817 protein-coding genes, 6 tRNA genes, 3 rRNA genes, 2 pseudogenes and 1 riboswitch are annotated in these 922,746 nt (G+C 34.1%); of the genes and pseudogenes, 443 read left to right on the plus strand and 385 right to left on the minus strand.

Features of this window, described 5'->3' with window-relative positions:
* Positions 1-132: 132 nt before the first annotated feature.
* From def to mazG, 3 genes are all read left to right on the plus strand, one after another.
* Positions 133-723: a peptide deformylase gene (def, locus tag ABTV69_RS13175; protein ID WP_008462650.1), complete on the plus strand. Its 591-nt coding sequence runs from the start codon at positions 133-135 to the stop codon at positions 721-723.
* Between the two features lie 60 nt (positions 724-783).
* The gene (locus ABTV69_RS13180; RefSeq protein WP_433829446.1) at positions 784-1,269 is read left to right on the plus strand and encodes a DUF5606 family protein; all 486 of its coding nucleotides are present in this window, start codon (positions 784-786) and stop codon (positions 1,267-1,269) included.
* A 99-nt stretch (positions 1,270-1,368) separates the two neighbouring features.
* A complete protein-coding gene (mazG, locus tag ABTV69_RS13185; RefSeq protein WP_125719529.1) occupies positions 1,369-2,139 on the plus strand; it encodes a nucleoside triphosphate pyrophosphohydrolase in 771 nt (256 codons plus the stop codon).
* Here the strand turns inward: mazG and ABTV69_RS13190 are convergent.
* Positions 2,136-2,819, minus strand: a complete 684-nt coding sequence (locus ABTV69_RS13190) for a Crp/Fnr family transcriptional regulator (RefSeq protein WP_306159830.1) — start codon at positions 2,817-2,819, stop codon at positions 2,136-2,138. The two genes, mazG and ABTV69_RS13190, sit on opposite strands and share 4 nt — an antisense overlap.
* A gap of 203 nt (positions 2,820-3,022) precedes the next feature.
* Here ABTV69_RS13190 and ABTV69_RS13195 point away from each other — a divergent pair, with 203 nt between their 5' ends.
* From ABTV69_RS13195 to ABTV69_RS13230, 8 genes are all read left to right on the plus strand, one after another.
* On the plus strand, positions 3,023-5,410 hold the full coding sequence (locus ABTV69_RS13195; RefSeq protein WP_433829449.1) for a heavy metal translocating P-type ATPase: 2,388 nt from the start codon (positions 3,023-3,025) through the stop codon (positions 5,408-5,410).
* Positions 5,411-5,537: 127 nt separating this feature from the next.
* On the plus strand, positions 5,538-5,729 hold the full coding sequence (gene ccoS, locus ABTV69_RS13200) for a cbb3-type cytochrome oxidase assembly protein CcoS (RefSeq protein ID WP_433829451.1): 192 nt from the start codon (positions 5,538-5,540) through the stop codon (positions 5,727-5,729).
* 2 nt (positions 5,730-5,731) lie between these two features.
* A complete protein-coding gene (ccoN, locus tag ABTV69_RS13205; RefSeq protein ID WP_433829453.1) occupies positions 5,732-7,915 on the plus strand; it encodes a cytochrome-c oxidase, cbb3-type subunit I in 2,184 nt (727 codons plus the stop codon).
* Positions 7,916-7,922: 7 nt separating this feature from the next.
* Positions 7,923-8,117: a cbb3-type cytochrome oxidase subunit 3 gene (locus tag ABTV69_RS13210; RefSeq protein ID WP_433829455.1), complete on the plus strand. Its 195-nt coding sequence runs from the start codon at positions 7,923-7,925 to the stop codon at positions 8,115-8,117.
* Positions 8,118-8,119: 2 nt separating this feature from the next.
* Positions 8,120-9,055: a cbb3-type cytochrome c oxidase N-terminal domain-containing protein gene (locus tag ABTV69_RS13215; protein ID WP_433829457.1), complete on the plus strand. Its 936-nt coding sequence runs from the start codon at positions 8,120-8,122 to the stop codon at positions 9,053-9,055.
* Between the two features lie 10 nt (positions 9,056-9,065).
* Complete coding sequence (ccoG, locus tag ABTV69_RS13220; protein WP_433829458.1) at positions 9,066-10,484, plus strand: cytochrome c oxidase accessory protein CcoG; 1,419 nt, start codon at positions 9,066-9,068, stop codon at positions 10,482-10,484.
* A 12-nt stretch (positions 10,485-10,496) separates the two neighbouring features.
* The gene (locus ABTV69_RS13225) at positions 10,497-10,946 is read left to right on the plus strand and encodes a FixH family protein (protein WP_433829460.1); all 450 of its coding nucleotides are present in this window, start codon (positions 10,497-10,499) and stop codon (positions 10,944-10,946) included.
* Between the two features lie 5 nt (positions 10,947-10,951).
* Positions 10,952-11,653 carry a sulfite exporter TauE/SafE family protein gene (locus ABTV69_RS13230; protein ID WP_433829462.1) on the plus strand — a complete coding sequence of 234 codons (702 nt, stop codon included), beginning with the start codon at positions 10,952-10,954 and terminating at the stop codon, positions 11,651-11,653.
* Between the two features lie 19 nt (positions 11,654-11,672).
* Here ABTV69_RS13230 and hemN read toward each other — a convergent pair whose 3' ends face one another.
* The 7 genes from hemN to prfB form a co-directional block, all read right to left on the minus strand.
* Positions 11,673-13,037 carry an oxygen-independent coproporphyrinogen III oxidase gene (gene hemN / locus ABTV69_RS13235; RefSeq protein ID WP_433829464.1) on the minus strand — a complete coding sequence of 455 codons (1,365 nt, stop codon included), beginning with the start codon at positions 13,035-13,037 and terminating at the stop codon, positions 11,673-11,675.
* Between the two features lie 120 nt (positions 13,038-13,157).
* Entirely contained in the window at positions 13,158-13,634 is a 477-nt protein-coding gene (locus tag ABTV69_RS13240; protein WP_433829466.1) for a hypothetical protein, read from the minus strand.
* 109 nt (positions 13,635-13,743) lie between these two features.
* A complete protein-coding gene (locus ABTV69_RS13245) occupies positions 13,744-14,094 on the minus strand; it encodes a hypothetical protein (protein WP_433829468.1) in 351 nt (116 codons plus the stop codon).
* A gap of 96 nt (positions 14,095-14,190) precedes the next feature.
* Positions 14,191-14,613: a DoxX family protein gene (locus tag ABTV69_RS13250; protein ID WP_433829470.1), complete on the minus strand. Its 423-nt coding sequence runs from the start codon at positions 14,611-14,613 to the stop codon at positions 14,191-14,193.
* A gap of 122 nt (positions 14,614-14,735) precedes the next feature.
* The gene (locus ABTV69_RS13255) at positions 14,736-16,364 is read right to left on the minus strand and encodes an acyl-CoA carboxylase subunit beta (protein ID WP_433829472.1); all 1,629 of its coding nucleotides are present in this window, start codon (positions 16,362-16,364) and stop codon (positions 14,736-14,738) included.
* Between the two features lie 158 nt (positions 16,365-16,522).
* Positions 16,523-16,969, minus strand: coding sequence for a peptide-methionine (R)-S-oxide reductase MsrB (gene msrB / locus ABTV69_RS13260; RefSeq protein WP_433829474.1), 447 nt, complete (start codon positions 16,967-16,969; stop codon positions 16,523-16,525).
* Between the two features lie 54 nt (positions 16,970-17,023).
* Positions 17,024-18,122, minus strand: a protein-coding gene (prfB, locus tag ABTV69_RS13265; protein ID WP_433829476.1) for a peptide chain release factor 2 whose coding sequence is annotated in 2 segments (ribosomal slippage) — positions 17,024-18,058 and positions 18,060-18,122 — 1,098 coding nt in all. Because the reading frame shifts where the segments join, the coding sequence is not laid out codon by codon here.
* 151 nt (positions 18,123-18,273) lie between these two features.
* Here prfB and ABTV69_RS13270 point away from each other — a divergent pair.
* Positions 18,274-19,293: a threonine aldolase family protein gene (locus ABTV69_RS13270; protein ID WP_433829478.1), complete on the plus strand. Its 1,020-nt coding sequence runs from the start codon at positions 18,274-18,276 to the stop codon at positions 19,291-19,293.
* A gap of 93 nt (positions 19,294-19,386) precedes the next feature.
* On the opposite strand, the gene ABTV69_RS13275 is transcribed toward ABTV69_RS13270, so the two are convergent.
* Positions 19,387-19,707 (minus strand): YbaB/EbfC family nucleoid-associated protein, encoded by a 321-nt coding sequence (locus ABTV69_RS13275; RefSeq protein ID WP_433829480.1) that lies wholly within the window; start codon positions 19,705-19,707, stop codon positions 19,387-19,389.
* Between the two features lie 144 nt (positions 19,708-19,851).
* Here ABTV69_RS13275 and ABTV69_RS13280 point away from each other — a divergent pair, with 144 nt between their 5' ends.
* From ABTV69_RS13280 to ABTV69_RS13290, 3 genes are all read left to right on the plus strand, one after another.
* Complete coding sequence (locus tag ABTV69_RS13280) at positions 19,852-21,912, plus strand: S9 family peptidase (RefSeq protein ID WP_433829482.1); 2,061 nt, start codon at positions 19,852-19,854, stop codon at positions 21,910-21,912.
* 71 nt (positions 21,913-21,983) lie between these two features.
* Positions 21,984-23,024 (plus strand): PLP-dependent cysteine synthase family protein, encoded by a 1,041-nt coding sequence (locus ABTV69_RS13285; RefSeq protein WP_433829484.1) that lies wholly within the window; start codon positions 21,984-21,986, stop codon positions 23,022-23,024.
* A 342-nt stretch (positions 23,025-23,366) separates the two neighbouring features.
* Positions 23,367-24,266: a LamG-like jellyroll fold domain-containing protein gene (locus ABTV69_RS13290; protein ID WP_433829486.1), complete on the plus strand. Its 900-nt coding sequence runs from the start codon at positions 23,367-23,369 to the stop codon at positions 24,264-24,266.
* Positions 24,267-24,368: 102 nt separating this feature from the next.
* Here the strand turns inward: ABTV69_RS13290 and ABTV69_RS13295 are convergent, their stop codons facing one another.
* On the minus strand, positions 24,369-25,388 hold the full coding sequence (locus ABTV69_RS13295) for a DUF481 domain-containing protein (protein WP_433829488.1): 1,020 nt from the start codon (positions 25,386-25,388) through the stop codon (positions 24,369-24,371).
* A gap of 354 nt (positions 25,389-25,742) precedes the next feature.
* Between ABTV69_RS13295 and ABTV69_RS13300 the strand changes: the two genes are divergently transcribed.
* Positions 25,743-26,633, plus strand: coding sequence for a LamG domain-containing protein (locus ABTV69_RS13300; RefSeq protein ID WP_433829490.1), 891 nt, complete (start codon positions 25,743-25,745; stop codon positions 26,631-26,633).
* Between the two features lie 24 nt (positions 26,634-26,657).
* Here the strand turns inward: ABTV69_RS13300 and ABTV69_RS13305 are convergent, their stop codons facing one another.
* The 23 genes from ABTV69_RS13305 to gcvT all read right to left on the minus strand — a co-directional run bounded on the left by ABTV69_RS13305 (position 26,658) and on the right by gcvT (position 41,510).
* Complete coding sequence (locus ABTV69_RS13305) at positions 26,658-27,323, minus strand: hypothetical protein (RefSeq protein ID WP_433829492.1); 666 nt, start codon at positions 27,321-27,323, stop codon at positions 26,658-26,660.
* A gap of 42 nt (positions 27,324-27,365) precedes the next feature.
* Complete coding sequence (locus ABTV69_RS13310; protein ID WP_433829494.1) at positions 27,366-27,677, minus strand: hypothetical protein; 312 nt, start codon at positions 27,675-27,677, stop codon at positions 27,366-27,368.
* Between the two features lie 11 nt (positions 27,678-27,688).
* Positions 27,689-28,345 carry a hypothetical protein gene (locus tag ABTV69_RS13315; protein WP_433829496.1) on the minus strand — a complete coding sequence of 219 codons (657 nt, stop codon included), beginning with the start codon at positions 28,343-28,345 and terminating at the stop codon, positions 27,689-27,691.
* 21 nt (positions 28,346-28,366) lie between these two features.
* Complete coding sequence (locus tag ABTV69_RS13320) at positions 28,367-28,726, minus strand: hypothetical protein (protein ID WP_433829497.1); 360 nt, start codon at positions 28,724-28,726, stop codon at positions 28,367-28,369.
* An 89-nt stretch (positions 28,727-28,815) separates the two neighbouring features.
* The gene (locus ABTV69_RS13325) at positions 28,816-29,196 is read right to left on the minus strand and encodes a hypothetical protein (protein WP_433829499.1); all 381 of its coding nucleotides are present in this window, start codon (positions 29,194-29,196) and stop codon (positions 28,816-28,818) included.
* An 89-nt stretch (positions 29,197-29,285) separates the two neighbouring features.
* On the minus strand, positions 29,286-29,831 hold the full coding sequence (locus ABTV69_RS13330; RefSeq protein ID WP_433829501.1) for a hypothetical protein: 546 nt from the start codon (positions 29,829-29,831) through the stop codon (positions 29,286-29,288).
* A gap of 12 nt (positions 29,832-29,843) precedes the next feature.
* The gene (locus ABTV69_RS13335) at positions 29,844-30,209 is read right to left on the minus strand and encodes a hypothetical protein (protein WP_433829503.1); all 366 of its coding nucleotides are present in this window, start codon (positions 30,207-30,209) and stop codon (positions 29,844-29,846) included.
* Positions 30,210-30,259: 50 nt separating this feature from the next.
* Positions 30,260-30,805 (minus strand): hypothetical protein, encoded by a 546-nt coding sequence (locus ABTV69_RS13340; protein WP_433829505.1) that lies wholly within the window; start codon positions 30,803-30,805, stop codon positions 30,260-30,262.
* 53 nt (positions 30,806-30,858) lie between these two features.
* A complete protein-coding gene (locus tag ABTV69_RS13345; protein ID WP_433829507.1) occupies positions 30,859-31,290 on the minus strand; it encodes an SMI1/KNR4 family protein in 432 nt (143 codons plus the stop codon).
* 119 nt (positions 31,291-31,409) lie between these two features.
* Positions 31,410-31,610, minus strand: a complete 201-nt coding sequence (locus ABTV69_RS13350) for a hypothetical protein (RefSeq protein ID WP_433829509.1) — start codon at positions 31,608-31,610, stop codon at positions 31,410-31,412.
* A gap of 99 nt (positions 31,611-31,709) precedes the next feature.
* Positions 31,710-32,444 (minus strand): hypothetical protein, encoded by a 735-nt coding sequence (locus tag ABTV69_RS13355; protein WP_433829511.1) that lies wholly within the window; start codon positions 32,442-32,444, stop codon positions 31,710-31,712.
* A 42-nt stretch (positions 32,445-32,486) separates the two neighbouring features.
* On the minus strand, positions 32,487-32,789 hold the full coding sequence (locus ABTV69_RS13360; protein ID WP_433829513.1) for a hypothetical protein: 303 nt from the start codon (positions 32,787-32,789) through the stop codon (positions 32,487-32,489).
* Between the two features lie 82 nt (positions 32,790-32,871).
* Entirely contained in the window at positions 32,872-33,369 is a 498-nt protein-coding gene (locus ABTV69_RS13365) for a hypothetical protein (RefSeq protein WP_433829514.1), read from the minus strand.
* Between the two features lie 14 nt (positions 33,370-33,383).
* Positions 33,384-33,884, minus strand: a complete 501-nt coding sequence (locus ABTV69_RS13370) for a hypothetical protein (RefSeq protein ID WP_433829516.1) — start codon at positions 33,882-33,884, stop codon at positions 33,384-33,386.
* On the minus strand, positions 33,877-34,572 hold the full coding sequence (locus tag ABTV69_RS13375; protein WP_433829517.1) for a hypothetical protein: 696 nt from the start codon (positions 34,570-34,572) through the stop codon (positions 33,877-33,879). Before ABTV69_RS13375 ends, ABTV69_RS13370 begins: the two co-directional genes overlap by 8 nt.
* Positions 34,573-34,598: 26 nt before the next feature.
* A complete protein-coding gene (locus ABTV69_RS13380) occupies positions 34,599-34,856 on the minus strand; it encodes a hypothetical protein (RefSeq protein ID WP_433829519.1) in 258 nt (85 codons plus the stop codon).
* 69 nt (positions 34,857-34,925) lie between these two features.
* Positions 34,926-35,180, minus strand: coding sequence for an SUKH-3 domain-containing protein (locus ABTV69_RS13385; protein WP_433829521.1), 255 nt, complete (start codon positions 35,178-35,180; stop codon positions 34,926-34,928).
* 2 nt (positions 35,181-35,182) lie between these two features.
* Positions 35,183-35,557, minus strand: coding sequence for a hypothetical protein (locus tag ABTV69_RS13390; RefSeq protein WP_433829522.1), 375 nt, complete (start codon positions 35,555-35,557; stop codon positions 35,183-35,185).
* 28 nt (positions 35,558-35,585) lie between these two features.
* On the minus strand, positions 35,586-36,095 hold the full coding sequence (locus tag ABTV69_RS13395; protein WP_433829524.1) for a hypothetical protein: 510 nt from the start codon (positions 36,093-36,095) through the stop codon (positions 35,586-35,588).
* Between the two features lie 299 nt (positions 36,096-36,394).
* Positions 36,395-36,790, minus strand: a complete 396-nt coding sequence (locus ABTV69_RS13400; RefSeq protein WP_433829526.1) for a hypothetical protein — start codon at positions 36,788-36,790, stop codon at positions 36,395-36,397.
* 75 nt (positions 36,791-36,865) lie between these two features.
* Positions 36,866-37,579, minus strand: a complete 714-nt coding sequence (locus tag ABTV69_RS13405) for a YebC/PmpR family DNA-binding transcriptional regulator (RefSeq protein WP_026729302.1) — start codon at positions 37,577-37,579, stop codon at positions 36,866-36,868.
* A gap of 613 nt (positions 37,580-38,192) precedes the next feature.
* The gene (locus tag ABTV69_RS13410; RefSeq protein ID WP_433829528.1) at positions 38,193-40,229 is read right to left on the minus strand and encodes a S41 family peptidase; all 2,037 of its coding nucleotides are present in this window, start codon (positions 40,227-40,229) and stop codon (positions 38,193-38,195) included.
* Between the two features lie 198 nt (positions 40,230-40,427).
* Positions 40,428-41,510, minus strand: coding sequence for a glycine cleavage system aminomethyltransferase GcvT (gcvT, locus tag ABTV69_RS13415; protein ID WP_433829530.1), 1,083 nt, complete (start codon positions 41,508-41,510; stop codon positions 40,428-40,430).
* Positions 41,511-41,821: 311 nt separating this feature from the next.
* Between gcvT and ABTV69_RS13420 the strand changes: the two genes are divergently transcribed.
* The 3 genes from ABTV69_RS13420 (at position 41,822) to ABTV69_RS13430 (ending at position 44,021) form a co-directional block, all read left to right on the plus strand.
* Positions 41,822-42,670 carry an NAD(P)H-hydrate dehydratase gene (locus ABTV69_RS13420; RefSeq protein WP_433829532.1) on the plus strand — a complete coding sequence of 283 codons (849 nt, stop codon included), beginning with the start codon at positions 41,822-41,824 and terminating at the stop codon, positions 42,668-42,670.
* A 198-nt stretch (positions 42,671-42,868) separates the two neighbouring features.
* Complete coding sequence (locus ABTV69_RS13425) at positions 42,869-43,648, plus strand: HipA family kinase (RefSeq protein ID WP_433829533.1); 780 nt, start codon at positions 42,869-42,871, stop codon at positions 43,646-43,648.
* A complete protein-coding gene (locus ABTV69_RS13430) occupies positions 43,638-44,021 on the plus strand; it encodes a DUF3037 domain-containing protein (protein ID WP_433829535.1) in 384 nt (127 codons plus the stop codon). The genes ABTV69_RS13425 and ABTV69_RS13430 overlap by 11 nt, the downstream gene beginning before the upstream one ends.
* Positions 44,022-44,265: 244 nt before the next feature.
* On the opposite strand, the gene ABTV69_RS13435 is transcribed toward ABTV69_RS13430, so the two are convergent.
* Positions 44,266-45,384 carry a pectate lyase family protein gene (locus ABTV69_RS13435; RefSeq protein ID WP_433829537.1) on the minus strand — a complete coding sequence of 373 codons (1,119 nt, stop codon included), beginning with the start codon at positions 45,382-45,384 and terminating at the stop codon, positions 44,266-44,268.
* A gap of 245 nt (positions 45,385-45,629) precedes the next feature.
* On the opposite strand from ABTV69_RS13435, the gene ABTV69_RS13440 reads away from it, so the two are divergent.
* Complete coding sequence (locus ABTV69_RS13440; RefSeq protein ID WP_433829539.1) at positions 45,630-46,208, plus strand: Crp/Fnr family transcriptional regulator; 579 nt, start codon at positions 45,630-45,632, stop codon at positions 46,206-46,208.
* Positions 46,209-46,488: 280 nt separating this feature from the next.
* Here ABTV69_RS13440 and ABTV69_RS13445 read toward each other — a convergent pair whose 3' ends face one another.
* Positions 46,489-46,995 (minus strand): GNAT family N-acetyltransferase, encoded by a 507-nt coding sequence (locus ABTV69_RS13445; protein ID WP_433829541.1) that lies wholly within the window; start codon positions 46,993-46,995, stop codon positions 46,489-46,491.
* A 244-nt stretch (positions 46,996-47,239) separates the two neighbouring features.
* Here ABTV69_RS13445 and ABTV69_RS13450 point away from each other — a divergent pair, with 244 nt between their 5' ends.
* The gene (locus ABTV69_RS13450; protein WP_433829543.1) at positions 47,240-48,010 is read left to right on the plus strand and encodes a hypothetical protein; all 771 of its coding nucleotides are present in this window, start codon (positions 47,240-47,242) and stop codon (positions 48,008-48,010) included.
* A gap of 41 nt (positions 48,011-48,051) precedes the next feature.
* Here the strand turns inward: ABTV69_RS13450 and ABTV69_RS13455 are convergent, their stop codons facing one another.
* Both ABTV69_RS13455 and ABTV69_RS13460 read right to left on the minus strand, forming a co-directional pair.
* Entirely contained in the window at positions 48,052-48,408 is a 357-nt protein-coding gene (locus ABTV69_RS13455) for a hypothetical protein (protein WP_433829545.1), read from the minus strand.
* 36 nt (positions 48,409-48,444) lie between these two features.
* Complete coding sequence (locus ABTV69_RS13460) at positions 48,445-50,022, minus strand: ankyrin repeat domain-containing protein (protein WP_433829547.1); 1,578 nt, start codon at positions 50,020-50,022, stop codon at positions 48,445-48,447.
* Positions 50,023-50,319: 297 nt separating this feature from the next.
* On the opposite strand from ABTV69_RS13460, the gene ABTV69_RS13465 reads away from it, so the two are divergent.
* Positions 50,320-50,712, plus strand: a complete 393-nt coding sequence (locus ABTV69_RS13465) for a helix-turn-helix domain-containing protein (RefSeq protein WP_433829549.1) — start codon at positions 50,320-50,322, stop codon at positions 50,710-50,712.
* Positions 50,713-50,964: 252 nt separating this feature from the next.
* Here the strand turns inward: ABTV69_RS13465 and ABTV69_RS13470 are convergent, their stop codons facing one another.
* The 5 genes from ABTV69_RS13470 to thrA form a co-directional block, all read right to left on the minus strand.
* The gene (locus ABTV69_RS13470; RefSeq protein ID WP_433829551.1) at positions 50,965-51,882 is read right to left on the minus strand and encodes a DUF6602 domain-containing protein; all 918 of its coding nucleotides are present in this window, start codon (positions 51,880-51,882) and stop codon (positions 50,965-50,967) included.
* Positions 51,883-52,156: 274 nt separating this feature from the next.
* Entirely contained in the window at positions 52,157-52,861 is a 705-nt protein-coding gene (locus ABTV69_RS13475; protein WP_433829553.1) for a hypothetical protein, read from the minus strand.
* Positions 52,862-53,116: 255 nt separating this feature from the next.
* Positions 53,117-54,406, minus strand: a complete 1,290-nt coding sequence (gene thrC / locus ABTV69_RS13480) for a threonine synthase (RefSeq protein ID WP_433829555.1) — start codon at positions 54,404-54,406, stop codon at positions 53,117-53,119.
* 487 nt (positions 54,407-54,893) lie between these two features.
* The gene (locus ABTV69_RS13485; protein WP_343533500.1) at positions 54,894-55,814 is read right to left on the minus strand and encodes a homoserine kinase; all 921 of its coding nucleotides are present in this window, start codon (positions 55,812-55,814) and stop codon (positions 54,894-54,896) included.
* Positions 55,815-55,960: 146 nt separating this feature from the next.
* Positions 55,961-58,408 carry a bifunctional aspartate kinase/homoserine dehydrogenase I gene (gene thrA, locus ABTV69_RS13490; protein WP_433829557.1) on the minus strand — a complete coding sequence of 816 codons (2,448 nt, stop codon included), beginning with the start codon at positions 58,406-58,408 and terminating at the stop codon, positions 55,961-55,963.
* Positions 58,409-59,060: 652 nt separating this feature from the next.
* Here thrA and hutH point away from each other — a divergent pair.
* From hutH to ABTV69_RS13510, 4 genes are all read left to right on the plus strand, one after another.
* Positions 59,061-60,575, plus strand: coding sequence for a histidine ammonia-lyase (gene hutH / locus ABTV69_RS13495; RefSeq protein WP_433829559.1), 1,515 nt, complete (start codon positions 59,061-59,063; stop codon positions 60,573-60,575).
* A 49-nt stretch (positions 60,576-60,624) separates the two neighbouring features.
* Positions 60,625-61,269 (plus strand): DUF47 domain-containing protein, encoded by a 645-nt coding sequence (locus ABTV69_RS13500; RefSeq protein ID WP_433829561.1) that lies wholly within the window; start codon positions 60,625-60,627, stop codon positions 61,267-61,269.
* 30 nt (positions 61,270-61,299) lie between these two features.
* Positions 61,300-62,631 (plus strand): anion permease, encoded by a 1,332-nt coding sequence (locus ABTV69_RS13505; protein ID WP_433829563.1) that lies wholly within the window; start codon positions 61,300-61,302, stop codon positions 62,629-62,631.
* 180 nt (positions 62,632-62,811) lie between these two features.
* A complete protein-coding gene (locus ABTV69_RS13510; protein WP_433829565.1) occupies positions 62,812-63,804 on the plus strand; it encodes a WG repeat-containing protein in 993 nt (330 codons plus the stop codon).
* A gap of 4 nt (positions 63,805-63,808) precedes the next feature.
* Here ABTV69_RS13510 and ABTV69_RS13515 read toward each other — a convergent pair whose 3' ends face one another.
* The 3 genes from ABTV69_RS13515 to ABTV69_RS13525 form a co-directional block, all read right to left on the minus strand.
* Positions 63,809-64,327 (minus strand): DUF421 domain-containing protein, encoded by a 519-nt coding sequence (locus ABTV69_RS13515; RefSeq protein WP_433829567.1) that lies wholly within the window; start codon positions 64,325-64,327, stop codon positions 63,809-63,811.
* A 100-nt stretch (positions 64,328-64,427) separates the two neighbouring features.
* On the minus strand, positions 64,428-65,795 hold the full coding sequence (rimK, locus tag ABTV69_RS13520; RefSeq protein WP_433829568.1) for a 30S ribosomal protein S6--L-glutamate ligase: 1,368 nt from the start codon (positions 65,793-65,795) through the stop codon (positions 64,428-64,430).
* 140 nt (positions 65,796-65,935) lie between these two features.
* Entirely contained in the window at positions 65,936-68,482 is a 2,547-nt protein-coding gene (locus ABTV69_RS13525) for an ATP-dependent Clp protease ATP-binding subunit (RefSeq protein WP_433829569.1), read from the minus strand.
* Between the two features lie 257 nt (positions 68,483-68,739).
* On the opposite strand from ABTV69_RS13525, the gene gyrA reads away from it, so the two are divergent.
* Together gyrA and ABTV69_RS13535 are read left to right on the plus strand one after the other, a co-directional pair.
* Positions 68,740-71,385, plus strand: a complete 2,646-nt coding sequence (gene gyrA / locus ABTV69_RS13530) for a DNA gyrase subunit A (RefSeq protein WP_433829571.1) — start codon at positions 68,740-68,742, stop codon at positions 71,383-71,385.
* 36 nt (positions 71,386-71,421) lie between these two features.
* Positions 71,422-72,690, plus strand: coding sequence for a tetratricopeptide repeat protein (locus ABTV69_RS13535; protein WP_433829573.1), 1,269 nt, complete (start codon positions 71,422-71,424; stop codon positions 72,688-72,690).
* 62 nt (positions 72,691-72,752) lie between these two features.
* On the opposite strand, the gene ABTV69_RS13540 is transcribed toward ABTV69_RS13535, so the two are convergent.
* The 7 genes from ABTV69_RS13540 to ABTV69_RS13570 all read right to left on the minus strand — a co-directional run bounded on the left by ABTV69_RS13540 (position 72,753) and on the right by ABTV69_RS13570 (position 81,868).
* Positions 72,753-73,172, minus strand: coding sequence for an OsmC family protein (locus tag ABTV69_RS13540; RefSeq protein WP_433829575.1), 420 nt, complete (start codon positions 73,170-73,172; stop codon positions 72,753-72,755).
* Between the two features lie 203 nt (positions 73,173-73,375).
* The gene (locus ABTV69_RS13545; protein WP_433829577.1) at positions 73,376-75,355 is read right to left on the minus strand and encodes a DUF349 domain-containing protein; all 1,980 of its coding nucleotides are present in this window, start codon (positions 75,353-75,355) and stop codon (positions 73,376-73,378) included.
* Positions 75,356-75,605: 250 nt separating this feature from the next.
* Positions 75,606-76,358, minus strand: coding sequence for a lipid A phosphoethanolamine transferase (locus ABTV69_RS13550; RefSeq protein WP_433829579.1), 753 nt, complete (start codon positions 76,356-76,358; stop codon positions 75,606-75,608).
* Positions 76,359-76,413: 55 nt separating this feature from the next.
* A complete protein-coding gene (locus ABTV69_RS13555) occupies positions 76,414-77,166 on the minus strand; it encodes a shikimate dehydrogenase family protein (RefSeq protein WP_433829581.1) in 753 nt (250 codons plus the stop codon).
* A 2-nt stretch (positions 77,167-77,168) separates the two neighbouring features.
* The gene (locus ABTV69_RS13560) at positions 77,169-78,563 is read right to left on the minus strand and encodes a tetratricopeptide repeat protein (RefSeq protein WP_433829583.1); all 1,395 of its coding nucleotides are present in this window, start codon (positions 78,561-78,563) and stop codon (positions 77,169-77,171) included.
* Positions 78,564-78,839: 276 nt separating this feature from the next.
* Entirely contained in the window at positions 78,840-80,033 is a 1,194-nt protein-coding gene (locus tag ABTV69_RS13565; RefSeq protein WP_433829585.1) for an aspartate aminotransferase family protein, read from the minus strand.
* A 128-nt stretch (positions 80,034-80,161) separates the two neighbouring features.
* Complete coding sequence (locus ABTV69_RS13570; protein WP_433829586.1) at positions 80,162-81,868, minus strand: OstA-like protein; 1,707 nt, start codon at positions 81,866-81,868, stop codon at positions 80,162-80,164.
* Between the two features lie 285 nt (positions 81,869-82,153).
* Between ABTV69_RS13570 and ABTV69_RS13575 the strand changes: the two genes are divergently transcribed.
* Positions 82,154-84,025 (plus strand): alpha-amylase family protein, encoded by a 1,872-nt coding sequence (locus tag ABTV69_RS13575; protein ID WP_433829588.1) that lies wholly within the window; start codon positions 82,154-82,156, stop codon positions 84,023-84,025.
* A gap of 60 nt (positions 84,026-84,085) precedes the next feature.
* On the opposite strand, the gene ABTV69_RS13580 is transcribed toward ABTV69_RS13575, so the two are convergent.
* The 8 genes from ABTV69_RS13580 to rsfS form a co-directional block, all read right to left on the minus strand.
* Positions 84,086-85,144 (minus strand): glycoside hydrolase family 130 protein, encoded by a 1,059-nt coding sequence (locus ABTV69_RS13580; RefSeq protein WP_433829590.1) that lies wholly within the window; start codon positions 85,142-85,144, stop codon positions 84,086-84,088.
* Positions 85,145-85,210: 66 nt separating this feature from the next.
* Positions 85,211-85,990 (minus strand): superoxide dismutase, encoded by a 780-nt coding sequence (locus tag ABTV69_RS13585; RefSeq protein WP_433829592.1) that lies wholly within the window; start codon positions 85,988-85,990, stop codon positions 85,211-85,213.
* Between the two features lie 7 nt (positions 85,991-85,997).
* On the minus strand, positions 85,998-86,267 hold the full coding sequence (locus ABTV69_RS13590) for an acyl-CoA-binding protein (RefSeq protein WP_433829594.1): 270 nt from the start codon (positions 86,265-86,267) through the stop codon (positions 85,998-86,000).
* Positions 86,268-86,921: a phosphatidylserine decarboxylase family protein gene (locus ABTV69_RS13595; protein WP_433829596.1), complete on the minus strand. Its 654-nt coding sequence runs from the start codon at positions 86,919-86,921 to the stop codon at positions 86,268-86,270.
* Positions 86,911-87,801, minus strand: coding sequence for a phosphatidate cytidylyltransferase (locus tag ABTV69_RS13600; RefSeq protein WP_433829598.1), 891 nt, complete (start codon positions 87,799-87,801; stop codon positions 86,911-86,913). The genes ABTV69_RS13595 and ABTV69_RS13600 overlap by 11 nt, the downstream gene beginning before the upstream one ends.
* Before the next feature lies 1 nt (position 87,802).
* Positions 87,803-88,408 (minus strand): lactate utilization protein B/C, encoded by a 606-nt coding sequence (locus tag ABTV69_RS13605; protein WP_433829600.1) that lies wholly within the window; start codon positions 88,406-88,408, stop codon positions 87,803-87,805.
* A 116-nt stretch (positions 88,409-88,524) separates the two neighbouring features.
* Positions 88,525-90,450, minus strand: coding sequence for an ATP-dependent zinc metalloprotease FtsH (ftsH, locus tag ABTV69_RS13610; RefSeq protein WP_433829602.1), 1,926 nt, complete (start codon positions 90,448-90,450; stop codon positions 88,525-88,527).
* Positions 90,451-90,465: 15 nt separating this feature from the next.
* Positions 90,466-90,837: a ribosome silencing factor gene (gene rsfS / locus ABTV69_RS13615; protein WP_433829604.1), complete on the minus strand. Its 372-nt coding sequence runs from the start codon at positions 90,835-90,837 to the stop codon at positions 90,466-90,468.
* 92 nt (positions 90,838-90,929) lie between these two features.
* On the opposite strand from rsfS, the gene ABTV69_RS13620 reads away from it, so the two are divergent.
* Positions 90,930-91,658 (plus strand): biotin--[acetyl-CoA-carboxylase] ligase, encoded by a 729-nt coding sequence (locus ABTV69_RS13620; RefSeq protein WP_433829606.1) that lies wholly within the window; start codon positions 90,930-90,932, stop codon positions 91,656-91,658.
* 267 nt (positions 91,659-91,925) lie between these two features.
* Here the strand turns inward: ABTV69_RS13620 and ABTV69_RS13625 are convergent, their stop codons facing one another.
* Positions 91,926-92,318 (minus strand): SRPBCC family protein, encoded by a 393-nt coding sequence (locus ABTV69_RS13625; RefSeq protein ID WP_433829608.1) that lies wholly within the window; start codon positions 92,316-92,318, stop codon positions 91,926-91,928.
* 150 nt (positions 92,319-92,468) lie between these two features.
* Positions 92,469-93,113 carry an orotate phosphoribosyltransferase gene (gene pyrE / locus ABTV69_RS13630; RefSeq protein WP_263524905.1) on the minus strand — a complete coding sequence of 215 codons (645 nt, stop codon included), beginning with the start codon at positions 93,111-93,113 and terminating at the stop codon, positions 92,469-92,471.
* Positions 93,114-93,120: 7 nt separating this feature from the next.
* On the opposite strand from pyrE, the gene ABTV69_RS13635 reads away from it, so the two are divergent.
* Positions 93,121-93,750, plus strand: coding sequence for an NUDIX hydrolase (locus tag ABTV69_RS13635; protein ID WP_433829610.1), 630 nt, complete (start codon positions 93,121-93,123; stop codon positions 93,748-93,750).
* Between the two features lie 358 nt (positions 93,751-94,108).
* On the opposite strand, the gene ABTV69_RS13640 is transcribed toward ABTV69_RS13635, so the two are convergent.
* On the minus strand, positions 94,109-94,999 hold the full coding sequence (locus ABTV69_RS13640; RefSeq protein ID WP_433829612.1) for a hypothetical protein: 891 nt from the start codon (positions 94,997-94,999) through the stop codon (positions 94,109-94,111).
* Positions 95,000-95,602: 603 nt separating this feature from the next.
* On the minus strand, positions 95,603-97,330 hold the full coding sequence (locus tag ABTV69_RS13645) for a M14 family metallopeptidase (protein WP_433829614.1): 1,728 nt from the start codon (positions 97,328-97,330) through the stop codon (positions 95,603-95,605).
* 280 nt (positions 97,331-97,610) lie between these two features.
* Here ABTV69_RS13645 and ABTV69_RS13650 point away from each other — a divergent pair, with 280 nt between their 5' ends.
* Together ABTV69_RS13650 and ABTV69_RS13655 are read left to right on the plus strand one after the other, a co-directional pair.
* Positions 97,611-98,972, plus strand: a complete 1,362-nt coding sequence (locus ABTV69_RS13650) for a DEAD/DEAH box helicase (protein ID WP_433829616.1) — start codon at positions 97,611-97,613, stop codon at positions 98,970-98,972.
* A 369-nt stretch (positions 98,973-99,341) separates the two neighbouring features.
* Positions 99,342-99,785 carry a hypothetical protein gene (locus ABTV69_RS13655; RefSeq protein ID WP_202001246.1) on the plus strand — a complete coding sequence of 148 codons (444 nt, stop codon included), beginning with the start codon at positions 99,342-99,344 and terminating at the stop codon, positions 99,783-99,785.
* Between the two features lie 344 nt (positions 99,786-100,129).
* Here the strand turns inward: ABTV69_RS13655 and ABTV69_RS13660 are convergent, their stop codons facing one another.
* The 5 genes from ABTV69_RS13660 to ABTV69_RS13680 all read right to left on the minus strand — a co-directional run bounded on the left by ABTV69_RS13660 (position 100,130) and on the right by ABTV69_RS13680 (position 103,974).
* Positions 100,130-100,708 carry a PhnA domain-containing protein gene (locus ABTV69_RS13660; protein WP_433829618.1) on the minus strand — a complete coding sequence of 193 codons (579 nt, stop codon included), beginning with the start codon at positions 100,706-100,708 and terminating at the stop codon, positions 100,130-100,132.
* A 172-nt stretch (positions 100,709-100,880) separates the two neighbouring features.
* The gene (gene coaD / locus ABTV69_RS13665) at positions 100,881-101,339 is read right to left on the minus strand and encodes a pantetheine-phosphate adenylyltransferase (RefSeq protein WP_433829620.1); all 459 of its coding nucleotides are present in this window, start codon (positions 101,337-101,339) and stop codon (positions 100,881-100,883) included.
* 51 nt (positions 101,340-101,390) lie between these two features.
* The gene (locus ABTV69_RS13670) at positions 101,391-102,044 is read right to left on the minus strand and encodes a hypothetical protein (RefSeq protein ID WP_433829622.1); all 654 of its coding nucleotides are present in this window, start codon (positions 102,042-102,044) and stop codon (positions 101,391-101,393) included.
* A gap of 99 nt (positions 102,045-102,143) precedes the next feature.
* On the minus strand, positions 102,144-102,836 hold the full coding sequence (locus ABTV69_RS13675; RefSeq protein ID WP_433829624.1) for a DUF421 domain-containing protein: 693 nt from the start codon (positions 102,834-102,836) through the stop codon (positions 102,144-102,146).
* Positions 102,837-103,002: 166 nt separating this feature from the next.
* Positions 103,003-103,974, minus strand: coding sequence for a D-alanine--D-alanine ligase (locus tag ABTV69_RS13680; protein ID WP_433829626.1), 972 nt, complete (start codon positions 103,972-103,974; stop codon positions 103,003-103,005).
* Between the two features lie 301 nt (positions 103,975-104,275).
* Here ABTV69_RS13680 and ABTV69_RS13685 point away from each other — a divergent pair, with 301 nt between their 5' ends.
* On the plus strand, positions 104,276-104,896 hold the full coding sequence (locus ABTV69_RS13685) for a PASTA domain-containing protein (protein WP_433829628.1): 621 nt from the start codon (positions 104,276-104,278) through the stop codon (positions 104,894-104,896).
* Entirely contained in the window at positions 104,886-105,929 is a 1,044-nt protein-coding gene (locus tag ABTV69_RS13690) for an RluA family pseudouridine synthase (RefSeq protein WP_433829629.1), read from the plus strand. The genes ABTV69_RS13685 and ABTV69_RS13690 overlap by 11 nt, the downstream gene beginning before the upstream one ends.
* Positions 105,930-106,114: 185 nt before the next feature.
* Here the strand turns inward: ABTV69_RS13690 and ABTV69_RS13695 are convergent, their stop codons facing one another.
* The 7 genes from ABTV69_RS13695 to ABTV69_RS13725 all read right to left on the minus strand — a co-directional run bounded on the left by ABTV69_RS13695 (position 106,115) and on the right by ABTV69_RS13725 (position 111,844).
* Entirely contained in the window at positions 106,115-106,600 is a 486-nt protein-coding gene (locus ABTV69_RS13695; RefSeq protein WP_433829631.1) for a hypothetical protein, read from the minus strand.
* Positions 106,601-106,613: 13 nt separating this feature from the next.
* The gene (locus ABTV69_RS13700; RefSeq protein WP_433829633.1) at positions 106,614-107,225 is read right to left on the minus strand and encodes a family 16 glycoside hydrolase; all 612 of its coding nucleotides are present in this window, start codon (positions 107,223-107,225) and stop codon (positions 106,614-106,616) included.
* A gap of 113 nt (positions 107,226-107,338) precedes the next feature.
* Positions 107,339-108,580, minus strand: coding sequence for an ATP-binding cassette domain-containing protein (locus tag ABTV69_RS13705; protein WP_433829635.1), 1,242 nt, complete (start codon positions 108,578-108,580; stop codon positions 107,339-107,341).
* Positions 108,581-108,683: 103 nt separating this feature from the next.
* Positions 108,684-109,526 (minus strand): sulfurtransferase, encoded by an 843-nt coding sequence (locus tag ABTV69_RS13710; RefSeq protein ID WP_433829637.1) that lies wholly within the window; start codon positions 109,524-109,526, stop codon positions 108,684-108,686.
* 3 nt (positions 109,527-109,529) lie between these two features.
* A complete protein-coding gene (locus ABTV69_RS13715) occupies positions 109,530-110,387 on the minus strand; it encodes a ThuA domain-containing protein (protein ID WP_433829639.1) in 858 nt (285 codons plus the stop codon).
* A 14-nt stretch (positions 110,388-110,401) separates the two neighbouring features.
* Positions 110,402-110,791 (minus strand): DUF1398 domain-containing protein, encoded by a 390-nt coding sequence (locus ABTV69_RS13720; protein ID WP_433829641.1) that lies wholly within the window; start codon positions 110,789-110,791, stop codon positions 110,402-110,404.
* A 63-nt stretch (positions 110,792-110,854) separates the two neighbouring features.
* Positions 110,855-111,844 carry an alpha/beta fold hydrolase gene (locus ABTV69_RS13725; protein WP_433829643.1) on the minus strand — a complete coding sequence of 330 codons (990 nt, stop codon included), beginning with the start codon at positions 111,842-111,844 and terminating at the stop codon, positions 110,855-110,857.
* 280 nt (positions 111,845-112,124) lie between these two features.
* On the opposite strand from ABTV69_RS13725, the gene ABTV69_RS13730 reads away from it, so the two are divergent.
* Positions 112,125-112,817: a hypothetical protein gene (locus tag ABTV69_RS13730; RefSeq protein ID WP_433829645.1), complete on the plus strand. Its 693-nt coding sequence runs from the start codon at positions 112,125-112,127 to the stop codon at positions 112,815-112,817.
* Positions 112,818-112,893: 76 nt separating this feature from the next.
* Here ABTV69_RS13730 and ABTV69_RS13735 read toward each other — a convergent pair whose 3' ends face one another.
* The 5 genes from ABTV69_RS13735 to ABTV69_RS13755 form a co-directional block, all read right to left on the minus strand.
* The gene (locus ABTV69_RS13735; RefSeq protein WP_433829647.1) at positions 112,894-113,331 is read right to left on the minus strand and encodes an acyl-CoA thioesterase; all 438 of its coding nucleotides are present in this window, start codon (positions 113,329-113,331) and stop codon (positions 112,894-112,896) included.
* 151 nt (positions 113,332-113,482) lie between these two features.
* Positions 113,483-113,944, minus strand: coding sequence for an SRPBCC family protein (locus tag ABTV69_RS13740; RefSeq protein WP_433829649.1), 462 nt, complete (start codon positions 113,942-113,944; stop codon positions 113,483-113,485).
* 83 nt (positions 113,945-114,027) lie between these two features.
* Positions 114,028-114,495, minus strand: a complete 468-nt coding sequence (locus ABTV69_RS13745; protein WP_433829651.1) for a hypothetical protein — start codon at positions 114,493-114,495, stop codon at positions 114,028-114,030.
* A 14-nt stretch (positions 114,496-114,509) separates the two neighbouring features.
* Positions 114,510-115,790 carry a Na+/H+ antiporter gene (locus tag ABTV69_RS13750; protein WP_433829653.1) on the minus strand — a complete coding sequence of 427 codons (1,281 nt, stop codon included), beginning with the start codon at positions 115,788-115,790 and terminating at the stop codon, positions 114,510-114,512.
* A gap of 28 nt (positions 115,791-115,818) precedes the next feature.
* Positions 115,819-116,382, minus strand: coding sequence for a hypothetical protein (locus ABTV69_RS13755; RefSeq protein ID WP_433829655.1), 564 nt, complete (start codon positions 116,380-116,382; stop codon positions 115,819-115,821).
* A gap of 360 nt (positions 116,383-116,742) precedes the next feature.
* On the opposite strand from ABTV69_RS13755, the gene dnaK reads away from it, so the two are divergent.
* From dnaK to ABTV69_RS13825, 14 genes are all read left to right on the plus strand, one after another.
* Positions 116,743-118,626: a molecular chaperone DnaK gene (dnaK, locus tag ABTV69_RS13760; RefSeq protein WP_433829657.1), complete on the plus strand. Its 1,884-nt coding sequence runs from the start codon at positions 116,743-116,745 to the stop codon at positions 118,624-118,626.
* 163 nt (positions 118,627-118,789) lie between these two features.
* The gene (corA, locus tag ABTV69_RS13765; protein WP_433829659.1) at positions 118,790-119,863 is read left to right on the plus strand and encodes a magnesium/cobalt transporter CorA; all 1,074 of its coding nucleotides are present in this window, start codon (positions 118,790-118,792) and stop codon (positions 119,861-119,863) included.
* 66 nt (positions 119,864-119,929) lie between these two features.
* Positions 119,930-122,023, plus strand: coding sequence for a phosphate acetyltransferase (gene pta, locus ABTV69_RS13770; protein ID WP_433829661.1), 2,094 nt, complete (start codon positions 119,930-119,932; stop codon positions 122,021-122,023).
* Positions 122,024-122,137: 114 nt separating this feature from the next.
* Positions 122,138-123,322, plus strand: a complete 1,185-nt coding sequence (locus ABTV69_RS13775; RefSeq protein WP_433829663.1) for an acetate/propionate family kinase — start codon at positions 122,138-122,140, stop codon at positions 123,320-123,322.
* Between the two features lie 97 nt (positions 123,323-123,419).
* On the plus strand, positions 123,420-126,164 hold the full coding sequence (locus ABTV69_RS13780) for a LuxR C-terminal-related transcriptional regulator (protein WP_433829665.1): 2,745 nt from the start codon (positions 123,420-123,422) through the stop codon (positions 126,162-126,164).
* A gap of 244 nt (positions 126,165-126,408) precedes the next feature.
* Entirely contained in the window at positions 126,409-129,447 is a 3,039-nt protein-coding gene (locus tag ABTV69_RS13785; protein WP_433829667.1) for a SusC/RagA family TonB-linked outer membrane protein, read from the plus strand.
* A gap of 4 nt (positions 129,448-129,451) precedes the next feature.
* The gene (locus ABTV69_RS13790; RefSeq protein ID WP_433829669.1) at positions 129,452-130,909 is read left to right on the plus strand and encodes a RagB/SusD family nutrient uptake outer membrane protein; all 1,458 of its coding nucleotides are present in this window, start codon (positions 129,452-129,454) and stop codon (positions 130,907-130,909) included.
* A 73-nt stretch (positions 130,910-130,982) separates the two neighbouring features.
* Positions 130,983-132,359, plus strand: a complete 1,377-nt coding sequence (locus tag ABTV69_RS13795) for a glucoamylase family protein (RefSeq protein ID WP_433829671.1) — start codon at positions 130,983-130,985, stop codon at positions 132,357-132,359.
* A gap of 6 nt (positions 132,360-132,365) precedes the next feature.
* Positions 132,366-133,079: a prolyl oligopeptidase family serine peptidase gene (locus ABTV69_RS13800; RefSeq protein ID WP_433829673.1), complete on the plus strand. Its 714-nt coding sequence runs from the start codon at positions 132,366-132,368 to the stop codon at positions 133,077-133,079.
* Between the two features lie 88 nt (positions 133,080-133,167).
* The gene (gene bglX, locus ABTV69_RS13805) at positions 133,168-135,468 is read left to right on the plus strand and encodes a beta-glucosidase BglX (protein WP_433829675.1); all 2,301 of its coding nucleotides are present in this window, start codon (positions 133,168-133,170) and stop codon (positions 135,466-135,468) included.
* A 90-nt stretch (positions 135,469-135,558) separates the two neighbouring features.
* Entirely contained in the window at positions 135,559-136,332 is a 774-nt protein-coding gene (locus tag ABTV69_RS13810; protein WP_433829677.1) for a glycerophosphodiester phosphodiesterase family protein, read from the plus strand.
* 29 nt (positions 136,333-136,361) lie between these two features.
* On the plus strand, positions 136,362-138,281 hold the full coding sequence (locus tag ABTV69_RS13815) for a discoidin domain-containing protein (RefSeq protein ID WP_433829679.1): 1,920 nt from the start codon (positions 136,362-136,364) through the stop codon (positions 138,279-138,281).
* Between the two features lie 166 nt (positions 138,282-138,447).
* Positions 138,448-139,839 (plus strand): M20/M25/M40 family metallo-hydrolase, encoded by a 1,392-nt coding sequence (locus ABTV69_RS13820; protein ID WP_433829681.1) that lies wholly within the window; start codon positions 138,448-138,450, stop codon positions 139,837-139,839.
* Between the two features lie 8 nt (positions 139,840-139,847).
* Positions 139,848-140,372 carry a PsbP-related protein gene (locus ABTV69_RS13825; protein ID WP_433829683.1) on the plus strand — a complete coding sequence of 175 codons (525 nt, stop codon included), beginning with the start codon at positions 139,848-139,850 and terminating at the stop codon, positions 140,370-140,372.
* A 76-nt stretch (positions 140,373-140,448) separates the two neighbouring features.
* Here ABTV69_RS13825 and ABTV69_RS13830 read toward each other — a convergent pair whose 3' ends face one another.
* The 17 genes from ABTV69_RS13830 to ABTV69_RS13910 all read right to left on the minus strand — a co-directional run bounded on the left by ABTV69_RS13830 (position 140,449) and on the right by ABTV69_RS13910 (position 153,456).
* Positions 140,449-140,751: a hypothetical protein gene (locus ABTV69_RS13830; RefSeq protein ID WP_433829685.1), complete on the minus strand. Its 303-nt coding sequence runs from the start codon at positions 140,749-140,751 to the stop codon at positions 140,449-140,451.
* A gap of 6 nt (positions 140,752-140,757) precedes the next feature.
* Positions 140,758-141,210: a hypothetical protein gene (locus ABTV69_RS13835; protein WP_433829687.1), complete on the minus strand. Its 453-nt coding sequence runs from the start codon at positions 141,208-141,210 to the stop codon at positions 140,758-140,760.
* A gap of 89 nt (positions 141,211-141,299) precedes the next feature.
* Complete coding sequence (locus tag ABTV69_RS13840; RefSeq protein ID WP_433829689.1) at positions 141,300-141,974, minus strand: YiiX family permuted papain-like enzyme; 675 nt, start codon at positions 141,972-141,974, stop codon at positions 141,300-141,302.
* Positions 141,975-142,073: 99 nt separating this feature from the next.
* Positions 142,074-142,979: a hypothetical protein gene (locus ABTV69_RS13845; RefSeq protein WP_433829691.1), complete on the minus strand. Its 906-nt coding sequence runs from the start codon at positions 142,977-142,979 to the stop codon at positions 142,074-142,076.
* A gap of 19 nt (positions 142,980-142,998) precedes the next feature.
* The gene (gene kdsA, locus ABTV69_RS13850) at positions 142,999-143,817 is read right to left on the minus strand and encodes a 3-deoxy-8-phosphooctulonate synthase (protein ID WP_111283693.1); all 819 of its coding nucleotides are present in this window, start codon (positions 143,815-143,817) and stop codon (positions 142,999-143,001) included.
* Positions 143,818-144,326: 509 nt separating this feature from the next.
* On the minus strand, positions 144,327-144,845 hold the full coding sequence (locus tag ABTV69_RS13855) for a hypothetical protein (RefSeq protein WP_433829693.1): 519 nt from the start codon (positions 144,843-144,845) through the stop codon (positions 144,327-144,329).
* A gap of 5 nt (positions 144,846-144,850) precedes the next feature.
* Positions 144,851-145,303, minus strand: coding sequence for a 2-dehydro-3-deoxyphosphooctonate aldolase (locus ABTV69_RS13860; protein WP_433829695.1), 453 nt, complete (start codon positions 145,301-145,303; stop codon positions 144,851-144,853).
* Between the two features lie 20 nt (positions 145,304-145,323).
* Positions 145,324-146,010: a lysoplasmalogenase gene (locus ABTV69_RS13865; RefSeq protein WP_433829697.1), complete on the minus strand. Its 687-nt coding sequence runs from the start codon at positions 146,008-146,010 to the stop codon at positions 145,324-145,326.
* 8 nt (positions 146,011-146,018) lie between these two features.
* A complete protein-coding gene (locus ABTV69_RS13870) occupies positions 146,019-147,290 on the minus strand; it encodes a sterol desaturase family protein (protein ID WP_433829699.1) in 1,272 nt (423 codons plus the stop codon).
* A gap of 217 nt (positions 147,291-147,507) precedes the next feature.
* Positions 147,508-147,783 carry an ATP-dependent Clp protease adaptor ClpS gene (locus ABTV69_RS13875; protein WP_095927736.1) on the minus strand — a complete coding sequence of 92 codons (276 nt, stop codon included), beginning with the start codon at positions 147,781-147,783 and terminating at the stop codon, positions 147,508-147,510.
* 37 nt (positions 147,784-147,820) lie between these two features.
* On the minus strand, positions 147,821-148,654 hold the full coding sequence (gene prmA / locus ABTV69_RS13880; protein WP_433829701.1) for a 50S ribosomal protein L11 methyltransferase: 834 nt from the start codon (positions 148,652-148,654) through the stop codon (positions 147,821-147,823).
* Between the two features lie 122 nt (positions 148,655-148,776).
* Positions 148,777-149,529, minus strand: coding sequence for a triose-phosphate isomerase (tpiA, locus tag ABTV69_RS13885; protein WP_290969465.1), 753 nt, complete (start codon positions 149,527-149,529; stop codon positions 148,777-148,779).
* Between the two features lie 98 nt (positions 149,530-149,627).
* Positions 149,628-150,122 (minus strand): TlpA family protein disulfide reductase, encoded by a 495-nt coding sequence (locus ABTV69_RS13890; RefSeq protein WP_433829703.1) that lies wholly within the window; start codon positions 150,120-150,122, stop codon positions 149,628-149,630.
* Between the two features lie 323 nt (positions 150,123-150,445).
* Positions 150,446-151,105 carry an alpha/beta hydrolase gene (locus tag ABTV69_RS13895; protein ID WP_433829705.1) on the minus strand — a complete coding sequence of 220 codons (660 nt, stop codon included), beginning with the start codon at positions 151,103-151,105 and terminating at the stop codon, positions 150,446-150,448.
* A gap of 13 nt (positions 151,106-151,118) precedes the next feature.
* A complete protein-coding gene (locus tag ABTV69_RS13900) occupies positions 151,119-151,583 on the minus strand; it encodes a hypothetical protein (protein ID WP_433829706.1) in 465 nt (154 codons plus the stop codon).
* Between the two features lie 146 nt (positions 151,584-151,729).
* On the minus strand, positions 151,730-152,830 hold the full coding sequence (locus ABTV69_RS13905; RefSeq protein WP_433829708.1) for a BT_3928 family protein: 1,101 nt from the start codon (positions 152,828-152,830) through the stop codon (positions 151,730-151,732).
* 86 nt (positions 152,831-152,916) lie between these two features.
* Positions 152,917-153,456, minus strand: coding sequence for a DUF1599 domain-containing protein (locus ABTV69_RS13910; RefSeq protein ID WP_433829710.1), 540 nt, complete (start codon positions 153,454-153,456; stop codon positions 152,917-152,919).
* Positions 153,457-153,661: 205 nt separating this feature from the next.
* Here ABTV69_RS13910 and folP point away from each other — a divergent pair, with 205 nt between their 5' ends.
* From folP to ABTV69_RS13930, 4 genes are all read left to right on the plus strand, one after another.
* A complete protein-coding gene (gene folP / locus ABTV69_RS13915; RefSeq protein WP_433829712.1) occupies positions 153,662-154,486 on the plus strand; it encodes a dihydropteroate synthase in 825 nt (274 codons plus the stop codon).
* A gap of 138 nt (positions 154,487-154,624) precedes the next feature.
* Positions 154,625-155,326, plus strand: a complete 702-nt coding sequence (locus ABTV69_RS13920; RefSeq protein WP_433829713.1) for a hypothetical protein — start codon at positions 154,625-154,627, stop codon at positions 155,324-155,326.
* Between the two features lie 73 nt (positions 155,327-155,399).
* Positions 155,400-156,221 (plus strand): tetratricopeptide repeat protein, encoded by an 822-nt coding sequence (locus ABTV69_RS13925; RefSeq protein WP_433829714.1) that lies wholly within the window; start codon positions 155,400-155,402, stop codon positions 156,219-156,221.
* Between the two features lie 19 nt (positions 156,222-156,240).
* Positions 156,241-156,873 (plus strand): hypothetical protein, encoded by a 633-nt coding sequence (locus ABTV69_RS13930; protein ID WP_433829719.1) that lies wholly within the window; start codon positions 156,241-156,243, stop codon positions 156,871-156,873.
* Between the two features lie 70 nt (positions 156,874-156,943).
* Here the strand turns inward: ABTV69_RS13930 and ABTV69_RS13935 are convergent, their stop codons facing one another.
* From ABTV69_RS13935 to ABTV69_RS13970, 8 genes are all read right to left on the minus strand, one after another.
* Positions 156,944-157,405, minus strand: a complete 462-nt coding sequence (locus ABTV69_RS13935) for a CHRD domain-containing protein (protein WP_433829720.1) — start codon at positions 157,403-157,405, stop codon at positions 156,944-156,946.
* 152 nt (positions 157,406-157,557) lie between these two features.
* Positions 157,558-158,031: a 23S rRNA (pseudouridine(1915)-N(3))-methyltransferase RlmH gene (gene rlmH, locus ABTV69_RS13940; RefSeq protein WP_111283719.1), complete on the minus strand. Its 474-nt coding sequence runs from the start codon at positions 158,029-158,031 to the stop codon at positions 157,558-157,560.
* Positions 158,032-158,152: 121 nt separating this feature from the next.
* A complete protein-coding gene (locus tag ABTV69_RS13945) occupies positions 158,153-158,458 on the minus strand; it encodes an antibiotic biosynthesis monooxygenase family protein (protein WP_433829722.1) in 306 nt (101 codons plus the stop codon).
* 176 nt (positions 158,459-158,634) lie between these two features.
* On the minus strand, positions 158,635-160,050 hold the full coding sequence (locus ABTV69_RS13950) for an adenosine deaminase (RefSeq protein WP_433829723.1): 1,416 nt from the start codon (positions 160,048-160,050) through the stop codon (positions 158,635-158,637).
* A gap of 425 nt (positions 160,051-160,475) precedes the next feature.
* A complete protein-coding gene (locus ABTV69_RS13955; RefSeq protein ID WP_433829725.1) occupies positions 160,476-160,757 on the minus strand; it encodes a GNAT family N-acetyltransferase in 282 nt (93 codons plus the stop codon).
* 5 nt (positions 160,758-160,762) lie between these two features.
* Positions 160,763-161,158, minus strand: a complete 396-nt coding sequence (locus ABTV69_RS13960) for an OsmC family protein (RefSeq protein WP_433829727.1) — start codon at positions 161,156-161,158, stop codon at positions 160,763-160,765.
* 2 nt (positions 161,159-161,160) lie between these two features.
* Complete coding sequence (locus ABTV69_RS13965) at positions 161,161-162,042, minus strand: pirin family protein (RefSeq protein WP_433829729.1); 882 nt, start codon at positions 162,040-162,042, stop codon at positions 161,161-161,163.
* A 301-nt stretch (positions 162,043-162,343) separates the two neighbouring features.
* Positions 162,344-163,444: a DNA alkylation repair protein gene (locus tag ABTV69_RS13970; RefSeq protein ID WP_433829731.1), complete on the minus strand. Its 1,101-nt coding sequence runs from the start codon at positions 163,442-163,444 to the stop codon at positions 162,344-162,346.
* A gap of 240 nt (positions 163,445-163,684) precedes the next feature.
* On the opposite strand from ABTV69_RS13970, the gene nadC reads away from it, so the two are divergent.
* From nadC to priA, 5 genes are all read left to right on the plus strand, one after another.
* Entirely contained in the window at positions 163,685-164,542 is an 858-nt protein-coding gene (gene nadC, locus ABTV69_RS13975) for a carboxylating nicotinate-nucleotide diphosphorylase (protein WP_433829733.1), read from the plus strand.
* 93 nt (positions 164,543-164,635) lie between these two features.
* Positions 164,636-165,559 carry a YihY/virulence factor BrkB family protein gene (locus tag ABTV69_RS13980; RefSeq protein WP_433829735.1) on the plus strand — a complete coding sequence of 308 codons (924 nt, stop codon included), beginning with the start codon at positions 164,636-164,638 and terminating at the stop codon, positions 165,557-165,559.
* Position 165,560: 1 nt separating this feature from the next.
* Complete coding sequence (locus ABTV69_RS13985; RefSeq protein ID WP_433829737.1) at positions 165,561-165,989, plus strand: DUF2147 domain-containing protein; 429 nt, start codon at positions 165,561-165,563, stop codon at positions 165,987-165,989.
* A 10-nt stretch (positions 165,990-165,999) separates the two neighbouring features.
* Positions 166,000-166,758, plus strand: a complete 759-nt coding sequence (gene bla-B1-FLAV, locus ABTV69_RS13990) for a subclass B1 metallo-beta-lactamase (protein ID WP_433829739.1) — start codon at positions 166,000-166,002, stop codon at positions 166,756-166,758.
* Between the two features lie 25 nt (positions 166,759-166,783).
* Positions 166,784-169,243, plus strand: coding sequence for a replication restart helicase PriA (gene priA / locus ABTV69_RS13995; protein WP_433829741.1), 2,460 nt, complete (start codon positions 166,784-166,786; stop codon positions 169,241-169,243).
* A gap of 7 nt (positions 169,244-169,250) precedes the next feature.
* Here the strand turns inward: priA and ABTV69_RS14000 are convergent, their stop codons facing one another.
* The gene (locus ABTV69_RS14000) at positions 169,251-169,949 is read right to left on the minus strand and encodes a LytR/AlgR family response regulator transcription factor (protein ID WP_008463025.1); all 699 of its coding nucleotides are present in this window, start codon (positions 169,947-169,949) and stop codon (positions 169,251-169,253) included.
* 177 nt (positions 169,950-170,126) lie between these two features.
* Between ABTV69_RS14000 and rpsF the strand changes: the two genes are divergently transcribed.
* From rpsF to ABTV69_RS14045, 9 genes are all read left to right on the plus strand, one after another.
* Positions 170,127-170,468: a 30S ribosomal protein S6 gene (gene rpsF / locus ABTV69_RS14005; RefSeq protein ID WP_068842999.1), complete on the plus strand. Its 342-nt coding sequence runs from the start codon at positions 170,127-170,129 to the stop codon at positions 170,466-170,468.
* A gap of 5 nt (positions 170,469-170,473) precedes the next feature.
* Positions 170,474-170,770, plus strand: coding sequence for a 30S ribosomal protein S18 (gene rpsR, locus ABTV69_RS14010; RefSeq protein ID WP_002987043.1), 297 nt, complete (start codon positions 170,474-170,476; stop codon positions 170,768-170,770).
* A gap of 67 nt (positions 170,771-170,837) precedes the next feature.
* Positions 170,838-171,278 (plus strand): 50S ribosomal protein L9, encoded by a 441-nt coding sequence (rplI, locus tag ABTV69_RS14015; protein WP_202001440.1) that lies wholly within the window; start codon positions 170,838-170,840, stop codon positions 171,276-171,278.
* A 128-nt stretch (positions 171,279-171,406) separates the two neighbouring features.
* Positions 171,407-171,880 (plus strand): DUF6495 family protein, encoded by a 474-nt coding sequence (locus tag ABTV69_RS14020; protein WP_433829743.1) that lies wholly within the window; start codon positions 171,407-171,409, stop codon positions 171,878-171,880.
* Between the two features lie 1,154 nt (positions 171,881-173,034).
* Positions 173,035-183,423: a gliding motility-associated C-terminal domain-containing protein gene (locus ABTV69_RS14025; protein WP_433829745.1), complete on the plus strand. Its 10,389-nt coding sequence runs from the start codon at positions 173,035-173,037 to the stop codon at positions 183,421-183,423.
* A gap of 44 nt (positions 183,424-183,467) precedes the next feature.
* Entirely contained in the window at positions 183,468-184,400 is a 933-nt protein-coding gene (locus tag ABTV69_RS14030) for a PorP/SprF family type IX secretion system membrane protein (RefSeq protein WP_433829747.1), read from the plus strand.
* An 11-nt stretch (positions 184,401-184,411) separates the two neighbouring features.
* A complete protein-coding gene (locus ABTV69_RS14035; protein WP_433829749.1) occupies positions 184,412-186,349 on the plus strand; it encodes an OmpA family protein in 1,938 nt (645 codons plus the stop codon).
* Positions 186,350-186,593: 244 nt separating this feature from the next.
* Complete coding sequence (gene ligA, locus ABTV69_RS14040) at positions 186,594-188,597, plus strand: NAD-dependent DNA ligase LigA (protein ID WP_433829751.1); 2,004 nt, start codon at positions 186,594-186,596, stop codon at positions 188,595-188,597.
* The gene (locus ABTV69_RS14045; protein ID WP_433829753.1) at positions 188,587-189,279 is read left to right on the plus strand and encodes a hypothetical protein; all 693 of its coding nucleotides are present in this window, start codon (positions 188,587-188,589) and stop codon (positions 189,277-189,279) included. The genes ligA and ABTV69_RS14045 overlap by 11 nt, the downstream gene beginning before the upstream one ends.
* Here ABTV69_RS14045 and ABTV69_RS14050 read toward each other — a convergent pair.
* Together ABTV69_RS14050 and ABTV69_RS14055 are read right to left on the minus strand one after the other, a co-directional pair.
* On the minus strand, positions 189,266-190,177 hold the full coding sequence (locus ABTV69_RS14050) for a bifunctional metallophosphatase/5'-nucleotidase (RefSeq protein WP_433829755.1): 912 nt from the start codon (positions 190,175-190,177) through the stop codon (positions 189,266-189,268). The two genes, ABTV69_RS14045 and ABTV69_RS14050, sit on opposite strands and share 14 nt — an antisense overlap.
* 45 nt (positions 190,178-190,222) lie before the next feature.
* The gene (locus ABTV69_RS14055; protein ID WP_433829757.1) at positions 190,223-191,002 is read right to left on the minus strand and encodes a 5'-nucleotidase C-terminal domain-containing protein; all 780 of its coding nucleotides are present in this window, start codon (positions 191,000-191,002) and stop codon (positions 190,223-190,225) included.
* A gap of 47 nt (positions 191,003-191,049) precedes the next feature.
* Between ABTV69_RS14055 and ABTV69_RS14060 the strand changes: the two genes are divergently transcribed.
* From ABTV69_RS14060 to ABTV69_RS14135, 16 genes are all read left to right on the plus strand, one after another.
* Complete coding sequence (locus tag ABTV69_RS14060; RefSeq protein ID WP_433829759.1) at positions 191,050-191,562, plus strand: DUF6913 domain-containing protein; 513 nt, start codon at positions 191,050-191,052, stop codon at positions 191,560-191,562.
* 13 nt (positions 191,563-191,575) lie between these two features.
* Positions 191,576-192,457 carry a 4-hydroxy-tetrahydrodipicolinate synthase gene (gene dapA / locus ABTV69_RS14065; RefSeq protein ID WP_433829761.1) on the plus strand — a complete coding sequence of 294 codons (882 nt, stop codon included), beginning with the start codon at positions 191,576-191,578 and terminating at the stop codon, positions 192,455-192,457.
* Between the two features lie 137 nt (positions 192,458-192,594).
* Positions 192,595-193,389 carry an outer membrane protein assembly factor BamD gene (locus ABTV69_RS14070; protein WP_433829763.1) on the plus strand — a complete coding sequence of 265 codons (795 nt, stop codon included), beginning with the start codon at positions 192,595-192,597 and terminating at the stop codon, positions 193,387-193,389.
* 9 nt (positions 193,390-193,398) lie between these two features.
* Positions 193,399-193,716 carry a DNA-directed RNA polymerase subunit omega gene (locus ABTV69_RS14075; RefSeq protein WP_008463064.1) on the plus strand — a complete coding sequence of 106 codons (318 nt, stop codon included), beginning with the start codon at positions 193,399-193,401 and terminating at the stop codon, positions 193,714-193,716.
* Positions 193,717-193,723: 7 nt separating this feature from the next.
* The gene (coaBC, locus tag ABTV69_RS14080) at positions 193,724-194,938 is read left to right on the plus strand and encodes a bifunctional phosphopantothenoylcysteine decarboxylase/phosphopantothenate--cysteine ligase CoaBC (RefSeq protein ID WP_433829765.1); all 1,215 of its coding nucleotides are present in this window, start codon (positions 193,724-193,726) and stop codon (positions 194,936-194,938) included.
* A 71-nt stretch (positions 194,939-195,009) separates the two neighbouring features.
* Positions 195,010-195,894, plus strand: coding sequence for a DUF4835 family protein (locus tag ABTV69_RS14085; RefSeq protein WP_433829767.1), 885 nt, complete (start codon positions 195,010-195,012; stop codon positions 195,892-195,894).
* A 59-nt stretch (positions 195,895-195,953) separates the two neighbouring features.
* Positions 195,954-197,606, plus strand: coding sequence for a DNA repair protein RecN (gene recN / locus ABTV69_RS14090; protein WP_433829769.1), 1,653 nt, complete (start codon positions 195,954-195,956; stop codon positions 197,604-197,606).
* Positions 197,607-197,615: 9 nt separating this feature from the next.
* Positions 197,616-198,137: a tetratricopeptide repeat protein gene (locus ABTV69_RS14095; protein WP_433829771.1), complete on the plus strand. Its 522-nt coding sequence runs from the start codon at positions 197,616-197,618 to the stop codon at positions 198,135-198,137.
* Positions 198,138-198,158: 21 nt separating this feature from the next.
* Positions 198,159-199,349 carry an enoyl-ACP reductase FabV gene (gene fabV / locus ABTV69_RS14100; protein ID WP_433829773.1) on the plus strand — a complete coding sequence of 397 codons (1,191 nt, stop codon included), beginning with the start codon at positions 198,159-198,161 and terminating at the stop codon, positions 199,347-199,349.
* A 124-nt stretch (positions 199,350-199,473) separates the two neighbouring features.
* Positions 199,474-200,472: a glycosyltransferase gene (locus ABTV69_RS14105; protein WP_433829775.1), complete on the plus strand. Its 999-nt coding sequence runs from the start codon at positions 199,474-199,476 to the stop codon at positions 200,470-200,472.
* Between the two features lie 2 nt (positions 200,473-200,474).
* Positions 200,475-201,071 carry a dephospho-CoA kinase gene (gene coaE / locus ABTV69_RS14110; RefSeq protein ID WP_433829777.1) on the plus strand — a complete coding sequence of 199 codons (597 nt, stop codon included), beginning with the start codon at positions 200,475-200,477 and terminating at the stop codon, positions 201,069-201,071.
* A gap of 59 nt (positions 201,072-201,130) precedes the next feature.
* Positions 201,131-202,717 (plus strand): sensor histidine kinase, encoded by a 1,587-nt coding sequence (locus tag ABTV69_RS14115; protein WP_433829779.1) that lies wholly within the window; start codon positions 201,131-201,133, stop codon positions 202,715-202,717.
* Between the two features lie 3 nt (positions 202,718-202,720).
* Positions 202,721-203,437 carry a response regulator transcription factor gene (locus ABTV69_RS14120; RefSeq protein ID WP_095927693.1) on the plus strand — a complete coding sequence of 239 codons (717 nt, stop codon included), beginning with the start codon at positions 202,721-202,723 and terminating at the stop codon, positions 203,435-203,437.
* A gap of 545 nt (positions 203,438-203,982) precedes the next feature.
* Complete coding sequence (locus ABTV69_RS14125) at positions 203,983-205,374, plus strand: RtcB family protein (RefSeq protein ID WP_433829781.1); 1,392 nt, start codon at positions 203,983-203,985, stop codon at positions 205,372-205,374.
* 12 nt (positions 205,375-205,386) lie between these two features.
* Positions 205,387-206,073, plus strand: a complete 687-nt coding sequence (gene prfH, locus ABTV69_RS14130) for a peptide chain release factor H (protein WP_433829783.1) — start codon at positions 205,387-205,389, stop codon at positions 206,071-206,073.
* Between the two features lie 76 nt (positions 206,074-206,149).
* Positions 206,150-206,602 (plus strand): hypothetical protein, encoded by a 453-nt coding sequence (locus ABTV69_RS14135; RefSeq protein ID WP_433829785.1) that lies wholly within the window; start codon positions 206,150-206,152, stop codon positions 206,600-206,602.
* Positions 206,603-206,836: 234 nt separating this feature from the next.
* Here ABTV69_RS14135 and ABTV69_RS14140 read toward each other — a convergent pair whose 3' ends face one another.
* The 8 genes from ABTV69_RS14140 to ABTV69_RS14175 form a co-directional block, all read right to left on the minus strand.
* Positions 206,837-207,583, minus strand: coding sequence for an acyl-[acyl-carrier-protein] thioesterase (locus ABTV69_RS14140; protein WP_433829787.1), 747 nt, complete (start codon positions 207,581-207,583; stop codon positions 206,837-206,839).
* A gap of 42 nt (positions 207,584-207,625) precedes the next feature.
* A complete protein-coding gene (gene miaA / locus ABTV69_RS14145) occupies positions 207,626-208,546 on the minus strand; it encodes a tRNA (adenosine(37)-N6)-dimethylallyltransferase MiaA (RefSeq protein WP_433829789.1) in 921 nt (306 codons plus the stop codon).
* A 152-nt stretch (positions 208,547-208,698) separates the two neighbouring features.
* Positions 208,699-209,538, minus strand: coding sequence for an ion transporter (locus tag ABTV69_RS14150; protein ID WP_433829791.1), 840 nt, complete (start codon positions 209,536-209,538; stop codon positions 208,699-208,701).
* Positions 209,539-209,568: 30 nt separating this feature from the next.
* Positions 209,569-210,930, minus strand: a complete 1,362-nt coding sequence (locus ABTV69_RS14155; protein WP_433829793.1) for an exonuclease domain-containing protein — start codon at positions 210,928-210,930, stop codon at positions 209,569-209,571.
* 65 nt (positions 210,931-210,995) lie between these two features.
* Complete coding sequence (locus ABTV69_RS14160; protein ID WP_433829795.1) at positions 210,996-211,652, minus strand: YggS family pyridoxal phosphate-dependent enzyme; 657 nt, start codon at positions 211,650-211,652, stop codon at positions 210,996-210,998.
* On the minus strand, positions 211,649-212,221 hold the full coding sequence (locus ABTV69_RS14165; protein WP_433829797.1) for a hypothetical protein: 573 nt from the start codon (positions 212,219-212,221) through the stop codon (positions 211,649-211,651). The genes ABTV69_RS14160 and ABTV69_RS14165 overlap by 4 nt, the downstream gene beginning before the upstream one ends.
* A gap of 7 nt (positions 212,222-212,228) precedes the next feature.
* Positions 212,229-213,116 carry a 3-hydroxyacyl-CoA dehydrogenase family protein gene (locus ABTV69_RS14170; protein WP_433829799.1) on the minus strand — a complete coding sequence of 296 codons (888 nt, stop codon included), beginning with the start codon at positions 213,114-213,116 and terminating at the stop codon, positions 212,229-212,231.
* Positions 213,117-213,210: 94 nt separating this feature from the next.
* Positions 213,211-214,176, minus strand: coding sequence for a Gfo/Idh/MocA family protein (locus ABTV69_RS14175; RefSeq protein ID WP_433829801.1), 966 nt, complete (start codon positions 214,174-214,176; stop codon positions 213,211-213,213).
* A gap of 299 nt (positions 214,177-214,475) precedes the next feature.
* Between ABTV69_RS14175 and ABTV69_RS14180 the strand changes: the two genes are divergently transcribed.
* Positions 214,476-215,117, plus strand: a complete 642-nt coding sequence (locus ABTV69_RS14180; RefSeq protein WP_433829803.1) for a protein-L-isoaspartate(D-aspartate) O-methyltransferase — start codon at positions 214,476-214,478, stop codon at positions 215,115-215,117.
* A 29-nt stretch (positions 215,118-215,146) separates the two neighbouring features.
* Here ABTV69_RS14180 and ABTV69_RS14185 read toward each other — a convergent pair whose 3' ends face one another.
* From ABTV69_RS14185 to smpB, 3 genes are all read right to left on the minus strand, one after another.
* Positions 215,147-216,196, minus strand: coding sequence for a Fic family protein (locus ABTV69_RS14185; RefSeq protein WP_433829805.1), 1,050 nt, complete (start codon positions 216,194-216,196; stop codon positions 215,147-215,149).
* A gap of 85 nt (positions 216,197-216,281) precedes the next feature.
* Positions 216,282-216,920: a hypothetical protein gene (locus tag ABTV69_RS14190; protein ID WP_433829807.1), complete on the minus strand. Its 639-nt coding sequence runs from the start codon at positions 216,918-216,920 to the stop codon at positions 216,282-216,284.
* Positions 216,921-217,001: 81 nt separating this feature from the next.
* The gene (smpB, locus tag ABTV69_RS14195; RefSeq protein ID WP_095927676.1) at positions 217,002-217,457 is read right to left on the minus strand and encodes an SsrA-binding protein SmpB; all 456 of its coding nucleotides are present in this window, start codon (positions 217,455-217,457) and stop codon (positions 217,002-217,004) included.
* A 140-nt stretch (positions 217,458-217,597) separates the two neighbouring features.
* Between smpB and ABTV69_RS14200 the strand changes: the two genes are divergently transcribed.
* Both ABTV69_RS14200 and ABTV69_RS14205 read left to right on the plus strand, forming a co-directional pair.
* The gene (locus ABTV69_RS14200; RefSeq protein ID WP_433829809.1) at positions 217,598-218,236 is read left to right on the plus strand and encodes a hypothetical protein; all 639 of its coding nucleotides are present in this window, start codon (positions 217,598-217,600) and stop codon (positions 218,234-218,236) included.
* Between the two features lie 106 nt (positions 218,237-218,342).
* The gene (locus ABTV69_RS14205; RefSeq protein ID WP_433836712.1) at positions 218,343-218,567 is read left to right on the plus strand and encodes a VF530 family DNA-binding protein; all 225 of its coding nucleotides are present in this window, start codon (positions 218,343-218,345) and stop codon (positions 218,565-218,567) included.
* Positions 218,568-218,571: 4 nt separating this feature from the next.
* On the opposite strand, the gene ABTV69_RS14210 is transcribed toward ABTV69_RS14205, so the two are convergent.
* The 3 genes from ABTV69_RS14210 to ABTV69_RS14220 all read right to left on the minus strand — a co-directional run bounded on the left by ABTV69_RS14210 (position 218,572) and on the right by ABTV69_RS14220 (position 220,647).
* Complete coding sequence (locus ABTV69_RS14210) at positions 218,572-219,126, minus strand: DUF3575 domain-containing protein (RefSeq protein WP_433829811.1); 555 nt, start codon at positions 219,124-219,126, stop codon at positions 218,572-218,574.
* Positions 219,127-219,238: 112 nt separating this feature from the next.
* Positions 219,239-219,787, minus strand: coding sequence for a GNAT family N-acetyltransferase (locus ABTV69_RS14215; protein ID WP_433829813.1), 549 nt, complete (start codon positions 219,785-219,787; stop codon positions 219,239-219,241).
* 8 nt (positions 219,788-219,795) lie between these two features.
* Positions 219,796-220,647 carry an aldose 1-epimerase family protein gene (locus tag ABTV69_RS14220; protein ID WP_433829815.1) on the minus strand — a complete coding sequence of 284 codons (852 nt, stop codon included), beginning with the start codon at positions 220,645-220,647 and terminating at the stop codon, positions 219,796-219,798.
* A 186-nt stretch (positions 220,648-220,833) separates the two neighbouring features.
* Between ABTV69_RS14220 and ABTV69_RS14225 the strand changes: the two genes are divergently transcribed.
* Complete coding sequence (locus ABTV69_RS14225; RefSeq protein WP_433829817.1) at positions 220,834-223,098, plus strand: M1 family metallopeptidase; 2,265 nt, start codon at positions 220,834-220,836, stop codon at positions 223,096-223,098.
* Between the two features lie 3 nt (positions 223,099-223,101).
* Here the strand turns inward: ABTV69_RS14225 and ABTV69_RS14230 are convergent, their stop codons facing one another.
* Positions 223,102-223,365 (minus strand): hypothetical protein, encoded by a 264-nt coding sequence (locus ABTV69_RS14230; protein WP_433829819.1) that lies wholly within the window; start codon positions 223,363-223,365, stop codon positions 223,102-223,104.
* Between the two features lie 201 nt (positions 223,366-223,566).
* Between ABTV69_RS14230 and ABTV69_RS14235 the strand changes: the two genes are divergently transcribed.
* From ABTV69_RS14235 to argH, 10 genes are all read left to right on the plus strand, one after another.
* The gene (locus ABTV69_RS14235; protein WP_433829821.1) at positions 223,567-224,202 is read left to right on the plus strand and encodes a GNAT family N-acetyltransferase; all 636 of its coding nucleotides are present in this window, start codon (positions 223,567-223,569) and stop codon (positions 224,200-224,202) included.
* A 64-nt stretch (positions 224,203-224,266) separates the two neighbouring features.
* Positions 224,267-225,460 (plus strand): argininosuccinate synthase, encoded by a 1,194-nt coding sequence (locus tag ABTV69_RS14240; protein WP_433829823.1) that lies wholly within the window; start codon positions 224,267-224,269, stop codon positions 225,458-225,460.
* Positions 225,453-226,430 carry an N-acetyl-gamma-glutamyl-phosphate reductase gene (gene argC, locus ABTV69_RS14245; RefSeq protein WP_433829825.1) on the plus strand — a complete coding sequence of 326 codons (978 nt, stop codon included), beginning with the start codon at positions 225,453-225,455 and terminating at the stop codon, positions 226,428-226,430. The genes ABTV69_RS14240 and argC overlap by 8 nt, the downstream gene beginning before the upstream one ends.
* Positions 226,431-226,608: 178 nt before the next feature.
* On the plus strand, positions 226,609-227,748 hold the full coding sequence (locus ABTV69_RS14250) for an aspartate aminotransferase family protein (protein ID WP_433829827.1): 1,140 nt from the start codon (positions 226,609-226,611) through the stop codon (positions 227,746-227,748).
* A gap of 86 nt (positions 227,749-227,834) precedes the next feature.
* The gene (locus ABTV69_RS14255) at positions 227,835-229,028 is read left to right on the plus strand and encodes a glutamate-5-semialdehyde dehydrogenase (protein WP_433829829.1); all 1,194 of its coding nucleotides are present in this window, start codon (positions 227,835-227,837) and stop codon (positions 229,026-229,028) included.
* An 85-nt stretch (positions 229,029-229,113) separates the two neighbouring features.
* Positions 229,114-229,875, plus strand: coding sequence for a glutamate 5-kinase (proB, locus tag ABTV69_RS14260; protein WP_433829831.1), 762 nt, complete (start codon positions 229,114-229,116; stop codon positions 229,873-229,875).
* Positions 229,876-230,015: 140 nt separating this feature from the next.
* Positions 230,016-230,969: an N-acetylornithine carbamoyltransferase gene (locus tag ABTV69_RS14265; protein WP_433829833.1), complete on the plus strand. Its 954-nt coding sequence runs from the start codon at positions 230,016-230,018 to the stop codon at positions 230,967-230,969.
* A gap of 91 nt (positions 230,970-231,060) precedes the next feature.
* Positions 231,061-231,834 (plus strand): acetylglutamate kinase, encoded by a 774-nt coding sequence (gene argB / locus ABTV69_RS14270; RefSeq protein WP_433829835.1) that lies wholly within the window; start codon positions 231,061-231,063, stop codon positions 231,832-231,834.
* Positions 231,835-232,091: 257 nt separating this feature from the next.
* The gene (locus tag ABTV69_RS14275; RefSeq protein WP_433829837.1) at positions 232,092-233,162 is read left to right on the plus strand and encodes a M20 family metallo-hydrolase; all 1,071 of its coding nucleotides are present in this window, start codon (positions 232,092-232,094) and stop codon (positions 233,160-233,162) included.
* 62 nt (positions 233,163-233,224) lie between these two features.
* On the plus strand, positions 233,225-234,505 hold the full coding sequence (argH, locus tag ABTV69_RS14280; protein ID WP_433829839.1) for an argininosuccinate lyase: 1,281 nt from the start codon (positions 233,225-233,227) through the stop codon (positions 234,503-234,505).
* An 80-nt stretch (positions 234,506-234,585) separates the two neighbouring features.
* On the opposite strand, the gene ABTV69_RS14285 is transcribed toward argH, so the two are convergent.
* Positions 234,586-235,902 carry a T9SS type A sorting domain-containing protein gene (locus ABTV69_RS14285; protein WP_433829841.1) on the minus strand — a complete coding sequence of 439 codons (1,317 nt, stop codon included), beginning with the start codon at positions 235,900-235,902 and terminating at the stop codon, positions 234,586-234,588.
* 258 nt (positions 235,903-236,160) lie between these two features.
* Between ABTV69_RS14285 and ABTV69_RS14290 the strand changes: the two genes are divergently transcribed.
* A complete protein-coding gene (locus tag ABTV69_RS14290) occupies positions 236,161-237,159 on the plus strand; it encodes a DUF2157 domain-containing protein (RefSeq protein WP_433829843.1) in 999 nt (332 codons plus the stop codon).
* The gene (locus ABTV69_RS14295; RefSeq protein ID WP_433829845.1) at positions 237,156-238,322 is read left to right on the plus strand and encodes a hypothetical protein; all 1,167 of its coding nucleotides are present in this window, start codon (positions 237,156-237,158) and stop codon (positions 238,320-238,322) included. The genes ABTV69_RS14290 and ABTV69_RS14295 overlap by 4 nt, the downstream gene beginning before the upstream one ends.
* Positions 238,323-238,413: 91 nt before the next feature.
* Here the strand turns inward: ABTV69_RS14295 and ytxJ are convergent, their stop codons facing one another.
* Positions 238,414-238,803, minus strand: a complete 390-nt coding sequence (ytxJ, locus tag ABTV69_RS14300) for a bacillithiol system redox-active protein YtxJ (RefSeq protein WP_433829847.1) — start codon at positions 238,801-238,803, stop codon at positions 238,414-238,416.
* Positions 238,804-239,006: 203 nt separating this feature from the next.
* Between ytxJ and clpB the strand changes: the two genes are divergently transcribed.
* From clpB to ABTV69_RS14320, 4 genes are all read left to right on the plus strand, one after another.
* The gene (clpB, locus tag ABTV69_RS14305; protein WP_433829849.1) at positions 239,007-241,604 is read left to right on the plus strand and encodes an ATP-dependent chaperone ClpB; all 2,598 of its coding nucleotides are present in this window, start codon (positions 239,007-239,009) and stop codon (positions 241,602-241,604) included.
* 396 nt (positions 241,605-242,000) lie between these two features.
* Positions 242,001-242,891 carry a DUF808 domain-containing protein gene (locus tag ABTV69_RS14310; protein ID WP_433829851.1) on the plus strand — a complete coding sequence of 297 codons (891 nt, stop codon included), beginning with the start codon at positions 242,001-242,003 and terminating at the stop codon, positions 242,889-242,891.
* Positions 242,892-243,238: 347 nt separating this feature from the next.
* Positions 243,239-243,649: a hypothetical protein gene (locus ABTV69_RS14315; protein WP_433829853.1), complete on the plus strand. Its 411-nt coding sequence runs from the start codon at positions 243,239-243,241 to the stop codon at positions 243,647-243,649.
* A gap of 232 nt (positions 243,650-243,881) precedes the next feature.
* On the plus strand, positions 243,882-244,772 hold the full coding sequence (locus tag ABTV69_RS14320) for a carbon-nitrogen hydrolase (protein ID WP_433829855.1): 891 nt from the start codon (positions 243,882-243,884) through the stop codon (positions 244,770-244,772).
* A gap of 347 nt (positions 244,773-245,119) precedes the next feature.
* On the opposite strand, the gene ABTV69_RS14325 is transcribed toward ABTV69_RS14320, so the two are convergent.
* Positions 245,120-246,379 carry an OmpA family protein gene (locus ABTV69_RS14325; RefSeq protein ID WP_433829857.1) on the minus strand — a complete coding sequence of 420 codons (1,260 nt, stop codon included), beginning with the start codon at positions 246,377-246,379 and terminating at the stop codon, positions 245,120-245,122.
* A gap of 203 nt (positions 246,380-246,582) precedes the next feature.
* Positions 246,583-248,100, minus strand: a complete 1,518-nt coding sequence (locus ABTV69_RS14330; RefSeq protein ID WP_433829859.1) for a choice-of-anchor I family protein — start codon at positions 248,098-248,100, stop codon at positions 246,583-246,585.
* Positions 248,101-248,284: 184 nt separating this feature from the next.
* Here ABTV69_RS14330 and ABTV69_RS14335 point away from each other — a divergent pair, with 184 nt between their 5' ends.
* Entirely contained in the window at positions 248,285-249,325 is a 1,041-nt protein-coding gene (locus ABTV69_RS14335) for an agmatine deiminase family protein (RefSeq protein WP_433829861.1), read from the plus strand.
* Positions 249,326-249,540: 215 nt separating this feature from the next.
* Positions 249,541-250,725 carry an endonuclease/exonuclease/phosphatase family protein gene (locus tag ABTV69_RS14340; protein WP_433829863.1) on the plus strand — a complete coding sequence of 395 codons (1,185 nt, stop codon included), beginning with the start codon at positions 249,541-249,543 and terminating at the stop codon, positions 250,723-250,725.
* 393 nt (positions 250,726-251,118) lie between these two features.
* On the opposite strand, the gene fahA is transcribed toward ABTV69_RS14340, so the two are convergent.
* A complete protein-coding gene (fahA, locus tag ABTV69_RS14345; protein WP_433829865.1) occupies positions 251,119-252,405 on the minus strand; it encodes a fumarylacetoacetase in 1,287 nt (428 codons plus the stop codon).
* Positions 252,406-252,515: 110 nt separating this feature from the next.
* Between fahA and glyA the strand changes: the two genes are divergently transcribed.
* From glyA to ABTV69_RS14370, 5 genes are all read left to right on the plus strand, one after another.
* Positions 252,516-253,790: a serine hydroxymethyltransferase gene (glyA, locus tag ABTV69_RS14350; protein WP_433829867.1), complete on the plus strand. Its 1,275-nt coding sequence runs from the start codon at positions 252,516-252,518 to the stop codon at positions 253,788-253,790.
* Between the two features lie 144 nt (positions 253,791-253,934).
* Positions 253,935-254,528: a tRNA-(ms[2]io[6]A)-hydroxylase gene (locus tag ABTV69_RS14355; RefSeq protein ID WP_132079980.1), complete on the plus strand. Its 594-nt coding sequence runs from the start codon at positions 253,935-253,937 to the stop codon at positions 254,526-254,528.
* A gap of 237 nt (positions 254,529-254,765) precedes the next feature.
* Complete coding sequence (locus tag ABTV69_RS14360) at positions 254,766-255,806, plus strand: GMP reductase (RefSeq protein ID WP_433829869.1); 1,041 nt, start codon at positions 254,766-254,768, stop codon at positions 255,804-255,806.
* Between the two features lies 1 nt (position 255,807).
* On the plus strand, positions 255,808-256,305 hold the full coding sequence (locus ABTV69_RS14365) for an N-acetyltransferase family protein (protein WP_433829871.1): 498 nt from the start codon (positions 255,808-255,810) through the stop codon (positions 256,303-256,305).
* A gap of 265 nt (positions 256,306-256,570) precedes the next feature.
* Positions 256,571-256,891, plus strand: a complete 321-nt coding sequence (locus ABTV69_RS14370; protein WP_433829873.1) for a hypothetical protein — start codon at positions 256,571-256,573, stop codon at positions 256,889-256,891.
* A gap of 165 nt (positions 256,892-257,056) precedes the next feature.
* On the opposite strand, the gene ABTV69_RS14375 is transcribed toward ABTV69_RS14370, so the two are convergent.
* On the minus strand, positions 257,057-257,635 hold the full coding sequence (locus ABTV69_RS14375) for a pentapeptide repeat-containing protein (protein ID WP_433836714.1): 579 nt from the start codon (positions 257,633-257,635) through the stop codon (positions 257,057-257,059).
* A 157-nt stretch (positions 257,636-257,792) separates the two neighbouring features.
* Between ABTV69_RS14375 and aspA the strand changes: the two genes are divergently transcribed.
* The 6 genes from aspA to ABTV69_RS14405 all read left to right on the plus strand — a co-directional run bounded on the left by aspA (position 257,793) and on the right by ABTV69_RS14405 (position 264,741).
* Positions 257,793-259,202 (plus strand): aspartate ammonia-lyase, encoded by a 1,410-nt coding sequence (gene aspA, locus ABTV69_RS14380; RefSeq protein WP_433829875.1) that lies wholly within the window; start codon positions 257,793-257,795, stop codon positions 259,200-259,202.
* 156 nt (positions 259,203-259,358) lie between these two features.
* Positions 259,359-260,645, plus strand: coding sequence for a BamA/TamA family outer membrane protein (locus ABTV69_RS14385; protein WP_433829877.1), 1,287 nt, complete (start codon positions 259,359-259,361; stop codon positions 260,643-260,645).
* Positions 260,646-260,803: 158 nt separating this feature from the next.
* A complete protein-coding gene (locus tag ABTV69_RS14390) occupies positions 260,804-261,478 on the plus strand; it encodes a response regulator transcription factor (RefSeq protein ID WP_433829879.1) in 675 nt (224 codons plus the stop codon).
* A 1-nt stretch (position 261,479) separates the two neighbouring features.
* Positions 261,480-262,862 (plus strand): HAMP domain-containing sensor histidine kinase, encoded by a 1,383-nt coding sequence (locus ABTV69_RS14395; RefSeq protein WP_433829881.1) that lies wholly within the window; start codon positions 261,480-261,482, stop codon positions 262,860-262,862.
* 83 nt (positions 262,863-262,945) lie between these two features.
* Positions 262,946-263,668 (plus strand): hypothetical protein, encoded by a 723-nt coding sequence (locus ABTV69_RS14400; RefSeq protein WP_433829883.1) that lies wholly within the window; start codon positions 262,946-262,948, stop codon positions 263,666-263,668.
* Positions 263,669-263,793: 125 nt separating this feature from the next.
* Positions 263,794-264,741, plus strand: coding sequence for a bestrophin family protein (locus ABTV69_RS14405; RefSeq protein ID WP_433829885.1), 948 nt, complete (start codon positions 263,794-263,796; stop codon positions 264,739-264,741).
* A 166-nt stretch (positions 264,742-264,907) separates the two neighbouring features.
* Here the strand turns inward: ABTV69_RS14405 and ABTV69_RS14410 are convergent, their stop codons facing one another.
* Entirely contained in the window at positions 264,908-266,329 is a 1,422-nt protein-coding gene (locus ABTV69_RS14410) for a PLP-dependent aminotransferase family protein (RefSeq protein WP_433829887.1), read from the minus strand.
* A 109-nt stretch (positions 266,330-266,438) separates the two neighbouring features.
* On the opposite strand from ABTV69_RS14410, the gene ABTV69_RS14415 reads away from it, so the two are divergent.
* The 6 genes from ABTV69_RS14415 to ABTV69_RS14440 all read left to right on the plus strand — a co-directional run bounded on the left by ABTV69_RS14415 (position 266,439) and on the right by ABTV69_RS14440 (position 276,279).
* On the plus strand, positions 266,439-267,353 hold the full coding sequence (locus tag ABTV69_RS14415; protein WP_433829889.1) for an EamA family transporter: 915 nt from the start codon (positions 266,439-266,441) through the stop codon (positions 267,351-267,353).
* Between the two features lie 301 nt (positions 267,354-267,654).
* Positions 267,655-269,919, plus strand: a complete 2,265-nt coding sequence (locus ABTV69_RS14420; protein WP_433829891.1) for an acyl-CoA dehydrogenase family protein — start codon at positions 267,655-267,657, stop codon at positions 269,917-269,919.
* A gap of 205 nt (positions 269,920-270,124) precedes the next feature.
* Positions 270,125-271,768 carry a DUF6377 domain-containing protein gene (locus ABTV69_RS14425; RefSeq protein ID WP_433829893.1) on the plus strand — a complete coding sequence of 548 codons (1,644 nt, stop codon included), beginning with the start codon at positions 270,125-270,127 and terminating at the stop codon, positions 271,766-271,768.
* Between the two features lie 205 nt (positions 271,769-271,973).
* A complete protein-coding gene (locus tag ABTV69_RS14430; RefSeq protein WP_433829895.1) occupies positions 271,974-274,190 on the plus strand; it encodes a glycoside hydrolase family 3 C-terminal domain-containing protein in 2,217 nt (738 codons plus the stop codon).
* Between the two features lie 201 nt (positions 274,191-274,391).
* Positions 274,392-275,039, plus strand: a complete 648-nt coding sequence (locus ABTV69_RS14435) for a DUF1349 domain-containing protein (protein WP_433829897.1) — start codon at positions 274,392-274,394, stop codon at positions 275,037-275,039.
* 112 nt (positions 275,040-275,151) lie between these two features.
* Positions 275,152-276,279 carry an acyltransferase family protein gene (locus ABTV69_RS14440; protein ID WP_433829899.1) on the plus strand — a complete coding sequence of 376 codons (1,128 nt, stop codon included), beginning with the start codon at positions 275,152-275,154 and terminating at the stop codon, positions 276,277-276,279.
* Between the two features lie 150 nt (positions 276,280-276,429).
* Here ABTV69_RS14440 and ABTV69_RS14445 read toward each other — a convergent pair whose 3' ends face one another.
* Both ABTV69_RS14445 and ABTV69_RS14450 read right to left on the minus strand, forming a co-directional pair.
* Entirely contained in the window at positions 276,430-277,536 is a 1,107-nt protein-coding gene (locus ABTV69_RS14445) for an NADH:flavin oxidoreductase (RefSeq protein ID WP_433829901.1), read from the minus strand.
* Between the two features lie 7 nt (positions 277,537-277,543).
* A complete protein-coding gene (locus tag ABTV69_RS14450; protein ID WP_091496855.1) occupies positions 277,544-277,846 on the minus strand; it encodes an ArsR/SmtB family transcription factor in 303 nt (100 codons plus the stop codon).
* 310 nt (positions 277,847-278,156) lie between these two features.
* Between ABTV69_RS14450 and ABTV69_RS14455 the strand changes: the two genes are divergently transcribed.
* The gene (locus ABTV69_RS14455) at positions 278,157-278,651 is read left to right on the plus strand and encodes a TlpA family protein disulfide reductase (protein WP_160783455.1); all 495 of its coding nucleotides are present in this window, start codon (positions 278,157-278,159) and stop codon (positions 278,649-278,651) included.
* Between the two features lie 229 nt (positions 278,652-278,880).
* On the opposite strand, the gene ABTV69_RS14460 is transcribed toward ABTV69_RS14455, so the two are convergent.
* A complete protein-coding gene (locus tag ABTV69_RS14460) occupies positions 278,881-279,261 on the minus strand; it encodes a hypothetical protein (protein ID WP_433829903.1) in 381 nt (126 codons plus the stop codon).
* Positions 279,262-279,472: 211 nt separating this feature from the next.
* Here ABTV69_RS14460 and galA point away from each other — a divergent pair, with 211 nt between their 5' ends.
* The 5 genes from galA (at position 279,473) to ABTV69_RS14485 (ending at position 286,716) form a co-directional block, all read left to right on the plus strand.
* Positions 279,473-282,295, plus strand: coding sequence for a beta-galactosidase GalA (galA, locus tag ABTV69_RS14465; protein ID WP_433829905.1), 2,823 nt, complete (start codon positions 279,473-279,475; stop codon positions 282,293-282,295).
* Positions 282,296-282,666: 371 nt separating this feature from the next.
* On the plus strand, positions 282,667-283,536 hold the full coding sequence (locus ABTV69_RS14470; RefSeq protein ID WP_433829907.1) for a helix-turn-helix domain-containing protein: 870 nt from the start codon (positions 282,667-282,669) through the stop codon (positions 283,534-283,536).
* A gap of 295 nt (positions 283,537-283,831) precedes the next feature.
* Positions 283,832-284,230 (plus strand): cupin domain-containing protein, encoded by a 399-nt coding sequence (locus ABTV69_RS14475; protein ID WP_433829909.1) that lies wholly within the window; start codon positions 283,832-283,834, stop codon positions 284,228-284,230.
* A gap of 259 nt (positions 284,231-284,489) precedes the next feature.
* Complete coding sequence (locus tag ABTV69_RS14480; protein WP_433829911.1) at positions 284,490-285,542, plus strand: NAD(P)-dependent alcohol dehydrogenase; 1,053 nt, start codon at positions 284,490-284,492, stop codon at positions 285,540-285,542.
* 193 nt (positions 285,543-285,735) lie between these two features.
* Complete coding sequence (locus tag ABTV69_RS14485; protein ID WP_433829913.1) at positions 285,736-286,716, plus strand: aldo/keto reductase; 981 nt, start codon at positions 285,736-285,738, stop codon at positions 286,714-286,716.
* A gap of 239 nt (positions 286,717-286,955) precedes the next feature.
* On the opposite strand, the gene ABTV69_RS14490 is transcribed toward ABTV69_RS14485, so the two are convergent.
* The gene (locus tag ABTV69_RS14490; protein WP_433829915.1) at positions 286,956-287,543 is read right to left on the minus strand and encodes a DUF4142 domain-containing protein; all 588 of its coding nucleotides are present in this window, start codon (positions 287,541-287,543) and stop codon (positions 286,956-286,958) included.
* Between the two features lie 130 nt (positions 287,544-287,673).
* On the opposite strand from ABTV69_RS14490, the gene ABTV69_RS14495 reads away from it, so the two are divergent.
* From ABTV69_RS14495 to ABTV69_RS14530, 8 genes are all read left to right on the plus strand, one after another.
* Positions 287,674-287,916, plus strand: a complete 243-nt coding sequence (locus tag ABTV69_RS14495) for a hypothetical protein (RefSeq protein ID WP_433829917.1) — start codon at positions 287,674-287,676, stop codon at positions 287,914-287,916.
* 28 nt (positions 287,917-287,944) lie between these two features.
* A complete protein-coding gene (locus tag ABTV69_RS14500; protein ID WP_433829919.1) occupies positions 287,945-288,817 on the plus strand; it encodes an XAC2610-related protein in 873 nt (290 codons plus the stop codon).
* 22 nt (positions 288,818-288,839) lie between these two features.
* On the plus strand, positions 288,840-289,235 hold the full coding sequence (locus tag ABTV69_RS14505) for a hypothetical protein (RefSeq protein ID WP_433829921.1): 396 nt from the start codon (positions 288,840-288,842) through the stop codon (positions 289,233-289,235).
* A gap of 9 nt (positions 289,236-289,244) precedes the next feature.
* Positions 289,245-289,835 carry a hypothetical protein gene (locus ABTV69_RS14510; RefSeq protein ID WP_433829923.1) on the plus strand — a complete coding sequence of 197 codons (591 nt, stop codon included), beginning with the start codon at positions 289,245-289,247 and terminating at the stop codon, positions 289,833-289,835.
* Positions 289,836-290,158: 323 nt separating this feature from the next.
* Complete coding sequence (locus ABTV69_RS14515; protein WP_433829925.1) at positions 290,159-290,398, plus strand: DUF7218 family protein; 240 nt, start codon at positions 290,159-290,161, stop codon at positions 290,396-290,398.
* Positions 290,399-290,439: 41 nt separating this feature from the next.
* Entirely contained in the window at positions 290,440-291,537 is a 1,098-nt protein-coding gene (locus ABTV69_RS14520) for a DNA topoisomerase IB (protein ID WP_433829927.1), read from the plus strand.
* A 77-nt stretch (positions 291,538-291,614) separates the two neighbouring features.
* Positions 291,615-291,776 carry a DUF1328 domain-containing protein gene (locus ABTV69_RS14525; RefSeq protein WP_012026284.1) on the plus strand — a complete coding sequence of 54 codons (162 nt, stop codon included), beginning with the start codon at positions 291,615-291,617 and terminating at the stop codon, positions 291,774-291,776.
* Between the two features lie 89 nt (positions 291,777-291,865).
* Positions 291,866-292,513, plus strand: coding sequence for a DUF5661 family protein (locus ABTV69_RS14530; RefSeq protein WP_433829929.1), 648 nt, complete (start codon positions 291,866-291,868; stop codon positions 292,511-292,513).
* A gap of 80 nt (positions 292,514-292,593) precedes the next feature.
* On the opposite strand, the gene ABTV69_RS14535 is transcribed toward ABTV69_RS14530, so the two are convergent.
* The gene (locus ABTV69_RS14535) at positions 292,594-293,145 is read right to left on the minus strand and encodes a hypothetical protein (RefSeq protein ID WP_433829931.1); all 552 of its coding nucleotides are present in this window, start codon (positions 293,143-293,145) and stop codon (positions 292,594-292,596) included.
* A gap of 186 nt (positions 293,146-293,331) precedes the next feature.
* Between ABTV69_RS14535 and ABTV69_RS14540 the strand changes: the two genes are divergently transcribed.
* From ABTV69_RS14540 to ABTV69_RS14550, 3 genes are all read left to right on the plus strand, one after another.
* A complete protein-coding gene (locus ABTV69_RS14540; protein ID WP_433829932.1) occupies positions 293,332-293,904 on the plus strand; it encodes a ferritin-like domain-containing protein in 573 nt (190 codons plus the stop codon).
* 69 nt (positions 293,905-293,973) lie between these two features.
* Complete coding sequence (locus ABTV69_RS14545) at positions 293,974-294,705, plus strand: endonuclease (protein ID WP_433829934.1); 732 nt, start codon at positions 293,974-293,976, stop codon at positions 294,703-294,705.
* Positions 294,702-295,415 (plus strand): DUF72 domain-containing protein, encoded by a 714-nt coding sequence (locus tag ABTV69_RS14550; RefSeq protein ID WP_433829936.1) that lies wholly within the window; start codon positions 294,702-294,704, stop codon positions 295,413-295,415. Before ABTV69_RS14545 ends, ABTV69_RS14550 begins: the two co-directional genes overlap by 4 nt.
* 579 nt (positions 295,416-295,994) lie before the next feature.
* On the opposite strand, the gene ABTV69_RS14555 is transcribed toward ABTV69_RS14550, so the two are convergent.
* Positions 295,995-296,495, minus strand: coding sequence for a pyridoxamine 5'-phosphate oxidase family protein (locus ABTV69_RS14555; protein WP_433829938.1), 501 nt, complete (start codon positions 296,493-296,495; stop codon positions 295,995-295,997).
* A 235-nt stretch (positions 296,496-296,730) separates the two neighbouring features.
* Between ABTV69_RS14555 and ABTV69_RS14560 the strand changes: the two genes are divergently transcribed.
* A complete protein-coding gene (locus ABTV69_RS14560) occupies positions 296,731-297,162 on the plus strand; it encodes a response regulator (protein ID WP_433829940.1) in 432 nt (143 codons plus the stop codon).
* On the opposite strand, the gene ABTV69_RS14565 is transcribed toward ABTV69_RS14560, so the two are convergent.
* Together ABTV69_RS14565 and ABTV69_RS14570 are read right to left on the minus strand one after the other, a co-directional pair.
* Positions 297,152-299,389 (minus strand): PAS domain-containing protein, encoded by a 2,238-nt coding sequence (locus tag ABTV69_RS14565; protein ID WP_433829942.1) that lies wholly within the window; start codon positions 299,387-299,389, stop codon positions 297,152-297,154. The genes ABTV69_RS14560 and ABTV69_RS14565 overlap by 11 nt on opposite strands.
* A gap of 104 nt (positions 299,390-299,493) precedes the next feature.
* On the minus strand, positions 299,494-299,973 hold the full coding sequence (locus ABTV69_RS14570) for a hypothetical protein (protein ID WP_433829944.1): 480 nt from the start codon (positions 299,971-299,973) through the stop codon (positions 299,494-299,496).
* A gap of 210 nt (positions 299,974-300,183) precedes the next feature.
* Between ABTV69_RS14570 and ABTV69_RS14575 the strand changes: the two genes are divergently transcribed.
* Together ABTV69_RS14575 and ABTV69_RS14580 are read left to right on the plus strand one after the other, a co-directional pair.
* Positions 300,184-300,525, plus strand: a complete 342-nt coding sequence (locus tag ABTV69_RS14575) for a hypothetical protein (RefSeq protein WP_433829946.1) — start codon at positions 300,184-300,186, stop codon at positions 300,523-300,525.
* A gap of 386 nt (positions 300,526-300,911) precedes the next feature.
* Positions 300,912-301,724 (plus strand): hypothetical protein, encoded by an 813-nt coding sequence (locus ABTV69_RS14580; RefSeq protein ID WP_433829948.1) that lies wholly within the window; start codon positions 300,912-300,914, stop codon positions 301,722-301,724.
* Between the two features lie 71 nt (positions 301,725-301,795).
* Here the strand turns inward: ABTV69_RS14580 and ABTV69_RS14585 are convergent, their stop codons facing one another.
* Together ABTV69_RS14585 and ABTV69_RS14590 are read right to left on the minus strand one after the other, a co-directional pair.
* On the minus strand, positions 301,796-302,056 hold the full coding sequence (locus tag ABTV69_RS14585; RefSeq protein WP_433829950.1) for a SemiSWEET family sugar transporter: 261 nt from the start codon (positions 302,054-302,056) through the stop codon (positions 301,796-301,798).
* A gap of 145 nt (positions 302,057-302,201) precedes the next feature.
* Positions 302,202-303,047 carry an SDR family oxidoreductase gene (locus tag ABTV69_RS14590; protein ID WP_433829952.1) on the minus strand — a complete coding sequence of 282 codons (846 nt, stop codon included), beginning with the start codon at positions 303,045-303,047 and terminating at the stop codon, positions 302,202-302,204.
* 391 nt (positions 303,048-303,438) lie between these two features.
* On the opposite strand from ABTV69_RS14590, the gene ABTV69_RS14595 reads away from it, so the two are divergent.
* The 5 genes from ABTV69_RS14595 (at position 303,439) to ABTV69_RS14615 (ending at position 310,014) form a co-directional block, all read left to right on the plus strand.
* Entirely contained in the window at positions 303,439-304,659 is a 1,221-nt protein-coding gene (locus ABTV69_RS14595; RefSeq protein ID WP_433829954.1) for a hybrid sensor histidine kinase/response regulator, read from the plus strand.
* Between the two features lie 85 nt (positions 304,660-304,744).
* Positions 304,745-308,239, plus strand: a complete 3,495-nt coding sequence (locus ABTV69_RS14600) for a response regulator (RefSeq protein WP_433829956.1) — start codon at positions 304,745-304,747, stop codon at positions 308,237-308,239.
* A 17-nt stretch (positions 308,240-308,256) separates the two neighbouring features.
* Positions 308,257-308,622, plus strand: coding sequence for a response regulator (locus ABTV69_RS14605; protein WP_433829958.1), 366 nt, complete (start codon positions 308,257-308,259; stop codon positions 308,620-308,622).
* 7 nt (positions 308,623-308,629) lie between these two features.
* On the plus strand, positions 308,630-309,442 hold the full coding sequence (locus ABTV69_RS14610) for a CheR family methyltransferase (RefSeq protein WP_433829959.1): 813 nt from the start codon (positions 308,630-308,632) through the stop codon (positions 309,440-309,442).
* Positions 309,421-310,014, plus strand: a complete 594-nt coding sequence (locus ABTV69_RS14615; RefSeq protein WP_433829961.1) for a chemotaxis protein CheB — start codon at positions 309,421-309,423, stop codon at positions 310,012-310,014. The genes ABTV69_RS14610 and ABTV69_RS14615 overlap by 22 nt, the downstream gene beginning before the upstream one ends.
* Positions 310,015-310,097: 83 nt before the next feature.
* Here ABTV69_RS14615 and ABTV69_RS14620 read toward each other — a convergent pair whose 3' ends face one another.
* Positions 310,098-310,862 carry a porin family protein gene (locus ABTV69_RS14620; protein WP_433829963.1) on the minus strand — a complete coding sequence of 255 codons (765 nt, stop codon included), beginning with the start codon at positions 310,860-310,862 and terminating at the stop codon, positions 310,098-310,100.
* Between the two features lie 12 nt (positions 310,863-310,874).
* Positions 310,875-311,996, minus strand: a complete 1,122-nt coding sequence (locus ABTV69_RS14625; protein WP_433829965.1) for a hypothetical protein — start codon at positions 311,994-311,996, stop codon at positions 310,875-310,877.
* Positions 311,997-312,297: 301 nt separating this feature from the next.
* Here ABTV69_RS14625 and ABTV69_RS14630 point away from each other — a divergent pair, with 301 nt between their 5' ends.
* The 5 genes from ABTV69_RS14630 (at position 312,298) to ABTV69_RS14650 (ending at position 321,150) form a co-directional block, all read left to right on the plus strand.
* Positions 312,298-312,621 (plus strand): DUF6660 family protein, encoded by a 324-nt coding sequence (locus tag ABTV69_RS14630; protein WP_433829967.1) that lies wholly within the window; start codon positions 312,298-312,300, stop codon positions 312,619-312,621.
* Positions 312,622-312,729: 108 nt separating this feature from the next.
* Positions 312,730-315,849 (plus strand): efflux RND transporter permease subunit, encoded by a 3,120-nt coding sequence (locus ABTV69_RS14635; RefSeq protein ID WP_433829969.1) that lies wholly within the window; start codon positions 312,730-312,732, stop codon positions 315,847-315,849.
* Between the two features lie 255 nt (positions 315,850-316,104).
* A complete protein-coding gene (locus ABTV69_RS14640) occupies positions 316,105-317,346 on the plus strand; it encodes a TolC family protein (protein ID WP_433829971.1) in 1,242 nt (413 codons plus the stop codon).
* Positions 317,347-317,348: 2 nt separating this feature from the next.
* Positions 317,349-318,611 carry an efflux RND transporter periplasmic adaptor subunit gene (locus ABTV69_RS14645; RefSeq protein WP_433829973.1) on the plus strand — a complete coding sequence of 421 codons (1,263 nt, stop codon included), beginning with the start codon at positions 317,349-317,351 and terminating at the stop codon, positions 318,609-318,611.
* A 538-nt stretch (positions 318,612-319,149) separates the two neighbouring features.
* Complete coding sequence (locus tag ABTV69_RS14650; RefSeq protein ID WP_433829975.1) at positions 319,150-321,150, plus strand: heavy metal translocating P-type ATPase; 2,001 nt, start codon at positions 319,150-319,152, stop codon at positions 321,148-321,150.
* Positions 321,151-321,567: 417 nt separating this feature from the next.
* Here the strand turns inward: ABTV69_RS14650 and ABTV69_RS14655 are convergent, their stop codons facing one another.
* From ABTV69_RS14655 to ABTV69_RS14730, 16 genes are all read right to left on the minus strand, one after another.
* A complete protein-coding gene (locus tag ABTV69_RS14655; RefSeq protein WP_433829977.1) occupies positions 321,568-322,272 on the minus strand; it encodes a hypothetical protein in 705 nt (234 codons plus the stop codon).
* 15 nt (positions 322,273-322,287) lie between these two features.
* Positions 322,288-322,785, minus strand: coding sequence for a hypothetical protein (locus tag ABTV69_RS14660; RefSeq protein WP_433829979.1), 498 nt, complete (start codon positions 322,783-322,785; stop codon positions 322,288-322,290).
* A gap of 121 nt (positions 322,786-322,906) precedes the next feature.
* Positions 322,907-324,172, minus strand: coding sequence for a DUF6624 domain-containing protein (locus tag ABTV69_RS14665; protein WP_433829981.1), 1,266 nt, complete (start codon positions 324,170-324,172; stop codon positions 322,907-322,909).
* An 82-nt stretch (positions 324,173-324,254) separates the two neighbouring features.
* Positions 324,255-324,905, minus strand: a complete 651-nt coding sequence (locus ABTV69_RS14670) for a VOC family protein (protein WP_433829983.1) — start codon at positions 324,903-324,905, stop codon at positions 324,255-324,257.
* A 311-nt stretch (positions 324,906-325,216) separates the two neighbouring features.
* A complete protein-coding gene (locus tag ABTV69_RS14675; RefSeq protein ID WP_433829985.1) occupies positions 325,217-326,407 on the minus strand; it encodes a cytochrome-c peroxidase in 1,191 nt (396 codons plus the stop codon).
* A 154-nt stretch (positions 326,408-326,561) separates the two neighbouring features.
* Positions 326,562-328,028: a hypothetical protein gene (locus ABTV69_RS14680; RefSeq protein WP_433829987.1), complete on the minus strand. Its 1,467-nt coding sequence runs from the start codon at positions 328,026-328,028 to the stop codon at positions 326,562-326,564.
* Positions 328,015-329,475, minus strand: a complete 1,461-nt coding sequence (locus ABTV69_RS14685; protein WP_433829989.1) for a RagB/SusD family nutrient uptake outer membrane protein — start codon at positions 329,473-329,475, stop codon at positions 328,015-328,017. The genes ABTV69_RS14680 and ABTV69_RS14685 overlap by 14 nt, the downstream gene beginning before the upstream one ends.
* 4 nt (positions 329,476-329,479) lie before the next feature.
* The gene (locus ABTV69_RS14690; protein WP_433829991.1) at positions 329,480-332,839 is read right to left on the minus strand and encodes a SusC/RagA family TonB-linked outer membrane protein; all 3,360 of its coding nucleotides are present in this window, start codon (positions 332,837-332,839) and stop codon (positions 329,480-329,482) included.
* 10 nt (positions 332,840-332,849) lie between these two features.
* Complete coding sequence (locus ABTV69_RS14695) at positions 332,850-333,953, minus strand: FecR family protein (RefSeq protein WP_433829993.1); 1,104 nt, start codon at positions 333,951-333,953, stop codon at positions 332,850-332,852.
* A gap of 67 nt (positions 333,954-334,020) precedes the next feature.
* Positions 334,021-334,620: an RNA polymerase sigma-70 factor gene (locus ABTV69_RS14700; protein ID WP_433829995.1), complete on the minus strand. Its 600-nt coding sequence runs from the start codon at positions 334,618-334,620 to the stop codon at positions 334,021-334,023.
* 313 nt (positions 334,621-334,933) lie between these two features.
* Positions 334,934-336,283: a DUF3526 domain-containing protein gene (locus ABTV69_RS14705; RefSeq protein WP_433829997.1), complete on the minus strand. Its 1,350-nt coding sequence runs from the start codon at positions 336,281-336,283 to the stop codon at positions 334,934-334,936.
* Position 336,284: 1 nt separating this feature from the next.
* Positions 336,285-337,736 (minus strand): ABC transporter permease, encoded by a 1,452-nt coding sequence (locus ABTV69_RS14710; protein WP_433829999.1) that lies wholly within the window; start codon positions 337,734-337,736, stop codon positions 336,285-336,287.
* Between the two features lie 5 nt (positions 337,737-337,741).
* Positions 337,742-340,195 (minus strand): TonB-dependent siderophore receptor, encoded by a 2,454-nt coding sequence (locus ABTV69_RS14715; RefSeq protein ID WP_433830001.1) that lies wholly within the window; start codon positions 340,193-340,195, stop codon positions 337,742-337,744.
* 1 nt (position 340,196) lies between these two features.
* Positions 340,197-340,892 carry an ABC transporter ATP-binding protein gene (locus ABTV69_RS14720; RefSeq protein ID WP_433830003.1) on the minus strand — a complete coding sequence of 232 codons (696 nt, stop codon included), beginning with the start codon at positions 340,890-340,892 and terminating at the stop codon, positions 340,197-340,199.
* Positions 340,893-341,115: 223 nt separating this feature from the next.
* Positions 341,116-341,463, minus strand: a complete 348-nt coding sequence (locus ABTV69_RS14725) for a hypothetical protein (protein WP_433830005.1) — start codon at positions 341,461-341,463, stop codon at positions 341,116-341,118.
* A gap of 146 nt (positions 341,464-341,609) precedes the next feature.
* Positions 341,610-342,041, minus strand: a complete 432-nt coding sequence (locus ABTV69_RS14730; protein WP_433830007.1) for a DUF1810 domain-containing protein — start codon at positions 342,039-342,041, stop codon at positions 341,610-341,612.
* A 361-nt stretch (positions 342,042-342,402) separates the two neighbouring features.
* Here ABTV69_RS14730 and ABTV69_RS14735 point away from each other — a divergent pair, with 361 nt between their 5' ends.
* The gene (locus ABTV69_RS14735; RefSeq protein ID WP_433830009.1) at positions 342,403-343,152 is read left to right on the plus strand and encodes a 4-hydroxy-tetrahydrodipicolinate reductase; all 750 of its coding nucleotides are present in this window, start codon (positions 342,403-342,405) and stop codon (positions 343,150-343,152) included.
* A 491-nt stretch (positions 343,153-343,643) separates the two neighbouring features.
* On the opposite strand, the gene ABTV69_RS14740 is transcribed toward ABTV69_RS14735, so the two are convergent.
* The 3 genes from ABTV69_RS14740 to ABTV69_RS14750 form a co-directional block, all read right to left on the minus strand.
* Positions 343,644-344,390, minus strand: coding sequence for a succinate dehydrogenase/fumarate reductase iron-sulfur subunit (locus ABTV69_RS14740; protein WP_433830011.1), 747 nt, complete (start codon positions 344,388-344,390; stop codon positions 343,644-343,646).
* 485 nt (positions 344,391-344,875) lie between these two features.
* Complete coding sequence (locus tag ABTV69_RS14745; RefSeq protein WP_433830013.1) at positions 344,876-346,783, minus strand: fumarate reductase/succinate dehydrogenase flavoprotein subunit; 1,908 nt, start codon at positions 346,781-346,783, stop codon at positions 344,876-344,878.
* A gap of 152 nt (positions 346,784-346,935) precedes the next feature.
* Positions 346,936-347,319 carry a winged helix-turn-helix transcriptional regulator gene (locus tag ABTV69_RS14750; RefSeq protein ID WP_433830015.1) on the minus strand — a complete coding sequence of 128 codons (384 nt, stop codon included), beginning with the start codon at positions 347,317-347,319 and terminating at the stop codon, positions 346,936-346,938.
* A 109-nt stretch (positions 347,320-347,428) separates the two neighbouring features.
* Here ABTV69_RS14750 and ABTV69_RS14755 point away from each other — a divergent pair, with 109 nt between their 5' ends.
* Entirely contained in the window at positions 347,429-348,040 is a 612-nt protein-coding gene (locus tag ABTV69_RS14755) for an FMN-dependent NADH-azoreductase (protein ID WP_433830017.1), read from the plus strand.
* Positions 348,041-348,104: 64 nt separating this feature from the next.
* Here ABTV69_RS14755 and ABTV69_RS14760 read toward each other — a convergent pair whose 3' ends face one another.
* Positions 348,105-349,382, minus strand: a complete 1,278-nt coding sequence (locus ABTV69_RS14760; protein WP_433830019.1) for an acetyl-CoA C-acetyltransferase — start codon at positions 349,380-349,382, stop codon at positions 348,105-348,107.
* Positions 349,383-349,618: 236 nt separating this feature from the next.
* Between ABTV69_RS14760 and ABTV69_RS14765 the strand changes: the two genes are divergently transcribed.
* A complete protein-coding gene (locus tag ABTV69_RS14765; protein WP_433830021.1) occupies positions 349,619-352,069 on the plus strand; it encodes a TonB-dependent siderophore receptor in 2,451 nt (816 codons plus the stop codon).
* 586 nt (positions 352,070-352,655) lie between these two features.
* On the opposite strand, the gene ABTV69_RS14770 is transcribed toward ABTV69_RS14765, so the two are convergent.
* The 3 genes from ABTV69_RS14770 to ABTV69_RS14780 all read right to left on the minus strand — a co-directional run bounded on the left by ABTV69_RS14770 (position 352,656) and on the right by ABTV69_RS14780 (position 355,033).
* Positions 352,656-353,678, minus strand: a complete 1,023-nt coding sequence (locus ABTV69_RS14770; protein WP_433830023.1) for an LLM class flavin-dependent oxidoreductase — start codon at positions 353,676-353,678, stop codon at positions 352,656-352,658.
* Positions 353,679-353,802: 124 nt separating this feature from the next.
* Entirely contained in the window at positions 353,803-354,210 is a 408-nt protein-coding gene (locus ABTV69_RS14775; protein WP_433830025.1) for a DUF1634 domain-containing protein, read from the minus strand.
* Positions 354,197-355,033: a sulfite exporter TauE/SafE family protein gene (locus ABTV69_RS14780; protein ID WP_433830027.1), complete on the minus strand. Its 837-nt coding sequence runs from the start codon at positions 355,031-355,033 to the stop codon at positions 354,197-354,199. The genes ABTV69_RS14775 and ABTV69_RS14780 overlap by 14 nt, the downstream gene beginning before the upstream one ends.
* Positions 355,034-355,257: 224 nt before the next feature.
* Here ABTV69_RS14780 and ABTV69_RS14785 point away from each other — a divergent pair, with 224 nt between their 5' ends.
* Positions 355,258-356,121, plus strand: a complete 864-nt coding sequence (locus tag ABTV69_RS14785; protein ID WP_433830029.1) for a helix-turn-helix domain-containing protein — start codon at positions 355,258-355,260, stop codon at positions 356,119-356,121.
* A 99-nt stretch (positions 356,122-356,220) separates the two neighbouring features.
* Entirely contained in the window at positions 356,221-356,721 is a 501-nt protein-coding gene (locus ABTV69_RS14790; protein WP_433830031.1) for a hypothetical protein, read from the plus strand.
* Positions 356,722-356,975: 254 nt separating this feature from the next.
* On the opposite strand, the gene ABTV69_RS14795 is transcribed toward ABTV69_RS14790, so the two are convergent.
* Together ABTV69_RS14795 and ABTV69_RS14800 are read right to left on the minus strand one after the other, a co-directional pair.
* Positions 356,976-357,410, minus strand: a complete 435-nt coding sequence (locus ABTV69_RS14795) for a DoxX family membrane protein (protein WP_433830033.1) — start codon at positions 357,408-357,410, stop codon at positions 356,976-356,978.
* Positions 357,411-357,417: 7 nt separating this feature from the next.
* A complete protein-coding gene (locus tag ABTV69_RS14800) occupies positions 357,418-357,975 on the minus strand; it encodes a GNAT family N-acetyltransferase (protein ID WP_433830035.1) in 558 nt (185 codons plus the stop codon).
* A gap of 474 nt (positions 357,976-358,449) precedes the next feature.
* Here ABTV69_RS14800 and ABTV69_RS14805 point away from each other — a divergent pair, with 474 nt between their 5' ends.
* From ABTV69_RS14805 to ABTV69_RS14830, 6 genes are all read left to right on the plus strand, one after another.
* Positions 358,450-359,463: a zinc-binding alcohol dehydrogenase family protein gene (locus tag ABTV69_RS14805; RefSeq protein ID WP_433830037.1), complete on the plus strand. Its 1,014-nt coding sequence runs from the start codon at positions 358,450-358,452 to the stop codon at positions 359,461-359,463.
* A gap of 144 nt (positions 359,464-359,607) precedes the next feature.
* Entirely contained in the window at positions 359,608-359,994 is a 387-nt protein-coding gene (locus ABTV69_RS14810) for a DoxX family protein (protein WP_433830039.1), read from the plus strand.
* A 402-nt stretch (positions 359,995-360,396) separates the two neighbouring features.
* Positions 360,397-360,993, plus strand: a complete 597-nt coding sequence (locus tag ABTV69_RS14815) for a GNAT family N-acetyltransferase (RefSeq protein WP_433830041.1) — start codon at positions 360,397-360,399, stop codon at positions 360,991-360,993.
* Positions 360,994-361,227: 234 nt separating this feature from the next.
* Positions 361,228-361,956, plus strand: a complete 729-nt coding sequence (locus tag ABTV69_RS14820; protein WP_433830043.1) for a CPBP family glutamic-type intramembrane protease — start codon at positions 361,228-361,230, stop codon at positions 361,954-361,956.
* Positions 361,957-362,005: 49 nt separating this feature from the next.
* Positions 362,006-363,166, plus strand: coding sequence for a sensor histidine kinase (locus ABTV69_RS14825; RefSeq protein WP_433830045.1), 1,161 nt, complete (start codon positions 362,006-362,008; stop codon positions 363,164-363,166).
* On the plus strand, positions 363,166-363,873 hold the full coding sequence (locus ABTV69_RS14830; protein WP_433830047.1) for a LytR/AlgR family response regulator transcription factor: 708 nt from the start codon (positions 363,166-363,168) through the stop codon (positions 363,871-363,873). Before ABTV69_RS14825 ends, ABTV69_RS14830 begins: the two co-directional genes overlap by 1 nt.
* 125 nt (positions 363,874-363,998) lie before the next feature.
* Here ABTV69_RS14830 and ABTV69_RS14835 read toward each other — a convergent pair whose 3' ends face one another.
* Entirely contained in the window at positions 363,999-367,928 is a 3,930-nt protein-coding gene (locus ABTV69_RS14835; protein WP_433830049.1) for a hybrid sensor histidine kinase/response regulator transcription factor, read from the minus strand.
* Positions 367,929-368,322: 394 nt separating this feature from the next.
* Between ABTV69_RS14835 and ABTV69_RS14840 the strand changes: the two genes are divergently transcribed.
* From ABTV69_RS14840 to ABTV69_RS14880, 9 genes are all read left to right on the plus strand, one after another.
* Positions 368,323-371,328, plus strand: a complete 3,006-nt coding sequence (locus tag ABTV69_RS14840; protein ID WP_433830051.1) for a SusC/RagA family TonB-linked outer membrane protein — start codon at positions 368,323-368,325, stop codon at positions 371,326-371,328.
* A 16-nt stretch (positions 371,329-371,344) separates the two neighbouring features.
* A complete protein-coding gene (locus tag ABTV69_RS14845) occupies positions 371,345-372,868 on the plus strand; it encodes a RagB/SusD family nutrient uptake outer membrane protein (protein ID WP_433830053.1) in 1,524 nt (507 codons plus the stop codon).
* 291 nt (positions 372,869-373,159) lie between these two features.
* Positions 373,160-374,335 (plus strand): cellulase family glycosylhydrolase, encoded by a 1,176-nt coding sequence (locus ABTV69_RS14850; RefSeq protein WP_433830055.1) that lies wholly within the window; start codon positions 373,160-373,162, stop codon positions 374,333-374,335.
* Between the two features lie 128 nt (positions 374,336-374,463).
* Positions 374,464-375,498 (plus strand): glycoside hydrolase family 43 protein, encoded by a 1,035-nt coding sequence (locus ABTV69_RS14855; RefSeq protein WP_433830057.1) that lies wholly within the window; start codon positions 374,464-374,466, stop codon positions 375,496-375,498.
* A 213-nt stretch (positions 375,499-375,711) separates the two neighbouring features.
* Positions 375,712-377,526 (plus strand): glycoside hydrolase family 2 protein, encoded by a 1,815-nt coding sequence (locus ABTV69_RS14860; protein ID WP_433830059.1) that lies wholly within the window; start codon positions 375,712-375,714, stop codon positions 377,524-377,526.
* A gap of 106 nt (positions 377,527-377,632) precedes the next feature.
* Positions 377,633-378,655 (plus strand): glycoside hydrolase family 43 protein, encoded by a 1,023-nt coding sequence (locus tag ABTV69_RS14865; RefSeq protein ID WP_433830060.1) that lies wholly within the window; start codon positions 377,633-377,635, stop codon positions 378,653-378,655.
* A gap of 45 nt (positions 378,656-378,700) precedes the next feature.
* Positions 378,701-379,879 carry an aldose epimerase family protein gene (locus tag ABTV69_RS14870; protein WP_433830061.1) on the plus strand — a complete coding sequence of 393 codons (1,179 nt, stop codon included), beginning with the start codon at positions 378,701-378,703 and terminating at the stop codon, positions 379,877-379,879.
* Between the two features lie 194 nt (positions 379,880-380,073).
* Positions 380,074-381,054: a glycoside hydrolase family 43 protein gene (locus tag ABTV69_RS14875; protein WP_433830063.1), complete on the plus strand. Its 981-nt coding sequence runs from the start codon at positions 380,074-380,076 to the stop codon at positions 381,052-381,054.
* A 376-nt stretch (positions 381,055-381,430) separates the two neighbouring features.
* Positions 381,431-381,844, plus strand: coding sequence for a 3-hydroxyacyl-ACP dehydratase FabZ family protein (locus tag ABTV69_RS14880; protein WP_433830065.1), 414 nt, complete (start codon positions 381,431-381,433; stop codon positions 381,842-381,844).
* Between the two features lie 219 nt (positions 381,845-382,063).
* Here ABTV69_RS14880 and ABTV69_RS14885 read toward each other — a convergent pair whose 3' ends face one another.
* The 6 genes from ABTV69_RS14885 to ABTV69_RS14910 all read right to left on the minus strand — a co-directional run bounded on the left by ABTV69_RS14885 (position 382,064) and on the right by ABTV69_RS14910 (position 399,977).
* Positions 382,064-383,992: an OmpA family protein gene (locus ABTV69_RS14885; RefSeq protein WP_433830066.1), complete on the minus strand. Its 1,929-nt coding sequence runs from the start codon at positions 383,990-383,992 to the stop codon at positions 382,064-382,066.
* A gap of 11 nt (positions 383,993-384,003) precedes the next feature.
* Positions 384,004-384,927: a PorP/SprF family type IX secretion system membrane protein gene (locus ABTV69_RS14890; RefSeq protein WP_433830068.1), complete on the minus strand. Its 924-nt coding sequence runs from the start codon at positions 384,925-384,927 to the stop codon at positions 384,004-384,006.
* Positions 384,928-384,977: 50 nt separating this feature from the next.
* Positions 384,978-396,572 carry a PKD domain-containing protein gene (locus tag ABTV69_RS14895; RefSeq protein ID WP_433830070.1) on the minus strand — a complete coding sequence of 3,865 codons (11,595 nt, stop codon included), beginning with the start codon at positions 396,570-396,572 and terminating at the stop codon, positions 384,978-384,980.
* 236 nt (positions 396,573-396,808) lie between these two features.
* Entirely contained in the window at positions 396,809-397,876 is a 1,068-nt protein-coding gene (locus ABTV69_RS14900) for a BamA/TamA family outer membrane protein (RefSeq protein ID WP_433830072.1), read from the minus strand.
* Positions 397,877-397,991: 115 nt separating this feature from the next.
* Positions 397,992-399,188, minus strand: a complete 1,197-nt coding sequence (locus ABTV69_RS14905; RefSeq protein ID WP_433830074.1) for an FAD-dependent oxidoreductase — start codon at positions 399,186-399,188, stop codon at positions 397,992-397,994.
* A 30-nt stretch (positions 399,189-399,218) separates the two neighbouring features.
* Positions 399,219-399,977: a helix-turn-helix domain-containing protein gene (locus tag ABTV69_RS14910; protein WP_433830076.1), complete on the minus strand. Its 759-nt coding sequence runs from the start codon at positions 399,975-399,977 to the stop codon at positions 399,219-399,221.
* Between the two features lie 310 nt (positions 399,978-400,287).
* Here ABTV69_RS14910 and ABTV69_RS14915 point away from each other — a divergent pair, with 310 nt between their 5' ends.
* A complete protein-coding gene (locus ABTV69_RS14915; RefSeq protein ID WP_433830078.1) occupies positions 400,288-400,806 on the plus strand; it encodes a hypothetical protein in 519 nt (172 codons plus the stop codon).
* A 391-nt stretch (positions 400,807-401,197) separates the two neighbouring features.
* Here ABTV69_RS14915 and ABTV69_RS14920 read toward each other — a convergent pair.
* Both ABTV69_RS14920 and ABTV69_RS14925 read right to left on the minus strand, forming a co-directional pair.
* Positions 401,198-401,653 (minus strand): annotated as a pseudogene (locus ABTV69_RS14920) (transposase); the annotation flags it as partial.
* 126 nt (positions 401,654-401,779) lie between these two features.
* Entirely contained in the window at positions 401,780-402,157 is a 378-nt protein-coding gene (locus ABTV69_RS14925) for a hypothetical protein (protein WP_433830080.1), read from the minus strand.
* Positions 402,158-402,189: 32 nt separating this feature from the next.
* On the opposite strand from ABTV69_RS14925, the gene ABTV69_RS14930 reads away from it, so the two are divergent.
* Positions 402,190-402,411, plus strand: a complete 222-nt coding sequence (locus tag ABTV69_RS14930) for a hypothetical protein (protein ID WP_433830081.1) — start codon at positions 402,190-402,192, stop codon at positions 402,409-402,411.
* 4 nt (positions 402,412-402,415) lie between these two features.
* Here the strand turns inward: ABTV69_RS14930 and ABTV69_RS14935 are convergent, their stop codons facing one another.
* Entirely contained in the window at positions 402,416-403,048 is a 633-nt protein-coding gene (locus ABTV69_RS14935) for a nitroreductase family protein (RefSeq protein WP_433830083.1), read from the minus strand.
* A 107-nt stretch (positions 403,049-403,155) separates the two neighbouring features.
* Here ABTV69_RS14935 and ABTV69_RS14940 point away from each other — a divergent pair, with 107 nt between their 5' ends.
* Positions 403,156-403,512: a winged helix-turn-helix transcriptional regulator gene (locus ABTV69_RS14940; protein WP_433830085.1), complete on the plus strand. Its 357-nt coding sequence runs from the start codon at positions 403,156-403,158 to the stop codon at positions 403,510-403,512.
* A gap of 3 nt (positions 403,513-403,515) precedes the next feature.
* Here ABTV69_RS14940 and ABTV69_RS14945 read toward each other — a convergent pair whose 3' ends face one another.
* From ABTV69_RS14945 to ABTV69_RS14955, 3 genes are all read right to left on the minus strand, one after another.
* Positions 403,516-404,004, minus strand: coding sequence for a MarR family winged helix-turn-helix transcriptional regulator (locus tag ABTV69_RS14945; RefSeq protein ID WP_433830087.1), 489 nt, complete (start codon positions 404,002-404,004; stop codon positions 403,516-403,518).
* A 5-nt stretch (positions 404,005-404,009) separates the two neighbouring features.
* Positions 404,010-404,492: a GNAT family N-acetyltransferase gene (locus ABTV69_RS14950; RefSeq protein ID WP_433830089.1), complete on the minus strand. Its 483-nt coding sequence runs from the start codon at positions 404,490-404,492 to the stop codon at positions 404,010-404,012.
* A gap of 124 nt (positions 404,493-404,616) precedes the next feature.
* On the minus strand, positions 404,617-405,210 hold the full coding sequence (locus ABTV69_RS14955; protein ID WP_433830091.1) for a hypothetical protein: 594 nt from the start codon (positions 405,208-405,210) through the stop codon (positions 404,617-404,619).
* Between the two features lie 279 nt (positions 405,211-405,489).
* Here ABTV69_RS14955 and ABTV69_RS14960 point away from each other — a divergent pair, with 279 nt between their 5' ends.
* The 8 genes from ABTV69_RS14960 to ABTV69_RS14995 all read left to right on the plus strand — a co-directional run bounded on the left by ABTV69_RS14960 (position 405,490) and on the right by ABTV69_RS14995 (position 415,550).
* Positions 405,490-406,365, plus strand: a complete 876-nt coding sequence (locus tag ABTV69_RS14960; protein WP_433830093.1) for a YybH family protein — start codon at positions 405,490-405,492, stop codon at positions 406,363-406,365.
* A 47-nt stretch (positions 406,366-406,412) separates the two neighbouring features.
* Positions 406,413-406,615: riboswitch (cobalamin riboswitch) on the plus strand.
* A gap of 115 nt (positions 406,616-406,730) precedes the next feature.
* Positions 406,731-408,779, plus strand: a complete 2,049-nt coding sequence (locus ABTV69_RS14965; protein ID WP_433830095.1) for a TonB-dependent receptor — start codon at positions 406,731-406,733, stop codon at positions 408,777-408,779.
* Complete coding sequence (locus ABTV69_RS14970; protein WP_433830097.1) at positions 408,776-409,921, plus strand: YncE family protein; 1,146 nt, start codon at positions 408,776-408,778, stop codon at positions 409,919-409,921. Before ABTV69_RS14965 ends, ABTV69_RS14970 begins: the two co-directional genes overlap by 4 nt.
* A gap of 4 nt (positions 409,922-409,925) precedes the next feature.
* Positions 409,926-411,212, plus strand: a complete 1,287-nt coding sequence (locus tag ABTV69_RS14975; RefSeq protein WP_433830099.1) for a PKD domain-containing protein — start codon at positions 409,926-409,928, stop codon at positions 411,210-411,212.
* Positions 411,213-411,251: 39 nt separating this feature from the next.
* Complete coding sequence (locus ABTV69_RS14980; protein ID WP_433830101.1) at positions 411,252-412,481, plus strand: hypothetical protein; 1,230 nt, start codon at positions 411,252-411,254, stop codon at positions 412,479-412,481.
* Between the two features lie 7 nt (positions 412,482-412,488).
* A complete protein-coding gene (locus tag ABTV69_RS14985; RefSeq protein ID WP_433830103.1) occupies positions 412,489-413,706 on the plus strand; it encodes a hypothetical protein in 1,218 nt (405 codons plus the stop codon).
* Between the two features lie 60 nt (positions 413,707-413,766).
* Positions 413,767-414,711: a DUF4465 domain-containing protein gene (locus ABTV69_RS14990; RefSeq protein ID WP_433830105.1), complete on the plus strand. Its 945-nt coding sequence runs from the start codon at positions 413,767-413,769 to the stop codon at positions 414,709-414,711.
* Positions 414,712-414,911: 200 nt separating this feature from the next.
* The gene (locus tag ABTV69_RS14995) at positions 414,912-415,550 is read left to right on the plus strand and encodes an NAD(P)H-binding protein (protein WP_433830107.1); all 639 of its coding nucleotides are present in this window, start codon (positions 414,912-414,914) and stop codon (positions 415,548-415,550) included.
* Positions 415,551-415,629: 79 nt separating this feature from the next.
* On the opposite strand, the gene ABTV69_RS15000 is transcribed toward ABTV69_RS14995, so the two are convergent.
* Positions 415,630-417,912, minus strand: coding sequence for a cation:proton antiporter domain-containing protein (locus tag ABTV69_RS15000; RefSeq protein WP_433830109.1), 2,283 nt, complete (start codon positions 417,910-417,912; stop codon positions 415,630-415,632).
* Positions 417,913-418,212: 300 nt separating this feature from the next.
* On the opposite strand from ABTV69_RS15000, the gene ABTV69_RS15005 reads away from it, so the two are divergent.
* The 6 genes from ABTV69_RS15005 (at position 418,213) to ABTV69_RS15030 (ending at position 424,952) form a co-directional block, all read left to right on the plus strand.
* Positions 418,213-420,195, plus strand: a complete 1,983-nt coding sequence (locus ABTV69_RS15005) for an ATP-binding protein (RefSeq protein WP_433830111.1) — start codon at positions 418,213-418,215, stop codon at positions 420,193-420,195.
* Positions 420,196-420,271: 76 nt separating this feature from the next.
* A complete protein-coding gene (locus tag ABTV69_RS15010) occupies positions 420,272-420,637 on the plus strand; it encodes a response regulator transcription factor (RefSeq protein ID WP_433830113.1) in 366 nt (121 codons plus the stop codon).
* Positions 420,637-421,851, plus strand: a complete 1,215-nt coding sequence (locus ABTV69_RS15015) for a tetratricopeptide repeat protein (protein ID WP_433830115.1) — start codon at positions 420,637-420,639, stop codon at positions 421,849-421,851. The genes ABTV69_RS15010 and ABTV69_RS15015 overlap by 1 nt, the downstream gene beginning before the upstream one ends.
* Before the next feature lies 1 nt (position 421,852).
* Positions 421,853-422,674: a hypothetical protein gene (locus tag ABTV69_RS15020; protein ID WP_433830117.1), complete on the plus strand. Its 822-nt coding sequence runs from the start codon at positions 421,853-421,855 to the stop codon at positions 422,672-422,674.
* Positions 422,675-422,685: 11 nt separating this feature from the next.
* Positions 422,686-424,116 (plus strand): glycosyltransferase family 2 protein, encoded by a 1,431-nt coding sequence (locus ABTV69_RS15025; RefSeq protein WP_433830119.1) that lies wholly within the window; start codon positions 422,686-422,688, stop codon positions 424,114-424,116.
* A gap of 206 nt (positions 424,117-424,322) precedes the next feature.
* Entirely contained in the window at positions 424,323-424,952 is a 630-nt protein-coding gene (locus ABTV69_RS15030; RefSeq protein ID WP_433830121.1) for a response regulator, read from the plus strand.
* On the opposite strand, the gene ABTV69_RS15035 is transcribed toward ABTV69_RS15030, so the two are convergent.
* The gene (locus ABTV69_RS15035) at positions 424,949-427,963 is read right to left on the minus strand and encodes a sensor histidine kinase (protein ID WP_433830123.1); all 3,015 of its coding nucleotides are present in this window, start codon (positions 427,961-427,963) and stop codon (positions 424,949-424,951) included. The two genes, ABTV69_RS15030 and ABTV69_RS15035, sit on opposite strands and share 4 nt — an antisense overlap.
* A gap of 168 nt (positions 427,964-428,131) precedes the next feature.
* Here ABTV69_RS15035 and ABTV69_RS15040 point away from each other — a divergent pair, with 168 nt between their 5' ends.
* Complete coding sequence (locus ABTV69_RS15040; RefSeq protein ID WP_433830125.1) at positions 428,132-428,686, plus strand: NAD(P)-binding domain-containing protein; 555 nt, start codon at positions 428,132-428,134, stop codon at positions 428,684-428,686.
* A gap of 120 nt (positions 428,687-428,806) precedes the next feature.
* On the opposite strand, the gene ABTV69_RS15045 is transcribed toward ABTV69_RS15040, so the two are convergent.
* The gene (locus tag ABTV69_RS15045) at positions 428,807-429,727 is read right to left on the minus strand and encodes a DMT family transporter (RefSeq protein WP_433830127.1); all 921 of its coding nucleotides are present in this window, start codon (positions 429,725-429,727) and stop codon (positions 428,807-428,809) included.
* Between the two features lie 97 nt (positions 429,728-429,824).
* Here ABTV69_RS15045 and ABTV69_RS15050 point away from each other — a divergent pair, with 97 nt between their 5' ends.
* Positions 429,825-430,283: an Lrp/AsnC family transcriptional regulator gene (locus tag ABTV69_RS15050; RefSeq protein ID WP_433830129.1), complete on the plus strand. Its 459-nt coding sequence runs from the start codon at positions 429,825-429,827 to the stop codon at positions 430,281-430,283.
* Positions 430,284-430,337: 54 nt separating this feature from the next.
* Here the strand turns inward: ABTV69_RS15050 and ilvD (ABTV69_RS15055) are convergent, their stop codons facing one another.
* Positions 430,338-432,029, minus strand: a complete 1,692-nt coding sequence (gene ilvD, locus ABTV69_RS15055) for a dihydroxy-acid dehydratase (RefSeq protein WP_433830131.1) — start codon at positions 432,027-432,029, stop codon at positions 430,338-430,340.
* A 46-nt stretch (positions 432,030-432,075) separates the two neighbouring features.
* Complete coding sequence (locus tag ABTV69_RS15060) at positions 432,076-432,642, minus strand: Crp/Fnr family transcriptional regulator (RefSeq protein WP_433830133.1); 567 nt, start codon at positions 432,640-432,642, stop codon at positions 432,076-432,078.
* A gap of 359 nt (positions 432,643-433,001) precedes the next feature.
* Between ABTV69_RS15060 and ABTV69_RS15065 the strand changes: the two genes are divergently transcribed.
* Together ABTV69_RS15065 and ABTV69_RS15070 are read left to right on the plus strand one after the other, a co-directional pair.
* Entirely contained in the window at positions 433,002-433,814 is an 813-nt protein-coding gene (locus tag ABTV69_RS15065; protein ID WP_433830135.1) for a helix-turn-helix domain-containing protein, read from the plus strand.
* A gap of 79 nt (positions 433,815-433,893) precedes the next feature.
* Positions 433,894-434,505, plus strand: coding sequence for a DUF417 family protein (locus ABTV69_RS15070; protein WP_433830137.1), 612 nt, complete (start codon positions 433,894-433,896; stop codon positions 434,503-434,505).
* 440 nt (positions 434,506-434,945) lie between these two features.
* Here ABTV69_RS15070 and ABTV69_RS15075 read toward each other — a convergent pair whose 3' ends face one another.
* Genes ABTV69_RS15075 through ABTV69_RS15095 form a run of 5 tightly spaced genes read right to left on the minus strand, consistent with a single transcriptional unit; the run spans position 434,946 to position 444,062 of the window.
* The gene (locus ABTV69_RS15075) at positions 434,946-437,369 is read right to left on the minus strand and encodes an ABC transporter permease (protein WP_433830139.1); all 2,424 of its coding nucleotides are present in this window, start codon (positions 437,367-437,369) and stop codon (positions 434,946-434,948) included.
* 1 nt (position 437,370) lies between these two features.
* The gene (locus tag ABTV69_RS15080) at positions 437,371-439,782 is read right to left on the minus strand and encodes an ABC transporter permease (RefSeq protein WP_433830141.1); all 2,412 of its coding nucleotides are present in this window, start codon (positions 439,780-439,782) and stop codon (positions 437,371-437,373) included.
* 1 nt (position 439,783) lies between these two features.
* The gene (locus ABTV69_RS15085; RefSeq protein ID WP_433830143.1) at positions 439,784-442,195 is read right to left on the minus strand and encodes an ABC transporter permease; all 2,412 of its coding nucleotides are present in this window, start codon (positions 442,193-442,195) and stop codon (positions 439,784-439,786) included.
* 3 nt (positions 442,196-442,198) lie between these two features.
* Complete coding sequence (locus ABTV69_RS15090; RefSeq protein ID WP_433830145.1) at positions 442,199-442,909, minus strand: ABC transporter ATP-binding protein; 711 nt, start codon at positions 442,907-442,909, stop codon at positions 442,199-442,201.
* Between the two features lie 31 nt (positions 442,910-442,940).
* The gene (locus ABTV69_RS15095; protein WP_433830147.1) at positions 442,941-444,062 is read right to left on the minus strand and encodes a hypothetical protein; all 1,122 of its coding nucleotides are present in this window, start codon (positions 444,060-444,062) and stop codon (positions 442,941-442,943) included.
* Positions 444,063-444,303: 241 nt separating this feature from the next.
* Between ABTV69_RS15095 and ABTV69_RS15100 the strand changes: the two genes are divergently transcribed.
* The 4 genes from ABTV69_RS15100 to ABTV69_RS15115 all read left to right on the plus strand — a co-directional run bounded on the left by ABTV69_RS15100 (position 444,304) and on the right by ABTV69_RS15115 (position 449,973).
* Positions 444,304-445,653: a sigma-54-dependent transcriptional regulator gene (locus tag ABTV69_RS15100; protein WP_433830149.1), complete on the plus strand. Its 1,350-nt coding sequence runs from the start codon at positions 444,304-444,306 to the stop codon at positions 445,651-445,653.
* 2 nt (positions 445,654-445,655) lie between these two features.
* Complete coding sequence (locus ABTV69_RS15105) at positions 445,656-446,993, plus strand: sensor histidine kinase (protein WP_433830151.1); 1,338 nt, start codon at positions 445,656-445,658, stop codon at positions 446,991-446,993.
* Between the two features lie 103 nt (positions 446,994-447,096).
* Complete coding sequence (locus ABTV69_RS15110) at positions 447,097-447,693, plus strand: biliverdin-producing heme oxygenase (RefSeq protein WP_433830153.1); 597 nt, start codon at positions 447,097-447,099, stop codon at positions 447,691-447,693.
* A gap of 3 nt (positions 447,694-447,696) precedes the next feature.
* Positions 447,697-449,973: an ATP-binding protein gene (locus tag ABTV69_RS15115; protein ID WP_433830154.1), complete on the plus strand. Its 2,277-nt coding sequence runs from the start codon at positions 447,697-447,699 to the stop codon at positions 449,971-449,973.
* Between the two features lie 128 nt (positions 449,974-450,101).
* On the opposite strand, the gene ABTV69_RS15120 is transcribed toward ABTV69_RS15115, so the two are convergent.
* On the minus strand, positions 450,102-450,992 hold the full coding sequence (locus ABTV69_RS15120) for a DMT family transporter (protein ID WP_433830156.1): 891 nt from the start codon (positions 450,990-450,992) through the stop codon (positions 450,102-450,104).
* Between the two features lies 1 nt (position 450,993).
* Positions 450,994-451,515 carry a GNAT family N-acetyltransferase gene (locus ABTV69_RS15125; RefSeq protein WP_433830158.1) on the minus strand — a complete coding sequence of 174 codons (522 nt, stop codon included), beginning with the start codon at positions 451,513-451,515 and terminating at the stop codon, positions 450,994-450,996.
* A 63-nt stretch (positions 451,516-451,578) separates the two neighbouring features.
* Between ABTV69_RS15125 and ABTV69_RS15130 the strand changes: the two genes are divergently transcribed.
* Positions 451,579-452,442: a LysR family transcriptional regulator gene (locus ABTV69_RS15130; protein ID WP_433830160.1), complete on the plus strand. Its 864-nt coding sequence runs from the start codon at positions 451,579-451,581 to the stop codon at positions 452,440-452,442.
* Positions 452,443-452,445: 3 nt separating this feature from the next.
* Here the strand turns inward: ABTV69_RS15130 and ABTV69_RS15135 are convergent, their stop codons facing one another.
* The 7 genes from ABTV69_RS15135 to ABTV69_RS15165 form a co-directional block, all read right to left on the minus strand.
* Positions 452,446-452,892, minus strand: a complete 447-nt coding sequence (locus ABTV69_RS15135; RefSeq protein WP_433830162.1) for a GNAT family N-acetyltransferase — start codon at positions 452,890-452,892, stop codon at positions 452,446-452,448.
* Between the two features lie 443 nt (positions 452,893-453,335).
* Positions 453,336-453,662, minus strand: coding sequence for a DMT family transporter (locus ABTV69_RS15140; protein WP_026728926.1), 327 nt, complete (start codon positions 453,660-453,662; stop codon positions 453,336-453,338).
* A gap of 147 nt (positions 453,663-453,809) precedes the next feature.
* The gene (locus tag ABTV69_RS15145) at positions 453,810-454,370 is read right to left on the minus strand and encodes a Crp/Fnr family transcriptional regulator (protein WP_433830164.1); all 561 of its coding nucleotides are present in this window, start codon (positions 454,368-454,370) and stop codon (positions 453,810-453,812) included.
* 336 nt (positions 454,371-454,706) lie between these two features.
* Complete coding sequence (locus ABTV69_RS15150; protein WP_433830166.1) at positions 454,707-456,197, minus strand: TolC family protein; 1,491 nt, start codon at positions 456,195-456,197, stop codon at positions 454,707-454,709.
* 218 nt (positions 456,198-456,415) lie between these two features.
* Positions 456,416-459,538 carry an efflux RND transporter permease subunit gene (locus ABTV69_RS15155; RefSeq protein WP_433830168.1) on the minus strand — a complete coding sequence of 1,041 codons (3,123 nt, stop codon included), beginning with the start codon at positions 459,536-459,538 and terminating at the stop codon, positions 456,416-456,418.
* 51 nt (positions 459,539-459,589) lie between these two features.
* Complete coding sequence (locus ABTV69_RS15160) at positions 459,590-460,684, minus strand: efflux RND transporter periplasmic adaptor subunit (protein WP_433830170.1); 1,095 nt, start codon at positions 460,682-460,684, stop codon at positions 459,590-459,592.
* A 235-nt stretch (positions 460,685-460,919) separates the two neighbouring features.
* Positions 460,920-461,279, minus strand: coding sequence for a hypothetical protein (locus ABTV69_RS15165; RefSeq protein WP_433830172.1), 360 nt, complete (start codon positions 461,277-461,279; stop codon positions 460,920-460,922).
* Positions 461,280-461,511: 232 nt separating this feature from the next.
* On the opposite strand from ABTV69_RS15165, the gene ABTV69_RS15170 reads away from it, so the two are divergent.
* From ABTV69_RS15170 to ABTV69_RS15185, 4 genes are all read left to right on the plus strand, one after another.
* The gene (locus tag ABTV69_RS15170) at positions 461,512-461,871 is read left to right on the plus strand and encodes a nuclear transport factor 2 family protein (protein ID WP_433830174.1); all 360 of its coding nucleotides are present in this window, start codon (positions 461,512-461,514) and stop codon (positions 461,869-461,871) included.
* A 294-nt stretch (positions 461,872-462,165) separates the two neighbouring features.
* The gene (locus tag ABTV69_RS15175) at positions 462,166-463,203 is read left to right on the plus strand and encodes a succinylglutamate desuccinylase/aspartoacylase family protein (RefSeq protein ID WP_433830176.1); all 1,038 of its coding nucleotides are present in this window, start codon (positions 462,166-462,168) and stop codon (positions 463,201-463,203) included.
* Between the two features lie 14 nt (positions 463,204-463,217).
* Positions 463,218-463,865 (plus strand): hypothetical protein, encoded by a 648-nt coding sequence (locus ABTV69_RS15180; protein WP_433830178.1) that lies wholly within the window; start codon positions 463,218-463,220, stop codon positions 463,863-463,865.
* A gap of 651 nt (positions 463,866-464,516) precedes the next feature.
* On the plus strand, positions 464,517-464,879 hold the full coding sequence (locus ABTV69_RS15185) for a hypothetical protein (protein ID WP_433830180.1): 363 nt from the start codon (positions 464,517-464,519) through the stop codon (positions 464,877-464,879).
* Between the two features lie 150 nt (positions 464,880-465,029).
* Here ABTV69_RS15185 and ABTV69_RS15190 read toward each other — a convergent pair whose 3' ends face one another.
* The 4 genes from ABTV69_RS15190 to gndA form a co-directional block, all read right to left on the minus strand.
* Positions 465,030-466,754 carry a hypothetical protein gene (locus ABTV69_RS15190; RefSeq protein ID WP_433830181.1) on the minus strand — a complete coding sequence of 575 codons (1,725 nt, stop codon included), beginning with the start codon at positions 466,752-466,754 and terminating at the stop codon, positions 465,030-465,032.
* A 391-nt stretch (positions 466,755-467,145) separates the two neighbouring features.
* Positions 467,146-467,862 carry a 6-phosphogluconolactonase gene (pgl, locus tag ABTV69_RS15195; RefSeq protein ID WP_433830183.1) on the minus strand — a complete coding sequence of 239 codons (717 nt, stop codon included), beginning with the start codon at positions 467,860-467,862 and terminating at the stop codon, positions 467,146-467,148.
* On the minus strand, positions 467,846-469,375 hold the full coding sequence (zwf, locus tag ABTV69_RS15200) for a glucose-6-phosphate dehydrogenase (RefSeq protein WP_433830185.1): 1,530 nt from the start codon (positions 469,373-469,375) through the stop codon (positions 467,846-467,848). The genes pgl and zwf overlap by 17 nt, the downstream gene beginning before the upstream one ends.
* A gap of 30 nt (positions 469,376-469,405) precedes the next feature.
* Entirely contained in the window at positions 469,406-470,815 is a 1,410-nt protein-coding gene (gene gndA / locus ABTV69_RS15205) for an NADP-dependent phosphogluconate dehydrogenase (RefSeq protein ID WP_433830187.1), read from the minus strand.
* Positions 470,816-471,345: 530 nt separating this feature from the next.
* On the opposite strand from gndA, the gene ABTV69_RS15210 reads away from it, so the two are divergent.
* Positions 471,346-473,109, plus strand: a complete 1,764-nt coding sequence (locus ABTV69_RS15210) for a hypothetical protein (protein WP_433830189.1) — start codon at positions 471,346-471,348, stop codon at positions 473,107-473,109.
* A 166-nt stretch (positions 473,110-473,275) separates the two neighbouring features.
* Here ABTV69_RS15210 and ABTV69_RS15215 read toward each other — a convergent pair whose 3' ends face one another.
* Positions 473,276-473,611, minus strand: coding sequence for a winged helix-turn-helix transcriptional regulator (locus tag ABTV69_RS15215; protein WP_433830191.1), 336 nt, complete (start codon positions 473,609-473,611; stop codon positions 473,276-473,278).
* Between the two features lie 99 nt (positions 473,612-473,710).
* Between ABTV69_RS15215 and ABTV69_RS15220 the strand changes: the two genes are divergently transcribed.
* Both ABTV69_RS15220 and ABTV69_RS15225 read left to right on the plus strand, forming a co-directional pair.
* The gene (locus tag ABTV69_RS15220; RefSeq protein ID WP_433830193.1) at positions 473,711-474,454 is read left to right on the plus strand and encodes an SDR family oxidoreductase; all 744 of its coding nucleotides are present in this window, start codon (positions 473,711-473,713) and stop codon (positions 474,452-474,454) included.
* A 447-nt stretch (positions 474,455-474,901) separates the two neighbouring features.
* The gene (locus tag ABTV69_RS15225; protein ID WP_433830195.1) at positions 474,902-475,870 is read left to right on the plus strand and encodes a LysR substrate-binding domain-containing protein; all 969 of its coding nucleotides are present in this window, start codon (positions 474,902-474,904) and stop codon (positions 475,868-475,870) included.
* A 359-nt stretch (positions 475,871-476,229) separates the two neighbouring features.
* Here the strand turns inward: ABTV69_RS15225 and ABTV69_RS15230 are convergent, their stop codons facing one another.
* The 7 genes from ABTV69_RS15230 to ABTV69_RS15260 all read right to left on the minus strand — a co-directional run bounded on the left by ABTV69_RS15230 (position 476,230) and on the right by ABTV69_RS15260 (position 481,718).
* Positions 476,230-477,021: an alpha/beta hydrolase gene (locus ABTV69_RS15230; protein ID WP_433830197.1), complete on the minus strand. Its 792-nt coding sequence runs from the start codon at positions 477,019-477,021 to the stop codon at positions 476,230-476,232.
* Between the two features lie 143 nt (positions 477,022-477,164).
* Positions 477,165-477,581, minus strand: coding sequence for an OsmC family protein (locus ABTV69_RS15235; protein WP_433830199.1), 417 nt, complete (start codon positions 477,579-477,581; stop codon positions 477,165-477,167).
* Positions 477,582-477,961: 380 nt separating this feature from the next.
* Complete coding sequence (locus ABTV69_RS15240; RefSeq protein ID WP_433830201.1) at positions 477,962-478,273, minus strand: hypothetical protein; 312 nt, start codon at positions 478,271-478,273, stop codon at positions 477,962-477,964.
* Between the two features lie 28 nt (positions 478,274-478,301).
* Positions 478,302-479,606, minus strand: coding sequence for an adenylate/guanylate cyclase domain-containing protein (locus tag ABTV69_RS15245; protein ID WP_433830203.1), 1,305 nt, complete (start codon positions 479,604-479,606; stop codon positions 478,302-478,304).
* A gap of 2 nt (positions 479,607-479,608) precedes the next feature.
* Positions 479,609-480,166 (minus strand): Pycsar system effector family protein, encoded by a 558-nt coding sequence (locus tag ABTV69_RS15250; protein WP_433830205.1) that lies wholly within the window; start codon positions 480,164-480,166, stop codon positions 479,609-479,611.
* Positions 480,167-480,423: 257 nt separating this feature from the next.
* On the minus strand, positions 480,424-481,359 hold the full coding sequence (locus tag ABTV69_RS15255) for a hypothetical protein (RefSeq protein ID WP_433830207.1): 936 nt from the start codon (positions 481,357-481,359) through the stop codon (positions 480,424-480,426).
* A gap of 125 nt (positions 481,360-481,484) precedes the next feature.
* Entirely contained in the window at positions 481,485-481,718 is a 234-nt protein-coding gene (locus ABTV69_RS15260; protein ID WP_433830209.1) for a hypothetical protein, read from the minus strand.
* Positions 481,719-482,300: 582 nt separating this feature from the next.
* Between ABTV69_RS15260 and ABTV69_RS15265 the strand changes: the two genes are divergently transcribed.
* The 8 genes from ABTV69_RS15265 to ABTV69_RS15300 all read left to right on the plus strand — a co-directional run bounded on the left by ABTV69_RS15265 (position 482,301) and on the right by ABTV69_RS15300 (position 491,770).
* Positions 482,301-484,835, plus strand: a complete 2,535-nt coding sequence (locus tag ABTV69_RS15265) for a hypothetical protein (RefSeq protein WP_433830211.1) — start codon at positions 482,301-482,303, stop codon at positions 484,833-484,835.
* A 226-nt stretch (positions 484,836-485,061) separates the two neighbouring features.
* Entirely contained in the window at positions 485,062-486,318 is a 1,257-nt protein-coding gene (locus ABTV69_RS15270; RefSeq protein WP_433830213.1) for a retropepsin-like aspartic protease family protein, read from the plus strand.
* 377 nt (positions 486,319-486,695) lie between these two features.
* Positions 486,696-487,109, plus strand: coding sequence for a cupin domain-containing protein (locus tag ABTV69_RS15275; protein WP_433830215.1), 414 nt, complete (start codon positions 486,696-486,698; stop codon positions 487,107-487,109).
* A gap of 181 nt (positions 487,110-487,290) precedes the next feature.
* Positions 487,291-488,310 (plus strand): alpha/beta fold hydrolase, encoded by a 1,020-nt coding sequence (locus ABTV69_RS15280; protein ID WP_433830217.1) that lies wholly within the window; start codon positions 487,291-487,293, stop codon positions 488,308-488,310.
* 134 nt (positions 488,311-488,444) lie between these two features.
* Entirely contained in the window at positions 488,445-488,855 is a 411-nt protein-coding gene (locus ABTV69_RS15285) for an organic hydroperoxide resistance protein (protein WP_433830219.1), read from the plus strand.
* 118 nt (positions 488,856-488,973) lie between these two features.
* Positions 488,974-489,708, plus strand: a complete 735-nt coding sequence (locus ABTV69_RS15290; RefSeq protein WP_433830221.1) for a DUF1223 domain-containing protein — start codon at positions 488,974-488,976, stop codon at positions 489,706-489,708.
* Positions 489,709-490,005: 297 nt separating this feature from the next.
* Positions 490,006-491,022, plus strand: a complete 1,017-nt coding sequence (locus tag ABTV69_RS15295; RefSeq protein ID WP_433830223.1) for a sensor histidine kinase — start codon at positions 490,006-490,008, stop codon at positions 491,020-491,022.
* Positions 491,003-491,770 carry a LytR/AlgR family response regulator transcription factor gene (locus ABTV69_RS15300; protein WP_433830225.1) on the plus strand — a complete coding sequence of 256 codons (768 nt, stop codon included), beginning with the start codon at positions 491,003-491,005 and terminating at the stop codon, positions 491,768-491,770. Before ABTV69_RS15295 ends, ABTV69_RS15300 begins: the two co-directional genes overlap by 20 nt.
* A 902-nt stretch (positions 491,771-492,672) precedes the next feature.
* Here ABTV69_RS15300 and ABTV69_RS15305 read toward each other — a convergent pair.
* From ABTV69_RS15305 to ABTV69_RS15335, 7 genes are all read right to left on the minus strand, one after another.
* The gene (locus ABTV69_RS15305) at positions 492,673-493,071 is read right to left on the minus strand and encodes a DoxX family protein (protein ID WP_433830227.1); all 399 of its coding nucleotides are present in this window, start codon (positions 493,069-493,071) and stop codon (positions 492,673-492,675) included.
* Between the two features lie 515 nt (positions 493,072-493,586).
* Positions 493,587-494,654 (minus strand): NAD(P)H-dependent flavin oxidoreductase, encoded by a 1,068-nt coding sequence (locus ABTV69_RS15310; RefSeq protein WP_433830229.1) that lies wholly within the window; start codon positions 494,652-494,654, stop codon positions 493,587-493,589.
* A 6-nt stretch (positions 494,655-494,660) separates the two neighbouring features.
* On the minus strand, positions 494,661-495,035 hold the full coding sequence (locus ABTV69_RS15315) for a nuclear transport factor 2 family protein (protein WP_433830231.1): 375 nt from the start codon (positions 495,033-495,035) through the stop codon (positions 494,661-494,663).
* Positions 495,036-495,055: 20 nt separating this feature from the next.
* Entirely contained in the window at positions 495,056-495,793 is a 738-nt protein-coding gene (locus ABTV69_RS15320) for an SDR family NAD(P)-dependent oxidoreductase (RefSeq protein ID WP_433830233.1), read from the minus strand.
* A 17-nt stretch (positions 495,794-495,810) separates the two neighbouring features.
* Positions 495,811-496,029: a tautomerase family protein gene (locus ABTV69_RS15325; protein WP_433830235.1), complete on the minus strand. Its 219-nt coding sequence runs from the start codon at positions 496,027-496,029 to the stop codon at positions 495,811-495,813.
* A 12-nt stretch (positions 496,030-496,041) separates the two neighbouring features.
* Complete coding sequence (locus ABTV69_RS15330) at positions 496,042-496,575, minus strand: YceI family protein (protein WP_433830237.1); 534 nt, start codon at positions 496,573-496,575, stop codon at positions 496,042-496,044.
* An 85-nt stretch (positions 496,576-496,660) separates the two neighbouring features.
* Positions 496,661-497,245, minus strand: coding sequence for a Crp/Fnr family transcriptional regulator (locus tag ABTV69_RS15335; RefSeq protein WP_433830239.1), 585 nt, complete (start codon positions 497,243-497,245; stop codon positions 496,661-496,663).
* Between the two features lie 216 nt (positions 497,246-497,461).
* Here ABTV69_RS15335 and ABTV69_RS15340 point away from each other — a divergent pair, with 216 nt between their 5' ends.
* The 8 genes from ABTV69_RS15340 to ABTV69_RS15375 all read left to right on the plus strand — a co-directional run bounded on the left by ABTV69_RS15340 (position 497,462) and on the right by ABTV69_RS15375 (position 509,143).
* Complete coding sequence (locus ABTV69_RS15340) at positions 497,462-498,295, plus strand: universal stress protein (RefSeq protein ID WP_433830241.1); 834 nt, start codon at positions 497,462-497,464, stop codon at positions 498,293-498,295.
* 588 nt (positions 498,296-498,883) lie between these two features.
* On the plus strand, positions 498,884-499,930 hold the full coding sequence (locus tag ABTV69_RS15345; protein ID WP_433830243.1) for a beta-ketoacyl-ACP synthase III: 1,047 nt from the start codon (positions 498,884-498,886) through the stop codon (positions 499,928-499,930).
* Between the two features lie 39 nt (positions 499,931-499,969).
* The gene (locus ABTV69_RS15350; protein WP_433830245.1) at positions 499,970-501,064 is read left to right on the plus strand and encodes a sensor histidine kinase; all 1,095 of its coding nucleotides are present in this window, start codon (positions 499,970-499,972) and stop codon (positions 501,062-501,064) included.
* A gap of 5 nt (positions 501,065-501,069) precedes the next feature.
* Entirely contained in the window at positions 501,070-501,825 is a 756-nt protein-coding gene (locus ABTV69_RS15355) for a LytR/AlgR family response regulator transcription factor (protein WP_433830247.1), read from the plus strand.
* Positions 501,826-502,552: 727 nt separating this feature from the next.
* Positions 502,553-503,686, plus strand: a complete 1,134-nt coding sequence (locus ABTV69_RS15360; protein ID WP_433830249.1) for an efflux RND transporter periplasmic adaptor subunit — start codon at positions 502,553-502,555, stop codon at positions 503,684-503,686.
* Positions 503,687-503,713: 27 nt separating this feature from the next.
* Positions 503,714-506,869 carry an efflux RND transporter permease subunit gene (locus tag ABTV69_RS15365; protein ID WP_433830251.1) on the plus strand — a complete coding sequence of 1,052 codons (3,156 nt, stop codon included), beginning with the start codon at positions 503,714-503,716 and terminating at the stop codon, positions 506,867-506,869.
* A 2-nt stretch (positions 506,870-506,871) separates the two neighbouring features.
* The gene (locus tag ABTV69_RS15370) at positions 506,872-508,281 is read left to right on the plus strand and encodes an efflux transporter outer membrane subunit (RefSeq protein WP_433830253.1); all 1,410 of its coding nucleotides are present in this window, start codon (positions 506,872-506,874) and stop codon (positions 508,279-508,281) included.
* A 79-nt stretch (positions 508,282-508,360) separates the two neighbouring features.
* Complete coding sequence (locus tag ABTV69_RS15375) at positions 508,361-509,143, plus strand: hypothetical protein (RefSeq protein WP_433830255.1); 783 nt, start codon at positions 508,361-508,363, stop codon at positions 509,141-509,143.
* Between the two features lie 30 nt (positions 509,144-509,173).
* On the opposite strand, the gene ABTV69_RS15380 is transcribed toward ABTV69_RS15375, so the two are convergent.
* The 8 genes from ABTV69_RS15380 to ABTV69_RS15415 all read right to left on the minus strand — a co-directional run bounded on the left by ABTV69_RS15380 (position 509,174) and on the right by ABTV69_RS15415 (position 517,176).
* Positions 509,174-511,579 (minus strand): histidine kinase dimerization/phosphoacceptor domain -containing protein, encoded by a 2,406-nt coding sequence (locus ABTV69_RS15380; protein ID WP_433830257.1) that lies wholly within the window; start codon positions 511,577-511,579, stop codon positions 509,174-509,176.
* Positions 511,580-511,815: 236 nt separating this feature from the next.
* Positions 511,816-512,274 carry an SRPBCC family protein gene (locus ABTV69_RS15385; RefSeq protein WP_433830259.1) on the minus strand — a complete coding sequence of 153 codons (459 nt, stop codon included), beginning with the start codon at positions 512,272-512,274 and terminating at the stop codon, positions 511,816-511,818.
* An 11-nt stretch (positions 512,275-512,285) separates the two neighbouring features.
* Complete coding sequence (locus ABTV69_RS15390) at positions 512,286-513,287, minus strand: type I glyceraldehyde-3-phosphate dehydrogenase (protein WP_433830261.1); 1,002 nt, start codon at positions 513,285-513,287, stop codon at positions 512,286-512,288.
* A 202-nt stretch (positions 513,288-513,489) separates the two neighbouring features.
* Entirely contained in the window at positions 513,490-514,017 is a 528-nt protein-coding gene (locus tag ABTV69_RS15395; protein WP_433830263.1) for a hypothetical protein, read from the minus strand.
* A gap of 88 nt (positions 514,018-514,105) precedes the next feature.
* Positions 514,106-514,588 (minus strand): hypothetical protein, encoded by a 483-nt coding sequence (locus ABTV69_RS15400; protein WP_433830265.1) that lies wholly within the window; start codon positions 514,586-514,588, stop codon positions 514,106-514,108.
* A 190-nt stretch (positions 514,589-514,778) separates the two neighbouring features.
* A complete protein-coding gene (locus tag ABTV69_RS15405; RefSeq protein WP_433830267.1) occupies positions 514,779-515,285 on the minus strand; it encodes a hypothetical protein in 507 nt (168 codons plus the stop codon).
* Between the two features lie 175 nt (positions 515,286-515,460).
* The gene (locus ABTV69_RS15410; protein ID WP_433830269.1) at positions 515,461-515,985 is read right to left on the minus strand and encodes a hypothetical protein; all 525 of its coding nucleotides are present in this window, start codon (positions 515,983-515,985) and stop codon (positions 515,461-515,463) included.
* Positions 515,986-516,237: 252 nt separating this feature from the next.
* Positions 516,238-517,176: a ring-cleaving dioxygenase gene (locus ABTV69_RS15415; protein WP_433830271.1), complete on the minus strand. Its 939-nt coding sequence runs from the start codon at positions 517,174-517,176 to the stop codon at positions 516,238-516,240.
* A 318-nt stretch (positions 517,177-517,494) separates the two neighbouring features.
* Here ABTV69_RS15415 and ABTV69_RS15420 point away from each other — a divergent pair, with 318 nt between their 5' ends.
* Positions 517,495-519,069: a sigma-54 interaction domain-containing protein gene (locus ABTV69_RS15420; RefSeq protein ID WP_433830273.1), complete on the plus strand. Its 1,575-nt coding sequence runs from the start codon at positions 517,495-517,497 to the stop codon at positions 519,067-519,069.
* Between the two features lie 101 nt (positions 519,070-519,170).
* Here the strand turns inward: ABTV69_RS15420 and ABTV69_RS15425 are convergent, their stop codons facing one another.
* The 13 genes from ABTV69_RS15425 to ABTV69_RS15485 form a co-directional block, all read right to left on the minus strand.
* Positions 519,171-519,524, minus strand: a complete 354-nt coding sequence (locus tag ABTV69_RS15425; RefSeq protein WP_433830275.1) for a hypothetical protein — start codon at positions 519,522-519,524, stop codon at positions 519,171-519,173.
* A complete protein-coding gene (locus ABTV69_RS15430) occupies positions 519,524-520,144 on the minus strand; it encodes an alpha/beta hydrolase (protein ID WP_433830277.1) in 621 nt (206 codons plus the stop codon). Before ABTV69_RS15430 ends, ABTV69_RS15425 begins: the two co-directional genes overlap by 1 nt.
* 229 nt (positions 520,145-520,373) lie before the next feature.
* On the minus strand, positions 520,374-520,664 hold the full coding sequence (locus tag ABTV69_RS15435) for a GNAT family N-acetyltransferase (protein ID WP_433830279.1): 291 nt from the start codon (positions 520,662-520,664) through the stop codon (positions 520,374-520,376).
* Between the two features lie 73 nt (positions 520,665-520,737).
* Complete coding sequence (locus tag ABTV69_RS15440) at positions 520,738-522,099, minus strand: sigma-54-dependent transcriptional regulator (protein WP_433830281.1); 1,362 nt, start codon at positions 522,097-522,099, stop codon at positions 520,738-520,740.
* A gap of 162 nt (positions 522,100-522,261) precedes the next feature.
* Complete coding sequence (locus ABTV69_RS15445; RefSeq protein ID WP_433830283.1) at positions 522,262-522,930, minus strand: YoaK family protein; 669 nt, start codon at positions 522,928-522,930, stop codon at positions 522,262-522,264.
* Between the two features lie 6 nt (positions 522,931-522,936).
* Positions 522,937-523,410, minus strand: coding sequence for a Dps family protein (locus ABTV69_RS15450; protein ID WP_433830285.1), 474 nt, complete (start codon positions 523,408-523,410; stop codon positions 522,937-522,939).
* Between the two features lie 225 nt (positions 523,411-523,635).
* On the minus strand, positions 523,636-524,070 hold the full coding sequence (locus ABTV69_RS15455; protein ID WP_433830287.1) for a DoxX family protein: 435 nt from the start codon (positions 524,068-524,070) through the stop codon (positions 523,636-523,638).
* 11 nt (positions 524,071-524,081) lie between these two features.
* Positions 524,082-525,968 (minus strand): amidohydrolase, encoded by a 1,887-nt coding sequence (locus ABTV69_RS15460; RefSeq protein WP_433830289.1) that lies wholly within the window; start codon positions 525,966-525,968, stop codon positions 524,082-524,084.
* Positions 525,969-525,976: 8 nt separating this feature from the next.
* Complete coding sequence (locus ABTV69_RS15465) at positions 525,977-526,711, minus strand: M17 family peptidase N-terminal domain-containing protein (RefSeq protein ID WP_433830291.1); 735 nt, start codon at positions 526,709-526,711, stop codon at positions 525,977-525,979.
* Between the two features lie 191 nt (positions 526,712-526,902).
* Entirely contained in the window at positions 526,903-528,273 is a 1,371-nt protein-coding gene (locus ABTV69_RS15470; RefSeq protein WP_433830293.1) for an alginate export family protein, read from the minus strand.
* 65 nt (positions 528,274-528,338) lie between these two features.
* Positions 528,339-528,971, minus strand: coding sequence for a hydrolase (locus ABTV69_RS15475; protein ID WP_433830295.1), 633 nt, complete (start codon positions 528,969-528,971; stop codon positions 528,339-528,341).
* Positions 528,972-529,054: 83 nt separating this feature from the next.
* On the minus strand, positions 529,055-529,372 hold the full coding sequence (locus tag ABTV69_RS15480) for a phosphoribosylpyrophosphate synthetase (RefSeq protein WP_433830297.1): 318 nt from the start codon (positions 529,370-529,372) through the stop codon (positions 529,055-529,057).
* Positions 529,373-529,428: 56 nt separating this feature from the next.
* Entirely contained in the window at positions 529,429-530,244 is an 816-nt protein-coding gene (locus ABTV69_RS15485; protein WP_433830299.1) for an alpha/beta fold hydrolase, read from the minus strand.
* Positions 530,245-530,719: 475 nt separating this feature from the next.
* Between ABTV69_RS15485 and ABTV69_RS15490 the strand changes: the two genes are divergently transcribed.
* The 7 genes from ABTV69_RS15490 to ABTV69_RS15520 all read left to right on the plus strand — a co-directional run bounded on the left by ABTV69_RS15490 (position 530,720) and on the right by ABTV69_RS15520 (position 537,257).
* A complete protein-coding gene (locus ABTV69_RS15490; protein ID WP_433830301.1) occupies positions 530,720-531,097 on the plus strand; it encodes a hypothetical protein in 378 nt (125 codons plus the stop codon).
* A gap of 324 nt (positions 531,098-531,421) precedes the next feature.
* Complete coding sequence (locus tag ABTV69_RS15495) at positions 531,422-532,345, plus strand: hypothetical protein (protein WP_433830303.1); 924 nt, start codon at positions 531,422-531,424, stop codon at positions 532,343-532,345.
* 4 nt (positions 532,346-532,349) lie between these two features.
* Positions 532,350-534,329: a TonB-dependent receptor gene (locus ABTV69_RS15500; protein ID WP_433830305.1), complete on the plus strand. Its 1,980-nt coding sequence runs from the start codon at positions 532,350-532,352 to the stop codon at positions 534,327-534,329.
* A gap of 5 nt (positions 534,330-534,334) precedes the next feature.
* On the plus strand, positions 534,335-534,703 hold the full coding sequence (locus tag ABTV69_RS15505; RefSeq protein WP_433830307.1) for a hypothetical protein: 369 nt from the start codon (positions 534,335-534,337) through the stop codon (positions 534,701-534,703).
* 48 nt (positions 534,704-534,751) lie between these two features.
* Positions 534,752-535,618 (plus strand): MbnP family protein, encoded by an 867-nt coding sequence (locus ABTV69_RS15510; RefSeq protein WP_433830309.1) that lies wholly within the window; start codon positions 534,752-534,754, stop codon positions 535,616-535,618.
* A 196-nt stretch (positions 535,619-535,814) separates the two neighbouring features.
* The gene (locus tag ABTV69_RS15515) at positions 535,815-536,834 is read left to right on the plus strand and encodes a cytochrome-c peroxidase (protein ID WP_433830311.1); all 1,020 of its coding nucleotides are present in this window, start codon (positions 535,815-535,817) and stop codon (positions 536,832-536,834) included.
* 174 nt (positions 536,835-537,008) lie between these two features.
* Positions 537,009-537,257, plus strand: coding sequence for a hypothetical protein (locus tag ABTV69_RS15520; RefSeq protein WP_433830313.1), 249 nt, complete (start codon positions 537,009-537,011; stop codon positions 537,255-537,257).
* A gap of 46 nt (positions 537,258-537,303) precedes the next feature.
* On the opposite strand, the gene ABTV69_RS15525 is transcribed toward ABTV69_RS15520, so the two are convergent.
* The 4 genes from ABTV69_RS15525 to ABTV69_RS15540 all read right to left on the minus strand — a co-directional run bounded on the left by ABTV69_RS15525 (position 537,304) and on the right by ABTV69_RS15540 (position 541,075).
* Complete coding sequence (locus tag ABTV69_RS15525; RefSeq protein ID WP_433830315.1) at positions 537,304-537,507, minus strand: hypothetical protein; 204 nt, start codon at positions 537,505-537,507, stop codon at positions 537,304-537,306.
* A gap of 519 nt (positions 537,508-538,026) precedes the next feature.
* Positions 538,027-539,442: an FAD-dependent oxidoreductase gene (locus ABTV69_RS15530; RefSeq protein WP_433836716.1), complete on the minus strand. Its 1,416-nt coding sequence runs from the start codon at positions 539,440-539,442 to the stop codon at positions 538,027-538,029.
* Positions 539,443-539,576: 134 nt separating this feature from the next.
* Positions 539,577-540,428, minus strand: a complete 852-nt coding sequence (locus ABTV69_RS15535) for an alpha/beta fold hydrolase (RefSeq protein WP_433830317.1) — start codon at positions 540,426-540,428, stop codon at positions 539,577-539,579.
* Positions 540,429-540,457: 29 nt separating this feature from the next.
* The gene (locus ABTV69_RS15540) at positions 540,458-541,075 is read right to left on the minus strand and encodes an isochorismatase family cysteine hydrolase (RefSeq protein WP_433830319.1); all 618 of its coding nucleotides are present in this window, start codon (positions 541,073-541,075) and stop codon (positions 540,458-540,460) included.
* Positions 541,076-541,318: 243 nt separating this feature from the next.
* Here ABTV69_RS15540 and ABTV69_RS15545 point away from each other — a divergent pair, with 243 nt between their 5' ends.
* From ABTV69_RS15545 to ABTV69_RS15570, 6 genes are all read left to right on the plus strand, one after another.
* Positions 541,319-541,519, plus strand: coding sequence for a hypothetical protein (locus ABTV69_RS15545; protein WP_433830321.1), 201 nt, complete (start codon positions 541,319-541,321; stop codon positions 541,517-541,519).
* Between the two features lie 180 nt (positions 541,520-541,699).
* Positions 541,700-542,335 carry a hypothetical protein gene (locus ABTV69_RS15550; protein WP_433830323.1) on the plus strand — a complete coding sequence of 212 codons (636 nt, stop codon included), beginning with the start codon at positions 541,700-541,702 and terminating at the stop codon, positions 542,333-542,335.
* 174 nt (positions 542,336-542,509) lie between these two features.
* Entirely contained in the window at positions 542,510-542,953 is a 444-nt protein-coding gene (locus tag ABTV69_RS15555; protein ID WP_008463513.1) for a hypothetical protein, read from the plus strand.
* A 925-nt stretch (positions 542,954-543,878) separates the two neighbouring features.
* On the plus strand, positions 543,879-547,070 hold the full coding sequence (locus ABTV69_RS15560; protein ID WP_433830325.1) for a SusC/RagA family TonB-linked outer membrane protein: 3,192 nt from the start codon (positions 543,879-543,881) through the stop codon (positions 547,068-547,070).
* Between the two features lie 12 nt (positions 547,071-547,082).
* A complete protein-coding gene (locus ABTV69_RS15565) occupies positions 547,083-548,507 on the plus strand; it encodes a SusD/RagB family nutrient-binding outer membrane lipoprotein (RefSeq protein ID WP_433830327.1) in 1,425 nt (474 codons plus the stop codon).
* 238 nt (positions 548,508-548,745) lie between these two features.
* Positions 548,746-549,672 carry an NAD-dependent epimerase/dehydratase family protein gene (locus ABTV69_RS15570; protein ID WP_433830329.1) on the plus strand — a complete coding sequence of 309 codons (927 nt, stop codon included), beginning with the start codon at positions 548,746-548,748 and terminating at the stop codon, positions 549,670-549,672.
* 103 nt (positions 549,673-549,775) lie between these two features.
* Here ABTV69_RS15570 and ABTV69_RS15575 read toward each other — a convergent pair whose 3' ends face one another.
* The 5 genes from ABTV69_RS15575 to ABTV69_RS15595 form a co-directional block, all read right to left on the minus strand.
* Positions 549,776-550,546, minus strand: a complete 771-nt coding sequence (locus ABTV69_RS15575) for an alpha/beta hydrolase (RefSeq protein ID WP_433830331.1) — start codon at positions 550,544-550,546, stop codon at positions 549,776-549,778.
* A 7-nt stretch (positions 550,547-550,553) separates the two neighbouring features.
* A complete protein-coding gene (locus ABTV69_RS15580; RefSeq protein WP_433830333.1) occupies positions 550,554-551,093 on the minus strand; it encodes a hydrolase in 540 nt (179 codons plus the stop codon).
* A gap of 102 nt (positions 551,094-551,195) precedes the next feature.
* Positions 551,196-552,227 (minus strand): alpha/beta hydrolase, encoded by a 1,032-nt coding sequence (locus ABTV69_RS15585; protein WP_433830335.1) that lies wholly within the window; start codon positions 552,225-552,227, stop codon positions 551,196-551,198.
* Between the two features lie 25 nt (positions 552,228-552,252).
* Positions 552,253-552,996 (minus strand): hypothetical protein, encoded by a 744-nt coding sequence (locus ABTV69_RS15590; protein WP_433830337.1) that lies wholly within the window; start codon positions 552,994-552,996, stop codon positions 552,253-552,255.
* Between the two features lie 173 nt (positions 552,997-553,169).
* Positions 553,170-555,611, minus strand: a complete 2,442-nt coding sequence (locus tag ABTV69_RS15595) for a histidine kinase dimerization/phosphoacceptor domain -containing protein (RefSeq protein WP_433830339.1) — start codon at positions 555,609-555,611, stop codon at positions 553,170-553,172.
* Between the two features lie 204 nt (positions 555,612-555,815).
* On the opposite strand from ABTV69_RS15595, the gene ABTV69_RS15600 reads away from it, so the two are divergent.
* Positions 555,816-557,789 (plus strand): sigma 54-interacting transcriptional regulator, encoded by a 1,974-nt coding sequence (locus ABTV69_RS15600; RefSeq protein ID WP_433830341.1) that lies wholly within the window; start codon positions 555,816-555,818, stop codon positions 557,787-557,789.
* Here the strand turns inward: ABTV69_RS15600 and ABTV69_RS15605 are convergent.
* Positions 557,786-558,571 (minus strand): alpha/beta hydrolase, encoded by a 786-nt coding sequence (locus ABTV69_RS15605; RefSeq protein ID WP_433830343.1) that lies wholly within the window; start codon positions 558,569-558,571, stop codon positions 557,786-557,788. The genes ABTV69_RS15600 and ABTV69_RS15605 overlap by 4 nt on opposite strands.
* Positions 558,572-558,849: 278 nt before the next feature.
* Here ABTV69_RS15605 and ABTV69_RS15610 point away from each other — a divergent pair, with 278 nt between their 5' ends.
* Complete coding sequence (locus tag ABTV69_RS15610; protein ID WP_433830345.1) at positions 558,850-559,686, plus strand: alpha/beta fold hydrolase; 837 nt, start codon at positions 558,850-558,852, stop codon at positions 559,684-559,686.
* 325 nt (positions 559,687-560,011) lie between these two features.
* On the opposite strand, the gene ABTV69_RS15615 is transcribed toward ABTV69_RS15610, so the two are convergent.
* Positions 560,012-560,692, minus strand: coding sequence for a metal-dependent hydrolase (locus ABTV69_RS15615; protein WP_433830347.1), 681 nt, complete (start codon positions 560,690-560,692; stop codon positions 560,012-560,014).
* A gap of 286 nt (positions 560,693-560,978) precedes the next feature.
* On the opposite strand from ABTV69_RS15615, the gene ABTV69_RS15620 reads away from it, so the two are divergent.
* Together ABTV69_RS15620 and ABTV69_RS15625 are read left to right on the plus strand one after the other, a co-directional pair.
* Positions 560,979-561,851, plus strand: coding sequence for a helix-turn-helix domain-containing protein (locus ABTV69_RS15620; RefSeq protein WP_433830349.1), 873 nt, complete (start codon positions 560,979-560,981; stop codon positions 561,849-561,851).
* Between the two features lie 77 nt (positions 561,852-561,928).
* Complete coding sequence (locus ABTV69_RS15625; RefSeq protein WP_433830351.1) at positions 561,929-563,083, plus strand: iron-containing alcohol dehydrogenase; 1,155 nt, start codon at positions 561,929-561,931, stop codon at positions 563,081-563,083.
* Positions 563,084-563,171: 88 nt separating this feature from the next.
* On the opposite strand, the gene ABTV69_RS15630 is transcribed toward ABTV69_RS15625, so the two are convergent.
* Both ABTV69_RS15630 and ABTV69_RS15635 read right to left on the minus strand, forming a co-directional pair.
* Positions 563,172-564,041 (minus strand): helix-turn-helix domain-containing protein, encoded by an 870-nt coding sequence (locus ABTV69_RS15630; protein ID WP_433830353.1) that lies wholly within the window; start codon positions 564,039-564,041, stop codon positions 563,172-563,174.
* A gap of 145 nt (positions 564,042-564,186) precedes the next feature.
* Entirely contained in the window at positions 564,187-564,732 is a 546-nt protein-coding gene (locus ABTV69_RS15635; RefSeq protein ID WP_433830355.1) for a cysteine hydrolase family protein, read from the minus strand.
* Positions 564,733-565,003: 271 nt separating this feature from the next.
* Here ABTV69_RS15635 and ABTV69_RS15640 point away from each other — a divergent pair, with 271 nt between their 5' ends.
* Complete coding sequence (locus tag ABTV69_RS15640; RefSeq protein WP_433830357.1) at positions 565,004-566,617, plus strand: arylsulfatase; 1,614 nt, start codon at positions 565,004-565,006, stop codon at positions 566,615-566,617.
* Positions 566,618-566,677: 60 nt separating this feature from the next.
* Here the strand turns inward: ABTV69_RS15640 and yddG are convergent, their stop codons facing one another.
* The 3 genes from yddG to ABTV69_RS15655 form a co-directional block, all read right to left on the minus strand.
* Positions 566,678-567,568, minus strand: coding sequence for an aromatic amino acid DMT transporter YddG (gene yddG, locus ABTV69_RS15645; RefSeq protein WP_433830359.1), 891 nt, complete (start codon positions 567,566-567,568; stop codon positions 566,678-566,680).
* Positions 567,569-567,577: 9 nt separating this feature from the next.
* Positions 567,578-568,255 (minus strand): type 1 glutamine amidotransferase domain-containing protein, encoded by a 678-nt coding sequence (locus ABTV69_RS15650; protein WP_433830361.1) that lies wholly within the window; start codon positions 568,253-568,255, stop codon positions 567,578-567,580.
* An 89-nt stretch (positions 568,256-568,344) separates the two neighbouring features.
* A complete protein-coding gene (locus ABTV69_RS15655; RefSeq protein ID WP_433830363.1) occupies positions 568,345-568,917 on the minus strand; it encodes a Crp/Fnr family transcriptional regulator in 573 nt (190 codons plus the stop codon).
* A 157-nt stretch (positions 568,918-569,074) separates the two neighbouring features.
* On the opposite strand from ABTV69_RS15655, the gene ABTV69_RS15660 reads away from it, so the two are divergent.
* Positions 569,075-570,097, plus strand: coding sequence for an LLM class flavin-dependent oxidoreductase (locus ABTV69_RS15660; RefSeq protein WP_433830364.1), 1,023 nt, complete (start codon positions 569,075-569,077; stop codon positions 570,095-570,097).
* A 69-nt stretch (positions 570,098-570,166) separates the two neighbouring features.
* On the opposite strand, the gene ABTV69_RS15665 is transcribed toward ABTV69_RS15660, so the two are convergent.
* From ABTV69_RS15665 to ABTV69_RS15680, 4 genes are all read right to left on the minus strand, one after another.
* Positions 570,167-570,571: a (R)-mandelonitrile lyase gene (locus tag ABTV69_RS15665; protein ID WP_433830366.1), complete on the minus strand. Its 405-nt coding sequence runs from the start codon at positions 570,569-570,571 to the stop codon at positions 570,167-570,169.
* Between the two features lie 103 nt (positions 570,572-570,674).
* The gene (locus tag ABTV69_RS15670) at positions 570,675-571,247 is read right to left on the minus strand and encodes a sugar O-acetyltransferase (protein WP_433830368.1); all 573 of its coding nucleotides are present in this window, start codon (positions 571,245-571,247) and stop codon (positions 570,675-570,677) included.
* Positions 571,248-571,257: 10 nt separating this feature from the next.
* Positions 571,258-572,310 carry an alpha/beta hydrolase gene (locus ABTV69_RS15675; protein WP_433830370.1) on the minus strand — a complete coding sequence of 351 codons (1,053 nt, stop codon included), beginning with the start codon at positions 572,308-572,310 and terminating at the stop codon, positions 571,258-571,260.
* Positions 572,311-572,398: 88 nt separating this feature from the next.
* On the minus strand, positions 572,399-573,277 hold the full coding sequence (locus ABTV69_RS15680) for a helix-turn-helix domain-containing protein (protein WP_433830372.1): 879 nt from the start codon (positions 573,275-573,277) through the stop codon (positions 572,399-572,401).
* 230 nt (positions 573,278-573,507) lie between these two features.
* Here ABTV69_RS15680 and ABTV69_RS15685 point away from each other — a divergent pair, with 230 nt between their 5' ends.
* Positions 573,508-574,482 carry a GNAT family N-acetyltransferase gene (locus ABTV69_RS15685; RefSeq protein ID WP_433830374.1) on the plus strand — a complete coding sequence of 325 codons (975 nt, stop codon included), beginning with the start codon at positions 573,508-573,510 and terminating at the stop codon, positions 574,480-574,482.
* A 100-nt stretch (positions 574,483-574,582) separates the two neighbouring features.
* On the opposite strand, the gene ABTV69_RS15690 is transcribed toward ABTV69_RS15685, so the two are convergent.
* Complete coding sequence (locus ABTV69_RS15690) at positions 574,583-575,371, minus strand: polysaccharide lyase (protein ID WP_433830376.1); 789 nt, start codon at positions 575,369-575,371, stop codon at positions 574,583-574,585.
* 313 nt (positions 575,372-575,684) lie between these two features.
* On the opposite strand from ABTV69_RS15690, the gene ABTV69_RS15695 reads away from it, so the two are divergent.
* The 3 genes from ABTV69_RS15695 to ABTV69_RS15705 all read left to right on the plus strand — a co-directional run bounded on the left by ABTV69_RS15695 (position 575,685) and on the right by ABTV69_RS15705 (position 581,349).
* Positions 575,685-576,056: a DUF5713 family protein gene (locus tag ABTV69_RS15695; RefSeq protein ID WP_433830378.1), complete on the plus strand. Its 372-nt coding sequence runs from the start codon at positions 575,685-575,687 to the stop codon at positions 576,054-576,056.
* Between the two features lie 318 nt (positions 576,057-576,374).
* A complete protein-coding gene (gene katG, locus ABTV69_RS15700; RefSeq protein ID WP_433830380.1) occupies positions 576,375-578,648 on the plus strand; it encodes a catalase/peroxidase HPI in 2,274 nt (757 codons plus the stop codon).
* 208 nt (positions 578,649-578,856) lie between these two features.
* Positions 578,857-581,349, plus strand: a complete 2,493-nt coding sequence (locus ABTV69_RS15705) for a cation-translocating P-type ATPase (RefSeq protein ID WP_433830382.1) — start codon at positions 578,857-578,859, stop codon at positions 581,347-581,349.
* Positions 581,350-581,883: 534 nt separating this feature from the next.
* Here the strand turns inward: ABTV69_RS15705 and ABTV69_RS15710 are convergent.
* From ABTV69_RS15710 to ABTV69_RS15720, 3 genes are all read right to left on the minus strand, one after another.
* On the minus strand, positions 581,884-582,759 hold the full coding sequence (locus tag ABTV69_RS15710) for a helix-turn-helix domain-containing protein (RefSeq protein ID WP_433830384.1): 876 nt from the start codon (positions 582,757-582,759) through the stop codon (positions 581,884-581,886).
* A 2-nt stretch (positions 582,760-582,761) separates the two neighbouring features.
* On the minus strand, positions 582,762-583,208 hold the full coding sequence (locus ABTV69_RS15715) for a nucleoside deaminase (protein ID WP_433830386.1): 447 nt from the start codon (positions 583,206-583,208) through the stop codon (positions 582,762-582,764).
* Positions 583,209-583,367: 159 nt separating this feature from the next.
* A complete protein-coding gene (locus ABTV69_RS15720; RefSeq protein WP_433830388.1) occupies positions 583,368-583,733 on the minus strand; it encodes a DsrE family protein in 366 nt (121 codons plus the stop codon).
* A 239-nt stretch (positions 583,734-583,972) separates the two neighbouring features.
* Between ABTV69_RS15720 and ABTV69_RS15725 the strand changes: the two genes are divergently transcribed.
* The 8 genes from ABTV69_RS15725 to ABTV69_RS15760 all read left to right on the plus strand — a co-directional run bounded on the left by ABTV69_RS15725 (position 583,973) and on the right by ABTV69_RS15760 (position 593,381).
* On the plus strand, positions 583,973-585,061 hold the full coding sequence (locus tag ABTV69_RS15725) for an NADH:flavin oxidoreductase (protein WP_433830390.1): 1,089 nt from the start codon (positions 583,973-583,975) through the stop codon (positions 585,059-585,061).
* A 335-nt stretch (positions 585,062-585,396) separates the two neighbouring features.
* On the plus strand, positions 585,397-586,764 hold the full coding sequence (gene dcuC, locus ABTV69_RS15730; RefSeq protein ID WP_433830392.1) for a C4-dicarboxylate transporter DcuC: 1,368 nt from the start codon (positions 585,397-585,399) through the stop codon (positions 586,762-586,764).
* A 13-nt stretch (positions 586,765-586,777) separates the two neighbouring features.
* Complete coding sequence (iadA, locus tag ABTV69_RS15735; RefSeq protein ID WP_433830394.1) at positions 586,778-587,929, plus strand: beta-aspartyl-peptidase; 1,152 nt, start codon at positions 586,778-586,780, stop codon at positions 587,927-587,929.
* A gap of 6 nt (positions 587,930-587,935) precedes the next feature.
* Positions 587,936-589,279 carry a hypothetical protein gene (locus ABTV69_RS15740; protein WP_433830396.1) on the plus strand — a complete coding sequence of 448 codons (1,344 nt, stop codon included), beginning with the start codon at positions 587,936-587,938 and terminating at the stop codon, positions 589,277-589,279.
* A 5-nt stretch (positions 589,280-589,284) separates the two neighbouring features.
* Positions 589,285-590,823, plus strand: a complete 1,539-nt coding sequence (locus ABTV69_RS15745) for a M14 family zinc carboxypeptidase (RefSeq protein ID WP_433830398.1) — start codon at positions 589,285-589,287, stop codon at positions 590,821-590,823.
* A gap of 7 nt (positions 590,824-590,830) precedes the next feature.
* Positions 590,831-592,114 carry a hypothetical protein gene (locus tag ABTV69_RS15750; protein ID WP_433830400.1) on the plus strand — a complete coding sequence of 428 codons (1,284 nt, stop codon included), beginning with the start codon at positions 590,831-590,833 and terminating at the stop codon, positions 592,112-592,114.
* 10 nt (positions 592,115-592,124) lie between these two features.
* Positions 592,125-592,892, plus strand: a complete 768-nt coding sequence (locus ABTV69_RS15755) for a lamin tail domain-containing protein (RefSeq protein WP_433830402.1) — start codon at positions 592,125-592,127, stop codon at positions 592,890-592,892.
* 75 nt (positions 592,893-592,967) lie between these two features.
* On the plus strand, positions 592,968-593,381 hold the full coding sequence (locus ABTV69_RS15760) for a putative quinol monooxygenase (RefSeq protein WP_433830404.1): 414 nt from the start codon (positions 592,968-592,970) through the stop codon (positions 593,379-593,381).
* 19 nt (positions 593,382-593,400) lie between these two features.
* Here ABTV69_RS15760 and eptA read toward each other — a convergent pair whose 3' ends face one another.
* The 5 genes from eptA to ABTV69_RS15785 form a co-directional block, all read right to left on the minus strand.
* A complete protein-coding gene (gene eptA, locus ABTV69_RS15765) occupies positions 593,401-594,921 on the minus strand; it encodes a phosphoethanolamine--lipid A transferase EptA (protein ID WP_433836718.1) in 1,521 nt (506 codons plus the stop codon).
* Positions 594,922-595,082: 161 nt separating this feature from the next.
* Positions 595,083-596,519 (minus strand): TolC family protein, encoded by a 1,437-nt coding sequence (locus ABTV69_RS15770; protein ID WP_433830406.1) that lies wholly within the window; start codon positions 596,517-596,519, stop codon positions 595,083-595,085.
* Positions 596,509-599,715, minus strand: a complete 3,207-nt coding sequence (locus tag ABTV69_RS15775; RefSeq protein ID WP_433830408.1) for an efflux RND transporter permease subunit — start codon at positions 599,713-599,715, stop codon at positions 596,509-596,511. Before ABTV69_RS15775 ends, ABTV69_RS15770 begins: the two co-directional genes overlap by 11 nt.
* A 21-nt stretch (positions 599,716-599,736) precedes the next feature.
* Entirely contained in the window at positions 599,737-600,819 is a 1,083-nt protein-coding gene (locus ABTV69_RS15780; protein ID WP_433830410.1) for an efflux RND transporter periplasmic adaptor subunit, read from the minus strand.
* 145 nt (positions 600,820-600,964) lie between these two features.
* Positions 600,965-601,357: a hypothetical protein gene (locus ABTV69_RS15785; protein ID WP_433830412.1), complete on the minus strand. Its 393-nt coding sequence runs from the start codon at positions 601,355-601,357 to the stop codon at positions 600,965-600,967.
* A gap of 366 nt (positions 601,358-601,723) precedes the next feature.
* On the opposite strand from ABTV69_RS15785, the gene ABTV69_RS15790 reads away from it, so the two are divergent.
* The gene (locus ABTV69_RS15790; RefSeq protein WP_433830414.1) at positions 601,724-603,082 is read left to right on the plus strand and encodes an NAD-dependent succinate-semialdehyde dehydrogenase; all 1,359 of its coding nucleotides are present in this window, start codon (positions 601,724-601,726) and stop codon (positions 603,080-603,082) included.
* Between the two features lie 73 nt (positions 603,083-603,155).
* Here the strand turns inward: ABTV69_RS15790 and ABTV69_RS15795 are convergent, their stop codons facing one another.
* Entirely contained in the window at positions 603,156-603,758 is a 603-nt protein-coding gene (locus ABTV69_RS15795; protein ID WP_433830416.1) for a hypothetical protein, read from the minus strand.
* A gap of 190 nt (positions 603,759-603,948) precedes the next feature.
* Between ABTV69_RS15795 and ABTV69_RS15800 the strand changes: the two genes are divergently transcribed.
* From ABTV69_RS15800 to ABTV69_RS15875, 16 genes are all read left to right on the plus strand, one after another.
* The gene (locus ABTV69_RS15800; protein WP_433830418.1) at positions 603,949-604,647 is read left to right on the plus strand and encodes a DUF1826 domain-containing protein; all 699 of its coding nucleotides are present in this window, start codon (positions 603,949-603,951) and stop codon (positions 604,645-604,647) included.
* Between the two features lie 250 nt (positions 604,648-604,897).
* Entirely contained in the window at positions 604,898-605,365 is a 468-nt protein-coding gene (locus ABTV69_RS15805) for a response regulator (protein ID WP_433830420.1), read from the plus strand.
* Positions 605,366-605,554: 189 nt separating this feature from the next.
* Positions 605,555-605,947 carry a hypothetical protein gene (locus ABTV69_RS15810; RefSeq protein ID WP_433830422.1) on the plus strand — a complete coding sequence of 131 codons (393 nt, stop codon included), beginning with the start codon at positions 605,555-605,557 and terminating at the stop codon, positions 605,945-605,947.
* A 344-nt stretch (positions 605,948-606,291) separates the two neighbouring features.
* Positions 606,292-606,594, plus strand: a complete 303-nt coding sequence (gene ureA, locus ABTV69_RS15815; protein ID WP_198857246.1) for an urease subunit gamma — start codon at positions 606,292-606,294, stop codon at positions 606,592-606,594.
* Positions 606,595-606,612: 18 nt separating this feature from the next.
* Complete coding sequence (ureB, locus tag ABTV69_RS15820) at positions 606,613-606,984, plus strand: urease subunit beta (RefSeq protein WP_433830424.1); 372 nt, start codon at positions 606,613-606,615, stop codon at positions 606,982-606,984.
* The gene (gene ureC / locus ABTV69_RS15825) at positions 606,981-608,702 is read left to right on the plus strand and encodes an urease subunit alpha (RefSeq protein ID WP_433830426.1); all 1,722 of its coding nucleotides are present in this window, start codon (positions 606,981-606,983) and stop codon (positions 608,700-608,702) included. The genes ureB and ureC overlap by 4 nt, the downstream gene beginning before the upstream one ends.
* Before the next feature lie 74 nt (positions 608,703-608,776).
* A complete protein-coding gene (locus ABTV69_RS15830; protein WP_433830428.1) occupies positions 608,777-609,364 on the plus strand; it encodes a hypothetical protein in 588 nt (195 codons plus the stop codon).
* Entirely contained in the window at positions 609,364-609,867 is a 504-nt protein-coding gene (ureE, locus tag ABTV69_RS15835; RefSeq protein WP_433830430.1) for an urease accessory protein UreE, read from the plus strand. The genes ABTV69_RS15830 and ureE overlap by 1 nt, the downstream gene beginning before the upstream one ends.
* A gap of 1 nt (position 609,868) precedes the next feature.
* Positions 609,869-610,558 (plus strand): urease accessory protein UreF, encoded by a 690-nt coding sequence (locus tag ABTV69_RS15840; protein WP_433836720.1) that lies wholly within the window; start codon positions 609,869-609,871, stop codon positions 610,556-610,558.
* A 90-nt stretch (positions 610,559-610,648) separates the two neighbouring features.
* Positions 610,649-611,287: an urease accessory protein UreG gene (gene ureG / locus ABTV69_RS15845; protein WP_144213159.1), complete on the plus strand. Its 639-nt coding sequence runs from the start codon at positions 610,649-610,651 to the stop codon at positions 611,285-611,287.
* A gap of 22 nt (positions 611,288-611,309) precedes the next feature.
* Positions 611,310-612,089, plus strand: a complete 780-nt coding sequence (locus ABTV69_RS15850) for an urease accessory protein UreD (protein ID WP_433830433.1) — start codon at positions 611,310-611,312, stop codon at positions 612,087-612,089.
* Between the two features lie 6 nt (positions 612,090-612,095).
* Positions 612,096-612,794, plus strand: a complete 699-nt coding sequence (locus ABTV69_RS15855) for a hypothetical protein (protein ID WP_433830435.1) — start codon at positions 612,096-612,098, stop codon at positions 612,792-612,794.
* Between the two features lie 27 nt (positions 612,795-612,821).
* Positions 612,822-613,706, plus strand: a complete 885-nt coding sequence (locus ABTV69_RS15860) for an urea transporter (protein ID WP_433830437.1) — start codon at positions 612,822-612,824, stop codon at positions 613,704-613,706.
* 5 nt (positions 613,707-613,711) lie between these two features.
* The gene (locus ABTV69_RS15865; protein ID WP_433830439.1) at positions 613,712-615,769 is read left to right on the plus strand and encodes a TonB-dependent receptor; all 2,058 of its coding nucleotides are present in this window, start codon (positions 613,712-613,714) and stop codon (positions 615,767-615,769) included.
* A gap of 12 nt (positions 615,770-615,781) precedes the next feature.
* The gene (locus ABTV69_RS15870) at positions 615,782-616,585 is read left to right on the plus strand and encodes a DUF2490 domain-containing protein (protein WP_433830441.1); all 804 of its coding nucleotides are present in this window, start codon (positions 615,782-615,784) and stop codon (positions 616,583-616,585) included.
* A gap of 54 nt (positions 616,586-616,639) precedes the next feature.
* Positions 616,640-617,866, plus strand: a complete 1,227-nt coding sequence (locus ABTV69_RS15875) for a RidA family protein (RefSeq protein WP_433830443.1) — start codon at positions 616,640-616,642, stop codon at positions 617,864-617,866.
* A gap of 214 nt (positions 617,867-618,080) precedes the next feature.
* Here ABTV69_RS15875 and ABTV69_RS15880 read toward each other — a convergent pair whose 3' ends face one another.
* The 4 genes and pseudogenes from ABTV69_RS15880 to ABTV69_RS15895 form a co-directional block, all read right to left on the minus strand.
* Positions 618,081-618,965 (minus strand): helix-turn-helix domain-containing protein, encoded by an 885-nt coding sequence (locus ABTV69_RS15880; RefSeq protein WP_433830445.1) that lies wholly within the window; start codon positions 618,963-618,965, stop codon positions 618,081-618,083.
* 213 nt (positions 618,966-619,178) lie between these two features.
* Positions 619,179-619,280: pseudogene (locus ABTV69_RS15885) on the minus strand (DUF72 domain-containing protein); the annotation flags it as partial.
* A gap of 143 nt (positions 619,281-619,423) precedes the next feature.
* Positions 619,424-620,554, minus strand: a complete 1,131-nt coding sequence (locus tag ABTV69_RS15890) for a glycosyltransferase (protein ID WP_433830447.1) — start codon at positions 620,552-620,554, stop codon at positions 619,424-619,426.
* 167 nt (positions 620,555-620,721) lie between these two features.
* Positions 620,722-620,898 (minus strand): hypothetical protein, encoded by a 177-nt coding sequence (locus tag ABTV69_RS15895; RefSeq protein WP_433830449.1) that lies wholly within the window; start codon positions 620,896-620,898, stop codon positions 620,722-620,724.
* Positions 620,899-621,339: 441 nt separating this feature from the next.
* Between ABTV69_RS15895 and ABTV69_RS15900 the strand changes: the two genes are divergently transcribed.
* The 4 genes from ABTV69_RS15900 to ABTV69_RS15915 all read left to right on the plus strand — a co-directional run bounded on the left by ABTV69_RS15900 (position 621,340) and on the right by ABTV69_RS15915 (position 624,539).
* Positions 621,340-622,764, plus strand: a complete 1,425-nt coding sequence (locus ABTV69_RS15900) for an amino acid permease (RefSeq protein ID WP_433830451.1) — start codon at positions 621,340-621,342, stop codon at positions 622,762-622,764.
* A 27-nt stretch (positions 622,765-622,791) separates the two neighbouring features.
* Entirely contained in the window at positions 622,792-623,199 is a 408-nt protein-coding gene (locus ABTV69_RS15905) for a hypothetical protein (protein ID WP_433830453.1), read from the plus strand.
* 11 nt (positions 623,200-623,210) lie between these two features.
* Positions 623,211-623,723 (plus strand): hypothetical protein, encoded by a 513-nt coding sequence (locus ABTV69_RS15910; protein WP_433830455.1) that lies wholly within the window; start codon positions 623,211-623,213, stop codon positions 623,721-623,723.
* A gap of 372 nt (positions 623,724-624,095) precedes the next feature.
* The gene (locus tag ABTV69_RS15915; protein WP_433830457.1) at positions 624,096-624,539 is read left to right on the plus strand and encodes a hypothetical protein; all 444 of its coding nucleotides are present in this window, start codon (positions 624,096-624,098) and stop codon (positions 624,537-624,539) included.
* Between the two features lie 215 nt (positions 624,540-624,754).
* Here ABTV69_RS15915 and ABTV69_RS15920 read toward each other — a convergent pair whose 3' ends face one another.
* From ABTV69_RS15920 to ABTV69_RS15930, 3 genes are all read right to left on the minus strand, one after another.
* Positions 624,755-625,150, minus strand: a complete 396-nt coding sequence (locus ABTV69_RS15920; protein ID WP_433830459.1) for a hypothetical protein — start codon at positions 625,148-625,150, stop codon at positions 624,755-624,757.
* A 221-nt stretch (positions 625,151-625,371) separates the two neighbouring features.
* Positions 625,372-625,743, minus strand: coding sequence for a hypothetical protein (locus ABTV69_RS15925; RefSeq protein ID WP_433830461.1), 372 nt, complete (start codon positions 625,741-625,743; stop codon positions 625,372-625,374).
* 534 nt (positions 625,744-626,277) lie between these two features.
* Entirely contained in the window at positions 626,278-626,796 is a 519-nt protein-coding gene (locus ABTV69_RS15930; RefSeq protein ID WP_433830463.1) for a hypothetical protein, read from the minus strand.
* Positions 626,797-627,022: 226 nt separating this feature from the next.
* On the opposite strand from ABTV69_RS15930, the gene ABTV69_RS15935 reads away from it, so the two are divergent.
* The 7 genes from ABTV69_RS15935 (at position 627,023) to ABTV69_RS15965 (ending at position 632,433) form a co-directional block, all read left to right on the plus strand.
* Positions 627,023-627,835, plus strand: a complete 813-nt coding sequence (locus ABTV69_RS15935; protein ID WP_433830465.1) for a formate/nitrite transporter family protein — start codon at positions 627,023-627,025, stop codon at positions 627,833-627,835.
* Positions 627,836-627,927: 92 nt separating this feature from the next.
* Positions 627,928-628,728, plus strand: coding sequence for a molybdate ABC transporter substrate-binding protein (modA, locus tag ABTV69_RS15940; RefSeq protein ID WP_433830467.1), 801 nt, complete (start codon positions 627,928-627,930; stop codon positions 628,726-628,728).
* On the plus strand, positions 628,725-629,129 hold the full coding sequence (locus ABTV69_RS15945) for a TOBE domain-containing protein (protein WP_433830469.1): 405 nt from the start codon (positions 628,725-628,727) through the stop codon (positions 629,127-629,129). The genes modA and ABTV69_RS15945 overlap by 4 nt, the downstream gene beginning before the upstream one ends.
* Positions 629,122-629,796, plus strand: a complete 675-nt coding sequence (gene modB / locus ABTV69_RS15950; protein WP_433830471.1) for a molybdate ABC transporter permease subunit — start codon at positions 629,122-629,124, stop codon at positions 629,794-629,796. The genes ABTV69_RS15945 and modB overlap by 8 nt, the downstream gene beginning before the upstream one ends.
* Positions 629,796-630,671, plus strand: a complete 876-nt coding sequence (locus ABTV69_RS15955; protein ID WP_433830473.1) for an ABC transporter ATP-binding protein — start codon at positions 629,796-629,798, stop codon at positions 630,669-630,671. The genes modB and ABTV69_RS15955 overlap by 1 nt, the downstream gene beginning before the upstream one ends.
* A gap of 125 nt (positions 630,672-630,796) precedes the next feature.
* Entirely contained in the window at positions 630,797-631,903 is a 1,107-nt protein-coding gene (locus ABTV69_RS15960) for a cytochrome-c peroxidase (protein WP_433830475.1), read from the plus strand.
* A gap of 17 nt (positions 631,904-631,920) precedes the next feature.
* Positions 631,921-632,433, plus strand: a complete 513-nt coding sequence (locus ABTV69_RS15965; RefSeq protein WP_433830477.1) for a molybdopterin-dependent oxidoreductase — start codon at positions 631,921-631,923, stop codon at positions 632,431-632,433.
* 52 nt (positions 632,434-632,485) lie between these two features.
* Here the strand turns inward: ABTV69_RS15965 and ABTV69_RS15970 are convergent, their stop codons facing one another.
* Both ABTV69_RS15970 and ABTV69_RS15975 read right to left on the minus strand, forming a co-directional pair.
* Positions 632,486-633,013, minus strand: coding sequence for a hypothetical protein (locus tag ABTV69_RS15970; protein ID WP_433830479.1), 528 nt, complete (start codon positions 633,011-633,013; stop codon positions 632,486-632,488).
* 313 nt (positions 633,014-633,326) lie between these two features.
* Entirely contained in the window at positions 633,327-633,659 is a 333-nt protein-coding gene (locus ABTV69_RS15975) for a winged helix-turn-helix transcriptional regulator (RefSeq protein WP_433830481.1), read from the minus strand.
* A 205-nt stretch (positions 633,660-633,864) separates the two neighbouring features.
* On the opposite strand from ABTV69_RS15975, the gene ABTV69_RS15980 reads away from it, so the two are divergent.
* The gene (locus ABTV69_RS15980) at positions 633,865-634,554 is read left to right on the plus strand and encodes a hypothetical protein (protein WP_433830483.1); all 690 of its coding nucleotides are present in this window, start codon (positions 633,865-633,867) and stop codon (positions 634,552-634,554) included.
* 63 nt (positions 634,555-634,617) lie between these two features.
* Entirely contained in the window at positions 634,618-635,646 is a 1,029-nt protein-coding gene (locus tag ABTV69_RS15985; protein WP_433830485.1) for a saccharopine dehydrogenase NADP-binding domain-containing protein, read from the plus strand.
* Between the two features lie 336 nt (positions 635,647-635,982).
* Here the strand turns inward: ABTV69_RS15985 and ABTV69_RS15990 are convergent, their stop codons facing one another.
* Complete coding sequence (locus tag ABTV69_RS15990) at positions 635,983-637,107, minus strand: NADH:flavin oxidoreductase (RefSeq protein ID WP_433830487.1); 1,125 nt, start codon at positions 637,105-637,107, stop codon at positions 635,983-635,985.
* 191 nt (positions 637,108-637,298) lie between these two features.
* On the opposite strand from ABTV69_RS15990, the gene ABTV69_RS15995 reads away from it, so the two are divergent.
* Together ABTV69_RS15995 and ABTV69_RS16000 are read left to right on the plus strand one after the other, a co-directional pair.
* Entirely contained in the window at positions 637,299-637,667 is a 369-nt protein-coding gene (locus ABTV69_RS15995) for a winged helix-turn-helix transcriptional regulator (RefSeq protein WP_433830489.1), read from the plus strand.
* Between the two features lie 144 nt (positions 637,668-637,811).
* Complete coding sequence (locus ABTV69_RS16000; protein ID WP_433830491.1) at positions 637,812-638,654, plus strand: helix-turn-helix domain-containing protein; 843 nt, start codon at positions 637,812-637,814, stop codon at positions 638,652-638,654.
* Between the two features lie 112 nt (positions 638,655-638,766).
* Here the strand turns inward: ABTV69_RS16000 and ABTV69_RS16005 are convergent, their stop codons facing one another.
* Positions 638,767-639,885, minus strand: a complete 1,119-nt coding sequence (locus tag ABTV69_RS16005) for an alkene reductase (protein WP_433830493.1) — start codon at positions 639,883-639,885, stop codon at positions 638,767-638,769.
* 439 nt (positions 639,886-640,324) lie between these two features.
* Here ABTV69_RS16005 and ABTV69_RS16010 point away from each other — a divergent pair, with 439 nt between their 5' ends.
* The 4 genes from ABTV69_RS16010 to ABTV69_RS16025 all read left to right on the plus strand — a co-directional run bounded on the left by ABTV69_RS16010 (position 640,325) and on the right by ABTV69_RS16025 (position 644,591).
* The gene (locus ABTV69_RS16010; protein WP_433830495.1) at positions 640,325-640,837 is read left to right on the plus strand and encodes an N-acetyltransferase family protein; all 513 of its coding nucleotides are present in this window, start codon (positions 640,325-640,327) and stop codon (positions 640,835-640,837) included.
* A gap of 59 nt (positions 640,838-640,896) precedes the next feature.
* A complete protein-coding gene (locus ABTV69_RS16015; RefSeq protein WP_433830497.1) occupies positions 640,897-641,019 on the plus strand; it encodes a hypothetical protein in 123 nt (40 codons plus the stop codon).
* A 519-nt stretch (positions 641,020-641,538) separates the two neighbouring features.
* Positions 641,539-643,041 carry a DUF1254 domain-containing protein gene (locus ABTV69_RS16020; RefSeq protein WP_433830499.1) on the plus strand — a complete coding sequence of 501 codons (1,503 nt, stop codon included), beginning with the start codon at positions 641,539-641,541 and terminating at the stop codon, positions 643,039-643,041.
* Positions 643,042-643,115: 74 nt separating this feature from the next.
* Positions 643,116-644,591, plus strand: coding sequence for a DUF1254 domain-containing protein (locus tag ABTV69_RS16025; protein ID WP_433830501.1), 1,476 nt, complete (start codon positions 643,116-643,118; stop codon positions 644,589-644,591).
* Between the two features lie 84 nt (positions 644,592-644,675).
* Here ABTV69_RS16025 and ABTV69_RS16030 read toward each other — a convergent pair.
* Positions 644,676-644,752, minus strand: a tRNA-Arg gene (locus ABTV69_RS16030).
* 115 nt (positions 644,753-644,867) lie between these two features.
* On the opposite strand from ABTV69_RS16030, the gene ABTV69_RS16035 reads away from it, so the two are divergent.
* Positions 644,868-645,380, plus strand: coding sequence for an adenine phosphoribosyltransferase (locus ABTV69_RS16035; protein ID WP_433830503.1), 513 nt, complete (start codon positions 644,868-644,870; stop codon positions 645,378-645,380).
* A 253-nt stretch (positions 645,381-645,633) separates the two neighbouring features.
* Here the strand turns inward: ABTV69_RS16035 and pheT are convergent, their stop codons facing one another.
* Positions 645,634-648,054 (minus strand): phenylalanine--tRNA ligase subunit beta, encoded by a 2,421-nt coding sequence (pheT, locus tag ABTV69_RS16040; RefSeq protein ID WP_433830505.1) that lies wholly within the window; start codon positions 648,052-648,054, stop codon positions 645,634-645,636.
* Between the two features lie 274 nt (positions 648,055-648,328).
* Here pheT and ABTV69_RS16045 point away from each other — a divergent pair, with 274 nt between their 5' ends.
* The 3 genes from ABTV69_RS16045 (at position 648,329) to ABTV69_RS16055 (ending at position 651,370) form a co-directional block, all read left to right on the plus strand.
* Complete coding sequence (locus ABTV69_RS16045; protein WP_433830507.1) at positions 648,329-649,834, plus strand: aldehyde dehydrogenase family protein; 1,506 nt, start codon at positions 648,329-648,331, stop codon at positions 649,832-649,834.
* Positions 649,835-649,895: 61 nt separating this feature from the next.
* On the plus strand, positions 649,896-650,930 hold the full coding sequence (gene adhP / locus ABTV69_RS16050; protein ID WP_433830509.1) for an alcohol dehydrogenase AdhP: 1,035 nt from the start codon (positions 649,896-649,898) through the stop codon (positions 650,928-650,930).
* Positions 650,931-650,998: 68 nt separating this feature from the next.
* Positions 650,999-651,370: a DUF779 domain-containing protein gene (locus tag ABTV69_RS16055; RefSeq protein ID WP_433830511.1), complete on the plus strand. Its 372-nt coding sequence runs from the start codon at positions 650,999-651,001 to the stop codon at positions 651,368-651,370.
* Positions 651,371-651,448: 78 nt separating this feature from the next.
* Here ABTV69_RS16055 and ABTV69_RS16060 read toward each other — a convergent pair whose 3' ends face one another.
* The 6 genes from ABTV69_RS16060 to ABTV69_RS16085 form a co-directional block, all read right to left on the minus strand.
* Positions 651,449-652,372, minus strand: a complete 924-nt coding sequence (locus tag ABTV69_RS16060) for an AraC family transcriptional regulator (RefSeq protein ID WP_433830513.1) — start codon at positions 652,370-652,372, stop codon at positions 651,449-651,451.
* Between the two features lie 183 nt (positions 652,373-652,555).
* Positions 652,556-653,557, minus strand: coding sequence for a hypothetical protein (locus ABTV69_RS16065; RefSeq protein WP_433830515.1), 1,002 nt, complete (start codon positions 653,555-653,557; stop codon positions 652,556-652,558).
* Positions 653,558-653,738: 181 nt separating this feature from the next.
* The gene (locus ABTV69_RS16070) at positions 653,739-654,602 is read right to left on the minus strand and encodes a bestrophin family protein (RefSeq protein WP_433830517.1); all 864 of its coding nucleotides are present in this window, start codon (positions 654,600-654,602) and stop codon (positions 653,739-653,741) included.
* A gap of 26 nt (positions 654,603-654,628) precedes the next feature.
* Complete coding sequence (locus tag ABTV69_RS16075; RefSeq protein WP_433830519.1) at positions 654,629-655,939, minus strand: TolC family protein; 1,311 nt, start codon at positions 655,937-655,939, stop codon at positions 654,629-654,631.
* Positions 655,940-655,975: 36 nt separating this feature from the next.
* Complete coding sequence (locus ABTV69_RS16080) at positions 655,976-659,074, minus strand: efflux RND transporter permease subunit (protein ID WP_433830521.1); 3,099 nt, start codon at positions 659,072-659,074, stop codon at positions 655,976-655,978.
* Positions 659,075-659,189: 115 nt separating this feature from the next.
* Complete coding sequence (locus tag ABTV69_RS16085) at positions 659,190-660,248, minus strand: efflux RND transporter periplasmic adaptor subunit (protein WP_433830523.1); 1,059 nt, start codon at positions 660,246-660,248, stop codon at positions 659,190-659,192.
* Between the two features lie 476 nt (positions 660,249-660,724).
* On the opposite strand from ABTV69_RS16085, the gene ABTV69_RS16090 reads away from it, so the two are divergent.
* The 4 genes from ABTV69_RS16090 (at position 660,725) to ABTV69_RS16105 (ending at position 663,294) form a co-directional block, all read left to right on the plus strand.
* Entirely contained in the window at positions 660,725-661,324 is a 600-nt protein-coding gene (locus ABTV69_RS16090) for a TlpA family protein disulfide reductase (RefSeq protein ID WP_433830525.1), read from the plus strand.
* A gap of 32 nt (positions 661,325-661,356) precedes the next feature.
* Complete coding sequence (locus ABTV69_RS16095; protein ID WP_433830527.1) at positions 661,357-662,211, plus strand: hypothetical protein; 855 nt, start codon at positions 661,357-661,359, stop codon at positions 662,209-662,211.
* A 141-nt stretch (positions 662,212-662,352) separates the two neighbouring features.
* Positions 662,353-662,628, plus strand: a complete 276-nt coding sequence (locus tag ABTV69_RS16100; protein ID WP_433830529.1) for a hypothetical protein — start codon at positions 662,353-662,355, stop codon at positions 662,626-662,628.
* 63 nt (positions 662,629-662,691) lie between these two features.
* Positions 662,692-663,294 (plus strand): PAS domain-containing protein, encoded by a 603-nt coding sequence (locus ABTV69_RS16105; RefSeq protein WP_433830531.1) that lies wholly within the window; start codon positions 662,692-662,694, stop codon positions 663,292-663,294.
* Between the two features lie 198 nt (positions 663,295-663,492).
* On the opposite strand, the gene recG is transcribed toward ABTV69_RS16105, so the two are convergent.
* Entirely contained in the window at positions 663,493-665,772 is a 2,280-nt protein-coding gene (recG, locus tag ABTV69_RS16110) for an ATP-dependent DNA helicase RecG (protein WP_433830533.1), read from the minus strand.
* A 67-nt stretch (positions 665,773-665,839) separates the two neighbouring features.
* Between recG and ABTV69_RS16115 the strand changes: the two genes are divergently transcribed.
* The 4 genes from ABTV69_RS16115 to ABTV69_RS16130 all read left to right on the plus strand — a co-directional run bounded on the left by ABTV69_RS16115 (position 665,840) and on the right by ABTV69_RS16130 (position 669,140).
* A complete protein-coding gene (locus tag ABTV69_RS16115; protein WP_433830535.1) occupies positions 665,840-666,262 on the plus strand; it encodes a hypothetical protein in 423 nt (140 codons plus the stop codon).
* 136 nt (positions 666,263-666,398) lie between these two features.
* The gene (locus ABTV69_RS16120; protein WP_433830537.1) at positions 666,399-668,168 is read left to right on the plus strand and encodes a hypothetical protein; all 1,770 of its coding nucleotides are present in this window, start codon (positions 666,399-666,401) and stop codon (positions 668,166-668,168) included.
* Positions 668,169-668,199: 31 nt separating this feature from the next.
* Positions 668,200-668,739 carry a DUF1697 domain-containing protein gene (locus tag ABTV69_RS16125; RefSeq protein ID WP_433830539.1) on the plus strand — a complete coding sequence of 180 codons (540 nt, stop codon included), beginning with the start codon at positions 668,200-668,202 and terminating at the stop codon, positions 668,737-668,739.
* Positions 668,739-669,140, plus strand: a complete 402-nt coding sequence (locus ABTV69_RS16130) for a DUF4348 domain-containing protein (RefSeq protein WP_433830541.1) — start codon at positions 668,739-668,741, stop codon at positions 669,138-669,140. Before ABTV69_RS16125 ends, ABTV69_RS16130 begins: the two co-directional genes overlap by 1 nt.
* Here the strand turns inward: ABTV69_RS16130 and ABTV69_RS16135 are convergent.
* Both ABTV69_RS16135 and ABTV69_RS16140 read right to left on the minus strand, forming a co-directional pair.
* Positions 669,133-669,513, minus strand: a complete 381-nt coding sequence (locus ABTV69_RS16135) for a hypothetical protein (protein WP_433830543.1) — start codon at positions 669,511-669,513, stop codon at positions 669,133-669,135. The genes ABTV69_RS16130 and ABTV69_RS16135 overlap by 8 nt on opposite strands.
* Positions 669,514-670,257 (minus strand): diphthine--ammonia ligase, encoded by a 744-nt coding sequence (locus ABTV69_RS16140; RefSeq protein WP_433830545.1) that lies wholly within the window; start codon positions 670,255-670,257, stop codon positions 669,514-669,516. It lies immediately after the preceding gene.
* A gap of 86 nt (positions 670,258-670,343) precedes the next feature.
* Here ABTV69_RS16140 and ABTV69_RS16145 point away from each other — a divergent pair, with 86 nt between their 5' ends.
* The 3 genes from ABTV69_RS16145 (at position 670,344) to ABTV69_RS16155 (ending at position 674,266) form a co-directional block, all read left to right on the plus strand.
* A complete protein-coding gene (locus ABTV69_RS16145) occupies positions 670,344-671,123 on the plus strand; it encodes a transposase (protein ID WP_433830547.1) in 780 nt (259 codons plus the stop codon).
* 8 nt (positions 671,124-671,131) lie between these two features.
* Complete coding sequence (locus tag ABTV69_RS16150; RefSeq protein WP_433830549.1) at positions 671,132-673,192, plus strand: M1 family metallopeptidase; 2,061 nt, start codon at positions 671,132-671,134, stop codon at positions 673,190-673,192.
* A 168-nt stretch (positions 673,193-673,360) separates the two neighbouring features.
* Positions 673,361-674,266 (plus strand): patatin-like phospholipase family protein, encoded by a 906-nt coding sequence (locus tag ABTV69_RS16155; protein WP_433830551.1) that lies wholly within the window; start codon positions 673,361-673,363, stop codon positions 674,264-674,266.
* A gap of 108 nt (positions 674,267-674,374) precedes the next feature.
* Here the strand turns inward: ABTV69_RS16155 and ABTV69_RS16160 are convergent, their stop codons facing one another.
* Entirely contained in the window at positions 674,375-674,899 is a 525-nt protein-coding gene (locus ABTV69_RS16160; protein ID WP_433830553.1) for a hypothetical protein, read from the minus strand.
* Between the two features lie 125 nt (positions 674,900-675,024).
* Between ABTV69_RS16160 and ABTV69_RS16165 the strand changes: the two genes are divergently transcribed.
* The 3 genes from ABTV69_RS16165 (at position 675,025) to ABTV69_RS16175 (ending at position 679,223) form a co-directional block, all read left to right on the plus strand.
* Complete coding sequence (locus ABTV69_RS16165; RefSeq protein ID WP_433830555.1) at positions 675,025-675,810, plus strand: sulfite exporter TauE/SafE family protein; 786 nt, start codon at positions 675,025-675,027, stop codon at positions 675,808-675,810.
* 382 nt (positions 675,811-676,192) lie between these two features.
* On the plus strand, positions 676,193-678,529 hold the full coding sequence (locus ABTV69_RS16170; RefSeq protein WP_433830557.1) for an ATP-dependent helicase: 2,337 nt from the start codon (positions 676,193-676,195) through the stop codon (positions 678,527-678,529).
* A gap of 73 nt (positions 678,530-678,602) precedes the next feature.
* Entirely contained in the window at positions 678,603-679,223 is a 621-nt protein-coding gene (locus ABTV69_RS16175; RefSeq protein ID WP_433830559.1) for an L-threonylcarbamoyladenylate synthase, read from the plus strand.
* 187 nt (positions 679,224-679,410) lie between these two features.
* Here ABTV69_RS16175 and ABTV69_RS16180 read toward each other — a convergent pair whose 3' ends face one another.
* Genes ABTV69_RS16180 through ABTV69_RS16190 form a run of 3 tightly spaced genes read right to left on the minus strand, consistent with a single transcriptional unit; the run spans position 679,411 to position 681,770 of the window.
* A complete protein-coding gene (locus ABTV69_RS16180; protein ID WP_433830561.1) occupies positions 679,411-680,244 on the minus strand; it encodes an OmpA/MotB family protein in 834 nt (277 codons plus the stop codon).
* Positions 680,245-680,276: 32 nt separating this feature from the next.
* On the minus strand, positions 680,277-681,296 hold the full coding sequence (locus ABTV69_RS16185) for a glycosyltransferase (protein WP_433830563.1): 1,020 nt from the start codon (positions 681,294-681,296) through the stop codon (positions 680,277-680,279).
* A 21-nt stretch (positions 681,297-681,317) separates the two neighbouring features.
* On the minus strand, positions 681,318-681,770 hold the full coding sequence (locus ABTV69_RS16190; protein ID WP_433830565.1) for a type I restriction enzyme HsdR N-terminal domain-containing protein: 453 nt from the start codon (positions 681,768-681,770) through the stop codon (positions 681,318-681,320).
* Positions 681,771-681,864: 94 nt separating this feature from the next.
* Here ABTV69_RS16190 and holA point away from each other — a divergent pair, with 94 nt between their 5' ends.
* The 3 genes from holA to ettA all read left to right on the plus strand — a co-directional run bounded on the left by holA (position 681,865) and on the right by ettA (position 684,853).
* Entirely contained in the window at positions 681,865-682,869 is a 1,005-nt protein-coding gene (gene holA / locus ABTV69_RS16195; protein ID WP_433830567.1) for a DNA polymerase III subunit delta, read from the plus strand.
* Positions 682,870-682,931: 62 nt separating this feature from the next.
* A complete protein-coding gene (locus ABTV69_RS16200; protein ID WP_008464023.1) occupies positions 682,932-683,114 on the plus strand; it encodes a CAL67264 family membrane protein in 183 nt (60 codons plus the stop codon).
* A 47-nt stretch (positions 683,115-683,161) separates the two neighbouring features.
* Positions 683,162-684,853 (plus strand): energy-dependent translational throttle protein EttA, encoded by a 1,692-nt coding sequence (ettA, locus tag ABTV69_RS16205; protein ID WP_433830569.1) that lies wholly within the window; start codon positions 683,162-683,164, stop codon positions 684,851-684,853.
* A gap of 210 nt (positions 684,854-685,063) precedes the next feature.
* On the opposite strand, the gene ABTV69_RS16210 is transcribed toward ettA, so the two are convergent.
* Together ABTV69_RS16210 and ABTV69_RS16215 are read right to left on the minus strand one after the other, a co-directional pair.
* The gene (locus ABTV69_RS16210; RefSeq protein WP_433830571.1) at positions 685,064-685,477 is read right to left on the minus strand and encodes a thiol-disulfide oxidoreductase DCC family protein; all 414 of its coding nucleotides are present in this window, start codon (positions 685,475-685,477) and stop codon (positions 685,064-685,066) included.
* 222 nt (positions 685,478-685,699) lie between these two features.
* A complete protein-coding gene (locus tag ABTV69_RS16215; protein WP_433836722.1) occupies positions 685,700-687,865 on the minus strand; it encodes an endonuclease MutS2 in 2,166 nt (721 codons plus the stop codon).
* Between the two features lie 109 nt (positions 687,866-687,974).
* Between ABTV69_RS16215 and ABTV69_RS16220 the strand changes: the two genes are divergently transcribed.
* Positions 687,975-688,646 (plus strand): uracil-DNA glycosylase, encoded by a 672-nt coding sequence (locus ABTV69_RS16220; protein WP_433830573.1) that lies wholly within the window; start codon positions 687,975-687,977, stop codon positions 688,644-688,646.
* 12 nt (positions 688,647-688,658) lie between these two features.
* Here ABTV69_RS16220 and ABTV69_RS16225 read toward each other — a convergent pair whose 3' ends face one another.
* The 5 genes from ABTV69_RS16225 to ABTV69_RS16245 form a co-directional block, all read right to left on the minus strand.
* Positions 688,659-689,045 carry a DUF4258 domain-containing protein gene (locus tag ABTV69_RS16225; protein WP_433830575.1) on the minus strand — a complete coding sequence of 129 codons (387 nt, stop codon included), beginning with the start codon at positions 689,043-689,045 and terminating at the stop codon, positions 688,659-688,661.
* Between the two features lie 36 nt (positions 689,046-689,081).
* Positions 689,082-690,281 carry an alanine dehydrogenase gene (locus ABTV69_RS16230; RefSeq protein WP_379694406.1) on the minus strand — a complete coding sequence of 400 codons (1,200 nt, stop codon included), beginning with the start codon at positions 690,279-690,281 and terminating at the stop codon, positions 689,082-689,084.
* A 156-nt stretch (positions 690,282-690,437) separates the two neighbouring features.
* The gene (locus ABTV69_RS16235; protein WP_433830577.1) at positions 690,438-691,202 is read right to left on the minus strand and encodes a DUF4262 domain-containing protein; all 765 of its coding nucleotides are present in this window, start codon (positions 691,200-691,202) and stop codon (positions 690,438-690,440) included.
* Positions 691,195-691,614, minus strand: coding sequence for a tRNA (adenosine(37)-N6)-threonylcarbamoyltransferase complex ATPase subunit type 1 TsaE (gene tsaE / locus ABTV69_RS16240; protein WP_433830579.1), 420 nt, complete (start codon positions 691,612-691,614; stop codon positions 691,195-691,197). The genes ABTV69_RS16235 and tsaE overlap by 8 nt, the downstream gene beginning before the upstream one ends.
* A gap of 105 nt (positions 691,615-691,719) precedes the next feature.
* Entirely contained in the window at positions 691,720-693,273 is a 1,554-nt protein-coding gene (locus ABTV69_RS16245; protein WP_433830581.1) for a PglZ domain-containing protein, read from the minus strand.
* A gap of 223 nt (positions 693,274-693,496) precedes the next feature.
* Between ABTV69_RS16245 and ABTV69_RS16250 the strand changes: the two genes are divergently transcribed.
* The 19 genes from ABTV69_RS16250 to ABTV69_RS16340 all read left to right on the plus strand — a co-directional run bounded on the left by ABTV69_RS16250 (position 693,497) and on the right by ABTV69_RS16340 (position 717,403).
* A complete protein-coding gene (locus tag ABTV69_RS16250; RefSeq protein WP_433830583.1) occupies positions 693,497-694,726 on the plus strand; it encodes an HD domain-containing protein in 1,230 nt (409 codons plus the stop codon).
* A 39-nt stretch (positions 694,727-694,765) separates the two neighbouring features.
* The gene (gene lpxD, locus ABTV69_RS16255) at positions 694,766-695,809 is read left to right on the plus strand and encodes a UDP-3-O-(3-hydroxymyristoyl)glucosamine N-acyltransferase (RefSeq protein ID WP_433830585.1); all 1,044 of its coding nucleotides are present in this window, start codon (positions 694,766-694,768) and stop codon (positions 695,807-695,809) included.
* Entirely contained in the window at positions 695,802-697,190 is a 1,389-nt protein-coding gene (locus ABTV69_RS16260) for a bifunctional UDP-3-O-[3-hydroxymyristoyl] N-acetylglucosamine deacetylase/3-hydroxyacyl-ACP dehydratase (RefSeq protein WP_433830587.1), read from the plus strand. Before lpxD ends, ABTV69_RS16260 begins: the two co-directional genes overlap by 8 nt.
* Before the next feature lie 75 nt (positions 697,191-697,265).
* On the plus strand, positions 697,266-698,051 hold the full coding sequence (gene lpxA, locus ABTV69_RS16265) for an acyl-ACP--UDP-N-acetylglucosamine O-acyltransferase (RefSeq protein ID WP_433830589.1): 786 nt from the start codon (positions 697,266-697,268) through the stop codon (positions 698,049-698,051).
* A 128-nt stretch (positions 698,052-698,179) separates the two neighbouring features.
* The gene (gene efp, locus ABTV69_RS16270) at positions 698,180-698,746 is read left to right on the plus strand and encodes an elongation factor P (RefSeq protein WP_095929274.1); all 567 of its coding nucleotides are present in this window, start codon (positions 698,180-698,182) and stop codon (positions 698,744-698,746) included.
* A 195-nt stretch (positions 698,747-698,941) separates the two neighbouring features.
* Positions 698,942-699,871 carry a UDP-3-O-(3-hydroxymyristoyl)glucosamine N-acyltransferase gene (locus ABTV69_RS16275; protein ID WP_198855711.1) on the plus strand — a complete coding sequence of 310 codons (930 nt, stop codon included), beginning with the start codon at positions 698,942-698,944 and terminating at the stop codon, positions 699,869-699,871.
* Position 699,872: 1 nt separating this feature from the next.
* Positions 699,873-700,235, plus strand: a complete 363-nt coding sequence (locus ABTV69_RS16280) for a nuclear transport factor 2 family protein (protein WP_433830592.1) — start codon at positions 699,873-699,875, stop codon at positions 700,233-700,235.
* Between the two features lie 86 nt (positions 700,236-700,321).
* Entirely contained in the window at positions 700,322-701,194 is an 873-nt protein-coding gene (gene sucD / locus ABTV69_RS16285) for a succinate--CoA ligase subunit alpha (RefSeq protein WP_144212837.1), read from the plus strand.
* A gap of 140 nt (positions 701,195-701,334) precedes the next feature.
* A complete protein-coding gene (locus ABTV69_RS16290; RefSeq protein WP_433830594.1) occupies positions 701,335-701,763 on the plus strand; it encodes a hypothetical protein in 429 nt (142 codons plus the stop codon).
* A 507-nt stretch (positions 701,764-702,270) separates the two neighbouring features.
* Positions 702,271-702,876 (plus strand): RNA polymerase sigma factor, encoded by a 606-nt coding sequence (locus ABTV69_RS16295; protein ID WP_433830596.1) that lies wholly within the window; start codon positions 702,271-702,273, stop codon positions 702,874-702,876.
* Positions 702,877-702,966: 90 nt separating this feature from the next.
* Positions 702,967-704,082, plus strand: coding sequence for a FecR family protein (locus ABTV69_RS16300; RefSeq protein ID WP_433830598.1), 1,116 nt, complete (start codon positions 702,967-702,969; stop codon positions 704,080-704,082).
* A gap of 229 nt (positions 704,083-704,311) precedes the next feature.
* A complete protein-coding gene (locus tag ABTV69_RS16305) occupies positions 704,312-708,037 on the plus strand; it encodes a SusC/RagA family TonB-linked outer membrane protein (RefSeq protein ID WP_433830600.1) in 3,726 nt (1,241 codons plus the stop codon).
* A gap of 11 nt (positions 708,038-708,048) precedes the next feature.
* Positions 708,049-709,524 (plus strand): RagB/SusD family nutrient uptake outer membrane protein, encoded by a 1,476-nt coding sequence (locus ABTV69_RS16310; RefSeq protein WP_433830602.1) that lies wholly within the window; start codon positions 708,049-708,051, stop codon positions 709,522-709,524.
* Between the two features lie 17 nt (positions 709,525-709,541).
* Positions 709,542-710,399, plus strand: coding sequence for a zinc-binding metallopeptidase (locus ABTV69_RS16315; RefSeq protein ID WP_433830604.1), 858 nt, complete (start codon positions 709,542-709,544; stop codon positions 710,397-710,399).
* Between the two features lie 16 nt (positions 710,400-710,415).
* Entirely contained in the window at positions 710,416-711,756 is a 1,341-nt protein-coding gene (locus ABTV69_RS16320) for a DUF4302 domain-containing protein (RefSeq protein WP_433830606.1), read from the plus strand.
* Positions 711,757-712,283: 527 nt separating this feature from the next.
* The gene (fabG, locus tag ABTV69_RS16325) at positions 712,284-713,030 is read left to right on the plus strand and encodes a 3-oxoacyl-[acyl-carrier-protein] reductase (protein WP_071637930.1); all 747 of its coding nucleotides are present in this window, start codon (positions 712,284-712,286) and stop codon (positions 713,028-713,030) included.
* 128 nt (positions 713,031-713,158) lie between these two features.
* Complete coding sequence (locus ABTV69_RS16330) at positions 713,159-715,186, plus strand: hypothetical protein (protein ID WP_433830608.1); 2,028 nt, start codon at positions 713,159-713,161, stop codon at positions 715,184-715,186.
* Positions 715,187-715,465: 279 nt separating this feature from the next.
* On the plus strand, positions 715,466-716,362 hold the full coding sequence (locus ABTV69_RS16335; RefSeq protein ID WP_433830610.1) for a LysR family transcriptional regulator: 897 nt from the start codon (positions 715,466-715,468) through the stop codon (positions 716,360-716,362).
* 75 nt (positions 716,363-716,437) lie between these two features.
* Positions 716,438-717,403, plus strand: coding sequence for a YeiH family protein (locus ABTV69_RS16340; protein ID WP_433830612.1), 966 nt, complete (start codon positions 716,438-716,440; stop codon positions 717,401-717,403).
* A 2-nt stretch (positions 717,404-717,405) separates the two neighbouring features.
* On the opposite strand, the gene ABTV69_RS16345 is transcribed toward ABTV69_RS16340, so the two are convergent.
* Positions 717,406-718,356, minus strand: coding sequence for a hypothetical protein (locus tag ABTV69_RS16345; RefSeq protein ID WP_433830614.1), 951 nt, complete (start codon positions 718,354-718,356; stop codon positions 717,406-717,408).
* 173 nt (positions 718,357-718,529) lie between these two features.
* Here ABTV69_RS16345 and ABTV69_RS16350 point away from each other — a divergent pair, with 173 nt between their 5' ends.
* Positions 718,530-719,528: a zinc dependent phospholipase C family protein gene (locus tag ABTV69_RS16350; protein WP_433830615.1), complete on the plus strand. Its 999-nt coding sequence runs from the start codon at positions 718,530-718,532 to the stop codon at positions 719,526-719,528.
* 245 nt (positions 719,529-719,773) lie between these two features.
* Here the strand turns inward: ABTV69_RS16350 and ABTV69_RS16355 are convergent, their stop codons facing one another.
* On the minus strand, positions 719,774-721,912 hold the full coding sequence (locus ABTV69_RS16355) for an LTA synthase family protein (RefSeq protein WP_433830616.1): 2,139 nt from the start codon (positions 721,910-721,912) through the stop codon (positions 719,774-719,776).
* 199 nt (positions 721,913-722,111) lie between these two features.
* On the opposite strand from ABTV69_RS16355, the gene ABTV69_RS16360 reads away from it, so the two are divergent.
* The 12 genes from ABTV69_RS16360 (at position 722,112) to hisIE (ending at position 733,211) form a co-directional block, all read left to right on the plus strand.
* A complete protein-coding gene (locus tag ABTV69_RS16360) occupies positions 722,112-722,774 on the plus strand; it encodes a response regulator transcription factor (protein WP_433830618.1) in 663 nt (220 codons plus the stop codon).
* Between the two features lie 4 nt (positions 722,775-722,778).
* A complete protein-coding gene (locus ABTV69_RS16365) occupies positions 722,779-724,179 on the plus strand; it encodes a sensor histidine kinase (protein ID WP_433830620.1) in 1,401 nt (466 codons plus the stop codon).
* A 315-nt stretch (positions 724,180-724,494) separates the two neighbouring features.
* Positions 724,495-725,352: an ATP phosphoribosyltransferase gene (gene hisG / locus ABTV69_RS16370; protein ID WP_026729805.1), complete on the plus strand. Its 858-nt coding sequence runs from the start codon at positions 724,495-724,497 to the stop codon at positions 725,350-725,352.
* 125 nt (positions 725,353-725,477) lie between these two features.
* Entirely contained in the window at positions 725,478-726,761 is a 1,284-nt protein-coding gene (hisD, locus tag ABTV69_RS16375) for a histidinol dehydrogenase (protein ID WP_433830623.1), read from the plus strand.
* Between the two features lie 115 nt (positions 726,762-726,876).
* Positions 726,877-727,923, plus strand: coding sequence for a histidinol-phosphate transaminase (hisC, locus tag ABTV69_RS16380; RefSeq protein ID WP_433830625.1), 1,047 nt, complete (start codon positions 726,877-726,879; stop codon positions 727,921-727,923).
* A 31-nt stretch (positions 727,924-727,954) separates the two neighbouring features.
* Positions 727,955-728,143 carry a hypothetical protein gene (locus ABTV69_RS16385; RefSeq protein WP_433830627.1) on the plus strand — a complete coding sequence of 63 codons (189 nt, stop codon included), beginning with the start codon at positions 727,955-727,957 and terminating at the stop codon, positions 728,141-728,143.
* On the plus strand, positions 728,118-728,720 hold the full coding sequence (locus ABTV69_RS16390; protein ID WP_433830629.1) for a hypothetical protein: 603 nt from the start codon (positions 728,118-728,120) through the stop codon (positions 728,718-728,720). Before ABTV69_RS16385 ends, ABTV69_RS16390 begins: the two co-directional genes overlap by 26 nt.
* A gap of 164 nt (positions 728,721-728,884) precedes the next feature.
* The gene (hisB, locus tag ABTV69_RS16395; RefSeq protein WP_433830631.1) at positions 728,885-730,021 is read left to right on the plus strand and encodes a bifunctional histidinol-phosphatase/imidazoleglycerol-phosphate dehydratase HisB; all 1,137 of its coding nucleotides are present in this window, start codon (positions 728,885-728,887) and stop codon (positions 730,019-730,021) included.
* Between the two features lie 103 nt (positions 730,022-730,124).
* Positions 730,125-730,706, plus strand: a complete 582-nt coding sequence (hisH, locus tag ABTV69_RS16400) for an imidazole glycerol phosphate synthase subunit HisH (RefSeq protein WP_433830633.1) — start codon at positions 730,125-730,127, stop codon at positions 730,704-730,706.
* 154 nt (positions 730,707-730,860) lie between these two features.
* Complete coding sequence (hisA, locus tag ABTV69_RS16405; RefSeq protein ID WP_433830635.1) at positions 730,861-731,586, plus strand: 1-(5-phosphoribosyl)-5-[(5-phosphoribosylamino)methylideneamino]imidazole-4-carboxamide isomerase; 726 nt, start codon at positions 730,861-730,863, stop codon at positions 731,584-731,586.
* Positions 731,587-731,754: 168 nt separating this feature from the next.
* Positions 731,755-732,510 (plus strand): imidazole glycerol phosphate synthase subunit HisF, encoded by a 756-nt coding sequence (hisF, locus tag ABTV69_RS16410; protein ID WP_433830637.1) that lies wholly within the window; start codon positions 731,755-731,757, stop codon positions 732,508-732,510.
* 104 nt (positions 732,511-732,614) lie between these two features.
* On the plus strand, positions 732,615-733,211 hold the full coding sequence (gene hisIE, locus ABTV69_RS16415; protein WP_433830639.1) for a bifunctional phosphoribosyl-AMP cyclohydrolase/phosphoribosyl-ATP diphosphatase HisIE: 597 nt from the start codon (positions 732,615-732,617) through the stop codon (positions 733,209-733,211).
* A gap of 68 nt (positions 733,212-733,279) precedes the next feature.
* Here the strand turns inward: hisIE and ABTV69_RS16420 are convergent, their stop codons facing one another.
* On the minus strand, positions 733,280-733,978 hold the full coding sequence (locus ABTV69_RS16420) for a carbohydrate-binding family 9-like protein (protein WP_433830641.1): 699 nt from the start codon (positions 733,976-733,978) through the stop codon (positions 733,280-733,282).
* Between the two features lie 134 nt (positions 733,979-734,112).
* Between ABTV69_RS16420 and ABTV69_RS16425 the strand changes: the two genes are divergently transcribed.
* Both ABTV69_RS16425 and ABTV69_RS16430 read left to right on the plus strand, forming a co-directional pair.
* A complete protein-coding gene (locus ABTV69_RS16425; protein ID WP_433830643.1) occupies positions 734,113-735,768 on the plus strand; it encodes a M1 family metallopeptidase in 1,656 nt (551 codons plus the stop codon).
* A gap of 155 nt (positions 735,769-735,923) precedes the next feature.
* Complete coding sequence (locus tag ABTV69_RS16430) at positions 735,924-737,579, plus strand: M1 family metallopeptidase (protein ID WP_433830645.1); 1,656 nt, start codon at positions 735,924-735,926, stop codon at positions 737,577-737,579.
* A 321-nt stretch (positions 737,580-737,900) separates the two neighbouring features.
* Here the strand turns inward: ABTV69_RS16430 and ABTV69_RS16435 are convergent, their stop codons facing one another.
* On the minus strand, positions 737,901-739,445 hold the full coding sequence (locus tag ABTV69_RS16435; RefSeq protein ID WP_433830647.1) for a hypothetical protein: 1,545 nt from the start codon (positions 739,443-739,445) through the stop codon (positions 737,901-737,903).
* 155 nt (positions 739,446-739,600) lie between these two features.
* Here ABTV69_RS16435 and ABTV69_RS16440 point away from each other — a divergent pair, with 155 nt between their 5' ends.
* From ABTV69_RS16440 to acs, 7 genes are all read left to right on the plus strand, one after another.
* The gene (locus ABTV69_RS16440) at positions 739,601-740,776 is read left to right on the plus strand and encodes a 2-isopropylmalate synthase (RefSeq protein WP_433830649.1); all 1,176 of its coding nucleotides are present in this window, start codon (positions 739,601-739,603) and stop codon (positions 740,774-740,776) included.
* A 57-nt stretch (positions 740,777-740,833) separates the two neighbouring features.
* Positions 740,834-741,952: a 3-isopropylmalate dehydrogenase gene (gene leuB, locus ABTV69_RS16445; RefSeq protein ID WP_433830651.1), complete on the plus strand. Its 1,119-nt coding sequence runs from the start codon at positions 740,834-740,836 to the stop codon at positions 741,950-741,952.
* A gap of 271 nt (positions 741,953-742,223) precedes the next feature.
* Positions 742,224-743,897 carry a dihydroxy-acid dehydratase gene (gene ilvD, locus ABTV69_RS16450; RefSeq protein WP_433830653.1) on the plus strand — a complete coding sequence of 558 codons (1,674 nt, stop codon included), beginning with the start codon at positions 742,224-742,226 and terminating at the stop codon, positions 743,895-743,897.
* Between the two features lie 84 nt (positions 743,898-743,981).
* Positions 743,982-745,670, plus strand: a complete 1,689-nt coding sequence (gene ilvB, locus ABTV69_RS16455; protein WP_433830655.1) for a biosynthetic-type acetolactate synthase large subunit — start codon at positions 743,982-743,984, stop codon at positions 745,668-745,670.
* A gap of 89 nt (positions 745,671-745,759) precedes the next feature.
* Positions 745,760-746,281: an acetolactate synthase small subunit gene (gene ilvN, locus ABTV69_RS16460; RefSeq protein ID WP_041516160.1), complete on the plus strand. Its 522-nt coding sequence runs from the start codon at positions 745,760-745,762 to the stop codon at positions 746,279-746,281.
* Positions 746,282-746,342: 61 nt separating this feature from the next.
* Positions 746,343-747,812: a ketol-acid reductoisomerase gene (gene ilvC, locus ABTV69_RS16465; RefSeq protein ID WP_433830657.1), complete on the plus strand. Its 1,470-nt coding sequence runs from the start codon at positions 746,343-746,345 to the stop codon at positions 747,810-747,812.
* Positions 747,813-748,310: 498 nt separating this feature from the next.
* Complete coding sequence (gene acs / locus ABTV69_RS16470; RefSeq protein ID WP_433830659.1) at positions 748,311-750,221, plus strand: acetate--CoA ligase; 1,911 nt, start codon at positions 748,311-748,313, stop codon at positions 750,219-750,221.
* A gap of 532 nt (positions 750,222-750,753) precedes the next feature.
* On the opposite strand, the gene ABTV69_RS16475 is transcribed toward acs, so the two are convergent.
* The 4 genes from ABTV69_RS16475 to ABTV69_RS16490 form a co-directional block, all read right to left on the minus strand.
* Positions 750,754-751,350, minus strand: coding sequence for a 3'-5' exonuclease (locus ABTV69_RS16475; protein WP_433830661.1), 597 nt, complete (start codon positions 751,348-751,350; stop codon positions 750,754-750,756).
* 3 nt (positions 751,351-751,353) lie between these two features.
* Positions 751,354-753,270 carry a DUF294 nucleotidyltransferase-like domain-containing protein gene (locus tag ABTV69_RS16480; RefSeq protein WP_433830663.1) on the minus strand — a complete coding sequence of 639 codons (1,917 nt, stop codon included), beginning with the start codon at positions 753,268-753,270 and terminating at the stop codon, positions 751,354-751,356.
* Between the two features lie 770 nt (positions 753,271-754,040).
* Positions 754,041-754,424 (minus strand): hypothetical protein, encoded by a 384-nt coding sequence (locus ABTV69_RS16485; RefSeq protein ID WP_433830665.1) that lies wholly within the window; start codon positions 754,422-754,424, stop codon positions 754,041-754,043.
* An 86-nt stretch (positions 754,425-754,510) separates the two neighbouring features.
* Positions 754,511-754,927 (minus strand): hypothetical protein, encoded by a 417-nt coding sequence (locus ABTV69_RS16490; protein ID WP_433830667.1) that lies wholly within the window; start codon positions 754,925-754,927, stop codon positions 754,511-754,513.
* Between the two features lie 146 nt (positions 754,928-755,073).
* Here ABTV69_RS16490 and ABTV69_RS16495 point away from each other — a divergent pair, with 146 nt between their 5' ends.
* Positions 755,074-756,303, plus strand: coding sequence for a multidrug effflux MFS transporter (locus ABTV69_RS16495; protein WP_433830669.1), 1,230 nt, complete (start codon positions 755,074-755,076; stop codon positions 756,301-756,303).
* 132 nt (positions 756,304-756,435) lie between these two features.
* Positions 756,436-756,735, plus strand: a complete 300-nt coding sequence (locus ABTV69_RS16500; RefSeq protein ID WP_433830671.1) for a DUF4242 domain-containing protein — start codon at positions 756,436-756,438, stop codon at positions 756,733-756,735.
* A gap of 130 nt (positions 756,736-756,865) precedes the next feature.
* On the opposite strand, the gene ABTV69_RS16505 is transcribed toward ABTV69_RS16500, so the two are convergent.
* The 4 genes from ABTV69_RS16505 to ABTV69_RS16520 all read right to left on the minus strand — a co-directional run bounded on the left by ABTV69_RS16505 (position 756,866) and on the right by ABTV69_RS16520 (position 761,922).
* Entirely contained in the window at positions 756,866-758,131 is a 1,266-nt protein-coding gene (locus ABTV69_RS16505) for an NAD(P)/FAD-dependent oxidoreductase (RefSeq protein WP_433830673.1), read from the minus strand.
* 80 nt (positions 758,132-758,211) lie between these two features.
* Positions 758,212-759,546, minus strand: coding sequence for a DEAD/DEAH box helicase (locus ABTV69_RS16510; RefSeq protein ID WP_433830675.1), 1,335 nt, complete (start codon positions 759,544-759,546; stop codon positions 758,212-758,214).
* Positions 759,547-759,740: 194 nt separating this feature from the next.
* On the minus strand, positions 759,741-761,279 hold the full coding sequence (locus ABTV69_RS16515; RefSeq protein ID WP_433830677.1) for a DEAD/DEAH box helicase: 1,539 nt from the start codon (positions 761,277-761,279) through the stop codon (positions 759,741-759,743).
* Between the two features lie 109 nt (positions 761,280-761,388).
* Positions 761,389-761,922, minus strand: a complete 534-nt coding sequence (locus ABTV69_RS16520) for a DUF6155 family protein (protein WP_433830679.1) — start codon at positions 761,920-761,922, stop codon at positions 761,389-761,391.
* A gap of 139 nt (positions 761,923-762,061) precedes the next feature.
* Here ABTV69_RS16520 and ABTV69_RS16525 point away from each other — a divergent pair, with 139 nt between their 5' ends.
* On the plus strand, positions 762,062-762,346 hold the full coding sequence (locus ABTV69_RS16525; protein ID WP_433830681.1) for a DUF3817 domain-containing protein: 285 nt from the start codon (positions 762,062-762,064) through the stop codon (positions 762,344-762,346).
* A complete protein-coding gene (locus ABTV69_RS16530; protein WP_433830683.1) occupies positions 762,339-763,586 on the plus strand; it encodes a mechanosensitive ion channel family protein in 1,248 nt (415 codons plus the stop codon). The genes ABTV69_RS16525 and ABTV69_RS16530 overlap by 8 nt, the downstream gene beginning before the upstream one ends.
* Before the next feature lie 286 nt (positions 763,587-763,872).
* Here ABTV69_RS16530 and ABTV69_RS16535 read toward each other — a convergent pair whose 3' ends face one another.
* Positions 763,873-764,292, minus strand: coding sequence for a hypothetical protein (locus tag ABTV69_RS16535; protein WP_433830685.1), 420 nt, complete (start codon positions 764,290-764,292; stop codon positions 763,873-763,875).
* Positions 764,293-764,372: 80 nt separating this feature from the next.
* Between ABTV69_RS16535 and ABTV69_RS16540 the strand changes: the two genes are divergently transcribed.
* The gene (locus ABTV69_RS16540; RefSeq protein ID WP_433830687.1) at positions 764,373-764,777 is read left to right on the plus strand and encodes a glyoxalase; all 405 of its coding nucleotides are present in this window, start codon (positions 764,373-764,375) and stop codon (positions 764,775-764,777) included.
* A 9-nt stretch (positions 764,778-764,786) separates the two neighbouring features.
* Positions 764,787-765,260, plus strand: coding sequence for a hypothetical protein (locus ABTV69_RS16545; RefSeq protein ID WP_433830689.1), 474 nt, complete (start codon positions 764,787-764,789; stop codon positions 765,258-765,260).
* Positions 765,261-765,328: 68 nt separating this feature from the next.
* Here ABTV69_RS16545 and ABTV69_RS16550 read toward each other — a convergent pair whose 3' ends face one another.
* Complete coding sequence (locus ABTV69_RS16550; protein WP_433830691.1) at positions 765,329-767,305, minus strand: alpha-ketoacid dehydrogenase subunit alpha/beta; 1,977 nt, start codon at positions 767,303-767,305, stop codon at positions 765,329-765,331.
* 188 nt (positions 767,306-767,493) lie between these two features.
* Here ABTV69_RS16550 and ABTV69_RS16555 point away from each other — a divergent pair, with 188 nt between their 5' ends.
* From ABTV69_RS16555 to abc-f, 10 genes are all read left to right on the plus strand, one after another.
* A complete protein-coding gene (locus ABTV69_RS16555) occupies positions 767,494-768,444 on the plus strand; it encodes an isopenicillin N synthase family dioxygenase (RefSeq protein WP_433830693.1) in 951 nt (316 codons plus the stop codon).
* 111 nt (positions 768,445-768,555) lie between these two features.
* Positions 768,556-768,888, plus strand: a complete 333-nt coding sequence (locus ABTV69_RS16560) for a translation initiation factor (protein ID WP_091497835.1) — start codon at positions 768,556-768,558, stop codon at positions 768,886-768,888.
* A gap of 113 nt (positions 768,889-769,001) precedes the next feature.
* Positions 769,002-769,874 carry a nucleoside phosphorylase gene (locus tag ABTV69_RS16565; RefSeq protein WP_433830695.1) on the plus strand — a complete coding sequence of 291 codons (873 nt, stop codon included), beginning with the start codon at positions 769,002-769,004 and terminating at the stop codon, positions 769,872-769,874.
* Between the two features lie 12 nt (positions 769,875-769,886).
* Positions 769,887-770,327, plus strand: a complete 441-nt coding sequence (locus tag ABTV69_RS16570) for a DinB family protein (RefSeq protein WP_433830697.1) — start codon at positions 769,887-769,889, stop codon at positions 770,325-770,327.
* 18 nt (positions 770,328-770,345) lie between these two features.
* Entirely contained in the window at positions 770,346-770,726 is a 381-nt protein-coding gene (locus ABTV69_RS16575) for a VOC family protein (RefSeq protein ID WP_433830699.1), read from the plus strand.
* On the plus strand, positions 770,726-771,202 hold the full coding sequence (locus tag ABTV69_RS16580) for a DUF4265 domain-containing protein (protein WP_433830701.1): 477 nt from the start codon (positions 770,726-770,728) through the stop codon (positions 771,200-771,202). The genes ABTV69_RS16575 and ABTV69_RS16580 overlap by 1 nt, the downstream gene beginning before the upstream one ends.
* Positions 771,203-771,269: 67 nt before the next feature.
* On the plus strand, positions 771,270-772,121 hold the full coding sequence (locus tag ABTV69_RS16585) for a substrate-binding domain-containing protein (RefSeq protein ID WP_433830703.1): 852 nt from the start codon (positions 771,270-771,272) through the stop codon (positions 772,119-772,121).
* Between the two features lie 19 nt (positions 772,122-772,140).
* Entirely contained in the window at positions 772,141-773,073 is a 933-nt protein-coding gene (locus ABTV69_RS16590; RefSeq protein WP_433830705.1) for a transglutaminase, read from the plus strand.
* A gap of 216 nt (positions 773,074-773,289) precedes the next feature.
* Positions 773,290-773,661 carry a hypothetical protein gene (locus ABTV69_RS16595; protein ID WP_433830706.1) on the plus strand — a complete coding sequence of 124 codons (372 nt, stop codon included), beginning with the start codon at positions 773,290-773,292 and terminating at the stop codon, positions 773,659-773,661.
* Between the two features lie 207 nt (positions 773,662-773,868).
* The gene (abc-f, locus tag ABTV69_RS16600; protein WP_433830708.1) at positions 773,869-775,455 is read left to right on the plus strand and encodes a ribosomal protection-like ABC-F family protein; all 1,587 of its coding nucleotides are present in this window, start codon (positions 773,869-773,871) and stop codon (positions 775,453-775,455) included.
* 24 nt (positions 775,456-775,479) lie between these two features.
* On the opposite strand, the gene ABTV69_RS16605 is transcribed toward abc-f, so the two are convergent.
* The gene (locus ABTV69_RS16605) at positions 775,480-776,454 is read right to left on the minus strand and encodes an alpha/beta hydrolase (RefSeq protein ID WP_433830710.1); all 975 of its coding nucleotides are present in this window, start codon (positions 776,452-776,454) and stop codon (positions 775,480-775,482) included.
* Between the two features lie 233 nt (positions 776,455-776,687).
* Here ABTV69_RS16605 and ABTV69_RS16610 point away from each other — a divergent pair, with 233 nt between their 5' ends.
* The 5 genes from ABTV69_RS16610 to ABTV69_RS16630 all read left to right on the plus strand — a co-directional run bounded on the left by ABTV69_RS16610 (position 776,688) and on the right by ABTV69_RS16630 (position 779,616).
* Positions 776,688-777,740 carry a linear amide C-N hydrolase gene (locus ABTV69_RS16610; RefSeq protein WP_433830712.1) on the plus strand — a complete coding sequence of 351 codons (1,053 nt, stop codon included), beginning with the start codon at positions 776,688-776,690 and terminating at the stop codon, positions 777,738-777,740.
* A 129-nt stretch (positions 777,741-777,869) separates the two neighbouring features.
* Complete coding sequence (locus ABTV69_RS16615; protein ID WP_433830714.1) at positions 777,870-778,187, plus strand: ArsR/SmtB family transcription factor; 318 nt, start codon at positions 777,870-777,872, stop codon at positions 778,185-778,187.
* Positions 778,188-778,190: 3 nt separating this feature from the next.
* Entirely contained in the window at positions 778,191-778,658 is a 468-nt protein-coding gene (locus tag ABTV69_RS16620) for an SRPBCC domain-containing protein (protein ID WP_433830716.1), read from the plus strand.
* 7 nt (positions 778,659-778,665) lie between these two features.
* Complete coding sequence (locus ABTV69_RS16625) at positions 778,666-779,043, plus strand: DoxX family protein (protein WP_433830718.1); 378 nt, start codon at positions 778,666-778,668, stop codon at positions 779,041-779,043.
* A 15-nt stretch (positions 779,044-779,058) separates the two neighbouring features.
* Complete coding sequence (locus tag ABTV69_RS16630) at positions 779,059-779,616, plus strand: DUF4256 domain-containing protein (protein ID WP_433830720.1); 558 nt, start codon at positions 779,059-779,061, stop codon at positions 779,614-779,616.
* 35 nt (positions 779,617-779,651) lie between these two features.
* Here the strand turns inward: ABTV69_RS16630 and ABTV69_RS16635 are convergent, their stop codons facing one another.
* Entirely contained in the window at positions 779,652-780,002 is a 351-nt protein-coding gene (locus ABTV69_RS16635) for a DUF2200 domain-containing protein (RefSeq protein ID WP_433830722.1), read from the minus strand.
* Positions 780,003-780,115: 113 nt separating this feature from the next.
* Between ABTV69_RS16635 and ABTV69_RS16640 the strand changes: the two genes are divergently transcribed.
* Together ABTV69_RS16640 and ABTV69_RS16645 are read left to right on the plus strand one after the other, a co-directional pair.
* Positions 780,116-780,514: a VOC family protein gene (locus ABTV69_RS16640; RefSeq protein WP_433830724.1), complete on the plus strand. Its 399-nt coding sequence runs from the start codon at positions 780,116-780,118 to the stop codon at positions 780,512-780,514.
* Between the two features lie 23 nt (positions 780,515-780,537).
* A complete protein-coding gene (locus tag ABTV69_RS16645) occupies positions 780,538-781,749 on the plus strand; it encodes a hypothetical protein (protein WP_433830726.1) in 1,212 nt (403 codons plus the stop codon).
* Positions 781,750-781,802: 53 nt separating this feature from the next.
* On the opposite strand, the gene ABTV69_RS16650 is transcribed toward ABTV69_RS16645, so the two are convergent.
* The gene (locus ABTV69_RS16650; RefSeq protein WP_433830728.1) at positions 781,803-782,540 is read right to left on the minus strand and encodes an SDR family NAD(P)-dependent oxidoreductase; all 738 of its coding nucleotides are present in this window, start codon (positions 782,538-782,540) and stop codon (positions 781,803-781,805) included.
* 80 nt (positions 782,541-782,620) lie between these two features.
* The gene (locus ABTV69_RS16655) at positions 782,621-783,193 is read right to left on the minus strand and encodes a Crp/Fnr family transcriptional regulator (RefSeq protein WP_433830730.1); all 573 of its coding nucleotides are present in this window, start codon (positions 783,191-783,193) and stop codon (positions 782,621-782,623) included.
* A 103-nt stretch (positions 783,194-783,296) separates the two neighbouring features.
* Here ABTV69_RS16655 and ABTV69_RS16660 point away from each other — a divergent pair, with 103 nt between their 5' ends.
* Complete coding sequence (locus ABTV69_RS16660; RefSeq protein ID WP_433830732.1) at positions 783,297-783,749, plus strand: DUF4262 domain-containing protein; 453 nt, start codon at positions 783,297-783,299, stop codon at positions 783,747-783,749.
* Between the two features lie 18 nt (positions 783,750-783,767).
* On the opposite strand, the gene ABTV69_RS16665 is transcribed toward ABTV69_RS16660, so the two are convergent.
* The 3 genes from ABTV69_RS16665 to ABTV69_RS16675 form a co-directional block, all read right to left on the minus strand.
* Positions 783,768-784,163, minus strand: coding sequence for a VOC family protein (locus tag ABTV69_RS16665; protein ID WP_433830734.1), 396 nt, complete (start codon positions 784,161-784,163; stop codon positions 783,768-783,770).
* 79 nt (positions 784,164-784,242) lie between these two features.
* The gene (locus tag ABTV69_RS16670; protein WP_433830736.1) at positions 784,243-784,740 is read right to left on the minus strand and encodes a hypothetical protein; all 498 of its coding nucleotides are present in this window, start codon (positions 784,738-784,740) and stop codon (positions 784,243-784,245) included.
* A gap of 82 nt (positions 784,741-784,822) precedes the next feature.
* Entirely contained in the window at positions 784,823-785,665 is an 843-nt protein-coding gene (locus ABTV69_RS16675) for a chromate resistance protein ChrB domain-containing protein (protein ID WP_433830738.1), read from the minus strand.
* Between the two features lie 167 nt (positions 785,666-785,832).
* Here ABTV69_RS16675 and ABTV69_RS16680 point away from each other — a divergent pair, with 167 nt between their 5' ends.
* Positions 785,833-786,333 (plus strand): endonuclease V, encoded by a 501-nt coding sequence (locus ABTV69_RS16680; RefSeq protein ID WP_433830740.1) that lies wholly within the window; start codon positions 785,833-785,835, stop codon positions 786,331-786,333.
* 34 nt (positions 786,334-786,367) lie between these two features.
* Here the strand turns inward: ABTV69_RS16680 and ABTV69_RS16685 are convergent, their stop codons facing one another.
* Positions 786,368-786,949 (minus strand): bifunctional (p)ppGpp synthetase/guanosine-3',5'-bis(diphosphate) 3'-pyrophosphohydrolase, encoded by a 582-nt coding sequence (locus ABTV69_RS16685; protein ID WP_433830742.1) that lies wholly within the window; start codon positions 786,947-786,949, stop codon positions 786,368-786,370.
* Positions 786,950-787,078: 129 nt separating this feature from the next.
* Here ABTV69_RS16685 and ABTV69_RS16690 point away from each other — a divergent pair, with 129 nt between their 5' ends.
* Genes ABTV69_RS16690 through ABTV69_RS16715 form a run of 6 tightly spaced genes read left to right on the plus strand, consistent with a single transcriptional unit; the run spans position 787,079 to position 791,620 of the window.
* The gene (locus ABTV69_RS16690) at positions 787,079-787,885 is read left to right on the plus strand and encodes a hypothetical protein (RefSeq protein ID WP_433830744.1); all 807 of its coding nucleotides are present in this window, start codon (positions 787,079-787,081) and stop codon (positions 787,883-787,885) included.
* Positions 787,876-788,454 carry a hypothetical protein gene (locus ABTV69_RS16695; protein WP_433830746.1) on the plus strand — a complete coding sequence of 193 codons (579 nt, stop codon included), beginning with the start codon at positions 787,876-787,878 and terminating at the stop codon, positions 788,452-788,454. Before ABTV69_RS16690 ends, ABTV69_RS16695 begins: the two co-directional genes overlap by 10 nt.
* Positions 788,455-788,473: 19 nt before the next feature.
* Positions 788,474-789,268: a hypothetical protein gene (locus ABTV69_RS16700; RefSeq protein WP_433830748.1), complete on the plus strand. Its 795-nt coding sequence runs from the start codon at positions 788,474-788,476 to the stop codon at positions 789,266-789,268.
* A gap of 21 nt (positions 789,269-789,289) precedes the next feature.
* Positions 789,290-789,619 carry a hypothetical protein gene (locus tag ABTV69_RS16705; RefSeq protein WP_433830750.1) on the plus strand — a complete coding sequence of 110 codons (330 nt, stop codon included), beginning with the start codon at positions 789,290-789,292 and terminating at the stop codon, positions 789,617-789,619.
* 36 nt (positions 789,620-789,655) lie between these two features.
* Positions 789,656-790,801, plus strand: a complete 1,146-nt coding sequence (locus tag ABTV69_RS16710; RefSeq protein ID WP_433830752.1) for a hypothetical protein — start codon at positions 789,656-789,658, stop codon at positions 790,799-790,801.
* Positions 790,802-790,822: 21 nt separating this feature from the next.
* Positions 790,823-791,620 carry a hypothetical protein gene (locus ABTV69_RS16715; RefSeq protein WP_433830754.1) on the plus strand — a complete coding sequence of 266 codons (798 nt, stop codon included), beginning with the start codon at positions 790,823-790,825 and terminating at the stop codon, positions 791,618-791,620.
* 1 nt (position 791,621) lies between these two features.
* On the opposite strand, the gene ABTV69_RS16720 is transcribed toward ABTV69_RS16715, so the two are convergent.
* From ABTV69_RS16720 to ABTV69_RS16735, 4 genes are all read right to left on the minus strand, one after another.
* The gene (locus ABTV69_RS16720; RefSeq protein ID WP_433830756.1) at positions 791,622-792,557 is read right to left on the minus strand and encodes a hypothetical protein; all 936 of its coding nucleotides are present in this window, start codon (positions 792,555-792,557) and stop codon (positions 791,622-791,624) included.
* A gap of 56 nt (positions 792,558-792,613) precedes the next feature.
* The gene (locus ABTV69_RS16725) at positions 792,614-793,174 is read right to left on the minus strand and encodes a hypothetical protein (protein WP_433830758.1); all 561 of its coding nucleotides are present in this window, start codon (positions 793,172-793,174) and stop codon (positions 792,614-792,616) included.
* 595 nt (positions 793,175-793,769) lie between these two features.
* On the minus strand, positions 793,770-794,207 hold the full coding sequence (locus ABTV69_RS16730) for a hypothetical protein (protein WP_433830760.1): 438 nt from the start codon (positions 794,205-794,207) through the stop codon (positions 793,770-793,772).
* 249 nt (positions 794,208-794,456) lie between these two features.
* A tRNA-Val gene (locus ABTV69_RS16735) sits at positions 794,457-794,534 on the minus strand.
* Positions 794,535-794,797: 263 nt separating this feature from the next.
* Here ABTV69_RS16735 and ABTV69_RS16740 point away from each other — a divergent pair.
* Positions 794,798-796,588 carry an ABC transporter ATP-binding protein gene (locus tag ABTV69_RS16740; RefSeq protein ID WP_433830762.1) on the plus strand — a complete coding sequence of 597 codons (1,791 nt, stop codon included), beginning with the start codon at positions 794,798-794,800 and terminating at the stop codon, positions 796,586-796,588.
* A gap of 186 nt (positions 796,589-796,774) precedes the next feature.
* On the opposite strand, the gene ABTV69_RS16745 is transcribed toward ABTV69_RS16740, so the two are convergent.
* On the minus strand, positions 796,775-797,944 hold the full coding sequence (locus tag ABTV69_RS16745; RefSeq protein ID WP_433830764.1) for a proline dehydrogenase family protein: 1,170 nt from the start codon (positions 797,942-797,944) through the stop codon (positions 796,775-796,777).
* Positions 797,945-798,191: 247 nt separating this feature from the next.
* On the opposite strand from ABTV69_RS16745, the gene aroB reads away from it, so the two are divergent.
* The 5 genes from aroB to recQ all read left to right on the plus strand — a co-directional run bounded on the left by aroB (position 798,192) and on the right by recQ (position 804,911).
* A complete protein-coding gene (gene aroB, locus ABTV69_RS16750; protein WP_433830766.1) occupies positions 798,192-799,259 on the plus strand; it encodes a 3-dehydroquinate synthase in 1,068 nt (355 codons plus the stop codon).
* 305 nt (positions 799,260-799,564) lie between these two features.
* Positions 799,565-800,968, plus strand: a complete 1,404-nt coding sequence (locus tag ABTV69_RS16755) for an arginine decarboxylase (protein ID WP_260670107.1) — start codon at positions 799,565-799,567, stop codon at positions 800,966-800,968.
* 98 nt (positions 800,969-801,066) lie between these two features.
* Entirely contained in the window at positions 801,067-802,035 is a 969-nt protein-coding gene (locus ABTV69_RS16760) for a deoxyhypusine synthase family protein (RefSeq protein WP_057117936.1), read from the plus strand.
* Positions 802,036-802,043: 8 nt separating this feature from the next.
* Positions 802,044-802,460 (plus strand): DNA primase, encoded by a 417-nt coding sequence (locus ABTV69_RS16765; RefSeq protein WP_433830768.1) that lies wholly within the window; start codon positions 802,044-802,046, stop codon positions 802,458-802,460.
* 144 nt (positions 802,461-802,604) lie between these two features.
* A complete protein-coding gene (gene recQ, locus ABTV69_RS16770; RefSeq protein ID WP_433830770.1) occupies positions 802,605-804,911 on the plus strand; it encodes a DNA helicase RecQ in 2,307 nt (768 codons plus the stop codon).
* A 75-nt stretch (positions 804,912-804,986) separates the two neighbouring features.
* Here recQ and ABTV69_RS16775 read toward each other — a convergent pair whose 3' ends face one another.
* The 4 genes from ABTV69_RS16775 to ABTV69_RS16790 all read right to left on the minus strand — a co-directional run bounded on the left by ABTV69_RS16775 (position 804,987) and on the right by ABTV69_RS16790 (position 809,904).
* Positions 804,987-805,502 carry a DinB family protein gene (locus tag ABTV69_RS16775; RefSeq protein WP_433830772.1) on the minus strand — a complete coding sequence of 172 codons (516 nt, stop codon included), beginning with the start codon at positions 805,500-805,502 and terminating at the stop codon, positions 804,987-804,989.
* Positions 805,503-805,514: 12 nt separating this feature from the next.
* Complete coding sequence (locus tag ABTV69_RS16780) at positions 805,515-808,100, minus strand: phosphoenolpyruvate carboxylase (RefSeq protein ID WP_433830774.1); 2,586 nt, start codon at positions 808,098-808,100, stop codon at positions 805,515-805,517.
* Between the two features lie 92 nt (positions 808,101-808,192).
* Positions 808,193-808,672, minus strand: coding sequence for an Lrp/AsnC family transcriptional regulator (locus tag ABTV69_RS16785; protein WP_008468989.1), 480 nt, complete (start codon positions 808,670-808,672; stop codon positions 808,193-808,195).
* 77 nt (positions 808,673-808,749) lie between these two features.
* On the minus strand, positions 808,750-809,904 hold the full coding sequence (locus ABTV69_RS16790; protein WP_433830776.1) for a M14 family metallopeptidase: 1,155 nt from the start codon (positions 809,902-809,904) through the stop codon (positions 808,750-808,752).
* 312 nt (positions 809,905-810,216) lie between these two features.
* Here ABTV69_RS16790 and ABTV69_RS16795 point away from each other — a divergent pair, with 312 nt between their 5' ends.
* On the plus strand, positions 810,217-810,672 hold the full coding sequence (locus ABTV69_RS16795; RefSeq protein ID WP_433830778.1) for a helix-turn-helix domain-containing protein: 456 nt from the start codon (positions 810,217-810,219) through the stop codon (positions 810,670-810,672).
* 84 nt (positions 810,673-810,756) lie between these two features.
* Here ABTV69_RS16795 and ABTV69_RS16800 read toward each other — a convergent pair whose 3' ends face one another.
* Positions 810,757-811,308 (minus strand): 1-acyl-sn-glycerol-3-phosphate acyltransferase, encoded by a 552-nt coding sequence (locus tag ABTV69_RS16800; RefSeq protein WP_433830780.1) that lies wholly within the window; start codon positions 811,306-811,308, stop codon positions 810,757-810,759.
* Positions 811,309-811,372: 64 nt separating this feature from the next.
* Here ABTV69_RS16800 and ABTV69_RS16805 point away from each other — a divergent pair, with 64 nt between their 5' ends.
* The 6 genes from ABTV69_RS16805 to ABTV69_RS16830 all read left to right on the plus strand — a co-directional run bounded on the left by ABTV69_RS16805 (position 811,373) and on the right by ABTV69_RS16830 (position 816,077).
* The gene (locus ABTV69_RS16805; RefSeq protein WP_433830782.1) at positions 811,373-812,038 is read left to right on the plus strand and encodes a spermidine synthase; all 666 of its coding nucleotides are present in this window, start codon (positions 811,373-811,375) and stop codon (positions 812,036-812,038) included.
* Between the two features lie 4 nt (positions 812,039-812,042).
* On the plus strand, positions 812,043-812,720 hold the full coding sequence (locus tag ABTV69_RS16810; protein ID WP_433830784.1) for a peptidoglycan DD-metalloendopeptidase family protein: 678 nt from the start codon (positions 812,043-812,045) through the stop codon (positions 812,718-812,720).
* Positions 812,721-812,726: 6 nt separating this feature from the next.
* A complete protein-coding gene (locus ABTV69_RS16815; protein WP_433830786.1) occupies positions 812,727-813,206 on the plus strand; it encodes a hypothetical protein in 480 nt (159 codons plus the stop codon).
* Between the two features lie 11 nt (positions 813,207-813,217).
* Positions 813,218-813,742: a hypothetical protein gene (locus ABTV69_RS16820; RefSeq protein ID WP_433830788.1), complete on the plus strand. Its 525-nt coding sequence runs from the start codon at positions 813,218-813,220 to the stop codon at positions 813,740-813,742.
* Positions 813,743-813,788: 46 nt separating this feature from the next.
* Positions 813,789-814,256, plus strand: coding sequence for a nuclear transport factor 2 family protein (locus ABTV69_RS16825; RefSeq protein ID WP_433830790.1), 468 nt, complete (start codon positions 813,789-813,791; stop codon positions 814,254-814,256).
* A 78-nt stretch (positions 814,257-814,334) separates the two neighbouring features.
* Positions 814,335-816,077 (plus strand): APC family permease, encoded by a 1,743-nt coding sequence (locus ABTV69_RS16830; protein ID WP_433830792.1) that lies wholly within the window; start codon positions 814,335-814,337, stop codon positions 816,075-816,077.
* A gap of 199 nt (positions 816,078-816,276) precedes the next feature.
* On the opposite strand, the gene ABTV69_RS16835 is transcribed toward ABTV69_RS16830, so the two are convergent.
* Positions 816,277-817,764: an aminotransferase class V-fold PLP-dependent enzyme gene (locus ABTV69_RS16835; RefSeq protein ID WP_433830794.1), complete on the minus strand. Its 1,488-nt coding sequence runs from the start codon at positions 817,762-817,764 to the stop codon at positions 816,277-816,279.
* Between the two features lie 182 nt (positions 817,765-817,946).
* Here ABTV69_RS16835 and msrA point away from each other — a divergent pair, with 182 nt between their 5' ends.
* Both msrA and ABTV69_RS16845 read left to right on the plus strand, forming a co-directional pair.
* Positions 817,947-818,480, plus strand: a complete 534-nt coding sequence (gene msrA / locus ABTV69_RS16840) for a peptide-methionine (S)-S-oxide reductase MsrA (RefSeq protein ID WP_433830796.1) — start codon at positions 817,947-817,949, stop codon at positions 818,478-818,480.
* A 70-nt stretch (positions 818,481-818,550) separates the two neighbouring features.
* A complete protein-coding gene (locus ABTV69_RS16845; protein WP_433830798.1) occupies positions 818,551-820,119 on the plus strand; it encodes a protein adenylyltransferase SelO in 1,569 nt (522 codons plus the stop codon).
* Positions 820,120-820,201: 82 nt separating this feature from the next.
* On the opposite strand, the gene ABTV69_RS16850 is transcribed toward ABTV69_RS16845, so the two are convergent.
* Complete coding sequence (locus tag ABTV69_RS16850) at positions 820,202-821,170, minus strand: YpdA family putative bacillithiol disulfide reductase (protein WP_433830800.1); 969 nt, start codon at positions 821,168-821,170, stop codon at positions 820,202-820,204.
* Position 821,171: 1 nt separating this feature from the next.
* Positions 821,172-821,645 (minus strand): CYTH domain-containing protein, encoded by a 474-nt coding sequence (locus ABTV69_RS16855; RefSeq protein WP_433830802.1) that lies wholly within the window; start codon positions 821,643-821,645, stop codon positions 821,172-821,174.
* A gap of 260 nt (positions 821,646-821,905) precedes the next feature.
* Between ABTV69_RS16855 and ABTV69_RS16860 the strand changes: the two genes are divergently transcribed.
* Entirely contained in the window at positions 821,906-822,430 is a 525-nt protein-coding gene (locus ABTV69_RS16860; protein WP_433830804.1) for a hypothetical protein, read from the plus strand.
* 182 nt (positions 822,431-822,612) lie between these two features.
* Here ABTV69_RS16860 and ABTV69_RS16865 read toward each other — a convergent pair whose 3' ends face one another.
* From ABTV69_RS16865 to menD, 7 genes are all read right to left on the minus strand, one after another.
* A complete protein-coding gene (locus tag ABTV69_RS16865; protein WP_433830806.1) occupies positions 822,613-823,635 on the minus strand; it encodes an o-succinylbenzoate synthase in 1,023 nt (340 codons plus the stop codon).
* An 88-nt stretch (positions 823,636-823,723) separates the two neighbouring features.
* On the minus strand, positions 823,724-824,959 hold the full coding sequence (locus ABTV69_RS16870) for a tetratricopeptide repeat protein (protein ID WP_433836724.1): 1,236 nt from the start codon (positions 824,957-824,959) through the stop codon (positions 823,724-823,726).
* 167 nt (positions 824,960-825,126) lie between these two features.
* A complete protein-coding gene (locus ABTV69_RS16875; protein ID WP_433830808.1) occupies positions 825,127-825,804 on the minus strand; it encodes a metal-dependent hydrolase in 678 nt (225 codons plus the stop codon).
* A 28-nt stretch (positions 825,805-825,832) separates the two neighbouring features.
* The gene (menA, locus tag ABTV69_RS16880) at positions 825,833-826,795 is read right to left on the minus strand and encodes a 1,4-dihydroxy-2-naphthoate octaprenyltransferase (protein WP_433830810.1); all 963 of its coding nucleotides are present in this window, start codon (positions 826,793-826,795) and stop codon (positions 825,833-825,835) included.
* 110 nt (positions 826,796-826,905) lie between these two features.
* Positions 826,906-827,739: a 1,4-dihydroxy-2-naphthoyl-CoA synthase gene (locus ABTV69_RS16885; protein WP_433830812.1), complete on the minus strand. Its 834-nt coding sequence runs from the start codon at positions 827,737-827,739 to the stop codon at positions 826,906-826,908.
* 867 nt (positions 827,740-828,606) lie between these two features.
* Positions 828,607-829,461, minus strand: coding sequence for a CvfB family protein (locus ABTV69_RS16890; protein ID WP_433830814.1), 855 nt, complete (start codon positions 829,459-829,461; stop codon positions 828,607-828,609).
* A 173-nt stretch (positions 829,462-829,634) separates the two neighbouring features.
* Positions 829,635-831,296: a 2-succinyl-5-enolpyruvyl-6-hydroxy-3-cyclohexene-1-carboxylic-acid synthase gene (menD, locus tag ABTV69_RS16895; RefSeq protein ID WP_433830816.1), complete on the minus strand. Its 1,662-nt coding sequence runs from the start codon at positions 831,294-831,296 to the stop codon at positions 829,635-829,637.
* Between the two features lie 178 nt (positions 831,297-831,474).
* Here menD and ABTV69_RS16900 point away from each other — a divergent pair, with 178 nt between their 5' ends.
* Both ABTV69_RS16900 and ABTV69_RS16905 read left to right on the plus strand, forming a co-directional pair.
* Positions 831,475-832,650 carry a thioredoxin family protein gene (locus tag ABTV69_RS16900; RefSeq protein ID WP_433830818.1) on the plus strand — a complete coding sequence of 392 codons (1,176 nt, stop codon included), beginning with the start codon at positions 831,475-831,477 and terminating at the stop codon, positions 832,648-832,650.
* 17 nt (positions 832,651-832,667) lie between these two features.
* Positions 832,668-833,165, plus strand: a complete 498-nt coding sequence (locus ABTV69_RS16905; protein ID WP_433830820.1) for an N-acetyltransferase family protein — start codon at positions 832,668-832,670, stop codon at positions 833,163-833,165.
* A 161-nt stretch (positions 833,166-833,326) separates the two neighbouring features.
* Here the strand turns inward: ABTV69_RS16905 and ABTV69_RS16910 are convergent, their stop codons facing one another.
* Complete coding sequence (locus ABTV69_RS16910; RefSeq protein ID WP_433830822.1) at positions 833,327-833,914, minus strand: glutathione peroxidase; 588 nt, start codon at positions 833,912-833,914, stop codon at positions 833,327-833,329.
* 753 nt (positions 833,915-834,667) lie between these two features.
* Here ABTV69_RS16910 and ABTV69_RS16915 point away from each other — a divergent pair.
* The 3 genes from ABTV69_RS16915 to ABTV69_RS16925 all read left to right on the plus strand — a co-directional run bounded on the left by ABTV69_RS16915 (position 834,668) and on the right by ABTV69_RS16925 (position 836,829).
* Positions 834,668-835,198 (plus strand): RNA polymerase sigma factor, encoded by a 531-nt coding sequence (locus tag ABTV69_RS16915; protein WP_433830824.1) that lies wholly within the window; start codon positions 834,668-834,670, stop codon positions 835,196-835,198.
* Positions 835,198-835,986 carry an anti-sigma factor gene (locus ABTV69_RS16920; RefSeq protein ID WP_433830826.1) on the plus strand — a complete coding sequence of 263 codons (789 nt, stop codon included), beginning with the start codon at positions 835,198-835,200 and terminating at the stop codon, positions 835,984-835,986. Before ABTV69_RS16915 ends, ABTV69_RS16920 begins: the two co-directional genes overlap by 1 nt.
* A 108-nt stretch (positions 835,987-836,094) precedes the next feature.
* Positions 836,095-836,829 carry a DUF3667 domain-containing protein gene (locus ABTV69_RS16925; protein WP_433830828.1) on the plus strand — a complete coding sequence of 245 codons (735 nt, stop codon included), beginning with the start codon at positions 836,095-836,097 and terminating at the stop codon, positions 836,827-836,829.
* A 77-nt stretch (positions 836,830-836,906) separates the two neighbouring features.
* Here the strand turns inward: ABTV69_RS16925 and ccsA are convergent, their stop codons facing one another.
* Entirely contained in the window at positions 836,907-840,134 is a 3,228-nt protein-coding gene (gene ccsA / locus ABTV69_RS16930) for a cytochrome c biogenesis protein CcsA (RefSeq protein WP_433830830.1), read from the minus strand.
* A gap of 288 nt (positions 840,135-840,422) precedes the next feature.
* Here ccsA and ABTV69_RS16935 point away from each other — a divergent pair, with 288 nt between their 5' ends.
* The 14 genes from ABTV69_RS16935 (at position 840,423) to ABTV69_RS17000 (ending at position 855,888) form a co-directional block, all read left to right on the plus strand.
* Positions 840,423-841,184 (plus strand): Rossmann-like and DUF2520 domain-containing protein, encoded by a 762-nt coding sequence (locus tag ABTV69_RS16935; RefSeq protein WP_433830832.1) that lies wholly within the window; start codon positions 840,423-840,425, stop codon positions 841,182-841,184.
* Positions 841,168-841,695 (plus strand): KdsC family phosphatase, encoded by a 528-nt coding sequence (locus ABTV69_RS16940; RefSeq protein ID WP_433830834.1) that lies wholly within the window; start codon positions 841,168-841,170, stop codon positions 841,693-841,695. Before ABTV69_RS16935 ends, ABTV69_RS16940 begins: the two co-directional genes overlap by 17 nt.
* Before the next feature lie 85 nt (positions 841,696-841,780).
* On the plus strand, positions 841,781-842,707 hold the full coding sequence (locus ABTV69_RS16945) for a geranylgeranylglycerol-phosphate geranylgeranyltransferase (protein WP_433830836.1): 927 nt from the start codon (positions 841,781-841,783) through the stop codon (positions 842,705-842,707).
* Complete coding sequence (locus tag ABTV69_RS16950; RefSeq protein ID WP_433830838.1) at positions 842,700-843,284, plus strand: Maf-like protein; 585 nt, start codon at positions 842,700-842,702, stop codon at positions 843,282-843,284. Before ABTV69_RS16945 ends, ABTV69_RS16950 begins: the two co-directional genes overlap by 8 nt.
* A gap of 11 nt (positions 843,285-843,295) precedes the next feature.
* The gene (locus ABTV69_RS16955; RefSeq protein WP_433830840.1) at positions 843,296-843,826 is read left to right on the plus strand and encodes a mechanosensitive ion channel domain-containing protein; all 531 of its coding nucleotides are present in this window, start codon (positions 843,296-843,298) and stop codon (positions 843,824-843,826) included.
* Positions 843,827-843,927: 101 nt separating this feature from the next.
* Positions 843,928-845,028, plus strand: coding sequence for an AI-2E family transporter (locus ABTV69_RS16960; protein ID WP_433830842.1), 1,101 nt, complete (start codon positions 843,928-843,930; stop codon positions 845,026-845,028).
* 78 nt (positions 845,029-845,106) lie between these two features.
* The gene (locus ABTV69_RS16965) at positions 845,107-846,939 is read left to right on the plus strand and encodes a hypothetical protein (RefSeq protein WP_433830844.1); all 1,833 of its coding nucleotides are present in this window, start codon (positions 845,107-845,109) and stop codon (positions 846,937-846,939) included.
* Positions 846,940-847,125: 186 nt separating this feature from the next.
* Entirely contained in the window at positions 847,126-847,635 is a 510-nt protein-coding gene (locus tag ABTV69_RS16970) for a hypothetical protein (protein ID WP_433830846.1), read from the plus strand.
* Between the two features lie 206 nt (positions 847,636-847,841).
* Positions 847,842-849,467 carry a hypothetical protein gene (locus ABTV69_RS16975; protein WP_433830848.1) on the plus strand — a complete coding sequence of 542 codons (1,626 nt, stop codon included), beginning with the start codon at positions 847,842-847,844 and terminating at the stop codon, positions 849,465-849,467.
* Positions 849,468-849,646: 179 nt separating this feature from the next.
* Entirely contained in the window at positions 849,647-852,178 is a 2,532-nt protein-coding gene (locus tag ABTV69_RS16980; protein ID WP_433830850.1) for a PIG-L family deacetylase, read from the plus strand.
* Between the two features lie 114 nt (positions 852,179-852,292).
* Positions 852,293-854,017, plus strand: a complete 1,725-nt coding sequence (locus ABTV69_RS16985; RefSeq protein ID WP_433830852.1) for a sodium:solute symporter — start codon at positions 852,293-852,295, stop codon at positions 854,015-854,017.
* A gap of 21 nt (positions 854,018-854,038) precedes the next feature.
* Complete coding sequence (locus tag ABTV69_RS16990; RefSeq protein ID WP_433830854.1) at positions 854,039-854,527, plus strand: hypothetical protein; 489 nt, start codon at positions 854,039-854,041, stop codon at positions 854,525-854,527.
* 104 nt (positions 854,528-854,631) lie between these two features.
* Entirely contained in the window at positions 854,632-855,234 is a 603-nt protein-coding gene (locus ABTV69_RS16995) for a hypothetical protein (RefSeq protein WP_433830856.1), read from the plus strand.
* 27 nt (positions 855,235-855,261) lie between these two features.
* Positions 855,262-855,888: an MCP four helix bundle domain-containing protein gene (locus ABTV69_RS17000; protein WP_433830858.1), complete on the plus strand. Its 627-nt coding sequence runs from the start codon at positions 855,262-855,264 to the stop codon at positions 855,886-855,888.
* A gap of 259 nt (positions 855,889-856,147) precedes the next feature.
* Here the strand turns inward: ABTV69_RS17000 and ABTV69_RS17005 are convergent, their stop codons facing one another.
* The 5 genes from ABTV69_RS17005 to ABTV69_RS17025 form a co-directional block, all read right to left on the minus strand.
* Complete coding sequence (locus ABTV69_RS17005; RefSeq protein ID WP_433830860.1) at positions 856,148-856,990, minus strand: DUF2911 domain-containing protein; 843 nt, start codon at positions 856,988-856,990, stop codon at positions 856,148-856,150.
* Positions 856,991-857,058: 68 nt separating this feature from the next.
* Positions 857,059-857,721: an HAD family hydrolase gene (locus tag ABTV69_RS17010; protein ID WP_433830862.1), complete on the minus strand. Its 663-nt coding sequence runs from the start codon at positions 857,719-857,721 to the stop codon at positions 857,059-857,061.
* 100 nt (positions 857,722-857,821) lie between these two features.
* Positions 857,822-858,535, minus strand: coding sequence for a tRNA threonylcarbamoyladenosine dehydratase (locus ABTV69_RS17015; protein ID WP_433830864.1), 714 nt, complete (start codon positions 858,533-858,535; stop codon positions 857,822-857,824).
* Between the two features lie 171 nt (positions 858,536-858,706).
* Positions 858,707-859,351: a TatD family hydrolase gene (locus ABTV69_RS17020; RefSeq protein WP_433830866.1), complete on the minus strand. Its 645-nt coding sequence runs from the start codon at positions 859,349-859,351 to the stop codon at positions 858,707-858,709.
* Positions 859,351-859,950 (minus strand): DUF1684 domain-containing protein, encoded by a 600-nt coding sequence (locus tag ABTV69_RS17025; protein ID WP_433830868.1) that lies wholly within the window; start codon positions 859,948-859,950, stop codon positions 859,351-859,353. The genes ABTV69_RS17020 and ABTV69_RS17025 overlap by 1 nt, the downstream gene beginning before the upstream one ends.
* Before the next feature lie 99 nt (positions 859,951-860,049).
* On the opposite strand from ABTV69_RS17025, the gene ABTV69_RS17030 reads away from it, so the two are divergent.
* From ABTV69_RS17030 to ABTV69_RS17065, 8 genes are all read left to right on the plus strand, one after another.
* Positions 860,050-861,264, plus strand: coding sequence for an MDR family MFS transporter (locus ABTV69_RS17030; RefSeq protein WP_433830870.1), 1,215 nt, complete (start codon positions 860,050-860,052; stop codon positions 861,262-861,264).
* A 651-nt stretch (positions 861,265-861,915) separates the two neighbouring features.
* On the plus strand, positions 861,916-862,284 hold the full coding sequence (locus ABTV69_RS17035) for a BlaI/MecI/CopY family transcriptional regulator (protein WP_095931146.1): 369 nt from the start codon (positions 861,916-861,918) through the stop codon (positions 862,282-862,284).
* Positions 862,285-862,291: 7 nt separating this feature from the next.
* Positions 862,292-863,899, plus strand: coding sequence for a M56 family metallopeptidase (locus ABTV69_RS17040; RefSeq protein WP_433830873.1), 1,608 nt, complete (start codon positions 862,292-862,294; stop codon positions 863,897-863,899).
* Positions 863,900-863,920: 21 nt separating this feature from the next.
* The gene (locus ABTV69_RS17045; protein ID WP_202003003.1) at positions 863,921-864,289 is read left to right on the plus strand and encodes a BlaI/MecI/CopY family transcriptional regulator; all 369 of its coding nucleotides are present in this window, start codon (positions 863,921-863,923) and stop codon (positions 864,287-864,289) included.
* Between the two features lie 11 nt (positions 864,290-864,300).
* A complete protein-coding gene (locus ABTV69_RS17050; RefSeq protein WP_433830875.1) occupies positions 864,301-866,160 on the plus strand; it encodes a M56 family metallopeptidase in 1,860 nt (619 codons plus the stop codon).
* Positions 866,161-866,248: 88 nt separating this feature from the next.
* Positions 866,249-867,682 carry a serine hydrolase gene (locus ABTV69_RS17055; protein ID WP_433830877.1) on the plus strand — a complete coding sequence of 478 codons (1,434 nt, stop codon included), beginning with the start codon at positions 866,249-866,251 and terminating at the stop codon, positions 867,680-867,682.
* 82 nt (positions 867,683-867,764) lie between these two features.
* Positions 867,765-867,908 carry an SsrA-binding protein gene (locus ABTV69_RS17060; protein ID WP_111368963.1) on the plus strand — a complete coding sequence of 48 codons (144 nt, stop codon included), beginning with the start codon at positions 867,765-867,767 and terminating at the stop codon, positions 867,906-867,908.
* A gap of 61 nt (positions 867,909-867,969) precedes the next feature.
* Positions 867,970-868,815 carry an EamA family transporter gene (locus tag ABTV69_RS17065; RefSeq protein ID WP_433830879.1) on the plus strand — a complete coding sequence of 282 codons (846 nt, stop codon included), beginning with the start codon at positions 867,970-867,972 and terminating at the stop codon, positions 868,813-868,815.
* Between the two features lie 83 nt (positions 868,816-868,898).
* Here the strand turns inward: ABTV69_RS17065 and ABTV69_RS17070 are convergent, their stop codons facing one another.
* Positions 868,899-869,453: a fasciclin domain-containing protein gene (locus ABTV69_RS17070; RefSeq protein WP_433830881.1), complete on the minus strand. Its 555-nt coding sequence runs from the start codon at positions 869,451-869,453 to the stop codon at positions 868,899-868,901.
* Positions 869,454-869,666: 213 nt separating this feature from the next.
* On the opposite strand from ABTV69_RS17070, the gene ABTV69_RS17075 reads away from it, so the two are divergent.
* Both ABTV69_RS17075 and ABTV69_RS17080 read left to right on the plus strand, forming a co-directional pair.
* Positions 869,667-870,191: an ExbD/TolR family protein gene (locus ABTV69_RS17075; protein ID WP_433830883.1), complete on the plus strand. Its 525-nt coding sequence runs from the start codon at positions 869,667-869,669 to the stop codon at positions 870,189-870,191.
* An 11-nt stretch (positions 870,192-870,202) separates the two neighbouring features.
* Positions 870,203-870,742: an ExbD/TolR family protein gene (locus tag ABTV69_RS17080; RefSeq protein ID WP_433830885.1), complete on the plus strand. Its 540-nt coding sequence runs from the start codon at positions 870,203-870,205 to the stop codon at positions 870,740-870,742.
* 90 nt (positions 870,743-870,832) lie between these two features.
* Here the strand turns inward: ABTV69_RS17080 and ABTV69_RS17085 are convergent, their stop codons facing one another.
* The 3 genes from ABTV69_RS17085 to ABTV69_RS17095 all read right to left on the minus strand — a co-directional run bounded on the left by ABTV69_RS17085 (position 870,833) and on the right by ABTV69_RS17095 (position 876,929).
* Positions 870,833-873,508, minus strand: a complete 2,676-nt coding sequence (locus ABTV69_RS17085; protein WP_433830887.1) for a DUF7619 domain-containing protein — start codon at positions 873,506-873,508, stop codon at positions 870,833-870,835.
* 123 nt (positions 873,509-873,631) lie between these two features.
* On the minus strand, positions 873,632-875,407 hold the full coding sequence (gene rpsA / locus ABTV69_RS17090; protein ID WP_111376332.1) for a 30S ribosomal protein S1: 1,776 nt from the start codon (positions 875,405-875,407) through the stop codon (positions 873,632-873,634).
* Positions 875,408-876,365: 958 nt separating this feature from the next.
* Positions 876,366-876,929: an NAD(P)H-dependent oxidoreductase gene (locus ABTV69_RS17095; RefSeq protein WP_433830890.1), complete on the minus strand. Its 564-nt coding sequence runs from the start codon at positions 876,927-876,929 to the stop codon at positions 876,366-876,368.
* Positions 876,930-877,029: 100 nt separating this feature from the next.
* On the opposite strand from ABTV69_RS17095, the gene ABTV69_RS17100 reads away from it, so the two are divergent.
* Positions 877,030-877,404, plus strand: coding sequence for a winged helix-turn-helix transcriptional regulator (locus tag ABTV69_RS17100; protein ID WP_433830892.1), 375 nt, complete (start codon positions 877,030-877,032; stop codon positions 877,402-877,404).
* 94 nt (positions 877,405-877,498) lie between these two features.
* Here ABTV69_RS17100 and ABTV69_RS17105 read toward each other — a convergent pair whose 3' ends face one another.
* The 6 genes from ABTV69_RS17105 to ABTV69_RS17130 form a co-directional block, all read right to left on the minus strand.
* Entirely contained in the window at positions 877,499-878,875 is a 1,377-nt protein-coding gene (locus ABTV69_RS17105) for a nucleoside permease (protein WP_433830894.1), read from the minus strand.
* 69 nt (positions 878,876-878,944) lie between these two features.
* A complete protein-coding gene (gene cmk / locus ABTV69_RS17110) occupies positions 878,945-879,637 on the minus strand; it encodes a (d)CMP kinase (RefSeq protein WP_433830896.1) in 693 nt (230 codons plus the stop codon).
* Between the two features lie 213 nt (positions 879,638-879,850).
* Positions 879,851-880,453: a murein L,D-transpeptidase catalytic domain-containing protein gene (locus ABTV69_RS17115; RefSeq protein ID WP_433830898.1), complete on the minus strand. Its 603-nt coding sequence runs from the start codon at positions 880,451-880,453 to the stop codon at positions 879,851-879,853.
* Positions 880,454-880,457: 4 nt separating this feature from the next.
* Positions 880,458-881,477 (minus strand): type IX secretion system protein PorQ, encoded by a 1,020-nt coding sequence (gene porQ, locus ABTV69_RS17120; protein ID WP_433830900.1) that lies wholly within the window; start codon positions 881,475-881,477, stop codon positions 880,458-880,460.
* A 142-nt stretch (positions 881,478-881,619) separates the two neighbouring features.
* A complete protein-coding gene (gene lon, locus ABTV69_RS17125; RefSeq protein WP_433830902.1) occupies positions 881,620-884,073 on the minus strand; it encodes an endopeptidase La in 2,454 nt (817 codons plus the stop codon).
* A gap of 259 nt (positions 884,074-884,332) precedes the next feature.
* Positions 884,333-885,019 carry a hypothetical protein gene (locus tag ABTV69_RS17130; RefSeq protein WP_433830904.1) on the minus strand — a complete coding sequence of 229 codons (687 nt, stop codon included), beginning with the start codon at positions 885,017-885,019 and terminating at the stop codon, positions 884,333-884,335.
* Positions 885,020-885,182: 163 nt separating this feature from the next.
* Here ABTV69_RS17130 and ABTV69_RS17135 point away from each other — a divergent pair, with 163 nt between their 5' ends.
* Genes ABTV69_RS17135 through ABTV69_RS17150 form a run of 4 tightly spaced genes read left to right on the plus strand, consistent with a single transcriptional unit; the run spans position 885,183 to position 888,069 of the window.
* On the plus strand, positions 885,183-885,737 hold the full coding sequence (locus ABTV69_RS17135; protein ID WP_433830906.1) for an RNA polymerase sigma factor: 555 nt from the start codon (positions 885,183-885,185) through the stop codon (positions 885,735-885,737).
* Positions 885,738-885,751: 14 nt separating this feature from the next.
* Entirely contained in the window at positions 885,752-886,285 is a 534-nt protein-coding gene (locus ABTV69_RS17140; RefSeq protein ID WP_433830908.1) for an anti-sigma factor, read from the plus strand.
* Complete coding sequence (locus tag ABTV69_RS17145) at positions 886,269-887,327, plus strand: hypothetical protein (protein WP_433830910.1); 1,059 nt, start codon at positions 886,269-886,271, stop codon at positions 887,325-887,327. The genes ABTV69_RS17140 and ABTV69_RS17145 overlap by 17 nt, the downstream gene beginning before the upstream one ends.
* A 19-nt stretch (positions 887,328-887,346) precedes the next feature.
* On the plus strand, positions 887,347-888,069 hold the full coding sequence (locus ABTV69_RS17150; protein ID WP_433830912.1) for a head GIN domain-containing protein: 723 nt from the start codon (positions 887,347-887,349) through the stop codon (positions 888,067-888,069).
* Between the two features lie 91 nt (positions 888,070-888,160).
* Here the strand turns inward: ABTV69_RS17150 and ABTV69_RS17155 are convergent, their stop codons facing one another.
* The 7 genes from ABTV69_RS17155 to ABTV69_RS17185 form a co-directional block, all read right to left on the minus strand.
* Positions 888,161-889,486, minus strand: a complete 1,326-nt coding sequence (locus ABTV69_RS17155; RefSeq protein ID WP_433830914.1) for an MFS transporter — start codon at positions 889,484-889,486, stop codon at positions 888,161-888,163.
* Positions 889,487-889,648: 162 nt separating this feature from the next.
* Positions 889,649-890,458: a M48 family metallopeptidase gene (locus ABTV69_RS17160; protein WP_433830916.1), complete on the minus strand. Its 810-nt coding sequence runs from the start codon at positions 890,456-890,458 to the stop codon at positions 889,649-889,651.
* 84 nt (positions 890,459-890,542) lie between these two features.
* On the minus strand, positions 890,543-892,942 hold the full coding sequence (locus tag ABTV69_RS17165; RefSeq protein ID WP_433830918.1) for a glycoside hydrolase family 31 protein: 2,400 nt from the start codon (positions 892,940-892,942) through the stop codon (positions 890,543-890,545).
* Positions 892,943-893,134: 192 nt separating this feature from the next.
* A complete protein-coding gene (gene glgB / locus ABTV69_RS17170) occupies positions 893,135-895,039 on the minus strand; it encodes a 1,4-alpha-glucan branching protein GlgB (RefSeq protein ID WP_433830920.1) in 1,905 nt (634 codons plus the stop codon).
* Between the two features lie 74 nt (positions 895,040-895,113).
* Positions 895,114-896,394: a glucose-1-phosphate adenylyltransferase gene (locus ABTV69_RS17175; protein WP_433830922.1), complete on the minus strand. Its 1,281-nt coding sequence runs from the start codon at positions 896,392-896,394 to the stop codon at positions 895,114-895,116.
* Positions 896,384-897,811 carry a glycogen synthase gene (locus ABTV69_RS17180; RefSeq protein ID WP_433830924.1) on the minus strand — a complete coding sequence of 476 codons (1,428 nt, stop codon included), beginning with the start codon at positions 897,809-897,811 and terminating at the stop codon, positions 896,384-896,386. Before ABTV69_RS17180 ends, ABTV69_RS17175 begins: the two co-directional genes overlap by 11 nt.
* 39 nt (positions 897,812-897,850) lie before the next feature.
* Entirely contained in the window at positions 897,851-898,102 is a 252-nt protein-coding gene (locus ABTV69_RS17185) for a hypothetical protein (protein ID WP_433830926.1), read from the minus strand.
* Here ABTV69_RS17185 and ABTV69_RS17190 point away from each other — a divergent pair.
* Positions 898,092-898,793 (plus strand): alpha/beta hydrolase, encoded by a 702-nt coding sequence (locus ABTV69_RS17190; RefSeq protein WP_433830928.1) that lies wholly within the window; start codon positions 898,092-898,094, stop codon positions 898,791-898,793. The genes ABTV69_RS17185 and ABTV69_RS17190 overlap by 11 nt on opposite strands.
* 44 nt (positions 898,794-898,837) lie before the next feature.
* Positions 898,838-899,488: an endonuclease III domain-containing protein gene (locus ABTV69_RS17195; protein ID WP_433830930.1), complete on the plus strand. Its 651-nt coding sequence runs from the start codon at positions 898,838-898,840 to the stop codon at positions 899,486-899,488.
* Here ABTV69_RS17195 and ABTV69_RS17200 read toward each other — a convergent pair whose 3' ends face one another.
* From ABTV69_RS17200 to ABTV69_RS17245, 10 genes are all read right to left on the minus strand, one after another.
* Complete coding sequence (locus ABTV69_RS17200; RefSeq protein WP_433830932.1) at positions 899,489-899,923, minus strand: nuclear transport factor 2 family protein; 435 nt, start codon at positions 899,921-899,923, stop codon at positions 899,489-899,491.
* A 13-nt stretch (positions 899,924-899,936) separates the two neighbouring features.
* Complete coding sequence (locus tag ABTV69_RS17205) at positions 899,937-900,389, minus strand: DUF1569 domain-containing protein (protein ID WP_433830934.1); 453 nt, start codon at positions 900,387-900,389, stop codon at positions 899,937-899,939.
* Positions 900,390-900,503: 114 nt separating this feature from the next.
* Positions 900,504-900,589, minus strand: a tRNA-Leu gene (locus tag ABTV69_RS17210).
* 6 nt (positions 900,590-900,595) lie between these two features.
* Positions 900,596-900,668, minus strand: a tRNA-Phe gene (locus ABTV69_RS17215).
* Positions 900,669-900,738: 70 nt separating this feature from the next.
* Positions 900,739-900,848 (minus strand): 5S ribosomal RNA (gene rrf, locus ABTV69_RS17220).
* Between the two features lie 152 nt (positions 900,849-901,000).
* Positions 901,001-903,883 (minus strand): 23S ribosomal RNA (locus ABTV69_RS17225).
* A 130-nt stretch (positions 903,884-904,013) separates the two neighbouring features.
* A tRNA-Ala gene (locus ABTV69_RS17230) sits at positions 904,014-904,087 on the minus strand.
* Between the two features lie 87 nt (positions 904,088-904,174).
* A tRNA-Ile gene (locus tag ABTV69_RS17235) sits at positions 904,175-904,248 on the minus strand.
* 126 nt (positions 904,249-904,374) lie between these two features.
* A 16S ribosomal RNA gene (locus tag ABTV69_RS17240) occupies positions 904,375-905,888 on the minus strand.
* The 16S, 23S and 5S rRNA genes sit together here with 4 tRNA genes alongside, the layout of an rRNA operon.
* Positions 905,889-906,960: 1,072 nt before the next feature.
* On the minus strand, positions 906,961-907,641 hold the full coding sequence (locus tag ABTV69_RS17245; protein ID WP_433830936.1) for a DUF4294 domain-containing protein: 681 nt from the start codon (positions 907,639-907,641) through the stop codon (positions 906,961-906,963).
* An 81-nt stretch (positions 907,642-907,722) separates the two neighbouring features.
* Between ABTV69_RS17245 and ABTV69_RS17250 the strand changes: the two genes are divergently transcribed.
* From ABTV69_RS17250 to ABTV69_RS17275, 6 genes are all read left to right on the plus strand, one after another.
* On the plus strand, positions 907,723-908,811 hold the full coding sequence (locus ABTV69_RS17250) for a M42 family metallopeptidase (protein WP_433830938.1): 1,089 nt from the start codon (positions 907,723-907,725) through the stop codon (positions 908,809-908,811).
* Positions 908,812-908,877: 66 nt separating this feature from the next.
* Positions 908,878-909,558 carry a response regulator transcription factor gene (locus ABTV69_RS17255; protein ID WP_433830940.1) on the plus strand — a complete coding sequence of 227 codons (681 nt, stop codon included), beginning with the start codon at positions 908,878-908,880 and terminating at the stop codon, positions 909,556-909,558.
* Positions 909,555-910,916: an ATP-binding protein gene (locus ABTV69_RS17260; protein WP_433830942.1), complete on the plus strand. Its 1,362-nt coding sequence runs from the start codon at positions 909,555-909,557 to the stop codon at positions 910,914-910,916. Before ABTV69_RS17255 ends, ABTV69_RS17260 begins: the two co-directional genes overlap by 4 nt.
* A gap of 84 nt (positions 910,917-911,000) precedes the next feature.
* Positions 911,001-912,248, plus strand: a complete 1,248-nt coding sequence (locus ABTV69_RS17265) for a TolC family protein (RefSeq protein WP_433830944.1) — start codon at positions 911,001-911,003, stop codon at positions 912,246-912,248.
* A gap of 12 nt (positions 912,249-912,260) precedes the next feature.
* Positions 912,261-913,346: an efflux RND transporter periplasmic adaptor subunit gene (locus tag ABTV69_RS17270; protein WP_433830946.1), complete on the plus strand. Its 1,086-nt coding sequence runs from the start codon at positions 912,261-912,263 to the stop codon at positions 913,344-913,346.
* A gap of 3 nt (positions 913,347-913,349) precedes the next feature.
* Positions 913,350-916,448: an efflux RND transporter permease subunit gene (locus tag ABTV69_RS17275; protein WP_433830948.1), complete on the plus strand. Its 3,099-nt coding sequence runs from the start codon at positions 913,350-913,352 to the stop codon at positions 916,446-916,448.
* Between the two features lie 164 nt (positions 916,449-916,612).
* On the opposite strand, the gene ABTV69_RS17280 is transcribed toward ABTV69_RS17275, so the two are convergent.
* Entirely contained in the window at positions 916,613-916,996 is a 384-nt protein-coding gene (locus ABTV69_RS17280) for an ankyrin repeat domain-containing protein (RefSeq protein ID WP_433830950.1), read from the minus strand.
* A 382-nt stretch (positions 916,997-917,378) separates the two neighbouring features.
* On the opposite strand from ABTV69_RS17280, the gene ABTV69_RS17285 reads away from it, so the two are divergent.
* Entirely contained in the window at positions 917,379-917,915 is a 537-nt protein-coding gene (locus tag ABTV69_RS17285) for an SRPBCC family protein (protein WP_433830952.1), read from the plus strand.
* A 49-nt stretch (positions 917,916-917,964) separates the two neighbouring features.
* Here ABTV69_RS17285 and ABTV69_RS17290 read toward each other — a convergent pair whose 3' ends face one another.
* The 5 genes from ABTV69_RS17290 to ABTV69_RS17310 form a co-directional block, all read right to left on the minus strand.
* Complete coding sequence (locus ABTV69_RS17290; protein WP_433830954.1) at positions 917,965-918,363, minus strand: ankyrin repeat domain-containing protein; 399 nt, start codon at positions 918,361-918,363, stop codon at positions 917,965-917,967.
* A gap of 149 nt (positions 918,364-918,512) precedes the next feature.
* Positions 918,513-919,643: a glycoside hydrolase family 26 protein gene (locus ABTV69_RS17295; protein ID WP_433830956.1), complete on the minus strand. Its 1,131-nt coding sequence runs from the start codon at positions 919,641-919,643 to the stop codon at positions 918,513-918,515.
* 31 nt (positions 919,644-919,674) lie between these two features.
* Positions 919,675-920,628 carry a phosphoribosylaminoimidazolesuccinocarboxamide synthase gene (locus ABTV69_RS17300; protein WP_433830958.1) on the minus strand — a complete coding sequence of 318 codons (954 nt, stop codon included), beginning with the start codon at positions 920,626-920,628 and terminating at the stop codon, positions 919,675-919,677.
* 94 nt (positions 920,629-920,722) lie between these two features.
* Positions 920,723-921,316, minus strand: coding sequence for a hypothetical protein (locus tag ABTV69_RS17305; protein ID WP_433830960.1), 594 nt, complete (start codon positions 921,314-921,316; stop codon positions 920,723-920,725).
* A gap of 112 nt (positions 921,317-921,428) precedes the next feature.
* Positions 921,429-922,259 (minus strand): Cof-type HAD-IIB family hydrolase, encoded by an 831-nt coding sequence (locus ABTV69_RS17310; protein WP_433830962.1) that lies wholly within the window; start codon positions 922,257-922,259, stop codon positions 921,429-921,431.
* Between the last annotated feature and the right edge of the window lie 487 nt (positions 922,260-922,746).

Here is a 922,746-nt window from a genome sequence, read left to right on the forward strand (position 1 = left end):
GATAGCTTGTAAAAAATATGATATAATATAGTATTAGAATTATTCATTGACTATTTTTTACTATTTTTGCCAGCTGAAATGTCAGAACTTTAATTCTGTTTTTGCAGCACATAAAAACATAAATAAAAACAAATGATTTTACCAATTGTAGGATACGGTGATCCTGTTTTAAGAAAAGTGGGACAGGATATTACGCCAGAATATCCAAACCTAAAAGAAACGATCGCAAATATGTACGAGACTATGTATAATGCGTACGGAGTTGGACTTGCAGCACCGCAAGTTGGGCTTCCAATTCGTTTGTTTGTTATAGATACGACGCCTTTTAGTGATGATGAAGATCTTCCTTCAGAGGAACAAAAAGATTTGAAAGGTTTCAAGAAGACTTTTATCAATGCTAAAATCGTTAAAGAAGAAGGAGAAGAGTGGGGGTTTAATGAAGGTTGTTTGAGTATTCCTGATGTGCGTGAAGACGTTTACAGAAAACCAACTGTTACAATCGAATATTGTGAAGAAGATTTCGTTATGAAAACGGAAGTATTTGACGGATTAATCGCTAGGGTTATTCAGCACGAATACGACCACATTGAAGGAATCTTGTTTACAGATAAAATCTCATCTCTAAAGAAACGCTTAATCCAAAAGAAATTAAAAAATATTACGGAAGGAAAAACGTCTCAGGAATATAGAATGAAATTTTTTGCAGCAAAAAAAGCAAGATAAGTTTTCTAGAAAATTAGAAACAAAAAATAAATCAAATTCTTAATACTAATTTTAATAAAAATGAATTTAACGAAAATTTTAGCCATTTCAGGAAAACCAGGTTTATACGAATTAAAAGTACAAACTCGTACAGGTTTTGTGGCGGAATCATTAATTGATGGGAAGAAGATTACTGTAAATCTAAAAAGCAATGTAAGTTTATTGTCTGAAATTTCGATTTATACTTATGAAGGTGAAAAACCGTTAACTGAAGTAATGCAGCAGATTGCCGTTAAAGAAAATAAAGGACAAGCCATTTCTCACAAAGAAGATAATGCTACTTTGTCTGCTTATTTCAAACAAATTCTTCCAGATTATGACGAAGAAAGAGTTTATCCATCAGATATCAAAAAAGTATTAAGCTGGTACAACACGCTTCAAGCAAAAGGTTTAGTTACAGATTTAGCTCCTGCAGCTGAAGAACCAAAAGAAGAAGCTCCAGTTGCTGAAGAAAAACCAAAAAAAGCTCCAGCAGCAAAAAAAGCAAAAGCTAAAAAAGAAGAATAGTAGTTTTTCTTTAATCATAAAATAATCCTGTTAAGATGTTTTCTTGACAGGATTTTTTAATTTTACAAAATCGAGTTTAAATCAAAAGAAAACTTCAAAATGAGCAGAGAGAACCAGTTAAAAGCATTTGAGAGATTATTGAATATCATGGATGAACTTCGTGAGCAATGTCCGTGGGATAAAAAACAAACCCTTCAGACATTAAGACATTTAACAATCGAAGAAACGTATGAGTTGGGCGATGCTATTTTGGACAACGATTTAAATGAAGTCAAAAAGGAATTGGGTGATTTACTGCTTCATATTGTCTTTTACGCTAAAATAGGCAGTGAAACTAATGATTTTGATATTGCTGATGTTTGTAATGAAATCTGCGAAAAACTAATTCACCGTCATCCGCATATTTATGGAGATGTAAAAGTTGAGAATGAAGAAGAAGTCAAACAAAACTGGGAAAAACTTAAGCTTAAAGAAGGCAAGAAATCCGTTTTAGAAGGCGTGCCGAGAAGTCTTCCTGCATTGGTTAAAGCAAGCAGAATTCAAGATAAAGTAAAAGGTGTGGGCTTTGATTGGGAAGAACCTCATCAGGTTTGGGATAAAGTACAAGAAGAACTGCAAGAATTGCAAGACGAAGTAAAAACTGGAAATCAAGATAAAATTGAAGACGAGTTTGGCGACGTTTTGTTTTCTATGATTAACTATGCAAGATTCTTAAATGTAAACCCAGAAGATGCTTTAGAAAGAACTAATAAAAAGTTCATTAAACGTTTTCAGTATTTAGAAAGTAAAGCAAACGAATTAGGAAAACCATTAATGGATATGACGCTTACAGAAATGGATGTTTTTTGGAATGAAGCTAAAAAACTTTAGTTGTCGGCTAATTTTTTTAAAGCTCGAACGTCTTTAAGCATAATTTTTTTACCAACTAATTCGATTAAACCCAATTTATTAAAATCAGATAATAAACGAATACAGCTTTCTGTTGCCGTACCAATAATACCAGCAAGTTCTTCTCTTGTCAATTGCACTCGAAGCGTTTTATCAGTGTCTTCGCCAAATTCGTCATGCAGATGCAATAATGTTTCGGCAAGTCTCTGTTTAACGGTTTTTTGAACTAAGGCAATTTTTTCGTTTTCAGATTCTTTTAAATCTTCGCATACAGATTGCATTAGATTTAAAGAAAACTGATTGTTATTATTGAAGAAATTAATGATTTCTGTTTTAGGAATAAAACAAACCTCCATGTCGGCAATCGCTTTTGCAGTTAAGTTTGCCGGCTCGTTGCTAATCATAGAGCGCTGTCCAAGAAGTTCGCCAGATTTAACCAATTTTACAATTTGGTCTTTTCCGTTCGCACTCAATTTTGAAAGTTTACCAACACCATCTTTTATACAAAAAACACCATTGGTTACTTCGCCTTCTTCAAAAATGGCTTCACCTTTTTTTATCTTATAAGAGGTTTTGCTGCTGGCTAGTTTAATAACTTCGTCTTTGTTAAGGGCTTTTAATGAGCTTAGCTGGCGTACAATGCATTGATCACATTTATTCATGACAATAATTTGTTTGCTGCAAAAATAAGGATATTTAAGGGTTTTAGCCATTATTATATCGTAAAATTATTATAAATTAGAATTGACCTTAATTCGGACTGTTTTATTTTATTAAATTAGAATTCAATTTCAATATAACATGACAATTATCATCTTAATAATTGTGCTTTAATTGGAAATTTGCGACATATAAAAACAAGTTTATGAGGGAGCAAAGTTGTTTTCATTGTGGTTTAACTATTGAACAAAATGAAGAAATTGATTTTGATGATAAAAAGTTTTGTTGCACTGGCTGTAAAACAGTTTACGAAATTTTCAGCATCAATGATCTGACATCTTATTATGATTTTGAAAAGTCTCCAGGTGCCACTCCGCAAGACATCAAAGGAAAATATGATTTTTTAGAAAATGAAACCATTCTTGCAAAGGTTTTAGAGTTTCAGGAAGGAAACACATCAATTGTTTCACTGAATATTCCACATATTCACTGCAGTTCTTGCATTTGGATTTTAGAAAATTTAAATCGTCTTCAGCCTGGAATTAGCATTTCTCAGGTTAATTTCCATGAAAAGAAAGTTAGAATTACCTTTAATTCAGATGTAGTTTCTTTAAAAGATATTGCTTATCTCTTAAGTTCAATAGGATATGAACCTTACATTAGTTTAGAAAATTACGGAACAGAAAAGGCAAAAGTTGATCGAAGTCTAACCTATAAACTAGGTGTTGCATTTTTTTGCTTCGGAAATATTATGCTGCTTTCATTTCCAGAATATTTCGAGATGAAAGAATTTTGGTTGGATAGCTACAAACCGTTTTTCAGATTATTGATTTTTCTTTTAGCGTTACCAAGTTTCTTGTATTCTGCAAGTGGTTACTATATTTCAGCTTATCATAGTATTAGAACTAGAATGTTAAATATTGATATTCCAATCGCTTTGGGAATTATCGTGATGTTTATTCGCAGTACTTATGATATGCTGATGGATCACGGTCCTGGATTTTTTGACAGTTTGGGAAGTTTAGTATTTTTTATGCTTCTTGGAAAAATGTTTCAAATCAAAACCTATAGTTTTTTAAGTTTCGAAAGAGATTTTAAATCGTATTTCCCAATTGCTGTTACTAAAATTAATAAAGATGCTTCTGAGGATAATGTCGCTATTTATGATGTTATAAAAGGTGACCGATTGCTTATTCGAAATCAAGAACTTATTCCTGTTGATGGAATTTTAATTAGCGAAAGTGCAGAAATAGATTATAGCTTCGTAACAGGTGAGGCAGTGCCGATTACGAAGAAATCTGGAGATAAAGTATTTGCAGGAGGAAAGCAGATTGGAAAAGTAATCGAAATGGAAGTATTGCATTCTGTTTCACAAAGTTATCTGACTCAGTTATGGAGTAATGAAATTTTTCAGAAAAAAGTAGATCAGAAACACAAAACCATAACAGATGCAATAAGCCGATATTTTACCCCTATTTTATTGCTAATTGCATTTGCCGGTTTTGGATATTGGATTTTTATTGACGCCAATATTGCTTTTAACGTTTTTACAGCCGTATTAATTGTAGCTTGTCCTTGTGCGTTGGCGCTTACGGCTCCGTTTACTTTTGGAAACATACTGAGAATTTTAGGCAAAAAGAAATTTTATCTAAAAAATGCCATCGTAATAGAACAACTTGCAAAAGTTGATACGATTGTTTTTGATAAAACAGGAACAATTACAACTAATAAGAAATCGAATATAATATATGAAGGAAATCCTATTTCAGATTCAGATATTGTGTTGATTAAAAATGTGTTACGAGGATCTAATCATCCATTAAGCCGAATGTTGTATGATTTTCTGCCAGAAGCCAGACGTATTACTGTAGATGATTTTCAAGAAATTACAGGAAAGGGAATTTTGGTGGCTATTGATGGAAAAGAAATTAAGATTGGTTCAGGACAATTTGTAGATAATATAGTCGCAGATGGTTCAGAAATTGAGAAGACAGCTTTGCATATTAAAATAGGAGGAATTTATTTCGGAAAGTTTACTTTCCAAAATCAATATCGAGAGGGGCTCGAAAAGCTTTTTGTCAAGCTCAGCAAAGAGTATCAGATTAAAGTGCTTTCAGGAGATAATGATGGTGAAAGAGCAAATCTAGAGGCTATTCTGCCAAACGGCACCGAATTGATATTCAATCAGAAACCAGAGCAAAAACTCGAATACATAAAGAAACTTCAGGAAAAAGGACAAAATGTAATGATGGTCGGCGACGGACTGAATGATGCTGGAGCGCTGGCACAAAGCAACGTCGGGATTTCAATTTCAGAGAATGTGAATGTCTTTTCACCTGCGTGCGATGCGATTCTTGATGCGTCTGAGTTTTCACGTCTAAACTACTTTTTAAAGCTTTCGCATAAAGCGATTTCTATCATTAAAATGAGTTTTACACTTTCATTACTTTACAACGTTGTAGGGCTTGCATTTGCAGTTACAGGAAACCTTCTTCCATTGGTTGCTGCGATCATCATGCCGTTGAGTACAATTACTATTGTAAGTTTTGTAACTTTTATGTCTAACTATTTCAGCAGTAAGAATTTAGAATAATTATAAATTGTTCAAAGCGATGGTTTTATAAGGTATTTTTTATAAATTTAACTATCTTTTTGTTCATGATAATTATCATATTTTATGCGCCTTTAACGAAGTAATTTTGTTAATATAAATCTAAGGTATGAGTGTTATTTATCTATTAATTTCAGTAAGTATTTTTGTGGCAATCTGTTTCTTTATTGCCTTTATCGCGGCTGTCAAATCTGGACAGTATGATGATGATTATACCCCTTCAGTCAGAATTCTTTTTGATGACGAAACCAAAGTTAATTCCCAAAATAATAATTCACCAATCGAAGAAAAACAAGTATAATTATGGAAATGGAACAGTTTTATTACGACAACAAAATTGTAAAAAAATTCATTTACGCCACAATACTCTTTGGGGTTGTGGGTATGTTAGTGGGACTTACCCTTGCGGTAATGTACCTTTTTCCCAACATGACAGATGGGATTTCGTGGCTTAGTTACGGCCGTTTAAGACCATTACACACCAATGCAGTTATTTTTGCCTTTGTGGGTAATGCCTTTTTTGCCGGTATGTACTACTCGCTACAAAGATTGCTAAAAGCCAGAATGTTTAGTGATTTTCTAAGTAACCTTCATTTCTGGGGATGGCAGTTAATTATTGTAGCAGCCGCAATTACACTTCCGTTAGGTTATACTTCTTCTAAAGAATATGCAGAGCTAGAGTGGCCAATTGACATCGCAATCGCTTTAATTTGGGTTGTAATGGGAATCAATATGATTGGTACCATGCTGCGTCGTAGAGAGCGTCACCTATATGTAGCGATCTGGTTTTACTTAGCAACATTTGTAACAGTAGCAGTATTGCATATCTTTAACAACATCGAAATTCCGGTTTCAGGTTTAAAAAGTTACTCTGTTTACGCTGGTGTCCAAGATGCGCTTGTACAATGGTGGTACGGACATAATGCTGTAGCATTCTTCTTGACAACTCCGTTCTTAGGATTAATGTATTATTTTGTTCCAAAAATTGCAAACAGACCAGTTTACTCATACAGATTATCTATTATTCACTTTTGGTCTTTAATCTTTATTTATATCTGGGCGGGACCACACCACTTATTGTATTCTGCATTGCCAAACTGGGCACAGAATTTAGGGGTTGCATTCTCAGTAATGTTAATTGCTCCATCTTGGGGAGGTATGATCAATGGTCTTCTTACATTAAGAGGAGCTTGGGATAAAGTTCGTGAAGAACCAGTTTTAAAATTCTTTGTAGTAGCGATTACGGGTTACGGTATGGCAACTTTTGAAGGCCCTATGTTATCTTTAAAAAATGTAAATGCTATTGCGCACTATACAGACTGGATCGTAGCACACGTACACGTAGGAGCTTTAGCTTGGAATGGTTTCATGTCATTTGCTATTATCTATTGGTTAATTCCACGAATGACAAAATCAGAGTTGTTCTCTAAGAAATTAGCAAACTTCCATTTCTGGATTGGTACTTTAGGTATTATTGTATATACAATTCCTTTATATGTGGCTGGTTTTCAACAAGCTTCTATGTGGAAACAATTTAATCCAGACGGAACTTTAACTTATGGAAACTTCCTTGAAACAGTAACGGCTATTATGCCAATGTACTGGATGAGAGCTATTGGAGGTACGTTGTACTTAATAGGTATGCTGACATTGGTTTACAATATTATTATGACTGTAAAAGCTGGTAATACAATTGAAGATGAATTGGCTCAAGCTCCAGCTTTGCAAACAATAAAAAGCAGTAGATTAAGTGGAGAGAAATTCCATTCATGGTTAGAAAGAAAACCAATTCAGTTAACTATTCTAGCAACTATTGCAATTTTAATTGGAGGTATTATTCAGATTGTGCCAACGATAATGGTGAAATCAAATATTCCAACTATTTCAAGTGTAAAACCATATACTCCGTTAGAACTTGAAGGACGTGATTTATACATTAGAGAAGGTTGTGTTGGATGTCACTCTCAGTCAGTTCGTCCATTCAGAAGTGAAGTAGAACGTTACGGAGTGCAGTCTAAAGCTGGAGAGTTTGTTTACGACCATCCATTCTTATGGGGATCAAAACGTACGGGTCCAGATTTATTAAGAGTAGGTGGTAAGTACAATGACAACTGGCACTTTAACCACATGTGGAATCCGCAAAGTACATCTGCTGGATCAATTATGCCAGGTTACAAATGGTTGTTTGATAATAAACCAATGGACATTTCATTGACTCAAAAGAAAATGCAAGCAATGATTTCATTAGGCGTGCCATATTCTCCAGAAGATGTTGCCAATGCACAAAGAACTTTAAGAGAGCAGGCAGTTAAGATAGAAAAAAGCTTAGAAAGCGATCCTGATTTCGTAAAAAGTTACGAAGACAGCCGCAAAAAAGCTGCAGCAAAAGGCGAGAAATTCATTCCGATGAACGAAAGAGAAATCGTGGCACTGATCGCTTATATTCAAAGACTTGGTACTGATATTAAAGTAAAAGAAACTAAATAACAGCATTATGTTTGAACAAATAAAACACAATATGGAAACAATATCGGGTATAGAAATTTACCCGATTATTTCCCTCTTGATTTTCTTCCTATTCTTTGTAGGATTAGGTATTTGGGTATTTTCTTATAGAAAAGAAAAAATTCAAGAAATGAGTAATATACCTTTAGATGAAGGACTTAGTGTAATCACAAAAGATAGTTAAAAATGAAAAAGTTTTTCCCAGTATATGTTAGAGTACCGTTGATTTTCTTCATCGTATTTGCTTTGATGGAGTATTTTATAGACTCAGGCGATAAGCCCGCTTTTATAAAATTCCCTATGGTTTCGCTCTTTTTATTTGTCTTTTTGTTTATTCTGATTGCAATCGAAATTACGCTTAGCGCTGTAAATCGAGTGATGTATCAATTATTATCACCAGAAGAAAAAGCACAAAGAGAACTTGAAGAAAGTTTAAGTTTTAAAGAAAGCACGTGGTTTAAAAATCTAATGCACAAATTGACTAAAACTGAGCCAATTGAAAAAGAAGCCGACTTATTGATGGATCATGATTATGACGGAATCAAAGAGCTGGATAATAATTTACCGCCTTGGTGGGTGTATTTATTCTACATCTGTATCATTTTCGGAGTAATTTATGTAGTTCGTTATGATGTTTTAGGTGCCGATGACCAAGAAATGGAGTTGAAAAAAGAAATGGCTCAAGCAAAAATTGATGTTGAAGAGTACATGAAAACTGCTCCAGATTTGATGGACGAAAAAACAGTTGTTTTATTGACTGATGAACCAAGTTTAGCAGCAGGAAAAGAAATTTTTACAACAAACTGTGCTGCATGCCACCGTGCCGATGCAGGAGGACAAATTGGACCAAACCTTACAGATGATAAATGGATTTTAGGAGGAGGAATTAAAAATCTGTTCCATACCATTACAAATGGAGGTCGAGACGGAAAAGGGATGATTGCTTGGAAGGGAACGCTGAAGCCAAAAGAAATACAAAAAGTTGCAAGTTATATTCTGTCTTTGCAAGGAAGCAATCCTAAAGATCCAAAAGAAGCAGAAGGAGAGGTTTGGGTAGACGATAGCGCTCCTAAAACTGATTCTGCAGCAACTACAAAAGATACCACTGAAGTTAAAAAATAATTAGAATACCATGTCAAATTTACCAGACGAAGCTTTTAGAAATACCATTGGAACAATAGATGAAGGTGGTAAACGGAAATTTATTTTTCCTAAAAAACCGTCTGGTAAATTTTACGATTACCGAAAAATTGTTAGCTACGTTTTATTGGCAATTTTATTCATAAATCCGTTTATCAAAATAAATGGAAACCAATTTATGATGTTCAATATTATCGAACGTCGTTTTAATATTTTTGGATTCCCTTTTTGGCCACAGGATTTTTATCTCTTCGTAATTTCAATGCTAATCGGCGTTGTGTTTATACTCTTATTTACCGTTGTTTTCGGAAGGATTTTTTGCGGATGGATTTGTCCACAGACTATTTTCTTAGAATTGGTTTTCCGTCGAATAGAATATTGGATTGATGGCGATCGCGGAGCCCAAACTCGCTTAGCAAAACAAGAATGGAATGCAGAAAAAATTAGAAAGAGACTCACCAAGTGGACTATTTTCTTTGTAATTTCTTTCCTTATTGCTAATGTTTTTCTTGCTTATTTGGTAGGAAGCGACCAATTATTTTTAATGATTGAGGAGGGGCCAATTGCGCAGGCTAGTAATTTTATAGCACTACTTATATTTACCGGAGTTTTCTATTTTGTTTTTGTATGGTTTCGTGAACAGGTTTGTATTATTGCTTGTCCGTACGGAAGATTGCAAGGTGTTCTATTAGATAATAAATCTATAAATGTTGCTTACGATTTTGTTAGAGGTGAAAAAGAAGAAGGTCGTGCAAAATTTAATAAAAAAGAGGATAGAGCATTAACAGGAAAAGGAGATTGTATCGATTGTCTTCAATGCGTACACGTTTGTCCAATGGGAATTGATATTCGAAATGGAACTCAATTAGAATGTACTAACTGTACTGCTTGTATTGACGAATGTGATCATATTATGGAATCTGTAGGATTACCAAAAGGATTAATCCGTTACGCCTCTGAAGATGAAATTGCAAAAAAAGAGCCTTTCAAATTCACCTCAAGAATGAAGGGTTATTCAGCTGTTCTTTTTATTTTGTTGAGTATTTTTGTTGGAATGTTGTTTTTAAGAACGGATGTTCAGGCAGTAGTTTTACGTTTGCCTGGTCAGTTGTTTCAGCATAATGGAGAAAAAATCAGTAACGTTTACACTTATAAAATTGTAAACAAAACCATGAAAGAGTATAATGATATTCATTTCGAATTAATTGATCAAAAAGGAGAAATTAAAAATGTGGGAAAAAGGCATTTTAAAGTTGCCAAAGAAGGAATTTCTCAAGGAACATTATTTATCGAAATTGATGAAGTTTTATTGGAAAGTGATAAAACAAAAGTAAAAATAGGAGTTTATAATGGTTCGCAACTCTTAGAAACTACAACAACAAATTTCTTAGGACCACGAAGTTTTAATTAAAAATATACTATTATGAAATTTAATTGGGGAACTGGAATCGTCATTGCGTTCGGATTGTTTATGACGTTTATTTTATATTTTGTTTTTGAAGTGCAATCAAATTCTAAATACGATAATGATTTGGTTGTTGAAGAATATTACAAACATGACACGCATTTTCAGGAAGAAATGGCAAGAATTCAAAATGCTCATGATTTACAGCATAAGCCATCAATCAAATACACAGAAAATGGTGTAGCTGTAACTTTTCCTGCAGGATTTGAAAGTGATAAAGTGAAAGGAAATATTCAATTGTATAGACCTTCAAACAAAAAATTCGATTTTAATACTCAAATTGCTTTAACGAATTCAGAAATTATTATTCCACAGAAAAAACTATTGAAAGGACGTTGGGATGTAAATATGGAATGGCAATATGAGGGAAAAAAATATCTCACTAAAGAAGTTATTTACGTAAACTAAACGCCATGTTATTTTCAGCTTTCTTTTTAGGTTTAATCAGTAGTCTGCATTGTGTTGGAATGTGCGGGCCCATTGCCATGATGCTACCTGTAGAAAGGCAAAATGAAGCCAAAAAAGTAACGCAAATCATGACGTATCATTTCGGCCGATTAACAGCTTATGCTACGATCGGTTTAATTTTTGGTTTACTTGGAAGAGGTTTTTTCTTAGCAGGGTTACAACAGAAAATGTCAATAATTATTGGTGTAATTATGATTATTGTTGTTTTGATACCAGAAAAGAAATTTGCTCAATATAATTTTTCAAAACCAGTTTATAAACTCATTTCAAAGGTTAAAGCCAATCTTGGAAGTCAGTTTAAAAATAAGAGCTACAAATCTCTTTTAACAATTGGTCTTCTAAATGGATTTTTGCCTTGCGGAATGGTTTATGTTGCCCTATTTGGAGCAATTGCCATGCAAAGTGCGGGTTACGGTATTCTTTACATGCTTTTATTTGGAATCGGAACAATACCACTTATGACAGTTGTAGTTTATGTTAATACATTGTTGAAATTGCCATTTCGAAATAAAATTCAAAAAGCAATTCCTTATGTAGCGGTTATAATTGGAGTTTTATTTATCCTGAGAGGACTAGGTTTAGGAATACCTTATATCTCGCCTTCAAATATGAGTTTATTTGTACAGCAGACTCCAAACTGCCACTAAAAAATATATTTAAAAAATTTTATACAGTCATCGAAAACAGATTTGTTTCCGGTGACTTTCTTTTTAGATGTAAATCAAAAGCCATACAAATATTACGTACAAATGGTCTTCCTTCTTCTGTAATTTTGATTTTATTACTTTCGATAACAATTAAATTATCGTTTTCGATTTCTTTTAAAGCTATTAAAACTTCTGGAAGTTCAGTGAAGTTTAGCGATTCTGCAGTCCAGGAAGTTTCCAGTTCGCATGTTAGATTAAGGATGTGCTTTCTAATGATAAGATCCTCATCGTTCAAAATATGACCTTTTACAACAGGAAGTTTATCAGATTCTAAAATTCCATAATATTCGTCAATATTTTTGGTGTTTTGCGCAAAACTGTACCAGCTGTCGCTTATAGAAGAAACGCCAAGACCAATCATAACTTGTGTTTTAGAAGCGCTATAACCCATAAAATTTCTATGCAGTTTTCCGTTATGTGCAGCTTTGTATAAACTGTCATCTGCTAAAGCAAAATGATCCATGCCAATTTCATGATAACCGTTTTGAATTAGGAGTTTTTTTCCTATTTCATACAGTTTTCTTTTTTCTGCATCTTTTGGAAGGTTCTCTTCATTAAAGCCACGTTGTCCGTTTCCTTTTATCCAAGGTACGTGCGCATAGCTGTAAAAGGCTAATCTGTCTGGTTTTAATGAATTTGTTTTTTCGACCGTATCAATTACATCTTCGATAGTTTGAAACGGAAGTCCGAAAATAATATCATGTCCAATAGAAGTATAGCCAATTTCTTTAGCCCAAAAAGTAACTTTGGCAACATTATGAAATGGCTGGATTCTATTAATCGCTTTTTGAACCGTTGCAGAGTAATCCTGAACGCCAAAGCTTACTCTGCGAAAGCCTAAATCATATAGCTTCTTAAGTTGTTCGTAAGTTGTATTGTTTGGATGTCCTTCAAAACTGAATTCGTGATTTTCTGCTTTTACAGCGTGATCAAAAATCCCATTAATAAGACTTTCTAAATTTTCTTTTGAAAAAAATGTTGGAGTTCCTCCACCTAGATGTATTTCTTTAATTACAGGTTTTTCTGGAAGTAAATCGCAGTACATTTTCCATTCTTTTAAAACCGCCTGAATGTATTTTTCTTCTACCGAATGATTTTTGGTAATACGTTTGTTGCATCCGCAAAACGTACACATGCTCTCACAGAAAGGTAGGTGAATGTATAAACTGATTCCGTTCTTTGAATTACTTTCTGTGAATGATTTTTGTAAAGTTGTGATCCATTTTTCTGCTGTAAAGTCAGCTTCATTCCAATACGGAACTGTCGGATAGCTAGTATATCTAGGACCTGGGACATTGTACTTTTGAGTCAAAGAAATTTTCATAATGACGGATTTAGTTTATATCAAAGTTAAAATTTCGGCAGAAGATGGAAAATGACAAATATCATATAAGCTGTAAAAAAAAAGAGACTCAAAATTGAGCCTCTTTTCTGAATTAAATAACTAACGTGATATAGAATCTTGGATGATTTTAAGCCATTTTTTCGCAAACTGATGATCTTGATAGACACTTATCTGTTTGATGCGGTCATCATCAAAATCATAGAATGGAATTAATATTTTTTTAGAGGTTTCTTTTTCTTGAAATTCGAAATCAATTTTGATAATTGTGTCAGAACCAGCGTCTGTTGTCGGAATTAATTTGCATGAAGCAATTGTATTTAAATCGACAAATATTGATTCTTGCTGATTTGGATTGAAGTTCATTAAAATGAACTTATTGTTTTTTTGATCGATTGTCAATGTTTTATTGTTAATTGATTCTGTCAAATCAAACTCTTCTGGATGATTTGGATTAAATCTTTTCTTGATGTTTAAAATTCTCGATTTGCTTGCTGCAGATGAACGTGCAGAGAAATATACAGGGATAGCGACAATAATTAAAATCACAATACCCATTATTGTGGTAGTAGTTTCCATAATATTTTTTAATGAGATAAATAAATGATATGCAAAACAGCTTTCGGTTTGAAAACGGTTATGTAAGTGCTTGAAGAGTAGATCTTCTAAAGAATAATCAAGTATTTATTTACCAGAAAAAATGGAAAGCATAGAGTATGACTAAAACCTTTTTACTTTGAGTGGTAAAGATTTTAGTATATGCTATCGTAGAGATAACGGTTTGATGCTGTGGGATAAGCGGTAAAAGCGTATCAAAACATTTAATAATTCCTCCTGTAGGATTTGTTTTGAGGTTTGCCGCAAATTGATAACTTCCCTGTGGCTGGATAAAAGCCGACGAATCGGGAATGTCTTTGCAGAAGTTGGTATCCGATTTTTCTGTTTCAATTATACGCGTAGAAGCCTGATCTGCCTGATTGGCAAACAATCCTACTAGCAAAAGCGTAATGAAAACAATGGTTTTACGAATCCAATTCATGTCGGCGAATTTAAGTCATAAAACGCAATTAAAGAAATTTTATAGAATTAATTAACACTCAAAAAAAAGTCCTCAGTAAAATGAGGACTTAAGAAGTTATTGTTGCATTTTAAAATAATAATCTGCTGAGTGTTTACCGCTTCCGTAGAATAAAAAGAATATGCAGACCAATAAAACGATAACTGCTAAAGCTAAACTTTCGGAATGCATTTTTCCCATGGAATTAACGAGTACTGCACCAAATAAAATTGGTAATTGAGCTGCAATTGCCCATCTCGTTAAGAGTCCAAAAATAATCATTATACCACCAATCATGTGGGCAGGAGCAATGTAATGCAGCATAAACATACCTCCGCCATACTTATCGATAGGGGAAATCAAATCATGCAGGTATTGAATATTGGTGACGAAAGAGACACCTTTCATAAATAAAAATCCACCCAAAACAATACGTACTAAATCAACTGGTAAATAAGTGTGCGAATTCGCCCATTTATTCAAAATTTTTACATTTTCCATGATGTTGTGTGATTAAAAATTATGTACTAAGTTACTAATTTTTAATTAGATATTTATTTTTAACACCTTTAAAATGAATTTTTTGCTTTTTATTTAACGTATCGTTGAGAATTCTTGAATCGCTATACTTGGATGACTCCTAAATTAAATGGTTTTTGAATAGGAGCGTGGTTTGCCGCTTCGATTCCCATCGAAATCCAATTGCGGGTTTCTAACGGATCGATAATAGCATCTGTCCATAATCTTGAAGCAGCATAGTAAGGAGAAGTCTGTTCGTCATAACGTGCTTTTATTTTATTGAATAGCTCTGTTTCCTTGGCTTCATCTACTTTTTCTCCTTTTGCTTTAAGCGAAGAAGCTTCAATTTGCGCTAATACTTTTGCGGCTTGAGTTCCGCCCATTACCGCAAGTTCGGCACTTGGCCAAGAGAAGATTAAACGAGGATCATAAGCTTTACCGCACATGGCATAATTTCCAGCTCCGTATGAATTTCCAACGATAACCGTAAATTTAGGAACTACTGAATTACTTACCGCATTTACCATTTTAGCACCATCTTTAATAATGCCGCCATGTTCCGATTTTGAACCTACCATAAAACCGGTAACGTCTTGTAAAAACACCAAAGGAATTTTTTTCTGATTGCAATTGGCAATAAAACGAGTTGCTTTATCGGCACTATCAGAATAAATTACCCCTCCAAACTGCATTTCGCCTTTTTTGGTTTTAACAACTTTTCGTTGGTTAGCAATAATTCCGACAGCCCAACCATCAATTCTGGCGTAACCAGTAATTAGAGATTGCCCGTAACCTTCTTTATAAGCTTCAAATTCTGAATTATCAACCAAACGCTTAATGATTTCCATCATATCGTATTGTTCGGTTCTAGCTTTCGGAAGAATGCCGTAAATATCATTTGGTTCTAAAGCTGGTTTTTCGGCTTTGATTCGGCTGAAGCCTGCTTTATCATAATCACCAATTTTATCAACTATATTTCTGATTTTATCTAAAGCATCTTTGTCGTCTTTAGCTTTATAATCGGTTACTCCCGAAATTTCGCAGTGTGTTGTCGCGCCACCTAAAGTTTCATTGTCGATTGTTTCGCCAATGGCAGCTTTCACCAAATAGCTTCCCGCAAGGAAAATACTTCCTGTTTTGTCGACTATCAGAGCTTCATCGCTCATAATAGGAAGATAAGCGCCACCAGCAACACAGCTTCCCATAACGGCAGCAATTTGGGTGATTCCCATGCTGCTCATTTGAGCGTTATTTCTAAAAATGCGTCCGAAATGCTCTTTGTCTGGAAAAATTTCGTCTTGCATTGGCAAATAAACTCCTGCACTGTCTACAAGGTAGATAATTGGAAGTCTGTTTTCCATTGCAATTTCTTGCGCGCGAAGGTTTTTCTTTCCTGTAATTGGGAACCAAGCTCCGGCTTTAACCGTTGCATCATTAGCCACAACTATACATTGTTTTCCTTTAATGTAGCCAATTTTTACCACAACACCTCCCGAGGGGCATCCGCCGTGTTCTGGGTACATTCCTTCGCCAGCAAAACCTCCAATTTCAATACTTTTCGAATTTTCATCCAATAAATAAGCAATTCTTTCGCGAGCAGTCATTTTGCCTTCAGCATGAAGTTTTTTGATTCTTTTTTCGCCTCCACCTAGTTTTACTTTAGCAAATTTCTGTTTTAGTTCTGAAAGAAGTAATTTATTGTGATCTTCGTTTTTATTGAAGTTTAAATCCATGATATAGTGTTGATTTTATAAAATAGTGTTGGCTAATTTACAAAATCAATTGAAATAAAACGAATCGGGATATTTTGAAATTTAGAAGATATTAAAATAAAAAATCGACTCATTTTACATAAAAATGAGCCGATTTTGTTTGATATTGAAATAGAAAACTATTCTTTTACTTTAGTCAAAGAAAGTGCATTAATGCAATAACGTAATCCGCTTGGCGGAGGGCCATCAGGGAAAATATGTCCCAAATGCGAATCGCAAACATTGCAAGTTACCTCAACGCGAATCATTCCGTGCGATCTGTCGGCATGATATCCAACCGCATTTTCTTTCACAGGTTGTGTAAAAGAAGGCCATCCTGTTCCAGACTCGAATTTTTCGCTCGCATCAAATAATAAAGTGCCACAGCATTTACATTCGTAAATTCCTGGCTCAAATAAACTGCACATTTCTGAGCTAAAAGATCTTTCAGTTCCTTTTAAACGTGTTACCTGAAATTCTTCTGGAGTTAGAATTTGTTTCCATTCTGCTTCCGTTTTTTCCACTCTTTTATCCGGAGTTGGATTTCCTTTATTTGTAAAATGAATTACATCTGCCCATTTTATCATAACGTTTTGTTTTTTTCTTTCAAGTTTCAGGTTTCAAGTTGCTGTGACTGAATACTATTCCTCTTCTTTCTGTCCCATCATCATTAGATAGGCTTTAAGGAAAGGATCGATATTTCCGTTCATTACACCATCAACATCGCTGGTTTCGTAACCTGTACGAACGTCTTTTACTAATTTATAAGGCTGCATTACGTAATTACGAATTTGCGAACCCCATTCGATTTTCATTTTTCCAGCTTCAATGTCGGCACGTTGCGCTTGCTGTTTTTTTAATTCGATTTCATACAATTGAGACCGAAGCATTTGCATAGCACGCTGTCTATTGTCTTGTTGAGAACGAGTTTCAGAACATTGAATCTGAATTCCAGTTGGTTTGTGAACTAACTGAACTTTAGTTTCAACTTTATTTACGTTTTGTCCACCCGCACCACTAGAACGAGAAGTTGTGATTTCGATATCGGCAGGATTAATGTCGATTTCGATACTGTCATCAACTAAAGGATAAACGTAAACCGATACGAAAGAAGTATGGCGTTTTGCATTACTGTCAAATGGCGAAATGCGAACCAAACGGTGAACACCATTTTCTCCTTTTAAATATCCGAACGAATAATCTCCTTCGAATTCTAAAGTTACGGTTTTAATTCCAGCAACGTCGCCTTCCTGAAAGTTAAGTTCTTTGATTTTGTAGCCATAACTTTCTCCCCACATCATGTACATACGCATCAGCATTCCTGCCCAGTCGCAACTTTCAGTTCCTCCAGCTCCAGCAGTAATTTGCACTACAGCGCTTAAACTGTCGCCTTCGTCAGAAAGCATGTTTTTGAATTCGATGTTTTCAATGTGAGCTTGTGCGGCATCATACTGTTCGTCTAATTCATCTACAGAAAGTTCACCTTCTTTATAAAAATCATGCGCCAGCTGTAATTCTTCTGTTAAGGATACAGCTTTATCATAATCTTCAATCCATTTTTTCTTGTTTCGAAGGTTTTTTACAATGTTTTCTGCTTCTTTTGGGTTGTTCCAAAAATCAGGAGCGAAAGTTTTTTCTTCTTCGTTGGCAATCTCGATTAGCTTGGCATCGACGTCAAAGATACCTCCTCAACGCACCAAGGCGCTCCACAATACCTTTTACTTGTTCGGCTGTTGTCATAAATTAATTAATAGGTTTTTATATGTTTTTTAGAATTATTACGTTAATTTGGTCTATAGAAACGAGCGAGTTAAATTTTATTAAACTTGCTAAGAATAACTATTTGTAATACGTAATTTTGCATACAAAAATAAGATATAGTTTTTAGAATATGGAAATAAATTTAATCAGCGATACCATAACAAAGCCTACTTATGAGATGCTTCAGTATATGTTTAACGCTCATGTCGGCGATGATGTATACAAACAGGACCCAACGGTGATTGAATTAGAAAACAGAACGGCAGAGTTTTTTGGAATGGAAGCTGGGCTTTTTTTTCCTTCTGGAACTATGGCAAACCAGACGGCAATTAAGCTGCACACGCAACCAGGCGAACAGTTAATTGCTGATAAATATGCTCACGTTTATCATTATGAAGGAGGAGGAGTTTCTTTTAACAGCGGTGTTTCTTGCTGCTTAATAGATGGAAACCGCGGAATGATAACGGCTGCGCAAGTAAAAGCGGCGATAAACGATCCAGAATTTTATCATAGTCCACTTACGAGTTTGGTTTGTGTAGAAAATACAACCAATAAAGGAGGTGGAGCTTGCTACGAATTAGAAGATTTAAGAGAAATAAAAAAAGTTTGTGACGCTCATAATTTAAAGTTCCATTTGGATGGCGCTAGAATTTGGAATGCGTTAGTAGCTAAGAGACAGAATCCTAGAGAGTTTGGAGCTATTTTCGATACGATTTCGGTTTGTCTGTCTAAAGGATTAGGTGCTCCAATTGGTTCGGTACTGCTTGGAAGTAAAGCTGATATTCACAGAGCGTTGAGAATCAGAAAGATATTAGGTGGAGGAATGCGCCAAGTGGGTTATTTAGCCGCAGCTGGACTGTATGCTTTAGCTCACAATATCGAAAGATTGGCAGAAGACCACCGCAGAGCAAAAGAAATTGCTAAAATTCTAAGCACAAAACCTTGGATTTCTGCTATTGAACCTGTAGAAACCAATATTTTAATTTTTTCGCTTGCGGAAGGGTATAGCGATCAATTATTAATTGAGAAATTAAAACAGAAAAATATCCTAATAAGTTCTTTAGGGCATAATAAACTTCGTATTGTAACGCATTTAGACTATAAAGAAGTGATGCATACTTATGTTTTGGAAACACTTTCGAAGTTCTAAGAAAAGGCTCAAAGGTGCAGAGGTTCAAAGGCGCAAAGTTTTAAAAGCTTTGAGAGAAAACTTTGAACCTCTGCACCTTTGAGCCTTTGTTCCTTATTTAAACAAGTTGTCCATTCCAGGAATAGAAGGCATATCCATTCTAGCTACGGCGTCTAATTCTCTTTCGTTTACGCTTGTAGCTTTTTCAATAGCTTTATTTAATGTTACAATTAAGTAGTCTTCCAGTTGTTCTTTATCTTCTAATAAAGAATCGTCTACAGAAATTGATTTTATTTTTCGGCTTGCTGTAATTGTAACTTTTAATAATCCGTCAGCGCTTTGTTCATCAATCAAAACAGTATCTAAACGCTTTTTTGTATCTTCAATTTTTTGTTGGGTCTCTTTAAGTTTACCCATCATTCCCATTAAATCCATTTTTGTTGATTTTTTAAATTATTTCAGACAAAATTAGTATATTGCTGTGTGAATTCAATAGAATAATTTAAGAAAAAATTAATCCTGTTCTGTTGGGTTTGTGTTATTTTTGCGTCTTCATATTAAAAAATTAATGCTTAATAAATGCAAAATGATATATCGGCCCCAAAGGCTAAAATAATACCTAAGACATTAAAAAAACATAAAGAATCCAGAATTGATAACTATTTCTGGCTTAACAACAGAGAAGATTCTGAGGTTATAGATTATCTAAATAAGGAGAATGCTTACTATGAAAGCATGACTTCTCATACCCAAAAATTAAAGGATAGTTTGTTTGAAGAAATGAAAGGAAGAATTAAAGAAGACGACTCTTCTGTTCCTTATTTCTATAACGGATATTTTTATATTACACGTTTCGAAACAGGTCAGGATTACCCAATTTTTGCTAGAAAAAAAGGAAGTCTTTCTGCGGAAGAAGAAATTCTTTTTAATTGTAACGAAATGGCAAAAGGACATGCTTATTTCAAATTAGGAGGTTTAAGCATTAGTCCAGACAATAAATTTGCCAGTTTCGGAGTGGATATTGTAGGAAGAAGAATCTACACCATTCAGGTTAAAAACTTAGAAACAGGAGAAATCTTGGCTGATAAAATAGAAAATGTTACAGGCGCTTCTGTTTGGGCAAATGACAACAATACGATTTTTTATGTCAGACAAGACGAAACAACTTTAAGAGCAGATAAAGTTTTTAGGCATAAATTAAATACCAGTTCAGAAAATGATGTTCTGGTTTATGATGAAGTTGATGATACTTTTAATGTATCAATAAGCAAAGAAAAATCAAAAAAATATATTGTAATTGGTTCTGGAAGTACTTTGACAACAGAATATAGAATTTTAAATTCTAATAATCCAGATGGGGAATTCGCTGTTTTTCAGCCTCGCGTTCGCGGATTGGAATATAGTATTTCTCACTACGAAGATTCTTTCTATATTTTGACCAATAAAGATAAGGCGACTAATTTCAAATTAATGAAAACGCCAGAAGATAAAACAGGAAAGAAAAACTGGGTAGATCTTATTCCGCACAGAGAAGACGTTTTGTTGGAAGATATTGAGATTTTTAAAAACTATTTAGTTGTTGAAGAACGCTCAAACGGATTAAATCATATCAGAATCATGCCTTGGGGAGACGAGCCAGATTATTATCTTCCTTTTGGCAGTGAGACGTATAATGCCTATACAACAACAAATGTTGATTTTGATACTGATATTTTGCGTTACAGCTATCAATCGTTAGCAACGCCGTCTTCTGTAATTGATTTTAATATGAAAACTAAAACCAAAGAAATCTTAAAAGAACAAGAGGTTTTAGGCGGAAAGTTTGATAAAAACAATTACGTAGAGGAAAGAGTTTGGGCAACAGCAAGAGATGGGGTAAAAGTGCCTATTTCTATGGTTTACAGAAAAGGATTGGAGAAAAATGGCAAAAATCCATTGTTACTTTACGCATACGGTTCGTACGGAATTACGATGGATACTTATTTTTCTTCGACAAGATTATCGCTCTTAGACCGCGGATTTGTTTATGCCATTGCACATATTAGAGGAGGTGAGGACTTAGGAAGACAATGGTACGAGGACGGAAAACTGTTAAAAAAGAAAAATACCTTTACAGATTTCATCGATTGCTCTAAATTTGTAATTGACCAAAAGTTTACTTCTCCCGAACATCTATATGCTGAAGGAGGATCTGCCGGCGGACTTTTAATGGGAGTGATCGTAAATGAAGCTCCTGAATTGTATAATGGCGTTATTGCTCAGGTGCCTTTTGTAGACGTAATTACCACGATGCTGGATGATAGTATTCCGCTTACAACTGGAGAGTATGATGAATGGGGTAACCCAAACAACAAAAAGTATTACGATTATATGTTGTCGTATTCGCCTTACGATAATGTAAAAGCGCAGGAATATCCTAATATGTATGTGTCTACGGGTCTACACGATTCGCAGGTACAATATTGGGAGCCAGCTAAATGGGTTGCGAAATTGCGGGATTTAAAAACAAATAATACGCTTTTGTTTCTAGATACTAATATGGATGCAGGTCATGGCGGGGCTTCGGGACGTTTTGAGGCTTTAAAAGACTTAGCAAAAGAATTTAGTTTTTTATTAGATTTAGAAAAAATTAAAAGCTAATTAGAAATTTTTTGTTAAATTTGCAACCTATCAAGGTTAATTTAAAAAGACCTTCGATTAACTATTTTTTTATGAAAGAAGAAATAACTGCTTATAATAATGTTTTAGAGTTAATAGGAAACACCCCCCTTATTAAGCTAAATAAAATTACCGAAGAGTTAGAAGGAAATTTCTACGCAAAGGTAGAAGCTTTCAACCCAGGTCATTCCTCAAAAGATAGAATAGCATTATATATTATTGAAGAAGCCGAAAGAAAAGGAATTCTATCGCCGGGAGATACCATTATCGAAACAACCTCTGGTAATACAGGTTTTAGTTTAGCAATGGTAAGCATTATTAAAGGCTACAATTGTATTTTGGCGGTAAGCTCAAAATCATCTAAAGATAAAATTGACATGTTGAGAAGTTTAGGCGCCAAAGTGTATGTGTGTCCTGCTCACGTTTCTGCAGATGATGAAAGATCTTACTATAATGTAGCAAAACGTTTGCACGAAGAGACAAAAGGTTCAGTTTACATTAATCAATATTTCAATCAGTTAAATATTGATGCTCACTACAACACTACAGGTCCAGAAATTTGGGAACAAACAAAAGGACAAATAACGCACTTAGTTGCTTGCAGCGGAACAGGAGGAACTATCTCTGGAACTGCAAAATTCTTAAAAGAGAAAAATCCAAATATTAGAATACTAGGAGTTGATGCTTTTGGATCTGTATTGAAAAAATACCACGAAACAAGAGAATTCGACAACAAAGAAATTTATCCTTACCGTATAGAAGGTCTTGGTAAAAACTTAATTCCGTCTGCTACAGATTTTGATATTATTGATAAATTCATGAAAGTAACCGACGAAGAAAGTGCTCATTCGGCAAGAGAGGTTACTAGAAAAGAAGGTTTATTTGTTGGGTATACTTCTGGAGCAGTAATGCAAGCCATTAAACAATATGCGGAAGAAGGAGAATTTACAAAAGATAGCAATATTATTGCAATTTTCCCTGATCATGGTTCTCGTTATATGAGTAAAGTATTCAGCGATGACTGGATGAACGAGCAAGGTTTCTTTGACAGTGTTAATGAGGAAGAAGCTCAAAAAATTGAATTCGTAAAGTAAATAAGTACTTTTGAAATATAGAAACTCCATTCGAAATTTCGAATGGAGTTTTTTTTGCACCTTTCTAAAAAATGTGTATTTTTATTAAAGTTAAATTTAACGTATTTATTAAAAATACCGTATTTATACGTAAGAATTTATTAGTTTTACTGATTTTAGTTTAAAATTTTTGTAGTATTATTGATTTTAGAAAAATAGTTTTTACAACGGTAAAATGCATATAAAACTTTATTTTAACGAGTATTTAGGTAATTTGTCGGAAAAATTTTAACTCCCTATCATAATAATATAGTTTAGCGGTATTAAAATAAAATAGTTGTTTAATCCCTAAAATCTACTATTATGAAAAAATTACTACTAACAGTATTGTTTGTAAGTTTTTTGAATGTGAATGCACAAACACCGATTCAGGAATTTAACTTTAATGGTACTTTAAACAATACTGCAAATACCACTTCATTTATCGGCGCTTATAATTTCGTAGCTGACAGAGCAGGTGCAATAAAAGGGGCACAGCGATTAAATAATAAAGCCTTAGAAGCTGTAATCGATAATTTACCCCAAGGAAATCACTCAAGAACAATTAGTATCTGGGTTAAATTTAATGATATTTCAAACGCAAATTATATTTGGGGTTACGGAAATCCGCTAAATGCTCAATATTGTGGTTTATTGCAGCAAGGAACGACTACTTCTAACTCTGATTTGAGTTTGGCTGCTTGGGGAACTTCTAATGATGTTATAGTGTCTACGACTCTTGAAAAAAGCGTTTGGTATAATTATATTATTACGTATGAGGGAGCCATGTCTAGAATATACCGTGATGGCAAGTTGCTGAAGTATCTTGAGGGTATGACGAGATCTACTAATGGGAACATTTTTAGATTGGGCGAAATCAATACGATGGTTGGAATTAATGCCGATATAGACGATTTAAAGATCTATGATGTCGCTTTAACTCCAGATCAAGTAAAAGCGTTGTATGAAAACGAAAAAACGGCTGGTTTATTGGTTTCAGCACCTGTAGATGCTAAAACAGTAAAAACAGCCGTGAAAGCTAAAGCAACACATGAAACCATTGTTGCATCAAGCGATATAAACAGTGCGCCCAAAACGGTTGAAGTGTATTCGCAAGGGCAAAAAATAATGGGAAGCAATGCTACTAATATAAGTGATCTTCCAGAAGGAACTTATTTATTAAAAATTACCAGTTCTCCGTCAAAGAAAATTACTTCTAAATAAAGGTTTTTTTAGTTTTTAAATGTTAGTTAGTTTTTTTATTGCGTAAGCAATTGTGTTTTTTGGAATAGTAAGGAAAGCTTTCTGAGAGTTCAGAAGGCTTTTTTAGTCTAATTTCCAGCCAAAAGTAGTTTGGAAAACATAATCGTCTTTAGACGCCTCCTCTTTTGGCTTATTGTCATAATTGTAAACAAATGATAATTTGATAAAAAAGTCCAAAGGCAAATCGTATTTAGTGTCTACAGAAAAATCGGTACGAATCCTTTTGCTTTCTGTTAAACTCGGAAAAACAGTTACTTTCGACTGTATGCTAAAATCACCAATATCATATAAGTTTAAGTCACTGCCCAAGAATAACTCCAAACTTTTATTAGTTTCGCTGGCTCCTGTAAAGCGTTCATTATTAAACGATAATCCCGAAGCAATTCCCCAATATTTTTGGTTGCTATGTATGAGATATTTTCCATAACCAGCTTTAGAAACAATACGAAGATCAATGTCTTGTTCAGTATTTTTTAATGTTACAATTGATAAGGGAACAAAATAATCTTTTGGCAATAAATGAATATAACTAAGATCGGTATCAATTCTGCGAATTGGATCGCTGTCATCCTGTATGGACTGAATTTGTTTGTAGGTGGCGGTTCCGTACCATTTTTTTGCCGTATAGCCTAAATTTACATTTACTGTTAATTGCTGTAGGCTTTGTGCTTTAGTAAGTTTAATTCCTGCATCGAAACTGGCGTCAAGGCGGCTCCAAAAACTATCGTCTACCGGTTTTATACGAACAATATCGGTTATGTCAACAATACTTTTGGTTTGAGTTTCAATATTAGTGATCTCGCATTTATTAGGAGTTTTGGTTTTGGTAATTTTTCCATTCAGCAAGCTCCCATTAGAAAGATTAATAATGTGGACTCTTTGTGAACTAAGACTTTTAACATGTTTCCATTCTACTTTAAAATCATCTTTGCTGTAATCGGTTTCTATTTGTAATACACCCTTATTCATTGTTTTTATTTCGCCTACAATGATATCATTGTTTTTCAGTACGAGAGTGTCAGAAACTTGTGCAGTGATTTTTAAGAAAAACAAAAGAAAAAATAAGAGTAAGGTTTTTGTCATGCTTTTAGTTTATTTCTTTGATTTACAGCTTATAATGTTAAAGTTAGAAATAAAAAACTAGTGACACACAGAATCATAAAAAAATCATGTTTTTGATTCTTGGTTTTACTAGTAAGTTCGTGTTAATTTGAAATATACTTAAAATATATTTTTTTTAGGTTTTAAAAGTATTTTTGTGAGAATTATATATTTGTATGTAGGAATTGTTTGGAGATGCTGAATTTTAATTATAGTTTTAACAAAATTTCTAAAAATAATAAACAAAATTTTGAAACTGTAGAATATACGGTTTGTAAATTTTGTAACTAATTGCTATTTGCCTTAAACCAAACCTATTCTGATAAAGCTACAATTATGAAAAAAATATTACTCACTTTTATGTTTGTAAATTTTTTAACTGCCAATGCGCAAAATCCGGTGCAGGAATTTAATTTCAACGGAAATTTAAACAGTGCCGATAACTCCATTTCTTTTTTAGGAACACCACTTTTTGTAAACGACAGAACGGGAAATCCTAAAAGCGCTTTACGACTTACCAATAAAGCGTATCAGGCAGTAGTAGGCGAGCTTCCTCAGGATAATAAACCAAAAACACTATCGGTTTGGGTAAAATTTAATGCGGTCAATATTCCGAATTATATTTTAGGATACGGTGCTGCGGTAAACGGACAATATTTCGGATTAGTACAGCAACCGGTAATTTCAGGCAATTCAGATTTAAGTTTGGTAGGATGGGGAGATGCCAACAATATTATTGTTTCTGTGCCGCTTGCGAAAGAAACTTGGTATTTCTATAGCATTACTTATGATGGAAATGTTTCTAAAATCTATCGCAATGGCGAATTATTAAAAGCTGCAGATGGAATTCAGCGTTCGGCAAAAGGATATATTTTAAATATTGGAAAATTAAATACCTCAACAAGTATCAATGCAGATATTGACGATTTAAGGTTGTATAGCGTTGCCATGACAGACGAACAGGTTAAGGAAGCATACAATAGTTCGAAACCAAGTGCTATAGCAACTGAAACGGCATCTGTTTCAAGCATGCCAAAAAAGACTGTTGCTTCGCCCGTAAAAACTTCAACAACTTCTGCAGCTCCAGCCGAAACCAATAAAAGCGGTAAAACCATTGAGGTTTTTTCGCAGGGAAGACAAATAATGAGTGCAAATGCTTCTAATATTAGTGATTTACCTGAAGGAACTTATTTGATTAAGGTTATTAATTCGGGTGCGAAAAAGTAATTTTTAGCAACAGTTTTTAGTATGCTAAAACCTAAACTGACTGCAATCATTTTTAAAACCATTTTCATACGCTCCATCCATATTTTCAGATTCAAAAGTTAAGGGCTCTTCTATTCCAAAATCTTCTTTTATTTTTTTTAATAGACTTGCCAAAACACTTCTATTATATTCTGCGCATTCTTTGCCCAATAAAAGTTTATTCGGCTGGTTTAATTCTTCATTGAATCCAGCCCATATCCATTCTGAAAAAATATTTATTTTCATCCATAATGATAATTCAATACTGTTTGCCGGATATTCATTCGCAGTTAATAAAAAAAATGCAGCATCTTTAATAATATGTTTTTTGCTTCCTTCAAGGCAGATGTCAAAATAATAATCTGCTAGAGTACGTTCTATACTTTCGTCAATAACTTCAAGATTGTCTAACCAGGAATCAAAGTCTTCTTGATCTGCCGTCCATGTTGCATAATCGTTTGTTTTTACGTGGTTCATATCAGACATTAATAATTTGGTAGGCCTTCCTGAGATGTTCAACATTTTTTTGAGTAAACTAACCGCATTGGTAGACGTTAAGTCTTCTTTGCCATTAATAACAATTTTGCCTGTCCAGTCACCAACAATTCTACCATAAGGATTTATTCTTTCGATGCTTTCTTCTACTTCTTTAGAAATTTTAAATGTTATCATCGTCTTATTTTTTTTGACTTTATTTAGTAGAATAAAAACACATTAAGCTTCGTTTTCATACTCTTTTAATTTGTCTCTGTATTTTTCGAGCATTTCGCAAATCTCTTCCGTTGGTATTTCAGCCACAAATTTTCCGTGATATTCTAATGTACTTATTTCTTTATGAATCAGTAATTCGGATACTTCCAAGCCCCATGACATTTCTGGATATTCTCCACTCATTACTCGTTTACAGCTTGTAATTCCGTCTTCTATCATTGAAAAAGGCATATCTAGAATTTCATTATTAAAGATCCAAAGTTTTTTATCTTCCAAATAAATTGTTGGCTTAATTTTATACTTTAAAGTTTTCATATCAAAATGAATTAAGAGTCTATTTTTATTATGTATTCCTTTAAATTAAAAGAGTAATTAGGATTTTCTCCGAATTCTTTAATGCAAACTTCTTTCGATAAAAAGAGATCGTATCCAATTTGCAAACTTCCTCTTTCATGTAACTCTTTTACCAATAAGTTTTCATTTTCCCAGCCTGTAGCATCAACAACTTTTTTTAATGCAGAAGTCAGTCTATTGTAATTTAAGTTGTAACGCTCCAAATTCCAAACAAACGAAAATTGATCTTCGTCAAAAGACATTGGCAACCAGATGTCTGATTTTGTTGATAATACAAAGCTCTGCTGAAATGTACGAAAACTTTCTATGCAAAATATACCAGAATACGTTTCTTCGCCTTGTTGGGTGTAGATAACAGTGTCTCCAGTAATGCCAAATTCAAAACAGTTTTGCAAAAAGTCGTCTCTTTGAATTTGTTCTATTAAATCGTCTACTGAGCTGTAATTTAATTTTTCACTGCGACCTTCAAGAAATTTAGGAATCAGTAGTTTCTCTTCAATAAGTATGGTTAGTAAAACCTTCAGATCTGATAGAATTTCAGGATATGGCGAAGTTTGATAATCGTACCCGTATTTGTTGCTTTCAAAATGCCAGCTTCCTCTTAGTTTCTTTGGTAAATAAACTTCCATATATAAGCACTACTAAATTAATTAGTTGTTTTGGTTTTCAATTAAATGATCTTTCCAATCTCTCATAAACTTATAGATTTCTTGCGTTGGAAGTTCAGTAATAGTTTTACAATCATCATAAATATCAATTATCGACGAAGTGTTTTTATTGCACTCAATGGAGTAAACTTCATAACCAAAATCATATTGCTGCAAATTGCCCGATAAAACTTGTTCCAGGGAATTTACAATTTCTTTCAAATAGGAAAGGCTTAAATTTTTAATTTCCGTAGAAAAATAAACTCCATATTGTTCTTCATTTTCAATTAAAATTAGTGATGTTGTTTTATTAAGACGATCTCTTTCATCCAAATAATTATATTGTTCAAATTTATATTTCATTAAAAAGGCAAGGCAAGTAAGTTAAATCTCATTTTTTTTTAATATACAGAGTAGGCACGGAATTATAAGCAGAATCAATATGTAAATAATTATGCCTTTGACATATATTGTAGGTTGCAATACGTCTGTATTGCGCAATATTGTTTTTTTGCATTTTTGCAGTACCACACTTCTAAATATTTTCCCTTTTTATCAAGTAAAGTATTTTCCATTAGATAAGTGCGAGAATAGTATATGTTTTCATTTGTTTTTTGTTTTTCTAAAACACCATAATACCAAGAATTGGATCCGCTAGAATTGGAAGAATTATTGTTCTCGATCTTGTCAATGTATAATTTATCTTTTTCAAAATACTTTGATGGATCCAAATTGTAATATATTAATTTGAGGTCTCTGAAATTGTGCATTAATTCTGAAATTAATGCGCCAAAGGCAAAAACTAATATAACGCAACATAATAGTTTTCTCATATTGTTCTGTAGGGGGTATTTATTTTTAAAGATTTTAAATTTGAGTCTTAATCGATTTCATTGTACAGTTTTTCAGTTTGAGAGAAAAATTATTTTTTACTATCAGCTTCCCACCTTCCAAGATTTTTTCTTTTTCCGATTTGATGTAATGCCAATGCTTTTATTTCTTCATCTTCTGATTGTGAAATGACTTCTAATGCTTCAAAATTATAAGGCTCGGGCTGTGCGCCAATGGCATAGATAATTTTTCTGATGAAAGGATATTTCAAACATTCATCGTGTCTGTAAAACTCAGGAAGAGAATGGAATACCTGCATTAAATATTTTATAGTATCCTTATCTTCATTATACCAGTTTTGAAAGCTTCGAACTATAGATTCATGACTATGATGTCCGTTGTCTATTAGAAAGATGTACAGCAGTTTCATAAATTCATTTTCGGACATAGAAATTGGAAATCTCCACAATATAGCATCAAATCGATTATTGAAAACAGCATCACTTTTTGACTCTAATAGTAACTGTTTCAATTCTTCGAAATTTGCTTCGTAAGGAAATATAGGAAGTAAATCTTCTCTACTAATTCTAAAATTTTTATGGAAAATTTCCCAATCTTTTTCAGATACTTTTATCATCTGTATATTTTTTTAATTTCCTAATTCTTTAAGAGGGGTATTGAAATGTGGATTATCATCGGGGGTAGGGTGTAAACACATTTCTATTGCAGTGCTTAAGTAATAAATCATTTCTTCGTAAGTGTAATGTTGTACTTCGTCACCTCTGTACAATTCTAAATCGTCATATAATCCGGGTACTATAAGCATCAGGTAGTATAAAATATCTTTTGGAACTTCTTTTTTGTTTTTCCAGTCTTCTTTTAATCTTTCCAGAATCTCGTATAATTCATCCAACAGAACAAGATCGATACCTTCTTTATTATGATACTTTATTAAAAAGCCATTGTCTTTATCGAAAATAAAATTCTTGATTTTTTCAGCTGTTATTTCGCTCATTTTAAGTGCTTTTAGATTTTGGTCTGTTGTTTTTAGTTTGGAGGAAAAAATCATTCATTGCTATTTGCTTCCCATCTGCCAAGACGTTTTCTTTTTTCGATTTGATGTAGCGCCAATGCTTTTATTTCTTCATCTTCTGATTGTGAAATAGCTTCTAACGCTTCAAAGTTATAAGGTTCTGGTTGTGCGCCAATGGCATAGATAATTTTTCTAATATAAGGATATTTCAAAGCTTCATCATACTTATAAAACTCAGGAGGTGAATGAAACGCCTGCATTAAATATTTTATAGTATCCTTGTCTTCATTAAACCAATCTTGAAATTTTCGAATTATAGATTCATGATTATGATGCCAATTTTCTACTAAAAAAATTTGCAGCAGTTTCATAAACTCACAATCAGACATAGAAATTGGAAATCGCCACAAGATGTCAGTAAATCTAGTGTCAAATATAGAATCAGTTTTAGACTCAAATAGCAATTGTTTCAATTCTTCAAAATTTGCTCTGTAAGGAAAAATGAGAAATAATTTTTCTCTACTAGTTTTATAATTCGTGTCAAAAATTCCCCAATCTTTATCTAAAACTTTTATCATTTTTTGCTTTTTTGTTCCAACAGATATTAATGCTTTTATAGATCGATACTATTTTAGATATCTTTGGCAGTTTCTTCTTGCAATCCATTTATAAATTCTTCAAAGCCATTGGCTACAAATTCAAAAGCATCCTCTTTTGTTTTCCACTCCATTTCCATTTGATATAATAAAACTTGATTCATCGATTTTTCATCAAATGAGATGCAAAATATCCAACCTCCATTATCTATAGCAAAGGGCAGTTTTTTTCCTAAGTCTTCTTCCTTAAATTCTTTGATAAAATCGTACATCATACTATAAGTTATAAATTGTGAAATCTCAAATAATTTCCCATCCTTATTTATAAACTTATTTTCCTTTACTGACAAATCAGCATATTCTGAAATAAAATCTTTAATGTTATGAGGTATTTTGATCCCAATTTCAGTTTCGATTCTAATATATTGGTGTGGCAAAAACCGATCACTTAATGTTAACTTTCTCATGTTTTAATCACTAATTTTTGGATACTATTTTTTCTTTTAAATAGATATCTGGCGAAAGCTAAGTTAAAATTATATTCCTATAAAAATAAAAAACCTTCTGAAATTCAGAAGGCTCATTTTTATCTCTTTTTCTGCTGACCTGGAGCGTAAGCTTTAGCGCTTTTATCTCCATTCATTTTTTTTGCTTGTCCTGGTGGTATTTTACCAGAATTAGGACGGCCACTATTGTGCACATGTGTACTACAGCTAATAACACTTAATAGTAAGAATAAAAGAACTAGTGCTACTACCGCAATTCGGGTGATTTTTGATGTTTGCATTTTTAGTTTTAAATTTATTTGAGGTCTTGCAAATATAATTGAATTGTTGTTTTTAAAGATATTTAGAACTTAGTTTAAAACGAGTTCAAATAGTAATTTTTATTTTTCATAAACACCATAAATAAAAATACTTTCAGGTCCATAACTACCCAGAATGCAATAAATAACAATCAGATCATCATTTTCAGAAATTTCAAATTGCCTTGTGTTGTGTGCTTCCGTACAAGCATAATAAACTCCATTTTCTTCTCTCATCTGTAAATTATATTTTGAAGATAATGACTCGAGTTCATTTTTGTTATATAATTTGAAAGTAGATAAAATCTTTACATTTTCCTTTATAATATAAATTCGTTTGCTGTTTAATTCTACATACGAATTGCTCCACACAGCATAGTCTGAGGAAGATAGCCAATCGAAATATTGATTGATTACCTGATATAATTTTGAACCATCGAAAAAAGCATAATTGAAAATTTCTAAATCATTTTTCGGACTTGATGTATCGGTTATCGTGTTAGAAGAATTGTCTAAATACTTTTTCCATTTTTTCAGTAATTCATAAATTTCTTCAGTTGAAACTTCAGCAATACATTTCCAATTATTGTAAGTGTCGATAATTTGAGAGATTTCTTTTTTAGATTCGATAGAATAGACCTCATATCCAAAATCATATTTTTCTAAATCTCCAGATTGTATATTTTCTAGATTGTCTAAAATTTCGATTAGATACTCAGAACTGCAAGATCCTAATTCATTTAGATATTTGAAATCACCTTTGATAGAAAATTGTGGTGTTCCTATTTCGTTTTTATAAAATTCGTATTCGAGCATTTTTATTGGTTTTAGAAAAAAGAATCTTACTGGTGTTTGAGTTTAGCATTTTCTGATTAGATATTTAATGGTCTTTTCAAAAGTAATCGGATCTTCATCTGATTCAAAAGTTTTTACAAGAAATTCCATTTTCTCAAATTTATTAAGATCTTCAACTCCAAATCCGTCCCAGCCGGTCGGGATGTCATATTCATGAGTAAGAGACACATCATTCATTTTAAGGCTATGGCTTGGGAGAAAATAAACCCATTCGGAATAATATTCTAGTTCTTTAGTTTCTAGCTCTTCACTCGCTTTTTTTAGCGTTAGTTTAAATTTTTCAAACTCAATATCGTTTAGCGCCATTATGATTTTGTGTTTTTAGAATGCCAATTTTTGGGTACAGTATTTCAGCCTGTAGCCAAAGTTTTCGCTCTTCCATACTTCTTTAATGTTTATTAGGATTGGTAAAACACCAATTTTTATTGAAGGGAAGTTTTTTCAGCTTCATCATATCATCCCAACTGAAAGCATGATCCCATTCGAACCAAAAATACTCGTCTGGATTTAACTTTAAATATTCGTACGCAAAACGGAAAATGATTTCTGTGTTGCCGTCTCTCACTTTTTCGATATAAGCAAGACTGCATAATCTTTTATTAGGCACTAGAAAGTCAAGATCTTTATCTAATCCGACCGCGATATCTTCTTCATTAACCCCTTGAATATTAAATACAAATTGATTTTCATTGTCTTCTGAGATTGAACCTTTGTCATCACTTATACCAACAGAAGTATGTCGTAGCTTCCCGTCAGGGAAAAACCTCTTGTCATTGCGAAAATTAAACATCGCATTGATAGTGAAACACACTTTTGCCGCATCCAAGAAAACCTTTTCAGGATCGTGTTTTTGCCAATCTTTAATTATATGCGCATATATTCCCATTACTTTATTTTTTTTTAGCCAACAATACCAAATTCAATATCTTCTATTAATGATGTCCATAATCCATTGTCGCTTTTTAAAAGATTTTCGTCTATCTTTAGCAATTCAGTTTCTAAAAATTTTGCATAGTTCTTATGGTTTTTATCTTCTCGATAGTTGCCAAACTTTTGCTGCGGAATATCAATTTTCCATAAAGAATCATAAATATATAGTTGCAAGAGCAAATTTTTAAGCGATTTCGAAATAAAAAGTTGGTCGTCTCTTCTTATTTCTCTCGACTTTAAGTTTAAGATCAGATGGTTATTAGAAATTGTCTTTCCAATTATAATTTCTGATTTTGATAATGCATAAAGATCGTTAGTAAACTCATAATCTAGAACACCATTTGGCAGTCCAATTTGCGAGAGCACTACGATTTCTTCATCAGTAAGTTTTTGACTTATTTGAGTGTTAATTTCTCTCTTAATTAGATTAGAATTGAAATGTGATATTATTTTTTCTAATTGATCAATCATTTTTAAAATAAGTGCTAATAAATTTATCCTCTTCTTTCTGAATCAGTTCCAATTGCAATTGATTAGATTGATATTCTTGTCCCCTGTAAATCCATCTAAAGATATTAGGATAAAGTGATTCGTTGACAATATTTCTTTTTTCGATAATCTTTTGCTCTTGTAAATCATATATAAAACAGCTATTGGAATAAGCCTGAATAACTTGAATTTGATTCCGATTAATCAAAAAAGCCCATTCGATACTGATATCTTCATCAAATTTTATTTTTTTGTTTTCTAAAGTTCGAAGATCGGTCAAAACCAAACTTCTTCTATTGATTACTAAATGATTTTCTGGATAAAAGAAACTTCCGACCAAACTGTCTTGAAATGTATTTCCGTTTTCTCTAAAATATACTTTTAAGCTAGTTTTAGTAAAGTCCAGAGTATTCAGCAAAAGAAAATCGCTGTTAGGAATAAATGCAAAATTTTCAGAAGGATGTTCCGTTTCCATTTTTTCATTGATAACACATTGAATTGCGTTTTCTGAAAACAATTCTTTGGTTTTATCTATTCCATCAATCAACAAAGCATAATAAGCAGTTTCTTGCCCTCTGTTAGGCTCTTTCCAACCTTTGAAAACAAATTCTACTTTTTTGCTTAGATTTTTATGAGGTTCTAAATTTTCTATTTTCTTTAGTTGAATCATGGATTTTAAATTCATTTAAATAATAATTATCCCCAAGGATTATCTTCAAACAATGGATTGATAGGTAAAGGATGAGGTAATTCTTTTCCAACGGGAGGCATCCATTTCATGGTGTGTTCATTTAAAATGTACATATCTCCAGAGCCCATTACTATTTTTACAAGAGCTTCAAAAGCATTATCTGAAACCCAAATAAATTGTGGTATAAAATCTATGATATAAAAATTACCATTTTCATCCATAAGAACTGTATTGTTTTCGGTTAATCCTGCTATTTCATACAATTGAGTGCCAATTAATGTTGAATAATAATAATCAATATCATCATTTTTGAAATCAATTTCATCTCCTATCTAATAAGTGTTTGGCACGTAATATTCTATTGCTTTAGGATTGTTAAAAAATTTGCTATGGATCTTCATCGTTTCTAGTTTGTTTTCAGCATGAAGTGTCAGACCGCCAAACTCGCAATAAAAATCTTGAACCTTTGGTGGAAGCATTTTATAAAGAGGAGTATTTTCAATTTCACTCTTTATACTTCTCCCTTCATACCATCCAGCATTGATGAGTGCAGTTCTAAATAATTCTTTTTTGTCCTTAAAATCCATAATTACTTTTCTATTTGTAAAACTGCATAAATCAAACCGCTGTAATAATCTCTATATTCAGTAATGTCAAAAATGATAAGGTAATCGTTATTACATTCTTTAGAATTATAGATTTGATATCTGTAGGTAAACGCTCTATTTGTATCTTCTAAATTTTGCAATTTATCGACATCATTTTGTGCTAAATCACTATTTGAGATTGCGCCGATTTCAATTAATGAACTTACTAAATTTGATTTTTCTAATGAAATACTTGCTTCATGTTTTATCTCTCCATTTCCGCAATAAAAATTAAAGCTAAATTCAGAATCATGATTTTCAATAGGAAATGAATGTGTTCCTAACTGTATTTTTTTTATAATAGAAATTTTAGACATAGTTGATGATGGCTATTTGTCAGATATATTATCTGTCATTTTTTATTTTCGCTACTATTTCATCTGTTAATAATGGAGACTCCCAAATACCAAGAATATACGTAACATCTTCGTCCAGCATATCTTCTCCAGCTCCTCTAGGCTGATATTCAAACTGCCAACGAAAAAATTCAATTTTTAAATACTCTTTTCCGTCTATTTCCATCAGAGTAATTTCAGCAGAGCCTTTGTATAATTTATTGATTTTTAAAACGCTATTAAAATATCCTTTATGAATAGAGTCTTCTTCAATTTCAAATCCATATGTTTTAGATAAAAAAGACAATTCATCTGCTGTAAAAGATTCATTATGGGGTATAAATGGATTGGCTATTAATCTTTTTCTATAGGTCTTTCCCTCAGAGTATTCTACATTTAAAAGTTTTATTGAAGGCCTTACCAATTCTGTTTTGATCGAACTTATTCCCTCAAAAATGGTTTTTGATCCGCCGCCAGAAATTTCAGTTTGTATGCAGTGAAAGTTTTCTATTAGTTTCATTTGGGGTTTTGATTGTCATTAGCTATAGAAACAAATATAAATTTTTATTTGAATTAAGAGAAAGTTCCCTAAAACAAAAAAGTCTCCTAATATCTGGAGACTTGTATTTTTTTAGCTAATAACACTGATCACAATAAATAAGATGACAAGTGCTATAACAGCGAATTTCATAAATTTTGACGATTGCATAAATGAAAAGATTTAAATTAATTTATTTCTGATAGAGGCAAATATAATTTTTTATTTGAAACTAAAACTAAAATAAACCAAAACAGAAAAAGTTTTAGAAACTCAAAATTTTATATTTTCCAATACCTGCAATTTTCAGGAATCAGATCTAAAAACTGACTTTGATTTTCTATAAAAACACCTTTCCAGCCTTTAATAATTCTATTTTCTAGAGCCTGATCAAAAAAGTTGCTGTAAAGTTCTCTATTGTCAAAATCAATATACAAACTCGGAAGATAATTGTTTTTCTCTAAATCGGAATTTTCCGTTTTATATGCATTATGTATGCTTTCAAATTCAATTTTTAAATGCTCTATTTCTTGTAAATAATTGTTGTTAAGAATATCATTTTCCCAATCGTCTAGAAGCCACCATGAGTTTTCTCCAAAATAAAGAGATAGCTTACCGTCTAATTGGAGGACAGTAAATATTCCATTCTGAAATTTACTAAAATAAGAATTCATCATTTTTAAGAATTTGTGTTTAGGGTAAAAAAAAAGCTCGGGAAAACCAGAGCTTTTAAAATATATTTTATAGAAAGACTATTCTTCTTTCATTGTATGATACACGTTCATTACGTCATCATCTTCTTCGATTTTTTCGATTAGTTTCTCAACGTCAGCGATTTGAGCTTCAGTTAATTCTTTAGTGATTTGCGGAATACGCTCAAAACCAGAAGATAAAATTTCAAGACCTCTGTTTTCTAATTCTTTCTGCAAAGCACCAAAACTTCCAAAAGGAGCGTAGATTAAGATTCCGTCCTCGTCTTCAAAAACTTCCTCAGCACCAAAATCAATTAATTCTAATTCTAATTCTTCAGCATCAAGACCATTATTTGCAATTCTAAAGTTGCAAGTGTGATCAAACATAAACTCAACAGAACCTTGAGTCCCCATTGTTCCGTTGCATTTGTTGAAATAACTGCGAATGTTAGCTACAGTTCTGTTATTGTTGTCAGAAGCCGTTTCAATTAAGATTGCAATTCCGTGAGGAGCGTATCCTTCAAACAAAATTTCTTTATAGTTAGCAGTGTCTTTGTTACTTGCATTTTTAATCGCGCGCTCCACATTGTCTTTAGGCATGTTGGCAGCTTTCGCGTTTTGTATAACAGCTCTTAATCTAGAATTGGCATCTGGGTTTGGTCCGCCTTCTTTAACAGCCATTACGATATCTTTACCAATTCTGGTAAATGTTTTGGCCATTGCTGACCAACGTTTCATTTTTCTTCCTTTTCTAAATTCGAACGCTCTTCCCATTTCTAATTTTTAGTTTTGTGATGCAAAAATAAGGTTTTCCAAATTTTTACAAAAACAAAACAATTGTTTTTTTAAGGATAACTTTAACCGCAAAGTTCGTAAAGGAAAATTCCAATATTATCCCGAAGCTTCGGGACCAAACCCCAAAAGAGCGAAGCGATTTTAAAAGCTAAAATCTTATCACATAATTATTTCGCAATTTATTCCGAACATAGCCCATGGTTTCAACCATGGTACGTATCGTGTTTCAATCTTTGTGTACCTAGAGGAAAATTCCAATATTATCCCGAAGCTTCGGGACCAAATTCCAAAAAGAGCGAAGCGATTTTTAGAATCTAAAATCTTTTTTCGTAATTATTTCGCAATTTATTCAGAACATAGCCCATGGTATCAACCATGGGTTCGTGTAGTGTTTCAATCTTTGTTATGTATCGTGTTCCAATATTTGTGTACCCATGGTTGAAACCATGGGCTATGTTTTAAAAATAGTTCCAGAGAAAACCTCAATATTAAAATTCCAAATTCCAAAAAGAGCGAAGCGATTTTAAAATCTAAAATCTAAAATCTAAAATCTAAAATCTAAAATCTAAAATCTAAAATCTAAAATCTAAAATCATTTCCCACCTCCATTAAATTCATTAATAATATTTACAGCTTCGTTGAGGTACGGATTTGTCTTAAGATTATCCATTTGATATTGGTTAATCGTTTTATCATTCGGATAAGCTCCTAAAAGAAACTGATTTACGCTAGAGTTGTAAACATCAAGCGGATTATTTTCGTCATTGAAAGTATTGATTTCTGTCCAAAGTGCTCCTAATGTCTTTTTCTGTTTGAAAACCGCATCCAATGTTAACGGAGTTTCCGATTTTGGAGTATTAACCAGCTGATCTATTTTAAGGTTGATCTTTTTAATATTGTTGAAAAAGTAATTGTCTGACAATCGTTCTGAACTGTTTTTAGCAATTTTATCGATCAAATTACGTTTCACATAGGTTTTGTATTTTAAAAAAGGCTCAATGCTGTCGTTTTTCATTGCCGTCGGAAAATCACTTTCTTTTTGGTAAATATCTTCGTAAAATTCTGGAAGCGCAACATCTGGTTTTACCCCAATATATTGATGGCTTTTACCCGTAATTCTATAAAACTTATTGATTGTAATTTTTAAGAAATCGGTGTTTTTTTCCTCGTCAAGCGGAAGAATAGTCTGCATGGTCGCTTTTCCCAGTGTATTGCTGCCTAACAAAAGCGCCCGATTGTAATCTTGCATAATCGAAGCAAAAAATTCACTCGCCGAAGCCGTATTGCTATTTACTAATACCACAATTGGGCCTCTGTAAATAACCCCTTTAAACGGATCGTTAATCACAGACTTCTCTTTTTTGCTGTCAATTACAATTGAAAGCGGACCGTAATCTACAAACATTCCTGCCAGTTTTATCGCTTCTTCCATAGAACCGCCTCCATTATCAATGAGATCAATCACTAGCCCTTTTATATCGTCTCTTTGCAGTTTTATAACTTCGCGTGCCACATCATCTGCACAGCCTTTTCTGCTATTGCCATCAAGATCTGCATAAAAACTCGGAATTTTTACATACCCAATTTTGCTGTCTTTGCCAATTATGAAACTGAAAACCGAATTTTCTTCATCTTTCATCATTTGTTTTTCAATATAAACATCAAAACTTTTGCCCGAATTACGTTTTAATGTCAGGGTGATATGTTTATTGCTTTCAGACAAAATCATAGAGGAAATAGATTCTAAAGAAGCACAAGAAACCTGAAGAGTTTCTTTCTGATTGGAAATCGAAATAATCTGATCGCCTTTTTTTATTTGCCCCGTTTGATAAGCTGGTCCATTTGGGTCTACTTCATCAATAATAATTTCATTTTTTTCATTCAAATTAACCGTCATTCCAAGTGACAAATGTTCTTTTGATAATGAAGCCACAAAACTTGTTTTAGAGTCATCGCTAAAATAAGCGGTGTGCGGATCAAAATACGTGCAGAAGAAATTGTATAGTTTTTCTTCTTGTTTGGTGTTGGATTCTATTAATGTGCTAAAACGGCATATTTCATTGGTGAGAATTTGCTTTTTAGAAGCCTGTTCAATCGATTTAAAATTGGTTTTTAGAGAATCTAGATTTTCGCTCATTTCAGCAATATCGTCCAAGATCTGATAGCGCAGTTTTTTTATCCAAACCTTTTCCATGTCCTCTTTTTTTAGATAAAAGGCAAAAGATTTTTTATAAAACCGTATTGTATCTTTCTTACTATAATCAATCGGGATAGTTTGGATTTTTTCTAAGATTTTTTTGGTTCGGATAAGACCGTTTACATATGTTGCTTTTATATCAGTTAGAAAACTGCAGTCGTTTTTTAAGATTAAATCGTCTAGATTATAGCGATATTTTTTAGCCATTTCCTCGTACTCGCTCTTGAAGAAAATATTGCGAGAAGGGTCTAGTTCGTTTATGAGGTTGTCAAAAACAAACACAGAAAGACTATCATCAACAGGTTTTGGTCTTAAGTGCTCTGCTTGAATAAGCGCATTTATTTTGTTTAATATTTCACAAGTTTCTGCGCTGTTCTGACCAAAGAATATAGTTGATGTCAGCAAAAAAAGTAGTAGTGAAATCTTTTTCATAAATGGAAATTCATGGTTCATGATTAAAGTTACACTAATTTTTTTACAAAAGGCGGTATTTTTTCCAAAATATCGACAACAAAAAGTATTTAGTCGTTAAACGAACAAACGGAAAAATAAAACGCCAAAAACAGGTTTGTCTAAAAACAAAAAATGCGTTACCGATGTAACGCATTTTTCAATTTATGGTAATAAAAATTATTTCTTGTAGAATGGCAATTTCACCACTTTAGCAGGAACATCATTTTTTCTAATTCGAATAAAAATATCACTGTCAACCGCACTGTTTGCAACTGTAACGTATCCCAGACCAATTCCTTTATTCATAGAAGGCGACATAGTACCAGAAGTTACAATTCCGATTACCGCTCCAGAACCATCAACGATCTCATAATCGTGTCTTGGCACTGCACGTTCTTGCATTTCAAAAGCAACCAGTTTTCTAGTAACGCCAGCCTCTTTTTGTTTTTTAAGCGCTTCAGAATTAGTGAAATCTTTAGTAAATTTCGTGATCCATCCTAAACCAGCTTCAAGCGGAGAAGTTGTATCGTTAATATCGTTTCCGTAAAGGCAGAATCCCATTTCAAGACGTAAAGTATCACGTGCTGCAAGACCAATTGGCTGAATTCCGAAAGAAGCTCCAGCTTCAAAAACTTTATTCCAAATTGCTTCAGCATCAGCATTTTTGCAGTAGATTTCAAATCCGCCAGAACCAGTATAACCAGTTGCAGAAATAATTACATCATTAAAACCAGCAAAATCACCCACTTCAAAATGGTAATAAGTAATAGCAGATAAATCAACAGAAGTCAAAGACTGCATAGCTTCAACCGCTTTTGGCCCTTGAATCGCTAATAAAGAATACTCGTCAGAAAGATTCTTCATATCCACTCCCAAATCATTGTGAGACGTAATCCAGTTCCAGTCTTTTTCAATATTCGAAGCATTTACAACAAGCAAATACTCTTCTTCTTTCATTTTATAAATAATCAAATCGTCAACAATTCCGCCTTCATTATTAGGAAGACAAGAATATTGCGCTCTTCCAATTGTCAAAGTCGAAGCATCGTTTGAAGTCACTTTTTGAATTAAAGCTAAAGCATTTGGTCCTGTCAACAAAAATTCACCCATGTGCGAAACATCAAAAACTCCCACGCCGTTACGAACTGTTTCGTGTTCAGCATTAACCCCTTCATAAGTAATAGGCATATTGTAACCCGCAAAAGGAAGCATTTTCGCTCCTAAACCTTCATGTATGTGCGTAAGCGCAGTATTTTTCATTGTGTTGTTATATAAAATTGTTTTGCAAATCTATTCAAAAAATATCAAATTTGAATGTCCCAAATTATAAATTTCGCAATAATTGGGAGCTATTCCAGCTTTTCGTTGCATCCCGATGGCTATCGGGACATAAAAAAAGCAAAGTTTCTAATGTTCTAAAAAAGAGCTTCCGTTGATCGCTTTTTTAGAACAAGAAACTTTTGCTTTTTTACTCTGGGCTTTCCACTTCAATCTGCGCTAGAGGAAACGTTTTCAAAAGAAGATTCAGGATTTCAATTTTTTATGTAATTTTAATGTATAAAATCGTTCAGATGAAATCACCGTATTTAATCAATAAAGAAGAAATTCAGAAATTATACAAACCCGTAAATCCTCAAACTCACAAAGGAACACAAGGTCATGCGGTGATTATTGCAGGAAGTTACGGCAAAATAGGAGCAGGAGTTTTGGCTTCAAAATCCTGCCTAAAATCAGGCTGCGGACTTGTAACGACTTTTATACCCAAATGCGGTTATCAAATCCTTCAAATCTCCATTCCAGAAGTAATGACTGTAACCGATGAAAACACCAATTTCATCACCAATATACATTTGCCATTAATGCCGCAAGCTGTTGGAATCGGTCCAGGAATAGGAAAGGAGCTAGGCACACAAAAAGCTTTATTCGAATTTTTAAGAGTAAACAAAGCACCTTTAGTTGTAGATGCAGATGCTTTAAATATCATTTCAGAAAATTTATCATGGCTAGAATTAGTTCCAGAAGACACCATTCTAACACCACATCCAAAAGAACTAGAACGATTAATTGGAAAATGGAATTCAGAAGCTGAAAAATTCCAAAAAACAATCGCTTTTTCAGAAAAATACAAGGTAATTGTCGTCATGAAAGGCGCTCCAACATACATTATAAACCGCACATCAGTCTACGAAAACACAAGCGGAAACGCCGCACTAGCAACCGCAGGAAGCGGCGACGTCCTAACCGGAATCCTCACCAGTCTTTTAGCTCAAGGCTACGAACCCAAATATGCTGCAAAAATGGGAGTTTATCTGCATGGCTTAACCGCAGATTTAGCTTTACCCAAAACCGGTTACGAATCTTTTACGGCTTCTACTATTATTAAGTATTTAGGAAAGGCGTTTTTGAGTTTAGAATTTTAACCGCAAGGTACGCTAAGAATTACGCAAAGTACGCTAAGAATTTTTGTTTCGGTATGGAATTATCACGCAAAGGCGCAGAGTCGCAAAGTTTTTATATTCTTTGCGACTCTGCGCCTTTGCGTGATTCAAAAAAAAATTGCGTGCTTTGCGTAATTCTTAGCGCCCTTTGAGGTTTAGAAAAATTCGTAAGTTTGTATTATGAAAAATTTCGATCTCAGAACGGTAAACGTTACCCGTTATATAACCCCACTACGCGAAGGCGGTTCCTTACCAGCCTTAGCAGAAGCCGACGACGATTTTAAATACGTTTTAAAATTTAGAGGTGCCGGACATGGTGTAAAAGCCCTAATAGCCGAATTAGTAGGCGGACAAATCGCAAAAGCCTTAAAATTACAACTGCCAGAACTAGTATTTGCGAACCTGGACGAAGCTTTCGGAAGAACCGAAGGCGACGAAGAAATACAAGATTTATTGCAAGGAAGTCAAGGATTAAACTTGGCGCTTCACTTTTTATCTGGAGCTATCACTTTTGACCCTGTTGTAACAACTGTGGATGCTAAATTAGCTTCGCAAATTGTTTGGCTAGATGCCTATATTACCAATGTTGACCGAACTTTCAGAAATACCAATATGTTGATTTGGCATAAAGAATTATGGCTAATTGATCATGGAGCATGTTTGTATTTCCATCATTCTTGGAACAATTGGGAACAACATGCCAAAAGTCCGTTTGCGTTGATCAAAGATCACGTTTTATTGCCTCAAGCTTCACTTTTGAAAGAAGTGGATGCGGAATTTAAAGCGATTTTGACACCAGAAATTTTAGAAGAAATTGTCAATACAATTCCGCTAGACTGGTTGCAATGGGAAGATGCCGACGAAACGCCAGAAGGACTGCGAAACGTGTATTTGCAGTTTTTAAAGACAAGATTAGCCAATTCAGAAATTTTTGTAAATCAGGCTCAAAATGCAAGATAATCACTTATACGAATATGCTGTGATTCGTGTTGTGCCAAGGGTAGAGCGCGAAGAATTCCTGAATATTGGAATCATTTTGTTTTGCAAAAAAGCCAAATTTATAAAGGTTCTTTTTCATTTAAATAAAGAAAGAATACAAGCCCTTTCTGCCGATTTTGATATCGAGCAGCTAGAATGCAATTTAACTTCATTAGAAAAAATAGCAAAAGGTGCCAAAGACGGCGGGCCGATCGCTGAATTTGAGATTCCAGAACGTTTCAGATGGTTAACAGCCATTAGAAGTTCAGCCATTCAAACGTCAAGACCTCATCCGGGTTTATGCGAAGATTTGGAGAAAACGATTCAGCGTTTGTTTAAAGAATTAGTTCTTTAAAAAGGTTCAAAGGGACAGAGTTACAAAGCAACAAAGGTTTTTGTAGAGACGCACTGCAGTGCGTCTTTTTGTTTTTAGTAATATTTGTCCTTTCGGCGAAATGGCAAAAACGAGGTTACTTGGTAAGCAAAAAAACTTAGGCAGAAAAAAATCTCGCAAAGTCGCGAAGACGCAAAGAATATAAAAAACTTTGCGTCTCTGCGTCTTTGCGAGATTAATAAATTTAGCGTCTTAGTGACAAAAACTAGAAAGAACCACAAACATTTCCTCCTAAAGTAGGTCCTGCATTAGCAGAAACATCAGCTTTAACCGCAGTATTAGCCAATTTTACGATAGTATAAGGAGGAGTAAAAGCAGTTCCGCTTCCAGCTTGAGTTCCTGTTACATTTGTAAAGATGTTGTTTGTAGAAGTAACAGCTGTATAACCAGTCATTAAATCGATTGGGTTTTTCACACCTTCAAAAACATTGCTTTCTACGCGAATATTTGCTTCAAAACCTGCAGCAACGCATTTATTGCTTACAGTACTATTGAAGTAACTGTTTAAAATATGCACTTGTCCAAAACGAACTCTAGGCATTCTTTCTTTACAGCCTGGAGCCCACCAGCATCTAGCAAAAGTGATTCTCAACTTACCGCGATCAGCAGTTGCACCATCGCTAGAACCAATTAAGTTAGAATATCTGTGATCGTCAGATCCACCAGATCCACCTGCTTTTGGCGGTTTTAAATAATGGAATTTAGAATACGTAACCGAAATATAATCTGATTTGTTTTTGATGTCGAAGTTTCCGTCAACACCATCTCTAAATTCGCAGTGATCTACCCAAACATTTTGGCAGTCATCTAAGATTGCATTATCCCAGCCATCAGTATCATAAGCGCCTGGCCCTTCAAAAATAAGATTTCTAATAATGATGTTTTTGCATCTTTTAATGTTAATGATTCCAGAACCGTCTTTAGTTTGATTCGTTGAAACCAATTTTGCACCACTAGCACCGTAAATAGTTTTTCCAGTTTGATCTTGGAACGACAATCTTGCAGTAATCGTGATTGTTCCGGATACTTTAACCACTTTTACAGCAGTGTTTTCGATTGCCGCTTTCAGCTGTGCGTAGGTAGTAACTGTGGTTTCGGCAGAAGAACCCCCGCCAGTTGTACCTCCGTTTTGTGAAGCCCATCCAGGAACCTCCGCGCAGTTTCCAACTTTTCCTGTTGGATTGGTTACCGCTGCTTCAGTTGCTGCTTCGTTTGTTGGTTGAATACTTGCTTCTGTGTTTGAAGCGATTTCTTCCGAATTACATGCCGTAAATCCGAAAATCAATGCTGCGGCGAACATTGAAAGTGTTGATTTTAAGTTCATAATTAAGTTTGGTTATTTAAAAAGTTTAACAACGCAAAACTCAATATTATTTGTAGGAAAAAAGTTGAACAAGTTCAAACTTTTGTAAAAAAATCTACGAAATGTGTTTTTTTAACACTTCTAAATTTACAAAAATGCAATTTATGTGTATTTTTACGTAATCGATTACATTATATAAGCCCCTAATTAATAATGAATTGGAGAAAACAAATTTATTCCTCACAAAAAACCACAAAAACCACAGAATGTACAACCTACTAAGAACCAACATTGAGCGAAAAATTCCGCTCACAGATGAAGAATGGGACATTATTGTCTCAAAGGCAGAACTCATTAAGCTGAAAAAGAATCAGTTCCTGCAAATTCAGAATTCAAACAGCAGCTACGAAGGATTTATTTTGAAGGGATCTTTTAAAACCTACATTTTAAACGAAAACGGAACCGAAACTGTTATTTTCTTTTCGTTTGAAAACGAATGGATGTGCGATCTTGAAAGTTTCTACCATCAAAAACCAACAACGTACAACATTAAGGCTATTGAAGACAGCGAAATAGTCGTTATCAGTAAAATGCAAAAAGCCTATTTGTTTGCTGTAATTCCGAAACTCATTAAGTTTCACGTTCTCATGATTGAGCGTGCTAATGTGGCCATTCAGCAACGGCTTTTGGATGTGCTCAACAAAACCTCTAAACAGCGTTATCTGGATTTTAAAGAACGTTATCCGCAAAAAGTAAGTTCGATAAACAACAAGAATCTCTCGTCGTATTTGGGCGTTTCGCACGAGTTTTTATCGAAGATTAAAAAAGAGATGCTAAGATCGTAAGATTCTAAGTTTCTGAGATTCTAAGTTTATTTCACTTAGATTAATAGGCTCTTTTTGTCATTTCGACGAAGGAGAAATCGCACTCGAGACTCCATAAAGAAATACGCCAATCTTTATCGATAAACTAGTGTGATTTCTCCTTCGTCGAAATGACATACTATATGGTTACTTTGTCAAAAAAACTTTGCGTCTTTGCTCCCGATAACTATCGGGATTGCGAGATTTAAAAAAAACTTAGCGAACCTTGCGTAATTCTTAGCGTTCTTTTGCGGTTAAACTCTCAAAGCCTTTTCTCCAAATAAATAAACTCCAAAGGCACTTCAGAAACTGTAGTATGAATATCGCTCTCAGGAAAAGCCTCGCGCTTGCCCGTATCAACATAACCATGACGTTTGTACCAAGCCACCAATTCTTCTCGAACCGAAATAACGGTCATAATAATACTTGACAAACCAAGAGATTGAGCATGATTTTCGGCGGCAGCCAAAAGCTTTTTCCCGATGCCGCTGTTCTGAAGTTCTGGCGAAACGGTCAACATTCCTAAATACAATTGATCTTCTTTTTCTACCAATAAAACCGAACCGATAATCTTGCTGTTTTCTGTAAACTTCAGAATTGTATTTTTTGGATCTAGAAAGATTTCCGTCATTTCCTGTTCGTCGGTTCTTTTTCCTTCTAGTAGATGCGCTTCGGTTGTCCAGCCTTTTTTTGACGATTCTCCTCTGTAAGCGGAGTTGATTAAAATGGTTAATGCTGGAATATCTTCGAGTAATGCTTTTGTGATCATGTTTTTATTGTGAAATGTGAAATGTAAAATGTCAGATGTAAAATGTTAGATGTAAACTGTAATGACAAAGTTATATCAGAAATTGGCTTGAGCCTAATCTTTTGTGTTTTTTGGCTAAAGCCGAATGTATGCTGTAAAAACAAAACCTCCAGCTAAAGCTGGAGGCAATTGAAATTTTAATTTATGTAAATAAATATTTGAATAAAAATATTGAAATTTGTATAAAACCGAAAATCAATAAAGTATGGCAAGAATTCATTTATTCGAATTTGAAGATCAGCAATGGCTTCCAGAGTTTATCAGAAATTACATAACTGATTTTCTTCAGTTTCTGTCGAATAAAACTGCCATGTACAAAGGCATCGTTCCTGTAATTGAAAAAGGATTGAAAGAAAGCCAAACCAATCAGATTATTGATCTCGCATCGGGTGGAGGCGGTGGACTAATTTGGCTCAACGCCGAATTGCGAAAAAACAATCCCGATTTAAAAATTCTGCTAACAGATTATTTTCCTAATATTCCCGCATTCGAACATACACAAAAAGAAGCCGATAATTTCGATTTTGTAAAAACTTCAATCGATGCGAGAAACGTTCCCGAAAACCTAAAAGGACTTCGAACTCAGTTTTTATCTTTTCATCATTTTAAACCGAAAGATGCGCAACAGATTCTGCAAAATGCAATTGACACCAATAGTTCTATTGCGATTTTTGAAGGGCAGGAGAGAAGTCTTCAGAGTATTATGGCGATGATTTTTTCGCCGATTAGTGTTTTACTAACTACACCTTTTATAAGACCGTTTCATATTGGCAGAATTATATTTACTTATCTTATTCCGATTGTACCAATTCTGATTCTCTGGGATGGCGTAGTTTCGTCTTTGCGAACGTATTCTGTTGACGAAATGAATGCTTTGGTTGCTAAATTAAACAATAAAGAAAATTTTAATTGGGAAATAAAGAAAGTAAAGTCTGGACCCACAAAGATTTTGTATTTGTTGGGGACTAAAAAGTAAAGATTTGTTTTTTTTGAATGTCACTAGAGGGACTGTTGTATCTATTTTATTTTTTCAAAATAATAATCTTGATCAAAATCGAAAACTAATTTTGGTTTGATATAAAAATTTCTTTCAATACTCATTTGATAGCCACCTTTACCAAATTCATAATCGTATTGAATTTTGATAGTGGTTCCTTTTCCTGAATTATGTAAGGTATATTTCCCTTTTCCCCAACTTTGACTTTCGTAAGTGTAATTATCTAAAAGTATTAAAGTATCGTTTTTGTTTGGTCCATCTATACTGCTTCCATTACTTACATAAGTTCCAGTAATCATAGATTTGGTAAAGAAATTGTCATAAACGTAGATAAGCCCGATAAAAAATACAATCGATAGTAATATTTTTTTATTCATATTTGTTTTGATGACCTTGTTTTACTGCTGTATTATTCAATCGTATAACGGAATTAATTTTAATTCGTTATCAGTATAGATAACTAAATTATCCTTGCTTTCGTCAATATATAATTGTCTAATCTCGCTTTGTAAGTCTAGTTTAATTTCCTGAAATATTTTTTTCTCTTGTGTATCAACAAACAATATAGATTTCCCTTTACCTAAAAGAATTAGATTTTCAGTTTTAAAAGTTAAAAAACTCAAATCATGTTGCGATTTGTATTGCGAAATATCTATTTCCCATGTTTTATTTAATACGCCATCTTTATATTCATAATATTCCAGTTCGTTTGGAAACGAAACAGCAAATTCATTGCCATTGAATTCAAATCCGCTAGAAGTATTCTCCCATGCTTTAAAGAAACAATAGATAAAATGAATGCTTAAATCTTCTCTCAGATGATATAAATTAAAATAGGTTTCTTGATCATAACTATTAAAAGCAATTAAATCCTGATTCTCATTTATTTTTGGATGGAAAGTACCATCCTTAGTTGGAGTTCTGTTTATTAATTCGAAAGCTTCTGAAAGTAAAATGATTTCCCAATTTTTTGAACTTCCAACATATAAATTTCTTAAAGGCAGATAAGTAATTTGATCTAAAATTAAATCTTCTGGTAATGTTATTGTTTTTATTAAATTAAAAGTCTCCTCTTGAATAATCAATAATTTATGATCTCCCGTTGGAACTATAATGTTTCCGATTTTATCAAATGTAAAATTTCTAATAGTTGGTATATCAATGTTTATGATTTTATCAACCGTAATTTTATTCTCCTGTTTTGCATATTTTACTAAGTTGGAATTTTTAGTGTACGCTACGAAAAAGTCTGGTTTAAAAGGATTTTGCTTAAAGAAAAATATTCTCTCGTATTGATAATTTTCAGGAGAAAGAGAAGTTACTTTATTACTAATTATTTCAGCATAATATTTTTGAAAATGATTTAAAATATTTTGACAATTGCCTTGTTTTGCCAAATAGTACGGTGTTCTGCTGCTATTGTCTTTTTTCCAATCGCATCCGTTGTTATAAACGAAATCAAATACTATTGGCAGATCAAGCCAAGCAAGCTTATGCAGTAAATTCCTGTTGTGTTCATCAGAGCCGTTTAAATCAATTTTATGCTTTAAATAAACTTTAGCACATTCAATTGATTTGCATTGTAAATATTGAGGTTCCTCATGGTCTATTTTTGCGCCTCGTGTTAATAGTAAATCAACAACATCAACTTTATCTTGGCTTGTTGCAAGAAAAAGTTCCCTGTCATTCATCGTTGCTCCATGATCAAGAAGATATTTTGCAATATCATAATTATCTGCCCAACATAGCGGAGTGGCGTAAATTCCACTTCTTTCTGCATTTACATTAGCATGATTTTTAAGAAGATATTCAACCATTTCCATATTTCCGCTAGATGAAGCAGCATGTAAAGGCGTATCGTCCATCCATCCTTTCAAATGTATTTCTTGTGGATTACGGTTTAAATGATTTTTAGCTTCATTGTTCTTATGCTCTTTAATAAGCGTAAAAATTTCAGGTGTTTGAGTATGATCAGTCTGATATATATTCATTTCAGCATTAGGGATTTCTTTAATTCGTTTAAATATTCGGGATAAAAAACGCATTTTTTATTTTGAATTAGAGCTTCTATACAATCTGCCAAACATAGGTTTTATGCTTATAAAAAGCTAATTTTATAAAAAAATAAAACCACAAAATACAATACTTTTTTTTAAGGTGTTTTTCAGTTTTGAACTGTATAAAAAAAGATACCCTAAGAAAGATTATGAAAAGCGTATCTTACAAAAAACAATTTTGTTTTTTACAGCAATCTATTTTTGTTTAAGAATTTTAAATATCTTTGAATTATGAGTACAGCAATAAAACCAAGACATATCGGCAGAAATATAAGCCGTATCAGAGAGCTTAAAGATATGAAACAGGAAGCGCTTGCGCAGGCTTTGGGATTAAGTCAGCAGGCAGTTTCGAATATTGAAAACAGCGAAACGGTAGACGAACAAAGACTAATTGAGATTGCAAAAGCTCTTGATATTTCTGTTGAAGCCATTAAAAACTTTTCGGAAGAAGCTGTTTTAAATATTATTGGAAATACTTACCACGATAATGGTATTGTGAATACGGGTCTTAATTACGGTTGTACTTTTAATCCTTTAGATAAAGTAGTTGAACTTTACGAACGTTTGGTGCAAGCTGAAAAAGATAAAGTGGAGTATTTGGAGAAGTTGTTGAATGGGAAATAAACGTTTTTTTAAGATATATTGAATTGAAAAGAGACCTTTGATGAGGTCTCTTTTTTTGTTTTTTCATTTCTTAATAGCTAATGAGAGCGTCTCGCTCGTGTACATTCCAATTTCGAATTACTTTGCGTTCACTAGTATGATGAACTATCATTAGCGGGATTTTCTCTCTCAAGAGAAAATTATCGTCGTGAACGATTGATTTTCAAAAAAGAAATCTCAAAATTGTCGTTTCTAAAAGCGGTTGGATAAAAGTTACTGCATTTCAAGTATTATTTTTCTCTTCATTTCTTCAGGAATATAATGGTTTAAAATATTCGTCTTTGATATAATTACTTTGTTTAATAAAGAATCGATTAAATGCTGAAGAAAAGCGAGCATTGTTCTCGAAGGATCAACGATGTAATAATCTTTTTCAAATTTTATTTTTGGATATTTATAACCACCTGCCTCGTAATATAAGTCGCTTGAAGTTGTTTTCATTTCTTCAATTTTTCCATTTGAATCTTGGCTGATTAGCCCAAATATTTCTATAGCTGGTTTGTTATTTTGATTTATTCCAATAATTCCTCTATTCAAAATACATAAAAAATTTGGTCTATATTCAGGAGCAATGTATTCAATTGAATCGGCATAATGCTTTAAAAGCGTATCAGCTGTTTTGAAAACGGTATCAAAAGCAAAAATTATTCCAATAGGAGGGCTAGTTTGACTTAAAACAATTGAATTTCTTTTATTATAAGCGACACTGTCTTTAATATACGCTAGCTTCTTTAACGATTCTATATTTTTAATAGAATTTTCTAGTTCTTCTTCATTTATCGAAGTCTTGACCTCAATTCCACAATATATTGTATCAATAGGATATATCGAAGGTTCTTCATCTATAAACAATTTTGGATTAAAGAACTTATCAATAATTAATATATCTGATTGTTTACTTCTGTCACATTCACTACCGGAACTATCAATTACAATTCCAGAACTATATTGATACATCTCTGGTAAAAAATCAATTAAAAATTGTCTAATCTCTTTCTCAACTCTGGCACCTTTTGATGGTTGATGTTCAATTAATTCTCTGATATCTTCAAATCGAGAGAGTATTTGGTCAACACGTCTTTTGTAATGTTTTGAAATTCTATCTGAAGCTTTGAATATTATTGGTTCCATGTTTGATTTTTTTTATAATGTAACTAAACTCATTTATCGATAAAATAAAACTTCTCATTAATGATTGTTTTATTTTCTTGCTTTTTTAGCGAGCTTTCAGTTCCTGTACTTTAAAATAGCCGACTAGTTTTTAATATTTATGTGCTTTACAAATCCAAAGTTGGACTTTTAATTTTCCTTCGCTAGCACTAGCGTCTCGCTAGAGCCCACTTCCATTGGTTTTTGTTTTTTTTGTGTTCACGAGCGGGAGCAAGGGCTGTTAGCACCAGTTTTTTTATTTACAACTTAATTTCTTTTTATTTAAAAACTCAGTTTTGTTGTTGGTAATTATTAAAGTATCTATTTCTCCGCCAACTGTTGGAACAGCTGGTTCAAATCTCATTTGGTCAATAGTTGTTCTTATTAAGTGTCTCGAAAAGTCAACACCGTCTTGTAAGTTCATTGTTTGGAATATTGGTAATCTTTGTGGGTTATTCAAAAGTCTATTTATTACATCTGTATCACCAGCTCTTACAATTCCATAGTCAATTTGGTTTTTAGGCTGAATATAATTATGTCTTTGGCTCACATTATTAAATATGTCAACTCCAAAAACGAATGGATCGTTATTATCGTATCCCGCAACAACAAAACCAGTTTTAGGTATTGGATTAAACTGTCTAAAATAATTTAACAAGTCTGTAACTAAGTCATTTGTTGTTTGTGGCGGGTTTGCGATATTATTAATTTCAAATTGTTCTATGTAGTGAGCAATCGGTAAATTGTCAATTTGTGCATCTCCAAATGTTCCAATACCGTATTTATCAAATATTTTAAAAACTTTTAGTGTTGCATCAGATAATGTGATCATTGTCTGAACATTAATTTGTTGTTGTGGATTTTGAGGATTTGGAACTGTTTGATTAAGTGTTCCTGTAGTTCTACTGTCTCCAGAAATTACTATTCCTGTTGGTGTGTAAACGGCAATAATTACTGACATAATTCAGGTTTTAAATTGGTGTTAACTCATTTATCTGCAAAACAAACCTTCGTATGCGGCACTTAAAATAGACTAGATAAGTGAAGCTTTATTTCGTTTTCTTGATTTTCAAATATATGTTTTTTTTCCTTGCCAATTTTTACGGATTTCCGTACTTGATATTTTTATATATTAATTCAAGATAATTAATGGTAATGCAATAAAAAAAGCGAGTAATTTTTTTTACTCGCTTTAATCATCTGTGTATATGTTTTTCTACCCCAAAAAAGCCTTCAACTCCTCATAACTCCCAATCTTCACACTAACTTTCTCCTCATTAATAACACTTTCAATTTGTGTTGGAATTGGAAGCGTAATTCCTAGCGCCGGTTCCACTACATCTAAGAATTTAATTGGGTGAGCGGTTTCTAAGAAAATACCAATGGCGTTCGGGTATTTTTCAAGCTCTTTTTTCAAACCTAAATAACCAACCGCGCCGTGAGGTTCTGCGATGTAACCGTCGGTGTTGTAAATTTGTTTCATGGCTTTTAGCGTTTCTTCGTCGGTGTAGCTGTACGAAGAGAAATCTTTTTCAAAAGCCTTTAAATCATTGTTATATAATTCCTGAATTCTAATAAAGTTACTTGGGTTTCCAACGTCCATTGCGTTAGAAATTGTTGCTTTAGAAGGTTTCGGGTCGTATTTTCCGTTTTCTAAGAATCTTGGCACCGTGTCGTTTACGTTTGTCGAAGCAACGAAATGCTCAATTGGCAAACCTAATTTTTTTGCCATAATTCCGGCACAGATATTTCCGAAGTTTCCGCTTGGACAAGAGAAAACCAATGGTTTGTTTTGGCTCTTCAACGCTTTGTAAGCAAAGAAGAAATAAAACATCTGTGGCAACCAACGAGCAATATTAATAGAATTCGCCGAAGTCAGGTTTTTGTGCGTCAAAGTTTCATCTAAAAACGCTTTTTTCACCATATCCTGACAATCGTCGAAAACGCCATCAACTTCAAGGGCTTTAATATTTTGTCCTAAAGTCGTCAATTGTTTTTCCTGAATATCGCTCACTTTTCCTGACGGATATAAAATGACAACATCAACACCGTCAACGCCTAAAAATCCGCTTGCAACAGCGCCTCCTGTATCTCCGGAAGTCGCTACTAAAACCGTGTTTTTAGCATCTTTTTTGTCTTTGTTGAAATAACCCAGACAACGCGACATAAATCGCGCTCCAACGTCTTTAAACGCCATTGTTGGTCCGTGGAATAACTCTAACGAATAGATTCCGTTTTCTACTTTCACAACAGGGAAATCAAAAACTAAAGTTTCAGCGATGATTTCTTTTAGTTTTTCTGCTGGTATTTCGTCGCCAACGAATTGTTTAATCGCTTCATAAGCAATGTGTTCGTGGCTTAAACTTTCGATTGTATCAAAAAATGAAGGATCAAGAGGCGTAATGCTTTCCGGGAAATATAATCCTTTGTCACTCGCTAATCCTTGTATTACAGCTTCCTGAAAAGAAACTTTTGGGGCATTATGGTTTAAACTGTAGTATTTCATTATTTTAGATTTTTGATTTTAGATTTTAGATTTTAGATTTTTTTGGGACGTGAATTCCAAATGCTAAAATTCTAAATTCTGATAGTTGTGTTTATTTAACCGCAAAGAGCGCAAGGAATTGGTTTCTTTTGAAAACGCAGGGAACGCAAAGCTTTGTGGTACTATTTTTTATTTCAATAATTTATGTTTTTAATTGTCTGTTCGTTTTGTCAGGCTGAGCGGAGTGGAAGCCCTGCACAGTATGAACGTTTAGTTTGTCATTTCGACGTAAGGAGAAATCTCCGCAAGTAACTCCGCAATGCGAATCCAATCTTTGTCGAGCTTCTCGTGGAGATTTCTCCTTACGTCGAAATGACAAACTGTACTTGCTATACTTTGTGTCTCACTTTGCGTGGCTTCGACTACGCTCAGCCTGACAAACGTCGCGTACAAATCTTAATACTTAATTCTTCGTACTTAATACATTTTACAATTAACATCTCACATTTTACAAAATGCGAACTCCATCAGGATTAATCTTCGAAACATGAATTTCATACGGTAAATTCATTTTTTCGTAAACCTCGCTCATGGCTTTTGCGATTTGATCTGCGGTTTCTTTTCCTCGGCTTAAAGCAAAAATCGACGGACCAGAACCAGAAATTCCAGAACCCAAAGCACCGTTTTCGTAAGCCGTTTGTTTGATTTGGTCGAAACCTGGAATTAAAACACTTCTTAAAGGTTCTACGATTTCGTCATGAAGTGATCTTCCAATCAATTCGTAATCTTTGGTGTAAAGACCCGCTACAAGTCCACCCACATTTCCCCATTGCATGATGGCGCTTTTTAGAGAAACGTTTTGTTTTAAAACCGAACGAGCGTCAGACGTTTTTAATTCAATTTGTGGATGAACCACCGTTGCGTACAATTCTTCCGGACTGTCAATTCTGATAATATCCAAAGGATCGTAACTTCTTACCAAAGTAAAGCCACCTAAAAGGGCAGGAGCAACGTTATCAGCGTGCGCGTTTCCGCTGGCTAATTTCTCGCCCTGCATCGCAAACTGAACCAAATCTTTACGAGAATAAGGTCTTCCTAATAATTCGTTGATTCCGAAAACAGCTCCGGCAGAACTTGCAGCACTGCTTCCGATTCCGCTTCCGGCTTTAATATGTTTGTAGATTTCAATTTCGAATCCGAAATCCAATTCGTCCAAAGTCGCTAACATAGCCAAAGCCGCCACACCCGAAACGTTTTTCTCGGTTTCAAGAGGCAAATCGGCACCCACGATTTTAGTAATTCGAACTCCTTTTTGGTCTGATTTTCGAACAATCATTTCATCACCCGCATTGTCTAAGCAAAGTCCCAAAACGTCAAATCCGCATGAGAGATTGGCGATAGTTGCTGGGCAAAATAGTTTTATTTCCATTTTTTTTTAAGTTTCTAAGTTGCTAAGACTCTGAGTTTCTAAGTTTTCTTTTGCAACTTTATATTTTTAAGTTTTTAAGTGGCTAAGTTTCTAAGTCTAGTTAAGAAAAAACTTAGAATCTTAGCAACTCAGTATCTTAGCATCTTTTACACGTTTCCAATTCTAATAACGTCGGCAAAAATTCCTGAAGCCGTAACGGCCGCTCCGGCACCAGCTCCTTTGATCAATAACGGCTGATCTACGTAACGATCGGTGTAGAAAAGCACGATATTATCTTTTCCTTCTAAGTTATAGAAAGGATGATCTTTTGGAATGAATTGTAGTCCTACGCTTGCTTTTCCGTTTTCGAATTGTGCTACGTATTTCAATCTTGAATCTTTTGCTAAAGCTTCTTTGTAAATGTTCTCAAAATGAGAAGCGTGTTTAATCAATGAAGCAAAGAAATCATCGTTGTTTGTTGTTGCCAGACATTCTGCAGGCAAGAACGATTCGTTTGCAATGGCGTCGATGTCCATTTCGTAACCGCTTTCGCGAATTAGAATCAGGATTTTACGCGCTACGTCGATTCCGCTTAAGTCGATTTTTGGATCTGGTTCTGTGAAACCTTGAACGCCAGCTTCTTTTACCACATCGTGGAAAGAATTATTCTCATCAAAATTGTTGAAAATAAAGTTCAAACTTCCCGATAAAACAGCCTGAATTTTATGCACTTTATCTCCAGATGCAATTAAGTTTTTAACGGTATCGATAATTGGCAATCCCGCACCAACATTCGTTTCAAACAAGAAAGGAGCGTTGTATTGACGAGATAGATTTTTTAATTTTTTATAATTGTCGTAAGCAGAAGAACAAGCAATTTTATTACAAGTTACAACCGCAATACTTTCTTTTAAGAATTTCTCATAAGCTTCAGAAACTGTTGCATTTGCTGTAATATCAACAAAAATGCTGTTGCGTAAATTCAGCTCTTTTGCTTTTTTGATGAATTCTTCAATGCTTGCTGGTTCACCTTCGCTTAAAGCGGCATCCCAATTTTTTAGAGAAATTCCGTCTTCATCAAAAATCATTTTTCTTGAATTTGATAAAGCAATAACGCGAACATTAATCTTTAAAACCTCTTTTAAAAATTTCTTTTGGTTGTGGATTTGTTCGATGAATTTTTCACCCACATTTCCAACTCCCATTACAAATAAATTCAGCTGTTTGGTGTTTTCTTCAAAGAAGTTTTCGTGTAATGTATTCAACGCTTTTTTAACGTCTCTTTCATTAATTACAGTCGAAATATTTCTTTCAGAAGCGCCTTGTGCAATGGCACGAATGTTTACGTTATTTTTTCCTAAAGTACTAAACATTCTTCCGCTCAAACCTTGGTGATTTTTCATGTTTTCACCCACCAAAGCAATAATGCAAAGGTCTTTTTCTACGTAACAAGGATCGATTTTGTTCTGCGAAATTTCGATTTCAAAAGCTCTATTGATGGCAGCTTCGGCATTATCAGCATCAGAATTCAATATTCCGATACAAATTGAGTGTTCAGAAGAAGCTTGAGTAATAAAAATTACGTTGATTTTTTCTTGAGACAATACTTCAAACAAACGTCTAGAAGAACCTGCAACTCCAATCATTCCCGGACCTTCAAGCGTTAAAAGCGAAATATGATCTATATGGCTAATTCCTTTTACAACAGTATCTTTTGATAAAACGGTATCAGAAATTAAAGTTCCCTCAGCTTCTGGCTCAAAAGTATTTTTGATTAGAATCGGAATGTTTTTTCTTAAAACGGGCTGAATTGTTGGCGGATACAACACTTTTGCTCCAAAGTGCGACAATTCCATTGCTTCTTGGTACGAGATATTGGCAATTGGCTGTGCTTGTTTTACAATTTTCGGGTTCGCCGTAAACATTCCGTTTACGTCAGTCCAGATTTCCAACTGTTCAGCGTCGATTGCTCCAGCGATAATGGCTGCAGTATAATCAGATCCGCCACGTCCTAAAGTCGAAGTGATTCCGTCTAGAGTTTGTGCGATAAATCCAGGCAAGATGTTGATTTTTGCTTTATTCGAAGCAAAATATTCTTTGATCAATTGATTTGAAACTTCGAAGTTAACCGCAGCTTTCCCGAAATTAGCATCGGTTTTAATTAATTCGCGGCTATCTTTATAAACTGCTCCTTTTTCAGTTTGTTGAAATGCCTGAGCGATAATAAATGAAGAAAGCAATTCTCCGAAACTTAAAATAGTATCAGCAGTTCTAGGAGATAATTCGCCTAAAAGGAAACAACCGTCTAATAAAGTTTCTAAGTGATTGATGATTCTTTTGACGTGACTTAAAAGACTGCTTTGTTCGCTTACCGGAATTAATTCTTTTAAAGTGTCAAGGTGTTTTTTCTCGATTTCAGCAACAACTTCTCTGAAGCTTTCGTCGTTTGCCGCTGCTTTTGCTGCTGCCGATTGCAATAAATCAGTTACTTTGCTTAGAGCAGAAACGACAACAACTAATTGGTCTTGTTTTGCTTTTTGGTTAACAATTTCGAGAACGAGTTTTATATTTTGAGCATTGGCTACAGAAGTTCCGCCAAATTTTAATACTTTCATTTTGTTTTTTCTTAGGTGCAGAGGTTCTGAGTAACAAAGGTCCAAAGGTTGTCAACTGTGAACTTTAACTTAAAACTGTGACTGCTGTTTTTTTTCTTTTCTTTTAATGCAATATTTTTTATGTATCCATCACCTTTCTTCTTTCAAGAAAAAAGTATAGATAACCCAGGTTTATATGTAAAAATGTATACCCCTAAGGGGTAGTAGTTGTTGTAGTAGAAATAATGGTAGCAGCAATTGCAACTCCGGTTTGAGCTGTAATAATTGAAGATTGATATTTTATGCTGTTACTTTTCATTTTTGATTTTTCAAAAGTACGGCTTTTTATAAGAGTTAAAAATTAAAAAAGCTTTTTTGCGAATATTTTAATAATTCAAATCTCAACAATTCGATATTGAGCATTTGTTAATATTGGATATGTTAAATTGATGTTTTGATATATTTCGGAATACGTTTTTTAGGGGTTTAATCGTTGTAAGAGCATGTATTTAAGCTGAAAAAGAGCTGAAAAATGGATAAAACGAGATGTTTTGCATTAAAAAGATTGTTGAGAGGAGTTAAATGGCTTTTGCTGAAATTTTAATTATTGTGATAATTTTTTGCTTTTTAATATTGATTTGTTGAATTTTGGCGTTTAAAATTTGAAATCATCATGAGAGAGATCCATTATATAAGTTCGGAAACGATCACTTTAGAAACGTTGCAAGAAATTTTAGGTCAAAATAAGATTCTGGAATTATCAGAAGAAGCTAAAGTAAATGTTCAGAAATGCCGTGATTATTTAGATAAGAAAATGGCTTCGCACACGGCGCCTATTTACGGAATCAATACTGGTTTTGGATCTTTATATAGTGTAAAAATTTCCAATGAAAACTTATCTAAACTGCAAGAGAATCTGGTAAAATCTCACGCATGCGGAACAGGAGAAGAAGTTCCTGCCGAAATCGTCAAAATGATGCTTTTGCTAAAGATCCAATCTTTAAGTTATGGACATTCTGGAATTCAATTGTTAACATTACAGCGTTTAGTTGATTTCTATAACAATGATATTCTTCCTATAATATATACGCAAGGTTCGCTTGGGGCTTCTGGAGATTTAGCACCTTTGGCACATTTATCTTTACCATTAATAGGTGAGGGAGTGGTTCTTTTTGAAGGTAAAAAAGTAGCTTCTGCCGAGGTTTTAAAACATTTTAACTGGGAACCAATTGTTTTACAGTCAAAAGAAGGTTTGGCTTTATTGAATGGAACGCAGTTTATGAGTGCTTATGGAGCGCATATTTTAATTAAAGCGTACAAATATTCGTATTTAGCCGATTTAATCGGAACTATTTCTCTAGAAGGTTTTGATGGAAGAATCGAACCTTTTAACGAATTGATACATTATATACGTCCGCACAAAGGACAAATTGTAACCGCTCAAAGAATTACTGAATTCTTAGACGGAAGCGAAATTATCGCTCAAGAAAAGAAACACGTTCAAGATCCGTATTCTTTCCGTTGTATGCCACAGGTTCATGGAGCTTCAAAAGATGCGATTGATTATGTTCGAAAAGTATTCAAAACAGAAATCAATTCGGTTACAGATAATCCAAACATCTTCATCGAAGCCGACCAGATTATCTCTGGAGGAAATTTCCACGGACAGCCTTTAGCTTTGGCTCTTGATTTTATGGCGATTGCTTTGGCAGAATTAGGAAGCATTTCTGAAAGAAGAACGTATCAGTTGATCTCAGGATTGAGAAATCTTCCTGCATTTTTAGTTGACAATCCAGGATTAAATTCAGGATTTATGATTCCGCAATATACTGCGGCAAGTATTGCAAGCCAAAACAAACAATTGGCAACTCCAGCGAGTATCGACAGTATTGTTTCTAGCAACGGTCAAGAAGATCACGTAAGTATGGGAGCTAACGGAGCGACAAAAGCCTTACGAATTTTAGACAATTTGGAGCGTATTTTAGCAATCGAATTGTTGAATGCTTCACAAGCAATTGCTTACAGAGAGCCTCTGAAATCAAGTGATTTTATCGAAATGTTTTTAAATAGCTATCGCGAAGTTGTTCCGTTGGTTAAAGAAGATAGAATCTTACATAACGACATAGAAAACACGGTTTTATTCCTTTCGAGTTTTCAAATTGAAAACGATTTGTTAACAATGGCTTAACACTGAAACGTGTTATTGAAGGTAATTTTGCGCTATCAAAAATAAACAAATGTCAATAAACAGTATTTTCCAATTTTTAGTGCCGAAAGACAAAAAATTCTTTCCACTTTTTGAAGAGGCTTCAAGCAATTTAATTGAATTAGCTTCTAACTTACACGAAGCTGTAAATTTACCATTAAAAGAAAGAGAGCTTCTTTTTCAAAAAATTGACGAATTAGAGCAAAAAGGAGAAGACATTACACGTCAAACCAATTTAGAATTGAGTAGAAATTTCATTACTCCATTCGATAGAGAAGATATTCACACCTTAATTACTTCTATTGACAACGTTGCAGATTACCTTCATGGTGCATCTAGTCGTATGAGGTTATATCAAGTTGATAAGATTACAAAATCAATCAGAAAAATGACTGAAATCAATTTGGAAGCTTGTCAAAATATCGATAGTGCTGTAAAAGAATTGAGAAATTTAAAGAATTTCAAAGTCATAAAAGATGCTTGTTCTAGAATTAATAAACTAGAAAACAAGTCTGATAACGTATATAACAAAGCAGTTTTTGAAATTTTTGAAAACGAAACAGACGCTAAAAATATTATTAAATATAAAGAAGTGTTATCTGTTTTAGAATCAGCAACAGACAAATGTAAGAGTGTTGCAAACATACTAGAATCTATTTCTGTAAAACATTCTTAATTCAATTTTTCAATCTGAAGTTATAATTTTATGACGATACTTATATTAATTATAGTATTAGCTTTAATTTTTGATTACATCAATGGTTTTCATGATGCGGCAAATGCTATAGCGACTGTTGTTGCTACAAAGGTGCTTACACCTTTTCAGGCGGTAGTCTGGGCAGCATTTTTTAACTTTCTGGCGTATTGGGTTTTCGGATTTGGTGTTGCGGATACTGTTGCTAAAACAGCGCATACCATGGAGATTAACTTAGTAGTAATCTTAGCTGGGGTTATCGCCGCAATATGCTGGAATTTATTGACTTGGTGGCTAGGAATTCCTTCAAGTTCATCACATACGCTTATTGGAGGTTTTGCAGGAGCAGCTGTAGCACATGCTATTGCAGTTCATGGTTTCTCTGGTTATATTGGAGAAGATGGTGCAACACACTATTGGTACGAAATTGTAAGTTGGTATAAGGCCGGAAAAGATGGTGCAATGCCTTCTGGAGTTTTGATTATTATTGCATTTATTGTCTTGGCGCCATTAATTGGAGCGATTGCTTCTTATTTAATTTCGATCTGGCTTTTAAACGCTTCTCGTAAAACAATTGGACCTAAGATCTTTACTGCTGCTTTAATGATTGCTACAATTGTATTTGTATATTACCAAATGGTACCTTACGATAAAATTGAAAAACCAAGATTTGATTCTCATTTCTGGAGTGTTGCTTTTGAAGCGCACAATATTAAATGGTTTTTAGTTGCTTTTATTATCTTGACAGTAAGTGGGTTCTGTTTAATATTCAGCAGTTTGAATCTTCATCAGGCGGATGCTGCTTTAAAGAAAATGCAATTATTATCTTCTGCAGCATTTAGTTTAGGTCACGGAGGAAATGATTCTCAAAAAGTTATGGGTATTATTGCTGCTGCTGTAGCGGTTTATATCAATACAAATCCTGGAGTTCATATGGACGCTTGGTTAGATGTTGTTTTGCCAAACGAAGATTTAGGTATTAAAGGTATAATGCCAAGCTGGATTCCGTTAGCTTGTTACTCTGCAATTGCTGCGGGAACTTTAAGTGGAGGTTGGAAAATTGTAAAAACAATGGGATCTAAGATCACTAAAGTAAGTTCGTTTGAAGGTGTTGCGGCAGAAACTGCGGGTGCTTTGACGCTTTACTTTACGGAGCACTTAAAAATTCCAGTAAGTACAACGCATACTATAACAGGATCTATTATCGGGGTTGGATTAACAAAACGTGTATCTGCAGTTCGCTGGGGTGTAACGGTAAGTTTAATCTGGGCTTGGATCTTAACTATTCCAATTTCAGCTTTATTGGCAGGTTTAGTTTACTTTATCCTAAGTGTATTTATTTAAATGTAAAATGAATTTTGTGAAATGTGAAATATAAAATGTAGATCATGTTTTCTCAATATACAAAACCGATTTCAATTTGAAATCGGTTTTTTTTGTTTTATAGTGAAAGAATAAAGACTTTTAATGGCTGTGAGTACAGCAGATTTTATCTATTTTTATCAGCGGATTAATATTATATATATGAAAAGAATAATACTATTGGTTTTGATGCTAGTTGTAAAAACTAGTTTCGCTCAAAATAATAAATCTTTTAAATACGGTTTTGTAGATCAGGCGGGTAAAGAAATAGTTCCATGCAAGTATGATGCGGTTGAAGCGTTTTTAAACGGTTTTGCTGTGGTAAAAGTAAAAGACAAATCTGGAGTTGTAGATAAAACGGGCAAAGAAGTTGTTCGCTGTATATATGATGAAGTTGTAAATAAACAGAATTGGATAGTAATAAGCAGTAAAAGTGCTAAAATGCACTATTTAGTGAAATCGGCTGATGCGTTGTTGACTAAAAAGTATGATGAAGTAAAAACGCTTTCTCCCGAGATAACGGCTGTTAAACTAAATAATAAATGGGGTTTTATTGATGTAGTAGGTGAAGAAATTATGCCAAAATACGACGAGATAAACGATTTTTCAGATCGATTTGCTGTTGTAAAATTAAATGGCAAATACGGTATTATTGATCAAATAGGAAAAGAGATTGTTCTGCCAACTTATGATCGCGTACAGAACTTTAAAGACGGTTTGGCAATAGTTGAATCTAATAGTAAGTATGGAGTGGTTAGTGAAGAAGGTAAAATAGTGATTCCAGTTAAATATGACATGAATTTTTATTTTGATAATAATGTTTCAATTGTAAAGTTGGATAATAAATATGGGGTTTTGAATAATGACGGAAAAGAAATTGCACCTGTAAAATATGATTTCATGATGCTAAATGATGATTTGATTCAAGTGAAATTAGATGATAAATACGGTCTGATTGATAAAGAAGGAAAAGAAATAACCGCTCCTAAATATGACGGAATTGAATCTTTTAAAGATGGAATCGCCGTTATAAAATCAAATGGGAAATATGGTTTTATTGATAAAACTGGAAAAGAAATTGTAATTCCAAAATACGAAAAAGCAGATGATTTTGTTGATGGAGTCGCGATTGTAAAAGCGAGTGCAGGAAAGTAAAATTTTAGAATTTCTGAAGATTTTTTCGATTGTGTTTGCGCTTATAATGCGTTTGTTTTAGCTTCTTGTCTTCTTCAGAAATGATGCTGATGGTTCCGTCAATTTCTAGCATGGCTAATTTTACGTTTTTGAAAAACTCGATGCCGTGTTCTCTCATGGCTTCTTTTAATTCTTCGTCAGAAATATCAAGTTTGCTTAAAGCTTTGAAATCTAATTTACCGTCGTGAATTAAGATTTGAGGTTTATCTAGTAATAAATCTTCAAAAATTTTTGAATGATGCGTCAGTTTTTTAATGATGTAATTAATTATAAACAAAACCAAAGCGGCGATTAATCCACCTGTTAAACTGGTGTCTGGACCAACCATTGCATTTTGAACCGAATTGCTAATGAGTAAAATCAAAATTACATCGGCAGTATTTAATTGAGATAATTCTTTTTTGCCGAAGATTCGTAAAGCGATCGTCATAAAGAAATAAACGGCGATGCTTCTTAAAACAATATCTAGATATGGAAAAGTCATGTTTTTTATTTTAAAGTTAAATAAAAAAGCTTTGTCAAAGTTTTAAACTTTGACAAAGCTGCTAAATTATTTATGTGTAATTAAGTTTAAATGAACTTAATTATAATTTAAAATTCTTTTCAATCGCTTTAATCATTTCACCTGCAACATCTTTATTAGTTGCGCCTTCAATTCCTTCAAGACCTGGAGAAGAGTTTACTTCAAGCAATAATGGGCCTTTAGAAGAACGAATAATATCAACACCAGCCACTTTTAAGTCCATAGCTTTTGCAGCTTTTATGGCAATCTTTTTTTCTTCGGCAGTAACTTTAATTACAGAAGCAGTTCCGCCAAGATGAATATTTGCTCTAAATTCGCCAGGCATTGCTTCACGCTGAATTGCCGCAACTACTTTTCCGTCGATTACAAAACAGCGAATGTCTTTTCCGTTGGCTTCTTTGATGAATTCTTGAACTAAAATATTAGCATTTAAACTTTTGAAAGCATTAATAACACTTTCTGCCGCTTTTTTGGTTTCGGCCAAAACAACACCTTTTCCTTGCGTTCCTTCTAATAATTTTACTATTAGAGGTGATCCGCCTACCATTTTAATTAAGTTGTCTGTATCAAGCGGAGAATTGGCAAATCCAGTGGTTGGAATATCGATTCCGCTATTTAAAAGCAATTGTAGTGAATATAATTTATCGCGAGATTGTGTAATCGCTGTCGCTGAATTTAAAACAAAAACCTTTAAAGCTTCAAACTGACGCGTTAAAGCGCATCCGTAAAACGTAATGCTCGGACGAATTCTTGGAATAATAGCGTCAAACTCATTAAGGATTTTTCCGCCTCTATAATGAATCTCGGGTTTTTTGGCATCCAATTTCATGTAACATTCCTTGATGTTAAGGAAATGCATTTCGTGTCCGCGCATTTCGCCGGCTTCCATGATTCTTTTATTGCTGTATAATTCCGGATTACTAGCTAAAAGACCAATTCGCAAACCGGTTTTTGCTTTTTCGGAGTTTTGGTATAATTCTTTTAAAGACTCTGCTGTAGGTTGTCCTAAAAGATATTTTTGTTCTGGATCGACCAAAACCCTTCCGCTCATAGCTTCGCGCCCTAAAAGCATTCTGAAGCCCATAGAATCGCGGTTAGTCAAAGTCATTTCGATTGGCCATTTTGTATCGCCAATTTTTAGGCTAGTTTGAATAACGTAACGGTGTTCTCTAAAACCGCTTGAGCTTTTGACAATTCTTTTGTCTACCAGAGGTGCTTCGCAATGAATAACAGTTTTAATATTATTCTGAATCGGGTTAATGTCAAATTTAACCCAATTAGTATCATTTTTTATAAAAGGAGCTATGTTTAAAGCGTGCATTGCCGAAGTTTTGGCACCAGAATCCACACGAGCCTTGATTGTCGGGATTCCAAGTTCTGGAAATGAGCACCATTCTTCGCTACCTAAAATGACTTTATTTTGAAGCATATTTTGTTTTTTATTATAGAATTTGAATTCAAAAATAGCTATTTGCTTTTACTAAAGATAGTGATTTTTAATAAAAAAAATACCCGTTATGTTATGAAAACGTAACGGGCATGTTATATGTGTTATAAATTTTGACTAATTTATTGATTAGTCGGTTCTTCTGCCTTGTGAATTTCAACTGATAATTCTTGTGAATCATCTTTTAAATCCATCATGATTTCATCGCCAGAATGAATTTTCGAAGTGATGATTTCTTCAGCTAGCAAATCTTCAACATATTTCTGGATTGCTCTTTTTAAAGGACGAGCTCCAAATTGTTTGTCGAAACCTTTTTCAGCAATAAATGCTTTTGCTTTGTCAGTCAAGCTTAATTTGTAACCTAACTCTGCAATACGAGAATACAGTTTTTTCAATTCGATTTCGATAATCAAATCAATATCAGCTTTTTCTAATGCGTTGAATACAATTACGTCATCAATTCTGTTTAAGAACTCAGGAGCAAAAGTTTTCTTCAAAGCGTTCTCGATAATGCTTTTTGAGTTTTCATCAGCTTGAGCTGTTCTGGCTGCAGTTCCGAATCCAACACCTTGTCCGAAATCTTTCAACTGACGAGCACCAACATTAGAAGTCATAATAATGATCGTGTTTTTAAAATCAATTTTACGACCTAAACTATCTGTTAAATATCCGTCATCTAAAACTTGAAGCATCATATTGAATACATCTGGGTGCGCTTTTTCGATCTCATCTAAAAGAACTACGCAATATGGTTTTCTGCGAACTTTTTCAGTCAATTGACCTCCTTCTTCGTATCCAACATATCCTGGAGGCGCTCCCACTAGACGAGAGATTGCAAATTTCTCCATGTATTCGCTCATATCAATACGAACTAATGCATCTTCAGAATCAAATAATTCTTTTGCTAAAACTTTAGCCAATTGCGTTTTACCAACACCAGTCTGACCTAAGAAAATAAACGAACCAATTGGTTTATTTGGATCTTTAAGTCCAGCTCTGTTGCGTTGAATAGAACGAGCGATTTTAAGTACAGCATCATTTTGTCCAATTACTTTGTTCTGAATTAATTCAGGCAATTGAGCCAATTTGTTGCTTTCTGTTTGTGCAATTCTGTTAACAGGAATTCCAGTCATCATAGAAACAACATCAGCGACATTATCTTCTGTCACTTCAATTCTGTTGTTTTTAGAATCTTCTTCCCATTGTTCTTGTGCTAAAGCAAGATCTTTTTCAATACGTTTTTCATCATCGCGAAGTTTGGCTGCTTCTTCATATTTTTGTTTTTTAACAACCATATTTTTCATTTCACGCACTTCTTCTAACTGACGTTCTAGATCCAAAATTTGTTTCGGAACATCAATGTTGGTAATGTGTACGCGTGAACCAGCCTCATCCATTGCGTCAATCGCTTTGTCTGGCAAGAAACGCTCAGACATGTATCTGTTCGTTAATTTAACACAAGCTTCAATCGCTTCTGGAGTATAGGTTACGTTGTGGTGATCTTCGTATTTGTCTTTTACATTGTTCAAAATAGCAATGGTTTCTTCAACAGAAGTTGGTTCTACAATTACTTTTTGGAAACGTCTTTCTAAAGCACCGTCTTTTTCAATATATTGTCTGTACTCATCTAGAGTTGTAGCACCAATACATTGTATTTCGCCTCTTGCTAATGCAGGTTTGAACATGTTTGAAGCATCAAGCGAACCTGTTGCTCCACCTGCACCTACAATAGTGTGGATCTCGTCAATGAAAAGAATAATATCGTCGTTTTTCTCAAGCTCGTTCATTACGGCTTTCATTCTTTCTTCAAATTGTCCTCTGTATTTTGTTCCAGCAACTAAGCTAGCCAAATCAAGAGTAACAACACGTTTGTGGAAAAGAATACGAGATACTTTCTTTTGAATAATACGTAGGGCAAGTCCTTCTGCAATAGCAGACTTACCAACTCCAGGTTCTCCAATAAGAAGCGGGTTGTTCTTTTTTCTACGGCTTAAAATTTGCGATACACGCTCAATTTCTTTTTCTCGTCCGACAACAGGATCTAATTTTCCTTCTTCAGCCATTTCTGTTAAATCTCTCCCAAAATTATCTAATACTGGAGTCTTAGATTTTTTGTTTGACTTATTGGCGGGATTATTAAAGCTGCTTTCTTTAAGACTGTCATCTTGTCCTGAATCATCATTATATGATTCGTTTCTTGGCAAGTTTTCTAAGAATTCTTCTTCGTTTGGAGTCATATTTAAATACTGTTCTTTAGCTACGTCATAATCTATTTTTAGTTTATTCAATAGCTTGGTTGTTGGATCGTTTTCGTTTCTCAAGATACATAACAGCAAATGTGCCGTGCTTATCGATGAACTTTGGAATACTTTTGCTTCAAGAAAAGTGGTCTTCAGGGCTCTTTCGGCCTGTCGGGTAAGATGAAGGTTTTTCTTTTCTGCATTTACTTCAACGCTCAGGTTAGCAGGGCTAAGTACTTCTACTTTTCTGCGTAAATGATCTAAATCGACAGCTAGGTTATTAAGTATATGAATAGCTTTTCCGTTACCATCTCTTAAAATACCTAGCATAAGATGTTCTGTACCAATAAAGTCGTGCCCTAAACGAAGAGCTTCTTCCTTACTGTACGTAATTACATCTTTTACTCTTGGTGAAAAATTATCATCCATAATATATAATTGGTATTGTAAATTTAGTGAATTACAGTTTTAAAAACAAAAACCGTACCTTCAAGAACTACTGTCAGCTAATAGACGAAAAAAAAGACAATAAATGAGTTAAAAAACGCTTAATTTATTAACTAAAAGCGAAAATAAAGTTGTTAATAAATCGTTTAAATAAGTGTAAGGAAATAGCTGAAAAAATTTTAAAAAAACGTATCTTGGCACGCTTTGAAAACTAATATAATTATTTAATATAACAACTTATGTCTGAAGGAGAAAAGTTAATTCCTATTAACATAGAGGATGAAATGAAGTCAGCTTACATCGATTATTCGATGTCAGTAATTGTATCGAGAGCACTTCCTGATGTTAGAGATGGCTTGAAACCAGTGCACCGAAGAGTTCTTTACGGAATGTATGATTTAGGTGTAACATCAAGATCTGCCCACAAAAAATCTGCGAGAATTGTAGGGGAGGTTCTGGGTAAGTACCACCCGCACGGTGATACCTCTGTTTATGATGCAATGGTACGTATGGCGCAAGAATGGAGCATGCGTTATTTATTAGTTGACGGACAAGGTAACTTTGGATCTGTCGATGGAGACAGTCCTGCAGCAATGCGTTATACTGAGGCCAGAATGCGTAAAATCTCGGAAGAGATCATGGCCGATATCGAAAAAGAAACAGTTGATTTTCAATTGAACTTTGACGATACAATTTACGAGCCTAAAGTAATGCCAACAAGAGTTCCTACTTTGTTAGTAAACGGAGCAACAGGTATTGCAGTAGGTATGGCGACAAATATGCCGCCACATAACTTAACTGAAGTTATTAATGGTACTTTGGCGTATCTTGATAATAATGATATTGAAGTAGACGAATTAATGACTCATATCAAAGCTCCTGATTTTCCAACGGGAGGTATCATTTATGGATATGAGGGTGTTCGTGAAGCTTTTAAAACAGGTAGAGGACGTATTGTAATGCGTGCTAAAGTTGGTTTTGAAGAAGTTGATGGTAGAGAATGCATCATCGTTACTGAGATTCCATACCAAGTGAACAAAGCCGAAATGATCAAGCGTACTGCTGATTTGGTTAACGAGAAAAAAATAGAAGGTATTGCCAACATCCGTGACGAGTCGGATAGAAGCGGTATGCGTATCGTTTATATCTTGAAACGTGATGCTACGCCAAACGTAGTTTTAAATACTTTATACAAATACACACAATTACAATCTTCTTTCAGTGTAAATAATATTGCATTGGTAAAAGGACGTCCTCAATTGTTGAATCTAAAAGATATGATTCATTACTTTATTGAGCACCGTCACGATGTAGTAGTAAGAAGAACACAGTTTGAATTGCGTAAAGCAGAAGAAAGAGCGCATATTTTAGAAGGATTAATTATCGCTTCTGACAATATCGACGAAGTAATTGCGTTAATTAGAGGATCTAAAAATACAGACGAAGCAAGAGAGAAATTAATCGAAAGATTTAAATTATCAGATATTCAAGCTCGTGCTATTGTTGAAATGCGTTTGCGTCAGTTAACAGGTCTGGAGCAAGATAAATTAAGAGCTGAATTTGACGAATTAATGAAGTTAATCGAGCATTTAAAAGCTTTATTAGCGGATGTTAATTTAAGAATTGACTTGATTAAAGAAGAGCTTACTGAAATTCGTGACAAATACGGTGACGAAAGACGTTCTCAAATCGAATATTCTGGAGGTGATGTAAGTATTGAAGATTTAATTGCAGACGAAAATGTAGTTATCACTATTTCACACGCAGGTTATATCAAACGTACAAACTTATCTGAATACAAGACGCAGAATAGAGGTGGGGTTGGACAGAAAAGTGCTGGAACAAGAGATCAGGATTTCTTAGAGCATATGTTCGTGGCAACAAACCACCAATATATGATGTTCTTTACCCAAAAAGGAAAATGTTTCTGGATGCGTGTTTATGAAATTCCAGAAGGAAGCAAAACAGCAAAAGGTAGAGCAATTCAGAACTTGGTGAACATTGAAAGCGATGACAAAGTAAAAGCTTTCATTTGTACGCAAGACTTAAAAGACAAAGATTATATCAATACGCATAATCTTGTAATGGTGACAAAACAAGGTCAGGTGAAGAAAACTTCTTTAGAGAAATATTCTAAACCAAGAGCGAATGGAGTTGCTGCAATTACAATTAAAGAAGGAGATGAGTTAATTGGTGCTCAGTTGACAAACGGAGAAAGCCAAATTATCTTAGCCGTTAAATCTGGTAAATTGGTTCGTTTTGAAGAAACTAAAACACGTCCGATGGGAAGAACAGCTTCTGGAGTTCGTGGTATTACTTTGAAGGACGAAACAGATGAAGTAATCGGAATGGTTACGGTTGATAAAAACGATATTTCGACGTCTCAGATCTTAGTTGTAACTGAAAACGGATACGGAAAACGTACTAAATTAGTAGACGACGACGGAGAAGATGTGTACAGAATTACAAACCGTGGAGGTAAAGGGGTTAAAACACTTAACATTACAGAGAAAACAGGTAAATTAATTTCGATTAATGCTGTTACTGATGCGGATGATTTAATGATTATTAATAAATCTGGATTAACAATCAGAATGGCTATTGAAGATTTACGTGTTATGGGACGTGCAACTCAAGGTGTTAGATTGATTAACCTTAAAGGAAAAGATTCTATCGCTGCTGTAACGACTGTAATGAAAGACGATGCGGAAGAAGTAGAATTGGATGAAGACGGAAATGTAATCGAATCTTCTATTGAAAGAGTGAAGCCAGATATGGAAGTTCTTGAAGATGATGGATCAGCAGAAGAAGAGGAGGATTCTGACGATGAAGAAGTAGAAGATGAAGACGATGCAGATGGAGAGGACGAAGAATCTGAAGAATAAGTAAAAACAAAAAATTAAATACAAACAAATACCATTATGAAAAGTAAATATGTAATACTTGCGTCAGCTTTACTGATCTCTGTAGCTACGTTTGCTCAAAAAGATCAAATTAAAGACGCTGAAAAAGCATTAAAAGGTGGTGATGCTCAAGGAGCGATTACAATACTAAAAGATGCTGAAAATTTAGTTGCAAATGCTAAAGATACTGAGCAAGCGCAATTTTATTTCGTTCAAGGAAATGCTTTTCTTGACCTTGCAAACAAAAAGGTTGAGGAAGGTAAAAACTTATTAGCGGCAGCAAACAGCTATAAAAAATTAATTGATGTAGAAAAAGCTTCTGGAAAACAAAAGTATTCTACACAAGCTGCAGCGTCAATTACTAATATAAAAGGATTGTTGATCAATTCTGCAATTGCTGATAGTCAAGCTAACAAGCATGCCGATGGTGCTAAAAAATTGTACGAAGCATACGAATTAGATAAAAAAGATACTATCAACTTATACTACGCAGCCTCTACAGCTGTAAACTCACAAGATTTTGATCTTGCTTTGCCAATGTATGAAGAGTTGAAAAAATTAAACTTTTCTGGAAAAGGAACTTTATACCTAGCAACGAACAAAGCTAATGGGAATGAGGATAATTTTGCTAATGCTAAAGAAAGAGATTTAGCTATTAAGTTAGGAACTCACGAAAAACCTAAAACAGAAGCTATTCCTTCTAAAAGAGGTGAAATTTACAAAAACTTAGCGTTAATCTTGGTTCAAAAAGGACGTACAGAAGATGCTAAACAAGCAATCGCTGATGCTAGAAAAGCAAATCCAGAGGATAGTTCTTTAATTTTGACAGAAGCTAACTTGTACTTAGAGACTAAAGACTTTGATATGTACAAAAAATTAGTTGGTGAGGCTTTGCAAAAAGATCCAAACAATGCTGATTTAGTGTTTAATTTAGGAGTAATTAGTGCTGGAGCTAAAAACAATGCTGATGCAGAGAAATATTACTTGAAAGCAATTGAAATTAATCCTAATTATACAAATGCTTACTTAAATCTTGCTGCTTTAAAATTAGAGGCTGAAAAACCAATCATTGACGAGATGAATAAATTGGGAACTTCTGCTAAAGACATGAAACGTTATGATGTTTTGAAAGCACAAAGAGAATCTGTTTTTAAAGGTGTAATTCCTTACCTTAAAAAAGCAAACGAATTAGATCCTAAAAATGAGGATGTAGCTAAAACATTAATTGGAGTTTACAGCGCTCTTGAAATGACTGCTGAAGCTAAAGCTTTAAAAGCAAAAATGTAATAAACTGCTTTTTAAATAATAAAAAAAACCATTCGTCTAGGCGAATGGTTTTTTTTATGTTCTTAACTGATTAATTCAGCAGATAAAGTAATAGTAGTGTTTAATAGTTTTGAAATCGGACAGATTTCTTTTGCCTTGGCTGCTGTAGAAGCAAACTCTTCTGCAGATATTGATGGAACCTTTCCTTTTAAATCTAAATGAATTAAAGTGATTGAGCCGTCTTCAAAAGTTACTGTTGCTTCTGTAGTTAGGTCATCTGCTGTAAAGCCAGCTTCGTTAAGTAAAAAGCTTAATTGCATCGTAAAACAGCCAGAATGAGCTGCAGCAACCAACTCTTCTGGATTTGTTCCAACACCATCAGCAAATCTCGTTTTAAAAGACAGTTGTGCATTATCTAAAGTCGTACTTTGTGTACTGATTTTTCCGGTTCCTTCCATACCAGTTCCTTGCCAGTTGGCGTGTGCTTTTCTTGTAAATTTCATCTTTTAGTTATTAAAATTAATATTTGGATTGTTATTAGGTTGAGTATCAAAAGATAGTCTACTATCAAATATACCGAAAATTTTACATTCCTGCTTTATCAATTTGTTAGCTTTGAAATGAAATTACAAAAAAATAAAATTCCAAATTCCAATTGAATGAACGCAATTGGAATTTGGAATTTGAAAAAATTGGAATTTATAACTTATTCTTGTCCTAAGTTTCGTAGCTGTTTCAGTTTGTCTTTCCAAACTTCAAGACTTTCTTTATGAATGGCAATGTTTTTACGAACTTCAGTAACGATTGAATTCTCTTTCTTAGCGTTTTTAGTATTGGTGAAGAACTGAATGTTATTTTCTAATTGGAAAATTTCATTTTGAACTTCTTCAATTTTGCGCATAATAAATATTTTTTCATTGTCTAATTTACGCGTGTCGTTGCTGTCTGTTAGAGAATCAATGCGATTTGCAAAACGCATCATTTCAGATTCCTTTTTGCTCAAACTTAACTTTTCAAAAAGCGCATCTAGGATTTTATTGAACTTTCCTTCAATGTGTCTTCTTGAAAAAGGAACTTTTCCGAATCCTTTCCACGTTTCAATATGTGCTTTTATTGCATCTAAATCTGTTTTATGATCTCCGGTAAGTTGGAAAGCTCTCAACGTATCTAGGTATGCTTTTTTGTTGTCAAAAGCAGCAACTTCTTCACTGTTTTCTTCCGATTTGTGTTCTTTTAACTTGTCAAAATAATGGTTGCAGGCATCCTTAAATTCTTTCCAGATTTTGTCTGAATATTTTTTAGGAACGTGCCCGATTTGCTTCCATTCTTCCTGGATCTGTTTCATTACAGGAGTTGTGGCAGAGAAATCTGTGCTTTCCTGTAATTCTTTTGCTTTTGCAACAAGAGCCAGTTTTTTATTTAAATTGTCGTTTTGATCTTTTTTAATATCCTTATAAAAAGAATTTTTGAAAGCGTTGAAATTTCTAACAGCAGTTTTAAATGCGGCCCATGTTTCTTCGTTTACTTCAGTAGGAACTTTTCCAGCTGCAAAAAACTCATTTCTTAAGTCTTCAACTTTCTGAATCTGTACAAGCCATTGCGAGTGAGAATTTACTTTTTCATTTCCAAGCGCTTCGATTTTAGCAATAATTTCTTTTTTAGCTTCAAGATTTTTTTGCTCGTTCGCTCTTTGGCTTTCAAATAAAAGTTCTCTTTTGTCGTGTATCTTTTTGGTGAGTTCGCTAAATTGGTTCCAAATGGCATCGCGATGCTCTTTAGAAACTGGTCCGATTTCTTCCTTCCAGATTCTATGTAAATCCTGTAATTCGCGGAAAGATTTGCTTACATCAGCATCGTTTGCCAATTCTTCTACGCGTGCTATGATTTTTTGTTTTAATTCTAAGTTGTGTTTAAAATCTAAATCTCTAGCCTCGCGATCTAAATGAAGATAATCGTAGAAGTTTTCTACATGGAAATGGTAATTGTTCCAAACATGGTTGTATTTATCTTTTGGAATCGCTCCAGCATTTTTCCATCTTTCTCTTAATTCATTAAAATGCTTAAGCGTGTCTTTGATGTTTTCCTGCGGATTAATTAATTCCTTTAATTCTTCAACAATTGCCAAACGAGCCTCTAAATTGGTTTTAAGATTGGTCTGTAAATGTTTAAAATGAGCATTTCTTTTCTCTCTAAAAACATTATAATATTCGTCGAATTTAGATTTTAAAGGCAGATGATATTCAAACTCTTCATTAGGATCCGGATTTGAAGCTAAAAATTCTTCTTTTTTCTCTTCTATAAGATGATGGTATTGCAACAAGAAAGCCTTTTTGATTTCTTCAATATGATCTTTAACAGACATTACTTTATCTGTATTAACCAATTTTTTAAGTTCGTCAACAAGTGCATCTAATGAAAACGTGTTGTAATCCTGCATAGGAATGTCATGACGTTCCTTTAGAGTTTCGTCTTCGCTTTCAGCAGCATTCGAATTGGTAATAACATCCAATGCTTCTTGATGAGCATTTTCCTGTTGTTCTAATTCATTTTCAGTTTCTGAAGTCAAATTTTCGATCTGAGTTTCAGAATCTGATATTTCAATTGCTTCATTTGTTACAGAATCATTTATTTCGATTCCAGATTTTCCGTCTGCTTCATGCAGGTTATCATTCTTTTCTTCTAACATCTTTAAAAATGTATAAGGTTTTTATTTTAAACAGTGCGAAAGATAGTAAAGGTGTTTCTAAATACAAAATAAATCCTTTGTTTATGCTGTATTATACGACGAATTTCCTATTCTTTCTGCATATTTCCTAGTAATGTTGGATCTATTTTTGATGAATTACTGCAAGATGTATAAATTCGAAATCGGTATTGTATTTATAAAAGACTCCAAATAATCTAATTTTTTAGAGCTTGTATTGCTATTCTTTAAATTAAAATAGAATCAACAGACCAACCTCCATACCAAAATTGTATGATTTTTCACCGCCAAAAGCTGCGCTGGGGTGTACATAAACTAAATTTGTTGGAGTGATCTTTCTGCCAAATTCCATGAAAGCATTGTTTTGAAAACCATCTAAAACGTAATTATATCTAAAAGCTACGTCTGTAGCAATCCAATTTTTGCCAAAAAACCAAAGCAAGTTGTTCTCTAAGAGTGTTACGCTAACATCGCTTCGGTTGCTTGATCCCGCAAAACTTTGCGAATGTTCAAGAGTTGCAATCCATAAAAATTTCTTTTGCTTGAAGTATTTTGCAAAAATACCAGCTGGAATTACGACCCATTTTCCAGAGCCAAAACTCGGATCTGAGGCAGAATTTGAGATAACGCGGGTTCTAAGGCCAATTCCGTTATTTTTTTTGAAATACGGGATAAAGCTTAGTCCAGCACCAACATCACCAAGTCCAGTTTGATTGATGGAATTAGAGTTGGTTGAAATTAAAGGCAAATCGAATCTTAGGTTCCAAGCTTTGTTTCCTATTGGTTGTAAAACGCGCAAATTTGTGGTGTTAAACGAACCGTTCTTGGTGTCTAAATATTCGTTGTATAATAAGATAGTCTGTAGAAAGTAGTGATACCGGGGTTCAGCAAACGGACTATTGCTTCTGTCTATATCTTCGTCCTGGGCCGATGCAAGAAATGTAATAAGAAAAAAAATGCTAAAGTAAAGTAAATGTTTCTTCATAACTATTTGCAAATGAGTAGACTAATTTACAAAAATTACTTTAACATTTTATTTTTTATTTGTTCCAGATCTTCCAAGCTTTTTCAGCTTGAAAAATAAGCATATCGTGCCCATTTTTAATGACAGCTCCCATTTCTTTTGCTCTTCGCAAGAAGGTAGTTTCCGCCGGATTATAGATTAAATCGTACGCAATATGTTTTTCTGTAAAAAACTCATACGGTAAATTTGGACAAGCGTCAACATTCGGGCTTGTTCCAACTGGTGTGCAATTGATTATGATTTGAAAATTGTCAAATGTTGTAGCGTTAATCAAATCATAGTCAATGATATTTTCTTTTGCCTCTCTAGAAACAAAAGTGTACGGAATATCCAATTCGTCTAAAGCAAAAGCAACGCCTTTCGATGCTCCGCCTGTTCCCAAAATAAGCGCTTTTTTATGATGCGGCTCTAGTAATGGCTTTAGCGATTTTTTAAATCCGTAATAGTCTGTATTGTATCCTTTTAGTTTACCGTTTTTGGTAAATTTAATGGTATTGACAGCGCCAATTAGAGCGGCTTTTTTTGATAGTTTATCCAAGAAAGGAATAACTTGCTCTTTGTACGGAATCGTAACATTTAATCCTTTTAAATCAGGATTGTTTTTAATTAATTCTGTGAAGTAATTAATTTCAGAAATGTCAAAATTCTCGTAGCTGTTACCAGCAAAAACTTCATTATTAAATTTCTCTGTAAAATAACCTTTTGAAAAAGAGTAGCTTATGTTGCGTCCTAATAATCCAAAACGTCTTCTTAATAAAATATCAACCATTCTTATTTACGATGTTTTTCTATGTAATTTTTAACCATTTTTTTTGCCCAAACAACAGGAAACAAATCTTCAATTAAGATGTAATTGTCAAAGTTTAGGCGTAAACCATTGCTTAAGTGAAATTTAGCTTTTGTATTGTCTTGAATCATAAAATACAATCCTGCCAAACGATATTCGATTTCATTTTCTTCTGGGAAATATTCTGAAGCTTGCAATAAAGTTTGAATAGCCGTTTCGAATTCTCCTAAAAACTGAAGGATATCAACCCAGTATAACCAAGTATCTAATGCATAATCTCCAAATTCAACCGCTTTTCTAAAACCAAATTCGGCTTCTTCAAAGAAATTCATTTGTTTGTTGATTGTCGCATATCTTTTCCAGTACAAACGATTCTGATTGTCGATCGCCAAAGCTTTATTTACAAAAAACAATGCTTTTTGATAGTTTTTCTGGCGAAGGTGAAAATCGGTAATCGCAATCCAACCTTTGTCTAAAAGCGGATCTTCGTGTACCGTTTGGTTATAATATTGAATCGCTTTCGCTAAATTTCCAAGTTTTTCATAACATTTTCCTATTCGAAGTAGGGCATACGAAGTGGCATCGTCCAATTCGATGGTTCTATTATAGCTTTCAATTGCTTCATTGTATTTTTTTAGGCGCTCATAAGCTTTTGCTTTTTCCATAAAAGCACCCAAAAATTCATCATCAATTAGCGTTGCATAATCAAATGCGCGAATTGCTTCTTCGTATTCTTTTACGCCATAATGCAAGCGTCCAAGCTGATGCCAAGCAATTTCGCTGTAAGGGTTTCTGTTGATGTAATCGTTTAAATAGACAATAGCTTCCTGATTTTGGTCCAAAAATTCAAAACAATACACCACGTTATAAAGAGCAGATTGATCTTCTAAGTCTTCTTCAAGACATTTGATAAAACTCTCCTTTGCCAGCTCGAGATTATCCATAAAAAGATATTCCATTCCGATCAAGTTGTACACATCAGCATAATCATCAGTGTATTGAAGCGCGATTTTCAGTAATTCTACTGCTTTTTCGTGCTGGTCTCTTTTTGAACAGATATTGGCTTTCTGGATATAGATTTCCTCGTTGTTAGGTTCAATTGCGTACAACTCATTCAAAAGCTTTTCAGCGATATCGAGTTTATCATCATAAACCAGCATTTCTACTTGTACTAATTTTAAGCCTGTAGATTTTGGATGTTGGTCTAAAGCAAGTTTTAAGGCCTTTTTTGCTAAATTAGCCTTACCTATGTCTAAATAATGAAGAATGATTTCTTCGAATTCTTCAGAATCAAAAAAGAGTACTTTGTTAGTTTTTAACATCGACTCAAATTTAGATAGGGATAGGTTATAATCTTCTTCTTCGTTGCTTAATTGCATACTTCGTATAATTTGAAATTAGCCTGTTATAAATTTAGGCAACCATATAATTGTTGTAAGGATAAGAAATTAATTGTTTTGAACAATTTAATTAACAATATATAGCGTTTTTTATTCTATTTTGGGAAGAAATCTCCTTTATTCTTAAGGGGTTAACTTCGGTTTTGTCATTTTTTTATTTGAATTGGAAGACTTTTTCGAAATAGAAAGGAAGTATTAATTTCTGCCTTTTTTACGTAAACAACGTTCAAAATAGTTTAAAAATAATTTTGAATTTTAGCTGTTTCTCTTCTTCATTATTTCGTCCATAACCTCTAGAATAATCGCACATCCTTCTTTAATTTCGTCTTCAGAAATGGTTAAAGGAGGAGTAATTCGTATGGCGCATCCTTCAAATAAAAGCCAGAATAAAATAAGTCCTCTGTCTTGACAGGTTAAAATGACTTCGTTTGTAATGTCTGCCGATTCTGTCATTGCAGCAAGCATTAATCCTTTTCCTCTAACTTCTGTAATCAAAGGATGTACCAAAAGCGATCTGAAGAGTTTTTCCTTTTCTAAGGTTTCTGCCATTAAATTTGTTTCAGTTAATTCTTGCAAAGTAGCTAAGCAAGCTGACGCAATGACAGGGTGACCTCCAAAAGTCGTAATATGTCCTAATTTTGGGTTTTCTGTTAAAAGATCCATTTTTTCGGCAGCAGCAGTAAAAGCGCCCACAGGCATTCCGCCGCCCATTCCTTTACCCATAACCACGATATCTGGAACAACATCATAGTTCTGGAAACCAAAAAGTTTTCCTGTTCTACCAAATCCTGGCTGAATTTCGTCAACAATCATCAAAGCGCCAACCTCATCACAACGTTTACGAACTTTTTGAAGAAAATTGTTTTCTGGCTGAATAAAACCAGCGCCGCCTTGAATAGTTTCCAAAAGAATAGCTGCTGTTCTTGTGGTTATTTTTTGGAGATCTTCTTCGTTATTGAAAGTGATAAAATCAACATCTGGGAGCAAAGGTCTAAAAGCTTGTTTGCGTTCTTCAAATCCCATTACACTCATAGAACCCATTGTGTTTCCGTGATAAGCGTTGTGGCAAGAAATAAGCTGACTGCGGCCTGTAACTCGTTTAGCCAATTTTAAAGAGCCTTCTATTGCTTCTGTACCCGAATTTACCAAATAGGTTTTGTTTAAAGATTCTGGAAGCAGAGAAGCCATTAATTTGCAGTACTGAACGGCTGGACTTTGCGAATATTCTCCGTAAACCATTACGTGCGAATATTTGTCCAACTGATCTTTTATCGCCTGATTTACTCTAGGATGCTGATGTCCTAAAGTACAAGCCGAAACTCCGGCAACAAAATCTAGATATTTTTTATCGTTTGTATCGTATATGTAAGAGCCAATGGCGTGCGAAACTTCCATTCCGAGTGGATAAGGAGAAGTTTGCGCTTGGTATTTTATAAAATCTGGATTCATTTTTTAAGGTTCAAAGTAGCAAAGGTACTGAGGTTTTAAGGTCTTTAACTTTACGGTTAAGTTAAGTTTCTTGAATTAGCAATTATCAAAGGACTGTAAACTGCGACCGCGACTGGCGACTAAAAAAACTATTTGCTTTTAGTCTTAGATTCTGTTTTCGGTTCTGTCTTTTGCTCTGTTTTTACAGCAGGTTTTGGATTTTTCTTGTCGTAATTCAGCGTTTCTTTCCTGACTTTCATCGGGATGTTTTTGCCTTTTTCTTCCTGTTCTTTTCCTTCTTTAATTAATTTTTCATTCAGTTCATTATCCTCTGCGGTAAAAATATCGTCTTTTGATTTTATCCTTTCATCACCTCGCCACTTCATCCCTCGTAGTTTACGAGCATTTTCGGGAAGTTCGTCTTCGGGATAAATATCTCCATCAACTTTATTGAAAAACGTAATCGTTTCAACAGCATTGTTTTCCAATATCATATTGATTTTACTGCTAACATTTTTATTGATTCCGATTAGTTCATTTGCATCATTTCGCATGTAATAAACTACTTCTGTATTTTTAATGACATCAACATCGTGCAGTTTTCCATCCCGGAACTTTCCGAACAAATTTATTCCCTTGACCTGATTGTAACCAGTTCCGAGCGTATCCTTGGAGAGGACAAAAGTATTGTTTAAGACTTTTAAAGAGTCGATTTTCCTTGTTTTATTGTCTCCGATTAAGTGCATTACGTCTCCCGTAATCTGATTATCGCCATTCCAAAGAATCGGATTTCCAATCAATTTAGTCAAAGCCGTTTTAGAATTCGAATGTATAGAATCACACTTACCGCTCATATCTGTTTTATAGAAACGAACATTATTAAAAGCACGCAGAATTCGTTCGCCTTCTTTTCCTGTTACCATCAATTTTTTTCCGTGAATGTAAACGGAGTCGTTTTCGACTAAATTAATTGCCACAGCTCTTTTGGTTACAAACATCGAATCTTTCAGTTTGTATAGCTCTGCATAATGCCCTTTTACAATTCCTTTATTGATCGAATCGGTAATTTTTACATTTCGTGTTGCCGAAGCAAATTCAATATTTCGATTGTAGTATAAACTGTCGCCCTCTATAAGCCGATCGTCATATCTGATGTACGACCTTCGCAGAAAGTGCGCTAAGTTTTTCTTCGTGTCATAAAAACCTTTTTCGGTATAAATGTAATTGGCTTTACTTGTAATAGTCGACGGCCCAAGAAGATAAGTGTGGCCAGAATTGCTATAATAATCCAAATGATTTGATTTGATCACATATTTCGGATTCTTAATGGTAACTTCAGTCAAAAATTGGAATTTCTTTTCTTTTACATAATATCTTCCAGATTTGCTTACTAAAGTATTGTCTTTATTGATAATAGTACCCTTTGTATTGTAAAAAGCTTCTTGGGTATTTCTGTCAAAATTAATGGTGTCCGTCTGCAAAGTGGCATCAGGAGAAGTTAAAACGGCATTTCCTGTGGCAAAAGCTTTTTTCTCATTCCCGCTATATTCCGCATATTTGCTATTCAGGAATAAAGTATCGCCCTGTACTAATTGTACATTTCCAAATGCTTTTAAATAATTTTCTTTTTGAAAAAAATACGCTTTGTTGCAAGTCAATACCACACCGTCATGATTCACTTTTACATTTCCGGTAAGTAAAAGCGCATCTGGTACGGCATTTTGATCGACTGACGACCAGTCAGCATTTTCGACCACAATGGTTTTAGGAGTTTGTGCGGTTTTTTTGGCCTGCGCAGCAATAAATTGTACGCTAAGAAACAGACAACAAAATATGAAAAAGAGTGATTTCTTCAACTGATTAAATTTTTGTCAAATTTATAAAAAAGGTTAGAACCTGTGGCCGATATTAGGATTAATTTATAATAAGTGGCTAACAGTTCGATTACCAAGTTCAACATGATTTATTTTTTCAACAAAACACACAACTCTCACGTTGTAGTTGCCGTATTTTGAATTTACACCAAGGCATTTTGGAAAGAGAATGTCTTAGGTTCTAAAAAATGAGCTACATTTAGAAATTGGTTTTAATGCTTTGGTGAGGATTAGAATTAAGAAAGTAGAAGAATAGTTTAAAAATATATGATAAGTAAAAGAATAATCGCAGCCGGAATTACATTAACTGTACTATTTTCAGCCTGTAAAACAAAAGATTTAAAAATGAGTACAGCAAAAGAGCCAACTGCGACAGAAAAGAAAGTTGTGGTTTATCAAGTTTTTACACGCCTTTTTGGAAATAAGAATACGACCAACAAACCGTGGGGAACAATTGAAGAAAATGGAGTTGGAAAGTTTAATGATTTTACAGACAAAGCGCTTCACGAAATAAAAGATTTAGGTGTTACGTATATTTGGTATACTGGTGTTCCGCATCATGCATTGGTGCGCGATTATACAGCGTACGGAATTTCAAACGATGATCCAGAAGTAGTAAAAGGCCGTGCAGGTTCTCCTTATGCAGTAAAAGATTATTATAACGTAAATCCAGATTTGGCTGTAGATCCTGCAAAACGTTTAGAAGAATTTGAAGCCTTGATAAAACGTACCCATAATGCAGGTTTGAAAGTGATTATTGATATTGTTCCAAATCATATTGCGAGAAAGTATGAAGGAAAATCAAATCCTGTCGGTGTCAAAGATTTTGGTGCAGACGATGATGTAACGGTTGAATATAAGCGAAACAATAACTTCTATTATATTCCGAGACAACATTTTGAAATTCCTGATGGTGATATTCCGTTAAATGGAGAAAAAAATCCGCTTATTGATGGTAAGTTTGATGAAAACCCTGCAAAATGGACAGGAAATGGTTCTCGAAAATTTAAACCAGACCAAAACGATTGGTACGAAACGGTAAAAGTAAATTATGGTGTGCGTCCCGACGGAACTAAAGATTTTCCTGAACTTCCTGCTGGTTTTGAGCAGAAGTCATATCAAGAGCATTTTGCTTTTTGGCAAGATAAAGATGTTCCAGATTCTTGGAAAAAGTTTAGAGATATAGCTTTGTATTGGACGGCAAAGGGAGTTGACGGATTCCGTTACGATATGGCAGAAATGGTGCCATACGAATTTTGGAGTTATATGAACTCATCAATCAAAATGAAAAATCCGAATGCCTTTTTGTTGGCTGAAGTTTATAATCCGAATGAGTATCGCAATTATATTCGTTTGGGAAAAATGGATTATTTGTATGATAAAGTAGAAACGTATGATAAGCTGAAAGATGTAATTCGCGGAAAATCTTCGCCTGACGAATTAACGAAAATCCAAAACGGAATGTCGGATATTGAGCACCATATGCTTCATTTCTTAGATAATCATGATGAGCAGCGTTTGGCGAGTCCAGAATTTGCAGGAACACCTGAAAGAGGAAAGCCTTTAATGGTGGTTTCGGCAACCATCAGTACTTCGCCAACCATGATTTATTTCGGGCAAGAAGTAGGAGAGGCAGGAAATGAAGATGCAGGATTTGGAAAACGCTCAAGAACCTCAATTTTTGATTATATCGGAGTTCCAAATCATCAGCGTTGGATGAACGACGGTAAGTTTGATGGCGGACAGCTTTCTGCTCCTGAAAAAGAACTTCGTGATTTCTACAAGCGTTTATTAAACTTTACAATTAATAGTTCTGCTTTGATGGGAAGTTTTGAAGAAATTCAATCAGCAAACAGACATAATGGAGAAGGATATGATGCTTTATTGTATTCGTATGCACGTTGGTCAGAAAGTCAGAAATTGCTTGTCATTGCTAATTTTTCTTCTGAGAAGGGAAGTGAATTTGATTTGAAAATTCCTTCGTCACTTATTTCAAAATGGAATTTAAAAGATGGAGAATATCACTTAAAAGAGCAATTGTATCATGATAAAACATTCGTATTAAAAATTCAGAATGGAGAAGGAGAGGCCAAAATTTCAATTCAGCCTTCAGAATCTTTGATTTTAGAGTTGAAATAAAAGTTTTGATTATAAAAGAGAAAAACTTGTTTAGAAATATCTAAGCAAGTTTTTTTGTTTTTAAACCCTTTTAAGCAACGAAAGAATTTCTCTAATAGAAAATTGAGCACCGCAGACAAATTCATCTGAAGCACCATAATAAACCGTGATAGTATCGCCGTCAGGTTCGATAATATGGCCGTTTGTAAATACAACATTCCCAAAGAAACCACTTAATTCATAATTCGTTTTGGGAAACATGATTGGCGTTTCGGTTCTTGAAATCACTTTTGTTGGATCTTCTAAATCTAATAAAAAAGCGCCTAAACAATATTGATGGAACTCGTTGGCTCCATGATAAATTTCGAGCCAGCCTAAATCTGTTTTTATCGGCGCCGCTCCAGCGCCAACTCTTTTGCTGTCCCAACTCTCTTTTCGGGTTTTGATGATGCATTTGTGGTTTCCCCAATGAATTCCATCCGGTGAAGAAGCAATCCAAATGTAATTTCCGCCAATATCCACGCTGCTTGGTCGGTGTAAAGCGTAAAATAACCCGTTTATTTTTTCTTCAAAAATGGCGCAATCTTTATTGTGTGGCGGAAATATCAATCCGTGTTTTTCGAAACTCTTCCAATCGGTCGTGGTTCTTAAGCCAACGCCAACACCGCTTGGGGAAACAGAAGTAAAAGTGAGATAATATTTTCCATCAATATGAGAAACGCGGCAATCTTCAATTCCAAAAGTTTCTAGTATTCCTTCGCCAACCAAATGCGGATAATCTTCAGGTTCATAAAATTGTTTGCCATCTTCGCTGCACAATAGTCGAATGTGTGATAAAGTAGTCAAATAATCAATTCCTTGATAATTGATTACACGTGCATCTGTTGCTATAAGTTCGGGATGATCTTTTAAAATTTCAATAATTTGTATGGTGCCAGCTTCAGTTAAAATTGGAAATGAAATAATGTTTTCAATTTGTTTTGGCCTTTCGGCAACACGTACCGCCAGCCAGATTTTGTTTTGAAACTGAAATACGCCAGGATTTAATAAGCAAGTAATTTCGAGACCTTCTCTGCTTGGAGGTAAATCAGTGGGAGATAATAAAGGATTTTCTGCGAAACGATTGGCAATGTCTTTCATGATCTTCATTTAAGTACTTAAAAGGTATAAAAAAAAGCTGATACTTACTTGCATCAGCTTTTTTTTCTATACTTTTTTAACCTTTTTGAGGGCTTCAACATAATATTCATTTACTTTTTCCCAGTTTATATGTTGGTAAAAAGCATCAATATAACTGCCTTTTCGGTTTTGGTAATCTAAGTAATAGGCATGCTCCCAAAGATCAATTCCCATAATTGGAGTTCCAGGAATCAAAGCGTTTTTCATCAACGGATTATCTTGATTGTCTGTTGTAGTAATTTGCAATTTACCATATCGATCTACAACTAGCCAAACCCATCCAGAACCAAACTGTTTTTCTGATTGCGCTTTAAATTGATTCGTTAAGTTATTAAAAGAACCAAATTCTTTATTAATAGAACCCGCAAGCGTATCTTTTGGTGTTTGCTCTTTTGGAGTTAAAATATTAAAGTAAAGCGTATGATTGTAATAACCACCTGCATTTTGGCGAAGCTTTGCATTGCTTAAATCTAACTTTTTCAAAATATCCTCAATTGGCATATTTTCATATTCAGTCGAAACAATTTCTTTATTAAAAGCGTTTGTGTACGATAAATAGTGTTTTGAATAATGCGTTTCTAAAGTTAGAGTTCTAATGCCGGGAGCAAGACCGTCATAATTAAATGGCAGTTTTGTCATTTCAAAAGAGCCTGGATCGGCTTTAACATCATTTGGTGAGCCAATAGTGATTTTCTCTTCTTTTGTTGGAAGAGGAACTTCAACTACTTCTGTCAGCTTGTCTTCTTTACAGGAAAACAATAGTAAAAATGAAGCTAAAGTGCTGAAAAGAACAACGTTTTTCTTCATAATGTTTTTATTTTGATGTTAATGAATTGATGATCTCAATATAATTTTCTTTGGCTTCATCGATAGACATATGGCTAATCTGCATCCAAGCATTAGTTTTAAAAGCGTCTCTTAAATCAAAATTTTCAGATTGATTGTAAACAGCCGTTCCAAAAGTAGCCTGTTTGTAAAAAGCGTAAAGTCTTAGCTGCACGTCTTGTGGCAGTGAAGCCTGAGTCATTGTCATTGCAACCTCTACAGCTTTATTAAAGCGAATATCTAAATCTTTATCAGCCATTTATGCCTTTGTAGCAATAATTGTTTTTCCACCAATTGCTTTTTGATTTAATTCTACATTGATTGGTGTACCTAAAGGTAAAAATAAATCTACTCTTGATCCAAATTTAATGAAACCAGCATCAGTTCCTTGAACAACCTGCATTCCTTCTTTAGCGTAGTTTACAATTCTACGAGCCAAAGCACCTGCAATTTGCCTGTATAAAATAGCACCAAAAGTTTCATTTTCGATTACTACTGTAGTTCTTTCGTTTTCTTCACTTGCTTTTGGATGCCAAGCAACTAGGAATTTCCCAGGGTGATATTTGCTAAATTTAATGATACCATCCATTGCGTAACGTGTTACGTGCACATTGATTGGTGACATAAAAATAGAAACCTGTAAGCGTTTATCTTTAAAATACTCTCCTTCATAAACTTCTTCAATAACCACCACTTTTCCATCAACTGGAGCTAGGATGTGATCACTGTTTTTAATTGCAATTCTCTTCGGATTTCTGAAGAATTGTAAAATGATAATTAAAATCACAACCGCTGCGAATTGAACAAGCATTCTCAGCCAGGCAATATCAATGAATTTATCAGCAATTAAAAGTACAGCTACTGTAAATACAGTACCTAATAAAATGGACGGGCCTCCTTCTTTATGAAACATAATATAAAATTTGATAAAATAAAAATATAATTGGTGCTACAAATATAACACTATCTAATCGATCTAAAATACCTCCATGTCCCGGCATTATCGAACCGCTATCTTTTACTCCAGCAATTCGTTTGAATTTGGACTCTATTAAGTCTCCAATAGTTCCGAAAATACTCACAATTAATGCAATAATGGTCCAGATTAAAATCGATTTACTGCTAAATTCAGGTTTAGGCTGGATGTAGAGTTTAGAAATCAAAAATCCAGCAAAAGCGGCAAAAACAACACCCCCAATAAATCCTTCGATTGTTTTTTTAGGAGAAACACGCTCAAATAATTTGTGTTTTCCCATTGATTTTCCAACTAAATAAGCGAAAGTATCATTGGTCCAAATTAAAACAAATAAGCCTAAAATAATCTTCGGATTATAATCGTTCGTACCAAAAGAGATTTTTACAATAAATACAAAAGGAAGTGTAATATATCCCAGTAGATATAAATACTTTGAAGAAGTGCTTATTTTTTGAACTGAATCGTAGAATAAGAAAATGATGCATTTTATAGAAACCACAATAGTAACGGCTAGAAGAACTAAGTCAAGCTGTTTGATATTAGTTTCTAAACTAATGTTTGCATTAAAGTTATCGTTAAAAAATTGGCTGGTTTGTTTGTTGTAATGACTTACCAGTATAATTGCTGCGTAAACTAAAGTTCCAAAGAGAATAGAAAATACTTTGTTCAGGTTCACGATATTAGAAAACTCATATATCGTAATAATCAGGAAAACGCCAAAAAGAGTAATGAAGCTTTCTGTAGAAAACAATATCGAAGTTAGTAATAAAGCGATATAAACAGCGCCAGAAATGGCCCTCTTCAGTGTTTCGTTCATCTTAAAGGTCTTCTAAAAGCAATAAATAAAGATTTTTTGCGACACTTCCGTATTGCGTAAAATCTTCGTCTTTGGCTTTTTCGAAATATTTTATTGTAGTGATATTAGTAGGGATGTCTCTTTCGTATTTGCGTTTTATAGCGCTCAATCCGTCGCTTTTCATTGGAAGGATTTGGCTTGTGGTTGCTATAATGACAATATTAGCAGGTAATTCGTTTGGTTTATTTTGTCTGATTTGTTTTGATGAAAACAAAATAGAGCCTTCATCGGCTATAAGGTTTTCACAGCTTGATAATAAGAATCTAGGTTTTGTTGGAGCAATATAGAATAATTTATTTTCTTCCAATAATCTAAACAAGCCTGGTTCGTAGCATAAAACTTCATTTTCGAACCAATCATTTTCCTCTAAAATGTTTTCAAACTGCTCGGCAACTTCTTCCATGTTTTCGCAGTACAAGAATTTACCTCCATTTTTTTTGAAGTTGAAAATAAATTGCTCGTCTAAAGATAAATGACTGTTCTGCGCAGAAGAACCTGCATATTCGCTTTCGTTCTCTTCGTCAGAAGCGGCTTCACTAGAGCCAAATATTTTTTTGAAAAAATTCATTTTTTATATGAAATGCTTTACATGTTAATTGAAAACGTTCAAAGATAAAAAAATCTTAATTCAAAAGGGACTTTTGAATTAAGATTTTGAAAATTTATTACGTTTTTCGTAATTATTTATGAAACTACTTCTTCTAAATTTTTGTCAAAAGTACGTTTTCCGAATATGTTTTCTAAATCATCTTTAAAGATAACTTCTTTTTCAATCAGAATATCAGCAAGTTGATTTAATTTGTCTTTGTTTTCTTCTAAAATCTGAATTGCTCTCTGGTATTGACCTTCGATTAACTCTGAAATTTCAGCATCAATAATTTTTGCTGTTTCGTCAGAATATGGTTTAGAGAAATTATATTCGCTTTGTCCAGTTGAATCGTAGTACGTAACGTTACCAATTTTATCGTTCAATCCGTAAATCGTTACCATAGCACGAGCTTGACGCGTTACTTTTTCTAAGTCGCTCAAGGCACCAGTTGAGATTCTGTCGAAAGTTACTTTTTCAGCAGCTCTACCTCCCATAGTAGCACACATTTCGTCTAACATTTGATCTGTTCTAACGATTTGTCTTTCTTCTGGCAAGTACCAAGCAGCACCTAAACTTTGTCCACGAGGAACAATTGTTACCTTAATAAGTGGAGCAGCATGTTCTAACATCCAGCTTACAGTAGCGTGACCAGCTTCGTGAATAGCGATTGCTCTTTTCTCTTCTGGAGTGATAATTTTGTTTTTCTTTTCTAGACCACCAATAATTCTATCTACAGCATCAAGGAAATCTTGTCTGTCAACTGCAGCTTTGTTGTTTCTTGCAGCAATTAATGCAGCTTCGTTACAAACGTTAGCGATATCAGCACCAGAGAAACCTGGAGTTTGTTTTGCTAAGAAATCTAAATCAAGACCTTCAACTTTTTTGATAGGAGCTAAGTGAACTTTGAAGATTTCAGCTCTTTCGCGAATATCTGGTAAGTCAACAAAAATTTGTCTGTCAAAACGTCCAGCACGCATTAAAGCTTTATCTAAAACGTCAGCTCTATTTGTTGCAGCCAAAACAATTACGTTAGAGTTTGTACCAAAACCGTCCATTTCTGTTAGTAATTGGTTCAAAGTATTTTCTCTCTCGTCGTTTCCGCCAGACATGTTGCTTTTTCCTCTTGCTCTACCAACAGCATCAATCTCGTCGATGAAAATGATAGCAGGAGATTTTTCTTTTGCTTGTTTGAATAAGTCACGTACACGAGATGCACCAACTCCTACAAACATTTCTACGAAATCAGAACCTGATAAAGAGAAGAAAGGCACTTGTGCTTCACCAGCAACAGCTTTTGCTAATAAAGTTTTACCAGTTCCCGGAGGCCCTACAAGTAAAGCTCCTTTCGGGATTTTACCTCCTAAGTTTGTATATTTTTCTGGGTTTTTAAGGAATTCAACAATTTCTTGAATTTCTTCTTTAGCACCTTCTAAACCAGCAACATCTTTAAACGTAGTTTTGATATCTGTCTTTTCGTCAAAAAGTTTCGCTTTAGATTTTCCAATATTGAAAATCTGTCCGCCGCCTCCAGCACCTCCGCCAGACATTTTACGCATAATGAAGATCCATACACCAACAATGATGATGATAGGAAGCAAGCTGATTAAAATATCGCTCCAGTTGTTTTTTTGAAGGAAGTTAAAATCTTTTAATTTGCCCTCAGTAACTGCTTTTTCTAATTTAGTCTGAAAGATTTGGTCGTTACCAATTTCCAAAGTATAGTGTGGACCTTTGTTTGGTTGTTTGAAAATATCTTCAGCTACTTTTTTATTTGCTGGGTCTTTAAGAGCGGCAGCATTTAAGTATACTTCAGCTTCTGCTTTGTTAAAAACAATTACTTTTTCAATTTGGCCTTTTTCTAAAAGCGTATTGAATTTAGAAGATGTTAATTGGGCAGGTTCGCTTAAGCTTGATCCTCCTGTGGCAAAACTTATGAATAAAAAAACTAAAAGTATTGCGGTGTATATTAACCAAGGACTTATTTTAAATTTATTCGGATTTGGATTATTATCTTTAGCCATTTAATGAAAGTTTCTTTAGTATTTGTTCTCGATTGAAGTTATTTTGGCATCGCCCCAAAGGCTTTCGATGTTGTAATATTCGCGAATGTGCTTCTGGAAAACGTGTACTACAATGTGTACGTAATCCATTAAAACCCATTCTGCATTATCGGTTCCTTCTACGTGCCAAGGTTTATCTTTTAAGTCTTTTGATACAACTTTTTGAATTGAGTTTACGATGGCGTTTACTTGGGTGTTTGAGCTACCGTTGCAAATAACAAAATAGTCGCATACAGCAGTATCTATTTCTCTTAAGTCAAGAATATCGATATCATTTCCTTTTACTTCCTCAATCCCTTTGATTATGTTCGCCAGTAGAACATCATTATTAATAGTCTTTTTCGCCATGAATTATTTTATATGAATTTGTAAAGTTACCAAATTTTGTGATTATTTTTGAACCTTAACAAAATATTAAATTAAGATATTTAAATTATTTAATGAAACTAATCAAACTCGATGCCATAGATTCTACAAACGACTTTCTAAAAGCATTGGCAAGTCAGGATGAAGTAGAGAATTTTACAACGGTAACAGCTGAAAATCAGACAAAAGGCAAGGGACAAGTAGGTGGTGTGTGGAAGACTCAAGCAGGTAAAAACTTAACAATGAGCGTTTTGGTTAAAGATTTTCTCTTTAGTAACGAAGAAGTTTTCAATTTGAGTGTTTTGGTTTCTTTATCGGTTGCAGAAGTTTTAAAATCGTTAAATATTCCTGATATATGCATAAAATGGCCAAACGACATTCTGTCATACAATAAGAAATTGGTTGGCATATTAATCGAAAATACCCTAAAAAGTGATGGCAGAATCGTGTCAGTTGTCGGAATCGGAATCAATGTCAATCAAACCGATTTTGATGAATTGCCTAATGCTTCTTCAATAGCAGTAATTTCAGGAAAACCTTTTGATAAGCAAGAGTTGGCAATTTTAATCGTCGAAAAATTAAAAGAAAAAATCCAATCGTGGAAAATCGAATCGCAGAATTTCTGGAACGATTACTTTAATTTTTTATTTAAAAAAGGCGTTCCAACAGCATTTCGAGACAACGACAACCAAGATTTCATGGGAATCATTCAAGGTGTTTCTCCATTCGGGAAATTGCAGGTTTTGTTAGAAAATGATTCTGTTGCAGAATTTGAGATTAAGGAAGTGAAAATGCTTTACTAAGATGCTAAGGTTCTGAGATGCTAAGATTCTAAGTTTTCTTTTGATGGAGGTAAATTGCCCTGTTTGTCATTTCGACGTAAGGAGAAATCTCCGCAAGTAGTTCCGTTTCTAAAAATCGCCAATCTTTGTAGAGTTTCTCGCGGAGATTTCTCCTTACGTCGAAATGACAAAAATGCGGTAAAAACTTTGCGAGAGCATAAAACATAAAAAAAGTCCAATCGATAGATTGGACTTTTTAATTTATAATTCACAATTTACAATTCACCATTATAATTTGTGCATATTGTTTGCTAAAGTTTCAATAAACTTACCAATTGGACCTTTAACCATCATTGCCATCATAGCGTTGAATTCTCCTTCGAAGAACAATTGAACAGCGCTTTCTGAATCAGAAACCGTGTCAATGTTTGACGTTAGCGTAAACGGAAGTTTATCACTTGCAGCACCCAAAACGATTTTGTTTGGCGCTACTTTTTCTTTCATCTTTAATTTGATTTCAGGCATCCCTTTCAATCCAAAAATAAAAGCGTCTTCGCCAGTCACTTCAAATTTAGCGATATTGTCTGGCATTAATTTTTCGAAATTCTTTACGTCAGTCAGTTGATCAAATAAATCCTGAGCTGATTTCTGAACTGTAACTTTTGGACTTTCTAAGTTCATATAATGTTTTGTTTATTATTTATTAAAAATAAATTCCAATTTTTTAAATCCCAAATTCCAAAAAAGAGCAAAGCGATTTTAAGAAAATCTAAAATCTAAAATCTAAAATCTAAAATCTAAAATCTAAAATCTAAAATCTAAAATCTAAAATTACTCTTGTCCCCAAGTAGATGGACTTGAGTTCCATTCCAGCAAAGTCGATTGCTGATCTTCGGTGATATATTGTTTTTGAACTGCTAAGCTTAGTAGGTTTTCGTAGTTGCTTAAAGTGAATAAATCAATGTTAGCTTCTTTGAAATTTTCTTCAGCAACACCAAAACCGTAAGTGAAGATAGCTGCCATACCTTTAATATTAGCACCTTCGCTTCTTAAAGCTTCTACAGCCATCAAACTGCTTTTTCCAGTACTAATCAAGTCTTCGACAACTACAACATTTTGCCCTTTTTGTAAAAAACCTTCCACTTGGTTTTGTCTACCGTGTTTTTTTGGCTCCGGACGCACGTATACGAAAGGAAGACCTAAACTTTCGGCAACCAAAATTCCAACTCCAATGGCTCCAGTAGCAACACCAGCAATCACATCAGGTTTTCCAAATTGTTTTTCGATGTTCTTAGCAAACTCATCACGAACATAGTTTCTGATGCTCGGAAATGAAAGAATTAACCTATTATCACAATAAATAGGAGATTTCCAACCAGAAGCCCATGTAAAAGGATTTTCGGGATTCAATTTAATTGCATTTATTTGCAAAAGCAATTCGGCTGTTTTTTCGGCAGTATCTTTATTAAAAATCATAGTACAAATGTATAAAGTTTTTGTAAACGACAAACCACTTTTTTTGACAAATGAAATCTCGAAAGAAACAGATTTCCAATTGTTCTTGTTGGAGAGTATTGATATCGAACAGCTTATTATAAAAATTTTTCAAAATAAAATTCAAAAAGCGATTCTATATCATCCCGACGAAAGTGAAATGATGAAAACCCTAAAAGCTAAAATTCCCGTGAATAAAGCGGGCGGAGGCTTTGTCTACAACAAAAAAGGCGAAGTCTTGTTTATCTTTAGAAACGGAAAATGGGATCTGCCAAAAGGCGGAATCGAGAAAGGGGAAGACATCGAGGCGACGGCAATGCGTGAGGTAGAGGAGGAGACAGGAGTAAACCAGCTTCGTATTACGAATAAACTTCAAAAAACCTATCATATCTTTAAACGCAACGGAAAATACAAACTCAAAATCACGCATTGGTTCGAAATGCAATCTGATTTTGAAGGAACACCACACGGACAAATTGAAGAAGGAATAGAAAAAGTAGCTTGGTTAAACCCAGAACAAATCAAAGAAGCACTTAAAAACTCTTACGAAAACATTAAATTGTTATTCGAAGAAGAAAAAATTCCAATGGATAAAAAATCGATGGAAAAATTCCAATAGAAAAATTCCAAATTCCAACAGTTAATCAGTATTTAATTGGAATTTGGAATTTAAAAATTGAAATTTAAATTATTTGGACGTGCCACCAATAAAAAAAAGACCCAATCAACTTTGCGTTCATTGGGTCTTTTTTTTATTGCTGTCGGGCTTTCGCCGCTACTTCGGTAGCTTAGCTCTATCCCTCACGCGGAGACATACTTTGTCGTTATGTTTTGTTTGAGGTTTAAAGTTTCAAATTTCAAGTTTTTGCTGGCGCGAGCGTCCCGCTCGTGCCTTTTTGTGTATTGATTTAGATTGTGTTCACGAACGGGACGCTCGTGCTAGCGGGAGTTAAATAGGAATATTTTTTTTTACATTTTTATGATCCATTTCCTTTATTCGGTAGTGCCGTTTGTACAAAACCAATAATCATACTAAGTAGAAATGAAAATATAAAAATATTATGAATAAAAAATAACGTATTCGCAACCTTGCTTTTTGGAACTATGTTACTCGTAATGAAAATATTCATCGAATAAGGTAATACATTTTTATATGACCAAAATTTATTTGAATATATGTCTTTGATGGCTTTGTTTTTTTTAACTTCCAAGTTTTTAAAATTAATTATTTCACTCTTAAATAAATTCCTTACATTTTTATAATCAATATCAGCATCTACTGACAGAATGAAAACTCCATTTTTTTTATAGATATTAAAAGCTCTTATAGGTTCTGGTGGATGTTTTCCACCTATGTCTCTCCTTACATATGTAGAAACTACAATATAGTTTGACAAAATAAACATTTGATTGTCACTTATTTTTTCTTCTGTTAAATTTACAAACCCATTTTCATTTGTAATTAGATCATTCAGAACTTTTTGTTTAGCAATATTGGATTCTCCATAAATTTCTGCAACCAGAAGATATTGATTTGATTTTTCAGATTCCAATATGTCTTGCTCAATTTTTAGATTATTTGAGTTTGAATTAAGCAAGCTAGTGTAGCAAAAAGGAAAAACAACAAAATGAAAGAAAGTGAAAATAGCTACAAGCAGATATAATACCTTTTTTTTAATTATGTACACATATAAGAAAGAACTTGAAAGTGCAATAAACACAGTCATGATCATTACATCAAAGATATACTCATTAACTTGTTGCTTTGTATATAAAACATAAGGCAAAGTGGTAAATAAGCTTGCTATTAATATTAAAATATTAATAGCAAAGTTTGTAGCTTTTAATTTTTCGAAAATTGAAGTCATGTATAAAGTCTTTGTGCGAAAATATCTCTTTTACTTTGATCTATGGAATGTTTTTTTGTTTTATTTTCAAATAATGAATAATTACTTAAACTCTTCATTATTTGTAAAAACAAAAACAAAAGAAGACATTCGGTCCACTAATGTCATGACCATTGCTATAACTAAGATGATTCGCTTAGAGTGTTTAATACTAGAGATAAAAATGTAATTAAAAGGCATTTAATTACTTTTAATTTTAAGTCGTTTTCGAAAGCAAATAAAACTTAGCGAACTCTGCTTTATAAAAAAGTCTACAAAACACGATAGTCCGTTAGCTTAGATTTGCAATTTGTGTGCGCAAAGTTAAGTAAACGTGAAAGTTTAGATTTCCAAATAATATAATAACATCTAAATCATATTTTAAATCTGAATAATATCTTATCCAAATATTGTTTAGGAAGTTATTTCGCGGGCACAGATTGTAAATCTGCGCTATCGTTGCGGTAACTTTGTCAAAGTTTCAAACTTTGACAAAGTTCTAAACGTACAGCTTTGCGACCTCAGCGTTTTATTAAACACAATCAAAAGCAAAAAAATCTTAGCGAACTCTGCGTTAAAAAAAAACTACAAAACACGATAAACAGGATACTGCATATGAGCCTTTTCATAATAAACAGAATGTTTGTAAATCCAGTTTAATTGAGCTTCGGCGCTTTTTGCAAATTCGCGGTCGTTTTGTTTTTTGGTTTCTAGTTCTGCTTTTAGAGTTGGATTATCTTTTAAAAGTTGAGCGGCAGTATCTTCAAAAATATATTGGGAGTAATGTTCTTTTTGCTGTAAAATTGCATCGAAGAAATTCCAATTGAAAAACGAATCAACTCCTTCTGGTTCAAAAGCTTCTAGAAGATATTTTACGCCTTTTTGGTTCGTTGGAACATAATAATCTCCTTTGGCGAAATTCATTTTAACCTTTTTAGAAGTTACTGTCGTATTTCTATGTAAATAATGTCCTTCGTAAGCAGATGGAACGGTTTTAAAATCGGCAATTCTATAGCTTTCAACCTCAACAACCGTATCATTTTTAAATTGTCTGAATGAGATATTGTTGTTTTTCAGCAGGTCAATAATATTCCAATACCCTCTTGGAACAACATAAGCTGTCGGAATCACAATTTCTTTAGCCGATTTGAATTCTTTAATATACGGAACGTCTTTTTTGTACGGTTTGCTTCTGTCATAGTACAAACGGTCTCCAGTTGTCGCTTCGCTTTTTTTGTAACCTGCTTCGTAACCTAAAAAGGTAAATTTGGTTGTTTTCGTGCTGTCCATCTCCCATTTTAAAGTATAGGATTTTTTAGGCTGATATTGCTCTAAATTCTTCACACGAAGCTCTTTGATTTTCTGATAATTGGCATCGGTAAAATCCATCGTCGTTTTCATGTATTCGTAAGTCATTTTTACACGTTCGGCATATTTTTTCAGCATGTGTGTTTCTACCACAAAACCAATCGTATTAAACAAAGAAGTATACCCCGTAGTATATCGCGGACTATCAACAAATTGCCCGAAACCTTTATCTGGCGTATCTTTAAATGAATCTACATAAGGCGTAGTTTCGATTTTCTTTTTCTGAAGATCTTTTACCAAAGCAGGCATCATTTCATCATTCATAAAATCGCCTAAAACCGTTCCCAATTTGTTGTGTTGCGTCATGATGTACGTCAGTTTGTATTGATAATCAGAACCGTTGCTTACGTGATTATCGATAAAAACATCGGCATTTATTTTCTGGAAAATCTCTACAAAACTCTTCGTGTTTCGAGTATCCGATTTCATTAAATCACGATTCAAATCGTAGTTTCTTGCATTTCCTCTAAAACCGTAAACTTCTGGTCCATCCTGATTGGCGCGAGTTGTCGAATTTCTATTTAAAGCGCCGCCAATATTATAAACCGGAATGGTAACCAAAACGGTATTTTTTGGCGCTTTCATTTTTCCGGTTGCTAAATCTCTGTAAAATTGCATTGTAGCGTCTATTCCGTCAGGTTCTCCCGCGTGGATTCCGTTATTGACAAACAAAACGGTTTTGGTTTTCTGAATTTTATCAAAATCAAATTCCTTGTCAGGATTAAAAGTAATCATGTGTAAAGGTTCGCCAGAATCGGTTAATCCCATTTCTTTCATCTGAATCGTTGGAAAATCAGCCGCCAGCATTTTAAAATAAGCAATTGTTTCTTGATAAGATGCAGATTGATTTCCGTTTCCTTTCTCAAAAAACGTATCGTATTTTTTGTTGTTTTGAGCGAAAATCGTAATGGTGAAAAGTGAAATGAGAATGGTAAAAAGTTTCATGGTTTTGGTTTTAACTAAGAATCAAATATAGTTTTTTTTGTTTCATGTTTCATGTTTCATGTTTTGATATGCTTTGCGTGTAGTTTTTTTACCGCAAAGGCGCTAAGGTTTACGCAAAGTTCACAAAGTTTTTATTCGCAAAGCTTTGCGTTCTTTGCGTTTGCTCAACTCAATCAAAAACAAAAAAAACTTTGCGCGCTTTGCGGTTAAATCACCAGCATTCAAACTTGAAACCTGAAACAAGAAAAAACTTGAAACAAATTTTCCCTACTTTTGCAGCATGAAAAAACACCATTCCAACGACATACTTTCGAATTTAGGCATTAAAAGTCTAAACGAAATGCAGGAAATGGCACACGATGCTATTTTAAACGAAAACAATACTTTATTACTTTCTCCAACGGGATCAGGGAAAACATTGGCTTTTCTGCTTCCAATATTGGAATTGTTGCAACCAGAAGTATTGTCTGTTCAGTGTTTGATTTTGGTTCCGTCTCGCGAACTTGGTCTTCAAATTGAACAGGTTTGGAAAAAAATGGGAACGCAATACAAAGTCAATATTTGTTATGGCGGACATTCAATCGATACTGAAATCAAAAATTTAAGCAATCCGCCAGCAGTTTTAATTGGAACGCCTGGAAGAATTGCGGATCATGTTGAAAGAGAAACTTTTAGAACCGATAAAATTCAGACTTTAATTTTAGATGAGTTTGATAAATCGCTGCAATTGGGTTTTCACGAACAAATGTCTTTTATCATTGGAAGATTATCGAGAGTAAACAAACGTGTTTTGGTTTCGGCAACTTCAGATATTGAGATTCCGAAGTATACACGAGTGGTAAATCCGGTTGTTTTGGATTTTATTCCAGAGGAAGAAGAGAAAACCAATCTTTCGATGAAAATGGTGGTTTCGCCAGCAAAAGATAAATTGCAGAGTTTGTTTAATTTGATTTGCTCTTTAAAATCGGAATCTGCCATTATTTTCTGTAACCATCGTGATGCCGCAGAACGCATTAGCGACACTTTAAACGAAAAAGGAATCTATTCGGTGTATTATCACGGCGGAATGGATCAGGAAGAGCGGGAGCGTGCTTTAATTCAGTTTAGAAACGGAAGTGTTACCTATTTGGTTACAACTGATTTGGCAGCGAGAGGTTTGGATATTCCAGAAATGAAACACGTTATTCACTATCATTTGCCATTAAAAGAAGACGAATTCACACATAGAAACGGGCGTACAGCACGTATGCAAGCAACGGGAACGGCTTACGTGATCATTCACGAAAGTGAAAAAGAATTGGATTACATTGATTACGAAATGGAGGTTTTAGATGTTGAAGGTAAAGTTTCGCTGCCAAAACCGCCTCAATTTCAAACTATTTATATCAGTGGAGGAAAAAAGACAAAACTGAATAAATTTGATATCGTTGGATTCTTTTCGCAAAAAGGAAAACTAGAAAAAGATGATTTAGGATTAATCGAAGTAAAAGATTTTGTTTCGTTTGCAGCAGTAAAATACAATAAAGTAAAAGACCTTTTGAAAAATATTAAGGATGAAAAAATGAAAGGCAAGAAGTTTAAAATCGAAGTGGCCCGTAATGTAATCAAGAAAGAAGAAGACGAGAAGAGAGGGAAGTATTAAGATTTTAGATTTTAGATTTTAGATTTTAGATTTTCAAAATCGCTACGCTCTTTTGAATTTTTAGATTTTCGTTAAAGAACGTACACAAAGCTTGTCCTTTTGAGCGGAGTAGAGCATGAGATCCTTCGACTTCGCTCAGGAAGACATAAAAGGAGAAATTGGAATTTGGAATTTGTGATTTAAGATTACTTCAATCTGTTGGAATTTGGAATTTGCGATTTTATGAATTTATTGTACTGTATTTCAGTGTTTTAGAATTGTGTCGTTAAGTTTTACAATTTTATGTTAAAAAAATAACGAATTGATAGGTGTTTTTTCAATATTTCTATGTTTTTTTGTGTTCGTAAAATTGTAACCCCAAATACTATTATGAAAAAGATTATTACTCTTGCCGCATTGTTTTTTACTTTTGTTTCGTTTGCACAGGTTAAAGTTTTAGAAACGGTTCCTGTAGAAAAATTAGGAAAAGTAAATAACAACTACATTCAGAAAATTGGTGACGAATACACTGTGTATTACACAATCGTTCAAAGTGATGATGACTCTACTTTGAGAAAATTTTCATTCAAAAACATCGATAATGCTTATAACTCTTTATACAACATTATCATGGGAGGATTTACAGCTTCTCCGTTGTACGACATCAAATTAGAGTTACCTAACAACTACATTTGGTTGCACTACACAGGAAACGTGGTTCCAGACAAAGCTACAGTTCAATTTATGGTTTCTGGTAAAGAAAGAGACGCTGCAACAAACAACGTTTCTGAGCCATTCGTAAAAGATCAAATCAACAAATTATTTCAAAAATAGTTTTTTTGAGGTTCAGAGGAACAAAGTAACAAAGGGACAAAGTTTTTAAGCTTAGTTCTTATATTTCATAAAAAAAAAGCTGTTCTTAATTGAGCGGCTTTTTTTTTGTTTCAAGTTTCAGGTTTGATATACTTTGTGTATAGTTTAAACGCAAAGCACGCTAAGTTTTTTATTTTGCAACCTTTTAAAAGCGCAAAGTTCGCAAGGCTTTTGGAATAAAACTTTGCGAACTTTTGCGTTCCCGATAGCTATCGGGATTGTATACTTTGCGGTTTAAATTAAACAGCATTCAAGGAACCTTTGTCCCTTTGTTACTTTGTTACTTTGTCCCTCAAAAAAAAAAACTATATTTTCTTCACGTATTGTGTAATAATCACAATTTGTTGTCCATCTACTTTTCCTTCGATGTATTCTGCGTTTTCGTGGTCTAAACGGATGTTTCTCACAGCAGTTCCTTGTTTGGCAACCATGCTTGATCCTTTTACTTTAAGATCTTTGATTAAAACTACAGAATCTCCGTGTTGTAGTACTACGCCGTTACTATCGCGGTGAACTAATTTGTTTTCGTCATCTTCGCCTTCTCCAGTTGCTTTTGCCCATTCTAGGATGTCTTCATCAAGATACATCATGTCTAGCAATTCCTGTGGCCATCCTGCAGCACGCAAACGGCTTAACATTCTCCAAGCTACAACTTGTACCGGAATATTTTCGTTCCACATACTGTCGTTAAGGCATCTCCAGTGATTTAAATCTACATTATCTGGATTTTCAATTTGATCAATACAAGTGTTACAGGCTAATACAGCTTCATCAATTCCGCCTTTTCTAGTTGGTAGGACTTGATAAACTTTTAAATTTTCTTCATTTCCGCAAAGTTCACATTTAGATCCGCTACGTTTGCTTAATTCTCTCTCGATGCTCATTATTTATTGTTTGTTTTTTAAAATGCGAAATTACTTATAATTTGCTTCGCGGGCAAGTTTATGACTTGATTGTTGTGTAGGGGCATTGCGAGGAACGAAGCAATCTCACAAGGATATACTTTGTGCAATGCAAATGTGATTGCTTCGTTCCTAGCAATGACTTTTAGGGAGTTTATTTTTTAATCCTCACCGCATCTGGAACCAACATTTCATATTCGCCACCATGACGCAATACGTCGCGTACAATGCTCGAACTGATAAAGGAAGTACTTGCAGCTGTCAGCAAGAAAACAGTTTCTATTTTTGATAATTTTCTATTGGTGTGTGCAATTGCTTTTTCGAATTCAAAATCGGCTGGATTACGCAAACCTCTTAAAATGAAATTGGCTTTTTCTTTTTTTGCCAAATCGATTGTTAATCCTTCATAAGTGATCACCGTAACTTTTGGTTCGTCTTTGAAAGTTTCTTCAATAAAGCGTTTTCTTTCTTCTAATGAAAACATATACTTTTTTTCGGCATTTACACCAATGGCAATTACAATTTCGTCAAATAAAGGAATTCCTCTTTTGATTATGTCTTCGTGTCCAAGTGTAATAGGGTCAAACGATCCTGGGAATATGGCTTTTCTCATTTTTTGAGGTTCTAAGTTGATAAGGTTCTGAGATGCGAAGGTACAAAGGTTTTACTTTGTCATGGGAATTTTATATTCTGATTTTTGTGTTTCTAAAGGATAAACTTTGTGTCTAATTTTAATGATTTCGCCATTTTTATGAAGTAATAATAGCTCTTTTTTAGAGTAAGAAATTTTACGATTAGAGTAATTTTCAGTTTTATCCAAATCATCAACGTCATAAGGCATATAAGCGTCAAAATCGTTGTGAGTGGTATAGATGCTATCAGCGCTTACTTTGTCTATTTTAAAAGTAGAATAATAACCGTTGGAGAATTTTAAATTATAAACATCACCAACAGTTGGATTCTTAATTAAAATATCTGATTCATTTTGGTTTTTGATGTAGTTGTTAATGCTGTAAATAGCGAATAAAATTAATATGATGGTTCCAGAAAACATCCATAACGAACTATCAAGTTTTTCGTTTCTTAGTTTTTCTTGCGCTTCTGGAGATAAATCTTCATAGTAAAACCAATTTCTACAGTTTGTGCATTCTATATTGAGGATTTTTCCAACGGGAAAAAGCGGGACTATAGTAACGTAAACATACTTTCTAAAAATGCTGAAATTTAAAGTGTTTTCATTTTTGCATTTCGGACATTTCTCATTTGAAATGAAGCCATTTTTTACGTTTGAGTCTTTTGTTCCGATTAGAAATAGCATGTTTTTTTAGAAGTGCTAAGGTTATAAGTTGCTAAGCTACTAAGTTTTTTCTTTTTTAACTTAAAATATGCTAAGTTTTGGAATTTGGAATTTAAAAATTTATGTAATTCTTTTAGTATTGATAGATTCAACCCATTCGTCTTTTTTGCAGACTTTACAAATTGCTGTTCCAGCTTTCTGTTCTTCTGTATTTCCGCAGAAACTACAAGAATAAAAACCGTCAGTAGGAATGAATTTGCTTTTTGCATAAAACAAAGAAGGTAGAATAGGCAAACCATATCCAACATCTTTGTCTTCATAATAAAAGACGCTTATTTCACCGCTGGTTTCTATAAAAGCGTGTTTTACCTGACCCAAATGTTCAATAGATTTAATACGCAATTCTGCGAAAAATTCGTCTTGCGCCAAACTTTCTTTTTTGAAAGTAGAAACAGAAAATTTTCCGTCATTGATTAAGCATTCGGTTTTACCTTCTATGAATTCTTCAAATTTTTTACTTTTTCCTGTCAGCCAAGTTACAGAGCGGTATAAAATGATTATCGTAGTAAAAACGATCGCTGCCGGAATAATTCCGACATCTTCGTAAAACATTGGGTCGCCGGCAGCAGAACCTAATGCAATAATAATTACGGTTTCAAAAACCGATAATTGTTTTACACCTCTTTTTCCTGCCAATTTAAGAGTCAGTAAAAGAATAATAAACATTACGGTTGAACGAAATATTACTTCAAAAATAAAGTTCTCTGGTAGATTATTAAACAGAAGTCTTTCCCACTCGAAAATTTGTTTCATTTTTTTATTACTAAAGTTAGCTATCTAAGGTACTAAGTTTTGATGTCAAAGATGTATTTAAATTTCCATGTCGTAAGCTGTACTTTTCTGTAAATTTTGATAAACCAGCAATTCTAAAAAAATAAGGTTCTGAAAATCGTAGAATTTCAGAACCTTAGTATGTTTTTTAAGCAAGAGCTAATTCAATTGCGTTAGTGAATAAATCTTCTAAAGAAATTCCAGCAGCTTTTGCTTGTTGCGGAATCAAACTTTCTGTTGTTAAACCTGGAATGGTGTTCATTTCCAACATGTGTGGTTCGCCATTTACGATAATGAATTCGCTTCTTGAGAAACCTTTCATTTTTAAAACTTCGTAAGCACGTTTTGCTATTTCTCCCACTTTTTTGGTCATTTCGTCAGAGATTCTCGCAGGCGTTATTTCTTGCGATTTCCCTTCGTATTTTGCTTCGTAATCAAAGAAATCATTGTCTGATACAATTTCTGTAATTGGCAGCACTTTAATTTCGCCTTGGTAGTTGATTACTCCAACAGAAACTTCAGTTCCGTCAAGGAAACTTTCGATGATGATTTCGTTGTCTTCTTTGTAAGCTACTTCAATTGCAATTGGAAGTTCAGCTTCTGTTTTTACTTTTGAAATTCCGAAACTTGAACCTGCTTTGTTTGGTTTTACGAAACAAGGAAGTCCAACTTTTTTAACGATTTCTTCTGTATTGATTTCGTCTCCTTTATTCAAGTAATAAGAAATTGCTGTTTTGATTCCGTATGGTTTTAAAACAGATAATAAATCTCTTTTATTGAAAGTAAGAGCCGATTGGTAATAATCGCAAGAAGATTGTGGCAATCCAATTAATTCAAAGTAAGCTTGCATTAAACCATCTTCTCCTGGAGTTCCATGAATGGCATTGAAAACGCAGTCAAAAGTTATTTTCTCGCCGTTTACAGTAACTGAAAAATCATTTTTATCGATTGGGAATTCGGCGTCGTTTTGGTCTACATAAACCCATTTTTCTTTGAAAATATGGATACGGAATCCGTTGTATTTTGTTTTGTCAAGATATTGATAAACGACATTTCCGCTAATTAAAGAAATCTTGTATTCGCTAGAATAGCCGCCCATGATAATGGCAATGTTTTTCATTGTGTATTTTAATTTTTTAATTGTTTCAAGTTTAATGTTTCAAGTTCCTGTACGAATTGTTAAAATTATTCGTTCTTATGAAACCGAGTGCCTAGCCCCGATAGAGCCGGTATCCTTTTTGACTGCTTTTTCTGCAGACAAAAAGATATAGGCGAAAGCGGGAATAGCTCCTTTAAAATAAAATTTCAATCCCGAAGCATCAGGATAGAATTCCAAATTCCAAGAGTTCTTTGTTTTAAACAAAATTATCATTTTTTTTGAAACGAAATACTTTATCTTTGTCGCTATTAAAAATAAATTTATGAGTTTACGTCAGTATTTAACAAGCCGAGTTTTTTTCTTGCAATTGCTTGCGGCCGCTGCCATTATCGCGGTTATTGGTTATTTATTTATGCATTGGTTAACTTTTACAACAGATCATGGACACGAAATTGCAGTGCCGAATTTGTCTAAATTGACCGAAGAGCAAGTAGAAGAAAAATTGGACGAGCTGGATTTAGATTACGTTCTATTGGATAGTGTTGATTACAGAAGTGAATATCCAAAATATAGTGTTGTTGAGCAAGATCCGTTGCCGGGTACTAAGGTAAAAGTGGGTAGAAAAATTTATATCAAGATTAATGCTTCTGGTTTTTCGTCTGTAAAAATTCCAGATTTAATCGAGAAAACATATCGTGAAGCTGTGCCAACGTTGAAGGCGTTAGGTCTTGAGCCAGGAACGATTACGTATATTCCGAACCTTGGAAAAGATATGGTTTTGGAAATGCGTTACAAAGGAAGAAACTTAAAAGTAGGTGATCGTGTGCTTAAAGCTTCTAAAATTGATTTGGTTTTAGGAGACGGAAAAGCAAGTTATGTAGATGAAAGTCAGGCAACAGATAGTACTGCGGTGCCTGCAGAAACCCCAGCTGATGAACAATAATATTGAAGAAAATTTAGATCTGGAAGACGAATTATTTGAGCATTACAGATTTGAAGTCCCAAAAGGTCAAGCGTTTTTGCGTATTGACAAATATTTAATGTATTTGATTCCGAATGCCACACGAAATAAAATTCAGAACGCGGCAACGAATGGAAATATTTTTGTGAATGATATTCCAGTAAAATCAAATTACAAAGTAAAACCTTTTGATGTGATAACGGTTATGTTGTCGCATCCTCCGTTTGAAAACCACATTCTTCCTGAAGATATTCCGTTGAATATTGTTTATGAAGACGATGCTCTTTTATTGATCAATAAAGAGCCTGGAATGGTTGTGCATCCTGGTCACGGAAACTATACCGGAACTTTGGTAAATGCTTTGGCGCATCATTTTGATAATTTGCCGATGAACAGCAGCGAACGTCCAGGTTTGGTTCATCGAATTGATAAAGATACGTCTGGACTTTTGGTTGTGGCTAAAACAGAAGCGGCGATGACGCATTTAGCCAAACAATTTGAAGCTAAAACAACCGAACGTGAGTATATTGCTCTTGTTTGGGGAAATGTTGTAGCTGACAGCGGTACAATTGAAGGAAATCTGGCAAGACACTTAAAGGATCGTATGCAAATGGCAGTTTTTGATGATCCAGAAATTGGCAAGCCTGCAATTACGCATTATAAAGTGTTGGAACGTTTTGGTTATGTGACTCTTATTTCTTGTAAACTAGAAACAGGAAGAACACACCAGATTCGTGCGCATATGAAACATATCGGACATCCGTTGTTTAATGATGAACGTTACGGCGGTCATTTGATTTTGAAAGGAACGACTTTTACGAAATACAAACAGTTTATAGAGAATTGTTTTAAAGCTTTACCACGTCAGGCGCTGCATGCTAAAACGCTTGGATTTGTTCATCCAACAACTGGCGAAATGATGCGTTTTGATACGGAACTTCCTCAAGATTTTAAAGATTGCATCGAGAAATGGCAGAATTATGTGAAGTCGCATAATGTTGAAGATGAGTTGTAATTAGATAATTTGTCAATTAGAAAATTAGATAATTTCTTGAATGAAATAAAACAAAAAAATGCTCCACAAGGAGCATTTTTTTGTTTTGAGATATTTTATTATGGTTCCAATATTCTGTAGAGGCGTACTGCAATGCGTCTAACATTGTGGATATTCGTTACGGAGACGCACCACATGAATCTTTTTTAGGATTCTACTTTGACATTTCGATCAAGAAATATTGAGATTTTTTCTGCTATTTCATTTGCATCTTTTTCTTTTAACTGTTTTTTTATGATGTAGTCATTAGAAGAGATAGGAAAGACATCCAAGTATATCATCCAGCCTAAGCTATATTTTCCACTTAAATAAATAACATTTACAGATTGTAATTTATATAATTTGCAGTGAAATTTATTATTGATATACAAATCTTCATCTCTAACGCTAAGCACATGAAATTTGTTTCTGTACCATTCAAAGTAATCATTGAATAGCACATATGCGAGTGCTGACATTGCAATGATAATTGAAATAAATGTTTCAGCTATTACTTCAGGTTTTAACTTAATAATAATTAATAGTAATGTTGAAAAGAAAATTAGCCAAGGAACAATCAATGCTTTTTTGTTGAAATAAAACGAAATAGTCATTTCGTTATCACCATTTTGTAATATTTCATATTTTTCCATTCGTTAGATTACTCTATAAGGTTATTATTCTTAAATCAGTTATTTTGACATCTCCGTTTGTTATGAAACCTAATTTTCCTTTTTGATTTAGACTGCTTTTTTCAAGAGAACATTCTAAAGTTATTTTATCGTTTACAGAAAAGTACAATTGATTGTTTACGACTTTGATTTTAACCGAATACCATTTGTTGTTTTCTAATTCCATTGGTTTTTTAAACAACGTTTTTCCGCCTCGTTTTCCATACGAATCGTCTTTTTTATCATAAACACCGTCGCCAATTACAATGTTTTGATCAATTTGATACAAATAGGTTCTTATGTATTTTCCTTTATCCAGATTGAGCATAATTTCAAACAAAGATTCTTTGGTCATGTTGACTTTCAAATCGATTTCATAATTTTTTGGAAGCTGTTTTTTTGAAACCAAAACACCCCAAGGCGATAGAGAGCCATTTCCTATTAGCGTGTCATTTTTTAAAATCCATTCTTTAGAATTGATTTCCCAATCTGATTTTAGTTCTTTTGAATGCTGTAAAGTGTATTCTTTTTTAGAAGTTGAAATCGTGCTTGAACACGAACTTAAAACCAATAAAAAAATAAGTGTAATGCTTATTTGCTTTATCATAAATTATTATTGTGGATATTCGTGCGGAGACGCACTGCAGTGCGCCTCTACAGATATGCTTTGCGTTCGGTTGATAAATTATCTAATTGACTCATTATCTAATTGACTCATTTTTAATTCAATTCCGAATGATATTTTATTTTTCCGATTGATCCCGTTTCTGAAGGTAAAAGTTCGAAAACAGAAGTAGGAGCGAGTCCTTGTTCAATTCGGTGTGAAACGTAAATAATGCTCACATTGGTTTCTTGTTTAATCGTGTTGATTAACTGAATCACTAAATCTACATTTTCGTCATCTAAACCTTCAACTGGTTCGTCTAAAATTAATAATGGCGGATGTTTTAAAACGGCGCGAACAATTAATGCAACGCGTTGCTGTCCGATAGAAAGATCAATAAAACGCTTCTTTCTTAAATGCTTCATTTCGATCACTTCCAGCCATTGATTTACAATTTGTTTTTGATGTGTTGTTGGTTCCGTATACAACCCGATTGAATCAAAGAAACCTGATAAAATCATTTGTTCTAATGTATGGCCTTTTTGAAACAAATCGGTCATGGAAGTCGTGAAGATTCCGATTTGTTTTTTGATTTCCCAAACACTTTCACCAGTTCCTTTTTTTCTTCCAAATAAGAATAAATTTTGTCCAAAACCTTTCGGATTGTCTCCCGTAATTAATGATAAAATAGTGCTTTTTCCGGAGCCATTAGGGCCAATTAATTGCCAGAACTCGCCTTGTTTGATTGTCCAAGAAATCTTGTTTATGATTTTTCTTTCTTCGTAGCTTACAGAAACATCATCGAGTTTTATTAGTTCGTTATTTTCAAAAGAATGTGTTTCTGTTGCTTTCGGAATTGATGCGGTATTTAATGTTTTAAAGTGATTTTCTGTTCTGATAAAAGGATGTAATTCGAAAGTATTGTCTTTTATTAAAGCTTTATTCGGGACAAATTCAAGAACATCAACTACACGGTTTAAAAGCTGGATAATCGCAATGTCTTTTGTTAAATCTTTTAAAGAATCTGCCAGAACCGCTCTTGAAGCCTGATCTAAATGATCGAACGGATTGTCGAAAATGATAAAATCTGGCTTTTGGTTGATACAGTATTTCAAAAATTCTTTTTTTCTTTCGCCAGATGAGAAAGTACGAAGCTGTCTGTGCGAATCTTTTGAAGCTTCGACACTGTCATATTGAAACTCTTTTTCTATGAATTTCTCGATCGCGATATCAGAGAAAAGAATTCCCTTTTGGTTATTAAAAGTGGCTAAATCTCCTTTTGCTTCGCCTGCAAGTAAAGCGTTTATAAAAGCTTTTTTATTTACTTGATTGGACAAAAGTATATCCCAGTGTTGCATTGTGTATTTTTAAATTTGAGTGTGTTATAAAAAGATTTTTTTGCCACAGATTAAAAGATTTGAATGATTAATCTTTTTAATCCTTTAATCTGTGGCATTTATTTTATTTTTTTGTTGCCATTTCGCGGTCATTTCTAGACCATTCGCTCCACGAACCCACATATAATTTCGGAATTGGAAGTCCGGCGTAATCCATCGCTAATAAAGTGTGACAAGCTGTAACGCCAGAACCGCAATGAACAATTATATTTTCTGATATTTTATCTCCAATTACAGCTTTGTATTTTGCCGCCAATTCATTAGCAGATTTGAATAATCCGTTTTCGTCTAAATTTTCAGTTAATGGAACATTGATAGCTCCCGGAATATGTCCTGCAACTAGATCTAGCGGTTCTGTCAAACCATCATAACGGTTTTTATCACGAACATCAATTACTATATTTTGATCGTTTTTGCGTGCTTCTTCGACTTCTTCAATATCGGCTAAAGCTAATTTCCATTCTTGCGAAGGATAGTCAGTTTTCTCAAAAGTTTCATTCCGCGAATTTTTTGGAAAACCAGCTTGAATTGCAGCTTGATAACCGCCGTTTAAAACCTGAATTTTTTCGTGTCCAATCGCACGCATCATCCACCAGAATCTGGCCGCAAAATTGGAACCGTTTTTGTCATCGTAAACCACAACATGATCTGAAGGAGAAATTCCTAAAGCAGAAAGTGTTTTTGCAAATTCTTCGGCTGAAGGCAAAGGATGCCTTCCTCCATTTACAGGGTTTTCTGGAATCGCTGCCAAATCACGATTTAAGTCAACAAAGCGCGCACCTTTTAAATGTTCTTTTTGATAATTTTCGAAAGTGTTCGCGCCAGCTCGAGCATCAATTAAAATGATTTTTGAGGCATTTAATTCAAGTAATTCTTGAGCAGTAATTAGTGGAGAAATTGTATCCATTTTTTATTTTTTCTTAGAATTTCCAAGCCAAAACAAGGCATTCGAAATTAACTGGCTTTGCGTTTTGTTTTCAAAAGTGTACGATAAGGTTTTGTTTGTTCCGCCTTCGTAATCAATATCGTTATGTCCCATATTTATGTACAGCATTTTGTACTTCTTGTTTGTCCAAACTACTGGATAATAACCGCTATGCCAGATTTCATGAGATTTTGGACCTGTTCCGAGTGGAAAACTAGATTCGTCAATAGCCAACAAAATTTCAATATCTGGATTTTTGGTTAAATCGTTCGACCATCTGTACCATTCGTTTGGGGCAGAAGTAAAGGTTTTAGGCAAATTTTTTGTTACAGGATGTTGATTTTCTACTCTTAAAACTGCCGAAGTTGGCCGCCAAGTATTGCTTCCATATTCGCCAGAACCTAAAAAAGTATTGTGATACCAGTTCCAATCTTGCGGATAAGTAGAATTGTTTAAGGCGAATGCCGAGAAATGAAATCCAATAAATCCGCCACCATTTTCCATATATTTCTGGAAAGCTTCGCGCTCTTCTTTTTTCTCAGGTCTTGTGTCTAAAAACAGAACCACTTGATATTTTGCCAAAAACGTAGCATTTAAATTGTCCCAATTGCTGGTTGAATTGTATTGAAAATGGTTCTCTTCTGCCAGCTTCGTAAAGTATTTATTCGCTTCATGCACAAAACTAATATGCGCTTGATCGTTTTTTGCGGTATAAAAAGCAATGACTTTAAACTTTGGATTTTCTTTTTTCTTTTGCGAAAAGCCAAAGAAAGGGAGAACAAAAAGTAAAAGTAAAACGCTTCTCTTAAAGATGGTTTGGTGGTTTTGGTTGAAAATAGTCATCAATTTTTAAGCGGTTAAACAGGAATTTTTTCGATTAAAATTTCATGTTCCGATTTGTCAAAATAAGTGCAAGTCATCTCGACAATATCGACTCTCCATTTTGCAATTCCAGCTTGTGCACAATGATTGCAGAAAGTCATATAATCGGTTTCGCCATGTTGATGTTTTACCAAATTTTCTATAAAAAGTTCCTTGTTCGGAAAATCAGCCACTTTAATTTCTGGATATTTTTCTTCAGCTGCTGCAGTGTAATTATTCAATCCGTAATATACCGTGCTTCCGTCATGCACGAAAGTGTCGTATCCTTTTACGCCTAAAATGATTAGATCTTGAATATAATTTGGAAAATCTGAACCTGATTTTACTTTTGAATGCGCTTCTTTTATTTGTTCTATTGTAAACATAATTTGTATAGTTTTTAAGTTAGCTTTTGCCACTAATTCGTGTAATTTGTGGCAGAAAAAAAATTATTTCAAAAATACGATTAATGATTTTATAAACGAATCAAAAGATTCGATATGTGGCAAATGTCCTGTGTTAGGAATTTCTACCAATTTTGCATTCGGAATTGCTTTCTGTGTTTTTTTACCTAATTCAGCATAATTTCCCATTGTTTTTCTCACTTCTTCAGAAACCAATGGTTTTCCTAAAGCCGTTTTATCTCTCGTTCCGATAATTAATAGAGTAGGACATTTAATGTTTTTAAATTCATACAAAACAGGTTGCGTAAAAATCATATCGTACAAAAGGGCCGAATTCCAGGCAACACGGTCATAATCAGGAGCGGTTGTCCAACCAGCGCCAAGCTCAGCCCATTTTTGATAATCGGCATTCCATTTTCCGTCATAATAGTTTGCCATTTGATATTTTTTGATGCCTTCGTAATTCTGTTTCAATTCCGATTCGTACCACCAATCGACGGGTTTGTATGGAACCACTAATTTCCAATCTTCCAAACCAATTGGGTTTTCTAGAACTAATTTTTCTGTCGTGTCTGGATACATCAAGGCAAAACGTGTTGCCAGCATTCCGCCCATAGAATGTCCTAAAACGGTTGTTTTTTGAATTCCTAAATGATCTAAGAGTTTTTTAGTGTTTTCGGCTAACTGCTGAAAAGAATATTGAAAATTGTCTGGTTTTGTCGATTTCCCAAATCCAATTTGATCAGGAACAATTACGCGATAACCTTCTTTTGTTAAAGCTTTTATAGTTGTTTCCCAATACGCGCCATTGAAGTTTTTCCCGTGCAGTAAAACAATGTTTTTTTGGTTATAATTTTCTGGAATAATATCCATATAACTCATTTTTAAATACTGGCGCTGGTTGCTCAATTCAATAAAATGAACAGGGAAAGGATATTCGTAATTGCTTAAATTAATATCTAACGCTTTTATATTTCCCTGCTGGCCAAAAGTTAAGCAAGGAATTAGGAGTAGTAATAGTTTGAATACTTTCATTTTAGAGGCTTTTTTTTTATAATTTATAAAGTTAAACCGAACCATTTTTAAAACAAAGTGTAAAATCTTAAAGTTATCAGAAAAAAAGCAATTGAAATAGTTTCTCTGTTATTACTGCTAATTATCGATGATTTGTTGCAATTTTATCGATTAAATGATTCGGTTTTTGAAAATAATGTATTTTAACGAGTAATGTGGCACTTCAAAGATCTTCTTTTATTAACAGGAAAAAGGTATGTAATTTTGTATCAGAATGTTGTAAGCCTTAAAAGATAGTATTATGAAAACAACAATACTTTTGCTCCTGCTCACAGTCCCCACATTTGCCCAAGAACTCAATACTTTTGATTTCGCCGTTATAAACTCTACTTTAATTTCTGCAAATATCGATCTCGATAAGGGTCGGAGTGTTATTGCGGCAAATCAAGACCAATATTCAGCGTATTTTCAGTACGCGCTTACAATGTGTGAAGACGATATTATTTTTGGTGCTGGAATTGACAAATCTGAAATTGATCGTACTTACGTAGGCTATATCGGTAAAATTTGCGATAAGTTTAGAGCTACAATCGGTATAGGATATGTAGATTCTAGAAGTGGTTATGAGGGAACTTTTACGGGTTTTAGCATTTCGTGGCATTTTTCTGAAAACACCTATATTGGCGGAAATCTCGAAAATCTTCATTCTTCGATTATTGATTACGAAATCGACGAAAGTTTTGATTATTATAAAAAACTGGTTCCTAAAGTTTTTGGAAGTTATGAAATTATTCCTCATGTAATTGCATTTGGACAGTTGAGTTCGAGAGTAAATGACATTGCGCTAAAGTATCAGGTTCAACGATTTTCGGCAGGGGGATTTTACTCAGGGCATTCGGTGGGAGGTATTTTTGGAACTGTCAATGTTGGACGATTTGCTATTTCGTGCAGTACAACTTTTGAGAGGGTTAATTTTGGATTGAAGTTTGAATAGCGAAAATTACTTAATTGAAAAAATCCCAAAAACAAGATTTAAAATTTTTTTTGGGATTTTTTATATAAGTGATTCGTTATAAATCAACAAAATCATCGCTTTTAGGGAAAATGCTCAAAGCTTGAATTGCTATTTCTGGCGTTGGAGAAGCAAGCTTGCGAAGTTTTGTGTCCATCCACGCGCCGTCAACTGTGATTGTTGCGCAAAGCGTATCGTCTTCTCTTCTAAATTCATGTACGATTGACCAGCGAGAAGCATCGGCTTTCATTTTGGAAGTTTTAGTATGAATGAAAATTTTGTCTGAAAGTTTTAATTCCTTTCTAAAAACACATTCTTCTCTAAATAAAACAGGGCCAAAACCCTGCGTTTGCATTACTTTTAAAGTCAGACCCAATTCTTCTAGAATTTCGATACGATGCTGCGCACCAAAATCGTAGTAAGCACTATGACGAACGTGAAAATTTGGGTCAAGATCTGACCAGCGAAAAGATATTTCTTTTGTAAATGAAGCCATTTTTTAATAGTGTATTGTATTGAAAAACCGAAATTACAAATAAATAATAAACGAAGAAGTTAAAAATGCTATGCGTGCATAATTTTTTTTTTTTTTTAAATCAATATCGTTTAGCCATAAAAAAATAGTATTGCATATTTTTGGCAATTTTTTACACTGTCATTTTTGCTAATTCAACTTCCAATTTATCAAAGTTTTCCTCGTTTTTATCGACAACGTACGGTTTTAGTTTTTGACATTCTTCTTCCGTTTCAAAAAGCATTTTAAAAACGACTTTAGTTTGGTTTTCGGCAACGGTTTCAAAAGTGGTTAAGATTTGAAAAAGTGGTTTAGAATGGCGTTTCCAAGCGATTAGATTCGGCTTGTCTATTTTGATGAATTCGCATTCGTTAGTATAATTCCCAACTTCAGGACCATGCATGATAAAACTCCATTTTCCGCCTTCGCAAAAGTTGAATTCATGAAAAGTATTGGTAAATCCTTTTGGTCCCCACCAATTTTTCAAATGTTCAGGTGTACTCCACGCTTTGAAAACAAGTTCTTGCGGGAAATTCAAAACACGTGTGGTTACGATTTCTGAATCAGGTGTAGTGGTTAGAATATCTGAAGTCATTTCTTCTGAGCTTTTTGTTGAATTTCAATAAAATAAGTAAAGTTACATTTATTTTATTAAATGATAATTCGGTGTTTTCAAGATTAAATAGTTTCTAGATTATCCCATTCGTATTCAATTTTATTTACTTTTAAATAATACGGAATAAGCAGCAAAATTTCTAATCTAAAGGAAAAATGATCTTTTCCAGCACTGAAAGGAAGTATGAACAAAGAAGCAATGCATATTGCAATACCGACAATCGCATCTATTTTAGCAATCGTAATTGCGTTAGGTTTTTCAAACCAAAGAGAATAAGCTGCAAATCCTTTTAAAAGCATAATGGCAATTATGAATAGTCCAGTTCCAGAATAAGCCGTATTTGTAGAAAATCCGTAAAGGGATAAATTAACATTTGAAACAAAAAGATTTGTAATAAGAGAAGCGATTGCGAATAAGCTCATAATCATAAAAATCCAGCAGAAGACTTTTATCCACCAAGGGAGTAGTTTACGCCTTATTACTTCGGATTTTTCAAATTCATCAAATTGGCTTTTTAATTCTTGTTCCATGTTTTTGAGGTTAGTTAGCTTATTTGTTTTAGATGTTTTTGTTCTGCTTCGTTTATTTTTTTTACAATCCAAGGTAATGTTAATCCTTGTCCAATCAAAGTTAATAATACTGCTGCGATAGAAATAAAAATAATAGCATTGCGATGTGGGAAAGGAGTTCCGTCTTCTAAATATTTTGGAAGTCCCATGGCGATTGCCAACGAAACAATACCACGCATTCCAGACCAGCTTATAATTAAACTATTGCCAAAATCGAGTAGTGCGTGCTCACTGACTTTTCTTTTGCGTTTTTTATTGCTTTGAAATGATTTTTGAAGATTCTTTTTTTGAAAAAAGACCCTAATCATTCTGGTTAATAATGCAACGATTGTAATAACTGCAGCATAGCCAATATACGGTAAAATCATACCATCGTCAATATCTTTGAGAATGTATCGGAAATTAAGTCCGATTAGAATGAAAATCAAGCCATTTAAAATAAAAATAATGACGCCCCACAGATTTCTGGCATTGTTTTTTAAATTTTCAGGAAAAACTGTATTGCTTAAACGCGCCATTGCCAATCCTAAAATCACAACAGCAATTACTCCAGAAACATGTAAATGCTCTGCTATTAAATAGGTCACAAAAGGCATTAATAGCATAAAACTAACAGTGACGTTTATATTGTCTCGGACTTTTTTCAGTATGAGGCTTAAAATTTTTCCCATTACAAAACCGACTAAAAATCCGCCGCCAAGCAAAATTATAAATTCAAACGTGGCTTTCCAGATTACAAATGCAGAACCCATTACCGCTGCCACCGCAAAACGATAAGCCACAAGGGCAGAAGCATCATTTATAAGACTTTCGCCTTCAAGTATCGTTAATGTTTTTTCTGGTATGTTAAGTCCTTTTGTGATGTTGACCGCTGCAACAGCATCTGTTGCAGAAAGAATGGCGCCAAGTACAAAAGATAAAGGCCACGTCATGCCTGGAATCATGTAATACGAAACAACTGCAATCCAAAAGGTAGTGAGGAATACTAGTGGAATAGCCAAAGTGCTGATTGTGCTTAAATTGGTTTTAAAGTGTTTTGGCGAAATATTGAAAGAAGCGTCATATAGTAACGGAGGAAGAAAAATCAGGAAAATGATTTCTGGATTGATTTCAATTTCGTTCATTGTCGGAATAAAACCAATTGCAATTCCTACTATGACTAGTAAAATAGGATAAGGCAGTTTTGATTTCTCCGCAAATGCAGAAAGGCCAATAACAATAGCTAAGATAAAAATGATGATGGTGTAATTTTCCATTATTGTTTTTTACTAAAGGATAGTATAATTAGTCAAAGTCATACCATCTTGGGAGTTCTTCGTCTTCTGGGTAATTTTCGGGGAATAGTTTACTAAGTCGGTAAATCATTTCTGCTTTGATAATAGGATCTTCTGAGTTTTTGGCTAAATCTCTTATTGCTTCTATGGCTTCTTCGGTTCCGATGCTTTGTAACGCATGTCCACATTGATTTATAAATTGTCCTGTTCCAGTGTTGTACGATTCTAAAAAAGGGAATTTCTGCTGTATTGCGATTTTAATTGCAGGTACGCTAGATGGATTTACTCTCCATTGCAGATCATGAATAATTTCATCGTGTTTAGTATGCCAAGGCTCTAGTAATATTTCATGAAGCAGATCTATACAGTCGTCCTCTTCGTCTACAACCCAAAGCAATAGAAGACAAAACTCCATATCGTCACTATTTTTAGAAGCGATAATGTCTTTTATGATTTTTCTGCCCATTTCATTTTTGGATTCAATTGGAAAAGGGAGTGCTTCTAATAATTCGTTTTTATCTAGCTTACTTCTTTTGCTGTACTCTGTAAAATCACGTTTTAGTTTTTCTATCATGGCGTAAGTATGATCTTGTTAGGTCTAAATATAATTATTTTAATAGTATTCAGAAAAAATTTCTAATGAAAATGATACCTCTAGCCCCGATAGGAGTGACATCCTTTTATCGTCTCATTTCTTTAACGAGATGATAAAAGATATAGCGGATAGCGGGAATAAGCTCCTTAAAATCTTTATAATGACATGATAGATAGAGATGTGCCATGCATGTCAGGCTTTAAAAATGTCATGTTGTCAGATGAATTTTAAGGCATTGACATTAAAACTGACAATTTACTTTGGTTTTTTATATTGGCATAAAGATTGACTTATGCCACCTGAGTTATTAAAATAAAATCAAAATTAAATATATAAAAAATGGGTAAAATAATCGGAATTGACTTAGGTACGACGAACTCTTGTGTTTCTGTAATGGAAGGTAACGAAGCAGTTGTTATCCCTAACGCAGAAGGAAAAAGAACTACACCATCTATCATCGCTTTTGTTGAAGGTGGAGAAATTAAAGTAGGTGATCCTGCAAAAAGACAAGCAGTAACTAACCCTACAAAAACGATTGCTTCTATTAAACGTTTTATGGGACACACTTTTGCTGAAACTGAAGGAGAAGCAAAAAGAGTTCCTTACAAAGTAGTAAAAGGTGACAACAATACTCCACGTGTGGATATTGACGGTCGTTTATACACTGCTCAAGAATTGTCTGCAATGACACTTCAAAAAATGAAAAAAACTGCTGAAGACTATTTAGGTCAAACAGTTACTGAGGCGGTTATTACTGTTCCTGCTTACTTTAACGATGCGCAACGTCAAGCTACAAAAGAAGCTGGAGAGATCGCTGGTCTTAAAGTTATGCGTATCATCAACGAGCCAACTGCTGCTGCACTTGCTTACGGATTAGATAAAAAAGGAAATGATCAAAAAATTGCTGTTTACGATTTAGGTGGAGGTACTTTTGATATCTCTGTTCTTGAATTAGGAGACGGTGTATTCGAAGTATTATCTACAAACGGTGATACTCACTTAGGTGGTGATGATTTTGACCAAGTTATTATTGACTGGTTAGCTGACGAATTCAAATCTGAAGAAGGAATTGATTTACGTTTAGATCCAATGTCATTACAACGTTTAAAAGAAGCTGCTGAGAAAGCTAAGATTGAATTATCATCTTCTGCTGAAACAGAAATCAACTTACCATACGTAACGGCTACTGCTTCTGGACCAAAACACTTAGTTAAAAAATTAACTAGATCTAAATTTGAGCAATTATCTGATACTTTAGTAAAACGTTCTATGGAGCCAGTTGCTAAAGCATTAAAAGATGCAGGTTTATCTACATCTGATATCGACGAAGTAATCCTTGTAGGAGGTTCTACTCGTATGCCAAGAATCGCTGACGAAGTGGAGAAATTCTTCGGTAAAAAAGCTTCTAAAGGAGTTAACCCTGATGAGGTTGTTGCTATTGGAGCTGCTATTCAAGGTGGAGTTTTATCTGGAGATGTAAAAGATGTATTGTTACTTGATGTAACGCCTCTTTCTTTAGGTATCGAAACTATGGGTGGTGTATTGACTAAATTAATCGAGTCTAACACAACTATCCCAACTAAAAAATCTCAAGTATTCTCTACTGCTGCTGATTCTCAACCATCTGTTGAAATCCACGTATTACAAGGAGAAAGAGCAATGGCTGCTGATAACAAAACTATCGGTCGTTTCCACTTAGACGGTATTCCACCAGCACCAAGAGGAGTTCCTCAAATCGAAGTAACTTTCGATATTGATGCTAATGGTATCATCAAAGTTTCTGCAACTGATAAAGGAACAGGAAAATCTCACGATATCCGTATCGAAGCTTCTTCTGGATTAACAGCTGAAGAAATCGAAAAAATGAAAAAAGATGCTGAAGCTAACGCTGATGCTGACAGAATTGCAAAAGAAAGAGCTGAGAAATTGAACGAAGCTGACAGTACTATCTTCCAAACTGAATCTCAATTGAAAGAGTTAGGAGATAAATTGACAGACGAGCAAAAAACAGCTATCGAATACGCTTTAACTGAATTGAGAATGGCGCACCAATCTCAAGATCTTGATGCAATCCAAAAAGGATTAGACAATGTAAATGCAGCTTGGAAAACAGCTACAGAAGCAATGTACGCTCAAGGTGGTGAAGGTCAACAAGCTGCTCCACAACAAGAGCAGTCTTCTGGAGATAACGTGGAAGACGTTGAATTCGAAGAAGTGAAATAATTCTTTAGTGCTAAGTAATTAGTACAAAGTATTAAGATAGAAAACCGAGTCAGAAATGACTCGGTTTTTTTATGGATTTAATTTGGATGATTTCCACAAACTGATAATTGTCATTTCCTGTTCGGATTCTTTTTCGTAATATTACTATTGTAAATTTTCATGAATGAGAAAGATCAAATACAAAAAAGGGCGAAAGCTACAACATATCACTTTAGAGTATACAGGCACGCATAAGGATCACGAAACAGAGATGCAGCTTTTTGTATACAATGATGCTGATGTTGTCGAGTACGATAAGTTTACAGTTTTGGCATTAAACTCTTGTTTTGATTATACTAAAAATAATTGGCTCAATATTCATGGGCTCAATGATATTAATCTCATTAAAACGATCGGCGCACATTTTAAATTAGATGATTTTCTTCTTGCCGATATTTTGAACACCACAAAAAGAACGAAACTAGAGGAACAGCAAGATGTTTTGTTCTTTAATATAAAATCGCTTCTTCCTTCTGAATATTCAGATAATATTAGCGTTGAGCAATTAAGTTTCATTTTGAAAAACGGAATTTTAATTTCGTTTCAAGAAAAACGAAGCGATTTCTTTACCCATATTCGAGAGCGTTTGCGTACGCATGCAGGAATAGTTAGAACAAAAAAGGTAGATTATCTCCTATACCTGCTTTTAGACGCTGTAATGGAGAATTTCTACATTACATTGGAGAATGAAGAAGATAAAATAGAAGAGTTGATCAATTTGACCAAACAAGAGGCGAAGCCCGTTATTTTAGAAAAAATTGAAAATCATCGAGATAACTTAAATTTTCTAAAACGATCAATAGTACCGCTTCGAGATTCACTTTATTATTTAAAAACAAAAAAAGATGATGATGAAGATAATGGGCTAATTCAGAAAGAAACGTTCAATTTCTTTATCAGATTGCATCAAAAAAGTTTGGAACTGTTAGATCAGATAGAATCGGATATGAGTGCTTTGGAGAGTGCTTCTAATTTCTATTTTTCGGAACAAAGCCGAAAAATGAATGAAATAATGAAAACGCTTACCATCATTTCTGCAATCTTCATTCCGCTTACATTTATTGTGGGGGTTTATGGAATGAACTTTGAGAACATGCCAGAACTCAAAACTCATGATGGCTATTTTATTGTCATGGGGGTAATGTTTTTACTGGTAATAGCTCTTATCATCTATTTTAAAAGGAGACGTTGGTTTTAACTTTCCTTTATGTTTAAAGAACTGATTTTGTAAATTTAGGTTAGTATAGAATAAAAATAAATAATTATGAGTAAAGCAATATATATAGCTACTAGTGATCATAATAGCGGTAAATCAATTATTACACTCGGCTTAATGAGTATTTTAATTGGTAAAACAGCCAAAGTGGGATATTTTAGGCCTATAATTGAAGATTTTGTCGATGGTGAGGTAGACAATCATATTGAGACGGTTTTGTCGTATTTCAATCTTGATATTACCTTTAAAGATGCTTACGCCATTACCAAAAGTCAGCTGATTAAGAAAAAGAATAAGGGGAAAATAGGAGAGGTTCTGGATCTAATTATCGAAAAATATAAAAAACTAGAGGAACGCTTCGATTTTGTTTTGGTCGAAGGAACAAGCTTTACAGGTGAAGGAACTTCAATTGAATTAGATTTGAATGTCTTAATAGCTAAAAACCTTGGAATTCCAACGATAATTGTTGGTTCAGGCGTTGGCAAGACCTTAGAAGAACTTTTAGACAGTTTGTACTTGGTGTACGATTCTTTCAAAATAAAGGAGGTTGAAGTTTTATCGGTTTTTGCAAATAAAGTGCAGCCAGAAAATATTGAGCTAGTTACGACTAGTTTGCAAAAGAGTTTGCCTTCAAATGTTTTAATCAATACAATTCCGCTTATATCGAGTTTAAATAATCCGACAATGCAGGAAATTGTAAACGAATTGAATGCTAAAGTCCTATTTGGCGAAAATTACCTGAATAACGAAATCGGACATTACAGTGTAGGAGCCATGCAATTGCATAATTATCTGGTTCATTTGCATGATAACGCTTTAGTTATTACGCCAGGAGATCGTTCAGATATTATTTTAGGCGCTTTACAAGCAAACGAATCAGCCAATTATCCGACCATTTCTGGAATTATTCTAACAGGAAATATTGTGCCAGAAGAAAGTATTTTAAAGCTTATTGAAGGACTTTCTGCTATTGTTCCAATTATTGCTGTTGACGGCGGAACGTATCATATTACAAATAAAATTGGTTCTATTAAATCAGAGATTTACGCCAACAATACTCATAAAATAGAAACCTCTATAAATACTTTCGAAAAGTACGTTGAAATCGAAGCTTTATCGCAAAGAGTGATCACTTTCCAACCAGAGGGTATGACACCAAAAATGTTTCAATACAATATGGTAAAAAGAGCTAAACAGCATAGAAAACATATTGTATTGCCAGAAGGAAATGACGACCGAATTATTACTGCAGCTTCAAGATTGTTAGATATGGATGTGGTTGATATTTCTATTATTGGAGATAAAAAACAAATTGAAAGTAAAGTTGCCGAACTTGGGCTTACATTTGATTTTTCTAAAGTAAACATCATTAATCCGATTGAATCTGAAATGTATGAGGACTATGCAAATACTTATTATGAGCTTAGAAAAGCGAAGAACGTAAGTATCACAATGGCAAGAGACTTAATGGAGGATGTTTCATATTTTGGGACAATGATGGTGTACAAAGGTCATGCAGACGGAATGGTTTCTGGGGCTGCACATACCACGCAGCATACCATTTTACCAGCTTTACAATTCATTAAAACTAAGCCAAATTCATCTGTAGTTTCTTCTGTATTTTTTATGTGTTTAGAAGACCGTGTTTCTGTTTTTGGAGATTGCGCCATTAATCCAAACCCAACGGCTGAGCAATTGGCAGAAATTGCGATTTCTTCTGCAGAATCAAGTTTAGCTTTCGGAATTGAGCCTAAAATAGCCATGCTTTCTTATTCTTCTGGGGCATCAGGAAAAGGGGATGAAGTAGACAAAGTGAGAACTGCTACTGCAATTGTAAAGGAGAAAAGACCAGATTTGAAAATCGAAGGGCCAATTCAATATGATGCAGCGGTTGATTTGAGCGTAGGAAAAAGTAAAATGCCGGATTCTGAAGTAGCAGGACAAGCAAGTGTGTTGATATTCCCTGATTTAAATACAGGAAATAATACGTACAAAGCCGTTCAAAGAGAAACTGGAGCTTTAGCAATTGGACCAATGTTGCAAGGTTTGAATAAGCCTGTAAATGATTTAAGCCGCGGCTGTACAGTTGATGATATCATTAATACAGTAGTTATTACGGCAATTCAGGCTCAAGGAATGTAATTAATTGTGAATTGTTAATGGTAAATTGTGAACTAAACTTTGCAAAAAAAAGTTTTGGGTCTTTTGAAAAACTCAGCACCTTAAAAACTTAGCATCTTAGCACCTTTAAATAAAATGAAAATACTAATAATAAACTCAGGAAGTTCTTCAATTAAATATCAATTAATGGTAATGCCAGAAAACGAAGTAATTTGTTCTGGTATGATCGACAGAATTGGATTAGAAACTTCGAATGTAACTTTTAAAACAGCAACAGCTTCAATCGAAGAAGCACTTCCGATTCCGAATCATAAAGTAGGTTTGCAGAAAGTAGCCAACATGCTTTTAGATGCTGAAAAAGGAGTTATTAAATCGACTTCAGAAATTGCTGCTGTTGGACATCGTGTTGTACATGGTGGAAGCGATTTTAGCGATACTGTAAAAATTGATGAGAAAGTAAAAGCAAAAATCAAACAGCTTTTCGAATTAGCGCCTTTACATAATCCAGCCAATTTAGAAGGAATTAATGTAGCTGAAGAGATTTTTAGCTCAGCGGAGCAAATAGCCGTTTTTGATACTGCTTTTCATCAAACAATGCCAGAAGTGGCGTATAAATATGCTATTCCAAATTATCTTTTGACGGAGAATAAAGTTCGTGTTTATGGTTTTCACGGAACGAGCCATAAATATGTTTCTGAAAAAGCGATTAATTACTTAAAAGAAAATTCCAAAATAATTACCATTCATTTAGGAAACGGCTGTAGTATGGCTGCTATTAAAGACGGAAGATGCATTGATACCACAATGGGATTTTCGCCTTCAAATGGTTTGATTATGGGAACGCGCGCTGGAGACATTGATCAGTCGGTTATTTTTTACATGATTAAAAATTTAGGATATACTCCAGATGAAGTAAACGCTGTCTTATTGAAACAAAGCGGTATGCTTGGGCTTACAGGTTATAGCGATTTGCGCGATATTGAATCTGAGGCAGAAAAAGGAAATAAAGACTGTCAATTGGCATTACAAATGAATGCTTATAGAATTAGAAAAACAATTGGAGCTTACGCTGCAGCTCTAAACGGACTTAATGCAATTATTTTTACTGCAGGAATTGGCGAAAACTCTTCTTTCATGCGAAACTTAATTTGTACAGATATGGATTATTTCGGAATTGAAATTGACACAGAAAAAAATAAAATTCGCTCTAAAGAATTGAGAGAAATCAATTCAGATAAATCGATCGTAAAAGTTTTGGTTGTTCCTACAGATGAGGAGTACGAAATTGCGAATCAGGTTTATCAATTATTGGAAAATTAAATTTAAAATACTACTCTAATAAACTCCTCAAGCTTGAGGAGTTTTTTTTTGCCCTAAAAATGAATATTGAGTATCTTTGGATTTAAAAACGAATATCTTGAAATCGATACTTTTTAAATCAGTTATCTTCTTTTTCATCGCTTTACAACTTCAAGCACAAGAATTACTTCCATTTGTCGAAAATTACAGCAAATCAGATTATCAGGGAGACAATCAGATCTGGAATGTGGCTCAAGGAAATGATAATGCGATGTATTTTGCCAATAATCACTATTTGCTTCGTTACGATGGTGTAAAATGGGAAAAATATACACTTCCGAACAAAACCATCATTCGATCTATATTGATTGAAGGCGATAAAATCTATTCTGGTTCTTATAAAGAATTTGGTTATTGGTACAGAAAAGACGGAACTATGCATTATGTTTCTATTACGAAAAATCTAAGATTATTTGATGAGAAAGACAATGAAGAAATTTGGAAAATATTCCGATTTAATGGCGCACTTTATTTTCAGTCTTTTAATGACGTTTTTATTTATAACGGAAAAACGATTAAGAAAATTAAATTTCCATTTCTTATTTCGTATTGTTTTGGCGTAGGCAAAGATTTATATGTTGCTTCTGTTAGAGACGGAATCTATAAAATGAATGGTAAGCACATTGCTAATCCAAAAGGATGGAACATCCTAAAAAATACCGTTGTTCATGCCATTGAAAAATATCAAAATCAGACCTACATCTTCACGCAGAAAAAAGGAGTTTTTATTGTAGAAAAGAATGGATTAAAAAGTTGGGATCATCCAATAAATGAAGTTTTGAAATCGGCTACAATTAATGTGGCAAAATTTGTTAAAAACGAAAAACTGATTATTGGAACTGGAAATCGTGGAATTTTCATTTTGGATTTAAAAAGCAATTCATTCAAAAATATTGAACGCGATAACGTTCTTATGAATAATTCGGTTTTAAGTATAGGATTGGACAAAGAAAACGATTTATGGGTTGGTTTGGATAATGGTATTGCGCATGTTGAGGTTAATTCTCCTATCTCTTTCTTTTACGATAATTCAGGACTTTTAGGATCGGTTTATGCCGTTGCTTCTATTAATAAGGGATATTTGATTGCTTCCAATCACGGTATTTTTGAGTACAGTGCAGGGAAATTCAACATGATGCCCAATACGCAAGGGCAGGGTTGGAATATTTCTTTGATTGACGGAAAATATATTATAGGCCACAATGACGGTACTTTTTCGTATGAAAATAATACCCTAACTAAGATAAATGGTGTCAGTGGCGGTTGGAACATGTCTAAGAGCAGTATCAATGATACTTATTTTCAATCGACTTACAGTGGTATTTTGGTTTATGATGATCCTTCAAACATGTCTCATTATAAAATTATAAAAGATCTTGCAAAACCCATAAAATATGTTGCTCAGAATAAAAAAAATGAAATCTGGGCAGCTGATAATTATCGCGGATTATATCGCGTTTCACTAGATGATAATTACAATACGCTAAAAGTTGAAAATGTCACGCAGCAAAGTAAAATACAAAACGATTTCGGAATCAAGATTTTTGAATTCAGAAAAGAAATTCTGTTTTTGATAAATAACACTTGGTTTACCTATAATGCGATCGCTGCTAAATTAGAAGAGAATGAATTATTTAATACCAGTTTTAAAAATGTGACAGATGTCGTGTCTATCGATGAAGATCACTTTATGGTTTTGCAAAATGGAATTTTGTATCATATTTATGCGCAAGGAAACAAGTTTGTCTGGAATATTATTCAGGAGAAATATTATAAAGGAAAATTGATTAATGAGAATCTTAGAATTTTTAAGAAAGACAATTATTATCTATTTAATCTCGATGACGGATTCGTTTCACTTAAACTTGAATATGAAAACAAACAAAACTCAGAAGTAAAAATTGAAGCATTTAGTAATGATGCTTTAGTTCCGAGCGAAGAGAAAGTCAAATTCAATACAGAGTTAAAAATTAATGTTATTTCTGGAATTTACGGTGCAAGCAGACCTAATCTTTTTTATAAACTGGATAAAGAGAAAGAGTTTATTCCAATTTCAGAAGGATTAATTGTTCTGAATAATTTAAGCAGTGGTTATCATACTGTAGAAATATTTAAACACGATGGAGCAACGTATGACAAAGTTTCGTCGTATAAATTTAAAGTTTCAAAACCGTGGTATTTTTCTTTTTGGATGATCCTTTTGTATCTTTTTGTTGTTGGTACTGTTTTATTTTTCTATTATAAATGGAATAAGCTTCGCTATATGCAAAAACTAAAATTGCAGGGAGAAGAATTAAAACACCAAAGAGAAATTCTAGAGATGGAATTGAAAAAAGAAAATGAACTCAATATTCAAGAATACGAAAAACACATTTTAGAATTAGAATTGCAAGCAAAATCTTCTGAAGTTGCAGGGAAATCGCTATCTATTGCGAAGCAAACCGAAATGATTGATAAGATTCAAGGAATTTTGGAAACGGAGAAGGATTTTGGCAAACTTAAAAATGAAATTAGAAAAGCAATTAAGATTAATGAGGTAAATAAACACGAATGGGAAACATTTGAAACCAATTTGAATCAAATTCATAACGAGTTTATTATTAATCTTTCTAAAAAGTACCCACAATTAACTCCAAAGGATATAAAACTGTGTATTTATCTAAAGATGAACCTTTCATCTAAAGAAATTGCTCCTATGATGAATATCTCTTTTAGAGGCGTAGAATTACATAGATATCGACTCAGAAAGAAGCTAAACCTCACACAAGACGAAAATCTATCTAAGTTTTTATTAAGTCTGTAAGATTTGGTTTTGTTTTTTACATAATTTATATTTTTCAATATCATTTTTTATATAATTACGATACATCATTACTACATCATAACGATATGTTAAAGAAAATTTGTTAACATTTATGTTGTTGATAATCATTAATATAACGTTGAATTTTAACACAATGATGTAGCTATGCTGTAGTGGTGTTTGATGTACTACAACGTTGTAATTGCTTAATTTGGCTCTACTAACTTAAACGATTACGTACTGTATGAAAAATTTTATTTTTAGCTTTTTAGCTCTCTTGTTGCTGCCTACATATATGATGGGGCAAGCGCAAGCAATTAAAGGAAAAGTAGTAGACAGTAGTGGAATGGGAGTTCCAGGTGCAATTATTAGTGCGCCAGAATCTAGAACTACTGCTGATGCTGACTTTGATGGTAATTTCACCATTAATGCTAAAGTTGGAGAAACATTAAAAATCTCTATGCTTGGTTTTGACTCGGTTTCTATTCCTGCAACTGCAGGCGAAATGAAAATCACTTTAAAAGAAGCAGGTGATACTGCCTTAAAAGAAGTGGTTGTTATTGGTTACGGAACGAGAAAGAAAATCGATAATACTTCTGCCGTTGCTTCATTAAAAGCTGAGGACGTTACTAAAACAAAAGTTTTAAATGCTTCTCAAGCTATTCAAGGTAAAGCTGCGGGTGTTCAAGTAACATCTTCAGATGCTCCAGGAAGCACGCCTTCTGTAGTTATTAGAGGTTTAGGTACTGCATTAGGAGGTAGAAATCCATTATATATTGTTGATGGTATGCCAACAGAAAACATCAATAATATTAACACAAACGATATTACTTCTTATGAGATCTTAAAAGATGCTTCTGCATTAGCGATCTATGGTACAAGAGCTGCAAACGGGGTTATCATTATTACAACTAAAAAAGGTAAAGGTGATAGAGTATCTGTAGAAGTTGAAAGTTTTGCTGGTGTTAGAACACCGCTTAAAAAAGTTAAAATGGCAAATGGAGACCAATACGCTGCTTACTCAAATGCTGCGTTAGGTACAAATACTTTTGCTGCAAGTCAGCCAGTTAATACAAATTGGTTAGATGAAATTACTAGAACAGGATCTTACACTCAAAACAATATTTCTGTTTCTGGAGCTTCAGAAAACATCAAATATTTCTTCAGTGCTGGAAATTACGAAGAGAAAGCAATCTTAAATGGACTTGATTACTCTCGTACTACATTCAGAAACAATAACGAGTTTAAAATATCTAAGAAAGTAACTTTAAATCAAAATTTAAGTTTTACTTCAGCTAATTCATCACCAAAACCTTTAGGAGCTTTTACAAATGCTTACAAACAGTCTCCTATAGTTCCAGTACGTTTCGCTGATGGTCAATATGGTGTATCTCGTGTAAATGCAAATGGTGTTGCAGGTCCAATAGGATCATCATTCAATAACGTTGGAAATCCAGTCGCTCAATTAGATTTCTACGATGAACAACAAAAAAGCATTACGTTACAAGGAGGTTTAAAATTAGATTGGGATATTATTGATGGTTTAAAATTCACTTCTCAATTTAATGGTGAATATTATACTTGGAAACAATATAACTTTGAAGACAAACAAGGTATCTGGATGGCTGCAAACCCTAATACAACAGCAGCAGACTACGTGGCTACGCACGCATCAGATCCAGTAAATTTATTGACAAGAGGTAGAGAAGATTATTTCAATTGGAATTTATCTAACTACTTTACTTACAACAAAGTTTTCGCAAACATTCACGATGTTGAGGTAACTGCGGGTATTGAGGCTTCTGTAAAAGGACCGAGAGAAACTTTGACAATTGCAAGAAAAAATGTTAGTGAAAATTCTAACTACTGGTCTTTATACAATGCTAAAGATGCAAAAGGTGTTGAATATGTTGCAGATATCACTAGTGTATATGATATTAAATATAACGAAAGTAGATTAGCTTCTTACTTCGGAAGGGTTCAGTATAAATTAATGGACAGATATTTATTTACTGGAACTATTAGACGTGACGGATCTTCAAACTTTGCTAAAGATTACCGTTGGGGTACTTTCCCATCTTTCGGTATTGGTTGGGTTATGACTAAAGAAAGTTTCTTGTCTGATATTAAAGGTGTAGATTTAATTAAATTGAGAGGTAGCTGGGGTAAATTAGGAAATCAAAACGTTCCTTTAAATACACAAGCTTATGCTTCTGGACTTAATGCTTACTTAGGAGGTTCACTTTTATATCAAGGAACAACAATTAACTCTCAAATCGATCCAAGTTTATCTTGGGAGGTTACAGAAGAAACTTCTGCAGGTGTTGATTTTGAATTTTTAGAAAGCAGATTAAAAGGATCTTTTGATGTATATGACAAAAATACAAACAACGTTATTTTAAATACAAAACCTTATATGTCATCTGGTATGACAATCTCAACTCCTGCACACGTAGGTGAGGTTTCTAATAAAGGTTTTGAGATTGCTTTACGTTGGGATGATAAAATTAACGATGACTTAAGCTACTGGGTTGGAGGAAACTTCTCTCACAATAAAAACGAACTTTCAGGTTTAAAAGATTTTGATATTTCACCTGTAATTGGAGGTAACTTAGGTAACGGTCAAGATACTAAAATGCTGAACAAAACATCAGTTGGTCAGCCATTAGGAAGTTTCTACTTATATGAGTATGCAGGTATCGATCCAGCAAATGGTAAAATGCTTTACTACAATGCAGATGGAGATAAAGTAACTCAAAATTTACTTGATGCAAATAAAGACAAAAAATATGTTGGTTCTATTTTACCTAAAAACAACTATGGTGTTACTTTAGGATTAAACTACAAAAACATTGATTTTTCTGTTGATGGTTATGGTACAGGTGGGGCTAAAGTTTACAATGGTAAAAAAGCACAACGTTTTACAGGAGAAAATGTTGAAGCTTCTTTAACTAACAACTATTGGACGCCAACTAATACTACAGGAACAAACCCAGCTCCATTTAATGAAGTGCCAGTTGCTTCAACATATTACATGGAATCAGGAGATTTCTTTAGAATTAATAACATTACTTTAGGATACAAACTTCCTTTAACAGATACAAGCTTTATCAACTATTGCAGACTTTATGTAAATGCAATTAACCCATTTATCACTCAAAAATTCTCTGGTTTCTCTCCAGAATTGACAGGAAATGGTGATCCATACGGAACTCAAGGAATTGAGCTTGATGCTTATCCTACTTTAAGATCTTTCGTTATTGGTGCTAATTTAAAATTTTAATATTATGAAAAAGATATATATATCAATGTTTGCATTATCGGCATTGTTCTTTACAGGATGTGCAGATGACTTCTTAGATGTTGATCCAACACAGTCTATACCAACATCAGATGTTGAGTTATACAATTCAGATAGCGGAGCAAAAACTTTTGTTACTTCTATCTACAGTAAATTCCTTGATTGGGATATGAGTTCATTCGGATGGATTGGTTTAGCAAGTATTACTTCTGATGATGCTGACAAAGGATCTTCTCCTGGTGATACTGGAACAGATAAAGACGTTTTAGATGCATTAACATATAATGCTTCAAACCCATCGGCAGAAAGTACTTTTGTTGCTCAGTATGATGGTATTAACAGATGTAATCAAGCTTTAAACATGATTCCTAAATTGGATAAAGCTGATCCTGCGTTAAGAGAAAGATTAATGGGAGAAGCAAAATTCTTAAGAGCTTTCATGTACTTTACACTTGTAAAATGTTATGGAGGTGTACCAATTGTTGATCGTTTGCAAAGCCCAACATCTGAAGAAGATAAAAAAATGTTGCTTACTCGTAAACCAGTTGCTGAAGTTTACGCTTTTATCGAAAAAGATTTAGAAGAAGCAATTGCAGTTTTGCCAAATAGAACTGCTTATGCAGCAGATGAAAAAGCAAGAGCATCAAAAGGAGCAGCTTATGCTTTATTAGCAAAAGTAAGTTTGTACCAAAAGAAATGGCAACAAGTTGTAGACAACTGTAATTTAATTACAGGTTACTCACTTAACCCAAGCTACGCTAAAATGTTCAGATTAGAAGGTGAAAATGATATTGAATCAATTTTTGAAATAAACGGAAACGGTGCTGTACCAACTAAAGGAATTGCAGGTTACTCTAATACACAAGGTGCTCGTGGTGCCGGTGGATGGGGATGGGGATTCAATGTTCCATCACAAAGTTTATTAAATGCTTACGAGGCTGGAGATGTTAGAAAAGACGCTACAATTATCTTTAGAAATACAACTTTATACGATGGAAGAGTTGTGCCAGAAACGGTAGAAAACCCAATGTATAATTTTAAAGCATATTCTTCTGCATATACTGATGCATGGGAAACTGATGCAAATATCAAATATTTAAGATATGGTGAAGTGCTTTTAATGAAAGCTGAAGCATTAAACGAATTAGGTCAAACTTCTGAAGCTATCGGTTTATTAAACCAAATTAGACACAGAGCAGGATTAGGAGATACTCCAGCAACTGCTCAAGCAGCAGTTAGAACTGCAATTTGGAAAGAAAGAAGAGTTGAATTAGCTTTTGAATTTGACAGATTCTTTGATCTAGTTAGAACTGGTCAAGCTGAAAGTGCTTTTGCTGCAGATGGAAAAGTATTTACAGTAGGTAAAAATGAATTATTCCCGATTCCGGCGACATTCATTTTGCAAGCAGATGGATTGTCTCAACAGAATCCAGGTTACAATTAATACCACGATCATATATCACTTCCTTCAGTTTTCTGAGGGAAGTGATTATTTATTAAAATCTTAATTTATTATAATGGTTAGAATTTCAGTTTTATTTTTAGCTTTTACTTTTTTTAGTTGTGGAAAAAATGCCGATAAGTCAAAAGAAAATGTACAGGAAAATACTTCTGGCGTTACTGCATTAACAGATGAACAGCTTTTAGATGCTGTTCAAAAACAAACATTCAAATACTTCTGGGATTATGCAGAACCAAATTCTGGATTAGCCAGAGAGCGTTATCATCCAGACGGAGTTTATCCTGAAAACGATTCAAATATTGTAACAACAGGAGGTTCAGGTTTCGGATTAATGGCGCTTGTTTCAGGAATGTCACAAGGTTATATTACAAAAGACCAAGGAGTAGAAAGACTTAACAAAATTGCCGATTTTTTAGGCAAAGCAGATCGTTTTCACGGAGCATGGTCACATTGGATTGACGGAAATACAGGAAAAGTAAAGCCTTTTGGAACCAAGGATAACGGGGGCGATTTAGTCGAAACTTCATTTTTGGTTGCAGGAATGATTACTGTTCGTGAATATCTTAAAGATGGTTCTGAAAAAGAAAAAGCAGTAGCTCAAAAATTTGATGCGCTTTGGAAAGCTGTGGACTGGCAATGGTATACAAACAATAAAAATGTTTTATACTGGCATTGGTCTCCAAATTATGCTTGGCAGATGAATTTTCCTTTACAAGGATACAATGAATGCCTTATTACCTACGTAATGGCAGCATCTTCGCCAACGCACACAATAGATGCGAAAGCATATCACGAAGGATGGGCGAGAAGCGGAGGAATTGTTTATTCAAAAACAAAATACAATATTCCGCTTATTTTAAAACATAATGGAGCTGAAGAATTTGGAGGGCCATTATTCTGGGCGCATTATTCTTATGTAGGTTTAGATCCTAACCAATTGAGCGATAAATATGCTAACTATTGGGATTTAAATGTAAATCAGACTAAAATTAACTACCAATATTGTGTTGAAAATCCGAAAAAAAATGCGGGTTACGGACCAGAATATTGGGGATTAACAGCATCCTATTCAAGAAATCCTGATGGATCTATCGGATACAATGCGCACATGCCAAGTAATGATCAAGGTGTGATTTCGCCAACAGCCGCCATTAGTTCAATCGTATATACGCCAAAAGAATCAATGACATTTATTCGCAATTTATATGAGAATCATAAAGAGGAAACTTGGGGAGATGCAGGTTTTTACGATGCTTTAAGTTTAGGAAACAAATGGGTGGCAAAACGCTATTTAGCAATTGATCAAGGTCCGGAAGTTGTAATGATCGAAAATTATAGAACAGGATTATTGTGGAAATTGTTTATGAATGCGCCAGAAGTAAAACAAGGTTTAACAAAACTTGGATTTAAATCTGGTAAATACGGAATTTAAGGTTCTATGAAGAATACATTAGCATTTCTACTTCTATTATTTTCAATAGTTGTTTTTGGGCAGAGTGAAACAACTGGGAAAATCAATACAGTTATAATGTCTAAATATGAACTGGGATATGTTTTGCATCGTCCAGCGAATGTTAAAGAAAAAAAGCCATTGATTGTTTTTATTTCGGGCGATGGAGAAAAAGGAACCGATTTGGAAAAAGTAAAAATTAATGGTCCTTTAAAATATTTAAAAACAAACCAATTAGATGCTTATGTTTTGGCTCCGCAATGCAAAGAAGACGAAAATTGGGATATAGAATCGATTTATCAGCTGATTGTGAAAATTCAGAAAGAAAATAAAATTGATTCAGAAAGAATATATGTTACTGGTTTGAGCTCAGGAGGTTGGGCTTCTTGGAATTTGGCTTTTGCACATCCGGATCTATTTGCAGCAAATGTACCTGTCGCTGGTTTTGTAGATTTAATTCAGTTAGAACACGCTTGTGAAATAGCCAATATTCCAACCAGAATTTTTCACGGATTGCAGGACAATGTGGTAAACGTGAATTATGCGATTACAATTTATAATGAATTGAAAAAATGCAATGCCAAAGATGTAAAGCTGACCATTTTTGATGATGCAAATCATGACAGCTGGACAAGAGTTTATGATAACGCGACAATCTACGACTGGATGTTTCAGCAAAGAAAAACGAATACAAATAAATAGAATAGAATGAAATCGCTTTGATTTAAATAAAAAACGAAACAAAGAAAAGCGATTCCATGTTCCGATTAAAAACAAATATTAAATACACATGAAAAACAAATTAGTCTTACTTTTTTTAGGATGTGCTGTTTTGGGTTATGCTCAAAAAAAGACGCCTAAAAATACAGTGAAAATTAAACCAAAGTCTGAATTTGTGGCGGAGTTAATGTCAAAAATGACTTTAGACGAGAAATTGGGTCAGTTAAACTTGCCTACATCTGGTGATATTACCACAGGGCAAGGAAACAGCTCAAATGTGGCAAAAAATATTGCTGAAGGAAAAGTGGGTGGTTTGTTCAACATTAAATCAGTTCAAAAAATTAAAGAAGTACAGAAAATTGCGGTTGAAAAAAGCCGTTTAAAAATTCCGTTGCTTTTTGGTATGGACGTAATTCACGGTTACGAAACAACTTTCCCAATTCCGTTAGGATTATCTTGTACTTGGGATATGGGTTTAATCGAAAGAAGTGCTCAAATTGCTGCTAAAGAAGCTAGTGCAGATGGAATCAACTGGACATTCTCTCCAATGGTTGACGTTTCTCGCGATCCAAGATGGGGAAGAGTTTCTGAAGGTTCAGGAGAAGATCCATATTTAGGAAGCCAAATTGCAAAAGCAATGGTAAATGGTTACCAACAACACGATCTTTCTAAAAATAACTCCATTTTAGCTTGTGTTAAGCACTTCGCATTATACGGAGCTCCAGAAGCTGGACGTGATTATAACACAGTAGATATGAGTCACATTAGAATGTTTAACGATTATTTTCCTCCTTACAAAGCGGCAGTTGATGCTGGTGTAGGTTCTGTAATGGCTTCTTTTAACGAAGTTGACGGAATTCCTGCAACTGGAAACAAATGGTTAATGACAGATGTTTTAAGAAAACAATGGGGTTTTAAAGGATTTGTAGTAACAGATTATACTGGAATTCCTGAAATGATTCCTCACGGAATGGGAGATCTTCAAGATGTTTCAGCTTTAGCTTTAAATGCTGGTGTTGAAATGGATATGGTGGGAGAAGGTTTCTTAACTACTTTGAAAAAATCTTTGGATGAAGGAAGAGTAAAAATCGAAACAATCGATAATGCTGTAAAATTGATTTTAGAAGCAAAATACGATTTAGGATTATTCCAAGATCCATACAAATACTGTGATGAAAAAAGAGCTAAAACGGAAATCTTTACAAACGATAGCAGAAAAGAAGCTCGCTCAATTGCTGCACAATCTTTAGTTTTACTTAAAAATCAAAACCAGCTTTTACCACTTAAAAAATCTGGAACTATTGGTTTAATCGGGCCATTGGCAGATGCTAAAGAAAACATGCCAGGAACTTGGAGTGTGGCTACAAAAATGGAAAATGCTGTTTCTTTATTGAGAGGAATTAAAGATGTTGCTGGAGCAGGAACGCAAGTTTTATATGCAAAAGGAAGCAATTTAGATTACGATGAAACTTTTGAAACTAACGCGACAATGTTTGGAAAAACATTACACCGCGATTCTCGTTCAAAAGAAGAATTATTAGCAGAAGCTTTAAAAGTAGCGGAGCAATCAGATGTAATTGTTGCAGCTTTAGGAGAATCTGCTGAAATGAGCGGTGAATCTAGCAGCCGTACAAACTTGGAAATTCCACAAGCGCAAAAAGATTTATTAAACGCTTTATTGAAAACTGGAAAACCAGTTGTTGTTGTTTTATTCGACGGACGTCCGTTAGTAATTACTGAAGAAGAAAAAACAGTTCCTGCAATCTTAAATGCTTGGTTCGCTGGTACAGAAGCCGGTTATGCTATTGCTGATGTTTTGTTTGGAGATGTAAATCCTTCTGGAAAATTAACTTCAACTTTCCCAAGAAGTGTTGGACAATTGCCAATTTATTACGCACACAAAAATACTGGAAGACCACTTTCTAATACAGAAGGAAAATTCGAAAAATTCAGATCAAATTATATTGATGAAAGAAACGAGCCTTTGTTCCCGTTCGGATTTGGTTTAAGCTACACAACGTTCGATTATTCAAATATCAAAATTTCTTCTGATAAAATGAATCCATCAGGAAAATTGAAAGTAACTGTTGATGTAACAAATACAGGAAATTTTGACGGAAAAGAAACAGTTCAATTATACATTAGAGATTTAGTTGGTTCAGTAACAAGACCAGTGAGAGAATTAAAAGGTTTCCAAAAAATAACACTAAAAAAAGGTGAAAAACAAACAGTAAGTTTTGACATTACTGTTGAAGATTTAAAATTTTACAACTCTGACTTACAATTCGTAGCAGAGCCTGGCCAGTTTGATATTTTCATTGGAGGAAATTCAAACGCCGATAAGAAAGTTAGTTTTGAGTTAACTAAATAGTTGGTTTATTTGATTAGTGAAAAGCCCTTCGTTTGGAGGGCTTTTTTTCTAAAATGAAAAATCTTTTTTAATCTTTTAACTACGTTATTTATGAATACTTTTAAAATATTTAGTGCAATTTGTCTTATTGCTTTTTCGTCTAGTTACGCGCAAAAAAATGCAATTGTAGCACATCGGGGAGCTTGGAAAAAGAACAATTTGCCAGAAAACTCAATTGCAGCGTTAAGACATGCAATTGATTTAAAATTGCCAGGATCAGAATTTGATGTTTGGAGAACAGCAGATGATTCGCTTGTAATCAATCATGATGCGCATTACAACAAACTGCTTATTGAAGAAACTAATTATGCAGATTTAATAAAATTTAAACTTTCTAACGGAGAGAAGCTTCCGACCCTTCATGAATATATTTCAGAAGGAATGAGAAATAATAAACATACGCTTTTGGTTTGTGAAATTAAGACGTCAGAAATCAGTAAAGAAAGAGGACAAGAAACGGGTGTAGCAGCAGTCGAAACCATTAAAAAATTAAAAGCCGATAAAAATACCTGCTACATCAGTTTTGATTATGATATTCTAAAGAAAATCAGATCGATAGATGCTAAAACCTCTTTGCAATATTTGGAAGGAAATAAATCGCCAAAAGAAGTGAAAGCTGATAAAATTAACGGTGTCGATTATCATTATTCTGTTTTTCAAAAACATCCAGAATGGATACAGGAAGCAAAGGATGCCAAAATTATCCTAAATGCTTGGACTGTTAATGACGAGAAAGATATGGATTGGATTATTGAACATAAATTCAACTACATCACTACAAATGAACCCGAACTTTTGAAGGAAAGAAAAGAGATTAAAAAATAGTCTCCAAGCTTAACTATAGAAATCTAACCATGAAGAATATATTTAAACAATTTAAGCCAATTGTATTGCTTTCGATGTTTGTTGGAAGCAGTCTTTCGGCACAAAATTCTGGTAAAACAGAATGGTTTGACCCCAACAGACCAGCAACAACCTATTGTAATCCCATTAATATTGGATACAATTTCACGACTCATAATCATAATGGAATTCCAGAATCACGCCGTTCAAGCGCCGATCCAGTAATTATTACTTATAAAGGCGAATATTATTTATTTGCTACCAATCAAGCAGGTTTTTTCTGGAGTAAAGACATGTCAGATTGGAATTTTGTTTACGGAAGTTTTCAAAGACAACCAGGCGATGACGATCAGTGCGCTCCTGCGGCATGGGTTGTAAATGACACTTTATTTTATGTCGGTTCAACTTGGAAAAGAGATCATCCGATTTGGAAAACGGCAGATCCGAAATCAGGAAGATGGACACGTCACGTAGACAAAGCAATGTTGCCAACTTGGGATCCAGCGATTTTTCAAGATGACGATAAGAAAGTGTATATGTATTACGGTTCAAGTGGAAAATTACCACTTGTTGGAGTAGAAGTAGATTATAATACTTGGCTTCCAAAAGGAAATCAAGCTGATTATGCGACTTTGTACAAAGCAACTGAAGTAGAAGATATCCAGAAACCTTACGGACAAATTAAAGAAGTTGCAATTCTTGATCCGTCAGCTCATGGATGGGAGCGTTTTGGACCAAACAACGATATGGAACCTGCACCTTGGGGAAATTTCATTGAAGGAGCTTGGATGACGAAACATAATGGAAAGTATTATATGCAATATGGAGCGCCAGCAACCGAATTTAAAGGTTATGCAAACGGAGTTCATGTTGGCGATAATCCGTTGGGGCCCTTTACCTACCAAAAGCACAATCCGATGTCTTATAAACCAGGCGGATTTGTAATTGGTGCTGGACATGGAAACACTTTTGCAGATAATTATGGAAATTATTGGAATACAGGTACGTGCAAAATCTCTATAAAGGACCGTTTTGAGCGTCGTATCGATATGTTTCCTGCAGGATTTGACAAAGATGATGTAATGTATTCTATTACAGCTTACGGAGATTTCCCAATCGTATTGCCAACAGCGCAGCGTGATCAGACAAAAGGAGCTTCTTCTGGATGGATGTTGCTGTCGTATAAAAAGCCTGTAAAGGTTTCTTCTTCTGAAGAATGTATGGAAGTGGAAACACACAGAATGGATAATGGCGGAAAGAAAGTCTACGAAAAATTCTGTTACGGACCTGAAAACCTAACAGACGAAAATATTCAGACGTATTGGTCTGCAAAAACAAATGCTCCTGGCGAATGGCTTCAAATGGATTTAGGAAGATCTATGGAAATTAATGCGCTTCAAATCAATTACGCAGATCATAAAGCAACGCAGTTTAACAAAGCGATGGATATTTATTATCAATATAAAATCTTTATGTCTGATGATGCTCAAAATTGGACTTTGGTTGTAGATAAATCTAAAAATGATAAAGATGCACCTCACGATTATGTAGAGCTTTCAAAATCGATTAAAGCGCGTTATATTAAAATGGAAAACATTCATAATGCATCAGGTTTATTTGCAATTTCAGATTTCAGAGTTTTTGGAAACGGATTAGCAGCAAAACCAAAAGCAGTTGGTTCTTTTAAAGTAGACAGAAACAAAGCCGATTCTAGAAACGCTATGATTTCGTGGAAAAAGCAGGCTGATGCAATTGGTTATAATATTTATTACGGAATCGAACCAGATAAATTGTATAACAGCATTATGGTTTATGGTGATAATACCTATGATTTTAGAGGTTTGGATAAAGGAACGAAATATTATTTCACAATCGAGCCTTTTAATGAAAACGGAATCGGAACAAAAAATAAGATTATTGAAGTAAAGTAATCTTTATTTATAAAATCTCTAAAAGCTCTAATTGCAAATTGAAGAATTTGTAATTGGAGCTTTTTTTTGAGAAAAGGTTAAGCAAAAGACCTTAGAACTGTCAATAATTTTGTTCCTTTGTGAATGTGCCAAAAGCACTATAAACTCCAAAATTACTATCAAAACTATGAAAAAAACAATTCTTTTAACTGCATTAGTTTTAAGCGGATTGACATCTTTTGCACAGACAAATGATGAAAAAAACATTAAATTATTCTATAAAAAAGCTCTAACCGAGTCAAAATGCTACACTTGGTTAGAATATTTGTCTAACGATATCGGAGCCCGTTTATCGGGATCTAAAGGCGCAGAATTAGCTATAGATTATACTAAAAGACAATTAGAAAGCTTAGGACTTGACAAAGTTTATTTACAAGAAGTTATGGTTCCTCACTGGGTTAGAGGCGAAAAAGAAACAGCTTACATTCTTGACGGAAAAGTAAAAACGAATGTGCCAATTTGTGCATTAGGTGGTTCTGTTGCAACAGCAAAAACAGGTCTTACTGCAGAAATTATCGAAGTTCAAGGAATTAAAGAATTAGCTGAGTTAGGAGCAGATAAGGTAAAAGGAAAAATTGTTTTCTATAACAGACCAATGAATCCTGAAAACATTGAAACTTTTACTTCTTACGGAGCATGCGTTGACCAAAGATATGCAGGAGCAAAAGAAGCGGCAAAATTAGGAGCAGTTGGAACAATTGTTCGTTCCATGAATTTGCGTTTAGACGATTTTCCTCATACAGGAGCTCAAAGTTATGGAGATTTGCCAAAAGAGCAATATATTCCAACAGCTGCAATTAGTACGAATGGTGCAGAATTGTTGAGCAAAACTTTAAAAAGAAATCCAGCTTTGAAATTCTATTTTAAACAATCTTGTGAAACTTTACCAGATGCATTATCTTATAATGTAATTGGAGAATTGACAGGAACTGTATCTCCAGACAACATTATGGTTGTTGGTGGACATTTAGATTCTTGGGATTTAGCAGACGGATCTCACGATGATGGAGCAGGAGTAGTGCAAAGTATGGAGGTGATCAGAATATTGAAAAACTTAAACTATAAGCCAAAAAATACGATTCGTGTGGTTTTGTTTATGAACGAAGAGAATGGTGGAAAAGGTGGCGCTAAATATGAGGAAGTTTCAAAACAAAAGAAAGAAAATCATATTTTTGCTTTAGAAAGTGATTCAGGAGGATTTTCTCCAAGAGGATTTTCAATTGAAGCTGACGATGCTAACTTGAAAAAGATACAAGCTTACAAAGACCTTTTTGAACCCTATTTAGTTCATAGTTTTACAATTGGTCACGCAGGTTCAGATATTAGCCATTTGACTTCTCAGGCTATAGTAAAAGCAGGTTTAAAACCAGATTCTCAACGTTATTTCGATTACCACCACGCAGCAAACGATAAATTTGATGCTATCAATAAAAGAGAATTAGAACTTGGTGCAGCTACAATGACTACATTAATGTATTTATTAGACCAAAACGGAATCGAGACTAAAAAAGCAAATTAAAATTTATTTTGAAACTGTTTTTAAAATTTGCAGCGATTTTATTTGTAACAATAGGATTTGGCCAAAATAAATCGGAAGATAGTTCGGGCAAATTGTATATAAGTGAAAAGAAGTATTCGTTGCTGTTTCCGTACAACTGGCATCTTCAAAAATCAGATTCGCTACAAAAAAAATTTATGCTTTTAAGCGAGAAAAGCTCAGATGCCGATAATTTTATTGAAAATATAAGCTTATTAATCTCTGATCTTGGATATTCGAAAGTTAAGCCAAAATTTGTAAAAAATATAATAGATAAAAAATTCGGAGTAAGCAGCGAGATTATTTCTAATCGTAAAGTTTTAAAAAATGGTATTCAAGGGCAAGAAATTGTTTATAGACAATTAATGAGTAATGGAAGTCTTGCAATTATTCTTCAATATTACTTTATTAAAGGAAGAGATTTATATATACTCAGTTTTTGCAGTAAAAGTGATGAATATTTATCTTACATGCCAATTTTTCAAAATATCTATGAAAATTTTGATATCAGGTAAAATTTAATCTTATAAAAAAGCAGTAATCAATTTGATGGTTACTGCTTTTTTTTGATTATTTAAAAGAGAAATTAGATCATGATTTCATCACAACCAAATAGTAGAAAAAGAGAATTGGAATATTAGAAAGTAAGATTAGAAGTTTCACCGCAATATCTCTTCGATGTTCTGGAAGATGAATAAAGCGATCTGTCAAATGCAGAAACATAATTGCATTCACAATTATCGCCCCTAAAGCGAATGGCCAGGCAATAATCAGGATCATGGGATTTCCGTTTGAAATAATATAAAGAATAAACAGAATGGTACTAATTATAAATGTTCCTACAGCTAATTCTGTAGATTGTTTTTCTTCTGAAGGATTATAAATTGTTTTCATGATTTTTTAAATTTTAAAAGTTTGCTGAATAGTTTGAATGGGTATAAAAAGCATTTTTGAAAAATCCAGATAATGAAAAGTATATGCTTTTTTTCCTCTTTTATATTGTTTAATGAAGTAGTTTATTCGTTTTGGGTAAAAAAACGTTCCCGTTGCTATTACCATAAACAAATACAAGCTTTTCTTTCCGTTTCCAAGTAGATAATACTGCATTCCAATTTCTTCATAAACAGAAACTCCAGTATTGGTTAGAACATGAATAATGTCATGATCTTCGAGTTTCTCCTGAATATCAAAGTGATTTCTATAAAGAAAATTTCCTAACCCCAATCCTAAACTTTCTTTTGGATAATCAAGCAAAAGGTTTTTATCGATGTTCCAAGGTTCATTCTTTTTGAAATATTTTTGATAAGGTTTTTTAGAAGATTCATACAGTTTTTCAATCAAATAATCTCTCATAAATTTGGTTTTTAAAAGTTCTTTGAAATTCAAAGTAAAATGATAAATAAAAAACTAGAAACAATAAAGGAATCTAGTTCTTTAAAATATTAGTAAGTATCTATTACCGTTTTTAAAATAGTAGAATCGGCAATATCAGAAGGGGCAACAACTTTTTCTTCTAACGGAATATCATTGCCATAACGTTCTTTTAGTATTTTCTGAACTCTTGGATCTTTCAAATTAAAATCTTTCAATTCTTTAAGTTTAGATAACTCAATTCCAGCCGCATTTTTATAAATCTTCCAGATCAATTCAGAACAATAAATTCTGTTGTCTGTCCATTCAAAATAAGCGTCGTATTCTTTGCCATCAAATTGCTGACTGTAATCTTTCATTTTTTGTAAAACTTCAGGTTTTAAAACGCTGTCATCTTTCAATCGTTTCACTACATATTTACTGTCTCTTCCATGTTTTATCCAATCTTCAAGAGGAGTTAGTTTTACAGGCTGAACGGCTTCAAAAACAAACCATTTTCCGTTGATGTCATAAATAATTCCGCAATGAGAAAACTTCGAATTAGTTGCAATACGAACTGCTTCGCACTGTTTAGATTCGGAAGTCTGAAAAATAAGATCTCCATCTTTAAACTTGCTTGCAGTTGCTTTTTCTTCTTTATTTCCTGTAAACGGATTGTTAGGAAAAACTTTTATAGCCACAAATAAAGCGCATCCAAAACTTAAGATGAAAGTAATAATGGGAAACAGATATTTTCTACTTTTCATAAGGTATGATTTAAAGTACTTTGAGTTACAAAGTAAATAATAAAAAAAATAGCTGCCAAATAAAATGACAGCTATTTTATAAATATATTTTACGAATTTTTAGATTCTAAAAATACCTCCAACAGCAATAATGCGTTGGAAATAAGTAAAGTGCTGAGAAGCTTTGTCTTCAGGGCTTGTTGTAGTTTTAATATCTTGCATGTTGATATAACCACCTTTTAATTCTCCTTGAATGTAAAAATGTTTAAAAAACGTAACGTTTAAACCAGCTTTTGCAGAAACACCATAACCTGAAACGTGAAAATCATCATGGCGTTCTTTACCTAAAAGCGTAGTGTTTGTTTTAGGATATAAAACTCCAGCACCCAAACCTTCAGTTAAATTAATCTGAACTTTATCAATATTTGGCAATCCAAACCATTTTGAAATATCATCAAATCTAGCCACCTCAGTATGAACGTAGTTCAAACCATCGGTATGCTCATACATTAAGAAAGCAGGACCACCTACCTGAACTTCACCTTTATCATAGCCACCTTCCTTAGCGCCACCTTGAGACATGTCTACTGGTCTGTTATTGTATTCGCCATTGTAAATTGAAGCTGGGTCGTCTGCAGGTAAATTAATATTTCCGTTTACGTTTGCAATTTGATTTTGAGTCATTACATATTTCATGTGGTCTACACCAATTGAAACACTGTAATGGTCGCTAAAAAAATATCCGAATCTCAAATTAGTTTGAGGAATTGTCATATTAGCAGGATTGATATAATCAACATGCCATCCTTTTGGTTTATCATGAGCCGCCATATTCTCAACTGTAAAGTTGTAATCTTTACCTCTGAAGTTTACATCAGATTTTGAGTAGCTTTCTCTATTGCCACCCCACATCACAAAGAATTTTCCTTTGTTGTGAGCAGCATATTTTTGTACAGGTATTTCTTCCTGAGCAAATGTGTTTAAAGAAACACAAGCCAGTAAGAAAAATAAAAATTTTGTTTTCAAAGAACTTGGTATTATAAATTTAAAATGCGTTAACTGTTTTTCTGATCGCAACTAGCTTGTTCATTAAACCTTCAAAATAGTCTAAGTGAAGCATATTAGCACCATCACTCTTTGCATTAGCAGGATCAAAATGCGTTTCGATAAAAATACCGTCAACACCAACTGCGATACCCGCTTTCGCTACTGTTTCAATCATGTCAGGTCTTCCTCCTGTAACACCAGCAGTTTGGTTTGGCTGTTGTAAAGAATGTGTTACATCTAGAACTGTAGAAGCATATTGCTGCATAGTAGGAATACCTCTAAAATCAACAATCATGTCTTGGTAACCAAACATAGTACCACGATCTGTAACCATAACGTTTTCATTATTACAGTCTAATACTTTTTGTACCGCGTGTTTCATGCTTTCTGGACTCATAAACTGTCCTTTTTTCAGGTTTACTGTTTTACCAGTATTAGCGGCAGCGACAACAAGATCAGTTTGACGAACTAAGAAAGCTGGAATCTGCAATACATCTACGTATTGCGCAGCCATATCAGCATCTTCATTTGTGTGAATATCTGTTACAGTTGGAACATGAAAAGTTTCAGAAACTTTTCTTAAGATTTTTAATGCTTTTTCGTCTCCAATTCCAGAAAAACTGTCAATTCTAGAACGGTTTGCTTTTTTGAAAGATCCTTTAAATACATAAGGAATCTGAAGTTTGTCAGTAATACCAACTAATTTTTCAGCAATGCGCAACGCCATTTCTTCTCCTTCGATAGCACAAGGCCCCGATAATAAAAAGAAGTTCCCGCTGTCAGTATGCTTAATTTGAGGAATATGTTGTATGTTCATAAAATTATTTTTTTGCACTGCAAAGGTAGTTATGATTTATGAGTTTCGGATGAAGAATTAAGATTATTTTAAGAACTAGAATAGCTGATTAGGAGCTAGTAGGACTGGCATATTTCTAAAATTTCTTAAAATGGATTAAATACTTTTTCTTAGGCAATATTAAAGCATAAAAGGAAATTAATAAATGACATTTATCATGTTCTAAAGTTTTGCAGTTATTTTTTAGAACTTATGTTTTTGGAGTTATTGATTACACGAAAATTGATTGTCAAATATGGAATCGGAATTATTAAGAGAAGAATGAGAAGTAGCTATTCCTGCTATCCGCTACAATCTTTTTCTCCAAATCCTTTTTTTCCTAGATCATTGCAGGAGCTTCCTTTGGTCGCTCTGCAACGATCAGAAAAAAATAGGCTTTCTCAAAAAAGGATTTCCGCTCCTATCAGGGCTAGGAGTTTAGTGGAATTACGATAATTTTTAGGTTAATTTTTATCAAGACAAAATTCGGGTCAATCCATTTTAAAGTAAGGTTCTAAAATAGTTTTTGATAAGAAATTTTCAAGTTCAGTTTTGTCAGTATATCGTTTTGGAATAATTATACCAGCTTCTTCTTCAGGAGATTGAGGATTAGCATTTATAACAAAATAATAAAGTTTTTCATTTTGTAAAACTCTTTGTACATCTCGATAATATTTCTTATTTGCTCCGAATATTATTTTTTCAGAATCAAAAGTCACTCTAACAACTTCATTTTTATAGGCATTTTGTGCAAACTCCCGATTAACGTGAATATTATTTTTAGTGAGCCAAACATTATAAATTTTTATTCCAAGCAGAATCAAGATTGTTATTAAAGTAACAAATAGCAAATAATATAAAACAAGACCAAAAAAGATTGAGCAAATTCCAAGAAATAGAATTGCAATTATTGCTTTTTTTAGAGATATACTTTTGGTTTTTGCTGTAAGATTTTTTAATGAAGTAATATCCTCCGTTAAAATCTTTATTTCGTAATTTATTTCATCCATCAAAATTAATTTTGTTTCAACCTCAATCCCACAGGAACCATCAAAATCCCTTTTTCATAAATATTTAAATACAGCTTAACAGGCTTTTTTTGTCCATCCCATTTCAATTCGTAAACATTTAAAAATCCAGCGCCCATATTGCTTCTTTTAGTAGGGAATGGGCAACAGGTTTCTAATCGATGAAACGTTATTTTTTCTCCATTTGGACCAGCTAAAGCGTTTAAAAAACGAACTTCGTTTAATGTTTCATTGTTAGTGTTTTGAAAAAATATATTAACAGGATAATCCGGATCGTAGCCGTATTTTTTGTCTTTAGCAAACTGTGTTATCGAAAAAGTATTGTCTTTTTTCAAAATTAAATCTGGCGCATTGTCGTCGACATTTTTTAAAGTTGATTTTGAGCTCACGCAAGAAGAAGCACTAATCAATATAATAAGTAAAAGAGCTATTTTTTTCATGGTTAAGGTTATTGCAAAAGTTAAACGGCTTGCTGTTCTTTTTTTGGATTTAGTTTTAAAACACCAAGTACAATCAGATATTGTGCCAGAAGATAAGTCAGCATTATAAAAAAAGAACTTTTAGGAATTGGTGCATAAAATTTATTTACAGCCAAAATACTGTCTGAAATTACAAAGAAAAGAGCGCCGATAAAAACGAACTGATTACCTGGTTTTTCCCAAACCAAAAAGCCATTGAAGGCAAATAAAAGCATAATTGAAATTACAGATGCATAAATAGAAACAGGAATTTCAAGATCGCCCAAATAAGGCATTAAAGTAGCAACCATTCCGATTAAGTAAATTGCAATTAGAATACTGCCAAATATAAAAATTGTTTTGTTTTGCCTTTTTCTGATTCTTTTCTGTTTATTAAAAAGAATGCAATAGACAATATGTGCGGTAAGGAAACACACTAATCCTAAAATAAAATAAATTTCTCCTAGATCTGTAAAAAGCAAAATGACATCTCCAAGCCATGAAAGTGCAAGTGCGGCAAGTAAAATATTTTGAGTTGGAAATTTTCTATAGAAATAAGCGCCAAACCCAATAATGGGCATTAAGATAGGTTTAAGAAATAGGTCAAAACGCTCATAGCCAGAAAGTAGTATAATGAGATAAATTATACTAAATGCTACGTAAATTTTAAAAAAAGAAGAGTTTCTCATAATAGGGGTTATGAATTGATATATTGGTTTTGGTTGGTTTTAAAATCAAAATGGACAAAATAAAGTGCCGCTAAAAATGATACGATCAGATAGGTAAAAATAATATAATTACTGATTGGTATAACATGATTTAAACCAAACCAATCGCCATAATAACCAATAATACAAATTACAATCCCTAATCGGATACCTTCCCAGACGGGAGCCAATCTATTTTTGTCCATTAACTCTGTGTAACTATATATGGTTACAAAAATAAAAAAGCCATAGATAAAAATATTTGGAAGGCCAATTTTGGCAATATTGTCAAATAGATAACTTACAAATGGTAATGTTATTAAAACTTGTGCAACAGACCAATATATTAATTTTTTAGAATTTTGTGTACCATATTTTTCAAAAGCAAAAACATTTTCGATTTTGTTTACGGGATATTTTTCTTCAAAATTCTCAGGACGCCAGCCTGTTGGCTTAAACCAAATAGTCAATTTTTCATTCCATTTTGGAGTGCGCCACGCATCTTGGATTAGCAAACTTAAATGCTGGAAATTTATTTTAATTGGATTCCAAGTGTTTGCTGGTCTTGTGATTCCGAAAATGGGTGGTACATCATCTAATTCTTCTTGAAAGGTGCCAAAAAGTTTGTCCCAGAAAATAAAAATCTGCGAATGATTTTTATCTAAATATTCAGGATTAATAGCATGATGAACACGATGATGGGAAGGAGTGACTAATATATGTTCAATAAATCCCATTTTCTTGATGTGTTTGGTATGGTACCAAAACTGTAAAAACAAATGTATAGGCAGTGTAATAGCGATTACAGAGGCAGGAACGCCCAATAATGCGGCCGGAATTAATAAAAAGGTAAAAAGGTTTATTAAACTCGCAATGGGCTGTCGAAGCGCGCAGGCAAGATTAAACTCTTCACTGCTGTGGTGTATGGCATGTTTGTTCCAAAGAAAATTAATTTGATGTGCTAAACGGTGACTCCAATAGCCATAAAAATCAATAACGAAAAAAGCGATACAGTAGGAGAGAACATTGGCTTCTAAATGCTGCAACGCAATTTTAGAAACCAGCCATTCATAAGAAAGAAAAGTTACGCTTAATCCTAGGACATCTTTTACAGAATTGGTTATTCCAGAACTTATGCTAGATACGCTGTCTATTAATGGAGCAGTGTCGTTTTTTTTATAAATGCCATAAATTTTTTCAATAATAATTAAGGCTAAAAAAACCGGCATTGCAATAATCAATATCTTTCCATATTCTTCCATAAAAACATTGTATTTCGTTCAAATATAGAATAAAATAGAATGCTTTTTAAATTATTGATAAAATAAACTGTAATAGATTGGTATTTTGATTTAAAATAAATAAATCATAGAAAGGGAGCTTCTAGTGGAAAACAAAAATAGGTGAAAAGTAAAAAACGCATTCTATTCAATTCTTAAGTTAAATAGAATAGAATGCGTTTTTAAATTATGAATTCAATTACACAATTTCGGCGCTAAGACCAGCTTCCAAAAGTTGTGTACATTGAGGTTTAAGTTTTTCTATCGGACCTGTTTTCACAGTGCATTTGCCGTTGTAATGTACAATCAAAGAACATTGCTCGGCTTGTTCGGCAGTATGGTCACAAACACGCATAAGAGTATCGATTACGTGATCAAAAGTGTTTACATCATCATTATAAACAATGATCTCGTTATTAAAAGCAATGGCTTCTTTTTCGCGAACTCTTTCTCTTACTTTTTCTTTAGTACTCATAGTTTTATGTTTTTGTACTGAATTGATTATCAGTAATCTAATTTACGTATTTTAAAGATACCCAGTTGTTTCTTTGAAGCTTTTTAACATAAGTTAAGCCTTTTTCAACGCAAGAAGCATCAATAAACGGAATGTCTTCTTCATAAAAACCGCTAAAAAGAATGATACCTTGTGGGTTTAGCGCATCAACATACGCCTGCATATCATTCAATAAAATATTTCGGTTGATATTGGCAATAATCAAATCGTATTTTTTGCCTGCCAATAAAGCGGCATCGCCTTCATAAACGCTGATGTGCTTGCAATTATTGCGTTCTGCATTTTCAATAGAATTTAGATAACACCAATTGTCAATGTCGATAGCGTCGATTGGTTCTGCGCCTTTCATTTCGGCCAAAATAGCTAAAATCGCAGTTCCGCAACCCATGTCGAGAGTTTTTAAACCTTTCACATCCATTTCGAGCAAATGCTGAATCATCATGTGAGTCGTTTCGTGATGTCCTGTTCCGAAACTCATTTTAGGTTCGATTACAATGTCAAACTCAGCATCAGTTTTTTCGTGAAAAGGAGCGCGTACGTGGCATTTTCCATCAACATCAATTGGTTCAAAGTTTTTTTCCCATTCTTCGTTCCAATTTACCTGATCGATTTCTTCAATTGTATATTCAATTTTAAATTCTTCCGATTGTAAAATATAAATATCATCCAGAATATTCTCATCCCATAAATCTTTCTTCACAAAAGCCGAAATTCCATTTTCTGTTTCTGTAAAACTTTCAAACGCTTTTTCGCCCAATTCAGCAACTAAAATTTCTGATCCAAGTTCTTTGGGCTCAATTGTAAAATGATATCCTAAATATATATTCGACATAAATAAAAATTTTTGCAAAGTTACTTCTTATAATAGAAATTCCAATTTAAAAATTCCAAATTCCAAAAACGAAAAAACCATTCGCACAGCGAATGGTTTTTTGTAAAATCTAAAATCTAAAATTAGATAGCTGTAACAATAGCTAAGAAATCATCTGCTTTTAAAGCAGCGCCTCCAATTAAACCACCGTCTACGTCTGGTTTAGAGAAAATTTCTTTAGCGTTTTCTGGTTTTACAGAACCACCGTATAAAATAGAAACTTCATCAGCGATTTCAGCTCCAAAAGCTTTGCGGATAGTTTCTCTAATAAATTCATGCATTTCTTGCGCTTGTTCTGGCGAAGCAGTTTCTCCTGTTCCAATAGCCCAAACTGGCTCATACGCTAAAACAATTTTAGACCAAGATTCTTTTGCAATGTGGAAAACGCCGTCACGCAATTGATTTTCAACAATGTTGAAGTGATTTCCAGATTGACGATCTTTTAGTTCTTCTCCGAAACAGAAAATAACTGTCATGTCATGTTTTAAAGCAGTATCCACTTTGTTTGCGATTAAAGCATCTGTTTCGTGAAAAATAGCTCTACGCTCAGAGTGACCTAAAATTACAGTGTTAACACCAATGCTTGTCAACATATCTGCAGAAATTTCTCCTGTAAAAGCTCCACCTTCAGCTTGGTGAACGTTTTGAGCAGAAACTCCGATAGTTGTATTTTTTAATTTTGTTGCTGCCGCTTGCAAGTTTACAAAAGTTGGCGCTACAATTACTTGTGCATTTGTTTTTGCTGGAATTTTAGCGATTAACTCGTTTAATAATTCTTCAGTTTGTGCTGCGTTTTTATGCATTTTCCAGTTTCCTGCAACAATCGATTTTCTCATTTTGGTAGTTTTATATTATTTTTTTGTTTTTTGTTTAAAATTAAAGCAAAGCCCCAAATTCATAATTGAATTTGGACATTGCAATTGCCATTGAAAAATTACTTCAATGTTTGTAAAGTAGCATTGATTTTTTCGAAATCAGTTTCTATTGCACGGTATAAAACGATTTTACCTGTTTTGTCTACAACAATGTATCTCGGAATCCAATCTAAGTCGATTGCTTTTCCAAAAAGACCTTTCATACCATCATTCATCATGAAGTGATCTCCTTTTAATTCGTGTTTTTCGATTCCAGTTTTCCATTTATCAGCCGTTTTATCAGCAGAAAGAAACAAGTAAGATACATCAGGATTATTAGCTTGCAATTCTTTTAATTTTGGCATTGCTTTTACGCAGTCACCACACCAGGAAGCCCAAACTTCGATAACCAAAGTTTTTCCTTTATATTTTTTTAAGATGTTTTTGAAAGTAACCTGACTTCCGTCAAGGGCTAGTAATTTCTCAGACAATGCTTCTTTCGAAAAAGCTGTTTTCTGAGCTTGCGAGCAAGAAAAAGAAATAAATGCAATTAAGACAAGGACTAATTGTTTCATATTTTATTAAAATTATTTTTTATTAAGGTACTGAATTCACAAAGTTAAACAAACAAATGGAATGCCAATTGCACATTAACAAAATTTGAAGAGTCGCTCATTTTGTAACAAATCGGCGTTTTTTGGTTGAAAAAAGCCCATTGAAATCGTAATAGTAGGGGCGAAAAATGGTGCTTTTTCTTAATGGAGCTTTTTTGCAAATAAAAAAATGAAGGAAAAATTATTTTCTGAAAAAGATTTTGATCAAAAAAACGTCAGATTATAATAAAAAAGACCTCCAATAAATTAATTTTTATTGAAGGCTTTTATGTTTTTTTGAATGCTTAATTCAAGTCATAATTTCCATTTGCCCATTTTTTGCTTGGAGCAATCCAGTTGTCTGCAGCTTTATACAAAAAGCCGTGTTTTAGACCTGTGTTAAGTTCAATTTCTTTAAAATGAATTATTTTGCATTTAGAAGTTTCCTTTCTTTTGATGGCAGAAACTCCATAAATATCTGATTTTTCATAAATGGTTAAAATGTTGCCACAGAAATTAATATCTGGAATTTCTGTAATGTCAACATCTCTGAAACAGCCAATGAAAACAAAATTTACATCAGGATTCGAGAGATAAGTCGAAACAAATTGTGCGATATAACCTCCTTGCGAAGTCCCGATTACCGTAATATGATTTGGCGGAACACCATTCTTTATTAGCTTTTTGACTTGCTTTGCCATCTTTTCGGCATACTCAGCAGAATTGGTGTTTTTCTTTCTTTTCTCGCTAAAAACAATAAAACCATCTCTTCTGTAAGATTCTAAAATTTCCTTGTATTCTGCTCTGCCGTATTCTGGATGAACTGCATTTAAATCATTTTCTTCAACAAATTTATTGTGGAAAAAGAAAATGTAGCGTTGGTCTTGATTTTTTGTTTGGCTAAAACCTAAAAGGCTAAATAAAATAGAGAACGAACAAATAAGCGTTTTAATGTGTCTTTCCATTTTAAGTATACCCTTAATTCTGTGTGTCAACTAAAATTTTATATACTTCTTTTGCCTGATCTAACTCATATACAGTATTTTTAATTTCTAAGTTACTGTATTCTGTATGAGAGCATTCAGTGTTTATTCTTTTTGCTTCGACATGAAATTGAAAAATATTTTTCTTTCCAATGCTGATAGAATAATTTATAGTTTCAGTTTGCCATCCGATGTTTTGTAGTCTTATCAAGTTAACGTTGTTTTCTGAAATGAAAACATATTTCGCTATTTTACTAGTATCGTCTAAATTTTTTATGACAATATCTTTGCTATTAAAAGTACCATTTGTAAAAAGGTTTTCTTTGGTTGTTTTGTCTACAAGTTCAAAGGAAAAATCGTTAGGTGGTGTAAAACATAGAATCGGATCAGAACCGGCACTATCGCAGCTATAATTGCTGAAAATTAAGATAGTAAATAGAAAATAGAATAGTTTTCTCATGATTTAAATAGTTTTTGGATGAATCAAATGTAGGATTATTATTCGGAATTTAAAACATTATTATCATGCAAAAATGGTAGGAAATATAAAAAGCGCTATTAAACCTGATGTTTATAGCGCTTTTTAAATCTTTTTTTTTTGAAATATTATAATTTCAAATCATCAACATCATTATAATGTACTTTTTGAGCGATTGTTCCGTCATGAACTACAACAATACTCGGATTGGCTCTTTCGACGGTTTTTAAAGCTGTTCCGTCGCAGAAATAGAAATCAATATCTAGAGCATAATTTTTCTTCGCTTTAGCAATTTCATCAACTCCAGAAGCAGTCATTCCGATTACTTTATAACCTTTTGCTTTTGCATCTGCGGTCACTTTTCCTAATTTTTTCATTCCTTCAGGATTCGACAAATTTAAATCGTAAGTAACATAGATTAACAATTTAGGCTCTTTTAATAATTCTTCTTTATAATCAGAATCATCTTTTGTCATCGTAAAATCGTGAATAGGAGGAATGTAACCTTCAGTAATTACTTTGTCTTTACGGTCAACAAATACAGCTCCTTCAGGAATATTCATTAAATCTTTTTCTGTAAATTCTTTATCAACGCCGTTTACTTTGTAGATGAAAATCATTTCTACAACCGATTTTGGAGCGCCTTCTGGAATTTCCATTCCTTTCTCAATGTTAGTTCCCACTTTATAAGGACGGAAATCTTTGATCGGATTATGATTGATAACCCAAACCGCCATAAATACACATAAAGTAATGCTAATTAAAGTAATGATATTGGTAACTAATTTTGAAAACAAAGGTTTTACCAATTTTTTATTGATGAATAAAATCAAGATAAAGAAAAGTAAAACAACATCTTTTGTGAATGATTGCCAAGGCGTTAAGTGTAAAGCATCACCAAAACATCCACAATCTTTCACTACATCAAAATATGCCGAATAGAAAGTTAGGAATGTAAAGAAAACGATTAATAACAATAAAGCCCAAATCGTTAGTTTTGATTTATAACCAACCAAAAGCATTACACCCAAAACTACTTCTAGAATCACTAAAAAGATGGCTAATCCTAAAGCCAGAGGCTCTAAAAATGGCATATTGAAAACTGGCTCGCTAAAATATTCAGCCAATTTATAAGAGAAACCAACTGGGTCATTTAATTTAATTAATCCAGAAATGATAAATAGGACACCGACAAATAATCGGGAGAATTGGGTAATGATGTTTTTCATAATGAATATTAAATTTTTAAAATCCCAAATTCCAAAAGCAGGCTAGAAAAGTGGAAAATTTGAATTTGGAATTTTAATTTTGGAATTTATTTTATTGGATTAAGGATTAAAGCAAAAACAGAATAATTAATCATATCCTGATAATTGGCGTCGATGCCTTCAGAAACCAACGTTTTTCCTTTATTATCTTCAATTTGCTTTACGCGAAGAAGCTTCTGCAGAATCAAATCGGTTAAAGAGCTAACACGCATATCACGCCAAGCCTCACCATAATCGTGATTTTTAGCTTCCATTAAATCTTTGGTAAGCTTCACTTTAGCATCGTATAACTCAGTTGCTTTTTCAACGTCAAGATCTGGCTGATCTACAACGCCAAGTTCCAACTGAATCAAAGCCATAATAGAATAATTGATGATTCCGATAAATTCTCCTTTTTCATCTTCATCGACTTTACGAACTTCGTTCTCCTGTAAACTTCTAATTCGTTGCGCTTTTATGAAAATTTGATCCGTCAGCGATGGCAATCTTAAAATTCTCCATGCACTACCGTAATCTTTCATTTTATTGATATACAATGTTCGGCAAACCGCGATAACATTATCAAACTCTTGGGAAGTATTCTTCATTTATATGCTGTATATTTGCTAAAATTTCTTCAAAAATAGGGATAAAATTAAAGAGTTTCAAGTTTCATGTTTTCTTTGTTTCAAGTTTTTTCTAAACAAAGTGTTAACGGGAACTAGAATGAAAAAAGTTTCAAGTTTTAGGTTTCAAGTTTCTAGATGCGCAATCTGCATCAACTTGAAACTTGAAACAAAAATAACAAATATCATGACAATTAACTGCAAAGGAGAACTTATCGATTTATCAATCCCCAAAGTAATGGGAATTCTGAATGTTACTCCAAATTCTTTCTTTGACGGAGGAAAATATAAAAACGAAGACGAGATTATTTCGCAAGTGGAGAAAATGCTTTCTGAAGGTGCGAGATTTATTGATATTGGTGCTTATTCTAGCAAACCAAGTGCTGAGTTTGTTACTGAACAAGAAGAAATCGATCGAATTGTTCCGGCAATCGAATTGATTTTAAAATATTTTCCGAAGACTTTATTATCAATTGATACTTTTAGAGCCGAAGTTGCAAAAGCAAGCATTGAAAGTGGTGCAGCGATTATAAATGATATTGCGGCGGGAGAATTAGATGAAAATATGTTTGAAGTGATTGCGCATTACAACGTTCCTTACATTATGATGCACATGCGCGGTAATCCGCAGACAATGCAAAGTTTAACCCAGTATGACGATATGCTAAAAGAAATGCTTTTTTATTTCTCAGAAAAAGTAAAAAAAGCAAGAAGTTTAGGAATCAACGATTTGATTTTAGATCCAGGTTTCGGTTTTGCCAAAATAACTGATCAGAATTTTGAAGTGATGCAGAAAATGGAACTTTTTAATCTTTTAGAATTACCCGTTTTGGCTGGAATTTCTAGAAAATCAATGATTTATAAAACGCTTGATATAACAGCACAAGAAGCTTTAAATGGGACTACATTTCTGAATACCATTGCTTTAACAAAAGGAGCAAAAATTCTTCGCGTTCATGATGTAAAAGAAGCGATGGAATGTGTTACTTTGTTTAACAAACTTAATCTCTAATATAAGATCTCATCTATGCACGTATTTAATACCAAATTACTATTTCTGGGTTTCTTGATTGCTTCTTTTCTTTTTTTATGTAATTTGCTGTATCTGTTTTTAAGTTTTTTATTTGGGATCAGAGTTTTAAAATTCACCATGTTTTTTAGTCCCCAATTTTCCCTTTTTAATAAAACAATAGGAAAAACGGATTTCGTTTTAGGATGGATTCCAATTGGTTCTTCGGTAGAAATATTTGGAAAAACAACTGATATTGAAGAACAGCGTGCGATTCCGGAACAAGATTTGCCTTTTGCTTTTTTTACCAAAAAATTATATCAACAAGTATTTATTGTATTTGCACCGACAATCGTTTATTCGATTGGTGTTATTTGTTCCTATATAGTATTAAAATCTCAGAATGAACTGTGGAGTTTTGATTATATTTTTACCTACCTAAAAGAGGTTGTTCTTACCATGTTTGGAAATGATAACGATGTGTTGGCACTGAAAACACTAAGCAATAAATATGTCGGTGAAAATAATATTGTAGTATTTACTTATTTTTTATTTTCATGCACTTTGCTCTTTTGTGGTTTAATTGATAATTTCATGAATTATCTAAGATTAAGCGCTTCCGATTCAAAAATAAAAAATGCTTTAACGATTGCCTTAATGTTTTTGCCTTTCATTTTTGTGGGTTGGAAAGTTCCAGCTTTGATTTTTGAATATTATACGTTCGGGGAATTCTTCAACTATTTAATTGATTTTTTATTGGGTATGCTGTTGTTTGGAAGTGTTTTATTTTTTGCAGCAATTATTGTTTTAAAATTGGTTAAACCAAAGTTTCTTCTAAGGTGAAAGAAGTACTTGAATGTGTTATTTTGTTTAATAAAATAAATTTTAGACTGTCTTTTTAAATTTTGAAATTGAAATGAAAAATAAATATTACTTGATTTTCTTTTTTTGTTTTGTTTATAATTTGAGTTTAGCTCAAGTACCGCCACCGCCGCCGCCATCTTCCAAGCAAAATGCCAAAGATTTGATTTATGGAGATTCTTATAATAACGACAAGAAGAATGATAAAGCCGCTACAGTTGGCGTGAAAAAATCGAATCAGACGTACAAAGAAACAACACCAATTAAGGTTAAAAAGTTCAATATAGCAATTACTGAATCGACGAATGTAAATTCTATTTACTATTACAAAACTGTAGAGGCTTTGTTGCAGAAATTAGATACAACAGCAGTAACTGCAGCGCAAATAATAAGTTTGACCAAATATAAAATTTATTCGAAAGCAATAAATCCAAACTATTTAGATAGTTTAGCTCGTAAAGCATACAAACTAAACGAAGAAAAAAAGTATGATGAGGCAGTTGTTTTAGCAAAGGAAATTCTTAAGCAAAGTCCAAATAATATTACTGGACATAAAGAATTAGCTTATGCATATAAACGTTTGAATAATATGAAATTGTCTGATCTTCATTTTAAGATGATGGTAAAAATTATCAATTCGGTATTTCAATATGGAGAAGGTAGCCGACAATCGCCTTTTATTTTGAATAATTTTTTTGAAGGAGTTTCGATTTATGAAGCAAAATTTGGCGTATATCCACAAAGGACTCGATTAATTTTAACAAAAGACAAAGTCCTTTTGGGAGGTTACGACAGTTATCATATTATGCGTTTTGCGAACTTCACACATTGGTTTCCGCAGTTAAAAGAAGGTGATTATAAAGTTGAATTAAATTAAAAAGATAAAATAATTAAGAATGAAATATTTTACACTACTTTTTTGTTTGCTTATTTTCTCTTGCGGGAAGAAACAAGACGTTTTACTGCCGAAATCAAATGTTTCAATTGTAAAAGATGTACAAGATCATTCGCCAGTCTACATTTTCTTTAAAAAAGAAGGAAAGGATACTATTGCCGATTTGAATAGAAAAAGCGCGATTATCTCAACCAATTGGATTGTAAATATAGATAAGCGTTTGCCACTAAAATTGGTAATTCCTCAGGTAATGAAAATGCAGGAGAAAAAACGAAGTGAAAAAATGCACCAAAACGAAGAATCTGAAAACTATTATTCGTATGCCGATTCTGTTGGAAAGAATTTAGCATTTTTGCCTTTCACGAAAGTAATTTATAAAATGGAAAAACCGACAGTTGGAAGTTTTGTGGTTTACTTTAAAAAAGGGAAAAAACAAGTTTTCATGGGAAATCAGGAAATAAAAGTTTCAGAAATATTAAAGCAATTTTACAGTATAAAATTTGAAAAAGTTCCTGACTTAGTATTTTTATTTGATAAGGATATGACTTATGAAGAATACATTCAATATAAAATTCTATTGCAAAAAGATGTGACTTTTAATCTTGATACACTTCCGATAGAATTTATTTTTTAAAGGTTATTATAATAAAACTAATAAAGCCTTTCTTTAAATAAGAAAGGCTTTTCTTGTTATGCAAATGATTTTAGTAACCACCGCCACCGCCGCCACCGCCAGAAGTGCCATTTTTTGTAAGAGTGCCGCTGATTTCACCTTCAGGGTAAGCAGTAGTATGTAAGTTAACGTAATAGTGATTAGCCATCAGTTCAGTAATTTGTGCATCAGTTATACTACCGGATACGGATATTGGAGAGGTAGATACATTGGCATCTGGAAACGGAATAACAATTGTTCCGTCTGCTGCATGTATGTGTCCATGTATTGGTGTTAGTCCTGAAAAATTTACTTTAAGATCAAACGTTTTGTTCGTCTGATTTAATTTAAGTGTAGCACTACCTGAAGCTGAAGATGTTGCGCCTGTAACTGGGGTTAAATTAGCAGTAAATGTCACAATTACCGGTGTGTAATTGTCGTCGTAACCATTAGAACATGAAGTTCCAATTAAAAGCAATAGTAGGATTGCAGAAACACGAAATAAAGATTTCATAATTATATGCTTTTTAGGTTAGAAGAAAGGTTAAAAAACTATAATCGTTAAATCTTGTAACGAGATTTAATAAATCACTATAAATTTACGCTTTTATTTTCAATTAATCAATTTTAGGTAGTTTAATTTGTTGATTTTTAATTGTTTGTGTTTTATTGGTGGTGGTAAGGTTCATTTCGCAATATGGTAAATCCTCGGTACAATTGTTCGATAAAAAATAAGCGAACCATTTGATGTGAAAACGTCATTAGCGAAAGTGAAACTTTCCCCTGTGCTTTTTTATAAACGGTTTCAGAAAAACCATAAGGTCCGCCAATAACAAAAACTAATGTTTTTACTCCAGAATTCATCTTCTTTTGCAATTCTTCGGAGAATCCAACGCTGGAAAAAGTTTTTCCGTTTTCATCCAGTAAAATCAATTGATCTGTTGCAGAAAGTTTTGAAAGAATCAGTTCGCCTTCTTTTTCTTTTTGCTGGCTTTCAGATAAGTTTTTTACGTTTTTAATGTCTGGAATAATCTCCAATTCAAATTTGATGTAAAACGACAAACGTTTTGTGTAATCGTCAATCAAAGTTTGAAGCGATTTATTGTCCGTTTTGCCTATAGCGATAAGTTTGATGTTCATATTTTTTACCACTAATTTCACGAATTAGCACGAATTTAATTTAAAATATTTTGCCACAGATTTCACGGATTAACACAGATTAAAAAATCCTTTCGAATCCTTTAAATCTGTGGCAAAAAAACTATAACTTTTTATTTTTAAAAACAGTTTCAAAATGTTCTACAATTGGAAATGGTTCGTAATAACGATGTAAAATCTTTTTCCATTCCAAATACGCTTCAGAAGTTCTAAAGCCAATGGTATGATCTTCCAAAGTATTCCAATCAACCAACAGAAGATATTTGTTTTCTACTTCAAGACATTTTTCTAAACGATGCCCTAGATAACCATCAATTGAAGAAATGTATTGACTTGCTTTCACAAAATCAGTTTCAAATTGGGAAGCTAATTCTGGTTTCACGTAAAGAAATGCGGCTTCTAGAATCATGATTTAATATATTTTATCTGCTTGATCTGCTAAATCTGCGGGAGAATAATTTTTCACTCTCGCAGATTTTACGGATTTAAGCAGATTTATTTTGTACTATTTTTGAAATAAAAATCTGCGTTCATCAGCTTAAATCTGTTGAATCTGCGTGTAATCTTCGCACAGATTAGCCAGCTTTAATTTTTAGAAAACTTTGCTTCAAAAGTTTTAAAACGAGAATCCAAATCCTTTAATAATTGTTTTTTTACCGATGCATCCTGAATAAAACTGTAATTTATGCTGTTGTAAACGTATTTTTTAATCGTTTCGTAATTTACATCAGGATATCTTTTTGCAAGTAAAACATATTGCTCCGTCATACTGCTTCTTAAAATTCCTGCGTCGTCTGTACTGATGACAATTGGCACATTAAATTCTTTGTAAAGTGTAAACGGATGTCTATTTTCTTTTACTTTCAAAATGAATTCGTTGCTAGCTAAATTGATCTCAATCGGGATATTGTTTTTAGCCATGTATTTCAATAAGTCGTATGAATTGGCTTCGTAAGCAATATCAACTCCATGGCCGATTCTATTTGCTCCAGCAATATAAATCGCGTCATTAATATGCCAAGTCAATTCTTCTGGCTGAACCAAACCTAAAGTCAATTCGCCCGCATGAAGCGTATATTTTACGTCAGGAAATTTTGAATGGCAATATTTGAACATCACCATATGAAGCCAGTAATCTTTCATTGAATTTTTTCCGTGTTCTGGAGAAACGATGTTTACACCTGCAGTCAGTTTGCTTTCGCTTGACGAAATAAAAGCAATTACTAGATTTTTGAATAAATCTACCGGTTCCATAAAACGAAGCACAAAGTTTTGGTAACGCATGGTGAATTTATCATCATCCATTTTTAAATCTTTATGCAGTTTTGCTATAAAATTGGTGTTGAAATCTTCAGCATATTTTTTAGCTTCTTTTTTCTGAAGCGATTTATACAATTCGTCCAAAAGTTTCAAGACTGTTTTTTCATCTTTTTGATCTGCTGCCTGACGTAATTTTGTATTGAAATCTGTCAAATCAGAAACATTCATATCACACGGAATTGTTGATAATTGTGTTTCAATGTAAAGTACATTTTCTGCAATGGCACGCTTTTTTAATTCGAGCATTCCTTCTGCAAAATGACCTTGAATAGTCGGTTCAAATTTCATGAAAGAATCAAAGAATTGATCATCCGAAGGAACAGAACCATTATAATCTTTAACAGACCAAGTTTGCATGATTTGCTGTTCGTAGTACTCTAATTTTCCTTTATTTGCAAGAGATGAAAAGTTTTCCCAGTTTCCTTTTTCAGGTTTGGTTTTAGAAACCGCCATAGTTTCCAGATTCAAATAAAAGTCTTCTGCAATCGCTCTTTCTAAAAGCGGTTCTGCATAAACAGATCCTGAAAAATGATGGTGTAAATCGCCTCCTTTTGGCATTTGTTGAAAAAAAGCGGTTAAGAGAGCTTCATTATTTCTGATTTTTTCCAAATAACTCTCAGCTGATTGAGAAAAGCCGATTTGCGTTATAAAAATACAGAAAAGCGTAATTATTCTTGTCATACTCTAAGATTAAATTACGCGCAAATATACGACTTTCTGCGGAAAATTGAAAACGGAATTTTGGTGTGGTGAATTTAACCGCAAAGGGCGCAAGGTTTTTTATATGCAGAACTTATATATGCAAAGTTCGCAAAGCCTTGTGTTTAAAAATATAGCCACAGATTAAAAGGATTAGAAGGATTAAAAAAAATCTGTGTTAATCATTTTAATCTGTGGCTTAAAAAAAGCTTTGCGTTCTTTGCGTTTAAAAATATAACCGCAAAGAACGCAAGCTTTTGTTTCATGCTAGACTTGGTATAAACGCAAAGTTCGCAAAGCTTTGTTTAAAAACTTTGCGAACTTTGCGTTCCCGATAGCCATCGGGATTGCGCTCTTTGCGGTTAAAAAAAGCTTAGCATCTTAATATCTCAGTACCTTAGCAACTTTTAAGAAAGTACATCTCGAATTTCTTCCACCTTGTCAAAAACGCTTTTCGCGAAAGGACAAAGCGGAATGATTTTTACATTATTAGCTCTTGCATAATCAACAGCTGCTAAAACCAGTTTTTTGCCAACACCTTTTCCGTTAAATTCTGGACTAACTTCGGTATGATCGATGATGAATTTTGAATCGCCTGCCCAAGTATAAGTCATTTTTCCAGCTTCTTTTCCATCTTCCGTTGCTTCAAAATAGCCTTTTTTTGTATCGTTTATTTGTTGAATTTCCATGGTATTTATATAAGTGTGGTTTTAATTTCTATTGAATGTGTCAATGTTTTGTGAATTGGACAACTGTTTGCAATCGTTTCTAATCTACGTCTTTGTTCGTCGTCGACGTCGCCGATTACTTCAATTCTTCGGGTAAATGAGGTGCAGTTTCGCTCTGAATCTCTTTCAAAATCAATTTTAATATTGATTTCTTCGACGTTCCATTGCTTGCGATTGATGTACATTCGTAAAGTAATCAACGTGCAAGAAGCCAATGATGAAGCCAAAAGCTCAGTTGGATTTAAACCTAAATTTTTTCCGCCCATTGATTGTGGTTCATCTGAAATTAAAACATTGCCACTTGCCGAAGTAATTTCTGTACGATACAAACGTGTATCTATTTTTGCTGAAATGGTATCCATAATTATTTGATTCTTGGTTCTGGTAATGGTACAAATTCGGTTTCGCCTGGAACTTTTGGGAAAGTTTGTGCTGTCCAATCTTGTTTGGCTTTTTCGATGAGGTTTTTATCAGAAGAAACGAAGTTCCAAAAGATAAAATGTTCTTCAGGAAATGGTTCTCCTCCAAAAATATAAACAGTTGAATTTGCAGCAATTTCGAATTCACAAAGCGAACTTTCTGTAGTAATCAAAATCTGTCTCGGATCGTAAGTGTGTTCGCCATTTTTAATACTTCCTTCTAAAATATATAAGCCGCTTTCGCCGAATAAATGTTTTCCGATATTGATTTTCTTAGCTTCTTTGCTTTTGATTTCAATAAAATATAGTGGACTATAAACAGGAACTGGTGATTTTTTGCCAAAAGCTTCTCCAGCAATCAATTTATATGAAACGCCGTCTTCTTCCCAGGCTGGAATATCATCTGCTTCAACATGCGTAAAATTGGGATCCATTTGCTCCAATTCTTTCGGAAGCGCCACCCAAATCTGCAATCCGTGAAGCATTTTGTCTGAATGTCTTAAATATTCTGGAGTTCTCTCAGAGTGAACGATTCCTTTTCCTGCTGTCATCCAATTTACAGCGCCTGGTTTTATTTCTAATTCTGTTCCTAAACTGTCGCGGTGCATAATGCTTCCTTCAAACAAAAAAGTAAGTGTAGAAAGTCCGATATGCGGGTGCGGAGGAACATCCATATTTTCGTGGTCACTTAAATGCGCAGGTCCCATGTGATCGATAAATACAAATGGTCCAACGGCTCTTTTTTCGCGGAAAGGCAATAATCTCCCCACCATAAAATTGCCAATATTGGCTGCGCGTTCTTCGATGATTAAACTGATGTTTGACATGTGATATTATTTGATTTGAAAACAAAATTACAGTTGTGATGCGTGTCTGTAACTTAATTTAGATTAAGAAAAGTTTTTTGGATTTTTTTGTGTTATAAAAATAAGGAAAATCATTTAGTAAAGTTTTAGGTCTTTATTAAATTTAAGTTTAAAAGTCCCAGCGGGACGAAATATTTATAGAAAAAACAATAGTACGCAACATAAAGCTCCATAGGGGTGAAATATTTCGCTCCGCTGGAGCTTCTTTAATGAGACTAGTTGCTTTTCTATAAATATTATACTCCGCTGGAGTATTTAAAGCTTAATTGGTCAATTCAAACTCCAAAACCTCACTCTCCGTTCCGTTAATTATAATAGACAATTGGTGAATTCCAGTATGAAAAACACGCGTCGTAATCAGTTTGAAAGACTGGTTTCTTTCAATCTTTGTTAATTGATTTGGATGATAAATTTTCTCGCTGATTTTAAAGACTTTTTTAGCCAAATGTCCTTTTGCTTTTTTGTAATGAACAGCATATTCTAAACGAACAGTTTTAGCCTCGTCGTTTTTATTATTTAAGTGAAAATGAAACTGCAGATAATCTCCAATTTTTACTTTCGGTGTTTTTATTTCGAAAGATGAAAGCTCAATATTTGTACTTTCCAAACCGTAATGACTCAAAATTTCAGGATGACCTTGCTTTAATAAAGTTCGGCAACCGTGTTTAATGATTCCGTCTGTTTCTTTGCTTTGGTCTTTCCATCTTGAAGCGATTTCAAGCACAATTTCTGGATTATCTTTTACAATATCATTCAAATTATTGGCGACACTTCTTCGAACATATTCTGATGGATCATTTTTCAGATTTTCTAAAATCGGAAGAATAGAAGTAGGGTCTTTTTTAAGAAACGGAATCGCCATTGCCCAAGGCAATCTTGGTCTTGAACCTTCGCTTGCTAAACGACGTACATGATGATTTTCGTGTAAAGACCATTTGATCATTTCGTCAATCATTTTCTCTTTATATTTTAAAATGAAAGGGCGAACGGCAAATTCGCAACTGATAAATTGTGTGATAGAAACAAACGCTTTTACAGAAGTTTCAAAATCGTCTAGACCGTACATTTCGATATAATCTGCAAAGAAAATGAACGCTAGATTGCCATCTGTAAAACTGTTTTTCTTTAAGTTTTCGATTATTTTATCAATTAAAGAAGTAGCTTCTACGAAATTTTGAGGCATAAATTGATGCAGCACAACTGTAGTATGCTTCATTCTGTCTTTCCATTCTTTTTGTGCAAAATCACTTTCGTAAATGGCTTCAATGAATTTCTTTTTATTGAATGAAGGATGGACTTCAGCGACAGCTTGACTAAATTTTTCGTAAAAAGAAATCGAGTAAATATCTTTAATTAATCCCATGAATTTTGTTTGATTGAACCTCAAAGATATTTAATGTTTTTAATTGTTGAAATAGATTTTGTCTAGAAAAATTAATAGCCACAGATTAAACGAATTGATACAGATTTTTTGGAAATCATTTTAATCCTCATAATCTGTGGCTAAATATAAATTTAAGTTAATAAGAAACTTTTCGCAGAAAGGAAACTTTTAAATCCATAAAATAAGTTCTAATTTAGCATTATTATTAAAAATAGAAAAATGATAAGCGAAGCACAATTTCAAGCAGAATTAGAACTTTTGATTAGTAATGCGATTAGAGAAGATGTTGGACCAGGCGATTATAGTTCGCTTGCATGTATTCCCGATACTGCTCACGGTCAGGCTAAATTATTGGTAAAAGATCAGGGAATAATTGCTGGTGTAGAATTGGCTAAAATGATATTTGACCATGTTGATCCAAAATTGAAAGTAAAGACTTTTATTGAAGATGGAACACATGTAGAATATGGCGAAGTTGTTTTTGAGGTTTCAGGAAGTTCACAATCTATCTTAAAAGCCGAAAGAGTGGTTTTAAATACAATGCAGAGAATGTCAGCAATTGCTACAAAAACAAACCATTTGATGGGGCTTTTGGAAGGTACAAAAACAAAGATTTTAGATACACGTAAAACGACTCCAAATTTTAGAGTAGCAGAAAAATGGGCAGTAAAAATAGGAGGAGGAGAAAATCATCGATATGCTTTATACGACATGATTATGTTGAAAGACAATCATATCGATTTTGCTGGCGGAATTACACGTGCCATTTCTAAAACAAAAGAATATTTAAAAGAAAATAATCTCGATTTAAAGATTATCGTGGAAGCTCGCGATTTAGATGAAATTAGAGAGATTTTGTTGAGTGATGGTGTGCATAGAATCTTGATTGATAACTTTAATTATGAAGATACTAAAACAGCAGTTGAATTAATCGGTACAAAATGCCAGACTGAATCTTCAGGAAATATCAGCGAAAAAACAGTTCGCGAGTATGCTTTATGCGGTGTGGATTATATTTCATCTGGCGCTTTAACGCATTCTGTTTATAATATGGATTTGAGCTTGAAGGCTTTTTAATGGAATTATGAGTTTTGAGTTATAAATTATGAGTTTGATTTGAATCTAAAATCTCTCGATAGCTATCGGGACTAAAATCTAAAATCAAAAAATATGTCGCAAGAGATAGAAGATCGGATTGAAAAACTACCTGTTGTACGCTCTTTAGTCCGACTTTTGAAGAAGATCAAATTGCCTTGGCTTGAAGGGTTTTCGCTGTATGATTTGCTTGAAATGTATACCATCGGAATTATCGATGGCGCATTTTCGTATCATGCAAGTGCGGTTTCTTTTAGCTTTTTTATGGCTTTGTTTCCTTTTGCGCTGTTTATTTTAAACTTAATTCCGTTTATTCCGATAGACAATTTTCAGGAAGATTTTTTGCAGTTTGTGCAACAGAGTGTTCCGCCAAATACTTTTGATGCAATCAGTAAAATTATTAGTGATATCTTAAATAATAGTCATTCTGGATTGTTGTCGTCGGGTTTCTTCCTTTCGATTTTTTTAATGGCTAATGGGATTAACGGAATTTTGAGTGGTTTTGAATCCTCGAAACATGTATTCGATAAGAGAGGTTTTTTGCATCAATATTTAGTTGCGCTGGCGATTTCGCTTGTAATGACGATAATTTTGTTCGTTACGGTAGCAACAATTGTAGTCTTTGAGGTTTTTATACAAAAGACAATTATTCAAGATGTGCTGAGTGATCGAATTCCACTGATTATTTTAGGACGATATTTGTTTGTTGTTTTAATGATTTTGATAACATCTTCAATATTATTGCGTTATGGTACAAAACAGTATAATAAAGTGCCTTTTATAAGCATTGGTTCTGTTTTTACGACAGTCTTAATTGTTATATCTTCATTCTTTTTTGGAATTTGGGTTATAAAATTTTCAAAATATAATGAACTTTATGGTTCTATTGGGACATTATTAATTCTAATGTTTTATATTTGGATAAACTGTATGATACTGCTTTTAGGTTTCGAACTAAATGCTTCTATCAGAAAATTAAAACAAAAAAAAACTTACTAGTATGAAAAATTGGATGTTAACAATCGGTGTTTTTTTCTTTGCGCTAACCATGCAAAGCCAAAGCGTAATTGGAAAATGGAAAACAATAGATGATGAAACAGGTGAAGCAAAATCAATCGTAGAAATTTACGAGAAATCAGGGAAAATTTATGGCAAGGTAGTAGATATACTTCGTGAAGGTCATAAAAAAGATATATGTGTAAAATGTGATGGAGCCGAGAAAAACAAACCAATTATGGGAATGGTAATTATGAATGGTCTTAAAAAAGACGGTTCTGAATATAATGGAGGCACAATTCTAGATCCTACAAGTGGTAAAAAATACAAATGCTACATAGTTTTAGAATCTCCAGATAAATTAAAACTTCGTGGATATGTTGGAGTTTCTCTGATGGGAAGAACGCAATATTGGACGAGAGTAAAAAACTAATTAAAATCTAATGCGAAAATTAGCTTCGATAATTTTATTCTTGATTATAGTTTCAAATAGCTTTGGACAATCTGAGAATTCGCCATTACAAATAAGTCATCTTACGGGTGACTTTTATGTTTATAGAACTTTTAACGACTACAAAGGAGTAAAAGTTTCTGCTAATGCCATGTATGTGGTTACTAAGGAAGGCGTTGTTCTTTTTGATGCCCCATGGGATAAAACACAGTTTCAGCCTTTGCTGGATAGTATTGAAGCAAAACATAATAAAAGTGTGGTGATGGTTTTTGCTACTCATTCGCATGAGGATCGTGCAGGTGGATTGGAATTTTATAGAAAAAAGGGAATTAAGACCTATTCTGGCAAATTTACAGATGAAATCCTTAAAGAAAATAAAGAAGCAAGGGCCGAGTTTATTGTTCCAAACGATGCGACATTTACGGTAGGGCAATATAATTTTGAAGTATATTATCCAGGTAAAGGCCATGCATCAGATAATATTGTCGTTTGGTTTGGAAAAGAGAAAATTCTTTATGGCGGATGTTTTATAAAAAGTGCTGAGGCAAAAGATTTAGGTAATTTAGGCGATGCTGATGTTAAGGAATGGGAGAAATCAATTAAGAAAGTTCAAGCTAAATTTAAAAATCCTAAATATGTTATTCCAGGACATGATGATGGAACAACAAGTGAAGCTATTAGTCATACTTTAAAATTGGTTCAAGAGTTTAATCTTTCAAATAACACTTCTCCTAAATCAGGTCAGAAATAATTTTACTGGCTTATAAAAAAATCCCATGCATTTCATTGAAGTCATTTTACCGCTTTCTTTAGCTAAGACATTTACTTACCGAATTTCTGAGGCCGAATATCATTTCATTAAAAAAGGAATGCGTGTTGCTGTGCCATTTGGTAAAAGCAAAATATATACAGCTCTTGTTCTGGATGTTCATGAAAATGCACCAACATTATATGAGGCGAAAGAAATCCATCAAATTTTAGATGAAAAGCCAATCGCAACCGAAATTCAGATTAAACACTGGCTTTGGGTGGCTAATTATTATATGTGTGGTATTGGAGATGTATATCGCGGCGCATTTCCGAGCGGATTATTGCTGGAGAGTGAAACCATTATTTCGCATAAACCTGATGTAATAGTAAATGATAGCGATCTTTCTGATGATGAATTTTTAATTTATGAAGCCTTGCATCACCAGAGTTCGTTAAAAGTTCAAGAAATTGCTTCAATTTTAAATAGAAAAAATATTCTTCCGATTCTGCAAAAATTAATTGCGAAGGATATTATTTTTTTGGATGAAGAAATAAAAGAAACGTATAAACCGAAATTGGTTCGATATGTAAAATTGCATTCTAAATATGAAACCGATAGAGGTTTGGAAGAATTGCTGACTGTGCTTAAAAACGCGAATAAACAAAGGGAAATTGTTTTAGCATATTTTCAAATCAGTGCTTCAGAGAAAAAACCAATAACAGTAAAAAAGCTCGTAGAAGTTTCTAATGCTGGATCGGCGGCAGTAAAGTCTCTGGTTGAAAAAGAAATTTTTGAAGAGTATTATTTGCAGCATGATCGTGTTACGTTTAATGGAGAAGTGACGGAAAAAGAACTGCAGCTGAGTGAAGCTCAATACAATGCTTTTTCTGGAATAAAAAATAGTTTTTTAGAGAAAGAAGTTTGCCTTCTTCATGGTGTAACTTCTAGCGGGAAAACCGAGATTTATATAAAATTAATTGAAGAATATCTGGAGACAGGAAAGCAGGTTTTGTATCTATTGCCGGAAATTGCTTTAACGACACAGCTAGTTTCGAGATTGCGCCTTCACTTTGGAGATAAAGTGGCTGTTTTTCATTCAAAATATAGTAATAATGAAAGAGTTGAGGTATGGAGGCAGACACTCGAAAATTCGCCAAAAGCACAAATTGTAATAGGAGCGAGATCGGCTTTGTTTTTGCCTTTTAATGAATTGGGATTATTGATTGTTGATGAAGAACACGAACAAACTTTTAAGCAGACAGATCCAGCGCCAAGATATCATGCCAGAGATGCGGCTATTGTTTTGGCGAACTTTCATAAAGCAAAAGTTTTGTTAGGTTCGGCAACGCCAAGTATTGAAACTTATTTTAATGCGCAAAATGATAAATACGGATTGGTGACGCTTTCTGAACGTTATAAAAATGTCCGTTTGCCAGAAGTGCTTTTAGTTGATTTAAAAGACAAACATTTCAGGAAAAAAATGACAGGGCATTTTAGCGACCTTTTAATCGAAGAAATTGCAGTGTCATTGTCTTTGGGTGAGCAGGTGATTTTGTTTCAAAATAGAAGAGGATATTCGCCTATAATAGAATGCATGACTTGTGGGCACGTTCCGCATTGCCAACAGTGTGATGTGAGTTTGACGTATCATAAGCATAAAAATCAATTGCGATGCCATTATTGCGGTTATTCAATTGCGAAACCTACCCATTGCCATAGTTGTTCGAGTATAGATCTAACTACAAAAGGATTTGGTACCGAACAGATAGAGCAGGAGCTGGCATCACTTTTTCCAAAGGCAAAAACGTCTCGAATGGATCAAGATACCACTCGTGGTAAATTTGGTTTTGAAAAGATTATAGATACCTTTAAAAATCGTGAAATTGATATTTTGGTGGGCACACAAATGTTGGCCAAAGGGCTTGATTTTGATAATGTAGGTTTGGTTGGTATTATGAATGCTGATAATATGTTGCATCATCCAGATTTTAGAGCTTTTGAGCGCAGTTTTCAAATGATGACGCAAGTTGCGGGAAGAGCAGGGAGATCAGGGAGATCAGAAAAACAAGGAAAAGTTGTTATTCAGACGTATAATCCAAATCATAATACAATTCAGCAAGTTACCAACCATAACTATATAGGTATGTATAAAGAGCAATTGTATGATAGACAGATTTATAGATATCCGCCATATTTCAGGATTATTAAGCTTACATTAAAGCATAAAGATTTTGAAAAACTGAAAGAAGGAGCGATGTGGCTGTATCAGGTTTTGAGCCAAAATCTAGGAATGCCAGTTTTGGGACCTGAAGAGCCGGCGATAAGCAGAATACGAAATGAATATATTAGAACTATTTTGATTAAGGTTCCGCATAATCTTCATTTAGGAAACACAAAAAAAACTATCCAGAAAATGCTGAATAGTTTCGAGGCTGTGGCTCAATATAGAGCTATAAAAGTTGTGATCAATGTAGATTTCTATTAAACGGCAATTAAGAAGAAGTTGAAAGTGCTTTTACTAAATCTTCTTTTTTATTGCGGCTTAACGGTATTTTGGTAATGCCAATTTCGGCAAATTTGCTGTTAAAGCGTTCTACTTTGTCTATATTGATAATATATGATTTGTGGACACGTATGAATTTGTCTTTCGATAAGTCGTTTTCGAAAGATTTCATAGTTGAAAGAACCAGATTGCTGTCGTCTTCAGTTACTACTCTTACGTAATCTCCAAAAGCTTCAATCCATTTTATTTTTGAAGTGAAGATTTTAAGTTTTTTTAGATTGCTTTTGATGAATATATGTTCACCTTCTTCTTCTTTGATGTCCTTTTTCAATAAATGCATATCGATTGCTCTTTTAACAGAAGCATTAAAACGATCTACGGCAATTGGTTTCTGAAGATAGTCGGTAGCATCGTAATCAAAAGCTTTTAGGGCATATTCAGCTTTAGAAGTAATAAATATAATCTGAGGTTTAGATTTTAATCCATCAAGGAAATCAAATCCGTTAATAACTGGCATTTCTATATCAAGGAATATTAAGTCAATATTATTTAATGAGATACAACTTTTTGCTTCAATTGCATTAGAAAAATCCCCGATTAAATGCAAGCCTGGGTGATTATTAACCAATTTGGCAATAATTGTCCTTTGTATAGAACTATCATCTACAACAACACAGTTTAGTTTCATAACATTTAAATTTAGAATAAATTCAGGATAGCAGTAGTAAATGTATTATTTTTTTGTAAAAAAAACTAAGGTTGAGGCATCTTTTTTGCATTATGACGAATAAAAGAAAAAAAATGTTGGATATATAAATTTAATCCTTACTTTTGCACCCAATTTTAACAAATAAATTTTTTATTTATGAATCATTATGAAACTGTTTTCATTTTAAATCCCGTTTTATCTGAGGTTCAGGTGAAGGAAACAGTAACGAAATTTGAAGAATTTCTTACTAGTAGAGGAGCTGAAATGGTATCGAAAGAGGATTGGGGTCTTAAAAAAATGGCTTACGAAATCCAAAACAAAAAAAGTGGTTTTTACCATTTATTCGAATTCAAAGTAGCTGGAGAAGTTCTTTTAGCTTTTGAAACTGAATTCAGACGTGATGAAAGAGTTATGCGTTTCTTAACTGTAAGTTTAGATAAACATGCTATTTCATGGGCTGAGAGAAGAAGAGCAAAATTAAAATCTACTAAAGCGTAATTATTATGTCTACAATCGAACAATCTGCAAAAGGAAAAAAAGACGGAGATATCAGATATTTAACGCCTTTAAACATTGAAACTAACAAAACTAAAAAGTATTGCCGTTTCAAAAAATCAGGAATCAAATACATCGATTATAAAGATGCTGATTTCTTATTGAAATTCGTTAATGAGCAAGGAAAAATTCTTCCTCGTCGTTTAACTGGAACTTCATTAAAATACCAAAGAAAAGTTTCTGTAGCTGTAAAAAGAGCTCGTCACTTAGCTTTAATGCCATACGTGGCCGATTTATTAAAATAGTATAAAAAACTCTAGTCGCTGGTTTCTGTTATGCAGAACCTAACTTCTAAAATTTAAGGACAACAACATGGAAATTATTTTAAAACAAGACGTACAAAACTTAGGTTTTAAAGATGATGTAGTATCTGTAAAGCCAGGTTACGGACGTAACTTTTTGATTCCTCAAGGATTCGCTACTTTAGCAACTCCTTCTGCTAAAAAAGTTTTAGCTGAAAACCTAAAACAAAGAGCACACAAAGAAGCTAAAATTGTTGCTGATGCTAAAGCATTAGCTGAAACTTTAAAAGCTCTTGAAATTAAACTTACTGCAAAAGCTGGTGGAGAGAAACTTTTTGGTTCTATCACTAACATCGATATCGCTGAAGCTTTAGAGAAATCTGGAAATGCTATCGATAGAAAATTCATCACTAGCGGTGTTGTAAAACGTTTAGGAAAATACAATGCTACAGTTCGTTTACACAGAGATGTAATCGTTGAGTTAGCTTACGAAATTGTTGCTGAAAAGTAATAGTTTTTAGATCTATATTAAAATCCCGATGCAAATCGGGATTTTTTTTTACAATAAATAAATCAGACTTTAAGTGTTTGTCCATAGTTTGCTTATGGCTTATAGCTTAAAGCTTAAAGCAGAGGGAAATGAAATACGCAAGATTAACTAAAGAGCAGTTTGACGAATTACATGCTGAATTTGCAAGTTTTTTGGCTACACAAGCAATAGATAGGAAAGAATGGGAAGAACTAAAGGTGAATAAACCTGAAGTTGCAGAACAGGAATTAGATGTTTTCTCAGATTTGATTTGGGAAGGTGTATTAGGGAGAGCAGAATATCTGGAGCATTTTTCTAAAAATCATATTTTTTTATTTCATTGTTTTGATACTTATATTAAATCAATTGTTTTGAAAACAGCTTCGCCAGAGGTTGACTTTTTAACTAAAGAAGGACTTCAGTGGCTAAGCGATAATATGTTTACAGATAATATTGAAATGAAAGTAGGAAAGAAGGTATTTACAGATGAAAGAAATTCTTCTATTTTCGAATTGATTAAACAAGGTGCTTTTTTAAGTGATGGGCAATTGTTTAATCAAATCAATACTATTATAGAATCTTAAGTTAAATTTTTTAATTTTTAGGAGAGCAGGCAATAAGTGTATAAATGCCTGCTTTTTTTTTGTTTTTTAACTTTTGTTTAATCTTTTTGGTATTTTTTGCCCCGTATTTCTACGCGAATTTTTAGAATCCTTCAACGTTTTTGTAAATTATAGTTTTGTAAAACAGTTTTGCTGTATTTGGTCTTAATTGCGGATAATTTTATCGATGTTTTTATTTTTAATGTAAGATAATTCTTTATTTAAATCGTTTTAACATATTTTGTCTAAGATTTTGTTTAAGTTTAAAATTGCAATACAATTATGTTAAAAGTAGCGATTTTACTGATGTTTTCGTGCGCTGTTAATTTTTGATTTAAAGATTTAAGATTAAATTATAAGAATTTTAGGCTTGTTTTATGTTTTTGTTTTTTTTAATTTTAGGTAACAAAAGTTAAACAAAGTTTTCTTTTGATTTTTCAAAAACATATTGGTTAAAAAATATACGCCATGTTGTTAAGATTGAAAATTGAAAAATTATACAATAACCTTTATAAGTCTGCGTATGGAATTGACAATTACTTTCTTTATCAAATTTACTTTAATTGTACATTTAGTTTTTAACCTATTTAATTTACTTCATTTCAACGATTTTAATCGTTACCCAATACTTAATTTTTTTTCTAAGGATTTACTTTTTAGTTCGCTGTCTTATGAATACCCCATTCGGAGGTTAACTTATAAGGAGTATTAATTTTATTGATATAAAATAGGTTCAAATCGGCTTTTAGGCTTGATAGTTTTAGAAAGAATAATCAACTTTCAATAAATAGAACCAACTTATATAAAAGAATCCCCAATTCTACTTTCAACTAAAGGTTTTCATTATGAAAATTAGACCTGCAACAAATCACTCCGCAGAGAAAACTGACTACAATCGGTATTTCTCAAAAAAGATGGAACTTATTTTATCTCTAGAAGATAGGATCTGTTCTCCGGTATATTTCGGTATGCCGAATTCAACGTAATTTTTTTAAATAAAACAAAGTTTAGAAGCTTATTTATAAGTTGCTATTTTTTGTTTTAACTGTTTCATTTTTAATCGATTGTTTAATTGCGTAGGTGTTTGCACTTACTGCGAGAGGTGTTTTATTGTCCATTTTCTAATCTTCCAAATTATGAAAAAAAAATTTACTTTTTGTAATCTCAATCCTCAAATGAGATTATTAGGACTTTTAACTTTATTTTTGATTTGCACTAATGCATTCTCTCAGACTATTTGTAGACCTGTGTCTCAGACAAATAGTACGGGAGGAGGGCTTTTGTGTTTAGGAGTAGATGTTAATAGTCCCGCCAATGCTTTTGATAGCGCTGGTTTATCCACTTATGCAACCTTAACCAATGGTGTTGCAGTAGCGGGGTGTTTTGCTGAAGAAACAATGACTTTAAACCAAACGGCCCGAGCCGGTGATCAAGTTGCAATATACTTTGGTACAGGTAACGGATTGCTTGATTTAACTTTGTTATCAAATGCAACAGTTCAAGCTAAAAATTCTGGAACCAATGTAGGTTCAAGCGTGGCTTTAAATAGTCCGCTTTTGAATTTGAATTTGCTAAGTGGCAATACTGTTGCTGTTGCAAAATTTCCTATTACAGGTGATACTAACCAAATTCAAATTCAAGTTGGAGGCGGTTTGGTAGCTCTTTTAGCAGCCTTAAGGGTTTACGATGTTAGACTAGAATTTGCACAACCAACTGTATCTGGCGGTTTAGCTCAGACAATTTGTGCTGGAGTTCCCACAACTCTAACTGCGACGCCAGCTGCGGGTACTACGCTCGCATGGTATAGTTCTGAATTTTCGACAACAGCTTTGGCAGTGGGAAATACATACACAACTCCTGCCTTAACTGGAAATACAACATATTATATAGGAATAACAAGAGCTGCAGGTTGCGAAGGAAATGTTCGTGTACCAGTAGTTTTAAATGTTTCTAATCCAGCAATTCCAGCCATTAGCAATGTTGGAACAACAGTTTGTTCAACAGGAGCAACTCAGCAAACAACCTTATCGGTTGTTAATGCTGTTCCAGGAACAACCTACAATTGGTATTCTGGGGCAACAGGTGGTCCTGTTTTGGCTAGTGGTACCACTTATTCTCCAACAGTACCTTTAGGAACAACTTCATTTTTTGTTGAAGCAGCTATTGGTACTTGTGTTAGTAGTCGTACACAGGTAAATATTAGTTCTACAGCAGTTCCAGCTACACCTACAGTTCTCACGCAAAGTGTAACCATACAATCCGGTCAGAATGCCACTTTGAGCGCTACAACTACTGATGTTGGAGCACAATTAAATTGGTACGAAACCGCAACAGGTGGAACAGCGGTTGCAACTAATACACCAACTTTTACAACGCCAATTTTAACTGCTACCAAAACGTACTATGTTGAAGCACAAAGTCCAAATGGAAATTGTGTTAGTGCAACAAGAGTACCAGTTACAGTTACGGTCCAGCCTGCAGCTTTAGGAGGATGTCTTGAGGCAAGCAGTCAGGTAACTACTCAAGTTGGTATCTGTTTATTATGTAGTGCGACTAATTTGAATAATTCCGTTGATGGTAATCCTGCAACTGCTGCAACTTTAAGTGTTCCAGTTGGAGTGGCCGCATCGATACAGCAAACATTGCAATTCACTAATCCAGGTAAAGCTGGTGATGTTGTTGAGGTTGATATGGAATTACCTACAGGTTTAGCAGATCTTTCTTTATTAGGAGCTGTTAGCTTGGCAACTTATAACGGTACCACGTATAATAACGACAGAGTAGCTATAACAAATCCGTTAATTAATTTGCAGTTATTATCTGGAAATCGTTTTAGAGCTACTGTTACTGCGGGAGCTAATTTCGATCGTGTAGAAATTCGATTAGGAGCCTTGGCAACAGTTTTATCTATATTAAATATTTATCAAGCTACATATCGTTATAAAGCACCAACTATTGCTGGAAATACAACTATTTGTAGTGGTACAACGACAACCTTGACTGCTGCACTTGCAGTGGGTGAAACGGTAAACTGGTATAGTGTTGCTACGGGAGGTTCTTCTTTAGCTTCTACAGCTGCATTTACAACACCAGCTTTAACTGCACCCACTACTTATTATGTAGAAGTGACAAGAAATGGTTGTGTAAATAGTGTAAGATATCCAGTTGATATTTTAATTAATAATCCTGTTTTGCCAACAACTGTTACTGCATCTCCTACCACTATTTGCAGCGGACAGGCGACTACATTATCTGTAGATGTTCCAGTTGCGGGTACTGATTATAATTGGTATGATGCAGGTGGAAATTTGGTATTTACAGGTAATTCTTTCACAACTCCTGTATTAACTGTAAATACAGCTTATTCTGTAGAGGCAGCGATCGGAAGTTGTGTTACGTCAACAAGGTTGCCAGTAAATCTGACAGTTAGTCCAATACCAGCAACACCGACTTTTACATCTTCTAATGTAATTATACAGTCAGGTCAGAATGCTACATTGACTATTGCTAATCCAGTTTCTGGAGTAAGATACAATTGGTTTGACGCAGCAACAAATGGAAACTTAGTAGCTACTAATGTTACAACCTTTATAACTCCAGCATTAGCAACTAATACAACTTATTATGTAGAAGCTTCTATTATAGCTACAGATTGTGCTAATACAGCGAGAGGCGCAGTTACAGTAACGGTAATACCAAGTGCAAGCAGCTGTTTACAGGCTAGTTCTCAAACTTTTTCAACTGGTGGTGTATGTGCCTTATGTTCGGTTACTGATGCAAATCAAGCTGCAGACGGTAGTATCACTACTTTTTCACGGCTTAGTGTGCCAGCTGGAGTGGCGGGGTATCTTGAACAACAGCTAATTTTTACAAATCCAGGCTTGGCAGGAGACATTATAGACGTTGATTTAGAAATTCCAGGGGGAGTTTTAGATATAAGTGTATTCTCTAATGTTACTCTTGAAACTTTTAACGGACTTGCTTCTAATAATGACAGAACAGCAATAAACGGCGGTTTATTAAATATTCAGTTATTGTCTGGAAATAAATTTAAAGCTAGTTTTATTGCAACAGCCCCATTTGATCGTATAGCAGTACGATTAGGAGGTGTTACTTTATTGAGTAATTTATATATTTATCAGGCAGCTTATAGATATTCAAATGCTACAATTACTGGGGCTTCGGCACCGATTTGTGAAGGGCAAACAGCTACTTTATCTGCAACTTCAGCAGGAGGAGAAACTTTCGTATGGTATGATTCTCCAACTTTAGGAAATGTTGTAAGTGTAGCTCCTACAGCTGCCTTGACGACTACAACAACATACTACTTAGAAGCAACACGTGCAGGTTGTGTTAATAGCTTGCGCCAAGCAGTTACAGTAAATGTTTTACCAATTCCAACTGCAGCAAATATCACAATAGCAAGTCCAATTGAAGCGACTTGTGCAGGAACAGCCGTTTTGGCTCCTTCTTCTGATATTCCAGGTGTTCAGTTTAGATATTATAAAGATCAAAATAAAGCTGTAGAAATTACTGATGGAAGTGTTGAGGGAACTGCATCATTTGCAATAGATGCTAATGGCGTTCTTACTATTTCTGGTTTAGCTGGTGTAGGTCCTTTTAATTATTATATATCCGCTTTAAATGGCGCTACTTGCGAAAATGTGAACGGAGATTTAAAACAAGTAACAGTTACTTTACCTTCTATCACACCTTTACCAACTATCTTGACAACATTACAAGCTTGTGGAAGTGCGAATTTAAGAAACGCGATCACAAATTTTGATTCGTCAACGACTTATACTTTCTATAATTCTTCAAATACCGTAATAACTGCTGACGAAGCGGCTAATATTACAGCAAGTGGTACTTATTATATAGAAGCACAAAGTGCAACAAGTACTTGTCCGTCAGCTAGACAATCTGTAACAGTTTCAATTGATGTATTGCCTACTTTGACAGTAACTACTCCGCAAGAATCTGTAGGAGTTGGACAAGATGTTCAGTTAGTAGCGACTTCTACAGGAACTATTACGTGGTTTAATCAGCAAGGAGTTGCAATTGCAGGACCTCCATTTACAACAGGTCCATTAAATACACCAGGGGTTTATACCTACACAGCTGTTGCAACTAATGGGGCTTGTTCTATAACTGCAACTAAGATTATCAATGTTATAGATCTTACGAGCTGCCAAAACTTAACAGAACGTGTTTATGCATCAGCGGAAAGTGAAGGTTCTATAATCTTGGGAGGAGTTTTGGATAATGCAAATGCAGTCGATGGAAATCCTCAGACATTCTCAACAATTGCTACCGTTGCAGGTATTTTAGGCGTTGGAACAACGTGGCAAAATTTAACTTGGCCTGCTAATATTGCTAAAGGTACTCCAGTGACAGTTAAATTAGGTTCTGAATATAGCGTATTGGGTGTTGGTCAGAATTTATCAGTAGTAGGTACAAAAAATGGAGTTCTTATTGGTACAGGTCAACCAGTATCAGGATCACTGTTAAATTTGCTTTCAGGTGAAAATACTTATGAATTTACTTTTGTTCCTTCAGATGCATCAGGTCCACAGGATTATGATGGTATTCGTATTGTGTCTTCTTCAATTTTAAGTGTAGCTCAAAATACAAAAGTATTTGATGCTTATTATAAAAAACCGGTAACTACAGTAAATTGTACAGCAGGAGATATTCAAGATATTTTTTATGGAGCTACAGATATAAATCTACCTGTTGGTGCAGCAACTGCTTTGATAGGGGTAAGTGATGCGTGGAATGTTGCTGATAAAGATGTGAGTACTTTTGCTACAATGTATAGTGGAGTTGGAGTTGCGGCAGCTGCAGATTTGACAGTACAATTTAAAACGCCTTCTGTTGTAAGCGATACATTAAGAATTGTGGTTTCTAAACCAGGTTCTCTTTTAACGGTTAATTTGCTTACAGGATTTTCAATTCAGCGTTATTTAGGAAATGTGGCAGTTGGTGCTCCAATCCAAAATACGAGTCAATTGTTAAGTCTAAAATTATTGCCAGGAAATTCTTTGGCAATGGTATTGGTGTCTTCTCCAACAGAAATTTACGATAGAGTTAGAATTCGTTTAGGAGGTGTTGCAGGAGTATTAGATTTCTTAAGAGTTCATACTGTAGAAAGAACCGCTAATACAACGGTAATTGGAGCCAATCCGCAGAATAAAATTACGGTCTGTCCGGGAACCGAAATAGAACTCCAAATACCTGAAGTAGCTTGTTCAACCTATTTCTGGTACGATGCCGAAACTGGAGGAAATCAAGTAGGAAGCGGAACAACTTTTACCGTTCCAGCAGACCTCACAGCAGGTACTTATAAATATTATGTACAGCCAGTACGTTATGGCTGTCAAGATTATGCAAGAGGAGAAGTGACTGTTGAAGTAAAAGCTTCTGCTCCAGTAAATGCTTTAACAGATATTACGTTAAACGGAGGGACTGCAACTTCAGTTTGTTCAGCTTCAGGAACTGTAACTTTGGCAACAACTTTAAGCGGAACACCAGTTTTAACAAATCCTGTTTATCACTGGTATCGTTTTGACGGAGCAACAAGTCAGTTAGTTGCAGGTGAAACAGCAAGTCAGTTAGTTGTAACTGGATTGGCTCCGGGAACTTATACATATTATGTTGGAGTAAGTTCTGATGAATTGTGTGAAACTGCAGCAGCAGATAGAAAACAAATCACATTCACGATTTTACCTCCTTCAGCAGTAAATGATATTTTAGTAGATGATGTTACGGTTTGCCCTGGTACACCAGCATCATTAACTCCGACCGCACCAGCATTGACAAGTCCAGTATTTACTTGGTACTTAGATGCTAATAGAACACAGCCAATTACAAACGGAGCTGTAATAGCAGGAGTAACGTATGCAATAGATGCTGCAGGTGTTTTAACCGCTACAGGTTTAACAAAAGCAGTAAGTCCGAAAACATATTATGTTGCTGTTTCGAGCACTAATACTTGCGAGAATTTAGCAGGAACATTACAAGATGCGGTAATTATTGTTAGCGATCCAAATACGCCAACCACAACAGACAGTACTCAAAATTTCTGTTTATCTGCTGCGCCAACAGTTGCTAACATTCAAGTAAACGAAAGCAATGTAATTTGGTATGATGCGGCAGTAGGAGGAAATGTAATTGCTTCAACGACTCCGTTAGTAAGTAGAATTTACTATGGAGCGGCTACAGATGCACTTACAAGCTGTGAAAGTTCAGTAAGATTGGAAGTAACAGTAAATGTAAATGATCCTGGTACTCCGACTTTGGTAACAGCAGGAACACAAAACTTCTGTAAAGAAGATCTTCCTACATTTGCAAGCATTCAGACTAATCCAGCTACTGTTGTTTGGTACGATGCAGCAACAGCAGGAAATGTAATAGCTCAGACTACAGCTTTAACAACAGGACAGTATTTTGCAGCAATTTCAGACCCAACTACAGGTTGTGAAAGCGCTACAAGATTGCCAGTTGATGTAATTGTAAGCGATCCTGGAACTCCGACTTTGGTAACAGCAGGAACACAGACTTTCTGTAAAGAAGATCTTCCAACATTTGCAAGCATTCAAACAAATCCAGCTAATGTGGTTTGGTACGATGTGGCAACGGGAGGAAATCTAATTGCATCAACAACAGCTTTAACAAGCGGACAGTATTTTGCAGCAATTTCAGACCCAACAACAGGTTGCGAAAGCGCTGACAGATTAATAGTTGATGTAATTGTAAACGATCCGGGAACTCCGACTCTGGTAACAGCAGGAACACAGACTTTCTGTAAAGAAGATCTTCCAACATTTGCAAGCATTCAGGCAAATCCAGCTAATGTGGTTTGGTACGATGCAGCAATAGGAGGAAATGTAATTGCAGCAACAGCAGCTTTAACAAGCGGACAGTATTTTGCAGCAATTTCAGACCCAACAACAGGTTGCGAAAGCGCTGACAGATTAACAGTTGATGTTATTGTAAACGATCCTGGAACTCCAACTTTGGTAACAGTAGGAACACAAACTTTCTGTAAAGATGATCTTCCAACATTTGCAAGCATTCAGACCAATGAAACCAATATTGTTTGGTATACAGCTGCGACAGGCGGAACAGTAATAGCTCCGACAACAGTTTTAACAACAGGACAGTATTTCGCAGCAATTTCAGAGCCAACTACAGGTTGCGAAAGCGCTGATAGATTAACAGTTGATGTAATTGTAAACGATCTGGGAACACCGACTTTAGTAACAGCAGGAACGCAAACTTTCTGTAAAGAAGATCTTCCAACATTTGCAAGCATTCAGACTAATCCAGCTAATGTGGTTTGGTACACAGCTGCGACAGGCGGAACAGTAATAGCTCCGACAACAGCTCTAACAAGCGGACAGTATTTTGCAGCAATTTCAGACCCAACAACAGGTTGCGAAAGCGCTGACAGATTAATAGTTGATGTAATTGTAAACGATCCGGGAACTCCGACTCTGGTAACAGCAGGAACACAAACTTTCTGTAAAGAAGATCTTCCAACATTTGCAAGCATTCAGGCAAATCCAGCTAATGTGGTTTGGTACGATGCAGCAATAGGAGGAAATGTAATTGCAGCAACAGCAGCTTTAACAAGCGGACAGTATTTTGCAGCAATTTCAGACCCAACAACAGGTTGCGAAAGCGCTGACAGATTAACAGTTGATGTTATTGTAAATGATCCTGGAACTCCAACTTTGGTAACAGCAGGAACACAAACTTTCTGTAAAGATGATCTTCCAACATTTGCAAGCATTCAGACCAATGAAACCAATATTGTTTGGTATACAGCTGCGACAGGCGGAACAGTAATAGCTCCGACAACAGTTTTAACAACAGGACAGTATTTCGCAGCAATTTCAGAGCCAACTACAGGTTGCGAAAGCGCTGATAGATTAACAGTTGATGTAATTGTAAACGATCCGGGAACACCGACTTTAGTAACAGCAGGAACGCAAACTTTCTGTAAAGAAGATCTTCCAACATTTGCAAGCATTCAGACTAATCCAGCTAATGTGGTTTGGTACACAGCTGCGACAGGCGGAACAGTAATAGCTCCGACAACAGCTCTAACAAGCGGACAGTATTTTGCAGCAATTTCAGACCCAACAACAGGTTGTGAAAGCGCTGACAGATTAACAGTTGATGTAATTGTAAACGATCCGGGAACTCCGACTCTGGTAACAGCGGGAACGCAAAATTTCTGTAAAGCAAACCTTCCAACATTTGCAAGTATTCAGACTAATCCAGCTAATTTGGTTTGGTACGATGAAGCAACAGGAGGAAATGTAATTGCTTCTGCAACAGCTTTAACAAGCGGACAGTATTTTGCAGCAATTTCAGACCCAACGACAGGTTGCGAAAGTGCTGATAGATTAACAGTTGATGTAATTGTAAACGATCCTGGAACTCCAACTTTGGTAACAGCAGGAACACAAAACTTCTGTTTGGTAAATGCGCCTACTTTTGCAAGCGTTCAGTTTAATGAAGCAAATATTGTTTGGTACACAACTATAACAGGCGGAACATTGATTGCATCAACAACAGCTTTAACTAGCGGTACATACTATGCAGCTATCAAAGACCCAGCAACAGGATGTGAAAGCGCAGATAGAGCTGAGGTAGTTATTAATGTAACAGATCCAGTAACGCCAACAACGAATGCTACAACACAGACTTTCTGTACAGGAACAAATCCAACTGTTGCTAATATTCAAGTGAATGAAAGCAATGTAGTTTGGTATACAACTCAAACAGGAGGAACTGCATTGGCTCCGACAGCTGCTTTGACAACAACAACTTACTTTGGAGCAATTAAAGATCCAGCAACAGGATGCGAAAGTAGTGTAAGATTACAAGTGGCTGTAACAGTTGGTAATACAATAAATCCAACAACAAACAATGCGGCACAAACTTTCTGCTCTGCAAGTGCGCCAACTGTTGAAAGCATTCAAGTTAACCAAAGCAATGTAACATGGTATACAGCAGCAACAGGAGGAACAGCAATAGCAGCAGGAACACCACTTGTTTCTGGAATTTATTTCGGAAATATAGTTGATCCATCTGGATGTGAAAGCTCAACTCGTTTGCAGGTAACGGTTACAGTGGTTAACCCTAGTGCAACTCCTACTACAGCTAACACAACTCAAAACTTCTGTACTTTAAATTCGCCAACAGTGGCTAATATTCAAGTAAACGAAGCAAATGTTGTTTGGTACAGTACAGCTACAGGAGGAACAGCAATTCCGCCAACAACAGCGCTTACAACAGGTACTTATTATGGTGCAGTTTCAAGTGTTATTGGCTGCGAGAATCCAAATAGATTAGCAGTTGTGGTAAATGTAAATTCACCAAGTGTAATTACAACGCCAAGAACTACACAGACATTCTGTTTATCTGCTTTGCCAACATTGGCTAATATTTTGGTAAATGAAACAAATGTTGTTTGGTATGCATCTGCAACTGGCGGAACACCATTAGCAAACAATACTCCGCTTACCGCAACAACTTACTATGCAGGGTCATTGGCCAATACGTTTAATGGTTGTGATAACGGACCAAGATTAGGTATTACAATTGCGTTCGAAAACGATGCGGCAGTTCAAATTGCATCAACAGATGATACGCCATGTGTATTCAAAGGTGTAACGTATTCAATTGCAAATGGTAAATCTAATTATGTTTGGACGATTAACGGAGGTACAATTGTTTCTGGTGGAGGTACAAACGACGGTTCAGTAACAGTTTCTTGGTCAGATATTGGTCCAGGAAAAGTAACGGTAGCTTATGTAAATAATTGTGACGAAAGAACAATTAAAACATTAGATGTTAGTGTTACAAGTTGTTCAGATTTAACGATTACACATACTGTAGACAATCCAACACCGAATTTTGGAGATCAAGTAACGTTTACCATTACCGTAAACAATGTAGGTGAAGGCGATTTCATAAATACGATTGTTAGTGATTTACTTCCAAGCGGTTTACAGTTAGTAAGTTCTTCAGCAACAGCAGGAACATACGATCCAGCAACACAGGTTTGGACAATACCAACATTAAATGCGGGTCAGAGCGTAGTATTGACAGTTGTAGCAGAAGTGTTGCCAAACGGTAACTACACAGCTGTAGCAGCGGTAGAAATTTCTACTCCTTTAGATGTTGATGCATCAAACAATTCAGCTTCAGTGACATTAGTGCCAATCTGTTTAACTGTTTACAATGAGTTTACTCCAAATAATGATGGTAAAAACGACTTGTTCAGAATAGACTGTATTGAGTCGTATCCAAACAACGAGTTGAGAGTGTTTAACAGATATGGAGCATTAGTGTATAGTAAAGCACATTATGAAAATGATTGGAACGGAACAGCAAATGTATCCGGAGTTGTTAATAGAGGAGATATGCTGCCAACAGGTACTTATTTTTATGTGATAACCATTGGAGATGGAACGGTTAAAAAAGGCTGGTTGTCTATTATGAGATAATCCACTTCTATTAATCTAATTAATTAAACTAAATAAGTATCGTTATGAAACTATATATAAAATCATTAGAAACGTATTTTATTTTAATATGTTCTTTAATCACGGTTTGTGCTTCGGCACAACAAGATCCCGAATATACGCAGTATATGTATAATACTATGGCGGTAAATCCAGCGTATGCTGGATCTACCGGAACCATAGAGGCAGCACTTTTATATCGTTCTCAATGGGTCGGCATGCCTGGCGCTCCAGAAACACAATCTTTCTCTATTCATTCTCCTCTTAGAAATGAAAAACTGGGATTAGGTTTAAGCGTTGTAAATGACAAAATCGGACCTTCAAATGAATTGTACCTTGATGGAAACTTCTCTTATTCAATAGCTCTAGGCTACGAACAAAGATTAGCTTTTGGGGTAAAAGCAGGTACAAGGATGTTAAACATTGATTGGTCTAAAGGAAGATACTACGATGATGACGATGTTTTGTTGAATCAGAATATCAATAATCAAATGAAATTAGCAGTAGGAGCAGGTATTTATTACTATACCGAAAAATTTTACGTAGGGCTATCTGTTCCGAGCTTTATTCAGAATGATTATTATGATGATGTTCGTGAATCCATAGATTATGATCGTATGCATTACTATTTAATGGGAGGTTACGTTTTCGATTTGAATCCGAATTTGAAGTTTAAACCAGCATTTTTAGTAAAGGCAGTAAGTGGTGCACCAATTACTGCTGATATATCGGCAAATTTCATGATTCAGGAAAAGTTTGTTATAGGAGGAGCATATCGAACAGATGATTCGATAAGTATATTGGCAGGTTTTCAAATTTCACCAAGTTTCTTTCTTGGATACGCATTTGATTACACTGTAAGCGAATTGAATAAATACAACGATGGTTCTCACGAATTTATCCTTCGTTATCAATTTGTGAAAAACCAAAGCAAAATTAAATCTCCTCGATTCTTCTAAAACCAAAACTTATGAGAAAGCTATATATCCTATGTTTAATTTTGAGCGTTACGTTTAGTTTCGCTCAAAAAACTAATCTAAAGAAAGCCGATGCGTTGTTTCGAAACTTTTCTTATGCAGATGCTTCAAAAGCTTACGAAGAAATTTTGCAAAACATAAAAGATCCATCAGCTCAGACTTTGAAAAATGCAGCAGATTCGTACTATTTTATTTCTGATTCTAGAAATGCACTAAAATGGTACAAAAAGCTGTATGAAGTTCAAGGAAACAACCTTACGGATATTTACTATCTGCGTTACATTCAATCCATGAAAGCCGTTATGGATTATGATGACGCAGATAAAATCACTAAAGAGTATCTAGATAAAAAAGGTGATAAGGCAGAAATTAACCGATATGTCGCCCAAAAGAAATATATGGACAGCGTTGCAAAAGCAAAGCCTCTTTACACCATTAAAAATTTAGATATCAATACCAGTAAATCAGATTTTGGAGCTACATTTTTTAAAGACAATGTGGTATTTACATCAGCTCGTGATACAACGAAGTTTAGTGAAAAATTGTATACTTGGAACAATCAGCCTTTTCTTAATCTGTACATCGCAGAAAGAAATCCAGCAGACGGCAGTTTGTTCAATGAAACCGTTTTTCTTCCTAATGTAATGACAAAATATCATGAAGCAACGGCTAGTTTTGATAGTCAAGGACAGACAATTTATTATTCGACTAATATCGTAAAAAAAAATAAATTGGTTATTGATGATGCAAAAGTTAATAACTTTCAGATTGTTAAGGGATCGATTGTCAATAACAAATTAGAAAATCCACAGAAAGTATTTTTTGATAGCGATGATTACTCTGTTGGGCATCCATCATTAAGCGAAGACGGACAATTGCTTTTCTTTGCTTCGGACATGCCAGGAGGTCAAGGTGAAACAGATTTGTACATGGTGAAAATTGCAGGAGACGGAACGATGAGTTCTCCACAAAATCTAGGACCAAATATTAATACCATTGGTAACGAAGTGTTTCCGTTTTACCAAAATGGAGTTTTATACTTTTCTTCTGATGGACATTACGGTTGGGGAGATTTAGATGTTTACGAAAGCAAACTTTTGCCAGATGGAACTTTTTCTACACCAAGAAATCTTGGAGCGCCAATCAATAGTAACAAAGACGATTTCTCTTTTATAATTGATAAGACAGATGTTTACGGCTATTTTTCTTCAAACAGAGCTGGAGGAAAAGGTGATGATGATATTTATTCTTTTGTAAAAGGAAAACCAGTCTGTAACCAAAGCATTTCTGGAATGGCAATCGATCATAAAACGAAAAAACCTTTGACCGACGTGACCATAATGGCGTATAACTCTTTTAGTGAAATTTTAGGAGAAACTAAAACAAATTTCGACGGGAAATATGCTATTGAAGTTCCTTGCAATAAAACAGTGAAGATGATTGCCGCAAAACCGAATTACAGTAGTGACGACAAAACGGTCGAAACAACGGACATAAATGGTGGCGAAATAAAAGATGTAAATTTTGAATTAAGCAATTATGATGATTTGGTAGTTAAAAAACAAGGAGTCGAGAAAGTCGATGTAAACCCGATTTATTTTGATTATGATAAGTATGATATTACACCAAAAGCTATTGAAGAATTGTCTAAAGTTGTTTTTATTATGCAGAAATTTCCAAAAATTAAAATCAAAATTGAATCGCATACAGATTCACGCGGAAAAGATTCGTACAACCTCAAACTATCAGATAATAGAGCAAAATCAACTCGAGATTATATTCTTTCTCAAGGTATAGATGCTTCTAGAATTGAGAGTGCAATTGGGTACGGAGAAACGCGATTAATTAATAGATGTAAAAATGGTGTAAAATGTTCTGAAGAAGAGCATCTGCTAAATAGACGTTCTGATTTTATCATTATTCAAAAATAATTTTATATTTGCACTGTAAAGTATTGATTTTCAGTTTAAAATATAAAACGTCGAAACCATTTGGAAGTTGGTTTTTTTAATTCTTTTTTAAGAATAATGGACAAGGAGAAAATCAGGCTGCATGACTTTGCAGTCTGATTTTTGATTTTTTAAAACTTTAATTTTTTCTGCATTGGAACAAAAATAAATTCTAATTTTGATATTCAGTTTTTCATTATTATAATCTGCAATATTTTACTATTTTATGAGCATTCAAGAGACCATTCAAGCATTACGAAATGAACTTAATCAGCACAACTATAATTATTATGTGTTAGACAATGCTACAATTTCAGATTATGATTTTGATATCAAGCTAAAAGAGCTTCAAGATCTTGAAAACAAAAATCCTGAGTTTTTTGACGAAAACTCGCCAACTCAGCGAGTAGGAGGAACCGTTACCAAAAACTTCAAAACAATTGCGCACCAATACAGAATGTATTCTTTGGATAATTCCTATTCTAAGGAAGATCTTTTAGATTGGGAAAACCGTATTCAGAAGGTTTTAGGAAATGTAAACCTGCAATATACGTGCGAATTAAAATACGATGGTGCATCAATAAGTATTACGTACGAAAACGGGAAGCTAGTCCAAGCCTTAACGCGAGGAGATGGTTTTCAAGGAGATGAGGTTACGAGCAACATAAAAACTATAAAATCGGTTCCTTTACATTTAAAAGGAGATTATCCTGATAAGTTTGATATTCGCGGCGAAATAATTCTTCCGTTTGCTGGTTTTGAAAAAATGAATCAGGAACTAATAGAAATTGGTGAAACGCCTTATTCAAACCCTAGAAATACCGCATCGGGAAGTTTAAAATTGCAAGACAGTGCTGAGGTTGCCAAACGTCCGTTGGAGTGTCTGCTATATTTTGTAACAGGAAACAATCTGCCTTTTAAAACACAATACGAAGGTTTAGAATCGGCAAGAAGCTGGGGATTCAAAGTTCCGAAAGAAGCAAAATTAGCCAATAGCATGAGTGAAGTTTTCGATTTTATTGATTATTGGGATTTACACCGTCATAACTTGCCTTATGAAACCGATGGAGTTGTTGTAAAAGTAAACAGCATTCAGCATCAGGAAGAATTAGGTTATACGGCAAAATCGCCTCGTTGGGCAATTGCATATAAGTTTAAAGCAGAACAAGTTTCAACTGTACTAAAATCAATTTCATATCAAGTTGGAAGAACGGGAGCGATAACTCCTGTTGCCAATTTAGAACCTGTACAGTTGGCAGGAACTATTGTAAAAAGAGCTTCTCTTCATAATGCTGATCAAATTGAAAAATTAGATATCAGAATAAACGATACTGTTTTTGTTGAAAAAGGAGGAGAGATTATCCCAAAGATCATCGCAGTAGATTTAGACAAGCGTCCAGAAAATTCAGAAAAAACAAATTATATTGCTTATTGTCCAGAGTGTCATACCGAATTGGTGCGAAATGTTGGAGAAGCCAATCATTACTGCCCTAATTTTTATGGATGTCCTCCGCAAATTATTGGTAGAGTACAGCATTATATTTCGAGAAAAGCAATGGATATTGAGGGGCTTGGAGGGGAAACAGTGGCGCTGCTTTTCAAAAATGATTTAGTGCATAATTATGCCGATTTGTATGAATTGAAAGTAGAAGACATTCTGCATTTAGAAAGAATGGCTCAAAAATCTGCTGAAAACTTAGTTAATGGCGTTCAGAAATCAAAAGAGATTCCGTTTGAAAGCGTATTGTTTGCATTAGGAATTCGTTTTGTTGGAGAAACCGTTGCCAAAAAATTGGCAAAACATTATAAAAATATAGATGCTTTGGCTCAAGCCTCTTTAATGGATTTGGTTTTGGTTGATGAAATTGGAGAAAGAATTGCCAAAAGTGTTATTGAATTCTTCGACAATGAAGAGAACAGAAAAATTATTGAACGTTTAAAAAGTTATGGAATTCAATTTGAAATTGAAGAGAAAATAAACCCAAATGCTACTGATAAATTTGTTGGAAAAACTTTTGTGGTTTCTGGCGTCTTTAGTCAATTTTCTAGAGACGAATTAAAGAAAGCCATTGAAGATAACGGAGGAAAAGTAGGAAGCTCAATTTCTGCAAAAACAGATTTTGTAGTAGCGGGAGATAATATGGGGCCAGCAAAACTAGAAAAAGCAACTAAGCTAAACATCACTATATTATCTGAAGAGGATTTTATAAACAAATTAAATGAAGCCTAATAAACCATCATTAATTTTGTTCTTTTTTGCCTTGTTGTGTACCATCATTTTTGATTGCACAGAACAAGATGTTTTTGCGACTTATGCAAAGGCGATTGTTCTCCCGGCTATTTTTATTTATTACTTAATTAGTAGTGAGTTCGAAATCAGAAAAACAGAAGGCTTAATTTTTTTCTTCTGTTTTGTCGGACAAGTTTATGATTTAATGGATGTTGAAAGCTCCGAAATAGGAGGAGTTTTCAGTTTCCTGATTGTCTATAGTTTAATCGTGATCATATTTATTCGGGAACATGATAGAATCAGATTAACCAGACGCGATATTCTGCCTATTTCTATTGTAGTGGTTTTTATTGTCTATTTGTTAATCTCTGTTTTGAGTCTTCAGCTAGACAGCATGAGAAAATTTATAGTGCTTTACACCGTATACGGAATAATTTTGAGTATACTAAGTTATTTCTGTTTTGTAAGCTACATCACAAAAGGAACGCATGTAGCATTGCTCATGTCACTCATGGCAATAAGCTATATTTTCTCTGATATCTTTTATATTTTTAATGAATATTTCTCGTATTCGATTGTTCTAGTTTTAATACGAGATACAACTCAAATTCTAGCTTATTTCTTTATGGTAGAATACTTTTTAGAAAAAGCTAGAATTCAAAAAAAGGTTATACAACAATAGTTGTGCTTTGGTTGGTATGTGCCTTGTCTTTATCGAAATAGAAATCGATGCGGCCTAAATTAATTCCGTAACATCCAACTTGATTTACTAGCACATCTTTACCAGCTTTGTTCTTCACCACTGTTGGTTTGTCCAAGAAAGTATGTGTATGGCCTCCAATAATTAAGTCAATATCCTGCGTTTGCTCCGCAAAAGTCAAATCACTAATTTTTGTTGGTTCATCTTTGTATTTATAACCTAAATGCGAAAGGCAAATTACTAAATCGCATTTTTCTTGTTTTTTCAAAAGCTGTGTCATGTCTTGAGCAACTTCAACCGGATTATTGTAAACCGTTTCTAAGTATAGTTTTTTATCAACTAAACCTTGCAACTCAATTCCAACTCCAAAAACACCAACTTTAATTCCGTTTTTATTAAAGATTTTGTACGGTTTCACATGACCGTCCATAACTGTGTTTTTAAAATCATAGTTAGAGTTGATAAAATCGAAAGTGGCGTGCGGAAGCTGTGCATACAATCCGTCAAGACCATTGTCGAAATCATGATTTCCAATTGTAGAAGCATCGTATTTCATCATGCTCATCAATTTGAATTCCAATTCTCCTCCATAATAATTGAAATATGGCGTTCCCTGAAAAATATCCCCTGCATCCAATAAAAGGACATTCGGGTTTTCTCTACGGATAGTTTCAATCAATGTTGCGCGACGAGAAACGCCACCTTTGTTAGGATTACGCGGATCATCAGCAGGAAAAGGATCAATGTGGCTGTGCACATCGTTAGTATGTAGAATCGTTAAATGCTTAATATCGTTACTTTCAAAACTGCTCAGAGACAATCCTAAACTTAATAGGGCAGTACTCGCAGCTGTTTTTTCGATAAACTCTCTTCTTTTCATTTTGTATATTTTTTGCAGAAATGCTTTGCTTGTTTTTTATAATTTTTATTCCTCTGTGATTCTGATATTTTTAGGAGCCACAACAGTGTCTACTTCTTTAAAATAATCAATCAGTACATCTCTAAGTTTGTAGTTTAAGTCAAACTTCTGAGTGCTTTTTGCAAAGAAAGTCATGCTGTCTCCACCATTTGCCAAGTAATCGTTTGTGGCAACATAGTACGTTTTGTTTAGATCAAGCGGTTTGCCTTGCACCATAATGTTTTTTGCTTTATTGTCTTTTGTAATTGTAAAAGTCATTCCAGACAATGGTTGAGGTTTTTTCTCCTTAATAATATAAGCAGCAATTTCTGAGATTTGCTCACCTTTTAGAGCCATAACAACCAAGCTATTTTCAAAAGGCATAATTTCAAAGGCAGATCTTGTTGTAACATTTCCTTTTGGAAGAATAGCACGAATACCGCCATGGTTTAAAAGACATAAATCAATATCTTTCTTTTCGCGAGCGTTAAAAACAATGTTTCCTCTTAGTACGCAAACATCAGCCATTAAACTTCCAATGCCGGTTTGCCATTTGCCTGTACTTTTGTCAAGAGTTTCAGGACAATAAGCCAATACATTGTCCAAATCTTTGTTAATGTGATCGCGATAAGGCTTAATAAAATTTTCAATTTCAGGAGTTTCCGCAGCTTTTTCGTTAACTGGAAGTTGTTTTCCTTCAATTTTTGTTAAATTGTAGTTGTTCTTACTACAAGAAGAGATTGAAAAAAGTGTTAAGAATATAACAAAAAGTTTTAAAAATCCGTTATACTTTTTTAGTTTTACCATTTTAAATGCAACTTAAATAATTAATTTTGTAATCTGGTAAAAGTACTATGTTTTTGAATTATATAAAGGAGTTTTTTGTAAAAAAATCATTAAATGTTAATTTAAATAATAAAAAAAGCGAAGTATTTGCTAAAAAGATTCAAACGATTGGTTTATTGATAGATGAGAGCAATTTTGAACATTCAGAAGCATTAATAAAGGAGTTAGCGCTCCACGGAATTGCTTTAGAAAACATAAAAGTTCTTGCATACAGAGAAAAATTCAAGGAAAAAGAAACCTATTCTCGTCCAACTTTTGCTAAAAAACACATCAATTGGAACGGGGAAATTACAGAAGGTTTCTTGAGTGAATTTGTAAATTCAGAATTTGATCTTTTGCTAAGTTATTATGATGTTGAAAATGTCATTTTAAAATTGATCACAAGCAAGTCAAAAGCTAAATTTAAAGTAGGATTTTCTACTGTAGATCAAAGATTGAATCGCTTTATGATTAGTACAGAATTAGGAAACTATAAACTATTCATTTCAGAATTGTTTAGGTATTTAAAAAATATAAAATAAATTAATTAATAATATGCAATCATTAATAGGAACTGGCGTTGCGCTTGTAACACCATTTAAAAAAGATTTTTCAGTTGACATCGAGGCTTTACAGCGAATTGTAAACTTCTCTATAGATGGTGGAGTGGAGTATTTGGTTGTAATGGGAACAACAGCAGAAAATGCAACCCTTACAGCAGATGAGAAAGAGTTGGTTATAAAGACTGTAATCGATGTAAATAAAGGAAGATTGCCTCTAGTGTTAGGAGTTGGAGGTAATAATACTATGCAGATTGTTGAAGAGTTAAAAACAAGAGATTTTACTGCTTTTGAAGCAATATTATCTGTTTCTCCATATTATAATAAACCTACTCAAGAAGGAATTTATCAGCATTTTAAAGCAATTGCTGAAGCTTCTCCAGTTCCTGTAATCCTATATAATGTTCCAGGAAGAACTTCAAGCAATATGCTTCCTTCAACTGTGGTGCGTTTGGCTAACGATTTTAAAAATGTTGTAGCGATTAAAGAAGCTGCTGGAGATATGGCTCAAGCTATGCAGATTATTAAAAATGCTCCAAAAGATTTCTTAGTGATCTCTGGAGACGATATGTTGGCATTGCCAATCGTTTTAGCGGGTGGAGCAGGAGTTATTTCTGTAATTGGACAAGGTTTTCCTAAAGAATTTTCGGAAATGATTCGTTTAGGATTGAATAAAAAAGCAGTTGATGCTTTTAAAACGCACTATTTTTTATCAGACAGTATTGATATGATTTTTGAGCAGGGAAATCCAGCCGGAATCAAACAAATCTTCCAAGCCCTTGGAATTGCTGAAAACACGGTTCGTCTTCCGCTAGTTTCTGTTGACGAATCGCTTGCAACAAGACTAAATGACTTTGTAAAAAACAGCATTAAATAATTGTTAAAGTGTTAGTATTTTAAGATACTAAAAAATTATTTTGCAGTAGCTAAATTAATAACTAAATTTGCCACCGAAACTTCGGTGCGATTTCACTTTGGCATAATTGTCTGAGAGATTGTAATAACAGTAAGAAAATGAAAAAAACACTATTGCTTTTAATTGTTGTAACTCTTTTTTATTCTTGTGGAGAATATCAAAAAGCGTTGAAAAATGAAGATGTTGCAGCAAAATTTGAAATGGCAACAAAAATGTATGATGCCGGTAAGTATACAAAAGCGATTCGTCTTTTTGAACAATTGGCCACTTCTTACAGAGGAAAACCTCAGGCAGAAAAGCTGTTTTACATGTTTTCGCAGTCTTACTATAAAACGAAACAATATTATTTAGCTGGTTATCAGTTTGAAGCATTTGTTTCGGGTTATCCACGAAGTGAAAAAGTACAGGAAGCTGCTTTTTTGGGAGCTTACAGTTATTCTAAATTGTCGCCAGTATATAGCTTAGATCAAGCAGATACTGTAAAGGCATTAGAAAAACTACAAACATTTATTGATAATTATCCAAACTCTGAATATATTCCTCAAGCAAATGAGGCTGTGCAGAAGTTAAATGGTAAATTAGAGAAAAAAGCATTCGAAAACGCGAAAGGATACAATACAATTTCAGATTACAAATCGGCTTTAATCGCTTTTGATAACTTTATTGCTGATTTTCCTGGTACACCTTTTAAAGAAGATGCATTGTTTTATAAATACGATTCAGCATATCAGTTGGCAATTAATAGTATTCCTTCAAAAATGGAAGAACGTTTACATGTTGCGCAAACAGCTTATGCTAATTTGTTAAAGTTTAAAAGCGATACAAAATATAAAAAACAGGCAGAAGAAATGAATGCCAGAGTTGAAACAGATTTACAAAAATTTACTAAATAAAATAAAGTCATGGATTTAAAAAAGACGAATGCTCCTGTAAACACAATAACTTACAATAAAACAGTTATTGAAGAGCCAACAGGAAATGTGTATGAGGCAATTACCATTATGGCTAAAAGAGCAAATCAAATTAATTCAGAGATTAAAAAAGAATTGACTGAAAAATTAGAAGAGTTTGCTACTTACAATGATAGTCTAGAAGAAGTTTTTGAAAATAAAGAACAAATTGAAGTTTCTAAATTTTACGAAAAATTACCAAAACCACACGCTTTAGCTGTTCAAGAATGGTTAGACGGTAAAACTTACCACAGAAGTTCAAACAAATAATAGTACAATGTCAGTTTTAAACGGGAAAAAGATTTTACTAGGAGTTTCTGGTGGAATCGCAGCGTATAAAACAGCCACTTTAGTACGACTTTTTATAAAAGCAGGTGCACATGTCCAAGTGATCATGACACCTGCTTCTAAGGATTTTGTAACTCCACTTACATTATCTACATTATCAAAGAATCCAGTACATTCAAGTTTCTTTAATCAAGACAGTGAAGATGCGGTTTGGAACAATCACGTTGAATTGGGTCTTTGGGCCGATTTAATGCTGGTTGCGCCTGCTACTGCAAATACATTGTCTAAAATGGCAACAGGAAACTGTGATAATCTTTTAATTGCTACTTATTTGTCGGCAAAATGTCCAGTTTATTTTGCACCAGCAATGGACTTGGATATGTACAAACATCCTTCAACTTTATCAAGCTTTGCTGCGCTAAAACAGTTTGGAAATACTATGATTCCTGCTGAAAGCGGAGAATTAGCAAGCGGTTTGTCTGGCGAAGGACGAATGGCTGAACCAGAGAATATCGTCACTTTTTTAGAGGCTGATTTAGAAAGCAAACTACCTTTAAAAGGTAAAAAAATACTAGTAACCGCAGGTCCAACATACGAAGCAATAGATCCTGTACGTTTTATTGGAAATCATTCTTCAGGAAAAATGGGGTTTGATATCGCTAATGAAGCGGCGAGTCTAGGTGCAGAAGTGTTTCTTATTGCTGGTCCAACCCATTTAAAAGCTAAAAACAGTCTGATAAAAGTGGTAGATGTTGTTTCAGCTCAAGAAATGTATGATGCTTGCCATTTGCATTTTAATGAAGTAGATGTGGCGATTGCTGCTGCCGCTGTTGCAGATTATAGGCCTAAATTTGTTGCTAATCAAAAGATTAAGAAGAATACAGACGAGTTTTCGATAGAATTGGAGAAGACAAAAGATATATTGTCTTCTATGGGAGCTATCAAAAAGAAGCAGTTTTTAATCGGGTTTGCATTAGAAACTGAAAATGAAATTGAAAATGCTAAGCTGAAAATTCAGAAAAAAAACTTAGATTTGATTGTTTTAAATTCCTTACAAGATAAAGGTGCAGGTTTTAAAAAAGAAACCAATAAAGTAACGTTTATTGATAAAAATTTTGAAATCGAACCAATGGAATTAAAATCAAAAGAATCTGTTGCGGCTGATATTTTGAATAAAGTTATTCTGCATTTTTTAAAATCATAAAATTTAAAATATACGCCAAAAGCATAATTGGGAAGCCCACTTGTGTTTGTAAAATTAAATATTTAGACGTTATGAATAAGATAGTTACGCTATTGGTATTTTTAAGCTTTGGTTTTGTGCAAGCGCAACAGCTAAATTGTACAGTAACTATTAATACAGAACGTCTAACAAATCCCAATAATCAGGTTTTTAAAACGCTTCAGACTTCTTTAGCTGAATTTATAAACAAAACTGATTGGACGGGATCGGTTTTAAAACAAAACGAAAGAATAAACTGTTCGATGTATATTACTTTATCGTCTAACAGTTCAGATCAATTTACGGGAACAATCCAAGTTCAGTCGTCAAGATTGATTTTTAATTCCACATATTCTTCACCTGTTTTAAATTACAACGACAAAGATTTTAATTTCCGATACACAGAGTATGAGCCATTACTTTTTAATCCGAGTACTTACGAATCAAATTTAGTTTCTGTCATCTCGTTTTATTGTTATGTGATTTTAGGAATGGATGCTGATACTTTTCAAATGGGAGCTGGGAATCCTTATCTTCAAACGGCACAGAACATTGCCAATGTTGCCCAACAAGGTGGTTTTAAAGGTTGGAATCAATCTGATGGACTTCAGAATCGTTATTATTTGATAAATGATATGATTGCGCCAACATATAGTGATTTGCGTCAAACAAGTTATGCATATCATACGGGTTTAGACGCGATGACATTGGATATTAAATCTTCGAAAGAGAAAATAAAAAATGCAATATTACTTATCGGAAAATTGAATTCAGTTAAGCCAAATGCTTTTATTACGAGAGTTTTCTTCGATGCAAAATCAGATGAAATTGTCTCTATTTTTTCAGGTGGACCAAGTATTCCCATTACCGATTTAACCGATGTTTTAAATAAAGTTTCTCCGTTAAACTCTACTAAATGGTCTCAGATTAAATATTAATCTCGTTTTCATTTTTTATCTTCGCTAACTTTTAACTTTCATATTTACAAAACTGCCCTATGATTACATCGTTGTCAATTAAAAATTATGCTCTTATCGAAAAACTAGCCATAGATTTTTCTAAAGGTTTTTCTATAATTACAGGAGAGACAGGTGCGGGTAAATCAATTATTTTAGGAGCTATTGGTCTTGTTTTGGGTAAAAGAGCAGACCTTACTTCGTTGAAAAATAAGGAAGAAAAATGCGTTATTGAAGCGCAGTTTGAAATTGGTAAATATAATTTAAAAGAGTTTTTTGAAGCAAATGACTTGGATTATGAAGATGAAACAATTATTAGAAGAGAAATCTTGCCTTCTGGGAAATCTCGCGCTTTTGTAAACGATAGTCCGGTAAATCTTCAAGAACTGCAAGATTTGAGTTTGTATTTGATTGATATTCATTCGCAACAGCAAACTCAAGAATTATCAGATGAAAATGTTCAGTTTAAAATTATTGATGCCATTGCAAATAATACAGATATAATTGCTGAATATCAAAAACTGCTGAAATCTTATAAATCAGATAAATCAAAGTTGAATGCATTGCTGAAAAAACAAAGCGATGCAGGAAAGGAACAAGAATATCATACTTTTTTATTGAATGAATTGGTTGCAGCGCAATTGAAATCTGGTGAACAAGAAGAATTAGAAGCTGATTACGAAAAATTAAATAATGTTGAGATTATCAAAGAATCTCTGGATAAATCTTTGGCTATCGCAAATGAAGAACAATTCGGTGTTTTTCATAGTTTAAACGAGATTAAAAATGCATTGCAAAAAGTAGCTCCTTTTTCTACGGAATATCAAAACTTATTTGAAAGAATTACAAGTTTAACAATTGAGTTTGATGATGTTTCTAAAGAATTGGAAAACTGCTCAGAGAAATTATTAAATGACCCTGCGCAATTAGAGCTGATCAATCAAAAATTGCAGTCGATTTATAATTTACAGAAAAAACATCAGGTGAGTTCTGTAGATGAGTTACTTCAAATTCAATCAGACTTAGGAAACTCTTTACTGGAATTGGATAATATGGATGAGGAAATTGCTTCTTTAACTAAGATTATTGAAGAAAAAGCATCGGAATTGGATAATTATGCATCGAAAATACATGAAAATAGAGTAAAAGCAATTCCGAATCTATCAGCACAGCTAGTTGCTATTTTAGAAACTTTAGGAATGCCAAACGCTCGTTTTAATATGGAATTGCAGCCTTCTGAAACGTATTTTCAAAACGGAAAAGACGAACTACAATTCTTATTTTCTGCTAATAAAGGAACGGATTTTGGACTTTTGAAAAAAGTAGCCTCTGGTGGAGAGATGTCTCGTATTATGTTGGCTGTGAAGGCAATTTTAGCAAAATATTCGAAATTGCCAACGTTAATTTTTGATGAAATTGATACTGGTGTTTCGGGAGAAATTGCTATTAGAATGGGGGAGATTATGAAAGAAATGAGCGCAACGATGCAGATATTTGCGATCACCCATTTACCACAGATTGCAGCAAAAGGAGATTCTCATTTCAAGGTCTCGAAATCTACAGTAGGAGAGGATACACTGTCTGAATTGAAACTTCTATCTCAAGAAGACCGAATTTTAGAAATTGCGCAGATGTTATCAGGAGCCAATATTTCGGACTCAGCATTAAATCATGCAAAACAATTATTGAATTAGACTATAGAAATGGAAAGTTTGAGTTTTTACGAAAATCAATTTATAAAAGCAGATTCATTAATTTCTGAAGGAAATTCTGCAGATGCAAAAGAATTGCTCGAAGAAATCCTGTCCCAATATCCGGATTTTGGAAAAGCACACAATCACTTAGGATGGATTTATTACAATAAATTAAGCGATTACGATAGAGGAATTTATCATTATAAATTGGCGATGAAATTCGATCCTAAATATCCAGCTCCTTATTTAAATTACACTTATTTGCTTATTGATATTGGACGTTATGCTGAAGCAAAAGAGCATATCAAGCTTACGGTTGCTAATTTAGAAAATGCAGATAACTCTTCTTATAACAGTGAATTAGGAAGAATGGCAGAATATGAAAATCAATATAGTATAGCGTATAGCTATTACAGAGAAGCTATGAAGAATGCATTGAACCCAAATTTTATTGACAATATGAAGGCTAATATGAAAAGGGTTAAGGATAAAATGTCTATTTTTGAAAAATTAAAACTGAAATTGAAATAATACAAAAAAAAATATTGCAAGATGATTATAGAACCTAGAATGAGAGGATTTATTTGTTTGACTGCCCACCCAACGGGAGCTGAGCAAAATGTAAAAAATCAAATCGAATACGTAAAATCTAAAGGAGAAATTGCTGGTGCTAAGAAAGTTTTAGTTATTGGTGCTTCTACAGGTTTCGGATTGGCTTCAAGAATTACTAGTGCTTTTGGTTCTGGTGCATCAACAATTGGAGTGTTTTTTGAAAAACCACCAGTTGAAGGGAAAACAGCTTCACCAGGATGGTATAATTCTGCAGCATTTGAAAAAGAAGCTCATAAAGCAGGTTTATATGCAAAAAGTATCAATGGTGATGCATTTTCAAACGAAATTAAAAGAGAAACTCTAGATTTAATTAAAGCGGATTTAGGGCAAGTAGATCTTGTAATTTACAGTTTAGCATCTCCAGTTCGTACTAATCCAAATACAGGTGTTACACACCGTTCAGTTTTAAAGCCAATTGGTCAAACTTTTACAAATAAAACAGTTGATTTCCATACAGGAAAAGTTTCAGATGTTTCGATTTCTCCAGCAAACGAAGAAGATATCGAAAACACTGTAGCGGTTATGGGAGGTGAAGACTGGGCTATGTGGATGGAAGCTTTAAAAGCTGAAAACTTATTGGCAGAAGGAGCTGTAACAGTTGCTTATTCTTATATCGGGCCAGCATTAACTGAAGCTGTTTATAGAAAAGGAACTATCGGTCGTGCAAAAGATCATTTAGAGGCTACTGCATTTACTATCGAAGATTCATTGAAATCTATCGGAGGTAAAGCTTATGTTTCTGTAAATAAAGCATTGGTAACGCAAGCGAGTTCTGCAATCCCTGTAATTCCATTATACATTTCTCTTTTGTATAAAATTATGAAGGAAGAAGGAATTCACGAAGGTTGTATTGAGCAAATTCAACGTTTATTCCAAGACAGATTGTACAATGGTTCTGAAGTTCCTGTTGATGAAAAAGGAAGAATCAGAATTGATGATTGGGAAATGCGAGAAGATGTTCAAGAAAAAGTGGCTAAATTGTGGTTGGAAGCTACAACTGAAACATTACCAGAAATTGGTGATTTAGCAGGTTATAGAAGTGATTTCTTGAATTTATTCGGATTTGAAGTTCCTGGTGTTGATTACAACGCAGATACTAATGAAGTTGTTGCTATTGATAGCATCAAGTAACAGTATTTACTATATAAAACAAAAAACCATCAGCCAAAAGTTGATGGTTTTTTTGTTAATATAACATATCTTTGTTAAAATTTTAAAACAATAAAAATACACCTTTAATAACGCATATTCTGCTATGATTTTTTCTTTAATTATACCCGTGTATAATCGTCCAGATGAAGTTGATGAGCTTTTGGAAAGTCTCACAAAATCTGATTATAATGAAGCTTTTGAAATTGTTCTTGTCGAAGACGGATCTTCTATTCCATGTCGAGATGTAGTGATGAATTATCAAGGGAAATTAAATATCTCTTATTATTTTAAAGAAAATTCGGGACCTGGAGATTCAAGAAATTTCGGAATGCAGAGAGCGAGAGGAGATTATTTTATCATTTTTGATTCAGATTGTATTATTCCATCTCAATATTTAACCGAAGTTCGTAAAGAATTGGATGAGCAATATGTGGATTGCTTTGGAGGTCCAGATAAAGCGCTAGACAGTTTTTCAGACATTCAAAAAGCAATCAATTTTGCTATGACTTCTTTTTTAACAACCGGTGGAATTAGAGGTGGTTCTGAGAAAATTAATAAGTTTCAGCCACGTAGCTTCAATATGGGAATTTCTAAAAAAGCCTTCGAAGCATCAAAAGGCTTTGGAAATATTCATCCAGGAGAAGACCCAGATTTATCAATTCGTTTATGGAATTTAGGTTTTGAAACAAGACTTTTTAAAGAAGCTTACGTGTATCACAAAAGAAGAATCGATTGGGAGAAATTCTCAATACAAGTAAATAAATTCGGTATAGCACGACCAATTTTAAATAGTTGGTATCCAGAGCATAATAAGTTAACTTTTTTCTTTCCAACTTGTTTTCTATTCGGATTATTATTAGCTTTTTTATTGTTAATTTTCAATATCGATATTTTATTACAATTATATTTCGTATATTTCGTTATAATTTTTCTTACAGCTAGTATTCAAAATAAAAGTATTAAAATTGGATCTCTATCTGTGATAGCCGTTTGGAAACAGTTTTATGGTTATGGGACAGGATTTTTAAAATCATATATTAAAGTGATTTTATTAAAGAAAAAACCGCAAGAAGCTTTTCCGCGTATGTTTTTTAAATTATAAGAATGACAAAAGTTATTGGTCTTACAGGAGGGATTGGCAGCGGAAAAACAACTGTTGCTAACTATTTTCAAGAATTGGGTGTTCCTGTCTATATTGCCGATGATGGTGCAAAAAGAGTAATGCAGTCAAAAAATATTTTGGCAGAAGTAAAATCTACATTTGGTGGCAGTATTTTTGATGATGAAGTTTTAAATCGTGCTAAACTAGCGCAAGTTGTTTTTAACGATAAAGAACAGTTGGCAAAATTGAATGCAATTGTACATCCTGCAGTAAAAGTAGATTTTGAGGAATGGGCAAAAGAATATAAAAATTACGAATATGTACTATATGAAGCTGCTATTCTGTTTGAAAGCGGCCGATATAAAGATTGTGATGTGATTATAACCGTGACAGCACCAGAAGAAATGAGAATTGAACGCGTTATAAAAAGAGATAAAACTACACGTGAACAGGTTCTAAGTAGAATGAAAATGCAGTGGAATGATGAAAAACGAATTTCTAATAGCAATTTCGTGATTAATAACAATAATCTTAAAAATGCTAAAGAAGAAGTTGTTAAAATTCTTAAAATTTTAAATATAAAACAAAAACAGTCTTAAATGTTAATATTTGGTTAATGTATTATTTAGTATATTGTTAAAATATTAATTTTGTTTCGATGAATAAATTATTTTTTAGAATACTTGTTTTATTGATGAGCCTGTCCTTGATAGGGATAATTCTAGTGCAAGTGTTTTGGTTCAATTCTTCGTTCAAAAATAATGAAGAGCAATTTAAATACCACGTTACTCAAGTAATTGGAAATGTTGCAGATAAGCTGGAACAACAAGAAGAGTACAGTTTCTACGACAAATACAACCGTATAAAAGATAGTACGGGTAAAATTCCAAAAAAAGAAGACTTACTAGAAGTACTGTACGTACAGAGAAACACAAAAACGAATAAGACAATCGTTTATTCAAACACATTGACATCTGAAGATTATGATATCAATGGTTCTGTTTTTAACAAAAAATTCAGTAGCGAACGATTTAAAAATTTTAGCTCAAAAAGAGTAACTGAAGTTTACAATAACAACGCCGGAATTGACAATAATAATTTAGGACAGAGCATTATTCCTGATCTTAGAAGTGAAAAATCAGGAAGTTTAGATATTTTAAATAAAGTTCAGCAACAAATTCAGTATAAAGATATTGCCTCTTTAACTCCAATTGAAGGGAGAATTACAAAGGATAAGCTTTTTAAATTATTGAAGAAAGAACTCGAAGAATACGGTGTAAAAACCAAATTTGAATTCGGAATCTATAGTAGCGGTGTTCCAACAAAAATAAAATCGGAAGGATTTCATTTTGATAAAGAAGCAACCTATAATATTCCAATTTATACAGATAATGAGGGAAATAGCAGATATGAATTATCAGTTACTTTCCCGCACAAAAAGAAATTCTTATTATCTGAATTATTAAGTATTACTATTTTATCAATAGTTTTTACATTAATTATAATAGTTGCCTATACAAGTGCATTAAATCAATTATTGCGTCAGAAACATATTTCTGAAATCAAAACCGATTTTATAAATAATATGACGCATGAGTTTAAAACTCCAATTGCAACTATAAACCTAGCATTAGATGCTATACGAAGTCCGAAAGTTATTGAAGATAAAGAAAAGGTTTACCGTTATCTTCAAATGATTCGCGATGAAAATAAAAGAATGCACGCTCAGGTTGAAAACGTATTACGTATTTCAAAATTAGAAAAAAGAGAGCTAGATATTACAAAAGAACCTACTGTAGTTACAGATATAATTGATGATGCTATTGAGCACGTGAATCTTATTCTGGAAGATAAAAAAGGTAGTATAGTAAAGCATTATAATGCTGCAAGAACAACTTGTTTAATAAACGAAGTTCACTTTACAAACGTGCTGGTTAATATTTTGGAAAATGCTATCAAATATTCTCCTGATGCACCAGAGATCGAGATCTTTACTGAAAACATTAAAGATATGATTTTGATTAAAGTAAGAGATCATGGGTTGGGAATGAGTAAGATAGCTCAAAAACGAGTTTTTGAGAAATTTTACAGAGAGCACACAGGAGATCTTCATAATGTAAAAGGACATGGTTTAGGGCTTGCATACGTAAAAAGGATAGTAGAGGATCACAATGGTCAAGTATATGTAGAAAGCGAAAAAGGAAAAGGTAGCACCTTTATAATAAAAATACCATTAATAAATTAAAATATGGAAAATACTAACAAAAGAATACTTTTAGTAGAAGATGACCTAAATTTTGGGGCGGTTCTTAAAGATTATCTAATGTTAAATGACTTTGAAGTTACTTTAGCTAAAAACGGTATGGAAGGTTTCGAGAAATTCAAAAAAGATGTATATGATCTATGTATCCTGGATGTAATGATGCCTTATAAAGATGGTTACACTTTGGCCAAAGAAATTAGAGAGAAGAACAGTGAAGTGCCAATTATCTTTTTAACTGCAAAATCAATGAAAGAAGATGTGTTAAAAGGTTACAAAGCTGGCGCAGACGATTATTTAAATAAACCTTTTGATTCTGAAGTTCTTTTAATGAAAATTAAAGCAATCATTCAAAGAAAATCGGCAGATACAAAAGCAGAACAAGTACAGTTTGAGTTTAACATTGGTAAATTTCACTTAAATTCAAAATTGAGATTCTTAACTTTTCAAGATGAAGAGCCAATCAAATTGTCTCCAAAAGAAAATGAATTGCTTAAAATGTTAATTCTTCATGAAAACGACTTAATGCCAAGAGAATTAGCCTTAACAAAAATCTGGAGAGACGATAACTACTTTACATCAAGAAGTATGGACGTTTACATCGCCAAATTGAGAAAATATCTAAAAGCAGATGAAGATGTTGAAATCTTAAACATTCATGGAGAAGGTTTTAGATTAGTAATAAAAAGCAAAGTTTCTGAATAATTAGTTCAGTAAAAAATATAAAAGCTCTGAGAAATCAGGGCTTTTTTTGTGCATTATGATAAAATATTTTAATTTATTTTTGTAATGTTAAATCATTTGTAATTGTTTGATTTTTAGAATTGTAGAAATGGTTTTGGAAGCTTAATAAAAAATATCGATTTTATTTTGAAGAATTTTCTTTAAAGAAATTTGGAAAAACAAAAAAGTATTATGAATATTTGCACACGAAAAAATTAATAACCTCTTAAAACGAAGAAATAGTGTTTGTACTTACATCGACATCTCAAAGCTTTACATCAAATGGATTTGGTGAAGCAATTCTTCGTGGCTTATTTCAATCTTAGAAAGATATTTTTAGATATAAGAAAAAGCCCGAAGACAATAAGTTTCGGGCTTTTTTTTATTCTAGACACTTCAAAATTTTCCCGAAAAAAGATTTAAAAATTATCCAAACGGATAAAAGTTGTTGCGCGCTAATGTTTTTCTAAAATTTTATAAAACTTAGAATTCATTGACGCGCCCAAAATAAAATAATTAAAAAATTTATGGGAAATAAATTATCTGGAAAAGACCTGATTAAGTTGGGTTTTCCAAAGAACAATTCAATAAACATAGCCTTAGGGCAGATAAACAGATATAGAAAAAGAGAAAAAAAGGAATCTATTCTAACAGAAGCTAAAGACGTATTATTAAATCCTGAAAAATACGAAGGAAATGGAACATGGGGAAAAGTTGCGGAAGGCTTGATCAAACCGGTTCAAGTAAGAATGCATCAGCTTAATAATACAAGAGCACCATTTACAATTTTTGGTGAAAATGAAATTGATCAGCAGGCAAAATTTCAATTATATGATGCTTTGAAATTGCCAATTTCAGTATCGGGAGCTTTAATGCCAGACGCACATTCGGGTTATGGACTTCCAATTGGAGGTGTATTAGCGACTGATAATGCTGTAATTCCATACGGGGTTGGTGTTGATATCGGTTGCAGAATGAGCCTTTCGATTTTTGATTTGCCAGCTGCTCATTTCAAAGGAAGGGAACATCAATTGGAAGCAATTTTGAGAGATAATACCAAATTCGGAATGAACGAAGTGCAATCTTCACGAGTGGATCATGAAGTTTTTCATAAAAGGGAGTTTCAAGATATTCTATTGTTAAAGAATCTTTTGCCAAAAACTTATAAGCAATTGGGAAGTTCGGGCGGAGGCAATCATTTCGTAGAATTCGGAATTGCAAAAATTGAAAATCCTGAGAACGAGTGGAAATTGGAAAAAGGAGAATATTTTGCTGTCTTGTCGCACAGTGGTTCTCGCGGTTTAGGCGCTAATATTGCGAAACATTACACGTATTTAGCAACAAAACAATGTCCGTTACCGAAAAATGTGCAGCATTTAGCTTGGCTGGATTTAAGTACACATGACGGTCAGGAATATTGGTTGGCAATGAATTTAGCTGGAGAATATGCAAAAGCTTGCCACGATGATATTCACAGACGAATTGCCAAGGCGATTGGAAAAAGAGTAGTGGTGACAATTGAAAACCATCACAATTTTGCATGGAAAGAGATGGTAAATGGTCAAGAATCTATTGTTCATAGAAAAGGCGCGACACCAGCAGGTGAAGGCCAGCTTGGGATTATTCCAGGTTCTATGACTGCACCAGGCTTTATTGTGAAAGGAAAAGGAAATGCAGCGAGTTTGAACTCAGCTTCTCACGGAGCAGGACGCTTGTTTTCGAGAGCGAAATGTAAAAGCAGTTTTACACAAAGTCAGATTAATAAAGAATTGAAGAAACATGAGGTGACTTTAATTGGAGGTAATATCGACGAGGCCCCAATGGCTTACAAAGACATTGAAAAAGTAATGGCGAACCAAACAGATCTTGTAGAAGTTTTGGGAACATTTACTCCGAAGATTGTTAGAATGGACCGCTAAAAGAGATTATAAATGGAAAGGATAATTCAGATAACGGCGGGTCGCGGACCAGCAGAATGCACTTGGGTGGTTGCCCAAGTGCTTAAAAAAGTACTCGAAGAAGCGCAGGAAAATCAACTGGAAACAGTTTTATTGCAAAGAGAAGCAGGAACTGAAAACGGAACTGTAGAAACAGCATCGATCGCTATAAAAGGAAAAAATACAGATGAGTTTGTGAATTCCTGGATTGGAACGATTCAATGGATTGGCCAAAGTCAGTTTCGGAAAATGCACAAACGCAAAAACTGGTTTATTGGCATTTTTGAAATTGAACAACAGAAAAATAATTTATTTTCTGAAAATGATATTCAATATCAAGCAATGCGAAGCTCTGGAGCAGGAGGACAGCATGTTAATAAAGTCAGTTCTGCGATTCGAGCAACTCATATTCCAACAGGAATTGCGGTTGTGGCTATGGACAGCCGTTCGCAACATCAAAACAAAAAACTGGCAACAGAAAGATTAATTAAAAAAATGGAAGACGAGAAACTACTTCAGCTTAAAAATCACGTGGGCAAACAATGGGAAAATCAGCTGAATGTACAGCGTGGAAATCCTGTGAGAGTTTTCACTGGAAGTGATTTTAAAAAGAACAAGGTGGAGAAAAGTTACAAAGGAACTCGTCAGAAACTTAAAAACGATTTACGAAATGAGCATTGAAAATTTGGTCGCAAAAAACAATAGTAATATGCGAATTATATGTGACCAAAAAAAACAATAAATATTGACACATAAAATGAAAACAATTGATAAATACCTTTTTCAAGCTTTGGATAATTATCCGTTTTGGCTTGAAGGAACAATAGAATCTTTAGATTACGCTTTTTCTTATGATCCGAAAAACACGATGATTTTGTGTTTGTATGGGAGAATTCAGGCAGAGCAATTAATGAATTATGAGGATGCTAAATCTTATTTTCAAGAAGCTCAAAAGTTAATTGATTTCGCTTTGACTATTAAAGGAATTAATAAATCTGATATTTATGTAAAGAAAGCGGTTCTTTTAGAAGTACAGCACAATTTTAAAGATGCTTTAAAAGAAATTAAACAAGCAAAGCTATTTACTATTCAGCATGATTATGATTCTGGAATCAGCGAAGTTGAAAAACGCATTAAAGGTAAAATGGATTTATTGAAAAAGAAGAAACCTGAAAAAAAGAAGAAAGATTCTAAAAAGAAATCAAAGTGATTTTGATTAAAATGAAAACGATGTTAATCATTTTGAATTAACATCGTTTTTTGTATTTGAATATGTATAGTCCCTACGGGACATTTTGTTTCCTGTAAATATTTTTTTTCTACCAATATTCAACTCCTAACGGAGTTTTAATCATGAAAATTATCTCGTAGAGATTATATATCGGTAGAAAATAATTCAGGAATGTGAAAATGTCCCGTAGGGACTGCATATTACATATTTGAATTATTTCCAATGCAATTCTAAAGCAAAACAATTTTTATCGCCTTTTGTAATGCTGAAAGTTGTTGCAGAATGATCTTCGTTGTCATTTTCATGAATAACGACTTGATCGTTTAGAGAAAGCTCTTTTAGGAAATTCATTTCAAAGCTTTTAACTTCTTGTTTTAGGATTCTTTTTGCATCAACATGATCAAGGCACCATTCTAAATATTTCACATTATTAGCATGATTTACAATATCTAAATCAGATAAATAGACCGTTTTTTCGAAAACAGATTCTTTGTCAGGATTAATGTTGATTCGTGAGAAACCTTCGGCTGTTGCTCTGTTCTCTGGAAACAGTTCGAAATGTTCATAGGGTAATGCTAAAGGTTCTGGACGACGTGCTTTGGTATTGAAAACAGCCCAATAGGTTTCGCTGCCAACAATCTTTTTTCCGTTTACATACATTTCAAGTGCACGAACCGAACGTGAATTTTCAAGACTGTTAATCCATGTTTTTACTGTTACAACGTCCTGCCATTTTGGTAAAGCAGTTATTTCAACACGCATTCTGCTTAAAACCCAAGCTTGATCAAATTCTTGCATATCTGTAAAGCTGATACCACCCACTTCTGAATGTGCAGCAGCGGTAAGTTGTAACAGATTGCATAAATCGGTATATTTCAAGTAGCCGTTTGGCGTACATTGTGTAAAATTAATTTCCCAGTCTTTACTTAAGACTGATGTGAAATTTGGAGATATTGGCATTTTGAATTTTATTTTTTTAGAGAAAAGAAGCAAGATGAAAGATTATTTTACTTGCTCTTCAATATAGTCTATGATTTGTTTTCTATCTAACGAATAATCGAACCATTTGGTGTTTTCATTTCTTTTAAACCACGTTAATTGTCTTTTTGAGAATCTTCGTGTGTTCTTTTTTATCTCTTCAATTGCGAATGGCAAAGTGAATTCTCCGTCAAAATAACTAAATAATTCTCTATAACCGACCGTTTGTAAAGCATTTAACTCTTTGTTGGGATAAAGAGTCTCGGCTTCTTTTAACAATCCCATGTTCATCATGATATCTACACGTTGGTTGATTCGGCTGTAAATTACTTCTCTGTCGGCATCTAAACCAATTAAGATAGGAGTGAAGTTTCGGTTGTTTTTCTTCAAATTTAAAAATGAAGAATAGGGTTTTTGCGATCCAATGCAAACTTCTACAAAACGCATCATTCTCTGTGGATTTTGTAAGGTTTGAGGATTTTCTATTGTTATTTTTTGATAATAATCAGGATCTAAATTTTGTAATTGCTCTTGAAGATATTCGATTCCGAATTTTTCGTAATTTGAATTTACTTCGGTACGAACCTCCGGATCAATTTCCGGAAACTCGTCGAAACCTTTTAAAACAGCATCAACGTATAAACCTGATCCACCAATTAAAATGACAAAATCATTATTTTGATATAATTCTTCTAGTTTCAAAAGCGCTTCTTTTTCGTAATCGCCTACAGTATAATTTTCGAAAATGGATTTACTTTGAATGAAATGGTGTTTGGCTGCGCTTAATTCTTCTTGACTTGGAACGGCGGTTCCTATCGTCATTTCTTTAAAAAATTGACGGCTGTCACAGGAAATAATTTCACATTTAAAATGTTTTGCCAATGCAATGCTCAGGGCTGTTTTCCCTATAGCTGTTGGTCCGACAATGGTTATTAGGTATTTCATATTTTTTAGCCCAGATGGAAATGGAAACCCCGGACTTATATTTGTTTATTTTTTTGGAATAAAAGAGCGACCAGCGGAAGCTCCCTTTATGACTTTAAAAAACAACAAAGATAAGGAGGAGTTGCAATGTACAGCTGGATTAGCTCCTTAAATTAATTATTTTGTAATTCTGTTCCACATTGATAACAAAATTTGGCGCTATCGAAATGAACCTGGGATTGGCATTTTTTACAAGTTCTTTTACTATTTACGGCATTGTTACTCATGCTTTTTTTTGCAAATTCGGCGGTTACAATTCCGGTCGGGACGGCTATAATTCCATAACCCAAAATCATTACGAATGCAGCAATGAATTGTCCTAAAGGAGTTTGTGGCGAAATGTCACCATAACCAACAGTTGTCAAGGTTACTATTGTCCAATAAATTCCCATTGGAATACTGGTAAATCCGGATTCTTTTCCTTCAACCAAATACATTACTGAGCCGATTATGATGGTGCTGATTAAAACAAAATAAATGAAAACCAGAATTTTTTCTTTACTCGCATCAATGGCTTCTTTTAATTGTAGAGACTGATGGTTGATCTGGGGAATATGCAAAATTTTGAATAATCGAAGGAAACGTAGTGCTCTTACAATTGATAAAATACTTGCACCAGGAAAAAATATGGACAAGTACATTGGTAAAACAGCTAGTAAATCGATGATGCCGTAAAAACTGAAAATGTATTTAACTGGTTTTTGAATGGAAATAATCCTAAGAATATATTCAATGGTAAAGAATATTGTGATGACCCATTCACAGACCCATAATTGGTAATGATATTTTGAACTGATTCCTTCAACAGTGTCAAGCATTATCAATAAAACACTTAATAATATCAAACCTAAAAGAACCAAATCGAACATTCGTCCTAAGATGGTGTTGGTGCCATAAAGAATGATTTTGACTTTTTCTCTAAAGATTTCGTACTGTGATTTTTGTTTTTTCATATCCTTAAAGATAATGAAAGTTCTGTTTAGTTAGAAATGGAGTATTTTTAATGATTTGCTTTTGCGAATATAACTCTGAATGATGTTTTTGACATCACGATTGTGTTGCATTGGGATCAGAATATTTTTAAGAATATCAATATTGGTGATTTGATAATTCAAGTCGTAATAAGCATAGCCTTGATATGTCCCATTTTCGATTAAAATAGCGCTTCTTTCGTTTACATTTCGGCCTCTGTCGATTAAGATCATGCTCTTGTTTTCAAAACTATTTTCTGAAATAAATTGCTGTACTCTTAAATTGTAAACCTCAGGCGTAACTTCGCCAATACAAGCGCCATCGCATTCTTTTATTTTATATTGAAAACACTCTTTTTTGGTTTGATATAAGCCTGTCAATTTCTGGCACAAATGATATTTTGCCGTAAATCTAAAAAGTGCATTTTTACCATCTTGCAAAGAAACAAAAGATGTAATTTCTTTTTTACGTCCGTCAGCTTTTTCAAGTTTTAAATTGATGTATCCATTGGCATCCTTTTCTGCATACAATGCGAAAGGAAAGACGGTTTTCTTTTGCGAACGATTGTATCTCGGACGATTGATTTTTACTTCTTGACTTTCTTTTAAAAGCGCAATTAGTTCGCTTCCAGTTTCATCGTAAGTAATGGTAAAAACTTCTGCTTGAATTCTTTTACTTTTGGTTGTAACTCCAGTAAAATGCTGATTGACTCTCTTTTTGATATTTTGGCTCTTACCGATATAAATCAAAGTGCCAGCTTCATTATAAATATAATAAACGCCAGTTTTGGTTGGCATTTGATTTAAGATGTCCAAGAATTTTGGAGAAATTCCTTTTTCAACTTCTAGTTTTATAAAATCTTTTACAATCGTTTTTTCGGTATCTTTTTCTAAAAGCATTTTGAATAGCTTAGTCGTAGCCATAGCATCTCCGCTGGCGCGATGTCTATCTGCCATTGGAATTCCCAGTGCGCGAACTAGCTTTCCCAAACTGTACGAAGGTTGCTCTGGAATTAGTTTTTTTGCTAATTCTACTGTACAGAGTGTTTTAGCTTCAAAATCGTATCCTAAACGACGAAATTCTGTGCGAAGGATTCTGTAATCAAAAGAAGCGTTATGTGCAACAATTACACAGTCTGAAGTGATTTCGATAATACGTTTGGCAACTTCATAGAATTTGGGCGCCGACTGTAACATAGCGTTATTAATCCCAGTCAGTTTTACTACAAATGGCTGAATTGGAATTTCGGGATTAACAAGGCTGATGAATTGGTCTACTACTTCATGCCCATCAAATTTGTAGATGGCGATTTCAGTAATTCCTTCTTCATTAAATTGTCCTCCGGTGGTTTCTATGTCTAATATCGCGTACAAATCCAGTATTCAGTGTTCAGTTTTTAGTATTCAGTAAATCTACAATCTTTATCTATCTTTTTTTTTTAGCGTCCACCAAAGATACTGCTTCCAATTCTTACCATTGTGCTTCCGCATTCAATAGCTAATTGATAATCTCCGGACATTCCCATTGAGATTGTTTTCAAATCAACAATCTGCAGTTTTTGGATGGAATCAAAAATAGATTTTAAATGGGTGAATTCTTTTTTTATTTGGTTTTGATCTTCGGTGAAAGTCGCCATTCCCATTAAACCCAAGATACGAATATTTTTCAATTCCTTGAACTCTGCAGAAGTTAAAAGTTCGTTTAATTCATTTTCGTCCAAACCAAACTTAGATTCTTCTTCTGCAATATAAATTTGAAGAAGACAATCAATAATTCTGTTATTTTTTAAAGCTTGTTTATTGATTTCCTGCAATAATTTCAAACTGTCAACACCATGAATCAAAGTGACATAAGGCGCCATAAATTTGACTTTATTCGACTGAACATGACCAATCATATGCCATTGAATGTCTTTTGGCATTTGTTCCCATTTTTCAGTCATTTCCTGGATTTTGTTTTCTCCAAAAATGCGCTGACCCGCTTCATAAGCCTGCATCAAATCTGAAACAGGTTTTGTTTTGGAAACAGCAACAAGAGTTACGTGTTCAGGAAGTTTTGATTTTATGGATGTAAGATTTTGTTTTATGCTACTCATTTTTTATTATAAATCTTAAGTATATCTTCGTTTTTCGTAAGAATCCAATGTTTGAAATCAAATAGAAAGGTTGTTTTAAAAACCTTTGTTTCGTTTAATTCTGAAATACCAATATTGAATTTTTCGGATTCTATTTCTTTTTTATTTTTACTTCTTACGGCCTTTACTTTTGCATAATTAAGTGTATCGTTCACGTAGTAAAATTCCCCGTCAATAGTTTCAGAATAAGAACTACTATAATATATTATTTCATGGTATTTGGCCTTTATCAACTCACTATTGGCGTCAAAATTGTATTTTCTTTTTTCAATATTTGATAAACCAATGTAATTTGCTTCGTTAAAATGATTCAAATAGAGACTGTATGAAAATGTACCTTTGGCAAGAGACTTTTTCGACTTGTTTTCTATTTCTTTGTTTATTTTTCCTTCTGAAGTGATACTGCTCCCGTTTTTTAAACAAATACTGTCAATCTCTTTTAGAGTAAATTGTTTTTTAGGAATACTATTGTTTTGCGAAAAACAAATAGTTATTATAAAATGACAAATCAGCAAAAACAGTTTTTTCATATTTGTTTTACAAAAACTGCTTCGAAATTTTCTCTGCTTTTTTGCTTTCGCTGTAATCGTAAAAACCTTCTCCAGATTTAACACCTAATTTTCCAGCTCTAACCATATTTACTAAAAGCGGGCAAGGAGCATATTTAGGATTTTTAAACCCGTCGTACATTACATTTAAGATGGCAAGACAAACGTCAAGTCCAATAAAGTCAGCCAATTGAAGAGGTCCCATTGGGTGTCCCATTCCTAATTTCATTACGGTGTCAATTTCGTAAACTCCGGCAACTTTATTGTATAACGTTTCGATTGCTTCGTTTAGCATTGGCATTAAAATTCTGTTTGCCACAAAGCCTGGATAATCATTAACTTCAACCGGAACTTTGCCTAATTTTTCAGATAAGCTCATGATGATTTTAGTTACTTCATCGCTAGTATTGTATCCGCGAATGATTTCAACTAATTTCATAATCGGCACCGGATTCATAAAGTGCATTCCGATAACACGTTCCGGATGTGCTACAACAGCTCCGATTTGTGTAATAGAAATTGAAGAAGTATTGGTTGCTAGAATGGTATTGTGTGAACAATATTCGTTTAATTGTTTGAAGATGTTCAGCTTTAATTCAACGTTTTCTGTTGCTGCTTCAACAACTAAATCAACGCCAACAACTCCATCTTTTAAATCTGTATAAGTAATAATATTCGTGATAGTTTTAGCAACATCTTCTTGCGTAATTGTGCCTTTAGATAGCATTCGATCTAAATTGGCTGCAATAGTTGCCATTCCCTTATCTAATGATTTTTCAGAAACGTCAATTAATTTTACAGTAAATCCGCTTTGCGCGAAAGTATGCGCAATTCCGTTACCCATTGTTCCTGCTCCAATTACAGCTATTGTTTTCATATTACTTTTAGTATATTATATTTTACGATTTAGCCACGAATTCACAGTTTTTTAGTGAATTTCGTGGCTAATTTTATTTTAAAAATTTTTAATCTTATTTATTGAAACAGTCAATAATTTGATAGGCCACTCGTAATGCATCTGTAGCTTGTTCAAGCGTTACAACAGGAGTTGTATTGTTGTTGATTGCGTCTGCAAATGAATTTAACTCGTCCAAAATTGCATTATTTTGCTCTACATCAGGATTGGTGAAATAAATTTGTTTTTTTACACCTTCAGCATTTTGAAGAATCATATCAAAATCTCCAGGAACTTCTGGTGCATCTTTCATACGTACTACTTCGCATTTCTTCTCTAAAAAGTCAACTGAGATATAAGCGTCTTTTTGAAAGAAACGTGATTTACGCATGTTTTTTAATGAAATTCTGCTCGCAGTTAAATTGGCAACGCAGCCATTTTCGAATTCGATTCTAGCGTTGGCAATGTCGGGAGTATCACTAATTACAGATACACCACTTGCATGAATGTCTTTCACTTTTGAATTTACAACGCTTAAAATGGCATCAATATCATGAATCATTAAATCTAAAACCACAGGAACGTCTGTACCGCGCGGATTAAATTCGGCCAAACGATGCGTTTCTATAAACATCGGATTTTCGATCATGTTTTTTGTAGCAATAAAAGCAGGATTAAAGCGCTCTACGTGACCAACTTGCCCTTTTACATTGTATTCTTTTGCCAAAGCAATGATTTCTTCGGCTTCTTCTACAGTGTTGGCAATTGGTTTTTCAATAAAGATATGCTTTCCAGATTTGATCGCAACTTTTGCACATTTGTAATGTGAAAGTGTTGGAGTAACAATGTCAATCACATCTACAGCGTGAATGAGTTTTGCAATTGTGCTGAAGTTTTTATAGCCAAACTCTTTTGAGATTTTTTCGGCATTTTCTTGATTTTCGTCGTAAAATCCAACTAATTCGTATTTGTCAGATTGTTGTAATAAGCGTAAATGTATTTTACCAAGATGACCAGCACCTAAAACTCCTACTTTTAACATGAGAATGTATTTTAAACAAAAATATAATTTATTTGTTTAACGTGAAAATGAATTTAGCGAATTATTGGTTGTTGGCTGTTGGTTGTTTGTTGTTGGTCGTTTTTCGTTTGCTGTTTGTTTCTTTTGCAGCTTTTACCCTGACTGAAGTTGAAGAGCTCCTCCCGAAGTCTCGGGACACTCAGCCTTACAGATTGTGAGCTTTTAACTTTCGACTTTTGACTTTACACTTTATTATTTAAAAATCAATATTTGAAATCCTGTTTTGTTTCTTATTTTTGCGAAAATAAAACCTACCCATTTTGAGAGACACTGCCAAACATCAAGGACTTCGTAATCAATTAGTAACTACTTTAGAGCAAAAAGGAATTACTGACAGAGCTGTTCTGGAAGCGATAAAAAAAATCCCGAGACACCTTTTTTTAAATTCTAGTTTTGAAGATTATGCTTATCAGGACAAAGCGTTTCCTATTGGAGCAGGGCAGACTATTTCTCAGCCTTATACGGTTGCTTTTCAGTCGCAATTGCTTGAAGTTAAGAAAGATCATAAAGTTTTAGAAATTGGTACAGGTTCTGGTTATCAAACAGCTGTTTTGTTTATGCTTGGCGCTAAAGTATTTACTGTTGAAAGACAAAGTGAATTGTTTAAAACAACTTCTAATTTGTTTCCGAAATTAAATATTCGTCCAAAGCATGTTACTTTTGGAGATGGATATAAAGGATTGCCAAATTTTGCTCCGTTTGATAGCATTATAGTTACAGCAGGAGCGCCTTTTATTCCGCAACCTTTAATGGCTCAATTAAAAATAGGAGGAAGGCTTGTTATTCCGTTGGGAGAGGATGTTCAGATTATGACTTTATTAATCAGAAAGAATGAAACTCAATTTGAAAAACATGAGTTTGGAGAATTTAGATTTGTTCCTTTGTTGGAAGATAAAAATTAGAAAGAAAGGCCCGTTTTATGCGGGCTTTTTTACTGGGTTAGAATTGTGATGTATCTTTCTAAACTTTCTTTTTCTCTTTGTGCGATGTAAAGAAAAAAATCTTCTTTATCTTTTTTGGTTTGAGCTATTTCTAAAGATTGATAATATTGCATTCGATTTTCATAATCTCCTTTAATATTTGCTATAGGATAGCCTTTTTGCATCAAAATTAAATTCATAATTAGTCTTGACGTTCTCCCATTTCCATCAATAAAAGGATGAATTGTGATTAAACGTTCATGCATTTCAGCGGCTAAAATAACTGGATGTAGTTTACTTTTATTGATTTCGTACCAAATGAAATACTCTTCCATTTCCTGTTGAATCAGTAAAGGTTGTGGAGGCATGTGTGAACTTCCTTGAATCATTACTTGAACTTTTCTGTAACGACCGGCATCTTCAGGAATTATTCCACGAAGAATTAAATTGTGAATTGATAAAAGATCACGTTCGTTTAAAGAGTTACTTTTGCTCATCAATTCTTTTATAAAACCAATAGCTTCTTGGTGGTTAATAGCTTCAAGATGTTCACGCATACTTTTTCCCGAAATTGTCAAACCTTCATTGATAACCATATCTGTTTCGCGAAGCGTCATAGTGTTTCCTTCAATTCGATTGCTTTCAAAAGTATATTCTAGTTCGAGAGATTGTTTAATTTTGAAGCTGTCAAACTGACGATATGAATCTAATTTTTCTTTTAAAGAATCAATTTCTTTTAGAATTTTTTCTAATGAAGTGGATAATTTAAGATGTGAAACTGTTTTATTGTATTTGATTTCATCTTCGGCAACTTTCAAAGCCTTCAAAGCAAATTCATCATCACCAATTTCGTGAAGAATTTTCTCTTTAAGCCAAGCTACCATCAAAGTTTCATAATCAATCTCTAAAAGCTGAGATAATCTAATGACTTGATCTTTTGTTGGTTTTCTAGCTCCAGATTCAAATTTGCTTATCAATGCTTGATCAATGCCTGCGAGCTGTGCTAACTCGCGAGTTTTTATACCTTTCTGGTCTCTAGCATTTCTTAAAAGTGATTTCATTTTATGAAAAATTTAGTCTTGACAAAATTAGTCAATTTTTTAAACAAAAGAAAAGCAGCATTGTAGAATACTGCTTTATGATATTTTATTTTGGAGGAAGTGAACCGTCTTTTTTCATTTCTTTTACCACTGCTTGCATGATAGCGTCTACAGTTTGCCCTAAATCGGTAACATACTGCGACTCTGTTGTTCCAGTCCAAATTAATTTGTTTTGTTTTAATGAAAAAATATTGGTTTCAACCATGTAAGAAGTCGTTTCTTGGTAATATCCTGGATCGTAGAAATTTGGTGAATACATTCCATACCAATTTCCAAAACCGTAACCATACATTCCAGTATACATTCCGTCAAAACCGCCGTAATACATTCCAGTATAAGTTCCTGGAACATAATTTACTTCTTTTTCTTTGCTGACTAAACGCATGGTTACAACTCCGTCAAAATTTTCGTCTTGTAAAACCTTTAGTTTTTGTTCTTGTGTTAATTGTGTGGTTGCATTTAAGTATTGATACGAAGTTTTAAATATAGGACTGCTTGCTGCAATTCTGTTTTCGGTAATTCGTCTCGAAGCTTCATCTTTGACTAAAGCTACAACCAAAACTTTTTTAAATTGTTCCTGAGTGATGGTTACATCAGGATCTCTCCAGCTGTTTACAATAGAAGTATTACTGCCACAACTTGAAAACGCTGCAATAGCGAAAAACAAAACGAAGTACTTTTTCATATTTTACAGTTAAATTATTTTGTAATAAAAATAACGATAAAATATTATAAATGGATCATTATGAGAAAATTAAATTTTCTTTTAGTTATACGCTTTTTTGATGCGGTCTAAGTCGCGTTTTGTATCTTGTTCTTTTAGAGATTCGCGTTTGTCATAATTCTTCTTTCCTTTACAAAGACCAATCTGCAGTTTGGCTAGTCCTTTTTCATTAGTAAATAGTTTTAAAGGAATAATCGTAAGTCCTTTTGCTTGGACACTTTTATGAAGTGTTTTTAATTCTTTTTTATTTAGAAGCAATTTTCTTTCGCTTCTTGATTTATGGTTGAATTGGTTTCCAAAAGAATATTCTTCAATATAAGTATTAATAGCAAAAAGTTCCATGCCACTGAATTCACAGAAGCTTTCTGTAATATTTGCTTTTCCTAGACGTATAGATTTAATTTCTGTTCCCGCCAAAACAATTCCAGCAGTATAAGTATCGATTATTTCGTAATCGAATCTAGCTCTTTTGTTAAGTATGTTGACTGATTTTATCATGATTGCAAATGTAAGACAAAATTGAAACAAAATGGGGAGTCGAAGATAATTAAAGTTTTTTTTTAATCTATGATTTAAATCAGTATTACCGAAAAATCTTACTCATAAGTTTGCCTTGTAATTTTAAAAGACAAAATAATATGAAAAAGATTTTTACATTAGTGAGCATGGTGTTAATCGGGTTAACTGTTAAAGCGCAAGATTCATCTCAAGGACTAAAAGGGGCTTGGTTTGCAACTTCTCAATTCGGTTATCAGCAGACTAAAACTGGAGATGTTAAAGGTACAAATATATCTGTATTGCCAATAGTTGGTACGTTTGTTACACCATCTGTTGCTGTTGGAGCAGGAATTGGTTATATTAATATTAAATCTGAAGTAGCTGCAGGAACTGCTGCAAAAACAGATCTAATGGTTTTTCAGCCTTTAGTTAGAAAATATTGGAATGTAGCGGGTTCTTTATACTTTTTCGGACAAGCGGCAATTCCCGTTATAACAGGAAAAGAAAAAGAAAGTGACTTAAAAATAAATCAAGTTGGTTTATCTGTGTCTGGTGGTTTTGATTATTTTGTTACTAAGAATTTCTCTGTTGAGTTTTCTTATGATTTAGCAAATTTCACTTCTACAACTCTAAAACCAGAGAATGGAGAGAAAACAACGGTTACCAATTTTGGTTTAGCTCATGTGGCAAATGTTGAGCCATTATACACTAGTGTTTTAGGTGGAAGTAATCCAAACTTGACTTCTCCAATTTCTGTTGGATTTAAATTTGTATTCTAATTTATTCTTTATTTGATTAACGTAAAATTCTATTTTAGTAATTTTACAAAAAAAAGACCGTGCTATAGAAAGTACGGTCTTTTGATATTATTTAAAAAGTATTATGATGCAAAACCAATCTAAAGATCCGTTACACGGAATTACACTTCAAAAAATTGTCGAAACGCTAGTCGATTATTATGGTTTTGATACTTTAGGGGAATTAATTCCTGTAAAATGCTTTAATTCAAATCCGAGTGTAAAATCGAGTCTTACTTTTCTAAGAAAAACAGATTGGGCTCGTAAAAAAGTAGAAGAGCTTTATATTAAAACGCTTCATAAATTAAGCTGATTTTTTATAATTTATAAGAAATCATAACACCTCCACGATACGGAAGCCATTCTCCACTTTTGTTCCAGTGAACTGCTTTTTCGTATCTGCCTGGAGTTCCATCATTATATTTTCCGTGATAAAAACCTTGGTGCCATCCGCCGCCAACGAAAAAGTCAAGTAGAAATTTATCGCTTAGTTTCAGATTGTAACCAACTGTAGCTCCAATTCTGTAACCAAAACCATCTTCGTAGTGGTTAGTGTCCCAGTAATTCCATTTTTGTAATTTATATCTATCAGCTCCTATATGTGCTCCTGCATAAAAGCCATTGTATTTTTCTTTAAAATGGTATCGAATTTCTGGAGTAACCGTAACAAACTTCATTGGACTGTTTCCGTTAAATGATTCCCAGAAAGAAGCCATTACATCTACACTAAAAGTAGTTTTTTCTCCAATGCTGGTTTCGACTCCAATATTTGGAACTAATAACAGTGCAGTAGCTCCATTAAATTTTACAAATGTTTGACTGTGTAATTGTATACAACACAAAAGAACAAATAGGGCGGGTATTTTTTTCATAAATATATTTTGAAGTTCAAAAACAGCTGTTTTTAACTGATTTCGAGCGCAAATATAACGTATAATGCTTCATAGCTATTGTCTATAAGATTTTTTTAACAAGAAGAAAATCTTACTTTTCTAATAATGAATAGATTACCTTGTCAAGAAATTTTCCTTCCCAAAAATCACATTCTTTTAAATGAGCTTCTTTAATAAATCCGCATTTTTGTAAGACTTTTTCAGAGGCATGATTTTCTGGATCAATTACAGCTTCAATAGAGTGAAGTTTTAAATCTTCGAAACCATATTTAATAAGTCGGTTTACAGCTTCTGGAATAATTCCTTTTCCATGATGATCAGGTGAAAGCATATAACCAATTTCTGCTCGGTAATTTTCGGGTTGCATTCTGTAATAGCCAATAATTCCTAGCAGTTTAGGATTGCCTTTTAATCTAATTCCCCAGTTTATTCCGGTATTGTTTTCAATTTTTTCATCAATCATTCTAATATGTTCCAAAGCATCCTCATGATTTTTCACTAAAGGTCTCGGAATAAATTTCATGGTTTCAGGATTCGAGCGTAATTCGAAAACTTCTTGTACGTCTTTGTGTGTAAGTCTGTCTAGAAGTATACGTTCTGTTTCTATAATAGGAAATGGAGTGAAATTAAAGTCTAACATTTGGTTTGTTATAATATGGTAATACTGAATTTTGCACTGAAATCTTTGTTTTCGTCTAACGTCAAAATCCCTTCTTTTTGATATAAATCGCCTGTGTTTTCATCGGTGTCAGAATAGCCAAGCCATGGCTCAATACAGATAAAAGGTGCATTTTCTTTTGTCCAAATTCCTAAACTTGGAAAATCTTGATAATCAACTTTAACATACGGTTTTGAGTTATATAGGATAGTCAAAGATTTTGATTCTAATGTTTTAAAAATTAAAGCATCATTTTTAAATAACGCATAATTTAAAGGAACCAAATTGTTTTTTGTATCTAAAATTTTTGTCTGAGATGAAATCAAATCATTTTCAAGAATATAATATTTTAAATTTTCTTCTTTTTCGAATTGAAAAGCGTAATCCTCAAAATTGTTTGGAAGTGCAATTGCAGGATGTGCGCCAATGGAAAAAGGCATTTCTTTTTTTCCGTTATTGACTACTTTGTATTCAAGTTCTAATGCACTTTCGTTAAGTGTGTAAATAAGCTGTAATTCAAAATCGAAAGGATATTTCTGCAATGTTTCTTCAGAAGATTTAAGAGAAAAAATAGCTTTATTTTCTGTTTTTTCAAGCAAAGAAAACTCCATATCGCGAGCAAAACCATGACGTGGCAGATGGTATTCTTTTCCTCTGATTGTATAAGTGTTATTTTTTAAAGTTCCTACAATCGGAAAAAGAACAGGAGAGTGTTTTCCCCAAAAATCTGGATTGCCTTCCCAAATATATTCGTTGTTTTGATTGTCCTTTATAGAAAATAATTCAGCTCCAGTATGTTTGATTGAAGCTTTTAATGTTGAATTTGAAATAGTTGTAATCACGATGTTGAATATAAAATGAATGTCTTTTATAGAAATGTAAAGATATTTTTTAAAATTAAGTTTTTTTAAGAAAATAGTTTAAAATATTTTATTAATAAAATTTTGCTAAAATTGAATTTATATTTTGAAATTTCTCTGCAAATAGCTTTTTTTTTCATTAATTTGCTACATAAACAGCTAAAAAATATGAAAAAGCAATCTGCAAAAGCCATTTTAACCGCGGCTTTATTTTTTGGGATTTCTTCAGTATGGGCGCAGCAAACTCCGTCAGCGACAGCAGCAAATCCAGTTAACAATTACAATTATCATGATGCCTTTGGTCCGCATTTTTACACAAAAAATGGTACACCAACTCGTACTGCTAGCGGTCAGCCAGGAGTGGAATATTGGCAAAACAGAGCCGACTACCAGATTACTGCAAAACTGAATGCAACTACTAATGAGATTATAGGTACAGATGAAATTACGTATACTAATAATAGCCCTGAAAAATTAGGGTTTCTTTGGCTGAATTTAGATCAGAACTTATTTAAAGATGATTCAAGAGGAAATGCGGTTGTGCCTTTAACAGGAAGCCGTAACGGAGCTCAAGGACAAGTTTTTGATGGCGGAAATAAGATTAAATCTGTAAAAGTTATTTCTGGCGGAAAAACTAAAACAGAGGTTGAAGCAAAATATATTGTTACAGATACAAGGATGCAAGTTTTCCTTCCTCAGGAATTGGCTGCTAAAGGAGGTTCTGTAAAACTTAAAATTGAATTTTCTTTTATCGCACCTTTCGAGGGGTCTGATAGAATGGGAGTTTTAGAAACTAAAAATGGAAAAATCTTTACGATTGCGCAATGGTATCCGCGTATGTGTGTGTATGATGACGTGAGAGGTTGGAATACAGCTCCTTATTTGGGGGCGTCTGAATTTTACTTAGAATATGGTGATTTCGATGTAAAATTAACTGTTCCAGGAAACCATTTTGTAGTAGCTTCTGGAGAGTTGGTTAATGGTCAAGAAGTATTTTCTGCAGATCATTTAAAAAAATATAAAGAAGCTGCAAACAGTGATAAAACAGTTACAATTCGTTCTGAGCAAGAAGCAAACACTGCTTCAAGTGCTGGTGCAGATAAAACATGGCATTATAAAATCAAAAATGCACGTGATTTCTCTTGGGCATCATCTCCAGCTTTCATTTTAGATGGAGCTAAAATCAATCTTCCAAGCGGTAAAAAATCTCTAGCATTGTCTGCTTATCCAGTTGAGAGCGCAGGACAAGGGGCTTATGGACGTTCTACAGAATATGTAAAAGCATCAATAGAACATTATTCTAAGCAATGGTTCGAATATCCTTATCCAGCTGCTACAAACGTTGCTGGTAATGAAGGTGGAATGGAATATCCTGGAATTGTTTTCTGCGGATGGAAATCTAAAGGGCAAGATCTTTGGGGAGTTACAGATCATGAGTTTGGACACATTTGGTTCCCAATGATTGTAGGTTCAAACGAAAGATTATTTGCTTGGATGGATGAAGGATTTAATACTTTCATTAATTCTCTAAGTACGGCTGCATTTAACAATGGAGAATACAAAGAAGAGCCTACAAATTTGCATGAAATGGCAGAACCGTTTACAAGACTTGACTTAGAAACAATCATGAGTTCTCCAGATAATATGAAGGAAGCTAATATTGGTATGTTATGCTACTTTAAACCTAGCGCAGGTTTGGTGATTTTAAGAGAACAAATTTTAGGGAAAGAACGTTTTGATACTGCTTTTAGAACTTATATTCAGCGTTGGGCATACAAACATCCACAACCAGACGATTTCTTTAGATCTATGGAAAATGTGGCTGGAGAAGATTTAAGCTGGTTTTGGAGAAGCTGGTACGTAAACAACTGGCGTTTTGATCAAGGTGTTAATTCAGTAAAATATGTAAAAAACGATCCTGCTAAGGGTGCAGTAATTACTGTTGAGAATTTTGATAAAATGCCAATGCCGATTGTTTTAGATGTAAAAACAAAAAGCGGAAAAGTAACAAGAGTAAATTTACCAGTAGAAATCTGGCAGAGAAATAATTCTTGGTCTTTCAAACACAATTCAACAGAAGAAATTGAAAGCATTACTTTGGATCCAGATAATGCTTTTCCAGACAATAATACGTCTAATAATGTTTGGACAGCGGGAAAAGGTAAAATTGAAAAAGATCTTATTTTAGATCCATTTGTAGGAAGTTATATTACTTCAAAATCTCCTTTGACAATCGAGTTGACAGAGAAAAATAGTACTTTAAACGCAGAACTTCCAAACTATCCAAAATTTGCATTAGAGCCTGTTGCAAACGAAAAAGATACATTTGAATCGCATAGAGCTGGTTTAAAACTTAAATTTAATGAAGCCAAAAATGGTTTCGATTTAATACTTACAGGAAATGGACAAGTAATTCCGTTTACGAAAAAGTAAATTTTAGAAATATAAAGTATTTAGAACCCGATAATTAGAAATAATTATCGGGTTTTGTTTTTGAGTATATTCACAAAACGTAAAAAAAATGTTAGAATTTTCATTTTTTGTTTTGTAAATAAAAAAATAATGTACTTTTGCACCGATGAATAAAATAAGTTTACATATAACTTCTTTGTCACGGACAAACTCACCGATTACTTCTCCCGAAGTACGGACACTATCTCTATAGTGTTCACTGAGTTTTATAGCCGTATATTTATTCATATCCATTTTTCATTTTGAAATCACATAATTTGTCCATTGGACAAACATATCCTAAAACTATTTATTTTTTTGTAAATTTTCTTAATCAATGTTTTGATTTTGAGAATGTTACTTCTTTTATGCTTAATTTTATTGGATTCAATTCTGGATTTCAAACGAATCAATATGCTTTAATTTTTAACTCTAACTTCAATAATTGAAATGAAGATCTCTATTGTTGTAACTCAAGAAGAACATTTTAAGTATGCGCAGGAAATCTGCGATACGATAGAATCATCTGCCTTATTAAGAGGCACGGGGATTGCTAAAAGAACTCCTGAGTACATTCAGAAAAAAATGGCAAATGGTGATGCGATGATTGCTTTGGCAGACGGAAAATTTGCAGGTTTTTGCTATATAGAAAGCTGGCAGCACGGAAAATTCGTTGCTCATTCTGGATTAATTGTTCATCCTGATTATAGAAGTCACGGTTTGGCGAAAAAGATCAAAGCGAAAGTTTTTGATTATTCTTTGAAGAGATTTCCAGATGCTAAAATATTTGGTATTACAACTGGTTTGGCGGTTATGAAAATTAACTCTGAATTAGGTTATAAACCAGTTCCTTTCTCAGAACTTACAACAGATCCAAGTTTTTGGGCTGGTTGTAAAACATGTACAAATTACCATATCCTTCAAAGCAAAGAAAACAAAATGTGCCTTTGTACAGGAATGTTATACGACCCAAAAGAAAAACAAAAAACACCACCAAGACATCCTTTTAACGAGGCTGTTTTAAACAGACTTAAAAAAATCAAACAGGCATTATTCTTAAATAAAATTTTGTCATTATTTGTTTAAGTCAAATTAATTAGAAAAAATCTCAAACTGCTACATACGAAAGTATTAGCCTAAATTATAAAAAATGAAAAAAGTAGTATTAGCTTATAGCGGAGGATTAGATACCTCGTATTGTTTGAAATATTTAAAAAATGAAAAAGGATACGAAGTTCACACGGTTCTTGTTGACACAGGAGGATTTTCTGCTGAAGAATTATCAGCTATTGAAAAAAGAGCTTACGAGTTAGGAAGTGCACAACACGCAAACCTAACAATCGTAGACAAATATTATGATAAAGCTATTAAATATTTGATTTTCGGAAATGTATTGAAAAATAATACCTATCCGTTATCAGTAAGTGCAGAGCGTGTTTTTCAAGCTATTGAAGCAATTAAATATGCTAAAAAAGTAGGGGCAAGCGCCATTGCACACGGAAGTACAGGTGCAGGAAATGACCAAATTCGTTTTGATTTGATTTTCCAAACTATTGCTCCGGAAATCGAAATCATTACACCAATTAGAGATTTAAAATTGTCAAGACAAGAAGAAGTTGATTACTTATCTCAAAATGGAGTTCACTATTCTTGGGAAAAAGCACAATATTCTATCAATAAAGGACTTTGGGGTACAAGTGTTGGAGGAAAAGAAACTCTAACTTCAGGACAACCATTGCCAAGTGAAGCTTACCCTTCTCAATTGCAAAAAGAAGGTGAAGAAAAAGTAACGCTTCATTTCGAGCAAGGAGAGTTAGTTGGTTTAAACGGAAAAACGGACAAACCATCAAACAATATTGTAGCGCTTGAAAAATTAGCAAACGCTTATGCAATTGGTAGAGATATTCACGTTGGAGATACGATTATCGGAATTAAAGGTAGAGTTGGTTTTGAAGCTGCTGCTCCGTTAATCATCATCAAAGCGCACCATTTATTAGAGAAACACACTCTTGGTAAATGGCAACAATATTGGAAAGAGCAATTAGGAAACTGGTACGGAATGTTATTTCACGAAGGTCAGTTTTTAGATCCTGTAATGAGAAACATCGAAACTTTTTTGCAAGACACTCAAAAAACAGTAAATGGAACAGTAACTGTTTCATTAAAACCATATCATTTCTCACTTGACGGAATCGAATCTGAAAATGATTTGATGAATACTGGTTTCGGTCAGTACGGCGAAATGAACAATGCTTGGACATCTGAAGATGCAAAAGGATTTATTAAGATTTTAGGAAATGCTCAAAATATTTTCTCATCTGTAAACAAATTAGATCATGATTAATGTCGGAATTATTGGTGGTTCTGGCTACACAGCTGGAGAACTCATCAGAATTTTAATGTATCATCCAAAAGTAAACATCGATTTTGTTTACAGTACAACTAATGCCGGGAAACCACTTTCTGTAGCGCACCATGATTTGATGGGCGATATTGAAATGAATTTCACAGCTGAAATCAATCCGAATGTGAATGTTGTTTTCTTGTGTTTAGGTCACGGAAAATCGATTTCATTTTTGAAAGAAAATCAGTTTGCAAGTCATACTAAAATCATTGATTTAGGAAACGATTTCAGATTGAATGCAGCTGCGCATTTCGAAGGAAAAGATTTCGTTTACGGATTGCCTGAAATCAATAAAGCAGAAATTAAAAAAGCAAATTATATTGCCAATCCAGGTTGTTTTGCAACGGCTATTCAGTTGGCTTTATTGCCTTTAGCAGAACACAATTTGTTGAATAACGATGTTCATATTAATGCGACAACAGGAAGTACGGGAGCAGGAGTAAGTCTTTCAGAAACTTCTCATTTCAGTTGGAGAAACAATAATATGTCGCATTATAAAGCTTTTGAACACCAGCATTTAGGTGAAATTTCAGAAAGTTTGGTGCAATTGCAAGATGATTTTGACAGCGAATTGCTTTTTATTCCGAACAGAGGAGATTTTCCAAGAGGAATTTTTGCGACGCTTTACACATTATGCGATGATAGTTTGGAGCAATTAGTTGAAAAATACGAAGAGTTTTATAAAAATGAGCCTTTTGTAACGGTAACAACTACCAACATCAACATGAAACAAGTGGTTCAAACGAACAAATGTATCATTAGTTTATTGAAAAAAGGAAACCGGGTTCTCATAACATCGATTATAGATAATTTAACCAAAGGTGCTTCAGGACAAGCGATTCAAAACATGAATTTAATGTTCGGATTAGAAGAAACCACAGGTTTACATTTGAAACCAAGCGGATTTTAATTTTTTAGTTTCAAGTTTAAAGTTTCAGGTTTCACGTTAATCTGAAATATGAAAAAGAAACATAACTAGTTTCAAGTTTAAAGTTTCAAGTTGCACGTTCTGCAGATAACTTGAAACATGACCCGAGGCTGAAAGCCGAATAGGCGAAGCAAACCTGAAACAAAATAAACAAAACAAAATGAACTTATTCAACGTTTACCCATTATACGACATTACTCCAGTAAAAGCAATTGATTGCAAAATCATCGATGACAAAGGAGTAGAATATTTAGATTTATACAGCGGACATGGTGTGATTTCTATCGGACACACGCAACCGGATTATGTAGCAAAACTTAAAAATCAAATCGATCATTTAGGTTTTTATTCGAATGCAATTCAGAATCCTTTGCAGGTTGAATTGGCACAGAAATTAGGAAAGCTTTCAGGTTTAGAAGATTATGAATTGTTTTTATGCAGTTCTGGAGCTGAAGCAAACGAAAATGCTTTGAAATTAGCTTCTTTCCACAACGGAAAATCAAGAGTTGTGGCTTTTCATAATTCTTTCCACGGAAGAACTTCTGCAGCAGTTGCCGTTACTGATAATAAAAAGATTGTTGCGCCAATAAACGCTCAGCAAGAAGTAACATTTTTACCTTTAAACCAAATCGAATTGGTTGAAGCTGAATTAGTAAAAGGTGATGTTACAGCTGTAATTATTGAAGGAATTCAAGGAGTTGGAGGTTTAGACCAAGGAACAACAGAGTTTTTCCAAGCTTTAGAAAAAGCATGTAAAAAACACGATGTTGTTTTAATCTTAGACGAGGTACAGTCAGGATACGGAAGAAGCGGGAAATTCTTCGCTTTCCAACACCACGGAATCAATGCTGATATTATTTCAGTTGCAAAAGGAATGGGGAATGGTTTTCCAGTTGGAGCAATTTTGATTTCTCCAAAATTCGAAGCAAGTTTCGGATTATTAGGAACTACTTTCGGCGGAAGCCACTTGTCTTGTGCAGCAGGAATTGCAGTTTTAGATGTAATTGAAAAGCTTGATTTACAAAAGAATGTAAATGAAGTTTACGAATATTTTTTAGAAAAAATCAAAGAAGTGGAAGGAATCAAACAAGTAAAAGGAAAAGGCTTGATGCTTGGAGTAGAGTTTGATTTTGATGTAGCGGCTTTAAGAAAGAAATTAATTATTGAAAAACACATTTTTACAGGAAGCGCGAACAATAAAAATCTATTAAGAATTTTACCGCCTTTAACTGTGAAAAAAGCGGATATCGATACGTTTGTAAAAGCGTTGAAAGAAAGTTTAGAAGAACTTAAAAACTAAGTTTGCCTATAACTGTTAATTCGTTTAATCGTTTAACTGGTTAATCGATTAAACGAATTAACGATTAACCAATTAAACCCAAAAGAATGAAACCATTATCAATTGAAAAACGCAATGCGGTTTTGCGGACTATGGCAAAGCTGGTCGAACAAGAGCGGAATCAGATCATTTTGACCAATCAGGAAGATCTTAGCGATTACGACGGTTCGGATTTAGCGATGGAAGAACGCCTGAAAGTAGATGATAAAAAAGTCGATGAAATGATTTTGTCATTGAATCAGTTAGCTTCACAGGAAGACCCCATCGGCATTGAGCGTTTTCATTTTACTCATGATAATGGAATTAAAGTGGTGAATAAAACCGCAGCTTTCGGAACCATTTTGATTATTTACGAATCTCGTCCAGATGTTACAATCGAAGCTGGCGGAATCGCTTTCAAATCAGGAAGTAAGATTTTATTAAAAGGCGGAAAAGAATCTCTAAAATCAAACTTAAAGATTGTAAGCCTTTGGCATAAAGCCTTAGAAGAGAATGGAGTTTCAAAAGATTGGGTCGAATATCTGAATTATAACAGAACCGAAACTCAGGCATTTTTAGAAAAACCAACTCAAAAAGTAGATTTAATTGTTCCGAGAGGAGGAGAAAAATTAATTGAGTTTGTAAAAGCACACGCGACTTGTCCGGTAATCGTAAGTGGACGCGGCAATAATTTTGTTTACGTTCATGAAGATGCTGACACTGATTTGGCTTTAAAAGTAATTTTAAATGCTAAAACGGCTAAAATTTCGGCTTGTAATGCTTTAGATAAAGTTTTGATCAGTTCGAAACTTCCAAATTTTGAAGGGTTTACCGCGATGTTAATTGAAGCTTTAATCGAATCTAAAGTGGAAGTAATTGTTGATAAATCGTTAGAGAATTTCGAAAATACGAAAACAATTCAAAACGAAGATATTTGGTACGAAGAGTTCCTAGATTATAAAATCGTAATCGGAACCATCGATTCTCAGGATCACGCCATTGATATGATTAATAAATACTGCGGAGGACATTCTGCAGCGATTATTACAAGAGATAATGAAGTTGCACAACAGTTTATGGAATCCATAGACGCAGCAGCGGTTTACCAAAATGCATCAACTAGATTCACAGATGGCGGACAATTCGGACTTGGTGGAGAATTAGCAATTAGTACTGATAAACTGCATCAAAGAGGACCAATTGGTTTACAGCATTTGGTAACCAATAAATGGTATGTTTACGGAGAGGGACAAATTAGATAATGTGTCAATTAGATAATTAGAAAATTTTCATTTTGAGAAAAAAGACTTAGAATCTTAGTATCTCAGAATCTTAGCATCTTAGAAAATGACTAAAAAACGGATTTTATTAAAAATAGGAAGTAATACTTTAACCAAAGAAACCAATCATATTTCGCGGGGAAAGATTGAGGATCTTGGGATTCAGATTGCAGCTTTAAACGACAAATACGAATTTATCATTGTCAGTTCAGGAGCAATTGCAGCTGCAAAGCAATTTGTAAAACTGGATAATCAAGATAAAGACGTTTTTGTAAAACAGGCTTTAGCTTCTATCGGACAGCCTCATTTAATGCGGATTTACAATGAGAATTTTAAGGATTTAGGATTAAATACTTCGCAGTGTTTGCTTTCTTATTCTGATTTTGAAAAAGAGCAGACCAAAAAGAACATTGTAAATACGATTAATGTATTGGTTAAAAACAATTACATTCCGATTATCAATGAAAATGATACCGTGGCGACAGATGAGATTCGGTTTGGAGATAATGACAAATTAGCAGCTTTAACGGCAGTGTTGCTAAATGTTGATATTCTGATAATTGCAACCAATACAAACGGAATTTATACGAAAGAGACCTTTCAAAATGAAGTTCCGGAAACGATAAAATTGGTAAATGATTTAAAATCGCTCGAAAAAGAAATCGGAGATTCAAAATCATCACATGGAACAGGAGGAATGCAATCCAAAATCGAAGCGGCTGGAATTGCAAAAGCAGCGAAAATTGAAACCTGGATCGTGAACGGATTAAATGATAATTTTATTCTGCGGGCGCTGAAAGACGAAATTCCATTTACCAAGATTGTTTAATTGTTTATTTGTTTAATCGTTTAATCGATTAAGACAGAGAACAATTCAGAACTATTTTTAATAAAAGCATAAAAGTTTGATTTGTTTGGCAATCCGATTAAACAAATTAACGATTAACCGATTAAACAAAAAAGAAAGACATGAACTATATCTCAATAAAAGAAATCAACTCATTATCAAAATGGGTAAACCAAGCGATAAAAATAAAAAAGAATCCGCTTAAAAATCAAAGTTTAGGGAAAAACAAAACTTTAGGAATGCTATTCTTCAACCCAAGTTTAAGAACGCGTTTGAGTACTCAAAAAGCAGCTATGAACTTAGGAATGAACGTTATGGTAATGAATTTTACCAACGAAGGGTGGACATTGGAATTTGAAGACGGAGCAGTAATGAATTCTGGAGCTTCAGAACATATTAAAGAAGCAGCAGAAGTAGTTTCTCAATATTGTGATATCATTGCAATCCGTGCTTTCGCAGGTTTGGTGGATAAAGAAAAAGATTATGCTGAGACAGTAATTTCAGGATTTTTGAAATATGCTACCGTGCCAATTGTAAACATGGAAAGTGCTATACGTCACCCATTGCAGTCACTAGCAGATGCGATTACGATGGAAGAATTCAAACCAAGACACAAAAACAAACAAAAAGTAGTGCTTTCTTGGGCGCCGCATCCAAAAGCTTTACCACAAGCAGTTGCTAATTCATTTGTAGAAATGATGCAAATGCAAAAAGATATGGATTTTGTAATCACACACCCAGAAGGTTATGAACTTAGTCCAGAAATTACAAAAGACTGTAAAATCGAGTATGATCAAGATAAAGCTTTCGAAAATGCTGATTTTGTTTACGTTAAAAACTGGAGTAATTTCAATGATTACGGAAAAGTAACCAACAGTGATCCAAATTGGACCGTTACTGCTGAAAAAATGGCTTTAACCAACAACGGAAAATTCATGCACTGTCTACCAGTTCGTCGTAACGTAATTGTAACGGATGAAGTTTTGGACGGAGAAAATTCAATCGTAATCGAGCAAGCAAACAATAGAACGTATTCTGCACAATTAGTGTTGCAGAAGATTTTGAAGAAATTATAAAAAAGCTTCTAAGATTCTGAGTTGCTAAGCTGCTAAGTATTTCAGAATCTAAAAAACTTAGCAGCTTAGAATCTTAGCAACTTAGCACCTTATGAAGGTTACTGTTATAAAAATTGGTGGAAACATCATTGACAATCCAGCAGAATTAGAACAATTTTTAACTGATTTTTCTAAAATTGAGGGATATAAAGTTTTAGTTCACGGCGGTGGAAAATCGGCTACGAAAATGGCGCAGAGTATTGGATTAGTTCCGCAAATGATTGACGGACGTCGAATTACAGATGCTCCAATGTTGGATGTTGTGGTAATGATTTACGCTGGGCAGATCAACAAACATATTGTGGCGCAATTGCAGGCAAAAGACAATAATGCAGTTGGTTTTTCTGGTGCTGACGGGAATTTAATTCAATCCACAAAAAGAAATCACCCAACGATCGATTACGGATTTGTAGGTGATGTAAAGCAAGTAAACACTAAATTATTAGCAACTTTATTAGAAGCTGGGATCGTTCCTGTTTTCTGTGCGATTACGCACGATAAAAACGGACAATTATTAAACACAAATGCCGATACTATTGCAAGCGAATTGTCAATTGCATTGTCTGAAGTTTTTGATGTTACGCTGACTTATTGTTTTGAAAAGCAAGGTGTTTTGATGGATTCAGAAGATGATTCATCTGTAATTACAGAAATTAACGAAGTGTTGTACAATAAACTAAAAGAAGAAAAAGTAATCCATTCTGGAATGATTCCAAAATTGGATAACTGTTTCAATAGTTTATCAAGAGGTGTGCAGAAAATCAAAATTGGGCATCACAGAATGCTTCAAAATGCAGATGTTCCGCATACAACGATTACATTATAAAAGTTGCTGTCACGAATTACAAAAAATTGACGCTAATTTTTTCTGTTAAGAGAGAAAATAATTCTTAGCTGTACATTAAAAAGTTATTTTGATTTTATATCTGAGACAAAAAAACAATTTACAAAAAGTCGTGTAATTAGTGACAAAAAAATAGAGCGCACAAGGTATTTTAAATAAATTTGCGCAAGTAAAAATGGTCATAGGAAAGCTCAAAAACTTTGTTGCTTTGTCCCTTTGAGCCTTTGAACCTTATTAAAATGAAAAATATAGATACGCTTACCCAGGAAGCAATTAGTTTATTAAAAAGCCTGATCGAGACCCCTTCATTTTCAAGCGAAGAAGATCAAACAGCTCTTTTAATAGAAAATTGGTTCAATCAGAATGAAATTCCATTCAAGAGAGAAAATAACAATGTGTGGGCTTTCAATAAATATTTCGACGAAAAGAAACCAACACTTTTATTAAACTCACATCACGATACTGTAAGACCTAATCAGGCTTATACCAATGATCCGTTTAAAGCAATTGAAAAAGATGGCAAATTATTTGGTTTAGGAAGTAATGATGCTGGAGGATGTTTGGTTTCTTTATTAGCGACATTTGTTCACTTTTACGAAAACCAAAACTTATCACATAATATTGTGATCGTTGCTTCGGCAGAAGAAGAAAGCAGCGGAAAAAATGGTTTGAACAGCGTTTTAAAACACTTGCCAGAATTAGATTGTGCGATTGTGGGTGAACCGACTTTAATGCAATTAGCGATTGCGGAAAAAGGTCTTTTAGTTTTAGATGTAAAAGTAAAAGGAACAGCAAGCCACGCTGCACACCAAAACGATGATAATGCTTTATACAAATCAATTCCGGTAATGGAATGGTTTAAAAACTATAAATTCGATAAAATTTCAGATGTTTTAGGTCCTGTAAAAATGACCGTAACGCAAATCAATGCTGGAAAACAACATAATGTGGTTCCGTCAGAATGTGATTTAGTTGTTGATATTCGTGTAACAGATTGTTATACAAATGCTGAAATTTTAGAAGTAGTAAAAGCGAATGTAAATGCTGAAGTTACACCAAGATCAATGCATTTAAATGCTTCGTCTATTCCAGTTGAACATGGTTTGGTGCAAGCAGGAATTGCTTTAGGAAGAACAACGTATGGGTCTCCAACACTTTCAGATCAATCAGTTTTAAGCTGTCAGTCTTTAAAATTGGGGCCAGGAGAAACATTGCGTTCACATTCAGCAGACGAATTTATTTTTGTAAACGAAATTGTAGAAGGAGTCGATTTGTATATTAAAATACTAACAGGCTTTTTCAAATTATAATTAAACGAAATTAAACCCGACAGGTTTTTAAAACCTGTCGGGTTTGTTAAAAATATTACCATATGAAACTTTGGGAAAAAGGAATACCAACAGATAAACAAATCGAGCAATTTACAGTTGGAAACGATCGCGAGTTGGATTTAGTTTTAGCAAAATATGATGCTTTAGGTTCAATTGCGCACGCCAAAATGCTGGGTCAGATTGGTTTGTTGACTGAGGAAGAAACCACTTCTTTAGTTGATGCTTTAAACGAAATCATTGCGGATATCGTAGTAGGAAATTTCGAAATAGAAGACAGTTTTGAGGATGTTCACTCTAAAATCGAATATTTGCTGACAGAGAAACTTGGCGATGCAGGAAAGAAAATCCATACCGCACGTTCTCGTAACGATCAGGTTTTAGTAGACGTTCATTTGTATTTAAAAGATGAATTAAAAGCGATAAAAGAGCAGGTAAAAACACTTTTTGATTTGTTGATGGAATCAGCAGAAAAACATCAAAATGTATTATTGCCAGGTTATACGCATTTGCAAATTGCAATGCCATCTTCTTTCGGAATGTGGTTTTCGGCTTATGCTGAAAGTCTGATTGATGATATTACAATGTTGAACGCTGCTTCAAAAATTGTAGACCAGAATCCGTTAGGGTCTGCTGCGGGTTACGGAAGTTCATTCCCAATCAACAGAACTTTTACCACTCAGGAATTAGGTTTCGAAACTTTGAAATACAATGCCGTTGCAGCGCAAATGAGCCGTGGAAAAGCAGAAAAAACAGTTGCTTTTGCTATGACAAGCGTTGCAGGAACATTATCAAAATTTGCAATGGACGTTTGTTTGTATATGAGCCAGAACTTCGATTTTATCGGACTTCCAGCGCATCTTACAACAGGTTCAAGCATTATGCCTCATAAGAAAAATCCAGATGTTTTCGAATTAATTAGAGGAAAATGCAATAAGATTCAGGCACTTCCTTACGAAATCACTTTAATCACCAATAATCTTCCAAGCGGTTATCATAGAGATTTACAGCTTTTAAAAGAAGGATTGTTTCCAGCAATCCAAAATCTGAAAGCTTGTTTGGATATTGCAATTTTCTCAATTAAAGACATCACAGTAAAAGATCATATTTTAGAAGATAAAAAATACGATTATTTGTTTACAGTAGATACTTTAAATGAAATGGTGGTTGCAGGAATGCCTTTTAGAGATGCTTATAAAGCTGTTGCAGAACAATTGGAAGCAGGAACATATAAATCTCCAAAAGAAACAAAACACACGCACGAAGGAAGTATCAATAATTTATGCATTGATGCGATAAAAGATAAAATGAAAGTAGCTTTTTAGTTTTTTTGTAAAATGTAAAAAGTAAGCTGTAAAAAGTAAAAGGTCATTGATTTCAATGACCTTTTTTTATGAAGTAAAATTTAGTTTTTAACCAATTTAAATGTCTTGCTTTTATTTTCTATCTGAACTTTACAGATATAAATGCCTTTTGAAAGATTTCCGATATTCAATTGTAATTTTTCATCAGGAGCAATGTTTTTGGTATGTGAATATACTTTTGCTCCATTTGAAGAATATAAATCAACTTCTGCTAAACCATTGTCTGAACTTGAAAAATCGATATTCAAAAGACGATTGATTACTGATGGATAATATTTCAATTCGAGATTATTCACATTATCATTTAAACCTAAATTGTTACAGCTTGTTGAGACAACACCTTGAGCAGTTACCTGAAGTGTTGCTCCAGCACCGCAAGTTGCATTCGACACGAAGCCTGCAACATTGCCAATTGGCAGCACACTATAGGTATAAGATGGTTTTGTTACTGAGGTTCCTGAATCTGCTGGTGCATTTAAACAATCGCTAAAAGCAATTCCAATAGTTCCGCCATCGGTGCTTACATAATTTTTAAAAGGAGTTCCAATTTTAGCAAAATCAGTTCCTTCAACATAACAAGTTGTATTGTTGCTTCCACCACCTAAACCAATGGCTAGCGAACCCGAAACAGAAGTATTATAATAGCAATTTAAAATATGCAATTCTGCATTTCTTGCTCTTGGCATTCTTTCTCGACAGCCTTCAGCCCAATAGCAATTTTTGAAAGTAATACTGTAATGACCATCAGAAGGAGCATCAGTTTTAGAAGAACCAACCAAATCAGAAAAGCGGTGATCGTCAGCACCACCAGACCCTCCAGCTTTTGGAGCTTTTAGATATATAAATTTACACCAAGAAACCGTCACGTTGTCTGCGGCGCCTTTATTGTCAAAATTTCCGTCCATTCCATCTTGAAACTCACAGTGATCTACCCAAAGGTTTGTTGCTTCAGAAGTTAGATTGTCGCGTCCATCAACATCGTATGCTCCAGGACCTTCAAAAATTAAATTTCTTATAATGATGTTGTTTGATGCTGGCTTTAAACTTAAAATTCCCGAACCTGCTGCGGTTTGATCTAGATTAACTAATCGCGCTCCAGGAAGTCCAATAATGGTTTTGTCGTTTACCTGTAAACTTGTATAGGTGCAATTTATAGTTCCAGAAACTAAGATAACTTGCGGAGTAGTCAATTTTAATTTAGCAGTCAATTCGGCTAGGGTAGTAACGGTTACGGGAGTTGCGTTTCCGCCTCCAGTTGCTGCAGCTCCAAATCCTTCTGGTGCACTCATATAATAATTTTGTGCAAACAAAAACGAGCAAGGCAAAAGGAATGCTAATAGAATAAGTTTTGTTTTCATTTTAAAGTGTGGTTCTTGTGGTTTTAAATAGTAAATGTAATCGATTGCACAAATGTAAAAGAATAAAAATAATTTCAAATTATTTTGGCAGTTTTTTAATTGTAAAGTTTTGATTTAAAGAGTTATAAGTGTTGTTTTTACACTAATTTTTTAAAAGAATGATTTAGATGCTTTTGAAGAGGTTTAGAAGGTTTTAATTATAAAAAGGAGAAAATTCATGCTAAATACATATATTTGATTTACCAGTTTATAAGAAAAATGAAAAAATTTAACGAACAATCTAGTCTCAGTTTGTTTGAGAAAGGATTAATTACTGAAAATCAGTTGGATGAAGTTAAAGCGTATCGAAGTTTAAATGTATTTTCGCTAAACGCAGAATTAAAGCTTTTTCTGTATCTCTCAGTATTATTATTTACTTCTGGAATAGGAATTTTAATTTATGAAAATATAGATTCAATTGGGCATATTGCAATATTGTCATTGCTGTTGGTTGTCATTGCAGTTTGCTTTTTCTATTGCTTTAAGTACTCTAAAGGCTTTCAAAAAGAAGAAACTACTTTTGAGCATCCTGTTTTAGAATATTTGGTTTTAGCAGGAAATATTCTGACTTGCATTTTTATTGGATATTTGCAATTTCAATACAAGCCATTTGGAGAACACTACGGATTAGCGACTTTGGTGCCAACAATTGTGAGTTTCTTTTGTGCCTATTATTTTGACAACAGAAGTGTTTTGACAATTGCAATTACTGGTTTGGCAGCTTATATCGGACTTTCTGTAACACCTCAAGATTTGTTGAGAAATAATGATTTTTATGCGAGTCAGAATCTGAGTTATTCGGCCGTTGTTCTTAGTGCATTGTTGGTTTTATGGGTAATATATAGTCGTAGGATTTCTCTAAAAATACATTTCGGATTGATTTTTCTAACGTTTGGATTGCATATTGCAAGTATTGCTTCTATAGCAAATATGGTGAGCCATGACACAATTACTTGGATATTGTTTGCTTTGATTCTAGCAGGTTCAACTTACTATTTTTATAAAGCAAGCTATGATTATAAAGCTATGTCGCTGTATGTGTTTATGATTGTTTACGGTTATATCGGAGCCAATATACTTTTGTTTAGAATTTTTGAACACGTTGATTTCTCTGATATTTGGGAATTGTTTTTCTTCCTATTGCCAGCTTATTTTATTGGCTCAATTGTGATTTTTATTAAACTAATTAAAAAATTCCATAAAGTAATTTCAGAATGATAGCGTACGATAAAAAAATGTTAGACAATGAAATGTTGATTGACGAAGCTGCTACTTTGTATAAAGGAGGTTTTATTAGTAAAGATCAAAGAAAGTTTATTGAAAAAGAATTACCAATTTTAAAAAGCCAAAAAAATATTTTGGTTAGAATTGGATTCTTTTTACTTGGCTCTATGTTATTTGGCTCTATTTGTGGTGCAATTTCAATTTTCGGATTGCAGTCAGAACATACTTATTTTCAAATCTGCTGCTATCTTTTTGCAATTATTGGTTTTATAGGGGCAGAATTATTAGCCACCCAAAATTACCATAACCATGGACTAGATGATGCTTTTATTTTAGGAGCGCTTTTAAATGTTGGATTTGCGATCGGAATTACAACAGAAGGCTATGAAATGCTTATTGCACTTTTTGTTTCAATTGCTTCAATATTCCTGTTTTTAAGATATTTGCATGTATTATCAATGCTAGTTTTCTGTCTGGCGATAACTGCTTTTTTGTTTTATGGAATGTTTGAATTTGGCGATATCGGAAAAGCTATCTTGCCTTTTGTAGCAATGATTTTTGCTGGAGTTCTGTATTTCTTAACGAAAAGGCTAATCAATAATTTAAAAGAAAATTACTATTATAATGGACTGCTTTTAGCAAATAGCTTTTGTTTGATTCTATTTTACCTTTCTTGTAATTATTTGGTAGTGAGAGAGCTTTCTGTAGCGCTTTTAGAAGTAGAAGTGAAACCAAAAACAGATATTCCATTTGCTTTTTTCTTTTACGCCTTCACTTTTATAATTCCAGTTGTTTATTTGGTTCAGGCTATAAAAACAAAAGATAGAGTAATGCTTTGGATCGGCTTTTGGGCTATTGCATTTTCAATTTATACCATCCGATTTTATCATTCCGTTTTGCCAATAGAAGTAGCGCTAACACTTGGTGGAGTAGTTTTATTTGGAATTACTTTCTTTTCAATTAAAAAGTTAAAAGAAAAAGAGGGCGGTTTAACTTTTAAGCCAGATCGAATCAATCATTCAGAAACACTTTTGAATGCAGAGGCGTTGGTTGTGGCTTCGGCTTTCGGAATGAAGCCAGAAGTAAAACCGCAAGCTTCTCCAATGGAATTTGGCGGTGGAGGTTTTAGCGGAGGAGGTTCTGAAGGAAATTTTTAATATTTGTAAAATATAAAATATAAAATATAAAATGTGAGAAGTAAGATGTTTAAGTACAGATTACTTCTCACATTTTACATTTTACAAAGAACTATACTTTGCTCTTTAGTGCTTCAGCATCAATATCACTGTGTGAAACATTATAAACTGCTTTTCCGTTTTTGATTAAAATCAATTGAGGCGACTCGTGATACACTCCAAATTTGCTTGCAATTTCGTTTGAAATGTCCCTGTGTGCAATTAAGTCTAAAAAATAAGCATCAACAACTTCTGCAAGATCATATTCTCTTTCAAATTGTTTTAAAGCCATTCGGCTAATGCTGCATCTTGTGCTGTGTTTAAATATTACAACTGGTTTTTCGTTAGAAATCGCTTCGATTTCCATTAATTGAAGCATATCTGTTAATTCTGTCCAGTTAACTTTACTTTTTTGTGCTTCTGAGTTCTCTGAACTTCCGAAGATTGAATTAAAAAAACTCATATTTGGCGATATTTATGACTTTTTGTCGTTTAAAAATAGCAAAAAACTAATTTTTAAAGACATTTTGTCTGTTTTTGTACTATGGAATATAATTTGTCTATTTCAATGCAAAGTTAAATTATTTTGAGTTAAAAATTTACCTCAATAAATCGTAACTTTAATCTTATAAATTCAAACATTAAATCAATCAAATCGAAAAAAATATGAATATAAACAAGTTTACCATTAAATCGCAGGAAGCCATTCAGCTGTCGCAACAAATAGCGCAACGAAATGGGCAACAGCAAATCGAAAATGAACACATTTTCAAAGCTATTTTTGAAGTTGATGAAAACGTGGCGCCATTTATTTTGAAAAAATTAAACGTAAATGTGCCCTTGTTTTTACAAATTTTAGACAGTACAATTCAGAGTTTTCCAAAAGTTTCCGGAGGTGAAATCATGCTTTCGAGAGATGCTAATAAAGCTTTGAATGAAGCTGAAATTATTGCTCAAAAAATGAACGATGAATACGTTTCGATCGAGCATTTAATTTTAGCCATTTTTGATTCGAAAAGCCGAGTTTCTCAGATTTTAAAAGATCAGGGAGTAACTGGAAAAGGGTTGAAAGCGGCGATAGAAGAATTACGTAAAGGTGAAAGAGTGACTTCGGCTTCAGCTGAAGAAACGTATAATTCGTTGAATAAATATGCTAAAAACTTAAACGAATTAGCGCGTACAGGAAAACTGGATCCAGTTATCGGTCGTGATGAAGAAATTCGCCGCGTATTGCAAATCTTAACTCGTAGAACCAAAAACAACCCAATGCTTATTGGAGAACCTGGAGTAGGTAAAACGGCAATTGCAGAAGGTTTAGCGCATAGAATTGTGGACGGAGACGTTCCAGAAAATTTAAAAGAAAAGATCGTTTTCTCATTAGACATGGGAGCTTTGATCGCTGGAGCGAAATACAAAGGAGAATTCGAAGAGCGTTTAAAATCGGTTGTAAAGGAAGTTACAGCTGCTGAAGGTGATATCGTTTTGTTTATTGATGAAATTCATACGCTGGTAGGAGCTGGTGGAGGTGAAGGAGCAATGGACGCTGCGAACATCTTAAAACCAGCCTTAGCACGTGGAGAGTTGAGAGCAATTGGTGCTACGACTTTAGATGAATATCAAAAATATTTTGAAAAAGACAAAGCGCTAGAAAGACGTTTCCAAAAAGTGCTAATTGACGAGCCAGATACAGAAAGTGCGATTTCAATTCTTCGTGGAATCAAAGAAAAATACGAAACGCACCATAAAGTTCAGATTAAAGACGAAGCGATTATTGCGGCGGTTGAACTTTCGCAAAGATACATTACCAATCGTTTTTTACCAGATAAAGCGATTGACTTGATGGATGAAGCTGCTTCTAAATTACGTATGGAAATCAATTCAAAACCTGAGGAATTAGACGTTTTGGATCGTAAAATAATGCAGTTGGAAATTGAGATTGAAGCCATTAAACGTGAGAAAGAAGAAAGTAAGCTTAAAATTTTAGGTATGGAACTGGCCAATCTGAAAGAAGAGCGAAACGAAATCTTCGCGAAATGGAAATCTGAAAAAGATATTGTGGACGGAATTCAAGCCGTAAAACATGAAATTGAAGACTTTAAATACGAAGCAGAACGTGCAGAACGTGAAGGCGATTACGGAAAAGTAGCCGAAATTCGTTACGGAAAAATAAAAGAAGCTCAAGAACGTCAAGAATCTTTACAAAAACAATTGCAAGAGTTTCAATCTGGAAATTCTTTAATTAAAGAAGAAGTTACCAGAGAAGATATTGCAGAGGTGGTAGCGAAATGGACTGGAATTCCAGTTACCAAAATGCTTCAAACAGAAAGAGAAAAATTATTGCATTTAGAAGACGAATTGCACAAACGTGTAGTAGGTCAAGAAGAAGCGATAGAAGCGGTGAGTGATGCGGTTCGTAGAAGCCGTGCTGGTTTACAGGATATGAAAAAACCTGTTGGATCGTTCTTATTTTTAGGAACAACTGGAGTTGGTAAAACTGAGTTAGCAAAAGCGTTGGCAGAATATCTTTTTGATGATGAAAATGCCATGACGCGTATCGACATGAGTGAGTACCAAGAACGCCACAGCGTGAGCCGTTTAGTGGGTGCGCCTCCAGGATACGTAGGGTACGATGAAGGTGGTCAGTTGACAGAAGCCGTTCGTAGAAAACCCTATTCTGTTGTGCTTTTAGATGAGATCGAAAAAGCGCATCCAGATACGTTCAATATTTTATTGCAGGTTCTTGATGAAGGACGTTTAACAGACAACAAGGGGCGTCTAGCTGATTTCAGAAATACGATCATCATCATGACTTCTAATATGGGAAGCCAGATTATTCAGGAAAAATTTGAAAATCTAAAAGGCGGAGTTGAAGCGGCAACAGAAGCGGCTAAAAATGAAGTCTTAGGATTATTGAAACAAACAGTACGTCCAGAGTTCATTAACCGTATCGATGAAATTGTAATGTTTACACCGCTTACAGTAGATAATATATCAAGAATTGTAAGCTTACAATTAAAAGGCGTTACAAAAATGCTGGCACAACAAGGTATTACAATGGATGCAACTCCAGAAGCAATTGCTTACTTGTCAGAAAAAGGGTATGATCCTCAGTTTGGAGCAAGACCAGTAAAACGTGTCGTGCAGAGAGAAGTTTTAAATCAATTGTCAAAAGAAATTTTGGCAGGAAATATCACAACAGACAGCATCATTTTATTAGATGCTTTCGATGGCAAGTTGGTTTTTAGAAACCAGACAGCTAATTAATTTTTTTTCATTTTGTTAATCTTAAAAAGCATCAGTTTGACTGGTGCTTTTTTTGTTTAAAATTCTGAAACTTTTTGTGTAATTCATATAACAAGATATTTTTAAAAAAGAATCAATTTTAAATTAATAAAAATCAGCAAATTATTAATTTAAAAATTACAAATCATGAATAATATATTTAGAGGATTATTGGCAGGATATGGCGCCAAAAAATTAGGAGGAGGATGCTTCGGAACAATTATCGTTTTCATCATTTTGTGGGTTCTGTTAGGACAATGCAATTAGACGCGGCATTACAGAAAATTACGAATAAAAAACACAAATTTTGATAGGATTTTATTGGGCAGATTAAGTCAAATTGTCTAGATTCGCATCACTAAAAATAAATTTAAAAAAATGGGTTCAGGTTTTTTCGCACTATTAGATGATATCGCAGCAATTATGGATGATGTTGCAGTAATGAGTAAAGTTGCTGCAAAAAAAACAGCCGGAATCTTGGGCGACGATTTAGCAGTAAATGCCGAAAAAGCTTCGGGATTTGCGTCATCTAGAGAGTTGCCAGTTTTGTGGGCAATCAGTAAAGGTTCGTTATTGAACAAAATCATTATTCTTCCAATCGCATTTTTGTTAAGTGCATTTTTGCCAGTTGCAATCATTGTAATTTTAGTTTTGGGCGGATTGTTCCTTGCTTATGAAGGTGCCGAAAAAATTTATGAATATTTTTTTCCTCATAAACACGAAGAATCTGAAGGAATAACAAATGAAGTTTTTACTGAAGAACAGATTTTGGAAATGGAAAAAGGAAAAATAAAATCTGCGATCATTACTGATTTTATTTTATCTGTCGAAATTGTCATCATAGCACTAGGAACAGTTATGGAAGAGCCGCTAACACAGCAGATCATTGTTACTTCAATAATTGCAGTAGTTGCAACAATTGGAGTATACGGAATCGTGGCACTTATCGTAAGAATGGATGAGGCAGGGTATAAGCTTATCAAACATAGTAAAAGCGAAAATAGCCCAGCAAACCTTATTGGAAATTTATTAGTTAAAGCGCTTCCTTTGGTTATCAAAGGTTTAACCGTAATTGGAACTATTGCATTGTTATTGGTTGCTGGTGGAATATTCGTTCACTATATTCCATTTTTCCATCATTATGTGCCTCAAATTCATCTTCCTTCCATTATTAAAGAATTTGTAATTGGATTAGTTTTAGGATTTATAGTTTTAGTGCTCATTAGTCTTTTCAAAAAAATATTCAAGAAGAAAGAAGCTAAAATGTAACAATTGCTTTTAAATAACAATAGAAACACCAGTCGAAAGGCTGGTGTTTTTTTTTGCAGCAGAAATAATGTTTTCAGCTCAAGTCCAGTCCCGCTATCCACTTTATCTTTTAGGGCGCCCGATAGCTATCGGGACTGCCCTAAAAGGATACCGTTTCTATCGGGGCTAAGCTAGAAAGTTTTGTTTTTTATATGAAATATCAATAAAAATGAACTTTTTTTTTAAACGAATAAAATGTTGATTTATAGTTGTTTATTGTTTTAATAAAATTTTTAACATTTTTCTTTAAGCAACCATTGCAACCTTACCGCATCTTCATAGTAATTAACAATTAATTATTATTTTATATGAAAAGTTTTAGATTAAAATCAGCTTTAGTAGTATTATTTTTATCAATTGCATTTGTTTCATGCAGTAACGATGACGACAACAAAACACCAGCTCCTACAACAAAAGCAGCTTTAGCAACAGAAATTAAAGGGCCAGCAACAGGAAAAGTAAATGAAGAATTAAGTTATGATGTGACTTATGTAGTAGATAATGCTTGTGCTGAATTTGATAAAATATCAGAAGTGACAATTGGGTCTGTAAAAGGGTTGCAAGTAATTGCAAAATATCCGTCAGAAGTTTGCACACAACAAGTTCCAGAACCAAAAAAGACGGTTTACAAATTTAAGTCTGCGGAAAAAGGAACTTTCGAAATCAAATTCAAAAAATCAGAAACAGAATTTCTTATTCAAAAAGTAGTAATTGAATAACACCAAGCTTAGTTGAATTTTTTTAGGTTGAAAGCCATTTTACAGAGGTTTAATTTTAAGCTGATGTAAGATGGTTTTTCTATAAAACAGATTTGGTAATTTATTGTTTAATCTTAAGTATTTTTTCTTTTATGAACTTTGCGGTTAAGTAAAGATGAATTATTGGAGAGGCTATTTATTAACTTTGCCATTCCTCTAAAATTTACTACTTTTGCACTCTAAATTTTATGTCATGGCGAAAAGAAAGTATAAAATATCGGTTATTCAGTTAAACCTGAATGATGTTGCCGAAAATAATCTTAAAAAATGTATCAGTTGGGTAAGAGATGCTGCAAGTCAAGGTGCAGAAGTAATCTTACTTCCTGAATTATATAGCAGTCATTATTTTTGTCAGAGTGAAGATGTAGATAATTTTGCATTAGCAGAACCACTTTACAGCACTTCATTTATTGCATTCAGCGAATTGGCAAAAGAATTAGGAGTAGTAATTATTGTTCCTTTCTTCGAGAAAAGAATGGCTGGAATTTACCATAATAGTGCTTATATTATTGATACTGATGGAACTGAGGCTGGTTTATACCGTAAAATGCATATTCCAGACGATCCACATTTCTATGAGAAATTCTACTTTACACCAGGTGATTTAGGTTTCCAAGCAATCGAAACTAAAAAAGGAACTGTTGGAACTTTAATTTGTTGGGATCAATGGTATCCAGAAGCAGCTCGTATCACGGCTCTTAAAGGTGCTGAGGTTTTATTTTATCCAACAGCAATTGGATGGCATCCTAAAGAAAAAGAACAATATGGAGAAAATCAATATGGCGCTTGGATGAACGTTATGAAAGGTCATGCAGTAGCAAATGGTGTTTTCGTAGCAGCGGCTAACCGAATTGGTTTAGAGAAATATATCGATGGAACAGAAGGAATTCAGTTCTGGGGAGCTTCTTTCATCGCTGGACCACAAGGAGAAATTTTAGCTCAAGCTTCTCATGATAAAGAAGAAATCTTAATTGCTGAGGTTGATTTGGATTTACAAGAAAATGTTCGTCAAAATTGGCCATTCTTCAGAGATAGAAGAATTGATGCTTTTGGAGATATAACAAAAAGAGCAATTGATAAATAATTAGAATTATTTATAAATAAATATTGAAAGAGCTGTTTGTAAAAGACAGCTCTTTTTTTAGCGCTCCAGCGGAGCGAAATATTTATAGATAATATATCCACATGTATAATAGAAAGCTCCAGCGGAGCGACATATTCACCATTTATATGTCGCTCCGCTGGAGCTTTTTTATTTGTATTATTGAAATTCTATAAATATTTTGCTCCGCTGGAGCTACTGCATATGTGATTTTTTTTTTTGTAAATATCTTGCTTCTCAGAAGCTCTTTTGTACTTTATATTAAAATAAAAAAGGAACTGTTTCGTATTGAAACAATTCCTTCTTTTGTTTTTAGCTTTATATCTAGATTACTTCACTTGGAAAGTAACTCTTCTCACGATCTGACGTGCCTCTTTAGAATTTTTGTTAACAGAAGTATCTTCTCCATTAGCAATTACATTCAATCTTGATGCATCAATTCCTGCATTTACAGCCACTTTTTTAACAGCCTCAGCTCTTTTTCTAGACAGCTCAACATTGTAGTTTGTGTTTCCAATTTCGTCTGCATATCCAATAATATCAGCTGATTTTCCAGGATTGTTTTTCAAATATTTCACTAAGAAATCCACACCTGATAAAGAAGCGTTTGTTGGTTTAGACGAATTGAAATCGAAATAAACGTTTACATAACCGCCATTGATTAATTCTTCAACAGTATTGTTTGTAGCAGTTCCTGCACCTTTCTTTTCGTATGTTTTATCTAAATAGCTTTCTAGCTCGTCTGGAACACCATTTTGGTTAGTATCAATAGATTGACCTTTTGTGTTAACGGCAACTCCTGCAATAGAATTTGGTTCTAAATCGTATAAATCAGCAACTCCATCTTTGTCTGTGTCCAAAAGACCAGTTTCGATTAAGTCCACTCTTTGTTCCAATTCGCTAATTCTATCTTCTTCACCAACCCAGTCAGCATGTTTCTGATTTTTTCCTAGGTAAAAAGTTAAACCAACAGAAGCATTTAATAAAACGCCATCAAAAGAGCCAGTTGTTGTGTTGCCCATTCCGTCAAAGTTCCAGTTTTGTCTTCCGTTTACAATTCCAGTAAGGTCTCCCGTTAAAGCTACTCGGTCACTTAATCTGATTTGTCCAGTCAAACCGGCAATTCCGTGTGCCATGTAATCTTGTCCTCCAAATCCTGTTTCAGTGCTAATTTGTGAAACTCCAAAACCACCATGTGCCAAAAGACCAATTGTGTTTGTCCAAGTTTCAAAATTTAAAGCACGCCCAACGTTTATAACTCCTTGTAAACTTGCTCTAACATAGCGGCTTTCAAAATCTGGTGTGTCTTTTTTTTCTTTAAATTGGTCGTAACCAACATCTAATTTCACCCCAAACTTTGGACTAAACATATATCGTACACCTAAATCTCCGTGAAAAAAGTTAACAGATTCTGTAGTGTAGCCTGGAGTCATTGTTCTGGTTGGTTTGTTAACACCGCCATTAAGTTCGATCGACCATTTGTTGTATTCTTGATCCACGCTAGGTTTGGTAGATGTGGTAGCCATATTTTGAGCGCCTGCAGCAAATGATAGTAATAAAAGTGATACTGATACTAATTTCTTTTTCATGATATCAAAAATTAAATTGTTTTTATTTTAAACTCATGAACAAAATTAGAGGTCGAATTCTAGAATGTGTTGTATATGCTCTTACATAATTCCCATCTTTTGGCTTTTAATTATGTAAATCCGTTAAAATAAGTATAATAGGGAGTATAAAAAAAAGGACAAAATTCACATTTTGTCCTTTTGCTATCCTTAAAAAAGTATAATTATTTCAAATCTGGCTGATAAATTTTAACAGATCCATCTCCTTCGCTGCTTACTACCAACAAGCTTCTTTTTGTTGGGCTTTTTGAAGCTGGAATAAACAAAATTCCTTCTGGAGCATCTCCTGTTTTTACAGTCTGTAGATATTGAGGAGCAGTCGGATTTGTAGCATCATAAATCATAAAAGCATCAGATCTTTCTAAACCAACAAATAAAATATTTTGGGTTCCCATTTTAGCAGCAACTACCGCTTCTGGTTCAGAACCTTTATCGTCACTTCTTTTATCGTCATAAGTTCCTAGTTCGTTAGTCTTTTTATCAACATCATTTTTGCTGTCAAAAACGATTTTTCCAGTATTTCCGTTCCAAATCGAGAATGATCTTCCGCCAAAACTTACCATTTCGTCCAAATCTCCATCTCCATCAGTATCTCCCATATCAGCAACAAGATTCAGTCTTCCTAAATTAGCATCTAGTTTTAATGTAGCTGCATCAGGAAAAACCGTTGCGTCGAGCGTCATGCTTTTCATGCGTTTCACATCAGTATAGGCTGTATATTCTCTTGCGTCACCCTCGTTAGCAGTAACAAAATATGGCGTATTGTTTACTGTAAAATGACTAATAGCATCTGGCATATAAAGACCTTTTACCTTCCAAGGGTTAAAAGCAACTTTATTGTCGCTATCGCTTACATCAATTGCGTTTTCAGCAGTATTGTAATCTTTTAATCCTAAAGGATAAATGGCAGTAATAGATTTAGATGTCAAATCAACTTTTGCAACACCATTATTTTCTTGTAAAGTAACCCAAGCCGTTTTAGAATCGTCAGATATAGTAATGTATTCTGGTTCGATATCTTGAGCGAAACTTTTCGCAAATTTTGAAACTCTGAATCCGTTTTTTTTCAAGGCTTCGGCCTGACCAGCAAATGAAGCGAAATCTAAAGTTGTTACATTATAAGAACTAGTTTCGATGATAGAAATAGTTCCATTTGGATCTTGCGAATAATCTGTATTTGGTTCACCTTCATTAGCAGTCATGATATATTTTCCGTCTGGAGAAAATGTAATCATATCAGGCAAAGCTCCAACAGCAACTTGTTTGATTAAGCTGTAGTCTGAAGTATTAAAGACAACCACTTTACCATTTGCTTGTTTGTTTGCCGTAGATTCTAAAGCAACAGCCAATTTTCCGTCAAAAACAGATACACTGTTTGCCGCACCTTCATATGTGGTTAAGTTGATTTGTCCTATTTTAAGCGGTTTTGTTGGGTCTGCAATATCAATAACATCAATTTGGTTTACACCACTGTTGTTTACGGTAAAAAGTCTTTTTGTTTTTTCGCAGTAAGCAGAAATTTCGGCTGCAGCTTCTCCACCAATTGTAATAGAACCAATTTCTTTAAAAGTTCCAGGGTTTTCATTTACAACAACTTCAGGAGTGCCGTTAGAATTTTCATCATTGTTACAGCTTGCCAATATAGAAAGAGCAGCTAATAATGAGATAGATAATTTTTTCATGTGTTAGTTTTTAGTTTTCGCAAAAGTAGTTCTGAGTCCTCTGTTAAATATTAAGGATGTATTATTTAATCTTTAACTTAATTTTTGCAAGATATTTTTTGTGAAATTGTATAGGATTTTTACTCATTTGTTTTAAAATCCTAACGAATGCTTATCTTTGCACTTTCTAAATTAGAACGTATTTATGTCAACAAATAATAGAAGATTTCCAGCAGAATGGGAAAAACAACAAGGAATTGTATTGTGTTTTCCGCATAATGGTAACGATTGGCCAGGAAAATATGAAGCTGTTCAATGGGCTTTTGTAGAGTTTATTAAAAAAGTAGCGACTTTTGAAACTGTTTTTTTGGTAGTTGCTGATGAAAAGCTAAAAGAAAAAGTAGCGGATATGCTCGAAAGAGCTCGAGTAAATCTTAAAAACGTTTCTTATATTATTCATAAAACCAACAGAAGCTGGATGCGTGACTCAGGGCCAATTATTGTAAAAAATGGTTCTAAAAGAGAAGCTTTGAATTTCAACTTCAACGGTTGGGCAAAATATAAAAACTATCAATTAGATAAGTTTGTTCCTGGTAAAGTAGCCGATTTTATTGATGTTCCTTTAACTCAAGTAATGTATAAAGGAAAACCAGTAATTGTAGAAGGGGGAGCAATTGATGTAAACGGAAAAGGAACTTTATTGACTTCTGAAGAATGTTTAATGCATCCAACAATTCAAGTTAGAAACCCTGGTTTTACTAAGGAAGATTACGAAGCAGTTTTTAAAGAATATCTTGGCGTTACCAATGTAATTTGGTTAGGAGACGGAATAGAAGGTGATGATACTCACGGACACATCGACGATTTATGCCGATTTGTAAATGAAGATACCATCGTAACGATTGTCGAGACAGATAAAAACGATTCGAATTACAAGCCTTTGCAAGACAATTTGAAACGTTTGCAAAACGCAAAATTAGAAAACGGAAAATCTCCAGTGATTGTAGCGTTACCAATGCCAAAACGTGTAGATTTTGAAGAGTTGCGTTTGCCAGCAAGTTATGCAAACTTCTTGATTTTGAATAATTGCGTTTTAGTGCCAACATTCAATGATAGCAACGATCGTGTAGCTTTAAATATCTTAGCAGAATGTTTCCCAGATCGTGAAGTAATCGGAATTAGTTGTATTGATTTTATCTGGGGATTCGGAACTTTACATTGTTTAAGTCAGCAGATTCCTGCATAAAAATAATAGTCACTGAATTAAATAAAAATCATTTTGATTTTTTATTATGTCGTATAATTAGCAGATATGTAGATGCTTAATTGTATTTTTTGAGCTGCCGCTATTATGCGGCAGCTTTTTTTTGTTGTATATTTAACAGACAGACTTGTCGTGTGTCACGATCAGCTTCTTATATTCGTATGTTCAACAATGCAGCAATGCAGATTTTATTTTATATGAAGAAAATATTTTTTATCCTTTCCGTGCTTTCTTCCGGAGTACTTTTTTCACAGTCTGATTCGCAAGAAAAAAATGAACTTACATTTGCGACCTACAATGTAAGTATGGAGTCTGATAATTATTCTCCAAAAGGAGCAATGGGGAAATCAGAACAGATGTTAATTAATCAGCTTAATTCAGGAAACAATGCTCAAATCAAAAATATAGCCCATATTATTCAAACTGTTAGGCCAGATATTATTCTGCTAAACGAATTTGATTACATTAAAGATCCTGAACTTGGTGTAAAGGCATTTGTTAAAAATTATTTGAATATAAGCCAAGGTGGAGCGACAGCTATAGATTATCCTTACTATTATTATTCAACAGTGAACACAGGCCAGCCAAGTTCCTATGATTTGAATAATGACGGAAAGTTGGATGGTTTTGGAAATGATGCATGGGCATTTGGTGTGTATCCTGGGCAATATGGAATGATGCTTTTGTCTAAATATCCGATTGATGCTAATGCCATTCGTACTTTTCAGCATTTTAAATGGAAAGATATGCCAGGAGCATTGATTACTAAAAAAGCAGATGGATCAGATTGGTATAACAAGAAAGCGTGGAAGGAATTTCCTTTATCTTCAAAATCACATTGGGATGTTCCAGTGCAAATTGGGAATAAAATAGTTCATGTCTTAGTCAGTCATCCAACTCCTCCAACTTTTGATGGTGCTGAAGATCGCAATGGGAAAAGAAATCATGACGAGATTCGATTCTGGAAAGATTATATTTCAGAGAATTCAGCTTCGTATATTTATGATGATAAAGGCGGGAAAGGTGGTTTAGTTCCGAATTCTCAATTTGTTATAATGGGAGATCAAAATGCTTCGCCAGTTGAAGGAGATGCTATAAGAGAAGGCATAAAGTCTTTAATAGAAAGTCCGAAAATTAATAGCGATTTTATACCTGCTAGTAAAGGTGGTGCTGAATTTAGTCCGCAGAATCCTTTTGGAATCAATCATACTGCTTTTTGGAGAATGCGTGCTGATTACGTGTTGCCATCCAGACTTGGTTTTAAGGTTGTGGGCAGCGGTGTTTTTTGGCCTGCAAAAGGAGAGCCAATGTCAGAATTAGTTGAAAAGCGAGAATCAAGCTCAGATCATCGATTGGTTTGGGTAAAAGTGATTTTGGAATAAATAATTTTTGGTGAAGAGGAAATTTCCACAACTAATTTCGTTACGATAATACAATTCTTGCAATCTTCGAGTGAAAATTTCTTAAGATCAGTAAAAAGAAAAAAGCTTTGCTCTCTAGCTACTCTTTGCGGTAAATTTTTACTGGGTATGATTTTTTGTTTCTCGCAGATTTGGCAGATTTAATAGATTTTTTATTTCTATCGTAAAAATCTGCGCAAATCTTTCATTGTATTCAAAATCTGCATTATCGGCTAAATCTGCGAGAGAAATAAAATTTAGATTTATTAGCAAATCAACACACAATCTTTGCGAGATTCAAAATATAAGCATAAAAAAACCTTGGTCATCACCAAGGTTTTTTATTTTCTATATCTCTTCAGACTTGTCTGCTCTTCATTGTTTAATAAAAGGAGGTAACAACTGGCTAGAAACTTCTCCAAAACCAATTCTTACTTCAGTATTTTCGCAGAATCCACGAATGATTACGGTATCATTATCTTCAATAAATTTACGTTCGCTTCCATCTTTTAGCGTAAGCGGATTTTTTCCTCCCCAAGTTAGTTCTAACATAGAACCAAAACTATCTGGAGTTGGGCCAGAAATTGTTCCAGACCCCATCATGTCGCCAGAGTTTACGCGACATCCATTAGAGGTATGGTGTGCTAATTGTTGGCTCATTGACCAATATAAATATTTGAAGTTAGATCTTGAAATAACAGTTTCTTCTTCTTGATCTTCAGGTTTTAATGAAACTTCCAAATGAATATCAAAAGCTTTTTTTCCTTTTGTCTGTAAATACGGAAGTGGAGTAGGATCTTGTTTTGGCCCTTTAGTTCTAAAAGGCTCTAGAGCGTCCATAGTCACAATCCACGGTGAAATTGAAGTAGCAAAGTTTTTAGCTAAAAATGGTCCAAGAGGCACGTATTCCCATTTCTGAATATCACGAGCACTCCAGTCATTTAGTAAAACCATTCCGAAAATATAATCTTCTGCTTCGTAAGTTGAAATATTTTCGCCCATTACATTTACGTCTGTTGTAATGAAAGCAGTTTCCAATTCAAAATCTACTAAACGAGAAGCGCCAAAAACAGGCGTATCATGTCCGGCAGGTAGAGTTTGCCCCATTGGTCTGTGAACTGGAATTCCAGAAGGTACAATTGTCGAGCTTCTTCCGTGGTATCCCACTGGTATGTGAAGCCAGTTTGGCAATAAAGCATTATCTGGATCACGGAACATTTTACCTACGTTTGTAGCATGTTCTCTACTGGAATAAAAGTCGGTATAATCGCCAATTAAAACAGGAAGTTGCATCTCTACATCTTCAATTTTAAATATAACAATATCTCTATGTTTTGTTGAATCTCTTAATTGCGGATTAGTTTCGTCGAATATATCTGCGATACGATTTCGAACCAAACGCCATGTTTTTTTTCCGTCAGAAATAAAATCATTTAGCGTATCCTGCATAAACATATCATCGGTTAATTCTATTCCTTCAAAATAGTTTAATTGCTGTAAAGCCCCTAAATCTATGGCGTAATCGCCAATTCTAGTTCCTACAGTAACGACATTTTCTTTCGTAAGAAATACACCAAAAGGAATATTCTGAATAGGGAAGTCGCTATTTTCTGGCACTTCTAACCATGATTTTCTACTGGTATCGTTGGCGGTTATCGGCATGTTTTAATGTTAATTATTTGTTGAAAAATTACATGTCAAATATATCATAATCTAGCAGTTTGACAAACGTTTTTTTGTATTTTTGCGTGAAATTAACGAAAAACAAAAAAATGCAACGCGACGAACAAATTTTTGATCTTATCCAAGAGGAGAAAGAAAGACAAATTCACGGATTAGAGCTTATTGCTTCAGAGAATTTTGTAAGTGATGAAGTAATGGCAGCAGCAGGGTCTGTTTTAACTAATAAATATGCAGAGGGTTATCCTGGTAAAAGATACTACGGCGGTTGCGAAGTAGTTGACGTTATTGAGCAAATTGCTATTGATAGAGCTAAAGAATTATTTGGAGCTGAGTATGCAAACGTACAGCCTCACTCAGGTTCTCAAGCAAATACAGCTGTTTACCACGCTTGTTTGAATCCTGGTGATACTATTTTAGGTTTTGACTTATCTCACGGTGGTCACTTAACTCACGGTTCTCCAGTAAACTTCTCAGGACGTTTATATCGTCCAGTTTTCTACGGTGTAGATGCTGAAACTGGTCGTTTAGATTATGATAAAATTCAAGAAATTGCAACTAAAGAACAGCCAAAATTAATTATCGCTGGAGCTTCGGCTTATTCTCGCGATATGGATTTTGCTCGTTTCAGACAAATTGCAGACAGCGTGGGAGCAATCTTATTTGCTGATATTTCTCACCCAGCAGGTCTTATTGCAAAAGGATTATTAAGCGATCCAATTCCTCATTGTCATATTGTTTCTACAACAACGCATAAAACATTAAGAGGACCACGTGGAGGTCTTATTTTAATGGGGAAAGATTTTCCAAATCCACAAGGATTAACAACTCCAAAAGGAGAAATCAGAATGATGTCTTCATTATTAGATCTAGCTGTTTTCCCTGGAAATCAAGGTGGACCTTTAATGCACATTATTGCTGCTAAAGCAGTTGCTTTTGGTGAAGCGCTTAAAGATGAGTTCTTTACTTACGCAATGCAATTACAAAAAAATGCAAATGCAATGGCTGACGCTTTCGTAAAAAGAGGTTACAACATCATCTCTGGCGGAACTGACAACCACATGATGCTTATTGACTTAAGAAATAAAAATATTTCTGGTAAAGAAGCTGAAAACGCATTAGTAAAAGCTGAAATTACAGTAAACAAAAACATGGTTCCTTTTGACGATAAATCTCCATTTATCACTTCTGGAATTCGTGTTGGAACAGCTGCAATCACAACTCGTGGTTTAGTTGAAAAAGATATGGAAACTATCGTAGCTTTAATCGATAAAGTTCTTGCAGATCATACAAATGAAGATCTTATCGAAGAAGTTGCTGAAGAAGTAAACGAATTAATGAGCGAAAGACCAATTTTTGCATATTAAAAATTAGTCAAAAGTCATAAAGTCGAAGGTCGAAAGTCTAAAATGAAATGCGAATTTCTATTTTAGTTTTTGATCTTCGATTTTCTTTTTAAGTTTTAACTGACTTTATGACTTTCGACTTTCAAACTTTAAGACTTAAAAAAAATGGGCGTATTAAGATTACAATTGCCAACTGACCCAAGATGGGTAAATATTGTTGAGAAAAATATCGAAGAAATCTTAACAGATCACGCTTGGTGTGAGCAAAAAGCAGCGACAAATGCGATTACAATTATCACGAATAACTCTGAGCATCAAGATTTAGTAAAAGATTTATTGGCTTTAGCCAAAGAAGAAATCGATCATTTTGAGCAAGTTCATAATATTATTATCAAAAGAGGATTAAAACTAGGACGCGAGCGTAAAGACGATTACGTAAACGAACTATACCAATACATGAAGAAAAGCGGAGACGGAAGTCGTGTTTCTGGTTTGGTTGAAAGATTATTATTTTCAGCAATGATCGAAGCAAGAAGTTGCGAACGTTTTAAAGTACTTTCTGAAAACATTAAAGACGAAGAATTAGCTCTTTTTTATAGAGAATTAATGGAAAGCGAAGCAGGACATTACACTACATTCATTACATACGCACGTAAATACGGAACAGGAATCGACGTTGAAAAACGCTGGAGAGAATGGCTGGCTTTTGAAGAATCTATCATTACTAATTACGGTAAAGGAGAAACGATTCACGGGTAAGTTTTTTTGTTTGTTTTGTTTCAAGTTTCAAGTTTGTCACGTTGGGTTAGCTTTGTGAATCTCCGTAAGATCTTGCTACTCTCTGTCGAATTTCAATTGACGTTTGTCAGGCTGAGCGAAGTCAAAGCCCACGCAAAGTAAAAACCAATTGTTCAAAAGTTCAGGTTTTTGTTAATCTAATATCTAAAATTTAAAATCAGAAATTCTTAAATTTGAGAGTAACCAAAATCTCGAACTATGAGAATAGAAATGGATTTAAAATTAGGGTTTAAAGACGTAATGTTTAGACCTAAAAGATCAACGCTTAAAAGCAGATCTGAAGTTTCCTTAGAACAAAATTTCAAATTCTTGCATAGCACTGCAAGTTGGACCGGGGTTCCGATTATGGCGGCCAACATGGATACTGTTGGAACTTTTGAAATGGCAAAGGTTTTGGCAAAAGAAAAACTTTTTACAGCCATTCATAAACATTACACTATAGAAGAGTGGAATTCATTTCTAAAAAATGCAACACCAAATTTTTACGATTACATTGCTGTAAGCACTGGAACAGGAAAAGAAGATTTCGAGAAAATTGAAAAAATAATTACCGCAAATCCGTTACTGAAATTCATTTGTATTGATGTTGCTAACGGTTATTCAGAACATTTTGTTCAGTTTTTAAAGAAAACCCGAAAACAATATCCCGATAAAATTATTATTGCAGGAAATGTCGTTACAGGTGAAATGACCGAAGAACTTCTTTTAGCTGGTGCTGATATTGTAAAAGTCGGAATTGGGCCAGGTTCTGTTTGTACAACTCGTGTTAAAACAGGAGTTGGTTATCCGCAACTTTCAGCTATTATTGAATGTGCCGATGCAGCTCACGGGCTTGGCGGACACATTATAAGCGACGGCGGTTGTACAACGCCAGGTGATGTAGCCAAAGCTTTTGGCGCCGCGGCCGATTTTGTAATGCTTGGCGGAATGCTAGCAGGTCATACTGAAAGCGGAGGGGAGCTAATTGAAGTAAATGGAGAAAAATTCAAGCAGTTTTACGGAATGAGTTCGAAAACGGCAATGGACAAACATGCTGGTGGTGTTGCAGAATACAGAGCAAGCGAAGGAAAAACAGTTCAAGTTCCGTTTAAAGGAGATGTTATTGATACTGTTTTGGATATTTTAGGCGGAATAAGAAGCACTTGCACGTATGTAGGAGCTTCAAGATTAAAAGAACTTACAAAAAGAACCACTTTCATCCGCGTAAGCGAACAAGAAAATCAAGTTTTTAAAAAATAATATGATTCAAATTACCGAAGCATCGATTGGAGATATTGCCAAAATTCAAGAGATTGCACATATAACTTGGCCAATTACGTATGGCGAAATTCTAACTGCAGCACAATTAGAATATATGTTGGATATGATATATTCTGATGAAGCACTCTCAAAACAAATTCAGAATAAAGAGCAGTTGTTTTACATGATTTCAGATGCTGATTCTGTTATTGGTTTTATCGGAATTGAACACAATTACAAAAACGAAGCAATAACAAAAATCCATAAAATTTATCTTTTGCCAGAAACGCAAGGAAAAGGTTTTGGTAAAATTGTTTTTGAAGAAATTGGAAAAATGGCTTTAGAAAACAATTCAAAAAAACTGCTATTAAACGTAAACCGTTTTAATACCGCTTTGAATTTCTATAAAAAACTTGGTTTCGAGATTAAAGAAACTGTAGATATAGAAATAGGGAATGGTTATTTAATGGAAGATTATGTGATGGGGAAAAATATTTAATTGTAGTTTTTTGCTTGTTAATATTATTTGTAGATTTGCTTTTTAAGCGTTTGCATTTATGACATGGGAGAAATAATTTTAGGAGTTATAATAAGTATTATAACGGGTTTAATATCATCGTATTTATTTTTAATGCATTTTTTAAATCGGAAAAGAGTCAAAATAGAAATTTCCTCTTTTATAAGTAAGGTTGTTTTCGAAGGAGAAACAAATTACTTTTTCAAGTTTGTAAATATGACAGATTCAGAGATATTCGATATAAGAATTGAGCCTACTTTTTACAAACAAGTTGGGCGGTGTAGGAGGAATGAATATTCAGGGAAAAGATATTGAGTTAAAGGATGACTTTATTTCCTATATTCCGCCTAAAAATAAAAATGACAATAATAGTTTGCATGCAATGAGAGTTCGAACGACAGAGGATCTAGAAATGAATTGGGGTGACGCTTCATCATATATTAGACTAACAGTTATTGCTAAACATTCATTATCTGGTTTTACAAATATTTTTGTAAAAGATTTTTACTCGAAAGATGTAATTACCACTAGAAAATTTAAATCAGGGGATGATTTAGATGTTGCATAATTTTTAACAGTAGTAAATTGCAATTTGTTTTATTAACCCGTAATATTGTATATATAAATTAACTTAAATTTAGTTATTATGAAAAGAGATGTAATAGTAGGATAGTTTCCAAAAGAAAATAATATATAATATAATAGCCAGTTTAATACTGGCTTTTTTTTGCTTTTAACTTACCACAATATCATGCTTAAACAGCAATCCTTTTACTTCACTCAAAGAAAAAATAGCTTTCTTTAATTTAGTTTTAGATGGATCGATAGTGTAATTGTAGCTCGTTTTAAAATCGGCTTTATTAGCGATGGCTTTGTTAAATTCTGAACGATATAAATCACAATTATAGAAAACGACACTCGTAAGATCTGCAGCCATAAAATCAACGGCAATCAAACTGCAGTTGGTAAAAAATGTTCCTTTTAATTTTAGCGTATAAAACTTTGAGAAGTCTAAAATACAGTCGTTAAATTCGATTTCAAAAATTAGTTTATCGCACATTGCAAAGTTGACATCTTTAATCTCACATCGATTGAAAGTTGCAGTTCTAAAAGCGACGTAATTAATTTTGGCTTCGGTAAAAATGCAATCATTAAAAACGCAGTCGATAAAAGTGACGGCAAGAAAAGTGCAGGCAGAGAAGTTACAATTATTAAAAACGCAGCATTCGAAGTCTTTAAAATTAAGATCGTCTTTGGCGTAAATAATCGTATTGTATTCTTTATCAAGAAAATATTCGCTTTCCTTTTTCAATTCTTTTTTGATAATTGTTTGAGGCTGAAAAGGTACTAATTTGCTGTAGAATTTTCCACGAAAATTGTAAATCATTTTGAAATAATTAACGGCTTTAGAATAAAAATACTGTAGCTTTACGCTTATTTTTTACGCTAAAATTTATCAATTTCACAATATGGAATCAACAAGAAAAGAACATGATTTTCTAGGAGAATTAGAAATTCCAAATCATTTATATTACGGAATCCAAACTTTCAGAGCAGTTGAAAACTTCAATATTACGGGTATTCCAATTTCAAAAGAGCCTTTATTTATTAAGGCTTTAGGATATGTGAAAAAAGCGGCGGCCATGGCTAATAAAGATTGTGGTGCAATTGATCCTAAAATTGCAGAAGCGATTTGCTACGGAAGCGATCAGGTTATTGCTGGTAAATTTGATAACGAATTTGTAAGCGATTTGATTCAGGGTGGAGCAGGAACTTCTGTAAATATGAATGCCAACGAAGTTATTGCTAATATTGGACTAGAATATTTAGGTCACAAAAAAGGAGAATACCAGTTTCTTCATCCCAATAATCATGTAAACTGTTCGCAGTCTACAAACGATGCTTACCCATCAGCTTTTAGAATTGCTTTGTATTTAAAAATGGAGAGCTTTATTAAAACGTTCGCAGGTCTTGAAGTCGCTTTCGCTAAAAAAGGAGAAGAATTTAAAGAGGTCTTGAAAATGGGAAGAACGCAATTGCAAGATGCTGTTCCGATGACTTTAGGGCAAGAATTTAAAGCCTATGCAACCACAATTGGCGAAGACATTCAACGTTTAAGAAATGCGCAAGAATTATTGTTGGAAATCAATATGGGGGCAACCGCTATTGGAACAAAAGTAAATGCGCCAGAAGGTTATCCAGAAATCTGTGTGAAATATTTGGCAGATGAGGTTGGAATTCCGTTAACGCTTTCGCCAGATTTAATTGAGGCTACGGTAGACACAGGAGCTTACGTTCAAATTATGGGAACTTTAAAACGTTCTGCGGTTAAAATTTCTAAGATTTGTAACGATCTAAGATTGTTGAGTTCTGGGCCAAGAACAGGTTTGAACGAAATCAATTTGCCTCCGCGTCAGCCAGGATCTTCTATTATGCCAGGAAAGGTAAATCCGGTAATTCCAGAAGTGGTAAACCAAACTTGTTTTTATGTTATTGGACAAGATTTGACCGTTACAATGGCAGCAGAAGCAGGACAATTGCAGTTGAATGTAATGGAACCCGTTATTGCTTTTGCCATGTTTACTTCGTTAGATTATCTTTCTAATGCTATTCAGACTTTAATCGATAAATGTATTAATGGAATCACTGCAAACGTAGATCATTGTTACAATATGGTCATGAATAGTATTGGAATTGTAACACAGCTGAATCCGATAATCGGTTACGAGGAAAGTGCAAGTATCGCGGGAGAAGCATTAAAAACAAACAAAAGCGTGCATCAGATTGCTGTTTTGGAGAGAAAATTAATCACACAAGAAAAGTGGGATGAAATTTATTCTTTAGAAAACTTAATTCATCCAAAGTTCATCACAAAATAAATTTAAATGATATAGTTGAAAGCCGTCAAATATTTTTTGACGGCTTTTTTTGTTAAAATATATTGGAATTATTTAAGGTTAGTGCTTAAGATGTTGAAAATAAGACTTATATTTACAATAAGATTTGATTCTTATTTCTAAAACAAAACTTTGTAAATGGTGCTTTTTTTTCAAAATAATGCCGTTCTGTACAAGTCTAAAATCCTAGGATTATTATTTCTTATTTCCTTTAATTTATGTGCTCAAGAGGAAATAAAAAATTCTGAAATCGAAACCCCAAAAATCTGTCCTCCTAAAACCGTATTTGATCTTTTTAAAAAAGAAGACGACGCTCTAGTTGTTAAGCCAACAAAAAACAATTTCTTTTTAGTAATTCCGGCGATAGGATCGCAACCAGCAACGGGCTTCTTTTTTGGTGCGGTGGCGCAATATACCTTTAAAGGAAAAGAAGAAAAAGATAAATATTCAATTGCCAACATTGGAATTACGTATACGTTAAAAAATCAATGGCTTGTGAATGTTAAGAATAACATCTTGCTCAAGAATAATAAAATCTTTTTGAGTGGCGATTATAGGCTGTACTTGTTTTCGCAACCTAATTATGGTTTAGGAACCGATATCATTCCTTCAAGACGGGATCGTCCCTCTGGTTTTAATGTAGATTCGCTTGCGCAGGCAATGGATTACAATTATTTAAAATTCCATCAAACCGTTTCTTTTGAAGTAAAAGAGAATTATTATATCGGAGGTGGTATTAATATTGACTGGTATTCTAGTATAGACGATAAAGAGTTGGATGTTGCAAATGGAAAGTATACTTACCATTATAATTATAGCCAAAAATATGGGTTTGATAATTACGAATATTTCTTGAACGGAGTAAGTTTAAATTTGGTTCATGATTCTCGTGATAATCAAGTGAATGCTTCAAAAGGATGGTTTGCGAATATTAATTACAGATTTAATCCAGTACTTTTTAATAATCAAGATTATAGTAATGTTTTGTTTGCAGAATACCGTCATTTTATTCCTGTTTCGCATAAAAATCCTCATTATATTTTAGCCATTTGGACTTATGGACAATTTGTGACCAAAGGAAAAGTGCCCTATTTAAATCTTCCTGCAATTGGTTGGGATCAACGCAGTAGGAGTGGAGAGGGATATACGCAGGGATTATTCAGAGGAAATGGGTTGGTTTATTTATCAACAGAATTTCGTTTTCCTATTACATGCAACCAATTATTGAGTGGCACAGTCTTTACCAATTTTGTCACGGCAAGTAATTCTGATAATGACTTAAAACTATTCAAATCAGTACAGCCAGCCGCTGGTTTTGGTTTAAGGCTTTTGATTGACAAAGCATCTAAAACCAATCTAATTTTTGATTATTCGTGGGGTAACAACTCAAAAGGATTCTATCTGAATGCAGGTGAGACTTTTTAAAAGTTAATGATAAGGAGCTTTAAGCGTAAAATAATATCAAAAAGCAGGCTATTCGGCCTGCTTTTTAGATTCTTCATAATTTAATCATAATTTGCAATAATGTACCAGATTATGTTAAATTGTATTCCTATTTTTGTTGTATATACAAACTTCTTAAGATGAAATTACTTATAGTTGAAGACGAACCAAATCTATTATCGATATTAAGAAAAGGATTTGCAGAGAATAATAATGAAGTAAGCGTTGCAATGGACGGTAAAACGGCTATGGAGATGATTCATAATTATACCTTTGATGTTGTAATTTTAGATGTAATGCTTCCTGATGTTAACGGAATTGAAATTTGCAGAAGACTACGCGCGGCAAAAAACTTTGTACCTATCTTACTTTTAACGGCTTTAGGAACCTCAGAAAACATTGTCACTGGACTTAATGCTGGTGCCGACGACTATTTGGTTAAGCCTTTTAAGTTTGGCGAATTAGATGCTAGAATAAATGCGCTGTACAGAAGATCACAACAGGAAACAGAAAAAATAGATACCATTACAATTGCTGATTTAGAAATTAACGGACGTGCTAAAACGGTTAAAAGAGATGGAGAAAACATCATTTTAACAGCTAAGGAATTCAAGCTATTATATTATTTGGCTAAAAATACAGGCAGAATTGTTTCGCGAGATCAGATTTTGGATAACGTTTGGGATATTAATTTTGACATGAATACCAACGTTGTAGATGTATATATTACGTATTTAAGAAGAAAGATAGACAAGCCTTATTCTACCAAACTTATTCACACTATGAAAGGATTGGGGTATGTTATAAAACCATAATATGGATATTAGAAAAAAAATTACTTTTAATTACGTTGCACTATCTACCTTCAGTACATCGCTATTATGTATCATTGTGTTTTTCTTGTTTAGGGAAAACAATCGATACCACTTTTTAAAGCGTTTGGACGATAGAGCTAAAATTGTTTCTTCTATTCATTTTCAAAAAGATCCAGAAAAAATCAAATATTACAAGAATCTTAAAAAGAATGGTCTTGAAGAATTGATTGAGGAAGAAGAATACGTATTAAAAATCAACAGTCACAATAGTTTTGATTATAATACTAATTTAAATCTTCCAAATTCTTTTTACACCAATATTTTAAGAACAGGAAAAGATTCTTTTGAAAGAGATAATAAATATTATTTAGGACAAATTTTTCAAGAGAACAATCAGCGATATATTGTAATTGTTGGGGCAAGAGATCGTAAAGGAAAAGATACGACCGTTTATATTGTCAAAATCATGCTTTTTGGCGGTATCGGTTTTGTGATTTTGGCTTTTCTATTAGGACGATTTTTAGCCAAACGTGTTATCGATCCTGTAGCAAGAATTACAAAAGAAGTAAAAAGAATTAGCGCTTCTAATCTTCATAATCGACTTCCTGAAGTCAAAAACTCAGATGAAATTTCAGATTTGACGAATACTTTTAATAATATGCTGGATCGTTTGGAAACTTCTTTTGAGATTCAGGCGAACTTTATTAATAATGCATCTCATGAATTAAAAACGCCAATAACAACTATTATTGCTGAATCTGAAATTATGCTGCTTAAAGAAAGGCAACAGCATGAATATATAGAATCGCTGCAAAATATTTACAGTCAAGCTTCTAGATTAGGAAACTTAACTGAAAGTTTGCTGAAACTGACTCAAACGGGTTACGACGGACAAAAACAAGTGTCTGATATTGCTAGAATGGACGAATTGTTATTGGATGTAAAATCAGATTTAGATAAAATTTATCCAGACAACCGAGTAAGCATAAAGCTTAATTTTGCTCCTGAAGATTCAAATTTATTATTGTTGCCATGCAATAAACCGCTTTTAGAATTGGCTATCAATAATATCATCACCAACGGAGTAAAATATTCTGATAATAACGAAGTGTTTGTGAATCTTTCTGCTAATAAAGAAATGATTAAAATCACGATTAACGATATTGGAATCGGGATTCCTCCAGAAGATATTCCGCATTTGTATGAGCCTTTCTTTAGAGGTAAAATTGCTGCCAAGTACATTGGGTACGGTTTGGGACTTCCTTTAGCTTCTAAAATCATTCGAATGCATGACGGTGAACTTCAAGTGCAGTCTGAGCAAAACAAAGGAACAATCGTTACCATTATCTTCAAGAAACTCAACATTAAAAAATCTAATGTTTAATTTTAGAAAATTCTAATTTTAGATTAATATCGCTCTAAGTTGTTGATAGTTAATTTGTAAGTATAAACTAAATGGATATGCTTATGAAAAATTTTCTTATACCTACGACTTTAAAAGATGATACAATTTCGGCTGTTAAATCTGCGGTGAATCAGTCTAAAAATACTGAATCAGAAATTATTTTAGTATTAGTTTCAGAAGCCCCTGATACATTTTCATCTTCTGGTTTTTTAAGAGAAATGAAATCAGGACTTACCAGAAGTCAGGAAGAAGTTCTAGAAACCTGCCGTTATATCGTTGAGCACACTTCAAACATAAAATTAAAAGTTCATAACCAATATGGACTTTCAGCACCAATTTTTAAAAGGCTAATTGAAGTCTTTTCAGTAAAATTGGTAATTCTTACGCATTCTTATAAACAAGAAACCAAAAGAATTCATCAATATTTGGTGCAATTGGCAGGAAATCAGAAATGTCCGATTCTGCATTTAAGCACAGAAATTAATAAAGAAGTTTTCTATAAAGCACTTTACGTAGAAAATTCTAGCATGAACATTCCTGTAAAAGATATTCAGGATTTCTTGAGCGCCAATTTCTCTTTCGAAATTGTAAGCCAAACGGCTAGTTTTGAAGACGATTACGAAAAAGTTGCTCCATTTTTATCAGAAGCCATTTCTAAACACAACATCGATATGTTGGTTGAAACCAGAAAAGGCGAAAAAATCAAATTTAAAAAATCGAAAAAAGAAAATGTCAATGAAAAACTAGGACTTCCTGTTCTTTCATTGTATGAAGAGATGGTTTAGTACTAAGCTTCTGAGTTTCTAAGCTACTAAGCCTCTAAGTTTTTTAATTCTTAGCGCTTAAAGGCTTAGCACCTTAGCATCTTAGAAGCTTAGTAGCTTAAAAAAAATAATTTAAATCCGAAAATATGTTATTAAAGAAAAGAATACCAATGAAGTACGTTCTCGGGAAAATTAAAGTAGAAATTGCTTTAGTATTGGCTTATACCATACTATTTGAAATTTTTCATCATTATTTTATCAATCTTCCCGTAGATATTCCGATTGCGATTCCGACCATGATTGGAACGATTATTTCCTTATTGTTAGCTTTTAAGTCTAATCAAGCTTACGACAGATGGTGGGAAGCGCGAATTGTTTGGGGGGCTGTTGTAAATGATTCTAGAACTTTGATTCGTCAGGTTTTAACGTTTTATGAAGATCCAGATTATTCGGTTGAAGCGAGTGAATTCAAAGAGAATTTTGCAAAAAGACAAATCGCGTGGTGTTATAGTTTAGGCGAATCGCTTAGAAAAAGAGATGCTATAAAACCGCTTGAAGGACTATTAAACGAAGAAGAAATTAAATACATCAAGAACCATCAAAATGTTCCTAATGCAATTTTAATGCTTCATGCAAGAGATTTGCGAACTGCGAAAAACGAAAAAAGATTGAATGTTTATCAACAAGTTGAAATCGATAATACATTGTCAAGATTGTGCGATGAAATGGGAAAATGTGAGCGTATTAAAAATACGATTTTTCCAACTACCTACAGCATGTACATTCGATTAACGTTGTGTTTGTTTATTTTGTTATTGCCTTTTGGATTAACAAGTGTTTTAAGCTGGTTTGCGATTCCGCTGATTACCGCAATAGGGGCTGCTTTCTTTTTGATTGAAAGAATGGCGATTCATTTGCAAGATCCGTTCGAAAACAGGCCTACAGATACACCAGTTACAGCGATTGCAAACACTATTGAAAAAAATATCAAGCAAATGCTAAACGAATACCAAAGCGAATTTGATATTCTGAATGAATTTGACTTAAAAGACGATCCTAAGAAAGTCGAAAAGGACGCTTACTTTGTCTTATAACTATTTAATTTTGGTCTTCTTTTAATTGTTGGTTGGACAGCGAGTAGTTGCGCTGTCCAACATTTTTTTGTCATTGCGAGAAACGAAGCAATCACGCTAACCATAATGAACAAAGTTTGATTTGGCAAGTGTGATTGCTTCGTTCCTCGCAATGAAAGAAAAGCGATTACAATTGATGAGCCAATCTCCCCAATGTCTGAATCGCAGTTCGCAGTTCATTAGACCAAGGCAATCCAAAACTCAAACGCATACAGTTTGAAAATTGATTTTGAAACGAAAAAATCCTTCCTGGCGCAATACTAATATTATGTTTAAGCGCTAAATGATAAAAAGCTGCCGTATCTATTTTTTTATCCAGTTCTACCCAAAGAAAAAATCCACCTTGTGGCTGACTTACTTTGGTTCCTGCAGGGAAAGATTCTAAAACAGTATTAATGTAATTGGTGCAGTTTCGATTCAAAATCTGACGAATTTTTCGCAGATGATTTTCATAACGGCCATTTTTCAAGAAATCGCCAACCACTTCGTGCGTAATTGTGGAATTGGAAATAGTATGATACAATTTCGTTCTTAAAACCTCTTTTTTAAATTTCCCTGGAGAAACCCAACCCACGCGATAGCCAGGTGCCAAAGTCTTAGAAACCGAACTGCAGCACAAAACAATACCGCTTTCATCATAGGTTTTACAATTGGTTGGTCGGCTTGCGCCAAAGTACAAATCGCCATGAATATCGTCTTCAATTAACGGAACATTGTAGAAATCCATCAAACGCACAATTTCTTTTTTATGTTCATTAGGCAGCATACTTCCAGACGGATTACTGAAATTACTCATCAAAACACATGCTTTTACTTTGTTGCTAGACAATGTTTTTTTGACTGCTTCCAATTCAATTCCCGTTGTCATATTGGTTGGAAGTTCCATTACATACAATCCTAAAGATCGGGCCAATTGCAGAATTCCAAAATAAACCGGACTTTCTGTAATAATCGTGTCTCCCGGTTTAGTCAGCGTCAATAAACAATCTGAAATGGACGAAATACAGCCCGGAGTTGTAATAATATCTTCTTCAGTCAAAGTACCGCCCCAAGTAAAAGACCAGCGGGCAATTTCTTTTCTTAAATTACTATTTCCTTGAATTTCCTCATAGCTCGTTCCGCTATTGGGCAATTGACGCATTGCTTGAACCATTCCTTTATTCAGTTTAGCAATAGGAAGCAACTCATTAGAAGGAAAACCGAGAGAAAGCATTGTGACGTCTTTGGTGCGCATATCGCCATAAACCAAGTCAATTAGATCTTCACGTTCAATATTTTCAAGACTTAAGCGAGGTTTGCTTGCCGAAGGTTCTGCAATTACGCGAGCAGAAATATTGCTTACATAGTACCCTGATTGCGGTCTTGACTCAATTAGCGAGCGGCTTTCAATTTCGTAATACGCTTTACTCACCGTGCTCATGCTATAACCCGTTTCGGCGCAGACTTCACGTATAGATGGCAATTTGTCACCCACATTTAAAACGCCAGATTTGATTTGTTTTTCGATGCGATCAGCAAATTGGAGGTATAAGTAATTCGAATTTTTCATAAGAAAATAAAAACTGTTATGCTGCAATTTACAAAAACTGTATCTGTATTGCTGTTTTATTTTTCAGAAATTTGCTTCATCAAAAGAAAACATTTCAAAAGCAATTTTTGTGAAAACAACAAAGTACTATATCGCGGCAATTTCAGCCTTTATTACATGGGGACTTTTCAGTTTGGTTTTAAAACCAATACATGAATATCCGTCATTAGATATTTTATTTTTTCGTGTTTTCAGTTGTGCAGGATTAATGCTTTTAATTTCTTTTTTATTCAAAAGAAAACAGGTAAGAGAAACCATTCAGATTTTTAAAGCATTATCAAAATCAGAAAAAAGAAAATCGATTCTGCTGAATATTGGCGGAAGCGTTTTTTTGATGGCAAACTGGTTTACTTTTATTTATGTTGTCAATCATGTGAGCGTAAAAGCGGCTTCTCTAGCGTATTTGGTTTGTCCAATTTTAACGACTTTATTAGCTTATTTTATACTGAAAGAAAAACTGCTAAAAACACAATGGCTTTCGGTAGGATTAAGTATTTCAGGATGCCTATTGCTTTCCTATAGCGATATAATGGATATGTTTTTCAGTATCATTATTGGATTAACGTATGCTGCTTATCTAGTAAGCCAACGCGCTAATAAAGGGTTCGACAAGTTTATTGTTCTGACGTTTCATATTACTTTGTCGGCCTTAGTATTATTACCTTTTTATCCGGTTTTTGGGGGACCGGTACCAACGGAATTTAAGTTTTATTTGTGCATTGAGACCATTGCAATTATGTTTACGATAATTCCGTTGTTTTTAAATTTGTATGCACTTTCTGGAATCAATTCTTCAACAGTCGGAATGTTGCTAAACATCAATCCGATGATTGCGTTTGGATTGGCGGCTTTCTTTTTCAAAGAAAATATTACACCTCTTCAAATTACAGCATACGGCATCATTTTTACCGCAGTGTTAGTTTTTAATTCGCATCATATTTTTGCCATAAAGCAAAAAGTGACCTCAATATCCAAGGGTTCTTAACTCTTAGTTTTCATATTTTTTATTGGTTTAAAATCGAAAATTATAAGAACCTTAACAGGATGTTTAAACAGGAATGAGTATTTTCCATTCCTGTTTTTTTATGCAATATTGCGAAAAAAATATTTAGCCACAGATTGCACGGATTAAATGGATTTTTTTCGCCACGAATTCACGAATTAGTTTAGCTCATTTTTTAAATAATTCGTGAATTAGTGGGTTAATCTATACGCAAAGAAGGCAATCCTTTTAATCTGTGTAATCTGTGGCAAAAAAAACTAAATCCAAACCGAATACTATTGATATGAAAAATACCAAGCTTCAAGCCTTTACTCCGTTATTTTATTTAGTGTGGTCAGATGATTTATTGACACAGAAGGAATTTGCAACTTTAAAAGAGTTCATCAATTCGCTTAATGTTTTATCTGAAGAGGAAAAAGAATATTTGCTTTCTAAGGCAGATATTTCGAATCCGCCTTCGCGAAATGAACTCACACAGTGGAAATTGGATATTGAAAAAAGTATTCAAGATAAATCTTCGATCAAGTCGATTTTTGATATAGCAAAAGCACTTTCAGGAAACGATTTGGATTTAACGCCAATCGAATCCGATTTCAAAAAATTAGAAAATGATTTAGGGATTTTAGGCGAAGAAGCACTTCAAAACTTCAAAACTAAGGCAGGTTCTTTTACTGCCGATTCTCATACCAATGCTAGTTTTGACATTCAGAAAATTACTCAAATTTTAGACGGAAAAGAAGCAGCGATAATTGAAAGAGTAAAATCGATTATTTCTAGACCTGAATTTGCTTACGAAACTTCAACTGACATTACTATTTTTAGGCAAACTGTTTACAAATGGTGCAAGATCCTAGCCGATGAAAATTTAGGAAGCATGGCTTATCCGAAAGAATACGGCGGAGGAGGAAATATCGAAGATTATTTTGCTATTATGGAAACGCTAAGTTACCACGATTTGAGTTTGGTAATTAAATTCGGAGTACAGTTCGGACTTTGGGGAATGAGCGTTCAGTCTTTAGGAACCGAAAAACATTATGCTAAATATTTAAAAGATATTGGTTGGCTAAAACTTCCAGGTTGTTTTGCCATGACAGAAACGCATCACGGATCCAATGTAAAAGGGTTGGAAACTACGGCAACTTACAATCATAACGATCAGACTTTTACCATTCACACACCCAACAAAAACGCTCAAAAAGAGTATATCGGAAACGCAGCGGTTCACGGACAAATGGCAACTGTTTTTGCGAAATTAATTATTGACGATCATGATTATGGCGTAAACGCTTTTGTGGTTCCGCTTAGAGATGCGAATGGAAATGTGGTAAATGGCGTTACAATTGGTGATTGCGGTCATAAAATGGGATTAAATGGCGTTGATAACGGAACTATTCGTTTTGATAATGTGGTAATTCCGAAAGAAAATATGCTGGATCGTTTTGCTTCTGTGAATTATAAAGGCGAATTCGAAAGCCCGATTCCGAGTGATAACAGACGATTTTTTACGATGTTAGGAACTTTGGTTGGGGGAAGAATCGGGATTCCGCGTTCGGCTTTAGCGGCAGCAAAATCGGGATTGACAATTGCCATTCGCTACAGCGACCAAAGAAGGCAATTTGGACCAGAAGGTGGCTCTGAAGTTTCTATTTTAAATTACAGAATGCACCAACGCAGATTGTTGCCCCCTTTGGCTAAAACCTATGCTGTTCATTTTGCACTTCAATATTTAACCAAAAGATTTTTAAATAGAACCGAAGCCGAAATGCAGGAAATTGAAGCATTGGCAGCCGGAATGAAATCGTATTCTACTTGGAGTACAAGAGATATTTTGCAGGAATGCAGAGAAGCGTGTGGAGGAAAAGGTTATTTGTCTGAAAATAGAATTGATGCGTTGAAAAATGACACCGAAATCTATACGACTTTTGAAGGCGATAATACCGTTTTAATGCAATTGGTGGCTAAAAATCGTTTGGCAGAATTTAGAAAGTCATTCGGAGAAATGGGATCGTTGGGAATCATTAACTATGTGTACGAAAATGCTAAAACTGCGATTGCAGAAAAGAACCCAATTGCAACCAGAAGGACAGATGACGAACATTTATTAGATGGAGAGTTTCATCTTCAGGCATTTGTTCACAGAGAAAAAACAATTTTGGCTTCTGCAGCGCGACGTATTAAGAAATTGATAGACGGCGGACTAGAACCTTATGATGCGTTCAATGTTGTGCAGCACCAAATGATTGATGTGGCTGAAGCTTACTTAGAAAGAATTGTTTTAGAGCAATTCCAAATTGCCATAAAAGAAGTAGAAGACGAATCAGCAAAAGCTATTTTGACAAAATTGAATCAATTGTATGCACTTTCGCAGATTGAAAAAAACAAAGCTTGGTATCTTGAAGATGGATATATGGAAGCAGTAAAAACCAAAGCCGTTCGTAAAATGGTAAATCAGCTTTGTTGGGATATTCGTCCAGATGCTGTCGCTTTGGTAAATGCTTTTAGCATTCCAGAAAGCTGTTTGTCTGCTCCTATTGCAGCTCATGTATAAGAAAAAGAGTTTTTTAATAAATGATTTCGGTTTGGTTTATTTCATATCGAAATCATTTTGCTTATAGCAAATCCTGTTTTGTGATTTTTTTATTTATGCCAATAGTCTAAATTATACCCGTTTTTAGTACATTTTAACCACTGTCAAATAATTCATTTTTTATATTTTCGCTTTGCTATATTTGTAAATCCTTTATTAAATCGCTTTGAAAAAATATTTCTTATTTCTGTTTCTTATACTAAACTTTCCTCTTTTTGCATCGGAGAGTACAGATGTTATTTTAAAAGAATTAAACGAAGCGATCAAAAATAAACAACATTACGTAAAGATTAAGGAAGAACGAATTCTGAATTTCAAAAAGATAAAGTCCGATAACCTTACGAAAGAGCAGGAGTACAATTACAATAAGACGCTGTATTTTGAATATCAAAAACTTAATTCAGATTCGGCTATTCAATACGTAAAAAAGAACCTGAAAATTGCAGAAGAACTTCAGAACAAAACGCTTTTTAATTTAGCGCAATTGCAATTGGTGACCCTTTATTCTTCTTCAGGAAAATATCGCGAGTCTGAAGCGATTTTGAAAAGCATTAATAAAAACAATCTAAATCCTTCGCTACTTCCCAATTATTATATTTCATATCGTGAGTTTTTTGAGCATTATGCAGCGAACAGTTACAGTGCAGAATACAGCAAACAAATTGGTAAATATCGAGATTCTTTATTAAATATTCTAAACCCGAATACGTTAGATTATAAGATTAATAGAATTCAACAAGATGTTTTTATTGATAAAAAATACAAAGACCCGAAGCAGCAATTATTGGCTTTATTAAATAAAACAAAAGAAGAAAGTCCGCAATATGCGATGATTACTTATTTGCTAGGAAAAATTGCAGAAGCTACACACGATTTAGAAGCCAGAAAAAAATACTATGCACTTTCTGCAACCTCAGATATAAAAAATGCTAATAAAGACAATGCTTCTTTGCAAGAATTAGCTTTGGTTTTCTATGAAATTGGCGATGTAGACATGGCGTACAAACTTACGCAATCCGCAATTGAAGACGCCTTGTATTGTAATGTTCAGTTTCGAACTTTATTAATGTCGGAGGTTTATTCGATCATTAATACGGTTTATCAGGAACGAGAAGCACAAAGAAAAAGTGATTTACAAATTTATCTGCTTTGCATCAGTCTGCTTTCTCTGTTTTTGTTGGTTGCCATTATTTATGTGTATAAACAGATGAAAAAGGTTTCTAGAATAAGAACCGAACTTTATGAAACAAGTCAGAAATTGGCAGAATTGAACAAGGATATTACCGAAACCAACAGCCGATTACAGGAAAGCAATCTGCAATTGTCTGAATCTAATTTGGTTAAAGAAGAATATATCGCTCATTTTTTTAGCCTTTGTTCTACCTACATCAATAAATTGGAGAATTATCGCATTAGTCTAAATAAAAAAGCGACAGCTAAACAATTCGACGAAATTTATAAAATATTAAAATCAACTACTTTGGTTGATAACGAGCTCGAAGAATTGTACAAAAACTTCGATATTATCTTTTTAAACTTATATCCAACATTTGTAAAAGATTTCAATGCCTTATTAATCCCTGAAGAACAGATTACGCTCAAGCAAAATGAACTGTTAAATACTGAGCTTCGAATTTTCGCTTTAATCAGACTTGGAATTACGGACAGTGTTAAAATAGCGGCATTTTTACGTTATTCTTTAAGTACAATTTACAACTATCGTACGAGAGCTCGAAATAAGGCTGCCGTTTCGCGAAATGATTTCGAAGAAATGGTCGTGAAAATTGGTTCTATGTCTTTGAAAGCATAAATATTTATTTTAAAACTACTACTTTTTTTGAGTTGTAATTTTGTTTAAATATCTGTAAGTTAATGTTTTAAATTTTTAAACCACTACTTTTTTCTATCTAAAAATGTAACTTGAACGATAACGTTTTAGTTTTACAATATGATAGAAAAAGTTTTTATATGTAGACTTTATACTATTATCTAACTAATGCTTAATTATTACTGTTATGTTAAAAAACGTTAAAACAATTGTTGTTTTACTTTTGCTAGGTTCTGTGGGATTGAATGCTCAGAACAAAGTTCCAGTTTATCTTGACGATAAAAAACCGATTGAAGAGCGTGTCGAAGATGCGCTTAAACGAATGACAACCGATGAGAAAATTGCGATGATTCATGCGCAATCTAAATTTAGTTCTCCAGGGGTAAAACGTCTTGGAATTCCAGAAAACTGGATGACCGATGGGCCACACGGAATTCGTACAGAGGTAAAATGGGACGAATGGGATCAAGCAGGATGGACAAACGATTCTTGTATTGCTTTCCCAGCTCTTACAGCACTTTCATCTACTTGGAACAAAGAATTGGCTTCTTTATATGGTAAATCTATTGGAGAAGAAGCACGTTACCGTAACAAAAACGTATTATTAGGACCTGGTGTAAACATTTACAGAAGTCCATTAAACGGCCGTAACTTCGAATACATGGGAGAAGATCCGTTTTTAGCTTCAAAAATGGTTGTTCCTTATATTAAAGGTGTTCAAGCAAATGGAGTTGCTGCCTGTGTAAAACACTTCGCTTTAAACAATCAAGAAACAAATCGTAACTCGGTTAACGTAATCGTTGACGACCGTGCATTGTACGAAATTTATCTTCCTGCTTTTAAAGCTGCAGTTCAAGAAGGTGAAGTTTGGTCTATCATGGGATCTTACAACAAATATAAAGGACAGCAATGCTGCCACAACGAATTCTTATTAAATGATATTCTTCGCGGAGAATGGGGCTTTAAAGGAGTTGTAGTTTCAGATTGGGGTGGAGTTAACGATACTAAACAAGCTATCCACAATGGTTTGGACATGGAATTTGGTTCTTGGACAAATGGTCTTTCTTGGGGAACAAGTAATGCTTATGATAACTATTATTTAGCAAAACCTTACTCAGAAATGATTAAAAAAGGTGAAGTTGGAACAAAAGAATTAGACGAAAAAGTGCGTCGTATTCTACGTTTATCTTTCTTGACTACAATGGACAGAAATCGTCCTTTTGGTTCTTTTGGAACTGAAGAACACGCTATTGCTGGACGTAAAATTGCTGAAGAAGGAATTGTTTTATTGCAAAACAACAATAATATTCTGCCAATCAATCTTTCTAAAACTAAAAAGATTGCGGTTATTGGAGAAAATGCTATAAAAATGATGACAGTTGGAGGAGGAAGTTCTTCATTAAAAGCAAGATACGAAATCACGCCGCTTGAAGGTTTAAAGAAAAGAATCGGAAACCAAGCTGAAATTGTTTATGCAAGAGGTTATGTTGGAGATCCAACAAGCAATTATAACGGAGTTGTAGCTAAAGTAAGTTTAGAAGAAAAACGTCCGCAAGCAGAATTGACTGCAGAAGCTTTAAAAGTTGCTAAAGATGCAGATATCGTTCTTTTTATTGGAGGTTTGAACAAAAGTGAAAATCAAGACGACGAAGGGCACGATCGTAAACATTTAGAGTTGCCTTATGGTCAAGATAAATTAATTAGCGAATTAGCGAAAGTAAACAAGAACATTGTTTTCGTAAATATTTCTGGAAATGCTGTGGCAATGCCATGGATTAAAGAAGTTCCAGGAGTTGTTCAAGGATGGTTTTTAGGAACTGAAGCTGGAAATGCTTTAGCAAATGTTTTGGTTGGAGATGTAAACCCTTCTGGAAAATTATCTTTCACTTTCCCAGTAAAATTAGCAGATAACGGAGCTCATGCTTTAGGAGAATTCCCAGGTGGAAATGACGTAAAATACAACGAAGGAATTTTTGTCGGATACCGTTGGGTAGACAAAAACAAAATCAAACCATTGTTCTCTTTTGGACACGGTTTAAGCTATACGACTTTTGCGTACGGAAAAGTAACAGCTGACAAAAAACAAATTAACGCAGGAGATAAAATTACATTCTCAGTTAATGTAAAAAATACAGGAAGCAGAGAAGGGTCTGAAGTAGTGCAATTGTATATTACAGACGTAAAATCTTCTTTAGTTCGTCCGATAAAAGAATTAAAAGGTTTTGAGAAAGTAGCTCTTAAAGCAGGAGAAGAAAAAACAGTTACGTTTACAATTGATAAAGCGGCTTTAAGTTTCTTCGACGATAAAAAACATGACTGGGTTGCAGAACCTGGTGATTTCGAAGCTATTATTGGTGCTTCATCTACAGATATAAAATCTAAAGTGAATTTCTCACTTAAATAAGTTTTTATTTCTAAAAATTGGTTGGTTTGTAAAGCTGCAAGTGTAAAAATTTGCAGCTTTGCTTTTAGTTAAAATTTAACCATTAAGACATTAAGAAACATAAAGAGAAGTTTTATTTCCTTAATATTTAAGCGCTAAGATTAGATCCATTAAGTCAAACTTAATTTTCTTAATATCTTAATGGTAAAAAAATAAAAGAACATGAAAAGAATTACACTTGCGATTTTGACTTTATTTTTCGCGAAGAATATGTCGGCGCAAAGCCTAGACAAAATGCAATGGTTTAATGAACCTGAAAAATGGGAAATTAAGAACAATGCATTAATTATGAATGTTACGGCAAACAGCGATTATTGGAGAATTTCGCACTACGGATTCACAGTAGACGATGCACCATTTTATTATGCCAATTATGGCGGCGAGTTTGAAGCCAAAGTAAAATTGACAGGAAATTACATTGCACGTTTTGACCAAATGGGATTAATGATTCGTATCGATGAGAAAAATTATATTAAAACAGGAGTAGAGTTTGTTGACGGAAAATTTAATGTAAGTACCGTTGTAACGCACGATAAAAGTGATTGGAGCGTAACAACTCTAGAAAAAGTGCCTCCTTTTATTTGGATTAAAGCCGTACGACGATTAGATGCCGTTGAAATATTCTATTCTTTTGATGACAAAAACTATATCATGACGAGAAACGCGCCTTTGCAAGACAACACGCCAGTAATGGTGGGTTTAATGGCAGCTTCTCCAGATGGAAAAGGCTTTGAAGCAAAATTCGAGAACTTTTCTGTAAAACATTTACCAGACCAGAGAAGAGCAGAATGGCTGAAAAATCACCAGTAATAAGTAATAATTATGAATTATGAATGAATTAGAAGTTTTACTGACCTCATTTAATTCCTAGTTCTAACTCCAACTGACACTATCAACCATCAATAATAAACTATCAACCAAAATGAATATTAAACCAAAAAAACATTACGAAATTCTAGACGGACTGCGTGGCGTTGCGGCTATTCTAGTAGTTGCATTTCATATTTTCGAAGCTTTTGCTGGCGGAAATCGTTTTATACAAATTATAAACCACGGCTATCTTGCTGTTGATTTCTTTTTCCTTTTATCCGGATTTGTTGTCGCTTATGCATATGACGATCGCTGGGGAAAAATGAGTCAATGGGAATTTTACAAACGCCGATTAATTCGTTTACAGCCAATGGTGATTTTAGGAATGATCATTGGTGCTCTATTTTACTACTTTCAGGCATCAGACATTTTATTTCCTCAGATTGCAGGAATGGAAGTCTGGAAAGTTATTTTAACGATGGTAATAGGTTTTACTTTATTGCCAATTCCGCCATCATTAGAAATTAGAGGTTGGGGAGAAATGCATCCTTTAAATGGTCCGGCATGGTCACTTTTTTTCGAATATATTGCAAACATCTTGTACGCCTTAATCTTCCGTAAATTTTCGAATAAAGTTATGTCAGTTTTTGTACTGGTATTTGCCGGGCTGTTAATTAATTATACTGTTTTCGGGCCAAAAGGTGACGTAATCGGCGGATGGTCTTTAAATTGGGAACAAATGAATGTTGGTTTTACAAGATTATTGTATCCGTTTTTTGCTGGAGTTTTATTGTGCCGTTTAGGAAAATTAATCCATGTAAAAAATGCTTTTTGGATTTGCAGCATTCTGATTACGATTGTTTTGGCATTGCCAAGATTTGGAGACGAAAACAGCCTTTGGATGAATGGTATTTACGAATCGATCTGTATTATTTTAATTTTTCCAATTATTGTAGCAATTGGAGCAGGAGGAGAGATTAAAAATGAGTTTTCATTAAAAATCTGTAAGCTTCTAGGAGATATTTCATACCCAATTTATATTACGCATTATCCGTTAATTTATTGGTTTACCGCTTGGGTTGTAGACAATAAAGTAACCATGGAAAATGGATATTTAGAAGGAATCGGAGTTTTAATTGTAAGTATAATTTTGGCTTTTGTATGTTTGAAATTATACGATGAACCAGTTAGAAACTGGCTGGTGAAGAAATTTCAAAATAAAAAGCCAACAACAGCATAAAGTTTTTTTTTAGAGTTTGTAATTTTTGTTAGTTACAAATACAGAAAGGGATAAATAATTAAGTTTATCCCTTTCTTATTTTAAAAATTTTCGATGCAAAGAAAAGAAACTTAGAATCTCAGTATCTTAGCGTCTTAGCATCTCAAAAAATTATTCTAAAACCAACTGCGCTAAAGCTTCTTTAGTAAAACCTTTCAATTCATCTGTTTTTCCAGCTTTGATTTTAGCAACCCAATTTGGATCAGATAAAAGAGGTCTTCCAACGGCAACCAAATCAAAATCACCTCTGTCAAAACGTCTATTTAATTCCTCTAAAGAAGTTGGCTCAGAACTTTCTCCAGCAAATGCGCCAAAGAAATCGCCAGAAAGTCCAACAGAACCAACCGTAATAGTCGGCGCTCCCGTTACTTTTTTAGCCCATCCTGCAAAGTTTAAATCAGAATCTTCAAATTCTGGTTCCCAGAAACGACGTTGCGAAGCATGAATAATATCAACTCCAGCATCAACAAGAGGAGTAAGCCAAGCTTCTAATTCTTGCGGATTTTTAGCTAATTTATAGTTGTAATCTGATGGTTTAAATTGAGAAAATCTCATGATAACTGCAAAGTCATTTCCAACTTGCTTTCTCACTTCTTTTATAACTTCAATTGCAAAACGATTACGTTCTGGAAGCGTTTTTCCTCCATAAATATCTTCGCGTAAATTCGTTTCAGCTCTGAAAAATTGATCAATTAAATAACCGTGTGCACCGTGAATTTCAACAGTGTCAAAACCTAATCTTTTAGCATCAGCGGCAGCTTTACCAAAAGCAAGAATAGTTTCTTCAATATCTTTTTCAGTCATGGCAACACCATTTCTAAAATCAGGACGGTTTAATCCAGACGGACCTTCAAATGGAACTGGCGGAACCCATCCAGAGTGGTGGTTATCCATAATTCCCATATGCCAGATTTGCGGAGCCATTTTTCCGCCCGCAGCGTGAACTTCATCAATTACTTTTTTCCATCCGTTTAAAGCTAAATCACCATAAAAGTGAGGAACATTAGCATCATTAGAAGAAGATTTTCTGTCAATAACAGTCCCTTCAGATAAAATTAAACCAACTTCGCCTTCAGCTCTTTTTTGGTAGTAAGCTGCGACTTCATCAGTTGGAACTCCGTTAGGAGAAAAAGAGCGCGTCATTGGCGCCATTACGATTCGGTTTTTCAGATTTAACGACTTTAAGTTAAATTCAGAAAATAGGTTGTTTGTACTCATAGTAATTTTACAAATTAGATTGAATTAATTTACTAAGTGCTTCAAAGGCACCTTCGTTACGTTTATAATAAGTCCATTGTCCAACACGTTTGGCTTCAATAAAACCAGCGCGCTGTAAAATAGACAGGTATTCGGATACTGTAGATTGTGTCAAACCAGCTTTAGCTTGAATCTGCCCAACGCAAACTCCATGCTCAAAACCGGCATGTTCAAGCTGTCCCGGAAAGTTAATTTCGGGTTCTTTTAGCCATTCCAGCATTTGTAATCTGGATTTATTGGATAATGCTTTAAAAATTTCGATCGTTTCCATGGTACAAATATATCGACTTTTCCCGATATATCAATTAAGAGAAAAATATTTAGGATAATTTTATGATTGGAAGCGAGGAAAGCTAGCTGTTTTATGAAAGAACATTTATATTTGCTTTTGAATAATCTTGTAAAAGCGTAAAGGTTGGTTCTCATTTTTGTCATTTCGACGAAGGAGAAATCTCCGCAAGTAGCTCCGCATAGGATATCACCAATCTTTGTCGAGTTTCTCGCGGAGATTTCTCCTTCGTCGAAATGACAAATAGTACACTTATTATAAGATTGAAACCCCCAAATAAATAAACATTATCATGAAAAAAACTTTACTTATTGCAGCGTTCTTATGCTGTGTAATAACCAGTTCTAAAGCGCAAGTTGTTGGTGTAGATGTTGGAGACATTGCTCCAGAAATTGATCTTCCAGATACAAAAGGAGAGAAGGTTGCACTTTCTTCTTTAAGAGGAACGCTAGTTTTAGTTGACTTTTGGGCGTCTTGGTGCGGACCGTGCATTAAAGAGCAGCCACTTTTAATAAAATTGCACAATGCTTATCCAGACAAATTATCGATTTATGGTGTTTCTATGGATACCAAAAAGCCATTATGGACAGGAGCAATCGCAAAAGCAAAATTACCTTGGACAAACGTTAGCGACTTAAAATACTGGCAATCTCCGGTTGTTGGAGATTATATGCTGCAATCTGTTCCGTTGAACTTTTTGATTGATAAAAACGGAATCATACTAGCAAAAAATATTCACGGACAGGCTTTAGAAGCTAAAATTAAAGAGCTTTTAGAAGTGCAATAGTTTTTCTTAACCGCAAAGAGTGCAAAGATTTACGCTAAGCACGCTATAATCTTTTTAAAGAATCTCGCAAAGTCGCAGAGTCGCAAAGTTTATGATTCTTTGCGACTCTGCGACTTTGCCAGCATATTTCTTTTAAATAAAAAACTTTGCGAACCTTGCGTAATTCTTAGCGCTCTTTGCGGTTAAACAAAAAAAAGTCCAATCAACTAAGATCGGACTTTTAATTTTTCTAAGACTCTTTAATAACTTTTTTTACACCTCCAAAACTTGTTTTCAGCATTTCTCTAATCTGAAACTGCGTCTTGTTTCCCGATGCGTTTTTCCAATCTTTGAGATCAAAAATATGAATTTGATCTGCGTAAGGATTTGTTAAAAATGAAATTCGTGAAATCGTATATTTATAGTATTTCAGTTCGTGCGAAACATGTCGATTTGGAACCACAATTAGTATATTTTCCCAATTCAAAAAGTCTTTCGGAACATCTTTTCTTTCTAATAATCCTAAAGATTCAAAAAAAGCAGTAATCTTCTGATCATTAAGTTTACTAATCTTATGATCAAGGCTTTTAAAAGTGCTGTGGAGTCTATTTTCGTTGATAATAGTACTCATAGTATAATTGCTTTTTATGATTTTAATATAAAATTACGTCAAAAGAAAATCATTTTTGAATCTGAAGCCATTAGATTCATTCTAAATTTTAAAACCCTCTTTAGAATCATTTATTATGAATGAGTTATCATGTTTTGATAAAATACTATTAATCTTTTTTCTCTAAAAGCCTTATTTTTATCGCTATTTGATTTTACTAACAACCAAACCTATGAGAACCACTTTTTTCTTGAGAACAATTCTTTGTTTTTTAATTCTATCTTCAATTTCTGTTTTTGCACAAAATAAAGCAGGAAGAGAATCAATATTAATTGATAAAGATTGGCGATTTTCATTAGGTCATTTATACGACACTAAGAAAGATTTTGGCCATGCAGAAGGTTATTTTTCCTATTTAACCAAAACTGGATTTGCCGACGGACCTGCTGCAAAAGATTTTGACGATCGCGCTTGGAGAAAATTAGACTTGCCGCACGATTGGGCAGTAGAACAGCCTTTTAGCGAAAGCGCCAGTTTCAGCCACGGTTTTAAAGCTGCGGGTAAAAATTATCCTGAAAAAAGCATTGGCTGGTATAGAAAGAAAATAACGATTCCGAATGATGATTTAGGAAAAATTATTTCTCTAAAATTTGATGGCGTTTTTAGAAATTCAAAAGTCTTTTTTAACGGATTTTATTTAGGAACAGAAGAAAGTGGCTATAATGGTTTTGAATATGATGTAACAGCTTACGTAAATTATGGCGGAGAAAATACCATCGTAGTTCGCGTTGATGCATCAATGGAAGAAGGCTGGTTTTACGAAGGCGCTGGAATTTATAGACATGTTTATTTGCAGAAGACAAATCCGTTGCATGTGGTGCAAAATGGAACTTATGTGACTTCTGAAATTAAAAATAGCAATGCTGAGGTTACTATAAATGTTGCAATTGAAAATAAAGGAAAGTTTGACGGTTTTCTAGAAATTGTTCAGATGATTTTTAATGCTGAAAATAAACAAGTTGGCTTCTTTTTAGAAGATGTAGATGCACCCGAATTTTATAAAACTGCAAATTTTATTTCAAAAATAACTATGAATAATCCGCTTTTGTGGGATATTGAAAGTCCTAATTTATATCGTTTGGTTACTCAAATTAGAAAAGACGGAAAGTTAATAGATAATTATGAAACGTCTTTTGGCATCAGGACAATAAAATTTGATCCAGAAAATGGTTTTTTCCTTAACGGAAAACATGTAAAATTAAAAGGAACCAATAATCATCAAGATCACGCAGGAATAGGAACAGCGCTTCCAGATGAAATTCAGTATTACAGAATCGCAAAACTGAAAAAAATGGGTTCTAACGCTTATCGTTGTTCTCATCATCCGCCAACTCCCGAATTACTAGAAGCTTGCGATAAATTAGGAATGTTGGTTATTGATGAAACCCGTTTAATGGGAATCAACGATTATCATTTGAATGATTTACAGCGAATGATCGAGCGAGATCGTAATCATCCAAGTATTTTTTGTTGGTCGGTTGGAAATGAAGAATGGCAAATTGAAGGAGGAATTACGGGCGAAAGAATCACTAATATCATGCAAGATTTTAGTAAAAGTATCGACCCAACTAGACCTGTAACAGTTGGAATTAGCAGCGGATTTAAAAGCGGAATTTCGAATGTTGTTGAAATTATGGGTTATAATTATTTAGGAAACGGAGATATTGACGCACATAGAAATCAGTTTAAACAACAGCCAGGAATGGGAACGGAAGAAGGTTCAACGTTTGCAACAAGAGGTATTTATTTTACAGATGATGCCAAACATTATCAAAGCGCCTACGATAAAAAACCTCGACCGACTTTTTACAGTATTGAAGAAGGCTGGAAATTTTACGCAGAAAGACCATATTTAGCCGGAATGTTTATCTGGACAGGTTTCGATTACCGAGGAGAACCAACCCCTTATGGTTGGCCATCTGTAACTTCTTATTTCGGAATGATGGATGTTTGCGGTTTCCCGAAAGACAATGTTTTCTATCTAAAATCTTGGTGGGGGAAAGAGCCGGTTTTGCATTTATTGCCGCATTGGAATTGGAGCGGAATGGAAGGCAAAGAAATTGATGTTTGGGCCTATTCCAATTGTGATGAAGTAGAGCTTTTCCTCAATAAAAAAAGTTTAGGAAAAAAGAAAATGGAGCAAAATGGACATTTAGAATGGAAAGTAAATTATGCTTCAGGAACTTTGGAAGCTGTGGGATATAAAAACGGTAAAAAAGTACTTTCGGATATTCAAAAAACAACTGGAAAGTCAGAAAATATCAAATTGTCATTCGATAAAGAAAATGTTTTAAAAGGAAGTGTTTCTGTTGTAACGGTTGAAACTACAGATAAAAATGGCTTGCATGTTCCGACAGCAAATGATGAAATTATGTTCTCAATAAAAGGAGGAAGAATTTTAGGAGTTGGAAATGGAGATCCAACTTCGTTAGAAAGCGATCAGTTTATTGATGACATCGCTTTAGTTGCTATAAATAATTTTAAAGAACAAAAAGGAACAAGTGCTACTCTGCCTCAGAATTTGTCAAATTATCCTGAAAGTGAATGGACAGAAGCTTTTAAAGATCGAGATTATAAAAAACAAGCGCCATCGTATATTTATAAAGGCGAATTTGATTTGAAAAATAATTCGACTTCCAATGTGGTGAGTTTTTTTTACAAGAAAATAGGAGTAGAAACGGTAGTTTTTGTAAACGGAAATAAAGTAGAACCAAACCAAGAAGATGCTCAAAAATATATTCTGAATGCATCTGTTTTAAAAGAAGGAAAAAATACAATTCATATTGCGGCGACGCCTTTACAAAAAGTAAAAGATTGGGATGTCATGAATACCGATCCGGGAATTATTCAAGTCGTAACACCAGCAGAATCTTGGAAAAGAAAACTTTTTAATGGTTACGCACAAATCATTGTTCAAAAAGATGAAAATGCAAAAGAAGTGGTTTTATCTGCTTCAGCGAAGGGATTAAAGAATGGTGTGATTGTGGTGAAGTAGTTTTTAACCGCAAAGAGCGCTAAGAATTACGCAAAGTTCGCAAGTTTTTAAAAAAAATATAAATGAATTGCATCCGGCTTTAGCTGGATGTACAAATGCGAAATTATTCAGGGCTTTAGCCAAACAGTTGTTAGTTTGGCTAAAGCCTTTTCTTTGTTTCAAGTCTGATACCTCCAGTTAAAACTGGAGGCAACTCAAAAAAAAAATTTGCGCCTTAGCGTCTTAGCGAGCATTTTCTCTTAAAAAAAAGACTTAGCGAACTTTGCGAAAAAACTTGGCACTCTTTGCGGTTAAACAAGCAATCGTTAAACTTCAAACCTGAAACAAAAAAATAACAAAAGAATAATGTTTGATTTTCATAACTTTGCAGAATGAATAATCAAACAGAAACTCAGAATTGCGATTTCACTTCAGATTTGAAGATGAAAGGTTTTAAAGTGTATCCTATAAATGGAGATTACAGTAAAGTTCCCGTGTACAGTAGGAGAGACTTTTATAAAATCTGCATCAATACCAGCAAAAGTATTATACAATATGCTGACCGTGGAATAGAAACTGACGGAACGATTCTGTTTTTTGGTAATCCGATTATTCCGTATTCTTGGGAAACGGTTTCTGAAAAGTTTGAAGGCTATGCCTGTGTGTTTACTGAAGAGTTTTTTAAAACCAAAGACCGATCTGAAACACTTCAAGAATCGCCTTTGTTTAAAATAGGAGGAACGCCAATATTTACTTTAAGTGCTGATCAAAAGGTGTTTATCGATTCATTATTTCAAAAAATGATTCAAGAATATGAAACTGATTATGCTTTCAAAGACGATTTAATGCGCAGTTACGTAAATTTGATTATTCACGAATCAATGAAAATGCAGCCTTCAGAAAGCTTCTTTAAACATAAAAATGCTTCTTCGAGAATAACTTCTTTGTTTTTAGAATTACTGGAAAGACAATTTCCGATAGAGACTAAAAACCAGCCTTTAGCGCTAAAAACACCACAGGATTACGCGCAAAGCCTTTCTGTACACGTAAATCACTTAAATCGCTCCGTAAAGGAAATTACGGGAAGACCAACAACGGCACATATTACTGAGAGAGTAATCAACGAAGCAAAAGCGTTATTGCAGCATACAGATTGGAGTATTTCAGACATAGGCTACGCGCTTGGATTTGAATACCCAAGTTATTTTAATAATTACTTCAAAAGACTTACGGGAACAGTTCCGAAATCACTTCGAATGTAAATTGTTTCAATTTCTTAATTTTTTGTTTGAATATTGTTATTTCAGCATTGTGGTATTGCGCTACATTTGCCCTGAAATAAACAACGAATCTTTGTATCAGGTTTTAAACGACTAAATCACACTTCACAAAAGCGATGTTCAGCTTTACATTTAGTTTTAAATTTTTGATAATAGAAAAATAAACATTTTTAAAGCATTACTAAAAATCAAGATCTCCTTCTAGCAAGAGATTCGATGTGCTGATTATTTCGCTTAACAACTTTAAAATTAATATTAACCTAAAAACAACGAAATTATGTCGACACATTTCACTGCTGTAATCGAAGAAGGTAAAATCCCAAACACTTATATGACAGGCGAAGTGTCATATAAAAAGCAGACAAGCGAAATTCATCCTCAAAACACTGTAATCAAAGATATTTCTTTTGAACCCGGAGCAAGAAGTAACTGGCACAGTAACGCGAGTCTGCAACTTATCATTGTAACCGATGGAGTTGGGTATTACCAAGAACGAGGCGGACAAATTAATCTTATCGAAAAAGGAAAAGTAATCACCGTTTTACCAGGTGTAGAGCATTGGTACGGAGCAACTCCTAAAACAAGATATTCTCATATTACCATTGTTACAGAAGTAGACAAAGGTTCAGGAACATGGTTGGACAGTGTTACTGATGAGGAATATTATTCTTTTTAAGACGCTAAGGTTCTGAGATTCTAAGATACTAAGATTTTATCCCAAAAGTTATTGGATTGAATTTTTTACGCAGATTTTACTGATTTATAACAGATTATATTTTTTGATTAGATTAAAATAATCGAAATTTATATAAATAATTGTGAATCAGTGCAAATCAGCTAGATTTCTATTGCGTTTTCGCAACGGTTTAAAAACCTGAAACTTTAAACTTTAAACTTTAAACTTGAAACAAAAAAACTAATAACAATAAAAAATTATGGAAACAAAAAGCATTAAAGCCTTTGGTACAGAAGCGGCCGAAGCACCTTTACAAACCTTAGATATTAAAAGAAGAGCGGTGCAGGCACACGACGTAGAAATTGAAATTTTGTATTGCGGAATCTGCCACTCCGATTTGCATTCTGCTAGAAACGAATGGCATGGCACTATTTATCCAATTGTTCCGGGACATGAGATTGTAGGCCGTGTGACAAAAGTTGGAGATCATGTAAAAGGTTTCAAAGTTGGCGATTTGGCTGGTGTAGGCTGTTTGGTTGATTCTTGTAGAGAATGCGAACATTGTAAAAATGATTTAGAGCAATTCTGTGATGAAGGAAATATTCAGACGTTTAATTCGCCAGACAAACACTTAGGAGGACAAACTTATGGTGGATATTCTCAAAGTATTGTTGTAGACGAAGGCTTCGTATTGCACATTTCAGACAAATTAGAACTTTCAGCTGTTGCTCCGTTATTATGCGCTGGAATTACAACGTATTCACCATTAAAACATTGGAAAGTTGGTCCTGGTCAAAAAGTTGGAATTGTAGGTATTGGCGGTCTTGGGCACATGGGAATTAAGATAGCAAAAGCTATGGGAGCTCATGTAGTAGTTTTTACAACGTCTTTATCTAAAACTGAAGATGCAAAACGTCTTGGAGCAGATGAGGTTGTATTGTCTACAGACGAAGCGCAAATGGCCGCGCACGCTAGAAGTTTAAACTTTATTTTAGATTGTGTTTCTGCTGAACACAGTATAGATTCGTACTTAAATTTATTAAAAGTAGACGGAACTTTAACTTTGGTTGGAGCGCCAATGGATCCGCTTCCTGTAACTTCTTTCAGCTTGATTTTAGGAAGAAGAAGCTTCTCAGGATCTCTTATCGGAGGTATTGCAGAAACTCAAGAAATGCTCGATTTCTGTGCAGAACATAATATCACATCAGACGTCGAAGTAATCGGTGTCAATGATGTAAATGATGCCTACGAAAGATTGTTAAAAGGAGACGTTAAATATCGTTTTGTAATTGATATGGCTTCGCTTAAATAAGATACTAAGTTGCTAAGGTCCTAAGATGCTAAGTTTTTTCTTGCGCTTAGAATCTTAGCATATTTATTAAATCATAAACAAGAGATTGAGATTTAAAGATGATAAAAAAGTTTAGAATCTTAGTTGCTTAGCGACTCAGAAACTAAAAAAACTTAGAATCTTAGCATCTCAGAACCTTAGAAACTTAAAAAAAATGACACGTAAACTAGGAAATAGCGGCTTAGAAGTCTCAGCTTTAGGACTTGGCTGCATGGGAATGAGTTTTGGTTACGGACCTGCTCATGACAAAAACGAAATGATCAAATTGTTGCGTTCGGCTTACGAAAAAGGAATTACCTTTTTTGATACTGCTGAATGTTATGGACCATTTTTGAACGAAGAACTTTTAGGAGAAGCCTTAGCGCCTTTTCGTGATAAAGTTGTAATTGCGACAAAATTCGGATTTTTGGAAGGTGACTCTAAAAAAGGATTAGACAGCCGTCCAGAATGGATTAGAAAAAGTATTGAAGGTTCTTTGAAAAGATTAAATACCGATGTTATCGATTTGTATTATCAGCATCGTGTGGATCCAAATGTGCCTATGGAAGATGTTGCCGGAACTATCAAAGATTTAATTCAGGAAGGAAAAGTAAAACATTTTGGACTTTCAGAAGCGGGTGTAGAGAGCATTCGCCGCGCGCATGCCATTCAGCCTGTTACAGCACTTCAGAGCGAATATTCACTTTGGTGGCGAACTCCAGAAGAAGAAATTTTTCCACTATTAGAAGAATTAGGAATTGGTTTCGTGCCTTTTAGTCCGCTAGGAAGAGGTTTTTTAACTGCTAAAATTGACGAAAACACACAATTTGACAGTACCGATTTTAGAAATACCTTACCTCGTTTTACACCAGAGGCGAGAAAAGTAAACCAAGCTTTAGTCGAACTGCTTTCGAAAATTGCGGCAGACAAAGGTGTAACAAATGCACAAGTAGCACTTGCTTGGATCTTAGCTCAAAAACCATGGATTGCACCGATTCCAGGAACAACAAAACTACATCGTTTAGAAGAAAATCTTGGTGCAGCAGGTTTGGTGCTTTCAGCACAAGATCTACAAGAAATCCACGATGCAGCTTCAAAAATGACCATTGAAGGCTCAAGATATCCAGAACATTTGCAGAAACAAGCTGGAAAATAATTTTTTTAAGGTGCAGAGGTTCAAAGGGACAAAGGCTCAGAGGTTTTGCCTTTGCCCCTTTGAACCTTTGTCCCTTTGTCCCTTAAAAAAAGAAACCCCTCAAGCAATTCAACTCTTGAGGGGTTTATAGCAAAGATTTGAGGTTCTTAGATTCTTAATTGCTTAAAATCTTAGAAGCTCAATCCCAAAGTATCGGGATAGCATCTTAGAAAATAAATTAATGATCAATTAAATTTATTTTACTTTTTGTCTAGGTTTTGTTTCAGCATTTTAGCGTGTTCCAAATGCGCTGTTAAACCTGCAATATTGTTAGAAGCCCAAGTTCGCACTTCTTGATCGTTAGCGTCCTTTGCGGCTTTTTCTAGTTTCTTAATTGCTTTTTCGTGACCGTCAATCATCATGTCAGCAAATTTTTTATCGAAATCAACTCCCGTTTTTTCATTCAGTTTATTGTATTCGTCTTGACCTTCTTCAGTTAAAGAAGTTGGCAATGTAAAGTTTTTCGCTTTTGCTAATGCACTTACTTCAGAAGCCGATTTAGTGTGCTCATCAACAAGCATTTTACCAAATTTTTTCACTTCGGCGTTGGTACTTTTAGTTTGAGCCAGTTTGCCAATTTCGATTTCAGCTAAATTAATTTCCGCTTGATCCACTAAAAATTCTGAGTCATCTTCTTTGCTGTCAATCGAGTCAAATTTTGCTTCGTTTGCATCTTCTGCAACTTCTTTTGGATCTTCTTGTTTAGTTTCGTTTTTACAAGATTGAAGGAATAATATCAGTAGTCCTGCTCCTAAAATGGTTTTTCCGGCTAATAATAACTTTTTCATGATTTTAATAGTTTAAATGTTATAATGTAAAATTATTGAGAACCTGTAAGAAAAAATTACACGATTTTAAAGGATTGTTATAGGATTTGGATGCTGTTAATTCTATATTAGCTGTCTAAAATCTACGTCTATGGAAAATGATTTCAATTTTGGAATGAAAGTTTCTTTAAATAATGAATTTGGAGTTGTAATAAAAGTTGAATTGGATAAGCTTAATTTTTGTGGAGTCATTCGATGGGATACATCTAAGGAAAATGATATTGAAGATTGGCGAGGTCAGTTTGGAGCATTTGTCAATATAGGAGGTAAGATTTTAAATGATAATTATTCGTTTCGATTTATCAATGATGATGGATCATTAAAACAATCATAATTTAATATTAAGTTATTTAAAGATTATCATGAAACAAAAAATTACATTCCTATTTCTTCTCATAACAGCTTTTGTATCAGCCCAAATCAGTTATAAAGGTTTCATTGATAAATATCCAATCGAGTTTGTGAGCGATATTTATTCTGACGGACAAGGAACAGCTATTTATGCTTATTCTAATTTTGATATTCCAATTGTTTTAAATGCCAATCTTAATGGCAAAACTTTAATATTCACCGAAAAAGATAAAAGTGGCAAAGAAACCGCAAAACTGAGCTTCGAAAATTACAGTGTTGAAAATGATCAGTTAAACGGAGTTTGGAAAGACTTAAACTCAGGAAAAGAGCTTAGAGTCAGTTTGACAAAAGAATTTGATCTTAGTTCTAATACAGGTGAAGAATGGACAGAACGTGAAATTTTACAGCCCGTTTCTTTAAAAGACAAATATTTTAAATTGATTATTTCGAAAGAAAAAGAAAGTTCTTATTTTGGAGTTTCTGGAGTAAAAATCATTGAAAAAAAGACCGATAAATTAATCCAAAAAGTAGATTTGCAATGTCAGCTTTGGGGATTGTATAATTTAAATATCGGAGATTATAATTTTGACGGATTTGAAGAATTCTCCGTTTTTGAATCTAGTTATGCAGGACCAAATACTTCTAGAATCTATTTTCTTTTTAATCCAAAAACAGGCAAATACTTCGAAAGCAGTTTCAGTGGCACTTCTTTAGAATTCGACAGTAAAACCAAAAGAATCTATGAGCATAATCAATGCTGCGCAGGAAGAAGCGTTGAAAGAACCGAATATAAAGTCGTTAATAATAAAATGGTTGTAATAAAAAAGACTTGTATGGAGTACGACGAAAAAACACAGGATTATAAGAATATAAAATGTGATTAATTGTTTTTAATATTATTATCAAATGAAGATTGCAAAGATATTTTCGATATTGGTTTTATTAGGAGTGTTTTTTCTATATATAATTTATTTTTCTCCTTTTGTGATGCCGTGGCAAAGAGAAGATGCTATTAAATGTGCTTTAAGTTGGGGACAGCTTGAAAAACTTCCAGATAATGCAGAAATAATTAGTATGGAAAAAAGAGGCTCTATTTTTACGAGACAATTTATAATTGAATTTGAAAATTCTGAATCTGAAATAAAGCAATGGATGCTTCAAAGCAAAGGCTTTCAAAATAATATTCCAAAAATTAGAAAAAACACTAAGGTTTACGAAATTCACCCGAAAAGTTTACAATCTTATGGCGGAAGAGTCGAAATTACAGGAAATAAAGTTTTAATCAATATGAGCTGGAGTTAAGGCATCAAAATGAAACAAGTATTTATAACAATTTTAGTATCAATTTTAATAATTTCCTGTAAACGTAAATCAGAGTTTAAAACCATTGATTTTGGAGATTTTGAAATCACAGTTCCACGACAATGGAATGAATTAGAATTTAAAGGGACTGACAGTTATGTTGGTGGAATAATTACACCAGAAAAAGATTCTTTGATTTTTGATATTGGTCTATATTCTGGAGATGAGTCAAATGATTTTCCATTAGTTTTTGATAAAAACTCTTATGCAGCGTTAACTAAAAAAGAAAAAGAACTTTTGAAAAAAACGAAACATTTAGTCGTTGATTCTTTATCTGGAGATATCGATCTTGAAAAAAATGAAAAGTATAAAGCTGTTTTTTATTCCATAAATTGTTTTAAAGTGAAAATGATAATGCCTACTAATGTAGGATTTGGTGCTGCAGGTATTTATATTGACAGTTTAAAAGGAAATTCTAAAGATTATAGCAAGATTAAAATGTCATTTTATGGTTATAATCTAAAAGCGGAAACACAAAATCAATTTTTAAAAGCTTTAAAGACAATTAAGTTCAAAGAATATTGTCATTCAGATAAATAAGATTAGAAGAAACCATTCCAATCCCAACTCCCAAAAGAGTTGGGATTTTTTTTGAATCACGAACAATCAACCATTAAAAATTAACCATTAACCATTAACCATTAACCATTAACCATTAACAATCAACCATTAACAATCAACCATTAACCATCAACCATCAACCATCAACCATTAACCATTAACAATTAACAATTAACAATTTACACAATTCCCATCCCACAAACTTGAAAATTCAGACCAAAATTCTATAACAAAATCGCCTTACTTTTTGAGGAACTTTGAAATATCAGATTTTTAGAATTTAACCCTTAAAAATTAAAGTCATGCCAAATCCAAGAATTAAGAATGAAGAGCAATATGAAGCATTGGTAAAAAAAGGATACAGCAAAGAAAAATCGGCTCGTATTGCCAATACGCCAGATGCAGGAAAGAAAGGCGGAAAAGCAAAACCTTACGATGAATGGACGAAAGATGAACTTCTTAAACAAGCCAGTAAAGTGGGTATAAAAGGAAGATCTTACATGAACAAAAAGGACTTAATCGAGTCTTTAAGAAATAATTAAAATTAAAATAAAATTATTCCTGTGATAAAAAATTAAATACCATGAATGCGGCGAGAAAGGAAAATTTAATGGATCAGCTGATTAAAGCACCACATCTAGTAATCGAAAAGCTAGATTTAGAATACATTAATGACAATCAATTAACTATTGTACGCTGCCGCGAAGGGGAGAATTTCGTTTATAAAAAGAATGGAAAAAATGTAAAAAGTAAGAACGAAATTAAACGAATTAATAGTTTGGTTCTTCCGCCTGCATGGGAAAATGTTCGCATTGCCGCTATTACAAATGGCCATTTACAAGCCGTTGGAACTGATGTAAAGAACAGAAAACAATATCGTTATCATCCGAGATGGAATTTGATTCGAAATCAGACGAAGTTTTATAAAATCGCTGAATTTGGCGCTAAACTTCCAGCCATAAGAAAACAAGTCGATTTGGATTTGGAAAAAAAAGAATGGTCGAAAGAAAAAGTAACCGCTTTGGTAATTCGACTAATGGAAGAAACACATATAAGAATCGGAAACGAGAAATATGCCAAAGACAATAAATCGTACGGGCTTTCGACTTTAAGAAAACGTCATATCAATATTAATAAAAATTCGCTTCGATTTGAATTTGTCGGCAAGAAAGGAAAACTTCATACCATAACGACCCGAAACAAAAAGCTGGTAAAATTGGTAAGCCGATGCGAAGAAATTCCAGGTTACGAAGTTTTTAAATATTACGATAAAAACGGCGAAAGAAAAGTTTTGGACAGTCACGCAGTAAACGAATATTTGCACCATATTTCTGGCGAATATTTCAGCGCGAAAGATTTCAGAACGTGGGCAGCGTCGATTATTTTCTTTGAAAGTTTAATGGAAATGGGAGTTACATCTGATGAAAAGGAAATCAAGCAGAATATTATTACTGCTTTTGACTTAACAGCGGAAGCACTTGGAAACACAAGAAAAGTCTGTAAAGATTATTACGTTCATCCACTTTTGATTTCCACTTATGAAGACGGTTCCATTCAAAAATATTTCGATTTGGCAAAGAAAAGCCGAAGCACAAGAAAATATTTTACAAAATCGGAAATAGCATTTTCAGAGTTGATTCAGAATTATGAAATCAATTTAGAATCAACCCCTTGTTCATAAAGGAGTTCGAGCATCTCTCCAAAAGCTTTACAAATTTGAATACAAACAAAATCAGTATTAACTAAAAAACTATTATTATGTTACGTTGGACAGTCACTTTTATTATTCTAGCCATTGTGGCAGGAATATTTGGTTTCGGTGGAATCGCTGCTGGAGCCGCAAGTATCGCTAAAATTTTATTCTTTATATTTTTAGTTCTATTCGTTATTTCGTTAATCAGCGGAAGATCGAGAGTTTAAGAAGAATAGAAATAGAACAATTTAAAACGGCACATTCCTTTTGAAAATGTGTCGTTTTGTGGTTTTAATAAATAAAAAAAGAGCAAGTCATGGGAAAACAAAGCGGAGCTTATCAGGATGTTTACATTAAAAGAGAAAATACAATGGTAAGCTTGAAAAATGATGTAACAGATTTTTGTGAAAAATACATAAAGCCTGTTCATCCTGAAAATTGGGATTGGTCGGTCCGCGATTTTGAAAATCCAGAAAATGATCCAACCAGTGCAGAAGCTAGAGCTATTGCAAATGTGGTTTTTAAAGATTTACAGGACAAAAAACATACAGATGTCGATCTTTCGACGATGAATAATGTTCATGCCATTAAAGCTTATTTGGATCCAAAGAGTAAACATGAAGCTTTTAATATGGAAGAATTTGCTTTTGCCTTAAAGGTAGAATTGGAGCACGGAAGAGTAAAAGATGTAAATGTAACCAACAATCATCCTTTTTTGACCGCGATGATTGCACTTGCTCATATGACGGAGAGTTTGACTTATTATAAAAGACTGAAAGTAATGGAAGCAGAAGGCGAAATTTATGAAATTGTTCGAAAATTAGAAAGATCGCCAGTTGGAAAAGAAAAATGGTATGAAGAATTAGGCAAAGCCGAACAAGAACTTAATGAAGCCAGAGCGGGTTTGGCAGAACGACTGGCGCGTATGGACGATATTCCAGTATTGAAAATTATTGGAGATTAAGTAGTTAAATTTTTTTAAACTCAAAAAACCGTCGCGTTAAAAACGTGACGGTTTTTTCTTTTTCTTCTGAGAGTAAAATATTAGAATCGGCGAGGATCATTTTCTTGATATTCTTCGTCGTCATTATCTTCTTGAACATCATCTTCAACGTAATCATTCTCGTCGTCGTCAATATCTTCTTCTACATAATCGTCTTCATCCTCAAAGTCGTCATCATCTTCATCATCATCTTCATCATCAATGTCTTCGAGAACATCTTCCGTTTCATTAAAGTCATATTCATCTTCTTTAAGATCTGAAGGATTATCAAATTCGTCATTTTCTTCAACATAATTATCATCCTCCAATTCAACTTCATAAATTTCGTCGTTATTATCTTCTAAATCTCGATCGGTATGAAAATCATCATTAAGATCGTCTAAATCATCATCGCTGACAAAATCTTCCTGATCAGGATTGGGTCTATTCGGATTATAGCCGTTTCGCACTGTATAACCTCTTTCTGCAATTTCACGATTATCATTATCAGGCTTTTTGATATCGGCTTCCAAATCTTTGCTTAGGTTTCTGTCACTAGAGATATGCTCGTTCAAATCTCTATTAGTTCTGTTTGTATTATTGATCGTATTCATGACATTTTATTTAAGAATTAATACTTACAAAGCTAGTAGGAAGAGAAGGGAATCTCTTATAAAATACTGAAGTGTAATTGTATAATTAACAGGTGTTTAGAATGGAATTTTAATTTAAAATCATATAACCTCTCTCGAAACGCAGGCAGTAATTTTATAATCCTATTAATCATAAAAATTATTACTATGAAAACTACAGATAGTAAAACTACAGCTACTGCAAAAGAAAAGACTCCAAGAGGAGTAACGAAGCCAAAATCAAACGCTGCTTCAGGATTAACCGAATTATTCGAAGAAGGATTAAAAGACATTTATTGGGCAGAAAAAGCTTTGACAAAAGCTTTGCCTTCAATGGTTAAAAATGCGTCTTCTGTTGAATTAAAAGATGCCATCGACAACCATTTGACAGAAACCGAAGAACAAATAACCCGTTTGGAAGAAGTGTTTAAAATTATTGGCAAAAAAGCAACAGCCAAAAAATGCGACGCTATGGAAGGTTTGATCGAAGAAGCTAAAGGAATGCTGGAAGAGACTGAAATTGGAGTAGTGCGAGATGCAGGAATTATCGCTGCTAGTCAGAAAATTGAGCATTATGAAATTGCCACCTATGGTACTTTGAGACAATTTGCTGAAACATTAGGGTTGCCAGAAGCGGCAACTTTATTGGAGCAAACGCTCGATGAAGAAAAAGGTGCAGATAAAACACTTACAGAAGTGGCCGTAAATGCAGTAAATCTCGAAGCTGCCGAGATTGAATAATGCATAAGAGAATGAAATTAGAGTGCAGTTTTCGGACTGCACTTTTTAATTAAAAACAAAATAAAGTATATGCCCGAAGGTCCGTCTATAGTAATCCTAAAAGAAGAAGTACAACAATTTACGGGGCAGAAAGTAATTTCTGCATCTGGAAATTCTCATATTGACTTATCTCGTCTACAAGACAAAAATATTCTTGCTTTTAAAACCTGGGGAAAACACTTTTTGATTTGTTTTGATTCTTTTACGGTAAAAATTCACATGCTTATGTTTGGAACTTACCGTATAAATGAGCGTAAAGTGGCTAAACCTAGATTAAGTTTAGTGTTTGAAAACGGAGAACTTAATTTTTACACCTGTTCGGTTAAAATTCTAGAAGGCGATGTTAATTCTTATTACGATTGGAGTGTCGATGTAATGAATGATGATTGGAATCCAAAGAAGGCGCAGGCAAGCATGGAGAAAATGGCTGAAAAAATGATTTGCGACGTGATTTTGGATCAAGATATTTTTTCTGGAGTGGGGAACATCATAAAAAACGAAGTTTTATACCGTTGTTATGTTCATCCGGAATCGATAGTAGAAAAAATTCCGCCTCATGTAAAAAGTCAGCTTATTGCCGAATGTTCCACCTACAGCTTTGAATTCTTGTATTGGAAGAAGAAATTGGAACTCAAAAAACATTGGGAAGCCTATACAAAAAATACTTGTTTACGTTGCAATTTGCCATTTCAACGCAAACAAACCGGAGAACGAAAACGCAGAACCTTCTTCTGCACTAACTGCCAACAATTATACAAATGAAAAATCAACTAAAAATAGGTTGTTCCAGCTTTTACAACAGTTTTTGGAAGACAGTTTTTTATCCGCAAAACTTGCCGTCCAAGAAATGGTTTGAGTTCTATTGCCAGCATTTTGACACGTATGAATTTAATGGCAGTTTTTATAAATTTCCAACTGTTCGCGTTTTTCAAAATTGGTACAGTAAAACGCCAGAATCTTTTCTTTTTTCGATCAAAGTGCCGAAAGAAATTACGCATCTTAAAAAAATGATTGATTGCGAAAGCCGATTAAATGACTTTTATATGATTTGTAAAGAAGGAATGAAAGAGAAGCTTGGAGCTATTTTATTTCAGTTTCCGCCTAGCTATGCTTTTAGTGAGGAAAAACTAGAAATGCTAATAGGAATTTTAAATTACGATTTTAAAAACGTTGTCGAATTTCGTCACGAAAGTTGGTGGAATGATGAGGTTTGGACTTTATTTAAAGAAAATAATATTACATTTTGCAGTGTGAGCCATCCGAACTTACCTACAACTATTTTTAAAGATTTCCCTATATTTTACATGCGGTTTCATGGAATTCCGAGATTGTTTCATTCCAGTTATTCTACAGAAGAATTGCAGCATGTAAACCGACAGATTCGTTCTAAGAAAGGATTTGTCTACTTCAATAATACAGCGAGCGAAGCTGGTATTCTGAATGCTTTAGAATTGAAAAGAATGGCTTTTTAGTTCTTTTACTGCATATATTTTTAACCGCAAAGAGGCAAGGGTTGCGCAAAGTTCGCTAAGTTTTTTTGCCACAGATTAAAAGATTAAAAGGATTAACAAAATCTGCCTAAATCTGCGAGATCTGCGTGAAATAAATTATACCTCATATTTAGAAAATGAAATTGCAAAGCAGTGTGAAGAATTTTTCATGCAGATTTAGGAGATAATGCAGATTTTTATAATATTCAAAGATTTACGCAGATAAAAAAAATCTGTTTAAATCTGCCAGATCTGCGAGAGAAAAAATTATGCGTAATATTTAGAAAATGAAATAGCAATGCAATGCGAAGAATTTTTCACGCAGATTTAGCAGATAATGCAAATTTTTATAGCGTTCAAAGATTTACGCAGATAAAAAAAATCTGTTTAAATCTGCCAGATTTGCGAGAGAAAAAATTAGAGGCAACAGAAAAAAATAACCGCAAAGAGTAAGAATTTAACGCAAAGCAGGAAAGATAAATCTTAGCGAACTTTGCGCAACCCTTGTGTCTTTGCGGTTAAAAAAACTCTTTGCGGTTAAAAATATATGCGGTAAAAAAACTATAATTTCAAGCTTCCTTCAATTCCGTCATCCATTGTTTTTCCTGTTATCAGAGCCGCTGTCATTTTAGCAATGGCAACCATTTTTCCGTTTTTATTATTCCAATAATAACCATCTTCGGGAACCACTTTAATCACACTCAAATTGGGATCGTCTACGCCGCCCGGCATCCAGATTTTTACGGCAGGATTCCATAATTTTTCAATAGTTTCTCGATCATATGAAATACTCGCAGTTCCATGAAGCGTTAAAAATTTATCGTGAGGTTCAGCAAAGAAAATTTCAACCATTGGATTCAAAGTAATTTCAGCATTCTGTCCGCTGTTTCTATCAGATAAAAACCAAAGTTGCCCTAAATCATCAATTTTTTGAACCGACATTGGTCGAGATTGGATTCTGTATTCGTTATACGTACAAAACATGCACGTTTTTATGTCTGCAGCTAAATCTTTTATTTTGTCTACTGCAAATTCGTCTGTAAGGTCTTTGTGATCGCCCATAATAGTATATTTTACGTTAGATTTTATAATTAATTGCTTGACAAATACTATTTTACTTTGTCTTTAAAAGCGTAAAGTAAAGTTGGCTCTTTTTGTTGTTTTTCTGATTATATAATTAAACTTAGAAATTATGAGATTTCAATTTGCTTTGTTTTGTGAGAAAATGCTTCAAAATCTGCTTGTTACATAAAATTGCACTATCTTTGAGAGATTATAATTCTAAGCCCAAAATGCCATGACAGATTTTACAATATTTTATACCGATGACGATGATGATGATTTATGTATTTTTGCGGATGCTGTAGAATCTATACCTCAAAATATCAAACTTCAAACATATTCTGGAGGACAGAACTTTTTAAATGCAATATATAATCCGCCAACGACGCCTTACATTGTTTTCTTAGATTTAAACATGCCAGGAAAAAACGGATTTGACGTATTAGAAGAACTTCGAAATTCAGATTATCAAAAAGACATCCCAGTTGTAATTTACTCTACTTCCAGCGAACCTAGCATTATTGAAAAATGCCGCAGCTTAGGGGCTAATTGTTTTATTACAAAACCCGTTTTAATGAAGGATATTGTAAAATCAATAGAACATGCCATGAAGATTGACTGGAAAAAATTCATTCCTACACAATCCAATTTTGTATTTAAATATTGATTTCAGATAAATCTGGAATGTAAATATTAAAAGTAGAACCTTTGTCTTTTTCGCTGGAAACCGTGATAAAGCCTTTGTGGTTTTCGACGATTTTTTTCACGATTGCAAGACCAATTCCAGTTCCTTTGTATTCACTTTCGGTGTTTAAACGTTGAAAAACCTCAAAGATTTTTTCTTTATAAATCAGTTCAAAACCTATTCCATTATCCGTTACTTGAAGATGATAGTACATTTTGTCTTTAAATTCGGCATTTGGAAGTGATTTTCCATATACTTGCGTAACTGAAATTTTTACTATTGGCGAAATACCCGGACGAGAAAATTTCAAAGCATTTTCTACTAAATTATGCAATAACTGTCTAAACTGGAACTGAATAAGTGTAGCTTCTCCTAAATCATGATATTCAACCACGGCATTTTTTTCTTCAATTCGATCCGAAAAATCGCTTATAACTTCTTCTGCAATTTCGTCTATTTTGACTTTTGTAAAAACGCGATCGGCAGAATTGGCACGAGAATACGTTAATAAATCCTGAATTAGATTTTGCATTTTCTTTGCCGAAAACTCAATTCGGTTTAAATAAGCTTTTGCATTTGCAGAAATATTTTGTTCATCCAAATCAGCCAATCTGCTGGCAAAAGTTTGAATTTTTCGTAATGGTTCCTGCAAATCATGGCTTGATATATAAGCAAACGATTGCAATTCTATATTCATATTAACTAGATCCCTATTTTTGAGTTCCAATTGTGTGGTACGTTCAATAATTTGATCTTCCAGCTGGCTGGTAAAGTTTTTTTGCTCTTCTATATCAGTGCTTGTTCCCACCCACATTTGAACCTTTCCAGATTCATCTAATTGCGCAATTGCTCGACTAAGCTGCCATCTGTATTCGCCGTCATAACGTTTAAAACGGTGAATAAAAAGAAAATCTTTTCCTGTTTTTACAGATTCCATCCAGAGTTTTACGTTTTCTTCACGATCGTCAGGGTGTACGATTTGTAGCCAGCCGTTTTTTTCAATTTCTTCTTTAGTCAATCCAGAATAGTTGTAAACAGTTTCATTAAAATAATTAAGATTCCCCAAAGTATCGCTTGTCCAGATAAGCTGTGGCATAGAATCCGCAAGGAGTCTGAATTTCTTTTCGCTTTTCATTAATACCTGCTGACTTTCTTTTTCGGTTGTAAAATCCATTAAAGTTCCCACCATTTTGGAAGGTTCTTTATTTTCGTCAAAAAAGATTTTTCCGTGCACTTTAATCCAGGCAATAGAATTGTCTACTTTTAAAATTCGTGCTTCATATTTGTAAATTCCATTTTTTAGCGCTTTCGCGAAAGCGTCTGCTACAATACGTTCATCTTCTGGAAGAATTCGGGTTCTAATATCTTGATGAACAAGTTTTTTATCTTTCTCAAATCCGAAAATACTAAGAAGGGTATTGCTGTAAATAAGTTTTTTTGTTTTAAGATTCAAATCCCATATCGCAATTTCGCCAATTTCAGTAGTCAAACGCGCTCTTGCTTCGGCAGCTTCCAATTTTTTGCGGGCTTTAACTTTAGAAGTAACATCATTTACAGTACACATAATGCCCGAAATCTGTCCGTTCTTTTCGTAGAGCGGTGTGTATTCGTAGTCGAGGTAGAATTTTTTCAATTTGTTTTTAATGTCAACATATGCAATCGCTTCATTTTCGCGAATTGTTGTTCCGCTCGTTAAAATATCATGCAATAATTCGGGATATTTTTGATTTTCCAACTCTGGAAAAACTTTTAATAAAGGTATGCCAATGCAATCTTTTTCTTCTTTCTGCCAAATCGTACGCATCATCGTTTTATTGGCCATTTCGATTATTAAATCGTGACCTCTAAAAATCGCCATTGCAATTGGCGAGTCCATAACAATGTCGCGGAAAGCTTTTTCTCTTTCTTCCAACAAATATCTCGCTTTGACTTCTTCCGTTACTTCGTAAGCCACAACGATTACTCCAGTATTCTCATTTTCTTCTTTCAAAGGATAAAAAACCAGATTAAAATAAGCTAATTCTTGTTTGTTATAGCGATTTAGGGTTACAGCAAATTCGTCGGCCGAATAAGAATCTCCCGTTTCTAAAACATTTTTTAAAAGAGGATAAGCTGTTTCTTTTGTTTCGGGAACAGCATCAAAAATAGGTTTATTTAAGACAGTGCTTTCTTCTTTATCAATGATATGCAGATAGGTCGTATTGGCCATTTCGACAATTAAATCGGGACCCTTCAAAATGCAAATTCCTAGCGGTAATTGTTTGACTGTATTTCTAAAACGTCTTTCGCTTTCTTCTAAATTTTTGCGAATATTTACTTGCTTCGTTGTTTCATTGCAAATAACAAGAGCCCAACTGTTTTTCCGTTTTCATCGTTTACGGGACTATAACTAAAAGTCCAATAAACATCTTCCATTTTTCCGTTTCTATAGATCGGAAGAAATTGATCTTCGTACCATGACGCTTCTCCTTTTTGCAGCACCTGATCAATTAATGGTTTAATAAATTCCCAGATTTCTGGCCAAAAGTCAGCGCCTTTTTCTCCCAGAATAGCAGGATGTTTGCCATTATTGCCCAAACTAGGGCGATAGGCGTCATTGTAAAAACAAATATGATCTTCTCCCCAAAATAAAAACATTGGGAATTTAGAGTTTAAAAGGATTCCAAGTGTCGTACGAAGACTTTGAGGCCAAAATTCTACTGGTCCAACTGCTGCTTTACTCCAATCTTTGGCTCGGGTAAGTGTACCCATTTCTCCTCCATTTGCCAAAAAATCATAATTGTTGTTATTCATTAAAAAATAGTTTTATAGTCTTTCTAATGAATTCATTTTCATTAGTCAAAAAAGTAGTATTTGATAGCCTGATCTTAAGCTTCACTAAAATTAATAAAAATAAATATTCGCAGAAAATCGATTTTTGAATGAGGCAAGATTAAAATCATTAGAGTTAATTTTATCTGTTTTCAATACGGAAATTTGAATAACAGTTAAAAATAAAAAGCAATGAAAAGGGAAGATTCAAAACACGAGACCGATAATATAAAGAGATATCAGGAGGAAGGCTACACGGTAAATTATTTATTTGAAAACGATCATTTGATAGATTCAGAAAGTAAAGCTGCCTATAAACCTGAAGATGTTTTTATTGTAGCACATCATCGTTATGAAGGCATGAGTGATCCAGATGATATGTCGATTTTATATATAATTGAAACCAAAGACGGCGGGAAAGGAACCCATTTATTAGGATATGGCCCAATGGCAGATTTGGAAGAAGCCGAATTTTTTAAAGACATTCCGAAAGCCAATTATTCCAAAAATTCAGACATAAACGAATTAACATAAAAGAATAAAAATAGATTGGTATTTTTATTTTGCTGATGAGCAGTTGTTTCAAATTTATTTGAGGCAGCTGCTTTTTTTTTTATAAAGTAGCATTCAAAGTGGCAAAGGTTCAAAGCAACAAAGGTTCAAAGCAACAAAGGTTCAAAGCAACAAAGATTCAAAGTAACAAAATGATAAAGGAAAAAGAAAAAAGACTTATGCTAAAGGGCTTTGTCACTTTGTTGCTTTGAACCTTTGTCACTTTTAAATAAAAATTATGAAATATCTCTGCAAAATTGTATAAAGAATTGACTGACAATATAAACGAAATTTGGATTATAGAAATTTAACAACCAAGGTTCGTTTTTATACAAACTAAAATACTGACCGCTTCGATAAACCAAACTATGAAAAAACTTTACTTAAATACTGGAAGCTTTGATGCTGTTTTTAATAATCTAAAAGAAAGCTTTGGCGGAGACTTGTTGGTTTCTGGGAATGAATACAAATTGAATTTTAAATCAAAATGGGCGACAGGGAGTATTTCGGGTGTTCGTTTTGAAAAAGAAATGTCTTACCTCAGTTTTGATTTAATATTCAAACAAGAAATAAGTTTAAGTATCGAATGCAATCCGTTTTCGCCTGTGTTTTTCGCATATTGCGAGAAAGGAAATGTATTGCATAGTTTTGGTGCCAATGGTGCTACAAATTGCCTTAAAAAACAGCAATCAGGTATTATGAGTAATTCTTCTGCCATTAATAGCGTATTGTATTTTCAAAGCCATCAGCAGATTCAATTTTCCATAATCGGAATGCCTACAACAATCGAAAATAAAGAAACTGATTTTGTTTCTCAAGTAAAAAAAATATTTACAAGCAATTCTGGAAATTACATTTATATAGGAGATGAGAATCATAAAATAGGAGAAAAATTCCAAGAATTGAAAAGAATTCCAAGTCAAGGGGCAATTCGTTATTTAGTGATGAAAAGTATCCTTCGTGAAGTTTTAGAATTAGAGATAGCGCAGCATAGTTATAATTATTTTACTCCGTTTGAACCTATCTTAAACTTTGCAGTAAAACAATTAAGCGAGATTAAAAAACTATCTCATATGAAATTGACGGCAATTGCAGCTCCAGTGCAGTTTTTGAAGCGAAACTTGCAGCCTCGAAAATACCAATTGGAATTAAAAACATACAACCAAAAATTAGCTAGCTAGTAAGCATCCCATATTCTTCACTTTCAAAAAAACAGCTTCGATCGAGCTGTTTTTTTTTTTTTTTTTTACAATTACTCTTTTTCAAAATAGATGATAAAATAAACCATGATCAGATTTAAAACTAAAGAAATGCTGTTGGTTATAATAATCGGAAAGTCTTTTTTTAGAATTCCGTAAACAATCCACAACGCGATCCCGAATGTTAAAATGCTGAACATTCGAAGCGAAATTTCTTTTACTTTCTTGGTTTTCCAAACCTTTATAATCTGCGGAACCGTTGATAGGGTAATACATGCTCCCGCAAAAAGCCCTAAAACATCTATAACATTCATTTTTTTTTTACGTTTAAATGGGGTTTTAATTTTACAAAGACGCAGAGTCGCAAAGTTTTTATCTAAGGTTGCCTAAAAAGCTTAGCGCCTTCGTGCCTTTGCGAGCAAAAAATATAGGCAAAATAAAATTTAGCATTTCAGTATCTTATCCAACCAATTCTCCACCATTGACATGAATAAATTGTCCGGTAATATAACTGCTATCTTCAGAAGCAAGAAAAACATAAGCAGGAGCGACCTCAGAGGGCTGTCCTGCTCGTTCCATCGGATTGTCTTTTCCAAATTCTGATAGATCGTCAAAACTCGCGACAATCAAAGGTGTCCAAATAGGACCAGGAGCAACGCCATTTACCCGAATTTTCTTTTTGGCCAGCATACTGGAAAGCGAACGGGTAAAGCTCACAATCGCGCCTTTTGTACTCGCATAGTCTGCTAGATGCTCACTTCCGCGAAAGGCAGTTACAGAAGTCGTATTGATGATCGAATCACCTTCTTTTAAAAATTGAAGTGCGGCTTTGGTAATGTAAAAAAACGGATAGATATTGGTTTCAAAAGTCTTATGAAGTTGCGCATTGGTTATCTTTTCGAAGTCATTTTGAGGAAAATGCACTGCTGCATTGTTCACCAGAATATCAATCGTTTTAAAAGTGGTGTGGCATTTTTTTATCGCGCTGCGGCAGAATTTTTCATCTTTTAAATCACCGCTTATCAAGAGGCATTGCTGACCTTCTTTTTCGACCATAGCTTTGGTTTCCTGAGCGTCTTTGTCTTCCTTTAAATAGACAATTGCTATATTGGCGCCTTCTCTCGCAAAATGCACTGCAACACTTCGGCCAATACCGCTATCGCCTCCTGTAATAAAAGCTGTTTTTCCAAGTAATTTGCCACTTCCAACATAATTCTCTCGTATAATTTCAGGTTCCGGTTTCATCATATATTCATTACCGGGAAGATTCTGTTTTTGTTCGGGAAATGTCTGTTTCTTTTTCATGATTTCTCTCTTTTTAAGCTTTTAGTGCTACCTAAAATTAGCTCTTATTTGAGATCTTGCTTGTCTTAAAAGAAGTTTTATTTGCCTCAATCAAAATAAAATGACGATTTATGTACGAAAATACATTTTTTTTTTGAGAAATGTTAAAATGACAAGAAATTTGTAATAAGTTAAGAATCACATAGAAAATGTAAAATAACTAGAAAAGATGGGAATTTTGTAACTATTTACGTTTTAAATAAAAAACCTGCCCGTTATTTTTTTTATACATTTGAGAATTTCAGCAGCAATTTTTAGTGACCCAATTTGCGATTCATTAAAAAAATAAGAAAAATTTTATATTTATTTTAAATTCAATTATTTTGATTTACAACCGATTTAGCTTTCCAACATGGTATTAATTGTAGACGATATACGGGCTAATATTATTGCCTTGAAGAAAACATTGGAGCTGCATAATATCGATGTCGATAGTGCCGAATCTGGTGAAGAAGCACTTAAAAAAATTCTCAAAACAGATTATTGCTTAATAATCATGGACGTTCAAATGCCGGGACTTGATGGCTTTGAGGTAGTAAAAATCCTTTCTGGAAATCAACGTACAAAAGACATTCCCGTCATTTTCCTTTCGGCGCTTAATACCGAAAAAAAATACATTTTTAAAGGATATGAAACCGGTGCCGTGGAGTATATTACCAAACCGGTAGATAGCGATTTATTGATACTGAAGGTAAAGACGTTTCTTAAAATTTACGAACAGCAAAATGAGTTGAAAGCAATAAAAGACCTGCTTTCAAAAGAGATAAAAATTCGTAAAGAAGCACAGGATAACCTCGAGATCAAAATTGCGGAGAGAACAAAAGAACTGGTTCAGAAAAACGAAGAACTGGAACTTAGAAATCACGAATTACAGCAGTTTTCTTGGGTGGTATCGCACGATTTAAATGAGCCTATTAGAAAAATTCAAATCTTCATCAAAATTATAAAGGACCTTTACTTAAAAGCAGATGACAAAGCTGTCGATTACGTCGATAGAACCATAAAATCTGCAGAAAGAATGCAGACTTTAATTACCGATCTTTTAGCATATTCTAGACTTTCGGCTCAAGTAAAACCTGAAAAAACCGATTTAAATGTGGTTTTACAGGAAGTATTGGGCGATTTTGATTATCTGATTGAACGCAAAAACGCTATAATTAAAACAAACGAACTTCCAACCGTTGACAGCATTCCGAGTCAGATGCGTCAAGTTTTTCAAAATCTGATTGGGAATGCTTTAAAATTCTCAGGAAACGAAGAGAAGCCCGTAATCGAAATTACTTCTGAGATCATTTTAGAGAAATCAATCGATAGTCCGACCTCACCGGAAGGTAAGTTTTGCAGAATCGTAGTGAAAGATAACGGAATTGGTTTTGATGAAATTTATCTGGACCGCATTTTTATTATTTTCCAAAGTTTAAATGACCGTCAGACTTACGAAGGAACCGGAATTGGACTTGCGATCGCTAAGAAAATTATAGAAAAACACAACGGATTAATTACAGCTAAAAGTAAAACAGGCGAGGGAGCAAGTTTTATTATTGTGCTGCCTTTAAAATACGAATTAAAATAATTTAGAAATATATATGAACGGTAATTTTAAAAGAAATCTATTAATTAGTTCGCTAGTTTCACTTCTTGTACTTACAATTAGCTCAGTGGCATCTTTTATAAGTATTAAAAGTCTTTTAAATAGTAATTTTTGGGTCAATCATACTCAAGATGTAATTTACAACTTAAACGAAGGTTCGTCTATTATTACTGAGGCTCAAACCAGTATGAGAGGGTATTTGCTTACTGGAGACGAACAGTTTGTAGAGCGTTTTAATGATGCAGAAAACAAATCCAATGCCTATTTTGTAAAATTGGATGAGCTCACTTCTGATAATCCTTCGCAGACAAAATTATTAGAAGAATTACGCACTAAACGTTCTGGTTTTTTTAAATATTTAAACAATCAGATTGTAAAAAAACGACTAAGCAAACAAACATTAATTTTCGATTTGAACGAGGGTCGAAGAATGATGAATGAAATGCGCGCGATTGTCAAGAAAATTGAAACTGGAGAACAAACGCTTTTAAAAGAACGTATTTCAAATTCAGAACGTTATGGTAATTATAGTTTGGCTTTAATTGCTGTGGCTTTCTTTATTGCCTTTTTAATATCTATTGTTTTCTTGATGAGAATTTTAAAAGATTACAACGAAAGAACTTTATTGCAACAAGAATTAATAAAAAAGGACAAAGAAACTGCTGATAGACTTCAAGTAATTGGAGGTATTGCAACTCAAATTTCTAAAGGGAACTATGATGTTCAGATTGATGATAGAAAAGCCGATACACTGGGCGCGCTTGGAGCTTCGATCCATGAAATGAAAGATTCTCTAAAAAGTTCTTTCGAATTATTATCTCAAAAAGAATGGCTTCAATCTGGTGTGGCAACTTTGAATGATAAAATGCTGGGCGAAAAAACCATGCAGAAATTATCTAAAGATGTTATTGAATTTTTGTGCCAATACACCAATAGTAGTGCTGGTGTTTTGTATGTTGTAGATGGAGAAGAAATGACAATTTCTGGCGGTTATAGCTATATTCCAAGTAAAAGCAGGGAAAGAATTAGAAAAGGCGAAGGTTTAATTGGACAAGCCATTGTTTCTGGTAAAATGCTGGAATTAAAAACACTTTCGCCAGACGATATCCAAATAAATTACGCTTTAGGCGAAATAAAACCAACGCATATTGTGGCGCTTCCGCTAATGGATTTTAAAGTGGAAGGTGCTGTAGAATTGGCAAGTATTTACGGTTTTTCTGTATTGCAATTGGAGTTTTTAAATTTAGTTGCCAATAATATCGGAATTGCTTTAAAAGCAACTCAAAATCGTAAGCGTGTTTTAGAACTTTTAGAAGAAACCAAATCGCAATCAGAAGAATTGCAGATTCAGCATAGCGAATTGGAAGCGATAAACGCTGAATTAGAAGCGCAGACTGAGAAACTTCAAGCATCTGAAGAAGAACTTCGCGTGCAGCAAGAAGAATTGGAGCAAACCAACGAAGAGCTGTCGGAAAGAAGTGTTTTATTAGAAGAAAAAAATACGGAAATCCAGAAAAAATCGGAAGCTTTAGAATTGACAACTCGTTATAAGTCGGAGTTTTTAGCCAACATGTCGCATGAGTTGAGAACACCATTGAACTCAATTTTATTATTAAGCCGTCTGCTTTCTGAAAACAACAACCAAACGATGAACAATGAGGAAATTGAATTTGCAAAAGTAATTCAGAGTTCTGGAAACAGTTTGTTAGGGTTAATAGATGAAATTCTAGATTTATCTAAAATTGAAGCAGGAAAAATGGATCTGGAATTCTTAGATGTTTCGACAAAAGAAATAACAGATACACTTTACAATTTATTTTATCTGGTAGCAAAAGAGAAAAATATCAATTTTGAAATCATTGCTACAGAAGCGCCAATCGTTATCAAAACAGATAAAATGCGCTTGGAACAAATCTTGAAAAACCTAATTTCAAACGCAATTAAATTTACAGAAAAAGGAACAGTAAGCCTTGAAATTAAAATTGATGACGACAATGATAAAGTAATCTGTTTTATCGTAAAGGATACAGGAATCGGAATTCCGTTAGAAAAACAACCGTTAATTTTTGAAGCGTTCCAACAAGCAGATGGCTCAACGAAACGCAAATATGGAGGAACCGGTTTAGGATTATCAATTAGCCGCGAATTGGCAAAACTGCTTCGAGGAGAAATTGTACTGCATAGCAAAGTAAATGAAGGAAGTTCGTTTACGCTATGTTTACCCGTTTTAGGAATGGCTTTGAATAAAGTTTCTGTAAGCAAAAAAGAGGAAGAAGGCGTTTTTGAGGAAGAAACAGAAGCAGCAGACAGCAAACCAAAATACATTAGCGAGGTTGTGCCAGCAGAAATTGAAGACGACAGAGATTCGATTGAAGAGGGGGATAAGGTAATCTTAATTGTAGAAGATGATATAAGTTTTGCGAAATCATTATTGGCATTTACAAAGAAAAAAGGTTATAAAGGCGTTGTTGCTGTAAGAGGAGATTATGCTTTGAATTTTGCTTTAATCTACAAACCAATCGGAATTTTATTGGATATCGAATTGCCAATTAAGAGCGGCTGGCAGGTTTTGGAAGAATTAAAAAATCATTCGCAAACCAAGCATATTTCAGTACATATAATGTCTTCGCACAAACTAAAACAAGAAAGTTTATTGAAGGGAGCTGTAGATTTCTTAGATAAACCTGTAGCTTTTGACAAGATTCCAGAAGTTTTTATGCGTATTGAGCATATCATCAACAAAGAATCTCAAAAGGTTTTAATTATCGAGGACAATCCTAAACATGCAAAAGCATTAGCTTATTTCCTAGAAACGTATGATATTAATTCAGAAATTAAGAGTGAAGTTTCGGCTGGTCTGTCGGCTTTAGGAAAACAGGAAGTAGACTGCGTAATTCTAGATATGGGAATTCCAGACAAACAAGCTTATGAAATTTTAGACGGTGTTAAGAAAAGTCCAGGACTAGAAAATCTGCCTGTAATTGTCTTTACAGGAAAAAGTCTGTCTATCAAAGAAGAACTAAAAATTAGAAAATATGCCGATTCTATTATTGTTAAAACGGCACATTCGTACCAAAGAATGCTAGACGAGGTATCGCTTTTCCTTCATTTGGTAGAAGAAAAGAAAGAGGGGAATAGTACCAAAGAAAACCACAAAAAACTGAATTCGCTAAATAATATTTTGTTTGAGAAAAAAGTATTGATAGTAGACGATGACGTGCGAAATATATATTCGCTTTCAAAAGCGCTAGAAGCTTTTAAAATGAATGTTATTACCGCTTTTGATGGAAAAGAGGCGATTAAAATTTTAGATGAAAATCCCGATACAGACGTTGTATTGTTAGACATGATGATGCCTAATATGGATGGTTATGAAACTGCCGAAAAGATAAGGAGCAATCCTAAATTTCTTAATTTAGCTGTAATAGCGGTAACTGCCAAAGCTATGACAGGAGACAGGGAAAAATGTATTAAAGCAGGTGCCTCAGATTATATTACAAAACCTGTCGATGTAGACCAGTTGTTATCGCTGCTGCGAGTATGGCTTTATGATAAAATCTAATCTTTTAAAATCCGCAAATGGGAAATAAACGTATATTGATAGTAGATGACGATTCTAGAAATATTTTTGCTTTGGTAAATACCCTAAAAGCAAAATCGTATGATTGTGTCTCTTGTTTAAGTGCCGAAGAAGCATTAAAAATATTAAAAGAAGATTCGTCTATAAATGCTGTTTTAATGGATATGATGATGCCAGAAATGGATGGTTATGAGGCTATTCCGCTTATTAAAGCCATTCCGTCGCAAGAATCGACATTGGTTGTTGCCGTAACAGCACAGGCCATGGCAGGAGATAGAGAGAAATGTATAGAAGCTGGAGCAGATGCCTACATCTCAAAACCAGTAGATGTAGATAAATTGCTTCAGATTTTGGGAGAAATTTAAATGAATTATGATTGAAGATATTGAATTAGAAACTCTTATAAATGATGTTTACGAATATTATGGTTTTGATTTTGGAAGCTATTCTAGAGCTTCGCTTAAACGACGAGTAAGCCGGGTTTTTTATTTAGATGGATTTAAGCATTTTCATGAATTTTTATCTAAAGTCCGTACCGATCCAGAATATTGCAAAAGAATGATTGATGAAATCACGGTGAATGTAACCGAGATGTTTCGCGATCCATCCTTTTATTTTACGTTAAGAAAAGAAATACTTCCGTTATTAGGAACCAAACCCTTTATCCGTATTTGGCACGCAGGATGTTCTACAGGAGAAGAAGTCTATTCGATGGCAATTATGCTAAAAGAAGAAGGTTTGCTTCATAAATCGATATTGTATGCAACCGACATAAATGCACAGGTTTTGGAGACAGCCAAAAGCGGTATTTTTCCGTTGCGAATGATAAAAGATTATGCAGATAATTACCGTGATGCAGGCGGACAGCAGGACTTTTCGGATTATTACATTGCCAATTACGGCTTTGCGAAGTTTAATGAAAATCTATCAGAAAAAATGGTTTTCTCACAACACAATTTGGTTTCAGATACTTCTTTTAACGAGTTTGATCTCATTTTGTGCCGTAATGTTTTAATTTATTTTGATAATAATCTGCAAAAAAGAGTGGTAAAGCTATTTGATGACAGCTTAGCTGTTCTAGGTTTTTTGGCACTCGGAACAAAAGAAACAATAAAATATTCTATATCTCCAGCCAAATACAAACAGTTTGAAAGAGAAAAAATATGGAGGAAAATAAAAGAGTAATAAAAGACTGTAAAGCAGTCATAATTGGAGGTTCAGCTGGAAGTTTGCAGGCATTACTGCAAATTTTGCCTTTTATAGAAAAACCTATTTCGTTTGCGATTGTAATTGTGGTTCACAGAAAACAGTCTGACGAACAAACTTTGGAAGCTTTACTGGCTTTAAAATCACAATTAAAAGTAAAGGAAGTAGAAGATAAAGTAAAACTGGAATCAGGATTCATCTATATTGCGCCGTCTAATTATCATCTATTATTTGAAAAAAACGAAACGCTGTCTTTAGACACTTCAGAAAAAATAAACTACAGCAGACCCAGTATAGATGTTTCTTTTGAGTCTGCTGCAGAAATATATGGCAATCATTTGATCGGAATTTTACTTTCGGGTTCCAATTCAGATGGAACAATCGGACTGCGAGCAATTCAAGCAGCTGGCGGTATAAGTGTGGTGCAAAATCCGCTTTCTGCAGATATGCCTTTTATGCCTAATAATGCCATTTTGCATACCACTCCAGATTTTGTTTTAAGTACAGATGAAATTCTTGAATTTATAAAAGAAATCAATCAGGCTTTATAGTTTTCAATCTTTCACGCTTTAAGCTTGTTTTTCATTAATCTTAAACTTGAAAAAGTGTATGCTTGAATGTTTTAGAATGAAATTTATTTCTTTTCATCTTCTGGTAATATCACTTTATTCATTTCAGCTTTTTCTTCTGCCCTTCTTTTTGCTGCTTTTCCTTTTCCAATAGGAATTCCAGCAGTGATGTACCAAGATCTGTTGTATTGGTTATTTGGACCGTCGCCTTTCATTACGGTAACTAATCCGTAATAGTATTGAACGGTAAAGTTTAAGCCATTTCCAACATTTAGATGGTAACCAGTCCCTAAAGCAAGTCCAGCATCGATAACGTGAATCTGATCTCTAATATTTTTTTTATAAACAACGTCGTTATTATCAATCTCATTTTTGAATTCATCAAAAGCTTTCGCTAATAATCCAAACTGAGGTCCTGCTTTTACATAAATATGATTTTTGAACTGATATTTAATTAAAATAGGAACATTAAAATAACGAATTTCACGATTTACGGTTCCACCCACAAACGTATTGTCAAGGTTTTCATTATTTAAAGAATACACCGGAATTTCTTGTGCTCCCATAGGCGATTTCACAATCACTCCTGTATTGATCATCCAAGCTGGATTTTTTCTGGATCTCAAATCAAAGTAAAAACCAAGATTAAAACCTGGATTGGTAGCAGAAGAACCCATGTTTGAAATCGTTGAAAAATTAACACCGCCTTCCAAACCAAATTCTAAAAACTCCGAGTTGAGTTTATCTCCAAAAATTAAGGAAATCAAAACTTGAGATTGCGCAGTAGTAATACAAAAAAAAGTGACAAAGATTAGAAAACCTTTTTTCATACAATTACAGGATTAAAGTCCAAAACGGTATTGTAAACTTGCTAGCACTTGTGTACGTGAGCCTAAGAAACCACATTCTGCTCTAAACATAATATGTTTGTTGTATTGATATTGGGAACCAACAATAAAGTTCCACATGTCTTTTGGTCGTTTTTGAAGCGAATATTGTACAGATGAACTTCCTGCAGTACTCAATGCGCCATCTAATGTACCTAGAATATTGCCGGCACTTTCTAATGCTCTATTCGCTGTATTATGTTTCGCAACGTTCGCAGGATTTTTTTGTTCGGCAGGTGTTAAGCCATCCCACCAATTATCTACTTTAGTTTGGTTTTCTGCCACTTTTGCTAAACCATCATCTACTTTTTGCTGCGCATTTGACAAATCAATAAAATCAGATAAAGGCAAATCCCCGTTGGTGTCACCAGAAATATGTACTCTAAATCCGCCCACCCAAACTGCAATGTTTTGTTCGGGTTTGTTAAATTTAAATGTTTTACCTAATCTTGGGCCAAATACATAAGAGAAAGCAGGTTTGTCTAATGAACTAATATCGGTCCACGCCATATTCATATCAAGAGCTAGCCAGCCACCGCCAATACCAATTGTTGGCGTCATACCCAGACCAAATGTTGTAGCGTTAAAATTTGCTCTTGTGCTGAAAGTTGTAATTTCCGACCAATTATTATCTGCGTCAGGAATCCAGATGCCGGCATTAATTTTAGTAGATGTATTTGCTTTTCCAAATATCCCGTAAATGTTTAAGAAGGGAAGAAGCCATATATCTGGTCTAATAGTTAATGCACTAGCCTCGACAGATGATTTGTCAAATCGAACAATTTCGTCGAGATTGTACTGTGGGCCATGATTAAAACCTATTTCTAACTTGTTGATTACAATTTCAGATTCTTGCCAAAACCAGTTTACCGATAAACCGGCTGAATACGGAAGCTTATATCCTTTTTGAGCGACCTTCTCACCCCATATAGGAAGAGCATATGGGTATTCTTCAATTTTAAGACTGTCTTTTAAGGTTTGATTTTTTTCTCCTACAATTTTATCGGTATAAACTTGCCCGAAAATCTGCATGCTGAAAAATAATAAAGAGGCTGATATTAGTGTTTTACATTTCATTTATTGTGGTATTTAATGTTAATGAATTAAACTGCAAAAAATAAATTATACTAATGTGCTTAAAGAAATCTCTGTTATTTTTTTGGCGTATAGAAAAGTGTCTTTTAAGGTTAAAATCTGAGGCTTAAAGAATTGTTAATTATTGTTAAAGTTAACGAAATTTTCTTACCGCCGACAAAAAAGTTATAGAAAATGAAAAAACTAATAAAATAATTTTCAGATCATTACTATGTGTGTTGTTTTTAATATTTTCAGTATCAGTGCAATAGGAAAATTAAAAATAAAGTGTACTTTTACAGTTGTGAAATGGATAACAATTATATTATCAATTTACCTGATGGCGCTTTCCAATATGCCTTGCGCAGATATGGAAGTGAATAGTGCTATGCACAAAACAGCGCAATTTGCTTCAGAAGACAATCATTCGCATGATAAAGCCAATGATTTATGTTCCCCATTTTGTGCTTGCAACTGTTGCGGAGCACAAGTTTTAAGTTATCATTCTACAGTAAGTTTTGAATTTCCTAAAACCTACAATCAAATTTCAATTTCTTTACCGAGTTATCATTCTGTTTTTATTTCCAATTTCTACGGAAGTATTTGGCAGCCCCCTCAAATAGTATAATGATTGTGCCTGTTCGATGAAAATCGAAAACGGGCGAGAGAGTTGTGGACTTTCCACATGTTTACAGGCGATTTGATTGCCTAATTTCTCACGTCATTATTTATTCAAATGTTAGATAAAATCATTCAGTTTAGTATACGAAACAAATTCGTTATACTACTATTTACCCTTGTGCTCATTGCCTGGGGGAGCTATTCGCTTAAAAATTTACCGTTGGATGCATTACCAGATGTAACCAATAATCAGGTTCAGATCATTACGACGGCACCTACTTTGGCAAGCCAGGAAGTAGAGCAATTAATTACGTATCCCTTAGAAAGAGCGGTAAAAACAGTTCCAAAAGTCATAGAACTCCGCAGTATTTCGCGTTTTGGATTATCGGTTGTAACCGTAGTTTTTGATGAAGATGTTGATATTTACTGGGCTCGTGAACAGATCTTTCAACGCTTAAAAGAAGCGGAAGAAAACATTCCAGATTATGTAAATTCTCCTGAGTTAGCGCCCATTTCTACAGGATTGGGCGAAATTTATCAATATGATGTTTACGCCAAAAAAGGCTACGAAAACAAATACACAGCAGTCGAACTGCGAACTATTCAGGATTGGATTATTATTCCGCAATTGCAGGGCGTTCGTGGTGTTGCCGAAGTAAGTGCTTGGGGGGGAAAACTAAAACAATTCGAAATCGCCGTAAATCCCAATATGCTTAATAGTTTGGGCGTAACGATTACCGAAATTTTTGATGCTTTAGCAAAAAACAATCAAAATACCGGTGGCGCTTATATTGAAAAAGATCAATATACGTATTTTATTCGCGGTGTCGGAATGGCAAAAGGGGTTAAAGACCTTGAAAATGTTGTGGTGAAAAACCGAAACGGTTCGCCAGTTTTGGTTCGTAATGTAGCGCAAGTTCGCGAAGGCGTTGCACTGCGTTACGGAGCATCAACAAAAGATGGAAAAGGTGAAATCGTTTCGGGAATGGTTTTGATGCTGAAAGGCGAGAACTCGAGCGCCGTCGTAGATCGTGTTCACGAAAAAATGGAGCAAATCAATAAAAGCCTTCCTGAAGGTGTTGTTGCCGAAGCTTTTATTGATAGAGGAAAACTCGTTGATAATTCTATTAAAACCGTTGCTAAGAATTTACTGGAAGGTGCTTTAATCGTGATTTTCGTTTTGATATTATTCTTAGGAAATCTTCGCGCCGGATTAATCGTCGCTTCGGTTATTCCATTAGCGATGCTTTTTGCTGTGATTCTGATGAATGCCTTTGGCGTAAGCGGCAATTTAATGAGTCTTGGCGCCATAGATTTCGGAATTATAGTCGACGGCGCCGTGATAATTGTCGAAGCCACGATGCATCATTTGCAGCAATTCAAAAACAAAAAAGAACTGACGCAGGAGGAAATGGACGAAGAAGTCTATAATTCGGCTTCAAAAATTAGAAATAGTGCGGCTTTTGGCGAAATTATCATTCTTATCGTTTACTTGCCAATTCTGGCTTTGATTGGAACAGAAGGAAAAATGTTCAAACCAATGGCAATGACAGTTGGTTTTGCGATTATCGGAGCCTTTATTCTTTCACTGACATATATTCCGATGATGAGCGCTTTGTTTCTTTCGAAAAAAACAGAACACAAAGAAAATTTCAGTGATCGTATGATTGCTTGGCTGGAAAGCCGTTATACGCCATTATTAAAGAAAGCTTTAGAGTTTAAAAAAGTCGTGCTTTCTATTGCCGTTGGCTTATTCGCGTTAGCATTTATCATTTTCCAAAATATGGGAGGCGAATTTATTCCAACAATTGAAGAAGGCGATTTGGCAATCAATGCGACAATTATGACGGGAAGTTCGCTTACGCAGATGGTGAAAACGACGACCCAATACGAACAGATTCTGAAAGCCAAATTTCCAGAAATTAAAACCATCGTAACCAAAATAGGAAGTGGTGAAATTCCAACCGACCCAATGCCAATTGAAAGCGGGGATTTGATTATTGTTTTAAAAGACAAAAAAGAATGGAAAGGCAAATATCGAAACTGGGAAGAATTGGCGAATGCGATGAAAAAGGAAATGGAAATTATTCCGGGTGCGAATATCGAAATTTCTCAACCCATCCAAATGCGTTTTAACGAATTAATGACGGGAAGCCGATCTGATATTGCGATTAAGATCTTTGGTGATGATTTGGAAATTTTAGATGCCAAAGCAACCGAATTGATTTCGAAAATAAAAGGAGTTGAAGGAATCGGAGATTTAAAAGCCGATAAAGTAACGGGATTACCGCAAATCACGATTAAATATGATTATGATAAAATTGCCCTTTACGGATTGAATATTTCAGATGTCAATCAAATCATTCGTTCCTCGTTTGCAGGAGAAGTTGCCGGAAAGATTTATGACGAAAGCAAACGATTTGATGTTGTCGTGAGAATGGACGAAAACAATCGTGGCGATATCACGGATGTAAGCAATTTGTTTATTCCGCTTCCAAACGGCCAGCAAGTACCGCTTTCTCAGGTTGCTTCTGTTGAATACGAACAAGGTCCTGTGCAGGTTATCCGCGAAGACGGAAAACGAAGAATTACAGTTGGATTAAACGTTCGCGGAAGAGATATTAAAAGTGTTGTTGAAGAAATTCAGGCAAAACTAGATAAAAATTTCAAGCTTCCTGCGGGTTATTATGTCACGTATGGCGGACAATTTGAAAACCTGATTGAAGCTTCGAAAAGACTTTCAGTTGCCTTGCCAATCGCTTTAGGGCTAATTTTAGTCTTATTGTATTTTACTTTTAAAAGTGTTAAACAAGCGTTATTGATTTTCACAGCGATTCCGTTATCGGCTATAGGAGGTGTTTTTGCACTTTCGCTAAGAGGAATGCCGTTTAGTATTTCTGCCGGAATTGGTTTTATTGCTTTATTCGGAATTGCAGTTTTAAACGGAATTGTACTGATTTCGTATTTCAACCAATTAAAATCAGAAGGAATTTCAGATGCATTCCAGCGAGTGATTATTGGAACCAAAACACGTTTGCGTCCTGTTTTAATGACCGCAGCTGTAGCTTCTTTAGGATTTCTGCCAATGGCATTGTCGACAAGCGGTGGTGCAGAAGTGCAGAAACCACTTGCAACGGTAGTAATCGGGGGATTAATCTCGGCTACTTTATTGACGTTAATCGTTTTGCCGATTTTGTATTTATTGTTGGAGCGATTTAACCGCAAGGATAATTAGTAAATGAGAAAATTTGATAATTAGATAATTTATTACAGTGCGTATAATAATTTCTCTCGCAGATTTAGCAGATCTGGCAGATTAATTTAAAAAGAAAAAATCTGCTTAATCTGCAAAATCTGCGGGAGACAAAAAAGATTTTTCACGCGGATCTAACAGATTAAAGCAGGTTTAATTTTGATTTTAATGAATAAAAAAATCTGCGTTTATCAGCTTAAATCTTTTTTGAATCTGCGTGAAACAAAAAGTATAAAAATGAAAAATTCAAAATATAAAAATCAATCGAAAAAGCTTTGCTCCCGATGGCTATCGGGATTGCGTTTAAGTACGTTCCTATTGTTAAGCACTGCTATTTCAGCACAGCAATCTATCAGTCTCGAAAAAGCAATAGAACTTGCCAAATCAAACAACATCGACTTAAAAATAGCCGATAAAGAAATCGAAAAACAAACCGTTCTCATAAAAGCTGCTTTTCAGCCCGATCCGCTTCAGGTGCAATATCAAGGCGGTCAGTTCAATAGTGCCGATTACGATCATAATGTTTCGGTGCAGCAGTTTTTTCCGTTAGGAAATATCACAAAAGCGAATCGACAATTGCAGGAAGAGTTGGCAAAACTAGCCGAAAAACGAAAAGCCTTGTCTGCGTATGAGATCGAAAAAGCGGTGACATTGGCGTATTATCAATATTTGTATGGCGTTTCGATCCAGAAACTCAATTCAGAATTGAATGAAATTTATACGAAATTCTTAAAGAATGCGGAACTACGTTTTAAAACAGGTGAAAGCGGGAATATTGAAGTGATCAGTGCCAAAGCCAAAGTCAAAGAAATCGAAACGCAGAAAGTGCAGTTAGTATATGATTTGGCTATTTATCAAAAACAATTGCAGTTTTTCATTCAGACCAATGAAAATATAATTCCGGATCAAAACACCGATTTGCAATATGATATTGTTGAAAATCAGAATACTACTAAAGCAGAAGCTTTAATGACCGATTTATATCAACAACAAATTTCGGTTTATCAAAAAGAAGCAGGGACTTTTAAAGCTTTGCGTACGCCAAAGGTGGGATTAGGATATTTTGCTCAAACCATTAACACCGAATCGTTGTTTCAAGGTTTCACGGCAGGATTGCAGATTCCGTTATTTGGAGGAGTTAATACGACAAAAGCAAAAGCAGCGGAAATCGGTATATCGCAGTCACAATTGGCTTTAGACAAAAACAAAATGATTTTGAATCTGCAAAGAGAAGAGTTGAAAAATAACTTCGAGAAGCAACAGAAGAATTTAGCGTATTTTCAGAATGAAGGATTACAATATGCTAATCAAATTATCGAAACGGCCCAAAAAAGTTATGCTAACGGCGATATGAGCTATTGGTCGTATATCAGCTTTTTAAATCAAGCGATTGATATTAAAAAACAATTTGCAGAAGCCACGCACAGCTACAATCAAAGTGCCATCGAACTTCAATTCCCAACCATCAAAAACAATTAAAAATGAAAAATATATCTAATTATTTAACCGCAAAGGACGCAAGGGAACTACGCAAAGAACGCAAGGAAATTAAACTTGGCGTGCTTTGCGTAATCTTAGCGCTCTTTGCGGTTACCTTAACAAGCTGTAGTGAAAAGAAAGCTGAAGAACCGCAGGAAGAAGAAAAATCATCGACAGAAGTTGCTTTAACGGCTTCTCAATATAAAACAGTCGGAATTGAAACAGGCGTCGTCGAAGACCGAAATCTAAATAAAATCATTAAAGCAAACGGATATACAACTGTTCCTCCACAAAATTCTGCTGAGGTTTCGACTTTGATTGGCGGGACGGTAAAAGACATTTTTGTTTTGGAAGGAACGTATGTCAACAAAGGAAAAGTTTTGGCAACGATCCAAAATTTAGAAGTAATCGGAATGCAGGAAGATTATCAATCTGCTGTGGCGAATGTGGAGTATCTGCAATTGGAATACAATCGCCAGAAAACGTTGAGTGATGAAAATGTGAATCCGAGAAAGACTTTTCAGGAAGTGAAAGCTAAATTAGCGGCTGAACGAGCTCGAGCACAAGCTGCAAAAAACAAATTGGACGCTTTGCATGTTAATACTAAAGGAACGACTTCAGTTGTGCCAATTGTTTCTCCTATAAATGGTTATGTAGGGAAAATTAACATTGCGAAAGGCGCTTTTGCTAATACAGGAGTTTCTCTTTTTGAAGTGGTTGATAACAGTCAAATGCATTTGGATTTGAATGTGTACGAGAAAGATTTAGGTTCGATTTCAATTGGTCAGGTAATTGACTTCGTATTAACGAATCAGTCGAATAAATCGATTAAGGGAAAGATTTTCGGAATCAATAAATCTTTTTCGAATGAAAGCAAAACTGTTGCTGTTCATGCTAAAATTGATCCTGCTGATGCAAAAGGATTGATTCCCGGAATGTACGTTTCGGCAAATATTAATATTGTAAATGCAACAGTTCCAGCCTTGCCAAAAGATGCAGTTGTGAAAAATGCTGATAAATATTTCGTTTTCATTCAGGAAGAAAATCACGCAGAAGAAAAACACGAACACGCAGCAGGTGAAAAAGAAGAAGCTCACGAAGAAGAAATTCATTTTAAAGCGATTGAAGTAATTCCAGGAACAACCGATTTAGGTTTTACAGAGGTTAAGTTCGTGACTGAAGCTCCTGCCAATGCTAAAATTGTAACTAAAGGTGCTTTTTATTTGCTTTCTGCAATGAAGGGTGGAGGAGAGCATACGCATTAATTTTTTTGAGGTGCTAAGGTTCTGAGATGCTAAGGTGCTGAGTTTTTTATGCTGGGGGCAAATAGGCTCACAATCCCGATAGTTATCGGGAGCAGAGATGCAAAGTTTTTGAATTGCCTCCAGCTTCAGCTGGAGGTGTTCAAAAGAAGAATATAAGGGCTTTAGCCAAACTTACGATTTTAGGCTAAAGCCAATCAGACTGGATTCATTTAACCTCCAGCTAAAGCTGGAGGCAATTGAGATTTCTCTTATTTTTTGTCATTTCGACCGGAGGGAGAAATCACACTCAGGAATCGACAAAGATTGGTGTTATGCTTTATGGAAATTCTAGTGTGATTTACTTCGCCTATTCGCTATCGCTCGGGTCTCCTTCGTCGAAAAGATAAATAGGACGGGTTTATGCTCATCAAATAAAAAAAACTTAGAGTCTTCGCGTCTTTGTGGCAAATAAACGATACAAAATACTTAAATTTAGGACATTATTTAAACAAGGTTTCAGGAACTTTAAAACCTGAAACTTAAAACTTGAAACTCTACAATGATACATCAAGATAAAGAAGTAAAAAACACAAAAAATAAAGCCAAACCTTCCTGCTGCTGTTCTCATGACGAGCCTGTTCATTCTGAAAATGGCGGACACGATCACGAAGGCCACGATCACGACCACAATGTAGAAGGAGGTCTTTTTAAATTGTTCCTGCCATCCATTATATCCTTTGTGTTATTGATAATCGGAATTGGTTTTGATAACTATTTTCCGCAAGATTGGTTTACAGGATATGTTAGAATGGTATGGTATGCGATTGCGTATCTTCCAGTAGGAATCCCAGTGCTGCGAGAAGCGTATCAAAGCATTATGAAAGGTGATGTTTTCTCTGAGTTTTTCCTGATGTGTATCGCGACAATTGGCGCTTTTGCCATTGGCGAATATCCTGAAGGTGTTGCGGTAATGCTGTTTTATACCATTGGAGAAACCTTTCAAGGAATGGCGGTTAACAGAGCCAAAACAAGCATTAAAAAACTGTTAGATCAGCGACCAGATGAGGTGCATATTTTAGAAAACAATGTTGCAGTAAAAGTTAAAGCTAAAGACGTTCAAATTGGCGCTATTATTCAGTTAAAAGCGGGAGAAAAACTAGGTTTAGATGGCGAATTGTTATCTGATTCTGCATTTGTCAATACAGCTGCTTTAACAGGCGAGAGCAAACCTGCGACTAAAAAGAAAGGCGACCCTGTTTTAGCAGGAATGATAAACGGAAATACTATTATCGAAGTAAAAGTTACTACAGCTTACAGCGATAGTAAATTGTCTAAAATTCTAGAATTGGTACAAAATGCCACGGCAAAAAAAGCGCCAGCTGAGTTGTTTATTAGAAAGTTTGCCAAAATCTATACGCCAATTGTGGTGTATTTGGCAATTGCTATTTGTTTGATTCCTATGCTTTTTGTGGACAATTATGTTTTTACAGATTGGCTTTATCGAGCTTTGGTTTTCTTAGTAATTTCATGTCCTTGTGCTTTGGTGATCAGTATTCCGTTGGGGTATTTTGGCGGAATTGGCGCTGCAAGCAGAAACGGAATCTTGTTTAAAGGAAGTAATTTCTTAGACAGCATTTCGACTATTCACAATGTCGTGGTAGACAAAACAGGAACGATGACTGAAGGTGTTTTTAAAGTTCAAGAAGTCATTATAAAACCTGAATTTGATAAAGACGAAATTTTAAAACTGATCAATGTTATAGAAAATAAAAGTTCGCATCCTGTGGCAACGGCAATTCACAATCATGTTGGACCAATTGATTCTTCGGTCGTATTAAAAGATATTGAAGAAATCTCGGGACATGGATTAAAGGCTGTTTACAACGAAAAAGAGCTTCACGTTGGTAATTTTAAATTATTGGATAAATATTCCATTCCGTATGATATTGATCCTTCTGCAATAGTATATACTACAATTGCCATTGCTTTTGACCGAAAGTTTGCTGGTTATTTGACAATTGCCGACGAAATTAAAGAAGATGCCAAAGAAACAGTTTCAAAACTAAAATCTTTAGGTGTAAAACTGACGATGTTAAGCGGTGATAAAATGAATGTCGTTCAGTTTGTGGCTGATAAATTGGGGATTAAGAATGCTTTTGGCGATTTGCTTCCAGAAGATAAAGTCAATAAGATCAACGAAATTAAAGCCAAAAACGAAACAGTTGCTTTTGTTGGCGATGGTGTAAACGATGCGCCCGTAATTGCCTTAAGTACAGTCGGAATTGCAATGGGAGGTTTAGGAAGCGATGCCACAATCGAAACTGCCGATGTTGTCATTCAGGATGATAGACCAAGCAAAATCGCCATGGCAATCAACATTGGAAAACAAACCAAAAAAATCGTTTGGCAGAATATAACTTTAGCCTTTGTCGTAAAAGCTTTTGTGCTGATTCTCGGCGCAGGCGGACTTGCAACTATGTGGGAAGCTGTTTTTGCTGATGTCGGTGTGGCGTTATTAGCGATATTGAACGCTGTACGGATTCAGAAGATGAAATTTTAAAATATTATTTTAAGGATTGGAAGAAGATTTATTCTTCTTCCCATTCTTGATCTGCGAATAAAAGCAACTTATTTGCTCGAATATAATCGTATTGCTCTTTGGTGAGATAGATAACTTGTGCATCTTGTCCACCGGTATATAATTCGTAAAACTGACCTTTTAGTTTGTGTTCGGTTACAACAGATTTTATAAAATCAAAAAAATTAGGATCAATCCAATCATTATCGATTTTAAAAACTTTAGTATACGATTTATTTTCTAGCTTAAATTTTAATGTCGTTTTCTTCCCTTTTTCAATGTCAAATGAATTTGAAATATGAGTTGGATTAAATTCATTGTGAGAGATTATGGCAAATTCCTTAATTAGTTCTGCGTATGGATCTTCAAGATTCCCTAGCTCTGTATCAAACCAATAAATCAGGTTTGGGAAGCAGAAAGTATTTGGTTGTAATTGCTGTTTTCTTGTTGGGAAACCTTTTCTTTTCCAAGATTAATTTGTTCCGGTGTTAAATTTGAGAACAAGCCAAGTTTTGTATACGCTTCGATAGCTTTTTCAATTTGCAAAGTGGTAGGTTTGTTTTTGAAATCTTCCGAACTTGGAACCAAATAAGATTCCGAATTTTGAAACGCCTTTTCCTGCTCCTTCGTTAAAGCCATTATTCCAAAAGTCTTTTCCTCATTTGTATCTTCGTTATAAGCTGTAATTTGATGAAGTCTATATGGCGAATGTTGGTCAGTAAGTATTTTATTGAAAATTTTGTAATATTCCTGAGAATCTATAAAACCCAAAGAATATTTATTTTTAGAAGGAGTGTACATACGGTAAAAGCTTTTTTGCTTGTACTTTCTGCCATTTGATTGTATTGAAACAATGAAGTCGTAGAATTTATCATCTTCATCAGACATTATGCTGTCAAGTGCAATTTGAAATTCAAAATTAGTAAAAGCAAGTTCAGGCAATATTGTTGCTGTTTTTTGATGAACAAGTTCTAAATACTTTTCAGGTTCGTTTGCATAATTTTTTGGATTGATTATTATGGCTTTGGAACAATAAGAAAGCATGTCAATCGGGTTTTTGATTTTTTGATTTTCTATAGCAGCAATAAGATTTTGGTCTTGCATTTCGACAATTCCATTTTATTTTAATTTATTGGCAAATTCCTTTAGTTTATCAGGAGCCATATAATCTGATTTGAAAGCTTTAAAGGTAATCTCCTTGATAAATTGAAGTTTGTATGTATATAGATTATTGTTTATTTCCTGTTGAAAATAGTTTGCCTGCTCTTCGGTAAGCAAATCACATTTTTTAAGTTTAAAAAGATAATCGGTAAGTTCTTGATTTTCCTTTTTCTGCTGTTCTTCATTCAGTTTTTCGGAATCAAAAATATCATGCGAGCCTATCTCAGAAAAGAAATTTCCGGTTATGCTTTTATATTCGCATTGAAATAATCCATATAAATACGAAGTGGTATTTTTTGTTTTTAATCGAGCTTGACTTTTTTCAAAATCTTTTATTTGTTTTTGTTCTATAAGATTATTGTCGATCAGTTTTTGCAAAATTGGATCTTTTGATTGTGCGTTTGCAATGTGAGTTATTAAAACTGTAAAGAACAGAATTTGCTTAAGATTTATCATTTAATTTAATTTCTCAGTCGTATAAAATTTAAATTTCTTTTTTGTCAAATATTGGGATTTTCGATTGAAAATTAGTAAAAATAAAAAGTCTATTTACACTAAGAAAACTTCTTTGCTAAATTTAATCTAAAAGCTCTTTCCATCTAGCTTCAGAATAAAAAGACACAAAATCTTTATTAGCTAAAAGTGCTTTTAAGTTCAAATCTCCTCTCAGTTTATTTAAACTTAAAAAATCAATTGAAATACTTCTGTATTGTTCCTCATGATTTTGATTGTAGATTTTTGCAAAAAGCTCGGATGCTTCTAAATTTTGATCACTCGACATTCCACCCAAAATCATCGAAGCGTTATTATAATTATCATATACTTTTTGGAACTCTTTTGTTTTGAATTTTTCTTTGGCTTCATTAATCAGAGCTAAAGTGCTTTCCCTATCTTTTTGATCTTTTTTAGAAGCTGCTTCGGCGGTTGGTAGACTATATTTGAAACCATAATGCAGCGCATAAATTCGCAACGGAAGAAGTCCGAAAGCAGCTCTTCGTTTATCGACTTCGTTCTCTTTTATAATTCCTCTAAAACTTGAAGCTTCGCCGTTGTGCGTCCAGTTAACTTGTGTTCCGTAAAGTTGTTTGTAATTGAGATTGCATTGCACGCGGTCATAAAGAAAAGCATAGTTTTCCATGTCCAATTCTTTTGTTCCTTTTAATTTATCCATTTCGTGCAAAGCTGCTCTCTGAAACAAAATATCTTGATCAGAGTGTTGTACAATTAGCCAGAAATTATGAGCACCATCTTTTCCAATTTCTGATATTTTTGGCCAACCGTAGTTCCTGAGAATCTCTTTTGCCGTAGAAAGATTTTTAAAATCTAAATCGTTAATTTTCTGATGTAATTCCTTTAGTTGCGCAGGATCTGAAGTTTGTATTTTCGAATATCGGAGTTTCTGATCTGCAATTCCCATTGCATTAATTTGTTTCCGCAATTCTGGAAGTTTTAATTTCTTCTCATATTGTTGCTCTTTTAATTGTGCTTTTTGTTCAATAGCTTTCCACGATTCTGAATAATTTGCACGTAAAAAATCAAAATACGGATCGATGGAAAGTTGCTCTGCTTCAGTCCATCCTTTGTTCAGAGTCCTATTTAAATATTTAAAAGCTTCGGTTTTATTTTCAGCTAAAGCATACATTCCTGCAGCTTTATAAGAATTTAATGCATCAGGTTCTTCAAGCGAGAACGCTTTTTCTAGTTTTGAAATAGCATTTTTATAGTCTTTTTTAAGATGAAGTAAAGAAGCTTCCGCGATTAATTCTTCGTATGCGAGATTGGTTTGTGAATTGCAAACACAAAAGCTCCAAAATAATACTATCAGGAAGAAGTATCTTTTCATACAGATTAAAACGATATTATAAATATTTTTTTTCTGTGATGAAAATACAAATTATATTTTTATCTGTTTGATATAAAGTTATTTATAAATATAGTTCAATCAAATTTTCATTGTTTTCTAGTGATACTTTCACCGGATTACTTTCAGAAGGAATCTGCGTGGGATACCAATTTCTAGTGGGCTGTACCAAAATTAGCAAACCTTCATGATCGCCAATTGCCGCAAATTTGTCTGTATTTGTGTTTTGCGAGAAGAAATGAAGTCCGTGTTCTTCAATTAATTGATTTCCTAATTCCAATGGACTTTCCGTAACAATTCCGATTTCGCTGATGCTTAAAATAGATGCGGAGTTGAATTCACCAACTTGTTCATTATTGAGGTCATGTCTTGCAATGAACTCCAATAAATTTCCGTTGTAATCGAAGAAATAAATAGAATGCGCATTCCAATTTTCGAAATTTGTAACCACACTATTATCTTCTAAAACAATTAATTCGACTTTGTTTTTACACCATTGAATGGCTTCTTCCAGTTGATTTTCTGGAATATTAAAAGCAAAATGATAAATGGAATTAAAGTGAGGATCTTCGACAAATTTTAAAATGGAAGTCCCTGCTTGAAACGTTATCGATTTTTCGTCATTTTCCAGAATAAAAAGCCCAAAAAGCCCCTGATAAAATGCTTTCGTTTTTTGAATATCGTTTGTTTTGATTTCGATTTGATCTATCTTCATAAGAGTAATTTTTATAAATGAAAAGTTTGCTTCGAGTTATAGTCAAATTTAAGAAACGCCGATAAAATCAGGACTAAAGCGGTATTTTATGTGTCAATAAAAGGATAGTAAATAATTATTGATTGTTTTAGAATGGCATCTTTAAATAATCGATAAAGCTACAAAAAGACAGATAGTCCTTGTTGCAAGATTATTGAAAAATCTTTCAATTTTAATGGCCGCGTTGTAAAATAAAAAAGCCCATTTCATAAAGAAACAGGCTTAGTAGATTTGTCATTTTTTTGGGGCAAAATACAAATCAATAACTAAATTTATTTTGGCATTTCTGGAGTTATAATTCTTCTTGTCGGTGTACTTAAAGTTTCGATAAAAGCCAGTAAATCGCTGATTTCTTCTTTCGTTAAATTTAATTTTCGCAACATCGGATCTACTTTTGGAATTAGAGAATCTCTTGGCGTTCCCAAATATTTTTTCTGAATAGGAGATGGGTTTCCTAAATTGTACAATTCGACCACATCCAATAAACTTGGAAAATGTCCGTGGTGCATCCAAGGTTTTGTGTTAGCTACTTCGCGAAGTGTTGGTGTTCTGAATTTGCCAATATCTTTGACATCTTTAGTCACATTATAACGTCCAAAATCTTCATTTTTTGTTCCGAATAATGTCTGACCATCATTATGAAATTGATTGTCGCTGAAATAAGGCGTATTGTGGCAATTGATGCATTGCGCTTTGGTTCTAAACAAATGCATTCCTTTTACCTGCTGATCGGTATAAATTTCTGATTTTCCGCTTACAAACTGATCGAATTTGCTTTTCGGGCTATTAATTGATCTTTCGAAAGTGGCAATAGCGTATTGAATGCGTTCTAAAGTCACTTTTTTATCTCCAAAAGCTGCTGTAAACAACGAATTGTAGCCTTTAATTTTAGCAATTTTATCAACAGCAATCGTCAGTTTTTCATTCATTTCCAATGGATCTGCAACAGGAAATTGCGCTTGATCTTCTAAACTCTTAGCTCTTCCATCCCAAAATAAAGAAGTGGCATAGGCTGAGTTTAAAATCGTCATCGAATTGCGTTTTCCCGTTTGGCGATCGTGACCGAAAGAACGTGTCAAATTATCCGTCCAGCCCAATTCTGGATTATGGCAAGAAGCGCAGGCAATTTGGCCGCTACGAGATAACCTCGGATCAAAAAACAAAATCTTACCCAAACTTTCTTTTTCCTTCGAATAAGGATTATAAGCAGGATAAGGAACTGCAGGAAGCACGCCAATATCTTGGAATTTCGATTTATCGATATTTTCATGTAGTTCCGCAGCAGGCCATTTTGAGGCATCTCTGCTGGAATAGAGTTTTCTTAATTCCTGAATATCGATGTAATCAGGACCTTCCATGCTTTTGTAAGCCGTTAAGCTCAGCAGGAATAAGAATGGGATGATTAGTTTTTTCAATTCTTTTTGTTTTTTGTTTTTTTCTTGATTTTGTTCTTGAAGTTTCATGTTTCAGGTTTCAAGTTGTGCGAAACGTGAAACTTGGAACTTGAAACATGAAACTTTTTTACCCTCCAAAAGCTTTGTCAAAGTTTTAAACTTTGACAAAGCTCAATTATGGACAATGATCAATCATTAATAATTAACCATTTACAATTTACCATTATAAAGTAACTTCCTTCGGACAGTCAATGCTTAAAGCAGCAGGTTTTGGATATGTTCTGTTATTGTACATTCGGTATTGTGTCGAAACTGTTCCTCCAAACAGTTTGTCATTTGTTAGTTTTAATTCAAATGTAATTTCAAATAAACCTGCACTAATTTCTTTATACGTTCCTTCGCCAGAAATGGCAATAGTGTGTGTATTTGATGCACTAGAACCAATTGTAAGATCTTGTGGAATTACTAAGACCGTTCCCTCGGTTTTACTGTTTCCATTTGCCGGGAAAAATTCTAAAGCAGAAGTAATATTAAATCCGGGAGAAATAGCAGCGGCATTACTTTCATTAGAGAACCATCTTTTAAGACCAAAAGAATTCACGGTATTGGTTCCGCTTGCTACATTAAATCCAATTTTGAAAGCATCGTGATAAATGTCGTCATTCGGATTTGTAGTTCCTCGATCACTGTAAAGTATTGCATTTGGATCGTCTTTTGTAACAATTACAGGAAAAGTTAAGGCATTAAATGTCTGCCACGCACAATTACCAGCAGTATTACTAAACCAATGTTCGCCATAAGTTAAGTAAAAAGCATTTGTTGGATCTGTAAATTTAGATGCTGGATACGCCTGAACATCTCTCGGCGTTTTGATTGGTTTTGCAATAGTTAAGGTGATATTTCCAGTAGCAGTATAATTAGGAATATTGACTAACGTTATTTTAGACTCAAATTGAGCATCATCGTTTTGAAGATCTTCTAATAGAGTTAAATGATAGTTTACAGAAGTTCTGTTATCACCATAATCGTCATGCGTTAAAGAATATTCGAATCCGTTTTGAAATTTAAAAATAGAAGCATTTTCGATTTCTTCAGGGAAAAAACCATTCGGATAATATACTTTAAAATCAATTGTTTCGCCTATTTCGCCTTTTACATTGTATCTCGTTACCGGAAAAGTATAATTGGTTGAAATGGTTCCTAAATCAATCTTAAATGTATCGTTTGGATAGGCAGTATTGAGGTTTCCAATATGGATTTCAGGATCAGAAACGGTTTCTAATTTTAGCGTAATATTTTGGCTTTTAGTCCATCTTTTATCAAAAGAAACAAAAATTGTATCTGTTAATTTATTGCCTTGAAATGAAAGCTGATTAGTAGGTTTTACGCTAAAACTGTCACTTTCGCCATTTGTTTCAGCGCTAAAATTGGCCGTCACAGTTCCTTTTAAATCGCGCGCTGTTAAGGTTACAGGAACTTTTAATGTTCTTACCGCTTTGTTCTCATAAGTAGACTGCGGAATCAAATTTCCATTTATTGCTGGATATTCTAAAGGTGCATTGTCTGCCTTTACTAAAAAATTAAATCGCAAATGCGGCTCTATTTCAGAACCTAATTTATAATCATCTTTAGAACAGGAAATATATAATAATACTATAAATAATATGCTGAATATCTTAATACGAGTCATTTTGCTGCAATTTTGGGTTAAGATTAATGTTGCTTTTTGGTATTGGCAGAACGTATTTTAATGAAGGATAAGTAAGACTGCAAACCGTAGCGATACAGCCATCGTTTCTGGAAACATCTTTGTGGTTTCTGGCAATATCAAAGAGTAAGAAGCCTTCAAAACATAGTTCTTTTCTTCTTTCTAAAAAGATATTTTCTTTAAGATTGGTTGTATTGGTTAATAAAGAAGCGTTGGCACGAGCGCGAATGATATTAATATCTGCCATTGCCAAATCTGCTCTGTTGGTTTCTAAGGCTGCTTCGGCACGAATTAAATACATTTCGCTTAATCTGAAAGCAACATAACCAGCATTGTCCTGAAATTTTTTGGTAAAGTTGTAATTAAGAAACGTCTGTACGCCGCCTACTAATGTGAAAAGCGATTTGGTTAAGAACAATTGTTTTCTCAAATCAGTGCTTTCATATAGATCAACTAAATCATTTGAAGCGACATATTTTTGAAAGTTAGTGTCTGTAAGGTAACCAAAAGTCTGTGCCATAGAGGTCGAAACATTTCCTTCAGTGTCTTTTGGATTAGCAAATTCAAGTAAAATTTCTGAAACAGGAACATCTGCTTTTTCCCATTCTGAAACTAAGCTTTCTTTGCTGGTTAACGTAACTCCAGAAGTGGCAATAACCTCATTTGCGGTTTCGTAGGCATTTGCCCAATCTCCTTTTTGGAGATAGACTCTTGCCAGCAACGCTTGGGCACTTTTTTTGCTAAAGTAAGTATAAGCCGCTCCAGGAAGCAATGAAGTACCTGAATAACTATCTATAGCGTTTTTTAAATCGGCAATAATTAAAGAATACGTTTCGGCAGCAGTTTTTCTGATTGGATATTTCACACCAGATTTTATAGATTCTGTGCTGTAAACAATACCTAAATGTGATGCATCTGGAGTGTAACTATAATTCTGACTGTAAATAAGAGACAACAGAAAATGAGTGTAAGCTCTTATAGATAATGCTTCTGCTTTTATTTGGTTTTTCTCGGCATCAGTAGCGTCGGTTAGGGCAGGAGTATATTCTAGAATTAGATTTGCCTGATTTATGATGTCGTAACTGGTGTCATAAAACATATTGAAATCACTATCTGCAGCTGAATCATCAAAAGAATAAACCAGCGAAAGATTTGATGATGGCGAAATCTGCCCTTTAAGACCTCCTGTTGCAGTAGGACCATATTTTAAATTACCACCTTGCAAATCAGCATAAACGGCATAGTATTCTGGTCTTACATTAGCTTCTACTTCTGTATAAAGTCCGGTAAGCGCTTGTAAAACGCCTTTTTTGTTTTGCAAAAGTTCGTCTATAGATGTCTTTGTTCCTGGTTCTTGTTCTAAAAAGTCACTACAGCTCTGTAATGAAAATAGCAGAAAAAATATAAATAGGTAATTTGAATATTTCATGTTCTTAAAATTTAGCATTAACTCCTAGCGAAATTGTTCTTGCCTGTGGATAGATATAACTATACTCTCGTATTCCGTTCATTCCTTTCGGACTTTTCTCCTTGTACCAATATGCCACGTTTGTAGCATCTGCAAATACAGCAAGTGAGTCTAAGAAAGTGTTTTTCAATGGTACGTTGTAACTTAAATTAATATTGCTGATTCTGATATAAGTAGCATCATAAATATATTTGCTTAAGTTGGGCAAAATTGGAGAAAGTGTTGCGGCAGATTGTGTAACATTATCTCCTGGTTTTCTCCAATAATCGTATGCATTTACAGATAAATTTCGGTTTGAAGTATTGTTGTATTGGTCAATAAGAAGATTTGACGCCAAGAATTCGCCTCCAATTTGATAATCTCCTCTAATCGATAAAGTAAGATTATTATAAAAAGTAAAGGTGTTATAAAAACCTCCGTAAGCATCAGCTTGTTTGTCTCCAATGGGTTCCCAGTCCGCAATAGTGAATAAATCGTTGTACATTTTAACGTCATAAACCTGACCATTTTTCTGAATAAGATCTCTTCCTGTTGCAGGATCTACACCAACCCATTTTATTCCCCATAAAGTTGAAGTGCTGTAACCAATTTTTTGTGCCAATGCAAGATTTGCCTGAGAATACTCGCTTCCTAAACCTTTTAATTCGGTTACTTTATTTTGTATTGTCGCGATGTTAAATGCCGTAGTCCACTTAAAAGCATTGCTTTTTACCCATTTAATTCTTGTAGTAAGTTCAAAACCTTTGTTGTACATACTTGCAGCGTTTAATTCTACAGTGCCATAACCATTTTCTGTAGGAATGTCTCTGGTCGTAATTAAATTGCTTTTATCATCATAGTAATATTCTAATGTTAACTCGACTCTTTTAAAGACATTAAAATCAAATCCAGCATTGAATTTTGTATTTTTTTCCCAGCTTAATCTACCATTAGGTGTTGCGCCAGTCGTTGCACCAATAGAACCATTGTAGCCGTTTTGGCTGATATTGTAAATACCTTTCGATCTGTACGAACCAATTTTAGAGTTTCCTGTAGAACCGTAACTTGCTTTTAACTTCAAGAAGTCGATCCAAGAATTAGAGCTTAAAAAGTTTTCATTGCTAAGAATCCATCCAGCACCTAAACCTCCATTGTGAGCCACATCGGTATCATCTCCAAAAACAGAACTTTGATCCCGACGATAATTTACCAATAAAAAGTAACGTTTTTTGTAGTTGTAATTGATTTGTGAGAATAGCGAAACTCTCGAATTGTAACTAATTTCGTTTCTGTAGCTCTGTCCGTTTTTTGATTCGTCAACAACCGTATCAGGGTTATCATCTCTTATGGCATCAGTAATATTATTAATATGCTCAGGCTCTAAGAAACCCACACCAGATTTGAAATTAAAATCAGTTTTATCCTCAGCCAATTCAAAACCAACTACACCATCAATTTCGTTGCTTTCATTAAGTTTTTTATTGAATAAAGCTTGACCTTGCCAATTCCATTTTGTAGAATTACGCTGATTGATAACACGGCGCCCCCATGCTGGATAGGTTATTTTATCATAAATAAAAGTTCCATTATATTGACCGCTTTCATTAGCAGCAGAAAAGTATCTATCTTGCTCTTTATCGGTATAATCCATACCAAAAAGAGTAGAAAATTTAATATTATCATTTAGTTTATAAGATAAATTTAAACTTCCTAAAAGTCCAAAAGTCTGTGCTTCGTTTTTGTTCTGCTCAATGGCTGCCAAAGGATTTCCTCTGGTTGTACCCGTTACCCCCAAATCGGCATACGAACCGTCTGCATTGTAAACGGCAAGTGTTGGAACATAAGCGAAATTATAAAAAATATTAGGAGCATCTTTTTGGACAAAACTTGGGTTAAGCATTAAGTTAATGTCTAATTTTCCAGAGCTGTAGCCTAAATTAATTCCAGCGTTTAATTGCTTAGTTTCATTACCAAGCTGTGGCTCGTCAATTTTGGTATAACTAACATTGGTGCGGTAAGAGAATTTAGAAGTAGAACCTGAAACATTAAAATTGTATTTATTGTAAATACCTGCTCTGTTCAAAATATCAAACCAGTCGGTGTTTATTCCGTTATAAGAAACAGGAACATAACCTACCGTGGTATTTTTCATGAATTCATTTCGCAGTTCGGTATATTGTTCTCCATTCAAATATTTAATTTGATTAATGGCAGAAGAAACCCCTAACTGATTAGAAAAACCAAATTGAGTTTTTCCTTTTTTTCCTTTTTTAGTAGTAATCAAAATTACTCCATTTGCTCCGTCAGCACCGTAAATACCAACGGCTGCAGCATCTTTTAAAACAGAAATGGTTTCAATATTTTCAGGTGCAATTTTCATTAACGGATTAGCTAAATTTTCAGCATAAACTCCAGATCCGTCAAAATCACCGCCATCTATAGCAAATTCCTCACTCATTACCACACCGTCAACAATGATAAGAGGTTGTGATGAAGTTCCAGTAATGGCATTACTCAAAGAAGACAAAGTACCTTGTCCGCGAATGTTGATTTTTACGGGACCACCAACACCAGAAGTATTTTCTACCATAACTCCGGCAATTTGTCCTGTGATCATTTTATCAAAACTTTCAGAAGCCTGTTCTACGGCAATATCTTTAGCCTGTAAAGTCGAAATACTTCCAACAATTTCTTCTTTTAGTTTTGTAGTTCCGTAAGAAGATGTGATTACAACAGGATTTAATTCGTCTGTAACTTCTTGAAGATAAAAGACAAACTCTTTCTTGTAACCCGCTACTTGCGATTGCGATTCCATTCCTAAGTACGCCACTTCAAGAATTTGGTATTTAATATTATCGCCTTTTAATTCGTAAGCAAATTTTCCGTTTGCATCGGTTATCGCGCCCATTCCAGTTCCGTTTACACGAATAGTCGCGCCAGGAAGAGGCTGTTTGTCTTTTGCACTATAAACTGTACCTTTTATAATGCGTTCTGTTTCTTGAACTGCAGTATTAGATTTATCAACAGGAGTAGCATCGGTCAATAAAACTTGCTTTTTTTGAATGTAATACGAAATATTGGTGCCCTTTAATAACTTCTTTAAAGCCGTTTCTAAAGTGGCATTAGTAACATCTAAATCGGCTAATTGGTCGGTGTCTATTTTTTTTGCATTATAAATGATTCTAAAATCACTTTGCTCTTCAATAGTTTTGATTATTAGGTTTATAGGTTTGTTTTTGGCATGTATTGTAATCAATTTATTTTGAGAAAATCCTTTAAATCCAGATATGAGAAGGACTAAGAAAAACAGAATTTTTCTTAAAATGGGTTGTATCGTAAATGTCATGTTTATTTAGTTATCGCGGATTGGTGATTGTAATGGTTTTTTGTTGAATAGAATAATTAAAAGGCGTGTCACGTTTTAGTAGGTCTAAAATGTTCTCGACACTAGATTCGCTGATTTTAATCGTACCGGTAAAATTCTGTCTGGCCAAATCAGAATTTTCGTTGATAATTTCAACATCATAAGTACGCTGAATAATTTTAGCGATTGTAGAAAATGGGGTGTCTTTAAAAGCAAGTTCGCCTTTTGTCCAGGCAGCATAAAAGGTTGGATCGACTTCTTTTAAGACCAATTTTTTTGAATTATTCCGCCATGTCGCCATTTGGTTTGGCTCTAGCAAAATAGTGTTAGAAGGATTAACAGCTTCAGACATTTTAATGCTTCCTTCAATTAAGGTACTATTAACTGTAGGATTCTCAGGATAAGCGCTCACATTAAATGTAGTCCCGAGAACTTCAATATCTGCCTGATTAGCATGCACAATAAACGGATGCAGTTTGTCTTTGGCAACTTCAAAAAATGCCTCACCGGTTAAATAGACATTTCTGTTTCCGTTTACGCCAAATTGCTCCGGATAACGTAAAGTGGTTCCAGAGTTTAAACTCACAACAGTACCGTCTGAAAGTTGAAGTTTGAAACGTTTTCCGTACGGAATAGAAAGCGTATTGTATATCACTTTATGGTCCTGAACTTTACCAAAGTAAATAATCTCAGTCGGAAATTTTTTGGCTACCAAATCGCCTTTGTCATTTAACAGCGTAGTCTGAGTTTTTTCTGAAATATATTCCAAATGGCCGTCGCCTAATTCTAGAACAATTTCTTTTGTAGTTTCAGACTTGCTATTCAATAAATAAATAGTAGTTCCTAAACCTAAAAACACTAAAAATACAGCAGCGTATCGTAAATACGGTCTGAATTTGTTTCTCGGTTTCATCTGAATTAGCGGAACAGTTTCAATAGATAAAGTAGAAGAAAGAGTAGTCAATGCCCAAATCTTCTTAGCCTTTATAAATTGCTGTTTGTTTTCTTCCGATGCTTCGATCCAATCAAAAAGTGCCTGAACTTCTTGTTCTGAAGCTTCATTAGAAAGGTATTTATTTATTATTTCCGATGTCATATATGCTTTTTAAAACTTCACGCCAATATAAGTACACCTCAGAATTAAAATACCCTACCTTTTATTCTTAATTATTATAAATAAGGATAAAAATTAAGAACAAATAATCGGATAATTTAGTCTTTAAAATCTTCAAAGCCTTTGTCATATGGGCTTCAACAGCTTTTAAAGTAACTCCCATTTCTTCGGCGATTTCTGCGTTTTTTTTATTTTCGAAACGTTTTTTTATAAAAACTTCTCGAGTTTTTGGAGGCAATTCGCTGATAGATTCCTGAATTATACGTTCTAATTCGGTTAATTCTAAAGTGTCAAACTGAATCGAATTTAAAACTTCGATATCCAATTCTCTTTCTTTGTGGTTTAAAAGGTCATTTTTGAATTTATCCTTCACTTTATTATGACGGATTAAATTCAAGCATTTTGATTTGGCGTAAGTAAACAAGAAAGCCTGAATCCCATTGATAGATTCTATTTCTTCTCGACTTTGCCACAGGTGTAGTAAGGCTTCTTGAGCAAGATTTTCAGCTTCGTCTTGATCGTAAATAAATTGAATGCTGAAAGATTGGATTCGTCTAAAATATTTGTCGTAAAAAAACTTGAATGCAGTTTCGTCTCCTTCCTTGAAGGAATGGAAAAGATCTAATTCGAAACGGGCATTATTATTCATTAAACGTAATTTATTTTGGCGAAAGCAATATTAAAGTAAATTTTAAAAACTACTCCATTTTGCTCAGAAAGCGGCAAATATAAAAGTTTATTTATATTAATTCTAAATAAAATGAAAATAAAGACATTTCCATGAAATTTTATTCAGAATAGGTTTAACATAGGCTGTTTTTTAACGGCAAAGCACGCAATTTTTTTTGATGTGCTAAACCTTTATAAAAACGCAAAGTCCGCAAAGCTTTGTCTAAAAAAACTTTGCGAACTTTGCGTTCCCGATAGCTATCGGGATCGCGTCTTTGCGCTAAAATAGAGACTTAAATAATAACTTTTTGATTAAAATTTCGCCATCCAAAACCAATCAATAAAAGATTGAAAAGCAATAAAGGCAAAACCGCTTTCATAAAACTAGTTTCAGAGTTATCTTCAAAAGTCTCTACTTTAAAATCTTCCCAATTTTGCTGATTGACAGCCGCATTGTCGAATATTTTCGGATAAAAATGCAGTCGCAGTTTTTCATGGAATTTAGTCGTTTCTTTCAGAAAAAGAAGCTGGTTTCGCAAATCAGACTTTGCAATTTCGTTTAACTGGATCTGCGTATGAAGCGTTGGAATAAACTGCGCGATCAATTCGCTTGCACGATTTCGCTGCTCTAATTTAGTCTCTAATTCTTTCGACTGAACTGCCGATTCATCGTCCCCCATTTGCTGCATCGCATAATACCAAAGCCAGCTGAATTCTTTATCGGGAAGTGCATAATTTTTAAACTGCGGATAATGCTTGTAGAATTTATCTACCGTTTCCTGTTTACCCATGTCCCATTTTTCGTGGTAAGCATTTCGTTGCGTAAGCGTTAATTCTAAAGCTTCTGGAACCTTATATTTATTGATAATATACGTATTGATTCCAGCAGGAAGAATGATGATTAAAAACAGCCAGATTGTCAATAGAATAACGGCATTGAAGTTTGAATTTTTCTGTAATGAAACAATGAAAAAACAAACCGCAAACCAAAACAAAATATACAAAACAGACAATCCGTAAAAGACAAAAAACAATTTATCAAGTGGGATTTGTAAAAACAAGACAGCAACCAAAAGAATCAAAGTCAAAAGCGCTACTAAGCTTAAAATTCTGACATAGAACAATTTCAAGATATATAAAAAAGTATTCGGACTTTGTACTGCCACAATTTTCCAAGTTCCAGATTCTTTTTCTTCAGAAATAACATTATAGGAAAAAGCAATAATCAAAAGCGGAAACAAATACAAAAGGACAAAACTAAAGTCTATATTTCCAGACAGCAAATTACTCGGATTATTGAGTTCCGAATCGTATTTCTGGCCTTCCAAACCGCGAATGGTAACATTTTGAATAGACGGATTCACATCGCGCTGTCCGATTGCTAAACTATTAATAGGCAACGTATTGTTGACCAATGAAAATTTGATGTAGTAGAGTAGGAGCCCAATTTCATCTTTATGAAAAGCGGCATTTCTCGCAATATGTTCTTTTTGGTAAACAGCAGCTTCAGCGATATTATTTTGTTGTTTTTCTTGAAACTGATGTCCAATTAAAAGGCTTATAAAACCAATGATTAATAAAAAAAGTAATCCAATTTTGGTACCTTTTGAACGTATAAAATTTTTAAATAAGAGTACTAACATATTAGATGGCTTTTAGATTTTTAGCAGCAATTCTGATCAAAACAAACAGCAGAATCACCCATAAAAGAATAGAGATAACAGAACTGATTTCGGTTTTTAAAACTTCACTGATGCCTTTTGGTTCATAATGAAATTCTTCAAGATCTGCCCAATGTTCTTTGCCAATTGTTAATGGTTTATCATTTGGACCAGGTTTTTTATTACTGATGTATTTAACTTGCAAAGCATTCATTTTCTGTGCCATCGTGTAACGGTAAACTTCGGCTTGTTTCTGAAAATCGATGTACGAATCATAATCGGTATTCGATAATCCCATCGATAAATTTTTCATGGCGATATACGGATTCAGAAAAGAAACGGCTTTCGAGAAGCTATTTTGTTTGGCATAAACCTTCAATAAATCTTCTAAATGTCTGTTGTAGATATTTGAACTGATTCTTTCGCCTTCAGTCATGATAAATCCTGAATAATTAAAAGGAAGTTTTTGTACCGAATCGACTTTGTAAACTCTTAATAAAGAATCTTTTATCGCTTTATAATGTAAATCGTTTGGATTGTGGCTGTCGCCTTGTTTTAAAATATCATTTTCAATATTACTCGTAAATTGAATTTTTGACGGCGCTTCGTACAAATAGGCTCCAATTGCCTGTGTTGTTCTCGGCAGAATAATGGTAAAAATCAGCCAAATTCCAATTAAAGAAACCAACGCTTTTTTTGATGTTTTGCTAGACGCCGAAACCAAAACAGCAACCACACAAAAGAACATCAGATAAATAAAATGAAACACTATAAATAAAAGCATTTTGATCATTTCATCTGCTGTAATTGAAAAGTTTTGAAGTGTTAACCAGATTAAAACCAATACAATGATAGTTGGGACAAATAGAAGCATAACAACGCTCGCAACGCCCAGAATTTTGCCCCATAAAAGTTGTTTCCAATTAATTCCTTGACTTAAAAGGATTTTTAGAGTTCCGTTTTCTCTTTCGTAAGCAACAGAATTAAATCCGATAAAAAAGATTAATAAAGGCAGTAAAATCTGCAAAACCATAGCAATGCTGATTTCGCCAAAACGAAGCATGCTGTTTGAAAAGCCAGCTTCAGAAAAATTGGCTGTGTTTTGTTTGTGCGCTTCTAGAAAAATTGCATTTCCAAAAAACGGCTCCATTCCAAATTCAAAAACGCTCAACGACGTACTTTTTCTAAAAGCAAAATTGCCGTAATGCGCCATTCTATGCGGATTCTTATCTGGATTTTTCAACCAGTCTTCGCGAGATTCGTGCTGATATTTTTCGCTAGTTTCGTTTTGGCTTTTGTAATTGTCCCAACCTGAAAAAGCAGCAAACAATAGTAATATGCCAATAAAAAAGGTAATAATATAAAGTGCCGGATTTTTAAAAACAGAATTTTTAAAATGTCTGGCTATAAGCAGTTCTGTATGTAATAATTTCATAGAAATTAAAATTTATAAGTTACGGTAAGACTTGCATTTCTAGGACTTCCAGGAAATAAACGCAGATAATTCTGTGCGCCAAGCCAATAGGTTTTGTTTAATAAATTGCCTGCATTTAGAGCAATTTGCACGTTGCTTTTATTAGGTTTGTAAAACAAAGCGGCATCAAAAATGGTAAAATCAGGAAGTGTAAAATCTCTTGTAAACCAAGGCACTTTACTGCTTTGATATTGAACTCCAAATCCGATTCCGAGATCTTTTAAAGCAGAATCGGCTGCAAAATTGTAACGCGTCCATAAATTGGCGCTGTTTTTTGGTGTGTTTTGCTTTCTTGCGCCAATCAGGTCAGGATTGCTGTCTTTTGTAATTTCGGCATCGATATAACTGTATGAAGCGTTAATTTGCCAATCTGGCGTTATATAACCTGCTAAATCACATTCAAAACCACGGCTTCTTTCAGCACCTCTCGTTACTAATAAATCTGGATTTGCAGGATCATTCGCATTCATTAAAATATTACGCTGATTGATTTCGTAAACGGCAGCATTAAAAGTCATGGTGTTGTTTAAAAAAGTGGTCTTTATCCCGACTTCTTTCAAATCGCTTTCTAAAGGATCAAACAGACTTCCACCTGGCAAAGAACCCGTTTGAGGCATTAATGTTACTGTATTAGATTGCGGCTGATAGCCTTGTAAATAAGTTGTATAAACATTTATCGCACTATTTACAGCATAAGTAATTCCGATTCTTGGCAGTAAAGCCGATTTTTTAACGGTCAGTTCGTTGCTGGTTTGATAGTTTGTAATGTCCTCAAACCATTCGTTTCGCAAACCCAATAAAAAAGTAAACTTTTCCCATTGAATCTGATCTTGAATGTAAACTGCATTTGTAGTCGTTAATGCTGATGGTAATGCCGTTCTTACATTCAAAGTATAATCTTCTGGACTTGTAATTTTGTAAACAGGATTATTTAAATTAAAATAATCGACATTTGGTTTGGGCATCACAACGCCGTCAACCGTAACAGTCTGATAATTTGATGCATTTGCCAAAACGAAAGTGCTGGCAACCGTTCCATCGTTCAATAGATAACCTCTTGCCGCATTTTGTCCTCCGCCTTTATTTTTATTCCAACTGCTTAAATCATAGCCTGTCAATAATTTATGATTTAGTTTTCCTGTTTTAAAATCAAAATTGAAATAAGTGCTTAAGTTGTCAATATCCCAATTTTGCTGACGTTGTACAAACTGCATCATAGCAAGATTGGTAACAGGCTGATTGTTCATGTCTACAGCAAAGGCATTTGTAGTTCTGTGTTCCTGAAGATCTTCTGTCCAAGTTTGCTTCATGTAAGATGCATTAAAACCAATTTTAGAATTGAATTTATGTGCAAAATTGGTCATCAAAATCATTTCTTTCGACTTAAAAAAATCACCTGGCGCGCCAAGATTTAAACTTATTGGAGTTTTATTCAGACTTGTTTTTCCTGCAACGGCACCAAAAATAGGCTGTCCGCGATCTAAGACTCCTGTCATGTTGCTCAAAATCAATTCAGTATTAATTGCCGTTTTTTCATTAGGTATATAACTGAAAGAAGGCGAGATCAAAAATGATTTATTATTGACTAAGTCACGAAACGATTTTGCTTGTTGATACGCGCCATTTACACGATACAAAAGCGTTTTAGATTCATTTAAAGGACCTGTAAAATCAAGAGTTCCACGCAAAGTGCTGAAACTGCCCACGCTCATGCTGACTTCTTTTCTGTCAATTGCCAAAGGTTTTTTGGTTACCATATTAATGCTTCCACCTGGATCAACAGAAGAAAATGTAGCGCTCGATGGACCTTTTATGACTTCAATTCGTTCAATATTACTGGTTAAAGGCTGAAGAAAATAATACTGACGCGTTCGCATTCCGTTAATTATCTGTCCTTCTTCATTTTGACTAATGCCACGAATGGTGTATTGATTGTAATAACTTGCCGGAATTACACCGCTAGACATTTTCACAGCATCTGCAAGATAAAAAGCGCCTTTGTCTGCAATTAATTCTTTGGTTATTGTTGAAATGGATTGGGGAATATCTTTGTTTAAAGCCGCAGTTTTAGTTGCGGCAAAAGAATAATCGCTGTTGTATTTTTTGGTAGAACGTCCGACAATCTCAACAGTTTGCAATTCATTTCGGTCAATTTCAAGCTGGATGGTCATAAAATCTGCACTTGATTTCAACTGAATGGTTCTATATCCAACAGCCGAAATTTCAATAGTTCCCTGACCTTCTAAATTAAAATTCCCGTTAGTATCTGTACTGGTTTCTTTATTAGAATTTAATAATTGCACAGATGCACCAATAATGGTTTCTTTTGAATTGCTATCGACAACTTTTCCTTTTACTTCCTGCGATTGCACTTGATTAGACAGTCCGATAAAAAATAGTATTGAAAATATATTTTTCATCTTAAACAGTCTGTAAATACAAATCTTCCAGTTCGTTAGCTGAAATCTTATCAGCTTCAATAACTGTAACTAAATTTCCTTGTTTCATTATCCCGATATGCGAAGCGACTTCTCTGGCTCTGAAAATATCATGAGTTGCCATTAAAATTGCTGTTCCGTCTGCTGAAAGTTCTTTTAAAATTTGAGAAAATTCATTTGAAGCTTTTGGATCTAAACCGCTTGTAGGCTCGTCTAACAAAAGGACTTTGGCTTTTTTTGCAATCGCGATCGCAATTCCGACTTTTTGGCGCATTCCTTTAGAATAACCACCTAAATTTTGATTATGCGCTTTGGCTTGCAGTCCTGCTTTGTCCAGAAAATAAGTTAGTTCGCCATCAGAATATTTGAAGCCTGCTAATGATGAAAAGAATTTAAGATTCTCTAAACCAGTAAGATTTGGATACAACATTACAGTTTCAGGAATATAAGCGATATGTTTTTTGGTTTCCTGATTGTTTTCGGTAACCGATAGGTTGTTGATTTTTAGTTCTCCCGAAGTTGGTTCAATAAAACCTAAAAATAAATTTATCGTGGTTGTTTTTCCAGCGCCATTTTGTCCTAAAAGAGCAAAAATTTCGCCTTCTTTTATAGTTAAATTTAAGGCATTCAGAGCCGTATGATCGCCATATTTTTTTGTTAGGTTTATTGCTGTAAGCATAAGTTTTGTTTGTTGAAAAAATTGATTTTTGAAATGGATATAATGAATCTAGGCTTTTAATGAATTTTAAAAGCTTGATTGTTAATTTCTTGTTTGAAGAATTACTGAACAGAATAAATACGTTTTTTTAATTTGAAAGGATCAAAATCAAAAAACTGGATTGTAAATTTGCTTATGCCTAATTAGAATAAATAGAGCAAAAGGTTTTTAAAAAGTACAGTAATTAAAATATAGGAGGTGCGCGCAGTGCAAAAAGGCTGCCTTTGAAAAATGTTGAAATTCCCTCAAAATATAAGAATCTATAAGAGGTTCCAACAACTGTTTTGTAAAATGCAAAAGTCTCGAATTCATTCGGAATAAACGTACTGAAAGCAAAATGACAAATATGGCAATTTGCATCGACCGAATGGCTATGTGTTATTTCTTTTTGACCAGGAGTATATTTATGATCACAATGTTTTTCTGCCGATTGTCTTAAAATATGCTCATAGGAATGAATCGTCTGAAACAGCATGGCAAACAATACTGTAAAAGACATCAGGAAATTTACTGCTGTAATCTTCTTTTTCATTCCGTGGTATTTCTGCTGAATATTTAAAAAGTTTACTACCAGATAAAATGCAACAGGGTTGCAAATATAAATATCTTATTTAGAAATGCAGTTAAATCGGCTTTATTTTTGGAACAACCTGCAGATTTGCAAAGTGATTCTTACTTCTATAAATTACTGTACAATAATTGTAAGGTATGAAAATCGGATGAACCGTCAAAATACTTGTGGAGGACTTTCTGAAAAACGGGTTCAGTATTTTGAACACTGGCAAACAAAGTCATGCACGATTGAAGTTTTTCTACATCAAGATTTTCAAAAATATCAGAAACACTTTCTTCTTTTTTTACCAGTTCAGAAGTAATTTCCACAAGATGTTTTCCTAAAATGGGATGCTCCAGAAAAGCAATTGCCTCGTCTGCATTTTTTATTTCGTAAAATTTAGAATTATCACTCGAACCCATTCCCTTAATCTGAGGAAAAATGAACCACATCCAAGGAGATTCTTTTTTGCCATTTTTGATTTCTTCCAATGCTGTTAAATACAATTTGTTTTGCGCATCTAGAAAACGAAGTAATCCATTGTTATTGTAAGCCATTATTTACGATATTAATTTGGGGATATCAGGTCATAAAACTAGTCAAAATATGTTTACTTGTATGTCATGAAATCTTTTTTTTAAAGTCAATTTTTAACATTTTAAAAAGAATAATTGAAAGGAAGATTAGCACTAAAACTTGATGCTTGTATTTTATATTAACAGATAAAATCGTACTAACAACTCGTTTTATTGTTATAAAATGAAGTTTTTGTTGGTTATTCTGTTATGATTTTTATATTTTTATGAACAGACGGTTCTAAAACGGTTTAAAAAAAATAAAATTAGGATTGATATTAACCACTTTACAATATCAATATTTTCAACCGGGCACGCTTCGCCCATAAAAAAATAAATGCTTATGAAAATAGGATTAATCGGATTCGGAAAAACTGGAAAATCAGTAGCTTCAATACTATTAGAAAATAAAAAATTCAGCCTTGAATGGGTTTTAAGACAAAGCAATGTTTTGGAACACAGATCGGTTCCTGAGTTTTTTGGAATCCAGTCAGATGAACCCGGATTAATCTATTCTAGTTCGCATACCTCCGTAGAAGAATTATTAGAAAAACATCCAGTAGATGCTATTATTGATTTTTCGTCTAATGAAGGAATTTATACTTATGGTGAAACAGCAGCTAAGTACAAAGTAAAAATCATTTCAGCAATTTCGCATTACAAAGAAAAAGAGCTGAATTTATTGAAAAAACTAGCTAATAAAACCACAGTATTTTGGTCGCCAAATATCACATTGGGAGTGAACTACTTATTGTTTGCTGCAAAGTTTTTGAAGAAAATTGCTCCTTGGGTTGATATCGAAGTGAATGAAGAACATTTTAAAGCCAAAGAAGGTACGTCTGGAACAGCAATAAAAATTGCAGAAACGCTAGATGTTGATCGAGAAAATATTAATGTTGTTAGAGCAGGGGGAATTGTCGGAAAACACGAAGTTATTTTTGGATTTCCTTTTCAAACTGTACGTTTAATACACGAATCGATTTCGAGAGAAGCCTTCGGAAATGGAGTTATTTTTGTGGCCGAAAATTTAAAAGAAAAAGAAAAAGGGCTTTATAATTTTGAGGATATTCTGACTCCTTATTTTACGGTTTGATTCTAAGATTCTAAGCGGCTAAGTTTCTGAGCTTCTAAGTTTTTTAGTTTGTTTTCCTGAGCGAAGTCGAAGGATATGAGTAAAGTAAATAAGCTCGCAAAGACGCTAAGGCGCAAAGTTTTTTTGTTTCACGCAGATTTTAAAAGATTAAAAAGTAGATGTAAAAATAAAATCTGCTAAATCTGGAAAATCTGCGAGAAAAAGAATAATACTTATTACTAAACTCGACAGGTTTTGAAAACCTATCGAGTTTTATTTTTTGCGAATAGAACAAGCTCCAGAGGAGCTAAATATTTATAGAAAATTTTCATCTCTATGATAAGAGTCTCAATGGGGCGAAATATTAGGTTAATGGATATATGTCGCTTCTCTGGAGCTCTATATTTTGGTTGGTTTATTTTCCTACACATATTTCGCTCCTCTGAAGCTTGCTTTAAAATTAAAAATTAAACCTGCTCCCGATAGCTATCGGGACTGCGAGAAACAAAAAATCATTTTCTAAGCAAAACAGCCTTACTATACTCATAATTCATTTTGGCAATTGAAAGCACAGAAATGCCTTGCGGACATTCAATTTCGCAAGCGCGTGTATCTGAGCAATTTCCAAAACCTTCTTGATCCATTTGTTTTACCATCGAGATGGCGCGTTTAGAAGCTTCAACTTTTCCTTGTGGCAACAAAGCCAAATGCGTTATTTTAGCACCAACAAACAAAGCAGCACTAGCGTTTTTGCACGAAGCGACACAAGCTCCACAGCCAATGCAAGCCGCAGCGTCAAAAGCAGCTTCGGCAGTTTCATACGAAATCGGAATACTATTCGCTTCTGGCGCTTGACCCGTAGAAGCTCCAATAAATCCACCTGAAGCGATGATAGAATCAAATGCTTTTCGGTCAATTTTTAAATCTCTTAAAACAGGAAAAGCCTTTGCGCGAAAAGGCTCAATATAAATAGTTTCGCCATCTTTAAAACTTCTCATATGAAGCTGGCAAGTTGTAGTATTTTTAAGAGGTCCGTGAGCACGTCCGTTTATCATCAGACCACATTGCCCGCAAATTCCCTCTCGGCAGTCATGATCAAATTCAATCACCCGCTCGCCTTGCTGTATAAGCGATTCATTCAAAAGATCTAACATTTCCAAAAACGACATATGTTCTGAAACTCCATCAATTTCATAATCTGTCATTTCTCCTTCTGCAGCAGAATTAAACTGTCGCCATATTTTAAGATAAAGTTTCATGGGTTTATGTTTTTTGTTTCAGGTTTTTTATGGTTTCAAGTTTCAAGTTTCAAGTTTCAAGTTTCAAGTTTCAAGTTTCAAGTTTCAAGTTTCAAGTTTCAAGTTTCAAGTTTCAAGTTTCAAGTTTCAAGTTTCAGGTTTCAAGTTTCAGGTTTCAAGTTTCAAGTTCCAAGTTTCAAGTTCCAAGTTTCAAGTTCCAAGTTTCAAGTTCCAAGTTTCAAGTTCCAAGTTTCAAGTTCCAAGTTTCAAGTTCCAAGTTTCAAGTTCCAAGTTCCAAGTTCCAAGTTCCAAGTTTCAGGTTCCAAGTTTCAGGTTCCAAGTTTCAAGTTCCAAGTTTCAAGTTCCAAGTTTCAAGTTCCAAGTTTCAAGTTCCAAGTTTCAAGTTTCAAGTTCCAAGTTTCAAGTTTAATCTTGCCTCTTGCTTCTTTCATCTTTTCACAAATCACAACTCACAACTCACAACTCACAACTCACAATTCATAATTCTATTTGTAACTCCTCACAGCAAGCTCAACCGCCTCAAAAGTCAAAGGCTCTTTATGAAGTTCTGGTTTGTTATTTAAACCTTTCCATTCCCAAGCTGAGACATAACAGAACTCTTTGTCGTTGCGAACCGCTTCGCCATCAGCAGTTTGATATTCTTCTCTAAAATGCGCACCGCAAGATTCTTCACGCTGTAGCGCATCGTAGCACATTAATTCTGCCAATTCGATATAATCGGCAATTCGCCCCGCTTTTTCAAGTTCGCTATTTAAAGTATTATCGCCTGTTATTCTAAGATCTTTTTCGAAAGAAGTTTTGAGTTCTCTAATTTCTACTAAGGCTTCTTCTAGTTTTTCTCTGCTTCGGGAAAGACCGCATTTTTCGTAAAGAAGTCGTCCGATTTTTTTATGGAAATAATCGGCAGAAAGCGTTCCGTTAGTATGCAGAAAACGATCCAACTGCCTTCTAACAGCTTTTTCAGCTTCTTCAAAAGCTGGATTCGAAACATCGGGTTTGGATAAATTTAATTCGCCAGCCAAATAATTTGGAATCGTGTAAGGCGCAATAAAATAGCCATCAACACAAGCTTGAAGCAGTGAGTTGGCGCCAAGTCGATTTGCGCCATGATCGGCAAAATTAGCTTCGCCTAAAGCAAATAAGCCTGGAATTGTAGTCATCAATTCATAATCGACCCAAAGTCCGCCCATGGTGAAGTGCGCAGAAGGCGAAATTAGCATAGGTTCTTTATACGCATTTATGCCTGTAATCTTTTCATACATAGCAAAAAGATTACTGTATTTGGCTTCGATTTTATCTTTTCCCTGCGTTTTTATAGCATCAGAAAAATCTAAATAAATGGCATTTTTCATCGGCCCGACGCCGTGACCAGCATCAATTCTTTCTTTTGCTGCTCGAGAAGAAATATCTCTCGGTGCCAAATTTCCAAAAGAAGGATATCGGCGTTCCAAATAATAATCGCGTTCTTCTTCGGGAATAGCATTTGCATTCCGATCGTCTGTTGCTTTTTTAGGAACCCAAATTCGTCCATCATTTCGAAGGGACTCCGACATTAAAGTCAGTTTTGATTGATTTTCGCCATGTTGCGGAAGAGAAGTAGGATGAAACTGAATCCAGCTTACGCCAGCCATATAAGCACCTTTTTTATGCGCTCTCCAAAGTGCAGAACTATTACAGCCCATTGCTAAAGTAGACAAATAATATACTTTTCCGTAGCCGCCAGAAGCCAAAACTACGGCATCGGCAGCGTGACGTTCTAAAATTCCTGTTTCGAGATTCCGTGCAATTATTCCTTTGGCTTTGCCATCAATGACCACAAGTTCGAGCATTTCGTGACGTGTATACAAATCTACTTTTCCTAAAGATGCTTGACGTTCTAAGGCTTGATAAGCGCCCAATAAAAGTTGTTGTCCTGTTTGGCCTCTAGCATAGAAAGTTCTAGAAACCTGAACGCCCCCAAAAGATCTATTGTTTAAGTAACCCGCATATTCTCTAGCAAAAGGAACACCTTGCGCCACCGCATGATCGATAAGATGGGCTGAACATTCGGCTAGACGATAAACATTAGCTTCTCGAGATCTAAAATCGCCTCCTTTTATTGTGTCGTAAAACATTCTGAAAGTGCTGTCGCCATCATTTTTGTAGTTTTTGGCAGCATTAACTCCGCCTTGAGCAGCAACGGAATGTGCACGTCGTGGAGAATCCTGAAAACAGAAAGACTTTATGTTATAGCCTTGCTCAGCGAGAGATGCTGCGCACGAAGCGCCTGCAAGACCTGTTCCGACCACTATAATATTCAGCTTTTTTCGGTTAGCAGGATTTACAAGCTTTGCTTTTGCTTTGTAGTTGTTCCATTTTTCAGCAAGAGGACCTTCGGGTATTTTTGACTCCATAATTTTAGTGGTTTAAAATAAAGTGCAACAAGATTTTAAAAAGAAACTAAAGGGTAAGGAAGTCCTAATTTACTATAAATAATTGATTTATAGTTTAAGAAAGTAAGTATTTTATATTGTTTTTTGCGCCGTAAATAGCGATCCGATTATTATTATCGATCTCCAATAATCTCTTTTCTGTGCAAAGTTCCCCAGTCTTTTAAGGCTATGATAACATTTTTAAGCGATTTGCTGTGTTCTGTTCTCGAATATTCTACAGTTGGTGGAAAAGTGTCGTAAACTGTTCTCGTAACCAATTTGTTGATTTCTAAATCTTTTAATTCTTTAGAAAGCATTTTATCAGTGATTCCATCAATAATTTTAGAAATTTCTTTGAACCGTTTAGGACTTTCATCTAATGCAATTAAAATCGGAAGTTTCCATCTACCGCTTAAGATTTCTAGCGCATCTCTTACAGGAAGCAACGCTGCCATGCACTCTGTTGGTTTACAATTTTTTTCTGCAATTTTGCTGATGATGTCTTTTGTTGTTTCCATATTTTTTGCTTTACTATCTTCGAGGATAGCGCTATCCTCAAGGATAGTACTATAAAAGAGATAGTAAATGTAAATAAGTTTGTATTGTAAAACAAATAACATCAAAATAATGAGTCAAAAAATTCTACAAATACAAACAAGTACTAATGGAGAAAATTCATTTAGTAACCAATTATCTAATGCTGTTATCGAAAAACTGAAAGCGGCAAATCCTAGCAGTACAGTACAAACACTAGATCTTTCTAAAACACCTTTGCCATATTTAACTGGTTCTCATATTAGTGCTGTTTATGCGCCTGCAGAAACACATTCTGAAGAACAAAAGTCAGCGCTTAAATATTCAGATGAAGCAATTGAAAGTTTATTGCAAGCAGATGTTATTGTAATTGGAGTTCCTTTGTACAATTTCGGAATTCCAGCGGTTTTAAAAGGATGGATCGATCAGGTTGCGAGAGCAGGGAAGACTTTCAGTTATGCTGACGGATCGCCAAAAGGACTAGTAAACGATAAAAAAGTGTATTTATCAATTGCCTCTGGAGCAATATTTTCTGAAGGTCCTTATAAAAGTTATGATTTCTCAGAATCGTATTTGCGCACCGTTTTCGCCTTTTTAGGAATGACAGACGTTACTACATTTAGAGTAGAAGGAACAGCAATTCCTGATTTTGCTGAAAATGCTTTGCCAAAAGCTTTGTCTTCTGTTGAAGAGTTTGCTTTTTAATTAAAAAAATCTGCCAAATCTGCGAGAGTAATTTTTTTACGCAGATTTGGCAGATTTTAAAATATTATTTTTCGATTATCATAGTTACTCCTTGTCCGCCCGCGGCACAAATCGAAATTAATCCTTTTCCTGAGCCTTTTTCGTTCAATAATTTAGCCATTACACCAATAAGTCTTCCGCCAGTTGCAGCAAACGGGTGAGCGGCTGCTAAACTGCTTCCTTTTACGTTCAGTTTATTTCTATCTATTGCTCCCAAAGGTTTCTTTAAACCAATTTCAGCGCTTAATTCAGGGCTTTCCCAGATTTTTAAAGTAGCTAAAGTTTGTGCCGCAAAAGCTTCATGAATTTCGTAATAATCGAAATCTTGCAAGTTTAATTCTACTTTTTCTAACATTCTCGAAGCTGCAAATAAAGGAGCCAATAAAAGATTCTGCTGATTTTTAACGTATTCAATCGCTGCTATTTCTGCGGAAGTAATGTAAGCCAAAATAGGAAGTCCTTGCTCTTTTGCCCATTCTTCGCTAGCTAAAAGAACACAAGATGCACCGTCAGTTAACGGAGTTGAATTTCCTGCCGTCAATGTTCCGTTTACTTTATCAAAAGCGGGTTTTAATTTGGCTAATTTCTCAATTGTACTGTCTCTTCTTAGATTATTATCTTTTTCTAATCCGTTGAAAGGTGTAATCATATCATCAAAGAAACCTTCGTCATACGCTTTTGCCATATTCAAATGACTTCTTAAAGCAAATTCATCTTGTTCTTCGCGAGATATTTTATAATATTTTGCTGTGATTTCGGTATGTCCGCCCATAGAAAGTCCTGTTTGCGATTCTTCATTTCTAGGAACAAGAGGAGACAAATCACTTGGACGAAGCTTTAGAAAAGTTTTGATTTTTGAACCCAATGATTTGGCTTGTCTTGCTTCTAAAAGAATTTTTCTCAGTTTTTCACTAACGGCAATCGGCATATCGCTGATAGAATCTACACCTCCGGCAATTCCAGAATCGATTTGCCCGAGTGCAATTTTATTCGCTATATAAATAGCACTTTCAATTCCCGTATCACACGCTTGCTGTAAATCACATGCAGGAGTGGCAGGATCAAGGCTGGTTTGCATCACGCATTCGCGAATTAAATTGTTGTCATAAGTATGTTTAATAACAGCACCTCCCGCAACTTCACCCAATAATTTTCCTTTCAGATTGTATTTATCAATAAGACCGCTGAGTGCTGCAACCATCATTTGTTTGTTTCCGACATTAGAATAGGCGGTATTGGCTCTCGCAAAAGGAATTCTGTTATAGCCTACTATGGCAACTTTTCTTATTGTATTTGATTTCATATCAGGAAGTTATTTGTTTTTGAATAGTGAAACTTAGAAGTATAAAGATAGAAATAGATTTTGGTTCTAAACTTAATGCACATTAATATTATCAGGAAATAGCTTAAGATAGCAGTTGTTAGATTTATTTCTACTGATCTGCTATAATTTGTTGTATTTATTTAGAATGGATAAAAATAATTTGGAAAAGTTAAGATTAGCACATACTTTTGTCGCTCAATTTAAAATCAAAACCAATGAAAATAATTATTAATGCCAAAGTTTATCTTTTCGCGCTGTTTTTGTGCTCCTTAAATATGATGGCGCAACAGCTAGGAACTGTAAACGGAAAAGTTTCTTTGAGTGGCAATAAACCAGCAGAAAATATTGCTGTAGCTTTAAAAGGAACAAAATATTCAGATATTACAACTGTTTCAGGACATTATGAAATTAAAAATGTGAAACCAGGAACGTACACTATCGTATTAAATGGAGTAGGAATTCAGCCTGTTGAGGATAAAATTGTGGTGAATTCAAAACAAGTAACAACTAAGAATTTTACTCTTTCTGAAAGTCAAGAAGATCTTGATGAAGTGGTTATTACAAAAAATAAATACAAGCAAGACAAGCCTTCATTGTCATTACGTCTTCAAACACCAGTTTTAGAAATTCCTCAGAATATTCAAATCGTAAGCGGACAAACTTTAAAAGATCAACAGATTACGAGTATGAGCGACGGAGTAATTCGTAACGTGAGTGGTGCTGTCCGTTTGGAGCACTGGGGAGATTTATATACGAATATTACAATGAGAGGTTCTCAAATTCAGGCTTTTAGAAATGGTTTTAACGTAGTTTCTTCTTTTTGGGGACCATTGACAGAAGATATGAGTTTTGTAGATCATATCGAGTTTGTAAAAGGGCCAGCAGGATTTATGCTTTCTAGCGGTGATCCAAGCGGATTGTATAATGTGGTGACTAAAAAGCCAACAGGAGTTACAAAAGGTGAGGTGAGTGTTCTTGGCGGAAGCTACGATTTTTACAGAGTAAGCGTTGACCTTGATGGGAAATTAGATAAAAAAGGAAAATTGCTTTATAGATTTAACGGAGCTGCACAAAACAAAGGATCGCACCGTCCGTTTGAGCATAATAACCGTTATGTAATTGCTCCTGTACTTTCGTATCAAATTGATGATAGAACAAAAATTACTGCTGAGTATAATTTCCAATATGCAAATATGACTGAAGTAGGTTCATATTATGTTTTTGGCCCTCAAGCGGGTGGTTATGCAACTTTACCTGTCGGTTTTACAATGACACAGCCAGGTTTGCCTGATACTAATATTCAGGATCATAGCGGATATCTTCAGTTCGAACACAAGTTTGACGAAAACTGGAAACTTACTGCACAAACTTCTTATTTTAAATACATTCAGCAAGGATATAGTTCTTGGCCAGGAGTTGTTGGTCCAGGACCCGCTGATAGAGATTTTGATGGTGTTCCTGAAGGTAATCTTGCTAATGGTGACATTATTAGAAATGTTGGTATTTGGGATGCCGAAAGCAATATGTATTTAGGTCAAATATTTGTAAATGGAAAATTCAACACAGGAAATGTTTCACACAAAATATTAGGAGGAGTAGATTTAGGAAGTAAAGATTATATGGCAGACTGGGGACAATCACATGATTTAGATACAGTTGATAATCCGTTTAATGTTTACAATCCAAATTATGGAGCGCCTTCAAATGGTTTCCCGCAATTTGATCATACAACGCCTTTGAGCCAAAGAGCAGCCGCTGCAGGAGGTTTAATGAGTACTGAATACGCTGCAGGATATGTTCAGGATGAAATTGGTTTCTTCGAAAATAAAGTAAGATTAACGCTTGCAGGAAGATATACATGGATTAGCCAAGCAAGCTGGGGCGGAGCGCCGATTTCTGACAGCCATATTACACCTCGCGCAGGTTTAAGCGTTTCTATTGACGAAAATACTTCTGTTTACGGATTATACGATCAAGCATTTATTCCGCAATCTGGTATCATTAAAAACGGAGATAAAGTAAAGCCACTTACAGGAAACAATACTGAAATTGGTATTAAAAGAGATTGGTTTGATGGTTCTTGGAGCACAACCTTATCTGCTTATAGTATCTTAAAAAAGAACGAATTAACATCTGATCCTGCAAATACTCCTGGACAACAATTTAGTGTAGTACTTGGAGAAAAAAGAGCGCAAGGTTTTGAATTTGACCTTAGAGGAAAAATCTTCGATGGTCTTAATTTAATTGCCAATTATGCTTTTACAGAATCTATTGTAAATGAAGTTGATCCTGCGGTTTCTGCAGCAACAGGAATTAAAGTAGGAGACATTGTTCCAGGTTATGCAAAACACACAGCAAATGCTTGGTTAAATTACACGCTTCAACATGGAAAATTAAAAGGTTTTGGCGCTTCTATCGGTGGAACTTTCCTTGATGGACGCCAAACAGATACTTGGAGTGCAGGTTTAGAAAGATTACCTTCTTACTTTAAATTAGATGGAGGTCTATCTTATGAAACAGGTAAAATTAAAGTTACAGCCAACGTATTCAATATCCTAGATAAATATCTATATAGCGGTTCATACTACAGCTGGTTAAATGCTTATTACTGGCAAACTGAAGCGCCAAGAAATTTTAGAGTTGGTGTTACTTATAAATTTCTCTAAGGGACAAAGGTTCAAAGATGCAGAGCCACAAAGGCTTTATGAATTGCCTCCAGTTTTAACTGGAGGTTTTTCAATTAAGATTTAAAAAAGGCTTTAGCCAAACTCATCGATAAGTTTGGCTAAAGCCTTTTATTTTCTATTATATTTTCATCCAGCTAAAGCTGGACGCAATTCAATTATTTTTGAGGTTCTAAGAGGCTGAGATTCTATGGGGCTAAGGTTTTTACTAACAAAGTTTTATGAATTGCCTCCAGTTTTAACTGGAGGTTTTTCAATTAAGATTTAAAAAAAGGCTTTAGCCAAACTCATCGATAAGTTTGGCTAAAGCCTTTTATTTTCTATTACATTTTCATCTAGCTAAAGCTGGACGCAATTCAATTATTTTTGAGGTTCTAAGAGGCTAATATTCTAAGGGCTAAGGTTTTTAGTGACAAAGTAACAAAGTTTTATGAATTGCCTCCATTTTTAAATGGAGGTTATTCAATTAAGATTTAAAAAAGGCTTTAGCCAAACTTATCAGTAGTTTTGCTAGAGCCTTTTATGAGTAAAAAAAATCCTTTTTAATCCTTTCAATCTGTGGCAAAAATTATCCTTTCTTAATCAACGGAATTAATTTTGTACCAATCAATTCTATTGCATTCATTAATTGTTTGTGTGTCAATCCAGCGTTATCCATTTGGAAAGTAAATCGATCGACTCCGCCCAGTGCTTCGCTGTGACGAAGGATTTTCTCTGCCGCTCTTTCTGGACTTCCGACAATTAAAACACCTAAATCATCAATTAAACCGTCAAATTTGCCTTTGGTTACTGGAGGCCAACCTCTTTCATAACCTAATTTAGTCCATAATTCGGCATAACCAGGATAATAATCTGCAACGGCACTTTCTGTTGTTTCGCCAACATATCCAGGTGAATGCAAACCGACTTTTAGCTCTTCTGGTTTGTAACCTGCTGCTTTTCCAGCTTCACGATATAAATCGACTAAAGGTTTAAAACGATGTGTTTGCCCGCCAATAACGGCAACCATTAACGGAAGGCCAAGCGAACCTGCCCTTATAAAAGATTCTGGTGTTCCGCCAACGCCAAGCCAGATCGGCATTTTTTCTTGTAAAGCTCTCGGATAAACAGGCTGATTGTTTAATGCAGGACGAAATTTTCCTTCCCAAGTTATGAATTCGTTGTCGCGAATCTGCAAAAGCAAATCTAGTTTTTCAGCAAAAAGCTTATCATAATCATTCAAATTAAATCCGAAAAGGGGATAAGCTTCAATAGCAGAACCGCGACCAGCGACGATTTCTGCTCTTCCTTTTGAAATCAAATCTAAAGTCGCAAAACTCTGGTACACACGCACAGGATCTGCCGCACTCAAAACCGAAACGGCACTTGCTAAACGTATATTTTTGGTTCTCGCCGCGGCCGCACTTAAAATAACAGCCGTAGCAGAATCTAAAAATTCTTTCTTGTGATGTTCTCCAATTCCGAACACATCAAGACCAACTTGATCTGCAAATTCAATTCTCTGCAAAAGTTGCTCCATAGCATCAACACTACTTAAAGTGTTGTTATCGCCATACATTGCCGAAGCAAAACTGTCTATTCCTATTTCCATAAAATGTCAAATTTCAATAACAATAACAATAACAATCCCAAATTCCAAATTCCAAATCCCAAAATCTAAAATCTACAATCTAAAATCTACAATCTAAAATCTACAATCTAAAATCTACAATTATCTAGTGTGAGAATCCAAACGAAATACTGATAATGATAATCATGATTACAATTAAAGTAATGCCGACGTACAAATAATCTTTCTCTAATAAAAATGAGAATAGCGAAAGCAAAACACGTAAAACTGGGGTTAGAAACAATAATATAATACCTGTAAATATTAATGATTCTCCGTTTCCTTGGATTGCTCCGTTGTAAATTGCAGCAATTACTTCAAATATATTTCGATCGTTTTCTTTAAAAACAGAATAATCTTCAATCTGATTACCGTTATGAATCAAATATACGATTCCGCCAATAAAAGCAACTGATAACGAAATCCAAACGCCATAACGAAGTAAGTTTCCGATGATAGTTTGAAAATCTTTTTCTCCAAATTTTTCTTCTTGTACCATATTAGATTTTTCCATTTAGTCCGTTATAAATCATGTTTATTGCCAAAACAAAGATCAAGCAGGCAAAAAATATTCTCAATTTCTTCGGATTTGTTCGTACTAAGATTTTAGCTCCAGCCATTGCCCCAAACAAAACGCCAATTACAACTGGCATACAAATTCCAGGTTCGATGTATCCTTTTTGAATATAGATTACAGAACTTGCCATTGCCGTAACTCCCATCATGAAATTACTTGTTGTTGTAGATACTTTAAACGGAACACGCATAATGTTGTCCATTGCAATAACTTTAAAAGCGCCAGAACCAATTCCGAGAAGACCAGACATCATTCCCGCAACGCCCATCATGCTGAAACCTCCAATGACGTTTTTGGTTCCGTATTTCACGACTTCGCCATCATGTGTTGGATAAGTTCCGTCTAATTTCAGTTTTTTCGCCAACGGACTAGATTCTAAAACGATATGTTCTTCTTTCTTTCGAAGCGAATTAATAGCAGAGAAAATCAAGGTTAAACCGAATAAAACCGCGATAAAAGAAGTAGGAGCGATAGTAGAAAGTAAAGCACCGCAAACTGCTCCTATAGTGGTAGCAATTTCGAGAAAAATCCCCATTCGCATATTCGTAATTCCTTCTTTTACATAAGCAGCGGCAGATCCAGAAGAGGTGGCGATTACAGAGACTAAAGCAGCTCCTATAGCGTAATGAATATCGACACCGAGAAGAATAGTAAGAAGCGGAATAATAATGATGCCGCCTCCTAAGCCTGATAATGAACCAATAAAGCCTGCTAAAAAGGCACCGAGAATCATGATCAGCGTAAAGGTAAGTATTGTCATTTAAGATATGTTTTTGTAATTGCTAATTTACGAATACAAATTTGTTCGCGGAAAAATTAGGGGCTTAATAATACCTTAAAAATTTTTGCAGCGGTCTGTATTTAGATTTTTAGTGTTCAAAATTTTGACAAAGTCTCTTGATTTCAAGTACCGAGAGCGATACTTAGCTTGAGCACTTAACACTAAAAAAAACTATATTTGAAAATACAATTAACAAAATAATATTGAAGAATAAAATCCTCACATATTCCTTAACATATCACAAGAGTTTGTTTTCTCACGCAGATCTGAAAGAGTATTTTTATATTCAGACTAGTGAGCATCCTTACATAAGTGAGCCGTATCGCGCAGAAAGTTATGCCATTGAGTTTCTTAGAAAAGGAAGTATTATAATGCATACGGGACTCGAGTCAAAAGTGGTTCATGCGCCAGCTCTTATTACTTTAGGACCTTCGGTAATAAGAAGTTTTTCTAAAAATGAAGACGAAATTTTAATCGATATTATATTCTTTAAACCGCAATTTTTCTTAGAAAACCAAGCCAATGTATTTTTTCTAAAGCAATATGATTTTTTTGAAAATAGCGAAAGCAATTGCTCTCCACTCACAAAAACAGAGGAAAGTAAGTTTGAACGTATTTTTAGTTTAATAAAAGAAGTTTCCGAAGATCAATCGAAGCATCAAGCTTCTATTTTGAGAAGTTACCTTTATATTTTAATCTACGAAATTGATACGATTCAAAAAGAAAAAGGTGCTTCAGAAACGCAAAACCCCTTGTTTGAAAAGTTTAAAGAATTGCTTTTTAAAGATTTTTTGAATTTTAGAACTGTACAGCATTATGCTGATAAATTAAATGTAAGCCGAAAATACTTGTCGGAAGTTATTAAAAAGAACAGCGGAAAAACAGCGAGCGATTGGATTAGCGAAATGGTCATTTTAGAAGCCAAAGTATTATTGCAGAATAAAGAGATGTCGATCAATCAGATAAGCGATTTACTTCATTTTTCTGATCAATCTGTTTTTGGACGCTTTTTTAAAAACTATGAAGGAATTTCGCCTTTAGAATATCGAAAAAAACAAATCGATTAAAATGATTCAACCGACTTTTTGCACAAAATAGAAGCCGTATAGCTCTTTTTTTAGACTAACATTCGACGCAATTTTGCTTTTTATTTTTAAAGAAAAGAAATGAGTAAAGTTGCAAAATTTGTGGTCATCATTAACGATAATGTCTTTTGGATGGAAGACAAAGCCGTTCAGTTTTATACCAATTTATTTAAGGAAAAAGAGATAGGAGAAAAATATGCCGAAGAACATCTTTCTCAAAAAGAGCTGTTCCGAATTCAAAATGATTTTTCGATCGAAATCTTGATGGCTTATCTTGGAGAAAGTCCGCAATCGTATTTAAAATTAGATTCGTCGAGAATTCTAAATGAAAATTTAGGAGCGTCAAAAGCAATTAATCTGAGTGAGATTATTTATTTTGATGAAGAAGATTTGAAAGCGCTTATTAAACGTGCTGAAGTAATTGCTTCTCAACGTAAACATGATCTGATTTGGGTGAAAGCTTTTGCTTTAGATACTGCTTTAATCGCTATTTTGCGATCATTAAATTATGAAGAATTTGATTGGCAACAAAGCAAAGAAGATCAATTTCCAAAGCGAATTTATTTTAGAAAAACAATCTAAACTAACTTTGTCAAAGTTTCAAACTTTGACAAAGTTGCAAATGCTACATCCAGCTATGTGTAGAAACTAGTTTTTTTTGTATTCTTTTAATTTTTAGAAATCTATGTTTCTATGTGTTTAAAATTTTCTCCCGCAGATTTAGCAGATTTTAACAGATTTATTTATAAATCTGCTTGATCTGCTAAATCTGCGAGAAACAAAAAAATCACGTGAAATAACTTTGACAAAGTTTACGATAATCGTTAACCAAAAAACTAGATGCGATTGTCTACAGCATAAGAGGTTTTTCCGATATTGGCAAGCAGTAAAGCCGCAGCACAACTTGTCCAAACCGAATAGTCAAGAGGTGCTTTTACAGAAATCGAAACTGACATGGCAAAGGCAAAAAAGAACATTAAAAATGCAGTTCCTAAAGCGGCAAGTCGGGTTTTGAAACCAAATAACAATAGCAGACTCAGTACAACTTCAAAGAAAGTGGCAATTCCGGCAAGAACTTCTGCTGTAGCTCTGTTAGCAAATGAATTTAAAGATTGGGTGTAGATTACGAAGTTTTCCCAATTTCCCCAAGCAACTGCATGAGATCCCGGTGCTCCCCAAACTCCAAATCGGTCTGCTACGGCCGAAAGCATTGTGATTCCTAAAACTATTCTTAAAATTAAACCTGCTTCTAGTATTGTGATGTTTTTCATTCTATAATTAATTTTTTATTTGGAGGTGTTCTAGGTTTTTTTTAACCAAAGTTTTGTTTCCAACTACTTTAAAACCAAGCTTTAAATATAGATTTTTTGCACTCGGATTGTCTTCTTCGACCAGCAAACCTAAAACTTCTTTATTTTTATGAACGTATTTATCTATCAAAAATTGCAATAATCTGGAACCAATTCCTTTTCCTTGATATTTAGGATTCACGCCCAAAGAATCGATATAATATTCGCCTTCACGAGTTTCAAATTCAGGGTCAAACTCGGGATTATGGTGTTTTCTAACGTATTCCACAATCGGATTTCGTAGTTTCTCAATATCTGCACCGTTGTAAATGTTTACTGCACCAATGATTTCATCATTTTCTTCGGCTACAAAACAGTTTTGATAGGAATACTGATTATTTTCTTTTTCAATGAAGTATTGCAGAAAATTTTTCGCGGAAGCGTAATCTTCCTTAGCAATAAATTTGTAGATGATATCTTCCATTGCCAATAATAATATAGGAGAGATAGTTGTTGCGTCTGCTTTTTCTGCTTTTCTGATATTCATTTTGAAATGTTTTTTAGCAAATTTAAGGCTTTACTTTCAATTTTGTTTTTGTGCGTAAGTCGCTCTGCATAGTTTTTTAACGCAAAGAGCGCAAGGTTTTTTTACTACGCGTAAAGTTTGCTTTGAAATAAGAACGCAAAGTTTCCTATTGGGGTCTAAAAAAAGTTTTTTTTAATCTTTGTCGTCAAAGTTGGTACTTTGAGATAAGTCTAAGTGTTTAAAATTTTCTCCCGCAGATTTAGCAGATTGGAACAGATTTTTTTAATAAATCTGCTTGATTCGCTAAATCTGCGGGAGATAAAAAAATCATATGAAATAACTTTGTCAAAGTTTCAAACTTTGACAAAGTTGCTTGAGTATATATTTAAATCAATCTGCCGAATATCTACCAATATACGTTCAATATATACCAATTACGACATTCGAACTAGCCGTATATTTGTACTATAGTTTTAATTTAAACATTAAAAAGAAATGAAAGCAATAGGATTTAAAACATCATTACCCATAGAAAATCCAGAGAGTTTTATTGAGTTTGAAGCCGTAAAACCAATTCCTGGACCACACGATTTATTAGTTAAAATTGATGCGATTTCAGTAAATCCAGTCGATTTTAAGATTCGCCAAAATAGTGCACAAAATACCGTTTTAGAAACACCAAAAATTATTGGTTGGGATGCCGTTGGTATTGTACAGGCTGTGGGGCAAGATGTGACTTTGTTTGAAGTTGGAGATCCCGTTTATTACGCTGGAGATATTACCAAACAAGGAAGCAATGCCGAATATCAAATTATTGACGAAAGAATTGTCGGCAGAAAACCAAAATCCTTAAGTATTGAAGAATCGGCTGTGATTCCGTTGACGGCTTTAACGGCTTGGGAAATTCTGTTTGATAGAATCAGAATTAGCGCCGATAAAGACAAAGGAAAATCAATTTTAATTATTGGAGGAGCAGGAGGAGTAGGTTCGATTGCCATTCAGCTAGCTAAGAAAATTGCAGGTTTAACCGTTATTGCAACGGCATCGCGCCCTGAAACCATTGATTGGTGCAAACAGCAAGGAGCTGATTTTGTAGTAGATCATAAAGATTTGATTTCTTCGGTTCGAGAAGCTGGTTTTGAGCATGTTGACTTTATTTTAGATTTTGTAGACACCAATGCCTATTGGGATATTATGGTCGAATTGATTAAACCTCAAGGACATATCGCCTCAATTACAGGAAGCAGCGATCCTGTTGCATTAACCAAACTGAAAAGCAAAAGCGTTTCTTTTTCTTGGGAATTGATGTACACGCGTTCGATGTACCAGACAGAAGACATGATCGAACAGCATAATATTCTCAATATTGTAGCCGATTTGCTAGATGATGGTATTTTGAAAACAACTTTAAACACAACCCTAAACGGATTGACAGCCGAAAATTTAAAAAAAGCGCACCAGCTTTTAGAATCTGGAAAGACAATTGGAAAAATTGCGATTAAGTTTTAAAGTCTGAAATCGCCTTTCTGATAGTCTAAAAATGGTTATTTGGAACTGTTTTAAATAATGTTGTTTTTAAATAAGAAATTTTTGTATTTTCGCTTGCTTTCAAGCCCAATTTGTATTTAAATTTTAACCTAAACAAAATTATTTATGATTTCAAAAAACACAGACCTTGGATTATTGCTATTGCGTATTAGTACAGGTGGTTTAATGCTTTTTCATGGTGTTTCAAAATTGATTCACGGAATTTCATTCTTAGTAGAAAACATGGGCGCATTTGGATATGCGGTTTACATTGGTGAAGTTTTAGCTCCAATTGCTATTTTATTAGGATTTAGAACTAGAATTGCTGCGGTTCTTTTGGCGATCACTTGTGTAGTAGCGGTTGCAACAGCGCATTCTAATGAAATTTTCTCTATTAGCGAGCACGGAGGTTATGCTTTAGAATTATTAGGATTGTACTTTTTTGGCGCTCTTGCCTTGTTTTTTACTGGAGCTGGTAAATTTGCCGTTTCTAAAAACAATCAATGGGACTAATTTTCAAGTCAATACATATTACAGAAAGCTCTAAATTTCGATTTAGGGCTTTTTTGTTTTAATTCTTCTCATTTTGAAAATCATCTTATCATTTTGATACGCTTTTCTCAATTGATTAGAATTCAATTTTTGTTATTTGTTTAATAAATAAGTGTTTAAGACAATACAAGTGGCAGTGGCATGTCTTTTGTTTGTTAATGAGAGAGGTTATTTTATCGAAGCCAATTTTAATAAAAACATTCAAAGACATGAAAACAAATAAAAGCAGAAGCAGACAAATTACAAAAAACTATTCTTCAAGTAAATCAAGACGAAACAAAGATCGATTCGTGAACCTAATGGTATTTACAGTAGTTCTTTTTATTACTATAATGATGATTGCTAAAATAGCTTAAGCAGATCATGAAAACCTTAGCGTATAAATATGATGCAGCTGCTTTTTCTTTAAATAAACAAGCTGTTGAATCTTTTGATTTCATTATCGAAGAAACAAAAGAGGAACATATTCTTTATCTCAATCAAATCTGCGAAGAAACCTTATTATCTGCCAAAGCCCGCGGAACAGGAATCTCGGGCAGACCTCCAGAATTGCTAGCAAAAAAGATAAAAGAGGGCGAAGCCGTTATCGCATTTGCACCTGATGGAAAATGGGCGGGTTTTGCGTTTATATCTTCGTGGGAAAGCAGAAAATACGTTTCGAATTCTGGATTAATTGTCGCACCTGAGTTTAGACACACAGGACTGGCCAAAAAAATTAAAAAAAAGATTTTCGAACTTGGCCGTAAAAAATATCCAAAAGCACTCGTTTTTAGTCTTACGACAGGTCTTGCCGTTATGAAAATGAATCACGAACTCGGTTTTGAGCCTGTTACGTATTCTGAATTGCCAAAAGACGAAGAGTTTTGGGAAAACTGCAAAAGCTGTATCAATTGCCCTATTTTATTAAGCAAAGAACGTAAAAACTGTTTGTGTACCGCAATGCTATACGATCCGAATTAATTAGATAATGTGTCAATTAGATAATTAGTCAATTGCCCTCATTATCTAATTGACACATTATCTAATTGGCACATTATCTAATTGGCACATTATCTAATTGGCACATTGCCGAATTATCTTATCGGATAAAATCACGTTTTCACGGAGGAAAGTTTGCATTCTGCCGACTTGGCTTGAAAATTTTAAGTGATGCCTATACTTTTGATTCAAATTAAAACCTTAAAAATCAAAATTATGTCACTATTTACGCCACTTCTTTGGATCTTATTAATTTCTCCGCTAATTGTTATTGCTCATTTCAAATCAGAAAAATCTAATCTGAAGTATTTAGGATTTTTCATTTTATATTTTCTTGCCGATGTATTTTTGCAGGCTTCAGGAAAACAATGGATCGATTTAGATCTAAAATTCAATTGGGCGGGAAAAATCTTGAGTTTAATTTTAGGATTGATTATCATATTTTCTGTTTCAAAAGAAGAAAGAATTAAAATCGGATTTACTTCTAAAACCAATTCCAAAAGCAATCTAAAATTCGGATTATTGGTTTTCTTCGGATTTACTTTCTTCGATATTATCTTCAAATTGATTTTATTTCCAAAAGGAGGAAACTTCGATTTAGAAACCTTTCTCTTTCAAGCCACAATGCCTGGATTAACAGAAGAAATCCTCTTTAGAGGAATCTCTTTATGGCTTTTAGAAAAAGCTTTTACACCAACATGGAACTATCGTGGAGTCAAATTTGGTTGGGCATTTGTGATTGTAACAGTTCTTTTTGGAGTTTCTCACGGCGCGGTTTTAGATCAAGATTTGCATCTCAAATTTGATATTATGACAATGGTGTATCTTACGGTAATCTCTTCATTTAGTGTTGGTCTTTTGAGAAAATTTTCTGGAAATTTAATTTATTCTATTTTGGGGCACAACACGATTAATTTGATCAATGCGGTTATTAGAATTTTATAAAACCTGCCAAATTAAAGTTATATTTGAAACTGCTTTACAATTCAGTTATATGCCAAATACCGCATCAACTTCGGGATATTTTTTAGATAAAATTGCTTCGCTAAATTTTGATCAATTCTTTACCAAAAGAAATCGAGTTTTATTGCACATTTTCATGTGGTTAAGTTTCTCTCTTTTACTGTTTGCAAGTTATGTAATTGGTTATAAATTAGTTTATTTTGATGCCGTTTTGTTGACGATAAGAATGTCTTTAGTCAATATAATTGTGTTTTATATGCTGTTTTATCTTTTTTTGCCAAAGATATTTTCAGGAAGTAAAACTAGAATTATAATATTGTTATTATTGCTTTTTCCAATTTCCATTTTCGTTTGGATGGCTGCAACGTATTTTATTTCATTGATTTATTACAATTTAGGTCTTGAAGTTACTTTTGGAGAATTAAAAGGTGTCATTAAAATGAGTGCAGAACAAACGTTTTTAGAAGCCGTTTCTCCAAAACGAATGCTTTCGCAGACCATTATCATTATTTCTTTGCTTTCGCCTTTTTGTTTTGCTAAAATCTTGGTAGAAATTACGAAATTGTACAACAAGAAATTCCAGATTGAAAGAGAAAAAACAGCTTTAGAAATTCAGAATATTCAAATTGAAAAAGACTTTTTGAAAGCGCAGTTGAATCCGCATTTTTTGTTTAATACTTTGAATAATCTTTACGGATTGACGGTTCGAAAAGACAATCTCGCTCCAGAATTAATCCTGAATCTTTCGGATATTATGAGTTATACTTTGTACGAATCGAATACTGAAATTGTTCGTTTGGAGAAAGAATTGGATTTCATCAAAAATTATATCGCTTTAGAGAAAATGCGTTATGCTGATGAAACCAACATTCAAGTTACGATTGAAGGACAAACCGCTGGACTTTTTGTTGCACCGCTTTTGACTTTTACTTTCATAGAAAATGCTTTCAAATATGGTTTAAAAAGCAAAAATGCCTTTATAAAACTAGATATTAAAAGTGAAAATAATACTTTTTGGTTTAGTTTAGAAAACGATTATGAAGAAGCAATAAACGATTCTAGTTTTAGCGGAATAGGAGTAGAAAACGCCCGCAAACGCTTAGAATTGCTGTATCCTGATCAATATGAATTAGAAATTAAAAGACTGGAGAATTCGTTTAAAGTCGATTTAAAAATAGTTTTAAGAAAATAATGGAAAAGCTAAAATGCATAGTCGTTGACGACGAACCAATTGCAAGAGATATTATAGAATCTTTTATTGCCGAAATTCCGTTTTTGGATTTGCAAGCTTCGTTTGGAGAAGCGTCTAAAGCCTTGTTATTTCTGCAAGAAAATGAAGTTGACATTGTTTTCAGCGACATTGAAATGCCCAAATTCAATGGCTTAGAATTGGCGCAATCGCTTACCAACGCTCCAGTTATTATTTTCATTACAGCACATCGCAATTTTGCTTTGGAAGGTTTTGACACTGGCGCAGCAGATTATCTTTTAAAACCCGTCCGTTTTGATCGTTTCCTTAAAGCGGTAAATCGCGCGAAAGAATATCTTTCGTTAAAGAAAACAACTTCGGTTCATCAAATCAATTCCGATCGAATTTTTATAAAATCGGAAGGAAAATTGATTAAGATTCTGCTGAATGAAATTCTATATGTTGAAGCGCAAGGCGATTATTTGAAATTTGTAATCAATGGTGCTTCGTACACCACTCTCGGAACTTTAAAATCCATGGAAGAAGTGCTGAAACTTCCAATGTTCTTTCGCGTTCAGCGTTCTTTTATTCTGAATCTAGAAGCAGTCAGAAGCTTAAACGGAAATGTAGTTGAATTGATTGATGGAAAAACTATTTCTGCGGCTTTAAATAAAAAAGACGAACTCTATCAATTGCTGGGAATTCGATAATGTGCCAATGAGTCAATTAGAAAATGTGCCAATTAGATAATTAGATAATGAAAGGAATTGACTAATTATCTAATTGGCACATTTTCTAATTGATTTATTATCTAATTGACACATTGACTAATTAATTAGCGGTTTGTGTTGATGTAATCTGTCGGCGACATATTAAAATGTTTTTGGAAATTTCTCCCAAAACTTGTTTGCGATTTATAACCTACCATTTCTGCGATTTCGTACATTTTATAGTTTTCATTCAATAACAATTCGGCTGCTCTTTTGAGGCGTACGATATTTATTAACTCGTTTGGGCTCAAATTCGTAATGTCTTTAATTTTTCTGTATAAAGTCGAACGGCTCATATTCATGATTTCGGCAAGAGACTCTACGCTTAAATCCTGATCTGTAATGTTTTTAAGGATTTCGTCATCTAGTTTTTTCAAGAACTTTTCGTCTGTTTTATTGTGTGCAATGCTTTTAATGTGCGAAAGCGGAGAACTCGCATAATAATTCATGATTTGTCTTCGGTTTTCGATCAAATTATTGGCTTGAACTTTTAAATAATCCATAGAAAAAGGTTTTGCAACATAAGCATCTGCACCCACTTCAAGTCCGTCGATTTGTGATTTTAAAGAGCTTTTAGCGGTCAATAAAATAACCGGAATATGACTCGTTTCGAGATTTGTTTTAATCTTTTTGCACATTGTAATTCCGTCCATAATTGGCATTGTTACATCAGAAATTACGAGTTGAATATTTTCATTATGAATAATTTTTAATGCTTCTTCGCCATTTTCTGCTTTTAAAATAGCGTAAGTTGAAGCCAATTCTGTTGTGATAAAACTCAAAAGATCTTCATTATCTTCTACAACCAAAATCTGTGCTTTTTCGTTTTTAATTTCAATTGGTTCTTTTGGCGTTTCTTTTTCTGTCTGTTCTTTTTCAGAATCAGCGTAAAGCATAAATTCTTCTTCCTGATGCAACGGAAAAACCAATTCGAAAATGTTGTAATTTGGATCTTCAACTAAATCTAAACTTCCGTTATGCAATTGCGCCAATGAATGCGCCAGCGAAAGTCCAATTCCTGTTCCAGAAGCCGTGCTGCTGTCATCAACTCTAAAAAACGGTTCAAAAATCTTGTCTTTTAAATGAATAGGAATCACATTTCCGTCATTTTTTACAATCAAAGTCAGTTTCTTTTCATCTCTAAAAAGAGAAATAGAGACTTTTTTGTTTGAATATTTAATCGCATTATTAATCAAATTGCTCAGAATCTTCTTGAAAGCTTCTTTATCGACAAAAGCATGAATGTCTTTTTCACCCAATTCCAAGTCAAATTCAAGTTCACGTTCTTCAATCAATTGGCTGAATCTCAAATGGAAATTTCGAACCATCGAAGAAATATTCGCTTCGACGAAAGTCAGTTTTAATCCGCCAATTTCCGATTTTCTGAAATCAAGCAATTCGTTTACTAGTTTCAATAAACGGGAAGTATTTTTCTTCATAATCGAAAGATGCTGAGGCACTTCTTCCGATTCGTATTTCATTCCTAAAAGTTTTTCCAGCGGACCTTTAATCAAAGTCAAAGGCGTTCTAATTTCATGCGCTACATTGGTAAAGAAGTCAATTTTAGCCTGATAGATTTCTTTCTCTTTTTCGTCATTTAAATGCTTGATTTTGCGGTTATTCTTAATCTGAGTCAAATTTTGAGAATAACGAATTACGTAGTAAAACCCAGCGCAAATCAATGCGAAATACAGCAAATAAGCATAAATGCTTGCATACCACGGCGGAAGAATTCTAATTTTCAGTTTTACTTCTTTGCTCCAAACCCCAAAACTATTTAAGGATTTTACTTTAAAAACATAATCACCAGGAGCCAGTTCGGTAAAGAAAACTTTGTTGTTTCTTCCCAAATAAACCCAATCGTTGTTTACATTTTCCAACTGAAACCAATATTCAGTCAATTCTGGCGCGGTGTAATTTAAAGACGCAAATTCGAGATTGAAAGAAGATTGATTATTGTTCAATTCCAATTCGTCTAAAAAAGAAATAGATTGCGTAATAGGCGAGTCGGGGCTATTTACCTCGATATCTTTATTGTTAATCTGAAGATTGGTAATGTAAATAAAAGGCGTGTATTTGTTTTTGCTAAAATGCTTCGGATTAAAACTGATCATTCCGTTCAAATTTCCAAAATACATATCGCCGTTTGCATCTTTAAAAGCCGAATTGTAATTGAATTGATCGCTTAGCAATCCGTTTGCTGTGGTGAAAATCTTAATGGTCTTATGATCTGGGCCAAATTTCACCAAACCTTTAGAAGTCGTTAGCCACAGATTTTTAGCATCATCTTCTAAAATTGAATAGAAAACATTGCTCGGCATTCCGTTTTTGGTTGTGAATTTGGTAAAAGTGTGATTTTGTCTGTTGACCAGATTTAAACCGTTTTCTGTTGCAACCCATAAGTTTTTAGAAGAATCTTCAAAAATGGTGTTTATGGTATTATTCGTAATGCCTTTCGGATTTTTATAATCATAGGTAAAAACCTCTTTTTTCTTCGTTTTCGGATTATAAAACAGCAATCCGTCGCGGTAACTTCCTGCCCAGAGATTCCCGTCTGAGTCTTCTTTCACATTCGTATAATGATAGGTTTCAGGAAAGAATTTCAGGATTTCAAAATTATCTGCTTGTTCATTATAGCGATAAAGCCCTGATGTTGTAACGACAATCAAGTCGCCATTTTTCATTTCGTAAAAAGAAAAAATAAAGTTGCTGTGCAGTCCGCTTCTGCCGTCATTGGCGCTATAATGTTTGAGAACTCTGCCCGAATTTCGATCCAAAACATCCAAACCATGCTCAAAAGTTCCAACCCATATTTTATCTTTTCTAGGCATCAAAGCATGAATATTGTAATACGAAACATTGTAAGAAGTAAATTGTTGCGTTTTTGGATTAAAACGATTTACGCCCGCATCTTCTGTTCCAATCCATAAATCGCCTTGATCGTCTTTGTGAATTTCTCTAACTGCACTTCCGCTAATAGAGTTTTGATTGTTCTGTGGAAAATACTTTTTAAACTGTGTATATTGCTTCTGATGGTAATTGATACCGCCAAAATAAGTTCCAATCCAAATTCCGTTTTCTTTGTCAATCGTAATCGAGTAGGCCGCATTGTCTGAAATTGCATACGGATCGTTGTAATTCTTTTTAAGGTTTACGGCCGTTTTAGTTCTCAAATTATAAACATAAACACCAGATTCGCTCGCAATCCAAAGTTCGTCGTTTCCTTTTTTTCTGAACTGGCGGACAAAAACAGGCTCTTTAATGCCAAATTTCAGTTCACTTGTCGTTTTATCTTTTCTATTATATAGGAGTACGCCGTTGTCTTGTGTACCAATTACAATATTCTGCTGATCTACGGCGTAAATCACCGTGATTCTAAAATTAGCTTTATTGGCTGGTGGATTTAACGGAATATTTTCAAAAGAAAGGTTTTCTTCAGAATAATGATAGATTTTGTTTAAAGAAGAAGCCCAGATTTCGCCTTTATAATCTTTCGTAATTGAAGTTGTAATGAAATATTTGTTCGGATTAAAAGTGGTTGTTTGCTGCTTTTTTGGTGCATACTTATACAAAATGTTGCCCGAAACAAACCAAATGTTGTCTTTTTGGTCGTGATTGATGTCGTTGATACGATCGTTTATAGCTTCGTTCAAAATGGTAAAACGATCCAGTTTTTTATCATAATGATACAAACCTTTATCGGTTCCGACCCAAATGGTGCCATTATGTTCATGAAGTGACTGAATATAATTGCTTCCTAAACTATGAATTGGATCTCCATTACTTCTATACGTTTTAAAACGATAGCCATCAAAACGGTTTAAGCCATCTTTGGTTCCAAACCACATAAAGCCGTCATTATCTTGTATTGAGGTTAAAACGGTATTGTTTGAAAGTCCTTCTTCAACCTGAAAATGTTTAAAATAATAGTCTTGCGCATTCGAAAAATGTATCGAAAAAATGCTGCAACATAAAAAAAGAAAGAATTTACGCATGGTCCTGTTTTTTAAGCTAAAATCTAATTTTCTGCAAATCGTCTCAATATTCTACAAAATGTTGCAGCTGAATGAAAACGGGCTGTTTTTAGTACAATTTGAATCATTTGAGAGAGATATTGACACAAATGAAGCATTTTATTTTGAATAAAAAGCGCCTACTTTGAAAAATCAAATAAATGATATTGATAAAATTTTAAGGTTTAAAATATACTATCAATAAAATAAAGTTTGAAAAAATCAACCATTACTAATTTTGAAACAAAATGAACACTTTATTAAGAGAAAGGAATATTAGTTCTTTTTTTGTCCGTATTCCGGATGATTAAATAATTCAATATTTCATTAAACCAAACCACAAAAAGAAATAAAACTATCTAAAATGCAAAAATCAATGAAAACAAAGTTTACTCACTTTTTAACGAAGAGATATTACCTCTTGGTTTTCTTTAGTTTATTACTGCAGTCCGCTTTTGCCCAACAGATCACTGTGACGGGAAAGGTGACTACCGCAGACGGACAAGCCATTCCTTTTGCGAATGTTTTGATAAAAGGAACCCAAAATGGTGCCGTTACCGATTTTGACGGGAGCTATAAAATTGCAGCCGGAGGAAACCAAACCTTAGTTTTTAGTTCGCAAGGCTATAAAACAGTAGAAATGGCAATCAATAACAAAACTTCTCTAAATGTTATCATGGCAGAAGATGCTATGAAACTAGACGAGATAGTGGTTGTAGGTTATGGATCGCAACAGAAAAAAGACCTTACAGGTGCCGTTGCTTTAGTTAAACCTGATGAAATTCAGAAAAGACAAGTAACCACAGTAGCAGACGGACTTCAAGGTTTAGTTACCGGAGTTAAAGTTCGCGGTGGCGGGCGCCCTGGACAAGAAGCGAATGTGGAGATTCGTGGTCTTAAAAATCTTCAAAATACAAACCCTTTATACGTAATCGACGGTTTAGTGACTTCTGCAAACAGAGATTTTAATCCGAATGATATCGAATCGATTCAGGTTTTAAAAGACGCTTCTGCGGCAGCAATCTACGGTTCTAGAGCTGCAAATGGTGTAATCATTATTACAACAAAAAAAGGTAAAAAAGGGCCGCTTCAAGTTGAAGTTTCAGCAAAAAGCAGTTTCACCGTTATGCCTCGCTACGATTTGATGGGAACGGAAGAGTTCGCCAAATATAATAATATGGCGTATGACAATGCTGGGTTTCAGAGACAAAACCTGAATATGGCAGTTGATACCGATTGGCAAGATGCGGTTTTTAGAACAGGAATGATTCAGGATTATAATGCTAGTTTTTCTGGAGGAAATGAAAATTCGTCATTTTTTATGTCTGGAAATTATTTTGGAAATGAAGGAACGGTTGTTGGAACCGATTTTGACAGAATTTCATTCCGTGTGAATTCTAGCGGTACAAAAGGAATTTTTAGTATTGGAGAAAACTTAGCGATCAGTAATTCTAAAACAGATGAAATGTCTGGAAATCCAATTATTGATGTATACAGAATGACGCCAACCATTCCGCTTTACGACGCTTCTAATCCAGGAGGATACGGTTACGGAAAACAAGGAGTTGCCGATACTTTTGGTACAAATCCTTTGGCTTTGGCTGATTTTTCTAACGTAACCAATCAAAACTTTAGAATTAGAGGAAATATTTGGTCAGAATTGAAATTTGTTCCTTGGTTGAAATACCGTTTCAATTTCGGGTATGAAACAAGTTTCGATTCATATAAATACATGAGAAAAAAAGGAAGCTGGACATTAAACCAACCGCAAGATCCTTCTCAAACTGACCAAAATAAAGGAAGATCAGAAACTTTATTGTTTGAAAACACGCTGACTTTTAAAAAAGAATTTGGAAAACATGACATCACGCTTTTAGTCGGACAAACCTACCAAAAAGACAATTACGACCAAATTTACGGTACAAAGAGAAATCTTCCGATGAATTCTGGAACAGGAGAATATTATGAGGTTTTAAATCAAGGAGATTCACCAGTTGTGGGAGGTTTCATAAACGAAGCAGCTTTAACATCGTATTTAGGAAGGTTAGAGTACAATTATGATAACCGTTATTTATTTAATGCTGTTTTAAGACGTGACGGATCTTCAAAATTTAGTGATGCAAACAAATGGGGCAATTTCCCTTCTGTTTCTGTAGGATGGAGAATTAACAACGAATCTTTCTTTAAATCAGAATTCATTAAAGACTTAAAATTAAGAGCAAGTTACGGAGAATTAGGTTCTGGAAACATCGGAAATTATGAATACAAAAGTTTCGTAAACAATTTTGGGCAGATTGTTTTAGGAAAAGACCAAACGTTATATCCTTCTGCTGCTCAAGTAAAATTATCAAACGCAGAATTGCGTTGGGAAAAATTAAAACAAACGAATATAGGATTGGATTTAGGGGTTTTAAACAACGATTTACGCTTAACGGCTGATTATTTCATTGCTCGTACAGAAGATGTATTGTTTGGTTTCCCAATTTTATTAACTACAGGAAACGACGGAGGAAACCCAATTTCAAATGCTGCAACGGTAGAAAATAAAGGTTTTGAGTTAGAATTGGCGTACAGTAAAAAAATCAACGATTTCTCATTTAATGCTTCTGTCAACTTTACCAAAATCAATAACAAACTGGTTTCTTTAGGTAACGGACAAAATGAAAATTACTCTGGAAATACAGTTACGAGAGCGGGTATGCCAGTAGGCATGTGGTATGTTTTGGAGACAGATGGCTTATTCCAAAATCAGCAGGAAATAGACAACTATAAAAACGCTAACGGAAAAGTGATTATGCCAAATGCGGTTCCGGGAGATATTCGTTTTAAAGACAATAACGGAGACGGACAAATTACAAACGAAGATAAAGCTGTTGTAGGAAGTCCGTGGCCAGAATTTGAAATGGGTTTCAACGCTGGAGCTGATTACAAAGGTTTTGATTTTTCTATGAACTGGATCGCTTCAAACGGAGCAATGGTATATGACGGATTTAGAAGTGTTGTAGATCGTTTTGATGACAACAGTAACTACAGAAGAGGCATACAGCCTTGGACACCAGAAAATCCAAATACTGATTTTCCTAGAGTTACAAAAGGTTCAACTTTAAATTCAAGAGGAGACACAGACCGTTTCTTAGAAAGCGGCAATTTCATCAGATTGAAATACATCGGATTCGGATATAGTTTTCCTCAAAATGTGTTGCAAGGTTCTGGCATTTCGAGAGCAAGATTAACCTTATCTGCACAGAACATTATTACTATTACTAAATACCAAGGGTTGGATCCAGAGTTTACAAACAGTAATATTTTTGAAAGAGGTGTAGATAATGGTGCATTCCCAAATCTTAAGACTTATTCTTTGGGTGTAGAATTTAGCTTTTAATTAAAAAAACAGCGTAATGAAAAAAATAATAATTATAACAGCAGCTTTTCTAGGTCTTGTTTTTATAGCTTGTGAGAACGAATTGGACTTGAACAGCCCCAATGATATAACAGTAGACCAATACTGGAAAACGGAGAGTGATGCGCAAGCGGGTGTAAACTCGATTTATGCCATGTTTTATAAAGACGGATTGTGGGCAAGATGGATGTATTTTCGTTTAGACCTGACTTCGGATGAAGGTTATAGCGTGAGTCCGTGGACAGAATTGGCCGATTGGACAAGATTTAATTACATCAACTATAATTTTTGGGAAGGAAATGCCGTAACCTGGAGAGACACTTACAAAGCGATTTTCAGATGTAATCAGGTTTTGGCTAATGTTCCAGATATTACTTTTCAGAATGAAGATGATAAAAAGAAAATCATTGCTCAAGCTAAATTCTTCAGAGCATTACATTACTATTATGCGGCTGTAATTTGGGAAGATGTTCCGTTGGTTTTAGATCCGTCTACACCAGCAGATTTGCCACAGCAGAAAAAGGTAGATGAAATCTGGACTCAAGTTGAAAAAGATTTGAACGAAGCTTTTGAAGATTTGCCAAGAGATTGGGCAGCTGATCAATTAGGAAGACCAGATAAAGGTGCTGCAAAAGCTTTTCTTGCGAAAGTGTATATGCAACAGCACAAATGGACAGAAGCAAAAACGGCTTTAGAATTTTTAATTTCTGGAGCAGGAGCGAAGTATAGTTTGGTTGCCAATTATAGAGATAATTTTACAGATGTGAATGAAAACAATGCAGAATCTGTTTTTGAAATTCAGTTTGGAGATCAAAGAAAAGGAGGAACAGATGAAGCGCAGAATGCAGCAGTTTCTAGCAACCGCTCTCAATTTTTTGCACCAAGAGGAATTGGATGGTCAGACGGACAAGCACGTATTTGGTTAGTTGATGCTTTTAAACAAGAAAACAATAAAAACGGAAAACTAGACGAAAGGTTGAGATGGACTTTATTCTACCCTCAATTATTAGCTGATTTTGGAGACAAAACCTATGGTAGAGACTGGGAATGGAACAATAATGAAGCTTGGTTTAGAAAAGGAAGCCGTGATTATTACAGAAATAATGAAGATTACTACAGCCAAGTAAACTACAGATTGGTTCGTTATGCGGATATTTTATTACGCTACGCAGAAGTTTTAAACGAATTAGGAAATACAGCTGAAGCGTATCAGTATGTAGATATGGTAAGAACTCGTGCCAACATGAATGCATTGGCAACAGTACATCCTGAAATTGGAAACGATCACGACAAGTTTTTAGAACGTTTGAAAATGGAAAGAGTTTTAGAATTATGTGGAGAAAGTGTTCGTTGGGAAGATTTGAAACGTTGGGGAGACTTAAATTCTCAAGCTTCTGTCGACAAGATTGCGCTTCGTGATTCTGATTTTAAAAACTTCACAGTTGGTAAAAATCATAGAATGCCAATTCCGCAAAGTGATGTAGATAATAATCCAAATCTAGAGCAGAACTCTGGATATTAAAATGATCATGGGGTGAAATTGAGTAAAATTTAATTTTTAACACATAGTCCCGACACTTCGGGATAGTTTTTTACTGTTTCTGCTTAAGATTATAGAAAAAGCAAGCTTTAACACATAGCTCTATGTTTATTATTCTAAGTGAAACGCCTTTAAGCGCAAAGAGAAGCTATGTTTCTATGTGTTAAAAATAATTTCATCCAATGAGCTAAAACTGATTTTTTTGAGGGAATCAGACTCATAAGTTTGGTTCCCTTATCATAAAGAACGATTGTTCAAAAAATAAAAATTGAAATGAAGAAAGTAAAATTGTGTCTGACATTTATGTTAGCAGGACTCGTATTGCTTAGCTGCAACAATAAAAAAAGTAATCCTGAAGAAAAGAAAAGCGAAACCGCCTCTGTAGAAAAAAGAGAAATCTGGACAAAAGATCAGGCTAATAAATGGTACGCAGAACAGCCTTGGTTAGTTGGGGCGAATTATTCTCCTAGCACAGCTATAAATCAGTTAGAGATGTGGCAGTCAGCTACTTTTGATCCAAAAAGAATTGATCAGGAATTGGGTTGGGCGGAAGGTTTAGGCATGAATGTAATGCGCGTTTATCTGCACGATTTGTTGCACCAGCAAGATGCTGAAGGTCTTTACAAAAGAATGGACACTTTTTTAGGAATTGCAGACAAACACCACATCAAAACGCTTTTTGTTTTGTTTGATTCTTGCTGGGATCCGTTTCCTGCTTTAGGAAAACAACGTGCTCCAAAACCGCATACACATAATTCTGGATGGGTTCAAGCACCAGGACAAAAAGCACTTCAGGATAAAACACAATATCCTCGTTTGGAAAAATACGTAAAAGAAACCGTAGCGAAATTTAAAGATGACAAGCGTATTTTGGGTTGGGATCTCTGGAATGAGCCAGATAACATGACGGGACCATCTTATGAAAAAGTAGAAATTAAAAACAAAGCCGATTTAGTTCTGCCTCTTTTAAAAGACATTTTTGTTTGGGCAAGAGAAAGCAATCCGTCACAGCCATTGACTTCTGGGGTTTGGGTAGGAGATTGGAGCGACGAGGCTAAAATGAAACCTATGCACAAAATGCAAATCGAACAATCTGATATAGTTTCTTTCCACAATTACAATACACCACAGGATTTCGAGAAAGTAATCAAACAATTACAACGCTACGGAAAACCATTGTTATGTACAGAATATATGGCAAGACCAAACGGAAGCACTTTTGAAGGATTTCTTCCAATTGCCAGAAAGTACAATGTTGGTATGATCAACTGGGGATTTGTGGACGGAAAAACACAAACCAAATACGCTTGGGATAGCTGGACTAAAACCTACACAGCAGAGCCAAAAGTGTGGTTTCACGAAGTATTGCATACAGATGGAACGCCATACATCAAAGCTGAAACGGATTTAATCAAAAAGATGACAGCTGAGGCGAATAAGAAGAATTAGATAATGTGTCAATTTGATAATTAGATAATGAGAAAATGGGACAATTTAGAAAATTAGTCAATTAAAGCATTTTTAAAAATTATCTAATTATCAAATTGACTAATTGGCACATTTAAAAAAAAGAGCTTATGAAAACATTAAAGAACTTATTTTTTCTAGCAACAATTTTAGTAGGTTTTTCTGCGAATGCACAGCAGCCCAATCCTCCTGGACAGGTAAAGGGAAACGAAAAACCTAAAAACGAAGCCTATCTTTTTGCGCACATGACGCACAACGATTACGGAAGATTGTATTATTCGGTTAGTTTGGACGGACTTCATTGGGAAAATCTAAACAACGGAAAACGAGTTTTTGAAGAGTATAAAGGACATCCTGATATCTGCAAAGGACCAGACGGAAAATATTACATCGCAGGAAATACTGGAGATGATGCTAAAAGCATTAATATCTGGGTTTCGGATGATTTGATTACTTGGAAAAAACATTCCGATTATACGCCAGATTTGAAAAGTACGCCAGATTATTCAAACGCTTTACAGCGAATTGGCGCTCCAAAATTGTATTATGATGAACCTTCTCAAAAGTTCATCATGACTTGGCATACACCACATTTGGAAGGAACAAAAGAAGATGGCGAACGCTATTGGGCAAGCCAAAGAACGTTGTATGTTTTGTCTAAAGATTTGAAAAATTTCGAAGGAACGCCAAAACGTTTATTCGATTGGGATATGGGAACCATTGATGTTTTTATTCGTAAAGTCGGCGATTCCTACTACGCCGTAATTAAAGACGAAACCTACCCAACTTTGTATTGGACAACAGGAAAAACCATCCGAATTGCCAAATCAAAATCCCTTTTAGGACCTTATTCTTTGCCCCAGCAATCTATCAGTCCAAACTTTAGAGAAGCCCCAATGCTAATTCCTTCTCCAGACGACAAAATATGGTACATGTATTACGAACAATATCCAGGAGTTTCGTACGGATTATCAATCGCAGATAACCTAAACGGACCTTGGTTTCAAGCCTCAGGTTACACTTTCTTCTCCGATTGGGACAAATACAGTCTCCCAGAAAAAGTACGCCACGGCTGTATGATTACAATCTCTAAAAAAGAATACGACAGTTTGGTTAAGAAATTTGGACTTACGAAGAAGTTATAAGTTATGAATTATGAGTTATGAGTGTTTTTTGCAGTAAAAAATAACATACAGCAATTAACTTATAATTTATAACTCATAATTCATAATTCAAAAAAATGGTTAGTTAAGTTAGTTTAGTTCAGTAATTATCGGGCTTATGTGGAGATGAGCCCGGTAATTCATTTTTGATTTAGAAAAACATCATGGCATTCATTATGTCTAAAAATATACAGCATGAAAAGAAAAAGCATCCTTTTTTTAGCCCTGTTTTCTGTCTTTGCAGCAAACGGGCAATGGAAACCGCAAGGCGATAAAATCAAAACCAAATGGGCAGAGCAAGTCGATCCGAAGAAGCCTTTGCCAGAATATCCGCGTCCGATTATGGAGCGCGGACAATGGAAAAATCTAAATGGTTTATGGAGTTATAGTATTCAGGAATTCGGAAAAACTGCGCCTGCAAAATACGATGGGCAAATTTTAGTTCCGTTTGCGGCAGAATCTAGTTTGTCTGGCGTAATGAAAGAAGTAGGTGCTAAAAATGAACTTTGGTACGAAACCAATTTTTCTATAGAATCGGGTTGGAATGGCAAAAACATTCTGTTGCATTTTGGCGCTGTCGATTGGAAAACAGAAGTTTTTATTAACGATGTAAAAGTCGGTTCGCATACGGGCGGATATACGCCATTTTCGTTTGATATTACACCATTTATCAAAAAAGGAGGAAATCAGAAATTGGTTGTAAAAGTTTGGGATCCGTCAAATGACGGGCCACAGCCAAGAGGAAAACAAGTCAAAAATCCAGAAGGAATTTGGTATACTCCCGTTACAGGAATCTGGCAAACCGTTTGGATCGAACCTGTAAATGCTAAAAATATTATGTCATTGCATACAACGCCAAATGTCGATCATAGCACTATTAGCATGCAAGCAGACGTAAAAGGAGCGGAAATTGGAGATGTAATAGAAATTTCAGTTTTAGATAACGGAAAAGAAATTGCGAAACAAAAGGCAGTTGTAGGCGAAAGCAATAATATTGTTTTGAATGCGCCAAAATTATGGTCGCCAGAAAATCCGTTTTTGTATCAGACGAAAATTCGCTTAATCAGCAAAAATAAAGTCGTTGATGAGGTGAAAAGTTATTTCGCTATGCGTAAAATTTCATCCAAAAGAGATGAAAACGGCATTATGAGAATGCAGCTGAATAACAAAGATTATTTCCAATTTGGACCTTTAGATCAAGGCTGGTGGCCAGACGGATTGTACACCGCACCAACCGATGAAGCTTTGAAATACGATATCGTTAAAACGAAAGAATTAGGTTTCAATATGATTCGTAAGCATGTAAAAGTCGAGCCAGAGCGTTGGTACACGTATTGTGATCAAATGGGAATTTTGGTTTGGCAAGATATGCCAAGCGGAGACGATCAGCCGATTTGGCAAAATAGAAAATACTTTGAAGGAACGGAATTACAGCGTTCGCCAAAATCAGAAGAAATCTACAGAAAAGAATGGAGAGAGATCATGGATCATTTGTATTCCTATCCAAGTATTGTCGTTTGGGTTCCGTTTAATGAAGCTTGGGGACAATTCAAAACCGTAGAAATCACAGAATGGACAAAAAGCCACGATCCGAGCCGTTTGACAAACTCTGCAAGCGGTGGAAATCACTTCCAAACAGGAGATATTTTAGACTTGCATAATTACCCAGGGCCAGAAATGTATTTGTACGACGCGAGACGAGTTACGGTTTTAGGAGAATATGGGGGAATTGGTTTGCCACTCGAAGGCCATTTGTGGAGAGCAAATGACAACTGGGGTTACATCAAATTTAAAAACGAGGCAGAAGTTACCGCCGAATACAAAAAGTACGCGGAAATGCTTCGAAAATACGTTAAAACGGGATTCTCGGCTGCGGTCTATACTCAGACAACAGATGTTGAAGGCGAAGTAAACGGTTTTATGACGTACGACAGAAAAGTAGATAAAATGGATTTTAAAGCGGTACACAAGATAAATACTGAGGTTATTAATGCCTTGAATCAGAAATAAGTTTTTTTTTCTCTCGCAGATTTAGCAAATCATGCAGATTTTTTTATCAGCTAAATCTGCCAAATCTGCGAGAGGAAATTTAAAAACTTGCCCAAAAAACAATAAAATGAAAAAACACCTAATCCTTCTGCTGTTTACAACTCTAAGTTTTGCACAGCAGAAAACCTTCACCAATCCAATCCTGCCATCGGGAGCAGATCCTTACAGTACGTATTACAAAGGCTATTATTACTACACCAATACGTTGGGCAATAAATTGACTTTATGGAAAACAAAAGATCTTTCTGATATTAAAAATGCAGAAAGCAAAGTCATTTGGACTCCACCAAAGAATACTAACTATTCAGCTGAAATCTGGGCGCCTGAGTTTCATATCATCAACGGAAAATGGTACTGTTATTTTGCGGCAGACAATGGGGATAACAACAATCACCGCATGTATGTTTTAGAAAATAAATCTTCAGATCCGTTTAAGGGAAATTTTGAGTTTAAAGGCAAAATTGCTGCTAAAACAGACAAATGGGCGATTGACGGAAATGTTTTTGAATACAAGAAGCAATTGTACATGATTTGGGCCGGTTGGGAAGGTGATACCAACGGACAGCAGAACATTTACATTGCCAAAATGAAAAATCCGCTAGAAATTGACGGAGATCGTGTGATGATTTCTGCACCAACACACGCTTGGGAAACGCATGGAGCATTGCATGATGAGGTAAATCCGCCGCAAGTCAATGTGAATGAGGGGCCTCAGTTTTTGGAAAGAAATGGTAAAATCTTCATTGTTTTTTCTGCCAGCGGCTGTTGGACTGATTTCTATGCTTTAGGATTATTGAAGTTTAAAGGCGGAGATAATCTGCTAGATGCTTCGGCTTGGGAGAAAACTCCACAACCGATTTTCAAGCAATCAGAGAAAAATAAAGTGTACGCTCCAGGGCATAATTCTTTTTTTAAATCGCCTGATGGAAAAGAAGATTGGATTTTATACCATGCCAATTCAAATCCAGGAGAGGGTTGTGGCAATAAAAGATCTCCGAGAATGCAGAAAATCAATTGGGATGCTAACGGATTTCCAGTTTTGGGAGAGCCGGTAAGCGAGGGAACTCAATTGGCAATTCCTTCAAATTAATTAATCAGAGGATAGATTGCTTCGTTCCTCGTAATGACATAAAAAATGAAAAATCTTCAAATTACTGCAGTTTTGTTGCTTGTACTTTTTCAATTCAATTGTAAAGACAGCAAAAAAGACAATGCAGTTTCAAAAGAAAGTGCTGAAATTCTATCAGATTCCCTGAAAACGAATTTAGAGGCTAAAAATTTCAATACAATAATCGATGGCAAAAAAGTCAGTTTGTATTGGATTGAAAATAAAGGCATAAAAGCTGCTTTTACCAATTATGGCGGGCGATTAGTAGGTTTATGGGTAGCCGATAAAAACGGAAAACAGACCGATGTTGTGGTCGGAATGAACAGTGTAAAAGGCTTTAAAAATTCGACAGAACCTTACTTTGGAGCGACAATCGGAAGAGTTGGCAACAGAGTTGCGTTAGGCAGGTTTACGCTTGAAGGACAGCAATATACGATTCCGTTGAACAATGGGAAGAATGCTTTGCATGGCGGTGTAAAAGGTTTTCAAGACGTAGTTTGGAATGTTGAAAAACCAGACTCTAAGACTTTGGTTTTTACTTATACTTCTCCAGATGGCGAACAAGGTTTTCCCGGAAAGCTCAATGTAAAAGTCACTTATACGCTTGCCGAAGATCAAACAGTGAAAATGGAATACGAAGCGACAACTGATAAAACGACAATTGTAAATCTAACGAATCATGCTTTTTTCAATTTGAATGGAGAAGGAAGCGGAACGATTTTGAACCATGAATTACAGATTTACGGAGACAAATTTACACCAGTTGATGAAGGTTTAATTCCGACTGGAGAATTAAAATCGGTTAAAAATACACCATTCGATTTCACTTCAAAACACACCATTGGAGAAAGAATCGAAACGAAAGACGAACAGTTGAAATTTGGGAAAGGTTACGACCATAATTATGTGCTGAATACCGATAAAAAAGACAGTTTTGTTCATGCAGCAACTATAAAAGGAGATGTTTCAGGTATTGCTTTAGATATTTATACCGAAGAACCTGGACTACAGTTTTATAGTGGAAATTTTATGCAAAGCAAAAACACCTTTAAATCAGGTGTTAAGGATGATTTTAGAACAGCTTTCGCATTAGAAACACAACACTTTCCAGATGCTCCAAATCAGCCAAAATTTCCACAAATAACCTTAAAAGCGGGAGAGAAGTATCATACGGTTTCATTGTATAAGTTTTCGGTTTCAAAATGATTTAAAACGAGATGGAATTTAACGATAGAAAAGTGTTTTAAAATTGAAATCGAAAAGCATTTTTTGATAGCTAAAATTTAGATGTTTTTACTTAAAAAAATCTAAATTTTAGCTATAGAGTTTGTCTATACTGTATTTTTAACTATTTGATTTTTAGTGATAAAATAATATTTGATTAAATAAAAAGTTTAATAATGAAAATTAAGAAATATTGTAGCCTTCTAAGTTTGTTTTTAATAGCAATTTGCTGTGCTCAGCCTCAAAAAGAAGCTCAAAAAACGGCTTCAGAAGGCAAACCAATTATGCTTGCCGATCCAACGATTTTTTCGGAAAACGGAGTTTATTATTTGTACGGCACAACAACCGGAAATTTTACTAACGGAGAAGGCTTTCAAGTCTACACTTCGACTGATTTAAAAAAATGGAAAGGTCCAGTTGGAGCACAAAATGGTTTGGCTTTAAAAAAAGGAGATGCTTTTGGAACGAAAGGTTTTTGGGCGCCTCAGATTTTTAAGTTTAATGGTAAATACCAAATCATTTACACTGCCGATGAGAATATCGCCATTGCAACAAGTGATAGTCCGTTAGGGCCATTTAAAAACGATTCTAAGACTCCAATGTTTAATTTGGGTAAACAGATCGATCCGTTTGTTTTTGTTGATCAGAATGGCAAAAAATACCTTTATTACGTGCGTTTGACTGAAGGGAACAGAATTTTTGTTGCGGAGCTGAAAGATGATCTTTCTGGCATTAAAGAGGAAACATTGAAAGAATGCATTTCTGGCGTTCTTCCTTGGGAAAATACGCAAAATGTGCCTTGGCCTGTTACAGAAGGGCCAACGGTTTTAAAACACGACGGTTTATATTACATGATTTATTCGGCAAACGATTTTAGAAATCCGGATTATGCGGTAGGTTATGCAACAGCTAAAAGTCCGCTTGGACCTTGGGAAAAAGCTGCTGAGAGTCCTATAATAAGCCGTAAGGATGTTGGAATCAATGGAGTAGGACATGGCGATGTTTTTTATGATAAAAAAGGAAAAATGAAATATGTACTACACACGCATTATGACAATAACAATGTTTCGCCGCGAAAAGCTGGAATTATTGATATTGATTTTGAAGGAAATAAAATCAAAGCAGATGCTAAGAGTTTTATCTTGCTGCAAGACTAAAACGTATTGATTTTAGAGTTGAAAGTGGAAAAAGAGATGCTTTGGTACTCTCTGTGCTAATAAAAATGAATTGCCTTCAGCTTTAGCTGAAGGAAAAACAAATAAGTCTAAAAAAGGCTTTAGCCAAATGCATAAGTTTTGGCTAAAGCCTTTTTCTGCATCTACGGTACCTCCAGCTAAAGCTGGAGGCAATTAAAAATCAAACTTTGACTATAAATTAAGAATATACATTTGGGAATTTATTAAAGAAGATATTCAGGAAGCTGTTGAAAAAGAATTTTTTAAATAAGAAAGTTTGACAACTATTAACAGAGATATAATTTAAAACGTTGGTTATTTCGCATCAGATTCGTACATTGGTGCAAATTACAGAATTATGACTAAAAAAATAGAAGACTTAATTCCGCATCGCGCACCCTTTCTTTTTGTCGATGAAATTATCTCTTATACCACAGATACAATCATTGGTTTAAAGACATTTACAGATAAAGATGCTTGGCTTCAAGGAAGTTTTCCAGATTTTAATTTTGTTCCAGGAACTATTTTGATCGAAGCGATGGCACAATGTGGAGGTGCAGGAATAAAGCTTTTAGGTATTGCAGATGGCGTTTTTGGCTTGGTAAGTTTGGATAATGTCGAGTTTTTTGGAGGTGTAGAATTTAATAAACTGGTTAAATTTGTCGTAAAAAACATTCGTACAAGCGAGAAAATAATCAAACAATCTGGGGAAGCTTTTGATGAAGATAGATTGATTATGAAAGGGGAATGGCTTTGTGTGAAGCTTCAGTGATAAATTAGGAGAAAGAAGAAAGAAGCGAGAAAAAAGAAGCGAGAAAAAAGAAGCAAGAAGAAAGAAGCAAGAAGAAAGAAGCAAGAAGAAAGAAGCAAGAAGAAAGATGAAAGACTTTTTGCGTAATGTAAGATGAAAGAAGCAAGATTTTGTGCAAGACTTACTGAGATTATAGATAAAAAGAAAAGCGTCCTAGATTGTTCTGGACGCTTTTTTATTTTACATTTTGGTGATGATGAATTCGCTTCGGCGATTGATTTGATGTTGGGCTTCTGTGCAGGGAACTCCGTTGGAGCAATTGTTTATTAATTGCGTTTCTCCATAACCAATCGCGCTTTCGATTCGTTCTGGAGCGACGCCTTGAGAAATGAGATAATCTCTGGTTGCTTTGGCTCTTCGGTCAGAGAGTTCTAAGTTGTATTGGTCGTCTGCTCTAGAGTCGGTATGTGATTCGATTTTAATTACAACGGTGTTGTACTGGTGCATTAAGAGAACGACTTTATTTAATTCTATTGCAGCATCATAGCGAATGTCGGATTTGTCCAAATCAAAGAAAATAATTCCAATTTTGATTTTTAAAACGCCATTTTCGCGGGCAATCAAAGCTGGATCCAGCCCCACAGGAACTTCTGTTCTTCCGGAGCTATTAGGCGTTATAATTGATTTGCTGTTAGTGTTGTAATTGTCTTTAGTAACTTCGACTTTATAAGAAGTATTGCAGTTTAAAGTTTTAGCAAATTCATATTTTCCATCAACTTGCGAGACAGTTTCTGCTATTTTTTCGCCATTTTGATTTTTAAGAGCTACTACAGCGCCTGCAATTTTATTATTAGAAATAGCATCAAAAACATAACCGTTTATCGATTGGTTACAGGTACGTTCAAAAGAATAAATATCATCGTCGCCTTTTCCTGTTTTTCTATTCGAGCTTACAAAACCTCTGTTGGTTTTTTCGTTTACGATAAAGGCAAAATCATCCATATTGCTGTTTAATGGAGCGCCGAGGTTGGCGGGTTCGCCAAAAGCACCATCACTTATTCTGCTTTCAAAAACATCTAATCCGCCAAGACCTAAGAATCCGTCAGAAGCAAAATAAAGTGCTTGATCAGTTATAAAGGGAAACATTTCGCGTCCCGTAGTATTGATCTTTTCGCCCAAATTTTTAGGGTTCGAATATTGGTTTTCGCCTAGAATATCAACCACAAAAATATCATTGGAACCAATAGTTCCTGGCATATCCGAAACGAAATAAAGCTTTTTGCCGTCTTTGCTCACTGAAGGGTGCCCAACGGAATAATTATCGCTGTTAAATGGCACTTCTTTAACATCTTTCCATTGTACAGTTCCATTTCCGTTTTCTACAGCTGTTGCAGTATATATTTTTAAATTATTAATGCCTTTGCTATCTCTTTTGAGTTTGCCATTGTAATTGTTTCGGGTAAAATAAATGGTTTTCTCGTCGGGCGAAAAGGCAATACAGGCTTCATGAAAGCTGGTTGAGATTTCTTTCGCAAATCGTTGCTTAGAAGAAACATTAGATCCTGTTTCGTTAATTTTTCCTAGTTGCATGCTCAAATAAGGCTGATCATTCCAACCGTATTTGTCGGTTTTGAAATATGAAGAATCAGAAGTGGTGGAATAAACCAGATCGCCTTTGTAAAACATTGGACCAAAATCAGAATACGCGGTGTTAATTTCTAGATTTTCCAGCTCAAAAGATGGTTTTATGTTTTCAATGTCTTCTAGCGTTATGTTTTTAAGTGAAAAATTCTGAGCTCTTAGGTCGGTTGCTTTTTGTTTTGAAGCAAAGCTTTTCATCCATTTTTTAGCTAATTCATAATTCTGAATTCCCTGTAAAGACTGCGCATATCGAAACAAATATTCTGATGGGACTTCATTAGGATAATCGGCTACTAGTTTTCCATACCATTTGCTAGCATCTTCCATTTGGGTATTGAAATAATAAGAATCGCCGAGACGCTGCAGCATTTCTCTAGAAGGGTCGCCATTTTTTATTGAAAGTTCATACATTTTTGCCGCCTCGACATAATACATTTTGTCGAAAAGAGCATCGGCTGTTTTGTTTTTGGTTTGCGAGTAAATCGTCTGAATAACCAATAATACGAGTATAGTAATTGTTCTTTTCATAGACTATTGTATTAAAAGAATCTTGGTGATTTAAGTCCTTTTTTGCGGGAAACCAGCTCAAAACGAAGCATAATTTCATGCGTTCCGCTATTGTAGTTCTGCAGTTCTGTAGTGGTGTAATCATATGCGTAACCTACCATTAGCATTGGCGAAATTTGTATTCCTGCCAATGCGCTGACAGAATCTGAAGTACGATACGAAACTCCAAGAGTTAAAGCATTATTGAACATGAAATTGGCTGAAATATCTCCAATTAAAGGAGCGCCAGCAACGTATTTGACTAAAACTGCGGGTTTAAATTTGGTATGAGCCGAAAGGTCAAAAACAATTCCACCAATAAGGTACAAGTGAATCCTTTGATTGACAAGATTCTCGCTGATATCATCGTAAGTATAACGTTCTTTTGTCATGAAATTAGGGATCGAAATCCCGATGTAATCTCTTTCTCCATGCCAATAAAGTCCAGCTCCCACAACAGGCAGAAATTTATTGTTGATGTTTTCGCGAAATTGCACATCAGGATCTTTAAAACTTCCTTTAGACCAATCGATATTGATAACGCGTCCACCGCCTTTTATTCCAAAAGAGAGTTTGTGCGTTTGACCCGATTGAATGGTATAGGAGAAATTGGCATCTAAATATTGTTCTTCAGAAGGTCCGATTTCGTCGTTAATTATAGAGATTCCTAAACCTAGATTTTTAGCGATTGGTGTATCTAATGAAAAACTCTGTGTATCTGGTGCACCTTCTAGGCCAACCCACTGCGTGCGGTATATTCCCGTTATGGCCAAGTGTCCAAGGGAACCTGCATAAGCTGAATTGACGGTAAGTGTATTATACATATATTGAGTATACTGCGGATCTTGTTGTGCAGTGGCGGCATATACAGAAAGTATGCTTATTATCGTGAAAACCTTTTTTATATTTTTAATCATAGCCAATTTATTTTGGTTAATCTTATTCTTTTCGAAACTCGCTTACGGTACTATTTGAGATAAAGCCAGCCCGAGGTTTTTTTAGATCCATCTCCCAAATCAAGAATATAGAAATAGGTGCCTTCTGGAAGCGTTTTTGAAGAGTTTTCTTCTTTACCGTCCCAAGTATTGTTGTAGCCTTTCTTATAGTAGACCAAATTACCCCAACGATTGAATATTTCTAGCTGGTTATCAGGATATTGATCGATGCAATCTATGTAGAAATAATCGTTTTGCCCGTCATCATTAGGAGAAAATTCATTGTAAATTTTCAAACAATTTGGAGAAACCGTCGCACTAGCCTGATTGTTGTTCGAGTTCGAATCGATTTGATCTAATTTTGCTAAATGTGCCGTATTTAAATAATCTTTAAAATCAACTACTTTAACCGTAATCTCCAGTGTTTGCGCAGTGCCTTTTGCAATAGATTGAACTGCCCAGATTCCTGTGCCGGCATTGTAGGTTCCAGAAGAAGTTTTTGCGCTTACAAATGAATATCCTTTCGGAAGTAAATCTTGAATTTCAACGTTGGTAGCCGCAAGATTGCCAACATTTTCAGCTGTAATAGTAAATATTACTTGAGAATACATTGGCACTTCCGTTTTATCGACCTCTTTACGAATGGCGATATCGGTGGTAGGAATAGCAACAGATTCAGAATCTTCGTCGTCTTCACTTTGATCTCCATTATCATTATTTGGCGTACTGTCAGGATCAAATTGATCGCTTGCAGTTACTTGTGCAATATTAATATAATCGACCTGTTCAAGTCCAAGCGGATTGGCTATGGTAGCATTATAAGTCAGTGTAAGACCTCCGACAGGAACTTTCAGATCAATCCATTTGATGGCATTCAGACTAAAAATTCCGCCATTGGTAATGTTGGAGATATTTTTATATCCTAACGGAATAATATCTTCTATGGCAACGCCTGTAGCTTCAGCTGGACCTTCATTTCCTATTTGAAGGATAAAGGTTACTACTTCATTTACATTTGGATTCTTATTGCTTACCGTTTTCTCAAGACTTAAATCGGCAATATTTATATTGATGGTAATACTGTCCTGATCATCCTCAGTTGGATTGTTATTATTTGGTGTTGAATCAGGATCAGGAAGATTACTGGCAATAATTTCAGCTGTATTCGTATATTCTCCCGACTGTCCAGATGGTTTTTTGACCACTGCATATATTTGAAGCGTTTGAGTAGCTCCATTGTTTACAGCGCCTACAGTCCAAATTCCGGTAAGGTTATTATAGATTCCGTTGGTTGCAGTATAAGTAGAATAAGCAAATCCGGCAGGAAGAACATCTCTTACGACTACTCCTGAAGTGTTAGCTGGGCCATCATTGGTAACCGTAATTTCAAATATCACAGTACTGCCAATGTTATGGTTAAGATTGCCTGTAAGCGTTTCTTTCTTTAGAGATAAATCGGCTTGCGATACTATTGGTGTTACTTCAATGCTGTCATAATCATCCTCTGTAGTAACAGAATTTCCAGGCGTACTATCAGGATCTGACTGATCTGCAGTCATGACTTCGGCACTATTTATATATTCGTTTGCCACCCCTGTAGGTGCTTTTACCAATGCATTTACCAATAATGTATGGCTGTTTCCTGGAAGAATGATTCCTGGGAGCCATTCTCCTGTAGTAGGATTATAAGTTCCAGATGAAGCATTATAGAAAATATAAGTAAAACCAGATGGCAGAAGATCTTTTACCATGACACCACTGGCAATATTTGGCCCTGCGTTGCGCACCGTTATGGCAAATGTTATTTCAGAGCCAATAGCTGGTGTTAAATTGTCGTTGACTACTCTTTTTTCTAAAGATAAATCGGCAACGGTATTGATAGGAGTGACATTGACAGAACTCATATCATCTTCGCCAACGACACCATTATTTGGTGTTGAATCTGGATCAAATTCATTTGAATGATACACTTCTGCGACATTGTTGTAAACGCCATTATTTTTAACCGTAGCGCCAATAAGCAATGACTCTGAATCTCCACTTGGAATAATTCCTACTTTCCAAATTCCAGTTAGCTCATCATAAACTCCAGCAGTCGAACTATAAACGGTAAAATTGTAACCGCTCGGAAGCAAATCTTTTACTTCGACTCCTGTTGCGGTTTGTGGGCCAGCATTATCAACTTTGATTAAGAATGTTATGGTTGCGCCAAATACCGGACTTAAATTACTGCCAACAACGGTTTTAGATAAAGATAAATCTGCAACGGCAGAAACTGGAGTAGTTGCGGCAGTAGCATAATCGTCTTCGGCTGCAACTCCATTATTTGGAGTGGAATCTGGATCTGGTAAACTGCTTGCTGTAACTTCAGCAATATTTGCATAATTTCCAGTAGCATTTACAATTGCTGTAAGTTGCAAGGTCTGAGAATCTCCATTTGCAAGTGAACCAATTGTCCATTTTCCGGTCGTATTATTATAAGTTCCTTTTGTTGCAGTAAAGCTACTGTAGGTGTAACCTGATGGAAGCAAATCTGTAACTTCTACACCACTAGTATTCTGTGGGCCACTATTGGTTATAATAATTTCAAAAGTTACGGGAGTGCCAATTAAGGTATTGGTTCTATTTACCGTTTTGGTTAATGATAAATCTGCTGCTAATCCTGTTGGGAATGTCGTTACAGTTGCGTAATCATTTTCTGTAGCGATTCCGTTTCCAGGAGTCGAGTTAGGATCAGGAACAGCACTTGCGGTAACTTCGGCACTATTTTGATAGTTACCTGAAGGATTTACAACTGCGGTTATTTGCAATATGTGTATATCTCCGTTTAAAACAGAGCCAATATTCCATCTTCCGCTTGTACTGTTGTAAGTGCCTTTGGTTGATGTGTAGCTGCTAAAAGTGTATCCATTCGGCAATAAATCTGTTACTTGTACTCCAGTTGTATTCTGCGGGCCATTATTGGTTACAATAAGCTCAAAGATAACTTGTGAGCCAACAAGAGGAGTTGCATTATTTACGGTTTTGGTTAATGATAAATCAGCAGACAATGGATTCGGAACTGTTGTTGCTGATCCATAATCGTTCTCGGTCGGTACTCCATTGTTTGGAGTAGAATTTGGATCGGGAAGGGCAGCAGCTGTCACTTCGGCAATATTAGTGTAATTTCCAGTAGCATTTACAATTGCAGAAATCTGTAAAGTTTCTGAATTTGCACTCAATAAATTACCTATTGTCCAAATACCCGTTGCAGCATCATAAGTTCCTTTTGATGTGGTAAACGAGCTGAAAGTATATCCTGAAGGAAGCAGATCGGTTATTGCAATTCCAGTATTGTCATTTGGACCATTATTGGTAAGCACGATTGTGAAATTTACTACAGAACCTACCAAAGGCGTCGCATTATCTACGGTTTTGGTTAACGAAAGATCTGATGATAACGCGATTGGAGCTGTAGAAACAGAGGCATAGTCGTTTTCTGTTGGTACTGCATTGCTTGGAGTAGAATTTGGATCAGGCAGATCCGCAGCTGTTACTTCTGCTACATTCAAATAATTTCCAGTAGCATTTACGATAGCAGAAATCTGTAAAGTTTCTGAATTTGCACTTAATAAATTGCCTATTGTCCAAATACCTGTTGCAGCATCAAAAGTTCCTTTTGAAGTGGTAAACGAGCTGAAAGTATATCCTGAAGGAAGCAGATCGGTTACTGTAATTCCAGTATTGTCATTTGGACCATTATTGGTAAGTACAATTGTAAAATTCACTGCAGCTCCTACCAAAGGTGTCGCATTATCTACCGTTTTGGTTAACGAAAGATCTGATGATAACGCAATTGGAGCTGTAGAAACAGAAGCGTAATCGTCTTCCGTTGCATCACCATTATTTGGTGTTGAATCTGGATCAGGAACCGCAGCAGCTGTAACTTCTACAACATTTGTATAATCACCTGTTGCGTTTACGGTTGCTGCAATTTGTAATGTTTCTGAGTTTGAATTTGATAAATCGCCTATTGTCCATAGTCCTGTAGTAGGGTCATAAGTTCCTTTTGATGTAGTAAACGACGCAAAAGTATATCCAGAAGGTAATAAGTCTGTTATCTGGATTCCAGTATTGTCATTAGGACCATTATTTGTAACGATAATTTCAAAATTAACTACAGCTCCCACCAAAGGCACAGCATTATTTACCGTTTTGGTTAAAGAAAGATCAGAAGATTGCGGTATTGGAGTAGTAGTGACCGCTGCATAATCATTTTCTGTCGGTACTCCATTATTAGGAGTCGAATTAGGGTCAAAAACATCACTTGCGCTTACTTCGGCAACATTTGTATAGTCTCCAGTACCATTTACAGTAGCAAAAATTTGAAGGGTTTCTGAATTTGCCGTTAATAAATTCCCAATAGTCCATATTCCTGTTGCTGGATTAAAAGTTCCTTTGGAAGTGGTAAAGGAAACAAAAGAATATCCAGAAGGCAATACATCTGTAATTTCAATACCCGTATTATCATTCGGCCCATTATTGGTAACGACAACTTTAAAATTGATAAGAGAACCCACCAAAGGTGTCGTATTGTTTACTGTTTTGGTTAATGAAAGGTCAGAAGATTGCTGTATTGGTGTTGTATTGGCTGTTGCGTAATCATTTTCTGTTGGCACTCCATTATTTGGCGTAGAGTTTGGGTCAGGAAGGTCGGCTGCCGTTACTTCTGCCACATTTAGGTAATCTCCTGTAGCGTTGACGGTTGCTAAAATTTCAAGAGTTTCTAGGTTGCCGCTTATTAAATTACCAACAGTCCATAAACCGGTGGCAGGATCGTAACTTCCTTTTGAGGTAGTAACCCCTGTGAAAGTATATCCTGACGGTAGTACGTCTGTAATTTGAATTCCTGTATTATCATTAGGGCCATTATTGGTTAATGTAACTTCAAAAACAACCTGAGAACCTACAATTGGCGTTGGGTTATTTACGGATTTGGTTAATGATAAATCAGAAGTTTGCGGAATTGGGGTGGTGCTAACTGAAGCATAATCATTTTCAGTTGGAACTCCGTTGTTAGGCGTAGAGTTCGGATCAGGAAGATCGGCCGATATCACTTCGGTAATATTAGTATAATCTCCAGAAGCATTTACTGTGGCAACAATCTGTAAAGTTTCGGAGTTACCATTTAATAAACTCCCTATTACCCATTCTCCTGTTGTTGGATCGTAAGTTCCTGTTGTAACCGTAAATCCGTTATGTGTATAACCAGAAGGCAGGATATCTTTGACTTTGATTCCAGTATTATCTTGAGGACCATTATTGGTAATAATAATTTCAAAAGTAACAATAGTTCCCACCACAGGAGCTGCATTGTTTACAGTTTTGGTTATTGATAAATCTGACGATCGCTGTATAGGAGTTGTAGTTGCAGTTCCGTAATCATCCTCTGCTGGATCACCATTGTTTGGAGTCGAATCTGGATCAGGAAGACTACTATTTACTACTTCGGCAATATTCGTATAATCACCAGAAGCGTTTACAGAAGCATTTATCTGTAATGTTTCAGATTCGCTATTTTCTAAAATATCCAATGACCAAATACCTGTTATAGGGTCATAAGTTCCACTTGTAGAATTAAAATTTAAGTAGGTGTAACCTGAAGGCAATAGATCTTTTACTTCTACTTGCGATGCATTTTGAGGCCCGCTGTTGGTGGTTATAATCTGAAAGGTCACTAAAGAACCTACCAAAGGCGTAGTATTGCTGACTGTTTTGGTTAACGATAGGTCTGCGACGGGCTGAATTGGCGTTAGGATAACGCTATCTTCATCGTCTTCGCTTTGATCTCCATCATCATTGTTAGGCGTACTGTCAGGATCTGGAAGACTGCTGGCAATAACTTCAGCAATGTTTTTATAATCTCCAGTTGGGAGCACATTTGCATCTATGATAAGTGTTTCCGTAGCTCCAGAATCTATAGAGGCAATATCCCAAATCCCTGTTGTGGCATCATAAATTCCATCTGTGGTACTATAATTTACAAACTCATATCCAGAAGGCAAAAGATCTTTAATTAAAACTCCTGAAGGATTATTTGGTCCTTTGTTTGTAATAATCAGTCTGAATGAAACTTGACTGCCTATTACAGGGCTTGTATTACCTGTTACGACTTCTTTGGTTAATTCAAGGTCAGCTGTTGGACCTATAAAAGTTATAGTGGCATTATCTTCGTCATCTTCACTTTGGTTACCATCGTCATTGTTTGGTGTACTGTCTGGATCAAGAAGGTCGCTGGCGGTAACTTGAGCAGTATTTAGATAGGGGCCTACTGGATTTACAGTTGCTCTAAATGTTAAATCTAATGTGCCGCTAATTGGTAAGGTCAAATTTGACCAAGTTAGGTGTCCATTTGCAACATTATAAAATCCAGCATTGGATACCGATCCTGGAACAATTGTATATCCTTCAGGAATAGCATCTTGAACGGCAACGCCCGTCGCATTTCCTGGTCCATTATTAAGAAGATGCACTGTAAATAGCACTTGGTCTCCTGCAGCGGCAGTTGTAGGAGAAACCGTTTTTGTCAATTCTAAATCGGCTTGTTTTAAAGTAACTGTTGCACTGCTCATGTCGTCTTCTTGCAGTCCGTTTCCTGGTGTACTATCAGGGTCAAATTGTTTGGCAGTTTGTATTTCAGCTACATTTAGATAATTGGCTGGCGCTGCCACATTTACTTTTGCTGTTATTTGGAGTGTAATGGTATTTCCATTATTTAGGTTTCCAACATTCCATATTCCAGTGGTTTTGTCGTATTTTCCTCCACCATTGTCACTCACATAAGTATAGCCTGATGGTAAATGTTCAGAAACGGTAATTCCTGTTGCGTTATTTGGGCCGCTGTTGGTAACAGAAATGGTAAAGATAACATTGTCGTTTATGCTTACCGTAGTCGGTGAAACCGTTTTTCTAAGAGACAAGTCGGCAACATCAAGAACAACTGTAGCGGTATCTTGATCGTCTTCCGCAGGATTTTGATTGTTTGGCGTGCTATCAGGATCATATTGATCTGAATGGGTAATTTCGGCGATATTCACATACGATCCGGTGGCTAAAATTGTCGCTTGGTAGGTTAAAGTAAGAATAGATCCATTTGGAATAGAAGGAATGGTCCATATAATGGTATTATCACCAACATTATATTGTCCTCCTGAAACTACAGAACCTGGCACTATGGCAAATCCAGTCGGAATATAATCTTTAACCTGTACATTTGTAGCAGCTACAGATCCTCCTTGCGCGTTATTGTTAAATACACTGATATTAAAAGTAACAATATCGCCAGCACTTCCTGTTGTAGGTGTCACTGTTTTGGATAATTCTAAATCCGCAACAGCAAGTATGGTTAGTCTCATTGTATCCGATGAAACAGGGCAAGTTCCATTTGCCACATTCCATTGAAGTACATAAACGCCAGAAACAGTTCCGGTTACTGCTGTAGTTGGACTTGAAGGATTGGTAAAGCCTATTGTGCTAGGTCCAGAAACTTGTGTCCAGCTTCCTGTTCCAATTGTTGGAGCTACCGCATTCATATTAATAGCAGAAAATTGAGGTACGGTTTGATCGGGTCCTGCATCGGCCGTTGAAGGTTGAGCATATACAGTGACAAGGACAGTATCTTCAGAAATACAGCTAGTTGAAGCAGCGGTAGTAACAGTCCATTTAAATTCGTAAACACCTGGTATTAGGTCAAGCATTAAGGAGTTGGGAAGATTTGGTGATCCAATACGAGCTGTATTTGGACCAGAAACCTGTGTCCATGTACCTACACCAGATGTAACGGTTACAGCATTCATGGTGGCGGTTTGTAAGTTACACAGTTCTTGATCTGGTCCTGCATTGGCAACAGAAGGAGGTACATCATTAAAAGTAATTGCCACATCATCTGACGTAGGTGCGCATAATGAAGGACTGGCAAATGAGCCATTAGTAACTGTCCATCTTAAAACATAAGTACCTAATTCATTGATGTTGGATAAAGTAGTAACAGGACTATTTGGATTGTCAATTACGGCATTACCTCCAGGAGGTTGCGTAACGAACGTCCATGTTCCTATTCCAACAGCAGGAGGAACGGCTGCAGTTTTATAGGTCGTCTGACAGGCTATAGCATCGTCAGGTCCTGCATTTGCTGGACTGGGAGGGGCATTCATCTCTATTCTTATTATATCAGATAAAGATCGGCAATTGTTGCTTTGATATACCCATTCAAGAATATAGAGGCCAGGAACGGTTAAATTCGAAACAGATGTTAACGGATCTGTGGGGTTATCAATAACAGCTACGCTTCCCGATGGCTGATAAACAAATCGCCATTCAGACGATGTTACATCACTAGGAGGAGCACTACCGGACATTGTAGTTCTTGCATTCACATCATCAATACATAAAGTCTGATCTGGACCAGCATCTGGCTGCTGGCTAGCGCCATTATAAATAGTAACATTTACAGAATCTGAATTTCCTGGACAGCTGCCCCCGTTGGGAAATGTATTTGTACTAGTAGTAAAGGTGAAAACATAACTATTTCCAGGAACAACGGTTGCATTTGCAATATAATTGTTTGACGGAGACTGCGTAATTATGACATCAGCTGGGTCTCCAGTTGTACTCTCAAGCGTCCAAGTTCCAACTGAGTTTTCGCCTGCTGTAAGCAGTACACTAGTAACGTCACAATGGGTTTGATCAGGTCCTGCATCTGCACGCGGATCGACAACAACAACAACATCATCAAAACTTCCAGGACATAAGAAAATACTTTTGGCCGTTATAGTCCATCTGAAAGTATAAGTTCCAGCAATAAGACCAGTAATCGCTGTATTCGGATCGGATGGATTAACTATTAAGGGCTGGTTAGGAGAGCCAGTGAGAACAGACCATTGTCCTAATTCAAAGAAACTGTCATATGTATTTCCAGACATAGTCACACTGTTACTGTTACAGACGTTTTGATCTGGACCTGCGGCTGCCTGATTGGGAGGAATCCCTATCGTAAGATTGATATCATCAAAAGCCTGACCGCAAATATTAGCGTCAACAGTCCATCTGAAAATGTAGTAACCGCTGTAAGTAAAAGTGAAAACGGCGTTAGGATCGTGAATGTCGCTTATAAAATAATTTCCAGCCCCCGAAATTCGAGTCCACGTTCCAATAGCACCTCCGCTTTGGGTTGCTGCCATTATTAGTGTATTGCCACAAACTTCTTGATCGGGACCTGCATTAGCGGCAGGCGGAGTTTCTGCGACAGTAACAGATACGCTGCTCTGGCTAGGAAGACAGGCTCTTAATCGTGAAGTAATCGACCATGTAAAAACATAAGTTCCATTTCCAGGAACTGTTACCATTGTATTTGGATCACTATCATTGGCGAAAACGACTCCAGTTGAGGGTGTTACGGTCCAGATACCGTACTCTAGTGGTGACGGGCTATTTCCGCTAAGATTAAAAGTTGTTGTTCCAGAGGTATAACATGCATTTGGACCTGCATCTGATGTGGTAGGAGCTTCGCTATTGTTTGTATTAATGATTACGGTATCAGAAACAGACCCGCCACAGGAGGGGCCTGGATGAGAATAAGAGACTGTCCATTGCAATTCATAAGTTGAAACCTGCGAGATAAAACCGCTTGCAATGGCATTAGGATCGTTTACATTAGAAAAAGTAATAGGGTCGGGGCCTGAAATCTGGCTCCATGTTCCTATTTCGCCAGCTTCAGGTTGTACGGCAGTAAGGGGAACTTGCGAGCCCGCGCATACCACTTGATCGGTACCCGCATCAACATCGGTTATCGAGCTGTCTGAGACATAAACATTGACCGTTGCAACTGAAAATCCACAAGTAGCACCACCGCCTTTCGTAATATATTGAAAAACATATGTGCCTGAAATAAGATTACTCACGGGAGTGTCAATCGCAAAATTGTCTGCTATTACAGCCGTGTTCGGACCGCTAAGCTGACTCCAAAAATGCAATCCATCATCGGTGGTTACGCCGGACAAAACCGTAGTAGTATCACCACAAGGCAGGCTGACATCTGTGCCAGCATTTGATGGGGTGGGATCTCCCGAAACCAAAATATTTATGGTGTCAAAACCATAATCGCATTCTACGGTTAAGGCTCCAGTTTGTTTTCGAATAAATTCGACTGTATAATCTCCAGGCGCCGTCAGAGTTAAAGTCAGCGAATTTCCAACATTCTGTAAAGCGGTAGGGAAAGGGCCTAAAGGAGAGAGGACAGGACCGCTGACAATTCGGTATTGGTTGGAACCTGTTCCTGTAACCGCGAGTGGGATTGTAAATACAGTTGCATTACAGCTTCCCACAATATCATTTCCGTTGTTTGCTACAATAGTTCTAGTGGGACCGTTATACTGTACAATATAGTCTTTAGTAAAAACACAACCTGTGTTGTTATTGGTAAGTGTGTAACGAAATCTATAAGGAGCGCCCGCAGACGAAATATTAGTAACTAAAGTTGTTGGGTTTGTTGGCGAAACAATAACAGCACCTGCGCCACCAGAAACTTGAGACCAGGCTACTGTTTCTCCTGCATATAAAGGTGTTTGCGCTACAAGAGTTACTTGATTGATAGTGTTGTCACAAAAGAATATATTTTCGTCTCCGCCTGGCAATTGTGTAACGTCCTGAGTTGCCGCTGGAACATTAATAACAACCGTATCGTTGCCCGATGCGCAAGGCCCCGTTACCGTCCATCTAAAAGTATAAGTTCCCTGAACTAAATTGGATACGCTTGTAGTATTGGAATTGGCACTGCCAATTGTTGGTGTATTAGGTCCCGAAACAAATGTCCATTGTCCATTTTGCCCGTTAAGTCCGCAACCACCATAGCTACCGCTTAGATTAGTCGATTGAGTAGTTGTATAACAATTGCTTAAAGTTTGATCTGGACCAGCAGAAACAGGTTTTGCACCTCCATAATTGGTTACTGTAATTTGTGAAGTCGTTCGGCAGCGCTGTCCTGGCGCAAATTCCGGCCCTTCAATAACCCATTGGAGTGTAGTGACACCACAGCTTGTTTCTGGGAGTGTGATTGTTGAGGTAGCCAATGTTGGAAAATTAATTACAACGCCGGCATTGTTAGCACCGACAATTTCCCAGTAGCCTGTTTCGCCAGTATTTTGTGGTGTATTCCCAATTATAGCCAATGTTCCGTTATTATTAGGACAGCTTGCAATATTTGCACCTGCATTGGCTCTCGTTATGGGTTTTACATTGACTACTTTGTCTTGATAGGATACGATTCCGTCGCTACAAGTTGCGCTATATCTAAAAATATAGGTATTTCCTCCAGTATAACCTGAAACCGTTGTGCTTGGACTTGTTGGGGAAGTAATAGTCACTGCCGGACCAGAAATTTGAGTCCAATGTACAGTGCCACTAATGGGTGTCGGACTGTTTCCCTCTAAAACTAAAGCGTCAGTTGCACAAATAGTTATATTCAATACTCCGGCATTTACACTACAGTTCTGCGCATTGGTTTGAAAAGTGGCAAGTAAGATTAAAAGTGTGGAAAAAACCAGTTTTTTAGTTAAAGTGTAAATTCTACTAGAAAAGTAAGATTGTGCCATAAGCAATTGGGATAAAAAGGTAGCACAAGGAATAATAACCACCTTACATTAATAAATTGTTTTAAGCATTAATTCGGAATTGGTAGGTTAAAAAATCTGGGATATTCAAATTTAAAGAAAGATGGTAAAGGAATTTTTTTTTCGATGTTGCATATTATAATATGAAACAAGAAAACCTATGTTGCAACAATAAAAAAAGCTCTAAATCTATTTGATTTAGAGCTTTTTAAAATTTTCTAAAATGCTTCGCCAATTCTAAAATAGACGCCCCAATCGCCTTTACCGACTGCACCGTCTAGGCCGACGTTGAATTTTGATTTTTTGAAAGGATTGTATCGATATCCCACGCCGCCTCCAGGATACATTTTCCAATCAAAACTTGGAGTGTCAGAACCGTAAATGGTTGCAACACCAAAAAATCCTACTAAACCCATTTTTTTGGCAAAGTTGTAGCGGTATTCTCCTTGAATGTCCATTAAGCCGGAACCTCTATATCTTCCTTCAGAATAACCTCGAATGTCTGTTCCGCCAATCGTGCTTTGCTGTTCAAAAGCAACATTTCCGAGACCGAATTTGCCATAAAAACGTGCAGCAATAACATCTTTGCCTTCTCGATTTGGGATATATTTGTTGGCTTGAAAAGAAATTCGGTTAGAGGCTAAATCATTATCCATAAATTTAGGATACGTAGACCAATCCAATCTAATTTTATATCCTTTGGTTGGATAATAAACAGCATCTCTAGTATCATACAATAAATTCACAACGATTGCATTACTGTGAGAAACCGAAGAAGGAGAAATGTTGTCTTCGTATGTAGTGTCATAATGAGCAAAAGTATAAGAAAGACCTCCGTAAAACTTTCCGACAATTTTACGTTGTCCGCCCACGCTTAATACAGTAGTTTTGGTTCCGTAATCATAAAAATCGGGCTGGTCGATATCGTCAACATAAAATTGCGAATTTTGATTTCCCGTAAAAAAGAAAAGTTTCAAACGCCATTTGTCTTTATTTAAATACCATTTATTAAAAAGAGCTACAAAATAAGATTTGTTAGTGGTGTAAATGGCCGACATTCCAGACAAGGATTTTGGTGAAATGGTATCGGCTTCGTTTAATTTATACATCATCATGGGGATGGCGCCAAACATAAAATCGAGATTTCGATTATAGCTTAAATAAGGCATTACTCTCAGTTCAATTTTTTTGTCTTTTGTTTTTTTCGGAACAGAATCTGCTATTTTTTGTCCGAAAGAAGAATAAGTGAAAGCAGCAAAAAAGAGTAGGAGTAGAAAATGCCTCATGGTATAAATTTGTTTAGTGAAACTTATAGTAGGTGTATAAATACTTAGACAACGCTTTTTAGGTATTTGTAAATTTAAATAAAAAATGTAAGTAATTGAAATAAAACAATTAAGATTAAACAGACTTGCTAAATAGGGAAAGCAGTTTTTCTAAAGCATTTGAAGCATGCAGTTGTTCGCCGTTTTTTAAAGTGTTTTCTAAAGCTGCTGCAGCTCTGGCAAGCATTTGTTTCTCAAAAAAAGAAATAGCAGTTTTTAAATCGGAAGACTGATTATTGGTTAGAAAATCGGCTAATTCAACAGCATCAAGCATTGCCAGATTAGCACCTTTTCCAGCAAAAGGAGGCATTCTATGTGCAGCATCTCCAATAATAGTTAGGTTATCTTGCGTTTCCCAAGATTGATTCTGAGGGAAATAAAATTGCGGACGCGGTATAAAATGCAATTCTTTGCTCAAAAAAAGTTCGTGCCATTCAGGACTCCAGTTAGGATAGAATGCGATAAACCAATCAAAAATCTTCTGATTGTCTTTAAAATCTAAATCATTTTCTGTAATCCAGTTTTCAGGAATTTTACTGCTTAGAAGAAACATTAATGAGCCATCTCCTTTTGTGCCGTACATAATATTTTGTTCGTTTCCTATAGCAAGCACTTTTCCTCCATTTGAAAACTCAAAAAGCTTAGGAGCATTTTCTTTGGCGTTATAAATTGTACCTTCAATCATGGTAATGCCAGAATAAAGAGGTTTTTGATCGCTTAAATAAGAACGGATTTTAGAAGATGCTCCATCTGCGCCAATTACCAAATCGGCATAAGCGCTTGTCTCATTTTTAAAAAACAATCGCCAGCCTTCCTTTTCCTTTTCCATAGAAAGAAATTGGCTGTTCCAAACGATGGTTTCTGCTAAAAGGGAATTTAATAAAATGGCTCTAAGCTCAGAACGATCTATTTCTGGACGAGGTTTTGAAATATCTTGCAGTGAATCCTGATTTGCGTTTGCAATTTTTTTAGAAGCAGTTTTCTGAATAGTATGCTCATCAAATTTCAATTCAAAATTCTGATTCACAATTCGAGCCTTACTGGCATTCGGGCGAATGTTTTTGTAGAATTCGTTCAATAAATTTGCTTTTTCCATAGCAATTAAACCGGAATCTTCATGTAAATCTAAGGGAGAGCCCTGCACGCGAACTTTTGAGTTGAGGTCTCTTTCGTAAACTTTTACCTTTATATTTTGAAGCTGCAAAAGACGAGCAAGTATTAAACCGCCCATTCCGCCGCCAATAATGGCAACCTGTTTATTTTCTAGTAACATAGCTTTGTGTTTAAAATCTATGTTGCAAAATTATTGAGACGAAAGAGCTGATAATAGTATAAATCGGTCGTTTTTATTTTGAAAAAGTGTTTTGGGCAGTGAACCCGATATTTTCTTGATGTCTTTAATGAAATGCGTTTGGTCTGAAAAATTCTCCTCTGGAAAAAGCTTTCCTTTTGCAATATGTTCTAATGAAGCGCGAAAGCGAAGAATGGAACAATAGGTTTTTAACGAAAGGCCAAAGCGCTGATTAAAATAACGGTTTATTTGGCGGCTGCTCCAATTGGATTGTTCCGATAACTCTTTTACAGTCTTGTCACCGTTGCTTTCATATATAAGTCTGAATAGTTTTTGTTTCCGAGTATCGATTTTCTTTACTGCTAAAGATTCTATTTTTGAAGAAGCTTTTTGGCAAAACAATTCAAAATCTTGTAAATCATTTTCGTTAAAATCCCAAAAATCATTTGGAAGCAGTTCTCCTGAGTTTAGAATTGATGCAATGCTATCGCGAAAAACATACTCGACAGCAGGAAGTTTAAAACTAATTACAAAAGTTAGACTATTGGCGGGAATTTTTCCTTTTTCATATTGCTGCGTTCCTAAGCCTAGAAGTCTAATTTGAAATGGAGTTTCAGTAGTTTTTATTAATGAAAGATCAATTCGTCCGTCAGGAAGGCCAATTGTTTCTAATGTTTCACGGGATTTATTCTCCATGCACCAAAAACTATCCACAAAATCAGAAAGAATTTGGCCGGCTTTAATGGATTTGTATTCTAAATCGTTAATCATTTTATCAAATTTAAAGCGAAATTATACAATTTGTTAATCCTTTTTTTAAAATCAGAACAGCTTTATAAAGCTTGTAAGGAGGTTTTGAATTGTGTAAAAAAGGCAATAAAAAACTTAACATTGGGTAAGTTGTTGGTTTTTAAGTAGATAATGATGATTTTTTTTAACAATGAAAAACTTAACATTGGCGAATACCTTTTTCAATTTATCTTTGTTTATTATTTTTTGATGTTAATTTAATGATTTAATAACATTAAAAATTAGTTTAATCCAAAATAAATTTAATCAATTTCTTAAAATTAACAGAATAATGACAAAAGAAGTGCTTACTAATGAAATCGATCAGGAGGTAGAAGCTGCTCCAGTTATCTCAAGCGAAGAAAACGGACAGCAAGAAGCTTCAGTTTCAGAAACAGAATCGGCTGTAGATACTCCAGAATCTAAGCCAAAAACAAAAAGAGCTCCTAAAAAAGTAATAGAAAAAGAGGTATCAATTGTAGAAGAAACTGCAGCGACATCTCAAGAAAGTGAATTAGGAGAAGAAGCGGTATCTGAAACTACAGAAGAAACATCTGATGAAAACCAAGAAAAATCGAAATCAAAAAAGAATAAAAAGATGAAAGAAAAAGAGAAGAAAGAGAAGAAAAAAGTAGCTAAGAAAAAAGAAAAAGCGAAAGACAAGAAGAAAGCTAAAGCGAAAAAAGCAAAACTAAAAGCGCAAGCAAAAAAGAAAGCCAAAGCTAAAAAAGCAAAGGATAAAGCAAAAGCAAAAAAAATCGCTAAAAACAAAGCGAAAAGAGCTAAAGCTAAGAAAAACAAGAAGAAATAAGTTTATGATTGTGAGTTGTTAATGGTAAATGGTAAATTATACGATGACATCTAGCATTAATAATTCAGATTTGTCTAGTTGAGCGTCACGAGGTTTTTGGGGAAGCCTCGTGCAAAGTTCCTCTGTATCAATATTGTTAAAGCCACAGATTACAGGATTATTACAGATTTTAAATCATTTTAATTCCAATAATCTGTGGCTTTTTTATTTGTAAAGTTCACATCTCAAATCTCAAGATTTAGATCTTTCTTCTCGCTTCTTAAGTCTTTCCTCTTGCTTCTTTCTTCTTTCTTCTTTCTTCTTGCTTCTTTCTTCTTGCTTCTTTTGTCTTTCTTCTCGCTTCTTAAGTCTTTCCTCTTGCTTCTTTTGTCTTAATCATCTCTCAAATCTCCTCATTTTTTACTTTCTTCTGCACTGCAAGTTTGTCAATTTTCTGAAGAAACTCAGGATCAAATTCAGAATACGCTCTCAATCGGTATTTTTCGTCTCTAATTTTCATAACCAAACGGATTTTCTGCACCATCAACCAGATCGGTTCATATCTTTTATGTCCCAGCAGATATTGAATTTTAAGTATGGATATTCTTCTGTGGGAAAGCGTCATCAATTCGATGCAAATCATCCAATAACGAATCGGGAGGTTGGAGTTTTCCATTACAGTTCCAGATCTCAAACTGATCCTGCTGCCACATTTACGGCATTGAAATTTTAAATCATTCTGACGAAAAGAATGGACATTATGCCCGCATTTTCTGCATAAAAGCCCATTTTCCAAACGTTTGTTTTTAAGCTCTTCAATACAGGTTGCTTCATCAGAATATTTTTCAAAATAAGCGCGTAGTTCCATGTATGCAATTCTTTATTTGTTTTTGGAAATATAAAATATTTTAAAGAAATGAGGAACAAATTAGAAATAAAAAAAAGGAATACTCCTAGTCTGGAATATTCCTTTTTACAATGGGGCAAAATTGTGTTATAGTTTAGCTACAATTTCTTTTTTGTACTTATTAAGGATAGATTTTGTCATACCCAAATTAGCTTTTGTCGAGTCTACAGCCAGATAAATAAAGTAATCTTGATTATCAGAAACGTCGATAATGTGAATTTGAGAACTTAATGTAATCATGATATTGTCAATAACCTGACCGCCTAAGTTTAAAGCTTTAATAGCGTTCATTTTTGCTTTAACTACTTCAAGGTTATAGGCAGATGCCAATTCTGGATCAAAATCTGCAACTGCAGACTGTGAATAATATGACATGCCGCTTGCGATTTCAGCAACAGAAACGGCAATAAAACCAGGTACGTTCTTTTTTAGGTCTTCCCCAAATTGCGTTAAAAAATCAGACATACGTTTTTAGAATTTAATTAGAATGAATTGTTTTGGATAAAGCAAAATTAGGTATACAATATTATTTAATTATCCGTATTCCGTACCTATTTTTTGCAAATAATAAAAAAATAACAGAGCTCAAAAAAAATAATTTTTCTGTTTTTTTAAATCGAACTTGGTTTGGATTTGAAAATGAAATGGTTAAACGAAAAATGCTTCTGAAAAAGCGACTTTACGCAATTTCAAAAGCATTTTTCAAAAGCAAAAAATAATATTTTACTTGATTTCTGTTATAAAATCTTCTTGCGGAGTTCTTACTTTTTTCATGTTTACCAACCAGTCATTTTCATGATCTCTATATCCTAGAGGTAAAACCAAAACGCTTTTTAGTCCAAGTTCGTTCAAACCTAAAAGTTTATCTACTTCAGAAGGAATAAAACCTTCCATTGGAGTCGCATCTACTTCTTGTTCTGCAGCTGCAGCGATGGCAACACCAAACGAGATGTAAGCTTGTTTTGCTGCGTGGTGAGCGTGCCATTCTTGTCCAAGAGGCTCGTACATTCCCCAAAGTCTTTGTTTGTACTCATCCATTGCGTCAGCAGGAATTCCTCTTTCGGCAATTGTTCTGTCAAATACAGCAGAAATTCTCTCTAAGTTGTAACCGTCCCAAGCAGCCCAGACCAAAACGTGAGAAGCATCTGTAACTTGACTTTGGTCAAAACTTACTGCTTTAAGTTTTTCTTTTAAATCTTTGTTTGTAACAACAAAAATCTTGTAAGGCTGTAGTCCAGAAGATGATGGAGCTAACTTTGCTGCTTCAAGAATATAATCTACTTTTTCTTGCGGAACTGCTTGTCCGTTCATTTTTTTTGTAGCATAACGCCACTTTAGTGCATCTATTAAGGCCATATTATTTTATAAATTAAAATTGTATTCAAATGTAAACACTTTAAGTGTATTTTTGTCATCCAATTACCAAAAGTAACTGTAACATCGAGGTAACTTAACAATAAAACATGCTAAAAGAAGTAGAACACGATCCTAAAAAATGCACACAACATATTATGGCGGTACATGATGCCATGTATATTTTAAACGGAAGATGGAAAATCTCTATCATAGCCTCTCTTTGTTTTAATACCTTGCGATTTACCGATTTATTGCGTGAAGTCGAAGGGATTTCAGGAAAAATGCTGAGCAGAGAATTAAAAAACCTTGAAGAAAATCAATTAGTTACCAGAACGGTCTTAAATACACAACCCATAACTGTTGAGTATCAATTAACTGAATACGGACATTCATTAAAAGAAGTAATCGATTCTTTGGCAAAATGGGGACACAATCACAGAAAAAAGATTACAGGTAAGGAATAGGGGTTAATTTTCAGTCTCAGTTTTTAATTCTGAAGCTCTTTGGAGAAAACCTTTACGAATTAAATTTTGTTCCGTTTCTTCAATCGCTTTCAAGAGATTGTTTTGGTTATCTGTGATTTCATTTAGCGCCTTTTTCATCACCTTCCAAACCGGTTTCATTTTCACCACAAGTTCTTTTCCTTTTGCGGTTAGTACAATCAATCTTTTACGTTCGTCCAATTTATCTTTTTTAGAACTGATGAGTTTCTGTTTTTCTAATTCTTTCAATAAACTAATAGTTGACGGATGGCTATAGCCAATTTCGTTTGCAATTTCGACCACGCTCAACATTTCTTTGATGTGTAGCGTATAAATTACAGGAAACCATTTCGGTTCAAAATCTATATCAAACGACTTGTAAATTAAAGCGCCTTCTTTGCGTAATTGCTCGCTCAGGCGCTGCAATCGCGTTGATATGGCTAATATCCCAATTTCGTCAATTATATTGTTCATTTTTATTAATTTAGTTTTAAATGGCAAAAAACATTGTCAGGTCGCATTAACGGAAAATCTATTGGAAGCGTTTCTTTTGGAATCGTGACAAAATGATTTTTTTCGTAAAAACGTAAAGCCGCTTGCAAAAGCGTAACTGTTCCTAAATATAAGTCTTTAATTCCTTTTTCTTTGCTATAAGCAATTAGTTGTTCTAATAATTGCTGTGCGATTTGAAATTCTTTGCCTCTAAATTCTTTTCTCACGAACATTTTTCTAATGGCTCCAGCTTCAGAATTGAATTTTACTAAAGCAATAGTTCCAACCAATTTATCATCAATAAATGCCCCAAGAAAAATGCCGCCGGGTTTATAATAAAAGTTCTCAATGTCTAATAAATCGGGCTGATCTTCTAGTGTAACAGGAACATTAAATTCTTTTTGCTGAATGTTTAAAATCAAATCTACGATTTCATTTTCGTACTTATTTTGTATAGGCTGAATGTGCATTTTGCTATGAATTAAATATAGGTACAAAACTACGTAGTTAACTACATATATACAACAAAAAACTGCCGAGACCAGCAGTTTTAAGTGTTTTTTATGATTTTAAATGATTTCTGTTGGCAATCTTTTATTCTTTAACCAATACAATTACAGCTTTATAGCCAGTACCAACATTCCATTCGCTTGACGAAATCACCTGACCTTTATCGTCATAAACTTTAAACTCGGCAGTGTTTGGAGAAGCAAAACCTTCGTTTAAGGCTTCAATATCAATTTTGTTGATTCCTTTTTCCAAGTTTATTTTCACGCTTTTAAAATCACCATTCAAGAAAACTTCAGGTTCAATTACTTTATCATTTAAATATACTCTTACTTTATCTCCATCAACAAAAGCAGCATCACGATACATAATCGTAGAAGTAGCAGAAGTGGTGTTGATATTTCCTAAAAACTGATTTCTTCTATAAAAAATACCTTCAACATTGGCTTCTGGCTTATAAAGGTTGGTGTTTTTAAATAACTCGTCTGGATTAACCTGTAGTGGTGCAGGTTTCTCGATTGGTGCAGGCGGATTTTCTTTAGGCGCTTCTTCTTTTGGCGGAACAACTTCTTTTTTTGCAGCATTTTTTGCCGGAATAGGTTTGAATTTTTTATCAATTTCCTGAGCAAAACCGTGCAGTGAAAAAGAAACAAAGGCAATTATCACAAATATTTTTTTCATTTTTTTATAAATATTAATCTTGAAGGTTTTATGTAAAGATTAGATGCATCATAATCTTTTATATATAAACATTTTATCAAACTAATTATTGTCTTAAATGGCGTTATTTTTCTAAAAATTAACTTTCTATTTTGATCTTCTTTAACAAAAAGAAGCTTTCATTAAAGTTATTTTTGATTGCATTTTATCTTTTTTAAAACTCTGAATATCAATGTTGTATATTTGTTTTGTAATTCAAATAAATGTGGTATGATCAAGTTGGGTTTAATCTTTCTTTTTTTGACAATTAGTGTTTTTTCGCAAGAAAATAAAACAGATGCAAGCATTCGTAAACAGATTGAGAATTACAATGCTGCTTTTGCAGTTGCTTTGGTTGAAAATAATAAGAATGCAGTCTCGAAATCTTATACAGACCAATCTGTGCTTATGCCCGAACACAGCAGACAAAGAGTAGGAAAGAAGGCAATTGCAGGGTTTTATGAGCAATGGCTAACTCAGGCAAAAGTCAATTCTTATGAAAAGACCATTTTTGAGCTACAGGATTTTGGAGATTATGTTTTAGAAATCGGGAATTTTACTGAAAATCTGCACTTAAAAGACTTAAAACCGTATGTCTATTCTGGAAAATATATGGTTGTGTGGAAGAAAGCTGTTAAAAACAAAATGACAATCGCAGCAGAAATTTGGGGAGCAAATAGTTATTTTGATGATCGATTTATTCCCGAAATTGATGATTCTCACGTTGTTCCAACAAAAGGGTTTACTTCTTCAGACAAATTAATTTCAGAAGTAATAGAAAAGAATGCTTCTATCAAGAATTTGGTTCAAAATAGAATGGGAGCAGAACACGCCAAAATGTTTATGCCTGATGCCATGTATTTAACTTATTACATGCCAATTCTTTCTGGTGAAAAAGACATTACAGCTTATTTTACAGAACATGAAAAACCAGGAACGTTGAAGATTGAACAAATTTCGATTCAAACTTCTGGTGTTATTGTGGCAAAAAAAGCGATTATAGAATTTGGTTTTTATAATGTCGGTTGGCGCGATGGAACGAATCACGGAAATGTAAAAGGAAAAAGCATAAACGTTTGGAAAAGAAACGATAAAGGAGAATTAATGCTTTTTCGACAAATGGTAAATCATGATTAAAAATTAAAAAATCGACTTCTAATTTGCAGACACCATGCCTGCGTTATATATTTGCGCCTGATTTTGGTCTGTTTTTTCAATTCAGAAAAAGCAGTTAAAAGGGAATCAGGTGCAAATCCTGAACAGACCCGCTACTGTAAGTTCTATATAAGTCTTTAAACAGTACTAATGCCATTGTTCGTTGTTTCGGATGAGAAGGCCGTTTAAAGATGGAATAAGTCAGGAGACCTGCCACGATCACATAGTTTAAAACTTTCGTGGTATGAAGTTGATGACAAGATATTGACCTGCTATTTAGGATAGCGGGCCTGTTTCTATGTTTTTGCAATTAAAGCATTACGAAAAGTTTATTTAATACAATCGTGATGTGTAATTTGAAGAAAACTTTATTTTCTGTTTTTTTAGTACTAGTTCCTTTTTTGCTTCATTCTCAAGCAGTGACTGATAGTTCGCGGGTTTTAAAAGAAGTAATTTTAAAAGGAAAACCCTATCAGGAAGTGATTCCTGTGCAAAGTCTTTCGGGCGTTCTGCTCGAAAATCTGGCTGCTCATAATGTTGCCGATGCGCTTCGTTATTTTGCTGGAACTCAAATTAAAGATTATGGTGGAGTCGGCGGACTCAAAACGGTTGATGTGCGTAATATGGGAACGCATCATGTCGGTGTTTTCTACGACGGGATTCAGCTTGGAAATGCTCAAAACGGCGTAACCGATTTAGGAAAGTATTCACTTGATGACATGGAATCATTGACGATGTACAATGGTCAAAAAAGTGAAATTTTTCAATCGGCTAAAGATTTTGCTGCTGCTTCTACCATTTACTTACGAACCAAGCGCCCTGCTTTTTCAGGCAATAAGAAAACAAATCTTCTGGTTCGTTACAAAACGATGTCTATCAATTATCATGATCCTTCTTTTAGATGGGAACAAAAACTCGGCGACAAAGTAAGCATGAGTGTAAGTTCGGAATACATTAAATCTAACGGAGAGTATAAATTTCGCTATAAAAGAAAAAATCAAGACGGAAGTATTGCTTATGATACCACGGCAACGCGGTGGAACAGCGATATTGAAGCTTTTCGATTTGAGTCGGGTCTTTTTGGTAAAGTAAATAAAGGAACGTGGGATGCTAAAGTGTATTATTTTGATTCTGAAAGAGGCGCTCCAGGAGCAATTGTAGAAAACAAGTTTCGAGATGGCTACCGTCAATTCGACAAGAATTTTTTTACTCAGGCTTCATTAATAAAAGATGTTTCTGAAAAGTATAAATTTCAAGTTAAAGGAAAATTTGCTTACGATTACACGCATTATATTGCGAGAGACACTACCAACGTTTTAGGCGAAACGGTTACAGAAGGTGCACAATCTGACGACAGTTATTTTCAGCAAGAAGCGTATTTCTCCGCTGTTAATATGTACAGCATTTCACCAGCTTGGGATGTTTCGCTGTCAACCGATTTTCAATACAATAAATTAAACGCGACAAGAAGAGGAATTCAAACGCAATTTTCTTTTCCTCAGCGTTATACCGCATTGGTTTCTCTCGCCACTTCTTACCGATATGAAGGTTTTAAAGTTTTAGGAAATGTACTCGCAACCCGCGTGATCGAAGAGGTAAAGTACAATGCCAAAGCGCCCAATAAAACCGAATTTACTCCTGCTATATTTTTAGGTTATACACCATTTAAGCAATACGATTTCAATTTAAGAGCTTTTGCTAAGCGAATTTTCAGAATGCCAACTTTCAACGATTTGTATTATACAATGGTTGGTTCGAGTACGTTGAGGCCAGAATACATGAATCAGTACGATATTGGTTTTACTTATAATTTCCCCGTAAGGGAAAGCTTTTTTGATCGACTTTCTTTTCAGGCAGATGTATATTATACCAATACAAAAGATAAAATTGTTGCCGCTCCAACAGGAAATTTATTTCGCTGGATGATGACGAATATTGGGCAAGTAAAAGGAAAAGGAATCGAAACGGTTCTGAATATGGCAACGCATATTGAGAAAGTAAACCTTACCGCAAATTTGACTTATACGTATTCTCAAAGTCAGGATTTTACCAAATTTTCAGGTTTAGAAATGTCGTCTTACGGAGACCAGATTCCGTACACACCTTGGCATAGCGGATCTGGAATTTTGAATGCGGGTTATCAGTCTTGGAACTTTAATTACAGCTTCATTTATGTCGGAAAACGCTACAACGGAAATGTCAATAATAGTAAAGTGAATGAAGTGCAGCCTTGGTACACACACGATTTGGCAGTTCAAAAATCTTTCGCTTTCAAAAATTACAAATTGAATGGAGCAATTGAAATGAATAATGCATTCAATCAGCAATATGAAGTGATTTACAACTATCCGATGCCGGGAAGAACATTCAAATTTATAATCAGTTTTGAGTTATGAAAAAGAGCATTTTACAAATACTATTCGGTTTAAGCATTGCGCTTTCGTTGGTTTCCTGCCGAGAAGACGAAACGATTTTTATTTCTTCAGATGTGAATGTTGCAGCGCCGAGAACCGATGGAAAGATAGAAGGTTTTTATCTTCTGAACGAAGGTAATATGGGAATGAATCGAGCGAGTTTGGATGTCTTCAATTACAGAACAGGAAATTACACGACCGATGTTTACTCGGAACGAAATCCTTCAGTAGTAAAAGAATTGGGAGATGTTGGAAACGATATTAAAATCTATGGAAATAAAGTGTATGCCGTAATTAATGTTTCTAACAAAGTGGAAGTTTTAGAAAAATGGACCGCAAAACGAATCAAAAAAATAGACATTCCCAACTGCCGTTATGTGACTTTCTATAAAGACAAAGCTTATGTGAGTTCGTATTCTGGTCCTGTTGCTATAAATCCCAATGCGGAGATTGGTTTTGTTGCTGAGATTGATACAACTTCATTAGAAATAAAAAGAAAAGTAACTGTTGGTTATCAGCCAGAACAAATGGTGGTGCATAACGGAAAATTATATGTAGCGAATTCTGGCGGTTATAGAGTTCCTAATTACGACAGAACCGTTTCTGTAATTGATTTGGAAACGTTCACAGAAATCAAAAAAATCGATGTCGGAATCAATTTGTATAGTATGGAAATTGACAGCCGCGGTGATATTTATGTGAGTTCACGAGGGGATTATTACAACACGCCATCCAATCTTTTTGTAATTGATAGTAAAACAGACGAGAAAAAAACACAATTGGATATTCCAGTTTTAGGAATGTGTCTGGTAGATGATCTTCTTTACTATTACAGTGTTTCATGGAGTTATCTCACCAACAGCAACCAGATTACGTACGGAATTCTCGATACGAAAACTAAAAAGATTATTAGCGATAAAATTATTACCGACGGAACAGATAAACAAATCATGATTCCGTATGGACTTCAAGTAAATCCAGAAACTAAAGAAATCTACATCACTGATGCACAGAATTATGTGGTAACGGGCTATATCTATTGTTTTACGCCTGAAGGAAAATTAAAATGGAAAACTACTGCGGGAAATATTCCCGCGCACATTGCTTTTATAACCAAAAACTAAAGATATGAATCAAAGATTTTTCAAGTATTATCGAAGTATAGTATTGGCTTTTTTTGCCATAATGCTGGTCAATTGCTCTGGCGAAGATTCTGATAACCCAGAATCGGGTGGAGGAGAACCAATAGCAAATGAGTTTAAAACAACCCGTTTTGCAATTATTGCTTTAAGTCCGAAAACTACGGCAAGTGAAACGGCAACGTATAATTGGACGATCGAAAGTGTTTCTTCAGAAAATTATTCGCTAGCCAATACAACTTCAAAAGAAGCATTATTTGCCGCTACTGCTGAAGGAACGTATCAATTTAACGTGGCCATTACCGATAAAGGAACAACTCAGACGCAAAAAGTTACAGTTGCAGTAACCTTAGAAAATACAGAATTAAAAAGCTACATCTCAAAAGTGTTTGAGTTTAAGCCTGCTCCGGGACAATTTGTTAATGATCTTCCGGTTGCGAATGACGGAGATTCTGCCGATCGAATATTGACAAGAGCCAATTCTTATTTGGCCAAAAAAAACGGAGATCTTATTTCGCTTGGCGCATTTGGAGGACATATTGTTTTTGGTTTTGATCACAGTATCGTCAATATTAAAGGCAAACGTGATTTTAGAGTTTTAGGAAATGCTTTTTGGGCAGAAGCGAATCCGAATCCGAATGCGGAATTAAGAGGCGGCAGCAGTGAAGCGGGTGTGATTATGGTTTCTTACGATAAAAACAAAAACGGACTTCCAGATGATGACTGGTATGAAATTGAAGGCGGAGGACATAAAATGGAAAAAACGATTCGTAATTACGAGATCACTTATTATAGGCCAGATCCAAACAAAACTCCTGTTCCAGGCGGCGGAACAGGAACGGTTCTCTTTACCGATATGGAATACATCTATTGGAAAGACAATCAGGGAAAAGACGGCTATTTAGCGCAAAATAATGCTTATAACCACTCTCTAGAATATTGGCCGAAATGGCAAAAAGATCAGGCAACGTTGACTTTTAAAGGAACAAGATTGCCTGATAATGCCGTGGATGAAAGCGGTAACGGAAGCTATTTTGTTCAATATGCTTTTTTATACGGCTATGCTGATAATGCGCCAAACAGCGACAATGATTCTGGAATTGACATTGATTGGGCAATTGATAGCCAAGGGAATAAAGTAAAACTTCCAGCGATCGATTTTGTAAAAATCTACAACGGCTTAAACCAGCAAGCGGGTTGGTTAGGAGAAACTTCAACAGAGGTTATGGGCGCAACCGACTTGCATCTTTTGGGTGAAAATATACCAACGAGATAAAACTTAACTAGTATCAAATCAATTTATTATAATCAATTTATGAAAAAAAATGTTACCCAATTTTTATTGCTGGCATTTGCATTCGTCTTTATCGGATGTAGCAGCGATGACAAAGAAGAAAATGTATTGAACGTTACGCTTCAGGACAAGTATGAAATTCCAACTTTCACCGTTTTAGAAATACAAGCTTCAGATGCTGGCGCAACCGCAAAATACGAATGGATTATGACTAAAAATCCATTAAACCAAGTAACCGATTCTGTAGTTGGTTGGACTAAAGACTTAACGTTCGCGGCTATTTATGCAGGTTCTTACGAATTTACATTGAAGGTGACGGCAGAAAACAAAAAAGGAGCTACAAGTACAGTGGTTAATGTAACAAATGAGCCAAATAGCTTCAATCCGTATATCACGCGCATTTTTGATTTTGATCCAGCACCAGGAATGTTGGCCAACGATATTTACAAAGACGGCAATTCAAAAGAAGATGTTACAAAAACCGCTTTAGGAAGAATCAACGAAACCAGCGTTGGCTATCCATTAGACTTAGGAGGTTTTGGAGGTTCTATCGTAATTGGATTTGATCATACTGTGGTAAATGTTCCAGGCACTAGTGATTTTAGAGTTTTTGGAGGAGATGTTACAAATCCTACGGGGGCAAAAGGTAATCCGCCCGCGCCAGGATTGATTTTTGTCGCTTATGATAAAAACAAAAACGGAAAACCAGATGCAGATGAATGGTATGAAATCGCAGGAAGCCAGCATTCTAAATCAACAACTATTAAGAATTTTAAAATTACGTATAAGAAAAAAGCTGTGGGAGAACCTCTGGTAACTTCAAGCGCTCTTTGGACAGATTATGAGCATGTTTATTGCGAAAATAGTAAAGGAGAAACCTATTATTTGCCAAGGCCAAGAGGCAAAAAAGAATTTTATCCTTTATGGGCAACACAGACTACAGTAAGTTACGAAGGTTTGAAATTGGATGTAGATTTTAAAACGGCACGTGCAGGTCAAACCACATTATGGTATTCAACTCCTCCAGAATGGGGATATGTAAATGCGATAAATCCAGATATCGATATTGATTGGGCTGTTGATGCAAAAGGAAATAAAGCCAACCTTCCTGGAATCGATTTTATAAAGGTAGTGAATTGTGTTAGTGAACCAATGGGCCTTTGCCAACAGCAATCTTCAATGGCAACTGTATTTGCAGGAGCAGGAGATCTTCATATAATAAAAAAATATAATCTAAAAAAAGCTAACTAGTAAGACCATGAAAAAGTATTTAAAATATAGTTTACCTCTAATTACTCTTGTTGCTTTTTATGCGTGCAGTAATGACGATTCTAAACCAGAAGAAACTGTAGAACCTGTAAAAGAGGCAAAAATTGGGATCAAATTGGCTTCAGAATTTACAGTGCAGAATTATGATGTTGTTGCAATTGCTCCAGAAGTGACGATCGAAAATGCAAATGGAAAAACAGAGTCTTACCAATGGTCTACTAAAATTACAGGCAAAGATGGTATTGCTAAAGATTCAATTATTGGTGACAATAAAACCTTACTTTTTATTACGCCAAAAGCAGCAGAATATGTAGTTGATTTAAAAGTTAAAATTGATAAAATCGAAAAGGAAGCTTCTACAAAAGTGACGGTTTCTGAAAGCGGAAAAACATATACTGCGAAAGCAGTAACGTTGATCGATTTTTTACCTGCACCAGCATATAATATTGACAATTACAGCACAAAAGAGGAAGCCTTTGAAGCCGCTAAGCAAAGTCTGCAAGATGGCGGATCAGTTGCTTTGGGAGCATTTGGAGGATATATTGTAACGGCTTTTGACCATACTGTGATTAATGTTCATGGAAAACGCGATTTTACGGTACAGATGGGAGCAGGAAATAATACTATAAAATTTTCTCCTGTAAGTATCGCGGTTGCCTATGACGCGAATAAAAACGGAAAAGCAGATGAAAATGAATGGTATGAAATTGCAGGAAGCGAATACAATAAATCGACTACAGTTAAAAATTACGAATTAACCTATCGCAAACCTAATCCAACTGCGACTCCTGTAGCTGGAGCCTTATCTTGGCAATATGATACCGAATATCTATCATGGACAGACAACAAAAACGGTACAGGGAAAATTACTAAAACACTTAATCGCAGAAGAGTAAATTATTATCCAGAATGGCAGGGAGATTCTTATACTTTGAAAGGAACGAAAATAGCGATTCCGGTAAAAGATGTGAGTGATGGTGCTGGAACTCTTTTTAATGTTGGAACATTTGCTTGGGGTTACGGTGGCATTGCAGATCCGTCAATTGATATCAGTTGGGCAGTAGATAAAGACGGAAAAAAAGTGCATTTGCCAGGAGTTGATTTTGTAAAAGTATATGTGCCAACATTTGCTGCTGTGGGAGCCAATGATATGTTGACAGCTCTTTTTGAAGAAGTTTCAGACCTCCATTTTAAAGCTGCAAAATAAGTTGCTGCAGTTCAATTTTAAGAATAATAACTACGAATATTAATCCCTAAATTTTATGATATGAAAAAAGCAGTTTATTTTTTAACGCTTGGCTTGCTATTAGGATTTTCATCTTGTAGCAGTGATGATGATGTTTTAAGCAATGAGGCTTCGGTTTCTGCACTTAGCAGCACAGGCAAAACAGCAAAAGTAGCCGTAACAGATCCTTCTGTCGGAACTACCACAACTCTTAATTTAACCAGTTCTTTGTTAAGCAACGGTACAGCAACAATAGGCGGAAAATATTGGGAGAATACCTATGTTTCAAATACCAACTTAACCGTTGATATTTTTAAATTTTCTCATACAGGAACATCAGCCGGTTACAACTATTGGGATGGATTTATTGTTTCAAATGTAAATGATATTACCAATTACGGAGCACCAGGAACAGGCGGATCAAACAGTTGGATAACCAATCAGTGGGGGACAATGGCAGGAAGTGGTTTCGGAACTTCGACTACAATTGCACCTGGAACTCCTGGAACATCTGGAGATCCTTACATTGTAGCCTATTGGTCTAGTTATTTAGATCCTAAAACACCAGAAGGAACTACTTTTAACGAGGCTAATTTTTCTAATTGGATAAAAATTGGAGATACAGGATTGTATGAAGTTAAAGGTTTAAAAATCAATATTCATCCTTGGCCTTATTATGGCTGTTTGTACGGAGATGGATTTGCGAGAGCTTTTACATCTGGAGATCACTTCGAATTGTTGATTTATGGAGTTGATGCCTCTGGTGTAATTTCAAGCCCAATCACACATTCGCTGGCCAATTATTCAGGCTCATCTTTGGTTATGCCAACTGGCTGGATCAACGTAAATACTTCTAATCTTACGAGTTTAGGAGAGGTGCAATATTTGATTTTCCAATTGGCTTCAACAGATTCTGATCCAACGTACGGAATCAATACAGCGACTTATTTCTGTTTAGATAAGCTTTCTGTAAAAAGAGTAGAATAAATGTTTCAGAAAACCTCTTTACTTAGTTAGTAAAGAGGTTTTTTGTTTTTTCTTCTTCGAGATCTATTGGCAAAAAGAAATAACTTGCTAAATCTTCGAGATCTGCGGGTGAAATTACTTTAGATGCGAATAACTATCATGCGTCTCTATTAGAAATTATTTCCAACAAAGAGTTATATTTACTTTAAAATCTTTTTATTATGAAAGCATTGGTAATTGGAGCGACAGGCGCAACAGGAAAAGATCTCGTTAATTTGCTTTTAGAAAGTGTAGATTATTCAGAAGTTGCCATCTTTGTCCGACGTTCAACAGGAAAATCCCATTCAAAATTAACGGAACATGTTGTTGATTTTTCAGATGTGCACTCTTTTCAGGAATTAATTACAGGAGATGTTCTTTTCTCTTGTATCGGAACAACTTTGAAAGATGCAGGTTCCAAAGAAAAACAATGGAAAATTGATTATGATATCCCTGCCAATTTTGCTGCCGCTGCGAAACAAAACAATGTAAATTCTTTAATTCTAGTTTCTTCTTATGGCACTTCCGCGAAAAGCAATGTGTTTTATTCAATGATGAAAGGAAAGCTGGAAGATCATCTTCAAGAACTGAATTTTACGCAATATATTATTTTCAGACCAGGCCCGCTTATTCGCGAAAATACAGACCGTTTTGGAGAAAAAATTTCAGTAAAAGTCATCAAATTCTTCAACGCCATCGGACTTTTTAAAAATCTAAAGCCAATCACGACAGCATTTTTAGCTGAAAAATTAGTAAAAGCTCCAAAAGTGCTTCCATTAGGAAATACAACATTGGAGCTAAATAGAATTCTTGAATTATGAGTTATAAGTTATGAGTCATGAATTATAAGTTGCGAATGTAACTCATAACTTATAATTCATAACTCATAATTTAAAAAAGCTATTTTTTATCTTCAGAAAGAATTAAAGTAGAAGGAATATTAGCCAGCCAAGGACTTTTATTCTCTACTAAATGTTTCCATCCATCAATAGAAATTAGCATAAGATCTTGTTGTTCCAGAAAATCTTTTTCAACAGCTTGTTCTTTTCTTAGCGTCAGCTGGTTTGGAGCTGCTTGTTCCATTAACCTTATTTTTTCTTTTGTATCCAAATCGGACATAATTTTACCTTCAACATCTAAAATCTCAATTCTTGCATGGATGTTTTGAATGAATTTCTGAACATAATTTTGAATAAAATCCCAATCTTTTAAGCTGAAAAGCGGAATAAAAATTGTATTGATATCGTTAAGATCTTTATCAATTAAAACACCAACCGGAATATGCGATTTTGCAATAATTTGTCTTGTTCCATCATCAAAAGGAGCCGATTCCAGTATGTTTTCTTTTCCGGTTACGGTATTCAAAATCTTTTCAGGATTGATAATTCGAGTTGTAAATCCAAGCACTCTTCCTAGTAAACTTCCTTGGTAGATAGACTGTCCAATTCCGACCAATAAAAGGTCGTGTTTGCTTTTGTTCGCCACATTTACAATTTCGTTATCAATATCGGCAGATGCTTTAAACATTGTAGTGATGTTGCGATTTAGAGCAACCGATTCTTCAACTACATCTTTAAATTTTTCATTTTCGTAAACGTCTGTATTGTAATGATGTAATTCTTCAGAAGGAAGAAAGTGCATGGCTGTAATCTCAGAACTTTCAGCTCTTTTATTCGTTAGTCCGTCAGCTACTTTAAGCAGTGCCCTTCCAGATTCTGGTCGGTCAAAAGACAATAAAATTCGATATTTGTTTTTTAATGCAACATCTTCTTCATTTTCGTCTTTACTAGATCTAAAAAGCCAGTTGATAAAGTCTAACGTTGGCCCCGTCATAAACGTTGTAGCAAGTGCCATAATCACAAACATAGAAAATAATTCTGGACTCAAAACGCCAAGATCGTAACCAATATTCAAGGCAACCAATTCAGTTAAACCTCTAGTATTCATCAAGGCTCCGATAGATAAACTGTCTTTCCAGTTTTGACCCACAAATTTCGCGGCAAGTGCACTGCTGACAAATTTACCTATAACAGCTACAGCAAAAATTAATCCTGCAATTTTCCATAAATAGGGCTCGTTCAATAAACCAATTTGCGTTCTTAAACCTGTAAAAACAAAGAATAATGGCAATAAAAGTACTAGCGCAACGTCTTCTACTTTTTCAATAAACAGATTTCTAAATCTAATGTTTTCAGGCATAATCGCTCCTGCAATAAAAGCACCAAACAAAGCGTGAATTCCGATAACTTCTGTTAAATAAGAAGAAACTACAAGAGTCAAAAAGAAAATGGCAACGATTGGTTTGCTTAATTTTTCGCTTGTCGCATACAAATCTCCGATTCTTTTCAAGAACGGACGAACTACTTTTATCATTAAAAAAACATAACCTAAAGCTAGAACTACCGTGTACAAAGCGCTCCCAAAAGAACCTGCTTTTACAATTGCAATTACAACCGCTAGAATGCACCATGCCGTAATATCATCGGCAGCGGCACAAGTAATTACGATAGTTCCTAATTTTGTCTTATGAATTCCTCGTTCCTGTACAATTCTGGCAAGCACCGGAAATGCAGTAATACTCATCGCAATTCCGGCAAACAAACCAAAAGATGTAAATTGTACATCTGCAGGGGCAAACTCGTCATATATAAAATACGCTAGACCCATTCCTAAAACAAACGGAATGATAATACTGGCGTGACTAATAACTACAGCGTCGTGGGCTTTGTTTCTCAAAATCTTCATGTCGATTTCCATTCCCACGATATACATGAAAAGGATCAAACCAATTTGGCTTAAGAACTGAAGATTTCCAAGTGATTCTGCGGGAAATAATGCGGCAGAAAACTCAGGAAAATACATTCCGATTAAAGAAGGCCCCATTACAATTCCAGCGATCATTTCTCCAATAACGGCTGGCTGTTTTATTTTAATGCAAATCCATCCAAAAATGCGGGCAACAAAGATAATCGTAACAATTTGTGCCAATAAAAGGGCCAGAGGATGATGGAGGTTTTTGATAAGCGAATCCAAAAATTCGGCCCATTGTGTTTTATCTGAAGTTGGAATTTTAAGATTTCGGCCTGTTTCTAGTTTTACTCCCAATAAAATGATCCAATACATTAAAACGGAAAATCCTCCGATAACGCCAACGTAAAAAATACTGTTTCTTAAATTTTTCATTTATTTTAATTTTTTACTCTTCAAACCGCTTTTTTTCTTGTAGAAAAGTTTTAAAATTGCCTTTTTTGAAGAGATTAGTTCATAAAATCGAGGCAATTTTATAACAAAATGAGCATCCGCCCAATAGTGGCACTTCAATTTTGTAATGACATAGAAAAAATTTGTAATGAAATATATAAAGGAAGATTTTGCAGATAAAAATGGAAGGGTTCTGAACATTTTTTTCAAGAAATTCGAGACAAGGCAAGGGTTTTAGATTAAAAAAATTTATCTTTATACCTTTACCACGATCCAAAAAAAATGAAAGATTATCCAATTCCAGATAACGAATTGCAACGTTTAGCAGCCCTAAAGCGTTACAATATACTTGATACACTTCCAGATGATGCTTTTGACGATGCTACAAAGCTTGTGGCTTATATCTGCGGCGTGCCAATTGCCCATATTTCTTTTATTGATGAAAATAGGCAATGGTTTAAGTCTGAGATCGGAATAGGAGTTTCTGAGGTTCCTCGCGAAATTGCTTTTTGCAATTACACTATTTTAGATAAAAAAATTCTAGAAATCAACGATACACATGTCAATGAAACATTTAAAGATGATGCAAATGTAACAGGCGGCTTTAAGATACGATTTTATGCAGGAGTACCGCTAACAACGCCAGATGGCTATAATATAGGAACTTTGTGCGCTATTGATCATGAGGTTAAAGTGTTAAATGAAAACCAGCGAAATGCACTTTCTATTGTAGCCAAACATGTAATTACTTCATTGGAATTAAGTACAAAAAACAATCAGTTATACGCACAGCGAAAAATTGCAGAGCGTGCTGTATTGGCAAGGGATACTTTTTTGGCCAATATGAGCCACGAAATAAGAACGCCTCTCAATGCAATTATTGGTTTTACAGATTTGCTTGCTCAGACAGAACTTGATGAGACGCAACGCGATTATATTGGAAGTGTTCAAATTGCGGGTGAAAATTTACTTCTGATTGTAAACGATATTCTAGATCTTTCTAAAATCGAATCTGGAAGTTTGCCAATAGAAACAGAACCTTTTAATTTAAAGAAAACACTTAAACACGTTTATAATTTATTGAAAGTGAAAGTGCAGAAAGATGTTGAATTTGACCTTTTTCTCGATGCCGAAATGCCAGACATGGTGATTGGCGATCAGGGAAGGCTTAATCAAATCTTGGTCAACTTGATTGGGAATTCGCTTAAATTTACAAATGAAGGAGAAGTAACAGTTTCGGTAAAAAAAATAGACGAGACAGAAGACGATTATACGCTTAAATTTTCTGTAAAAGATACCGGAATCGGAATTCCAAAAGATAAACTCGAGACCATTTTTGAGCGATTTACGCAGGGAGAAGAAAGTACCACACGAACTTTTGGAGGTACGGGTCTTGGGCTTAATATTGTCAAACAATTAGTCGAATTGCAAAAAGGAGAAGTCCACGTAAAAAGCACCTTAAATAGAGGTTCTGAGTTTTACTTTATTCTTTCTTATAAAAAGACAAATTCTGAAGAAGTCGCAGTCAAAACAGTTTCTAAAAATGATTTAGGAAATCTTAAAATTTTACTTTGTGAAGACAATGTTTTAAACCAAAAGCTTGCAAAAAGCGTAATTAATAATTTTGGGTTTGATTTGGATATTGCACACAATGGAGAAGAAGGGATCGAACTTTTATCTCAAAATGAATATGATTTGGTCTTAATGGATTTGCAGATGCCTGTAAAAGACGGTTATCAAACGACAGAATATATTCGTAATGAGATGAAATCTGATATTCCGATCATTGCTATGACCGCACATTCATTGGTAGGAGAACAGGAACTTTGCTACAAAGTAGGAATGAATGCTTATGTACCAAAACCGTTTAAACAAGCTGTGCTTTTAAAAGCCATAAAAACAGTAATGACTCCAGGTAATGATACGCAGCACAGAAGGATTATAGATATGTCTTTTTTGGATGAAATGGCTGGCGGCGATCCCGAATTTAGAAAAGATATGATTGATCTTTTTGTTGAAAAAATTCCAAATCAAGCGAGAGAATTAGAAGAGGCATTTCAGCATACCGAATATGAAAATGTGAAAAAACTAGCACATAATATGAAGTCAAGTATGGATATTTTTATGCTTCAAGATTTGAGTAATTGCCTTTCGATAATTGAGGAAGAAGCTTCAAAAGGCGCATTTACGGCAGAAACTTTAGATAAAGTAAATATTTTCACTTGCGGAATCGAAGAAGTCGTTAAAATTTTAAAAGAGCTATGATATAAGGGAAATATGCAATAGCTTTACAATATATGACGTTATAAATTAAGTTATCCCCAGATAAAAAAAATAAAAAATGAGAATTATTGTAGCCGAAGATAATGATATCCTACGCAAATCGTTATCTTTTTTCTTAGAGTCGAAAGGATTTAGTGTTGACCAGTTTTCTGATGGAAAAGATGCCTTAGAGGCAATTGAAAGAGAAAATTATGATTTAGTATTAACTGACATAAATATGCCAGGTGTGAGCGGAATGGAAATTACGCAGCATATACGAGAGAACCTTAAATCTGATATTCCTGTCATCATATTAACTTCTTCAAGTGTTGAGCAGACCGAGCTTGACTCTTTTGACATTGGAGCAAACGAATTTATTGCTAAGCCTGTAAGTCCGGCTGTGCTTTTAGTGAGGATTAATAAATTACTAAAAACTCGAATCTAATGAAGTTACTGTATTATTCTATTTTCCTGCTATTTATTTCTTCTGTCGCGATTGGACAGGAAATTAACATAGATGAAACTTTGGCAAACGTTAAGCGCGAGGTCGAAAAAGAAAATTACGATAAAGCTTTATCGCTGATTGGACCTTTGCGTGCCAAATATCCAGAAAATGAGGATATACAAACGTATGCTGGACGTATTTACAGCTGGAAAAAAGACTATAAAACAGCGGTGAAAATTTTGTCTCCAATGGCAGACAGAAATAACCCAAATCCAGAAGCTTTGCAAGCACTTGTAAACATTTATTTCTGGCAAGAAGAGTATGAAAAATGTATCTCATATTGCGATAAATATCTCGCCGTCGATCCAAAATCGGTTGATGTATTGAGGATTAAAGCAACCTGTCTAGAAAAATTAAATAGAGATCAAGAAGCATTAGATTTGATTAATAAATCGGCGTATATAGACAATAGTACGCAGGCTTTCAGAGGAATTCGTACGCTCATAGGGCGCAAAGCTAAAAATGCAGTTTCGGCTTCTTATTTAAATATTTCAACTTCAGACCCAGGACAATCTCCATTTCATTATGGCTATGTTGAGTATTCGCATAAATTCAGTAAATCGGCTATTGTGGGAAGAGCCAATATCGGAAACATAAGCGGTGACACTCAAATGTTATTTGAAACCGATTTTTACCAAACCTTTTCAAATAAAAGCTATTTGTATGCCAATGCAGGAGTTTCAACAGGAGAAACGATATTTCCTGTGGCTAAAGGAGGTTTAGAATACTATTTTGCTCCTCAAAAAAAGTTTGATTTTTCGCTTGGAGCAAGATTTATGCATTTTGATACAGACGATATTACCTTGCTTACTGGACAAGTTGCTTACAATGCAGGAATTTACAGTTTTGCTTACCGACCTTATTATGATATTTCGAACGAATTGTTTTCTCATGTTTTGAGCGTGCAACGCGTAAACGAAGAAAAGGAGCGTCTAGTAAGACTGGAGTTGCAATACGGAAACGTTCCCTATTTGTATCTTTACAATAATTTTACTCAGCCTCTTAAAGCGTATCGAGTTGGAATTCAATACCAGCACCGTTTTGGCGACTCGTTTTTTGTACGCCCTATTTTTCTTTACGAATACGAAGAATATACACCAGGAGAATATAGAAATAAGTTTAATGTGCAGTTCATTGTAACGAAACGTTTTTAAGATGACAGAAATCTGGGATTTATATAAAAATGGACGTTGGGAAGTACCTTTTCTCACTTTTTCTATATACTTTTTTGTGGCTGCATCATTAATTTTATATTTGGTTATCGTAGCTAGCAGAAATAGTAAAATAAAAAAAGAGCGCCTTACAAAAGAATACAGTGTAACGATAGATAAAATACTGTCGGCTGTTATTTTTGAAAATGTTCCTTTTTCAAAAATTAAAGAAGATAAAAACTTTCTAGTGCTTTTTGACACGTCGTTTTTTAGAGCAGTTTTGACAAATTCGCTTATCAATCTGCATAAAAATTATGAAGGCGTTTATGCCGAAAAGCTAGAGCAGTTTTACAAAGATTCTGGATTGATAAAAGATTCTTTCAAAAAATTAAAAAGCTTGCGATGGGAAGTAAAATGTAAAGGAATTACAGAATTGGCGGAGTTTAATATAAAAGAAGCTTTTGATCTTATAGTTGCCTTTTCTAAAGCCAGAAAGAAAACTTTAAAAATTGTAGCTATAAATGCCTGTATAAAATTGGAAGGAACGCAGAGCATTCATTATTTGGTAGAACATCCAGATCCTATAGACGATTGGATGCAGCTGAACATTATTGGAGCTTTTAAAAAACATGATATTGGCGATACAATAGGAATAGAACATTTGCTTGAATCCCAGAATACTACGGTAATCACGCTGGGCTTAAAGCTTATAAAAGAACTTAAATTATCGCAGAAAGTACCTCATGTGGCACAATTGGCCGCTCAGACTACAAATACAGTTATAAAATACGAAGCACAGAGCATTTTGCAGACATTAACAGCATAATCTTATAAGAAATGACTTTTTTTAATCCTGAAATAACGTGGTTTTTGGATGTGTATATACTCCTGATATTGGGTTACGCGATACTAATCATGTCTTCTTATTTAGCGTTAGCCTATATTTCTACAAAAGAATTGAGAAAATACCTCAAACGAAACAGTTTTGTTGATTATGAAGTGCTCTTAACGAGTGAATTTGCACCAAAACTTTCGCTTATCGCGCCTGCTTATAACGAAGGTTTAACGATCGAAGAAAATGTAAAATCGTTGCTTTCGCTAAACTACAACAACTATCAGGTTATTGTGGTAAATGATGGAAGTAAAGACAATTCGATGGAAATCTTGACCAAAACCTACGACTTGGTTTTATCCGATTTGGATTTTCATTCACAAATTGAAACTAAAAAGATTAAAGGAGTTTACACTTCAAAAAATGCAGCCTTCAAAAAACTAATTGTTGTTGACAAAGAAAATGGAGGCAAAGCCGATGCATTAAACGTCGGACTTAATATTGCACAAAACCCGTATGTGGTTTGTATAGATGTCGATTGTATTTTGGACAAAGATTCGCTTTTAAAATTAGCAAAACCATTTTTAGAAGCCTACGGGAAACGCATTATTGCAACTGGTGGAGTGGTTCGTATTGCCAATCAATGTGTGATAAAAAACGGACGTTTGGTCGAAGTGCATGTTCCAGATGTAATGCTGCCGCGAATTCAGGTTTTAGAATATCTAAGGGCTTTTCTTTTAGGAAGAATGGCTTGGGGAAGACTAGACGGATTATTGCTTATTAGTGGTGCTTTTGGTGCTTTTGATAAAGAAATTGCCATACTTTCTGGCGGGTATAACACCAAAACAGTGGGAGAAGATATGGAGCTGATTGTAAGAATGCGCCGCTATATGTTAGATAATAAATTGCCATATTCGGTAAGTTATATTCCAGATCCGTTATGTTGGACTGAAGCGCCAGAAGAATTCAAAATATTCAAAAAGCAACGCTCTCGCTGGATGAGAGGAACAATAGAAACGTTAAGCATTCACAAAAAAATGTTCTTGAATCCGAAATACAGATTGTTAGGAATGCTGAGTGTCCCTTACTGGACATTATTTGAATTTTTAGCACCTGCAATCGAATTTATCGGTTTAGTAATAACCGTTGTATTTATCGCACTAGGATTATTAAATTGGCATTTTTTCTTTTTATTGTTACTTTTTGTGTATACGTTTGCGGTTTTATTTTCGGTTATTGCTTTATATAGCGAAGAAAAAACCTATCACAAATATCCAAAACAAGCCGATTTTTTCAAGCTTTTAATGGCCGCTTTTATCGAACCATTTTATTTTCATCCGCTTACCGTTTATGCGGCATTAGTTGGGTATAAAGAAAAAGTGATGGGAACAAAAGGCTGGGGCGAAATGACTAGAAAAGGATTTACTAAGAAATAGCTTATTGGTGAAGTAAAATAAGTACTCAATAAATAAAATCTAATTTGATCTGCTCAAATCGTTTTAAAAATCTGCGTGAAAAAAATTACGAATAAATATTTCACCGCAGATTTTAAAAGATAAAAGCAGATTTACGCAAATTTAAAATCTAAGTTGATGTGTAAATTGAAAAAATAATTTGACTTAACGGAGTTAGAATAGGAAATATGACAAAGAAAATTTTAATAGTCGACGACCATTTGGTAGTTCGAAACGGAGTAGCAATGATTCTTGAAAGACAGTTTGAAGATGTTGCGATTTCAAATGCAGAAAATTTCTTTGAAGCCATTACACTTTTAAAAAATCTTCCTTTTGACTTGGTTATTTTGGATATTAATATTCCTGGCGGAAAAAGCACGGATATGATAACGGATATTAGAGCCATTCAGCCCGATGCTAAAATATTAGTTTTCTCGGCACACGAGGAAGAGCAATACGCTTTAAAATATCTTTCTTGTGGCGCCAACGGCTACGTAGATAAACTTTGCAGCGAAGAAAAAATAATATATGCCATTACGTCAATCTTTGAAACAGGAACGTATGTTTCGCCAGAATTGGTTAGTAAATTAGTGGATATTCAGTCCAATAAAAGAAAACTGAATCCGTTTGAAGGATTGTCGAAAAGAGAAGTTCAAATTACTGATTTACTCGTTCAAGGAAATGGAAATTTGGAAATTTCAAACATCCTCAATATTCATATGTCAACTGTAAGTACCTATAAAGCTAGAGTTTTTGAAAAGCTAAAAGTCAATAATTTAGTAGAACTCATTAATTTGTATAAAACGTTTCAGACTTAGGTGTATTCTACCATTATTTCTATTGTAGTTCCTTTATCAATACCGCTTTTAATGTTGATGTTACCTTCAATAAGAATAAGAAGTTCAATAATCATGTGAAGTCCCAAATGATAGTTTTTTGAAATTGGGTTTTTATAAAAATTGTGGTAATAATCAATAAGCTCTTTGCTCATTCCTTTACCGTTATCAATTATTTTTAAATTCAGAATGTTATTCTGAGTAGTGCACAATAGCGCAATTCTTCCATTTTTGGTGTTTTTGATAGCATTGTCAATTAGATTGTGAATGATGATTGAAAGCGCTTTTTTGTTAGTTTTTACAAATAAGCCTTTAGGAACATTATTGGCAATAATATTGTTTTCTGCTTCGGCAATTTTTTCAAAAATTTGAATGCTTTCTTCGATTAGTTCATGCAAAGAATAGCATTCATCTTCCAATTTTTTTCCTTCAATAAAAATAGAAGAGTATTTAATAAGATTTTCAACAAATTCATACAATTGAGAAGTTGACGTTTGCAATGTTCCCAACTGCTGTTTCAGCTTTGGATCTTCTTGTATCGTGCTATTTTCAAATAGATGCTTTATGGAAGAGGACAAGAATTTTAACGGACTTTTGATATCGTGGCTCATGCTTTTAACAAGCATTTCATGCTGCTTAATTTCTTGTTTTAAATTGTTTTCTGTTATTTCAAGTTTTTTTACGGTAGCCGCTAGTTTTTTAGTCTTTTTTGCAATTACTTCTTCGAGTTTTAAACTTTTGATTTTTAAATAATATAATCTGATAAACCATAAACAAATTACAAAAGCAATTGCAAGAATCCAGCAAAGAATAGTAAACCAGATTGTCTGATGAAATTTTGCAGGAACAACAAGAACCACTTTTTTATAAGCATAATTGGTCTCAAAACCAGACAAGCTTCTAAAAGTAAGAGTGTATGTTCCAGGAGGCAGCGTTGTAAAAGATATCGATTTGTCTGCTTTCAGTCGTTCCCAATGATCACTTCCAATTCTATCCATTTTGGCCTCGATAGTTAAATTTTTTGGATTGCCATGATACGGATACGAAACCAAAAAGTCAACTCTCTGAAAATTGTTTTGTAGTATGAGAGTATCTTTTGGAAAAAGTATTTTCTGATCCAAAACAACTTTATCTATAAAAAGTTCTTTACCGGGAAGTAAAGGAGAAACTTTATCAGGATTAAAAAACACGAGACCATTCATGGATGGAAAAACGATATCGTTATTTTTAAGCAAATTGCCGCATGGCTGACAGCCACCGTTAAATTCGTTAATTAAAAAGCCATCTGATTTATTGTATTGATGATAGTAAATAACGGTATTTTTATTCTTAGAGTATTTTACCAACGCTTGTCTTGATACTTGGAAAAGTCCTTTGTTTGTAGAAATCCAAAAAAAACCTTTTTTGTCTTCAATTATGCAATGTGCGGAGTTAAGATAATTTTCTTCATCTGTCGGAAACGAATGTAAAATATGATCAGAATAAAGAAAAAATCCTTTTTCGTAAGTAGTAAGCCATATTTTTTGTTTGCTGTCAATAAAAATGCTTCTAATGCTTATTTTTTCTGAACCTTTGATAAAACTTATTTTCTTTGTAGTTAAATCGTATTCAAACAATCCGCTGTTGGTGGCCAGGTATAGAATATGGTTTAATTTAGCAATATAGTTGATGTTGTTTTTAAAAACACCTTCAAGCTTTACTATTCCTTTTTTTATAGAATACAGTTTTGGTTGATGTAAAATATCTTTATTTAAACTAACCCATATCGTTTTATTATTGTCGATGAATAAAGTTTTTGCATTTTGACCAAATGGATAGGAGAGATGTTTTTTATATCCCGATTTTTTTAGCAAACAAAGAACTTTCATGTCTCTGCCAATCCAGATGTTTTTTTCATCATCAAGCGCAATGCTAATTTTTTCGTCTAAGAAAGCGCTTTTTGGAAAGTGAATGCTATCAATGATCTTTTTATTATTAAAAATAAATCCTTCAGAGGTTATAACAGTACTATCGCTAAAAGGTTGTGCAGCGTAATAAACCTCAGATTTTTCAGTGTTTTTTGTAATGGTTTTAAAAGAGGGGAAAGAAATGACGCATAATCCGTTTGTACCACTTCCCAAATACAGTTTTTTATTATTTTGGTCGTAATAAATGGCAATAATATTACTGGTCTTTAGGTCTTTGTAATCAACAATGAATTCGGCTTTTAATTTGCCATTTAGAAATTTTAAGCTGTATATTTTATTTTTGACACTGAGAAAAACCTGTCTTGTTGTGATATTCCAATACAGCTTATGATGTCCATTTAAAGGTATGTTAAGCTTTTGAGAAGATATGCCGTTTTTCGTAAAACAATGTAATTCACCATTATCAGCTAGATAGTAAAGAGAATTATCTATGATAAAAAAATTAAAAACATTATTACTTTTAAAAGTCGTTTTAGAAATGGTTTTCATTTTAGAATCACACAATTCTACTTTTTCAGTATCCAGAAAATAGAGATTGCCAGAAGGTAATCTGATATAAAAAGGGTCGTGTTTGTTTACAGTATAATTTGAAGGAAGACCATCATGAAGAAAGAAATGTTTGCCGTTTCGGGGTATATTATAGGTAGGACCATCTTTTTTTATGATTTGTACTTTCGCATTTTTGATAAAAACATATTGATCTCTGCTTTCATTAAAACTAGTAAGGCTGTCTTTCTCAATACTTCCAAAAATATCCTTAAAGCGATTATGTTCTAAAGTTGTATTGGAGGAATTAAAAACCAAAAAATTATTTCCGTCATATCGAACAATGCCATTTTCAGTAGTCATCCAGATAAAATGATGCTTATCTTGTATTATTGCACTTATACTATTTTGATACAGTTCGTTATTATCAGCAGTATACCATCTCACCGTGTAGTTTTCTTGGCAGATTAGTTTTGTTGTAGCAAGCAGCAGCAAAAAACAACAATAGCGAAAAGAAACAAAAGCTGTTATTTTGGACATTCTGGCTAATTTTATACACCACAAACTTAACAAACATAAATAAGAAATCACGTTTTGTAGTTTTAAATCTACAACGTTGTAGGTTTATTGGGACAGTAATAATAAGCTTCGTAATAGTCTGTACGACTATATTTGTCATATTAGGTTAAAAGCAAAGTTCAAAAACGTATGAAGATAGGAGTAATTGGTTTATGTAGTTTTACAATGGATTTTGCAAATAAGGCAGCCAAAGTCGGACATCAAGTATTGTTGAGTTCTACTAGAGAAAATCGCCAGTTTAAAGATTTGGCAGCAACAATGGGAGAGCATGTAAAATTGGTAAGTAAAAATGAAGCGGTGGAGGCTGATATAGTGCTATTGTTTATTCCTCGTGAAGATGTGGGGCTTTTTATGAAGGATTTGCCAGATATGAGCGATAAAATATTGCTACAAGCTAGCAATCCAATTTTTAGTTTAGAATGCCTAAGACCAAATTCTAAATCATCGAGCGAAATGATAGCATCACTTTTACCAGAAGCACATGTAGTAAAAGTTCTTACTATTACTAATCCAAACGTACTTTCGTTGTTGAGCCAAAGACCAAAAGGAAACGAAATATTTTTTACAGGTACTGATAGAGAAGCAAAAAATAAAGTAAAGACATTTTTTAAAAGCCTAAACCTTGCTGGAGTAGATTTCGAAGATTTCTGTTTGCCCCCAAGAACGGCATATTCGATGAATTAACTCGAGTATTTTTATTATGAAACCAGCTTTGAATAAAATCCATTATTCAACCCCGAAATGTTCCCAGAAAAGCTAACTTTCTGGGACATTTTATTTAGGGTAATTTTGTAGAAGTAAAGTTTAATCTAAATCTGTTTTCAAAACGGCTTTTTTTTCAGAGCTTTTGCTTAATAAAAAGACTGTAGAGATTATTAATAAACTGCCAATCCAATCAATAATAGAAAAAGGTGTTTTAAGCCAATAAACAGCTAAAACAGTAGCCGCAAGTGGTTCTGCAGATGCCAATAAACTAGCTTTTTGGCCTCCAATTATTTTTACTGAATTCAGATAGAATGTAAATGCAATTAAAGTTCCAAAAACAATTATTAAAGCAGTGTAGAGGAAGGTGAGCAAATCCCATTGGCCTTCTATTTGCCAAGGGGCTTTAACAAAACTAAAAGCAAAACCGCCACAAAACATTCCCCATCCAATTACTACTGAGGGTTTGTATTTATGGAGCAGTTTAGCAGGTTGTAAAGTATAGACAGCTAAAGCAATTGCCGAACTAAGTCCGAAGAATAAAGCAGTTCCAGAAATAGCCAATTTATTAAAATTTCCATGTGTTACTAATAAAATTGTTCCGGTTACGGCAAGGATAATGGCTAATGTTTCTTTTGCTTTTGGCAGTTTTTTGAATTTTAAAGCCAAGAAAATCGCAATTATAATAGGTCCGCAGAATTGCAAAATGGTAGCAGTTGCAGCATTAGAATGTTTTATAGCAGCAAAATAGGTGTATTGTACAGAAAGCATTCCAGCGATACTAAATAGTAATAATTGAAACGCATCTTTTTTAGATTTCCAGATTTCGAATATTTCTGTTTTTTCATGTAGTTTCGAATATATTAAAAGTATAATTCCTGAAACTAACATTCTAACCGTAATTAGCCATTCTACATTTAGCCCTCTTTCTTGAAATAAAAACTGTCCAAAAGTTCCCGAAATTCCCCAAAATATGGCTGCTACAATCGCCAAAAGAAACCCTTTAAATATTGACTTACTCATTTTGTACTTTTTAATAATTTGTAAAATGCAAAATTGCATCATTATTGAAGGTTATTTTAATTAAATTTGAGGGGTAATTTGCAATTTTGTTTCATTTATGGATAGTTTTGATAAAGAAATACTCGAAATTCTTCAAAAGGATAATTTAACTCCACAAAGAGATATTGGAGAAACAATCGGATTATCTCCTGCCGCAGTAAAACGCAGAATTAAAAGAATGCGTGAAGAAGGTATTATAAAGCATGATATTTCAATTTTAGATAGGGAAGCTTTAGGCAATCCTGTAACTTTAATGGTTGAAATATTTTTAGAAAGCGAACAAATCGATCTTATAGATGAAACAAAGAAATCATTGGTTTCCTGTTCGGCAGTGCAGCAATGTTATTATGTAACGGGAGAGTCTGATTTTGTTTTGATAATAGTTGTAAAATCTATGATGGATTATGAAAAACTAACAAGAGAATTGTTTTTTGCTAATAAAAACATCAAGAGATTTAGAACTGTTGTTGCAATGGGAGTAGAAAAGCTTGGTTTAAATATTCCAATTACATTGTAATTAAAAAAACAGCTTCTCCAAGTATGAAGAAGCTGATTCTAATATATTGAAGATTTAATCTAAATCTGTTTTCAAAACGGCTCCTGTACTTGCATTGGTAACTAATGCTCTATATTGAGAAAGCCATCTTGAGTTTAAAGGTTTTTTCAATGGTTTGAAGTTGGCTCTTCTTGCCGCAATTTCTTCATCGCTTAAATTAACTGATAAAATATATTGATCTACATCGATATGAATTTCGTCGCCATCTTGAACTAAACCGATCATGCCCCCTTCAGCGGCTTCTGGAGAAACGTGCCCGATAGAAGCTCCTCTGGTTGCGCCGCTAAATCTTCCGTCAGTAATTAAAGCTACAGAACTTCCAAGTCCCATTCCCATAATTAAACTTGTTGGAGAAAGCATTTCTTGCATTCCAGGTCCGCCTTTTGGTCCTTCGTAGCGAATCACCACTACATTTCCAGCTTTTACTTTCCCCATCATAATTCCGGCAATTGCTTCGGCTTGACCGTCAAAACAAACGGCACTACCTGTAAAAACGCGATCTCCAGTTAAACCAGCCGTTTTAATAACCGCGCCTTGTTCAGCCAGATTTCCGTATAAAATTGCCAATCCGCCAACTCTGCTATACGGATTATCAATGGTATGAATAATCGTTGTGTCTTTAATTTCAGCATTTGCAATTTTCTCCAATAAGGTTTCGCCGCTAATCGTAAGATTATCAATTAAAACGCCCGAACCTCTTTTGTTTATTTCTTTCATCACCGCATTTACACCTCCAGCTCTGTTGATGTCTTCCATGTGAACCGTGCTTAAACTTGGCGAAATTTTAGCAATATGCGCTACATTTCCAGAAATGGTATTAATGTCTTTTAGCTTAAAATCAACATTAGCCTCATTCGCAATTGCAAGCATATGAAGAACCGTATTCGTGCTTCCGCCCATTGCCATATCGACAGCAAAAGCATTGCGAACAGCATTTTCGTTCAAAATATTTTTCAATTTGAATTTTTCAATAGCCTGCTGATCTTTAGCAATAGTACAAATTCTTTTTGCCGCTTCACGATACAATTGCTCACGTTCTGGAGTTTGTGCCAAAATGGTTCCGTTTCCTGGCAAAGCAATTCCCATCGCTTCCATTAAAGTATTCATCGAGTTAGCCGTAAACATTCCAGAACAGCTTCCGCCAGTAGGACAAGCGTTACATTCAATATCGTACAATTCTTCGTCTGAAATTTTTCCTGCTTCGTGTTTTCCAACGGCTTCAAATGCTGTTGCTAAATCAATTGCGGTTCCGTTTTTGGTATACCCTTTAGACATTGGCCCGCCGCTTACAAAAATAGTCGGAACATCAACGCGTAAAGCTCCCATAATCATTCCTGGAACAATCTTGTCACAATTTGGAATTGCAATCATAGCATCCAATTTATGTGCGTTCATGACACTTTCTATCGAGTTTGCGATAATTTCGCGGCTTGGAAGCGAGTACAGCATTCCGTCGTGTCCCATTGCGATTCCGTCATCGATTCCGATAGTGTTGAATTCAAATGGAACACAGCCATTTGCACGAATTTCTTCTTTGATGATTTCAGATACTTTGTTTAAGAAAAAATGCCCCGGAATAATTTCAATAAAGGAGTTGGCAACTCCTATAAATGGTTTTCCGAAATCTTCGTTTTTCAAGCCCGTAGCTCGCAATAAGGATCTGTGAGGAGTTCTCTGAACCCCTTTTTTTACTTCATCACTTCTCATGATAGAAAATGTTTTTTAATATTGTTTTTTGATGTTTTACAGCGTGTTAGATCTGTGATTTTATTCTGCTTAATGTTTCTGGCGAAATATTGAGATAGGAGGCAAGATTGGCATTGGACAATCTCTGAATGAGTTCTGGATTGTTTTTAAGAAGATTGCGGTATCTTTCAGCAGCGTTTTGTGTCAATAAGGTACTCAGCTTAGAAGTAATAACTGTTAAACCGTATTCTAGAATATAAATGTACATTTTGTCCCATTGCGGAATTGTATTGCGAAGTCGGAAAAAATCGTCATAAGAAATTGCTAGAAGCTCTGAATTTTCAACCGCTTCAATATATTCAGTGCTTGGCTCTCTCGAAATTAAACTTACGATAGAAGTTAGAAATGTACCTTCAAAAGCCATAAAACGAGTGGTAATATGATCTTCTGTACTGTAGTACAAACGTAAACAGCCTTTTTTAATAAAATAAATTTTGTCTGCAACCGTTCCGCTTTGGAGTAATTGCTCATTCTTCTTTACTTGTACTAATTTAAAGCAAGAGAGAATGGTGTTTAACTCATCATTTTCTAGTTGTAATTTGCTTTGAATTAAAGCTTCAAGTTCACTCATCATTTCTCAAAAATTAATCATTTTCAAAAGTAAAGCTAATCAAAGAAAAAAACATTGACGAATGTCAAAATCGGTTTAAGAATCAGTATAAATAAAGTTTAAGAGTCAAATAAAAAACTTTGCGACTCTGCGTCTTTGCGAGCAATTTCTCAAAGCAAGGATTTTAAAAGCTTAAAAAAAAATCTCGCAAAGACGCAAAGTCGCAAAGTGGTTTTTGTTTTAAGATATGCAGTAAAGCCTTTGCGACCTTATTACTGCATTCAGCTTAAAAAAAATCTTTGCGCACTTTGCGGTAAAAAAAAAACACAACGACAAGCAAGAAAGCCTGCAGAAAACCAAAAACAAATCTGTAATTTAGTAACATGAAAATTCAACTGAAACAATCTTCTTTTCTTGAAAAGGAAATCAACGAGCCTTATTACAACATTTTGATGTTTGATGGAGAAGCCGTTTTTTCTGTTGATTTAACCGATTACGAATGCAAAGGAAAATGTCTTTTGTTTCTAACGCCATATCAATTGTTGCAATGGAAAAGTTCTACAGCGCCTTTCATCAACACTTTAAGCTTTCACGGAGATTTTTATTGCATTGAATATCATAAAAAAGAAGTCGCTTGCAACGGAATCTTGTTCAACGATATTTACAGCGAACCTTTCGTAATCGTTTCCGATTTTATTTATGAAGAAATTGCAAGCATTATTGAAAGAATGAAAAGAGTAGAAGACTCTGAACTTGATTATGATAATTCGATTCTGAAATCGTATCTGCAAGTTGTTTTGGCATTAAGCAGTAAAGAAAAACGGCTCAAAATGTCGCCGAAGATTCAGGAATCTATTGGAAATGCTGATATTTTGAAGTTTCAGCATTTGCTTGATTCTCATTTTCTAGAAGCAAAAGAAGTCGCTTTTTATGCTTCTAAGTACCATTTGAGTGTGAATACTTTCAGTAAAAGAATCAAAAAACATTTCGGAAAATCACCTTCGCAATTGATTCAAGATCGTATTGTTTTAGAAGCGAAAAAACAACTGCATTTAACGACAAAGACTATAAAAGAAATTGCAGATGATCTGAATTTTGAAGACGAATTTTATTTCAGCCGCTATTTTAAGAAAAACGTTGGCATTTCCCCTAAAGAATTCAGAAAAGAAGTCGGTATTTCTATCGTGGCAAAATAGTCCATGAAAACTCCTTTATGTCCATTTTTATCCAGATAGCTCTAAAGTAATTTTGGTGTGTATTAAAAATAGAATCAAAATGGAAAAATTAATAAGATTTGTAGCTGGTGGACAAAACAACTTTATTCACTTTTTAAGAATTGCGATATTCGTTGTAATGGCTTGGATTGGTGGATTAAAAGCCTTTAAATATGAAGCAGACGGAATTGTTCCGCTTGTCGCGAATAGTCCGTTTATGAGTTTCTTTTATAAAGATGCTAATAAACAAGTCGTGAATGACGAGGGAAAAATGGTAAAAGCCTACACACTTCATAAAAACCTTGAAGGTAAAACGGTTGCCAAAAACATCAAATGGCACGAAGAAAATAGAACGTATGTTTTCTCGTACGGATTAGGAACTGTTATTGTGACAATTGGTTTGCTGGTTCTTTTAGGAATTTGGTTTCCTAAATTGGGCTTTGTTGGCGGACTTCTAACATTCGGGATGGCATTTGTAACTTTATCGTTTTTAATCACAACACCGGAAGTTTACGTTCCGAATTTGGGTGGAGATTTTCCAACACCAGAATTTGGTTTTCCATATCTTTCTGTCGGAGGTCGTTTGGTTCTCAAAGACATCATTATGATGAGCGGCGGATTGATCGTAGCTTCGGACAATGCAAAAGAAATTCTAAAAAGATTTTACTCTTAATCAAAATACAAAACCCGGCAGGTTTTTAAAACCTGTTGGGTTTACTATTTCTTAAAGTAAGAATTTTAAAAGTTTAAAAAATTAATCTCGCAAAGTCGCAAGGTCGCAGAGTTTTTTAAGTTTTAAACCGATAGTTTCATTTCGAGGAAGGAGAAATCTTCGTAAGGAGCTCCGTATAGTATATCGCCAATCTTTACGCACTTTGCGCTAAAAACTATGTGGAGTTGCTTGCGGAGATCTCTCCTTCGTCGAGATGACAAGAATGGCACACATACCTGACGACACAAAGAATAGCCTTTGCGATCTTATTACTAAGTTCAGTTTAAAAAAAATCTTTGCGAACTTTGCGGTAAAAAAAAACGCAACGAGAAGTAAAGAAATAAAAAAAGCTGTGCAAGGGCTCAGACTTACACAGCTTTTCACAAAAACTCAAAACTAAATTATTCGTATTTTAAATATTTTAAAACATCAGATTTTGTCGCTTGATACGCTTTCGCGAGAACAATTATTAAAGTAAGTGTCAATAAAAAAACAAAAGAAATCAAGAAAGGCAAAACAGGAATTTCTATTCTAAAAGCAAAGTTATTCAGCCATTTCTGCAGTAAAGTATAAGCAGGAACAACCGCGAGTAGAAAACCAATTATGCAATACAAAACATATTGTTTGGACAATTCTTTTAAGAGCACATTGGTATCTGCACCTAATGTTTTTCGAATGGCAATTTCTTTCATTCTACGCTGAATCGAATACGAAGCCAAAGCAAACAATCCGAACAAAGCGATAAGGATTACGACGATGTTTAGCAGTGAAAATAGATTCTTTTGCTTGACATAAGATTCATAAGTTCTCGCATATTCTTTATCGGCAAAATCATACTGAAACGGATATTCGGTATCGACTTTTGCTTTCCAGAATTTTTCGATTGCAGCAATAGAATTTTGAATTTGATCTGCTTTTAATTTTACATAAATACGATTCATTTCGCTGGCCATATCCAGAGATTTTATATGATAAAAAGTAACTGGCGGAACATCAACTTCTGGGCTCAAAAGATTAAAATCTTTAACTACGCCAATAATTTTCATTTTCTGATTTCCAATTTTAATTTCTTTCCCAATCGGATCTTTAATCTGCATTAAACTCAACGATTTTTCATTAACCAAAACCGAATTGATAGTATCAGAAGCCATATTCGGACTTAGGTTTCTGCCTTTTATTATTTTTACATTAAGCAGATTCAGCATGTCATAATCAAGTCCGATTGCTTTTTGTTTGAAAAGCACATCTTGATACCAGATTGGCCATTGCGAATCGTCAGCTCCATCAAAAGAAAGAAGACCAGTTGAAACTTTTTCAACGCCTTTAATTTTTGAAAGTTCCTGTTTTATTGTATTGTATCGTTCAAAAATATTCTTACCAGCATTTTCTCCTTGATAATACGAAGACGGCAGATTTAACGAAATCGCCATAACCTGATCGCCTTTAAAACCAAGATCTTTATTGTTTAAATATTTAATTTGCTGATAAACAATTACAGAACCAATGATAAAAAATGAAGCAATGGCAAATTGAACAATCAGCATTCCGTTTCTAAACCAGATACCGCTTTTGCTTCGGTCATAATTGCCTCTTAAGACTTTTAAAGTCTCAAAATTAGCTACATATAAAGCAGGAAATATTCCAGCAAATACAATGGTTATGATAAAAACCAGTATTAATTGAAGATAAAATTGGCTTTCGGCTATTCTTAAATTTTTCTCTAAAAAAGAATTGTAATACGGAAGTGCAATTTCTACAATCATTAAGGCTAATAAAACCGAAAATGCAGTCATTAACACAGTTTCAAAAATAAATTGCCAAACAATCTGCTTTTTAGAAGCACCCAAAACTTTACGAACGCCAACTTCTTTGGCTCTTTTAATCGAATTTGCCGTTGCCAAATTGATGTAATTGACAATAGATAGAATTAGAATTAAAACCGATAAACACGCCATAATAACTAGAAACTGATAATTTCCTCTACCTTCAGGATAACCGTCGGTTACAGAATGCAATCTAGCAGTTGAAAGCGGTTCCATGATAACTTTGAAGGTTCCTATTTTTTTGACCATTTCTGCTGGTGTAAATCCAGCTTCTTTAGCACTTTGCAGAATAATTTCATCGTAAAACACTTTTTCAAGTCTTTTTCGCGTCAAATCTACTTTTGAGGGATCTTTTAGTTTTATTAATAATTTTAAAACAAAAAGACCTTGATTTTTGGCAGGATCAGCCAAATCTTTCATTCTGTTTACCACAACAGTTGGAGCAATGGAAGATTTGCTCGGAATACGGTATACGGCGCCGATGGTAAACATCGAATCGAAACATTGAATTTGTTTTCCTACAGGATTTGAGTTTCCAAAAAAGCGTTGCGCCACTTTTTCTGAAATGGCAATGCTATTCTCGTTTTCTATTGCCGAGGCTGCATTTCCGTAAAGTATTTCAAAAGGAAAAAGAGTAAAGAAATCGCGTTCGGCATTTACAATTTTGTCGACCAATTCTTTTTTTCCGTTGTATACTATTTTGTCTTTTTGATACCATTGATCGGCGTAGACAATGTTTGCAACATTTGGATCATTTTCCAAATGCGGTTTTAATCGTGTCGGGTTATCAGGAGATATGGGCATATCGCTCAATTTCACTAAAACCTGATAAACATGGTCTTTCTCTGGATTCCAAGCATTGTAGCTATGTTCATCGTTCCAATACAATAATGCGAAAATTAAACCTGAAATTCCAATGGACAATCCGAGAATATTGAGAGCAGTAAAAAGCTTACTGTGTTTTATTTGATAGATAAATGTATTGATCCAGTTTTTGAGCATCTTATTCGTATTTTAAATATTTTAAAACATCTACTTTGGTCACTTGATAGGCTTTTGCTAAAACAATCGTCAGCGTTAAAAATAACAACGAAACAAAAGCAACTAAGAAAGGCAGAAACGGAATATCGATTCGAGAAGCAAAGTTTTCGAGCCAGTTTTGCATCAATAAATAAGCAGGAATAATTCCGATCAAGAAACCAATTACGCAGAAAATCACATACTGTTTTGACAGTTCTTTCAGTAAAGTATTGGTTTCTGCTCCAAGCGTTTTTCTGATGGCAATTTCGCGCAATCTTCTTTCCATAGAAAAAGAAGCCAAAGCAAATAATCCGAAAACGGCAATTAAGATTACGACAACATTCAGTAGCGCAAACAAGTTTCTTTGATCTTCATATTTTTTATAGGTTCGTGCAAAGTTTTTATTGACAAAACCATACTCAAATGGATATTCCTGATCGACTTTAGATTTCCAGAATTTCTCAATTTTGGCGATAGTTTCTGGCATTCCCTCAGGCGATATTTTAACCGAAATAAATCGTAAATAATCTTCCATCCATGTTACAGATTTAATGTGAAAGAAAATCATAGGCGCCACATTATATTCCATTCCGATGTAATGAAAATCTTTGACAATACCGACAACTTTATATTTTTGACCGCCAAAAGTAATTTCTTTATTTATGGGGTCTTTTACCATAAGCGTTTTTGCAGCAGTTTCATTCAGTAAAGCACTTGTAATGCTATCTGTTGCCAATTTGCTGTTTAAATCTCTTCCTTTCACTATTTTGATTCCGAGTAAATCTAATTGCCCAAAATCAAGTCCCAATTGTTGTGTAATGACTTCTTTATTTGATTTATAATGAAGTCCTTGCCAAGAATTTTCATTGCTTCCAATAGAAAAAGCTCCAGTAGAGACCGCTTCAACACCTTTCATTTTTAAAAGTTCTTGTTTGATAGTTTTATATCGATCGTACTGAATTTTACCTTTTACAGGTCTAAAAACAATATCCATAACTTGCGCGCCATCAAAACCTAAATCTTTAGAAATCATGTAATTTACCTGCTTGTGTACAATAAAAGATCCGATGATAAAAAGTGTAGCAATCGAGAACTGTAAAACGAGCATTCCGTTTCTAAGCCAAACACCGCTTTTACTTCTTGAAAAGTTTCCTTTCAGTACTTTAAGCGTTTCAAAATTTGAAATGTATACCGCTGGAAAAACTCCCGAAACGATAATGACAAAGAAAAAAATCAAAACAAGCTGCAAGTAAAACTGAGTTCCAATAAGCACTAAATCCTTTCCTAAAAACGAATTGTAAAACGGCAACGAAAGTTCAACAATTACCATTGCCAGCAAAACAGAAAATAAAGTTATAAGCGTGGTTTCAAAAACAAATTGCGCAATAATTTGATTTTTCGATGCGCCAATAATTTTACGCACGCCAACTTCCCTAGCTCGTTTCACCGCATTTGCCGTTGCCATATTGATATAATTGACAATTGATAATAATAAAATTAGAATTGATAATCCCATTACTATTTTCAAAAACTGCAAATTGGTGTTTTCTTCTGGAAAAGCATAATTTCCCTGACGAAGCCTTGATTTAGAAAGCGGAAACAGTCTTGCTTTTATCGGGTCTCCGTATTGTTTAATGAATTCATCGAGTGAAAGACCAACTTCTTTTGCCTGTTGCTTATAGTTTTTTTCAAGGAAAATTTGATCTAAGTTTTTAATTACAGCAGTTGTATCGCTTTGCTTTTTAAGCTTTAACATTAATCCGTAACTAAAACCCCAATTGTCTTTGTTGCTTTCTAGCTCATCTTCCACAATCGGAGTGATGACAGCAGGCATTATAGACGATTTTTTAGGCATTTTGTATACACCGCGAATAACAAATATCTTATCTGCATATTTTACTTGTTTGCCCATCGGATTTTCATTCTTGAAAATCTTTTCGGCTGTTTCTTCCGAAATAGCCATACTGTTGCGGTCATGAAGAGCTGTTTTGATGTTTCCTTGAACAAATTCAAATGGAAAAAAAGAAAAAAAGCTTCTCTCAGCAGAAAAAATCTTGTCTACCAATTCGATTTTTCCTTTGTACTGAATTGTTTCAGTAGTATAATTTATTCTATAATAGCAGTATTTGTCTAAGTAAGAAGTCGTTGCACTTAACGTTCGGGCTGTAATAGGAGAGTTTGTTGTCCAGATATTTCCGCCTCCAAAATCGTTCATTACACTGAAAATTTTATCTTTCTCAGGGTTCCATTGATCATAAGAATGTTCGTCGTTCCAGTACAGAATCGCAAAAATTAAACCTGCAATTCCGATACTTAAACCTAAAATGTTTAGTACCGTAAAGAATTTGTTATTCTTTACATGATATATAAATATGTTTGTCCAATTTTTAAGCATCTTATTCGTATTTTAAATATTTTAAAACATCGACTTTTGTAGCTTGATACGCTTTTAATAAAACGATTGTCAGCGTTAGAAAAAGCAAAGACACAAAAGCAATAAAAAAGGGTAGAAGCGTAATATCTATTCGGAAAGGAAAATTTTCGAGCCATTTTTGCAATAACAAATAAGCAGGTACAATTCCGATTAAGAAACCAATGATACAGAAAACTACATATTGTTTAGACAGTTCTTTCAGTAACATATTGGTTTCAGCGCCAAGCGTTTTTCTAATCGCAATTTCTTTTAATCTTCTTTCCATAGAAAAAGAAGCTAAGGCAAATAAGCCGAAAACTGCAATTAGAATCACGACAACATTCAAGAGAGCAAATAAGTTTCTTTGGTCTTCGTATTTTTTAAAAGTTCTAGCAAAGTTTTTATCGACGAAATTGTATTCAAAAGGATATTCTGAATCTACGTTTTTAATCCAGAAACTTTTAAGAGAAGCAATAGTCTGTTGCATATCTTTGGACGAAACTTTAACCGTAATAGATTCAATATTGCCTTGTGTCCATTTTTGAGTGTTGATATGAAAGAAAATCATCGGACCGATTTCTTTATCAAGACCAAAATAATGGAAGTCTTTTATAATCCCGACAACCTTATAATCTTGTCCGTTCCATCCAATAGTTTTATCCAAAGGATTTTTTTCATGCATAGTTTTGGCAGCAGTTTCGTTTAGTAAAACATTAGAAATGGTGTCAGAAGCCAATTTTTCAGAAAGAAATCTGCCTTTTGCTAACTTAATATCCAACATCTCCAACATTCCAAAATCAGAACCTAGTTGATTAACAATAACGACTTCATTATTTTTATAATGTATCCCTCCTCTTGAACACCAGTCATCGCCGATAGAAAAAGCTCCAGCAGAAATCCCTTCAACACCTTGAATCTTTGAAATTTCTTGTTTAATGCTTTCGTAACGTTCAAATTGCTCTTTGTCTTTTTGTTCTCTAAAAGAAATATTCATTAATTGAGAGCCACTAAAACCCAAATCTTTTTCTGTCATGAATTGAACTTGCTGATAGATTATAAGCGAACCAATGATAAAAAAAACAGCAATTGCAAATTGTATCACCAACATACTGTTTCTTAGCCATAAACCATTTTTGGTATGCGAAAAGTTTCCTTTTAAAACACTTAAAACTTCAAAATTTGAAATATAAACGGCAGGAAAAACACCGCTCACAATAACTACAAGAATAAAAATTACAATAAGCTGTACAAAAAACTGAGATCCCGAAAGAACCAATTCTTTACTTAATAATTGATTGTAAAAAGGCAAAGAAACTTCAACAATTACAAGTGCGAGCAATAAAGCAAATAACATAGTTAGAGTGGTTTCAAACACGAACTGAAGCACAATTTGTCTTTTTGTAGCGCCAATAATTTTTCTCACGCCAACTTCTTTGGCTCGTTTTATGGCATTAGCTGTAGCTAAATTGATATAATTTACAATTGAAAGCAATAAAATTAGAATCGACAATCCCATCAAGATTCGTAAAAACTGAAGATTTCCTGTTCCTTCTGGAAATGGATAAGCACCTTTATAAAGTCGCGAATTTTCAAAAGGAATCAATTGCACTTTCATAGGTTCGCCGAATGCTTTTGCATACTCCTTAATTGTCATCCCTTCGCGTTTTGCCTGTTTTTTAAAGTTGTTTTCAATAAAAAAATCATCTAGACTTTTAGCTACAAGTGGCAAATCACTGTTTTTCTTTAACTTTAAAACTAAACCGAAACTAAAGCCCCAACGATCCTTACGCGCTTCTAGATCTTCTTCGATACTATTAGTAACGGCACTTGGCATTACTACTGATTTTCCAGGTATTTTATATACGCCTCGAACTACAAAAAATTTGTCTGCATATTTTACTTGTTTGCCAATTGGATTTTCATTTTTAAATAAACGAAATGCCGTTTCCTCTGAAAAAACAATACTTTGCGGCTCTTTAAGAGCAGTTTTCGGATTCCCGTATTTGAATTCAAAAGGAAAAAAAGAAAAGAAACTATTTTGAGCTGAAAAGATTTTATCAATCAATTCTGTTTTGCCATTAAACTGTATGGTTTCTCTCGTGTAATAGTCATTAAAATAGCAATAATTTTCTAAATATGGAGTAGCTGACTTTAGATATGGCCCAGTCATGGCTGAGTTTGTCGCCCAAACATCTCCCTTCCCTAAATCATTCATAACGATAAAGGTTTTATCCTTTTTAGGATTCCATTTGTCGTATGAATATTCGTCATTCCAATATAGTGTTGCAAAGATTAAACCCGCAATCCCGATACTTAAACCAAGAATGTTTAGAGCCGTAAAAAGCTTATTATGCTTTAATTGATAAATAAATATATTAAGCCAATTTTGAAGCATAAACTAGTTTTTAGCAGTTACTAAAACATCTACATTTCTATGATTTGCTTTTTCAGAAAGAATCACACCGTCTTTCATGAAAATGGTTTTTTGCGAAAAAGAAGCATCGTAATCTGAGTGCGTTACCATTAAAATTGTCGATCCGCTGGCGTGAAGATCTGTCAATAATTCCATTACTTCATTTCCGTTTTTGCTGTCTAGATTTCCTGTTGGCTCATCTGCCAAAATAATTTTTGGATTGTTGATTAAAGCTCTTGCCACGGCTACACGCTGTTGTTGTCCGCCCGAAAGCTGTTGCGGAAAATGCTTCAATCTATGAGCAATTCCTAAGATTTTTGCCATATCGTTTACACGAGATTTTCTTTCTGAAGAAGGCACATTGTTGTAAATTAAAGGCAATTCGATATTATCAAAAACGGATAATTCATCAATTAAATTGAAGTTTTGGAAGATGAATCCGATGTTTTCTTTTCTGGCTTGCGATTTTTGTTTTTCTTTTAAACCGACCATTTCTTGACCTAGAAGTGCATAACTTCCGCCGGAAGCACTGTCTAAAAGCCCGATGATGTTCAATAAAGTCGATTTTCCGCTTCCAGACGGTCCCATAATCGATACGAAATCGCCTTGATTGATGGTTAACGAAATTTCGCTTAATGCTTTAGTTTCTAATTCTTCAGTTCTAAATACTTTTGAAAGTTTTGTAATGGTAATCATAATGGACTGTTTTAATTTTTGATTGATTGATTTATTGTTTAATTTTTTTTAATTGCATTCTGATTGTGTCTTTATACAATACCATATTCCACTGCATAGAATTGCTGTCGAAATTATTAATTTGAACAGGAATTGTATCGGGATTTTGCAAGTTTCTTTCATATGAAATTACTTTAAAGGTATTTTTTGCGTCATCAAATCTATATTTCATATAAATTGAGGCGCTATCGACATACATATTAGGATTTGGACAAAAGAAAATTTTCTCTCTTTCTTCGATATAAATAGTTTTCCACGCTGAACTATCTTTTTCCCATGCTTTTTCAGGAATTATTTTGCCATTGCGAGAAAGGCTTTCAACTTTCCATTTTCCAAAATATTTTTTAGAAAGCTGCACTTGATGGCTGTAATAAAGTACAAATAAACAAGGAATTACAATGCAGAAAGCACGGGCTACGAAACGCAAAGCTTTATTTTTTACAACCGAAGAAGTTATTTTAACAGAAGTAAACAAAGCAATTATGTCTTTTTTGTACTGAAATAATAAATAAGCCAAACCAAGCATAATTATTATTGAGGTAAAACATGTAATTGGACCAATATTATAAAATAGATTAATTAGTAAAATATTGAACATTACAGGCATTAGCAACGTCAATCCGATTAAAATTGATCGTTTAAATAGTAATGCAAAACCTCCAGAAATTTGCAATATGGCAACTATAATTGAAAGTCCATAAGAGTATCCATAATATTTCCATGTAAGTTCTTGACCCGTTAGAGTGCTTGCCAAAGAATCATTTATATGATAATAAAAAGAAAAATTGACATCGATAATTTTTTCAAAACCAAAAATGCAAACATGAAAAGCAATCCAAAAACGCAATAATGAAATGAGTGTATTCTTGTATTTTTCAGAGTTGATGCTATTGCTTTTTTCTTTATAATTCCAATAGAAAGAAAAAACAATTGAAAACAAAATCGCTAATAATAAACTCAACATTCCAGCGGCATTTATAAAATTGGTCAAATTGTATGGAAGAATAGGTAATATGACAAAAAGTAAAGCGTTGACTCCGCCCACGATTGTTAGGAAACTTAAATAAAATTTTGATAGCCAGTTAGATTGGATTGTTGATTGATTGGGAGTCATAAATGATAATGGTTTTAGTTGGTTTATTTTTTAGGATTTAAAATTTTTACAATGTGTAATCGTTATTTATTTTGCTATTTTTACTTCCGAAAGCTGTTAATTATTAATGATTTACAAGTTCTAATGTGATTTTCGTGCCAATAAATTAAACCTTGCAATTGCCTTATTTTTAAGGGTTTGTTTTTCGAAATAAAATTGAACTGTCCATTAATGGACACCTTTCGTCCAAAACCGAACAAAAATGAAAAAGACCAACGCTTCTATTTTAATCATCGACGATCAAGAAGACATCCTTTTTGCGTCAAAAGTCTATCTGAAAAAGTATTTCGAGAACATTTTTACTTTAAATAATCCGAAAAATATTGTCGAATTATTGGCAAAAAATACCATTGATGTTGTTTTATTGGATATGAATTACAGATTAGGATTTGAAGATGGAAAAGAAGGTTTGTATCTGCTTAAGGAAATTAAAACGCTTTCACCAAAAACAGTTGTCATTTTAATGACTGCTTTTGGAAAAGTAGAAACTGCTGTTGAAGGCTTAAAATCGGGCGCTTTTGATTATATTCTGAAACCTTGGGAAAATAAAAAGCTTTTGGAATCGGTGAAACAAGCCGTAGATAAAGCACGAAAAGAACAGAAGAAAAATAAAGAAATTGAGATAAAAGAGGAATTTTTTGTTGGTACTTCTGAAATTATAAAAAAGGCTTATTCATTAGCTGATAAAGTGGCAAAAACAGATGCTAATGTTTTGATTTTAGGAGAAAATGGAACAGGAAAATTTGTTCTCGCACATCATATTCATTCGCAATCTGAAAGAAAAAAGCAGCCGTTTATTGCAGTTGATTTGGGTTCTTTAAATTCGAATATTTTCGAAAGCGAATTGTTCGGTTATGCTAAAGGTGCTTTTACCGACGCTAAAGCAGATACAGCTGGACGTTTTGAAATGGCGCAAAACGGAACAATTTTTTTAGACGAAATAGGAAATGTACCACTTCATTTGCAATCTAAATTGCTTCAAGTTATTCAAACGAAAACGGTAACAAGATTAGGGGAAACAAAAGCAAGACCTTTAAATGTACGTATTATTACCGCAACCAATTTAAATTTGAAACTAGAAGTTGCAGACAAAAACTTCCGTGAAGACTTGTATTATCGCATAAACACGATGGAAATTGTTTTGCCTCCGTTAAGAGAAAGACACGAAGATAAGATTCCGCTTGCCGAATATCTTTTGGATAAAATGATTGAAAAATACGGGAGAGACGAAATTGTTTTTGATAAAAAAGTTTTGGAGCAAATTGAAAAACACGCTTGGAACGGAAACATTCGAGAAATGGAAAATAAGATTGAACGAGCGGTTATTCTTTGCGAAAACAATACGATCACTGTTTCTGATTTGGACTTGGAAACAATAACACCTTATGAAGAAAATCCAGATGATATACAGCTTTCTTCGGTTGAAAAAGCTACGGTTGAGAAAGCATTGTTCAAAAACAATAACAATATTAGTAAAACTGCCGAGGAATTAGGTTTGTCAAGAGGTGCACTGTACAGACGTTTGGAGAAGTTTAATATCAATATCAGTTAGCTATGTTGAAGACATTACAAACGTATAAACTCATTTTCCTGCGGTTAATTTTTATCGTGATCGGAATCGAATTGTCGTTTTACTTTTTTAAAATTGGGTTGCTTTTTACTGGAATATTTGGCCTTTGCATGGTTTTTTTGCTTGGACGCGAAATGTATTTTTATGTTCGAAATCTGATTTTGGTTTACAATAAAACCATTTCTTCGATTTTGCAGAATGATTTCAGTTCTGATTTTTCAAAACATAAATTTAATAGTTCGTACAACGATTTGTTTAATTTGTATGAAACACTGAAAAATAAACAGAATGAGCAAGTTACAAGAGATATTATTTACCGTTCGATTTTAAATAATATTGAATCAGGCGTTATTATTCTGCAGAAACAAGAAACAGATTGGAGCATTTTTTTAATGAATGATTATTTTTCGAATCATTTTAATGTTTCAAAGGTTTCGAAATGGAAATACCTTAAAAATCAATTGCCGGCTTTATGTGAAATCATAGAACAAGAAGATTTTCATGAAATTAAAACTTCAATTGAAATCAGTATCAACGAAGAAAGCAGACAAACTTTTGTTTTGCAGGCATCAAGAACTGAAATTTTTGAACAGGATTATTTCATCGTTTTACTAGATTCGATTCAGAACTTGGTAGAGAAAAAAGAGAAAGATGCTTGGATTAATTTGATGAAAGTGATTTCACATGAATTGCTGAATTCAATAACGCCTATTCGTTCGATCTGTCAAAACCTCGAAGATATAGTAGCGCAAGATTCGCTTTCGTCAGAAGATTTAGAAGACATCAAAAACAGCGTGCAGACAATGTTGAGACGAAGCGATCATTTGCAGAAATTTGTAGAAGGTTATCGAAAACTCGCCATGTTGCCCTCGCCCAAAAAAGAAAGAGTACAATTGCAGGATTTAATTGAAAACGGTATTCAAATTATGAATCCGTTGTTCAAGAGAAATAATATTGAAGTCAATAATTTGGTAACGCAAAATTATTGGGTAAATGTCGATTCTCAACAGACAGAGCAAGTAGTAATCAATTTATTAACGAACTCGATTAATGCATTAGAAAATAAAGATGCAAAACAAATTTCAATTTCAGCAGAAGCCAAAAACAACCGCGTTTTTATACGAGTTATGGACAACGGAAAAGGGATCGAAAAAGAAATTGAAGACAAAATTTTTCTTCCTTTTTATACCACAAGAACCGAAGGTGCAGGAATTGGTCTAACTTTATCTAAAAACATTATAGAAGCGCACGGCGGTTACATTTCGCATAGAAGCGAAAACAATCAAACCGTTTTTGAGATTTCTTTAGTTGAAGATTTATAGCTATTTGTTAAAATTAAGATTTTAAAATCTGTTATGTATTTTTTTTTAAATTTGTGAAGGAGCAATTTTGAAATAACGCTCGTAAACATACAAAAAGTAACCAATGAGTAGTAATACAACATCTTCAATAGCTTCTAATTTTCTTTCTGATTTAAAAACGCAAACTTCTGATTCTCATAAGAAATTAGAAGAACTTCCAGTTTCAATGTCGATTATGTCACCAGAAATGAAGGTCGAAGATTATACGTATTATCTAAGTTTAATGCACGATGTTCATAACGATACGGAGGGGCTTATTTTTCCGTTCTTTTCAAATTTAATTGATGATTTAGATCAGAGAAGAAAGAAACATCTTATAGAGAATGATCTTTTATTTTTTAATTCTGATAAAACAAATACAGAAAAGGTTTTTCAAACTGAAGGAATTTCTCCTGCTTTTGCACTAGGAATTTTATATGTGGTGGAAGGTTCAACACTAGGGGGAAGATTTATTTTAAAAAATGTTTCAAAAGTATTGCAACTTTCTGGAGAAGATGGCGTTTCTTATTTTAATGGTTATGGAGAAAAAACGGGAAGTTTTTGGAAATCTTTTCTAGCTTTTCTATCAGAATATGAGCAGGAATACAATTGTGGAGAAGAAATAATAGAAGGAGCTGTATTTGCTTTTGACAGCATTTACAAGCATTTTGACCGAAAGTAGAAAATGAAAATCAAAGATATAGTTAATCGTGAGATAGTTAATTTAACCAATTGCGAACACGAACCAATACATATTCCTGGCAAAATACAACCGCATGGTTTTCTATTAGGTATTACGACTGACTGGAAAATAGATTTTTGCACAGAAAATATTGCTGTATATTTTGACTTGAGCCATACTCAAGTATTAGGAAAAGATTTTGCAACTGTTTTTGGTTCAATTGCCCAAGAAGAAATATTAGCCTACATAAAAGGGGATGAAATTCAAGATGCTTTTCCTCTTGAAATAGAAATACTTGGGAAATTATTTCAAATTAATATTCATAAAAGCGGAGGTGTTTTTGTTTTAGAGGCTGAGCTTTTATTTCCTGATAGAGAGAAATTGGCTGATGCTTATAAACAAACTATTCAGTTTGTGAGCCAAATGAACAGAACCAAATCATTAAAAGATTTATGTGCTCTTGTCGCGCAAGGAACGCGTGAAATAACAGGTTATGATCGTGTAATGATTTACCGTTTTGATGAGCAGTACAATGGCGAAGTATTTGCAGAAGATTGCAGAGAAGATTTGGAACCTTTTCTCGGATTGCATTACCCGCATACAGATATTCCTGCTCAAGCACGCGAGCTATACATCAGAAATCAGCTTAGGTTAATTGTCGATATTAACTATGAACCAGTGCCAATTTATACAGTCGATGATAAAGAAGGAAAAAATCTGGATTTAAGTCTTTCTATCTTAAGAAGTACATCCCCAATTCACGTGGAATATTTAAAAAATATTGGAGTAGGAGCGACATTGACGATTTCTTTAATCCATCACGATAAATTATGGGGATTAATTGCTTGTCACCATTATTCACCAAAGAACATTTCTCCTGAGATTAGATTGGCAGCAAAACTTCAAGGACAGTTTATTACTTCTCAAATAGATATTAGACAGTCTAATGACGAGTATATTAATGCGCAGAAGATCATTTTAGCATTAGAACAATTAACAGCGCTTGAACTTTCAATTTCGAGAGAATCTTTAGAAAAAATTATTGAAGCGCCACAATTGCTGGAGATTGCTAATGCTTCTGGCGTTTCTATTGTGTCTAGAAATAAAATTTATAAAAAAGGAGTAGCGCCTTCTGAGGAGGACATTTTAAGTCTTATTGAAAAAATTACTGCCAATAATGTAACTGAAATTTTTTCAACGAATAAAATTACAGACTATTTCCCTGAATTTACTGAAAATTCTAATTTAGCTGGAATCATCTATCATTCATTGGGAAGTGATGGTCATATAATTTGGTATAGACCTGAAACAATATCAGAGATTAACTGGGGCGGTGATCCAGAGAAAAGTATTATAATAGACAGTAAAGGACTTCATCCTAGAAATTCTTTTAATATCTGGAAACAGATTGTTAAAAATCAGAGTATTCCTTGGAAACAATATGAAATTAATGCCGCTGCGCAATATGCGCACACTTTACATAATCAGTTAATTTTGATTATGTTGAGTGAAGAGGAAGAGAAATACCGCAGTCAAAGCGAAATATTAAAAGAAACCAATTCAGAGTTAGAAAATATCAACTGGATTAGTACACACGATTTGCAGGAACCACTACGCAAAATTCAGCTGATTACTTCAAAAATGCTGACAGAACTCGATGTTATTTCTACAGAATCTATTTCGAATTCTTTACAACGTGTTTCTAAATCTGCTAACAGAATGAGTGGTTTGCTAGAAGATATTTTGAAATATACTCGAATAAAAAACACAAGAGATAAATTACAAGAAGTAGATTTAAATAAAATTTTGAAGTCGACTATTAAAGAAATGCACGAAAGCATTAAAGAAAGTGGGGCTTTAATTGAGCATGAAAGCCTTCCGGAAGTTCATGCTATTGGATTTTTAATGCATCAGTTATTTATTAATATTCTTCAGAATTCCTTAAAATATGCTTCGGCAGAAAGACAGCCGAAGATTGTAATAACTGCTTCTCAAGAACCAGTCTTAATACAGGACAAGTACAAAGTATATTGCCACTGGGTTCGTTTTTCTGATAACGGAATTGGCTTTGAACAACAGTATGCCGAATCTATTTTTAAGGTTTTTACAAGATTGCATGCACAAGAACACTATACTGGGTCTGGTGTAGGTTTGGCGCTTTGTAAAAAAATTATGCAGGCTGTAGGAGGAGATATTAGAGCCGAGGGAAAACCTAATGAAGGCACCGATATCATTATTTATTTTCCTTGTGATCCTGAAGATACACTTCTGCCTATTTAGAAAACCGAATAAATAACACAAAGCTTTGGGATTAGAAATTGCGATTAGAGCTATGTGATTAGAGCTATGTGATTTTCACTAAAGTGAAAAAAAAATCAGTATAATCAGCTCAAATCTGCATGAAAAAATCAACTTAATTTTTTCGCAAAAAACTTTAACCTATTACTTTTAAAATTCACTTCAGAAATAATAGTAGCAGAAAAAATCAAAGTGCCGCCCAAAAGCAAACGCCAAGAAAGATTTTCTCCCAAAATAAAGAAAGCTCCGATTGCACCAAAAACAGGTTCAAACAAGTAAATAACTGCTACACGTTCTGCAGATAAATAACGCTGTGAAATGTTGGAAACCGTATACATAAAAGCCGTTGAAAACAAAGCACAGTAAACTGCACCTAACCAAAATGTGTTGTTATTTGGAAACCAAACAGCTTGCGAATCGGTAAGTGCGATGCAAAAAGTAAACAAAGCACAGAAAGCAAACATCGGAACAATGGAATACAAAAGATTTTTGGCAGCCGAATGTTTTTCAACCGAAATCAGATAAACGGCAAAAGCAAACGCACCCGAAATCGTGAATAAATCGCCAACGTTTATGGTGAATTTATCTGTTATTGCAATAATAAATAATCCCGTTAACGCAGTCAGAGCCGCAATCCAGATCTTTAACGGCGTATTGGTTCTGTAAATCGCTAATTTCAGCATCGGAATAATAATTACCGTCAATCCCGCAATAAAAGAACATTGCGAGGCATCGGTGTATTTGAGTGCAGTAGTCTGCAATTGAATTCCTAAAAACATGGGAACTGCAAGCACAAATCCTGTTTTAATTGCTTCTCGATTGAGGTCTTTAACGTATTTCCAGAAAACGATGCTCAATACTACTACAGCTAAAAGAAAACGGTAAAATAAGAATATGTTAAGCGAATAGTGACCGATTGCCATTTTGGTAACCGAATAAGAAACGCCCCAAAAGGCAGTGCCCAGAATAAGTAGAAACAATAAAAGCTGTCTTCTTTCCATTTTAAATCAAAACTTTTTTCATCATTAAATCGGTTTGTTCTTCGTCGCCTAATCTGAAAATATGCGTGTCAAATTGAACGAAACCATTTTTAGTATAGAAACTTACGGCTCTGTAATTTTTCTCCCAAACGCCAAGCCACATATATACCGCTTTAATTTCTTCGGCAATCGTTTCTGCTTGCATGTATAAGGCTTGCGCAACTTTTTTGCCGTGGAATTCTTTTGCCACATAAATGCGTTCAATTTCTAAAGCATTTAAATCTTCTTTTTCAGTTTGAGCGTCAGCTGTGTTTAATTTCAGATAACCAACAACTTTTTCGTCTAAAACGGCTAAATAAAAGTAAGACGATGGATGGTTTAATTCTGAAGTTAATTTTGCTGTAGCGAAGCTTTCGTCGAGATATTTTTTCATGTTTTCTTCGCTGTTTACATCGGCAAAGGTTTCATAAAAAGTTTGTCTTCCAATTGCTTGCAGTTTTAAAACGTCATCTGTTGTTGCTTTGGTTATTTTTAAAGTATTCATTTTTATTTTTTTTAATGCATTAGATGCTATTTTTTATTCTTAATAAATGCGTAAATTGCATCAATGGATTTACAGCAGATAAAATATTTTTTGGCCTTGGCCCGCGAACTTCATTTCTGGAATACCGCTGGAAAAATGAATATTACACAATCAGCATTGAGCCGTCAGATTCAATCTTTAGAGAATCAGCTTGGCGTGCAGTTGTTTGAACGTAATAAACGCAATGTCAAACTTACGGCAGCTGGCCAATTCTTAAAAGAAAAATGGGAGGTGGAATTGAGTAAATTAGAATTTATTCATCAATCTGCCCGCCAGATTCAATTAGGGGAGAGCGGTACGATTACCATTTCTCATCCCGATTCTATTTCAGCTTCCATGATGCCCGAAATTTTAGCTCGCATTTCTGATGCTTTTCCAAAACTTAAAGTCAAATTGGTTCAGGTTTTGTATGAGAATCAGCAGGATTTCCTTCGCAATTACAAAATCGATTTGGCGATTACAAGAGATATCAATAACGCTAAAGATATTCAATCTCAAAAAATCTATACCGATCATCTAGCGATTGTCGTTCCCGAAAATCATCCGTATCGAACTCCCGAAGATCTAACTAAAGAAACGCTCGGTTCTCAAAAGTTTATTTTGCCAACCAACGACGAAGGAAGCAGTTACAGCGATCTTATTCGTAGATTATTCAATTCTCTGGAAAACGCTCCAGAAGTATATCTTCATTCTGAATTTGGTTCGTCGATTATTGCCTTGGTTCGAAAAGGTCTCGGAATCGCGATTTTACCCGATTCGTATGTCTTTCATGAAATTCCTGGAATCCGATTTATCAAATTGCCAATGGAAACCGATTTGTACATCAATTGGCGAACTGAAGAACATAATCCTGTATTGGCCAATGTTTTAAAATTGATTATTCCGTAAGCCTTATGCGCGAAGCATCTGGATATGCGGAATTCCATCTTCATCGTAAACTTCGCCTTGTTCCATAAATCCTAGCGATTGGTAAAATTTAGATAAATGATACTGCGCACTGATTTTGATTGGAGCTTTTCCGAACTTTTCTTTACAGCCTGCTATTGAAGCTTCCATCAGTTTTTTCCCTAAACCTAGTCCTCGATGCGTGCGTGCAATTACCACTCTTCCGATCGAAATTTCATTGTAAGAAACTCCCGCAGGAAGCAAACGTGTTACGCCTGCTAATTCATTATCAACGAAGTACAACAAGTGAAATCCTTTTTGGTCTTTATTGTCTAAATCGAGATACGGACAGTTTTGTTCGACTACAAAAACATCGCATCTCAACCGAAGCATATCGTACAATTCGTGATTGGTTAATTCGTCAAAAGATTTAATGGAATGGCTGAATGTCATTTTAATTTTAGGCTTTAATTTTTGACAAAGATAAAACGGAGAATAATGTGGTAAAATGCTATTTTTTTATCATGTGATGCAGGAAATGCATTAATCTTTTTAATTTTCAATTTTTTTAAATTCCAAATTCCAAAATGTAAATTTTGACAAAGTTCTGCCAACAGTTTGTCATTTCGAGAAACGAGAAATCTCACGCGGGATTCGTCAAAGATTGGAGAAATCACTTTGCGGAATTTCTAGTGTGATTTCTCCTTCGTCGAAATGACAAGATTGTGGTTAGTTTTAAAAAAAAAACTTTGTCAAAGTTTCGAACTTTGACAAAGTTGAATGTAACAATTTTAAAAGTTTCAAGTTTCAGGTTTCAAGTTAAGTTAGTAACGTGAAACTTGAAACTTGAAACTTGAAACTTGAAACCCTAAACCTGAAACAAAAAAAATATATTTTTAATGGGAAACCGCTTTTAAACCAACAATAGAACCAACCAAAGTAGCTAAGAAGAACAACCTCCAGAAAGCTGCTGGTTCTTTAAAAACAAAAATTCCGACCAATACAGTTCCGACAGCACCAATTCCTGTCCATACAGCGTAAGCAGTTCCTAATGGTAATGTTTCAGTAGCTTTCATTAATAATAGCATACTTACTGTTAATGATATAAAGAAGCCAATATACCAATAGTACATTTCTGTTCCGGTTGTGGCTTTTGCTTTTCCAAGACATGAGGCGAAGGCTACTTCAAATAAGCCTGCAATGATTAAAATAATCCAGTTCATAGCGTTAAAATTTTTATGCTGCAAAGTTCTTTTATGGAAATCAGAAATAATTTAACAAATGATAAAAAATGAAGTTATTTTTAATCTGTTTCCATCAACAGGAAAAATCCAATTTAATCTGAAGTGAATATAATTTCGTTTAATGCTTTATTTTAATTCTGCTCGAATTCTGCTTAAGCTGACTTGGGTGATTCCTAAATAAGAAGCAATATGTCCTAATTGTACTCTTTGAAGAAGCACAGGGTGATCTTTCATTAGTTCCAAATAGCGTTCGGAGGCATTTTTGAACTGTTTTGAAATCAAGCGTTCTTCAGTTTTTATTAATTCTTTTTCTGCAAATTTTCTTCCCCAATTGGCGATATGAACATCTTCATTAAAAAGTTTTCTCAAGTTTTCCGTTTTTAGTTCGTACAATTCACAATCTTCCAAAAGTTCTATTGTTTCGTAACCGGGCAAATCTTCGACATAACTTTTCATTGAAATTACGGTTTCGCCTTCTTTTCCAAACCAAAATGTCACTTCATTGTCACGTTCAACATACGCTCGAACCAATCCTTTTTTTATAAAATAAATATTCGATTCTATTTTATTGGCTTTTAGTAAAATATGTCCTTTCGGGAAAGCAATTTCGGAGACATTATTTTGCAAAGCCAATTTGGACGGTTCTGGAAGTTCGTATATAAGATCAAGAATTTTGGAAATATCCATTTTTAGTTTTTTGTAAAGATATTAAGTGTAACCGAAAAATTTCAATAAAAAAACAATAGCTTTCCCATTGAAGGGTATAAAAAATTAACGCAAAGTTCGCAAAGAAATTTTTATTCTGAGACTAATCCTAATCGATATTTTATGTTCGCAAAGCTTTGTGCAGACATAGCTTTGCGAACTTTTTCATTGTAATGATTCTAAAAAACCTTGCGCACTTTGTGGTAAAATATATGGCTCTAATAGAAAAAAAAATCCCATTTCAATTTGAAATGGGATAGAAAACAGCCTCTGCGATGAGCTATTATAAACAGAAGCAATTTTTGACCAACATATAAACTAATTTATTCCTCCGCCTAAAGCTTTGTAAAGCAATACTTGTGAGTTTGCATTTCGAAGTTGGATGTCGACAAAGTCCAATTCGGCCTGCAATTTATTTTTTTGTGCATTGATGATTTCCAAGTAATTGGCATAACCGCTCAAATACAAGTCGTTTGAGACATTTACGGCAATTTCTAAGTGATCAATTTCGTTTAATTTATATTTTAAAACATCTTCGTAAGCTTGATTTCTGTGCAATAAAGCACTTAACTCGTTGAAAGCTGTTGTAATTGTATTTTGATATTGAAGAAACGAGATTTCTTGTCTTCTGTTCGAAACGTAAAATTCCTGTTTAATTTGTCCTTTATTGAAAACAGGAGCTGTCAAACCGCCCAATAGTTGCCAAGCGAAAGAGCCTGCATCAAAGAAAGTGTTGAACGAGAACGAATTGAATCCTGCGTATCCACCTAAATTTAAAGTTGGAAAGAAGGCAGCACGAGCCGATTTTGCATCGGCATTACTTGCTAATAATTCAAAATACGCTTCAGAAACATCTGGTCTTTTGTGTATGATAGAATCTACACTGATTTTTTGGTTTAAAACCTCTAAATGTCCAGCTAAGAAATCACTGCTTCTGTCGATTTTTCCGCCGTATTCACCTAAAAGCGTCAACAACGCTTTTTCAGTTTGATCAATGCTTAATTTTAGTTCAGAAGCTTCAGCGTGAATGTTATTGTTTTGTGCATTAAACTGCTGTACAGCCAATTCTGTAGCTTTACCAACCGATCTTTGTGCTGAAACAATGTCTAGTGCTCTTTCTTGCGTTTTTAAGTTGTCATCGTAAATTAAAGCTTGTTTGTCTAAAGCAATCAGTTTGAAATACAAGTCGGCAACATCTCCTAAAAGACGAGTCTGCAATAAACGCATTCCTTGCTGAGAAGCAAAAAATCGCTGTTGCGCCGCTTTTTTACGATTGCTTAATTTGCCCCAAATGTCAGCTTCCCAAGAAACTTTTGCTCCTAAAAATAAGTTGGGTGTAACGTCTTCGTTGATTCTTTGTTTTTCGGTAATATTTTGAGAAAAATTGGTATCAAAGTTACCAACTCCATCCATGGTATATTTTCCGTAATGAGTTCCAGAAGCGTCTGCTACAAGATCTAAAGAGGGAAGAAGTGCCAGTTTTGCTACTTTTAAATGCGAATTGGCAATTAAAATTCGTTCCTGCATCATTAAGTAATCAGGATTTTTGGCAATGGCTTTTTTTAGTAATTCCTCTAGTTTCGGATCTTTAAAAAACGTCTCCGTTTTTAACGGAATAAAATCATCTTTAGCAACTTCTTTTCGCTGTGCATCAAAATTTTCAGGAAGTTTTGCTGCGTCTAATTTACTGCTGACTTTTGGTGCAGAACAAGCTGTCAAAAGTAAAACACCTGTTATTACAACAGCACTTTTGGTTGTCCTTAGAAACTGCACATCAGCATTTTTATATTGATTTAATAGGTCTTTCATTGTTTTAAATTATTTTGTCCAATCTGCTAAGCTTTCGAATCGTATTCATTAGCTTAGATTAATCTGTTTAAATCTGCTTTGATCTGCATGAATCTGCGTGAAAAAATCTATGCGAAAAAAATATTTCACGCTCCCGATAGCTTATCGGGATCAAAAGATTTTAGCAGATCAAATTAGATTTTAATATTGATTGAAACTATTTTGTTCTACTTAACGAATTAATCGTTTGACTTACTCATTCGTTTTTCCAATTTCGCAAACAGTATGTAAAGTCCGGGAATGATCAAAAGACCAAATACAGTTCCGATAAACATTCCGCCCGCAGCTGCGGTTCCGATCGAACGGTTACCAATTGCACCCGCGCCAGAAGCGATACACAACGGAATCAATCCTGAAATAAAAGCAAAAGAGGTCATCAAAATTGGACGGAAACGAAGTCTAGCTCCTTCAATCGCGGCTTCGACAATATCGCGTCCGAGTTTGTTCTGCGCCATGGCGAATTCGACAATCAGAATAGCGTTCTTGGCGAGCAGACCAATCAGCATGACGAGTGCTACCTGCGCATAAATGTTATTGTCCAATCCGACCATTACAAGTGCGATGTAAGAACCGAAAACTCCCACAGGCAAACTCAACAATACTGGGAACGGAAGCAATAAACTTTCGTATTGAGCGGCCAATAATAAGTATACGAAAAGGATACAAAGCGCGAAAATGTAGATAGTTTGGTTACCCGAAAGAATCTCTTCACGCGTCATACCAGACCATTCCAATTCGAAACGGCTTGGCAATTTTTCGGCAGCAATTCTTTCAACGGCTGCAATAGCTTCTCCAGAACTGTAACCTTCAGCTGGTTCTCCGTTAATCATTGCCGACATGTACATGTTGTAACGCGTTAAAACCTCTGGACCATAAACTCTTTCTAATTTGATGAAAGTAGAAAACGGAACCATTTCGCCTGCGTCATTCTTCAAATACATATCCAAAATACTTTCCGGATTTTGGCGGAATTGCGGACTTGCCTGAACCATTACTTTATACATTTGAGAAAAACGGATAAAATTGGTTGCATAAAAAGATCCTAACATCGTCTGTAAAGTACTCATGGCATTGTCAACCGAAATTCCTTTTTTGGCTGCTAAATCGTAATCAATATGAATTAAATATTGCGGGAAAGTAGCATCAAAACTTGAAAAAGAGTTCTGAATTTCTGGCGAAGCATTTAATTCTTTGATAAACTCTTTGGTAACTTTATCAGTATTGGTAATACTTCCTCCAGATTTATCTAATAAACGAAGCTCAAAACCACTTGTATTACCGAAACCAGGAACAGTTGGCGGCGCGAAAATCTCAATTTGTGCGTCGGTAATGTTTTTTGTTTTTTCTGTAAGCTCTGCCATAAATTCGGTAACCGAAATATCACGTTCGCTCCAGTCTTTCAAGTTGATCATTCCCATACCGTAAGAAGCTCCAGCGATTTCAGTTACAATACTGTATCCTGCAAGAGTTGTCACGTTATCGACACCTTTAATTCCTTGCGCAATTTTGGTTACTTCGTCCAAAGCTTTTTCAGTACGTTCTACTGTTGCTCCTTGAGGCGTTGTAACACTCACGTAAACCATACCTTGATCTTCTGTTGGGATAAATCCTGACGCTAAAAAGCGAGTCGTTCCCCAAGTTAGAATACAAAACAGCACTAATAAACCAACCGTAACGGTATTACGATCAGCGAATTTTACTAATACTTTGATGTATTTTGAAGTGATATTATCAAACCAATGATTGAATCTGCTGAAGAATCTATCAAGTAATGATTTTTTCTCTTTATTCGGATCGTGCGCTTTCAACATAATCGCGCAAAGGGCAGGAGTAAGCGTAAGGGCGTTAATACCCGAAATAACAATACTAATGGCCATTGTCAACGAGAACTGTCGGTAGAAAACCCCAACAGGACCGCTTAAGAAAGCAACTGGAATAAACACGGCAGCCATTACAATTGTAATTGCAATAACGGCACCTGTGATTTCTTTCATGGCACTAATGGTAGCTTCCATTGGCGACATATGTTCTTCGGAGATTTTAACGTGAACGGCCTCGACAACAACAATCGCGTTATCGACCACAATTCCGATAGAAAGTACTAAAGCGAAAAGCGTTAATAAGTTAATCGAGAATCCCATCATCGACATGAAGGTAAACGAACCAATAAGTGCGACAGGAACGGCTAATACGGGAATTAAAGTCGATCTCCAATCTTGAAGGAAAAGGAAAACCACAAATGCCACTAAAATAAAAGCTTCAACCAAAGTTCTTAACACTTCGTGGATAGAAGCGTCAAGGAAACGAGAAACGTCATACGCAATGTTGTATTCCATTCCGGGAGGGAAAGAAGAAACTTTCAACTCTGCCATTTTTTCTTTTACACTCGCAATTACTTCAGAAGCGTTTGAACCTGGACGTTGTTTTAGCATGATGGATGCAGAAGGTTTTCCGTCGGTTTTAGAAACCATTCCGTAACTCATGGCACCAAATTCGATTTTCGAAATGTCTTTTAATCTTAAAATCGTTCCGTCGGCATTCGCTCTTAACGGAATTTCCTCGTATTGCTTTGGCTCAAAGAACTTTCCGCTATACTTAATTACGTATTGCAATTGATTGTTCATTTGTCCTGAACCTTCACCCACTTTACCCGGAGCGGCAGAAATGTTTTGTTTTTGAAGCGAAGCAATAACTTCATTTGCAGAAATATTATACGAAAGCATCTTTTCTGGATCTAGCCAGACACGCATCGAATATTCTTTTTGTCCCATGATTTCGGCACGACCGACACCATCAATACGTTTTAATTCCTGAAGGATATTAATGTCCGTAAAGTTGAAGATAAACTGCTCATCCTGAGTTTTGTCAGTACTTGTAATGTTCAAGTACATCAACATACTATTTACCTCTTTTTCGGTTGTAACTCCGGCACGAATTACCTCTTCTGGAAGCTCATCCAGAATCGTGGTAACCCTGTTCTGCACGTTTACGGCAGCCAAATCGGGATCGGTTCCTACTTCAAAGAAAACCTGAATTAAAGTCAAGCCATCATTAGAAGTTACGGTTGACATATATGTCATTCCGGGAACTCCATTTATGGCTCTTTCGAGCGGAAGGGCGACGGCATTGGCAGAAACCTCTGCGTTTGCTCCTGTATATTTTGCTGTAACGGTTACAGATGGTGGTACAATATCTGGGAATTGGGTAATGGGAAGCTGAAACAACGCCAGCAATCCCAGAAGGACTATCATAACCGAGATGATTAATGACAATATTTTCCTTCTGATAAATAACTCTATCATTTTAAATTTTTTAGATAAATAATTAAATAACTGTTTTACAGATCGATAAATCTATATTTGTTTGATATTGATTTTATCGCCATCTCTTAATGATTGCGTACCTTCTTGTACAATTAGGTCATCGCTTTTTAGTCCATCGTTTAAGATGTAAACATCATCAAGAGTCGTTTCAATTGTAACATTCGTCATTTTAACTACTCCATCTTTGTTCACGCGGAAAACGTATTGTTTGTCCTGAATAGAAAAAACAGCTTTCTGCGGAATTAAAATTGCATTGGTTTTTGGCTCTGAAATAATTAGTTTTCCAGAAGTTCCGTGTTTGATAAATCCTTGCGGATTGTGGAATTTTGCTTTGTATTGAATAGAACCTGTCTGTCTGTCGATTTCTCCGTCAGCAGTTCTTAATTCTCCTTTTTGATCATAAACTTGTCCGTTTGGCAATACCAATTTAATGTCGCCTTGGGTGTTTAATGTTTTGTCTTCCATCATTTGGAAATACGTATTCTCAGGAATTGAGAAATAAGCGTATACATCGTCTAATTGAGAAACAGTAGTCAATAATGAACCGTTTTCTACTAAACTTCCTTCCTTAAACGGAATACGGTCAATCGTTCCGTCAAATGGCGCGCGGATTGTAGTGAAACTAATTTGTTGGTCAATTGCTTTTTTCTCTGCAAGGGCGTGAGCAACTTTCGCGGAAGCAGCTTCGTATTTCGCTTTAGACAATTCTAATTCTTTGTCTGCAATTACTTTTTTATTGAAAAGTGTTTGTGCTTGCTCCAACTCAACAGTTGCGATTCGTAAATCGGCTTTTGAACTTTTGTAAACGGCTTCGGCTTTTAAAAGTTGAATCTGAAGTTCAACATCGCTTATTTTGAAAAGGATTTGCCCTTTTTTTACTTTTTGGCCCTCACTTACGTATACTTTGTCTAAAAGACCAGGAATACGAACGTGAATTTCTACATTATTTTTAGCATGTACATCGGCAACAAATTTGCTCGAAACTATAGTGTCTTTTACAGTAACCTTATAAACAGGAAACGTTTTAGTTTTATTTGAATCTTTTTTTGATTTATCTCCGCACGAGACTAAAACGAATAAAGCCAAGGTGCATAAAAGAAATGGATTTTTATAAATGCTCATCATTAGGTTTAAATTTTTGAATAATAGATAGTCTCCCTTGATATTGAAATATCGGGAGTTATGAATTTTGGATTTTGTTTTCGACAATAATCGAAACAGAAAATAAAATGGATTCGGATGCTTCTCTGTTTAGAAAAGTACCGTTTTAGGAATGTTTTTATAGCAATAACGCCTCAATTAGGTGAAAATGAGGAATTGTTCCAGAAACCAGAATATAAAAACGTCAAAAATTTAAAGCCTAGAAAAGTTGGTACAAATGAAGATGAGGATGTCTTTCAATGTGGTATATAGAAGCTATACCGTAAATTAAAGTCTCTTTTGCGAGTTTAAAGTTGACTAAATTGCTAAAATACGGAGCTTTTATGGTACTTTGTTCCAAAGTAGTTGCTCTGCATTTCATTTTCTTTTTGAGCTTGTAATGAACTTCTAGATTTTTAGAAGAAGAAAAGTCAGAAGAAAAAATCTGCGTATCGTCTGCCGCAACACTGTCTAAGGTAATACAGTTGCTGATGTTATATATCGGCGTGTACGTTTCGGTGCCTCTAAAAAAGCAAAGCAGCGAAAGTAAAACGATATATATGAACTTAGCAGGTTTCATTTAAAGTTACAGCAGATATTATAAAATAGTCCTTAAAAAAGAGGATTAAATATTGTTTAAAGTCCGCCAAATATAGTAATTTGAAAAATAAGGTTTCTTAAAATTATTTTAAAACCTGCGAGATTTTAAGATTTGATAATATTTGATGCTGATTTTTAAGAGATTAATTTTTATTCAGATTTCATTTAGTTATGCGGTATTTTTATCTTTAATCCAATTTTAAAGAAATAAGATGGATAATCAATTTGAACACCTAATAGAAAAGGCTTACAATGCTTTTAACGAAAGAAATATAGATAATTGTTTAGCTACGATGCAGGAAGATGTACAATGGTCAAAAGCTTGGGAAGGCGGTTATATTAGCGGTCACAACGAAATCCGAGAGTATTGGACAAGACAATGGACAGAAATTAATCCTAAAGTATTACCAGTTGGTTTTGATGAAAGAGAAAATGGAATTTTAGAAGTAAAAGTCCACCAAAATGTGAAGGATCTTCAAGGCAATTTAATGTTTGACGGATTGGTAAAACATGTTTATACTTTTGAAAATAGTTTGATTAAAACAATGGAAATTGAATTGATTGAGAATTAATGATGCAGATAATTATTGTTAGTTTGCTGTTGATTGCTGTTGGAGCCTTGATTTACAATACAAATTTTAAAGGCAAAGGAAACCAAAAGTGGGTGAAAAAAGAGAGAATCTTTTTGATTACTATAAAGATTACAGTGATTTGAAATTATATTGGATGGCCATCTCATTTATTTTTCTTGGTGCAGGTGTTTTAATTGCGATTTTAATAATAGAAATAGTTTTTAGTTAAAGCCTTATCTTTGCATTTTACGAATAAGGAAACGAACTTTGTTTTCAATAATAAAAGAATACCACGTGAATTACTTAAAGCTTTTAAGCCTAAAACTATTACTTATTGTGCCTGTAATTGCTTCAGCGCAAAATCTCGAAAAATTAATAAAAGAAAATATCGGAAAAAGAACAGATACTTTGGTTCAGTTCAATTCAGACTCGCCCTATAATTATATGCCTGTGACCATATTTTCAGGTAAAGAAAAAGGACACGTTTTCACTATTATTGCTGGAATACACGGGTACGAATATCCGCCGATTGCAGCCGTTCAGGAATTAATTAAAGAGATAGATCCGAAGAAGTTAAAAGGAACTTTGATCATTGTTCCAATTGCGAATATCGGTTCATTTTACAAAAGAACACCATTTGTGAATCCGTCAGACAATAAAAATCTGAATAATGCTTTTCCGGGCTCAGAAACGGGAACTATTACAGAACAGATTGCCAATTATATTTCGAAGGAGATTATCCCATATTCAGATGTTTTTCTTGATATTCATGGAGGCGATGCCAATGAAGATTTGTTGCCTTTTGTGTGTTATTACAACAATACATCAGAAGAAAAGAAAACGCTTTTGAGCAGCAAACTTTCAGAGATTTCAGGAATTAATCATATTGTTTCTTATCCTTATACGATTACGAAAACAGAACCTGCCAAATATGCTTTCAAACAAGCTTCGCAAAATGGAAAAACGGCTTTAAGCATCGAGGCAGGAAAATTAGGAAATGTTCAGACAGAATCGGTTCATTTGATTAAAAAAGCAGTGTATAATATGCTGAATTATATGGAAATGTACAGTAGCGGAACAGCCTCAGCGAAAAATCCGTCAGCGGTTTATTTGAATAATCAGGAATATGTAAAAGCAGAAGTTGCTGGAATTTTTCAAAGCACTTTAAAAAGTGGCGATTACATCAAAAAAGGCGACAAAATCGGATTTTTTTCTAACGAATTTGGAAAGGTTTTAACCGAGATTAAATCGCCAGCAAATGGAGTTATTTTGTATAAAATTGGGACGCCGCCTGTGAATAAAGGGGAGACGGTTTTTTGTATTGGGTATTAAATAAAACTTTTAAGATGATTAATGCACTAAAAACAACTGCAATTAGTTTTTTTATTTTTTTGAATTTATGCTTTTCGCAAGAAAAAAAAGCGAAGGATGTAACATTTAAAATAGTTGACAAGGTTTTAAAAAATAATACTTGTGCGAAACTGTTGATTAGTAATAATTCATCTTATAATTATTATCTTCCAATTTTAAATTCTCCTGACAGTGAAACATGGAATTTTATATTACCATCAGATGAGACGAGTTTCTTTTTCGGCCATGTAATTGTATATAATTTTAAAAATGAAAACTTAAGTTGGCAATCAAATAATTGTTTGGATGGAGATTTAGAAGCAATATGGAGAAGCTATGAAGAAAAATGGATGCAAAAGAAAAATAATATTAAAATAGAAGATTTCATTTTACTTAAGGCAGGGGAAAGAAAGGTAATAAATGTACCGATCAATTTAAAGGTAAAACTTTCGAATGATTGTTTGTGGGAGATTAAAGACTATAAAAAAGAAAAAGAATTAAAAGTGACATATTATTATCGAAAAAAACAAGCAGAATGGACATCATTATTTCTAGATTCTCAGATATTAAAAAAGTTGCAGGAGTTGAATTATAAACTTTATAATCTAGAAATTGAATCGAACAGAGTAAAATTAATTTTGTAATAAATAAATAAGTTTTGGTAGTCTGATTTAAAATTGGCAAGAGTAGTCGCAGCTCTGCAAAGAGTTTCATATTTGAATTGAAAAGCTACGCAAATGTCTATGACTTTGCACATTTTTTTGTATTTAGAAATTGTAAACGTGATTTTTCATGATTACATCTAAAATTAATTTTAAAATAAAGAAGTAAAACTAAACACACTCCACAATACTAGAAGAAGCCACAATCTTCACATCGGCATATTGCCAAGCATTATCAAAAGAGGTTTTAATTTTTAAAGCCCCAGCTCTGCAAAGAGTTCTCGATTTGAATTGAAAAGTGGCGCAATCCAGAAAGCTTTCGCAGACTGACTGTATACAATTTTTTTATCTTGTTTTGAATGTAAAATCTCTTAAAAATCTCTGACTTTATAGATTGTTTTTTAAATCATGTTTTTTTTTGAAATTTTATTTTAAAGTCAGAGACTTTTTGGAGTTTTCGATTTTAAATTATATTTGTTGAAAAAGCGCAAAGTAAGAGACATTTGCGTAGCGTATGAAGGAACACTTTGGAGAGCGGGGGGCGGGGGAGACCAAGTACTATGGAACAATATGACGGTAGATTTGTGCCATATAAAATTCATTATATTAATCCAACCATTACAATAAAGTAAAATGAGAAAATTTGTGTATTTGTTAGTATTATTAGTCACAGCTGGATGTACAGATCAAGCGGATTTAGGAAATGGCTATTATTACCTATCAGAAGATGATGCTTTAGACATTGGTTTCCCTGATGGAGCTATCATTTACAAAAGTGTTGAGAAAAATGTCTTTAGTGATATAATATTAAAAGAAACTGTCAAAAATGCTAAATCAGATGATAATTATATCATTGCTTTACAGTTGCCTAAAAATGAGAAAGTGTCAAGATATTTTATAATTGATAAATTTAGGGGCAGAATTTTTGGGCCATTGGATGAGAAATCTTTTAATGAATGGAAATTAAAATTAGATATCGAGATCAATTTTGAATAGCAATCCCTGCCCTTGCTCTGCAAAGAGTTCCATGTTTAAATTGAAAGGCTGCGCAAATGTCTCCGACTTTGCGCAATTTTTTTGGTCTTAGAATTTCTAAACGTAATAAAAGTCTCTAACTTTTTACGATGACATCTTAAAAACTAAAAATCACTCCAAAATACTAGAAGAAGCCACAATCTTCACATCAGCATATTTCCAAGAATCATCAAAAGAGGTTTTAATTTTTAAAGCCTCTTTTTCTTTTTTCTGCAGCGTTAAAGCATTATAAAGCCCGATTAGGGCAAAGCCGTTTTTTGGGAGCATTTGCAAATCTTTTCTATAGATTTTTTCTGCTTCAGCATATTTCTCAGCTTTAAGCAAAACAGCACCTAAATAATGTCTTACGGAGAAAAACCAATCGGGAGGTTCGTTGTAGTTTAAATGATCTTCAATTTCTATGGCTTTATTCAAAAGTATAATTGCTTTATCTAAATGGTTCTTTTTCGCTTCAACTCCAGCTGAAAGAACGTTATTGGCAATTTGAACCAAATCGTATGTGGTATTGATGTTCCAAATCGTAACTTCTTTTAAGGTTTTATCTTTGGCTAATTGGTTCAGAAAAGCAAGCTGTTTTTCGACATTGGCAATATCATTTTTTGCAAGATAAGCCATTCCTTTTGCGTAATGCCAAATTGCATTTGGATAAACAAGATCGTCATCAGGTTGGGGAATTTCCATAATCTTGTCCCACATCGAAAATTTTACGGCTATGTAATACGGGATGCTGTAATAATGCTGTAAAGTTCCCCAACCCGCATCGCGCATAATTGTAGGAGACATGTGTTGTTGTAGTAACAATGAAGATTTCCAAGCCAATTGAGATTTTCCTTCTAAAGCCGCCGTTGCGGTTAAAAAATGATAATTGTGCGGATAATAGGCGAGAGGATAAGCGCCTTGCGCATTACAAGCAGTCGAGTAAAGACTATCAATTTTAACGGCTTCAATGTTGGAAAGTGTGCCTTCGTGATAATCTCCGGTACGAATGTAAATATGAGAAGGCATGTGAATCAAATGTCCTGAACCGGGAACTAAAGTCTCAAGTAATTTGGCACTTTTGAGTCCGTTTTCTGGATGGGCGGAAGCTTCTACAGCGTGGACTAAAAAATGATGAGCGCCGGGATGTTTCGGATTTTTTTTAATTAATTCGTTTAAAACAGCCAATATCTGCGGCGTCCATTTTTTAGGAACGTAAGTGTCTTTTTCATATAAATCCCAAGGATGCAGATTCATCAAAGATTCAGCATAAATCGCTCCAACATCAGGATCAGATGAAAATTTAAGGTACACCTTATTCATCGCGGCGGCGTAAGCAGTATCTAGTGGCTTTCTGTCTGCTGGCGGATTTTTAGCATATCGGACAGATAAAGCATCAATCATTGCAATTTCTCTAGGAGTACATTTTGCAGCGAGTTTTTTTGCTTTTTGCACGGCATCATAAGCACGCTGAAAATTATCTTCTTCCATTCCCGCATTGTAATTCGGGCCTAAAACATAAGCAAATCCCCAATATGCCATAGCACAATTCGGATCTAAACGGCTTGCTTGGTAAAAGGATCTCGCAGCTTCGGCATGATTAAATCCGTAAGCCAACATCAAACCTTGATTGAAATACTCCTGCGCTTCTGGATTGTTAGTAGAAATTTTAAATGAAATACCGTCAAGTCCTTTAAACTTGGGAGCTTTTTTGTTTTGCGTGTACCAATCTTTGTCATTCGTTTTCGGAATATAACAGCCTTGTGTGGCGCTAATTTTAACAGATTTGGGCTCTGTGTTTTTATCTTTACAACAAACAAAAAGAAGAAAAACACCAATTAGGAAGTAATTATATTTCATTGCAAAATGTAATTAAAATTAGATAATCAGTGCAAAAGCCAAAAGTAGAAATAGCCAATTGATTGAATTGGAGAGTATTGAACAAAATTAAACAAAAAATGAATGTAATTTATTTAAATTGCTGTTTTTCAATATGCTAGGGTTTTTATATGCTTTGGCTATATTTTAAAGTTTCACGCTCCCGATAGCTATCGGGATAAAAAAGATTTAAGCTGATTCCGCGGATTTTTTTTTTAAATTTTATCTGCCAGATCTGCTAAATCTGCGAGAGATAAATTAGAAAAAATCTTTTTAATCTGCTTAAATCTTTTAAAATCTGCGTGAAACTCAAAAAAAAAAGTTTACACTTTTCAGCATAAACCTTAATTTCTAATATTATAAAAAAAAAATCTTAGTTTGTTCCAGCAGCAGCTTTGTCTACTAAAAACAATAATTCACCAGAAACTGGCTTAATCAATTGCATTGGATACAAAGTCGGATTGTATTCTCCCGTTGTAACTTCTTTCAAAGCGTGCGTTTTCTTTTCTCCGAAAGCCACAACTACGATTTTTTCTGCTTTATTGATTAATGGCGCAGTAAGCGTGATGCGATACATTTTTTGCGGAGCTAAATAATAAGCATCGACCCATTTTGTTTGCTCTTCCAAAACTGCCTCGCCTGGGAAAAGAGAAGCCGTATGTCCGTCGTCTCCCATACCTAATAAAATCAGGTCAAATTTTCCTTCTTCACCTAAAACAGTTCTAACCGATTGCTCGTAAGTCGCTGCATATTCTTCAGGAGTTACGCCATCTTTGTACATTTCGAAGATATTCTCTTGCGGAATAGGAACGTGGTTTAATAAGGTTGAATAAGACATTTTAGCATTACTCAAATCATCGTTTAACGGAACCCATCTTTCATCGCCCCAAAAAATATAAACTTTACTCCAGTCTATTTTGTTTTTGTAAGCATCAGAAGCCAATAATCTGTAAATTCCCGCAGGAGAAGAACCTCCCGTAAGAACAGCTGTAAATTTGCCTTTTGCAGCAATTGCTTTTTCTGCAGAAGCCACAAAAAGGTCAGCCGCTGTAGTATTAATTTCTTCTGTGTTATTATAAATCTGTATCATTTAAAACTTCTTCTTTTGTTTGTGTATTCGGAATCCATTTATGGCCTTGGCGCGCTAACAATTCGTCGGCTTCTTCTGGGCCCCAGCTTCCTGCTTTGTAATTTGGGAAATTCTTCGGAGCAGTTGTTTTCCAAACTTGCTGAATGGTTTCAATTGCATCCCAAGCTTCTTCCACCTGATCCCAACGCATAAATAGAGTAGGATCTCCTAATAATGCGTCTGCAATTAAGGTTTCGTAAGCTTCTGGCGACATGGTTGAACAAGCAAAATAATCAAAAACCATTTCAGCTGGTCGTAGAGACATTGATAAACCTGGTTTTTTGGTCATAAATTGCAGTTTAATGTCCATTGAAGGCTGAATATTGATAATCAGTCTGTTTGGTGTCATGCCTTCTTTTCCATAAGAAAATGAAGAATGCGGCACTGGTTTAAACTGAATAATGATCGAAGATTGTTTTTCTTCCATTCTTTTTCCTGAACGCAAATAGAACGGAATTCCCTGCCATCTCCAGTTGTCTAGATAAATCTTCATTGCCACATATGTTTCTGTAAGAGAATCGGGAGCAATACCTTTATCCTGACGGTAACCAGGAACTGGAACACCTTTAATTTCTCCAGCATCGTACTGACCTCTTACGATATAATGATCCACTTCTTCTGGTTTGATTCGGCGAATCGATTTCAAAACATCTGCTTTTCGATTACGAATATCATCAGCATTTAAAGAAGCAGGCGCTTCCATAGCCGTCATACACAAAATCTGAAACAAGTGGTTCTGAATCATATCTTTTAATGCACCGACACCTTCGTAGAATCCGCCGCGTTCTTCAACGCCAACTTCTTCTGCAACGGTAATTTGCACGAAATCAATAAAATTACGGCTCCATAAAGGCTCAAACATAGAGTTTCCAAATCGGAAAGCTAAGATATTCTGAACGGTTTCTTTTCCTAAATAGTGATCGATTCTATAAATCTGCTCTTCTTTGAAAGTCTGCGAAAGCATTTCATTCAATTCAATTGCAGAAGCTTTATCGTAACCAAAAGGTTTTTCGATAATAATGCGATCTTGTTTCGGATTTGCCGCCAATCCGATTTTCTTGATATTGCTTGAAATTGTCGAAATGAAAGAAGGCGTAATCGAAAGATAGAAAAGACGATTAGAACGTTCTCCAAAAGCCAGATCAAAATTGTTGATTTTCTCGTTTAATCCGATGTACGATTCTTCTTTGTCAATGTCAAGACTGTGGTAAGAGATGTGCGAAAGAAACTTTTCTGTTTCTGGATCGTTAATAGCTTTTTTTCTTGAAAATAGATTTAGATTTTCTGCTACATAAGCGCGAAAATCTTCATTGGTTTTTTCAGCTCTACCAAGAGCAATAATCTGAAACTTTTCAGACATACGTCCGTCAAGATACAGATTTTGAAAAGCGGGAAAGAGCTTTCTTTTCGCCAGATCCCCAGTTCCTCCAAAAATTACAATAATTGTTGGATTCTTTAGTTTATTTTTAGTCATTGTGTGGTGTAGTTGTGTTGCTTTATTTGTTTACTCAGCCCATTGAGTATGGAAAACGCCTTCTTTGTCGATACGCTCGTAAGTATGCGCTCCAAAATAATCACGTTGTGCTTGAATTAAATTGGTTGGAAGATTTGCAGAACGGTAAGCATCAAAATACGCTAACGAGTTCATTAATCCTGAAACTGGTAATCCTTTTTGAACTGCAAACTGAATAACCGCTCTCATTCCTGCTTGGTTGTCTACTAATTTTGAAGCGATTCCGCCGTCTAAAAGTAAGTTTGGCAAATCTGTTTTTGCTACGTATGCTTTTCTGAAATCCTCTAAAATTGTTGCACGAATGATACATCCGCCACGCCAGATTTTAGCAACTGTTTCTAGATTTAATCCGTAGTTGTATTCTTTAGAAGCCGTGTGAAGCTGCGCTAATCCTTGAGCATAAGTTACCACGATAGAAAAGAACAAAGCCGATTTTAAAGAAGCAATGGCTTCACTTTGAGAAACAGTTGTTTCACCAGCATTCCAAACTAATTGTTTAGCCGCTTCAATTCTTTCTGGTTTAGTTTTAGACATATCGCGCATATTTACTGCCGCGTCGATTGTTGGAACTGGAACTTGTAAATCCATTGCATTTTGCGAAGTCCATTTTCCTGTGCCTTTAGATCTTGCCCAGTCTGATATTTTGTTGATTAATTGCGTTCCGTCTTCATCTTTTTGTTTTAAGATGTTTCCAGTAATTTCAATCAAATAAGATCTCAAATCATCGGTTTGATTCCATTCAGCAAAAGTTTTCTGAATCGTTTCATCATCCAAGTTATAACCTCTTTTCATTAAGTCATAAATCTCAGAAATCAACTGCATGATTCCGTACTCAATTCCGTTGTGAACCATTTTTACGTAGTTTCCAGCAGAACCGTTTCCTAAATATTCTACACAAGGTTCGCCGTCTACTTTAGCCGCAATTGCTTCAAAAATAGGACGAAGTCTTTCATATGCTTTTTGATCTCCACCTGGCATCATAGCCGGACCGAAACGAGCTCCTTTTTCACCACCAGAAATTCCCATTCCAAAGAAGTGGATTCCTTTTTCAGATAATTCTAAAAATCTTCTGTCAGTATCCGTAAAATAAGTGTTTCCACCGTCGATGATGATGTCACCTTTATCTAAATGAGGAAGTAAGCTAGCAATGGCACTGTCAACTGGTTTTCCCGCAGGAACCAATAACATAATCGCTCTTGGCTGTTGAATCAATTCTACAAAATGCTTTACATCTGTAGTTGCTTCGATTGTATGATCAGGAGCAGCTTCTTGTTGAAGAGAGTTGACTTTTTCGGTATCTAAGTCTAGACCTGCAGCCGCGAAGTTGTGGCTGGCGATATTTAAAAGTAGGTTGCGGCCCATTACACCAAGTCCTACAATTCCAAAATCAAATTTGTTCATAGTTTTCAATTAACTAAATTATTAGAAAGCTGTTTTTTGCATAAAAAAGCACGAAAAAGCACAGTAATGTTTTTTAGTTCAATGTTTTGCAGAAAAACAATGGTTATTTTAATTTTTTCACATTCAAAATGCGACCGCTAAGTTAGTCAAAAATGCTGAAAAAGAAGGAGTAAAATAGTTCACTTTTGGTCTTTATTGTGATACTTTTTATGTGTAAAAAATACGCTTATTATGATTATTTCTAGTTATTTAGGCTACTAAATCGTTGTAATACTGGTAATGCGAATATTGAAATGCTTTTCTTAGCAAAAGAATCATGTTACTGAAGAAAAAAGGATAAAAAAAATATAACAATGTTTATTAAAAATATAGGATTTACGGTAATTTTGAAAATGCAATCACTAGATTCTAAATTTTTATTTTACAGATGAAATACAAGAAATACTGCTTTGTAATTGTGGGCAACAACTTTAATAGAGAAGAAATGATAAAAATCGAATACACAAATGCTACAGTAATTCCCTTTTTATATGTCTAACAATACAAAGTTTATTTTTGTACTTTTTATAGTAATGCTTATTTCTAGTGTTTCCTTTAAAGTAAATGCGCAATCGGTATTAGAAAACGAAATCTCTGTCACTGCAGACAAGAAACCATTAAGCAATGTTTTGAGCTTAATGGAAGAAAAAGGAAATTTTAGATTTGCTTATTACGGCAAACTGGCTGTAAAAGATAGTATCGTAAGTATTCATGCCGATAATGTTACTATAAAAGGAGCTTTAGATCAGTTATTAGGTTCTAAATACGAATACAAAGAATCGCCGGGATATGTTATTGTTCGTTATGCTCCTTTAGAATTGGCTCTTGTGTTAGAAAAGAATACTGTTATGAGCGACGGACAGCAAATTGTAGTTGGTTATATTGTAGATGCGAAAACGAATAATCGCCTCGAAAATGTGAGTGTATTGGAGAAAAATGCCCTGCTGTCTACCTTAACGAATAAAGATGGGTATTTTGAACTTCGATTAAAAAATGCGCCTCAAGCTATAGAACTGACAGCCGTTAAGGAGAATTATAAAACGGTGACGATGGTTTTTCTTTCTGAAATTAAAATTCAGATGGGAGACAAAAAGAATAAAACAGATTATATTGAGGGAGATTTTACTGAAATTGAAAGATCTGGAATCGGACGTTTCTTTATTTCTTCCAAACAAAGAATACAAGCGCTCAATCTGGGCGGCTTTATTTCTAAAGTTCCCGTACAGGCTTCTTTAATTCCGAGTATCAGCACGAGAGGAATGCTGAATACTCAGATTGTCAATAATTTTTCGCTAAATATTTTAGGAGGTTACAACGCTGGAGTTCGCGGTCTAGAAATGGCAGGACTTTACAACATCAACCGTATGAATGTTGATGCGCTTCAAATGGCTGGAATATTTAATACCGTTGGAGGGTCTGTAAACGGAATTCAGTTAGCCGGAATCTATAATAATGTTTTTGGCAATTTGAGAGGTTTGCAGATAAGCGGTATTCACAATAGTGTAAAAGGTGCACAAATTGGTTTGCAGATGAGCGGAATCTATAATAATGTGTATAAAGATTCTAAAGGAGTTCAAATTACAGGAATTAGCAATACCGCAAAAGGTTCTCAGAACGGACTACAGTTTTCGGGGATTTGCAATATTGGAAAAGACACCGTGCGAGGTGCTCAAATTACGGGACTTTTTAATTATGCCAAAGAATTAAACGGAGTCCAATTTGGATTGGTAAACGTTACGGGTTCGCCATCTGGTTATAGTTTTGGTTTGCTAAATTTTAAAAAAGGCGGTTACAAGAAAATTAGTATTACTAGCAACGAAATCTCAGATATAAATGTTGCTGTCAAAACAGGAGACCATAAAATGTATACCATTTTGATGGCGGGAAGAAGCGACCGAAACGATGAAGAAAAGTTATTTTCTTTCGGAATCGGATTAGGAAAGAACATTCCATTAGGAAAACGTTTTGCTTTTAATCCCGAATTCAGCACGCAATATCTGTATTTAGGAAATTGGGACATTTTCAATTCCTTGACTAAATTTGATTCTTCCTTTTCTTTTCAGTTATGCAAAGGCGTAGCATTATCTGCAGGACCCTCTTTTAATTTGTATTGGTCGGAGAAACAAGATAAATACGGTAATCCAAACACTTCTACATTTGTGCAGGATCGTACTAAGAACTATACTGTGATTAAAAACAATAGTAGAGATATTCTCGGTTGGATAGGATGGAGTTTTGGATTGACTTTCTTTTAAAAATAATATAAAAGCTTATAAATAATGGTTTTATAAGCTTTTTTGAAATTATATATTTAAAATAATTTTAGCGTCTCTCTTTTTTTCTCTCGCAGATTCAGCTGATAAAGCAGATTTTTTTAATTTGTATAATCTGCGAAATCTGCAAAATCTGCGTGAGACTATTTTAAGAGTTTCGAATAATCTCCTCTCGATGCGATTTTCCCCATTTGATCATTTCTTCAATCACAGGACCAAAAGATTTGCAATACGGAGTTGATTCGTATTTGACTTGAATCTCTGCATCGCGATCTTCGGTTCTTTTAATGAGCATATTGATTTCCATTTCTTTCAATTCTCTAGAAAGCATGCGCGTGGTGATTCCCGGAATACTGCGTTCGATTTCCCTAAAACGATGATTTCCATTACAAATCGAATTGATAATCGGCAAACGCCATTTTCCGCCCAAAACATGCAGCGTGTCCTGAAGCGCTTGTACTTCTTCTTTTTGGTTTCTTTCCATCCTCTTCAAAATTAGTTTGGTATACTCCGTGATACTGGTTACAAAGTTATACCATTTTGGATTTAAATTTGTCAAATAATTATTAAATAATTGAAACAAATGGAAAATCTAAAAAATAAAACAGCCGTTATCACAGGCGGAAATAGCGGAATAGGATATGCAACAGCGAAACAATTAAAAGAGCAAGGCGCTAATGTGATTATTACAGGAAGAAGAAAAGAAGCGATAGAAAAAGCCGCTTTAGAATTGGGCGTTACCGCAATTACAGCAGACCAATCGAATGTTTCGGATATCGAAAAACTGGCAGCTCAAGTAAAAGCCGATTTCGGTTCGGTTGATATTTTGTTTGTCAATGCAGGAATTGCAGGTTTGGGAACAATCGAACAAACCACAGAAGAATTGTATGACAGCATTATGAATGTCAATTTAAAAGGCGCGTTTTTCACTTTAAGCAAATTTACCCCGATTTTGAAAGACGGCGCTTCAGTGGTATTTCTTTCTTCTAATACAGCAAGTATGCCAGGTCCGGGATCTTCTGTTTATTCAGCAAGTAAAACGGCTTTAAATTCTATAATGAGATCGGCAGCTTTAGAATTAGCGCCAAGAAAAATCAGAGTGAATTCGGTAAGCCCAGGACCAACTGAAACTGAGGTGATGAAAAAAGTAGGTTTAGACGAAACTACTGTAAAAGGAATTATGGATGTTGTAGTAGAAAAAGTGCCACTAAAACAAATGGGAAGGGCAGAAGATGTTGCTAAAATGGTGGCGTATTTAAGTAGTGAAGCTGCGCAGTTTATGACGGGTTCTGATGTTATTATGGATGGCGGAATGGTTTTGGCCTAAGGTGCTGAGTTGCTAAGATTCTAAGATTCTAAGTTTCTGAGTTTCTGAGTTTCTAAGTTTCTGAGTTTTTTTCTTGAGCGAAAAAAAGCTAATTCCTTATTGAATACTAAAAACAAAAGCGATCTGATTAGGATCGCTTTTTTGATTTCAAATAAGTTTATTTTGAAAAAACATCATTTAGGAACGATAAACACAGCATGCTCCAAAAACTACTCCATCTGCATTTACTCCATTCCGTTACACTGTTCATGATTATGTACGATAAATTGGATACTTTGGATTTTGTTTTTTGTGAAAAGATGATAATTATTTTGATTCTAAATAATTTAGGTTTGCTCAGCAACTTTCTCAAAGTTCCAAACTTTGAAAAATTTTTCACCAAAAACTAAAAGTAAAAACTGACCAACTTAGTATCTTAGCATCTCAGTAACTTAGTAGCTAAAAAAAATGACCATCCAGCAGTTAAAATATATTGTTGCCTTAGACGATGAACGACATTTCGCAAGAGCTGCCGAAGTTTGTATGGTAACGCAGCCGGGATTGACTATTCAGTTAAAAAATCTAGAAGAAGAAATCGGAATCAAGATTTTTGATCGAAATAAAGTGCCGTTGACACCAACCGTTTTAGGAATTGAAATTATCAATAAAGCCAAAAAGATACTTCGTGAAGTTGATGAAATTCGTGATTTTGTGATCAACGAAAAAAATCTGTTGGAAGGGGAGTTGAAGCTTGGTATTATTTCCACTTTATCACCTTATCTGATTCCGTTATTTATTCAGGCCATGAAAGAAGCGGCGCCAAAAGTGCATTTTATTATTAAGGAAGGCTATACAGGGCATTTAATGCGCGATTTAGAAACGGGTGCCATTGACGTTGCGATTATGGCAACACCAACTGGAAATCCGAATTTAATCGAACATGTTGTTTTTAAAGAACCATTTGTTGCCTATCTAAATCAGGGGCATCCCATGGCAAATGACGAATTTTACGAAATGCAGCCCGGCGACAAAACCGAATTATTATTGCTGCATCATGAATATTGCTACAACGCTCAATTGCTAGACATCTGCGGACTAAAAACATCCGATAAAATAAAAGAACAATTTACCTACGATATCAACTCAATTGAAACCTTAAAAAATCTAGTTCGCGCCCATTTAGGATTTGCAATTATTCCGAAGCTTTCCACCATAAACGAATCAGGCGGACTTTTTAAACCTTTCAAAGAACCCGTTCCCGTAAGAGAAATAAGTCTAGTAGTTTCCGATTCCTTCTCCAAGAAATTATTACTAGAGAAAATGAACGAAGCCATCTGGAACTGCCTTCCCGAATCACTCAAAAAAGATTTCACATATAAAAAAATCCGCTGGAACGATTCGCCTTATTTTATAAAAGCAATAAGTAAGATTTCTTAAAATCCCAATACTAAAATTCCAAATTCCAATAAAGTATGACTTGGAATTTGGAATTTTTTATTTAGAATTTTCACGTCCAGTTTTGTCATTTCGACGAAGGAGAAATCTCCGCGAGAAACTCTACAAAGATTGGTGACATTCTATGCGGAGCTACTTGTGGAGATTTCTCCTTCGTCGAAATGACAATATTGAGAAAGTTTGGAATTTCATACAAAGTTTTGTCTTCCTGAGCGAAGGCGAAGGACACGCAAGTAGCTCTACAAAGAATGTCGCTAATCTTTGTAGAGCTACTAGTGTGATTTCTCCTTTCAGTCGAAATGACAAAAGAACTTGGAATTTGGAATTTAAGACATTGGAATTTAATTTTTAGACGCTTCAACAATCACATTCGCCACTTTCTCAGGCTGAGAAATAAACACCACATGACTACCTTTAATTTCAGTGATTTTGGTGTTAGAACGTTTATACATGGCACGTTCGATATCCGGATTGATGCTTTTATCTTCAGTTGCTACGATTCCGTACGAAGGTTTAGTTCTCCAAGCCGCGTTAGTTATTTTGGTTAAAAAGCCTTGTGCATGAAAAGCACCTTGCGAAGCATACATAAAATCGGCTTGTTCTTTGCTCAAATCACCTGCAAAACCAGCGTGGAATTTAGCTTTGTCATAATAAGCAATACCTTTTTCATCTGGAGGCAATACACCATTTTCTGGAGCTGGAGGCGCAGTTTGCAACCATTGAACAGAATTTTCGCCATTATCAGGCTGTAAAGCCGCAACGTAAACCAAAGCCGCTACTTTCGGGTGATTTCCAGCTTCTGTAATTACAGTTCCGCCCCAAGAATGTCCTACCAAAATTGTAGGCCCATCTTGTTTGTCTAAAGCTAAGTTTGTAGCTTGAACATCATCCTCCAAAGAACTCAATGGATTCTGAACAATCGTTACATTATAGCCTTTTTTAGTCAAAACCTTGTATAAACCCTGCCATCCAGAACCATCTGCAAAGGCACCATGAACCAATACGACATTTTTAATTTGTGGAGCTGCTGTTTTTTGAGCGTTTACGTTTACTGACGCCAATAAGAAGCTAAAGATCAATGCTGCGAATGCTAAACAGCGATTCAATTTTTGTTTTATATTTAAAGTTTTCATTTTATTTTAGATTTTAGATTTTAGATTTTAGATTTTTTACAATTAAGTTCAAATTTTCCACAATCTTGTCATTTCGACCGAAGGGAGAAATCACACAAGAAACTCCGCAAAGACTTGGAATTTGGAATTTAAAATATTGGAATTTAATTAAGCGTTACAGTTAAAGTAATCTCAGTATTCAACAACTTAGAAATTGGACAAATTTCTTTTGCTTTTTGAGCGGTTTGCTGAAATTCTTCTGCAGAAATTCCAGGTACTTTTCCAGTAAGTTCTAGTTGAATTAAAGTTATAGTTCCGTCTTCAAAAGTTACTTTAGCGGTTGTGTCTAAATCTTCTGGAACGAAACCAGCTTCAGACAATAAAAAGCTTAATTGCATTGTAAAACAGCCTGAATGTGCCGCTGCGATTAATTCCTCAGGATTGGTTCCAACACCTTGCTCAAAACGAGTTTTGAATGATAATTGGGCATTGTCTAAAGTTGTGCTTTGTGTACTAATGGTTCCTTTTCCTTCCATTCCTGTACCTTTCCAGTTTGCGTTTGCTCTTCTTGTAAATTTCATGATTCTTATTTTTTAAGATTAATTTTTAGATGATCAAATCGTTTCTTTGATTTTGATGAGACAAAGGTATAGGGAAGGTAGGTATTAATCAAATTAATAATTTTTTATGATTATAAATTTTATTTATAATTATTAATTGGAATGGGTGTAGGGTTGAAAAGATGATGTTAAAATAAAAAATGGGAGGAGTAGAAGATGTTTGCTAAAATGTTTTCTTGTTTAAGTAGTGAAGCAGTATAGTCTATAACTTGAACAGATGTTATTAGAGATGGTGGGATGAGTTTTTGGAGATACTTTTTTAATTTACATATAAAAAGAGCTTGCAATTGATGCAGGCTCTTTTTAATAGAATACAGTAAGTTTATAATATTCTTGATTTATTACTTTAAAATAATTTGCGTAAATAAAAGTTTAAAATCTTTAACGGAAACTAAGTATCTAAAATTTTCTTTTTCCTGTAGTATGACGTAATGTGCAATTTTATGTTCTATATTATCAATAATTAAACTTTTATTTCCGGAGAATTCTATTTTAAATTTATTATTTGCAAAATTAGTTTTGGAAGATTTATAAATTTCTTCTCCTATATGGGTACTAGCATTGGAAAGAGAGTAAATGTCATTTTTATTATCTAATTTATATTCTAGAGTATAACCTTCGTTTGTAATTTTAGAATAAGTTATTAGTTCCATAATTTAAATAGTGCTTATTTAGTGTTTTTTAATGTACAAAAATTGGGAATGTTATTTTTTCAGGATTTAGGTGTCCTCTATTTATTTTGCATTCTATATGATGATGTCCTAAGAAAGCAGCATCCACAGTGCATTCCGTTTTGTTATCAAAATATTTGTCGAAATCAAGATTTAGTTGTTTTTGATCCTCAGCTTCTTTTCCTGAATTTCTTCCCCTCCATTCAATATTTTCAAATTCTAATTTTATATATGGTCTGTTATTTTTTAATAACTTAAAGTGAATTTTTTTTCCTTTTTTAATTGATTTTGAATTAGGATAATATTTTTCGATATTGCTTCCATCTTCGTCTGATATGTGACATTCGATGAATACATCTTTATCTCTAATTTCTAAGGAGTCTGAACCGCTTACTTTAGAAATAAATGGTAAAGAGTTTAAATATTCTTTCCAATTAAAAACAAAAAATGGATATGTTAAGTTTGAAGTAATATGGTATACTAATTCTTTATTCTCTGAATTTTGGTAATATGAATAAAACTCTTTTTTTATGTCAAGTATCTTTTTCACATTATCTCCAATTAGAATACAATTATCATCTGCTTTAGCCTGAAGCTTAGCAGCCATGTCAGTATGTAAACTAGTTGTAGTAAGTTCTTCACAACCAGCGACTCCATAGTACGACCATAAAACTTTTTCGTCTTCACCGTAATCAATACCAGCTCTAATTTTAAGAGGTCTTAATTCATATTGTTTCATGATATTTGATAATTCTACAGAAACAAATTGTGTTAATACAGCCACAGCATTAAGTGCATTTATTACAGCATCATTTGGAATTTTATTTCGTCTAACAAATTGTAAAAAAATTCCATCTCCTTGCAATCTGTGTACATGACCTCCAAATTGGTTTGCTACTTCAATAGCTAATGTTAAAAGTGAATCTTTAATTAATCGAACTTCTAATAATGTATACTTATCAATCAATCGTGTAGAACCTTTTATATCTATAAAAGCTGATACACAATGATGATTAAGATAATCTGTATTAGTCAAATTAGAAAAATCTGGATGAGGACCAATTGTAATATCTTCAAATGAGTCTTTGTTTTCACCAAAATATTTTTTTAATGTTTTTCTGTCATAGCTAAACAAGACTTTTGGTCCCTCTATAGTTGACGGAATCATATTGCTATAAGATCTTTCATTTAAAGTTACTCTATTTTCAGCGCTAAAGTTAACTACTTTTTGAGCTTTTATTAATTCTGGAGTAATTTTTACTTTTTTGGATAAAATGGCATCAAAATCTTTGCTGTAGTTTTCGAATAATTTCATAATTAGAAAATTGTAATAAATATTAATAGAATAACTATTAAAGTTAATTCTCCATAAATAATTTTCATGGCGATTTCTAAATTTTTATATTTTGTTTGTAACCCTTTTGCAAGATAAAAAGCTTGATTTGACATATCTTGTTCAACAAGTAAATCATCTTGTTTTATAAAGGATTGCCTAAATTTTTCAGGTGTTTTAAATTCTGCGACTGAATTGAAAAAAATATGTGAATGATATCCATCGCTACTTGAATTTCCTGATAAAATAAATGGATATACAGATTTTAAAATAAAAAACATTGCTAAAAGACTTAAAAGTGTTAAGAATATTATGCCAATATCAAAATAAATATAGAAGTCACAAGTAATTAATTCTTTAATTTTTGTGTAATTGGCTACTATTATTCCAACAAGAAATGTATTCATTGCTAAGAGAAAGTTACCTTTGGTATTAGCACCAGTTATATAAGTGTCAAATCGCTGAATGATAAATTTAGAATGATCTCTTTCATTTGTCATTTTCTTAAATATTGTTTGTTCGTCTTTACTTTTTTGATTCATATTTTATATGGTTATGTGTCGTGATAAATTGTAAACAAATATGAGTCTTTGGTTTTCAAATATTTTATGGAAAACCGTAATCAAGTCAAATTTATTCTAGACAAGAATATCAATTATTATAATTTAAACAATGGGTACTTTTACGGTATTTTCAAAACAGACTAAAAAACAAAACCCTCAATCTTTCTTTCAAAGACAAAGGGTTTTATTTTTTCAAAAAAGAAATAAGAAGATATTTTTGATTCTTAAAACTTATTTTATGTTTTTTTTAGTTTAAATCTTTTATTTAGTATTAGGTGCATAATTGATCCTGCTTCTGTAAATGTGAAGGATAGTCTGTTTCCTATTGCACGTCGAACCAGTATAGATTTATCAGTAAGAGAAGCAACTCCTGAAAAACTTTGAACTGTATTTAGTAGTACTTCGTGACCTCTTTTTTCAATACTTTCGAGAGTATGAAAATCTTGTAAAGTCATAGTATCTATAATCATTAATATTTTGGTTTTGACGTCTTGTGGTATCGTTGGTTGAGAAGCGACTTCGTTACTTATGATTCTTTTAAAATTAGTGGTTTCGATATCTTCAATTAGTCCTTTAGGATTATTATAGTTCGATTCTAATAAAGATTTTAATTTGGTAATTTCTAAATCTTTTGCCTTTAAAGCTTCTTGTGCACTTTTAAGTGAATTATTAAGTCCATCAACATTGGTTTTATTTGATTCATTAACTTGTTTAATACTTTCCTGTAAGCTATTATTGTTTTCTTTGAGGGCTTCAATCTGACTCATAAACTCCTGTATAGTTTGATTGCCTGATTCTTCGCTTTTCAAAATAAATTCTTCTCTTGCTACATTAGTTTTTTGTATCACTTCATGCTTTTTTATTTCATATCGCATTGTAATTCTATCGTTTTTGGTCGGTGCCAAATCAGTATCAATAAGAAGCATTATTTTAGGAATTAATAAAGTATACATTGTGGCAATAACTAGTGGCCAAAATATAGCCCAAAAATTACAATACTCGTGATTTATAACAATAATTTTATCTTCTATAGAAGCTTTCGAAAAGATTAATAGAAAAATAGCTCTCCAATTGTAAATTAAAAACGACCATAAAATAGCCCCGGATATAGGAGTTTTTAGTCGTTCTTTTGTTGAATCTATAAAATCTTTAATTAAATCAGCTATTGTCATTGGTTAGTTTTGGTGAAACAAACATAAGAAAAATAGTAAGTCAAATTAATAAAAATTACCGTTCAAAAAAACAAAACCCTCAATCTTTTTCAAGATCAAGGGTTTTAATTTTTCAAAAAGAAACCTTATTCTACATCTAAATACGGATCTAAAATTTCGGCTAGTTCATTGAGCCAATAGAAGCTGTCTCCAAGTTTGGCAGCGTTGGCCTGAATGTTTTCCTGATCGTTTAGAACGCCCAATGCTAGGGTGAGATTTACCTGTCTTATGGCTCTCGCCATATCGAGTGGGTCAATTCTGTCGTTGAAGAAATTCATTAGACCGATTTCGGCTTCTTTTGAAAGGGTTTTGGTACTCATAACTCTGTAATTTAGGAAATATAAAACCCATGTAGCTAAGGTGTCCTACGCTTACAGAAGCGTTACGGTTGTTTCCAATGCCGCCACCATACCACATGGGCAAGAAGTTTTTTAAGTATCATATTCTGTAATTTAGGAATCGCAAATATATCAAAAAAAGCAGGACTTAATAAGTAAGAAAAATAATAAGTTTTTGTAAAAAGTTGATTTCTGAAAATCTTCTTATGAAAACAAGAACCTTAGCCCTGATAGTCCCGAAGTCTCGGGAGAAATCCTTTTTCTTGCTTCTTTAGCAAGAAAAAGATATAGCGGATAGCAGGACACGAGCGATAGCGACTGACGAAGTAAATAGCTCCTCATAAAAATCCTCATTTCAAACCATACTACATAAAGTCAGATTTAAATTTTAAGTTTAAGAAAAGAAAGGTGTTTTACGTACAATTTGGTTTCAAATTACAATCTGAAACAAAGTAACGGTTTGATTTTTAGTTTTTTTTATTTGGTGAATATAATTTTATGGAACCAATTTTATAAGACGACCAGAAAAATAAATTTTTAATGAATAATCTAACTTTTAAATTTATGAAAAATGCTTTTCTACTAATTGCAGTTTGTCTGAGTTCCATTTTGTTCTCCTGCAAGAAAGATAAAGATCAATTGAATACAGAAACTGAAAAGTCTGATACAACCAACACTGGCTTAATTGCCGATAATGGCTGGCCACGCGAAGCAGAGAATAACGGTGCAAAACTGGTTTATTATCAGCCTCAAGTAGACGACTGGAAAGATTTTAAAGAAATTACAGCGCGTGTGGCTTTTTCGCTGACTCCAAAAGACGGAAAACAGGTTTTGGGTGTGGCTTCTTTAAAAGCGGAAACATTGGTAGACAAAGACAACCGAAGCGCTTTTATTAAAAATATTCAGGTTATGGATATAAGATTTCCTGCTTTGGACGAAAAGAAAGTTCCTGAAATGGAAAAACTGTTTAAAGAAACCCTGCCTCAAAGCGGAGATCCGATTTCGGTAGATCGTATTCTGGCAGATTTAAGTCATACCAAAAGTCCGCCGAAAGGAATTGCGGCTAAAAATGATGCGCCTGCTATTTTTTACAGCACGAATCCAGCGATTTTGTTAATTGTGCAGGGAGAACCGGTTTTGGTGCCTATAGATAAATCGGATGTTCAATTTGTGGTGAATACAAATTGGGATGTGTTTTATGATAAAACAGGAAAAGATTATTATTTATTGGTTGATAATATCTGGCTGACTTCAAAAGATATTGCAGGTAAATGGACCAAAACGACCAAATTGCCAGCAGATTTAAGCAATCTGCCTTCGGGACAGAATTATGATGAGGTTAAAAAAATGATTCCGCCACCGTCTTCGGGAGCGGCTCCAGAGGTTTTCTACAGCAATAAACCTGCTGAATTGATTGCAGTAAATGGAAATCCGAATTTCATTAAAATCGCTGGAACTAAATTGATGTATATTGATAATACAGAAAATGATGTTTTTGCGAATGAAGGAGACGGTCAATATTATGTATTATTGTCTGGAAGATGGTTTAAATCGAAAGCATTAACAGGGCCTTGGTCGTATGCAGGAAATAATTTGCCTGCTGATTTTGCTAAGATTCCGAAAGATTCTCCGCGTGCCAATGTATTGTCGTCTGTTCCTGGAACGCAGGAAGCGAAAGATGCGGTAATGTTGGCTCAAGTTCCGACAACGGCTATTTTGAAAAAATCGGATGCTGAAGCAAAAGTAAAAGTAACTTATGATGGCGGAACGGCTCAATTTAAACCTATTGAAGGCACAAAAATGGAATATGCGAGCAATACGCAAGAGAAGATTATAAAGGTAGGCGATTTGTATTATTTATGTTTTCAGGCGGTTTGGTTTATGTCGACAAGTCCAAACGGACCTTGGAAAACAGCCGATTCTGTTCCGAAAGAAATCTATACAATTCCGCCAAGCTCGCCTGTATATAATGTCACATACGTAACACAAACCACAACCGACACAACGGTAGAAAGCAGTTCTACGGCAGGTTATTTGGGTGCGTTTATTATTGGGGCAACGTTTGGCGCTATCTTGACGTATGGCACAGGATGGTATTATCCGCCTTATGTATATTATGGCGGAATGTATCCAATTTATCGTCCGTGGCCTTATGCGTATGGAGGAGGAGCCGTTTACAATCCGTGGACGGGTGGTTATGCGGCAGGAAGACGCGTTTACGGACCTTATGGTGCTGCGGGAACTTCGGCTTGGTACAATCCAGCAACAGGAAGATACGGACGTTCTGCAAGTGTTCAAGGATGGTATGGCGGTCGTACGGCTGCAAGTACGTATAATCCGTGGACGGGAAATTATGCTAGAACCAATCAGGGGCATAATGCGTATGCGCAATGGGGACATTCGGCTGCAACAAACGGAAATCAGTGGGCGCAGACTGGACATATTACAACCCGACGCGGAACAGCAATTGGTTATGAAACTTCGGGCGGAAAAGAAGGTGTAATCACGCACCGCAGAGGTGGAGGAACTACTGTTCATACCAACAATAATAATATCTATGCGGGTCACGACGGACACGTATATAAAAGAGATGCTAACGGAAACTGGAGCCATTATAATAATGGAAACGGCGGTTGGACACAAGCAGGAACTTTGGGTTCGTCTAAAAAAGCAGGTGAAGGAATTCAGAATAGACCAAATCAAGGTCTTGGTGCGAATGGAGCGGGAGAAAGAATTCAGCCAAAAGCAAACTCAAATTTAGGTGGTGAAACTCGATTGGGAGGAGGAACTCAGCGTGACAACTTGCCAAAAGCAAACCAAAACCTAGGAGGCGAAACCCGAATAGGCCATGGCGGAATGCAGCGAGACAATTTCCCTAAAGCAGACCAAACGCTTGGACAGCCGAATAAACCGCTTGGCGAAGCGGGTCGTTCTGATATTACAAACGATTTGGATCGTTCGGCTTTTTCTAGAGATAGAGGTGAAATGCAAACCCGTAATTTCCAAAACTTCCAAAGAGATGGTGGCGGCCGTATGGGCGGGGGAGGTTTCAGTGGAGGAGGTTTTAGAGGTGGCGGAGGCTTTAGAGGGAGAAGGTAAGAAGTCTAAAGTCTAAAGTCTAAAGTCGAAAGTTGAAAGTATAAAAGTTAGTTATAATTCAAAGAAATCAGGAATGGTAGAAATACTAAACCTGATTTTTTTTTGGAATCCTAATTTTGAAATTGTTTCGCCTGTTCGCTATCGCTCGGGTTCCAATTCCAAAACGAATGATTTGAATTTTAATTTTTAGATTTTCGCTATATTTAACATTCAAAAAATCAGATACATGAATTTTAAGAAACTTTTATTGGGTCTTTTATTTACCATAAAAGCGGTATCGGGGCAGACGAACTCGGAATCTATTTTAAAACAGCTTAGCAAACAGCATCAGTTTGCTAAAATGGATAGTTTGAACAGCAAAGAAAAGGGTAAAGATTATCATTTTTATAAAGCACTATATGCGAATGTCTGTAATAAGCCAAAGTTGTCCAACCAATATTTAGACAGTCTGAAAAATAATGAACTTTCGAATAGTTATGAATTCGCCAAATTGAAATATGATAATTATATCAAACTCTTTAATTACAATTCGGCTTACATGGCTTCTAAAGTCTTAACCATGAAATTTCAGGAGCATTTTACCAAGGACGAACTTCTTGACGAGATCAATGCACAAAGAATCTGGAAAACTTTAAGAAATTCAAAGCTACAGATTATCGATAAATTTTCGAAAATTATACTGCCTACGGTAAAAGATAAAGCAGGTTTAATTACTACAGAAGTGAAAGCAAACGGCACATCTGCACATTTTGTTTTTGATACTGGAGCAGGAATTAGCTGTATTACAGAAACTATAGCTGGCAAGATGGGAGTTAAAGTTCTTCCAGATAATGATGTCTCAGTGGAAAGTTTTACGGGACAGAAGAATAAAGTCCGTATTGGTGTTGCGCCAGAAATTAATATAGGAGAATTGAAAATTCATAACGCTGTATTTTTAGTATATCCAGATAAGGCGTTTAGTTTTGCAGACGGAGCGTATGTGATCAACGGAATTATTGGTTTTCCTATAGTAAAAGAATTAGGAACGATTACACTTGAAAAAGATAAACTTACATTTTCAAAAGAATTAGAATCGGATATCAATGAAAGGAACTTATTCGTAGACGAACTCAGAGCAATTGTGATGCTTCAATATAAAGGGAAAACCCTGCCTTTCAATTTTGACAGTGGTGCAAAAGTTAGTTTGTTCAACAAAGCATTTTACGAAACATTCAAAACCGAATTGGATCAAATCGCTACTAGAGAAACGGTAAAAGCTTCTAGTGCAGGGGCAGAAGTGATTTCAACAGATGTGCTGGTTTTAAAAGACCAGCCTTTATTGCTTGGAAATAAAACAATTCAGCTCCCAAAAATGGAAATTGATCCAAAAGATTATGGCGTTTATGGCGAAGTGAATTTCGGGAATATTGGCCAAGATGTCCTAGGACAATTTGAAAAAGTAGTAATTAGTTTTGATAACAATTATTTGAAATTAGAGAATTAGATCCAGAAATTTAATCTCGTAATCCCGATAGCTATTGGAAGTAAAGCTTTGTGGATTAGAATGATGCAAATTGCTCGCAAAGTCGCGAAGTCGCAAAGATTTTAAAAACTCTGCGACTTCGCGACTTTACGAGATTAAAAAACTTTGCTCAAGATAGCTATAGGGATTGCGTCTAAAATCGCCCAACATCTCACATTCTCACATTCTCACATTTCACATCTCACATTCTCACATTCCCACAAACCCACAACCCACAGCCTGTCCATTTCACGCTAAAGTTTGTCCGTTTCACCTATTTTCTCATTTCCTAAGAGCGGTTATCGCTATACTTTTGACTCAGAAATTAACTGAAAAACAAATAATTAAAATCAAAAGTTATGGAAACGAAAAAACAAAAAACATGGGTTGTAATCGCCATTACTATTTTAGGAATCATTGCCTTCTTAGTTCCGAATCAGCTTGCAGCACAAACAGGAGTTAAACGCACCGATTTGCAAAGACACGATCTTAGTACTCCAGGAAAAGAAATGGTTCAAGCGAGAATCGATTTTGCAGCACATTCAGCATTTGGAAACCACTATCACCCAGGTGAAGAAGTGATTTACGTTGTGGAAGGTACTTTAGAATATCAAGTCGAAGGCGAAAAACCGGTAACACTAAAAGCAGGAGAAGTACTTTTTATTCCAGCGGGCGTTGTACATTCCGCAAAAAATAATACCAATGCCAATGCAGCAGAACTGGCAACTTATATAGTAGAAAAAGGAAAGCCAATTTTGACATTGAAGAAATAGTATTGTTTAAGGTTTAAGGTTTCAAGTTTCAAGTTTCAAGTTGGACATTTACAATTCACAATTTACAATTCACAATTAGCTCCTGTCCACTTCACCTTTTTTTACCTTTTAAAACAAGCAATGTCAAGATACCTTTGACGAAGAAATTAACTGATAATCAAATAATAAAAAACAAATAATTATGAAAACGATTTTAAAAATTGCAAACAACATCACAACTAAAATAGTTTTAATCGCAATTCTTTTTATGAATGCAACTTTAACTCAAGCACAAACTTCAACACAAAAAACAATCGAAGTAAACAGTTCGCTAGGAACTTTAAAACAAATCAATGCAGGTTTATTAAACGTAGGTTACACAGAAGCAGGGCCTGCAAACGGAACACCAGTAATCTTACTTCACGGCTGGCCTTATGACATTCACAGTTACAACGAAGTTGTTCCGCTTTTAGTAACAAAAGGATATCATGTTTTTACACCTTATTTGAGAGGATTCGGAACCACAACTTTTCTTTCTAAAGACACTTTTAGAAACGGTCAGCAAGCAGCTTTAGCAAGTGATATTATTGCTTTCATGGATGCACTTAAAATAGACAAAGCCGTAATTGGCGGTTTCGACTGGGGAGCGAGAACAGCAGTTGTAGTTTCAGCACTTTGGCCAGAACGCGTAAAAGGATTGGTTTCTGTAAGCGGTTATTTGGTAGTGAATTTAGAAGCAAATTTAAAACCGCTTCCTCCAACAGCTGAATTAGGATGGTGGTACCAATATTATTTTGCAACCGAAAGAGGAAAACAAGGTTACACACAAAATACTTACGATTTCAATAAATTAATCTGGAAAATCGCTTCTCCATTATGGAATTTCGACAAAGCAACTTACGATCAAACTGCTCAATCTTTTGACAATCCAGATCACGTAGCCATTGTGATTCACAATTACAGATGGAGACAATCTCTAGAAGCGGGAGAATCTAAATACGATGCTTTAGAAAAACGTCTTGCAGCAAAACCAGAAATTAAAGTTCCAACGATTACAATAGGTAGTGATTTTGACGGCGCTTTCGCGGATGGAAAAGCGTATGCAAACAAATTCACAGGAAAATACGAACACAGAATTTTAAAAGGAATCGGACACAACGTTCCGCAAGAAGATCCGAAAGCATTTGCACAAGCGATAATTGATGTTGCTAACTTGAAATAAATTCCAATTTTTAAAATCCCAAATTCCAAATTCCAATGGCAATTGCAAAAATCAATGTCAATGGCAATATCAAAAATTAACAAATATCAATTTTTAAATAATCTAAAATCAACAATCTAAAATCTAAAATTATCATGAGCACAAAAGTTTTATACACAGGAAAAACACATACAACAGGTGGTAGAGAAGGAGCTTCTCAAAGTTCAGACGAACAATTGAATATCAAATTAAGCGCACCGGGATCTTCACGTCCGGGAACAAATCCAGAGCAGTTGTTTGCTGCAGGTTGGTCGGCTTGTTTCATCGGAGCTTTAGGAATCGCGGCTTCAAAACAAGGAATCAAACTTCCTGCTGATACTGCAGTAGATGCTGAGGTTGATTTGTGTGTAACCGAAGGAGAATATTCGCTTCAAGCGAGATTAAACATCAGTCTTCCGGGATTGGACACTGAAACAACAGAAGCTTTAGCAGCTCAGGCACACCAGACTTGTCCGTATTCTAAAGCAACAAGAGGAAATATTTATGTTGAACTCAACATTCTTTAATAATTGATTCAGTTTACCTGCAAGGTTTTTAAAACCTTGTAGGTTTAAACTAGTTTTTAATACTTAAATGATACCTACAAGGTTTCCCAAACCTTGCAGGAACTTAATAAAAGAGAAAATGAAAAATATAAAAATATTGACTGTTTTTACAATGCTGTTTTTCCTTAGCGCCAACAGCATTTTCAGTCAGAACTCAGATAAAAAAGGTTTTGCACTTTTAGAATTGTACACTTCAGAAGGCTGTTCGAGCTGTCCGCCAGCAGATGAATTGCTTGGGAAGATTCAGAATGAATATCAAGACAAAAATGTTTACGTACTTGCTTATCACGTGGATTATTGGGACAAACAAGGATGGAAAGACATTTTTAGCAATGCCAGTTATACGCAAAGACAATACGATTACACTCAGTTTCTAGGAAAAGAACCAATTTACACACCGCAAGTAATCATTAACGGAAAAGCAGATTATATTGGCTCTCAAGAAACCAGTTTGAGAAACGGAATTAAATCAGCTCTTTCTAAACCAGCTGCGGTCGATTTGTCTTTAGATTCCAAACAGCAAAATGATAAATTGACACTGAATTACAGTATTAACGGCGCTTTTAAAAACAGTCATTTACTAGTTGCAGTAGTTCAGAAATCGGCTAAAAGCAATGTAAAAAGAGGAGAGAATGCACACCGCATTTTATCACATTATCAAATTGTACAGCGTTTGCAGACTATCGATTTGAAAGCTGCGAAAGGAAGCTCGACAATTACACTGCCTAAAAATTTTAATAACCAAGATTTTGAAGTGGTTGGCTTTGTTCAAGATATGAAATCGGGTGCTATTCTTGGGGTGAAACGTGCTTAGGGTTTTATGCAGATTTAAAGAAATATTTCACCTTATTTGTCATTTCGAGGAACGAGAAATCACACTAGAAGCTCACAAAACGAATTTCCAATCTTTGTAGAGTTGCGAGTGTGATTTGCTTCGCCTACTCGCTGTCGCTCGGGTCTCGTTCGAAATGACAAACTATTACGTATAGTATTTCTGTATTTAATAAAAAATCTGCAAAATCTGCGTAATCTGCGAGAGCAAAATCTAATTCAATTTTTTAAAAATAAACCTATCTTTGGCAGAACAAGATCAAAAAAACAAACCTTAATTATGGAAAAAGTGAAACGCTTTCAGGTTTCCCAGAAAGTCATTTGGGGAAGTTCTATCGCGCTTGCGATTATGGCTTCGATACCTAAATTATTTGATGCTGAAACTACACCTGGTGATCTTATTATCAATTCTTCGATTACACTTATATTTTCCCTTTTTATATGGTACTACAATATTTATAGTTTGCCTAAATTTTCTTCGCAACGAGCTAATAGAAGTCTGTTTAACTGGAAACTTTTGTTGAGTGTTGTAATGGGAATTTTATTGATGGTGATTCTGGTAATTGCGCATCAAGAACTTTTCCAAGTGTCAAAAATGGACGCGCCGATTATGTTCGAACTTCGAGGTGTTTTAATCAACCTAATTGTCTATATGTTTTTGCATTTGCTTTTTCAAAACTACCAAACACAGCAAATGGGCGTAGAATTGGAGCGTACAAAAGCAGTAAATCTAGGCGCTCAATATGAACTATTGAAACAGCAGGTTAATCCGCATTTTCTTTTTAATAGCTTGAATACTTTGAAATCGATGGTCGATATTCAAGATCCGCAGAGTTCTGATTTTATATTGAAATTGTCTGATTTTTATCGATTTACATTAGAAAGCCGAAAAATGGATTTGATTCCGCTAAGTGAAGAACTTCAGATTCTCGATTCTTATGTGTATTTGCTGAAAGCACGTTTTGAAGACGGATTTGTGTTAGAAAATAAAGTAGATCCAAAACAATACGATTGTGCAATTCCGCCTTTTAGTTTGCAATTGCTCATTGAAAACTGTATCAAACACAATATCGTTTCTTTAGATAAACCTTTGATTATTAAACTTTATACCGAAAATGAGTTTTTAGTAGTCGAAAATAAAATTCAGCTCAAAAGAGGAGCGGTGTCTACAGGCGTTGGTTTGGATAATATCAACCAGCGTTTTTTGCATCTGATTCACAAAGAAATTGAAATTGATAAAGACGAAACTACTTTTAAAGTAAAAATACCACTGAATTATGAATATCATAATAATTGAAGATGAAGTAAAAACGGCCAAAGCACTTGGCCAGCTTATTCTGAGCATCAGACCCGATGTTCAGATTTTGTCTTATATACAAAGCATTGACGGGGCGGTTGATTATCTCATGGAAAACGATCAGCCCGATCTTATTTTTATGGATATTCAACTCGCAGACGGTCAATGTTTTGAGATTTTTAAAAATGTTGAGGTGGTATCGCCTGTGATTTTCTGTACCGCTTTTGACGATTATGCCATCGAAGCTTTCAAGTCAAACGGAATTGATTATGTTCTAAAGCCTTTTTCAAGAGACAGCATTTCGCAAGCTTTAAAAAAAGCGGGAGAACTGAAAAACTTCTTTCAGAGAAATAAAAAACCGATGCCCGATTTTGATTATTTGCTTACGCGAAATGGCGAAAACAAAGGAAAAAGCAGTTTTTTAGTTTTCAAAAACAATAAATATCAAACGGTTTTAACGGAAAATATCGCGTTTTTTTTCATCAAAAATGAAACGCCAACGATTATGACTTTAGATAAAAACGAGTATCCGTTAACGCAGTCGTTAGACGAAATTCATAAGCTTTTATCGCCGATTCAGTTCTTTAGAATCAACCGACAATATTTGGTAAATTTTGCTGCAGTAAGAGAAGCAGAGCATTATTTTTCACGTAAAATAATCGTGAAATTGAGTGTTCCAACAGAAGAAAAAATATTGGTTGGAAAAGAAAAAGCAACCGCATTTTTAAGCTGGTTAGAAAACAGATAAAACCAATTAATTCATCTTTTTTGAGATAAACTAATTGGCTTGATTTTATAATCCAGGAAACATAAAACAGCTTATAAAAAACAAAGCTGAAAGTATAAAACAGAGAATTAGAATGATTTTTTTCATGGGAAAGAATTAGGTTTAATTAAAAATGTAAGAGGCTATTTTAGCCTCTTTTTTGTAAGCTACAACGGATTCTTTTAGTCTCTTTATTAAGCTTCGGAGAAGCGAAATATTTATAGCAAAGAATTTTGTTTTCAATACAAAGCCTCAGCGGATTCTTTTAGTCTCTTTATTAAGCTTCGGAGAAGCGAAATATTTATAGCAAAGAATTTTGTTTTCAATACAAAGCCTCAGCGGATTCTTTTAGTTTCTTTATTAAGCTTCGGAGAAGCGAAATATTTATAGCAAAGAATTTTGTTTTCAATACAAAGCCTCAGCGGATTCTTTTAGTTTCTTTATTAAGCTTCGGAGAAGCGAAATATTTATAGCAAAGAATTTTGTTTTCAATACAAAGCCTCAGCGGATTCTTTTAGTCTCTTTATTAAGCTTCGGAGAAGCGAAATATTTATAGCAAAGAATTTTGTTTTCAATACAAAGCCTCAGCGGATTCTTTTAGTCTCTTTAGCAAGCTTCGGAGAAGCGAAATATTTATAGCAAAGAATTTTGTTTTCAATACAAAGTCTCAGCGGATTCTTTTAGCCTCTTTAGTAAGCTTCGGAGAAGCGAAATATTTATAGCAAAGAATAATGTTTGCTAGATAAAGCTCCAGCGGAGCGACATGTTTTTTTAGATTTTATCAAACATATGTCGCTCCGCTGGAGCTTTTATTCACTCGCCTTAATCGAATTCTATAAATATTTTGCTCCGCTGGAGCTCTTTGTAAAATGATTTTGACTTCCTTATAAGTTTTCAGAAGATGGAACGTAAGTCGCTGTATATAATTTTCTATACATTGCATACGTTACGCTCACCATCACAAAGGCAATTATAGCATCTGTTGCAGCGCCAAAACCTAAGACCGCAATTTTTGAAAAGAAAGCAAAGATGATGTCGAAAAATACTCCTGCGAAAACCCATTCTTTCAATCGCAATAATTTATTCGGAATTAAAAGTGTAATGACACCGGCTACTTTAAAAACGCCAAGAATGTAAATGAAATGCGCTGGATAACCTAATTGTTGTGTGATTCCCCAAACGATTGGATTGTTTGTTAATTCGAAGAAACCGCTTGCGCCAAACCATAAAGAAGTTAATACTGCGCCTGTCCAATAGATAATTTTTGTTGTTTTTGAGTTCATGATTTTGATATTTAAAGTTATTTAACGGTACAAATGTGCGTCGAAAGCCTTAAAAACGAAATCGAAAATAGGTTGAAACGGACAAACTTTGAGGTGAACTGGACAGGCTTTGAGTTGTGAAATGTTTGTGTGTTTAACCGCAATCCCGATAGCTATCGGGAGCAAAGGTTTTTTGGCTAGATTGCGTTTTAAGTTCGCAAAGCTTTATAAACAAAACGATGTGAAAATCGTGGCTAAAAAAAATCTCTCGCAGATCTCGCAGATTCGGCAGATTTTTTTTCTAATTATCTGCTAAATCTGCGAGATCTGCGAGAGAAAAATTTTAAATCTTCTCTAGCAAAACAATCCCAAATTCGCGAAGTCGCAAAGAATTTAAAAACTCTGCGACTTCGCGACTTTGCGAGCAATTAGTATCATTTTAATCTACAAAGCTTTGCGACCTTTGCGTTTTTGTCAAGTCTTACAAGTATAAAATCTTTGCTCCCGATAGCTATCGGGATTACGGTTACAAAAAGCTACAGCAACGCAGCTGTTTCAGAAATTAAAGCCTGCATTAATTCTCCCGCTTTATGGTGTTTTAAATTACTTGTGTTTTGTCCCGACCAAAAACTAATAAGGTCGGTTCTTCCTTGAGCGAGTGCGACGACTTTTAAAGGTGCTATTAATTTGGTTTGAAGCGGAAAAGGAAGCACTTCAGTTTCAAAAGGAACAGCATCCGAGATTTTGTTGCTGATCATTCTGCCCATTCTTCCTGTAAGCGATTTTGAAACTGTAGTTGGAACATTCGGATTTTGAAAAAGCATTTCTTTATGAACAGGAGCAGCGCCAGATTCATCGGTCACCATAAAAGCAGTTCCCAATTGTACGGCATCAGCACCTAAAGTCATCGCGGCGGCGATTCCTTTTGCATCTATAATTCCGCCTGCAGCAATAATTGGCGTTTTAGTTTTTGCTTTTAATTGCTGTACTAAACTGAATAATCCTGTAAAAGAATCTTGTGCTGGTTTCAAAAAAGAAGGTCGGTGTCCACCGGCTTCAAATCCTGCTGCGATAATCGCATCAACTTCCGCATCTTCTAGAGCAAGCGCTTCTTCTAATGTTGTGGCAGCACCAATGGTTTTTATTCCGAGTTTACGGCTTTCTTGAAGGATTTCTTTTGATGGAATTCCGAAAATGAAACTGAAAACAGCTGGTTTTAATTCGAACAAAACTTCAACTTGCTTTTCAAATTTCGAAGAAATATTAGAAGATAAATCGGGAAGCGGAATGCCTAATTCATCAAAATAAGGTTTAAAATGCTGTTTGATCTTTTCCAGTTTTTCTGGAGGATAATTTAGAAGACTTTGGTCAACATCATTCACCCATAAATTGATATTGTAAGGTTTAGAAGTAGCGAGTTTAATTTCTTTTCCAGCTTCTCGAATTTCTTCTGGAGTAAGGGTATAAGCACCGTAACTGCCCAATCCGCCGGCATTGCTTACAGCAGCCAATAGAGCGGCAGTTGAAAAACCACCGCCCATCGGACCTTGTAAAATTGGATACTCAATACCTAGTAATTGTGTTATTTTGGTTGAATTCCACATCGTATTTTAATTTACTTTAGTTGCTAATTTATTGCTGATAACCCATTTACCATCAACTACGATCAGGCTTAAAAGGTCATAATAATCATACTCGAATATCGGAACTTGCACTTTCGCGACAGCGGTATTATTGATAATTTCTAAAGATAGGATTTTCATTTTGAATTTTTCTCCCAATTCCTGCGGACTTTTACGGTTTTTTACGCCTTCCAAATATTGATTTACGGTTTTAAAATGCGTCTCTCCATTAAGATCAAAACCAATAATTGCTTGCGGATGAAAAACACTTTGCAATAAAGGAACATCACCGTTATAAATTCCGTTGAAATAATTTAGGAGTACAGCTGTAATTAAAGCCGCATTTGTAGCAAAATTTTCCATGATTTAAAGTTTTGAAGTTATCAAATGCTGTGTCCAGCTACATGACCGCCATCTAAATTAATGATTTCGCCGGTTACAAAATTACTTTCGGCCAAATAAAGAGCCAATTGTGCTACATCGCTAGTTTCTCCAATGCGTTTTAAAAGATGCAAACCAGCCAAACTATCCGCATTATCTACACCCGTTTTAGCTTGAAGCGGACTTCTGATAATCCCTGGAGCAATTGCATTTACGCGAATATTGTTTTTTCCGAATTCAGCGGCAAGCTGTCTCGTAAAGGCATGAACACCACCTTTGCTTGAAATAGGAGCAGTAGCAGGAAATCCGTCGATGGCGTGATCTACCAAAACAGTTCCGATATTAATAATAGAACCTTCGCCTTGCTGCAACATTTGTTTTACTGCTGCTTGGCTTGTGAAATAAGTTCCTTTTAAATTTATGTTTAAAAAACGATCGAGGTCTTGTTCTTCCACATCTAAGAAAGATTGCGGTTGAAAAATCCCTGCATTGTTTATCAGTACATCGACACTTCCAAAACGTTCTAAAGCAGTTTGAACTAATTGCTTTCCTGTTGCTGGAAGACTTACATCACCTTGTACCATTGCCAATTGGCTATCATGTCCAAGTTCTTTAAAAGTAGCTTTAAGATTCTGTAAATTGGCAGAATTGATGACTACATTGTAGCCTTTTTCTAAAAATAATTGAGCTATTGCTTTACCGATGCCTGTTGAGGCACCGGTTACTATAATTGTTTTCATTTTTTTCTGATTTTAAATTATTTCTTTTGAGCTGTAATGCCTCTTTCGCGCAATACAGAAACCTGTTCTCCTGCAAATCCCCAATCGTCTAATTCTATTTCCTGAATGACAATATGGGTAAGGCTGGGATCTTTGTCCAGAACATCTGTTATTAATTGTGTAATTCCAGATATCAGCTGCTGTTTTTTTTCTCTTGTAACACCTTCACGAGTTACTTCAATTTTTACGTATGGCATGATTTCTAGGTATTAAGCAAGTTTTGCTGTTAAGTTTACATCCAATTCAAATTCGTTGTAAATCAAAGTGTCTCCAAGATTGGTGAAGAAATTTCCAGAACGGAATTTCATATCATATTTGGTGCGGTCAATACTAATTTTGCCCGAAGCTTTCAAGTCGCTTTCGTTTCTTTTTACTTCCAAAGTAAAACCAATTGGATGTGTAATCGCTTTAATCGTAAGATTGCCTTCAATAAAATAAGCTGATTCAGCTTGTTTAGAAACCGTTTTGATGTCTAAAGAAGCCGTTTTGAATTTGTCGATAGAAAAGAAATCGTCAGAAGCCAAATGTCCTGCAAACTGCTGATTTGTTGCGGGATCGGTAACGTCAAGAATTACGATAGAAGTAGTGTCGATAACGACATTTCCGCCAGTAAGTTCGTCATTAGAAAAAGTAAAATTACCTTCTTCAATATTAATTGTTCCATTGTGTTGTCCAGTAACTTTTTTACCAATCCAGTTTACTTGACTTTCAGTATTCGAAATTTTAAAATTTTTAGTTTCCATTGTTCTGTATTTTAAATTGTTATTAATTTATAGTACAAAGTAATGGCGACTTTCAAAGTTGATTACGTGATGTAGATCACATTCGTCAATGGGGTTTAGAAGCGTTGTATAATCGGCTCAACGTTTCTCGGGAAACGCCAAGATAAGCGGCGATTAAATGTTTTGGAACAGTGTTGTATAAAGCAGGATAAAGCAAAAGCAATTCTTCGTATCTCGTTTTGGTATCATTATTCATAAAAGAAAGCAACCTTTTTTGAGAAGCTACATAACCGCGATTGGTTCTCCACCTGAAAAAATGTTCTACTTCGTGTATTTCACCACAGATTTTTTCTCGATCCTCATTGGAAAGCGAAAGAATTTCTACATCCGAAACGCAATCTACATTAATAGTGGCTTTGGTTTTGTTGTAAAGCGCCGCATAATCAGATGCCCACCAAGTTGGCATGGCAAATTGCAGAATGTACATTTTTACTTCGTCATTGACATAAAACGTTTTTAAACAGCCCGAAATTACAAAATACTCCTTGTCAACGTCCTGACCTTCGCTAATGATAGTTTGCCCTTTCTTAAAAGTTTCTGCTTTAAAATGCGAAAAGAAATAATCAAACTGTTCGTCAGTTAAGGCAACAATTTTTGAAACATGTTCTTTTAAAAGATTTTTGGCGTCCATCGCTGAAGTTTTAATACCAGTAAAAGTAATAAATATTAAAACGGTCAGCGCCGAATATTTTTCAGCGGTTTTTTAAAGTAAGAAACAAAAAAGGAAAGCCTGTTTTTTCAGGAATGATATTTTACGGTTGAGTCGTTAAAAATGATTATTCGGTGATATAAAAAAAGATGGAAGCCTTTATTTAAGGAATTTTGCAGGAAAGCTTAATTATATATTATGAATTCACCTCTTACTATAATCGCCGCAACAAACTTTTCTGCCATTGCCACTAATGCAGTTAATTATGCAGCCGGACTTGCAAAAGCTACGGGCGCAAAATTGGTTTTATTTAATTCATTTTCGTTGAGTGTGCACAGTGCCAACTCGCACATCACCGCAGATGCCATGCAGAAGCAGATTGATAAAGCAATTGCAAGATTAGAAAATACAGCTAAAGAAATAGCAGATTCATTTAAAATAGAAACTTCTGCTATTTGCACGTATTCTTTTTTAGAGGATGAGCTTCCAAAAATTATTGCGGAAACAAATGCAGATGCTGTAGTAATGGGAATGGCTGAGCGTTCGTTCGAACAGGAATTGTTAGGGAATTCAACAACAACTGCAATCAAAAACCTGAAAATTCCGGTTTTGGCAGTTCCAGAAAATGCACGTTTTTTGAACATCAAAAAGGTATTGTATGCTTGCGACAGCTTGAGTTTTTCAGCTATTAAAAGATTCAGCTGGATCAAAAATACTTTAGGAGATTTTGGAGCAGAAATTGAGTTTTTCAGTGTAGACGAAAAATTAGATGATCTGAAAGAAGAACAGCATAGAATTTTAATGAATTCGAACATTGAAAAAGAATTTGAAGACGTAAAATATCTATATAAAACCGTAAGATCGAATGCGGTTATAAATGAAATTAAGAAAGAAATTAAGAATTATGAGGCTGATTTGCTGATAATGGTGCCTCAAAAATACGGTTTTTGGGATTCTTTGGTTCACAGAAGCAAAACTAGAATTCTAGCTGCTGGACTTGATATCCCATTATTGTCGTTTCCAAATTATTAAAGATTGATTTGATTTAAAAATAATGATATAAAAATTATAAGGTTTTTTTGAAGAAATAGTATCAAAATAAATTTTAACAGATTTTTTTTGATTTTAGAGATTCAATAATTTTTAGGGCATGTTGCCGAATTTGAAAATTATATTTTAACATTTAAGCCAGTTTTGTTAATTATTCTTAATTGTCTGCTGGTTTAAGGTTTTTTTAAATTAATTTTGTGGCACTCTAAAAACTTAAATGCAAATAGGTTTTTTTATCAGTATGGCAAGAGCTATAATTGAGAATTATCTACAAACTGAAACAGCATTGTATGATTTTAAAAATAAGATAAATTAAAGATTGTATACCAAGTAATACCGAGAGAACACTTGGTGTATATTTTTAATTTGTTTTAATTGGATTTTATATAGTGTTTTTAGCTTGTTCAGGTTTTTAAAACAATATTTCTCAAAAAAAGATATTGTCAGCAGATTTAATCGACTTTTTAAGGAATTTCATTTCCTGCGTCAGTTCTAAATGAATCGTAAAAAGAAGAGAAAATTAGTAAGCATTGGGTTCTAAGAGTACAAAGCTTAAAAAAACAAAAAACAATGAGCGCAGTTATTACAGCTATAGGTGGTTTCGTACCATCATCAATTTTGACCAATAAACAGATTTCAGAAACGGTTGATACATCTGAAGAATGGATCATTAAAAGGACTGGAATTAGAGAACGTAGAATCGCAGACGACGAAACAGCAACATCTGATCTTGCCGCAGCAGCGATTGAAAATCTTTTCGAAAATTATAATGTAGATCGCAATGAGATCGAGGCTTTGCTTGTAGCAACAGCAACTCCAGATCACATTTTAGCACCAACAGCAAGTATTGTTTGCGATAAAAGCGGCCTTACAAATGCTTTTGGAATTGACATGAATGCAGCTTGCAGCGGGTTTTTGTACGCGCTGGAAATGGGGGCAAACATGATCGAAAGCGGACGTTATAAAAAATTAATCATCGTTGGAGCAGATAAAATGAGCTCTATCGTAGATTATGAAGACCGTAATACTTGTATTCTTTTCGGAGATGGAGCAGGAGCCGTTTTATTAGAAAAGTCTGAATCTGAGTACGGTTTAATGAAAACGATTTTGAAAACAGACGGAAGCGGAGTTTCTTCTTTGGCAGTACCTGCTGGAGGCTCTAGAAATCCAACTTCTATGCAGAGCCTTTTACACAGAACACATTATTTAAAACAAGACGGAGCTTTTGTATTTAAAAGAGCCGTTGCAGCAATGAGCCAAGTTTCGCAAGATGCTTTGGTGAAAAATGATTTGCAAGCAGATAAAATTGATTGGGTTGTGCCTCATCAAGCTAACTTGAGAATCATTAACGCTGTGAGCGAAAGTTTAAATATTGATTTCGAAAAAGTAAAAGTAAATATCGATCGTTACGGAAATACAACATCTGCAACAGTTCCGTTGTGTTTATGGGATTTCAAAGACGATTTTAAAGAAGGACAAAATGTATTGATCACTACTTTTGGTGCAGGATTTTCTTGGGGTGCAACGTGCTTGAAATGGGGCGTTATGCGTGAGAAAAATCCAGCTGCAACTATAAAAGCAGACATTAAAGAAGAAGGTGTTCTTGTGGAACACTAATAAGATAGGATTTTTCAATTTTTACAGTTGAGGGAATAAATGGGGAGAAAGAACCAAAATAAAAAATCGGGCAAGAATTTTTTCTATAAATACTACAGGATAATAGTAATTCCAGCCGTTTTTTTGGTCTATCTTTCTTCGTATTATTTTCTAAATCCATACCGAAATTTTGAAGAAGAAGGTTTGCTCGATTTGGATCAAACCTTCGATATCTTCATTATTTTGCTGTACTGCGCCATCCTTACAGAACTTACTCTGTTTGTTGGACGCAAATTAAATTACTACATACGCTGGGAACAAAATCCTGCTTTTAGAGCAATAGCGCAATTTATTTGTCTTATTGCTGGAAATATACTTTTAAACTACTTTTTCTCTTGCCTTTGGGATTATTTATACCCTTGTACGGCATTAGAGGAAAATGATTTAGTTACGATTTGGCAATCTAAAATTATGGCGGCGATTATTTCGCTTTTCATTAGTGCCATTCATACGGGAATATTTCTGCTCAATAGATGGCGTTTAAATGCTATAGAAACAGCCGAATTAAAGATAAAAGCCTCAGAACTTCAAGAAGCGGTAACACGTTCAAAATTAGAGTCGCTTAAGATGCAGCTAGATCCGCATTTTGTTTTCAATAATTTCAGCACTTTGACAGAACTGATTTATGAAGATCAGAAAGAAGCGGCTTCGTTCTTAGAAAATATAACGAGAGTATATCGTTATATGATTTCAAACTCAAATAAAGATACTATTACAGTAAAAGAGGAAATCGAATTTCTGAATGCTTATTTTTATTTATTGAAGAAAAGATTGGGCGAAAAAATCGATTTGAAAATTGAGGTTGATGCTGCTTCGTTGGCACTTCATTTGCCGCCTTTAACGTTGCAGTTATTGGTAGAAAATGCCGTAAAACATAATATGGCCACTTTAGCCAATCCGCTTACGATTACTGTTTTTGCTGATTCTGGGGATATCATTGTTCGAAATAACTTGCAGCGAACCGCTGGAAAAAGTTTGGTTTCAACAGGAATTGGAAATAAAAATATTGAATTCCGTTATAAAATTTTATCTGAAAGAATGCCAACTTTTAGCGAATCAAACGGCTATTATGAGGTACAACTGCCATTAATTTAAGAGTTATGAAAATTTTAATTGTAGAAGATGAAAGTATTAACGCCAGCAGACTAAAAAGACTGTTGGAAGAACTAGAACCCAATTGTGAAATTTTAGGCATTATTGACACGGTTGTAGATACTGTGGCGTGGCTAAAATCAAATCCATGTCCAGATTTAATTACGATGGATATCCGTTTAGCCGACGGACTGAGTTTTGCTATTTTTGACGAAATCAATATCACTTGCCCAGTAATTTTTACTACAGCTTATGACGAATATGCCATTCGTGCCTTTAAGGTAAACAGCATCGATTATTTGATGAAACCCATCGAAAAAAACGAGCTGGAGTTTGCCTTAACAAAATTCAAATCTTTAAATAAAAATGAATCCAACGTAACCAATATCGCTGGAATTCTAAAAGAACTGATTGATAAACCAGTTTTCAGAATGCGTTTTTTAGTAACCTATCGTGACGGTTACAAAAGCGTAGACGTTTCGGATATTGACTTTATATATTCGGAGTTTAAAACCAGTAATTTGTTTCTTAAATCGGGTGTTATTATCTCCATTCCGCAAACTATGGAAGAACTGGAACAGGAATTAGATCCAAATCTCTTTTTCCGCGCGAATCGCCAGTTTTTCATTCGTGCCGAAAGCATCAAATCTATTGCGAACTACTTCAACGCAAAATTAAAAATCCAACTAAAACTCGATCCCGAACGCGAGGTGATTATCAGCAGAGAAAAAACACCTTTCTTTAAGCAGTGGATGGATAGGTAAAGATTCTGAGATTCTAAGATGCTAAGTTTTTTTCTCCTGCCACAAAGGCACGAAGGCGCTAAGTTTTTTTGCCACGAATTCCACAAATTTTAGCTAATTTTTCCTGTATTTATTCTCATTTTTGTCATTTCGACGAAGGAGACTCGAGCGATAGCGAACAGGCGAAGCAAATATCCGCAAATAGCTCGACAATCTATAGCCAATCTTTGTAGAGTTTCTAGTGTGATCCTTCGTTCCTCAGGATGACAAACTGTAAGTAGAAAATCCTTTCTAATCTTTTAATCTGTGGCAAAAAAACATCACCTAGTGAAAAATTCGAGAAATCATATCGCCAGTTTTTACACAACAATTTTAATTAGCGAAAATTCGTGAATTGCTTCGCCTGTCACTATCGTTCGAGTCGTGGCGCAAAAAAAAAACTTTGCGTCTCAGCGTCTTTGCGAGATTCCTTTTCAACAGCTTTTAAAAAATCTTAGCGTCTTAGTGTCTTCGCGGCAAAGAAAAAAACTTAGTGCCTCAGCGTCTTTGCGAGATTCTTTATCAGCATTAAAAAACTTAGTCCCGATAATTATCGGGATAGCATCTTAGCCACTCAGAACCTTAAAAAAAAACATCCGTTTCAGTCTCAAAAAATGTCGTTTGGGTAACTTTCTTCCCTAAAAAAGCAGTGTTCGGTTGTTATTTTGCGCCCAAATTTGAGGTAATTCATTTAAAAATGAAAAGTAAAATGACAAAACAATTTTTTAGAAATAATAAAGCAATCGGAAGAATTGCAATTTTATTGATGACCCTTTCTCTTGCTTCATGCGGGAAAAGCGGAGAGGGACAAATGGCTCCTCCAAAGCCAGAAGTAGACTTTCTTCAGACCAATTCGGCTACTGGAGAAGTAGAAAAGAAGTATCCGGGAACAGTCGAAGGTACTGTAAATGTCGATATAAAAGCACAAGTTTCAGGTTATCTGGAAGCGATTTATGTAAAAGAAGGAGATTATGTAACCAAAGGACAATCTCTTTTTAAAATAAAAGGTGACGTTTACGCCGAACAAGTAAACAACAGTCGTGCAGCTTACAAAAGTGCTTTGGCCAATCAGGCAAATGCGAAATTGGAAGTCGAGAAAATCAAACCTTTAGTTGAAGGAAAAGTTTTCTCAGACATGCAGTTGAAAACCGCACAAGCCAATTACGAAGCTGCAACTGCGCAAGTAGCACAGGCTAAAGCCGCTTTGGGATCCTCTCAGATTAATGCCGATTTCTCTTTGATTAAAGCTCCTGTAAGCGGCTATATTAGCCGTATTCCAAACCGAGTTGGAAATTTAGTTACACCAACAGATGCTGTTCCGTTGACGGTTTTATCTGAAATCAATAATGTCTTCGTTTATTTTTCATTGACAGAAGCCGATTATTTAGCTTTTTCTAAAGATGCCAAAAACAATCAGACCGTAAGTTTGATTATGGCCGATGATAGCGAATACGATCAAAAAGGAAAACTAGAAGTTGCGAGTGGAAACATCGATCGTGCAACGGGTACAATTGCTTTAAAAGCCATTTTTCCAAATCCTAAAAAACAATTGCGTGCGGGAGGTTCTGCTAGAATTGTGCTGAACAAAAGTTTATCGTCTGTGATTACAGTTCCGATGGCGAGTGTAAAAGATATCCAAGATAAATTCTTTGTTTTTGTTTTAAAAGACGGCAACAAAGTAGCGATGGTTCCAATCGAAATTGCGGGTAGTGCAGGAGTAGATTATTTCGTAAAAGCTGGATTAAAAGTTGGAGATAAAGTAGCGCTGAATTCTATCGATGTGCTTTATGACGGAATGGAAGTCGTTCCAAAAATCGCTGCTAAAAACGCAAGCAGTAAATAATTTTTCATTTAATAAAATAACATTTCCATGTTAAAGAAAATAATAGACAGGCCAGTATTGGCCACAGTTATCTCTATTGTACTGGTTATATTGGGGATTATAGGTCTTACGAGATTATCTGTAACGCGATTCCCAGACATTTCGCCGCCAACTGTTATGGTAAGTGGTTCGTATCCGGGAGGAAACAGTGAAACCGTAATTCGTTCGGTAGTAACGCCTTTGGAAGAGCAGATAAACGGAGTGGAGAACATGCAGTATATCAAATCGACTGCAAGTAATGACGGATCTTTCTCTATCAGTGTAATTTTTAAACAAGGAGTAGATCCAGATCAAGCTGCGGTAAACGTTCAGAATAGAGTACAGCAAGCCACTCCAAAATTGCCTCAAGAAGTAATCCGAATGGGATTAACGACTTCGAAGCAGCAAAATAGTATGATTGTTATTTTCAATTTGTATACAGATGATAATAGCAAATATGATGAGTTGTTCTTGCAGAATTACGCGAATATCAACTTAGTGCCTCAAATGAAACGTGTTCCGGGAGTGGGGCAAGTTCAGATTTTTGGTCAGAAAGATTATTCGATGCGTGTTTGGTTAGATCCAAGAAAAATGGCCAATGCAGGTTTAGTGCCTTCAGATGTTACGCAAGCCATTGCAGAACAAAGTTTAGAATCGGCTCCAGGTAAATTGGGGGAAGAATCTAAAGCGGCTTTAGAATATGTAATTCGTTATAAAGGAAAAAAGAACAAGCCAGAGCAGTATGAAAATATTGTGGTTAAAAATATCGGCAGCAATGTTTTAAGATTGAAAGATGTTGCACGAGTAGAATTTGGTTCTATTTCGTACAGTGGTGACAACAAATCGAACAGTAAAAATGCCGTTACAATGGCGATTTTACAGACTTCGGGTTCAAACGCCAATGACATCGAAATCGGAATTAACAAAGAAGTAGAACGTTTGTCTAAATCTTTTCCTCCAGGTATTAAATACGTAAACGTAATGAGTACCAAAGAAAGATTGGACGAAGCGACAGGTCAAGTAAAATCGACTTTGTTTGAAGCTTTTATTCTGGTGTTTATCGTGGTGTTTATTTTCCTTCAAGACATTCGCTCGACGATTATCCCAGCGATTGCAGTGCCTGTAGCGATTGTAGGAACGTTTTTCTTTCTTCTGGTTTTCGGATTTACGATTAATATTTTGACGCTTTTTGCTTTGGTATTAGCGATAGGAATTGTGGTCGATGATGCGATTGTCGTCGTCGAAGCCGTTCACAGTAAAATGGAAGAAGATCATGAAATTTCAGCTAAAGATGCGACTCACGGAGCAATGGCAGAAATTACAGGAGCGGTAATTTCGATTACTTTGGTCATGTCGGCGGTATTTATTCCAATCGGATTTATGACAGGATCTTCAGGAATTTTCTATAAACAATTTGCTTATACATTGGCGATTGCAATTATCATTTCTGCTGTAAATGCCTTGACACTTACGCCTGCATTATGTGCGCTTTTGCTGAAGAATCACGGTGCTAAACATGGTGAGCACGAACATAAAACGAGTTTTAAAGACCGTTTTTTCGTCGGATTTAATTCAAGTTTCGACAATTTAACGGGAAGATATATTAAAGGAGTTCGTTTCTTAATTGGAAGAAAATGGATTGCTGCAGGATTAGTAACTGGAATTACGGCAATTGCAGTGTACATGATGATGTCAACTCCGAAGAGTTTTGTGCCTCTAGAAGATGACGGTTTCATGGTGTACAGTTTATCTATGCCTCCAGGAACAGCTTTGGATCGTACCACTGCAGTGGTAGAGCGAATGGAGAAAATATTAGAAACAGAAAAAGCTATTGATGTTAATACGAGTATTACCGGATTTAACATTTTGAGTAATAGTGCCAGTACAGCCTACGGCTTAGGATTTATCAAACTAAAACCTAAAAAAGAAAGAGGTGAAGTCAAAGATATTGAAGAAATTTTGAATAGCGTTACAGCCAAATTATCGACAATTAAAGAAGGTCAGGTGATGGTTTTCAGAATGCCTCCAGTCGAAGGATTTGGGGTAACAAGCGGTGCTGAGATCGTGCTGCAGGATAGAATGGCAAGAGATCCAGAAACTTTAAAAAAGATGTCTGATAAAGTGATTGCTCAAATTATGCAGCAACCAGGTGTTCAATATGCTTATACGACTTTTAGAGCCGATTATCCGCAATTGGAATTGGAAGTTGATGAAGACAAAGCGCGTCAAATGGGGGTGAACGTAAAAGAACTTTTAGGAAACATTCAAACATATTTTGCAGGAGATCAATCTTCAGACTTTACTCGATTTGGTAAGTTTTACAGAGTGAATGTAAAAGCGGACGGTATTTTTAGAATGGATGAAGATGCGTTTAATGAAATCTTCGTGAGAAATGCCGATATGCAAATGGTTCCTGTAAAATCTATTGTGAAGTTCCATAAAGTATACGGACCAGAATCGGTGAATCGTTACAACCTTTACAATTCGGTTAATATTACAGCAATGGCTTTGCCAGGTTATAGTAACGGACAAATTATGGCGAATCTGGAACAGGTTTTAGATAAGCTTCCGTCTGATTACAGTTACGAATGGACAGGTTTAAGTTTGGAAGAAAAAGCTGGAGGTAGCCAAACTGTTGCCATTTTTGGATTGTGTCTGTTGTTTGTATTCTTCTTATTGGCTGCACAATACGAAAGTTATTTATTGCCGCTTGCCGTATTGCTTTCGATTCCAACAGGAATTTTAGGAGCTTTTGCCGGAATTAAAGCAGTAGGATTAGACAACAATATTTACGTTCAGGTTGGATTAATCATGTTGGTCGGACTTCTAGCGAAAAATGCCATTTTGATTGTGGAATTTGCTTTACAAAGACGTCTTGCAGGATTAACGATAATTGATGCTGCAATTGAAGGATCAAGATCAAGGTTGCGACCAATTATCATGACCTCGCTAGCTTTTATTGTAGGTATGATTCCGTTGATGTTTGCTTCTGGAGGAACTGCAGTTGGAAACCGATCAATCAGTGTGAGCGCGGCGGTAGGAATGTTTAGCGGTGTTGTTCTAGGAATTTTTGTGATTCCGTTGCTTTTCATTGTATTCCAATATTTACAAGAAAAAGTATCAAGGAAAAAGATCGCAACTCAAGTTCAAACGATAAAAGAATAAGAATGAAAACACTATATAAAATCGGAATGGTTTTACTTACCGGAGCGGTCATGACATCGTGTGTGGTAGGAAAAAAATATTCTCGTACAGAATTAAATGCTCCAGAAAAATACCGCGAAGAAGTCGCGGTAACTGGAGACACGGTTTTGCTTCCGTGGAAAAACTATTACAAAGATCCTTTGCTGGTTGCTTTGATTGAAAAAGCTTTAGTCAAAAACAATGAAGTGATCATTGCCATGAAAAGCATGGAACAGCTCGACCTCAGTTATAAACAAGCCAAATTATCGTTATTACCTACACTAGATTTCGATGCTGGAGCGAGCCGTTCTTACCCTTCTAAAAATTCCCTAAACGGATCTTTGAGCCAGCAGTTTATAGGTAAAGATTATATGGATGATTACAGCGCAACTCTGCGACTTTCTTGGGAAGTAGATATTTGGGGAAAAGCAGCCATGCAGAAAAGAGATGCTAAAGCCGCTTATTTTGCTCAAAAAGAGAATCTTTCGGCATTAAAAACCCGAATTATTGTTCAAGTGGCACAAGCGTATTACAATCTTTTAGGTTTAGACGAACAGCTGAAAATTGCAGAGAAAAACATCGAATTGAGCACCAATACTTTGAGTATGATGCAACTGCAGTACAAATCGGGTTCAATAAGTTCTTTGGCAGTAAATCAGACAGAAGCACAGAAGAAAACGGCTGAATTGCTAGTGCCTTTAGCGAAAGCGAATATTGCGGTTCAAGAAAATGCTTTGCAGATTTTATGTGGAGAATATCCAGATAAAATTGAAAGAGCTGGAAATATTGATGCAGCCGAAGTTTCTGTGATTTTTGCAGGAGGAATTCCAGCTTCTCTTTTAAGCCGAAGACCCGATGTAAAAGCGAGCGAATATGCGGTTATGTCTGCCACTGCCAAAACAGGATTAGCAAAAGCAACGATGTATCCAACTTTAAGTTTGAGCCCGTCAATTGGCGTGAATTCTTTTGAATTTGACAACTGGTTCGATTTTCCAGGTTCGATCACCAAAACGATCGCAGCCAATTTAGCACAGCCTATTTTTAGAAAAAAAGCGTTGCGAACTGCTTATGAAGTTGCCGTTTTAGAACAGGATAAAGCCGTGGTACAATTTAAGCAGTCATTTATTACTGCAGTTGGCGAAGTAAACGATGCGATGTCAAGATTAAAATATGCTGACGAACGCATGATTTTGGCGAAAGATAAAGCCGAATCGTTAGAAAAAGCAACTTCAGATGCTGGTTTGCTTTACAAAAGCGGAATGGCCAATTATCTTGAAGTTATCGCTGCGCAAAACAGTTCGTTGCAAAACGAATTGGATTTAGTAACCATAAAACTCGAAAAACTGAATGCAGCAATTAATCTGTACCGTGCTTTAGGGGGCGGAGTAGAGTAGTTTTATTTTTCTTAATTCACCATTTCTGTAAGCAATTATGGAGGTGGTGAATTTTCTATTAAATTGATTTTACTAATTTATGGACAGAATTACGTTTACCCGATCTGAACTTTATGCTTTGGTTTGGAAATTTCCAATTCCACAGATCGCAAAACATTACGAAGTTTCTACTATGGGAATCAAAAATGCTTGTATAAAAATGAGTATTCCGCTCCCTAAAAGCAGATATTGGGTCGGACCAGAGTATAAGAGGAAAAATGTTCCAGATTTGTCACTTGATTTTAAAGGAAATAATGAAATTGCCATTTTTAAAAAGACGTATGAAATGCAACTTCGAGTTCCTTTAAAGTCGACACCTTTGCTTGATTTGGCTCAAAGCATAAAAGACGATGTTCTGGCTCCGTTGACCATTAGCGATGAGCTGGAAAATCCGCTTGAGATTATTACAGCAACAAAAAATTATTGGGACAGTAAAACCTTAAATGAAGATATTCAGCCTGACAAATTAGAAATTTTAGATTTGAATGTTTCAGAGCCAAATCTAAATCGTGCTTTACGGTTTATGAATACGCTAATCAAACTTATTCAATATCGCGGACATGAATTTAGAAAAGGTTTTGACGGTTTGGATACTATTGTTTTTAAAAATGAAAGTGAAATAAAAATCGATTTAAGAGAAGCACAAAAAAGATTAACCAAAAATGGTTTAAGAGAAACCTATGGCTATATTTTTACAGGCGATTTTATCTTTAGAATTTCAAAAGGAGCTAACAAGAAAGAATGGCGGGAGGGCAAGATTAATTTAGAAAACAACCTTGCCTTAATTATGGCAAAAATAGAATTAATGGCAGCCGAAGAATAGTTTTGAGATTAATTTTACAAGATTTAGAAACTACCTAAAATCCTTTTTAAATACTAACTGAAAGCTAAGTCCATTTTCATTTTTAATTGCTAATTCTCCTTCCAGCGTATTGCTTAAACCGTTTATAAGCGTCATTCCGAACGAATTACTATTTTGTAATTCTTCGATATTTGCTATTCCAATTCCGTTGTCAGAAATTTCAAGCCTATAGCAATTTTCGCTTACTTCGGATAACGAGAAGCGAATTATGCAGTTGGAATCATCCTTAAAAGCGTATTTTATCGAATTGGTTATGATTTCGTTCGTAATTAATCCTACAGCAATTGCTTGAGAAATATCCAATTCTATTGCAGCAATTTTAACTTCAAAATGGATGTATTCGGCATTGAAAGACTCTTTCAAATATTCCACCAATTCATTGCAATAATCAGGCATATTAATCATCGAAACATTATCTTCCTGATACAATCTCTGATGAATTAGCGACATGGCATAAATTCTATTCTGGCTGTTTTTTATGGTAGAAATCGCTAAATCATCTTTCAAATAAGAAGATTGCGAATTCAAAAGACTAATTACAGTTTGAAGATTGTTTTTTACGCGATGGTGAATTTCCTTCAAAAGCCATTCTTTTTCTTCAACCAGACGTTCCAATTTTACATTTTTAAGCTTGATTTCTTTTTCTTTTAATTGCAATCGGCTAGTGCTTCGCTGTTTAATTTTAGCTCTGTTATACAACAAAATAATGATAATCAGCAATAAAAATAAACTGCTTATAGAGATTATATTTAAAAGTTTGGACGAATGCAGTTCCCGTTTCTGAAGATCGGTTTGTTGCTTTAAAGATTTTATATTCTGTACTTTAGCACTTGTTTCAAACTTGAATTTCAAATTTTCATAATCACGGTTTTTACTAATGTTGTCCATCGAATCTTGTAATCGAGTGTAGCTTTTCATGTGCTCGATCGCGGAAAGATAATTTCCATTTAAGGAATCGATTTTAAATAAAGCAAGCTCCAAAACATGGCGGTTATAACTCTCTGCTTGAGCAGAAAATGGAGCAATACGATCGATAATCTCTTTTGCTTTTTGTGGCTTGTTAATCTTTAAATAAAATAAAGCCATGATAGAAGAACAAGCTGTAACATCTTTAATCGTCTCAGCACTATTTAATTTTTTAGCAAAAAAATCAACTTTTTCAAAACTGGCCTCGGCTTCTTTTAATCTACCTAACTGATCGTAACAGCTGCCTTTAAGCTGGTTTAAAATCATACTTTCGAGATCGTTTTTGGGAGGATATTTTTTAGAAGTCGTTTCTAGATATTTCAAAGCTTCAGAATACTTAGAATTATCCATCAATGATCTTAGCGCTCCAAAAAAGCTTTTATACCAAGTGCCAGCATCTAATTCCTTTTGATTGTATTCAATTCCTTTCTGGTAAAATTTAATGGCATCTTCATAATAGCCTGTGGTGCTGTAAATATTTCCTAAACGGATATAAAAGCTGTCCGCAAAAGCATAATCTTTCGTTTTTTCCATTGAACTGACGCTCTGCAAAGCATAAAAAAGCGCATCTTTATAATTGTTATGGAATAATTCGATATACGAAATAGTCGTTTCGGTATACTGTGTGTATAGAAAACCTATTTTTTTCTGAAGAGTAAGACTTGTTTGAAGTTCTTTTCGAGCCAATTTCATGTCTCCAGTCCAAAAATGAACTGGAATTATTTTCATGTAGGTTTCAATTTCTTTTTCCTTGTTGCCTGTTTTTTTATAAATAGCCAAAGCCTCGGCTAGAATAATCGCTTTTTCTTTATTGCTGTCGGGCATATAAGTACCTCGATTATCAATAGCTTCTGCTAGTATTTTTTCGTTTTGTGTTTTTCTCGCTGTATTTACCAATTGCGAAAAAATAATACTGCTCAATTGCGGTTTTCCTGCTTGGTAATAGTATTTTCCAAGAAGATATTTAGATTGAAAATACCATTTCTGGATTTTGGATTTCTCTGCCAGCTTTTGAGCTTTATTGATATACAAAAGCGCATTTTTGAGATCGTCTTTTTTAGCTCCAGTTTTAAAAAGATAAAAACTCCCGATCTGCAACGCCAGCTTAATCTGATCGATTGCATTTAATCTCGGCAATAGCAATTCTGCTCCGCGAACATAATTATTGGTAATTAAATTATTTCCTGGAAAATTAGATCCGTCGTTGAAACCTTCATCGTTGGCAAGCGTGTATGGAAGTTTGTGCGCTTTGCAGGCCAAAATCATGGCGCTATCAATATCGATAGTTCCTTGGCTCCCATTTCGAAGATAAATCGCCACATTGTGCAACATCAATCTATCTTTCTGAAGCTTAAGTTTATCGGTTTCATTTTGGCAAAAAGAGGATGTGGTAAAGAAAGTTAGTAAAAGTAAGAAAATTACTTTTTTCATGTTTAGGAGTGTTTGGAAACGTAAAACTAAGCGTTTTGAAAGTGTTAAAAAAACATTTTTCGAGCTAATTTTTCAATTTTAATAACAATTTAAATAGAGCAGTTATTGCTAATTTAATCCAAATAATCCTTTTAATCTGTGGCAAAAAAACTAATTTTAGACAACACAAAAAAGCGACCTAGAATCTAGACCGCTTTTTAAAATATAATGTGTTCGCGATAAGTCAGTTTCAGTTTTTATTTTTCTGAAATTTCCTTTAATTTGTCCATCGCTTTTGGATAAGTAGTGTTGAAATAATCCAAATATTCATCAATGGTATCCAGATCTACAGTTACGGTTGTAATGCCGTTATTTTCTTCAAAAGTATAATTTTCATGTCCGCCAGCCCATTTTTCAACTTGGTCGCCTGTGGTGACTTCTGTATCTCCATCCAAGAAACCGTAATGACGAATAGAAACAAAATCGGCAGGTTTATTTTCTTCAATTTCCGAAACCATTCCAGCTTTATTACCGTTTTCATCCGTCCCTACAAAACGGATTTTACTTCCTTTGTCCCAACTGCCTTCATAAGTAGAAGTAGGATTAAAAGTGGCTACCCAATATTCATAAGTGGCTTTGTCCTTTAAGCCAAGCATCGTTTCATATACTTTTTGAGCTGATGCATTTATTTCTTTCTTAAATTGTAATTTTTGCATGGCTTCTATGTTTAGATTTTTTCAGCTATGTATTTTGCTACTTCTGCAAGTCGGTTGGCGAAACCCCATTCGTTGTCATACCATGCCGCAACAGAAAGCAAATTTCCTTCTTTTGCAGTAAGCGGTAAATCGATGATAGAGGAGTGAGGATCTCCGACAATTCGGGCTGATGTCCATTGCTCTTCCAACACATCCATTACACCTTTTAACGGACCTTCAGTTGCCGCTTTTCTAAAAGCATTATTTACTTCTTCTACCGTACAATCTTTGGTGGTCACCAAATTTAATTCGGCTATGCTTCCCGTTCTGGTTGGAACTCTATACGCTTTTCCTGTAATTTTTAAATCGCTCCAGATAAACTGCAAAGCTCTTGCGGCACCAGAAGAAGACGGAATAATATTTTCGGCAGCCGCCCAAGAATCACGTCTGTCTTTCATAGGCTGATCTGTCAAAGATTGCGTATTGGTGTAGGAGTGAACGGTAGAAAAAAGACCATATTCAATACCGAAATTTTCTTTGATTACTTTTACAACCGAAGCCAATCCATTTGTGGTACAGCTTCCCATGCTGATGATTTTGTGGTTTCCAGCATCAAATTTATCCAAATTAATTCCTTTTAAAAGAACAGCATCACAATCGGCCAAAGATTTACTTGGTGCGCTTACCAAAACATATTGTGCACCTTTGTCAATGTGTTTTTGAGCAAAATCTCTTGTGGTCGCACGTCCCGTACAATCTACCACAATATCAATTCCTAATGCTTTCCAATCTGGAATATCCAGCTTTGAATTTTGATACGGAATCGTTCTGCCTCCAATTACAAAATTTTCATCTGCTGTTTTCACTTCTTCGTGCCATCTTCCATAATTGGTATCAACACTAAAAAGCGCTCCGAGCAAGCTGATATCTTGAATGTCAGCAATGACTTGAGGAACAAAAAGATTGTCTTTTAAAGCTACGCGAAGAAATTGTCTCCCGATGCGGCCAAATCCGTATAATGCTATTTTTGCCATAGTATAGTAATTTAAATGATTATTTATTTGCAATTTAATAGTGAGGAATGCAGTAACATAATTTATAAATTTAATATTAAATTATTGATTATCAATTTTTTAATATTAAATAATTTTTAAATGTTTCGAAGCGAAGAAAAAAAAGCGGTCTAGAATTTAGACCGCTTTTTTTAAATTGTTATGTGTACTGATTACGGGTATGTTATTCTCCCCATAGATTATAAACACTCATTTCATTTGCTTCCTTGTTAATTATTATAAAGCCATTTTCTTCAATCGAGTTATCTGTACCTGGTTCAAGAGTTACAAAATTGGTTTTGAATTTATACACTATATTATTTGAATTAATCCATCTAGGAAAATGTTTGGATATATTATCGTCTAAAAATGTGGGTTTAAAACCTTGAGAAGTAAGAGGGAAAATGAGTTTGCCATTCTTTTTCCAATCTTTCATACTTTTTGGATTAAAGTTTTCTTTTCCTGTAAAAGTCCATCCATTTTCTTTAGCAAAGGCTATTATTTTTTCGGCATTAAAAGTTTTATTGTATTTTGTTTTCCAATGCATTGCTAGATGTCCACCATATGGACCTTGATCGCTAATGTTTTCAACAATATATTCGCTTTCAAAATTTTTCCAAAAAGCGTTTGGAATTAAATTATTACAAGAATTTAAAAAAAATGCAGTTATAATGAATTGATAAAAAAATATAAATCTAATCGGTTTCCGCATAAATTATTGATTTTATTTGTTTTTCCATTGCTTTGTCGACACGCTATCGGGTTGCAAACCCGATTGCGCGGATTTGCAATCTGTGTTTTTATTTATCAAGCTTTTCTATTTCGAATATTTCAATAAATTTTTGCTCCATATTTTTATTTTGCAATTTTATAATTACCCTTGAAAAGATAGAAATAAAAACTAGGAACGCATTAAATATAACATAAATTTCTATTGGGGGTTTTGCTTGAAAATAGAAAACGGAATTACACATAATAAATCCCATAATTGGAAAGTACTTTATCCAAGCATTTCCTAATTTACTTATGGGTTCGATACTATAATTTATAGTCAATTTTTTTTCATTTTTATATGTTCCCTTCAAAAGATAAAAACTTGAGAAAAAATTAGAATTTTTTGTAATCTCAAAAGTTGAATTGTCAAATTTTCCATAAAAGATTTTCGAATTATCAGCAAATATGATCGACAAAATTCCCCATTCAATTTTTAATTCTGGAGAGCCAATTTTCGTGTTTTCTTTTAATCTATTTCTAAATTCAGTTATATCTATTTTTGTCGTCATTTAAAGAATTTTTCGTCTTTTTCGGTAACATTTGCCGATAGCGCGGATTTGCAATCCGTGCCCGCAACAGTGAGACATCATGCAAATTATCAATTACAAACTTAATATTAAATTGGTAGTTTTTGAATTTACAGAAAATAGACAATCTTTACGGGCACGGATTGCAAATCCGCGCTATCGGATATCGGAGTTATTTTTCTTCATTGCTTATCTGCTCTAAATTATCTAAACCTGATTGAACTAAACCTCTTAACTCAGAAATTTCGCTTGAATAACCTTGATAGAAAGTTCCATTATTTCTTGAAGTTTCAAAAAAACTCATCCAACTTTCAAGCTGTTTATGGTAAGTTTTATATTCAATTGAGTATTTATCTTTATGTCTACTATAAAATCCAGTAATTTGAGCCAGATATCCTATATAATCTCCTGACTCTTCCCAGCCAGAAATGATGATTGCATCAGCCGTTGTTTTTGCATCATTTTTTATGAATTTTTCTTTTAATTCTTCAATTCTTTTATCTTCAGCTCTGGTGTCAATGATGTACCACAAGGAGAAACAAGTAATAGAGGCTACAAAAGCTATTGCTAAAATAATAACTTTGTGTTTGGTTGTCAAGATTTTTAAGAATTGGAGGATTTCAATAATAGAAGCGATTATTCCAAGTATACCACTTACGTATGCAATTATTGTCAACATTTATTTAAGTTTAATTATTATATTTGGGTTTGTTTTTTTTAACGTTCGGGCACGACAGCGTATTTGGAACTAAATTAAGCTCATTGTTGGGATTAGCCAAATCATCCAAATACAAAACCATCATTCCATTAAGCCAATTGCCCCAATCTGTTGTAGTAGCTGTTATAAGCGGTTTCTATTGAAATGTTTTTTTTAAACTTTCCGTGATCTTTTTAAAAACTAATTCATTTTCTTGTAATTTTTCGTCTCTATAAAACTGAAAATTATTTGACTTTTGCGTTATTGTTTTATTCGCTTCATAATCAAAATAAATTTCTCCAAGTTTTGCTTTTATTAAAGTTATATTTTTCAAAATTTTCACAAAATTTTCATGTTCATATTCGTTGAAATATATTTGTAATTCAAGAACATTTCGCTTTAGTGCATTGTATGTTGGATAAACCATATTATCAAGTTGCTTTGCATTAATCTCAAGTCTAAAGATTTCATAAGTATTTATATCTGCCCACAATTGTTCTGTTTCTGCATAAATAGAAAAAAAAGAATTTATAGAGTCCAGTCTTCTTTGTTGAAATATTGAATGATTAATTTCTCGTTTTTTTGAGATTAAATCAAAAGTGCGTTTACCAAAATATGAAATTACTGCTAAAATAATTAGAGTTTGATTCCAATAGGTTGTCAATATTGCATGTAAACTCATTTTCGACTAATGTGTTTTATGTTGGGTGAAATTGCTTAGAGATATGCCACTGACAACATCAGACATATCATCCCAAAAAGGGATAGATAACCCTAACAAAAGTCAGTTTTTACAATCACCCAAATATAAAATATTTTCCTAATAAAAAATAGAAATCCTTTACTCCCCCAAACAAAAAAAGCCATCCCAAATCAGGACAGCTTTTTCAAAATAGTTGTGTGTTTCGGGATTAAACCCAGTTTAGCATTTAAATTAATTTATTTTAACCAAATGTTTTTCAATAGCTTCTCTTTGTGGCTCGTATTGAGCTGGAAGTTTTAAGTTTTGACCTAATTCTTCTAAGCTTTCGTCTACAGTAAATCCAGGATTATCTGTTGCAATTTCAAACAAAACTCCTCCTGGTTCTCTGAAATATAGAGAATGGAAATACTGTCTGTCAATTTGCGGCGTAATCTGTAATCCGTATTCTTCGATTTTTTCTCTGAATTTCATCAAGATTTCATCGTTTGGTACACGGAAAGCCACGTGGTGAACAGTTCCGTTAGCGTTTAAGCCTCGTTTCTCTTCTGGCAATTCTACCAAGTCAACAATTGCAGCATTTTCAACTGCGTCTGTAGCATAACGGTAACGGTTTACGTCCTGATCGATCAATTTATAACCAAAAATATCAGTTAAGATAGCCGCAGTAGGTTTAATGTTGTTTAAAGTCAAAGTAATGTTATGAAAGCCTTTTGTAGCCACATCAGCTTTTACTTCATCAGTTTCCCAAGCTTTTCTGTTGTCTTCTGTTTTAGATTCGATTAATTCCAATTTTAATCCGTCTGGATCTAAGAAAGTCAAATATTTTTCACCAAACTTTTCAGCTGGTTTATTGTAGATTACATTGTATTGTTCGAAACGTTTTTGCCAGAAATCAAGGCTTCCTTTAGGAACAGAATAACCAATTTCAGTTGCCATTCCAGAACCTTTTCTTCCTTGCTGAATTCCTGCTCCCCAAGGGAAGAAAGTCAAGATTGTTCCCGCGCTTCCTACTTCGTCACCAAAGTAAAAGTGGTAGGTTCCTGGATCGTCAAAGTTCACTGTTTTTTTGATGAATCTTAATCCTAAAACTTTTGAATAAAAGTCGAAATTACGTTTAGCGTCACCTGCGATTGCAGTAATATGGTGTAAGCCTAAAATTTTATTTTCCATGGTATTTGTTATATTAAATTGTTGTTTGATTTTTCTTTTACAAATTTACGGCGGTTATGCTTCTGCATCGATTAACCTAGATTAAGAAATAAAACAGCCTTGTTTTTTGAACGTGATGAACGAACCAAATAACATTCCGATTTTGAAAAAGGTTTGAAAACAAGGGTCTTGGCGAAAAGCCAAATTCTAGAGAATACGATATATCGTAATTTTATGATTGTAAAACGGCATATTTAGAAAATCGATAGTTATTTACTAAATGCTATTTCTTAAATTTACGCTGTCACCGCCAAAAACTACCCCTAAGAAATGCCGTTTATGCAAAATCCCCTAGATACCAATTCAGTCATAATAAGCCGATTGCAGGAAAGAGAAAAAGAACAAATGCTTATAATGTCTTTCTGTAGCGCACTTTCTCAGACCTTAAATAAAGAAGAATTTGGGGTGTTTGTAAACGGAATTGTCAAAGAACACTTCCAGTTTGATGATTTTGTTTTGGCTTCTTCTGATGGCAGTGCTTCAGATTATTTTATTTTTTATACTACAGATCAAAACATCCATTCTAAAACGTATGCTATAAATGATGGTTTTTTTGATTGTTGCAGGGATTCCGCTGATGTCGTTTCTTTTGATTTATCGAATTCAAAGCATCCAGATTACATTCAAAACATCTATAAAAAAGGTTTTAAACATGTCTTCGGAATTAGTCTTCCTTATATCAAAGGAAACCAAAACGTGCTTTTTCTTTTCTTTAAAAGCGCTAAAACATTCAGCAGAGAATCGAATCGTATTTTGAGAGGAATTGCCATGCAACTTTCCATTTCGATTAGAAACATAATTCTTACGCAACAAAATGAAAATATTCTCGCCGAGTTGGAACTGTTGAAGAAGAATATTTCAGGAAAAAAGAAAGAAAAAAACAGTCAGAAAAGTGAAGATTTTCATGGAATTATAGGAAGCAGCAACGCGATGAAAGACGTTTACGAATTGATTTCGCAAGTGGCATCTTCTAATTCTACAGTTTTGATTTTGGGTGAAACTGGAACAGGAAAAGAGCTGGTGGCAAATGCAATTCATCATTTGTCTGAAGTTGCAAATCAGAAAATGATTAAAGTGAATTGTGCCTCAATTCCCGAGAATTTAATTGAAAGCGAATTGTTCGGACATGAGAAAGGTGCTTTTACAGGAGCAACCGAACGAAGAATTGGAAAGTTTGAACAAGCCGAAAATAGCACTATTTTTCTAGACGAAATAGGAGAGTTGCCTTTAGAATTGCAAGGAAAACTCCTTCGTGTTTTGCAAGAAAAAGAAATTGAAAGAGTAGGCGGAAACAAAAGCATAAAAGTAAATGCCAGAGTTATTGCGGCAACCAATAAAATATTGGAAAAAGAAGTTTACAGCGAACGCTTTAGAAGCGATTTGTATTTTCGTTTGAATGTTTATCCTATTAAACTTCCTGCGTTACGCGACCGCAAGGAAGACATTCCTGTTTTAGGGCATTTTTTCTTAGAAAAGCATGCTGCAAAAATGGACAGAAATGTAAAACGGTTTTCTAAAAAAGTACTCAACAGCATGATGACAAATGCTTGGCCTGGAAATGTGCGAGAACTTGAAAATATGGTTGAAAGAAGCATTTTGTTTGCTAAAGATGAAAAGATCAAAGAAATGATTTTTCCAGAAGTTGCAGTTGCAAGCTCAGATGCTTTGGTAAATGAATTTTATACCAAAACGCTTCAAGAAGTAGAGAAGGAGCATATTTTAAAAGTGATAAAAAAATGCAACGGACGAATTTCTGGTCCGCAAGGCGCGGCAGTTTTACTCGGCTTGCCATCTACAACTTTGACTTCTAGAATGCGTAAACTAGGAATTAAAAAAGAGCATTTTTTGGATTGAAATAAGTGTAAAGATAAAACTTTGTCAAAGTTTCCAACTTTGACAAAGTTCGACAGAACATGAAACATGAAACTTGAAACTTGAAACTTGAAAAAACGTATTTAACCCAATTTAATAAAAATAGATTTTCGCAATTTAGGCTCAAGATTTTTGGTTTTATGTCCTTTTCCTGCAGTATCTTCTACCAGTAAAATAGAACCCGTTGGGAATGTTCTTTTTTCTCCTAATGAAGTTTCGATTTCCACGCCTCCTTCCAGTAAAACAATATATTGGCGATCAGGAGCATTGTGAAAATCGTAATCGTAAGAAGGGCTAACTTCTCTAAAAACGATAGATTTCACGGGTTCATCATCCGATAAAAATCCGATATCGCCCTTGTTTTTCAACGGAACTTCAAAGTCTTCAAAATGGCTTTCTCCATTCTCATCGCTGTAAACGCGAGTGATCGTAATCATTATTTTTTATTGAAAATTAAGGCATTGGCACAATCAACTTCGTCTTGACTGATGGTATGTCCCATATTTGGATAGATTTTTTTAGTCACATCGGCACCCATTTTTTCCATAAGCGCTTCAGTTTCATTCACTCTTTCTACAGGAACGTGAAAATCTGGATCGCTTGTTCCGATAAAAACAGGCGTGTTTTCGAAGTTTCCAGAATAATGGTCTTCATACACTTTATCACCAATTAATCCGCCTGTAAAAGCTACGACTCCTCCATATTTTGCTGCATTTCTGGTAGTAAATTCCAAAGCGAGACAAGCACCTTGAGAAAATCCTAGGAAATAAATATTTTCTTTTTCAATTCCGTTTTGCTGAATCGCCACCACAACTTGATGTATTGCTTCTAACGATTTTGAAAATGAAGGTTCATTTTCGTTTAAAGGAGCTAAAAACGAATACGGATACCAAGTTCTGTTTTCTGCCTGAGGCGCAACCAACGCAAAATCATCAACTTTAAGATGTTTGGCAATCGAAAGAATATCATGAGCGCTAGCACCGCGTCCGTGAATCATGACCAAGGCTTTTTTAGCTTCATTTAAAGGAATACCGTCTGTTAAAATATCTGTATTCATAATTTTATGAATTATAAGTTATGAGTTTTTAGTTATGAGTTCAGTTTTTCTGAAGATTTAAATCTTTTCAACAGTAAAATCTGCGTTATCTGCCAAATCTGCGGGAGATAATTTTTTGTGTAGTTTTTCAGGTAGATTTACACAATCTTGTCACCAGATTTGTTAGACCTGACAGGTTTTAAAAACCTGTCAGGTCTCCGTTGAGGTTAAAGTTACAGGTTATCAAAAATTACTTCTTCCAAATATCCTCATACTCATTTGGATGTCTTTTAAATTGAGCGTGAACGTAAGGACAAAGCGGTAAAACTTTCAAGTTATTGGCACGAACGTAAGAAACCATTTCTTCTAAAAGTTTCTTTGCATAACCTTTTCCTTCTGCTTCAGGCTCAACTCCTGTATGGTAAACTGTTAATAAATCGGGTTTGATGCTTACCGTCATTTCACCTTGTTTTTTATCGTCTACATAAAGGTTGAAAGCTCCATGTTTTTTTTCGTCTAATTCTAGTTTTATTGTTTCCATATATTTTTATTTTATGGTTTGTTTTATATAAGCAAAGTTAGCGAAGCCTGCACTTAAGACAACTTAATGTAGATTAATTATATCCTTGTTTTATACCTAATTTTTTCATTTTTGAATACAATGTCTGCGGTTGCATTTTTAAAAGTTCGGCAGCACCGCCAGAACCTGAAACTTTACCATTGCAGAATTGAAGTGCATTCATAATATGTTCTTTTTCCATTTCTTCCATCGATTTTAGCTTATCGGTACTGATTTCTAAAACGACAGTTGGAGGACTTGAAGGTAAGTCAAAATTTTCAATTTCGTTGGTTTTGGCGAGCAGTACATTTCTTTCTATCAAATGTTCTAATTCACGTACATTTCCTGGCCAATTGTAATTTTTTAATTGTTCTAATGCTGTTGCGCTTATTCTGCTTACATTTCTTTTGGAACTTGTTGCATATTTTTTTAGAAAATAATAGGCTAATACTTCAATATCTTCTTTGCGTTCTCTTAAAGACGGTAATTGTATCGGAAATACATTTAATCGGTAGTATAAATCCAATCTGAAACGTCCTTCAGCAACTTCTCTTTCAAGCGTTTTATTAGTTGCCGCTACAATACGGACATTAATTTTAATGGTTTTATTGCTTCCAAGACGTTGAATTTCTTTCTCCTGCAGCACACGCAATAATTTTACTTGAGAATCAAGTGGCAATTCGCCAATTTCATCCAGAAAAATGGTTCCATTATTAGCTTGTTCAAATTTACCAATTCTTACCGCATTAGCTCCTGTAAAAGCGCCTTTTTCGTGCCCGAAAAGTTCAGATTCTATTAAAGATTGCGGCAAAGCAGCGCAGTTTACTACCACAATCGGATTGGATTGATGTGCCGAAAGTTCGTGTATGGCATGAGCGGCTCTTTCTTTTCCAGTCCCGCTTTCGCCTAATATCAAAACAGAAGTTTCGGCTGGAGCTACAATTTTTATTTTTTCAATTGCTTCTTTTAAAAGCGGACTTTGGCCAATTATTCCTTGAATTTCTTGATTTTTAGCATCAATTTGATCGACGGCTAAATCTACTCTTTCTTGGTTAAATCGATATCTGGCAATGTCAAGCATTACTACAAGATCTTTTTCCCTAAAAGGCTTTACCGTAAATCCGTACGGATGTGTAGCTTTTACAGCTTCAAGCGTACTTTGATTGGTATTTGCTGAAATATACAGAAAAGGCAGATTCATTTCGCGCAACTCCCAAGCCAAATCAATTCCAGTTAGATTGCCTTTTAATATGATGTCAAGTAGAATCCAGTCCGGTTTTTTTTCTTCGATTAATTTTAGAGCCTGAGCCACAGAAGCAGCAATACCAACAACTTGATATCCGGCTTTTTGCAGCATGATTTTTAAATCATTTGCAACTATAAATTCATCTTCAACAATTAGTAGTTTCTCCTTCATTACATTGTTTGTATAATTTCAAGAATGGCCAAGAATTTGGAGTTTTTTGTAAATTTCTTTTTAACAGATTTTAGCACTCTCTTTTCTCAAAAAGAGTGCTAAAATCATTTTTTAAAGATACTATATTATCAGAAATCTGCAATCTAAAAATGGGCGTTTTGCTTAACTATCTCGGTGATATAAGTAGCAAATAATCATTGCAACTCCTGGCAGAATTAGAGTTCCTAATCCGAAAAACTTTCCTGCAATTGCTCCAAGAAAACATCCAACAAGAAATCCGATTAAGGTAACAAGCTGTTTTTTAAAACTTAAAAATACTTCGACATCTTTAAGTCCGTTTTTTAATAGGTTTCCTAAATCAAGAGAAGCCTGAGTTACATTTCCAGTCATCATAGTAGTTGGACCGTGCGTTTCTTTCGCGTAAAGCTTTCCAAAAGCATTCTGAAGTCCCATTGCAAAAACAGTTGTCATAGCAACGGTGTACATCGTCCATTCTTCAAAGTTTTGCAAGTAACCAAACACGTAAGACGCAATTCCGCTTAAAAGTAAAATTATGCCTTCCCAGAATAAAATTGTATAGCGATTGGTTGCTTTTAATGCAATTCTTCCTCCTGTGATTACGGCAATAATAAAAACGGGAAAAGTAAGCAGTTTTACCCAAGCATGAAGATCGGAACCTTTGACAATCTGATACGCAAAAACGATAAAGTTACCTGTTACGTGCGCCGAAAATATGGAATCGGCTGCGACAAAAGTGACGGTATCGCAATACCCTGCTATGATGGTTAAAAGCAGGGTTACGTACCAAATATTTTTTTGTTGAATTTCCATAATTTTTTAGTTCAAATGAGCGCGAAGCATCCAAGCCATTTTTTCGTGATTTTCTACAAGACCTGTTAGGAAATCGCTTGTTCCTGCATCTTGCCATTCATTAGCAATCGGATTGATATTTTCTCTAAGATAAATAATAATACTTTCATGATCTAAAAGCAATTCTTTGATAAAACCAGCGCTCTCATTATTTTCTTTTAATTCTTCTGTAAGATGCGTCAATGCAAGAAAATCTTTTAATGTCGCAGGCGTATAATGGCCTAAAGATCTGATTCTTTCTGCAACTGCATCTACAATTTCGTCAATCGCATCGTATTGCTGTTCAAAGAAAATATGTTTGTTGTAAAAATCAGGACCTTCAACGTTCCAATGTGCTCTTTTTGTTTTGGTATAAAGTATGAATTCGTCTGCAAGAACTTTAGTTAATACATCAACAATTTTTGAGATGTTTTCTTGTTTAATTCCGATGTTTGTTTTCATTTTTGAATTGGGTTTTTGTTAAGTTATGAATTATGAATTATGAGTTATGAGTTATGAGTAGCTGAGGAATCTAAATCAATAAACACATAACATTTTGTGTTGAAAAAGCGATAAATAATTAGAAATCTGCCTAATCTGTTTAATCTGCGAGAGAATAAAACATGCTATGTGTAATCATGCAAGTGAAACGCCTTTTAGTCGCTCCCAAATTTCTATGTGTTTAAATTAATTGTTTAATAAGGTTAGTAAATAATTATCTAGTGAATACGTTCCTGCACCAAGGGCAAGAAGCAATAATAGCGATAAAGTATACATGTACGGAACGTCACGAACTTCTAGCGAATCGTTTTTGTGAACTACGAAATAGCCAATTGCAGTTACGCCAATTGTAGGTAGCACTGCAAGGCGTGTTCCAAGCCCGAGAATAATGAAAAACGGAATTATAGTATCAGAAAAAGTTGCCACTAATCCGTTTAGTTTTTCAGGCAAATGCAACGGATTCGGAACGTGTTCTTTTTGCCCGTTTTCGACTCTAAATTTTTTCATTCCGTGTACTCTGAAAAGTTCGATGGCAAGCAACACTCTAAATGCTAAAAGCGCTGCGTTGTTGAATGAATTCCCTAAATCGGAATGCAATATTTGTTTTATAATTTCGATCATTTCTTTAAAATTTAGAAAGCAAAGCAAGAACAGCCTAAAGCGCCCCAGAATGCATTGTAATTGTTTACCGGAACATTGCTCATTCTAGCAGCATCGTGATTGTGCAAGTGAACGTCGCAACTTCCGCTGCAGCTGTGAATCTGCGAAGTCAGTTTTGGTTTGGCATCTGCTTTTGCATTTTTTTCGATTGCACTTTGAAAACTGCTTCTTACTGGATATCCGTTGTAAATATTTGTTGGCGACCAATCGGGTAAAATCGGAATGTGAGGCGGTGAGAACGAAGAGAAATCTCCATTAGCATACACAATTTTTCCGTCGACAATCGTCAAATCTGCTTCGATTTTTTTGATGTCTTCGTCGTCAATGGTAAAATAATCACGATCTAAAACCACTAAATCGGCAAACATTCCAACTTTAATATCCCCTTTTTTAGTCTGCTCTTGCGAAAACCAAGCGCTTCCTCTAGTGTACAATTCTAAAGCCGTTTGTCTGTTCAATCTTGTTTCATTGTACAATTGCAATCCGCCGATAGTTTTTCCAACGGTCATCCAATACATTGACACCCACGGATTGTAGCTGCTTACACGTGTAGCATCTGAACCCGCGCCAACAGGAACTTCCATTTCAATCATCTTTTTGATAGGCGGCGTGTTTTCAGCGGCTTTTGCTCCGTAACGATCAGTAAAATATTCTCCTTGATACGCCATTCTACTTTGAACTGCGATTCCGCCGCCTAAAGCTTTTACACGTTCGATGTTTCTTTCGTCAATCGTTTCGGCGTGATCAAAAATCCACGGAAGTCCGTTGAAAGGAACATCTTGATTGATCTTTTCGAAGACATTTAAAAATCTTGTAATGCTTTCGTTGTAAGTGGCATGCAATCTGAAAGGCCAGCTATTTTCTACTAAAAGTCGAACTACTTTTTCTAAATCAGCTTCCATATTTTCAGGAAGATCGGGTCTTGGCTGCAAGAAATCTTCAAAATCGGCAGCAGAGAAAACTAACATTTCTCCAGCTCCGTTATGGCGGTACATATCGTTTCCTTGATATAATTTTACGGTATCAATCCAATCGGAGAAATCTTCAAATTCGTGTTTTGGTTTTTGAGTGAAAAGATTGTAGGCAATTCTTACGGTCAATTGTTTCTTTTCATTCAATTCATTAACCACTTTATAATCGTCTGGAAAATTCTGAAATCCACCGCCCGCATCAATCACACTTGTGATTCCGAAACGGTTCAATTCTTTCATAAAATGACGAGTCGAATTAATCTGATGCTCGTATGAAAGTGTTGGACCTTTCGCCAAAGTCGAATACAAAATCATCGCATTTGGAGTAGCAATAATAAGTCCTGTTGGTTCTCCGTTAGAATCGCGTTCAATATGTCCTCCTGGAGGGGCAGGCGTATTTTTGTTATAACCAACTGCTCTCAACGCCGCTCTGTTCATAATTGCTCTGTCGTACAAATGCAGGATAAAAACTGGAGTATCTGGTGCAATCGCATTGATTTCTTCTAAAGTGGGCATTCTGCGTTCAGCAAATTGAAATTCTGACCAACCTCCCACAACACGAACCCATTGGGGATTTGGCGTACGATCTACTTGTTCTTTCAGCATTCTTAGCGCATCTGCCAAAGACGGAACGCCATCCCAACGTAGTTCAAGATTATAATTCAATCCGCCTCGAATAAGGTGAATGTGCGAATCGTTGATTCCAGGAACAACTCTTTTGTTTTGAAGATCGATTATTTTGGTCTCTTCAGAAGCAAAAGCCATGATGTCACTGTCGTTTCCAACGGCAATAAATTTCCCGTCTTTAATGGCAACCGCAGTAACGTTTGGAGTTTCAGTATTGAAACGATGTATTTTACCGTTGAATAAAATTAAATCTGCTTTCATAGTTTCGATTATTTAGCGTTTAGCTTTGCAATTGCTGTTTTAATTCCTTCACCTGCAACCGTATAAAAAGCAGGACCCGCTAGTAGGATTACTTTGTTTAAAGGCTTGTATTCTGCCAGTTTTTTATCTTTCAAATACGCCTGAGTTCTGTACGCTTCAAAAGAGCCTAAAACTACATTTTCTGCCACAAGAGCGGTTGGAGAATCGATTCCTGCATCTTTAATATCACTTGCAAAAGAATAATTAGAAACGCCTAAACGCAAAGCTTCACGCATGGCAGTGCTTCCGACATCTTTCATTAAATCGGGTGTAAATTTGTTACGATCTCCCAATCCAATTAATAATAATTGTTTAGATGCTAAAGTGCCTTTTGCGGGAGTAATCAATAAAGTTTCGAGTGCATGACCTTGAAATTTTCCGCTTTTGCGTAATTCAGTTATAATGCCTTTTAAAGCGTCGTCTAAATGCACCATTCCGTTTAAGTTAGCAGGAAGGGCAGGAGGATTAAAAATATCACCTTCTGTGTATTCAAAAACGCAGGCAACTTGTAAGTCAGCTTCTGCTGCAGATGGTCCTTGAACCAGTCCGTTTACTGCAATTCCGTCTACTTTCCCCCAAGTTACCGTAGAACCGATTGAAGCTGTTTGAGCAAAAGCGTTGTTACTAAGAGCGCCTGCAAATGTTATAATTAAAAGAAATAGATGCAAAAATCTAAATCTGTATGCTGAAGTGTTTGTTTTCATTGTTTTGGGTTTAGTGTTGAAATTGAATGTATGGCGTAAATTTGGACGCGGATGAAGCGGATTTTGCTATCGCAAAAGCGCAGATTTACACAGATTTTCTTTATAAAATCCGTTTTTATCAGCGTCTTTGCGATAGCAAATCCGCGTTTATCAGCGTTCTATTTTGGCGCTACTATATTTTTTTTAGGTTATTAAAATTTAAATCCAAGACGAGCATTAAAGAATACTCCATCTTTTGAGTTCGGGATCATGTCATTGATAAAAGCGCCTGTTTTGAAATACTGAATACCGCTGACCACCGAAATATATTTGTTTATGCTATAAGTAAAATTGGCGAGATAGGCCGTTCCAATATATCTTTCGTCAGAATCGCTTCCGCGAAGGTTCAGAATTCCGCTTGGTCTGTAAACTCCGTCATCTGTTGAGAATCTCCAGTTTAAAACCACATCGACCTGCATCTTTAAATTCGAAAGTAAATCCATCGTCGCATACGGATGAATATCGATAAGGTTCACTGGCCCAACTTGCGGACTAAAACCAAAATATCCTCCTTTTGGATACAGCGGATTAAAGGTCTGAAGCTCGCCGTTGCCTTGGTTTTTATCTCCTGAGATATAATCGTTTCTAAGATTGATGGTTGGTTTAAATTTTACGTTTTCAAACATATATCCAATATCAACAGATCCTGTCCAGGCATTGATATTTCCAGAACCAAAAGTTCCGAATTGATACGCCGCTTCAAGGTTGTAAATAAAACCGCCACCGTATTTCCATAATCTTGAACCTATTGTATGCCTTCTTTCAGGAGCAATTCCTTCTTCAAAAACAGATTCGTCTCTTCTGAACCCGAGATAATACAGATCGAGATTTCCCGCTTTTGGAAAAATAATTTTAGAATATGCTCCCCAAAGATTAAGCTGTTTAGACATTTTATTATCAAAAACTCCTGTATGAACCGTATCGGCCATCATGGCAAAAGCATCAATTGATACTCTTGACGAAGTGTACATCAGTTTTCCTCCTGTAAAATAAAGTCGCGCGTTTGGACCTTCTCTAACAGAAATTAACCTTCCAGAACCATAATCCAATTCTTGCCTTCCGGCGCGAACGGTTATTTTTTTGTCTTTTTGCTGCCAGAGATTAACATCTACAAAAAGATTTTGAACATTCAGTTGATCTTCGTCAATGCCACGTGCTCCGTTTGTACGGCCATCTTCTAGGGCACTTCGCAATTGGGCAAATATTCTAAAACGTTTTCCTAAATGCACATCGGCATGAAGGTCGTAACGCTGCAGTAAGAAATTGTTGTGACCAATATTGAATCTTCCCCAGTCTTCATTGTTGAAATCAACGTACTCATATCGGGCTTCGCCACCAATTGACATATAAACGTCTTTTTCTTGATTTAACGGAATGAATTTTAATCGTTCATAAAAGTTTCTGTTTGAATCTTTTAAGAATTCATAATTTTCATCGTAACGCAACAGCTTAAAGCTCTGAGCCGATGCCGTGTTTCCCATTAAAAGAAAAGAAACAATAGATATGAAAAAGATTTTGGTCAATATGGATTTTGATGATTCCAACATAATGAAGCGTAAGAGATTTATAATAAAATGAATTAGTGCGATTAGTGTTTCAACATGTTATGAGCATAGTGAATACCTAAACCATAAGATCCGCCATATTTTTTCATCAAATTAGTTACAGGAACATAAGTTTCCTCACGTGCCCAATCTCTTTGAAGCTCTAATAAATATTGGATAGAAGTTACAGGAATCGCTCCAGCTTGAACCATTCTTTGTACAGCACGTTCGTGAGCTTCTGCAGTTACATCACCGCAAGCATCTGTAATAATGTAGACTTCGTAACCTTCATCAATTGCAGACAATGCAGGTCCTACGATGCAAACGCCTGTCCAAAGTCCAGCAAGAACAAGTTTCTTTTTGTTTTTTGCTACGATAGCTTTATAAGCGTTTTCGTCTTCCCAAGTATTCATTGTCGTTCTGTCAATATATCCAGAAGTAGCAATTGGGTAAAATTCTTCCAATTCAGGAAAAACAGGCCCAGAGAAACTTTCTTCTGCAACTGTAGTGACAACAGTGTCTACATTAAAAATTTTTGATGCTCCAGCCACAATCGCCACATTCGTACGTAATTCGCTTACTGGAATATTATGCGTTGCAAAGGCCATTTGTCCTTCAAAATCGATTAATACTAATGCGTGATTGTCTGGTGATAATAAGTTAACGGATGGTTTCATAGTTATTTGTTTTTAAGATTTATAATTGGTTAGGCTAATGAAATGGAATAAGCATTAGCGATATTTCGTGATTGGATTGGAAATTAATGCGTTGACAATTTTTTGATCATTTCAGCAGAAATTGCATCGGCATAAATTCCAAAAGCGCTGGTTAGAACACCTTTAATATTGTAGATTTCAGATTTAATTCCGTAGACAATATCTTCATCTCCCGGATCGGTATCTCCTTCAAAACGAAATAGATATTCAATTTTGAATTCTTCTGGCGACATGCTTTGCGTATTGTTATTGTAACGAATACAATTAGAATCCAGATTGAAATTTTCTGTAAAACCTTGTGTACTCAGCCATTGCAAAGCTTCTGTAACCGTATCAAAAGAGGGTTGTTGAAAAAAACTCATAATTTGAGAAGATTAAACTACCTGTAAATAAGCCTTTACAGGTAGTTGATTATGGATTATTTGATGAAATCTAAAATATCGCTGTTGATCGTCTCAGCATTGATAGTTGGCATACCGTGAGAGAATCCAGGATAAGAGATTAATTTCCCGTTTTTCAACAATTTAGCTGCTCTAGGAGCTTGAGCATAAGGAACGATTTGGTCATCTTCTCCGTGTAAAACTAAAACTGGAATATCTAAGCTTTTTAAATCTTCTGTGAAATCTGATTCAGAGAATGCTTTAATTCCTTCGTAGTGAGACAGTACAGAACCCATCATTCCTTGACGCCACCAGTTTTGTTTGATTCCTTCTTGAACTGTCTGTCCTTCGCGGTTCCATCCGTAGAATGGGATAGGGAAGTCGTAGAAATATTGTGCTCTGTTGAATCCAGTTCCTTGTCTGATTTCGTCAAAAACTGACAATGGAACACCTTCTGGATTAGATTCGTTTTGAACCATAATTGGCGTAACTGCACTGATGATTACCGCTTTTGCAACGCGCGCTTTTCCGTATTTTGCAGCGTAACGAATTACTTCACCGCCTCCTGTTGAGTGTCCAACGTGAATCGCGTCTTTTAAGTCTAAAAACTCAGCTAATTCAGCGATATCAGATGCGTAAGTTTCCATGTTGTTTCCTTCTGAAGCTTGACCAGAACGACCATGTCCGCGGCGATCGTGTGCAATAACTCTGTACCCTTTTTGAAGGAAATACATCATTTGTGCATCCCAATCATCACTTGATAAAGGCCATCCATGGTGAAAAACAATTGGTTGTCCTTTTCCCCAATCCTTGTAATAAATTTGTGTTCCGTCTTTTACTGTAAATGTGCTCATGGTTTTTGATTTAAAGATTAATTTTAATTTATATTTTTAATTTAAAATGATCTATAGGTTTAAAATGTAAACTTATAAGTGCTATTATGTTTTGTTTTGTTATGATTACAGTGCAAATGTATTACAGAGTGAAACCTGTATCGGTTAATCTAGATTAAGAAGTGATTTTTTTGTTCTATTTCACTTGCTAGAGTATCTAGAAAAGAGATTGTTTCATTTGTTTCTATTTTAAACTTTTCAATTTTATGAACGATGCCCAAGAGTAGCCAATTAGCATGCCTTATTTGCAGTGCCTTTGTTTTTAGGGGTTTTAAGAAAAACAGGATTAATTTTATTTACGATATTTCGTTATTTTATGAGTAATTCGTTTTCTTTAAATAAGACTATTTTGTCTTTTATTTGTAAAAAAATCCAAATTCGTTAAAATAAATACAAAATAGTATGTACTTTTGCGAGCGAACAATTGAACAAGCTCTTGAAAAGGTTAATCATCATAGCACTTTCTATTTTAATCCTGTCGCCATCTTTTGGCAGCTTGTTCGTTTATGCTTCTTTTAAAATCAACCAGAAAGAAATTGCACAAACTATTTGTGTGCAGCGTAAACAAGCTTTCAATAGCTGCAACGGTCGATGTGAACTTCAAAAAAGCATTAAAAAATATTCTGATAACGAACGAAAAATGCAAGACAGTCTAAAAGACAAACTAGAGCTTGTATATGTTCAAAATACTGCTGAAATCAATTTTAGCGCAATTCCAGTTATCGAATCAAAAAATAACACGTCTATTTTGTTTGATAACAAACCAATCGGGGCTTCTAATCTTACTTTTCATCCTCCTCTCTTCACAGTTTAGAGATCAAATTCTTTAAATTCCAATTTTTGAAATTCCAAATTCCAAACTTGAAGCTTTGGCGCGATATTCCCAATTTCAAATCGGGTTTTGAATTTTTGTTTTTGCTTACGCGGATTTTATATCTGGATTTGAGTTGGAAATAATGCAATTTTCATTTTAAAAATAATTTGATCTTCTTTTGTATTTGAAGGGAATAGCTGTATTCCAACTTCATTTACGTTTGCCATTTTCTTTGGCTAATTCACTAGTATTTAAGCTTTTTTGCTATTCGAAAAATTATGGCTTGATGCTAAATTTTAAACGTTTTTTTTATAACACCATCAAATGAAATTTTTTAATTTTTGGATAATCGCAGTTTTATTTGCGGTTACGTCCTGTACGATTGATAAAACAGATTATGAAGCTGAAACTGGTTCGGAAGTTCCTGAAAATCTAGTTTTTAAAGAAGCAACTTCGCTCACAAGCGGCAACTATAAGATTAGTATTGAAGCTTTAAATGGAACTTTCTATAAAGGTTATAACGAACTTCATCTGAAAGTCATTAATACTCAAAACAACCAAGAGCTAACTACAGCTGCGGTTACTTTTCTACCAATAATCAGTAATGCAGACGGAAGTAAAAGTTCGTGCCCACATCAATATAATGTTGCGTATGATGCTGCTAATAAATTCTATAGCGGTTATTCTGTTTTTACAGGCGAAAGCACTACAACAGCAAGTTGGAAATTGTACATCAGTTTTACGGCCGATAACCAAAAATATGAGATCAATAAAGATATTACGGTAGAAAAACAAAGCAATAAAAACCTTAATATGACCGCTTTTGCCGGAAGTGATGGCGAACAATATGTAATTGCCCTGATTTCGCCTCAAAAACCTACAGTTTCAGAGAATCAGTTGGTTGCTGGTGTTTACAAATACAATAAACCAACAACTCCAGCGGGAACTTTTCCAGATCCGACGCAGTTTTCTTATTCTGAAGTTGTGGGATATACTTTAAAATTAGATCCAAGAATGCCAGAACCTTCGATGGGAAATCACTCTTCGCCAAATAATAAAGATTTGACGCAAGGAAGTGATGGGCTGTATCACGGAGTGGTCAATTATACCATGACAGGAAATTGGACCTTGAATTTGATTATGATGAATCAAAACGGATTGATTGTAAAAGGAACGATAGTTCCTACTGATCACACGCCAGGAGTTGAAGGCGTGAAAAGTGAACTTTATATTGATACTTTATTCTAATAGCATGAGATATATTATAATGCTGCTTTTCTTGGGATTATCAGTTACAGCCCAAAACCAGCATGCACATCACGACAGCATAAAAAACTTAGAAGAAGTAACGGTAAAAAATGCGACAAAAAAGAAAATTGAAACAGAGATGAAAATGGCGGTTTCTGTTGATGAATTTTTGTCTTCATCAGATAATATCAGTTTTATAAAGCGTGGAGCGTATGCTTGGGAACCTTTATTAAATAATATGAGCACAGAGCGTTCGACAGTTACCATCGACGGAATGCATGTTTTTGGGGCTTGTACCGATAAAATGGACCCGATTACGTCTTATGTAGAAAGCAATAATTTGGCAACGATTGATATAAAATCGGGTCAGGAGGGAAGTTTGCACGGTTCTACAATTGCAGGAAGCATCGATCTAAAAAGAAAAAGCACGCCATTTGGACTTCAAAAGAAATGGAATGGAGTGTACCAAACGGGGTTTGAGTTTAATAATAAGCAGTTTTTCAATTTAGGAAATATCTCGTATTCGGGAACCAAATTCGTGGCAGACGGAAGTATATCGTATCGTACAGCAGATAATTATCGTGACGGAAATAACGACGAAGTAAAACATTCGCAATACAATAAATTCAACACTTCGTTAGAGTTGGCTTACAAAACTAGCGATTTGTCATCGGTAAGATTAGACGCGATTTTTGATGTGGCAAAAGATGTGGGTTATCCTGCTTTGCCAATGGATTTATGGCTTTCTCGTGCGCTTATTACATCGGCTTCTTATAAACAATTGTTTGAAGAAGGTCTGGTTAGAGTGGTAGATACTAAAGTATATTTTAATGCCATTGAGCATTATATGGATGATACAACACGACCAGAAAATTTAGTTCACATGGATATGCCGGGTTGGAGCACCACTTACGGATTGGTTTCTAAAGCCAATTTGAAAAAGAACGATTACTCGTCTGAAATTCAGTTGAATGCTTACGATAATCTATCTATTGCAGAAATGCGCATGTATCCGCAAGATCGAAGCGAAAGAACAATGTTTGCTTATAGCTGGCCTTGGGTTACCACTCGTTATGCTGGACTTTCGATGAATAATTCTTGGGATATTTCAGAAAGAAGTCAAGTGCACTTAGGCGGTTCTTTGGGTGTGAATTATAATTATTCAAAATACATAGAATTCAATTGGATTTTTCATCCGGGAGCGCCTCAAGAAAAAACGAGGTTTCTGCCAAGTCTGAATGCGGCTTACAACTTAAATATCGATCAATTTAATTTTTCTGTCGGAACAGGTTACGGTCATAGAGCGCCTTCTGTTTCTGAAGGTTACGGTTATTATATCTATAATAGTTTTGATCGTTACGATTATATCGGAGATCCGAATTTGAAAAATGAAATTTCGTATGAAGGAAATGCAAGCGCAGGTTTTAAAAATGAAAGATTAAGCATTCAAGGAAAAATAAACTATTTCTATATTCAAAACTATATTATTGGAAAAATCTTAAGCTTGGGAAGTCCGATGAATTATCAATCGGTTGGTGTAAAAGGGTATACCTCTTTAGATTATGCCACGCTTTTGAATATGTCTGCTAATGTGAGTTATGATATTTTGGAACATTTACATTGGAAAGGAACGCTTACGTATGCCCGTGGAATGGATAATAACGGAGGAAATTTGCCTTTCATTCGTCCGTTAAGTTATTTGACTTCTCTTCATTATATGTATAAAAATTTCGGAATTCAGACTTCTGTAAATGGTGATTTTGAGCAAATTAACTACAGTCCGGAATATGGAGAAGATTTGACGGGAGCTTATACAATTTGGAATATTTCTGCCGATTATACTTTTAAAATCAATAAAGTAAGAAGTACCATTCAGGTTGGAGCAGAAAATTTATTAAACGAATATTATAGCACGTATGCAGATTGGGGAAATATCCCGAGAATGGGACGTAATATTTTTACGTCTCTAAAATTCAATTTCTAAGAAAAATGAAAAAAGTTTTTAGTGTTACAATGACGATTTTGTTCCTGCTGGTGTCTTTCCAGCAGGCGCTTATCATTGTGCACTTTAAACTGAATCAAGATGCTATAGAAAAAGAATTTTGTGTGAACAAAGCCAAGCCAGAACTGCAATGCCATGGTAAATGCCATTTGAAAAAAGAGCTTCGAGAAACGGAAAAAAATACCGATTTAGAATTGAGAAGCATTAGCAAAAAGATTGATATTGCTTTAAACACAAACATTGAATTTCAGGTTCCACTATTAAAAACTATAACATTCAAGAAAGTGCCGATTTATAGACAATTGGATCGGTTAGAACCTTGCCTTGAAATTTTTGTACCGCCGCCTATTTTATAATCCTCTTTTCGATTTATAAAATAGAACACAAAAATTAAAATCATAAAAATGCAAAATTTAAAAAAATACCTTTTATTATCAGTGGCCGCGTTGGCATTTGTTTCATGTTCAAGCGATGACGATGCTCCTGCAGCAAACAATCTAACGTTGGAATTCAATAATACATTCAAAGACAAAACAATTGTTTTAGGAGACGCAATTTCAGCATCTGCAACAGCAAATACTTCAGCGGCAGGACAAATTCATCATTTTTCGGAGGCCAAATATGTAATTAGTAATATTCGTCTAATAAAAGATGATGGAAGCGAGGTGCCTTACAACGTAAATGATTTAGACAAAGGTGCAACAGTAATAGATCAGGCAAAAGTGGCATCATTAAGCTATGTTTTGAGTAATGTGCCATCTGCATCATACAAGCAGATTAAATTTGGTTTAGGTATTAAAACAGAACAAAATACTTTAGACCAAACTAGATTTCCTAAATTCTATGCAGCCGCAGGTGCTAACGATACTGCAATGATGTGGGAATGGGGAACAGGATATCGTTTTACAAAAGTAGAAGGCTTTTATGATACCGATAATAAAGTAATGTCTATTCATACAGGAAGTACTGTAGCAGGAACTGAAGGCGCATACACACAAGGTGTTAATGCATATAGAGATATCACTTTAAGCCTTGCTTCAAATGCCATTGTAGGGAAAAATGCTCCGAAAATCAAAATTAAAGCTGATTTTGATAAACTTTTGAGCGGAAAAATCAATACGATTACTTTATCTACAGGAACAGGAATGAGTGATAATGCAACTCCAAACGTTCATACTGCAGCGCAAATGGTAAAATTTGTGGATAATCTTGGAGGAAACGGAACAAACGATATTTCAGGAATGTTTTCTGTGACTAGTGTAGAGAATTAAAATTGCTCGTTGTTAAAAATCTTATTTAATCTGCAGAAATCTTTTTTAAATCTGCGTGAAAGACTTTTTCGTATAGTTTTTTTTCACGCAGATTTAAAAAGATTAAAGCTGATGTATACAGATTTAAATTGCCTCCATCTTTAGATAGAGCTATATTTAATTAAAAAGACGGGTATATTTTTAAAATTCATTTAAAATGAAAAAAATATTTAGTTTTCTTTTGCTAAGCTTGTTTTGTGCTTCATGTAACACCACTGATTCTGATGAACCTTATTTTGACAATCCAGAAATTTCACTAAATATTCCTGCCGATTTTCCAGAGGTAAATAGTTATGTGAGTTTAAATAAACCTACAAAATATGGTGCTGAATTGGGCGAAAAACTTTTCTCTGACAAAAGATTTAGTAAAGACAATACAATTTCTTGCTCAAGCTGTCATATTCAAGCGAATGCTTTTGCCGATCATAACGCGCGCGCTATTGGCATCGAAGGAAGAATCGGACTCAGAAATGCGCCGCCACTTCAGAATTTGATGTTTTTAAAGTTCTTTAATTGGGATGGAAGTAGATTGCAGTTGGAAACACAGCCTTTGGTTCCGATTATTACACATGAAGAAATGGATTCCTCGATTTTGGAGGTTATCGGGAAAATTAAAGATGATATCACTTACAAAGCGCTATTCAAAAAAGCATTTGGAGATCAGGAAATTACAGCAGATAGAATTTACAAAAGCATCGCTCAGTTTGAATATACTTTGATTTCTGCGAATAGCAAATACGATAAAGTAAAACGAAAAGAGGGTCAGACATTTACAGAAAGTGAAGCGGCGGGTTACACTACGTTCCAGCAGAAATGCGCTAGCTGTCACAGTACAGAACTATTTACAGACCAGAGCTTTAGAAACATTGGTTTTCCTGTAAATACCGATTCTAATGAAGCAGGTAGAGGAAGAGTTACTGGAATTCCAGCTGATTTTATGAGTTTTAGAGTTCCATCTTTGCGAAATGTTGAATATACGGCACCGTACGGAAGTTTTGGTCAGTTTGCTACTTTAAGATCCGTTTTGGATTATTTTGATAGTGGCGTATTAAATGCAGATAATTTAGATCCGATTTTTAAAAATAACGGCAATAGAATTCCGCTTACAGAACAAGAAAAGGAGAATCTTCTTGCGTTTATGAAAACATTGAGTGACAAAGAGTTCACAGGAAATTAATCTGAAAAGGCTTGATTTTACTGGTGTTCCGCATTTCTTTTCAAAAAAAAGAAAAATGTTTATAATATGTTGATAAATAATGCGTTGCGAATAGTGTTAAAATCTGATTTCGATAGATTAAATGTTTTAAATTTAGTAACTGAATGATAGTTAATTATTTAAAAACGTTTGGATATGGAAAGAGCTATAAAATTACAGGTTCGCAAAGAACTTGACGGGAAACAAGAAGTAAACATCATTAAACTTAAAGGCAGTTTAATTACCAAAGGCTACACAGAAATTATCCATATAAGCGATAAAGATGATGAATTTTACATCAATTCGTTTGCAACCAGAACAGAAGCAAGTAAAGAAGTAAAAGAGTTTATTTTGGATTTTATAAACAAAGAAAATTTAAGCAATACAATTAGTGTTCTAGCATAATGATAGGAGCGCCAATTGTATTGCCTAATATAGAAGTTATTAATTTTTAAACAGCATTTGTAAAACTTGTATTTTGATCCAGATAAAGATGCTGTTCTTTTAAAATGTTATCTGGTTTTTCATCCCAATCTCCCCAATCTCCTACATAAGTTTTACGAAATATTAATTCATTATTATCACCATCACAAACCAAAGTTCGGTCTGTACATGTTTTATTCTTTGGACTGAAATTTATTTGTGTATTTTTCATGGCGTGAGGATTTAATTGTTTGTAAATGAGAGTATAAAATTAGAAATAGCAGCTCAGACTTAGTTATAAAATAATATTAAATTATTGTTTAATTTTCATGTATTCGACTCAAAAATATCACAATACAAAAAATGCTAAACATATGGTTTAGCATTTTTTCTTTCCTCTATATTCTTTCCTCTATATTTTCCTCTATATTCTTTCCTCTATATTCTTTCCTCTTTTCTTTCTTTCTTCTTTCCTCTTTCTTCTTTCCTCTTTCTTCTTTCCTCTTTCTTCTTTCCTCTTTCTTTTCCTCTTTCTTCTTTCCTCTTTCTTCTTTCCTCTTTCTTCTTTCCTCTTTCTCCTCTTTCTTTCTTCTTTCTTCTTTCTTCCTCTCTATTCTTCTTTCCTCTATATTCTTTCCTCTATATTCTTTCTTCTTTATTCTTTCTTTCTTCTTTCTTTCTTTCTTCTTCTTTCTTCTTTCCTCTTTCCTTTCCTCCTCTTTCCTCTTTCCTCTTTCCTTTCTATATTCCTCTATATTCTTTTATTCCGTCTTCCTCGAGGTTCATCACCTTCTTCAAGTATAATTTCAGAATGTAAAAATTGTGCAGCATCGGCAGAACCTTTTACTTTGGCGGCACTTCGTTCGAGCATTTCGGCTTCAAAATCATTTAAAACGCTTTTTCTTAGTCCGATTTCTCTCCATTTTGATTGTGCGTTGCATCCTTTATATATTTTTCTAGCCAATTTTAAAGCATCCAATAAAGCCTGATTGGCGCCTTGACCTTTAAACGGACTCATTGGGTGCGCCGCGTCGCCTATTAAAGTTATATTCTCATTTTTTTCTAATAATTCAGAACTTAGTAATTCGCGATCGTAAACAGGATATCCCGAAATTAGATTTTCTTGAGTGGCTTGCAAAATCTGCGGAATGGGAGCGTGCCATTGCGTTCTGTGAAGTGCTTCTTTTTTTAAAGCTTTCGGACCTTTTGCGCTTAATTCTTTAGCGTCTTGTTCAGACATCGGAAAGCTCAATTGCCACATTACAGAATCTGATGTGTAGGGCATAACGTAAATTCGTTCATTGCCATTTGCCGTTTGGAAAACTGTTGCAGAATCTAATAACGGACTAGAAGCGTCTTCCAGCGAACTCAACGGACAAATTCCGAGAATGACAATACAATCCAAATAACGAAGTGGAGCTGTTTCTTCGCCAATTGTCAATTTTCGCACGACGCTTCTAATGCCATCTGCGCCAACAACAAGATCGGCTTTTACGGTTTTTATTTCTCCATTTGTCTGAAAATTTAGTTCTACACCATTTTGAGATGCTGTAAAATCTAGCAATTGATGTCCCCACTGAACTGTATTATTTCCTCCAAGCTGTTCCAAAAGCGCTTGTCGTAACGATTGTCTTGCGATATGTATATTGGTGCGTTTTGCAGAAGGCTTAATTTCATTTTCAATCCATTTTCTGGTTCCCCATTCGCCTAAAATTTTTCCTTCTGTATCATGAACGATGTGTTTTGTCGAAATAATACCGTTTAAAGAAGTAATTCCTAAACCTTTCATGGCTTTGCTCGCTTGCTGTAATGTAAGTCCGTAACCTTGAGACCGGGCATTAAAGTCAGAATCTCTTTCGAAGATAGAAAAAGGAATTCCGCGATGCAAACAAGCCACGGCCAAAGCAACGCCGCCAATACCGGCACCAATTATAGCAACATGAGGTTTTGTGAGATCAGGTTCTAAATAGTTTTCAGATTGAATTAATCCTGATCCTGAGCAATTTGGACAGAGATGTAAATGAGCTTTAGGCTTAATAGGAGCAGTTCCTGAACTTCCTGCATTCTCATATTCAGCCAATTTCGTTTGATAGTGGCGTTGTGCTTTCTTGCTAAGTCCGCGATTTATTTTGCCTTGTCCTTGGCATTCCTGACATATAACCCACATTCTATTATACAACTTATTATGTTATGAAGATGCAAATTTACGTCAACTATACTATTTAAACTACTGATTTTCAAATCTAAATATCATTTCCAAAGAAATAAAAGAAAGTTCTGAAAATCAGCGATTTGTGTTTCTTAATTTGTTTCTATGAAATCATCAATATAACGTGCTATCATTTCAGGATATTGGCTCTGCGGGCCATGACCAGTTTGAGCGATAGTAATAAGAGTTGCAGTTGGCAATTTTTGGTTAAGCTCAAACCAGTTTTCTGGCGGAAAACAAACTTCATGATTGGCAGAAATAATCAATAGCGGAATATTTGTTTTCATTAATTTTTCTCTTGATTTATAAGGATCGTCAATATAATCTTCGTGAGATTTTTGGTAGTATTCCCAAAGTTCTGGCCGTACTTTTGGATCTTTGTCTTCTCTTTTATTGATTCTGTTATGACTTTCTGCCGCTGCTTTTTTGCTTATTTCAGAAGCGGGTTCAAAGAATAATATTGTTTCATGTTCAAGGGTATAATCTGGAATGTAAGCCGTTTTAATAAAAATTTCTTCCATAGAATGAGCTACTTTTCCAGGAGGTTTGGTTCCAATCAGAATAGTATGGGTAATTCTATTTGGAAATTCTGTTACAAGTACCTGAGCTGCCCAGCCACCAAGCGACCATCCTCCCAAAATAAATTTATCAATTTTTAAGGCATCAGCCAAGTCAATAGCATCTTTTCCAAAGCCTAAAATGGTTTCATGAGGGGTTCCTGTAGAAGAGGCTAATCCTTTAAAATTAAATGTGATGACTTGATATTTTTGTGCTAATGCATCTAAAAATGCTGGATCCCAATCGTCGAGATTTCCTCGAAATCTGTTGCAAAGAATAATTGGTAAACCTTTGCCTATCGATCTATAAGCTATTTTGTAACCTTGAATTGAAGCAAATTTAGTTTCAGACTGAATTGCTTTGGATTGCGTTTTTTCTTTTTCCATTGTAGTAAAAATTTAAATTTGTTATTATTTTATGAATTGATATTGTTTATAAATTCTTCCGTTGAGAAAAGGACATGTCCGTAATTCGGAAAATTAGTTTCTACGGTTGCTTTTATTTCTTCCCAATTAAAAGCACCAATGCCATCTTTAATCAACGTTACATGGTAGCCAAGTTCAACGCCAAACCTAGCTGTAGAATCAATACAGGTATTGGCTCTCATTCCGGCAATAACGATTTGGTCAATATCATGCTGACGTAAAAGAAAATCTAAATCGGTATTTGCAAAACCGCTTGCAGTCCAATGATTCTGGGCAAGAAGATCGCCTTCTTGCATAATAAGGTCAGGATGAAATTGTGCGCCCCAAGAGTCTTTTTCAAATAAAGTGATGCCTTTGCTTCCGGCATGAGAGGGTGACATAAATTTCCAATTCAGATAATCTCGTATTTGTGTATTACGATGCGGTGCGTAAATAATCTGAATTTTCTTTTCTCTTGCGGCAATTAAAAGCTTTTTGATATTAGCAATCACTTTATTTCCTTCAACAGTTTCTTTAGTAACAGGATATAATTTTCCCCCTTCAGAAAGGAAATCATTAAAAGGATCAATAATAACGATGGCCGTTTTTTGAAGTTGATATAAGCTCATGATTTTTAAATTTTGATTCAAGTTGCTCTATCCTAATAATATGCCATTAAAATTTTGGTGCTGTTTGTTACTGTTTTAAGAATATTTGAAAGTTTAAAACAGCGATATTTAGCGGATTTTCGAAATAAAACAAATTGGATGAGATAAAATGGAGCAGTTTTATTTTATAATTTTTCAAAATGATTATATAAGCCAAACTGCTGTATATGGTGTAATTTTAATTATCATTAAAAACTAGGAATTATGGAAAAGAATAATCAAACCCAGAAAAACCCGAATCCGAAACAGGGCGGGGCAGATCATCGAACAGATACTAGAAAACATCAATATAAAGAACATGATGAAACATTGACCAATGATGAAAATTATGATGTCGATACTAAAAAGTTTAAAGGTACAGAACCCGAACTCGATGATAAATTCAATAATGAAGAAAAAAAATAAAGATGAAACGTCTCAAATTAGTTTGAGGCGTTTTTTTAATTTCTTTTTTGTTGTTGCACCTCGATTTTTTTTAGGACTTAAAAGAGAAGAAGTGAAAAATATGATTGGTTTTTTATAGATTTGTAAAAATCTAATACAGTTTTTCAAATAATAATTGAGAAATAATATATAATACAAGGCATGAAATCGGTTACTTCAGTTTTTTTACTTTTACTGTTTGTTTGTTCAAATTCTTACTCACAATTGAGTTCTGATAAAATATTCGAAAGTTTTAAACAAGGCGAGCGCACCAATTGTTCTTCGATAGCTTTTATTAAAGCGTCTTTAAATGTATATGGTTTAGACAATCTTTTTGAAAGCGAAAAATTGCACAATGATTCTTATAAGATTACACTAAAAAATAATGCTAGTTTTAATTTGGATAGCAGCGAAGTTAATAAAGCCAGAAAATCTGCAGGTTTTGTTTATATTAAAGATAATTGTGACAGTGAAAAAATACGTGATTATGCAGTTTTGACCTACGCTGTAATGGCAAAATACATGCAAATTATCGATAAAGAACCGACCTTTGAGAAAGCTTTAGAAGAATTAGAAGAAGGTACAGTTTACACTCCAACGATCTACAAATATTTAGGGTTCAAATTAGGAAAACAAATCCAGAAATTAAAAAGACAGTCTGGAAGCGAATATTGCGGTGTTGTGGCTTGGTCTAAAGCGCACGCGGTTTTTGTATGCGAAGATTTTATGGATTATTATGGTAATAAAAAGAGTATTTGGATCAAATATCCAGGACGTTTCAGAATTATTAAGTCGTAACTCAAAAATCGATTAAGTATTGAAAATTCTCCGTTTTTTCTAGTTTTGGTGTACTATTTTACTTATTCAGATTAAAAGATTATTATAATTTTGGCAAAAACAACTTATAAAAATTGGATTTTAAGTTAATTTATATATTTTTGTTTTTATTCAAGAACCAAATCTATTAAGAAAATGAAGAGTAAGATTATTTTATTATGTGTCCTTTTCTTCTTGACGACTGCCGCTGTTTCTGCACAGGCAAAGAATGCACCAAGAAGTATCATTAGTACAACAGCTTTAATTCGTAAATACCATGATCAAAAAGAATTAAGTGGTATGCAAAAAGGAGAACTTTTAGAATTGTACATTGAGCGTATTAAAGTTCTAGTAAAAACACTTCCTTACATTGCTTTGGTTACTAAACCGGGTGTTACAATGGCAGATTTGGGAATTCCTGATACAAGTGAGAATAAAAAAATATTAGACGGGCAAGCAGAAGGTACAACTGTTTTCTTAGATACTACAGTTGATTTTCAGAGAAAGATGATGCCTTACTCAGATAAAGGAAATCTTATCGCAGCAATTTTGTTTTACGAAACTACATTGAAATCGTTACACGAATTTAACGAGCTATAATAAATTAGAAGTTAAAAAATAGAAACTCCAAGGTCTTACGATCTTGGAGTTTTTTTTGTTTTAAACTTTATGAACTTGCTACAAGTGAACTTGCGTAAAAATTTAACCGCAAAGTTCGCAAAGGTTTTTCGCAGAGTACGCTAAGTTTTGTGAGAATCATTAAAATGAAAAGTTCGCAAAGCTTTGTCGGCGAAGCTTATCTGGATAAAGCTTTGCGAACTTAATTAACGTTCTGCTTAAGTCTCGCATTTAAAATTTCTTAGCGTCCTTTGCGTTTAAAAAAAAATACACTCGCATTTAAAGTTTCTTAGCGCACTTCGCGTTAAAAAATTAACCACAACGTTTGCTAAGATAGAATTTAAAATGATTAAAAAACGCTTTCTGGGCGTATACTTTTAGTACAATTCTTATAAAATGCTAAAAAATGGGTTTTATTGTAACTTTCTTGTTTTTAGTTGTTTAATCTATCTTTTGAATATCACTTAACATTTTTTTTGCAAAAAGTTTAATTAAAATTTGGGAACTAATATTTTTAATTTACTTTTGTTCTATCAAATTAGTAGAGTTTAAAAAAATATAAGTTAAAAGCCAGAGATTAGAACCACAATATTTCATTCTGAAAAAACACAAAGCATTCAGTTTTCGAACTTATGCAACTAGGTTAAAATTCCTCTTTTTAATTCATTATAAATTTTAAGAAACAGAATCCTGAATAGGGGTTAAAATTTTTATAGGCCAATTTAAAATAATAGTAATCCAAAAAAAGTAAAAATGAAAAAACGAATGTGCTGCAGATAAAAGAAAAAACCATTTCTGTTGCAGCAGAAATGGTAGAAGTTTAAAAGAAATTGTCATCTCTAAAAGGAAAGCTAAAATAGCATAATGCTGTCTGAGTTTGCCTTATTTATTAAACTAAAACAAAGTAATGAAAAAAAAATTAGAAAGATATACCTGGATATTTATTTTGTTGATTACCATAGGGGTTAATGCTCAAGAGACAAAACCGCTAATCCAGTCTAAATTGGAAGGAACAGTAGTAGATGCTGTTACAAAAGAGCCTATTATTGGAGCTTCGGTTACGATTCAGGGAACGACACACGGAGTTATCACAGATACAGACGGAAAATTCTATTTCCAAACAGGACAAAAATTCCCTTATGTTCTTTTAGTTAGCTATTTAGGATATAAAAAACAAGAAGTTGTAGTAGATAAAAACGCAATAACTATTGCTCTTGCCGAAGAACAAAATGCATTATCTGAAGTAGTGGTTACCGCACTTGGAATTTCAAAAGAAAAGAAATCGTTAGGATATACAACTCAAGCCGTAAAAGGAAAAGAATTGGCGACTACAAAAGAAACCAACTTCTTGAATGCGCTTTCTGGTAAAGTAGCGGGTGTTCGTATTACCAATTCGCAAGGAGATATGGGGTCTTCTCGTATCATTATTCGTGGAGAAACTTCTATTGCAGGAAACAACCAACCGCTTTTTGTCGTAGACGGAGTTCCAGTGGATAACTCTCAATTGAATTTTGGTGGAGCTACTCGAGATTTCAGAAATGCGATTGCCGATTTGAATCCGCAGGATATTGAAAATTTGACTGTTTTGAAGGGGCCAAATGCTGCCGCTCTTTACGGATCGCGTGCTGCGCACGGTGTTGTGCTTATTACAACAAAATCGGGTAAAGGACAAAAAGCAGGCTATGGAGTTACTTTTAATACCGGTATAACGATTTCTCAAGTTGCAACTTTGCCTTCTTTTCAGAATAGTTACGGACAAGGTTCTAACGGAAGATTTAGTTACGTTGACGGTAAAGGTGGCGGAGTTAATGATGGTGTTGACGAAAGCTGGGGACCAAGATTGGACGGACGATTGATTCCTCAGTTTTATTCTAAAGGAGAAGCGGTTCCTTTTGTCGCACATCCAAATAATGTGAAAGATTTCTTCAATACAGGACTTACGTATGACAATAGTGTTTCTATTGCAAAAGCTGGTGATAAAGGAGATTTTCGTTTAGGTGTAAACAATCAAAAACAGCTAGGAACTGTACCGAACAGCGAAATAAACAAAACAAACTTTTCTATTAACACCAATTACCAAATTTCTGAGAATGTAAAGGTTGGGGTAAATGCCAATTATATTGTGACCAATGCTCCGCAATTGCCGGGTGGTCCGTCAGGTGGCCGTGCAGCTGGTGTAATGTTGCAGTTTTTATGGTTCGGACGTCAAGTTGATATTAATGAATTGAATAACGATTGGACACAAAACTGGAACAATAGCTATTATAGCAACCCATATTGGAATGCCTATTATAATACAACAAGCCAACAGCGTAACCGTTTAATTGGAGATATCCATTTAGATGCAAAACTAGCAGAAGGATTAAACTTCAGATTCCGTACGGGTGTTGATTATTATAATGATAGAAGAAAATATACGATCAAATACGGTACAAACGGAACTCCTTTTGGATCGTATGCAGAAGATGCTTATACTGTTAATGAGCAAAATACGGAGGGATTATTTCAATATACAAAACAACTTAACGATGATTTTACTGTAGATGCATTAGCTGGATTTAACATTCGTAACCATAGTGATGCAAATAACTATCAGAAAGCACCACGTTTGGCAGTTCCAGATTTGTACACTTTAACTAACTCTAGAGATCCTTTGACATCATCAAATTCATTATCTAGATTGAGAGTTTATAGTGCTTATGCTTCTGCACAGTTTGGCTTTAGAAATTATGCTTTCTTAAACGTGACAGCACGTAATGACTGGTCTTCTACATTACCAAGCAGCAACCGTTCTTATTTCTATCCATCTTTCAACGGTAGTGTGGTTTTAACGGATGCACTAAACATTAAGAGCAATACGCTAGACTTCTTAAAAGTTCGAGGGGGCTGGTCTGAAGTAGGTAATGATGCAGATCCGTACCAATTGGCAACGGTTTATAATTTCCAAACCGCATTTGACGGAAATCCGATTCAAACTTCTTCTCAGAGAAAACTGAATGAAAACTTGAAACCAGAAACTACACGTTCTACTGAAGTAGGTCTTGAAGCTTCTTTCTGGAAAAATAGACTTCATTTTGATGTGGCGTATTACAACACCAATAGTTTCGACCAGATTTTAGAAATTAAAACAACGGCATCAAGTGGATATACTTCGCAATTAATCAATGCGGGTAAAATCAATAATCAAGGTATTGAGGTGCAGCTAGACGGAAATCCGATTCAAACTGAAAAATTCAAATGGAATGTGGCTTTAAACTATTCTAAAAATAAAAGTAAAGTAGAAATTCTAGATTACGCAGGAGACATTAAAAACTATACAATTGGTTCTTCTGGAGGTGTAGACGTGTTGGCATCTGTAGGACAAGCTTATGGAGCGCTTTACGGAACAGCTTACGAGCGTGATGCAAGCGGGAATATTGTAGTAGGAGCAAATGGTCTCCCTAAAGCAGATCCGACAAAAAAGGTTTTAGGTCATTATACTCCAGATTATTTAGCAGGTTTAACGAATACTTTGACTTATAAAAACTTAGAGCTTTCGTTCCTTGTAGATGCTAGCGTTGGTGGAGAGCTTTTCTCTGGAACGAACAGAACCGGAAACTACACCGGAGTTTTAGCACAAACACTTCCTGGTCGTGGTGCTGAAAACGGCGGTTTAAGCTACTATTATCCAGCTAACAATACGGCTAATCCGAAAACTTTGGTAACTGGCGGTGCTGCTCCAAGCGGTGTAACGGTTTATGATGACGGAATGATTTTCGGAGGTGTATTTGCTGACGGAACGCCTAATAATAAAGTGATTAGTGCACAAGAATATTATAAAGCATCATACAACATTAGCGAAGCGTACATCTACAGCTCAACTTATGTAAAAATGAGAGAGATTAAGCTGACTTATAATGTCGACAAAAAGCTGGTTAAAAAACTTGGATTAGAAGGCGCAAGCATTACAGCTGCTGGACGTAACTTGTTCTTTATATATAAAGATGTGCCAAATATTGATCCTGAAACAGCTTTCAACACTGGAAATGCTCAAGGATTGGAAAGTTTAGCTTTACCAACAACAAGAAATTTCAGTTTAAACCTTAACGTTAAATTTTAAAAACTCGGAATCATGCTAAAAAAACTATCATATACCATACTGTTTGCATTGGCACTGAGCTCATGCAGTGATACTTTGGATGATATTAATAAAAATCCAAATGCAACTGAAACTCCACTTGCACCATATTTATTGACTGGTACCTTAAAGCAGGGTGCTGATTTGTACTGGGGTGATGCAAACAACTTTAACTCAACGTTGCTTTTTGTGCAGCATTGGGCTAAAATTCAATATACAGAGCCAGATCGTTACGATGTTTCGAATGCTTCTTTCACAACATTGTGGGATAAAGGATACGCAACTTTGATTACAGATTTGAATACGATTATAAAATTTCCAGATGCACAAGCAAATTCAAATTATAAAGGAATTGCTTTAACATTGCGTTCTTGGACATTTTTATTGCTGACAGATGCTTACGGAAATATTCCGTACAAAGAAGCGGGTTTAAAAGTAACGCCAGCTTACAATACGCAAAAAGAAGTGTACACAGGATTGCTTGAAGACTTAAAACAGGCACAGTCTTTACTGAATCCTGCAAATGGATCTGTAACGGGGGATTTGGTTTATAAAGGAGACATTTTGAAATGGAAAAAATTTGTCAATTCGCTTCGCTTGAGAATTGCTTTACGAATTTCTGATAAAGAACCAGTTTTGGCCAAACAAGCCGCAATAGAAGCTACAAGCGATGCAGCTGGGTTAATAAGCAGTAATACTGAAACATTCCAATTTATTTATACAAGCTCGCCACAACAAAACCCAGCTTCGGCTTGGTTTGAAACGAGAGACGATTTCCGTATTTCAAAAACGATGGTAGATCAATTGTATGCATTGTCAGATCCGCGTTTGCCAGTTTTCGCGCAATTGCCGTCAGATGCAAGTGTAGGGAAATATGTGGGTGGTGCCAACGGATTATCAAATAGTGATGCCAACAGTCAAGGTTTTGCTAAAACATCAAAACCGGGAACGTATTTCTTAACTTCGGCTTCACCTGCAGTAATTGCTTCGTATTCAGAAACATTATTTAATCTTGCTGAAGCTGTAGCACGAGGCTATATTTCTGGAGACGCAGAGCAGTATTATAAAAACGCGATTACAGCATCTTTAAATCAGTTTGGAATTACTAATGCGACCACTATTTCGACTTATCTAGACCAAGCAAGCGTAAAATATGATGCTTCAAATTATGCTAAATCGATTGGTACGCAAAAATGGATTGCGTTCTTCGGACAAGGTCTTGATGCTTTTACAGAGTGGAGAAGATTGGATTATCCAGTTCTTACAGCTGGTCCTGCTACTGTTTTGGACGGAAAAATACCTTCGCGTCTTTTCTATCCGGGTACAGAACAATCTCTTAATGGAGCAAGTTATCAAGCTGCGGTTGCAGATCAAGGAAAAGATGTATTGACAACCAAATTATGGTTTGATGCGAAATAAATCTCATTTTTTTATTAAATTTCATCAGAAAGCCCTGTGTCAACTGCGATACAGGGCTTTTGCTTTTTTTAGATATAAAGTTGTTTTAATTTAAAAGTAAAATAATAGACTGTAAGTGAATTATAGATTAGCAATAAAATGGAAAATAATAGAGTTAAAGTTGAAGAGCTATTGTTACAAATTCTGTAAATTGAATACCAATAGAAAAGAGAATGAAGCAATTAAAAAGAGAAGTAACATGCAGACTATATTAGGAGCCAACGGCCAAATAGGCGAGGAATTGGCTAGAGAGCTAAAAAGAAATTATACTTCAGATATACGAGTAGTAAGCCGTAGAGCACATAAAATAAACGATACCGATACTGTTTTTTCAGCCGATTTAACCAATAAAGAAAAAGCCATAGAAGCTGTAAAAGGCTCCGAAATTGCATATTTTACATTAGGGCTTCCGATGAATACGGATTTATGGGAAAAACAATTTCTGCTGATTACAAGAAACGTTATCGAGGCCTGTAAAATCAATAAAACGAAGTTGGTGTTTTTTGACAATACCTATATGTATCCGCAAGACAGCAGAGTACTTACCGAAGAAACTGCTTTTCAGCCCGTAGGAAGAAAAGGTGAAATTAGAAAAGAAATGGCCGAAATGGTTCTAAGCGAAATAAAATCGGGACAATTAGAAGCTGTAATCTGTCGTGCACCCGAATTTTATGGTCCTGCAAAAACACAAAGCATTACTAATACTTTAATTTTTAATGCGATTAAAGAAAATAAGAAACTAAAAGTGCCTTTGAGCGACACCAAAAAACGAAGTCTTATCTGGACGCCCGATGCAAGCCGCGCTACAGCATTAATTGGAAATACACCAGATGCTTTTAATCAAACTTGGCATTTGCCTGTCGATGAAACTCATCTTAACTATAAAGAATTCATTGCATTAGCCTCTCAAATTTATGGCAAAGAATTGAAATATAAAGTAATGCCAAAGTTTGTCTTTACAATAGGTGCATTTTTCAATAAGCAAGCAAAAGAACTACAAGAATTGCTTCCACGATACGAACACGCGAATGTTTTTGATGACTCAAAATTTAGAAAGCGTTTTCCAGATTTTGTTGTAACAAGTTATAGAAGTGGAATTGAACAGATTAAAAGCGAGCGGCATTAATAATTAATATTCCGCTAGGAATATCATATTGGTAAAAAAAGCATCCCATTGGATAGCGTCCTGTGAGGACGCTATCAAAGAAATATTTCTACACATGGATTCCTCATAGTTTTTCAAACCAATTTAAAATATAATCGGCAACACTTTCCCAGCCTGGCTCTCCGCAGATAAAATGGCTTTTTCCGTCAAATATTTTAAGATCGACGCGACCTGCATTTTCTTTATATCTGCTGGCAATATTTTCAGTCAAACTAGGAGGGAAGATGTGATCGCTTCCACCGCCAATAAACAAAATAGGTTCATGCGGTTTTTTGAAATTGATATTCGAGAAGGAGTTTAAAACCAATTCTCGACTCACTTTGTAACTTTCAGGCACTGCAAATTTATCAAAAGCGATACTTTTTTGTGATTCTGGAATGGTATTGAAAAAGGCATAATCATACCATTTTCTGCTTCCCATAAAATATTTAGAAGAAGAAAAAAAGCCGAAAGCAGGAATTACTGTTTTTAAAGTTTGAAATGGCGGAAACACATTTTTTGGCGGAGCTCCATCAATACTCACTCCAGCCGCCGCTTTACCCAATTCTACTAATTTTAAAGTTGCCATTCCAGCCATAGAGTGCCCAATTACCAAAGGTTTTTCCGGTAAAGTATCTATTAATTTGCTGATGTTGTTAACGATGTCTATAAATCCAGTTTTGGTGAGATCAGGATGAACTCTTGCTCTCAGCTCGGCAGGAACTCCTTCGTGTCCGGGATTTGCTGGAGTATAAACAGTATATCCTTTTTGTTCATAGTGCTTTTTCCATTCCGTCCAAGTTTTGTCGTTCACAAAATTTCCATGAATAAGCACAATAGTTTTTGATTTTGACATGATTCTTTTATTTGATTAATGTTAGAATTTCTTTGAAAATTTCGCGTCTCGAGTCTTTCACAAGTTCATAAAGGCACATTTCAATATTAGTTAATGAAGCTCCTTTTTGTTGCAGTTTTTGCAAAGCAATTACAATACTTTCTTCTGAGCGTGAAGAAACGCAATCAGTTACAATTTCGACTTCAAAATTATAAGTCAATAATCCCATTACAGTTTGATATACACAAATATGAGATTCTATACCGCAGATTAACCATTGCTTTCTGCCAGAATCTATAATTGCCTGTTTAAAGGTTTCATTATCTAAAGCATTAAAAGAAAACTTTTCAATTGGTTTCTCGTTCTGCAGTAGTTTTCCTAATTCAGGTATTGTTGCGCCGAGTCCTTTCGGGTTTTGTTCTGCCCAAATTATAGGAATTGAAAGTAATTGACAGCCTTGGATAAGTTTTTCCAAATTAGCTGTCAGCTTTTCGCTGTTGTGTACAATTCGAGCCAATTTTCCTTGAACATCAATTACAATCAATCCAGTTTTTTCTTGTACAAGCATAACTACTTCTTTTTGTGTTTTTTGAGAATTAAATTTACAAAATTATTTGTTGTAAGATATTTAATTGCAGTTTGTTATGTTTGTTTTCTTAAATGGTTAGTCTTACTTCAAATATTTTTTGAGTTCTGCCGCAGCTTGAATAAAAAGCGCTTTAGTTTGCGGAATTTCAGCCAAACCATTCAATAATCCAAAGTCATGAATTACGTCATTGTATCGAACTGTTGTAACTACAACTCCAGCATCACTTAATTTACGTCCGTAAGCTTCTCCTTCATCTCTTAAAATATCATTTTCAGCAACTTGAATCAAAGTGGGAGGCAAGCCTTTTAATTGGGATAAGCTGGCTTGCAATGGTGAAGCATAAATTTCCTTTCTTTTGGAAGGTTCTACATATTGATCCCACATCCATTTCATTAAAGAATCAGTTAGAAAGCGCTGTTTTCCATATAATTTGTAAGACTCTGTTTCAAAATTAGCATCGGTTACAGGCCAGAAAAGAATTTGCACTTTATAGAGCGGAGTTCCTTTTTCTTTAGCCATCAAAGCACTAGCAGTAGCTAGATTTCCGCCAGCACTGTTGCCCACAATTCCTAATTTGCTTCCGTCAACATTGATCTCGCTTCCATGTGCTGCAATCCATTTTGCGGCTGCGTAAACTTCATTAACTGGCTGTGGATATTTGTGTTCTGGTGAAAGGGAATAATTAACGAAAACCCCAACATAACCCGTTAGAACACTTAAATCTCGAACCATTCTTTTGTGAGTAGGATAATCGCCCAGAACCCAACCACCGCCATGAATGAACATAAAAACAGGCAGCTTTCCTTTTGCGCCAGCGGAACGAACAATATTCAGTTTGATTTTGTAACCATCAGCTGTAATTTCTTTTTCAGATTCTTCAATTCCAGACAAATCAACTTTAAAAGCATTTTGTGCTCCAACCAATACATTTCGCGCATCTGCAACCGGAAGCGATTCTAATGGCGCTCCTCCAGAATTTAAAGGTTTTAAAAATGCCTTTACAGCTGGAGTTAAATGCGGATCTGTGCTATAATCGCCTTGTGCATTTGCTGGTAAACTGGTTAGGATTATATAAGGAATAAAGATCATTTTTAGGAAAATTGATTTTTTCATAATAATTAAATTTTAGAAGAATATTTTATTTTATAGAATAAGGCAATGAAAGATTTCCGCTCGCAACAGTGTAGACTTTGTATACCCCAAGCATTGGCTTAGAACCTTCAGAATCATGAGAACCGCCAGCGCCTGTACTAACTTCCATATAACAGCTTACAGCATCAAACTTAAAATTGGTTTTGTTATTGATTCTAAAATCAGGCACAATTACTTTTATAGAATTTCCTTTAGCCACGATATTAAAACCTGGACTATCCATATACATTGCCATTCCTGGATTTGTTGGAGGTAGAACCACATTTGGATCTCCTTTTGTAAATTCTTTAACCGAAAGCCCGCCGCCAACACGTTTGTCTTCAACTAATAAAACCCAGTGCGCGTGCCAGACTAAGCCATCATTTAGATAGTTTCCGTCTAGATTTTCATCCCAAAGCGGAGTGTCTTCAAAATCAGGGTGAGATGTAAGGGCAAGTGCCACTATTCCTTCGGCTTGACCGAAACCAATATCAGAAGATTTTAAAGTAGTTGGAAAAACATAGGCTAAAACTGGCGCACCATTTAGCTGGCCAACTGGTTTAGGCATCGTTTTTCCAGCAGTTCCTTCTACTTTGATGTCCCAAACAGTAAGGCCTAAATCTGCTTTATGAGTTATTGTAGCCGATTTAATTTTAAAATCACTGTTATTGTATGAGCCGCATTTATCGCAGGCTTTTGCTGCACTAAAATTTAAAAACAGAATGATTATTAGCAATATTAATTTTTTCATAATAAATTGGTTTTTAAGGGTTAACTTCCCTAGAAAACCAATTTATGTGCCATGTCAATAAAGCCTTTAATTATAAGGTTTTAGCGCTTTTTTATGGTTGAAAAAGCGCTATATTTCGCTAAATGCATTTATATTCGTGAGATTTCGCTATAAACGAAATTTGCTTTTATTTCTTAATTTATTCTTCTTTTTTCATTGATTGGAAACTCTTTAGAGAATTCAATTTTTAGAATCGTTCCGTTATTATTTTCCATAGAAAAAGCCGCATCCAAATCGTCACTAAGACCTCTTATCAAGCTTAATCCGAAAGAATTGATTTTTTTACTGCTGATATTCGCATCAAAACCAACTCCGTTATCAGCAATTGTCAATAGATATTTATCTTCTGTGGTGGCTTGGAGCGTAACATAAATCATTCCCGTTCTATTGTCTGGAAAAGCGTATTTAATTGAATTGGTAATCGATTCGTTTAAGATAAGCCCAAGCGGAACAGCCTGTGCAACATCTAATTCTAGTGGATCAATTTTAAGTTCAAAACGAACGCGCTGTCCAAGCGAAAAAGATTCTCTTAAATATTCGACCAATTCTTTGATATAATTCGGCATATTGATCGTCGCAATATTCTCTGAATTATACAATTTCTGATGAATTAACGACATAGAATGAATTCGATGCTGACTATTTTTAATAGCCGACAATGCCATATCATTTTCCAAATAAGCCGATTGCGAGTTTAGAAGACTAATTACGGTTTGAAGATTATTTTTTACACGATGATGTATTTCCTTCAAAAGCCATTCTTTTTCATCCAATAAATGTCTAAGATTAATATTTTTTTGATTGATTTCTTTTTCCTTGGTTTCTAATTCGGCATTAGTTCTCTGTTTCAGACGATAACGATTGTACAATAAAACAAGAAAAAGAGCCAATAAAACCAAACTCCAGATAGAAAGCGTGTTTAATAATTTTGATTTTTTTAATGCCGTTTGCTGTAATTCGGTTTCTTTGTCTAATTGTTTGATTTTTTGTTCTTTATTTTCTGTTTCATACTGAAATCTAAGTTCTTCAATTTGTTTGTTTTTAGAATAATCTAAAAGAGAATCGCTAAATTTTTTATACAGTTTATGATGTGCCAAAGCCGATTTAAAATCACCATTTAGAGAATCTAATTTATATAAAGACATCTGAAGCGCTTCCGAATTGTAATTTTTACTGTATTTTTTTGAAGCAGTTTCGATTTTATCAATGTAATACTTTGTTTTCTGAAGATTGTTTCGGTTCGCATAAAACAAGGCAGCAGACGAATAGGTATTGCAAACATCACGATACGTTTGCGGAGAATTTATAATATCTGCAGCTTCTCCGGCCTTTATAAAATATTTCTCGGCTGTGCCATAGTTTTTAATTCTCCAATAACAATTAGCATAAGCAAAATTCATCAGCATATTGTCAATAGCGTTTGGTGGAGGATAATGGCTTGTTATAGAATTCATATATTCTATTGCCTCTTTATTTTTTCCTTTCAGAGATAAAGAAGCTGTGGCAGTAATAAAACTCTTGTACCAACTGCCGCTGCTAAACCCGTTTTGCCCATGTTGAATACTTTTTTCTGCCATTTTCATAGCTTCATCTGTATGTCCCATTTGCAAATAAGCTATTCCTAAACGCATATAAAAAATATCGGCAAAAGTGTAGTCTTTTGTTGCTTCCATGGTTTGTACACTTTTTGAAGCATAATAAAAAGCATCTTTAATATTGTATTGTACGCCGTGGATATAAGAAATCGTGGTTTCGCTAAATTGCTGTTGTCTGAAATCAATTTTGCGCATAGCAGCAATATTTTGATAGAGTATTTTCTTGGCATCGTTTATTTTCCCATGCCAGAAATAAATGGTACAGAGTTTTGATTTTGTTTCAATTACTTTTTCTTCAAAACCTAAAGATTTATATAGTGCTTCGGCTTCTTTTAGGATTTTCTCTTTTTCAGGATCCAAATCGTACTGATAGGTTGCCTGATTGAGCAATGCATTGGCAAGAGCCGCTTTATCTTTTTGCTTTTTGCATTCGTTTACGACTTGCAAAAAGCATTTTTTACTTTCTGGATAATTGTTGATTTGGAAATAAAACTTTCCTAAAAGCATTAAACTCTCGTGTTGCCACTTTTGTATTTTTAGCTGATTGCTGATTTTTACTGCCTCAGTAATATAAAAATTAGCGTTTTTTAAATCGTCTGGTTTAGTAAAAGGTTTAAATAAATAGAAAATTCCTAATTGCAGTGTAAGTTTTACTTTATCTACATCTTTTGATTTGGAATATAATTTTTTGGCAGCATCAATATTTCCTTTTTCGATTAAATCATTTCCAATTAGATAAGAACCATCATTAAAACCTTCGTCATAAGCCAAAGAAACCGGAAGTTTGTAGGCTTTGCACGTTAAAACTACAGAACTATCCGCATCAATAGCGCCTTGGTTAGAGTTGTATAAATATGAAGAGCAAGTTTGTATTAATAAACGTTTCTTTTTTAAATCATAATTTGCTGTTGCAGGGTGGTTTTGTGCCTGAGAATTAATTGTAATAAGAAACAGCAGACAAAACGAGTAAAGTAGCTTCATGGTTTATTAGAATTAAATTTAATAGGTTTTGGATTAACAAATATATAGAGAAACAATTTTTAATGTTTTAAGAAATAATATGAAAATTACGGTTAATTGTGATTTTTATTTATCTAAATTTGGAAACGATTAATTTTAATTGTGATAATTAACTATTTTTGTATCAATAAATTAAGTGCAAGATAAGATAAAAAAGACTCACTTATGAAAAACTCTCCCGATAACGGATATGAAGCTGTTTCTTCAGGTTTGAAAAAACGAATTTTAATTGTAGAAGATCAATTTATTGAAGCTCACGATTTACAGTTAATTCTCGAAAAAGCAAATTATGAAGTTACAGGAATAGCGCGGTCGGTAGAGCAGGCTTTGGAACAAATTGAAATTGAAAAACCAGATTTGGTATTTTTGGATATTATGCTCAAAGGAAGCCGAAATGGTATTGAACTGGCACATATTCTTAAGGAGAAGTATATTGGTTTCATATTTATTTCTGCCAATTCAAGTAAAACTGTATTAGATCAGGCTAAAACCACTCAACCATATGGGTTTATTGTAAAACCTTTTCGTGATCAAGATGTGCTTACAACGCTTGAAATTGCATTTTATCGTCAGCAATATAGTTTAGAAAGTCAGTTAATGCAGCAGTTTCAGCTGCAGGCAGCAATCACAGAAATTATAAATTCAAATCTAAAGAAAGAAGAGGCATTATTGGCTTTCGCGAAAGCGGTTCAAACTTTCATTTCTTTTGATTATTTAGAAACTGGTTTTATTACTTCAACACATTACGATAATCTCGGAATTGTGCGTAGAAACTTAGACCAGTATCAAATCATCAATTTGCAGAAACTTTCGCAAATAGCGGGAGTATCTGAAAAAGAAATCAATGAAACGTATATAAAATCAAAAGTAGATAAAGAACCTATTATTTATAGCGAAGAAGCATTGATTAACAACCTGCAAGAAGCGCCAATTAAAGCTTTAATTGCACACAATTTTGGCATTAAATCCTATTTGATTTTTCCAATTTCGATTGCCTCGATCCAGAGCTATCATTTTGCTTTTTACAGTCGTAATCTGAATGTGTATTCTCAAGAACACTTGCGAATATTAAGTTCACTCGAACCGCTTTTCTGTCAATTTATTGCTAGAATTTATGCGAAAGAAGATTTAAATGTTTCTTCTAAAAAAGCGGAAATTAAAAACGTAAAACCCGTAAAAGCACAAGAAGGATTTGAAGGAATCATTGGCAATAGCTCTCAAATGGGTACAGTTTTTAATTATATCCGAAAAGTTTCGCCTTCTGATACTTCGGTTTTGGTTTTAGGAGAAAGCGGAACAGGAAAAGAAAAGATTGCGCAGAGTATTCATGCTTTATCTCCGAGAAAAGACAAGCCTTTGGTTATTATAAATTGTGGCGCTATTCCAGAAAATCTTGCCGAATCATTGCTTTTTGGACATGAAAAAGGTGCTTTTACAGGTGCGTTGGATAGGCGTATCGGTAAATTTGAATTGGCAGACGGAGGAACGATTTTTTTAGATGAGATAGGAGAGATGTCTCTAGAATTACAAGTTAAACTGCTTCGTGTTTTACAAGAAAGAGAAATTGAACGTGTAGGTGGCACTTCACCAATGAAAATTGATGTCAGAGTTATTGCGGCAACCAATAAAAATCTAGAAGAAGAAGTGGCTGCGGGACGATTTAGAATGGATTTGTATTATCGTCTGCATGTTTTTCCGATTATGGTTCCGCCGTTAAAAAAGAGAAAAGAAGACATTACAGATTTAGCCAATCATTTTATTGCCGTTTATAGTGAGAAAATGGGCAGAAAAGCGCCAATTCTTTCCGATTTTGCTTTACAGCAGATTATGAATTACAATTGGCCAGGAAATATCAGAGAACTCGAACACGTGATGCAACGCGCTATATTACTTACTGACGGAAATACAATTAAAGAAATTGAACTTTCCATGTCTTCAAAAATGCATCCTGAGCCGGCACAAGAATCATTTTCGATAAAAACAATATTAGAAAATGAAAGGGATTATATTTTGTACATCCTTAAAAAATGCAACGGAAAAATTTCTGGAGCTGGAGGTGCAGCCGAAATTCTAGACATTCATCCTTCGACTTTAAATTCTAAGATTAAAAAACTGGAAATAAAGAAAGGAATTATTTAAGAAATTTTCTTTAGCCAACTGACGATAAAGTCAGCAATAGTTTGCCAATTTTCGTGATTTATACTCAAATGATTAAAATCTTGAAATTCTTTATAGCACGTAATGGAATGGATATTTTTATATTTTTTGAAGTTTAAATTATTTAAAGAAGGAGAAACGAAAACATCTTTTGAACCCGATAGAAATAAAAGGGGATTGTGTTTTTTCTTGAAATCGATTTTAGCTGCTTTAGAATAAATTTCACACATGATTAATCTAGATTCGGGAACCAATAAAGCTTCGTAAGCTTCTTTTTGTTCTTCAAATGACAATTGGTTCGCAAAATAGTGTTGCCATGTCTTAAAAGGCATTAAGAACGGCTTGTTTGCAGAACTAAAATAATCGGAAAGATTCCAGACTGCTTTATAAAACGGAAAATTAAAATGCATAAGATTGCCTGGCGGAATAGAATTAATGCAGATTCCGTGAGAACCCAATTCTTTTTGCATTAATAATTGAGTTAGAAGTCCTCCATAAGAATGACCTATTAAAATTGGTTTTTCTGGAAGTTTGTCAATGATTTCTGCATAATAATCCAATAAATTATTTAAGCGAATTAAAGGAATTTTAGATTCAGAATGCGTTTTCCTTAAATTGACAGCCAATTCATTTTTGTAAAGCCAGGGCGGAGCGACAGTTTTATAACCTTTATTTTCAAAAAAAACAATCCATTCTTTCCAGCACGCATGGCTGATAAACGCTCCACTAATAAACATAATCGTTTTTCTATCAGATAAATACATAAGATTGAAGCTATAAGATTAATTTCAGAAAAGTAATACAGATTTTCAAAACAAAAGGAATGCCTTTTTTGTAAAGCATTGATTATAATAGCATTGTTTTAGAACTCGATTTGAGAATCATTTATATATCGTTAAAAAGAAGATTTGATTCTTGAAATATCATAATTTCTAGAACAATAACGAGCTGTAAATGCTTTATTATAAGCTTTCTGTGTTTTGGTTTAATGTTTGTCTGCCTCTTAAAAACGAATATTGATTTCAATCTTTAAATTATAATTATGGAAAAAATTTATGACGCAGAGACACGTTTTGCCGATTTAGGCGATCGTAAAATTGCTTATCGTTCTTACGGCGAAGGAAAAGCAGTAATTTTTGTAAACCGTTTTAGAGGAACGCTTGATACTTGGGATCCGTTGTTTGTGGCATCAATGGCAGAAAAATTCAATGTTATTGTATTTGATTATTCTGGAATTGGCTCTTCTACAGGAAGTCTTGCTCCAGACATCACGATCGTTGCCAAAGACGTAAAGGATTTAGCAGAGGCTTTAAAATTAGATTCGATTATTGTTTTAGGATGGTCGTACGGCGGTCTGGTAGCGCAAACGGCAGCTTTGCTTTATCCAAATCTTGTAACGCATGCGGTTTTGGTAGGGACAAATCCGCCTGGGAAAAATGAAGTTCCTATCGAGCAGGCTTTTTATGATGCTGCGCTAAAACCATTAAACAATTTTGATGATGAAATTGTATTGTTTTTTGAGCCAAAATCAGAATCAAGCCGATTGGCAGCAAAAGCTTCGCACGATAGAATTCATAAAAAGATAGATGTAAGTAAAATTCCTTCTACAATGGATGTTTTTCATTTGTATTTTGGTGGTGGAGATACTTTTAGAGAAGATGCTTTGAACTTTAGAGAACAGCTTAAAAAGACCAAAACTCCAATTTTGATTATTTCTGGAGATCATGACATAAGTTTTGCAGTAGACAATTGGTATCCGATCATCAATCAAATGACAAACGTTCAAATGATTGTTTATGCCGCAACAGGCCACGGACCTCAACATCAATACCCAGAACTTACAGCACAATACATTATTAATTTTGTGGAATACATATAAAATCAATTTGCTGAAAATATTAGTTTTTAAAAGTATTTTATGCAGATTAGAGTAGATTTAATCTGCTAAAATGCTGTGCAAAAAGACTCTATGAGTTGCCCCTAGTTTTAACTAGGGGATTTTATAAATTATAAATAAGAAGGCTTTAGCCAAATTAAAGTAAAGCAAAGTCGTTATTTTCTTTGCGACCTTAATCTCTATAATTTTGGCTAAAGCCTTTTTTATATAATTTTTTTATACCTCCATCTAAAGATGGAGGCAATTGGTATTGATATTTCGCTAAAACCTTCATTTTAGCGAAATATAGCAATGAAAAACAACCAATTTAGATTTCAATTGTACTGTTTATTTTTGGCAGAAACAATTCGAGAGAAGCATTCTTAAACTCATCCAAAGCCTTTTGGTGATCCATAACAATAAAACCGAAAGTGTCGTAATGAACTCCTAATATTTTCTTTATATCAACTAGTTTGGAGGCTTCGATAGCTTCTTCGACTCCCATAGTAAGTCCATCGCCAATAGGGAAAACAGCAAAGTCCAATTTGGTAAATTTCGGGATAAGCTGCATATCTAATGTCAAGGCCGTATCGCCGCTGTAATAGAAATTTCCATCTGATGTTGTCAAGACAAAACCGCAAGCAATTCCACCATAAGAACCATCTATAAAACTGCTGGGATGTTGGGCTATGACACATTTTACAGTTCCGAAATCAAAGCTGAATTTACCGCCAGGGTTGATTGGGTGTGCATTTTCGATTCCGTTTTTCAAAAGCCAATTATAGATTTCAAAATTTCCGAGCACTTTTGCACCAGTGTTTTTTGCAATTCGTTCTATATCTAGAATATGGTCGTAATGCGCATGAGAAATAAAAATGTAATCTGCTTTTATGGCGTCAACATCAACTTCTTTTGCTAATTCGTTGGGAGTAATAAAAGGATCAAAAAGAATATGTTTTCCGCCAGCATAAACAGAAAAACACGAATGTCCGTAATACGTAATTTTCATGGTAAATAGTTTTAAATCAGTTAATAATTAGAAAATATTTTTCAAGAAATGTGCCAGCGAAGAAGAGTTAATTGTGAACAGTAAATGGTGAAAAGTGAAATGTTGCATTTTCACATTTCACGTTTAGCTTTTCACTTTTTATTTGCGTAAACTTGCACTTTAGATTATTCCCAACTGCATCTACATGTCTTAGTAACGTTTTTCGATTTGTTTTAGAAAAACGATCTGCAAAATTCGATCAGAATTGTTTATTAAGATTCATGCAAAAAATAAAAACTCCATTCGTTTGAAAAGGCTTGAAATAAAACAAAATATTGCGAAAAGAGAGGATGAGAGTCTTTCTTTTCGAGTTTACAATCTCAACAAAGAGAATTTAGAAAACTATTTAGAACCGCATAAAAAAGATCATTTTTGTATTCTAATGGTCGAATCTGGAGAGATTCAGCTTCATTTAGAAGAAGAGATTATTCATTTGAAAGCGGGTAAAATCTCCATGATTTTTCCAGATCAGATTTCGTCTCTTTCCTTGTTGTCTTCTGAATTATCAGGAAAGATCATTTTATTTGAAGAAGTGCTGTTTTGTTCTGATATTTTGAAGAACGAACTGCTTTCTTATAACGTGAATCTTTCTTCGCATTTGAAATGCATTTTCTTATCTCCGTCAGAATTGGAACATGCAAAATCGATGGTTTCGTTTATCGAAAATATTTATTCAGATCCGAGTTTGATTCGAAAAGAACAGGGAAGATTTTATATTAAGATTCTGCTCTTAGGACTAATAGAATCGGTTCATGGTCAGCATCCGGTTTTTCAGCATGAAAGTGATAAGGCGCTTTATATTCGTTTCAAGAAGATGCTTAACGAAAGGTATAAAAATGAGCGAAGAGTTCAATATTATGCTTCGAATTTGGCTATTACAACCAAAAAACTAAACAGTATTACCAAGAAACATTGCGGTGAAACGGCAATAAATGCCATTCATAACCGAATACTTAAGGAAATAAAAAGGCTTTTGATGTTTTCTGATTTTTCGCATAAACAAATTTCGCTAGAACTCGGATTTAGTTCCCCTTCCGCATTGAACAAATTTGTAAAAAGCAAACTGGACGAAACGCCAACGGAACTTCAAAAAGAACTGGCTCAAATTTATATCAAATAGACTCGATTGTATAACACCGCCCGTAATGTCTGAAATACTTTTGTATCTGTATTTAAACATAAAAACAGCGTATAAAAATGAGCAAGTTATTTATTGCAGGAGAAGTTTTCCACGGTGCGGGAAGTCTTGAGGAATTAAAAAATATTAAAGGAACTAAAGCCGTAATCGTTACAGGTGGAAGTTCTATGAAAAATAGCGGTTCTTTGGATAAAGCGGCGGCATATCTAAAAGAAGCAGGAATCGAAACTAAAATTTTTGAAGGTGTAGAAGAAGATCCATCATCTGCAACTTGTTTTAAAGGAGCAGAAGTAATGAAAAGCTTTGAACCAGATTGGATTATTGGTTTAGGCGGATGTTCTGCAATTGATGCTGCAAAAATGATGTGGGTTTTCTATGAATATCCAGATGCGGATTTTGAAGCTATGATCAAACCTTTCAATGTTCCAGTTTTACGTAAAAAAGCAAAGTTTATTGCAATTCCATCTACTAGCGGAACAGGTACAGAAACTACAGGTTTAGCAGTTATTACAGATCGTGATAAAGGAGTTAAGTATCCAATCGTTTCATACGAATTGACTCCAGATATTGCCATTGTTGATGGTGAAATCTGTGCTTCTATGCCAGCGCACGTAACTTCAAATACAGGTTTAGATGCCTTAACGCATTGTGTTGAGGCTTATGTGTCTAACATTGAAAATAATTATGCAGATGTACTTTCTAAAGGAGGTTTAGAAATTGTTTTTGATAACTTAAAAGAAGCCGTTCAGAATCCGTCAAATATTCAGGCGCGTCAGAATATGCACGACGCTTCTTTCATGGCTGGATTGGCTTTTAATAATGCGTGGTTGGGAATTGTTCACTCTTTATCTCACCAAGTAGGAGCGTTATACGGAATTCCTCATGGTGCTTCTAATGCGATCTTTTTACCAAACGTTATTCGTTATAACTCAAAAGAAAGCAACCGTTTTCCAGATTTAGCAAAAGTAATCGGAAAAGAAACTGCTGAAGATTTAGCGCAAGCAATTGAAGCTTTAAGAGCCGATGTAAACAATCAAGCTGCGATTAAAGAATTCGGAATCTCAAGAGAAGACTGGGATAAAAACCTTGATTTTATTGCTAACAATGCATTCTTAGATCCTTGTACAGGTTTTAATCCAAGAAAACCTACTGTTGAGGAATTAAAAGAAATCTACAATGCTTGTTATGAAGGTGTTGTTTATAGTGAAAAATAAAAAACTTCTTTAATAGAATTTATTTTGAAAAAAAAAGAGCTGTCAGTTATTGGCGGCTCTTTTTTTGCAAAAAAAACATTTACTAAAGTTAAAATATGCCATTTTGATAATCGGCCAAAAATTCTGAAGTCGTCATGCCAGTTTGTATTTTAAAAAAACGCATTAAATGACCCGGTTCTGAAAAATGGAGATCATCGGCGATTTCCGAAACATTTTTTCCCGAATGGATAAGATCATTTTTAATTTCAAACAGCAATCTTTGTTTCAAAAGATGTGTTGCAGTGACATTAAACTGCTTTTTAACAGCAGAATTAATTGTAATACGGCTTATGCCTAATAAAAAAGCGTAATCATCAATTCGTTTTTTGTCTTTAATGTAAAGTTCTAATAGCTGTTTGTATTGATAGGCATAATTATTCTCAGGTTTATGCATGGGCAGTTTATTTATAGAAGCATATTCTCTATTGAATTTTAACAGAAGATAATAAGTAAGAGAACGCACAATATGAATGCTATCGGGATGCCTGTTTACGAGCTCTGTTTTAATTTCGGTAAGAATATCGCAAGCTTTCTGCATTTCTTGTTTGCTAATTTGAATGCTCAAAGGATGATTTAGCTGATAAAAATAAAGCAAACGATACGTAAAGAGCTTGTCGGAGAAAAAATCATTTAGAAAGTCTTCTTGAAAGGCCAATATGGTAAAATCAAAATCATCAGAATCTAATTCCCATTTTCTTTTTTGATACGGAGAAATAAATATCACAGTATTATCTGTAATTGCAATTTTTTTCTGATTTAGTATAACTGCACCAGAGGCTTTCTTGAAAAGCAGAATTTCAAAAAAATCAGTATTGAAGGTTTCTTTATTCCGGTAACTAGCCCTTGCATCTTTGCCATTTAAAACATTGAGCAGAATATCGACACCACATTCGGATTTGTGAAATTTAATTGTTTCCAAAATTATACTATTTGTAGATTTTTTATAAACAAGGAAGCACTTGCCATTTCAGGCAAATGCACTTTTCCTGCGCTCTAAATGAAAGGACAATAGAGCAAATTTAATGAAAATTAGTAAGCGTGAATTGCTTATCGTTTGCGGATTTTTAAGCAGAAAGATAATCCTTAGTATTTATGACTGAAGCATAGAAAAAACTCAATGCAGATAAAAATGAAGTTTGTACATCGGCAGCTTTTACTGTAGTTCCGTTTATTTCTAAATCTCTTGTAGCACAGGCATCACCAATTACGGTACAATCGAATTCAAAATCTTTTGCGGCTCTTACCGTTGCATCTATGCACATATGCGTCATCATTCCAGTAAAGACTAATTCTGTTATGTTGTTTGATTTCAGATATTCTAAAAGTTCAGTATTTCTAAAACTGTTTGGATAATTTTTTAGAATTAATTTCTCCGAATCAAGCGGTTGTACATTTTCATGGATTTTGACTCCTTCAGTTTCAGGTAGGAAGAAAAATGAACCAGATGCAACAGATATATGCTGAACGTGAACAACTGGTAGATTTTTATCTCGAAAATCGGCTATAATTTTCTTTGCATTTTCGCTTGCTTCTAAAGAACCCACAAGTTCCATTGCTCCATTTTCGAAATAATCATTTTGTATGTCTATTACAATTAATGCTTTGCTCATAATTTGTTGTTTTAAGATTATAAAGGCAAAGTTATAGTGCATCTAAAATTAAACTTCTACCAAATTAGCTATATAAACTACCATTTTGATAAATGCCAATTCTTTTATCGATTTAGAGCTGATTTGATTAATTGGAGGTTGCACTACCGTTTCATTTTAAGTTAATTGGTTGCATATTACAAGATGAAACATCATATAAGTAAAGATATAGCAGCTTTTATAGGCAAAAATCTAATTTTAGTATAGAATAGCAATCCTAAAATTACAAATTATGAAAAAACATGCTCTAGCAGTACTTTTAAGTGGCTTAACCTTATTGACGTTCGGCAATATTGAAGCTCAAACAAAAAAGAAGCCTAACATCATTATGGTTATTTCAGATGATACAGGCTGGGGAGATTTAGGGGTTTATGGTGGAGGAGTTGGACGTGGAATGCCAACACCTAATCTAGATAGAATGGCAAAAGAAGGTATGCAGTTCTGGTCGTTTTACGGACAGCCAAGCTGTACTCCAGGAAGAGCAGCGATGCTTACAGGACGTATTCCGAATCGTAGTGGTATGACTACTGTTGCTTTTCAAGGACAAGGAGGCGGATTGCCAAAAGAAGAATGGACGTTGGCTTCTGTACTTAAAAAGGCAAATTACAAAACATATTTTTCGGGGAAATGGCACCTTGGTGAGGCAGATTATGCTATGCCTATAGCACATGGTTTTGACAAGATGCAGAATGTGGTGCTGTATCATTTAAATGCATATACTTACGCATTCGAATCTTGGAATCCAGAAATGTCGCCAGAAATGTTAGCATTGTTCAAAAAAGTGACTACTGGTGTGCTTGAAGGGGAAGCAGGTGGAAAAGCACGTGAGATTAGTAAAGTTACAGAAGAAAATATAGCGGAATTGGATATGATGATGGTTGATAATAATTTGAAGCAACTTGATGAATATGGAAAAAGCAAAGATCCATTCTTTATGTGCATCAACTTTGCTAAAAATCATCAGCCCAACCTTCCTTCTAAACAATTTGCAGGGAAATCTCCAGGAAAAAGCAAATACTCTGATGCTGTAGTAGAGATGGATTACAATGTAGGCCGTATCATGGATAAGATTCGTTCTTTGGGTATTGCCGATAATACTATCGTTATCTATACTGTAGATAATGGAGCTTGGCAAGATGTGCATCCTGATTCTGGATATACGCCTTTTAGAGGAAGTAAGGGAACAGATAGAGAAGGTGGTAGCCGCGTGCCAGCTATTGCTTGGTGGCCAGGACAAATTGAAGCAGGAAGTGAAAGCCACGATATTGTAGGTGGACTTGATCTAATGGCAACATTTGCTAGTCTTGCCGGTGTAGAACTTCCTAAAAAAGATAGAGCGGGAGTAGACATGGTGTTTGACAGTTATGATATGTCTAATGTTTTATTTAAAAAAGGAACACCACTTAGAGACAGATGGTTTTATTTTACAGAAGCAGAATTATCGCCTGGAGCAGTTCGTATAGGAAAATTTAAAGCAGTCTTTAATACTCGAGGAGATAATGGTGCTATTGCAGGAAGCGATATGCCTGGCCAACAGCTTGGATGGAGAGGCGATGAAACTTACGTAGCTACAATACCAGCTATTTATAATCTTTGGCAAGATCCGCAGGAACGTTACGATTTGTTTATGAATAGCTGGACAGAGAAAACATGGACAGCCATAATCTTTAATGAGGCAATTGCTGATTTGATGAAGACGTACGCTAAAGTACCTCCAAGAGCACCGCAAAGTGAGACTTTTACAGGAGAAATGCAGATAGAGCGTTATAGAAATATTGAACAGGTGAAAAAAATGATGAATGAGAAGAAAACGAATCTTCCTCCTTTAAGCGTAGATCCTAGATAATTTTATATTTTTCTTGGAATGGTAAAGTGTAAAGAGCTGTCAAATAATTGACAGCTCTTTTTATTTTTTGAATTTCTTGGTCGAAAGCCAACATAAAATAGATCCTAAGCAAACCATTAAAGCGCCCTGCCAAAAAGACAAGCCTAGAGCAGCAGAAAGCAGAAGCGAAGAAAGCATCGACGATAAAACAGGTGTGAAGTAGGAAGCTCCAGCTAGAGTGGTAACATTTCCGTGCAGAATTCCAATATTCCAAGCCGCGTAACCAAATCCCATAGCGGCACCCGCAAGAATCAAGTAAATAATGGATGGAAAACTCACATTAATTTCAGACTGATCGTATAGCAATACATATTTAATCCACAACACAATAGCCACGATCATAAAAAATAAAATGATTCCATTTGCGCCATTAGAAAGACGAATCGTAACAACACAATATCCAGCCCACAATAAAGCGCCCAGAAAAGCGAGTCCGTAGCTTAAAGGATTTGACTGTATATGAGCCATCATTTCTGATACATTAAAACCTTTATCTCCGCCTAAAACCCATACGATGCCCAACATTGAAATAATAATTCCCGGAATAATGAGCCAATTTGCCTTTTTTGAAGTAAAAAGGACCGTGGCAATCATCGTAAACGTGGGCCAAAGATAATTAACCATTCCCACCTCAATAGCTTGAACGCTGTTTTCAGAATAGCCAATAGACAAGGCCAGACATAATTCGTAAGAGACCATCAGTAACGATCCGAAAATAAGATACTTTTTTGGGAATTTGGAAAGCGGTGTCCATTTTATGCTTAATAGTAAAAACAGAGATGCTACGGTGTAAATTAGTGCTGCGCCCATAGTTGCTCCAAAAGAATGGCTTACTTCTTTGATTAATCCTACGATTGAACTCCAAAGTAGAATTGCACAGAACCCGATGGCGGTTGCTTTAGATTGGTTCATGATTTTGTATTACAATTTTTGTAATTCGTTTAAAATAGCTTCTCCAACACCTTTTGCAGAAAACGGATTTTGTCCTGTAACCAATCTTTGATCAGCAGTAACATGTGGTTGCCATTTGCCGGAACCTTCCCATTTAGCGCCGCGTTCGATCATTGTGGTTTCAATAAGAAAGGGTACTTCATTTTCAAGCTGCATTTCTCTTTCTTCTTCATTAGTAAAAGAATTAACCTTTTTATCCGCAACCAAATATTGGCCGTTGCTTAATTTGATATTTACCAAGCCCGAAGGTCCGTGGCAAACTGCACCTACGACACCATTGTTCTCGTAGATTTTTCGAGTTATTTCTTGTAATTCTGTGTGATCAGGCAAATCGTAAACCGTTCCGTGTCCACCTACATAATAAACCGCTGTGTAATCTTCTGTCTTAATTTCAGAAGGCACAAACGTGTTTTCTCGTTTTTGTTTGTATGTTTCATTTTCCCAAAATTCTTTATTGGTCGGTTCACTCAAATCAAAAAAGTCAACTGGTGGTTCTCCGCCTTTTGGGCTTACAAAATCTATTTCGTAACCAGCATCTGTCAAAACTTTCCACGGATGTGAAAGTTCTTGTAGATGATATCCTGTAGTTTTTCCTGTATTGCCAAGTTCTCCATGACTCGTAAGTACGAAAAGAATTTTTTTCTTCATGTTTATTCGGTATTAAAAATAAAACACAAAGGTTTGGATAAAATTCATGAATTCAAATGATGCAGATCACAAGATGCGCGTGATGTAAATCACAACGCAGCATTAGAAATTCTGCTCAATGTTTCCCGCGTAATTCCAAGATAAGAAGCTATAATAGATTTCGGCAGACGTTCTATTAGCATTGGGTATTGCTGTACAAAGATTTCATAATGTTCTTTGGCATCATTAGACAGCATAGAAACCAATCGACGCTGAAAAGCAGAATAGGCGGCTTCAATCTTTTTTCTAAAGAAATAGCTAATTTCAGGAAATTCTTTGCAAAGCTTTTCTCGATCTTGAAAAGAAAGAGCAAGTACTTCACAATCTTCAAGCGCTTGTATGCTTAACGTTGCAGGATTATTTTTGAAATAAGCATCGTAATCGCTAACCCACCAATCTTCAACAGCAAACCTGATGATCTTTTCTTTTCCATCTTCCAAAATATATGAAGCTTTCAAACAGCCTTTAAATACCCAATATTCATGAGAAACCAAATCGCCACTGCTTATAATAATGCTATTCTTTCTAATTTTTTTGGGTTTAAAAAAAGAATATACATAATCAAAAGCGGCATCACTTACTGGTGATATCTTTTCGATGTGTTGTCTAAACTGCTCCTTCATTATTAGTTTTATTGCAAGTAGTGGCTAAATATACTAAATAGCATGAAATATTTTTGAATAATGAGGTGTGTTCTTTTTTAAATTTTCTTAAAACAGAAAGTATAGTTTTAGTCGGTAATGATGCGTATATTTGAGAGAATAAAAAAATAAAGCCATTATGAAGAAAATAGGATTTTTATCATTTGGGCATTGGGCAAATCATCCATCATATAAAACTCGTACGGCGGCAGATACATTGTTGCAATCTATAGATTTAGCAGTTGCTGCTGAAGAAATAGGAGTAGATGGCGCTTATTTTCGCGTGCATCATTTTGCACAGCAATTGGCATCGCCATTTCCGTTGCTTTCGGCTATAGGAGCGAAGACAAGTAAAATTGAGATTGGAACGGGCGTAATCGATATGCGTTATGAAAACCCATTGTACATGGTAGAAGATGCTGGATCTGCCGATTTAATATCGGAAGGTCGTTTGCAATTGGGAATAAGTAGAGGATCACCAGAACAAGTTATAGATGGTTGGAGTTATTTTGGATATGAACCAGAACAAGGAGAAACCGATGCTGACATGGGCCGAAAGAAAGCCTTAGAATTTTTGGATAAACTGAATGGAGAAGGATTCGCAGAACCCAATCCGTATTCGATGTTTCCGAATCCGCCTGGATTGTTGCGTATCGAGCCGCATTCTGAAGGATTAAGGGAAAGAATCTGGTGGGGAGCTGCATCTAACGCAACGGCTATTTGGGCTGCAGAAAACGGAATGCATCTTCAAAGTTCTACGCTTAAGTATGATGAAAACGGAAAACCTTTTCACGTGCAGCAAGCCGAACAAATTAGATTGTACAAAGAAGCTTGGAAAAAAGCGGGACATCAGCGTGAAGCAAGAGTTTCGGTAAGCCGTTCGATTTTTGCTATAACCAATGAGCAAGATCGATATTACTTTGGCGCACAAGCAAAAGGTGATGACAGTTTTGGTTATATTGAACAAGACAAAAGAGCGATATTTGGTAAAAGCTATGCCGCAGAACCTGATAAATTGATAGAACAATTGGCCCAAGACGAAGCGATTCAAGAAGCAGATACTCTATTACTAACTATTCCGAATACGATTGGTGTAGAGTACAATGTTCATATTTTGTCTTCTATTTTAGAACATGTTGCGCCTGCATTGGGCTGGCGATAAGTTTTGATTTAAGATTACGATTTAAACCCGACAGGTTTCTAAAACCTGTCGGGTTTGCTTTTTTTGAGATTATTTTTCGTTTGCAGCCTGATACTCTTCATCGGTAACAGGATTCAGCCAAGTTACTTGAGTATCTTCTTTAAAATTAGTGATGGCCACATGCACCATTTTAGTCGTTGCACTAGCACCATGCCAATGTTCTACATTTTCTGGAATATTTACAACGTCACCTTTTTGAATTGTCTGAGCAGGTTTACCTTTTTCTTGATAAAGTCCTTGCCCTTCAATAACCAGAAGAACTTGCCCTTTTGGATGTGTATGCCAGTTTGTTCTCGCGCCAGGTTCGAAAGTTACGCTTCCCGCTGAAAATTCATTATTTTTATCTCTTGCAATTAAAGGCTTCAAAAAAGCATTGCCTGTAAACCAATCTGTAGGAACCGGTTCTCCTTTTGGAAATATTTCTGTTGAACTCATACTATTTTTTTTAGAATTACATGCATTTAAAAGTACTATGAATATAAGGATTATTTTTTTCATTTGATTTCTGTTTGCTGCTAAAGTCTTATATTTTATTTAACTAAAGGCTTTTAATAGGTTTTGCAGGTATACCTCCAACGATGGTAGTATCAGGAACGTCTTTTGTCACGACTGCACCCGAAGCAACAATAGAATTTTCTCCTATTGTAACACCCGGAAGAATTGTTGCATTTGCTCCAATCCAAGCATTTTTCTTAATGTGTACCAAGCCTGGTACAAGTGATTGTCTGTTTTCTGGTTCTAAAGGATGTGCTTCAGATAGCAGACTTACATTCGGCGCTATTAAAACATTATCTTCAATAATGATTCCTCCCAAATCTAGAAGCGTGCAATTGAAATTGATAAAAACGTTTTTTCCTATTTTTATATTTTTACCATAGTTAATGTAAGAAGGAGTAAACACTGAAGTGCTTTCGTGAATAGTACTGTCTGTAATTTCGCCTAATATAGCTCTAATTTCCGAAGGGTCACTAGAGTTATTCATTTTTACCAATAGCTGTTTTGTTGTATATGAGGCTTCCTGAAGGCGATGAATTTGCGGGTCTTGTGGTGCTATTATCTCACCTTTTAGAAGTCGCTCAAAAATGTCTTTTTTATTTTTGTCTGAATTCATAAAACAACTATTATTTCAAATTATCCAGAAAAAAAGACCGTAGCTTTTCAAACGGAATTTTATCCAATCTGTCGTATAAATCAACATGTACGGCATTTGGTATAATCATAAGTTCTTTAGGCTCAGCCGCAGCTTTAAAAGCATCTTCGCTAAAATATCTTGAATGTGCATTTTCTCCCGCGATAATCAATAAAGGTCTTGGGCTAATTTCTTTAATGTAAGACATAATTGTCATATTCATAAAAGAAATAGGCATAGTTGAAGTCCAAGATGCATTAGAATTAATTGAACGAGCATGAAAACCTCTCGGTGTTTTATAGTAATCAAAATATTCTTTTACAAATTGAGGTTCGCTGCCAGTAAGTTTTTGCGGAAGATTGTTTGCAGATGGAGCATAAGTTCCACTTTCTGCGTCTTTCCAACGCTGTTGTCCCAATTGTTCAAGAGTTTTTGCGCGCTGTTCAGCAGTTACGATATCATTATAACCTTTAGACATCACTCTAGTCATATCATACATACTTGTTGTGGCAACGGCTTTAATGCGTTTGTCGGCTGCTGAAGCATTTAGGGCAAAACCTCCAAATCCGCAGATGCCTATAATGCCGATTTTTTCTCTGTTGATATTTTTTTGAAGACCCAAAAAGTCAACCGCAGCGCTAAAATCTTCTGTATTTATATCAGGAGAAGCTACATTACGAGGTTCGCCACTGCTTTCTCCTGTATAAGAAGGATCGAAAGCCAATGCTGCAAATCCGCGCTCTGCCATTTGGTTTGCGTATAAACCTGATGATTGTTCTTTAACTGCACCGAAAGGACCGCTAATGGCTAGTGCTGAAAGTAATGTTTTATCTGAGTTTTTTGGAAGATAAAGATCGCCTGAAAGTGTAATGCCATAACGATTTTTAAAAGTTACCTTTTGGCGCGTTACTTTATCGCTTAATTTAAAAGTATAATGTTCTTCTGTTGTGTTCATCTTCTTTTTATTTGGAATTGATTCTTTGTTTTGTGAAAAAGCTTGCCCGATAACTAAAAGAGACATAGCTGCTAATGCTGTTATTTTCATCTGTTTAAAGTGTTTTATATTACAGCTACAAAATTAAAACGGCACCATTAGGTGCCGTTAAAGAATATCAAACCAAAAATTAAGAAAATCAAACCTCGGTTTTTCTATGTGATTTTGGATTAGTTCCGGTATGTTTTTTAAAGAAGTTATTAAAGTACGTTGGATACTCAAATCCAAGTGCATATGCAATTTCTGCGATATTCCAGTCTGTATGCTGCAACAATGCTTTTGCTTCTGCTGTGATTCTTTCTGTAATATGAGATGTAGTTGACTTTCCTGTAATTTCTTTAACTGCTCGGTTTAAGTAGTTGACATGGATGTTTAAGCTCTGGGCGTAATCTTTTGCTGTTGTCATACGAAGCGGGCTGTCAGCACTTTCGATAGGAAATTGTCTTTCTAACAACTCAAGAAATACAGAAGCAATTCTTGATGTTCCGTTTTTTCCTTCATTATTGTTTTCAGAAGGTTGCAACTTTAAAGATTCATGAATGATTAAATGTATATAGCTGCGTATGAGTTCATCTTTATAGGAATAATCACTTTTTTGTTCTTCAATCATCTTTTGAAAAAGAGTATTTAGGAACAATCTCTGTTCTTCCGAAATGTGAAGGACAGGCGTTCCGCCAATTTTAAAAAAAGGCGATTGATGAAGACTTTCAGACCGTTCCGATTGTTTTAAAAATTCCTCAGAAAATAAAATCGTATAACCTGTATATGTCGTAGAAATTGTTTCCCATGAATAGGGTATATGCGGATTGCCGAAAAACAATATAGTTCCTTGCTGGTCAAAGCTTTTGTCAGCATAATGAATCTTACTGTGTCCCGTAGTCAGGCATATTTTAAAGAAATCTTTTCTGCTATAAATACGGGTCGCATTACTATCATCTTCTATTTGAAAAGCTTTAAAACCTTTTAGTTTAAGTTCATTATTAAACTCAGAAACGCTGCGAATTGTTTTTTCTTCCATGATGCAAAGTTAATAAAATCAAATCTATTAGGTACGTTATAGTGCTGTTGTCAATTGCTATTCGCATCGTTTGCTTTTATAATTACTTTTTGATCACTAATCTTAAAACGATAGAAAAGACACAGATGCGTAATGCAAAAAATGCATTAACAAATAATAAAATAGCATTTTTATGCATTAGGTTTTTATCTAGTTTTACTTTTCGAAAGCACAACTGCAAAAGACACAAAATGATAACGACCCAAAACCTATTAATAAGACCGTATAATCTAGAAGATTCAGAGTCCTTTTTTAAAAGTCTTGCCGATAATCGAGAGCATTTGTTTGACTACTTCGCTAACATGATAAAAGTGAATGATAGCTTAGAATCGACTAAGAAATATTTGGAGCAGAAAGAAAAAGATTGGCAAGAAAACAAAAGCTATGCTTGCGGCATATTTTTACAAGAAAATAATGAACTTATAGGTCATATTTCGGTTAGAGAAATCGATTGGAGAGTTCCAAAAGGCGAATTGGCTTATTTTATTTTTAAAAAATTTAATGGAAATAATTATGCCGTTGAAGCTTTAAATGCGTTTAAAAATTGGTGTTTTGCAAACAAGAAGTTCAATAGACTTTTCATGAAAATTGCAGAAGAAAACACCGCAAGTATAAAAGTTGCCGAACGTTCTGGATTTGCCAATGAAGGACTTTTAAAGAAGGATTACAAAAAAAGAGAAGAAGAGCTGACAGATATGAAAATTTACGGCTATACAGAAGATTTGAAGCTTGTAAGAACCAATTCTCAAAATGCAGATTTCGCCAGCTTAATTGTAAAACTAGATGCAAACTTAGCAAGCCGAAATGGCGATATGCAGGAATATTTCAATCAATTTAATAAGGTCGATGCTATTAAACATGTTATAATAGCTTATATCAATGATAGTGCAGTGGGTTGTGGTGCTATAAAGCAATTTGATAGCAATTCTGTTGAGGTAAAACGTATGTTTGTTTCAGAGGAATACAGAGGAAGACGTGTAGCTTCTCAAATTTTACGCGAACTTGAAAATTGGGCTAAAGAATTAGGTTATACATCTGCGGTTTTAGAAACCAGTAACGTACAAATAGAAGCTGTCGCATTATATACTAAAACATATGCTGTTACTGAAAATTATGGACAATATGCCGGAATAGCAACAAGCATTTGCTTTAAAAAGCAATTATAAGAAGTTTTTAAACTAAAACAACTTCGATATTATAAAGCATAACATCGAAGTTGTAGGGTTTGTTTTTTCGGTTCAAATGTTTTTTAAAGTGTGTTAAACACTACAGTGCATCCCAAGATGCACTAGGATAGTAGATCGAACTTGTTACAGGAGCTTTCCAATACTCTTGACTTCCGCCACGGAAAGTATGTAAACTTACTGCATTCACATTTCGCTTAGCATCGTTAGTTACCCAACGAATTTTTTCGTTTAAAATCTCGGTACCGTTAACATAGTATTTTACGTATCCGTCCGTATTCGAACCTGTGTTTAATTTCACGGATATTTGGCAGTTGTACGTAACACCTTCTTGGATGTAATATTTTTTTCCGAAGTCATTACCATATTGTCCCGGCTGATCTCTATAATAAACATAAGGTTGCAAGTAAGCGCCACTTCCTTTAGCAGTACTAGATCCGTTGGGGCAATACCACATAAATCTAGCACTACCTCCGTTGCCGTCCCAAGCTGCATCGCCTCCTGTATTTTGGTCACCAATTAAAATACCGTATCCACATTTACCGCCTCGGCTCCAATAAAATCCGTTATTGAATTTCATTTGAAACCAAACCGTATAAACGCCTGTAGACCAAACGCCATAAGAGGTGCATAATCCGCCAGGGCAAGATAAGGTGTTGGTTTGTAATGTAATTGTTCTTGCGCCAGCTGTTCCTTTTGCTGTGGTGCTGCCTTCTAAAACGTTATTAGCAGAGAGTGTATCTTTGCTAGCCGCTTGTGGTATTTCTTTTTTAGCAGTTTGAGGCGTTTCTGGTTCTTGTTCCTTTTCGCAGGAATAAAATACTACTGCTGCAATTGCCAGCATCGAAGTTAATTTTAAGATTTTCTTCATTTTTTAAATTTTAAGGTTAGTAAACTAATAGTTAGTAAATAGATAGTAGATTAGTATTTGATACCGAAAGTGTAAAGTTGATTATTAATAATGTATACGAGGAGTAATAAAGTACGTTTTTACGTACACAGAAATACAGCGTACGTATTTACTATATAAATCAGCTTATTTTGGAAGTAAAAACTCGTAGCTGTTTTTTGAATATATTTGGGGAGCTAGTTATAAATATTCACAGTACAAATTTTAATACTCATTTTTTTTAAACATGAAATACTTTTTATTGATAGTAATTACTTTAATTTTTATTAGTTGTATGAAAAAAAATAACTTTTCAGATCTAAGGCAAGAGGACTTAAAAAATGAAAAGGTTAGGAAATATAGAATTTTGGAAGGAATGTATAATGATTCTTATTTTCCGAAAAAATCTGTTGATAAGGTAAAAGCAGTTTTGTTGGAATTTTGCTTCAATATAGAAAAAAGTAAACCCAAGAATCTTGAACAATTATATGAATTGTCTCATACTGCGACTGGAAAAATTAATGATCTACAAGAGGATTTCTATCAAAATGAGAGCGAAATTGAAACAGTAGCAAGAGAAGTAATCGCACTCGATTTTGAGTTTATTTCTAAATCTTATGGTTTTAAGGCAGATGAGGAAGAACTAATTTCGAATAGAGATTGGTAAAAACATATAGCCTTAAAAAATTTAAAAGCCTATTTCTTCTGAAATAGGCTTCTTTATTGTCTAATGCATTAATTTTCAAATCATTTTATATTAGATTAAAATAAATTGATTTATTTTTAATTAAATTTATAGGACTATTACTGTAAAAGCTTTTACTAGAGTAGGCTTTAATAGTTTTTTAAAAGCATCATAAGGATTATCAGTTGTTGTGATTATTAAAATAGATTTCATCTATTCCGTAAGTGTTATTTATGATTCACTGTCGGAATTTTCTCTTTCATTAGTTTGTAATTTAGTCAAAAATAAAATATTTCAACTATGGACAATCAATCAAATGACATCAGCAAATGCCCTTTTCATAATGGGAGCATGGACAAGCAAGCCGCAGCAGGTACGAAAAATCGTGACTGGTGGCCTAAACAGTTAAAGGTAAATATCTTGAGACAAAATTCAGCATTGTCAGATCCGCTGGATAAAGATTTTAATTATGCAGAAGCTTTTAAAAGTTTGGATCTTGAGGCAGTAAAAAAAGATTTACATGCTCTAATGACTGATTCACAAGATTGGTGGCCTGCTGATTTTGGTCACTATGGAGGGCTTTTCATAAGAATGGCTTGGCACAGTGCTGGTACTTATAGAGTTCATGATGGACGAGGTGGTGCAGGAGCGGGCCAGCAGCGATTTGCGCCTCTAAATAGTTGGCCTGATAATGTAAGCCTTGACAAAGCGAGAAGATTGCTTTGGCCAATTAAACAAAAATACGGACAAAAAATTTCTTGGGCAGATTTATTGATCTTAACAGGAAACGTAGCATTAGAATCGATGGGCTTTAAAACATTTGGTTTTGCTGGAGGACGCGCCGATGTTTGGGAAGCCGATGAATCTGTGTATTGGGGATCTGAAACTACATGGCTAGGTGGTGACGAACGCTATAAAGACGGTTCTGAAGGTGTTCCTAAAGATCATGGTGTGGTTTCATCCGATGACGATGCAGATGGACAAATTCATAGTAGAAATCTTGAAAAACCACTTGCAGCAGTGCAAATGGGACTTATATATGTAAATCCAGAAGGGCCAGACGGAAATCCTGATCCTATAGCGGCAGCCAAAGATATTAGAGATACTTTTGGACGAATGGCAATGAATGATGAAGAAACGGTAGCGCTAATTGCTGGAGGACATACTTTTGGTAAAACTCATGGAGCAGCTTCATCAGATCATGTGGGAGCTGAACCTGAAGCGGCAGGTTTAGAATCGCAAGGATTTGGATGGCACAACAGTTATGGTTCGGGAAAAGCTGGCGATGCCATTACAAGCGGACTTGAAGTTACTTGGACAACAACTCCAACAAAATGGAGCAATAACTTTTTCGAGAATTTATTTGCTTTTGAATGGGAACTTTCAAAAAGTCCGGCAGGTGCACATCAATGGGTAGCAAAAAATGCAGAAGCGATTATTCCTGATGCTTTTGATGCCAATAAAAAGCACCTTCCAACCATGTTAACTACAGATTTATCATTAAGATTAGACCCAGCTTACGAGAAAATATCACGTCGTTTTTTAGAAAATCCTGACGAATTTGCAGATGCTTTTGCTAGAGCATGGTATAAATTAACACATCGTGATATGGGGCCACGTGCCTTATATCTAGGTTCTGAAGTTCCTGCAGAAGAATTATTGTGGCAAGATCCAATTCCAGAAGTAAACCATACATTGGTAAATGATCAAGATGTAGCACAATTGAAAGAAAAAATACTTAATTCGGGATTAAGTTCGTCTCAACTTATTTCGACAGCTTGGGCATCGGCTTCTACTTTTAGAGGTTCTGATAAACGCGGTGGAGCAAATGGTGGTCGCATTAGACTAGCGCCACAAAAGGACTGGGAAGTAAATAATCCAGCGGGGCTTAAACTGGTTTTAGATAAATTAGAAGCGATTCAAAAAGAATTTAATGATGCAAATGAGGGTAAAAAAGTTTCATTGGCCGATTTGATAGTGCTAGGAGGATCTGCTGCAGTTGAGAAAGCAGCAAAAAATGCAGGATCATCAGCCACTGTACCTTTTTCACCTGGCCGTATGGATGCGTCAGCAGAGCAGACAGATGTGGAATCTTTTGGATATTTAGAACCAAAAGCTGATGGTTTTAGAAATTATAGAAAGACAAAATCAGCTGTTTTGACAGAAGAACTTCTAATAGACAAAGCGCATTTATTGACCCTTACTGCTCCAGAATTAACAGTTCTTTTAGGTGGTCTTCGCGTTTTGGATATTAATGCTGATGGTAGTAAAAATGGTGTCTTTACCAATAGACCGGGGCATTTAACCAATGATTTTTTTGTCAATTTATTGGATATGAATACAAAATGGCAATCAGTTTCTAATGATCAAGAGCTTTATGCAGGAAACGACAGAAGCACTGGGCAGCCAAAATGGATAGGAACACGTGCTGATCTTGTTTTTGGTTCAAACTCAGAATTGAGAGCAATTGCAGAAGTATATGCTGCTGCAGATGCACACGAAAAATTTGTACATGATTTTATTGCAGCATGGACTAAAGTTATGAATCTAGACAGATTTGACTTGAAAAAATAATCCAGCTGAAAATAGCAATTTTAAAAAGACGCCAGTAATGGCGTTTTTTTTTATTATATTTTTAAATAAAATTAGAAACGCAAATAAAATGGATAAATTGGTTTCAAATCGTAAAATGAAACTGAAAAGATGATATTTGTTAGCCTTAAGTTTAAAGCGATGCTTTATTTTTATAGAAGCAATTACGCTTTTATTTAGTAGAAATTACATGGAGTTAAACAAGCAGGAATTAAACGGACTAAGTTTTGAAGAGGTTACTGAATCCAGAAAGAAATTCGGTACCAATAAGTATTTCTATAAAATAGAAAATCGATTTTTGGCTTTCTTCAAAAATGTTTTTGCAGAACCAATGGTATTATTGCTGTTTGCTGCCTCAGGAATATATTTTATTAATAAACAGTATAGTGATGGTTTATTTCTATTGATTTCCATTTTATTGATAATGGCCATATCGCTTTATCAGGAGAGAAGAAGCCAAAATGCTTTAGCCAAATTAAAAGAATTTATCGAGCCTTTATGCACTGTGATTCGTGATGGAGAACATCAAAGCATTAAAACGCAGGATATTGTTGTAGACGATTTGGTGATAGTAGAAGAAGGAGCGCTTGTTCCTGCTGATGGTGTAATTGTTCAAGCGAATGATTTTTCTGTAAATGAAGCCATACTTACAGGAGAATCGATGGCGCTTTTTAAAGACAGTAATCAAGAAGATAATAAAGTTTTTTCGGGAACTACCGCTGTCAGTGGATTGGCCATAGTTAAAGTAACTGAAATTGGAAATCAAACACGATTAGGCAAAATAGGAAGCAGTTTGCAATCCATAGCCGAAGAAAAAACGCCTTTAGAAATACAGATTGGGAATTTTGTAAAAAAAATGATTTTTGCAGGTGCACTGGTTTTCATATTGGTGTGGATTTTAAATTATTTAAAAATTGGCATTGTGCTCGAAAGCCTTTTATTGGCGCTAACGCTTGCAATGAGTATTCTTCCAGAAGAAATTCCGGTTGCTTTTGCCACATTTATGGCGCTTGGCGCTCGTAGACTTATGAGCAATGGCATTGTGGTAAAACAAATGAAAACTGTAGAAACATTAGGCAGTGCTACCATAATCTGTACAGACAAAACGGGAACCATTACGCAAAACAAAATGGATTTGGCTGGACTTTATCTTTCTTCGGGTTCAGAAGCGGAGATTACCAGGTTTAAAGAATCAGAAGAAACAGAAGAACTTCTTACCATTGCCATGTGGGCGAGCGAACCAATTCCTTTTGATCCTATGGAAATTGCGCTTCATGATACTTATAAGAAGTTTGCAGAAGAAGATAAAACAAGCTATTTCAAGATGACGCATGAATATCCATTATCGGGCAAACCTCCCATGATGACGCATATATTTGAGGATACAACTGGCAATCGTATTATTGCCGCAAAAGGAGCCCCTGAAGCTATATTGGCAGTCTGCAGTCTTTCTGAGCAAGAAAGAGAGAAAGCGATAGCTGCAATGGATAAGCTAACCGGTAAAGGTTATCGAGTTTTAGGTGTTGCCGAAGGAAATTGGGAAGGGAATAATTATCCGGAAAAACAGCAAGAGATTCCATTTACATTTAAAGGATTGGTTGCTTTTTATGATCCGCCAAAAGAGAATATTGCTCAGGTGCTGCAGTCTTTTTATAAAGCTGGAATTGCGGTTAAGATTATTACAGGAGACAATGTACGCACGACAAATGCTATTGCACAGCAGATTGGTTTTGTAGGCTACGAAAAGGCGATTACAGGAGATGAATTGATGAAATTAAGTGATGAAGAACTTCAAAGTTGCGTAATGGATATTAATGTCTTTAGCCGAATGTTTCCTGATGCAAAATTGAGAATCGTAAATGCTTTGAAAGCATGCGGACAAATTGTAGCCATGACAGGTGACGGAGTAAACGATGGTCCTTCTCTAAAAGCGGCCCATATTGGAATTGCAATGGGAAAAAAAGGAACTGCAATAGCCAAAGATGCAGCATCGCTTATTCTTACCGAAGATGATCTTTCTAAAATGGTAGATGCAGTTGCTATGGGAAGAAGGATTTACACCAACTTAAAAAAGGCAATTCAATACATTATCTCGATACACATTCCGATCATCTTGATTGTATTTCTGCCGCTTGCTTTGGGATGGATTTATCCTAATATATTTAGTCCGCTTCATGTCATTCTTCTCGAACTTATTATGGGCCCCACTTGTTCTATCATATACGAAAACGAACCTGCAGAAGCCAATATTATGCAAAAAGAACCGCGAAGATCAAGTGCCGTTTTTTTTAATATAAAAGAACTCATTACTAGTGTTTTGCAAGGTGTTATGATAACTATTGGTTTACTGTTTGCTTATCAATGGGCGGTTCACAATCAATGGAATGAAAATGTAACACGCAGTATGGTTTTCCTTACGCTGATAGCTTCCAATATTGTGCTTACGCTAGTAAATCGATCTTTTTATTACTCTTTATGGACAACACTCCGCTATAAAAACATTTTGGTTCCTAGCATTATAGGTATTACCATTTTCTTAACTGTACTGTTATTTGCTATTCCGTTTTTACGATCACTTTTTAATTTTGAACTCCTAACATTTTCACAATTAGCTTTTTGTATTACGATAGGTTCTGTTGCAGTATTGTGGTTTGAAGCGGTTAAATATTTTAGAAGAAAGTAAAGAAAAAAAGGCCGTCTCATTTTATGGAGACAGCCTTCGATATTTAATCTTTTAAACCAAGATAAGTTTTTGCAGAAGCATAATCTGACCAATTTACTACAGAACGAGATGTTGCTTTTACACTTCCAGGAATGATCATATATCTATATTGGTAAGTTTTCTTTCCAGCATTATTGGTGAAAGAACTTACATCTGAATTACTATTAGATTTGAAGCTCTTTTGGCAATACAGTTAGATCTATATAAAGACCAGAACTGCTGCTATAATAAGGTATAGAATAGATAATTGGGTCGCTTGCAGTACCAGAATTAATATATACTCTAATATCAGCAGTGCCTAGCAATTCAGCAGTAAGATTAGGTGCATTGATGGTGCCGTAATAACCTAATATTATAATTTCACCACCAGAGCTAAGTTCTGTATCGGCGCTTTGTACAGTTAAATCTCGAGAAGATGTATCTTTTTATGAAGATGTTTTTAAGGTAGAATTCCATACCAAATCAAATTGTATGGAAAAGCAATTTTGAGATAAATTACGCTCCTCTATTAAAGCCAATTGTATCTCTGTACAATTGCGGTGATATGTCGGTTTTGGTTTTAAAAACTCGGCTAAAATAATATTCATCATCATAACCCAGTTCGAATGCAATTTCTTTTACCGTTTTATCTGTTAAGTACAATTCTCTTTTTGCTTCAACAATTATTCTTTCGGTTATTAAGTCAGAAAGAGTCATATTAAAATGATTTTTTGCAGCACGCGCCAAAACAACTGGCGTTACATGCAGCATATCGGCATATTCGCTGGCTGAATGTTTTGTTCTAAAATTATCTTCAATGGCATTTCTTAGATTTTGTATCATAAGAAGCTGTTTTTCGCTTCCATTAACTTCTTTGATAGATTGCTGCTCAAGTTTTATTCTAGTAGCAAAAACGAGGAATATTTTGAGATAAGAAACCAAAACTTCATCTTTTCTTAAAGCTTCTGTTTTTAGCTCATTGACAATTTCTCTAACGATATTCATCAATGTTTGTTTGTTGCTTTCGTCAAGAAAAATAAAAGGCTGCTGATAAACATTATTAAACAAAATTCCATTTGAAGCAATTTCTTTATGATGTCTGTATATGCAAAAGAAATCGTGATGAAACTGAATCGAAATACCAACCAAAGCTCCTTCAGAAGCAAGCATAAAAGGCTGATAAGGATAAAAAGCAAATAAAGTGTTTTCTTTAAACGAATACTCGCAAAGATCAACTTTGGCTAATCCTTCGCCAGATGTAATTATGATTATAGTAAAATAATTATTGCGCTGAATGTGATCAAAGTAACTGCTATTATCAAACTCAAATACTTTGAATGATAAATTCCCATTTTGCTGATTAATAAGCGTATGTACAGATTGTGATAACATGCTTATTTGCTTTTGCTTAATAATTCTAAAAATTGTGCATTAAGTTCATTGCATTCATCAACACAAACATCGCCAATTATCTTAGGTTTGTTTCCCCATTTAGGAACATCTTCTGTTGCTAGAACATTATATTTTGAAGTATTTCCGCCTACATAAGCAACAGACGTACCATATATAATTTCGGCAATTTTATGATGACGAATCATATAAGAACACATAATGCAAGGTTCATGTGTCGTATACATGCTTGATAAATGCAATTTGTCTGAATATCCATTTTTTAAAGCATCTCGAACAGCTAATATTTCGGCATGATTGGTAATGTCTCCAGTAGATTTTCCAGATTCGATACCCGTTCCAATTACTTTTCCATCAAGCACAATTAGTGCTCCAACAGGTGGATTACCATCTTCTAGAGCGCTTTTTGCTAAATTTAAACACTGGTTCATATAATATTGAAAATTATCTTGCATATTGTATTGCTTAATTGATTTTTACGAAATGTTCAGCTTTGCTAAATTACTCAAAAAGTAAAGATTTTGATAGCTTGCCTATATTCTAAATTGCAACTGCCTTCCAAGGAAAATAAGACAGTTGCAATTATGGTTTTAGAAAATCAAAATATCGTAACCTTCTTTTTTTAGATTAACAAAACTCGGAAGACCAGGAGTTCCCGGTACTTGGTTGTCGTTTAGCAATTCATAGCCAGATACTTCTGTACCAAATACTGTAACGCATCCTTTGGAAAGTCCGTGAACATGATCTTTTACTTCTTTGTAAAGGGCATTAACAGGATGTTCCGGTTTTTCTAGCTGTTCTGGCCATCTTATTCCTGTGCCTTGAAAAATAATTTTTACATCTTCTCCTTCGTGTTTGAATTCGTATGCCGATGCTAAAGCATTGAATACACGTCCTAAAGCTTCTTCTGAACCCGCTTTTGGATCAGATAGAATGATAATCGCTGTTTTTTTCATTTTGAATGTTTTTTATTAACAAGGCAAAGATCTAGCGAGAATGCCAGCTAAAGAATGGAGGAAATTTACTTTATGATGGAGAATTTTTTCGTTCAAAATTTTCCATCCAAATCTTTCTGGCATTAGGTTCAAAACATCCATTATAAAGTAAAAAACGTCCATTATTCATGAATCATTATCTCGGCAATTTTGCATCAGAATAGTAATTCACATAAGTAAAACTTTAAAAAATAAACAATATGTCTGTTTCCGATTTATTTAAACCGCTAACACTATTACATGGTCCAGCAATGAGAAATCGTTTTATGCTTGCTCCATTAACCAGCCAGCAAAGTGATTTTGATGGTACTGCTTCTGAATTTGATCAATATTGGATGGAACAGCTTTCACAAGGCGGTTATGGCTTAATTCAAACAAGTGCTTCTACTGTAGAAGCTGGCGGGATAGCATTTGAGCGACAATTGGGTATTCACAGTGATCATCATTTACCAGGACTTTCCAAAATAGCATCGGTTATTCGAGACCGCGGTGGGTTGTCAGCAGTGCAATTGCATCATGCGGGACATCGCGCAAAGCCTTCAATTGGCGGAATACCAGCTCCTGCGTCGAGTAAAACAATAGAAGGAGTCAAATCAATTACTACCGAAGAAGTAGAACGAATTCGGGACAGTTTTATCGCCGCCGCAAAAAGAGCTCAGTTAGCAGGTTTTGATGGTGTATCTGTACACGGAGCTTTCGGATGGATTCTTTCAGAATTTTTATCTCCAAACTTAAACGATCGTACAGATAAGTATGGAGGAAATCTAGAAAATCGTGCCCGTTTTACTATAGAAGTTATTGAAGGAATTCGCAAAGCTTGCGGTCCCGATTTTCAAATAGGCTGGCGATTATCGATAGAACGTTACGGATTGCTTTTAGAAGAACTGAGAGAAGTAACCGCAGACATTTTTGATCGTGAACTAATTGATTATTTAGATCTTGCTTTATGGGATTCGGCTCAAATTGTGCGCGAAGGAACTTTTAAAGGAAAAACAATGTTAAGTGTTTTTACTGATCTTCCCCGTAAGGGAGTACGTTTAGGCGCAGCTGGAAAAATTATGAGTGCGCAGCGTGCGGGAGAACTTCTCGACGAAGGATGTGATTTTGTGCTTATCGCTCGTGCAGCAATTCTTCAAAGAGATTTTCCTCTTCAAGTAAAAGCAAATCCAATGTACGATAGCCCAGAATTGCCTGTATTGGCAGATTATTTACGACAAGGAGGATTAAGTGAACGTTTTATTGAAACCATGCGCGGATGGCAAACTTTTGTAAAAGCGGGGTCACTATAAATTTCTTTTTTGTTATCGAATGAATGCTTTTGTCATGGTAGTTGTTTGTAAAGAATAATTGTAAATGAAATCTGATTTTTTAATTCCGTGATATTTTTTAAGTGTTTTTATAATCAGTAGTTTGATTTTGTAGAGAATTAATGTGTGAGAAAAAAGCTCTTTTTTTTGATTTATTTTATAAAAATGTGCTTCTATTTTGATTTTAATTTAGAATAAAGACATTATTTGAGGTTTTATTTGAGTAATTTCTAATTCTTAGAAGACTGTTAAAATAAAATAAAAAAAATGCTAAATTTAATTCAAATATTTCTCTTGTCTTACATATGTAATTGTTTATGAATGAATTAGGCTTGGTTGTTAGTATTTTGTTTATAGCTGTTACAGCTTATCTGCTTGTGAAAAAGTACAATCCGCAAGCTGTTCTTCTTTTCATCGGATTATTGATGATTATCATTGCGCCTTTATTAAACTTCAAAGTTGCTCCAGTAGCTCAACCAACGGGTGTTTTTGTATTTGATTTATTTAAACGTTTACAGGAGTCATTGTCTGATAAAACTGCTAATGTGGGGCTCATGATTATGACAATTGGCGGATTTGTAGCCTATATGAAAGCAATTGGCGCTAGTGATGCTTTAGTGCATGTTGCGGTTAAGCCGCTAGCGATTTTTAAAAAATATCCCTATGTTGCAGCTTCTATAGTAATACCTATTGGTCAGGTTCTATTTATTTGCACACCATCAGCAACGGGACTTGGTTTATTATTGGTAGCCTCATTTTTTCCAATACTTATTTCGTTGGGTGTAAGCAGAGTTTCTGCTGTCGCTGTCATTTCTGCCTGTACTGTTTTTGATATGGGACCTGCATCTGCAAATACCGCGCGAGCCTCTCAGCTGTTGGATATGCATAATGTAGAATACTTTCTGAAGTATCAGCTGCCTCTTGTAATTCCGATGACTACACTTCTTATGATTGTGTATTTTTTTGTAAACCGATATTATGATCAAAAATTGCCGCCAGAACATCATGAAAAATATAATCCAGATGAGATTGTTTTAAAAACACCTTTGATTTACGCTGTATTGCCTGTTTTACCATTATTACTTTTAATTATTTTTTCTCCAATCATACACATTTTAAGTGATCCTGTTCATCTAGACACTACAACAGCTATGTTGATTTGTTTAATTATTACGATGATAATGGAAATGATTAGGTTGCGAAATATAAAAGACGTTTTTGAATCGTTTAAAATATTTTGGGAAGGAATGGGAAAAGTGTTCGCATCTGTAGTTACTCTAATTGTTTGCGCAGAAATATTTGCAAACGGTTTAATATCACTTGGGTTTATTAATAGTTTAACGAATGTTTCAATGAGTTTAGGACTAGGAATCGTGGGTATTGGAATATTAATGACCATTATAATTTTTCTAGCGTCTATACTTATGGGCAGCGGTAATGCTTCTTTCTTTTCTTTTTCGCCGCTTGTTCCTGGTATCGCCGCCAAATTTAATACATCAGCTGCAGGAATTATTCTGCCGATGCAGCTTTCGTCAAGCATGGGAAGAGCTGTATCGCCAATTGCCGGCGTAATCGTTGGTATTGCAAAAATTGCGGATGTCCAGCCAATGGATCTGGCCAAGCGCAATACAATTCCCATGTGTGTAGGTTTATTGTTTATGCTTGTGTTTCATTATTTTATTTAAAAAATAAATAAAGATGTTTAAACTAATAAAAAATTCAGTCCTATATGCTCCAGAATCAGTAGGGAAAAAAGATATCCTGATTTGCGGAGAGAAAATCGCATTGATTGATGATCATCTAAGTCTGAATCTTCCCGATCTTGAGATTATTGACGCCAACGGAAAAATAGTAACTCCGGGTTTTATAGACCAGCATGTGCACATTACAGGCGCAGGAGGTAAGCATGGTTTTCATTCGCTTACACCAGAAATTACTTTGAGTGAGTTTATTAGCTGCGGAACAACAACTGTAGTTGGATTGCTAGGTACTGATGGCGCTACTAAAAGTTTGAAATCGCTTTACGCGAAAACCAAAGCGCTAGACAACGAGGGAATTACAGCTTATATGCTTACCAGCTATTTTGGTCTGCCTCCAATTACAATGATGGGCACAGTCCTAGAAGATATGCTGTTTATAGATAAAGTATTAGGATGCAAAGTAGCACTTAGCGATGAGCGCTCGTCTTTTCCAACAGCAAAAGAACTGCTCGCTATTTTGAAAGATGTGCATGTAGGCGGTCTTACATCAGGCAAAAAAGGAATTATGCACGTGCATCTTGGAGCGCTCAAAACGCATATGCAGTTATTGCTCGATTTGGTCGAACAGTACGATTTTCCAATTAGAAATATATCGCCAACCCATGTGGGCAGAACAGCTCCTTTATTTGAAGAAGCCATTCGTTTTGCCAAACTAGGAGGCATGATTGATATCACTACAGGCGGAACAAAATTTGACGAACCTTACAAACAAGTGCTTTATGCGCTTAAAAAAGGTGTTCCGATGGAGAATATGACTTTCAGCAGTGACGGAAATGCTGGTTTAGGAGTCAACGATAAAGACGGTAATTTGATAGGCTTTAAAAAAGCGCCTATTGATCTGAATTTAATACAGGTACAAAAATTAGTAAAAGAAGCCAATATGCCAATAGGACAAGCTATTCAATTGGTTACATCAGGCCCTGCGCGTAACTTATCACTCAAGTATAAAGGAAGCGTTTTTGTAGGAAGTGATGCCGATTTATGTCTGTTTGATTCTAATTTTGATTTGACCGACGTCATAGCTCGCGGAAGAGTAATGATGAAAGATAAGGAAATTCTAGTACGAGGAAGTTTTGAAAAGAAAGATTAGATAAATATGAAAATAAAACTATTCTTATTGCTGTTATTCTTCTCAAACTGCTACTTGGCAATGGCACAAGAAGATGACGAAATGGAGGTAAAGAACGACATTGATTCTGAGCAGACAGTTCAAACCGATGATACGTCTGAAGCCATGCGTTTGAAAAAAGGCTACGCACTAGGCGATGGATTGACTTTGGAGTCTGCGAGCACTTGGCTTAACTTCACGCAAAGTTTACAGCTATTGGCAGGCGTAAGTTCTACCGATGATTTTGATACTTATAGCTCAGAGTTTAATATGCGAAGAGCGAGATTCAATTTTAGAGGGACCTTATTTAATGAAAAAGTTTATGTAAGACTTCGTGTCAACTTAGTTGGAAATTATCAAAGTACTACAACAGGCTCACGTTCGTATAATGGTACATTGCAAGACGCATTGATAGAATATAGGCCAACTCCCAATCACCGTATCAACTTTGGGGTACGTGCCAATTACGACGATTCGCGTGAAGCTAGGATAGAAGGGGAATCACTCGGGTTTATTGAGAGAAGTGCTATTTCTACCGCTTTTGACCCAATATTTGATTATGGAATTCGATATTATGGAATATACCGTTTTGGAGGGAATGTACTAAAACCGTATGTTTCTGTTACTACAGGAGACGGAACTTCTGCCTTGCAAAAGAATTATGGCGGACTTCGATATGGTATTCGTTTAGATTATCTTCCTTTTGGAACTTTCACTAAAGGTGGCGAATATTTTATGGATGATTTAGTGCACGAACGTCTGCCAAAGTTAATTATTGGACCAACATTTAGCTACAATGACGGTATTAGCTCGGCAAAAGGCACAAACGGAGGAAGATATATTTACGGAGATGCCAATCAAAATGAACTCTTGCCAGATTTGATAAAAACAGGAATCGATTATATGTTCAAATACCGCGGTTGGTATTCTTTAGGCGAATATGTTTATACGCATGCCACAGTGCCATCTGGCATTGCAGGAGAATTTAGCACGAGCGGAAAATTTACGCCTTATACTGGGCAAACTCCAGAACAGATTGAAAAAACAGTGCTTAGCCGACTAAATGTTGGAAGCGGATTTAATGTGCAAGTAGGCTACTGCTTTAGCACATTTGCTTTATCTGGCAGATATTCTTATCTGGAAAATGATCCCAACTCGTCCAATTTTGCAGATATGAACCGCTATTATAGTTGTGTTGGAACATTTTATTTTAGCGGGCACAATTTAAAACTGCAGACAGAAGTAGGTTATCAGGAATACAAAGACATGCTGAAAACGCCTGATGTAAAAGGAAATATATACGGTCAAATAATGTTTACTATTCAATTATAGGGAAAATGAAAAAGTCACTATTAATTATCTTGTTTACAATCTGTTTTGTCTCGCTAATGCAGGGACAAACAGAAGATATTTATCAAAAATATTTTCCAGATCCGACACATGATATGCCAGTGCCTATTACAAAAGGCAATCCGGTGTTCAATTACTTTACGCAGTATAAAGATGTAATTGCATTTATTCAGGAATTGGCAGCCAAGCATTCAGATATCATGACGGTTGGTTCGATTGGAACAACTCAAAAAGGAAAAAACCAGCCAATGGTTTTATTGACTCGTAAAAGTAAAATTGCAGATCAAGATAAGCTGAGAGTTACTTTTATTGGCGGTATTCACGGTAACGAGCCTTTATCGACAGACGGAATGCTATATTTAATGTATTTGGTAACGAATGATCCTGCAAATACAGCTTTATTGGATAAAGTTATTCTGCAAGTCATACCAATGGTAAACGCAGATGGGCGAACTGCCGAAACTAGAGCAAGCAACAATAGCACCGATTTAAACAGAGATCTTACGATTCTGAACGCAAAAGAAAGCGTTAATCTGAAAATCGAAATTAACAAGTTTGATCCTCATGTGGTAATAGACTTTCATGAATTCTCGCCAGCTAGAATGGATTTCAGAGAATTGAATGATTGTTATACTTCGGCATATGATATTTTATTTCTCTATACAGGAAATCTAAATGTAGATCCAGCAATTCGAAGTATGGTTAAAAATGTATTTGTAGAACCTACCAAAACTTTTTTAATAGGTAAAGGCCGAAGAGTAGCTGATTATTGCACGACGTTTATGAAAGACAATCAAGTCTGGTTAAATATAGGAGGAATTGCTTCACGTTCGAGTGCAACCAACTATGCTTTGCAAAACAGGATTTCAATGCTAATGGAAATTCGCGGATTATCAGAAAAGGAAAAATCGGCTAAAAGGAGAATCGAAACTTCTGCTCTTACAGCCTTGTCTTATCTAAAAATAGCGCATGATAATGAGGCTGAAATAAAAGAGGTTGTTAAAACGGCAACCAAAAATGCTGTCGAAGGAACAAGACTTTCGGTAGTTACTTCAAAACCCGAAACAATTCAAAGAGATTATCATTTTGTAGATAAATGTAAAGTTTCTGATACGACGATTGTTTTTAATGCTAATTACAATGTCAATCAGACTCCTATTATAGAACGACCAAAACCAGGCGCATTTTTGATTTTTCCCGCATCTGAAAAAGCAAAAAAAGTACTTTCAGTGTCGGGCGTTTCGGTTAAAACAACAACACAGCCTTCTCAAATTAATGAAGCAGAACAATACTCTGTAAATGAAAATGGGCAAATAATTATTATAAAAGAGACCGTTTCTATACCAGAAGGTGCTCTTGTTATCGATTCTCAACAGGCCATGAGCAATGTAATAGCAGATCTCATAGAACCTGATGGTTCTAATTCTCTGTATACCAATAAAATTATCAGAAAGAAAAGCAAAGAAAATCTGATTCCGATATATCGTATATCTCGTGAACAATTATCTCAATTATCCACTAAATAATAACAGCATGAAATTAAAATACTCCCTGTTTATATTTTGCACATTAGCAATTGCTTCTCAATCGTTACGTGCGCAAGTGTCTGAGGTAGGAAAATCTGACTCAAATGTTCGTTATGTTGCAGGAGACGGAACATTTATAACGCTTAGCAAAAAAGACAAATTTGTTTTTAATATTAATGCCACGCTTCAGCCTGGTTTTCAGCTCAAGAGCGAAGACGTCGAAGATGTGACAACAAATACAGAACAGCTATCTCTTAACCTGGTGCGTCTTGGCTTGAATTTTTCGGCTTATGATAACAGACTTACTATGGCGATTTTATCTGATTTTACAGGTACAACCGGTATATTAGAAGGATGGATTGGATATGCCAGCAAGAATAAAAAATACAGATTGGTATTTGGCCAACGCCAAACTAACACTAATAACCGTCTTGCAATGGCAGATGAGAGATATGCTTCGGTAATGGCTCCAACCATTTCAGGAAAATCCAATGATGGAAGTATCTATGGCGGTTTGATGCAAAACTTTGTAGGTACAACTCGAGAAGGAGGTTTGTTTTTTGAAACCAATTTTAATATTAATAAAATGAGATTGTATCCGTCTGTATCCATTACTACAGGTGAAGGACAAAGTTTTTTTGATCCAGTAAGCAATTCTGGTTTAAAATACGGCGGAAGAATCGATTTGATGCCATTGGGAGATTTCATTAAAAATAATGCTTTTATTTCTCAAGATATTTATCGTGAACCAAAACCAAAACTTGCTATTGGTGTTGCAGAAAGTTATAATGTAAAAACTAGTAATTCTATAGGCGCGGGCAATGGTACTGTTTCTGGCATTTACGACGAAAATGGAGACGCAGCTTTTGCCAACTATAATAAATTTGTAGTAGATTTTATATTCAAGTATAACGGTTTTGCTTTTGTTGGAGAATATATGGATGCCTCGATCCATGGAAAAGATTTATTTACTGATGCAGCGGCTACTGTAAGGCTTACACCAGAAAATGCTTCTGCTAAATATAGTATGGGAAGCGCAATTAATCTTCAGTCTTCATATGTAACACATGATGGTTGGGCATTTGAAGGACGCTATTCTTATGTGAAACCAGAGTTTGATGTCGCAACATCGATCATTCAGACGCAACATTGGTATACTATGGCATTTAATAAATACATGATGAAAAACGCGTTGAAATTTGGAATTAATGCGACTTATATAGACCAAAACGGAACTGGTCAAAATAAAACAACGTGGATAAATAACCTTGCGGTACAAATTTCATTTTAAATTGACTGTTATGAAAGCACTAAAAATATTAGCGATTGCCTTATTGATGGCTGGATGCGACTCAAATATAGATTTTTCGGGACCAGCTCCAGAACCGCCATCACCAGACGAAGGAAAAGATCTTCTTATAACAGAAATAGCAACATTTATTAATACAGATGGTAATGCAGGAGGAGTAAGAAATCATTATGTTGAATTGTATAACGGTACGGGAAGCACGGCAGATTTGTCTAAATATGCAATTGGCTATCAGGCTACGACAGATGAAAGTACCTTGACGGATTGGAGTTTTACCAGCAGTTCAAATTATTTGCTATTGACCGGATCACTAGAAAAAGGGAAATGTTATGTTATAGCTTCTCCTCAAGCCAATGCAACTGCTGTAAAACGAGATATTGATTGGGGAACTACAAGCAGTGCCAATGCAGATGCAAGCAAGCCTTTGCAATTGAGCGGTAATAGCGGTATTGCTCTTCTAAAAAAAGATTCTGCAGGAAAATATACACTTAATGGTGAAACATACAGTATTATAGACTCCTTCGGAAGTCCGAATGTGGCACGTGTAACTTCAGGAGGAAGCAGCAGCAGCCGTAATAATTTTATGTGGACTATTGCAGGAGAAACTAAAGATACACGCAATAGAACAATTTGGAGAAAAGCAACTGTAAAAGATCCTAATCCAGATTGGGCTAAAGGTAAAGGAACTACCGCTAGTGATTCGGAGTGGAGCATTTCTGGTGACAGAGCTTGGGATTATACAAATCTGGGGCTTCGTTAGCATTAAGACTTATATAAATGTCGCATGGTTGAAAGCTGTTTCTGATGAAGACTATGAAAATGTAAATTGTTATTTATGAATATACTTTTTAAGAAAACAAACCTTTTATTGCTAGTATTTTTTTTCTCTATTGGAATAATGGGACAAAACAAAAATCAAATCGTTCGAATTGCTGAAATCGAAGTGTTTCCAGAATATCTGGACCAATATAAAGCAATACTCAAAGAAGAAGCCCAATTAGCCGTTCAAGTAGAGTCTGGGGTAATTGCCATTTTGCCTATGTTTAGAAAAGAAAATTCTCCCCAGATTAGAATTCTGGAAATTTATGCAGATAACGAATCCTATGAAGCGCATTTAAAAACACCACATTTTTTGCTCTACAAAAATTCTACTCTCAAAATGGTTAAATCTTTACAACTTATGGACATGGATGTTCTTGATTTAAAAACAATGCGTCTAATGTTTGCAAAGTATAGCGAGAAGAAATAAAAATCCATATTTACGCAAATTATTTAAAAATATTTAAATTTTCATCATGGATAGGACTTTCGATATTTAAGAACTTCAATACGCTGTGAAAAACATTCTGTTGTGAAAGCATCTGATTAGGTTTAAGCTTGATTGAATCATTAGAAACCCAAACAATAAAAGGAATTTCATACTGTTCTTTTGGCGCAATACTTAAAGGAAGACCATGCATGTAAAGATTTTTTTCTCCTAATGATTCCCCATGATCTGAAACAAACAACATTGTACTGTTGTACTCTTTTAATTGTTTTAAATCTTCAATTACATTATGTAAGATGTAATCGGTGTAAACAATAGTATTGTCGTAGGCATTTATTAATTCGGTTTGCGAACAATTTCCTAATTCTACGCTATTGCAGACTGGTTTGAATGTTTCAAATTGTGGCGGATATTTTTTGCTGTATGTTGGACCATGACTAGTGCTGGTATGCAGTATAATTAGTATTTTATCTTTTGTGCTTGCCAATATTTGTTCTTTTAATCCAGTCAAAAGAATTTCATCATAATTGCATGCTTCGCCTTTACAATTAGGCATTAGGTTTTCTCTTTTTTGATAATTTTTAATGTGTACAGGCGGTTCTCCCCAGTTTGTAGTTCTCCAAACAACATCTACATCATTACGATATAAATAATTAGGTAGAATCTCATAAAGATCATCGGTTTTTTTATAATCTAAAATAGCTTTTACGCCACCAGTAGTGTAGGTTGCAGAAGATGTAGCATTAAAATGATAGAGATTTTCGGTTTTAGAAAGATATGGGTTTGTATTCTTTTTATATCCGTATAAAGAAAAATTCTCACTTCGTGCTGATTCCCCAATAACTAAAATAACAACAGCTTTTTTATGGTCTTTTATAATGGCCTTTGGCAACAAAATTTCCTTTTCGTTTCTTTTATGTTTATGAATATAAAAGAGAGTAGTGTTTACAGAATACGACCAAGGCATTGCCAATCCTCCCAAAGTTTTAGAATTTTTATCAATCCAAAGCCAGTTTCCAGCATTTACAAATATTAGAACAAGAAGGAAAAGCAGTGTTAGCGAAAATGTCTTAAAAAACTTTTTAGCAGATACGTTTACAATTTTAGTTTTGATGATGTAAATGCTTGGTAAAATGCCTAAGAAAATAAGGTAAATGACCATTTTAATGGAGAAAAAACGACTTGATTCATCATAATTGGTATTCAATACATTGCCCACCATACTTTCGTCTATAATAATGCTGTAAGTATTTATAAAATAAATGGCTAATGCATTGATATTGAAAAATAGTATGAGCAGGAATTTTCCAAAGTATCGGGATATAAAGAGGAATAGGTAGAAAGCAAAGAAGTTTGCAGCAATCATCGCTACTACAAGACTAATAATAATTATTATTCCATTAAAACTTTTATAATCAATATTGCTAAACACAAAATTAAAGAAAGGAAAGTGAAAGAATAGAAAATTAATAAAACTCATTACCAGAGCAAAATGAGTAATTTCTAAATTGCATTTTAATATATGCTGCAATAATTTCATATAGCAAAATAATTATACCGATTAAAGATAACTAATATATCGTTTAGATTTTTATCAATCCTTTTGAAACCGAGTTATAAAGAAGAAAAGGAGATCGGTTTTTACAACTGATCTCCTTTTCAAAAAATAAAAAATAAAAACTATTAATTCCAGCCGCCTCCCAATGCTCTGTAAACATTTACGAAGGCATTCATCTGCTGTTTTTTGGTTTCGATAAGTTCGAACTTAGATTCTAAAGCATCTTTCTGAGTCAAAAGTACTTCCATATAATCTGCGCGGGCAGAACTAAACAAGTTGTTCGAAATTTGAACAGATTCGTTTAAGGCATCGACTTGTTTTGATTTTAAATCATAACTCTGAGCAGTATTCTGAATTTTAGATAACTGATTAGCAACTTCTACGTAAGCATTTACTAAAGTTCGTTCATAATTGTAAACCGCCTGAATTTGTTTAGCACCAGCACTAATATATTCTGCTTTAATAGCATTTCTATTAATTAAAGGAGCAACCAAATCGCCCGCTAAAGAATACAATAAAGATTCTGGAGAAGTCAATATATACTTCATATTAAAAGCTTCATATCCAATTCCTGCTGAAATGCCAAGTGAGGGATAAAATCTAGCTTTTGCGGCTTTAATATCCAGTTTTGCAGCTATTAATTCCATTTCTGCTTTTTTAATGTCTGGACGATTTTCCAGAAGCTGAGACGGTACTCCTGCATGAACATCTGCAGGAACTAAAGTGCTGAAAGTACTGCTGTTTCTAGCAATTTTTTGAGGAAAACGTCCTAAAAGGAAATTGATTTTATTCTCCGTTTCCGTAATCTGCTGCTGAATGTCAAACTGCAGACTTTGCGTGCTTAAAATTTGAGCTTCAAATCTACGCACGGCTAATTCGTTAACTCTTGCCGCTTCTTTTTGAATTTTCACCACTTTTAAAGCATTGTTTTGAATATCAATATTTTGTTTGATAATTTCTAATTGATTATCCAATGCTAAAAGCTCGTAATACGAATCGGCTATTTCTGCAATCAAATTGGTGACAACAAAATTCTTTCCCTCAATAGAACCTAAATAACGGTTTAAAGCGGCTTTTTTTGCATTATGCAATTTGTTCCAAATGTCTATTTCCCAACTTGAAGTAAGCGCAAATCGAAAATTTGGAAGCGGATCTGGAGTTTCTTTGCCTGGCATAATCTCCGTTGTAGCTTCGCCCGAACCTGTACTGGTATATCGTCCAGATTTTGTAACATCAGCACCAGCAGCAAAACCTACAAAAGGCAGATATTCTCCTTTACGCGCTCTTACTTCGCTTTTTGCAATTTCAATTTCTTGAAGCGTAATATTCAATTCCTGATTGTTTTTTAATGCGATATCAATCAGATTTTCTAAATTTTCATCGGTAAAATAACTTCTCCATTTTACTTTTCCCGTATTTAGAGTGTCTAAACCGGTATTGGCATAGTTTTCAGGTACCGTTTTGTTTTCTGCTCTCTCCACAACAGCAGGTGTTTTACAGCCTGCTATGGTGAGTAATACGCAGGCAATACCTGCGTATTTTATATTTTTATTATTCTTCATTTTCCTCCGTTTGATTGTTTTTTGAAAAATCATCTACATGATGCATAAAATCATCAGATAATGAACTTTCTTCTTCTCCTTTAATTAATTTTCTGCCTTCTGCCATCGAACCAAAAATGTAATATAGTCCAGGAACTATAATTACCCCGAAAATGGTTCCGAAAAGCATTCCGCCAAGTGCAGAACCTCCAATAGTTCGGTTACCAATTGCACCTGCGCCAGAAGCAAAAATTAACGGAATCAAACCAGCAATAAAGGCAAACGAAGTCATTAAAATCGGTCTAAAACGAACTTTTGCACCTTCAATAGCCGCTTCGAGAATGGTAGCGCCCTGCTGATGTTTGAGGACGGCAAATTCGACAATCAATACGGCATTTTTACCGAGAAGACCAACCAACATAATTAATCCGATTTGGGCGTAAATATCGTTTTGCAAGCCCATCATTTGAAGAATGACAAACGAACCTAAAATTCCAACCGGAATTGATAAAATTACAGACAGCGGAATAATAAAACTTTCATATTGTGCAGCCAATACAAAATAAACGAATGCCAATACAACTAAGAAGATATAAAGCGACTCGTTACCTCTTCCAGCTTCATCATAAGAAAGACCTTCCCATGCAATATCATATCCTTTAGGCAGTGTTTTAAGCGCTGTTTCCTGTACCGCTTTAATGGCATCTGCCGTGGTGTATCCTTTTGCAGGCTGACCCTGAATAGCAGCAGAATTGTACATGTTGTAACGCGTGATCTCATTAGGCCCTTGTGTTTTCTTAAGCGTCATAAAAGCAGAGTAAGGCACCATTTCTCCGTGATCATTTTTCACAAAGAGATTCAATACATCTGACGGAAGTCTTCTGAATTTTGGATCTGATTGCACATACACTTTAAAGAAACGTCCAAATTTAATGAATCCTTGTTCGTACGTACTTCCAATTAGAATGTTGAGGTTTTCCATTGCTTTACCAATAGAAACGCCTTTTTGCATCGCTAAATCATTATTGATCTCCAATTCATACTGCGGATAATTGGCAGCGAAGAAAGTAAACAAACCAGAAAGCTCTTTGCGTTTGCCCAATTCTGCCATAAACTGCTTGTTGATTTTATCAAATTCCTGATAATTGGTACTGGTTGTTTTATCCAATAAACGCATAGAAAAACCTCCAGAAGAACCAAATCCAGGAATTGCAGGCGGTTCAAAAAACTCTACAACAGCCCCCAGATCTTTAGATTTCTTTTCTAACTCTTCCATGATTTCTGTAACAGAATGTTTTCTATCCGACCATGATTTCAAGTTAATCAAACACGTTCCGGCATTAGAACCACGACCTTCCGTCATGATTTCGTAACCTGCCAACGAAGAAACCGATTCTACACCTTCTACTTTTTCACAGATTTTCTGTAGTTTCTGAGCTACCTGATTGGTTCTTTCTAAAGTTGCTCCAGGGGGAGTTTGAATGATTCCGTAGATAGTTCCCTGATCTTCACTTGGAATAAATCCTGAAGGAAGCACTTTGTTTTCGATAAAGATAAAAGCACAGAACGCAATTAGAATTCCGAAAGTTAAAACTCTTCGGCTTACAATTGTTTTTAAGACCACAACATAACGGCCTGTAAGTCTTTCAAACCATCTGTTAAAAGCATCAAGAGATTTAGTCAATATATTTCCTTTTTTCTCTTTTCCGTGATTGTTTTTCAAAAGAATCGCGCATAGAACAGGAGTAAGGGTCAAAGCTACAATTGCCGAAATGATAATCGAACTTGACATGGTAACCGAAAACTGTCTGTAGAAAGTTCCAACTGGACCCGACATAAACGAAACGGGGATAAAAACCGATACCATAACGGCTGTAATGGCAATAATAGCGCCTCCAATTTCGCCCAACACTAATTTCACAGCTTGATAAGGCGTAATATGCGGAAATTCTTCAAACTTGGCATGGACGGCCTCGACGACGACAATGGCGTTATCAACCACAATTCCGATTGCTAATACTAATGAGAACAAGGTTACCAAGTTGATTGACATTCCAAACATCTGGATCACAAAGAAAGCTCCAACTAATGAAACAGGAACAGCAATAATTGGAATTAAGGTCGAACGCCAATCTCCTAAAAATATAAATACCACTAAGGCAACCAAAATAAAGGCATCTCTTAAAGTATGAACTACCTGATCAATAGAAGCATCTAAGAATTGCGAAACGTCATAACTAATTTTATAATCCATTCCTGGAGGAAAACTAGCTTTCATTTCTTCCAGCTTCGCTTTCACATCATTAATTACATCACTGGCGTTACTTCCGTAGTTTTGTTTTAATACAATTGCGGCAGAAGGATGACCATCAAGGTTTGAGTAGATGTCAAAGAATTCACTTCCAAGTTCTACTTTTGCAATGTCTTTTAAGCGAATGCTTTCACCTTCAGAATTGGCACGTACAATTACATTTTCATATTCTTTAGGTTCGTTGTATCGGCCTTTGTATGTTAGTACATATTCTAAAGACTGTGCTGCGATACCAGAACTTTGTCCTAATCGACCTGGACGCCCAATGATACTTTGTTCTTGCAAAGCTTCCATAACTTCTTCAACAGAAATTTTATAAGCTCGCATTCTATCAGGATTCAACCAAACACGCATGGCATATTTACGGCTTCCTAATATTTGAGTTCTTGCAACACCTTTTACACGGCTGATTTCTGGAATCATTTTTACGTCGGCATAGTTGTAGAGAAACTTCTCATCCATGCTTTTGCTTTTCGAATAAAGATTCACATACATCAACATACTCGGCTGAATAGGCGTAATAACAACTCCTTCACGCTGAACCAGTTCAGGTAATAATGGCATTACCTGATCGACTCTTGTTTTCACTCTAATTACAGCTTCATTAGGATCGGTTCCCGGTTCAAATATGATTCTAAGTGTTGCTTCTCCGGCACTCGTTGCATCTGTTGCCATATAACGCACACCTTGCGTACCGTTAAGCGAATTCTCTAAGGTAATCAAAGTCGACTTTACCAATACATCGGCACTAGCTCCTGGATAAGCAATAAAGATATTTACGGTTGTGGGCGCAATTTGTGGGAATTGCGAAATAGGAAGCTGCTTGATCGACAGCGTACCTATAAATACAATTATAATCGAGATTATAATTGCAAAAACGGGTCTATGTATAAATTTATTAAACATTTTTTTTTCTTTTAGATTCGGTTATTCTGCATATAGTTCTAAATTGGACAGAACCGATTGAGGTTTTACCACTTCGTAGTTTATTTTTTCATTTTCTTTTACAAGACGAAGCCCCTCTAAAAGGATTTTGTCATGAATAGACAATCCTTCTTTTATTACAAATAAATGCGGCATTTCTGCAGCAATTACAACCTCTCTAGATTTTACAGCATTGTTTTGGTCAATTACATACACATATTTTTTATCTAAAACCTCAAAAGTCGCTTTCTGCGGAATTAGCATTGCATTTTTCAAATCAATAGGCATTTGAATGCTTCCTGTTTCTCCGTGTCTCAATAATCTTTTCGGATTTGGGAAAGTAGCTCTAAAAGGTATGTTTCCAGTTTCGTTATCAAAATCAGCTTCAATGGTTTCTACAATTCCAGGATATTGGAATTTTTTATTGTTAGCCATTAATAGATTCACTTTCATTTTTCCACTTTTTCCTGCTTTTTCCTGATAGTCTAAATATTCAGATTCTGGAACATTGTAATACACCCACATTGAACTGTTGTCTGCCAGTTCTGTAAGCAATTCTCCTTCGTCAACCAAACTTCCTTGGCGAACGTGAAATTTATCGATGATTCCGTCAAAAGGTGCTCTGATTTCGGTAAACTGAAGATGCACTTTGCTTAAAGCCATTTCAGCATTTGCTTTTTCTAGTTTCGCTTTTGCCATTGCCAGTTCGTTTGGAGAAACCACCTTTTCGTCGGCTAGTTTTTTCGCGTTTTGGTATTCAATCGAACTGAAACTTACTTCTGCTTTCGATTTTTTTAATTCTGCCTCGTAAAGTGCAGGCATGATTTTAAATAACAATTGGCCTTTTTTAACCATTTGTCCTTCATCTACATAAATTTTTTCAAGATAACCGCGCTCTTGCGCTCTAATTTCAATATGTTGTATAGAGTGTATCTGCGATACGTAATCTTTTGTAATGGTAGTATCTTTTTCAATTGGAGTAGTAACCACAAATTTGGTTTTTTCCTCTTTTTCTTCTTCTTTTTTAGAGTTGCAGCCTGCAAAAACTAAGGCGCATAAAGTCATGATCATGAAAATTCTCTTCATAATTATTTCAGCATTAAAACGTAATTTATTTTTGATTTTTATGTGTAAAGACCGTTGGGAACAGGCCATAGAAGTTTATACCCATCTTTTTATGAGAGGATAAACCATAAAGAAATTAGCCGTTGGACAACAGCTGCATTAAAAATCAAATTCTGAAAACCTGAAGCAGTAGGTATACTTTATTATCAAGTAAACTGAAAATTTTACAGTCATTTACTTTTTTTGTAAAAGCGGTCGCAGAAACGACAAAATGATTACTGCTGTGAAAAATTAAGAAGTAATTGCTTTTTACAAGCTGTTTTTGAGCGGCCGAAAAGTTGTCTTCATTTTCTTCATTGTCAAACAGACATATTTTTCTTTTAAACGTTTCAAACAAACGACCTCTGTTTATTTGATGTGCAGTCGTACTATCTGTTTTGAAAATTAAAGAAGATGAAAAATCATTCACTTTTGAAGTAGCGGAGTGTGCATAAACAGTACCATATCCATTTAAGAGAATGGCAATTGAAAGTAAAAGTTTAGTGCACCAATTTTTCATAAGAGTCACAAATTTACACAAACCACGCCATAAAAACAATGCAGTGAATCTATATTAGTATAGGAAATATGGTTTTCCTATCAAACACTTGTAAAAATTCAGAATCCTATTGTTTTTTTGGGAGATAAAAATAATAAAGCAATAATTTGGCTTTTATGAATGTTGAAAAAAGGTTAAAATGAAAGCGTACTATGCTCAAACTCCTTAAAAAGTTTAAAGGGCGCTCTTAGTAAAGATGAAAAAGTAGCCCTAAATGTTTTTATTTTTGAAGACATTTCGAAAAAATAAATCAGCGTAGTACAATTAAAAATAAAATAAATTGTACCTTTTATATCGTTTTTGAAAAATACGATAAAAATTAAAAATATGATAAAGTCTATAAATCCTTATAATCAAGAGATTGTATATGAAGTTGCTGAATTTGATAGGAAAGAGGTAGAAAATGCAATTGATAAAGCAGATACTCAATATAAGATTTGGAAAGAAATTCCTTTTTCTGAACGTGCAGTTTTAATGAAAGCCGTTGGTCAAGAGTTAAAGAAAAACGGACGTGAGTACGCAGAGGTTATTACCCAGGAAATGGGAAAACCGATTACGCAATCAATAGCAGAAATAGAAAAATGTGCCGCTTTATGCGAGTATTATGCACAGAATGCCGAGAAGATGCTTGCCAATAAAATAATCGAAACAGAAGCGCATAAAAGTTATGTAAGCTACGAACCAATTGGAATTGTTTTGGCAATTATGCCTTGGAATTATCCGTTCTGGCAAGTTATGCGTTTTGCAGTTCCAGCACTAATGGCAGGAAATGTTGCTATTTTAAAACATGCCAGCAATGTGATGAAAAGCGCCATGAGTATTGAAAAAATATTCGAAAAAGCTGGTTTTCCTGAAGGATGTTTTACAAATCTTCCTATTGGCAGTAAAATGGTAGAAGAAATTATTAGAAATCCTAAAGTTAAAGCAGTTACGTTGACCGGAAGTGAAGCTGCAGGAAGAGCGGTAGCAGCAACTGCAGGAAATGAAATTAAAAAAACGGTTTTAGAACTTGGAGGAAGCAATGCTTTGGTTGTTTTTGCAGATTGTAATTTGCAGAAAACGGTTAAAACTTGTGTTCAAGCGCGTTTTCAGAATGCGGGACAAAGCTGTATTGCAGGAAAACGTTTGTTGGTAGAATCGTCTATCGCAGTAGAGTTTACAAAAGCTTTTATCGAAGAAGTTGGCAAACTGCGTTCGGGAGATCCTTTGAGTGAGAAAACTACAATAGGAACAATGGCGAGAGTTGACCTTGCTGAAGAATTAGAAAAACAGCTTCAAGATGCATTGGATAAAGGAGGAGAAATTTTGTTGGGAGGTAAAAGAAATAAAGCGTATTTCGAACCTACTATTATTGGAAATGTGACAACAGAGATGTCGATTTTTAAAGAAGAAATCTTTGGGCCGTTAATTGGAATCACGACTTTTAAAGATGAAAAGGAAGCTATAACACTTTCAAACAGTAGTCCGTTCGGACTTGGCGTGACAATCTTTACCGAAGATTTTGATAAAGCATTCCGATTGGTGCCAAAATTTGATGAAGGTGCCGTATTTGTAAATGAATTGGTTAAAAGCGATCAGAGATTGCCTTTTGGCGGAACAAAAAACTCAGGATATGGACGAGAACTTTCACAAGATGGCATTCAGGAATTTGTAAATAAAAAAACGGTTTACATTAATAAATATTAAGTTTTATTAAGCCAAACCAAGAAAAAAGAAAGGTGTTTGGAACTCTTAAACACCTTTCTTTTTTTAATGATTCTTATGAAGGATTAACTAAATCGGAATCAGGAAGATTAAAAGATCCTTCAGTTACTTCTACAACTTCTCCCGAACTGTTTGTAAGCTTTCCAGAAAATGTCCCTTTAATACCTTTTTCGCTAATAGATTCAATTTTTACTATAAAAACATCATTAGCATTTTGGGTGTTATAAACAATAGTGCCATCTTTTTTTTGAAGAGCATATCGAGCTATCATTTCTGGTTCAGTAGGAGTAGAATACGTACCTGCAGGAATATTTCCGCCAGTTCTCCATATTTCAAAATCTAAAGAATTAGGAGCAAGTTCGCCAGGAGTTTTAGGATAAGGTGTTTCAAATCCTCCAATTGTAATGTGTTCAAAACGACCATCGTTACCACTAAACTGAAAGTTGGCATCATAATAGTTTATTTTGCGACCATCCAAAGTAGCTTTAAAATAGTATTCAGATTGATTGTTATCTGATTCGCTATCATTGCTTGAGCAAGCTGAGAAAAGCACTGCTAAAACAGAAACATAAAAAAGTTGTTTTACAAAACGGGCTGTTTTATTCTTAAAAGAAAATGATTTCATTGCTTTAAAATCCTTGATATTACTAACTTTCATCCTATATGTATTTGAGTGGATAACAAAGTTACCAACGTCAAAAAGAGAAAACAATACCTGATTTCATGGTTATTTGCCAGTAAAAAAAGCTTTAAGAAAAACGGAAGAAGAATGCTTAAAATTAAAATTGCAAAAATGTTGGAAACAACGACTAATGCTTATTTTTGCATTCTACAGTAATATCCAAACTATGAATAATACATTTTCTCCTAACAAGCAAATTGGTGTCGTGTCTACTTTTTCTGAGCTTGTACATACCGATTTTAAAGGAGAAATGAATGCGTTATGCTGGTACAGAAATTTGGATGGAGATTTTAAAGAGATTGTAAATCAATTGAGTTTAAAGGAAAACATAACAGAAGTTTTTCCAAAAGACTTAATCGCACTTCAAGTATCAGAAAAAGGAAATATAGCAAGAGAAACCATCTTAAATGATTTGCAATTATTAACTGATTTTGGAGCTTCGCCTTCTCTTAATTTATTGAAATGTTATGAGCGTGACGACGAGTTTGATTTTATAGCTACTGATGTTTATTCATGGCATGTTGATCGTTCGCCTATTGCAACCGATACTTTTTTATGTACGTATCATGGAGCAGCAAGTGATATTGTTCCTAATTCTGAAGCAGAACAAAAAATAGCAATTCCAGAAATTCGTGCGAAACTAAAAGAATTGCATAATGGACCAGAAGAAGAGTTTGAAGATTTTTTAAAAGAGAATTACTTTGATTTGCATTATCAGCTACACGAGAATGCACAACCCATCAACTTAGGACAGATGCATCTTTGGCGTTTGGCTGTTGATCATCCCAAACAGCAAGTACAACCTTGCATTCATAGAGCTCCAAAAGAAAATGAGGGAGAATACAGGTTGCTATTAATTTGTTAGGATAAATTTTATTTCTCGTTATCCTTGTTTTTCAGTGATTTCAAAAATATAAATTGATGTGTTTTTTTCTTTTTAGAAATGTTATCGGATTTTATAATGTTTAAATAAGAAAAAAATCTTACATTTATGAGGCGTAACCATTTAAAAATCATTTTATTATTTGTTGCAAAATTTACAAAAGCTTATATTTCCTCCGGTATAATTTTTTGCAGATTTTTAAATTTTTATCTAACTGCATAATTTTTAAACTATGTTACAACAGAAGAACTTTTGTAGATTTATTTATTTAGCAGAGGATGATGAAGATGACAGAATTTTGTTTCTGGATGCCATCAAAGAACTTCATCCTGAAATCGTCGTGAAAGTATCAGAAGACGGGCAGGAACTTATAAATAATCTCCGTAATAAAGTATCGAGCATGCCCGAAATTATATTTCTGGATATTAATATGCCTTGTAAAAATGGTTTCGAATGTTTGAAAGAGATAAGAAGCGAAAGCAGTTTTAAAAGCATAAAAATTATTATGTTTTCTACTAGCAGCAGTATGCTACATATCGAATTGTCTCGTAAGCTGGGGGCTGACTACTATGCTGTGAAACCAGGTTCTTTTCAGGAAATTAGAGAGTTGCTTCGTGAAATAATGGCAATGGACTGGGAGAAAGCTTTAAAGACTAAAAAAGAATTTCTTTTGGTATCAAACAAAATAAATACGATCTAAAAAGAGGAACTATTTTTGGAAAGAAAAGAGCTGTACTCTTCATTTATAGAAAATGTGAAAATCATGTTAAAATTCTCTTTTTTGCAAATTTGGAAAAGAAAAGTCAAGATTTGTGCTATTCAATTGTATTTCAACCCTGCTAAATTTGCAGATATAAAAGGAACAATCCTTAATAATTGAAGTCTTCCGATGAAGTTAGCTTATTTTCTTTTTTTACAAATTTGTCTATTAACTATTCCAAATAGTTATAGCAATACTATTGTAAATAAGGTAAATAGCAATAGTACAATTAAGTCGGTTCTGGAGACTTCAACCCCATATAAAGCCGTGTTTGAAAAAGCACTTTCAGAATCTAATCCATTAAAATTTGTTTTATTGGAGAATACTTCTGAAACGGAGAAATGCAACAGTTCTATGCTTGCATCTCCGCTTAATATAAATGGTAAAAACTTAAGAGACAATTGTTTTGTTTACACAGAAAATGTAAAACTAAACAGTTTAGGGTTATTGGAAAGAAACATAACCCCTTTTAGAAACATGTCAAGAAATATCCTATTTCACAGCTTAAAAATCCACATTTAATTTTCTTTACTGCTTAATTCAAATTTAGCGCATGATGTCCTGATAAAAATAAAGTTTTTATGAGGAATGAAAAGACATGCCATTATTTTAATAGAAAGTAAAAAATACAAACTATTAAGTGCCTCATTACATTTTGCAGTAAATAAGACCATTGCAGGTCTTTGCATAAAAATGCAACACTAGATTTATCCCATTAGACTTTCTATTTGGAAAGGGCAATTACTGCCTTGATTTTACATCCCTTCATTTTATAATACCACATGAAAAGCTATAATTGATCTAATAGAGATTAGTTATACAGCTTTCGATGCCACACGTTATTTTTTAACTAAAATACTTTTATTATGCATTTAACACCCAGAGAAATTGAAAAGCTAATGCTGCATACAGCAGGCGAACTAGCTCAAAAAAGAAAAGCCCGCGGCTTAAAACTAAACTATCCAGAAACCATTGCTCTTATTAGCAGTGAATTGATGGAACGTGCGCGAGACGGCAAAACCGTAGCCGAATTAATGCAATATGGCGCGACACTTCTTCGTAAAGAAGATGTGATGGATGGTGTTGCGGAAATGATTCACGATATACAGATCGAAGCTACATTTCCTGATGGTACCAAATTAGTAACCGTGCACAATCCTGTGCGATAAACCTAAAAAATACTAACAATGATTCCAGGAGAAATTATATTAAAAGATAGTCCTATCATTTGTAATGATAGCCGTGAAACGTTAAAAATAAAAGTTACCAATACTGGAGACAGACCAATACAAGTAGGTTCCCATTTTCACTTTTTTGAAGTGAACAGAATGATGTCATTCGACAGAGAAAAAGCATTTGGAATGCGATTAAATATTATTGCTAGCACAGCAGTAAGATTTGAGCCAGGAGAAGAGAAAGAAGTGGAGTTGACTCAGTTTGGAGGAAATCAAAAAGTCTACGGACACAACAATTTAGTAGATGGAGACTTATCTCCACATAATAAAGCTCTTGCCTTAGAACGCTTAGAAGAAGGGAAATTTAAAAATGTGAAATCATGAGTTTAGAAGTAACTAGAAAAAATTATACAAGTATTTTTGGTCCTACAGTAGGAGATCAAATACGTTTGGGAGATACAGAGCTTATTATAGAAATTGAAAAAGATTTCTGTTCGTACGGAGATGAAGCAAAGTTTGGCGGAGGAAAAACAGTAAGAGATGGTATGTGCCAATCTTCAACGGCATTACGTGATGGCGGTGTTCTTGATTTTGTGATTACTGGTGCCACAATTATTGATCACTGGGGAATTGTAAAAGGAGATATTGGTATCAAAGATGGAAAAATCGTAGGAGTGGGTAGAGCTGGAAACCCGGATACTATGGACAATATTACGCCTAATATGATCATTGGAGCTTCTACAGAAGTTCATGGTGGACATGGCTATATTGTGACTGCTGGGGGAATTGATACACATATTCACTTTATCAGTCCTACTCAAATTGAAACAGCTTTATATAGCGGTGTTACGACCATGATTGGTGGAGGAACAGGTCCTGCTGATGGAACAAATGCGACAACCGTTACACCAGGAAAACATAATATTAAGAGAATGTTGCAGGCTGCCGAAGCATTTCCAGTAAATGTTGGTTTCTTCGGAAAAGGAAATGTAGCGACAGAAGCTCCAATTGAAGAACAAATCGAAGCGGGAGCATTGGGTGTAAAAATCCATGAAGATTGGGGGGCAACTCCCGCAGTGATTGACGCTTCTTTAAAAGTGGCGGATAAATACGATGTGCAAGTAGCTATTCACACCGATACGCTTAACGAAGGAGGATTTCTTGAAGATACAATGAATGCGATCGCAGGACGCGTCATTCATACTTTCCACACCGAAGGAGCCGGCGGTGGTCACGCACCTGATATTATCAAAGCGGCAATGTATCCAAATGTATTGCCAGCGTCTACAAATCCAACTAGACCTTACACAACCAATACGATAGATGAGCATTTGGATATGCTAATGGTTTGCCATCACTTAAGCCCACAAATTCCAGAGGACGTTGCTTTTGCTGATTCACGTATTCGTCCAGAAACGATCGCGGCAGAAGATGTACTTCAAGATATGGGGGTTTTCAGTATCATGAGTTCAGATTCTCAGGCTATGGGGCGTGTAGGAGAGGTTATCACGCGTACTTGGCAAACAGCTGATAAAATGAAGAAACAGAAAGGATATTTGGCTGAGGATGCGGAAAGTAAAAACGATAATTATCGTGCAAAAAGATATGTTTCGAAATACACGATTAACCCTGCAATTGCGCACGGAATTTCGAATTATGTGGGATCTATTGAAGCAGGCAAAATTGCTGATTTGGTAATTTGGAAACCTTCTTTATTTGGAGTAAAACCAGAAATTATTATAAAAGGAGGTTTTATCGCTGCAAGTAAAATGGGTGATGCTAATGCTTCTATTCCGACACCGCAACCTATTATTATGCGCAATATGTTTGGTACTTATGGTAAAGCATTAACTAAGACGGTCTTTACTTTTGTTTCTCAGGCAGGTATTGATAATAATATTGCCGAAGAATACGGATTAGAAAAGAAATTATTAGCCGTTTCAAATTGCAGAAGCATTGGAAAAGCAGATATGATTCATAACAATGCAACTCCAGAAATTATGGTAAATGCAGAAAACTATACCGTGACAATTGACGGAGAGAAAATCACTTGTGAACCAGTGGATAAACTACCATTAGCCCAATTGTACTACTTGTTTTAATCAATAAAATTCTACTTCTCACTGCAGCAATTTTGTTGCAGTGAAATTAGAAATAAAAATATCAAAAGAACTTTATGAATACTTGGAAAATTAATTGGGGGTTAATTCTTCTCCTAGTGTGTGCTAGTTTAACAACAGTTCATGCGCAGAAAGGATCTTTAATGCTTTATGGATCTTTAACTTATAAAGACAATAATAATACGGGGAGCACTTTTGCAGCAAATCCAATCGGAGTAGGATATTTTTTTAACGATCACGTCGTTGCAGGGATGAATTTTGCTTTTGACCAAGAGAAAAATGCAGCAGGAAATCTTACCGATTCTAAACACGAAATCGGTCCTTTTTACAGTGACTCTTGGAATATTGGAGATCACTTCGCCATTATTGCACAGGTCGATGCGCATTATGTTTGGGGTAATACGCTTATGAATACGCCAGGATCTTATAGCTATGATGGTTATTTAGGAAGGATTTATCCTATTGTTGCCGTATTTCTTGGCCATGGATGGGCGCTAAAAGCCAAATTCTGCGAGCTATCTTATGAAAATACAACTGGAAACGATGCCAATAAAACGAGCAATAAAACATTTGTTGCTGGAATAAATGGATCAACATTCGGATTAGGTGTTTCAAAAAACATCTCCCTTAAAAAAGCGAAATAATGATTATACAACAGATAATAGGCAATACAAAAACACAATCAATAGAAGGTTTAGAGATTGATCTGCTGGAAATTGAATGGTTTGAAACTACTAAGCGAATTCAGCGTAAGCGAACAAATTCTGGGGTAGAAATTGCGATTAAATTTATTCAGGAAGGACAGCGATTGAATCAAGACGATATTCTGTATCAAGATGAAAAGAAAGCTATTGTCGTGAATATTAAACCTTGTGAAGCAATCGTAATGACGCCAGCTACTTTATTGGAAATGGGTACGATTTGCTATGAAATTGGAAACAAACATCTTCCATTGTTTATTCAAAACGATCAAATTATGATGCCGTTTGAAATGCCAATGTTTAGATGGTTGGAAGCGAGTGGTTATAAACCAGAAAAACAGGAGATAAAGCTCTTGCATTTGCTAAAATCGAATGTAGCGCCTCACGGTCACGGAAGTTCCTCTCTTTTTACAAAAATCCTAAATATGGCTTCTTCAAATGACTAATATAGAAAACACTTATTTAGGAAGTTTGCTGCATTTGGCAGATCCGACTTTACCGATTGGAGGATACACACACTCCAACGGATTGGAGACTTATGTGCAAGATGAGGCAGTAAATTCTGTGACTTCAGCAAAAGAGTTTGTATCAAATATGTTAATGTATAACATTAAATATAACGATGCATCTTTCTTAAAATTAGCATATTTAGCCGCAGCAGAAAATGATTTAGAAACTATAATAAAACTAGATCAAGAATGCAGTGCTTTAAAAAGTCCGCGTGAAATACGAGAAGCCAGTCAGAAGTTGGGAATTCGATTAATCAAGATTTTTCGAAGACAAAAAGCTTTTGATCTTATAGAGGGTTACGAACGTGCAATTGCCAATAAAGAAGCCACAGCACATTATTGCATTGCTTTTGGTTTGTACGCGCAACTATTAGAAATTCCGCTAGATGAAGCCTTGTTCGCATTCTATTACAATGCCGCTATCGGAATGATTACCAATTCAGTAAAACTAGTTCCACTCGGACAATTAGAAGGACAAGATGTTTTATTCGAATTGCAACCGCTGATTAAAAAATTAGCAAAAGAAACATTAACAATAGAAAGAGAATTGGTAGGTCTTTGCAGTATCGCTTTTGATATTCGATGCATGCAGCACGAGAGACTTTACTCAAGGTTATACATGTCTTAGAAGAGAAGAAAGAAGAAAGAAGAAAGAAGAAAGAAGAAAGAGTAAAGAGTAAAGAAGAGAGAGTAAAGAACAAAAATAAAAGATAAAGAAATGGAAACTAGAAAATATGTAAAAGTAGGAGTTGCAGGACCTGTAGGTTCAGGAAAAACTGCATTGTTGGAACGTTTGAGCAGAAAAATGCTAAACGATTATAATTTAGGGGTAATCACCAATGACATTTATACAAAGGAAGATGCTGAATTTATGGTGAAAAACAGCCTTTTGCCTAAAGAAAAAATTATTGGAGTAGAAACAGGAGGATGTCCTCACACTGCAATTCGTGAAGATGCAAGTATGAATTTGGAGGCAGTAGATGAATTGGTTTCTCGCTTTCCAGATATCGAGTTAATTCTAATTGAAAGCGGTGGAGATAACCTTTCTGCAACCTTTTCACCAGACTTAGCCGATGTAACGATTTTCGTAATCGATGTTGCCGAAGGAGAAAAAATTCCACGTAAAGGTGGCCCTGGAATTACAAGATCCGATTTGCTTTTAATCAATAAAATTGACTTAGCGCCTTATGTTGGAGCAAGTTTGGAAGTAATGGAAAACGACGCAAGAAGAATGAGAAAAGGAGCACCGTTTGTGTTTTCAAACCTTAGATCTACAGAAGGAATTGACGAAGTTATTGGTTGGATCAAGAAATATGCATTGCTAGAAGATATCGAAGAACCAAATTTAGTTCGTTAACCCAATGGTAAGTACCCTAAAAATGGAAATAGAAGAAAGGGATGGGGAATCATTTTTAAGAGATGCATACGTAACACAGCCCTTTAGGATTATGCCTGTAGGGCAGTATAAATCGGATGGAGCTTCTTATTTGATGATTATGAGTTCATCACCTGGAATTTTAAGCGGCGACGTTTATGATATTCAGGTGAATGTAAAAGAGAATGCTCGCTTGCAATTGCAGTCGCAATCGTATCAGCGATTGTTTAATATGGAAGGGAGCGCTTCGCAGATCATGAATGTCAAAATGGAAAAAGGAACGTCGTTTTCGTATGTGCCTCATCCTGTGGTTCCTCATGAAGATTCGACTTTTAAAAGCCATAATAAGATTAATCTCGAAGATGATTGCGATCTAACAATAAGTGAAATTATTACTTGTGGCCGTAAGCATCATGGAGAAACTTTCAAATATGCTCATTTTCAGAATCTCCTTGAAGTGTATCACCATGACCGACTTATTTTGAAAGACAATGTTCTGTTAAGACCTGATATTATGCCTTTAGCGGCTATGGGGTTGCTGGAAGGCTTTACCCATCAAGGTACTTTAGTATATCTGAATACAAAAAATGAAGATGTGAAAGAGCTGATTGAATTCTTTTTTAAAGAATTGGAAGGATTGGAAAATGTAGCATTTGGAATTAGTGAATTAGAATCTGATGGTTTTGTCATTAGAATTCTGGGACATGGAGGAGAGCAAATGTTCGATTTCTTTAGGAAAGTGCAGGACGTGCTTTGGGAAGAAAAAGCAGCAATACAAATTTAAACAGTTATGGATTCAAATTTAATAGCATTATCAATTACAGCTATCAGCATTAGCTTTTTTCATACAGCATCTGGCCCAGATCATTATCTGCCGTTTATTGTTTTATCGCGATCGCGCAAGTGGAGTTTGTCTAAAACAATCCTATTAACCATAGTTTGCGGTTTAGGGCATATTTTGAGTTCGGTAGTTTTAGGAATTATTGGAGTTTTCTTAGGATGGCAGATCAATAAAATAACTTTTTTTCAAGATTTTAGAGGCAATATTGCGAGTTGGGCATTGCTGTTATTTGGTGCCATTTATCTTATCTATGGACTTTGGGCAGCTTATAAAAACAAAGCGCACAAGCATTTTGATGTAATGGGAGAAGATGTGTTTGTGTATTCGCACAGACACGGCGAAGTGGTTATGCCAACCGATAGAGTGAAAGTAACGCCTTTGGTTTTGTTCGCCATTTTTGTGATGGGACCAAGCGAACCGTTGATTCCCTTGTTATTCTATTCAGGATTGAATCGTTCTGTTGCTGAAATTTCTACAATCATTTGTGTTTTTACACTAAGCACAGTTTTAACGATGCTTGGAATGGTGCTTTTGGGAGTTTATGGATATTCTTTTTTCAAAACAGAAAAATTGGAACGTTATACTCCTGCAATTAGTGGAGCGGTTGTTTTAGTCTGTGGTTTCGGAATGGTCTTTTTAGGCTGGTAATTCAAATTAATTTTTCAAAATATATAAATGAAAAAAATAAAAATAATAGTAGAAACTGTCCTTAAAGGCATTGGTCAAATCATGCTTCAAGAAAGCGCTTGGACGGGTTTATTCTTTTTAATTGCGATATGCTATGACTCGTTACTTATGGGAGCTGGTGCCTTGATAAGCTGTATAGTGGCAACCGCAACTGCAAGAATCTGCAAGTTTAGTGACGAAAACATAAAAGCAGGTTTGTACGGATTTAACGCAACATTAATTGGAGTAGGATTGGTTTTCTTCTTCGAAACAAGTCCGCTGATTTGGTTATTAATTATTTTAGGATCCGTAGTAAGCACATTGCTAATGGAATTTTCCATTCGTAAAAAGATTCCTTTTTTCACCTTTCCTTTTATTGTAATTACGGTAATTGCGGTTCTAAGTATTCAACATTTTGATTTAGCTTCAGCAAGAGTATCTGTAGTAAAAGGAGAGATGCCTGAACTTGAAGATTTTGCTGTAGCAGCTCACGCTTATAGTGAAGTTATTTTTCAGGGAACTATTGCGGCGGGTTTGCTGTTTTTTATTGGGGTTTTTCTCAACAATCCCACAGCAGCTTTATACGGATTCATAGCAGCAATTATTGCAGCGGCAATAGCACATTTTGATCAGGATTCTGTAAAATTAATAGAAGATGGAATGTTTAGTTTTAACGCTGTTTTATGCGGAATCGCTTGCAGCGGGACGAAACCAAAAGACGGATTGTATGTACTGCTCTCAGTAGTCATAGCAACATATTTTGATATTTTTATGATGCATAACGGTTGGATTACACTTACCTTTCCATTCGTTTTATCGATGTGGGTAATTGTTCCCTTAAAAAAAATAGTAGGCCATTTTGAAAATAAAATGGCAATTGTAGAAGAAAATTAATAAAAATGAGAAACAAACTTTTTACAGGGATTGTAATAGTGTTGTTGGCAGTGCAGAATGGATTTGCTCAAAAAGCAAATAAGCCAGAAGCAAACAAATTAGAAGTAAATAAATCAGAGGCAGATACAATGCATCTGAGCAAAATAGTTATAAACCATGTCGACTTCAGAAAAAAAATAATGAAAGTCGATTTAAAAATGTCACCTGTAAATTCTGCGCAGGATCTATTGCGAAAAGTTCCTGGACTTTTTATTGCACAGCATGCCGGTGGCGGTAAAGCAGAACAAATATTTTTGCGAGGTTTTGATAATGATCATGGAACCGATATCAGTGTTATGGCTGATGGAATGCCAGTAAATATAGTCTCGCATGCACACGGGCAGGGCTACGCCGATCTGCATTTTCTGATTCCGGAAACGATCAAAGATATTGATTTTGGAAAAGGCGCTTATTATGCCGATAAAGGAGATTTTAATACTTCTGGCTATGTGAATTTTAGCACATTTGACAGATTGGATAATAATCTTTTCAAAATTGAAGGAGGTTCTTTTAATACGATGCGCGCTGTGACGATGCTTAATCTTTTAAATAGAAACAACAAGGATAAAAGTTTCTATGTAGCAGGAGAGTTCAATTATACCGATGGACCTTTTGATGTTAAGCAGGATTTTACACGAGTTAATTTCTTAGCAAAGTACAGCCAATGGATTGATGAAAAACAGTATATTTCTATTTTAGGATCTACTTTTTCTTCAAATTGGAATGCTTCAGGGCAGATTCCAGAAAGAGCAGTAGAAGAGGGCATTATCAGCAGATGGGGTTCAATAGATCCAACGGAAGGCGGAAGTACTTCAAGAACAAATATTGCCGTAAATTACAGGTATTTAGCCAACGAGAACGAAGAGTTTTCGAGCAATTTGTTCTATTCAAAATATGATTTTAACCTGTTTTCGAATTTTACTTTTTTCTTGAATGATCCTGTTTATGGAGATGAGATTCAGCAGACTGATAATCGATCTATTTATGGTTTGGAAAACAAGTATATCCGAAGATTTGCATTTGAAAATAGCAGTATGACTTGGACATCAGGAGCGGGTTTTCGTTTTGATGACATCAAGGATTTGCAGTTAAATCATGTTTATCAGCGCGATTTGCTGTTAGACAGAATGTCTGATGGATCTGCGACAGAAGTCAATGTTCACGGCTATACTTCGCTTGATTATAGGGTTGGGAAATGGCTCATCAATCCCTCGGCTCGATTGGATTATTTTACTTTCAGTCTTCATGATCGTCTTGCTAGTTTGCCGTCTGCAAAAGAAACTTCTGCAGCCAGAGTAAGTCCAAAATTGAATATTTCGTATACACAGAACAGCAATGTGGAATGGTATATTAAGTCTGGTTTTGGTTTTCACTCCAATGACGTAAGAGTTGTGGTCGCACAAGATGGTAAAGATATTCTTCCGTATTCTTTTGGAAGTGATTTCGGAGTTATTCTTCGCCCAACGGCTAATATGATTATTCAGCCAGCGATTTGGCACATGTACTTACAGCAAGAATTTGTATATGTTGGAGATGAAGCTGTGGTAGAGCCATCAGGGAAATCACGCCGTTTAGGTTTCGATTTGAGTTTGAGATATCAGCCTGTTTCGTGGCTTTATTTAGACGGAGATCTTAATTATGCTCACGCCCGTTTTATTGATGAGCCCAAGGGACAAGATTATATTCCGTTGGTTCCAACTCTTACCAGTACTGGAGGTGTTGCAGTAAAACTTCCTTCTGGTTTTTCAGCAAATCTTAGATACCGCTATATGGATTCTCGACCGGCAATCGAAGATAATTCAGTAAGAACGAGAGGCTATTTCGTCAATGATTTGGTGTTGGCTTATGGTAAAAGAAAATGGGAGGTAAATCTACAATTTCAAAACATCTTTAACACCAAATGGAACGAAGCCCAATTTGAAACCGAAACGAGACTTAGGAATGAGACACAATCAGTATCAGAATTGTGTTTTACACCCGGCACTCCTTTCGCTGTAAAAACAGGAATTAGTTACAAATTTTAAAATTCAGAAAATATGAAAAAAGTGCCTGCAAGAAGCAAATTGCTCTTGGCAGCGCTTATTTTCGTGGTCACAATCAGTAATTCGTACGCACAGTTAAGTCCTCCAGGCTTGGGAGAAGCAAAAAATGCTTCTTGGTTTGCCTTTGGAGTCAGGCAATCTTTGGATTCACTTAAACAAAAAGAATCGACCACTTATGTAGGCGTTGGGCTAAAGAGCAGTCCAGATGAGAATAATCCGTTTTCGAAAATGGCAATTCTGGTCATCAATGAAGAAATTTCAAATCGTTACAAAAAGAACTGGGAATACTCCTATGCACTAAGTTACAGACGATCTAACAATTACGATTCAGCAGCTCCATACGAGACATTAGATCCTGCAATTGAACAGGAATTTAGAGTATACGGGCGCTATTCGTATATCATGGAAGGTAATGGACTGAAATGGAAAAACACGGTGCGACAAGAATTCAGAAAATTTTTCAATCCTGATTTTAGTAACGCCGATGAGAATTTTCAATTGCGAACAAGGTTAAAAACACAGCTAAGCATAGATTTAGGAACTACCAAAACACATCACATTATTGGGGGCGCCGAAATGCTTTTTGCCATCAGTAAAGAAAATGAACCACAGAAAGAATGGTCAAAATTTGATTATAAAGAAAGTAGGCTGACACTTTATTATTCGCTTAGTCCTCATGAAATACCATTCGTTTTCGATGTCGGCTATATGTACAATCTTATTGGAAAAGGCTCGGATATTTCAGACGTGAATTATTTAGCTGTAGACATAATTTGGAAAAATCCTTTTGGAACATAATACACTCATAGAATATAAAAAAAGCAATTATAAAAACAGAAAAACAAACAAATTATGAGCGAAATTAAAAAGAATTCGAGAAACACAGAAAACGCGCCAAAAAGCCCATTTTCTACGCAAACAGTAGCGTTTTCTCATTATAACAATTTTTCCGCGCAATTGCCTATCGATCCTAAAACAGGAGAAATTGTTAGCGGAGCTATTAAAGAACAAGCAAAACAATGTTTGACAAATATTCAAGCCATTGTAGAAAGCATTGGTCACGTGATGGATGACGCTGTAAAATTGACTGTTTTCTTGAAAGATATTTCAGATATAGAAGCAGTTGACGAAGTTTACAAAACATTCTTTAAAAATGAACTTCCTACACGCACAACAGTTCAAGTAGCAGCTTTACCGCTGGAAGGCGCTTTAATTCAAATTGATGCTCTTATTTCGAATGGAGAAGGAACAACGCCTCAAAAAGCTTTAGATCTTGTAAAAGTGACTAGAAATACTGAAAACGCGCCAAAAAGCATACATGCACAATCAGTAGCATTTTCTCACTACAACAATCTTTCTGCTCAATTGCCAATTGATCCACAGTCTGGTGAAATTGTTGCTGGCGGTGTAAAAGAACAGGCAGAGCAATGTTTGAAAAACATCAAAGCTATTTTAGAAAGTATTGACCATGTTATGAACGATGTGGTTAAAACTACTATTTTCCTTAAGGACATTGCAGATGCAGATGCTGTGAGCGAAGTTTTAGCAAAATTCTACCCAAGTTATGTTCCTGCCAGAACAATTGTTAGTGCTTCGGCTTTGCCTCTTTATGCTTTAGTACAGATTGATGTTGCGGTTTCTCATGGCGACGGAACGCCTCCACAACTTCCAGAAGATGCACGCTATTTAGTAATTGAAGCAAACAGCGCAGCAAACGCACCAAAAACGGCATATTCGCATACTGTTGCTTATTCGCATTACAACCATATCGCGGGACAATTGCCTTTGGTTGCAGAAACGAATCAAATTGTAAATGGTGACGTTAAAGAACAAGCGGTTCAATGTTTAAACAATATCAAAGCAATTGTAGAAAGCATTGACCACAATATGGATGACATTGTTAAGATAAACATTCAGCTTAAAAATGTGGCAGATATTACAGCTGTAAACGAAATCTATACTTCATTTTTCAGTGGTGACTTGCCTGCAAGAACTGTAGTTGGAGTTTCAGCAATTCCTTTAAATGCTTTAGTTCAAATTGATGCTGTTGTTTCAAACAGTGAAGGCACGCCAGCTTAATTGATTAGCTGAAAAGAATATTTTTTAAGTAGAGTCTTTTTTAGACAAAAAGCGCTTATGACAGAATTTTAAAGATTTTGTATAAGCGTTTTTGTTTTTTAGAAAAAAAAGTAATTCATGAAGTGAATTAGTAAAAAATCGGCCGATATCCGCGTTTTCTCAAAGCGAATCCGTTTTATCCGCGTACTATTGGCAACTTGTATAAATTAAATTTTTAATGCTTCAAAAACTGCGATCGATAATCAGAAGGAGACTGTCCTGTTACTTTTTTAAACATACGCGAAAAATAAGAAGGCGACTGAAAATGCAATTCAAAAGCGATTTCAGCTATTTCCTTCGAATTATCCTGCAAAAGAATCTGACTGTGCTGAATCGTAATTTCATTTATCCATTGTTTTGGCGCTTTTCCTGTAGTTTCCTTAACGCATTTGTTCAAATAATTATCGGATATTTTTAAGAGATTGGAGTAGAAATCGATGTTTTTATGTCGAATGTGATTCTTCTGCACCAATTCTCTAAAATGAAAAGAGATAAAACTAGTTCGATTAAGCGATTTATGATCTGTATTTTCTGTTCGAATAATTTTTAATAATGCCGATTGCAGAAGTGCAATAGTAATGGCATCAATATGTTCGGCTTCGTTTAATTCTTCCTCAAGCAATTCAAACAAACGAATTAGCCAATTGATTTTGTGTGGATCTAAAATCGAGAAAGGAGAAGTATAAAAAAAGTTGAGATCACTTGTGCTTAAAGCAATTTCAGTAATAACTTCATTTTCATAAATCACAAAAAAACCTTCAACATCGTCTGATAATTCTAATGTTGCCGTAAAATTTCCTTGTTTGATACTCAGCGCCTGATTGGCATTGATTTCAAAAACAGAAGTTTCCAGCTGTTGTTTTACATATCCTTTTGTTACAAAAATTAGAAAGTTAAAAGTGGTCTGATACGGATTTACAGGGATTACTATTTTCTTTAAGTAATTTTCAATTCGGTATAATTGTACGTTAGAATTATTAAAAAGATTATGAGTGGATATATCCGGAAGAAAGAATTTCTTGTACTCATAATTACTAATTAGTTTGGGATTGTTTTTCATGCAAAATTGATTTTCCTACAGCGCTGCGAATGCAAAATGTATAAGTAGTAGTGCAAGATTAAAATTAATTTTTAAGCTGATAGACAGTTAAAAATGATGCACCAAGTTACGCTATTTTTATCTATTTTGAATGTTGATTTTTCTTAAATTTAATGTGTTCGATAAGCTTTTCTTCTAATTGATGTCAAAAACTTTGGGTATCTAATTTTTCCATTATTTTTTTAAACGTAAGGCATTAAAAGCGGCATATCCTTTTTCATCATTATCAAAAAACACAAATGCATCTTTGGTTTTTAACCACTTTTTACATTGTTCTGCCCATTCCTTTTAAAGCTTTAAATTTGCCTTGGACAAACAACTAAAAGCTTTAGTTAAATAAGAGATTGGTTTTCTTTATTATTTAAAAACCTGTAATCCAATTTAGGATTACAGGTTTTTTTTAATGTATTGTACTGGAGTTATTTGGCAAAGAATTTAATTATAGATTTCATTTGGTTTACCGTAATATCCCAAGAAGTATTGTCGAGTATTTTTCTATAGTCAGACTCAAGAGTTTTCAGATTTTTGTTTTCTGATAAAAGCTGAATTTCCTTCGCAAATGCATCTGCTGTTTCAATTATGTTGATGCAGTTGTTGCAATTACGAACTACATCTGGAATTTTGGTTGAAATAATAGGTTTTCTAGCCGCCATATATTCCAAGGTTTTAGCAGGATTGCTGTATTTTGTAGTTTCATTTACTGCAAATGGTAACATGGCTATATCAAAAGCTTTCAAATAGTTTGGCAACTCGTCATAACATTTTGTTCCTAAATAATGTATGTTTGAAGCCTGTGGCAATTCATTTTCTTCAATTCGTACAGGGCCAATCATTACAAAAGAAACACTCGGTAGTTTGTCGGCCGTTTGTTTTAAAAGATTGAAATCAATTCTTTCATCAATTGTACCGTAAAACCCTGCGATTGGAGAAGGAATGTCGCCAATATCGGCAGGAATAGAAATGCTTTGCAAGGCTTTTGAAAAATGAGTTTCATTTACAGAACTTGGAAAATAATGCACATTATCATGAGCCTGTTTTTTCAATTCATACAAAGATTCTCCGTTTGTAAAGACAATATCAGCATTTGCCATTAGATATTTTTCCTGATCGATTACTTGTTTGTCGGTGTCTTTTAGTGAAGAAAGTTCGTTCATGCAGTCGTACACAATTGTATCAAACTGAAATGATTCTAGCAGCGGACAAAAAGCTGGATCGTAAAACCAACCAATCGGAATATGTTTGTTTTTAATGTATAAAGGGAGAATTTCTCCAATAGTTTCAATGTTAGCTACATTAGGTTTTAATACATGAAGTTTCTCTTTAATAATAGTTAGATGTCCCGACTTTTTATTTTTACTATTATAAGAAGGTTCTTCGATGTAAAGAATTTTCATGCTTTCTGCCATACGATTAAGAATGTGTTGAGGGCGTTGATACACGCACTGCCATTCGATATTGCTAAAAACAATCATATCATATTGTTGTGCTTCTTCTCCCAATAATGCCGTTTGGGCATGAGGATTAAGTTTTACTGTTAAATTGCTGTCCATGTTGATTTTATATGAGAGTTAGTAAGTATTTTAATTATTTGAATGATTGGCAAATGTAGGGCTGATTTAAAATCTACTCTTACAGATTAAAATAGCAGCGTTGTATAATTTTCATTTTAAAAATGAATAAAAAAGAGCGCTAATGTATATCGCTCTTATTGAAGTATTTAATTTGCAGGGATTAATACAGAATCCATAAATTTCCCTGTTATTATAGTTCCTTCATCATCTTCCCATTGTGTAATGACGTTTTCAATAAGTTCAGGCTCAAAACCTATTATTTTCATAATTGGTCCACCAAATTCCTGTTTTACATTTTGTCCCTTTCTAAATTTTGCTTCCATAACTGTTTGACTTTTATAACAAATTTCAAAAAAGGAATCCAAACACTCTTATATTTTTTCAACTAGAGTTTACAGATTTTAAACAGAAAAGCGAAATCTGATTTAAGGATTTCCTTCTCCGCCGTTGGAACCATAAATTTGTTTTGTATCATAACTGGCATCTTCGGCAGCAAGCTGTACATTTTAAAAATAACGCAATGCAATTAAAATCCTCTTACAAAATCTTCCCTCTAAACTATTAAACTTACGTTTCGTTAAAATTGTAGTTAATGATAACTATTTGTATAGTAGTGAATTAAAAATAGGTTCCCTATAATGCAAGCATTGTAGCATCGCAAAGGGAAAATAACTATAGAACGATGCATTGTACGATTCCTTTTTTAACTTATCTTCGCTTTTTGTACATTTCCAAAAATATTTAACTCCTTTAAAACCTAATCTGTGAAAAATAATCATGATGCTGTAGAAGAGAATCAGCTTAAACGTGGACTCACAAACCGACACATTCAGTTAATTGCCTTAGGCGGATCTATAGGAACAGGACTTTTTCTTGGTATTGGTCCAGCAGCCGTATTAGCAGGTCCATCTGTTATTTTAGGATATGCCATTGCCGGAATTATCGCTTTTTTTATAATGAGACAACTGGGCGAAATGGTTGTTGAAGAACCTGTTTCAGGGAGCTTTAGCTATTTTGCTTATAAATATTGCGGTTCGTTTGCAGGTTTTGCATCAGGTTGGAATTATTGGATTTTGTACATTCTGGTAAGTATGGCCGAACTTACAGCTATTGGGGTTTATGTGCAGTTTTGGTGGCCAGAAATTCCGCTTTGGGCATCCAGTTTGTTTTTCTTCTTGGTAATTAATGCTCTGAATTTTGCCTCTGTAAAAGTGTACGGAGAAACCGAATTTTGGTTTTCTATCATAAAAGTAGTTGCCATTATTGCCATGATTCTTTTTGGAACTTATTTGCTGGTAAGTGGAACAGGAGGAGAGCAAGCTACCATTCATAATTTGTACAACGATGGAGGTTTTTTTCCAAAAGGTTTATTTGAGAAAACGGCAAATGGAAGTTTCCAAGGTTTATTGTCTGCAATGGCTTTGATTATGTTCTCTTTTGGCGGATTAGAATTGATCGGAATTACCGCTGCCGAAGCAGAAAATCCAGAAAAAAACATTCCGAAAGCAACTAATCAAGTTATTTATAGAATTCTGATATTTTATGTTGGAGCGTTGGTTATTTTATTTGCCTTGTCGCCTTGGAGACAAATTACGACAGATAGCAGTCCGTTTGTAATGGTTTTTCAAAACTTAAACGGAATGGAATTTGAGTTGTTTGGACAGAAAATCTTTTTTACAAAGCTTATCGCGAATGTGTTGAATCTAATTGTATTAACTGCCGCTTTATCAGTTTATAATAGTAGTGTTTACAGTAACTCAAGAATGTTATTTGGTTTAGCAGATCAGGGAAGTGCGCCTAGTTTTTTAAAGAAATTAAACAAACACTCCGTGCCAATTAATGCCATTTTAGTTTCTTCTTGTTTTGCTGCGATTTGTATTTTGATAAATAAAATAATGCCAGAAGAAGCTTTTGGTATTTTAATGTCTTTAGTCGTTTCTTGCTTGGTTATTAACTGGGTTATGATTTCGTATACGCATCTAAAATTTAGACAAACAAAAGATAAAGAAAACACCAAAACGAAGTTTGCTTCTATATTTTATCCTGTAAGCAATTATATCTGTTTCGCCTTTTTATTGGGAATTTTAGCCATCATGTGGATGACGAACATGGAGTTATCCGTAGAATTAATTCCGGTTTGGTTGGGGATTCTTTTTGTGTTTTATAAGGTTTTTAAAAAGAAAAATTAGTTGTAACATTTTTGAATTATAAACTAAGTGAAAAAATTTATAAAAAGAATATTCGGAAAACCAGTATTGGAAGAATTTACGAATGGCGAAATTGAATTTACAGAAATTTGGATGAAATACAACAATGGAAATTCAGTTGGGAAGAAAGGTTCTGAGGGCGGTAAGATTTTAGATGATCAAGAGCACATAAATGGTGCGAGAATAACGATTGAAGCCAATGTAGAAGATATCCCTTTTGCTGTTACGCTTGGAATTTATGGACTAATGTTTCACACAGAATTCTTTAGTGAAAAAGAAGTTGCAACTGAGTATTTCGAAAGGAAAAAAAATGAAATTGACAGAATTCTAGAAATGCTTGAAATTCCACAAGACAATCAAGATATAGAATGGGAAAATAAGAAGGAAGAGTATTTAGAGAAATTAATTTCCATTTAAACAAAAAATAAATGCAGCATAGTTTAGAAGTTCCAAAGACTTTACATTTTAGTTCTTTTCGTTACCTCAACTTGTTGTATAGCGTTCCTGTAATTTTCTTTTTGATTTTTGGATTTGTAAAGGTTTGTTTTTATTTGGAGACGATGCTGCAATCGTATTTGCCAGTTTGGCTTTATATGACTACAGTTATTATTTCTCTTATCTTTTTTGTCTCGCTTGCTATAAAAGTATTTTTTATGCTAAATCTACGCAGAATTAGCTTGTATATTGATCACGAAGGATTTATTATAAATAATAAAGAGAACGAAAAAAAGTATTGGAGCGAAGTAAAATCGTATACTTTTACAAAAGACAAGTATGAATCTGGATCGAATAGTGCCGCTTCTACCGTAATTATCTCTTTCGGATTTATGAAAGCATGTATTATTAATTGTTCTACATGGACTCTTCTTAGCAAATCACGTAGGCGAGAAGAAGAAGATGCTTTTACGCAATTTAAGGAAGCGGTTGTTTATTATTGTTAATTTAATCTGTTAGATATATTTTGCGGGCAAGAATTACAAATCTGCAGAATCGGATATCATGAAACTGTTTTAATAATTTAATTTTATAATTGAAATCTAATTAAACTCAAAAATGGAAATTGTATTTATTATTCTGGTAATTTTTCTATTATTTTATGTCCCTAAATATTTTAGGAAACGTAAATAAAAAGAGGCATTTTCTTTTTTAATCTTTTAAAATATACTTTGCGAGCACGGATTGCAAATCTGTGCGATCGGGTTAAGCTTTTTCTAACTTTGATATTTAAGCAGATCGCTCAGATATGGGCGAAAGTACTTTCCGCACCCGTTTCTCTATTGATAAAAACTGATGTACCGACTAAATTGCACCACATGAAATATATCATTTTAATTTTATTAGGATTTTTATTAAATGCTTGTTCACAGAATAAAACAACTGCTAAAGAACCAAAAGAAAATGAAAACAAGCAGGGTGTGCCTTTTCATGAATTTAATGTGTCAATAATAAAATTAATTTCGACTCCTGAAAAATATGACGGAAAACAAGTTCAAGTAATCGGATATTTAAATTTGGAGTTTGAAGGGACTGCAATTTATTTACACAAAGAAGATTATTCAAAAGGTATATATCAAAATAGTTTTTGGGTGAATTTTTCAAAAGAAACTGCTGAAAAGAAAAATTTAAACGACTATAATAAAAAGTATGTTATAATAGTGGGAACTTTTGATATGAATGCTAGAGGCCATATGGGAATGTTTGGAGGAACAATCAAAAACATTACTAGACTGGATTTATGGAGTTTTGATAATAAGTAAATATTTTGTTCTCTCCAAGTGGCGCGAGCGTTCCGCTCGTGGACGTAAAGTATTTCTTGTTCTAGAAAAAATTGAATAGTTATCTGAAAGTAGAAATTGGTCTTCTGTGTGTGCACGAGCGGGACGCTCGTACCAGCAGGGGGGCATAAAGAAAAATTACATAATAGAAGCCTTTAAATTTTCATTTAAGGGCTTCTATTATTCTTATAGTTTCTCTAATCGTAATGTTCAATAATTGGATTTACATTAATGAATTCAAATTTATCATTAATTTTCCTAACCAAATATATAGTTGAAGCACTGAAAAAGTTTAACAGCTCATAATTGTCTAATTTCTCTTTTTTCTTTTCAGAATAATATTTTGGAACTCTTATTACCTCTTTTAAACAAAGAATGTTTTTTGGCTTCAAATTACATTCTACTTTAGTTCCCACAAAATAAAACTCCTCGTCACTATTTTTATCTTTTAATAAAAACTTGTTAGGAACAGACTTTGATTCATATATATATGAATTATCTAAATCAAAATAAAGTGTGTCTTTGATTTTTTCCTGTGCTTTCGAATTGATTACGAATAAAAATGTTAACGACAAAAATATATACTTTTTCATAATTTGTTTATTTATCTTCTTTTAATGAATTAATTAGTTTGTCCGCAGGGAGGTGTTTTTCCTAGAATCGTAGAACTTCCCCGCTAGCGAGAGCGTCCCGCTCGTGAACGTACAGTATTTCTTGTTCTAGAAAAAATTGAATAGTTACCTGAAAATAGAAATTGATCTTATGTGTGTGCACGAGCGGGACGCTCACGCGAGCAGAGGGAATTTATACATACTTATTCTTTTACATAACAAATATTCATTGATAGTACTCTATAAAGCTCCACATTTCCGCCTTTCTTTTCTGTAAAATCAATAACATAAATCACCTTTAGGCGATTAAAAACATTACATGCTGCATCTTGATATCCCATTGTTTTAAGAGGTTGCATGTTTATTATTTTATTTTTGTTCTTTTTTAAAAATGACTCTTCAACCTTTTTGTTTTCCAAAACCTTATTTCTATCCAGTTCAAATACAAAACTATTTTGGCTGTCTTTTTTATAATTAAAGGTAAAGCTTCTATTTTTAAATCCATTTTTTTCTTCTGGATAATCCATCCTCACATTGTATTTTGATTTATTGAAGGATAAATATATAGTGTCCATTTTTTTAATATCCTCTCTATTCTGTGAAATAGAAATCTGTGAAATAAATATAAGAATGAGTATTTTAAAGCATTTCATAAAAATAATTTGTTTTAGTACCAATTTGTGTATTTAAATTGCTGAAAGTTACAGAGCGTTTATATTTTGCAATAAATTTATTCTTAGTAAATTTTCTAGATATACTTCTGATTTCAAACCGTATGTTCACGAGCGAGACGCTCGCGCCAGCAAGGGGGAATCGGGTATCATGAAACTGTTTTAATAATTTAATTTTATAATTAAAATCTAATTAAACTCAAAAATGGAAATTGTATTTATTATTCTGGTAATTTTTATATTATTTTATGTCCCTAAATATTTTAGGAAACGTAAATAAAAAAAAGCATTTTCTTTTTTAATCTGTTAAGATATACTTTGCGGGCACGGATTGCAAATCCGCTCTAACGATTAGCGCTCTATAAAGCTCCACATTTCTGCCTTTTTTTTCTGTAAAATCAATAACATACAGCAGAAAGTTGAATAGAAAATCCTCTATTATAAACCATTAGCATTCCTAAAGGCTTCAGAAGCGTTATGAAGAAGCGCTTCTTTTTTGTATACTACATTATAAAGTGTCTTTTTTTGATGTGCTAACGCTATAAGCTTGTTTTGGGCATTTTTCAATTCAGTGTCTTTTGCTATTTTTAGAAGTGCTTGCTGTTTTATTTCTTTTTTATCGAATGAATGCAGCTCTTTTAGAGCTTGATAATATTCGAGAGAGGCCGTTTTAAGTGGTTCTGCTTCTGATATTCCATCAGTAGAAAGCTTGCTAATGTCAGCAATTAATAGATCAAATTCTTTACTTTGTTGATCTACGGTTTTTATAGCATTAGTGTAATCTTCTTTGACCAGATATTCCAGTTTTTTTTCGCCAGAACCATTTTTTCCAACGATAATATCAAAAGCTTTGTGTTCTGATTGGTCCAGAGATCCCTTAAAATCAACTGCTTTAGATGATTTACAGGAACTCATTGTTATAAATAGAAATACTGTCAAAAGAATACTAATTCTCATAATCCTTGTCGTTTTATTGGCGTCAATTTTAATAATGAAAATTATAGCATTAAAACAATCTTCATTAAGGGCTTCAACATAAAGATAGGAAAAATAAAATAGAGAAGTTGGATTAAATTTTATAGATACGTAGTTTTTATTAAGTATTAATACTTATATTTGTAAGTATAAATATCTATTTCCCTTCAAAAGTGAATGATGATGTATTAATCTAAATTTTTAAAATATGATGGACTACAACACACCTCAAGAGGTTGCAGAAAATATGATGACAACTGCAATCAATAAATCAAAACTGAGTATCAAGGATTTATTAATTAGAGGCGCTTTATCGGGAGCTTTGCTAGCCATTTCTGTAGCTCTTGCTTTAATGGCCACTACACAAACGTCATTAAGCTTAATTGGAGCTTTTGTATTTCCTGTTGGATTTGTAATTATTGTCATTCTTGGTCTTGAATTGGTAACAGGAAGCTTTTCACTAGTGCCATTAGCTTGGATGGAGGGGAAAATAACTGGTTCTAAAATGCTTAAAAATCTAACATGGGTATTTATAGGTAATTTGCTTGGAAGTTTATTGTTTGCAGTTTTGTTTTGGGCAGCATCTACAGATACGGGACAAATAAAAGAGTTGGGCTTAATTGAGCAGGCAATGATTAAAATAAGCGAAAAGAAAACGATAGGTTACGCTGGCCACGGCATGTTAGGACTTTTTTCTGCTTTTGTAAAAGCAATTCTCTGCAATTGGATGGTTTGCATGGGCGTAATTATGTCAATGACTTCAAAGTCGACATTAGGCAAAATTTTAGCGGCTGGTATTCCTATTTTTATCTTTTTTGCCTTAGGATATGAGCACGCTGTGGTTAATATGTTTGTAATTCCGGCGGGTATGATGTTTGGCGCTAAAGTCACTATAAGCGATTGGTGGCTCTACAACCAGTTGATTGTTACGGCAGGAAATATAGTTGGCGGATTACTTTTTACGGGTATGGCTATTTATTACACGCATACCAACAAAACAAAATCAACCATCAACGAATAGATTTGCAGTAAACTTTTTGCTAAACAAGATTAGTTTTTTAAGTCTGCAAGAGAATGCCTATTTTTACAATTATAATATTTATTTAGTTTGTTATGAGGCAGCGCAACAAAGCATTTCAGTATGAAACCAAAAAAAGATTTTTAGTATATCTGACATTGTTTTCAGTATTGTCTTTTGGAACGCTTCATGCTCAACAGAAATTTACAATTGTCGCTGCGGCCAATCTTAAAATAGCTTTAGATTCGGTAAATACGGTTTTTAAGTCACAATATCCTGGTGTAAGTCCGAAGATTACATATGGAGCTTCAGGTAAGTTTTACGAACAGATTTCGAATGGAGCTCCGTTTGATTTATTCTTTTCGGCAGATATGGATTATCCAAAAAAATTGGAAAGCAATAAAAAAGCAGCTTCAAAAGTGAAAATGTATGCAACAGGAAAATTGGTAATCTGGAGCAAAAAAACAGATCCTAATAAAGCAAAAATGAATAGTCTTCTTGATGCATCTGTTCGAAAAATAGCCATCGGAAACCCGTCAACTGCGCCATACGGCGAAAAAGCAGTAGAAAGCTTAAAATTCTATAAGATTTACGATAAAGTAAAAAGCAAATTGGTTTTTGGAGATAATATTACCCAAGCCACTCAATTTATTACGACTGGAAATGCCGATATCGGAATTACAGCTTTATCGCTTGTTCTTACTCCAAATATGCAGAAAGAAGGAGGAAAGTATTATATCATTCCAGAAAAAAGCCATTCTCCTTTAGAACAAGGATGCGTAATCTTGAAACACGGAAAAGACAATGCGAATGCTTTAAAATTTTATAACTTTATATCTTCTAAAAAAGCAATTGCCATTCTAAAATATTACGGATACGATACAAAGACAAAATGAATGTACTAAAAGGAATTATAGGTGAAATTCAATCTCATGAAGGCATTTCTTTAGTCAAAGTAAAATCGAACACCAATATTTTTTCTTCGATTGTTTTAGATACGCCAAATACATCAGATTATTTGCAAGAAAATAAAGCCGTAAAAATTATCTTTAAGGAAACCGAAGTCATTATTTCTAAAGATTTAAATACGTCTATCAGCATTCAAAATCAGATTCTTTGTCGTATTGAGAATATAAAAAAAGGTGTAATTTTGAGCCAGCTTACGTTATCGATTGGAGAAGAAAAGATACAATCTATTATTACGAGCAATGCGTGCGAACAGTTAGATCTAAAAGAGAACCAAAACGTAATGGCTTTAATAAAAACAAACGAAGTAAGTTTAGCGGCCAATGATTAATCTAGAACCTTTATGGCTTACTGCAAAATTGGCTTTAATTACCACTTTAATTCTTTTAGTGGTTGCAATTCCGCTATGCTATTGGTTGTGCTACAGCCGATTTCGATTAAAAGCCATTGTTGAAGCTTTAATAAGTTTGCCTTTGGTTTTACCGCCATCTGTTTTAGGTTTTTATCTTTTAATCGCTTTTAGTCCGGAAAATGCTTTTGGCAAATTTCTGTCGGATTATTTTGATGTGAGATTGGTTTTTACTTTTGAAGGATTAATTCTAGCTTCCGTTCTGTACAGTTTGCCTTTTATGGTAAATCCGATTTTGTCAGGATTGAAAAATCTTTCTCCAGCTTTGCAGGAAGCGTCTTTTACGTTAGGGAAATCGAGATTTACGACGGTTACAAAAATTTTGCTTCCTAATATTCGCGCTTCTTTATTTACGGGAATCATTATGACATTTGCCCACACTTTAGGAGAATTTGGCGTTGTTTTAATGGTTGGCGGAAGTATTCCGGAAGAAACAAAAGTAGTTTCGATCGCGATTTACGAAGAAGTAGAATCTATGAATTACCAAAACGCCAATATATATGCTGGAATATTGTTTGTGTTTTCATTTTCAATCCTGTTGGCAGTTCATTTAATCAATAACAAATCCAGAAAAACAACTCTTTATTAATGATACAGTTAGATGCTTATAAAATGCTCCAAACAGCAGATGGCGAATCGCCGTTGGATATCTCTCTGACTATTAAAAAAGGAGAATTTGTTGCTATTTATGGAAATTCTGGAGCTGGTAAAACCACTATTCTCAGAATTTTAGCCGGACTTACTCAGGCAGAAAAAGCAACGGTAAAAGTAGAAGATTCTGTTTGGGACGATTCTGCAAAGAAAATACATCTTTCTGTTCAAAAACGTTCTATTGGTTTTGTTTTTCAGGACTTTGCTTTATTTCCCAATTTGACTGTAAAAGAAAATCTAGAGTTTGCTTTATCTAAAAACGATTCTAAAGAAATTATTTCTGAACTGATAGAGTTAATGGAATTGCAGTCATTGCAACATAGCAAACCACAGAATTTATCAGGCGGACAAAAACAGCGCGCAGCATTAGCGCGAGCAATTGTCCGAAAGCCTGAAATACTTTTGTTAGATGAGCCTTTGTCAGCATTAGACGATGAAATGCGATTTAAGCTTCAAGATTATATTCTGAAAATTCATCAAAAATATAATTTGACTACTTTGATGGTCAGCCATTCTATTTCTGAGATTTTTAAACTTTCAGATAAAGTTATAGTTGTTGAGAAAGGGAAGATTGTAAAAGAAGGAACCCCTGAAACTGTTTTTTCCGAACAGAAAATCAGCAGTAAGTTTCAATTAACGGGAGAAATTATTAGCATTGCTAAAAGCGATATCGTTTATATTGTTCAAGTTTCTTCAGGAAATGCTATTGTAAAAGTAGTTGCCACAGAAGAAGAGGCAAAAGAATATAAAATTGGGCAGAAAGTATTGGTAGCTTCGAAAGCATTCAATCCGATAATTCAAATTTTGAAGTAAGATTAAAAAAACGATTGACAGTTTTCTTTTTTTTGTATAAAGAGTCATCTTTTTGAGTAGCAGTATTCATTTTAAAGCATAGTGAGGATTTATAAATTATTGAAATGGTTCTTTTATAAAAGACAATGCATATTACATCGTATCATAAAAAAATCACATTATTATTTGTGTTAGCAGCAGCGGCATTATTTATGGCTGTTACTGACATAGAGCCTGTATATACGGATCCTTATAACTTAGAATATCCAGATTATTTTGGAAACAGAATTAGTATTCCTGAAGATAATGCGACTACAAAACAGGGCGTTTTTTTGGGTAGAATGCTGTTTTATGAAACAAAATTATCATCGAGCAAAACAATTTCTTGTGCAAGCTGTCATCAGCAGAAATTGGCATTTACAGATGGAAAAGCCTTTAGTGCTGGCGTAAATGGTATTCCTACCAAACGCAGTTCGATGTCGCTGGCAAATTTGCTTTGGGTTCGAAATTTTTTCTGGGATGGAAGAGCAAAAGGTTTAGAAGATCAAGCCAAATTTCCGCTAAATGATCCGCACGAAATGGGATCGTATTTGAATGAAGCCGTTAAGGAGCTTCAGAAAGCAAAAGAATATCCTCCTCTTTTTAGACAAGCATTTGGAACAGCTGAAATAACAGCAGACAGAATTACAAAAGCAATTGCTCAGTTTGAACGTACTTTAATATCGGCAAATTCAAATTACGATAAATATCTGAAAGGCGAGTATAAGCCTTCAAAACAAGAATTAAATGGTATGGAATTGTTTATGAATTCGCCGCAGCCTGAAAAAAAAATTCGCGGTGCCAATTGCGCGCAATGCCACGGAACGCCAAAAATGTATATGGAATTATTCCACAATAATGGCCTTGATACAGAACCAAAAGACATAGGTCGTGAGGAATTGACCGGAATGCCAAATGATCGGGGAAGATTTAGGGTAGCCACACTTCGTAACATTGCGCTTACCGCGCCTTATATGCATGACGGAAGATTTAAAACGCTAGAAGAAGTAGTAGATCATTATAACGAACATATCAATTCGAGTAAAACTTTAAGCATATCATTGAAAGACCGTTCGAACGTTATAAATGGAAAAAATCTCGGACTTACAGCAAGTGAAAAATTAGATGTAATTAGTTTTCTTAAAATGCTGACGGATTCTACTTTTATCAATGATCCAAAATTTTCTGATCCACATTTGAAAAGAAATAATTAACTATTAAAACAACAAACATGAAAAAGCATTTTTCAGCTATTATTTTTCTGGTAACTTTATTTAATGCAAGCATTTCTCATCTGCAAGCGCAAAATTCTTCTAAAGAGGCTTTTATAAAAGTAGAAGGTGAGGTTCAAAAAACACTTTCAATAAGTATTTCGGATTTTGCGAAAATGCCTCACGTAGAAGCTAACATGAAAGATCGTGATGGTAAGATACAGCAATATTCTGGAGTTCCTGTTATTGAGTTATTAAAACAGGCTGGAGTAACACTTGGAAAAGAACTTAAAGGAGAAAACTTGACAAAATACCTGCTGGTTCGTGCAAGCGATGGTTACGAAGTTATTTTTTCTTTAGCAGAAGTAGATCCCGTTTTTACCAACAGAGTAATTATTTTAGCCGATAAAAAAGACGGAAAAGCATTAGAAAATGGAGTAGGGCCATTCCGTTTGGTTGTGCCAGATGAAAACAGGCCAGCACGCTCTGTTCATGAAGTTTCAAACTTAATTATTCGATTCGCAAAGGATTAAAAGAGAGAATTAAAAAAATATATTTTTCATTTAACCATGTTGCGTCAATGCATTAATATATTGCAGTAATGTAAACAGGCATGAATAAATAACTAGTGGGGGTTTCGATCATAGTATCTCTTCTCTGAAAAAGTTGAAATACATTGCTGAAAACATCATGTATTCGGTCCTCTTTTTCATCAGACTTCGGACAATCTGGAGTAAGGTGAAAATCTAGATAGTACATAAAAACAAAGCATTTTGATATTTCTGTGTTTTGGTTTGCAAAAGACCATCGTTTTTCGGTTTCGTAAATTTTACGTTTAATATGATTTTGCAAAACTTCAGGAAGATTGCCTTTGATTTCTAAATTGGCTACCGTTCCATTTTTTAATATTTGAAATCGTACGGTTCCCGATCCCTTAAAACAATAATCTTCATATGCTTTCCATACATCGTTGGTGATAAAGCTATACAAGTTGGATAATTTAGGATCTTTTTCATCCTTGTGAATAAAAGCAGGCTCAGTAATTTGCTGCGAATAGCCTTTAACGGATAGAAGCAGTAAAAGCAAAATTTGTATTTGTCTCAAAAGTGCCATAAAAACTAACTGGATTTTAAAATATAGATGGTTATGTTTTCTATGCTATTGTGTTTATTTAAATCTAAATTTTTTAATATCGAGACGGAATTACTCTTATCTGCTGACGGAAAAGCCGTTATGATTTAAAGCAAACTCTATTACTGTTGTAACGCTTCAGGCCTATGATCTTTGGATTGAAATGCAGCAAGCAGTTCGTAATCAAAATTCCATAGATAGGCAGAATCTAGAATTTTTTGATCTTCCATTGATGATATGGCCCAGTACAAATATTCCTTTTCATTTATCAAATGATCTATTTTTAAGATATATTTTAAATCTTAATCAAAGCCATTTGTTTTTCAGCCCAAGCACTCATTTGGTTGATGAAAGGAATTAACTCAACACCCGTTTCAGACAAAGAATATTCAACTCGAGGCGGTACTTCGAGATACACTTTTCTGAAAATCAATCCGTCAGCTTCTAATTCTTTTAAAGTCTGGGTAAGCATTTTTGGTGTGATTCCTTCAATAGTTTTTTTTAACTCGCCATAGCGTAAGACATCATCTTTTAACGACCACAAAATTCGGCCTTTATATTTTCCTCCAATTCGCTGAAAAGCGTAATCGACTGGGCAATATGCTTTTACGTTTATTTTTTTTGTCATTTTTTTAATTTTTAAAATGCTGATTTTCAGTATTAGTATAGTTTTGGTATGTAGGATACTTTTTTGTATGTACTTGTGGTAAAGATATTATATTGTTTTCTTTGTTAGAGGAATTAGCAGCATATTTTATTAAACGGATTCTGATATTTACTCGTGATAGATTTGTTTTTACTCCGTTTTTTAATCATTTTAAGAATTAAGAATTATGACAAACGCTCAAGAATCAAACGCTCAAGAAATTACTGTATTAGAACTTCGCAATTATTTATTGAAGCCCAATACAGCAGACAGGTTTAAAAAGTACTTCAATACTTATTTTGTTGCCCCAATGCATAATCTTGGAGGCTATACTTTGGGACAATATAAAATTGATAGAACAAATGATAGATTTATTTGGTTTAGAGGTTTTAAGGATATGCAGACAAGAGTTAAATTCTTAAATGATTTTTATATTGACAGTAAAACTTGGAAGGACTTTGGAAAAGGAGCCAATGACATGATGATCAGTTCAGACAACGTTTATTTACTGCGTCCCCTTGCCAAAAGCATTCCTGCCAATTTCCTAGAAATGAGTCATAAAATTGTTGAAGTGAACTTTTATACTTGCAACAGTACGCTGGACAAAGTAATTGTTCTTTTTAATACGGAATATGTGCCATTTTTAGAAAGCATAGCAATCAAAAATACAACACTTTGGGTCAGTGAGATGCAAGAAAATGATTTTCCGAGACTTCCAGCTTTTCAGGACAAAAATCTGTTGGTTTCCATTACCTCTTTTGAAAATGAAAAAGAGTATCAATTAAAACAAAAATTGATTAATGAAATGAGCAACCAGCTAAAACAATCCATGCAGCAATTAATCACCACTCAAAATACTTTATTGGTTATTCAATAAAAAAACAACCTTTCAAAATATATAATAATCATCTGAAAGGATGATACCTAAAAAATACAGTTTATGAAAAATACAATTGCAGTTTACGGAGCATACGGACATACAGGAAAGTTTATTGTAGCAGAACTTTACAGACAAGGTTATAGAAATTTGGTTCTCTCTGGAAGAGATTCGGAAAAATTGACTGCTTTGCTTCCGGTTTTTCCAGATTCGGAAATAAAAGTAGCAGACATTAATGATCCAAAATCATTAGACGAAGCTTTTAAAGACACCAAAATTATTATAAACGCTGCTGGTCCCTATTTAGATACTGCAGCACCCATAATTAAATCAGCGTTGATATCTGGCAGCCATTATATTGATTTATCGGCAGAGCAAAAACCAGTGTTGGATATTATAGAAGAATTTTCAGAAGAAGCCAAAAATAAAGAAATCTTAATCATTCCAGCAGCGGCCTTTTATGGTGGATTGGCCGATATTTTAGCAACTCAATTAACAAAAGAGTGGGAGCATACAGATGAAATCAACGTGTATATTGGTCTGGATTCGTGGCATCCTACAAAAGGGACGAGATTGACAGGAGATAGAAATCACTACAAAAGATTAACATTCAAAGACCATCGTTTAATAGAACTTGAGCCAACGCCTTCAAAAGAATGGAATTTTAAAGAACCAATAGGCAACAAAGAAGTGGTAAGTCTGCCTCTTTCAGAAATCATTACGATTTCGAGCCATTTAAACGTGAATACGGTTACTACCTATTTAAGTCAGAACTCTTTAAATGATCTAAGAAAAAGCAGTACGCCAGAGCCAAAACCGACAGATGAAAAAAATAGATCTTCGCAACAATTCAGTCTTGAAGTCGTTGCTTTAAAAGATTATGAAGAAAGAAGAATTTCGGCTCAAGGCCAAGATATTTATGCTATCACTGCTCCCTTAGTTGTAGAGGCTGTGAACAGAATTTTATCTGGAAGTGCAGCTTCAAAAGGCGTAAAGACATTGGGAGAAGCATTTGTAGCGAGCGATTTTTTAAATTCACTGCAAGAAGATGATGTAAAAATTAGTAGGGTAGAGAAAATCACATTTGAATGATAAATCTTGGAATAGGATTTCTTAGCATATTAAACGCTTTTAAATGAGGTATTAGAGGATAAAAAAGGGACAGAAGATAAAAATTGTCTTTTGTCCCGTACAGTGGCCCTTACTGAACAATTTACAAACCATTTTGTATCTATCGCAGGGGGGATTTCTCAAATAAACCAGAAATACAGAATTACTTTTTATTCTCCAACCTAGTTACTATAATTATTGATTATTTGCATCGTCATAAGTTTTAATATTTAATTAAAAATACTAGAAATATAAATTTAAATGCAGGTCAAAAATTAGTAGTGATCAAGTGTTGAGTAAATGTTTCAAAGTTTAAATTTAATTGTTAGAGTACTCAAAATCTTTTAAATCAGCAAATGGCCGAAGAATTTTTTCTGAGTCAAATTGTTGAGTTTCTTGTCTATTCTTTAGAAGAATAGGGAAATTGTGATTTGCTAGTGCCGCCTTACCGATTGTGACAAAGTCTGATTCTTCGCTATTAAGCATATGGTTTACAGATTCTATTGAATCGATTGATCCATTGCTTAGTATTGGCAATCCAGTTATTTTTTTTGCTAAAAGCGCAAGTGATGGTACTCTTTCATCATCTGGTTGCTTTTGATTAAATGCTGGCAAAGCTGCGTTGAATTCAGTAATATGAAGGTAATCAATGCCTGCACCAGTAAGTTCATTAAAAATAATTTCTGCCTCATTAATGCCTTCCCACTTATGATGATAATCGTTTACTTTTCCTTGTGAAATTCGAATTCCTACAATAAATTCAGGTTTAACATTTTCTCGCACATCTTTAATAACTTCAGTCAAAAGACGCACGCGATTTTCAAAAGAACCGCCGTACTGATCTGTTCTTAAATTAGTATAACTAGACAGAAACTGATCTAGAAAATACCCATTTGCACCATGTATTTCAACACCATCAAAACCTGCTTTTTGGGCATTTATTGCTGCTTTTACAAAAGCACTCTTTATTTGTTCGATTTCAGAAAGGGTAGCTTCTGAAGGAGTTTGATATTCCCCTTTACCATGGTAAAATTCTAATTGTTTTCCCAAGGGCTTTATGGCAGATGGTGCAATTGTTTTTGTTGAATAATAATTTCCTTGTGAAAGTGCTCCAGAATGCTGGATCTGCATAATCGCTTTTGCGCCAGATTCATGAATTGCTTCTTGTATTTTTTTCCATCCCTCGATATGTTTTTCAAATACAATTCCAGGCTGATACTGATAAGTCTGACTATATTTATCATCTATGTAAGTACCTTCGGTTATAATAAGCCCAAACCCGCCTTCTGCAAAACTTTTGTAGTATTGAAGCATTTTTTCAGACGGTATACCGTCGATTGAAGCGCTGATTCTTGTCATTGGTGCCAGGGCAAACCTATTTTTTAAATGTAATTTTCCAATGCTGTGCGGTGCAAATGGATCTATTCTTTTTTCTCGATTCATAATAATATATTTTTGTATTCTGTAGAAAGAATGAAATTAAAAACTGAGGCAAATTTACAGAGCTAAAAAGGCTATGCCAATATCGGTTTCGATTGTATGTTACGAACAATTTTGTATGTATTGAGCAATACGGGCTATTTGTAAATCAATTGATTACCTTTGTATGTTGTAATGTTATAATGTATTTTGAAATGGCGAAAAGGAAAGAAACTTCTACTTACAGTATTAATGAAGAAATAATTCACAATGATTGTGATTTGATATATGCTTTAGATAAATTGGGCGGCAGGTGGAAACTTTATATTTTAAGCAAGCTCCATAATCGAAAAATGCGTTATAAAGAGCTCAAAAAAGAAATACACCCAATTACTGAACGAATGCTTACTTTACAATTAAAAAATCTTGAAGAAGACGGTTTGGTCAAACGTACTGTTTATGCCGAGGTGCCTCCAAGAGTTGAGTATGAGCTAACTTCTATGGCATGTTCGCTTGTGCCGTTGTGGGATGCTTTAAAGTCTTGGGGAGGCGATCATAAAAAAATGTTTCAGGATAAATTATAAAAAATCAAATTCGTAATTGATATCAAGTTGGTACAAGCGTTGATTATCTTTAATTAGGCTAATACTGATGATAATACACCCTAAATGCTTTTAGGATTAAAATTTGTAATTTTGTTTCACTTTTAGGTAATAAAAAACAAAATCATGAAAATTCTGAATCAATTTGAGTCCCTTGTAATTGATGATTTTACGGAAAAAGTTTTTAGTTGGGCTCATCATTCTCACACTTATTACGAATTGATTTACATAAATTCGGGTAAGGGTCTTCATTTATTAAATGATGATGTTATAGCATATGAGTCGGGAGACTTATTTTTGGTTTCACCAGGCGAATATCATTCTTTTGAAATAGAAGACGAAACACATTTTACTTTTGTGAAATTTACTGAAAGTTATTTTGAAAGCAAAAAACATCTTGCTCCTGATGAGTTTAAAGTGGGATCGCCAGAATTTCTTATGGAGATGAGATGGTTAAAAGAAGTGAAAATAGTTATAAATCATCCATGCAATGAAATACTGCGGTCCACAATAAAAAATTTAGTAATCTACAGCAAACATCTTAATATTAATGCGTCTCCGATTGCTTATTACCAGCTCTTAAGCATTTTCGGTATGATAAAAGAAATTCTAAGGGAGAGAAATGTCAGTCTGCATAAAGAAGAATTCAATTTTGAAAAGCTAATTTCTTTTATTCACGAAAACATTTATAATAGGGAAAAGCTTTCCATCAAAGAGGTTTCGCTTTTTTCTAATATTTCTCCAACTTATTTCAGCAATTATTTTAAGCGTCATTTCGGAATGCCATATCAGGAGTATCTTGATAATTATAGAGTTACTTTAATTGAAAAAAGACTGGGTATTGGAGGGCTTAAGCTAAAGCAGATTGCAGATGAATTTGGGTTTACCGATGTGAGCCATTTATCCAAAACCTTTAAGAAAGTAAAAGGATATTCTCCTAAAAGCTATATAAAACAGTGCTTACGGTAATTTTGTGAAAATTTTTATGCTGCTGTAAAAAGTGATTGGAAATCCAATTTGAATTTCCAATCGTTAAGAGTAGTAAGTACTTATAAATGAATTTTAGAATAAAGAGATAGAGTTAATTGCTTTCTGCAAGCGCTTTCTTGTCTTCTTCGCTAAGTTCATTGTAGTTCGGATAGTCGATATATCCTGTTGAGCTGAATCCATAGTAGGTATCACGATCTCCCGGATTAAGCGGATAATTATTTTTAAGGCGTTCCACCAGATCGGGATTGGAAATTAAGGGTCTGCCGAATGCTGCAAGATCTATCAAATTTTTTTCAAGAAGCTGCTCAGCTAGTTCTTTAGTCAAAAAACCTGCAAAAATGATATTTCCCGTGTACCAGCCTCTAAAATTTTCAATGAAGTCGAAGTGCTCTGAATAAAGCGTGCCCTGATCATGCAAGTGAACATAGGCAATATCGCGTTTAGAGAATTCAGACGCAAGATAATGGTACATATCAGTAATATCATCGTATACGGACATATCATGCTGAGTTCCGTACGGTGAAACTCTAATGCCTATCTTATCAGCTCCAATAGCTGTTGATAATGCGTCTATAACCTCCAACACAAAACGTGCGCGATTCTCTATTGATCCTCCGTACTCGTCAGTTCGCAGGTTAGTGTCGGGATTCAGAAACTGATCAACAAGGTAACCGTTTGCCCCGTGAATTTCAATGCCGTCAAATCCCGCTTCAATGGCATTAAGTCCAGCCTTTACATATGCCTGAATTATTTCTTTGATTTCCGCTTTAAAAACAGCTCTGGGAGTCGATACCTGAACACGTCCTTCAATACCATTTTCTATTCCCCATGCTGTGCTTTCTTTTGCAAGGATTGCCGATGGCGCAATAGGATCAAAATGATTCGGCTGGTTTGAAATATGTGAAACTCTCCCCACATGCCAAAGCTGCGTAAATATTTTTCCACCTTTAGCATGGACTGCCTTTGTAACTAATTTCCAGCTTTCTGTTTGTGCGGCATTATAGATACCCGGAACATAAAGGTATCCCATGGAATTTTCGGAAATTGACGTTCCCTCTGTTATTACAAGTCCAACAGAAGCTCTCTGTTGATAATATTCAGCATTTGTTTCTGTCATTATGCCATTTTTAGAACGGCTTCGGGTCATAGGAGCCATCACAAGGCGATTGGACAGCTCTATGTTTTTTAAGTTAAATTTTTCGAATAGCATGAGTAAATATTTTTATTCAGCAAAGTTAAATCTGCATTTTTATTAAATTTTGTAAAAAAGATTCACTTTTAGGTAAATTTACTTCATATGTGTTGGTGCCAATATATTTAAAGAACGAGTATAACTGAATTGCTCCAAAAAAGTTAAAGGTTGTGACTTTTTTCATAATACTTGTTCAAATAGATCTTCAATAGGCAAATTTAGAAACAGGCAGTAACAGGCTACAGACATAGAATAAGAATGTTTTATGGGTACAGAATGAAATATTCGCATTGACAAAATATACGGCTTTCAAAATTCGGAGCAACACGAACTTAATCTGTGCCCTATGAAACCTTCATAACTGTATCTGTATCTTATAAAACCAGTACAATAACTTTGCAGATGAAAAATAGTAGCAGTCTGCATTGGCTTAATGGCATAAAAAAATAATGAACGAATGAAAGGCAAAATAAAAATTAGAGTGGCAGAAATAAAAGATATACACCGAATTACCGAAATTTACAATGAGGCATTGGTGGCATCATCCTTTGTGCAGGACAATAATGTGCATACTTTGGAGAAACGGATAGAATGGTTTAGTCAAAAACGGGCAGAAGGTCTGCCTGTTTATGTAGCTGAGAATAATCAAGGCCGGGTAGTGGGCTTTGCCAATCTCAATATCTTCCTGACCGCTGAATATGATACGACCGTTCATATTTCTATCTATGTAGCGGAAGGGAATCGCGGTCTCGGCATTGGTAAGATAATGATCAAAAAGCTTATTGAATGGTCAAAGGAAAACCAAAAGCATACAATTCTTGCCGGTATAGATTCTGAGAATATGCCAAGCATCAGACTTCATGAATCATTTGGCTTTGTCGAGGTTGCCAGTTTTAACGAGGTTATTAAGAAATTCGGGCTATATCGCAATTTGAACTTCTACCAGCTCATGCTAAAACAGGAAGAATAATAAACGAATTCTTTACTTCAATTTTGCTGCAATTAATAATTATCCAGAACAGGTAAGGTATGATTAAGAAAAAAAATGGCGCCAATTGTCTTCAATTGGCGCCATTTGGCGTTGTGACCTCGGCGAGACAAATTTCAACAAAAATTTTGGATGATTTAAAGCAGTTGGCTTACTACGGGTAATGTCTGTCTTTCATTGGCGTAGTGAATTTGGTTTAGATGTCCTGTTGGGGATTGAGGTATAAATCTGTTCTATTTCCCAAATAATTTTAATATTATTTACAACAGATAATCTTAAACTTTTTGTGCTAAAAAGGTTTCTTCGTTAAAATAGGCTGATTTATCATTACCCATAAATTTTTAAACAGTGTAAAAGATGAATAACGTTTGCAATTAACTTTTGAGGAATAAAAGGTATCAGAGCCAATTATGCAAATGAAAAAGATTACACCACTTGGCTTAAGTTGTCTCCATTTAGCTTGCGTAGTGGCTACTTTGCATTATACAAATCATTTATGGATGACTTGGAATTTGGACTGTTTTGAAATCAATATTTAAGCTTTCTGCTGTAGTCCAATTTCATAAAATTGGTTTCATTTTAGAATGTGCAACATATTAGGGACTTTTTTCTAATACAGGATTGGCTTTTTAAAAATAAATTAGAGGCTGTGCAATCAAATCATTAACCCTAAAGTTCTAACTATGAAGAGTACAGGAATTAAATTAAGCATATTTCTTTTGATAGGCATAAGCTACAATGGCGCTTCTCAGAAAAAGTTTAAAATGACAACAGAGATTCCAAAAAGTATACAGACTCCAAATTCTGTAGACACAAGAATTGGCGAGCTGAAGTTTTTTGATGGTATCCCAACTGAAGAAACCGCCCAGAAAGCATATGATCAGTTGGATTTCAGCCGTGGAATAGAAGTCTTTTTGAATGGAATTCCTGGAGCTTCTATGGTGGCTTTAAGACAAGGAAATAGAGATAAGGGTACAATTGATGGAACTATTGGGTTATTTCAGAATTTGATGGACTCTAAATCTTTATTTTTAACAGCAAATACTGAAAGTATTTATTATGCCTCGTGGATTGATCTGAAAAATGGTCCAATAGTGGTTGAAAGCCCTCCAAATGTTCTTGGGGTTGTAAATGATTTCTGGTTTCGCTATGTTACAGATTTAGGCAATGCAGGTCCTGATAAAGGCAAAGGGGGTAAATATCTAATTCTGCCTCCAGATTATAAAGGAGAAACACCAAAGGGGTATTTTGTTTATAAATCACCGACTTATGGAAATTTGGTGTTGGGCCGTGGTTTTATGAAAGACGGTTCTACAAAAGCAGCTGTAGAAGCTATTAAGAATTCGATGAGAATTTATCCTTTGTCCGAAGCAGGGAAAACTCATCCTGCAAAATTCAAGGAACTTTCGGGACAGGAAATGCATACGATACATTCCAATGATTTTAATTTCTATAAAGAATTGGATCAGATTGTACAGGAAGAACCCGTGGACTCTTACGGACCAGACATGATGGGACTGTTTAATGCGATAGGGATTAAAAAAGGAAAACCCTTTGATCCTGACGAAAGGATGAAAAAGATACTCACAGATGCTGTAGCTGTCGGAAACGCAGCAGCCCGTTCAATTGATTTCCGTTCCCGTTTGGAAGGAAGCATTATTTATCCTGGACTTCACTGGAATACGCCGTTTATTGGAGGCAGCTATGAATGGATGATAAAAGACGGCGGAAGAAACTTTGATGCCAGAACTTTCTTTTTTTACGCAGCAACGGTAAACACACCGGCAATGGCGGTTGCCATGGCAGGAATAGGGTCACAGTATGCATCTTCAAATCTAGACTCTGCAGGCGAACCGTTTGATGGATCTAAAAATTATAAACTGCATATTGCGTCAAATGTGCCGGTAAAGGACTTTTGGTCAATCGTGCTCTATGATCCGCAAACCCGATCTATGCTGCAGACCGACCAGCAGTTTCCCAGTCTGTCCAGCCAGACTAACATCACAAAGAACACGGATGGTACGGTAGACATTTATTTCGGGCCATCAAAACCAAAAAACTCCAACAACTGGATCCAGACTATTCCAGGAAAAAGCTGGTTTACTATTTTCAGGCTCTATGGACCGCTACAGCCTTGGTTTGATAAGACATGGAAGCTGGAGGACATTAAATTGGCGGAACAGTAACAGTTTGGGCTTCTGCTTTTTCTATAGTTTAAACTCGCACCACATATAGTTAATAAATCTAAAAGTCAACTCGTATGAAAAAATTAAGTCTTTTAATGCTGATAAGCATTTTGGTATCATGCAATCCAGATAAGAAAGGAGCTGTAGTTGCAGCTTCAGAAGTTGCGCAACCGGATTCCATAAAGAAAATATCTGTTCCCGGACCTGTTCCCAATGTGGTGATGACAAAAGAATATGTTTACCAGCTGGGCAAGCAGATGTATTTCTGGGGTTGGCCATTGGTAAATATGCATAACCGCGTACTGGTAATGAGAAAAGTTCCTATGCCTGGATTAAACGGCGGGGCCGTTCCTGTTGCTCCTGTGAATAATTTATGTATGACCTCGGATTATATCACGCCAGCTGAAAGATACGTAGCCTGTCCAAATCAGGATGTGGTTTATGGATTCGGAATTATGATGCTCAATGAAAGCCCTGTTGTAGTTCAGGTACCGGATTTTGGAGATCGATTTTGGGTGGTTCAATTAGGAAATCAGCGTACAGACGGAATTGCAAAATTGGGTGCAATGTATGGAAGCAAAAAAGGATTTTATCTAATTGTTGGCCCAGGTTGGAAAGGAAAAGTGCCTGATGGCATAACAGAAGTTTTCCATAGCGATACCAATTTAGCATTTGTAATTCCAAGAGCATTTTTAAACAATACTGCTGAAGATAGAAAAGCTATTCAACCCGTTATCAATCAATTGATGGCGTATCCATTAAGTGAGTATAATGGAAAAGTAAAAACAAAAGAATGGGCAAAAATACCTTCATTTCCAGATCCAAATAAAAGTCAGGGTGGAAAAGAAGTGGCATTCGTAATTCCAGAGAAATTTTTCCAAGAGTTTCCTAATATCTTAAAGGAAGTTCCGCCATTAAGAGGAGAAGAAAGTCTTTATGGATTGTTTAATTCTGTTATGGATGCCGTGAAAAAAGACAGTACGTTAATGCCTGTTTTAACAAAAGCCGCTATAGATGCAGAACGAGATTTGATAGAACCACTTCGTCAGTTTAAAAATGTTGGTGTGCCAGTAGGAAATTATTGGAACACGACCAAAAACGGAGCAGCCTTTGGAACAGATTATCTAAGCAGAACAAGTGCCGCAAGAGCCAATATATTTGTGAACCAACCGCAGGAAACGATTTATTATAATCAGGATTTAGATAGTAAAGGAATTGAGTTAAATGGGAAATCTAATTATACTATCACTTTTGCAAAAGATTTAATTCCTAAAGTAAAAGGTTTCTGGTCCTTGACAGTTTACGATCATAACCACTTCTTTTTTATAAACGATGCCAAAATTTATTCGTTAGGGACAAAAAACAAAGATTTGAAATATAATCCAGATGGCTCGCTGACGATATATTTTCAAAATGCCAAACCATCTCCTGACAAAGTGAACAACTGGCTTCCTATACCAAAGGATAAGTTCGGCCTTTTGCTGAGATCCTACTGGCCTCAAGAAAGCATGATAAATGGCTATACTCCGCCATCTCTAATAAAAACATAAATTTTCATTTTAAACATCTTATCAAATATGTTTTTAGATAAAAAAATGGCGCCAATTGTCTTCAATTGGCGCCATTTGGCTGTGTGGTGACCTCGACAGGATTCAAACCTGTAACCTTCTGAGCCGTAATCAGATGCGCTATTCAGTTGCGCCACGAGGCCTTTTTTATTATCAATTAGCTATTTTTTTGTAGCTTTGTTGATTGCTTATTGCGGGTGCAAAGATAGACATAAATGTGAGATAAACAAGGAAAAAATAACATAAAATTTAAAAAAAATGCAGTTCGAGAATTATATACGTGATATTCAGGGTTTTCCAAAAGAAGGAATTTTATTTAAAGATATAACTCCATTACTAATTAATCCAGAAGCGCGAACAAATTGCCTTAGAATTTTGCTTGATTCACTAAATGGACAAAAAATTGACAAGGTAGTGGGGGCTGAATCTAGAGGTTTTTTCTTTGGAATGTTATTGGCGCAAGAATTAAATGCGGGATTTGTGCCTGTCAGAAAACCAAAAAAACTTCCGTTTGATACAATTTCTGCTTCTTACGAATTAGAATATGGTTCTGATAGTTTAGAAATGCATACCGATGCAATCAAAAAAGGGGATCGTGTTTTAATTCACGATGATGTGTTGGCTACTGGTGGCACAGCGAAAGCAGTTTGCGAGTTGGTAGAGAAACTTGGTGGTGAAATTGTACAATGTAATTTCTTAATGGAGCTAACTTTCCTTAATGGGCGTGAAAAAATAAAGGAATACCCTGTTTTTGCAGCATTAACTTATTAAATCGAAATGAAAACAGTTCTAGGTAGCATGGCGCTACAGGATAAGTCATATTTAATGCTTTATTTGGTATTTAAGACGGTAAATAAGAAATAAGAATCCCAACGTTAAAAAAAATGAAAACGGGCTTAAATGAGCCTTTTTTAGCAAATTGTAAAATTTGTAGCCAAAATAAAAACCTAAAAACGTGAAACTAGAATAAAAAAGAAAACCCGACAATACTCTTATCGGGTTTTCTTTTTTGTAGCTAAGAAAATTATCTTAAACTTGCGCCAAGTTCAGTTTCAAAAGTCTGTTGTAATTTAGACATGATTTTATCAATCTGAGCGTCGGTTAAGGTTTTAGTATTATCTTGAATAGTAAAACTCAAAGCATATGATTTTTTTCCTTCTGGTAATTTATTTCCTTGGTAAACGTCAAACAAATTGATGTCTTTCAGAAGCGTTTTTTCTGTCTGCTTCGCTAAATTGAAAATGCTTTCGTAAGTCGTTTTTTCATCAATTAATAAGGCTAAATCACGGCGAACTTCTGGGTATTTAGGAATTTCAGTATACTTAATTTTTCCAGTAATGATTTTTAAAACCAAATCCCAATTAAAATCAGCGTAATAAACGTCTTGTTTAATTCCGAAATGTTTCAAAATAGGTTTTTTAACAACACCCATTTCAACTAAAATATCATTATTGTAAGTAATTGCAGTTCCTTCAGAATAAATATCTGATTGAACAGGTGCGTTACTAATTTTTTCAATTCCTAAACGAGACAAAATCGCTTTCACGTATCCTTTCAATAAGAAGAAATCTGTTGTTTTCTGCGGGCTTGTCCAGCTTTCTTTATTTCTATTTCCAGAAACCAACAAAGAAAGGTGTTTGTGCTCTTCGTATCCGTTTAAATATTTATGGTATGTTTTTCCAAATTCAAATAATTTTAAATCTGAATTTTTTCTATTAATATTATAAGAAACCGCTTCTAATCCAGAGAATAGCAAAGATTGGCGAAGTGTTGCTAAATCACTGCTCAATGGATTTAGCATTGAAACATTATGTTCTTCTTTTAATGAATTCGATAATTTTGCATAAGCTGCAGTGGTCAATGAATTGGCCATCATTTCATGGAATCCTTGCGAATTCAACTGAGACGCTATTACATTTTGTACTTTATAATCTTCTGTTCTTGGCGAATTTGCAACTGTAGCGTTAAATTTCTTAGAGAAATTAATGTTGTTATAGCCATAAACTCTTAAGATTTCTTCAATAACGTCAATCTCACGTTGAACGTCAACGCGATATGCAGGAATAGTTAAGCCTAAACCAGTATCAGAAACGCTGTTTACTTTAATGTCTAAAGAAACTAAAATCTTCTTAATGGTGTCTTTTGAGATTTCTTGTCCAATAATTTTAGAAACATGGCTAAAATTCAATAAAACTGAAAAATCTTCCACTTTTTTAGGGTAAACTTCTACCACATCAGAAGTGATTTTTCCGCCAGCAACTTCTTGAATTAAAAGAGCTGCACGTTTTAAAGCATATTCTGTGATCGTTGGATCAATTCCTCTTTCAAATCTAAAAGAAGCATCTGTGCTTAATTGATGTCTTTTTGCTGTTTTACGAATGCTTACTGGATCAAAATAAGCGCTTTCTAAGAAAATAGAAGTAGTTCCTTCTGAAACTCCAGATTTTTTTCCTCCGAAAACTCCAGCAATGCAAAGCGGACCTTTTTCGTCGCAAATCATTAAATCTTCTTTATGAAGTGTTCTCTCCACATCATCAAGCGTAATAAATTTAGTTCCTTCAGCGACCGTTTTTACAATTATTTTACCGTTGATTTTTGCAGCGTCAAAAGCGTGTAAAGGCTGTCCTAATTCGTGTAAAACATAATTAGTAACGTCAACAATATTGTTTTTTGGAGTTAATCCGATAGCTTTCAAACGGTCTTGCAGCCAACTTGGAGATTCGTGTACCGAAATTCCAGAAATAGTTACACCGCAATATCTTGGCGCTAAATGAGAATCTTCCACATTTACGTCAATTTTAAGCGTACGCATGTCAACTCTAAAATTGCTTACAGAAGGCGTAATCAATTCTACGTTTACACCGCGCTGCAACATTCCTGCTCTTAAATCACGAGCAGTTCCGAAATGGCTCATAGCATCGGCACGGTTTGGCGTTAAACCGATTTCGAAAACTTCATCGTTTGCAATTTGGAAAACTTCAGATGCAGGAGTTCCAGGAACCAAATCTTCTGCCAAAACCATAATTCCGTCATGGCTTGTTCCTAAACCTAATTCATCTTCAGCGCAAATCATCCCATGACTTTCTTGTCCGCGGATTTTTCCTTTTTTAATGGTAAATTCTGCACCTTCTTTATCGTACAAAACGGTTCCAATTGTGGCAACAGGCACTTTTTGTCCAGTCGCTACGTTTGCTGCACCGCAAACAATCTGGATAGGAGCTTCTAAACCAACATCAACTGTAGTAACTCTCAATCTATCAGCATCAGGATGTTTTTCACAAGTTAGAACGTGTCCAACAACAACGCCTGCTAAACCTCCTTTTATTGATTCGTATTTTTCGACAACTTCAACTTCTAAACCTAAATCTGTTAGTAATTCAGAAGTCTGCTCAGATGTCCAATCTGTTTTAATAAATTGTTTTAACCAGTTGTAAGATATTTTCATTGTAGTTATTTAATTCTTGAATAAGGTTACAAATATAAGGATTGCGGTTTGGAGTAAGAAAAAATTAAGTAGTTTTTTCTAGTTGTTTTTTCATGGAAATAAAATGTAATAGTTTGAGCTTTTAATAATTTCTGTCTTTAAATTTTAACAAATGAATAGTTTGAAGGGTTAAAAAAATGGAATGTGTAATTTTTGTGCTACAAGATGGATGAAAAGTGCTATTCTGTTTCTTTTTATGAAGCTAAATTTGAAGTAAATCAAAAAAAAGAATATTATGAGTACCGCAGTAAAAAGACCTGACTTTAAGGCAAAGTATGATAATTATATTGGTGGAAAATTTGTTGCACCAATTTCAGGAGAATACTTTGATGTTGTTTCTCCAATTGATGGAAAAGTATTTACCAAAGCAGCACATTCTGGAAAAGAAGATTTAGAATTGGCAGTAGATACAGCCTATGAAGCTTTTAAAACTTGGGGAAAAACCTCTGTGACTGAAAGAAGTATTTTATTAAATAACATTGCACAAAAAATTGAAGATAATTTAGAATATATCGCCGCGGTTGAAACGGTAGATAATGGAAAACCAATTCGCGAAACACTTGCAGCAGATATTCCATTAGCAATTGATCACTTTAGATATTTTGCCGGTGTAATTCGTGCAGAAGAAAGTTCTATTGCAGAACTAGATTCTCAAACCGTTTCTATTGCTTTAAGCGAGCCTCTTGGCGTTGTGGCACAGATTATTCCATGGAATTTCCCAATTTTAATGGCCGTTTGGAAAATTGCTCCAGCACTTGCGGCAGGAAATACAATCGTATTGAAACCAGCAGAAAGCACTCCAATTTCTATTATGGTTTTAATGGAATTAATCGGAGATATTCTTCCTCCAGGAGTTCTAAATATTGTAAACGGTTTTGGTGCAGAATTAGGCCGTCCATTAGTTACTAATAAAAAAGTATCAAAGGCGGCATTTACAGGGTCGACAGCTACAGGACGTTTAGTAATGCAATATGCTACAGAAAATATTATTCCAGTAACTTTAGAATTAGGCGGTAAATCTCCAAATATTTTCTTTCCTTCTGTAGCAGATCATGATGACGATTTCTTTGATAAAGCAGTTGAAGGTGCAGTATTGTTTGCTTTAAATCAAGGAGAAATCTGTACTTGCCCTTCTAGATTATTAATTCACGAAGATATTTACGACAAATTTATTGCAAAAGTAATTGAAAGAACCGAAGCCATTATTGCAGGAAACCCGTTGGATAAATCGACGATGATAGGTGCTCAGACTTCGATTGTTCAGAAAGAAAAAATTATGTCTTACATCAAATTAGGAAAAGAAGAAGGTGCAGAATTGCTGACAGGAGGAGATGAAAATAAATTAGGAGGCGATTTAGAAGGCGGTTACTACATAAAACCAACTTTATTTAAAGGGCACAACAAAATGCGAATATTTCAAGAAGAGATTTTCGGACCTGTTCTAGCGGTTACGACTTTTAAAACTACTGAAGAAGCAATCGAAATTGCAAATGATACCATGTATGGATTAGGTGCTGGAGTTTGGACAAGAGATGCGCACGAGATTTATCAAGTTCCTAGAGCGATTCAGTCAGGTCGCGTTTGGATTAATCAATATCATTCTTATCCTGCGGGCGCTCCGTTTGGTGGTTACAAACAATCTGGAATTGGTCGTGAAAACCATAAAATGATGTTGAGCCAATACCGCCAAACCAAAAACATGCTGATTTCTTACGACAAAAAGAAATTAGGGTTCTTTTAAAGAATATAAACTTGACAATAGAAAATCGATAGGTTTTCTATTCTCTTAAAACCATAGAATTATGCTTCCAAAAACCATGAAAGCTGCGGTTGTTCGTGAATTCGGTTCTCTTTTAAGAATAGAAGAGGTAGAAGTGAAACGCCCAGGTAGAAATGAAATTCTTGTAAAAGTAATTGCAAGCGGAGTTTGTCACACTGATTTACATGCTGTAGAAGGCGATTGGCCAGTTAAGCCTAAAATGCCTTTAATTCCAGGACATGAAGCCGTTGGTTATGTTGTCGCGGTAGGGCAGGACGTGAAAAATGTAAAAGAAGGAGATGCAGTTGGTGTACCGTGGCTGTATAGTGCCTGCGGTGGTTGTGATCATTGCATTACAGGCTGGGAAACTTTATGCGAGAGCCAGCAGAATGGCGGTTACAGCGTAGATGGCGGATTTGCTGAATATGTAATCGCAGATGCTAGATATGTTGGAATTTTGCCTTCTAATGTAAATTTTATTGAAATGGCCCCCATTTTATGCGCTGGGGTTACCGTTTACAAAGGATTGAAAGAAACAGAAGTGAAACCTGGAGAATGGGTCGCAATTTCTGGAATAGGAGGATTAGGGCACGTTGCAGTGCAATATGCAAAAGCTATGGGAATGAATGTTGCCGCAATTGATATTGGAGATGATAAACTGGAACTAGCAAAAAGATTGGGTGCCGATTTGGTTGTGAATGCTAAAAATCAAAATCCTGGAGAATTCTTAAAGAAAGAAGTAGGTGGAATGCATGGGGCATTGGTTACCGCAGTTTCTCCGATAGCCTTTAAACAAGGGCTTGAAACTTTGAGAAGAAAAGGTACAATGGCATTAAACGGACTTCCTCCAGGTAATTTTGATTTGTCTATTTTCGATACGGTTTTGAATAGAATTACCATAAGAGGTTCTATTGTGGGCACGAGGAAAGACATGAAAGAAGCAATTGAATTTGCAGTTGATGGAAAAGTTAAAGCAACAGTAACGCCAACAAAATTGGAAGATATCAATACTGTTTTTGACAAAATGAAAAAAGGTGAAATAGAAGGAAGGGTTGTGCTAGATATAGCACAAGCTTAAAAAGGTTGGTTATGTTAAAGCAGTGAATTCTTAATTGAATTTGCTGCTTTTTTTAATTATGAAAAATTATGATGAAGCGAATTGATGCTACAGAAAAAGCAATAGAATTGATTAAAGTTCTGAAAGAAAAACACGGTGATCTGATGTTTTATCAAGCAGGTGGATGTTGCGAAGGCACACAACCGCAATGTTTTGAAAAAGGCGGCTATTATCAGCGAACAGGCGATGTTTGCATTGGCGTTATTGAAGACACTGAATTTTGGGTCGATAAAGATTTATTTGAATATTGGAAACATGCACATTTTACATTAACGGTTATTGATGCCTTTGGAGTAGGAGGTTTTTCATTAGAGACGCCGCTCAAGAAAACATTCCAAATAGAATACCGCATCTTCACACCCGAAGAAGAAAAAGATTTGGAACCTGTTACTTTTTTTTGAGGTTAAAAGGAACAGAGGAATATAGGTTCATAGGTTGTGAGCTTTGTTGCTTTGTTGCTTTGAGCCTTTGTCCCTCTGTCAAGCAACATACAATAGTTGATACTGTTTCGGTGTAATTCCTTCGTGTTTTTTAAACAATCTGATAAAGTAGTTAGCGTCTTCAAAACCGGCTAGATAACAAACTTCGTTAATTTGAAGTGTTGGATTTCTCAAGAGGTTTTTAGCACATTTTATTTTTTCATTTAAAATATACTCTATCGGACTCATTCCGAGTTCGCGTTTAAAGAAACGGTAGAAAGAAGTGGTGCTCATGCAAGCTTTTTCGCTTAACGTTTTTAAGCTAATGTTTTCTTTTAAATTTTCTTTAATATATTCGGTAACCTCTTTAATCGGATTATTGTTTTCAAGAAATTTTCCTTGATCTAAAGATTTTACGGTTTGCGTTTGAATAATCCTAATCAGCAATTCTTTTAAAGTTAAATCGGCAAAAATGTCTTTGGTGACCGATGTGCTCATACATTCTTTGATGAGTTTATTGATCGTCGCAGCCATTTCTACATTGTTGTAAAAGAAATAATTCTGATAGTTTAACTGCCAGTACATATTACTTCCTTCTTTTGGATATTGCTCGTTTAAGAAATTTAAGATTTCGGCGATTTTATCTTGATCAATTGCTAATGCAAGGCATTGTGTTGGATTGTTTTTTGAAGCTTCAGGAAAATCAATTTTCATTTCGACATTAGAAGGTACAATTACCGTTTCGCCAGGAAGATAAACGAATTCGGGATCATCAAAAAGATGCATGATTTTCTTGCCGCGAAGCATGCTCGTTACCACTAAATCATTAAATTTCAACGGAACTTTTTGTGTCGATTCGTAGGTTTCAAAGAGGTTTAATTCACAATGATTTAAATTGTAAATAGTTCTGTTTTCTACAAGAGTTTTTAATGATTTCTCTTGCGATAATTGAAGCGGATTGACTAAAAATCGTTGATTGTTCATTAAATTTAATTTTTGGTGACGACTTTAAATGTAATAAAAATATATTTACAGTTTAAATATTTAAGCCTTTTTTATGCTTTGTATAAGGCTTCTATTTTTCTGTAAAAGAAACAAATCGCAATAAAAAAAAGAGAGAATTAAAACAATCCTCCCTTTTTTACTAATTTCTATTTCTAATTCAAATTATTGAGTAGTACAAACTCCCGCATGAACAATTAACCAGAAACTTCCATCTCCGCTATAGGTTAAGTTGTAAGTGTCTGTGGTTGTATTGTTTAAATTATGCAGATTGCCATATTGCCCCGGAGCAGCGGTAGTTGGTTGACTGTCTGATAAATAAACATGTGATTCAGTAAAGACAGTTCCAGCGTGTGTGGCATTCAAAGTTACTTGAACACTGCTTCCTTGAATAACAACGGTGACAGTTCCCGCTAGATAGCCATTGTTGATATCGTTTTGTCCAGCACCTGCATACAAGTTATAGATGTAAGTTCCGTTAGCAACATTGGCATAAGAAGTAACCCAACCCCATTTTTCAGAAAGATTTAAGCTATTAAAAGTATTGTTTCCAAACATGTAAGCAGTGTCGCACGTAGTTTCGCCAGGAGGTGGTGGTGGATCGCAAGTTCTTAGGCAGTAGTTAAAGTAGGTTGCCCAGTTTTTCCCTGGGAATTTAATATCGCCTGCCCAGCCAGTTTCTGTTTTAACAACGGTTCCGTTTACAATGTTTTTCATACTAGAATGTGCTGCAATAAATAAACATTTATTGGCATCCAGAGCTATTGCTGCAAGTGGAATTGTAAAGGTGTAGCTTTGAACTAATGGGTTAAAAGTTTTTTTATACGGAAATTGCCCAGGAACAGGATTTCCGTTTTGTAGTGGTACATTGGCATAAGGACCTACGTATAAGTGTAGTTCGCTAAAATACCAATCTTGAAATGCAGTGTAGGTTACATAAAGATTTGTAGCGTCGTTTTCAATTAAAACTTTTCCAGCATTGGTAAACTGGCCAGCCATAATGTTAATTGAGATTGGATCGCAATTCGAATAAGTTCCTTTAGCAGTTGCAGAAGTAGTAGAACTATTCGTTTCTTTAGCCTCAGATTGAATGTCAGTATTTACAGGTTCGTTAGTACAATTGACAATCAGAAAAGCAAAAATAACAATGGTAATAATTTTTTTCATCGTAATAAAAGAGTTAAAAATTAGTAACACATAAGAATAAAGATGCAGTTTTAAATGAGGGAGTTTAAAATTGCTGTTACAAATTTTCGACTTATTTACAAGATTGCAAAAAATAGTCGTTCAATGATTTTATTAGCCGTTAAAGTGCTTCTTTTGTAAAATTTTGTAGGTATTTTAGAGGTTATATTAATTCCTCTACGTGTTTTTTAATATTTTCTGAAATTTTCTTCGTTGGCAGGTCGTTTTCATCATTTCCAAATGGATCTTCAATTTCTTCGGCAATAAGCTCTAAACTGGCTAATACATAGAATATGAAAACTACAACTGGAGCAACCAAATAACCAAGACTAACAGAATAGCCAAAAGGCAATGTCATGGTATAAAAGAAGATGAATTTCTTTATAAAAGCACTATAAGAGTAGGGAATAGGAGTGTTTTTAATACGTTCGCACGCACCACAAATGTCTGTAAAAGCAACTAATTCGTCATTTAGTGTAATTAGCTGCTCTCCAGATATTTTTTTAGCATCATACAAATCATTGATTTTATGATACATGATTCTTTTTAATTGATTTGGTTTGTGTTTATGCTGGTCAATTTCTAGCTCAACATCCTCAAACAGCATTTTGCCTGTATCATCATCTTTTAAATGCAGATGAAGGATATCGGCATACATAGGAATATATTTTCTAAAAAATTTTCTGTCATTTTCGTCTTTTAGAATTGCTGAAAGCTTTATGGCAAAATTACGGCTATTATTTACCAGTCCGCCCCAAAGTTTGCGGCCTTCCCACCATCTGTCATAAGCTGTATTGGTTCTAAAAACAAGCAAAAGCGAGATTACAAATCCAAGCATTCCGTGCATGATTGGAATATTGTGGATGTAATCGTTTTTGGTTACTTTAAAATAATGAAGTTCTAGATAACAGACGGCTGCAGAATAAATTCCAATGGCAATCATAATCGTAATCAGTTTTCTAACGGTATCCGATTTATGAAAATGAAAAATAAAAGTAAACCAGTCTTTGGTGTTATAAGAAATCATTTAAGTATGTTTTGAAACAAAATTACTTAAAAATTGATATTTCCAGCTAATTCTTTTAAGGCAATTTCAGATAATTTTGCTTCGTATTGCGCGTTGCTGTACCGTACTTTTGCGTTGACATAATTAAGCTGGGCTGTTCTAAAATCAAGCGTTGTAATGGTTCCGATTTTAAATTTGTTTAAAGTGATTTCTAAATTCTGTCTGGCAATCGCTTCGTTATCTTCTTCCAAATCAATTAACTCTAAATTGGTTAAGTATGTTTGAAAAGCAGTGCTCAACTGTGTATTTAGGGTTATGTTTTGCTGTTCGATAGCAAGTTGTGAATTTTCAATCTGTAATTTTGCGACCTTTTCATTACGATGCTGATTAAAACCATCAAAAATGTTCATTGAAGCATTAAAGCCATAATTTAAACCTCTAGAAGAAGTTGCACTGGTAAAACCTAAACTCGACTGGCTTTCAGAGAAATTATATCCTGATGTTAATCGTAAAATAGGGTAACGGTCTGCTTTTACTTGTTTTAACTGTAATTCGGCGATACGCTTATTGATGATTTCTGCCTCTAAACCTGGGTTTTGTTTTTGGGCTAAATCCATTAAATCGGCTAGAACCAATTTATTGTCCACTGTAACCTTATCGGTCACTTTAAAATCTATTTTTGGATCTCGCGCCAAATGCTGGTTTAGTAAAATCTTGCCATTGGCATAAGCTTCTTTTTGTCTCAATAAAGCAACCTGATCGGAGTTTAAGTCAACTTGTGCGTTTAAAACTTCTAGTTTTGAAGCTTTTCCGATACTAAAACGGTTTTTAGCCAAAGTCAATCGCTGATTTGAAATTACAATCGTAGTGTCCAACGCAGACAATTGCTGCTGCATTTGCACTAAATCATAATAAGCCGAATTTACTTGAGCAATTTTAACTAAAATAGTCCTTTTAAGTTCTGCATCGCCTAGTTTCTGAAGTTCTTTCAGCTGATCTAATTTAGCAAACATCTTCATTCCGTCAAAAACAGTCCATCCTAAACTTACTCCGTAGTTTAAGCTGTTGTTTTTGGCATTATCCAAAGAAGTAGTTGTTCCGTCTTGACGCGTTTGCGACGAATTCATAATACTATTATTGTCCGTCACATTTGCAGTCGCTGTTGGCAACATTCCAGCGTTCCCTATTGTTACGTTGGTTTCTGTTATTTTGGAATTATTTTTTGCAATTTTAATTTCAAAATTATTTTCCAGAGCTATAGACATAGCCTGCTCGATAGTAAGAACTTCCTGTGCCTTTGATTGGAAAATGCAAAGTAACAGGATAATTGCTGTACAGTATATTTTTTTGATATTCATATTCTTTTTCTTTAACCAAAGTATATTTTTTGGTTTCTATTTAATGCTGTCTCTTTCGTATTCGTCAATATGGTCAAATTCAGGATAATGTTTTCTCGCTTTAGACCACATTAAATAAATGGCAGGAATTACAAAAAGCGTTAATGCCAATGAGAAAATAGTTCCCCCCACAATTACAACTCCCATACCAATTCTACTCGTAGACGCAGCTCCAAGCGACATTGCAATTGGAAGCGCTCCTAATGCAATAGCCAAACTCGTCATTAAAATTGGACGTAAACGTGCTTCTGAAGCTTCTAAAATAGCTTCCATTTTAGGTTTGCCTTGTTCTCTCAACTGATTGGCAAATTCTACAATCAAAATACCATTTTTGGTTACCAGACCAATCAGCATCACCGTACCAATCTGGCTGAAAATGTTCCAAGTTTGGTTGAACAGCCATAAAGAGAATAAGGCTCCTGCAACAGCCATTGGAACCGTTAAAATGATAATAAACGGATCGATAAAACTTTCAAACTGTGCAGCAAGAATTAAGAAGATTAATAGCAAAGCCAGTCCGAAAGCGAAAGAAGTGTTAGAACTACTTTCTACGAAATCTCGAGATTCTCCAGCTAAATCGGTTGTAAAGCTTTCATCCAAAACTTTCGCTTTAATTCGGTCCATTTCTTGAATACCGTCGCCCATACTTTTTCCTGGTGCAAGACCGGCAGAAACTGTTGCTGACATATAGCGGTTGTTATGATACAATTGTGGAGGATTACTTTGTTCGTAAACCTTCACAACGTTATCCATCTGAATCAATTGGCCGTTTTTATTTTTTACAAACATAGAAGTCAAATCAAGCGGCTTGGATCGGTCTTTTTGATCAAATTGCCCAATAACCTGATATTGTTTTCCGTTTTTAATGAAATATCCAAAACGTTGTCCGCTTAAAGAAAGTTGTAAAGTTTGTGCTATGTCTAGAATTGAAATTCCTAAACTTTCTGCCTTTTCACGATCAATGGTAACGTTAATTTCAGGTTTGTTGAATTTTAAGTTGACATCTGTAATCGAAAACACATCACTTTTGCCTACTTCATCCATAAATTGAGGAATTTTTTCTCTCAGCTTGTCAAATGTAGGTGCCTGAATAATGTATTGAATTGGCAAACCACCGCGTCTGTTTACTGCAATAGTTGGCTGCTGAATAACGGATGTTTTAGCATCTGGATATTTCTTTGTCCATTTAGAAAGTTTTTCTGCAATTTCTTTTTGAGATCTTTCTCTTTCATCTGGCTGTTTTAGAGAAAGTCTGATAAAACCTGAATTTGCTGCAGAACCTCCAGAACCAGGTGCTGTAATAACAAGACTAACTCTTTTTTCAGGAATAGAATCATCAACCAATTGTGATATTTCCTGCATAAAACGGTTTGTGTATTCGTATGAAGAACCTTCTGGAGTCGTCATACGCATGGTTACAGAACTACGATCGTCGTAAGGAGCAGTTTCTTTTGGAAGAATGGTAAAAAACAAATAGATTAATCCGAAACACGCAATAAGAATTGGGAAGCTGATCCATTTTCTTTCCATAAATTTTGAAAGCGCTTCAGCATAACTGCTATTCATTTTTTCAAAGAAAGGTTCTGTTTTAATATAAAATTTAGATTTCTTCTGCTCTCCGCCTTTCATTAAATAAGCATTAAGCATTGGCGTTAAAGTCAGGGAAACGAAAGCAGATATCAATACCGCGGCACCAATTACAACCCCAAATTCTCTAAAGAGTCGTCCAACAAATCCTTCAAGGAAAATTACAGGCAAAAACACAGACGCCAAAGTAACTGAAATCGAAATTACAGCGTAAAAAATTTCGTTAGATCCTTTAATGGCCGCCTCAATTGGCGACATTCCTTCTTCTACTTTCTTGAAGATGTTTTCTGTTACTACAATTCCGTCATCTACCACTAAACCAGTAGCCAATACGATAGCCAAAAGTGTTAATACATTTATAGAGAAACCAAAAAGCCACATGATAAAAAATGTAGCAATCAAAGATACCGGTATGTCAATTAAAGGACGGAATGCAATAGCCCAATCTCTAAAAAACAGATAAATAATAATGATTACTAAGATGATTGATATTCCTAAAGTTTCCGCAACCTCTAGGACTGATTTCTTAACAAAAAGTGTATTGTCTAGAGCAATATTTAGTTTAATGTCTTTAGGCAAATCTTTTTTTAACGCTTCGTATTTTTTATAAAATTCTTTTGAAATATCGAGATAATTCGCTCCAGGCATTGGCACAATAGCAAGTCCGATCATTGGAAGTCCAGAAGAGGTTAATCCGGTTTCAATATTCTCTGGACCTAACTCTGCACTTCCGATGTCACTCAAACGCACAATTTTATCTCCATCTGTACGAATGATAATGTTGTTGAATTCTTCGGCTTTAGAAAGATTTCCAATCGTTTTTACGGTTAATTCTGTATTGTTTCCAGTCAATTTACCAGAAGGAAGCTCCACATTCTGAGCGTTTAATGCAGCACGAACTTCTGCAACTGTACAGCCATAAGCAGCCAGTTTCGCGGGATCTATCCATAAACGCATGGCATAACGTTTTTGACCCCATATCTGAACAGCGCTAACTCCAGGAATAGTTTCTAATCGCTGCGAAATTACATTTTCTGCATAATCACTCAATTCTAAGGAACTTCGCGTATCACTTTGAACCGTCATCGAAATGATGGATTCACTGTCGGCGTCAGCTTTAGAAACAACAGGCGGAGCGTCGATATCTTGCGGTAAATTTCTAATTGCTTGAGAAACTTTATCGCGAACATCGTTTGCCGCTTCTTCAAGATCCTTGTCAAGATTAAATTCGATTGTAATGTTACTGCTTCCTTGATTACTTGAAGAGGTAATGTTTCTAATTCCGTCAATAGCATTTACGGCTTTCTCAAGAGGTTCTGTAATTTGAGATTCAATAATATCAGAATTAGCACCGGTATAATTGGTGCGAATGGAAACCTGCGCAGGGTCGATAGAAGGGAACTCTCTAACCCCTAAAAATGTATAACCAATAAAACCGAATAATATAATTAATAGATTCAGTACTATGGTTAAGACAGGTCTTTTTATACTTGTAGTTGATAAACTCATTTGTAATTTTAGATTTTAGATTTCAGATTTCAGATTTAGTGCTAAATCATGCTATAATCTTTTATCTATGATTTTATGCCGCAAGATTTTAGACTTTCGACTTTGGACTTTCAGGCTATTTAACTTTAACTTTAATAGGAGCTTCGTCTTTTAAAGACATTACGCCGCTTGTAATCAAAGTGTCTCCAGGTTTTAATCCTGCTAGAATTAAAATTGAAGAATCTGTTCTTGTTGTAGCATCGACCATAACTTCTTTTGCTTGTCCGTTATTGGCAACATACACTTTTTTACCGTCTTGAATTGGCACGATAGCTTGAGAAGGAACTACAATAGCGTCTTTAATAATATTTAAAGGCAATTTGATGTCTGCAAAAGTTCCAGGGAAAAGTTTTCCGTCAGTATTATCTGCAAGCGCACGAATTTGAAGCGTACGTGTTGCAACGGCAACTTCTGGTTCGATTGCATAAATTTTTGCATTATACGTTTTGTCAGAACCAGAAACTTTAAAATCGATTACAGATCCAGATCGCACTTCTGCAGCATATTTTTCGGGAATTGAGAAAGTGATTTTTAATTTGCTGGTATTGACCAATTTTGCTACCAAAATAGTTGGTGTAATATAGGTTCCCGGAGAAATTGAGCGTAAACCAATTTTCCCTGAAAAAGGCGCTCTCACAGAAGTTTTAGAGATTTGTGCTTTTATTAATTGTGTTTGTGCTTGCGCAGAAGCATGATCGGCTTTTGCAACATCTGCTTCTTCTTGGCTAATGGCTTCCTTTTGCAATAATAGTTTTGCTCTTCTTTCGTTTTCGGCAGCCAAACCTTCTTTGGTCTGAGCTTGTCTTAATTGTGCTTTTAGTTCAATATCATTTACTTTCAGAAGTACCTGTCCTTTTGTTACAGTGCTTCCTTCATTAAAAAAAATGCCTTCAACGATTCCTGAAACTTCAGTATGAATTTCCACTTGCTCATTTGCTTCAATAGATCCTGATAATGCTAAATTATTATCAAAAGTGGCCGTCTTTATTACGATTCCATTAACAGTTGTTGGAGATTTTTTATCATCAAATTTTTTAGAGTCGTCGTTTTTACCCTTGTTGGAAATAATTCTGTAGGTAATAAAGCCTCCAATTGCAATGATTAATAGAGTGTAAATGAGGTGTTTTAGTTTCATAAAAAAGAGGTGAATATAGATTTTAGGTTTCTGTTTTTAGTAAGCTTACAAATTTAACTTTTTGGTGTGAAATCGGAAGCTGTTAGCGTTTATTTAACATTTGTATGTACAAGGGTTTGCTTTTAGACTAAAAGCAGATAAAAAGGTTTAATTAAAGTTTAATTTTTTTTAAAGAAAATAATTAAAAAGAACTTAAAGTAGTTTTTGACAACATTGTGTGAAGGCTGACCGTTTCTGGGGATGAAAGAATTTTTTTGCAATTTGTCTTATTTTTTTTGCACTTTATCGATTTTATTTGTAACATTGATATGTTAAACAAAATGGTGGAATTTTAACAAAACGCTATAAAAATAGTTTTGTGTTATTGTTAAAATATGTAAATAGAAGTTGTTTTTTTTGGTTTTTACTAGAAGGGGAGAAAAATAGTATTAACAAGTGTTTATTCTTTTGTTGTTTGAATAATAAAAAAATGATTTATGAAGAAAAAATTACTTCTAAGTTTATGGTTCACATTTTTACTTGCTGCGATTGGCTATTTATTTTGGCAGAATGAGTTTCAATACAGTCTACCAACGCCAATACCAAAGAATTATCATGCTATTGCAATGGGATCAAAAATCGAACTGGGTCCGTGTTGCGCATTTGATAACAAACCTATTTTCATTCATTTCTTTAATCCCGAATGCCCATGTTCGCGCTTCAATGTGCCGCATGTAAGCAGTTTGATTAAAAAGTACGGAGATCGTATCAATTTTAAAATTGTAGTCTTAAACAAACAGAAGAACTTTACGATTGATGAAATTCAGCAAAAGTTTGATGCCAAGATTCCTGTTTATTTTGATGAAGCAATTGCTAAGAAATGTGGTGTTTTCTCGACACCGCAGGCAGTTTTGCTAGATCAATCGCATGATTTGTATTACAGAGGCAATTACAATAAAACCCGATATTGTACAGATGCCCAAAGCAATTATGCCCAAATGGCGATTGATTCTCTTTTGAGCCGAAAAAACAATCCTACTTTTAATGCTTTAGCTCTTAAGGCTTACGGATGTTCGTTACCAAAATGTACTAAATAAATTTTTTCCCAAAACCTAAATCTAAATTCCCCATGAAAACAAAAGCTAGCTTAAACGAACAAGATTATCTGCACAGTTTTATGTCTACCATGACACAAAAATCGGATACAATTATTAACTATGTACTTGCAGTATATTTTCTTTTGGGTATCGGACTTTCTTTTAAATACGATACTTTCGAAATTGGTGTCGGTGTCGGAACGCTGAATCTTTTGGCTTATTATTCGGCTAAATTATTCATGAAAAATTCGAAATTTTACCAATATGTTTTATCTGTCGTTCTGGCCATTTTTATGGCGCAGTATATTTATCAAATGCATGGAATGTTTGAAATGCATTTTACAGTATTTATTGCCAGTACAATTCTGATTATTTATCAAAACTGGAAATTGCAAATTCCGCTTACTTTATTAGTAATTCTGCATCACGCTGGCTTGGCTTATCTGCAAAATTTTATCTATAACGATGCTAACGGACTTCAAGTTTATTTTTCCCAAGTAAATTTTGATCTAGAAACCTTGATTATCCATACCGTTTTGGCTGCTGTAGTATTTTTAATGAATGGCTATTGGGCATACTATTTTAAAGAACATAGCGAAAATCATATTTCTAAAATTTCAGACGAATATGAGTTGGAAAACATGAAATTGGCTTCGGCGAAATACAGCTCAATGTCAGCTACAAAAGACTACAATGATTTTATTCATAGAACAACTTTAGATTTGAAATTGCCAGTAAACTCGGTTTTAAAATTGATTGATGTTTCAAAAGGCCATACAGACAATGACAAACTGCTTACTTATCTTGAAATGATGAGAGAAAGTGCTAAGAAAATTGATGATTTGGTTAATGATATTCACGTAAAATCTACAGCAAGCAGAAGTTAGATTTCTAACTTTTGATCAAAATTGGAATCAGATTCCCTAAAAAAAAACGATACTAATTTTAAAATTGCGGTATGCTTAAGTACGATTTACCAACTGCGGTGCCTACACTGCATAGTCTAAAAAAAAACAATTGATGCTTTCTTGAATGAAAGTATCACATTAGATTCAATAGGGAAAATTGGCGCTCAATCTGAATTTGAAACAGAAGTGAGAGAAATTTTTAAAGGTTATCGAAATAATTCACATGTTTATGATCTTGATTTTCAGTACAAAAAGCTAATTCAGATTGTGAGTGATATTCGACATCTGAATCTTGCCATTGATAACCAGATTCCGGAATGGTTAGAAAATGAACTGGAAGTGGTATTTCAAAAAATCAGAACAATTTTGCTTGTTTTGGAGATTGAGTCGAATTGAAAATGATGTAAGGATTCATTTTATACACTTATTGAATGGCAAATTAATTTAAATGTAAAATTTATGGATACCAGATTACACCGTCCAACACCTTCTGATAGAGAAGTAGACTGGAATAAGAGTAAAGTGCTGCTAAGTAAAACTGATAAAAAAGGAACTATTTTATATGCCAACGAAGATTTTATAGATGTTTCTGGTTATGATGAGTTTGAACTTGTAGGTCAGCCTCACAATATAGTTCGTCATCCCGATATGCCCAAAGTGATTTTTAAATTCTTGTGGGACAGTATTAAATCTAGTGAAAATATTCATGTTATTATAAAAAACATGGCCAAGACGGGACGTTATTATTGGGTTGTAACCGATTTCAAAATCGTAGCAGATATAGATGGCGAGATTGTAGGTTACTTTGGAACTAGAAAATCGGTTCCAAATGATATTATTGTAAAGTTTATTGAGCCTTTGTACAAAAAACTGTTACAGATTGAAGAAACGAGTGGCATGCACGCTTCTGAAGAGTATTTAGTAGGTTTTCTAGAAGAAAGAAAGAAAACCTATATGGAATACATCGATCATTTGATTGCAACTGGAAAGGACGATAAAAATAAGATAAGTAAAGGCTTATTTAGTGGCTTTTTTGAAAAGAAAAATGAGAATAAAAAATAATTAAAGTACTAATATACTTCATTGTGTCTGATATAATATTCAACTTTAAATTTGACCCCCATCAAAACTAAATCTAAAGAATACAACAGAAATGCAATGGAGTATATTTTTTTTGTTTCAAGTTTCAGGTTTCAAGTTTCAGGTTTCAGGTTTAGCTGGGAAACCTTTGATCCTTTGAGCCTCTGTCCCTTTGAACCTCTAACTAATATAATTCCAAATATTCTTCTTCTTCGTCATTTCGATAAAAATCGCTCTAAGAATAGTATTTTCAGGTTTTTGAAGAGCAGAATCTTCCTTTAAAATTTTCATGGCGTAATTTCTAGCCAAAGAAAGAATATCTCTATCTTTTACAATATCAGCAATCTGCAAGTTTAAAACACCGCTTTGTTGTGTCCCCATTAAATCGCCAGGACCTCGAAGCTTCAAGTCGACTTCAGCAATTTCAAAACCATCATTGGTTTGCACCATAGTTTCCATTCTGGTTTTGCTGTCAGAACTTAATTTATGCCCTGTCATCAAGATACAGTAACTCTGTTCGGCGCCACGACCCACACGACCGCGAAGCTGATGCAATTGCGAAAGTCCGAATCTTTCAGCACTTTCAATAATCATTACACTGGCGTTTGGAACGTTTACACCAACCTCAATTACCGTTGTAGCCACCATAATATCGGTTTTTCCTTCAGAGAAACGCTTCATTTCAGCATCTTTATCTGCTGGTTTCATTTTTCCATGAAGAATAGAAATAGAATATTGCGGCAACGGAAAATCACGAGAAATACTTTCGTAACCGTCCATTAAATCTTTATAATCCATTTTTTCAGATTCCTGAATTAGTGGATATACAATATAAATCTGTCTTCCTTTTGCAATTTCGTCACGAAGAAACTTCCAAACTTTCAATCGGTTTGAATCGTAACGATGAACCGTCTGAATTGGTTTTCTTCCTGGAGGCAATTCGTCGATCAAAGAAATATCCAAATCGCCATACAAACTCATAGCTAAAGTTCTTGGAATAGGAGTGGCAGTCATAACCAAAACGTGTGGCGGAATATCATTTTTCTTCCATAATTTAGACCTTTGCTCTACGCCAAATCGATGTTGTTCGTCAATTACAGCCAAACCTAGATTCTGAAATTGAACTTTATCTTCTAATAAAGCGTGCGTTCCAATCAAAATTTTAAGTTCGCCGCTTTCCAGTTCTTCATGAATAATTTTTCTTTCAGCAGTTTTGGTAGAGCCTGTTAAAATTCGAATATTGATATTTAGCGTTTTAGCAAATTCAGACAAACCAAGAAAATGCTGATTCGCTAAGATTTCTGTTGGCGCCATCAAACAAGCCTGAAAGCCGTTGTCAATTGCCAAAAGCATGCTCATAAAAGCGACAATCGTTTTTCCAGAACCCACATCGCCTTGAAGCAAACGGTTCATTTGGGCGTTGCTTCCCATATCGGTTCTGATTTCTTTAATTACTCGTTTTTGAGCATTTGTCAAATCAAAAGGCAAGTGATTTTTATAAAATTCATTAAAAAGTTCACCCACTTTGTCAAATGGATGTCCTTTTATTTTATGTTTTCGAATGAGATTTTTTGTAATTAATTGCAGCTGAATAAAGAATAATTCTTCAAATTTCAGTCTGAATTGTGCTTTCGCTAAAATTTCAGCGCTCTTCGGAAAATGAATATTGAATAAAGCTGTTCTTTTTGGAATCAACTTTAATTCTTCGATTAAAAAATGTGGAAAAGTTTCGGTAAACAACGCTTGTGTTTCTAGAAAAAGCTGTTCCATCATTTTATTTATCGTTCGATTCGAAATTCCTTTATTCGATAAAGCTTCGGTAGAAGGATAAACAGGTTGCATTGCCGAGCGTAAACTTCTTTCGTGCTCGCTTAACAATTCAATTTCAGGATGTGCCATGCTAAACTGGCTTCCATAAAGAGAACATTTTCCAAAAATCACTAGAGTTTCATTCAGCTTTAAACTCTCGCGAATCCATTTATGGCCTTGGAACCAATTTAAATCGATTTGCCCCGTATCGTCAACAAAAGTTGCTACAAGACGCTTTTTATTCTTAGCAAATTCAACAGTTTTTATGTGGATTATTTTTCCAATAATCTGAACTTCTGAGCCCGTATTCTGCAATTCGTTAATCTTGTAATAACGTGTCCTGTCAATATATCGATTCGGAAAAAGATTGACTAAATTTCCATATTTATGAATGCCCAATTCCTTGCGAAGCAGCTGGCCACGACTGGGACCAACACCTTTTAAGTATTCAATTGGAGTTTCTAGAAGATTGTTTGACATTCGAAGATTTAGATTTTTTTTAGAAGCAAGGAGAAAGAAAAAAGATAAAGCTTTTGTCTTGCTTCTTTCTTCTTGTTTCTTTAGAAAAGCGAAGATAGATTTTAATTGGGAATTTTGAAAATGAATTGTTGTTTTCAAGTCTTTGAATATTAAGTTATCGTTAAGTTGCAATAAACTAACGCAACGATTTTAAATAAGGAAAGTCTTATAAATAGTTAAACCGTAAAAACTATTAAAAATGAAAAAAATTGGACTTTTAATCGTATTATTTATTTCTTTAAATTCTTGTTCTAACGACGATTCGGATAATAAGGCAGACGCTGTCGTTACTGATTATTATGGAAAATGGGTACAATATAATGAACCTAAAAGCGACCATCCTTCCTCCAATCAGTATTCTTATGTTTTTAATAAGGATAATACATTTTCAAAAACCAGAATATATGAAAGTATTAATGTAACGTTGACTGGAACTTTTGAGATTATAATCCAAGATAACCTTACTCGCTTTGTATTAACTTATAAAGAGAAAAAGGAAAATTCATTTATTTCAAACTGTGGAGGTGGCTTGATAGAAAGTTTTACTCTGGATAAGTCTTCAAAATTAATAGATGATGCTCGTGCATGTGATGCAGCTTTCGTATTTAAGAAAGCAAATTAAAATTATAATAAGCCGAAAGCTGTAAAACTCTGTTAGTTCTTAACAGAGTTTTTTTTATTTATTAAAGTCAGTATTGTTTTAATAAAAAAGATAATTGCTAGATTTGTTTTAGCATTCAAATTATAAGCCCAATATAATGAAAGAAGAAAAAGTTCCTTTTGCAACAATGGTATTTTCTGGCGTTACGTTTAAAGTAATTAACCGACACGAAGCTCACACAATTATTAGTGATCTTGCGGATTTCAGCAACAATAAAATCTATAATGTTTTTGAAGATACTTGGCGTTTTCCTGATTACGAGGAAAATCCGATATTTCTTTTAGCAGAAGACGATGTGGAAATGGATTCGTTTGAAATGGATTTTAGTACAGAAGAACATTCGGACGTTTTTATTTTAGGGTTTATTTTCAAAGGAAATTTAACCGTTGCAAAGCTTATCAGTTCGTACGACACTGATAATTCTCCTGCTTTAATTGTTTTAGGAAAAACCACAACAGTCAATATTAATTTGTTTGGTAGCGTTCACTATTTAGGTGGAGGCCTGCAATGCGACACGCTTGTTGGTGAATACAACCATGGAGAACTTTTTGTAAAAGGTGATCTTACAGCGTGGTTAATTTATGCTGATGATATGCTGCTTCATTTTGAGCGTTTTACAGACGTTCAGGCAATTATAAGCGCTGGAAGACCAGATATTTTAATTTGCAGCAATGTTCAAGATACCGATGGATCTGTTATAACGGTAGAAAATTATCTGCCTTCAACGCATAAACTTTCCGATATCGTAGATGATGCTTTTCTTGAATATTCAGATTATGGCAACGAAATATTAGGGCATAACTATTTGAACGTTTTTAAAGACGGACTTTCAATTTTAGATTACGATAAAAAAGAGAAATATTCGTATGCTGATTTCCGTAATCAGTTTATTGATATGGTTGAAATTTTGTCTGAAAAAGAAGAATTGAAAGAGAACGGAAAAATCGTGAGATCTATTGCTGGAACGACTTATTTGTTTATTCCTTTTGATTATGAAGGAAAGAAATACAGCCAGATTTCTGAAGAAATTTCGAATGGATTTAATATCAGAATGAGAGCTTTATGGTGCCATGATGATCAAGAAATCATGCTTATTTTAGAATATCTTGATGAAAATGGAGATCCAAAGTACCAATGGATAAATGACGAAAATGCACCAGGAATCGAGCTTTTCTGTGTGAAAAATGCGGCAATAGAAACTTTTGAAATGTTGACAGCAGAAGTTATTGAAGAAGATGAAGAAGATGGAGAAACAGAATATGCAGATTATGATAGCCGTTTTTCTTTAGAAGAATTTGCTTCTCAATTTGGCAATTATAAATTACCAGAAGATTTAGTAAAACTCTATGAATTTGAACGTGAATATGGTGTAGAAACCTATTCAGAATGCTTCGGGCTTACAATTACTGATGATAAAACTGGAATAAAAACTTGGTCAGAACAAGAGGAATTCTACAATAGTTTTATCGAATTTGCAGGCGCAAACGGTTCAGGAAGTTCCTACGCGTATTGGATTATTGATAAGGATTTAAATAATTGTCCAATTGTTGTTTTTGGCGATGAAGGCGGAGTGCATGTAGTGGCAGAAAACACGCAAAAACTGATTCAGCTTCTGACTTTAGACACTGAAATTTCAGTTGATTTTGATAAAGCCTATTTTTATCAAGATGAGGAATATTATGAAGAAAGTGAGAACAAGGAAGAGTTTCGCGATTGGGTCAAAGAAGAATTCAATCTTGATGCAATAGAATCTAATGAAGAAGCAGATGAAATTGTAGCGCAAGCACAAAGTAAATACAAACAAAGTTTCAATGATTTCTTAGTGAAATTTGATATTGAAATTAGCGAAGAAGAAGATGATGAATAGTTTTTTTATCTTTGATTTAAATTAGAATAAAATGAAAACACATTTAGCGCTTTTACGCGGAATCAATGTTTCTGGGCATAATATGATGAAAATGGAAGCTTTGAAAGCAATGCTGGAGAACCTTGGATTTCAGAATGTTCGAACGTATCTACAATCTGGAAATGTTTTTGTTGATAGCGAAGAAGAGGCCTCGAAAGTTGGTTTTATGATCAAACAGGAAATTTTTAAAGTTTTTGGTCACGAAGTTCCTGTTGTTATGATCACAAAAGAAAATCTGCAATCTTGTTTTGCAAACAATGCATTTTTAAAAGAGAAAGATGCTGATACTAAAAAGCTTTATGTAGCTTTTGTATCAATGGCTTTAAAAAAGGAAAGTATTAACGATTTGAAAATTAGTCAGTTTAAGCCAGACGAAGCGAGTATCGACGAAAATAGAATTTTTATTAAATATGCTGTTGGCGCTGGAAAAACACGTTTTGATCAAAAATATATTGAGAAAAAACTAAATGTAACAGCAACAATTCGAAACTGGAATACGGTTACGAACTTGCTAAAAATGTATGAAGAATAATGAAAAAATGCTTTTTTATAGTTTTTGTTTTTGCAATGAGTTTGAGTGCTTCGGTTTACGCTCAGAATGCAAAATCGGCTCCAGAAGATTTTAATGACTTTTTCAAGAAATTTAATTCTGATAAGAAATTTCAAGTTACTAGAGTTATTTTTCCTGTCAAATACAAAGGTAACAATGATGATTTTGAATTAGCAGATTATACAATGACAAAAGAAATGTATAAAATCCTAAATTTGAACAACAAAGCTGATGAGAAATATTTAAAACGAACATTAGTTACGAAGAAAAACAAAGTGACGCTACAAGAACGAGGACTTGATAGTGGAATTTATATTGATTATGTTTTTGAATTAAAAGAAAACAAGTGGTTCCTTAAAACTTGGATTGACCAGTCTACTTAATATTAATTGGAGCTTTTTTTAGATATAATGTATCTATTTTATGAAAAGCTCCTTTTTTCATTCCACCGCCAAAAGGCTGTATAAATTGAATATTTTGAGATTCATAACCCTCTTTGTCGATAGCTTCATTTACAGCTAAATTGGGTGCTTCAAAACGAAAAAAAGTAAACTGACGATAGCGCTTTTCTTCTAAAGAAAAATAACCGTTAGACTGGCTTAAAGTTTCACCAACTTTACAATTTTCAATAGGCAGTTTCGTTTCGGCATCGTAAATATAACCTGTAATTTGAGGTCTTTTGCATCGATTAACCAAACAGCTTTGCAAAAAGAAGGAAACGAAAACTAGAAGGATAATTTTATAAAAAAACTTCATTTACTTTTTGATTAAATCACAATACCAAAATCCAAAATCAAAAGCGGTTTCATCATTGGTATCGCATGCTGTGTTGGATGAATCTTCTTGTTTGGGTTTTTCATATTTTCGATAAACAATTTCACCAATTTCAAAATCAATTGGTTTCGAGAATATTGGTCCGTCGAACGTAAAAGTATGAAATTCACCATTTTCGCCACAAACATCAACGTTCTCAGGAAGATCGTTTATAAAATCCTGATCGATAATTCTTCCAACAAAGCTTTTGTCTAAATATTTTTCGTTTACACAAACGACTATGGTTTTAAATCCTAACGAAATAAATTCTTGAATTAAATCGTGGGTTGGAATTTTCCAAATTGGAAAAACGCCTGTAAGTCCAATTGTAGCTAATTGATTTTCTCGGTACGAGCGTAAATCTTCTAGAAAAATATCTCCAAAAATAGAATGTGTTATTCCGCTTTGCTTGAGTTCGGTTAAAGTTTCAGTCATTACTTTTTCGTAAATTTCCATTGTAGGCATTTCTGGAACTTCAAGAATTTTTAACGGAATTCCGATGCTTTCGGCTTGTTCTTTTAATAGTTCAACACGAATTCCGTGCATTGAAATACGTTGATATTTCGTGTTAACACTTGTCAGTAAACATTCAATTTGAAAATCTCTTTTTTGAAGGGTTTTGTATAAAGAAAGAGCAGAATCTTTTCCGCTGCTCCAGTTAAATAAGGCTTTTTGAGGTGTAGACACAATTTGGCAGTTTTATACTGTAAACTTACAAATTTCATTCTATTTGTAAACGAAACCTTTTGTAACTTTGGATTTTTACATGCCTAATGATTACATTATTTAAAGATAAATTTAAAACCAATTCGCAAAGACTGCAAAATTGGGATTATTCGAGTGAAGCAGTTTATTTTCTTACGATAGTAACAAAAGATAGAAAATGCATTTTTGGAGTTATTGAAGAAGAAAAAATGATTTTAAATGAAAATGGAAAGATTGTTGAAAATGAACTTTTAAAATCGATAAAGACTCGTAAAAATTGGTTTTTCCACAATTGGATTATTATGCCAAATCATATTCATTTATTAATCGAAATTGTAGAGACGCACAGCTGTGCGTCTACGCTCAGCATATCCGCGACGGAAAATAATACAATTTCAGATTCCAATTTTCTATCCGAAACAGGATATAACGATTTGGGAAATTCTTTGTCGACATACGGGCGTGAGACGCACAGCTGTGCGCCTCTACAAAACCAATCTGACGTAAATTCAGATTCCAATTTACACGAATCGCATATCGTAGAGACGCACAGCTGTGCGTCTACGTCCAGCATATCGACAACGGGAGATAATACAAATACTGTTTCTACGTCCAGCATATCCGCAACGAAAACCAATTCAGAATCGAAATTTTCTCGAAAAAATCATTCTATTTCATCATTTGTCGCTATTTTTAAATCGGTTACCACAAGACAAATTAATGGCTCTGAATCAATTTGGCAGGCAAATTATCACGATCATATTGTTAGAAATTATAAAAGGTTTGAAAGGATTTACGATTACATCAAGCACAATCCAAGATCTTGGGAAACTGATTCTTTAAAATAAAATTTTCAATGAAATACATCTTTCTATTATTCACCAGTTTTCTATTTGCACAGCAAACCAAATACGTTGATTTTAAATCTGTTTCTGGACAATTGACATTAAATCCGAATGAAAAAACGATTTCTGGAACTGTCGACTTTCAGTTTCAGGTTTTGCAGGATATTGATACTATTTCGCTTGACGCTAAAAACATGGAATTTTCAAATGTAAAAATAGATGAAAATGAAATCATGTTTATCAATACGAATAAAGAATTAAAACTGATTTTCCCTTTTAAAAAAGGACAAAATCACTTGACTTTCAGTTATACTGCAAAACCAAAACAAGCTTTGTATTTTGTTGACATGGAAAATGAAGAAGTGCAAATCTGGACGCAAGGGCAGGGAAGATACACCAGCAATTGGTTTCCAAGTTTTGATGATGTAAATGAGAAATTGATTTTTAATCTCGGTGTTTCTTACGATAAAGATTATCAGGTGGTTTCAAACGGAATTTTAAAAGAAAAAACAGCCAACGGAAATTTAAGTCATTGGCAATTTCAGATGGAAAAACCAATGAGTTCCTATTTGTTAATGCTTGCGATTGGGAAATATGATAAAAAAGAATTTAAATCTAAAACCAGAATTCCCTTAGAATATTATTTCGAATCCAAAGATGCAGATCGTTTTGAGCCAACCTATCGCTATTCGAAACGAATTTTCGATTTTCTTGAAAAAGAAATCGGTGTAAAATATCCTTGGAAAATCAATAGACAGATTCCTGTTAGAGACTTTCTGTATGCAGGAATGGAAAACACCACTTCCACACTTTTTGCAACGCGTTATGTGGTTGATTCAATAGGTTTTTGTGATCGAAATTATACTAATGTAGATGCTCATGAATTGGCACATCATTGGTTTGGAGATTTAATCACAGCAGAAAGCAGCACACATCATTGGCTTCAGGAAGGATTTGCAACTTATTTTGCTTTGCTAGCAGAAAGAGATATTTATGGTGACGATTATTTCTATTCGAAATTATACGATACAGCACAGCAGATTAAATTTGCTTCTCGCACCGACATGATTCCGGTTCTAAATGCAAAGGCAAGTTCGCTGACATTTTACGAAAAAGGAGCTTGGGCATTATTTGTTTTGCATGAATCTATTGGAGATAAAGCCTTCAAGAAAGCAATTAAAAGCTATTTGAACAAATATGCATATCAAAGTGTAAACACGCAAAATTTCTTTGACGAGATTAAAAAAGTTTCCGATTTTGATTTGGATAAATTTCAGAAAACCTGGCTAGAATCAACTGCTTTTGATACGCCAACTGCCAATGAACTGTTGAGTAAAAACAAAACGATTCAAAAGCGATTGGAGATTGATAAATTGAAGAAAATACCACTGAAAGATAAATTTGATGTTCTAAAAAGCACTTTAGAATCTGATGTTTATCAATCTGTAAAAGAAGCTATTGTTGACCAATTGGAAAATGAAAAATACGAAGACAAAAAGCCGCTTTTGTTTTTGGCAATGCAAACGAATAATGTAAAAGTTCGTCAAAATCTAGCTGAAACTTTAACCAAAATTCCAGAAGACTTTAGAGCAAATTACGAAACGCTTCTGGATGATAAATCCTATCAGACTCAAGAAATTGCGCTCTATTGGCTGTGGAGAAATTTTCCTGACCACAGAACAGCATATTTGGATAAATCAAAAAACTGGATTGGTTTCAACGATTATAACTTGAGAACATTGTGGCTTTCTTTGGCTTTATCGACACCAAATTACACAAATGAGCAAGATGCTTTAATAAATGAACTAATTGCTTTTTCGTCTACAAAATACGAAGCCACAACGCGACAAAATGCTTTAGAAAAGTTAATTGCTTTTAAGATTATTAACGATCAGGTTTTGACCAATTTAGTTGGGGCTACTACACACCACATGTGGCAATTTTCAAAGTTTGGAAGAGATACCATTAGGCTTCTGTTAAAAAATCCTGAAATGCGTGCTTCATTTAATAGAATTTTACCTAATTTGACCCCCGATGAGCAATTCCAATTGGATCGTTTGTTGAAAGAGTAAATTAGACTGGAGTAGAAGAAGCAAGAAGCAAGAAGAAAGAAGAAAGAAGAAAGAAGAAAGAAGAAAGAAGAAAGATTGTTGAGAAAGTTAAAAAGTCTTTCCTCTTGCTTCTTTCCTCTATCAAGTCTCAAAAAAAAATCCCAAAAAACAAAACCTACATTACAATTTATGAGAGCATTGGTTATTTCAGGTGGTGGCAGTAAAGGCGCATTTGCCGGTGGTGTTGCCCAGTATTTAATAGAAGAAAAAAGACACGAATACGATTTGTTTTTAGGCACTTCTACAGGAAGTTTGCTTATTCCGCATTTAGCTCTTGGCCATATCAAAAAAATACATTCTGTATACACCAATGTCACCATGTCGAGTATTTTTAATATTTGTCCGTTTGTAGTAAAAACTAAAGATGGCGTGGATATTGTGACCATTAATCACTTTAATGTAATACGCCAGTTTTTTAAGGGAAAACGAACTTTTGGAGAAAGCAAAGGTTTGAAGAAATACATTCAGAATAATTTCTCTCTTTCTGATTTTAATAAACTCAAAAAATTAAAAACCGATGTTATCGTAACCGTAACAAATTTTACTACCAACGAATCGGAATACAAATCAGCTAAAGATTGCACGTACGAGGAGTTTTGCGAATGGTCTTGGATCTCGAGTAATTATGTGCCTTTTATGAGTTTGGTTGAAAAGAACAACTTCGAATACGGTGACGGAGGATTCTCGAGTTTGGTGCCAATTCGTGAAGCGATTAATCGTGGCGCAACAGAAATAGATGTTATTGTTCTTGAAACAGAAGTGAATACCACAAAAACAGTGATTGGGAAAAATCCATTTTCTTTAATGATCGATTTGTTCCGAATTGCTTTAGATCAAGTTGAGAAACACGATATTGCTATAGGAAAACTTATGGCAAATACTAAAGATGTGAAACTTAATTTATATTACACTCCAATAAAATTAACAGATAATGCGCTGATTTTTAATAAGGATGTAATGAAAGAATGGTGGGAGCAAGGTTATGAATATGCTCAGAATAAGTCTGAGGTGATGAGTGATAATAGGAAGATGTAGATTTTAGATTGCAGATTTTAGATTGCAGATTTTAGATTTTAGATTTTAGATTGCAGATTTTAGACTACTTCTAATCTCAATCTAAAATCTAAAATCTAAAATATATTTTTAATACCAAAGTTCTGCTACTTCCGATTTTATAAAACTTAAAGCTGCGTTGCTTGGAGATTGTTTCTCTAATAAATCATTTAAAATTACTTCGCGAAGTTTATCAGCGTTTTCTACTTTATCGCTCATTGCTGCTTTACGAATCATTTGGATTGTTGCATTTTTTGCAGTTGAAATGATCGTCCAACATTCTTCAGACATATAAATCTGCTGAGTTAAATTGTGTTCGAATTCTTGTTCGATTTGCTCGATTAAGTAATTTTCGTAGTCGTGTTTATTCTGAGAAATTGGAGAAAGTCTAATTAGCAATTTAGTCAAGTTAATACGTTCTAAAAACAAAGTCATACGTTCGTAAGCTTGTAAACGTACCGGAAGTGATTCTTTGTGCGCTTGTTTGTTTAATAAAAAAGCACGTTTTTTATCATTGTTTTTAATGTGCAGTTCAAAAAAACTGTAAGCAACAAATCCTGTAACAATTGCAGGTAAAGTATAACTGGCTAATTCTATAATTCTTGTAAAATCCATTGGGTTAATTTTTTAGCAAAAATATACTTTTTGAGGAGAAATCAACTTTAAATTTATGGTAATAAACAAAAAGGAAGGTGTACTTTTGCAACTTGTTTTTTATTGAGATTCAAATATACTTTTAAATGGATTCATACATAATACTTTTTCTTTGTTTGGCGGCATTTGCTGCAGGATTTATTGATGCGATAGTGGGTGGCGGCGGATTAATCCAAACCCCAATGGGATTAATTTTATTGCCAAATCTTCCCGTTTCTACGGTAATTGGAACTTTGAAAATTCCTGCATTTAGCGGAACCGCCTTTGCAGCTTTTCAATATTTAAAGAAAGTAGTGATTCAGTGGAAACTCTTAATTATCATGATGTGTCTGGCAGTTCCGTCGGCATTTTTAGGTTCAACGATTTTAACAATGGTCAGTAATGATTTTATGAAACCACTTTTGTTGGTGGTTTTGTCCTTACTGTTTGTATATACTTATGCAAAGAAAAATTTCGGACAACATGAAGAAAAAGACCATTCGGCAGCGAGACAAATATTTTACGCAGTCGTTATCAGTATGATCGTTGGATTTTATGACGGATTTATTGGACCTGGAACCGGGAGTTTCTTTGTTGTAGCTTTTATAGCACTTTTAGGATTCGATTTTCTTCACGCTTCTGCGAATGCCAAAATGGTAAATCTGGCGACCAATTTCGGTTCGATTTGTTTGTTTATGATAAAAGGAAAAATTATTTGGGCAATCGCGATTCCGATGGCAATAAGCAATGGACTAGGAGGTTGGCTTGGTGCAAAACTCGCCATCAATAAAGGAAATGGATTTATTAGAATTTTCTTTTTAATTGTTGTGGTTGGAACGTTGATTCGATTTGCTTACGACGTTTTCTATAAATATTTTTTTTTAACCATATAAGTAATATAAGAAATCATAAGCAGAGTGTATTTAGATCTCAGAATTTTTAATTCATATAAGAGTTCTCAAATGAACTTATATCACTTATATGGTAAAAAATATTTAAAAAAATGGTTTCCGCTACGAATGCCTACAATACGTTAGACGCACTGCAGTGCGCCTGTACGGAATTTCTTTGTGGAAAGAAAACCAATTGTTTGTTTCTAGCCCCGATTGAGGCGGTATCCTCGTAGCGTAGCGGAGAGATATAGCCGAAAGCGGGAACCCATGCCAGAAAAAATGTCTTTTGTTTGGCTTCAAAAAAAACTTAGCATCTTAGAACCTTAGCAACTTAGGAACTTTCTTTTTAAATTCTTAATTTTGCATAAAAGGAGAAAATTACATGCAGAAATATATTGACCAGCTCAACGAAGCACAGAGAGCGCCTGTTTTAAAGAAAGACGGGCCGATGATTATTATTGCTGGTGCAGGTTCGGGAAAGACCCGTGTTTTAACAATTAGAATTGCGTATTTGATGGCTCAAGGTATTGACGCCTTCAATATTTTGTCGCTGACTTTTACGAATAAAGCAGCGCGTGAGATGAAACACAGGATTTCGGATATTGTGGGAGCGTCTGAAGCAAAAAATCTTTGGATGGGAACTTTTCACTCGATTTTTGCGCGTATTCTTCGTGCAGAATCCGATCATTTGGGATACCCTTCCAATTTTACCATTTATGATTCTCAGGATTCGGCTAGATTGATTTCTTCGATTATCAAAGAAATGCAGCTAGATCGTGATATTTACAAACCAAAACAGGTTTTGGGACGTATATCTAATTATAAAAACAGTTTGATTACGGTAAAAGCGTATTTTAATAATCCAGAATTGGTTGAAGCCGATGCAATGGCTAAAAGACCAAGATTGGGAGAAATTTATCAGCAATATGTAGACCGCTGTTTTAAGGCAGGAGCAATGGATTTTGATGATTTGCTATTAAAAACCAACGAATTGCTTACTAGATTTCCAGAGGTTTTAGCGAAGTATCAAGATCGTTTCCGTTACATCTTGGTTGATGAGTACCAAGATACGAATCACTCTCAGTATTTGATTGTTAGGGCTTTATCAGATAGATTCCAGAACATTTGTGTGGTGGGAGATGATGCGCAGAGTATTTATGCTTTCCGTGGTGCGAATATCAATAACATTTTGAATTTCCAGAAGGATTATGAAGGTGTAATTATGTTTCGTTTAGAGCAAAATTACCGTTCGACCAGAAATATTGTAGAAGCGGCAAATACCGTGATGGAACATAATAAAACCAAACTGGATAAAGTAGTTTGGACAGCAAACGAGTTTGGACCTAAAATTAAGGTTCATAGAAGTTTGACCGATGCTGAAGAAGGCCGTTTTGTTGCAAGTACAATTTTTGAGCAGAAAATGCAACATCAATTGCACAATGGTTCTTTCGCTATTTTGTATCGTACCAATGCACAATCGCGTGCGATGGAGGATGCTTTAAGAAAACGTGATATTCCGTATCGAATTTATGGTGGATTGTCTTTCTATCAGCGTAAAGAGATTAAAGACGTTTTATGTTATTTGCGTTTGGTTCTGAATCCAAAAGACGAGGAAGCTTTAATTCGTGTTATTAATTATCCAGCGCGTGGAATTGGAGATACTACGATCGAAAAATTAACTATTGCCGCCAACCACTACAAACGTTCGATTTGGGAAGTAATGGTAAATATCGATAAAATTGATTTGAAGCTGAATGCTGGCACAAAGAACAAACTGAAGGATTTTGTTACTATGATTCAGAGTTTTCAGGTTATTGATCAGAATCAAGATGCTTTTTATATAACAGACCACGTTGCAAAAAAAACAGGTTTGGTTCAAGAATTGAAGAAGGATGCTACTCCCGAAGGAATGGCAAAAATTCAGAATATCGAAGAGCTTTTAAACGGTATTAAAGATTTTACAGAAGGGCAAAGAGAAATTGACGGAGCTAGAGGAGCACTTTCTGAATTTATGGAAGATGTAGCTTTAGCAACAGATTTGGATAAAGATACTAGCGATGAAGATCGTGTGGCTTTGATGACAATTCACTTAGCTAAAGGACTTGAGTTTCCGCATGTATTTGTAGTCGGAATGGAAGAAGATTTGTTTCCAAGTGCCATGAGTATGAGTACGAGAAGTGAACTGGAGGAAGAGCGTCGTTTGTTTTATGTAGCGTTAACACGTGCAGAGCATCAAGCGTATTTGACATATGCACAATCGCGTTACCGTTGGGGGAAATTGACAGATAGTGAACCGTCTCGTTTTATAGAAGAAATTGAAGATCAATATTTAGAATATTTAACGCCGTCTGAAACTAATTATCGTTACAAATCTCCAATTGATGGGGATATTTTTGGCGATGTAGACAAATCAAAATTAAGATTAAGTAAGCCAATTGGAGGGACACCACCCAAACATATTACAGATAACAGTCCGAAACCAGATTTGAATATCAGAAAACTAAAACCTGTTTCTGGAAATGCATCAAGCGGCGGAAATTCGAATTTGTTTGATAGTAAATTAACGGTTGGAAATATTGTAATGCACGAGCGTTTTGGAAAAGGAGAAGTTATAAATTTGGAAGGTGTTGGGGCAGATAGAAAAGCAGAAATTAAATTTGAAGTGGGCGGAATTAAGAAATTGTTGTTAAGATTTGCTAAATTAGATGTTGTAGGGTAAAAAGATTTTTTTCAAGTTTTTGAAACGCAGAACTTGAAACCTGAAACAAATTTTAACTTGAAAAAAAGAAACAATGGCAGAGTTTATAAAAATATACCAAGATAAACCCAGTGAAGCTGCGATAGCCAAAGTGGTAAAAGTGCTTCAAAATGGTGGTTTGGTAATTTATCCAACAGATACTGTTTATGGTTTAGGTTGTGATATTACCAACTCAAGAGCATTAGAAAAAATTGCTAGAATAAAAGGAGTTAAATTAGAAAAGGCAAACTTTTCATTTATTTGCCATGATTTGAGTAATCTTTCAGATTATGTTAGACAGATAAATACGTCTACTTTTAAGATATTGAAAAGAGCTTTGCCTGGTCCGTATACTTTTATTTTACCAGGAAATAACAATCTTCCGAAGGAATTTAAAAAGAAAACAACAGTTGGTATTCGTGTTCCGGACAATAATATTATTTTAGAGATTGTTCGTCAATTAGGAAATCCTGTTGTTTCAACTTCTATTCGTGATGAAGATGATGTGATAGAATATACTACCGATCCAGAATTGATTTTTGAAAAATGGCAGCATCTTGTCGACTTGGTAATAGATGGCGGTTATGGAGACAACGTTGGATCTACCATTATTGATCTTTCTGAACATGAGCCAATTATCGTTAGAGAAGGTAAGGGGGATATTGATATTTTGTAAAAAAATACACTAAAAGTATAAAAATACAGAAATTATGAGTAACTTTATTATGTTAAAATTTAGTTAGTTACTTAAAGATAATGCTATTCTTGATTTATATTTAATTGGTTATTAAAAAAAATTAAGGATACATAAAAGCAGGTCGATTGACCTGCTTTTTCTGTTTTTATAATATGTTAAAACAAGATTATTTTGCTTGTTTTTTCATTTCTTTTTCAATCATATCATAGAATTGATCGATTTTTGGCATAACTACGATACGAGTTCTTCTGTTACGAGCTCTATCTTCAGCGTTATCATTAGAAACTAAAGGAACATAAGAGCTTCTACCTGCAGCAATTAATTTAGCTGGGTTCACTCCAAGATCGTTAGTTAATACACGAACGATAGAAGTAGAACGTTTAACACTTAAATCCCAGTTGTCTAAGATAATTCCATTGCTTTTGTAAGGAACGTTATCTGTGTGACCTTCAACCATACACTCGAAATCAGGTTTGTCGTTAACAACTTTAGCAACTTTTCCTAAAACAGTTTTTGCTTTGTCGCTTACTTCATAGCTACCGCTTTTGAATAATAATTTGTCAGCGATAGAGATAAATACTACTCCTTTTTCAACATTGATTTCGATGTCTGGATCGTTGATTCCAACTGCACCTTTCAAGCTTGTAACTAATGCTAAAGTAACACTGTCTTTTTTAGTTAAAGCGTCTTGAAGTCTAGAGATTTTCAAATCTTTTTCTTTTAAACTTTCAAGAGATTTTTCAAGGTTTTCAGCACCTTTAGTAGTTAAGATAGTTAAATCTTTAGAGCTGTTGATTAAATCTTGATTATGTTGTTTGTAGCTTTCAGCTGTTGCAGCTAATCCAGCTTTTTCTTCTAAGCACGTATTTAATTTTACAGTACATGAGTTTAACAAATCTTGAGTCTCTTTGTTTTTAGCTTCCAACTCAGCATATTTCTTTTTAGAAACACATGATGTCAGGGCCATTAATACTGATAGTGCGATAACTATTTTTCTCATAAATTTAATTTTAATTAGACTTGATTACAAATTTAGTTTTTAATATTTTGAATACTGTTAAAGATTTCTTTAAATAAGGTCAATTTCCTAATATAATAAAGGAAAACGATGCTTTTCACCGAATAGTATTGCTGTATTTGAAAATCTTTTCGCTTTTTTAAATATTTTAAAGATAAGCAATAAAATGAAAAATGTGCCTTTAAAATGGCAAAAGTATGTGCAAACTTACCTTGTGTAAGGAAGCGGATACCAGCAATACCGTCTAAAACCATTCTAAAGAATATTACAAAGAACAATCCTCTTTTTGGAAGATTTTTGACCAGCATTAATAGTGAATTTCTAAAATTCAGATACGTTTTTTTAGGATTTCCCTGTTGCAATGTTGCTCCCCCTACGTGGTAAACAATAGACTGAGAGTTGTATTTTATAATGTGTCCTTCGTTTGCAGCGCGCCAGCATAAATCTATTTCTTCCTGATGAGCAAAGAAGCTTTCGTCAAATCCTCCTAATTCATGATAAACGTTCTTTCTAATAAAAAAACAAGCGCCAGAAGCCCAGAATAATTCGATATTATCATCGTATTGTCCGTTGTCTTTCTCAATGGTTTCGAATATTCTTCCTCTGCAAAAAGGAAAGCCATATTTATCAATGAAACCACCAGCAGCTCCAGCATATTCAAAGTACTCTTTGTTTTTAAAATCAAGAATTTTTGGCTGAATAATAGCGGTCTGTTTTTCTTTTTCGAAAGTATCAAGAATAGGTTGAAGCCAGTTTTGCGTAACTTCAATATCAGAATTTACTAGTGCATATATTTCTGCATCAATATGTTTTAAGGCATCATTATAACCTTTAGCAAAGCCATAATTGCCTGAATTTTTTACAATTTTTACGGTTGGAAAATTTTCTGTAACGAATGCAACAGAATTATCCGTAGAATCATTGTCAGCAACATAAATTGTTGCGCCTTCTGAAAACTGAATAACAGATGGTAGAAATTGCTTCAGCAATTTTACTCCGTTCCAATTTAAAATGACAACTGCTATTTTATCCAAAAGTACTTAATTATTTATTTTTTAATGGTTTTCTTTATAATCAGGCAGGTTTCTTAAAAACTCATATTTTTCGTTTTCAAAATCCATTTGACAATAAAAATGGTTTAGTCCGTTTGTTACATTCAAAAACCGTGCCTGCATTGTCATATTGTAACGCGCAATTTGATCAAAAGTTGCTTGCGAGATTTTAACTTCTGGCGCTTTACATTCTACTAATATATGTATAGTGCCATTTGGATTAAATACAACGATGTCATATCGTTTTCGTAATCCGTTGACAGTTAAAACTTTTTCTACGTTTATAAGTGATTTGGGGTATTTTTTTTCATGCATCAGATAATGAACAACGTGCTGGCGAACCCATTCTTCTGGCGTAAGAATTATAAATTTTTTCCTGATTTCATCAAAAATAGACACTTTATTTTCGCTATTTTTGAATCGGAAAGTATAAGCAGGGAAATTAAGTTTAAGCATAAAGCAAAAATAATTAAAATAGTTTCAGGTTTCAAGTTTAAAGTTTCAAGTTATTGAAATGAACATGAAGCCTAAAACTTGAAACAAATTTTAAATGGACGAAGTAGTAAAAATTGTCAACGAAATTAAAGCCGGAGATATTAAACCGATTTACTTTTTAATGGGTGAAGAACCTTATTATATAGATAAGTTATCGGAGTATATTGAAGAAAATGTTTTGGCTGAAGAAGAACGAGGTTTTAATCAGACAGTTTTGTATGGAAGAGACGTATCTATAGAAGATATTGTTTCAACGGCCAAGCGCTATCCTATGATGGCTGAACGTCAAGTTGTTATAGTAAAAGAAGCGCAGGATTTATCCAGAACAATAGATAAAATCGAATCGTATGTGGATAATCCGATGCAAACAACGGTTTTGGTTTTTTGCTATAAATATAAGACTCTTGATAAACGTAAAAAAGTTACCAAATTATTAGGGCAAAAAGGTGTCGTTTACGAAAGTAAAAAATTATACGAAAATCAAGTAGGAGATTGGATTAAGCGTGTTCTAGCAGGAAAAAAATATACTATTGATCCAAAAGCCAATGCTATGTTAGTTGAGTTTTTAGGTACAGATTTGAGTAAAATCAATAATGAGCTAGAAAAATTACAAATTATTTTGCCACAAGGCACTATGATTACGGCAGAACATATCGAGGAAAATATTGGTTTTAGTAAAGATTATAATGTATTCGAGCTTCGAAAAGCAATTGGGGAACGCAATCAGCTGAAAGCTTATAAGATAGCAGAGAATTTTGCACATAATCCAAAAGAATATCCATTAGTTATGACAACAGGATTGGTATTTGGATTCTTTGTACAGCTTCTAAAGTACCACGGCCTAAAAGATAAAAGTCCGAAAAATGTAGCATCAGCATTGGGGGTAAATCCTTATTTCTTGAAAGAATACGATTTGGCAGTAAAAAATTATCCGATGCGAAAGGTAAGTCAGATTGTTGGGGCGTTACGAGATATTGATATTAAGAGTAAAGGTGTGGGGGCTAATGCTTTACCTCAATCGGATCTGCTAAAAGAAATGCTGTATAAAATATTTAATTAAGCCATTAAAATTCACGATATTTGCGTTTCTAAAAAATTGCCACTAACAATATTTACACAATTATGGGAATGAATAAAAACACCATTTTAGGATGGGCCACTTTAATAATGGTACTTATGGGATTGTTACTTATAGGTCTTGGAATCTTTAGATACAGTGATGTTTCTGGTTGGGGATTTGGTGCTGTAGGAGTTGGTTTTTTTGCTAATGCTTGGGTATTCAATGCTTTAAAAGGCAGGGTTTAAAATGTCAAAATTCAGAAAGAAATAATAATTATAATAAAAAATAAAAAATGTCAGACGATAAGAAAGTAATTTTCTCAATGCAAAAATTGAGTAAAACCTATCAAGGAGCAGACAAACCGGTTCTTAAAAATATTTACCTTAGTTTCTTTTATGGTGCTAAGATTGGTATTTTGGGACTTAATGGTTCAGGAAAATCTTCTCTTTTAAAAATTATTGCTGGAGTTGATAAAAACTACCAAGGAGATGTAGTTTTTCAACCAGGCTATACAGTAGGATATTTAGAGCAAGAACCAATTTTGGATGATTCTAAAACAGTTATCGAAATTGTTCGAGAAGGAGCTGCAGAAACAATGGCAGTTTTAGAAGAATACAATCAGATTAATGATTTATTTGGTCTTGAAGAAAACTATTCGGATCCAGATAAAATGGATAAATTAATGGATCGTCAAGCGGCTTTACAAGATAAGATTGATGCTCTTGGCGCTTGGGAAATCGATACAAAATTAGAAATTGCGATGGATGCATTGCGTACGCCAGAAGGTGATACGCCAATTAAAAACCTTTCTGGAGGTGAGCGTCGTCGTGTTGCTTTATGTCGTTTGTTGTTGCAACAACCAGATGTATTGCTATTAGATGAGCCTACCAACCACCTTGATGCTGAGTCAGTTCTATGGTTAGAGCAGCACTTAGCGCAATATGCTGGAACTGTAATTGCTGTAACGCACGACCGTTATTTCTTGGATAATGTTGCAGGTTGGATTCTTGAGTTGGATAGAGGAGAAGGTATTCCATGGAAAGGAAATTACTCTTCTTGGCTAGATCAAAAATCAAACCGTTTGGCTCAAGAAGAAAAAGTCGCTTCTAAACGTAGAAAAACGTTGGAGCGTGAGTTGGATTGGGTTCGTCAGGGTGCAAAAGGTCGTCAGACGAAACAAAAAGCACGTTTACAGAACTACGACAAATTATTAAATGAAGATCAAAAACAACTAGACGAGAAATTAGAAATCTACATTCCAAATGGTCCTCGTTTAGGAACAAATGTTATTGAAGCTAAAAATGTTGCGAAAGCTTTTGGTGATAAATTGTTATACGATAATTTGAACTTTACTTTGCCGCAAGCTGGTATTGTTGGTATTATCGGGCCAAACGGTGCTGGTAAGTCGACTATTTTTAAAATGATTATGGGTGAACAAGCTACTGACAGTGGTGAGTTTTCAGTTGGAGAAACTGTAAAAATCGCTTACGTAGATCAGTCGCATGCTAATATTGATCCTAATAAATCGATTTGGGAAAACTTTGCAGATGGACAGGAATTGATTATGATGGGTGGAAAGCAAGTGAACTCAAGAGCTTATTTATCACGTTTTAACTTTGGTGGCGGTGAGCAAAACAAAAAAGTATCAATGCTTTCGGGTGGAGAACGTAACCGCTTACACTTAGCGATGACTTTGAAAGAAGAAGGAAATGTACTTTTGCTGGATGAGCCAACGAATGACCTTGACGTAAATACACTTCGAGCTCTTGAAGAAGGTTTGGAGAACTTTGCAGGTTGTGCAGTTATTATTTCTCACGATAGATGGTTCTTAGATAGAATTTGTACACATATCTTAGCGTTTGAAGGAGATTCTGAAGTTTATTTCTTCGAGGGAAGTTTCTCTGATTATGAAGAAAATAAAAAGAAACGTCTTGGCGGTGATTTAACTCCTAAACGTTTGAAATACAAAAAATTGATCAGATAATAAATCTGAAAATTTCAATATAAAAAATCCCAAATTCCAATTGATGTGAATTTGGGATTTTTTCTGTTTTTAAGTTTTTTACTTAGTGTGTCATTTCGACGCAAGGAGAAATCTCCGCGAGAAACTCTATAAAGATTAGCCAATTGGAACGGAGCTACTTACGGAGATTTCTCCTTGCGTCGAAATGACAATATTGAGGTAATTTGGATTTTATAAAAATTTGGCTCTCAACTCCGGAGTAGGAATCATACAGCTTTCTTTTTTTCCATACCAATTGTATCTATTCTTCGCAACATAATCATAAATTCTGTCACTAATAAAAATGGGCACAATTCTAAAAATAGGAGTTAATTTCCAAAGTCCGCCAAAATTTTTAGCGATTTCCAAAATTGCCGAAGACTTGTAGAAATATGCCGTTCCGGGGTCGTATAAAATAATACTATCCATTTTAGAAAAACTGATTCCTAAATGTTTACATATTGAAATTCCTAAATCAGATTGCAACGCAACAAATCTAAAAATATCTTTTTTGTCGTGTTTGATAATAAACTGTACCGCAGAACTGCAGAGATTACAAACTCCGTCAAAAAGAACTATTTTTTTGTTTTTTGGAAGGCTTTCCATTTTATTGTTTTAAAGGTAAAACTTTGACAAAGTTCACTATATTTTACTAATTATTTTTATCTATTGCTTTATTGGTTTTTATAGAAAAAACAAATTAAAAACAGCTTTCATAAATTGATTTAAATCGAATTTTAAAAATAAGTAATCATATTTTGCTTTAAAAAATAAAACGTCTTTTAAATCGCTTTATTTTGATTTTAGTCTTTTTTAGTGACTGAAAACTTATTTTTTAACTGCTTCAACCAATTCCAGTTCGTCCAAACTTACCTTCGAAGTAAAAATGCCATAATTGACCGTCGCTTTATTTTTTTCGATAGAATCGATACTTCCAACAGATCTTCCGTCTAGCATCCTTACTCGATCGCCAACTTTTAAAATTGGTTTTGGTTTTTCTACAACAGGTTTAAGTTTTTTCTCTTTTTTCTCTTTTCGTATTTCTTCAACTTTTACCTGAACTTCAGCGATAATTTCTTTTTGTTTTTCAACTTTTGCTTTTACTTCTTTCGGAGTTGCTTTTTTACGTTTCGAATTTTCAATCTCAACAATTTTCAAGAATTCACCAATAAGTTCTTTTTTGTTTTTGTTGTTGAAATACTTCTCCGCGATATCATCAATTTTTTGTCCGATGTAAATTATCTTTTGGTTACTGTCGTACAATTCCTGATAGCTTTCTAATTTCTGCTGAATTTTAGTATTGATGTTTTCCATCTTTTTACTTTCTTCACGCGCTCTGGTTTCTTCCTCTTTTAAATTCAAAGAAGTTTTTTCCAGCTTCGATCTTTCTTTTTGAAGTGTTGCGATGGTTTTATCAAAACGAACTTTTCCAACTTCGATTTTCTTTTTCGCACGATTAATCAATCCAAATGGGATTCCGTTTTTCTGAGCAACTTCAAAAGTAAACGAACTTCCGGCTTGACCCAATGCTAATTTATACATTGGCTCTAATGACTTTTCGTCAAACATCATGTTTGCATTTGTTGCGTATGGCAATTCGTTTGCAAGAATTTTTAAATTAGAATAATGTGTTGTGATAATTCCAAAAGCTTCACGGTGGTAAAATTCTTCCAAGAAAATTTCAGCCAAAGCACCTCCCAATTCAGGATCAGAACCTGTACCGAATTCGTCAATTAAAAACATGGTTTTTCTATTGCATTTCTTCAAAAAGTAATTCATGTTTTTTAATCGGTAACTATAAGTGCTTAAATGATTTTCAATAGATTGGTTGTCTCCAATATCTGTCAGGATTCTATCAAATAAGAAAGTTTCACTTCTTTCGTGAACCGGAATTAAGATTCCAGATTGCAACATTAGCTGTAATAAACCTACTGTCTTTAAAGAAATAGTTTTTCCTCCAGCGTTTGGTCCAGAAATTACAATGATTCTGTTTTCTTGTTTAAGTTCAATGGTTTGCGGGTGCGTAACTTCCTTTTTTTGTTTATTATTCAAATACAAAATTGGATGATACGCTTCTCTAAAGAATAATCTTCTTTCTTCTGTAATGGTTGGTAAGATTCCGTTGATTCGATTGGCATATTTTGCTTTTCCAGCAACTACATCAATATCACTTAAGAAATCTTGATATTCAACTAATAAAGGAAGATACGGACGAATCACGTTCGATAAATTCTTTAAAATTCTCGTAATTTCTTCTTTTTCTTCATATTCTAAATTGGCTAATTCTCTAGAATATTTTAAAGTTGCTTCTGGTTCAATATAAGCAATGCTTCCTGTTTTGGAACTTCCTAAAATAGAACCTTTTATTTTACGGCGGTACATGGCTAAAACCGCTAAAACTCTACGGTTCTGAACAAAACTTTCTTTAATGTCGTCTAGATAACCTAAACTATTATATTGAGTTAGAGCCACACCAAAACTTTGATTCACTTTTCCGCGAACCAAATTCATATTCTGGCGAATTCCAGCTAGAGCAGGAGAAGCGTTGTCTTTAATTTCTCCGTATTTATCTACGATAGCATCGATTGCAGTGATGATGTCTTTTGTTAATTCTACTCTTGAAGCTCTTGCATTAAGATTCGGATAATAATCATCGAATTTTTTCAAGAAATTTAATAAGACATTTGTTGTAGCAGAAAGATTAGCGATTTTTCTAAAACTTCCTACTTCAAGAAAACTGTCTTCGATTGCAAGAAACTTAATTTCATGCGTGATGGCGTCAAATCCATGATTCGGAATGGCGTTATTGTTTTGAAAAGAAGATACATATTCTGATGTCTGCATCAAAGATTGCATTAATTCTTCCTTATCTCTAAATGGTTTTATTTGTAAAGCCTTTTCTTTTCCAATATCAGTATTGCAACCATCAGAAATGGTTTCAAGTACGGTTGGAAATTGTAAATCTTGTAATGTTTTTTCTGTAATAGATACCATTATATATCGTATGTTGTAAGATTTCAAAGTTACAAAGTTTTGAAACTAAAATGCATTATTTATTGGCACTTTGAAGAAAACTTTGCGTAATTTGTAATAAAATTTTAAAATGAAAATTAATTTATCTCAAGATTGGCAAACTGTTTTGAAAGACGAAATTCAGAAACCGTATTTTAAGGAATTGATGGATGCGCTAGATGTTGAGTATAAAACTCATACTTGTTATCCGCCAGCTGAATTGATTTTTTCCGCTTTCAATAATTGCAGTTTTTCAAACTTGAAAGTTGTAATTATTGGACAAGATCCTTACCATGGAGAAGGAGAAGCCAATGGTTTGAGCTTTTCGGTAAATGATAATGTTAAAATTCCTCCGTCGCTTCGCAATATTTTCAGAGAAATAAATACCGATTTTGATTCGATTTTTATGCCAAATTCTGGTAATCTTGAAAATTGGGCAAAACAAGGAATTTTACTTTTGAATGCTTCGCTGACCGTGAGAAAAGATAGTCCAAATAGTCATAAACATTTAAAATGGAATCTCTTTACCGATGCTGTAATTCAGGCTATTTCTGATCAGAAAGAAAACATTGTTTTTCTTTTATGGGGAAGTTTTGCTCAGAAAAAAGGATCAAAAATTGATCGTTCAAAGCATTATATTTTAGAATCAGGACATCCGTCACCAATGAGTGCTAATCAGGGTAAATGGTTTGGGAACAAGCATTTTAGCCAAACAAATGCTTTCCTGAAATCTAAAGGTATTGAAGGAATAGAGTGGTTTTAAAGAGAAGGAAAATTATTTTTCTCCTTCTTTCTTAATGATTTCTTCTAGAACAGCTTTATTTTCAAAATTAACTACCTTTAAAATAATTTCTTGATTTTTAGCTGTTTTTCCTTCAATGATATATAATTTTCCTCCTTTTAAAGGAACGTTACTTTGATCAAAATCAACATCTCCATAAGTTAAAGTGTTTTTGACATCTGCAGTGTCAACCCATTTTTCGCTTAATGTTTGAACTGCTTTTGGAGAATATTGAAAGGGTTTTGTTCTAAGATTATTTAAAACTCTTGCATTTGGAAAATAATTACAACGAGTATCTTTTCCGATAAAAAATCCTGATACAATAAAACATCCCATTACGAGACCTATCAGATAATATGCAAAACGATGTACGAACTTCATGAAATAATTTTTTTGCAAAGGTACATTAAAGTTCCCTTAAAATACAAGTAAATTAATATCGTTATCTGGCAAATCGAACCAGTCGCCGATAGCTTTATTAGTTAAAATTCCATGGTACAAATAGATTCCATTTTTTAGTCCTTTATTGCATCGAATTGCACTTTCAATACCACCATCTTCGGCTATCTGATGTAGATAAGGTGTTAAGATGTTACTTATTGATAATGAAGCGGTTTTGGAATAACGTGAAGGTATATTGGGTACACAGTAGTGTAAAACATTGCTTTTTATAAAGGTAGGCTTTTCGTGAGTCGTCACTTCCGAAGTTTCAAAACAGCCTCCAGTATCGATGCTAACGTCAACAATTACAGCACCTTTTTTCATGTGCTCTACCATAGTTTCGTTTACAACAATCGGACAGCGTTCTTTTCCGCGCATCGCACCAATAGCGACATCGCAACGTCTTAAAGCTTTTAATAAACCTTTTTGCTGTATGGTTGAAGTGAAAATTCTTTGACTTAAATTGTTTTGTAGACGACGCAATTTGGTAATGGAATTATCAAATACTTTTACGTTTGCACCCAATCCAATTGCTGTTTTAGCAGCAAATTCGCCAACTGTTCCAGCTCCTAAAATGACAACTTCAGTAGGAGGTACGCCAGTAATATTGCCGAATAAAAGCCCTTTTCCGAATTCGTCTGTAATCATTAATTCAGCAGCAATAAGGATTGAAGCCGTTCCCGCAATTTCGCTTAGGGATTTTACAGCAGGATAAGATCCGTCTTCGTCTTTGATATATTCAAAAGCTAATGCTGTGATTTTCTTTTTAGCAAGAGCTTCAAAATATTCTTTCTTTTTGGTTTTAAGCTGAATTGCTGAAATAATAACCGTTTCAGGATTTATCATTTCGATTTCGGCTAAAGTTGGCGGTTCTACTTTTAATAGAAACGGGCAACCAAAGACTCTCTTAGTGTCTTTTGTAATTTCTGCACCGGCGTCAGCATATTCTTTGTCTGTATAACTCGAACTTTCTCCGGCTCCAGATTCGATCATAACGCGATGACCTTCGTAAGTTAAAGAATTGACCGCATCGGGCGTAAGACAGATACGACGTTCTTGATAACTTGTTTCTTTAGGAATTCCTATAAAAAGTTCTCTTTTAAAACGACCAACCTCAAGTTTTTCTTCCTGCGGTATTAATTGTTGTTTTGTAAACGGAGTTAACGTGATTGACATGGATAGTGCAAAAAATTAAGAGTACAAATTACGTAAAAAGTTTTAGAATTAGTGTAAAAATTCTGCTAATACTGCAAAACGAATGTTAAGATATTTTTTTTTGATTTAATAGTCTTTTTTCTCTTCCATTAAAATATTTCACAAACTGACTAAGATCTAATATTCTTTGGTTTCAGTTTTTTTTCTTGTCCATTTTGCTCCAACATATTCTCTCTCTGCTTCCTCGCCATATTCTAAGTTAAAAACTTGATTCAAAGAGTTGTCTTTTAATACTATTTGTTCGAGTGCAACAATAATTATATTTTCAGATGATGAATCATCGTCAGTCAAAAATTGCCAATCGCCATCATCATCATGATAAACATTAAGTATTGGTTTTCCTTCAAGCCATTGTTTTGTTGTAAAAGAGGTTAGGTTCTTTGGTTCTCGAAATTTAAAATCATAATTTCTATCAAGCAATGGTTGTTTGTAGAGGAATTCTTCTTCGAAGTTTTCTTCCCAAGGAAATTTATCATTTCGATCTGTCCAAACTAATTGAAGAGCAGGGAAATCTTGGCTGTTGTAGAAATTTATGGCAGAACCAAAATAGTCAGAAATATTATCAGGATGGACGTCTAAAAATTCAGCTCTGCTTTCTTCAAAAATATTTGAATAATTTTTTCCTGTAATGATTGATTCGTTTTTTTTAATTATTTCCGAAACATCATTAATTAAAGTATGAAGGAGTGAATTAGAGAATCCAAAACAAATTATTTCGGGATGATTATACTTTTGCCATAGTCCAATGCTGTATGCAAATGAGGGTAAATAATCTGTAGCTTCAACTATAATAACTTGAAGTCCATGTTTTTTAATATTGCTTTTGATGCTGCTTAACAAATGGTCTGAATCGATGCAGTTGTGCTCGTTGTCATTAGTCATTTGTTGAAACTAGTTTTAATTCTCTTTTTCCGTCAGGAAGCAATTCAATATTTAAGGTAGAATGTTCTTCTGGGATCAAACTTGCAATTTTTTCAGACCATTCAATAAAACACCAATTTCCAGAATATAAATAATCGTCCACGCCCATATCTAGCGCTTCGGTTTCTTTATTTAATCTATAGAAATCAAAGTGGTAAACGGTTTGATTATTAATGGTTTGGTATTCGTTTACAAGAGAAAAAGTAGGACTGCTTGTAGCGTCTTGAACTCCTAAACTTTTGCAAAGCTGTTTGATCAAGGTAGTTTTTCCAACTCCCATTTCACCATTAAAAAGAATGATTTTTTTTGGGTTTGAAGCTATAATCTGTTCGGCAACTTCTTGAATTTGATCTAATGAAAAAACGATATTCATTGTTGTGTTTATTTTTGCCACGAATTTCACAAATTTTCGCGAATTAAATTTACTTTTTTGCTTAAAAATAAATTATTGAAAATTCGTGGAATTCGTGGCAATATTTTATTTAGGATTAAAAACCAAAAACGGAATAATCATTTCTTCTAATGAAATTCCTCCGTGCTGATACGTATTTTTATAATAACTCACATAATGATTGTAGTTGTTTACATAGGCCAAAAAGAAATCGTTTTTAGCAAAAATAAACGAACTGCTCATGTTTATTGCGGGTAAACCAATTGTTTTAGGCTCTTTTACGACATAAACATCTTTTTGCTCGTATGTTAAACTACGGCCAGTTTTATAACGCAAATTTAGACTTGTGTTTTTATCTCCCACCACTTTCGACGGATTTTTTACATTAATTGTTCCGTGGTCTGTAGTTAGAATCAGTTTGAATCCTAAAAGCTGTGCTTGCTGGATAATTTCTAATAAAGGAGAATTTTTAAACCAGCTTAAAGTTAAGGAGCGATACGCTTTATCGTCTGAAGCTAATTCTTTTACCACTTCCATTTCTGTTTTGGCATGAGAAAGCATATCAACAAAGTTGTAAACTACGGTAACTAAGTCGTTTTCTTTTAGTGCTTTAAAATTTTCGGCTAATTTTTTTCCTCCAGCGTAGTTGGTGATTTTAAAATAATCTTCTTTAATGTTTAAACCTAAACGTTTCAGTTGAGCTGATAAAAATTCAGCTTCATAAAGATTTTTACCGCCATCGTCAACGTCATTTTTCCAATATTGAGGAAATTGTTTCTCCATTTCCAAAGGCATTAAACCAGAGAAAATTGAGTTTCTGGCATATTGCGTAGCGGTTGGTAGAATAGAATAGTACGGAACCTCTTTTTCAAGTTTGTAATAATTTGAAATTACACCTTCAAAAGCTTTCCATTGGTCGTAACGAAGATTGTCGATTACCACAAAAAGAATCGGTTTGTCTTTCTTTTTAAGTTCGGGTACAACTAATTCTTTAAATAAGGTGTTAGACTGAATTGGTTTGTCTGCTTTCGGCGCAAACCAATCTTCATAATTTCTTTCAATAAATTTTCCAAATTGAGAATTGGCTTCAACTTTTTGAGATTCCAAAATCTCAATCATTGCCGTATCGTTAATGTCTTCCAATTTTAATTCCCAGAAAAGCAGTTTTTTATACAATTCGATCCAGTCTTCATACGAATTAACCATTGCCAATTCCATTGAAATTTTTCTGAATTCTTTCTGGTAATCTAAAGTAGTTTTTTCGGTAATTAATCTCGAATCGTCTAGATTTTTCTTCAAACTCAATAGAATCTGATTCGGATTTACGGGTTTAATTAGATAATCGGCGATTTTAGAACCAATCGCTTCCTCCATTATATATTCTTCCTCGCTCTTGGTAATCATGATCATCGGAATAGCTGACTTCTTTTCTTTCATTTCAGAAAGCGTTTCCAATCCGCTCATTCCAGGCATGTTTTCGTCTAGAAAAACGATATCAAAATTATCTTCTTCAAACAAAGCAATGGCGTCAAGTCCGTTGTTGCAAGTGGTAACTTCGTAATTCTTTTTTTCTAGAAATAATATGTGTGGCTTTAAAAGATCGATTTCATCGTCGACCCAAAGTATTTTTATCTTATCCATAAATCAATTTAATTTTACTGCAATTTAAAGTTATAGAACTTAAAAAGTATTAAAAATAGTATAAAATTACCAAAGTTGAGGCATGATTTTATTTTGAATTTTAACATTTTTAAATGTATTTTATTGATAATCATCGTAATTTAGGATTGGATTTTTAAATAAAAAACACCGAACTCTTTATACTTATTTACTTATATTTGTTGACCAAAAAAATAACCGGACTGTGACTCAGATCAATAAACTTAAAATATTCAACGATCCTATATATGGTTTCATTACGATTCCAAATGCACTAGTTTACGACTTAATTCAGCATCCTTATTTCCAGCGTTTACGCCGTATTTCGCAGATGGGATTATCGTATTTAGTATATCCAGGAGCCAATCATACTCGTTTTCATCATGCTTTAGGATGTATGCATTTGATGAAAAAAGCAATTGACACGCTTCGTTTTAAAGATGTTGTGATTTCTGATGAAGAAGAGAATGCACTTTTAATTGCAATTTTACTTCATGATATAGGGCATGGGCCATTTTCTCATGCAATGGAGAAAAGTATTGTTGAAGATGTGCACCATGAAGCCATTTCTTTATTGTTTATGAATCAGCTGAATGAGGAATTCGGAGGAAGATTAAGTTTAGCTATTCAGGTTTTTAAAGGAGAATACCATAGAAAATTCATGTTGCAATTGATCTCAAGTCAGTTGGATATGGATCGAATGGATTACTTAAAACGAGATAGCTTTTATACAGGTGTTGCTGAAGGAAATGTAAATTCTGAACGTTTGATTCAGATGATGAATGTAGAAAATGATGTTTTGGTAATCGAGGAAAAAGGAATCTATTCTGTGGAGAAATTTCTGCTTTCTAGGAGATTAATGTATTGGCAAGCATACTTGCATAAAACAAGCTTGGTTGCCGAATTAATTTTAATGAAAGTATTAAAAAGAGCAAAAGAATTGGTTCTGAAAGGAGTAGATCTACCTTGCAGCGAACCGCTCTCTTATTTTATGCACAATAAAATTACGCTTGAAGATTTTGATGCAGAGAAATTAGATTTGTTTTCGCAATTAGATGATTTTGATATTATTAGTGCTTTAAAAGCTTGGCAAAAGCAAGATGATTTTGTTTTAAGCACTTTAAGTAAAATGATCATCAATAGAGATTTGCTTAAAATTAAAATGAGTGCCGAGAAAGTTTCTATGGAAGAATCTCAGGCATTGAAAGAAAAATTTGCAAGTCAGCATCATATTAGCCAATTAGATGCAGGATATTTTATTTTTAGAGGAAAGATTAAAAATCAAGCCTACAGTAAAGAAGCAGAACCTATTCGTATTTTGAAAAAAGATAAAACAATTGAGGATGTTGTTGAAGCTTCTGATCAGCTGAATTTGAAATCGTTATCTAAATTGGTGACAAAATATTATATCTGTTTCCCAAAACAACTTATATAAAATTAACATTTAAAACCTATTTTTTATATTTTTGTCGCGATGAAATTTACAGCAGAACAAATAGCAGGAATTTTAGAAGGAGAAGTTGTTGGGAATCCCAATGCAGAAGTTTCTAAGCTTTCTAAAATCGAGGAAGGAGAAGAAGGATCGCTTACTTTTTTGGCTAATCCAAAGTATATCAATTTTATATATACGACAAAAGCGACAGTAACAATTGTTAACGATAGCTTTATTCCGGAACAGGAAATTACAACTACACTAATTAAAGTGGAAGATGCTTATGCGGCGTTTTCTAAGCTTTTACATTTTTATAATCAGGTAAAGTTAAATAAAACAGGAATTGAGCCTCAGTCATTTATGTCTGAAGGTACAAAATGTGGAGAAAATCTATATTTAGGCAGTTTTAGTTATATCGGACAAAATGTAGTTTTAGGCAATAATGTGAAAATTTATCCAAATAGTTTTATTGGCGACAATGTTACTATTGGTGACAATGTTTTTATTTTTGCTGGAGCAAAAATTTACTCTGAAACTGTAATTGGAAACAATTGTACGATTCACTCTGGTGTTATTATTGGCGCTGACGGTTTTGGTTTTGCTCCAAATGAAAACGGTGAATATAGTAAAGTGCCTCAAATTGGAAACGTTATTATTGAAGATAATGTAGATGTTGGTGCAAATACTACAATTGACAGAGCAACTCTTGGTTCTACAATTATTAGAAAGGGAGTTAAATTAGACAATCAGATCATGATTGCCCATAATGTGGAAATTGGAAAAAATACTGTGATAGCTGCTCAAAGTGGTGTTGCTGGTTCTACAAAAATTGGTGAAAATTGCATGATTGGTGGACAGGTAGGTATTGCAGGTCATTTGACAATAGGAAATAATGTAAGGCTTCAAGCACAATCGGGTGTAGCCAGAAACATTAAAGATGATGAAGTTTTACAGGGAACTCCATCTCTTGGATATACAGATTTTAATAAATCGTATGTTCATTTTAAGAATCTGCCTAAAATTGTGGCTCAAGTTGAAGAATTAAAAAAACAAATAATAAACCCAAAAAATGGAAATAATGGTTAAACAGAAGACCATCAAAAATGAAATTTCGCTAACAGGAGTTGGTTTACACACTGGAAAAGAAGTTACAATGACTTTTAAACCTGCACCCGTTAATAATGGTTTCACTTTTGTAAGAGTAGATTTGCAAGGTCAACCAGTAATTGAAGCTGATGCTAATTATGTTGTTAATACTCAAAGAGGAACAAATCTTGAGAAACTAGGTGTAAAGATTCAAACACCAGAGCACGTTTTGGCTGCGGTAGTTGGTTGCGATTTGGATAATGTTATTATTGAATTGAATGCCTCTGAACTTCCAATTATGGATGGTTCATCAAAATATTTTGTTGAAGCGATAGAAAAAGCTGGTATCGAAGAGCAAGATGCAAGCCGTAATGTTTATGTAGTAAAAGAAGTTATTTCTTTTACAGACGAAGCTACAGGAAGCGAAATTCTTGTGATGCCAAGCGATGAGTATCAAGTAACAACTATGGTAGATTTTGGTACTAAAGTTTTAGGTACTCAAAATGCTACTTTGAAAAGTTTAGCAGATTTTAAATCTGAAATTGCAAGTTCTAGAACGTTTAGTTTTCTTCACGAATTAGAATCTTTGTTAGAGCACGGACTTATTAAAGGTGGAGATTTAAACAATGCAATTGTTTATGTAGATAAAGAAATCTCTGAGTCTACAATGGAAAATCTAAAGAAGGCATTTGGAAAAGATGAAATTTCTGTGAAACCAAATGGCGTTTTAGACAACTTAACTTTGCATTATCCAAACGAAGCGGCAAGACATAAACTGCTTGACGTTATTGGAGATTTATCTTTAATTGGAGTACGTATCCAAGGAAAAATTATAGCTAATAAACCAGGTCACTTTGTAAATACTCAGTTTGCAAAGAAATTGGCTAAAATTATCAAAATAGAGCAGAGAAATCATGTTCCAACTTATGATTTGCATCAAGAACCATTGATGGATATTCATAAAATCATGTCTATGTTACCTCATAGACCACCATTCTTGTTAATAGACAGAATTATCGAGATGTCTGATCGTCACGTGGTAGGATTGAAAAATGTTACTATGAACGAGAACTTCTTCGTAGGTCACTTCCCAGAAGCTCCAGTTATGCCAGGTGTATTAATTGTAGAAGCAATGGCGCAAACGGGAGGAATTTTAGTATTAAGTACTGTTCCAGATCCTGAAAATTATTTGACATACTTCATGAAAATTGATAATGTTAAATTTAAACACAAAGTATTGCCAGGGGATACTTTAATTTTCAAATGTGAGTTGATTTCTCCTATCAGAAGAGGAATTTGTCATATGCAAGCAAACGCGTATGCAAATGGTAAATTAGTTACTGAGGCAGAATTAATGGCACAAATAGCAAGAAAACAATAATAAATTATCAAATTTATTGTTTAGGTTTGTTGCTTCAAATCAGAAATATTTTAATTAAAAATATAAAACATACAGATGAATCAACCATTAGCATATGTTCATCCAGGCGCAAAAATCGCTAAAAACGTTGTAATAGAGCCATTTACAACAATTCACAATAATGTTGTTATTGGTGATGGTACTTGGATTGGTTCAAACGTGACCATTATGGAAGGAGCTCGTATCGGAAAAAATTGTAATATTTTTCCAGGAGCAGTAATTTCTGCAGTGCCACAAGATTTAAAATTCGGAGGTGAAGATTCTCTTGCTATTATCGGTGATAATTGTACTATTAGAGAATGTGTAACTATAAATAGAGGAACAGTAGCTTCTGGCCAGACTGTAATTGGAAACAATTGTTTAGTAATGGCTTATGCTCACATCGCGCACGATTGTGAAATTGGAAACAATGCAATTATCGTAAATGGTGTTGCTTTGGCAGGTCACGTGGTTGTTGGAAATCATGCTGTTATTGGTGGTTTGGCAGCAATTCACCAATTTATTCATATTGGAGATCATGCTATGATTTCTGGAGGATCTTTGGTTAGAAAAGACGTTCCACCCTTTACTAAAGCGGCAAAAGAACCATTGTCTTACGTTGGGATTAACTCTGTAGGTTTAAGAAGAAGAGGGTTTACAACTGAAAAAATTAGAGAAATTCAGGAGATTTACAGAATTTTATACCAAAAGAATTACAATACAACTCAAGCTTTAAGTATTATTGAAGCTGAAATGGAAGCAACTCCTGAAAGAGATGAAATTTTAGATTTTATCAGAAATTCATCTCGAGGAATTATGAAAGGTTACTCAGGGAACTATTAATTTTAGAGTTTAGATTTCTGATATTAGATTTCTAAGCTAAAGAATAAAAGAAACATTAAAAAATGTGTTGATTTTAAGTTTTAAAAAATCTAAAATCTGCACTCTAAAATCTAAAATAAAAAAAACAAATGGCATCTACATCAGATATTAGAAACGGATTGTGCATTAAATTTAATCACGATATCTATAAAATTATTGAATTTCTTCACGTAAAACCTGGAAAAGGTCCAGCTTTCGTAAGAACTAAATTGAAAAGTTTAACTTCAGGAAAAGTATTGGACAATACTTTTTCAGCAGGTCATAAAATTGATGTTATTCGTGTTGAAACGCATACTTTCCAATATTTATATCCAGAAGGAGATGAATTTCACTTCATGAATGCTGAAACATTTGAGCAAATTTCTTTAAATAAAAACATTTTGGATGCTCCAGATTTGTTAAAAGAAGGAACAAATGTAATGGTTCAGATCAATACAGAAACAGATTTGCCTTTATCAGTAGATATGCCAGCTTCTGTAATTTTAGAAGTTACTTACGCGGAGCCAGGAGTAAAAGGAAATACTGCTACAAACGCAACAAAAAATGCTACAGTAGAAACTGGTGCAAACATCAACGTTCCGTTGTTCATCAACGAAGGTGATAAAATTAAAATCGATACAGCTTCAGGTTCTTACATGGAGCGTGTTAAAGAATAGTTATCTTAATTAAGATAATTTGACAATGAGTCAATTAGATAATTTGTGAATCGACATAATTTTGTATATTCACATTCTAATTGACTCATTTTCTAATTAAGATAATTTGACAATGAGTCGATCAGATAATTTTCGGATTGATATAATTTTGTAATTGACTCATTTTCTAATTGACAAATTTTCTAATTATACTATATGAAATTTCCAAAGAGTCATTCTTTACAAGAAATTGCCAATTTGCTTAATTGCAAATTTATCGGAGACAAAGACTTTCAAGTATTAGGCATGAACGAGATACACGTTGTAGAGCCTGGAGATATTGTTTTTGTAGACCATCCAAAATACTATGACAAAGCTTTGCAATCGGCTGCAACTATTGTTTTAATAAACAAAGAAGTAGAATGTCCAGAAGGTAAAGCGTTGCTAATTTCTGATGATCCATTTAGAGATTTTAATATTCTTACCAGACATTTTAAGCCATTTCAGTTTGCTAATGTAGCTATTGCTCCATCAGCAGAAATAGGAGAGGGCACTGTAATTCAGCCTAATTCTTTTGTTGGAAATAATGTAAAAATTGGTAAAAACTGTCTAATTCATTCAAATGTATCTATCTACGATCATACTATTATTGGTGATAATGTAATTATACATGCGGGAACTATTTTAGGTGCCGATGCTTTCTATTATAAAAAGCGTCCAGAAGGATTCGATCAGTTAGTTTCTGGAGGAAGAGTTGTTATTGAAGATAATGTTGGAATTGGGGCTTTATGCACAATTGATAAAGGCGTTACAGGAGATACAACAATTGGTGCTGGAAGTAAATTAGACAATCAAGTACATGTCGGTCATGATACCGTAATTGGAAAGAAATGTCTGATTGCATCTCAAACTGGTATTGCAGGTTGTGTAATTATAGAAGACGAAGTAACTTTATGGGGACAAGTTGGAACTACTAGTGGTATTACAATTGGCGCAAAAGCTGTCGTAATGGGACAGACGGGGGTAACAAAGTCTGTTGAAGGCGGAAAATCGTATTTTGGTACTCCAATCGAAGAATCTAGAGAAAAGTTGAAACAATTAGCCAATATTAAGAAGATTCCTGAAATTTTAAGTAAATTGAAGTAATATGTCTATTAAAGAATTTGTTCAGAAATTTTATAAGTCAGATGCCTTAATTGATAGCGAAATTTTAAAAACATATCTGCATCCTGATGTTACGCTTGAATGGAACAGTAGTAAAGGTTTTATTCAAATGGATTACAATTCTATACTTGAGATGGCCAATGATTTGAGCCGCGCTTATGTGCGTTCTAAAGTTAGAATTACCCATATAATTAGCGAAGATGATTTAGTATCAGTGCGTTATTCTCATTTTGTAAAAACAATCGAGAATCCGAGAGAAGAAATGCTTTTGGCACATTTTGCAACTATTTGGCAGATAAAAGATGATAAACTTTATAGAGGTTATCAAATGAGTCAATTTTCTTAATATTTTTTTGACAATAAAAGAGGCAAAATACATTACAAAACCTTATTTTTGCAACACAAATTTAAAAACTACATAAAATATATATCATGAGTGTTTTAGTTAATAAAGATTCCAAAATAATTGTTCAGGGATTTACAGGAAGTGAAGGAACTTTCCACGCTTCTCAAATGATTGAGTACGGTACTAATGTTGTTGGAGGTGTAACTCCAGGAAAAGGTGGTACTAGCCATTTAGATCGTCCAGTTTTTAATACAGTAAAAGATGCTGTTGATCAAGCTGGTGCTGATACTTCTATCATTTTTGTTCCGCCAGCTTTTGCTGCTGATGCAATTATGGAAGCTGCTGATGCTGGAATTAAAGTAATTATTGCTATTACAGAAGGAATTCCTGTAGCAGATATGATTAAAGCAAATAATTATGTTAAAGAAAGAAATTCAAGATTAATTGGTCCAAACTGTCCAGGTGTTATTACTCCAGGTGAAGCTAAAGTTGGTATTATGCCAGGTTTCGTTTTCAAAAAAGGAACAGTTGGTATCGTTTCTAAATCAGGAACTTTAACTTATGAAGCTGCTGACCAAGTTGTAAAACAAGGTTTAGGAATCACAACAGCTATCGGTATTGGTGGAGATCCAATTATTGGAACTACAACTAAAGAAGCGGTTGAATTATTAATGAATGATCCAGAAACTGAGGCAATCATTATGATTGGTGAAATTGGAGGTCAATTAGAGGCTGATGCTGCTAAATGGGTAAAAGCTGATGGTAACCGTAAACCAGTTATTGGTTTTATCGCTGGAGAAACTGCTCCTGCAGGTAGAACAATGGGTCACGCAGGTGCAATTGTTGGAGGTTCTGATGATACAGCTGCTGCTAAAAAACAAATTATGAGAGACAACGGAATTCACGTTGTTGATTCACCAGCTGAAATTGGTAAAAAAGTAAAAGAAGTACTTGGATAATCTTCAAGTCTCAAAATAACAAATTCCAAAAAAGTCTCAATATTCTGTTGAGACTTTTTTACATTTTTAAAATGTCTGGAATATATTTTAAAACTTAGCAACTAAAGAACTTAATGTCTTAGGAGCTTAAAACAAGAAAAATGAGTAAAGAATTAGAAAAATTTAAATCAACAAGCAGTTTTACGTTTACTGTAAATGATAGTTTAGAAGAAGTTTGCAACGCTCCAGAAGGAAGTGCAGGAATTTTTGTTGTTTATGCTGTTGAAGGTGAGGAGAAAGAATTGATCATGGTTGGTTCTACAGGAACTGTTCAAAATGATGGAACTTTAAAAAGTAAAAATGGCGGATTATACGATAAAATCGTAAACGGTCACCAATTTGCTAAAACTGGAAGAAAATATTCTTGGCCAGCTCAAATGAAATTAGAAAGTATTTCTGAGCTTGAAGTAGTTTGGTATGAAACTTTTGCAGGAGATGTAAAAGCGATTCCAACTGCTGTTGAAGGACAAGTTTTGCAAAACTTTCTAGATGAAAATGGAAAATTGCCGAGATGGAATGTTGCTTTTTAAGTTGTTTAAAAAATAACAGAGAAGCCTTACTATTTTTAGTAAGGCTTTTTTATTTTAGGGTATGAAAATTCGATTTGTTAACTCTTTACTCTTTCAAGATTGCTCTAAAAATGCTATATAATTGTTTAAAAGATAAAGGTGCTACATCTGATTAGTTAATTAAAATTTAAATTATGGTAAATTTAAGTTTAATCTAAAAATTAATGACAAATTCTGATAAATTTCGAAAAAGTTGTAATATTTTGTAATAAATTGGGTTTTTATTATTTGCTTTTTTATATTTATCACACAAAAATAAAAAATAATGTTAAAATTCGTTTCTTTTAGCATGGATTTAGATTGATTTAAATGTAAAACACTTGTTTAATTTTTGTTAAATTAAAAGTTTTATGTGTTAGTTTTAATTCCTAGGAAAGATTGTAATTTAAACTATTTAATCGACGATCGTAATCTTGTTATTCTAGAAATGTCTATAATGATTGGATTTTGCACCCCAAAGCTTTTTGTATGAGCCAAATTTTAAAAAACAAAGTTTTAGACGATTTTATTCTATGGAATAATTTGAAAAATGGTAACGAGAAATCATTCTCTTTACTTTTTGAGAAATATTATAGAGATTTGATCAATTACGGTAATTCACTTTGTCCGTATGATGAGAAAGTGCAAGATTGTATTCAAGATGTTTTTGCTGATATTTGGTTGTACCGTGATTCTCTTCAAGATAATGTGATTGTTAAGGCTTACCTGCTTTCTAGTGTTAGAAAGAGAATTGCTCGTTTGCACGAAAGAGATCATGTGTTTCGAAAAACTACAACTACAGATGTTTTAGAGTTTCTTTTTGACTTTTCTATAGAGAACCGATTGGTTGAAGATGAAGTAACGGCCGAACGTGTTTTATACTTGAATAAATTATTGAATGATTTGCCAGGCCGTCAAAAAGAGGCTTTGTATTTACGTTATCATCAAGGATTAAGTGTTGATCAAATAGCAGATTTGTTGGATGTAAACTATCAATCTGCCAGTAATCTTTTACATCGCGGTTTGCTAAGTCTTCGTAAAGAATGGAAAGGCAGTATTCCGCTTCTAATCCTTATATCTACAGGGATTTTTTAAAAATTTAAGAAAAAATCAAAAAAAAATCTTAAATAGGTGAGTATATAATAAAAAAAATGTCCTCTATGTTTTTGTAACCTTAATAGTAAGATGCAAAAACGTAACAATTATACCGAAATAGAAGACTTCTTGGCTGATGAATCTTTTCAATTATGGATTTTATCTAAAGTTGATGAACAAGGCTGGGAAGAGTGGACTTTAGAAAATCTTCAGAGAGCTAAACTTGTCGAAGATGCGCGACTTTTGCTTTTGGCAATGCGAGTTCCAGAATCTAATTTATCCTCAAATGAAGTTCATGAAGCCTTGCAAATAACTTGGCGCAAAATTGAACAGAGAGAAGAACTTTCTCAACAGATTTCAAAAATTAAAAAACTTAAAATACAGAGATACTGGATTAGTGGCGTAGCTGCAGCTATCTTGGTTGGTATTTTTTCTGTGTGGTTTGTAAGAAACGAACTAAGTATAAATGATAATGTAGTTACGTATAACGAACTCATCCAAGATAATAACGAAGGTTTGGTAGAACAGACCAACAATTCTGAAAAATCGCAAATCATTACATTGTCTGATGGAAGTTCGGTTTTATTACAGCCCAATAGTAAATTAAGTTACCCTAAAATCTTTACCGGAAACGAAAGAAAGGTGTATTTATCCGGCGAAGGTTTCTTTGAAATTAGTAAAAATCCTAAAAAGCCTTTTTTTGTTTATGCTAACGAGATTGTAACTCGAGTTGTCGGTACAAGCTTTAGAATAAAAGCTTATCCAGATCAGCAAAATGTTGAAGTTGTTGTTCGCACCGGTAAAGTTAAGGTAAAGTCTAACGAGCTAGTTCATAATAGTGAAAACAAAGAAATAGTTCTACTCCCTAATCAAGCATTGCGTTTTGCTCGTAAAGAATTGGTATTTAATAAAATAACCAATATTACTGAAGATCCTGTTTTAGTAAATAGCGTTAGGAATATTGAGCAGTTAAGTTTTGAATTTACAGATATTCCTGTAGAACAAATTCTCGAAACTATAGAACAAGCTTATTTGGTGGATATTGATTTTCCTCACGACAAACTGAAAGACTGCCGATTAACAACTTCTTTAAGCGATCAGCCGTTGGCTGAAAAACTTAAAATAATCTGTAAAAGTATTGGTAACGATACTAATTACGAAATGAATGGAAATCAAATTGTAATTACGACTTCTGGCTGTAACTAGAATTCTAATTCGACTTGAAAACAAGAAAGAAAAACCAAAATGAAGCTAAATTTAAAAACTAAAAAAAATAATTTGTAATTGCCTATGTGAAATAAATACATAAAAAAAGTGCCGAAAATGCTGTAACATTATCGACACTTAAATCTGAATAAATCACTCTCTGTAAAGAGTAATTTATGATGTTTCTTAAAATACACTCGAATAGTATTAATCAAAACAAACCAAAATTATGAAAAAACCTGTTGTCAAGCAACGATTACTTCACCAAATCATGAAAATAACGCTGTTTCAGTTTGTGTTAGCACTTGTGTTTTCAAGTGTTACTCTCGCAAATAATGTAAATGGGCAGAAAAAATTAGATACTAAAGTAACTATTACAGTTGATAACCTAACTTTAGATAATGCTTTATCAAAAATTGAAAAGTCTGCTCGTGTAAAATTTTCCTATAATTCAAGACTTCCTCAACTAGGAGAGAAAGTTAGTATAGAAGCAAACCAAGAAACGCTCTCGAGTGTACTTAGCAGAATATTGGTTCCTTTTAATATTACTTTTTCAGAAGTGAGCAATCAGATTGTGCTTCAGAAGAATACAATTAATTCTTTTTCTTATGCAAACAATCATGATTCTCTATTTGAGGTTTTAGCTTTTGGACCAATAATTAAAGGAAAAGTTACAGACCAGTCTGGCAGTCCATTACCTGGTGCAACTGTTATGGCAAAGGGTACAAAAACAGCTGTATTAACAGATTTTGACGGAAATTTTACTATTGAAATGCCTGCAAATGTAGACCGTTTGGTTATTTCGTATGTAGGTATGGAAACGAAAGAAATTGGTATTGAAAATACCTCCCCGAATATTGTGTTAACAGAATCGGGTCAGAATCTAAAAGAGGTTGTGGTAACAACTGGATACGAAAAAACTTCAAAAAGAACTTTTACTGGTGCTATTAGTAAAATTTCGGGTACAGAATTAAAAATTGATGGTGTAGTTGACGTAAGCCGAATGATTGAAGGAAAAGCGGCTGGGGTTACCGTACAGAATGTTACAGGAACTTTTGGTACAGCTCCTAAAATTACCGTTCGTGGATCTTCTTCCATTTTTGGAGATACAAAACCTTTATGGGTTATTGATGGTGTTGTTCAGGAAGACATTATCAATATGTCATTTGCTGATTTAGCATCTGGGAATTCAGAAACATTATTAAGTTCATCTGTAGCTGGTTTAAGTGCCAATGATATTCAAAGTATTGAGATTTTAAAAGATGCATCGGCTACGTCAATTTATGGTTCTAGATCGTTAAATGGGGTTGTGGTTGTAACAACAAAACAAGGACGTAGAGATTCTCCTCTAAAAATTACTTACGGATTGGAGCAAACAGTACGAACCGTACCTAGTTATAGCCAATATGATATTTTAAATTCTCAGGAGTCAATGAGTATTTTTAAAGAAATGGAAGCTAAAGGCTACTTGGATTTGCCAATTACAGTAAATGGAAGATACGGAGGTGCTTATAATATCCTAGGAAGAGCTATCAATACATTTAATCCTGAAACGGGAACTTATTTGGTTAATAATGATCCTGTAAGCCGTAATAATTTCTTAAAAAAGTATGAACAGGCCAATACAGACTGGTTCGAAGTTTTGTTTAGACCAGCAATCACGCAAAATCACTCTTTAAGTTTTTCTGGTGGAGGAAAAAATAATACATTCTATGCTTCATTAGGATATTATACTGATCCAGGATGGACTATTGCTGATGATGTAAAACAGATTTCTAGTAACATTAAAGGAACTTTTTATATCAATGACAAATTAAATGTTACCTTATCTACTTTGGCCTCTATTAGAGATCAGGGCGCTCCTGGAACTTACGAAAGTGAAAAAGATGTTGTTTTTGGTAAAGTAACACGTGATTTTGATATCAACCCTTTCAATTATGTATTAAATACAAGTAGAACATTACGTCCATACGATGAAAATGGAAATTTGGAATACTACAGAAATAACTGGGCAAAAATGAACATCATAAACGAATTAGCTAATAATTTCATGGAAATTGAGGTTAAAGACATTCGTTTTCAATTGGATTTAGATTATAAAATTAATCCGCATTTAACTTATAATTTAACAGGTTCAGCTCGTTACGCAAACACTAGCCGTGAGCATAAAATCTTAGAAGGTTCAAATGTTGTTGGAGCTTACAAAGCTGGAACAGCAGATGGGGAAGATGGAGTGAACACATTGGTAAGAGATCAAAATATCTTTTTATATCAAGATCCAAATGATTTAACGGCACCAAAAGAATCTGTATTGCCAAACGGAGGATTCTTGAGAAAGTTTACCAATGATATGACTTCTTATAATTTAAGAAACAGTGTTAGCTACAGAAATATTTTTGCCGAAAAACATGAATTAGAAGGCTTGTTTGGAACGGAAATGAGAGTGGTAGACAGAACGAGCGATAATTTTACAGCAGCTGGTTTACAATACGATAGAGGTTTAACGGCTTTTACAGATCCGAGAATTATTGAAAAAATTATCAATGCTGGCGATTCTTATTATGGTTTTAATGAAGAAAAAGAAAGAACAGTTGGTTTCTTCGGTAAAGTAGGTTATACGTATGACAGACGTTATACAGCTTCTGTTACAGGACGTTATGATGGATCTAACAGACAAGGAGATAGCGATTCTTCTAGATGGTTGCCAACCTACACTTTCAGTGGAAAATGGAATGTGGCTGAAGAAAGCTTCATGAAAGACGTGCAATCAATTAATACTTTAGCTTTGAGAGCATCATATGGTTTAACTGCTACAGCAGGACCGGCTACAAACTCTTTAGCAATTTACAAAAGCGCTATTACAGACCGTTTTGGACTAGACGACAGGGAATCAGGCATTAGAATCGAAGAACTGCAAAATGGAAATCTAACTTGGGAAAAACAGTTTGAAACAAATATCGGACTTGATCTTGGAATGTTCAATAACAGACTTCAATTTACAACGGATGTTTATAGCCGTAAAGCTTTTGATCTTGTTGATTATGTAATTACATCTGGTATTGGCGGCCAAAGAATTAGACAAGGTAACAATGCCGATATGGAAACTAAAGGTATAGAGGTTGCTTTTACAACTAAAAATATTGATACTAAGGATTTTAAATGGTCTACAAATCTTAATTTTTCTGTTTACAATCAAGAAATTACAAGATTGCAAAATACACCAACTGCATTTGATTTAATTGATGCAAACGGTGGAAATACAGTTGGCCATCCAAGAAACTCATTGTATTCTTACCAATTTACAGGTTTAAACAATCAAGGTTTACCAACGTTTATTTTACAAGATGGAGCAGAAAATAATATTACTGATGCTAATTTTCAAGACAATTTAAATGTTACAAAATATTTGAAGTACGAAGGATCAATCGAACCTAATAAATCATTTGGTTTTGCTAATACATTTACATACAAAAACGTATCTCTTTATATTTTCTTTGTGGGTTCAGGAGGAAATAAAGTTCGTTTAAACCCTGTGTACGACAGCACTTATGATGACTTAACAGTGTTTACAAAAGATTTTACCAACCGTTGGATTAATCCTGGTGATGAAAATTATACCAATGTACCTGTTATTGCAGACAAACGTTTGAATGCTAATTATGGCGGAGAACGCACATTAGCTAGAGCTTATAATACTTACAACTATTCTGATGTTCGTATTGCGGATGGAGATTTTGTGAGATTGAAAAACATCTCATTAAGCTGGGAATTCCCTGCTGACTTCAAGAAGAAAATCGGGGTGAGCACTTTTACATTAAAAGGTTCGGCTGTAAATCCTTGGTTAGTTTATTCTGATAAGAGATTAAATGGACAAGATCCAGAGTTCCGTAATACTGGAGGGGTTGCTTTCCCAGTAACGACGCAATACACATTTACTTTAAACCTTTCATTATAATAGTCAAAAACATGAAAAACTTAAAAATAGCATTATCCCTATTAATACTTATTTGTATTACTGGCTGTGATGATTTCTTATCAGAGAAACCAGATAATAGAACAGAGATAGATACTCCTGAAAAAATTAAAGAATTATTGGTAGAAGCGTATCCTCAAATGAGTTATTTTGAGATTGCAGAAACGATGTCTGATAACGTTTTTGACAGCGGATTAGCTACAACGTTAATGAGAAACGAGCAAAACTATAATTGGGAGATTAATACAGAAGCAACTGATATTGATACGCAAGCGTATTACTGGGATGCTTGCTACAAAGCAATTGCTCATGCAAATAAAGCATTAGAGGCAATTGAGCAATTAGGGAGTCCAGCAAGCTTAAATCCTCAGAAAGGAGAGGCGTTAATCGCTAGAGCGTATTCGCATTTTATGTTGGTTTCGTTTTGGTCAAAACGTTACAATCCGGCAACGGCTGAAACAGATTTAGGTATTCCGTACGTAACAAAACCAGAAACAGAATTAATTACTAAATACAAAAGAAATACAGTTGCTGAAGTTTTTGCTTTTCTTGAAAATGACATTGAAGAAGGATTGAAATTGGTAACAAACGATTACAAAGAACCAAGATTTCACTTTAATGTAGCAGCTTCAAAAGCTTTTGCGAGTAGATTTTATTTGGTAAAAGGAAATTGGGATAAAGTAATTTCATTATCTGATGATTTAGGCAACAAGCCTTTAGGATTAAGAGATTTTTCTACTTATGAATCTCTTGGGGTAGAAGATCAGATGTTGAGATATGGTGCGAGCGATGTAGAAACTAATTTATTGATCGTTTCGGCGAATACTATTGTAGGTAGACTTTATTCTTTAAACCGTTTTAATTTATCAGGTGTAGGACGCCCAGAAATTTTCGGAACAACTACAAATCTTTTCGGAAAAGCGTATTATTACAACTTTTATTCTTCAAACGGAAGTATTACTTTGTTTCTTCCTAAATTCTATGAATACTTTAAATATTCTAACGTAACAGCTGGAATTGGAGATCCTTACGTTGCTGAAGTATTATTGAGCAATGATGAGTTTTTCTTGAACAGAATGGAAGCTCATGTTATGAAAGGGCAAATTGCTTTGGCTAATGATGAGTTAGAGTACTTTTTAGCGACAAGAACTCCAACATACAACCCGACAACAGATAAATTGACTGAGGCAAAAGTAGTGGCAAAATTCCCTGTAATTGCAGACGAATATACTCCATTCTACAACATGACACCAGTACAGACTTCTTATGTAAAAGCAATTGCAGAAACAAGAAGAAGAGATTTTATTCACGAAGGACTTAGATGGTTTGATATTAAGCGTTTTAACATTGTGGTCAAACACGGAACAGCAAACAAACCAGATAATATACTAGCAAAAGACGACAACAGAAGAGCTTTACAGATTCCGTTGCACGCTTCAAATACTGGTATAGAATTAAATCCTAGATAATCTTAAAAGTGAAAATTATGAAATTATTAAAATATAATAAAATTGCGGTTTTAGCTCTAGTTTCGATAACTCTATTTTCATGTGGAAGCGATGACCTGCCAGGAGAAAGCCAATTAGATTTTACACAGCCAGAAAAAACAGTCTTAGACAATTGGATAGACGATGTTTATTTGGATCCGTACAATATTAATGTGCAATATAAATGGAATCAAAATACGGTAGACAATAGCCGTTTCTTGTTTCCGCCAGAAGTTGATAAAGTAAAGCCAGCGCTAGAAATTGTTCAAACAATTTGGTTAAAAAGTTATGCAACAATTGGAGGTCCAAACTTTGTAAAGAAAATTGCTCCAAGAGAAATCGTTTTGGTTGGGGGAGTTAACTTGAATAGCGTAGGAACAAGAACGTTAGGATTGGCTGAAGGCGGACAAAGAGTTACTTTGTTTGAAACAGATTATATCGATAAATCTGATCGTGCAAACGTATCGGAGTTTATCCATACTATTCAGCACGAGTACATCCATATTCTAAACCAAAATAAACCTTTTGACGAAAAAACTTGGAAAACATTAACTCCAGGAGGTTATACGGCAGATTGGTACAATTATGAAATTCCAGAATCAAATGAGCTTGGGTTTATTACAAGTTATGCAAGATCTAATATTAACGAAGACTTTGCAGAAACAGCTTCAATGATTCTTATTTACTCAAAAGCAGAATATGCTGCGTTTTTAGCAGGTATTCAAAGTCCTTTTGCTCTTCAAGCCTTAAAAGCAAAAGAAGCTATTGTAGTAAAATATTTTAAAGAAGCATTCAACATGGATTTTTATGCTTTAAGAGATGAAGCAGAAAAAAATACAACATCTGTAATTAATTAAAACAAGCATTATGAAAATGAAACAACTATTAAAGTACTTATTTGCAGCTGTTTTAATACTGCAATTGATCGCCTGTAATGACAATACAGATGCAGAAAAACTTTTTAATGAAACGCCAACAACTCGTTTAAATAATCAGAAAACAGAATTGAATGAAGCGTTACTTTCGTCTCCACAAGGATGGAAAGCCGTTTATTTTACAGATAATACTGTTTTGGGCGGATATACACACTTATTTAGATTTGCAGCAGATGGAACTGTAGTAATGGCATCAGATTTTGATTCTGATACAGATCAATATAAAAGTGAATATGCTATTCAAGTAGGAAGTACAGTGAGTTTAACTTTTACAACTAAAAATAGAATTCACCTTTTATCAGATTCAAATAATTATCCAATTCCAGCTTTGAGAGCAAAAGGATATTTAGGAGATTTTCAATTTTTGTATTACGGACAAGAAAATGGCGAAATCATTTTTAAAGCTAATAGAAACAATACTGAAATACGCTTTGTAAAAGCCACGGCAGAAGATTGGGCTAATTTGCCTAAAAATCTCATAATGGAACAAAATGTTATTGGAGGAGAAGAAAGACCACTTTTTAGATTGCTTGAAACAACTGACGGAACAACGACTCATAAATTTGATTTTTCATTTACACCAGCAACTCGTTTTGCAAATTCAAATTCTATCGAAACCGGTTATTCTGTAAGTTACGATATGGGAATTGGATATACGCCAACCGGAATTATAGTAAGTCCAGCAGTTGAAGTTGGAGGGCAGAAATTATCCAACTTCACTTATAACGATGCTGATGGAAGTTTTACGGCAACAGGAACAGGCGGTGTATCTGCAACTATAAAATATACAACCAAACCATTGGCTCTTACAGACGATTATAAATTTTTACTTCCTGGCAAGCCGCTTTCATGGTTCGGGTTTTATGTAGATGACTATACTATAGATTCTCCTGCAAACTCGCCACTATTTTATAAAGAATTAGAGAAAGTTAATGCGTCATTACCAGCAGGCCAAAGCATTTTGTCAGTTCAAATTTATGCTAATCATTCTCTTGGAACTTTCATTTATTACACTTTTGTAGGAAGAGCTGCTATATTCCATTACGTGACAGTTCAAGAAGATGCTGTTGGTAAAAAAGCAATTTTAAAACACAAGTCATGGAACGGAAATACTACAGCGGCAGCGCCAGCTTTCTTAGCAAGTATAGATAAATATTTCATGGATCCTGAAGGACTTTATGTAAAAGCGGAAAGCTTCAGATTATTCTATTCTGATCCTGTATATACTTTTACAAGTGCTTCAAGTCCGTTTAGAATGACGACTTGGAAACTTCAATAATATAAAGCAGCTCATTTTTTGAGCTGCTTCTACTTAACATAATTTCTGAATCAAAATAATATAGTTTCTTAACTTCTGAATATTATGGTTAAAAAAGTATTTACACCAGCAACTATTGCAGTACTCTTTTGGGGAACAGGTTTAATTATTATAAATGAGTATTATTATGAGTATTTAAGGTATTACCATTATATATGTATAATTCTTGCAATTCCATGGATGGTTTTTGATATGAAAAATAAAAAGAAGAAGGACAAAATTAATAGTACAGAAAACCTTAAATTCTCAATATATAGAATGTTATTTGTGGCTTTGACACTGATAGTTTTCTATTTTGTAGCGAAACAATGATATTTTAGCTTTTTAGTTTTGTTTTTTTATTTTGGGGGAAACAGCTCATTTTATGAGCTGTTTTTTTTTGTTTTGGCGGCGTCTGAAATTCTTAAGTCAATTTTTGGATTACAAGTTTTATTAAACGCTCAAATAATCTATATTTGTAATTCAAAAAATAAAACGAATACCTTAATATGAAATTACTAGAAGGAAAAGTTGCAATTATTACTGGTGCAAGCCGTGGAATTGGAAAAGGAATTGCAGAAGTTTTTGCTAAACATGGAGCAAACGTTGCTTTTACATATAGCTCATCTGCAGCATCTGCAGAAGCTTTAGAAGCAGAATTAAATAGTTTAGGAGTAAAAGCTAAAGGATACCAATCTAATGCAGCAGATTTTAACGAAGCTCAGACTTTTGTTGACGCTGTTTTAGCAGATTTTGGAACTGTTGACATCTTAATCAACAATGCCGGAATTACAAAAGACAATTTGTTGATGCGTATGTCTGAGGCAGATTTTGACCAAGTAATTGATGTAAACTTGAAATCGGTTTTCAATATGACAAAAGCGATTCAGAAAACGTTCTTGAAACAAAGAGCAGGATCTATCATCAACATTAGTTCTGTTGTTGGAGTTTCTGGAAACGCAGGTCAAACCAATTACGCAGCTTCTAAAGCAGGTGCAATCGGATTTACAAAATCTGTAGCTCTTGAGTTAGGTTCTCGTAACATTCGTTGTAACGCAATCGCTCCAGGTTTTATCGAAACGGAGATGACTGCAAAATTAAGTGAAGATGTAGTAAAAGGATGGAGAGAAGGTATTCCGTTGAAACGCGGAGGAACTACAGAAGATGTTGCAAACGCTTGTCTTTTTTTAGCTTCTGACATGAGCGCTTACATTACAGGACAAGTTCTTAATGTTTGCGGAGGAATGCTTACCTAAGGTACTGAGGTTCTAAGGTTCAAAGGTTCAAAGGTTTTTAGTATTCAGTTTTCTCTGACTCTGAACACTATTTTAATCTTGTATAGAATCTGATCACTAAAAAACTGATTACTGAATACTAAATAAATATGACTACAAACACGATTCTTTTATTATTGCTTTCTTTAGTAATTGCTGGTGGGTTGTCGTATTTTCAATATTTTTTCAAAGCCAAAAGTAAATCCAATGTGATTATACTTTTGGCTTTTTTACGTTTTTTAGCCATTTTCGGATTATTGGTTTTATTGATCAATCCGATTATTTCTAAAAACTCACTCGAGATTACCAAAACACCTTTGGCTGTTGTGGTTGATAATTCGAGTTCGATTGCTGCTTTAAAATCAGATCAGAAAGTAGTTGAATTATACCAGAAACTGGTTTCAAATCCAGCTTTAAAAGAAAAATTTGATATTCAATCGTATCAATTTGACAACGATTTTAAAACTTCTGATAAATTTGATTTCAAAGGAAATCAGACCAATTTAGATGAAGTTGCTAAAAATTTAAAAAGCATTAACAAAAACTTGATTTTCCCAACAGTAATTATTACTGACGGAAATCAAACTACAGGAAACGATTATGTATACCGTTTTGATCCTGTCAATAAAGTTTATCCTTTGGTTGTGGGAGATACAACCACTTTTTTTGATTTAAAAATCAATCAATTAAACGTAAATAAATACGCTTTTCATAAAAATAAATTTCCAGTTGAAGTTTTTCTGCAATATGCAGGAGACAAAACAGCAAATGCAGAATTTACCATTTCGCAAGGAAATACGGTTGTCGCAAAAGAAAAACTTTCTTTCTCACCATCAAAGAAAACAGCTTCTTTAAATTTACTTCTTCCAGCTGATAAAGTTGGTTTGCAAATTTATAAAGCTTCTATTCAATCTCCTGCAAAAGAGAAAAATAGTTATAATAACATTAAAAATTTTGCAGTAGAAATAATCGATCAAAAGTCGACTATTGCCATTGTTTCTGCTATAAATCATCCAGATATTGCGGCTTTAAAACGTTCAATTGAAGTTAATGCACAACGTAAAGTAATATTGGTTAAGCCAAATCAAATTAGTGATTTAGATGATGTTTCTGTTTTGGTTTTGTATCAGCCAACTACAGCCTTTAAACCTATTTTTGACAACAATAAATTAAAAGGAACAAACACCTTTATTATAACAGGAAATAATACCGATTTTAATTTTTTAAATCAGCAGCAAAACAATTTGATTTTTAAAATGAGCAATCAGCGTGAAGATTTTCTATGCGAATTCCAATCCGCTTTTAATTTGTTTGCTATTGATAATATTGGTTTTGAAAATTTCCCACCTTTACAAAATCCGTTTGGAAATATTGCAACGAACGGAAACATATCTGTTTTACTTTCTTCAAAAATTAGAAATGTTTCTACGAATGCGCCTTTATTGGCTTTCGCCGAAAATCAAGGAAAAAGAACTGCTTTTCTTTTAGGAGAGAACAGCTGGAAATGGCGTTTGCAAAGTCATGTTGATAATCAGTCTTTTGAAAAGTATGATGTTTTTGTAGATAAGATTATTCAATATTTAGCTTCATCGGCTTCAAAGAAATCTTTGGTTGTAACACATGAAAGTTTTTACAATTCGGGAGAAGAAATCATTATCAACGCACAATATTTCAATAAAAATTATGAGTTTGACGAAAAGGCCAGACTTACTATTACTGTTGTAAATGTTGCGACCAAACAAACTAAAAATTACGATTTATTGAAAGGAAGCAATTCATTCTCAGCTAACTTAGAAGGACTTCCAGCAGGAAAATATAACTTTACAGTAAAAGAATTAAATTCAAACACTTCATACGCGAGTCATTTTGAAATTCTAGATTTTGATATCGAAAAACAATTTGTAAATCCAGATGTTGTCAAATTACAGCAATTGGCACAACAAACTGGAGGGAAAGCTTTCTTCGAAAATCAAGCCGATCAATTGATTAATACACTTTTAGAAAATAAAGAATACAAATCAATTGAGAAAAATATCTCAAGTAAAACTCCAATTATTGATTGGGTTTGGCTTTTGATTTTGATTGTTGCTTTATTGACAACCGAATGGTTTGTTAGGAAGTATAACGGTCTTTTATAAAGTCCCTATGGGACAAAAGAGCGCCTAGATATTTTTTTTACCGATATCTGATCTCTACGAGATCTATTTGAATAACTTGGAACTCCGTTAGGAGTTTAATGTAATTAATATTACCGATATTTGATTTCTCCGAGATTAATTTGAAACTCCGTTAGGAGTTTAATACCGGTAAAAATAATATATTCAGCATATAAAGTTGTCCCGTAGGGACTAAACATAAAATGCGAAATTAAATAGGAAAGATTCAAACTTTCAAAACTTGAAAAAAAATAATTAGAAATGGACTTCAGGCTAAAAGTATTTTACACCGTTGCGCTCCGCCTTAATTTTACTAAAGCGGCAACGGAATTATATATTACTCAGCCCGCGGTTTCTAAGCATATTCAAGAGTTAGAAGAAACATACAAAACCAAACTTTTCGAGAGAAACGGTTCCAAAATTGCTTTAACTCCAGCGGGAAAAATACTTCTAAAATATACCAAAAGTATTTTTGATATCTATCGCGAAATAGACTTTGAAATGAGTTCTTTCAATAAAGAGCGCCAAGGTTTATTACGATTAGGAGCAAGTACAACAATTTCCCAATATATTATTTCTCCAGTTTTGGCTAGTTTCCATCAAAAGCAAAAAGACATAAAAGTTAATTTATTGAATGGAAACACGGAACAAATCGAAAATGCTTTAATTAATAAAGAAATAGAAATCGGAATTGTTGAAGGACAATCTAAAAATCAATCTATAAAATACATTCCGTTTCTTAAAGATGAATTGGTTTTAGTTTGCAATAGCAAAAATCCATTAGTAAAACAAAATGAAATTTCGGTAAACGATTTAAAATCAATGAAATTCATAACCAGAGAGCGCGGTTCAGGAACACTTGAAGTTATAGAATTTGCTTTGAAAAAGGCAGGTTTAAAATTTAATGATCTGCAAATCGAAATGCAATTAGGAAGTACTGAAAGTATAAAATCATATTTATTAAATTCAGATTGCTTTGCTTTTATGTCCATTCATGCTGTAAGCAAAGAGTTGAAAAATAAGGAATTGATTGTTTTGGATGTAGAAGAGTTGTCAATCGAAAGATATTTTTATATCATAACCTTACAAGGAAAATCTGATTCTTTAACAGAATTATTTATTCAAAATTTGGCATCTCATTATAACTTGAAGTTATAGTCGATTGTAATTTGCGATTGGCGTTTTCAAGATAAACAACAGAACTTTGCAGGGTAAATATCAATTACCTTTATTTTGAAAACAAAAGAACAAACATCAGCACAATTATTTGAAATTAATCAATCACTACAGCGAGTACTTTTTCTTGTTGTGATTCTTTTGTGTTTGTTTTCGATTATTTCTCCGCCAATAGCGCTTTTATTAGGTGTTTTACTTGTGAACCTTTTCGGAAATCCATTTGTAGAATTCAATCATAAAGCCATCACATTTTTACTGCAATTTTCTGTAGTAGGTTTAGGATTCGGAATGAATGCCAATAGCGCGGTTTCAGCTGGAAAAGAAGGATTTGTTTTAACCGTTTTCTCCATATTCAGTACTTTACTTTTCGGATTTCTATTAGGAAAATGGCTCAAAACAGAGAAAAAAACGTCGCATTTAATCTCTTGTGGAACCGCAATTTGCGGTGGAAGTGCAATCGCGGCTATTTCCCCAGTGGTTAAATCAAACGAAAATCAGACTTCGATTGCTTTGGGAGTTATTTTTATATTAAATTCAATCGCGTTATTTGTTTTTCCTTATATCGGACATCAATTAGATTTATCTCAAAAAGATTTCGGATTATGGTGTGCTATTGCCATTCACGATACCAGTTCTGTTGTAGGTGCTGCAAATAAATATGGTGCAGAAGCGCTTCAAGTGGCGACAACTGTAAAGTTAGCTAGAGCATTATGGATTATTCCGATTTCTATTTTGACTGCTTTTTTATTTAAAAGTAAGAACTCAAAAATTAAAATTCCTTATTTCATTGGTTTGTTTGTTATCGCGATGCTAGTGAATACTTATATTCCGTCAACAACCATTCTTACAGCACATCTTGTTGGTATTGCAAAAATTGGTTTAACGATTACTTTATTCCTAATTGGCGCAACTTTAAACTTTTCGACTTTAAAAGCAGTCGGAGTAAAGCCATTGCTTCAAGGCGTTTTTCTTTGGATTTTTATAGCTGTTTTAGCTTTGGTATCAATTCTTTATTTGGGATAATACTATTTTATGTTGGAGAATTTTACAATTGGTTTATCGATCATTTTGTAAAATTTTCCTTTGAAAGAGTAGTTTCTCTCGATAACAAAATTAAACTGTTTTTTGGTTTTTGCCATCTCTGCAAGTTCAGCTGGTAAGTCAACTTCAAAGTCATCTTCTGTGCCTTTTGCTTTTTTATATGAGCCTTTTGTTACGATTTTAAAATCCCTGAAAAACTTTTTATTGTTATCTGTAATCACAGTATAAGTGCTAGACCATTCAGAACTAGCGCTGTTAAAAAGGGAATAATAATCAACTTCCATCAACGGTTGGTATTTGCCATCAAATCCGGCAATTAAATAAAAATAGCCATTGTATGGAGCTCCTGCGCCACCGTTAGCATGAACAAGTGATAAAGCATATTGATCTTCGCCGATTTCAACCAATTTAGGAGTGGGACAACTAGCAAAAGCCCCAAATGCTGCAACTGCCGGTTGGAAAGACCTCATTTCCCAAACGTTATTATTTTTCGCAAATTTAGCCACGCCTAACAATCCGCCAGAAAAACGTCCTGTTTGTAGTCCATCTTCATCATGAACAGAATGATTAAAAGCTAAAATTTTAAATTCATTTCCTTTTGAATCTTTATAATCGATATTAGCTATAAGTCTTGTAGCAACACCCTCAGTATAAGGAAACATTTGATCACCTTCTACGCCATTGACATCTAGAAAAGGTGCAGCTTTGCAAGATTTGCATTTCCAGCTTATGAAAGTATTTTTATCAGAAAGGTGATATAAATTTCCTGGAAACAGTTTTTGCATTGTTTTCTCACCGTTTAACGGGTCAGAAACTTTAAGAATTCTTTTCTGGTTTAAGATAGTGTCGCTAACGTTTTTTAGCTGTAAATCAGTTTCTTGAGCATAGCAAAAAGTAGAGATTAGTAGAAGCAAATAAGAGGCAATCTGGCGCATAAAATTGAATTTTGTTAGTAAAACAAATGTATAAAGAAAATTATTGTTAATATGAACTTATCTCATTTTTAGACTGATAAATCCTAAAAGTTAAAATTGTGGAATCTTATTGATAGTATTTTTTGCGTATTCTTTAATTAAAGCTAAATTTGCTCCCTCTAATAAAAAAACAAATGAAGAAAATCCAAATGAGACCAAAATTAATTGCTTTCGGTGCTTTAATTATTGGCTTTATTACTTTATCATGGGGAAATGTAGGCCATGAGCGTATTAACAAAGCAGCTGTGATGGCTTTACCAAAACAATTGCAGATATTTTTTTACAATCACATTGATTTTATTACACAAGAAGCTTCGGTTCCAGATATCCGTAAATATGCTTTAAATTATAAAGAAGAAGGTCCAAGGCATTATTTTGACATGGAAAACTTTGGTCCTACTGACACTTATCCAAAAACGTTAGAAGAAGCAAAGCAAAAGTACGACGCTAAATTCTTATCAGATAATGGAATCTTACCATGGTATATGGAAGATATGATGGCAAAATTGACAAAAGCTTTTAAAGATAAAAACAAAGCTGAAATCTTATTCCTTGCTGCAGATTTAGGACATTATGTTGGTGATGCGCACATGCCATTGCATACTTCTGCAAATCACGATGGACAATTGACAGACCAAAAAGGAATTCACTCACTTTGGGAAAGTAGATTGCCAGAATTGTTCGTTAAAAATTACAAATTAAATGTTCCTGAAGCTCAATATTACCCAGACGTTCATAAAGCAATTTGGGATTTGATTAATGATACACACAGTTTGGCGCAACCGCTATTGGATATTGATAAAAAGCTGAGAACAGCAACTCCGCAAGACAAAGTGTTTAAAATGGATGCAGAAGGAAATGTCCTGAAAACGAGATATAATACTGCTGTCTTCTCTGATGAATACGCAAAAAAACTGCACGAGCAATTGAACGGAATGGTAGAAAACCAAATGAAAAAAGCGATTGCTGCAACGGCAAGTTTTTGGTATACAGCATGGGTAAATGCTGGAAAACCAGATTTGAGCGATTTAGATGCCTCAGCAGTTACACAAAGAAATTATCAAGCTTTGCAAGATGATTTAAAATTATTCCAAAAAGGAGATTTATTTGGAATGAAAAATCAAAACGACTAAAAAGTTTGTTTCAAGTTTTATAGTTTAAAGGTTTCAAGTTTGCTTGGAAATCTTGAAAAGCCTCAAATTCTTATGATTTGAGGCTTTGTTTATTTCTTATTACTTTGATTTTTTTACGCAGAGAACGCAAAGAGTTTTTATAAAGCCTGTTTAGAAGTATATGTCGAATGAGATAACAAAGAAAACCCGACAGGCTTTAGAAATCTGTCGGGTTTAAAATCGTGGAACGTGTTATATTTTTAAGATTAATTATGAACGTTTGCGTATAATTTTTTGTTCTTATTAGCTAAATCTTTAAACTGATATTCTTTTTCTTTTAATACATAAGAAGCCGATTGGTAGTAAGAAATAGTTTCATCAACCAAATTTGCATTTGCAGCTTTCAGTGGAATTTCATCGTAATGAATTTGAAATTCAGGTGAGATTCCAGCTTTTTCATTATGTTTTAATTGAAACTGTTTTATCTGTTTTTTTGGAGAAAGAATCGTCAAAACATTATCTTTTATTAAGCCTAAATCCTGATACGTAGCAATAAAAGCTCGAGGCTGATAATCTGATTTGAAAACATCGCGTCCAAAAAACTTGCTTTCGTAGTCAAAGTTTAGAAGCCCAAATAATGTCGGCATAATATCAATCTGTGACATTAGCTTGTTGAATTTTTCAGGCTTAGCATTTGGCGTATAAATCAAAGCAGGAATTCTATATTTGTCTAACGGAAGTTCCGTTTTTCCAGCACTAGAAGCGCAGTGATCGGCTACGATAACAAAAACAGTATTGTTAAACCAAGGCTGTTTTTCAGCTTGTTTAAAGAATTGACGTAAAGCATAATCGGTATATTTAACACCTCCGTCACGAGATTTAATGTTTCCAGGAATGTCAATTTTATTATTTGGATAAGTAAAAGGCCTGTGATTACTAACCGTCATAATATGATTGAAGAAAGGCTTGTTCTGTTTCGCTTCAGCATTCATAATTTTAATTGCTTTATTGTACATATCTTCATCGCAAACTCCCCAAACATTAGAAAACGTAACTTCTTTCTCTGAAAAACTCGATTTGTCAATAATCTGATATCCGTTTCCAGTGTAGAAATCCTGCATATTATCGAAGAATGCATCTCCGCCGTACATAAATTTTACATTGTAACCTTTTTCAAGAAAAACAGATCCTGTTGAGAATTTATTTTTGTTATCTTCTCTTTTTACGACGCTTTCGCCAGCTGTTGGAGGCAAACATAAAGTTACAGCTTCTAGACCGCGAACCGTTCTGTTTCCAGCGGCATAAACATTAGTAAAAAGTAAACTTTTCTGTGCCAAACTGTCTAAAAATGGCGTAATATTTTGTTCATTACCATACATCTTCATGAAATCGGCGCTCAAACTTTCAATGGTAATTAGAACCACATTTTTGTGTTGTTCCAATGAATCTTCTTTTATTTCTTGAAGAGTATTCTTTCCAGAAATTGTTGGTATATCTTGCTTTAAGATTGCAAAGGCTTTCTCATTCGGAATTGTTTTGTAGAATTTGTAATAATCTAATTTATTGTTCTGGAACGCCAAATAGAACTTGTATATTCCGTTAGATTGCAATTCGTTAACAAAAACATTTTTAGAATTCTCTGTTTTGGCCAATCCAGGAACGGCAAGTAGAGAAGAAAGAAATAAAACAACATATATAGCCGAGATTTTCAATTTTTCATTAAAACTCGGAATCTCGTCAATGTAATTTCTAGAATTCTTGATAATAAAATAAGTTATAGTTCCTGTAACGATAAACAAAGCAGAAAATATCGGAACTACAGGATACGATTGCATGATGTTTCCGATAACTTCGTTTGTGTAAATCAAGTAATTAACGGCAATGAAATTGTATTTTACACCAAACTCATTCCAAAAGAAAAACTCGCTTATGGCATTTTGAAGAATCAATAAAACGTAAAGAAAAATTACAAAAGCAAAAAGCCAAAATCTGATTTTGTCTTTGTGTTTTGGCAAGAATAGGAAAAGTGTAAATAGAATTGTTTTTATCGAAACAAAAATCAGAACGATTTTAGGCAGAGCGCCACCATATTCATCCAAAATACTTTTTCCAGAAGCAATATAGATTAAAAGAGTGACAAAACCAGCTAATATAATAGATCCGTAAGGCTTGTTGTATTTTGAATTGGAAATAAAAATAAGATACAACCATAAGAAAGCCGAAGCCAAAACGAAAACAAAAAGGTCTGAAAGTAAGCCTAATGAAAAGATTTTTAAACTCTCAATAAATGTAAACGAACTTTGGGTAATTGGGTGAAAAAGCAATACAATTCTAAGCGTGAAACTTACTATAAAATATAATATTGCAAGATTGTAAAAGGGCGAAAGTTTTTTGTAAAAATCCATCGGAATTATTTTTTTACAAAATTACTTTCGAATGATTAACGCCAGATTAAGTTCAACTTTTACCTTACTTAACGTTAACTTAAAGTTTGCTTAAGATGCTGGTTTTCTTTATTTATTGGCAGATTGGATTATTTCTGAGAGCGAAATTATCTATCTTTGAATGGAAAAATGAAATTCAAATTTTAATCAGATACGATAAATGCATATTTTAATAGTTGAAGACGAAGTAGGAATTGTTCAATTTCTAAAACAGGGTTTGCAAGAAGAAGGTTATCAAATTACTACTGCGGGCGATGGTTCTAAGGGTTTTGAGCTGATTCAAGAGCAAAAGTTCGATTTGATTCTTTTAGATTGGATGTTGCCAAAAATTAATGGTCTTGATCTTTGTAAAGCTATTAGAATTAAAGATCAGAATACGCCAATCATTTTTTTGACTGCAAAAGATACGGTTCAGGAAACTATTGAAGGTTTAAAAGCAGGAGCAAATGATTATATCAAAAAGCCATTTAGCTTTGAGGAATTGGTCGAGCGCATTAAAGTTCACTTTAGAAATAAACAGAAAACAGAAACTCTGACGTTAGGAAATATTACAATGGACCTATCCAGACATACTGTTTTAAAAGGTGATGAAGAAATTTCGCTTACGCAAAGAGAATTCGAGTTATTGGCCTATTTAATTCAGCATAAAGGAAAAGTTTGCTCAAGAAATCAGATTTTAAGAGATGTCTGGGAAATCAATTTTGAGTACGATACTGGCGTTATTGACGTTTTTATGAATGCTATTCGTAAAAAGCTCAATCTTAAAATTGAAGAAGATTATATAAAAACCATCCGAGGCATTGGATATATCGCCAATGATTAGCAAAATGACATCATTATCTTTTAAGAATAGAATTGCACTAAATTATATTGTAGGTACAGGACTGTTGGTCTTAGCAGTCTTTTCTGCTATTTATTTTATTGTAAAACTTACAGTCTATAATCATATAGACGAAAATTTAAACATAGAAGTTCAGGATCATTTAAAAGAATTAAAAATTGAAAAAGGCGTTGTCATTTTTATGGATGCCGAAGAATGGGAGGAAAGGGAACATAATTCTGTTGATGTGAATCCTGTGTTCGTTCAATTTTTAGATTTAAACAAAAAAATCATTGAAAAATCTCCTAATTTAAAGAATGAGAAGCTTGTTTTTCATGAAAACAAGGGTCATTTTCAACTTTTTGATACCAAATTATTAGGGAGTAAGATTCGTCAGATACAAGTTCCGCTTCATATAAAAAACAGGAAAATTGGCTATCTGATTATTGCAATGTCTTTGTCTGATTCTTCAAAAGTTTTAGATAATTTAATGGATACTTTATTGATTACTTTCCCTATCATTCTTCTTATTTTGTTTTTCCTTGCAAGGTTTTATGCGGGGAGAAGTATTAAACCAATAAACAGCATTATTCAGACTTCTAAAATTATTACAAAAGACAATCTTAAATCGCGAATTCCGTTGCCAAAAACAAGGGATGAATTGTTTACGCTTTCTAAAACAATTAATAATTTATTGAACCGAATTGAAGATGCCATTGAGCGCGAAAAACAGTTCACTTCTGATGCTTCACACGAGTTGAGAACACCTTTAACCGTTATTAAAGGAACACTTGAGGTATTAATACGTAAACCACGTGATAACAAAGAATACGAAGAAAAAATTAATTACTGTATTAACGAAGTTGACCATTTAAATTCTCTAGTTGATCAGCTCTTGATGATGGCTCGTTTTGAGAATCAGAAACAGAATATTTTAAAAGAAAATATTTATCTAAATGCAGCAGTTTTAGATGTCTTGAAATTAAATGCAGAGAAGATTAAATTGGGAAAAATAAACGTGATTTTAGATGCTTCCGAAGAGTTTTATATTTACTCAGATAATTATTTAATTGTAACAATTCTTCGAAATATTATTTCAAATGCTGTAAAGTATTCTAAACCAAATAGTGAAGTTCGAATTTCGTTATCAAGGGAAAATCATAAAATCGTTTGCAATATTTCAGATCAAGGGATCGGAATTGCAAAAAAAGATCTGGAATCTATTTTGAATCCGTTTTTTAGATCAGATTCGTTGAATCACTCTGAAATTAAAGGAACAGGACTTGGTTTGTTTATTGTAAAACGAATGACAGATCTGCTTCAGATTAAATTTAAAATTGAAAGTGAAATTGGAAAAGGAACCAAGGTTTTATTGGTTTTTGAAGAATATGACAATTCGTTAAAGTAATTCTAAAATCATTAATTAAAATGCTTCTAAAAACGATTTTTAACAATAAACTATCGTTAAGTTAAAATAAAAATTGCTTTTTAATTATTTTATCTAGTATATTTGCAACCGAATCAAAGAAGTAAAAAACAAAACAAATCATGATTTCAATTCAATTACATCATCATCATTTACATTATTGCTCTCAAGCGATGTGTTAATGATATGCGTGTAAATCATCATATTTTAAAACCCGTTTGAGTACATCAAACGGGTTTTTTAATTCAAGCTCTCTTTGTACTCAAACTATTAATCCAACAAACAACTAAAAAAAAAATGAGTACTTTAAAAATTGCAATTCAAAAATCAGGTCGTTTAAACGAAGACAGCATTCAAATTCTAAAAGATTGCGGTATTTCAATCAATAACGGAATCGACCAATTAAAAGCAGAAGCTTCAAACTTTCCTCTTGAAGTTCTATATCTAAGAAATTCAGATATTCCACAATATTTAATTGATGGAGTGGTAGATTTAGCAATCGTTGGCGACAATCTTTTGGTAGAAAAGGGAAAAGGTATTGAAGTAGTTCAGAAACTTGGTTTTTCTAAATGTAAAGTTTCGGTAGCGGTTCCTAAAACCTTTGAATATAATTCGGTTCAAGATTTAGCCAATCTTCGTATCGCAACGTCTTACCCAAATACAGTAAACGAATATTTCAGTAAATTTGGTTTAACTGTAGATATTCACCAAATCTCCGGTTCTGTAGAAATTGCACCAAATATCGGACTTGCAGATGCTATTGTCGATATCGTTTCTAGCGGAAGCACACTTTTTAAAAACAACTTGAAAGAAGTTGAAGTAATTTTAAAAAGTGAAGCAGTTTTAGCTGTTTCTCCAAAAGTTTCTCCAGAAATTCAAAAACACATTGATACCTTAAAATTCAGAATTCAAGCGGTTTTACGAGCTAGAAATTCAAAATATATCTTGATGAACGTTCCAAATGACAAAATTGATGCCGTTGGAAAAATCCTTCCAGTATTAAGAAGTTTAACGGTTCTTCCGTTAGCGCAAGAAGGTTGGAGCAGTGTTCACTCTGTAATTGACAAAGATACTTTCTGGGATGTTATTGATCAGTTAAAAGAAGTGGGAGCAGAAGGAATTTTGGTTTGTCCAATTGAGAAAATGGTACTATAAAAGAAAGAAATTCCAATTATAAAACTCCAAATTCCAAGTGTGTGCGTACTGCTTGCGAACTTAGCGTTTTTATAGACAAAGAGAATAAATAAACCTTGCGCCCTTTGCGGTTAAAAATAAAAGGCATGAATAAAATAGACAGTCCAAAACCAGAAATCTGGTCAGAAATATTAAAAAGACCAACCAAAACAGTTGATGATATTGAAGTTACGGTAAAAGAAATCTTCAAAGAAGTTCAAAGAAAAGGAGACGAAGCTGTAGCTAAATATACTTCAATTTTTGACGGAATTTCGCAAGACAATTATGAGGTTTCGCAAGAAGAAATCAGTGAGGCGATTGCTTTGATTCCAAATGAATTGAAAGAAGCTATTGAATTAGCGAAAGACAATATTTATAACTTTCACAATGCGCAGAAGACTGAAAGAGTTTCTGTTGAAACGATTGAAGGAGTAAATTGCTGGCAGGAAAAAAGACCAATCCAAAAAATCGGTTTGTATATTCCTGGAGGAACAGCGCCTTTGTTTTCTACTGTTTTAATGTTGGCAGTTCCTGCTGAAATTGCAGGTTGTAAAGAAATTGTACTATGTTCTCCGCCAGATAAAAATGGAAAAATTAATCCAGCAATTTTATATGCAGCCAATTTGTGCGGTGTAACTAAAATTTTGAAAGTTGGCGGAATCCAAGCTATTGCAGGAATGACTTTTGGAACACAATCAATCCCGAAAGTTTATAAGATTTTCGGACCAGGAAATCAATTTGTAACTGTAGCAAAACAATTGGCAACTCAATTTGGTGTTGCAATTGATATGCCTGCAGGACCTTCAGAATTATTAATTGTGGCCGATAATACAGCAGTTCCTGCATTTGTAGCTTCAGATTTATTATCTCAAGCAGAACACGGTACAGATAGCCAAGTGATTTTAGTTTCAACTTCGAAAAAACTAATTGATGAAGTTGAAAAAGAAGTACAGTCACAATTAGAAGTGCTTCCAAGAAAAGCAATTGCAGAGAAAGCAATCGAAAATTCGAAACTGATTTACGTTGAAAACGATCAAATTGCTTTAGATTTAATCAATGAATATGGACCGGAGCACTTTATAATCTGTTCGGAGTACGATGATTTCTATTGCAACGGAATCATAAACGCAGGTTCTGTGTTTATTGGAAATTATACACCAGAAAGTGCTGGAGATTATGCATCTGGAACCAATCATACTTTGCCAACAAACGGTTACGCTAAAAATTATAGCGGTGTAAATTTGGATAGTTTTATGAAATCAATGACTTTTCAAAAAATCTCAGAAAAAGGAATTCAGAACATCGGGAAAGCTATTGAAACCATGGCTGAAGCGGAAGGCTTGCAGGCGCATAAAAATGCTGTAACGTTGAGATTAGAGAGTTTGGAATAAAAGAAAATAGAGCAAAGAAGCAAGAAGCAAGAACAAAAAAAACAGAGAATCAGGGAGTAAGTATGATGAGAAGTCTTTTCTCTTGCTTCTTTCTTCAAAAAAAAAGAAAAAACAAATGAGTACCTTCGATATAAACACAATAACACGTGAAAATGTAAAATCTTTAAAACCATATTCTTCTGCAAGAGATGAGTTTGAAGATTTTGATACAGCCGAAATGATTTTTTTGGATGCGAATGAAAATCCGTATCAGAATGGAGTAAACCGTTATCCAGATCCGCAACAGAATTCGGTTAAGGCTATTTTGGCTAAAAATAACTTAGTAAAACAAAACCAGATTTTATTAGGAAATGGAAGCGATGAAGTTCTAGATTTACTTTTCAGAGCTTTTTGCGAACCTAATAAAGACAATATTATTTCTTTGCCACCAACTTACGGAATGTATGGAGTTTTGGCGAATATCAATGCAGTAGAAAACAGAGAAGTTTTATTAACAACAGATTTTCAGCCACAAGTAGAAAAAATTCTAGAAGCAGTTGACGAGAATACCAAAATCATCTTTTTGTGTTCGCCAAATAACCCAACAGGAAATTCTTTTTCAGATGAAAGCGTGGTAAAATTGCTTCAAAACTTCAAAGGTTTAGTAGTGATTGATGAAGCTTATATTGACTTTTCGGATAAAGAAAGCTGGTTGGCAGAAATTGACGGTTATCCAAATTTAGTGATTACACAAACGCTTTCTAAAGCTTATGGTTTAGCTGGAATTCGTTTAGGCATTTGTTATGCTTCTGAGGCTGTAATTGCGATTCTGAATAAAATCAAACCTCCTTACAATGTAAACGAATTGACGCAACAACGCGCAATGGAACGTTTGAAAGATTCTGAAAAAATAAAACAAGAAATAGCTTCTATTATTGAACAAAGAGAAGAGCTTATTAAAGTTTTACTTGAAGTAAGCTTTGTAGAAAAAGTATATCCAACAGAAGCCAATTTTATTTTAGCAAAAGTGGATGATGCTAACAAAAGATACGATCAATTAATCGAAAAAGGAATTGTAATTCGTAACAGAACAACACAGCCTTTATGCGAAAATTGTCTTCGTTTTACAATCGGAACAAAAGAAGAAAATGCCGTTTTAATTAAAGAATTAAAAGCAATTTAAAGTATTATAGTAACAATCTAAAAAGTAAAATATGAAATTCCTTTATCCTTTTTTTTTCTTTGTTTTCTTGAATGTCCATGCCCAAAATGCTAAAGATGTTTTTTCGGATATAAAAGGTAATCCTAAAGAATATAAAGAAACGTGGTATGAAGCGAAGAAAACAAAAACTGGTTTTGTAAAGGGGAAATTTTTATATGATGATGTTTTATACTGTAAATGATCATGGAGAGTTTGTTAAACAAAGTTTTTTTTCCTTAGAAAAATGGGAAGCTCCTCAAAATAGTTATAATAAAGAAAATCAGAAAATAGAGACTATTAATTATAACGAAGATGGAGGCATCAGAGATAGAACAAAGTTTATCTATGATAAGAATAAATTAGTTGAAGAAAAAAACTACGGTAATTCTGATACTCTTTATATCAATAAAAAGTTTGAGTATTGGAATAATCTACTTGTAAAGAAATTCGAATTTCATTCCGAAAATGGAATTTTAAGCAGTGCTTCAAATGAGATCACTACATACGAATATGATGCAAGAAATAATTTAGTAAAAGAAGCATTGGTGTATGGAGATGAGTATTTAGATTATGCTTACAAATACAATGACAAAAATTTTATGACAGAGGTTTATTCAAGATCGAGTTTTCCTGTGCGAGAAACTGAATTTACAATCAATATGCGATATACTTATCAAAAATTTGATTCTAATAATTGGACAGAGATGTATTCTGAAGATGGACTTAGTTCTGACAGAAAACCTAATTATTATTTTATTCAAAGAGAGTTTAAATATTAATCAGGGAAATTTGGTGAAGCTACCAAATGCTAAAAGAAAATAAAAGACAAAATAAGATATAGCCGCCAGATAAAGCAGGGTAAAAATTAGTGAAATTTGTGTAATTCGTGACAAAAAAAAACTCCACTTAATCCGTTTAATCTGTGGCAGAACAAAAAAATAATATGAAAAAAGTACTTTTTATCGATCGTGACGGAACGATTGTTTTAGAACCAGAAAATTACCAATTAGACAGCTTAGATAAATTAGAGTTTTATCCAAAAGCGTTTCAATATTTGGCTAAAATTGCTAGTGAATTGGATTATGAATTAGCAATGGTAACCAATCAGGACGGATTAGGAACAGACAGTTTTCCAGAAGATACGTTTTGGCCAACGCAGAATTTCATTCTAAAAGCATTTGAAAATGAAGGTGTTGTTTTTGATGAAATCTTTGTAGACAGAACTTTTCCAGAAGAAAATGCGCCAACTCGCAAGCCAAGAACTGGAATGTTGACAAAATATCTGAACAATCCAGAATATGATCTAGAGAACTCTTTTGTTTTAGGAGATCGTTTAACTGATGTTGAATTGGCTAAAAACCTTGGAGCAAAAGCGATTTTCATGAATGATACAGATGGAATTGGCAGTAATGAAATTTCATCTAAACGCGAAGAATTAAATGATACAATCGTTTTGCAATCAATGGATTGGAAAACAATTTATGAGTTTTTAAAATTAGAGGCTCGTTCGGCATCCATTACAAGAAAAACAAATGAAACTGATATTTATATCAACTTAAACCTTGACGGAACCGGAAAAAGCAAAATTGATACCGGAATTGCTTTTTTCGACCACATGTTAGACCAAATCTCACGTCATGGTCAAATGGACTTGGAAATCACTGTAAAAGGCGATTTAGAAGTTGATGAACACCACACAATCGAGGATACGGCAATTGCACTTGGAGAAGTTTTCGCGAAAGCGTTAGGAAATAAACTAGGAATCGAGCGCTACGGATTCTGCCTGCCAATGGATGATTGTTTAGCGCAAGCTGCAATTGACTTTGGAGGAAGAAACTGGTTGATCTGGGAAACGGAATTCAAACGTGAAATGGTAGGTAAAATGCCTACTGAAATGTTCTATCATTTCTTTAAATCATTCACAGATGGCGCAAAAGCCAATTTAAATATCAAAGCAGAAGGAATCAACGAGCATCACAAAATTGAAGCAATCTTTAAAGCTTTCGCAAAAGCGATAAAAGTTGCCGTAAAACGTGATACTGAAAAAATGATTTTGCCTTCAACGAAAGGAATGCTTTAATTAAGTCGAAAGCTGAAAGTCATAAAGTCAAAAGTTTTTCTGAATTATGGATTAGCAAATAGACTTTAAGACTTTGGACTTTAGACTTTAAGACTAAAATTAAATGAAAATAGTAATTATAAATTACGGAGCAGGAAATATTCAGAGCATTATGTTTGCTATTGAAAGATTAGGTTTTAAGGCTGTTTTGAGTAATAATCCAGATGAAATTAAATCGGCTGATAAAGTGATTTTTCCTGGCGTCGGCGAGGCCAGTTCAGCGATGGCAAAACTTCGCGAAAGCGGTTTGGATAGTTTGATTCCGCAGTTGCAACAACCCGTTTTAGGGATTTGTCTTGGAATGCAGTTGATGTGCAACAAAACAGAAGAAGGAAATACAGAAGGTTTAGGAATTTTTGATGTGGATGTTTTGAAATTTTCAAACAACGTAAAAGTGCCGCAAATGGGTTGGAATCAGATTTATGATCTAAAAACCGATTTGTTCAAGGATATTTCTGAAAACGAATTCATGTATTTGGTTCACAGTTTTTACGCTCCAAATTGTGCTGAAGCCATTGCAACAACAAATTACGATGTCGAATATGCTTCGGCTTTACAGAAAGATAATTTTTACGGAACTCAGTTTCATCCAGAAAAAAGTGGGGATGTTGGAGAGAAAATTCTTGGGAACTTTTTGAAAATGTAAATCCCAATTTTTAAATTCCAAATTCCAACTTAAAACAATATCAAAAATCAATCAAAATATCAATTTTAAAAATCTGAAATCAAAGATCGTTAATCAATAATCAACAATCAAGACTTTACGACTTTAGACTTTCAAACTTTAAGACTAACAAAAAATGAGAATAATACCAGCCATAGATATCATTGAAGGAAAATGCGTTCGTTTGTCCAAAGGTGATTATGATACAAAGATCATTTACAATGAAAATCCGCTTGAAGTAGCAAAATCATTTGAAGCGCACGGAATCGAATATCTACATTTAGTAGATCTTGACGGTGCAAAATCAAGTAAAATTGTCAATTATAAGATATTAGAACAAATTGCAACGCAAACAGGTTTAAAAATTGATTTCGGCGGCGGATTAAAATCGGATGATGATTTGAGAATTGCTTTTGAAAGTGGTGCAAATCAGATCACTGGAGGAAGTATTGCAGTAAAAAACAGAGCAATTTTCGAAAAGTGGATTTCAGAATATGGAACTGAAAGAATCATTTTAGGCGCAGATGCTAAAGATGAAAAAATTGCGGTTTCTGGTTGGTTAGAAGAATCAAATGAAGATTTGGTGCCATTCATTCAGGATTACCAATCAAAAGGAATTGAGTATGTTATCTGCACTGATATTGCAAAAGACGGAATGCTTCAAGGCCCAAGTTTTGATTTGTACAGCAAAATTTTAGCAGAAGCTAAAGGAGTGAAATTAATCGCTTCAGGTGGAATTTCAACTTTCGAAGAATTGCCAAAATTAGCTGAATTAGGCTGTGAAGGAACTATCATCGGAAAAGCAATTTACGAAGGGAGAATTTCCTTGAAACAGCTAGAGGGTTTTATAATTAGAAAATGAGAAAATTAGTCAATTAGATAATTATTTAGCAACTATGTAAAATTATCTAATTGCCTAATTCTCAAATTGACACATTAAATATTAGAAAATTTGATTATTAGATAATTTATGCGCGACGAAAAATAATTATCTAATTGACTAATTATCTAAATTAACACATTAAAGAAAATGTTAGCAAAAAGAATTATACCTTGTTTAGATATAAAAAACGGAAGAACCGTAAAAGGCGTTAATTTCGTCGATTTGCGTGATGCCGGAGATCCTGTAGAATTAGCTGCAATTTATTCAGCTGAAGGTGCTGATGAATTGGTTTTTCTGGATATTTCGGCAACCGAAGAGAGACGTAAAACGCTCGTAAATATGGTGCGAAGTGTGGCGGAAAAAATTAATATTCCGTTTACGGTTGGAGGCGGAATTTCATCTATAGAAGATGTTGATATTCTGCTGAATAACGGAGCAGATAAAGTTTCGATCAATTCATCGGCAGTTAAGAATCCGCAATTGATTAATGATTTGGCTCAGAAATTTGGAAGTCAATGTGTTGTTGTTGCAATTGATGCGAAACAGATTGACGGACAATGGATTGTGCATTTAGTTGGAGGAAAAGTTCCAACTGAATTAAATTTATTCGATTGGGCTGTTGAAGTAGCAGAACGAGGAGCAGGAGAGATTTTATTCACTTCGATGGACAATGATGGAACTAAAAATGGTTTTGCAAACGAAGCTTTGGCTAAACTTTCCCAATTGGTAAATATTCCAATTATTGCTTCCGGAGGTGCTGGAAATATACAACATTTCGTAGATTCGTTTAAAGAAGGAAAAGCAGACGCAGCTTTGGCAGCAAGTGTTTTTCACTTCAAAGAAATCGAAATTAAAGCGCTGAAACAAGAGTTAAGAAATAATGGTATTGAAGTTAGACTTTAACAGATGAAAGAAGCAAGAAGAAAGATTTAAAACAATAAAAAAATAATATTTAAGTTCGAATTTAGACTTTAAGACTTTCGGCTTTACAACTTTAGACTAAAAATATGGAAATCGATATCAAAAGCGCACACGGATTAATTCCGGCGATCATTCAGGATTCAGAGACAAAAAATGTTTTGATGCTGGGTTATATGAACGAAGAATCGCTTCAAAAAACAATAGAAACACAAAAAGTGACTTTCTTTAGCCGTTCCAAACAAAGACTTTGGACAAAAGGCGAGGAGAGCGGTAACTTTTTAGAGTTAGTAGATATTAAAAACGATTGTGATGGTGATACGCTTTTAATTCAGGCAAAACCAGTAGGCCCTACATGCCACACAGGAGCTGACACTTGCTGGCAAGAACCAAATTCGGCTAATTATGGTTTTATTTCTCAGTTGGAAAATACCATTAAAACCCGAAGAGAAAATGCTGATTCTGAAAAAAGCTACGTAGCTTCTTTATTTGAAAAAGGAATCAATAAAATTGCTCAAAAAGTGGGCGAAGAAGCAGTTGAAGTAGTTATTGAAGCAAAAGATGATAATGATGATTTGTTCCTTAGCGAAAGTGCCGATTTATTATTTCATTATTTAATTCTACTTCAAGCAAAGGGATATCAGCTAAATGATGTCGTAGAAATTTTGAAGGGACGTCAGAAATAGAAAAATTTTGTTTCAGGTTTCAAGTTTCAGGTTGCTTTGCAGAACTTGAAACTTGAAACAAATCAAACTCATTTCACAAACTCAAAAACAGCAAATTCCTGTGGTTGATGAAAACCAAATTGTAAACTCTTATAAGGCTGTAAAGCAAGATATTCTGTTGTATTACCGTAATCTATTCTAAAAGCATTTCCTTTCCATTTAGTTCCGATTTTAGGTTTAGAAAAACCACCATTTTCAACTTTTTCAAGACTAGAGAAAGGAATTTTAATTTCTACAGTATATCCGTCATTAGTGATTTTGCTAACTGATTCTAAGTTAGTTACATTAAAGTTCATTGACGTGTTCCATCCGCCGCATTCTTCTGAAATACATTTTAAAAGCAAATCGTAGTGGGTAGAGAATGCATTTACTCCAATTTCAATATAATTTTTACCATCCCCGTCTGGGTCGAAGAAAATCTCAGCCAAATCATCTGTGTAAAAAATCTCGGAATCTTTTGTTTGTGGTGTTCCCACAATTTTAGAATCGGTGCATTTGTAAGCGATGTATAGATTTTCGTTATTCCACGCAAGTGAAACAATTGTATTTTGAGTAGCTTTTTCTGAAGTGTTATGAACTGCAAACGGACCAAGAAAAGGGATTTTCCAATCGGTTAAATCGCCGTCTATAGTTATTTTTTCATTTGTTTTATGAATTGGAAATGTCTGAGAATAGATAGATGACTGGTAAATAAAAAAGGAGGCTATAATAAAACGCGATACTTTCATAAAACACAAAATAAAATTTAAAAGCTAAAATAGAGAAGAATATTTGAATTAAGTCGCAATTTTCTAAAATAGAAAACAAAAAATTAACCTGAATGTTTACATTTGTTACAAAACTAAACCAATACTTTAAATTAATGAATAAACATTTAGCAGGCATTTTAACGGCTTTTCTATTTGGCTGTAGTGTCAATGCACAAGGGCTTTTAGGTAAATCAGAAAACGTTTTTACGCATCAGGATACTTTACGCGGAAGCATTACAAAAGAAAGAGCTTGGTGGGACTTAAAGTATTATCATTTGGATATTAAAGTAAATCCCGCAAACAGAACAATTTCAGGATCCAATACGGTTCGTTATACGGTTTTAACTGAATGCAACCGAATGCAGATCGATTTGCAAGAGCCAATGAATATTACTAAAGTAACGCAAAACGGAAAAGAGCTAAAGTTTGAAAGAGATGGAAATGCTTTCTTTATTACTTTAACCGAAAATCAAAAGATTGGAGAAACAAAAGAAATTGTAGTTTCATTTAGCGGCGTTCCAAAAGAAGCAGTTCGTCCGCCTTGGGATGGAGGAATTACGTGGCAGAAAGATAAAAACGGTAAAGACTTTATTGCTTCATCTTGTCAAGGATTAGGTGCTAGCGTTTGGTGGCCGTGCAAGGATCATATGTATGATGAAGTGGATAATATGTTGATCAGCGTTAATGTTCCAGGACATTTAACTGATGTTTCAAATGGAAGGTTACAAAGTGTTAAAAAACAAAAAGATGGCACGAAAACTTTTAATTGGTATGTTTCGAATCCGATTAACAATTATGGTGTAAATATTAATATTGGAGACTACGTTAATTTTTCTGAAAAATTCAAAGGAGAAAAGGGTGATTTAGATTGTAGTTATTATGTTTTAAGGGATAATCTGGCCAAAGCAAAAGAACAATTTAAAGATGCTCCAAAAATGCTGAAAGCGTTTGAAAACTGGTTTGGGCCTTATCCGTTTTATGAAGACAGTTATAAATTGGTAGAAGTGCCGTATTTAGGAATGGAACACCAAAGTTCTGTAACCTACGGAAATAATTATCAAAACGGTCACAACGGCCACGATATAAGTGGAACGGGCTGGGGATTAAAATTTGATTATATCATTATTCACGAATCGGGACATGAATGGTTTGCTAACAATATTACCTACAAAGATATCGCTGATATGTGGATTCATGAGAGTTTTACAACCTATTCAGAAATTCTGTTTATCGAATATTATTATGGAAAAGATGCTGCGAATGAATATGCAAGAGGAATCAGGAAAATGATTTCGAACAAAGAACCAATTATTGGGCATTATGATGTAAACAGAGAAGGTTCAGGAGATATGTATCCAAAAGGAGCTAATATGATTCATACCATTCGTCAGGTGATTAATGATGATGCAAAATGGAAATCGATTTTGAGAGGAATGAATAAAACTTTTTATCATCAAACCGTTACCACAAAGCAAATTGAAGATTTTATAAACAAGGAATCGGGCATTGATTTTAGTTCGGTTTTTGATCAATATTTAAGAACGCCACAAGTGCCAACTTTTGAATATTATTTTAAAGATAAAAAATTAGCTTACCATTGGATTAATTGTGTCGGAAATTTTGATCTTCCCTTAAAAGTGACTTTAAATGGCAAAGAAATTTGGCTAAAAGTAAATACAGACTGGCATGCTATAGATGTAGACAGCGATACAACATCTTTAGTAGTAGATAAAAACTTTTATGTAATTGAATCTAATATTAGCAATTAGATTTTTTTAAGAATAAACACCTAAACCCAATAGATTTTTAATTTATTGGGTTTGATTTTATAGAGAAATCATAAAATTTTAGAAAACTTAATTCGAATGTTTACATTTGTTGCAGATTAAGTTCGAATACTTTATTTATTTTATAATTCTAACCAATGAAAAATTACTTTGGAAGCATTTTTACTGCTTTTCTAATTGGTTTTACTGCCAATGCTCAGGGACTTTTAAATAAGTCAGAAACAGTTTTTACACATCAGGATACTTTACGCGGAAGCATTACAAAAGAAAGAGCCTGGTGGGATTTAAAATATTATCACCTTGATGTAAAGGTTAAACCTGCTGAAAAGTTTATTTCAGGATCAAATACAGTTCGTTATACTGTTTTAACAGAAAACAATCGCATGCAGATTGATTTACAGGAACCAATGAATATTACAAAAGTAACTCAGAATGGTAAAAATGTAAAATTTGAGAGAGATGGAAATGCTTTCTTTATTACTTTGACAGAAAAGCAAAAAGTGGGAGATGTAAAAGAAATCGTGGTTTTCTTTGAAGGAAAACCAAAAGAAGCAGTTAGAGCTCCTTGGGATGGTGGTTTTTCTTGGAAAAAAGATAAAAACGGAAAAGATTTTATCGCGACATCTTGCCAAGGTTTAGGAGCGAGCGTTTGGTGGCCATGCAAAGACCATATGTACGATGAAGTAGAGAATATGTTAATCAGTGTGAATGTTCCTGGTGACTTAACTGAAGTTTCAAACGGTAGACTAAAAAGCGTCAAAAAAGAAAAAGATGGGACGAAAACATTCAATTGGTATGTTTCTAATCCGATCAATAATTATGGTGTGAACATCAATATTGGAGATTACGTTAATTTCTCTGAAGTATTTAAAGGAGAAAAAGGAAATTTAGATTGTAATTATTATGTATTGAAAGACAATCTGGCTTTAGCAAAAGAACAGTTTAAAGATGCTCCAAAAATGCTGAAAGCTTTTGAAAGCTGGTTCGGACCTTATCCTTGGTACGAAGACAGTTATAAATTGGTTGAAGTTCCGTATTTAGGAATGGAGCACCAAAGTTCTGTTACATACGGCAACCAATACAAAAACGGTTATTTAGGACGTGATTTAAGCGGTACAGGTTGGGGATTAAAATTTGATTTTATTATTATCCACGAGTCTGGCCACGAATGGTATGCAAATAACATTACCTACAAAGATATTGCTGATATGTGGGTTCATGAGAGTTTTACGAATTATTCTGAAAGTCTTTTTGTAGAATATTATTATGGAAAAGAAGCCGGAGCTGAATATGTAATTGGATGCAGAAAAAATATTAAAAATGATATCCCAATTATCGGACATTATGATGTAAACAATGAAGGATCTGGAGATATGTATCCAAAAGGAGCAACAATGCTTCATATGATTCGTCAGGTTATTAATGATGATGCAAAATGGAAATCGATTTTAAGAGGTATGAATAAAACTTTTTATCATCAAACGGTAACAGGAAAGCAAATTCAAGATTACATTAATGAGCAGTCTGGAATCAATTTCAACAGAGTTTTTGCGCAATATTTAACTACAACGCAGATTCCAGTTTTTGAATATATGTTTAAAAATGGAACTTTCGGATATCACTGGACAAACTGTGTATCGAAATTCGATATGCCTATAAGAGTGAAATTAAATGGAGTTGAAACTTGGTTGAAACCAACAACAGAATGGCAGTCAGTTAAAACAACAAACGAAGACAGAAAGTTAGAAGTTGATAAAGATTTCTATGTGACGACTTCTAATATTGTGGAATAACTTTTTAAATAAATTCCAACATTTAAATTCCAAATTCCAATCTGGAGTTTTATAATTATAGTAAACCCGACAGGTTTTAAAAACCTTTCGGGTTTGTTTTTTACTATAGTTTTAGTACAGTTTTGTCATTTCGACGAAGGAGAAATCTCCGTAAGAAACTCCGCAAAGAAAATCAACAATCTTTGTCGAGCTACTCGTGAAGATTTCTCCTTCCTCGAAATGACAAAAAAAAGCCTTGAATTTTCAAGGCTTTTTTTATTGGAATTTGGACCCGAGCGATAGCGAACAGGCGAAGCAATTTTAAAAATTGGAATTTAAAACCTAACGATTATTAAGTTTCGCTTTCTCCTTAATAATATCAGCAATCTTTCTATTTTCAATTTTACTTTCTAGCCATGAAATAATATCTAAATAAAGAAAAGCTCTCTTTTCGTATGTATTCTTTTCAAGTTCAACGAAACGAGTATGCATTTTCTTGAATTCCTTCTTAATATCAGCAGGATAAAAATTATTTAAGTTTCTTAAAAACTTAATAATTTCCTTTTGAACTTCGTGTAAGTCATTCATTTTTAGTAAAAACTTATACGTGCTCTTTAAATGGTTTTCTAGATAATAATCTTTTCCAATCTCGTAATGCGCAATAAGAGACAATAATCTCGCAAAACACATTAAATCTTCACGCATGGTCAAGTTTTTATTATTGATGATTTTATCTAAATAATTAATACACTCATTGTATTTTTCGTTACCAAAATAAATAGAAGCAATTTTATAGAAAAACAACATTTCGTGATGTTCGTCAAGATGCTCACTATGTAATTTCAGTTTATTTAGAATTTCAGGTATCAAATATTCGCTTTCTGCGAAAGTACCTTCTAAAATATGTAGATTTAATTTATTGTTGTATACATATAAGAATGATAAAGAAGCAAGATTATCGTTTACAGGAAATTTAGGATCAGCAATAGTTTCTTCCAGAAGGTTCAAATACTTCTTAAAATTTGACGTATATTTCAACATATAAAGTGATTCCAAGAAATAATGATTCCCCTTTAAGAAAAACACGGGATTTAGATAAATCATATTCGGATTATCATAGAAAAGCTGCACCCATTTATAAGCAAATTTATAACTAGCCAAGAAATCCTGAACTAAGAAGCTTCGCCACAAATTGGCATTGTAAAACCAATACTTTTCTCGAAAGCCAAATTTACTTTCGTCAAGCTTAGCAATATGTCTGTTGAAATAGTCGTCGATATATTTGTATTCGGCATCACTTTTTACGTAACCGGTTTTCAGCATAATTCCATACAACTGAAGCGATAAGTTTGAAAGTTTGCTGGAAATTGTATTTCTATAATTTAATTCTTTTGCCTGAACCACTAATTCGTCTGCACGACCTTGAATACTTCGTGTAATATATTGCGATTCGATTAGTTTTTCGAATTCTACAATTTCATACGCCATATATTTTTCATCATTATCAAGAGCCTGCTGTTTGGTTTTGTCTAAAATTTTTAAACTCTGCTTGTATAATCCTTTATTATATAGGATAACAGCAAAATCCATTTGTTCTCGAAGCTGATAACGAATGTTCTGGCTAGGAATATTTAGTCTTATGCTAACTAAAATTTGTTTGTATAAGTATGATTTTAAGTTAGATAACTGCACTTTTTGGATAATACCACTTTTAAGAATGAGTTTTTCATCATAAGCTTCTGATTTATCTAAAATGTTGAATAATTCGATAAATTTTGTGTTTGAACTCGTTTCTAATCGGCTTGCAAAAATTTTAAACTGCCTTTTTTCTGATTTCGAAAGTGATTTGATTAGAACAAATAAGAAATCTTTTTGATGGTTAGCCATTGTAAAAAATAATAATACAACTTATTGATTATAAGTTAGTTAATACATGATAAATCGTTTTATAAACAGTATAATTTCATTAAAATGAATTTCATACTGTAATAGTACAATATATATTTGTTATCAAGATGTGAAATTACATTAAATAAATGAATATGAATAGAGAGAAAGTTCAAATTTTTGACACCACATTGCGAGATGGTGAACAAGTTCCAGGATGTAAGTTAGATACTAAACAAAAATTAGTTATCGCAGAACGACTAGACAAAATGGGAGTTGACATTATCGAAGCAGGCTTCCCAGTGTCAAGTCCAGGCGATTTTTTATCGGTCTCTGAGATTTGTAAAATTGTAGAAAATGCAACCGTCTGCGGATTGACAAGAGCCGTAAAAAATGACATTGATGTTGCGGCAGCTGCCTTAAAGCACGCTAAGAAACCTAGAATCCATACTGGAATCGGAACCTCAGAATCTCATATACTCCACAAATTAAATACTACGCCTGAAGATATTATTGCAAGAGCGAAATTTGCGGTATCTCATGCAAAATCATATGTAGAAGATGTTGAATTCTACGCTGAAGATGCAGGAAGAACTGATAATGCGTTCTTGGCTAAAGTTTGTGAAGAAGTTATCAAATCTGGTGCAACGGTTTTGAATATTCCTGATACTACTGGATATTGTCTTCCAGAAGAGTATGGAGCAAAAATCAAATACTTAAAAGAAAACGTAAAAGGAATCGAAAACGTAATCCTTTCATGCCACTGTCATAATGATCTAGGTATGGCAACTGCAAACTCAATCGCAGGAGCTATAAATGGAGCAAGACAAATAGAATGTACTATTAATGGTATTGGAGAAAGAGCAGGAAACACTGCACTTGAAGAAGTGGTAATGATTTTCAAACAACACCCTTACTTAAATTTAGACACAAACATCAATACAAGAGAATTAAACGAAATGAGCCGTTTAGTTTCTGAAAGTATGGGAATGATTGTACAGCCTAATAAAGCGATTGTTGGAGCAAATGCATTTGCACACAGTTCTGGAATTCACCAAGATGGTGTAATCAAAAACAGAGCAACTTACGAGATCATGGATCCGTTGGATGTGGGTGTAAATGAATCTTCAATCATTTTAACTGCTAGAAGCGGAAGAGCAGCTTTAGCTTACCGTGCTAAAAAAGTAGGTTACGAATTAACAAAAACACAATTAGATATCGTTTACATCGAATTCTTGAAATTCGCTGACATTAAAAAAGAAGTTGTAGACGCAGATATCCATCAAATTATAGAAGCTTCTAAAATAGAAGGTGAATTAATTAGAAGTTAATATTTCAAAAATAAACTAGGAACAATAAGGATTTAAAGACATAAAGAGCGAGAGATTATGAATTTAAAAATTGCAGTTTTACCAGGAGATGGAATTGGGCCTGAAGTAATTTTACAAGCTAAGAAAGCTTTGTACGCCATTGGCGAAGTGTATAATCATGAATTTGTTTTTGAAGAAGCGCTGATGGGAGCGGTTGCTATCGATAAAACAGGAAATCCGTTACCAGAGCAAACTCTGAATCTTTGTCTGAACACAGATGCAGTTTTGCTTGGAGCAATTGGAGATCCTAAATACGATAATAACCCAAACGCAAAGGTTCGTCCAGAACAAGGATTATTAAAACTGCGAAAAGAATTAGGATTGTTTGCTAATATCCGTCCTATAAAACCTTATAAAGCCTTAATAGAATCTTCTCCTTTAAAAAGAGAAATCATTGAAGGAGCTGATTTTATCATTTTTAGAGAATTAACTGGTGGTGCTTATTTTGGAGAAAAAACACTTAATGAAGAAGGAACACATGCTTCTGATTTATGTGAATATTCGGAAGAAGAAATTACTAGAATTGCACATTTAGCTTTTAAATCGGCACAAAAACGTCGCAAAAAGTTAACTATGGTAGATAAAGCAAATGTTTTGGAAACGTCAAGATTATGGAGAAAAGTAGTTCAGAAAGTGAGCGAAGAGTATCCAGATGTTAAACTTGATTTCTTATTTGTGGATAATGCAGCAATGCAGTTGATTTTAAATCCTAAACAATTTGATGTGATTTTAACTGAAAATTTGTTTGGAGATATTTTATCTGATGAAGCGAGTGTAATTACAGGATCTATTGGTTTATTGCCATCAGTATCTTTAGGAGAAAAAAATGCTTTGTTTGAACCAATTCACGGATCATATCCGCAAGCAAAAGGAAAAAATATTGCAAATCCAATTGCTTCAATTTTAGCAGCAGCTCTTTTGTTAGAGCATTTTGGATTAACTAAAGAAGCTCATGTAATCTTTAAAGCGGTAGAAAAAGCAATTGAATACAAGGTAGTTACAGTTGATTTAAAACCAGACTCAAAATTCGGAACAAACGAAGTAGGAGAGTTCGTTTCTAATTTTATTTTCAGCAAAGACGATTTGCTGTATTTTAATAATGACAATGTTAGTATTGGACAATCTACAATTGTTTAATATTTTTTGTTAAAATGTGAATATAATAACAAGAAGTATCGTAAATGTTGAGATTTTATTTTTTTAGTTCCTGAAGTTTATTTACTTTTGTAACACTAAAAAATTAAAGGATGCAAATCTCAATTATTATTACTTCTGTCGTTGTTGTCAATGTGATTCACACATCTGCATCGGGAATGTTATAAATATAATTGAAAGACTATATTACAAACCTTCCAAATACTTGGAAGGTTTTTTTTTGAACAAAAAATTAAAAAATAAATAAACAATAATGGAATTAAATAAGTACAGCAAGACCATCACACAAGATCAAACACAGCCAGCGGCGCAAGCGATGTTGTACGGAATTGGTTTAACTGAGGAAGATTTAAAGAAAGCACAAGTTGGTATTGTGAGCATGGGTTACGATGGTAACACTTGTAACATGCACTTGAACGATTTAGCAAAAGATGTTAAAAAAGGTGTTTGGGATGCAGATCTTGTCGGACTTATTTTTAATACCATTGGTGTCAGTGACGGTATTTCTAACGGAACTGAAGGAATGCGTTACTCACTAGTTTCTCGTGATGTAATTGCAGATTCTATCGAAACTGTTGCGGGAGCGCAATGGTACGACAGTATTATCGCAATTCCTGGTTGTGATAAAAATATGCCTGGTGCGTTAATCGCAATGGGAAGATTGAATCGTCCGTCAATGATGGTTTATGGAGGTTCTATCCATTCAGGAAAATGGAAAGGTGAGTCTCTAAATATCGTTTCTGCTTTTGAAGCTTTAGGAAAAAAAGTAAAAGGCGAAATCACTCCAGAAGATTTTAAAGGTGTAATTCAAAACGCTTGTCCAGGAGCTGGTGCTTGTGGTGGTATGTATACTGCAAATACTATGTCTTCTGCAATTGAAGCATTAGGTATGAGTATGCCGTACAGTTCATCTAATCCTGCTTTGAGCCAAGAGAAAAGAGACGAATGTTATGAGGCAGGAAAAGCAATCAAAATATTACTAGAAAAAGATATCAAGCCAAGAGACATTATGACTCGTAAGGCTTTTGAAAATGCTATCACAATCGTAGCAGTTTTAGGAGGTTCTACGAATGCGGTTATGCACTTAATTGCAATGGCGCATTCAGTTGGAATTACAATCACTTTAGATGATTTCCAAGCTATTAACGATAGAACTCCAGTACTAGCAGACATGAAGCCAAGCGGTAAGTACATGATGGAAGATATTCATGAAGTAGGAGGTATTCCTGCCGTTATGAAATACTTGCTTAAAGTAGGACTTATTCACGGAGATTGTTTAACAGTAACAGGAAAAACAGTTGCAGAAAACTTAGCTTCGACTCCAGATTTACAAGACGGACAAGAAGTAATTCATGAAATTCAAAAAGCGTTAAAACCAACAGGAAATATCCAAGTTTTATACGGAAATCTTGCTTCTGAAGGTGCTGTAGCAAAAATCAGTGGTAAAGAAGGAGAATATTTCGAAGGACCAGCTGTTGTATTTGAAGGTGAATTTGAAGTAATTCCAGGTCTTCAAGCCGGAAAAATTAAACCAGGTAATGTAGTCGTCATTAGAGGTTGTGGACCAAAAGGTGGTCCGGGAATGCCTGAAATGCTAAAACCTACATCTGCCATTATCGGAGCTGGATTAGGTAGCAGTTGTGCACTAATTACAGACGGTAGATTCTCGGGCGGTTCGCACGGTTTCGTGGTAGGTCACGTTACACCAGAAGCATATGACGGCGGTGGTATTGCACTAGTAAAAGATGGAGATTTAATCGCTATCGACGCTGTGAAAAATACAATCGATCTGAAGATATCTGACGAAGAATTTGCAGCAAGAAAAGCGGCTTGGGTTCAGCCGAAATTAAAAGTTGACAGAGGGGTTTTACTTAAATACGCTAGATCGGTTTCAAGTGCATCAACAGGATGTGTAACCGACAATTAATTTTAAAAATAACAAAATCAAAAAGCAAACTTCAATATCAATAAAATTTAAAATTGAAGTTTGACTTTTGAAAAACAATATACTATGAAAATATCAGGGGCAGAAGCCGTTATAAGATGTTTATTAGCAGAAGGAGTAGATTTAATTTATGGTTATCCAGGTGGAGCTATAATGCCTGTTTACGACGAATTATATAAATTTCAAGATCAATTGCACCACGTTTTAGTACGTCACGAACAAGGTGCAACGCATGCAGCTCAAGGTTATGCGAGAGCTACAGGAAAAGTAGGAGTGGCAATTGCTACTTCTGGGCCAGGAGCTACAAATTTAGTTACTGGTATCGCAGATGCTCAAATCGATTCAACACCGTTGGTTTGTATTACAGGGCAGGTGGGAAGACATCTATTAGGGTCTGACGCATTTCAGGAAACAGATATTATCGGAATCTCAACTCCGGTTACCAAATGGAACTTTCAGGTAACAGAAGCTTCTCAAATTCCTGAAATTATTGCAAAAGCATTTTACATTGCTCGCTCTGGTCGTCCAGGGCCAGTATTGGTTGATATTACTAAAAACGCTCAATTTGATGAGTTCGAATTTAGTTATGAAAAATGTACAGGAATTAGAAGTTATGTTCCAGTTCCAAAATTGAACTTGGATAAAGTTGCCGAAGCTGCAGCTTTAATCAATAGTGCAAAAAAGCCGCTTATTGTTTTCGGACAAGGAATTATTTTAGGTCAAGCCGAAGCAGAATTTAAAGCAGTAATCGAAAAATCTGGAATTCCGTCTGCATGGACAATTTTAGGACTTTCGGCTTTACCAACAGATCATCCTTTGAATGTTGGGATGCTTGGAATGCACGGAAATTATGCGCCAAATTTATTGACAAACGAATGTGATGTTTTAATTGCTTTCGGAATGCGTTTTGATGATCGTGTTACTGGTAATTTGAATACTTATGCAAAACAGGCAAAAGTGGTTCATTTTGAGATTGATCCAGCGGAGGTTGACAAAAACGTTAAAACAGAAGTTGCTGTTTTAGGAGATGTAAAAGAATCTTTAGCTGCTTTATTGCCATTATTGGATGCAAAATCTCACGATTCTTGGCTTAACGAATTTAAAGAGTTAAGTAAAGTAGAATTTGATTCTGTTATAAAAGAAGAATTGAATCCAACGAATGGTAAAGGAATTTCAATGGGGGAAACTATTGAAATGATCAACAAACATTCAAATGGTGATGCGATTATCGTTTCAGATGTTGGTCAGCACCAAATGTTTGCCTGTCGTTATGCAAAATTCAATTCAACAAAAAGTAACATTACTTCAGGAGGTTTAGGAACTATGGGATTTGCATTGCCAGCTGCAATTGGAGCTAAAATGGGAAAACCAGAGCGTGAAGTAGTAGCGATTATTGGTGATGGAGGTTTCCAGATGACAATTCAGGAACTTGGAACGATTTTCCAAACGGAAGTTCCGGTAAAAATTGTGGTTTTAAATAACGAGTTCTTAGGAATGGTTCGCCAATGGCAGGAATTATTCTTTGATAATAGATATGCTTCAACTAGAATGATTAATCCAAATTTCATTGCAATTGCAGAAGGATATCATATCAAGTCTAAAAAAGTTACGCAAAGAGAAGATCTAGATGCAGCGGTCGCAGAAATGCTGGCTTCAAAAGATTCTTATTTCTTAGAAGTTGTAGTCGAAAAAGAAAACAACGTTTTCCCAATGATTCCAACAGGAGCTTGTGTATCAGAAATTAGATTAAGTTAAGAAAAAGTTTCATGTTTCAAGTTTAAAGTTTCACGTTCTCAGCAGAACTTGAAACCTGAAACTTGAAACAAATAAAACTAAAAAACAAAATGGAAGATAAAACATTTACCATATCGGTATACTCAGAAAATAACGTGGGTTTATTAAATAGAATATCTGGAATATTCTTAAAGCGCCACATTAATATATTAAGTCTAAATGTTTCAGAATCAGAAATAGAGAATGTTTCAAGATTTATCATCGTAGTAAATACGACAGAGAAATGGGTTCAGAATATTGTGGGACAAATTGAAAAACAAATCGAGGTTATAAAAGCATTTTATCATACAGATGAAGAAACTATTTTCTTAGAAAATGCTTTATTCAAAATTGCTTCAAGTTTGTTATTCGACGAGAAGCAAATTCAGAATATTATTAAAGAAAGCCAGTCTACAATTGTAACGGTTTCTCGTGATTTCTTCGTGATTTCAAAATCAGGAAGACGTTCTGAAATTGAAGAATTATACGAAAAATTCAAACCATACGGAATTATGCAGTTTGTACGTTCTGGAAGAATATCAGTTTCTAAACAAAAAATGGAAATTTCAACTTTGTTAGAATCATTCAAATAATACAATCTTAGTTATATATAATCAATTATTAAATTTCATTTCATTAAATATTAAAACAAAAATGGCAAATTATTTCAATACATTACCACTTAGATTACAATTAGAACAATTAGGAGTTTGTGAATTTATGGAGCAATCAGAATTTGCAGACGGAATTGCAGCATTGGCTGGAAAAAAAGTTGTAATTGTTGGTTGTGGGGCACAAGGTTTGAATCAAGGTTTAAACATGAGAGATTCTGGTTTAGATATTTCTTATGCATTACGTGCAGATGCAATTGCAGAAAAAAGAGCTTCTTATAAAAATGCAACTGAAAATGGTTTCAATGTAGGAACTTACGAAGAATTGATCCCAACTGCAGATTTGGTTTGTAACCTTACACCAGACAAACAACACACCGCTGTGGTAAATGCTATTATGCCATTAATGAAACAAGGTTCTACTTTGTCTTATTCTCACGGATTCAACATTGTTGAAGAAGGAATGCAAGTTCGTAAAGACATTACTGTTATTATGTGCGCTCCTAAATGTCCAGGTTCTGAGGTTCGTGAAGAATACAAAAGAGGATTTGGAGTTCCAACTCTTATCGCTGTTCACCCAGAAAATGATCCAAACGGATTTGGTTTAGATCAAGCAAAAGCATACGCTGTAGCAACAGGAGGTCACAGAGCAGGAGTTTTAAGATCATCTTTCGTAGCTGAAGTAAAATCAGATTTAATGGGTGAGCAAACAATTCTTTGTGGATTATTGCAAACGGGATCTATTTTGTGTTTCGATAAAATGGTTGAAAAAGGAATCGATGCTGCTTACGCTTCTAAGTTAATCCAATACGGATGGGAAACTATTACTGAGGCTTTGAAACACGGTGGTATTACAAATATGATGGATCGTTTGAATAATCCTTCAAAAATCGAAGCTTACGAATTAGCTGAAGAATTGAAAGATATCATGCGTCCATTATTCCAAAAACACCAAGACGATATCATTTCTGGAGAATTCTCTAGAACGATGATGGCTGACTGGGCTAATGATGATGTAAATTTATTGAAATGGAGAGCTGCAACAGGAGAAACTAACTTCGAAAAAACAGCTCCACAAGAAGCTCCAATCTCTGAGCAAGAATATTTTGATAATGGAGTGTTAATGATTGCAATGGTAAAAGCTGGTGTTGAATTAGCTTTTGAAACTATGACAGAAGCAGGAATAATTGAAGAGTCTGCGTACTATGAGTCTTTACACGAATTGCCATTAATTGCAAACACAATTGCAAGAAAGAAATTATTCGAAATGAACCGTGTAATTTCTGATACTGCTGAGTACGGATGTTACCTATTTGATCATGCATGTAAGCCATTATTGACTGAGTTCATGAAAAAAGTAGAAACTAACATTATCGGAAAACCATTTTCAACTTCTAACGGAGTAGACAATGCAGTACTTATCGCGGTAAATAAAGAAATTCGTCAACATCCTATCGAAGAAGTAGGAGCTTGGTTGAGAGAGTCTATGACAGCAATGAAAAAAATTGGATAATTAAAAAAAAAATGGGAATTCCCGCAGAATTCGATTTTGCGGGATTTGCACTGTATCAATGATTTGTAATATTTTGAATTAGTAAGCACTTATTAAGATAATAGATATAGATGCATATTGCATTCACTTAACTTGAGTAAGTGAGTTAAGTGAAGCGGATCCCTATAATGGGGTATGTTTTAATAAAAATATACTTGTTGAAATTTCTGTTTTAATTAATAATGATGCTGCTATTTTCAAAATAGACAAAAGTCTAGCAGTGCGGTTCACAAAAAAATTAATTGTTATTGAAATTTGTTAAATTAAAAAAGGCATAATATCTATTTATTATGCCTTTTTTGCCCTTTCTAAATTTGTTTAAAAATTAAAATTTTAAAACAAATGCAAATAATTATCATATTTTATTGAGTAAATGTTTTTTTTCGATAAAATTTATAGATTAAATTATTTCAAGAATACGTTCAGATTTAATACATTTATAAAAAAATTCAACAAACGATGAGCTATTACAAAATTGAAAATTTAGAACAATATTTTAAACATTACAATAAGTCAATAAGAGAGCCAAGAAAATTTTGGGGAAAAATAGCTGAGGAGAATTTCACATGGTACCAACAGTGGGAAAAAGTTGTTGATTTTAATATGGCTGAAGCTGAAGTAAAATGGTTTACAGATGCTAAAGTTAACATTACCAAAAACTGTATTGATAGACATTTAAGCAAAAGAGGAGATAAAACGGCAATAATTTTTGAACCGAACGATCCTTCTGAAGAAGCTTTACATATAACGTATAACGAATTATACGAAAGAGTTTCAAAAATGGCAAACGTTCTTCGCGAGCAAGGTGTTCGCAAAGGAGATAGAGTTTGTGTTTATTTGCCAATGATTCCAGAATTGGCTGTTGCTGTTTTAGCTTGTGCTAGAATTGGAGCCATTCACTCTGTTGTCTTTGCTGGATTTTCTGCATCGGCAGTTTCTGCAAGAATCAACGACTGCGAATGTAAAATGGTAATTACATCAGATGGAGGTTATAGAGGAAACAAAACAATTGACTTAAAAGGAATTGTTGACGAAGCTCTAGAAACTTGCCCTTCTGTAGAAAAAGTATTGGTTGCGAAAAGAACTAATACTGAAGTAAAAATGAAAGAAGGCCGTGATATTTGGTTACAGCCATTATTAGATGCTGCTCTAGATAATAGTGTTGCTGAAATTATGGATGCTGAAGATCCTTTATTTATCTTATATACTTCAGGATCAACAGGAAAACCAAAAGGAATGGTTCATACTACTGCTGGTTATATGGTCTATACGGCCTATACTTTCAAAAACGTTTTCAATTATGAAGATAATGATATTTTCTGGTGTACCGCTGACATCGGGTGGATCACAGGTCACTCTTATATTTTGTACGGACCGTTGTTGAATGGAGGTACAACTGTAATTTTTGAAGGAGTTCCTTCTTATCCAGATTTTAGCCGTTTTTGGGATATCATCGAAAAACATAAAATTACACAATTCTACACCGCACCAACTGCAATCCGTTCGTTAGCAAAAGAGAGTTTAGATTATATTCAAAAATACCCTTTAAAATCACTGAAAGTTATTGGTTCTGTTGGAGAACCAATCAACGAAGAGGCTTGGCACTGGTTCAATGACCACGTAGGAGACAAGAGATGTCCAGTTGTAGATACTTGGTGGCAGACAGAAACTGGAGGAATTATGATTTCGCCAATTGCGTTTGTAACACCAACGAAGCCAACTTATGCTACTTTGCCATTGCCAGGAATTCAGCCAGTTTTGATGGATGAAAAGCGCAATGAAATTGAAGGAAACCAAGTAGTTGGAAGTTTATGTGTTAAATTCCCATGGCCTGGTATTGCTAGAACAATCTGGAATAATCACGAACGTTATAAAGAGACGTATTTCTCTGCTTTCCCTGGAAAATATTTTACAGGAGACGGAGCTTTAAGAGACGAAGTTGGTTACTACAGAATTACAGGTAGAGTAGATGATGTGGTAATTGTTTCGGGACATAATTTGGGAACTGCGCCAATTGAAGATGCAATCAATGAGCATCCAGCAGTTGCAGAATCTGCAATTGTAGGATTCCCTCATGATATTAAAGGGAACGCGCTTTATGGTTTTGTTATTCTGAAAGAAACTGGAGAAGTTAGAAATAAAGAAAACCTGACTAAAGAGATCAATCAATATATTGCAGATCACATTGGGCCAATTGCTAAATTAGATAAAATTCAATTTGTATCTGGTTTGCCAAAAACGCGTTCAGGAAAAATTATGCGTCGAATTTTGCGTAAAATTGCAGAAGGAGATTTCTCTAACTTTGGAGATACTTCAACATTGCTAAACCCAGAAGTGGTAGAGCAAATTATGAAAGAAAGAATTTCGTAAGCAAAATATAATAATAGAAGAGCCTCTTAAATTTTAAGAGGCTTTTTTTTGTTTCAGGTTTGAAATTTTGTTTCAAGTCTCAAGTCTCAAGTCTCAAGTTTCAAGTTTCAAGTTTCAAGTTTCATGTTTCATGTTGATGTAGCTTGCAAAAAAATTAACGCAAAGAACGCAAGTTTTTTTTAATGCTAGAAACTCACTATAAACGCAAAGTTCGCAAAGCTCTGTGAAAAAAAAATACTTTGCGAACTTTGCGAACTTTGCGTAAATCTTTGTGTGCTTAGTGGTTAAGTCAAACAACTTGAAACTTTAAACCTGAAACAAAAGAAGATTTCAAGTTTGTTTGTCTAGATTTTAACGCAAAGCACGCAAGGTTTTTTAATAACTAAATCTCAAAAAAAAAACGCAAAGTTCGCAAAGCTTTGTCTAAAAAACTTTGCAAACTTTGCAAACTTTGCGAACTTTGCGAACTTTGCGTGCTTTGCGGTTAAGTCAAACAATTTGAAACTTTAAACCTCAAACTTGAAACAAAAAACTATTTTATTCCTAATCTAGATTTTAGTTTCAAAAATAAAAGCCCGATTCTGTATGCATCTTCAGAAGAAGAATTTCTGTCGCTTTTTGGAATTTTATAAATTTCGCATAAATCGTCCAGCGAAAATTGTTTGTCATTTATATCTGTAAGTTTTCTGTACATTACATCAACATCTAAAGCTTCGTTTTTTAGTCGTCCACAATCTAAACGCTCCAAAGCAGCATTTAGCATTTCAACATCAAAATTGATATGATGTCCAACTAAAATTGAATTTCCAATAAAGTTTACAAAAGCTTCAAGTGCATCAGGTTCAGGCATTTTCATCATTTTGCTTTCAATGATAAATTCATTTGAAAGCCCGTTGTCTTGAAGATATTTGTATTGCAATAAAACGGTTTCGAAATTTTCCTTTATAACGATGCTGTCATCAATAACTGAAAAGGCTCCAAGGGATAAAATAACATCTTTATCCGGATTTAAGCCAGAAGTTTCAGTCGATAAAACAACAAACTTATTAGGTTTGGTTTCGAATTTAGTTAAATAGTCTTTCCAGAAATCTGGATAGTCTTTGTTGATGTTTTTTAGCCAGTCTAGCATGTTTTATGAGAATTGTGTCAATTGAAATTTACTCTTAATCAGTTCCTCTAAGTCTTTCATTGGGGACAGTGCATTTTTTAATTTCTCTTTGTCAGATTTTGACATTTCTCTCAAATTAATATATTGGCCAGAGTCGTCATTTTTTAATCCTTCAACAGTTCTAAATTTAGAGAGAGTTAAGAAAGCTTCTGCACAGCTTAAATAAATTTCAGCATTTTTAGAATCTGTAATTGCTAATTGCTTGAATCTCAAATAGGTATTCTGAATCCCTTTAATATTGGCATTTAAAATTAATAAACGAGCACCATCAATCAATGGCATTAAAGCACGGGTCTTAATATCAAATTTATCCTTATTAGGACCATCTTCTTCCACAATGAATTTTTTAAAGAAGCTTAAAGGAGAATTTCTCTTTAAAGCATCGTTCCCCAAAAAGTCAAAGAATAAAGTGTTATTGACTGCATTCTTAAAAATCACATTTTCTATAGCTTCTTCAATTTTTGGTTCTCCAAAAACGATTTCATAATCAAAGAAAATACTGCTTAAATCGTTACTATTTTCACCTGGAGTATTCATCCAGCTGTTGTATTGTTTAGTCCAGTCGCTCAATGATTTACACCAAAGCATATTGCTTCCCATATGCCCGTTTGGACAATAATCATAACCTACTTTTTCTAGTATAGAAGTAGTGCGTTTGGCTAATCTTAAGAAATAATCTTTTACTTCTCTGTATTTCTCAGGTGTTACATCTTCAAAAATTAAAATACTATCTTGATCAGTAAGTAATAATTGCTCTTTACGTCCTTGACTTCCAATACTTAACCAAGCAAAACGTGCAGGAGGGGAGCCTAAATCTAAAATTGATAGCTCGACTGCTCTCTTGATAATCGCTAGGTTAATTTCACTTGCAATATTGCTAACATGTGAAATTGGAATATTCTTTTGAATCGAATTCTGAATGAGATCAGATAGGCGATCACGTATTTGTTTTAAATCTTTTGGAAGTTGAGAACGCTTAATTTCTTTAATTAAAACACCGGGGTTACTAGCTTGTGCTACAATAAGATCGTGCTCAGAAATAATTCCTTTCACTACAGATTTACTTGTGCCATCCTTAGTTACGCATAAGTGTGTTACATTGTGCTTTAGCATTAGTAATTGAGCTTCAGCTAAAGATACATTTTCTAATACTGTAACAACCGGAGAAGACATGATTTTGTCAATGGTTTCAGTAATAGGAAAGCGTCCAGTTGCGATTTTTGAAGATAAATCGGCATTGGTTACAATTCCAATTGGATGATTTTTTTCACCACAGATAATGATGTTGTCCAGCATAGAATCTGTCATAAGAATCGCAACATCTTTAATTATAGAATTTGCCTGAGTCGTTAATGGCGAATTGTTATAGTTAAGTGACTGAATATATTGCATTTCTGTCTGTTGGTCTATATAATCAGAATCTGAAACCAGTTTACCATTAGAACTCATGCTGTCTTTGGTGTGACGTGAATTTACTGCGAAACTCTCTAGTAAAAAGTTTAAAACATCTGAATTGTTAGCCACAAAAGGTCTAAAAACAGCGATTGGGATAGCATATACAATACTTTCCTCACGTGCTTTAGCCGTCATCATGTAGTTGTTTTTAGCAAAAAACGGGCGTAAACCAAAAATATCGCCTTCATGACATTTATTTATAATGGTTTCTTCTGCGTCTGCAATAGTCGTTAGATTAATGACACCGGAAGCTACAACATAAAAGTTTTCATGAAGCGGATCGTTATTTTGAAATAATACTGCATGTTTTTCTAAATTAATGACACGAATATTCGTAGCAATATCTGATAATTCCTGGAAAGTTAAATTATCAAACGGTTTGTATTCTTTTAAAAAATCTGCAATATGTTCAGCAACTGTATTCATATATGTGATAATTTATTTTTAAAGTATCGAATGTAAAAATAGTAAAATAAAGTCTTACAATGAAAGTTCTTTACTAGAAACTAACTATTTTAAAGAAATGTTAAAAGATAATAATAATAAGACTTGTAAAAGTTTTTATGTTTTGAAAATTCTAATATTTCTGATTATAAAAAATAATTTTTTATTTATCGAAAATACACAGTCAATTATATGGCTAATCAAATTTTCAATATTTGAGAATATTTTAAATTGAAAACTATACAGCGCATTTATACGAAACTGAATTTATAATATTTAGAAATTTTTAAAATTAAAAGTCGTACTGCACAATTATGGATCATCTTTGATGAAGTCTAAATTTTCGATATTTGAGAATTATTTAAAATAAAAATCATACAGCGTATTTATAGTCGATCTGAAATCAAGTCTAAATTTTCAATATTTGAGGATTTTTTAAAACAAAAACCGTATAACGTATTTATGGACGATTAGAACTGAACTGAAAATGATTTTTAAATGAGCTGATTTTTTAATATTTATAATTTTTCAATAATAAAAGTCGTAGAGCGCATTTTTAAAGGTTAAATATTTCTGTATTCTAAATTCATTTTTTGGAATTGATCGTAGAGAAGTAAAGGTTGTGAGTTTTTAAAGAATAAAACTGATTCTAATTAAAAGTCCCGTAAAAACATTGGTAGGACGGTTTCTGAAATATTCTATTTTACATAATATAAATTATAGGTCAAATTGAATAAGCTCTGAGAAGGAGCTTATTCATATAGTTTATTCAAAATCATCTCTTTTGGTACAATATCGCCTCCGCCATTTTTATTGAATTGAATTACCGAATCTTCTACAAACAAAACAGCGCTCGATGTATTTCCGTTTTTATCTTTAAATTTTATTTGCGCTTTATCACCATGCGGATACACATGTCCAGTAACTTCCAGAATTCCAGAATTTAATTCTTTATATTCGCTTGTAACTTCAGCGGTTCCGAAAATCTTATAATTGGACTGAGCAATCGTAATCGTAAAAATATATTCTTTCTTGCAGTCTTTACATTTTTGATTTCCCCAAGTTCCTGAGAATTTATTCTGTTGAGCAAATGATTGTAATGAAATTATAAATGCCAGGAAAAGAAATTTTTTCATTGTAGTTTGTTTTATTAAAATCTGAATCAAATATAAACCAAAAAAGCATCACAAAATTGTGATGCTTTTTGGAAGTTTCTTAAAAATTATAGTTTTTTCAAATAAACCGATTTTCCGTTTAACGATACATCAATTTGATTCGTTTTTTCATTAAAAGTTGTTCTCAGTGCATTTCCATTAAAAATGGTAACGTCACCATATACGTGGCCGGTTTCACTGGATGTGTAATCAAACTTTACTTTTTTATTTCCTGGCTCAATTCCTAGTTTATAACTTGAGAATTTTGTGCCACGTAAATCAAAATCTTGTTGCGAGTCAATGATATTTCCATCTGCATAAAAATTCGTGACCGATTTGCTTAATGTAATATCTGGATAATATTGGTTAACTTTTTTCAGAAGTTCATATTGTGCGACACTAGCTTCTTCTTGTTTAGATGTAATGGTTTGTGCAAACGAAATTGATGAGCATAAAACTGCTACTAATAAAAGGTACTTTTTCATAATTTTTCTAATTTAAAGATTAATAAATAGTTACACTAGATAATGTTGGCAATTACTTTAATTTATTGTTATAAACTTCTTTAAGTTATATAACAAGGTATGAAATCTTTACCTTTGCAAAAAATTATAAGCCGTTTTTTAAGATAATGACAACAAAAAAATATATTCAGTCGATCCTAATTCTAGGATCTTTAACTGCTCTAGGTCCTTTTTCTATTGATATGTACCTGCCTGGTTTCTCGGGTATTGCAAAAGATTTAAATACAAGTGTTGCAAAAGTTTCGATGAGTTTATCGAGTTATTTTATTGGAATATCTGCCGGACAATTACTTTATGGACCTTTATTAGATCGCTTTGGACGTAAAAGACCTTTATTTATTGGACTTTTAGTCTATATTCTTGCTTCGTTAGGATGCATTTACGTAGCTGATATTGACGCTTTTATATTTCTTCGTTTTATTCAAGCCATCGGAAGTTGTGCTGCAACTGTAGCTTCTGTAGCCATGGTTCGTGATTTATTTCCTGTAAAAGATATACCAAAAGTATTTTCGCTTTTAATGCTTGTTGTTGGACTTTCTCCAATGTTGGCGCCAACTATTGGCGGTTACGTTACAGAAGATTTAGGTTGGCATGCTGTGTTTTTTATTTTGATGTGTATGGGAATCGTGATTTTAGCTGCCTCACAATTTGGACTTCCAGATACTTATAAACCAGATACTTCAATTTCGCTAAAGCCAAAACCTATTGTGTCCAATTTTCTATTGGTTTTAAAAGAGCCTCAATTTTATACTTACGCTTTTACTGGAGCGGTCGCATTTTCTGGACTGTTTTCTTATGTAGCGGCCTCGCCTCTAGTTTTTATGGATATTTATAAAGTGGATGCTAAAACGTATGGGTGGATTTTTGCGCTAATGTCTGTGAGTTTTATTGGGTCTAGTCAGTTGAATTCTATGTTGTTGAAACGATTTTCTAGCGAACAAATGATTTACGGAGCTTTGATTTCGCAATCGGTCATAAGTATCGTATTCTTGACTTTGGCTCTAAATGATCTTTTAGGATTGTATCAAACCATCGGAATGTTATTCTTATTTCTAGCTTGTTTAGGAATTTCAAATCCAAACACAGCAGGATTAACGCTTGCCCCTTTTGCTAAAAATACCGGAAGTGCTTCTGCGTTAATGGGCGCTATTCAATTAGGAATTGGTGCATTGGCTTCGTTTGCAGTAGGTGTTTTTGTTAAAGATTCTGTTACGCCAATGGTCGCGATTATGACAACTACGACAATTACAGCTTTTATAATCTTAAATATCGGAAAACGTTTTATTAAACAAAAAGTGGAATTATCTGCTGATGATACTATTGTTTCGGGTCATTAATTGTGTTTTTAAGTATTTGGATATCAGTAAATACTGATTGTTTTTACGCTTTTATTTCATTAATTTTATATAGCATAAAATGGAATGGAATCCAGATACCATTTAAAAAACGGGGCGAAACCGAAAAGCCACATGAGTAGGAATAAATTTCGAAATGCTATGCCGAAATATGTTATTGAAAGAGAAATCCCAAATGCTGGTAAACTTACATCCGACCAATTAAAAAGTATTTCACAGGCTTCCTGCGGCGTGCTTAATCAACTAGGAACACAAATTCAGTGGGTAAACAGTTATATTACAAACGATAAACTTTATTGCATTTACATCGCGCCAAATGAAGAAATGGTTTATGAACACGCTAAACTAGGCGGTTTTCCTGCCAACGCCGTAAATCAAGTTACAGGAATAATTGATCCAACGACAGCAGAATAATTTTTTTAAATTCTAATATTATAATCCCAAATTCAAATAAAAAAGGCAAAATCATATGATTTTGCCTTTTTAGTATTTAAGACAATCCAATTTTGGAATTTGGAATTTAAAAAATTGAGATTTAATTTCTTTAGCTTTGCTGTCTTTTTTCTGGTCTAATGATCATTCTAAGCGATTGATCTTTTGCGAAATAAGCAACCATCCAATTCCAGAATGTATTTAATCTGTTACGATACGTTATTAATGAAATTAAGTGAACAAATAACCAGATAATCCAAGCGAAAAATCCTTTAAAATGCCATTTTGGACTTGGTAAATCTACAACGGCCTTTGCTCTTCCGATAATTGCCATCGAACCTTTATCATTATAAGCAAAAGGTTTAAGAGATTTGTTCTCAACCATTGCTTTAAAGTTTTTTGCCAAGTTTAATCCTTGCTGAATAGCAACTTGCGCTACTTGAGGATGCCCGTCTGGGAAATTTTTATCGCCAGCTAAAATTGCTGTATCACCAATAGCATAAATATTATCGACACCATTTACTTTGTTGTATTGATCTGTCGCCATACGCCTGCCGCGTCCATAGCTCTCTTTTGGAATTCCTTCAAATATTTTAGCAGATACTCCAGCAGCCCAGATTAAGTTTTTGGTTTTTATAGTTTCTCCATTTTCGAATAGTACAGTATCATCAACATAATCAACAACTTTAGTATTTAGTTTTACTACCACGCCTAATTTTGTAAGTGCTTCTAACGTATCTTTTTGAGAATCTTTACTCATTGGAGACAAAAGAGCGTCTCCTCCATCAACTAAATAAACGTTACTTGCAGAGGTATCCAATTCTGGATATTCTTTTAAAAGAATACTTTTTCTCATTTCGGCAAACATTCCAGAAACTTCTACTCCTGTTGGTCCGCCGCCAGCAACTACAATAGTTAATAGTTTACGTCTTTTACGCATGTCTTTGCAAATGGCAGCTTTTTCTAAGTTTTTAAGAAGTGTGTTACGCATTTCGATGGCATCATTTAAGGTTTTCATCGGAATGGCATTCTTCATAACGTTTTCCATGCCAAAATAACTGGTTTCTGCTCCAGTTGCAAAAACTAGATAATCGTATTCTAATTCTCCGTTGCTTAAAGTGATTTTCTTTTCAGCAGGAGAAACAGATAAGAGTTCGCCTAAGCGAAATTGCAGATTTTTCTTTCCGGCAAAGAATTTTCTAAAAGGATAACTAATGCTCGATGGTTCTAAAAATGCTGTTGCAACCTGATATATAAGTGGAGGGAAAAAGTTATAATTATTCTTGTCTACAAGTGTTACTTGTATTTGAGGCTGATTTACAAGCTCTTTCGCTAGATTAAGTCCTGCAAATCCACCTCCAATAATGACTATTTTCATATATGTTGTATTAAGTAGGATTATAAAATAATTCCTTATAAATATACAACTTTAATATGCAATGACAATTGTCATATTTATTACTTTTTGAATTTTTTAACAGGTTTTTCAACTATATCGATTTTGTTTTGCAAAATATAATTGGCCATTAACTTCTCTATTAGTTCTTCTTTTGTCAAATGGTGAAAAATGGTTTTCACACGTGTTTTCTGTTCCTGCGAAAGTTCGTGGTTTGGTTTTGTTTTGAAGATTTGTTTAGCCCATAAAAGCATATTGTTTTCTTCCAAACTTGCTGCTGAAGGTTTTTTGAATTCAGAAAATTTGATGCCTAATTCTCTTTCAAAATCAGCAATTTCAAAAACTTCTTCTTGCTGTAGAACCGTTAGAGAAAGTCCTTTTGCCCCTGCCCTTGCCGTTCTTCCGCTTCGGTGAACGTAGTTTTCGTACGTATCAGGAAGGTGATAGTTAATTACATACGAGATTTCTTTAACGTCTATTCCTCTAGCAGCCAAATCGGTTGCTACTAAAATATTAATATGCCCTTCACGAAATTGCTCCATAATTCTATCACGAATTCCTTGCGTTAAACTACCGTGAAGCGCTCCAGAAGAGAATTTATTGATGGCTAGATTTTTGGCTAATTTATTTACGGCAGCTTTAGTTTTACAGAAAATAATTCCTCTTTCTCCATCTCTAGAATTCAAGAAATGCATTAAAACTTCTAGTTTTTCAATCGGATCAACAACAATATATTCGTGGTCAATTCCTTCGTTTCCAACAGTTTCCATACTAGCGCTTATTTGAACTACATTTTTGTTCAAATAATTCTGAATCAATTGTTTAATTGTACCAGGAAGTGTTGCTGAGAATAATAGAGTGCGGTGTTTTTTAGGTAATTCAGCAATAATTTCGTCTAGACTTTCTTTAAGAATTGCTACCATTTCGTCAGCTTCATCTAAAACTAAATACTCCGCTTTTTTAATATCGATTGCTTTTCGCTGAATCAAATCAATTAAACGTCCAGGAGTCGCTACTACGATTTGAGCACCTTCTTTTAATCTTTCAATTTGCGGTTTTATTGGTGTTCCTCCACAAATTGAGGCAATAGATATATTTGGAATATATTTTGAAAAACCTTCTAGATTTCTAAAAATCTGTTGTCCTAATTCTCTCGTTGGAACTAAGATTACCGCTTGAACTTCGGTAGATTCAGGATTTACCAGTTGCAATAATGGTAATCCAAAAGCAGCAGTTTTTCCTGTTCCGGTTTTGGCTAAACCAACAATATCATGAGTTTCGCTCAAAAATAACGGAATTGTTTTTTGCTGAATTTCTGTTGGTTCAACAATATTTAATTCGCTTAAAGCTTTTAAAATTGGAGCAGAAAGTCCTAATGTTGAGAATGGTTTAGACATAATTATTTTTGATTTTAGATTTTTGACTTTAGATTTTAGATTTGCCAAAATCTTTTAAATTTTATTTCTCCTTAAAAACTACTGAACCATTAATATATTTGGAAATCATTCTAAATATACTAATGGTTTGTTTTATTTGAAGTTCTGCAAAAGAACTTTATGACTTTAAACTTTAGACTTTCAGACTAAAATTATCAATCTGGCTCGTTCATGATTTTCTCACGATACTTTTTACCGATTAATAAAGTTAATCTTTGTTTGTAATCATCTACAAGCCATTCGCGGTAGTTTTTACTGCATTGGCTTAAACATTTAGAATAACGTTTAATACGGTCTTCGATATCATCTTCTAATTCTCTAGAAAGCATTTTCGCCTCTTGAAGCGTTTCTGTATTGTCTACACACATTGAAGCGTGCTGATCTAAAGATTTATCTAAAACAACTTTAGAACGTAGATTTTGCTTGATGATTAATTTGTGTTCTTCATCAACATCAAAACTAACATCGGCAGTTTTGCTGAATTTTGCACGCAATTCTGGTGGCATGCTGTATTTAAAGAACATCTCGATTTCGTGGTCATCACGTAAATTTTCTAAGTAAAACTCAGGAGACTTAAAGATGTGCTGCCAGTTTACAGGATCACTCCATAAACCGAAACGAGCCGCGTTGTTACCTAAATCGATAACTGTAAATTCATCTTTTCCAGGCAATTTACGAGAACCACGGCCAATCATTTGGAAATATAAAGTCAACGATTTTGTTGCTCTGTTCAAAATAATTGTTTCTACAGTTGGTTCGTCAAAACCAGTTGTTAAGATACCAACAGAAGTTAGAATCGCATCTGGAGTCTTTTTAAACCACTGCAGAATGTCTTTACGCTCTTCAGAACTACTTGTATTGTCTAAGTGTCTAATGTCGTAACCTGCTTCTCTAAATGTTTCATATACATATAAAGAAGTATGAATACCGTTGTTGAAAATCAAGGTTTTCTTTCCTAAAGAACGTTCTGTATACGCATGAAGAAGTTTTTCTTGCATCAAAGTATTGGTATATAAATCATCTGAAGATTTTACTGTATAATCTCCATTGATACCCACTTTTAGCGAAGTCAAACCAACATCATAGCTGTAAGTTGTAGCTTTTGCCAAGAAGCCTTTTTCGATTAACGAACCAATTGTATCACCAACGATAAGCTCGTTGTAACTTTGGTGCATAGGTAATTTTATATTAGAACTCAAAGGCGTTGCTGTTACTCCAAGAATAAAAGCATTTTTAAATGAGTTTAATAACTTTCTAAATGAGTTATAGTGTGCCTCATCAATAATAACCAAACCAATATTGTCTAGATGCAATTTTTCATCGTTAATACGGTTTTTTAAAGTTTCAACCATCGCCACAAAACAAGAAAAATCATTCTGATCTGGCAATTCTTTTACTTTACTATTGATTATTTTGTTTGTAACACCAAAACCTGTTAACATTTTTGAAGTTTGTTTACAAAGTTCGATACGGTGCGTTAAAACAACCACTTTTTTATCATTATGAGATAAATAGCGGCGAACGATTTCAGAAAATATTACTGTTTTTCCTCCTCCTGTTGGAAGCTGATACAGTAAGTGGTGTTTTGGAGGAGCATTGTCTAAACGGTCAAAAATAGCGTCAATATCGCCTTTTTGGTATGCATAAAGTTCTTTCTTCTCTTCTCTTTGTATTTCTAAAGTGTTTTGAGACATTGTTTATTTTTGGATTTTTGCAAAAATACACCGAAAAAACAGTTATTCATCTTCTTTTAACCTAAAATAAATATTTTTTTTAAATAAAGATTTTTTATGAGAAGGGCTTTTAGTAGTCGATTTTCTCCAAAATTGCCTCAAAATCGTACTTATTTTTCCATTTTTGTTCTAAAGTTTCGTCATGAATGGCATTAATTCGCAATTTAAAATCATTAAAAATTCCGTTTGAGACAATAAAATTTACTGCTTGCTCAAAAGAATTTAACATGCTTTTGTAAAATAATTCCTGCTTGATGAAATTTTGCGAAGAAAACGTTTGCGCGATTTCGATATTGTACAGCATAATATCGGCAACGATATAAGAATCTACTCCAAGCATCATAAAATGCTTAATTAATTTTTGAGCGACTGATCTTCGCATTTTGGCTTTTGGACGCCATTTTGCACCAGGTTTTTTAATTGGGAAATATTCATGAGAGATTTTAACTTTTGCCTCCTGAAGCAACTTGTCTTCTTTTGGATTAAAAACAAAGTCATAATACACTTTTACAGGAGCAAATTTCTCATACAATTCTATCAATTGTTCTTCTAGTTGCTCTTTGGTTAACTCGCCTAAATATTTTTTTAAATCTCTTTTGCTCATACAGTAAAGATAATTTTCAAATTTTTAAATTCCAAATCCCAGTTTACCATTGTTGGACTGATTTTATTTTGATTTTTTAAACCCTAAATTCAATACATAATCCTTAATTTTGCTGGCATAAAACTTAAAAAATATATACATGCTCAAGATTTTCAAAGTTACTGCCATTTTAGAGGGAATCTCTTATTTAGTGTTGTTTGCTAATATGCTAATTATTAAAACCAATAATCCTGAACTTTACCATACATTATTACGTCCGTTAGGAATGACACACGGTGTTTTATTTATCGGATATATCATTTTAGCATTTTTATTGAAAAAATCAATGAATTGGGATTTAAAAACTTTCGGAATTATTTTGGTTGCTTCTCTTATTCCATTCGGAACTTTTTACATAGAGAAAAAGTATTTGGAAAATGCATAAGCTCTTGGAGAAAATATTTAATTTTTTATATCCTCTTTTTAGAGATTGGGGAATGAGCCGTAATGTTGCGTCTTATACTAGTCTGATCTTCAATATCGCTATTTTAATAGCATTGGCTTACGTAATTTATTATGTAGCAAAATTTATTTTAGTCACTTTGACAGCAATTTTTGCGCAAAAAACAAAAACAAAGTTTGACGATTATTTAATTCAAAACAAAACTACCAGATATACGGCCTATTTAATTCCGTTTTTCTTTATTTACAAAGCAGTTCCTGTTATTTTAGATAAATATGAGTATTGGGAATCGATGTTCGGGAAAATTGTAGGGATCTATATTGTATTGTTAGGATTATGGATTGTTAGAACCGTTTTTAATTCGTTACGCGATTATTTAAAACAAAAACCAGAATACAGCGACAAGCCAATTGACAGCTTTGTTCAGGTTATTATGATCGTGCTTTGGATTTTTGGAGTTGCCATGATTATTTCGACTTTATTCGGAATCAAAAAAGGCGAATTACTTACAATCTTAGGAACACTTTCGGCTATTATTATTTTAATATTTAGAGATACCATTCTTGGATTTGTTTCGAGTGTTCAGGTTGCCATAAATGATATGGTTCGTATTGGAGACTGGATTACTATGGATAAATTTGGTGCTGATGGAGATGTTATCGAAATCAATTTAACAACAGTAAAAGTCAGAAATTTTGACAATACGATTACGACAATTCCAACTTATGCTTTAAGTTCCGATTCGTTTCAGAACTGGCGCGGAATGCAGAAATCAGAAGGAAGACGTATTAAAAGGCATGTTTTAATCAAAAGCAGTACGATTCGCTTTTTAAACGATGAAGATTTACATCAATTACGAAAAGTTCAGCTGATAACTTCTTATATCGATAGCCGTCAAGCGGAAATTGACCGCTATAATGATCTGAGAGGAATCGATAAAACGCTTTCGCTAAATGGCCGTAACATGACTAATTTAGGTTTGTTTAGAAAATATATTATGCAATATCTGCACGATCATCCGGGATTGAACAAAAATTTGCATATTATGTGCCGGCAATTACAATCGACTGCGCATGGAGTTCCGTTGGAAATCTATGTTTTTTCTAGTGATAAACGCTGGGCAAACTACGAATATATCATGGCCGATATTTTTGATCATGTAATGGCTTCGGTCCGATATTTTGATCTTGAAATTTTTGAATTGCCGTCGACGTTGAACTAATTTTGTTTCATGTCTCAAGTTTCAAGTTTCAAGTTTCAAGTTGTTGGACTTAACCGCAAAGAGCGCAAAGAATTACGCAAGGTTCGCAAAGTTTTTTCTAGACAAAGCTTTGCGATAAAAATAACCGCAAAGAGCGCAAAGGTTTACGCAGAGTTCGCAAAGTTTTTTTACAAAGCTTTGCGAACTTTGCGTTTTTAGAAGATTTAACATATCAAAAAAAACTTGCGTGCTTTGCGGTAAAATACGCACAATCTACTTCAACAACTTGAAACTTTAAACAAAAACCTCACTCCTTCTCTATTCTTTCAAAAATAAATCCAGATTCTTTATAATCGATTGGAACTTCTGGAACGTAGCACGGAAGATTAAAATAAGTGCCGATAACTCCTGTTCCTAAAAATAGTTTTTGATCTTTCTTTAAAAGTGCTAGAGGAACTCTTTTCCATGCTCCGCCAAATGAAATATAATGGTAATCTCCACGAAGCGTGTCTCCTCTTAGATCACCACGAACATCTCCAGAATCTTTTCCGGTTCCGTAATGGCTAATTTCATATCGTCCGTAAAAACGTTTATTGTTAATATGGATGTCTAAAACTGCTGTATCTTTATTATTTACAGCACGGTATAATTGACGATTGTATTTTTCTTTGTCTTCTTTTGAATTGCAAGAGACTAATAATAGGCATATGAAAAGAAAATATCGCATAATTTATTTTTATAAAAACAAAAATAGGTTTTACTGTGGGATTATTTCGTTAACTTTAAATAAAACTTAAAACAAATACCATGGAAGATAGAGATACTTTTTTAAAAGAATTCAGAGGCGAAACTTTAGGAACCGTAAGTGCTCAATCTTCAGCAGATGAGTTGTTTCAAAACCAAACAATTCGGCCGATTTTAAAACTTCAAAACGATTTATTTATTGCGGTTTTTATAAATTATATCAATAAGAACAAACGGGATTTTTACTCATATTCCGTTGAAAAGAAACTTCAAACTATAGAAAATTCTATTCAGAAAGATATTAAGTTCAGAAATTCACTAAAAGGAATCGTAATGGGGCTTTTTACAATTGATGAATATGATGCTTACATTCAAAATTCTTCTAATTTAAATAAACGTATGATGAATTTATTGATTGAAAGATTGAAAAGTCAAGTGCAGCTTTTTGAAGTGCAGAATTCGAATTAGTATTTGTCAATGGAAATAGATATTCTTTACACTAAAGAAGGTTTACGTGTTTGTAAGGATGATAACTTATTATTTTATTCTAAGGGAAATTCCAATTTTATCAATAGAATTGTAAAAGTATTTAATCCTAATAATAATCTACTTTTAGAACTAAAAATCATTGATTTAATATTTAAGAATAAGTATAAGATTTTATTTCAAAATCAAGATCTATTAGGTTTTAATATTACACATGTCAATTATTATGATATGTCTTTAGATGGAGGTACAAGTTTTAAAAAGAGATATAATAATAGAATAATATCATTTAACTGGAATTACTATTATTTGTATGGGGAAACTAAAATTGCTCAGGTGAAGCATAATGTTAAAGACCATCCTAACATGATGGTTGTAAATGTTAATGATGACAATTTGAGTTTTCTCAACTGGATCTTAATACATGTTTTATTGACAAGAACTTGTGATCCTAATGATGACTAAAGAATTATATAATAAAAAAAAGCGGTTGATGTAGATTTATCAAACCGCTTTTTTATTATTATTTTTTATTAATATTCTAATAAATCTAATAGTGTTTTTTCAAAACGATCTCTTGGTAAAAACTGATCTTCTAAAGCTTTTGTAAACGGAATTGGCGAATCTAAACTTGCTACACGTTTTACAGGAGCATCAAGATATTCAAAGCAATTTTCCATAATTAAAGCCGAAATATCACTTGCGATTCCGCCAAACATGGTGTCTTCTTGATAGATTATCGCTTTTCCTGTTTTCTTAACTGAAGCAAAAATTGTTTCTGTATCTAAAGGCTGTAAAGTTCTTAAATCAATTAAATCGGCATCAATTTCTGGATGTTTAGCCAAAGTATCCAAAGCCCAATGAACCGGTGCTCCAAAAGAAATAATGGTTACTGATTTTCCTTCTTTAATTAAAGCGGCTTTACCTAAAGGAATTGTATAATAATCAGTCGGAACATCTTGATAAATACTTCTATACAATAATTTATGTTCGAAGAATAAAACAGGATTCGGATCATTAATTGAAGTGTTTAAAAGTCCTTTTGCATCATAAGGAAATGCTGGATAAACAACTTTTAAACCTGGAGTTTTTGTAAACCAAGCTTCATTTGTCTGCGAATGAAACGGTCCCGCTTGAGTTCCTCCGCCGCAAGGCATACGAACGACAACATCAGCATTTTCGCCCCAGCGGTAGTGAGATTTTGCCAATAAATTCACAATCGGATTAAATCCAGTTGAAACAAAATCAGCAAACTGCATCTCTATAATTACTTTATATCCATTAATTGATAATCCCATTCCGGTTGACACAACAGCACTTTCGCAAATAGGCGTATTTCGTATTCTGTCTTTTCCAAAAGCATCAACAAAACCATCCGTAATTTTAAAAGCACCACCGTATTCGGCAATATCTTGCCCCATAATAACCAAGTTTTTATGGCGCCACATAGATTGTTCTAAACTGTTGCGGATGGCATCAATAAATCGAATATTCTTCGTATCGGAATTATGTGTATACTCATCATATTCAAATGGTTTGTAAACATCATCTAATTCTCCACTGTAAGTTGGTTCGATTTCAGGTTCTGCGTTTGCCATTGCCCAATTTTCGTCAATTTCTTGTTTGATTTCAGCATGAAATTGTTCGTCTTGTTCAGCAGTTAGAATTCCGTTTTCAACCAAATATTTTCTGAAATTAGTAACAGGATCTCTCAATTCCCATTGATCCATTAAATCCTGAGGAACATATTTGGTACCGCTTGCCTCTTCGTGACCACGCATTCTGAAAGTTTTAAATTCCAATAAAATCGGACGCGGATCATCCTGCATTTCTTTCTTTAACTGAGATAATTTATTGTAAACTTCAACAATATTATTTCCGTCAATAATCCAACTTTCAATTCCATAACCAATTCCTTTATCAGCAAGGTTTTCGCAAGCATACTGTTCATTTGTTGGCGTTGAAAGTCCGTAACCATTATTTTCTATGATAAATAGTACAGGAAGTTTCCAAACTGCAGCAATATTTAATGCTTCATGAAAATCGCCCTCACTTGTAGCGCCTTCTCCTGTAAAAACAGCTGTAATTTTTTTATTGTCTTGTAGTTTATTCGCAAGCGCAATTCCATCAGCAATTCCTAACTGCGGACCTAAATGCGAAATCATTCCGATAATATTGTATTCTTGTGTTCCGAAGTGAAAACTTCTGTCGCGCCCTTTTGTAAAACCGTTTGCTTTTCCTTGCCATTGTGAAAATAAACGATGAAGTGGAATGTCTCTTGTTGTAAATACACCAAGATTTCGATGCATTGGAAGAATGTATTCAGATTGATCTAAAACAGCAGTAACGCCTACAGCAATAGCTTCTTGTCCTATTCCAGAAAACCATTTTGAAACTTTTCCTTGTCGTATCAGGATCAGCATCTTCTCCTCGATCAATCTGGGTTTTAATATTTTTTTATATAAATCTAGTAATTCAGTGTCAGTAAGGTTTTGTCGGTAAAAAATCATGTAATTTTTTGTTTTTTAGTGTTTCAAATATAACAATTTGCGGTAATTTTATTGAATTATGAAATAAAATTTAATCAGAAATCTGCTTTTAATGCCTGAGCTTAAGATTATTTTCTAAAATATTATCTACCTTTGTTAACGAAGGGTGCTTATGACACCTTTCTTCTTTAAAATAAAAAATGTAAAGTATGCAAAACATTCCTAGTGTAGACTTACGTGATTTCCTTTCGGACGACCCGAAACGTAAACAAAAATTTGTAAATGAAATCGGCAGTGCATTTGAAAACATTGGCTTCGTTGCCTTAAAAGGTCATTTCCTTGATGATCAGTTGGTAGACGAACTTTATGGTGAAATTAGAAACTTTTTCGCCTTGCCAATAGAAACTAAGCATAAATATGAAATTCCTGGAATTGGCGGACAAAGAGGTTATGTTTCTTTTGGAAAAGAACATGCCAAAGGGCGTAAAGAAGGAGATTTAAAAGAATTTTGGCATTTTGGTCAATACGTTGACAAAGATTCAAGATGGGCTTCTGAATACCCAGACAATGTTGAAGTTACTGAATTACCACGTTTTAATGTCGTTGGTAAAGAAGCGTATCAAAAATTGGAAAAAACGGGTGTTTATGTTTTAAGAGCTTTGGCTTTACATTTAGGTTTAGATGAGTTTTATTTTGACAATTATGCAAAAGAAGGAAACTCAATTTTAAGACCGATTCACTACCCTCCTATTACTTCTGAGCCTGAAAACGCCATTCGTGCAGCAGCTCACGGAGATATCAACTTGATTACATTGTTAATGGGAGCTCAGGGGAAAGGATTACAAGTTCAAAATCATGATGGCGAATGGATTGATGCCATTGCTGAAGATGATGAGTTGGTAATTAATGTTGGTGATATGTTGTCTCGACATACTAACAACAAATTAAAATCTACAATTCATCAAGTGGTAAATCCGCCAAGAGAATTGTGGGGAACTTCACGTTATTCAATTCCATTTTTCATGCACCCAGTAAGCGATATGCGTTTAGATTGCCTTGAAAATTGTATTGATGCAGAAAACCCTAAGAAATATGAAGATATTTCTGCTGGGGAGTTTTTATACGAACGTTTAGTAGAATTAGGTTTAATCAAAAAATAAACGCATATAAATTCTAAAATTAAAATTCCAAATTCCAAGTTTTTCTTGGGGTTTGGAATTTAATTTTTAGATATCTTTATGGTTGGAATTTATCTATAGCATAAAAAAAATATGGACTTAAAAGATCAATTAAAAAATCTATTTCCAGATCACGTAGAAACAAATGAACCTGAGCAAGTTGAAGAACAAGAACATGTGCTTTACGTTCAGAAGGAACCAATGATTTGTAAATTTGAAAAAAGAAAAGGAAAACCAACTACTATAATTGAAGGTTACGAAGGTTCTGACGAAGATTTTAAAATCTTAGCCAAAGAAATAAAAACCAAATTAAGCGTTGGCGGAACTTTCAAAGATGATTCGATTATAATTCAAGGCGATTATAGAGATAAAATTATGGCAATCCTAAAAGAAAAAGGATTCAAAACCAAACGAGTTGGAGGGTAAATTATTTGTTTTAAAGTTTCACGTTCTGCAAACAACCTAAAACATGAAACATGAAACCTGAAACAAAAAAACTCAGAATCTTAGCCACTCAAAACCTTAGCAACTTTAAAAAAATGATACAATCTTCAGAATTGATATTAAATCCAGACGGAAGTGTTTACCACTTAAACCTTCGTCCTGAACATATAGCACACGACATTATTTTTGTTGGTGACCAAAACAGAGTAGAAAAAATCACTCAATTTTTCGATTCAATCGAATATTCAACTCAAAAAAGAGAATTTAAAACCCAAACGGGAATTTATAAAGGAAAGAGAATTTCTGTGGTTTCTACAGGAATCGGTCCTGATAATATTGATATTGTCTTAAACGAATTAGACGCTTTAGTCAATATCGATTTACAAACACGCCAGCCAAAGGAAAAATTGACTTCTTTGAATATTATTAGAATTGGAACTTCAGGCTCATTACAAGAAGATATTCCGGTTGATAGTTTCGTGATGTCTAGATTTGGTTTAGGTTTAGACAACATGCTTCGCTCCTATTTAATTGATGATGTTTCGATTACAGAAATTGAAGACGCATTTGTAAAGCATACTAATTGGGATCCTAAAAAAGGAAAACCATATGTAGCACAATGTTCTGAAACACTGGAAAAATTAATTGAATCCGATAAAATTTTCAAAGGTATTACTGCTACGGCTGGTGGATTCTATGGTCCGCAAGGGAGAGTTTTGCGTTTGAATATTCAAGATGAAGAATTGAATAATAAAATGGATAATTTTAGTTTTAATGAAACTAAAATCACTAATTTAGAAATGGAAACAGCAGCAATTTATGGACTTTCAGCTTTATTAGGCCACAATGCTTTATCGCTTAACGCTATTATTGCAAATCGTGCCAGCGGAACTTTTAGTGAAGATCCATATAAAGCAGTGGATGAATTGATTGCTTATACGTTAAATAAATTGGCAGGAACTAATTAACGAAACGATTTGATGGAAAGTGCTATTCTTAAATTTGAAGAATTATTGAACGAAAATGTAAAGTATTTTCCAACAATAGATCAAGATGTTTTAGAAGCAAAAAAGCCTAAAAAATGGTCTAAGAAAGAAATTTTAGGTCATTTGGTAGATTCAGCGGTCCATAATCTAGTTCGCTTTACTGAAATTAATTATGTCGACAAGCCTTATAAAAGAAGAACTTACGATCCGGACGCTTTGGTAGACATCAATAAATATCAGGCAATAGATATTGAGGAACTTACACAATTGTGGTTTGTTATCAATAAACAACTTGTAAGGCTAATGAAAACGGTTGATGAGAAAGCTTTGAATTATGAAATTGATTTCGGAGAGGGATCTCCAGCCGATTTAAGATTTTTAATGACCGATTATGTAGAGCATTTAGAACATCATATTAATCAAATAAAATCATAAAAAAATATGTTTTTAAGAGTGGCGCGGCATACAAATGATTTAGAAAAAATAGAAAATTTTTATGTAGATGTACTCGGATTTGAACGACTGGGCGGTTTTGAACATCACAACAATTATGATGGTGTTTTTATCGGAAAACCAGGTTTAGATTGGCATTTTGAATTTACTCAATCTGAGGTCAAAGCGCAACATATTTTTGATGAAGATGATGTAATGGTTTTATACCCTAAATCTATTGCAGATTACGATAAATTAGTAAATAAATTAACGCAGCATAAAATTGCAGTTATACCTGCTCTGAATCCGTTTTGGAATGAAAACGGAAAAATGATTCAGGATCCAGATGGCTATAGAATTGTACTATCACCTTTAAAAGCTGTAATCAGCGAAATTGAATAATGGAACAAGAAACTCACAAGAAAATATTATTTAAATATTATAGTGATTATCTAGACGAAGTAGTGTCTGAAACGATGTGGGCAGAAATTATTGATCTGGAAAAAGGACTTTTCAAATTAGATAACATTCCTTTTTTTGGGCCTTTAATCGCTACCGATGATATTTTTTACGCAGAATATGATGAAACAGAAGAGCGTTTTATGCATAGGAAAACAATTCAGAATTCTGGAAATTCGATTGTTCAGGTCGCTGTTTTAGAAAAAGATTTTGATAAAGAAATCATTCGAGAAAAATTAAAAGCGCTCAATTGTTTATCTGAAGGATTAAACGAAACTTTTTTTGCGGCAGAAATAGCCAAAGATGTAGATTATTCTTTAGTAAGAAGTCTTTTGAATGAGTATGAATCACAAGATATAATCGAATTTGCAGAGCCCTGTCTTTCAGAAAAACACAGAGCCGATCTATTAAAAAACTAAACTAACCAAATTTAACCATAGGATTACGCATACGCATACCAAGCAACTTAACTTAAACTTAAAATAAATGAAAACTGTCAAAATTGCGGGTGTTCCGGAACACTTCAATTTGCCATGGCATCTATGCATCGAAAACGGCGAATTTGAAGAAGAGAACATCGACTTACAATGGACAAATGTACCTGAAGGAACCGGGAAAATGTGCCAAATGCTTCGTGACGGAGAAACAGATCTTGCTGTTATTCTGACCGAAGGAATTTTAAAAGATATTGCAGCTGGAAATCCGAGTAAGATCGTTCAGATTTACGTACAATCACCGTTAATCTGGGGAATTCACGTTGATGCAAAATCTGATTTTCAAACGTTGAAAGATCTTAAAAACAAAAAAGCAGCTATATCCAGAATTGGTTCGGGATCACAATTGATGGCTTATGTAAATGCAAATGAGCAAGGCTGGGAAATGGATGATCTTGAATTTGAAATCGTAAACACCATAGATGGTGCTGTTGATGCCTTAACTAACCAGAAAGCAGATTACTTTATGTGGGAACGTTTCATGACTAAACCTCTTGTGGATAAAGGCGTTTTTAGAAGAATTGACGACTGCCCTACTCCTTGGCCTTCCTTCATTATTGTAGGTCGTGATGAGTTCTTAAAAAAGAATGCCAAAACAGTCGAAACGATTCTTAAAATAATCAATAAAACAACAGTTGATTTTAAAGAAATTCCAGAAATTGACAAGAAGTTATCCAAACTGTTTAATCAAAAGGCAGAAGATATTAAAGAATGGTTGAAATTGACTCAGTGGTCACAGAAAAATTTGACAGAAAAATCTTTTAATAAAATTCAAAATCAATTATTTGATCTGGGAATTATTGATAAAAAAAGTATTTTTGTAGAAACAGTAAAAGCATTGTAAATACTGCTTTTTGATTCGTATGATGAAATTCCCTAAAATTGACTTACCGTATTTAAAATCCAAGCTGCAGGTGAAATCACCTTGGGACAGGATTATTATTTCGCTATTGAGTCTTTTGATTACCATACCGATTTTCATCATACTGCATCAAAATTTAATCGATTTAGAATGGTCATTCAATCTCGATCGCGTATTCATATTTATTTTTGTTTTTGCGGCAATATTTTTTATTCTGATGTATCTCAGAACAATTATTATTTTGTGCGTTGCCGTTTATTTATTAATTCTATTTTACGGATCGGTAATTGGAAATTATGGTTTTAGCGAAATCTCGGAAGATTACAATTCTATGGTTTACACCATGTCTGATAATCCCTATCCGCAAGATATTATTGTGGCAAAATTGCTTCCGTTTCCTAATAAAACAAAAATTATAAATGCTATCGAATACCAAAATCCTAAAGTGCGAAATTTTGCTATTATGGCAACTACAAAACATTTTAAAGGTATTAGAGGCTACTCAGATTATCGAACTATAATTCAGTGTTTTGCTGTTTTCAAAGAAATAAATGGCAGATGGAATTATGTAAACGATCCAAAAGAAGGTGATTACATCGCAACCGCTAGCGAATCTTTAGAATATTTCTCAGGCGATTGCGATGATCATTCTATTTTGATGGCCGCAGCTGTGCGCGCAATTGGGGGAACTCCGCGTCTTATTCATACCAAAGGTCATATTTACCCTGAAATTTTGATTGGATCGATGATCGATTTGGAAAAAGTCAATTATCTCATCAAAAATGTTCTTTTTGTAAAAGAAAGCTACGGCAAAAAACTGCATTACCATATCGACGAACGCGGACAAGTTTGGATGAATCTAGATTATACGGCAACTTATCCAGGTGGTCCCTTTATGTATGAGGAAATTTTAGGAGCTCTAACTCTTAATTAGCAGTGATTAAAAAACCTGTTCAAGTCATTTTAGTCACTTTTAGCAATAATTTGTAAAAAGCTGGTTATCAGTAAAAGTCCCAAAAATAAAGACTTCGCGTATTAAAAGCAACTCAATTTAAGAAGTAAAAAAAATCTTTATAAATATTTGGTACCGAATATTTTAATGTTATTTTTTTTTGTAACTTTTTCCTGTTTAACTTTTAATCACAAAATCATGAAAAACTCTAAATTATTTACCCTCGTAATTGCCATTGCTGTCGTCGTATTAATTGTTTCATGCCATCAAAAAAGAGACAAGCTTGTGAATTCATGGAAAGTTACTGCCGTAGAACCTAAAGAAACTGTTTCTGATTCTACAAAAAATGCGATCTTAACCAATGGTATGCTTACATTTACTGAAGATGGGCATGTAACAGGATACTTGCTTCGTGAGATCACGGACGGTACTTACGCTTTAACGCAAAAAGGTAAAAAACTGGTTATTAAAGACGAAGTTGGAACACCATACGAATGCGAAAGCACGATCACAGAAGATCAATTGATTCTAGATACCAAAGAAGCCAAACTAACGTTTACTAAAATTTAAAATATAGAATTACGACGTAATTCAAACTTAAAAAACCATTCTCACAATCGTTAGAATGGTTTTTTGATTTATAAGAGTAAAATAAATATCTTTGTACTTCTTAAAATAAGTACTGCTTTATGTGAAAAATAATTTCTTTCAGAAAAATTTAGTAAGCTACTACAGTTTTGTAGCGGCTATAATATTTATCTATAAAAGAAAGGAATTATGCTTATTCTTCAAAATATCTCTTACCAGCATGAGAATAAAGACATGCTGTTTCAAAACATTAGCTTTACGCTAAACCATCACGACAAAACAGCTTTGGTCGGAAATAATGGTGTTGGAAAATCTACACTTTTAAAAATTATTGCTGGCGAATTGCAACCATTTTCTGGACAGCTTATTCAGAATTCAAAACCCTATTTTGTGCCGCAATTATTTGGCCAGTTTAATCATTTAACTATTGCTGATGCTTTGCAGATAAAGGAAAAGTTAACTTCACTTAAAGAAATACTTGAAGGTTTTGTAACCGAAGAAAATCTTCAATTGTTGGATGATGATTGGACCATTGAAGAACGTTGCAATGAAGCGTTGTCGCATTGGCAACTGCATGATTTGGATTTGAACCAGAAAATGGAAACTTTAAGTGGCGGACAAAAAACAAAAGTATTTCTGGCTGGAATTATGATTCATGAGCCCGATTTGGTTTTGTTGGACGAACCTAGCAATCATTTAGATTTTGCTGGAAGAAACTTGTTGTACGATTTTATAAAATCTACTTCCAGTACACTTTTAATTGTGAGCCATGACAGAACATTGCTTAATCTTTTGAATAAGACTTTAGAAATGACCCAAAATGAAATTTCGGTCTATGGCGGCGGTTATGATTTTTACAGTGAACAGAAAAAAATAGAAAACAATGCGTTAGAACAAGACGTTCAGAGCAAAGAAAAGGCGTTGAAAAAAGCCAAAGAAAAAGAACGTGAAAGTATTGAACGTCAGAATAAATTAGATTCAAGAGGCAAAAAGAAGCAAGAAAAATCGGGTGTTGCCAGAATTATGATGAACACGCTTAGGAATAAAGCCGAAAACAGCAGTTCGAAAATGAAAGATGTCCATGCTGAAAAAATCAGCGGTATTTCTGAAGATTTGAGACAGCTGCGTTCATCGCTTCCTGCAATCGATCAAATGAAATTTGGTTTTAATAACACTTCATTTCTTAAAGGAAAAATGCTTTTTAAAGCTTTAGAAGTCAATTATAATTATGGTGAAAAAGACCTTTGGAAAGAAAATCTCAATTTTGAAATACTATCTGGTGATCGTCTGGTAATTAAAGGATTGAATGGTTCTGGAAAAACGACTTTAATTAAAATTATTCTTGGCGAATTAAATCCAACAAAAGGACAAGTTGCTTCTTTGGCGAAAAAAGCAATTTATATTGATCAGGATTATTCTTTGTTAAACCAAAATCTGAAAATTTACGAACAGGCTCAAGTTTTCAACGATTACGGTTTAGAAGAACACGATGTAAAAATGAGATTAAATCGGTTTTTATTTACTAGAAATGATTGGGATAAACCTTGCAATGCTTTAAGCGGAGGCGAAAGAATGCGTTTAATGCTCTGCTGTTTAACCATTAGCAATGAATCGCCTGAAATAATAATTCTAGACGAACCCACAAACAACCTGGATATTCAAAATATCGAAATTCTGACCGTTGCGATCAACGAATATCAGGGCACATTAATTGTGATCTCGCACGATCAAGCGTTTTTAGAACAAATTAATATTGAAAAAAGCATTTCGCTTTAAAACACAAATAATTGGCGCTCAGAATTATCTCGGCGCTAATTTTTCAATTTCGTTAGAGATTAAATCTGGTTCTTCAAGCGTAATATAATGACCGCTTTTTTCTGCAAAAACTTGTGTGCTGTTGAATGATAATTGCAGTAAATCGGTTTGCAGTGTATTGTGAACATTCAAATATTCTTTTTCCAAGTTTTTATCCTTTGCTCCTTCTACTCCATCAGGATATTTTGCTGTAATTATAGTTAATGGAATCGAGCCAAAATCATGCATTTCAGCAGCTTCTTTCATGAGTTTTTCATCATTTTCAAGCTCTGTCATCATTCCGTCAAAAATGCGATAGAAATAGTTTTTTACATTCTGGTTGAACCAATGCGTTTTAGGAACAGCCGCTGTAAAAGCAGTATTACTGTAAAGTATTCTGATAACACCTATTTCGTTCAAAAAACTTAAAAACATTCTTGGCGGTGGCTGAACAGAATTTTTCAATGCTTCTGACGATTTTTCGAGCTGTTTTGGATGTGATACATCAACAAAAACAATTCCTGCCATATCTTTTTCATTCTTCTTAATAAACAATCTTGGAGTGATTCCGCCAAAGGAATGTCCGACTAAAATGTACGGTTTTGGGCAATTGGTTTGTTTTAGTAATGCTTCTAAATCAGTAGCGTATCTTTTTAATGAAGTTTCTTTAGAAGGATCACTCCATAAAATTCCAGCTTTATCATAAGCAATTGTAGTATATTTTCCAGAAAGTTTCTTTTGAATTTCCTGCCAATGCAGATAATCTCCGCCTAAACCAGATTCAAAAATGATGGTGCAAGAGCCATTTCCTAGTTTTTTATAATGGATATTTCTTCCGTCGATATTTGTAAACTCGCTATTATCAGGACGTTTACTGTCAAAGTAAAAACGGGCAATTTGTTCAAATAAAAATCCAATAAAAATTAAAACTAGAAAAGTGACGAATATGGCTTTTAAGATTTTGAGTATATTTTTCAGCATTTGATTTTATTTAGAATATATTCTGATGCTTTCAAAAGTACTTTTAATTCATTCAAATTCAAAGCTATTTATAATTATTCTAAATAATATTTTTAACTTTATGGTAATCAATTTTATAGCCAATTTTTTACAGAAAAGCTGTAAATTGCAGAGAAGCTTCCTAGAAAGCTATTTCTCTTCAAAATATACTGTTGAAAATCAGAGCTTAACGTTTAATTAAATCGCTAAAATTTATGAAACCAAAAAACAGAATTTTCCCCGCCCTACTTGCTTTTACTTTATTGCTAACCGAAACTGTTTTGCCATGTACCCGAATAGTTTACGAAGGTTTGAACGGAACGATCATTACTGCGCGTTCTATGGATTGGAAAGGAGAAATTCCAGCCAATTTATGGATTTTTCCACGCGGCATTGAAAGAGCCGGCGAAGTTGGAACGAGTTCTATTAAGTGGAAATCTAAATACGGAAGCGTCATTACAAGTTCTTGGGATATTGCTTCGTCTGACGGAATGAACGAAAAAGGACTTGTTGGTAATCTTTTGTGGCTTGTAGAATCGCAATATCCAGCTTTTGAAAAAAATGGAAAAGTAAAAGGTTTGGCGGTTTCTTTATGGCTTCAGTATGTTTTGGATAATTTTTCGACAGTTAATGAAGCTGTTTCGGCATTAGAAAAGAACGATTTTGTCATTACTTCTTCACATATTCCGGGAACCAATATTTTTGCGACGGTACATTTATCTATTTCTGATGCAACTGGAGACAATGCCATTTTCGAATATATAAATGGTAAACTGGTTATTCATCACGACAGAAAATATGTAGCAATGACCAATTCTCCAATCTTTGACCAACAATTGGCGATTAATGCGTATTGGAAAGGAATTCCTGGTACAATTATGCTTCCTGGAACCAATCGTGCGGCAGATCGTTTTGTGAGAGCTTCGTATTATATTGATGCTATTCCGAAGACAGATAATACGAGATCCGCTTTAGCAAGTGTTTTTGGCGTAATTCGAAATTGTTCTGTTCCGCTTGGAATTTCTTCAGAAACGGAACCTAACATCTCCTCTACTCGCTGGAGAACAGTGGCTGACCAAAAAAACTTAGTTTATTATTTCGATAATGTTTTGAATCCGAATGTGATTTGGGTTGAATTCAGTAAAATTGATTTTAGCGAAAAAGGGAAGATTAAAAAATTGAGTTTGGCTAATAATGAAAATTATTCAGGTGAATCATTGATAAATTTCAAAGAGGCGAAGCCATTTCAGTTTGCTGGGCTAGATTAATAAGTAACATTCAAGTCTGTCTAAAGCCTTCAAATTGAAAAGTTTGAAGGTTTTCTTTTTGAAAAAAAATCAAAAAAAATATTGTGCAGTCAAATGACTTCATTATATTTGCAGTCAAATAACTGCGTAATGGAAATTAGAAGAGACGTTTTTCAAGCCATAGCCGATCCAACTCGAAGAGCTATTTTAAGTTTAGTTGCCATTCAGTCTATGACTCCTGGGGCAATTGCTGAGAATTTTAATTCGTCAAGACAGACGATTTCAAAGCATATTCAAATTCTGAATGAATGCGAACTATTACATCAAACACAAAACGGAAGAGAAATTTATTATCATTTAAACCCCGAAAAAATGAAAGAAATTGACAAATTCATCGAGCCTTTTAGAAAAATGTGGGATGATCGTTTTAATAAGTTAGAATCAATTATGAAAAACTATAAAAAATAAACCATGGAAAAGAAAACCAAAATTCACGCTGAAGATGACCGACATGATCTTGTGATTACGAGAGAATTTGATCTCCCTGTAGAATTATTGTTTAAAGCCTACGAAGATCCTGAAATTGTAGCGCAATGGATGGGAACGAAAGTCTTGAAACTTGAAAACAAGAAATACGGCGGATGGGAGTTTGAAACCAGCGATGCTAACGGAAATGTTGTTTTTAGAGCTAATGGTGTTATTCATGATTTTGTTCCAAGCCAAAAAATCGTGCGCACTTTTGAAATGGATAATATCAATTTTGCTCCACAATTGGAGTTTTTAGAATTTGAAAAAATTACAGATGATACCAGTAAATTAACCATGCAGATTATTTACAAATCAATTGAGCATAGAACAACGCAAATGAAATTGCCTTTTGCTCAAGGTTTAAATATGGCGCATAACAGATTGGAAGAAATTGTAACTAAACTAAAATAAAAAAATCATGACAAAACGTAATAGAATTATTTATTGGATTGCCACACTTTGGTTGGCCTTAGGAATGACATCTACAGGTATTGTACAGCTTATTCCAATGAAAGAAGAAGCAGAAATGATGCAGCGTTTAGGCTATCCGCTTTATGTTTTGGCTCTTTTAGGCGTTTGGAAACTTTTGGGTGTTATTGCCATTTTGATCCCTAAATTTGGTTTATTGAAAGAATGGGCTTATGCTGGTTTCTTTTTTGCCATGTCAGGCGCTGTAGTTTCGCATTTGGCTGTAAAAGAAGATGCTTCAACACTTTTCGGCCCGATATTATTAATTGTTTTAACTGCAGTTTCTTGGTATTTCAGACCAGAAAACAGAAAATGTACTTTTAACTAAAAAAAAACTCAAATCATGAAAAAGCAATTGACAACAAATGAACAAGAAGAACTTTTAATCATTCTTGAAAAACGTTTTGAGAAAAATAAAAATCGTCATGGAAATCTAGATTGGTCAACAATTGAAACTAAATTAAAAGCCAATCCGTCAAAATTATGGTCGCTTGACGAAATGGAAAGAACAGAGGGAGAACCAGATGTTATTGGTTATGATGCTAAAACTGATGAATATCTTTTTGTAGATTGCTCGGCTGAGAGTCCGAAAGGCCGCAGAAGTATTTGCTACGATCACGAAGCGCTCGAAAAAAGAAAAGAACACAAACCAGCAGACAGTGCGATAAATATGGCGCAAGAAATGGGAATTGAAATCTTAAACGAAGAGCAATATAAAGAATTGCAAAAACTGGGAAAATTTGACGCCAAAACTTCAAGCTGGATTTTGACTCCGCCAGAAATAAGAAAATTGGGAGGTGCAATATTTTCCGATTTTAGATACAATACCGTTTTCGTCTATCATAATGGTGCCGATTCGTATTACGCTGCGAGAGGTTTTCGCGGTTTATTGCGAGTTTAAAATAACAAAGACCTTCAATCGATTGAAGGTCTTTGTTATTCCCTTAAAATCTTTTCCATTTTTTTGCCTTTGGCGATTTCGTCCACCAATTTGTCTAGATATCTTAGTTTCTGAATTAAAGGATCTTCTATCTCCTCTACTCGATAGCCGCAGATAACTCCAGTAATTTTAGAAGCATTCGGATTGATTTCTGGAGCTTCGGCAAAGAAAGTCTGGAAATCTACTTTCTTTTCAATTTGTTCTTTAATTTGGTCGTTATTATATCCTGTTAACCACTTAATTACAGTGTCCAATTCTTCTTTGGTACGTCCTTTTTTTTCTACTTTTTGAATGTATAAAGGATACACGCTAGAAAATAATATTTTATAAATTCTTTCCGTTTTCATTGCATTCTGATTTTGCTAAAAGCTTTTATGTAAATATAAATCAAAACGGGAAAGAATAAAAATTCGAGCATTATTTAATACCTTCGAGTTTTAAAAGAAAAAAATCTTTCGCTATGGAAAATCAAGACAATAAAACACCAAAAGTAATTGGCATTGGCGGTATCTTTTTCTTTTCGGATAATCCAAAAGAAACAAAAGATTGGTACGCTAAGAATTTAGGATTTGATATAAATGATTGGGGTTCTTCGAGCTTTGATTCCAGAGATTTAAATAATCCAGATCAGGTAAATACGCTGCAATGGAGCGCTTTCCCAAAAGGAGATGATTACTTCTCGCCTTCCAAGAAAGATTTTATGATCAATTACCGCGTTCAGAATATTGAAGGTCTGGTGGCACAATTAAAAGAAAATGGCGTCACAATTTTAGACAATATCGAAACTTACGATTATGGCAAGTTTGTTCATATTATGGACGATGAAGGCAATAAAATCGAGCTTTGGGAAGTAGTTTAAAATTTTAAGAATACAAAGAGTAAATGAAAATAGTAAAAAGCAGTTTTTTTAGTCCAAGAAAATGCAAATATGGAGATTTCGAAATGATTCCTGATGGTAGTTGGGAGTTTTCGTATGCATTTATAGACTATGAGTCTAAATTGTTAATTGCTTCTTTTAGTAATAGAGATAAGAGCACTTGGGAAAATTTTGGCTATAATGGGACATTTATTCCATCAAAACAATATATAATAGATTTAAAAACCCTTCGTATTTTAGAATTTGAAGATTGGAAACACTATTTCGATTACAATAAAATAGAAATTAAAAGTGAGGATAAAAAGTATAAATTAATTTCTCAGAGAATTTTTGACGCTGAAAGAAATAATGATACACTTCATGAAGAGCTCTATGATAACGAAACAGGCGAATTAATGAGTCGGAGAGAGTCGGTTGCGTTTTCAGAGAATAAATCCGAAAATTTACTAGAAGCACATTATCGCCATGACAAAGAGATTGAAGAAAAGAAACGAATTTTTGATGCGAAACCAAACTTGTCTGAGTTTTATTTGTTGCAATGCGAAAAGTTGAACGATAATGATGCTATTATTGGTTATTATGATGATAATAAGATCTATAGGCTAACTTTCTTAAATAATAAATTTATACTTTCTAGAGCTGAAAGAATTCCAAATTGTTTTAAAGATCGCAGTGTCTTAAAGTTTTTTGAAGCTGCCACTTATTCTGATATTGACGAATTTTGGAGTGAATTTATAAAAGACGAAAATTGGTATGTGAAATTCAAAGTAGATTATGCATATTCAGAAAAAGCATTGGTTTTGGCAAAGCATGTTACCGAATATCTGAATGAAGTTCGAAAAAGCCAAAAAGCCACATTTAAGGATTATGAAACCATTAATGAATGGCAAGGAAAAGTTTGGAGTGATGATTATAAAAAGACAGAAATAAAACAATGGTGCTCAAATTGCTTCAAAAATGTTTACTATTACGGACGTTATCCTAAATACATTTGTCATGATTGTTCTTCGAAAGAAATATATGATGAAAACGGCAATTATCTAGATTTCTTTAATCTCGGATTTTCTGGCGGATTTAAATCGGTTACAAAAAATGCAGCGGGAGAAATTATTAAAGAAGTAGATACAGAACAGTTTTGCGATTGTATAATTGACGGCAAACTGTTTTTTGCTCAAGAAGCACGATTTGGCGGTATTGTAATTCAGTTAAAAGAATAGCTTTTTAGAGATAAAAACCTTTCAAAATCAATGATTTTGAAAGGTTTTCTTTTTTACCACGGACTTTCTTCGCTTTCGTCTTCAATATCATTACTGAAGAATTTTCCTGTTGGTCCATTTTCATCTACTAAAGTATGTTTTATAATGAAACTCGCCGCGCTTTCAACACTTCCCGGCCCTTTGTGCTGGTTAAAATCAGTTGCTGTGTAGCCAGGATCGATTGAATTTACTTTGAATTTCAGCTCTTTTAACTCGTGAGCCAAAGTAACTGTAAAAGCGTTTAAAGCAGTTTTGGAAGAAACATAAGAAATCGCTTTTATAGAGTAATATTTCCAATTTGGATCGCTGTGCATCGTCAGCGAACCAAGTCCAGAGGTAATATTACTAATTCTTGGATTATTTGATTTTTTCAATAAATCAAGAAAAATCTGTGTAACGGTGATGACTCCGAAGAAATTCGTATCGAAAACCTTTTGGATATTTTTTATAGAAGTTGTTGATGCATCTTGCGGAACATCGCCTAAAATTCCAGCATTATTAATTAGAATATCCAATTGGCCTTTTTCTTTTTCAATGATATTTTTTGCCACTAAAACACTTTCGACATTGGTAACATCAATTTGAATTGCTTGGATGTTCTGGAAACCTTTTTCGTTTAATACTCTTACTGCTTCTTCTCCTTTCCTAAGATCACGTGTTCCTAGATAAACAAATAATCCTTTCTCCGAAAGTTGTTTAGCGGTTTCTAAACCAATGCTTCTATTGGCGCCTGTAATTAATACTATTTTCATTTTTTATGTTTTTTAAAATTATCTGAGGCAAAGTTGCATGGATAAAAAACAAAAACATTTGTCATATGGCAAAAAGCGTTTTAACGAATATTTTTTCTGATTCTGCTCAAGGAAGATTGCGTAATTCCTAAATACGATGCCAAATACGAAAGGGGCACTCTATTAATTACATTTGGAAACATTTTCATAAAAGACAAATAACGAGTTGTAGCGTCCTCCGCAACCAACGGACTTCTTCTGGCTACTTTCTGAATTAGCGCTTTCGAAATGATTTTATGTACAATAGTGTCCCAGCCTACAATGGTATCTAACAATTCTTGCCAATCGGCTTTAGAAAATACAATTATTTTACAATTGGTAACGGCTTGTACATAACAAGAGGAACAAATTCCATTATCAAAACTTTCTAAATCTACGACTAGATTATTTTCGTCAATGAAATACTTTGTAATTTCTTCGCCTTTGTTATCATAATAGCAAACCCGCATTATTCCGTCAACAATAAAACCGACTTCGGCAGCCACTTTTCCAGCTTCTGCAAAATAATGCTCTTTACGGATTTCCCTTTCTTGGGCTTTTGATACAATTAAATCAATTTGCTGCTGCTGATTTAAATTACCAAACTGCAATATGTAATGTACTAATTCTTTCATGCACGAAAGTTAGCTATAAGTTTTTATTGAATATTTGTCATATGGCAAAAAAATACTGTTGATATATTTATATTAGCATAATTTATTTTAAACAATGGTATAAATGATGGAGGATCAAAAAGCAATCTATTTTAAACGTGTCTATGATAATATATCAAATATAGGATACCATACAACGGCTATTTTAGAAGCTGAAAATGTGACTCCTTTCGCCTATTCAACAGGACTTTTTGAGAATTTTGGGATACCTGAACTATTTATTTCTGGTTTAGGACCAAATTTATCAGGAAAGATTATTGAAAAGTATGTAGAAAAGTATAAATCAAATGAAATATTATTAAATGAGAAAATAAAGAATTTAGTTGATGAGTTCCCAGTTTATTTAATTGAATTAAGAAATGAAGATCTATCAGAGTATGTTCTTACATCTATTAAGTTTTATGAAAACCGTGAGTACAAGTATTTACAGCTTGTTTTTCCAGATTTAAACGGAAAATTTCCAAATGATTTGGGTTATGACTACGATCAGAAAATAATAGGTGAATTTAACATCTAAAACAGTTAAAGATGCCTACTACATTCCTGGCCAATACAAAAAATTAAACTTATGTCCATCTGGATCTGAAAAGCCAAAAGTATAACCCACTTCAAAATTTTCAGGTTCGGAGAAAATCGTTCCGTTGATTTCTTTTATTTTGTTGTACCACAGATCCACCTCTTCTACACTGCTTGCCGACAAAGAAAATACAATTTCGTTATCAACAGCGGTATTAGAAAGCTTTCCTCTAATGGCATTTTCTAATCTTTTTGGAGCAAAGAAATTAACTATAAAATCGTTTTCTCCGAAAGCGAAACTTACCAATTCTTTCGTTTCTTGTCCGTTTTGCTTGAAACCAAGAGCCGTATAAAACTGAATCGTTTTCTGTATATCGTGCGAAACCAAATTGGCCCATATCATTTTAGTTTTCATAAAATTTGAGTTTAATTGATTGTAACTAAGTTAATCAATTAATTTTGGATATATTTATTTTGGACTGGTTTTGAGTATTTTAAAAAGCGATTCCAAATTGAAAGCCTACCGAAAAACTAGCAGGATGATCGTTACCGAAACGAACCGGCAATGGCACAGCGACATAATAGTTACAACTGCTATTCTTTATTATTGTTTTATTGAAAACAGGCGTAAAACCGTATCTTCCACCACTTTCAAAAGCGGCTCTTCCAGCAAAAGTGTAACCTTTTCCAAGAGCAACCAAAACTCCTGGATGGAATAATAAGTTGGTTACTTTGCTCGTTCCGTTGTCGTCTTTTATGCTGGGAACCATTTCAAAAGAGAATCCGATTTTTTCGTTTTTCCAGATATTGATTCCCGTAGGAAATCCAACTGCATAGTAATCTCTAAAATTTACTGTGGTTTCGTCTTTATTAATGGTAACTATCGGATGCATGATTCCAAAATAACCCGTAATTTTTGGATAGGTAGATTGAGAAAAAGCTGTAAAACCTGCAAGTAATACAGAAAGAGTAAAAGTGCGTTTAAATGACATTATTTCTAGTTTTGATTAGTTAAACAAAGCTAGAGACGTTCGTTTTCAAAAAATAGAATCCAATTTACCTTTTGTATCTGGTTTACTTTTTTGATTTTTTTCGGTATGAAGAAGGATTTTTTCCGGTGTGAAGTTTGAAAATTCTTGTAAAATGGCTTTGATCTGAAAATCCTGTCATATAGGCTATTTCTGTTAATGTATGAGTCGAGTTTTCAATCAAATTAATTGCTTTTTCGATTCGAAGTTTTCGAACATATTCGCCAAAATTTAAATCTTCAAAATGCTTGGAAAATTCTCTAGACAAATACGAAGGGTTCAAATCTAATTCGCTTGAAATTTTCTTTAAATCAAAAGTAAATTGAGCATCTATCTGATCTTGAATAATATTTTTTAAATCTTTTACCCAAGAAGGTGTTTTGTCCGACGTTTTCTTGTCTTTTAAAAACTTATTATAAACTTCATGCAATAATTTCTCAAACGGACTATTCTGCAAATGATTTTGCTGATATAAATGTGTCGCCCAGCTATATAGGGCATCGTACAATATCATTCCCTTTTGCAAAAGTTCATAATCGTCTTGTATGTTATAAGCTAATCCTGCCGAAATAGCCCAAAGTCCAGCAGATTCTTTAGCAATTTCATGTCGGTCAGTGTCTGCTCCGCGCACAATTCCTGCGATGATTTTAATTGCAGGATCCTTAATTTCGTATTTCTTTACAATATAATCAAAAGTGCATTCTTCGTTATAATGTGTAAACTCGACATCTGGAATATCAAACGGAATGGCATTAAGCTCTCTTGCCTTTTTTAAAACATCATCAAAAGGAACATAAATAAATTCAGAATCAGAATCTACAAACTTTCGAATCAGCCACGGACAAGCGATTCTATCTATTTTTGGTCTTTCTCTGGTTATCCATTTCATTTTGAAATATTATTTAATGCTAAACTACATTTATTTGTTAGTTTTTCAAAGGCCTGAATTTTAAAGTTTTATCATTAGTTGGAGAAAGTTTGAAAATTAATCTCTTGAGACAATAAAAAACTTTGTAAGGTTTTTCTAAATTAGCTGAAAAAATAGCCTACTGCCACATGATCTTAGCTTTTGATACTTATTATTATGACCAAAAAGCAAAAACAATCTGCCTTGAATTTGCAGAATGGAATGAAGACAAAAATTTCAAAATTCATTCTGAAACTATAGACAACGTAGAAGAATACATTCCTGGTGAGTTCTACAAAAGAGAATTGCCTTGTATTTTGAGTTTATTAAAACAAATTGATTTGTCTACAATCGACGTTATTGTAGTCGACGGATTTGTTTATCTAGATGATGAAAATAAATACGGTTTAGGCGGTTATTTGTACGAAAAACTAAATAAAGAAATTCCGATTATTGGGGTTGCCAAAACTAATTTTGCTTCTATAGAAAGGAACAAAAAAGCTCTTTTTAGAGGCGATAGCAAGAAACCGTTATACATCACTTCTATCGGAATTGATTTGGATGAAGCATACCAAAAAGTGGCAAGTATGGCGGGAGAATTTAGATTTCCGACTTTACTGAAAGAATTGGATAGGTTGACGAAAGAATAAATAAAAGCTCCTCAATTTTTTAAGGAGCTTTTTGTTATACTAATTGGTTCGAACTAAGAAACCGTTGATATTCATTTATCTTAACTTTCAATCGATTTGCCAAATATTCGTTTCCGTCTTTCAGTTCGTTGTATATAATTTCAGCTTCTGCAATGTAGTTTAGCTTTTTATCATCATTCCAATAAAAAGGTGGTTGGTAGAGATTTGAAATTCTGTCCGCCATTTTAACCGCCCAAACTTCTATAGGCTGTTGCTTAATTCTACGTAAACTGTCCAGCATTTTTTCTGATGAATTTTCAATTTTATCATCTTTTGTTAAAGCAAGAACTCCAGACGCAACTTGATTTCCTAATATCTCAATTACTTTTTCGAAGTTTATTTCGGTATCTTCTATCGTATCATGAAGCATAGCACATTTAATGGCTAGATCGGTATTTATATTTTCAGTATATCTAACGGCATTTAAAACCTCAAAAACTACACTTCCTATATGATTGATATATTCTACTCTTTCGCCTTCATTAAATCCACCATATTTTTGTCCGTCATGAAGTTTTGAAACCAATTGCCAAATATCCTGAATTTCATCTATTGACCAGTCTTTTTGTTGTTGCATAATTTTAATTTTGATTGGATGTAATTTATTGTTTTTTTTCGAATATTTAAAACATTCAATCCATGTTCTGCTTTTTTTTTACTATATGATTGTATATTAGCGTAAATTAAAACTGAATTATAATTGCGAATGAACAATACTCAAAAGTCAATAGAAATAATACCTTTTTCAGAATTTGAAGATACTTTTAATAGTATAGATTCAAACGGAAAATTTGTTTTTTTGCCTCTTGCTACCATTCAATTTAATCAGCATTCAGAATTTGAGGATAAAAGTTTTCATTTTATTTCGATTTGGGATACAGGAGATTATGAAGAAAGCTTTTTTAATGATTTTCGAAAAAACATCAGCTGTATTAAATTCAAACTAGAAAACAACAAATATTCGTATCCAGAAAAATTGAATTTCCCGTTTGTTGATTTATTATCTCAAGCCTATCCTTTAACGCAACAAAATTTTCAGCAGCATTTTGATTATTTTTTAAAACCTAAAAACTATGACGAATTTTCTGCTGAAGACGGTATTTTTAACCAAGGACGAGAATTTGTTTTTAATTCGCTAAACGGCATTGATAAATTTGAATCGAGTCATTATTACGAAAGGATAACGCAATATTTATATGCTAAAGAAAAATACAATCTTTTTGACAAAATAAATCCAGCGTTTACTTATTCTGAAACTTTTATCGGAATAACAACGACTAAAGAAGAAGTTATAGCAGATTTTCATTATGAGGGAAAATCTAAAGATGAGATCATAAACAATTTATTAGGCACTCCAGAATGGTTGCAGTCGCCTGAAGAAATTTCAGAAAAACTTAATTTAACTTTTATAGGAAGTGTTTATGAAGGAGATTTTACAAATGGTACGGCAGAAATTTATCTTTTCTGGGACAAAATAAACAATGAAACCTACCAATTTTTTCAATGGACATAAACAGTGATACGGTTTTTATAATGCACGAAACTCTAGAACTTAAAGAATTAAACACTGAGGATATAAAATTTCTTAGGCAATTATTGAAAAAAGGATATGTGATGCTGTTCTTTTTATTTCTGTGTTTTATAGTTCTGCCCAGTTATTTAATTTTTTTAGCCATCAATATGCCTGAGGACGAAAATGGAGGATTTGCAATTTTAATGATAATAGTAATTTTTGGTCTCTGGATTTATTTTACCATCCAAGCAATGATAACGGTTATAGAAAGAAAGCGAGGTTTGCTTTTGCAAAAAAAGATTGAGGGAAATGTAAAAATTTTGAAAAAAGAGATCTTGAATGATAAAGGTTTTGATTCGGATACACCGTCATATGAAATAACAATTTATTCTCCCGTTGAAGAGAAATATAGAAACGTTTCGATTATGAAAAGCGATTATGAGAAAATCGAAATTGGCGATTTTATAAGCATCGCCTATTTTACAATGAATACTTCTATTAAAGCATTAATTTTTAAAGAGAAAAATTTGAAATACGTGAGTTTTACTACCCAAAGAGACGTGTTATAAATTTTTAAAAAAAAAATCAATGAAAATATCGTTACTCTTAACTTCTTTTATTTTGCTGTTTTCTAGTTCTTTTTATTCCCAAAATAAAAAAGGAGTTTTAGAACGAAAAGAAGGTGGAATTACTGTTGTCGTATATACGAAAACAGACAAAAATGCTTTGAAGGATCAATCTGGAAAAGTGCTGCTCGAAGATTTGAGAGGAATGACAAATTTAGGTCGCGGATACCAGGCAATTGATTCTAAAAATCAACTGATTTATTTTACTCTAGAAGGAGGAAATGTGGTTTCAAAACCAAACGCAAAAGAAATAAAAAATTACAATATGGTTTGCGGAACGGTTCCTAATTATACGGCTTCTATAAAATATACTTTAGATTATTTTAAAATCACTTTATTTACAGACAATTCTTGGATTAATACAAAAAACACGACAGAAATCTTAGGACAAATATCAAAAAATAATGCCGACGATTGTTATTTTATAAATGGAGAAAGAACTTTCTCATATTCGAATTATTCGGAAATGAATGCGTCTTTAAATATTAAAAATGAGAGTCCAAATGCGGTTATTTTTAGAAAAGATAGTCTTTATGGAATTTTTCCAAAAACAAAAGCAATTTACAGCGAAGTAAAAATTACCAATTATATTACAAAAGTTAAAAAAGGTGATTTATTTGGCTATTACGAGATCAACAAGACTCCGAAATATAAAAAACTCGGAGATTTTGAAGGAATCTATGCCAGATTTGAATTGCCAGACGGCAGAAAAGGATATCTGGCAAGTTCTGGTCACGAATATTTTGATGAGCAATAAACAATTAAAACGAAAGCTTTTATGAAAGACTTGAATCCAGACGATTTTCCAAAAACCTTGTATGAGGAAGATATAGAATTATTAGCGCAGTTGGTGGCCAAAAATCCGATTTCTGATTTATGGAAACAGATTGCAGTCAATCTAACATCCGACCAGAAAATTAGAATCAACAAAAGAGCTGAGAGTTACAAGCGTTCAAATTCACAGCAACGAACATCTTCTCCAAAAAAAGCAATGGGAGATGAAGAATGGAACAGGCTGGTCAAAGAGAAAGAATTGGATAAATACCGCGGCAACATGGTTAAATTTGGATTATGGCCAGATGATTATGATGCAGAAACTAATAAATAATACTGAGAAGGAAACAGAAACATTCTTTATAAACTGATGGATAAAACAATTATCGAGAATTTAAAGATTTTATCAGAAAATTTCAAACACACGTTTGATACTTTCTCCAATTCTGTCATTTTTGTCAATGATGTAAACAAAATTAGAGTTCAACTCGAAGACGAAACTAATTTTAGAATTACGTATAATTTGAATTTTGATGAAAAAGTAATTGTAGCATCAGAAGAAACGGTTTATCATTTTTGTTTGAATTTGTTTAAAAGACAAACCGATGATCTTGAAGTAATTCTTGGCATTGGTAAACCAATAGAAATTGACGAATGGTTTCAAATGGAAAAAAAAGAAGCTTTAGATGTTGTTAACGCGATTCAAAAAGAACTCGATTATAATTATAGATTAAAGCATTTATTCCTGGAAACGAGCCGATTTGAAATAACTTATTTTAACGGTTTACTAGTTTTAGAAGACAAACAGAAAGAATATTTTTCTAATGTGTTTAATTTTAGAAATATAACAAATCTTCCCAATGATGAAATTGTAGAGATAAAATGCCGTGTTGAGAATTGTCAGCATCATTATTTGTATGAAAATCAAGAGAATGAAATAAATGCGATTACAGCGCAATGGAAAAATAAACATTCTAAAGAAGAGAATTCAGCAGGTCTTTTAGAAGAAAGTCCCAAGAAAAATCAGGTTTACGAATTGCTTATTCAAACTCCGATGAAAATTGATTTGAATAAGAATTTCTGGGTCGTTTATTTTGATTCCTACTCTACTTTCGAAGGAATTGATTCTGAAAGCGGTATAAATTCGATGCTGTTTTGTCTGTGCCGTAAAGTTTCTGTTCTAGAAATTGATGTTTCTAAACTGAGATTAGAAATTGAGGTTCTGAATGTCTTAGATCTAGGTTATTCAGATAACATTTCAACAACAAAAGAAAATAGTGCTTTTCTAGACGAACAAGTTAATTCTGCGTATTATACAATTGAAAACTTTCAAAGATTCAGTAAAATCTCAATCAATATTCAAAGCGATGTTGGATGGACTTATATTGTTGAAAAACAGCATGGAAAAAGTAAAATTGTAGCTCAAAATGTTTGGGATTTTCATCAAAATATATGGAAGCTGACCAATGAAAATCTAACTGAGGAGCAAGAAAAAAAATATGGAATAACTCCATAATCTTAAAAGAAACTACATTTAATGAACCTATTAAGAATATTTGACCAAACATTTACCGAACGTAAATTTGTATTTTTCATTCTATTTGAATTGTTAAACAATGCTGAATTTGAGGAAACAATGCCTTTAGAATACGCTAAATTAGTGTCTGACTTTAACGATAAGCTGAGATATGGCAGTTTTAGTGAATTAAATTTAAATACGGTTCTAACTCAGGAAAATAAAGCATCATTTATAAAAATATTCGAATCCATTAATTCAAACCGATTTAACTTGGTTTCTAACGATCTTAATGAAGTATTGCGATCAAAACTGTTTTTAAATCACGACCGTAAGAAAATTGGAAGAATAGTTTACGAACAACTTGAAAACAAAATTAATGTAACCACTATTTTTAATGCAATCTTAAACGGTTTGAAATTTGAAACTTTTTATGAAGTTAGCAATGTTAGTCCAGCTGATTTGCTTGGCGAATGGATTTCAGTAAAAGAAACCGGACAATTGCGAATTAATTACAACATGACCGATTGGATGCCACTTGGTTCTAAAATAGAGCTTCATATCGAACCGCTTAAGGATGATTTTTATAAGTTTATTGGGTATGCAACGGTGCATAATTATGTTACGAAAGAAATTCTTCAAATAAGCGTGCATGAAACAAATGTTCAAATAAAAAACGGCTTTTTTTATCATTATCATTTTGAGGCCAATGAGTTGATATACAAAAAGCCGATTTATGAATTTGAAAATGATACGTTTAAAACCGCAATCTATCAATATGATTTTGTCTTTAAAAGGAAAAATAATAACAAAGAGTAGCTTAGTTTGGCTTAATTGAATTGATTACATAGTCGTAATTTTTACCTGTTTGATCAACATAAAAATTATCTCTTCCTGATTTTATTCTAACCAGGTATTTCTTTTTTTTCTTGCTTTTAATAACACGTACATGCTCAATATTTGAATACGCTTGTGGCAAAATGAATTTAAATGTATTTTCATCAAAAACATTTTGCTGGTGATTTTCAAGCTTTATCACACACAATTTTTCGTCTTGATAAGGTGTAATGTAATTTGGGTATAACTTGCCATCTGCAGAAACTATATTATACTCAATGAAAGGCATGAATTTTACCTCTTTTCCATTTCTATCGTAAATATAAAAATCTATGTCATTTGGTTTCTTCGTTAAAAAATAGATTTCTTTTTTATCGTTTTGAAAATAATCCAATTGGTTAAAATTAAAATCTAAGCCAGCTAAAACAGTTCCATCTTGATTAATTAAACCTTTTTTGCTGTTTAAATTTGTAGCAATTGCAATTTTAGAATTAGCATTTTCATTGATTATCTGAAGCTCTTTAAATTTAGTAGAGTATCTATAACTGCCATCCTCTATTTTAAATCCAGCAATGCCTTCGTCAGCAATGGGTTCTGTCGGAAAGCCTCTGAGGTATTCAACTTTTTTAATTTTCTGTGGTAGACTAAATTCGTAGTCTACAGAATTGTATGTAAAGTATAAAATTTTATTGTACTCAAAATCAGCACTATCAAAAACTGCAGGAGTAATTATTTTGAGATCTCTGAGATCATACCAGCCAAATTTCGCTTGAGAATTTTTGTATGGAACCAAGTATTCGATATTATTTGCATTGATATTTTTAAAATACTGTTCCAAGTTAGTTTCTTCTGTACTAATTGCTTGGGCGTTGACTAAGAAAATTGAAAAAAGAAGTAATAAAGTAATGGTTCTTTTCATATTATAGATTTGGTTAAATTGTTTTAGATTTTAGTTCAATGGTTATTCATTATTCTTCAATAAATCCCTATTTCAAAAATTCGCATAATAATTGCTGCACCAATAAAAATTCCAATGATTACATAATTGACTTTCTGAGAAATCATTCCAAAACCGTTTAAAAAAAGCATTAAGGCTAAAAAGAGCGCAGATATTCTTTGTCGAATTTTATACGATTGTCGATTTTGGTAAAATTCATCTTGTGTCAGTAGAGGATCTCCATTTAAACTAAGTCCAATTACGGCAATGTCTTTCTTACCTTCAGACAATTTTTTAAAATCTGACAAATCAATTAATAAATCGACTTTTTGTCCTTGTTTCAAATTTTCTACAGCGTCGCTTTTCCCTTTAGATACGCTTGCATTCAAAATAACAAATCGATTTTTAAATTCTGTAGTCCAAAATTTATAATCGGCAATACCTCTGCCCTTTGCGCTGGCAATGTCACTTTCTAGTTCGACCGTAATTTCTTTTAATTCTGATTTTTTTGAAGTCAGATTATTAGATAAACTAAAATATAAGATTAAAATTCCGACGATGATAAAATACCAATTTATGTTTGATTTTTGTTTTGCCAATTTTTGTGTTTGAAATTTTAGAACTCAGATTCAGGTTTAAAAGTCTTACAAATATAAAACGTTTCGGGCGCTAATATAGAAACAAATTTTGCTATTAAAAAAAATCAAACTTTTATTCATAATTATCGTTAAACGGAAATAATTAGTTTAAATTTTAATCTAAAAATATTGAAATAAGCCATTAAAAAAGGAATTTGACTCTTTCGGAGCAATTGTAGTGAAAAATGGTAATAACTCCAGACAATAAGTATATTTTGGTAATATTTATCGCCTAATACAGAAGTACTTCCCAGTGCTAATTGAATATTGATTCTGTCAGCCAAAATATTTGGAAATACTTCTTTATCTAAATAACTGGGAATTGTATTAATGACAACATCATTTTGAGATACCGTTCTATTTAAACGTTTCTATAAAATCCTTATCTTTTGATTGATGAGTAAATATTATTTCGATTAAAGAATAATGTATTGATATCATTTTAAGCGTAAGAATTTAATAAACTTAAAAAAAGTGTTAGAATGAATATTATTTTTTTGTTGTGCAATATCATAATTACGAATTACTGTAATTGGTTGGAAAATTTTCAGTTTTTTTACTTTTCTCTGTAAATTTCAAATTCTCCATTTGCAACTTCCTCCATATAAACATCTGCAGAAATGATCTCTTCAGAAATGATCATTTCCCAAGTTCCTGAATATTTTTTTTCAATTTGGTCGTAAAACCCTAGATATTCTATGTTAGGATGTTGTAAATTCTTATCCAGTTTAATAGTTCCATCTTCATCTTTGTAATAGTAGCAAGGATAGTTTATAACAAAACTTATCATGTCGTCGTCAATAAAACCTTTTACTAGTATGGGTTCTACAAAAATATTTTCTGATTCTGAATTGGTTGATGTTCCTGAAAACGAATTATCATCAAAGGTTAAATCCATTTCAAATTCTACTTTTATATAGCTATCAATAATTTCATAGCCCTCTAAATACGTAAAAAAGCCTTTCCAGGTTTGTTTGTTATCAACGATTTTCATAGATAGTTTGATAATGAATTCAGTTTTTCAAAAATATATAAAAAAAACTCCAAAATCATAAGACTTTGGAGTTTTTGGAATTCTGTGGGCGATGATAACTTGTTCCGATTTTTTATCGGAAGGTTCGAACCTACGACCGCTTCCGATAAAAAATCGGAATGCTCTAAACCTTCTGAGCTAATCTTTGTTTTTTCAAATTATTAAAAATAAGTCAAAAAAAAAAACTCCCTAATTTCTTAAGGAGTTTTTTGGTGGGCGATGAGGGGTTCGAACCCCCGACCCCCTCGGTGTAAACGAGGTGCTCTGAACCAGCTGAGCTAATCGCCCTATTTTACTAGGTTGCAATCGTTTGTGATTGCGAGTGCAAATATACAGCTAGATTTTATATTTGCAAGCCTTTTTTTGAAAAATGTGAAAAATAATTTCAATTAAATATTTATAAATCTATTTTTCAGTGAATTAAAAAAATGACAAAATCTGCAACTTTTAAAATTTAGTTAAAAATTGAACGCTCTAACTCTAATTCAGAATATTCTTTTTGTAATCGTTTGCTATAGTCATACCTTTGCGTACCTTAATTGTATATTCAAATGGCAAGATTTCAAGAAAATGATTTACCGAAAGCTAAATTAAACTCTAACTCCCTTCAAAAAGCACTCAGAATTTTTAAATACGCCAAAAACCACAAATGGAAATTCTTCCTTGGTTTGATTTTCTTATTTTTAACCAGCGCCACTGCCCTAGCCTTTCCTAAATTAATGGGAATGTTGGTCGATTGCGTTACCAATAAAGATCTTTCTAGAGCAAACGAAATCGCACTGGGATTAATGGCAATCTTATTTCTTCAAGCGATTTTTTCTTTTTTCAGAATTTCATTGTTTGTGAATTTTACAGAAAACTCACTTTCAAACATTCGTTTTGCATTGTATGAGAATTTGATCAAGTTACCAATGTCATTTTACTCTCAAAAACGTGTTGGAGAATTAAATAGTAGAATTAGTGCTGATATTTCGCAACTGCAAGATACTTTTAGCACGACAATTGCGGAGTTCTTACGTCAGTTTATTTTAATTATTGGAGGTTTTATAATCTTAGGAAGCATTAGCCCAAAATTAACTTTAATGATGCTGGCAATTGTGCCTGTTGTAGCAGTCGCTGCAGTAATCTTCGGAAGGTTTATTCGTAAATACGGAAAGAAAACACAAGATAAAGTTGCCGAAAGTCAGGTTATTGTTGAAGAAACTTTGCAAGGAATTAGCAATGTAAAAGCTTTTGCTAACGAATGGTACGAAATTCAACGTTACAAAAACAAGATTAGAGAAATTGTAAAAATCGCTATTAAAGGCGGTCAATATAGAGGTTATTTTGCATCGTTTATTATTCTTTGCCTTTTCGGATGCGTTGTTGCTGTTGTTTGGTACGGAATCACTTTAACGATTAAAGGAGAAGTTGAAGGTGTTGGTGATTTAATTTCATTTGTATTATACACCACTTTTATTGGTGCTTCTTTTGGAGGAATTGCCGAAATGTATGCACAGATTCAAAAAGCAGTTGGTGCCACAGAACGTGTTTTTGAATTATTAGAAGAAACTCCTGAAGAAATCAATGCGAAACCAAGACTTCATGCAGTTGAGAAGATAAAAGGAAATGTAGCTTTCAATAATGTTGCTTTTAGCTATCCTTCAAGAAAAGAAGTTCAAGTTTTAAAAGACGTGAATTTCAATGCCGAATTCGGACAGAAAATAGCAATCGTTGGACCAAGTGGTGCCGGAAAATCTACTATTTCTTCTCTATTATTACGTTTTTACGATATTACTTCTGGAGAAATTTTAGTTGACGGAAAAAACATTCACGATTATGATTTAGAAGATCTTCGCGGAAACATGAGTATTGTTCCTCAAGATGTAATCTTATTTGGAGGAACTATTAGAGAAAATATCGCGTACGGAAATCCAAATGCTAAAGAAGAAGAGATTATCGCTGCTGCAAAACAAGCGAATGCTTATAACTTTATAGATGGTTTCCCAGAAAAATTTGAAACTTTAGTTGGAGAGCGTGGTGTTAAATTGTCAGGAGGTCAGCGTCAGCGTATTGCAATTGCAAGAGCCTTACTTAAAAATCCAAGTATTCTGATTTTAGATGAAGCCACATCATCTTTAGATAGCGAAAGCGAAAAACTGGTTCAAGAAGCTTTAGAAGTTCTAATGGAAGGAAGAACAAGCATTATCATTGCTCACCGACTTTCTACAATTAGAAATGCAGATAAAATCCTAGTGTTGGACAATGGAAGAATTTCAGAAGAAGGAACGCACCAAGAATTAATAAACTTAGAAAACGGAATTTATAAAAACTTGAGCAACTTGCAGTTTAGTAACTCTTAAATTAAATTCCAATTTTTTAAAATTCCATAAAAAAAACCATTCGCTGTGCGAATGGTTTTTTTTATAAAATCTAAAATCTAAAATCTAAAATCTAAAATCTAAAATCTAAAATCTAAAATCTAAAATCTAAAATCTAAAATCTAAAATCTAAAATCTAAAATCTAAAATCTAAAATCTAAAATTAGATTATTTCCCTTTTCTACGTTTACGTTCCGCTTTAATCATGGATAATTCACGGCTTGTTTGACCAGCGACAGAAGTGTTTTCTTCAGCACGACGAATCAAGTATGGCATAACATCTTTTACAGGTCCGAATGGTAAATATTTAGCGTCGTTATAACCATTTTCAGCTAAGTTGTAACTAATGTTATCACTCATTCCATATAATTGTCCGAACCAGATTCTAGAATCGTTTTTAGCAATTCCTTTCTGAGCCATCATTTCCATTAATTTGTAAGAACTTAATTCGTTGTGCGTTCCAGCAAAAATGGCCATTTTATCAATATGCTCTAACATATAATGTACAGCAGCATCATAATTGATATCGGTTGCTTCTTTAGAAACGCAAATCGGAGAAACATAACCTTTTTCTTCGGCTCTTTTGTTTTCTTTTTCCATGTAAGCGCCACGAACCAATTTCATTCCAATATAGAAACCTTCAGTTTTAGCAACTTCATGAAGTTTTTTCAAATAATCTAAACGATCCCAACGGTACATTTGTAGAGTATTAAATACAATAGCTTTTTCTTTATTGTATTTACGCATCATATCGGTAACCAAATCATCAGCAGCATCTTGCATCCAGCTTTCTTCACCATCAATTAATAAAGCAACATCTTTTTTATGCGCTTCACCACAAACTTTATCAAAACGGGCTACTACTCTATCCCATTCTGCTTGCTCTGCTGAATTAAGAGTTTGTTTTTCTCCTAATTTCTCGTACAATTCGAAACGACCTAAACCAGTTGGTTTAAAAACAGCAAACGGGATTGCTAAACGTTCTTTTGCAAAATCGATTGTTCTCAAAGTCATTTCCAAAGCGGCGTCAAACTGCTCTTCTTCTTCTTTTCCTTCCACAGAATAATCTAAAACAGACGAAACTCCTTTTGTAAACATTTTGTCTACAACAGTAAGACAGTCGTTTTCGTTTACACCACCGCAAAAATGGTCAAAAACAGTTGCACGAATTAATCCTTCTACTGGTAAATGAGCTTTAATCGCAAAATTCGTTACAGCAGTTCCTATTCTTACTAGAGGTTCACTGTCAATCATTTTGAAAAGGAAATAAGCTCTATCAAGCTCTGTGTCGCTTTTTAGTGAAAACGCAACTTGAGTGTTATCGAATATCTTTTCCATTAAGTTTATTTTTTATGCAAATATAGAGAGTGTTTTGAATATTATTTATTAAACGATGTCGATTTTTTGCATATTGTTAATAAGAATGTCAAAAGCATTAATTTATGAAGTAAATGTTTACTACATAAAAGAATTTTATCTTAATTTTAAAGAAGCAAACCCGCATTTTACACAAATTAGTCTTAAAGTTTGAATATTATTAAGCTAAAAATGCCTTATTTTTGCGCTTTTAATTAACTAAAAAACTATGCAATCTATTCAAGCCAATAATTATCTCGTACATTTTAATGAGAATGCTTACGAAGCTTTAAATAAACATTTAAGAAAAAGTAAATATTCTAATATATTTATAATTGTTGATGATCAAACCAATGAGTATTGCTTGTCTAAATTTATTCCGCTTTTGGAAACCGATTTAGCAATCGAAATCATCGAGTTTGAAGCTGGAGAAGCAAATAAAAATATAGAAACTTGTATCGAGATCTGGAATATCTTGACAGAACTTGGCGCCGACAGAAAATCGCTTATTATAAACTTAGGTGGCGGTGTTGTTACAGACCTAGGAGGCTTTGTGGCTTCTACTTTTAAAAGAGGTGTAGATTTTATCAATATCCCTACTACATTATTATCTATGGTTGATGCTTCTGTTGGAGGAAAAACAGGCGTTGATTTAGGAAATCTTAAAAATCAGATTGGAGTAATCAATGTCCCACAAATGGTATTAATTGATACGCAATATTTAGAAACTTTACCGCAAAGTGAAATGCGCTCTGGTTTGGCTGAAATGCTAAAACATGGTTTAATATATGATGCACCATACTGGAGGCAATTTTCAGATTTAAAATCAATTGTTTTTGACGAGTTAGACCAGCTAATTTATCGTTCGGTTGAAATTAAAAACGAAATTGTTATTCAAGATCCAACAGAAAAAAACATTCGTAAAGCATTAAATTTCGGACATACTTTAGGACATGCTATTGAAGGCTACTTTCTGGAAAGCGAAGAAAAGACCACGCTACTTCATGGAGAAGCTATTGCAGTTGGAATGATTTTAGAAAGTTACATTTCGCTTCAAAAAGGATTAATTTCTCAAGAAGAATACAGAGAGATCAAAGCTGTAATTAAAGACATTTATGACGATGTGATTTTTGAGGAAAAAGACATCGATCCGATCTTAGAATTGTTAATTCACGACAAAAAAAATGAATACGGTTTAATTCAATTTGCATTAATTGAAGGAATCGGAAAAATAAAAATCAACCAATCCGTTGAAAATAAATTGATTCTAGAAGCGTTTGAGGATTATAAATCTTAAACTTTTTTTAATCAAAAGCGTTGCATTTGGTATATATTATTTTTTACATTTGCCCCATGAAAACAAACAAGCAGCAAAGGCACTTTAGCTCTTATCGAAACAGACTCAACAGTTCTTTATTAAGAATGCTGAATCGTTTTTATAATAGTAAAAGTCCGTTCTGTTTTGATGTTTTCCAATGTACAAAAGCGGAGCACGAAAAATTGCCGATTATATTTGCCAATATTAGAGTTTGAATTTAAGATTAAGTCCCAAAAAAAGCTAAAATTAAATTACAATTACAATCTCTAAACATTGATAAATAAATGAATACAAAATATTCTGATCTAATAAACCAGACATACTACTTTCCACAAGAGGAATTTAAATTAAACAAAGACAACCTATTGTTTCACAACATCGACTTGATGAAATTGGTTGAGCAATATGGTACACCATTAAAATTTACTTATTTACCTCAGATTTCTGAAAATATCAACAAAGCAAAAGCTTGGTTCAGAAAATCAATGGAAAAGAACAAATACGACGCAAAATACTACTACTGCTATTGCACAAAAAGCTCTCATTTTGAATATATTATGAATGAAGCTTTCAAAAATAACATTCACATCGAAACATCATCTGCTTTTGACGTGAATATTGTTGAAAATTTATTAGAAAATGGTAAAATCAACAAAAGCACGTATGTAATTTGTAACGGTTTTAAAAGAGACGAATACATTACTAATATTGGTAGATTAATCAATAACGGACATAAAAACACTATTCCTATTATTGACAATTACGAAGAGTTAGATTTGCTTCAAGCAGAAATTAAAGGGAAATTCAAAATCGGAATCCGTATTGCTGCCGAAGAAGAGCCTAAATTTGAGTTTTATACTTCTCGATTAGGTATTGGTTACAAAAACATAGTTTCTTTCTATAAAAAACAAATTCAGGAAAATGATAAATTAGAGCTGAAAATGCTTCACTTCTTTATCAATACTGGAATCAACGATACATCATATTACTGGAACGAGCTTGTAAAATGTATTAAAGTTTACATTGCTCTGAAAAAAGAATGCCCTACTCTAGACGGCTTGAACATCGGTGGTGGTTTTCCAATTAAAAACTCACTTGCCTTTGAATATGATTATCAATATATGATTGATGAAATTATCAATCAGATAAAAATTGCTTGCGATGAAGCTGAAGTGGATGTTCCAAATATTTTTACGGAATTTGGTTCATTTACAGTAGGCGAAAGCGGTGGTGCAATCTATCAGATTTTGTATCAAAAACAACAAAATGATAGAGAAAAATGGAATATGATCGACTCCTCTTTCATTACCACTTTACCAGATACTTGGGCTATAAATAAACGTTTTATCATGCTAGCAATTAACCGCTGGAATGATACTTACGAGCGGGTACTGTTGGGAGGTCTGACTTGTGATAGTGACGACTATTACAATTCTGAGCAAAACATGAATGCAATTTACCTGCCTAAGTACAACAAAGAGAAACCTTTATATATCGGATTCTTTAATACTGGCGCTTATCAAGAAACAATTGGAGGATACGGAGGTCTGCACCACTGTCTGATTCCACAGCCAAAACACATCTTAATTGATCGTGATGAAAATGGAATTCTAGCAACAGAAGTGTTTTCAGAACAACAGACTTCAGACGATGTTTTAAAGATTTTAGGCTACAAAAAAAAGTTATAAAAAACGGCCGATTAAGTAAAAGAAAGTTATTTAAAATTCTTAATTTGCATTAACATCCAAAAAGGTTAAACTTTTTAATTCAAAAAAAAACAAAAAAAATGAAAGGACCAATCAGTCAGTTTATTGAAAAACACTATTTGCATTTTAACTCTGCTTCATTAGTAGATGCTGCAAAAGCATACGAGCAGCAATTAGCTGATGGTGCTAAGATGCTGGTAAGTATGGCTGGCGCAATGAGTACAGCAGAAATTGGTAAAATTTTTGCCGAAGTAATCAGACAAGACAAAGTGCATATTATTTCATGTACTGGAGCAAACTTAGAAGAAGATATCATGAATTTAGTAGCTCATTCTCACTATGAGAGAGTTCCTAACTACCGTGATTTGACACCAGAAGACGAATGGGCTTTACTAGAAAGAGGATTAAACCGTGTTACAGACACTTGTATCCCTGAGCATGAAGCTTTCCGTCGTTTACAAAAACACATTTACAAAATTTGGAAAGACGCTGATGATAAGGGTGAGCGTTACTTCCCTCACGAATTTATGTACAAAATGTTGTTGTCTGGCGTTTTAGAAGAATATTATGAAATTGATCTAAAAGATAGCTGGATGTATGCAGCTGCAGAGAAAAACTTACCGATTATCGTTCCAGGATGGGAAGATAGTACAATGGGTAACATCTTTGCTTCATATGTAATTAAAGGAGATTTAAAAGCATCTACCATGAAATCTGGAATTGAATACATGACTTTCCTTGCGGATTGGTATTCTAAAAACAGTTCAAACGGAATTGGATTCTTCCAAATCGGTGGTGGTATTGCGGGTGACTTCCCTATCTGTGTAGTACCAATGCTATACCAAGATATGGAAATGCATGATGTTCCATTTTGGAGCTATTTCTGCCAGATCTCAGATTCAACAACTAGTTACGGGTCTTATTCTGGGGCAGTTCCAAATGAAAAAATCACTTGGGGTAAATTAGATATTAAAACCCCAAAATTTATTATTGAGTCGGATGCTACAATTGTTGCTCCGTTAATTTTTGCATATTTATTAGATTTATAAAATAATTTATGAAAAGAGTTATAGTAGACTACGCCAAACTTACCAATGAAATTTTAAACCTTTTGGTTGAAAAATTTCCTGATGGTTATGATGATTCGGATGTAATCCGTTTTAGAAATGCTAAAAACGAATTGGTTGAAGCTGTTGAAGTTCGTACTGAAGATACAATTTATTTAGTAAAAATTAGTACTAAACTTGCTGACAGAATTGAAAACTACGATGAAGATGATGATTTAGATGTTGATGTAGATGCAATTGCACCGGTTAAAGGTATGGATCTTGATGATGATATCAGCAACGACGATGACGATGATGATGATAATCATGACAAACCAGATTCTGACGGTGGTGACGATGATGACGACGATGATGATGATAAAGCAGACACTGATTATGATGAAGAAGACGAAGAGGATGAAGACTAATTCATTTTCTTTTTAAGAAATAAAAGGAACTCTATTTTAGGGTTCCTTTTTTTATAAGTGATAAAAAACAAACTAAACGAATTAATATTTTTATTTTTGTAGGATTATTTTTATATTTAAATCTTAAGCAAAAAATATATGCCTATGACTTCAGAAATTTTACACGCTACACTAAAAGAGAATTTTGGTTTCGAAAAATTCAGACCCAATCAAGAAACGATAATCAATACCATATTAGCTGGACAAGATACTCTGGCAATTATGCCGACTGGTGGAGGAAAATCAATATGCTTCCAATTGCCGGCTTTAATTTTACCAGGAATTACGGTTGTAATATCTCCTCTAATTGCTTTAATGAAAGATCAAGTTGATAGTTTAAAAACCAATGGAATTGCTGCATGTTTTATAAATAGCTCACAATCATCGCAAGAACAGCAATACTATATAGATAACTTAAAATCGAATCATTTTAAGTTAGTTTATATCGCACCTGAAAGTCTTTCTTATTTAGACATGGCATTCAATGAATTGAATATTAGCTTGATAGCAATAGATGAAGCACATTGTATTTCATCATGGGGACATGATTTTAGACCAGCATATACTAATTTAGGATATTTAAAAAGTCGCTTCCCTTCTACTCCAATCTTGGCATTGACTGCTACGGCCGACAAAGCAACACGAACAGATATATCGAAACAGTTAAATTTAAAGAATCCGAAGACATTTATCGCTTCTTTCGATCGTAAGAATTTAAGTTTAGAAGTTCGTCCTGCTTTAGATCGTGTAAAGCAAATCATTGATTTTATAGAAGATAAACCCAATGAGTCTGGTATAATTTATTGTTTGAGCCGTAAAACGACGGAAGAACTTGCTGAAAAACTGAAGAAAAACGGAATTCAAGCTAAAGCGTATCATGCAGGTTTAGATAATGAGACTCGTGCTAAAACTCAGGATCAGTTTATTAATGATGACTGTCAGGTTGTTTGTGCGACAATTGCTTTTGGAATGGGAATTGACAAATCTAATGTTCGATGGGTAATTCATTATAATCTTCCCAAGAACATTGAAGGTTATTATCAAGAAATTGGACGTGCAGGTCGAGATGGTTTGCCAGCCGAAACAGTTTTGTTTGAAAGTTATGCTGATGTAATTCAATTGCAGAAATTTGCATCTGAAGGATTGAACTCTGATATCCAGCTTGCAAAATTAGACAGAATGAAACAATACGCCGACGCTGTAAGCTGTCGCAGAAAAATTCTACTTTCTTATTTTGGAGAATTGGTTACCGAGAATTGCGGAAACTGCGATATTTGCAAAAATCCGCCAACTTTTTTCGATGGGACGATTCTCGCGCAAAAAGCTTTGTCTGCCATTGTGCGTTTAAAAGAATCTGAACCTCTAGCTGTAATTGTTGATTTTTTAAGAGGCTCGAGAAACGCGTATATCTATGAAAAAAATTATCAAGAGCTAAAAACGTACGGAATTGGCGGTGACGTTTCTTGGTACGATTGGAATCAGTATCTTATTCAGCTGATTAATTTAGGATATTGCGAAATTGCTTTTCACCAACATAATAAAATTCTCCTTACTCCTTTTGCGAAAAAAGTTCTATTTGAGGGCGAAAAAGTAAAATTAACAACTGTTGTCAAAAAAGTAATTGACAAAAGCGAAGCTAAAGAAGCAAAACCAAAAGCTGTTAAAAATTCTCTTTTTGAAACACTTCGAAAATTACGTTATGAAATTGCTCAAGAAGAAGAAGTTCCGGCATACGTTATTTTTAGTGATGCATCGTTAAGGCAAATGGAAATTTTAAGACCAATGACAGATGAAGAATTTCTTGCTGTTGAAGGTGTCGGAAAAGCGAAGCTAGAAAAATATGGTGACGAGTTCATAAAAGCAATTATAGAATTTCAGCGAAATAAATCGGTTGTCAAAAAAGAGAAAAAAGACAATACTTACAAGAAAACATTAGAGTTATTTGAAAATGGCGTTTCGGTAGAAGAAATCGCAGAACAGCGAGATTTGAGCCAAACTACAATTATTTCGCATTTGGCGAAATTATATGTTGATGGATATGATTTAGATTTAAGTCAATTTGTTTCTGAAGAAGAAGTTTCGCAAATAGCAAAAGCACAAGTTGAGTTAGAAAATCCAAATGCATTAAGACCTTACTTTGATTATTTCGAAGAAAAAATGTCTTACGATAAGATTCGATTTGGCTTGGCCTTTTTGGAGAAACACAATATTAATAAAGAAAAAGAGAAGTCTTATTCCGTTGAAGAAATTCGACAGAAACATGCTGAAGCCTACAAAAAATGGGATAAAGAAGAAGATTTAAAATTAATGCAGTTTTATAAGGAAGGAAGAAAAATTGAAGATATTGCAGCTACATTAGGTCGAAATATTGGAGCTATTACTTCGCGATTAAAAAAGTTGGAATTGAAATAATCTAGTTTTCTTTTAAATAATAAACCCGGCAGATTTTTAAAAATCTGTCGGGTTTTCTTATATTATAAATTGATATTATAAATATCTTTCTTCAAAAACTTTTTGATGATGTTTTGCATGTCCAATCATCACAAAACCTAAAGCACGAACAGAAATCGGATTATTAGATGCTGTACCTATTCTTTTCAACTGTTCATCAGATAAACTTTTGTAAAACAATAAAGTTGAATGTCTTACAGCAGAAAATTCAGTAAGCAATTCTTGAATACTTCTTTTATTTGAATCTGTATTGTCTGCGTAATCATTTTCTTCAAAACTCGGCAAAGGCGTTTTGTCATTTCTAGAAAAACGCAAAGCGCGATAAGCAAAAATTCGCTCTGTATCGATAACATGCTGGATAATATCTTTAATTGTCCACTTGCCTTCTGCATAGCGATAATCAAATTTATCTAGAGGGATATTTTGAACAAATCGAATAAATGCATGAAGTGAAATTTCTAATTCTTCAATTAAAACCCCATCACCAGCTGCTTTTACATAAGTTCCAAAATGTCCAGAGTATTCACTGTCTAATAATTCTGATGCTCTCATTTTTTTATTTTTTTAAGCTGAGTTTCTACTAGCATTAGTGTTTCCAAATAAAGATCTTGTTACGATTTTTTCATACACTTTAATCAATTCCTCATTAGGAGTTTGCTCTTTATTTAATTCATTGATTCTCAATAAAGCATATTGCTGAATTGTCAATAATGGTAAAACAATACGCTCTCTAATTTGGATTGAAGCAATACCGTCAGGATAATTTTCCATCAAAGTTTTGTGTCCAGCAATCTTTAATAAAAGACGTTTTGTTTCTGAGAATTCATCGTAAATAATCTGCCAGAACTCACCAAATTCAGGATCATTTTTCATGTATGCTGTCAATGGCAAGAATGATTTTGCTAATGACATCATACTGTTTTCAAGCAATGTTTTAAAAAATAATGAATTATGATACAAGTCGCTTACTTTGTCCCATTGTCCAGACTCTTCAAAATGTCTTAAAGCCGATCCTACTCCAAAGAATCCAGGAACGTTTTGTTTTAACTGACTCCAAGAACCTACAAATGGAATTGCTCTTAAATCTGCGAAATCTAAAGATTCAGATTTGCTTCTTTTCGAAGGACGGCTTCCAATGTTTGTTTTAGAATAATATTTGAGCGTACTCATTTTTTCTAAATACGGGATGAACTTTGGGTGATTTTTGAAACTTAAATATTTCTCGTAACCCAAATTCGATAGCTCGTTTAAAATTTGAGTTTCTTCAGCGCTCAATTCATTTTTCTCTTTACTAAATACTTGGTTGGTAACACCAGCACTCAATAAGTTTTCAATATTATAGCGGCAAGAATCCAAAGTTCCAAAATTAGAACTAATCGTTTGACCTTGAACTGTAATTTGGATTTCATTATTCTCGATTTTTGGTCCAAGAGAAGCATAAAATTTATGCGTTTTTCCACCACCACGAGCTGGAGGTCCACCACGTCCATCAAAGAAAATCGCTTTAATTCCGTATTCTCTAGAAATTTTAGTCAACGAAATTTTAGCTTGATATATACTCCAGTTGGCCATTAAGTAACCACCATCTTTTGTTCCGTCAGAGAACCCAAGCATAATAGTTTGCTTGTTTCCTCTAGATTTTAAATGCTTCGCATATTCTGGATTTGTATACAATTGCTCCATAATAGTGTGAGCATTTTGCAAATCATCTACAGATTCAAAAAGTGGAATAATATCAACGGTTGGTTTTTCCCAGTTATTCAAACGAATCATAGCAAAAGTCTCCATAACATTCAAAGCGCTTTCATTATTACTAATGATATAACGGTTCGCTCCTTCTTCACCATTATTCTGTTGAATTGTTTTGATTGCTTGAACGGATTCTAACGTATATCTCGTAATTTCATTTTCAAAATCAGCCGGATTTAGATTTCCTTTTACTTTTGATAAGACACCAATTTTTTGATCTTCTGTCAGTTCATAATAATTTTTAGGAAAAATATCTGAGCCTGATTCCAAATAATAATTTACTACGTCTTTGAAAACAACATTGTGAATTTTACTATTCTGACGAATATCTAAAGTTGCAAAATGGAAACCGAATAAATTGATTTTTACTAAAAGAGCTTCCAATTCGTCCAAATATAATGACTGATGTTTCTCAATAATTATAGCGCGAATTTTATTCAATTGGGTTAGCAGTTCTTCTAATGTGATAAAAATATCACCTTTAGAATAAAATACAGAACGATAAAGTTTATGTTCAAGTTCTGCAACTAAAGTATCTACACCTGAGAAAGTTAACTTACGTTTTAAATTTCTCATTTCCACATAATAACACTTTAAAATTGAAGTACGTAAACGATCTGCTACTTTCAATGTAATGTCTGTGGTAACAAAAGGATTACCGTCGCGGTCACCACCTGGCCAGAAACCAAGTTTGATCAATTGATTATGAATTGGATTTCCTTCTAAAATATTTTTTTGCAGATAATGTACAATTTCTCCTGCTGTAGCGTAAAATACATTTTCTAAATACCAAATTAAACTTACCGCTTCATCGTAAGGGTTTGGTTTTTCTTTCTGAATAAAAGGTGTTTTTCCTAACTGAGCTAGCAATTGTTTAATTTGCAGCAAATCATTTTGACGAATTGCTTCAGTCAAGTCATTTATAATTCCTAGTACTGGACCAGGATAAAACTGAGTTGGATGCGCCGTTAAAACGGTACGAACATTAAAACTCTCTAGGAATTCGCTCAATTCATCATCTTTCTCTTTCGCGTCTGATTTCTCTTTAATATCACGAAGAGATCCACGCCCTTCCATGTTATTAACTTCAGGAAAAGCAGCATCTTCAATCGCATCAAACAATACAATTTGGCGCTCAATATATTGAATAAATCGAAACATAAGATCGATTTTTTCAGCTTCAGAAGCGTTACTTAAGAATTTATTTGAGAAGAAATCAACGATTTCTTTTGGAGTTTCCTGTTTTTTAAAGCCTGTTTCGCACGTTTCTGTAAATAACGGAAGTAAAACTCCTGTATTATCTATAGAATCAAAGGGTAATGTTATAAAAACACTATTATAAATGTGGTATTTTGAGAGAACGTCTTGATTAAAACGTTCAATTTTTGGCAACGTATACATAATCGTGTTATAGTTGGTTGGTTAATTAGTCATAAAAAAACCCCAAGAATAAACTTGAGGTTATATTTAAATATAGCATTCAAGAAAAGTTCTTACATATTTTTGAAAATAGTATGCATCAAACGCTTCTTATCGTTTATACTTTCCTCTAATGAAATCATTGTTTCTGTTCTGTAAACGCCGTCAATATCGTCAATCATAAAGATAACTTCTTTCGCGTGTTTAGTGTCTTTTGCTCTAATTTTGCAAAAGATGTTGAATTTTCCTGTAGTAACAGAAGCTACAGTTACGAATGGAATTTGATTAATTCTCTCTAATACAAATTTAGTTTGAGATGTATTATTAAGGAAAACTCCAACATAAGCAATAAATGAATAACCTAATTTATCGTAATCCAAGGCTAATGAAGATCCCATGATAATACCGGCATCCTCCATCTTTTTAACTCTAACATGTACTGTACCAGCAGATATCAATAGTTTTTTTGCAATGTCAGTAAACGGAACTCTCGTGTTGTCTATTAACATATCTAAAATCTGGTGATCTACTTCATCTAAACGAAATTTACTCATAATTGTTTAATTAATATTACTAATTGCTATTACAAAGTATAAAATTATATATAAAAAACAACAAATTCACATAAAAATTAACTTTTTATTAATCCGTTAACAAATTTAACATTTTTATTTAAATAAAAATTTGCCTTTTGACCCGTTTTAGGAAAATTTTCGAAATCGTCCGAATATTCTGCACCTTTCGCATCGTATTCGTAATGACCAAAATAATTTTCCAATTCGCCTACTTCTGCGATGTAAGCATTAAAATGAATCTTATTTTCGATTAATTCTTCTTTGTATTGTGCGACAAAATTCGTAATAATTTCGATACCATCATAATTTATTTTGACATTTTTATACATAAAATCATAAAAAACCACATTATTTTGTGAAATATTCAAATATTCACCAAATCTATTATTAACTAAATCGTTTTCGAAAATCTGTTTGAAGCTTAAAATTAACGAGAAAAAGATGAATTTTCTAGTTATTTCGCGTTCATAGTCGTCTGGAAAGTGGCCTGCCTCAAATAAAATAGTTGGAACGCCCAAAAATTGAAAAGTGTCTCCTATACAATTAATATTGAACGAGTCATCGAATCGACCAACTTGTCCTGGAATGTATTTTTGAAGCTCTTCATTGATTCCTGCAATGATATTTATGGCTTTTAATCGATTCTCGTTTACTTCTCTCTCTTCATTATAAGAAGGAGCTAAAAAAGAAACTGTAGCTGGTTTTCCTGTTGTGCCTGCTCCAAATATCGTTCGCTGATCGTGAAGATTAAAACAGAAATCAGGTTTGAACTTCTCAAATACTTCACGCAGCACTTTGCTTTCCGGTTGTGTTAAATCTTGAGAATCGCGATTAAGGTCTATTTCGTTAGCATTTGCTCTAGTATAAAGCCTTGCACCATCTGGATTAAGCATTGGAATACAATAGAATGTGAAAGTTTCTAGCATTTGTTTAGCAAAATCAGTATTATCATTCAGTAAATTAATGAAATCAAATAAAGCCTTTGTTGTAGTGCTTTCGTTCCCGTGCATTTGTGACCATAAATAAGCACGCGTTTTTCCAGTACCGATTTGGTAACTATATATAGGTTCTCCTAAAACAGAGGTTCCGATAATTTCAACCTGACCATTAGTGTTTAGCTTATCTAAAAGTGGTGCAATATGATCTAAAGTAAGGTATCTTCCAGAGATAGACTGTTCTTTGTATTGTTTAAAAAGATATTCTAAATTCATTGTGTTTTGATTAGTTTACAAAAGTAAATATCTTTATTTTTACAATTGTAAACTAAAAGAAAAATTAATAATTTAGATTTGTAAACAGTTTACTGCAGTATTTGAAAGCATAGTCTATAACTCATTTCAAAAGAGATATTTAGATACGCATAAAACTTATAAACAAATAAATTTCAGTTAATTATAATCTTTTATCTAAATTTTATATTTAACATAAAACTAAAGTCTTATTAAAATTGCAACAGCTATTTTGCAAGACTCTTTCTTTTTATTTACATTTGTAAACACATTGATTTAAAACATAAATTTACAATGGTAAACATCGATGATTTTGTAAAAAGGCTCGAAACCGTATTAGAGTATTATGGTTTAAATGCATCTGCCTTTGCAGATAAAATTGGCGTACAGCGTTCTAGCATGTCCCATCTTTTATCAGGGAGAAACAAACCAAGTTTAGATTTTGTAATGAAAATTCTAGAGGTCTTTCCAGACGTAGATTTATATTGGATTTTGATCGGAAAAGGAATTTTTCCCAAAAACAACGAAGAACCTGCAACTGTAGAAGTTTTCGATCTCCCTTCTCCTATTTCATCCAATCGAAATATTGGCACTGATTTATTTTCTGCTATTGAAGTGAATGAAGAAGAGAAAAAAGAAATCAAAAAGACAGCAAGCCCTAAAAATGTAAACTTTAATTTAGAAGATAGCGAAATTGAAAAAATCGTCTTGTTTTACAAAAATGGCACTTTTAAAGCCTATTCTCCATAATGCAAAATTTAGCGCGTATTTGACTCTCGGTTCAGAAAATTTTCAAATACGCGATTCTCACGCGTTCGGAAAAATTCTCAGAAATTAGAGTTTTATGCCATTTTCATTTATTTTTCCTAAAACCCCGTCATAATGTTTTTTCAAAATTTCGAAATCGGCTTCATAATTTCCAGTTGGATAAAACGGCTTACCAAGATTTACTTCTTTTTTACCCCAATCGAAAGCTACGGGAACAATTGGCACATTCGCTTTAAGCGCTATAAAATAAAATCCTGTTTTTATTTCCTTTACCGCTTTTCTGGTTCCTTCTGGAGCAACTGCCAAACGAAAAACTTCTTTACGATCAAAAATAGCGGCAATTGAATCTACTTTATTTAATCCTCCTGATCGATCCAAAGGTTCTCCTCCCACATTTCTAAAATAATAACCAAACGGAAAACGAAATAATTCTTTTTTTCCAACCCAATTCATTTGTAAGCCTGAGATTCCGCGAGTCAAAAGTCCTATATAAAAATCATGATTACTCGTATGCGGCATCACCATTAATATACATTTTTTAACTTCGGCATTTTCTACACCTACTATTTTCCAACCCATTAGCTTGAAAAATATGAATTTGTACAATAGTTTTTTCATTAAAAATTCAATATTTGGTGCAAAATAAAAGATTTAATGGTAAATTTGAGTAAAAGCATAAAAAATGATTCGAAAATTTTTCAGTTACATAATTCCAATAAAAATATTTAAGAAAAAATCAGCCAGAAGCAAAATGATCGAAGTCACATGGGCAAATGGGGAATTAGTATTAGACACTGAAAATACAAATTATTCTTATGGAAGTTTACAGCGCATATTAAGATACGGACTCCGCAATATTGGATATGAGAAAATTATAGAAATGAAACACATCTTATTGTTAGGAGTTGCAGGCGGAAGCGTCGTCAAGACATTAGTAGATGAGATCGAATACAAGCAAAAAATAACGGGAGTGGAAATTGATCCCGAAATGATCCAGATTGCTAATCAGTACTTTAATCTTAACGAAATTAAGCAGTTAGAAGTTGTTATAGACGATGCTTTTGAATTTGTACTAAAAACAAAGGAAAAATACAATCTGATCATTATTGACATTTTTGAAGATACACACATGCCGAACTTTTTGTTTGAAAAGTTTTTTGTAGATCGAGTTTGCACTATTCTAAAAGACGATGGTTTTGTTTTGTTCAACACCATGATACTAGATGAAGCGCACAATGTTAGAAATAGAAAATATGTTGCTGAAGTAAACCCTAAATTGTTTCAAACCAAAATGCTTCCCCGAATTGAAAACCATAATGAATTAATAATTATAAATAAAGTAGCCTAATTTTATGAAACCCCTTGCCTCCATCTTAAACGCCCTACCACCTACTAAAGTTATTGATGCCTCAATTAATATTTCTGAATATACGCCATTAAATTTATCGGTCTCGAATCAAGAATTGGTAAATCAGAAATTAAACACCTCAGAAGATTTTGAAAAATACATTTCAAATTTTCTCAAAGAAAATAACGCCAAAGTTGCATTTGGAGGTTATATAGAAGGAAGATTTTTATATCAAAGAAGTTCTATTTTTTTAGACGCTTCAAAACCCGAACGTAACATTCACATTGGTTTAGATTTATGGGCAGAAGCTGGAACTCCTGTTCTTGCTGCACTTGACGGAATAGTTCATAGTTTTAAAAACAATATTGGTTTAGGCGATTACGGTCCAACAATTATATTGGAACATAATATAGAAAATCAAAAATTTTATACTTTATACGGACATTTATCGTTAGAAAGTATAGAAAATTTAAATATCGGAGACCAATTTAAGAAAGGCGAAAAGATTGCGACTTTAGGAAATGCCTCAGTAAATGGCGATTACGCACCGCATGTCCATTTTCAAATCATCCATAATATAGGAGATTATTGGGGAGACTATCCTGGAGTATGCAACACAAAAGACTTGAACTTTTATATCGAAAATTGTCCCGATCCTAACTTATTATTAAAAATTACTTAAATAGTTATGAAGAAAGCAGGATTGATTATATGTTTGTTGTTATTATTAATTGGATGTAAATCGAAAACAGTAAGTAGAGACACAGAAGATTTAAAAATAAAAAAAGTTTCTGGCGCAGAAATAAATGCAAATCAGCAGCGAAAAGCGTATGATTTAGGAAAGAGAGTACTAGAAACGTGTAACACTTCAAAATTTAAACCTTTTAATGAAACTGAAGTAACGAAGTCGGTTATGGAAAACACTACAGAAGAGCGTTTAACCAAAACCTGTCAAAGATTTAGACAATATTATGGAAGTTTTATAGATTTAAAATTAGACGGAGTATACAAAACCAAACACGAAGTCATTTACCGCTATCATGCTTTGTACACCAAGAAAGTGGCCAATAAAGAATTACGAATTTTTGTAAATGAAGATAATCTTGTTTCATCCATAAAATCTATGGATTGGGATGAGAAATTTGATGCTAAATTAGCCGAACAATAAATACTATATATATGAATTTTAAACTGCCTCTACTCCTATTATTATTTGTTTCAACTTTTGCTTCAGCACAGCAAACTATGAGTGTAAAGGGTTCCGCTCCTTATCCAGCGACACAAGAATACACTTTCATCTGTGACAAATATGCTTACTCTGGCGAAATTAATGTTCAAATTGCTAAAACGGACAAAGGAGGTATTTTAAAATTAACTATTTCTACAGCAAGTGATAAAGCAAAAATTGCCGGTGGAGTTTATGTGGATCTGACAAATGCTGATGTTATTGCCTGCACAGACAAGAACGTAAAAGAATTGGCAGATGGCAAAACAACGGCATATTATTATTTTACACCAGCAGAATGGCTAAAGCTTAAGAAGACAGATATTTATGCAATACGATTTATAATTTCTGGAGGTCCCGATATTTCCGGAAATCTAACAGGTTATTTTACAGCTTATAGCAAAATGAAGTACTTCTCGACAGCATTTGATAAATCTAAAAAAACATTTGACACAGCTAAAGAAATTAGTGTTTTGTAATGATTTTTTAATATAATAAATCTTATATTTAACATAAATTTTTTTTATGAATTCAAATGAGGCCTTAATCACAAAATTTTATACTGCTTTTACGAATGCGGACGCCAAAACAATGAGCGAATGTTATCATCCTAAAGTGCATTTTATAGATCCAGCTTTTGGTTTGTTAAAAGAAGGACAAGTTTCTAAAATGTGGGAGATGTTACTTTCAAAAAGTAAAGGCGATTTGAAAATTGAATTTTCAAACGTAAAAGCAGATGATTCTATTGGTTCAGCAAGTTGGACTGCTACTTACAATTTTAGTAAAACAAATAGAAAAGTGATCAATAGAATTGGAGCCGAATTTGTTTTTCAAGACGGATTAATTATTAAGCACACCGATAATTTTGATGTATGGAAATGGTCTAAGCAAGCCTTTGGTCTGACAGGTTATTTGTTAGGTTGGACAGGATTTTTTCAAAAGAAAGTTCAGACCCAAGCCCTATCAGCATTAAGACAATTTCAGAATAAATAAAGCTCCGATATTCGCCACAGACTAGATTCTAATTATTTTGTTACTAAATTTTACTATAAGTGTTAATCCTAAATGCTGATGAAAGAAATCGTACACAAAAAATTAAATCAATTGCAGGCAACTGCAATCTGCGGAAACGATATTAGTTCCTCTTGCCTGTATGTTTCCGCTTTAACCATTTTGTATGCAGGGCAATATGCTTGGATTTCACTTCTAATTGTTGCTGTCGTATTATTTCTTTTTCGGAAAATTTATGCCGAAGTTGTAGGTGCAATCCCTTTAAACGGAGGAGCTTATAATGTATTGCTAAACACTTCTACAAAACGTTTAGCATCTCTAGCTGCAACGCTCACTGTTTTGTCTTATATGGCAACCGCTGTAATTTCAGCTTCTGAAGGTATGCACTATCTGCACGGGATTTTTGAAAGTCTAAATGTTACCATCGCCACAGTCGTGGTTTTAATTTTGTTTACAGGGCTAGCTATTCTTGGTATCGGAGAATCTGCTTTTGTAGCCGTTATTATTTTCATGACTCATATCGGAACTTTAGCCTTACTCGTTTTAGCGTCAATATGGTTTGTTTTGACTCATGGTTTAGATACTTTTCATATCAATTGGCAAACTCCAATTGCTTCAGGAAGTATACAGACGGCATTATTTCTTGGTTTTTCCGCTGCCATGTTAGGAATCTCTGGTTTTGAAAGTTCTGCCAATTTTGTTGAAGAACAAGAACAAGGTGTTTTTTCTAAAACGCTTCGCAATATGTGGGGAATTGTAAGTTTCTTTAATCCTGTAATTGCTATTTTGTTGATTAGCGTGATTCCGCTGACAGAAGTTGGAAAAAACAAAGAATCGCTTCTAGCGCATTTAGGAGAAACTACCGGCGGATCATGGTTGGCGTGGCTTATATCTATAGACGCTGTTATGGTACTGTGTGGAGCCGTTTTAACTTCATTTGTCGGCGTTTCTGGGCTTTTAAACCGTATGACGTTAGACCGAATTTTGCCAAACTATTTTTTAAAACAAAACAAAAGAGGTTCACATTATAGAATTGTTCTAAGTTTTTTAATTCTTTGCTTATCCGTTCTTTTTGCTACAAATGGACATTTAGAATCTTTAGCTGGAGTTTATACTTTTTCATTCTTAGCTGTTATGGCGCTTTTCGGAATTGGAAATCTCCTTTTAAAATACAAACGCAGAAAACTGCCAAGACCAGAACGTGCAAAAGGTATTGCCGTTGTTACTGCTGTAGCTTTTGTAATTGCCGCATTTTTTGGAAATATGTTTCTGAATATCAATTCATTTTACACTTTTTTAAAATATATGATTCCCGCATTAATCTTTATAGGAATAATGCTCAATCGTGTTACCTTAATACGTTTATTGATTGAAGCTTTAGAATATTTTTACCAACCATTACGTAAAATGGTTATTCTCAGCAATCGTTATTTAGAAAAACTTAGTTCTGAAATCAATTCTCAAGAATTCGTTTTCTTTACCAAGGGAGACGACATTACCATCTTAAATAAAGTTTTGCAATATGTGGAAGACAACGAAACCACAAAGAAATTAAAAATTGTGCACGTTAAAAAAGACACCGTAGACAACGAAGCGCTCAAAAAAGATTTAGAAGTTTTAGATCGCGCTTACGGTGGACTCGACATAGAATACATCGAAATAGATGGTGTTTTTGGCCCAGAAATGATAGATGAATTATCTCAAAAATGGAACATTCCAAAAAACTTTATGTTCATTGCTTCTCCTGGAAATAAATTTTCGTACCGAGTAGCTGATCTTGGAGGCGTACGACTTATTATGTGATTTATAAAAGCACAAAGATTTGTTTACATAAATTAGCTCTGTGGTCTCAAAGGCAACTAACATTTAACTCAAAGAAACTTTCAAACTCAGTGAAACCTCTGATCGAACGCTGCTGTACAAAAAATAAAGCCACAGATTATAAGAATTAAAAATCAGCATTAATACTTATAATCTGTGGCAAAAAATCTTTTGAAATTATTTAAGACTTAAACCAGCTCTCAACCAATTCATCTTCAAACGAAGTTGCATCTTTATGAATAAACTCATTACGTTTTTTATCATAAGAATAATCTAAAGCCCAAGTTTTATGATTGGCAGCTAATTCTTTTATGCTCTTGCAGACAAAAGCAATTTCTTTATCCGTTGTAGTCGGGTGAATCGACATTCTGATCCATCCTGGTTTTTTGATTAAGTCGCCAATAGTAATCTCATTAACTAATTTATTAGAAGTCTCTTGATCAACATGCAATAGATAGTGACCATAAGTTCCTGCACAGCTGCATCCTCCTCTCGTCTGAATTCCAAAACGGTCATTTAAAATCTTAACTCCTAAATTAAAGTGAAGATCATCAATAAAAAATGAAATAACACCAAGACGTTCTTTATGCTGTCCCGCTAAAATTTTAATATTTTCAACCGGATCCAATTCAGAGAAAACATAATCAACAATTTCGTGCTCACGCTCCATTATATTTTCAATTCCCATTTCTTCTTTCAATTCAATGGCAAGAGCAGTTTTTATAACTTGTAAAAAACCAGGAGTTCCACCGTCTTCACGATCTTCGATATTGTCAATATACTTATGTTCACCCCACGGATTTGTCCAGCTAACCGTTCCTCCGCCAGGACAATCAGGAATCATATTATTGTATAATTTCTTATTGAAAATCAAAATACCAGAAGTCCCAGGCCCGCCTAAGAATTTATGTGGAGACATAAAAATAGCATCCAAATAAGCCTCTGGGTCTGCGGGATGCATATCAATTTCTACATAAGGACCAGAACAAGCAAAATCAACAAAACAAACACCATTGTATTGGTGCATCAATTTTGCCGCTTCGTGAAAAGGAGTTCTCAAACCCGTAACGTTTGAACATGCCGTGATAGAAGCGATTTTTATCGTTCTATCTTTATATTTTTCTAATAAAGTTTCAAGATTTTCTAAATTGAAAAGCCCTTTCTCGCAGGACGGAATAATTTCAACATCTGCAATAGTCTCCAGCCAAGAAGTCTGATTCGAATGATGTTCCATGTGCGAAATAAAAACAATTGGTTTTTTCTCAGCAGGAACATTTGTAAAGCTTTTCAAGTTTTCAGGAATTTTCAAGCCTAAAATACGTTGGAACTTATTGATAACTCCTGTCATTCCAGTTCCATCCGTGATTAAAACATCATCATTATTTGCATTAGCATGACGTTTAATAATATGCCTTGCATGGTGGTATGCTTTTGTCATAGCAGTACCAGACACAGTAGTTTCAGTATGTGTATTGGCTACAAAAGGGCCAAATTGATTTAGTAGTTTTTCCTCTATAGGACGATATAATCTTCCACTGGCAGTCCAATCGGTGTAAATTATTGATTTTCTGCCATAAGGTGACGTAAATTCTTGGTTTATACCAACAATATTCTGTCTAAATTCCTGAAAATAAGTTTCCAGGGTCATGGTACTATTTTTGCTATTCATTAGTTGTGCCTTGTGTTTGACTGCAAATATATAGTTTTTTTATAAAATTGCGAATTTATCAATACTAAACTTCAAACACTACATTACCGTTTGGTATTTTTAGTTAAAAGAACTTTTTTTTAATAAATTATCATAATATCCTATCGAATTAATAGGCATTAAATTTAAAGAAAGCATTATTTATGGGAAATTTATCAGTAGCTACCTTTGGTGGCGGATGTTTTTGGTGTATTGAAGCTGTAATTCAGCGTTTAAACGGTGTAGAATCTATAAAATCGGGTTATTCAGACGGATTTATAAAGAATCCAGCTTATCGCGAAGTATGTACAGGTAGAACCGGACATGCTGAAGTGATTCAAGTGACTTACAACCCTGACATAATTTCATATCATGACTTAATTTTCATATTCATGACAAGTCATGATCCAACAACTTTAAATCGTCAAGGTGGCGACAGCGGAACGCAATACCGTTCTATCATTCTATATCATAATGATGAACAAAAAGAAATAGCAGAAAAAGTATTTGAAGAAGTACAACCAGCTTATGCAGATCCAATTGTAACGCAATTAAAACCTTTTGAAGTTTTTTATGAAGCTGAAGATTATCATCAGAATTATTATAATGAAAATCAAGAAGCTGGATATTGCCAAGTGGTTATTGATCCGAAAATTCAAAAACTTAAAAAAATGTATGCTGACAGATTAATCAGCTAATTTAAGTTAAAGCCACAGATTAAATATCATTAATCTTTTTAATCTGTGGCAAAAAAGAAAGAAGAATAAAATGAAAAATCTTAAAATAAAAAATCGTTTTACTACTGAATTACCAGCCGATCCAGATTTGACTAATGAAGTTCGTCAAGTCAAAAACACGCTATTTTCTTATGTAAATCCGATAAAACCTGCAAATCCAAAATTGATTCACGCTTCTGAAGAAGTGGCAGAATTGGTTGGAATCTCTAAGGAAGAAATTCAATCAGAAGAATTTCTAAATGTGATTTCTGGAAAAGAAATTCTACCAGAATCGCAACCTTACGCCATGTGTTATGCAGGACATCAATTCGGGAACTGGGCAGGACAATTAGGAGATGGTCGCGCAATCAATTTGACTGAGGTCGAAAACAATGGTCAGTTTTTCACTCTCCAATTGAAAGGAGCAGGGAAAACTCCCTATTCAAGAACTGCAGATGGTTTGGCTGTCTTACGCTCTTCGATAAGAGAGTATTTATGTGCCGAAGCTATGCATTATTTGGGTGTTCCCACTACCCGATCGCTTTCACTTGCCCTTTCAGGAGATCAAGTTTTAAGAGATGTTTTGTATAATGGAAATCCTGCATATGAAAAAGGTGCAATTGTATGTCGTGTTGCTCCATCGTTTATTCGTTTTGGGAGCTTCGAAATGCTAGCGGCTAGAAATGAGCTAAAAAACTTGAAACAGTTTGTAGAATATACCATCAAGCATTATTTTCCTGAGATAAAAGGCGAACCAAAAGAGCAATATTTACAGTTCTTTCAGAAAGTTGCCGATACCACGCGCGAAATGATTTTGCATTGGCAACGCGTCGGATTTGTTCATGGTGTAATGAATACCGACAATATGTCAATTCACGGTATCACGATTGATTATGGTCCGTACGGCTGGTTAGAAAACTACGATCCAAATTGGACTCCAAACACAACAGACAGTCAAAACAGAAGATATCGTTTCGCAAATCAGCCCTCGGTTGCGCAATGGAATTTATTTCAATTAGCCAATGCGCTTTATCCTTTAGTTAACGAAGCTGCTCCTTTAGAAAAAATCCTAGATTCGTTTATCACTGAATTTGAATCTGATTATAAAAATATGTTTTTAAGTAAATTAGGATTATTTACTTCAAGTGAAACTGATGACAAAATAATAAAAGGATTAGAGGAGATTTTACAATTGTCAGAAACTGATATGACTATATTTTTTAGAAATCTAAGTCAGATTAAAAAAACAGATTCAATTGAAGATGCAATTAAAAAAATAGAATACGCATTTTATACTCCAGAAGAAATAAGAGAAAATATTCTAGAGGCTTGGCAAAAATGGTTTGCTGTTTATTTGAAAAGATTAGATGCTGAATCACTTTCAGACGAAGAAAGAGCTTCAAAAATGAATCAAATTAATCCAAAATACGTGTTGCGAAATTACATGGCACAATTGGCTATTGATGCGGCAGATAAAGAAGATTATTCTCTAGTTAATGAATTATTTCAGCTTTTGAAAAACCCGTACGATGAACAGCCGGAATCTGAAAAATGGTTTGCAAAACGTCCAGATTGGGCGAGAACTAAGGTTGGATGCTCTATGCTGTCTTGCAGTTCTTAAAATTCTTTAGCCACGAATTTCACTAATTTCCACGAATAAAATTAAAATTTGTGTCAATTCGTGAAATTCGGGGCTTATTTTTTTATTTAGAGCTGATGTAATCTACAATCAGATTAGCATGAATCCTTGAGTTCTCAATAAACCATTTATGCGTCTGCATTCCACCGCAAACTACTCCCGCAAGAAATACACCTTCAATATTAGTTTCCATTGTTTCAGGATTATACGACGGAATTTTCTCCTCATCATCAGAAAGCTTAATTCCCATTTTTTCTAGGAAATTCAAATCTGGTTTATAGCCTGTTAATGCTAATACAAAATCATTTTCGATCGTAACTTTTCCTTCTGGCGTTTCAATTTCGACTTCGTTTTCTCGAATTTCAGTAATATTCGATTGAAAATAGGCCTTAATGCTTCCTTCTGCAATACGGTTTTCAACATCAGGTTTCACCCAATATTTCACACGATTATTGATTTCGTTTTTACGAATTACCATTGTAACCTCTGCTCCTTTTCGCCAACATTCTAAAGCGGCATCTACAGAAGAATTATTAGCTCCAACAACCAATACTTTTCTAAAAGCATATTCGTGTGCTTCTTTGTAATAATGACGAACTTTTTGCAAACTTTCTCCTAAAACATTCATTTCGATCGGAATGTCATAGAAACCAGTTGCGATTACAACGTTTTTAGCTTCGTAATTTTGTTTATCAGTTGTAATCTTGAAGATTTGGTTATCCTTTTGAACATCAAGAACTTTTTCGAATAAATTAATATTGAATTTAAAGTATCGGTGAATATTTCTGTAATATTCTAAAGCCTCTTGACGCCCAGGTTTTGGGGCCAGACAGTTAAACGGAATCTCTCCAATTTCTAATCTTTCCGCAGTAGAGAAAAAGGTCATGTATAACGGATAGTTAAAAATGCTATTGACGATCGCGCCTTTTTCTATAATTAAATAGTTTAATTTTTTCTTTTGAGCTTCTATTGCACAAGCCAAACCAATGGGGCCGCCTCCTACAATTATAAGGTCGTATTTTGATTCTGCCATTTTATTTTTGCCAGTCTTTATATGGATTTTTGCTTAAATAAGCATTATAATATCTTTCGTCGTTGGTTACTTCTTGGCCCAACCATTCTGGTTTATCAAAAGCTTCCTCTTCGGAGCTCAACTCAATTTCAGCCATCACCAAACCTTCGTTTTCGCCATAAAATTCATCGACTTCAAAAACATGATTTCCCGATTTTATTTCATAACGCGTTTTTTCAATTTTACCTTTTTCGCATAATTTTAGCAGTTCCTGCGCTTCATCTAACGGGATTTCATTTTCCCACTCAAAACGAGACATGCCTCCACCATGGCTTATTCCTTTTATCGTTAAAAAGCCTTTGTGTCCTTTAATTCTAACCCTTACCGTGCGCTCTGGAGCAGAACTTAAATAGCCCTGAGCAATGTTATTCTGAGTAAAGGCTTGGCTCTTAAAATCATTCGATTTTACAAGAAACTTTCTTTCTATTTCGACCATTTTAAACGTAGATTATTTTTTATGCAAGTTACTCATTTTAATCAAGCCTTCACGCTTATAAAAAATGAAAAATAAGTTAATTTATTTAATTCTGCCTAAAATAGTAAGTTGTCAAAATAACTGATTCTTAACATGTTGCCATCGTTATTTTAAGTAATTTTGATAGTATTAAAAACCTCATTAAACATCTGGTTATGAGTGTAAAACTTTTTCTCATAACTAGAAATATACTATAATTAAAATTCTAAAATATAGCGATCATGAATGTACCTTATGTTGTAATACCAATAGCACTAGGTGTAATCTGCGGGATTTTAGGTTACATCCTAGGAAAAATTAACTTTAAGAATGACAATTTACTTTCGGCATCTCTTCAATCTGATTTAGATGCATGCAAAGTCCATACACGAAGTTTAAATGCAAAAATCTTAAAATTAGAAACGGAACTTGCGATCAAAAATAAAACCATTGCTCCAACAATAATTCCTTTTGAGGCATCATTGGCCTCAGATGCTTTAGGAAAGAAAATAAAAGAAAATGACTTGAAAATTGTAGAGGGAATTGGTCCAAAAATAGAATCTTTATTTGTTAAAGCAGGAATAAAAACATGGCAAAATCTGTCGCAAGCTTCAACTGAAAAACTACAATCAATTTTGGATGCTGGTGGAGAAAACTATGCTATGCACAATCCGAGCACTTGGGCGAGACAAGCTTTAATGGCATATCAAGGAAAATGGAAGGAGTTGAAAGATTGGCAAGATAGTTTGCTGGGTGGGAAAGAGTGAGAAAAAAAGGGGCTAAGATTCTGAGATACTAAGATGCTAAGTTTTTTGCTATTGCGGAATATGAGTTTTAAAAAACTGCTAAAAGCAGTTTTGCAACTTTATGCATTCAACTTAGAACTTAGAGCTTAACTTCTTAGTATTTCAGAATCTTAGCAACTTAGTATCTTAGAAACTCAGAAACTTTACCACGTCTTAGAAGAACTGTACCATAACTGGCCATTTTTAACTTCAAGCGGACAGTCGATATTATTAGTATATAAAGCTCCGGTTCCCAAACCTTGTGGCATATCTGAATTTAATGTAAATGTCCATTGAGCAATGGCGTTTAAGCCGATATTGCTTTCTAATGCCGAAGTAATCCACCAGCCGATATTGTATTTTTCTGCTAAAGTGATCCATTCTTTTGTACCACGGAAGCCTCCAACGAAACTTGGTTTTAAAATGATGTATTGAGGTTTGATTTCGTGAAGTAACTTTTCTTTTTCCTCAAATGAAAAAACACCAATCAGTTCTTCGTCTAAAGCAATTGGAAACGGTGTTTGTCTGCACAATTCAGCCATTTCTATAACTTGCCCTTTTTTAATTGGCTGCTCTATGCTATGTAGCTTAAATTGATGTAATTGATTTAATTTACCTAAAGCATCTATTGAAGAAAAAGCACCGTTGGCATCTACTCTAATTTCTATTTCTTTTGGCGAAAAATGACTCCTAATAAATTGCAGTAATTCTAATTCTTTATTGAAATCTATAGCTCCAATTTTAAGTTTTATACAGTTAAAACCATCCGCCAATTTCTCTTCTATTTGCTGCTTCATAAAAGCAGCTTCGCCCATCCAAACTAATCCGTTTATGGCGATTGAGCTTGAATTAGTAGTGAAATCTGACGGAAATAAAACATATGGATTCTCACTTTTAAGGGACAAAAAAGCCATTTCTATTCCGAATTGGATTGAAGGAAATTCTAATAATGCTTCCCAAAGTGCCGTTTCTCCTAAATGGATATTATCGCAAGCCCATTTTAGTTTTTCTTCGTAATCATCGCGATCATCGGCGCTTAATCCACGTAGTATTCCGCACTCTCCTATTCCCTTTTTGCCATTTTCTTCCAGAGTTATAAACCAAGTTTCTTTTTCGGTCATAATTCCTCTAGAAGTTCCGGACGGACGTTTAAATTCTAGTAAATATTTTTGATAAGATGCGGTCATTTTTTTAAAAGATGCTAAGATTCTAAGTTGCTGAGATGTCAAGTCTTTTTTAAAAAATCTTTAAAAGGTGCTTCGCATATTAGAAACTTTAGTTAAATAGTTTTAAGATTTTTTCAAAATCTTTTGAAGGTAAACCTGCTTTTTCAAAAGCTTGAAAATCAAGTTTGGTTTTGGCAATCCAACTTAAGCTATCTGTTACATTTTGAGTTTGGTACCTTTTATAGATTGCTTTTGCAGCACTATAATCATCGCTAACCAAATAAGTATGTGCTAAATTTAATTTAACCAACAATTCTGTGTCGTCTAGCTTTTCGCCTTCTTGAAGCACTTTCAATGCTTTTGCGTATTGTTTTGTGAGGATATAGCAATAGCCCAACGAACCGTAATCTACGGCAGTTGCTTTACCTTCGTTTACAATCGTATTGAGTTTTGGAATCGCTTCGTTATATTTTTGAGTTTTGATCAAAGAAGCGACTTGTATTCTTAAATCGTTGAATACATTTTTAGAAATGTCAGCGTCTTTGTAACAGCTGTTTCCAAAATCTTTATAGACTTTTGTTTTTTCTACAGCCAATAATTTTTGAAACTCATCGTAGCGATATTGTTTCATAATTTTATTTAAAATACAAACGCAGAAATCATCTGAATTGGCCATTTTTTGGGCCATTGTAGAAGTTTTGCACAGACTTATAATTTCGTTTTTGTTGTCTTGATTCCATCCACGATTTAGTTTTGTGTCTACCCAAGGCACTACTTCTAAAACGACTTTCTGACTTAAAATCCAATTTTTACTTTCAAAACCAAACCAAATCGTGCTAATATTTTCTTTTAAACAAGAAGATTTACCAATAGACAAACGTTTGGCGTCTTTACTTACGGGTTCTGCCTGAGAATAGCACGCTTTGTCGATTTTACCGTCTGCGACGTATTTTTTTGCATTTTCGTTTGAGGTAAAAATCGAATAGGTGCATTCGTCATCTCCTGAAATTTTAGACATTAGAAAAACAGCGCCTGCAGAACCTTGACTTACGCCTGTTGGATCTGGAATTGCTTTTAACAGAGAGACCAAACTATTGGCCATTTCTTGATTTTTGTCTAAAAGGGTGATTCTGTATACAATTTCTATAGTTCCAACAGGCAAATCTTCTGTTGGTATAGAAATTCTATCGCGAGCAGGTACCATAATTTCTTTGGTTGTTGCTCTCTCTTTGTCCCAATAACCATCTTTTTGTGCAAATGCATTAAAGGAAACCGTAATAAGTAGTACTAAAATTATTTTGAAAGTTATACTTCGTGATGATGCTTTAAGTGCCACGGATTTTATAGATTAAAATGTTTTTTACTTTTAAAACTCAAATTTTAAATTAACATAGATTATGCCAAATAACTTTCTTATGGAATTGAGTGCCCTAGCCCCGATGGAGGCGGTATCCTTTTTAAGGCAATTTTTCTTTGCCTTAAAAAGATATAGCCGAGAGCGGGATTAGCTCCTTATAATTCAATAGACTCTCCGATTGGTAAAAGCATTAAATCTTTTCCTTTATCAAAGAATTTACGGATTGCATCTTCGTGATTGATTTCGATATAACCGAAAGTATCATAGTGATACCCTAAAACTTTATCGCATTCTACAAAATCTGAAGCAATAATTGCATCTTCCACATCCATTGTAAAGTTGTTTCCAATTGGAAGAATGACTAAATCTAATTTTGTACGAAGCGGAATTAATTTCATATCGTATGTTAAAGCAGTATCTCCAGCGATGTAGATATTTTTGTGTTCGCCTTCTATTACAAAACCACCAGGGTTTCCTCCGTAAGAACCGTCAGGGAAACTGCTTGAATGAATTGCGTTTACATATTTAACTTTTCCAAAATCAAATTTCCAGCTTCCGCCGTGATTCATCGGGTGAGAATTGAATCCTTTTTTGGCGTAATAACTTGCAATTTCAGCATTAGAAACGATAACTGCTCTTGTATTTTGAGCGATGGCTTCAACATCCAAAACGTGATCTGCGTGTGCGTGCGTTAATAAAATATAATCAGCTTTTATAGTGCTTAAATTGATTGCTGCCGCTTGTGGATTTCCAGTGATAAATGGATCTACAATAATGTGTTTTCCTCCCACTTCAATTCCTAGTGAAGCGTGTCCGTAATATGTAATTTTCATTTTGTTAAGTTTTAAGTTTAACGTTGTTTTATCTTCCTCCTAAAAATAAGTTTACAATAATGTCTGAAATCAACGAAATCATGCATACTGTAAGCAATATTGAAAGCAGGAATGTGCTTAATGCCAGTTTTTTTAATTCTGGATCTAGTAATTTTGGATCTTGGTTTTTATAAACCGTGATTAAATGTTTTGTCAACGGAATATATGCTAATAAAAACAGGTATTGATCGAAGTTATAATCGCTCAAAATAGCGAAAATAACCACCAAAAGCATTGCTCCACCAACCAAAGTGTAGTGGTAAATTTTAGCATTTTGAGCGCCCATTTGCACTACAATGGTGTTTTTACCCGCTTTTTTATCTGATTCTTGGTCACGCATATTGTTTAGGTTTAAAACCCCAACACTTAATAATCCGATTGCTACAGCTGGAAGAATTAAAAGCGGATCGACTTCTTTTGCATACAAAAAGTTTACCCCCAAAGTACTCACCAATCCGAAGAAAATGAAAACGAATAAATCTCCCAATCCTCTGTAACCGTATGCAGCATTACCTACCGTATATTTAATTGCAGATGCGATTGCTGCGATTCCTAACAAAAGAAAAAAGATAGAATAGCCGAAATTGTCTTTTCCAAAAGCAAAATAAATTAATATCATTGCCGACAATAAAGTTAGAAGGGATGTGATAATGATGGCTTTTTTCATGGCTTGAGGCGTAATAACACCACTCTGAATAGCGCGTTGCGGCCCTACTCGATCAGCATTATCCGTACCTTTTACACCATCGCCATAATCGTTTGCAAAATTGGATAAAACCTGTAATCCTAATGTTGTCAATAGGGCAAAACCAAAAACTTTCCAGCTAAATACTTCTGTTGGAGTGTTAATCGTTTCTGTTGGATTTGACAAGGCATAAATACTTCCAACTATAATTCCGGAAACGGATAAAGGTAATGTGCGCAATCTAGCGGCTTCAATCCAATGTTTCATTATTTATTATTTTAGATTTTAGAGTGTAGATTTTAGATTTATTTTTAATTCTGATTTTTAGATTGCTTGAATATCAAATCTTAAATCTAAAATCAGAAATCTACAATTTATTATGGTAACCACTTATTTTCGCCGAAGTTTGGTTTTCTTTTTTCTAAGAAAGCATTTCTTCCTTCTTTAGCTTCTTCGGTCATGTAAGCTAAACGCGTTGCTTCTCCTGCAAAAACTTGTTGTCCAACCATTCCGTCGTCTGTTAAGTTCATTGCAAATTTTAGCATTTTTATAGAGGTTGGAGATTTTTGAAGAATTTCTTGTGCCCACTCATAAGCAGTTGTTTCCAATTCGTCGTGCGGAATTACAGCATTTACCATTCCCATTTCAAAAGCTTCTTGAGCAGAGTAATTTCGACCTAAAAAGAAAATTTCACGAGCTTTTTTCTGCCCCACCATTTTAGCCAAATATGCCGATCCGTAACCACCGTCAAAGCTTGTTACATCAGCATCTGTCTGTTTAAAAATCGCATGTTCCTTGCTTGCAAGCGTCATGTCGCAAACTACGTGTAAACTATGTCCGCCACCTACAGCCCATCCAGGAACCACTGCAATAACTACTTTAGGCATAAAACGAATTAAACGCTGTACCTCTAAAATATTTAAACGATGCTGCCCATCCTCCCCAACATATCCTTGATGCCCACGTGCATTTTGATCTCCGCCACTACAAAACGAGTAAACTCCATCTTTTGTTGAAGGCCCTTCAGCAGAAAGTAAAACAACTCCAATTGATGTATCTTCTTGTGCGTCGTAAAAAGCTTGGTATAATTCTGAAGTAGTTTTAGGACGAAATGCGTTTCTAACATTTGGTCTATTAAAGGCTATTCTCGCTACTCCGTTGCATTTTTTATAAGTTATATCTTCAAATTCTCTGGCTGTAATCCAATCCATTTTGATTTTTTGTTTAAATAATTATACGGTAAAAATAAAGCATTTTTACTAGTTTACCTACTCAATCGGTCTTAAGTCTTTACTAAATTGACTTGCAATGTTAACAATTAGTCTTTACTTACAAAAAATAACATTTTTTAACATTAGTTTAGAAAAATAATAATTAATTTTACACCCTAGAAATCAACGAGATACATTTTATTTCAAAGATTTCAGATTGATTTTCTTTCACTGATTTATTAACCTAAAAAATGATTTTTTTGAGAAAATTTAAAAAATTTGTCGCTCATTTTTTTAGGGTTTTAAGTAAGAAACCTCAATTAAAAGAGCAAATGATTTATGTGTTTGTCGAAACTTCAAAAAGAAAAAAGTAACACCTAAGGTTAAATGTTAGAATTGTCTATTAATTAGTATAGGAATGATAACGAAAAGAGGAAAAAAGTACTAATTCACCACTTTCTAAAAGTTATTTTATAAACCAATGGATGAGCCGTGAAATTCTCTTTTTTGCTTTTAAGATAGGTGCATTGATTATTTAAAAGACATACCATCAATGGGACGATCTCTAAAATTCGTAAAGCTATTGTTCTGAGATGGAATCGAATTATTTTATTTCTGTTTTTTTTTAATTACAATTTTTTTTAAAACTGAATAAAAAGCGAAAGGCTGCTCGTAATGGGCAGCCTTTTGTGTTATATTCATTTTGCTCACGCAAAATAAATTCCAATTTTAAAATTCCAAATTCCAAAAAAAGCTAAAGCTAAATTTCAAATTTTTTAAATTCCAAATCCCAAAACCCAAACTTTAATTGGAATTTGGAATTTCATTTTTGGAATTTAATCTTTAATTATTGGAATTTTAAGAAATTTATTCTTTCACAAGGTAAATTCCGTCTTCTTTAATTTCAATTAATTTTTCTTTGTACAAAGATCCAATTGCTTTTTTGAATGATTTTTTACTCATTTTCAAAACAGTTTTAATGTCTTCTGGATGAGAATTATCATTTAAACGAAGAAAGCCTCTGCTTGCTCTCAGCTCACTTAATATTTTTTCAGCATTAGGCTCAATGCTTTCAAAACCTTGCACTTGAAGCGCAACATCAATTTTATTATCTGGACGAATGTTCTTAATGTAACCGCGCATTCTGTCTCCAGTTCTTATTGAGTCATCATAAACTTCATCTTTATATAAAAGCCCTTTATGACGTTCGTTGATAATCACATTAATTCCCATTTCGGTAATGTGCGAAACGATTAAATCGACTTCTTCTCCTTTTTCAACTGTTAATTGATCATTACTCAAAAACTGGTTGGTTTTACTTGAAGCTACCAAACGATTGGTTTGTTTGTCCAAATACAAATAAACCAAATAACGTTTCCCTTTCTCCATTGGGCGCGCTTGCTCTTTAAACGGAACAAGAATATCTTTTTCCATTCCCCAATCCATAAAAGCACCGACGTTATTGATATAATTGACTCTCAAAAGAGCAAATTCATTCAATAAAATGTACGGAACTAAGGTTGTCGCAACTGGACGTTGTTCGTGATCTAAGTAAACAAAAACGATTAACTCTTCTCCAATCTCAAATATTTTTGGCACATATTTGTTTGGAAGTAAAACGTCGTGAACACCATCTGGATCATTTTCAGGATCTCCTAAAAACAAACCTACTTTGGTATCACGTAATATAGTTAGAGTATTATATTTTCCTATTTCTAGCATTTTGATATATTTCTAAGCAGTAACCTGCTAATTTTCTGAGGTGCAAAGGTACGAAGTTTGGTGCGGTAGAAAGAAATTAATTTTAACAAAACTTAATTTGTAGGTAAAAAATAAAAAATCCCTTTGCATACAAACGAATCAAAGGGATTATAAATTATACTGAATTTATCTTCTTAATGTAAATATTTAAAATATTGCTTTAGAATTTTGTCATTCTCATATGTTGGCGTGAAAATTTCTAGAATGGATGGAGCGTCGTCAGAATTATATAAAGACTTTATTCCATTTTCTAATGATTGATTGTCTTGCGCTGTGAAATAATGCAATCCGTACATTTTGGACAAATGTTCAGCTGTTAACTGATGTGTTGTTTCAAAATAAGTATTGAAAACTGGTTTTTCTTGATGGCCTGGCAAAATTCTAAAGATTCCTCCTCCTCCGTTATTAATTAAAATAATTTTGAAATTTTTAGGAATATAGGAATTCCACAAAGCATTACTATCGTATAAAAAGCTTATATCTCCAGTTACAAAAATAGTTTGTTTCTCGTTTCCGACTGCAGCGCCAATTGCAGTAGAAGTGCTTCCGTCAATGCCGCTTGTTCCGCGGTTACAGAAAACCTCAATAGAATTATCAATATCAATTAATTGGGCATAGCGAATAGCGGAACTATTACTAATTTGCAACAAGCTATTTTTAGGCAATGATTCAATTACTTTCTCAAAAACCTTGAAATCTGAAAATTCAATTTCACTTAAATATTCTTTCCTTCTTTCTATTCTTGCTTTGTAAACCGTATCGATATTTTTGAAATAGTTGCTCTTTACAAAAGATGTTTTTGAGAACAAATCTTTAAAGAAATCATTGGGTTGCATTTCAAAATGTTTTGTCAACGCTCCAAAAGTATCATAAGCACGTAAAGTGTCAATATGCCAATGGTGTTTTGCTTTGTATTTTCGCAAAAATCCTTTGATTCTTTTTGAAACAACCATTCCTCCAAAAGTAACTAACACTTCAGGATTAAACTGCTTAAAATCAAAATCATCAAAAGGCGTAATTAAAGTATCTATTGAATTAATAAAACTCTCGTTATGTAAATTTGAAGTCGTTTCCGTAAGCACTACAACAGAGGGATCTGAAGTGAAATTTTCGATAATTTCTTGATCGATACTGTTTGCTTCATTTACTCCAACTAAAATCAATTTTCGTTTGGCATTATTCCAAATAGAAACAAATTCGTCACTGTTTCCTATCGTTTTTGCAAAATTATCAAGCTCTGGTTTAGTGATTTTTGGCTGTACAGAAAGTTTTTCAGTAGTTTCATAAAGCGGTTCTTCAAAAGGCGCATTGATATGAACTGGGCCTTTTTTTAGAATAGCCGTTTCAATAGCCAGATTAATTTTCAAATCATTTTCCTCAGATGCTTCTTCAGTTAAATTGGCATTAAAGACAGAATGATTAGCAAAAACATTTTCTTGGCGAATCGTTTGTCCGTCACCAATATCAATTTTGCTCTGCGGGCGATCTGCAGAAATTACAATCATCGGTATTTGACTGTAGAAAGCTTCTGCTAGAGCGGGATAATAGTTTAGCAATGCTGATCCTGACGTGCAAACAATTGCAGTTGGCTGTTTGGTTTGCTGTGCAATTCCTAATGCGAAAAAAGCGGCACATCGCTCGTCTGCAATACTGTAGCAAGTAAAGTTCGGATTTTGTGCAAATCCTATGGTTAATGGTGCATTTCTAGATCCTGGAGAAATTATAATATTAACAATTCCTTTGGCAGATAAAATTTCGATAATGCTTTGTGCAAGCGCTATTTTGGGGTAAATCATTCCGGTCGTGTATTACTTTTTTTCAAAGAAAAATTCGTATTTAATTTTTCTTTATCTTGCTTACAAAGTTACAAACTTCGCAGTTGATTTATATTATAATTAGGAATATATTAAGGCTGTTTCCCGAAAAAGCGAATATATTTGTAAAATCGAATAATTTAAAAAAGATAAACCCAATATGCGTTTCTTACTTATACTATTTTTATCTATTGCCTTTCAAACCATTAACTCTCAGAATCAATTTGTTCCTGTTGATGTCCCGTACAAAACGGCTTTAGAAAATGCTAAAAAAGAAGGAAAACCTGTTTTTGTCATGCTTTATGCAGATTGGTGTCCGCATTGCAATTTAATGAAAGCAGAAGTTTTGAGCGATCCAGCTGTTATTGATTTTTTAAATAAGAATTTTATCTGCACATATAAAAATATTGAAAAAGAAGAAGGAATCGCATTAAAGAACAAATACAACACTAAATCACTTCCCACTTTTTTATTTATTGACAGCAATGAAACATTGATTTATGCTTTAAAAGGAGAATGGAAAAAGGCTGAATTTCAAAATGAATTGCGTTATTCTTTAAATCCAAAAATGCAGTTGCCTTATTTAGAAAAGGAGTTTCTTGCAGATCCGAGCAATTCAGATAAATTTTTCACGTATTTAAATACTTTAAAAAAAGGAAAAGATAGAACTGAGTTATCAATCCCAACACATATTTATTTAAATACTCAATCGGATAAACAATTGATTAGCGAATTAAACTGGAGAGTTATCGCTAATGGTGTTACCGATATAAAATCTAAAGAATTTCAGTTTGTTTTGAATCATCAGAAGGAATTTGCTGCTGTTGCCTCTCAAAATCGTGTTGACCGCAAAATTGAAAGCATTGTAAACGAATTACTTCGTCCGCTTGTTGATAATTTAGACACTATAAATTATTACAAACAAAGAGAAGTTGCTAAATCTATAAGATTGCAAAAAACAGATTCTTTGGTTTTTAAATATGATTTGACATTAGCAGAAAGAACCGAGAAATGGAATTTTTATAAAAAAGTTACTCTTGAAGATACACAAAAATTGGTGTGGAACGATGCGAGTTTCTTGAAAGACATTGGAAATACGTACTACAAACATATTAAAGATGTCGAAAGTCTAAAAAAGGCTATCTCGTGGGTAGATCGATCATTAGAATTAAATGACACTTATGATGGTAATTTACTCGAGGCCAAGCTTTATAATAAAATAAAGAACAAGAAAAAAGCTTTAGAGTATGCTGCGAATGCCAAGGCCATCGCCAAGGAAATGGATTGGAATTCTAAAGAAGTAGACACTCTTTTAGCTGAACTGAATACCAAATAAACTACAATAAATTACCAATGAGTATTATTTTAAGACCTGCAACAACAAACGATTTGCAAAAAATTCTGGAGATTGTAAATCATTCTATTTTACATACCACTGCTAATTACAGTTATGAAATTCAAACTTTAGAAGTTCAGACCAAATGGTTTGAAGATAAAAAAGCCAAAAATCTTCCTGTAATTGTAGCCGATTTAGATGGCGACGTGGTTGGTTTTGGAAGCTACGGGCAATTTAGAGAAAAAATAGGCTATCAATATACGGTAGAACATTCGGTTTATGTAGTGGATAATATCATCGGAAAAGGAATTGGTTCTAAACTTTTGACAGAATTAATTCGTTTAGCAAAAGAACAAGGCTACCATGTAATGATTGGCGCGATTGATGCCGATAATGCGGGAAGCATTGCTTTTCATGAAAAATTCGGATTTGTGGCTACGGGAACAATCCGTGAAGTAGGCTATAAATTTGACCATTGGCTAGATTTGGTTTTCATGCAGCTAATTTTGGCTTAAGTTTAAAACTTAACCGCAATCCCGATAGCTATCGGGAGCTAAGAATTACGCAAAGTTCGCAATGATTACTAAAAAAACTCTGTCCCTTTGTTTCTTTGTAACTTTGGAGCTAAAAAAAGCTCAAATTTTGAATATTCAAAATTTGAGCTTTTTTTAATGTTTTAACTTTTAATCCAACTGATAACTTCTGGATCTGTTGGTAACGTTTTTGGTTTAATAACTTTTACCAGTTCTCCTTTTTCATTAATTAGGTATTTTTGAAAATTCCATTCTACTTCAGAATCTTGCAAACCATTTCTTGACTTTTCAGTTAAAAATTTGTAGACCTCGCACATATCGTTTCCTTTTACAGAAACTTTACTCATCATTGGAAAAGAAACACCGTAATTCTGTTGACAGAATGTTTCGATTTCTTTATTTGTCCCAGGTTCCTGAGACGCGAAATTATTTGCAGGAAAACCAACAATTACAAAACCTTTATCTTTATATTCTTTGTAAATCGCTTCTAAATCTTTGTATTGAGGTGTTAAACCACATTTTGAAGCTGTGTTTACAATCATGACTTTTTTGCCTTTTAAAGAGGCAAAGTCAAAAGTGTCTCCTGATAAATCTTCTACTTTAAATTGATAAATTGTTTCTTTTGCCATGGCTTTATCTTTTTTAGATAATTTGGTTGTACTGGTTTGAGCATTTGCTCCCGTCACTGACAAAAACGCTGCTCCAAATAGTATAAATAGTATTTTTTTCATTTGATAATTTTTTATAAAATTAGCTAAAATCCATTTTACAAAAACTATTTAAAGTCTTTAATTTTTGCCAATCAAAAGTTAAATAAAAAATGAAGCCTAACGTTAATCAGACGTTAGGCTTCCCCCCATACAAACAAATCAAACCATGAATTAATTATTATGCAATCTTTTATAAGTTATAGTTGATGACTCGGTTGTATCGAAAATTTCTTTACCCCCAATATGTCAAACGTTTTAAAAAAAATCTTTATTGGCTTGTATGATGTAAACTTAAATCCTAAAACTATCGCGAGACATATTAAAAAAATCTTCTTTTTGGAAGTCCGAGTGCATCAACTATTTAATATTTTTTTAATTATTACTTCTTACTTTTATAAAGCTTGCCGAAACATCTTTTATAAATTCTTTTTCACTAAAACTAATCAGTGTCAAAACTGTTGTTAATCCAACTATTAATATTTTGACTATTATTTTGCTATCCATCATGTCTTTAATGCTATATAACAACAGTTTTTTGGATTCTGAATTGACTTAATAAGATCATTCTGACCTTGTTAATAACATTTACGTAATTAGATTATTTTTGGTTTTAAAAAAAGTAAAAAAAAAAGCATTTTTTTTCTAAGCCCTTTATTTCCTTAGGTTTTCGGCTACTAAAAAAAATAAAAAAATGAGAAAAAAATAAATTAACTTTATGACAGGTTAGCACATAAAAATCTAACTTTTAATGTTTAAACTTAAAAATCCAAATCTATGAGTCAAGAAGAACTGTTAGTTTTAATTTACAAAAAGGACGAAAAAGCTTTTACACATTTGTATGATATGTATTCAAAAAGTTTGTTTTCTGTCATCCATGTTCTAATCAAAAATCGTGAAGAAGCAGAAGATGTGCTTCAGGATGTCTTTGTCAAAATCTGGAAAAACATTGATTCCTATAACGAAAGTAAAGGACGATTTTACACTTGGATTTTAAATATTGCGCGAAATACTTCGATCGATAAACTTCGTTCTAAAGACTACAACAACAGCCAAAAAAACCTTTCATCAGATAATTTCGTAAATCTTTTAGACGAGAGCAATAAATTGAGTCATAAACTAGATGCAATCGGAATTCAGGAGTTTGTAAAAAAACTGAAACCAAAATGTATCGAAATAATCAACTTATTATTCTTTAAAGGATACACCCAGCAAGAAGCTTCAGAAGAATTGGCAATGCCACTGGGAACTATAAAAACGCAAAATAGAAACTGTATTAAAGATTTACGCAATTATTTGAAAATATAATGGAAGCACAAGAATATATAGAATCAGGAATTCTAGAGCTATACGTTTATGGCTTATTAAGTGAAAAAGAAAATCTGGAAATAGCAGAACTGGCAAAAAAATCGCCAGAAGTAGATCAAGAGATCATTTCGATAGAAAAAGCAATAATTGCGCTTTCTTCAAGCTTCTCTCCTTTCCATTCTGTAGAAAATTTCGAAAAAATTAAAGCGCGTCTGGAACTTAAGCACGGAAAAGTAGTCGATATGAAACCTGCTTCAAACTGGTCGCAATATGTGGGTTGGGCAGCTGCTGTGCTTTTACTGCTAGGTTTAGGGTATCAAACTTTAGAGTTGACCAAAACCAAGGAAGCAATCTCTACTGTTGGAAATGAGAAAAACAAAATCGAAAGAGAATATGCTTATTTGGGAGAACAGAATAAAGAGATCCAAAAAAGCTTGAACATTGTAAGAGATGTCAAAAATACAGGGGTCACTCTTGGCGGTCAAGCTGTATCACCACAATCTTATGCAAAAGTATATTGGAACCAGCAGACTAAAACGACATATATCGATGCGGCTGGTTTGCCAAATCCTCCAAAAGGAATGGTTTATCAAGTTTGGTCTTTAAAATTAAGCCCTGTTCTTACTCCAACAAGTATTGGTTTATTGGATGACTTTGAAGGAAACTCTCAAAAAATATTTGCTGTAAGCCAGACCGATTCTGCGGAAGCATTCGGAATTACGTTGGAGCCAGCTGGCGGAAGCCCTACTCCAACTATGACACAGCTTTATACTTTAGGAAAAGTTTAAAATTACAACTTCACAACAAACAAAAGCGCATATTAGATTTAATATGCGTTTTTTATTACTTTTAATTTTACAAATCCCAAAAAAACAATCAGCAAACTAGAGAATTATATGGAGATAATGTGTAAAAACTGCCATCAGATCTTTAAGGGGCATTATTGCAACAACTGCGGACAACCTGCAGAAACACATAAAATTAATGCCCATTTTTTGTGGCATGATATTCAGCATGGTTTATTGCATTTTGACAAAGGAATTACCTATTCGATAAAACAGCTAATAACAAGGCCAGGAAATTCTGTTCGCGAGTTTATTGAAGGAAAAAGAGTCCGCCATTTTAAACCCTTGTCTTTGGTTGTCGTCTTAGCGGCGTTGTATGGCGTCTTATACCATTTTTTTCATATAAATATGTTTCCTGATTCAGAAAATGACACCATAAATTATACTGAGTTTAACGAATGGGTCGCAACACATTATTCTTGGGTTACTATTGCCACAATCCCGATATATACAATTGGAACGTATATAGTTTTTAGAAAACAAGGGTATAATTATTTTGAGTATTTTGTATTGAATACATTTAAGGCATCACAGCGTCTTTTTGTACAGATTCTAACGTTTCCAGCACTAATTTATTTAAATGGCACACCGCAAGTCCAAAAATTTTCATCAGCTGCATATATTATAGGACTTGTTTTAATTTTTTGGACTAACATTCAGTTTTTTAATAAAATATCCAAAACAAGAGCTTTCTTTTTAAGTATTTTAAGCCACATTATCTTTTTGATCTGTTTCTTTATAATTGCTACAATCATAATGGCTATTTTAGGAAAATTACCTGAATAGTATAAAATATAAGATAAAAAAAAGGCTCAATATAATATTGAGCCTTTCTGTTTGAATTAATAATTATCGTGAATTTATTATTTCTTTACTTTTTTAGTTTTATAGTATTTATGGTACTTTGGATAAGTGATTGCACCAATTATAGTAATTGTGATCAAGCAATAGTAAATCCAGCTTAATGAATGCGCTTCTCCGCTTGCATAAGAGTGTAAACCAACTAAGTGGAAATTTACTCCATAATAGGTAAACAAGATCGAAACAAAAGCATACATCGTCATTAAATTAAAGAACCATTTACCTCTTAAAGCTGGTACGAAACGAGCGTGAATAACAAACGCATAAACCATAATAGAGATTAAAGCCCAAGTTTCTTTTGGATCCCATCCCCAGTAACGTCCCCAACTTTCATTTGCCCATTGTCCACCAAGGAAGTTTCCAATAGTCAACATAATAAGACCAATTGTAACAGCCATTTCGTTGATGTAACTTACCTCTTTAATATGAAGATCCATCTTGGCTTTGTTTTTATCATTTGTAAAGAAAATCAATACTAAAGCAACAAAACCTAAGATCATTCCTAAAGCCGTTGGACCATAACTTGCTACAATTACGGCAACGTGAATCATTAACCAATAAGAATTCAGAACAGGCTGTAAGTTTGCAATTTCTGGATCAACCCAATTTAGGTTTGAAGCCATGAAAATCATAGAGGTAACAAAAGCCGCTGAAGCAACCGTTAATTTTGATTTTCTATGAAAAGCTAATCCAAAGAACATTGTCGACCAAGCTACATATACGATTGATTCGTATGCGTTACTCCAAGGTGCGTGACCAGAGATATACCAGCGTGCAATTAAGGCAATGGTATGCAATGCAAATATTATTCCTATTAATATGTGGAAAGCATTTACAGTTATGCGTAAGAACTTTTTATCAAAGAAAATACTAAATAATGTAAAAATCAGCATTAAAATCCCTGCCATTGAATACCAGTAAGTCATCTTTGGTAAAACATCATACGTATTGTAAGCAACTTCAAGATCTATTTTTCGTTCACTTGGACGTACTTTAGCTCCAAATTTCTTTTGGAATCCATTTATACTTTCTACTAATTGATCTGCTGTATCCCAATTTTTAGATATTGAACCGTTATTTAGTGCACTGAAATATAATGGAAGAATTTGTCCCACATAAGTAGAATCCATTCCTTTAAAACCAGCATTGTCTCGTTCTAGATAAGAAACCCATTTATTGTTTGAATCATTTGGAATCGGGAAAATTTTCAAAATCCTTCCGCTTAATGCAGATTCCATTATATTTACTTTTTTATCTGTCTCAATAAAGTCTTTCTCAAACTGATTTGGATTTGCCGCCTTGTAAGCCGCATCTAAATAAGGAGACAGTTTATAATTTCCTTGTTCGTCAAAGAATTTTACAAATGGAGCATATTTATCTTTTGGATCAATTCCGATAATTTTACGAATGCTGTCGTTTCCTGATTTTATATAAATTATTGGAACTTGAATCCAAACCTGCGCATATTGCGTCATAGATAAGAAAACCTGATCAGAATTCATTCCGTTATAATGATCATCGTGGCTTACTTTACGAAGCAATTCAGATGAAAACGTATTAATCGGTTTCATTCTTCCTCCAGCATCTTGAATGATCAAACGGCCAAATTTTGCCGCGTGTGATTCTGGCGCTTTATAAATATTCAATAAAGAATCTAATTGTTTCTTACTTGGCGGCGCCGTTACGTGATTGGCGTGATCATTTGGATCTGCACTATGATTGTGTTCGTGTTCATGAACATGTCCCGGAGTATGAACATGTGGCGCTTCTTGAGCAAATCCGTTTAAACCAATAAGTAAAACTAAAATGGTAATTAGCTTTTCTTTTTTCTTTTGAATGGCTTCTAATTTCTTTTTCAAATCGCCAAAACGAGAATGTTTCGTAAACATAATTGCCATTAAACCAATGTATAATAGAAAATAACCAAAGTATGTAATATTTGTTCCCCAGAAATCGTGGTTTACAGATAAAACTGTTCCTTTTTCGTCTGGATCAAATGAAGATTGGAAGAAACGGAATCCTTTATAATCTAAAACGTGATTCATAAAAATATCAGCATCAAAAGTTTCTGTAGAATCTTGCACCGTTACCTTACTTTTGTATGAAGAATAACTTTTCTCTGTACCAGGATATTTTTCTGCGATAAAATCGTTCAAACGAATTTTGAATGGTAAAATATAAGCTTTACTTCCAAAGAAAATAGAATATTCAATATTACCAATTTTTACAGTTTTAGCTTCTCCAACTTGGCCTTTGCTTCCAAAAACCATTACTTCTTTTTCTTGACCTTCAGCTTTCACCTTTACTACCAAAGCATCGGTATGTGATTTAGCTTTAAAATCGTTATTAGATTCATAATCTACTTTTCCTTTCAATGGCGGTTCTGGAAATACAATTCTAATATCTCCAATACTATATAAAGAACGCATCATTAAGGGCTGTACATTATCTTTTGTAACTTTTCCTTTAAACTGATCGGCCATTCGCATAAATTCACCTTCAAAAGGAGTTTGAATCGTATATTCTTTACCAGTTGTATTGATGTTGATTGCGCCGTCTGTCTGCTTATTTAAAGCAAATAAAACGTTGTGAATATTTTGAACTTCACCTTCTTTTAAGTAATGTTCTTCTCGTCCGCCAGCTCCAGCTTCAACTAATTTCAAGTATAAAGTTCCGTTTGGATCTGGTTTAACCACTTCTTTAGCTCCCAAAATGTAATTTGAATACGTCACCTCGAAAGGAGTTTCGTCAAATTTTCCTGAAATACTAAAATCGTTATTGGTAACTGGAGAAAGCAAAAGACTTTTTTCGAAAACTCTTCTTTTCATTTCACCTTTATATTCGCCATCAGCAAAAATAGTTAAGAAAGTTTTGTCTGAGTACACTTGGTTTTCTGCCGCTCCCTCACGAATTGGCATCATTCCTTCGTAACTGATATATCTTGTAATAAAAGCCCCTACGATGATAAAAACAAAAGCAAGGTGAAGTAAAAGCGTTGCCCATTTTTCTTTTTTAAGCAATTGGTATTTTTTGATATTTCCGAAGAAATTAATCATAAAGATGGCCATAATTGCTTCAAACCACCATGTATTGTAAATTAGTATTCTAGCCGTATCGGTATTGTATTTACTTTCGATAAAAGTTCCAACACCCATTGCGATTGCAAATGCTAAAAAAAGAACGGCCATTAAACGTGTAGAAAACAAAAAAGAGAATATTTTTTTATCCATTTCTTAGGGATTACATTGTATAAAAGTGCGACAAAAGTACTCAAAAATGTTGATTAGCAGGCTTCGGCTTTTGTTAATAAAAACCAAAAATAAAGACTATTTTTCAAACAAATTGATAATATAGAAAGTTTAAACTTACAAAACACACCCGTTATTTTTTAATCGTCATTTTTCTAAAAAATGTGTTAGAATTCTAACAAAAAAAGGTTAGGCAATAAAAACCTCAAAAAAGCATTATCAATATTCGATACACTCCTGCATTAAAAAAATAATACTAATTTTGCTTTCATGATTCAGATAACTATAATCGGTTCCGGCAACGTTGCGCAGCATTTGATTAAGGCTTTTTCTGCCAGCAAAATTGTTGAGATTAAACAGGTTTTTTCGCGTAAGAAAGAAGCCTTGCTTCATTTGATTGATTCTGAAAAAATTGTAACCAATTTGCAAGCTTTAGAACCTGCAGATTTACACATTATTTCAGTTTCAGACAATGCAATTACAGAAGTTTCAAATCAGCTTCCATTCAACAATCAATTGGTTGTTCATACTTCTGGAACTTCTTCGATAGAACTTTTAAATCCGAAAAATCGTCGCGGCGTTTTTTACCCGTTGCAGACGTTTTCTAAGAATAAAGCGTTAGACTATTCTGTTGTTCCTTTCTGTCTGGAAGCAGAAAATACAGCCGATTTCAAGCTTTTGGAAACTATTGCAAAAAGCGTTTCAACAGCGGTTTATTCTATAAGTTCCGAACAACGCAAAGCGCTTCATGTGGCAGCCGTTTTTGTTAGCAATTTTACAAATCATTTGTACCAAATGGGACACGAAATCTGTGAAAAAAATCAAGTTCCATTCGCTGTTTTAAAACCTTTAATTCAAGAAACAGCAGACAAAATCAATTCGCTTGATCCTATTGATGCGCAAACAGGCCCTGCGATACGCCACGATTCGAATACAACCGATGCGCACATGGCTTTTTTACAAGACGAAAACAAAAAAAATATCTATAAAATCCTAACACAATCTATACAGCATAATGGGAAAAAGTTATAAAGAAATAATGAATGACATCACAACGTTTGTTTTTGATGTAGACGGCGTACTTACAGACGGTTCTGTTTTTGTTACCAATGAAGGCGAAATGTTAAGAACAATGAATATACGTGATGGTTATGCAATTAAAGCGGCAATTGAAAGCGGCTATCATGTATGCATTATTTCTGGAGGAAGCAATGAAGGCGTTCGAATTCGTCTTAAAAATTTAGGAGTGAACGACATTCATTTAGGTACTTCTGACAAAGTAAAAACTTTTGCCACATACTGTGAAAACAATAACATTAAGCCTGAAAACGTATTGTATATGGGTGATGATATTCCTGATTTTCACGTAATGAAATTAGTTGGACTTCCTACTTGTCCGCAAGATGCGAGTCCAGAAATTAAAACGCTTTGCCGTTACATTTCGCACGTAAAAGGCGGTCGCGGTGCAGTAAGAGACGTGATCGAACAAGTAATGAAAGTGCAAGGGAAATGGATGGATTACTTTAACGGAAAACACGATTAATTAATTGTGAATTGTTAATTATAAATTGTTAACTGGAAAAAACTTAGCCCTTAGAATCTTAGCCACTCAGAACCTCAGAAAAAAAATGAAATTCCTAAAACTCATTCGTTATAAAAACCTCTTAATGCTTGCTTTTATGCAGCTGCTTTTTCGTTATGCCTTTTTAAAACAACAGAATGTTCCATTGGCATTAGCTGATTGGCAGTACGGATTGTTGGTTCTAAGCACTGTTTTACTAGCGGCCGCAGGTTATGTAATCAATAATATTTATGACGTTGGAACTGACAGCATCAACAAACCAAATGATGTTGTGGTTGGAAAAGGAATTACAGAGACTGCTGCGTACAATATATATATTGGTTTAAATATTTCTGGCGTTGCAATTGGTTTTATTCTTTCGAATATTATCATGAGACCGACATTTGCTTCGCTTTTTATTTTAATTGCTTCACTTTTATATTTCTACGCGACTAGCCTAAAACAAATCATGATTTTAGGCAATTTTGTTGTGGCATTGCTTTTAGCGGCAAGCGTATTAATAATTGGAGTTTTTGATCTTTTCCCCGCTACAACAGGCGAAAATCAAGCACAAATGGCAAGTCTTTTTTCGATTTTAACAGATTATGCTTTATTTGCTTTTATGATCAATTTTATTCGTGAAATTGTAAAAGACATTGAAGATGTAAATGGCGATTACAATATGGGAATGAATACTCTACCAGTTGCAATTGGAGTTAATAGAGCGGCTAAAATCGCTTTAGGTTTTGCTATAGTTGCATTTATTATGTGTGGACTTTATTGCAATACCTATTTCATGCAAAACAAACTGTATATAGCTGTATTTTACGCCTTTGCAACTGTTTTAGCTCCTTTACTTTATTTTATTGTCAAAATTTTTAGTGCAAAATCGCAAAAAGATTTTCATCATCTAAGCAACATCTTAAAACTTATTTTGTTCTTCGGAATTTTATCAATCTTGGTTATCGCCTTAAATATCAAATACAATGCTTAAAGAAAAACTAAAAAAGTATAAAATCATTCTGGCTTCAGGTTCGCCACGCAGACAGCAATTTTTTAAGGATTTAGATCTTGATTTTGAAATTCGTTTAAAAGATATTGAGGAAATTTATCCACCCGAATTAAAAGCAGTAGAAATTACCGATTATCTTGCCGAATTAAAAGCAAACGCTTTTGAAGGAGAATTGGCTGCAAATGAAATTTTGGTTACCAGTGATACCATTGTGTGGCATCAAAATAAAGCTTTAGGAAAACCAAAAAGTGCCGAAGAAGCTTTTGCCATGATCAAATCGATGTCTAATACAACGCATGATGTCATTACTTCGGTTTGTTTTAAAACGGCGCACTCCTCTACTCTTTTGCACGATATCACCAAAGTTACTTTCAATGATTTATCTGACGAAGCTATTTTATATTATATCGAAAACTATAAACCTTACGATAAAGCGGGTGCTTACGGCATTCAAGAATGGTTTGGTTTTATGGCAGTTGCAAAAGTAGAAGGCTCTTATACTAATGTTATGGGTCTTCCAACAGCCAAAGTTTATGAATTTTTAACTACATTAGTGTAAAAAAATTATTTATGTTTTCTTTTAAAGAGTATAGCCGCGAGATAATTGCCACAATAGTTCTTATTGGAGTTTTGATTGTATTGCGAATGGTAATCGCCAAATTAATAAGACGTTTTGCTTATACAAGCCAATTATTTGAACATCGGACCAATTTAGTTATCAAGTATATTAATATCCTGATGAACATTCTTGTTGTAACCAGTTTAATTGTAATTTGGGGAGTTCAAACAGAAGATATTTTCATCACGATTTCTTCTATTGCAACTGTAATTGGCGTTGCCATGTTTGCACAATGGTCTATTTTAAGCAATATTACTTCGGGAATGGTTTTGTTCTTTTCTTTTCCTTTTAGAATTGGAGATACTATTAAGATACACGACAAAGATTTCCCAATCGAAGCTGAAATCGAAGACATCAATACCTTTCATGTAAGTTTAAAAACAAAAGAAGGTGAGAAAATTGTTTTCCCGAACAATTTACTGCTTCAAAAAGGAATTTCGATTATTCCTGCAAAATATGAAGAACGTGAATTTTTTGATTAAAATGTAATGGGAATTTTATAACGGGCACGAGAAAAGCTGGAACGTAAAAAGACAAATAAAGCGTAATATTTGTTGTATAAATTCAGCTAAATAAAATAAAAATGACTCGGCCCATAACTTTACCTTTTTATGCAAAACTTTCCTTTATTCTTGTTACCTTAATTTGTTTTGCATTTATTTTTTGTCTCGGAAAAGATATTCTTACGCCTATTTTAATGGCCTTCTTATTTGCCGTTTTACTGCTTCCGATTTTTACTTTTTTAAATGCAAAGCTTAAATTTCCTAGACATCTTGCCGCCATAATTTGTCTTGCCATCTTTATATCAGTCATTGCTGCGATATTGTTTTTCATTTCTTATCAAGTCACCTATATGGCTAACGATTTTGATACAATAAAAAAAAACGCTAATTCTTTCATTCTGGAAATTCATAAATTTATACGAGAAAATTTTCAAGTAAGCATTGGCGAACAAAAAAAATATCTAGATTCAGTTACCAAAGACTCTGTTAAAACAGGTCAGGCAAAATTAGGTTCGTTTATCGTTTCTATTAGTGATGTTCTTTTGGACAGCACTATTATGATTGTGTACACCTTTTTGTTTTTAATTTACAAAGAGCATTTTAAATTGTTTTTTGCCAAATTAATTAAGCAAGAAAATCATGCTGTTTTACAAGATATTTTGTCTCAAATAAAAGTTTCGATCAACAATTATATCGTCAGTTTAATTATCGAAATGATCGTTGTTTCGGTCTTGACTAGCTTAGGTTTATGGATTATTGGAGTTAAATATTTTATTCTTCTTGGATTGATTACAGGAATTTTGAATCTAATTCCATATATCGGAATTTTTGTTGCTGGCATCATTACCGTTCTAGCATCACTAACAGGATCAGGCGAAATTTCAGTAATTGTCGGAATCCTTATTGTCAATATTATTGTTCAATTTATTGATAATAATCTGCTTGTTCCTTTAATCATTAACTCTAAAGTGGAAATAAATGCCTTTGTTTCTATCATGGGAATTATTGTTGGAGGTGCGGCCGCCGGAATTGCCGGAATGTTTTTAGCTATTCCGCTTTTAGCCATTTTAAAAATTATTTTTGATCGAATTGACTCACTTTCTGCTTGGGGATATTTAATGGGAAACCATGTACCGAGAAAATTTGTCTGGAGAAAAAGAAAAATCGCGGCAGAAAATTAAAAAAGCGTTATGCTAGCATAGCATCTTTTTATTCCTTATATTCATAAAACTTAAAAATTATTAGAAGAGAACTACCGAATGTCTTTACACAAAAAAATACTGTTTTTTATTTTGCTGTGCTTTTGTTTACAAAGCGGATATGCTCAGGTAGATCAAACAAAAAAAGAACCAAAAGCACAAAAAGACACGACGGAAATTTATACTAAAATTAGAAACTATTCTAAGAAAAATAAATTCACGCAAGCTGTGCATAAATTATTCTTTAGATCAAAAAAGCCAAAGAAAAAAGACGAATTGCTTGTTCCTATCGATTCTACCAACTACGAAGGGAAAATTATTCGAAAAATCAATATTATAACTCTAGATCCTTTTGGACATTCTGTTGCCGATACTACTCAAATGCCAAAAAATTGGGGAGAACGAATGGGGAATAGACTGCATTTAAAAACAAAAAAAATTGCAATTCATAATTTATTGCTTTTTAAGAAAAATACGCCTTACAACACGTATAAAGTTCTGGAAACAGAACGTTTAATTCGTGCACAGCGTTATGTAACTGCAGTTCGAATTTCCAATCAGAGCGTTGGACAAGCCTCAGATTCTGTAGATGTTACTATTCGTGTCTTAGATTCGTGGAGTACCATTCCGAGATTTTCTATTTCTAGCAACCAAATGTCGATTGGTTTTAAAGAAAAAGATTTTTTTGGAAGCGGACAGCAATTAGAATATCGTTTCACCAACCGTTTCGATGACGGTCGAAATGCAAATGAAGCAACTTATACCGTTCCGAACATTAAAAACACATATATAGGCACTGTTTTTCATTATAATATGGATTTGGACAACAACTATATTAAAAGTATAGATATTGAGCGAGACTTCTATTCACCGTTGACGAAATGGGCAGGCGGATTTTATATAGACGAAAGTTTTAGAAAAGATACCTTGCAAGCACCAGATTCTACATTTGCCTATCAGCCTAAAAAGTATACCTCTCAAGATATGTGGGCTGGACATGCTTTTAAAATGTATGAAGATCAGCATAAAGCCATCACAAATCTAATTACTACCGTTCGCTTTCTGAATGTTAATTATAGCGAATCGCCCTCAGAAATTTATGATCCTAATCATTTTTATTCGTCTGAAAAACTAATTCTTAGCGGAATTGGATTGAATACTCGAAAATTTATAAAAGACAGCTATATTTTTAGAAACGGACAGACGGAAGACGTTCCTATAGGGCGGATTTATGGCGTAACATTTGGCTATCAATACAAAAACACTTTTTGGCGACCTTATGCAGGTGCTCAATTTTCTTTTGGAAATTATTACCGCTTAGGTTTTCTGAGTATGAATTTTGAAGCCGGTACTTTCTTTCATCAATCCAAAACGTATCAAACCTCATTTTTATTTGAATCTAATTACTTTACAAAATTATTCAGTGTAGGAAGTTGGAAGATCCGACAATTCGTAAATCCGAAAGTTATAATTGGAATAAATCACGATGATATTATAGGAGATCAATTAAACATTAATAATGATAATGGAATTCCAGGATTCAACAGCTATCTATACGGAACAAGCAAAGCCGTTTTATCATTGCAAACGCAAACCTATTCTCCGCACGCGTTGCTAGGATTTCGTTTAAATCCATTTTTCAATTATTCTATCGCTGTTTTAGGAAGTCCAGAAATTGCTATGACCAAAAATAAACCTTATTCTAAACTAACTATTGGTCTTTTAGTAAGCAATGACTATTTGGTTTTCAGTTCATTTCAACTTTCGCTTTCTTACTATCCAAGTATTCCGCAACAAGGAGATAATGTTTTCAAAACAAATACTTTTGAAACTACCGATTACGGACTTCAAAGTTTTGAACTTGCAAAGCCAAGAGTTGTCAATTACAAATAATTTTTTTCTTTTTTTTGAAAATTTTAATTCGGCACAAAACACCTTAAAATCAATAAATTAAATATTATTAGCGATTCACCTACTCGTTGAAATGCATTTTTATCCGTTAAAATACACTCGTTTTTATTTTTTGGCACAGTATATGAATATCCCTATTCAAGATTAACATTATTAAATTCAATAAAGATGAAAACGATAAAATTAGCAATCGCCGGATTATTTCTAATGGTTGCAAACGCCACACAAGCCCAAGTATCGATAAACGTAAATATTGGAAATCCGCCAGCTTGGGGACCAGTAGGATACACTGAAATGCAATATTACTACCTTCCAGATATTGAAGCTTATTACGATGTTCGTGCTGCTCAATTTATCTATTTTGGAGGAGGAAGATGGGTAAGAACAACGTACTTGCCAAGACAATATAGAAACTATGATTTGTATGGAGGTTACAAAGTAGTCTTGACAGATTATCATGGTAGAACACCTTATACTTATTTTGACCGTCATAGAGTAAAATACTATAAAGGATACCACGGAGCGCCACAAAGACCATACAAACCAAGACCGGTATATGGTTACAATGACCGTCGTTATGATCGTAAAGACTACAAACATTATGACAAACACGATAAACACCGCGATGACCACCACCACGATCATGATGATCATGGAAGAGGCCACGGAAGAAGATAATGCTAAATCATTAGCAATCAGCATAAGAGAGTATCATTTATTTGGTACTCTCTTTTTTTTATGAATTGTTTAATTGCATCTTTTGTTAAAATGTTGTAAATTCAATATAAATAACTGTATAGCAATAAGTTTCGTCAAAAAAACCACTTGCTTATACATTAATGATATATATTTGCGCCGAATTTTAAAATCCAAAAAAGAAATTTATGAAAAAGAATGTTTATTTGCTTTCATTTTTAGCAATGTCACTGTTAATAGGTTGTGACGATAACAATGACAACAAAAACGATGGACAATCGTCAAATAACATTACCATTACCTCAGATCAATCTACGCTTAACCAAAGACTTGACCTAACTAATTCTGGGGTAATTTCGATCGAGAATGGATCTCTAACAGGTAAAGCTGCAGAGACTGCCAGCACTACATTTCCTCTTGTTCAAATTGCGGAGGTAAAACCGCCTGTTGATGCAAACGGAAGAACTTTACAAGCTAGTCACGTTACCGTAAACGGAAATTACGCGTATGTTTCTTACATTATGAGAGGCGATGCTTATTCTGGAGCTATTGACGTGATTGATGTATCAGATCCGTACAAGCCAAAATTGGTTACTTCTGCCCTGATTCCAAATACGGATATTACTTCCCTAACTTTCTCAGGATCAAATTTAATTATCGGAGCTGCAAAAGATGTCGATAAAGACACTCAGCTTGCGGGAAATCCGGCAATTGTGTTTAACATGGAGCTAAGTTCAGGATTATTAACAGATAAATTAAAAACAAATTATTTAGAAAGTAGAGTTACGACAGACGTTGCTGCAAATGCTTCAAACTATTTTGCCGTAACGGGAGACAATGGAAGTCTATTCAAAATAAGCAGTTCTACAAAAGTAATTGCAGGAAAAGCTGCTGTAGCCGATTTGCGTTCTATTGCTTTAACCAGCGATAAAGTAGTAACTCTTAGCGGAACTAAAGGAGTTAATGTTTACAACCAATCAACTCTTGCCTTGCAAAAGAGCTTTACCACTTCGTCAGACGTTAGTGGAGCAAAAAGAACAATGGATATTGACGGAACAAAACTTTTTGTTTCTGAAGGTCCAAACGGTCTTGGCGTATACGACATCAACAGTGGTTCTAAATTGCAAACTGTTGCAATTACAGCTGCGGCCGAAGACAATGTAACAAACGCGGTTTCTTTTAATGACGGTTATGCCTTTGTTGCAAACGGAGCATTAGGTCTTAATGTGTACCAATCTGCAACACAGCTTAATTTATTAGGTTCTGTCGGAATTGCAGGTTCTTCAAACTATGTAAAATCTAGTGGAAATTATATCTATGTAGCAAGTGGAACAGGCGGTTTGAAAATCATTAAAATGGAAAAACCAAATACTACATTTGCGAGCTGTTTGACTTACGGCTTGTATAATCAAGGTAGAGATCTGATTTTAAATTCTAATGAAATTAAATCGTACCAAGGAGCAACAGCTATTAATTCGGCAATGATTAACTCTGGTGCAGTTTTAACGCATTGCGGTTCGATTACTGTACTTAGTAATCTGACTTTAAACAGTGGAGGTACTTTTAATATGAGAGGAAGTTTATCTCAAGGAAAATACCAGCAATCTTCTCCGACAGAGTTGATCATCAACAATAATGCAGTTTTACAAGTTGAAGGATCTGTCGTAATTTGGGGGGATTTGAGATTGAACAGTGGCGCTAAAATCAATTTCATTGGTAACACTTCTTCTATCACGATCTATGGTAAAGTTACTAAAGGAAGTGGTGTAACTATTACTGGAAATTATATTGATACCGAAAACAAATTGAAATAAGCAGTAAAAGGCCGTAAATATATAGTATCAGAAAAGCTGTCAGAAATAATCTGGCAGCTTTTTTTATTTATTTCTTAAAATATCAATCAAATAATCAATCATTAACATTTCGTTTAAATACTCTTCCATAAAATAATTAGTATTTTTGAGGCACTTTCAAAAAAACAATTAACCAGAATATGCGAAAAATACAGATTCAAATCATTCTTCTATTTTTTATAGGTTTTCAAATTTCATTTGCACAACAGCCACAAAAACCAAATTCCGTTGAAATTTTCAATCAAATCAAAAAACTAAACTTTTTAGGTTCTGTTTTGTATGTTGCGGCACATCCCGATGACGAAAATACTAGAATGATTTCGTATTTAGCTAATGACGTGAATGCCCGAACAGGTTATTTATCCCTTACCCGTGGCGATGGCGGACAAAACTTAATTGGTCCTCAATTGCGCGAATTGCTTGGCGTTATTAGAACGCAAGAATTAATTGAAGCTCGAAAAATTGATGGAGGCGAACAATTCTTTTCACGAGCAAATGATTTTGGTTTTTCTAAGAATCCATCTGAAACTTTAGATATTTGGGACAAAGATAAGGTGCTTGCTGATGTGGTTTGGACCATTAGAAAATTCCAACCAGATATTATTATCAATAGATTTGATCATCGTTCGCCAGGAACAACACATGGACATCACACTTCTTCTGCAATGTTGAGCGTTGAAAGTTTTAAATTAACAAATGACCCTAAAGTTTATCCTGAACAATTAAAATATGTTGCGCCATGGCAGGTAAAACGTCAATTTTTCAATCCATCTTGGTGGTTTTATGGAAGCCAAGAAAAATTTGACGCTGCGAATAAATCTAAATTTACAAGGCTTGAAACTGGCGTTTACTACACTGGAATCGGGAAATCTAATCAAGAAATTGCTGCTTTAAGTCGAAGCCGTCATCAATCGCAAGGTTTTGGCAGCACAGGAGTTCGTGGCGAAGAAACCGAATATTTGGAACTGATTAACGGTGAAAATCCAAAAGAGCGCGACAATTTATTTGACGGTATCGATACCAGCTGGAACCGAGTTAAAAACGGTAAGCCAATTGGAGATTTAATTGCTACAATTATTTCAAAATACGATTTCAGCAATCCATCTGCAAGTATTCCGGATTTAGTTAAAGCATATTCTATGATTCAAGCTTTAGATGATGTACACTGGAAAACGATTAAACTAGCAGCGGTAAAAAACATTATCGCCTCTTGTTCTGGCTTATATCTTGAAGCTGTTGCCAACGAACAAGAAGCAACGCCAGGAAGCATTATTAAATTAAGCCTTGAAGCTATTAACAGATGCGCTATCGGAATGCAATTAATTAGTGTAACAACACTTCCTGACAATCAAACTTCAGTTCAAAACGTTATTTTAAAAAATAATAATGATCAGAAAATCAATCTGCAAGTGCAACTTCCAAACGATATCGAATATACACAGCCTTACTGGTTAAAAGAAAAAGCAACGGTTGGAATGTACACGGTTTCTAATCAAGAAATTATTGGTATTCCAGATATTATAAGAGACACAAAAGTTATTTTTAATGTAAAAATCAATGATGTTGAAATTCCGTTTGAGCGCACTGTTGTTTACAAATATAATGATGGCGTAAAAGGCGAAATGTATAATTTTCTAGACATTGTTCCAGAAGTTACAACTTCAATTTTAGAGAGAGTTTTACTTTTTACTAATACGAAAAGTAAAATGATTCCAGTAAAAGTTCGCGCTGGGAAAGACGATGTAAAAGGAAATCTGCAATTAGAATTGCCAAAAAGCTGGTCTGTTTCTCCTAAAGAAATTTCGTTTGCTTTAGACAAAAAAGGAACCGAACAAGTATTTTATTTTGAAGTAACACCTCCAGTTAATCCAGAAGAAGTTGTTGCAAAAAGTGTTGCTATTGTTGACAATAAACGTTTTGACAAAGACCAAACCATTATAGATTTCAGCCATATTACCAAACAAATGGTTTTAAAGCCGGCAGAATCAAAATGCATTCGAATTGATTTGAAAATTTCTGGCGATGCAATTGCCTATATTATGGGAGCTGGAGATGAAGTTCCAGAGAGTTTGATGCAAATGGGATATAAAGTTTCTATTTTAAAGCCAGAAGAAATTACGCCTGAAAAATTAGATTCTTTTAGTACTGTCATTACTGGGATTCGTGCTTACAATACCGTAAATGCTTTGGCTAACAAACAGAACATTCTTTTTAATTTTGTAAAAGGCGGTAAAAACATGATTGTACAATACAATACGAATGGAAAATTAGTAACCGATAAAATTGCTCCATATCCATTGAAATTGTCAAACGATCGCGTAACAGAAGAAAATGCTAAAATCACTTTCTTAGCACCAAATCATCCTGTTTTGAATACACCAAATAAAATCTCTGAAAAAGATTTTCAAGGATGGACACAAGAACAAGGGCTGTATTATCCAAACGAATATGATCCTGCCTTCACTCCTATTATTTCGTCACATGACAAAGGAGAATCTGCTAAAGACGGAGCTCTACTTGTCGCACCATATGGAAAAGGATATTATATTTACACTGGTTTGAGTTTCTTTAGAGAACTACCAGAAGGCGTCTCTGGAGCATACCGATTATTATCGAATATTATTTCTCTAAAACAACCTATTGAAGCTCCAAAACAAGATTTAAAGCAATAAAATATGGAAGCTAAAAAAACAAAAAAATGGAAAAAAAGCTACACTTATGTTCTTGTAGCCAACGCAATTTATATTGCTATTTTTTTCTTAATCATGCAATTATACTCGTAACTTATGCAGCTATTTGACTGGATCGTACTTATTGTAACACTTTTATTTATTGTTGGATACGGCTCTTGGAAAACCCGAGGAAGTAAAAACGTAGAGGATTTCATTTTAGGAAATAATGAAACTCCTTGGTATACTGTCGGACTTTCTGTAATGGCGACACAAGCCAGCGCCATTACGTTTTTATCTACACCAGGACAAGCGTATCATGACGGAATGGGTTTTGTGCAATTTTATTTTGGTCTTCCAATTGCTATGATTGTCATTTGTTTGACTTTTATTCCATTATACCATAAAAGCAAAGTTTTTACCGCTTACGAGTTTTTAGAAAGAAGATTTGACGTAAAAACACGTTCGCTTGCCGCTATTTTATTTCTTGTTCAAAGAGGTCTGGGAACTGGTTTAACTATTTATGCGCCAGCCATTATTTTATCTGCACTTCTAGGTTGGAATTTAACTGTAATGAACATCATAATTGGTGTTATGGTAATTATTTATACATTTTCTGGTGGTACAAAAGCAGTAAACGTAACGCAAAAACAGCAGATGTTTGTCATCATGTCTGGAATGTTTATTACATTTTTCTTGATTTTGCATTATCTGCCAAATGATATGACTTTCAATAGCGCACTTCATATTGCTGGCGCAAACGATAAAATGAATATCGTTGATTTTTCTTTTGATCCTGAAGAAAAATACACATTCTGGAGCGGTATAACTGGAGGTTTCTTTTTGGCACTTGCTTATTTTGGTACAGATCAATCTCAGGTTGGACGTTATTTATCTGGAAAATCAGTTCGTGAAAGTCAGATGGGATTAATCATGAACGGGCTTCTGAAAGTTCCAATGCAGTTCTTTATTCTTTTGACAGGAGTTATGGTATTTGTCTTTTTTCAATTCAATCCAGTTCCTTTAAATTTTAATCCGAATAATAAAATTGCGATTGAGAAGTCGGCTTACAAGCAAGAATATCATGTTTTAGAAGAAAAGCTGGTTAAACTTTCAGAAGATAAAAAAGTGATCAATTTATTGTATATTGACCAGCTGAATCAAGATTATGACAATCCGATTTTACGAAAAGAATTGGTTGCCTTGTCTAATAAAGAAAAAGATCTTCGCGATAAAGCAAAAGAAATCATTTCGAGAGCCGATAGCAATTCGGAAACAAATGATAAAGATTATGTCTTTTTCCATTTTATCCTCCATTATTTGCCAAAAGGTTTAATCGGATTGTTATTGGCCGTTATTCTTTCAGCAGCCATGTCTTCTACTGCTTCTGGATTAACTGCTTTGGCTTCTACAACAGCAATTGACATTTACAAACGAAATCAGAAAGAAGAAAAATCAGAAAAACATTATTTGCATGTCACAAAGTTTTTTACACTTTTTTGGGGAGTTGTAGCAATCCTTTTTGCTTGTGTTGGAACTTTATTCGAAAATTTAATTCAGCTTGTAAATATTATTGGTTCGATCTTTTACGGAACTGTTTTAGGAATCTTCCTTGTTGGTTTTTATACGAAAAGAGTTCAAGCAAAACCAATGTTTATTAGTGCAATTATAAGTCAGCTTACCATTTTTGTAATTTACTATTTCATGATTTACAGACAGGAAAAACTAGGTTATTTATGGCTGAATTTTATTGGAGCGATTCTAACGATTGTATTGGCAGTTGTATTACAGTTTTTATTTTTCAGAGGAAAATCAGATGATAATGAATTGATTTTGGAATAAACTTTTACAGATTCTATACTTATGACAAAAGAAGAATTTTTATTTCATTTAGATGGAGCAAGCATAATAGCATTAAAATTTGCTGAAAGATATGTAAAAGACAAACTGGTTACCGATTTTAAATACAATGTAATTCTTAGCGCAACTACAGATGATCCACGTTTAACACAATTTGATCTATATCCAGAAGATCAAGGGATAATAAAACTAAATTTGATTAATACAGAAGTTGTTGATTTATTATATCGTAAAAATAAAGTTCCTGTGTGGATCGATATAAGTGTATTAAAATCAAGTAAAACAAATACAACTTTCAATCTTCTTTGCGCTGGAAGATATAGCGACAACAAAGAGGAATATTATTATAGAAAAAACGGTTCTGGTCCTTTCGGAATAAAAGGACCAAAATTTCCTCTTGATTACGTTGAAGGAGAAAATTTCAGATTACACAAGACTTTTTTGTTTTCAATGAAAGACTTTTTTGCTTTCATCATTAAATTTATAAAATAGAAAACAACTTCTTTCAAACCAAATTCTCCTTTTTTGTAAGTAAAAAATATTATTTTAGTAAGTTGTAAACTGAGCACTAACTAATTTAAAATTGGAGAAATTAAATGAAAATTTCGGGCGATATTGAAAAGTTACTTCCATTAGGCTATGTATTTCTTATTATAATGGGAATACTTAAAGACAGTATTTACTATTATCAATTAGGAATAAATATCTTGAAATTCTCTACAATTACAGATATTTTAATGAGTCCCATTACGTATTTGACTTCAAATCCGATAGTTTTGTTTGCAGTAATTTCATTATTCATCAGCCATTATTATCTTCCAAAATTTCTTTTAAAGAACAATCAAAAGCCGTATGTACAAAAAATGTTTGAATTAAAATCTGTCGAAGGATTTTCTTCAGAAGAAAAAACAAGTTATTATAATAGTATTGCTTTACGAACATTGGCAGTTGTGCTTTTGTCTTTCTTTTTAGGAACTGGCATAGCCGACGGTTATTATACTTCAGATCGTATTGAGAAACAATCTTTAGATTATAATTATAAAATTAATTTTAATGATGAAGAGCAGCAAGAAGTTAGCCTAATTGGTACAAATAGCTTGTATTACTTTTATGTTTCAATAGGGCAAAAACACATAAAAATTGCTCCAATAAGCTCGGTTAAAAGTGTAGAGCTGATGTATAAAACAGCAAATCGATAAGTTAGTTACTCTTAAAAAATAAGCTTTATGAAAGATCAAAAAAAATACAGCAATAAAACAAAGGCTGCTTTTATTCTGCTGATAGTAATGCTTATAATTCTGCTTGGAAATTTTAATACACTCAGAAATTCTAAAAATGTAAACGATAATATCAATGCGATTTACAAAGATCGATTGGTAGTCGCTCATTATATTTTTCAATATTCTAAAGAACTCCATTTTATAAAAGCAGAAGCTGAAAAACTAAATCTAAGCGACAATATTAAAAAAGATGAAATCATTCATACGCTAGATATTATTCACAATATTGACGATTTGTACACTAAAACGGTTTTAACAAATAAAGAAAAACAATATTTTGATGTTTTTTTAAGTTCGTGCAAGGAAATCAACAAACAGGTTGAAAGCAAAGATTGGGATAAAATCGCTAACTCGAGTGCCACAGCTTTAAAAACATTAGAAGCACTTTCTCAAATTCAGATTGAGGAAGGAAAAGCAAAACTTGCAGCCGCAAATGCAATGTATAATAGAAACAATGTACTTGGCCAGCTTCAAATTGCTTTACTAATTATTTTAGGCGGAATTACTTTTTATCTTCTAATAAAGAAAATCAAGAAAACGGTAAAGATTCCTGAACCACCAAGTTTGAATTAACGCTTAGATTTGTTCCACGTTTCGAAGTTTCATGTTTCAAGTTTACTTCGTCTTTTTTGTCATTCCGAGGAACGAGGAATCTCCGTAAGAAACTCGACAAAGATTGGTTTATAGGAACGGAGTCACTCGTGGAGATTCCTCGTTCCTCGGAATGACAAAAATGAGTGCAAAATACTTTTGTCGATAAATTGAGAACAAAAAAAAATCCAAAACTCGAAAGCTTTGGAATTTAATATTTTAAAAATTGGAATTTAAAACCTTATCTGCTCCATTCAGCGATACTGTCTTTATTCAATTTTACGTAGTCAGCATTGTTTGCTGCTTCTGCAGATGCTAAAGAAGCTTTTGCTGTTTCGATTGCTCCTTTTTTATCTCCTTGTTTCGCTTGAATCAAAGATTTCAATCTTGAAACATAATAAGGTTTATCAGAACTCATATCTAAAGCTTTGTCTACATAATTTCTAGCAGTTTCAATATTTCCGTTTGATTGGAATAAGTATTGAGAAGCATTAAAATAATCGTTCCAAGTTGGGCCAGCTAGGGCTTTATCGATACTTGCTGTAGCAATTTTTGCAGTTGGAACTTCAAATTTTAAAGCTACATGAGAGTTTTCCCAAGCAATATCTAAATACCCAAAATTTGGATCTAGACCATTAATACCAATTGTAAATGTTTCAACAGGAGTTGGAAGGGCATCTTCTTTTACTGTAGTTTTTAAAGCTACATAAGCATCGCTCCAGTTTTCTGGCAATCCCCAGTTGTCTGTAGAAAGATAGAAAATGATATCCCAGCTTTCAATTCTTGGAACTGTATAAATTGCATATTTTCCTTTCTTCAGCGTTTTTCCATCAATTATAACGTCATCACTAAAGTTAATGATTGTATTTTCGTTAGCTCCTGTTCTCCATAATTTCCCAAACGGAACTAAATTTCCGAATACAGCTCTTCCTCTCGCTCCCGGTCTTGAATACGTAACTTCAACATCGGTTAAACCGACAGTTTGCTTAATATATCCTTTTGGACTTGCTTGTGGCGTTTTTACTTGTGCTTCTGATGCTAATGGTGCTAAGATCAGGGCTAAAGCAATAAGTAGTTTCTTCATTATTTTAAGTTTTATTTTTTTCAAATTTACAAATTCAATCAGCTAACAAATGTTAAATTTAATATAATTCAGGGCTTAAGCTGTGATATTTTTTCAGCATTTAACTCATTAAAATGGTCTACAACTAAGTCTGCTTCTGATAGATCCTGAAGATGAGAATGCTCACTTTTGTATCCTACACAATAAATTCCAGCACCTTTTGCCGCTTTTACACCATTTGTACTATCTTCAATGATAATACATTCTTCTTTCGGTGCAACAGATAATGAAGCCGCATGAATAAATATTGCAGGATTGGGTTTTGATTGAGGGAAATCTTCTCCACTCACAATATGTGTAAAATATTGATGCAAATTGAATCTTGTAAAAACACGATCGATTGTTACTTTGGAGGCTGAGGAAGCTAAAATCAATTGAAGGCCGTTGTTGTATAAATCTTTAATTAAATCTTCAACTCCGTCTAAAAGGTATAAATCTTCCTTAGTATCAAAAGTATCATTAAAAATAGTTCTTTTTCTCTGAATCAAATCTTCTACTTCCTGCTCTACACTTGGAAAATAGCTTTTTAACGTTTGAAATGTATTTCGAGTCGAAAATCCTGTAAACGTCGTATACATTTCCTCTGGAACTTCGATATTCAATTCTGAAAATTGTAAATAATAAGCATAACGATGAACAGGCTCTGTGTCTACAATTACGCCGTCCATATCAAAAATTACTGTTTTAATCATTTTTTTAAGTTTCTAAGATTCTGAGCTACTAAGATTCTAAGTTTTTTGCTTTGATTCTGTATTAAAACTTAGTGTCTCAGAATCTTAGCATCTTAGTATCTTATTTGCTCAACAAATGTCTAATTACTGTTTCTGCTGCATGCAAGCCAAATAATCCTGGCATGTAGCTATTTGTTCCGTAGAAAGATTTTTTGAAGTTTTTTCCGTCTGTCAGTTTTAAGCTTTTTTCATCTTGAATTTCAGAAGAGAAAACCACTTTCAATTTGTTTATTTTTGCTTCTTTTAAACGCTTACGAATTGTTTTAGAAAAATAACAGTTAATCGTTTTTGAAATATCAGTAACTTTTACTTTAGATGCCAACATTTTTCCGCCAGCGCCCATGCTGCTGATGATTTTTACTCTTTTGCGTTTTGCCGCAATAATCAGATTTAATTTTGGCGTGATACTGTCAATGCAGTCTAAAACATAATCAAATTCTGGAGAAACAATCTCAAAAGCACGTTCTGGAGAAAGAAATTCCTGAACACGAGTTAAATTTAATTCTGGATTAATATCCATTAAACGATCGCCTACAATCTTAATTTTTGGCTGACCAACTGTAGAATGCAAAGCTGGCAATTGACGGTTAATATTGGTAATATCTACGACGTCTCCGTCTACAATTGTCATGTTTCCTACTCCTGCTCTCGCTAAAAATTCTGCTGCAAAAGATCCAACTCCTCCTAGTCCCACGACCAAAACATTAGATTTCTTTAAATTCTCTAATCCTTCTGTAGTAAACAAAAGTTCAGCTCTTTCTGTCCATTCTGCCATTATATTCTTTTTTGTTGTTTTTAGTTCTTTTTTTGTTTCAAGTTTCAAATTTCAAGTTTTGCCGCTTGTCACCCTGAACAAAGTCGTAGGGCGCTCCAATTGGAATCGGACTTCGACTTCTCTCAGTCTGACAAACCTTTAGCCCAAATAGCACTTACTTTTCACTTTTCACTATCTAAAAATACTTCGATAATTACTTAAAATAATCCCTTGCAATTCTTTTATATCTAAATATTTATATTTTGAAGCTAATTCATAAACTTGTTGAATAGACTCTTCAATCGTATCTGTTTCTAAGAAAAAACGATCATTTGGAACATTTTGGAAAACCGTTTTTAAATCTGGATTTTTCAATAAATATTTTCCAAACGAAAGATAAAATCCAGCGTTAATCAATTGCTCAGCTAACTGATTATTTTTCGAAAATCCATGAATAATCATCGGAACTGAAATTTTCATTTTCTTCTTGATTACCATAACTTCCTGAAAAGCCGCAACACAATGAATCACTACAGGTTTTTTGAATTTTTCTGCTAATGCCAATTGTTTTTCAAAAACTGAAATCTGCAAATCTAACGCAACTTCGATTCTTTTATCTAAACCACATTCGCCAATTGCTAAACAATTTTCAATTTGCAGTTTTTCTTCTATAATTTTCAAATCTACATCTACCCTACTGTCGTCAATATACCACGGATGAATTCCGATAGAATAAAATGGAATTGTAGCATCAAAATCTTTTGGATACTGATTAACCAGCTCTAAAACATTAGATTGATTCGTAAATTGATGCGTATGAAAATTAAAATATTCCATTAATGAAAAGCTTTTACACCCGCTTTAATTGCAATTTTCAAATCATTTTCTAAAGGAACAAGCGGACAAGAATATTTGTAATTGTACGCGCAATAAGGATTATAAGCTTGATTAAAATCGACTGCTATAGTATTTCCCTTTGGAACTTCTAAATCAATATATCGGCCTCCAATGTAACTTTCTTTTCCGGTTGTTAAATCTGAAAAAGGCAAGAAAAGATGATTTTTATACTGTTCCTGAACTAAAAGTTCTAAACTTTGGTAAACTGATAGCTGGAAGGCTTTGCCATTTATTTTAAAATGCAAAGTTCCATATTTAGTGTATTTTGAAGTGCGAGTTCCAGAAGTTTTCATATCAAAAGCTTTTCCGCCTTTTGCCTTAACTAAAGTAGCATTTACGAAATAAGTTTCAGAAATAGGAAAAAAGTCTAAGCTTTTGAAAGTTTTTAAATCTTCAGCCATTAATGGACTCGTCTTAGGATCAGCATATTCCGCATTGATTTTCTTTTGGAATTTTTGAGCGTCGGCTTTAGTAAACTTTTTTTGAGCAAAGCCAAAACTAAATACCAACAATAAAGCTAGGGCGTTTATAGTTTTCATCTTAGAAATTTTATGCAAAAATAGTTCAAAATCAACAAAACAACAATCACTTAACGCGACAAAGTTTGCTAACTTTGTGACGATAATTTATCACACAAAATGCTTAAAAACGCCCTAACCCACTACATTAATAACTTTCGAGGTTTTACCAGAGAAGTTTGGATTCTTGCCATCATTACTTTTATTAACCGCGCCGGAACAATGGTTCTTCCCTTTTTATCTAAATATTTAAAAGAAGATCTTCATTTTACGTACAATCAAGTTGGATGGATCATGGTCGCTTTTGGTTTTGGATCAATGCTGGGTTCTTGGCTTGGAGGTAAACTTTCAGATAAAATCGGATTCTATAAAATCATGATTTTTAGTTTATTTACCAGTGGCGTCGCGCTGTTTTTTGTTCAATACATTACCACTTTTTGGCACCTTTGCATAGCAATGTTTTTACTTATGACCATTGCAGATATGTTTAGACCAGCAATGTTTGTATCTCTTGGTGCTTATGCCAAACCTGAAAATAGAACTCGTGCACTTACGCTGGTGCGCTTAGCAGTAAATTTAGGCTTTGCAGCAGGACCAGCACTTGGAGGTTTGATTATTATGGGAATGGGATATTCAGGTTTGTTCTGGGTTGATGGAGCTTCTTGCATCATCTCAATTTCGATTTTTGCCTTATTGGTTAAAGAAAAGAAAAAAGCAACTCACGATGACAAAGAAGAAAGCGCTACAGATGTAAAATCGGTTTTTCATGATAAAATTTTCTGGGTTTTCTTATTTGTAAGTTTCATAACTGCAATGATTTTTTTCCAGTTATTTACCACTTTACCTTTATATCATAATGAAAAATTTGGCTTAAGCGAATTCCAAACAGGTTTGCTTATGACTTTAAACGGTTTACTAATCTTTTCTCTTGAAATGCCTACAGTTGGATTTTTGGAACGAAAAGCTTTTCCCAAGATTCGAATTATTATTGTCGGGTCTTTTGTCATGGCAAGCAGTTTCTTTCTACTACTGATTAATTTCTGGGCAGGAATTTTGGTTGTGAGCATGGTTTGCATTTCTATAGGAGAGGTTCTTACCTTTCCATTTTCTAATGCTTTTGCTTTAAGCCGCGCGCCTCGCGGACAAGAAGGCCGGTACATGGCATTGTATACGATGAGTTTTAGCCTAGCTCATATTATTAGTTCTAAGCTTGGATTTGAAATTATAACTAGATTCGGCTACCAAATCAATTGGCTTTTTATGGCATGCATTGGTGTGGTTGCAACAGGATGCTGTATCTGGATTAGAAATGCTTTAATTAACGAGAAGGTCTAACAATCTATTTAAAATTACTTGTAAAAAAACCTCGAACTTATTTCGAGTTTTTTTTATAAGTAATTAATTATTTTTCACTCCTTTTTTTCAACTTAAAAATATAGATCATATTTCCAAATACCAATAAAATGAGAACAGGATAAAAATAATTTACAACATAATATGAATCTCCGATATTTAAATTAAAATAGTAATCAGAAAAATAAAAAAACAACAACGCTACAATACCTACTATTAGGAATATGTAAAACTTAATTTTCATTTCATTTTATTATTAAATTATTAAAACAAGCATTAAACATCGTGCAACAGCCAAAATTTTGAATCTTGAAAACTAATATTATTAGCAACATAGTTTAACAAGAAGCGAAATTATCAAATAAAATCTTATTTTTTATACGGTTTTTCGTAATGAAAAGGTTTTAATCTTATTAAAAGAAGGAACCTATTTCAGATTTACATATTTCAGAATAAAAAGCATCAAAATCACAATTTTCCATATAAGTGCTTGAAATTTAATTTATTACCATTAAATTTGAATGATATTTTTGCGCTCTAAACTGAAATCCAACTTAATTTTTAGTTAAATAACTATTTTTATAGTTGTGTAACTAAAAAAATAGTTGTAGGTTTGAATTAAAATTAGAGAAGATGCAGAAGTTAACAAACAAAGAAGAAGAAATCATGATGATTTTATGGAAGCTTAAAAAAGCTTTTGTAAAAGAAATTCAAGCTGAAATAACAGAAGATCAGCCGCATTACAACACTTTATCGACAATTGTTCGTAATCTGGAAGAAAAAGGATATGTTGGTCACAACGCTTTTGGAAACACACATCAATACTTTCCAATTGTAGCCATTGAAGATTACAGAAAAGGATTTATGAAAACCGCAATTGACAATTACTTTAATAGTTCTTATAAAAGCATGGTTTCCTTTTTTGCTAAAGAAGAAAAAATTTCAGCAGACGAATTGCGTGAAATTTTATCAATGATCGAAAACAAAAACGAAAAAAAATAATCGGCTTATGGAAGCACTTTTCATATACATAGTCAAATCGAGCAGTTTAATGCTTATATTTTATTGCGTTTACTTCTTTTTATTGCGAAAAGAAACATTTTTTAGCAGTAACAGATGGTTCCTCCTTTCCGGCCTGATTGTCTCGATAATTTTACCATTATTGACTTACACAAAAGTAATATGGATTGATGCTGCTCCCGAATTAAGTGCAGATTTCCAAACAACATTAGTAAATGACTCAAGTATTGAATCGACAGAGTTCAATTGGAATTATATTATTCTTGGACTTTACGGCATCGGACTTTTAATATTTACCATAAAACTGGCCATCGATTTTTACAGTTTAAATTCGATCATTAAAGGAAAAACAATCAAACAGCAAGCCGATTTTAAATTCGTAGATATCAACGAAAACATTGCACCTTTCTCCTATTTCGAATATATTATATATAACTCATCACTTTACACCGCTTCTGAATTGGAAAACATTCTTGAACATGAAAAAGTGCACAGTGATCAAAACCATACTTTAGATGTATTGATTTCGAGAATCTTTAGTATTATTTTCTGGTTCAATCCAATAGTTTGGTTTTACAAAAAAGCAATTACTCAGAATCTCGAGTTTATTGCTGACAGCGAAGCTGCTAAAAAACTTTTAGATAAAAAAGCGTATCAATACACGCTTTTAAAAATAACAACACACGAAAATTGCGTTGCAATCACCAATCATTTTTATCAATCATTAATCAAAAAACGAATCGTTATGTTAAACAAAAATCAATCAAACAGGAGAAATTCCTGGAAGTATTATGCTGTAATTCCAGCTTTAGCAGCTTTTGTGTTATTATTTCAAATTGAAGTAATTGCAAAAGAAAGACCGCAAATTGTAAAAACAAATTCTGGAGACATTAGATCTGTTGATGTTTATCAAATTAAAAAAAGTACAACTGACAAAGAATTAAAAGAACTTGCGGGAGTATTGAAAAAATTGCACAACATAGATTTAGAAGTTTCTAAAGTTAAAAGAAACGCATTGAATGAATTAACTTCAATTAAGGTTGATTTGATCAATGGAAATGAGACAACGCAATCTATTCAAACAGGAAAAAAAGAAGCTATCAAAGATTTCGGAATAGTTATCGTTACAGGAAAAAATGGAGCTAGAAGAGCTGGCATTAAAACATATGATGAAAAAATCGCCGTAAGCAAAAGCCTTACTGTCAATGACAAAGAAAACAACACCATAGAAATTAAAAATACAACTACTAATTCACAAACCAATGTTAACGTTAATTCTAATACTAGTACAAAAACTAACAGTGATACTAATACAAATGTTAGTGCTTCTTATGTAATCACAAATTCAGACAGCCATAACACTAAAGTAACTACCAGTGATGGTAAAACTAAAATTATAGTTTCGAACTCAACAAAAACTAATTTAAAAGATCAATTGATAGTTGTTGATGGAGAAGAAATGCCATCTAACTTTGATATCAATAGCATTAAAGCTGAAAATATTGAATCAATAAGTGTGTTTACAGGAATTAATGCTACTAACAAATATGGCGATAAAGGCAAAAATGGAGTTATCGAAATTGAAACGAAAAACTAAAATCATTTATTCTTAAATAAAATGCAAAAACTAACCAATAAAGAAGAAGAAATCATGCACATTTTATGGAAGCTAAAAAAGGCTTTTGTAAAAGAAATTCAAGCAGAGATTTTAGAAGATCAGCCACATTACAATACTTTGTCTACCATTGTTCGTAATTTGGAAGAGAAAGGTTATGTCGCGCACAACGCTTTTGGAAACACACATCAATACTATCCAGCTGTAAGCATTGAAGACTATAGAAAAGGATTTATGAGTACTGCAATTGATAATTATTTTAATAGTTCTTATAAAAGTATGGTTTCATTTTTTGCTAAAGAAGAAAAAATTTCAGCAGATGAATTGCGTGAAATCTTAAACATGATCGAAAATCCAAAAGAAGGTAAATAATCAAAATAGTTATGGAAGCACTTTTCGTTTTTATCCTAAAATCAAGCGGGTTGCTAGCAATGTTTTACTTTGCTTACATTTTTTTACTTCGCAAAGAGACTTTTTTCAACAGCAGTCGTTGGTTTTTATTGGCCGGATTAATTACTTCTGTAATACTGCCTCTTGTAGTTTATACTAAAATAATTTGGGTCGAAGCAACGCCTGCGCCGGCGCTCGACCCAATAATCACAACTACAACGAATGCAAAGCATATTCCAACTTCAAATTATGATGTTGCTTATTACAAAGCTCATTATAAGCCAACAACTGTATCTGTTGTCGAAGAAAAAAATTTTGAAATCAATTGGAATTTAGTTCTGGCCATAGTTTATGGAATTGGCTTCTTAGCCTTCATGATCAAATTTGCGCTTGATTTTTATAGTCTCAATACTGTCTTAAAAGGAAAGAAAATTGAACAGCAGGAAGATTTTAAGTTTATTGATCTTAATGAAAATATCGCACCTTTCTCTTATTTTGATTACATAGTATATAACTCATCACTATATACTTCGGAAGAACTAGAAAGCATTTTGGAGCATGAAAAAGTGCACAGTAACCAAAAACACACCATCGATGTTTTGATTTCGAGAATCTTTTGCATCCTGTTTTGGTTTAACCCGATTATCTGGCTCTATAAAAAAGCTATTTTACAAAACCTTGAATTCATTGCAGACAATGAAGCTTCAAAAAAAATTGCCGACAAAAAAGCGTATCAGTACACGCTTTTAAAAATAACAACGCATGAAACTTGCGTTGCAATCACCAATCATTTTTATCAATCATTAATCAAAAAACGAATTGTCATGTTAAACAAAAATCAATCAAACAAGCGAAATTACTGGAAATATTCGGCGGTAATTCCTGCTCTTGGTGCTTTTATTCTTTTATTCCAAATAAGAACTATTGCACAAGAAAAAAAACAAACTGAAGTTACAACTATCCAAAAAGACACTATTGAAGACGATGAAGAAACAATCAAAATAACCAAAAACACTACCGATAAAGAGTTGAACGAGCTATCTGGAAAATTGAAAGCTAACCATAATCTTGATGTTGAAATTTCGGATGTAAAAAGAAACACTAAGGCCGAATTAACTGCAATACAAATCAAAGTAAAATCGGATTCTGGTAAAAAGCAAACCATAAAAATTGATGGTGACGAGGCAATTAAAGACTGTGAACTAGCAATAGGAACTGATGAAAATGGAGCAAAATCTATCAACATCAATACAGACAGAAATCTTAGAATGCCAATAATGATCAGAAACGAAAGAGTTATTATTCGCAATCATGGAGAGTCTGATGTTGCAGCTCCAGTTCCACCAACTCCACCTGCATTTCCTGCCGGACCAATGCCTCCAGTTCCTGCAATTGACATGTCAAAAATGCCAAGACCGCCAGTTGCTCCAAGAAATCCAAAAGATAAAGTAGTAATGGCTAAATTTGAAAAAGACATGGAAGCTTTTGAAAAACAAATGGAAGCATTTGAACCACAATTGAAAGCTTATGAAAAACAAGTTGAGGCTATCATGTCGCAAAGAGCTGAAGTATATGAAAAAGAAATGGAGAAGTATCAAATAGCAATGGAGAAATTCAATGTTAATATGGAAAAGTTCAACTATGACTTTAAATTTGATTTTGATACTGATTCTAAAGATTATGAGAACAACATGAAGCAATACGAGCAAGACATGAAACAATATGAGCTTGATATGAAACAACATGCGAAAGACATGAAGCAGCATGCCAAGGACATGAAACAACATGAAAAGGATATGAAACAGCATGAAAAAGACATGAAAGAAATGGAAAAACAGAATAAAAAAGCTTAATCAAATTCTTTGAACTATTTAAAAACCAGTGCTAAAACACTGGTTTTTAAATTTAATGTATCCTTCTAAACTATAAAACACACTTAACATGAAAAGAAACATTTCAATTTTATTTTTGTGCATTAGCCTTTCAATAGCAGCCCAAAAGAATGCAACTGAAAAAAGTATTTTCATTGTAATGGACAAAACCGCTTCTATCCTTTCTCAAAAATCAAAAGCAAATTCAATTTCTATTGGAGTTGTCAAAAATGGAAAAACATATACCAGACACTACGGCGAAATTGACAAAGGAAAAGAAAACATTGCTACTAATAATACTGTTTTTGAAGTTGCTTCTATTACTAAATTATTTACAGGTTTACTTACTGCCCAAGCTGTTTTGGAAGGGAAATTGGATCTAGACGAAGACATTAGAAAATACATTACAGGTTCTTATCCTAACTTAGAATACAACAGAACGCCTATTACAATAAAAGATCTCGTTTCTTTTAGAACTGGTTTTAGTAAAGATTTGCCTGATACAGACGAATTGCGAAAAAATCGCAACGACAGTAGTTATCTGGCTTTTAAAAAAGTAGACGAAGCGTATAGTCGTGAAAAGTTTTTTGCAGATCTAAAGACCATGAAATTAGATACTTTACCTGGGACAAAATTCAAATATAGTAACGGAAGCTTAAATCTAACCGCTCATATTTTAGAGAATGTCTATCAAAAAAGTTATGAAATGCTTTTAAAAGAAAACATTCTTTCAAAACTAGGTATGACATCCAGTGGTATTAATTTAAATCCAAACATGACTATTGCACAAGGTTACAATCTTAAAGGAATTTTAATGCCTACAATTTCTGATAATTTATGGGGCGCTGCAGGAATGCTAAAATCTACATTGGGCGACCTAACCAAATTTATTGCCTACGAATTGAATACAAAAAATAAAATTGTTAAGGAATCGCAACGTAATCTTTTAAACAGCCTTACAATTTGGAATGGTTATTTCTGGGATTATATTGAAGTTGATGAAAACGGAAAAAACTGCTGGAAACATGGTGGTGCATTTGGAACACAAAATATGTTGTTGATTTATCCCGAGCGTCAAATGGGAATTTCAATTATTGTAAATATTAGCGATGAAAATACAGGTAATGCACTTGGCGAGGCCATTGTTAGACTTTCCAATGAGTTATTGAGCGAAAACAAAAAGCAAACTGGCATTTACGGTTACAAAATCGTTAATAAGAATGTTGTATTTATGTACGAACATGATAAAAATTTAGACCCTAATTTTGTTAAAAGTGTCTCCATTGCAGGTTCATTTGACAACTGGAATCCAAATGATCAAGATTTTCAAATGATTCAGAAAAGTAAAAATACATTTGAATTATCCGTGCCAAAATCAAAATTTGAAAAAGACAAAACACATCTTTTCAAATTTGTCATCAATAAAACCGGCTGGATGGAGGCACCAAAAAATGCCATAAATCGTGAAACTGATGGAGACGAAAACCTGATTCTCAGAATTTAAATACTTTTTACATTTTTACTGTCAAAGACTTTGTTTCAAACACAAAGTCTTTTTTTATATCTTTGAAAAAAACAAATCTACCATGTATAAATTATTAGCCAAACTAAATAAGCTACTTTTGCCCAGCTTTACCAAACAAGGTCTAGACATTTCAAAAGCAAAGAAATGGCAAATGGCTATTATTGGTTATCGCGCTTATGTTACCAAAAAAGCTTTAGGCAACTAGTTTAAAATACATATTTATTTATCCGACAGAAATAATCTTCTAAGATTCTGTCATACTTTTTATGAAAAACAGAGAAATCAGCTTGCCTCCTGTTCCAGCAGTATTATTAGCAATTATTAGCGTGCAGTGCGGAGCCGCAATTGCAAAAACTTTATTTCCCGCCATCGGTGCAGCAGGCACTGCCTCTATACGCATTGGCGTTTCGGCATTAATTTTACTACTGGCTTATAGACCAAATCTAAAAGCTGTAACCGCACAGCAATGGAAAATCGTAATTCCGTACGGTTTGTCTTTAGGCGCTATGAATTTGATATTTTATTTTGCTATAGAAAGAATTCCAATTGGTTTAGCCGTAACATTAGAATTTGTTGGTCCGTTATTGCTAGCCATAGCAGGTTCAAAACGTTTAGTTGATTATTGTTGGGTCTTATTGGCGGCTATTGGCATTTTACTAATTGCCCCTTGGACCAACGATCGCTTAGATCCTATCGGAATTATATGTGCGCTTTTAGCTGGAGCTTTTTGGACTGCTTATATCGTTTTGGGAGGGAAAATTTCGAAAATAATGAACGATGGCTATGCCGTTTCTGTAGGAATGCTATTTGCAGCACTTTTAGTCTTACCATTTGGTTTTTTAGAAAACGGACTAAACAATCTTACTCCCAAATTATCCGGAATGGGTGTTGCTCTTGCCCTTTTGTCAAGTGCTATTCCGTTTACTTTAGAAATGAAAGCTTTAGGAAAACTTCCGCCACGTACTTTTAGCATTCTAATGAGTTTAGAACCAGCAGCCGCTTCTATTTGTGCATTTATATTTTTGAATGAAAATTTAAGTTTCTACGAAATTCTAGCTGTAGTTTGTGTTGTAATCGCTTCCGCAGGAAGTACTTTGACCGCCAAAAAATAATTTTAAAAAAAAATAAAAATAAAAAACCCAAATTCCAATTTTAAATTGGAATTTGGATTTTTCAAATTTGGAACTTTTCTACTTTATTTCTTAGGAAGCAAAACAGCATCAATAACATGAATCACACCATTTGACTGATTTACATCTGCAATGGTAACTTTCGCCTTATTACCATTTTCATCACTTATATATAAGTCTTTACCTTTCATCCAAGCAGTAATCGTACCACCAGCAACTGTTTTAATACTAGCTTTACCCTTACCTTCTTTAATTGCTTTTGCAATATCAGCTGAATTCCATTTTCCAGCAACAACGTGATAAGTTAAAATTCCTTGAAGCATTTTTTTGTTTTCTGGTTTTAATAATGTTTCTACAGTTCCTTTTGGCAATTTATCAAACGCTGCATTTGTAGGCGCAAAAACAGTAAACGGACCAGCTCCTTTTAATGTTTCAACCAAATCTGCCGCTTTTACTGCCGCAACCAAAGTCGTATGATCTTTTGAATTGACAGCGTTTTCGATAATATTTTTATTCGGATACATTGCTGCACCACCAACCATTACTGATTTTTGTGCATTTGATGTAAATGCAAATCCCAAAGCTAAAACTGCAAGAGCTAAAAATTTTCTAGTTTTCATATTTAAATGATTTTAAGTTATAAGCTCATTTACGCAGATAAAATTGTTTTGGTTTTCTATTGAAAATATTTTCGTCTATAAAAAATGCTTTTATTTTGCTAATGATTAACAAAATCAAGACTTTAGAATCCTTAACTATTTTTCCAAATTTTTCAAGAATACTTAATTTTTGTTTCTATTTTATTACTAAATTTAAAATCAAAACTCATCGTTATGAAAAATTTACCAAAGAAAGTCAGAAGCAAAAAACTAAGTTCAAGAGTAGATTTAACTGCAATGGTTAGTGTTTCTTTTCTACTGATTATATTTTTTATGGTTGTTGGAGAATTGTCAAAGCCAAAAGTAATGGATATAAATTTCCCTGATAACGATTGTTGTGATTGCTTTCCTGTTTATCCTGAAGAGAGTCGCTCGTTTACAATATTATTAGACGACAACAATGAGTTAGTGTATTTCGCAGGAAATTTAGAAAATCCAATTAAAAAACCTCAAAAAAAAGTTTTTGAAAAGTCAAGAATAATGAAAGAGCTAAACAATTACAACTCATTATTATTGAATAATCATAAAAAAGGAATCGTTGTGTTTATCAAACCATGCAAAAAATCAAATTTCGGTAATCTAGTCAGCATTATTGATGTAATGAAAACATGCAATATCGAATCATATAATATTGTGAATGAGTTCACACCAGAAGAATCTAACTTGCTTGCTTCCAATCAGAAGCATAGTAGTAACTAAACTTTTTTACCATGAAAAATCTACCTCATAAAGTACGCAGCAAAAAACTAAGTTCAAGAGTTGATTTAACCGCTATGGTCAGTGTTTCCTTTCTGTTGATAATATTTTTTATGGTTGTTGGAGAATTATCGAAACCAAAAATGATGGATTTGAGTATGCCAGGAAGACATTGCGATGAAGAATTTAACGGAATTACTAATTGTAGTGCAGGTACTGACACGCGCTTAATAACGGTACTATTAGATAAAAATGATAAAATAATAATGTATTCCGGACTTTTATTTGATCCTATAGGAAAACCAATAGAAATTAATTACGGGAAAAATGGGATTCGTAAAGAGCTTTTTAATAAAAAGAAAATGATTCTAGACTTTTCATCATCAATAGGAAGACCAAATAATGGCCCAATTGTAATTATAAAACCTAGCAAAAAAAGTAATTTTAAAAATTTAGTCGATATTTTAAATGAAATGGCTGTTGCGAGAATCGAAACTTATACGATTGTACCAGAATACACTCCAGAAGAATCAAAATTATTAGCTTCAAAGTAATTTCCAATATACAACAAATCTTTGCATCGTTGTGCCTTTGTGGCAATACCAAGTAACAAAAAAGTCCCACATTTCTGTGGGACTTTCTATTTAATTCTTAATGAATTTCATACTTGATCTTCCTTTGCCTGATTTCACTTTTATAAAATAAGTACCAGTTCTAAGCTTTGAAATATCAATATTTGAAGTCATTTTTGCGTTTGGAACTGCAATTACCAATTGACCTAAAGCATCAAAAATTTCAAATGATTGTATCTCGATACTGTCGTTCTGCGAAATATTCAAAACTTGACTTGCTGGATTTGGATACAAATTCAAATATTTAGAAAAATTAAAATCCTCCGTTGATAAAACAGCCTTAAATGTTGAAGTCGCCTTATTAGTCAAAATAGGAAAATTATAATCAAAATAAATATTAGCATCATTCGTAAAAGTATCTCCAACTTGTAATGTTGGTTTTGTTTTTATTTTAAAAGCAATATAACCATCATTACTCGCATCGTCAAAAGGCAGATTTATATTTTCGAATATAAATTCTACTTTATTTCCTTCTGAAATTTTAGTTACAAAAGAATGGCTTGAACTTGTCGGAATTAAAGTAGAAATATCAAATTTTAATAAATCAATCATATCTTTAACCACAATATTTTGTGCTGAATATGTCCCTGCATTTTCAAAGCGAATCATGTAATGCACATACTCACCTATTAAACTTGGCGTAACAATAGAACCTTCTAAACAAGTTTTGTCGTTTGGATCGTAGGAACCAACAACTGTTTGATTTAAAGTAAAAGTATTGTCTAATGGTGTTTTGTCGTTACTGTCAGATTCCACTTTTGTTGTATAAGTTATTATATCGCCTATATTAACAGGAGGTGTTTCAGTTGGTCTATTGACTTTTAAAGAAACAATTATTTGCCTACTTTCAAATGGTTGCAAATTATTAAAATTCCATACTATTTTATTTACTGCTTTAGTTTTAAATAAAACATCTGAAGAAATATATTCTAATTTACTATCATCAAAATCCAATTTAATAGAACCTGCTTCAATAGTATTTCCTTTATTCTTATATATAATTTTATATTTAGCATTAAAACCAGGCCTCGCATCTTCTATTGGCAACATAACAATTTCTAAATCAGAATGTGAACCGTTTGGTGTTACACAGAAATCCTGCGAAAAAGGACTCTTCTGTGTTGGAAAAGTAACAGCTACACTTGTTGGAGAGACATAAAAATAGGATGGATTTTCAAATTTTGGGCTTATTGTGTGCGTTCCTGCTTGTACATCATAATGATAATTTCCTGAAGTATCAGAAATTAAATAACCCGAATTAATACCATCCGAAAATGATAATTTTAAATTTGGGTAATTTATATCTAAAACATCACATCCATTATTATTACTATCTAACTTGTTTTTTCCTTCAACGGTATAAAAAACTCCTCCCGGGACAAAATTGCAATAAGAATTAACGTTAAATGTGAAATACTTATAATTATCTTTTAATCCTAAAAGATAACCAATTTCACTTTCATCTGCACAAACATATAAATCATAAGTATTGTAATCGAAATATAAATCATTATCCTTTTTACCATTTTTCAAAAATAAAGATGAAAGATTATTATGACTACAATCCAATTTAGTAAGATTAAACAATCCAGAAGCATCTAAAGTTTCCAAAGAATTATTATTACATATCAACTCCCTGATTTTTAAATTATTTTTCAGAGACAGGGTTGATAATTTGTTAAAAGAACATCGCAAAAAATCTAAACTACTTACTTCTGACAAATCTATATTTGATAGCATATTTTTATCACATAGCAAAGTAGTCAAATTTGGTAATTTAGTTAAAACTAATGTAGAAATTAAATTATCAGGACAATCTAATCTATTAATATTTGGCAAGTTAGATAAAGTAAGTTTTGATAATTTATTTAAAGAAATATCAATATAATTAACTTTACCTAAATTATCAATATTTGAGGCAGTTAACAAGTTACCGCTACAATTTATCCTTTCTATATTTAATAAATCTTTAAAATCCAAACTCAATAACTTATTTTCAGAACAAACCAGATTTGTAAGTTTAGTTTGCCCAGCTAAATTTAAATTCTCTAATTGATTTTTAGAACAATTCAAATAAACTAATTCTAGATTATTTGAAATATCCAAACCCTTTAATTTATTATTTGCGCAACTTAACTCTTTTATACTTATACAATTAGATAAATCTAATGTCGATAAAAAATTACCAAAACAATCTAAATAATTCAAATTTTCTAATCCATTTAGATTTATATTCAACAAAGTGCTAGTTTGGCAATATATTTTTTTCAACTTAGTTAATCCGGATAGATTTAAACTATTTAACACTTCATGATTATTTTCTAAGTGCAATTCAGTTAAATTAATCAATGTGGTAAAATCTAAATTAGAAAATTTATTCCAATCAATATATAAAACACTTAAGTTGGTGAAAAATTCAATACCTTGAAGATTAGCAATATTACAGTTTGCAACATCTATATAACTAACTTGTAGTGCTTCTGAAACTTGAATTTCACCATCGTCATTTGCATCAATTTTAAATAAATTTCCTGCCAAATCTTTTGCTATTGGTGAATATTTACCTGATACAAGCAGCCTTGACTTAAATTTAACATCAGAAAAATTAATAATCTGCGCACTTAACACATTCATAAAACTCAAAGTCAGAACCAAAAAGTAGATTTTTTTCATATGTGGTATTTTCATACAAAAATAGTTTTTTAGCAGAATAATACAACTTTATGTGTTAAAATATCTTAAAACAAAAAGTATAAAGCAAAAAAAAGTCCCACATCACTGTGGGACTTTCTATTTATAGGAATCTAAGAATTATTTTTTCTCAGTTTTTTCCATTTTAGCTTTTAAAGCAGCTAATACATCATTGTTGTCACCTAAAGTCGCAGCAGGTGCGTTAGTAGATGCAGATGTAGTAGTTTCAGCAGCAGCTTTCACGTTTTTCTCTTCTTCTTCTCTGAAGATAGCAGTGTGAGAAGCAACAACTCTTTTGAATTCTTTGTTGAATTCAATTACTTTGAAATCAGCTGTATCACCTTTTTTCAATTTCTTTCCGTCTTCTTTTTCAAGGTGACGAGTAGGAATGAAAGCAACGATATCATCTCCGAATTCTACAGTAGCTCCTTTGTCAACGATTTCAGAAATCTCACCGTTGTGGATAGTTCCTACAGCGAAAGAATCTTCGTATTGATCCCAAGGATTAGCAGTAGTTTGTTTGTGACCTAAAGATAATTTACGTCCTTCAACATCTAATTCTAATACAACAACATCAAGTTTTTCACCAACGTTTACAAACTCAGATGGGTGTTTAATTTTCTTAGTCCAAGATAAGTCAGAGATGTAGATTAATCCATCAATTCCTTCTTCTAATTCTACGAAAATACCAAAGTTAGTGAAGTTTCTAACGATACCTGTGTGTTTAGAACCTACTGGGTATTTAGAAGTAATGTCAGTCCATGGATCTTGAGTCAATTGTTTGATACCTAATGACATCTTACGATCTTCTCTGTCTAGAGTTAAGATAACTGCTTCAACAACATCTCCAACTTTCACGAAGTCCTGAGCAGAACGTAAGTGAGTTGACCATGACATTTCAGAAACGTGGATTAAACCTTCAACACCTTCAGCAACTTCGATGAAAGCACCGTAATCAGCGATTACAACTACTTTACCTTTAACTTTATCACCAACAGTTAAGTTAGCATCTAAAGCATCCCATGGGTGAGCGTTTAATTGTTTCAATCCTAATTGAATTCTTGTTTTCTCATCATCGAAATCAAGGATTACAACGTTTAATTTTTGGTCTAATTCAAGAACTTCACTTGGGTGGTTGATTCTGCTCCAAGAAAGGTCAGTAATGTGAATTAATCCGTCAACACCACCTAAGTCAATGAACACACCATAAGAAGTAATGTTTTTAACAACACCTTCTAATACTTGTCCTTTTTGTAATTGACCGATGATCTCTTTTTTCTGTACTTCAATATCAGCCTCGATAAGAGCTTTATGAGATACAACAACGTTTTTGAATTCGTGGTTGATTTTTACCACTTTGAATTCCATCATTTTGTTTACATATACATCGTAGTCTCTAATTGGCTTAACGTCAATTTGAGATCCAGGTAAGAACGCTTCGATTCCGAATACGTCAACAATCATACCTCCTTTAGTTCTGCATTTAACAAAACCGTTAACGATTTCTCCAGTTTCATTTGCTGCAATAACTCTATCCCAAGATTTGATAGTACGTGCTTTTCTGTGAGATAATACTAATTGACCTGTTTTATCCTCACGGATGTCGATTAATACTTCAACTTTGTCACCTACTTTTAAATTTGGGTTGTAACGAAATTCGTTTAAAGAAATAACACCTTCAGATTTAGCATTGATATCAACGATAACGTCTCTATCTGTAATTCTAACTACAACTCCTTCAACTACTTCTTCTTGGTCTGTAGCGATGAAAGTTTTTGATACTAGTTCTTCAAACTCTTGCAAGTTTTTCTCATCTACTGCATCGATTCCTTCTTGGAAGTTGTGCCAGTTAAAATTTGCTAAAAACTCTTCTTGTGATTTTGTTTGTTCAGACATGCTGATAAAAAAATTTGTATTCTGTTTTTCTCGAGTTTCTCTATGCGATAGAAAATACAGAAGTTGTTTTACATAAATGGTTGATTCCTAATGGAAACTCTTCTCTGCCAAAAGGACTGCAAAATTAATACATTTTTCTGAATTAACAAAACAAAACCCTAATGATTATCAGTATGATAATAAGAAGCAGAAGATTTAAGGTTTCAAAAGACCTTTAGTCCCGCTATCCGCTTCAATCTTTTGTGCCGAACCCCGGCACAAAAGGATTTCCACTGCTATCGGGGCTAGTTTAGAAAATTTAGTTTTTAAAAGACATTTATAATTCAAAAACCGACCAATTGTTAACCATCAATAACTAACCATCAACAATTGACCATCAATAATTAACCATCAACAATTGACCATCAATAATTAACCATCAATAATTAACCATCAATAATTAACCATCAATAATTAACCATCAATAATTAACCATCAATAATTAACCATCAATAATTGACCACCAACAATTGACCACCAACAATTGACCACCAACAATTGACCACCAACAATTGACCACCAACAATAGACCACCAACAATTGACCATCAACAATTAACCATAAACAATTGACCATCAACAATTGACCATCAACAATTGACCATCAACAATTGACCATAAACAATTAACCATAAACAATCAATTAACCATAATCAATTAACCATAAACAATTAACCATCAACCGGACACAAGTCCGGCCCTACAATATAAATCGAGCAAAAGCTCGATCCTAGTTCCGAAGGAACGAACCATATTGTAGGGCTGGACTTCAGTCCAGTTTAAACAAAGAATTGCAAGGCAATTATTAAGAAATTAAAAAATAGAAATTCATAAAACAACAACCCCGACAGCTTTTAAAAAACTGTCGGGATTACTATGTGCAACTATCTTCGTAAAAGTTCAAACCTTTGACAAAGATCTTATTGAACGACTGAAGACAATTCTACCCTTTCAATAAAGCTTATTAAATCTTTCGCATAACTGCTTGCCCTTCTTTCTATTTCAGATGCAGTAAATCCATCAACTGCTGATGTGCCATGAAAAAATAATGGATCTAAAAAAGTCATCTGAGCAAAATAAGCGGTTTGCTCGACGTTCTTAAAAAAGTCATTAATTCGAAAATTATGTTTTCCGAAAGTACGATATTCCCTTTCTAAAGATCCAACTGTTACACTAGCCAAAAGTTTTTTATCCTTCAATTTGTCTCCTTTTGAGCCATAAGCAAACTGATGCGTAAAAACAACATCAAACCACTGTTTCAAAATTGCTGGCATATTATACCAGTACAACGGATATTGAAATACAATCAAATCATGTCTCAATAATGCTTCTTGCTCCTTTGCAATATCTATTTTAAAATCTGGATATAATATTGCAAGATTTCGGATTTCAATATTCGGATTCGCTTTTTGAATCTCCTCTATAATTGCCTTGTTTGCAATCGATTCACCTATATTTGGGTGCCCTAAAATTAATAACGCCATTTTTAATTATTTTTATACTATAATTTTTATAGTAACAAAATTATTTATAGTTTCGCTAAGATGCAATAACTATCCATTTGGATAGGTTCAAAACTATGATATGAAAAAGATAGAATGCAAGTCTGATTTAATAAAGCTTGAAAATAAAATTTATCCATGCACAGTAAGCTTGGTAATGGATTTAATAGGCGGAAAATGGAAAGCTGTTATCCTTTATCATTTAAAAGACAACCCTAAAAGATATAATGAACTTAGAAAAGAAATGCCTTCGGTAACCGAAAGAACGTTAAGCCTGCAATTGAAACAATTGGAAGAAGATGGCATAATTTTCAGAACAGTCGATGGCAAAAAGCCACCTATAAAGGTAACCTATGGTTTAACCGACTTTGGCAAATCTTTCAAAGACATCTTAGAAACTATTACAACATTAGGAAATTCCATTGCCTCTCAAAAAGGTGTTTTTATAAATAAATAACAAAAAAAACTTTACTTGTCTTCGAGCTATTAAAAAAACAAACCCGGCAGGTTTTAAAAAACTGCCGGGTTTACTATATGTAATTGCATTTATTTTAATGACTCAAATTCTCAATCTCCTTTGGATCATGTTTATGTTTAAACAAAACAGCAAAAGCAATCGCAATAACCAATGCATAAGCCGCAAAAGATAACCATATCGTATGCCAATCTTTCATAAAAACAGGATTCGTAAAAATTCCATCTGCAGAAATTGAATTTCCTTGCCCTTTTACAAACTCAACCATTTTTTCATTTGTAGCATCTGTTTGTAAAAATCCTGCTAATTCCGTTGTATTGGCAAATGATTTTGTAAAGAAACGATCAATAGCCCAACCAGAAGTCAAACTTCCTAAAACTGCTCCCACTCCATTTGTCATCATCATAAACAAACCTTGTGCAGAAGAACGAATTTTAGAATCAGTATTGCTTTCTACAAATAAAGAGCCAGAAATATTAAAGAAGTCAAATGCCATTCCGTAAACGATACAAGATAAAATAATCATCCATAAACCATTTATAGGGTCTCCAAAAGCAAATAATCCGAAACGAAGAACCCAAGCCAACATACTAATCAACATAACTTGTTTGATTCCGAAACGTCTCAAGAAAAATGGAATTGCCAAAATAAATAAAGTCTCAGAAACCTGAGAAATAGACATAATAATCGTTGAATATTGAATTACAAATGAATCTGCATATTTTGGAAAGTGTTTAAATTCATCTAAAAATACATCTCCGTAAGCATTTGTCAATTGAAGTGCTCCTCCTAAAAACATAGAGAAAACAAAAAATAATGCCATTTTATAATTAGCAAACAACTTAAAAGACTCTAAACCAAAAGTTTCAATCCAAGTTGCATTTTCTTTAATCAGACGTTGCGGCTCGCATTTTGGTAATGTGAAAGCATAAACTCCAAGAATCAAAGCGCCAACTCCAGCAATATAAAACTGATATTCAGTCGCTTTACTCCCACTTAGATTAGTAATCCACATGGCAACAATAAAACCAATTGTTCCCCAAACACGAATAGGCGGAAAATCTTTTACAATGTTTTTATTATTTAACTTAAGCGAAGTATAAGATATTGAATTACTTAAAGCGATTGTTGGCATATAACAGCACATTGCTAAAAGCATTACAATAATAAAAGTATCTGGAGTAGTAACTTGCGCAATTCCGAAAAGAACTGCAGCGTAAAGAATATGGAGAGCACCGTATAATTTTTCGGCATTAATCCATCTGTCGGCAATAATACCTGTAAGTGTAGGCATAAAAAGAGAAGCGATTCCCATGGTTCCGAAAACTAGTCCGAATTGAGTTCCTTCCCAGTTTTTTGTGCCAAACCAATAATTTCCAATTGTTATAAGCCAGGCTCCCCAAACAAAAAATTGAAGAAAGCTCATTAAAATCAACCTGTTTTTAATCCCCATATGATAAAAATTGTTCTTTAGTAAAAATGAAGCGGTAAAACTACCATTTAAAATAATATCTGCAAAAAATTATGCTGTTTTAACAACATCATTCACTAATTCTAGAACTGCAGCAAATTGTTCTTCTTTGTTTAAGTAAGAATTATCAATCTCAATTGCATCATGTGCAATTACCAAAGGAGAATCTTCACGGTGTGTATCCATATAATCTCTATCGACTACGTTTTTCAAAACTTCTTCATAAGAAACATTATCGCCTTTTTGCTGTAATTCATCAAAACGTCTTTGTGCGCGTGTTTCTGCACTTGCAGTCATAAAGATTTTCAATTCAGCATTAGGAAAAACTACCGTTCCAATATCCCTTCCATCCATTACGATAGCTTTATTCGTTCCCATTTCTTGCTGTTGTTCTACTAGCTTAGCGCGAACTTCAGAAACTGCCGCTACCTGACTAACAAAATTAGACACTTCGATCGTTCTAATTTGTTTCTCAACATTTTCACCATTTAAATGCATTTCTGCAAAGCCCAAATCTGAATTGAATCGAAATTCTAGTTTAATATCTACTAATGCTTCAATCAAGGCTTCCTTCTTAAAAAAATCAGCTCCAATTAAATTGTGTTGCATTGCAAAGTAAGCTACAGCGCGATACATTGCACCAGTGTCCACATAAACATATTCCAATTCTTTTGCCAATTGTTTAGCAAGAGTGCTTTTACCAGTAGATGAAAATCCGTCGATAGCAATGGTAATTTTTTTCAATTTTTTATTTTTTAATTTTTATTCTTTTAGTGTCTGTTTTATTTGCAGAAATAGAAAATTCACAGCCAAAACTAATGCAAATGTAGCCATCTTTCTCTTTATATGGAATAGCCGATAAAGGTTAAAAAAAAACTTTTCACTATCGAAGTCAAATTACTTTCGACAATAAAAAGTTATATTCTTAATCTTACTCTGTAAGCTAATCCGTTCCCGCTAATAATAAATATCCATCAGAATATTTGACTTAGAGTTATCTATAATTTTTTCTATCCTTTTAAAAAACTGTTCATTTACCATTGGGCAACCATGGCTATTGCTTATATAATAATCTTGCTCTTCATATGGAACTGCAGAATAATGATGCAGTACAATCGCTCTTTTTAAAGCATTGTTATTACTTTCTTCTAAACCGGCTAACCTGTAAGCCTTTCCAAAAATACCTTTATATGTTCTTCCAACAGAATATCTTCCTAATGCAGTGCAATTAGAATTTGGAGTATTACTAAATTTAAGCACTCCTCGCACTCCAGTTTCAGAACCAGAACCATGAGCCACAAGACCTTGATCTACAACTTCATCTTTCTGCAAATCGTAAACAAAAAAGCGATTTTTTCCAGAAGGAACTTTCATATCAATTAGAAAAACGACTTTTTGATTGTATTTATGATCGGTAGCAACCATATCTTTTATAACCGCAATTCTGCTGTTGATTCTTTCCATTTCTATAGTGGAAATAGCTTCTTCTTCTTTAAAAGAAAATTTAGATCCCGTAAAAAAACTTACTGTCATAAACAACGCCAAATAAAATAGTTTCATGCCGTTATTGAAAATTTAAAGTTAAACCAAAAAGACTTGTATTTGCTGCCAATGTATATCTCGAATAAGAATAATTGAATTTCAGTTTATTCATTCTTAAACCAAAACCTAATGAAACACCAGAAAAGTTACGCTGCTCTTCTACGCGCAACTCTTCAGCTCTTCTGAAATTATATCCGATACGGAAATTGAATGCCTTTTTAGGAAAAATTTCAACACCAAAAGCTACGTGTCTGAATGCATTATTTAAAAACGATACTTTTTCTGGATTTGTAGATCCGTCAATGTTGGTTTCTCCGCGATTAGGATTCGAAAAAGAAATATTCCATTGCTGTAAATTTTCTAGTGAAAGATGCCAACGAATAGGCACATGCTCCAATTCTTGCGAAATACCCGCCACAATTTCAAATGGAAGATTCTCTTTAATTCCGGAATAAGTTGTGAACTGTGTTCCCATATTCCTAAACACGAGAGCAAAATTCAAATCATTGTTTTCATTTATATAAAGAAAACCTAAATCTACAGCACCGCCTATAGAATTGTAACTTTCTAAAGATGACGTAATCAATTTAGCACTTGCACCAATGAACAAATCGGTATAAGGAACGTTGTATGCATATCCCACTGATAATGCGCCTTCGCTTCCCGTAAAATTAGAAGTGGCCTGACCATTCTCATCATATCCCTCAAAGGTGCCATAGTTTACATAAGTAACTCCGGCATAAAAAGTCTGAACGTGTCGATCATAAGTATAAGCATACGACGCTGTACCATAAGAAGCTTCACCATAATAACTCCCGTAATTTAATGCCAAATGATTGTCCATGTCTGCGTTTATAAGTGCTGGATTAGACATGGCTTGATTAACGTCTTCGTCATATATTGTAATAACATCTCCTCCCAAAGCTGCTTGTCTTGGCGAAGTGGTTAAGTTTAAAAATTGATAAGTGTAACGCCCTCCAACTTGCCCGAAAGAACACGAACAAATCATGATTATAAAAAATAAAACAACTTTTTTAAACATTTGTTTTTGGCGCACCTATATGGGAATAACGCAACTGCAAATATAAAATTATATAACACTAAAAATAAAGTACAATAAAAAAATTCCAAATCCCAATGAGAAAATTGGAATTTGGAATTTTATAATTTTAAGTTTCTAAAACTTATTTCAATTCTTTAGCATTTTTCACTTTCTGATCTGTTAATGCGATTGCTAAAACCTCGCTCATCTCTTTTACATAGTGAAAACTTAAACCTTCTAGATAGTCTGCTTTGATTTCATCAATATCACTTTTATTTTCGTGACAAAGAATAATCTCTTTAATTCCTGCTCTTTTTGCGGCTAAGATTTTTTCTTTAATCCCCCCCACCGGCAATACTTTTCCGCGTAGCGTAATTTCTCCAGTCATAGCAAGACTCTTCTTTATTTTCTTTTGAGTTAAAAGCGAAACTAAAGAAGTTAGCATTGCAATACCAGCACTTGGACCATCTTTTGGAGTTGCTCCTTCCGGAACATGTAAATGAATATTATATTTTTGAAAAAGTTCTGCGCTAATTCCTAATTTCTTTGCATTTGCTTTAATGTATTCTAATGCAATTGTAGCAGATTCTTTCATGACAGTCCCAAGATTTCCTGTAATGCTCAATGAGCCTTTTCCTTCAGAAATCAAAGATTCGATAAACAAAATATCTCCGCCAACACTTGTCCAAGCTAAACCTGTTACAACACCAGCTACATCATTGTTTTCGTATTTATCACGCTCTAGCCTTGGCACTCCTAAAATTGCTACAATATCTTCATCAGTAACTTTTTTGTTGTACTCCTCTTCCATTGCAACAGCTTTTGCTGCATTTCTAATTACTTGAGCTATTTTAGTTTCTAAATTACGAACACCTGATTCTCTAGTATAACCTTCAATGATTTTTTCCAGCTGCTTTTTACCAATAGTCAAATCTTTCGCAGTCAAACCGTGTGCTTCCAATTGTTTTGGAAATAAATGTCGCTTCGCAATCTCAACTTTTTCTTCGATTGTATAACCTGACATTTTGATTACTTCCATTCTGTCACGCAAAGCAGGCTGAATTGCTGCCATATTGTTTGAAGTCGCAATAAACATTACTTTAGACAAATCATACCCCATTTCAAGGAAATTATCATAAAAAGCACTGTTTTGTTCTGGGTCTAAAACTTCCAATAAAGCAGAAGAAGGATCGCCACTATTACCGTTTGATAATTTATCAATTTCATCTAAAATAAATACAGGATTTGACGTTCCGGCCTTTTTCAAACTCTGAATAATACGTCCTGGCATTGCTCCAATATAGGTTTTTCTATGACCGCGAATCTCTGCTTCGTCACGCAAACCTCCTAAAGAAATACGAACATATTCTCTTCCTAAAGCTTCCGCCACAGAACGACCAATTGACGTTTTACCAACCCCCGGAGGCCCTGTTAAACATATAATTGGCGATTTCATGTCATTTCGCAATTTTAAAACTGCCAAATGCTCAATCATTCTTTTCTTAACTTCATCAAGTCCAAAATGATCTTTATCTAATATTTTCTGAGCATGTTTTAAATCGAATTTATCTTTAGAATATTCGCCCCAAGGCAATTCTAAAAACAATTCTAAGTAATTTCTTTGAATTCCAAAATCAGGAGACTGCGGATTCATACGACGCATTTTAGACAATTCTTTTTCGAAATGTTTCTGCGTTTTCTCATCCCATTTTTTGGTTTTAGCTTTCAGCCCCATTTCGTCCATTTCCTCTTCTTGCGAAACGCCCCCTAATTCTTCTTGAATAGTTTTCATTTGCTGGTGAAGGAAATATTCCCTTTGCTGCTGATCTAAATCAAAACGAACTTTTGATTGGATGTCGTTCTTCAATTCTAATTTTTGAAGTTCAACATTCATGTAACGCAAAGTCTCTAAAGCACGCTCTTTCAATCCGTTTATCGATAAAAGTCCTTGTTTTTCTTTTACAGATAAATTCATATTCGAAGACACAAAATTGATCAAAAATGACTGACTTTCAATGTTTTTGATCGCAAATGTAGCCTCTGAAGGAATGTTTGGACTTTCTTTTATAATTTGTATTGCTAGCTCTTTTACTGAATCTAAAATTGCTGTGAATTCTGAATCATTTTCATCTGGACGCTCTTCTGCAACTTCTTTAATAGTTGCCGTCATGTATGGCTCTTCTGAAACTACTTCATCAATTTCGAAACGTTTTTTTCCTTGAAGAATAACGGTTACGTTTCCGTCAGGCATTTTTAGCACACGCAAAATGCGAGCAACAGTTCCTACTTTATGAATATCGTCTTTTGACGGATCCTCGTCTTCTTCATTAATTTGCGACACAACACCGATGATTTTCCCACCAGCATTAGCATCATTAATTAATTTAATTGACTTATCTCTTCCTGCTGAAATCGGAATAACAACTCCTGGAAATAATACAGTATTACGTAATGGTAAAATTGGAAGAGAAACTGGAAGTTCTTCATTATTCATTTCCTCTTCGTCTTCCGGAGTCAACAATGGAATTAAATCTGCCTCAGAGTCAAATTCCTGAAGTGACAGATTGTCAATAGTAAGTATTTTATGGTTTGACATAATAAAATATAAGTCGTTTTGTCATTAAAAAGTTTATGCTATCTGTAAAAAGAGTATTGCTTATTGAAGTTTTTACTGAAAACACGTTTTGTATTTCAATTACAAGATAGGGCATAAAAATAGACAATCATTATGCCAAAACAAACCTAAAACTTAAATAATTCTGATTAGTCATTTTTAAGACACAATCCATTTTAAAGTTTAGAAAATAAAAAACCCGAAAAAAAGCTTTCGGGTTCTTAAACAGTTTACTTTTCTATTACTTCAAAGAGTATGATACAAGTTCTGAAGTAGTGCCAGATGATTCTAATTTTACAAGTCCAATATCCTTAGCGATCCAATAAAACGTATCTGATGAAGAATTTTGCCCTTGTGCGCTAGCTTCAATATGCATCTTAAACTTAATGACATTACTGTAGGTTACTTCTTTAACTTTTACGCTAATTCCTTTTTCCAAGATAGTACCTGTGTAATTTGCATTCATTTTAAGAGATGGAAAACTTGGAATGTTAAAACTCGTTTCTAGAGAATAAGATCCTTTCCATGTTTGATTTACGTCAAGATAATCCTTAAAAAGAATAAATTCATAACCAGTTGTTTTTCCAGTTATTCCTTCAGAACTGTAATTTACTTCATCAATAACTACGTAATAATCTCCTTTTACTTTTTTAAGTGAAGCACCAGCTGTTCCAGAAATTTCGTCAGTTGCTCCAAATAGCTGATTAAATTTATAATAGGTATAACCATCTTTATCAGATGAACTTTGAATTTTCACTGTGCTTTCAGCACCATCTTGATTAAAAACCCATTGATTGCCTACTTTAGAAGGCCAATAGTCTCCTGTTGATTCTCCAGCGCTTTCGTTTGAGTCATCATTACTGCAAGATGTTAACATAAATCCCGTCATAACAAACAGGATTGCAAAGCATTTGTTTAGTTTTCTCATAATTGAATTTGTTTTTGGTAGTAAATTTTTATGTGAAATTATAGCAATGAATGTATTATACCTTACGGCATTACGTAAAATCAAAAAATATTTTTTATTTTTTGATCAAAACTGTAACAAACAAAAAAAAGCCAAGTCTATATTAAAAACCAAAAGCCACTACTTGAATATAAACAACCAAAATATCGAAGAACTAATTGCGCTTTGTAAAAACAACAATCAAAAGGCGCAATTTGAAATATACAATCGCTATTGTAAAGCGATGTATAATGTGGCTTTTCGTATTGTAAAAGATGAACATTTTGCACAAGACGTCATGCAGGAAGGTTTCTTAAAAGCTTTTACAAAAATCAATGACTATAAACAAGAAGTGGCTTTTGGTGCATGGTTAAAAAAAATAATCATCAATTATAGTATCGATTTTTATAAGAAAAACAACTCTTTTCAAATAGAAGACTTAAGTAAACAGCTTTATAAAATTGAAGAAAATGATGGAATTGTTTCTGAAAATATTGACTTAAACGATCTGAAAGTAAAACAAGTTTTGGATACCATTTTGCAGCTGAAAGATAATTACAGAATGGTGCTTACGCTTTTTTACATTGAGGGTTATGATCAGGAAGAAATCTGCGAAATTTTGAACATTACATATGCCAATTGCAGAACGACCTTGAGCAGAGCCAAAGATAGTTTGAGAAAAAAATTGGAAGAATTATAAAATGAATTGGAATTATGAAAAATGAAAAAGACAATTTAGACGAATTATTCAACAAATTTGAAAACAAATGGGATATTCAGGAGCTAAATTCTGACCACCAGATTGATTTTCTGCAAAAACTAAACAAAAAAGACCCTAAGAAAAAATATTGGGCAATAACCGCTATTGCCGCATCTATTGTATTAATGCTTGGAATATCTCTTTTTTATAAAAATGAAAAACCAAAAGAATTCAAATTTGCCTCTAAAGAAACTAAACGTACTGATTCTATTTTCAATATTCTAATTGATAACGAACTGGTTAAACTAAAAGAGAAAAACTCACCAGAAAATCAGCAGATTATTGATGATGCGATGAAACAGATGAAAACGTTTGACGCAGATTATCAAAAAATCATAAACGAACTGCAAAAAAATGGTGAGAACAAACAAATTATTTATGCGATGATTAGCAATCTCCAAACGCGTATTTCTTTTTTACAGACCGTTTTGAAAAGAATTGAAGACAATGAAAAACTAAAAAACAACTCTAATGAAAAAACACTATAACTTACTAATCTTATTTCTTTTGATTCCTTTATTAGGGTTTTCAAATGATGATACTTATATCACTAAACAAAAAAATATTAAAAAAACCTATATCGTTAACGCCAATGCTGGAATCGATGTTGATAATAAATATGGCAATATAACCATTACAACCTGGGACGAAGATAAGATTGATCTTGATATTACAATAAAAGTGAATGGTCCGAATGAAAATTGGGTCAATGAACGATTAAATAGCATTGACGTAGATATTACAGCGCTTAAAGGATTGGTTTCTGCTGTAACGAAACTCGGAAGCTCTAATGTTAAAAGCAAAGGAAGTAATAACAGTTTTGAGATTAATTATATCATTAAAATTCCTAAAAATGGATCGATCAAACTCATTAATAAATATGGTAATATTTCTGTTCCAAGTGCCGAGTCTTCTACCGATATTGATTGCAAATACGGAAGAGTCACTTTAGGAAAACTAAACGGATCTAATAATCAGATCTTTATTCAATATTGTCAAAATTCAAGTATTGATTACTTAAAAGTAGGAAATATTGATGCTAAATATTCTAATCTTAAGATTAATGATTCAGGAAATTTGAATTTAAACGCAAATTATACTGACATTAATATTACTGAGGGTCAAAACATTAAAGCCGATTGCAACTACGGAACGTTTAAATTTCAAAAAATCAATTCTCTGAGCGGTTCCGGAAATTATCTGACGTTTATTATTGGAGAAATCTCAAGTAACTTTAGCTACGATACCAATTACAGCAAAATTAGCATTGGAACTGTGACTGAAAAAGCCGGAAACATTTCAATAAACTCTGGATATACTGATATCTCAATTGGTTACGTACCAAATTACGCTTTCGACTTTGATATTTCTGCAAGATATTCAAACATTAAACATGATAATAGTTTAGAAATTTCTGTTTCTGAAGTAAAAAGCAACACCAAAAGAATTGCAGGTTATTACAAGAAAAAAGGCCAGAATAAAATCAGTATTAATTCGAACTACGGAAATATTTCACTAATAAAAAAATAATCATCTAAAAATCAAAACAATGAAAAGGTCAATTTTACTTACAGCATTAAGCCTATTTTTTATGGCAGTAAATTCTAACGCACAAACAAAAATAAGCGGAAATGGCAATGTCACTACTGAAACAAGAACAACTGGAGACTATGATGGCATCAAAATCGCTGGATTCTTTGATGTAGCTTTAGTAGCAGGAAAAGAAGGAAAAATTATACTTAAAGGAGAAGAAAATTTACTATCAAAAATAAAAGTCGAAGTTGAAGGAAATGAATTGAAAGTGTATGTTGAGAAAGGAATACAACTTCGTACTAGCATGGGTAAAAAGATAGAGGTAACAGTTCCTTTTGAAAAAATAGCATCAGTTACCTTATCTGGGTCTGGGGATGTTAAAAGCAAAAACAAAATCAATAGCGATAGTTTTTCTGCAAAACTTTCAGGATCAGGAAATTTTGATTTAGATATTGATTCTAGAAATTTTGATTTGGCTCTAAGCGGTTCTGGCGATATTGTTTTAAAGGGAAAAGCAGATTCTTTTACAAGCAAAATATCAGGATCAGGAAATGTTAATGCTTCTAATTTAAAATCGCAAACTGTAGATGTTACGGTTTCTGGTTCTGGAAATAGTGTAGTGACGTGCGAAACCAGTATTACCGGAAGAGTTTCTGGTTCTGGAAATATTAAATATCTTGGAAATCCAGAGAAAAGAGATGTAAAAGTTTCAGGTTCTGGTAAAATTTATAAAGGTTAATTATTTTAAATAAAATATCGCAAATTACAAAACTATCATCAATCAATAATCAATTGCAATTTGCGATATTATGTTACCAAAGACGTTTCAATTAATTTGAAACGTCTTTTTTATGTACTCTTCTCAATAGAAAAATTGATGTGATAAAAAATATTGCCAAAATTACAATTGCAGCACGTGGACTTCCTGTAATTTGATCGATAATACCGTAAACACACATCCCGATTACAATCCCGATTTTTTCAGCAACATCATAAAAACTAAAGAATGACGCTGTGTCTTCTGTTTCTGGCAATAGTTTTGAATAAGTTGAACGAGATAATGCCTGAATTCCACCCATTACGAATCCTGCAATTGTTGCCATAATATAAAAATGTGTTGGCAAAGTAATAAAATAAGCCAGTGCACAAAATACTGCCCAAATAGCATTAATTCCTATAAGAGTTGGAACATTTCCCCATTTAGCTGACGCTCTAGAAGTCAAAACAGCTCCTACAACAGCTACTAATTGGATTATCAGAATACAAACAATTAAACCAATTGTACTTTGTTCTTTAGTTTCCCACTGAATTTCCTGTGCACCAAAATAAGTTGCGACCAACATCACAGTCTGCACTGCCATACTAGAAACGAAGAAACCTCCTAAGTAACGTTTTAAAGGAATATTTTGCTGTAGTAATGCCCAAACCTTTTTTAACTCTTTAAAACCATTAAATACAACGGCTTGCGTAAGTTTCTGTCCTGTTTCTTTACTTCCTTTTGGTAAATAATAATAGGTGTACTGGCTAAACAAAATCCACCATACTCCCACCATTACAAAAGAATAACGCATTGCTTTCATGGCCGCTTCGCCATCTGTTCCTGAAATTCCAAAAAGTTTTGGTTTCATGATCATCGCTAAATTGATAATCAGCAAAATAACACTTCCAATATATCCTAATGAATATCCTTTTGCACTGATGCTATCTTGTTGTTCTTCAAATGCAATATCTGGAAGATAAGAATTGTAAAAAACTAAACTCCCCCAATACCCCAATAATCCAAGGAAATAAAATAATAGTCCGACATAAATATTTTCTAAGTCAAACCAATATAAGCCCATACAAGATAAAGCTCCTACATAACAGAAAAATTTCATGAAAGATTTCTTGTTTCCAACGTAATCGGCAATTCCTGATAATAATGGCGAAATAAAAGAAACAACTAAAAACGCAGCTGCGGTAATAAAACTAATTAGAGCCGAATTTTTAAGATGCATTCCGAAAACATCGATGTAATGATCACGGTCGCTAAATAAAGCTTCGTAAAAAATTGGAAAAACGGCAGAAGCAATTGTCAAGGTGTAAACTGAATTTGCCCAGTCATAAAATGCCCAAGCATTTAAAAGCTTCTTATCTCCTTTTTGTAGGTTTTTCATAGAAAAGGTTTTGTTAAATAGGCTACGAATTTATCCATTTTTTATGATAAACAAATGGAAATTATCAAAATCGTACATTATTAAATTATGAATTCCATTAAAGCAAAAAAGCCATTCAGTAAAGAATAGCTTTTAAGTATATTTTATTTTGCAATAACTGCCTTATTTTATAGTTCCCACTTTAAGAGCAATTGCTTTTGCTTCTGGAATTAAAGCCTTAATATTGGCAATCCTTGTAGCATCAGAAGGGTGCGTACTCATAAATTCTGGAGTGCTAGCTCCACCTGATTTAGCAGCCATTCTACTCCAAAATGCTACAGCATCATCAGGATTATAACCAGCAATCGCCATCAATGTCAAACCAATTTTATCGGCCTCGCTTTCGTTGCTTCTGCTAAACGGAAGCATAACTCCTACTTCTGAACCAATTCCGTAAGCCTGTGCAAATATCTGCTGAGTGGCCTCAGATTTTCCGCTAGTTGCTGCTCCTAAAGCTGCTCCTCCAATTTGCTGTAATTGTGCTGCAGACATTCTTTGTGCTCCATGATTTGCTAAAGCGTGAGAAACCTCGTGTCCCATAACTGTTGCTAAGCCAGATTCATTTTGTGTAATTGGCAAAATTCCAGAATAAACAACAATTTTACCGCCAGGAAGACACCATGCATTTACTTCTTTGTTATCAACTAGTTTATACTCCCAGCGATAATCTTTTAAATATTGCGTCTGACCTAAATAGTTTAAATATTTTTCGGCTGCGGCCTTAATTTTAAAACCAACATTATCTACAAGTTTAGCATCTGCTGTTCCTGTAATCACCTTGTTTTCAGACAAAAAAGTACTGTATTGCTGAAATGAGCTTGGAAACAATTCACTATTTGAAACAAAATTTAAGTTTTGCTTTCCTGTAATTGGATTAGTAGCACAAGCCATAACAAGTGCTCCAAAAATCCCTAAAAACATATATTTTTTCATAATTCGAGCTATTTTTATAGCAAAAATACGATTAAAAAAAACAAATTATTTTACACAATAAGTCAAAAAAATATCAAAATTTAACTACTCGCCCACAATATGAAGCTCATTGAATTCTTTATCAACGATTAAGAAATTATTTTGCTCAAAACTAATTTTGTCAAATTCGATTTTTTCATTGTCAATTTCTATTTCCGTCACTTTAAAAGGGAGGCCAATTAAATTGATTTTATATTTTGAGTAAGGGGTTTCATATTTCCCTTCTTTATGGAGCTGAATTATCAACTCTTTTTCTTTTCCAATGTTTCGTAACGACAAATAGCTATAACGTCCTTTTTTATAATCATAACCATCTTGAGCATCTTCATAAACAGCGGACTGTTCTTTTCCGTTTTTATAATAAACATCAAGAGTCAATTCGTCAAACTCTAATTCGCCTACATATTGCTGAACAGGATATTTTGGGACGATGGCACCTGCTTTTACAAACACTGGAATTTCATCAAATTTGGTATCGATCCAGATTTCTCTTCCACCACAAAACAACTCATTTGTCCAATAGTTATACCACTCACCTCTAGGAATATACATACGTCTACCTACAGCATTAGGTTCAAGTATTGGACAGACTAAAATCTGATTTCCAAAGATGAATTCATCGTTTCTATAATGCGTTTGCGTATCATCTTGATCGTAATAAACTAATGGTTTCAGCATCGGAACTCCTTCTTCAATATATTGCCAAAACATGGTATATAAATAAGGTAATAATTGATAACGAAGACTCACAAATTTTCTGGTAATATTGATAACTTCTTCGTCAAAAGCCCAAGGTTCCTGATTTCCATGATCTCCAGAAGAATGCGTTCTACAGAAGGGATGGAAAACGCCCAACTGAATCCAACGTGCATACAATTCTCCTGTTGGCTGTTCTGCAAAACCACCAATATCAGAACCAGTAAATCCCATTCCAGAAATAGAAAGTCTCTGAACCTGAATATTGGCAATCCATAAATGTTCCCAAGTTGCTACGTTATCTCCTGTCCAGGATGATGTGTAACGCTGAGCACCAGCATACGCTGATCTTGTAATCACAAATGGACGTTTTGGGTAAGCAAATCGTTTTACACCATGATAAGTTGCTCTCGCCATTTGTGTCCCGTAAATATTATGTGCTTTTCTATGGCTACACGGATTTCCGTCATAAATATGGCGAACATCCATCGGGAAAGTTTTATTTGGAACCTCCATAACCGCTGGTTCATTCATATCATTCCAAACGCCTTTTACTCCTATTTCTGCAATTAATTCTTTAAATAAACCAGCCCACCATTCTCTAACTACGGGATTTGTATAATCTGGAAAATTACATTCTCCAGGCCAAACTTTTCCTTTCATATAAGGACCGTCAGCTCTTTTGCAGAAATAATCTTTTTCTAAAGCTTCTTTATAAACCCAATAATCTTTGTCAATTTTAATTCCCGGATCAATGATTACAATGGTTTTAAAACCATCTTCTGCCAATTCAGAAACCATTCTTTTCGGATCGGGAAAATAGTTTTTATTCCATGTAAAACATCTAAAACCATCCATATAATCAATATCCAAATAAATGGCATCACATGGAATTTGAAGTTCTCTAAACTTTGAGGTTATTTCTTTGACTTTACTTTCTGGGTAATAACTCCACTTGCATTGGTGATATCCTAGAACCCAAAGTGGGGGCAATTCTGGCTTACCTGTTAAATCCGTATAAGTGGTAACAACGTCCTGCATTTGCGGACCATAAACAAAATAGTAATTCATTTCGCCACCTTCTGCCCAGAAACTCGTTACATTTCTTCTTTCTTGACAAAAATCAAAGAAAGTTCTGAAAGTATTATCGAAAAATATACCGTAAGATTGCTTATTATGAAGTCCGATATAAAAAGGAACTACTTTATACAAAGGTTCCTGATCTTTTTGGTAAGCGTATTGATCTGTAGCAAAATTTTCGACTCTCTTGCCTTTAAGATTCATCTGAGTAGCTTTATCGCCAAGACCATAATAACATTCGCCATCTTTAGCGTATTTACTCATTTTTACGATATTTCCACCGTATTCGTAGCTTTCTTCCCAATGAAAACCAAGTTCATCTTCAAGAATTAGAAAATCATTTAAATCGTAAATTGAAAGACGAAGATCTGCTTTCTGGATTTTACATTTTACTTTACTGGTTCTAATCTGAAAATACGTTTCTTCTTCTGTAACTTCTAGAAAGTTATAACCATGAAGTTGCGTTTTGTCAATAGCATAAGAAAAATCATTGCTGAAATAGCCTTTTGTAGTAAAACGAAATCGGATTAAGCTATCGCGAAGAACAGTAACCTTTAAAATTACTTTGTTATCCGTATTAAAGAAAATAGAATCTCCTTCATGTTCATAAGAGACAATTTTTGATGGATATAAATCGCCTTTGTATTCTAATGATGTGTTTGTAATCATATCTCCAATGAATTAATTTATAACATTTTCCTTCTACTCAAACATACAAAAAATGTTCGTAACACTCTATGAATAAAAGGTTTATTCACGAAAACGTTTTTTCTGAATGAGTTTCAAATTACCAAACGAAAAATCAACAATTTGATAATTTTAAAACGATATAATGACAAAATCTTACTCAAAGATTTCTACTTAATTTAAAGTATATACAGTAACACTCAATGGAGGCAAAACTAGTTCGGCAGAAAATTCTCTTCCGTCATAAGAGATCGCTTCTATTTTTAATGCTTTAGAATTTTCTATCCCACTTCCACCATAAATTTTAGCATCACTATTAAAAATCTCTCCCAGTTTTCCTTTTTTAGGAATACCAATTCTATAATTTTCGCGAACGACTTGAGTGAAATTGCAAACGACAACAATACTCTCATCAGGATTGTTTCCTTTTCTGATATAAGATAAAATAGCATTTTGATGATCTGAATAATTGATCCATTCAAAACCATCTTCTCTAAATTGCTTTTCATATAAAGCTGGTTGTGATTTATACAACTGATTTAGATCTGTAATTAATCTTTTTATTCCAGAATGAAAATCATACTGCAGTAAATGCCAATCTAAACTTTGCTCAAAATTCCATTCATTGGTTTGTCCAAACTCAGCTCCCATAAACAGCAGTTTTGTTCCGGGATGCGTAAACATATATCCATACAACAATCTCAGATTTGCAAAACGTTGCCATTCGTCGCCCGGCATTTTATAGATAAGAGAATTTTTTCCGTATACCACTTCATCATGAGAAAACGGAAGCATGAAATTTTCAGTAAACGCGTACGTCATCGAAAAAGTCAATTCGTTTTGATGGTATTTTCTATAAACTGTTTCTTTCTGAAAATACTTTAACGTATCATGCATCCAGCCCATCATCCATTTCATTCCAAAACCTAAACCTCCCACAGAAGTTGGTCTTGAAACCATAGGAAATGATGTACTCTCTTCAGCAATAGTCTGAACTCCTGGAAAATTAGAATAGATTACTTCATTGAATTCTTTAAGAAAACTAATAGAATCTAGATTCTCTCTTCCGCCGAAAATATTAGCTTCCCACTCGCCATCTTTTCTAGAATAATCTAAATAAAGCATGGAAGCAACAGCATCGACACGAAGTCCGTCGATGTGATAATTTTGAAGCCAAAAAATAGCATTACTTATTAGAAAAGCGCGAACTTCATTTCGCCCATAATTAAAAACCAAACTTTTCCAATCAGGATGATATCCTTTTCTTCTATCTGGGTGTTCGTATAAATGGGAGCCATCAAAGAAACCCAGTCCATGTGCATCATCTGGAAAATGTGACGGAACCCAATCTAGAATAACGCCAATTCCTTCTTGATGCAGTTTATCTACCAAAATCATAAAATCCTGCGGTTTTCCGAAACGAGAAGTTGGCGCAAAATAGCCTGTTAACTGATATCCCCAAGAAGGATCATAAGGATATTCCATAATGGGCATAAACTCAACATGTGTAAAACCTGTTTCTTTTACATATTTTACCAAATCATCTGCGAGTTCAAGATAAGTCAAAAAACGATTATGATCTGCTCGTTTCCAAGAACCTAAATGCACTTCGTAAACCGAATATGGTTTATCCAAGGCATTAAAATTTTGGCGATTCTGCATCCAATTATCATCCTTCCACTTATAATCCAAATCCCAAACTACAGATGCAGTGTGAGGCGGTTTTTCACAATAGCGCGCAAAGGGATCGGCCTTTTCTGTTATTACGCCATTTATATTAGATTGAATTTTATATTTATAAAGCGCTCCCTTTGAAATATCAGGAATAAACCCTTCCCAGATTCCAGAAGAATCCCAACGAACATTTAAAACATGTTCTTCTTGTATCCAATAATTAAAATCGCCAACAACAGAAACCGACTGAGCCGTTGGAGCCCAAACTGCAAAATAAACACCTTTTACTCCATTAACTTCAACTAAATGCGCTCCTAATTTTTCATATAATTTAAAGTGCTTTCCAGCTTTGAATAAATCTATATCAAAATCAGTAAAAAGAGAATGTGGAATTACTTTACTCATATCGGTTTAGAGGATAATTGATTGGTAATTTGGAATTTGGAATTTGGAATTTTTATATTGATTTTTTTGAAAGTTTATTCGATTCTGAAATTATCTGAAAGCGTTACACCTTTCTTAACCACTACAATTCCGTCTTTGATGCTATACAATTCATTTGTAAAATTATCCAAATGCTTTCCTCCACTAATGTGGACATTGTTCCCAATTCGGACATTTTTATCGACTAAAGCATTTTTTATAAAGCAGTTTTCACCAATACCAACATGTATTTTATTAATACTGCTTTCATGGTTTAGTTCTTCAAGGTCTTGATAGAAATCATTTCCCATTACGTAGCAATTTTCCAAAACAGTTCCTTCGCCAACTCTAGAACGGATACCAATTACAGAGCTTTTAATTTCTTTGGCATTAATTATACAGCCTTCAGAAATCAAAGATTGATTGATTATTGAATTTCTAAATTTCGATGGTGGCAATAATCTTGGTCTGGTAAAGATTTTATTTTCATTATCGAATAAATTAAACTCTGGAATATCAGCAGTTAAGCCAATATTGGCTTCAAAAAATGATTCGATATTCCCAATATCTGTCCAATATCCTTCATATTGATAACTTAAAATTTTATGTTTCCCTACAGATTGCGGAATAATCTCTTTACCAAAATCTTTTGTTTCGGGATCTGCCATTAATTCCTGTAATAATGATTTATTAAAAATATAAATCCCCATTGAAGCAAGATACTTTTTGCCTTTTTCTTGCATTTGTTCGCTTACTTCCGATTCCCATTCTGGCAATAACGATGGATGCGGTTTTTCAATAAAAGCTTCGATAACACTTTCGTGATTTGTTTTTAAAATTCCAAATTCTGGTGCGTCTTTGGCGTTTACAGGTAAGGTTGCTATAGAAATTTCAGCATCAGCAGCAATATGCGCCTCCAGCATTTCATTAAAATCCATTTGATACAACTGATCTCCCGATAAAATTAATGCATGGTCAAAATCGTGTTTCAAGAAATGTGACATACATTGTCTAACAGCATCGGCTGTCCCCTGAAACCATGTCGGATTGTCTGGCGTTTGTTCTGCTGCCAAAATATCAACAAATGACTGACTTAAAATACTAAAATTAAAAGTGTTTTTGATGTGAGCATTCAGTGATGCAGAGTTAAACTGGGTCAAAACAAATATTTTAAAAATATCCGAATTGATACAATTAGAGATCGGAATATCGACCAAACGATATTTTCCTCCAATCGGAACTGCTGGTTTTGATCTTGTTTCTGTCAATGGAAATAAACGTGAACCCTGTCCACCTCCTAAAATAATGGCAACTACATTTTTCTTTTTAAATTTCATTTTGCTGAATTATTAAGTTGTATATTTCGATATATTCTTGGCAAACACTTTCCCAGGAATGATCTGCTGACATTCCTTTCTTTAAAACTTTATTGAAACTTATTTTATCCTCATACAACCTAACTGCACGATTTATTGAATAGCATATATCTGCTACCGAAGCTTGATCGTGACAAACGCCATTTCCATCATCTCCAAAATCAACAACCGTATCTCTTAACCCTCCAGTTCTTCTAACAATCGGAATTGTACCGTAACGCATCGCATACATCTGATTTAATCCGCATGGTTCTACCCTTGAAGGCATTAAAATATAATCTGAACCCGCATAAATCAAATGCGCTAAATCTTCATTATAACCTATAAAAACATTGTAATTTCCTTTATAATCATTTCGCAGCTGCGTTAACTGCGCTTCAATTTCTGCATTTCCCGATCCTAAAATCAGAATATTAATATCCTCAAAATTTTCAGATAAAGCCAAAGCAGCAGCATGTGGAAGCAAATCACCTCCTTTTTCTTCAAACAATCTTCCAATAAAACTAAATAAAGGTTTTGATGAATCTAAATCAAACTCCTCGCACAGCTTTTCTTTATTCTTTCTTTTTCCTTCTTCAAAATTCTCGATAGAATAATTTTCAGCAATCATTTGATCCTTTAGTGGATTCCACACTTCAATATCAATTCCATTTAAAATTCCTTTGGATTTATTTCTCACAGAATTAAACAAAGATTCTAAACCATTTGCTGAAATAGTAATTTCATTTAAATAACTTGGAGAAACTGTAGTTACAGCATTGGCACATTTAATAGCAACTGCCAAAGAATTTATAGAATTGCTCCATTCTAAGAATCCAACATGTTTTAAATCAAATTCAGGCAAATAATATAGTTTATCAAACCCAAACCAACCTTGATACAAACCATTATGTATGGTAATAACCGTTTTTATGTTCTTTATATTCTCATATTTATAAGCAAACTGAAGCAAAAACGGAATAACGCCAGTATGATGATCATGACAATTAATAATATCTGGAACTTTATTTCTGGCTACAATCCAATCTAGTGTAGCAATTTGAAAAGATAAAAATCGTTCTATATCATCTTCATAGCCATAAACACTTGGTCTATTAAATAATTCATTAATTTCTATTAGATATAATTCAAAACCAAGCTTGTCTGTTGTTTCTTTTAAAACACTAAACGGAAAATTAAAATCTCCCAACTTAACTGTTCCCCAGTGCACGCATTCAAAATCATTTTCTTTTTTAAATTTCGTGTCATAGCAAGGAAGTACAACCCTAACGTCATGACCTGCAGATTGTTGATATTTTGGCAATGCACCTACTACATCGCCCAAACCGCCAACCTTTGCTACAGGATAGCATTCTGCACTAATATGAAATATTTCCATTTCAGAAATTAATTTATGTTTATCGTAAGAAGCAACTATTTATATGCTATTTTTATGCTTTTTAAATTTAGCAAAAAAACAAGCAAAATCCTCCCTCTTAATAAGTTTTATTGAAATGGCAAAAAAGGCAACTAATCCTACTAAATCATTAAAAATTCCTAATATTATTATATTTTCCGCGAAAATTTGTGCTTTTATCTCAACTAAATTGGTTACAAAATTTGCTGCAAGAATTTTTACAACACCAATAAAGCATAAAGTTCCTAAAAGAGAATTGGAAATGGATGCCAAAAGCATTCAAGAATTGATATATATTCCTTCAATTGATAAAAGCGTAATTACTTATTCTTACGGTGAAAGTCCGCGTAAAGTATTATTGGTTCATGGCTGGTCCGGAAGAGGAACACAACTTTTTAAAATTGCCGACGAACTTTTAGCAAATGGATATTCAACAGTTAGTTTTGACGCACCAGCTCACGGAAAATCCAAAGGCAAAACTACTATAATGTCTGAATTTATAGCTTCTATTTTAGAAATTGAAAAACAATTTGGTCCTTTTGAAATAGCAATTGGTCATTCTTTGGGGGGAATGTCTGTTCTAAATGCAATTAAAGACGGACTTAACGTAAAAAAAGCTGTAATTATAGGAAGCGGAGATATTATTCAAGACATCTTAGACGAATTTACTTTTAAATTAGGTTTGCGAAAAGAAATCAGTAATCTTCTGAGAGAAGCTTTTGAGAATAAATATAAAGTTAAAATGGATGATTTTTCGGCTTATAGGGCCGCACAAAAAGTAAAAATTCCCGTTTTAGTAATGCATGATAAAGATGATCCTGAAGTTCATGTGAAGGCTGGAATACATATTAATGAAAATCTCGAAAACGGAACTTTGTATTTAACAGAAGGACTTGGCCATAGAAAGATACTTGGAAATCAAAATGTTATCAAAAAAATTCTAGAATTCATTAAAATCAATTAACTTTATAGGTAACTATTTCAATACCAACAAAAAGAAAAACGAAAATGGATTTATTTGGAGAAACATCAGATTGGGAAACTAAATTAAAACCTATTTTAAAGAAATATAAAGGACGAAAACATCCCTTAGAGTATCAAAATCCATATCAGCTATTGGTTATGGTCGTTTTATCTGCACAAGATTCTGATGCTAATATCAATTCGATTTCACCAGCTTTATTTGAAAAATTTCCAACACTTAAAAGTTTATCAAAAACTGATTTACAAACTTTTCAGCCCTTTATTTCTAAAGTTCGAAATAATGGAACTAAAGCACAATGGCTTTTAGATATAGCTAAAACTATAGGAGATGACAAAGATATTCCTTTAACAATGTCTGGTTTAACCGCATTAAAAGGCATTGGAAGAAAATCTGCAAACGTAATCTTAAGAGAAACAGGTCAACCAGCTGAAGGAATTATTGCTGACTTACACGTAATAAGAGTTGCTCCAAGAATTGGAATAATTAAAGAATCTAAAGACGGTAATAAAGTAGAAAAAGATCTCATGCAGGCCTTACCTAAAAATATTTGGTCGGAAATCGGAATGGCAATTTCATTTTTGGGCCGCGAAATTTGTAGACCAAAGCCAAAATGCCCAGAATGTCTTTTAAAAGATATTTGTTTGTATTATAATACAGTATTCCTCAAAAATTGATCATTTTCTTCTTGTATCAATTACATAAATAATTTTCCAGAAATCTTTTTCTTTAAATAATGTAAAGGCATTTACACCCGTATGACTTAATTTATCATTGATATAAAACTCGTACGGTGTCCAAACATGTGCCATTGTTCCGTCGATTTGAATATTGTAACTCAATATTCTTTCTTGAAATTTTAGATTTGAGGGAATTGTTGCAATAGATTTATAGAATTCCTTCGCAGTTTCATCAGATAATTTATTTCCTTTTGTTGAGCTTTCGCTAATGGATTGCAATATCAGTTTATCTGAACACACTAGTTTAATCTTTACTGAATCTCTCTGATGAAATCCTTCAAAAAAAGATTCAATACATTTTTGAACTTCTTGTTTTTGAGCATTAGAAGAAATACTTAAAAAAAGAAAAGATATAATTATATAAATTCTCATAGTTATGCGATTTTTAAACTCCAAATTGAGAAAAATGATGATCTAAGTGCTTGGCAAACATATTATTCCATTCCTCAGAAGATAATTTACCAAAAGAAAGAGACTCTTTTCCTTCAAAACTTTCTTTTCCTAATTCTAAAGTTTTAATGATGTACGCTACAAGTCTATTCTTTTCAAGCTCAAAATCACGATCTCCCTTTATAATAAATTGTGGGGCTGTTCTTATATTTTTTGGATAAGGAGATTCATCAACCACTTTCTTTTTTACAAATGATTTTAAAAGAAATCCCATAAATGCATTTGGCTTCTGATGAATATTGTCATACACCATTTCATAAGTAACATTACAATGAGCCAACATCTGATCGACAGACATTGTGCCCCACAGTGGCTTTGTATCTGATTTAAGCTGATTAATTCTGTTTATAAACTGACCACAATCTTCTTTTAGAAATACATTTTGCATAATCTGAATCGTTTAATAAGCCAAAAAGTAAAGTAAAAATATAAAAATTAGTGCGTGATCTCAATTTTGGGCAAAAAAAAAACTTCAATTAACAAAAGCTAATTGAAGTTTTAGTACTCAGAGCGGGACTTGAACCCGCACGAACATTGCTGTTCACTGGATTTTAAGTCCAGCGTGTCTACCAATTTCACCATCCGAGCATGATGTGGTACCTCCAGGGATCGAACCAGGGACACATGGATTTTCAGTCCATTGCTCTACCATCTGAGCTAAGGTACCATATTGCTTATATTTCTATAAGCAAAGATTTGAATAAAAAACCCCGTTTAAGAAACAGGGTTTTTCAAAAGAAAGGCGGCGACATACTCTCCCACATAACTGCAGTACCATCTGCGCAGGCGGGCTTAACTTCTCTGTTCGGGATGGGAAGAGGTGAGCCCCGCCGCAATAACCACCTTAAGAAGTTATAATTGCTTTGGGCAATCTTTTTAATTGTTAATTATAAATTATTAATTATCAATCAAACAATATTTTAACATACTGGGATAAAGAAACATAAAAGCTTTTTTTTAGAAAGTTCTCTCCTCCCGATTGCTCGGGAGGAAAAGGGTGTGCATAAGCTTACGGATTATTAGTACTACTCGACTATGACATTACTGCCTTTACATCTGTAGCCTATCAACGTGGTCATCTTCCACGATCCTTAAAAGAAATCTCATCTTGTGGTGGGTTTCGCGCTTATATGCTTTCAGCGCTTATCCCTTCCAAACGTAGCTACTCTGCGGTGCCCCTGGCGGGACAACAGATACACTAGAGGTTTGTCCAATTCGGTCCTCTCGTACTAGAATCAGATCCACTCAAATTTCTAACGCCCGCAGTAGATAGAGACCGAACTGTCTCACGACGTTCTGAACCCAGCTCGCGTGCCACTTTAATGGGCGAACAGCCCAACCCTTGGGACCTTCTCCAGCCCCAGGATGTGACGAGCCGACATCGAGGTGCCAAACCCCCCCGTCGATATGAGCTCTTGGGGGAGATCAGCCTGTTATCCCCGGCGTACCTTTTATCCTTTGAGCGATGGCCCTTCCATGCGGAACCACCGGATCACTATGCTCTACTTTCGTACCTGATCGACCTGTATGTCTCTCAGTCAAGCTCCCTTATGCCATTGCACTCTACGCACGGTTACCAAGCGTGCTGAGGGAACCTTTAGAAGCCTCCGTTACTCTTTTGGAGGCGACCACCCCAGTCAAACTACCCACCAAGCACTGTCCCCCACATCGCGGGGTTAGGCCTCAGATAAACAAAGGGTTGTATTTCAACAATGACTCCAAAGCGCCTGGCGACGCCCCTTCACAGTCTCCAACCTATCCTACACATCATTTATCCAAGGTCAATACTAAGCTATAGTAAAGGTGCACAGGGTCTTTTCGTCCCACTGCGGGTAAACGGCATCTTCACCGTTACTACAATTTCACCGAGCTCATGGCTGAGACAGTGTCCAGATCGTTACACCATTCGTGCAGGTCGGAACTTACCCGACAAGGAATTTCGCTACCTTAGGACCGTTATAGTTACGGCCGCCGTTTACTGGGGCTTCAATTCAATGCTTCTCCGAAGATAACATCTCCTCTTAACCTTCCAGCACCGGGCAGGTGTCAGGCCCTATACTTCATCTTGCGATTTTGCAGAGCCCTGTGTTTTTGATAAACAGTCGCCTGGACCTCTTCACTGCGGCCCCGATTGCTCGGGGCGACCTTTCTCCCGAAGTTACAGGTCTATTTTGCCTAATTCCTTAGCCATGAATCTCTCGAGCACCTTAGGATTCTCTCCTCAACTACCTGTGTCGGTTTACGGTACTGGTTCTTACTGCCTGAAGTTTAGAGGTTTTTCTTGGAAGCCCTTAGGCGCACTATCTCTTTGTCCGAAGACTCCGAGTACTATCGTATTTCCCCAAAAGATGTGGATTTGCCTGCATCTCTTATAGGTAGGTACTTCAACGAACTATTCCGTCAGTTCGCGGCGCTTTCATCACTCCGTCACCCCATCACAGCAATAAGAAGTACGGGAATATTAACCCGTTGGCCATCGACTGTCCCTTTCGGGTTCGCCTTAGGTCCAGACTAACCCACAGCTGATTAGCATAGCTGTGGAAACCTTAGTTTTTCGGTGTGCGGGTTTCTCGCCCGCATTATCGTTACTTATGCCTACATTTTCTTTTCTGACCGGTCCAGCATACCTTACGATACACCTTCTGCCCTGTCAGAATGCTCCCCTACCACTTTGCATCACTGCAAAATCCATAGCTTCGGTAATATGCTTATGCCCGATTATTATCCATGCTCGTCCGCTCGACTAGTGAGCTGTTACGCACTCTTTAAATGAATGGCTGCTTCCAAGCCAACATCCTAGCTGTCTGGGCAGACAAACCTCGTTCTTTCAACTTAGCATATATTTGGGGACCTTAGCTGATGGTCTGGGTTCTTTCCCTCTCGGACTTGGACCTTAGCACCCAAGCCCTCACTGCTGGGAAACATTATATAGCATTCGGAGTTTGTCAGGAATTGGTAGGCGGTGAAGCCCCCGCATCCAATCAGTAGCTCTACCTCTATATAACTATCCTCAGCGCTGCACCTAAATGCATTTCGGGGAGTACGAGCTATTTCCGAGTTTGATTGGCCTTTCACCCCTACCCACAGGTCATCCGAAGACTTTTCAACGTCAACCGGTTCGGTCCTCCACTGTGTGTTACCACAGCTTCAACCTGCCCATGGGTAGATCACACGGTTTCGCGTCTAACACTACTGACTAAAGCGCCCTATTCAGACTCGCTTTCGCTGCGGATCCATGGCTTAACCACTTATCCTTGCCAGCAGCGTTAACTCGTAGGCTCATTATGCAAAAGGCACGCCGTCACCCCACGAAAGGGCTCCGACCGCTTGTAAGCGCATGGTTTCAGGATCTATTTCACTCCGTTATTCACGGTTCTTTTCACCTTTCCCTCACGGTACTGGTTCACTATCGGTCTCTCAGGAGTATTTAGCCTTAGCGGATGGTCCCGCCGAATTCAGACAGGGTTTCACGTGCCCCGCCCTACTCAGGATACCGCTATCCATTACGCTCGTTGCCCATACGGGGCTGTCACCCTCTATGGCGCTCCTTTCCAGAAGCTTCCGGTTCCTTGCGCATGAAATATCGCGGTCCTACAACCCCAGCAAGGCCGTAACAATGCTGGTTTGGGCTAATCCGCGTTCGCTCGCCACTACTTACGGAATCACTTTTGTTTTCTTCTCCTCCGCCTACTTAGATGTTTCAGTTCAGCGGGTTTGCCCACCTATCGGTGTGCTATATCTTCAATATAGCGGGTTGCCCCATTCGGATACCTGCGGATCGATCGGTGTGTGCCCGTCCCCGCAGCTTTTCGCAGCTTATCACGTCCTTCATCGCCTCTGAGAGCCTAGGCATTCCCCATGCGCCCTTATTTTGCTTATTGCACCAAATCATAATTTAATATGATCCGTTTTGTTTTGTTTTCCTTATGCTTTCGCTTAAGAAAAACGCTTTCTACTTTCTTATTATTTTCTTATCCCAATATGTCAATGAACTTTAAAGCTTACGCTTCCGTGGAGAATAACGGAGTCGAACCGTTGACCTCCTGCGTGCAAGGCAGGCGCTCTAGCCAGCTGAGCTAATCCCCCATTTTTTTTAAAATTCCAAATTTTTAAATTCCAAATTCCAAAAAATAAGGATTATAACCTCTAGAATTTCCTGAATCAGGTTTTTAGTAGTCCCGGGCAGACTCGAACTGCCGACCCCTACATTATCAGTGTAGTACTCTAACCAGCTGAGCTACGAGACTCTGTCTTCTTGATTCCTTATCATTTTTTTTTAAATTAACAGCAAGAGCAATACAATTTCGGGATTCCGAACCTCTGTCGGCATCTTATTTCCCAAGCGTGCCCAACGGCTAACACTCGGGCTCTAGAAAGGAGGTGTTCCAGCCGCACCTTCCGGTACGGCTACCTTGTTACGACTTAGCCCTAGTTACCAGTTTTACCCTAGGCAGCTCCTTGCGGTCACCGACTTCAGGCACCCCCAGCTTCCATGGCTTGACGGGCGGTGTGTACAAGGCCCGGGAACGTATTCACCGGATCATGGCTGATATCCGATTACTAGCGATTCCAGCTTCACGGAGTCGAGTTGCAGACTCCGATCCGAACTGTGACCGGCTTTATAGATTCGCTCCCCCTCGCGGGGTGGCTGCTCTCTGTACCGGCCATTGTAGCACGTGTGTAGCCCAAGGCGTAAGGGCCGTGATGATTTGACGTCATCCCCACCTTCCTCACAGTTTGCACTGGCAGTCTTGTTAGAGTTCCCGACACTACTCGCTGGCAACTAACAACAGGGGTTGCGCTCGTTATAGGACTTAACCTGACACCTCACGGCACGAGCTGACGACAACCATGCAGCACCTTGTAAACTGTCTTGCGAAAGATCTGTTTCCAAATCGGTCAGTCTGCATTTAAGCCTTGGTAAGGTTCCTCGCGTATCATCGAATTAAACCACATGCTCCACCGCTTGTGCGGGCCCCCGTCAATTCCTTTGAGTTTCAAACTTGCGTTCGTACTCCCCAGGTGGGATACTTATCACTTTCGCTTAGCCACTGAACTTGCGCCCAACAGCTAGTATCCATCGTTTACGGCGTGGACTACCAGGGTATCTAATCCTGTTCGCTACCCACGCTTTCGTCCATCAGCGTCAATCCACCGGTAGCAACCTGCCTTCGCAATTGGTATTCCATGTAATCTCTAAGCATTTCACCGCTACACTACATATTCTAGTTGCTTCCCAGTAATTCAAGTCCTGCAGTATCAATGGCCGTTCCACCGTTGAGCGATGGGCTTTCACCACTGACTTACAAGACCGCCTACGGACCCTTTAAACCCAATGATTCCGGATAACGCTTGGATCCTCCGTATTACCGCGGCTGCTGGCACGGAGTTAGCCGATCCTTATTCTTACGGTACCGTCAAGCTCCCTCACGAGGGAGTGTTTCTTCCCGTACAAAAGCAGTTTACAATCCATAGGACCGTCATCCTGCACGCGGCATGGCTGGTTCAGGCTTGCGCCCATTGACCAATATTCCTCACTGCTGCCTCCCGTAGGAGTCTGGTCCGTGTCTCAGTACCAGTGTGGGGGATCTCCCTCTCAGGACCCCTACCCATCGTCGCCTTGGTAAGCCGTTACCTTACCAACTAGCTAATGGGACGCATGCTCATCTTTCACCGTTGTGACTTTAATTGGAAAAGGATGCCCTTACCCAATGCTATGAGGCATTAATCCAAATTTCTCTGGGCTATTCCTCTGTGAAAGGCAGATTGCATACGCGTTACGCACCCGTGCGCCGGTCTCAGGTTCCGAAGAACCCTACCCCTCGACTTGCATGTGTTAAGCCTGCCGCTAGCGTTCATCCTGAGCCAGGATCAAACTCTTCATCGTATATTTTAATATTATATATTCGACGCTTTCTATCGGTTCTTTTTCGAATCTCTCGATTCTACTGCTCTTATTTCTTTTGTCCCGCTGTTAAACGAGACGGCTGTCAATTCAATATGTCTACGAACGTGTCTTTTATTCCTTCATCGCTTGTTTCTCAAAGCGGGTGCAAAACTAAAAATTCTTTTTGTTTCCTGCAAGCAAAACCTGAAAAATTTTTGAAGCTTTTTTTTCGCTTCCTTTTTCCGTTTTCCTTCCAATCTTCCAATGAACTTTCCGTGTTTTGCGGGGTGCAAATATAAAAAGCTTTTTCAATTCCCGCAAGCTTTTCCGAATCTTTTTTTTGAAAATTTCTTTCCTTTTCGATTCTTGCCTGCTATCGGAATTTCTAAGAGCGTTTTTCGCTGTTGCGGGTGCAAAAGTAGAACCTTTTTCCGCTTTTCCAAGCTTTTTATCACGCTTTTTTTTGCTTTTTTTTGATCTTTTTCTTAACTAACTGGTAACAGCTTCTTTACAGATCAATTATTTTTTATTGCTTGTGAGGTTTTTCTGAACACAGGCGTGCTTTTATTATTTTATCGGAGATTCTGGCTGTCTGTTTTATGGAGTTTTCAGGTTTTCCTGCTGTTTTTTGCAGGGAAATTAAAGCTTTCGGGCACTGCCTCTGCCGTTTTTAATCCCGCAGAGGCGCAAAGCCACCAAGTTTTCCCTTCTATTTTTCTTATGGAAACCGATTCCCTAGCCCCGATAGCAGCGGAAATCCTTTTTGGGGCGGGGTTCGCCATGAAAAGATTGCAGCGGATAGCGGGATTAAGCTCCTTATCAAATTCCAATTTAAAAAATTCCAAATCCCAAAGCTTAATAGGCTTCGCTTCGCTCAGCCTCACATCCTATACTTATATATAACATGTGGCATTAATAAACCCGACAGGTTTTGGAAACCTGTCGGATATCAAGATCTAATAGGCTTCGACTCCGCTCTGCTTGACATACTATACATTATATAAGTGTATGCAAAAAATAAACCCGACAGTTTTGAAAACTGTCGGGTTATACTATTATATATTAGGTAGAATTATTTCTTATTTAGATCTGTTGCTCTTTTCTCCCACTTCTCTGCAAGATCTTCATAGTTTACAGGATTCGCTGGTTTCTGATTTATTAGTCGTCCGGATTCAAATGCTCTAACCAAAATTGTTTCTATTAAATAGTCTTCGTTCACCTCGTATGGTTTGTATTCTTCTTTCAAACTAATATCAAACAGATTCGCCGTTGTATTCGAAACAAAAGCTTTGAATCCACTTTTCAGCGTTTTTATCAACTCGTATGTCGTAATTCCTGTCTGACGATGAATAAGCTTAACCAAAATCTGTCCCTGTTTACGAGAAAGCTTTTTTAATCTCTCTTCGAACTCATTATTTAAATAATCTTCTACGATTTTAAAATACTTCTTTTTTTCACGACTCGTTTTTAACCGTGCCATTCCGCTATTCAGAGCAGTTAATCGCTCTGCAGCAAGTTTTGCGTAAGGATACACTTTATATACTCTATTTTGAAGAATCTGAAATTGTTTCATTTCTTCTGGACTCATCTTTTGTCCTTTCGAAATAATTATTTCAGGAAGCTGGATAGTATCACTTAAAATAGAATCCCTCTCTGTCAATATGTACCCCATTTGTTCGTTCTCTTTGGGAGTAACTTGGGCTTTAGACGAAAAACAAACTAATAGAATAAATAAAAAGGTGGTTAGTCTCATTGAATCATAATTTAAATGTAAAATTATATATTTATACACAACTCTGATACCAAATTTATATTTTAGCGGAAAAATATTTTTATGAGTACAAATTCTATCTTAAATGATACCTCTATAGCATTCTTGGAAAGCTACTTAAATAATGCTTCTCCTACGGGTTACGAAAGTGAAGGCCAAAAGCTTTGGATGGATTATTTAAAACCTTATGTTGATACTTTCATCACTGATACTTACGGAACTGCTGTTGGGGTAATTAATCCTGATGCTCCTTATAAAGTTGTTATTGAAGGACATGCTGATGAAATTTCTTGGTATGTAAATTATATTACAGAAGACGGTTTAATATATGTAATACGAAATGGTGGTTCCGACCATCAGATTGCGCCTTCAAAAAGAGTGAACATTCACACTAAAAATGGAATTGTTAAGGGTGTTTTTGGATGGCCAGCAATTCATACTCGTCTGCGAGATAAAGAAGAAATTCCAAAATTGAGCAACATTTTTATTGATTTAGGTTGCGAAAACAAAGAGCAGGTCGAAGCGCTAGGCGTTCATGTTGGATGTGTGATTACTTATCCTGACGAATTTATGATTCTAAACGAAAACAAATTTGTCTGCCGCGCTATTGATAATAGAATGGGTGGTTTTATGATTGCTGAAGTTGCTCGATTATTAAAAGAAAATAATAAAAAACTTCCTTTTGGTTTGTATATCGTAAACTCTGTTCAAGAAGAAATTGGTCTTCGCGGCGCTGAAATGATTGCACATAGAATAAAACCAAATGTTGCAATTGTTACTGATGTATGTCACGACACCACTACTCCAATGATTGATAAAAAGGTAGAAGGCGATCTTAAAATGGGTAAAGGCCCTGTTATTGGTTATTCGCCAGCTATTCAGAATAAATTGCGAGATTTGATTGTCGATACTGCTACAGAAAATAAAATTCCGTTTCAGAGACACGCTACTTCACGTGCAACAGGTACAGACACTGATGCTTTTGCATATAGCAATGGTGGTGTTCCTTCGGCTTTGATTTCGCTTCCGTTACGTTACATGCATACTACTGTAGAAATGGTTCATAGGGATGATGTTGAAAATGTTATTCAATTGATTTATGAATCATTACTTAAGATTGAAAACAACGAAACATTTTCTTATTTCAATTAAAAAACGCAATCCTATACTAAATTCGGCTGTTTCTTAAACGGCCGAGTTTACAAATTTTACCTAAAAATGAAAATACTACTCCTCGAAGACGATTTTACTTTATCTAAAGAAATCTCAGCATTCTTTACTTCAAAGAAGTTCGAGTGTATTCCTTTTTATGATGGTTCTTTACTTCTAAAAAAGTACTTTCAGTACGAATATGATTTAATTATTCTCGATATCAATGTTCCTGGATCAAATGGTATAGACGTTTGCAAAGAAATCCGGAAAATCGACAATAAAACTCCTATTATTATGCTGACTGCTTTTAGCGAAATTGACGACAAATTATCTTCTTTTGATAGTGGCGCAGATGATTATTTGGTAAAACCTTTTCATTTTGAAGAATTATACGCAAGAGTCCAATCCCTTTTAAGACGTAAAGAAGTTCCGCAGCAGGTAGAAAACAAAATTGTAATAAATGATTTGGAAATTCTTGAAGAAGACATGAAAGTCTTTAGATCTGGTGAAGAAATCAAACTTACTCCGAAAGAGTTTAAACTCATTTTAATTTTGGCTCATGCCAGAGGAAAAGTGCTTTCGAAACAATTTATTGCTGAAAAACTTTGGGATTATCATATTGAAACCAATCAGAATACGATTGAAGTTTATATTAATTTTTTAAGAAAGAAAATTGATAAGGATCACGAAATAAAACTTATTCGTACCAAAGTCGGTTACGGCTATTATCTAAGCGATCAAGAATGACATTAAAAAATCGGATATCACTTTTAGTCAGTTTACTGTTTACCATCCTTTTTGGATTGGCTTCCACAGTGATATTCATTTTATATTCTAATTATCGAAAAGAAGAGTTTCGCGACCGTCTAGAAGTTAAAGCGCTGTCTAACATAAAATTGCTAGTAAATGTAAAGCAAGTCGACAATCAGCTTCTTAAAATTATTGATCAAAATTCGATTAACAAACTCTATGATGAAAAAACTTTGGTTTTTGATTCCAATTATAAGTTAATCTACAGCAGTATCGATGATGCTAAAATCAATTGGTCTGTTGATGACCTAAAATATTTAAAAAAGAACAAAACCTTTTTCAAACAGCAGGGAGATTACGAAGTATATGGCGTTTTTTATGATACAAACGACAAAGATTTTTATGCTTTAATATCGGCAACTGATGATTATGGTAAAAAGAAATTGCTTTTTCTCCGCTATACTTTAATTATATCTTACATCTTTTTCACTTGCGTATGCTGGGTTATTACTTCTTTCACTGTAAAAAAAGCAATGAATCCTTTGAATGCTTTTCACCAAAAAATTAAAAATATTAACGAGAACAATCTTGATTCTAGAATTGCATCCAAAAACACTAAAAATGAAGTAGATCTGCTTGCTAATGAGTTTAATTTTATGATGGATCGAATTGAACTTTCGTACCAAAAACAAAAAGAATTTACTGCTCATGCCTCCCATGAATTAAGGACGCCTCTTTCTAGAATGACTTCTCAGATTGAAAATGCTATTGCTGATCCAGAAATTCAGCCAAAAAACAGTTCTTTTTTAAGAAACATATTAACTGATGTTAATCATTTAGGCGAACTAATTACTTCGTTACTCATTCTTTCAAAAATTGACAATAGAAATAATGAGAGTAACGAAATTCAACGTCTAGATGAAATATTATTTTCTTCTATCGAAAAAATCAACAAAACGTTTCCAGATTTTGTTATTCTTTTTGAAATGGAGGAAAGCGATGATTTGGATACTGCATTAGAAATAAAGGGAAATAAAAATCTCTTAGAAATTGCTTTAACTAACATATTAAAGAATGCCTACATTTACTCTGATGATAAGCAAGCGAAAGTAAAAATAAGCACAGATCATTATCATCTTATAATTTCTGTATCAAATACAGGAAGCACTTTAAGCGAAGAGGAACAAAAAAGCCTTTTTGAACCTTTTATGCGTGGGCAAAACTCAAAAAAAACTTCAGGTTTTGGACTTGGCTTACGAATTGTACATCGTATTTTGACAGTTCACAAAGCAAACATAACCTACTCAATTCCAAATATTAACACGAATTTATTTCAATTATTTTTCGATTTATAAACTTTTTTAAGCTATTTTTAAGGTAGATTTTAAGCTCCCCTAAAGCCTGTTGATAGCATATTTGTATAATCCTAAATTAATACAATGAAAAAGTTATTCGCATTGCTGTTATTTGCAGTTTTAAGTCAGGCTGCAATAGCACAAAAAACACTCACCCTTCAAGACTGTGAAAGCCAATTCTTAAAAAAGAATTTATTTTTACTGGCATCGCAATATAACATCGACGCCTCAAAAGCTTTAACAATTCAAGCTCGTATTTGGGATAATCCGGTGATCAGTGCCGAATTGAATGCTTATAACCCAGAGAGGGATAAGTTCTTCGATATTGGTAAAGATGGTCAGAAAGTATTTGGTATTGAGCAACTTATTTATCTTGGAGGTAAAAAACGTAATGAAGTTAAACTTGCTCAATCTAATGCACAGTTGGCAGAGCTTCAATTTAATGACTTATTACGTACTTTGAAGTTTCAATTGCGAAAGAGCTTTTACACTGTTTATTACAACACTAAAAATCTTGAGAATACCGATAAGCAGCTGGCTCATATCGAAAACCTGATTAATTCCTATTCCGTTCAAGCACAAAAAGGAAATATCCCGCTAAAGGATGTTGTTCGTCTGCAGTCGCTGTATCTTAATTTTAAAAATGAACGACTGGAAGTTGTAAATAACAATATTGAAGAACAGGCGAATTTAAAATTACTGTTGAATGAAACAGAAAATGTAGTTCCTATAGTTAGCAAAGACGATTCGAACAAATATTTAAAAGTAATTGACTTTGATCTTAAAAACTTTGAAGAACAAGCCATTGCTAACCGACCAGATTATTTAGCTAAACAAAAAGAAATTGATGCTAATGAACTGAATGTAAAACTGCAAAAATCGCTTTCTATTCCTGACATTACTGTGGGAGCAAATTACGATCAGCGAAGCGGGGCTTTTAATAACGAAGCAAATCTTAATGTTGCAATTCCGTTGCCTCTATGGAATAAAAACAAAGGAAACATTAAATATGCTCAAACTATTTTAGAACAATCTAAAGTTGAAAAACAGAATTTTGAGTTACAGCTTCAAACAGAAATCACTTCAGCTTGGACAAAATGGGACGAGTCAAGACAAAACTATAGCGTGATTAAACCTACTGTAAACTCGGATTTTGAAGCAGTTTATAATGGAATGCTAACGAACTTTCAAAAACGAAATGTAAGTCTTCTCGAATTTACCGATTTTATGGAAAGCTACAATCAAGCGATAATTCAGTTAAACGAATTAAAGAAAAAAGTGGTAATAGCAGGCGAAGAATTAAACAGTACCATCAACAAAGATCTATTTTAAAAAAGCAAAGAAATGAAACATACACTATTCATAGGAATCACAATTGTAAGTCTATCTCTAGTAAGCTGCAAAAAAGAAGCCGATAATCCCGAAACGAATACCTCTTTCGTTATAAGTAACGAAATGTTAAAAACTACTACAACCGCTGATGCTACGACGCAACCGCTAAAAAATGAGCTTAGTTTTTATGGAAAAATTACGGCAGACGATAATAAAATGATCGATGTTTACCCCTTAGTTGGCGGAAATGTAATGAAAGTAAACGTTGAACTTGGTGATTATGTAAAAAAAGGACAAGTTCTAGCAACGATAAAGAGTACCGATGTAGCCGATTTTGAAAAACAATCGATCGATGCTAAAAGTGATTTGCTAGTGGCAAAAAACAACTTAAAAGTAGCACAAGAGCTATTTGATGGAAAATTAAATTCTGAAAGCGATGTTCTTCAGGCAAAATCTGAAGTAAATAAAGCGCAGTCGCAATTAAGCAAAATTCAGGAAACATATAAAATTTATAATATAAAAGCTGGATCTATTTACGAAGTAACGGCGCCGATAAGTGGGTTTATTATTCAAAAAAGCATCAATCAAGATATGCTTTTGCGTAATGACCGTTCTGAAAACATATTTGATATTGCCGAAATTAGTGAAGTTTGGGCAATGGCAAATATTAATGAAATTGATATTAATAAAGTAAAACTAGGAACTACGGCGGCAGTTACCACTTTAAGTTATCCAGACAAAACCTTTCATGGAAAAGTAGATAAAATTTACAATGTGATTGATCCTGAAACGAAAGCAATGCAAGCAAGAATAAAATTGAGCAATCCTGATTACATGCTTAAACCTGATATGAATGCCAACATTAAATTATCTTTTAATGAAAATCAGATGATGATAGCCGTACCTAGTAAAGCTATTGTTTTTGACAAAAGCAAAAATTTTGTTGTAGTGTTTAAAGACCGAAATAACATAGAAACAAGACAAGTTGAAGTATACAGAGTTGTTGGCGACACCACATATATTTCAAGTGGATTAAAAGAAAATGAAAAAGTAATCACAAACAATCAGCTGTTTATTTATGGTGCTTTAAATAATTAAGACATGAACAAATTCATAAAAAACATTATCGCTTTCTCTTTAAAGAACAAAGCATTTACCTTCTTTTGGGTTGGGTTATTGGCTGTTGCTGGATTTATTTCGTTTAAAAACATGCCTATTGACGCCTTTCCAGACGTTACCAATACACAAATTATTATCATCACGCAATGGAATGGAAAAAGTGCCGAAGAAGTGGAACGCTTCGTTACTTCTCCAATTGAAATTTCCATGAACTCTGTTCAGAAAAAAACAAGTGTTCGAAGCATTACCATGTTTGGATTATCGGTAATCAAAATTATTTTTGATGATGGTGTCGATGATACTTTTGCCCGTTTTCAAGTAAATAATTTACTTAAAAATGTCTCGCTTCCAGATGATGTAGAACCAGATGTACAACCACCCTACGGTCCGACAGGAGAAATTTTTAGATATATTGTAAAAAGTGACAGCAGAGATAGTAGAGAACTATTAACTTATCAAAACTGGGTTATAGACAAACAGCTACGTTCTCTTCCAGGAGTTGCTGATTTAAATGTTTTTGGAGGACAGACTAAAACGTATGAAGTTGGTGTTGACCCTATTAAATTGGCTAAATATAATATTACGCCATTACAGGTTTATAATGCCGTAAATGCTGGAAACTTAAACGTTGGTGGTGATGTTATTGAAAAAAACGGACAAGCATTTGTCGTTCGTGGTGTTGGTTTATTAAAGTCGAAAGAAGACATAGGAAATATTATTGTAGACGATGCTGCTGGAAATCCTATTTTAGTTAAAAATCTTGCAGATGTTTACGAAAGTTCGATGCCAAGAGTTGGGCAAACCGGTCTTGGAAATAATGACGATGCCGTTGAAGGTATTGTGGTAATGCGAAAAGGCGAAAATCCGCAAGAAACTCTTGCGTTAATAAAAGCAAAAATTAAAGATCTTAATGATAATGTTCTTCCAAAAGACATAAAAATTGAAACTTTTTACGATCGTGATAATCTGATGAATTTTACGACCGAAACTGTAATGCACAATTTATTTGAAGGTATTATTCTGGTTACCTGTGTCGTATTTCTTTTTATGGCTGATTGGAGAACCACTTTTACTGTTTCAATTGTAATTCCGCTTTCGTTATTATTTGCCTTTTTGTGTCTTAAAATGATGGGAATGAGCGCCAACTTATTGAGTTTAGGAGCTGTCGATTTCGGAATTATCATTGATGGGGCTGTTGTAATGGTTGAAGGTTTATTTGTAGTCTTAGATCATCGAGCGCATCAGTTGGGAATGGAAAAATTTAACAAAATAGCCAAAGGAAGCTTAATCAAGAAAACAGGAACAGAAATGGGGAAAGCTATTTTCTTTTCAAAATTGATTATTATTACAGCTTTACTTCCCATTTTCTCTTTTCAGAAAGTAGAAGGAAAAATGTTCTCTCCTCTAGCCTTCACACTAGGCTTTGCATTGTTAGGAGCGCTTATTTTTACATTGACTTTGGTACCAGTTCTTTCTCATATTCTATTGAATAAAAATGTAAAAGAAAAACACAACCCGTTTGTGAACTTCTGGGATAGAATTGTGGGCAAAGGTTTCAAATGGACTTTTAAACATAAAATTCAAACATTAATTGCTTCCACAGCATTATTAGCAGCAGTTTTCTTTTCTGCAGGCTTTTTAGGAACAGAGTTTTTACCACAGTTAAATGAGGGTGCGCTATGGGTAACTGCAGAATTACCGATGAGCACTTCTCTACCCGAAAGTGTAAAAACAGCAGCAATAATTAGAAAAGATTTAGAAGGCTTTCCAGAGGTCAAAAAAGTATTATCTCAAACCGGACGAAGCAATGACGGAACCGACCCAAATGGTTTTGGATTTATCCAGCTGCAAGTGGACTTGATTCCGCAAAAAGAATGGAAACGTAAAATTTCTATGGATGAACTTATTAATGAAATGGATAAAAAACTAAAAGTACATCAAGGAATTACGTATAATTATTCGCAACCTGTAATTGATAACGTTGCCGAATCAGTAGCAGGATTTAAAGCTTCAAATGCTGTCAAGATTTATGGAGACGATTTAAACAAACTAGATCAGTTGGCAAATGAAGTTTTAGCTAAGATTAAAAATATTCCAGGTATTAAGGATGCTGGTATTTTAAGAAATGTTGGTCAGCCTGAAATCAGTGTTATTCTGGATCGCGAAAAAATGGCGGCTTACGGCGTTACCTTAAGTGATGCACAAGCAGTTTTAGAATTGGCTTTTGGCGGAAAAACTGCTACTGAAAAATACGAAGATGAAAAGAAATTTGATGTTCGTGTTCGTTTTTCTAAAGAATATAGAAAAGACGAAAAAGATTTGGAGGAAATCAAAGTTCCAACCATTAGCGGAATTAAAATTCCTTTAAAAGAAATCTGCGACATTAAGACTATTACAGGTCCAGCATTTATTTACCGAGATAATACAAAACGTTTTATTGGGGTAAAATTCTCTGTACGTGATAGAGATTTAGGAAGTACAATTGCCGAAGCGCAATCAAAAGTAAATGAATTGAAACTTCCTGCTGGATATACAACAGGATGGACAGGGGAGTTTGAAAATCAAGTTCGTGCAAGTGCGCGTTTGGCACAAGTTGTTCCGATTAGTTTAATTGGAATTTTTGTTCTGTTATTTATTTTGTTCGGAAACTTTAAAGATTCTCTTCTTGTTTTGGCGAACGTTCCCTTTGCTATTATTGGTGGAATTATAGCGCTTCATATTACTGGAATGAATTTTGGAATTTCAGCTGGTGTTGGTTTTATTGCACTTCTTGGTATTTGTATTCAAAATGGCGTTATTCTAATATCTGAATTCCATCACAATTTGAAAGCAAAATATTCGCTCGAAGAATCTATTTTTAGAGGAGTTAAAGCTAGAACAAGAGCAGTAGTTATGACAGCTTTAATGGCTTCAATCGGATTATTGCCTGCTGCGATCTCTACAGGAATTGGATCAGAATCCCAAAAACCACTTGCCATTGTAATTATTGGAGGTTTAATGACTGCCACTGTCTTAACCTTATTGGTATTTCCAATTTTATTCTGGGTATTCAACAGAAAAAAACATGTGCCAATAGAATAGCAATTAAATTTTTTAGTTTTAAATCAATTTGTTGGGATTTAAAAAAGGAGAAGCATCATTTTCAAAATGATGCTTCTTTGTTTTACAAACTTAATTCTAAAGCAAAAAAAATGACCTTTTGCTCAGAAAGGTCATTTGTTCACTAACTCAAAACTTTTAAACTGTTATTTCAAATCTTTCAAAATCGCAATCGATTCTGTAGCATTTGATAACTGTGCATATTTTAATGCAGTATACCCTTTTTCATTTTTTTCAGTATGACGTGCACCATTAGCCAATAAAAGCTTTATAATTTCATGCTTATTGTATCTTGCTGCAATCATTAATGGTGTAAGCTCGTCGTCTGACATTTCATTTACATCTGCTCCGTATTCAATAAACTTTTTTACTGTATCAATATCTCCTTTGCTAATAGCAACATTCAAAGGATTTGCTGCATAGCTTCCTAATTCTACCTGATTTTTTCCAAATGAATTTCCATTTGAAGCCACTGCTACATTTCCAAATGTTACTAAGGCTAATCCTAAATAAATAACTGATTTTTTCATAATAATTGATTGTTGTTAAATGATTGATGATGATTTTAAATTCCATGTAAAAGTAATACTAATTTTCGTATTATGCATTACAAAGTACCTTGTTTTAACCTATTGTTAACAGTTACTTAATAAATACATAATTTAAAGATCTTAATGTTACCAAATCCACGGTTTCTCTCTAATAGACTACTAAAAACAGAAAATGTTACAATAAATCTTATTTTTTTTCAATCTTTTTAAAATCAATATTATTCTAAACTCCCAATTATTTTTTTAATTTTAGTACACAATTCAATATCAAAGACATAACAGAATCATCTAAGAGCTCGAAAACACAGTACTTAGCAGAGAAATAACAATTCAAAAACTATTAACCTTAAAACAAAAAACCATGATTTTTATTAAAAGATTACTAGTCATTTCAATTCTATTTATTTTAGCGGTCTTAATTACAGCTTATTTTATGCCCAAGGAATATTCAGTTGAGAGAGAAATTACGATTAACAAACCTGCTGATAGTATTTTTAAATATGTTAGATCATTAAAAAACCAAAACGAATTTAGCGTTTGGGCCAATATGGATCCGAAAATGAAAGTGACTTATAAAGGTACTGACGGTGCAGTTGGCTCTGTTTCTTCTTGGGAAAGTAATGTAAAAGAAGTTGGAGTTGGCGAACAAGAAATTACAAAAATAACAGAAAACAGACGTTTGAATTTTGCTCTTCGCTTTAAGAAACCAATGGAAGACACTGCAGTTGGTTTCATGTCTACAGAACCTATTTCTAGTAATCAAACCAAAGTAAAATGGGGAATCAGCGGAATTATTCCTTATCCTACAAATATTATGCTTCCTATGCTTAAAATGGACCAAATGATTGGAAACGATTTACAGAAAGGTCTAGAAAATTTAAAAGATAAAATGGAATAATATTTTAAAAGTGTAATTCAAAAAAATTACTGAATTACACTTTAGTTTTCTATTTACTACTCTTGCGATTTTCTTTAATTACATTCAAAATCAATATAGAATCTGTTGCTTTAGCATACTCCGCATAGCGCAAAGCGGTAAATCCATGTGAGTTTTCAATTGATGAATCTGCTCCATTGGCAAGCAAAAGTTTAATAATCTCACAATGATTAAATCTTGCTGCAACCATTAAAGGCGTCATATTATTTACCATTTTATTGATATTGGTTCCGTACAGAATAAATTTCTTTACAGCTTCAACATCACCTTTACTAATTGCAAGATGCAATGGCGATTTTCCATAAACTGAAAATTCAACTTGATTGTTCTTTTTAAAATTGAAATTTGATGCAATTGATGCATTTCCGAAAAAGAGAAAAACTCCTAAAATAATAACTGCTTTTTTCATGATGATTGTTTATTAAATGATTGATGATTATGATGATTTACTCTTTAGACGATTCAAAAACCAATTAGGTTGCGTTAAAAATGAAAAAAAAATAAAAAAGCGCAATTCAGATTATTCCGAATTGCGCTTTCTAATTAGTTTAAAATGAACTACATTTTAAACTTTTTACTGTAAATATTGTTTAAGTCTATCTGAAATAATGTAAAAGGATCTTTGTAGAATTTTATAAAATCTTCTTCACTAACCTGTCCAGGAAAAGGCGCGTAATAATGCGTCGAACTTAAAGTATCATTCCGCCAAACTAAAACATAAACCAATTGCAAATTTTCAGATTTTAAAGTTTTCAGCAAAACCTCTGTCCACCATTTTTCATTAGGAATTGATTCTAAACCTGTTTCGGTAAACGCAGCCAGTTTTTTCTTTTTAATGGCCAAATCCGAAAATATTTTTAATTTTTTCAAGCCAGCTTCTAGATCATACTTTCCATCTCTACCAAAATCTCCATAATCATCCATACCCAACATATCTACAAAATTATCCCCTGGATAACGTTCTAAATATTCTTCTTTAGAATTGAATCTATTATCTGGGGAAAAAGCATACAAAAAATTGTGAACTCCCAAAGTATCTTTTAAATACGAAACTGTAAATTGCCATACAGCAATAAAATCTTCTCGAGAAGTATGTGATTTTCCCCACCAAAACCAATCTCCATCAAACTCATGAAAAGGCCTAAAAATCATTGGAGAAAGTTTACCATCTTTTGCTTTTACGGAATGAGCAAAATCGGCAATAGTTTTTAAAATTTCTTTGTATTGTTCGTGGTACAAACCGCCAGGTTTTATCAAAGACATTGAAGCTGTGGAAATTCCGTCTTTCCAATAAAATCCTCCTTCAGAAGCTGGATTATTAAAATGCCAAGAAACCGTTGTAATTCCACCTCTTTCATAAGTATCAATTACATACTTTCTTAAAACTTCTTTTGCCTTCTCAATTTGATCTTTAGATCGACCCGAAAAATCGCTAAAATCAATGCCAACAACTGCTGGATGTGAACCCGTAACCGACTTTACGTCTGAACGATTAGGTTCATTGCTCCATCCGTGTCCGTATTCAAGCGCATGCTGATGTCCGAATAGAATATTTTTTTTAGAAATGGTTTTTAAATTCTGATACAGGTTTTTAGTTTCTTTTGTCGCCTTTTTATCAATTTGCGAAAAAAGAAAATGCCCTGTAGCAAAACAAACTAACAGGGCATTTTTTTTCGTTATAAAATTCATGGTTTAAATAGTTCGTTTAAACCCGAAAGTACTATTTTGAAGAAAGGTAATCTAATACGTTTTTTTCAATACGTTGATCAATATTGTCAATATCAGCTTTTACAAATTTCTCTCCTAAAATATTCTCGTACAATTCGATATATCTTTCAGAAACAGATTCGATGTATTCATCTGTCATATTAGGAATTTCCTGTCCGTCTTTTCCTTGGAAACCATTTTCAATCAACCAACGACGAACAAACTCTTTAGATAATTGTTTTTGCTCCTCTCCTTTTTCTTGTCTTTCAGCATAACCTTCAGCGTAGAAATAACGAGAAGAATCTGGAGTATGGATTTCGTCAATTAAAACAATAACACCATCTTTTGTTTTTCCGAATTCGTATTTTGTATCTACTAAAATCAAACCGCGTTTTGCAGCGATTTCAGTTCCTCTTTGAAATAAAGCACGAGTATATTTTTCTAAAACTAAATAATCTTCTTCAGAAACAATTCCTTTTGCTAAAATATCTTCGCGAGAAATATCTTCGTCATGAGAACCATTATCAGCTTTTGTAGTTGGCGTGATAATTGGCTCAGGAAATTTGTCATTTTCTTTTAAACCTTCTGCCATTGCTACGCCGCAGATTTGTTTTCTTCCAGCTGCATATTCACGAGCTGCGTGTCCTGACAAATAACCGCGAATTACCATTTCTACTTTAAATGGCTCGCACAAATGTCCAACAGCAACGTTTGGATCTGGAGTTGCAATCAACCAGTTTGGAACGATATCTTGCGTCAATTCCATGAATTTTGTTGCAATCTGATTTAATATTTGTCCTTTGTATGGAATTCCTTTTGGCAAAACTACATCAAAAGCCGAAAGTCTATCGGTAGCCACCATTACTAAAAGTTCATCGTTAATATTATAAACTTCTCTAACTTTTCCGCGGTAAACTGATTTCTGGTTCGGGAAATTAAAATTTGTAGTTGTGATTGTATTACTCATTATCCTTTTGGTTGTGTGTGTTGTTTTTAATGATTGCAAATTTAAAACTATTTGAGAGAGCAAACAAAGAAAATATCAGTTCAATTTTTCCAAATTATTTAAAGTCTAAAATTCCTTTGCCAAATGATTTTATCGAGTCGTCTAAACTGCCAAGTGTAGTCTCCGTGAGCTTTTTAAAATCTCCCGATTGCACTATTAAAATTTGTCCGTGATCGTGTGCTGGAGCATTGGGGACAAAAATAACTGCTGTTCCGTTTTCATTTTCTTCTATTAAGCGTGCGGGTTGCCAAAAGTTTCCATTTTTAAATAAAATTGGTAAATCTGTACTTGGCTTTGGTTTGCTATTTCTTTTAAGTAATTTTTCTTCAGCTTCTTTTTTATTTTTTTCGTAACCTGGCAAAAAAATCATTAATTTTTCATCTATCCAATTTGTAAATCGTTTTAAAACAGCTAAGCGCATTAGAAAACCACTGAAATAAATTAAAACCACTAAAATAATTCCGCCAGCAATATCAGTTGCATATTTTCCCAAAACCAAATCTAAACGGAGAAAGTGAGCAAATTTTTCTCCATAATTCTGGAAGAACTTCCAAACTTTTCCCAGTAAAATAAAAAAAACTAAAAGCGGTAATAAAAGCAATGCTCCCGAAATACAATTTCGTTCTACTTGAAGTAAAAATTTTTTCATGGTTACATAATTAAGGTTAAAAAAAATAAGAGCTAACTCTCTGTGAATTAGCTCTTATAAAAATAACTATTATTTGTTATTCAGCAACAAACTGAATATAAAACATTCTAAATTAGGTTGTTGCAAATTCTTTATCTAAAATTTTAGACGCTATATATCTTGCTACTCCATCTTCTGCATTGGTTTGAATTACTTCTAAATGGGAAAGCTCTTCTTTTAGCGAAGCTGGTGCATTACCCATAATAAGTCCTTTTCCTGAAGCAGAAAGCATTTGAACATCATTGTAACCGTCTCCAAAAGAAACTGCTTCTTTTAAAGTAAAGCCTTCTTTTTCTAAAACTCTTTCAATAGAAACGGCTTTATCAATAGATTTATCCATAAATTCTAAACAAGTTGGCAAGCTGAAAGCGTGGTGCAAATGTTCTGAAGAATTGGCTAAAACTTCATCTTTTAATTTCACTAATTTCTCGTGATCTGGACAAGAGAAGAAAATTTTAATTGATGAAAAATCTTCAAGCGTTTTATAATCTACCAATTCTGGATGATATTTTAATTCCTCTTGAAAAGCATTTAATTTTTCATTCCATTTATTAGTTTGCCAAACATTTTCTTTAAATAAAACGACTGTAATTTCTGGATCGATTTCTACGTTTAAAGCTGCTTTCACGACATCGCTATCCAAATTAAAGGAAAAAAGTTCTTCTTTATTTGGCGAATGAATTCGAGCTCCGTTTGAACTTACCAAATAAACTGGAATTTCTAGTTTGTCGATAATTCCCATTGCATCCAAATGATGACGGCCTGTAGCTACCACAATTAGGTAACCTTGATTGTGAAGTTCTTGAAAAATTGATTTGGTATAATCTGATATTCTGTGTTGTGGGTTGAGTAAAGTTCCGTCAAGGTCACTTACTACAACTTTTATATTTTTAAGTTTTGTCATATTAATAATCAAATAGGTATAATTGCAAATTTACGGCTTTAAGCTCGTAAGACCAAAGTTTAACAAGTTTGAAAGCTTAAAATAAGGCAAGTTTATTATTTATTTAACTATTTCGTGAAATATCTTTAAATCTATTTCCTCTTCTATTTTAGAAAAAAAATAGTTTTACTGTTTTCTGATTTTTGGTGTTTTAGCAAATTTAATCCTCAAATTATCAGAACATGCTGTATCCTTTATTTTATAAATCAACGAATCATTTTTAATGTAAAACACTTCTTTTGTAAATACACAAAAATCTCTTTCCATGTCTGGTTTACAATTTAAAACTGTTACCATTCGTTTTTTATCTTTCCTCTAATAAAAACCACAATCAATAAAAGGAAAAGCACTATAGCAAGTATCCATTTTACTGCTAGTTAATTCGATAGAATCTCCTTTAGATTTCCACTTTCCTTTAGAAAATGTTCCCCAATCGCAACCTCTTGCG

Origin of the sequence: Flavobacterium anhuiense (assembly GCF_050990855.1) — a bacterium.
Classification (GTDB): domain Bacteria; phylum Bacteroidota; class Bacteroidia; order Flavobacteriales; family Flavobacteriaceae; genus Flavobacterium; species Flavobacterium anhuiense_C.

Coding starts and splice junctions, on each gene's coding strand:
- def (WP_008462650.1), top strand. CDS start 133: ATGATTTTACCAATTGTAGGATACGGTGATCCTGTTTTAAGAAAAGTG.
- ABTV69_RS13180 (WP_433829446.1), top strand. CDS start 784: ATGAATTTAACGAAAATTTTAGCCATTTCAGGAAAACCAGGTTTATAC.
- mazG (WP_125719529.1), top strand. CDS start 1,369: ATGAGCAGAGAGAACCAGTTAAAAGCATTTGAGAGATTATTGAATATC.
- ABTV69_RS13190 (WP_306159830.1), bottom strand. CDS start 2,819: ATGAATAAATGTGATCAATGCATTGTACGCCAGCTAAGCTCATTAAAA.
- ABTV69_RS13195 (WP_433829449.1), top strand. CDS start 3,023: ATGAGGGAGCAAAGTTGTTTTCATTGTGGTTTAACTATTGAACAAAAT.
- ccoS (WP_433829451.1), top strand. CDS start 5,538: ATGAGTGTTATTTATCTATTAATTTCAGTAAGTATTTTTGTGGCAATC.
- ccoN (WP_433829453.1), top strand. CDS start 5,732: ATGGAAATGGAACAGTTTTATTACGACAACAAAATTGTAAAAAAATTC.
- ABTV69_RS13210 (WP_433829455.1), top strand. CDS start 7,923: ATGTTTGAACAAATAAAACACAATATGGAAACAATATCGGGTATAGAA.
- ABTV69_RS13215 (WP_433829457.1), top strand. CDS start 8,120: ATGAAAAAGTTTTTCCCAGTATATGTTAGAGTACCGTTGATTTTCTTC.
- ccoG (WP_433829458.1), top strand. CDS start 9,066: ATGTCAAATTTACCAGACGAAGCTTTTAGAAATACCATTGGAACAATA.
- ABTV69_RS13225 (WP_433829460.1), top strand. CDS start 10,497: ATGAAATTTAATTGGGGAACTGGAATCGTCATTGCGTTCGGATTGTTT.
- ABTV69_RS13230 (WP_433829462.1), top strand. CDS start 10,952: ATGTTATTTTCAGCTTTCTTTTTAGGTTTAATCAGTAGTCTGCATTGT.
- hemN (WP_433829464.1), bottom strand. CDS start 13,037: ATGAAAATTTCTTTGACTCAAAAGTACAATGTCCCAGGTCCTAGATAT.
- ABTV69_RS13240 (WP_433829466.1), bottom strand. CDS start 13,634: ATGGAAACTACTACCACAATAATGGGTATTGTGATTTTAATTATTGTC.
- ABTV69_RS13245 (WP_433829468.1), bottom strand. CDS start 14,094: ATGAATTGGATTCGTAAAACCATTGTTTTCATTACGCTTTTGCTAGTA.
- ABTV69_RS13250 (WP_433829470.1), bottom strand. CDS start 14,613: ATGGAAAATGTAAAAATTTTGAATAAATGGGCGAATTCGCACACTTAT.
- ABTV69_RS13255 (WP_433829472.1), bottom strand. CDS start 16,364: ATGGATTTAAACTTCAATAAAAACGAAGATCACAATAAATTACTTCTT.
- msrB (WP_433829474.1), bottom strand. CDS start 16,969: ATGATAAAATGGGCAGATGTAATTCATTTTACAAATAAAGGAAATCCA.
- ABTV69_RS13270 (WP_433829478.1), top strand. CDS start 18,274: ATGGAAATAAATTTAATCAGCGATACCATAACAAAGCCTACTTATGAG.
- ABTV69_RS13275 (WP_433829480.1), bottom strand. CDS start 19,707: ATGGATTTAATGGGAATGATGGGTAAACTTAAAGAGACCCAACAAAAA.
- ABTV69_RS13280 (WP_433829482.1), top strand. CDS start 19,852: ATGCAAAATGATATATCGGCCCCAAAGGCTAAAATAATACCTAAGACA.
- ABTV69_RS13285 (WP_433829484.1), top strand. CDS start 21,984: ATGAAAGAAGAAATAACTGCTTATAATAATGTTTTAGAGTTAATAGGA.
- ABTV69_RS13290 (WP_433829486.1), top strand. CDS start 23,367: ATGAAAAAATTACTACTAACAGTATTGTTTGTAAGTTTTTTGAATGTG.
- ABTV69_RS13295 (WP_433829488.1), bottom strand. CDS start 25,388: ATGACAAAAACCTTACTCTTATTTTTTCTTTTGTTTTTCTTAAAAATC.
- ABTV69_RS13300 (WP_433829490.1), top strand. CDS start 25,743: ATGAAAAAAATATTACTCACTTTTATGTTTGTAAATTTTTTAACTGCC.
- ABTV69_RS13305 (WP_433829492.1), bottom strand. CDS start 27,323: ATGATAACATTTAAAATTTCTAAAGAAGTAGAAGAAAGCATCGAAAGA.
- ABTV69_RS13310 (WP_433829494.1), bottom strand. CDS start 27,677: ATGAAAACTTTAAAGTATAAAATTAAGCCAACAATTTATTTGGAAGAT.
- ABTV69_RS13315 (WP_433829496.1), bottom strand. CDS start 28,345: ATGGAAGTTTATTTACCAAAGAAACTAAGAGGAAGCTGGCATTTTGAA.
- ABTV69_RS13320 (WP_433829497.1), bottom strand. CDS start 28,726: ATGAAATATAAATTTGAACAATATAATTATTTGGATGAAAGAGATCGT.
- ABTV69_RS13325 (WP_433829499.1), bottom strand. CDS start 29,196: ATGAGAAAACTATTATGTTGCGTTATATTAGTTTTTGCCTTTGGCGCA.
- ABTV69_RS13330 (WP_433829501.1), bottom strand. CDS start 29,831: ATGATAAAAGTATCTGAAAAAGATTGGGAAATTTTCCATAAAAATTTT.
- ABTV69_RS13335 (WP_433829503.1), bottom strand. CDS start 30,209: ATGAGCGAAATAACAGCTGAAAAAATCAAGAATTTTATTTTCGATAAA.
- ABTV69_RS13340 (WP_433829505.1), bottom strand. CDS start 30,805: ATGATAAAAGTTTTAGATAAAGATTGGGGAATTTTTGACACGAATTAT.
- ABTV69_RS13345 (WP_433829507.1), bottom strand. CDS start 31,290: ATGAGAAAGTTAACATTAAGTGATCGGTTTTTGCCACACCAATATATT.
- ABTV69_RS13350 (WP_433829509.1), bottom strand. CDS start 31,610: ATGCAAACATCAAAAATCACCCGAATTGCGGTAGTAGCACTAGTTCTT.
- ABTV69_RS13355 (WP_433829511.1), bottom strand. CDS start 32,444: ATGCTCGAATACGAATTTTATAAAAACGAAATAGGAACACCACAATTT.
- ABTV69_RS13360 (WP_433829513.1), bottom strand. CDS start 32,789: ATGGCGCTAAACGATATTGAGTTTGAAAAATTTAAACTAACGCTAAAA.
- ABTV69_RS13365 (WP_433829514.1), bottom strand. CDS start 33,369: ATGGGAATATATGCGCATATAATTAAAGATTGGCAAAAACACGATCCT.
- ABTV69_RS13370 (WP_433829516.1), bottom strand. CDS start 33,884: ATGATTGATCAATTAGAAAAAATAATATCACATTTCAATTCTAATCTA.
- ABTV69_RS13375 (WP_433829517.1), bottom strand. CDS start 34,572: ATGATTCAACTAAAGAAAATAGAAAATTTAGAACCTCATAAAAATCTA.
- ABTV69_RS13385 (WP_433829521.1), bottom strand. CDS start 35,180: ATGGATTTTAAGGACAAAAAAGAATTATTTAGAACTGCACTCATCAAT.
- ABTV69_RS13390 (WP_433829522.1), bottom strand. CDS start 35,557: ATGTCTAAAATTTCTATTATAAAAAAAATACAGTTAGGAACACATTCA.
- ABTV69_RS13395 (WP_433829524.1), bottom strand. CDS start 36,095: ATGAAACTAATAGAAAACTTTCACTGCATACAAACTGAAATTTCTGGC.
- ABTV69_RS13400 (WP_433829526.1), bottom strand. CDS start 36,790: ATGATGAATTCTTATTTTAGTAAATTTCAGAATGGAATATTTACTGTC.
- ABTV69_RS13405 (WP_026729302.1), bottom strand. CDS start 37,579: ATGGGAAGAGCGTTCGAATTTAGAAAAGGAAGAAAAATGAAACGTTGG.
- ABTV69_RS13410 (WP_433829528.1), bottom strand. CDS start 40,229: ATGAAAAAGATTTCACTACTACTTTTTTTGCTGACATCAACTATATTC.
- gcvT (WP_433829530.1), bottom strand. CDS start 41,510: ATGAAAAATACTGCGCTTACGCACATACATGAAGGTTTAGGAGCGAAA.
- ABTV69_RS13420 (WP_433829532.1), top strand. CDS start 41,822: ATGAAATCACCGTATTTAATCAATAAAGAAGAAATTCAGAAATTATAC.
- ABTV69_RS13425 (WP_433829533.1), top strand. CDS start 42,869: ATGAAAAATTTCGATCTCAGAACGGTAAACGTTACCCGTTATATAACC.
- ABTV69_RS13430 (WP_433829535.1), top strand. CDS start 43,638: ATGCAAGATAATCACTTATACGAATATGCTGTGATTCGTGTTGTGCCA.
- ABTV69_RS13435 (WP_433829537.1), bottom strand. CDS start 45,384: ATGAACTTAAAATCAACACTTTCAATGTTCGCCGCAGCATTGATTTTC.
- ABTV69_RS13440 (WP_433829539.1), top strand. CDS start 45,630: ATGTACAACCTACTAAGAACCAACATTGAGCGAAAAATTCCGCTCACA.
- ABTV69_RS13445 (WP_433829541.1), bottom strand. CDS start 46,995: ATGATCACAAAAGCATTACTCGAAGATATTCCAGCATTAACCATTTTA.
- ABTV69_RS13450 (WP_433829543.1), top strand. CDS start 47,240: ATGGCAAGAATTCATTTATTCGAATTTGAAGATCAGCAATGGCTTCCA.
- ABTV69_RS13455 (WP_433829545.1), bottom strand. CDS start 48,408: ATGAATAAAAAAATATTACTATCGATTGTATTTTTTATCGGGCTTATC.
- ABTV69_RS13460 (WP_433829547.1), bottom strand. CDS start 50,022: ATGAATATATATCAGACTGATCATACTCAAACACCTGAAATTTTTACG.
- ABTV69_RS13465 (WP_433829549.1), top strand. CDS start 50,320: ATGAGTACAGCAATAAAACCAAGACATATCGGCAGAAATATAAGCCGT.
- ABTV69_RS13470 (WP_433829551.1), bottom strand. CDS start 51,882: ATGGAACCAATAATATTCAAAGCTTCAGATAGAATTTCAAAACATTAC.
- ABTV69_RS13475 (WP_433829553.1), bottom strand. CDS start 52,861: ATGTCAGTAATTATTGCCGTTTACACACCAACAGGAATAGTAATTTCT.
- thrC (WP_433829555.1), bottom strand. CDS start 54,406: ATGAAATACTACAGTTTAAACCATAATGCCCCAAAAGTTTCTTTTCAG.
- ABTV69_RS13485 (WP_343533500.1), bottom strand. CDS start 55,814: ATGGAAATAAAACTATTTTGCCCAGCAACTATCGCCAATCTCTCATGC.
- thrA (WP_433829557.1), bottom strand. CDS start 58,408: ATGAAAGTATTAAAATTTGGCGGAACTTCTGTAGCCAATGCTCAAAAT.
- hutH (WP_433829559.1), top strand. CDS start 59,061: ATGAGAGAGATCCATTATATAAGTTCGGAAACGATCACTTTAGAAACG.
- ABTV69_RS13500 (WP_433829561.1), top strand. CDS start 60,625: ATGTCAATAAACAGTATTTTCCAATTTTTAGTGCCGAAAGACAAAAAA.
- ABTV69_RS13505 (WP_433829563.1), top strand. CDS start 61,300: ATGACGATACTTATATTAATTATAGTATTAGCTTTAATTTTTGATTAC.
- ABTV69_RS13510 (WP_433829565.1), top strand. CDS start 62,812: ATGAAAAGAATAATACTATTGGTTTTGATGCTAGTTGTAAAAACTAGT.
- ABTV69_RS13515 (WP_433829567.1), bottom strand. CDS start 64,327: ATGACTTTTCCATATCTAGATATTGTTTTAAGAAGCATCGCCGTTTAT.
- rimK (WP_433829568.1), bottom strand. CDS start 65,795: ATGCTTCAAAATAAAGTCATTTTAGGTAGCGAAGAATGGTGCTCATTT.
- ABTV69_RS13525 (WP_433829569.1), bottom strand. CDS start 68,482: ATGGATGATAATTTTTCACCAAGAGTAAAAGATGTAATTACGTACAGT.
- gyrA (WP_433829571.1), top strand. CDS start 68,740: ATGTCTGAAGGAGAAAAGTTAATTCCTATTAACATAGAGGATGAAATG.
- ABTV69_RS13535 (WP_433829573.1), top strand. CDS start 71,422: ATGAAAAGTAAATATGTAATACTTGCGTCAGCTTTACTGATCTCTGTA.
- ABTV69_RS13540 (WP_433829575.1), bottom strand. CDS start 73,172: ATGAAATTTACAAGAAAAGCACACGCCAACTGGCAAGGAACTGGTATG.
- ABTV69_RS13545 (WP_433829577.1), bottom strand. CDS start 75,355: ATGTTAGAAGAAAAGAATGATAACCTGCATGAAGCAGACGGAAAATCT.
- ABTV69_RS13550 (WP_433829579.1), bottom strand. CDS start 76,358: ATGAAGAAACATTTACTTTACTTTAGCATTTTTTTTCTTATTACATTT.
- ABTV69_RS13555 (WP_433829581.1), bottom strand. CDS start 77,166: ATGGTTGATATTTTATTAAGAAGACGTTTTGGATTATTAGGACGCAAC.
- ABTV69_RS13560 (WP_433829583.1), bottom strand. CDS start 78,563: ATGCAATTAAGCAACGAAGAAGAAGATTATAACCTATCCCTATCTAAA.
- ABTV69_RS13565 (WP_433829585.1), bottom strand. CDS start 80,033: ATGAATCCAGATTTTATAAAATACCAAGCGCAAACTTCTCCTTATCCA.
- ABTV69_RS13575 (WP_433829588.1), top strand. CDS start 82,154: ATGATAAGTAAAAGAATAATCGCAGCCGGAATTACATTAACTGTACTA.
- ABTV69_RS13580 (WP_433829590.1), bottom strand. CDS start 85,144: ATGAAAGACATTGCCAATCGTTTCGCAGAAAATCCTTTATTATCTCCC.
- ABTV69_RS13585 (WP_433829592.1), bottom strand. CDS start 85,990: ATGAAGAAAAACGTTGTTCTTTTCAGCACTTTAGCTTCATTTTTACTA.
- ABTV69_RS13590 (WP_433829594.1), bottom strand. CDS start 86,267: ATGGCTGATAAAGATTTAGATATTCGCTTTAATAAAGCTGTAGAGGTT.
- ABTV69_RS13595 (WP_433829596.1), bottom strand. CDS start 86,921: ATGTTTCATAAAGAAGGAGGCCCGTCCATTTTATTAGGTACTGTATTT.
- ABTV69_RS13600 (WP_433829598.1), bottom strand. CDS start 87,801: ATGAACGAAACACTGAAGAGGGCCATTTCTGGCGCTGTTTATATCGCT.
- ABTV69_RS13605 (WP_433829600.1), bottom strand. CDS start 88,408: ATGAATTTTTTCAAAAAAATATTTGGCTCTAGTGAAGCCGCTTCTGAC.
- ftsH (WP_433829602.1), bottom strand. CDS start 90,450: ATGGCTAAAGATAATAATCCAAATCCGAATAAATTTAAAATAAGTCCT.
- rsfS (WP_433829604.1), bottom strand. CDS start 90,837: ATGGCGAAAAAGACTATTAATAATGATGTTCTACTGGCGAACATAATC.
- ABTV69_RS13620 (WP_433829606.1), top strand. CDS start 90,930: ATGAAACTAATCAAACTCGATGCCATAGATTCTACAAACGACTTTCTA.
- ABTV69_RS13625 (WP_433829608.1), bottom strand. CDS start 92,318: ATGAACTTAGAAAGTCCAAAAGTTACAGTTCAGAAATCAGCTCAGGAT.
- pyrE (WP_263524905.1), bottom strand. CDS start 93,113: ATGATTTTTAATAAAGATACTGCCGAAAAAACAGCCGAATTGCTTTTG.
- ABTV69_RS13635 (WP_433829610.1), top strand. CDS start 93,121: ATGTATAAAGTTTTTGTAAACGACAAACCACTTTTTTTGACAAATGAA.
- ABTV69_RS13640 (WP_433829612.1), bottom strand. CDS start 94,999: ATGACTTCAATTTTCGAAAAATTAAAAGCTACAAACTTTGCTATTAAT.
- ABTV69_RS13645 (WP_433829614.1), bottom strand. CDS start 97,330: ATGAAACTTTTTACCATTCTCATTTCACTTTTCACCATTACGATTTTC.
- ABTV69_RS13650 (WP_433829616.1), top strand. CDS start 97,611: ATGAAAAAACACCATTCCAACGACATACTTTCGAATTTAGGCATTAAA.
- ABTV69_RS13655 (WP_202001246.1), top strand. CDS start 99,342: ATGAAAAAGATTATTACTCTTGCCGCATTGTTTTTTACTTTTGTTTCG.
- ABTV69_RS13660 (WP_433829618.1), bottom strand. CDS start 100,708: ATGAGCATCGAGAGAGAATTAAGCAAACGTAGCGGATCTAAATGTGAA.
- coaD (WP_433829620.1), bottom strand. CDS start 101,339: ATGAGAAAAGCCATATTCCCAGGATCGTTTGACCCTATTACACTTGGA.
- ABTV69_RS13670 (WP_433829622.1), bottom strand. CDS start 102,044: ATGCTATTTCTAATCGGAACAAAAGACTCAAACGTAAAAAATGGCTTC.
- ABTV69_RS13675 (WP_433829624.1), bottom strand. CDS start 102,836: ATGAAACAAATTTTCGAGTGGGAAAGACTTCTGTTTAATAATCTACCA.
- ABTV69_RS13680 (WP_433829626.1), bottom strand. CDS start 103,974: ATGAAAAACATTGCCATTATCATGGGCGGCTATTCTAGCGAATACAAG.
- ABTV69_RS13685 (WP_433829628.1), top strand. CDS start 104,276: ATGAGTTTACGTCAGTATTTAACAAGCCGAGTTTTTTTCTTGCAATTG.
- ABTV69_RS13690 (WP_433829629.1), top strand. CDS start 104,886: ATGAACAATAATATTGAAGAAAATTTAGATCTGGAAGACGAATTATTT.
- ABTV69_RS13695 (WP_433829631.1), bottom strand. CDS start 106,600: ATGGAAAAATATGAAATATTACAAAATGGTGATAACGAAATGACTATT.
- ABTV69_RS13700 (WP_433829633.1), bottom strand. CDS start 107,225: ATGATAAAGCAAATAAGCATTACACTTATTTTTTTATTGGTTTTAAGT.
- ABTV69_RS13705 (WP_433829635.1), bottom strand. CDS start 108,580: ATGCAACACTGGGATATACTTTTGTCCAATCAAGTAAATAAAAAAGCT.
- ABTV69_RS13710 (WP_433829637.1), bottom strand. CDS start 109,526: ATGGATACAATTTCTCCACTAATTACTGCTCAAGAATTACTTGAATTA.
- ABTV69_RS13715 (WP_433829639.1), bottom strand. CDS start 110,387: ATGACTATTTTCAACCAAAACCACCAAACCATCTTTAAGAGAAGCGTT.
- ABTV69_RS13720 (WP_433829641.1), bottom strand. CDS start 110,791: ATGTTTACAATAGAACAAATAAAAGAAGCGCATTCAAAAGTAAAATCA.
- ABTV69_RS13725 (WP_433829643.1), bottom strand. CDS start 111,844: ATGAAAGTATTCAAACTATTACTACTCCTAATTCCTTGCTTAACTTTT.
- ABTV69_RS13730 (WP_433829645.1), top strand. CDS start 112,125: ATGAAAACAACAATACTTTTGCTCCTGCTCACAGTCCCCACATTTGCC.
- ABTV69_RS13735 (WP_433829647.1), bottom strand. CDS start 113,331: ATGGCTTCATTTACAAAAGAAATATCTTTTCGCTGGTCAGATCTTGAC.
- ABTV69_RS13740 (WP_433829649.1), bottom strand. CDS start 113,944: ATGACTTCAGATATTCTAACCACTACACCTGATTCAGAAATCGTAACC.
- ABTV69_RS13745 (WP_433829651.1), bottom strand. CDS start 114,495: ATGGAACAAGAATTAAAAAGCCAATTTGATGAATTTGAAAAATCCGAA.
- ABTV69_RS13750 (WP_433829653.1), bottom strand. CDS start 115,790: ATGGAAAATTACACCATCATCATTTTTATCTTAGCTATTGTTATTGGC.
- ABTV69_RS13755 (WP_433829655.1), bottom strand. CDS start 116,382: ATGATAGAAAAACTAAAACGTGATTTTACAGAGTACAGCAAAAGAAGT.
- dnaK (WP_433829657.1), top strand. CDS start 116,743: ATGGGTAAAATAATCGGAATTGACTTAGGTACGACGAACTCTTGTGTT.
- corA (WP_433829659.1), top strand. CDS start 118,790: ATGAGAAAGATCAAATACAAAAAAGGGCGAAAGCTACAACATATCACT.
- pta (WP_433829661.1), top strand. CDS start 119,930: ATGAGTAAAGCAATATATATAGCTACTAGTGATCATAATAGCGGTAAA.
- ABTV69_RS13775 (WP_433829663.1), top strand. CDS start 122,138: ATGAAAATACTAATAATAAACTCAGGAAGTTCTTCAATTAAATATCAA.
- ABTV69_RS13785 (WP_433829667.1), top strand. CDS start 126,409: ATGAAAAATTTTATTTTTAGCTTTTTAGCTCTCTTGTTGCTGCCTACA.
- ABTV69_RS13790 (WP_433829669.1), top strand. CDS start 129,452: ATGAAAAAGATATATATATCAATGTTTGCATTATCGGCATTGTTCTTT.
- ABTV69_RS13795 (WP_433829671.1), top strand. CDS start 130,983: ATGGTTAGAATTTCAGTTTTATTTTTAGCTTTTACTTTTTTTAGTTGT.
- ABTV69_RS13800 (WP_433829673.1), top strand. CDS start 132,366: ATGAAGAATACATTAGCATTTCTACTTCTATTATTTTCAATAGTTGTT.
- bglX (WP_433829675.1), top strand. CDS start 133,168: ATGAAAAACAAATTAGTCTTACTTTTTTTAGGATGTGCTGTTTTGGGT.
- ABTV69_RS13810 (WP_433829677.1), top strand. CDS start 135,559: ATGAATACTTTTAAAATATTTAGTGCAATTTGTCTTATTGCTTTTTCG.
- ABTV69_RS13815 (WP_433829679.1), top strand. CDS start 136,362: ATGAAGAATATATTTAAACAATTTAAGCCAATTGTATTGCTTTCGATG.
- ABTV69_RS13820 (WP_433829681.1), top strand. CDS start 138,448: ATGAAAAAAACAATTCTTTTAACTGCATTAGTTTTAAGCGGATTGACA.
- ABTV69_RS13830 (WP_433829685.1), bottom strand. CDS start 140,751: ATGAAAACAATTTATAATCCTTCAGAAGAAAAACAATCTACAGAATTA.
- ABTV69_RS13835 (WP_433829687.1), bottom strand. CDS start 141,210: ATGAGAGATTATTTGATTGAAAAACTGTATGAATCTTCTAAAAAACCT.
- ABTV69_RS13840 (WP_433829689.1), bottom strand. CDS start 141,974: ATGAAAAGTAGAAAATATCTGTTTCCCATTATTACTTTCATCTTAAGT.
- kdsA (WP_111283693.1), bottom strand. CDS start 143,817: ATGAACATACAACATATTCCTCAAATTAAGCATACTGACAGCGGGAAC.
- ABTV69_RS13855 (WP_433829693.1), bottom strand. CDS start 144,845: ATGGATGAAATAAATTACGAAATAAAGATTTTAACGGAGGATATTACT.
- ABTV69_RS13860 (WP_433829695.1), bottom strand. CDS start 145,303: ATGAAAAAAATAGCTCTTTTACTTATTATATTGATTAGTGCTTCTTCT.
- ABTV69_RS13865 (WP_433829697.1), bottom strand. CDS start 146,010: ATGAGAAACTCTTCTTTTTTTAAAATTTACGTAGCATTTAGTATAATT.
- ABTV69_RS13870 (WP_433829699.1), bottom strand. CDS start 147,290: ATGGAAGAATATGGAAAGATATTGATTATTGCAATGCCGGTTTTTTTA.
- ABTV69_RS13875 (WP_095927736.1), bottom strand. CDS start 147,783: ATGAGTACTAAAGAAAAAGTAAGAGAAAGAGTTCGCGAAAAAGAAGCC.
- prmA (WP_433829701.1), bottom strand. CDS start 148,654: ATGTCGAATATATATTTAGGATATCATTTTACAATTGAGCCCAAAGAA.
- tpiA (WP_290969465.1), bottom strand. CDS start 149,529: ATGAGAAAATCGATTGTTGCAGGAAACTGGAAAATGCATAAAAACGCA.
- ABTV69_RS13890 (WP_433829703.1), bottom strand. CDS start 150,122: ATGAAACAATTAGTCCTTGTCTTAATTGCATTTATTTCTTTTTCTTGC.
- ABTV69_RS13895 (WP_433829705.1), bottom strand. CDS start 151,105: ATGGAAAGACACATTAAAACGCTTATTTGTTCGTTCTCTATTTTATTT.
- ABTV69_RS13900 (WP_433829706.1), bottom strand. CDS start 151,583: ATGAGAAAACTATTCTATTTTCTATTTACTATCTTAATTTTCAGCAAT.
- ABTV69_RS13905 (WP_433829708.1), bottom strand. CDS start 152,830: ATGAAAAACATCATTACCCAATTCTCCCGATTATTTGTCGGTGTCCTA.
- ABTV69_RS13910 (WP_433829710.1), bottom strand. CDS start 153,456: ATGAAGAATACTTCCCAAGAGTTTGATAATGTTATCGCGGTTTGCCGA.
- folP (WP_433829712.1), top strand. CDS start 153,662: ATGACAATTAACTGCAAAGGAGAACTTATCGATTTATCAATCCCCAAA.
- ABTV69_RS13920 (WP_433829713.1), top strand. CDS start 154,625: ATGTTTTTTAGTCCCCAATTTTCCCTTTTTAATAAAACAATAGGAAAA.
- ABTV69_RS13925 (WP_433829714.1), top strand. CDS start 155,400: ATGAAAAATAAATATTACTTGATTTTCTTTTTTTGTTTTGTTTATAAT.
- ABTV69_RS13930 (WP_433829719.1), top strand. CDS start 156,241: ATGAAATATTTTACACTACTTTTTTGTTTGCTTATTTTCTCTTGCGGG.
- ABTV69_RS13935 (WP_433829720.1), bottom strand. CDS start 157,405: ATGAAATCTTTATTTCGTGTTTCTGCAATCCTACTATTGCTTTTAATT.
- rlmH (WP_111283719.1), bottom strand. CDS start 158,031: ATGAACATCAAACTTATCGCTATAGGCAAAACGGACAATAAATCGCTT.
- ABTV69_RS13945 (WP_433829722.1), bottom strand. CDS start 158,458: ATGATTCTAGAAGCCGCATTTCTTTACGTGAAACCAGAATTAGCTTCC.
- ABTV69_RS13950 (WP_433829723.1), bottom strand. CDS start 160,050: ATGACAAGAATAATTACGCTTTTCTGTATTTTTATAACGCAAATCGGC.
- ABTV69_RS13955 (WP_433829725.1), bottom strand. CDS start 160,757: ATGGAAATTCAACAAATAAACGATACAAAAAAAGGCTATTTTGAAGCA.
- ABTV69_RS13960 (WP_433829727.1), bottom strand. CDS start 161,158: ATGGATACCATTTCAGCAAAAATAGATACACGTTTGTATCGTACAGAA.
- ABTV69_RS13965 (WP_433829729.1), bottom strand. CDS start 162,042: ATGTCAAACATCAGTTTAATCATCGAAGAACGCGCAGCCAATATTGGC.
- ABTV69_RS13970 (WP_433829731.1), bottom strand. CDS start 163,444: ATGGGATTAATTAAAGATATTTACTCGATTTCTTTTTACGAAAAATTT.
- nadC (WP_433829733.1), top strand. CDS start 163,685: ATGATAAGCGAAGCACAATTTCAAGCAGAATTAGAACTTTTGATTAGT.
- ABTV69_RS13980 (WP_433829735.1), top strand. CDS start 164,636: ATGTCGCAAGAGATAGAAGATCGGATTGAAAAACTACCTGTTGTACGC.
- ABTV69_RS13985 (WP_433829737.1), top strand. CDS start 165,561: ATGAAAAATTGGATGTTAACAATCGGTGTTTTTTTCTTTGCGCTAACC.
- bla-B1-FLAV (WP_433829739.1), top strand. CDS start 166,000: ATGCGAAAATTAGCTTCGATAATTTTATTCTTGATTATAGTTTCAAAT.
- priA (WP_433829741.1), top strand. CDS start 166,784: ATGCATTTCATTGAAGTCATTTTACCGCTTTCTTTAGCTAAGACATTT.
- ABTV69_RS14000 (WP_008463025.1), bottom strand. CDS start 169,949: ATGAAACTAAACTGTGTTGTTGTAGATGATAGTTCTATACAAAGGACA.
- rpsF (WP_068842999.1), top strand. CDS start 170,127: ATGAATCATTATGAAACTGTTTTCATTTTAAATCCCGTTTTATCTGAG.
- rpsR (WP_002987043.1), top strand. CDS start 170,474: ATGTCTACAATCGAACAATCTGCAAAAGGAAAAAAAGACGGAGATATC.
- rplI (WP_202001440.1), top strand. CDS start 170,838: ATGGAAATTATTTTAAAACAAGACGTACAAAACTTAGGTTTTAAAGAT.
- ABTV69_RS14020 (WP_433829743.1), top strand. CDS start 171,407: ATGAAATACGCAAGATTAACTAAAGAGCAGTTTGACGAATTACATGCT.
- ABTV69_RS14025 (WP_433829745.1), top strand. CDS start 173,035: ATGAAAAAAAAATTTACTTTTTGTAATCTCAATCCTCAAATGAGATTA.
- ABTV69_RS14030 (WP_433829747.1), top strand. CDS start 183,468: ATGAAACTATATATAAAATCATTAGAAACGTATTTTATTTTAATATGT.
- ABTV69_RS14035 (WP_433829749.1), top strand. CDS start 184,412: ATGAGAAAGCTATATATCCTATGTTTAATTTTGAGCGTTACGTTTAGT.
- ligA (WP_433829751.1), top strand. CDS start 186,594: ATGAGCATTCAAGAGACCATTCAAGCATTACGAAATGAACTTAATCAG.
- ABTV69_RS14045 (WP_433829753.1), top strand. CDS start 188,587: ATGAAGCCTAATAAACCATCATTAATTTTGTTCTTTTTTGCCTTGTTG.
- ABTV69_RS14050 (WP_433829755.1), bottom strand. CDS start 190,177: ATGAAAAGAAGAGAGTTTATCGAAAAAACAGCTGCGAGTACTGCCCTA.
- ABTV69_RS14055 (WP_433829757.1), bottom strand. CDS start 191,002: ATGGTAAAACTAAAAAAGTATAACGGATTTTTAAAACTTTTTGTTATA.
- ABTV69_RS14060 (WP_433829759.1), top strand. CDS start 191,050: ATGTTTTTGAATTATATAAAGGAGTTTTTTGTAAAAAAATCATTAAAT.
- dapA (WP_433829761.1), top strand. CDS start 191,576: ATGCAATCATTAATAGGAACTGGCGTTGCGCTTGTAACACCATTTAAA.
- ABTV69_RS14070 (WP_433829763.1), top strand. CDS start 192,595: ATGAAAAAAACACTATTGCTTTTAATTGTTGTAACTCTTTTTTATTCT.
- ABTV69_RS14075 (WP_008463064.1), top strand. CDS start 193,399: ATGGATTTAAAAAAGACGAATGCTCCTGTAAACACAATAACTTACAAT.
- coaBC (WP_433829765.1), top strand. CDS start 193,724: ATGTCAGTTTTAAACGGGAAAAAGATTTTACTAGGAGTTTCTGGTGGA.
- ABTV69_RS14085 (WP_433829767.1), top strand. CDS start 195,010: ATGAATAAGATAGTTACGCTATTGGTATTTTTAAGCTTTGGTTTTGTG.
- recN (WP_433829769.1), top strand. CDS start 195,954: ATGATTACATCGTTGTCAATTAAAAATTATGCTCTTATCGAAAAACTA.
- ABTV69_RS14095 (WP_433829771.1), top strand. CDS start 197,616: ATGGAAAGTTTGAGTTTTTACGAAAATCAATTTATAAAAGCAGATTCA.
- fabV (WP_433829773.1), top strand. CDS start 198,159: ATGATTATAGAACCTAGAATGAGAGGATTTATTTGTTTGACTGCCCAC.
- ABTV69_RS14105 (WP_433829775.1), top strand. CDS start 199,474: ATGATTTTTTCTTTAATTATACCCGTGTATAATCGTCCAGATGAAGTT.
- coaE (WP_433829777.1), top strand. CDS start 200,475: ATGACAAAAGTTATTGGTCTTACAGGAGGGATTGGCAGCGGAAAAACA.
- ABTV69_RS14115 (WP_433829779.1), top strand. CDS start 201,131: ATGAATAAATTATTTTTTAGAATACTTGTTTTATTGATGAGCCTGTCC.
- ABTV69_RS14120 (WP_095927693.1), top strand. CDS start 202,721: ATGGAAAATACTAACAAAAGAATACTTTTAGTAGAAGATGACCTAAAT.
- ABTV69_RS14125 (WP_433829781.1), top strand. CDS start 203,983: ATGGGAAATAAATTATCTGGAAAAGACCTGATTAAGTTGGGTTTTCCA.
- prfH (WP_433829783.1), top strand. CDS start 205,387: ATGGAAAGGATAATTCAGATAACGGCGGGTCGCGGACCAGCAGAATGC.
- ABTV69_RS14135 (WP_433829785.1), top strand. CDS start 206,150: ATGAAAACAATTGATAAATACCTTTTTCAAGCTTTGGATAATTATCCG.
- ABTV69_RS14140 (WP_433829787.1), bottom strand. CDS start 207,583: ATGCCAATATCTCCAAATTTCACATCAGTCTTAAGTAAAGACTGGGAA.
- miaA (WP_433829789.1), bottom strand. CDS start 208,546: ATGAAATACCTAATAACCATTGTCGGACCAACAGCTATAGGGAAAACA.
- ABTV69_RS14150 (WP_433829791.1), bottom strand. CDS start 209,538: ATGAAAAAACAAAAATCACAGTACGAAATCTTTAGAGAAAAAGTCAAA.
- ABTV69_RS14160 (WP_433829795.1), bottom strand. CDS start 211,652: ATGAGTAGCATAAAACAAAATCTTACATCCATAAAATCAAAACTTCCT.
- ABTV69_RS14165 (WP_433829797.1), bottom strand. CDS start 212,221: ATGAAAAAACTGTTTTTGCTGATTTGTCATTTTATAATAACTATTTGT.
- ABTV69_RS14170 (WP_433829799.1), bottom strand. CDS start 213,116: ATGAAAACAATAGCTGTAATTGGAGCAGGAACAATGGGTAACGGAATT.
- ABTV69_RS14175 (WP_433829801.1), bottom strand. CDS start 214,176: ATGTTAAAAGTAGGAGTTTTAGGTGCTGGTCATCTTGGTAAAATACAT.
- ABTV69_RS14185 (WP_433829805.1), bottom strand. CDS start 216,196: ATGAAATCACTTTTAAGAAATGCTAGAGACCAGAAAGGTATAAAAACT.
- ABTV69_RS14190 (WP_433829807.1), bottom strand. CDS start 216,920: ATGAAAAAGTACTTCGTTTTGTTTTTCGCTATTGCAGCGTTTTCAAGT.
- smpB (WP_095927676.1), bottom strand. CDS start 217,457: ATGATAAAATCAGTCAACATACTTAACAAAAGAGCTAGATTCGATTAC.
- ABTV69_RS14200 (WP_433829809.1), top strand. CDS start 217,598: ATGAAAAAGATTTTTACATTAGTGAGCATGGTGTTAATCGGGTTAACT.
- ABTV69_RS14205 (WP_433836712.1), top strand. CDS start 218,343: ATGCAAAACCAATCTAAAGATCCGTTACACGGAATTACACTTCAAAAA.
- ABTV69_RS14210 (WP_433829811.1), bottom strand. CDS start 219,126: ATGAAAAAAATACCCGCCCTATTTGTTCTTTTGTGTTGTATACAATTA.
- ABTV69_RS14215 (WP_433829813.1), bottom strand. CDS start 219,787: ATGTTAGACTTTAATTTCACTCCATTTCCTATTATAGAAACAGAACGT.
- ABTV69_RS14225 (WP_433829817.1), top strand. CDS start 220,834: ATGAAAAAGCAATCTGCAAAAGCCATTTTAACCGCGGCTTTATTTTTT.
- ABTV69_RS14230 (WP_433829819.1), bottom strand. CDS start 223,365: ATGAATAAATATACGGCTATAAAACTCAGTGAACACTATAGAGATAGT.
- ABTV69_RS14235 (WP_433829821.1), top strand. CDS start 223,567: ATGAAGATCTCTATTGTTGTAACTCAAGAAGAACATTTTAAGTATGCG.
- ABTV69_RS14240 (WP_433829823.1), top strand. CDS start 224,267: ATGAAAAAAGTAGTATTAGCTTATAGCGGAGGATTAGATACCTCGTAT.
- argC (WP_433829825.1), top strand. CDS start 225,453: ATGATTAATGTCGGAATTATTGGTGGTTCTGGCTACACAGCTGGAGAA.
- ABTV69_RS14250 (WP_433829827.1), top strand. CDS start 226,609: ATGAACTTATTCAACGTTTACCCATTATACGACATTACTCCAGTAAAA.
- ABTV69_RS14255 (WP_433829829.1), top strand. CDS start 227,835: ATGAAACCATTATCAATTGAAAAACGCAATGCGGTTTTGCGGACTATG.
- proB (WP_433829831.1), top strand. CDS start 229,114: ATGACTAAAAAACGGATTTTATTAAAAATAGGAAGTAATACTTTAACC.
- ABTV69_RS14265 (WP_433829833.1), top strand. CDS start 230,016: ATGAACTATATCTCAATAAAAGAAATCAACTCATTATCAAAATGGGTA.
- argB (WP_433829835.1), top strand. CDS start 231,061: ATGAAGGTTACTGTTATAAAAATTGGTGGAAACATCATTGACAATCCA.
- ABTV69_RS14275 (WP_433829837.1), top strand. CDS start 232,092: ATGAAAAATATAGATACGCTTACCCAGGAAGCAATTAGTTTATTAAAA.
- argH (WP_433829839.1), top strand. CDS start 233,225: ATGAAACTTTGGGAAAAAGGAATACCAACAGATAAACAAATCGAGCAA.
- ABTV69_RS14285 (WP_433829841.1), bottom strand. CDS start 235,902: ATGAAAACAAAACTTATTCTATTAGCATTCCTTTTGCCTTGCTCGTTT.
- ABTV69_RS14290 (WP_433829843.1), top strand. CDS start 236,161: ATGAAAAAATTTAACGAACAATCTAGTCTCAGTTTGTTTGAGAAAGGA.
- ABTV69_RS14295 (WP_433829845.1), top strand. CDS start 237,156: ATGATAGCGTACGATAAAAAAATGTTAGACAATGAAATGTTGATTGAC.
- ytxJ (WP_433829847.1), bottom strand. CDS start 238,803: ATGAGTTTTTTTAATTCAATCTTCGGAAGTTCAGAGAACTCAGAAGCA.
- clpB (WP_433829849.1), top strand. CDS start 239,007: ATGAATATAAACAAGTTTACCATTAAATCGCAGGAAGCCATTCAGCTG.
- ABTV69_RS14310 (WP_433829851.1), top strand. CDS start 242,001: ATGGGTTCAGGTTTTTTCGCACTATTAGATGATATCGCAGCAATTATG.
- ABTV69_RS14315 (WP_433829853.1), top strand. CDS start 243,239: ATGAAAAGTTTTAGATTAAAATCAGCTTTAGTAGTATTATTTTTATCA.
- ABTV69_RS14320 (WP_433829855.1), top strand. CDS start 243,882: ATGGCGAAAAGAAAGTATAAAATATCGGTTATTCAGTTAAACCTGAAT.
- ABTV69_RS14325 (WP_433829857.1), bottom strand. CDS start 246,379: ATGAAAAAGAAATTAGTATCAGTATCACTTTTATTACTATCATTTGCT.
- ABTV69_RS14330 (WP_433829859.1), bottom strand. CDS start 248,100: ATGAAAAAATTATCTATCTCATTATTAGCTGCTCTTTCTATATTGGCA.
- ABTV69_RS14335 (WP_433829861.1), top strand. CDS start 248,285: ATGTCAACAAATAATAGAAGATTTCCAGCAGAATGGGAAAAACAACAA.
- ABTV69_RS14340 (WP_433829863.1), top strand. CDS start 249,541: ATGAAGAAAATATTTTTTATCCTTTCCGTGCTTTCTTCCGGAGTACTT.
- fahA (WP_433829865.1), bottom strand. CDS start 252,405: ATGCCGATAACCGCCAACGATACCAGTAGAAAATCATGGTTAGAAGTG.
- glyA (WP_433829867.1), top strand. CDS start 252,516: ATGCAACGCGACGAACAAATTTTTGATCTTATCCAAGAGGAGAAAGAA.
- ABTV69_RS14355 (WP_132079980.1), top strand. CDS start 253,935: ATGGGCGTATTAAGATTACAATTGCCAACTGACCCAAGATGGGTAAAT.
- ABTV69_RS14360 (WP_433829869.1), top strand. CDS start 254,766: ATGAGAATAGAAATGGATTTAAAATTAGGGTTTAAAGACGTAATGTTT.
- ABTV69_RS14365 (WP_433829871.1), top strand. CDS start 255,808: ATGATTCAAATTACCGAAGCATCGATTGGAGATATTGCCAAAATTCAA.
- aspA (WP_433829875.1), top strand. CDS start 257,793: ATGGAATCAACAAGAAAAGAACATGATTTTCTAGGAGAATTAGAAATT.
- ABTV69_RS14385 (WP_433829877.1), top strand. CDS start 259,359: ATGGTGCTTTTTTTTCAAAATAATGCCGTTCTGTACAAGTCTAAAATC.
- ABTV69_RS14390 (WP_433829879.1), top strand. CDS start 260,804: ATGAAATTACTTATAGTTGAAGACGAACCAAATCTATTATCGATATTA.
- ABTV69_RS14395 (WP_433829881.1), top strand. CDS start 261,480: ATGGATATTAGAAAAAAAATTACTTTTAATTACGTTGCACTATCTACC.
- ABTV69_RS14400 (WP_433829883.1), top strand. CDS start 262,946: ATGAAAAATTTTCTTATACCTACGACTTTAAAAGATGATACAATTTCG.
- ABTV69_RS14405 (WP_433829885.1), top strand. CDS start 263,794: ATGTTATTAAAGAAAAGAATACCAATGAAGTACGTTCTCGGGAAAATT.
- ABTV69_RS14410 (WP_433829887.1), bottom strand. CDS start 266,329: ATGAAAAATTCGAATTACTTATACCTCCAATTTGCTGATCGCATCGAA.
- ABTV69_RS14420 (WP_433829891.1), top strand. CDS start 267,655: ATGAAAAATACCAAGCTTCAAGCCTTTACTCCGTTATTTTATTTAGTG.
- ABTV69_RS14430 (WP_433829895.1), top strand. CDS start 271,974: ATGTTAAAAAACGTTAAAACAATTGTTGTTTTACTTTTGCTAGGTTCT.
- ABTV69_RS14435 (WP_433829897.1), top strand. CDS start 274,392: ATGAAAAGAATTACACTTGCGATTTTGACTTTATTTTTCGCGAAGAAT.
- ABTV69_RS14440 (WP_433829899.1), top strand. CDS start 275,152: ATGAATATTAAACCAAAAAAACATTACGAAATTCTAGACGGACTGCGT.
- ABTV69_RS14445 (WP_433829901.1), bottom strand. CDS start 277,536: ATGAGTACAAACAACCTATTTTCTGAATTTAACTTAAAGTCGTTAAAT.
- ABTV69_RS14450 (WP_091496855.1), bottom strand. CDS start 277,846: ATGGAAACGATCGAAATTTTTAAAGCATTATCCAATAAATCCAGATTA.
- ABTV69_RS14455 (WP_160783455.1), top strand. CDS start 278,157: ATGAAAAAAACTTTACTTATTGCAGCGTTCTTATGCTGTGTAATAACC.
- ABTV69_RS14460 (WP_433829903.1), bottom strand. CDS start 279,261: ATGAGTACTATTATCAACGAAAATAGACTCCACAGCACTTTTAAAAGC.
- galA (WP_433829905.1), top strand. CDS start 279,473: ATGAGAACCACTTTTTTCTTGAGAACAATTCTTTGTTTTTTAATTCTA.
- ABTV69_RS14470 (WP_433829907.1), top strand. CDS start 282,667: ATGAATAATCAAACAGAAACTCAGAATTGCGATTTCACTTCAGATTTG.
- ABTV69_RS14475 (WP_433829909.1), top strand. CDS start 283,832: ATGTCGACACATTTCACTGCTGTAATCGAAGAAGGTAAAATCCCAAAC.
- ABTV69_RS14480 (WP_433829911.1), top strand. CDS start 284,490: ATGGAAACAAAAAGCATTAAAGCCTTTGGTACAGAAGCGGCCGAAGCA.
- ABTV69_RS14485 (WP_433829913.1), top strand. CDS start 285,736: ATGACACGTAAACTAGGAAATAGCGGCTTAGAAGTCTCAGCTTTAGGA.
- ABTV69_RS14490 (WP_433829915.1), bottom strand. CDS start 287,543: ATGAAAAAGTTATTATTAGCCGGAAAAACCATTTTAGGAGCAGGACTA.
- ABTV69_RS14495 (WP_433829917.1), top strand. CDS start 287,674: ATGGAAAATGATTTCAATTTTGGAATGAAAGTTTCTTTAAATAATGAA.
- ABTV69_RS14500 (WP_433829919.1), top strand. CDS start 287,945: ATGAAACAAAAAATTACATTCCTATTTCTTCTCATAACAGCTTTTGTA.
- ABTV69_RS14505 (WP_433829921.1), top strand. CDS start 288,840: ATGAAGATTGCAAAGATATTTTCGATATTGGTTTTATTAGGAGTGTTT.
- ABTV69_RS14510 (WP_433829923.1), top strand. CDS start 289,245: ATGAAACAAGTATTTATAACAATTTTAGTATCAATTTTAATAATTTCC.
- ABTV69_RS14515 (WP_433829925.1), top strand. CDS start 290,159: ATGCCAAATCCAAGAATTAAGAATGAAGAGCAATATGAAGCATTGGTA.
- ABTV69_RS14520 (WP_433829927.1), top strand. CDS start 290,440: ATGAATGCGGCGAGAAAGGAAAATTTAATGGATCAGCTGATTAAAGCA.
- ABTV69_RS14525 (WP_012026284.1), top strand. CDS start 291,615: ATGTTACGTTGGACAGTCACTTTTATTATTCTAGCCATTGTGGCAGGA.
- ABTV69_RS14530 (WP_433829929.1), top strand. CDS start 291,866: ATGGGAAAACAAAGCGGAGCTTATCAGGATGTTTACATTAAAAGAGAA.
- ABTV69_RS14535 (WP_433829931.1), bottom strand. CDS start 293,145: ATGAATACGATCAATAATACAAACAGAACTAATAGAGATTTGAACGAG.
- ABTV69_RS14540 (WP_433829932.1), top strand. CDS start 293,332: ATGAAAACTACAGATAGTAAAACTACAGCTACTGCAAAAGAAAAGACT.
- ABTV69_RS14545 (WP_433829934.1), top strand. CDS start 293,974: ATGCCCGAAGGTCCGTCTATAGTAATCCTAAAAGAAGAAGTACAACAA.
- ABTV69_RS14550 (WP_433829936.1), top strand. CDS start 294,702: ATGAAAAATCAACTAAAAATAGGTTGTTCCAGCTTTTACAACAGTTTT.
- ABTV69_RS14555 (WP_433829938.1), bottom strand. CDS start 296,495: ATGGGCGATCACAAAGACCTTACAGACGAATTTGCAGTAGACAAAATA.
- ABTV69_RS14560 (WP_433829940.1), top strand. CDS start 296,731: ATGACAGATTTTACAATATTTTATACCGATGACGATGATGATGATTTA.
- ABTV69_RS14565 (WP_433829942.1), bottom strand. CDS start 299,389: ATGGCCAATACGACCTATCTGCATATCATTGATAAAGAAGAAAGCACT.
- ABTV69_RS14570 (WP_433829944.1), bottom strand. CDS start 299,973: ATGAATAACAACAATTATGATTTTTTGGCAAATGGAGGAGAAATGGGT.
- ABTV69_RS14575 (WP_433829946.1), top strand. CDS start 300,184: ATGAAAAGGGAAGATTCAAAACACGAGACCGATAATATAAAGAGATAT.
- ABTV69_RS14580 (WP_433829948.1), top strand. CDS start 300,912: ATGAAAAAACTTTACTTAAATACTGGAAGCTTTGATGCTGTTTTTAAT.
- ABTV69_RS14585 (WP_433829950.1), bottom strand. CDS start 302,056: ATGAATGTTATAGATGTTTTAGGGCTTTTTGCGGGAGCATGTATTACC.
- ABTV69_RS14590 (WP_433829952.1), bottom strand. CDS start 303,047: ATGAAAAAGAAACAGACATTTCCCGAACAAAAACAGAATCTTCCCGGT.
- ABTV69_RS14595 (WP_433829954.1), top strand. CDS start 303,439: ATGGTATTAATTGTAGACGATATACGGGCTAATATTATTGCCTTGAAG.
- ABTV69_RS14605 (WP_433829958.1), top strand. CDS start 308,257: ATGGGAAATAAACGTATATTGATAGTAGATGACGATTCTAGAAATATT.
- ABTV69_RS14610 (WP_433829959.1), top strand. CDS start 308,630: ATGATTGAAGATATTGAATTAGAAACTCTTATAAATGATGTTTACGAA.
- ABTV69_RS14615 (WP_433829961.1), top strand. CDS start 309,421: ATGGAGGAAAATAAAAGAGTAATAAAAGACTGTAAAGCAGTCATAATT.
- ABTV69_RS14620 (WP_433829963.1), bottom strand. CDS start 310,862: ATGAAAAAAGGTTTTCTAATCTTTGTCACTTTTTTTTGTATTACTACT.
- ABTV69_RS14625 (WP_433829965.1), bottom strand. CDS start 311,996: ATGAAATGTAAAACACTAATATCAGCCTCTTTATTATTTTTCAGCATG.
- ABTV69_RS14635 (WP_433829969.1), top strand. CDS start 312,730: ATGTTAGATAAAATCATTCAGTTTAGTATACGAAACAAATTCGTTATA.
- ABTV69_RS14640 (WP_433829971.1), top strand. CDS start 316,105: ATGAAAAATTCAAAATATAAAAATCAATCGAAAAAGCTTTGCTCCCGA.
- ABTV69_RS14645 (WP_433829973.1), top strand. CDS start 317,349: ATGAAAAATATATCTAATTATTTAACCGCAAAGGACGCAAGGGAACTA.
- ABTV69_RS14650 (WP_433829975.1), top strand. CDS start 319,150: ATGATACATCAAGATAAAGAAGTAAAAAACACAAAAAATAAAGCCAAA.
- ABTV69_RS14655 (WP_433829977.1), bottom strand. CDS start 322,272: ATGCAAGACCAAAATCTTATTGCTGCTATAGAAAATCAAAAAATCAAA.
- ABTV69_RS14660 (WP_433829979.1), bottom strand. CDS start 322,785: ATGATAAATCTTAAGCAAATTCTGTTCTTTACAGTTTTAATAACTCAC.
- ABTV69_RS14665 (WP_433829981.1), bottom strand. CDS start 324,172: ATGAAAAGATACTTCTTCCTGATAGTATTATTTTGGAGCTTTTGTGTT.
- ABTV69_RS14670 (WP_433829983.1), bottom strand. CDS start 324,905: ATGAAGATAGATCAAATCGAAATCAAAACAAACGATATTCAAAAAACG.
- ABTV69_RS14675 (WP_433829985.1), bottom strand. CDS start 326,407: ATGAAACTTCAAGAACAAAATCAAGAAAAAAACAAAAAACAAAAAGAA.
- ABTV69_RS14680 (WP_433829987.1), bottom strand. CDS start 328,028: ATGACTCGTATTAAGATATTCAGCATATTATTTATAGTATTATTATAT.
- ABTV69_RS14685 (WP_433829989.1), bottom strand. CDS start 329,475: ATGAAATATTCAAATTACCTATTTATATTTTTTCTGCTATTTTCATTA.
- ABTV69_RS14690 (WP_433829991.1), bottom strand. CDS start 332,839: ATGACATTTACGATACAACCCATTTTAAGAAAAATTCTGTTTTTCTTA.
- ABTV69_RS14695 (WP_433829993.1), bottom strand. CDS start 333,953: ATGACATCGGAAATAATAAATAAATACCTTTCTAATGAAGCTTCAGAA.
- ABTV69_RS14700 (WP_433829995.1), bottom strand. CDS start 334,620: ATGAATAATAATGCCCGTTTCGAATTAGATCTTTTCCATTCCTTCAAG.
- ABTV69_RS14705 (WP_433829997.1), bottom strand. CDS start 336,283: ATGTTAGTACTCTTATTTAAAAATTTTATACGTTCAAAAGGTACCAAA.
- ABTV69_RS14710 (WP_433829999.1), bottom strand. CDS start 337,736: ATGAAATTATTACATACAGAACTGCTTATAGCCAGACATTTTAAAAAT.
- ABTV69_RS14715 (WP_433830001.1), bottom strand. CDS start 340,195: ATGAAAAATATATTTTCAATACTATTTTTTATCGGACTGTCTAATCAA.
- ABTV69_RS14720 (WP_433830003.1), bottom strand. CDS start 340,892: ATGCTTACAGCAATAAACCTAACAAAAAAATATGGCGATCATACGGCT.
- ABTV69_RS14725 (WP_433830005.1), bottom strand. CDS start 341,463: ATGAAAAAGAAGATTACAGCAGTAAATTTCCTGATGTCTTTTACAGTA.
- ABTV69_RS14730 (WP_433830007.1), bottom strand. CDS start 342,041: ATGGCTTACAATAACAATGGATTACTTCGTTTTCTAGATGCGCAAAAC.
- ABTV69_RS14735 (WP_433830009.1), top strand. CDS start 342,403: ATGAAAATAGGATTAATCGGATTCGGAAAAACTGGAAAATCAGTAGCT.
- ABTV69_RS14740 (WP_433830011.1), bottom strand. CDS start 344,390: ATGAAACTTTATCTTAAAATATGGCGACAGTTTAATTCTGCTGCAGAA.
- ABTV69_RS14745 (WP_433830013.1), bottom strand. CDS start 346,783: ATGGAGTCAAAAATACCCGAAGGTCCTCTTGCTGAAAAATGGAACAAC.
- ABTV69_RS14750 (WP_433830015.1), bottom strand. CDS start 347,319: ATGGAAACAACAAAAGACATCATCAGCAAAATTGCAGAAAAAAATTGT.
- ABTV69_RS14755 (WP_433830017.1), top strand. CDS start 347,429: ATGAGTCAAAAAATTCTACAAATACAAACAAGTACTAATGGAGAAAAT.
- ABTV69_RS14760 (WP_433830019.1), bottom strand. CDS start 349,382: ATGAAATCAAATACAATAAGAAAAGTTGCCATAGTAGGCTATAACAGA.
- ABTV69_RS14765 (WP_433830021.1), top strand. CDS start 349,619: ATGAAAATAATTATTAATGCCAAAGTTTATCTTTTCGCGCTGTTTTTG.
- ABTV69_RS14770 (WP_433830023.1), bottom strand. CDS start 353,678: ATGGAAATAGGAATAGACAGTTTTGCTTCGGCAATGTATGGCGATAAC.
- ABTV69_RS14775 (WP_433830025.1), bottom strand. CDS start 354,210: ATGGAAAAATCTAATATGGTACAAGAAGAAAAATTTGGAGAAAAAGAT.
- ABTV69_RS14780 (WP_433830027.1), bottom strand. CDS start 355,033: ATGACAATACTTACCTTTACGCTGATCATGATTCTCGGTGCCTTTTTA.
- ABTV69_RS14790 (WP_433830031.1), top strand. CDS start 356,221: ATGAGTAAAGTTGCAAAATTTGTGGTCATCATTAACGATAATGTCTTT.
- ABTV69_RS14795 (WP_433830033.1), bottom strand. CDS start 357,410: ATGAAAAACATCACAATACTAGAAGCAGGTTTAATTTTAAGAATAGTT.
- ABTV69_RS14800 (WP_433830035.1), bottom strand. CDS start 357,975: ATGAATATCAGAAAAGCAGAAAAAGCAGACGCAACAACTATCTCTCCT.
- ABTV69_RS14805 (WP_433830037.1), top strand. CDS start 358,450: ATGAAAGCAATAGGATTTAAAACATCATTACCCATAGAAAATCCAGAG.
- ABTV69_RS14810 (WP_433830039.1), top strand. CDS start 359,608: ATGATTTCAAAAAACACAGACCTTGGATTATTGCTATTGCGTATTAGT.
- ABTV69_RS14815 (WP_433830041.1), top strand. CDS start 360,397: ATGAAAACCTTAGCGTATAAATATGATGCAGCTGCTTTTTCTTTAAAT.
- ABTV69_RS14820 (WP_433830043.1), top strand. CDS start 361,228: ATGTCACTATTTACGCCACTTCTTTGGATCTTATTAATTTCTCCGCTA.
- ABTV69_RS14825 (WP_433830045.1), top strand. CDS start 362,006: ATGCCAAATACCGCATCAACTTCGGGATATTTTTTAGATAAAATTGCT.
- ABTV69_RS14830 (WP_433830047.1), top strand. CDS start 363,166: ATGGAAAAGCTAAAATGCATAGTCGTTGACGACGAACCAATTGCAAGA.
- ABTV69_RS14835 (WP_433830049.1), bottom strand. CDS start 367,928: ATGCGTAAATTCTTTCTTTTTTTATGTTGCAGCATTTTTTCGATACAT.
- ABTV69_RS14840 (WP_433830051.1), top strand. CDS start 368,323: ATGAAAACAAAGTTTACTCACTTTTTAACGAAGAGATATTACCTCTTG.
- ABTV69_RS14845 (WP_433830053.1), top strand. CDS start 371,345: ATGAAAAAAATAATAATTATAACAGCAGCTTTTCTAGGTCTTGTTTTT.
- ABTV69_RS14850 (WP_433830055.1), top strand. CDS start 373,160: ATGAAGAAAGTAAAATTGTGTCTGACATTTATGTTAGCAGGACTCGTA.
- ABTV69_RS14855 (WP_433830057.1), top strand. CDS start 374,464: ATGAAAACATTAAAGAACTTATTTTTTCTAGCAACAATTTTAGTAGGT.
- ABTV69_RS14860 (WP_433830059.1), top strand. CDS start 375,712: ATGAAAAGAAAAAGCATCCTTTTTTTAGCCCTGTTTTCTGTCTTTGCA.
- ABTV69_RS14865 (WP_433830060.1), top strand. CDS start 377,633: ATGAAAAAACACCTAATCCTTCTGCTGTTTACAACTCTAAGTTTTGCA.
- ABTV69_RS14870 (WP_433830061.1), top strand. CDS start 378,701: ATGAAAAATCTTCAAATTACTGCAGTTTTGTTGCTTGTACTTTTTCAA.
- ABTV69_RS14875 (WP_433830063.1), top strand. CDS start 380,074: ATGAAAATTAAGAAATATTGTAGCCTTCTAAGTTTGTTTTTAATAGCA.
- ABTV69_RS14880 (WP_433830065.1), top strand. CDS start 381,431: ATGACTAAAAAAATAGAAGACTTAATTCCGCATCGCGCACCCTTTCTT.
- ABTV69_RS14885 (WP_433830066.1), bottom strand. CDS start 383,992: ATGAAAAGAACAATTACTATACTCGTATTATTGGTTATTCAGACGATT.
- ABTV69_RS14890 (WP_433830068.1), bottom strand. CDS start 384,927: ATGATTAAAAATATAAAAAAGGTTTTCACGATAATAAGCATACTTTCT.
- ABTV69_RS14895 (WP_433830070.1), bottom strand. CDS start 396,572: ATGGCACAATCTTACTTTTCTAGTAGAATTTACACTTTAACTAAAAAA.
- ABTV69_RS14900 (WP_433830072.1), bottom strand. CDS start 397,876: ATGAGGCATTTTCTACTCCTACTCTTTTTTGCTGCTTTCACTTATTCT.
- ABTV69_RS14905 (WP_433830074.1), bottom strand. CDS start 399,188: ATGTTACTAGAAAATAAACAGGTTGCCATTATTGGCGGCGGAATGGGC.
- ABTV69_RS14910 (WP_433830076.1), bottom strand. CDS start 399,977: ATGATTAACGATTTAGAATACAAATCCATTAAAGCCGGCCAAATTCTT.
- ABTV69_RS14915 (WP_433830078.1), top strand. CDS start 400,288: ATGACAAAAGAAGTGCTTACTAATGAAATCGATCAGGAGGTAGAAGCT.
- ABTV69_RS14925 (WP_433830080.1), bottom strand. CDS start 402,157: ATGTCTGATTTTTTAACGCAATTTGGGGAAGACCTAAAAAAGAACGTA.
- ABTV69_RS14935 (WP_433830083.1), bottom strand. CDS start 403,048: ATGGCCTTAATAGATGCACTAAAGTGGCGTTATGCTACAAAAAAAATG.
- ABTV69_RS14940 (WP_433830085.1), top strand. CDS start 403,156: ATGCTAAAAGAAGTAGAACACGATCCTAAAAAATGCACACAACATATT.
- ABTV69_RS14945 (WP_433830087.1), bottom strand. CDS start 404,004: ATGAACAATATAATTGACGAAATTGGGATATTAGCCATATCAACGCGA.
- ABTV69_RS14950 (WP_433830089.1), bottom strand. CDS start 404,492: ATGCACATTCAGCCTATACAAAATAAGTACGAAAATGAAATCGTAGAT.
- ABTV69_RS14955 (WP_433830091.1), bottom strand. CDS start 405,210: ATGAAAAAAATATTTGTGATAATTGCCTTTGTTTCTTTTTCACTGCAC.
- ABTV69_RS14965 (WP_433830095.1), top strand. CDS start 406,731: ATGTGTAATTTGAAGAAAACTTTATTTTCTGTTTTTTTAGTACTAGTT.
- ABTV69_RS14970 (WP_433830097.1), top strand. CDS start 408,776: ATGAAAAAGAGCATTTTACAAATACTATTCGGTTTAAGCATTGCGCTT.
- ABTV69_RS14975 (WP_433830099.1), top strand. CDS start 409,926: ATGAATCAAAGATTTTTCAAGTATTATCGAAGTATAGTATTGGCTTTT.
- ABTV69_RS14980 (WP_433830101.1), top strand. CDS start 411,252: ATGAAAAAAAATGTTACCCAATTTTTATTGCTGGCATTTGCATTCGTC.
- ABTV69_RS14985 (WP_433830103.1), top strand. CDS start 412,489: ATGAAAAAGTATTTAAAATATAGTTTACCTCTAATTACTCTTGTTGCT.
- ABTV69_RS14990 (WP_433830105.1), top strand. CDS start 413,767: ATGAAAAAAGCAGTTTATTTTTTAACGCTTGGCTTGCTATTAGGATTT.
- ABTV69_RS14995 (WP_433830107.1), top strand. CDS start 414,912: ATGAAAGCATTGGTAATTGGAGCGACAGGCGCAACAGGAAAAGATCTC.
- ABTV69_RS15000 (WP_433830109.1), bottom strand. CDS start 417,912: ATGAAAAATTTAAGAAACAGTATTTTTTACGTTGGCGTTATCGGAGGA.
- ABTV69_RS15005 (WP_433830111.1), top strand. CDS start 418,213: ATGAAAGATTATCCAATTCCAGATAACGAATTGCAACGTTTAGCAGCC.
- ABTV69_RS15010 (WP_433830113.1), top strand. CDS start 420,272: ATGAGAATTATTGTAGCCGAAGATAATGATATCCTACGCAAATCGTTA.
- ABTV69_RS15015 (WP_433830115.1), top strand. CDS start 420,637: ATGAAGTTACTGTATTATTCTATTTTCCTGCTATTTATTTCTTCTGTC.
- ABTV69_RS15020 (WP_433830117.1), top strand. CDS start 421,853: ATGACAGAAATCTGGGATTTATATAAAAATGGACGTTGGGAAGTACCT.
- ABTV69_RS15025 (WP_433830119.1), top strand. CDS start 422,686: ATGACTTTTTTTAATCCTGAAATAACGTGGTTTTTGGATGTGTATATA.
- ABTV69_RS15030 (WP_433830121.1), top strand. CDS start 424,323: ATGACAAAGAAAATTTTAATAGTCGACGACCATTTGGTAGTTCGAAAC.
- ABTV69_RS15035 (WP_433830123.1), bottom strand. CDS start 427,963: ATGTCCAAAATAACAGCTTTTGTTTCTTTTCGCTATTGTTGTTTTTTG.
- ABTV69_RS15040 (WP_433830125.1), top strand. CDS start 428,132: ATGAAGATAGGAGTAATTGGTTTATGTAGTTTTACAATGGATTTTGCA.
- ABTV69_RS15045 (WP_433830127.1), bottom strand. CDS start 429,727: ATGAGTAAGTCAATATTTAAAGGGTTTCTTTTGGCGATTGTAGCAGCC.
- ABTV69_RS15050 (WP_433830129.1), top strand. CDS start 429,825: ATGGATAGTTTTGATAAAGAAATACTCGAAATTCTTCAAAAGGATAAT.
- ilvD (WP_433830131.1), bottom strand. CDS start 432,029: ATGAGAAGTGATGAAGTAAAAAAAGGGGTTCAGAGAACTCCTCACAGA.
- ABTV69_RS15060 (WP_433830133.1), bottom strand. CDS start 432,642: ATGATGAGTGAACTTGAAGCTTTAATTCAAAGCAAATTACAACTAGAA.
- ABTV69_RS15065 (WP_433830135.1), top strand. CDS start 433,002: ATGAAAATTCAACTGAAACAATCTTCTTTTCTTGAAAAGGAAATCAAC.
- ABTV69_RS15070 (WP_433830137.1), top strand. CDS start 433,894: ATGGAAAAATTAATAAGATTTGTAGCTGGTGGACAAAACAACTTTATT.
- ABTV69_RS15075 (WP_433830139.1), bottom strand. CDS start 437,369: ATGCTCAAAAACTGGATCAATACATTTATCTATCAAATAAAACACAGT.
- ABTV69_RS15080 (WP_433830141.1), bottom strand. CDS start 439,782: ATGCTTAAAAATTGGACAAACATATTTATATATCATGTAAAGAATAAC.
- ABTV69_RS15085 (WP_433830143.1), bottom strand. CDS start 442,195: ATGCTTCAAAATTGGCTTAATATATTTATTTATCAATTAAAGCATAAT.
- ABTV69_RS15090 (WP_433830145.1), bottom strand. CDS start 442,909: ATGATTACCATTACAAAACTTTCAAAAGTATTTAGAACTGAAGAATTA.
- ABTV69_RS15095 (WP_433830147.1), bottom strand. CDS start 444,062: ATGACTCCCAATCAATCAACAATCCAATCTAACTGGCTATCAAAATTT.
- ABTV69_RS15100 (WP_433830149.1), top strand. CDS start 444,304: ATGAAAAAGACCAACGCTTCTATTTTAATCATCGACGATCAAGAAGAC.
- ABTV69_RS15105 (WP_433830151.1), top strand. CDS start 445,656: ATGTTGAAGACATTACAAACGTATAAACTCATTTTCCTGCGGTTAATT.
- ABTV69_RS15110 (WP_433830153.1), top strand. CDS start 447,097: ATGAGTAGTAATACAACATCTTCAATAGCTTCTAATTTTCTTTCTGAT.
- ABTV69_RS15115 (WP_433830154.1), top strand. CDS start 447,697: ATGAAAATCAAAGATATAGTTAATCGTGAGATAGTTAATTTAACCAAT.
- ABTV69_RS15120 (WP_433830156.1), bottom strand. CDS start 450,992: ATGGAAAGAAGACAGCTTTTATTGTTTCTACTTATTCTGGGCACTGCC.
- ABTV69_RS15125 (WP_433830158.1), bottom strand. CDS start 451,515: ATGAATACTTTAAAAATAACCAAAGCAACAACAGATGACGTTTTAAAA.
- ABTV69_RS15130 (WP_433830160.1), top strand. CDS start 451,579: ATGGATTTACAGCAGATAAAATATTTTTTGGCCTTGGCCCGCGAACTT.
- ABTV69_RS15135 (WP_433830162.1), bottom strand. CDS start 452,892: ATGACATTCAGCCATTCCATTAAATCTTTTGACGAATTAACCAATCAC.
- ABTV69_RS15140 (WP_026728926.1), bottom strand. CDS start 453,662: ATGAACTGGATTATTTTAATCATTGCAGGCTTATTTGAAGTAGCCTTC.
- ABTV69_RS15145 (WP_433830164.1), bottom strand. CDS start 454,370: ATGGATATTTCCAAAATTCTTGATCTTATATACGAACTTCCAGAACCG.
- ABTV69_RS15150 (WP_433830166.1), bottom strand. CDS start 456,197: ATGAAAGACCTATTAAATCAATATAAAAATGCTGATGTGCAGTTTCTA.
- ABTV69_RS15155 (WP_433830168.1), bottom strand. CDS start 459,538: ATGATAGAGTTATTTATCAGAAGGAAAATATTGTCATTAATCATCTCG.
- ABTV69_RS15160 (WP_433830170.1), bottom strand. CDS start 460,684: ATGATGAGCATTTATAAAAATCCATTTCTTTTATGCACCTTGGCTTTA.
- ABTV69_RS15165 (WP_433830172.1), bottom strand. CDS start 461,279: ATGAAACCTGCTAAGTTCATATATATCGTTTTACTTTCGCTGCTTTGC.
- ABTV69_RS15170 (WP_433830174.1), top strand. CDS start 461,512: ATGGATAATCAATTTGAACACCTAATAGAAAAGGCTTACAATGCTTTT.
- ABTV69_RS15180 (WP_433830178.1), top strand. CDS start 463,218: ATGATTAATGCACTAAAAACAACTGCAATTAGTTTTTTTATTTTTTTG.
- ABTV69_RS15185 (WP_433830180.1), top strand. CDS start 464,517: ATGAGAAAATTTGTGTATTTGTTAGTATTATTAGTCACAGCTGGATGT.
- ABTV69_RS15190 (WP_433830181.1), bottom strand. CDS start 466,754: ATGAAATATAATTACTTCCTAATTGGTGTTTTTCTTCTTTTTGTTTGT.
- pgl (WP_433830183.1), bottom strand. CDS start 467,862: ATGATACAGATTTATAATAACACAGAAGAAATTAATACTACAGCGGCT.
- zwf (WP_433830185.1), bottom strand. CDS start 469,375: ATGACTAAAAATAAACTAAAGAATCCAACAATTATTGTAATTTTTGGA.
- gndA (WP_433830187.1), bottom strand. CDS start 470,815: ATGAACAAATTTGATTTTGGAATTGTAGGACTTGGTGTAATGGGCCGC.
- ABTV69_RS15210 (WP_433830189.1), top strand. CDS start 471,346: ATGTCTAACAATACAAAGTTTATTTTTGTACTTTTTATAGTAATGCTT.
- ABTV69_RS15215 (WP_433830191.1), bottom strand. CDS start 473,611: ATGGAAAGAAACCAAAAAGAAGAAGTACAAGCGCTTCAGGACACGCTG.
- ABTV69_RS15220 (WP_433830193.1), top strand. CDS start 473,711: ATGGAAAATCTAAAAAATAAAACAGCCGTTATCACAGGCGGAAATAGC.
- ABTV69_RS15225 (WP_433830195.1), top strand. CDS start 474,902: ATGACCATCCAGCAGTTAAAATATATTGTTGCCTTAGACGATGAACGA.
- ABTV69_RS15230 (WP_433830197.1), bottom strand. CDS start 477,021: ATGAAAACTTTAAATATAAAACAAAAATTGAATCGCTGTTTAGCATTC.
- ABTV69_RS15235 (WP_433830199.1), bottom strand. CDS start 477,581: ATGAAATTTACAAGAAGAGCAAACGCAAACTGGAAAGGTACAGGAATG.
- ABTV69_RS15240 (WP_433830201.1), bottom strand. CDS start 478,273: ATGGAACTAATAACTTATTCTAAAATTACAAACGAAGGTTATACTCTA.
- ABTV69_RS15245 (WP_433830203.1), bottom strand. CDS start 479,606: ATGAAATTATTCGAAAACTACAGCAAAGATTTTGATGCCATTTTATCC.
- ABTV69_RS15250 (WP_433830205.1), bottom strand. CDS start 480,166: ATGAATCAAAAAAGTAAAGACGAACAAACAATATTTAAGAAAATGACA.
- ABTV69_RS15255 (WP_433830207.1), bottom strand. CDS start 481,359: ATGACAATAGCTGATTTAATTAAAGATTTTATAGATTCAACAAAAGAA.
- ABTV69_RS15260 (WP_433830209.1), bottom strand. CDS start 481,718: ATGAGTACCAAAACCCTTTCAAAAGAAGCCGAAATCGGTCTAATGAAT.
- ABTV69_RS15265 (WP_433830211.1), top strand. CDS start 482,301: ATGAAAAATGCTTTTCTACTAATTGCAGTTTGTCTGAGTTCCATTTTG.
- ABTV69_RS15270 (WP_433830213.1), top strand. CDS start 485,062: ATGAATTTTAAGAAACTTTTATTGGGTCTTTTATTTACCATAAAAGCG.
- ABTV69_RS15275 (WP_433830215.1), top strand. CDS start 486,696: ATGGAAACGAAAAAACAAAAAACATGGGTTGTAATCGCCATTACTATT.
- ABTV69_RS15280 (WP_433830217.1), top strand. CDS start 487,291: ATGAAAACGATTTTAAAAATTGCAAACAACATCACAACTAAAATAGTT.
- ABTV69_RS15285 (WP_433830219.1), top strand. CDS start 488,445: ATGAGCACAAAAGTTTTATACACAGGAAAAACACATACAACAGGTGGT.
- ABTV69_RS15290 (WP_433830221.1), top strand. CDS start 488,974: ATGAAAAATATAAAAATATTGACTGTTTTTACAATGCTGTTTTTCCTT.
- ABTV69_RS15295 (WP_433830223.1), top strand. CDS start 490,006: ATGGAAAAAGTGAAACGCTTTCAGGTTTCCCAGAAAGTCATTTGGGGA.
- ABTV69_RS15300 (WP_433830225.1), top strand. CDS start 491,003: ATGAATATCATAATAATTGAAGATGAAGTAAAAACGGCCAAAGCACTT.
- ABTV69_RS15305 (WP_433830227.1), bottom strand. CDS start 493,071: ATGAACTCAAAAACAACAAAAATTATCTATTGGACAGGCGCAGTATTA.
- ABTV69_RS15310 (WP_433830229.1), bottom strand. CDS start 494,654: ATGTGGAATTCAACCAAAATAACACAATTACTAGGTATTGAGTATCCA.
- ABTV69_RS15315 (WP_433830231.1), bottom strand. CDS start 495,035: ATGGAAAATTTTGCTACAAATGCGGCTTTAATTACAGCTGTACTCCTA.
- ABTV69_RS15320 (WP_433830233.1), bottom strand. CDS start 495,793: ATGAAAACAATTATAGTAACCGGTGCCTCAACAGGCATCGGTAAAGCA.
- ABTV69_RS15325 (WP_433830235.1), bottom strand. CDS start 496,029: ATGCCATACGTAAAAATTGAAGTAACTCGTGAAGGTGTTACAAGAGAA.
- ABTV69_RS15330 (WP_433830237.1), bottom strand. CDS start 496,575: ATGGAAACTAAAAATTTTAAAATTTCGAATACTGAAAGTCAAGTAAAC.
- ABTV69_RS15335 (WP_433830239.1), bottom strand. CDS start 497,245: ATGGACGCCAAAAATCTTTTAAAAGAACATGTTTCAAAAATTGTTGCC.
- ABTV69_RS15340 (WP_433830241.1), top strand. CDS start 497,462: ATGAATTCACCTCTTACTATAATCGCCGCAACAAACTTTTCTGCCATT.
- ABTV69_RS15345 (WP_433830243.1), top strand. CDS start 498,884: ATGAGCGCAGTTATTACAGCTATAGGTGGTTTCGTACCATCATCAATT.
- ABTV69_RS15350 (WP_433830245.1), top strand. CDS start 499,970: ATGGGGAGAAAGAACCAAAATAAAAAATCGGGCAAGAATTTTTTCTAT.
- ABTV69_RS15355 (WP_433830247.1), top strand. CDS start 501,070: ATGAAAATTTTAATTGTAGAAGATGAAAGTATTAACGCCAGCAGACTA.
- ABTV69_RS15360 (WP_433830249.1), top strand. CDS start 502,553: ATGACAAAACAATTTTTTAGAAATAATAAAGCAATCGGAAGAATTGCA.
- ABTV69_RS15365 (WP_433830251.1), top strand. CDS start 503,714: ATGTTAAAGAAAATAATAGACAGGCCAGTATTGGCCACAGTTATCTCT.
- ABTV69_RS15370 (WP_433830253.1), top strand. CDS start 506,872: ATGAAAACACTATATAAAATCGGAATGGTTTTACTTACCGGAGCGGTC.
- ABTV69_RS15375 (WP_433830255.1), top strand. CDS start 508,361: ATGGACAGAATTACGTTTACCCGATCTGAACTTTATGCTTTGGTTTGG.
- ABTV69_RS15380 (WP_433830257.1), bottom strand. CDS start 511,579: ATGAAAAAAGTAATTTTCTTACTTTTACTAACTTTCTTTACCACATCC.
- ABTV69_RS15385 (WP_433830259.1), bottom strand. CDS start 512,274: ATGCAAAAATTACAATTTAAGAAAGAAATAAATGCATCAGCTCAAAAA.
- ABTV69_RS15390 (WP_433830261.1), bottom strand. CDS start 513,287: ATGGCAAAAATAGCATTATACGGATTTGGCCGCATCGGGAGACAATTT.
- ABTV69_RS15395 (WP_433830263.1), bottom strand. CDS start 514,017: ATGCGGAAACCGATTAGATTTATATTTTTTTATCAATTCATTATAACT.
- ABTV69_RS15400 (WP_433830265.1), bottom strand. CDS start 514,588: ATGACGACAAAAATAGATATAACTGAATTTAGAAATAGATTAAAAGAA.
- ABTV69_RS15405 (WP_433830267.1), bottom strand. CDS start 515,285: ATGTTGACAATAATTGCATACGTAAGTGGTATACTTGGAATAATCGCT.
- ABTV69_RS15410 (WP_433830269.1), bottom strand. CDS start 515,985: ATGAGTTTACATGCAATATTGACAACCTATTGGAATCAAACTCTAATT.
- ABTV69_RS15415 (WP_433830271.1), bottom strand. CDS start 517,176: ATGGAAAATAAAATTTTAGGCTTACACCATATTACTGCAATCGCAGGT.
- ABTV69_RS15420 (WP_433830273.1), top strand. CDS start 517,495: ATGCAAAATCCCCTAGATACCAATTCAGTCATAATAAGCCGATTGCAG.
- ABTV69_RS15425 (WP_433830275.1), bottom strand. CDS start 519,524: ATGATTACGATCACTCGCGTTTACAGCGATGAGAATGGAGAAAGCCAT.
- ABTV69_RS15430 (WP_433830277.1), bottom strand. CDS start 520,144: ATGAATACAGATATTTTAACAGACGGTATTCCTTTAAATGAAGCTAAA.
- ABTV69_RS15435 (WP_433830279.1), bottom strand. CDS start 520,664: ATGGAAACAATAAAACTAGAATTAGACGAAAAAAAACATGGAGCTTTC.
- ABTV69_RS15440 (WP_433830281.1), bottom strand. CDS start 522,099: ATGAAGGAGAAACTACTAATTGTTGAAGATGAATTTATAGTTGCAAAT.
- ABTV69_RS15445 (WP_433830283.1), bottom strand. CDS start 522,930: ATGGAAATTCAACAAAAAAATATTTGGTACGTAACCCTGCTTTTAACC.
- ABTV69_RS15450 (WP_433830285.1), bottom strand. CDS start 523,410: ATGAAAACAAACATCGGAATTAAACAAGAAAACATCTCAAAAATTGTT.
- ABTV69_RS15455 (WP_433830287.1), bottom strand. CDS start 524,070: ATGATCGAAATTATAAAACAAATATTGCATTCCGATTTAGGGAATTCA.
- ABTV69_RS15460 (WP_433830289.1), bottom strand. CDS start 525,968: ATGAAAGCAGATTTAATTTTATTCAACGGTAAAATACATCGTTTCAAT.
- ABTV69_RS15465 (WP_433830291.1), bottom strand. CDS start 526,711: ATGAAAACAAACACTTCAGCATACAGATTTAGATTTTTGCATCTATTT.
- ABTV69_RS15475 (WP_433830295.1), bottom strand. CDS start 528,971: ATGAAACCATCCGTTAACTTATTATCACCAGACAATCACGCATTAGTA.
- ABTV69_RS15480 (WP_433830297.1), bottom strand. CDS start 529,372: ATGAGTTTTTTTCAACAACCCTCTTTTGATACGGTTACAGAAGCTTTG.
- ABTV69_RS15485 (WP_433830299.1), bottom strand. CDS start 530,244: ATGAGCACATTTACAGTAAAAGACGGAACACAAATTTATTACAAGGAT.
- ABTV69_RS15495 (WP_433830303.1), top strand. CDS start 531,422: ATGAAATTTTTTAATTTTTGGATAATCGCAGTTTTATTTGCGGTTACG.
- ABTV69_RS15500 (WP_433830305.1), top strand. CDS start 532,350: ATGAGATATATTATAATGCTGCTTTTCTTGGGATTATCAGTTACAGCC.
- ABTV69_RS15505 (WP_433830307.1), top strand. CDS start 534,335: ATGAAAAAAGTTTTTAGTGTTACAATGACGATTTTGTTCCTGCTGGTG.
- ABTV69_RS15510 (WP_433830309.1), top strand. CDS start 534,752: ATGCAAAATTTAAAAAAATACCTTTTATTATCAGTGGCCGCGTTGGCA.
- ABTV69_RS15515 (WP_433830311.1), top strand. CDS start 535,815: ATGAAAAAAATATTTAGTTTTCTTTTGCTAAGCTTGTTTTGTGCTTCA.
- ABTV69_RS15520 (WP_433830313.1), top strand. CDS start 537,009: ATGGAAAGAGCTATAAAATTACAGGTTCGCAAAGAACTTGACGGGAAA.
- ABTV69_RS15525 (WP_433830315.1), bottom strand. CDS start 537,507: ATGAAAAATACACAAATAAATTTCAGTCCAAAGAATAAAACATGTACA.
- ABTV69_RS15530 (WP_433836716.1), bottom strand. CDS start 539,442: ATGTGGGTTATATGTCAGGAATGCCAAGGACAAGGCAAAATAAATCGC.
- ABTV69_RS15535 (WP_433830317.1), bottom strand. CDS start 540,428: ATGGAAAAAGAAAAAACGCAATCCAAAGCAATTCAGTCTGAAACTAAA.
- ABTV69_RS15540 (WP_433830319.1), bottom strand. CDS start 541,075: ATGAGCTTATATCAACTTCAAAAAACGGCCATCGTTATTATTGATCCT.
- ABTV69_RS15545 (WP_433830321.1), top strand. CDS start 541,319: ATGGAAAAGAATAATCAAACCCAGAAAAACCCGAATCCGAAACAGGGC.
- ABTV69_RS15550 (WP_433830323.1), top strand. CDS start 541,700: ATGAAATCGGTTACTTCAGTTTTTTTACTTTTACTGTTTGTTTGTTCA.
- ABTV69_RS15555 (WP_008463513.1), top strand. CDS start 542,510: ATGAAGAGTAAGATTATTTTATTATGTGTCCTTTTCTTCTTGACGACT.
- ABTV69_RS15560 (WP_433830325.1), top strand. CDS start 543,879: ATGAAAAAAAAATTAGAAAGATATACCTGGATATTTATTTTGTTGATT.
- ABTV69_RS15565 (WP_433830327.1), top strand. CDS start 547,083: ATGCTAAAAAAACTATCATATACCATACTGTTTGCATTGGCACTGAGC.
- ABTV69_RS15570 (WP_433830329.1), top strand. CDS start 548,746: ATGCAGACTATATTAGGAGCCAACGGCCAAATAGGCGAGGAATTGGCT.
- ABTV69_RS15575 (WP_433830331.1), bottom strand. CDS start 550,546: ATGTCAAAATCAAAAACTATTGTGCTTATTCATGGAAATTTTGTGAAC.
- ABTV69_RS15580 (WP_433830333.1), bottom strand. CDS start 551,093: ATGCTTGTACAAGAAAAAACTGGATTGATTGTAATTGATGTTCAAGGA.
- ABTV69_RS15585 (WP_433830335.1), bottom strand. CDS start 552,227: ATGAAAAAATCAATTTTCCTAAAAATGATCTTTATTCCTTATATAATC.
- ABTV69_RS15590 (WP_433830337.1), bottom strand. CDS start 552,996: ATGAAAAAATTAATATTGCTAATAATCATTCTGTTTTTAAATTTTAGT.
- ABTV69_RS15595 (WP_433830339.1), bottom strand. CDS start 555,611: ATGAAGCTACTTTACTCGTTTTGTCTGCTGTTTCTTATTACAATTAAT.
- ABTV69_RS15600 (WP_433830341.1), top strand. CDS start 555,816: ATGAAAAACTCTCCCGATAACGGATATGAAGCTGTTTCTTCAGGTTTG.
- ABTV69_RS15605 (WP_433830343.1), bottom strand. CDS start 558,571: ATGTATTTATCTGATAGAAAAACGATTATGTTTATTAGTGGAGCGTTT.
- ABTV69_RS15610 (WP_433830345.1), top strand. CDS start 558,850: ATGGAAAAAATTTATGACGCAGAGACACGTTTTGCCGATTTAGGCGAT.
- ABTV69_RS15615 (WP_433830347.1), bottom strand. CDS start 560,692: ATGAAAATTACGTATTACGGACATTCGTGTTTTTCTGTTTATGCTGGC.
- ABTV69_RS15625 (WP_433830351.1), top strand. CDS start 561,929: ATGAGCAAGTTATTTATTGCAGGAGAAGTTTTCCACGGTGCGGGAAGT.
- ABTV69_RS15635 (WP_433830355.1), bottom strand. CDS start 564,732: ATGAGCAAAGCATTAATTGTAATAGACATACAAAATGATTATTTCGAA.
- ABTV69_RS15640 (WP_433830357.1), top strand. CDS start 565,004: ATGAAAAAACATGCTCTAGCAGTACTTTTAAGTGGCTTAACCTTATTG.
- yddG (WP_433830359.1), bottom strand. CDS start 567,568: ATGAACCAATCTAAAGCAACCGCCATCGGGTTCTGTGCAATTCTACTT.
- ABTV69_RS15650 (WP_433830361.1), bottom strand. CDS start 568,255: ATGAAGAAAAAAATTCTTTTCGTACTTACGAGTCATGGAGAACTTGGC.
- ABTV69_RS15655 (WP_433830363.1), bottom strand. CDS start 568,917: ATGAAGGAGCAGTTTAGACAACACATCGAAAAGATATCACCAGTAAGT.
- ABTV69_RS15660 (WP_433830364.1), top strand. CDS start 569,075: ATGAAGAAAATAGGATTTTTATCATTTGGGCATTGGGCAAATCATCCA.
- ABTV69_RS15665 (WP_433830366.1), bottom strand. CDS start 570,571: ATGAGTTCAACAGAAATATTTCCAAAAGGAGAACCGGTTCCTACAGAT.
- ABTV69_RS15670 (WP_433830368.1), bottom strand. CDS start 571,247: ATGAATTCAGACAAAAATAAAAAAGACATTTTTGAGCGACTTCTAAAA.
- ABTV69_RS15675 (WP_433830370.1), bottom strand. CDS start 572,310: ATGAAAATAACAGCATTAGCAGCTATGTCTCTTTTAGTTATCGGGCAA.
- ABTV69_RS15680 (WP_433830372.1), bottom strand. CDS start 573,277: ATGGAAGAAAAAACAATTCGCAGCGTTTCTGAGTTTAATAATGAACTT.
- ABTV69_RS15685 (WP_433830374.1), top strand. CDS start 573,508: ATGATAACGACCCAAAACCTATTAATAAGACCGTATAATCTAGAAGAT.
- ABTV69_RS15690 (WP_433830376.1), bottom strand. CDS start 575,371: ATGAAGAAAATCTTAAAATTAACTTCGATGCTGGCAATTGCAGCAGTA.
- ABTV69_RS15695 (WP_433830378.1), top strand. CDS start 575,685: ATGAAAAAAAATAACTTTTCAGATCTAAGGCAAGAGGACTTAAAAAAT.
- katG (WP_433830380.1), top strand. CDS start 576,375: ATGGACAATCAATCAAATGACATCAGCAAATGCCCTTTTCATAATGGG.
- ABTV69_RS15705 (WP_433830382.1), top strand. CDS start 578,857: ATGGAGTTAAACAAGCAGGAATTAAACGGACTAAGTTTTGAAGAGGTT.
- ABTV69_RS15710 (WP_433830384.1), bottom strand. CDS start 582,759: ATGTTATCACAATCTGTACATACGCTTATTAATCAGCAAAATGGGAAT.
- ABTV69_RS15715 (WP_433830386.1), bottom strand. CDS start 583,208: ATGAACCAGTGTTTAAATTTAGCAAAAAGCGCTCTAGAAGATGGTAAT.
- ABTV69_RS15720 (WP_433830388.1), bottom strand. CDS start 583,733: ATGAAAAAAACAGCGATTATCATTCTATCTGATCCAAAAGCGGGTTCA.
- ABTV69_RS15725 (WP_433830390.1), top strand. CDS start 583,973: ATGTCTGTTTCCGATTTATTTAAACCGCTAACACTATTACATGGTCCA.
- dcuC (WP_433830392.1), top strand. CDS start 585,397: ATGAATGAATTAGGCTTGGTTGTTAGTATTTTGTTTATAGCTGTTACA.
- iadA (WP_433830394.1), top strand. CDS start 586,778: ATGTTTAAACTAATAAAAAATTCAGTCCTATATGCTCCAGAATCAGTA.
- ABTV69_RS15740 (WP_433830396.1), top strand. CDS start 587,936: ATGAAAATAAAACTATTCTTATTGCTGTTATTCTTCTCAAACTGCTAC.
- ABTV69_RS15745 (WP_433830398.1), top strand. CDS start 589,285: ATGAAAAAGTCACTATTAATTATCTTGTTTACAATCTGTTTTGTCTCG.
- ABTV69_RS15750 (WP_433830400.1), top strand. CDS start 590,831: ATGAAATTAAAATACTCCCTGTTTATATTTTGCACATTAGCAATTGCT.
- ABTV69_RS15755 (WP_433830402.1), top strand. CDS start 592,125: ATGAAAGCACTAAAAATATTAGCGATTGCCTTATTGATGGCTGGATGC.
- ABTV69_RS15760 (WP_433830404.1), top strand. CDS start 592,968: ATGAATATACTTTTTAAGAAAACAAACCTTTTATTGCTAGTATTTTTT.
- ABTV69_RS15770 (WP_433830406.1), bottom strand. CDS start 596,519: ATGAAGAATAATAAAAATATAAAATACGCAGGTATTGCCTGCGTATTA.
- ABTV69_RS15775 (WP_433830408.1), bottom strand. CDS start 599,715: ATGTTTAATAAATTTATACATAGACCCGTTTTTGCAATTATAATCTCG.
- ABTV69_RS15780 (WP_433830410.1), bottom strand. CDS start 600,819: ATGAAGAGAATTTTCATGATCATGACTTTATGCGCCTTAGTTTTTGCA.
- ABTV69_RS15785 (WP_433830412.1), bottom strand. CDS start 601,357: ATGAAAAATTGGTGCACTAAACTTTTACTTTCAATTGCCATTCTCTTA.
- ABTV69_RS15790 (WP_433830414.1), top strand. CDS start 601,724: ATGATAAAGTCTATAAATCCTTATAATCAAGAGATTGTATATGAAGTT.
- ABTV69_RS15795 (WP_433830416.1), bottom strand. CDS start 603,758: ATGAAAGTTAGTAATATCAAGGATTTTAAAGCAATGAAATCATTTTCT.
- ABTV69_RS15800 (WP_433830418.1), top strand. CDS start 603,949: ATGAATAATACATTTTCTCCTAACAAGCAAATTGGTGTCGTGTCTACT.
- ABTV69_RS15805 (WP_433830420.1), top strand. CDS start 604,898: ATGTTACAACAGAAGAACTTTTGTAGATTTATTTATTTAGCAGAGGAT.
- ABTV69_RS15810 (WP_433830422.1), top strand. CDS start 605,555: ATGAAGTTAGCTTATTTTCTTTTTTTACAAATTTGTCTATTAACTATT.
- ureA (WP_198857246.1), top strand. CDS start 606,292: ATGCATTTAACACCCAGAGAAATTGAAAAGCTAATGCTGCATACAGCA.
- ureB (WP_433830424.1), top strand. CDS start 606,613: ATGATTCCAGGAGAAATTATATTAAAAGATAGTCCTATCATTTGTAAT.
- ureC (WP_433830426.1), top strand. CDS start 606,981: ATGAGTTTAGAAGTAACTAGAAAAAATTATACAAGTATTTTTGGTCCT.
- ABTV69_RS15830 (WP_433830428.1), top strand. CDS start 608,777: ATGAATACTTGGAAAATTAATTGGGGGTTAATTCTTCTCCTAGTGTGT.
- ureE (WP_433830430.1), top strand. CDS start 609,364: ATGATTATACAACAGATAATAGGCAATACAAAAACACAATCAATAGAA.
- ureG (WP_144213159.1), top strand. CDS start 610,649: ATGGAAACTAGAAAATATGTAAAAGTAGGAGTTGCAGGACCTGTAGGT.
- ABTV69_RS15850 (WP_433830433.1), top strand. CDS start 611,310: ATGGAAATAGAAGAAAGGGATGGGGAATCATTTTTAAGAGATGCATAC.
- ABTV69_RS15855 (WP_433830435.1), top strand. CDS start 612,096: ATGGATTCAAATTTAATAGCATTATCAATTACAGCTATCAGCATTAGC.
- ABTV69_RS15860 (WP_433830437.1), top strand. CDS start 612,822: ATGAAAAAAATAAAAATAATAGTAGAAACTGTCCTTAAAGGCATTGGT.
- ABTV69_RS15865 (WP_433830439.1), top strand. CDS start 613,712: ATGAGAAACAAACTTTTTACAGGGATTGTAATAGTGTTGTTGGCAGTG.
- ABTV69_RS15870 (WP_433830441.1), top strand. CDS start 615,782: ATGAAAAAAGTGCCTGCAAGAAGCAAATTGCTCTTGGCAGCGCTTATT.
- ABTV69_RS15875 (WP_433830443.1), top strand. CDS start 616,640: ATGAGCGAAATTAAAAAGAATTCGAGAAACACAGAAAACGCGCCAAAA.
- ABTV69_RS15880 (WP_433830445.1), bottom strand. CDS start 618,965: ATGAAAAACAATCCCAAACTAATTAGTAATTATGAGTACAAGAAATTC.
- ABTV69_RS15890 (WP_433830447.1), bottom strand. CDS start 620,554: ATGGACAGCAATTTAACAGTAAAACTTAATCCTCATGCCCAAACGGCA.
- ABTV69_RS15895 (WP_433830449.1), bottom strand. CDS start 620,898: ATGGAAGCAAAATTTAGAAAGGGACAAAATGTAAAACAGGAATTTGGT.
- ABTV69_RS15910 (WP_433830455.1), top strand. CDS start 623,211: ATGCAGCATAGTTTAGAAGTTCCAAAGACTTTACATTTTAGTTCTTTT.
- ABTV69_RS15915 (WP_433830457.1), top strand. CDS start 624,096: ATGAAATATATCATTTTAATTTTATTAGGATTTTTATTAAATGCTTGT.
- ABTV69_RS15920 (WP_433830459.1), bottom strand. CDS start 625,150: ATGAAAAAGTATATATTTTTGTCGTTAACATTTTTATTCGTAATCAAT.
- ABTV69_RS15925 (WP_433830461.1), bottom strand. CDS start 625,743: ATGGACACTATATATTTATCCTTCAATAAATCAAAATACAATGTGAGG.
- ABTV69_RS15930 (WP_433830463.1), bottom strand. CDS start 626,796: ATGAGAATTAGTATTCTTTTGACAGTATTTCTATTTATAACAATGAGT.
- ABTV69_RS15935 (WP_433830465.1), top strand. CDS start 627,023: ATGATGGACTACAACACACCTCAAGAGGTTGCAGAAAATATGATGACA.
- modA (WP_433830467.1), top strand. CDS start 627,928: ATGAGGCAGCGCAACAAAGCATTTCAGTATGAAACCAAAAAAAGATTT.
- ABTV69_RS15945 (WP_433830469.1), top strand. CDS start 628,725: ATGAATGTACTAAAAGGAATTATAGGTGAAATTCAATCTCATGAAGGC.
- modB (WP_433830471.1), top strand. CDS start 629,122: ATGATTAATCTAGAACCTTTATGGCTTACTGCAAAATTGGCTTTAATT.
- ABTV69_RS15955 (WP_433830473.1), top strand. CDS start 629,796: ATGATACAGTTAGATGCTTATAAAATGCTCCAAACAGCAGATGGCGAA.
- ABTV69_RS15960 (WP_433830475.1), top strand. CDS start 630,797: ATGCATATTACATCGTATCATAAAAAAATCACATTATTATTTGTGTTA.
- ABTV69_RS15965 (WP_433830477.1), top strand. CDS start 631,921: ATGAAAAAGCATTTTTCAGCTATTATTTTTCTGGTAACTTTATTTAAT.
- ABTV69_RS15970 (WP_433830479.1), bottom strand. CDS start 633,013: ATGGCACTTTTGAGACAAATACAAATTTTGCTTTTACTGCTTCTATCC.
- ABTV69_RS15975 (WP_433830481.1), bottom strand. CDS start 633,659: ATGACAAAAAAAATAAACGTAAAAGCATATTGCCCAGTCGATTACGCT.
- ABTV69_RS15980 (WP_433830483.1), top strand. CDS start 633,865: ATGACAAACGCTCAAGAATCAAACGCTCAAGAAATTACTGTATTAGAA.
- ABTV69_RS15985 (WP_433830485.1), top strand. CDS start 634,618: ATGAAAAATACAATTGCAGTTTACGGAGCATACGGACATACAGGAAAG.
- ABTV69_RS15990 (WP_433830487.1), bottom strand. CDS start 637,107: ATGAATCGAGAAAAAAGAATAGATCCATTTGCACCGCACAGCATTGGA.
- ABTV69_RS15995 (WP_433830489.1), top strand. CDS start 637,299: ATGGCGAAAAGGAAAGAAACTTCTACTTACAGTATTAATGAAGAAATA.
- ABTV69_RS16000 (WP_433830491.1), top strand. CDS start 637,812: ATGAAAATTCTGAATCAATTTGAGTCCCTTGTAATTGATGATTTTACG.
- ABTV69_RS16005 (WP_433830493.1), bottom strand. CDS start 639,885: ATGCTATTCGAAAAATTTAACTTAAAAAACATAGAGCTGTCCAATCGC.
- ABTV69_RS16010 (WP_433830495.1), top strand. CDS start 640,325: ATGAAAGGCAAAATAAAAATTAGAGTGGCAGAAATAAAAGATATACAC.
- ABTV69_RS16015 (WP_433830497.1), top strand. CDS start 640,897: ATGATTAAGAAAAAAAATGGCGCCAATTGTCTTCAATTGGCGCCATTT.
- ABTV69_RS16020 (WP_433830499.1), top strand. CDS start 641,539: ATGAAGAGTACAGGAATTAAATTAAGCATATTTCTTTTGATAGGCATA.
- ABTV69_RS16025 (WP_433830501.1), top strand. CDS start 643,116: ATGAAAAAATTAAGTCTTTTAATGCTGATAAGCATTTTGGTATCATGC.
- ABTV69_RS16035 (WP_433830503.1), top strand. CDS start 644,868: ATGCAGTTCGAGAATTATATACGTGATATTCAGGGTTTTCCAAAAGAA.
- pheT (WP_433830505.1), bottom strand. CDS start 648,054: ATGAAAATATCTTACAACTGGTTAAAACAATTTATTAAAACAGATTGG.
- ABTV69_RS16045 (WP_433830507.1), top strand. CDS start 648,329: ATGAGTACCGCAGTAAAAAGACCTGACTTTAAGGCAAAGTATGATAAT.
- adhP (WP_433830509.1), top strand. CDS start 649,896: ATGCTTCCAAAAACCATGAAAGCTGCGGTTGTTCGTGAATTCGGTTCT.
- ABTV69_RS16055 (WP_433830511.1), top strand. CDS start 650,999: ATGATGAAGCGAATTGATGCTACAGAAAAAGCAATAGAATTGATTAAA.
- ABTV69_RS16060 (WP_433830513.1), bottom strand. CDS start 652,372: ATGAACAATCAACGATTTTTAGTCAATCCGCTTCAATTATCGCAAGAG.
- ABTV69_RS16065 (WP_433830515.1), bottom strand. CDS start 653,557: ATGAAAAAAATTATTACCATTGTTATTTTTGCTTTTCTGATTGTCAAT.
- ABTV69_RS16070 (WP_433830517.1), bottom strand. CDS start 654,602: ATGATTTCTTATAACACCAAAGACTGGTTTACTTTTATTTTTCATTTT.
- ABTV69_RS16075 (WP_433830519.1), bottom strand. CDS start 655,939: ATGAATATCAAAAAAATATACTGTACAGCAATTATCCTGTTACTTTGC.
- ABTV69_RS16080 (WP_433830521.1), bottom strand. CDS start 659,074: ATGAGTTTATCAACTACAAGTATAAAAAGACCTGTCTTAACCATAGTA.
- ABTV69_RS16085 (WP_433830523.1), bottom strand. CDS start 660,248: ATGAAACTAAAACACCTCATTTACACTCTATTAATCATTGCAATTGGA.
- ABTV69_RS16090 (WP_433830525.1), top strand. CDS start 660,725: ATGAAGAAAAAATTACTTCTAAGTTTATGGTTCACATTTTTACTTGCT.
- ABTV69_RS16095 (WP_433830527.1), top strand. CDS start 661,357: ATGAAAACAAAAGCTAGCTTAAACGAACAAGATTATCTGCACAGTTTT.
- ABTV69_RS16105 (WP_433830531.1), top strand. CDS start 662,692: ATGGATACCAGATTACACCGTCCAACACCTTCTGATAGAGAAGTAGAC.
- ABTV69_RS16115 (WP_433830535.1), top strand. CDS start 665,840: ATGAAAAAAATTGGACTTTTAATCGTATTATTTATTTCTTTAAATTCT.
- ABTV69_RS16120 (WP_433830537.1), top strand. CDS start 666,399: ATGAAAGAAGAAAAAGTTCCTTTTGCAACAATGGTATTTTCTGGCGTT.
- ABTV69_RS16125 (WP_433830539.1), top strand. CDS start 668,200: ATGAAAACACATTTAGCGCTTTTACGCGGAATCAATGTTTCTGGGCAT.
- ABTV69_RS16130 (WP_433830541.1), top strand. CDS start 668,739: ATGAAAAAATGCTTTTTTATAGTTTTTGTTTTTGCAATGAGTTTGAGT.
- ABTV69_RS16135 (WP_433830543.1), bottom strand. CDS start 669,513: ATGAAGTTTTTTTATAAAATTATCCTTCTAGTTTTCGTTTCCTTCTTT.
- ABTV69_RS16145 (WP_433830547.1), top strand. CDS start 670,344: ATGATTACATTATTTAAAGATAAATTTAAAACCAATTCGCAAAGACTG.
- ABTV69_RS16150 (WP_433830549.1), top strand. CDS start 671,132: ATGAAATACATCTTTCTATTATTCACCAGTTTTCTATTTGCACAGCAA.
- ABTV69_RS16155 (WP_433830551.1), top strand. CDS start 673,361: ATGAGAGCATTGGTTATTTCAGGTGGTGGCAGTAAAGGCGCATTTGCC.
- ABTV69_RS16160 (WP_433830553.1), bottom strand. CDS start 674,899: ATGGATTTTACAAGAATTATAGAATTAGCCAGTTATACTTTACCTGCA.
- ABTV69_RS16165 (WP_433830555.1), top strand. CDS start 675,025: ATGGATTCATACATAATACTTTTTCTTTGTTTGGCGGCATTTGCTGCA.
- ABTV69_RS16170 (WP_433830557.1), top strand. CDS start 676,193: ATGCAGAAATATATTGACCAGCTCAACGAAGCACAGAGAGCGCCTGTT.
- ABTV69_RS16175 (WP_433830559.1), top strand. CDS start 678,603: ATGGCAGAGTTTATAAAAATATACCAAGATAAACCCAGTGAAGCTGCG.
- ABTV69_RS16180 (WP_433830561.1), bottom strand. CDS start 680,244: ATGAGAAAAATAGTTATCGCACTATCAGTATTAATGGCCCTGACATCA.
- ABTV69_RS16190 (WP_433830565.1), bottom strand. CDS start 681,770: ATGCTTAAACTTAATTTCCCTGCTTATACTTTCCGATTCAAAAATAGC.
- holA (WP_433830567.1), top strand. CDS start 681,865: ATGGACGAAGTAGTAAAAATTGTCAACGAAATTAAAGCCGGAGATATT.
- ABTV69_RS16200 (WP_008464023.1), top strand. CDS start 682,932: ATGGGAATGAATAAAAACACCATTTTAGGATGGGCCACTTTAATAATG.
- ettA (WP_433830569.1), top strand. CDS start 683,162: ATGTCAGACGATAAGAAAGTAATTTTCTCAATGCAAAAATTGAGTAAA.
- ABTV69_RS16210 (WP_433830571.1), bottom strand. CDS start 685,477: ATGGAAAGCCTTCCAAAAAACAAAAAAATAGTTCTTTTTGACGGAGTT.
- ABTV69_RS16215 (WP_433836722.1), bottom strand. CDS start 687,865: ATGGTATCTATTACAGAAAAAACATTACAAGATTTACAATTTCCAACC.
- ABTV69_RS16220 (WP_433830573.1), top strand. CDS start 687,975: ATGAAAATTAATTTATCTCAAGATTGGCAAACTGTTTTGAAAGACGAA.
- ABTV69_RS16225 (WP_433830575.1), bottom strand. CDS start 689,045: ATGAAGTTCGTACATCGTTTTGCATATTATCTGATAGGTCTCGTAATG.
- ABTV69_RS16230 (WP_379694406.1), bottom strand. CDS start 690,281: ATGTCAATCACGTTAACTCCGTTTACAAAACAACAATTAATACCGCAG.
- ABTV69_RS16235 (WP_433830577.1), bottom strand. CDS start 691,202: ATGACTAATGACAACGAGCACAACTGCATCGATTCAGACCATTTGTTA.
- tsaE (WP_433830579.1), bottom strand. CDS start 691,614: ATGAATATCGTTTTTTCATTAGATCAAATTCAAGAAGTTGCCGAACAG.
- ABTV69_RS16245 (WP_433830581.1), bottom strand. CDS start 693,273: ATGGATAAGATAAAAATACTTTGGGTCGACGATGAAATCGATCTTTTA.
- lpxD (WP_433830585.1), top strand. CDS start 694,766: ATGAAATTTACAGCAGAACAAATAGCAGGAATTTTAGAAGGAGAAGTT.
- ABTV69_RS16260 (WP_433830587.1), top strand. CDS start 695,802: ATGGTTAAACAGAAGACCATCAAAAATGAAATTTCGCTAACAGGAGTT.
- lpxA (WP_433830589.1), top strand. CDS start 697,266: ATGAATCAACCATTAGCATATGTTCATCCAGGCGCAAAAATCGCTAAA.
- efp (WP_095929274.1), top strand. CDS start 698,180: ATGGCATCTACATCAGATATTAGAAACGGATTGTGCATTAAATTTAAT.
- ABTV69_RS16275 (WP_198855711.1), top strand. CDS start 698,942: ATGAAATTTCCAAAGAGTCATTCTTTACAAGAAATTGCCAATTTGCTT.
- ABTV69_RS16280 (WP_433830592.1), top strand. CDS start 699,873: ATGTCTATTAAAGAATTTGTTCAGAAATTTTATAAGTCAGATGCCTTA.
- sucD (WP_144212837.1), top strand. CDS start 700,322: ATGAGTGTTTTAGTTAATAAAGATTCCAAAATAATTGTTCAGGGATTT.
- ABTV69_RS16290 (WP_433830594.1), top strand. CDS start 701,335: ATGAGTAAAGAATTAGAAAAATTTAAATCAACAAGCAGTTTTACGTTT.
- ABTV69_RS16295 (WP_433830596.1), top strand. CDS start 702,271: ATGAGCCAAATTTTAAAAAACAAAGTTTTAGACGATTTTATTCTATGG.
- ABTV69_RS16300 (WP_433830598.1), top strand. CDS start 702,967: ATGCAAAAACGTAACAATTATACCGAAATAGAAGACTTCTTGGCTGAT.
- ABTV69_RS16305 (WP_433830600.1), top strand. CDS start 704,312: ATGAAAAAACCTGTTGTCAAGCAACGATTACTTCACCAAATCATGAAA.
- ABTV69_RS16310 (WP_433830602.1), top strand. CDS start 708,049: ATGAAAAACTTAAAAATAGCATTATCCCTATTAATACTTATTTGTATT.
- ABTV69_RS16315 (WP_433830604.1), top strand. CDS start 709,542: ATGAAATTATTAAAATATAATAAAATTGCGGTTTTAGCTCTAGTTTCG.
- ABTV69_RS16320 (WP_433830606.1), top strand. CDS start 710,416: ATGAAACAACTATTAAAGTACTTATTTGCAGCTGTTTTAATACTGCAA.
- fabG (WP_071637930.1), top strand. CDS start 712,284: ATGAAATTACTAGAAGGAAAAGTTGCAATTATTACTGGTGCAAGCCGT.
- ABTV69_RS16330 (WP_433830608.1), top strand. CDS start 713,159: ATGACTACAAACACGATTCTTTTATTATTGCTTTCTTTAGTAATTGCT.
- ABTV69_RS16335 (WP_433830610.1), top strand. CDS start 715,466: ATGGACTTCAGGCTAAAAGTATTTTACACCGTTGCGCTCCGCCTTAAT.
- ABTV69_RS16345 (WP_433830614.1), bottom strand. CDS start 718,356: ATGCGCCAGATTGCCTCTTATTTGCTTCTACTAATCTCTACTTTTTGC.
- ABTV69_RS16350 (WP_433830615.1), top strand. CDS start 718,530: ATGAAGAAAATCCAAATGAGACCAAAATTAATTGCTTTCGGTGCTTTA.
- ABTV69_RS16355 (WP_433830616.1), bottom strand. CDS start 721,912: ATGGATTTTTACAAAAAACTTTCGCCCTTTTACAATCTTGCAATATTA.
- ABTV69_RS16360 (WP_433830618.1), top strand. CDS start 722,112: ATGCATATTTTAATAGTTGAAGACGAAGTAGGAATTGTTCAATTTCTA.
- ABTV69_RS16365 (WP_433830620.1), top strand. CDS start 722,779: ATGACATCATTATCTTTTAAGAATAGAATTGCACTAAATTATATTGTA.
- hisG (WP_026729805.1), top strand. CDS start 724,495: ATGAGTACTTTAAAAATTGCAATTCAAAAATCAGGTCGTTTAAACGAA.
- hisD (WP_433830623.1), top strand. CDS start 725,478: ATGAATAAAATAGACAGTCCAAAACCAGAAATCTGGTCAGAAATATTA.
- hisC (WP_433830625.1), top strand. CDS start 726,877: ATGAGTACCTTCGATATAAACACAATAACACGTGAAAATGTAAAATCT.
- ABTV69_RS16385 (WP_433830627.1), top strand. CDS start 727,955: ATGAAATTCCTTTATCCTTTTTTTTTCTTTGTTTTCTTGAATGTCCAT.
- ABTV69_RS16390 (WP_433830629.1), top strand. CDS start 728,118: ATGATGATGTTTTATACTGTAAATGATCATGGAGAGTTTGTTAAACAA.
- hisB (WP_433830631.1), top strand. CDS start 728,885: ATGAAAAAAGTACTTTTTATCGATCGTGACGGAACGATTGTTTTAGAA.
- hisH (WP_433830633.1), top strand. CDS start 730,125: ATGAAAATAGTAATTATAAATTACGGAGCAGGAAATATTCAGAGCATT.
- hisA (WP_433830635.1), top strand. CDS start 730,861: ATGAGAATAATACCAGCCATAGATATCATTGAAGGAAAATGCGTTCGT.
- hisF (WP_433830637.1), top strand. CDS start 731,755: ATGTTAGCAAAAAGAATTATACCTTGTTTAGATATAAAAAACGGAAGA.
- hisIE (WP_433830639.1), top strand. CDS start 732,615: ATGGAAATCGATATCAAAAGCGCACACGGATTAATTCCGGCGATCATT.
- ABTV69_RS16420 (WP_433830641.1), bottom strand. CDS start 733,978: ATGAAAGTATCGCGTTTTATTATAGCCTCCTTTTTTATTTACCAGTCA.
- ABTV69_RS16425 (WP_433830643.1), top strand. CDS start 734,113: ATGAATAAACATTTAGCAGGCATTTTAACGGCTTTTCTATTTGGCTGT.
- ABTV69_RS16430 (WP_433830645.1), top strand. CDS start 735,924: ATGAAAAATTACTTTGGAAGCATTTTTACTGCTTTTCTAATTGGTTTT.
- ABTV69_RS16435 (WP_433830647.1), bottom strand. CDS start 739,445: ATGGCTAACCATCAAAAAGATTTCTTATTTGTTCTAATCAAATCACTT.
- ABTV69_RS16440 (WP_433830649.1), top strand. CDS start 739,601: ATGAATAGAGAGAAAGTTCAAATTTTTGACACCACATTGCGAGATGGT.
- leuB (WP_433830651.1), top strand. CDS start 740,834: ATGAATTTAAAAATTGCAGTTTTACCAGGAGATGGAATTGGGCCTGAA.
- ilvD (WP_433830653.1), top strand. CDS start 742,224: ATGGAATTAAATAAGTACAGCAAGACCATCACACAAGATCAAACACAG.
- ilvB (WP_433830655.1), top strand. CDS start 743,982: ATGAAAATATCAGGGGCAGAAGCCGTTATAAGATGTTTATTAGCAGAA.
- ilvN (WP_041516160.1), top strand. CDS start 745,760: ATGGAAGATAAAACATTTACCATATCGGTATACTCAGAAAATAACGTG.
- ilvC (WP_433830657.1), top strand. CDS start 746,343: ATGGCAAATTATTTCAATACATTACCACTTAGATTACAATTAGAACAA.
- acs (WP_433830659.1), top strand. CDS start 748,311: ATGAGCTATTACAAAATTGAAAATTTAGAACAATATTTTAAACATTAC.
- ABTV69_RS16475 (WP_433830661.1), bottom strand. CDS start 751,350: ATGCTAGACTGGCTAAAAAACATCAACAAAGACTATCCAGATTTCTGG.
- ABTV69_RS16480 (WP_433830663.1), bottom strand. CDS start 753,270: ATGAATACAGTTGCTGAACATATTGCAGATTTTTTAAAAGAATACAAA.
- ABTV69_RS16485 (WP_433830665.1), bottom strand. CDS start 754,424: ATGAAAAAATTTCTTTTCCTGGCATTTATAATTTCATTACAATCATTT.
- ABTV69_RS16490 (WP_433830667.1), bottom strand. CDS start 754,927: ATGAAAAAGTACCTTTTATTAGTAGCAGTTTTATGCTCATCAATTTCG.
- ABTV69_RS16495 (WP_433830669.1), top strand. CDS start 755,074: ATGACAACAAAAAAATATATTCAGTCGATCCTAATTCTAGGATCTTTA.
- ABTV69_RS16500 (WP_433830671.1), top strand. CDS start 756,436: ATGAGTAGGAATAAATTTCGAAATGCTATGCCGAAATATGTTATTGAA.
- ABTV69_RS16505 (WP_433830673.1), bottom strand. CDS start 758,131: ATGAAAATAGTCATTATTGGAGGTGGATTTGCAGGACTTAATCTAGCG.
- ABTV69_RS16510 (WP_433830675.1), bottom strand. CDS start 759,546: ATGTCTAAACCATTCTCAACATTAGGACTTTCTGCTCCAATTTTAAAA.
- ABTV69_RS16515 (WP_433830677.1), bottom strand. CDS start 761,279: ATGTCTCAAAACACTTTAGAAATACAAAGAGAAGAGAAGAAAGAACTT.
- ABTV69_RS16520 (WP_433830679.1), bottom strand. CDS start 761,922: ATGAGCAAAAGAGATTTAAAAAAATATTTAGGCGAGTTAACCAAAGAG.
- ABTV69_RS16525 (WP_433830681.1), top strand. CDS start 762,062: ATGCTCAAGATTTTCAAAGTTACTGCCATTTTAGAGGGAATCTCTTAT.
- ABTV69_RS16530 (WP_433830683.1), top strand. CDS start 762,339: ATGCATAAGCTCTTGGAGAAAATATTTAATTTTTTATATCCTCTTTTT.
- ABTV69_RS16535 (WP_433830685.1), bottom strand. CDS start 764,292: ATGCGATATTTTCTTTTCATATGCCTATTATTAGTCTCTTGCAATTCA.
- ABTV69_RS16540 (WP_433830687.1), top strand. CDS start 764,373: ATGGAAGATAGAGATACTTTTTTAAAAGAATTCAGAGGCGAAACTTTA.
- ABTV69_RS16545 (WP_433830689.1), top strand. CDS start 764,787: ATGGAAATAGATATTCTTTACACTAAAGAAGGTTTACGTGTTTGTAAG.
- ABTV69_RS16550 (WP_433830691.1), bottom strand. CDS start 767,305: ATGATTTTTTACCGACAAAACCTTACTGACACTGAATTACTAGATTTA.
- ABTV69_RS16555 (WP_433830693.1), top strand. CDS start 767,494: ATGCAAAACATTCCTAGTGTAGACTTACGTGATTTCCTTTCGGACGAC.
- ABTV69_RS16560 (WP_091497835.1), top strand. CDS start 768,556: ATGGACTTAAAAGATCAATTAAAAAATCTATTTCCAGATCACGTAGAA.
- ABTV69_RS16565 (WP_433830695.1), top strand. CDS start 769,002: ATGATACAATCTTCAGAATTGATATTAAATCCAGACGGAAGTGTTTAC.
- ABTV69_RS16570 (WP_433830697.1), top strand. CDS start 769,887: ATGGAAAGTGCTATTCTTAAATTTGAAGAATTATTGAACGAAAATGTA.
- ABTV69_RS16580 (WP_433830701.1), top strand. CDS start 770,726: ATGGAACAAGAAACTCACAAGAAAATATTATTTAAATATTATAGTGAT.
- ABTV69_RS16585 (WP_433830703.1), top strand. CDS start 771,270: ATGAAAACTGTCAAAATTGCGGGTGTTCCGGAACACTTCAATTTGCCA.
- ABTV69_RS16590 (WP_433830705.1), top strand. CDS start 772,141: ATGATGAAATTCCCTAAAATTGACTTACCGTATTTAAAATCCAAGCTG.
- ABTV69_RS16595 (WP_433830706.1), top strand. CDS start 773,290: ATGAAAAACTCTAAATTATTTACCCTCGTAATTGCCATTGCTGTCGTC.
- abc-f (WP_433830708.1), top strand. CDS start 773,869: ATGCTTATTCTTCAAAATATCTCTTACCAGCATGAGAATAAAGACATG.
- ABTV69_RS16605 (WP_433830710.1), bottom strand. CDS start 776,454: ATGCTGAAAAATATACTCAAAATCTTAAAAGCCATATTCGTCACTTTT.
- ABTV69_RS16610 (WP_433830712.1), top strand. CDS start 776,688: ATGAAACCAAAAAACAGAATTTTCCCCGCCCTACTTGCTTTTACTTTA.
- ABTV69_RS16615 (WP_433830714.1), top strand. CDS start 777,870: ATGGAAATTAGAAGAGACGTTTTTCAAGCCATAGCCGATCCAACTCGA.
- ABTV69_RS16620 (WP_433830716.1), top strand. CDS start 778,191: ATGGAAAAGAAAACCAAAATTCACGCTGAAGATGACCGACATGATCTT.
- ABTV69_RS16625 (WP_433830718.1), top strand. CDS start 778,666: ATGACAAAACGTAATAGAATTATTTATTGGATTGCCACACTTTGGTTG.
- ABTV69_RS16630 (WP_433830720.1), top strand. CDS start 779,059: ATGAAAAAGCAATTGACAACAAATGAACAAGAAGAACTTTTAATCATT.
- ABTV69_RS16635 (WP_433830722.1), bottom strand. CDS start 780,002: ATGAAAACGGAAAGAATTTATAAAATATTATTTTCTAGCGTGTATCCT.
- ABTV69_RS16640 (WP_433830724.1), top strand. CDS start 780,116: ATGGAAAATCAAGACAATAAAACACCAAAAGTAATTGGCATTGGCGGT.
- ABTV69_RS16645 (WP_433830726.1), top strand. CDS start 780,538: ATGAAAATAGTAAAAAGCAGTTTTTTTAGTCCAAGAAAATGCAAATAT.
- ABTV69_RS16650 (WP_433830728.1), bottom strand. CDS start 782,540: ATGAAAATAGTATTAATTACAGGCGCCAATAGAAGCATTGGTTTAGAA.
- ABTV69_RS16655 (WP_433830730.1), bottom strand. CDS start 783,193: ATGAAAGAATTAGTACATTACATATTGCAGTTTGGTAATTTAAATCAG.
- ABTV69_RS16660 (WP_433830732.1), top strand. CDS start 783,297: ATGATGGAGGATCAAAAAGCAATCTATTTTAAACGTGTCTATGATAAT.
- ABTV69_RS16665 (WP_433830734.1), bottom strand. CDS start 784,163: ATGAAAACTAAAATGATATGGGCCAATTTGGTTTCGCACGATATACAG.
- ABTV69_RS16670 (WP_433830736.1), bottom strand. CDS start 784,740: ATGTCATTTAAACGCACTTTTACTCTTTCTGTATTACTTGCAGGTTTT.
- ABTV69_RS16675 (WP_433830738.1), bottom strand. CDS start 785,665: ATGAAATGGATAACCAGAGAAAGACCAAAAATAGATAGAATCGCTTGT.
- ABTV69_RS16680 (WP_433830740.1), top strand. CDS start 785,833: ATGATCTTAGCTTTTGATACTTATTATTATGACCAAAAAGCAAAAACA.
- ABTV69_RS16685 (WP_433830742.1), bottom strand. CDS start 786,949: ATGCAACAACAAAAAGACTGGTCAATAGATGAAATTCAGGATATTTGG.
- ABTV69_RS16690 (WP_433830744.1), top strand. CDS start 787,079: ATGAACAATACTCAAAAGTCAATAGAAATAATACCTTTTTCAGAATTT.
- ABTV69_RS16695 (WP_433830746.1), top strand. CDS start 787,876: ATGGACATAAACAGTGATACGGTTTTTATAATGCACGAAACTCTAGAA.
- ABTV69_RS16700 (WP_433830748.1), top strand. CDS start 788,474: ATGAAAATATCGTTACTCTTAACTTCTTTTATTTTGCTGTTTTCTAGT.
- ABTV69_RS16705 (WP_433830750.1), top strand. CDS start 789,290: ATGAAAGACTTGAATCCAGACGATTTTCCAAAAACCTTGTATGAGGAA.
- ABTV69_RS16710 (WP_433830752.1), top strand. CDS start 789,656: ATGGATAAAACAATTATCGAGAATTTAAAGATTTTATCAGAAAATTTC.
- ABTV69_RS16715 (WP_433830754.1), top strand. CDS start 790,823: ATGAACCTATTAAGAATATTTGACCAAACATTTACCGAACGTAAATTT.
- ABTV69_RS16720 (WP_433830756.1), bottom strand. CDS start 792,557: ATGAAAAGAACCATTACTTTATTACTTCTTTTTTCAATTTTCTTAGTC.
- ABTV69_RS16730 (WP_433830760.1), bottom strand. CDS start 794,207: ATGAAAATCGTTGATAACAAACAAACCTGGAAAGGCTTTTTTACGTAT.
- ABTV69_RS16740 (WP_433830762.1), top strand. CDS start 794,798: ATGGCAAGATTTCAAGAAAATGATTTACCGAAAGCTAAATTAAACTCT.
- ABTV69_RS16745 (WP_433830764.1), bottom strand. CDS start 797,944: ATGGAAAAGATATTCGATAACACTCAAGTTGCGTTTTCACTAAAAAGC.
- aroB (WP_433830766.1), top strand. CDS start 798,192: ATGCAATCTATTCAAGCCAATAATTATCTCGTACATTTTAATGAGAAT.
- ABTV69_RS16755 (WP_260670107.1), top strand. CDS start 799,565: ATGAATACAAAATATTCTGATCTAATAAACCAGACATACTACTTTCCA.
- ABTV69_RS16760 (WP_057117936.1), top strand. CDS start 801,067: ATGAAAGGACCAATCAGTCAGTTTATTGAAAAACACTATTTGCATTTT.
- ABTV69_RS16765 (WP_433830768.1), top strand. CDS start 802,044: ATGAAAAGAGTTATAGTAGACTACGCCAAACTTACCAATGAAATTTTA.
- recQ (WP_433830770.1), top strand. CDS start 802,605: ATGACTTCAGAAATTTTACACGCTACACTAAAAGAGAATTTTGGTTTC.
- ABTV69_RS16775 (WP_433830772.1), bottom strand. CDS start 805,502: ATGAGAGCATCAGAATTATTAGACAGTGAATACTCTGGACATTTTGGA.
- ABTV69_RS16780 (WP_433830774.1), bottom strand. CDS start 808,100: ATGTATACGTTGCCAAAAATTGAACGTTTTAATCAAGACGTTCTCTCA.
- ABTV69_RS16785 (WP_008468989.1), bottom strand. CDS start 808,672: ATGAGTAAATTTCGTTTAGATGAAGTAGATCACCAGATTTTAGATATG.
- ABTV69_RS16790 (WP_433830776.1), bottom strand. CDS start 809,904: ATGAATTTAGAATATCTTTTTAAACAATACAAAGAACAGTCTATCTCT.
- ABTV69_RS16795 (WP_433830778.1), top strand. CDS start 810,217: ATGGTAAACATCGATGATTTTGTAAAAAGGCTCGAAACCGTATTAGAG.
- ABTV69_RS16800 (WP_433830780.1), bottom strand. CDS start 811,308: ATGAAAAAACTATTGTACAAATTCATATTTTTCAAGCTAATGGGTTGG.
- ABTV69_RS16805 (WP_433830782.1), top strand. CDS start 811,373: ATGATTCGAAAATTTTTCAGTTACATAATTCCAATAAAAATATTTAAG.
- ABTV69_RS16810 (WP_433830784.1), top strand. CDS start 812,043: ATGAAACCCCTTGCCTCCATCTTAAACGCCCTACCACCTACTAAAGTT.
- ABTV69_RS16815 (WP_433830786.1), top strand. CDS start 812,727: ATGAAGAAAGCAGGATTGATTATATGTTTGTTGTTATTATTAATTGGA.
- ABTV69_RS16820 (WP_433830788.1), top strand. CDS start 813,218: ATGAATTTTAAACTGCCTCTACTCCTATTATTATTTGTTTCAACTTTT.
- ABTV69_RS16825 (WP_433830790.1), top strand. CDS start 813,789: ATGAATTCAAATGAGGCCTTAATCACAAAATTTTATACTGCTTTTACG.
- ABTV69_RS16830 (WP_433830792.1), top strand. CDS start 814,335: ATGAAAGAAATCGTACACAAAAAATTAAATCAATTGCAGGCAACTGCA.
- ABTV69_RS16835 (WP_433830794.1), bottom strand. CDS start 817,764: ATGAATAGCAAAAATAGTACCATGACCCTGGAAACTTATTTTCAGGAA.
- msrA (WP_433830796.1), top strand. CDS start 817,947: ATGGGAAATTTATCAGTAGCTACCTTTGGTGGCGGATGTTTTTGGTGT.
- ABTV69_RS16845 (WP_433830798.1), top strand. CDS start 818,551: ATGAAAAATCTTAAAATAAAAAATCGTTTTACTACTGAATTACCAGCC.
- ABTV69_RS16850 (WP_433830800.1), bottom strand. CDS start 821,170: ATGGCAGAATCAAAATACGACCTTATAATTGTAGGAGGCGGCCCCATT.
- ABTV69_RS16855 (WP_433830802.1), bottom strand. CDS start 821,645: ATGGTCGAAATAGAAAGAAAGTTTCTTGTAAAATCGAATGATTTTAAG.
- ABTV69_RS16860 (WP_433830804.1), top strand. CDS start 821,906: ATGAATGTACCTTATGTTGTAATACCAATAGCACTAGGTGTAATCTGC.
- ABTV69_RS16865 (WP_433830806.1), bottom strand. CDS start 823,635: ATGACCGCATCTTATCAAAAATATTTACTAGAATTTAAACGTCCGTCC.
- ABTV69_RS16875 (WP_433830808.1), bottom strand. CDS start 825,804: ATGAAAATTACATATTACGGACACGCTTCACTAGGAATTGAAGTGGGA.
- menA (WP_433830810.1), bottom strand. CDS start 826,795: ATGAAACATTGGATTGAAGCCGCTAGATTGCGCACATTACCTTTATCC.
- ABTV69_RS16885 (WP_433830812.1), bottom strand. CDS start 827,739: ATGGATTGGATTACAGCCAGAGAATTTGAAGATATAACTTATAAAAAA.
- ABTV69_RS16890 (WP_433830814.1), bottom strand. CDS start 829,461: ATGCTAGAAATAGGAAAATATAATACTCTAACTATATTACGTGATACC.
- menD (WP_433830816.1), bottom strand. CDS start 831,296: ATGATTTACCCCAAAATAGCGCTTGCACAAAGCATTATCGAAATTTTA.
- ABTV69_RS16900 (WP_433830818.1), top strand. CDS start 831,475: ATGCGTTTCTTACTTATACTATTTTTATCTATTGCCTTTCAAACCATT.
- ABTV69_RS16905 (WP_433830820.1), top strand. CDS start 832,668: ATGAGTATTATTTTAAGACCTGCAACAACAAACGATTTGCAAAAAATT.
- ABTV69_RS16910 (WP_433830822.1), bottom strand. CDS start 833,914: ATGAAAAAAATACTATTTATACTATTTGGAGCAGCGTTTTTGTCAGTG.
- ABTV69_RS16915 (WP_433830824.1), top strand. CDS start 834,668: ATGAGTCAAGAAGAACTGTTAGTTTTAATTTACAAAAAGGACGAAAAA.
- ABTV69_RS16920 (WP_433830826.1), top strand. CDS start 835,198: ATGGAAGCACAAGAATATATAGAATCAGGAATTCTAGAGCTATACGTT.
- ABTV69_RS16925 (WP_433830828.1), top strand. CDS start 836,095: ATGGAGATAATGTGTAAAAACTGCCATCAGATCTTTAAGGGGCATTAT.
- ccsA (WP_433830830.1), bottom strand. CDS start 840,134: ATGGATAAAAAAATATTCTCTTTTTTGTTTTCTACACGTTTAATGGCC.
- ABTV69_RS16935 (WP_433830832.1), top strand. CDS start 840,423: ATGATTCAGATAACTATAATCGGTTCCGGCAACGTTGCGCAGCATTTG.
- ABTV69_RS16940 (WP_433830834.1), top strand. CDS start 841,168: ATGGGAAAAAGTTATAAAGAAATAATGAATGACATCACAACGTTTGTT.
- ABTV69_RS16945 (WP_433830836.1), top strand. CDS start 841,781: ATGAAATTCCTAAAACTCATTCGTTATAAAAACCTCTTAATGCTTGCT.
- ABTV69_RS16950 (WP_433830838.1), top strand. CDS start 842,700: ATGCTTAAAGAAAAACTAAAAAAGTATAAAATCATTCTGGCTTCAGGT.
- ABTV69_RS16955 (WP_433830840.1), top strand. CDS start 843,296: ATGTTTTCTTTTAAAGAGTATAGCCGCGAGATAATTGCCACAATAGTT.
- ABTV69_RS16960 (WP_433830842.1), top strand. CDS start 843,928: ATGACTCGGCCCATAACTTTACCTTTTTATGCAAAACTTTCCTTTATT.
- ABTV69_RS16965 (WP_433830844.1), top strand. CDS start 845,107: ATGTCTTTACACAAAAAAATACTGTTTTTTATTTTGCTGTGCTTTTGT.
- ABTV69_RS16970 (WP_433830846.1), top strand. CDS start 847,126: ATGAAAACGATAAAATTAGCAATCGCCGGATTATTTCTAATGGTTGCA.
- ABTV69_RS16975 (WP_433830848.1), top strand. CDS start 847,842: ATGAAAAAGAATGTTTATTTGCTTTCATTTTTAGCAATGTCACTGTTA.
- ABTV69_RS16980 (WP_433830850.1), top strand. CDS start 849,647: ATGCGAAAAATACAGATTCAAATCATTCTTCTATTTTTTATAGGTTTT.
- ABTV69_RS16985 (WP_433830852.1), top strand. CDS start 852,293: ATGCAGCTATTTGACTGGATCGTACTTATTGTAACACTTTTATTTATT.
- ABTV69_RS16990 (WP_433830854.1), top strand. CDS start 854,039: ATGACAAAAGAAGAATTTTTATTTCATTTAGATGGAGCAAGCATAATA.
- ABTV69_RS16995 (WP_433830856.1), top strand. CDS start 854,632: ATGAAAATTTCGGGCGATATTGAAAAGTTACTTCCATTAGGCTATGTA.
- ABTV69_RS17000 (WP_433830858.1), top strand. CDS start 855,262: ATGAAAGATCAAAAAAAATACAGCAATAAAACAAAGGCTGCTTTTATT.
- ABTV69_RS17005 (WP_433830860.1), bottom strand. CDS start 856,990: ATGAAGAAACTACTTATTGCTTTAGCCCTGATCTTAGCACCATTAGCA.
- ABTV69_RS17010 (WP_433830862.1), bottom strand. CDS start 857,721: ATGATTAAAACAGTAATTTTTGATATGGACGGCGTAATTGTAGACACA.
- ABTV69_RS17015 (WP_433830864.1), bottom strand. CDS start 858,535: ATGGCAGAATGGACAGAAAGAGCTGAACTTTTGTTTACTACAGAAGGA.
- ABTV69_RS17020 (WP_433830866.1), bottom strand. CDS start 859,351: ATGGAATATTTTAATTTTCATACGCATCAATTTACGAATCAATCTAAT.
- ABTV69_RS17025 (WP_433830868.1), bottom strand. CDS start 859,950: ATGAAAACTATAAACGCCCTAGCTTTATTGTTGGTATTTAGTTTTGGC.
- ABTV69_RS17030 (WP_433830870.1), top strand. CDS start 860,050: ATGCTTAAAAACGCCCTAACCCACTACATTAATAACTTTCGAGGTTTT.
- ABTV69_RS17035 (WP_095931146.1), top strand. CDS start 861,916: ATGCAGAAGTTAACAAACAAAGAAGAAGAAATCATGATGATTTTATGG.
- ABTV69_RS17040 (WP_433830873.1), top strand. CDS start 862,292: ATGGAAGCACTTTTCATATACATAGTCAAATCGAGCAGTTTAATGCTT.
- ABTV69_RS17045 (WP_202003003.1), top strand. CDS start 863,921: ATGCAAAAACTAACCAATAAAGAAGAAGAAATCATGCACATTTTATGG.
- ABTV69_RS17050 (WP_433830875.1), top strand. CDS start 864,301: ATGGAAGCACTTTTCGTTTTTATCCTAAAATCAAGCGGGTTGCTAGCA.
- ABTV69_RS17055 (WP_433830877.1), top strand. CDS start 866,249: ATGAAAAGAAACATTTCAATTTTATTTTTGTGCATTAGCCTTTCAATA.
- ABTV69_RS17060 (WP_111368963.1), top strand. CDS start 867,765: ATGTATAAATTATTAGCCAAACTAAATAAGCTACTTTTGCCCAGCTTT.
- ABTV69_RS17065 (WP_433830879.1), top strand. CDS start 867,970: ATGAAAAACAGAGAAATCAGCTTGCCTCCTGTTCCAGCAGTATTATTA.
- ABTV69_RS17070 (WP_433830881.1), bottom strand. CDS start 869,453: ATGAAAACTAGAAAATTTTTAGCTCTTGCAGTTTTAGCTTTGGGATTT.
- ABTV69_RS17075 (WP_433830883.1), top strand. CDS start 869,667: ATGAAAAATTTACCAAAGAAAGTCAGAAGCAAAAAACTAAGTTCAAGA.
- ABTV69_RS17080 (WP_433830885.1), top strand. CDS start 870,203: ATGAAAAATCTACCTCATAAAGTACGCAGCAAAAAACTAAGTTCAAGA.
- ABTV69_RS17085 (WP_433830887.1), bottom strand. CDS start 873,508: ATGAAAATACCACATATGAAAAAAATCTACTTTTTGGTTCTGACTTTG.
- rpsA (WP_111376332.1), bottom strand. CDS start 875,407: ATGTCTGAACAAACAAAATCACAAGAAGAGTTTTTAGCAAATTTTAAC.
- ABTV69_RS17095 (WP_433830890.1), bottom strand. CDS start 876,929: ATGGCGTTATTAATTTTAGGGCACCCAAATATAGGTGAATCGATTGCA.
- ABTV69_RS17100 (WP_433830892.1), top strand. CDS start 877,030: ATGAAAAAGATAGAATGCAAGTCTGATTTAATAAAGCTTGAAAATAAA.
- ABTV69_RS17105 (WP_433830894.1), bottom strand. CDS start 878,875: ATGGGGATTAAAAACAGGTTGATTTTAATGAGCTTTCTTCAATTTTTT.
- ABTV69_RS17115 (WP_433830898.1), bottom strand. CDS start 880,453: ATGAAACTATTTTATTTGGCGTTGTTTATGACAGTAAGTTTTTTTACG.
- porQ (WP_433830900.1), bottom strand. CDS start 881,477: ATGTTTAAAAAAGTTGTTTTATTTTTTATAATCATGATTTGTTCGTGT.
- lon (WP_433830902.1), bottom strand. CDS start 884,073: ATGTCAAACCATAAAATACTTACTATTGACAATCTGTCACTTCAGGAA.
- ABTV69_RS17130 (WP_433830904.1), bottom strand. CDS start 885,019: ATGAGAAAACTAAACAAATGCTTTGCAATCCTGTTTGTTATGACGGGA.
- ABTV69_RS17140 (WP_433830908.1), top strand. CDS start 885,752: ATGAAAAATGAAAAAGACAATTTAGACGAATTATTCAACAAATTTGAA.
- ABTV69_RS17145 (WP_433830910.1), top strand. CDS start 886,269: ATGAAAAAACACTATAACTTACTAATCTTATTTCTTTTGATTCCTTTA.
- ABTV69_RS17150 (WP_433830912.1), top strand. CDS start 887,347: ATGAAAAGGTCAATTTTACTTACAGCATTAAGCCTATTTTTTATGGCA.
- ABTV69_RS17155 (WP_433830914.1), bottom strand. CDS start 889,486: ATGAAAAACCTACAAAAAGGAGATAAGAAGCTTTTAAATGCTTGGGCA.
- ABTV69_RS17160 (WP_433830916.1), bottom strand. CDS start 890,458: ATGAAAAAATATATGTTTTTAGGGATTTTTGGAGCACTTGTTATGGCT.
- ABTV69_RS17165 (WP_433830918.1), bottom strand. CDS start 892,942: ATGATTACAAACACATCATTAGAATACAAAGGCGATTTATATCCATCA.
- glgB (WP_433830920.1), bottom strand. CDS start 895,039: ATGAGTAAAGTAATTCCACATTCTCTTTTTACTGATTTTGATATAGAT.
- ABTV69_RS17175 (WP_433830922.1), bottom strand. CDS start 896,394: ATGAAATTTAAAAAGAAAAATGTAGTTGCCATTATTTTAGGAGGTGGA.
- ABTV69_RS17180 (WP_433830924.1), bottom strand. CDS start 897,811: ATGGAAATATTTCATATTAGTGCAGAATGCTATCCTGTAGCAAAGGTT.
- ABTV69_RS17190 (WP_433830928.1), top strand. CDS start 898,092: ATGGATGCCAAAAGCATTCAAGAATTGATATATATTCCTTCAATTGAT.
- ABTV69_RS17195 (WP_433830930.1), top strand. CDS start 898,838: ATGGATTTATTTGGAGAAACATCAGATTGGGAAACTAAATTAAAACCT.
- ABTV69_RS17200 (WP_433830932.1), bottom strand. CDS start 899,923: ATGAGAATTTATATAATTATATCTTTTCTTTTTTTAAGTATTTCTTCT.
- ABTV69_RS17205 (WP_433830934.1), bottom strand. CDS start 900,389: ATGCAAAATGTATTTCTAAAAGAAGATTGTGGTCAGTTTATAAACAGA.
- ABTV69_RS17245 (WP_433830936.1), bottom strand. CDS start 907,641: ATGAGACTAACCACCTTTTTATTTATTCTATTAGTTTGTTTTTCGTCT.
- ABTV69_RS17250 (WP_433830938.1), top strand. CDS start 907,723: ATGAGTACAAATTCTATCTTAAATGATACCTCTATAGCATTCTTGGAA.
- ABTV69_RS17255 (WP_433830940.1), top strand. CDS start 908,878: ATGAAAATACTACTCCTCGAAGACGATTTTACTTTATCTAAAGAAATC.
- ABTV69_RS17260 (WP_433830942.1), top strand. CDS start 909,555: ATGACATTAAAAAATCGGATATCACTTTTAGTCAGTTTACTGTTTACC.
- ABTV69_RS17265 (WP_433830944.1), top strand. CDS start 911,001: ATGAAAAAGTTATTCGCATTGCTGTTATTTGCAGTTTTAAGTCAGGCT.
- ABTV69_RS17270 (WP_433830946.1), top strand. CDS start 912,261: ATGAAACATACACTATTCATAGGAATCACAATTGTAAGTCTATCTCTA.
- ABTV69_RS17275 (WP_433830948.1), top strand. CDS start 913,350: ATGAACAAATTCATAAAAAACATTATCGCTTTCTCTTTAAAGAACAAA.
- ABTV69_RS17280 (WP_433830950.1), bottom strand. CDS start 916,996: ATGAAAAAATCAGTTATTTATTTAGGATTAGCCTTAGTAACATTTGGA.
- ABTV69_RS17285 (WP_433830952.1), top strand. CDS start 917,379: ATGATTTTTATTAAAAGATTACTAGTCATTTCAATTCTATTTATTTTA.
- ABTV69_RS17290 (WP_433830954.1), bottom strand. CDS start 918,363: ATGAAAAAAGCAGTTATTATTTTAGGAGTTTTTCTCTTTTTCGGAAAT.
- ABTV69_RS17295 (WP_433830956.1), bottom strand. CDS start 919,643: ATGAATTTTATAACGAAAAAAAATGCCCTGTTAGTTTGTTTTGCTACA.
- ABTV69_RS17300 (WP_433830958.1), bottom strand. CDS start 920,628: ATGAGTAATACAATCACAACTACAAATTTTAATTTCCCGAACCAGAAA.
- ABTV69_RS17305 (WP_433830960.1), bottom strand. CDS start 921,316: ATGAAAAAATTTTTACTTCAAGTAGAACGAAATTGTATTTCGGGAGCA.
- ABTV69_RS17310 (WP_433830962.1), bottom strand. CDS start 922,259: ATGACAAAACTTAAAAATATAAAAGTTGTAGTAAGTGACCTTGACGGA.